Raw genomic sequence first — 919,099 nt, 5'->3', positions numbered from 1 at the left:
GCTGCAGCCCGAGGAAGCCTTCGGGGACTACGACTCGGGCCTGGTTTGCTTTGAGGCGCGCAGCCTGTTCCCGTCGGACGTGGAGCCGGGCATGCAGTTCGAGGGCCTGCCCGAAGGGGCCGTCACCGAAGGCATGGCCGAGGACGCGGTCTACACGGTCACCGAGGTCTACCCTCAGCACGTGGTGCTGGATGGCAACCACCCGCTGGCCGGCATCGGCCTGCGCATGCACCTGAAGCTCATGGACGTGCGCCCGGCAACCGAGGAAGAGATCCAGGCCGGCTCGGTGGGCGAGCCCATCTTCATGGTGCAGACCGGCGCGCCGCCGGACGAACCCATCCACTGAGGCCGAAAGGGCGCGCGGCGGCTGCGTGCCGCGCGACACCGGCTGGAGCACATCCGGCGTGGACCCGAAGGCGCCCCTAGGCGCCTTGTTGCTCTATGCCTTGCCGGTGGAGCCGAATCCGCCAGCGCCGCGCGCCGACGCATCGAAGCTGTCCACGCGCCGGAAGCTCGCCTGCACGACCGGCACGATGACCAACTGGGCGATGCGCTCAAAGGGCTGGATGGTGAACTCTGCCTGGCCACGGTTCCAGCAGCTGACCATCAGCTGGCCCTGGTAGTCGCTGTCGATCAGGCCCACCAGGTTGCCCAGCACGATGCCGTGCTTGTGGCCCAGGCCCGAGCGCGGCAGGATGATGGCCGCCAGGCCCGGGTCGGCGATGTGGATGGCCAGGCCCGTGGGGATCAGGCTCGTCTGACCGGGAGCCAGTGTGATCGCTTCGTCAAGGCAGGCTCTCAGATCGAGGCCGGCGCTGCCGGGCGTCGCGTAGGCGGGAATCTGCTCGGCCATGCGGGCGTCGAGCACTTGCAGGTCAATGGCGTGCATCAGAGTCGTTTCGAGAGTTCTTGGATCAGCTCGCGCGCAAGGCTGAGCTTGTCCGCGCGGGGCAATTCGCGCCGGCCCTGCTCGTCGATGAGCAGCAACGCGTTGTCGTCGCGGCCGAAGGTGGCCGGCCCCAGATTGGCGACGATGAGCGGAATGCCCTTGCGGCGGCGCTTGGCGTCGGCATGCTCGGCAAGCTTCTCGCTCTCGGCGGCAAAACCCACGCAGTAAGGCGGCTTGGGCAGCTTCGCGACTGCCGCCAGGATGTCGGGGTTCTCGGCCATCGCGATGGTGGGCGCCGTCGCGCCGCCCTCGGCCTTCTTCAGCTTGTGCTCATGCGTCTGCGCCGGGCGCCAGTCGGCGACGGCGGCAGTCGCGATGAAGGCATGCTGATGAGCGGCCAACGGCAGCACGGTGTCATGCATCTGCTGGGCCGACTGCACGTCGAGGCGCTGCACACCGCGAGGCGTGGGCAAATGCACCGGACCGGCCACCAACGTGACTTCGGCGCCCGCCTCGGCCGCCGCGCGGGCGATGGCAAAGCCCATCTTGCCGCTGCTGTGGTTGGTGATGCCGCGCACCGGATCGATGGGCTCAAAAGTGGGGCCCGCCGTGACCAGCAGCTTCTTGCCGCGCAGCGGCTTGGGACAGAGGAATGCTTCGACATCGTCGAAGATCTCCTGCGCCTCCAGCATGCGGCCGTCACCGATCTCGCCGCAGGCTTGGTCGCCGCTAGCTGGGCCGATGACGGTCGCGCCGTCGGCCACGATCTGCGCGACGTTGCGCCGCGTGGCCGGGTGCGCCCACATCTCGCGATTCATCGCCGGCACGACCAGCAACGGGCATTCATGGATGCGACGGGCCAGCGCGGTCAGGCTGACAAGGTCATCCGCCCTGCCCTGCGCCAGCGCAGCAATGGCGTCGGCACTGGCCGGCGCCACCAGCATCGCATCGGCCTCGCGACTGAGGTTGATGTGGGCCATGTTGTTGTCGGGCCGTGGGTCCCACTGGCTGGTGTAGACGGGACGGCCGGACAGCGCCTGCATCGTCACCCCGGTGATGAACTGCTCGGCGGCCTCGGTCATCATGACCTGCACCGTCGCTCCGCCCTTCACGAGCAGCCGCGTCAGCTCGGCAATCTTGTAGCCGGCGATGCCGCCGGTCATCGCGAGCAGGATGTGTTTGCCGTAAAGGGGTGATGTCATCAGCGCTTCCTGAACACCAGGTCCCATACGCCATGTCCGAGCTTGATGCCGCGGTTCTCGAACTTGGTCAGGGGACGGTAGGCGGGCTTGTCAGCATAGCCGGCCGCGGTGTTCAGGAGATGGGGCTCGGCCGACAGCACTTCAAGCATCTGCTCGGCATAGGGCTGCCAGTCGGTCGCGCAATGCAGATAGCCACCCGGGGCCAGATGCTGCACCAGCTTGGAAACGAACTCGGGCTGGATCAGGCGGCGCTTGTTGTGGCGCTTCTTGTGCCAGGGGTCGGGGAAGAAGATATGCACGCCGGCCAGCAGTCCGGGGCCGATCATGTCGCGCAATACCTCGACGGCGTCGTGCTGCACGATGCGGATGTTGGGAATCTGCTTCTCGGCGATGAGCTTGAGCAGCGCACCTACGCCGGGTTCGTGCACCTCGCAACCGATGAAGTCATGGTCGGGCAGCGTCTGAGCGATCTCGGCCGTCGCGCCGCCCATGCCGAAGCCGATCTCCAGCACCAGCGGCGCCTTGCGGCCAAAGACAGCGGCAGCGTCGATGCGCTCGGGCTTGTAAGGCAGCACGAACTTCGGGCCCAGCTCGGCCAACGCCTTGATCTGGCCCGTGCCCATGCGACCGGCGCGCGTCACAAAGCTCTTGATCGCGCGTCGGGGCGGATCCTGCGGCTGCTGCGGGTCTTGCTCGTCAGACATCAGCCCACCTCGGCCATCACCATGGGCGTCGCAGCCACGTCGGCGTCACCCAGCATGCAGGCAGCCAGGTACGACGCGACGGCCCGATCGGCAGCAGCTTCATCGGCCGCGTGGATCAGCGCCAGCGGCTCGCCGGCCGCGACACGCGTACCAATCGGCTTGACATCGGAGAAGCCCACTCGCATGTCAATGGCGTCGCCGGCCTTGCGGCGTCCACCGCCCAGCTCCACGATGGCCACGCCCAGGTCGCGCGTCGACATCGTCGTGATGACGCCGGCACGCGGCGCAGCCACCGGCCTCACGACGGGCGCAGCGGTGAGATAGGCCTCGGGCCGCTCCATCAGGTCGGACGGGCCGCCCAGGGCCACCACCATCCTGGCGAACTTCTCGGCGGCGGCGCCCGAGTCCAACGCAGCCTGCAGCTTCACTCGCGCGGCTGCGGCATCGGCAGCCAGGCCGCCAAGCACCAGCATCTCGGCGCACAGCGCCAACGTCACCTCATGCAGGCGCGGCTCGCGATGATCGCCCTTCAGGTAGCGGATGGTCTCGATGACTTCCAGCGAATTGCCGACATCGGTGCCCAGGATCTGGTTCATGTCGGTGATCAGCGCACGCGTCTTCAGGCCAGCACCACCCGCGACGGCGACGATGCTCTCAGCCAGCTCCTTCGCGAACTCGGGCGTGGATGCGAAGGCACCGTTACCGCACTTGATGTCCATCGCCAAGCCCTCGAGCCCGGCAGCCAGCTTCTTGGACAGGATGCTGGCGGTGATCAGCGGCACGCTCTCCACGGTGGCCGTCACGTCGCGCGTCGCGTAGAAGCGCTTGTCGGCGGGGGCCAGGTCGGCCGTCTGGCCGATGATGGCGCAGCCCAGTGTGCGCACGATCTGGTCGAACTTCGCCGGGTCCGGCGTGGTCGTGTAGTGGGGAATGGCTTCCAGCTTGTCCACCGTGCCGCCGGTATGGCCCAGGCCGCGGCCGGCAATCATCGGCACATAGCCACCGCAGGCTGCCACCATGGGCGCCAGCATCAGGCTGACCTTGTCACCGACGCCACCGCTGCTGTGCTTGTCCAGCACCGGGCCGGGCATGTCGGGCCAGCGCATCACGCGGCCGGAGTTCATCATCGCGCGGGTCAGCAACACGGCTTCGTCACGGCCCATGCCCTTGAGGAACACGGCCATGCCGAGGGCCGCGACCTGGCCCTCGCTCCAGGAGTTGTCGACGAGGCCGCGAACGAAATGGTTGATCTGCGCTTCATTGAGCGCCTGGCCGTCGCGCTTGGCGCGGATGATTTCTTGGGCAAGCATGGTTCAGTACGCGGAAGTGGCGGCCGTGCGGGGGCCACCGGAAAGCACGGCTTCGATGTCGGTCAGCAGGCCGCTGGCGCCAAAGCGCAGCCGCTGCGGGTTGAGCGCGTCGGCGCCAAGTGCGGCTTCGGTCTGCGCGATGTAGCCGGCGGCATCCACCACCGAGCGCACGCCGCCGGAGGCCTTGAAGCCGGCGGCGGACAGGCCACTCGCAGCGATTTCCTTCAGCATGGCCGCTGCCGCTTCTGGCGTGGCGCCGGTCGCGGTCTTGCCAGTGCTGGTTTTCACGAAATCGGCGCCGGCCGCCAGCGCCAGGCGCGTCGCCTGGGCAATGCGCTCGGCCGTGCCGAGTTCGCCGGATTCGATGATGACCTTGAGCGTCAGCGGCCGGCTGGCATGGCGGACCTCGGCCAGGAACTCGGCGACCTCGGTGGCCTTGCCGGACAGCAAGGCACGCCAGGGCAGCACCACGTCGACCTCATCGCCGCCGGCCTGCGCGATGGCGGCAATATCGGCCAGCGCAACGGCCAAGTCCAGCGCGCCATCAGGAAAATCGGCCACGGCCGCGACCTTGATGGCAGGCGGCAGCGCGGCACGCGCCTGCGCGACGAAGCGTGGCCAGACACAGACAGCTGCCACGGGGCCGTAGGCCGTCTGCGCACGCCGGCACAGCGCGGTGATGTCAGCCGGCGTGTCGGCATCGTTCAGGCTGGTCAGGTCCAGGCAGGCCAGCGCCGTGCGGGCCGCGGCTTGCAGGTCCAGGGTCACAGCGTCACATCCTTGAGACTGGCCACCAATGCGGACAGGAAGGCCGCGGCGCGCTCGCCAGATATCTGCGCCTGCTTAAGCGTCAGGTCGTGGGTCAGCGCCTCGGCGGACAGGCCGGCGGCCATGTTGGTCATCAGCGCCAGGCCCATGACCTTGAGGCCGGCGTGGCGGGCCAGGATGGTCTCGGGCACGGTGCTCATCCCCACGGCATCGGCGCCCCAGGCAGCGAACATGCGGATCTCGGCGGCAGTCTCGAACTGCGGCCCCAGCGCCCAGCAGTAGGTGCCCTCGCCCAGCATCAGGTTCTCCCGCTTGGCCAGGGCCAGCGCGTGCTTTCGCAGATCGGCGTCGTAGGCGTTGACCATGTCGACGAACCGGTGGCTGCCCTGCTCGCCGACGAGCGGGCTGCGCTGCGGCGCATTGATGTGGTCGGCGATCAGCATCAGGCTGCCAGGCGGCATGTGGCCGCGCAGCGAGCCCGAGGCGTTGGTCTGCAGCAGCAGCTTCACGCCCCAGCGCTTGAGCGTGCGCAGCGCGCCGGCCATGCCGGTGCAATCGCCGCTTTCATAGGTGTGGGCACGACCACGCAGGAAGATGACGCGCTGGCCACCGATGTGCCCCACGACGATCTCGTTGACGTGGCCCTCCACCTTGGGCTGCGGGAATGCGGGCAACTCCGTGTAAGGCAGATTCTTGGCCTCCTGCACATGGCTGACGGCGCCGGCCCAGCCGGAGCCCAGCACCACGGCCACCTCGGGCGCATTGCCGAACAGGGATTGCAGCTTGTCGACGCTCGCGGTGATCGCGACGTCGAGCTTTTGGTTGTCGATCATGGAAACCTCAGAAGTTCAGGTGACTGGGCCCGAAGCTGTGGGGCAGCAGTTCGGCCAGGGTCCAGCGTTGGCGGATGCCGCCCGGGTCGCCAGCGATGACGATAAGCTCCTCGGGCACGGAAAACTCCCGGAGCTTCTGGCGGCAGCCGCCGCAGGGCGTGATGATCTCGGGACCGGGCCCGGTCACCAACGCCACTTTCGCCTGCTTGCCGCCAGCCATGATCATGGCCGTCAGCGCAGAGGGTTCGGCGCACCAGCCCTGCGGATAGGAAGCGTTTTCCATGTTGGCGCCGATGTGGATGCGGCCCTGCTCGTCCAGGATGGCAACGCCGACCCGGTACTTCGAGTAAGGCACATGGGCGAAATCGCGGGCGCGCAGCGACTCGGCGAGCAGGCGGTCCAGCAGGCCTTGGGGGAGTTCCATCTCAGCGCTCCTTCACGTACGGCCGGCCGAGGGCCTGGGGGGCGACGGCGGAACCGATGAAGCCGGCGAGCAGCACGACCGTCAAGATATAGGGCAGCGCCTGGATCAACTGCACCGGCACCTCGCCGATACCCGGCAGCTGCACGCCCTGCATGCGGATGGCCACGGCATCCAGGAAGCCGAACAGCAAGCAGGCGCCCAGTGTGGGCAGGGGCTTCCACTTGCCGAAGATCATGGCGGCCAGCGCGATGTAGCCGCGCCCGGCCGTCATGTTGGGAGAGAAGGAGGCGTTCTGTGCCAGCGTCAGGTAGGCGCCCGCCAGGCCGCAGAGTACGCCGTTCATCAGCAGCGCCTGGTAGCGCAGGCCCTGCACGGACATACCAGCCGCCTCCACCATGGCCGGGTTCTCGCCGACCGCTCGCAGGCGCAGGCCCGGGCGGGTGCGCTCCAGGAAGAACCACACCGCCGCCACCATCAGGAACGCCGTGTAGACCAGCGCGTTGTGGCTCAGCAGGCCGTGGCCGAAGACCGAAGCGAACCAGCTCCCCGGCCGCGGCTCGGCAAAGCCCTGGGCAAGGGCCGTCAGGCGCACGTCGGGTTCGATGGGCGGTGTCTGGCCGCCCTGCTGGAACCAGGCGATGCCCAACACGACGGTCAGGCCCGCGGCGATCATGTTCAGGGCCACGCCTGAGACGACCTGGTCGCCGCGGTTCGTCACGCAGGCGAAGCCGTGGACCATGGATGCGGAACTGGCCACGACGATGGCGGCCAGCAAGCCCCACGCGGTGGAATGCGTGACCGAGGCTGCGGCCGCCGCAGCGAAGGCTGCCAGCAGCATCTTGCCTTCAAGGCCCAGGTCGATGACGCCGGCACGCTCGGACAGCACGCCGGCCATCGCGCACAGCAGCAGCGGCGCACTGACACGCAGCGTGGAGGCCAGCACCGACGCAATCAGGACTTCATCCACGGCGACCTCCCTTCAAAGCCGCGTAGAGCCGGGCGAACAGCGGAGCGCTGACCGTGGCCATGGCGCCGGAGAACAGCACGATCAGCCCCTGCGCCGTGACGACCATCTCGCGCGAGAAACCCTGCAGCTCGAACGACACCTCGACACCGCCCTGGTAGAGCACGCCGAACAGCAGCGAGGCCAGCACGATGCCGAAGGGATGGTTGCGCCCCATCAGTGACACGGCGATGCCGGTGAAGCCGGCGCCAGCGACAAAGTCCAGCGTCAGCTTGCCCTGCACGCCCGAGATCTCGTTGATGCCCACCATGCCGGCCAGCGCGCCGGAGATGGCCATGGCCAGCATGATCTGGGCGCGCGGCCGGATACCGGCGTAGTGGGCTGCCCGCGGCGCGCTGCCGACCGCACGCACGGCGTAGCCGGCAGCACTCTTCCACAGGAACCAGCCCACGAACACGCAGGCCACCAGCGCGATGACAAGACTGAGGTTCAGCGGCGAGGATGGCAGCTCGACGCCGAAGGCCGCTGCAATCTGGTGCAGCGCCGGCATGCGGGCGCTCTCGGCGAACTCGGCGGACTCCACCGCCATGCTGTCGGCCGGGCGCAGCCAGTTCACCAGCAGGTAGCCGTTCAGGCCCGCGGCGAGGAAGTTGAACATGATGGTCGTGATGACGACGTGGCTGCCGCGCCAGGCCTGCAAGTAGGCCGGCAACGCCGCCCAAAGCATGCCGAAGCCGGCCGCAGCAACCACCAGCAGAGGCAGCATGACGATGGCCGGCAGCTTGGCGCCCAGCCACAGCGCAACCAGCGCCACGCCCACGCCACCCAGCGTCGCCTGGCCTTCGCCACCGATGTTGAACAGTCCTGCGTGAATGGCCACCGCAACCGCCAGGCCGGTGAAGATGAACGTCGTCGCGTAGTACAGCGAATAGCCCAGGCCGCGCACGCTGCCCAGGGCACCGTTGAGCAGCACGGTCAGCGCCTGCCAGGGACTGTGACCGATGACCATGACGACCAGACCGGCCACCAGCAATGCGATGGCCAGGTTCCACAGCGGCAACAGACCGATGTCGATCCAGCGGGGGAGTTGCAGGGGTTGGCTCATGCCGCTGCTCGTTCTTCTTGCGCGGCCATCAACAGGCCGAGGCGACGCTCGTCGCAGTCTTCGATGGCGAGTTCGCCGGTGATGCGGCCACAGTTCATGACGACGACGCGATCCGCCAGCGCCAGGATCTCGTCCAGTTCGCTGCTGACCAGCAGTACCGCACAGCCGGCATCGCGTAGCGCGCGCAGCTGGTGATGGATGAACTCGATGGCGCCGATGTCCACGCCGCGCGTGGGCTGGCCTACCAGCAGCACGGTCGGCTGCTCGCCGATCTCGCGGGCCAGGATGAGCTTTTGCTGGTTGCCGCCTGAGAACTTGCTGGAGCCGAGGTTCTCGTCGCGCGGGCGCACGTCGAAGCGCTCCTGCATCAGCCGGGTGGCGTCTCGCATCGCAGCATGATTCATTGACGCGCCCTTGCGGTACTTGGGCAGGCCCTGGTAGCCCAGCACGGCGGATTCCCAGGCCGGAAAGCTCATGACCAGGCCCACCGCATGCCGGTCTTCGGGCACGTGGGCCAGCCGCAGCGGGCGGGCCTGGGAGGTGTCCAGCCACGCATCCGGCGAGAAAGACTTGCCGCCCAGTTCCATGCGACCGCCTTCCGGCGCGCGCAGGCCCGACAACACCTCGAGCAGTTCGCTCTGGCCATTGCCCGACACGCCGGCCACGCCGACGATCTCGCCGGCCTTCAGCGTCAGGCTGACGTCCTTCAGGGCCGCAACGCCATTGGCATGCTTCAGGTTCAGGCCGCTGGCCTGCAGCCGGACCTCGCCGGCATGCGCCTGCAGGCCTTCGGGCCGGCCCAGCGTGACCTTGCGCCCGACCATGGATTCGGCCAGTGCCTCCTCGCTCCAATGCGAAATGGCCCGCGTCTCGACGACCTGGCCCTGGCGCATCACCGTGACGGCGCCGCACAGGCTCATGACTTCCCTGAGCTTGTGCGTGATGAGGATGAGCGTGGTGCCAAGTTGCTGCAGCTTGCGCAGCGTGACGAAGAGCTGGTCGGTCTCCTGCGGCGTCAGCACCGCAGTGGGTTCATCGAGGATCAGGATCTTGGCGCCACGGTACAGCGCCTTCAGGATCTCCAGCCGCTGCAGCTCGCCCACGGGCAGCTCGCTCACCAGGGCATCCAGGTGCACCTGCAGGCCGGTCTCGGCCATCAGCGCCTCGAGCTTCGCCCTCACCTTGGCCTTGGACGGCGTCAGGAAGAAGCCCCCTTCGGCGCCCAGCATGATGTTCTCGAGGCAGGTCAGCGTGTCCACCAGCATGAAGTGCTGGTGGACCATGCCGATGCCCAGCTGGATGGCCTGCTGGGAGTTCGCGATGTGGACCTGTTGGCCGTTGACCTCGATGTGGCCCGAGTCGGCGTGGTAGTAGCCATACAGGATGGCCATCAGCGTGCTCTTGCCCGCGCCGTTCTCGCCGACAAGGCCATGCACGCTGCCGGCCGCGATGTCGAAACTGACCTCGCGGTTGGCCTGGACCGCGCCGAAGCGCTTGGAAATCGCCTGGAGGCGGACGGCGGGCGCCATGCCGCTCAGAACTTACAAGCGTTGTCCGCCATGTAGTCCGCCACCTTCACCTTGCCGGCAATGATGTCGGCCTTGACGGCGTCGACCTTGGTCTTCAGCGCCGGGGTCAGCAGCTTGGCGTTGTGCTCGTCGGCCGCGTAGTCCACGCCTGCCTCCTTCAGGCCCAGCACCTGCACGCCGGGCTTCCAGGCCTTGAGCACGTTGTAGACGGCCACGTCCACGCGCTTGACCATCGAGGTGAGCATGGTGCCGGGCTGCAGGTGGTTCTGGTTGCTGTCCACGCCGATGGCGAGCTTGCCCGCATCCTTGGCGGCCTGGTAGACACCCACACCCGTGCCGCCGGCGGCGGCGAAGACCACGTCCGATCCCTTGGCGAACTGGGCCTTGGCCAGCTCGCCGCCGCGGGTCGGATCGTTCCAGGCTGAGGACGTCGTCCCCGTCATGTTCGAGAACACCTCGATCTTGGCGTTGGTCGCCTTGGCGCCCTGCTCGTAGCCGCACTGGAACTTGCGGATCAGCGGGATGTCCATGCCGCCGACGAAGCCCACCTTGCCGGTCTTGCTGACCAGGGCCGCCATGGCTCCGACCAGATAGCTGCCTTCCTGCTCCTTGAAGAGGACGGATTGCACGTTGGGCAGGTCCACCTTGGCATCGATGATGGCGAACTGTGTCTTGGGGAAGTCCTTGGCCACCTGCTGCAGCGCCGACGCCTGGGCAAAACCGATGCTGATGATGGGGCTGGCGCCTCGCTCGGCCATGCGGCGCAGGGCCTGCACGCGCTGGGTGTCGTTGCTGATCTCGAATTCGAGGTAGGTCTTTCCCGACTCCTTCTTCCAGCGCTCGGCACCCTGGTAGCCGGCTTGGTTGAAGGATTTGTCGAACTTGCCGCCCATGTCGAAGATCACCGCAGGCTGCTGGGCCTGGGCCAGTGCGGAGCCGGCAAGCAGGGCCAGGGCGGCAAGGCGGGGCAGAGAAGACTTCATGGGATTGGCGTGGGCAAGGCGAAAGGGGCGCATTGTAGAAAACATCCCTCAAGTTTTACTGGCTAGGAAAATACCGATTCACCCGGCCTTTGCATGGCGCAACTTGCGGTGCGCCGCCCGGGCATGGGGCAACCACCCCAGTGTCGCCCAACGGCGCCACATCAGGAGGCCTCGGATCCATTCGTCGGCGGCATAAGCAATCCACACGCCAACCAGGCCCCAGCCCAGGTGTATGCCCAGGAACCAGCTGCCCCCGGCCAGCACCAGCGCCATGGACGCCGCGCCCGCCAAGACGGGGTAGCGGGCGTCGCCCGTGGCCCGCAACGCGTTGATGACCACCATGTTGAAGACGCGTCCGGGTTCCACCAGCACCGTCCACCACAGCAGTGTGCAGCCCAGTTCGATGATGCGCGGATCCGACGTGAACTGCCTCAGCAGCCAGGGCCCGGCGAGCGCGAAGCAGCCCGACACCACGAGCGCCACGACCAGCCCCAGCCCCAGTGACTTGCGCACCAGTTTGTGGGCGGCATGCAACTCGCCTGCACCGATCATGTGCCCGACCAGGATCTCCACGGCAAATGCAACGGCCAGGCCAAAGATCAGGATCACGTGCAGGAACTGCATCGTGTAGGCGTGCGTGGCCAGCGCCAATGCACCCAACTGGGCCACCGCGGCCAGGCTGGTCATGAAGGCCAGGCGCCAGGAGATGTTCTCCGCTGCGCCGGGAATGCCGATGTGCAGCACCGTCGCCAGCGGAGCGCGCACGATGCGCCACCAGTCACGTGGCTGCAGGTGCAGGTTCAGGCGACTCTTCCACAACACGATGTGCAGCAGCAAGCCGGTGCCGCGCCCGCACAGACAGGCCAGCGCATAGCCAACCAGGCCCAGATACGGCATGGCCAGCAGCGCAACGATCAGCGTGACGACCTGGATGACGATCACCACCATCAGCGCCTCGCGGCTGCGCAGGTGGGCGCGCATGACGCTGGCCATCGTCGCGTTGAGCGCATCGATCAGCAGCGCCGGCGCCAGGGCCTGCAGCAGCGTGCCCGCCAGCGGCGCGACCTCCGGCGGCGCATTCACCAGCCGCAGCAGGGGCCCGGCCGCCACCAGCGCCGCGACGGCACCGCCCACGCCCAGCCACGTGCTGGCGCCCACAGTCGCGCGAGCCACGGCATCGGCCTGGTCGCGTCGGCCGGCTCCCAGCGCCTGCGTAACAGCCACGCTGACGCCAGCGCCAATGACGCGGAACAACACGAACAGCGCCGCAAAGACCTGGTTGGCCAAGCCGAAAGCGGCACCGCTGTCATCCGACAGCCGCGCCGCCAGCGCAGTGCCGATGATGCCGATGCCAATACCCAGCAGCAGTTCCAGCAGCAACGGCCAGGTCAGCGGGAATAGGCGCGGGCGAGCGGACGGGGCGGTCATGCCCGAGTCCTAACGACGGGAATTACACAAGTCACGACAAGCTCGCCAGAATGGCCCGGAATCGTAAAGGAGTAACCATGCCGAAACCCCAGTCAGCAGCCCCCACCCACGCATTCGCCAACACCCAGGCCAGCTTCAAGACCGCCGCCGGCAAGTCCGGCCAGTTCTTCTCCCTGCCCAGGCTCGCCAAGACCTACCCGAACGTGGCCCGCATGCCGGTCTCCGTGCGCGTCGTGCTGGAAAGCGTGCTGCGCAACTGCGACGGCAAGAAGGTGACGGCCGAGCATGTGGAGCAACTGGCGAACTGGAAGCCCAACGCACCCCGCGTCGACGAAATCCCATTCGTCGTCGCCCGCGTGGTGCTTCAGGACTTCACCGGCGTGCCGCTTCTGGCCGACCTGGCCGCGATGCGCAACGTGGCCGCCAACCTGGGCAAGAACCCCAAGACCATCGAACCACTGGTGCCGGTGGACCTGGTGGTGGACCACAGCGTCATGATCGACCACTACGGCAGCAACAAGGCGCTGGACCTGAACATGAAGCTGGAATTCCAGCGCAACCGCGAGCGCTACGAGTTCATGAAGTGGGGCATGCAGGCCTTCGACACCTTCGGCGTCGTGCCCCCGGGCTTCGGCATCGTGCACCAGGTGAACCTGGAGTACCTGGCCCGTGGGGTGCACAAGACCAAGGCGGGGGTCTACTACCCCGACAGCCTCGTCGGGACCGACAGCCACACGACCATGATCAACGGCGTCGGCGTCGTCGGCTGGGGCGTGGGCGGCATCGAGGCCGAGGCCGGCATGCTGGGCCAGCCGGTCTACTTCCTGACGCCGGACGTCGTCGGCTTCGAGCTGACCGGTCGGCTGCGCGAGGGCGTAACGGCCACGGACCTGGTGCTAACCGTCACCGAAATCCTGCGCAAGCACAAGGTGGTCGGCAAGTTCGTCGAGTTCTTCGGCCCCGGCACCGAGAGCCTGTCAGTGCCCGACCGCGCCACCATCGCCAACATGGCGCCCGAATACGGCGCGACCATGGGCTTCTTCCCCGTCGACGCAAAGACCGTCGACTATTTCAAGGGCACGGGCCGCAGCAAGACCGAGATCGAAGCCTTCGAGTCCTACTGGAAGGCGCAGGGCATGTTCGGCGTGCCCAAGGCCGGTGACATCGACTACAGCTCCATCGTCACGCTGGACCTTGGCAGCGTGGCGCCCAGCCTTGCTGGCCCCAAGCGTCCGCAGGACCGCATCGAGATCACTCACCTCTCCAGCCAGTTCGCCGAGCTGTTCAGCAAGCCCGTCACCGAGAACGGCTTCAACCAGCCCGCCGACAAGCTTGCCCGGCCCTATGTGACGGAATCGGGCATCCCGGTGAAGAACGGTGACGTGCTGATCGCCGCCATCACCTCCTGCACCAACACCAGCAACCCCGGCGTGCTGCTGGCAGCCGGACTGCTGGCCAAGAAGGCGGTGGAGGCGGGGCTCAAGGTCTCGCCCCACATCAAGACCTCGCTGGCCCCTGGCTCGCGCATCGTCACCGAGTACCTGCAGAAGGCGGGGCTGCTGCCCTATCTGGAGAAGCTGGGCTTCAACGTCGCCGCCTACGGCTGCACTACCTGCATCGGCAACGCCGGCGACCTGACACCCGAGCTGAACAAGGTCATCCAGGACAACGACATGGTCTGCGCCGCCGTGCTGTCCGGCAACCGCAACTTCGAGGCGCGCATCCACCCCAACCTCAAGGCCAACTTCCTCGCCAGCCCGCCACTGGTGGTCGCATACGCCATCGCCGGCAATGTGACCGTGGACCTGATGACCCAGCCCGTGGGCCACGGAAAGAAGGGCAAGCCCATCTACCTGGGCGACATCTGGCCCACCAGCGATGAGGTCTACCAGCTGATGAAGTACGCGATGAACGCGAAGGCGTTCAAGGAAAACTACGACAAGGTCGCGAGGAAGCCCGGCAAGCTCTGGGACGCCATCAAGGGCGTCAAGGGCCAGGTCTACGACTGGCCCAAGAGCACCTACATCGCGCAGCCGCCCTTCTTCGAGGGCTTCACGATGGCACCCAAGCCGCTGGAGTCCGGTGTCAAGGCTGCCAAGATCATGGCGCTGTTCGGCGACTCCATCACCACCGACCACATCAGCCCCGCCGGCTCCTTCAAGGAGACCACGCCCGCGGGCAAGTTCCTCACGGAGCACGGCGTGTTGAAGGCCGACTTCAACTCCTACGGCGCCCGCCGCGGCAACCACGACGTGATGATGCGCGGCACCTTCGCCAACGTGCGCGTCAAGAACCTGATGCTGCCCGCCCGGCCGGACGGCTCGCGCGAGGAAGGCGGCTACACGCTGAAGGACGGTGTCAAGACCACCATCTACGACGCCGCCATGGCCTACATCGCCGAGGGCAGGCCCACCGTCGTCTTCGCCGGCGAGGAGTACGGCACTGGTTCCAGCCGCGACTGGGCGGCCAAGGGCACGCAGCTGCTGGGCATCAAGGCCGTCGTCGCCAAGAGTTTCGAGCGCATCCACCGCAGCAACCTCATCGGCATGGGAGTGCTGCCGCTGCAGTTCAAGGCCGGCGACTCCTGGGAGAGCCTGGCGCTGACCGGCGCCGAGATCGTCGACATCACGCTGGCCGACGAGATCCGGCCGCAGGGCGACGCCACGATGACGATCACCCGCCCCGACGGCTCGACGCAGCGGGTCACCCTGACGCTGCGCATCGACACCGCCATCGAGGTGGACTACTACCGGCACGGCGGCATCCTGCCCTTCGTGCTCAGGCAGCTTCTCGCCGCGTGATCGGACCCGCGGCCGCGGACATTTAAGGAATGCCCCCGGGCGGTCGCCTTTCCCTGGGGAGGTGGGCGGCATTGGCCGCCCGCTCCTGATTGGAAAACGACATGGCAGGCCAAGACATCACTTTCGACGAAGTAGCCGCCGCTGCCCAGGGCCTGGCGAGCGAGGGCAAGCCGGTAACGATGGACAGCTTGCGCGGCGCGCTGGGCACGGCGTCCGTGCAAGCTCTCCACCAGCATCTGACCACCTGGCGCAGCAGCCAGAGCCAGCCCGAGCCGGCGCTCGACACCGAGTTGCCGGCGGCGCTGACGGCCGCGCTGGGCAGCTGGGCAAGACAGCTGGCCGAGGACGCGGCCGGCCGTGTGCGCGAGCGCCTGGCACAGGCTGAGGGCGACCTGGCGGCAACGCTGCAATCCAACGAGCAGGCCGAGGCCCAGCGCGACGAACTCGACGCCAGGCTGGCCCAGATCACGACCGAGCGTGACCAGGCGCTGGCCAGACTGGCGGAACGCGAGGCCAGCGTGGAACGGTTGACGATAGAACTGCGCCATGCGCGTGACATCGCCTCCGACGCTCTGGTCGGCAAGGCCAAGGACCAGTTGGCCATCGAGGGCAAGGACGCCCAGCTCGCCGACCTGCGCCAGCAGCTGGAGCGCCAAGTCGCGAACTCGGCAGCCGTGTCCGACGCACGCCTGGCCGCCGAGATGGAACTCGTGGGCGCCACCACCGCCCGCAACAACCTGGCGGCCGAGGTCGCGGAACTGCGCGCCCAGCTGGACGCCCGCCGCGCGGGCTGACGGGCAATCAGCCCCCCCGACACGGGGCGCGGCGTCAAAGCCAGGCCGTCCGGGGAGCTCGCCCCCTGGTCACAATCCGCCTCCCATGCCACGCCTCCCCGGTCTCGACCTGCTGCGCAGCTTCGCCATCGTCTGGGTGATGCTCTTCCACTCCTTCCTCGTCGGCGGACTTGGGCCAGGCTTCGAGTGGCTCTCGCGTTTTGGCTGGGCCGGCGTGGATGTCTTCTTCGTGCTCAGCGGCTTCCTGATCGGCTCGCAGTTGCTGCGCGGCTTGCAGCGCGGCGAGCCGTTGAGGCTGCAGGACTTCTATTGGCGCCGCGCCTGGCGCATCCTTCCGGCCTTCGCCGTCGTGCTGGCCCTCTACCTCGCCTTCCCCGTGCTGCGCGAGGCGCCAGGGCTGGAGGCAGGATGGCAGTTCGCCAGCTTCACGTTCAACCTCTTCGTCGACTACGGTCGCAACCAGGCCTTCTCGCACGCCTGGTCGCTGTGCGTGGAGGAGCATTTCTACCTGTTCTTCCCATTGCTGGCATGGGCCTTCACGCGCCGCCCCTCGGCGGCGCGCTTCGTCGCACTGTGCGTGCTGCTGGTGCTGGGCGGCGTCGCACTGCGAGCCGGCGTCTGGCTGCACAACGACGCCCTGCAACCGCCCCGCAACTGGTTCATCGAGGACATCTACTATCCCACCTGGATGCGCCTGGACGGGCTGCTGGCCGGCGTCATGCTGGCGGCGCTACGCGTCTACCGGCCCGGACTGTGGGTAAAGCTCCAGGCGCGCTCGACACTGCTGATACTGGCCGGCCTCGCCCTCGCCGCCCTGGCCTTTTGGCTGTTCAGAGACCGTACTGGCCTGATGGCCAACGCCGTCGGCTGGCCGCTGCTGTCGATGGGCTTCGGCGGGCTGGTGCTGGCCGCCACGGCGCCGCAGGGCTGGCTGGGCCGCCGGGCCGTGCCGGGTGCCAGTTGGCTGGCTGCCGTGTCCTACAGCCTCTACCTCAGCCACAAGCTCGCCATGCATGCCGTCCACACCTGGATCGCCCCCGTCCTGCCTTGGCACGGGCTAGCGCTGTTCCCGGTCTACGCCGCCACCGTACTGGCCGTCGGCGCCGCCCTGCACTACCTGGTCGAGAAGCCAGGGCTGCGGCTGCGGGAGCGCCTGTCCCCGCGCCCGCCGGCAAGCGCGCTCGCCGCAGCACGCGGAGCATGACCATCCAGCCCGGTTCCGAGCTGCACCTGCGCGAGCTTGCGCGTTTGCGCCGCGTGCGCGACCGCATCGACCGGGAGTACGCACAGCCGCTGAACGTCGACGCCCTGGCACGCGGCGTGCACATGTCGGGCGGGCACCTGAGCCGGCAGTTCCGGCTGGCCTATGGCGAGTCGGTCTACAGCTATCTGATGACGCGCCGCATCGAGCGTGCCATGGCGCTGCTGCGCCGCGGCGACCTCAGCGTCACCGAGGTCTGCTTCACGGTGGGCTGCTCCTCGCTTGGCACGTTCAGCACGCGCTTCACCGAACTGGTGGGCCAGCCGCCCAGCGTCTACAGGCGCGAGCAGGCTCACGCGACCCAGGGCATGCCCGCCTGCGTGGCACGGCAGGTCACCAAACCGATCAGGATTCGAGAAGCGCCGGCGCCGGGCGAAAACTAGACTGCCTGCCATGGCTCAACGACTCAACGGAGACACCGCCATGGACATCAGCATCCACGCCAGCTTCCTGCCCCAGACCGACCCCGAGGCATCACTCGCCTTCTACCGAGACATCCTGGGCTTCGAGGTGCGCAACGACGTGGGCTACAACGGCCTGCGCTGGATCACCGTCGGCCCGGCCGGCCAGTCCGACACTTCCATCGTGCTGCATCCTCCTGCCATCACGCCCGGCATCACGGAGGAGGAGCGCCGCACCATCAGCGAGATGATGGCCAAGGGCACGTTCGGCATGCTCATCCTCGCCACGACCGACCTCGACGCCACCTTTGCGAGGCTTCAGGCCGCCGACGCCGAGATCGTCGAAGAACCGACGCTGCAGCCCTATGGCGTGCGCGACTGCGCTGTGCGCGACCCGGCCGGCAACCTGCTGCGCATCCAGGAGAAGCGCTGAATGGCTAACGCCGACCACCATGACCGCATCCGCGTGCAGGGCGCCCGGGAGAACAACCTCAAGGACGTCAGCGTCGAGATCCCCAAGCGGCGGCTGACGGTGTTCACAGGCGTGTCGGGCTCGGGCAAGAGTTCCCTGGTCTTCGGCACCATTGCGGCGGAGTCGCAGCGCCTCATCAATGAGACCTACAGCGCCTTCGTGCAGGGCTTCATGCCCACGCTGGCACGGCCCGAGGTGGACGTGCTGGAGGGCATCACCACGGCCATCCTCGTGGACCAGGAGCGGCTGGGCGCCAACGCGCGCTCCACGGTCGGCACGGTAACGGACGCCAACGCCCTGCTGCGCATCCTGTTCAGCCGCGTCGGTCGCCCCCACATCGGCCCGCCCGGTGCCTTCGCCTTCAACGTACCGTCCGTGCAAGCCACCGGCGTCATCACCGTCGACAAGGGCGGAGCCAGCCAGGCCGTCAAGCAGAGCTTCTCGCGCACCGGCGGCATGTGCCCGCGCTGCGAAGGCATGGGCAGCGTGTCGGACTTCGACCTGACCCAGCTGTTTGATGCCAGCAAGTCCCTCAACGACGGCGCCATCACCATCCCCGGCTACAGCATGGAAGGTTGGTATGGCCGCATCTTCCGCGGCTGCGGCTTCTTCGATCCCGACAAGCCCATTGCCAGGTTCACCAAGCGCGAGCTGCACGACCTGCTGCACAAGGAGGCGACCAAGATCAAGGTCGACGGCGTCAACCTGACCTATGCCGGCCTGATCCCCTCCATCCAGAAGTCCTTCCTGTCCAAGGACGTCGACGCGCTGCAACCCCACATCCGCGCCTTCGTCGACCGTGCCATCACCTTCCAGTCCTGCCCCGAGTGCCATGGCACTCGGCTCAGCGAGGCGGCACGCTCCTGCAAGATCGCCAAGCTCAGCATCGCCGACGCGTGTGCATTGCAGATCAGCGACCTGGCCGACTGGGCACGCGGGCTGAAGGAGCCCACCGTCGCTCCGCTGCTGCAGGCCCTGGTGCATTCGCTGGACGCCTTCACCGAGATCGGCCTTGGCTATCTGTCGCTAGACCGCCCCAGCGGCACGCTGTCAGGCGGCGAGGCGCAGCGCGTGAAGATGATCCGCCACCTGGGGTCCGCGCTGACCGACGTGACCTATGTCTTCGACGAACCCACCACCGGACTGCACCCGCACGACATCCAGCGCATGATGGGGCTGCTGCAGCGCCTGCGCGACAAGGGCAACACCGTGCTGGTCGTCGAGCACAAGCCCGAGCTCATCGCGATCGCCGACCATGTCGTCGACCTCGGACCGGGCGCCGGGTCGGCCGGCGGCGAGATCGTCTACCAGGGCGAAGTCGCGGGCCTGCGCCGCAGCGGCACGCTGACCGGCAGGCATCTGGACGACCGTGCCCAGTTGAAGGACAAGGTCCGCAAGCCCAAGGGTGCGTTGAAAGTGCGTGGGGCCAGCGCGCACAACCTGCAGCATGTCGACGTCGACATCCCACTGGGCGTGCTCTGCGTCGTCACCGGCGTGGCAGGCTCAGGCAAGAGCTCGCTGATCCACGGCTCGGTGTCCACGCGGGAAGGCGTCGTCGCCATCGACCAGGCCGCCATCCGCGGGTCGCGGCGCAGCAACCCGGCCACCTACACGGGCTTGCTGGACCCCATCCGCAGCGCCTTCGCCAAGGCCAATGGCGTCAAACCCGCGCTGTTCAGTGCCAACTCGGAGGGTGCCTGCCCGACCTGCAACGGCGCCGGCCTGGTCTTCACGGACCTGGGACCCATGGCCACCGTGTCGACGATCTGCGAGGACTGCGGCGGCAAGCGCTTCCAGGCCGCAGTGCTCGACTACAAGCTGGGAGGGAAAGACATCAGCGAGGTACTGGCCATGTCGGCCGCCGAAGCCGCGGTCTTCTTCAGCGCCGCCGCCAGGGCGCCTGCGGCCCACGTCATCCTCGAGCGCCTTCGCGATGTCGGCCTCGGCTACCTCAGCCTCGGCCAGCCATTGACCACCTTGTCGGGCGGTGAACGCCAGCGCCTCAAGCTCGCCACGCAAATGGCCGAAAAGGGCGAGGTCTACGTGCTGGACGAGCCCACCGCCGGCCTGCACCTGGCCGACGTTGAACAACTGCTGGCCCTACTGGACCGGCTGGTGGACGCCGGCAAGTCCGTCATCGTCATCGAGCACCACCAGGCCGTCATGGCCCATGCCGACTGGATCATCGACCTGGGCCCCGGAGCCGGTCATGAAGGCGGCCGCGTCGTCTTCGAGGGCACGCCCGCCGAGCTGGTCAAGGCGCGCCCGACGCTGACCGGTCAGCATCTTGCCGACTACGTCGGTGCGGAGGCGCTCAAGCCGCGACGGGCACGCTGATCTCGAACCAGAACCGGCTGCCCTGCGCCAGCCGGCTCTCCAGGCGGACCTCGCCGCCCATCATGCGCACCAGTTGCCGGCTGATGGCCAGGCCCAGGCCGGTGCCGCCAAGGCGCTGCTCGGCGCTGCCCGCCTGCTCGAAGGGCTCGAACAGACGCACGGCCTGGTCCTCGGCGATTCCGACGCCGGTGTCCTGCACCTCGAAACGCAGCAGCACATGGCCAGGCGCCGCGTCGGCCGACGCCAGGGTCTGCACACGCAGCGTCACGCCCCCCACGTGCGTGAACTTGACGGCATTGCCGAGCAGGTTCAGCAGGACCTGGTTGAGCCGCTTCTCGTCGGCCAGCACGACGGCTGGTAGCCGCGGGTCCAGCTCCAGGTCGAGCGCGATCTGCTTGTCCTCGGCCATGACGCGCACGATATCGACGACGGCATGCAGCCGGGCCGCCAGCTCCACGGGCGCGATGCGCAGCTCGGCCTTGCCGGCCTCGATGCGCGACAGGTCCAGGATGTCGACAATCAGCGTCAGCAGATGCTGACCGCTGCTGTGGATGATGTCCAGGCCATTACGCTGCTTCGCCGTCAGGCCGTTGTCCATCTTCAGGATCTGGGCATAGCCCATGATGGCGTTCAGCGGCGTACGCAGCTCGTGGCTCATGCGTGCGAGGAACTGGCTCTTGGCGCGGCTGGCGATCTCGGCGCGCTCCTTGGCATCGCTCAGCTCCAGCGTGCGCTCGCGCACCAGGTCCTCCAGATGATCGCGGTGGGCGCCCAGCTCCGCCTCGCGTTCCTGCAGCGCAGCGATCATGCGGTTGAAGCTGTGCGCCATCAGCGCGATGTCACGGGGCCCGCCGGCCGGTGCGCGAGCGTCGCTCTCCCCGTGCTCGACCCGCGCCATCGCGTCGGACAGCGCCACCAGCGGCCGCGTCAGCCGCAGCGCCATGTAGCGCACTGCAACGAGGAAGATCAGCGAGAACAGCAGTGCCACACCGAAGTTGGCGACGAACAGGGAGGCCTGGGTGCGATGCAGCGTAGCCTTGCTCTGCACGACGCGCACGTGGCCCAGCAGCTGGGCGGGGCGCAGCGTCACGTCGAAGGGCGAAGGTTCGGGGCGGGTCCAGACCGGTGCTGAAAAGGCCCAGGCGTCCTCGGTCTCCTGGTCAAGCCAGGCCTCGCTGGCGGCTGGCGACGGCGGCGCGCCCCTCGCGGGCAAGCGGTCGCGCTCCGGCCCCAGCGCCAGCAGCAAGTGGCCGCGCGTGTCGCGGATCTCTATGGCCATGACGTCCGGGAAGGCCAGCGACGCACGCACCGCTTCCTCGGCGTTGTCGGCGGCTGCGTAAAGCAGGGCCAGGGAGCTGTTGGATGCCAGATTCGTGGCAACGCGACCGCCCTGCTCCATCAGCATGGCACGCACCTCGCGACCGCCCTGCCAGGCATTGACTGCTGCCACCATCAGCGCCAGGCACAGCGCGCCCAGCGTGACACCCAGGCTCAACTGGCGACGGAACGACGCCTCGCGGGCATAGTGCGCGTACATCCGCAGCGGCCAAGGCCAATGCCGCGGTGCGGCACTCGCGCCCACATCCGGTGGAGAAGCGGACGTCCGGCGACGGGGTGGCGTGTGGGAATCGTTCACAGCGTCTTAGCCATTCGGGTAGACCAGGTCGGATCCGGCCCGCGCGGCGGCAACGTCCAGCCCCAGGTGCGCTGCGGTACGGATGTTGACGGCGGCTCGGGTCTCGCGCAGCGCCCCCACGCCGGCAGCCAGCGCCCGCGGGTTGCCCAGCAGGCGTTGCGCCGCGGCGGCCAGGCTTCGACCGAGCTCGGCGTTGTCGGGATAGAGCGAGAACAGCGCGCCGCGCTTCACATGGGCCAGATGACTGGAGAACACCGCGATGGAACGGTTCCAGCCTTCCTTCAACACCAGGGACAGCACGACGTTGTCGTCAACCGTCGTGGGGTCCTGGGGTAGCCACAGCGCGTCGCGCGCGGGATCGGCGGACGTCATCAGCTGCGAGTACAGGCGCAGCGCGCCAGCCTGGTCACCAGCCTCCTGGGCCAGCAGCTCCAGGCCCTCGGCCCGGGCGGCCTCCCGCGCCAGCCGCACCAGCCAGCCGTTCAGCTTGGGGTCGTACACCAGATGCACGCGCCGAGCGCCCGGCATCAGCCGCTTCAGCCGCGCGAGCAGCAGCGCCGGATCGGGCGCCAGCGTGTAGACCGGAAAGGTGCGTGCCTCGCTCTCCTGCACTGACACCACGCAGCCGACCAGCACGGACAACTCGCCCGCCAGCGCAGCAGCGATTCGCATGCCACCCCGGCCCAGGCCGATCAGCACCTTGACGTCGCGCCGCCGCAGGTCCTCGGCGACCTCGCTCGGCCTGACCGCGTTGTTCACCGCGAGGCTGGCGACGCTGCCGCGCAGCCTCTCCTCGATGCCTTCGACGATGGCCGTGAAGATCTGCTTGAAAGGTTCCCCGAGGTCGGGATAGACCACAGCTACCGCCCGGCCGGCATCAGCCGCCCTCGCCTCGCCGCCGGCCAGCACGACCATGCCGCCCAGAGCCTGTCGCAGCAGCGCACGGCGAGTGGCTTCGGAAGGACTACCAGGGACAATCAAGTGAGTCGGAGTGTTGCGTTATGACGCCAAGCTTGGCGTGGCGCATTATGCAGATGGCCATCGCGGCGAAGCGCGGCATGTTTCGCGTCTCGCGCGAGTTCTCGAACCCCACCCCGGGGACAGCACAATACGCGCCCATTACCCTCACCTCGGGGACGCAGCACATGAGACCCATCTTCGGCCTGGCAATTCTGGGAGGCGCCTGGCTGGCAGCGATACCGCCGGTCGCCTTCGCGCAGCCGCAGAGCGAAGAAGAAGAGCTCGCCCAGGTCTACGGCGACAAGACCACGGTCTCCATCGCTACCGGAGCCCCGCAGGCGCTGCGCCGCGCGCCGGCCGTGGCCACGGTGATCACGGCGCAGGACATCGCGGCCATGGGTGCCACCGGCATCGACGAAGTGCTGGAAAGCGTGCCTGGCATCCACGTGAGCCGCAGCAACAACACCTTCGCGCCGCTCTACCTGATCCGGGGCATCCACAGCGAGTTCAACGCGCAGACGCTGATGCTGCTCAACGGCGTGCCGCTGACCACGCTGTTCGTCGGCAACCGCGGGCTGGGCTGGGGCGACATGCCGGTGGAGAACATCGCGCGCATCGAGATCATCCGTGGGCCGGGCTCAGCCCTGTATGGCGCTGACGCGTTCTCCGGCGTCATCAACGTCATCACCAAGGCCGCGGCCGACGTGGACGGCACGGACCTCGGCGCCCGCGTGGGCTCGTTCAAGAGCCGCGATGGCTGGTGGCAGTACGGCGGCAGGCTGGGCAGCTATGACGTGGCCGGCTTTGTACGCATAGGCGAGACGGACGGACAGCGCGAGATCGTGGGTGCCGACCAGCAGAGCCTGCTCGACCAGGCCTTCGGTACCCGGGCCAGCCTCGCGCCGGGACCCATGAACGTGGGCTTCAAGGCGCTGGACGCGAATGCCGAGGTGGGCCGCGACAAGCTGCGGCTGCGCGGAAGCTACAAGCTGCGCGACGACCTGCAGACCGGAGCCGGCGTGGCTGGGGCGCTCGACCCCGTCGGGCGCTACAAGATCGAACGGATTACTTCAGACTTCTCCTGGTCCGACATCGAGCTCGCGGACGACTGGCGCGGTGCGCTCAACGCGAGCTACCTGCACTATGCGCAGACTTTCAACGTGCCGCTGCAGTTGTTCCCGCCAGGCGCCTTCGCCGGCTCCTTCCCCAAAGGCATGCTGGGCGCGCCCAGTACCTGGGAGCGGCAGTGGCGGCTGTCAGCCGTGGCCTCCTACGGCGGCTTCAAGGGGCACAACCTTCGCCTGGGCGCCGGCCATGACGACCTGGACATGTACAGGACCCTGGAACTGAAGAACTTCACCATCGTGCCCAGCGGCCCGGCGGTGGGCTTGCCCGTGCCGCTGCCCAGCGGCGAACTCCAGGAGTTCCCTGCCTCGGAGTCCTTCGCCGAACCGCATCGGCGCACGGTCAGCTATGTGTACGTGCAGGACGAATGGAGCCTGGCCAAGGACTGGACGCTGACCGCCGGTCTGCGCCACGACCGCTACTCCGACTTCGGCAACACCACCAACCCGCGCGCGGCGCTGGTGTGGGACGCCCACCTCGACCTGACGGTCAAGCTGCTCTACGGCCGAGCCTTCCGCGCGCCGGCCTTCACGGAGCAGTACAGCATCAACAACCCGGTCATCCGCGGCAATGCCGCGCTAAAGCCCGAGACCATCAGCACCTGGGAGGCCGCGTTTGCGTGGCAGGCGCGGGCCGACACGCAGGTCAACCTGAGCCTGTTCCGCTACGACATGAAGGACATCATCCGCACCACCGACAGTGGCGGCGGCACGGCGCAGTTCAACAACGTCGGCGCCCAGCACGGCACCGGCATGGAGCTGGAAGCTCAATGGGACGCAACGCGCAAGCTGCGCCTGAGTGGCAACCTCGCGCTGCAGCGCTCCATCGAAGACCTGACGGGCACCGACGCGGGCTACGCTCCGCGCCGGCACGCCAACGTGCGCGCGGACTGGAGCGTCGCAAACGGCTGGCTGCTCAGCGGCCAGCTCAACCACGTGGCCCAGCGCAAGCGCGCGGCGGGCGACGTGCGGGCGCCCATCCCGGACTACACCACCGCCGACCTCACGCTGCGCACCGGCCGTGGCCGGGACGGCTGGGATCTCGCCCTGTCGGTGCGTAACCTGTTCAACGCCGACGCCCGCGAGCCAAGCCTCGCGCCCGGTGCCGGCCTGCCAGGCGACATCCCGCTGGCGCGCCGCTCACTCTACGTGCAACTCGGCTACCACCTTTGACCAGCGCACCGGCAGGCTGCTGAAGCCGAACAGCACGACCGACGCCAGCGGCTCGGCCCTGCGACCCTCGTCCAGGCGCAGGCCGCCAAATCGGCGCAGCAGCGTGGTGAGGGCCACTCGGGCCTCCAGCCGGCCAAGGCCGGCTCCCAGGCAGTAGTGGATGCCATGGCCGAAGCTGAGGTGGCGGTTGACCGTGCGCGTGATGTCGAAGCGGTCGGCATGCGGGAAGGCCGACTCGTCGCGGTTGCCCGAAGCATTGAACGTCATCACCTGCTGACCTGCCTCGATCAACTGGCCGCCCAGTTCCACATCGCGCTTGGCGATTCGGGCGAAGAACTGGAAGGGCGTGTTGAAACGCAGCGCCTCCTCGATAGCGGCCGGAGCCAGCTCGGGATCGGCATACAAACATGCCAGCGCCTCCGGGTGAGTCAGTAGGAGCTGGCAGGTGTTGCCGATGAGGTTGGTGGTGGTCTCGAACCCGGCAATCAGCAGCAGCCGGCAGGTGCTCGCAACCTCCTGCAGCGTGAGCCGCTCACCGTCCACCTCCGCTGCCAACAGCGCGCTCACGAGATCGGCGCTGGGACAGTCGCGGCGCGCGGCAATGAGGTCGGCGAGATAGGCGTCCAGCTCGTCGACGGCCTGCACCAGCTCCGGCGCAGGCACCAGGCCCATCAACTCCATCTCGGCCGCGCGGATGGCGGGGATGGACCATTGCTTGAAGCGCTCGTGGTCGGCTGCGGGCAGGCCCAGCAGCTCGGCGATCACGGTGACAGGCAACGCAAAGGCCAGGTCCCTGACCAGGTCCATGCCGCCCGACTCCTCAACGCGGTCCAGCAAGGCGTCGGTGATGGCCTGCACGCTGGGCTCCAGGTCGGCAATGACCTTGCTCGTGAAGGCCCGCGCCACCAGGCGACGGAACTGCGTGTGGCGCGGCGGGTCCATGAAAACCATCATCTTGCCGTCAGAGAGGTCCGACGAGAAGGTCTTGGCGTCACCCAGCACCGTCTGGATGTCGTGGTAGCCGTAGACCTCCCACACTTTCAGCGTAGGGTTGAAATGCACCGGAGTCGTGGCGCGCATGTGCGCATAGTGCGCATAGGGGTCGATGTGCGTGGTCATGGTTGTGGCGTGTGTGTCGGTGTTGGCCAGCGGCGCGGCGCCGGCCCTTCGTAGGCAATGTGGGCGCAGGACAGCGGGAACACCGTCCCCGGCGTCCGCTCGGCGCCCTCGATGAAGCAAGGCGGCATGCCAGCCAGGAAGACCGGCAGCTGGAAGTGATGCATCTCCGTCTTGGAAAAACCCAGGTCTGCGCACAGGGCCGACATGAGCGCCGCGTAGTTCATGCGCAGCCTGGGGCTGCGCGCCAGCAGCAGGCGCTCCACCTCCAGCGCGATGCGCAGATGCGGCCCGCCGTCCAGCCCGAGCTCGCTGGCAATGCCCAGCACCCAGGGCAGGCGCTCGTCGATGCAGGCAATGGGCCGGCCATAGCCGTAGATGCGCCCGCCCGCCAGCTCCGCTTCGACGAAGCTGTCCAGTGCGCCGCCCTGCTCTTCATCCGCGCGGGCGCGGATGAAGAAATCAATGCTGCTGACGTAGGGGTGGCCGCCATAGATGGTGGCCTCGGACATGGCCAGGGCCGCCGCGATGCCCAGGCCCGGCGTGCTGCGCGCCGAGCCAGCCAGCGCTGCGGTGCGGTTGTTCCAGATGCGGGCGTCCGGATAGCTGGTGCAGACCCACAGCGCATGCAGCAGCCGCTGCTGCGCCCCCTCGTAGAGCCGCCCGGTGATGCCCAGCACGTACAAGGTCATCCAATCCAGGTGGCGCAGCTCGGCATGCAGGTCGTGGCCGCGGAACACGGCGCGCGTGCCGACGAATGCCTGGCCCATTCGCGTGACCAGGCGGTCCGCTCCATCCACAAGGGCTTGGGGGCCGTTCATGCGCTCACCCCCGGGTCGTCCTGCAGTTCCAGCGCGAAGAACGGGAAGCTCTTGTGGCCCAGAGCCCGCTGCTCCAGCGCGTGGGCGGCGGCACCGGGCAGGCGCAGCAGCAGATACAGCATCTCGCCCTGTTCGGGCGTGAAGCCAATGTCGACGAGTGCAGCCGCCGCCACGCCAGTCATCGCCAGCCCACGGCCTGCAACGCTTTCCAGCGCCGTGCGGCTATGCAGTAGCCAGTCAAGACAGCCGCCCTCACCGGACGCGGCCAGCCCCTGCAGTGCGGCTCGCACGATGCCGCTGCTCCGCACGGCATGGGCGTCAAAGCCCGGCGCGTGCCCGGCATGCGGCCAGATGCCCGCGCGCTCCTCGGCCGGCTCGGCTAGCGCATGCTCCCAGGCTGAGGAGCTGCGGCCACAGGACTGGAACAACCGCATCGCGGCCCAGACCTCTCGCGCCCCTCCCGATGCGCCGGCTCCCACCGACAGCGCCGCGATCAGCGCTGCAGCCGACGTCGAGCCGCCAACGCCCGCGCACATCGCCGCGTGCACGGCTGCATCGCGTGGCCCGGGATTGGCCAGCGCGACGGCCAGCATCTCCAGCAGGCGGGCCTGGCCCGCGCTCGGCGCCTCGCCCCGCAGCAGCAGGAACAGCATCTCGGCCCAGCGCGCCCGGCCCAGCAGGTCACCATAGACGTCGTAGCCGTGGCACAGCGCGCTGCGCGTGGCGAAGTCGTTGTCGGGCTCGGCCTCCTCGTGCCAGATCCTCGTTCGCACGCGCTCTCGAGATCGCGTCGCCTCGACCGTCATCGCGCCGTCCCCAGCGTCTTCATGCGCAGGTTCATGGGCGGCACTTCCTCGCCGTCGATGCGCACGTCCAGCAGCGTGGGCCCGCGGCGCGACAGCAACGCATGAAAGTCCAGCGCGTCCAGGTCTTGCGACGAGCGCACCACATGCCCGGGAATGCCCATGGCAGCCGCCATCGCGGCGAAGTCGACCTTGGGCAACTGGAAGCCAATGGGCTCGGCGCCGGCGAGGCGCTGCCCATGCTTGACCATGCCCAGCGCACCGTCGTTCAGCACCACGTAGAGCACAGGCAGCCCCAACTCGGCGGCCACGGTGATCTCCTGGCCGTTCATCAGATAGCTGCCGTCGCCCGTCAGGCAGACGACCGGGCAGCGACGGTTCGCCATCGCAATGCCCACCGCCGAGCCTATGGCCCAGCCCATGGGGGCGAAATCCATGGTCACGCGCAGCCAGCTGGGGTGGCGCCCGCGTCTCTCCCGGCCACCCGGCGCGTGGCCGGCCACGCGGTCGGCACGCCGATCCTGCGGCGCGAGGTAGTGCACGGCCCAGGCGGCGCTGTTGCCGGCGTCAGCGACGAAGCGCGTCTGCGGCGGACAGCGTTCGCCTAGCGTGGCCACCAGGCGCTGCGGCTTCACGGGCGAGCTGTCGCCGCGCAGCGCTCGCGGACTGTCGACCATGGCCTCGTAGGCTTGGCGGGCCACCTGGGGGTGCAGGAAGGGCAACAGCTGCGCGTCCCGTCCATGCTCCGACGAAGCCAGCAGCGCGATCAACTGGTCGCAGACCGACTTGATGTGGCCACGCACATGCAGCCGCGCCATCGGGGAGCGCATCAAGTTCTCGTCACTGTCGTCCACGTGGACGAGGCGGCCGTTCAGCAGGGCCGTGGACCAGCCACCGCTGTTGAACTCGCCAAAGCCCGTGCCCAGCGCAACGATGAGATCAGGCTCGTCCTGCAGCAACGCCGCCGCACTGGCATGGCCGCCGAAGCCGAACACGCCGCGATAGCGCGGGTGGCGCGGGTTGACGAGGCCCTTGCCGTCTGGTGTCGTGATGAAGCAGCCATCGGTAAGTTGCACCAGCTGCATCAACTCGTCGACGGCGTCGCCGCAGCCGTCGCCGATCAGCCAGACCGGTTCGCGGGCCGAGAACAGCAGCCGCGCCAGCTCACGTGAGGCCGGCAGGTCCACAAGCATCGGTGCGCGCCGCAGCAAGCCGGCGAAGTCGGGCAATTCCACATCGTCGGGCAGGGGCTGGCGCAGGATGTCCACCGGGATGGACAGGTGGCTGGGGCCGCTGGGCGCGCGCTGCGCCTGCATCAGCGCATTGAAGAGCTTGGTGGGCAGCTGGTCGGCGTGCGAGACCAGCGAGTTGTAGCGCGTGCAGGGACGAAACATCGCCACCGTGTTGATGCCTGTACAGCTGGACTCCTGCAGCGCGCCCTTGCCGAAGTTCTTGATGGGCGGCTGGCCGGTGATGACCAGCATGGGAACGTTGTTGTCGTAGGCGCAGGCCACGCCGGTGATCAGGTTGGTGGCGCCAGGGCCCGAGGTGGCGATGCACACGCCCAACCTGCCGGTCTCGCGTGCATAGCCGTCGGCCATGTAGGCCGCCCCCTGCTCGTTGCGAGCCACGATGGCCTGGGGGCCGCCGCGCCGGGCACCGCGCGCCAGCGCGTTGTACAGCGGCTCGATGGCGCCACCGGGTACACCGAAGACATATTCGACGCCCAGCGCAGCGAGGGCGTCGACCAGCAGGTCGGCCGCATCGCGGGCGGGTTCGGGCGTCAGGTCGGGGGCGAAGGCGAGAGCAGTCTTGGAATCCACGTTGCGAACAGACAGGCGCCGCAACGGACGAGGCATGGCGCTGCCACAGCGCCTGGCACCGGATGTCCGCACGGCAGGGAATGAAATAGGCCCGCCATTGACGGCGGGCCCTCGAGCGGCGGCGGATTCGGGTCCGCCGGCCTTGCTCCTCCTGCGTGCGCTTGGAACTTGACGGGTTCCGCGACATCTATGCCCCGCACGTGCTGGCCGTTGGCCGCCGCGCGATGGACAGAACTGTATCCATTTGAAACAAAAACACATCCCCGCAGATGCGGGCGGGAATGCGTCGCGATCTCAGGGCTTGATGCTCGCGCCCGTGAGCTGCGCGACTGCCGCCAGCGTCGTCTGCGCAGCGTTCAGGCCGAGCAAGAAGTCCTTGTCCGAATAGGTCGAGTACAGGTCGGTGGGCTGGTGCCAGTGTGGGTTCCAGCCCGCACCGATCTGCATGCCACGCTCGTTCTCGCGCACGGAGATGGCCGGCACGACGTCCATGAAGGGCGTCGAGTCCGTGTTGGTCATGCGGTTGCCGACGGCCACTGGGTAGTCGGTCGCGTACTTCTCGTTGGCCGCCCGCAGATGCCAGGCGAGCTTTGCTGCCCCTTCCGCGAACTTGGCGTTCACCTGGAACTCGACGTTCACGTCGGCCTCGGCCCGCTGCTCCTTGGGCGCGGTGTAAACCGGCTGGCCGCGTGCGTCCAGCACCGCCTTGCCAGCAGCGTCCAGCTTGGGCACGGGCATGCCGTGGTCGAAAAGCAGCATGTCGTGCTGGATCATGCCCAGCCACCTTGGCTCGGGGTAGCGGCCCGAACCCTTGGGCGACTCGATGCCCTGAAGGTCCTTGCGCTGGGCCACGTAGGCGTGGGCACCGTTCAGCCCGGTCTCCTCGTTGTTCCAGAGGATGAAGCGGATGGAGCGCTCCGTCGCGACTGCGGGCAGGCTGAAGATGCGCGCCAGCTCCATGACCAGGGCCGTGCCCGAACCATCGTCGTTGGCTGCCTCGCCGAAGCCTATGCCGTCCATGTGGGCCGAGACGATGTACATCTCATCCGGCCTCGTGGCGCCGACCTTGGTGCAGTAGACGCTCTCACGCGGCGAGGTGCCAAGCGGCGTCTGTTCCGCGTTCAGCGCGCGCAGCCTCTCATCCGGCTGGGCCATGGGGTCGGTGTTCACGCCTATGGGCGCACGCTTGCCGAACAGGGTGCCCCCGCCCTGTGCCGCGGGGCCACCCGCGCGCACGGGTTGAAGCTGCACGGGGCCGCGCTTGTTGGGCTCGGTGAAGTCATAGCGCAGCCGCTCGGTGTTCGTGCAGCCATAGCTCTTCAACTGCGCCTCTATCCAGTCCAGCGCGGCCCGGTTGCGCGCGGTGCCTTGTCGGCGGTCGCCGAACTGGGTCAGGCCCTTGATGGTGGCCTTGTATCTCTCGAGGTCCAGGTGATCGACGAGGGCCGCGACAGGATCGGCCGGCGGCTGGGCCGACACCGGCGGCGCGACCTCCAGCAAGGCGAGCAGCAGGCAGGCGGCAAAGGCAGAGGTCTTCATGGCTTGCAAGGTCGTGGGGACCAGCCAGCATAGGCCAGCCCCCTGCCCTGCGCCTCAGGCCAGGCCCGCCTTGTCGAGGCCGAACATCTTGTCCTTGGAACCGGGCGGGTTGCGGACGGCCACGTTCATGCGGTTCCAGCCGTTGATGGCCGCAACGCGCCAGGTCAACGTGGCCAGTTCCTCTTGCGAGAACTGCTCGCTCGCCTCGGCGTACAGCGCGTCGGACACACCCTCGGGCGCGATGCACGTCAGCGCCTCGGTCCATGCAAGTGCCGTGCGCTCGCGGGGCGTGAAGAGCTGGGACTCGCGCCAGATCGCCACATGGTGCAGCCGCAGCTCTCGCTCGCCGTGCATCCGCGCCTGCTTGACGTGCATGTCCAGGCAGAACGCGCAGCCGTTGAGCTGCGAGGCGCGTATGTCCACCAGCAGGGCCAGAGCCTCGTCCATCTTGATGGCCATGCTGAAGTCCAGGTACTTCTTGAAGAGCTGGGGGGATTGCTGGGCGTAATCGAGTCGGGCTTGCTGCGTGCTCATGTCGTGATCCTTGGCTGAGGTTGACGCGGGCGGCCGCGCCGCCCACCTCCTCAAGACGGACCAGTCGCGCCGCTTGTGACATGGCCGGCGATGGCGGCCAGCTTGTCGGGATTGCGCTGGATGTAGACAGCGCCGACCTGACCGGGTTCGCGGGCCGGCGCCAGCGCGATGGTCTGCACGAGGCGCCCGCCCGCTGCGTCGTCGACGATGAGCAGGCCCGGCAGGCCATTCACCCTGGCCGGCAGCAGCCGCCACCCCTGGCTCGTGGGCAGCTGCGCAAAGCCGATGAAGACACGCGCCACCTGGCCCCCACCATGCAGCGGCCGCGGCACGGCGCTGACCTTGCCACCGCCGTCAGCCATCAGCACGGCATCCTCGGCCAGCAGCCGGGCCAGAGCCGAAACGTCCTCGCTGCGCACGGCGTCCATGAAGGCGTTGACCAGGCGCTCTGCCTCCTCGCGCGCCACCTCTCTACGGGCATAGTCGGCCTTGACGTTCTTGCGCGCACGACTGACGAGCTGGCGGCAGGCAGGCTCGCCGCGATCCAGGTGGCGGGCGATTTCGTCGTAGTCAAGGTCAAACACGTCGTGCAGCAGGAAGGCCGCACGCTCCAGCGGCGACAGCCGCTCCAGTGCCAGCATGAAAGCGATGGACAGGTCCTGCGCGAACTCGGCTTGCTTCTCCGGAGCGGGCGCCCAGCCAAACAGCGCCTCATCCTCCAGCAGCGGCTCCGGCAGCCAGACACCCACATAGTGCTCTCGCTGCACGGCGGCGGAGCGCAGCCGGTCCAGGCTGAGATTGGTCACCAGCCGTGACAGGAAGGCGCCTGCATGTTCGACGCCTGCCTCGTCCACCTCGGCCCAGCGCAGCCAGGCCTCCTGCACGACGTCCTCGGCCTCGGCCCTTGAGCCAAGCATGCGATACGCCAAGGCGCGCAGGCGGCGGGCATGGTCGCGATCAAAGCGCAGGGCGCGGGCAGTCGGCGAAAAGTGGTCGGTCATGGCGAGGGCACGGGCGGTCATCCCCGTCTGACGAAACAGGCCCGGTTCTTGTGACAGGGGCCTGGCGGAATGTAGGGCCTCAGGGGCAACGCACGAAGTTGCCCTGCACCGCGCACGTGCCACGCGGCCCGACCAGGGTTGGCCCCACGCGCGTCAACGTGGACCCGTCGCTGGTGAAGCATGCCGCCGCGGTGCAATGGGTCACCGTAACGGGAGGCTCGAAGCGTGGCAGCGGCACGGTCACCTGGGGAGTGGCCGGCAGCGGCGCGCGTGCCGTCCCGGACTGCTGCGACTGCGTGGGAACGACCCAGGTGCGCTGTGACGGCGGCGGCGAAGTTGTCAGCCCGCCCAGGCAGGCATCGGCCACACGCTTGCGCAAGGGCTGCAGCCGCGCAGCGACGGCGCGCTGGCGCTGCAGATCCGACGCCACCACCGCCGATGCAGCCGCCGTGGCCGCGATGCCATCCTCGGCCTCCTCCAGTGCCTGCAGCGCCGTGTGGCAGGCGGGCGACCTCGGCAGCTCCTCGGCCAGCGCGCCAGCACCGATCAGTGCAGGCAGCAATCCGCAAAGCGGGAGCAAACGAACAAGGACGGCGTGCATGGCACAGCAATATTGCGCCGTTTCCGGCCGCCGCGCTGTAGGCCGTGGCCTTCATCTCAGACGAGGCCAGGCGATCAGTACGAAAAAACCCAGCCCGCCGGCCAGCGCATAGCCAGACACGCTGGCCGCGCTCGCATCGCCCACCAGGCCCAGCAGGTCCAGCGCCGGCACGCCGGTGCGCTGCAGGTCCAGATAGAGGGCGAACAAGAACAGCGCCAGGAAGGTTCGCGGCCCCTGGGTCAGCCGACCCAGCAACGTGGCGGCCACGCTGAGAAAGAACAGGCCAGCCACGCAGGCCAGTGCCGCCAGCGGCGCATTGGCACCGCTGCGCAGCAGGGCCGGCAGCGCCAGCAGCAAGCCCAGGCCCAGGGCCGCCAAGGCCTGGCGCCCACGGCGCTCCCGCGCGCCGCCTGGCGTGGCGCTGGCCAGGGCCAACGTGCCGCACTGCAAGTCGCGCGATCCGACATCGGCCACCGCCACGCCCCAGGCAGACAGCGTGCCCGCCAGCAGCGCCGGCAGCGCCTCGGCCGGCGCGAACACGCCCGCCAGTGCGCCGGCCGCCATGGCCAATGACAGCAGCGGCTGGCTGAGCAGCAGCAGGCCCAGGTCTGCCAACCAGCGCCCCGTGACGCCTGGCAGCCGGGCGGCTGCGCCCATCAGTTGACCCAGTGCCCAGTTGATCGGGTGCAGCGCCGGCCTCAGCAGCCCTTGCAGCACCAGCCGCCAGCGCCCCGCCCCGCTGCGCGGCTGCACCCGGTCAGGCGCGTAGCGGTGGAACAGCAGCACCGCGGGCACCAAGGGCAGCAGGGCCAGCATCATGGAACCCAGCCGCAGCGCCACCAGCTCACGGCTCCACAGACCCGCGGGCATCTGCAGCACCGGCAGCGCCGCATTGAAAGGGCTGCCTCCAACGCTGACGTGGCGCACGTCCAGCAGCGTGCTCAGTCCTACCAGCAGCGGCGACACCCCGTTGATGTCGAACACCTGCCAGCCGCTCAACTCGATGGCGCCCGCCCCCAGCGACGCCGGGACGAAGGCGAACTGCAGCATCCACACCACCCAGTACAGCAGGTCGCCACGCCGGCCCATCAGCGGCGCCCAGGCGTCTGCCAGCACGGCCAAGCTGGCACACAGCATCAGGCCCGGCGCAAGTCCCAGCAGCAGCATCTGCACATAGGGCAGCGGCTGCAGCGGCCCGTCGCCACGCACCAGCTGCAGCACCCAGATCGTCAGCATTACAGCCGTGCCCAGCGACAGCAGGAAGCCGAACGCCCCCAGCCAGCGCGCACCCAGCAACTGCGCGTTCGTCACCGGCGTGGCGGCCAGCACCGCCGCGGTGCCACAGCGCAAGTCCTCCTGGCTGCGCCCGCGCGCGAGGTAGAACCCCGCCATGCCGAAAAGCAGCGCGGCGATGAGGGTGGTGCCAAAAGCCAGCGCCTGACTGTCGTAGGCGAGGCGTTGGCCGTTCGTGACCATCATGGCCTTGCCGGTCTGCGGGTCCAGCACCATCAGCCAGCTGACCGCCACGACAACCAGCAGGATGACGAGGCTGCTGACGCGCCGGCTGCGCAGCCGCCATTCGTTCAGCACCAGGGCCTTGCAAAGGCCGGCGTTCATGCCGCCACCCGCACGTCGGCATCTCGCTGCACCATCAGCGCTTCCTCCAGGCTGGCTTGGGCCGGCTCGGCCTCTGCGCAGGGTCGCGACGGATGGGCCATGCGCACCTGCACTCGACTGCCCTGGGGCTGGGCCTGCAACACCTGCACCCGACCACGCAATGCCTCGTAGGCGGCGGGCGCCAGCAGCGCCGTCCAGACCCGGCCGGCGGCGCGGGCGAGCACAGCATCCGGCGCCTCGAAAGCCACCAGGCGGCCCTGGCGCAGGATGGCCAGCCGGGTGGCCATGTTCTCGACGTCGGAAACGATGTGGGTAGACACGATGACCAGGCGCTGCCGTCCCAGGTCGCCCAGCAGGTGCCTCAGGCGCAGCCGCTCCTCGGGATCCAGGCCAGCGGTGGGCTCGTCAACGATGAGCACGTCGGGTTCACCCAGCAACGCCTGCGCGATGCCAAGGCGCTGGCGCATGCCGCCTGAGAAACCGGCCGCCGGTCGCCGGGCCTGCTCGTGCAGGTTCACCAGCTCCAGCATCTCATGCAGTCGTCGGCGGTCACGCACACCCTTGAGGGCGGCGAAGTACTGCAAGAATTCGAACGCAGTGAGGTGCGGATAGACGCCGAAGTCCTGCGGCAGATAGCCCAGGCGGCTGCGCATCAGTTCGGGCTTTGCGACGATGTCCTGCCCATCGAGCAGGATGCGCCCGCTCGTGGGCCGCGTCAGCGTGGCCAGCATCTGCATCAGCGTGCTCTTGCCCGCACCGTTGTGGCCAATCAACCCGACCACGCCGGGTTCGAGCCGCAGCGATACGCCGTCCACTGCATTGTGTTTGCCGAAGGCCTTGACGACGTTTTCAATGTGCAGCATGGCTACCTCCTGTTCCTGCTATGGCTCGCAGGTTAGGAAGGGCGCCCATGCGCGCCAACGGCCTTCCGACAGGCCGCTGGCGGCGTGGGCCAGGCCGGCGAAAACGGGGCCTGGAGCGCGCTCCAGCGCCGGCGTGGCTAAGGCGCCAGCACCCGTACCAGGCGCACCGGCAGCCGCTCTCGCCGCGGCATATCGCCGCGCGCATCACCGTTGCGCGGATCCACCGCCCAGCCGACCTGCACCCTCAATTGGTCGGTCCGCGCTTCGGTCGCACCGCGCTGCACGTTGCGGTACGCGTAGGGATTGGCGGCCTCGCTGTCGATGCGGGCGGAACTCGTCCAGTGCCAACCCGTTGGCGCGGCAGGCGCGAGCGAGGCTGGCGCATGTGCCAGCCGGTCGCCGAAATGCTTGAGCTCGGGGACGCGAGGAACGCGCCAGGCGCGGCCCTCGGCCTCGCTGCGGGCACGCGCCATCGCCAGCGCCTGGGCATGCGTGAACAGCGCCGGCTTGCCCTGACAGCTGTGGCCATCCCAGCGCATGCCCTCGACGCAGCGCGACCAGGCGCGCCCATTGGCGGCATCGAGCAGTTCCAGCCCGTCGGCGCTGGGCATCAGGGTGGATTCGGCAGCGCTGGCATGGCCGGCCAGGCTCAGGCCCGTGAGAAGGGCGACAACAAAACGGATGTACATCACGCCCTCCCCTCAGCGTCCTGCCGCCGTCACCAACGCCAGCGCCTCGGCCGGCGTCACCGCACCCTCACCAGGCAGCTCCACGACGATGAGGTAGCCGGCCAGATCGTTGCGCCGGCCCGCGGCCGCATAGGTCTGGGCCAGAGTGAGCTGGCGACTGGCAAGCAGGCGGCCGGTGCCCGAGTCCCAGTCCTCGCTGGAAATCATGCAGCCCTGCTGCGGAGTGCCGGGAAAGTAGCTCGTGCCGACGTAGTAGGCCGGGTTGAGGGTGGTGCCGTGGACCAGCAGCTCGTCGCGGCCAGCTCGCCCGGCCAGCCAGGCTTCCTTGATGCTTGAAGCGCCGCGCCAGCTCGGCGGCAGGAAACTCTCGTAGTGGGCCTCGCTCCACTCGGCAGGCGTGTCCGCATGCTCGAACTCGGCCGGTGTCGCCTCGATGGGCAGCTTGCTGTGCAGATAGGGTGTAGGGCCGATGTTGGGATTGGTGGCCGTGCCGGCGCCCACGATGGTGAACAGGCCTTGAGGCGTGTTGCCGTTGGTGATCGTGCCGGGCAGGCCCGTGCGGGCGAGCGCGAGCTGGGGTGCTGCAAAGAGCCTGCCGTCGGCAGCGCGCACGAAGCGGCCATTGGCGTCACGCACCAGCACCAGGCCCATGTCGATACGGCCGCGGCGCTGCAAGCTGTAGAGGGCGGGATAGCCCGCGCGCAGCGGCGCGGCGAGCAGTTCCGCCAGCGGTGGCTGAGTCGGGCGCACCGGCGCCACGGCCTCCATCAACGCCAACAGCCGCGGATCGTCGCGCCACTGCGGGAACTGGCGAGGCACGAGGTCGCCGATGGCCGCGGCATGGCTCGGGCGCGCAGCGATCAGCGTGTAGGCCGCAATGGCAAAGGGCTTGCTGGCCTGCAACTCGGGCAGCAGGGCTGCTACAGCCGGCTCGGCCTCGGCCGCGTAGAGGGTGTGGGCGGCAGTCAGCAATGCGCGCTGGGTCTCGGGGTCGCGGCTGCCCAGCGTCGGCAGGGCCGCCAGCAGCAGCGGCCGGGCGGCATCGAGCTCCAGGTTGTACTGGGCGACCAGCTCGAAGAGCCTCGGCAGGGCCGCATCGCGCTCGGGGCCGGGCGGCAGCGCGATACGGGCGCGGATGTCGGCCTGTGCGGCCTCGCGCAGCGCGCGTTCGCCGTCAGCAGACGTGGCCGGCCAGCTGAAATCAGCCGGCCGCAGCGCCAGCAGCTCGGCGGCGTTGTAGCGCTTCTCGGCAGGTTTCTGGGGTGTCAGCGGCGCACAGGCAGCCAGGGCCAGCGCCAGGAGTGGGAGGAGAAAACGGGCGATCATGTCTGCATGCAAGGTGGCGGGCGCCTGTCGAATTGGCGGCGCCCGCTTCGTCGTAGTGTCAGGCAACACACCGCCCTCTTTTCAAACCCGGATCCAAGGAGACTCCATGAAACGCCTGTCCGCCATCCTCGCCCTGCTCGCCGCGGCCATCGCCCAGGCTGCCCCCGTCAACTACGAGATCGATCCGACACATACCTATCCCAGCTTCGAGGCGGATCACATGGGCCTGTCGGTCTGGCGTGGCAAGCTCAACAAGAGCGCCGGCAACATCATCTATGACAAGGCCGACGGCAGCGGCAGCGTGGACGTGCAGATGGACCTGGCCAGCATCGATTTCGGCCTGGAGGCCATGAACGCCTGGGCGCGCGGCAAGGACTTCTTCGATCTTGCCGGCAAGCCCCCCGCCGCCAGCTTCAAGGGCCGATTCGACGGCGTGACGGGCGGAGTGCCAACCCGGCTGGTGGGCGAGCTGACCCTGAATGGCCGCACTCGCCCGGTAACGCTCGCGCTCCATCAGCTCAAGTGCATGCCCCACCCCATGCTCAAGCGCGACTGGTGCGGAGCAGACGCTTCGGGCAGCTTCAACCGCGAGGACTTCGGCCTCGCCGCGGGCAAGGACTATGGCTTCAAGATGGACGTGGGCCTGCGCATCCAGGTCGAGGCCGTGGCCAAGGAATGAGCGCTCAATGGAGAAGGGCAGCGAACCGCTGCCCTTCTTCTTCCCCTTCGGCTGCCCTGTGACCGGCTTTGCCGGCGCACAGGCAGCCCCCCGGGGGGACGGCCGTCAGGCCGCAGCGGCGGGCTACTTCACGCCCATTTCTTCCAGCAGGCGCGTGGTCTTGTCGACCGTGCTCATCTGCCACAGCATGTAGCGGGCGTCCAGGCTGATGCTGCGAACAAGCCTCGGGTTGAAGTCCCAGTCCGAGATGACGGCGTCGAGTGTGCCGTCGAACAGCAGGCCCACAAGCTCCGCCTTCTTGTTCAGCACCGGCGAACCGGAGTTGCCGCCGGTCGTGTCCAGCGTGGACAGGAAGTTCACGGGCACTGAATCCAGCGACTTGACGTAGTACTTGCCGAAGTTGCGCGCCTTGATCGCGGCCAACTGCTCGGCCGGTGCGTTGAATTCGCCTCCCGCCTCGTCGGGGCCGCGATGCTTGGCAACGATACCGCGCAGCGTCGTGAACGCCGTCCAGTTGCTGCCGTCGCTGCCGGGCGTGCGGCCCTGCACCTTGCCAAAGCTGATGCGCAGCGTGCTGTTGGCGTCGGGGTAGACCGCTTCGCCACGGCTGGCGTGGTAGTCGATCATGGCCTGCTGGACGCCGGCGTAGGCCTTCTGCAGCTTGCCGGCCATTTCCTTGTCGCGGCTCTCGCGCCTGTCGTAGTCGTCGTTCAAGGTCACGGCGAGCTTGATGAAGGCGTCGTCGCTGGCCTTGAAGGCCGCGGCGTCCTTGTCCAGCCAGCCCAAGCGGGTGGCGGTGTCGGCGATCTTGCTGCCCGCGTAGATCGCATCGATGCGGGCGCGGATGCCGGCCTCGTCCTGGCCCGCTTTCAGGCCAAGCGCGTCGAGCCAGGCTGTGTTCAGCGTCGCAGCGGGCTGGGCCAGGTACTGGGCCAGGAAATGAGCCACCAGGCGCTTGTCCGTGGTCTCGTCGTAGCGGCGCTCCAGCGCCTGCTGGGCGGCGCGCAGCCGCGCGGCATCGCGCTCCTGGAAACCGGTCTTGCGCTCGGCATCGGGCTTGGCGCGTTCCAGTGCGCCCTGGTAGAGCTGGTGGGCCGAGGTCAGCAGCGCGGGCGACATGAAGCTCATCAGCAGCTCGCCGCGGACGGTGGCCTGACGCTCGGCGATGAGACTCTCGGCAGCGGACAGGTCGGCGCCGTAGCGCTCCTTGCGCTTCGCATCCGCGTTGACCCAAGCCTTGAGCTTGTCGAAGTCAGCCGTCTTGCGCGCGAGGATGTCGCTGCCGTCGTAGCTCTGCTGCTGGCCCTGCAGGTTCTTGTAGTAGTTCTGCAGGCCCTGCATGCGCGCAGCCATCTTGATCTCACCGTCGCGCCGGCCAGCCGTCTCGGCCTTGATGAGGTCGATGGCCTCGCCCATCACGCGCGTCTGCGAGGGCTGCTGCCAGCCGAAGGCGAAGTCCACCTCGGCGGGCAGGCGGTGGCGGTTGGTGCGGCCCGGATAGCCGGCCACCATGACGAAGTCGCCGTCGTTCAGCGGGCTGCTCGCCATCTTGAGGTGGTGCTGGGGCAGATAGGGCTTGTTGTCCTTGCTGAAGTCCGCCGGCTTGCCGTCCGGACCTACGTAGGCGCGGTAGAAGCTGTAGTCGCCGGTATGGCGCGGCCAGACCCAGTTGTCGGCATCACCGCCGAACAGGCCCACGCCGGTAGCCGGCGCATGCACCAGCCGGACGTCGCGAATCTCCAGCTGCTTGATGAGCTGGTACTGCAGGCCGCCGAAGAAGGAATAGACGTTGCAGCGGTGGCCAACGTCGGCCTCGCAGGCCGCCACGAGCTTCTTCTCGGTGGCCTCGATGGCGTCGGTTCGGGCTTTGCCGCTCAGCGCTCGGGTCTTGTCGTTGAGGATGTCGGCGCTGACATCCTTCATGTCGACGGTCACGAGGATTCGGCTGCCGGGAGCGGCGGGCAGCTCGTCAGCCAGCGTCGCGGCGTAGAAGCCGTTCTTCAGCAGGTCGCGATCAGGCTTGGAGTTGTACTGGATGCTGCCATAGGCGCAGTGGTGGTTGGTCACGGCCAGCCCCTGCGGCGACACGAAGCTTGCCGTGCAGCCGCCCAGCGACACGACGGCGCCCATCGGGAAGTCAGTCAGCTCCTTGAGCTTGGCGGGGTCCAGGGCCAGGCCACCGGCCTTCAGCGCCTTGGCGATCTGCGGCAGTTGCTTGGGCATCCACATGCCTTCGTCGGCATGGGCGGCGGTCACGGCCAGCGCAGCAGCGGCCAGCAGCGAAAGGGAATGACGGTTCATGGGGCGGTTCGGCGAAAAGGCGAAACCGCGAGCGTAACCCGCCGCGCACCCGCCTTCGCCGTGCGAAAAGCCAGGGGATGGCCTGGGGAAAGTCCCCGGCATCGCGGGCAGTGGCATGCTGCTCCCACATCCCGCCTGACGTCCAGGAGCTACCCCATGAAGATCAACGGAGCCTGCCACTGCGGCGCCATCGCATTCACGGCCGAGATCGATCCCTCGCGCGTGGTGGTCTGCCACTGCACGGACTGCCAGGTGCTGTCCGGCGCGCCCTTGCGGGCGGGCATCCCCACGCCCATCGAGCAGTTCACGCTGCTGCGCGGCACGCCCAAGAGCTACGTGAAGGTCGCACAAAGCGGCAACCGGCGCGCGCAGGTGTTCTGCGGAGATTGCGGGACGGCCCTGTGGGGCACCGCACCGGAGAACCCCACGGCGCTGGTCATCCGCGTGGGCTGCGTGGAGCAACGCGCGCTGCTCAGGCCCGGCCTGCAAATCTGGCGGCACTCGCAGGCGCCGTGGCTGGACGGGTTGCAAGATCTGCCGGGCTCGCCCCAGCAGTAGGCCTGCAAGGAACGCCCTTGCTCAGGCCTTGGGCAGCGTTACGCCCACCTGCCCCTGGTATTTGCCGCCGCGGTCCTTGTAGCTGGTCTCGCAGACCTCGTCGCTCTCGAAGAACAGCACCTGGGCACAGCCCTCGCCAGCGTAGATCTTGGCTGGCAGCGGGGTGGTGTTGCTGAACTCCAGCGTCACATAGCCCTCCCACTCGGGCTCGAAGGGCGTTACGTTGACGATGATGCCGCAGCGGGCGTAGGTACTCTTGCCCAGGCACACGGTCAGCACGTTGCGCGGGATGCGGAAGTACTCCACCGTGCGCGCCAGCGCAAAGCTGTTGGGCGGGATGATGCAGACATCCTTGTTGACGTCGACGAAGCTGTTCTCGTCGAAGTTCTTCGGGTCCACCACCGTACTGTGGATGTTGGTGAAGACCTTGAACTCGGGCGCGCAGCGTATGTCGTAACCGTAGCTGCTGGTGCCGTAACTGACGATCTTGCGGCCGTCGCGCTCACGGATCTGCCCGGGCTCGAAGGGCTCGATCATGCCGTGTTGCTCCGCCATGCGGCGTATCCACTTATCGCTCTTGATGCTCATCTCGTCGTCCTCTTATCTGGGCAAAACGCCGTCGAAATACATGCCGCCGTCCAGGTCCACCACGAAGCCCTTGACTGCCGCGCGCTCAGGCACGGCCAGGCGCCCGTAGGCGATGGGTGTCCAGGGCAGTTCCTGCATCGCGATGCGCTGGGCCTTCGCGTAGAGAAGCTTGCGGTCTTCCTGCTTGAGGGCCTGGCGCGCATCTGCCAGCAACCGGTCGTAGGCGGGGTTGCACCAGAAGCTGCCGCTGGCCGCACCGCAGGCGAGCTGGCCGGCGGTGTTGGCAGGCTCGGGATCGCCGTTCCAGCCGCTCAGCGCCGCGTCGTGCTCGCCGGCATCGATGCGGCGCAGGTACTCGCCCCACTCGTAGGTGACGATGCGAGCAGTCACGCCAACCTTGGCCCAGTCCGCCTGGATCATCTGCGCCATGCGCTGGCCGTTGGGGTTGTAGGTACGCACCACGGGCATGGCCCACAGCGTGATGTTCAGCGGCAGCACGCCGGCCTTCTGCAGCAAGGCGCGAGCCTTCGCGGGGTCGTGCGGCTGCGGTTTGAGCGTCGCGTCATGCGCCCAGTTGGCAGCCGGAATGGGACTGGTGGCCAGCGTGCCAGCCTCGCCGTAGACGGCACGCAGGATGGCCGCCTTGTCGATAGCCATGTCCAGCGCCTGGCGCACCTCGACCTTGGACAGCGCCGGACGCCGGGTGTTGTAGGCAAGGATGCCGACATTCATGCCCGGCGCCGTCGCAAGCTTGACGGCGGGGTCCTTCTTCAGCACGTCCAACTCGGCGGGGCCGACCGGCGCGGCGATGTCGCACTCGTCGCGCCTGAGGCGCTGGGCGCGCACGCTGGCATCGGGCGTGATCGCGTAGACGAGCTGGTCGGCGCGCGGCCGCTCGGACTGACGCCACCAGCCCGGGTGCTTCACGTAGCGGATGACGCTGTCGGCCCGGAAGCTCTTGAACTGGAACGGGCCGGTGCCCACCGGCAGCTGCGCGATGCGCTGCGGCGTGCCAGCCTTGAGTAGCTGCGCACCCAGTTCGGCCGACTGCACCATCGTGAACGCAAAGCTCAGTGCCGACAAGAAGGAAGCGTCGCGCTCGGCCAGCGTGAAGCGGACCTGATGGTCGCCGAGCTTCTCGACCTTCTGGATGAGCTTCTCCCAGCCGAAGGAGACGACGTAGGGCGACACGCTGGGAAAGGCCTTGGCAAAGGCGCCGCCCGGCCCATCCGGCCTATTGAGCAGTCGCCCAAAAGTGAAGACGACGTCGTCGGCATTGAACTCGCGCGTGGGCTTGAAACCATCGACGGTGTGCCAGCTGACGCCGCGGCGCAGCTCGAACGTATAGGCCAGCCCGTCAGGGCTGACGCTCCAGCTGGTGGCCAGGCCGGGGATCAACTGATCCGTCCCCCGCTTGACCTCGATGAGGGTGCTGAAGATGGGCAGGTGGGCGATGTGGTCGATGCCGCTGTCGGTCATCGCCGGGTCGAAGGTCTTGGGGCTGCCCGCGGCGCAAAAGCGCAGCGTGGACTGGGCGTTGGCAAGCAACGGGAGAGCCAGCAGCAGCAGAGCAGCGATTCGCATCAGTGAAGGATCTCGGCAGAGGGTACGAACGGCAGGATGCCCAGGGACTGATAAAGCGCCGACGGCGACAGTGCGCGCGTCTGGCCGTTGAGGCCCTGCAGCACCAGGGTCAGACGGCGGATGGCACGGATGTCGGCGACCGGGTCGCCCTCCACCAGCAGCAGGTCGGAGCGCTTGCCGCGCTCGATGCTGCCGATGTCGGCCAGCCGGTCGCTGTAGCGCGCACCATTCCAGGTTGCGATCTTCAGTGCCTGGGCAGCCGGGATGCCGGCCTTGACGTACAGCTCCAGCTCGCGCTGCAGCGCGAAGCCGGCGGTCGCGTCGGTCCCCGACACCAGCGGTACGCCAGCCTCGTGCATGCGGCGCAGCAGCTCGGTCATGACCTGCCAGCTCGCGCTCCACCGCCTGGCCTTCACATCGTCCATGTCCACCTCGGCCGACAGGTAGCTGCGCTGCACGACGGCCGGCAGATGCGCCGAGACCATGGCGTAGCTCGGGTTGGGCTGGCCCTGGCGCTGCGTGAACTGGGCCTCGAAGGCCGTCATCGTCGGGTCGACGACTGTGCCCTTGCTCTTCAGCAGCGCGATGAAGTCGTGCGTGCGCCGGTCATTGAGCTTGAGGTCGGCCGCCTTGTCGCCGACGAGGTTGAAGCGCAGCAGCGTACGCGTGTCGTCATCCTTGCTGACGAGGAAATTCAGCGTGAGCTGGTTGATGTGGTGCAGCTCGTCATAGCCCGCCTCCACGGCCTGGCGTGCCGTCATGAAGGCCGGCACATGACCACCTGTGCGCAGTCCCAGCGCTCGCGCATGGGCCGTCATCGGCTTGACCCAGTCGGGCCGGATGGAGTTGTAGAGCTTGAGCTGGCGGTAGCCATGGGCGGCGTACCAGTCGATGGCGGCGAGCGCCTCGTCCAGCGAGTCGGCCACGAAGTTGCCATTCAGCGAGAACGGGCTCCTGCCCTCGATGAAACCGTTGGCTGCCACGCGCGGGCCCAGCAGTTCGCCGCGCTCGATGCGACCGCTCAGCGCACTGAGGTCGGCGTGGCTGTTGCCCACATCGCGCACCGCCGTCACGCCGGCCGCCAAGTTCAGCAGCAGATCACCTTCGTCGAGATGCGCATGCATGTCGACGAACCCAGGCAGCAGCGTGCGCCCCTTGCCACTGATGCGCTGTTCAGGCCGCACCTGCCCGAGGCTGCCGGGCGCGGCGATGTAGGCGATGCGCCCGTCCGCCAAATAGACGTCGGACGGCCCGCGCAGCATGGCGGCCTGCGCATCGAACCAGCGCACGCCCTCGATGACGGTGAGCCCCGGCAGGACCTTGGGCAACTCGCGCGCAAGGCGCTGGAGGCGCAACAGTTCAGCGGCCTTCTGCGCTTCGGCCAACCGCTCCACCTCGGCTTCGCTCCCCTGCAGCACGGTGGCGCCCCAGCCCGGGTAGACACGGGCAAACAGCGCATGATTGTCCTCGCGAAGCCACAGGTAGCTGGGTGCCAGCTCCAGGCCCGTGATGGCATACAGCCCCACCTCCTGGCCGGCCACCTTCAGCGTCTGCACGCGCGCGATGGCTGCCTGCCCGACCGGCAGTCCCGGTGCGCGCAGGTCGGGCCGGGCCAGCAGGCTCTGCGCCAGCCGCCCCAGCCAGGCAGGGCTGGCCTCCACGGGCAGGTAGACGGCCTCGGGCGACGCGCCGGCCTGCTCGCCGCGGTCCACCGGCGAGCGCCACGAGGCCCGGCCATCGGCCTGGCGCTCGAAGCCTTCGTCGATACGCGCGCCATAGGTGGCCACGCCCTCGTTGCGGTAGCCCGTCCAGGTACCGTCGGGCGCGAACTCCAGCGCCTCCTTCATTTGCGGCCCGCGGCCGTTGTTGCGGTAGCCGTAGTCCACGTCCAGCCGGCCGGCCGATTCGGCCACCTTCATCTGGCCGCAGGCCGTCTTCATGCACAGCACCGTGTAGGCCAGGGTCTGGGCATGGGCAGCACCGGCGGCCAGCAGCAGCACGGCAAGCCAGGAGGTCGGCAGCACATTCATCGGGGGAGCTCTTTCCGAAGCGAAGTTCGCGCGGACTTTACTGACCTCTCCTGCCGATGGACGACACCCCCTTGTTTGCCAGCATGTCGGCTCGTTCGTTGCCCGGGTCACCGGCATGGCCTTTGACCCAGCGCCAGTCCACATGATGCAGCTTCCTCAGCGCATCCAGCCGCTGCCAGAGGTCGGCGTTCTTCACCGGCTTGCCGTCGGCCGTCTTCCAGCCGCGGCGCTGCCAGTTGTGTATCCATTCGGTAATACCCTTGCGCACATATTCGCTGTCCATGTAGATGACAACGTCGCAACTGCGCTTGAGCGAAGCCAGCGCCTCGATGGGCGCTGTCAGCTCCATGCGGTTGTTGGTCGTGCCCGGCTCGCCGCCGAAGAGTTCCTTGTCGTGGCCACCGCTGCTGAGCCATGCGCCCCAGCCGCCCGGGCCCGGATTGCCCTTGCAGGCGCCATCGGTATAGATGGTGACCTGCGGGCGCTTGATCGCGACGGCAGGCTTGGAGGTATCGGTCATTTCTTGTTGTGATGGTTGTTCAGCGCGACCGCAGGTGCCTTCTTGGCCGCCGCGCGCGAGTTCTTGGCCAGGCCGATCATGCGCATGCCCTGCACGCGCTTGACCGCCTGGATGAAGTAGACGGCGCCCAGCACCGGCCACCAGCGGGAGCCGACACCGTCGGCCCATCGCCAGCGCTGCAGCCAGGCTTCCGAGCGCAGCGGCGGGCGGTAGATGCCGAAGCGCGCCGCCTCGACATCGAAGCTCAGCAGCTTGAGCCAGTCGCGCAGCCGCCAGTAACCGATGAAGTCGCCCTCGCTGGGCAGGTAGGGTTCGCCGCGGCGCCTGAGCCGGCCCAGGTTCTGGCGCAGGCCCCACAGGCTGGCCGGATTCAGGCCGAAGACGATAAGCCGCCCCTCGGGTCGCAGCACGCGCTCCACCTCGCGCAGCAGCGCATGGGCGTCGCAGGCCAGCTCCAGCGCATGCGGCAGCAGCACCAGGTCAAGGCTGGCGCTTTCAAAAGGCAAGGCGTCGAAATCGCACTGGACGTCGCAAGCCGGGTCGCGGCCGGCCAGCCAGCGGTGAGGCATGCGGTTGGTCCGCAGACCGTCCAGCTCGGACAGGCCCAGCTGCAGGGCGTGGAACCCGAACAGGTCGGCCACGGCCGTGTCGACCTGTGCCTGCTCCCAGGCCAGCAGGTGGAGCCCAGGCGGGGTCTGCAGCCAGGCTGCCAAATCTATACTCGGCGCTTTATCTGTCATGGGTTGGCGCCACATTGACGCTCAGTTTGACGCTCACGCCTGTCCCGGCTTTCGACGACAACTACCTCTGGCTGCTCGACAACGGCCATGAGGCCCTCGTCGTCGATCCCGGTGATGCCGCGCCGGTGCTGGCGGCCCTGGATGCCCGGGGCCTGACGCTCGCCGGCATTCTATTGACCCACCACCACGGCGATCACGTGGGCGGCGTCGATGCGCTGCGCCCGCACTTGCAAGGCCCCGTCTACGGCCCCGTCCACGAGAAGCTGCCCGAGCCGGTGCAGCGCCTGGAGGGCGGCGACAACGTAACCCTGCTGGGACTGCAGTTCGCCGTGATGGCCGTGCCCGGCCACACGGCTGGCCACATCGCCTACTTCGCGGCCGAGGTGCCGGAAGGCGATCCGCTGCTGTTCTGCGGCGACACGCTGTTCAGCGGCGGCTGCGGCCGCCTGTTCGAAGGAACACCGGCGCAAATGCATGCCTCGCTGCAGTCGCTGGCGGCGCTGCCCCCCGGAACGCGCGTGTGCTGCGCCCACGAATACACGTTGTCCAACCTGCGTTTCGCGCGCGAGGTCGACCCCGGCAACGCTGCGCTGGCGGACTACACCGCCTGGTGCGAGGCCCAGCGTGCCGCGCGCCGTCCGACGCTGCCGGCACGCCTGGGCACCGAGACCCGCATCAACCCCTTTCTGCGTTGTACCGAGCCGGCCCTGCGGGAAGCCGCCCGCCGCCACGCCCCCCTCAAACTCCCGGCCGCGCCCAGCCCGGTCGATGTGTTCGCGACGCTGCGCGAATGGAAGAACGGATTCCGATGAAGCTCATCCACCGACTGACACCCCTCGCCCTGGCCACGCTGCTGGCCGCCTGCGCCACGACCACGCCCCCGGTCGCCGAAGCACCTCCCCCCCTCCCCCCGCCGCCGAGATCCCCGCAGCCGACCCGGCACCGCCGCCGCAGGCCGCCGCCCCGGCACCTACGCGCGAGGTGGCCGCCGGCCTGCTGGAAGACAACCTGCGCCCCGGCGAGAAGATCGACCTCGACGCCCCCGACGCCAGCGCCGACCTCTGGGTGCGCGTGCGCGGTGGCTTCCGACTGCCTGACCTGGATGACGACTGGGTTCGCAAGGCCGAGGCCTGGTACAGCGCGCGGCCCGACTACGTCGAGCGCATGACCACGCGCGGCAGCCGCTACCTCTTTCACATCCTCGAAGAAGTCGAGAAGCGCGGCATGCCCGCCGAGCTGGCGCTGCTGCCATTCATCGAGAGCGCCTTCGTCACGCATGCCGTGTCCAGCGCCAAGGCCACCGGCATGTGGCAGTTCATGCCCGCCACGGGCCGCGACTTCGACCTGAAGCAGAACATCTTCCGCGATGACCGCCGCGACGTTCTTGCCTCCACCAGTGCCGCGCTGGACTATCTCGGCCGTCTCTACAAGATGTTCGGCGACTGGCACCTCGCGCTGGCCGCCTACAACTGGGGTCCGGGCAACGTGCAGAAGGCCGTGGCGCGCAACCAGCGTCTGGGCCTGCCCACCGACTATGCCAGCCTGAAGATCCCCGACGAGACGCGCTACTACGTGCCCAAGCTGCAGGCGGTGAAGAACATCGTGCTGGCGCCCGACCGCTACGCGCTGGCGCTGCCGGCTGTGGCCAACCACCCCTACTTCCTGAGCGTGAAGATCGAGCGCGACATCGATGTGTCGCTGGCTGCGCAGTTCGCTGGCATCTCGCTGGAGACCTTCCAGCAGTTCAACCCGCAGATGAACAAGCCAGTCATCCTGGCCGCCGCGACACAGCAGGTGCTGCTGCCCTACGACCAGGCCAGCGCCTTCGCCGAGAACCTGGCGCGGCACACCGGCCCGATGGCGAGCTGGACGGCCTGGGTCGTGCCCAAGACCATGAGCCCGGCCGATGCGGCCAAGCGCACCGGCATGCCCGAGAGCCAGCTGCGCGAGATCAACCGAATCCCGCCCAAGATGCTGGTCAAGGCCGGCTCCACGCTGCTGGTACCGCGCGGCGAGCATGTGCATGCCGACATCTCGGAGCGCCTGGCCGACACGGCCGCGCTCAATCTCGCGCCCGACGCGCCGCCGCTTCGTCGCCTGACCCTGAAGGCCGGCAAGGCCGACACCGTGGCTGGCGTGGCCGCGCGCTACAAGGTACGCGCCGAGCAGGTGGCGCAGTGGAACAAGGTGGGCAGCAACGCCCGCTTCAAGCCGGGCCAGGCCATCGTGGTCTACACGGCCGCGTCACCGGCCCGGGCAACCGCGGCCAGCCGCAAGGCCGCCCCGACGCGCAAGGCCACGGCAGTGGCCAAGGCACCAGCGGCCAAGGTCGCCAAGGCGGCAGCCAAGCCGGCCGCAAAAACCGTCAAGACCGCCGGCAGCGGCAAGGGCCGCAACGTGGTGGCGGCGGCCGCACCCTGAACAGGTCAGCCGGCCTCAGCGCGCGAAGAACAGCCCCACGCTGGCGGCCATGCCGGCCGCCCACAGCAGCGAACGCAGCGAGGCCTGGTCGGCCACGTAGAGGGCCACATAGGCCAGCCGTGCAGCGATGAAGCCCAGCGCCAGCAGGTCCACGGTGGCCTGCGCAGCCTGGTGCTGGTAGGCCACGAACAGGCCGGCGATGAAGATTGGCAGGGCCTCCCAGCTGTTGGCCTGGGCCGCATTGGCTCGAGCCTGCCAGCCTGCCAGCTTCGCCAGCCACTCGCGTGGCTGGTGGTTGTCGAAGCCGCCATCACGGCGCCGCTTGCCGAAGCCCTTGGACTTGGCCAGGCCAGCGCAGCCAATGGGCAGCAGGCAGGCGACGAGCAGGCAAATCTGGGCAATGGTCATGGCGTTTCCTCGTTCTATCGACGGTCGCTGAGGGCGTGGGCGATCGTGCCCAGGTCCACATATTCGAGCTCGCTGCCCACCGGCACACCGCGCGCCAGGCGGGTGGACTTGATGCCGCGCACGCGCAGCGCCTCGGCGAGCACATGGGCCGTGGCCTCACCTTCGGCGGTGAAGCTGGTGGCGAGGATGACTTCCTCGACGCCCACCTCCGCCGCCCGCGCGAGCAGTTCGGCCGCACCGATCTGGCGCGTGCCGACCCCGTCCAGCGGGCTCAGCCGCCCCAGCAGCACAAAGTAGTAGCCGCGATAGGACCCTGTGCGCTCCAGTGCAGCCTGGTCCGCCGGCGTCTCGACGACGCAAAGCAGCCGCGCGTCGCGCTCGTCGTCTGCGCAGACCCCGCAGACCGGCGTCTCGCTGAAGGTGTGGCAGCGCTCGCAATGCTTGATGCGCTCGCCGGCAATCGTCAGCGCCTCGGCCAGGCGAGGCATGGCCTGCCGGTCATGCTGCAGCAGGTGGTAGGCCATGCGCTGGGCCGATTTCTGGCCCACGCCAGGCAGGCGCTTCAGCGCCTCGACAAGTGAATCCAGTGCGTTCAAGCCGCAACCACGCCGTCAGCAATTGATCGCCGCCGCAGGCGCGATCCCGTCAGGCGGCAGCCGTGAAACCGGCTTTGCCGGGCCACGGACTGCTCCCCCTCTAGGCGGAGGCGGGAAGCGCCTCGGGAGTGGTCCATCAGAACGGGAATTTCATGCCGGGCGGCAGGGGCATGCCCGCGGTCAGCTTGCCCATCTTCTCGGCACTGGTGGCCTCGGCACGGCGCACGGCGTCATTGAAGGCTGCGGCGACCAGGTCCTCCAGCATGTCCTTGTCGTCGGCCAGCAGGCTGGGATCGATGGTCACGCGGCGGACCTCGTTCTTGCAGGTCATGACCACCTTCACGAGGCCGGCGCCGCTCTGGCCCTCCACCTCGATGTTGGCGAGCTCTTCCTGAGCCTTCTTCAGGTTGTCCTGCATCGCCTGGGCTTGCTTCATCAAGCCGGCGAGTTGGCCTTTCATCATGATCGTGTCCTTGTCAGTTTGAGGGTGTCAGCACGGGCTGCACGGAGCCCGGCAGGATGCGTGCCGACGGGAATTGGGACAACAGCGTCCGCGTCATCGGGTGTCCGGCGGCCAGGTCTTCGGCCGCGCGCTGCTGCGCTTCGGCACGTGCGACGGTACGCAACGCAATGGAGTCCTCAGCCACGCCGGCCTCGATCTCCAGCCTGGCGTTCATCGCCGCCTCGAGCTTGGCGACGAGGGCCGGCGCGCGCAGCGATTCGCGCTCGATGCGCAGCTTCCAGACCTCGCGGCCATCGACGCTGTCGCAGGCCAGGGCCTGGGCCTGGCGGGCCAGCTCACCGGTCATGCCCGGCAGGCTGAGCGCCGCGATGCGCTCGGCCCAGCGGGCGCCCTCCGGCGTCTCCCGCAGCACCGCGCGCCGGGGCGCCTCGGGCTCGCCGCGTGGCTCGGGCGCTGTGGCGGCGACGGGCGCGCCATCGGCTTCCATCCAGGGAGGTGGCGCGTCGTCGGGCGGCTGGCCGTCGAAGGCCTGGTCATCCTCGGCCCCGGCCTCGCGCTCCACAGGGCGCGGGCGCAGCCGGTCGCTCAGCCTGGGCGTCGACGGCTCGACCACTGCAGGCGCGGCGACGACGGCCGCAGGCTCAGCGGCCTGAGGTGTCGGTGTCGGTGTCGGCGCCGTTGGCTGCACGGCCGCTACCACCACTGGCGCGGGGATCGGCGCGGCGACCGGCGCAGGAGGGGGCGCGAACTTGGGCAGCGGCACCGCGACGGCGGCCTTGGCCACTGCCGGCGGGCGCACCAACGCCGCTGCCTTGACCGGCCTGGGCTGCGTGCCCGCGGGGCGGAAGGCCAGCATGCGCAGCAGCACCATCAGCAGGCCGGCGTACTCGTCGGGCGCCAGATGCAACTCGGCGCGACCATGCAGGGCCATGCTGTACATCAGCTGGATCTCGTCGGCCGGCAGCGCGGCAGCCAGGCGGCGGATCTCGGCGGTCTCGTTGTCGGCATCGTCCAGCGCGGTCGGCGCGGCCTGGGCCAGGGCCATCTGCTGGAACAGCGTGGCGAGGTCCTCCAGCGTGCCCGCTGCCGACAGTCCTGCGCCGCGCAGCGCATCGGCCTGGGCCACGACGGCCTCGCCACTGGCCGCTACCAGCGCATCGACGATGGCCACGACATGGCCGCGATCCACGCTGCCCAGCATCTGGCGCACGCCGGCCTCGGTCAGCGAGCCCGCGCCGAAGGCGATGGCCTGGTCGGTCAGCGACAGCGCATCGCGCATGGAACCGCGCGCGGCGCGCGACAGCAGCCGCAGCGCGCCGCCTTCAGCCGGCACGCTCTCGGCGCCCAGCACATTGCCCAGGTGCATCTGCACGTCGGCCGCGGCCATCGGGCGCAGGTTGAACTGCAGGCAGCGCGACAGCACCGTGACCGGCACCTTCTGCGGGTCGGTCGTCGCCAGCACGAACTTCAGGTACTCGGGCGGCTCCTCCAGCGTCTTCAGCATCGCGTTGAACGCGGTGTTCGACAGCATGTGCACTTCGTCGATCATGTAGACCTTGAAGCGGCCAACGACCGGCTTGTAGACGGCCTGATCCAGCAGCTGCGAGATCTCCTCGACGCCGCGGTTGGACGCCGCGTCCAGCTCGACGTAGTCGACGAAGCGGCCGGCGTCGATGTCGCGACAGGCCGCGCATACGCCGCAGGGCTGCGCCGTGATGCCGCCGGTCCCATCCGCTCCCGTGCAGTTCAGGCTCTTGGCCAGGATGCGCGATACCGTCGTCTTGCCGACGCCGCGGGTGCCGGTGAAGAGGTAAGCATGGTGCAGTCGACCTTGCGTCAGCGCGTTGGCGAGGGCTTGGACGACGTGCTCCTGGCCGACGAGCTGCTCGAAACTCTGCGGACGGTATTTGCGGGCCAGGACCTGGTAACTCATGGGGAGAGATTCTATGGGCGGGTGCACCGCGGATAATCCCGCCCCATGACCTCGCAAGCCCCCCTCACCTACGACCAAGCCGGCGTCAACTACGACCTGATCGACCCTCTGAAGATCACGGCCCAGCGCGCCGCCGCCGCCACGGCTTCCCACCTCGCCGGGCATGGCTTCAGCGAGGTGAAGGCCTCGCGCGGCGAGTCGGCCTACGTCGTGGACGTGGGGCCGTTCTACATCGCCTCCATCGTCGAATGCCTGGGTACCAAGACCCTGGTAGCCGACGAGATGGCCAAGCTGACCGGCAAGAGCTTCTTCGCCGGCATCGCGCAGGACACCATCGCGATGGCGGTCAACGACCTCATCACCGTGGGTGCAACGCCGCTGGTTGTGCAGGCCTACTGGGCTGCCGGCGGCAGCGACTGGTTCGGCGACGCACAGCGCGCGCAAGCGCTGGTGGCTGGCTGGAAGGCGGCCTGCGACACCTGCCAGGTCGCCTGGGGCGGCGGCGAGACGCCGGCGCTGGCCGGCATCGTGGAGGACGGCCGCATCGACCTGGCGGCGTCCTGCACCGGCCTCATCAACCCCAAGGAACGGCTGTCTGTGGGCGACAAGCTGGGTGCCGGCGATGCCATCGTGCTGCTGGCCTCCAGCGGTATCCACGCCAACGGCCTGAGCCTCGCGCGCAAGCTGGCCGAGCGCCTGCCCCAGGGTTACCTGACCGAGATCGAGCCTGGCCTGAGCTATGGCGAGGCCCTGCTGGCCCCCACCGCGCTGTACTCGCCCGTCACCGAAGCGCTGTGGAAGGCCGGCATCGCGCCGCACTACTGCGCCAACATCACTGGCCACGGCTGGCGCAAGCTGCTGCGGCACCCCAGCGCCCTCACCTACCGCATCCACACCGTGCCGCCCAAGACAGCCGTGCTGGCCTTCATCCAGAAGGAAGCCGGCCAGGACGACCGCGAAGCCTATTCCACGCTGAACATGGGCGCCGGCTTCGCGATCTTCGTCAAGGCCGGGGACGCCGAGCGCACCGCGCAGGTCGCCCGCGACTGCGGCATCGACGCCTGGGTGGCCGGCTCGGTGGAGGCCGGCGAGAAGCAGTTGCTGATCGAGCCTCTGGGCATCCGCTTCAGCGAAGACGACCTCGCGCTACGCTGAGGAATGGACAACCCCGCGCCCAGCCCAGCCACGCTGACTGCGGGCAAGTCCGGTCGTCCCGCGCTGCGGGACGGCAATGCCTGCGGGGCTGAGCCGCTAGCACGTCGCCCAAGGCGGGCCGGCTCGGGCGCAGCCCTGCGCTCGGCCTGCGCAACGACACGCCTGAAATGACGTGGTTCTACACCCAGATGGTCCAGTGGCATGTGCTGCTTGCCTGGTGCAGCGTGGGCCTGTTCTTCGTGCGCGGCCTGCTGTTCCAGTTCGGCACGCCACGGCTGCAGGCCGTGGCCAAGGACGCTCGCTTGCTGGTACTGGTGTTCGGCGTCAACGCCTGCCTCGTCGTCACCGGACTGAGCCTGTGGGGCGCCATCGGCTATCACCCGGTGCGCAACTGGTGGCTGGGCGCCAAGCTCGTCGCATTGGTGGGCTACCTGATCTGCGGCCACTGGGCAATGAGCCAGGCACGTCTGCACCTGCTGGGCTACCTCACCGCGCTCGCGCTGCTGGCCCTGGCCATGGACTTGTCCGTCAACCGCCAGTTCCTGCCCGGTTAGAATCTCGCTCGACGGGCCTCCCCGCATGGAAGCGCGCCCAACCGGGTCAGGTGGGGAACCAAGCAGCCCTAAGCGTTGCAACCAGTGCCGGGGGTAAGGCTCGTCACCTCTTTTTCCTGCATCCGCAGGCGTGGTTCGGCAACCTCCGGGCCGACTCCGCTTCAAGCCGACTTCGGCCTCCCCCCGCTCCCGCACTGCGCCGCAGCCAACCGTGAATCGGTAACGGTGATGCCTGGCCCGGTCACGATCGCGAAATAGACCGTCTGGCCGACGACGATGTCCACCTCGGCAGGCTCCGCCTTGCCATGGTTGATCATCACGAGGGCCGCCTTGGACAGGGCAGCGCGCCAGTGGGCGAGGTCTTCGCGCTTCTCGCAGCGCACTTCCTTCACGCGCACCACACCGGCCAGGCCCGAACCGTGAGCATCACCCCAGCGGTAGGTACCCGGCAGGCCGAAGGCGTGGCTGTAGCCACATTCGTTGACGAGCGAGCTGCTGCCGAAGAAGCTCTTGTCGCCTGCCACCTCGAAGGCTGGCGCCTTCTGGTCGGGACAGTTCCAGCTGACGAGATCGCCAGCCTCGATGCGCAGCTCCTGAAGCTCGGGGATGAAGGCCTTGCCATCCCAACGCAGCGTCACATGGTGCTGCGTCATCTTGCCGTCGCTCTTGCGGGCCGCGACATCGATCTTGAATGGCCGCTCCAGGTTCATGGCGCCGCCACCGGCGGGCAGCACATGGTAGGCGTAGGCGCCCTCGCGCATGAAGCGCTGGCCATAGCAGTCCACGGCATGCAGGGCACGGCTGTCCAGGGTATCGAGGTGTTGCATGGTGGTTCGCTCCGTCAGGCCGAGATGTCCACGCCCAGGACGAGTTCGTCCTCGTCAGTGCTCTGGATGGCAGCGGTCACGCTGTCAAGCGTGACGAACACCGCCGGATCGTTCGGTCCCGCTGCCGGCAGCACCTGGAAGTGCTGGGGCTGGTTGTAGATGGGGATCACCAGTCCGCTGACAAAGGGCGAGACGATGGGGCCAAGGAAGCCCAGCAGGCCGGCGACGCCGATGGCCGCAAGGATGGCGTTGACCGCGATGGCGACGAAGGGGCCGATGAAAGGGATGGCCAGCAGCAACGGGGTGATGGCCAAGCCTATGAGCACCAGCATGCCTGCCGTCGCCGGGCCGAACTGCAGCTGCGACACGTTCTGCACCACTGCACGCACGCGCCATTGGCCGCCCACGAGCGCGATGTCCAGCCCGAAGTCAGCGGTGGCCTCGACGAAGTCGCCCAGCGACACGGGCACCGTGATGGTGGGCCAACTGATGCACACGCGGGGCGTGCACACGCGACCCACGCAGGGGATGTCCACGCACACCTGCGGCAGGCAGAAGCTGGGCAGGAAGCTGTTCAAGTCGATGCCGAAGCTCAGTGACACGTGCCAGTTCAGCCGCAGGTTCGCGACCCGCACAGTATTGGGCGCGATAAGGTCGATGGACCCATGCACGAAGCTGGCACTGGCGGTGTAGCTGGCCACGAAAGGACCGAAGCTGGCGCTGCCGCTCTGGGGCGGCAGGGGCACCAGCGACAACGCGGCGTTGAACAGGGTGTTGGCGCCGCCCTCGTCGAGCGCTGCAGTGATCTCGGCCATGGTATTGCTCCTTCAGACGTTGCCGCGGGCCAAGACCTGGTCGTCGTCGATCAGCGGTCCCTGCGCGACGATGAGCTTGAACGCGCCGGCGCGCAGCGCCTGCAAGGGCAGATGTACCTGCGAGAGCGCGGCATCCAGCAGCATGCGGATCAGGCACTCCAGCACCGACTCCAAGCTGTCGGGGGTGATGTCCACCAGCTCCACCGCGTCCAGCCGCAAGCGGATCTCGCCATTGCCGCTGCCATCATTCCAGCTGTCCAGATGGCCGACGGCAAACACGCCGAGCTTGGTGCAGGTCACCTCGCCCAGGCTGTTAGCCTTGGGATCCTTTGGATCGTTCGGATGGTCATTGCCACGGTCATCGCGGCGCTTCACGCAGTTGATGCACAACTCCACCGAGGTGCGCAACGCAAAGCCGCCGAGCGGCAATGTCAGCTGCGGTGGCAGCGGGTCGGTCTGCTTGAAGAGGTCCACGCGCGGCAACTCGAAGCGCACAGCCCAGTCGATGCCCCCGGGGAGCCCGGGGAAGGCAATCGCCGCCATCTGCGTCGCGGTGACGTTGGTGGCCGCAACGAAGGCGGGCGAGCCGTAGCGCAGGTAGCGTGGGCGGGCGGTGAAGAAAGCCCGCAGCATGTCGTTGAGCGCACTCTCGTGGATGGACGCGAAGACATGCTGGACTTGGGTGAGGCTCATTGCAAACTCCTTTGCCGACACCGTGGGCCGGAATCTAGGAGTCACGACAGCCACGCGCATCCGCAATGCGACGGAAGCCTCTCTCCCTAACTTCTTCCTTGAAATGAGCGCCGACAAGCTCGATGGCTACGGGCTCTCCGGCGAGCCAGGCGGATCAAGGGCCACGCGTTGGCCCTTTCACCATGCTCAACGGCCCGGCGTCTTAGGGATGTCCGTCGAGCGCACCGTCAGCGTCGTCAGTTGCCCCCCTCCTGACACGCTGCCGCTGACCTGGCCTTCGCGCACCCTGCGTTCGCAGAGTTCACGGTCCTCCGCAGGCTGGGCCTGGCAACGCAGGAGCGCATTGCGGGCCCACTGTTCGGGACGATCGCCCGGTGCGGTCAGCCGGCCCTGGCGCGCCTGGGCATAGGCCGCACCGGCTTCGCGCAGGCACACGTCACGGGGCTCGCCAGTGCGCCCGCTGACGCAGTCCGCCTTCTCGCGCTCGTACTGAAGGCGCAGCGGATCAACGTTGCCGGCCCTCGGTCCGGCAGCCTGGGCCGCGCTCGCCAGGGCCAGCAGGCCGGCGGCCAGCCAGATGGCGGCGCCGCGATCACGCGGCGGGGTGCTGTAGTGCAGGGTCATCTCGATCTCCTTTGGTGGGCAGCGACAGGAACACAGCCATCAACCGCGCGCGCGCACCGGCTGGCTGTCGTTCGAGATATAGACCTCGACGCGACGGTTCATCGCGCGGTCCGACGAGCTCGAATTGCTGGCCACCGGATAGGCCTCGCCGTAGCCGCGGGTTGCAATGCGGGTCGGGTCGACACCACGAGCACGCAACGCGTCGGCCACGGCCTGGGAGCGGCGCTGCGAGAGTGCCAGATTGGCCGCATCACTGCCGACGCTGTCGGTGAAGCCCTCTATCAGCACACGGCGATCGGGATGCTGGGCTAGGTAGTGGGCCAGCTTGTCGATGGCGTTCTGTGCCGCGGGCTTGACCTCGGCGCGGCCGAACTCGAACAGCACATCGCCCAGCGTGACCAGCATGCCACGATCGGTCTGCCTGGCCTGCAGGTCAGCCAGTTCCTGCTGCAATGCGGCCGCCTGGGCCTGGGCCTGGGCGGCATCCGCGTTGGCGGCTGCGGCCTGCTGGCGCGCGGCATTGGCGTCGGCGCTGGCGTTGGCAGCCGCGATCTGTGCATTGGCGGCCTGAGCCTGGGCTGCGCTGGCACGCCGCGCATTGGCGTCAGCCCGGACGCGCTCGCGGTCGACCTCGGCAGCCTTGATCGCTTCTTCCTCGGTCGACGCCCGGCCAATGGCCATCGCGGTACGGGCCTGGGTCGAGGCGACGTAGGCGGCGGAGTCGATGTCGGCCGGCGACTCGCGCTTGGCACTGAGCTCCTCGGCGCGGCGCAACGAGTCGGCGGCCTTCTTGACGTCCAGCGAGGCGTACTTCAGCACGGCCGGGTCAGCCTCGGCGCTGCGCACGTTGACGCGCGCCTGCTCCAGTGCGGGCGTGACGGTGGGAGCGCTGGCGCAGCCGGCGAACAGGGCGGCCGCGGCCGCCAGGGTAGTCAGGGATGCAGAGAAGCGGGCGGAGTGCATGGCAGTCCTTTCGACGAAGTCAGGAACGGTTCAGCTGCGCTTGCAGCTGCTGGATGCTCTCGCGCACCTCGGTCAGCGCGCGGCTGGAGCGGGCGGAGCGGGCAGTGGCCTGCGCCAACGCCGCATCCGCAGCGGCCTCGTCGGCCAGCTGGCGCGCGGCCACATAGTCCTTGCGGGCCATGGCCGCGTTGGCGCGGGCCAGCTTGTCCCTGGCCGTGGACAGTTCGGCAGGTGCCTCGGCGGCGTTGCCGGTCGCCTGGTCGACCGCTGCATTGGCCACGGCCAGCTGCGCCTTCGGCGCGTCGCCCGTCGTCGAGCATGCGGCCAGGGCGGAGGCGGCAAACACCGCCAACAACGCCGCCCGACCCTTCATCGGATGGGGATTCATACAACCTCCTGTGGTTTGAAGTCCCCGGCGTTCATGCATCGCCGTCGCGCCGGGTCCGGGTTCTTGCAGGATGCAAATCCAGTATTCGCGACAGGGGACGCGGCACCCGTCAGCGTGTGGCGGCACCGCCTGTGGGAGATGCCCTACAGCCCCGGCCGGGATTCACGCCCGGCATCGAGCAGGCCGCAACGCACGCGCCCGCCCCCGACTCAGCCGGTGGCCTGGCGGAAGGCCATCACGGCCTGGTTGCGCAGGGTGCGCAGCAGCGACAGCTCCTTGTCGCCCAGCTGCACGGCGCCAGCCCCGGGATGGTCGGCGTAGATCAGCCCCAACGGTGCTCCTTTGAGCATCAGGGGCAGCAGCAGGAAGCTCTGTGCCTGCAGCTCGCCACGGAACCAGCCCGGCAGTCGCGGAGCGATGTTGGGCGCCCGAGCGTCCTGGATCAGCGTGTCTGCTCCCTTGAGGCAGACTGCGGCGACGAGGTCCGGAGGCTGAGCCGTCAAGTCCACGCGCAGCAGTGGTGCGAGGCGTTCCACATCGGCGCCGACCCCCAGCCGCCCCGTCAGTGCCTGGCCGCGAGCATCACGCAGGCAGAAGATGACGCGCCGGAAGCCCAGGGCGCGGTAGATGGTCTCCAGGATCATGCGCAGCACGGCATTGAGCTGGAAATGCTCGACCATGGCGTCGGTGATGTCCTGCACACCGGCGGCCAGCAGCTGGGTGGCTTGCTCGGCGGACGATGCGGCCAAGTCCTGGGTACGCTCCATCACCAGCGTCGGAGCGAGTTCGTGCTGGGTCAGCGAGTCATGCAGCGAAGGCGTCAGCGGCGCGAGCAGGCGCTGGGCGCGCGAATCGCGCGGCAGGTGCAGGTCCAGCGCCTCGGTCATCTGCGCGAGATGCTGGCGCGCCGTGTCAGCGGCCAAGTCGAAGGCCTCGGCGCTCAAGCCGAGGGCACGCGCATGACGCTGCGCCAGCGCGCGCAGCCTGGCGTGGGCCTGCTCGGGCGGCGTGTCGAGGATGAGGTCCGCCATGTCGTTGCTGGCGCGCGCCAACCAGCGCTGGCGCTCGGTCGGGTCCACGAGCAGGCGCTGCGGGGCTTCACCGGCTGGGCGGTGCATGGCGCGCTGCAGGCTGGCGGGCAGGCCCCACTGCCGGGCCACGCCCAGGCCAAGGGCCTCGTAACTCATGCCCAGCACCTGGGCCGATGCGGCCTCCTCGCCGATGGCGGACTGGCCGTCCTCCCCGGGGCTGACCAGGCGGCGCACGGCCTCGGCCTCTTCGGGGAAGTAGAACTCGGTCAGCGAGCGGCCGAGGTGGTGGAACATGGCTGCGAGGAAGGCCTCCTCGGCCTCGCGCGGATTGGCGCACAGCTCGCGCGCCAGCGACGCTGCCATCAACGAGCGCAAGTAGTCCTCGCGCAGGCGCCTTGCATGGCCTTTGTTCTCCATGCGCTCCAACAGCACCAGGCTCAGCGCGAGGTTGCGAATGCCAGCAAAGCCGATCAACGCGACCGCGCGCGACACGGTGCCGATGCCGCCGCCACCCGTGTGCCTGTACTGGGCCGTGTTCACGAGGCGCAGCAGCTTCTGCGTCAAGGCCACGTCCTTCAGGATCTCGTTGGACAAGTTGGCCACGCTCTCATGCTCGGACTGCGTCAGGCGCTGGATGCGGCCGATGGCGTCGGACAGCGCCGGAAAATCGCTCTTGTGGCGCATGCGGCGCAACAGGAAGTCCAGCACCGGAGCGTCCTGCTGCGCATCCGGCTCGGCAACGGGACGCAACCAGGCGGCAAGCGCGTCGCGAAGCAGTGCGGCGCTGGGCCAGCGCGCCGACGGCTCGCGTGCCAGGCCGCGCTGCACGATGGCGCGCAGCGCATCGTCCACGCTGGCGTCCAGCCCCGCAGGCAACATCAGCTGCGTCGTCTGCACGCGCTGGATGGCGCGCCAGGGGTCCGGGTCATGGTTCAGGCGCTGGCCGCTCAGCATCTCGGCGAGCATGACGGCGGCGGCGAACACGTCCATCTGCGGCTGCGGCGGCGCGCCGCTCGCCGCCTCGGGCGAGATATAGCCGGGCGTGCCGACGATGCGCGACGGCGCGTTGGCAGCCGTGGACACCCGCGCCGCGATGCCGAAGTCCATCACCCGCGGCCGGCCGCGGGCATCGAGCAGGATGTTGCTAGGCTTGAGATCCCGGTGGACCAGGCCCGCGGCATGGGCGGCGGTGAGACCGTCCAGCACGCCCAGCATCAGCGTGACGGCTTCCGCCGCCGTCATCCGCGGGCCGGCCCGCAGGCGCTGGCTCAGCGTGCCGCCGGAGACATACTCGAAGACGAGGTAGGAATGCCCCGCCTGGGTATCGGCCTCGAAGACCGGGACGATGTTGGGGTGGGTCAGCCGGCTGACTGCGCGAGCTTCGTGCAGCCACTCGTCGACGCTGCCCGGCTCGGCCGCCGACTTGAGCAGCTTGACGGCGACCTCGCGGTCCAGCAGCGGGTCATGAGCCAGCCAGACCGTCGCCTGTGCCCCCTCCCCAAGGCGCTTCAGCAGCCGGAAGCGGCCGAGCTGGGGAGGCAGGTCGTCGGCCATGATGTCAGTGGCGCCCGATCGCTGCAAGGCGCTGGCTCGCCCCCTCGTGAAGCCGGGCAGGCCCATGCGGCACCCGGCGGGGCAGCGAACGAGGTGCGCGTGGAGGCTTCATGGCCGGCTCAGGCACCGCGGGCTGGCAGCGGCTCGCGCGCTGCGCCTGCGGGCGCGGCTCCATCGGACGGCTGCGCCGTCGGGGGTGCCTTGCGTGCGCTCGGGTTGAGCGCCTCCGTGACCTCGCGCAGGCCGATGCCCAGCGCCTTGGCGTAGCGCCGAGTCGCGGACTCCAGCCCCGTGCGGCGTCGGGCCTCGGGAAGGCCGAGGGCGTCGACCAATTCGTTGGCGAGACTGCAGGTCAGGCGGATGACGTCGGCATCGCTGCGGCTCGCATGCACGGCCGCACTCAATGGCTGGCGACGGATCATCTGCACCAGCTCGTCCCCCAGGCCCCAGTGGCGGGCCACCGCGACGCCAAGGGCGTCCAGGTCGCAGCCCAGCACGGCGTAGGCCGCCGCCTGCTCGCTCATGGCAGGCGGATTGGGATGCTCCTCGGTAGGCTCGGGCGGCACCATCAACTGGCGGATCTGCTGGGCGTCGTCCGGGAAGTGGTACTGCACCATCAGGCGGCCGAGGTTCTGCATGACGGTGATGAGGTGGACCACCTCGGCGTCGTAGCCGGCCGGGCGCAGCGCCTGGGCGATCTCGGCGGCCCTGCCAACCCGCGCCATCAGCTGGCGCAGCAGCTCGGTGGCCGGCGGCAGCAGTGGACCGGGCCAGGGCTTGAGCGCATTGATGGCGTACTGCAGACCATCCAGGCCCAGCATCTGGACGGCACGCTGCATGTTCAGCACCGTCTCACCCTGATGGCCGGCCTGCTTCAGCGCGTTGTTGACGCGGCGCACCAGCTCCAGGCTGAGCGCCATGTCCTTCAGCACGAACTCCGACAGCGCGCTCGCATGCTGCGCTTCCAGGCTGGTGCCGGCCGCGAAGCGGTGCAAGCCGCCGACCGTGGTCGGCAGGTGGCCAATGCGCTGCAACTTGTCCAGCAACAGCACGATGGGGCCGCCGTCGTCGTAGGCAGCGGCCTGCCGCCAACCATCCAGGGCGCGCCAGAAGCTGCGCGCCAGGTGGTAGCGCTGGCGCAGCTGGCGATCGGTGGCACGGTTGCAGATCGCGCGCAGCGGGTCGGGGATGGGATGCGGCGTCTCCCAGCCCAGGCGCACCATTTCCTTGCCGATGGGCTGCATCTGCTGCATCACGGCCTGCAGGTCGTTCAACTCCAGCACCGGCTTGCCGCTGAGGATGCGATGCAGCAGCAGGCCCGCGCACAACACGTCTTCCTCGGCCGACTCCCGCACGGCCCGACGCGTGACGGTGCCATAGTCGACCCCGGGCGGAAAGACTTCCTGCGCCACTTCGAGGCCGATCAGGCGCACCTTGTCGGCGGCGTCGATGAGCACGTTGGAGGCCTGGATGTCGCGATGGGCGTGGCCGGCCTCGTGGGCGAAGGCCAGGCCCTCGAGCAGCTGGGCCACCCAGCCCGCGGTATCGACGGGCAGCGGCGCGGCCTGGCGGGCCAGGCGCTCGTCCAGCGTTTCGCCCAGCGCACGGTCGTACGCCACATAGGGCCAGCTCTCGACCTGACCGATCTCGAAGACCGGCGCAAGGTTGGGATGCTGCACCCGCTCACCGGCCTGGGCCATGCGCAGCCAATGCTCCAGAGCCGACGGGCTGTTGGGCTTCTCGCGCGGCATGCACAGCAACAGCTCCTGGCCCTGGCGCGGGTCGAAGACACGCCAGATCAGGCTGCGCGCGCTCTTGGACTGCAGGGCGCGCAGCTCGAAACGGCCGAAGCTTCTCAGCGGTGGGGTGGCAGGGCTGGTTTCAGGCACGGCAGACGCGGTCAGGCTGTAACAGTTGTAATCCCCGCATTGGACTCCAGCCTAGACGGGCCGAGCTTGCAGGCAGGCGTCGAAAAGCGACGGATTTCATCCCCGTCAGACGGCAATGGCCGGCTTGTGTGCATCAGCTCACGATCTGCGCCCAGACTTTGTCCAGCCGCTTCACGCTGACGGGCTGGGGGGTGCGAAGCTCCTGCGCGAACAGGCTCACGCGCAACTCCTCCAGCTGCCAGCGGAAGTCGTCCAGCCGAGCATCGCGCACACCCTTGAGCTCGGCAAGCCGGCGTGTGTAACGCTGCTCCAGTGGTTTGACCTCGCTCATCAGCTTGGTGTCGCGGGCGGCATCGGCGCGCAGCTTGTCCAGCCGGGCCGTGACAGCCTTCAAGTAGCGCGGCAGGTGCTGCAGCTGGGGCCATGGGGTATCCAGCGCGAAGCGCTTGGGGACGAGGCGCTGCAGCTGGGCGGCGACATCGTCGCCGACGTCCTTCGGCGGGCGGGCGTCCTTGAGCTTGCGGCTGGCATTGGCCAGTTCCTGCAGCACTGCATGGACGGCGCGGGCGACCTCCTGGGCAATCAGGTTGAGCCGGCTGCGGCCCTCATCGACGCGCTTCCTGAACGCGAACTGATCGGTAGGCAGCGGGTCGCCGAGGAAGGCGCGGTCCAGCGCGACGCCGATGATCTGGTCGCGCAGCTCCTCGGCCGTGCCAAGGCCCATGAACAGGACGGACATGCGCTGCAGGTCCGGGATGTTCTTCTCGAGGAACTTCAGCGGCTCCTTGAGCTGCAGCGCGACCAGCCTGCGCAGGCCTGCGCGATGCCTGGCGGCGGCAACCTCGGGCTCGTCGAAAACCTCGATCTCGACATGCACGCCCTTGTCGATCAGTGCCGGGAAGCCGATCAGTGTCTGTCCGCCTTTGCGCACCTCCAGCAGCTCGGGTAGCTCGCCGAATGTCCAGTCCGTGTAGACCTGGCTGGCGTCACGCGCGGCTGGGGCCGGCGCCTTCTTGACGACCTCGGCCCGCACGCCCTTGCCTGCCACCGATGATGGCGCGGTCTTGGGCGCCTGCGCCTCTTCCTTGCCGGGCAGTTTCAGCGCCGCCAGCGCCTGGAAGGCCGAACGTGCCTGGCCGCCCAGCTCTGCCTTCAGCGCGGCGAGCTGGCGGCCCTGGCCCAACTGGCGACCATGCTCGTCGACGACGCGGAAGTTCATGAACAGGTGCGGCGCGAGCTGCTCCAGCTTGAAGTCGTTGCGCTGCACGGCGAGTTGCGTGCGCTCTCTGACGGCCTTCAGCAGCGTATCCACCAGCCCACCCTGGCCAAAAGGGTTCAGCTCGATGAATTCGGCGACAAAGTCAGGCAGCGGTGTCAGCCGGGCGCGCGGCTTCTGGTGCAGGCTCTTCAGCAGCGCCGTCACCTTGGCCGCCAGCATTCCGGACACCAGCCACTCGGCCCGTTCCTCGCTGACCTGGTTCAGCGCGAATATGGGCACGGTGACGGTGAGGCCGTCGCGCGCGTCGCCAGGCTGATGCAGGTAGGTTGCCGCGCAGTCCACGCCGCCCAACCGGATGACCTTGGGAAAGGCCTCGCTGGTGACGCCCGCGGCCTCGTGGCGCATCAGCTCGTCCTGGCTGAGCTGCAGCAGCTTGTCGTCGGCCCTGCTGGCCTCGCGCCACCACTTCAGCAGCGTCGCTCCGCTGAACACGTGCACCGGCAACTTGTCGTCGTAGAACGCGTAGATCAGCTCGTCGTCGACCAGCACGTCCTGGCGGCGTGACTTATGCTCCAGCGCCTCGACCTTGCTGATCTGGCGGCGGTTGTGTGCGATGAACGGCAACTGGCGCACCAGGTCCTCGGGCAGCTCGTCGTCGACCAGTCCCTCGCGGATGAAGATCTCGCGCGCCGCCTTCGCGTCCACGCGGCCGAAGTTCACGCGCTTGTTGCTGTAGAGCACGATGCCGTAGAGGGTCGCCCGCTCGAGTGCCACAACCTCGGCAGCCTTCTTCTCCCAGTGCGGCTCCAACAGCTGCGTCTTGATCAGATGCCCGGCGATCGGCGGCAGCCACTGCGGCTCGATGCTGGCAAGACCGCGCCCGTACAGCCGCGAGGTGTCGACCAGCTCGGCCGCGACGATCCATCGACCCGGCTTCTTGCTCAGGTGCGCGCCGGGGTGGCGATAGAACTTGATACCGCGCGCGCCGAGGTACCAGTCCTCGTCGTCGCTCTTCTGGCCGATGTTGCCCAGCAGGCCGGCCAGCATCGACAGGTGCACCTGCTCATAGGTCGCGGCGCTGGCGTTGAGCTTCCAGCCGTGCTCGGCAACGACGGTCTGCAGCTGCGAATGCACGTCGCGCCATTCGCGCACGCGGCGCGGGCTGACGAAGTTCTCGCGCAGCAGTTGCTCATGCTTGCGGTGCGACAGCTTGTGCTCGCCCTCGCCGCCACGCGACTCACCCAGCCATTTCCACAGTTTCAGGTAGCCCATGAACTCCGACTTCTCGTCGTCGAACTTCTTGTGCTTCTCGTCGGCCGCCTGGGCCTGCTCCTGGGGGCGGTCGCGCACGTCCTGGCCGGAAAGCGCCGACGCGATGACCAGCACCTCTGTCAGGGCATGGCGCTGGCGCGCCTCCAGGATCATGCGACCCACGCGCGGGTCCAGCGGCAGGCGCGACAGCTCGCGACCCAGCGGGGTCAGCTCGTTGGCGTCGTCAGTCGCGCCCAGTTCGGCAAGCAGCTGATAGCCGTCGGCGATCGCCTTGGGCCGCGGTGCCTCCAGGAACGGGAAGCGTTCGACGTCGCCCAGGTGCAGCGACTTCATGCGCAGGATGACGCCGGCCAGGCTGCTGCGCAGGATCTCGGGATCCGTGAACTTGGGCCGTTCGTTGAATTCCTTCTCGCTGTACAGGCGCACGCAGATGCCGTTGGACACGCGGCCGCAGCGGCCGGCGCGCTGGTTGGCCGCTGCCTGGCTGATGTTCTCGACCAGCAGCTGCTCGACCTTGTTGCGGTAGCTGTAGCGCTTCACGCGCGCCAGGCCGGGGTCAATGACGTAGCGGATACCCGGCACCGTCAACGAAGTCTCCGCCACGTTGGTCGCCAGCACGATGCGGCGCGCGCCGTGCGGCTCGAAGACCTTGTTCTGGTCGGCCTCGGACAGCCGCGAGAACAGTGGCAGTATGTCCACGCCAGGCGGGTGGTGCTTGCGTAGCGCCTCGGCGGCCTCGCGGATCTCGCGCTCGCCCGGCAGGAACACCAGCACGTCGCCGCCGCCCTCGCGCCACAGCTCGTCGACGGCGTCGGTGATCGCGTTGTTCAGGTCGTACTCGCGGCTCTCCTCGAACGGGCGGTAACGCTGCTCGACCGGGAACAGGCGCCCCGACACCATCAGCACCGGCGCCGGCCCCTTGCTGGATGCGAAGTGCTGCGCGAAGCGGTCCGCATCGATGGTGGCCGATGTGACGACGATCTTCAGGTCCGGCCGGCGCGGCAGCAGCTCGCGCAAATAGCCCAGCAGGAAGTCGATGTTGAGGCTGCGCTCATGGGCCTCGTCGATGATCAGCGTGTCGTAGGCCTTCAGGAGCGGGTCGCTCTGCGTCTCGGCCAGCAGGATGCCGTCCGTCATCAGCTTGACCGATGCGCCCTTGGTGAGGCGGTCCTGGAAGCGCACCTTGTAGCCGACCACGTCGCCCAGCGGCGTCTTCAGCTCCTCGGCGATGCGCTTGGCGACGCTGCTGGCGGCGATGCGGCGCGGCTGCGTGTGGCCGATGAGCCCGCCACCGTTGGCCCGCCCGCGGCCCATCGCCAGCGCAATCTTGGGCAGTTGCGTGGTCTTGCCGGAGCCGGTCTCTCCGCAGACGATGACGACCTGATGCTCGGCCATCGCCTGCATGATTTCCTCCCGTCGGGAAGAAACCGGCAGCGATTCGGGAAATGAAATGGAAAGAGCCGGTTGAGGCAACCGGCTCTCGGGTCGTTCGGAACTCATTGGGGCGGGATTGTCCCGCACCCGCTTACTCCGTGCGAGGGAAGTAGCTGATCACCTGGATCACGGCACCCTGCGGATCCTGCAACACGGCCATGCGGCCGATGGTCGGGATGTCAAAAGGCCCAGCACAGACCGTCGCACCGAGGCCCCTGGCCTTCTCGACCGTGGCGTCGCAGGATTCGACGGTGACGTAGGCTCCCCACAGGGCCGGGCCGGGCTGCTGCTGCTTCATGATGCCGCCCACCGCGACGTCGCCGACCTTGACGACCTGGTAGTCGCCCTCGCCCAGGTTCATCGTGTCGAAGCCCCAGCCGAGCAGCGCGCCGTAGAACGCGCAGGCGGCCTTGGGATCAGGTGTGGACAACTCATTCCAGCTGAAGGCGCCGGGGGTCATGTAGACGTCTTGATAGTCCTTCATCGCGGTCTCCGGAGGGTGGAGCGGCCATGCTCCGCGCCGAACATGACAGCGTCAAGTGCAGCGGACAGGCTCCACAATTCGGAAATGACAGGCCTCGTCTTCCCTCACACCTTCGTGCCCTGGTTTCGCGCCGTGGCGCCCTACATCCACGCCTACCGCGGCGAGACCTTCGTCGTCGGCATGCCGGGCGAACTGGTCGCGGCCGGCAAGCTGAACGCCTTCGTTCAGGACCTGGCCATCCTGCACGCCATGGGCATCAAGATCGTCCTGGTGCACGGCTTTCGCCCGCAGGTCAACGAGCAACTGGCCGCCAAGGGCCAGACGCCACGCTACAGCCATGGCCGACGCATCACCGACGCCGTGGCACTGGACTGCGCCCAGGAGGCCGCCGGCCAGTTGCGCTTCGAGATCGAAGCCGCTTTCAGCCAGGGTCTGCCCAATACGCCCATGGCCAATGCCACGGTGCGGGTCGTGTCCGGCAACTTCCTCACTGCCCGGCCGGTCGGCATCGTCGATGGTGTCGACTTCCAGCATTCGGGCCTGGTCCGCAAGGTCGACGGCGCGGCCATCCAGCGCGCCATCGACATCGGCGCCATCGTGCTGCTGTCGCCCTTCGGCTTCTCGCCCACGGGTGAGGCCTTCAACCTATCCATGGAAGACGTGGCCACGTCCGCGGCCATCGCGCTGCAGGCCGACAAGCTGCTGTTCGTCTGCGAAGTACCGGGCGTCCGCGAGGACCCGAGCGATCCCGACAGCCCCATAGATACCGAATTGGCGCTGGCAGACGCCGACCGCATGCTCGCCAAGGCCGGCCCGACGCCCGAACCGACCGACGTGGCTTTCTATCTGCGCCATTGCGCCGAAGCCTGCCGCGCCGGCGTGGAGCGCACGCACATCATCCCGTTCGCCATCGATGGCGCACTGCTGCAGGAGGTCTACACCCATGACGGCATCGGCACCATGGTCGTCGACGAGAAGCTGGAGAGCCTGCGCGAGGCGACCTCGGACGACGTGGCCGGCATCATCAAGCTCATCGAGCCCTTCGAGCGCGATGGCACGCTGGTCAAGCGCAGCCGGACCGAGATAGAGCGCGACGCCGAGCTCTACACCGTCATCGAACACGACGGTGTCATCTTCGGCTGCGCGGCCCTCTACCCCTATGTTGAGGCCCGCACGGCCGAGATGGCGGCGCTGACGGTGTCCAACGAAGTGCAGGGCCAGGGCGATGGCGACCGGCTGCTCAAGCGCATCGAGCAGCGCGCCAAGGCAATGGGTCTGGACAGCATTTTCGTGCTGACCACGCGCACCATGCACTGGTTCATCAAGCGCGGTTTCCAGCAGGTCGACCCGGAGTGGCTGCCCGAGGAACGCAAGCGCAAATACAACTGGGATCGCCGCTCCCTGGTGCTGGTCAAACGATTCAACTAAGCCCCGCAAGGCTTGCCCAAACGGCCCGCACGCTAAAGTGCCGGCCGTTTTCCCTTTTCGTGCCTCAGGAGTCCACCATGCCTCGCGTCGTTCAATGCGCCTATCTCAAGAAGGAAGCCGAAGGGCTGGACTTCCCGCCCTACCCCGTGCATACGGAACTCGGCAAGCGAGTTTGGGAAAACGTCAGCAAGGAGGCCTGGGCCGCCTGGATGAAGCACCAGACCATGCTCGTCAATGAAAACCGCCTCAACCTCGCGGACCTGCGTGCACGCCAATACCTGATGCGCCAGGCGGACCAATTCTTCTTCGGCAGTGGCGCCGAGCAGGTCGCCGGCTACGTGCCCCCGTCGAACTGACCCGACTATTTCTCGTCCGTGCTGCCGTGGCATTCGTCACGGCAAATAAGACTGGCTCACATGTCCCCCACGGCTCCATGGGGTATCTGACAATAGGCTGTCTGCAGCGGCTGGCGGCCCAATCTCCGACCATGGGGTTTTCCGCATCGAATTGAAACCCGTTGCGCCAGACCAAAGAAAACTCTTGCCTGAATCCCCGGTCCGCGATTTAATTCGTCGGCGGAGATAATTGCCGGGCCACGTGCCCCGCTCCTCCGAGGCCCCGATGCCGGTCATCGGGCGTCTCACCGGTCAAATCGCAAGAGGAATAGCAGCATGTCCAATCTCAAGGAACTCCTGGCCCAACGCGCGGCGCTTGATGAGCAGATCAGCCAAACCAAGGAGCGCGAACGCAGCGAAGCCGTTGCCAAGGTCAAATCCCTGATGAGCGAATATGGCCTGACGGTGGCCGACCTCAGCATGCGCACACCCAAGCCAGCCAAGGTCTCCAAGGTTGCCGCCAAATATCGCAATCAAGCCACCGGTGAAACCTGGAGCGGCCGTGGCCTGCAGCCCAAATGGCTGAAAGCCGCCGTGGCCGGCGGCGCGAAGCTGACCGATTTCGCGGTCTGAAGCATCCACGCCTGAAAGGCAAAACCGGCGCCGCCTGCCGCGGCGCCCCCTACGTTCAGGGCCATCTACGGGATGGCCCTTTTCTTTTGCAATGGGCGCGCGCCTAAACTGCGCCATGCCCTTCGTCACACGGTCTGCCGCCTCGATTCCCGGGCTCCCCCCGGGATCACGGCAACCGCTGCGTGACGCAATTCGGCCAATGGCCGCCCCCTCCCATCCCGCCACGGGCGACGCGCAAGCCCTGCCGTCGCCGGACCGGACCGGGGCCTGACCGATGCACCTGCACTCCGGCGCGCCGGATTCTTCCGCACTTGGGCCGGAGGCCGACCTGAGCGTGCAGGCCCCGCCCTCCACCACCCTGCCGCCCGGCCCCCGCCGCATCCGCAACCGCCGCAGTTGGCGCCGGATGCGCCGCGTCAGCCTCGCCGCGTTGGCCGGCCTGGGCGGCGGCCTCGTCACTGCCTGGGACCTGGCCGGCAGCGCTCTGCCGCCAGTACTTCGCCTGCCCCAGCCCGCCGGCGCGACGCCGGCCCAGGACCTGCTGATCCCCATGCTGCTGGCCGCGCTCGGTCTGCTGGCGCTGTGGCGGCTCAGCGCATGGGTGCTGCCCCTGGTGATGGCCGGCCTGATGCTGGGCGCCGGCCTGCCACTGTTCTTCAAGGCACCGCCCGACCCTGGGGTCGCGCTGGATCTGCTGATCTCCGCGCCCGTGCTCAGCGCGCTCGCCCTGCCGCTGCTGGCACTCGTGCTGAATCGAGCACTGCTGCGCAGGCTGCGCCTGACCGGCAGGCTGGCCGGCTGGCGCGAGATCGGGCTGTTCGGTCTCCTCTCCGGCCTGGCCGCCCCGGGGCTGGCCGGACTGCTCACGCTGGGCGCCCTGCTGGCCGCCGGCCTTTCGGCGGGTGCCGCCGGCGGCGGCGCGCTGGAGTTGGCTGCCGCCTGGGCGCTTGCGCTGCTGAGTGCAGGAACCGTGCTCCAGGCCAGCAGCCAGCGGCCACGCCGCGGCAGCCGCCGGCTGGGCTACGGGCTCGCGGTCGCCGCCATCGCGGCACAGACAGCGCTGGCCTGGCTCCCACAGGCCGGCCCTCTGCTATTGCTGCCGCACCTGCTGCTGTGCCTGCATGCGCTGCAGGCGGCGCCACGCGCCAATGCGGCCCTGGGCGTCATCCTGCTCGTCCTGTGGGGCCTTTGCGCGCCACCCACGCTGGCAGCCTATGCGATCGGGGCGGCCCTGGCCCTGCTGCCGCTGCTCATCGTGGGCCTGAACCAGCAGCAACTGCGCGACCGCGACGGTTGGCGTAGTGCCCTGGACGCCCAGGGCTTGGCGCTGGCCGAGTGGAGGCTGCCCGAAGGGCGGCGCCATGCCTCGGCCCGCTGGGCGGCGCTGACGACGCCGGTAGGCGGGGCTGCGGCGGGGAGCGCGCCGCTGGACTGGGTTCGCCTGGCCCACCCGCGGGACCGCGAGCCCGTGCGCCGGGCGCTGCGCGAGCTGCTGACCGATCCGCAACGCAAGCACCTCGGCCTGTCGCTGCGGCTGGCCGCCGATGGCGGCGACTGGCGCTGGCACGAGCTGCAGGCCCATGTGCCGCTACGGGATCACCGCGGCCGCCCGCGCGGCCTCATCGCGACGCTGGCCGACATCAGCTGGCGCCACACGGCCGAGGAGCGCGAACGCCTGTCGGCCACGCTGTTCCAGCAGGCCGGTGAAGGCCTGGCCATCATCGACATGCACTGGCGCATCGTCGAGGCCAACCCAGCCTACTGCGACATCCTGCATGCCTCTCGCGAGGCCCTGGTCGGCCGGCCGGCCGCGCCGCTGAGCGTGGCCAATCTGCAGCGCAGCGGCTACGAGCCCGCCGAGCTGCAGGCCGAGCTCAATGCCGGCCTGAGCTGGAGCGGCCAGCTGCAGGCCGAGCTGGAGGACGGTGGCCGCCACGTCTTCGCCGTCAGACTCAGCCCCGTGCCGGAACCGGAAGGGGTGGATCCGCGCTGGCGGCTGCTCAGCGTGAACGACCTGGGCGAGAGCCTGCGCCAGCAGGACCTGCTGCGCCGCAGCCTGCGCTACGACGTCGCCACTGGCCTGCCCAACCGTGACGAATTCATGCGCCTGCTGCCACAGGCTCTGGCTGCCGCCAACCGCGATGGCTTCAAGCTGGTCGTCGGCGTCATCGACCTGGACGATTTCGGCCGAGTCAATGCCGAGCATGGCCAGTTGGTCGCCGACGCCGTGCTGTTGCAGCTCAGCGGCCGGCTGCAGGCCACGCTGCGCGGCTCCCGCGGCGCGGCACCGGACACCGCCGACCAGCTCGCCCGCCTGCACGGCGATGAGTTCGCGGTACTGATGCGCGCGCAGACGCCGGAGGAGGCCCAGCGCGGCATCGACCGGCTGCTGGCCGTGCTGTCTACGCCCGTCGCGGTCCGCGAGAGCCGCGTCGGCAACGGGCTGGCGGTGGAGATCAGCGCCAGCCTTGGCGCTACCCTCTACCCGCAGGACGACGCCGATCCCGAGACCCTGCTGCGCCACGCCGGCCATGCGCTCTACCGGGCCAAGCATGCCGGACGCGGTGGCGTGCAGTTCCACGATCCCACACTGGACCAGCGCGACGAGGCTGGCCTGATCGCGCTGGCCCGGCTGCAGAGGGCACTGGACAGCGATGAGCTGTTGCTTCACTACCAGCCCCAGATCGACCTGCGCACCGGCCAGGTCATGGGCGTCGAGGCCTTGCTGCGCTGGCAACACCCCGAGCGCGGCCTGCTTGCGCCGGCACACTTCCTGCCGCTGATCGAAACCACCGGCCTGGCCGTGCAGATCGGCGACTGGGTCATAGAGAAGGCGCTTGCGCAGACGGCGGCCTGGGCACGCGCCGGCGTCAACGGCGGCAAGGGCCTGCCGGTCAGCGTCAACGTGGGCGCCCGCCAACTGGGCCGCCACGACTTCCCTCAGCGCCTGCAGGAACTCATCCAGCGCCAGCCGCCCCAGGTCGCCCAGCTGCTGCACCTGGACGTGCTGGAGACCGATGCGCTGGCCGAGACGGCCGCCACCCAGGCGTTGATCCAGCGCTGCCTGAGCCTGGGCGTGGGCATCGCGCTGGACGACTTCGGCGCCGGCTATTCGCGGCTGGGCTCGCTCAAGCGCCTGCCAGTCGACACCCTCAAGCTCCACCGCAGCTATGTGCAGGGCATGCTGGGCGACGCCCAGGACCTGTCCCTCGTGGAGAGCGTCATCGGGCTGGCCCGCAACATCGGCTGCACGGTGCTGGCCAAGGGCGTGGAGAGCCGTGCCCACGCACGCGAGCTGCTGCGCCTGGGCTGCCGCCTCGGCCAGGGCAACGGCATAGCCGCCGCCATGCATCCCATGGCGTTGCCGGGCTGGATGGAGGCGTTCGCCAACAGCGACTGGGCCGGACAGCTGCGCAGCGCGTCCCAGGCCCCTCTCTAAAATCCCGGGGTGATTCCCCAAGGCTTCATCCAGGATCTGCTGTCCCGCGTCGATATCGTCGACGTGGTGGGTCGCCACGTGGACCTGAAGAAGGCCGGCATCAACCACAAGGGCCTATGCCCCTTCCACGGCGAGAAGTCACCCAGCTTCATCGTCAGCCCCAGCCGCCAGACCTACCACTGCTTCGGCTGTGGCGTGCACGGCAATGCCATCGGCTTCCTGATGGAGCACACGGCCGCGAGCTTCGTCGAAGCAGTGGAAGACCTGGCCCAGCAGGTGGGCATGGTGGTGCCGCAGGACGAGCGCAGCCCCGAGCAACGCGAGCGCGCCAAGGCCGAGAGGGCCAGGCAGCAAAGCCTGACTGACGTGCTGGCGCGCGCCACCGAGTTCTACAAAGCGCAGCTGCGCAAGGCCCCCCGCGCCGTGGCCTACCTGAAGGGCCGCGGCCTGACAGGCCAGATCGCTGCCCGTTTCGGCCTGGGCTACGCCCCTGAGGGCTGGCGCTCGCTGGCCAGCGGCTTCCCCTCATATGACGACCCGCAGCTCGTGGAGTCTGGCCTGGTGATCACTCCCGACGTCGGGCCTGGCGAGGATGCCAAGCGCTACGACCGCTTCCGCGACCGCGTCATGTTCCCCATCCGCAACGTGCAGGGCGAAGTCATCGGCTTCGGCGGCCGCGTACTGGACAAGGGCGAGCCCAAGTACCTGAACTCGCCCGAGACGCCGGTCTTCCACAAGGGCCGCGAGCTGTACGGCCTGTACGAGGGCCGCCAGGCCATGCGCCAGCGCGGCTATGCCCTGGTCGTCGAGGGCTACATGGACGTCGTCGCCCTGGCCCAGTACGGCATCGCCAACGCCGTCGCCACGCTGGGCACGGCCTGCACGGCCGATCATGTGCACAAACTGTTCCGGCACACGGACATGGTCGTCTTCAGCTTCGACGGCGACGCTGCAGGCCGTCGCGCCGCCGTCCGGGCGCTGGAAGCCGCCCTGCCCCACGCGACGGAAACCCACACCGTCAAGTTCCTGTTCCTCCCCCCCGAGCACGATCCCGACTCCTACGTCCGCGAACTCGGCGCCGAGGCCTTCGAGCGCTGCGTGGAGACGGCCGTGCCGCTGTCGCGCCAGCTCAGCCAGGTCGCCTCAGACGGGTGCGACCTTGGCACCCCAGAGGGCCGTGCGCGCATGCTCAACCAGGCCCGACCGCTGTGGAGCCTGCTGCCCGAAGGCCTGCTGCGACGCCAGTTGCTCGGCGAGCTGGCCCGGCAGGGCCAGATGCCCGAGACCGAGCTGCAGGCGCTGTGGCTGGGGGAGGCGGCCGCGGCGCCGCCTGCGGCCGCCGCCGCACCGGCCGCACCGGCCGAGAAGCCGCGCTGGCAGCCCAAGGCCGAATGGAAAGGCAAAGGCGACTGGAAAGGCAAGGGGGACTGGAAGCGCAAGGGCCGCGACGAGGAGGCCCCGCCGGCCGGGCCGCGGGCTGCGCCGTCAACCCCGATGGACAACGCCGTCCGGCTGCTGCTCCAGCACAGCGAGCTGTGGGAGACGCTCGCGGACGAGGACCGCACCCTGCTCCATGACCTTGCAGGCATGCACGGCGCCCTGATCCAATGGCTGGAACGTCAGTTGACCCACCACGGCCCCACTGCCTGGGCGGCGATCCAGGCAGGGCTGGTGGCCGACGGTTTCGGCGAGGCCGTGGGCCGCCTGACCGGCCACATCCAGGCGCTGGGCATCGAGGAATCCGACCCCGCCGGCGACCTGGCACGCGCCGTCACCGAGCTGCGCTCGCGCGCCTCGACGCCCCTGCCCGGCGGCGGCGGCGCCACCGACGAAGAGCGCCGCCGCGCGCTTGAGGCGCTCGCGCGCATGCGGGAGCGCCATGGGATTGCGCCACCCAAACCGTCTGATCTTTGACCTTGCGTTGAAATTGGACGATAATCTCTCGTTTTCCGCGCGCGTCAACAAGAGTGACGGCAGAGAGATGCCGGACCCCGGCCACCCAGCGACACTGGGCAACCCAACGGGAAGACCCAAGGGGTTTTAAAGGCCAACTCATCCGCCACCTCTGCACTCCAAACGATCACGCCAGCTTGTTCGCGCCACGCCTGGGTCCCTCGGCCAACTCGGTTGATACCCGGCGACGAAAGCCACCGCACCCATGCCCCGCCGGTTTGAATCCGAGCCCGGGCAGGCTGCGGTGGCTGCTGCATTTCTGAATTGACCGCGCAAACCCGAAGGACCTGCATGACCGCCAAGAAGACCGCGCCCAAGGCCAGCCCCGCTCCCGCCGAGGAGCCCAAGAAGAAGCCGGCCGCCAAGGCCGCCGCCGAGGCTCCTGCCAAGGCCGCGAAGGCAGCAGCCAAGCCTGCCGCCAAGACGGCCAAGGCCGCCGCGGCCGACGAGGACAAGCCCAAGCGCGGTCGCAAGCCCAAGGCGGAAACCACGTCCAAGAAGGCCGGCAAGAAGGACGCCGAGGACGACGAGGACTTCTCCGACATCGAGGGCGAGATCGAGGGCGAGGAGCCGGAGGCAGAAGAAGCGGCTGTGGTCGAGGAAGAGACCGTCAAGGCCAAGCCGCTGCGCATGAAGGTCAGCCGCGCCAAGGAGCGCGCGCTGATGCGTGAATTCGGCCTGGAAGAGACCGCCCTGACCGAAGAGGAGGCCCACAAGCGTCGCTCCGAGCTGAAGACCCTCATCAAGATGGGTAAGACGCGTGGGTTCCTGACGCACCAGGAAATCAATGACCACCTGCCCGAGAAGCTGGTCAGCGAGGAAATCCTCGAAGCCATCATCTCCATGCTCAACGACATGGGCATCGCGGTGTATGAGCAGGCGCCCGACGCCGCCACGCTGCTGATCCAGGGCAACACCACGGCCACGTCGACGGAAGAAGAAGCCGAAGAAGCCGCGGAAGCCGCGCTGTCGACAGTGGACTCGGAATTCGGCCGCACGACCGACCCGGTGCGCATGTACATGCGCGAGATGGGCACGGTGGAGCTGCTGACCCGTGAAGGCGAAATCGAGATCGCCAAGCGCATCGAAGGCGGCCTGCAGGCCATGATGCTGGCGATCTCGGCCTCGCCGACGACCATCGCCCACATCCTGGAGTACGCCACCAAGATCCGTGCCGGCGAGATGCAGATCTCCGACGTCGTCGACGGCTTCGTCGCCGAAGACGAGGCCGACGACTACGTGGCCGAGGAAGACTTCGACGAGTTCGACGAGGAAGACGATGACGACGGCAACGGCGGCTCCAAGGCGCTGACCAAGAAGCTCGAGGAACTGAAGAACGCCGCGCTGATCAAGCTGGACTCGATGTCCGCCGCCTTCGACAAGATGCGCAAGGCGTTCGAGAAGGAAGGCTACAAGTCGCCGGCCTACAACAAGGCCCAGCAGGCCATCAGCGGTGAGCTGATGACCATCCGCTTCACGGTCAAGACCATCGAGAAGCTGTGCGACATCCTGCGCAGCCAGGTCGACGACGTGCGTCGCTACGAGCGCGAGCTGCGCAAGATCGTCGTCGACAAGTGCGGCATGCCGCAGGAACACTTCATCAAGACCTTCCCGCCCAACGCGCTGAACCTGAAGTGGGCCGAGAAGGAAGTCGCTGCCGGCAAGCCCTACAGCGTCATCCTGAGTCGCAACCTGCCGCCCGTGCAGGAACTGCAGCAAAAGCTCATCGACATCCAGGCCAAGGCCGTGGTGCCGCTGGACGACCTGAAGGACATCAACAAGAAGATGAACGAGGGCGAGAAGGCCTCTCGTGACGCGAAGAAGGAAATGATCGAGGCCAACCTGCGCCTCGTGATCTCCATCGCCAAGAAGTACACCAACCGCGGCCTGCAGTTCCTGGACCTGATCCAGGAGGGCAATATCGGCCTGATGAAGGCGGTGGACAAGTTCGAGTACCGCCGCGGCTACAAGTTCTCGACGTACGCGACCTGGTGGATCCGCCAGGCCATCACCCGCTCCATCGCCGACCAGGCCCGCACCATCCGCATCCCGGTTCACATGATCGAGACGATCAACAAGATGAACCGCATCTCGCGCCAGCATCTGCAGGAGTTCGGCTATGAGCCCGACGCCCCGACGCTGGCCGAGAAGATGGAGATCCCGGAAGACAAGATCCGCAAGATCATGAAGATCGCCAAGGAGCCGATCTCCATGGAAACGCCGATCGGCGACGACGACGACAGCCACCTGGGCGACTTCATCGAGGACACCAACAACACCGCGCCGATCGAGGCGGCGATGCAGGCCGGCCTGCGCGACGTGGTGAAGGACATCCTCGACTCGCTGACGCCGCGCGAAGCCAAGGTGCTGCGCATGCGCTTCGGCATCGAGATGCAGAGCGACCACACGCTGGAGGAAGTCGGCAAGCAGTTCGACGTCACGCGCGAACGCATCCGCCAGATCGAGGCCAAGGCGATCCGCAAGCTCAAGCACCCGAGCCGTTCGGATAAGTTGCGTACTTATCTCGACAACCTCTGATCGTGAAATCCACCAAGGCCGGCCCTGCCGGCCTTTTTCACGCCGATAAACTTTCGCCATGACCGCGATCCGGGAACGCACCGTCCTCTTCGCCGACCTGCGAGGCAGCACCGGGCTCTACGAGTCCCTGGGCAATGCCGAAGCGAGTGCGATGGTCACGCAGACCGTCGGACAGATCAGCGAGGCCGTGCTGGAGAGCGGCGGCCAGCTCGTCAAGACGCTCGGCGACGGCCTGATGGCCGCCTTCGAGACGCCCCGCGACGGCGTACGCGCGGCGCAGCGCATGCAGGAGCTTCTGGAGAAGACCGTACAGCGCGCGCGCCGCCAGAACGACCCCGCCCTGCTCGCGCTGCGCCTGCAGGTGGCGCTGGCGCGCGGCGAAGTCGTCGAGCTCAACGGCGACTGCTTCGGCGACGCGGTCAACGTCGCGGCCCGGCTCATCGACCATGCGGGCGATGGCGAGATCCTCATCACGGCCGAGGTGCTGGCCGGCCTGCACCATGCATCCAAGGGGCGTTTCCGCAGCCTGGACCGCATCTCCGTGCGCGGTCGCATCGAGCCTGTGCATGTCTACCGCCTGGACGCCACGCCGCTGCGCGGCGCCGACGCCGCGGCCACGCAGTTCGGCGAGCCGATGCGTTCCAACGAGCCCGAAGGCATGCGCCTGATCTGGCAGGACCTGGACCGCGTCTTCGACATCGGCGCCATGCCCATCGTGCTGGGGCGCAGCGTGCAGGCGACCTACTGCATCACCGACGCCCGCGTGTCGCGCTCGCACGCCCGAATCGACTGGCAGGGCAGCAGCTTCGAGCTGACCGACCTCTCCTACAACGGCACCTATGTCCGTTTCGGCGATTCGGGCGAGCTGCTCAGCCTCAAGCGCGGCAGTTGCACGCTGCACGGCAGCGGCACCATCGGCCTGGGCGGCCCGCCGGGCGACGAGCAATCGCCCAGCGTCCGCTTCGAAGTGCTGCACTTCTACGACACCGAGCCCCAGTCCTTCGGCCCGCGCTCGCGACGCTGACGCCACGCATGCGCTTCCTCCCCGAACCGCCGCAGCGCCACGGCGCCGCGCCCGCTGCCCCCCTGGGCACCGACGTCGCCGTCCTGCTGTGCAACCTCGGCACACCCGATGCCCCGACAGCGCCAGCGCTGCGCCGCTACCTGGCCCAGTTCCTGGCCGACCCCCGCGTCGTCGAGATCCCGAAGCTCGCCTGGGCGCTGATCCTTCACGGCATCATCCTGCGCGTGCGGCCAGCCAAGTCGGCCGCGAAGTACGCCACCGTCTGGACGCCCGAGGGTTCCCCGCTCAAGGTCTGGACCGAGAAGCAGGCCAAGCTGCTGCAAGGCCACCTGGGCGAGCGCGGCCTGCGCGTGCGCGTGGCCCATGCGATGCGCTATGGCCAACCGGCCATTGCCACCACACTGGATGCGCTCAAGCGTGACGGCGTGCGTCGCGTGCTGGTGCTGCCCGCCTACCCGCAGTACTCGGGCGCCACCACGGCCAGCGTCATCGACGACGTGGCCCGCTGGGCGCTGCAGACCCGGCATGTCCCGGAACTGCGCTTCGTCAATCGCTACCACGACGATGCCGGCTACATCGGTGCGCTGGCCCAGAGCGTGCGCGAGCACTGGCAACGCGAGGGCCGCGGCGACATGCTGGTCATGAGCTTCCACGGCATGCCCGAGCGCACACTCCACCTGGGCGACCCCTACCACTGCGAGTGCCTGAAGACAGGCCGCCTGCTGGCCGAGGCGCTGGGCCTGAAGGACAGCGAGTGGCTGGTGAGCTTCCAGAGTCGCTTCGGCAAGGCCAAGTGGCTGCAACCCTACACCGAGCCCAGCCTCGTCAGGCTCGCCAAGGAGGGCACGAAGTCCGTCGACGTCATCTGCCCCGGCTTCTCCGCGGATTGCCTGGAGACGCTGGAGGAGATCGCCCAGGAGGCGCGCGCCGCCTTCCTCGCCGCGGGCGGCCAGCGCTTTGCCTACATCCCCTGCCTGAACGACCGCCCCGCCGGCATGCGCGCGCTGGCCGACCTGGCCGAGCGTCATCTGCAGGGCTGGCCCACCGTAGCACCGCATCCCGACACCCTGGCCCTGCAGCGCGTGCGGGCGCTGGCCGCCGGAGCTCGCGAATGAGCACAGTGTCGGTGGGCATGCGCCTGGACAAGTGGCTCTGGGCGGCGCGCTTCTACAAGACCCGGGCCCTGGCCGTCGACGAGATCAACCTGGGCCGCGTGCGCATAGGTGGCCTGCCGGTCAAGCCGGCCCGCGACGTCAAGGTCGGTGACCTGCTCAGCATCCGCATCGGCACGGTGGCGCGGGAGGTCGAGGTGCTGGGCCTGTCCAGCCAGCGCGGGCCGGCGCCGCAGGCGCAACTGCTCTACGCCGAGACCGCGGCCAGCATCACTGCGCGCGAGGCCGCCGCCGAGGCGCGACGGCTGGCACCGGAGCCCGCGGCCACCATAGCCCAGGGCCGCCCGACCAAGCAGGACCGCCGCCGGCTGGCGGACTGGGACCGATGGTCGGCCTCGCTGGACGATGAAAATCCGGGTTGACCCGGATAATCCGATTCGAATCCCCCCTCTTGAAACCGGGATATCGCGCCCCATGTCGACGCGAACCCGATCCTGGATGCCATGACTACCGAGACCCCCCTGCCCGAAGACGCAGCCGGCGCCGCCGAACCTACGGCCGCCGACCTGAACCCCGAGATCAAGATCGCCGAGCTGGAAGGCCGCCTCGCTGAGATGAGCGATGCCTACCTGCGCGCCAAGGCCGAGGTGGAAAACACTCGCCGCCGCAGCGAGGAAGAGCTAGCAAAGGCCCGCAAGTTCGCCGTCGAAGGCTTTGCCGAGGCCATGTTGCCCGTGATGGACAGCCTGGACGCCGCCATCGCCACGCCTGGCGCCGCCGTCGAGACGGTGCTGGAAGGCGTTCACGCCACCCGCCGCCAACTGACCAGTGCACTGGAGCGCAACAAGGTCGTCGAGGTCAACCCGGCCGCGGGCACGAAGTTCGACCCCCACCAGCACCAGGCCATCTCCATGGTGCCTGCCGAGCAGGACGCCAACACGGTGGTCACCGTGCTGCAGAAGGGCTTCCTGATCTCCGACCGCGTGCTGCGGCCCGCGCTCGTGACGGTTGCAGCGCCCAAGTAATTCACAGCTCGCCGCCCCTTGAAGGACGGCAAGTTATCCACAAATCGAACACATCAACGAATTCCTCAGGAGCTTCACATGGGAAAGATCATCGGCATTGACCTCGGCACCACCAACTCGTGCGTGGCGGTCATGGAAGGCAACACCACCCGCGTGATCGAGAACGCCGAAGGCGCGCGCACGACGCCGTCCATCATTGCCTACCAGGAAGACGGCGAGATCCTCGTCGGCGCCTCGGCCAAGCGCCAGTCGGTGACCAACCCGAAGAACACGCTGTACGCCGTGAAGCGCCTGATCGGCCGCAAGTTCGCCGAGAAGGAAGTGCAGAAGGACATCGACCTGATGCCCTTCACCATCGCAGCCGCCGACAACGGCGACGCCTGGGTGGAAGTGCGCGGCAAGAAATACGCGCCGCCCCAGGTCAGCGCCGAGGTGCTGCGCAAGATGAAGAAAACGGCCGAGGACTACCTCGGCGAGGAAGTGACCGAGGCCGTCATCACGGTTCCGGCCTACTTCAACGACGCCCAGCGCCAAGCCACCAAGGATGCCGGCCGCATTGCCGGCCTGGACGTCAAGCGCATCATCAACGAGCCCACCGCCGCGGCCCTGGCCTTCGGCCTGGACAAGCACGGCAAGGGCGACCGCAAGATCGCCGTCTATGACCTGGGCGGCGGCACCTTCGACATCTCCATCATCGAGATCGCCGACGTGGACGGCGAGATGCAGTTCGAAGTGCTGTCGACCAACGGCGACACCTTCCTGGGCGGCGAGGACTTCGACCAGCGCGTCATCGACTACATCATTGCGGAGTTCAAGAAGGACCAAGGCGTCGACCTGACCAAGGACGTGCTGGCCCTGCAGCGCCTGAAGGAAGCCGCCGAGAAGGCCAAGATCGAGCTGTCCAACAGCTCGCAGACCGACGTCAACCTGCCCTACATCACGGCCGACGCAACCGGTCCCAAGCACCTGAACGTCAAGCTGACCCGCGCCAAGCTGGAGAGCCTCGTTGACGAGCTCATCGAGCGCACCATCGCTCCGTGCCGCACCGCGGTGAAGGATGCCGGCGTGTCGCTGTCCGACATCGACGACGTGATTCTGGTCGGCGGCATGACCCGCATGCCCAAGGTGCAGGACAAGGTCAAGGAGTTCTTCGGCAAGGAACCGCGCCGCGACGTGAACCCCGACGAGGCCGTGGCCGTCGGTGCCGCCATCCAGGGCCAGGTCCTGGGCGGCGAGCGCAAGGACGTGCTGCTGCTGGACGTCACCCCGCTGAGCCTGGGCATCGAGACCCTGGGCGGCGTGATGACGAAGATGATCAAGAAGAACACGACCATCCCGACGAAGTTCTCGCAGACCTTCTCCACGGCCGACGACAACCAGCCGGCCGTGACGATCAAGGTCTACCAGGGCGAGCGCGAACTGGCCCAGGCCAACAAGTCGCTGGGCGAGTTCAACCTCGAGGGCATCCCGCCGGCTCCGCGCGGCGTGCCGCAGATCGAGGTCTCGTTCGACATCGACGCCAACGGCATCCTGCACGTGGGCGCCAAGGACAAGGGCACCGGCAAGGAAAACAAGATCACCATCAAGGCGAACTCCGGCCTGTCCGAGGCCGAGATCGAGAAGATGGTCAAGGACGCCGAGGCCAACGCGGCCGAGGACAAGAAGAAGGTCGAGCTCGTCGGCGCCCGCAACCAGGCGGACGGCATGGTGCACAGCGTGCGCAAGTCGCTCGCCGAACACGGTGACAAGCTCGAAGCCGGCGAAAAGGACAAGATCGAGGCAGCCGCCAAGGATCTGGAAGAGGCCATCAAGGGCGACGACAAGGCCGACATCGAGGCCAAGACCGAAGCCCTGATGACCGCCAGCCAGAAGCTGGGCGAGAAGATCTATGCCGACCAGCAAGGTGCCCAGGCCGCAGCCGCCGCGGCGGCCGGTGCGGAGCAGCCGCAGGCCGCACCGCAAGGCGAAGCCAAGCGCCCGGCCGACGACAACGTCGTGGATGCCGAGTTCAAGGAAGTCAAGGACGGCAAGTAATCCTTCGGTGACTTCACGGCCCGGGAGCGCCCCAAAGCGCCCTCGGGCTTTTGCCTTGAAAGAGAAGCATGGCTTCCAAGCGTGACTATTACGAAGTCCTCGGCGTCGCGAAAAACGCGTCCGAGGACGACATCAAGAAGGCCTACCGCAAGCTGGCCATGAAGTTCCACCCCGATCGCAACCAGGGCGACGGGGCGAAGAAGGCCGAAGAACAGTTCAAGGAGGCCAAGGAGGCCTACGAGATGCTGTCCGACGCGCAAAAGCGCGCGGCCTACGACCAGTACGGCCATGCCGGCGTCGACCCCAACATGGGTGCCGGCCGTGGCGGCCCGGGCGCGGAAGGCTTCGGCGGCTTCGCCGAGGCCTTCGGCGACATCTTCGGCGACATCTTCGGTGGCCAGGGCGGCGGCCGGCGCGGCGGCGGAGGCCAGCAGGTCTACCGCGGCAGCGACCTCAGCTACGCGATGGAGATCACACTCGAGGAAGCCGCACGCGGCAAGGAAACACAGATCCGCATCCCGAGCTGGGAAGGCTGCGAGACCTGCGGCGGCACTGGCGCCAAGCCCGGCACGCAGGCCAAGACCTGCGGCTCCTGCGGCGGCTCTGGCACGGTGCACATGCGCCAGGGCTTCTTCAGCATCCAGCAGACCTGCCCGCACTGCCACGGCAGCGGCAAGATCATTCCCGACCCCTGCACGACCTGCAACGGCCAGGGCAAGGTCAAGAAGCAGAAGACGCTGGAGGTCAAGATCCCGGCCGGCATCAACGAGGGCATGCGCATCCGCTCCGCGGGCAATGGCGAGCCCGGAGTGAACGGCGGCCCCAGTGGCGACCTCTACATCGAGATCCGCATCAAGCAGCACGACATCTTCGAGCGCGACGGCGACGACCTTCACTGCACGATGCCGGTGTCCATGGTCACCGCGGCGCTGGGCGGTCACATCGAGGTGCCCACACTGGGCGGCAAGGCCGAGATCGAGCTGCCCGAGGGCACGCAGCATGGCAAGACCTTCCGCCTGCGCGGCAAGGGCATCAAGGGCGTGCGCTCCAGTTACCCCGGCGACCTCTACTGCCACATCGCCGTCGAGACGCCGGTCAAGCTGACCGAGCACCAGAAGAAGCTGCTCAAGGAACTCGACGAGTCGCTCAAGAAGGGCGGCGAACGCCACTCGCCCAACGCCAAGAGCTGGACGGATCGGGTCAAGGACCTGTTCAAGTAGGTCTGCCAGTCGCCATCGAGCACGGCCGCGGCGCCCGCCAGGGTTCCGCGGCTTTTTAATGCCCCCCCGGGAAGTCACAGGCCTGTACCGCCGGGCGCGCGAGAATGCGCGCCCCGGCTTCCCCTGACCGTTCCGATGTCCCTGCTCAAGCGCCTGCTGGCCTGGTTCCAGCCCGACACCTCGCGTCCCTTGACCCAGGCCTGGCTGGCTGCCCTCTGGATGGGCCTGGCTGCCAACTGGCCGCTGTGGAAGCAACTGCAGTCGCTGTCCCTCGGCCCCGGCTTCATGCTCGCCTTTGCCGGCATGGTCACGGCCGCCACGGGCGCAGTGCTGAGCCTGCTGGCCTGGCCGAGGCTGATCAAGGGCGTGCTGGTCTTCCTGCTGCTGGCCGGCGCCGCCCTCGCCTACTTCATCGGCACCTACGGCATCGTCTTCGATCCGACCATGGTCGTGAACATGGTGCAGACCGACGTGCGCGAGACGCGAGACCTGCTGAGCTGGCGCCTGCTGGCGAGCTTGCTGGTACTGGGCGCGCTGCCCATCTGGTGGCTGCTGCGCCGGCCCCGCGCGCCGCGCCAGGCTTTCGGCAAGCGCCTGGGTGGCAATCTCCTGGCCTTCGGCCTGGGCTTGCTCGCGATGGTGGTGCTGGCGCTGAGCGTGTTCGCGACGCTGTCCTCCACCATGCGCAATCACAAGAGCATCCGCTACATGGTGACGCCACTGAACGCCGTCTACTCGGTGAGCATCGTCGGCGTGCGCAGCCTGTCCGGCCCGAAGGGGCCGCCGGCCGTCATCGGCGCCGACGCCCATCTGCTGCCGCGCGCCGACGGCGCCAAGCCACCGCTGCTGCTGCTGGTCGTCGGCGAGACGGCGCGAGCCATGAACTTCAGTCTCAACGGCTACGCGCGGCCCACCAACCCCGAGCTGTCCAAGCTGCCCGCAACCCAGCTCTTCAGCATGCGCGACGTCACCTCCTGCGGCACGGCCACGGCCGCGTCGCTGCCCTGCATGTTCGCGCCGCAGGGGCGCACGACCTTCGACGCCGACAAGCCTCAGGAGAACCTGTTGGACGTGCTGCAGCGCGCCGGCCTGGCCGTGCTGTGGCTGGACAACCAGAGTGGCTGCAAAGGCCTGTGCGATCGCGTTCCCAACAGCTTCACGACCCAGCTGCCCACCGGTGCGGCAACCTTGCCGGCAGGGCTGTGCAACGGCGGGGAGTGCTTCGACGAAGCCCTACTGCATGAGCTGGACAAGCGCGTTGCCACTCTGGACCCCGAAAGGCTCCAGCGCGGCCTGGTGCTCGTCATGCACCAGATGGGCAGCCACGGCCCGGCCTACTTCAAGCGTTCGCCGCCTGACCTCAAGCCATTCCAGCCCGAATGCCGCAGCAACGAGCTGCAGCAATGCCCGCGCGATCAGGTCGTCAACGGCTACGACAACACCATCGCGACAACCGACCGGCTGCTGGCCCGCTCCATCGCCTGGCTACAGACACAGCAGGCACGCTTTGACGTCGGCATGCTCTACGTCTCCGACCACGGTGAGTCGCTGGGCGAGAACGGGCTCTACCTGCACGGCATGCCCTATGCGATCGCTCCGGAAGAGCAGACCCACGTTCCCATGATCGTGTGGCTGCCCGAGAGCGGCGCACTGGCGACGTCGCTCCAGCCCGGCTGCCTGGCCGGCCTGCGCGACAAAGCTGCGTCGCACGACAACCTCTTCCACACTGCCATGGGCTGGGTGGGTGCTCGTGCCGAGGTCTACAAGCCCGAATGGGACCTGCTGGCGGGCTGCCGGCGCTGAAACGCCCGCTGCCCCGTTCAGAAAAGGTCACCCTGGGGCGACGGCTTGCGTGGCGGAGCAAACAACGCCAACTGCACCGGCCTTCGCTCGGAGCGCAGCCCGAGCTTGGCCACCGCCCGGCGCAGCCGCGCACGCAGCAGGTCGGCCCAGATGCCTTCGCCGGTGAAGCGCGTGCCGAAGCGGGCATCGTTGTCCTTGCCGCCGCGCATCTCCCGGATGCGCGCCATCACACGCTCGGCGCGGTCCGGGAAGTGGCGCACCAGCCAGTCCTGGAACAGCGGGTTCACCTCCCAGGGCAGGCGCACCGGGATGCTGAAGGCACTGCTGGCTCCGGCCTGCGCCGCAGCTTCAAGGATGCGCTCCAGCTCCGGCTCGTTGATGAAGGGAATGATCGGCGAGACGCTGACGCCCACCGGCACGCCTGCCTCAGCCAGTACCTGGATCGTGCGCAGCCGCCGCGCGGGCGCTGCGGCACGCGGCTCCAGGATGCGGGCCAGTCCGTTGTCCAGCGTCGTCACCGACAGATAGACCGACACCAGCCCCTGCGCCGCCATGGGCGCGATCAAGTCCAGTTCGCGCTCTATGCCCGATGACTTGGTGACGACCGAAAACGGGTGCCGGGTCTCGGCCAGCACCTCCACGATGCGGCGCGTGATGCCGAGCCGGCGCTCGACGGGCTGATAGGCGTCCGTGGCAGTGCCCAGCACCAGTGAGCGCGGCTCGTACCTGGCGCCCGCGAGCGTCTCGCGCAGGCGCTCGGCGGCGTTCACCTTGGCGACGATGCGGGTCTCGAAGTCCAGGCCCGGCGACAGGTTCAGATAACTGTGCGTGGGCCGTGCGAAGCAGTAGATGCAGCCATGCTCGCAGCCCCGATAGGGATTGATCGAATAGTCGAACGAGATGTCGGGCGACTGGTTGCGGGTGACGATGCTGCGGGCCTGCTCCTCGATGACCTGCGTGGCGGGCGGTAGTTGCTCCTCGACGGCGTCCTGATCCAGCGATCCCCAGCCATCGTCGTACTGCTCCCGCTCGCGCTGCTCGAAGCGGTGCGGCATGGCCGTGGCACTGCCCCGCCCCTTGATGGAATCGAGCGGAACGAGCGCGGGCTGGGCTGCGGCAATGCGGGTGGGAGTCGGCGCCATACTGTAATTTTATACAGTGATTCACCCCCTGCCAATGCCGACGGCCCGGCAGGCCCGAGCGAAGGGGCAGGCTAAAGTGGCGCATTCCCACCAGCATCAGACGCTCAGGGCCTGATCCTCGCGCAGGCTCCCCATGACATGGAATATCCCGGCAATCTCTTCGTCGTCGCCGCGCCCAGTGGCGCGGGCAAATCGAGCCTCGTCAAGGCCCTGCTGGAACTGGATGCCAAGCTGGCCGTGTCCATCTCCCACACCTCGCGCCCGCCGCGCGGGCAGGAGCAGCACGGCCGCGAGTACTGGTTCATCTCGCAGGACGAGTTCCGCGCCATGGCCGGGCGCAGCGAGTTCTTCGAGTGGGCCGAAGTGCACGGCAACCTCTACGGCACTTCGCGCGCCGGCATCGAGGAGCGCCTGCAGCACGGCGACGACGTGGTGCTTGAGATCGACTACCAGGGTGCCCTGCAGATCAAGCAGCTCTTCCCCTATGCCGTGCTGATCTTCATCCTGCCCCCGAGCTGGGACGAACTGCGCCTGCGCCTGAACCGCCGCGGCGACACCGAGCCCGAGGTCATCGCCAAGCGCATGAACAACGCCCGTATCGAGGTGGCGCAGGCCAGGCATTTCGATTTCGTGGTGGTGAACGCGGTGTTCGACACGGCGGTTTTCGACCTGAAAACCATCGTCCACGCGCAGCGGCTAAAATACGCGGCTCAGCGCCGAAACCGCTCGGCCGTCTTTCAGGCGCTCGATCTGCCCTGATCGCGCATCAAATCAAGGAACACCATGGCCCGCATCACCGTCGAAGACTGCCTGACCAAGATCCCCAACCGCTTCCAGCTCGTGCTGGCCGCCACCTACCGTGCCCGCATGCTGAGCCAGGGCCACAGCCCGCGCATCGAGAGCAAGAACAAGCCCGGCGTGACCGCACTGCGCGAGATCGCCGCAGGCGAAGTCGGTGTCGAGATGCTGCGCAAGGTGCCGGTCTAACTCGGTACCGCTGGAGCACGAAACGGGCGTCTTCGGACGCCCGTTTGCTTTTGAGGGACGGCTTCAGGCCCGGCCTTTGGCGACTCGCTTGCCGTCCATGGCCGAAGGCATGGACGGCCCAGGGGAACAGTCCGAGGTACTCCTTGGACGCGGGACGGGGTTCCGGCTTCGGATAAATTCGGGCGCATGGCCCAACGCTCCCTCACTGCCTGGTTCACGCTGCCCGGTCTTCGCCCGGCGGCTCCGCCGACGCCGGCGGAGGCAGCCTCCTTCGACGCCCTCGCCCCCAAGCTCGGCTACCTCAGCAAGGCGGAGGTCAAGCGCGTTCGCGAGGCCTACAAGTTCGCTGACGAGGCCCACCTGGGCCAGAAGCGCGCCACCGGCGAGCCCTACATCACCCACCCCATCGCCGTGGCCGGGATCTGCGCCGAATGGCGGCTGGACGCCCAGGCCCTGATGGCGGCGCTGATGCACGACGTCGTCGAGGACTGCGGCGTCTCCAAGGCCGAGCTGATCGAGAAGTTCGACGCGACAACGGCAGACCTGGTGGATGGCCTGACCAAGCTGGACAAGCTGCAGTTCTCCACCAAGGAGGAATCGCAGGCCGAGTCCTTTCGCAAGATGCTGCTGGCAATGGCGCGCGACCTGCGCGTCATCCTCATCAAGCTGGCCGACCGGCTGCACAACATGCGCACCATGGGCGCCATGGCGCCGCACAAGGCCCGTCGCATCGCGCGCGAGACCTTCGACATCTACGCGCCCATCGCGCACCGCCTGGGCCTGAACCAGACCTTTCGCGAACTGCAGGACCTGTCGTTCCAGTACTTCCACCCCTGGCGTTACTCGGCACTGAGCAAGGCCGTCGCCAAGGCCCGCGGCAACCGGCGTGACCTGGTGTCACGCATCGAGGGCGAGATCCGTGCTGCCTTCGCCAAGGCGAGTCTGCGCGTCGAGGTGCAGGGGCGCGAGAAAACTGTCTACTCCATCTACAAGAAGATGCGTGAGAAGGGGGGGCTGTCCTTCGCCCAGGTCAGCGACATCTTCGGCTTTCGCATCCTGACCGAGGAGCCGCTGCAGTGCTACACGGCCCTGGGCGTGCTGCACCAGCTCTACAAGCCGCAGGCGGGCCGCTTCAAGGACTACATTGCCACGCCCAAGGACAACGGCTACCAGTCCCTGCACACGACGTTGATGGGGCCGCTGGCCACGCCGCTGGAGTTCCAGTTGCGCACCGAGGGCATGCACCAGATCGCCGAGCAGGGGGTCGCCGCGCACTGGATCTACAAGAGCCGCGGCAAGCAGGCCTCGTCGCTGATCGCCCAGCAGGCCAATGCGCGCTGGCTGCAGAGCCTCATCGACATCCAGGACGAGACGCGCGACGCCAACGAGTTCCTTGAACACGTCAAGATCGACCTGTTCCCGGACTCCATCTACGTCTTCACGCCCAAGTCCAAGATCATGGCGTTGCCCAAGGGCGCGACGCCGGTGGATTTCGCCTACGCCATCCACTCCGACGTCGGAGACCATTGCGTCGCCGCCCAGGTCAACGGTGAGGCAGTGCCGCTACGGGCCGAACTGAAGAGCGGCGACATCGTGGAGGTCATCACCGCTCCCGGTGCCAGCCCCAACCCGGCCTGGCTGAGCTTTGTGCGTACCGGCCGGGCACGCTCCAAGATCCGCCACTACCTGAAGGATCTGGAGCAGGAGGAATCTCGCGAGCTGGGCGAGAAGATGCTGGCCCAGGCCATGCGCGGCGAGGGCCTGGCCCTGCCCAGCCTGGAGCTGGACGACCCGGCGGCGCCGATCTGGCACGAACTGGCCGCCTGGGCCGGCAGCGCCAACACCGAGCAGCTCTTCATCGACATCGGTGGGGGTCGCAAGATCGCCGCCATCATCGCCAAGAAGCTGGCCCGGTTGATGGCCGAACAGGGCCAGAGGCCGGACGCGCTTGCGCTGACGCTGGGTCGCTTCGCCGCCGCGCCCGTCGAGCAGCGTGGCATCACCATCGACGGCAGCGAAGGCGCGTCAATTCAGCTGGCCAGTTGCTGCCGCCCCATCCCCGGCGACGAGGTGCGTGGCTACCTCGGCCGCGGCGAGGGCCTGGTCGTGCACACCTGCGAATGCGCGGTAGGCAAACGGCTGTACCAACGTGACCGAGAGCACTGGATCCCGGTCGAATGGGCCGAGGAGCTGGCGCGCAGCTTCGAGGCCGGCATCGCACTGCTGATGAGCAACGGCAAAGGCGTGCTCGCCCAGGTAGCCCAGGCCGTGGCCCAGGCCGAGGCGGACATCACCCACATCTCGATGAGTGACGAGGCACAGTTGCGCGAGACGGCCGAGATGACGCTGCTCATCGCCGTGCGCGACCGCCTGCATCTCGCCGAGGTGCTGCGGGTGCTGCGTCGCACCCCGCCGGTGCAGCGCGTCTGGCGCGTCAAACCCTAGCGCTTTCGTCAGCGGACAGCTGCCCGGCCGATCACGGCCGTGATTGTTTCTTCGCGCTTCCGCGGGTTAACCAGTGTTTCTGGGCCCGGTATTTCTTTTCGGGATAGCAAACCGGACAAAACGAATTTCTCCCGGTTACGGCGGCTGCTTAAGGTCGCGCCGCGGCTCGGGAAGGGTGTCAGACCACCCCCTTCCAGACCATTGGCGACCGACCCACAACAAGCCCGGAATCCCACCGGAGCGCGGAGAGACACGTGAACAAGTTCAGCAAGCCGGCGGTGGCAACCGCCGTTTCCATGGCCCTGGCCCTGTGGGCCCAGCAGGCCGCAATGGCCCAGGACAGCGGCAACGCCACGGCGCCGGCCGCCCAAGACGGCAAGCCCGAAGACGCCAAGCCGGCCGCGCGCAAGCCCGCCCCGACCCAGGAGCTCGAGGCCGTGCTCATCATCGGCACGCGCAAGTCGCAGCAGTCCGCCATCGATCGCAAGAAGCATGCGGCTACCACGCAGGACTCCATCGTGGCCGAGGACGTCGGCGCCTTCCCGGACCGCAACATCGGCGAAGCGATCTCACGAGTCGCCGGCGTGGCGCTGGATCGCGGCGACTTCGGCGAGGGCGTGAACGTCTCCATCCGTGGCAACGGGCCGGAACTGACCCGCGTGGAGATGGACGGCATGGCCGTGCGCTCCGGCGCCGGCACCGACCTGCTGGGCGGCGGCGATGGCCGCGGCACCGAGTTCCGTGAGCTGTCGTCCGACCTCATCAAGAGCGTGGACATCGTCAAGGGCTCCACCGCCGCCATGGTGGAAGGCTCGCTGGGCGGCGGCGTCATCATCACGACCCGCACCGGCCTGGACTTCGCCAAGCCTTACTACTCGTTCAAGGTCGAGGCGACCCGCAGCGACCTCAACAAGAAGACCACCCCCAACTTCAACCTGGTGCTGGCCGACAAGTTCCTGGACAAGCGCCTGGGCGTCATCGCCAACCTGAACCGCTCGTACTACAAGAACGAGCAGCACGGCATCGCACAGGGCGGCAGCAACAGCTGGGAAGGCCTGTCGCGTTCGGCGGACTTCGACAACTCGCCCGAGAAGACTTTCACCTTCAACCCGGCCACCCTGTACGGCGACACCATCAACACCCCGATCAGTTCCGTGGCGCTGACGGCCGGCGGCGTCTTCAACTCGGCCACTCCGGTGGAGCTTCTGACCAAGTCGGCTTCCGCCCAGACCAAGGCCGACTGCTTCACGCTCTTTCCCAATCTGACCGCGGCGGAAACCAACGCCATCAGCGGCACCACCAACCGCACCAACGCGTACACCGCGCGCCAGAACGAGCAGCTGACGTGCCTGAACCAGTGGAACGACTACTCGCCCTCGAAGACGGTCGGCTTCCGCTACACCGTCAAGAGCCAGGACGACAAGCGCCGCGGCGGTGACATCCGGCTGGACTTCAAGGTCAACGACAAGCTGACTGTCTTCGGCAAGTTCTCCCGCAGCGAGCGTCACGTCGACGATACCGTCGGATTCCTGGGCGTGGGCAGCACGCCGACCTTCAACGCGGCCGGCAGCTTCACCGACAACACCACGACCAACCAGCGTTCGCTGACCAGTGGCGTCAGCGGCTCGTTGCTGCCCAGCTATTCCTGGCGCGCCAGCAATGCGCCGCTGGTCTACGGTACGACGACCAACATCCTCCCCGGCTACACGGTCGACGCCAACCACCACCTGACGAGCTACACGACGGACGGCGGTGTCCTCACCACCGACACCATCTTCAGCTCCATCGACACGACCAACAAGACGCTGACCGCCGGCGGCGAGTACCGCGATGGCCGCTTCAGTGCCAATTTCATGGCTGGCAGCACCAAGTCGACGGCGCTTCGCTATGACCGCCGCGCGTCCTACAGCTACACCTACGGCCGTGCCACCTACTCGCTGCAGGACAACGGCCTGTGGTCGTTCACGCTGCCGGACGGCACGAACAACATCAACCAGTTCAACTATGCGGCCTACTCGGCGCTGAACCCTGCGGTCGCGCAGAGCGCCGTCGCCGCGTCCGCCACCCAGTTGCAGGCCACCCCGGCCTACACGGCCGCCCAGCGTGCGCAGTACACCAACAACCTGCTGCTGCAGGTCATCCGCTCCTTCGACAGCGAGAGCTCCGAACGCACGGCCAAGGTCGATCTCGCCTACAACCTCGTGGACAAGGTGCCCTTCCTGACTTCGCTGAAGGGCGGCCTGAACTTCCGAGACACCGGCGGCAAGACGTGGTACGGCGCCGGCGGCACGTTGGCGGAACCCGTCGGCACCCTCGGTGCGGCCGGCTACAAGTACGGCGTCTACATGCCGCAGGTCAACACCCGCTGGAACGTCATCGGCTGCGAGAACACCACCGGCTCGCAAGCCGCCGGCGGCCAACCCTGCGCCTATGGCTACGTGCCCAACAGCAACATGCTCAATGCCGGCATCGGCAGCACCGCGGCCGGCACGACCACGCTGACCCAGGCCCAGTACCAGCAGCTGATCCAGTCGACGCTGACACTGAACCCCGCCGCGCAGTTCTACGGCGGCTCCAAGGACCGCCCCGCCACGCTCATCAACGGCTGGAACCAGATCGACATCGACAAGCTGTTCTCGCTGGCTGGCATCCCGGTACGCCTGGACTGCTTCCGCCAGTGCACGGCCAGCGACGGCAACGTCTACGACATGCCCTACACCAGCTTCAAGGAGCGCTCGACCGCGGCCTATCTGATGCAGGACTTCGAGATCCCGCTGTGGGGCCGCATGGAACTGGCCGGCAACGTGGGCGCGCGCATCGTCAGGACGGACGTGGAAGCGACGGGCTTCATGTCGTTCCGCTCCATCCGCAAGAATGCGGACTGGCGTGAAGACAATCTGGCGGCCGTATCGAGCTACGTCGTCAGCCAGAACACGTCGATCAAGGACAGCGCCACCGACGTGATGCCTTCGCTGAACCTGGCGCTGTGGCCGATCGACGACAAGCTGGCGCTGCGCTATGCCATTGGCCGCACCATCGCGCGCCCGCCGATCTCCAGGCTGTTGCCCAGCGGTACCTGCACGATCAGCCAGGTCGTCGAGGAAGCCGAGCCTGATGACCAGGGCAACTCTCCCAACCAGACCTGCTCGGGCACCATGGGCAATCCGGCCCTGAAGCCGCAGACCAGCACCAACCAGAACCTGTCGCTGGAGTGGTATGCCAACCGCGACACCAGCATGTCGGTCAACGTCTTCCGCCAGCGCGGCCTGATCGGCGCGCCCACCATCGCCACGGTGCGCAACAACCAGAAGGTGTTCCAGAACAGCACCACGGTGGACCCGCAGACCGGCACGCCGCTGAAGGACTACGAGTTCACCTACGGCCAGTGGGACAACGCCCCTGCATCAACCCGCCGAGGCATCGAGTTCGGCGTGAAGACGGCGCTGACGTTCCTGCCGTCCGTGCTGCGCTACACCGGCATCGACGCCAACTACAGCCGCCTGCGCTCCAGCCAGGGCATGCCGACGCTGGACCTGATCAGCGGTGACGTGCTGCCGGTGATCAACGAGCCGAAGTACTCGTGGAACGCCTCGCTCTGGTACGACGACGGCGCCTTCCAGGCCCGCATCGCCATGCAGGTCGTGGCTCCCCGCTACTACCTGTTCTCGCCGAACACGACCAGCAACCTGGGCGTGAACAACTACCCCTCGGTGGGCACCACCAGCTGGCGGACGGCCTACAACCCGGGCTACCCGCAGTTCGGCAACAAGACGAGCTACGTGGACGCCAAGATGTCCTACCGCTTCAAGAACGGCCTGGAAATCTTCGCCGACGTGCGCAACCTGACGGGCGAACGCACGCAGAACTCGACGGGAGGCTACGAGGACTACGCCAATGGCATTCCGAACATCTACTCGGACGGCTACAACGGCCGCCGCTACACGATCGGCATGACCATCCGCAGTCCCCGCTGAGCCCCTACCGCCAAGGAGACCCCATGACCGGCTGCGTCCGTCCTTTCTTCACTCGAAGCCGGGCGGCGCAAGCCGGCCTGGCGCTTTCCCTGGTGCATTTACTGGCCTTGCCACCCGCACAGGCCCAGCAGGCCGCCAGTGCGCCCACCGGTGGGCCCAACACGCTGGATGCTGTCAAGGTGACGGGCCAGCGCAACAGCGGCACCGATCCCTCCGTCGTCAGCGCCGCCAAGAGCAAGGTCCTGTCGCGCAACTACGCCTCGTCCTGCGCCTTCATGAGTGGCTACTCCGCCGCCGAGGACGACGTCACGCTGGCCTACATGCGTGACTTCCACATGCTGGACAACCCCTCCAACGAGGCCGACCGCTTCAGCGACCTCAGCCCGGGCGGGAATGCCAAGACCCAGGACGCTGGCAGCGCGCTGGGAAGCAACACGGAGACGGCCTCCGGCCTCGAGGCTCAGACGCCGGGTGTCGCATGCTCCAGTGCCGACAGAAGCTTCGCTGCTGGCCGCAACTGGATCGCCCGCAAGGACAAGTCGCTCGAGCAGGCCTTCGAAGCCTATGAGGCTGGCAACTACGCCGAGGCACGCGCGCGGTTCGAGGAGGGCTGGAAGAAGCTCGGCTACGAGGAAGCGGCCATGATGCTGGGGCGCATCCACTTGCTGGGACTGGGCACGCCGGCCAGCACGCCCAAGGCCATCGGATGGCTGCGCGAGGTCATCGACGCACGCTACGACCCGGTCAGGGACCGCCTGAAGTTCGACCCCAAGAAGCCCGACAACATCAACACGCGCGTCGAGGCCGCGCTGCTGCTGGCCCGCATCCACCTCACCGGCCAGGGCACCGCGCGCGACCCTGCGCAGGCCTACCGGTGGTGGAGCAAGGCGCTGGACTACGGCTTCGAGCCCGCCGGCACGCTGCTGGGTCAGGCGCACCTAAGCGGCATCGGCACCAAGGTCGACATCAAGCCCGCACTGGCCTACCTGGAAACGGCCGCCGAAGCCGGTGACAGGACTGCGCTCTACATGCTCGGCCAGCTCTATCACCATCAGTTGCCCCGGCAGCCGGCCGGAGTGCCGCTGGATCTCAACCGGGCCGGCGCCTATTTCGGCGCCGCCGCCAAGGCCGGTCATCTGGAAGCCACTTACGAGGCGGCCCGGATGATGGACCTGGGAGAGGGGACGTCCGCTCCCGCGCCCGAACGTGCCGTGGTGCTCTACAAGGACGCCGCGCTCAAGGGCCACGCCGACGCACAGAATGCGCTGGCCACGTATTTCTACCGCGGCGAGGCGGTCGCGCAGAACTTCGCCACGGCCCGCCAGCTGTTCCAGGCCGCAGCCCAACGCCGCCAGCCAGACGCGATGTTCAACCTCGCCGTCATGCTGGCTCAGGGCCAGGGCGGTGACAAGGACATGGCCGCCGCCTACGCCTGGTGCAGCCTCAGCAAGGGCATGGGCCACGAGCAGGCCGCTGCCGCACTGCCCGTGCTGGCCGCCAAGCTCACCGCTGAAGAGAGGGCCCGCGCCGAGGCAATGCTGCGGCCGGCACCCAAAAAGCCGTCCTGAGCGACAAGCACGGCGGCCCGCAAGGGCCGCCGGTCATGCGCTCGCCGGCGCCGGGTAGCTGACCTCGACGACCTCGATCTTCTCGACACCCACCGGCGTCACGAGGCTGAGCTCGTCGCCCACGCGTGCCTTCAGCAGCGTGCGCGCGATGGGCGATATCCAGCTGACCTCGCCAGCCAGGCTGTCGGACTCGTCGATGCCCTTGATCGTGATGGTCTTTTCCTCGCCGCGGGAGTTGGCATAGGTCACCGTCGCGCCGAAGAAGATCTGCTCGGAGCCGAAATGCGCGCTGGGGTCCACCACCTCGGCGATGTCCAGGCGCTTGGTCAGGAAGCGCAGCCGGCGGTCGATCTCGCGCAGTCGCTTCTTGCCGTAGAGGTAGTCGCCGTTTTCCGAGCGGTCGCCGTTCTTGGCGGCCCAGGACACCGTCTCCACCATCTTCGGCCGCTCGACATCGATGAGCTGCATGAACTCCGCCCGCAGCCGCGCATAGCCGCCGGGCGTCATGTAGTTGCGCGTGCCGGCGGGAAGACTGGGCAGCGCTGGACCGTCGCCGTCGTCATCGTCCGGCGCGTCGGATTCCTTGGTGAAGGCCTTGTTCATGAGAGCATTGTCCGATGCAAGCCCCCTCCCCCGCCGGGCCGCTGACAGGCCTGCGCGTCATCGAAATGGCCGGCATCGGCCCCTGCCCGCTAGCCGGCATGCTGCTGGCCGACCATGGCGCCGACGTCCTGGTCATCGAGCGCCCGGGCGGCCAGGTGCTGGACACCGGCACGGCCCTGGACCGCGGCAAGCGGCGCGTCAACCTGGACCTGAAGACGGTGGCAGGACTGGCCGAAGCACGCCGGCTCATCGAGGCGGCGGATGCGCTCATCGAAGGCTTTCGCCCCGGCGTCATGGAACGCCTGGGCCTTGGCCCCGAGGCCTTCGCTGCCAGCCACCCCCGCCTCGTGTACGGGCGCGTGACGGGCTGGGGCCAGGCCGGGCCGCTGGCGCAGGCCGCGGGGCACGACATCAACTACGTCGCGTTGACCGGCGTGCTGTCGGTAGCCGGACGCGCGGGCGTGGCGCCCAGCATCCCGGCCACGCTGATCGGTGACATGGGGGGCGGCGCGATGTTCCTCGCCTTCGGGCTGATGGCCGCGCTGTGGGAGGCGCAGCGCAGCGGCCGCGGCCAGGTGGTGGACGCCGCCATGGTGGACGGGGTGGGCCTGCTGTCCAGCCTGCTGCACTCGCTGCGCGCGGCGGGCCGCTGGAGCGATGACCCGGCACAGAATTTCTTCCTGCACGGCTCGCCCTTCTACGACTGCTTCGAATGCGCCGATGGCCGCCACGTGTCGCTGGGCGCGCTGGAGCCGCAGTTCTATGCCGAGCTGCTGCAGCGCCTGGGGCTCGCCGACGTGGACCCCATCGCCCAGCACGACCGCGGCCAGTGGCCGGCGCTGCGCGCCCGCGTGGCCGCGCGCATCCGCGAGAAGACCCGCGACGAATGGACAGCTTTGCTGGAAGGCACGAACGCCTGTTTCGCGCCGGTGCTGACGCTGGCCGAGGCGCCGCTGCACCCGCACGCCCAGGCGCGTGGCAGCTTCGTCCAGACCGAGGACGGCCACTGGCAGCCCGCCGCCGCACCGAGGTTCTCGCGCGGCGGCTAAGCGGCGTCAGTTCGCCCGAGCCTTGTACAACAGCTTCGTGGTGCCCGACAGGAAGTACAGGGTCTTGCCGGTGGCCAGCACATCTGCAGCAGGGACCTCGCCATCCACCACGACGAAGGACTGGTTCAGCTGGGCATTCCAGTAGTAGGTCCTGCCGCCTGCGCCATAGAAGACGTAGCCCGCCTCGTTGCCCAGGGGCCGGAAGATGGCGCTCGTCGTCAGGGTGCTGGTGCCAGTCGTCGTCGATGCCTTGATGGCGAAGGAATTGCCGGAACTGGCCTCCATCCAGACCAGCACGCCGTCTTTCAGCGAGACGTACTCGGCGGCCGATTCGGCCGACACGACCGAGACCGGACCGCCAGCGGCGGAAGCCGACACGACGGTGCGCTTGTCGGTCCCGCTCAACGGGCTCTGCAGCCACGCAACCCGGGTGCCATCCGAGCTGACATAGAAATCCTTCTGCCCACCCGCGGACAGGTTGACGGCGGTGCCGGTCGCCGCCGACCAGCGATAGACATCCAACGATTTGGACACGTCGCCGGAGTCGCCCCAATAGAACACGTTGAGGGCACCGCCGACCATCGCCATGTCGAAGTGCACGTTGCCCATGGACACCGCGGGATCCGGCTTGATCTGCCTGTACGTGCCCGCCGCCACGTCATACAGGGTCAGGCTGTAAGCGCCATTGGCCCAAAGGACATAGCCCGAACGCGCGATCGGGTTTTGCGGGGGTTGGGATTGCGACCATGGATTGCCTATGGCGACGTCCTTGACGACGCCGTTGCTGTCCCATTGGTAGAGGCAACCGTTGGGGCACCTGCCGTCCGTCGCATTCACGTAGACGCGCCCACCGCTGATCAGCCCTTGCCCGTCCGGGGCTTTAAGCGCGCCGACCTGCAAGGCCAGTTCGGTGCCGGCAGCGGTGTCGAGCAGGTGCAAGCTCTTGTCGCCGGCAATGTAGAGCACGCGATCCCCCTCGACGGCCAGGAGCCGCGCATCCGCCCCCAGCGACCTCACCGGCGCATACGCCAGTGCGGCGCTGGACGCCTTCACGATCTGCCGCTGCTCGATCGTGGACACCCCGGCGCTGTCGGTGGCCTTGACCGTCACCGTGTACGGGCCTGGCGCCAGCCCCGATACGTCGTAGCTGCCGCTGAATGCAGGAGCGGTGCCCTGGATGATGGACAGGTCGCCGAGCTTGACGTCCACGTTGACGGCTCCGGGCCTGTCGGAAGAAACCTGGCCCGCCACGCTTATCTTGTCGTAGACGAAGCTGCCGTCCATCGGACCGCTGATGGAGAGCTGCGGGGTGTTGGCGATGTTGAGGTCGACCGCCAACTCCTTGCTCAGCCCCTGAGAATCCACTGCAACGACCTTCATGGCGTGGGCACCCGAGCCGAGGGCGCGCCCGTCGACGATGAACTGGTAGTCACGATAGGGAGGTGAGCAGCCGAAGCAGGCGTTGGGGGCAGTCAGCGTGCCGAGGAACGCACCGTCGACGCTGGCTGTCACGCTCGCGGTACCTATCGGCGATTGGGCGAAGACCGTGACGATGATCGATCCGGACGTGCCAGAGACATTGGCCGCCAGCGTCGTGAAGCTCGCATTCGCCACCGTGAGATTGCGCTTCACGTCGACGGTTCTGGTGCCGGCCAGCTGCACTCGCGCCATCACTTGGCGAACGCCATTGCCGGCCGTGCTGGTGTCCCAGGCCACGCTGGTGCCGGTGCCGACCTGCTTGAGGTCTGCATACCACGCCACCTGCAGCCCGGCCACGGGGCCGGTGAGCGTCAGCGTGGCCGCGCCGGCAAGCGGCTCGGCCTTGTCGACGCCGATTCCCAGGTCGTCGACCCCCTGGGCCGTGATCGTCACGAGCGCCGGCGGGCTGCTGAGCTTGCCGTCGCTGACGACCAGACTGAGCACGTAGACACCGGGCACATCGGGCACGAAGCTGGTCTTGTCGGCCGTTGCCGTGACGAGCGCGCTCGTACCGATCGCGCTGCCGTCGGGCTTGGACGCCACCGACCAGGCATAGGCGATGGGGTCACCGTCGGCATCCGTGCCGCTGCCGCTCACCTGCACGAGCGTGCCTGCCAGCACTGTCTGCGCGGCACCGGCCGTCGCGGCAGGCGCGCTGTTGGGCCTGGGCGGCGTACTGTCACCGCCGCCACCACAAGCAGTCAACGCAACGGTGACCACCGCGGCAAGCACCAACCTGACAACGAGCCAACTCATAACATCTCCCTTGTGCGGATCATTCTGCCGCAGTGCTCCGTCCCGATCGGCCGAGCTCGCGACGCATCCGATGTGTCGCGGGCAAGGGCGCCAAGGCGCATCGACGCGACCATTGCCAGCAGCCCACCATGGCGTGCCCCTCTTGCGGTGGCGGGTTCACTTTCTGGAATACTGGGTCCATCCCCCCCTTGGAGACCCATCCGATGCCACCTCTTCGCGCCATCGTCACGGCCACCGACTTCTCTGCGCCATCGCGGCACGCGGCGCAGCGGGCCGCCTTGCTGGCCCGGACCGCGGGGGCTGCCATGACGCTGGTGCACACGGTCGGCGGCTCGGCCATGGAGGATCTGCGCCGGTGGCTCGCCGACGACAACCAGGCCGCCAGCGCCATCGAGGCAGATGCGCGCGCCCGCCTGCAGGAGCTGGCCGCCGAACTAGGCCGGCCGCAGAGCCTCGACATCCGCACCCACCTGAGCATCGGTCACCCTGTGGAACAGGTTACGCAGTACGCGCAGGACATCGATGCCGACCTGCTCGTCACCGGGACCCGCGGTACCGGGTTCTTCCGCGGCGTGGTCGTCGGGTCAACCGCCGAGCGCATCGCCAAGCGCTCGTCGCGGCCGGTGCTGATGGTGCGCCAGCTGCCGCATGAAGCCTACCGCCGCATCCTGGTGCCGGTGGACTTCTCCGACTGGAGTCTGGCCGCGATCCGCCAGGCGCAGCGGCTCGCCCCGCAGGCGACGCTGGTGTTGATGCACGCCGTTGAGGTGCCCTTCGAAGGCAAGATGCGCCTGGCCGGCGTGAGCGGCGACGTCGTCACACACTACCAGGAGGCCGCGCGGAGCGAGGCGCAGCAGCGGCTCGCCGCGCTCGCCGCCGAGGCCGGGCTGGATGCCGACCGCGTATGCCTGAGCACGCCCGGCGGCGCCGACCCCTGGATGCTGATCCTGCAAGAGGAGCAGGAGCATGACTGCGACCTCGTCGTCATCGGCCGCCAGGGCCGGCACGCACTGGACGAGTTCCTGCTCGGCAGCACCACGCGCATGGTCATTGCCGATGGCACCGCCGACGTACTGATCTCCTGCCGCCGACCCGACTGATTCCGGCTTCCCGCGCCATGACGCCGGGGAGCGAAAGTAGACTCCGCGGCAATGTCGCTCCTCCTGCTGCTCTCACTGCCCTTCATCGGCAGCGCCGTCGCCGCGCTGTTGCCGACCAACGCCCGCAACGTCGAGTCGTTATGGGCCGCCGCCATCGCGCTGGTGGTGGCCCTTCAGCTGGCCTCGCTGTATCCGGACATCAGTGCCGGCACCGTGGTCTCCGAACGCCTCGCCTGGATACCCAGCCTGAGCATCGACGTCGTCGTGCGCCTGGACGGCTTCGCGTGGATGTTCGCGATGCTCGTCAGCGGCATGGGGCTGCTGGTCATCGTCTACGCGCGCTACTACCTGTCGGCGGACGACCCGGCCGCTCGCTTCTATTCACTGCTGCTGGGCTTCATGGGTGCCATGCTGGGCGTCGTGGTGTCCGGCAACCTGGTGCAGCTGGTCGTGTTCTGGGAGCTGACCAGCGTCTTCTCCTTCCTGCTGATCGGCTACTGGACGCACCGCAAGGACGCACGCCGCGGCGCCCGCATGGCCTTCACCGTCACGGCCACTGGCGGACTGGCGCTGCTGGCAGGCGTGCTGCTGCTCGGACACATCACCGGCAGCCTCGAGCTTGACACCGTACTGCAATCCGGCGACGTGGTGCGCGCCCACCCGCTCTATCCGCTGGCGCTGGGCCTGGTGCTGCTGGGGGCGCTGACCAAGAGCGCGCAGTTCCCCTTCCATTTCTGGCTGCCGCACGCGATGGCGGCACCCACGCCGGTGTCGGCGTACCTGCATTCGGCCACCATGGTGAAGGCCGGCGTGTTCCTGCTGGCGCGCCTGTGGCCCGTGCTGTCCGGCACCGACGCCTGGTTCTGGATCGTCGGCGGAGCGGGCCTGGTCACGCTGCTGCTGTGCAGCTACGTGGCCATGTTCCAGAACGACCTCAAGGGCTTGCTCGCCTATTCAACGATCAGCCATCTGGGCCTGATCACGCTGCTGCTGGGCCTGAACAGCCCGCTCGCCGCCGTCGCCGCGGTGTTCCACATGATGAACCACGCGACCTTCAAGGCGTCGCTGTTCATGTCGGTGGGCATCATCGACCACGAGACCGGCACTCGCGACATGCGCCGGCTCGACGGTCTGTTCCGTTTCATGCCCATCACCGGCACGCTGGCCATGGTGGCCTGCGCGGCGATGGCCGGCGTGCCGTTGCTCAACGGCTTCCTGTCCAAGGAAATGTTCTTCGCCGAGACGGTCTTCGTCAGCTCCTATCCCTTCGTCGAGTACGGCCTGCCGGCCGCAGCCACGCTGGCCGGCGTGTTCGCGGTGGTGTATTCGCTGCGTTTCGGCCATGACGTGTTCTTCGGCCCGCCGCCCACCGCCTGCCCGCGCCATCCGCACGAGCCGACGCACTGGATGCGCGTGCCGGTGGAGCTGCTGGTGCTGGCCTGCATCATCGTCGGCACTTTGCCGGCCTGGTCCATCGGCCCGGTGCTGGCGCTCGCCGCGCAACCTGTGGTGGGAGGAATGCTGCCCGAGTACAGCCTGGCGGTCTGGCACGGCTTCAACACGCCGCTGCTGATGAGCGCCGTGGCCACCCTGGGCGGGCTGCTCGTTTACCTGCGCTTCGCCGAGAGCTTCAAGCGGCGCCAGGAACGCAGCGCGCCGCTGCTGAGCGGCCTGGACGGCAAGCGCCTGTTCGAGACCGGCCTGGCCCGCATCTCTGCGGCCGCGCGCCGGCTGCTGCGCCTGCTCGGCACCCGCCGCCTGCAACCGCAGCTGTTCCTGATGGTGTTGATCGCCGGCCTGGCAGGCCTGGGCTCGGCGCTGATCGTGCCGCTGACCTGGGGCGACCGCGCCCGCGTGCCGGCCACGCCCGAGTTCGTGCTGTTGTGGGTGATCGCTGGTGCTTGCGCCATCGGCGCCGCCAAGCAGGCCAAGTTCCATCGCCTTGCGGCGCTGACCATGCTCAGCGTCGTCGGCCTGGCTCTGTGCATCACCTTCGCCTGGTTCTCGGCGCCGGACCTGGCCCTGACCCAGCTCGCCGTCGAGGTCGTGACGCTGGTGCTGTTCCTGCTGGGCCTGCGCTGGCTGCCCAGCCGTGTGGAGCAGGACGATCCGCGTACCGCGGCGCGCGGCGCCTGGCGCCGCGGCCGCGACCTCGTTCTGGCCGTCGCCATCGGCGTGGGCCTGTCGGCGTTGTCGTACGCGCTGCTGACGCGCCACGCACCGCTGTCCATCTCGCCCTTCTTCCTGGAGAAGGCGCTGCCCGAGGGCGGCGGCACCAACGTCGTCAACGTGATGCTGGTCGATTTCCGCGCTTTCGACACCATGGGCGAGATCACGGTGCTGGGCATCGTCGGCCTGACCGTCTACGCGCTGCTGCGGCGCTTCCGCCCGGCGCAGGAGGCCATCGAGCCGACGGCGCAGCAACGCGCCCCCGTCGAGGCCACCGGCGCGGACCTGGTCGACCGCGACGGCGACGGTGACGTCCACCTGCCGCCCTATCTGGAGGTGCCGGCCGTGCTGGTACGCCTGCTGCTCCCGGTGGCCGCGCTGTTTGCCTTCCACCTCTTCATGCGCGGCCACAACGAGCCTGGCGGCGGCTTCGTCGCCGGCCTGGTGGTGGCCATCGCCTTCATCGCTCAATACATGGTCAGCGGCACGCGCTGGGTGGAGGCGCGCCTGCACCTGGTGCCCACACGCTGGATCGCCACCGGCTTGCTGATCGCGCTGGCCACCGGCCTGGGCTCGCTGGCCCTGGGTTACCCCTTCCTGACCACGCACACGGCCCACGTGACCTGGCCTCTGGTCGGCGAGGTGCATCTGCCCACCGCGGCCCTGTTCGATCTGGGCGTGTTCGCAGTGGTCGTGGGCTCCACGCTGCTGCTGCTCATTGCCATTGCGCACCAGTCGCTGCGCGCCCACCGCCGGCAGGGGCTGGCGGCTACCGAAGGGAGGGACGACTGATGGAAGGGGTGATCTCGATCGCCATTGGCGTGATGGCCAGCGCCGGCGTGTGGCTGGTGCTGCGGCCTCGGACGTTCCAGGTGCTGATCGGCCTGGCCCTGCTGTCGTATGCAATCAACCTGTTCATCTTCAGCGTCGGCAGCCTGGCCGTGGATCGCGAGCCCATCGTGCAGCCGGGCCTGGCCGCCGACCTCGCGACCTACTCGGACCCGTTGCCGCAATCGCTGGTGTTGACTGCCATCGTCATCGGCTTCGCGACGACCGCGCTGTTCCTCGTCGTGCTCTTGGCCCTGCGTGGCCTGTCCGGTGGTGACCATGTCGACGGCCAGGAGGAGCGCCCATGACGGTTGCACCTGACAAGCTGCTCGTCGCGCTGGTGCTGCTGCCACTGGGCACCGCGGCGCTGATGCTGCTGCTGGGCGACGGCAGGCGCGGGCTGAAGGCGGTGGCCAACGTGCTGTCGACGACGGCCGGACTGGCCATCGCCGTGAGTCTGCTGCTGGGCGTGGCCCAGCGCGACGCGCCGGCGGCCTTCGCGATCTACCTGCCCGGAAACTGGTCCGTGCCCTTCGGCATCGTGCTGGTCGCTGACCGGCTGTCGGCGCTGATGGCGGTGCTGACCGGCTGCGTCGGCATGGCCGCACTGCTGTACGCGCTCGCGCGCTGGCAGCACGCGGGCGTGTACTTCCACGTGTTGTTCCAGCTGCAGCTGATGGGGTTGTATGGTGCCTTCCTGACCGCCGACCTGTTCAACCTCTTCGTCTTCTTCGAGGTGCTGCTCGCCGCGAGCTACGGGCTGCTGCTGCACGGTGGCGGCGGCGCGCGCGTGCGCGCCGGGCTGCACTACATCGCCATCAACCTGGTCGCCTCGCTGCTGTTCCTGATCGGCGTGGCGGTGCTGTACGGCGTCACCGGCACGCTGAACATGGCCGACATCGCCCAGAAGCTGCCCCTGGTCCCCGTCAGCGACCGCGGCCTGCTGCATGCGGGTGCGGCCATCCTGGCCATCGCCTTCCTGGCCAAGGCCGGGCTGTGGCCCCTGAACTTCTGGCTGCCACCGGCCTACGCCGCGGCCAGCGCACCGGCCGCGGCCGTGTTCGCCATCCTGACCAAGGTGGGCGTCTATGCGGTGCTGCGGCTGTGGACGCTGTGCTTTCCGGGCGATGCCGAGGCTGCCGCTTCGGCCGGCTTCGGCAGCGGCGTGCTGGTTTGGGGCGGCATCGTCACGCTGGCCTTCGGTGCGCTGGGCATGCTGGCCTCGCAGCAACTGGCACGGCTGGCCGGCTATGCCGTGATCACCTCTTCCGGCACGCTGATCGCGGCCATCGGTTTCGACGCACCAGCCCTCAGCGCCGCCGCCCTCTTCTATCTGGCCAGCTCCACGCTGGCGGGCTGCGCGCTGTTCCTGCTGGTGGAGTTGCTGGAGCGCTCGCGCCAGGTCGAGGTCGGCCCGCAACAACTCGACGACGGCAACGATGCGCTGCCGTTCTTCCTCGATGCCGAGCCTCCAGCCGGCACCAACCTCGACGACAACGAGGAGGCGCTGATCGGTCGCGCCATCCCCGCGGCACTGGCCTTCCTGGGCGTGGCATTCATGATCAGTGCGCTGGTGACGGCAGGGTTGCCACCGCTGTCCGGCTTCGTGGCCAAGCTGGCCATGCTGTCGGCCCTGCTGGACCTGGGCATGCCGGCCGCCTGGACCCTGTTCGCGCTGCTGATCCTGTCCGGCCTGTTCGGCGCCATCGCGCTGATGCGCGTGGGCGTGCGCCATTTCTGGACCTCGCAGGACCGCCCGGCGCCGCGCCTGCGCGTCATCGAGACACTGCCGATCGCAGGCCTGCTCGCGGCCTCGGTGGCCCTGGTGCTGCAGGCCGAGTCCGGACTCGCCTACATGCGTGCAGCAGCCGACTCGCTGCACGAGCCGCGGCTCTATATCGACGCGGTGATGGGTGCCCGCCCCATCGTGCGTGACGCGGAGGTTGCGCCATGAAGCGCCTGCTGCCTTCGCCCTGGCTGTCGCTGGGCCTGCTGGGCGGCTGGCTGCTGCTGACGCGCAGCTTCAGCCTCGGTCAGTTGCTGCTGGGCATGCTCGTCGCGGTGGTGATGCCGCTGCTGATGGCGCCGCTGCGGCCGCGGCCCGGCCCGCTGCGCCGCTGGGGGGTGCTGGCCCGGCTGATCCTGCGCGTCGGCAGGCATGTGGTGCTCTCGGCGCTGGTCGTAGCGGCCGGCGTGCTGCGGGCCAAGGCCCGTCCCCCGCATGGCAGCTTCGTCACCGTGCCGCTGGACCTGCGCGACGAGCACGCGCTGGCCGCGCTGGCGATGATCACGGCCGTCATTCCGGGCACCGTATGGTCGGAACTGGCCCCCGACCGCAGCGCGCTGCTGATCCATGTGTTCGACCTCGACGACGAGGCCGCCTTCATCCACCACTTCAAGGCCGACTACGAGCTGCCGCTGAAGGAGATCTTCGAATGAGCGCCGTGCTGACGCTGGCCATCACCGCCACACTCATCCTGTACACCGCCGCGATGGCCATCGCCATGGTGCGCCTGTTCCGCGGCCCCGCCGCGCAGGACCGCGTGATGGCGATGGACTTCGTCTACGTGGTCGGCATGCTGGCGATGCTGGTACTGGCCATCCGCTACGACAGCGAGATGTATTTCGAAGGCGCGCTGCTGATGGTGCTGTTCGGCTTCGTCGGCTCGGTCGCCATGGCCAAGTTCCTGCTGCGCGGCGAGGTGATCTGACATGCCCGCATTGGCTGACATCCTGGTGGCGGTCCTGCTCGTGGGCAGCGGCATCGTCGTGCTGGTGGCCGCGCTTGGGCTGTGGCGGCTGCCCGACTTCTTCCTGCGCATGCACGCGCCGGCGCTGGCCTCCACGCTCGCGGCCTGGCTGGTCACCTTCGCGTCCATCGTCCACTTCAGCACGCGCGGCGCCGGCCTGGCGCTGCATGTTTGGCTGATCATCATCGTGCTGTCGATCACCGCGCCCGTGACGACCATCGTGCTGGCCCGCGCGGCACTGTTCCGCCGCCGCCAGGCGGGCGACCCGCTGCCCGCACCGCTGCAACCGCGCCCGTGAGCGGCCCGCTCACGCGGGCCAGGCGGCCTTGCCAAAGGCGCTGACGAGGAACTCGATCATCACCCGGACCTTGGGCGAGAGAAACTTGCGGGTCGGGTAGACCGCGTAGACACCCAGCTCTACCGATCGCCAGCCGGGCATGACCTCCATCAGCGTGCCGGCCATGAGGTCCGGGCCGACGAGGAAGGTGGGCTGCAGCACGATGCCCTGATGGCACAGCGCGGCAACCCGGCAGGTGTCGCCGTTGTTGGTCCGCAGGCGCGGCGTCACCTTGACCGAGGCCGCGCCCTCCGGTCCGATGAACTCCCACTGGTCGCCCATCGAGAACAGGCTGTAGGTGAGCACGTCGTGCGACGCCAGCTCGGACGGATGGCTGGGTGCACCGCGCCGGCGCAGGTACTCGGGCGATGCGCAAAGCACCAGCCGCGTGGATGCCAGTGGCCGGCTGACCAGCGACGACGTGGGCAGGCGGCCAATGCGCACGGCCATGTCAAATCCCTCTTCCACCAGGTCGACCACCCGGTCGGCCAGCGTCACATCCAGCGTCACGCTGGGATGCCGGGCCATGAACTCGGGCCACAGCGGCGCCAGGTGAAGGAGTCCGAAGGAGAACGGTGCGTTGATGCGCAACAGCCCGCTGGCCTCGCCACTGTGCGATGAGACCTCCGCCTCGGCCTCGTCGAGGCCGCTCAGAAGTTCACGGCAACGGACGTTGAAGACCTCGCCCTCGGGCGTCAGCGACAGCTTGCGAGTCGTGCGATGCAACAGCCGCACGCCCAGCCGCGCCTCCAGTTCGGCAACGTAGCGGGACACCGCCGCCTTGGAGACCTCCAGGGTATCGGCCGCTTTGACGAAGCTGCCGGCGTCGACGACGGCGGCAAAGGCTTTCATTTCGAGGAACTTGTCCATCTCCGCCAATTGTCTCAATTATTGAGACAGTAAATCAAATGCGATGATATTTATCTCTTTTCATGGCATTCCTAAAGTTCACCCATCGCAGCACTCCTGCTGCAGGACCCCAAGGAAACAGTCATGAAGATCACAGTCATCGGTGCCGGCAACATGGGCTCGGCGTTCGTGGGCCAGCTCACCCGTGCGGGCCACCAGGTCAGCGTGACGGCGCGTGACAGCGGCAAGGCCGCCCGCGTCGCCGATGCCTATCCCGGCGCCCGCGCCGTGGCGCCCGCTGGCGCAGCCGTGGGGGCCGACGCCGTCATCCTGGCCACCGGCTATGCCGACGCCGCAGGCGCCCTGCAGGCCATCGGCGATCTGAAGGGCCAGGTGGTCATCGACATCACGAACCCGCTGACCGCGGACTACATGGGCCTGACCCTCGGCCACAGCACTTCGGCGGCCGAGGAGATCGCCAAGGCCGTCCCGGGCATCGAACTCGTCAAGGCCTTCAACACCGTGTTCGCGCAGGTACTCGCTGAAGGCGCCGATTTCGGCAACGGCCAACGCGCCAGCGTGTTCGTCGCCAGCGACAGCGAACGCGCAAAGCAGACGGCCACCGCCATCGCCGAGAGCATCGGTTTCGCGGTCGTTGACGCCGGAGGATTGCGCAATGCACGCTATCTCGAGCCGCTGGCCGGCCTGAACATCTATCTTGGCTACGGCGCCGGCCTGGGCACCAGCATCGCGCCGACGTGGATCCACAAGTCCTGACCCCAGCAGCACCCAACCCACCTGGAGATCATCATGAGCAATCGTCTACTCGACCGCATCCTCTCCACCAATGCCGGCTGGAGCCCGCTGGCCCTGCGCATCCCGGTCGGCATCATTTTCGTCGCGCACGGCGCCCAGAAGCTGTTCGGCGCATTCGGCGGCTACGGCCTGGAAGGCACGGGCCAGTTCTTCGCCTCGCTGGGCCTGACGCCGGGCTACCTGATGGCCTTGCTGGCGGGCAGTGCCGAGTTCTTCGGCGGCCTGGCATTGCTGGCGGGCCTGCTGGTGCGGCCGGCCGCAGCGGCGCTGGCGTTCGCGATGCTCGTAGCCATCTTCTCGGTCCACATCAGCCATGGCCTGTTCATGGACAAGAACGGCTACGAGTACGCCCTGGCGCTGCTGGCCGTGTCGGTCTCGCTGCTGATCAGCGGTGCAGGACGACTGTCGGCCGACGCAGTGCTCGCCGGACGCGCACGCTGAACGCTTCGCAACGCCCTCCTGGAGCACCCACGTCATGAGCCGCCTGCCCAGCGTGTTCGTCTCGCACGGCGCGCCGACCTTCGCCACCGAGCCCGGCATCGCCGGGCCGCGCCTCGGCGCGCTGGGGCGGGCGCTGCCGCGGCCTCGGGCGATCCTGGTCGTGTCCCCACACTGGATGACGCCAAGTCCGCGCGTCGGCCTGGCGCTGCGGCCGCAGACGATCCACGACTTCGGCGGCTTCCCCTCGGCCCTGTACGACATCGGCTACCCCGTCGATGGCCATCCGGAGCTGGCACGGCGCGCGCTGGATCTGCTGGGCAATGCCGGATGGGCTGCGCAGGCCGACGAGCGCCGCGGCCTGGACCACGGCGCCTGGGTGCCGCTGCTGCACATGTATCCGTCCGCCGACGTGCCGGTGTTCCAGGTCTCGCTGCCGTCGCGGCTGGACGCTGACGGTGCCTGGGCCTTGGGCTCGGCGCTGGCGCCGCTTGCCGACGAAGGCGTGCTGATCGTGGGCTCGGGCAGCCTGACGCACAACCTGTCCGAGTTCCGCTCTGGCGCCGCCGACGGCGAAGCCTATGCCACCGAGTTCGCGGCGTGGGTGCGCGAAGCCCTCGTCCGGCACGACGCCGCACGGCTGCGCCGGACGCTGCTGGATGCGCCGCACGCACGACGCGCGCATCCGAGCGCCGAGCACTTCTGGCCCTTGCTGGTGGCCGCCGGCGCAGCCGATGCAACCCAGCCCGCCACCGTCATTGACGGAGGCATCACCCACGGGGTGCTGGTGATGGACGCCTTCGTGTTCGGCACCGTTCCATCGCCCGGCGTCGACCGGGCCTGACCGAGGAGATATTCATGAGTCCCCAGGACCTGATCGTGCAGCGGCCGGCCGTGCCGAAGCAACTGGTGCTGCTGTTCCACGGTGTCGGCTCCAGCGCCCAGGACATGGTGCCGCTGGGCCGTGCGCTCGCCCCTCAACTGCCCGATGCGCTCATCGCCAGCGTGCAGGCGCCCGACGCCGCCGGGCGGGGCTGGCAGTGGTTCTCGGTGCAGGACGTCACCGAGTCCAACCGGCCGACGCGCGTGGCCCAAGCCATGCCGGGCTTCGTGCGCGCCGTGCAGCAGTGGCAGCAGCACGGCGCCGTCGGGCCTGCGCACACGACACTGATCGGCTTCTCGCAAGGCGCGATCATGGCCCTTGAATCCACCCAGCTCGACGCTCCACCCGCCGGCCGGGTGATCGCACTGTCGGGCCGCTTCGCGCAACCTCCACGCCTCGCCCACGCGGGATTGCAGATCCATCTTGTTCATGGTGACGCCGACACGATGATGCCCGTGCGAGGCGCCGTCGATGCGCTCGCCCAGCTGCGGTCCCTGGGGGCCGACGCCACACTGGATCGCCTGCCCGGGCTGGGGCACGGCATTGACGCACGCGTGGTCGACGCCATCGCGCGAGGACTGCGGCGCGAGGAGGCCCTCAAGGCCCAGGAGCGCAGCCCCTCAGAACTGGCGGCCGATTTCGCCGCCGTCACCGGAGCGCGGGCGGTCGATCGGCACACCCTGCTGCACATCGGCGAGGAGCAACTTGTCCTGCTCTGCGGGCAGGGCCGCAAGGCTCAGACCGAGCATCGCCTCGACCTTGGAGCGGCGCGCATCGCCAGGGACTTCTTCCGCCACGACCCGCCGACCGCGCACGAGATCGAGCAAGCCATTGACTTCGCCGAAGAGCAGATCATGAGGCTGGGCCCCCGGCAGGAAGGCGGCGATCTCTGGAGCCCGTCGGCAGGCCTGCGCCCCTGGAGCGCGATATCCGGCCCGATGATGACCATCGAGACCGTCGAGCAATGGTTCGGGCGCCTGGCGCTGGCTGCCCAGGGGCGGGTTGGCGCCCTGGAGGGGCTGCCACAGGGGCGCAAGGCGGCTGCAACGCTGCTCGTGCTGCGCGAGTTCATGCATCACCGGGGCCATTCGGCCATCACGGTTGTCCAGCCACAGTCAGACATCGTGATCAGCCCAGCAACGACGAAGTAGCACGCGCGCGTCCCGCACAACGGAAAACGGGTTAGCGCCTTTCGGTGCTAACCCGTTGATTCTCTTCTTATTGTTGGCGCGGCTGGCAGGATTCGAACCCACGACCCCTTGGTTCGTAGTTTCCTGCTCGTACGCAAGTTATTGATTCATATGGGGCAAGGCGCCGTTCGTTCCAACATCCTTGCCCTGTCTTGCACTGTCCATGGCACGGCACTCCCCCAAAAGTCCCCCAAGCCGGCAGAACGCGCCACGGCGGTTGTCAGCAGCGTCTTCACTAGGGAGGCAAAGGCGCGCGTCGCGCGTGACCAGCGTCGGCTTGTTGCTACGGCTCACTGTTGAGTGACCGCCGTCTCCAGGTCTACTAGTCGCTGACAGGCCATCGGAGCATCAAACACGGAGAAGACTTCAAGCTCTTCTCGCTGGGCCTGTGCCCGCAGTTCCGCGATGGTCTCATCGACCACCAGATAGTCTGCGTTGCTGTAGATCGGCATGCCACGGGGCGGCACCCACGCAGTAAGTTCAATGGCAGATGGAGCCGCAAACCCAAACGCATCACGTGCTCGCGCCAAACGCCAAAGTGCAGCAGACGCAGTTTGCACGCGCGTAGAAGCTCTCCCCTTTGGGTTGACCGCCGCGTAGCAGGTCACGTAGTGATGCCCGACAAAGTCTATTTCGCCTGAGACGGCCTTGCCCGTGAGACTCAATGTCTTGCGAAAGCCCTTGTTGAACCCTGGACGCGTGCGTGCAACCTCTGCCCTGACGGCTTCAAGAAAGCGACTTTCCTCGCTTGTGCGCGGTGCCAAGTTCGACTGTTCAGGTTTGCCGCCAGGCTCGCTCACGACTGGACCAAAGCCTGCCAGCGACATCGACACGCGAACGAAATCGTCAAAGTCGAACCCAGACACCTCCGTCCAGTCGCCAGTAGCCAGCCCTCCTAGCGGCGGCCGCCAACTCTCCAGACCTCTCCCTTTGGTACACCAATCGACAAAGTCAGCCGATACCAGAGAACCGAACGAAAAGAGCGCGTGCCCAAGGTCACCCGGCAGACACGAGAACGGTTTGGCAGCTACTGCTCGCGCCCAGAAACCATGCCCCGTGGCTTCGCCCACCACCGCAATACATACGACTTCGCCAAACTGGCCGAGCGGCAGCAGTACGGGTTGAACGCGCCCGCTGACGAATCCAGGCTCTTGACTTGTGATCATTGCGCCACGCGGGAGGCGTTACCTCCGTCATAGAGGTCAGGGAGACCGATCGAAGAGAGGATCATTGTTTGGAGTCTGTTCGCGCGTTGGCGCAGGAAAGTCTCGATTTGTCTCGCTACGTTCTCCGGCACCAAAAGCTCGTCGTAGGGAACGCGCGGCACGGCAGCGGTCAGTCGGAGGCAAGCAGCCATCAAAGGTGCGCGAAGACTGTTGCGCTGAGCAAGGCTATAACCCGCTATGCGTTGCAAGAAGAAGTTTGTGAACAACGGCGCCACCTCGGTGGAAAACAGGCGGTTGCCCGCTCCGCCTAGCGCTCGCGTGTGATCGATCAGCCAAAGATCGCTGCGTGGCCCGAGCAAGATGTTGCCCTCCGTGCGGTCATCGTTTGCAATCAATTCGTCAAAAACCGCTGCCGCAGCCAGCGACGGCCACTTGTCGATGAGCGCAGTCACGGCGGTGCCATCCGCGCGAACAAGCTGCTGAGCCTGCTCGACGGCGACCGTCGCGAAAACCACTTCCTCGCTGCTGTCCCCAAAGATCCATGGGTGACCCTTCGGTACACGTGTCCGATGCATGCGCAGGAAGCAAGCCTCGGGAGCCGGAAGTTCCACCTCCCGCGCCAGCCAAGCACAAACCGCCTCGATCGAACGCTCATTGATTGGCAGGACCTTGGCGTAGACATGGAGGAATGGGCCAGCCCAAGCCAGTTGGGCGTCGAGGACGAGCCGGGGCGCCGCCTTGTGCACGCGCACAGGTGGCGCCAGCGTTCCCGTCCTGAAGACTGCCATGCACCGATTGTGGCCCAACCTGCCTATGAGCCTTGGCGGCGGCGCCTGCGGCCACCGCGCTGCGCGTCGGTGGAGCACATGCTGACCGCGAGCGGCGTGGGCGGCACCACGAGCCACAGAAGCAGCGGCCGGGCCGGCGTTGGCCCATGAGCCGATCCAAGAGCGTCGCGTATGAATGCCTCTTTAACGCGATCGCGGTTCTGGAGCTGAGCGGGTCGACCGCCGCCACGTCCTGCGAGAGGACGGAGATCAGGATCTCTCCGGTCACGCCACCGCCTGAGGTCCGCTCACACAAACAGCAAAGTTCTCGGTGTGAACACGGGCTCCCTTACATGCGACCTGTAGAATTTTTAACCGCTAGTAAACACAAAAAAGGCCGCATCGGCCGCAGGGGAAAACGAGTGCTTGGCCAAGACCAGCGCCTCACTATGGAGTGTGACTGCGCGCCGAGGAATGCACCGATGGAGTCCGCGGATAGTCCGGGCGGCCGAGGCGCGCCCAGGTGAGCGAAGCGGACGTCGCCGGCGCCAAGCCTCTGAGCCAGTTCCTGCGGATGGCCGTGATGGCCGGCGTCGAGAGCGCCGTTCAAATCCACATCGATCGAGGCGACGACCTCAACGCCCGCGACGCCAGCGGCATGACGCCCCTCATGCTCTCCGCCGTCCGCAACAAGCCAGCCATTTGCAAATTGCTGTTGAGTGCAGGAGCCGATCGCGGCCTGCTCGACCCTTCGGGCAGAACAGCCCTGCAAATTGCCATCGTGGCCGGGGCGGAAGAGGCCGCGGCGATCCTCGACGCCGCGCGCTTGCCGCTTCCCTCCTTCCCGCCGTCCGAGATAGAAGTCGTCCTTGGGCCGGATACTGCTTCTGAGCCTGCCCTCCCCGCCCATCCCATAGCCGAAGCAGCCACATCGGCCGAACCGGCTGCGACCTCGGCGGTGACTGAACCAGATACGGCAGCCGAGTCTCCAGCGCAGAAGGCCGCCCCGCCCCTAGCGCCCGTCCTCGACGAGTTGGACGACGGGGAGTTCGACCTCTCGGGCTGGGAGGTCGAAGAGGAGCCAACGCGGCCCGAAGCCGACTCGGTGGTCGTGGAGTCGGCCAGCGCGGTCCAAATCGCCATCACGGCCCACGAGCCGATCGACTCCTCTGTCGAATGGGATGACATCGACGCCTACCTTCCGGAAGTGGCCTTGCCACTGGCTCGGGCGGACGATGCCGAAGGCCGCGCGAGGCTCAGGCTTCTTCTGTTGCGGGCGCTCCGGGAAGGCAGCGTCCCCGCGCTGGATATCCAAGCCCAGTCAACCAACGAGGACCGCTCGGCCAATCCTGAGGCCGAGGCTTACTTGGCCATGGTCATCAACGACCTCGGCGCAGAGGCCGACGAACGCTTTGAATACTCCGGCGCAGATGAAAGCTTCGAGGTGTTCGTGGACCCCGAGGAGACGCCCGACGAAGAGGCGACCCTCAATGAAGCCCTTGTGGCGATCGATCGGGCCGCGTCGCCCCGCCATGAGCCGCTTCGGATCTACCAGCGCGAGTTCCAGCGTCTGCGGCTGCTCACCGCCGAAGAGGAGGTCCGGCTCGCGAAGGACATGGAAGCTGCCCTCAACGTGGCGCTCGACGCACTGGCGAGCTGGCCTGATGGCATCGCGCGGACTCTGGCAGCCGGCGCGGACGCCATCGCTGGATCGCGCCAGCTCTCCTCGATCTGGGTTGGCGGCGAGCCTGACCCGGAGCCTGCGTCGGCCGAAGACTTGGAAGCGGGCGAACCTGCCGTGGAGAACTCCGAAGACGCCACGGAAGACGAAGGGGAGCAGAGGAACATGGGGCATGCTGACGCTGGCGCAGCCGGCTTCGCCGATGCGCTCCGTCGGCTGGCAGCGCTGACCGAAGCCGAGGATGTCCCTAGGGCCTCGCTCCAGGATATTCGCCAGGCTCTTGCTAGCCTGCGCCTCAACCGCCGCTTCTTGCTGGAACTGATCGATGCCGCGCATGGATCGGCGCCCTGCCCCGCGTTCGCGCGCGCCATGGCCGGCTTTCGGCAGCACCGCGACCGGATGACGGCGGCGAATTTGAAGCTGGCCTTCTTCCACGCGAAGAAATACCTGTACAGCAAGGAGCCGCTGGACGACTTGGCGCAGGAAGCGAATATCGGATTGCTCAAAGCCGTCGACCGCTACGACTGGCGCCGCGGCTTTCGCTTCTCGACCTACGCCACCTGGTGGATCCGACAACAGATCAGCCGGCACGTCGCTGACAAGGGCAGGACCATCCGCGTGCCGGTCCACATCTTCGAAAAGCTGCAGCGCGCGGAGCGCATTGCCCAGGCCGTCGAAACAGCCTCTGGCCGCGAGCCGACCCTCGCCGAGCTGGCGGAGCGGGTGGAAATGCCTTCCCAGAAGCTCGCGGCGCTGATGCGCATCGCGCCCGAGCCGTCCTCCATTGACGAGGCGACTGTCGACGGGATGATCGCCATCGACGCCCGCGACGCCTACGCGTCGCCGGACCCCGCAGACGTTGTTGACGAAATTCAACTGAATTGGGCGGTGGACCGCTACATCTCGTCGCTGTCGACTAAAGACCGCAAGGAAGAGCGCATCCTGAGGATGCGCTTCGGCATCGGGGTCGACGAGGCGTTGACGCTCGACGAGATCGGCATGCGCTTCGAGGTCACGCGCGAGAGGATCCGGCAGATCGAAGCCAAGGCGCTCAGAAAGCTCCGGCATCCAGGTCGATCGGAGCCCTTCGCCCGCATGGCGCTGGGCTTGCAGCCGGAAGAGAACCCCCTCGCCCAAAGCGCGCCCGAGCCCGAGGGCGACGACGCGCCCGATACCGCCGAACTCATCCAACCGCCCGCGAAGCCGACGCGGCAGGGGGCGCCACGGCCGCCACGCGAGCCCGCGCAGCCAGCCGGCTCCTCGAAACCTTCCGCCCTGGACCAGCTCCTCGCGAAGGCCCTTGAGCTTGGCGTCCCCGTCAATGACGAGCGGCAGAGCGCCGGAAGCATCTGGGTGGAGCTCCTGGAGCCCCGCGACAACACGCACCGCCGGCTGATCCGCAGGCTCCTAGATTTCGGCTTCGCGTTCTGGCCAGGGAAGGGCTATTGGAAATGACCGCGAAGACCCGCAAGGCGCCGCCGCGCGCGATGGCGATGCTCGAATCCCTACGGGGCTTGGGCTACTCGACAGCAGCGGCCTTGGCCGACATCGTCGACAACAGCATATCTGCCGGCGCGGGCGAGGTCCGCATCGATTTCCAGTGGGACGGGCGCGACAGCCGCGTGCTGATCCTGGACGATGGGCGCGGCATGAGCGACCCGGAGCTCGAAGGCGCGATGCGGCTCGGGGACAAGAACCCCTTGGCAACGCGCGAGGCCCATGATCTTGGCCGCTTTGGCATGGGCTTGAAAACCGCGTCGCTCTCGCAGTGCCGCCGCCTGACAGTCGCCAGCGCGAAGGGAGGCGGGCGGAGCTGCCTGCGGTGGGATCTCGACGAGCTGGCCGCCGATCCGCAGAGCGATTGGCTGCTCTTCGAAGGCCCGACCGAGGGATCCGAGCGTCACCTCGTCTGCCTCGACGGCAAAGCGTCCGGGACGCTGGTGCTGTGGGAGAAGCTCGACCGCATCGTCACCGCCGGCTACACGGTCGACGACTTCCTGGCGTTGACGGTGGTGGTCGAAGCGCACCTTGCGATGGTTTTCCATCGACTGCTGCAAGGCCCTCGCGCGCGGATCAAGCTGCTGCTCAATGGGCGAGCCGTCGAGCCCTGGGATCCGTTCATGTCGGGGCATCCCGCCAAGCCGTGGACCTCGCCGCCCGCGCCGATGCGGACCGACAGCGGGCTGGTAGTGGCGCAGTGCCATGTCCTGCCCCACCACGACAAGCTGACCAAGGACGAGTTCAAGAAGAACGAGGGGCCGGCAGGCTGGACCGCGCAGCAAGGCTTCTACGTCTTCCGCAACGAGCGGCTGCTAGTCGCTGGGGGCTGGCTCGGCCTCGGCAACTCGAAGGCCTGGAACCGCGAAGAAGCGCACCGCTTGGCGCGCATCCAGCTCGACATTCCCAACACCGCCGACGCCGACTGGAAAATCGACGTTCGGAAGTCGACGGCACGCCCGCCGGTGGCGCTGCGGGCATGGCTGACCCGGTTGGCCGAGGACACGCGCGAGCGCGCTCGCCGGGTGTTCGCCTACCGCGGGACGCCGATGCCCGCCCAGCGCAACACGCCGATCGAGCAAGCGTGGCGGGTCGACCGCGTGAAGGATGGAATCCGCTATCGGATCGAGCCGACCCATCCGGCGGTCGCTGCCGTGCTGGACAGCGCGGGCGATCTCGCGCCGCTGGTCAAGGCCATGCTGCGGGTGATCGAAGAATCGGTGCCCGTCCAACGCATTTGGCTGGACACCGCGGAGAACAAGGACACGCCCAAGACCGGCTTCTCGGGCGAGCCGCCAGAGGCCGTCGCGACGGTCCTTCGCACGCTCTTCGCCGACATGATCGGGCGCCGCGGCATGTCCGTCGAAGCGGCCAAGCGCTCGCTGCTGTCGACGGAGCCATTCCAGAACTATCCAGGGCAGATCGCGCGGCTTGGCGGCCCTGGCTCAGCCTAGTCCCAAGAACATACAAAAGGGGGAGGATCGAATGCCAGAGTTCAGCACCTCGACCGCGACGGCGCTCAGCATCGCTCAGAGCCTGCTCGTCGCTGATCAGGACAAGGGGCCCATCACCGCGGCATTGATCACCGAGAAGGTGAACATCGCCGCCTCGGTCGTCGCGCCGGGCAATGAAGGCGCCGTTGACAAAGACGCCGTCATCGCCGAGCTGATCCGGCGGTACAGCCAGTGGATCGGTCGGGACACCGGCATGTCGGACACGACGGACCATGAGGCTTGGCTCAACGCGGCCCGCAAGAAGGACTGGAGATGTTGGCCGCGATACCGCGACATGCTCGAACGCAAGATGTCCGTGACCGCCGTCGATGCGCTGGACAAGTCCACCGACCGCATCCTGGGCTGGATGGAGGACCCAGGCCGCGCGGGGGCGTGGGACCGCCGCGGCCTAGTCGTGGGGCACGTGCAGTCCGGAAAGACTGCCAACTATTCGGGCCTGATCTGCAAAGCGGCCGACTCCGGCTACAAGATCATCATCATCCTGGCGGGCCTGCACAACAATCTGCGCTCGCAGACGCAGATCCGCCTCGAAGAGGGTTTCCTCGGCTACGAGACCTCAGCCAACGGCGACATCGTCAAGCTGATCGGCGTCGGCGAGCATGGCCGCGATTTCGAGATCAAGCCCAACTGCGCGACCAATCGCACCAACACCGGCGACTTCAACACGAAGATCGCCAAGCACTTGGCCATCACCCCGGAGCAGCGCCCTTGGCTCTTCGTCGTCAAGAAGCACAAGGTGGTGCTGGAGCGCCTGCTGAAATGGATCCGGGGCCATGTGGCTGATGCCACCGACGAGCACGGCAAGCGCTTCGTCTCGAACCTGCCGCTGCTGCTGATCGACGACGAGGCCGACCACGCCTCGGTCGACACCGGCGAACAGCACATCGGCGCCGATGGCAAGCCCGACGAGGACCACGAGCCCAAGGCCATCAACAGCCGGATCCGCAAGATCCTCAACACCTTCGCCAAGAAGGCCTACGTCGGCTACACGGCCACGCCCTTCGCCAACATCTTCATCCACCGCCAGAACGAGACACCCGAGGAAGGCCCCGACCTCTTCCCGCAATCGTTCATCGTCAACCTCGCAGCCCCCTCCAACTACGTCGGCCCGGCGCGCGTCTTCGGCCTGCAAACGCCCGAGGGACGCAGCGGCCTGCCGCTGACCCGGGTTTTCCAAGACCACGCCAGCGATGACGGCCGCGATGGCTGGATGCCGGCGAAGCATCAAAAAGACCACGCTCCGGCCCACATGGGGCAGGACGCGCTGCCGCCCTCGCTGCGCGAGGCCGTCCGTTCGTTCGTCTTGGCCTGCGCGGCCCGGGAAGCCCGCGGCCAAGGCGCGCAGCACTCCTCCATGCTCGTTCACGTCACCCGCTTCACGCTCGTCCAAAAGGAAGTGCACCGCCAGGTTGAAGACTTCGTCCAGAAGATGAAGCTGCGGATCACCCGCGGGATCGACCATGAGGCGCTGCTCGACGAGCTGCGTGCGCTTTGGGAGTCCGACTTCGTTCCCACTACCGAGGCGATCGCCTCCAAGCTGACCGAGTCGGAAGAGAAGCCATCCGCCCTGCCTTGGGCCGAAGTGCTCGCCAAGCTGCCCGACGTCCTCTCAGACATTGAGGTGCGCATGGTGAACGGCAAGGCCAAGGACGCGCTTGATTACGCCGAAGAAGGCGCCAAGGCGCTCAAAGTCATCGCCATCGGCGGCGACAAGCTCGCGCGGGGCCTGACGCTCGAAGGCCTTTGCACCAGCTATTTTGTGCGCACGACGAAGATGTATGACACGCTGATGCAGATGGGCCGCTGGTTCGGCTACCGCCCTGGCTACATCGACCTCTGCCGCCTCTACACGACCGAAGAGCTTGTCGAATGGTTCGGCCACATCGCCGACGCCTCCGAGGAGCTGCGCGAGGAGTTCGACACGATGGCCGAGAGCGGAGCGATCCCCCGCGACTACGGCCTGCGCGTGCAATCTCATCCCGTGCTGCTGGTGACCTCGCCGTTGAAGATGCGAACGGCCAAGAACCTGCAGTTGTCGTTCAGCGGCGATCTGCTCGAAACCGTCTCCATGCACAACGACGGCAAGATCCTGGATCAGAACCTCGACACGGCCAACAAGCTCATCGCCGCCTGCGGCGCTCCCGACGAGACCAATCCCGAGCGCGTGCGCGGCACGCAAAATCAGCAGTGGGAAGGCTTCCTCTGGAACGACGTGCCGGCCGACCACATCGCCGACTTCTTCGAGTCCTTCATCACGCACCCGAAGGCGCGCAAGGTCAACAGCGCTCTGCTCCGCGACTTCGTCCGCTCCATGGCCACGACGAACGAGCTGACCTCGTGGACCGTCGCACTGCTGGGCGGTGGATCGGGCGACAAGCACACCTTCGCTGGCGGCCTGACCATCGATAGGATGACCAAGCGCACAGCCGACAAGGACATCTCGGATCGATACGCGATCGGCCGGCTGCTGTCGCCCCGGGACGAGGCGATCGACTTGGATGATGCGGCGTGGAGCGCGGCGCTGGCCCGCACCAAGAAGATGTTCAACCCTGACGCGGGCCGCCAGAAAAACGGCGTCAAGCCCAGTGAACCCGACACGCCCAACGGCCCGTCGATCCGCTTCATCCGCGGCAAGGGATCCGAGGCCGATGGCGTCGCCCCCGCGCCGCAACGCGGGCTCCTGCTGCTCTATCCGCTCGACCCCCAGCAAGCGGGCAGCGAGGCGCTTGCTGACCGGAAGAATCCGGTCATGGCCTTTGGCGTCAGCTTCCCATCGAGCGACTCCGGCGTGAAGGTCGAATACGCGGTGGACCACCTGCTTTGGACACAAGAGTATGGCCCTGCTGATTGACGACATCGAGCTCGCCTGGCGCTCGCTGCGGGATAGCGCGGATGCCTCCGGCTGGCGCAGCATCTCCATCGCCACGATCGGCCCATGCTCCTTGCTGGCCGGCCTGAGCTTCCCCGACAAGAACGAAGCTCTCCTCGCGAGCTTTGCAACCTCAGCGATCCCCGCAGCCGAGAAGCTCCCCGATGGTCAAGGCTTCGCGGTGTCGCGCGTGGAGCCCAGCGGCGACGGTCTGACATGGCTCGCGCTCACCCGCAGCGTGCACGGCAGCTTGGAGCTCTTCGCCGCCATGGTGGCGGACGTCGCCCACGCGATGGACGCCGAGTCAAGCGCCGACGAGAAGCGGCTGCTGCGAGTCTTCCTGGGACGCATCCGCGCCTGGCAAGAATTCATGCGTAAGGGCGCTCAGGCCCTCAGCCCCGAATCCGAGATCGGCTTGGTGGGCGAGCTGACGCTGCTGAGGGCGATCATCGACGCGGGCCTTCCCCTGGCCTCTGCCATTGAATCGTGGGTGGGGCCGCTCGACGGTGTTTGCGACTTTGAGATTGGCACCGGCTCTTTGGAGGTGAAGGCCACGCTGTCAGCGGTTGGCTTCCCTGCCAAGATCGGGTCGCTGGAACAACTCGACGATTCCGTTCGCCAGCCGCTCTTCCTGGCCGGAGTGCGGCTGCGCCAGACCGACACCGGGCAGAGCCTGCCGGAACTGGTGGCGGACATGCGCGACGTAGTCGCAGGCGACGCCGAGCCTGTGCGCTTGCTGAGCGAGCGGCTGATCGCCGCGGGCTACTTCGACGCCCACGCGGACCGTTATGTCCGCCGGTTCGCGCCGGCTGAAACCAGCGTCGTCGAAGTGAAAGACAGCTTCCCCCGTCTCACCCCCGGCAGTGTCCCGCTGGGCGTCACTAAGGCCGCGTACGAGATCGATCTGGACAAGGCCGCGGGGCCGAGCGTCCCGACCGCCGATGCATTGAAGAAGTTGGGAGCGATATGAGTTCAACCCTGTCGGATTTTCTGCGCGAGACGCAGACCGCCGTGAAATCCCAAATGCGCGATGGCGCGCTGTATGAGGAGCTGGTCTTTGCCGGGATCGTGATGGATCACATGTCGGAGATCGGCATGACCTTCGAGCCTGTCGAGTGCCACTATGAGGGGACCGTCGTCAATGCCAAGCTGCGGCTGAGCGGCTACTCCATCTCCGACGACAGCGACCAGCTCGACTTGTTCGTGAGCCTGTATGCCGGCGCCGAGGAACCCTCACCGATCACGGACACCGAAACCAAGCAGGCCGCCGAGCGCTGCCTTCGTTTTCTGACTGAGTGCGCCGAAGGCAGGATGGCCCAGAGGCTCGACCAATCCAGCGACGTGCGCTCGCTCGCCGAGACGCTACAGGCCATCTACAACGACCTCGAACAGGTGCGCGTCTACGTCATCACCGACCGGGTCGCCAAGTCCAAGAGCTTCAAGACGCGCGACATCGGCGGAAAGGCCGTGCGCCTGGAAGTGATGGACATCGAGCGGCTGCACCGGCACACCTCCGAAGGCAAGCCGCGCGATGAGCTGGTAGTCGACTTCAAAGAAGTGTCAGGCTCACCCCTGCCCTGCGTCTATGTGCCCGGCGAAAGCGACGACTACGACTACGCCATGACGGCGGTCCCTGGCGAAGCGCTGCGGCTGCTTTACGAGAAATTCGGTGCGCGCCTCCTTGAAGCCAACGTGCGCTCCTTCCTGAGCGTCAAGGGCAAGGGCGTCAACGCCGGCATCCAGTCAACTCTCCGCACCGCGCCCGAGCGCTTCATGGCTTACAACAACGGCATCGTCATCGTGGCCGACGAGATGGTGCTGGGCAAGACCTCCGAGGGCGAGCAAGGTATTGCCTGGCTAAAAGGCCTGCAGATCGTCAACGGCGGGCAGACCACGGCCTCCCTCTACTTCGCCAAGAAGAAGTATCCCGACACCGACCTGAGCCGAGTGCGCGTGCCGGCCAAGATCATCGTCATGAAAGCGCAAGACTCCACCAAGGAAGAGGCCCTGGTGTCGGACATCTCGCGATATGCCAACAGCCAGAACGCGGTCCGCCAATCGGACCTCTCGGCGAACAAGCCGTTCCATGTCGAAATCGAGAAACTCTCGCGCTCGGTCTACTGCCCCGACGGCGTCGGCCAATGGTTCTACGAGCGAGCCGCGGGCAGCTACAACACGCTGCTCTCCCGCGAGGGAACCACGCCGGCCCGCCTCAAAGCCCTGAAGGACGCCATCCCCACCGCGCGGCGCGTGACCAAGACCGACTTGGCGAAGTACCTCAACGCCTGGGACCGCAAGCCCGACATCGTGAGCATGGGCTCGCAGAAGAACTTCGACCGCTTCATGGCGGCGCTCTCGCCGGCCGACGGCCAAGAAGCGCCGCTACCCAATGTGGCCGACTACAAGGCCATGATCGCCAAGGCCAAGCTCTACCGCGACGCCCAAAAGCTTCTGCGGCCGATGTTCCAAGCCTTCCAGGCCAATGTCACGGCCTACACGATCTCCGTACTCGCGGAGAAGCTGGGCTCGCGCATCGACCTGAGCCGCATCTGGGAGAAGCAGGCGGTCTCGGCAGAGCTCATGGAGCAGATCGCGACCTGGGCCAAGGAAGTCAACGACACGCTGCACGCCACCTCCGGCGGGCGCATGGTGTCGGAGTGGGCCAAGCGGCCGGAATGCAAGGATGCGGTGATGGGCGCGAGCTACTCGGAGCCGGCCGACGGCATTCCGGAGGTCAAGCCCGCCTGATCAGCTTGCCGGCTCGTCTCCGCGTATCGTGACGCATCCAACATGGCCGATATCGTCAGCCCCGCCAAGCGAAGCCAAATGATGTCTGGCATCAAAGGCAAGAACTCATTGCCCGAGATGCTGGTCCGCAAGGCACTGTTTGGCATTGGCTATCGGTTCAGACTGCATCGACGCAGCCTGCCGGGCACGCCCGATATTGTGATGCCGAGCCGAAAAATCGCGATCTTTGTACACGGGTGCTTTTGGCACTCGCATCAGGGATGCAAATATGCCAAGACCCCTTCAACTAGAACAGAATTTTGGAAAGCAAAGCTGCAGGGGAACCTGCAACGTGATCAGCGTGCAACGGCGGATTTGATAGAGATGGGTTGGCGCGTACTAAATGTGTGGGAATGCGCTACACGAGACTCGAAAACGGTCGCCGAACTACCCGAAGCACTCCGCCAGTGGGTGGAAGGAAGCGAAAACCTAGGCGAAATCAGTGGCCCGTTGCATCTTTAAGCTATCAAATAAATGCGCCACCTTCGCAAATCACCGAATGCATGCACATTAGAAAGGGCATGAAATGGTACAACGCGTGACGCTGGATGCAATGATACCGCGCGCAGATTTTGCGATTGCCGATGAAGAGTTCACTGTCGACTTGGTTCAGAATTTTCCAATAAGCTTTCTTCAAGCTGACTCAGCCATCTTAAAATTACTCCGCAAACCCGATTTTCAACGAGAAACCAATCAATGGTCGCCCGAGCAGGTCGCAGTTCTGATTGCGAGCTTTCTCGACAACGAAGTAATTCCGTCGCTGATTTTGTGGAAATCTCCAACATATATTTTTGTAATTGATGGAGGACACCGACTGAGCGCACTTCGCGCCTGGATTGAAGATGACTACGGCGACGGCGCACTGAGCCTCAGTTTTTACAAAGGCGAAATTTCAGAAGAGCAGAAAAAGACTGCAAGACGCACCCGGCAACTGATAGAGCAAAAAATAGGCAGATTTTCAAACCTGCGCAATCTCAGTGGCACGAAGGTATCCGATGACGCAGTCGCCGTAAAACGGGCAAACCGTCTATTTACTCGCGCCTTGAATCTCCAATGGGTACTAGGAAATGCAGACGTCGCTGAAACGTCATTTTTTAAGATTAATTCCCAAGGAACTCCGCTCGACGACACGGAGGAAATGCTGATAAGAAATCGACGCAAACCTATTGCCATTGGTGCGCGGGCGATCTTGCGATCCGGGACAGGGCACAAATACTGGTCCAGCTTTTCTCAGAACCACAAAGATAAGCTAGAGGAGCTTGCTAACGACTTTTACGAGCTACTTTTTGAACCAGAATCAAAAATACCTCTCAAAACGCTTGACGTACCTTTTGGGGGATCCGTATCACCTGTCGAAGCTCTTTCCTTGCTGATAGACTTTTTGATGCTCTCCGGTTCTAGCACGTCGGAAGCCTTGGCGATTGAAAAGCAGCCCAATGACGAGACCGGTGAAGAAACAATCGGTGTCCTACGAAGATCGATTGAAATCTTAAACCGCATAACGGGCAATACACCAGGAAGTCTTGGCTTGCATCCAGCAGTTTATTTTTACAACGAACGAGGCAAATACAATCGTTTTTTGTTTCTTGGGATGACTGCACTCTTAACGGAACGCGTCAGGAACAACGATACTAAATTTTTCAAAAAATTCACTCGCGCCAGAAGCATCATTGAGAATTTTCTCGTCGCCAACAAGTCGCTGATTGCTCTTATTCAGCAAAACATGAGCAAAGCTCAGCGGGTTCCCCGCATGAAGCAGCTATTTGAATACCTCATCGAGGTAGGCGCCTCAGGCGAGCTACCAATAGCGGAGGAAGCAATTGCACAACTCGGCCTGCGCGGACGAATTCTGGACGTGAATTCAGCCCAGAACACGTTGAACTTTAGCGATGACGCAAAGTCGATGTTGTTTGTAACGGCAGCGCTTGCCGGAGCTCTGCGTTGCCCAATTTGCCAGGGCTACTTGCATCCAACGAAGTCAGTTTCGTATGACCACATAGTTCGTCGCCAAGACGGTGGCACTGGTGATGTCGCAAACGGCCAAATGGCTCACCCGTTTTGCAATACCGCGGTCAAAAACTAAACTAACGCTTCGTTGGTCGGCGCGGTGCTGACATGAAGTCGGAAATGATTTGACCGATCTGCTTGGCCAGAAGCGGCGGGACGGCGTTGCCGATCTGCCCGTATTGCTCCGTCCGGTTCCCCTCGAAGAAGTAGTTGTCGGGGAAAGTCTGCAAGCGAGCCGCCTCACGCGCCGTCAGGCTGCGACACTGTCCCGGATCCGGATGGATGTAGTAGTGCCCATCCTTCTTGATGTGGGCGACCACAGTTGACGACGGATGCTTGCCGATCTGGACGCGGAAGCGATCCTTGAAGGGTATCGTCTCCTCGTCCACGTTCACATGGTCTGGCAGCAGCTTGGGCGGGAAGTTGCGCAGGTCCGGAGCGTATGTCTGCGTCGCGGCAAAGCATGCCGCGAACATATAGCGGTGAAGATCTGACCGCATGTGACTTCGCGTCTCGTGGTGCAGGACGCCGCCGAGCTTGGGGTCCAGATACCACTGCCGAAGATCCTTCGGCATGTTATTTCCCGGGGTGACAGGGGTTTCAATGAATGGACCGCCAAACGTCTTGTGCTTCTCGGCCTTCTTGATGAACTTCTCCATCGCTGCCTCTATGGTCGAACGCAGCGGCGCCTTCCAGCCAGCCAAGGTACTGGGCGATTCTTTTACGGCCTTGATCCAAGCTTCTTGCGAATCCGGCTCTTTGGACAACCGGCTACGCAGATCAGGCAGGCCCGCCAAGGCGGTGCTCACGCCGATCTTCTTTTTTTGCTTGCGAAGCAGAAAACTCTGAGGCCGGTCCCGTAGCGCGGGGGTCGCCGCAGCCACGTCTGAGCGAATGCCAAAGAGGATCACTCGATGCCGGCTCTGCGGGATGCCATGATCGTCGGCCTCGATCACATAGTCGTTGGGGTCCAGCTCACCATCTGCCTTGTGGACCACAAGCGAACGGACTTCATAGCTGAGGTCTGCCTTGGGCGCTTTCAGGTCAGCAAGAATCTGCTCGAAGATGCGCTTGCCGGAGTTGGTCGAGTTCAGCATCCCCTTGACGTTCTCCATGACGAACACCGCCGGAGAGAACTGTTTGATGATGCGCAGATATTCGATGTAGAGGAAATGCTTGGCGTCGGCCTCGAACTTCTTCACGTCCTTCCCGCGCAGTCGCGAACGACCAGCCAGAGAGTAAGCTTGGCACGGCGGCCCTCCGATGAGCACCCAGTCGGTCTTCCCGCCCAGAGCCTCTCGGATCCATCCGTCGACCTCCTTAGGAGGGATGACGCCCAGCTCCGCGCAGCGGGCCTCTTTGGACGCGTGCTCAGCAGCGACCTTGATGTCAGGGTGTGCGAGAAACTCTTCGCGACCGATCTTGCCGCGGACATAGTCGTAGTAGCAGTCCGGAACCTTGCCCTTCGGGAACTTGCGGAAGATCGCCCGAAGCATCAATGTCCGATGGGCGATTGGATCCTTCTCGATGGAAATCTTGACGTCAAAGCGACGCTCGCCGTTGGTGCCCAGAACGGATGAGAAGCCTTCGCAGAGTCCCCCTGGCCCGGCAAAAAGATCGATGACGGGTATCGCTGCTTTCTTTTTCTGCATTTGTCTGTAGGCACATCGCGAGTGAGCCCCAAAAGTACTCATCGCACGTTCTGTCATTCTGCCAGGCTAAATCAGGGGGCCCTCGGCTGCGGCACAAGCCCGTTGCCGAGCCGCACAAAACAAAGGGAAAACCCTTGGAGGGGTGGCCTTCAACGCGGAAGGGCGCTTCGAGCTATAGCTTGATCCCGACAGCTATCTGGCGGCCGGCCACCACACATGCTGCTCCGATCGCAACGATGGCGGTCGGACAAGCTTCCCACCGACAGGCATGTGAACACCGTTCCGCTGACATCCGCAGCGCTCAAGCTCCGAGGCAAAGGCGAAAAGATCCTACGGGCTCGAAAGCGCCGGTGTCCCAATCCTGCTGAAGTAGGCGCCAAAGCGTTCGACCAACGACGGAACGAACTGAGGCGCAAGGGACGCCCATCTGTTCGCTGTCAGCAGCTCTTTGATCTGCGCGACCGGAATAGCCCTCAGATCGTTGAACTGAACAAACCAAGGCCCGAGCTGCTTTCCATCGTGGTCAAGCATCGGGGGAAGGAAGTGCAGCTTGTGAGACCCATCATGCTGTGCAATGCGTGGCTGCTCCTTCGGCTTTTCGTTCCAGCGCTTGGAGACATCGGCACAACGGGCGATCAGAACCGATTCCACCTTACCCTCCTGAGCGAGATCGCAGCGGGGCGTAACGACGATCCACAAACCATCCTCGTACTTGACTAGGTCACCAGTGTCCAACCGCTCCTTGATCGCGGGCATGAAGTACGTCTCTTCTGGGTGCGCATTTCCGCCGTCGGCATCCAGCAGTGCATCGTGAACATGCGCGACAACATGACGGGCGAGCATGCCGCCGATGTCAGCGCCGTCGTCCTTGGCCCAGTTCTTCCATCGAGGCCAGATAGAACGAAAGAACACCCGCGCGGTCTCTCTCTCCACGGCATCCCTCGTTGTTCGCAGCTGCAAGAGCATCTTGTATTGCCTCGCAAGCCAGCTGAAAACTGGATCGAGACCATCGCCACGGTCGAAAACCTCGACTTGAGGAACGTCGCCGACCTCGGCTTCCTGTCGCTGTCCGGAATAGATCGCGATTGCCACCGGATGGGAGCCAAGTGCATAGCGGACCAGCGCATTGCCATGATCATTCGGCTCCATCTGCCCTTCGGTCTGCAGCCTCAGATCGACAACGACGGCGTCTGGCTTCTGCGTCCGGAGGACCTGTTGAGCTTCGGCCACTGATCGTGCAGTGACGGTCTGAACCGCAAAGCCGTGTGCTTCCGCGTCTGCATTGTGAGTGGCCGCCCGGTCATTCCAGGCGCTGATGTTGTCCTGCTGATCTTCCACAAGCAGGATGTGTAGCGTTGGCATTGTTCTCCCTCCCTATCAAAATCTTTACGGTGTCTTTTGCATTTCGATCAAGAAAGAAGTCTCGTCGGGTTGGGGGTCATAGATGACCCTTCCTTTGCTGGCCTGCATTGCCTCTCTCGCAATCGCCAGCCCAAGTCCTGAACCTTCTGGTTTGAGCGTGAAGCCAGGTTTGAAAAGGTTTTTCGCAAGGACGGCATCTATCAAGGGCCCGTTATTCGAAAGAACAATTCGAACCCACTTTTTAGAGTGCGTCATGGCAACACGAAGCTCTCGCGGCTTTGTGGGACTGGTACCAAGCCAGTGGATGGCGTTGTCGATGATGTTCAACAAGGCGGCCATCAGGTCGGCCTCATATACAGTGACCTTGGGAGCGCCATCCTGAACCTTCCTGACGACGGTCACGCCATTCTGGTCAAGCAAATCCTTGAACAGGGCCAAGCAACGCTCCACAACCTCCATGGGATCCAGCGACTTGGGTCGACCGCGCTTCCGACTGGCGATTGGGTCCAGCGCCCTGAAAAGCTTCGTCAGATGACCTGCGGAGTTATGAATCGACGCAGCGTTCTTGGCAAATGTATCCCTGAAATTCTTGCCGAATGGGGTTTCATCGAGAAGCCGGGGGGCACCGTCCGACAACCCTTTGGCCCTCGTGTTGATATCCCCGAGATAGCGCCGGCCATCGTGGAGCATTTGCGAGATGACAAGACCGAGGCTCGACTGCGCCGCGAGCTTGTGTTGATACGCCTCAAGCTCCTCTAGCGAAGTTTTCAAAGCACTGCTTTCCTGCTTCAGTGCCTTCTGCACCTTATCCCGGTATCGGGGCGGCAGCTCTGCAATTGCCCTCGTAGTCGCCTGAAGGCTGACTTGTCCGCGGATTCCGCCGGTATCGCCCTCTTGCTTGCGGCTCAGGCCTGCCATTTCACGGAAGTCAACGCGCAAGTTTTCGGCCCGGGCCATGACGTCTGCCACGAGTCGCTTGAGACGCTCGAAGTGCCCGTTGTGCTCGAGACCCTCGCGACTGCTGCGTTCCACGAGCCCCGAGGCAGCCTCTTTCGCGATAGTGACGGTTCCCCAGACTTGGTTCAGACCCAGCTTCAATGAGGGGTTCTGTACACGTTTGCGCTCAAGCTCGAGCCAGTCCGATTCCGCGTCGCCGTATGGCCTGATCCTGAATCCTGCACGGTAGATACCAACGCCGATGTTTTCATCGAGCATCTTCCGGGCATCTAACCTGCCGATGGAGCTCAGGCCCATCTTTTTGAAGAGGTCAACGATCGCGTCAGGCTCGCGATCGTAGATGTTGAGGGCGATCGAAAACGGTCCGCATGGCTCTTCCCCTTCCCCAAGGGTCTGCGCTTCCATGACCAGAGGGATCGTCTGATCAGCAGCACGCTTATTGATGAACCTGCCTTCGAATGCACCGTCCTTGTCGAACTTGCCTTCCACCCGATAGTGGAAGACGTTGCCGAGAAAGAACGGACGGATCTCGGTTGGGTCAGCACTAGTTTCAGCTACGTCCGCCTCTTCAGCAAAAGCGCCGGAGACCAGAGACTGACCGTCAAAGCCATGAGCTTCCGCCGTGAAGCCCTTCAAATCCAGATAGATCCTGAATCCACGCTCGCGAGCCTCGTGCGGAGAAGCAAGCCGCCGGAGCTCGCGAATCAGTGACTCCAGTTGGTGTTTCGTCCACGGATCGCGGAGATGCGTAATCGTCAACGTGACTCCGGTGGTCTCGGAATCTCTGCCTGGACGGGTGGAAATGTTGATGTCTATCTCATCGAGATACTGACTCTCTTCGAAGAGCTTCCAGTTCACCTCGAACTCACTCACCTCGCGCAGCTTCCCCGATGCCTTGTGACAGGTGCTCAGATGAAGAAGGGATCCAAGCCTTGCAGTAGCGAAGCGCCCAACGCCCTTGGCGCCTAGGAGCCTCCCCCCCGCGTCAGAATGGTTGTCGCCCCGATAGAACCGAAGAATTGGGGGTGACGATGAGAGAAGAAGTTGGCTCGATACGGACAAGCATTCAAGGATCGGGCGGTAGCGCGCATGCTGCCGCCGGAGAGCGCGCCGCCGGAGGTGGTGTCGCGTGAGATCGGCATCGGTGTGGACACGCTGGAGCGCTGGCGCGCGCAGTCGCTGTCCAAGCCGCTGCAAAAGCGCGAGTGGACGGCCGCCGCGCGGCTGGAGGCGGTGATCACGACCGCGGCCATGGACGAGGCCACGCGCAGCGCCTGGTGCCGCGAGAACGGCGTGTACCCGCAGCAATTGCTGCAGTGGCGCACCAGTGCGACGCAGGCCCTGGCCGCGCCCGAGGAGGCGCGCGCGAGCCCGTCGCAGACCCGCGAGGATCGGCGTCGCATCAAGGAGCTCGAGCGCGAAGTGCGCCGCAAAGACAAGGCCCTGGCGGAGACAGCAGCGCTGCTGGTACTTTCAAAAAAAACGGCGGCGATCTTCCAAAGAAACACGCAGGGCGAGGACGAATGATCGGCCTCGAAGATCGCCAAGAACATGCCCGCAACATTGAAGTCGCGCGCCGAGCCGGAGCCCGGCTTCACCAGGCCTGCGAGGTGGTGGGTATCACCGCACGCACCCTGCAGCGCTGGAATGCTCACCAGGGCCTCGAAACGGGCGATGGCAGGCCCGCAGCGATGCGCCCGGTGCCCGCGCATGCGCTGACCGAAGCCGAGCGCGCCGAGGTCCTGCGCGTGGCCAACGAGCCGCGCTTCGCCGACATGCCGCCGGCGCGCATCGTGCCGATGCTGGCTGACGAGGGCGTGTACATCGCCAGCGAATCCACCTTCGCACGCGTGCTGCGCGCCCAGGGCCAGATGCGCCATCGAGGGCGGGCTAAGGCGCCGCGCAAGAGCCGGCCGCCGACCACGCACATCGCCACCGCGCCGCGACAGCTGTGGTGCTGGGATATGACGTTCCTGCCCACGCAGGTCGTCGGGCGCTGGTTCTTCCTGTACCTGATCCTGGACGTCTACAGCCGCAAGATCGTGGGCTTCGAGGTGCATGAGGAGGACGACAGCGATCACGCCGCGCGGCTCGTGCAGCGCACCGCGTTGGCGGAGGGCATCCATGCCCTGCCGCGCGACGACAGGCCCGTCCTGCACGGCGACAACGGCGCCACGCTCAAGGCCACCACGGTGCTGGCGATGCTGTGGTGGCTGGGCGTGAAGCCCTCGTACTCCCGTCCTCGCGTGAGCGATGACAACGCCTTCGTGGAGTCGTTGTTCCGCACGGCCAAATACCGGCCGGAGTTCCCGGACAAGGGCTTCGCCGACCTCGGCGCCGCGCGCGAATGGGCGCGCGAGTTCGTGCATTGGTACAACTACGACCACCGTCATAGCGGCATCCGCTACGTGAGCCCGGCGCAGCGCCACGACGGCGCGGACGTTGCGCTCCTCGCGGCCCGGCACGACGTGTATCACAAGGCCCGAAAGCGCAACCCGGCGCGCTGGTCAGGCCGCACGCGGGACTGGTCGCACATCGCGGCCGTCACGCTCAACCCAGAACGCGACTCTGTCGTCGCTGCGACCCGGCGCAGCAAGGATAGTCAGCCATTGGCTGCATAACCGAGGCGACAACTAGATTGACGCGCGCCGCCTCCGCCCGGAGGGACTGGTGCCGCGCTCCAACTTGTCCGTGGTCGCAGGTTCAAACCACTTGGCCGTGATGTCGTTAGCCGACATGCCATGTCCAGTGTCCGCAACGCGGATCTCTCCCGGCTTTCGGCCCTCCTGTAGCGAACCGGGAGGGGTGATCCTGATGCTGACGGAGGGCGAGTCGGCATCGTAGGCATTCTTGACCAGTTCAATGAGAGCGGCTTCAGGCCCGCTGATCAGCTGGTCACCGATCGTGCGGACAATCCTCGCCCGCGGACGGAGCTTGGCCATGCGGTACTCCTCCCTTAGAAGTTGCGGCTCGGCGGCTGGGAGCCGGAACCTGGTAGCTTTTGGTGGCTATCAACGTATCGTTCGCTTATAGCACGCGCGCATTTTGAGACCAGCTCTCACGGCAGGGAAACTGTTGATTCCCGCGCCATCCTGACCCACCGTTTCCGTCCAATCCTGACCCACCCTTGTTCGAGCCTCTTGGGCTCAGGTTGTGGGTAGCTTCCTCGGTTTGGACTCCTTCTTGGTGGTGGGTTGAGCTGAGCTGTTCTTGAAGCGGTAGCTGTCGTTGCCGGTTTCAAGGATATGGCAGTGGTGCGTGAGCCGGTCCAGCAGCGCCGTGGTCATCTTGGCGTCGCCGAAGACGCTGGCCCATTCGCTGAAGCTCAGGTTCGTCGTGATGACGACGCTGGTGCGCTCGTAGAGCTTGCTCAGCAGATGGAACAGCAGCGCGCCGCCGGACGAGCTGAACGGCAGGTAGCCGAGCTCGTCGAGCACGACCATGTCCATGTGGGCCAGCCGGTGCGCCATCTGGCCGGTCTTGTTGCAGAGCTTCTCCTGCTCGAGCTGGTTGACCAGCTCGACCGTGGAGAAGAAGCGAACCCGACGTCGGTGATGCTCCAGCGCCTGCACGCTGATGGCCGTGGCCAGGTGGGTCTTGCCCGTGCCAGGCGAAGCGGTCACATAGTGCCCGCGAACAGCAAGCTGAACTGCTGAAGATCTTCTATCCATACCACCCGCGTGCGGGCCAAGAGGTGGTCGTGGTGGGGCGTTGTCGTCAAGGCGATGTCGACTACCTGATCGTGCGCCAGCCGGATGACACGCAGGCGCATCTGCCGAAGTGGATGACGCTGCCGGAAGCGACGGCGCGAGCGGCCATCGTGGCGATCGCCAAGCCTTCTCTGCAAGCACTACTGGCGCTGCGACGGGAGTTGGATGCCGCCCTATCGTCACCGGCAGGTTCCACCCCTATTGGAGGCGTTGATGAAGCCCGACTCCAAGTGCCGCCAGCGCGAGCTGTTCGACGGCGACCCGCAGCTCCTGGCAGTCCTGCCGTCACAGCAGCCAGAGCTGATCGACCTGCTCGCGCAATTGCTGTGGCAGGTCTCCAGCGCACAGACGGCAATCAATCAGGAGAGCAATGATGACCAAGATCTGTCCTGAGCATCTCGCGCGCCGTGCCTATGTCTACGTTCGTCAGTCCACCGTGGATCAACTGCGCAACAACCACGAGAGCCGACGTCGCCAATACGCTCTGGCCGACCGTGCCCGGATGCTGGGATGGAGCGACGTGGTGGTCATCGACGATGATCTCGGCGTCTCAGCCAGCGGTGTTGCGCGCCCTGGATTCGAGCGATTGCTGGCGGCTATTTGCAGCGGCGAGGTCGGGGCCGTCGTATCCATCGAAGCCTCGCGCCTGGCGCGCAACGGGCGTGACTGGCACACGTTGCTGGAGTTCTGTGCTCTGGTAGGCAGCATCATCGTCGACGAGGACGGTGTCTACGATCCGCGCAGCGTCAATGATCGACTTCTGCTCGGCATGAAGGGCACCATGTCCGAGATGGAGCTGTCGTTGCTGCGGCAACGTTCAGTGGAAGCGCTCAAGCTCAAGGCCGCACGTGGCGATCTGTACACGATGGTGGCCGTCGGCTACGTTCGCAGCGATGGCGACCGCATCGAGCTCGATCCCGACTTGCGCGTGCGCACCGCCATCGCCGCCGTATTCCAGCGCTTCGCGCAGGCCGGCAGCGTGCGCCAGGCGTTGCTGTGGTTTCGCCAGGAGCGCATCGAACTGCCGGCGGTCACCTATACCGATGGCCGGCGCAGTGTGCAGTGGAGGCTGCCGGTCTACAACACGATGCTGCGCCTGCTGACCAATCCGGTCTACGCCGGCGCTTACGCGTTCGGCCGGACCGAGACCCGCTCGCGCATAGAAGCCGGTCGCAAGCGCGTGGTGCGCGGCCATCGGCGTGCCCGCGAGGACTGGCAAGTGTTGATCGTGCAACATCACGAGGGGTACATTGACTGGGAGACCTACGAGGATGACAGCGGGCGCTGGAACATCAGCCTGGCGATGTTGAAGCGCGAACAAGAGGCGACCGGCGGGGATGCGAGTCCCCCAAAAGTCCCCCAGCAAAGGAAAACGGGTTAGCGCCTTTCGGTGCTAACCCGTTGATTCTCTTCTTATTGTTGGCGCGGCTGGCAGGATTCGAACCCACGACCCCTTGGTTCGTAGCCAAGTACTCTATCCAACTGAGCTACAGCCGCTGAAGCCTCACAGTATAGCCAGATTTTTAGGCCCTAGGCAAGAGTTGGCCAGTTTTTTTGAAAAAAGTTGAGGCGGCCGCCCCGAGCGAGGCTCAAGGCAGGCGCGCCGCGGCCTCAAAGCAGCGGGCGCGGCGCTGGTCATCGCCCTCCTGTTCGGCAAGAGCCGCCAGTACCACCCAGCTGCGCCGGCGCGAAGCGTTGGGCATGGTGACATCGTCGGCTACCGCTTCGAGCATCAGGCGGGCCTTGCCCCAGAGCTGGCGCTCCGCCAGGGCATGGCCCAGCGCGAACGCCAAGGCGCGCTCGCGCGGGAAGCGGGACTGGGCCGACTCAAGGCGCTGCAGCCAGTCCGGCCCGCAGCCGGCCAGCACCGGCACGAGGGCCTGGGCCAGGGCCGCGCGATCGTCGGGCTGCAGCTCGGCGAGGTCGTCGAAGAAGGGTCGCAACCAACCCCGGCCATCGTCGGGCGCACCGAGCTGCCCAGCGCACTGCGCGGCCCGCGCGGCGACGAGGGGATCACGACGATCGGCTGGATCGAGCTGCTGCCAGACGGAGCGCAACTGGTCGACGTCACGTGCGCCGTCCAGCGCCTCGAAGGCCAGAGAGCGCAGCAGGCTCTGAGCCGCCGCCTTCGAAAAGGCCTGGTGCTTGGCAAGCAGGCGCGCGGTGCGCAGCGCATCCAGCGGCTGCCTGGCCAGGCGAGAGGCCTGCAGCCGCAGCCGCAGCGCCTGGGTGCGACGGGCGACACCAGGAGCCAGCTCCGCCAGCACGCTCAGTGCGCGCGTCGCGTCGCGGTCGTCCAGGGCCCATTCGGCGGCCAGCAAGCGGGCCCCGTCCTCCTGGGCCCGTGCACCGCCAGCGCGATGGGCCAGCTCAAGGGCACGGCTGAGCTGCTCGTCGCGGTGGCGGCGGTCCTGCAGCCGGTGCGCACTCGCCGCGGCCAGCAGGTGTGCCAGTGCCATGAAGGACTGATCGGTTGCCAGCTCGGGCGTCGCGGTCTGGATGTTGAGCGCCTTCTGCGCGGCTTTCTGGGCGCGGCTGAAGCGGGCGCCAAAGAGTTCCACCAGCGCCTCCCGCAGCGCCAGCTGGGCACTGCGTTCCCGCTGGGCCAGGCGCCACTCGCGGGCGCGCCTGGGCAGCGTGGTCAGCGCCTCGATCGCCTGGATGGCAGTCACGAGGGCAAAGCAGCCCGCGACAAGCACCAGCAAGAAGAGATTGAGCGAGACGTCGACCCGCCAGCCAGCCCAGTAGAAGCTGGCCAGGCCGTCGTTGGCACCAAGGGTCAGCGCCGCGACGACGGCGACGACGAAGAGCAGGACCAGCCAGATGACGAGACGCATGATCAGCGCCGTCCGGCCGCCCGAAGGCGTTGAAGCGCCCCTTCCGGGGGCAGTGAGCATTGCGAACGTGGGGGCATCATGTCCTCCCCCTCACCGACCGGCCGCGGCGGCGGTCAGCGCCGCCAGCGTGTCGTCGGGCCGCGGCACGCTGACCTGGCGCGCCTGCCCGGCGACCTGGCGCAGCAGCTCAGTCACGCTGGCAACCTTGCGCGAGCGTGTGTCGAAGTAGCGGTTCAGCATCTCCTGGCTGTCGCGCAGGTCGGCCTGAGCCGTGTCGAACTGGCGGCTCAAGAGGGCGAGGCGGGCGTTGAGCAGGCGCAGCTTGAGGTTCTCGCGCAGGAAGAAGCTCTGATCGGGCGAGATCAGTGCAGCCTCGGGGTGGTCGATGCGGGTCACGCGCAGCAGCGTGCGTGCCTCTCCCCAGACCAGGCCGGTCCAGGCGGAGAGCTGCTGCGTGGCCTGCCACCACCACAGCGCGAGCTTGCCGTCTGCGGCGGCCGCAGTCTGTTCACGCTGCAGCTTGAGGGCACGCTCGCGCTCCCTGGCGGCCTCGGCGTTGCGCTCGTCGCGCGGGCGCGGCGCGGCCTCGCTCCCGGACATCAGCGGCAGTTCGTCCGCCATGCGCACGACCTCGTCGAGCTTGATGGTCAGCGTGGACACGTCAACAACCGCCACCGCCTTGACGCGGTCCAGGTCGCGTGCAACGGCGCGGCGCACGCCTTCCATGCGCGGCTGCTTGTAGCGCAGCAAGCGCTCGTCGGCCTGCTTGAGAGCGGCGACGAGCGGCTCGGCACTGCCGGTGATCTGGGTCTGCTGCAGGGCCACGCGCAGCGCAGCCTCGATGTCACCGACGACGTTCTCGTCCCGCGAGCGCGACATGGACTGGATCAGGTCTTCCAACTGGCCTCGCTGCAAGGCCACCTCGGCGAGGCGGGCCTCCAGCAGCGAAACCTTGGCGGCGGTGTCGCGCACCAGTTCACCCGACTGCTTTGCAGCCAGGCGTGCCTCGGTAGCCTGCGCCTGGCTGGCTTCCTGGCGGCGCACCAGTTCCTGCTCGAGCGACTGCTGGCGCGACAGGCTCTGCCAGGCCAGCACCACGCACAGCAGCACGGCAACGCCCAGCAGCGCGAGCAGCCAGGGTAGCCAGGCCGGCAGGACGGGTGCGGAGGGGGGTGGCGGGGCGGCGGGCTCGGCCGCAGCAACGACAGGGGGATTCAGCTCGGGCTCACTCACGGTGCGTCAGATTCTGTCAGAGGCCTTTCAGGGCCTGAGTGACCGCTTCGGGGGCAGGTCGCGTCAAAACCACAGGCGCGAAGCCGGCGGCACGCGCCGCCTCGGCAATGCGGCCATGGGTGGCGATGGCGCGTTGGCCGGCCAGCGACAGGCCTTGCGCCTGCAGATGAGCGACGGCCTCGGCACTACTGAACAACCACACGAAGCGCAGGGGATCGGCCTGCACCGCTGCCAGCAAGTCCTGCTCGGCGGCGCTGAAGCGCGGAGGGGTGCGGTGATAGACGGTGATGGCCTCGATGTGAGCACCTGCCGCCATCAGGCGCTCGGCCAGCCACTCGCGGCCGCCGTCGCCCCGCAACAGCAGCACGCGTGCGCCGGCCCAGTCCCGCCGCGGCGCCAGTTGTTCCCAGAGATGCTCGGAGTCCAGCGAGGCGGCATCCACTGCGGGCTGAACGATCTGAGGCGCTGGGACGCCATGGGCGGCCAGCGCCTGGGCGCTGCCAGGGCCGACACAGGCCGCGAGCGTGTGCGCCGGCCAGACCGCGCCCTGGGCGTGGGCGAAGAACTGCTCGACGGCATTGGGGCTGACGAAGACAGCCAGGTCCACGGCTTGCAACGCGGCCCAGGCTGCAAGCACCGGACCGGCATCACGAGCCGGCAGGATCTCGATCAGGGGCAGGGCCTTCGCGTCGACGCCCAGCTCGGTCAGGCGCGCCAGCCAAGCCGCGCATTGCGGCCGCGGGCGGGTGACCAGCAGCGTGGACTCCGTCATCCCGGCAGATAGGAGCCGGCGCCGAGGTCCCGCAGGCGGGCGGCTGCCTGCTGACCCAGTGACCGAGCGGCACCGACATCGGTGACGGCTGCGGCGACGCTGACGCGCAGCAGCGGCGAGGCGTGCAGCTCGGCATGGCCCAGGGCCGCATCCAGGCACAGCATGCCGCCCTGCCAGCGTGCGTGCGCCGCGAGCGGCAGGCTGCAGCTGCCGCCGAGCGCACGCGACACGGCGCGCTCCGCCTCGCAGGCCAGCAGCGTCGGTGCGTGGACCAGCTTCGCCAGCGCACCGGCCAGCGCCGCGTCGTCGGCGCGGATCTCGATGCCCAGCGCGCCCTGCCCTGCACACGGCAGCATCTGCTCGACTTCGAACAGACTGCGCACGCGCCCCGCCAGGCCCAGTCGCTTGAGACCTGCGGCGGCCAGCACGATGGCGTGGTAGCCGCCCTCGTCGAGCTTGCGCAGCCGCGTGTCGAGGTTGCCGCGCAGCGGCTCGACACGCAGGTCCGGGCGCAGGCTCAGGAGCTGCGTCACGCGGCGCAGGCTGGAGCTGCCGACGACAGCGCCTTCGGGCAGCTCGGCCAGCGAGGCGTAGTCGTTGGCGACGAACGCGTCGCGCGGATCCTCGCGCTCCAGCACGGCAGCCAGCATGAAGCCCTCGGGCAACTCCATGGGAACGTCCTTGAGCGAGTGCACCGCGAGCTGGGCACGCCCCTCGGCCAATGCGGTTTCCAGCTCCTTCACGAACAGGCCCTTGCCGCCGATCTTGGACAGCGTACGGTCGAGGATCTGGTCGCCGCGCGTGGTCATACCCAGCAGCGCGGCCTGGATACCGAGCTCCCCGGCGAGTCGGGCCTGCACGTGCTCGGCCTGCCAGAGCGCCAGGCGGCTTTCGCGCGTGGCGATGGTGATGGAAGAGGTCATGGCCCGATTATCGAGGCCATGGACTCGTGCGCTCAGGGCCGGCGGCTTTTGAAGAATGCGTTCACGGTCAGGCGCCCCATGCCACTGTGGTAACCAGGCCTGCCGGCTGCCCAGCTGATGTCGCCGGAGTGAAAGATGCCGCCGTCGTAGAAGATGGCCCGGTTCCACTTGGCGGGCACGCGGCCGATGACCTCGAAATAGCGGTTGCTGTCGGTCATGTAGCCTGGCGCAATGCCATACCTGTCGCCGAAGGCGCTGGCGTCCAGGGTGTTGGCGTCATGCCGGAAGCGGGCCGTGTCGGCCTCCGACATCAGCGAGCGGAAGAAGACGGTGCCGCCAAGCCGCTCGTCCTCGAACAGGTAGTGCACGCAGGCCGACACCATCTCGCTCGGATCGAGGCCGGAATCGTCGCGGTGGCAGACGCGCTGGCGGGCGTCAAGCGTGGCCGGATCCTGCACGACGCGGGAAAAGCGGCCGAACATGCCCAGCGGCGCACCTAGCCTCAGCGGTTCGCGGAGCTGCTCGCGGAAGAAGCCGTCCAGCTCCACGGCCATGCTTTCCGGCAACCCGAGCTGGGGACCGGGATAGGGCTGCCCTGCCATCGTCTGGAACTGGCCGGCAGAAGCCTGCGCCAGCGCGACAAGGGCCTGCGGGTCCTGCACGAAATCGTCGACGACATAGACCCGCGCTCCATTGGCAAGCTGCACGACGTCCAGGCGCGCGGCCGGATTGATGCGCAGCGACTGTCCGGCGGCCAGGGGCTTGGGGATGGTCGGCAGGTCGAGCTTCGGGGCCGGGCAGAACTGGTCGATGAACTGCTGGTGCTTGGGCAGCTTCATCAGCGTGCGCGCCACGTCCTTGCGAATGTCGCCGAGGAAGTCGGCGAGATTGCGGTCTTCCATGTTGCGCGTGATCGGATGATGGCTCGCCGGCACGATGCCCTGCCCCATCATGACCTGTACCCAGGAGTTCTCCGCAAACAGCTCGCCCTCGCGCAGCATGATGCGAGCCGTGTCGCGGAAGTGCTGGATGCGGTGCCTGAGCAGTGGCGGCACAGCCATCGCGCGGCAGTCGCGCCAGAAGGCCGAGTCGTCACGGTCGGTGACGTGGTAGTGCAGGATGATGAAGTCACGGATGACTTCGATGGCGTCCCGTGTCTGCTGGTTGTACTCGTCGATGTCGCTCTGGTGGATGCCATCGGTCGGGAACAGCTCGACAAGGCGGCTCATGCCCTTCTGGATGAGGTGGATGCTGGTGGACTCCAGCGGCTCCAGAAAGCCACTGGACAGCCCGATGGCGACGCAGTTCTTCTTCCAGACCTGCTCGCGCTGTCCGGGCGTGAAGCGGATGACGCGTGGCTCGCGCAGCACCTCTCCCTCGACGTTTGCGAGCAGCGCCTTCTTGGCATCTTCGTCGCTGATATGCCGGCTGCTGAACACCACACCGTTGCCGACGCGGTGCTGCAGCGGGATGCGCCACTGCCAGCCCCAGGGATGGGCGATGGATCGGGTATAGGGTACCGGCTCGCCGACACAGGTGGTTTGCACAGCCAGCGCGCTGTCGCAGGGCAGCCAGTGCGACCAGCTCTCGTAGGGCACGCCCAGCGTCTCGCCCAGCAGCAGTGAACGCATGCCGGTGCAGTCGATGAAGAAGTCACCCTCAATCAGCGGCCCGCCGGCCAGCTGCAGGCCGGTGATGTAGCCGCTTTCGGCATCGGTGTGCACCTGGGCGATCTTGCCTTCGATACGCTGCACGCCCATGGCCTCAGCGAGTCGGCGCAGGTACTGGCCGTACAGCGTGGCGTCGAAATGGTAGGCGTAGTTGATGCCGTTGTCGGGCAGCAGCGCAAAGCGGTTGTCCATCGCCGCGCGCAACTCCAGGCAGTAGTCGCCGTAGCTGCTCGCCAGGCCGCGCTTGCGAGCGTCCAGCCAGAAGTGGTGGAAGCCCGCCGTCCAGTGGCCCTTGCCGGTCTTGCCGAAGGAATGGAAGTAGTGCTCACCGACGTTGCGCCAGTTCTCGAAGCTGATGCCGAGCTTGAAGGTCGCCTGCGTGGCCTGGATGAACTCTCGCTCGTCCAGATCAAGGATCTCGTGCAGCAAGTGCAGCGTCGGGATGGTGGCCTCGCCGACACCCACCGTGCCGATCTCCTCGGACTCCACGAGACGGATGTCGTAGTGCTTGCCCAGGCATTTGGAAAGGCCCGCAGCCACGATCCAGCCGGCGGTGCCGCCGCCCGCAATGACGATGCGACGGATGGGTTTGGGAGCGGTAGTCATGGTCGGGGTGGGGCTCATCGTTTGAGTCGATTCAACAGCACCGCGCGCAACTGGCGAGCGCTGTTGTCGTTCATTGGCGCAAGGATGCCGCGCGCGGCCGGCGGCACATGAGCAGCCGTCTGCTCGTCGGCGTCGAAGACGTAGTGATCGAACAGTGCGCGCCAGGCGTCGCGCTGGGCCGGCGGCAGATCACGCAGCGACAAGAGTGCCATCATCAGCGTGTTCAGCGGCGTGTCCATGAAGGCGGGCGACTGCCGCCACCAGAAATTGACGAGCGCATTGACAGGCTCCAGCGATTCCACGCCGTGCCACCACTGGCTCGGAATGAAGAGCGCGTCGCCTGGCAGCAGCTCGAAGGCCTGCATGTGCTTGAGCGCCTCGGCATAGCGCGGGAAGCGCTCGAAGTCGGGCCGAGCATGGTCGACCAGGCTGATCGGCTGACCGGCCGGAGTCAGGTCCAGCGGGCCGATGTAGAGATTTGCCACCTGGTCCGGAGGGAACAGCGTGAAACGACGCCGGCCGGCGACGACGCAGGCGACGTTGTCCGGCAGGTCGAAATGCGCAGCCACCTGCATGCGGTTGCCGAGCCACAGACTCACATGCGGATGCGCGCTGGCCAGATCCGGCAGTGCATTGTCACGACCCAGCCCGGGGAAGGCGCTGTCGATCTCGGTGGAACCGAGGTAGAGGGTGTCCTGCGTGCCGGCCGACAGTTCATCCAGCAACGCGGCCAGAGTGTGAATCTCGCGTTGAAAATTGAAGTCGGTGAAGTCGTCGTTGTAAAAGAAGCGCCCACCGATCTCGGGTCTACCGCGCCACAGCATCAGCCGGGTCTGCTCGCCGAAGCTGCGCAGGTAATTGCAGAAGTCAGCATCCGAACGCTGCGCCGCCTGCACCAGCGGCCAATGCCGCACCAGGCCGCGCAGAAGCACAGGCTGGGTGGACTGCAGCACGTCAGCGGGAATGCCCGCCGGTGATTCGGCACTCACGCGTCGCTCCGACATGGGCTCAGGCGGCTTCGCGGGCGAGGTGCCGCCTGATCAGCGTCGGGAAGTTGGACAGCGACGCGATCGCCATGTAGATGGGCTGCAGGTAGTCGGCCTGGTGCAGCATGCCGATCACCTCGGCGTCCAGCGCGGCCAGGCGCTCCTCGTGGATGATGTAGAAACCCAGCAGCTGGCCATGGCTGCCGTCGGGGCGCTCGACATCCAGCACGAAGGACTCGAGCAGGTCATGCGCCTGCAGCGTCTGGATGAAGTCCGGCGTGGCCTGCAGGCCGTCGTGAAGCGCACGCAGCACGGAGTTGGCGTTCTCGGTCAGGTCGGTCGTGCCCCCCTGCGGCAGGAAGACGGCCTCGCCCTCGGCACCATGGCTGATGCGTTTGCTGGACATGTCGACCATCATGCGCAGCTCGTCGTCGGCCACGCCGATGGAAAACGGGATGCGCTGCACAGACAGCGGCAGGTACTCCGCATCCCAGCCATCGCCGCTCAGAAAGAGGTTCTGGCCTTCCTGCAGGCCGAACAGCACGACCGGCACGAAGCTGCCCTTGCCGTCGGGCTGGAAGACGATGGGGTAATGCGCCTGGAGCTTGCGGAACTCGTCCGGCGTGACGGGCGCCGACATGAAGTCGTCGCCCCATTGGGCGCCGCGCCGCGTGATGATGCGCAGGTCTTTGTGCTGGATGTTGTTGAGCAGTTGCAGCATGGGCTTCCGTTTGAGGTCATGCGGCCGGCGGCATGCCGTACGCGCGGATATGTTGTACGAGGTCACGGTGCCGGGGTAGGCCCCCCAACAGGCGCCGCGTGAGCGTGGTGACGTCCTTCATGCACGACTGCGCGGCTACCAGCCTGTCGGCGCGCAGCGGCCGCAGCGCGGGCTCGAACCGCATGCCATAGAGCACGTATTGGTAGCTGGCCGCCGGGAAGACTTCCTCGACGCGGTAGAAGTCGTTGCGCGACGGCGCGCGGTGTGCCCACAGTTGCAGCAGCTCGCGCAGCGAATCTGGAAGGCTGGCTGCGCTGCGGTGATCGCGCCAATAGTCGGCGTCATCGCGGCGGCTCAGCACGTAGTGCAGCTTCAGGAAGTCGATGATGCGGGACCAGCGGTAGGCGAAGGCCTCGTTGAAGCGCTTGGCCACCAGCTCAATGCCGGCGCGGTCGGCCGGCATCTCGTCGCGGATGAACGCCGCCGACAGTTCGACCAGCGCCAGCGCCGACGCTTCCAGCGGCTCGATGAAGCCCGCCGACAGGCCGACAGCGACACAGTTGCGGTGCCAGAACTGCTCGCGATAGCCCGGGCTGAAGCGCAGGCGGCGCGGCGTCGCATCGCCGAGCGACAGGCCGTTGCGCTGCACATAGTCCAGCAGCGCACGCTCGGCGTCGGCGTCGTCGGTATGGCCACTGGAAAAGACCAGGCCGATGCCGCGACGCGTGGGAAGCCCAATGTCCCAGGTCCAGCCCTCTGCATGAGCGGTGGAAATGGTGGCTGAGGCCAGTGGCGCCTGCGCGTCGGCGTGCGGAACCTGCAGGGCCAGCGCGCTGTCGTTGAACAGGACGTCCTTCTGGGCCCGAAGGCCGACACCGTAGTGCTGACCTAGCAACAGGCTGGCCAGGCCCGAGCAGTCGATAAAGAGATCGCCTTCGATGTCGCCGTGCTCACGGGTCGTCAACGCGGCAATGTCGCCGTTCTCGTGCGAGCGCACGGCCGTGAAGTGGTCGAGGACATGGCGCACGCCTAACTTGGCCGTCGCGTGCCGCTGCAAAAGATGCCCCAGCTTGACGGCATCGAAGTGGTAGCCGTAATTGATGACACCGCCGAAGTCCGGTGTCGTGGTCTGCTTGGGCGCCAGATGGGCATCGCAAACCAGCGGCTGCGCACCCACGCTCTGGGCGAACGGCTGATCACGCCCGCCCTGAAGCCAGGCACCGGCGAGTTCAGCATCGCCCCACCCGTGTGGCAGCGTGAAGGGGTGGTAGTAGCGGTCGCCTTCGCCGCCGTGCAGCCAGCCATCAAAGCGCGAGCCCTGCTTGAAGGCCGCATCGCATTCGCGGATCAGCTCTGCTTCACTGAGGCCGATGCGGCGCAGCGTGGCGCGCATCGTCGGCCAGGTGCCCTCACCGACGCCAATTGAGGGGACGTCGGGCGACTCGATCAGCGTGATCTGCAACGCGTCGGGGCCCTCACCGGCAAGTTCTGCGGCCAGCGTCGCGGCCGTCAGCCAACCGGCCGAGCCGCCACCCAGCACCACGATGCGTCGAACCGCATTCACCTCGGAGTTCATCCTGAAAAGCATGGTCTGTGCATCTGCCTGGCTGCCTCAATGACCGGGGAATTCTGCAAAGAAATTTGGCCAAGGCGGGCGCTTGGCGCCGGCCTCGGCCAACGTCGGCCGCCAACAAGCCGCCCCGAGGAAGCGAGTCGTTGGCGGCGAAGCCTATCGCTCAGAAACGATAGCGGGCACCGATCAGATAGCGACGACCCGTCTGCTGTGCGGAGACCAGCATCTCCTTCGTGCGGCTGTGCTGACGGATGTAGCCATCGTTCAGGTTCAGCAGATCAGCCTGGAGGGTCAGGTTCTTGCCAATCTTGTAGCCGATGGACATGTCCACCTGCCCGTAGGCCTCGGTGTAGATCGGATCGTTGGCGTTGTCGTACGTGCGTGCCGCCAGGAACTGACCTCGCCAGTTGTAGGCACCGCGTACGGACCACGTTTCGTTCTCGAAGAAACCGACCAGGTTGGCAGAATTGCTGAGCCCAAGCAGTGGCGCCTGCGAACCGGTGCTGGCGTTGTTGAACTTCAGGCCGCTCTTCACGTACGTGTAGTTACCCGAAACACCAAAACCGCTGTTGCCGAACATGTGCTGGAAATTCAGCTCCAGGCCCTTCACATTGTCACCAGCGCCATTGGCGTAGCTATTGATCTGGAACACCATCGGCTGTGCGCCAGCCACAGCACCCGTGATGTCTCCAATGATGAAGTTCGGATTGCTGTTGTTGGTGATGGTCACCCCGGTCTGGCCGTTGCAATTATTGAAGATGTAATTGCGAATATCAATCGACGTTGTCTTGCCTGCCGCCCGGGCAGCGTCATAACACGCACCGCTGGCGGGCTGATTCAAGCCGGCAATCGTCGTGGTGATCGTCGTGGCACCGATGAAATCGGAGATCTTCTTGTAGAAGGCGCCAGCAGCAACGTAACTCGACTTCGCATAGTAGAACTCTGCCGATAGATCGAGATTCTTCGACTTCAGCGGTTTCAGCGTCGGATCACCCGTCGAACCGTTGCCACCGGTCGAGCGGTTGGCCACCTGATTCAGGGTCACGCCACCCAGCATCTGGTCCCAGCCCGGACGACCGATATTGATGCCGAAGCTGGCACGCACCTTGATCTTGTCCGTCAGATCGGCATCCCAATCAACACTGGGGAGCCAATAAGAGTACTTACCACTCTTGGCACCAAAACTGCTGGTTCCGCCGGTGAGAATCACCTCATTCTCGGCATTCCAGTTCGTTCCGGAATAGGCCGTCACCTTCGAAGAGGATTCGACCTTGGTGCTTTCATACCGCAGGCCGACCGACAGATTCATCGGAATGGCCGTATCAAACGCATGGTCCCACTGACCATATGCCGACGTTGTCTTTTCCGTCGTCCGCCAATCGTTGGCGCCAGCGGAACTGTAGTCAGGCAACGCGCGGAAGTACGCCTCGGCCTGCGCCTGCGTGAAGGGCACGTTCCCGGTACTCTGCGTGCCTGTAATCTGCGAGTTGGCAATCGACTGCTTCAGCACCGCATCAAAGTCGGGCGTGAAGAAGTAGGGGAACAGTCGGGAATCATCATGACCCGGGATGCGACTGAAATAGCCGCCCAGGCTGTCGATTGCCACCGGAACGTTCTTGAACGAACCTTGCGAGCCGACGCCACTCCAGTCGCCGTGGAAGTTGTTCACGCTGGCGGCTCGGTTATTCAACTTCGCAAAGCCAAGGCCGGCAATCAACTTGTCATCGGCACTCAGGCGGTAAGTGCCGCGCATCTGGACCTGATCGACCTTCTGGTCGCTCAAATTGCTGTTGAATTGCGAACCCGTCACCGTGGTCTTGTTGGCATCATAGACCAACCCCGGCGAACTCATGATCGGCAGGTCTTTATCGTAGTACGCCGTGATATTGCCCTGATTGAACAGAGCCAAATCCAGGATGGCATATGTGCCATATGGGCTGTCCGGGGATGTCTTGGCCCTCGAGCTATGCGCATCCAGGTCGATCTTGAGTGCATCATTGACCTGCCAGCCCACGTTGAAGCCCGTGGAATTCAGCTTGCTCTTCTGCGCAAACTGGCCGATGTTCATCCCGTAGTCATGGGTTCCAGGCCAAATCACCGTTTGGACGATCGGGGCCTGGATGGGACCCGTCGTGAACTTGGTCGGCGGACTCGACTTCAGGTCACCGGAGAACTCGTTGTTGAACCAGGCCGAATTCTCGGAGTTCTTGGCCTTGACCGTATTGACGGCCATGGTGTGGTCGACGGTGAACTTCAGGTCCTTGCTGGGAGCAAACTGCAGCGTCGCCTGACCATTCAGCCGCTCACGGTCGAGCGCCGTGATCGAGTACCGCATGTCGTTCGTCGTCGCATACAGGCCGGTCGGCTGGACCGGGATATTGCTGGCCGGCGAGACGGCGGGGACGTTGGCGTTGTTGGTGTGCCAGCCGTTCTGCGTGTAGGCGTTGTTTGACCCCGAAACACGCTTGGAGTAGCTGCCGCTGATGGCGATGCCGAACCTGCGATCGGCGAAGGTGTCGCTGTAGATGCCGGAGACTTCCGGCGTCACCTTTTCGCCCTTGAAGGACTCGGGCAGGCGATTGTTCGAATCGTCGTAGTTCGCCTTGATGCCAATGCTGGCGATGCGTTCGCGCACATCCAGAGGGCGCGCGGTCTTCACGTTGATCGTGGCACCAATGCCGCCCGTCGGCGTCTCCGCGCGAGAGGTCTTGTAGACCTCGAGCGCCGAGATCGAGTCGGAAGACAGATTGGCGAAGTCGAAGGCGCGCGAACCGCTGGCACCTTGGTTCAAAGGGTTGATGACGGCTGTCGGCATTTGTCGGCCGTTCAGCAGCACCATGTTGAAGTCGGGGCCAACGCCGCGCACCGTCACCTTCGAGCCTTCGCCGCTGGAGTTGCGGTCGATGGACACGCCGGCGATGCGTTGCATCGATTCGGCCAGGTTGGTGTCGGGGAACTTGCCGATGTCTTCGGCCACGATGCCATCCACCAGCCCGCGCGATTCACGCTTCAGGGTGACAGCGCTGTCAAGGGACTTGCGGATGCCCGTGATGACGACGGTCTCGAGCGATTGCGGCGAAGCCGCCTGCGCGGCGGTACCGCTTTGCTGAGCGTGCACCGCAGCGGCGCCCGTCAGCAGCGCGACCGACGACGCCCAGGCGACCGGCTTGAGCCGGCACGCTCGCAGAGGCTCGCGCCGTTTCTTGGAAATCTGAGGGTGTTTCATTTGTCTCCTTGCTTGCTCTGGCGGCCCATGATCGAGCCGATTGACGAAGAATTCTTATTGGCTTGCAGTCGTCACATTTGGTAGCGATACCAAGGCGCCTCAAAAAAAGAGATACCCCTGAAGCAGCGGGCCTACTGTATTTTTTCGACTCCTCTCGCTCTGCTAGGGTTTGTACGAGCCGCCGCGCGGATTTGCGCAATCCACAACACCGACTCCCGCCCCATCCTCACAAGTGCCACGCCGCCGCTTTTGACACAACAGCGCATCTCGGCGAACCAAGACTGGTAGCGATCTCAATCGCCTGAGGACGGCGATCGATTGGCTCGAAATCCAAAAATTGACAACGTTGTCTACGATAGACGATTCCAGGATTTGATTCAATGCTTTGGGGGTCTGTGGTTTTCCCGCAGCGATGACCACCAGCGCTGCAGAGACCCGGCCAAAGCACTCCCGTGAGGGGCCGCGCACCGGCTCGGAGGCCGCCGTCGCGGCGAAGCATCAGTGGCCTGCCGGGCCTGCGCCGTACTTCCGCAATAAGAGCTTCGTGTCGCTCGAAGACGCTCGGTGGCGACGCCCTTGAAGCGCAGAGCCGCACGCGATGGGCGTCGACGCGCAACGCCTTGCCAGCACCCCGCCCTGCCCATGGCACCGGAGCGCGCCACCGCCTCGCCATCGCCCTTGAAGGTCCGCAAGCTCGAGCCACCTGCCGCCTTGCCGCCGCGCGCCCGCGACGCGCGCTCAGCTGCCTGAGCGGACTCTCCCGGGGGTCCGTTTTGACGAAGAAACTGCTAGAGTCAGATCGTGGTAACTCTGTTACCTCTCCTATAGCAATTCCTTCTCGGACGACCCGCCATGCCCTCACGAGCCGCCCCAGCCCGCCAAGAGATCGACAAGAAAGCCGACAAGAACGAACCGCTGGTGGCCGACATCCGGCTGCTGGGGCGCATCCTTGGCGACGTCATCCGCGAGCAGGAAGGGCGTGAGGCCTACGAACTGGTCGAGCGCATCCGCCAGCTGTCGGTGGCCTACCGCCACAAGCACGACAAGGAAGCCGGCAAGCGCTTCGACAAGCTGCTCAAGAGCCTGTCCGGCGAACAGGCCGTCAGCGTCATCCGCGCCTTCAGCTACTTCTCGCACCTGGCCAACATCGCCGAGGACCGCCACCACATCCGCCGCCGCGACGTGCACGAGCGCGCCGGCAGCCTGCAACCGGGCTCGCTGGCCTATTGCCTGGAGCATCTGCACGAGGCCGGCGTCCGCCCCGCCGAGATCGCCGACGTGCTCAAGCGCGGCTTCATCTCGCCGGTGCTGACAGCCCACCCCACCGAGGTGCAGCGCAAGAGCATCCTGGACGCCGAGCGTGCCGTCGCCGGCCTGCTGGAAGCGCGCGACCGTGCCGGAACAGAACGCGAGCTGCGCGAGACCGAGAGCCTGCTGCGCGCCCGCATCACCCAGCTCTGGCAGACGCGCATGCTGCGCTACTCCAAGCTGACCGTCGCCGACGAGATAGAGAACGCCCTCTCCTACTACCACTCGACCTTCCTGCGGCAGATCCCCAAGCTCTACGCCGAACTGGAAGAGCATCTCCCCGGCGAGCACCTCCCCAGCTTCCTGCGCATGGGCCACTGGATAGGCGGCGACCGCGACGGCAACCCCAACGTTGGCGCCACGACACTGAAGCGTGCCATGCAGCGCCAGAGCGAGGTGGCGCTGCGCCACTACCTGACCGAGCTGCACGAGCTGGGCGCCGAGCTGTCCATCTCGCTGCGCCTGTCAGGCGTATCGCCGGACATGCAGCTGCTGGCGGAGCGCAGTCCCGACCAGAACGCCCACCGCATGGATGAGCCCTATCGCCGAGCGCTCACGGGCATGTATGCACGCCTCGCCGCCACGCTGCACGAGCTGACGGGCACCGAGGCGCTGCGCCATGCCGTCGCGCCGCAGGATCCCTACCGCACGCCCGAAGAGTTGCTGGCCGACCTGCGCACCATCGAGGCCTCGCTGAAGGCCCATCATGCCGAGGCGCTCATCGCGCCGCGCCTGGCGCCGCTGATGCGCGCGCTGCAGGTGTTCGGCTTCCACCTCGCCACGCTGGACCTGCGCCAGAGCAGCGACCAGCACGAACTGGTGCTGGCGGAGCTGCTGGCCACCGCCCGCATCGAGAGCGACTATGCCGCGCTGGACGAGGCCGCCAAGCGCGAGCTGCTGCTGCGCCTGCTCAACGACGCCCGTCCGCTACGCGTCATCGGCGCCCGCTACACCGACAAGACCCTGGGCGAACTCGCCACGTTCGAGGCCGCCCGCGAGGCGCTGGCGCGCTTCGGCCGCGAAGCGCTGCGCCACTACATCATTTCCCACACCGAGTCGGTCAGCGACCTGCTGGAAGTGGCCCTGCTGCTGAAGGAGACCGGCCTGCTGCGGGGCGTGCTGACCGAGTACGCAGTCAGCGACCTCATCATCGTGCCGCTGTTCGAGACCATTGGCGACCTGCGCGTCGCGCCGGAGATCATGGGCGAGTTCTACGCCCTGCCAGGCGTGCGGGGCCTGATCGACCGCTCGGGTGGCGAGCAGGACATCATGCTGGGCTACTCCGACAGCAACAAGGACGGCGGGATGTTCACCTCGTCCTGGGAGCTGTACCGCGCCGAGATCGCGCTGGTGGCGCTGTTCGACGAACTCAAGCGTGTCGGCCCCATCACGCTGCGCCTGTTCCACGGCCGTGGCGGCACCGTGGGCCGCGGCGGTGGCCCCAGCTACCAGGCCATCCTGGCCCAGCCCCCGGGCACCGTGAACGGCCAGATCCGCCTCACCGAGCAGGGCGAGGTCATCGCCTCCAAGTACGCGCATCCCGAGATCGGCCGGCGCAACCTGGAGACGCTGGTGGCGGCCACGCTGGAGGCCACGCTGCTGCACCCAACGCAGAGCGCGCCCAAGTCCTTCCTGCAGGCCGCGCAGGCGCTGTCGGACGCCAGCTTCGACGCCTACCGCGGCCTGGTGTACGGCACACCGGGCTTTGCCGACTATTTCTTCGCGTCGACGCCGATCCGAGAAATCGCCGAGCTCAACATCGGCTCGCGTCCTGCATCGCGCAAGGCCACCCGCGCCATCGAGGATCTGCGCGCCATCCCCTGGGGCTTCTCATGGGGTCAGGCACGTGTCGCCCTGCCGGGCTGGTGCGGCTTCGGCTCCGGCGTTGAGTCCTTCCTCGGCGAGGAACCGGCCCAGCGCGCCAAGAACCTGGCCCTGCTCAAGCGCATGCTCAAGGGCTGGCCCTTCTTCCGCGCCGTGCTGTCCAACCTCGACATGGTGCTTGCCAAGACCGACCTGGCCCTGGCCGAACGATACGTGGAGCTGGTGGAAGACAAGAAGCTCGGCAAGCGCATCTTCACGGCCATCCGCGCCGAGTTTGAGCGCACGCAGGCCGCGCTGAGCCTCATCAGCGGCGACGACAAGCGCCTGGCGGCCAACCCCTCTCTGGCCCGCTCCATCGAGCACCGGTTCCCCTATATCGACCCGCTCAATCACCTGCAGGTCGAGCTGATGCGCCGCTACCGCCGCACCCAGGCCGATGACCCAGCCATGGAACGCGTGCAGCGCGGCATCCACCTGTCCATCAACGGCATCGCGGCGGGCCTGCGCAACACTGGTTGAGCGAGGAAGTGCGCCGCCAGGGCTGACCCGCCGCCGGGGGGGCGCTCAGCGCAGCGGCTCCAGCGCCTCGCCAACAAGGCGCACGCGGTCACCGGCACGGAAGTTCGGTGCCTCGGCATAGACGACGGTGCGCAGCGCACCATCGCTCATGCGCACCACAACCTCGTACTGCGTACGCTGGTTGTTGCGCTTCTGGATCTCGCGGCCCAGCAGCGCGCCGCCCACCGCGCCGGCCACGCCCGCAGCGGTGCGGCCGTCGCCCTTGCCGAACTGGCTGCCCACCACCGCGCCCAGCACGCCACCGGCCACCGTGCCCAGCACGTGGCCCTCGCCGTCCACGGTGACGGCATTCACCGCCTGCACGGTTGCGCAGTCACGACAGGCATCGCTGCGCCGCGACGTGAAGTTCACGCCGGCATAGGCATTGGGCGCGCTGCTGCGCACGCTGCGGTCGCCGATGCGCAGCTGTGCCACCAGGGGCTGCTCGGTGTCCAGCCAGCCACCCTGCGGCAGCACGTAGGTGCCGACGTACTCGCCAGGGCGCTGCTCGTCCAGCACGACGTTGCTGGCCTGGCTGCCCTGCAAGAGTACCGAAGCCTGGCCGCCGGGCGTGCCACGCACGGTGTATCGCAGCGCCTCTGTGCGGCCCCGGCCCGGTTCGCGCGCGACGCCCACCGACTGGATCTCGGGCATCAGCGCTGCCTCGCCAGGCAACACCCAGCCGACCTGCAGTGCCTCGCCCAACTGGGCGGTCGCGACGCGGTTGTCGCGTCGCAGGTTGGCATGCACGCGCGATTCCGGCCCGATGCGGTCTGATCGACCGACGATGTAGCTGCCCTGGTAGCGCCCCGGGCTGGTCTCGTCCAGGCGCAGCGTGCGCCGGCTGCCGTCGATCTGCAGCAGCACCGTCGCCCCAGCCGTACCCCAGACGGTGAAGTTCAGCTCGGCACCCGGCTCCAGCCGGTCAACCTGTTCAACATCGAAGCCGGTCACGCGCAAAGGCGCGGCGGCAACGCGGCTGCCGGCCTGCGCTTCAGCCAGGCCGGTCCAGAACGGAGAACCGGCCGCCAGTGCGCAGGCCAGGACCATGACCAGGGGTTGCATCGAAGGCTTCATAAGGCGCTCCTGAGGATGGACAGAACCCCAGCCTAGGCCGCCCGCCCGGACCGGGGCTGTCGGTTCCCGGCCCGACGACCGGTAGGCCACAGCCTACAGGCAAGGTCTAAGCATCGCGCTGAAACGATTGAAACCCACGCCACCACGCGGCGCAGTCCGGCTGAAACGAAGCCCCTGGAGGATGCCGGCATCCACGGAGACCGCCATGACCGAGCCCCACGCCTCCCCCGTCGTCTGCCTGCATTCCAGCGCCGCGAGCGGCCGCCAGTGGCGCCGCCTCATCGCCGATGGCGGTGCTGCGCGGCCCTGGCACGCACCCGATCTCTACGGGCACGGCGGCCGGCCCGGCTGGCCCGAGCTGATGCCCAACCGGCTGTCCGTCGAGGCCCACGGCGTACTGGCCGGTCTGCCCTTCCCCGCCGAGCATGGTTTCCATCTCGTCGGCCACAGCTACGGCGGCGCTGTCGCACTGCAGGTGGCGCTGCTGCAGCCGGGCCGCGTGCTGTCACTGACGCTGTATGAGCCCGCAGCCTTCGGCGTGCTGCCGGCCCCGGGTCCGGCGGAGCCCGCATGGCGGGAGATCCGCGAGGCCGCCGCGCGCCTGGACGCGATGCTGGACCGTGGCGACGACTTCGGCGCCGCCCGCGGCTTCTGTGCCTACTGGCACGGCCGCGACGTCTGGCCGGAGATGGACGCTGCCCAGCAACTGCGCGTCGCCGAGGCCATGCCGACCGTGCGCCGCCATTTCGAAGCCCTGTTCACCGCGCGGTGGGATGACCGCCAGCTGGGTCTCCTGCACATGCCGGTGCGGCTGATCTGCGGCACCGCGACTCGCGCCAGCGCCCGCCGCGTGGCCCAGCGCCTGGCCGGGCAGCTGCCGCAGGCCACGCTGCAGATGTTGGAAGGTGCCGGGCACATGGCCCCAATCACCGAAGCCGCGCGCGTCAATGCGCTGGTACAGCAAAGCCTGGCCGGCCTGCAGCAGGCTCCGGCACACTGAGTCAGTGCGGGGCCGAGGCCGGCGTGGTCTTCAGATAGGCCTTGATGACCGCCAGCTCACCCTCTCGCGCCAGCTTCACGAGGTGGCGGCCCATGCCCCCGACGTGGGCGCAGGTAGGCTCAGCCGCCCAGCGCATGCTGACCTCCGCGATGGCACCCTGAGCACGATCCGCCTCCTCGCGCGACAGCGCCTTGGGGCTATGAGGAAGGCCGAGCCGCTCTTCCAGTGTATGGAGCATGCGGGAGGCCATCACATCGAGCGCCATGTCCGGCGCCCGGCGTACGACCTGCTCGCAGAGCTGGCGCCGGTTCGCGTCGCGCAGCGCATCAGGACGGCAGGCCCGCCCGACGCTGAGCAGCGAACCCTCAGTCATCGAGGCGCCGTCCACGCCCATGGCGCTGACCAGCGCCCAGGTCTCGCCCGGCGTCGGTTCCGTGCCGATGACGCCGGCCATCGCGGTGACGAGGGCATGGGTGTTGGCAGACAGGCGCCGCCGCTGAGCAAGCTGGTATAGGGCCTGCGAGATGGCCGCCGCGTCGCCATGCGCGTCCTCAAGGTGCAGCAACCAAGGCCAGGCATCACCTGGGTCCAGCAGCTCGAGCCGTTCAAGGTTGAGTGCGGCGCAGGCGACTGGGATGGGGCCTGGCACTGGCGGCTCTGGAACCCGGACCCCGCTGGCCACGGAAGCCGCAAGCCGGGCCTGCTGCTGGCTGGCATACGGGTACGCCGACCGATAGGTGGAGTCCCTGCGGCAGGCTCGCAGCGCGATGCGGTAGGCGGCGGCGTCATCGGTGGACGCCGCCAGCTCGGCCGCGGCCTGCACGTCTGCGCGCAACACGGCGGCGGCCACGCGCTGCTTCAGGGACCCGGCATCCAGGCGCTTCAGCACATCGGCCAGGCCCTGCTTGGCCTGTCGGTCCAGTGCCTGCGCCCAGGCCGACTTGGACGGCGCCTCGCCGTCCTCCTGCAGGCTGTCCTCCAGCTCGCCGCGACGCACCTTGCCAAGACCGCATACCTCGACGAACTCCTTGTCTGCCGGCGAGGTGTCCGAGGCCGGACGCGCCGCAGCCGCGACCTCCGCCGCCGCGCTCGCATCCCCCGCCATCACCGGTGCAGTCATGGCCGGCCCGGCCGCAAGCTCCACGGCCCCAGGCTCCAGCGGCAGCTCCTCAAGCGGACTAAGCCACCATGCCAGCAGCGCGGCGCCCAGCAGCGTTGACGCCAACGCGAACGCCAGCGCGACGCGCCTCCCCGCCCGCCCCGGCCGCTCCAGGCTCAACGCGACATCCCCCCCGCGACGGGCCGTGGCGTGGCCTCGGCCGGCAGCAGCGACAACGCCATGGACAGTTCGCCCTGGGCTGCGCGTTTGACCGAGATTTCGTTCATGCGCGCCATTGACCCGCAATCCACTCCAATGCCGGCGAACACCATCTCCTGCCAAGCGCCCTGCGCAGCCTTCAGGGTCGCCGCACCATAGGCCTGCTGCTCGGGTGGCACGCCGGCGCGCTCAGCCACCTTTTGCGCCAACTGGGCATCCAGCAGGCTGCTGGAAGCGGCCAGGGTCTGGCGTCCGACCGCCTGGCAATGCTGCAGCCGCTGCGGGCGCCGCAGTTCGTCGCCGTGGCAGGGCTTAATCGGCGCGGCCACCTCGTACCCCGTCATCGCACCGTCCATGCCTATGACCTTGATCAGGGCCTGTGCACGCGTAAGCACGTCAGGCATCAGATCCAGCAACTGGACGACATGCGCTTCCAGCAGGTACCCGCCGTCGGATAGCCGGGGCCGCACGGCGGCCTCGGCCAGCGCCGCGTCCACCGCCTGCGCATCGCCGCGGCTGCGCGCCTCGTCCATCAGGCGCAGCCAGGGCCGCGCGTCGCTTGGGTCCAGTTCGATCCAGCGTTGCGCGCTCAGGCCCGCGCAGTTGGGTGGCGAAGCCGCCCGCGCCGACCCGCAAGCCTGCAAGGCCATCTGGTAGGCCCCCGCATTGCGGCCGCGCGCGGCCAGCAGGGCAGCCCCCTCCACATCGCCCATCAGCAACCGCGCGGCCACCTGCTGGCTCTCGTTGCCGGCCGCCAGGCGTGCCGCGATGCGAGCCAACCCGGTGTCCACACGCTGCTGCAGTTCAGCCTCACGCGCCTGCAGCCAGGACTTGGCACCTACGGCGTCGGCCAGCCAGCTTTGCAGCATGCCTGCCGTCACCTGGCCGATGCCACAGACCTCCATCCCCTCCGGCGGGACCTGTGCCCCGTCAACTGCCGGGCCGGCAGGGGCTGAGGTCGCGGCCGAAGTGGTCGAGACGCCTGCCGCTGCGAGACCGGGCATGGTCACCGCCTGCGGCGCCTCGCGCGCTGGCTGCTGCACCCCGGCCACCGGCGAGCCATGCGCGGAGGGCTCCGCAAGCCCGGCGAGTTGCCGCCACACGGCCGTCCCCAGGCCCAGCGCGGCCGCCAGCAGAGCCAGTCCCAGCGCCCAGCGCAGGCCCGCCGACCCGAGCCTCACCTGGCCTGCCCGGCCAGCGCCTCCCGCACCGCCGCCACCTGGCGCCTCGATACGGCCAGCCACTCATCCACATGCACGATGCGCACAGCCCAGCTGTCGGCCGCATCGGTGGAATCGACACCATCAAGATCGCCGAAATTGGTAGCCGCGTGGCGCTCCAGTTCGCGTACCGCCCAGCGCGCCACCAGCGCATTGCGGTGCACGCGCAGGAAACGTTCGCCCAGGCGCTGCTCCAGCTCGGACAGCGCGCCATCCATCACATGGCTTTCGCTGGCGGTGCGCAGCGTCAGGTACTTCAGCTCGGCCTTGAAGTACAGCACCTCGGCCAGCGGCACGCGCAGCAGGCGGCCGCGGTCGGTCAGCGTGATGAAGTCGGCAGGCTCGGGGGCGGTCGGCGCATCGGACGGCAGCGCAGTCTGCACCGCCGCGCGCTCCGACAGACGCTGCGCGGCGCGCGCCAGCGCGGCCTGCAGGCGTTCGCGGCGCACGGGCTTGGTCAGGTAGTCCAGTGCCTCCAGCTCGAAGGCGCGCAGCGCATGCGCGGCATGGGCCGTCACGAAGATGATGAACGGCGCAGGCAGGCCCGGCTGCACGGCTTGGCGCCGGGCCAGGCCATCGGCGAACTGCAGGCCGTCGGCGCCAGGCATCTGCACGTCCAGCAGCACGACATCGCAGCCATGCTCGCGCAGCCAGGCCGCCGCCTGGGAGGCAGTGGCGGCCTCGGCGACGACCTCGCAGCGCGGCTCGGGGATGGCGTCGACGAGGCCGCGAAGCCTCAAGCGGGCCAGGGGTTCATCGTCGACGATGAGGACGCGCAACGCTGGGGTCATGAGGGCAGGAGTATCCGCAAGGAAAAGCGCTGTGCGGTGGATTCGATGTCGAAGCGTGCGGCGACGTCGTGCATCAGCCTCAGGCGCTGGCGCACGTTGCGCAGGGCCAGGCCGTGGCCGGCCGTGCGGGCCGGTGCACCCACCGTGTTGACGATGCGGATCTCGACCTCCCCGCCGCGCCGCAGCGTGCGGACCTCCAACTCGCCCCCCTCATCGTTGGGCTCCACGCCGTGGCGCACCGCGTTCTCCACCAGCGGCTGCAGCAGCAGCGGCGGCACGCGCGCCCCGCTGGCTTCGGGGTCCAGATGCCAGGCGATGCGCAGCCGCTTGCCGAAGCGGATCTGCTCGATGGCGAGGTAACGGCGCGCCAGCTCCACCTCCTCGGCCAGCGTCACCGAGGCGCTGGCATCTGCCAGCGCGACGCGGAACAGCTCGGCCAGATCCTCCAGCACGCTCTCGGCGCGGGCCGGGTCCACCTGCACGAGGGCGATGGCGCTATTCAACGTGTTGAAGAGGAAGTGCGGCCGGATGCGCGACTGCAGCTCGACGAGCTGGGCCAGCGCGTCGGCGGGCCGCTGCGTGTGCTCACGCAGCTTGAGCCAGGCCAGCAGCAGACCCGCGCCGCTGGCGCCGCACGCGGCAACGCTGGCAATCCGCCAGCTGCCCGGAGGCTCGTCGCTCGTCAGGCTCAGCAGGCCGAAGCCCATCAGCGCGCCGACGGCGCCCAGGCCCATCAGCGCCAGCCATTGCGCGGGCTCGGGCAGGCGTGGCCACAGCCGCTTGGCTGCGCAGACCGCCAGCAGCCAGGACAGCACGGCGAACATGGTGACGACGGTGCCATTGGCCGTCAGCGCCAGCCACTGAGCGGCGTCACGGGCGACGAGCGCCGTGCCCAGGCCCAGCAGCAGCTGCACGCCCAGGACCGCGCGCAGCACCAGGCCCACGTGGCAGACGTCGAAGGCCCGCGTCGGGTCCAGCAGCGGGGCTTTGCTCAGCTCGGGAAGCTCGGGAAGCTCGTTGGGCGCGAAACCCAGCCACTGGCTGAGCTGCATGGATTCATGCCAGACGCTGGATCGAGGTTCGGCGCGGCGCTTGAAGAAGAGCATCACAGTGGTCCGTTGCGCAATGACGACATCCAAGGCCCGCGGGCCGATGCAGGGCCGCGCCCAGGCCGGCCAGTGTTGTGCGTGTGCCTGCCCGTCGCGCCGGCAGACGTTGCGCCCCACCCCGGACCGGTCAAGGCCCTCCTTGTACGGGGGCTCGATAATCCCAGGCTGCGGCGCATTTTGCGCGCTGATTTCCCCGCTGCCCCATGTCAGACAACCAACTCGCCAACAAATCCCAAGCCTGGTCCGCCCTGTTCTCCGAACCCATGAGCGATCTGGTCAAGCGCTACACGGCCAGCGTGGGTTTCGACCAGCGCCTCTGGCGCGCGGACATCACGGGCAGCCTGGCGCATGCGGAGATGCTGGCCGCACAAGGCATCCTGAGCGTCGAGGACCATGCCGCCATCCAGCGCGGCCTGAACGAGATCGCGGCCGAGATCGAGGCCGGCCAGTTCGAATGGAAGCTGGACCTGGAGGACGTGCACCTCAACATCGAGGCGCGCCTGACTGAGCGCGTGGGCATCGCCGGCAAGCGCTTGCACACGGGCCGCAGCCGCAACGACCAGGTCGCCACCGACGTGCGCCTGTGGCTGCGCGGTGAGATCGACGAGATTTCCGGGCTGCTCAAGGCCCTGCAGCGCGTCATGGTCGAGAAGGCCGGCGAGCATGCCGACGTCATCCTGCCCGGCTTCACCCACCTGCAGGTGGCGCAGCCGGTCAGCTTCGGCCACCATCTGCTGGCCTACGTGGAGATGTTTGCCCGCGACGCCGAACGCATGGCCGACACCCGCAAGCGCGTCAACCGCCTGCCCCTGGGCGCCGCGGCGCTGGCCGGCACCAGCTACCCTCTGGACCGTGAGCGCGTCGCGAAGACGCTGGGCATGGAGGCCTGCGCGCAGAACAGCCTGGACGCGGTCAGCGACCGCGACTTCGCCATCGAGTTCTCGGCGGCGGCGTCCCTCGTCATGCTGCACATCTCGCGGCTGTCCGAGGAGCTGATCCTGTGGATGAGCCAGAACTTCGGCTTCATCGCGCTGCCCGACGCCTTCTGCACGGGCTCGTCGATCATGCCGCAGAAGAAGAACCCCGACGTTCCCGAGCTGGCGCGCGGCAAGACAGGCCGCGTCGTCGGCCATCTCGTCGGCCTGGTCACGCTGATGAAGGGCCAGCCTCTGGCCTACAACAAGGACAACCAGGAGGACAAGGAGCCCTTGTTCGACACGGTCGACACCTTGAAGGACACGCTGCGCATCTTTGCCGACATGCTGGCCGGCCTGACCGTCAAGCCCGAGGCCATGCGCGCCGCGGCGCTCAAGGGTCACGCGACCGCCACCGACTTGGCCGACTATCTTGTCAAGAAGGGCCTGCCCTTCCGCGACGCGCACGAGGTCGTCGCCCATGCCGTGAAGACGGCGACGGCCAAGGGCGTGGACCTGGCCGCGCTGACACTGGATGAATTGAAGGCCTTCGATGCCCGCGTCGAGGCCGACGTGTTCGACGTGCTGTCGCTGGAAGGCTCGCTGAACGCCCGCAACGTGCTGGGCGGCACGGCGCCGGCCCAGGTGCGCGCCCAGGTGGCTCGCCACCGCGCGCGTCTGGCTTGAGCTGGCTCAACACCGTCGCGAGACCCGCCACCTAGCATCTGTCAGATGAGCACCCTTGCCTGGACCGAATCCCTCGTCCTGAACCAGCCGCAGCTGGATACCACCCATCAGGAGTTCGTCGAGCACCTGAACGCCTTCGGCGCCGCGCTGGACGGCGGCACGGACGCCCTGCCCGCCTATCACGCGCTGCTGGCGCACACCGAGGCCCACTTCGCGATGGAGGAGGACTGGATGGCGCGTTGCGGGTTCGATGCGCAGAACTGCCATGCCAGCCAGCATGCGATGGTGTTGCGCGTCATGCGCGAGGCGCTGCGCTATGCCACCGAGCTGAACGACCGTGAGCCGCTGAACATCCTGCGCGGCGAGCTGGCCCAGTGGTTCCCGCAGCATGCCGAGATGATGGACGCGGCGCTGGTCTACACGATGGAGCAGCGCGGCTTCGACCCGGTGACAGGCGAATGCCGCGAAGCGAGCACTGCTGAAGCCGGCAGCTCAGGCTGCGGCTCCAGCAGTTGCGGCCACTGAAGGCCATTGAAGGCCGCTGACGCGGCCTACTTCTTCAGGTACTCGAAGAAGGCCTGCGAGTTGGACTCGCGGCCCAGGAAGTCCTTGACCAGCTCCGGCGCAGGCTTCTGCGCGCCCTGGCCCAGCACCAGGTCGCGATAGCGCTTGCCGACGGAGGCGTCCAGCTTGTCTGCCGCGAAGGCGGTGCGCAGGTCCATCGCCACGACCAGGCTCCACAGATAGCCGTAGTAGCCTGCGCCATAGCCGCCCGCGATGTGGGCGAAGCCGGCCGGGAACATCGTGCCCTGCACATGACCCAACGGTGTCGCGCCTTCCATCTTGGCCCACAGTGGCATGGGTTCGGGCTTGGCGCTTTGGTGCAGCGCGATGTCGTAGCTGGCGTAAAGATGCTGGCGCCCGAACTGGCTGCCCTTGCCGTACTGCTTGGCCGCCTTGGCCTGCTCCACCATCGCATCCGGCACGGGCTTGCAGCTCGGGCAGACTTCCTGCATCAGCTTGAGCACCTGCTTGTCGTAAACCCAGTCCTCCAGCATCTGCGACGGCGCCTCGACGAAGTCGAGCATGACCGTCGTACCAGCCGTCCCCGCGTAACGGGTGCTGGACAGGTTCACGTGCACCGCATGGCCCAGCTCGTGCAGCAGGGTCTCCACCTCATCCAGCGTCAGGCCGTTACGGTCGAAGTTGACCACCAGGGACGCCACTGGCGTGCGAGCGATGCGCGTGGCGCTGCCACGCAGCGGCCAGACGGCGGCGTGGTTGTACTTGCCATCGCGCGGATAGAGGTCCACGTACATCTGGGCGATGGGCTTGCCCGAGGCCGCATCGCTGACCACGTAGGTCTGGGCTTCGTCGTGCCAGAGCTTGTTGTCGACACGCTGGTACTTCACGCCCATCGTCTTCTCGATGATGCGCAGCGCGAACTCCAGGCTGGCCTGCGGCGGGAAGTAGGGGCGGAACGCGTTCTGGTCGACACTGAACTTCTGCAGTTTGACGCGTTCGCTGTAGAAAGTGGCATCCCAGCGCTCGACCTTGGTCTGCTCCAGCGGCGTACCGACGTGCTGGGCCTTGGCGGCGCGCAGTTCCTGCAGTTCGCTCTTCTCGCGCTCGTTGACGGCACCCGTGACGGCGTCAAGGAAACGCGTGGCGGTCGCACCGTCCTTGGCCATGCGCCGGCGCAGGTTGAAGTCGACATAGTTGTCGAAGCCGAAGAGCTTTGCGTACTCACCGCGCAGCGTGACGATTTGCGCCAGCAGGTCGAGGTTGGCCTGGCCGCCCTCGTTGGTCTTGGCCAGCCACATCCGCTGGCGCGCCTCGCCGCTCTCGGCCAGGCGCATGACGGGCACATAGCTCGGGTAGTCCACACCCAGCAGGATGCGGCCCTGGTCGTCGCGCTTGGCCTTGGCCCACACGCTCTCGGGCACGCCCTTCAACTCGGCCTCGGTGAAGGCCACGCGGGTGCCGGCGTCGCGGATATTCTTGTTGAACTGCTGGTCCAGCTCGGTCAGCTTGTCCAGGATCTGCTTGGCGCGCTCGCGCTTGGCCTTGGGCAGGGCGACGCCGCTGTCCTCGAACTGGCCCGAGGCCAGGCGCACGAACTCGGCATCGATGCCATCCTTCTTGGGCACCTTCTGCAGCGCGCGGTAGACCTTCTCGTTCTGGCCCAGGCTGGAGCCGAAGTCGGCCCAGCGCAGCGAGCAGGCCTGGGCGGCGTCGCGGATGGCCTTGTCGGCGTGGACATTCAGGATGAAATCGTTGGGTCCCTGGTGGTCTTCCAGAAAGACCACGAGGTCGTCGTAGGCGGCCAGCCAGCCAGCATCGACCTTGCGCTTCTCCAATGCGGCGACGCGTTGCTTGGCGCCCTTGAGTCCGTCGTCGCAACGGCTCTGCACATCGGCAGTGGAGCCGAAGGTCGGGAAGTTGGGGGCCGGCAGCTTGGGCTGGGCCTGGGCGGCAACGGCGCTCAACGCCAATGCGGCAAGGGTGGTCAGGACGGGCTTCATCGCGTCTCCTTGTGGGAAGGGCGCGATTCTCTCGGTCCTGCCGCGTTCAGCCGTTCGGCACGCCCCTATTTCTGCAGCAGGGTTTTCACCTGGGCGAGAGCGTTGGGATCGTCCAGCGTCGTCAAGTCCCCCGGATCACGCCCCTCGGCGACGGCCTGCAAGGCACGGCGCAGCAGCTTGCCCGAGCGGGTCTTGGGGAGCACGCCGACGAAATGCACCCGCGCCGGACGAGCAACGGCACCAAGCTGCCCGTCAACGTGCTTCATGATCTCGCCCTCCAACGCCAAGCTGGCCTGGGCGGGGTCGCGCAGCACCGCGAAAGCGATGGCTACCTGGCCCTTGAGCTGGTCCGCCACGCCCACCACCGCCACCTCGGCCACCGCGGCGTGGCTGGAGATGCTCTCCTCGATCTCACGCGTGCCCAGGCGGTGGCCGGCCACGTTGATGACGTCGTCGGTGCGGCCGAGAATGAAGGTGTAGCCATCCTCGTCGCGCAGGCCCCAGTCGAAGGTCGAATAGACCTGCCGGCCCGGCACGCTGCTCCAGTACGTGCGCACGAAGCGCTCGTCGTCGCCCCAGACCGTCTGCAGGCAGCCCGGCGGCAGCGGGTGCTCGATGGCGAGCACGCCCTTCTGGTTGGGGCCGGTCAGCGGCTCCCCGGTCTGCTCGTCCAGCAGCTTCACGTCGTAGCCGTACATGGGCAGGCCAGGTGAGCCGAAGCGCGTGGGCACCGGCGCGACGCCGGGGATGTGGTTGGCCACCGTGAGCAGCGGCCAGCCCGTCTCGGTCTGCCAGTAGTTGTCGACGATGGGCACGCCCAGAGCATCGGCGATCCAGCGGCCCGTGGGCTCGTCCAGCGGCTCGCCGGCCAGGAAGAGCGCGCGCAATGACGACAGGTCGTGGCGCTTCAGCAGCGCCGGATCATGCTTCTTGAGCACGCGCACCGCGGTCGGCGCGCTGAACATCACCGTGACCTTGTACTTCTCGACCAGGCTCCACCAGATGGCGGCGTCAGGGTTGACAGGCAGGCCTTCATACATGAGCGTGGCCATGCCGGCGATCAGCGGGCCGTAGATGATGTAGCTGTGGCCCACGACCCAGCCGATGTCGCTGGTGGAGAAGTAGGTCTCGCCGGCCTTGCCGCCGAAGATGTAGTCCATGCTGGTGGCCAGCGCCACCGCGTACCCGCCCACGTCACGCTGCACGCCCTTCGGCTTGCCGGTGGTGCCGCTCGTGTAGAGCGTGTAGCTGATGCTGTTGGACTCCAGCCAGGCCACCGGCACACGGGTGCCGGCGTGCTGGCTGCGTTGCGCCGCGTAGTCCAGGTCGCGCCCCTGGACCGGCGTGAACGCAGCCAGGCCGCGGTCCACCATCAACACCTTGGCCGGCTTCTGGACGGCCAGCGCGATGGCCTCGTCCAGCAGCGGCTTGTAGGGCACCACCTTGCCGCCGCGACTGCCGGCATCGGCGCTGACGATGAGCTTGGGCGAGGCATCGTCGATGCGGCTGCCCAGGCTCACCGACGCGAAGCCGCCGAACACCACCGAGTGGATCGCGCCGATGCGGGCACAGGCCAGCATCGCGAAGGCCGCCTCTGGAATCATGGGCATGTAGATCAGCACGCGGTCACCCTGCCCCACGCCCTGGGCGACCAGGATGGCGGCCATGGTCTCGACCTCGGCCTGCAGCTGGGCGAAGCTGTAGACGACCTCCTTGCCCACCTCGGTGGACACCCAGATCAGCGCGGCGTCATCCGGCCGTGCGGCGGCGTGGCGGTCCACGGCGTTGTGGCAGAGGTTGGTGGTGCCGCCGACGAACCACTTTGCGAACGGCGGGCGGCTGCTGTCGCAGACCTGCTGCGGCGGCACCTGCCAGTCGATGCGGCGGGCCTGCTCGGCCCAGAAGGCGTCGCGCTCGGTCAGCGAGCGCTGATGGAAGTCGGCGTAGGTCTGCGTCATGCCAGCCAGTGTGCGCAGCGGGCACTGACGTCAGTCTGACCCCGTGGCATCCGTGACAAAATCCAGGGTTACTACGGAGTTCACGCCCGACGAAGCCGGGGTTTGCCCTGAAAATAGCTGGCTTTACGTCCGCTTTGATTGACGGTGCCGGATGCCCTCTCTAACCTCCGCGCCGCTGTCCCGTTCCCGCTATCGCGACCGCCTGCGGTCCGCCCCTGATCCCGCACCCCTTCCCGCATGTCCCTGGCCCCCGTTGCCCTGCTGAAGCGCCTTGCCTCCGCCTGCCTGCTGGCCGCCGGTTGTGCCGCGCATGCGCAGGGCGTGGCGCATGCCGCGACGACTCCGCCGCCGGGAACGATGACGGGCGCCTACGGCCAGAGCCTGCAACAGCAGCAGGCCGCCGCGGACAAGGCCACCACGCAAGCCGCCCCAGCCGGCAGGCACGCACCGACCCAGGACGCCGTCAGCCGCTTCCTGAGCGAGCGCGGCCTGCTGAACGGCGGTGCGGAGCCCAGCGGCTCATCCCGGCTGCTGGCCAGCGTGCGTGACACCGCCTCCGAGCTGGTGCTGTCGGCGATGAACTTCCTCGGCGTGCGCTACAAGCTCGGTGGCAACTCGGTCGAGAACGGCTTCGACTGCAGCGGCTTCACGCGTCACATCTTCGAGATGAGCGTGGGCCTCGTGCTGCCACGCCGTGCCGACGAGCAGGCCAGGGACAGCAGCCTGCTGTCCATCCGCCGCGATGAGCTCAAGCCCGGCGACCTCGTGTTCTTCAACACGATGCGGCGCACCTTCAGCCACGTGGGCATCTACGTCGGCGAGGGCAAGTTCATCCATGCCCCGCGCACAGGCAGTGCCGTGCGCGTGGAGGACATGCGCGACTCCTACTGGGCCAAGCGCTTCACCGGCGCCCGCCGCGCCGACCTGAAGGCGGCGGCGGAAGTGCCAGCCGCCCGCTGACCCGCCGCCCCGCGGGCCTCAGCCCGCGACCCGCTTCGCCACCAGCGTCAGGATCTCGTAGCTCGCGCACAGCTCGCCGCGCTGGTTGGTCACGGCCACGTCCCAGCCGATGACGCCTTGGGCGGGCTGATCGTCGCGCGGCGGGCGGTCGATCTTGCGCTTGGCGGTGAGGCGCGCCTGGATGGTGTCGCCGATGGCGACCGGCGTGACGAAACGCAGGTTCTCCAGGCCGTAGTTGGCCAGCACCGGGCCGGGCGCCGGGCTGACGAACAGGCCAGCGGCCGCCGACAGCACGAAGTAGCCATGCGCAATGCGTTGGCCGAATGGCGAGGCCTTGGCCGCGACGTCGTCGAAGTGCATGTAGAAGTAGTCGCCCGACAGCCCGCCGAACGCGACGATGTCAGCCTCGCCCACCGTGCGGCGGTGCGTGAGCAGGCTCATCCCGACCTCGACGTCCTCGAAGTAGCGGCGGAACGGATGGATGTCGCTTTCGGTGACGGCGCCACCACGCTGGTACTCGCCCGTGACGGCCGAGATCATCGTCGGCGAGCCCTGCACCGCACAACGCTGCAGGTAGTGCTTCACGGCGCGCAGGCCGCCAAGCTCCTCGCCGCCGCCAGCGCGGCCAGGGCCGCCGTGCTTCAGCTTGGGCAGTGGCGAGCCGTGGCCGGTGTTTTCCAGCGCAGCCTCGCGGTCCAGCACCAGCATGCGGCCATGCCAGGCGGCGAAGGTCGGCACAGCCTGCGCGGCAAGCGCCGGTGTCTTCGTGCAGACGGTGCCGACCAGGCTGCCACGGCCGAGAGTCGCCAAATGCAACGCCTCCTCGAAGTCGCCGTACGGCAACAGCGTCGTCACCGGGCCGAAAGCCTCCAGGTGGTGGGCGTCGCTGGATGCCGAATCCCGCGCCAGCAGCAGTGTCGGCGCGAAGAACGAGCCGTCGGATACGCCCTCGCCCTTGGGCGCGAAGCCATCGCGCTCGCTGAGCAGCAGCTCGCAGTTCTGCGCCAGCTGCGCGACGCGCTCGGCCACGTCGGCCTGCTGCGCCTTGCTGGCCAGCGCGCCCATGCGCACGCCTTCCACGGCCGGGTCGCCGACGACCGTCTTGGACAGCCGCGCCTTCAACGCGGTCGCGACCGCGTCGGTCAGGTGGCGCGGCACCAGCGTGCGGCGAATGGCCGTGCACTTCTGGCCCGCCTTGGCCGTCATCTCCCGGGCCACTTCCTTGATGAAGAGGTCGAACTCCGGATCGTCCGGCGTCACGTCGGGCGCGAGGATCGCGCAGTTCAGGCTGTCGGCCTCCGCATTGAAAGGGATGCTCTTCTTCAGCAGGTTCGGGTGGGCCTTCAGCATCAGCGCGGTGTCCGCGCTGCCGGTGAACGTGACGACGTCAGCCTCGTCGAGACGCTCGAACAGGTCGCCCGTGCCGCCCACGATGAGCTGCAGCGCGCCAGTGGGCACCAGGCCAGACTCGACGATCAGGCGCACGCAGGCCTCGGCGACATAGCTCGTCGCCGTGGCGGGCTTGACCAGGCAGGGCATGCCGGCCAGGAAGCTGGGGGCAAATTTCTCCAGCATCCCCCACATCGGGAAGTTGAACGCGTTGATGTGCAGCGCGACGCCGCGCTTGGGCACCAGCACGTGGCTGCCGATGAAGTGGTTGTTGGCACCCAGCCGCATGGGCGGCCCCTCGTGCAGCACGTTGCTGCTGGGCAGGTCCTTGCCCCCGATGGAGGCGTACGCGAACAACGTGCCGATGCCGCCCTCGATATCTATCCACGAGTCCGAACGCGTCGAGCCGGTATGGGCACTGATCGCGTAGAGCTGCTCCTTGCGCTCCATCAGGTAGGCCGCCAGCGCCTTGAGCACGCGGGCGCGGTCCTGGAAGTGCGTGCGCAGCAGGCCGGGCAGTGCGGTGCCGCGCGCGAAGGCCATCGCCTCGGCAAAGTCCAGACCTTCCTCGTGCGTGTACGCGACGACACGGCCATTGATTGCGCTGGCGAGCGGCTTGGCCGCGCGCTCGCCGACCCAGCGGCCGGCGATATAGCTCTGGAGTGTGGAAACTGCCATCTCTCTATCCTCAAGGCCGCGCACTGCGCCGGCCGTTCGACAGACCGCTCCCGAAAGGAGCGGTCCATGGGTGCCGCGGCTTGAACCGCGGCGAAGCACTTACTTGATGAGCTTCCAGGCGCCGTTCTGGATGGTCACCATCACGCGGGCGCGCTGGTCCAGGCCCAGATGGTCCTGCGGGGACATGTTGAACACGCCGTGCGCGCCGGCCACGTCCTTGACGTTCTCCAGCGCATCGCGAAGCGCGGCGCGGAAGGCGGGTGTGCCCGGCTGGGCCTTCTTCAGCGCTTCGGGAGCAGCGGCGGCGAGCAGCAGGCCGGCGTCCCAGGCGTGACCGCCAAAGGTGGACACGGAGCCCTTGCCGTTGGCGGCCTCGTACTTGGCGATGTAGTCCATCGCGCTCTTCTTCACCGGATGGTCTGCCGGCAGCTGCGAGGCCACCAGCACCGGACCGGACGGCAGCAACGTGCCTTCGACGTCCTTGCCGCCCACGCGCAGAAAGTCGTTGTTGGCGACGCCGTGGGTCTGGTAGATCTTGCCGGCGTAGCCGCGCTCCTTGAGCGCCTTCTGCGGCAGCGCTGCGGGTGTGCCCGAGCCGGCGATCAGGATCGCGTCCGGCCTTGCGGCGACCAGCTTGAGCACCTGGCCGGTGACCGACGTGTCCGTGCGGTTGTAGCGCTCGCTGGCGACGATGTTGAGCTTCTTCGTCGCGGCGATCTTCTGGAACTCGCCCCACCAGCCCTCGCCGTAGGCGTCGGCGAAGCCGATGAAAGCCACCGTCTTGGCGCCGTTGTCGGCCATGTGGGTCATGATGGCCAAAGTCATCATGATGTCGTTCTGCGGCGTCTTGAAGACCCACTTCTTCTTCGCGTCCATGGGCTCGACGATGCGGGCAGACGCGGCCATGGAGATCATCGGCGTGCCGGACTCGGACACCGCGTCGATCATCGCCAGCGAGTTGGGCGTGACGGTGGAGCCGATGACGATGTCGACCTTGTTCTCGGTGATGAACTTGCGCGTGTTGGCGACGGCCGTGGTCGTGTCGGAAGCGTCGTCCAGCACGATGTAGTTGACCTTCTGGCCGGCGATGGTCGTCGGCATCAGCGCGATGGTGTTCTTCTCGGGAATGCCCAGCGAGGCGGCCGGGCCGGTGGCCGAGACCGTGACGCCGACATTGATGTCGGCGTGCGCGGCCAGGCTCAGCGTGGCGGCCAGGGCCAGGGCGAGTTGCTTGAATTGCTTCATGGGGGTCGTCTCCTCGGTGGGTTATTGAATGAGGGCGGGCTGGCGCAGCTGTACCGCGCCGAGACCGCCGAAGAACAGGTCGCTGACCAGGGCCGCGAGCGCCTCGTGCGACAGGTCGCCGTCGGGACGCAGCCACGTGTGGGTCCAGTTGATCATGCCAAAAAGCAGCATGGTCAAGGGCTTGTGCAGCCCGGCTTCGCGCAATTCGGGCCGCACGCGGAACAGCGCCGTGGCGAACTCGGCGACGACGCGGCGCTCCACGTCCAGCAAGCGCTCGCGCTCCGCATCTACCAGAAAGCGGATCTCGCTGGTGAGCACACGGTGCTGGTCCTGGGCATCGGCATAGGCGAGCGTGAAACGCTCGATGAGGGCGCGTAGTTGCTCGTCGGGCGGGAGCGAACGCGCCTTCACCTCCTCCACCAGCTTCAGCAGCGCATGCACATGGCCATCGCAGATCTGCGCCAGCAGCTCCTGCTTGTCCTGGAAGTAGTGGTACAGCGTCGGCTTGGCGACGCCGCAGGCCTCGGCGACCTGGTTCATGGACGTCGCGCTGAAGCCCTGTTCGGCGAACAGGTGGGCAGCGGCGGCGAGGATGTCCTCGCGTTGGGCTTCAAATCCGGGGGCGCGTTTTCTGGCCATGTCAGTGAGCGGTTGCGGGCCGGGCACCGGGTCGCACCCTGGCCGACCCGCGCCGGCGATGCGCCTGCAGCACGATGCCGCAAGCCTCGCCGTCCCCAAAGGGGACCGGCCAAGGGTGTCCTTGGACGAGGGGCGCCATTGTTTCAGCGTTCGTCGAAGCTGATCACCACGCGTTCGGTCAGCGGGTGGGCCTGGCAGCTCAGGATGAAGCCGGCCGCGACCTCGTCCTTGTCCAAGGCGAAGTTCTTGTCCATGCGCACCTCGCCCTCCACGAGCTTGCAGCGGCAGGTGGAGCAGACCCCGCTCTTGCACGAGAACGGCACGTCCATGCCCTCGCGCGCGGCAGCGTCCAGCAGGCTGGGGTCCCCGGAATGGAACTCGATCTCCCGCGACAGGCCGTCACGGATGACGGTCACGCGCGCCTGGGGCGCGTCGCCGGGCTTGACCTCGTGCGGCACAGGCCGACCGGTCAGCGTCTCCGGCGTGCCGAAGCGCTCGATATGGATGCGCTCGGCCGGGACACCGGCTCCGCGCAGCGCCGCCTCGGCCTGGTCGTTCATCTCGAAAGGCCCGCAGACGAATACCTCGTCAACGCTGGCAGCCGGCACGGGGCCAGACAGGAAAACACTGAGCTTGCCTGCGTCAAGCCGGCCGCCGTACAGCGGCGCGTCCACGGCCTCGCGGCTGAAGATCAGGTGCAGCGACAGCCGCGTCATGAAGCGGTTCTTCAGGTCTTCGAGCTCTTCCTTGAACATCGTCGACGCGGTACGGCGGTTGGCGTAGATCAGCGTCGCACGCGCGGTGGGCTCGCGTTCCAGCAGCGCCGTCAGCAGGGCGATGATGGGCGTGATGCCCGAGCCGCCGGCGATGAAGAGCACGTGCCGGCCTTCGCCGCGCGCAGCCGGCAGCACGAAGCGCCCTTGCGGCGGATAGGACTCGATGACGTCGCCGGCCTTGAGCTGCTCGTGCACCCAGGTGGAGAAGGCCCCGCCTTCGACGCGGCGGATGCCGACCTGCAGGCGGCGGTCGGAGCATATGGAATAGCTGCGACGCAGCTCCTGCCCGCCCACGCTGGCACGCAGCGTCAGGTACTGGCCCGGCTCGAAGCCGAAGCCCTCGGCGGGCGCCTCGAAGCCGACGACCATCGCGTCGTCGGTGTCGCGCTCGACCGAAGTCACGCGCAGGGAGTGGAAATGCAGAGCCATCGTCGGATCAGATCGGCTTGAAGTATTCGAAGGGCTCGCCGCATTCGATGCAGCGCCACGTCGACTTGCACGCGGTGGAGCCGAAGCGGGAGAGTTGTTCCGTCCTGGCGCCATCGCAGCGCGGACAGCGCAGCCTGGGCACGACGCGGATGGCCTGCTCGGCGCTGCACTGCGGCGGCACGATGCCGTAGTGCTGCAGCTTCTCGCGGCCCTCAGGCGTGATCCAGTCCGTCGTCCAGGCCGGCGTGCGCTGCATCGTGACGGTCACGTCGCCAAACCCGGCCAGCGCGGCGCGCACGTCATCGGCGATCAGCTCAGTGGCCGGGCAGCCGCTGTAGGTGGGCGTCAGCACCACTTCCAGGCCAGCTTCGGTTTTGCGCAGATCACGCACGATGCCCAGCTCCACCAGGCTGATCGCCGGGATCTCGGGATCAGGCACGGCGGCAAGGCGCTCGCGAGCCGCTGCCAGGTCCACGAGGTTCACCACACGCCCCCGGGATAGCTGCGCTGCAGGAACTGCATCGTGCCCAGCATGTGGCCCATGTGCTCGCTATGGATGCCGTCGATGCCGCGCGGCTGCATCGCGCTGTCACGCGGCAGCGCAAGCGTGGCCTCCTGCATCAGCGTGCCCCAGCGGGCACGCCATTCAGGCTCCAGCTCCTTCCAGGCCGGCCCGACGCCGTCCACGCCGTCGGCGGCGAACAGCTCGTTGAAGTAGGGCCACAGCACGGCCAGCGCCGCCTGCATGCGGGCATTGGACTCGGGCGTGCCGTCACCCAGGCGCACGACCCAGTCGCTGGAATGCTGGCGGTGGTAGCGCACCTCCTTCAGCGACTTGGCGGCGATCCCGGCCAGCTCCGTGTCGACGCCGCCCTGCAGGCGCTCGTACAGGAGCTCCAGCCAGATCGCCATCGCCGCGTTGCGCAGCGTGGTCAGCGCAAAGTCGCGCCCGCCGCTGCCATCGCTCGGGCTGGCGGCGGCATTGGGCAGCTCGACGAGGACGACGTTGCGGTAGTCGCGCTCCTCGCGCAGGAAGGCGAGCTGGTCTTCGTCGCGGCCGGCGCCTTCGAGCTGGCCGGCGTGGGTCAGCAGCGCACGGGCCTGACCCAGCAGGTCCAGCGCGATGTTGGACAGCGCCAGGTCCTCCTCCAGCACGGGCGCATGGCCGGACCATTCGGACAGCCGCTGGCTGTGGATGAGGCAGGTGTCCGCAAGGCGCAGGACGTAGGTGGTCTTGGCGTCCATGGCCATCACATGTGGTTCAGTTCATCCGGCAGTTCGTAGAACGTCGGATGGCGGTAGACCTTGTCGTCGGCCGGCTCGAAGAGGCTGCCCTTCTCGGCCGGGTCACTGGCGACGATCTGCTCGGAGCGAACGACCCAGATGCTGGTGCCTTCCTGGCGACGCGTGTACACGTCGCGCGCCATCTGGATGGCCATGGCCGAATCGGCCGCATGCAGGCTGCCGCAATGCTTGTGGTCCAGGCCCGCCTTGCTGCGGACGAAGACTTCCCACAGCGGCCATTCGTTTTGCGTGTTGCTCATGTCGTGATCTTTCAGGCGGCCTGCGCCTTCGTGGCTTGCTTGCGTGCATGGGCCATGGCCGCATCGCGCACCCAGGCGCCCTCGTCCCAGGCCTTGTTGCGGGCGGCCAGGCGCTCGCGGTTGCAGGGGCCTTCACCGCCCACCACGCGCCAGAACTCTGCCCAGTCGATGGCGCCGAAGTCATAGCTGTCGCGCTCGGCGTTCCATTTCAGCGCCGGGTCCGGCACCGTCACGCCGAGAATCTCGGCCTGAGGGATGGTCGCATCGACGAACTTCTGGCGCAGCTGGTCGTTGGTAACGCGCTTGATTCCCCAGCGGATGCTCTGCTCGGAGTTGGGCGAATCCTTGTCGGCCGGGCCGAACATCATCAGCGAAGGCCACCACCAGCGGTTCACGGCGTCCTGCACCATGGCCTTTTGCTCGGCCGTGCCCTTTTGCATCATCACCAAGAGGCTCTCGTAACCCTGGCGCTGGTGGAAGCTCTCCTCGCGGCAGACGCGGATCATGGCCCGCGCATACGGTGCATAGGAGCATCGGCACAGCGGCACCTGGTTCATGATGGCCGCGCCATCCACCAGCCACCCGATGACGCCGATGTCAGCCCAGGTCAGCGTGGGGTAGTTGAAGATGGAGCTGTACTTGGCCTTGCCAGACAGCAGTGCGCCGGTCATCTCGTCGCGGCTGGTGCCCAGGGTCTCCGCAGCGGCATAGAGGTACAGGCCGTGGCCGCCCTCGTCCTGCACCTTGGCCAGCAGGATGGCCTTGCGCTTGAGCGTCGGTGCGCGCGTGATCCAGTTGCCCTCGGGCAGCATGCCGACGATCTCGCTGTGTGCATGCTGGCTGATCTGGCGCACCAGCGTCTTGCGGTAATGCTCGGGCATCCAGTCCTTGGCTTCGATGAAGTCCCCGGCGTCGATGCGGGCTTCAAACGCCTCCTCGCGGGCCAGCTCCTCGGCGCTCTTGACGACCTTGGGCTTGGCTTCCCGCGCCATCAGATCCATGGCTTGGGTGTACATGGTTGCGGCTCCTTACTTCTTGCGTTGGTCCACCACGCGACGGGCCTTGCCGACCAGCGTCCGTTCGATGGAGTTGTTCGGCTCGACCTGGATGCTGGCCGTCACGCCGATCAGGTTCTTGATGCGTTCGGCCAGCCGGCGGGCGATGCCATCGTCGGCCGCTCCCAGCGCCAGCTCGCAACGGATCAGCAGCTCGTCCAGGTGGCCGTCACGCGTGACGACGAGCTGGTACTGGCCGCCCAGGCCCTTCTCCTGCAGCACCAGCTCTTCGACCTGGGTCGGGAACAGGTTGACGCCGCGGATGATGAGCATGTCGTCGCTGCGTCCGACGATCTTGCCCATGCGGCGCATGCTGCGTGATGTGGGGGGCAGCAGGCGGGTCAGGTCGCGCGTGCGGTAGCGGATGACGGGCATGGCCTCCTTGGTCAGCGACGTGAAGACCAGCTCGCCCTCGGCCCCGTCGGGCAGCACCTCGCCGGTGTCGGGATCAATGATCTCGGGATAGAAATGGTCTTCCCAGATGGCCGGGCCGTCCTTGCTCTCCACGCATTCGCTGGCCACGCCGGGGCCCATCACCTCCGACAGGCCGTAGATGTCCACGGCATCGATGCCTGCGCCGGCCTCGATCTCCTTGCGCATGGCTTCGGTCCAGGGCTCTGCGCCGAAGATGCCGACCTTCAGCGACGATTCACGCGCATCCAGCCCCTGGCGGGCGAACTCCTCGATCAGCACCTGCATGTAGCTGGGCGTGACCATGATGATGTCGGGCTTGAAGTCGGTGATCAGCTGCACCTGCTTCTCGGTCTGGCCACCACTCATGGGGATGACCGTGCAGCCCAGGCGCTCGGCACCGTAGTGCGCGCCCAGGCCGCCAGTGAACAGGCCGTAACCGTAGGCGACATGCACCAGGTCGCCGGCACGTCCACCGGCGGCACGGATGGAGCGCGCGACCAGGTTGGCCCAGTTGTCGATGTCCTTCAGCGTGTAGCCGACTACGGTGGGCTTGCCCGTGGTGCCCGAGGACGCATGGATGCGCGCCAGCTTCTCGCGCGGCATGGCGAACATGCCGAAGGGGTAGTTCGCGCGCAGGTCGTGCTTGGTCGTGAACGGGAACCTGGCGACATCCGCGAGCGTCTTCAGCTCGGACGGATGCACACCCTTCTCGTCGAACTTGGCCTTGTAGTGCGGCACGTTGTCGTAGGCGTGCTGCAGGCTCCAGCGCAGGCGTTGCAGCTGCAGCGCCTGCAGTTCGTCACGACTGGCGGTTTCGATGGGATCGAGGTCGCCGGGGCGGGGAATCTTGACAGTCATGCTTCAAATACCTTGCGTTCGCCGAGGCGGTACGAACGGCCTCGGAACATGGCGATCAGGTCGCCGTTCTGGTTGCGTACGGTGATGTCGTACAGCCCCGTGCGACCGGCCAGCGATGTCTCCTCCGCCGTCGCCGTCAACACGTCATTCAACTTGGCACTCTTCAGAATGTCGATGCCAAAGCCCGAGGCCACCGTCAGCGCATTGCGGCTGTTGCATGCGAACGCGAACGCCGAGTCCGCCAGCGTGGCGATCAGGCCGCCATGGCAGATCGCGAAGCCGTTCAGCATGTCGGGCCGCACGGCCATGGTCAGCACGGCGCGCCCGGGTGCGATCTCGGCGATCTGCAGGCCCAGCATGCGGCTGGCGGCGTCGTCCGCGAACATCACGTCGCGGACCCTGTCGGCAATGGCTTGCGGCTCCATCAGCGGTCCTTGAACTCTGGCTTGCGCTTGTCGAGGAAGGCGGCCGCGCCCTCCTGATAGTCATAAGAGAAGCCCAGCTGGCTCTGCAACCCCGCTTCGCGCCTGAGCGCGGACTCGAAATCCAGCTTCAGCGCCTCGTCCATCGCGCGGCGTGTCTCGGCCAGCGCCCGGGTGGGCATGGCAGCCAGCTTCTGCGCCAGCGCCATCGCGATGTCGGGCAGTTCGGCGTCCGGCACAGCCCGGGCGATCAGCCCCAGCCGCTCGGCGTCCGCCGCCTTGAGCTTGTCGCCCAGCAGCGCCATCTCCAGGGCCTTCGCACGGCCCACCAGGCGGGGCAGCAGCCACGTGCCGCCACAGTCCGGGATCAGGCCGATCTTGGAGAAGGCCTGGATGAAGCTGGCGCTCTCACCGGCCACCACAAGGTCGCAGCCCAGCGCCACGCTGGCGCCCGCGCCGGCCGCCACGCCGTTGACGGCTGCGACGACCGGCACGGGCATGCTGCGCAGGCGCAGCGCCAGCGGGATGTAGTAGTGCTCCAGCAGATGGCCGATGTCCTTGGGTGGAGCGCCGGGGTCACGGCTGGGTGCCACATGCGGGTCGGCCAGGTCCTGGCCGGCACTGAAGGCGCGGCCGGCGCCGGTGATCAGCACACAGCGGACATCGCCTTCTTCGGCTGCCGCCTCCAGTGCCTCGCGCAACTGGCCCAGCATGCCGGTCGTGAACGCGTTCAGCGCCTCGGGGCGGTTCAGGCGCAGCAGGCGGACGGCGCCCTGCTGCTCGATCTGGATCAGATGTTCGGACATGGATTAATTTCTCTACCGACCGGTCGGTTAATCCTAGAAGCCTGCTTGATCTGGATCAAGGGGTGGGTGGGAAAACCCTAGTTTTTGGTGACTTCGATGTCTTCGGCCAGCGCCGCAACGAGGCCGTGCCTGGGCGGCGCAAACCCGGGCGCCGTGCAGGCGGCGGCCCCGGCCGCCAGCGCCCAGCGCAGATGCTCCTCGGCGGGCGCGCCGGCATTGCGCATCAGGCTGTCCAGCAGGCCGGCAAGGGCTGAGTCGCCTGCCCCTACCGTGTCGATGACGTCAATCTGCGGCGGCAAGCCACTGCATTCCTCCACGCCGTGGTACAGCGTCGCACCGGCTGCGCCGCGCGTCAGCAGCAGCCAGGCGCCCGGATTCCAGGCGGCGATCTGGGCCAGCCCCAGGCGGTGGTCCGACACCCGGAACAGGCCGCGCAGATCCTCATCGGACACCTTGATGACGTCGGCCAGCCGGCACATCTGCGCCAACGTGTCGTCGTAACGCGAGTCCATCGCCAGCGCGCGGAAGTTGGGGTCATAGCTGATCAACCGGCCCTCGCTCTTCAGCGTCTGGGCCAGTGCCAGCAGCCGGCCCGCCAGGGGCTCGCGCACCAACCCGAGGCTGCCGAAGTGGGCCCAGCGCAGCGAGCGCATCCAGCCTGCCGGCAGGCCCTCCGGGCGGAAGTGCAGATCGGCGCTGTCCTGGCCGATGAAGAAGTAGCGCGGCGGGTCCAGCTCGTGCACGATGGCCAGCAGCGGCGGCCGCGGCAGCTGCTGGATGAAGCGCATGTCCAGGTTGGCATCCTGGCTGCACTGCCAGATCTCGGCGCCGAAAAGATCCTGGCTGATCGCACCGCCGAAAGCACTCAGCCGGCCCAGCGCAGACATCGCCACGGCCACGTTCCACGGCGAGCCGCCGCAGGCGCTGCGCCAACGGTCAGGCCCGATCCGGATCAGGTCCGTCAACGCCTCGCCGAAGGCAACGAAGTGCGGCAGGTCTGGATGAAGGATGTCAGCCATCGCCAGCCATTCAAGCGCGACCGCCGCCCCACCGCAAGTCCCGGTATTGCCGTCACTGACACAATCGACACCATGTCAGCACGCGTGATTCCCCTGCACGACGCCCGCCAGGCGCCTGCCGCGCCGCTGCCCGCCGTCGGCATGGCCGCGCTGCCCTCGCTTCCCCTGGCCGACACGCTGGGCAGGCCGCTGCGCGACCTGCGCATCTCCGTGACGGACCGCTGCAACTTCCGCTGCGGCTACTGCATGCCCAAGCAGGTGTTCGACAAGCACCACGAATTCCTGCCTCACGCCGAGCTGCTCAGCTTCGAAGAGATCACGCGCCTCGCCCGCGTCTTCGTCGGTCTGGGCGTCGAGAAGCTGCGCATCACCGGCGGCGAGCCCACGCTGCGACGCGGGCTGGAGACACTGATCGAGATGCTGGCCAGGCTGCGCACGCCCGATGGCCGCACGCCAGACCTGACGCTGACCACCAATGGCTCCACGCTCGTCAGGAAGGCTGCCGGACTGCGCGCCGCCGGGCTGAATCGCCTGACGGTCAGCCTGGACGGACTGGACGACGCGGTATTCCAGCGCATGAACGATGTCGGCTTCCCCGTGGCCGATGTGCTGGACGGCATCCGCGCCGCGCAGGCCGCAGGCCTGGGGCCCATCAAGGTCAACATGGTGGTGCAGCGCGGTGTCAACGACGACCAGATCCTGCCCATGGCCCGCCACTTCAGGCACAGTGGCGTCGTGCTCCGCTTCATCGAATACATGGACGTCGGCGCGACCAATGGCTGGCGCATGGACCAGGTGCTGCCCAGCGCCGAGGTGATGCGCCGCATCGCGGCCGAGTTCCCCCTGGCTCCACTGTCACACAGCGCGCCGGGCGAGACGGCCCAGCGCTGGGCCTATGCGGACGGCGGCGGCGAGATCGGCGTCATTTCCTCGGTCACTCAGGCCTTCTGCGGGGACTGCAACCGCGCACGGCTGTCGACGGAAGGCCGGCTCTACACCTGCTTGTTCGCGCACCGCGGGCATGACCTGCGCGCGCTGCTGCGTGGCGAACCCGTCGACGATGCGCAGCTCGCCGGCGCCGTCGCCAACGTCTGGACAGGCCGCAACGACCGCTACTCGCAGCTGCGCGGCACGCCGGCGGCCGCGGCCGAGCCGCGCGTCGAGATGCATTACATCGGTGGCTAGATTGACCCGTCCCCCACGCACTTCGCGCCCGTCCTCAAGGGATCGCCGACAGTGGCCTGCCCAAGCCGGATCCACGGCGCCCGCCGCAAGAGCACGCGGGGCCACCCGCGCGCGTCAATGACGACGGCAGCCATTCACGGCCTGGTCCTCGCCGGTGGCCGCGGCAGCCGCATGGGTGGCGTGGACAAGGGACTGCAGTTGCTGGACGGCAAGCCGCTGGCGCTGCACGTCGTCGAACGCCTGGCCCCGCAGGCAAGCCGCGTGCTCGTCAGCGCCAACCGCAATCTGGACGTCTACGCCACGCTGGGCCATGCCGTACTGACCGACCCGCCCGGCCTGGAGTTCGCTGGGCCGCTGGCCGGCATGCTTGCGGGCCTGCAGTCTCTTCCCGACGATGCCTGGCTGCTGACCGCCCCCTGCGACTGCCCACGCCTGCCGCCGGACCTGGCGCGACGCCTGCTCGTCGCAGGTGAAGGCCACGGCCTGGCCTTCGCCCGCGCGGCCCGCGAGCACCCCACCCATGCACTGCTGCACGCCCGCCTGCGCGAGCCGCTGGCCGCCCATCTGCAGGAAGGCGGCCGCGCAGTGCTGCGCTGGATGAAGTCGCTGCCGCATGGCGTGGCGCGCTTTGATGCCCCTGACGACGAGGCCGCGTTCGCCAACCTCAACCGCGCGGCAGACCTGCATGGCTGAGTTGCTGATCCGCCCCATGCTGGAGCCCGACTTGCTCGCCTACAAGGCGCTGCGCGATGCCATGCTGGCCGGCCACCCCGAGGCCTTCACGTCGGACGCCGAGACCGAGAGCCGGCGCGACCTTGCCAGCTACCGCAACCGCCTCGCCGGCGGCAGCAACGGCGCCACGCTGTTCACGCTGCTGGCACTGGAGGCCGGCCGACTCGTCGGCGCACTGACCTGTGAGCGCGAATCGCGGCCCAAGGTGCGGCATGTCGCCCACCTGGTCGGCATGATGGTGGCCGACACCCACCGCGGCCGCGGCATCGGCCGGGCCCTGCTCGTCGCGGCCATCGACAGGATCAAGGCCAGCCCCGGCGTGGCCCAGGTCACCCTCAGCGTGACGGCCAGCAACCGCATCGCCATCGGCCTGTACGAAAGCCAGGGATTCGTGCGCTACGGCTGCCTTCCCGACGCGATCCGGCTCGCCGACGGCCTCAGCCTGGACAAGGACCTGATGCGGCTAAGGCTGGACTAGCTCGAACTGCACGACCAGCGCGTCCTGTACAGCGAGCAAGCCACCCAGCACCGTGAAGGGCCGGATGCCGAAATCGCTCTGCCGCACGACGACCTCGCCGCGCGCCCGGGCGCCCTCCACCTCGACGACGAGCCACTGCCGCCGCGTGACCCCGTGCAGCGAGACCTCCGCCTCGACGGCACGCCGCCCGCCCTCGCCCAGTTGCTGCAGCGTGCGCACGAGGACCTCTGGATGCGCCGACGCGTCCAATGCCTTCAGCAGGTTGGCACGCGTGCCGGCACGGGCGTCGTCGTCCACGGCGCTGGCAAATGCCGGCCCCAGGCGCTGGCGCAGGCCCGGCGGGTCGATCTCCAACGCATCCAGGCGAAAGCCCAGCACCGGCCCCGCCGCCGCCCAGTCCACCCGCAACCCTGCCGCACGCAGCACATGGTTGTGGCCCAGCCGGGCCGCCGTGCCGCCCCGAAAGACAAGGATGCGCAGTTCGTCGCCCTCGGTCGCCACCGGGCCGGTCGAAGACGGCGGGCTGGCACAGCCGGCCAGGCCGGCCAGCACGGCCAGCAGCACGAGACGTCGTCTGGATGTCGTTTGCACGCTCAAGTCAGGGGTTTTCCGCGGGGGTTTATCGGTCGGCGCCCGGCGCTGACGCTCCATGCTGGACTAGCATAGCCACCATCCTCCTCAATGGAGCCCGACATGGCCAGCCTGTTCCGCCCCGCACTCGACCTGATGGCGCAGTACGCCGCCTACCACCGTGATCGCCGCAATATCGCGACGCATTTCGTCGGCATCCCCCTCATCGTCTTCGCCATCAGCGTGCTGCTGGCGCGTGCCGAGTTCACGCTCGCCGACCAGCCCATGAACGCGGCCATCGTGCTCTGGGCGGTCAGCTCGCTGTGGTACCTCACGCGCGGCAACCTCGCGCTGGGTGCCACCACCGCCATCGTCAACGGAGTGCTGACGGCGCTGGCCATGACGGCGGCCCAGGGCTCGACGACGAGCTGGCTGCTCATCGGCGTGGGCAGCTTCGTCGTCGGCTGGATCATCCAGTTCATCGGCCACTACTACGAGGGCCGCAAGCCGGCCTTCGTCGACGACCTCGTCGGCCTGTTGGTCGGCCCGATGTTCGTCGTGGGCGAGGCGATGTTCATGCTCGGCTGGGGCCGCCCGCTGCTGGAAGAAATCGAGCGCCGCGTCGGCCCGACGCACCTGCGCGACCTCGCACACCCCGTCTGACCCGCTGACGCGATGACCGGCGTTCTCGTCATGGGCGCCGGCTCCGTCGGCTGCTTCGTCGGCGGCCTGACCCAACTGGCCGGCGTGCCGGTGCATTTCATCGGCCGGCCGCGCGTGCTGGCCCACCTGCGCAAGCAGGGCCTGCGCCTGACCGACCAGGACGGCCTGGACCGCAGCATCCCGGCGCTGGACCTGCGCCTGCACGCGGAGCCGCCAGCCGGGCTCAAGCCCGACCTGGTGCTGCTGTGCGTGAAGTCGGGGGCCACCGTCGAGGCGGCCACGGCGCTGGGCCTGACACTGCCGCTGGGCACCCCGGTCGTCAGCCTGCAAAACGGCATAGCCAATGCCGCCACCGCGCGCCAGGCCGCGCCGCAGCTGCACTGGCATGCCGGCATGGTGCCCTTCAACGTCGCTGAAATTTCGCCCGGCCACTACCACCGCGGCACCGGCGGCGCGCTGGCCGCCGAAGGTTCGGCCGAGGACCTGGCCCTGGCCGCCTGGCAAACAGCGCTGGCCCGTGTGGGCATGGGTCTGCAGCTGCACGCCGATCTCGCGCCGGTGCAGTGGGGCAAGCTGCTGCTGAATCTGAACAATCCGGTCAACGCGCTGTCCGGCCTGCCGCTGCGCGACGAACTGCTGCAGCGCGGCTACCGGCGCGTGCTGGCGGCGCTGCAGCAGGAGGCGCTGGACCTGCTGGACGCCGCCCACCGTCCCGTCGCCCAGTTGACGCCGCTGCCGCCGCGCCGGCTGCTGACGCTGCTGCGCATGCCCACGCCCGTCTTTCGCCTCGCCGCCGCGCGCATGCTGCGCGTCGATGCCAAGGCCCGCTCCAGCATGGCCGACGACCTGGCCCAGGGCCGCTCGACGGAGGTCGACGCCCTCTGCGGCGAGATCGTCCGCCTGGCCCGTGGCCTGGGCCGCAGTGCACCGCTGAACCTGCGCATGCAAAGCCTCATCCAGGCCTGGCCCAAGCGCCGCCAGCCTTATTCGCCGGCCGAGCTGCTGCGGGCCATCGGACTGTCCTGACCACCGGCGCCTCGGCCCGACACCTCAAGCAACGCCGAAGCCTCATTCAGTTCCGGCCTGGCTGCGCGCCCGGGGGCGGTTGACGACAATCTCGGGCTCCCCACGCTTTGGCCCTGCCATGATTGAACTGTTGTCATCCCCCCAGACCTGGATCGCCCTCGCCACGCTGACCGCGCTGGAGCTGGTGCTGGGCATAGACAACATCATCTTCATCAGCATCCTGGTGGACAAGCTGCCCAAGGCACGCCAGGAACTGGCGCGGCGGCTGGGCCTGTTCGCTGCCATGTTCATGCGCATCGGCCTGCTGATGGTGCTGGCCTGGATCGTCGGCATGGTGGCGCCACTGTTCCACGTCTTCGGCTACGGCTTCTCCGGCCGAGACCTCATCCTCATCGGTGGCGGCCTGTTCCTGATCTGGAAGAGCACGGTCGAGATCCACGGCTCGCTGGAGGGCGAGGACGAGGTCAACAGCACCGGCAACAAGGCCAAGGCGGCGTTCGCCTCGGTGATCATTCAGATCATGATCATCGACCTGGTCTTCTCTCTGGACTCCATCATCACCGCCGTTGGCATGGTGGACGACGTGCGCATCATGATCACCGCCGTGATCTGCTCGGTGGGCCTGATGATGCTGTTCGCCGGCCCCATCGGCCGCTTCGTGTCCAACAACCCGACGATCAAGATGCTGGCGCTGAGCTTCCTCGTCGTCGTCGGCGTCGTGCTGATGGCCGAGGGCTTCGGCCACCATGTACCCAAGGGCTACATCTACTTCGCCATGGCCTTCTCGCTGGGCGTCGAGATGATGAACATCAAGATGCGCAAGAACGCCGACACCAAGGTCAAGCTGCGCCAGCAGATCCCGGGCGGCGACGACTGACCAGGCACACTCGGGGCGTGCACCTGACGCCCTTCGTCTTCGTCGACGCCATCTCCTTCGGCATCTCGCCCGCAGAACTGGTCGCGCGGCTGGGGCCGCCCGACCGGGTCGAGCGCAACAACGTCGCGCTGACTGTCCACGACTATGGCCACAGCGTCTACCGCTTCCAGGATGGCGGCCGACTCGAGGAAGTCACCCGGCGAGCCGCCGTGCTGCACCTGGGCACCCTGGCCATCCCCTTCGCCGCGCTGTCCGGCTTCGTGGGAGCGCAGGACGACGAAGCCTTCGAGCGCGCGGGCTTCATCGTCAGCCCGCGCTTCGGCTTCGCCTTCGTGCCAGCCGATCCCGACTGGGTCACGGCGCTGGCCAGGCACTGCATTGCGACGTGGCGGGCGCTGTGACCTCAGCACACCAGGCTGCGCCAGTCATGGCCTGCCTGGGCGACGGCCGAGGGAAGGCATTGGCATGAAAGGCAGGCTCAGGTCGCCCAGATGCGCGGATCGCTGCCGGGCAAGGCCCAGAGGCGCTCGCGCCATGAGGTGCGCACGCGCCGCAGCACGTTCGTGACCGTCTCGACCTCGTCACCCAGGACGCGCACCAGCAGCACGGCCCCAGATGGACTCGCCAGGCAGGTCGCACCGGCAGACTCGTCCGCGAGCGCGGCACGCGCGTCGGCGAGCAGCGATTCCGCGTTGCCCAGCGCCGTGGCCTGGGCGTAGGCCAGCGTGCCCATTACCCGGTGGCCAGCGAGGCCGCAAGGTCCGTCCATCAGCGCCGCATCAGCGGCGTCGAGCCAGCCGCGGTCCAGCCACTGGCCCTCGATCTCCAGATGCTGCAGCAAGCGGCCGCGCGTAAACGGCTCACCGGCCGCTGGCAGGCCCAGCCCCAGCACCTCGCTCGCGAACAAGCTGCCGCCGGGCGCGAGCCGCAGCCGCACTTCGTTGCGGCCGATACAGGCCGGATAGGCCAGCGTCTCCTGCGGCAGCCATTCCAGCCGGGCGCCCTCGCCCACCGTGCCCTGCACGACCTGGGCGGCCTCGCCAGCATTGGAGCGGTAAAAGCGCGTCGCCGCCGGCGTCGTCACGAGCAGGTGGGCACCAGCCTGCACGTCCAGGGTGATGTCGAGCCGGTCGCCGCCGACCAGGCCGCCGGGTGGGTGCACCAGCACGGCATGCGCGATGCCGGCGCCCTCCGGGTACAGCGTCTTCAGCAGCCGCAACGGGCCGTCGTGGCGCGCCTGGACGCGCGTGGCCACGCCATCACGCGCCGCGGCCAGTGCCAGCCGCGCCGGCCAGCGGACGTCATCAGCCAACGAACAGGCCCTTCGTCTCGATGAAGCTGACTACCTCGTCCAGACCCTCGCGGGTCTTGAGGTTGGTCATGACCCAGGGCTTCACCGGCCGCATGCGCGCGGTGTCGCTGCGCATCACCGCCAGGTCCGCGCCGACATGCGGCGCGAGGTCGGTCTTGTTGATGACGAAGAGGTCGCTCTTGGTGATGCCGGGGCCACCCTTGCGCGGGATCTTCTCGCCGGCGGCCACGTCGATGACGTAGATGGTCAGGTCGCTCAGCTCGGGACTGAAGGTGGCCGCGAGGTTGTCGCCACCACTTTCCACGAAGACGATGTCGGCGTCCGGGAACCTCTCCAGCATGCGATCCACGGCCTCAAGGTTGATGGAGCAATCCTCGCGGATGGCGGTGTGCGGACAGCCGCCGGTCTCCACGCCCATGATGCGCTCGGGGGCCAGGGCGCCGGCCACGGTCAGCAGGCGCTGGTCCTCCTTGGTGTAGATGTCGTTGGTGACGACCACGAGGTCCCAGCGATCGCGCATGGTCTTGCACAGCATCTCGACCAGCGTGGTCTTGCCGGATCCCACCGGCCCTCCGACGCCGACACGCAGCGGCGGAAGCTTCTTGGTGCGGTTGGGAATGGCGTGCAGGGGTGCGTGGGTCATGAGCGGAACAGTCTCGAGTATTGGGTTTCGTGGCGGGCACCGTGGACCCCCAGCAGAGGCGCGAACGCCATCGGCTCGGGAGCGGCCAAAGCAGCCTCCACGGCTGCCGGAATGGCTTGCACGAGCCGTGCCAGCAGGCGCTGGCCCGAAGTCTGGCCCAGGGGGACGCAACGCACGGCAGCCTGCATCAGGTTCTCGGCCCAGCCGAACGCGATGGCCTGCAGCGCCGGCTCCGGCGCGGCGCCACGCGCCGCCGCGGCGGCACCCATGACGACGGGCCAGCTGGGCGCAGGCCGCAGCGCCTGCAGCAAGGGCAGCACGGTCGCGTCCGGCATCAGGCCGCGCATCCACGCCAGCAGGCTGCGGCCCATCTGCTGCACCTGCTGCAGGCTCTCGCTGGTCTCGCGCGTCTGCAGCACCCAGGCGTTGAGCCGGGCCAGACTTTCGCCATCCAGCGCCAGCGCGGCCGCGTGCGCGGCGGCAGCCACTGGCAGCTCGGCACGGGCCTGAACGAGTTCCAGCTGGTTCAGCAGCCAGTCGCCGGCGCTGGCCTCGTCATGCACGACGCCAGCGTCGACGGCGGCCTCCAGACCTTCGGAGTAGCTGAAGCCTCCCACGGGGAGTGCGGGCGACGCGAGCCACAGCAGGTGCAGCAGTTCGGGAGAAGCGGGCGAGGTCATGGCGTGTCGATCACAGGTGCAAATTCCCAGGCAGCGCCTGGAGCGCTGCATGGCAGGAGAAGCCTAAACTGATTGGCGTACCTTACGAGTGCTCGACAGGGAGAACACCGACATGGCTGCCACCCGCATCTCCAGCAAGGCTCGTGCCTGCATCGTTTTCTGCGCATGGCTCACTGCCTCGCTGGCACAGGCCTGGGAGCCCGCGCCCGAGACAAGCGGCCGGGAAGTGCTACAGGCTGCCCGCCGCGACGCCTCCGAGGGCCGGCTGGCCGAGGCCGCCGAGAAGCACCTCTGGTTCCACGAGCACGTGCTGGAGCGCGAGCCGTCGATGCGCGGCGTGCGGCTGTCGTTCGCGCTGGCCGACTGGGTCGCCCTGGCGCGCCGCTACCCGGCGGCGATGGCACAGCTGATCGCCGCCCGCGACCGCGCTGTGGCCCGGGTCGAAGACGGCGGCCTGGCGGGCGGGCAGGCCTTGAACGAAGTGGTCAGCTTCAACAGTCGTCTGCGCGACCCGGAATCCACGCGCGACGCCTTCGCCCGCCTGGTACTGCGTGACCCGGTGGTTGCAGAACAGGCTGCGCCGCAGGTCCTGCCTGCGCTGGTCGAATTGAACGACATCGAGTTCGCCAGCAAGCACCTGCACGTGGACGAAGCGGTGGGGCGCATCGAGCGCACCTACACGCAGCTCCAGGCAACCAGTTCGGCACTGCCCGCCAACCAGATCGAGGCCATGAAGCGCTGGCAGCAGCGCCACGTGGATATCCAGCTGGCACAAGTCGTCTATGTGCTCTGCAAGGACCGCCGCGAGGCCGAGGCCGAGCAAGTCGTCGCGCGCGGACGCGCCCTGCTAGCTCCGGACGCCCCCGTCCATCACATGACCGAAGCGCAGCGCTGCATCGCCCCCCCAAACGAGAATGCGGGCTGAGCCCGCGCCCGCTCCGCTGCGCTCACCCACCGGGCATCAGAAGTTGAAGGCCATGCCGGCACCCAGCGTGCGCACGGTGACGCCCTGCTTGGCACTGGCGGGGGTGTCGCGCAGATCGGCGCGTGTCCAGTCGGCGCTGAGGCTGGCACTCCAGCGGCGTGCGAACTGCCAGGAGGCGCCAAGGCCCGCGTAAGGCTTGACCGAGCGCGTCGTGAGCGTGCCGGGATTCTGAGAGAACGGGCTGACGGCGGGCTGCAGCTTCAGCTCATTGGACGAGATGCCCGCACGGAGCACCGCGCTGACACTGGAAGACAGCGGCATCGAGTACGCCGCGCCGACGCCGAAGCCAGCGAACTCCGCAGAATAGTTGTATCCGAACAGTCCCCAGTCCGAGTCGATCTTGGCGTACGTCACCTCGAACGCCCAGGACTCGCTGAAGCGGTGGCCGGCACGTAGGCTGTAGCTTGTGTCGACAGGACTGCAGCGCGTGTTGGCGGAGCAGTTCAGGTCGACCTTGCCGGTACCGATCTGCACGCCGATATAGGTGGATGCGGCGAGGTTGGGCACCTGCGCGGAAGCCGCCGCGGACAGGCCAAGCGCAAGGCCGGCGGCGAGGATACGGATGGATGGCATGTCACTCCCTGTGGCAATAGATGTGTTCAGCCCGGCGCGCATTCGCGGCGCCGGCGGACGCGCGGCATGCTAACTGCGCAGGGATGGGGTATCGGTGACCTCGCTGCGGCGGGACGTGCGCATCGCCCGGTCAGTGGTCGTGATTGCAGCCAGGCCCATGGACATGGCCGGCATCGTGCGCCTTGACCGGGATGGCCAGCGGCTTGCGAGCCGGTGCGGCCGCATGCTCGTGGGCATGGCCATGATCGTGGCCGTGGTGCTCATGGCCTTCGTGATGACCATGGTCGTGCCCGTGGTGATGGCCATGGCCCGAACCCTCGCCGTAGGCCCCGCCCTCGGGCTCGAACGCCGCCCGTGCCTCGGTCACGATGAGGTGCTGGCGGCGCAGCATGTCGGCCAGCACGGGATCGGGCTCGAACTGCAGCAGATCGGGCTGCAGTTCCAGCGGCACATGGCGGTTGCCCAGGTGATAGGCGGCGCGCAGCAGGTCGAAGGGCTGGCCGTGCTCGGCGCAGAACCGCACCTGCTGCACCGCCTGGGCCGCGGCGACGACGCGCAGCAACGTCCCGTCCTCGGCCACCAGCACGTCACCCCCGCGAAGATTCGTGCCGCGTGGCAGCACGACGCCGATCTCGCGGCCCGTCGAGTCGGTGGCGGAGAAGCGGCTCTTGCTGCGGGTGTCCCAGTCGAGTTCGAGCGTGGGGGCGCGCTTGACGAGCACGGCGGCCAGGCCGGCGCCGCCGGCGATGCGTTTGGTGGCGTGGATCATGGCCTCAAGTATCGACGCTGCCCCGATGGCGACAGCGCGGCAAGGGCTTGGCGGGCATCATGCGGGCTTCGCCGCGCAACCCGAGCCGCCCATGCAACTCGAAACCCTCGCCGTTTCCATCCAGGATCACATCGCCACGGTCCGCCTCAACCGCCCGGACAAGGCCAATGCCATGAACGCGGTCATGTGGCAGGACATCCGCCGCGCCTTCGACTGGGTGGATGCCGAGTCCGAGGCGCGCGTGGCCGTGCTGGAGGGCGAAGGCCGGCATTTCACTGCCGGCATCGACCTCTCGATGATGATGGGCCTTGCCCCGCAGATCCAGGATCCCTGCGACGGCCGTACCCGGGAGAGCCTGCGCCGCGTCATCCTGGACATGCAGGACACCCTCACCAGCCTGGAGCGCTGTCGCAAGCCGGTACTGGCTGCCATCCACGGCGCCTGCGTGGGCGGCGGCATCGACCTGATCTGCTGCGCCGACATGCGCTACTGCTCGGCCGACGCCCACTTCTCCATCAAGGAGATCGACATCGGCATGGTGGCCGACGTGGGCACGCTGCAGCGCCTTCCCAAGATCGTCGGCTCGCAGGGGCTGGTGCGCGAGCTGGCCTATACGGGCCGGCGCGTGGAGGCGGCCGAGGCGCGCGAGATCGGCCTCGTCAACCGCGTGTTCGACAGCCGCGAGGCGCTGCAGGCAGGCGTGCGCGAGGTCGCCGCCGCCATCGCCGGCAAGTCCCCCCTGTCCATCCGCGGCACCAAGGAGATGCTGAACTACGCGCGCGACCATTCGGTGGCCGATGGTCTCAACTACGTCGCCACCTGGAACTCGGCGATGCTGATGAGCGAGGATCTGACCCGGGCCATGATGGCCGGCAAGGGCACGGCGCCCACGTTCCGCGACTGAGCCCGCAGCCTGCGAGGGGCCAGGCACCGCAACCCCGTCGGCCGGCGTGGAACACTCGGTTAAACTGTCGGCTCGTCATTGGGGAGTAGCCGCCCTGCGCAACGCAGGGGCCCGCGTCAACACACTTGGCCTGACGGCCATGGCGCGTGCAGCTTCAACGCCTGGCAAGACCTTTGACCTCGCAGCCGCCGGATCGGGCCGGGGATGCTGCGCGGTCATTGGTGTTTCGCCGGCCCGTTGGACTCTCGCATGGAAGCCTTCCTCGTCTCTACTGGTGTCGTCGCCCTCGGTGAAATGGGTGACAAGACCCAGCTCCTGGCCATCGTTCTCGCAGCCGCCTTTCGCAGGCCATGGCCCATCATTGCCGGCATCTTCGTCGCCACGCTCGTCAACCATGCCGCGGCGGGTGCGGTGGGCGGATGGGTGGCGCAGGCCATGGGCCCCGACGTGCTGCGCTGGGTCATCGGGCTGTCCTTCCTCGGCATGGCCGGCTGGATGCTCATTCCCGACAAGCTTGACGACGATGACACCCGGCTGTCGCAACGCTTCGGCGTCTTCGGAACCACCGTCGTGGCCTTCTTCCTCGCCGAGATGGGCGACAAGACGCAGATCGCCACGGTCGCCCTGGCTGCGCGTTACACGGACCTGGTGCAGGTCGTGCTGGGGACCACGCTGGGCATGATGCTCGCCAACGTGCCCGCGGTCTTCCTCGGCGACCGCATCGCCAAGCGGGTGTCGATGCGCCTGGTGCACGGCGTGGCGGCGGCGATCTTCGCGGTGCTGGGGGTGCTGACGCTGCTCAACGTGGGCAAGCTGCTCTGAGGTGCGGACGGCGCGTCGCCTTAGCATCCGCAAATGCTGACCGCAGCCCAGACCCTCGCCTTCCTCGCCGCCGCGCTGGTGCTGACCGCCACCCCGGGCCCGGACAACCTGATGGTGCTGAGCATGGGCATGTCGCGCGGACGACGCGCAGGCATGGCCTTCGGGCTGGGCTGTGCCCTGGGCTGCCTCAGCCACACGCTACTGGCCGTGGTTGGCGTCAGCGCGATGGTGGCGGCATCGCCGCTGGCCTTCGGGCTGCTCAAGGGGGTGGGCGGGGTCTATCTGGTCTGGATGGGCGTGCAGGCCTGGCGGCACGCGGGCCGGGTTGCGGTGGGCGGCACGGCGGGCGACGATGCCTCGCTGCGGCAGTTGTTCGTGAAGGGCCTGTTCGCCAACGCGATCAACCCCAAGGTGGTGCTGTTCTTCCTGGCCTTCCTGCCACAGTTCGTTGCTCCGGCCCAGGGCCCGGTGGCTGCACAGTTGGGGCTGCTGGGGCTGCTGTTCACGGCACAGGCGGCGCTGCTTTTCGGACTGCTGGGCTGGTTCTCCGGCAGCGTGGGCGCCTGGCTGAACCGTCGCCCCGCTGTCGGCCCCTGGCTGGACCGGCTGGCCGGCACGGTGTTCATCGGCCTGGGCCTGCGCATGCTCGTCTCGCGCTGAAGCGCGAGGCCCGCCGCGGCCTCTCTCTTGAGTCGGCCCGCGCAAACTTCCAACACGCCACGGTCGTTTCGCTATCGTTGCGCCCATTTCAACGAGGGGGAGAGACGATGCGCCGACTTGCGTTCACTGCGTTGCTGGGCCCGGCAATGAGCACCGCTGCGAGCCACGCGGCGGACTGGCCGACCTTCATGGGCGACGCCGCCCGCAGTGGCGCCAACGCGGGCACCGGCAAGGCGCCAGGCGGTTTCCAGTTGGCATGGGAGTACGACCTGCACGCGGCCGTGGCGGCCTCGCCCGTGGCCGCAGGCGGCCTGCTGTTCGTCGCGGCCGAGGACGGCAACCTGCATGCCATCGACATCGCCTCGCGCCAACTACGCTGGCTCTTCCATGCCGATGCCGGCATCGCATCGACGCCGGCCGTAGCCGATGGGCTGATCTACTTCCTGTCCCGCGACGGCCAGTTGCATGCCCTTGATGCGGCCAGCGGTGCGCCGCGCTGGAGCTTCCGCACCGGCGGCGAGGCCCGCTTCGCCGCCCACGGCATGTTCGGCCTGCCGCGCGACGGCCACAAGCGCGCCGACCCCTGGGACTTCTATCTGTCCTCGCCGCTGGTGGCCGACGGCAAGGTCGTGTTCGGCAGCAGCGACGAGCATGTCTACGCGCTGGACGCCAAGACCGGCGCCATGGTGTGGTCCTACAAGAGCGGCGGCATGGTGCACGCCGCACCGGCCCGGGCCGACTCCCGCGTCATCGTCGGCGCCTGGGACAGCGCGCTCTACGCGCTGGATCTCGCGACAGGCGCGCTGGCCTGGCGCCACCAGACCGGCGCCGACCACAAGGACAGCATCATGCTGGGCATCCAGGCCGCCGCCAGCGTGGACGGCGACATGGTCTACGCCGGCTCGCGCGACGGCTTCCTCTACGCGCTCGACGCGGCCACCGGCCAGCTGCGCTGGCGGCATGATGCGAAAGGCTCCTGGGTGCCTGGCACGGCGGCCATCAATGCCAGCCAGGTCTTCGTACCCACCTCCGACGCTGGCTTGCTGACCGTGCTCGACAAGCGCAGCGGCCGCAAGCTCTACGACTTTCCGACCCAGGTCTGGACCTTCGCCTCCCCCATCCTCGTCGGCGACAGCCTCGTCGTCGCGACCATGGACGGACAGGTCCACCAGCTCGACGCGGCCAGCGGCAAGCCGCTGTGGCGCTTCATGTCACCCGAGCGTCTCGCCAATGCCCGCGGCATCCTCGACGCAGAGGGCAAGTTCGACAACCAGCGGCTGTACGGCACACGGCCGGACGAGATGGTGTCGGCGCTGGAGCACGTCAAGCGGCTGGGCGCCTTCATCGCATCGCCAGCGTGGGTGCAAGGGCACCTGATCACGGTGGATGCGCTCGGCAGGGTCCGGGCGTTCCGGCCGATGGCCAAGTCCTGAGACCCGTCTCTTGGACGCCCGCACTTCCGCCTTCTACGATGCCTACGCCACCCAGTTGGCTGCGACCGAAGCGGGTCGGAGCGCCATGTTCTCCAGCTTGCAGGCCGCGCTGGTGCCGGGCGCCTGGGTGCTGGACGTCGGCTCCGGCTCGGGGCGCGACATGGCGGCCCTGCTTGAGCACGGCTTCGAGGCGCTGGGCGTGGAGCCCAACGCCGCCATGCGCGAGACCGCGCTGCGCCTGCGACCGGGCCTGGCCGACCGATTGGCCGACGCCAGCCTGCCGGACCTGGGGCGCCCCTTCTACGAGCGCCGCCCGCAGGGCTTCGACGCTGTCGTGTGCAGCGCCGTGCTGATGCATGTCGAGCCCGCCGGGCTCACGCCTGCGCTGGCGTCGCTGGCCGGGCAGCTGCGACAACCGGTGGACGGTGAGACGGCGCACCGGCGCCCCGCCCTGCTGATCTCGCTGCCCGAGATGCTCGCCGAGCGCTTGAAAGGCGACCGGGATGTTGACGGGCGACGCTTCCACAACCATGAGCCAACGCGGGTGCAGGCGCTGCTGGCCGGCTGGGGATTGGAGCTGGACAGCGCGAACCGCAGCGACGCGGCGCTGGCTGGCACCGGCACGCGCTGGCACACGCTGTTGTTCAGGCAGTCCGTCAAGCGGCGCTGAAACCCCCGGTCGCCGCAGCAAGTCGCCATCAGTCGTCATCAGTCGCAGTCGGTCAGGGACTGCGCCGGATCGGTGCCCATCCGGTCTGGTCGTCGAGCTGGTCGATGGCCCAGTCGAAGGACGGCTTGGCCACGCGCTCGTGTGCGACAGCGAAGTCCCGGCGCTCGATCACCAGCCCTTCGTAGCCCCGGCCGCGGTAGCGCGCCTCGTAGGCCGCCACGTCGTCCACGTTGCCGGGCGCGCTGGCGCTGCTCAGGATCAGGTGCACCGGCAGGCGGCGGCTGACTGCGAAGCGCGCCTCCTCGTCACGGAGGTTCTGCGCGGTAAGCGCCCAGAAGGCGCCGTCGAACAGCAAGTAGCTGCGAAAGAATGGCGTCGCTGGCTCCTCCTGGCTGAGCAGGATGGCTCCGAGCAGGCCGCCATAGGACGTGCCCACGAAACCGCGTGCCGTGGTCGTGCGGTAGTTTGCCTCGATCAGCGGAGCCAGCTCCTGCTTCAGGAAGCGGCCGTAGGCCGGCGCACCGTCTGCGGTGTAGTCGACAGCGCGGCGGTCCGGCTCAGGGCCGCCCTGCTCGACGTGGACGAGGATCATCGGCTTGCGGCGCTGATCCAGCATCCGCGAGAACGCCGCGAAGCTCCATTGCCCGTCGGTCGCGTAGAGCACAGGGTAGCGCCGCCCCGAACTCGCATAGTCCACCGGCAGGTAGACGTGATACGGGTAGCGGATGCCGGGTGCTGCGGGACGTGATCGCGTGGTCGCGCTCCACCGTGCCGGCGTACACATAAGGGGGCGCCTGGGCAGCTGCGGACGCCGGGGCTGCAGGCGCTTGCGCATCGACCACCCTGCCCTCGGCATTGGCGGTCGATGCCAGGCAGGCGAGACTCAGCAGCAGCGTCAGGCGGCCAGGCATGCGCGCCCTTCATTCAGCCTGCCGCCCACCCTGGACGATGCGAAGCGCCGGGCAGGCGCCAGGCGCGCAATGGTCGACACCCCGAGCCTCACTGGGCCGCCAGCAGCGCCTCCATCTCGTCCATGAGGCTGTCCATGCGCTTGATGACGGCCTGGTAGGGCGCCGGGCTGGTCATGTCCAGGCCCGCGTTCTTCAGCGCCTGGTAGGGCGGCACCGAGCCGCCGCCGGCCAACAGCTTCAGATAGTTGTCGCGTGCGCCGGGCTTGGCCGCCAGGATGTCTTCCGCGAAGTGCAACGCCGCGGTGACGGAGGTGGCGTACTGGTACACGTAGAAAGGCCGGTAGAAATGGGGGACGAAGGCCCACTCCTGGCAGTACAGCGGGTCGATCTTCATCACGCCGGCGGCGTCGCCGTGGTAGTCCTTCAGCAACTGGCAGTAGATCTCGGTCATGCGCTTGCCGTTCAGCGCCTCGCCCTTGGCCGCGGCATCGTGGGTGTTCAGCTCGAACTCGCCGAACATGGCCTGACGGAAGAAGGTGCCGCGCAGCCGCTCCAGCGCGTAGCCCAGCTGGAAGAGCTTTTCCTCCTTGCTGCGCGCCTGGCCCTGCATGTAGTGGCTCAGCAGCACCTCGTTGGCCGTGGACGCGACCTCGGCCACGAACAGCGAATAGTTGGCCGTCTCGTAAGGCTGTGCGCGGTTGGCCATGGCCGTATGCATGGCATGGCCCCACTCATGGGCGAAGGTGCTGACCGAGTCGAACTCGCCCTGGTGGTTCAGGAACACGAAGGGCGGCGCACCGTAGACGCCGTCCTGGTAGGCACCGCCGCGCTTGCCCGGACTGGGAAGCGCGTGCATGGTGTTGGCCTGCAGCGTGGTCTTCAGCAGCGCCTGGTAGTCCGCGCCAAGGGGCGCCGTGGCGGCCAGCGTCAGCGCGGCGGCATCGTCCAGGCTGTAGGTCTTGCTCTGCTTCACGAGCGCCGGGTAGATGTCGTAGTAGTGCAGGTCCGGCAGTCCCAGCATCTTCTGACGCAGCTTGAAGTAGCGGTGCAGCGTGGGCAGGCCCTTGTGCACCTCGGCCACCAGCGTGCGGTAGACGGCCTCGGGGATCTCCTCCGTCCCCAGGCTCATCGCCACGGCGCTGGGGTAGCGGCGCAGCTTGGCCATGATGGTGTCGTCCTGCACCACATTGCCCAGCGTCACGCCGTAGGTGTCCTCGTACTGGGCGATGGTGCCGAAGAAGGCGTCGAACACCTGCTTGCGCACGGCGCGGTCCGGATGCTGACGCAGCAGGCCGTACTTGGTGTCGGTCACGCGTTCGGCCTTGCCGTTGACCGTCAACTCGGGCCACTGCGTGTTGGCGTTGAACAGCAGCGTGCGCGCCTCCCCGGTGGCTTCGCGCACCGGGCCCAGGGCCGCGATGACGGCCTCGCTCTCGGCGCTGAGGGTGTGCCTGGCCTGGCGCAGGCTGTTGCGCAGGTGCTCGGCGTGCTTCTTCAGCCCCGGCTCGGCCTTCAGGTAGGCCGCCACCTTGGCCTCGCCCAGCGACTGGATCTCGGGCTCCACCCAGGCCAGCGTGGCGCCGAACTCGCCGCCGAGCTGCCCGGCCAGGTTGCTGCGCTCCTGATTGGCCGCATCGCGGTTGTCGGTGCTCTGCTTCATGCTGGCGTACACACGCAGCCGCTCGAAGCGCAGATTGGCTGCACTGATGGTGTCCAGCCCCGCAAGCAGGCTCTTGGCGCTCTTGCCCAGCGTGCCCTTCAGCGCGGCGAGCTTGGGAAGGTCGGCCAGCAGGGCCTTGCGGGCAGTCTCCCAGTCGTTGTCGCTGGCGTAGAGCGGGGCGAGGTTCCAGACCGTAGGCAGGGGCTCGGCGTGCAGAGCCTGGCCGCCCAGGGTCAAACCCAGGCAGAGCGCCAGGGCGCGAGGAAGGGGCAGACGTTTCATGACGGCAGGAGTGGATGAATGGGATCCCGGAGTGTCGCCAACGATGCCGGCCATATCCGAAGTGACACCGGGAAAGCCCGGAGGCCGCCGCGGCATGAAAGCAAGCCTGGGTTGAGGCTCAACACTTCCCCCGGATCTCGGCCGCATCAGTGCCCGACTGCACGGGCAGCCCGCCATGGAGCGACGGCTGGACTGGCGGGGCCGCAATGGCGTTCATCGCGCTGATCACGCATGCGCCGGCGATGCACGGAAGCGGCGCTATCTAAGATGCTGCAAACGCCACCGCCACGCTGACACGATGCGCCGCCTCGCCCGCCCCACCGACCTCGACCCGGTCTTCGCGATCTACTCGCACCCCCAGGTGGTGCCGTACCTGACGTACGACCCGATGGAGAGGTCGGCATTCGCGCCTATCTTCGACGAGCTGCTGCGCAGCGGCTCGTTCTGGATCTGGGAACACGAAGGCGCCCTCGCCGGCTTCTACAAGACGACCCGCTATCCCGGCCGCGTGCACCATGTCGCGCAACTGGGCACGCTGGCCGTGGACCCACGCCTGCACGGCCAAGGCGTGGGACGCGCGATGCTCAACGACGCCCTCAGGCAACTGCGCGCCGACGGCGTCAAACGCGTGGAGCTGTACGCCGAGGCTGACAACTCACAGGCTTTGGCGTTCTACCACCGGCTGGGGTTCGCGCACGAAGGAACGCTGAAGGCGTTCTACAAGCGCTCGCATGAAGCCCACTACGTGGATGAGCACGTGCTCGGACTGCTGCTGGAGTGAGCAGCTCCCGAAGACGTGTGGAGCGCCTCGACGCCATGCCCCGAGTGGCGGATTCGGTGCGTGCAGCGACTTGCCCCGGCTCGCGATTGGGGCCACACGACGGCAGCGAGTCGCCGAAGCACCCGAAGGCCTGAGCCGGCGCCCCCGCATGACGCCGGCAGTCAAGCAGTCACGGGCATTCGAGGCTGGCTGGCTGAGGATCAGCCACGCCCTTCGGCCGGGTGCTCGTCGAGATTGCCCAGGATCTTCGAGCGCCCTGCGTCGATGCCGCCGGCCAACTCCAGGTCCAGCCGTTCACGGTCCCGGCGTCGCACATCGGCAGCGATGCCTTGCGCTTCGACCTCGTCCGCGCCCAGTGCCAGCGCGGCCTCTTGCCCCATCTGCATCGCCGACTCGAAGGTCTCACGCACCGGACGCGCCACGCCGTGCTGAATGAGAGTGATCGCATGTTCACGGTCACGCGCACGCACCACCAGTCGCGCCTGCGGGAAGGTCATCGACACCAGCTCGGCAATGGTGGTGGCTGTCGCCGCATCGTCGACGCAGACCAGAATCACCCGAGCGTCGGCCGCGCCAGCGGCACGCAACACATCCAATCGACGTCCGTCGCCGTACCAGACCTTGAAGCCGAAGTTCTCGGCGTCACGGGCCACTTGGGGCATGTGGTCGATGATGGAGATCTGTGCACCCAGCGCCAGCACGTGCTGGCTGGCGATCTGGCCCACACGACCGAAGCCGATGATGAGCACCGTGCTGGCCAGTTGCTGCGGTGCCTCTACGCCTTCCGTGGAGGAAACACCTGAGCGTGAAAGCCGCTTGTGCAGCAGCACAAGCAGCGGCGTCAACGCCATCGACAGCACGACGATGGCCGTCATGTTGGCGTTGACCACTGGGTCGATGACGCGTGCCGCCAGTGCGGCTGCGAATAGCACGAAGGCGAATTCGCCACCTTGGGCCATCAGCACCGCACGGTCCAGCGCATCGGCATGCGTGGCGCGGGCCAGCCGTGCGACGACATAGACGCAGCAGGCCTTTGCGGCCATCAGCGCCAGTACACCGGCCACCACCAGCTGCCACTGCCGGGCCACAGCGGCAATGTCCAGCGACATGCCGACGCCGAGGAAGAACAGGCCCAGCAACAGGCCTCGGAAAGGTTCGATATCGGCCTCCAGCTGATGGCGGAAGGTCGACTCCGACAACAGCACGCCAGCAAGGAAGGCGCCCATGGCCATCGACAAGCCGCCGGCCTGCATCAGCAGCGCCGCACCCAGCACAACGAGCAGCGCAGCTGCCGTCATCACCTCGCGCGCTCGCGCGCCGGCCAGCACGCGGAACAGGGGATTCAGCAACCACAGCCCGGCGGCCAGCAGCGCCGCCACGGCCGCAGCTGCGAGGCCGGCGGTGGCCCAGGCCGACCCGCCGGAGGGCGTTGGCGCATCGGGCGCCAACAGTGCGACCAGGGCCAGCAAGGGCACGATCAGCAGGTCTTCCAACAGCAGGATGGCGACGACCTTCTGCCCGCGTGGCGCGGCAATGTCGCCACGCTCGGAAAGCAGCTGCATCACGATGGCCGTGGAGGTGAGCACGAAGCCGAGGGCGCTGATCAGCGACACCGCCCACGTGAAGCCGAAGCCCATGCCGACTGCCGTGAGCAAGGCTGCGCAGACCAGCACCTGAAGGCTACCCAGGCCGAAGATGTCGCGCCGCATCCGCCACAGGTGCGAGGGTCGCATCTCCAGGCCGATGATGAAGAGAAACATCACCACGCCCAATTCGGCGGTGTGCAGGATGGTCTGAGGGTCGGTGAACCAGGCCAGGCCAAATGGGCCTATGGCCAGGCCCGCGGCCAGATAGCCCAGCACTGAACCCAGACCCAGGCGCTTGAACAACGGCACTGCGACCACCGCGGCGCCAAGCAGCATCACGACCGGCAGCAACTGCCCGGTGGAGGATTCGGCCGCCATGTGTTCAGGCCCTGCCGAGCTGCCAGGCGGCCAGCCCTGCCAGCAGCGCCGGCATGACGAACACCAGTACGAGGATGGGCGCCTCCTGGCGCACCGTATAGCCGGCGTGCGTGACCCCCACCCACATGTTGATGCAGGCCACCAGAGCCCAGGCGGGCACGAAGGCCTTGGCCGCCAGCACCACGCCGGCGGCACTGGCGCCCCACAGCCAGCCAAACAGCATGAACAAGGCCAACAGCCCCACGCCGCCGACCATCACCAGGACCACATGCATGCTCGCCCTCCCCGCCGCTCGTTACGGCACGGCCTATTTTGTGGTGTAGCCACCGTTGATGAGCAAGGTCTGGCCAGTGATCCACCAGCCATCGCTGACCAGGTGGCGGATGAATGGCACCACGTCGGACGGCGTCGTCAGGCCCGACGGCGAGAAGCCCGACAGCGCTGCGGCCGTCTTGTGATACGCCACCGCCTCGGCCTGCTCGGCGGGGTAGAAGAACGGCGTGTCCATCGGGCCTGGGCCGACGGCCGTGACCGATATGCCACGCTCACCGAACTCCTTCGCGGCCGCCCGCGTGAAATGCTCTACCGCCGCCTTGGTGCCGGCATAGGCAGCATAGAAAGGCGTGAATGCCCCCAGCAACGAAGTCACGAGCGTCAACACCTTGCCGCTGTCGTTGACGTGCAGACCGGCTTCCTTGAGAAAGAAGAAGGCGGACTTGGTGTTGACCGCGCTCATCTCATCGAACTCGGCTTCGCTGATTGCAGCCATGGGCTTCTTCAGCACCTTTCCGACGGTATTGATAGCGATGTCCGGCCGGCCAACGGCCGCCACGGTGTCGGCGAAAAGCTTGCTCATGGCCGCAGCACTGCTCAGGTCGGCCTGAAAGATCACCGCCTTGGCACCGGCGGCCTCGACGGCCGCAGCCGTAGCCTCGGCATCGCCCCGGGTCGCTACGCTGTTGTAGTGGATGGCCACTGCCGCGGCGCCGTGCGCCGCCAGGTCGCGGGCGATCAGGCCGCCGAGATTCTTCGCGCCGCCTGCTATCAGGACGACCTTGCCTTGGATGGCGTGTTGGCTACTCATGCTGGTGCTCCGGGTGTTGTGAGATGAGCCCACCAATGTATTGATCATGCACGCGCGAATAAATCAATAATTCACTACATAACTATTCATTCCATCCAACCAATCGGAGCCAAATCTGGACCGCATCGATCAATACCGGCTCTTCCAGCGCATCGCGTCCTGCGGCAGCTTCTCGCTGGCCGCCGACCAGCTTGGCCTGCCACGCCCAACGGTTTCCACGGCGCTGCAGCAGTTGGAGCGGCGTCTTGGCACGCGGCTGCTGCATCGCACGACGCGCCGAGTGAGCCTCACCCCGGATGGCGATGCACTGCTGGAACGAGTACAGAGCCTGCTCGAGGAACTCGACGATCTGGAGCAGCGGTTCAAGCCCGCAGCGACCTCGCTCAGCGGGCGCTTGCGGGTTGATGTGCCCAGCCGCATCGCCCGCCGCTTGCTGGCGCCCGCGATGCCGGGGCTGCTGCAGGCGCATCCGGGCCTGTCCATCGACCTCGGTTCCAGCGACCGCATGGTGGATCTGGCACAGGAAGGCATCGACTGCGCCCTGCGCGTCGGCCAGGTCCGAGGCGCCGGCCTGGTCGCCCGCCCGCTCGGCCACTTCACGCTCATCAACTGTGCCAGCCCAGCGTACCTGACCGTACACGGCGAGCCTACGGAACCCGCTGACCTGGCAGGGCATTTCGCTGTTCACTACCTCAGCACCAGCGGTGTGCGCGCGTCCCGCTGGGAGTGGCAACAGGATGGCGAGGAGCACAGCATGCCGGTCGCCGGCCGGGTGAGCGCCAACAATGTGGAGAGCTACATCGCGCTGGCGCTAGCCGGTCTCGGGCTGATCCAGGTACCGGCCTTCGACGTTCGGGAGCACTTGGAGCAGGGCGATCTGGTCGAAGTCATGCCGCGATACCGGCCCGCGCCGATGCCAGTTCATCTGGTTGTCCAGGGCCGCCAGCATCTGTCGCGCCGGGTCCGGGCCTTTGCCCAATGGGTTGAGACTGTGCTGCAGTCCCACCTGGACGCCGCCTGAGGGCATCGCGGCCCTCGGGGCGTCTGTGCGACGGGCTGACGTCTCTTCGAGTCGATGGCGCGAGGATTCGAAGCCCAGGAAGGGAGCGGCGCCGGTACAAGTGGTCGAACACCTTCTTTCGTCGACAAAGGGCACTCGCCCTGCTGGCGCCAAAAGGCCGCAGTCCCCGGCAAAGCTGCCATCAGGGATGGCTGCTTCCGGTTCCATGCAGGTCGCTGTCTGTCGTGCGCGGCAGGCCGGATGGCAGTCGCCCACCGCCTGGGAGCAGCCTCAAGCAACCGCGCCGATGGGATACCGGGCGGTGACCATTGAGATGCTCACGCGACGTGACTCGATACCCGACCGGGCGCGGTTACACCCTGTCGCAGCGGTCGACGCCTAACATGTGGCCTGCTGTTGCCCTCTTGAATTCGCACCTGTCCATGATTTCCCGCCTCCCCTCCGCATCTCTGCTTCCCGTCGTTATTGCCAGCGCGCTCCTCGTCGCGGCGCCCACAACGGCCCACAGCGCTCAGCATGCCAAGCAACGCGCTGCGGTGCAAAAGCAAAAGAACAAGGCTGCCGCAGCGGCCGAACCTGCCATGACCACCGACGCCAACGGGCGGTTGGTGCCGGTGCTCGCCAACAAAGCCTGGGTGGTGATGGACTTCGACACCGGACAGGTGCTGGCCTCCTCGAACCCCGATGAGCCGCTGCCGCCTGCATCGCTCACCAAGATGATGACCAGCTACCTGGTGGAGCAGGGCCTCAAGAGCGGCAAGCTCAAGCCCACCGACCAAGTCACCATGAGCCTCAGTGCCTGGTGCCGCGGCGGCAAGGCGGGCGACAGTTGCATGTTCGTGCCCCTCAACGCGCAGGCATCCCTGATGGACATGCTGCGCGGCGTGGTTATCGCCAGCGGCAACGACGCCTCCAAGGCCTTGGCCGAACACATCGGGGGCTCGGAGTCCGGCTTCGTGGCGATGATGAACGCCGAAGCCCAGAAGCTGGGCATGACCAAGACCCAGTTCGCGAATGCGGCGGGGCTGCCCGACCCCAACAACAAGGCCTCGGCTCGCGACCTGGCCGTGCTGGCGGCAGCCATCATTCGCAACAGCGCCGAGTACTACTCGCTCTACGCGGAGCGCGAGTTCACCTACAACGGCATCAAGCAGGGCAACCGCAACGCGCTGCTGTACACCGACCCCACGGTCGATGGCCTCAAGACCGGCCACACCGAAGAAGCCGGCTACTGCCTGACCGCCTCGGCCAAGCGCAACGGCATGCGCCTGATCTCGGTCATCATGAACGCGGACAGCAAGCAGGCCCGGGCGGACCAGACCCGCGTGCTGTTCAACTGGGGCTACGCCAACTTCGAGCAAGCCACGCCTGCGCAGGCCGGCGCGACGCTGGCAAGCGCCAAGGTCACCTACGGCGTGGTACCCACGGTCAATGCGGGCGTGGCACAGGCTTGGAGGTTGGTGGTGCCAAAGGGTCAGGCTGCCGCCGTCCAGACCTCCGTCGCGCTGAATCCTTCCCTCGAGGCGCCAATAGCCAAGGGCGCCGTGATCGGCAAGATCGTCGCCACCGCCAACGGCAAGCCGTTGGGCGAGGCCCCGATCATTGCGCTTGCAGACGTGGAACGTGCCGGATTCTTCGAGCGCCTCCGTCAGCGAGTCGTCGGCTGGTTCTCGAAGTGACCGGACGAGGCTGGTTCAACGCTGCTGCTCGAAGCGGTCGTTGGCGGCCTTTGCCGGCAGCCAAGAGCTAGAGCGGCGGAAATCGATTCGCACCTTCCGCGGGCAACTGGTACATGCACGCGACGAACAGCGGGTTGACGAGCCAGCCGCTCAGCCATGAACGGAGCGATGGCAGCTCCAGCGTTGCAAACCATGCCGGCTCCACCGCGGCGAACTGGCGGACGAACGGCAACACGGCCAAGTCGGTGGCGCATGGCGTAGATCCGCCAAGACAGGGCGCGCCGTGCAGCCGCACCTCCAGCGGTCGCAGAAGCACGTCCAGTGCCCTGTCACGGTGTGCTTCTGGCGCGAGGTCCCCCCTCGCGTAGCGCTGGGGGTACTTCCAGCGGTCCAGGTGATGCTTGAAGTCACCGTCGTTTCGCTGCATGAGGTCGAGGTTCTCCGGAGACTGTGCTCGCGTCCACCAGTCCTGCGCATCGGGCGCTGCCAGCGCCCAGCGCATGATGTCCCAGCTCTCCTCGATCACGCTGCCATCGGGCAACTGCAGTACCGGCACCGTAGCCTTGGGAGACAAGGCCAGCAAGCTTGCCGGCTTGTCGCGCAAGCTCACCTCCACCGCTTCGAAGGCCCGCCCGGCTTGCAGCAGCGCCATGCGTGCGCGCATCGCGTAGGGACAGCGGCGAAAGGTGTAGAGCAGCGGCAAATGCGCGCCTGGCGGAGGCAGAGGTGCGTGCGAAGTCAGCGTCGGAGCGTGCATGGGCAAGGGCCGTGCGGTTGCACGATCAAGTCGAGTCGGTGTGAACTTGCTTGCGGGCTAACGAACCCCCAGCACCTCAAAAAGCTGTCGTCCTGGAGGGATCTGCAGCGACACCTCGTCACCCTCGAATTTGCCCAGCATGGCTCTACCCAGCGGGGCGTCGCCGCTGATGACGTGAACGATCTGATCGCCACTGGTCAACTTCATGCTGCCCCCATCCGGGCCGAGAAAGAACTGTTGCTGCTTGTCCTCGGGATCGACCAGGCAGACCAGCGCGCCGATCTGTATGCCTTTGCTGGCGTCATAGGAGCCAGGGCGAAACTGGCGCCACCTCGTCATCGCCTGCCGGATGGCGTCGGCGCGCCGGGCCTGGCCGGTGGCCAGGTAGGCGGCTTCGAGTCCCAACGTGTCGTACTTGTTTTCTGCGATGTTCTCTTCGTGAGTCGCCGTTTCATGGGCCGTCCGCGCTGCCTGTTCGGCCTGTCGCAAGTCGTCGGCGAGGCGTTCCAGCACCTGCTGCCGAAGCAAGAATTTATCCATGATGAAGAGTAGGCAGCTTGATCCAGCGGGAGCGTCTTGATTATGAAGGGCGCCATCATCCGCCGACTCTGCAATCACCATGGCAACAGGCACGATGAAGCCATTGACGACGATGAACGCCAGGAGCTCCTGCAGATCGGGAGCGCAAGTCGAGCGACTGCCTTCAGGCGGGCCATGGCCACGGGCGATCGGCTTCAACGGGTCGACATGTGCGGCTGAAGCCGGCCATCAACAGTCATTCGCGTCGTCCGCGAAAACTCCGCTGCGGCATGCCGGCGAAGGTTAGCTTTAGGGCGGCGAAATTGAGTGCCGCGTCGGCTCGACCCGGCCAGAAGCGGACGATCACGAACGGCCACAGCGGGATGCCGGAACGGCGCACAGGAGCCCTTGCGCGGTGCGCGACTTGTCCCGGCCTTGCCCAGCCGGCTGTTCTCTTCGGCATCTTCAAGTCGTTGACGCCAGCAGGATCCGTCCACTCAAGCGGTCACACCGTTGCCCAGCCCGGGATGTGCCTACCAGAGCCGCCGTGGCAGCGTACCGGCAAGCCTCTTGGGAAGCATGAAGCGGCGATGCGCGTAGGTCCCGTTCGAGGCTTGAACGGAAGCGGCCGCACCTCAAGCGTCGCGAACCGCTGCGTGCCGAGCCAGCAGTTCGTCGCGAAGCGCAGTCGCCGCAGGACCGCGCGCCCGGTCGCGCCGGTGCACCACGTATGCCTGCTCGCGCGACTCGGCCGCCGGTCCAAGGCTGCGCGAAGGAAGCTTCACGAGCCGCCCGTCGTCGAGTGCCTTCTTCACCGTCCACAGCGGCAGCCGGCCCCAGCCGAGGCCGGCCTCGATGAGGGCCAGCTTGGCCTCCTGCGTGCTGACGCGACAGGTCTGCGGCGATAGCACGTTGAAGTCGCGTCCTGTCGACATCGGCGTCGGGTCGCTCAGCACGATCTGCAGGTGCTCGGTGACGTCTTCCAGCTGAACGCGTGCGCGCGGGCGAATGCGGTCGGCGAGCGCATGGCTCGCAGCAACGACGGGCACGACGGCGACGGTGCCCAGCGGTTCCTTGGTCAACCGGGCATCGTTCAGGTCGTCGCCGACCGTCACCGCCAATGCGCAGCGGCCGTCCAGCAAGGCCACGATCGGCCCCCCCAGGGGCGCAACCTGCAAGTGCGGGCGCACACTGGGATAGCGGTGGTGCACTGCGAGCAAGGCCTCGCCGAAGAGCGGCAACGGAAACAACGTATCGACGGCGACGGGCAGCTCGAGCTCTAGCCCCATGCCGACGCCTTGCGCGCGTGCTCGCATCGTGTCGACCTTGAGCAAGACGGCGCGCGCGTCTTCCAGCAATGCGATTCCGGCCGGCGTGAGCATCGGGCGCCGCCCGCTGCGGTCGAACAGCGAGAGTTCGAGCTCGGCCTCCAGGCTGGCCACGGCATGGCTCACCGCCGATTGCGCACGCCGAAGCCGCGCCGCCCCTGCACGGAAGCCGCCGGCTTCAGCGATGGCAACGAAGGTGCGCAACTGGCCTAGGGTCAAGGTGTCGATCATTGATCCACTCCATCGATCGTTTGGTTCGAAATTATGCGGCTTCCGTCGATCGGATCCAGGGCTCAAAGTGCGCCCGTCAAACTTGCATGGAGGAAGCCACATGACGATCCGACCCCGTGTGCTGGTGCTGTACTACTCTTCGTACGGGCACGTGGAAGCCCTGGCGCGCGCGGTGCGCGACGGCGCCGAAGAGGCTGGGGCAGAGGCGCGGCTCAAGCGCGTGCCCGAGCTGGTGCCGCCGCCGGTGGCCGAGCGGGCGGGCTACAAGCTGGTGCAACCCGCGCCCGTTGCACGCGTCGACGAGCTTACGGAGTACGACGCCATCATCTTCGGCACGCCCACGCGCTTCGGCACGATGGCAGCGCAGATGAAGAACTTCATCGACCAGGCGGGCGGGCTGTGGGCGCGGGATGCGCTGGTCGGCAAGGTGGGCAGCGTGTTCACCTCCACGGGCTCGCAGCACGGCGGGCAGGAGGCCACGCTGCTCACGAGCCATGTGCCGCTGCTGCACCTGGGCATGCTCGTCGTCGGGCTGCCTTACAGCTTCAAGGGGCAGAACCGCATGGACGAGGTGACGGGCGGCAGTCCCTATGGAGCGTCGACCATTGCCGACGATGGGCAAGGCGGCGATAGGCAACCCAGCGCGAACGAGTTGGCGGGCGCGCGCTTCCAGGGCGCTCATGTGGCGTGCGTGGCGCGCGACTTGTTGCTCGGGCGGCAGGCCCGGGAGGCGGCATGAACGCCCCGCACGCCGCGACCCGCGCATCGCCCTGGCCCATGACCCTCCTGCTGGTCGGAGCCGGACTCGTCTCCGCCATGCAACTCGGCAAAGCGCCGGCGGCAATGCAGGCGGCGCAGGCCGCGTTCGACCTGCCGCTGGAGCGGGCAGCCTTGCTGCTCTCCGCCTTCGGCGTCGTCGGCGCATTGTTCGGCATTGCCATCGGCACGGCGACCGACAGGCTGGGCGCACGTCGCGCACTGGTGGCCGGTCTCGCATTGCAGGGCGCGGCATCGGCTGTCGGCGCCGCGGCTCAGGATGCGACAGTGCTGATCGCGAGCCGGCTGGTCGAAGGCGTCGGATTCCTCGCCGTGATCGTGGCCGCGCCCGCGTTGATCGCGCGTGTCGTTCCTGCCTCGCGCGCCGCAGGACCGATGGCGGCCTGGAGCACCTTCATGCCCGCCGGCATGGCGCTCATGCTGCTCGCCTCGCCGTGGCTGCTGGCCGCGGGCTGGAGGGCGCTGTGGTGGGTGGGCAGCGGGCTCGCATTGGGCTATGCAGCACTGGCCGCATGGCGCGCACCGCGCGAAGGGACCCAGCGCCCGCCCTCACGAGGCAGTGCCCTGCCGTTGCATCGCACATTGCTCGCGCGCGGCCCGCTCGCACTGCTGTTGTTGTTCATGCTGTACGCGGGCTCGTGGTTTGCCTTGTTCGGACTGTTGCCGGTCGTGCTGGACGGCGGCTTGGCCGCTACGCCGGCGCAGGCCAACATGCTGACCGCGCTCGCCATCGCGAGCGGTGGCGCCGGCAACCTGGCGGGCGGCGCCCTGCTCGCGCGAGGCTTGCGGCCCGCCTCACTGGTGGCGGGAGCGCTCGGCGTGTGCGCTCTGCTCGCGCTTTCGGTGGCCATGGAATCGCTCGGCGCCTGGCCGCGTTACGGGCTCGTCGTCGCGTTCGCCACGGTGTCCGGCCTCGTGCCATCGGCGCTCTTCGCCGAGGTGCCGGCGCAGGCACCGCATGCGTCAACCCTAGGCCTCACGCTCGGGATGATGATGCAAGGCAACAGCCTCGGCTTGGTTGCCGGTCCGGCGGCTGGCGCTGCGCTCGCCGCCGCGGGGGGCTGGTCCGCGCTGGCTGCCGGCGTGGCCGCGTTGGCGGGGACGGGCATCGTGGCCGCGGTGTGGTTGTTGCCCAGGCCCGTGGCCGCCATGCAAGTTCCGCGGGCCACCGAAGCCGTATCGCAGCACGCTCATCACCGCCCCGCGGCAAGCAGGCGCATAGGGCCTCCCGCAACCGGGGCCGATCGCGCGCGCCCCGGTTCGCGACAGCACAGCGTATGAACGTGCCATGGTCCTGTGACGCGCGTGCGCTTCGTTGAGCCGCAGCGGGCGTTGTCCAGTGCGGACGAGTGCACGATGGCGACGAAGTTGCGCCTATCGTCCCCTGTCCGAACGCGGTGACGCCGCTACCAGTCGTGCATCCGTCTCGGGCTCAGCCAAGGCGGCCCGCAACCACAACGCTGCGCCACCCCGGAGCGCAGTTGATCTTTCGAGATTGGAGCAACACTTGAATCGAACCGAACAACGTGCAGCTGTGCTTCGCTTTGTGGAAACGGTCGAGACAGCGATGTGGAACCGCGATGCCGATACATTCTTGAGTCTCTTCCGACCCGATGCTGTCTGGACCAATCCCTTCGGGCGCAGGCTGACCGGATTGGACGAGATCGCAACGTTCACACGTCAGGGCCTGGCCGCCACACCGCCCGACAGCTTTGCGACCTATGAGCTGGAGCATTTGCAGTTTCTGGGCGAGAACGTCGCCGTGGGCAACGTTCGGACACGTGCGGTGACTGCGAACAGAGTCCCTGTACCGGGCGAGAGTGACGGCACAAAACTGTACGTTCTGGCGCATGAAGAGTCCGGCTGGAAGTTCGCCGCGGCTCACAACATTCTTGTCAACGAGACTTCGATCGCCGCGCAACGAAGGGCCCTCGAGGGGAAGTAGGGCCACGTAGACGACCACTAATCCGAGGCCGGGAGAATGGGCGTGATTACCACAGTCGGGCAGCAGTGATCGAGCACAAGGAGCTCAGTCAGGAACTGGCGCGGCGCGCCGCTGCCTCGTCTGTGGTGGATCCCGCTGCATAAGTATCAGACCAGCTGAAGCTTCTGTCTGTGACCGCCGCTCTCGCGAGCGAATGTCCGCAGTGGGTCGTGACCGTGAGTCCGAGCGGAAGCGAAGCCATCATTGGAGCTGCATGAACCGTCTCAGGAAGGCCACGGCAGCAGGACCTCGAAAGTCCACCGTTCCGACCAGCGACTGATGCAGGGCGGAATCCGCCGAATCACAGCCCTTCAGCCAAAACAAATCATCAGAACAAGAAGTACCGCTGCGCCATCGGCAACTCCTTCGCCGGCTCGCAGGTCAACAGCACGCCGTCCGCCCTCACCTCGTAGGTCTGTGCGTCGATCTCCATGGTCGGCAGGTAGTTGTTCAGCACCATGTCCGCCTTCTTGACCGACCGGCAGCCCTTCACCGGCACCAGTGTCTTGCCCAAGCCCAGCTTCTCGACGCTGGCCTGGCCCGCCTGGCTGACGAAGGTCAGCGAGCCCTGCGACAGCGCCCCGCCAAAGCTGCCGAACATCGGTCGGTAGTGCACCGGCTGCGGCGTGGGGATAGATGCGTTTGCATCACCCATCGCGGCGGCGGCGATGAAGCCCCCCTTCAGGATCAACGACGGCTTGACGCCGAAGAAGGCAGGCTTCCACAGCACGAGATCTGCCCACTTGCCGATCTCGATGCTGCCCACCTCGTGGCTGATGCCATGTGCCAGAGCTGGGTTGATGGCGAGCTTGGCAAGGTAGCGTTTCACACGGGCGTTGTCATTGCCGGCGCCATCACCGGGCAAGGCACCGCGCTGCACCTTCATCTTGTGCGCGGTCTGCCAGCAACGCAGGCTCACCTCGCCGACGCGGCCCATGGCCTGCGAATCGGAGGAGAACATGCTGATGGCACCGAGGTCGTGCAGGATGTCCTCGGCCGCGATGGTCTCGCGGCGGATACGGCTCTCGGCGAACGCCAGGTCCTCGGCGATGCCCGCATCCAGGTGATGACAGACCATCAGCATGTCGAGATGCTCGTCAAGCGTGTTGACGGTGAACGGCCGCGTCGGGTTCGTGGAACTGGGCAGCACGTTGGCCTCGCCCACAACCTTCATGATGTCCGGCGCATGGCCGCCGCCAGCGCCTTCGGTATGGAAGCTGTGGATGGTGCGGCCCTTGAACGCCGCGATGGTGTCCTCGACGAAGCCGCTCTCGTTCAGCGTATCGGTGTGGATGGCGACCTGGGTGTCGGTCAGTTCGGCAACACCGAGGCAGTTGTCGATGGCTGCGGGCGTGGTGCCCCAGTCTTCGTGCAGCTTCAGGCCGATGGCGCCAGCGTCGATCTGCTGCATCAGGCCTTCGGGACGGCTCGCGTTGCCCTTGCCAAGGAAGCCCAGGTTCATCGGAAAGGCCTCTGCGGCCTTCAGCATGGTCGCGATGTGGCTTGGGCCAGGGGTGCAGGTGGTGGCCAGCGTGCCGGTGGCGGGGCCAGTGCCCCCGCCGATCATCGTCGTCACGCCGCTCATCAGCGCCTCTTCGATCTGCTGAGGGCAGATGAAGTGGATGTGGGTGTCGATGGCGCCGGGCGTCACGATGAAGCCCTCACCCGCAATGATCTCCGTGCCGGGGCCGATGACGATGTCCACGCCGGGCTGCACGTCGGGGTTGCCGGCCTTGCCGATGGCCGCAATGCGGCAGCCCCGCAAACCGATGTCGGCCTTGACGATGCCCCAGTGGTCGAGGATGACGGCATTCGTGATGACCGTGTCGACGGCGTCACCAGGGGAAGGACCATTGGGCCGCTGGCTTTGACCCATGCCGTCGCGCACGGTCTTGCCACCGCCGAACTTGACCTCCTCCCCGTAGCCACCCGAACGCAGCGTCAGGTCCTGTTCGACCTCGATGACGAGAGCGGTGTCGGCCAGGCGCAGCTTGTCGCCCACGGTAGGACCGAGCATTTCGGCATAGGCGCGGCGGGAGATCTTCATAGCTTGCCCTGCACAAGGCCTCGAAAGCCCCAGACGGCGCGGTCGCCCGACAGCGCAACCAGCTCCACGGTACGCGTCTGCCCCGGCTCGAAGCGCACGGCGGTGCCGCTGCAGATGTTGAGCCGCATGCCACGCGCCGCCTCGCGGTCGAAGGCCAGCGCCGCGTTGGTCTCGGCGAAGTGATAGTGGGAACCGACCTGGATGGGCCGCGTGCCGGCATTGGCGACCTTCAGCGTCAGCGTACGCCGGCCGGGGTTGAGTTCGTGTTCACCCTCGGCGGTGATCAACTCGCCCGGGATCATCAGGCAGCTCCGCTCAGGCGTGCGACCGCCAGTGCGGCGACGCTGGCGCCCAGCAGCGCGCGGGCCAGCAACGGTGCGTTGCGCAGCTTCCAGCCCATGGCCAGCCCCGCGCCGTGCAGCACCAAGGTGCTGAGCACCATGCCCCCCAGCGCAGCGACGCCCTGCAGCTCCAGCCCGTGCGCGGCGCCGTGGCTGAACGCCAGGATGGCTGCGGTGGCAGCCCCCGCCACCGCCGGCATGGCCAGGCGCAGAGCCACCAGCAGGCCCAGCACCGCCAGCGATACGGTGATAGCCGCTTCCATCGCGGGCATCTGCCAGCCGGTGAACATCGACAGCAGCGCCCCGGCCAGCAGCGACGCAGCGAAGGCGATGGGCGCACGCAGCGGGTGCTTGAGCGCCATAGCACTCCAGATACCCACGGCCAGCATGGCGGCGAGGTGGTCGGGCCCCGTCAACGGATGCATCACGCCGTCGACGAAACCGTGCAGGTGGCCCGGCTCCCCGGTGTGGGCCTGGGCGGCGGTGGCGGCGGTCGCGAAGGCGAAGGCGGCGAGCCCGCGGTGCAGTGTCTTCATGGGCGTTCAGGCAATGGGTTGATGGACGGTGACCAGCTTGGTCCCGTCCGGAAAGGTCGCTTCGACCTGGATCTCTGGAATCATCTCGGGCACGCCATCCATGACGTCGGCGCGGGTCAGCACCGTGCGGCCTTCACTCATCAGCTCGGCCACGGTCTTGCCGTCGCGGGCACCTTCAAGGATGGCGGCGCTGATCAGCGCGACGGATTCCGGGTAGTTGAGCTTGAGCCCGCGGGCTTTTCGGCGTTCAGCAAGCAACGCCGCGGTGAACAGCAGCAGCTTGTCCTTCTCTCGGGGTGTCAGTTCCATAGTTGCACTGTCACTTGCAAGGCGGGTGCCAGTCGATCAACACCTGCCCGGGATGGGGCTTGCGGGCCAGGCCGGCGGGTTTTCGCATTGGCGTGCCCAGAGCGATCCAACCCAGTAAGGTCTCACCCGGCTCGCAGAACGCAGCGGCGATGGTCGGGTTGCGTACCTTGGCGCCGCTGAGCATCTTGCCGCCGAAGCCCAGCAGATGCGCGGCCGTCAGGAAGTTGCTGATCGCGCCTCCCACGGCGGCCCACTGCTCGTGCGCAGGCACCTGCGGGTGGCCCAGGTCGATGCGGGCGACGACGGCCACGGTCATCGGCGGGCGCAGCGCACGCTCGGCATCGAGTGCTGCACCCTCCTCGCCCTTGCCCGCGTCGCGGGCGGCGTTGGAAAACAGGATGGCCATGCCCTGTTTTGCATCGCCACGCACCAACTTGAAGCGATATGGCACCAACTCGGCATGGTCGGGTGCGCGCAACGCGGCCTGCACCATCAATGCCAGTTGGGCGTCGCTGGGTCCGGGCTCGACGAGATGCTTGGGGCCGACCGAATAGCGGGCCAGCAGGGCCTCAAGCGCGGACGGGATGATCACTTCAGCAGACCGGCGTTCTCTGCGGCGGCCTTGATGCCGCTGTAGTTCTCGGGCTTGCTGGGAATGAACCTGGTGGCGCGCTGCAGGCCCAGGATCTCCTTGCCCTGCGGCGTGGCCGGGTCCAACGCCAGGAAGGCAGCCTTGATCTTGTCCTGCAGGGCCTGCGGCATCTCGGCGTGCACCGACCAGTTGTAGTCGTAGTAAGGCGGCGTCGTGTAGAAGACCTTGACCTGCGCCGGGTCCACCTTCTTCTCAGCGACGAACTTCTCCCAGACCGAGATGTTCAGCGCACCCGCATCCACCTTGCCGCTGGCCACGGCGGCGATGGTCGCATCGTGCGCGCCACTGAAGGCCACACGCTTGAGGTCCGCGTCCGGGTTGATCTTGGCGGCCAGCAAGAAGCTGCGCGGCATCAGGTGGCCGGAGGTGCTGCTCTGCGAGCCGAAGGACAGGGTCTTGCCTTTGAGGTCTTCCAGCCTGGCAATGCCGCTCCTGGCGTCGGTGATGAAGACGGAGCGGAACTTCTCGTCCTCCTCGCGCTGCACCAGCGGGACGATCTTGCCGCCCGATCGCACATTGGCCTGCACGAAGGTGAAGCCGCCGAACCAGGCCAGGTCGATCTTCTTGTTGACCACGGTCTCGACGGCCGCGGCGTAGTCCGTCACCGGCGTCCACTCGACCTTCATGCCGAGCTTGCTCTCCAGGTACTGGCCCAGCGGCGCGAACTTGCGCGCCAGCTCCGTGGGCGACTCATCGGGAATGGCGGTCACGCGCAGCACTTGCTGGGCCTGCGCCGCCACGCCGGCCAGCGCCAGCGACATCACCACACCGCGCGCCAGACCGGCGACGACACGAGAGAGGGCCATGTGAGTTCTCCTGAGGGTCGAGGTTGAGGTGTCAGAACACCAGGGTCGCCCACGCCGAATGGGCGGCGCGGGAAGCAAATTGGACCGCGCCACCGTGACGGCGGGCGACCGGGATCAGGTCGTCGTGCGTCAGGCCCTGGGCCGCGAGTGCGTCGGAGCAGGCAAGGAAGCGCGCGCCATGCGCCAGCGCGTCGTCCATCCAGTCGCCGATCGTCTTGTCGAAACGCTCCGACGCCCGCAGCGCGCCGGCCACGCCGGGCTTGAGCAGCAGCACCGCACGGGCTGTGAAGTAGACCTCCACCTGCATGTCCAGCGCCGCCGCCGCCGCCGCATGCGCGAACGGCGTGGCCAGGCGCACAGGGTCGCCGGGATCGGCGGCCCAGAGCAGGATGGCGAGTCCGGCGCGCTTCATCACGCACCGTCCAGCCGGTTGAGCAAGGCCCATTGCGCCATTGCCTCGCGAATGGCGCCCTCGTCGATGGCGAGCCGCGACTTCTCGTCATCCAGACGGGACGGATCCAGCTCGGCCAGCCAGCCCGCGTCGTAAGGTGACTCGTGGACCAGTTCGGGCCGATCCTCCAGCGCATCGTTCACGCGCGTGACGACACCCGACAGCGGCGACTTCACCGCCACGATGGATTTGGACAGCTCGACGACACCGATGGAACGCCCCTGCTCGATTTCGCTGCCCAACGGCTTGGGCCGGCACATGTAGATCTCGCCCGAGGCCTTCAGGCCCAGCGCCGTGATGCCGATGCGGACCCGGCCGCCCGCAAGGGGTTGGGCCCAGGTCTGGTCCTCGGGCCAGAGCCAGAACCCGGCCGGCAAGGCCATGACCGCAGCGTCCGTCATCGTCCGCAACCCTCATTGAGCACGACACAGAGCAGATATGCGCCCGCACGGCAGGCGAGGCCGCGCGAGTGGCGGAAAGAGGAGGGAGTCGAACCCACCCAGCGGCGCGTGGCGCCACCCACCGGGTTTGAAGCCCGGCCGACACACCGGTGTCGTTCTCTTTCCATGATCAATTCGTCGCCTCCGAGAAAAGCGTGCTGTCCGCACGCAGCCGGTGCTCGTCGCCCACGCGGCGCAGGAGCCCGACGCGGTCGAAGTGTTCCAGATGCTGGATGGCCCGCTTGCGGCCCAGTCCTGTGGCGTCACGAAAAGCCGCAGCAGTGACCTTGCCGTACGTATCGCCCAGCGCCCGCGCAACGGCGGCGAGTCTGGCCATCGTCGCGGTGTCGCAGTAGAGGTCTTTCACCACCTGGTGCAGTTCACCCTGCTGGGCGAGGCGGGCCAGCGTCGCGCGCATCAGCGGCTCGGCTTCGGCACAGTCCTTGGCGAGGTCGCGCGCCCAGGCGCCTTCGGCCCCGGCGGCGCCCAGGCGCGGCGCCACCTTCTGCGCGATGCGCTGCTCGGCGGCGGAGAGCTGAACACCATGCTCCGGCAGGTGTACGAAGGCGCCGCGCACGGCGATGCGGCCTGCCGCGCGCTGCTCGGCCAGCAACTGGCGCCACAGCGGCTCGGCGATGCGCGGCGCGACGAGGCGGCGCAGCCGTGCGGCATCAGGGCCGAGCTCGTCGGGTGACCCGGCATGGAAATCGGCCAGCGCGGCGAGCAGCTTCACCGTCAGCGCGGCGCAGGCCTCGTCACCCAGGGCCCAGCCATCCAGCGGCTCGGCCATCCCTTCAGCCTGCGCAAAGCGGGTCAGGTCCAGGCCCAGCGACGACAACGCCAGCAGCCGCTCGCGGCGCCGGGCCGGCGTGGGCAGCTCGCAGGCGGCCAGCTCCGCCAGGCGTTCGGGCGTGCGGCGGTAGCGAGTGGGAGCGAATGGGTCCAGCACGACGCCGCCGGCCAGCGTGCGAGTCGCGCCAGCATCGCGCAGCACCAGGCGGTCGCCACGCCACGCACCGACCGGCGCGTGGCAGACAAGCTGCACGCGGGCCGAGGCGCCAGGCTCGATCGCGTCGCCCGCGTCCAGCACGGCGACGCTGGCCGTCACGGATTGGGCACCCAGGTGCAGGTGTACGCGCGCACCGGAGCGCAGAGGCCTGACCTCGCCGGGCCACAGCGTAAGCCGCGCATCGAAACGGTCGGTGGCGAGCGCCGCTGCGGGCGCGGTCAGCCACTGGCCGCGCGGCGCCTGCTCCCTGGTCAGGCCGGCCAGCGCGACGGCGCAGCGCTGGCCGGCCTGGGCGCGCTCGACAGCACGGTTTTGCGCATGCAGGCTTCGCACGCGGGCACGCTGCCCCTGGATGAAGAGTTCATCACCCACCGCGATCTCGCCGGCGTGCAGCGTGCCGGTAACGACGGTGCCGACGCCCTCGAGACTGAACGCGCGGTCCACGGCGAGGCGAGCGGCCAGGTGGCGAGTCGCACGCGGGCGCGTGTCGCGAGCGGCCTCGAACAGCAGCTCGCGCAGTGCCGGCACGCCCTGCCCGGTCTGCGCGGAGACGGCAAGGACGGGCGCGCCCTTCAGGCCGGTGCCGGCCAACAGCGCCCGCACCTCGCCTTGCAGCGACTCGACGCGGCCGGGCTCGGCGCGGTCGATCTTGGTGACGGCGACCACGCAGCGTGTCAGGCCCAGCAGGCTGAGCACGGCCAGGTGTTCGCGGGTCTGCGGCATCACGCCGTCGTCAGCGGCGACCAGCAGCAGCGCGAGGTCGATTCCACTGGCGCCGGCCAGCATGGTGTGCACCAGCTTCTCGTGGCCCGGCACGTCGATGAAGCCAATGCGTTCATCAAGGCCCGGCACGTCGAGGTAGGCATAGCCCAGCTCAATGCTGATGCCGCGCGCCTTCTCCTCGGGCAGCCGGTCGGTGTCCACACCGGTCAGCGCGCGCACCAGCGTGGTCTTGCCATGGTCGATGTGACCGGCGGTGCCCACGATCATGGCAATCCCTTCACGCCAGAGACTCCTTGAGCGCGGCCAGCTGAGAAGTAAGCAGCGCAGGCTCCTCCAGGCCCCTCAGGTCCAGCAGCAGGCGGTCATCGTTGATACGGCCGATGACGGGCCGCGGCAGGCCGCGCAGCGCTGTGGCCAGGGCATCAAGACTGCGACCCCGGCCGTCAGCGGCGGCGATGGCAAGGCCCGCGGACGGCAGCCGTTCGACGGGCAGCGAGCCGGAGCCGATCTGGCTTTGCAGCGCGACCGCCTCGACGGTGAAGCGCGGCGCGACGGCGGCGGCCACGTCGGGCAGCAGGCGCTGCGCAAGCCCGGCGATCTGGTCCAGGGGGCGCGTCAACAGGCGCAGTGTCGGCAGGTCCTGCACCAGCCGCTCCGGACGCAAGTACAGGCGCAGCGTGGCCTCCAGCGCCGCGAACGGCAGCTTGGACAGGCGCAGCGCCCTCTTCATCGGGAACTTTCGGATCCTTCCGACGGCTGCCTTGCTGCCCACGATGAGGCCGGCCTGCGGCCCTCCCAGCAACTTGTCGCCGCTGAAGGTGACGACATCGCAACCGGCCGCGAGCATGGCCTGCGGCAGGGGCTCGGCCGGCAGACCCCACCGGGAAAGGTCGACCAGCGCACCGCTACCCAGGTCGGTCATCAGCGGCAGGCCGGCCCGATGCGCTATGGGGGCGAGCGTGGCTTCGTCGACCGCGGCCGTGAAGCCCTGCACCTGATAGTTGCTGGTGTGGACCTTGACGATGAGCGCCGTGCGCGGCGTGATGGCGTTCTCGTAGTCGCGCGGGTGGGTGCGGTTGGTCGTGCCCACCTCCACCAGCGTGGCGCCTGCCGTGCTCATCACGTCGGGCATGCGAAAGGCGCCGCCGATCTCCACCAGCTCGCCGCGCGACACGATGGCCTCCCGGCCACCCGCAAGCGCCGCGATGCCCAGCAGCACGGCGGCGGCGTTGTTGTTGACGACCGTGGCGGCCTCGGCGCCGGTCAGCTCGCAGAGCAGGCCTTCGATGAGGTCGTCGCGGTCGCCGCGCGCACCGGCCTGGAGGTCGAACTCAAGGTTGTTGGGCGAGCCCATCAGCGCCATCACCTGCTGCAGCGCGGCGTCGGCCAGCAGCGAGCGGCCGAGATTGGTGTGAATGACGGTGCCGGTGAGATTGAGTACCGCGCGCAAGTTGGGCTGCATGCGCGCCTGCACGCGCTCGACGAGCATCTGCGCCAGCATGTCCAACTCGGCCTGCGCCAGCGTGCCGGCGACGGCGCGCTGGCGCAGGCTGTCGAGCAGCGCCCTCGCCTCGTTGGCGACCAGCGTGTGGCCGTGCTCGGCCACCAGCGGGGCGCAGTCGCGCAGCAGTTTGTCCAGGGCCGGCAGGTCTTGGGGCCTCGCCTTGGAACCGTGGACCACGGATTCGTCGGGCGCGTTCATCAGTGTTCCCGTCCGGGTGGTGGCGCTTCGTCGGGCTCGCCGAACAGCAGCAGCAGGTTGACGCCCTGGCGCTGCAGGCCGGCCTCGCTGACAAGCAGGTCCAGCGTCAGCGTGGCGAGGTCGTCGGCCAGCGGCTCCAGGCCGTTGTCGCGCGCCGGGTGCATCAGCTTCAGGTAGTGGCCGCATTCGCTGCAGCACTCGGCCTGCACGACGGCGTCGGCCGTGGTCGAGTTGGTCTCGTCGGTGCCGACCAGGCTTTGCAGCGAGATGCCCTTGGTACTCTGGCAATGCGCGCACTTGATGCGCACATAGTGCCACTGCGTGGCACACAGGCCGCAGGCGAGGTAACGCGCGCCGTCGCTGCCCAGGCGTTCCAGCGATGCCACCGGGCGCGAACCGCAGCAGGGGCACAGCGTGGGGTCGTCAGTGCGGCCGAAGGCCGCGATCGGCCCGGGGGCATGGGCCGCTGTCTGCCGCACAAGCCTCACCCAGTGCAGCTGCAGGCCGGCAGCGATCAACGGCGCGGCCGCCAGGTCCAGGCCCAGCATGACTCCGCCCAGCAAGCGGCCAGCCTGCGTTTCCAGGTACTCGTCGCTGGCGGCAGCGAGTTGCAGTACCGCGGCCTTGGGCTGTCCGTCAGCAAGGTGGCGGGCCACGTCGTTCAGCAGCGCACGCAGCGACTCAAGCCACACGGGCTCGCGGCGCCAGGCCTCGGCCGGAAGCAGCGGCTGGCCGTTGCGCGCGGCGGCGTCGATCTGTCCGGGCGTGGGCAGCGGCACGGCAACCTGGGCGGACAGCGCACGGTGCTGGGCGTCGGCCAGTTCGGCGACGAAGCGCAGGAAGTCGCCCATCGCATGGCCGGCGGCCAGCTCGCGCAGCCGCAGCGCGCGCTCGGCGAACACACCGGCTTCGGGCAGGTGCAGGAAGCTGAGCTGCTCACCCGCGCGAACAGCGATCTCTTCCGGACTGAGGATCTTCTGGGTTCCAACGGTCATGCAGCGGAGGTTACTGCTTGCCGGTCATCTCGCGATGCCAAAGCGGGTGGTTCTGGCGCGCCCAGCCTTCGGTGACCGTGCCGCGCGTCATGGCGCGCAGCGTGCCCTTGACCCAGATCGCCGCGTAGACATGCACGATGACGGTCAGGATCAGCACCGTGGCCGACAGCGCGTGCAGCACGACGGCGATGCGCCGGGCGAGGATGGGGAAACTGTTGGCGAACCAGGGCTGCCAGAACATGAAGCCGGTGACCACCAGCACCAGCAGGCTGACGGCCATCAGCCAGAACACGCCCTTCTGGCCCGCGTTGTAGCGACCGGCGGGCGGCATGTGGCTCTTGTCCCCGCGCAGCATCTGGCCGCTGTGCTTCACCCACCCCTTGTCGACCTCGGTCATCACGTTGTGCCGCCACAGCCGCACAAACATGACGAGGAAGCACAGCGCCATGGCCAGGCCCATGAACGGATGCAGGATGCGCGCCCAGGTGCCACCGCCGAACAGCGCGGTAAGGAAGTAGAAGGCCGGGTGGAAAAAGGCGAGGCCGGACAGGCCGGCGCAAAGAAAGAGCAGCACGATCAACCAGTGGTTGGTGCGCTCGCCAGCGTTGTAGCGCTGAATGAAGCGTGTACCCATGGTGCGCTCCTGTCAGGCGGTGGGGTGGTTCGCATCGTCGCGGGCGACGTTGCGGTCGGCTTCGGGATCGTCGGGGTCCTCGATAGGCCCGACACGCGTGTAGTGGAAGAAGCCGACGATGGCCGCGCCGATCATGGCCGCGACGGCCAGCGGCTTGGCCGCGCCCTTCCACAGCGACACCAGCGGACTGATCTTGGGGTCCTTGGGCAGGCCGTGGTAGAGCTCGGGCTTGTCGGCATGCTGCAGCACGTAGACGACGTGGGTGCCGCCCACGCCCGGCGGGTCATAGACACCCGCGTTGGCATAGCCGCGCTCCTTCAGGTCCACGATGCGCTCCGCGCCGAACTGCAGCATGTCCTCCTTGGTGCCGAAGCGGATGGCACCGGTAGGGCAGGCCTTGGCGCAGGCCGGCTCCAGGCCCACGCCGACGCGGTCGGAGCACAGGCTGCACTTGTAGGCCTTGCTGTCCACCTTGCTGATGCGCGGCACGTCGAAGGGACAGCCGGTCACGCAGTTGCCGCATCCCACGCAGTGCTCGGAGATGAAGTCCACGATGCCGTTGGTGTACTTCACGATGGCGCCGGGGGCCGGGCAGCTCTTCAGGCAGCCCGGATCCTCGCAGTGCATGCAGCCGTCCTTGCGGATCAGCCACTCGAGCCGGTCCTTCTCGACCTCCACCTCCGAGTAGCGCATGACCGTCCAGCTCTGGGCCGTGAGGTCGCGCGGGTTGTCGTAGGTGCCGTGGTTGTCTCCGACGTCGTCGCGCAGGTCGTTCCACTGCATGCACGCCACCTGGCAGGCCTTGCAGCCGATGCAGGACGACACATCGATGAGCTTGGCGACCTCGGGCACGTGGGTGCGTACCTGCGTGGACGGCGTGGTGGTGGCGGAGCGCTTGGCGATGTCCAGGGATTGGAGTGATGACATGGCGTGCGTCCTCAGGCTTTCTCAAGGTTCACGGTGAAGCTCTTGAACTCCGGCGTCTGCGTGTTGGCGTCACCCACGAAGGGGGTCAGCGTGTTCACGAGATAGCCGGGCTTGGCCACTCCGACGAAGCCCCAGTGGTTGGGCAGGCCCACTGTGTGCACGCGCTTGCCGTCCACGTCCAGCGACGGGATGCGCTTGGTGACGACCGCCACGGCCTTGATGAAGCCGCGGTTGCTGCTCACCTTGACCCAGTCACCGTTGGCCACGCCCTTCTCCTTGGCCAGCTCCTCGCCGATCTCGACGAACTGCTGCGGCTGGATGACGGCCGAGGTCAGCACGTTCTTGGTCCAGTAGTGGAAGTGCTCGGTCAGCCGGTAGCTGGTCGCCACGTACGGGAAGTCCTTGGGCGTGCCGAAGGCCTCCATGTCGCCCTTGAAGACTCGCGCAGCCGGGTTGGACTTGGCCTTGGCGTTCTCCGGATGCATGGGATTGGTCGTCAGCGGCGTCTCGAAGGGCTCATAGTGCTCGGGCAGCGGGCCGTCCGCCATGCCGCTGGGCGCGAACAGCCGCGCCACGCCCTCGGCGGTCATGATGAAGGGGCGCACCGCATCGGCGTCCGTCGGGTTGGCGTCAGGCCGGATGTCCGGAACGTCGGAGCCCGCCCACTTGTCACCCGCCCAGGCAATCAGCCGGCGCTTGGGGTTCCAGGGCTTGCCGCTGGGGTCGCAGGACGCAGCGTTGTAAAGCACGCGCCGGTTGGCTGGCCAGGCCCATGCCCAGTTCAGCGTCTGGCCTATGCCCCAGGGGTCGGCGTTGTCGCGGCGGGCCATCTGGTTGCCGGCCTGGGTCCAGGCGCCGGTGTAGATCCAGCAGCCGGCGGCCGTGGAACCGTCGTCGCGCAGCAGGCCGAAGCCGCTGAGCTGCTCGCCGGCCTTGGCGAGCAGCTTGGTTGGATCCTTGGGGTCCGGCAGATCGGCCAGGGCCTTGCCGTTGTACTCCTTGGCCAATTCCTCCGGCGACGGGTCGGTGGGCTTGAGATAGGGCCAGCTCAGGTTGAGGATGGGGTCGGGGAAGGTCCCGCCGTCCTTCACGTAGGCCGCCTTCAGGCGCGTGAACAGCTCGGCGATGATCGCCTGGTCACCCTTGGCCTCGCCCGGGGGCTCGGCGCCCTTCCAGTGCCACTGCAGCCAGCGACCGGAGTTGGTCAGCGCACCATCCTCTTCCGCGAAACAGGTACTCGGGAAGCGGAACACCGTCGTCTGGATCTCGGCCGACTTGACGTCGTTGTGCTCGCCGTAGTTCTTCCAGAACTCGGCCGTCTCGGTGTTGAGCGGGTCGATGATGGCGAGGTACTTGAGCTTGGACAGCCCCGCGACGATCTTCTTCTTGTTCGGGAAGGAGCCGACCGGGTTGAAGCCCTGGCAGATGTAGCCGTTGAGCTTGCCCTGGTTCATCATCTCGAACGCCCGCAGCACGTCGTAGCCGGTGTCCCACTTGGGCAGCCAGTGGTAGCCCCAGCTGTTTTCCGCAGTGGCCGCCTTGCCGAAGGTCGACTTCATGTAGCTGACGAAGAACTTCGGATAGTTCTGCCAGTAGCTCATCTGGTTGGGACGCAGCGGCTTGGTGGCACGGGTCTTGTAGTAGGTCTCCAGGTCCTGTTCGGCGTCCTTGGGCAGGCTCAGGTAACCGGGCAGCGACGTGGACAGCAGGCCCAGGTCCGTCAGTCCCTGGATGTTGCTGTGGCCGCGCAGCGCATTCATGCCGCCGCCGGGCACGCCGATGTTGCCCAGCAGCAGCTGCATGAGGGCGCCGGTACGGATGATCTGCGAGCCCATGCTGTGCTGAGTCCAACCCAGCGCATACATGATGGTCATGGTGCGGTCGGGCGTGGAGGTGCTCGCGATGTGCTCGCAGACCTTCAGGAACTTGTCCTTGGGCGTGCCGGTGATCTTGCTGACCTGCTCGGGCGTATAGCGCGCGTAATGCTGCTTCATCACGTTGAGCACGCAGCGCGGATGCTCCATGGTCATGTCGACCTTGGCAAAGCCCTTGTCGTCGAGCTCGTAGCCCCAGGAGGCGGGGTTGTAGGCGCGCTTGGCCTCGTCGTAGCCGCTGAAGATGCCGGCTTCGAACTTGTAGGCCTCACCCACGATGAAGGTCGCGTTGGTGTAGTTCCGGACGTATTCAGTCTGGATCTTGTTGTTGCTCAACAGGTAGTTGATGACTCCGCCCAGGAAGGCGATGTCGGAGCCCGCACGGATGGGCGCGTAATAGTCGCTCATGGCGGCCGAGCGCGTGAAGCGCGGGTCCACGACGATGAGCTTGGCCTTGTTGTGGTGCTTGGCTTCGATGACCCACTTGAAACCGCAGGGGTGGGCCTCGGCGGCATTGCCGCCCATGATGAGCACGAGGTCTGCGTTCTTGATGTCCACCCAGTGGTTGGTCATCGCGCCGCGGCCGAACGTCGGGGCCAGACTGGCCACCGTCGGGCCGTGTCAAACACGTGCCTGGTTGTCGAAGACGAGCATGCCCAGGCTGCGCATCACCTTGTGCGTGATGTAGCCTGTTTCATTGGACGAGGCCGAGGCGGCCAGGATGCCGGTGCTGGTCCAGCGATTCACCGTCTGCCCCGCGGCATTGGTCGTCTGGAAGTTGGCGTCGCGGTCGGCCTTCATCAGCTTGACGAGCCGGTCCAACGCCTCGTCCCAGCTGACGCGCTTCCACTCCGTGGTGCCGGGCTCGCGGACCTCCGGGAACTTCAGCCGGTTCGGGCTGTGCACGAAATCCAGCAGGCCAGCGCCCTTGGGGCACAGCGTGCCGCGGTTGACCGGATGGTCGGGGTCGCCCTCGATGTGGATGATGGACGAGGTGACGTTCTTCGCCTTGTCGCCCAGGCTGTACATGATGATGCCGCAGCCCACCGAGCAGTAGGGGCAGGTGTTGCGGGTCTCGGTTGCCCGGGAGAGCTTGAAGTTGCGCGTCTCGGCCAGGGCCGCCGTCGGCGAGAACCCCAAGGCCACAAGGCTGGACGCCGCCAACCCCGCGCCGCTCACCCGGAAGAACTGCCTCCGGTTCATGTCCATTCGATTTGCCTCCAGGGAGTTTCCGCCAGCACTTCGCCGCGGACATCGTGATGAAACAGGCCGAACCTCGGCACCTCGCGATTTCTTCATAAAGCACCGCCCTTGTCCAGGGCGGGCATTCCAGGGGGAGCAGATCGGTCGGGTATCCCGCAACCGACTTGCGCCCCGGCGCGTCAGGTGGACTTGGAGATCGAAATGCTGGGGAACTTGGACGAGTAGTCCTTGCCCTGGGCGGCGATCTTGGCGGAGACCTTGCGCGCCAGGGCCTTGTAGAGTGCCGCCACCTCGCCGTCGGGCTCGGCCGCGACGGTGGGCGTGCCGGAATCCGCCTGGGCCCGGATGCTCATGGCCAGCGGCAGCGAGGCCAGCAGTTCACTGCCGTACTGGGCCGCCATCTTCGCGCCGCCCTCGGCGCCGAAGATGTGCTCCGCATGGCCGCAGTTGGAGCAGATGTGCACCGCCATGTTCTCGACGATGCCGAGGATGGGTACGCCCACCTTCTCGAACATCTTCAGGCCCTTCTTGGCGTCGATGAGGGCGATGTCCTGCGGCGTCGTCACGATGACGGCGCCCGTCACGGGCACGCGCTGAGACAGTGTGAGCTGGATGTCACCGGTGCCCGGCGGCATGTCGACGATGAGGTAGTCCAGTTCCTGCCAGCGGGTCTGGCGCAGCAATTGCTCCAGCGCCTGCGTGGCCATGGGGCCGCGCCAGATCATGGCCTGGTCGTCGTCGACGAGAAAGCCGATGGAATTGACCTGCAGCCCGTGCGCGACGTGGGGCTCCATGTTCTGGCCGTCCAGTGTCTCGGGCCGGCCACTGGCTCCCAGCATCAGAGGCTGGCTGGGACCGTAGACGTCGGCATCCAGCACGCCCACGCGGGCGCCTTCTGCGGCCAGTGCCAGCGCCAGATTGGCGGCCGTCGTGCTCTTGCCCACGCCGCCCTTGCCGGAAGCCACGGCGATGATGTTCTTGACGCCCGGCAGCAACTGCACGCCGCGCTGCACCGCATGCGCAACGACGCGGGTCGCGATGCCGATGCTGACGTTGCCCACACCGGGCAGGCTCTTGGCCGCGGCGACCAGGGCCGCGCGCAAGGCAGCATGTTGGCTGGCGGCCGGATAGCCCAGCTCGACGTCGACAGCCACGTCGGCACCTTCGACCTTGACCGACTTGATCGCGCGGGCCTCGCCCAGCGTGCGGCCGTTGCCGGGGTCCACAACGGCTTGCAGCAGGGGTTGCAGCTGGACTTCGGAGATCGCGGTCATGGCAGGAAACTGTTCACGGGAAAGAGGGAAGGCAGTCTAGCCCGCGGCCGCTCGAGGGCCGGCCGGCGGGTTTTCTGGCGAAACCCTCAAGCTGGTGAGCGATTGGCCGAGGCACACGTAAAGAAAGCTTGCGTTAACGATGCCGCCACAAGCTGGCGCGCCCCCGATGGCAAGCTCGCGGCCATGCAACTCAACCGTGTTTCCGCTGCCGCCTTGCTGGCGGCAGGCGGCGCCCTTTGCGCTGCCGCCCAGGCTCAGACCCGCCCCGCCGCGCCCGATGCGCCGGCCTCTGCACCGGAACGCCCGGCACCCAGGCCGGCCGACGCCAAGGCCGAGCAGCTCAAGCGCGTCGAGGTCAGCGGCAACGCCAGCGATGAATCCATCCGCCGCGCCTCCACGGCGAGCAAGATCGTCATCACGCGCGAGGAAATCGAGAAGTTCGGCGACTCCACGCTGGGCGAGATGATCAAGCGCCTGCCGGGCGTGACCACAGGTGGACGCCCGGGCCGCGGCGGCGACATCCGCATGCGCGGCATGGGTGGCGGCTACACGCAGATCCTCGTCAACGGCGAGCGCATGCCGCCGGGCTTCTCGCTGGACCAGCTGCCGCCCGAGCAGGTCGAACGCATCGAAGTGCTGCGCGCGCCCACTGCGGAGTACGGCACCCGCGCCGTGGCCGGGACCATCAACGTGGTGCTGCGTGAAGCGCTGAAGAAACGGCTCAACGAGTTCCGCGCCGGTTTCGGCACCGAGCGCGGCAAGCTCAGCCCCGGCATCAGTTGGACGCGCAACGACAACTTCGGCGACGGACATGCCTACAACCTGACCGTCAACGCGATGCGCGGCGAGCGCATCGACAACCTGATCAACGACACGCTGACCCATACGGTCGCGAGCAACAGCGACAGCCTGCTGAGCTCGCGCGGGCGCAGCGAGGACGAGCGCAGCTCGCTGAACCTAACCGGCCGCGTGCAGTTCAAGCTCAACGCAACGGACAGCCTGGCCATCCAGCCCTTCATCGTGTCCACGCGCTCCAACAGCAACTCCCAGCTGCGCCAGACCACGACGCCCGCGCCCGACCCGCAACCCACCGGCTTCTACGACGCGGCCGACACCCAGGGTGACAACCGCTTCACGATGGCGCGCCTGAACGCGCAGTGGCAAAGCCGGCTGAGTCCCGACACCCGCATCGAGGCGCGCGGTGGCCTGGGCCGCGCGCGCGGCGAGAGCCACAGCGTGCGCCAGGAGAGCCTGGCCGGCGCTGCCTCGAGGCTGCAGGACGACAGCACCACCAGCCGCGACAGCAACTGGAGCGCGCTGGCCAAGCTGTCGCACAACCTCGGCGGCGACCACTCCCTGGTGAGCGGTTTCGAGGCCGAAGGCACCAACCGCCATCAGAACCGCATCACCCTCGTCAACGGCGCGCCGCAGGCCGGGCTTGACGACTTCGGCGACGACCTCGACGCCGCCTCCACCCGGATCGCCGCCTACGCCCAGGATGAGTGGAACGTCGGCAAGCAGTGGGACTTCTATGCCGGAGCGCGCTGGGAGGGCATCACCACCAAGTCCAGCGCGGCGACCTACGACGCCCGCAACAAGTCCAGCGTCTTCACACCGCTGGCACATGCCCGCTACAAGCTCGACGAGCGCGGCCGCGACATGATCCGAGCCAGCCTGACGCGCAGCTACCGCAGCCCGCAGTTGCAGGACCTCATCGCGCGGCCCACCATCAACAGCCAGGTGCCCCACCAGGCCAACACGCCCGACCGCGCCGGCAACCCCGATCTCAAGCCCGAGCTTGCCACCGGCTTCGAGGTGGGCTACGAGCACTACCTGAGCAAGGGTGGCCTGCTCAGCGCCAACTTCTTCGCCCGGCGCATCACCAACCTGATGCGCAACGTCACGGCGCTGGAGACCGTGACCTGGGCGGCGACGCAACGCTGGGTGTCGCGGCCACAGAACATCGGCAAGGCATCCACGGCCGGCATCGAGCTGGAGGCGCGCTTCCGGCTGGACGAGTACCTGGAGAATGCGCTGCCCATCAACGTGCGCAGCAACTTCAGCTTCTTCACGTCCAAGGTGGACGGCATCCCCGGGCCGAACAACCACATCGACGGACAGCCCAAGGGCACGGCCAACCTCGGTGCCGACTACCGGCTGCGCTCCGTGCCGCTGACGCTGGGCGCTTCGCTGAACTGGACACCGTCCACGACCACCCAGCAGACGCTGATCACCGAGACCACCGCCAATCGCAAGGCCGTCGTCGACGCCTTCGCGCTGTGGGCCATCAACACGGAGCAGTCACTGCGGGTCTCGGCATCCAACCTGTCGGCCATGGACTACTTCACCGGCAGTGTGATCAACACCGGCGAACAGCTGATCACGTCGCGCAGCGGCGGTCCCAGCTACACGCAGTGGCAGGTGCGCTGGGAGATGAAGATCTGACCCATCGGCCGCGTCCGGACCCGCGGGGCGACGCCGCGCGAAGGCCGCGTCAACCCTGCAGGCTCGCCGTCACCCACGGACCCGTCAGACCGTCCAGTTCGCAGTCCCACAGTGCCTGGGCATCCATCTCGTCGACGACGCCCTCGCCGTAGACCTTCAACGCCAGGCTGCGCAGCATGATGACCATGCCGCGCACGAAGGCCGCCCGGCCCGCCTCGCCGGCCACGCCCAACAGCACCGAGGCGTCGAGCTTCACGTAGTCCAGCCCCGCTTGGTAGAGCCGCTCGACCTGGGCCAGGCCGGCGCCCGCATGCTCCAGGCCCAGCTTGACGCCCAGCGGGCGCAGTTGCTGGCCCAGCTCCAGCAGGCGCTCGAAATGCTCCGTCGCTGCAACCTCGGTCAGGTCCAGCAGCAGCGACCGCGCTGCCTGCGGCCACAGGCCCAGCAGCTCGCGCAGTTGCGGCAGGAAGACCGCATCGGCCAGCGAGGCCGGCGCCACGTTGATGCAGCGCGCCTGTCCATCGCCCGTGATGGCCTTCAATGCCAGGTCAACGGCGAACAGGTCCACCTGCGCCGTCAGCCGCGCCCGCCCTGCGAGCGGCAGCCACGTGGCCGCCGGCACGAAGCCGGTGCCCAGGTCAAGTTGCAACGGGCATTCCAGGTGCAGCACGCGGCCGGCACGGTCGCGCACTGGAAACTCGGCCAGGCGGCCGCGCTGCTGGCCCACGGCCTGCTGCAGCTGTGCCCGCCACAGGCCCTCACCCTGCTCCCGGCCGAGGCCCGGATCCGCCACGATCTCGACGACGAAGCCGCCGCGCGCCTCGCTGAGGTGCTCGGCGCGCGCCAGCGCGGCGTCAGCCTCGCCCAGCCAGACGCCGCTTGGGCGCTCGCGCGGCAGCTCGATGGCGCCCAGCGCCACCTGCACGCCAGGGCCGAAGGCCGGCAAGCTGGCGCGCAGCGCGTCCGCCAGCGCATGGGCGGTCTCGGCCGCCACGCCCTCGGCGGGCAGCCACAACGCGAAGTCGCCGCCATTGAGGCGCCCGACGCGACAGCCGGCCACGGATTCGGGGTAGGCCTGCAGCGCCGTGACGATGGTCAGCAGCACGTCATCCACAGCGACGCGGCCCAGACGGGCGTTCAGGCCCGGCAGGTCGCGCAGCCGCACCAGCACAAGGCCGGCGACGGCCGGGCCGTCGTCGCGCTGCAGCGCGGCTTCCAGCTCGGCAAGGAAATGCCGGCGCGTGGACACTCCGGTCAGCGGATCATGGTGCACCTGTTCGCGCAGCACCAGCAGCTGTCCGGCCTGGGCCTCGAACATCTCCTTGACCCGCTGCACCATCGCGTTCATCGCACGCGTCAGGCGCTGCAGCTCCGGCACGCGCGGCTCGGTGACCTGCCCATAGCTACCCACCAGCACCCCCTCGGCCTGGGCCACGGCGGCATCCAGCGGTCGGCGGATGCGGCGCAGCCCCGCCCAGGCCACGACAGCCGCGGCGATGCCGACGATGAGCAGCCAGGCGAGCAACCGGCGCGAACTCAACCACAACGCATCATGGGCATAGCCGGACTGGCTCATCAGCTCCACGGAACCGATGGCATTCCAGCCGTTGGACACCTGGGCCACGCCAGGCTCCGCGGTGATGGGCAGCAGCACCCGGAACCAGCCCGGCGCCTGGCCACGGCGCGGCGCCTCGCTGCGCTCGAACAGCGTGGCGCCGTCGATGCCGCGCCAGCGCACGAACTCGTAGGCACCGGTGTCGAACTGGGCGGACACGAGCAGCTTGATCAGCTCTCCATCCCCCTTCTGCTGCGACAGCGCCAGCGCCAGCGCCTGGGCGTTATCGGCGTTCTTCAGCTCGAGCTGCGTACGCATCAACTGCTGCGTGGACAGCGTTGACAGGCCGACCGCACCCACCAACGCAGCCAGCACCACGCCCAGCACCAGCCAGGCGATCTGCCGCATCAACGACATGGCTCACTCCCCATTACAAGAATCCCTCTGCTCTGACCTTGGCAACCAGCTCGCGCCACAGCGACAGGCGCGCCAGCGGATCACCCGCCGTCACCTGGCCCGTGCCCTGCCACAGGCCTTCGGTGTTGAAACTGAATACCGGCGTCAGATCCGCTCGCTGCGATGCCGGCAACACCTCGGGCCGCAGGTTGTCCAGGATCAGCGGCTCGGCGCCTGGCTGGGCATAGTAGGCCAGCACCATATGGGCCAGCGACTGCCCGGCCAGCCGGGCCCGCACGTAGACCAGCCGCAGCCGGGCCGTCGGCACGCCGGCGGCCGTGAGGCTGAAGTACTTGGCGATCGCGTAGTCTTCGCAATCACCGGCACGCTTTTCCAGGCTTTCCAGCGGCGAGGCCCAGTAGTCCGGCACCCCCCAGGTGACGGCATCGTCCCTGAACGCGAGCCGGCGATTGAAGAAATCGTTGATGTCCCGCAGACGCTGCAGCTCGTCCTGCGTTGTGCTGTGCTCGATCTGCTGCACCAGGGCCTGGGCCTGCTCGACCACCCTGGGGCCGCGCAGGGTCGCCGCTTCCAGCACGCGCGCCGCGTCGTAGGCCGCCGCGGCCAGTACAGGCAGGACCGCCAACGCGGCCAGCCACCACCGACGCTGGCGGATGGCGAAAGCAACGCGAGGCGATGAAGTGGGCAAGATTGACGGCGGGCAACGATTGAATTCACTGTACCCGCACGGAGCCCACCTAAGATTTTGTGATCATGCAGAACACGGCCTCAACTCACGCATCCCGCGCTCAGCAGATCCGCGACGACCTTGACCAGTCGCGCCGCCGCGGCCCGTTGCAGCAGATCCAGATCCCGCCCTGCCCAGAACTGCTGGCCCAGCTGCAGCAGGCGATGAGCACGCCGGAGCCGGACCTCAACCTCGTCGCCCGCATCGCCTCCAGCGACGTGGCAATGGCCGCCACCCTGCTGCGCATCGCCAACGGACCGTTGTTCAAGCCCGTCGGCCTGCCGTGCACGACCGTGGGCCAGGCAATGAACCGCCTCGGCCTGCGCGAGAGCGTGTCGGTCATGAGCGGCTTCCTGCTGCAGCACGCCATTCCCGTCAATGCGCCGCAGCTGGCGCGCTTCTGGCAGCGCAGCACCAAGCGCGCCATCGCGATGGCCACCATCGCCCAGCAGCTGCCAGGCCTCTCGCCGGACCTCGCGCACAGCTTCGGCCTGTTCCTGCACGTGGGCATGCCGGTGCTGCTGCAGAGCGTTCGCGGCTATGCGTCGACGATGGTGGAGGCCGGCGCGCGCATCGACCGCCCGTACATCGCGACCGAGAATGCCAACCACAAGACCGACCACGCCGTCGTCGGCGCCCTCGTCGTGCGGGTATGGAACCTGCCGCAGCAGCTGATGGCGGCGATCCGCCTGCACCACGACTTCACCGCGCTGGGCCATGGCGACATCGAGCCCGAGATCCACACGCTGATCGCCGCCGGCCTCATCGCCGAGCACCTGATGCGCCGCCACGAAGGTCTCCCGGAGGATGCCGACTGGGCCGGCCACCACGCCGCAGCCATGGACTGGCTGCACATCGGCTGGGACGAGCTGGCGCAGTGGGAAGAGGCGGTCAACCTGCAGTTCGACGCCACCTGAGCCTGATGCGGCTGCCACGCCTGCGCGTCCTCATCCTCGTCGCCATGATCGTGGCGACGCTGGGCACGGTGGGCTGGTGGGTGTTCGGTCCGCCCGGCGTCGCCGTGGAGCTCACCCGGCGCAGCTGGCGCATGGAAATCGTCGTCGAACGGCTGCGCGCCGAGAACGGCTCGGACTGGTGCGACGAGCTGCCCGAGGGCGCCTTCGACATCAGCCGACGCGTGGCCGCCGATCCCACCGGCCGTCGCACCGAACCCGGCGAGCACTGCCGCTACACGGCGCTGGCCTGGCGCCGCAGCTGGATTGCCAAGACGGAGGGCGGTCCCGACACCCCGCCGGATTGGCCCCGTCCGCCGCTGCGCGTGGCCCCTCCGGGCCAGCCGGGCAGCGAACGCCTGGGCAAGCGCGAGGCCTACTACGAAATCGAGCTCAGCGATGGTGGCGACCACCTCTGGACGTGCCGCGTGGACCCACAGCGCTGGAAAGAGCTTCGCGTGGGCATGCGCTTTCGCATCCCCGTGGATCGCTTCAGCACCGCTAACTGCCCTGCGATGTACGAGTCGCGACTCTGACGGCCGCCGCTACCATCGCGGCCTCGGCGCGGGCATGGCAGCCCTCGACCGGAATCAGAGGAGGAATTCAATGACATCGCCGCTGCACGCCACTTGGCCCGTCGCCCTTGCTTTCGCGGCCGGCGCCACCGCCGCCGCCGACCTGCCACCACCTCCCAAAGTGGAAACCAGGCAAGCAATCAGCGCACAGGGTGTGGACCTGAAGGTCACGCTGTCGGTGGACAAGATCAAGGTGTCCATCCTGCAGGGCGATGACATCGGCGGCAACGCCTTCGGCTGGTTCTGCGCCAACCGCCAGCCACTTATCGCGAACGAGAACTTCCTCAAGGCAGCCGGCAATTACGTATCCATCACTGCGACACAGGAGCTCAAGCGCCTGGGCTACCCGCTGGCCGGCAAGGGCAAGGCGACGGCGTTCGACGTGGACGTCAGTGCCGCGCCGGACTTCCGCATCGGTGGCATCCTGACCGAGTTGAAACAGGAGATCTGTACCGAGCCCGGCAAGGCCGAAGGCTGGGCGCTCTACAAGATCGACTGGGCATTGTTCTCCGAGAAGAAGCAGAAGGTGGTCTACCACGCCACTGGCGAAGGCCTGAGCTTCAGCAAGGAGAAGATCCCCGATCTGCACAGGCGCGCCATCCTTGCATCGCTGGGCAACTTCCTGTCGGCGCCGCAGGTCCTGGAGGCGCTCAAGGCCAACGACGCCGAAACGGCGGCGACCGCTGCCGCCACGCCGGCTTCAAGTGCCGCGCCCGCCGCCGGTACCGTCACGCTCAAAGGGGCCGCCGTCGCGAGTGGCGGTGCGCCGAAGAACCAGGCCCAGCTGCGCAACGCCGTCGTCACGCTGGAGACCGCGTCCGGCTCAGGCAGCGCGTTCTTCATCGACAGGGACGGCCACCTGCTGACCAACGCCCACGTCGTGCGCGGCGCCAAGTACGCACGCATCAAGCTGCAAAACGGTGACAAGGCCGTGGCGGAGGTCGTCAAGGTCAACGAACAGGCCGACGTGGCACTGCTGAAGACGGCGCTGACCGATGGCGACGCGCTGGCGCTGCGCAGCGGCCCGACACTGGAGGTCGGCTCGGACGTCTACGCGATCGGCTCGCCGCTCGGCGTGTTGAACAACTCCATGACCCGCGGCGTGCTCAGCGCCGACCGCGTGCTGCGGGGCAAGCGTGTGCTGCAAAGCGATGCGGCGGTGACCTTCGGCAGCAGCGGCGGCCCGCTGCTTGACGCTGACGGCCGCGTCATCGCCATCACCCAGGGTGGCGTCGAGGCCGGCAAGGGCTTCAACTTCTTCATCCCCATCGACGTGGCCTTGACGGCCCTGGAAATCAGCGTTTCGCCCTGAGGCGCGCCTGAGTCCTGGCGCAAAAAAGGCCTCTGCCGTCACCGGCAGGGGCCTTGGTCCTTTGGCGTGGATCGCGTCAGCGGATCAGCTGCCAGAAGGCGACGATGACGTGCCCCCACAGTGTGATGTTGAATCCGAGCAGGGTGAACACACGCAGGAAGTTCCACAGTTTGCGCGCACGCTCCAGTGCCTCGTGGGCGCCAGTGAAGACATAGATGCCCATGTAAAGGGCCGATGGAAGCAGCGTGGCGGCCATGACCAGCGCCATGAACCAGTAGAAGAACGTCATGCCGGCATTGTGACGACAGCCGGCGCACCGCAGGCCCAGCGTTAGCCCGCAGACCCGCGCGGCCGGCCCGATGTATCAGGACGGAGCGGCAGCCTTCCAGCGCCTCAGCGCCTCGGACTCCTGCTCGGGCGTGAAGGCCAGGCGCGTGCGGCCTTCCTTGTCCTTGAGCTGCCCCTGATACCAGGCCAGCGTGTCGGCCGCCGTCTGCTCGATAGGCCGGAAGCGCAGGCCGGCCTGCACGGCACGCCGGTTCTGCCAGGTGTGGAAGCCCCGGGTGTCGCCCTGGTGGGGCACCCAGATCGGGAAGCTCAGCCCCTCCTGCCGGGCGACGAACTCGCCGGGAATCCAGGTGACGCTGCCCGCGGTTGACGTGGCCTTCTGGCAGGCCGCGATGACGCGTCCCCAAGTCATGGGTCGATCGGGGCCGAGGGCGTTGAACCGGCCCGTGGTGCCGGTCTCGACCAGCAGCACCAGCCACTCGGCAAGGTCGCGTACGTCGATGAGTTGCAACGGGTCTGTCGGCGCGCCGGGCACGGCCACTTCGCCCCCCTTGTCGAAGCGCGCAGGCCAGTAGGTGAAGCGGCCGCTGGGGTCGTCGGGGCCGACGATGAAGCCGGGGCGCACAACGGCCGTGCGACCTGGCAGCGCGGCCTCGGCGGCGGCTTCGCAGGCGGCCTTGAGCCCGCCATAGTTCTCGAAGCCCTTGCCCATGTCCTCGACCTTGGGGTCGGCCAGCACGGCCAGCGGCGCCTCCTCGTCGCCGTTGACGGGGCTGGGTTCGCGGTAGGCGCTGATGCTGGAGATGTAGAGGTAGTGCCTGACCCGCGGCGCCAGGAGCCGGGCCGACGCGCCAACCATGCGCGGATAGAAGCCCGAGTCGTCGATGACGGCATCCCACTCGCCGCTCTCGAGCGACTTGAGGCCCTCGCCCTTGAGCGGGTCGCGATCTCCCAGGCGCTTCTCGATATCGGGGAAGAGCCCGGGCCGTGTGCGGCCACGATTGAAGAGGGTCAGCATGTGGCCGCGCGAGCGGGCTGCCTCCACGATGGCCGGTCCGAGGAAGCCGGTGCCGCCGAGGATGAGGATGCGCTTGGGTGGGGCGGCCGACGCGAGGGCGGCGCCAGGAAGCAAGGTGGTGCTCATCTGCAGGACCTGTCGACGGGTGGGGCGGACCTTCATGCTGGGGTTCCTTTGGCCCCATTAGCGCGCCGGCCCGTCCGGCCTGCGACAAGTCACGGCGGGAAAACCCGGCGCATGACGAAAGTCTGCCCCTCCAGGGCCTGTGCCACCCACCCGCGGCGAAGCGGGTCGGCCAGCCTCAGGAGATCTTGAACACCGCCACGACGTTGGCCAGTTGCTGAGCCTGGTCGCTCAGCGAGGACGAGGCTGCGGTCGACTCCTCGACCAGCGCGGCGTTCTGCTGCGTCATCTGGTCCAGGTTGGCCACGGCCTGGTTGACCTGGGCGATGCCATCGCGCTGCTCGACCGCGGCCGCGGCGATCTCCGCCATCAGGTCGGTGACGCGGCGCACGCTGGAGACGATCTCCTCCATCGACTGGCCCGCCTCGGCCACATCGGCAGCTCCGGCCTCGACGGTCTCGACCGAACGGCCGATCAGCGTCTTGATTTCCTTGGCCGCCTCGGCGCTGCGCTGGGCCAGCGAGCGAACCTCGCTGGCGACGACCGCGAAGCCACGGCCCTGTTCGCCGGCACGCGCCGCTTCCACGGCCGCATTCAGGGCCAGGATGTTGGTCTGGAAGGCGATGCCATCGATGGTGGCGATGATGTCGGAGATCTTGCGCGACGAATCGCTGATTTCTTCCATGCGCTGCACCACCGCGCCAACCACCTTGCCGCCGCGCGCCGCTGCTTCGGCCGCCGTGCTCGCCAGTTGGTTGGCCTGGCGGGCCGTGTCGGCCGACTGGCCCACGGCGCCGGTCAGTTCCTCCATGCTGGACGCGGTCTCTTCGAGGTTGGAGGCGGTCTGCTCGGTCCGCGCCGACAGGTCATGGTTGCCGGTGGCGATCTGCGAGGCGGCGCTGGACACCGAGTCGACGCCGTCGCGCACCTGGGCCACGACGCCCTTGAGCTGCTCGACCATGCGCAGCAGCGCGCCTTGCAACTGGGCCAGTTCGTCCGCGCCAACCACGTGCAGGCTGCGCGTCAGGTCGCCGCTCGCGACGGCCTCGGCCAGTTCCACGGAAACCGCCAAGGGCCGCGTGATCAACCGGGTGATGCTCCAGGCCAGCGCCGCGCCGATCAGCACGGCGATCACGGTCATGCCGATGATCAGGTTGCGGCTGTTGCCGTAGATCTGGTCGCCGAGCGCGTCGGCGATGTCCGAGTTCTTGCCATTGAGCTCGACCAGCGCATCGACGTCCTTGATGGTGGCGTTGAACTTGGCGAGGCCATCACCAACCAGCAGCGCCTTCATCCGGGCCTCGTCGTCCGCCAGCGCGGCAGCCTTGAAGGCGCGGCTGTTCTCGAGGTAGGCGGCCCAGCTGTCCTTGAACTGCTTGAGCATGCCAATCTCTTCGGACGTGGACGGCAGCTTCTCGTAGACAGCCAGGTGTTCCTCCACCGACTGCAGGTACTTCTGCGACGACTCGATCGCCGCCTTGCGCTCTTCCGGATCGGACAACGCCATGCGGTATTCGCTGGTGCGATAGCGCGTGGCCTGCTTCGCGACCTCCTGCAGCTCCCGCACCGACGGAAGGTAGTTGTCGCCCATGTCACTGGCCGTGTCGTTGACGCGCCCCAGCTGCACGATGGCCAGCGAGCCCAGGATGACCGTGATTAGCAGCACCGTGAAGAAGGCCAGGCCGAGCTTGGTGCCAACGGAAATGCGGGTGAGGAATTGCATGGGGAACTCTCGGACGAGGCGGGCTGAATCCGACATGCAGGGAAGGTGCGCATGTCTGCTTCCCTTATTGTTGTACGCGTACGGTACCGACGGGCACCCAGATGCGGACTACCGCGTGCGTATTTAACGTGGGAGACTGGAAGGATTAACGTACACCAACGCCATCGCCGCCGACCTGGCGGGATGAGACGGAAGGGAGGAGATATGAAAGCCAGAACGCCAGCCCCGGCCGCCGTCGCCAGGCCCCGTGTCCGCCGCAGCCCGGCCGCCATGGCGCAGCTGAAGCTGGAGCTGCTCGACCGGGCCTGGAGTATCTACAGCGCCGAGGGCGCCGGCGCCCTGTCGATGCGGCGCCTGGCGCAGGATGCCGGCCTGTCGACGATGGCGCTTTACAGCTACTTCCCCAGCAAGCAGGCCTTGCTTGAGGGATTGTGGCTGGAGGTCTTCGAGGCGCTGCTGGCCGAGTTGCTGGCGGCATCGACGGGGCGGCGGGCGCCGCTGAAGGTGATGGAGGCGCACCTGCGCGGCTTCCTGGGCTTCTGGGAGGCCCGCCCTGACCAGTTCCGCATGATCTACATGTCGACGCACCAAAGCGCCGACGGGGAAGCCGTTCCGATGAAGGACCAGCCGGTCTACCGCAAGCTGATCCAGCTGGAGCGCGAACGCGTTGCCGCCTGTGCGGGCGACCGGACCGAACCCAGCGAATCTCTGCTGGCCGAAGTCGCAGCGCTGGCGCTGATCAAGGTCGTCGGCTACCTGCTGCTGGTGCTTGGCATGCCACGCTACCCGCTGCCGGAGCGGACGCAGCTTCGCGAACGCGTCGTCGCAGATGCGCTTCAGGGCATCAGGGCGGCATGGACCGGCTGAACCCGACCTCTAGGGTTGAGGCCTGACGGTTGCCAGCATCTCGTGCCACAGCGGCGCGTAGGCCGCGTTGCCGACGCCGTCGGTGTGCGGCAGCCGGGAGACTACCGGCAGGTCCAGTGCATGCACCTGGGCCGACGGGATACCCAGCGTCCGGTAGATGCGATCCAGCGTGCCGGCCTGAGGCTCCTGCACGTTGTAGGTGGCCTGCCAGCGCGTGGGCGGCGTGGCGCTACGGCGCCGGTACCAGGCCGCCAGGTCGCCGTTGGCGCCATGGTCCCAGCCTCCTGAAAACATCACCACGCCAGCCACCGTGCGGGTCTGCGCCAGGAAGGCCGCCATGCCACCGCCCTGGGACTGCCCCGCCAGCACGATGCGGCTCCAGCGAGGCTCTTCACCATCCAGGTAGCCCTGCCATTGGCCGGTCGGGTCGCGTTCGGCCAGATGGCGCAGCAGCTGCGTGAGGCGCGTCACGATGGCGTCCTCGGGCCGATCGTCCACCGGTGCGTTGGGCTCGTCGCCCCACACGCGCTGCTGGCGGAACCGGCCCGCGCAGGCCGGCTGCTTACGCAGCCGTGCAGGCACGCAGACCTGGGCCACGGCCGGGGTATCGATATAGGACAAGGCTACCAGCCGGTAGCCCTCGTCCAGCACGGTCGCGAAGAGCGCCTTCGGCCCATGCTCCGGCTGGCCGTTGGTGCCCGGCAGCCACACCAGCAACGGCCCGGCGTTGGCCGGGTCGTAGGCGATCCAGTGCGCGGGCTGCCCGACAGCCAGCCGTGCATCCGTCGCATGCGGCTCGACGGACAGCGTCGTCCGCTGCTGGGCGGCCGCCACGGCGGCGACGCCCAGCAGTGCAGCGGCGGCCAGCAGCCGACGCACCGCTGCGCCTACTTCTTGCGCTGCGGCGGCACGTCCGTGCAGGAGCCGTGCGCCACTTCCGCGGCCATGCCGAGCGACTCGCCCAGCGTCGGGTGCGGATGGATGGTCTTGCCGATGTCCACCGCGTCCGCGCCCATCTCGATGGCCAGCGCGATCTCGCCGATCATGTCGCCGGCATGCGTGCCGACGATGCCGCCACCGATGATGCGGTGGCTTTCCTCGTCGAAGATCAGCTTGGTGAAACCCTCGTCGCGGCCGTTGGCGATGGCGCGGCCCGAGGCCGTCCAGGGGAACAGCCCCTTGGTGATCTTGATGCCCTTGGCTTTCGCCTCGTCTTCGGTCATGCCCACCCAGGCCACTTCGGGGTCGGTATAGGCGACGCTCGGGATCACTCGTGCGTCGAACTGGCTCTTCTTGAGCTTGTCGTCGCCCAGGATCTCGCCAGCGCAGACTTCCGCCGCGACGTGGCCCTCGTGCACCGCCTTGTGGGCCAGCATGGGCTGGCCGACGATGTCACCAATGGCAAAGACGCTCGGCACGTTGGTGCGCATCTGCACATCGACCGGGATGAAGCCACGGTCGCCCACGATGACGCCGGCGTTCTCGGCGCCGATCTTCTTGCCGTTGGGCGTGCGGCCCACGGCCTGAAGCACGAGGTCATAGCGCTGAGGCTCCTTCGGGGCGCCCTCGCCTTCGAAGGTCACCCAGATGCCGTCAGGCTTGGCCTCGGCGCCCACCGTCTTCGTGTTCAACATGATGTTGTCGAAGCGGCCCTGGTTGAACTTCTGCCAGACCTTGACGAGGTCGCGGTCGGCGCCCGTCATCAGAGTAGGCAGCATCTCGACGACGTCCAGCCGCGCGCCCAGCGTGGAATACACCGTGCCCATTTCCAGGCCGATGATGCCGCCGCCGACGATGAGCATCTTCTCGGGCTTGACGCCCATTTCCAGCGCGCCGGTCGAGTCGACGATGCGCGGGTCATTGGGCAGGAAGGGCAGGCGCACGGCCTGCGAGCCGGCTGCCACGATGAGGCGCTTGAAGCCGACCGTCTGCACGGCGCCGGTCTTTGCCTGGCCCACGGCACCTTCGGTCGCCTCGACCTTCAGGTGCTGCGCGTCCAGCACGGTGCCGACACCGCGCAGCACGGTCACCTTGCGCATCTTGGCCATGGCGGCAAGGCCGCCGGTCAGCTTGCCGGTAACCTTGTTCTTGTGCGCGCGCAGCTTGTCGATGTCAACGGTGGGTTCGCCGAACACCACACCCAGGTCGGCCATGTGGCTGGCTTCATCCATCACCGCCGCGACGTGCAGCAGCGCCTTGGACGGGATGCAACCCACGTTCAGGCAGACGCCGCCCAGCGTCGCGTAGCGCTCGACGATGGCGACCTTCAGGCCCAGGTCGGCAGCGCGGAACGCGGCCGAGTAGCCGCCAGGTCCGCCGCCGAGCACGACGACGTCGAAGGCCTGGTCGGCGCTGCCGCTGTAGGTCGCGGCGGTGGGAGCCTGCACCGGTGCAGCCGCCGCAGCCGGCGCAGGTGCTGGCGAAGCGGGGGCCGGCGCGGGCGCCGCGGCGCCCTCGGATTCCAGCGTCAGCACGACCGAGCCCTTGCTCACCTTGTCGCCGACCTTGACCTTGAGCTCCTTCACCACGCCGGCAGCAGACGACGGTATTTCCATCGACGCCTTGTCGCTCTCGACCGTGATCAGGCTCTGCTCGACCTTGACGGTGTCGCCGGCCTTGACCAGCACCTCGATGACGCCGACTTCGTCGAAGTCGCCGATATCGGGAACTTGAACTTCAATGGTTGCCATGAGTTCGGCTCCCGATCACAGCGCAATCCGACGGAAGTCGGACAGCAGCGACGCGAAGTAGACGTTGAAGCGGGCAGCGGCCGCGCCATCGATGACGCGGTGGTCCCAGCTCAGCGACAGCGGCAGGATCAGGCGCGGCACGAACTGCTTGCCGTCCCACACGGGTTCGGTGCTGCTCTTGCAGACGCCCATGATGGCCACTTCTGGCGCGTTGATGATGGGCGTGAAGTACTTGCCGCCGATACCTCCCAGCGACGAGATCGAGAAGCAGCCACCGGTCATGTCGGCCGGACCCAGCTTGCCGTCGCGGGCCTTCTTGGCCAGCTCGGACATCTCCTGGCTGATCTGGAAGATGCCCTTCTTGTCGGCGTCCTTGATGACGGGCACGACCAGGCCGTTGGGCGTGTCGGCCGCGAAGCCGATGTGGAAGTAGTTCTTCAGCACCAGCGTGTCGCCGTCCAGCGAGCTGTTGAACTCGGGGAACTTCTTCAGCGCAGCGACGGCCGCCTTGATCATGAACGCAAGCATCGTGACCTTGATGCCGGCCTTCTCGTTCTCCTTGTTCAGCTGGACACGGAAGGCCTCGAGCTCGGTGATGTCCGCGTCGTCGTGGTTCGTCACGTGCGGAATGACGACCCAGTTGCGGTGCAGGTTCGCGCCCGAGATCTTCTTGATGCGGGACAGTTCCTTGCGCTCGACGGCGCCGAACTTCTCGAAGTCGACCTTGGGCCAGGCCAGCAGGTTCAGGCCGGCGCCACCGGCTGCCGAGCCGCCCGCGGGCGCGGCGGCCTTCTGCGCGGCGGTCTGCACCGAACCGCTCATGACGGCCTTGACAAAGCCCTGCACGTCGGCCTCGGTGATGCGCCCCTTGGCGCCACTGCCCTTCACTTCAGCCAGCGGCACGCCCAGCTCTCGCGCCAGCTTGCGGATGCTGGGCGAGGCATGGGGCAGTTGGCCCGTGGGGGACGTCGGCTGGTGCGCAGGCAGCGCGGCAGCAGCAGCGGCAACCGGCGCAGCCGTGGCGACGGGCGCGGCCGTGGCGACGGGCGCGGCGGCTGGGGTCGGGGCCGGAGCCGCGGCGGCGGGTGCAGGCGCCGCGGCAGCGCCACCAGCAGCCTTCACTCGGGCCAGCGGGGAACCCTTGCTGACCTTGTCGCCCACCTTGACCAGCAGTTCCTCGACGACGCCAGCGGTCGACGACGGGATCTCCATCGACGCCTTGTCGCTTTCGACGGTGATCAGGCTCTGCTCGAGCTTGACGGTGTCACCCGCCTTCACGAGCAGCTCGATGACGGCCACCTCGTCGAAGTCGCCGATGTCCGGCACTGCGACGGTGACCGAGCCGCCCGCAGCGGGCGCCGGCGCGGCAGCGGCCTGAGCCGGTGCCGCAGCAGCCGGCGCAGGCGCAGCCACGGGTGCTTGGGCTGCCGGGGTGGCTGGGGCTGGCGCAGCGGCGCCCTCGCCTTCCACGACCACCAGTACGCTGCCTTCCTTGACCTTGTCGCCCACGGCGACCTTGATCTCCTTGACGACGCCGGCCTGCGACGACGGGATCTCCATCGATGCCTTGTCGCTCTCCACCGTCACCAGGCTTTGCTCGACCTTGACGGTGTCGCCGACCTTGACGAGCACCTCGATGACGCCGACCTCGTCGAAATCGCCGATGTCGGGAACCTTGACTTCAACCAATGCCATGTCTTGTCTCCCGGTGGCTTAGGCGTACAGCGGGTTGATCTTGTTGGCGTCGATGCCGTACTTGGCGATGGCCTCGGCCACGCGCTCGACGGGCACCGCACCTTCATCGGCCAGCGCCTTCAGCGCGGCGACGACGATGTAGTGGCGATTGACCTCGAAATGCTGGCGCAGCTTGGAGCGGAAGTCGCTGCGGCCAAAACCGTCGGTGCCCAGCACCTTGTACGTGCGGCCGTTGGGGATGAAGGCGCGGATCTGCTCCGCGTAGTTCTTCATGTAGTCCGTGGACGCGATGACCGGGCCCTTGGTCTGGCCCAGTTGCTGCGTGACGAAGGGCACGCACGCCAGCTCGGTCGGATGCAGCAGGTTCCAGCGCTCGGCGTTCTGGCCGTCGCGGGCCAGTTCGTTGAAGCTCGGGCAGCTCCACACGTTGGCACCCACGCCCCAGTCCTCTTCCAGCAGCATCTTGGCGACCTGGCTCTCGCGCAGGATGGTGCCGGAGCCCAGCAGGTTGACGCTGACGGACTTGCTCGCGTCGGCCTCTTCCAGCAGGTACATGCCCTTGAGGATCTGCTCCTCGGTGCCGGCCTTCAGGCCCGGCATCGGGTAGTTCTCGTTCAGCAGCGTGATGTAGTAGAAGACGTTTTCCTGGTCCTCGACCATGCGCTTGAGGCCGCGCTGCATGATCACCGCCACTTCATGGGCGAAGGTCGGGTCGTAGGAGACGCAGTTCGGAATCGTGCCGGCCAGAATGTGGCTGTGGCCATCCTCGTGCTGCAGGCCCTCGCCGTTCAGCGTCGTGCGGCCGGACGTGCCGCCCAGCAGGAAGCCTCGCGCCTGCATGTCGCCAGCGGCCCAGGCCAGGTCACCGATGCGCTGGAAGCCGAACATCGAGTAGTAGACGTAGAACGGGATCATCACGCGGTTGTTCGTCGAGTACGACGTCGCCGCGGCGATCCAGCTGGCCATGCCGCCCGCTTCGTTGATGCCTTCCTGCAGGATCTGTCCAGCCTTGTCCTCGCGGTAGTACATGACCTGGTCCTTGTCGACCGGCGTGTACAGCTGACCCTTGGGGTTGTAGATGCCGATCTGGCGGAACAGGCCTTCCATGCCGAAGGTGCGGGCCTCGTCGACCAGGATGGGCACGACGCGCGGGCCGATGGCCTTGTCGCGCAGCAGCTGCGTCAGGAAACGCACATAGGCCTGGGTCGTCGAGATCTCGCGGCCTTCGGCGGTCGGGTCCAGAATGGCCTGGAAGGTGGCCAGGTCGGGCACGGTGAACTGCTCGTCGGCCTTGGCGCGGCGGCTGGGCAGGTAGCCTCCCAGCGCCTGGCGGCGTTCGTGCAGGTAGCGCATCTCCGGCGTGTCCTCGGCCGGCTTGTAATACGGGATCTTGGGCAGCTCGCTGTCCGGCACCGGGATGTTGAAGCGGTCGCGGATGTACCTGATGTCGTCGTCCGTCAGCTTCTTGGTCTGATGGACGGTGTTCTTGCCCTCGCCGGCCTTGCCCATGCCGTAGCCCTTGACGGTCTTGACCAGCAGCACGGTGGGCTGGCCCGTCGTGTTGTTGTGGGCCTTGTGGAAGGCAGCGTAGACCTTCTCGGGCTCGTGGCCGCCACGGCGCAGCTCGAAGATCTCTTCGTCGCTCATGTGCGCGACGAGCTTGGCCGTCTCGGGGTACTTGCCGAAGAAGTGCTCACGCACGTGGGCACCGTCCTTGGCCTTCATGACCTGGTAGTCGCCGTCCAGCGTCTCCATCATCAGCTGCTTGAGCTTGCCGCTCTTGTCGCGCGCCAGCAGCTCGTCCCAGCCCTTGCCCCAGATCAGCTTGATGACGTTCCAGCCGCTGCCGCGGAACTCGCCCTCCAGCTCCTGGATGATCTTGCCGTTGCCACGCACCGGGCCGTCCAGGCGCTGCAGGTTGCAGTTGATGACGAACACGAGGTTGTCGAGGTTCTCGCGCGCGGCCAGGCCGATCGCGCCCAGGCTTTCCGGCTCGTCCATCTCGCCGTCGCCGCAGAACACCCAGACCTTGCGATTCTCGGTGTTGGCGATGCCGCGGGCATGCAGGTACTTCAGGAAGCGCGCCTGGTAGATCGCCATCAGCGGGCCCAGGCCCATGCTGACGGTCGGGAACTGCCAGAAGTTGGGCATCAGCTTGGGATGCGGGTAGCTGGACAGGCCCTGGCCGTCAACTTCCTGACGGAAGTTGTCGAGCTGTTCCTCGGTCAGCCGGCCTTCCAGGAAGGCGCGGGCGTAGATGCCGGGCGCGCTGTGGCCCTGGATGTAGAGGCAGTCGCCGCCGTGGTCCTCGCTGGCGGCGTGCCAGAAATGGTTGAAGCCGGCACCGAACATGCTCGCCACCGATGCAAACGAGCCGATGTGGCCGCCCAGGTCACCGCCGTCGGCCGGGTCCAGCCGGTTGGCGCGCACGACCATGGCCATCGCATTCCAGCGCATGTAGGCACGCAGGCGCTTCTCGATCTGGATGTTGCCGGGGCAACGGGCCTCCTGGTCGGCCTCGATGGTGTTGACGTAGCCGGTAGTGGCCGAGAACGGCAGGTCGATGCTGTGCTGACGTGCGTGCTCCAGGATCTCCTCGATCAGGAAATGCGCACGCTCGGCGCCTTCACGGTCGATGACGGCGGACAGCGCATCCAGCCACTCCTTGGTTTCCTGGGGGTCGGCGTCGTTCAATGCGGCGCCTGGAAAGTCTTGCGGCTGGGCGGACATGGCCGGTCTCCTATATCTGGCTCGCCTCTGGCGGGCGACGGACTGAGTTTCTGACAGGGGTCTACCCGGACTGCGACCCCCGGGCGGGCGGAGTGTCTCACAAGCCCGGCCAGATTCCCAAATGGTGCGAATCGATTTCTTATTATGAAATCACAGCTCCCGATGCCGGCCCGGATAATTTGCGCCATGCCCCCTGCTTCCGCCCCGCCCAACCGCAGCCAGCGCTGGATCGCGACGCTGCGCCGCCTGGTCACCAGTTGGTGGTTCCGCCAGTCGCCTTCCCGCCAGGACCGGCTGGCCACCCTGGGGCCGCTGATCTCTGTGCTGCTGTTCCTGGCGGCCATCATTTCGGCCTTCTGGTACCTGCGCAACGAGGAAATCGAGCGCGAGACCGAATCCGTCAAGCGCGACACCGAGATCGCCCAGCAGCAGATCCGCCTGCGCCTGATCGAGAACCAGGAGCAACTGGTGCGCATCGCGCGCGAGGTCGTCACGCGCCAGATCGACGCCCACGAGTTCTCCGCCCAGGCCCAGGCCTTCGCACGCGAGCGGCCCGAGCTCACGCACGTGACCTGGCTCAGCGCCAGGCGCGAGCGCCGCAGCAGCGTCGGTGCGGCGGGCTTCCAGGCCGACGGGCTGATGTCGGCGGACGGCAGCGACCCGTCCATGCCCATGCCCAACCAGTCCAACCCGCCGGCGGTCGCGTTCGAGGCCGCGAAGGAGCGCCGCCAGCCGGTCTACTCGGCGCCATTTCCCGACACCAACGGCACCATCGTCTTTCAGCTCCACATCCCGCTGATCGACCGCGGCGGCTTCGCCGGCGTGCTGATCGCCGAGTACACCGTCGAGGCACTGCTGCGCTACTACGTACCCAGCGAAGTGGCCACGCGCCACAGCATCGCCGTGCTGGACGTGCCGCGCGACCAGGTCGTCGCCAGCACCGTCACGCCCATGCCGGGCCAGATGCTGCGCCGCGCGGCGCTGCTGCACGATGTGCCGCTGGCGCCCGCGCTCAACGGCCTGGTGCTGCGCGGCCAGGGTTGGCGCACGTCCATCGGCCTCATCAACAATGCCCTGTTCTGGCTGGTGCTGGCGCTGGCGGGCATGACGGTATGGATGCTGCTGGGCACCTGGCGCCACATGCGCCGCCGCACCCAGATCCAGAACGCGCTGACGCTGGAAACCAACTTCCGCCGTGCCATGGAGAACTCCATGCTGACCGGCATGCGCGCCATGGACATGGACACGCGCATCACCTACGTGAACCCGGCCTTCTGCGCCATGACCGGCTTCCTGGAGACCGACCTCGTGGGCCGTACGCCGCCCTACCCGTTCTGGCCCAGCGACCGCCGCGAGGACAACGCCCGCGCCCTGCAGCAGGAGCTGCAGGGCCGCAGCCCCTCCGGCGGCGTCGAGGTCAAGATCCAGCGCAAGGACGGCAGCCAGTTCGACGCCCGCGTCTATGTGTCCCCGCTGGTGGACACCAAAGGCAAGCAGACCGGCTGGATGACCTCGATGACCAACATCACCGAGGCCAAGCGCGTGCGTGACCAGCTCTCGGCCTCGCACGAGCGCTTCACCACCGTGCTGGAAGGGCTGGACGCTGCCGTCTCGGTGCTGTCGGTCAATCCGCCGGAGCTGCTGTTCGCCAATCGCAGCTACCGCCTGTGGTTCGGCGCCGACCCGGCAGGACACGCGCTGCTGGCCGGCGGCCAGTTGGTGGGCACGACCAGCCGCCGCGGCCTGACGGATTCTTCCGACGAGGTTGACGACTACTCCGGCCTGCCCGCCGAGGCACTGACGGACGTGGGCTCCGACCCGCGCGAGGTCTACGTCGAGTCACTGGCCATGTGGTTCGACGTGCGCGCGCGCTATCTGCAATGGACCGACGGCCGCCTGGCGCAGATGCTGATCGCCACCGACATCACCATGCGCCGCCACGCCGAGGCCCAGGCTGCGCTGCAGGCCGAGAAGGCTCAGGTGACGAGCCGGCTGATGACGATGGGCGAGATGGCTTCCAGCGTGGCCCACGAGCTGAACCAGCCTCTGACCGCCATCACCAACTACTGCAACGGCATGGTCAGCCGCGTGCGCAACGACAGCATCGACAAGGAAGCGCTGATGGCGGCGCTGACCAAGACGGCCAAGCAGGCGGAACGCGCCGGCCAGATCATCCACCGCATCCGCAACTTCGTGAAGCGCAGCGAGCCGCAGCGCCAGCCGGCCCATGCGGCCGACATCGTGGAGGACGCGGTCGAGCTGGCCGGCATCGAGCTGCGCCGCCGCAACGTGGCCATCCACACCTACGTGGCCCAGCGCCTGCCACAGCTGATGGTGGACCCCATCCTCATCGAGCAGGTGCTGATGAACCTGCTGAAGAATGCCGCCGAAGCCATCGACAACGCTTCGCTGCCGACCTCGCGCCGCCACATCGAGTTGCGCATCGTGCCCAAGCACAGCGCCGAGCTGGGCGGCCACATCGAGTTCTCCGTGACCGACATGGGGCCGGGTTTGCCCGATGAGGTGCTGGCCCGAATGTATGAGGCCTTCTTCTCGACCAAGGCCGACGGCCTCGGCATCGGATTAGGGTTATGCCGGTCTATCGTCGAGTCCCACCAGGGCCGGATAAAAGCCGAGAACCTCTACAATGGCTCCCTTGTCGTTGGTTGCCGATTCGCCTTCACGATACCGGTCACCATCACCTCAGAACAACTGCCTCAGGAATCCGCCCCGGACGCTTCCGGCAGCGCTCAGAGAACCGAACCCACCGCACCATGAGCTTGATCCCGAAGAAGGGCAATGTCTACGTCGTCGATGATGACGAGGCTGTTCGCGACTCCCTGCAATGGCTGCTTGAAGGCAAGGACTACCGGGTCAAGTGCTTTGACTCGGCCGAATCCTTCCTGGCCCGCTACGACCCCCGCGAGGTCGCCTGTCTCATCGCCGACATCCGCATGGACGGCATGACCGGCCTGGAGCTGCAGGACCGCCTCATCGAGCGCAAGAGCCCCCTGCCCATCGTCTTCATCACCGGGCACGGTGACGTGCCCATGGCGGTGCAGACGATGAAGAAGGGCGCGATGGACTTCATCGAGAAGCCCTTCAAGGAAGAAGAGCTGCTGGCCCTGGTGGAGCGCATGCTCGACCAGGCCCGCGACGCCTTCTCCAGCCACCAGGAGGCCGCCAGCCGCGATGCCCTGCTCGCCCGCCTGACGACACGCGAAGCCCAGGTGCTGGAGCGCATCGTCGCCGGCCGCCTGAACAAGCAGATCGCCGACGACCTGGGCATCAGCATCAAGACGGTGGAGGCGCACCGTGCCAACATCATGGAGAAGCTCAACGCCAACACGGTGGCCGATCTGCTGAAGATCGCGCTCGGTGCAACGGCGAAGGCATAAACCACCCGCATCTCACAGAGGCCGCTGCTTGCGGCCTCTTTGCATTTCTGGAGTTCAAAGATGACTGCCCAACTGATCGACGGCCTCGCCCTTTCCAAGCAACTGCGCGCCGAAGCCGCGACTCGCGCCGCCGCACTCACCGCCAAGGGCCAGCAGCCCGGCCTCGCCGTCGTTCTCGTGGGCGACAACCCGGCCAGCCAGGTCTATGTGCGCAACAAGGTCAAGGCCTGCGAGGAGGCCGGCATCCATTCGCGGCTTGAGAAGTACGACGCCGCCATGACCGAGGCCGAGCTGCTGGCCCGCGTCGACGCGCTGAACAACGACCCGACCATCCACGGCATCCTCGTGCAGCTGCCGCTACCCAAGCACATCGACGACCACAAGGTCATCGAGGCCATCTCGCCCGCCAAGGACGTGGACGGCTTCCACGTCGCCAGCGCTGGTGCGCTGATGGTGGGCGAGGCCGGCTTCAAGGCCTGCACACCCTACGGCTGCATGAAGATGCTGGAGAGCATCGGCATGGTCGACCTCAGGGGCAAGCACGCCGTCGTCATCGGCCGCAGCAACATCGTTGGCAAGCCCATGGCGCTGATGCTGCTGGCCGCCAACGCCACCGTCACCGTCTGCCATAGCGGCACCGCCGACCTGGGCGCCATGACCCGCCAGGCCGACGTCATCGTCGCCGCCGTCGGCAAGCGCAACGTGCTGACGGCCGATATGGTCAAGCCCGGCGCCGTCGTCATCGACGTGGGCATGAACCGCAACGACGAGGGCAAGCTCTGCGGCGACGTGGACTTCGACGGCGTGAAGGCGGTGGCCGGCTGGATCACCCCCGTGCCGGGCGGCGTGGGTCCCATGACCATTGCCATGCTGCTGGTCAACACGCTTGAATCCGCTGAACGCAGCCTCAAGTCCGCCTGACCATGACCAATCCCCTGCTCTCCACCGCCGCCCTGCCCGACTTCGCGGCCATCCGTCCCGAGCATGTGCAGCCCGCCATCCAGCAGTTGCTGGCCGAGGCCCAGGCCGCGCTGGACGAGGCCGTGAAGCCCTCGACGCCGGCTGACTACGACACGCTGTCAGGCATCCTCGACGCCAGCACCGAACGACTGGGCGCCGCCTGGGGCGCCGTGGGCCACCTGAACGCCGTGGCCGACACGCCGGCGCTGCGCGAGGCCTACAACGCGATGCTGCCGGCTGTCACCGAGTTCAGCACGGCCATGGGCGCCAACGAGGCGCTGTTCGCCAAGTACAAGGCTGTCGTTGCCGCCCAGGGACCGGCCCTGAGCGCGCCTCGCCAGCAGGTGCTCAAGCACGCCATCCGCAACTTCGTGCTGTCCGGTGCCGAACTGCAGGGCGAGGCCCGCGAGCGCTACGCGGCCATCCAGGAGCGCAGCGCCGAGCTGCAGCAACAGTTCAGCGAGCACGTGCTGGACGCCACCGACGGCTGGAGCTACGTCGCCTCCATCGAGGAACTCGCCGGCGTGCCGCAGGACGTGCTCGATGCGACCCGGCTGGACGATGGCGGCCACAAGCTCACGCTGCACTTCCCGGTCTATCTGCCCGTCATGCAGTACGCCGAGAACCGCGAGCTGCGCGAGAAGCTGTACCGGGCCTACGTGACCCGCGCCAGTGAATCGGGCAAGCCGGAATGGGACAACACCGCCGCGATGCGCGAGATCGTCGCGCTGCGCCAGGAAGAGGCCCGGCTGCTGGGCTACGCCAGCTTCGCCGATGTGTCGCTGGCGCCCAAGATGGCGAGTTCGCCCGCCGAAGTGATCACGTTCCTGCGCGACCTGGCGTCGCGTGCGAGGCCCTTCGCCGAGAAGGATCTCGCCGAGCTGCGTGACTTCGCGAAGGGCCAGCCGCTGGAAAGCTGGGACGTCTCCTACTGGAGCGAGAAGCTCAAGGAGGCCCGCTACGCCTTCAGCGACCAGACGGTGAAGCAGTACTTCACGGCACCCAAGGTCGTTGCCGGCCTGTTCTCCATCATCGAGCGCCTGTTCGACGTGACCGTCTCGCAGGCCCAGGCCTCCGTCTGGCACGAGACCGTCAAGTTCTACGAGATGCGCCGTGGCGGCCAGCTCATCGCCCAGTTCTACCTGGACCTCTACGCCCGCACCGGCAAACGCCCCGGCGCCTGGATGGACGAGGTGCGCAGCCGCTGGCTCAAGCCCTCGGGCGAGCAGCAGACGCCCGTGGCACTGCTGACCTGCAACTTTGCGTCACCCGTCGGCGACAAGCCGGCGCTGCTGACCCACGACGACGTCATCACGCTCTTCCACGAGTTCGGCCATGGCCTGCACCACATGCTGACCCAGGTGAACGACCTGGGCGTATCCGGCATCTCCGGCGTGGAATGGGACGCCGTCGAGCTGCCCAGCCAGTTCATGGAGAACTTCTGCTGGGAATGGGACGTGCTGCAGCAGCTCAGCGGCCACGTCGACAGCGCGGAGCCCCTGCCCCGCGAGCTGTTCGACAAGATGATCGCCGCCAAGAACTTCCAGAGCGGGCTCGCGACGCTGCGCCAAATCGAGTTCGCGCTGTTCGACATGCGACTGCATGGCGAGCCGGGTGCGGAAGCCGATGTGCAGAAGCTGCTGGATGCCGTCCGCGCCGAGGTCGCCGTGCTGATCCCGCCCAGCTTCAACCGCTTCCAGCACAGCTTCTCGCACATCTTCGCGGGCGGCTACGCGGCCGGCTACTACAGCTACAAGTGGGCCGAGCTGCTCAGTGCCGATGCCTGGAGCGCCTTCGAGGAGGAAGGCGTGTTCAACGCGGCCACCGGTCGGCGCTTCTTGCACGAAGTGCTGGAACAGGGCGGCGCGCGTGACGCCATCGACAACTTCAAGGCCTTCCGCGGCCGTGAACCGAAGATCGATGCACTGCTGCGCCACCAAGGGATGAGCTGATGCGCTACGTCGCCCTCTGGCGCGGCATCAACGTCGGCAAGGCCAAGCGGCTCGCGATGGCCGACCTCAAGGCCTTGCTCGCCGAGCTGGGGGCGACGAACGTCACCACGCTGCTGAACAGCGGCAACGCCGTCTTCGACATGAAGAAGAAGCTCGGCGCCGATCGCATACGCGCCGCCGTGCTCGACAAGCTGGGCGTCGACGCCGCCGTCATCCTGAAGACGTCCGCCGAGTGGGCTGCCATCGCATCCGTACAGCCCGTCCCCGAGGCCGATGACCCGAGCCGGCTGCTCGTCGCCATCACAGCCGACGCCGGATCCCTGCAGTCCGCAGCCGACATCGTGGCCGGCAGTGGTGAGCGCTTCGTCGTCACGGCCGATGCGGCCTGGCTGTGGTGCGGCTGCGGCATCCTCGAAAGCAAGGCCGCGGTGGCGCTGCTGAAGCAGCTCGGCGAACGCGGCACCACGCGTAACTGGGCCACCGTCCAGAAGCTGAACACGCTCGCCCAGGCCTAGGCCGGGTCTTCCAGCGTGTGCACGCGCATGCCCACGCAGTGGCCGGCGGCCTCCTTCCACGGCGCCCGAGCCAGCATGCGACGGCCGTCCTTCAGCCCGGCCGACCAGCGCGCCCGCAGGCGGGCGTCGCTGAAATCGATGTCGCGCCAGGAGTCCTCGCCCGGCAGCGCGCGCATGACCAGGTGGACGACATCGATGCGTGCGTCGCAGCCCAGGGCCAGAAGTTCCTTCACGGCCGGGTCGGCCGCGGCCCTGGCGTCGAGCTTGCGACCGACGAGACGCAGCGCGCGGCGCAGGTTCTGCATGCGCTCATGGTCGTCCAGGTGCTCGCAGATGCGGCTGGCGTACTGGATGTCCTTGTAGCGCGTCAGCGCCTGCGCCATCGTGTGCGGGGCAGCCTCGCTGGCATCCCAAAGGTCCACCATGAAGCACAGCGAATCGCGGCGCTCGCTGTCGTCCAGCACCACGTCCAGCGGCGTGTTGGAGTAGATGCCACCGTCCCAGTAGGCCTCCCGGCCGATGACCACGGGCGCGAAGCCGGGTGGCAGCGCACCGCTGGCCATCACGTGTTCGGGGCCGATGCGGGTGTGGCCATCACGGTTGTCGAACAGGGCCAGTTCGCCGCTGCGCACGTTCACCGCACACAGCGTCAGCCGTGTCTCGGCCCTGGCGATGCGTTCGAAGTCCACCAGCTCGCGCAGCGTCGCGGCCAGCGGCGCGGTGTCGTAGAAGCCCAGCTCGGCAAGCGGCGCGCGGCGGTTCATGTCCCATGCCTGCGGGCCGCGCGGCTTGAAGAAGCCGGGGATGCCGCTGGTCAGCGTCTGCCAGGTCTGCCAGGCCGCCGTGAAGGGGTTGCCCGGCAGGTGCGGCGACAGGCCCGGCCGCATCACGCGGTCCCAGAAGCTGCGCAGCGCCGCCAGGCGGTCCGCCGGCGCATTGCCGGCGATCAGCGCCGCGTTGATGGCACCGATGGAAGTGCCGACCAGCCAGTCCGGCTGCAGTTCGGCCGATGCCAGCGCCTCGACGACGCCGGCCTGGTAGGCGCCCAAAGCGCCACCGCCCTGGAAGACGTAGACGGTCTGGGGTTCGGGCCTGGCCATCAGCTCAGCTGCACGGCGTCATCGCAGGGGATGGCGCGGAACACGGGCAACGCCTCCACCGCCGCCGCATGCGCGACGAGGTGCGGGAAGCCATCGGCCGGCACGACCTCGGGCAGCAGGCTCTGCGTGAACGTCCAGGCCACGCCCACCGTGATGCCGGACTGGCGCAGGCCTGTCTCGCTTGAGTCCAGCGCGGCCCGGCCCAGCTCGGCGTCCAGCTCCCGGTAGGCCGCCAGCAGTTGGCCGCTGACGCGCTCCACCCAGGGCTGGTGGCGCTTCTCGGCCGGGCGCAGGCCGCGCTCGTAGACGATCTGGGCCGTCTTCTCGCAGGCCGCCAGCGCCAGGCCGATGAGGCGCAGCTCGCGTACCAGCTCGGCCGGCACATCGGGCATCAGGCTGCGACCGGCCAGGGCTTCGGCGTAGAGCAGCATCAGCGTCGAGTCCATCAGCACGCTGGCGCCTTCTCCTTCATTGCAGATCAGCGTGGGTGCCTTGACGACCGGGTTGATCTGCTGGAACGCGTCGAAGCCGCGGAACACCGAGATGGCCGCATGTTCGAAGGGCAGGCCCAGCAGCCGCATCGAGATCGCGACGCGGCGCACGAAGGGTGAATCCAGCATGCCGATGAGCTTCATGGTGCCGCCTCCTGCGTTCCAGCCTTTTGCGGCCCAACGACGCCGCCATGCTCGCCACGCAGCAGCGCATCGAGCAGCTCCCGGCCGTGGCGGCGCTCGATCTCGGCCAGCATCACGCGGTTGTAGGCATCCGCAAAGGCCTGCGTGAGCGGCGTGGGTTTCGCGCTCTTGTGGACCCAGGCGATGCCATAGCGCTGCTTCAGTTGCCGCGCCTTGGTGGCGTCCAGCTTGTCCGGACCCAAGGCCTGGAGCTGCAGCAAGCCGGCCTCGATGTCGTCCCGCGCCTTGGCCTCGCCACGCTCGGCGGCCCCGGCCGGGTTGCCGATGCGCAGGTCCACCGCGGCGATCAGTTCCCGCTGCGGCTTGGCCTCGCCGCGAACGATGCCGAATCGATCGAAGAGCCCGAACACGGTGGCGGCGGCCAGCAGCGCGCTCAGCACGGCGACGACGCGGATGGCCTTGCGCGGCTGGCGCCAGCCCTTGCCCTGGATTTCATCGGCCAGGGCCACCAGCCGGCCGGATTTCGCTGAATTCATGGATCGCTTCAGTTGCTTGAGGCCCGATTCTCGGCGAGCGGCGCCAGAGCCGCCTGCACGCGGGCCTGCCAGGCGCGCTGCTCGGCCGCACTCCAGTCCGGGCAGCGCGCCAGGTCGGCGTCAAGTTCGGCTGCCAGTGCCTCCAATGCCCCCCGCCCGTCCGGGCGGGACACTGCGGCCGCCAGGCTGAGGCGGGCCAGCCACTCCTGGGCCAGGCGCATGCGCGGATAAGCGGCAAACAGCCAGAGCGACAGCTCCGGCCGGGAGCGCCAGTCCGTGCTGCCGAAGCGATCGAGGGCCAGGGCCGTAAGCCGCTGGCCGGCGCCCAGGCAGTCGAAGGCGACGCAGCCCTCGAAACCGCGCTCGAGCAGCCCGTCGTGGATGCCGCAGCGGTGGTCGGCGCAGAGGTGGCGGCAGGGTGTCTCGGCCGGCTTGTCGAAACCAAAGCCCTGGCTCGCATCGAAGGGAGGGATCACGCAGCACAGCGCCACGCAGGCCGAACAGTCGGCCCTCAGGCGCGCTGGCAACTGCACGTCGAACGTCACGCCGCGTCGTCCGACACGCCCACCATCCAGCCCACGCCGAAACGGTCCTCCACCATGCCGAACAGCGGCGCCCAGAAGGTCCTGGCGAGCGCCATCTTGACCTGGCCGCCATCGGCCAGCGCCGCGAAGGCCTCGCGCGCCGCATCCGCGTCGGGGCAGTCCAGCGACAGCGAGAAGCCCTTGAAGGCCACGTTGCCGTCGCACATACCGTCGGACATCATGACCAGCGCACCGCCGATGTGCAGCGAGGCGTGCATGATCTTTTGCTCCGAGCCTGGCGGCAGCACGCCGGGCGGCGGCGGCTCGGGGCTTTCGGAGTTGCGCATCATGAACTCAACCTTGGCACCCAAGGCCTGCCTGTAAAACGCGATGGCCTCCTCGCAGCGGCCGTTGAAGAACAGATAGGGATCGATCTTCATCGCGGTCTCCTTCACTTGAAATCGCCGGCCGTCGAGATGACGAAGTCGCCGGCTCGAATGTGCCTGCGCCAGGCCGCGTTGGCCTGCTCCACGGTGACGGCAGCCAGCACGTCATCGCGCTTTTGCGCGGCGGCCCAGGTCTCGCCCCGCTCGGCCAGGCTGCTCAAGCCGCCAGCCAGCGCGCCGGGGTCGCCCCGGCCCTGCTTGCGGCCCTCGAGGATGTCCTTCTTGGCGCGGGCCAGTTCGGCCGCACTCACACCGTCGGCCGCCATGCGCGCCACCTCCTCCTGCACGACGGCGATGACGCGGTCGCGCTTGTCGGGCGCGTAGCTGGCCTGGATGGCGAAGCTGCCAGCATTGCCCCAGTAGCCCGCGTTGAGCGCCGCACCGATGCCGTAGGTCAGCCCCTCTTTCTGGCGCACGCGCTCCGACAGCCGGCTCTCCAACCCACCGCCGCCGAAGATGTGCACGGCCAGCTCAAGCGCGGGGTAGTCGGGCTCCTCCGAGTTCAATGGCAGCGTCTGGTGCAAGCGCACGATGGCGTTGGCCTTGTCACGGGCGATGGCGTCGAAGCGCGCCGGCGGCACGGCGACGTGCTGCGGGATGTAACGCACGAACTTCGGCGCCGCGGGCTTCTTCCAGTCGCCAAAGAGCTTGTCCACCTCCGCGTCCAGCCCCTCGGGCAGCGCGCCGACGACGCTGACCTGGGCCTCGTTGGCGCTCCAGTAGTCGGCATAAAAACGCTTCACGTCGTCCAGCGTCGTCGCCTTCAGGTTGGCGATGCGCTCGTCCACGCCCATCACGTAGTCCGGGTTCCCCAGGCTCACGCCGCGGGCCTGGTTGTAGTGGGCGCGGGTAGCCTCCTGGCGCAACACGCCGGGCTCCTGGCGCGAAGCCTCGATGCCGGCGATGGACGCCTTGAGCTCGCGGTCGAAGGCGTCCTGCGGCAACTGCGGCCTGCGCAGCGCATCGGCCACCACGCGCAGCGCGGGAAGCAGCGTGTCGCGCTCAGCGCTGAGAAAGACCGTGGCGCCCTGGTCATAGCTCGTGACATTGAGGTTGGCGCGCAGCTTGATGAGCGCATCCTGCAGCTGCTGCCGGGTGTAGCCCGCGCTGCCCTCGTCCATCAGCCGGCCGACGAGGCCGGTGCCGTTGCGCGCGAAGGTGGCGTCGCGCTCGCCCCAGCGCAGCTGCATCAGCAGCACGACCGCGTTGCCGCGCGTCTGTTTCCTCAGCGTGTGCAACGAAATGCCACTGGGCAGGACGGCGCGGCCCATGCGCGTCTCGAGCACGGCAGGGATGGGGTCAAGCTGCTCGCCCTCCTCCACCTTGGGCGGCCCCTTGAGCTCCGCCAGGCGCTGCGCCAGCGGCGGCGCGGACGGGATCTCCACGCGCTCGACACCGCTGGCCGGCAGGTAGCGGCCCAGCGTGCGGTTGGCCGGCCGGAAATAGGCGGCGCGCACGCGCTCCACGTCGGCCAGCGTGACCTTGGGGATGTCCTCCATCAGCTGGAACAGCAGCCGCCAGTCACCGGCGGCGATGAGGCCGGAGATCTGCTGGATCAACGCCTCGGGATTCTTCATCTGCTGGCGGTAGCTGTTGACGGCGATGTCACGCACGCGCACCAGCTCGCTCTCGTCGAAGGGCTTGGCCGCGCCGCCATCACCACGACCGTCACCTCGACCTTCGGCGAGGTCAAGCAGCAGGGCTTCGACCTTGGCCACGTCACCATCCGGCGGCAGCACCGCGTAGGCGCTACTCAGGTTGGGGTCCGTACCGCCAACGCCGCCGATGCCGGCCGCCATGGCCAGCTTGGGCTCGACGAGCTGCTTGTAGAGCTGGCCGCTGGGCTGCAGGCTCATCAGCATGCCGTAGACGATGAGGGCCGGCGTGTCCGGGTGGGTGATGGCCGGCACGTGGTAGTTGGCCAGCAGGATGGGTTGCCCGCCAACCCGGCGCACGACGACCGTGCGCTCGCCGTCCTGGGCCGGCTCGACGGTATAGGGCTGGGGCACCGGCACGGCAGGACTGGCCAGCGGACCGAAGTACCGGCCGATCAACGCCAGCGTGGCGGCCTTGTCGAAGGCGCCGGCGATCAGCAGCGTCGCGTTGTCAGGCCGGTAGTAGCGCTTATAGAAGGCCTGCAGCTTCTCGATAGGCACGTTCTCGATGTCGCTCTTGGGGCCGATGGTCGCGTGGCCATAGGGGTGCCAGGCAAAGGCCGCCGCGTTGACGCGCTGGCTCAGCACGGCGAACGGCTGGTTCTCGCCCCGCTCGAACTCATTGCGGACCACCGTCATCTCGGTGTCGAGATCGGCCTTGGCGACGCGGCTGCCCAGCATGCGGTCGGCTTCCAGGTCGAGCAAGAAGGCCAGCGTGTCCGCATTGGCGTTGAAGCTCGCGAAGTAGTTGGTGCGGTCCACCGTCGTCGTGCCATTGAAGCGCACGCCACGCTGGGCCATGGCACCGGGGATGTCCTTCTGGCGCTGCGTGCCCTTGAACAGCATGTGCTCCAGCAGGTGCGCCATGCCGTACTCGCCAGGCGCCTCATGGCGGCTGCCGACGCGATAGGTGATGTTGACGGTGGTGGTGGTCTGCGTTGCGTCCGGGAAGAGCAGGATCTGCAGGCCATTGGGCAGGCGGTACTCCTCGATGCCGCCCAGCTCGCGCACCGGCGCGGGCTGTACCGCCGCCGGCGCGGCGGCGACCGGCTTCGCGACGGCGGGCTTCGCGACCGGACGGGTCGCCGGCTTGGGCGCCAGCTGCGCCTGTGCCGTACCCAGCACCAGGCAAAGCAGGGCCGCCACCACGGGGCCGGCCGGCCGCCATCCGTTCAGGGTCGTTCGCATTCAGTCTGTCTCCACCGGAGTCTGTGTTTTCTGGAGCTGGTCATTCTGCGCGGTTTCGCAGCTGCCACGGTCGACGGCCTGGGCGGACGACGGCAACGCAAAGGCCGCGTCGCAGACAGCCACACGGGAGCGCGGCGCCGCCCGGCAACGACTGGCGGCGCCCCCAAGGACAACACGGGCGAATGGCCTCCAGCTCCCGTTTCAAGCCTTCCCAGCGTCACGATTCGGTCATTTTTAACATTTAAAGCCCCTCCAACTTGTTTCATAAATATCATTTTTACTACTTATTAAATATCATTTGGTCATCGTCAACCCGTCGTACCAGCCAGGAGTGAGCCGACATGACCTCCACCGCCATCCGCCCTTCCCAGACCCAACCGGGTTGGGCAAAGGCTTCCGTCACGCAGGAATACCTCAGCTTCCGTTTGGGGGCCGAGGAGTACGGCATCAGCATCCTGTGTATCCAGGAGATTCGCTGCTATGAAGCCTCGACCCGGATCGCGGGCGCCCCACCCTTCATCTCGGGCGTGTTGAACCTGCGGGGCGAGATCGTGCCCGTGGTCGACCTCCGGGTGCAGTTCGACGTACCGCAGCGCTTCGACGCGAAGACAGTCACCGTCGTGCTCAACCTGCCGGGCGGCACCCTGGGCGTGGTTGTGGACTCCGTCTCGGACGTCCTCGAACTCAGCGCCGAAAACATCCGCCCGGCCCCCGCATTCCGGGGCGCCATCAATGGCCGCCACATCACCGGCATCGCAGGTGTCCAGCAGGGCAAGCGCCAACGCACGCTGGTCATGCTGGACATCGCCACCCTCATCGCCGACGCAGGCATCGGCCTGACCCACTAAGCAACCAAAGGACATCGCCATGACTACCAAGACCTTGACCGTGCGCGCCCAGTTGACCACCGCCTTCGGCGGCCTCGCCTTGCTACTCTTGATCGTGGCGGGCCTGTCGATGAAGTCGCTACACGACGCCAACCAGAACTTCGTCCACTATGTCGAGGGCGTCAATGCACGGGCCGCCATGGCGGCCAGCGTGCGCACCGCCGTGGACCGGCGCGCCATCGCCGCGCGCAATCTGGTCCTGGTGACCAACGCATCCGATCTCGAAGCCGAGAAGGCCGAGGTCTTGCAAGCCCACAAGGACGTCACGGAGCGCCTGTCCAAGCTGCAGCTGATGGGCAGCGCGGACGGCGTGCCCCAGAAGGCGCGCGATCTGATCAATGACATGGCACACATTGAGCAGAAGTACGCCCCCGTGGCCCTGAGCATCGTGGATCTGGCGCTGAAGAAGCAGACCGAGCAGGCGGTGCAGAAGATGAACGAGGAATGCCGGCCGCTACTGGCGGCATTGATCGCGGCGGAGCGGAGCTACCTCGAATACACCACTCAGCGCGCCGAGCAGATGATCCTGGAGTCCGGACAGCAGTACGCCGCGGAACGAAACCTCCTGCTGCTGGCCTGCGCCATCGCCTTCGCCGCCGCCACCGTTGCCGGAGTCGTCATCGTCCGGCGCCTGAGCCGCGCCCTGGGTGCGGAGCCGGCCGACCTCAGTATTGCCGCACGCAAGGTGGCCGAGGGCGACCTGAGCCCGGTCCCTCACGCGGACAAGGCACCGCAAGGCAGCGTGCTGGCCTCACTGGGCGCAATGCAGGCCAGCCTGTCTTCCATCGTCCACCAGGTGCGCCAGGTGTCGGACTCCATCGCAACGGGCTCGGCCCAGATTGCGATGGGCAACACCGACCTCAGCCAGCGTACCGAAGAGCAGGCCAGTGCCCTGCAGCAAACGACCGCGACGATGGACGAGCTGGGCACGACCGTCAGCAGCAACGCCGACAGCGCCCAGCAGGCGAATCAGCTGGCGCAGGGCGCATCCGGCGTGGCCGCCAAGGGCGGCGAGGTCGTCAACGAGGTCGTCAACACCATGAAGGGCATCAACGAAAGCTCCAAGAAGATCTCGGACATCATCGGTGTCATCGACGGCATCGCCTTCCAGACCAACATCCTGGCGCTCAACGCGGCCGTCGAGGCCGCGAGGGCCGGCGAGCAGGGGCGCGGCTTTGCCGTCGTGGCCGGAGAGGTCCGCAACCTGGCGCAGCGCAGCGCCGAGGCCGCGAAGGAGATCAAGGCACTGATCTCCGCGAGCGTCGACCAGGTCGAGCAGGGATCCGTCCTGGTCGATCGCGCGGGCCAGACCATGGAGGAAGTGGTCACCGCCATCCGTCGCGTCAGCGACATCGTCGGCGAGATCAGCACCGCCAGCCGCGAACAGAGCGCTGGTGTCAATCAGGTCGGGCAGGCCATCACGCAGATGGACCAGGTCACCCAGCAGAATGCCGCGCTGGTCGAAGAAAGCGCGGCGGCCGCGGAGAGCCTGCGCATCCAGGCAGCCCAGCTGGTGCAGGCCGTCGCCGTGTTCTCGCTGGACGCGAGCCCCCGTTCGCCGGAAGTGGCACAGGTGGTGCCCCAGCTGCCACAGGGCGAACGCCGTGGCCCGAATCGGGCCACCAACGTCGTCCGCACCCAGTTCGGGGCGGCGAAACCGGCAGCACCGCACTCACCGCAGCCGCAGGCTCCCTCGGCCGGCAGGACCGGCACGGATGACTGGCACGACTTCTGAAGAAGCGCCTGGCGGGCCCGCTGCCAGGCCCGCGGCCCGACCGGTCATGCGATCCGGCGGGCCCCATCGCCCCATCGCCCCGGCCTAGCTCCGGGGCGTCGGCGCATCCAGCCCTAACGCCGCCATGGCACGCTGCGTATCGCCTCACTCGCCTGCTCCTCCGGCAGCGCCTTCGCGAACAGCCAGCCCTGCCCGACCTGCACGCCAAGCTGCGCCAGCAGCGCAGCCTGCTTCTCGTCCTCGACCCCCTCGGCCAGCGTCTGCTTGCCCAGCGCGAGCGCCAGGCCTGCGATGGTGCGGACGATCTCCTGCGCCTCGCGGCCCTGGCCCAGGCGGATGACGAAGCTGCGGTCCACCTTCAGCGTGTCGAAGGGGAAGCGATGCAGATAGGCCAGCGAAGAGTACCCGGTGCCGAAATCGTCGATGCTGAGCTTGAATCCCATGCGTGCCAGCTCCTGCAGCACCTCGGCACTGCGCTGCGGATTGGCCATGGCCATGCTCTCGGTCACTTCGAGCTTGAGGCGGCGCGCGGGTACATCACCCAGCGCGGCCAGCGTGGCGCGCGCATCGGCCAGCAGCTGGACGTCGCGCTCGAGTTGCACGCCCGACAGGTTGACGGCCACCTCGCCCGCGAACCCCAGTGGCTGCCAGCGCCGCAGCTGGCCCGCGGCCTCCAGCAGCGCCCAGCGGCCGATGGCGCGGATCTGGCCGCTGGCCTCGGCAACGGGGATGAAGTCGCCCGGCATGATGAGTCCCTTGGTCGGGTGGCGCCAGCGGATCAGCGCCTCGAAGCCGAGCAGGCTTCGGTCCGCCAGCCGCACGAAGGGCTGGTAATGCAGCTGGAACTGGTCGCCGCTGGCGAGCGCCGCATCGATGGCCTCGCGCAGCCAGCGGCGCGACTGCTCGACGAGCTGCTCGGCGGGGTCGAACTCATGCATCTGGCCGCTTCCGCCGGACTTGGCGCGCGCCAACGCCCCTTCGGCCGCTGCCAGCAGCTCGTCGGCCGTGGCGGGGCCATGGCGGCGCTGCGCCCAGGCGATGCCCGCCGTCAGCCGCAGCGCGGGTGAGACGACATTGAATGGCTGCTGCAGCAGGGCCTGCACGCCGCGCGCCAGGGTGGGGGCACTGTCTCCGCCGGCCAGCAGCAGCGCGAACTGGTCCGGACCGATGCGGGCCACCAAATGGCGAGCCCCGAAAGTCATGCGAAGGCGCGAGGCCAGTTCGGTCAACACCGCGTCGCCCGCCACCGGGCCATGGGTTTCGTTGAGGGCTCGGAAGCCGTCCAGGCCCAGCAGCAACAGCCCTGTCTCGGGTGCCGGCAAGCCGGTGAGCAAGTGCGTCAACTGCTCGCGGAACAGCACGCGATTGGCCAGGCCGGTGAGACGGTCGTGCAGTGCGTCGAAGCTGATCTGGCGCTGCAAACGCTGGCTCTCGGAGATGTCGGTCAGTGAGCCGGCCATGCGCACGGGCCGCCCCTCCTCGCGCACAGCCAGGCCCCGCGCCAGCAGCCAGCGCTCCTGGCCGCCCTGGTTGAAATGCAGCACATGGTGGAACTGCTGGCTGCGCCCGTCGAGATGGGCCTGCAGCTCGGCCTCGAACGCGAGGCGCGCGGCGGACTCAAGCGGCAGCGTCCAGGCCTGGATGGCGTGGCCGGCCTCTTCGCCCGAAAGGCCCATCAGCGCCAGCCAGCGCGGCGAGTAGTAGACCTCGCCCGCGCCTTCATGGGCCGTCAGATCCCAGTCCCACAGCCCATCGTTGGCGCCCTGGGCCGCAAGGGCGTAGCGCTGCTCGCTGGCCGCCAGCCGCCGCGCGGCTTCGCGGCGCTGGCTCTGCTCGGCGCCGGCACGCAGCGCGCTCGCGCCCAGCGTTGCCAGGAGCAGGGCCAGCAGCGGCGGCGCCAGCGAGAAGACGAGGTAGTGGCGCTCGAACACCCATTGCGCAGCGACCAGCAGCACCAGCACGCCCGCGCCGATGAGCAGCAGCGCGGTGCCCAGCGGCCGGCTGGCCAGCAACAGCACCGCGGCCAGCGGCAGAAGCACCACGGCTGCCAGCTCGGCCGCGCCGCCCCAGGCAGGGTGCACGAGGCTGCGACCGGTCAGCAGGTTGTCGGTGACGGTGGCGATGCGCTCCATGCCGGGCAGGCGGGCGTCAAAGGGAGACGGCAGGTGGTCGCCGGCAGCCAGGGCCGACACCCCCAGCACGGCGACACGGCCATGCAACCGGGCCGGGTCCACGCGACCGGCCAGCAGATCGGCAAAGCCCACGCTGTCGAAGCTGCCGCTGCGACCGTAGTAGTTCACGCCGATGCGCGACAGTTCGTCCAGCGGCAACCGCAGCGCTTCGCCCACGCTGACCTCGGCGCCGAAGCGAGCCTGCGCCCGGCTCCAGTCGGCGCCACGCGCGAAGGCGGCCAGGCGCAGCGGCAGCGAGGGGTAGACCTTGCCGTCCAGGCGCAGCACCGGCAGGTCGCGGCGCAGGCTGCCATCGCTGGAGGGCTTGGCGCTGATGTGGCCCAGGCCCGCCGCGCTCTGCGCGAGCCCTGCCTCCGGTGCGACGAGGCGGCGCGGCCGGTAAAAGGCTTCACTGCGCGCCAGCGCGACGTCGCCCTCGAAGCGCGCCAGGGCCTGGGCCTGCACAGGTGCGAGCGCGGCCGCCGCACCGGCCTCGCCGTCGTCGGGCAGCGAAAAGGGGATGAGGGTGCAGGCGCAGGCCTTCATCGCTGCGGCCAGCGCCGCGCTGCCCTCGGCCGTGCCGCCGCCGGGCAGCAGCAAGATGTCCAGCGCCACGGCCCGCACGCCGCCTGCGTGCAGGGCCTGCACGGCGCGGGCGATCTCGGCACGGTCGGGCACGCGGCCGCCAAGGGCCTCCAGCGCGGCGTCATCCACGCGAACCAGCAGCAGCGGCAGCTCCTGTCCTGGCGCGAGCGGGCCGCGCCACGCCGTCTGCCAGTCCTGCAGCCAATGGTCGGGCCGCTCCAGGACCGGCACGTCCGCCTGCCAGAAGGCCATGGCCAGGCCCAGCAACGCGGCCGCCAGCGCAACCAGCCCGTAGCCGAGGCGGGCCTTCAACCCAGCGCTCCAACGCCGACGACCAGGGCATGCATCCAGGGCCTCCTGTCACACCAGTAGAACGGATAGGCCCTGAACCCGCTACCGCGTTTTCCTGCGCCCCCGCTCGCTCCGGGCTGCACGGCGTGCGCCATGGCCGAGCTTCAGGACTGAGCCTCCGGACCGAGCGTTACTGCCGGGCGATGGCCGCTCCCGAGCCGCCCCACGAAGGCGATGTGCCAGCGGCTCGATGGCGCCGGCATCACCGTCCCCGGAAGGGCCGCCCAAGGAAACCCTCGGACGAGGGGCTCACAGCTTGCGAGCCGGCCATTGCGCAGCCAGCAGCAGCGATCCCATCAGCCACATCGGCGCCGCCGTGGCCGTGGCGACGGCCAGCATGCCAAAGCCGGCCGGCATGGCCACGGTGGCACCGTTGAGCGTCAGCATGCGCAGGCCCAGCGCCTGGCCGTGGCGCTCGGGCGGTGTCGCGCGGTGCAGCATCGCCAGGATCATGGGCTGCACCGAGCCCAGGGCCGTGCCGAGCAGCGCCGAGCCGCAGATCAGGCCGAATGTGCCGGGCAGCCAGGCATAGGCGAAGAAGGTCAGCGTCGCCACCGTCATCGCCGCACGCAGCGCGCGGCCCTCGTCGATGTCGTCGGCGAAGCGCACGATGGCCAGGCGCACGACGGTGGCTGCCACCGCAAAGCTGCCCAGCACCAGGCCGATGCTGGCGGCCGACAGGCCGCGCGCATGGCCCACGACGGGCACGACGAAGGTGTGCGCGTCCCAGCCGGCCGACAGCGCCAGGTTCACGACCAGCAGGCGGCGGTAGACAGGCAGGCGAAACAGGTCCCAGGCGGCGCGATCGCGAAAGCTCTGAGAGTGGATCTTGGGCGGATTTCGCGGCACCTTGCGGCCCAGCGCCCAGGCCAGCACCGGCAGGCCGGTCGCGAAGGCGAAGGCCGCCGTCATGCCGATGTGGTCGATCAGCAGGCCGGCGATGACGGGCGAGACGGCGTTGGACAGCGCAGGCCCAAGCGCCATCCAGCTGAAGATCTTCTTGAGCTCGCCCGGCTCCTCGGCCATCAGCCCGGCTTCACGCTGCATGGCCACGGCCGCCACCGCGACGGCACCGCCGCACAACAGGCAGCCCAGCGCGATGGACCAGAGCTGCTGCACGGCCAGCGCCAGCAGCGCGCCAACGAAGGCCAGCGCCACGCCGACGCCCACCGGGCGGTGGAAGCCGTGCCGGTCGGCCAGTCGCCCGGCCCACAGCGACAGCACGATGGGTGCGACCGCGAAGAGGCTGAGCAGCAAGCCCACCGAGGCTTCGCCGTAGCCCTGGTCCAGCACCCAGAGGCTGGCGGTGACACGCGTGGTGGCCATGCAGGCGTGCACGCAGATCATGGTGGCGATCAGCCACTTGAACGCGTGGCGCAGGCTCTGCTGCGCCGCCTCCCCTTCACGGGCTCGACTCACTCGGCGTCCTCGCCCGGGCCAAGCTGCAGCATGCGCTGAGCCGCATCGTCCGGCAGCGCCTCCACGCCCTTGAGCTTGCGCGTCATCGCGCGTGTGCGCACCTCGGCGGCGTCCAGCGTGTTGCCGGCCTCTTCAAGCTTCTTCTTGGCCTTGGCCAGCACGTCGCCGAACTTGCCGAACTCGGTCTTGACGGCGCCCAGCACCTCCCAGACCTCGGCCGAGCGCTTCTCCAGCGCCAGCGTGCGAAAGCCCATCTGCAGGCTGGTCAGCGTGGCCAGCAAGGTGGTCGGGCCGCACAGCATGACCTTGAACTCGCGCTGCAGTCCCTCCACCAGGCCGGGGCGGCGCAAGGCCTCGGCATACAGGCCCTCGGTGGGCACGAAAAGGATGCCGAAGTCGGTGGTGTGCGGCGGGCCGATGTACTTCTCGCGGATGGTCCTGGCCTCCAGCCGCAACCGGTTCTCGATGGCCTTGGCCGAGGCTTCCGCGCCCGCCGGGTCGCCGCGCTCCTGCGCATCCAGCAGACGCTCGTAGTCCTCGCGGGGGAACTTGGCATCGATGGGCAACCACAGCGGCTTGCCGCCGATGTCGTCATCCCGGCGCTGGCCCGGCAGCGCGATCGCGAACTCCACCCGTTCCGACGAACCCGGCAACGTCGCCACGTTGGCGGCGTACTGCTCGGGCGTGAAGACCTGGTCCAGCAGGCCCGCCAGTTGCACTTCGCCGAACACGCCGCGCGTCTTGACGTTGGTGAGCACGCGGTTGAGCGAGCCCACGTCGCGCGCCAGGTTCTGCATCTCGCCCAGGCCTTTGTGCACCTGCTCCAGCCGCTCGGCCACCTGCTTGAAGCTCTCGCCCAGGCGCTGCTCCAGCGTCGCGTGCAGCTTCTCGTCCACCGTGGCCCGCATCTGCTCCAGCTTCTTCTCGTTGTCCTGCTGGATGGCGGTGAGTCGCTGCTCGACAGTCAGGCGCAGCTCGGCCAGGCGCTGGTCGTTGGTCTTGGACAGGGCCTGCAGCTGCTCGCGCATCGCGTCGTTCAGCCGCTGCATGGATTCGGCCTGCGCCTGGACGCTGCGCAGCGCCGCTGCATCCTGAGCTTCGCGCGCGGCCAGCGCCTGCTGGGCCAGGGACTGGTTGCTGCCCTGCAGGCCCTGCGTCAGCACCTGCTGGAACTGGGCCAGGCCCTGCAGCAGCTCCTGGCGCGTCCCGCTGGCGCTGCGGCCGAGCTCGTCGCGCAGCTCTCGCTCCAGCCGCTCGTTGCTCTGCAGCAGCTCCGGCGCCACGCCGGCCTGGGGCTTGTGGCGGGCCCAGATCAGGACCAGCAGGATCAGGATCAGGGCCAGCAGGCCCAGCATCAACAACTCCGGCAGGCTCACTGGTGCGCCCCTCGCGCGGCGCGCTGCCCTGCGTGGCGGGAGCGAGCCCGTTGCGGGGGCCGTGCAGGGCTCATGGCGCCACCAGGCCGGCAACGGCCTTGGGCAGCTCGGCCTCGATGAGCGCCTCCAGCGCCTTCACGCGCTGCTCGGCGGTCGTCGCGGCCCAGGGGTTGGCGGCGTCGGCGGCCACCGGCAGGCGGCCAGCCACGGCCAGGGACTGCTCACGCTTGAGCTTCAGATCGCTCAGGTCCACCAGCGCCACGCGGATGGAGACGTAGGGCGCCAGCACGGCCAGGCCCGGCTGGCCGTCGAAACCGATCTGCGCGCTGGGGCGCTGGTCCAGCACGAAGCCGGGGCCTTCCAGCGTGGCCAGAATGCGCGCCGGCAGCGCCGCAGCCAGCGCCGGCTCCTGGCGGCTGCGCGTGACCAGCAGCAGCCGCGCCGCGCCGCTCTGGCGCACCGCTTCGCCGAGCTTGCCGGGCAGGCTGAGCTTGCCGTCGACGAAGAGGTTGGCCGGGTCACCGAACAGGCTGCGCGTCGTGGACGTGTAGAGCTTGGCCTCGCGGTCCTTGCCTCCCGCCTTGACGGCCTCGTTGAGGGCCTGCAGCACGGCGTTGTCCAGGCCGCCGGCCGGGGTGGACGTCCATTCGCCGGACTGCACCGTATCGCCGCGCGCCGGGGTCAGGCTGATGAGTTGCACGCTGTCGCCCAGCAGGGACAGGGCTGCGAACTTGTTGGAATCGCGTGGCGTCTTGTCCTCGGCGGCGGGTGCGGGCGGCGGTGGCGCCTGGGTCTTCAGCGACTGGCCGAAGGCGATGGCGGGCAAGAGCGGGAGCAGGTACAGCAGGCGGCGTTTCATGCGGACAGGACTTGGGGGTTCAGCGGCGTGGGCGGCGGGCGCGAGGTCAGCGCGGCGACGAGATTGTCGGCGGCCAGCTGGGCCATCGCGATGCGGGTGGGCAGGGTGGCGCTGGCGATGTGCGGCGTCAGCACGACGTTGGGCAGGGTTAGCAGCGCCGGATTCACCCGCGGCTCGCCCTCGAAGACATCCAGGCCGGCAGCGGCGATGCGACGCTCGCGCAGCGCGGCTGCCAGCGCGTCCTCGTCGACGATGCCGCCGCGGGCCACGTTGATCAGCGTGGCCGTGGGCTTCATCAGCGCGATCTCGGCTGCCGCGATGCAGTGGTGGGACTCGGCTGAATAGGGCAGCACCAGCACCAGGTGGTCGGCCTGGCGCAGCAGCTCGTCCTTGGCGACATAGCGTGCGCCCAGCTCGGCCTCTGCGTCGGCGGCCAGGCGCGAGCGGTTGTGATAGATCACGTTCATGCCGAAGCCGAAGCGGCCGCGGCGCGCGATGGCCTGGCCGATGCGGCCCATGCCCAGGATGGCGAGCGTGCTGCCATGCACCTCGGAGCCGGCGAGGAAATCCCAGCCCCAGCTCTTCCAGCGGCCCTCGCGCAGCAGCCGCTCGCCCTCGCTCATGCGCCGGGCCGTGGCCATCAGCAGCGCGAAGCCGAAGTCGGCCGTGGATTCGGTCAGCACGTCGGGCGTGTTGGTGACAAGCACGCCGCGCGCCGTGCAGGCGGCCACATCGATGTGGTTGTAGCCCACGCTCATGGTGCAGACGGCGCGCAGGTCCGGGCAGGCGTCGAGCAGCTCGGCCGTGATGCGCTCGGTGCCGGTGATGTAGGCGCCGGCCTTGCCCGCCAGGCGCTCGCGCAGGGCCTCGGGAGACAGCGGCTCCTCACCCTGTACGGCATCGACGTCGAAATGGGCGGCGAGCTTGTCCAGCACCTCGGCCGGCGCGCGCCGCGCGACAAGAATCTTGGGCTTCATCGCATCCATATCCAGGCCATCAAGAAAAGTAGCGGCAAAAGCACCGCGCAGGACCACAGCAGATAGCCGCCAAAACTCGGCATCTTGACACCCCGCTCCTCGGCGATGGCCTTGACCATGAAATTGGGGGCATTCCCGATGTAGGTCATGGCGCCCATGAAGACTGCGCCGCCGGAAATGGCGACCAGGACCGCGGCCCCCTCGCCCATCAGACGCTGGGCGTCGCCGCCGGCGAGGTTGAAGAAGGCCAGATAGGTCGGCGCGTTGTCCAGCACCGAGGACAGCCCGCCTGTGAACCAGAAATAGGCCCAGGGCGAATCGAGGCGGCTGGCCACAGGCGCGAAGACACCGGCCGGGCCGGCCTTGAGCATGGCCATGACGGGCACCATGGTCAGGAAGATGGCGATGAAGAGCTTGGCCACCTCCTGCATGGGCGCCCAGCTGAAGCGGTTCTTCTCGCGCACGCCGGCCGGAGTGATCCACAGCGACACGGCCGTCACCAAGACCAGGCCCGCGTCGCGCACCAGCGCCTGCAGCGGCAGCGGCGTGCCCCAGAGGTCGAAGACGATGCCGGGCTTCCAGTAGCCGCTCATGAGCACGAGACCCACGGCCGCGGCCAGCGGAGCCAGGTTGATGGCCCCCTCCAGGCCCAGCGTCGCCGTGTCGGGCGTGGGGTCGGGCCGGGTGACGCCCTCGTGGCGGAACAGCCAGGCGTCGATGGCCCAGAACACCGCCAGCAGCGCGGCCAGCAGGAACAGCGTCTCAGGCAGCAGATGGCCCAGCGTCCAGAAGAAACTCACGCCCTGCAAGAAACCGAGGAACAGCGGCGGATCCCCCAGCGGTGTCAGCGAGCCGCCGACGTTGCCGACGATGAAGATGAAGAAGATGACGACGTGGGCGTTGTGGCGGCGGTTGTCGTTGGCGCGTATCAGCGGCCGTATCAGCAGCATGCACGCGCCCGTGGTGCCCATGAAGCTGGCGAGCAGGGCACCCAGCGCCATCAGCCCGACATTCAGCCGGGGGCTGCCGCGCAGGTTGCCGCGGATATAGATGCCGCCCGCCGTCGTGTACAGCGCGCACAGCAAGATGGTGAAGGGCAGGTACTCCTCCACCAGCGTGTGCATCAGCACGCCGCCCGTCGCCGCCGCGCCGAAGCTCAGGCCGAAGGGCAGCAGCAGCGCCAGCGTCCAGGCCGCCGCGATCTTGCCGAAGTGGTGGTGCCAGAGCGCCGGCGCGGCCAGCGGCAGCACGGCGATGGACAGCAGCAGACCTGCGAAAGGGGCGGCCCAGGCCAGGCCGAGTTCGGAACCGGAGAAAGCCATCAGTCCTGGAGGAAGCGTGCGAACTCGGCCACCGGCGCCCGCTCGGTGACGAGGCCGTTCTCGACGGCATCCGGATCGGCGAAGCCCATGGACATGCCACAGACCAGCATCTGCTGCTCGCCCAGCTGCAGCTCCTCGGCGACGATGCGATGGAACTGCGTGAACGCCGCCTGCGGGCAGGTGTGCAGGCCGCGCGCGCGGGCGGCGACCATGATGTTCTGCAGGAACATGCCGTAGTCCAGCCAGGAGCCCTGCTGCATGACGCGGTCGATCGTGAAGAGCAGCCCGACCGGAGCGTCGAAAAAGATGAAGTTGCGGCCATGCTGGTGCTGCATGCGCGCCTTGTCGGTCTTGGCGATGCCCAGCAGCCCGTACAGATCCCAGCCCACCTTGCGGCGACGGTCGATGTAGGGGCTGCGCCACTCGTTCGGGTAGTAGGCGTACTCCTCCCGGTGCTCGGCGTTCTGCGCGGGGTCGAGGTAGGCCGCCTGGATGCGGCCGGCGACGCGCTGGAGCGCCGCGCCGGTCAGCACATGCACCTGCCAGGGCTGGGTGTTCGTGCCCGAGGGTGCCCAGGAGGCGACCTCGAGGATGTCCTCCACCGTCTGGCGCGGCACGGGCGTGGGCAGGAAGGCGCGCAGCGAATGGCGCGTCTTGATGGCGGCGTCCACCGCGGCGGTCTGCTCGGGCGTGGGGATGTCGAAGCGGCTCATGGCGTCAGGGTCTTCAGGATTTGCAGATAGGCAGCCGGCAGTTCGGCCACGGGGCGGCGGCTGTCGCGGCCGACATAAACGTGCACGAAGTGCCCGCGCGCGGCACACAGCGGCGCGCCCTCGGCGAACAGGCCGATCTCGTAGCGCACGCTGGAGCGGCCCTGGTTGGCCACCCGCACGCCGGCCTCGATGCGCTGCGGGAAGGCCAGCGACTCGAAGAAGTTGCAATGCGTCTCGACGACCAGCCCGATGACCTCGCCGCCATGGATGTCAAGCGCGCCGGCCTCGATCAGCAGGCTGTTCACCGCCGTGTCGAACAGGCTGTAGTAGACGACGTTGTTGAGGTGGCCATAGACGTCGTTGTCCATCCAGCGGGTGGTCAGGGGCACGAAGCGGGCATAGGCCTCGCGGCCGTCGGGCTGGGGGCGGATCGTCGTCATGCGGGGGATTCTTTCATGGCGGCCCGTCTGCCCAGCCTGCCCAGGACTCGGCCGCCAGCGTGAGCGTCGCGACCTGCACGGCCACCGTCGTGGCCAGGTCGTGCCCGTAGCCTCCGGCCATGCTCAGGGCCACCGGAACACCACGCTCTCGCAGCGCGCCGAGCACGCGGCGGTCACGCTCGGCCAGGCCGGTGTAGCTCAGCTTCAGCCGCCCCAGACGGTCGCCCTCGTGCGGATCGGCACCGGCCAGGTAGAAGGCCAGCCCCGGCTCGCAGCGCCGCCAGACCTCGGCCAGCGCCTCGTCCAGCGCCGCCAGGTAGGCGATGTCGCCGCAGCCGTCCGGCAGTTCCACATCCAGGTCGCTGGCCTCCTTGCGAAAGGGGAAGTTGCGCGCCCCATGCATGGAGAAGGTGAACACCGTGTCGTCGCCACGGAAGATGGCGGCCGTGCCGTTGCCCTGGTGCACATCCAGGTCGATGACGAGGATGCTCAGCGCGCCACGATGGCTGGCGGCCCGCTCGGACTGCATCAGCCGCGCAGCCACGGCCACGTCGTTGAAGACGCAGTAGCCCGAGCCCTTGTCGGCATAGGCATGGTGGGTGCCGCCAGCCATGTTGGCCGCCACGCCCTCGGCCAGCGCCGCCCTCGCCGCGGCGATGCTGGCGCCGACCGAGCGGCGCGACCGCTCCGCCATCGACGGGCTCCACGGAAATCCGATCTCCCGCTGCTGGGCCGTGCTCAGGCTGCCATTGAGCACCGCGTCGATATAGCCCGGCGTGTGCACCAGCGCCAGCTCGTCCACGGTCGCCGCCGGTGCCGGCTGCATGCGCAGCCGCCCCGGCTCGCGCTCGAAATGCTCGCGCAGCAGCCGGTATTTGGACTGCGGGAAACGGTGGCCCGGCGGCAGCGCCAGGCTGTGAGCGTCGGAATGGAAGGCCAGCATGGGGCCGCCACGATAGCCGTGACGGCTTTGACACACTTTGGCACCCCCAATTTGCTGCACCGCACAAAAAAGTGCTTGCAATCTGGCGCCAGGCCCCTATCATTCGAGTCATGTTGCAGTGCAGCAAAAGAAGCACGGCAAACGGTTCAACCCCCTCCACAGGAGTACACCATGCTGACCGCTGAACAAGTCCTCGCCGCCCACAAGGCCAATGTCGAAACCCTCTTCGGCCTGACGAACAAGGCGTTCGAAGGCGTCGAGAAGCTCGTCGAGCTGAACCTGCAGGTCGCCAAGACCGCGCTGAGCGAAGCCGCCGACACCACTGCCGCTGCCCTGTCCGTCAAGGACGCGCAAGAGCTGCTGTCCCTGCAGGCCGCCCTGCTGCAGCCGACCGCCGAGAAGGCCGCGTCCTACAGCCGCCACGTCTACGACATCGCCTCCGCCACCGGCGCCGAAGTCGCCAAGGCTGCTGAAGCCCAGTTCGCCGACGCACAGAAGAAGTTCACCGCTGTCGTCGACAACGCCGCCAAGAACGCCCCGGCCGGCACCGAGAACGCCGTTGCCCTGGTGAAGTCGGCAGTCGCTGCTGCCAACAACGCCTTCGAGTCGGTCCAGAAGGCCGCCAAGCAGGCCGTCGAAGTGGCCGAGTCCAACTTCCAGGCCGCCACCTCGCAAGCCGTCAAGGCCACGCAGACGGCCAGCCGCAAGCGCGCTGCCTGATCGGCCTAGCCTCTCAAGAAGCCCGGTGCACACGCACCGGGCTTTAATGAGATGGTCACCCCCATCTCCGTGTTTGCCCCGAACACCCCGGTGACATAAGTTGCCGGGGTGTTCTTCTATGTGGCGGAGGTCATCATGGACTCTGTGACGCTGGTCGGCATCGACCTGGGCAAGCATTCGTTTCACCTGCACGGCCAGGACCGCAAGGGCCTGGCCGTGTTCCGCAGGAAGCTCAACCGCAAGCAGTTGGTCGAGTTCTTCGCCAAGTTCCATCCCTGCACGGCCGTGATGGAGGCCTGCGCCGGCGCGCACTACCTGGCGCGCAAGTTCATCGCGATGGGTCACGAGGTCAAGCTGATCTCGCCCCAGTACGTGCGTCCGTTCGTGAAGGGCAACAAGAACGACTTCATCGACGCCGAGGCGATCTGCGAGGCCGCCTCGCGGCCCACCATGCGCTTTGTCGTCCCCAAGACCGAGGCACAGCAGACGCTGTCCATGCTGCACCGTGTGCGTGAGTCACTGGTTCACGATCGCACCAAGACCGCCAACCAGATGCACGGCTTCCTGCTGGAGTTCGGCATTGGTCTGCCTGTCGGCTTCGCCGTTATCAAGCGGCTGCCGGCGCTGTTGGCCGAGCATGAGGATCTCCCGCCACAGTTCGTGTCAGTGTTGGAGCGTCTTCACGAGCACTTCAAGTACCTCGACGGGCGGATCGCCGAAGTCGAGAAGCAACTGAGCCAGCAAGTTCACGAGGACGACCTGGGCCAGCGGCTCATGACGCTGCCGGGCGTGGGGCCCATCACCGCCAGCGTGCTGGCCGCCAAGATGGGCGACGGGCATCAGTTCGCCAGCAGTCGCGACTTCGCGGCCTCGCTCGGGCTGGTGCCGCGCCAGTACAGCACCGGCGGCAAGGCCACGCTGCTGGGCATCAGCAAACGCGGCGACAAGAACATGCGACGGCTGCTCGTGCAGTGCGCCCGGGTCTTCATGCTGTGCATGCATAAACACCCGAGCCCGCTGGCCGACTGGGTGCACGCGCTGCTCACGCGCCGTCACTCCAACGTCGTTGCCTGCGCGCTGGCTAACAAGCTCGCGCGCATGGCCTGGGCGCTGGCGCGCGGGCACTCGGTCTATGAGCCGGGCAAGTTGCGACCAGAACCGGCAGCCGCCTGAACTCCAGCTCCCTTCTGCTCTTCAACCCCAACCGGGGCACCCAACAGGTTTTGCGACCGCTGTAGCAGTGATGACGTGAACGGCCCATTCGGCCTGGCAGGCATCCAGATCGTAAAAACGGCGACCAACGCCGAGGCTTTTTTAAGGACTGCCAGGTGCGACTCTCATCGTGGCGCAGGGATCAACGATCCCTATCCAGACGCCGGATAGATTTACGCAAACCATCTTCACCTCAACCTGCATTCAGCCCTTGCAAAAACGGGGGTGACCATAGATTTTCATTTAGAGCCCCGGGATCAGCGATCGGTGCGTGGCCGCGCCGGTCATTGCGCCGTCGCCAACGGCGATGGCCACGTTGGCGAAGGGCATCGCCGCGTCCCCGCAGGCGAACACGCCACGCACCGTGGTTTCCATCATCGTGCGACGCAGATAAGGCCCGGCCGCGCCCTGCTCGAACTCGCAGCCCAGCTGCTCGGCCAGCGGGCTAGCCATGCGCGTGCGTGTCGCCGTGAACAGCCCGGCGAACTCCAGGCGCCGGCCATCGGCCAGCACCACCGTCATCGCATCAATGATGCGCGCGACCGGCACGGCCTCGACCGGCACGCCGCGCGCGGCCAGCGCCCGCGCCTGTTCGGCATCGGGCTCGAAGGCGCCATTCAGCAGCAAGGTCGTCGGCCCCCAGTCCGGCAGCATCAGCGCATGGTGCATGGACAGCGGGCTGCTCGCCAGCACACCGACGGCCCCCCCGTCCAGCTCGTAGCCATGGCAGTAGGGGCAGTGAAAGACGGTGCGTCCCCAGCGCTGCGCCAGGCCTTCGACAGGTGGCAGCTCGTCGACCACGCCGGTGGCCAGCACCAGGCGCCGCGCCCGCAGCGTGGTACCTCCGACGTCGACCTCGAAGCCTTCGCCCTGCCGGCGCGCCGCGACCGCAAGGCCGTCGTGCCAGCTCACGCTCGGGTAGGCCGCGAGCTGTGTCCTCGCCTCGCGCTGGATGTCGCCGGGCGCTCGGCCGTCCTGGCCGAGGAAGCCATGCGAGGCCTCGGCGAAGCGGTTGCGCCGCTGGCCGGCGTCGACGACGGCAATGCGCCGCCGGGCGCGGGCCAGTTGCAGGGCAGCGGAAAGGCCGGCAAAACTGCCGCCGACGACAAGGGCGTCATGCATCATGGTTCAAGTCCTGGATTGACAGGCCGCGGGCCTGCATGCGGAGGTGGAAGTCCTCGGCCAGCACGGACAGCCTCACGCCGTGCAGCCGCGCGACGAGCAGGGCCTCGGCCTGCGCGTAGGCGGCCCCGAGGGCGCTGTTGACAGCCTGCTCGACGAGGCAGCCCGAGCGCTCGTCGCGCAGCCCGACCGCCAGGAAGGGCGGCGCACCCAGTGCCGCGTGGACATCGCCCAGCGTCATCGCCGACAGCGGACAGCCCAGCACCCAGCCGCCACCATGCCCCTTGGCCGACGCGACGAAACCCGCGCGCCGCAGGCCTGCCATCAGCCGCCGCACGACGACGGGGTTGGTGTTCATCGCCCGCGCCAGCGTTTCCGAGGTCGTGGGAGCCCCCGTCTCGGCCATGTGGAGCAGCATGTGCAGTACGCCGGAGAGTCTTCCATCTCTTTTCATGAAACTATATTAGTTCCATGAAACACAGAGACGCCAGTCCCCCTGCCAATGCCCCCGGCGGCACCCGGGGCATTGCCCACCGGCACCACCGACCGTCGATTCGTCGGCGAATGGCGGCGATTCGCCGGAGCGCGGCGACGCCACCCGCGGCGCCCGTGTCTACTCGCGACATCGCCCTCCGGACCGTGCCATGAGAATCCATCGCAACCGCCCCCGCCCGCCCCACCACGCCGCCAGTCGCGTCGTCTTCGGCCTGGGTGTCATCGGCATCGGCCTGCTGGCCCTGCTGGACAACCTGAACGTCTTCGGCATGCCGCTGCTGCGGACTTTCTGGCCGCTGATCCTGGTGCTGCTTGGCCTGGCGCGCCTGATCCGCCCCTGCCACTCCGGCAGCTGGCTGCTGGGCGTGGGCCTGATGCTGCTGGGCGGCCTGCTGACGGCGCGCAACCTGGGCTACGCAAACTTCAACATGCGCGACTGGTGGCCCGTCTTCATCATCCTCATCGGCCTGTCCATCCTGGCACGCGGCCTGTTCCCGCGCCAGCGCCGCCAGGCCGGCTTCCAGTCCTCGACGCTCGAGCATGGCGAGCGTGTCGACATCGACGCCAGCTTCAGCGCCATCAACCAGCGCTGCGACTCCCGCAGCTTCAAGGGCGGCCGCATCGCCAGCACCTTCGGCGGCGTGGAGCTGGACCTGACGCAGGCGGTCATCGACGGCACCGAAGCGCACCTGGAGGTCTCCGCCCATTTCAGCGGCATCGAGCTGCGCGTGCCGCGCGAATGGCTGGTCGTGATCGAGGCCTCGTCGACCTTCGGCGGCGTCGAGGACAAGACCGTCCCGCCGATGAACCCCGGCCCGCGCCTGGTGGTGCGCGGCGAGGTGATGTTCGGCGGCGTCGAGATCAAGAACTGACGCCGCCTTGCACCCTCTGCTGACCCATCTGCGAGGGCTGGCCGCCTGGCTGCTGGCCTGGCTGCTGGCCGGCCTGGCGCTGGCCCGCTTGCTGCAGGCGCTGGGCCTTGCGCCGCTGGGCTGGGCCTTGCCCTGGACGTTGCCGCTGTGCGGCTTGCTCGCCTTCGTGCTGCTCGCCACCTACTATCCCTGCCGCGGCTGGCCCTTCGGCGCCGTCAGCTGGACGTCCGCCCTCGGCTACCGCGCCAGCCTGGTGCTGACGCTGGCCGCCATCATGACCGCCCTGGCCGCCGGCTGGGACGCGGCCGGCAGCCTGTTCGGTCACCCGGGCGGCTGGGTCGGCCTGAACCATCGCGGCCTGGCCCTGCTCGCGGCCGGCCTGGTGGCGCTGCTGGCACTGGCCGTGTTGGCGCACGACCTGCTGATCGCTTTCCAGCGCGCCCAAGACGCGAGCGAGCGCGAGGCCCAGGCCCGGCTGCTGGCGCGCGACATGGAGCTGCAGCTGCTGCGCCTGCAGATCGACCCGCATTTCCTGTTCAACAGCCTGAACTCCATCAGCGCCCTCACCCACCTGGACCCGGCCGCGGCCCGCGCCATGGCCATCGACCTCGCACAGTTCTTCCGTCGAACGCTGGACCTCGCAGGCCGCGACCGCATCCGGCTGGAAGACGAGCTGGGCCTGGTGGCGCATTACCTCGCCATCGAGAAGCAGCGCCTGGGCGACAAGCTGGCCACCGCCATCGACGCCATGCCTGCAAGCCTGGACGCACTGCTGCCGCCCCTGACGCTGCAACCGCTGGTGGAAAACGCCCTCAAGCATGGCCTGCGCCCGCGCGACGATGGCGGCCTGCTGGGCGTGCAGGTGCTGGTCAAGGACGGCTGGCTGCACCTTGCCGTGCGCAACCCGGTGCCCGCGGCGCCTTCGACGCTCTCCACGGAGAGCGGTCTGGGCCTGGGCTTGCGCAACCTCCGAGAACGACTGACGGCGCAGTACCGCGACCAGGCCCGCATGCAGTGGGGCAGCACGCCCGAGGGCTTCGCGGTCGAGATCACCATCCCCTTCGAGACGACGCCATGACCCTGCGTGCCCTCATCGCCGAAGACGAACCCCTGGCCCGGCGCCTGCTGGCCGAGTACCTGCGCCCGCACGCCGACATCAGCCTGGTGGCCGAGGCCGACAACGGCCTGGACGCCGCGCGCGCCATCACCGAGCTCAAGCCGGACCTGGTCTTCCTCGACATCCAGATGCCCAAGCTCACGGGGCTGGAGGTGCTGGAGCTGACCGGACGGCGCGACGGCATCATCTTCACCACGGCCTACGACCAGCACGCGATGCGCGCCTTCGAGCTGCACGCGGTGGACTACCTGCTCAAGCCCTTCTCGCAGGTCCGCTTCGACGCCGCGCTGGAACGCGCGCGGCGCCTGCTGGGCCAGGCCGCACCGGGGCTGGAGCGGCTGGTGGCGCCCGCGGGACCGCGCCTGGCGCGCGTGCTGGTGCGCGACGGCGATGGCATGCAGGTGCTGCCGGTGGAGGACATCGCCTACATCGAGGCCCAGGCCGACCAGGTCGCCTTCCACGCCCACGGCCGCGATCACCTGAAGAGCCAGCGTATCTCGGAGCTGGAAACCCAGCTGGATCCCGCGCACTTCGTGCGCGTGCACCGCTCGTTCATCATCAACCTGGCCGCGCTGCAGGGCCTGGAGAGGAGCGACAGCGACGCACATGTCGCCCGCATGCGCAACGGCAAGCGCATCCCGGTGAGCCGCAGCGGCTACGAAAGGCTGCGCGCGGTGCTCTGAGCCGTCGTCCTACAGGCCGGCTGCCCGATGGCGGCCAGACTCGCGGCATGCGCTGGATCGAACCGATGCGCCCGCTCGGACGCGTGCTGCAGCTGACCTTCGATGGCTTCCTGGCCGACCGCGGCCCGCGCATGGGCGCGGCTCTGGCCTACTACACGCTGTTCTCGCTGGCGCCGCTGCTGCTCATCGTCGTCTCCGTGGCCGGCCTGGTCTGGGGCGGCGAGGCGGTACGCGGCGAGCTGTTCGACCAGCTCGCGGGCCTGTTGGGCGCCACCGCGGCCCGCACCGTCGAGACGCTGCTGCGGTCGGTCTCCTGGCCGGCCGGCGGCTGGTTCAACACCGCGCTGGGGCTGGCGCTGATGCTGGTCGGCGCGACCACCTTGTTCGCCGAACTGCAGGACGCCCTCGACACCATCTGGCGCGCGCCGGCCCGCCCGCTGCGCGGCTGGCTGAACTGGCTGCGCGCGCGGCTGCTGAGCTTCGGTCTCATCCTGGGCCTGAGCTTCCTGCTCCTGGTGTCACTGCTGCTGGACGCCGTCTTGTCGGCCGCCCAGGCCTTCTGGCAGCCCTGGTTCGGTGACTGGCTGCGCATCGCCGGTGTCGCCAACGTCGTCATCGGCCAGGGCCTGGTCGTCGCCGTCTTTGCGCTCATCTTCAAGTGGATGCCGCGCGTGCGCGTCGCCTGGCGCGACGTGCTGCTGGGCGCCCTCGTCACGGCCGGGCTGTTCGCGCTGGGCCGCTATGGCATCGGCACCTATCTGCAGCGCAGCGGCGTGGCCTCGGGCTTCGGTGCGGCCGCGTCGGTCGTGGCACTGCTGGTGTGGGTCTACTTCTCCGCGCAGATCCTGCTGATCGGGGCCGAGTTCACCTGGGCCTATGCGCGCGTGCTGGGTTCGCGGCGCGCAACGCCGGAGCAGGCACACTGGCAGTCCGATTCCCCGCCCCCGCCCACGCCCGATGACCACCACCACCGATGACGGCCTGAAGCTCCACCTCCGCCACTGGCCCGCACCGGCGACCGCGCGCGGCCAGTTGCTCATCGTGCACGGCCTGGGCGAGCACATCGAGCGATATGGCTACGTCGCCGCGGCGCTGAACGCCGCCGGCTGGGACGTGCACGGCTGGGACCACCGCGGCCATGGCCGCAGCGAGGGCAGGCGCGGCGACATTCCCGACGCCGACGCCCTGCTGCGCGACACGGCGCGGGTCATCGACGCCGTACGCCGGCCCGGCCACCGTCTGGTACTGCTCGGCCACAGCATGGGCGGCGCGGTAGCCGCGCGCTTCGCTGCCGAGGCGTTGGCAGACCGGCCCGCCGCCTGGAGCCGGTCGCTGGACGGCCTGGTGCTGTCCTCTCCCGCCCTCGATCCGGGCCTCAACGCCGGCCAGAAGCTGGCACTGGCGCTGGCCGGCGCGCTGGCGCCTGGCCTGGCCGTCAGCAATGGCCTGAAGCCCGAATGGATCAGCCGCGACCCGGCCGTCGTGCAGGCCTACGCCGCGGACCCGCTGGTGCATGACCGCATCACCGCCCGGCTGACCCGCTTCATCGTCGATGCCGGTGTCCGCGCCATCGCCGACGCGCCGCGCTGGACGCTGCCGACACTGCTGATGTGGGCCGGCGCCGACCGCTGCGTGGCGCCTCGCGGCAGCGAGGCCTTCGCCGCCGTCGCGCCCGCCAACATCGTTGCCACCCGGCCCTGGCCGGGCCTGGCTCACGAGATCTTCAACGAACCCGAGAAGGCCGCAGTGCTGGCGACGCTCACGGACTGGCTGAACGCCTGATCGCATCCAGCCGGTCGACGACCAGCTCCAGCCGCAGCAGCGGGTTGTCCATCGCCATCAGGCGCTGGCGCGCCGCCAGCGGCATGGGCAGCAGCTCGGCCCAGCGGTTGGCCAGCCAGCCGGCATCGTCCCATCGGTAGGGCGGCTGCACCGGCAGCTCGGCGGCGGCGGCGCGCTGCGCCCACCCTGCCATCAGGTCCTGCAGCTGCAGCGCGGCTGGGCGCAAATCCTCGGGCACGGCCACGACCGCGTCGTCCGCCAGCAGCTCCAGCCGGCCGACCCACAGGCCGTGGCTCAGGCAACGGCTCTGCAGCAGCCGCACGCGCTGCGCGCCCCGCGCGCGGATCTCGATGAGTCCGGGCTGGGTGCGTTCGAACTGCTCGATGCGCGCCAGCGTGCCGATGTCGTGGAAGGCTTCGGCCTGGAAGCCCTCGCCCTGACGCCGCCGCACCTCGTCGCCGGCCGTCAGCGCGACGACACCGAAAGGCTCGCCGCGGGCGTGGCAGCGCTGCACCATGTCCAGATAGCGCGGCTCGAAGATGCGCAGCGGCAGATGGCCGTCGGGGAACAGCACCGAACGCAGCGGGAACAGCGGCGTCTCGGCGTCCATGTCAGGCCCGCCCGGCCGCCCGAAGGGCCTGGCGCCCCGCCTCGGGGAGCGGTGAACACAGCGGGCGTGAGGGCGCCATGATCTTCTCAGCGCGTCTTCTCGGCGATACGCTGGCGCAGCAGCGGCAGCATGGCCAGCGCCGCCTCGCGGCCGGCCTGCACTGCGCGGCGCCGGGCCGTGAAGTCGGCGCTGCTCACGCCGTCCAGCCTGGGCCGGATGACGACGTCGGCGTCACGCAGCTCGAACATGTTGATGCTGCGGCCCATGATGGAGAAGGTCTGCATCAGCATGCGGAAGGCGTCGCCGGGTGGGTCCTTCTCGGGCGGCGACGTGATGTCCACGGCGACGACGAGCTGCGCGCCCATCTCCCTGGCGAAGCGCACCGGCACGGGCGACACCAGGCCGCCATCGACATACTCGCGCTGGCCGATGCGCACCGGCTGGAACACGGCGGGCACGGCGCTGGACGCACGCACGGCGGTGCCGGTGTCGCCGCTGCGGAACAGGATGGATGACCCGTCGGACAGGTCCGTCGCGACGATGCCCAGCGGCAGCGCCATCTGGTCGATGTTCTTGCCGCCGGTCTTGTCGCGGATGTAGCGCGCCAGGGCCTCGCCGCGGATCAGGCCGCGCAGCGGAAAGGACCAGTCGGTGATGGCGCCCTCGTCCATGGTCTCGGCCAGCTGCTGCAGCTCCTTGCCGCCCTTGCCGGAGGCGTAGAGCGACGCGACCAGGCTGCCGGCCGAGGTGCCGGCGACGAGATCCACCTTGATGCCGTTCTCCTCCAGCACCTGGATGACGCCGATGTGGGCGAAGCCGCGCGCCGCGCCGCCCCCTAGGGCCAGGCCCAGGCGCGGAGGCCTGGGGGCCGGCTTGACGACGGGTTCGGTCGGCGGCGCGACGACCGGGGGCTGCGGGGGCGGGCTCTGCAGGACGGAACAGCCGGCGAGGACCGCGACCAGGACGGCCAGCCCGGCACGGCGGATGAGAACAGGAATCATGTCTGGAACGGGTGAACGCGACGCACGATAACCGACGCGCGCGCGCGGTCCGCCGCCACGCGCAGCGCCCCCGTCAGCCGAGCTTGTAGCTTTGCAGATGGATGGAGGTCTCGGTGCCGGCGATGCCCTTGATGAGGCGGACCCGCTCCAGCACGTCGGCCAGCTCCTGCAGGCTGGAGCTGCGGATCTCTGCCAGCAGGTCCCAGCGCCCGTTGGTGTCGAAGAGGCCCGTGATGCCGGGCTCGCCAAGCAGGATGGCCACCACCTCGCGGGTGCGGTTGCCGTCCACGGTGATGCTCATCCAGGCCGTGATCTGGTCAGGCACGGCGTCGGGCCGCAGGCGCACCGTATAGCCGGTAATGACGCCGCCGTCCTCCAGCCGGGCGATGCGGTTGGTGACGGTGCCCCGCGAGACCTTGAGCTTGGCGGCCAACGTCGCGACGCTGGCGCGGGCATCGGTGCGCAGCAGGGCGAGAAGTTGCTGGTCCAGGGCGTCCATATTGATCAGATCGTCAATTCAGGCTGTCATTTTGTCAAATTGCAATGCATTTAGTGGCAAGAGTTGCGCTTCTGTTTGACGACACGCCTGGAAAGAATGCTTGCAACAGCTTTCAAGGAGACACGCATGACCCTCGTTCTGACCCCCAGCGACATCGCCCGCATCGTGCAGCGCGTGGGACTTCCCGATTTACTTCGCCGCCTCGTCGAGACGCTTGAGGCGGACTATCTGCGCTGGGCCGAGTTCGACAAGACACCGCGCGTCGCCACCCACTCGCCGGACGGTGTTATCGAGCTGATGCCCATCGCCGACGCCAGCCTCTACAGCTTCAAGTACGTCAACGGCCACCCCAAAAACCACCGCCTCGGCCTGCCGACCGTGATGGCCTTTGGCGTGCTCGCCGACGTGGCGACAGGCGCCCCGACGCTGCTCTCCGAGCTGACACTCACGACCGCGATGCGCACCGCGGCGACGTCCGTCATGGTCGCCAAGCAGCTGGCCCGCCCCGACAGCCGCGTGATGGCGCTGATCGGCAACGGCGCACAGAGCGAGTTCCAGGCCCTGGCCTTCCACCACCTGCTCGGCATCCGCGAATTGCGCCTGTTCGACATCGACCCGGCCGCCACGGCCCGGCTGGTGCGCCACCTGCAGGCCACGCCAGGCCTGACGCTGACCGTCTGCGCCAGTGCGGCCGAGGCCGCCCGCGGCGCCGACATCGTCACCACCGCGACGGCCGACAAGAGCAACGCCACCATCCTGACGCCGGACATGGTCCGGCCCGGCATGCACATCAACGGCGTCGGCGGCGACTGCCCCGGCAAGACCGAGCTGCACCGCGGCGTGCTGGAGATGGCCCGCGTCGTCGTCGAGTACGAGCCGCAGTCGCGCATCGAAGGCGACGTGCAGCAGATGCCGGCCGACTTTCCCGTCACGGAGTTCTGGCGCGTGCTGGCCGGCCAGGCGCCGGGCCGAGAGTCGCCGGGCCAGGTCACCGTGTTCGACTCGGTCGGCTTCGCGCTGGAGGACTTCTCGGCGCTGCGCCTGTTGCGCGACCTCGCCGCCCAGCTGGGCCTGGGCGCACCGCTCGAGCTGATCCCGCAGCTCGCCGACCCCAAGGACCTGTTCGGCGAGCTCAAGCTCAGCGGCCAGTTGCGAGCGGCGTAGGCAGATAGGCGCCGACGTCCGCCACGTCAACAAGCTCGGCCGGCATGAAACGCCGCGCATAGTCCATGCAGGCACCGGAGGCGAGAAAGAGCTCGAAAAGCTCCGCATCCAGGTGGCCCTCGCGGGCCATGCGCTGCATCAGCACGAGCGCCTCGGACAGGCGCTTGCCGGGCTTGTAGGGCCGGTCGTCGGCCGTCAGCGCCTCGAAGACGTCTGCGATGGCCATCATGCGGGCCTGCGGGCTCATCTGCTCACCCTTCAGCCCTCGCGGATAGCCCTGGCCGTCCACGCGCTCGTGGTGGCCGCCCGCGATCTCGGGCACAGCGCGCAGATGGCGCGGGAAGGGCAGCTCGGCGAGCATCTTCAGCGTCTGCACGATGTGCTCGTTGATCTTGTAACGCTCCTCCTGCGTCAGCGTGCCACGCGACACCGAGAGGTTGTGCAGCTCGCCACGGTCGTAGAGGTGCTCGGGCTGGGCCATGCGAAAGCCCCAGCGGTTGCCCTCGACGAGCCGCTCGCCCGCCGGCCGGGGCAGCCGCTGCTCGGGCTTGTCGGCCAGCAGCCGCTCGGGCGCGGGCAGCGGCGGGCGCGGCAGCGGCAGGCGACGCGCCTCGTCCACCGACAGGCCCAGGCTGTCGTCCAGCGTGCGCTGCCAGGGCCGTGCGCCGATCTCGCGCAGGCGCGCCTCGTGCTCGGGGCTGAGGAACTCGCCGCCCTGGTTGCAGGACGCGACGAAGGCATAGTCCGCATCCAGCGCCGCCAGGGCCGGCGCCGCCTCGGCCCTGGCCTGGCCAGCGGCCTCGGCACCCAGGCGCTGTGCCATGCGCTCGATCAGCGCGTCGCGCTTGAGCACCTCGAAGCGGGTGCGGATCTCGTGGACGCGGTTGTAGAGGGTCTCCAGCTTGGTCGCCTTGTCGACGACGTACTCCGGCGTCGTGACCTTGCCGCAGTCATGCAGCCAGGCGGCGATGTGCAAGGCCTCCCATTCGTCGGCGCTCATCTTGAAGCCGGCATAGGGCCCTTCGGTGGCGTCGCAGGCGGCCTGGGCCAGCAACCGGGCCAGCTCGGGCACGCGCTGGCAATGGCCGCCGGTGTAGGGGCTCTTGGCATCAATGGCACCGGCCACGAGCTGGATGAAGCTGTCCAGCAGCGCCTTGCGCGCATTCAGCAGCAGGTGGTTGTCGATGGCCAGGGCCGCCGTGCCGGACAGCGCGCGCACGAAGGCCACGCGCGCCCCGCCGAGCGGCTCGGCAGGCCCCTGGTCCGGCAGCGCAAAGCTCAGCGTCAGCGTGCCTATGGTCTCGTCCTGGCGGTTCTTCAGCGGCAGGGCCAGCAGGCGCAGCCGCGCCACGCTCAGGCCGGCAAACAGCTGCCCATAGGCCTTGAGATGACTCGGGTTGTCCCAGTTCAGCTCGATGTCGACCGGCGCGTCGGCCCGCACGGCCTGCACCGGCGCGGCGACGCCATCGGGCGCCTTCAGGTCCCAGGTGACACCGAATTCCGGCGCCGGCGCATCCTGCAGCCGCGTCGCGGCGGGCTGCAGCTGGCCGCCATCGCGGCTGAGCAGGTGCACGGCGCCGCCGCTGGCGCCGGCCACCGCGATGGTCTCGCGCAGGATGCGGTCCAGCAAGGTATCGAAGTCGCGCTCGGCGCTGAGCGCGCCGCTGATGTCGAGGAAGCGCCGCAGCGAATGCTTCATCGCCGCCATCGCCTGCGCCAGCCGGTCCACCTCGCGGATCAGGCTGCGCCCGGGGTCGGGGCCGTCGAACTCGAAATGCCGGATGGCCTCGGCCTGGCGCGCCAGCTGGCGCAGCGGCCGAGAGACGCGGTCCGCCAGCAGGTGCACGACGGGCAACAGCAGCAGCATCAGGCCCAGGGAGATGTAGAAGCCGTGGCGCCGGCTCTCGATCTGGAAGGCCTGCAGTTCATCGCGCGGCGCGGCCATCAGCAGCGTCAGCGCCGTGCCGGCCTCGCGATCGGAGGCCAGCGGCAGCGCGTGGGACACCCACTCGCGGCCCGAAACGTCCTGCACCGGGGCCAGCCGGCCTTCGGCATCGCGGCGCGCCCACAGCGCCTGCATCAGTGGCGACGCGGCTTGCGCGACCAGGGGCAGCGCCCGGCCTCCCGCCCCCGGCGGCAGCGCGCGGCGCGCCTGCACGAGCAGGCCGCCGTCGGTGGTGGCGATCAGCAGCTCGGCCGAGGGACTGATCTGCGGCCGCGTCAGCATCGCGCCCAGGGCCAGCAGGCTGACGTCGGCCCCGACGACGGCCTCTCCCCGCGCCTGCGCCAGCGTCACGCCCGGCTCGCCGGTGGTGAAGAAGACATAGGGCTCGGACTGCACGGGATGGCCGTCGCCGGCCTGACGGGCCAGCTCGTACCAGGGCCGCGTGCGCGGGTCGAACGTGTACTCCGGCCGCTCCATCTGCTGCAGCTCGCGCAGCCCGGCGTCGAAGAAGCGGTAGCTGCCGCGCGGCGCACCGCCGTCTCGATCCACGCTCTGCAGGCCATAGGCTGCGTCGGGCGGTGCGCCCATGCGGCTGCGGGTGCTGGCATCGTCCAGGCGACGCAGCAGGAAGAAGGAGCCGCGCGCCGTGCCCACGTAGACGGCCGACAGCGCCGCATTGCTGCGCAGCGCGGCCGCCAGCTGCGGCAGGGCCGCGAGCCGCCCGGCCTGCGTCGAGGCTTGGCCCAGCGCGCCCGAGGTCAACAGCGCCACGCTGACGCGCGCCGGCCGCAGCTCCGCCTCCACGGCGGCCGCGGCCTCGCGTCCGATGCGCTTGGCGGCAGCGCCGGCCTGCTGCAGCATGAGCCGGTCGCTGCGCGAGCGCTCGTGCAGCAGCAGCGCGCCATACACCAGCGTCACGAGACCGATCATCAAGACGCTCAGCGTGATGTACAGCGTCCTGGGCTTGAGGAGGGGCATGGCTCGGGAAAGTCAGACCACGTTGCGAGGCAGTATCCCCGCGCGGACCCGCGCCCGCATGCTTTCTCGCGCGACCCAGGCCCGCGGTGCGCCACGGCCTTCCTACACTGGCGCCATGGAGTACGCAGCACTGATCAAGGAGCTGGGCCGGGGGCCCCGCGGCGCCCGCGACCTGAACCGGGCACAGGCCGAGGCCTTGTTCGGCGCGATGCTGGACGGCCGGGTACCTGACATGGAGCTTGGCGCGTTGCTGATCGCGCTGCGCGTGAAGGGCGAGAGCGTCGAGGAGGTGGCGGGGTTCCTGGCCGCGCTGCAGTCACGCACGGCCCCGCTGGCCGCTCCGTTGCCCGCCGGCCAGGGCCCGCGCACCGTGCTGCTGCCCAGTTTCAATGGCGCACGCAAGCAGGCCAACCTGATGCCGCTGGTGGCCCGGCTGCTGGCGCGCGAGGGCGTGCCGGTGCTGGTCTTCGGCCGGCACGACTTCGACAGCCGGGTCAGCCCCTTCGAGCTGCTGGATGCGCTGGGCCTGCCGGCCAGCGACACCCTGGCCGACGCCGAGCAGCGCCTGCGCGACGAGCGCCTGGCGGTGCTGCCTTTGCAAAAGCTGAACCCTGGCTTGAATGCCCTGATGGCCCTGCGCCCGAGGTTGGGCGTGCGCAACAGCGCGCACAGCCTGGCCAAGCTGCTCGACCCCTTCCCCGCCGGACGTGGCGTGCGGGTCGTCGCGGTGACGCATCCGGAGTACCTGGACAGCATGGCAGCCGCCCTGCCCGGGCTGACCGCGCACGGCGGCCGGGCCTTGCTGATGCGGGCCAGCGAGGGCGAGGCCTATGCCCATCTGCGCCGCAAGGCCCATCTGATCGGCTTCCAGGATGGCCAGGCGGCGGCGCTGCATCCGGCCGACACGGCCGACCTGGACTGGCCGCTGTCGCCGGCCTGCGCGCCGGCCGAGAACGCGGCGCTGATACAGGCCATGCTGGACGGGCGGGAAGCGGTGCCGCCACGCATCGAGGAACAGGTGGCCGCATTGCGATTTCTGGCTACAAACTGAAGTTGCTTATTCGCGCTGGGCATAAGGCCCAAAAAACTCTGTAGTTCTGTTGCGGCGCAGCAGTCTCTAGAGTGGCGGCCTTCGCCTGACGACAGGCCAGCCCCTGCCCGCGATGTACCAGTACACCGAATTCGACCGCCGCTTCGTCCACGCCCGCGCCGCCCAGTACCGCGACCAGCTCGAACGCCATCTCGCCGGCACGCTCGGCACCGATGAGTTCCGCGCCCTGCGCCTGCAAAACGGCTGGTACATCCAGCGCCATGCGCCCATGCTGCGCGTCGCCGTGCCGTATGGCGAGCTGTCCTCGCGCCAGCTGCGCCAGCTCGCCAGGATCGCCCGCGACTACGACCGCCAGCCCGACGGCCCGTTCGCCGGCCAGGGCGGCTATGGCCATTTCACGACGCGCCAGAACCTGCAATACAACTGGATCCCGCTCGTGAAGAGCGCCGAGGTCATGGAGCTGCTGGCCGAGGTGGACATGCACGGCATCCAGACCAGCGGCAACTGCATCCGCAACATCACCAGCGACGCCTTCGTCGGCATCGCGCCGGACGAGGTCGTCGACGCGCGCCCCTATGCCGAGGTGCTGCGCCAGTGGAGCACGCTGCACCCTGAGTTCGCGCACCTGCCGCGCAAGTTCAAGATCGCCATCAGCGGCGCCGCCGAGGACCGCGCGGCGATCGGCTGGCACGACATCGGCCTGCAGCTCAAGAAGAACGAGGCCGGCGAGGTCGGCTTCCAGGTCTTCGTCGGCGGCGGCATGGGCCGCACGCCGATTCCGGGCGTCGAGATCAGCTCCTTCGTCCCATGGCACCAGATCCTCGTCTACATCGAGGCCATCGTGCGCGTCTACAATCTCGCCGGCCGCCGCGACAACCTCTACAAGGCCCGCATCAAGATCCTCGTGAAGGCGGAAGGCCAGAAGTTCTTCGACGCGGTCAACGAGGAGTTCCAGCGCATCCTGTCCGGCGACCCGGCCGGCCACGAGCAGATCATCCCGCAGGCCGAGCTGGACCGTGTGGCCGCCTGCTTCGTCGACCCGGCCGGCGTGAAGGCGCAGGACCCCGTGCAGCTGGACACCAGCGACCCGGCCTTCGCCCGCTGGCTTCAACGCAATGTGCACGGCCACCGCGTCAGCGGCTACCGAGCCGTCACGCTCAGCCTCAAGCGCGTGGGCATCGCGCCCGGCGACACCTCCGCCGACGTGATGGATACCGCCGCCGCGCTGGCCGAGCAGTTCAGCCATGGCGAGCTGCGCGTGTCGCACCGCCAGAACCTCGTGCTGCCCTGGGTGCGCGAGGCCGACCTGCCCGAGCTCTTCCAGGCGGCCCGCGCCGCCGGCTTCGCCACGCCCAACGCCGGCCTGCTCACCGACCAGATCGCCTGCCCCGGCGGCGACTTCTGCGCGCTGGCCAACGCCCGCTCGCTGCCGCTGGCCGCCGAGATCGCCGAGCGCTACCAGGACATCGACGAGCTCGAAGACCTCGGCGAGCTCGACCTGCACATCAGCGGCTGCATCAACTCCTGCGGCCACCACCACAGCGGCCACATCGGCATCCTCGGCGTCGACAAGGACGGCACCGAGTGGTACCAGCTGACGCTGGGCGGCAGCGACGGCAGCACGCTGTCAGGCAGGACGGTGGCCGGCAAGGTCATCGGCCCGAGCTTCGCGGCCGACGAGATCGCCGACGCCATCGATGCCGTCATCGACACGTTCAAGCGCGAGCGCTGGGCGGGCGAGCATTTCATCGACACGGTCAAGCGCCTGGGCCTTGACCCGTTCAAGACCGCCGCGAACGCCATTCGCGTCTCGACCGCGAAGGCCTGATCCATGAAGTTCATCAACGCCACCACCTGCGCCTGGAAGCACGCCATCGGCGAAGACGGCCCCAAGCCCGATCCCGATCCCGCACCCAACCGGCTGCTCACGCTGGAGCAATGGCACGCCGTGCGCGCGCACTGGCCGCAGGACGTGCCGGTGGCCATCGAGTTCCCCAACGACGCCGACATCAACCAGCTCGCACCCGACCTGTCGCGCATCGCGCTCGTCGTGCTGGACTTCCCGAAGTGGACCGACGGCCGCGCCTACAGCCAGGCCCACCTGCTGCGCATCCGCCACCAGTACAAGGGCGCCATCCGCGCCCGCGGCGAGGTGCTTGTCGACATGATGCAGCTGCTGGCGCGCACCGGCTTCGACGAGGTCGTCATGCGCGGCGACCAGTCGCAGGCCGCGGCACAGAAGGCGCTCGACCTGTTCGCGCCGGTCGGCTTCTACCAGGGCGACGTGGACGAGACGCGCCCGTGGTTCCTGCGCAGGAGCGCGGCGTGAGCGACGGCGTCTCCAGCCTGCCCTGGGCCGCCGCGTCATCGGCAGGAAAGGCCATCGGCCTCTACGCCAGGTGGACGCCGGCGCTGGACACCAAGATCGAGGCCGCGCTGCAGCGCCTGCGCGATGCCAGCATCGAGCATGGCGACGGCCTGGTTCAAAGCAGCAGCCTCGGCGTGGAAGACATGGTCATCACCGACCTGATCGCGCGCACCCGGCTGCCCATCGCCATATCCACGCTGGACACCGGCAGGCTGCATCCCGAAACGCTGGCGCTGATCCCGCAGATCAAGGACCGCTACGGCTTCGAGGTCGAGGTCTTCAAGCCCGTGGAGCAGGCCGTCGTGCAATTCGTCGCCCGCGAGGGCGAGGACGCGATGTACCGGAGCATCGAGTTGCGCAAGGCCTGCTGCGGCGTGCGCAAGATGGAGCCGCTCACCCGCATGCTCAAGGGCCGCTCGGCCTGGATCACCGGCCTGCGCCGCGAGCAAAGCGGCGCGCGCGGGGACGTGGCCTTCGACGAGGACGACGGCAACGCCCGCCGCAAGATCAGCCCCATCGCCGACTGGACCTGGGCCGAGGTCTGGGCCTATGTCGAGAAGAACGACGTCCCCTACAACCCGCTGCATGACCAGTTCATGCCCAGCATCGGCTGCGCGCCCTGCACGCGCGCCATCGCCGTCGGCGAGGACTTCCGCGCCGGCCGCTGGTGGTGGGAGGACTCGACCAAGGAATGCGGCCTGCACGCCAAATCATGAACGCTGCTGTGAAACCCGAACATCTGATCGCCGACGTGGACCACGCTCATCTGGATGCGCTGGAGGAGGAGGCCATCTTCATCCTGCGCGAGGTGGCCGCCAGCTTCGAGCGCCCCGCCCTGCTCTTCTCCGGCGGCAAGGACAGCTGCGTCGTGCTGCGCCTGGCCGAGAAGGCCTTCAAGATGAAGAACGCGGCCCATCCCAGCGGCTATTCGGGCCAGTTGCCCTTCCCGCTGGTGCACATCGACACGGGCCACAACTTCCCCGAGGTCATCACCTTCCGCGACCAGCGCGTGGCGGACATGGGCGAGCGGCTGGTGGTGGGCCACCTCGAAGATTCCATGGCCCGCGGCACCATCCGGCTGAGCCATCCGCTGGAAAGCCGCAACGGCCACCAGACGGTGACGCTGCTGGAGACGATCGAGGAGCACAAGTTCGACGCCCTCATCGGCGGCGCCCGCCGTGACGAGGAGAAGGCGCGCGCCAAGGAGCGCATCTTCAGCCACCGCGACAGCTTCGGCCAATGGCAGCCCAAGGAGCAGCGCCCCGAGCTGTGGACGCTGTTCAACACGCGCATCCGTCCGGGCGAGCACTTCCGCTGCTTCCCGATCAGCAACTGGACCGAACTGGACGTGTGGCTCTACATCGCCCGCGAGAGCATCCCGCTGCCGCAGATGTACTACGCGCATGAGCGCCAGGTCATCCGCCGCAAGGGCCTGCTGGTGCCGCTGACCGAGGTGACGCCGCCCGAGGCCGGCGAGACCGTCGAGACCGCCACCGTGCGTTTTCGCACCGTCGGCGACATGACCTGCACCTGCCCGGTCGAGAGCCCTGCCGCCAACGCGAGCGAGGTCGTGGCCGAGACACTGACCGTCACCGTGAGCGAACGCGGCGCCACCCGCATGGACGACCGCACCAGCGAAGCTTCCATGGAGAAGCGCAAGAAGGAAGGGTATTTCTGATGAAGGCGCTGCGATTCCTCACGGCGGGTTCCGTCGACGACGGCAAGTCCACGCTGATCGGCCGCCTGTTGTTCGACGGCCAGGCCATCCTCGCCGACCAGCTCGACACGCTGGAGCGCCGCGCCGCCGGCCGCCCCATCGACCTGAGCCTGCTGACCGACGGCCTCGAGGCCGAGCGCGAGCAAGGCATCACCATCGACGTGGCCTACCGCTACTTCGCCACCAAGACGCGCAAGTTCATCATCGCCGATGCCCCCGGCCACGAGCAGTACACGCGCAACATGGTCACGGCCGCCGCCGGCTCCGACGCTGCCGTCGTGCTGGTGGACATCACCAAGCTGGACCTGACCCAGGATGAAGTCCAGCTGCTGCCGCAGACTCGCCGCCACTCGCTGCTGGCCCAGCTGCTGCGCGTGCCCAGCATCGTCTTCGCGATCAACAAGATCGACGCGCTGGACGATGCCGGCGCCGGCTTCGCCAAGGTCAAGGCCGCGCTGGACAAGTTCTCCGCCGCCGCCGGCCTGAACGTCGCCGCCACGGTGCCCGTCAGCGCGCTGCGGGGCGACAACGTGACCCAGCCGCTGGACGCCCCCTGGTGGAACGGCGAAAGCCTGCTGCAGGTGCTGGAGCGTCTGCCGACGTTGAGCGAGCGTGCCGACGCGCCGCTGAGCCTGCCCGTGCAGTACGTCCAGAAGAACGCGCACCAGTCCGAAGGCACGGGCTTCCAGCCCCGCGTGCTGTGGGGTCGCATCGCCCACGGCGCCGTCAAGGCCGGCGACACCATCGAGGTGCTGCCGTCACGCCAGACAGCAGTGGTCGCCCAGGTGCGCCTGGCCGGCGAGACCGTGCCCAGCGCCGAGGCCGGCGACTCGGCAGGCCTGGTGCTGGACCGCCAGCTCGACGTCAGCCGCGGCGACTGGATCGTCACGCCCGGCTCGGCCACGAGCACCAGGACCTTCCCGGCGACCCTGGCCTGGCTGGACACCGAAGCCGCCAAGCCCGGCCGCAAGTACTGGGTGCGGCATGGCAACCGCTGGGTGCAGGCGCGCATCTCGGCCATCGATTCCGTGCTGGACATCAACACGCTGCAGCCGCAGGACGCGCATGAGCTGCCCGTCAACGCCATCGGCCGCGTGCAGATGGAAGTGCAGCACGAGCTGCCGGTCGAACCCTTCAAGGACAACCGCGTCGGCGGCGCGCTGATCGTCGTCGACCCCGCCAGCCACCGTACCAGTGGCGCGCTGCTGGTGGACGTGCAGGCCGCAGTGGTGGACGAGGCCTGGTGATGAACGCCGCGCCGGGCCACTCAAGGCAAGGCCGCCCCTGCATGACGGAGCGGCACCAGCTGCGATGGGTGCAGCCATGACCGGGAAAGTGATCTTCGTCAGCGCCGGCCCCGGTGCCGCCGACCTGATCACGCTGCGTGGCGCCCGCGCGCTGGCGCAGGCCGATGTCGTGCTCGCCGACGCGCTGGCCGATCCGGCCCTGCGCGACCTCGCGCCGCAGGCCCGGTGGATCTGCGTCGGCAAGCGCGGCTTCGAGCATTCGGCCAAGCAGACGGAGATCAACGCACTGCTCGTCAAGGCTGCCAGGGAGCACGCCCTGGTCGTGCGCTTGAAGGGCGGCGACGCCAGCGTCTTCGGCCGCCTGGAGGAAGAGCTGATGGCCTTGGCCGAGGCCGGCATCGCCAGCGAGGTCGTGCCCGGCGTCACCGCGGCGCTGGCCGCCGCCGCCCAGGCCCAGCGCCCGCTGACCCGCCGTGGCCGCGGCCGCAGCGTGAGCCTGACGACCGCCATGACCGAGGCCGGTGAGCTGCGTGCCGCCCGCTCGGCCGACACCGAGGTCTTCTACATGGCCGGCCGCCAGCTGGCCGCGCTGGGCCGCCAACTGCTTGCCGCAGGCTGGGCCGCCGACACCCCCACGCTGGTCGTCAGCCGAGCCGGCTGCCCGGACGCCATCACGAGCGAACACGCCCTCGCCGATCTTGCCCGCGCGGCGCTGCTGCACCGTGGCCGCCCCACCGTCGTCACGGTGGGGACTGGCGCGGGTGTTGTCGGAGATCAGGGAAAGCCCATGCCGGCCTCCAATAAAATCGCCATTTCGCCCGAAATCCCGTCGATGAAGGCGCCCCTCACTGCCAAGAGCTCCCCATGACCCACGTCGTCACCGAATCCTGCATCCGCTGCAAGTACACCGACTGCGTCGATGTCTGTCCGGTCGACTGCTTCCGCGAAGGCCCGAACTTCCTGACCATCGACCCCGATGAGTGCATCGACTGCGCCGTGTGCATCCCCGAGTGCCCGGTCAATGCCATCATGCCGGAGGAGGATGTGCCCGGTGATCAGGTCCACATGATCAAGATCAACGCGGACCTGGCCAAGAAGTGGCCCAGCATCACCAAGCGCAAGCCCGCGCTGCCGGACGCCGAGGAGTGGAAGGACCGGACGGGCAAGCTCGACGAACTCATCCGCTGATATACCCGGCGCGCCCGCGCCGCCTCGCATGCAAGAACAAGCCTCCCCGCGCCCCGATGCCATAGCGACCGACGCCGTCATCGTCGGCGCGGGGCCGGTGGGCCTCTTCCAGGTGTTCGAGCTGGGCCTGCTCGAGATCAAGGCCCACATCATCGACAGCCTGGCCTACCCCGGCGGCCAGTGCATCGAGCTGTATCCCGACAAGCCCATCTACGACATCCCGGCCGTGCCCATGTGCACCGGCAAGGAGCTGACCGACAACCTGCTCAAGCAGATCGAGCCCTTCGGCGCGACCTTCCACCTGGGCCAGGAAGTGACGACAGTGCAGAAGCAGGGCGATGGCCGCTTCTTCGTCGAGACCAGCAAGGGCACGCAGTTCCTCACCCGGACGGTGTTCATCGCCGGCGGCGTCGGCTCGTTCCAGCCGCGCACGCTGAAGGTGGAAGGCGTCGAGAAGTACGAGGGCACGCAGGTCCACTACCGCGTCAAGGGCCCGGGTCAGTTCGCCGGCAAGAACCTGCTCATCATCGGCGGCGGCGATTCGGCGCTGGACTGGGCGCTGAACTTCTGCGCCGCTCACGCCGACGGCAACCCGCACAAGGCCGAGAGCGTCATCCTCGTGCACCGCCGCGATGGCTTCCGCGCCGCGCCCGCAAGCGTGGCCAGGATGCATGAGCTGTGCGAAGCCCAGGAAATGCAGTTCATCGTCGGCCAGGCGACCGGCATCGACGAGCGCGACGGCCAGTTGACCGGCCTCAAGATCACCGGCAACGACGGCATCACCCGCATCGTGCCGTGCGACCAGGTGCTGGCCTTCTTCGGCCTGTCGCCGAAGCTCGGCCCCATTGCCGAATGGGGCCTGGCGCTGGAGCGCAAGCAGATCGTCGTCGACACCGAGAAGTTCGAGACCAGCGTGCCGGGCATCTTCGCGGTCGGCGACGTGAACACCTACCCGGGCAAGAAGAAGCTCATCCTCAGCGGCTTTCACGAATGCGCGCTGGCGGCCTTCGGCGCCGCGCCCTACGTCTTCCCCGACAAGCGCGTGCACCTGCAGTACACGACGACCAGCCCCAAGCTGCACAAGGTGCTCGGCGTGGACTCGCCGGTGTTCGACTGACAGGCCATGTGTCCTGACAACGGCCCGCCCACTGCGCGGGCCGTTTTCTTTTAGAATCCACGCGTCGCCGGTGCTTGCGCCGGCGGCTCTCCGCTAGGGGTGTTGATGGCCCACCGCCATCGACTGAGACAGTCCCTTTGAACCTGATTGAGGTAATCCTCGCGCAGGGAAGCAGCCGAACCGCAGCCCCACACCGTTCCCGTCTCCCGGGGGCTTGGCGTCTTCAGTGTTTGCCGACCTGCCATCGCTTTGAACTTCGATGGCAAAACCTTCCTTTTCCCTCATCGGCGCTGCCACGGCGCTGCTCTCCACCAGCCTGGCCTGCGCGCAGACGCTGCCCCAGGTGAGCGTGACCGGCAAAGCCACCGAGGTCGCCCCCGGCCTGGCCGGCTTTAGCGACCCGCCCGCCAAGCTGCCCATGCAGGCGCTGAGCCTGTCCGCCGAACGGCTCGATGACCTCGGCATCAGCCAGCTTTCGGGCATCACCAAGCTCGACGCCTCCGTCTCCGACAGCTACAACGCCGTCGGCTATTGGTCCAACCTCAAGGTGCGCGGCTTCGACCTCGACAACCGCTTCAACCTGCGTCGCGACGGCCTGCCCATCAGCGGCGAGACCGCGCTGTCGCTGGCCAACAAGGCCGCCGTAGAGGTGCTCAAGGGCAGCTCCGGCATTCAGGCCGGCACGAGCGCGCCGGCCGGCCTCGTCAACCTCGTCGTCAAGCGCCCGCTGGCTGACGACGCGACGACGCTGATGCTGGGCGTCATTGAGCGCGGCACCGTGGAAGCCCGCGTGGACCACTCTCAGCGCTTCGGCGCGAACCGCGAGTTCGGCCTGCGCGTCAACCTCGCCGCGGCCCGACTCGATCCGATGCTGCGCGATACCCAGGGCCACTCGCACACCGCCGCGCTGGCCACCGACTGGCGCCTCAGCCCCGACACCCTGGTGGAGGCCGAGGTCGAGTTCAACCGGCAGAGCCAGCCCAGCCAGCAGGGCTTCAGCCTGCTGGGCGACCGCCTGCCCGACCCGAAGCGCATCGACCCCAACCTCAATCTCAACAACCAGCCCTGGAGCCTTCCTGTCGTGTTCGACAACACGAACGCCTCGCTGCGGGTGCAGCAGAAGCTGGCCGGTGAATGGCGTGCCCAGGCAGCGCTGGGCATCCAGCGCTTGCGCACCGACGACCGGCTCGCCTATGCGTTTGGCTGCACCGCGGCCGACGGCAGCTACTACGCCTCCAGCTTCTGCCCCGACGGGAGCTACGACATGTACGACTTCCGCAGCGAGAACGAGCACCGCGACACGACGTCGCTGGATATCTCCGCCAGCGGCCCCGTGCAGCTCGCCGGGTTGCGCCATGACCTCACCGTCGGCGGCCTGAGCAGCCGGTTCAAGAGCCGCTTCCAGCGCCAGGCCTACAACTACACCGGCTCCGGCAACATCGATGGCAGTGCCGTCACGCCCGCCGCACCCGAGCTGACAGACGAGAACACCAACCGCGATGAACGCAGCAACGAGCTGTATCTGCGCGACCGCGTGGCCCTGACGGCCGACACCACCGCCTGGCTGGGTCTGCGCCACACCCGGCTGAATCGCGAGAGCGTGCGCACCGACGGCTCGCGCCCGACGGACTATTCGCAGAGCGTCACCACGCCGTGGATCGCACTCAGCCATGCCATCGCCAGCGACTGGCTGCTCTACGCCAGCTGGGGCGAGGGTGTCGAAAGCGACGTTGTGCCCAACCGACCGCGTTACAGGAACCGCGGCCAGGCGCTTCCCGCGATGAAGAGCCGCCAGACCGAGATCGGCCTGAAGACCGGCACCCAGCGCGTCGAGGGTGCGCTCACCGTCTTCGACATCCGCCGCCCGGTCTGGCGCGACGTCCTGCTGCCCGGCTTCCAGGCATGCAGCGCCCAGGACAGCTGCGAGCGCCGTATCGACGGGTACGCCCGCCACCGCGGCATCGAGGCCAGCGCCGACCTGAAATGGAGCGGCGGCGGCCTGTTCGCCAGCGCCACGCGTCTGCAGGCACGCCGCGACGGCAGCACCGATGCCAGCCTCAACGGCCTCGTGCCGCCCAACGTGCCGCAGACCACCATCAAGGCCCAGCTGCGCCAGGACCTGTTGCCCGGCCTGCAGGCCCAACTCGGCCTGCGTCATGAAGGCAGCCGCTTCGCGACGCCCGACAACAGCATCCCGGTGGCGGCATGGACGGTGGCCGACGCAGGCGTGCGCTACCTGCATGGCGTGGGCGGCCAGACCTGGATCTGGCGTGCGGCGGTCGACAACCTCGCCAATCGCCGGGCATGGCGCGAGTCGCCCTGGCAGTACGAGCACAGCTACCTCTACCCCCTTGCGCCGAGAACTTTCCGTGCAAGTCTTGAGGTCCGCTTGTGAGTCACCCGAAAAAGCCCCTATAATGGCGGGCTCTGTTCCTCGATAGCTCAGTCGGTAGAGCGCCGGACTGTTAATCCGTAGGTCCCTGGTTCGAGCCCAGGTCGGGGAGCCACAGAAATCACGTCGAAAGACGACAAGACGCATGCCGCAACCGCTTGGCGTGCCGACATAGAACTTTTCCTCGATAGCTCAGTCGGTAGAGCGCCGGACTGTTAATCCGTAGGTCCCTGGTTCGAGCCCAGGTCGGGGAGCCAAATCAAAGCCTCACATGCGAAAGCCTGTGGGGCTTTTTTCTTGGGCGACACGGCCACCCCGACCCCGGGGGCGACTTCACACTGACCTCACCGACGGCTCGTAGCATCCAATGAATAGCAACAACAGGATGGGCGGCCCATGAAGCGGCTTGCGGTGTCCCTGTTGGGGGGGCTGATCGGCTGGTTTGCGTTGGCGGCGGTGCTCATGGAGGTCTGCATCCCTGCGACTTGCAAGGGCTGCGAGGACGACTTGGGCGCTGGGCTGGTCGCCGTCATCATCTCGGCCGGCAGTTTCGCCCTGGCGGCGTTGGGCGTGTTGCTCTGCAACGCGGTTTACTCGTTCAGACATCGTCCAAAGCGCTCGTGAACTGGGCAACACGCCCTCCCCTGGACGGCAAATCCAGCGTCACTCCAATGGTTCGCAGCTTGCACTGCTCGGGAAGCCCAACTGAAGCCTCGCTGTGCAAGCAGTGGTTTTTCTTTGTCCTGCCGAGGAGCCATCGATGAGCACCCTGCCCGCCTGCCCGAAATGCCAGTCCGCTTACACCTACGAGGACGGCGAGCGACTCGTCTACCCCGCGTGCGGCCATGACGAGAACCTGTTCCCACAAAAGGCTTTCAAGCGCCTCCTTGTCGAGTTCGGGGAGGCTAGGACCTAACGGCACCTGATGTAGATTGATGTGTTGCTCTCATCAGCGTTCTGATTGACCTGCAGCGCGCGGACATACTGAAGGCCCGCTGGCACTTTGATTGCGCAAGCTGCCGCGCCATTCCAAGCGTTGAAGTTGTCACTGGACATGTCGCTCGTGCCGCACGGTTTTGCGGGTGCCCAGGACTGCCACAGACACACCTGCGCGCCACGACCGTTCCCGCCGGAAGAAGTCGCACCAGACTCGGCGGTGATGGTGACTTCCTGTGGATGTGGGAAGTTGAACTTAACCACCGGAGACTTGCCTACCGGGCGGTCTACGATGATCTGCCCTGGTCTGCAGTTTTCTTCGAAAGTGGTAGCCACCGGCGTGTAGGCTGGCGGTGCAGAAACGCAGTTGGCTACGCGATCCACCTGGGGCGTGGTAGAGCAAGCCGCAAGGAACGGCAAGAGCAACGACATGGCGAGCTTGATGTCCATCTGGCTTCCCTTTCCAAGAGGCTCCGATGATGGTCGTCCGCTGAAAACGCCAGGTCATCCCCAAAATTGCAGTTGCATCTCTGAGCTACCTGGCCGTTGAAGACGACAACTCTGGCAACGTGTCCAAAGCCGCATGCTGATGACCTATCTGACGATATCCGGACTCTTCGATCGGTCACAGTATTGCTTTGGCACAGGCACCACGCCGACAACGTGACCTTGAGGAGAGCCTGCCTCTTCCCTCCAAGGTGTTCCGACAGGCGCGTCCGTCAGCGTGCATCAAAGCCGACCGCCAACGCAATTTCATCTCCTTGGTCCGCCCGATCAACGTGCGGCCTACACCTCCCAAGGAGATCCATTGTGTGAGCCTGCTTGCAGCCGTGCTCGCTTGTCCCGAGCTGTCAGAAGCCTCCATTTCCTTAAAATTGCCAAATGGCTCACGCTCACGCTCTGATCAACCCGGCGATGCTTCGCTGGGCGCGTGGCCGTGTGGGGCTGGACGTGAACGAGGCGGCTCTTGCTGCCGGCGTAAAGCCCGAGCAGTTCCAGCAATGGGAAGAGGGCGATGCGCAGCCGACCTTCAGGCAGGCTCAGCATGTGGCAAGCGCGCTGCATACGCCGTTCGGCTACCTCTTCTTGCCTGAGGCTCCTGCCGACGAGCCAGCTTTGCCTGACCTGCGCACCGTGGGTGGTGCCCCTGCAGGTCGGCCTAGCGTCAACCTCATGGAAACGGTCCAGCACGCCCTGCAGCGTCAGGCCTGGTTCGTGGAGTACCTCCAGGAGCAAGGCGCAGAGCCCTTGCCATTCGTCGGGCGCTTCAACACGAATTCCAGCGTGGCGCGAGTGGCCCAGGACATTCGCGATGTACTCGGAGTGGATATCGAGCAGGGGCAGCGCAACTGGGAAGCGTACTACCGCGAGTTGATTGACGCGAGCGAGCGCGCCGGGGTGCTGGTGATGCGCAGCGGCATCGTCGGCAACAACACGCACCGCAAGCTCGACGTTGGCGAGTTCCGCGGCTTTGCCATCAGCCACTCGCTGGCGCCTGTCGTCTTCATCAACTCCTCCGATGCGCCGTCGGCTCGGCTGTTCACGCTGCTACATGAGCTTGCCCACATCTGGCTCGGCAGCAGCGGGATTTCCAACGCAGCCCCTGGCAACACGCGTCGTGAAGAGATTGTCTGCAACAGCGTCGCGGGTGAGTTCCTTGCGCCTTCGGCGGTCTTCGCCGAGTTGTGGGCGGCTGCTGCGCAAGACTTGGCCGTTCGCGTGGCCGAGCTCGCGCAGCGATTCCACGTCAGCCGGTTCGTCGTTATCCGCCGAGCTTTGGACATGGGCCTTGTCGATCAGGCGACCTACTCGGCTTTCTACAGGGCAGAGCTCGATGCCTTCCGCGCCGCAGAGAGCGGCGGCGGCAGCTTCTATCGGAATGCTGGCGCAAAGAACAGTGCCCGTTTCGCCCAAGCTGTCATTGCTGAAGCGTTCAGCGGCCGTCTGTTGCTGCGTGATGCCGGCAGGCTGCTGGGCGTGCAACCGTCGAAGATCCGTGACTTCGCGGGGCAGCTAGGCTCATGACCTATTTGCTTGACGCCAACACGCTGATCGAAGCGAAGAACCGCTACTACCGCATGACGGTCTGCCCGGCCTACTGGAGTTGGGTGCAGCGCAGTCATGGCGCTGGCCTGGTGTCAAGCATCGAACCCGTCGGCGCCGAGCTCAGGCGGGGGAACGACGAACTTGCTGAATGGGCAAAGAACCAAGCGGGGCTTGTCACCGACCGCCGTAATGGAGCCACCGATGTTCGGCATATTGGAGCCAGGAACAGGTGGGTAGAACGGGCGTCCCGAGGGGGTTACGCCGGGGTGGATTTTGAAGGCTTTTGCGATGCCGGTTTTGCGCCGGCTGCGATCTGCTTCGGAGCCCGGTACGACTGCCCGTCCAGCACCAGGCAATAGGCGTTGTGACGCAGCCTGTCTAGGCTCGCGCTGGCCAGCAGCCGGTTGGCCGGGAAGGCCTGGTCCCACTCGGTGAAGTCCAGGTTGCTGGTGACGATGGTGGCGGCCTGCTCGTAGCGTTCGGCGATCAGATCGTGCAAGTCCTCGTCGGCCGGCGCGCGCAGCGGCTTGAGGCCGAAGTCGTCGATGATGAGCAGCGGCACCCGGGCTAGGCTGGCGAGTTTGCGTTCGTAGCTGCCGGTGGCGCGGGCCGCGTTCAGGCTTTGCGTGAGGCTGGCGCAGGTGGTGAAGACCACGTCCACGCCCTGGCGCACGGCGCAGTGCCCCAAGGCCTGCGCGAGGTGGCTCTTGCCCGTGCCGCAGGGCCCGACGATTAGTACCGGAGCCTTCTCCCCCAGGTAGCGCCCGGTCGCCAGGTCATGCACCAGGGCTCGGTTGAGCTGGGGCAGCCGCTCGAAGTCGAACTGTTCCAGCGTCTTGGTGGTGCGGAACTGCGCGCGGCGCAGCCGGGTGGAGAACTTCTTCTGCTCTCGCCGGGCGATCTCGTCGCTGATGAGCAGGGCCAGGAAGTCGGTGTAGGCCATCTTGGCCTCGATGGCCTGGCGGTTGCGGGCTTCGAGAGAGTCGAAGATGCCGGACAGGCGCAACTGCTTGAGCTGCGGTGCCAGTTCGGGGGCGGGGTTCATGGCGCTTCTCCTTCAGGGTCAATGCAGCAGGTCTTGCTGCGGGTTGGTGGATAGGGACGGGATGGCATCGGCGAACAGCTCGGAGGCCGGCCGCGTGAAGCGGGTGCGGCCGTAGCTGGCGGGTGTGGCTGCGGGGACGTCGGCACGCTGGTCGGCGCCGGTGGCCAAGATGGTCTTGACGGTGCGGTAGTGAGGCGAGCCATGCGCCAGCGCGCGGGCGCAGGCGGCTTCCAGCCGGGCGGCGCCATAGGGCTTGAGCAGCGCCAGTACGCCCTGTGCCGCCCGCAACCGCTCCAGGACCTGGTCGCGCAGCAACTGCTCGATCAGCGCCGCGCAGGAGACTCCGATGCGCTCGGCCTGGGTCGCGCACCAGGCACGGTCGCGGCCGAAGAAGGCTTGCGCCTCGGGCGGCAGGTGCTCGCGCACGCTCACACGCTGCCCCGGGCGCCGGCCGCGCGGATGGGTGGCGACGTGGCGGTAGTCCTCGAACAGCGCCACGGCCGCGTCGGTGGCGCGCAGCCACAGGGTCTTGCCCACCAGCGTGAACGGCGCCGAGTACAGCACCCGCTCGAACTGCACATGGCAGTCGCGGTGCACGCTCACGCGGTGCCAACTGCCCAGGTCGGGTGCCTGGCTGGGGAGCGCCTGCAGTAGCGGCGCCTCCAGCGCGAACAAGGCCAGCGGCGTGCGCCGGGTGGTGCCGTGGCAGCGCACACCGGCCTCCTCGAGAACCCAGGCCCGGGCCTGCGCGTTGAGATCGGCCAGGTCGCGGAACGTGCGCAGCGGCAGGAAGTTGCCCTTGAGGTACTTCACGCCCGACTCGACGATGCCCTTCTTCTGCGGGTCGTGCGGCGGGCAGGGGTCGATCTTGAAGCCGTAGCCTTCTGCGCACTCGGCGTAGGCGCGCTGTACGGTCGGGTCCTGGGCGCAGGCGCGGGTGATGGCGCACTTGGCGTTGTCGATGATGACGCGCGCGGGGACGCCTGCGAACCACTCGAAGGCGCGGCGGTGGCAGCCCAGCCAGGTGGGCACGGTCTGGTCCCAGACGAACTCGACGTACTGGTGGCGGCTGTGCGCCAGCGTCATCACGAAGGCCCAGGTGCGCCGGGGTTGGCCATCGGGGTGGAGGAGCGTGGGGCCGGCGCCGAAGTCGACCTGAACTGCGTCGCCTGGCTCGAAGTCGAGCCGGCAGGTGGTCTCGGGCGGGAGTTGCTGGCGGATGTCGGCCACCAGGCGGCGCACGGCCGAGTAGCTGCCGGCCCAGCCGTGCCGGCGCTTCAACGCGGCGTGGATGGCCGTGCCCGAGACGCTTTGCTCGACCCAGGCCGCGATCTCGCTGCGATGCGCCTCCAACGTGGAGATGGTGGTGCTGGCCTTGCGCGGGCTGCCCAGCGCGGCGGCTATGGCTTCGTCGTCGGGCAGGGGCTGGGTGGTGTCCAGCCAACCGCGCTCGGTGGCGATGCGTCGCCACTGCGCTGCCTTGGGCCGACCCATGACACGGGCCGCGGCGATGTCGCGGTCGGAGTCGCCCTGGCGCATGCGCAGCAGGGCCTGTCGGTAGTGATGCATCTCGAATCTCCTGCGCGCCATCCCTGGCCCTCCGGGCAAATGACCCGAAGGGTAGAGATGGCCTCGCGGTGTTCGAGACACCCGTCAACCCGGTGCCGACTGGCTCCTATATGCCGATCCGGCCCTGGCTCCATTACGCCGATCACGCAGTGGCTCCAATACGCCGGTCAGCCGCTGGCTCCTACATGCCGATCACGGACTGGCTCCTATACGGCGGTCGGTGACAGGGCTTTTCCTGCATGTCTCCGACGAAGGCACGCAACAGGCGTTCACACAGGTCGCTACGCATGTGGCCTCCCAGGTTGCGGTGATGAAGGCCGGAGCCCTTGAAGAGTTCCTGAGTGGCGCGGACCCCTGGCTCATCGCCAAGGCGATGACCACGCAGGATGCCGTCATCGTCACCCACGAGCAGTTCAACCTGCAGATGCGGCGCAAGTACAGCATCCCCAATGTGTGCCAGCACTTCGGTGTGACGTGGATCGACACCTTCGAACTGCTCAGCCGAACGGACGCAAGATTCGTCCTCGCGGATTAAATGGGGTAATGCCGATGAGGGACCGCTCCGGTCCTTCTGGTCCTGATCTGGTCAGGGGCTTGGCCACAATCGAGCGGCTTGCCCTCTCGCTTGGGCGAGCCAAGTCATTGCCAATGCTAGGGTGAAGCCTTCTTTCAAGGATCCTCGCCCGGTTCTCACACGAACTGTGAAACCGCGTGCCCCTGGTTCGAGCCAAGGCCGGGAGCCACCATCAAGCCTCACATGCGAAAGCCTGTGGGGCTTTCTTCTTTGCGAACCTGCATTCCTTGCCTCTTCGCCTGGCAACCGCCAATTGCTGCAAGTCTCCACCGCCAACCGGTCCGCTGCGAAGACTACCGATCGCGGATCACATCGGGGATTCGATGAAGGCTCGCACGTCCGCCTCGTGCAGCCGCGACTCACCAGTTGATTGGACACGTTCGCAGTTGAGCCCCTGAATGAACAGCGCCCTAAACAGAGTTGTGGATGGCGAGACCGATGTCGAATCGCAACATACGCCAATCGCATCGACTCAATCAACGGAAGGGGAGCGGCTATGGGCGACGCAAGTCAGATTCCAGCGGACAAGAAGAAGCGCCTGGAGGACCTCGTGTTCTACGCAGTCGACAAGGCATCGCCTTTCGCACTGGCCTTCGACGCGAACACCAACACGCTGGACAAGATCGACAAGTTCAAGTTCAGCGAACTGGCGATGACGGGCCAGGGCATCGCGCTCATGTGGCTGTGGATCAACGCCCACTGCCAGCCCGACGCCAAGCCCGTGGGCGCCAATGTCGCAGGCAAGGCCAGGACCGTGGCCGATGTGCACACGGCCGTGCTTGCCAACGCGACGGCATGACAGGAGGTGACATGAAAGCCAAGACACCTCATGTAGCGCTGGCACTGCTGTCGGCGTTGTGGCTTGGCGCAACGCCCGCCACCGCTGACATCAGCCTGAAGGCGGCTGACGCGCCCGTCGACACGCCGTGGACTCAGCCGGCCAGCATCTCTCTCGTGCGCGAGAAGGGCATCAATACGGTCACCGCGGACGTGGTGCTCAAGTACCAGTCCGAAAGAAAGCGCTGGGACAGCCCGAAATATGCGGCCGACGGCTCCTACGGCATCGGCGTCTACCTGCACCGCGACAACACGGTGGATGCCCAGAAGAACGACCGCGGCATCACCGCGTCGTATTCAGGCCTAGTGGCCCCAAACATGGCTGCCGACGGTGGCGTCGCCAGCTTGGCCTATTCCCTCAAGGCCAGCACCGGCAAAGGGCTGGTTGAAGTCGAACCCGTGCCAGGTACCAAGACCATGGCGGACAAGACCAAGAACCGCATCGTCGCGACGCTTGGCGGCTTCTACCAGCCGGGCTTCGGGCGCGGTGCGACGCCAAAGCAGGGGGTCCAGCCAGGCATCTTCTTCATCGACGGCGGCATCAACATGTACCTCGACGAATCGCGCGGCAACAACGTGCCTGGCACCGGCCGCCTTACGGGCGCTTCGGCCAAGCTGGCCCTCAACTACGCGCCGTTCGGCCTGGAGCCCATGGAGCCCACTAAAGGACTGGCCATGGTGCCCACCCTCCGGCTCGCCGCACAGACCCAGCACGACCTCAGCGCCAGCGGTTCGCGGATCAAGGCCAATCGCAACCTCTACACCGCCGATTTCGCGCTGCTGTTCGCCAAGCCGGACACTGACCCCAAGCAGCTCGTGCCCACGCTGACCCTATCGCGATCAGTTGGCGCCGATGTGCTGGTCGGCCGCAAGCAGTCCGCGAAGACCGAGCTGACGTTCGGCGTGAGCTTCTGATATGGCTGCTCTTGTCAAACACACGAGCTCAAGCGGCCCGGGGCGATGCGGTGCGATGTCTGCTGCGACGGTGGATCAGGCTGGTATCCGCGGGTTGGTTGCCGCTCTACATCTACCCGTCATGGAAGGTACCTCTGTCTAGCGTCGCGGGCTGCCGAAGGTTTTCCGTTAAAGAGGTGCGGAGGGGTCTTCCAATCGTGAAGCTGCCCGCATCGCCGCAGGCCGCTCGCGTTCGTCAATTCAAAGTGGGAGAGGCCCCACGTGCGATGGCCCACACGGAGCCGGCCAGCTCCAGGGCCACGGCGACGCAGGCCATGCTTTGCTGGACGCCCCGTGACGACAGCCGCGAGAAGCGCTTGGTCAAGCGCAACTGCGCCTTCCAGGCACAGCCGCGCACTGTGGTGATGAAGGCGGGGTTGTCCTGCATCGCGAAAAGCCGGACGTAGCACTCGGAACGGCCGAGCGCTCCCCGGCACCACCTCAGGCCTATGGAAATGACTATCTTGTCAGACAAAAACGGATGTCCTGCATGGCGATGCTCGCGCGCCGCTGCCTGAAGCCATCCGTCCATCACATGCTCCAGGACGGTGTCGGGTACGCCGGCCTCGGCGTCGACTTCCTCGACTGCCGAGATCGATCCAAGACCGTCCGACGCCTGCCCAAACGCCTTCAAGAGCCCGCCCATGGGGTGCTTGCCGCACCCCATGGGGCCCGGGGGCATCAGTAGCGCACGACCGAGCGGATCGACTTGCCTTCGTGCATCAGGTCGAATGCCTCGTTGATCTCGGTCAGCGGCATCGTGTGGGTGACGAAGGGGGCGAGCTGGATGTCGCCACGCATCGCATCCTCGACCATGCCCGGCAGCTCGGAGCGGCCCTTGACGCCACCGAAGGCCGTGCCCAGCCACCTGCGGCCAGTGACGAGCTGGAACGGGCGCGTCGAGATCTCCTGGCCCGCGCCAGCCACGCCGATGATGACCGACTGCCCCCAGCCGCGGTGGGCGCATTCCAGCGCCGCCCGCATCACATTGACGTTGCCGATGCACTCGAAGGAATGATCCACGCCCCAGCCGGTCATCTCGACAATGACCTGCTGGATGGGCTTCTCGTGGTCCTTGGGGTTGACGCAATCGGTTGCGCCGAAGACCTTGGCCAGGTCGAACTTGGACGGATTGGTGTCGATGGCAATGATGCGGCCTGCCTTGGCCAGCTTGGCACCCTGGATCACCGCCAGGCCGATGCCGCCCAGGCCGAACACGGCCACCGTGTCGCCCTCCTGCACCTTGGCCGTGTTCTTCACCGCTCCCAGGCCCGTGGTCACGCCACAGCCGAGCAGGCAGACCTGCTCCGGGTTCGCATCGGGATTGATCTTCGCCAGCGACACTTCGGCCACCACCGTGTACTCGCTGAAGGTCGAGCAGCCCATGTAGTGATAGACCGGCTGGCCGTTGTAGGAGAAGCGCGTCGTGCCGTCAGGCATCACGCCCTTGCCCTGGGTCGCGCGCACGGCCACGCACAGGTTGGTCTTGCCGGACTTGCAGAACAGGCATTCACCGCACTCCGCCGTGTAGAGCGGGATCACGTGGTCGCCCGGCTTGACGCTGGTGACGCCCTCGCCGACCTCGACGACGATGCCGGCGCCTTCGTGACCCAGCACGGCCGGGAACAGTCCTTCAGGGTCGTCACCGGACAGCGTGAACGCATCGGTGTGGCACACGCCGGTGTGCGTGATGCGCACGAGCACCTCGCCCTTCCTGGGCGGCTCGACATCGAGTTCGACGATCTGCAGGGGCTTGCCCGCTTCGAAGGCAACGGCGGCACGGGATTTCATGGGGATGACCTCTTCAAGTGAAGGTAGCGCGGCTCGGCAAGCCGCGCTCATTTGAGATAAGTGCGGACCAGGGCCGTCATGTCCTGGGCCAGTTGATCGCGGTGCGTTTCGGCGTCCTGAGGCACGGCGAGCTGTTCGCGGATATGCGACTCGAGGATCTCTGACATCAGGCCGTTGACAGCGCCGCGCAGCGCGGCCACCTGCACCAGCACCGGCCCGCATTCGTCGCCGGCTTCCAGGGCACGCTCCAGCGCCTCGGCCTGGCCGAGGATGCGGCGAACGCGCAGCAACGCCTTTTTCTTGTCCTGGGGTGAGTGCGGCATGGATGCATCATATACCCCCCAGGGGTATATGGAACAACCCCCACGATGCATCCGCCGGGCTCAGCAATCGAGCAGTCGCCAACGTCAACTGCTCCGCTCCCCCGGTCCAGGGCCGCAGACGCAGGCGGCCAGCCGCCTTCCATGCGATGAGCCCCGGGGCGACCGCGATGCCCGGGCAGAGATCTCACCGACGCTCCCACGCATCCACCTACCGCCATGACACCGCCAGCGGCACAGGCCGCGGGCATTGCCGCTGGTCGCCGGTCCCAGGCCGTCGGGTACCGGCCGGGAGCGCCACGCGCCCTCGGCCCGCGCTCAGGAAAAGTCGCGCGCCTCGTCCGCCTGGGTCCAGGCGATGACCTTGTCGTCGCACAGCCGCTCGGCGTCGGTCAGGCCAACCGCTCCGGCGACGTCGCGCGGAAGGGTGTCGAGCAGCGCCGTGCCTTCGATATCCAGCTCATGCGCGCGCGCGCTCCAGCACGACAGGTACAGCAGGCTCGAAAGCGTCTGATCCTCGGAGTCCTGCGGCTCGCACTGGTAGCGGATGGCTTCGACGATCTTCTCCGGAAACAGCCATCGCGACGCGAAGGCGGCGCCGACTTCGGGATAGGCATAGCCCAGATCGGCGAGCTGGGCTTCATAGCGGCCGTCGTCGGCCGAGAAGCCCGGCTGCAGGCTGGCTCGTTCGGGCATCGCCATCTTGAGAATCAGGTCCCCCGTGCCGTGCAGCAGTCCCGCGGTGAACGCGGCACCCTTGTCCAGCCGCAACTCCTCGGCCAGCGACTGCGCGATCTTCGCGACGTCCAGGCTATGGCGCCAGAACTCGGTCATGTCCACGCCGGGCACGCCCTTGAAGGCGCCGCCCACGGCCGCTGCCTGCACCAGTTGGCGAGTGACGTTCAGTCCCAGTATGGCCGTGGCCGCTTCGACCGTGCCTATGCCAGGACCGCCCGTGCTGTAGCGCGCGGAGTTCACCAACCGCAGGATGCGCACCGTCAGCCCGACCTCGCCGGACAACAGCTGGTTGACCTGACGCAGATCAGGTTCCTCGTTCTGCAGCTCCCCGAGAATCCTGTGAACGGCCTCCGGCAACGAAGGGATCAGTGCATCGGTGGCGAGAAGGTCTTCGAGTTTCATGGGCACCTCGCGGGGAATACGTGATGCTAATGGCCTACGCCCGATCTTCGTGCCCCCTGGAGCGCTACCCCGCTCGAAGCATGAAGGAAGGCGCAGAAACGCTCCCTAGAATTCGGGGACAAGGTCCTGCCCGCGCCCACTGTCCGCCAATCCGCCAATCCGCCGATTCGCAAGCCTCGCTCGCGCCCCGGGCGGGAACAGCGGATCCAGCCTCACATGCACAAGCCTGGGGGCGTTTTCCTTGCTGGCTTCGCCAGCCCAAGTTCCACGAACCCGCCCCATGTCCACCCTGCCCGCCTGTCCCCAGTGCCAATCCGCCTATACCTATGAGGATGGCAGCCAGCTGGTCTGCCCCGAATGCGGTCACGAATGGTCGGCCCAGGACCCGGCGCCCGCAGCAGCCGACGAGGTCCGCGTGGTCCGCGATGCGGTCGGCAACTTGCTGCAGGACGGCGACACGGTGACCGTCATCAAGGACCTGAAGGTCAAGGGCTCGTCCCTGGTTGTCAAGGTCGGCACCAAGGTCAAGAACATCCGCCTGGCCGATGGCGATCACGACATCGACTGCAAGATCGACGGCGTCGGCGCGATGGGGCTGAAGTCGGAGTTCGTGAAGAAGGCCTGAGCAGGCACCCGGCCGCGCGACCGGGAGCCACTACTTTGTCGACCAGGCATCCGCCAGGTCCTCGAGCTCGCAGAACATGCGAGGGTTGTCCGTCCTGGTCCTGCCCAGTGCGATCAGGCCGGACAAGCGCGTGTGATAGATGACGACGATGCCACGGAAGAACTCTCTGGCAAGCTGCTCGTCCAGCGCACTGTGGCGCAGTTGCAGGGCGAGCGCCTCGAGGATGTTCAGGACGAACAGCGCGCTGTTCCTCAGTTCATCGTCGGCATCGATCTTTGCGGCGAGTTCCACCTGGGACAGTGTCGGCGCGAGCTTCATGAAGCTGCCGACCTTGTGGATCACCTCGGCGCACTTCGGGTCCAGCCATTTGTCGATGAACTTGGCCGTCATCTCCAGCTTCTTGAGCTGGACGGTCTCCTGGTGTGCGGCATTCAGGCGAGCGAAATTCAGGGCCGCATAGATCGCCGCCGTCGTGCCCACCCCGGTCGCAACGATCTTGAGGAGATCTTCCAGGTGCGCGGCCCAGTCCTTCACCCAGGCGTAGAGGCAGGCCGCCACCAGCGTCAGGGCAAGGCCCGCCAGCAGGCCGGCGAATGGAATGCTCACTCGTGCTGTCAAGCGGTCGCTGGGCGCCGTCATGGATCTCCCCTTGCCGGCACTGCCGGTCCCGCGATGTTGCCAGCCGCCCCTCAGACAGCGCCACCCCCGCTAACCCCAAACATGTGGAGACTCCCCGCCTGTGGCGGGCGCCTGCACGGCCTGAGCCGAGCACCCAGCACTTCAGGTCGACACTGCCCCCAGCATCGCTGCGCGGCCAGGGCGGCGCGCTCAGCGTGGCATGCGTCCGAGCGGCGAGCAGGCCGGGCCACGCGTCTGCACCAGCCGCGCCAGCGTGGCGCAGCCATCGATGCGCCCCTGCGCGGCGGTGACTAGGGCCGTCTTCAACGTGGGCGCGCCGCGCGCACCATCGAGCTCACGCACCAGCGCCAGCAGGCCCGAAGCATGGGCCGCGGCGAAAGACGACCCCGACACCAGCGACCAGCCTCCGCCCGGCGCCGTACTCGGTACGTCGCGCCCCGGCGCCAGCACGGCACCCGCCGGCAGCGGCGGCGCGCTGCCGACGACGAGCACGCCGGGATGGCTGGCCGGAAAGGGATCCCCCGGGCCCGACAGCGCCGTGACGACCAGCGTCCCACGCGCCAGGGCCTGGTCCAGCAGCAGCGCCAGCAGCCTGTCGTCGGGTCCGCCCAGGCTCAGGTTGATGACGTGGACACCCTGCTGCAGGGCCGCGTACAAGGCCTTGGCCAGGCCCAGGCCGGTGCACAGCGTCTGGTCCGGCGCCGCCTGCCAGCAGGCACGCAGGGCCAGCAACCGGGCCTGCGGCGCGATGCCGGCGATGCCGGCGCCGTTGTCGGCCCGCGCCGCGATGATGCCGGCCACCGCGGTGCCATGTCCTTCCGCGATTAGCGGCCGATCGTCCACGAAGTTCTGGCTGAAGACCACCTGACCGGCCAGGTCCGGGTGGTCGGCCTGCACGCCACTGTCGACGACGGCGACACGCACACCGCGCCCGGTTGCGAGCCGGTGCAGCTCGGCCAGGTGCCACTGCTGCGCGGCCGGCTGGGCGGCGTACAGCGGCTCCTGCTCGCTGCCCTGGGCACGGTACAGGCCCACCGGCTGGGCCCAGGCGACGCGGTGGTCTTCGCCCACGGCACGGGCCACCTCAGCGGAGGAGCGCGGATCGCCATCCGGCAGCCGCATGACAAAGCAGTCCAGGCCCGCCAGCGGCATGGGCCACTCGCTGCGCATCTCCAGCGCGTGGGTGCGGGCCAGCGCCTGGGCCAGTTGCCGGCGCGACTGCCGGCCCTCGGCGTCCGCGTCGGAACTGGCATCGCCGGCGGCCGGCCTGTCCTGCGTCCTGGGAAGCTGCAGCATGACCAGCACCTGGCGCTGCGCCTCCGCGGCTTGAGCCCAGGCCGCAGGGCCCGGGAGGCAGCAGGCCAGCAGCACCAGCAGGCGCATCAGGCCCGGCAGGCTCAGCCACAGGCACACCGGCTTCATTGGGCGGCCCCCGGCTGCAGCGGCTCGGCCAGCGCCACGATGGGCGCCCCGCGCAGCGCCGCCAGGCCCCGGGCATCGACGCGCAGCAGCCAGGCTCCGGTCTGCGTCGGCCCGGCGACGACACTGGCGCCTTCGGCTCGCAGCAGCTCGCGCACGGCCTGCTCACCGGTGCCGGGCTTGAACATGACGATGGCATCGGCCACAACCGGCACGCTGCCTGCAGCGGACAGGCCCTGATAGCTCGCCTCGTCCTGGCGCCCCGCAAGCAGCAAGCCCAGCAGCAGCACGATGGCTGCGCCCTGCAGGCCCAGCGCCCAGGGCATCCAGCGCGGCCCCGCCCTCGGCTTGGCCCGCCGCATCTGCGCATGCATCCTCGCCAGGCCGGCCTCCACGTCGCCGCCCTCGGGCAGGGCACCGGCGACGCCCAGCAGGGCCTGCATCGGCTGCTCCGCCGCCAGCTCGCTGCGGCAGGCCTGGCAGTGCAGCAGATGGCGCTCCACCTCTTCACGCTCGGCATCGCCAAGCTGGCCGCGCGCATACCAGGGCAGCAGCGCCTGCACGGCGGCATGCTCGTCATGGTCCATCGGGATCACCACACTCATCACAGCTCTCCATGCCCGGCCAGGTCGTCCAGCAACAGGCGCAGCCGGCGCCTGGCATAGAACATCCGCGTCTTCACGGTCTCGGGCGGGCAGCCCACCACCTCGGCGATCTCGCCATGGGGCATGTCATGGAAATAGCAGAGTTCGACGACGGCCCGGTGCTCCGGCGAGAGCTCGGCCATGGCCGCTTTCAGCCGTCCGCGCAGTTGCGCCAGGCCCATGCGCTGCTCCGGCCCGGGGCCGGAGTCGGCAGGCTCGTCAGCCGCGTCGGCCTCCACGGGCAGGTCTTGCCGGCTGAGTGCCTTCAGCGCCTTGCGGTAGGCGATACCGAAGATCCAGGTCGACAGCTTGCTGCGCCCGTCGAAGCTGTCGGCACGCTGCCAGACGACCAGCAGGGTGTCGTTCAACACCTCCTCGATCGCATCGGGCTGGCGCATCAGGTGCGACAGGAAGCGCCACAGCCTCGGGTGGTAAAGCCGGTAGAGCGCATCGAACTCGGCACGGCCGCCGCCCTTCAGCCCGTCAAGCAGCGCGAGCTCGAGCCGCTCGGCCGCCGGCCCTCGGGCCGGCGCCGGGGCGTCCTCGCGTTGTCTTCGGATGCCGGGCCACTTCAACATGCTCGTCCTCATTCGCGTGTGTATTCCGGGGTAACGCCTCGAGGTTCAAGCCGATGGTAGCCAGGCGCGCTATCGTTGCACCCATGAGCGACGCTGGCGCCCTGCCCCTGGAAACCCGCAGTCCGGCCTGGGCCGGGGAACCACCCGACGCCACGCCCCAGTTGCTGGCCGGCGGCGGCGAGGCAGGCGCGCGGGAATGGCGGGTCAGCGGCGACTGGACGGTGCTGGCCCTGCGCGAGCGCTACACCGAGTTCCGCGAACGCGTGGCCACCGCCATGGCGCAGACACCGGACGCCCTGTGGGACCTTCGAGCCCTAGGCCGGCTTGACACCGCCGGAGCGCTGACGCTGTGGCAAGGCTGGGGCCGCAAGCCGCCGCGGCGGCTGCTGTGGCTGCCCGAGCACGTGACGCTGTTCTCCCAGTTCGCCCAGCCCGGCGCCCTGCCCAGGCCCAAGCGCCAGCTCGGCCCCGGGATGGAGGTGGCCAGCCTGCGCCTGCTGGGCTTCGTGCGACACGGCGTGGACATCGTCGCCCTGGTCGGCCGGCTGCTGCTGGACTTCGTCCACGTGCTGCGCCACCCCTCGCTGATCGGCTGGCGCGAGATTTCGGCCAACGTCTTTCGCACCGGTGCCCAGGCCCTGCCCATCACGGCCCTGGTGGGCTTCCTCGTCGGGCTGACGCTGTCCTACCTGATCTCGCGCCAGCTCAAGACCTACGGCGCCGACATCTTCGTCATCAACATCCTCGGCCTGGCCGTGCTGCGCGAGCTGGGACCGCTGCTGGCCGCCATCATCGTGGCCGGTCGCTCGGGCTCGGCGATGACAGCGCAGATCGGCGTCATGCGCGTCACGCAGGAGCTGGATGCGCTCTCGGTGATGGGCATCTCGCACACCGTGCGGCTGGTGCTGCCCAAGGTGCTGGCGCTGGCCGTGTCGCTGCCGCTGGTGGCGCTGTGGACCAGCGCAATGATGCTGCTGGGCGGCATGGCCGCAGCCGGCGCCCAGCTCGGGTTGGACCCGGGCACCTTCCTGCGCACGCTGCCAGGCGTCGTCGAGCCGGCCAACCTGTGGCTGGGCTGGACCAAGTCCATCCTCTTCGGCGGGCTGATCGCACTGCTGGCCAGCCACTTCGGCCTGCGCGTGAAACCCAACACCGAAAGCCTCGGCCAGGCGGTCACGCAGTCGGTGGTGACGGGCATCACGCTGGTCATCGTCGTCGACGCGGTCTTCGCGGTGCTGTTCTCCGACGTGGGCATCTGAGGCATGGACACCCCGGAAGCCATCATCGAGGTCGACAACGTGACGACGGCCTATGGCAGCCACGTCATCCATCGCAACCTCAGCCTCACCGTCCACCGCGGCGAGGTCGTCGCGCTGATCGGCGGCTCGGGCTCGGGCAAGACCACGCTGCTGCGCCTGCTGCTGGGCCTGGAAGTGCCGCAGGCCGGCAGCGTGAAGATCTTCGGCCACCCGCTGGGCCGCTGCGCCGCGCGCGACCTGGAGCGGGTGCGCTATCGCTGGGGCGTGCTGTTCCAGAACGGTGCCCTGTTCTCCGCGCTGAACGTGTACGACAACATCGCACTCCCACTGCGCGAGCTCAAGAGTGTGCCGCCCGACCTCGTCAGGCCGCTGGTCATGCTCAAGCTGGCCCAGGTGGGCCTCAGGCCCGAGGACGCGCTCAAGCGCCCGGCGGAGCTCTCCGGCGGCATGGTCAAGCGCGTGTCGCTGGCGCGTGCCCTCATCCTGGACCCGCAGCTGCTCTTCCTCGACGAGCCCACGGCCGGCCTGGACCCGGACAGCAGCAAGCAGTTCGTCAAGTTGCTGCGCCGGCTGCGCCAGGAGCTGGGCCTGACCGTCGTCATGGTCACGCACGACGTGGACACCCTCTTCGCCGTCGTGGACCGCGTCGCCGTGCTGGCTGACCAGCACATCATCGCAAGCGGCCCGCTGGCCGAGGTGGCACGCCTGCCGCATCCCTTCGTGCGCAACTTCTTCCTCGGCCATCTTGAACGCTGCGCCGACGAGGACCTGAGGCGCTTCCGACTCAGCCTGGACGACACCAGCGACGAAGGCGGCGTGCCCGCCGTCCTGCGCGAGGACGCCAACGTATAGCGCCCATGGAAAACAAAGCCCACGCCATCGCCGCCGGTCTCTTCTTGCTGCTGCTCGGCCTCGCGCTGGCCGCCAGCGTCGCCTGGTTTCAGGGCGACCACACGGAGCGCGTGCGCTACACCGTGGTCTCGCGCAGCGGCGTGGCGGGCCTGAACCTGAAGGCGCCGGTCAAGCTGCGCGGCGTGGAGGTCGGCCACGTGGAGAGCATCGCCTTCGACCCCGAGGACCCGCGCCAGATCCTCGTCGGCATCGCCGTCGACGCGGCCGCACCGGTGTCGACAGGCACCTACGCCCAGCTGGGCCTGCAAGGCGTCACCGGGCTGTCCTTCGTCGGACTGGAAGAGGCAGACGCCAAGGCGCCGCTGCGGCGCGCAGCGCCCGGCGCCCGGCTGCTGCTGCGGCCCACGCTGCTGGACCGCCTGGCCGAGACTGGCCCCGGCCTCGTCGCCGGCTTTGCCGAGGCGGCAGCGCGGCTGAACGCACTGCTCAGCGACGACAACCGCGCCCAGCTCGGTCGCACGCTGAACGGGCTGCAGCAGGCCGCCGACGACACCAGCCGCCTGATGAGCGCGTTGCAGCCCGGCGCCCGCGAGCTGCCCGCGCTGCTGAAGGATGCCGATGCCGCCACCCAGCGTGCCGACGCCGCGCTGCGCCGCATCGAGGCGCTGGCGGCCGATGGCCAGCAACTGGCCCAGGCGCTGCAGTCGCGTGCCGCCGTGCTGGACCGGCTGGACGCCGCCGCCGCCCAGGTGCAGGCCACCAGCCGCAACCTCGAAGTTGCGCTGGTGGGCGAAACACCGCCGCGCACCCGCCCGGTGCTGGCCGACATTTCGGCAGCCAGCCGCAGCGTGGAGCGCGCCGCCACCGACCTCGGCGACCAGCCGCAAAGCCTGCTGTTCGGCCGTAGCGCCCGGCCGCCCGGCCCTGGCGAGGCCGGCTTTGCCGAACGACTGAAGGCGGGCAGCAAATGAAAACACGCCTCTCGCTGATGGCAGCGGCCCTGCTGCTGGGGGCCTGCTCACTCGCTCCGACAGTGCCGCCGCGCACGGTCTACGACCTCGGGCCGGCGCCTGCCACGGCGGGCAGCGGCGGCTCCCTGGCCTGGCGCATTGCCGACGTGACGGCCCCACCCTGGCTGGCCGGCGACGGCATCGCCTACCGACTCGCCTTCCAGCAGGCCCAGCGCCTGGAGCAGTACCGCGACAGCTTCTGGGCCGCACCGCCGGCCGCTTTGCTGACACAGCGACTGCGCGAACGGCTCGCCGCCTCGCCAACACCACCAGCCTGCGAGGGCCGGCCTGCGGCCCTGGTGGCAGTGGACCTGGACAGGTTCGAGCAGGTCTTCACCGGCCCGTCGAGCAGCCAGGCCGTGCTGCGGCTGCACGCGACGCTATGGCCCGCCGGCGCCAGCGGCCCGATCCTGCAGCAGCACTGGCACCTTGAACGCACGGCGGCCACGCCCGACGCGCCTGGAGCCGTGCGCGCACTGGCCCAGGCGGTGGATGAAGTGCTGCCGCAACTGGCCGACTGGCTGGTGGCGTCGGCCTGCCGCTGAACCCGCACTGCTGCCGACGCGTCGCGGCTCGCCAACAGCCGCCACGGTTGCGTAGCCTGCCGCCGATGCGCTACCTTCACGGCAGAGCGTCATCGCGCCACGAGGGGAGGCATGGACATGGCTGGAGCCGCACTGCCCGAATCCGCCAGACGGCGCCATCTGGTGGTCGCTGCGCTGGCCGGCCTGGCCGGCCAGCGGGCCCTGGCGCTCGAGACCCTCTACGTCACGGCGGTCAGCAAGACCGGCAGCAGCGGCGTCGCGGCGCGGCTACTGGCCGACATCTACCGCCGTGCGGGCCTGGGCCTGCAGATCGAAGTATTGCCGGCGCCGCGCGCCAGCCTGCTGGCCCTGTCGGACAAGGCCGACGGCGAGTTGGTCCGCATCGCCAGCTATGGCCAGACCTACCCGCAGTTGCTGCGCGTGGACCCGGCCTTCTACCGTGTCAGCGTACGCGCCTACTCGCTGGCCGCGCGCGGCGCCCACGTGCTGACGCGCGAAGACCTGCGCCACTACGCACTGGGCTCCATTCGCGGCATGGCTTACGTGCAGGAGCTGACCGAGCACCACCCAGCGCTGACCTTGACGCAGAGCCCGCTGCAGCTCTTTCGCATGCTGGTGGCCGGCCGGCTGGACCTGGCCGTATGCACGACGCTGGCCGCACGGTCGGCCATCGCCGAGCTCGATCTCAAGGATCTGGACATCTCACCCGAGCTGGCTCGCTTCGAGCTCCACCACTACCTGAACCTGCGCCGCAGGGAGCTCGCCCAGCGCATCGCCGAGGTCATCCGCAAGATGCGCGACAGCGGCGAACTCGAACAGCTGACTCAGCAGTACGAGACGGCAGCACCGCGCGAGTAGCTGCGCGGACGCCCGCGCAGGCAGTCCACGGACGCCGGGAACACCGTTGAGCGTGTCAGTCCGGCGCCGCCGCGATGCACTCGATCTCGACCCTCGCGCCCAGCGCCAGACCATTGCAGCCCAGCGCGCTGCGAGCCGGCAGCGGCGTGGCGCCGAAGAACTCTCGGTAGACCTCGTTGAAGGTCGGCCAGTCGGCCATGTCGGCCAGCATCACGGTGCAGCGCACGAGATGCTGCAGGTCCAGTCCCTGGCCGCGCAGCACGCTGCGGATGTTCTCGAGCGTCTGCCGCGCCTCGGCGCGCAGGCCACCTTCAACGAGCCTGAGCTGGCCCGGCAAGTTGCCGAGCTGGCCGGAGAGGTAGAGCATGCTGCCGACACGCACTCCCTCCGGGAAGGGCACGGTGGCCGGCACAACCTGGCCGCTATTGAAGCGTTCGAAGCGTTCGATTGGGCTCATCGCGGACTCATCCCCATGGCTTGTTCCAGCGCGGCAGGATCGTAGACCCGGCCACCCTTGATGGTGCGGTGGACGCGGCGGATGTCACTCATGTCGGCGAGCGGGTCGCCATCGACCAGGATCATGTCGGCCAGCTTGCCGGCCGTGATCGTGCCGCGGTCCTTCTCGACGCCCAGCACGCGCGCCGGCGTGAGCGTGGCGATGCGCAGCACCTCGGCCTTGGCGATGCCGGCCTGGGCGTAGAGCTCCAGCTCCCGGTGCAGGCTGTAGCCGGAGAAGCCGTCACTGCCGGGCATGATGGTGACGCCACCGTCGTGCAGCCGCTTGAGCATGCGCAGCAGGCCCGGCAGGGCCTGGGCGTAGACGGCCTCCTTGCCAGCCGGCACCGCGACGGCGCCCGAGAGCTGGCGGCGCATCACCACGGTCGGGAAGCGCTGCACCACCGGCCGAAGCGCCGGCGCGGCGCGCGCGGGCTCGCCGGAGAACAGGCCTTCCAGCACAACCATCGTCGGATCCAGCACGGTCTGATGTTGGCGCAAGAAGGTGACGAACTCGCTGAACTCGGCTTTGCGGCCGTCGTCGGAATCAAACTGCGCGAGCTTCTCCGCCAGTACCGTGTAGCGGTCGCGAGTGCGCGTGTCCTTCACCTCGTTGGCGAAGAAGTTCAGCAGGATGAAGTTCAGGTGCTGGATCTCGTCCGCACCGGCCTCGACGAAAGCTCGTGCATAGGTGAAGGCCGGCACGTGGCCGCTGACGCGCAGGCCGCGCTCGTGCGCGCGGTCGGCCACCGTGGCGACCAGGGCCGGGCTGAAGGAGGAGTAGATCTTGACCTGGGCGTAGCCGCGGTCGGCATACCAGTCCACCGCAGCGCGGGCCTTATCGGGTGTGTCGACCTTCACATCGGTCGGGCCGGCCAGCGGCCCTATGCCCTCGATGATGCCGGCAAGCAGAACACGCGGCCCGAGCTCGGTGCCAACATCAAAGCGCTTCACGCGCGCCAGCATGGGCTCGTTGTCGTTGGCCATGTCGCGCGCGCTGGTCACGCCGGCGATCAGGTCGAACACGCCGTCGACGTTGCTGAAGTGCTGGTGCACGTCCCACAGCCCCGGCATCAGGAAGCGGCCGGCGGCGTCCAGCAGCTCGGCGTCCGCCGGCGCCTCGACATCGGCGTCTGGGCCGACGCGCACGATGCGCTCGCCGCGGATCAGCACGCTGCTGCCGGGCCGCACGCTCAAACTCACCGGGTCGAACAGCCGCGCATTGCGGATCAGCAGCGCACCCTTGGGGCGGTGCGTGTGCTGCTGCGCCAGGCGTGCATGCCAGGCCTGGTCTGCGGCCTGCTGGGCGGCCTGCAGCCGGCCAAGCTCGGGCAGGTCGCTCGCCTGCAGCACCTCGAACCAGTCGTCGATGACGCCGGCCGTCTCGCCCTGGCCGTCCAGCCAGACGGACACCGGCGTGAACTCGATGCCGCTGATGCGGTGCAGCGTCAGCCTGCCCAGGGTCTCGCCCTGCTCCAGCCAGGCCTCGCCGGCTGGCAGCAGCTTGAGCCGCCGGCCCGGCGCCTTCAGCAGTGCCCGTGCCAGCACACCCATGAACTCGGGCGGCGGGTTGGCCGGCAGATAGAAGCCCGCCGCACGGGTCTGACCGCTCTCGATGCGGTTCTTCCAGTGCGCCAGGCCCTGGGCATCGCGAGCGAAGCGCTCGCTGAACTCGACCTTCCAGTAGTCGTTGCCCTGGGCCTCGTAGCTGACGGGCAGGCCTCGTGCATCGAGTCGCCAGCGCGCCTGGATGACGTCGCCGCGGCCGCGGTCGTTGAAGCGGTAGTCGGCGGCGGTGACGCCGGGCTGCGGCTGGGTCAGCGTCTGCGTGCCGGCCGCGTTGCCATGGATCTGGACCTGGTCGACCCGCGCCTGCACGGCGCCGGCAACGAGCATCAGGACGATCAGCCAGCGTTTCATGCCCATGCCTCCTGCATCAGGCGGCGGAAGTTGCCGCCGAGGATCTTGTCAATGCGCGCCTGGCCGTGGCCGCGCGCGGCCAGCAGCTCGGCGAGCCGGACGAACTGCGTCGGCCCGCACAGGTCGGGCAGGAAGAGGCTCACGTCCGGCGTCTCGCCAGGCGCGCCTATGCCCATGCTTCGCCTCAGCTCGGTCTCGGCCGCCAGCATGGCGCGGTAGGCGTCCATGTCGTCGATGGCCGTGGTGCCGCCGTCGGTGCCCAGTCCCACGTGGTCCTCGCCGCAGACCTGGAGGGCATGCTCCAGGTGGGCGATCAGGTCGGCGGCCAGCGGCTGGCCGGCCAGCCGCAGATAGGGCATGAAGTACAGACCCACGACCCCGCCCCGCTCGGCCAGCAGGCGCAGCTCGGCATCGCTCTTGTTGCGCGGATGGTCGGCCACTGCGCGGCAGCCGCTGTGGGTGATGGCCAGCGGCCGATGCGCCAGGCGCAGCGCGTCCAGGCAGGTCTGCTCGCTGCTGTGGCTCAGGTCCACGAGCACCCTCTCCTGCTGCAGCCGCTGCACGACCTCGGCGCCGAAGCCGCTCAGGCCGTCGTCGTCGGCGACCGTCGCGCCGCAGCCGACTGCGTTGCGGCCGTTGTAGGTGAGCTGGATGACGCGCACGCCCAGGTTGGCGAACAGCGCGACGCGGTCGGCGCTGCGGCCCAGCATCTCGGTGTTCTGGAAGCCGTAGACGACACCGATCTGGCCGTCCGCCCGCGCCGCGTCGATGTCGGCCACGCCGTGGACCTTGCGCAGCGCTGCGGGCCGGGCGCGGATGAACGCGTCCCAGCCGGCGATGTCGGCCACGGTGGCCTCGAAGGGCTCGGCGCTGCCCGCCACATGGCCCAGCGTGATATTGACGGCCGACAGCCCGGCCGCGCGCGCATCCGCCAGCGCTCGGGCGTCGACGTTCTGGCCGGTGCTGGTGTAGGCCATCACGCTGCGGTCTTCGGCGCCGGGCGGCGTGCGCAGGTTGGGGTTGTCCAGGACACCCAGGGCATTGATGACGAGGTTCATTTTCCGTGCCTCATTTTTCGGGCCGCAGCAACGGCAGCAGGAGAAGGCAGCTCAGCCCGACCAGCGCATCCAGGCCCAGCGTCGCCGCGTAACCCCAGTGCTGGACGGCATAACCCTGCCAGACGACGCTGTAGGTGATGGAGAGATTGGTCAGCGCCATGTAGGCCGCGAACTGCGTGGCGGCCACCGCAGGCCGGGTGATACCCATGAACACGGCCACGCGCGCGCCGTAGATGAAGCCGAACAGCAGGTGGTAGGCGACGACCGCCGCCATGAAGGCCTGCACCAGCGCCGCAGGCGCCTGCTGGCCCGGCGTCCAGCCGTGGCGCTGCAGCTCCAGCATCAGCACCAGCCCCGGCAGGCTCAGCAGCACGACGTACAGACCCAGGGCCTTGCGCAGCGGGACGCGATCCGACAGCCAGCCGCCCACGACGCAGGTCACGGCCGTGGCCGCCTGCGAGGCCGTGGCCAGCCAGGCGATTTGCCCGTCGCTCAGGCCCAGGTCCACGGCCAGGTTGGCCTGCAGCCCGCGAGACAGCGCCATCGCCGAGATGGGCAGCAGGCCGAACAGCAGGCCTGCGAAGGCCAGGCGTGAGCCCAGCAGGGCCTGCAGCGCCTCGCGGACGAAGTTGCCGATCTCGCCCATCACCGCAGGCAACGAGGCGCCGCCGCGCACGGCCACCGTGCCCGGCGCCTCGCGCATCGGCACCACCACCAGGCCCATGACGGCGGCGATGGCCAGCGCCAGCACGAGGATGCTGCCATCAAAACCGATGCGCCCCATCAGCAGCAGCGCGCCACCGCCCCCCACCAGCACGCCCAGCGACTGGCCCGCGAACATCATGCCGCTGGCGAACGCGCGCTCGTCCTCGTGCAGCGTGGTGACGGCCAGCGCATCCACCGCCACGTCCTGCACCGCGCCGAACAGGTTGTGCACGACCAGCAGCGCCGTGAACAGGCCCAGCTGGGTCGCCGGGTCCAGGCGAGCCAGCGGCAGGAGCGTCAGCACCATCATCAGCTGCGCGCCCAGGATCCAGCCGCGGCGCGGCCCCAGGCGGCGCGACGTGATCAGGTCGACGAAGGGGCCATAGGCCCACTTGAAGGCCCAGGGTAGCAGCACCAGGCCCAGGAAGCCGCCGATCTCGGCCGTGCCCAGGCCCTGACGGCGCAGCTGGGTTGCGACCGTCGTCATCGCAAAGCCCAGCGGCAACCCCTCGGTGAGGTACATCAGGAAGAACGCCGCGATGCGCCCCCTGCGGGACGCCAGCAGATTCGGCAGTCGCATCGCCCGTCATCCCTTCTCTTGAACGGCGAACAATTCTAGAATTTTGTTCTAATGAACAGCCCCCGTGGTTCCACCAGCCGCCTCGCCGAGGTGCTCGAGATTGCGTCGCCGGGCGAGCGTGGCGCCAGCCGGCGTGCGGTGCTGGCGCACGCGCTGCCCTGCTTCAACGCCCATGGCATCGAGGCCGCCACCATCGAGGAGCTGCGCCTGCGCAGCGGCCAGAGCGTGGGCACGATCTACCACCACTTCCGCAACAAGGAGGGCGTGGCCGCGGCGCTGTTCTTCGCCGGCTTTGACGACCAGAGCCGCGTCATCGCCGAGCGCACGCATGCCGCGCCCGACGCCCATGCCGCCGTGGTCGAGCTGGTGGCAGCCTATGTCGGCTGGGTGACGGCACTGCCCGAGCTGGCGGCCTTCCTCTTCATGGCGCGCGAGACCATCGCCCAGGGGCCGCACGGTGACGCGTTGCGCGAGCGGCTGGAGGCGCGCTACGCCCCCATCGACGCCCGCCTGGCCGAAGGCGTGCGCGCCGGCCTCATCGCGGAGCTGCCCGCCGAGCTGATCCCGGCCCTGGTGCTGGGGGGCGCGGAGTCCTACTGCCGGGCCTGGCTGGCCGGCCGGCGCCAGGGCCGGCCCACGGCCTACGCAGCACTGCTGGCCGAAGCAGCGTGGCGGGGCATCGCAGCCGATTGAGCGCCTCCCCAAGCGCGCAACCGCTTGAGGATTTCTCCGACCCGGCCCGAGTCCGGGGTAAACCATGTAATCTGGAATGGACCGGGTGAGATATCTTTATTGAACCGCTGTTTCATTTTTTAGATCGTGAACCTTTCTCCCGGGGCCGCCCACCGGCCCGTGTCCATTGCCGCCCTGGGCGAATGCATGCTGGAACTGCAAGGCCAGGCTTTCGGCCAGCTGCGCCAGACCTTCGGCGGCGACACACTGAACACTGCCGTCTACCTGGCCCGCTGCGGCGGCGAGCACCTGCGGGTGCATTACGCGACGGCCCTGGGCGACGACACCCTGAGCACCGGCCTGCTGGAGCGCTGGGCCGCGGAAGGCGTGCAGACCGGCCTGGTGCAGCGCCTGCCCGGGCGGCTGCCGGGCCTGTACCTGATCGAGCTGGACGAGGGCGGCGAGCGGCGCTTCCACTACTGGCGCGGCCAGGCGGCGGCGCGCTCCTACTTCGACACGGCGGCAACGGCGCTGGAAGATCAGGCCGACGCGCTGGACGCCCTCTACCTGTCCGGCATCAGCCTGGCCATCCTGCCCCCGGCCGGGCGCGAACGCGTGCTGGCGCTGATGGCGCGCATGCGCGCCCGTGGCGCCGTCGTCGCCTTCGACAACAACTACCGCCCGCGCCTGTGGGAGTCGCTGGCCGATGCCCGCTACTGGTACGAACGGGCCTTCGCGGCCGCCTCCATAGCGCTGATCACGGCCGACGACCACCAGGCCCTGCTCGCCTTGCCCGACCTGGCCAGCGCCGTCAGTGCCGCCCAGGCCCTGCCGGTGGAAGAGATCGCCATCAAGCGCGGCGCATTGCCCGCCATCGTCGGCGGCGGCAGTGCCTGGCAGGAGGTTGCCGCCGAGACCGTGTCCCGCGTCGTTGACACGACGGCCGCGGGCGACTCCTTTGCCGCCGGCTACCTGAGCCGGCGCCTCGCAGGCGCCGCGCCGGCCGCGGCCGCGGCCTTCGGCAACCGGCTGGCGGCCCGTGTCATCCAGCATCCCGGTGCGCTGATCCCGCGCGACGCGATGCCTGACCTGATGGCCACCGCATGAGGCTGGCCTGGGTCCTCGCGCTGGCCACTGGCCTGAGCCAGGCCCAGGACCATGCGCCGCTGCATCCCGCCACCTACGTGCATGCCGGCTGGGCCCAGACCACCGGCGGCCAGGGCGGCAAGATCGTCCGCGTAACGACGCTGGCCGGCGACGGCCCCGGCAGCCTGAAAGCGGCGCTGGAGACGCCTGGCCCGCGCATCGTCGTCTTCGAGGTGGGCGGCGTCATCGACATGGGTGGCAAGAGCTGGAAGCTGCGCGAGGGCCGGGTCACCATCGCCGGCCAGACGGCGCCCGATCCCGGCATCACCCTCGTCAAGGGCGAGCTGGAGGTGTTCGCCAGGGACGTGATCCTGCAGCACATCAGCATCCGCCCCGGTGCCTACGGGCGGCCCAGGCGCAGTGGCAACGACCACGACGGCCTGTCCACGGGCGACGGCGCGGCGCGCGTCATCGTCGACCATTGCAGCTTCTCCTGGGCGACGGACGAGAACCTGTCCGCCAGCGGCCGGCGCTTCGAGGGCGCCACGCCCGACGACTGGCGCGCCAACACCTCGCACGCCATCACCTACAGCCACAACCTCATCTACGAGGGTCTGGGCGAATCGGTGCACGTGAAGGGCGAGCACAGCAAGGGCAGCCTCATCCACGACAACGTCACGCAGATCCTGCTGCTGGGCAACGTCTACGCCTCCAACCGCGAACGCAACGCGCTGTTCAAGGGCGGCGTCTGGGGCGCGATGGTCAACAACCTGATCTACAACCCCGGCTGGCGCGCCGTTCACTACAACCTCGTCGCCCACGAATGGGTGGGCCGGCCCTACCAGGTCGGCAAGGTCACGCTGGCCGGCAACGTCTACCGCGCCGGGCCCGGCACCGAGCGCAACCTGCCCTTCTTCACGCTGGGCGGCGTGGGCGACGTGCAGCTCTACGAGCAGGACAACATCGCCGTCGACCGCCAGGGGCTGCCCCTGCCGATGACGGGCCGCTACACGACCAGCGCCGACATCGTGCCGGTGCGCGAGCCCTATCTGCCGCCAGGCCTGCACTGGCTGGCGCCGCGAGAGCTGGAGAAGCTGCTGCCGCTCTTCGTTGGCTCGCGCCCCTGGGCCCGCGACCCGCTGGACTTCAAGCAGCTGTCCGACATCGCCGAGGACCGCGGCCTGCACATCGACGACGAGACCCAGAACAACCCCGAAGGCCTGCCGCGGCGCAAGCCGACGCAGCGCGCCTTCGTCGAGGCGGACTGGAACCTCGCCGACATGGCGCCGAAGGCCGGCTGGCAGTCGCTGTTCACACAGACCTCGAAGTGAGACCGCCGCGCCACGGCGGCCCCGATCCAGGAGACGTTTCCATGAAGACCCGCATCACCTTGCTGGCCGTCGCGCTGCTCAGCCCAGCCGCCTGGGCGCTGGAGCTGAAGTCCGCCGACGTGCACAACAGCGACGACTACCCCACCGTCGTCGCCGTCAGGCACCTGGGCCAGGTGCTGGCCAGGAGCAGCGGCGGCGCGCTGACGGTCAAGGTCTTCAACAAGGGCGCGCTGGGCAGCGAGAAGGAGACCGTGGACCAGGTCAAGCTAGGCGCGCTGGCGATGGCACGCGTCAACCTCGGCCAACTGACAGCCATGTGCCCCAAGACGCTGGTCCCGGCCCTGCCTTTCCTGTTCCGCGACACCGCCCACATGCGCCGCGCCTACGACGGCGCGCCCGGCGCGGAAATCCTCAGGGGCTGCGAACACCAGGGCATGGTGGGCCTGGCGCTGTACGACGCCGGCGCCCGCTCGATCTACGCCCGCAAGCCCATCAGGACGCCGGCCGACGCCAAGGGCCTGAAGATCCGCGTGCAACAGACCGAGCTGTGGGTGGCCGCGATGACGGCGCTGGGCGCCAACCCCTCGCCCATGCCCATAGGCGAGGTCTACACCGGGCTCAAGACCAGCCTCATCGACGCGGCCGAGAACAACGTCCCCAGCTACGAGGGCTTCCGCCACTTCGAGGCGGCCAAGTTCTACAGCCGCACCGAACATGCCATGACGCCCGACGCGCTGTTCATCAGCAAGCGGGTGTGGGACAAGCTCAAGCCCGAGCAGCAAGCCCAGTTGCGCGAGGCCGCCAGGGCCTCCGTCACCGTGCAGCGCGAGCGCTGGGACGCCCAGGAGGCCAAGGCGCTGGCGACCGTCAAGGCCGCCGGTGCCGAGATCGTCGATGCCGACCGCGAAGCCTTCCGTCGCGCCGTGCAGCCTGTCATCGCCAGGTTCGTCAACACGCCAGAACTGCAGAAGCTGGTCCAGGCGATTCAGGACATCAAGTGATGGCCTACACGAGACTCTGCGCGGCGCTGTCGCGCTGGTCGCTGCGCACAGCCGTGCTGGGGCTGGTGCTGCTGGTGGTCTGCGTGCAATGGCAGGTGCTGGGCCGCTACCTGCTCAACGACTCGCCCACCTGGACCGAGCCCGTCGCGCTGCTGCTGGTGCTCTACATCACCGCGCTGGCCGTGGCCGTGGGCGTGCGCGATGCGGGCCACCTCGGCCTGGAATCCATCGTCGCGCTGCTGCCCCGCGCGGCGCAGCGCGTGGCCGAGGCAGGCATCCACCTGTGCGTGATGGCGTTCGCCGTGCTGATGGCCCAGGCTGGCTGGGAATGGCTGACGCTGAAGTGGGACGAGCCCAAGCCCATGCTGGGCGTGCCAGAGGGGTTGGACTACCTGCCGCTGGTCATCTCCGGCGCGCTGATCGTGCTGTTCTGCGTGGAGCACCTGATCGCGTTGTGGCGCGGCACGGCAATCGAAGAGGCGGGGGTCTGAGGTGGAGGGATTGGAGCTTTGGGTCATGTGCGGCAGCTTCGTGCTGCTGCTGCTGCTGGGCGTGCCCGTGGCCTTCGCCATCGGGCTGTCGTCCATCGCCACCGCGCTGGCGGCCGACCTGCCGATGGCCATCGTGTTCCAGAAGATGGTGGGCGGCATGGAAGTGTTCTCCTTCCTCGCCATCCCGTTCTTCATCTTCGCCGGCGAGCTGATGCTGCATGGCGGCATCGCCGCGCGCATCGTCAACTTCGCCAACCGCCTGGTGGGCCATGTACGCGGCGGCCTGGGCATGAGCAACGTGCTGGGCTGCACGCTGTTCGGCGGCGTGGCCGGCTCGCCGCTGGCCGACGTGTCGGCCATGGGCTCGGTGATGATCCCGCTGATGAAGCGCGAGGGCTACGACGCCGACTACGCCGTCAACGTGACCACGCATGCCGCGCTGGTGGGCGCGCTGATGCCCACCTCGCACAACCTCATCATCTATGTGCTGGCCACGGCCGGCATCGCGGCGGTGAGCGTCTTCAACCTCATCCTGGCGGCGCTGATCCCGGCCCTGCTGCTGACGCTGGCCAACCTCGTCGCCGCCTACACGGTGGCAGTCAAGCGCGGCTACCCCACGCATGGCGCCTTCCCCGGCTGGGGCGCCGTGTTCGCGGCCTTCGTCGCGGCGCTGCCGGGGCTGCTGGTCATCGTCATCATCCTGGGCGGCATCCTCAGCGGCGTGTTCACGGCCACCGAGTCGGCCGCCACGGCCGTGTGCTGGGCGCTGATCGTCACTGGCCTGGTCTACCGCTCGCTGTCCTGGCGCGGCTTCCTGGCGGCCTGTGCCAAGGCCTGCAAGACCACCGGTGTCGTGCTGCTGCTGATCGGCATCTCTGCCGCCTTCGGCTACTTCATGGCCTTGTACGAGGTGCCGCAAAAGACCGGCGAATGGCTGGAGCAGCTCAGCGGCAACCGCCCCTGGGTCATCTTCCTGTGGGTGAACGTGCTGCTGTTCCTGCTGGGCACGTTCCTCGACATGGCGGCCACCATCCTCATCTGCACGCCCATCTTCCTGCCGCTGTGCATGAAGGCCGGCATGGACCCGACGCAGTTCGGCGTCGTCATGCTGCTGAACTGCGCACTGGGCCTGAACACGCCTCCCGTGGGCAGCACGCAGTTCGTCGGCTGCGCGATCGGCGGCGTCAGCGTGGGCCAGGTCATGCGCTCCATCGCCCCCTTCTACGGGGCACTGCTGGTCACGCTGCTGGCGGTGACTTACATCCCGGCGCTGTCGCTGGCGCTGCCGGCATGGGTAGGCGGCTAGAAACCCGGATAGCGCGACAGCACCCGGCTCCATTCGGGCTGCTGGCGCGCCCGCTGCAGGCCCAGGTTGAGGCGCTGCAGCAGGCCCGGCCGGCGCTCCAGCGTGCGATGGCCGACGTAGACATGCACGGGGCTCACGGCCAGCTCCAGCACCACCTCCACGGCCTCGCCGGGCTGGCGCGCGGCGCGATAGAGCAGCGTCGCGGGGTCGTCGATGACGAAATCCACCCGCCGCCCGCGCAGGGCCGACAGCGTCAGGTCGTTGGCATACAGCGGCACCAGCAGCCCCGCCAGCTCGGGGTCCTCCAGCTCGCGGCGCACGGCCAGCGGGAAGACCACGCCACGGATCACGCCCACCTTGACGGCGCGCCCCTTCAGGTCGGCCAGCCGGCGCGGCAGGTTGGCCGCGCCCGCCAGGCTCAGCAGCGCGACGCGTTCGTTGCGGTAGGGCTGCGTGAATTCACCAAAGGCCAAGCGCTCCGGCGTGTGCGTGGCCGAGGACATCAGGTCCAGCTCACCCTGCGCGATGTCCGGAATCTGCCGTGCCCAGGGCCGGCGCGACCACTGCAGGCGCTCGCCGGCGGCCTGCGCCACCAGTTCCAGCAGCTCCACGTCCAGCCCCTGCGGCGTGCCGGTGGCGCTCCGGCTCTGGAACGGCGGGTAGTCGCTCCAGCCGATGCTCAGCGGCGCCCGCTCCTCGGCCATGGCCGCCCTGGCTGGCAGGGCCAGGACCAGGGGCAGCAGGCAGGCATCGCGGCGGCTCAGGGACATCGGCCGACTCTCGCACAGCAGCGGCTGCCTGAGAGCCCGTACGGACCATGAGACAGGCACGCCGCCACCTCCTCGCGTCAATCGCGTCGCTCACGGCGCTGGCCGCGTACGCCCGGCCCGGCCGCGCCGAGGCGCTGGACGACACCCTGGCCAGCCTGCAGCGCCGCTGGCGCCCTCGCCTGGCCTGGCGGCCCGACCCGAGTTGGCGCGCCCAGGCACTGGCCGCCGCGCGCCGCCTCATGCTGCTGCCCGGCGACGATGGTGGCGCCTTCGCTACCGACGTGCTGGCCGAGCAGGACCGAGGCACCCATGTCGCACAGGCATTGACGCTGCGCGGCGCATTGGGCGACCGCGTACCGGCCCTCTACTTGCGCCCCAAGGCGGCGGGGCCCCATCCCGCCGTCCTCGTCATGCACGACCACGGCGCGCGCTTTGACATCGGCAAGGAAAAGCTCGTGCGCCCGCTGGCCGCCAGCCCTGCTGCCGATGCCTGGGCGCAGCGCTACTACGGCGGACGCTTCGTCGGCGACACGCTGGCAGACGCCGGCTTCGCGGTGCTCGCCATCGACGCCCTCGGCTGGGGTGAACGCGGCCGCGCCGGCTTTGCCCGCGACGACCAGCAGGCCCTGGCCAGCCACCTGATGCAGCTCGGCCACAGCTGGGCCGGCGTCATTGCCAGCGACGACCTGCGCTCGCACCGCTGGCTGCGCGAGCGGCCCGAGGTGGATGCCGGGCGCGTCGCGGTGCTGGGGTTCTCGATGGGGGCCCTGCGGGCCTGGCAGCTGGCTGCCGTCAGCGACGACGTGTCCGCCTGCGTCGCCGCGCACTGGATGTGCACGCGTGAAGGGCTGCTGCGTGCCGGCGAGCACACGCTGCAGGGCCAGTCGGCCTTCAGCATGGCCCATCCCGGGCTGGCTGCCGAGCTGGACCATCCGGACGTCGCCTCGCTGATCGCGCCGCGGCCGCTCCTGCTGTTCGGATCGCAGGAGGACCGGCTGTTTCCATGGGACGCCACGCAGGCGGCGTGGCAGCTGCTCGCGCGGGCCTGGCCGGGCGGCACGGGCTTCGGCACCCAGGCCACGGCCGGCGGTCACCGCTTCGACCTGGCGCAGCAGCGACACGCCTGCAACTGGCTGATACACCATACCTAACACCGAGTTCGCATAGTCCTGCGGCATCATGCGCCATGGCCTTCTCCCGCCACCTCCTGATGCTGGTGCCGCTCGCCTGTGCCGCCTGTGCGCCCTTTCCCCACCTCGTCACGCTGACGCCGGACATCACCGGCACGCTGACCCGCGACGGGCAACCCGTGGCCGGGCAGGAGATCCAGCTGGCCCGGGGGCCGGACGCCGACCCCTGCAGCATCAGGCTGGAGTCGGCACGGACCGGCGCCGACGGCGGCTTCAAGCTGGAGCGCAAGACCCAGCTCGTGCTCATCTATGCGCCGCTGGTGGCACCACTCTCGGTCAGTCCGTTCAACGTCTGCGCGACCACGCCTGACAAGACCCTGCTGCTGTTCCGCGGCCTCGTGCCGCTCTACAACGCGCGGCCACTGGAGCTCGCCTGCACGTTGAAGGAACTCCAACCCGCGCTTCCCCAACCCGCGTACCAACGGCTGCCGCAGGCGGAGCCTCCCTGCAAGGTCGGCCAAGTCCGCCTGGAGTGAGCTGTCGCCCGCGTGGGCGATCATGGGCGACGCCAGCGGCGCGGCATCCGCGCAAGGTTGAGCCACCGTGCAGCTCCGCCAGTGACAATCGGCCATGGACATGCTGGCCGTCTTTACCACCGTGGCCGACCAGGCTCAGGCCGACGCCCTCGCCCTGGCGGCCGTCGAGCAGCGCCTGGCCGCTTGCGTACAGACCGAGTCCATCGGCAGCACCTATCGCTGGCGGGACGAGGTTGTCCGCGAGAACGAGGTACGGCTGGTGTTCAAAACCACCCGCACCCGCTATCCGGCACTGGAAGCACTGCTGCGCGCGAAGCACCCCTACGAGTTGCCAGCCATCTACGCCTTGCCGGTCGTCTGCGCATCGGCGGGTTACGAGGCGTGGGTTGACGCCCAGACCCAGGCCCCGTGACGCGGCCGTCACCGCCCGGCGACGGCGACCCAGGCCGGTCGCGAGCGGCCATGACATCCCATCGTCAACGCACCAGGGACAGGGACTTGCTGTAGTCCAGGAAGTGCGAGTTCATCGCCTTTCGGTCTGCCTGGTTTCCGCGCCTCATGTCTTTTACCCATGGCTCCGCGACGTCGGCGAGCGACACGGCGAGCTTCATCCGATCTGCGTTGCCCAACGCCGGATCCTGCAGGGTGCGCCTGAGCGTGTTCATCGCGGTCGTCACGGAATCCGTCGTGTCGCCCCCGTCCGGGGATGAGTCTGCAAGCGCCTCATCCGGCGTGAACAGCACGTGGAGCACGAATGCATGCATGTCTATGACGGGCGTCTGCTTGCGCACCTGCTCCTTCATCGAAGAAACCTGGGCGTTCCAGTCGCTGGCGAACCTGGCCGGGTCCGCGCTTCCCAGTCGGTGGTCCTCGCGAAACTGCCTGAGCGTGAGGTCGAGCGCCCCGAGCTGCGCGTCGTACTCGTCGAAGTAGCGGTTGTACTCGGTGGCCGCCGCAGTCAGGGCGCTCATCTGCCTGTCAAAGAGCGCCTGCTTGGCGGTGTAGCGCGCCTGCAAGGCGGTTGTCGCCAGCGCGGACGCGACCCCGAGGAGGATGCTCACGACGAGCAACAGGTGGTCCTTGTAGGTCAGCAGCGACGAACGCCTGGGCGCTTCGCTGGCGGCGTCGCCCGAAGAGCTTGCGGATGTGGCACTGGAATCGCGATGCGCGGCTTGATTGGATCTGGTCATCTTGGAAGCGTCGGACGACCGACGATTGAAGGAGCTCGCGTCTGCCATCCAGGACGGCTGGATCGACCCGCAGCTCTTGCCGCAAAGGTAGCCGGCACGCCTCAACTCGATCAGAAAAGGCGCCAGTGAATTCTGGGCGCAGTCATCGGCCTCGCCAAGAAAGGTTTGCCCCACGTTCGCGCAGCTCCGCAAGCGCCTTGGCCCGGCCGGCCGGGCTGTCTCGAGCCATGGGCGGCTCGCCTGCGCAATCGCCAGCCTGGCCTTGAACGCCCCCCGCGACCTGCTGCCGGAGCAACGCCGCGTCCCGAAGCCTTGGCGAATGCAGTGGATGCGGCGAATGTGGTGATTGTGGTGAATGTGGTGAAGGCGTCGCGGCACGCCAGCCGGGCCGGCGATGGCGTGCCGCCCCGAACCGCCAACGGGTTCGCATGCCCTTTGGTGCTATTCCGAAAGCGAGCTCCGTCTTCTAACGTGGTGCGCACCGCAGCCGTCGCGGCCAGCGACGGAGCAAGCCGTGCAAACAGAAAGGACTCCGCAGTGCCCATGAACCGAACCCGCTTGTCCTTAGGAGCCCGCCTCGTGACCTTGATCGCCGCAGCGGGGGCCGTCGGGTGCGCGGCAGTCATCACCAAGGACGGCATCGAGCAGCGCGCTGCGCAGGCCACCGGCGTCCCGGTGGGCTCGTTCAGCATCACCGATCAAACGGCGGGTGACGCCGGGCGGATCGATTTCACGGTGAAGACCAACGCCGGCGCGGCCTACAGGTGCTATCTGTACTCGGCAACCGGCTTCCAGCGGGCGATGACGTTTGGCCAGACACCGCATTCAGACGCCATATGCACCAGGATGGGCGGCGGCACGACACCGGGCCGCTCGACCTGCGACGCCCTGAGCAAGGCAGCCGGAAAGTGCTGATGGCTTGATCCGCGGCGGGCATGCAGGCGGGCCAGACTCGGGCCCGCGGCCCGGCTCGTCGTCGTGGGACATACTGGAACGCATGAACCTCCTGCTGGTCGACGACCATCCATTGTTCGGCGCGGGCTTCGCCCATGCCCTGGAGGTGGTTCGATCATCGGTGCATGTCCAGACCGCCCCCACGCTGGAGGCCGGTCTCGAGGCCGCAGCCCGCGACGCGAGCCTGGACATCGTCCTTGTGGACTACCGCCTCGCGGGCGAGGACGGGCTGGCTGCGCTCGGCGAGTTCGGACGCCGCTTCCCTCTCGTCGCTCGGGTGCTGATCACAGGCGAGGACGTGCGCCTGCTGGGACGCCAGGCCCGCGCTGCGGGTGCAGTCGGCTGCCTCGGCAAGCACCTCACGGCGGTGGAGATCCTCGCGGCCCTGGATGCAGTGCTTGATGGCGGGGAGTGCTTCGACCGGGGGCCCGCCGCCGCGTCGGCCCATCGGCCCGGCGAAAGCGTGACCACGCGCCAGATGGAGGTCCTCGGCCTGATCGCCAAGGGGCGGCTGAACAAGCAGATCGCGGATCAGCTCGGCATTGCGGAGAGGACGGTGAAGCTGCACATCACGGCGCTGCTTCAGGCCTTCGATGCCCGCAACCGCACACATCTGCTGGTGAAGGCCCGCGAGCACGGGCTGCTGTGAGCGATCACCACACGCTGCCGGCCTCGACGCCGGCGTGGGCGAGGCCCCTGGTGAGCAGTCCTGTTGAGCGCGCGCAACTGGTGGCCATGATCCGCGCCACGCCCTGGGCCTGGAGCCTGGGGGTGCTGGGCATCGTGATCATCTGCTGCGAGTACTCGCGCAGCGACCAGGAATCCGTCGTTGCGCTCTGGACGGGCATCGTTGGTCTCGTCGTGCTGAGCCGGTTGCTGGCATGGGCGGCCTGGCGCTGGCTCGGGCACGATGCCCCTCTGGGTGCGAGCTGGGCCCTGGTCATCCTCGGCACCAACTTGCTGTTTGCGGGGTGCTGGGGCCTACTCAGCATGCTGCTGTGGGCGGCTGGCCCGATGTCCTCGGAAGGCCTGCTCCACGTGACCCTGGCAGCCATCGCCATGGGCGGCACCTCCCGGCTCGCGGGATTCGAGCGGGCCATGGTGACCTACGTGGTGCTGGTCCTCGCTCCCCTTGTCGCAAGAGACGTCTGGCTCGGCAGCAGCTTTCACACCTTGATGGTCGTGCTCATGCCCATGATCGGCATGTACGCCCTGTTCAGCGGGCTGTCGACGTCGCGGGCACTGCGTGAGCTGGAACGTCAGCGGGGTCGCAAAGCCGAGATCGCCACCCAGCTGAGGGACGAGGTCGAACGGGGCGAATTGGCGCGGGCCCAGCTCGAAGAAGCCGGGCAGGCCAGGACGCACATCTTCGTTGCCGCCAATCACGATCTGAGACAGCCGCTGCACGCCATGGGGCTGCTGGTGCAGGCGCTGCTGTCGCTGCCGGCATCGGATGAGGTTCGGTTGCTGGCCGAGCGACTGCAGGACTGCACGGAGGGCATGACGGACGCCGTGGACGAGCTGATCGAGCTTGCACGAGCCTATGCCCAGCCCAGGGAGCCACGCCTGGCGCCGCTGGCCTTGCAGCCCCTCGTCGAAGAATGCTGCAGGCCCTATGCCGCGCTCGCCGTCGCCAAGGGCCTGCAGCTCGAGGCGGACGTATCGAACCTGGGCGTCGTCAGCGACGGCGGGATGCTTGCAAGGATCATCGCCAACCTGGTCTCCAATGCCGTTCGCTACACCCACAAAGGCAGAGTGCTGGTCGTGGCCGAGGCGGTGCCCAGCGGGGCAATCAACCTGCACATCCGTGACACCGGCATCGGGATGGCGGCGGCCCACCTGCCCCGCATCTTCGAGCCGTTCTACCAGGTGGGCAATCCGGGCCGCGACCGCAGCAATGGCCTCGGACTGGGGCTGGCAACCGTGCGACGCTTCGCCTCCCAGCTCGGCATCGAGATTGACGTCAGCTCCGTTCCCGATGTCGGGACCCGCTTCACGCTGCGCCTGACCCGCTGCGAGCCGCCAGCCCGCGACACCCCCGCGGCCGCCGAGGCCGATGCCGCGCCCTTCGCCGGGCGTCGGGTGATGGCCGTGGAGGACGATGCGGCCATCACCGATGCGCTGCAACGGCTGCTGCAAGCCTGGGGATGCGAGGTGGTGGTGGCCGTCGACGGTGATCAGGCCATGCGTCTGGCGCGCGCCGGCCGCGCGCCAGATGTCGTCATCGCCGACCTCTGCCTCCCTGGCTCGCTGAGCGGCGTGGATGCTGTCCAGCGGCTTCGCCAGATCTGGTCGGTACCTGTTCCCGCGCTGTTGATCAGCGGCACCACGGACGGCCCAGGGGTCGAGGCCGCTCGCGCGGCAGGCCTGCCACTGCTGATCAAGCCCGTCGCGCCGGCCCGGTTGAGGGCCTTCCTGGCGCAGGCCTTCTCCTCGATGCCCCGCCCCTGAGCCAAGGGGGGCGTCCTGCCCGAAGGGGCAGATGCGCGAGAGCTTCGTGCCCGGCATTCTGGAGTTCTTGTCCAACTCTCCCTGGAGCAATCATGACTCGCTGGCCATGCTGGGCTGCCTGCGCCTTGTTCTGCCTGAATCTCCCCGCCATTGCACAACCCTCGCAGGTCGTGACCTTCGAGGAGATCTCGCCCAACGACCTGACAGATGGCTACGGAGGGTTGGCCGGCTGGTCCGGGCTGGGCGGCTCAGGCATTGCCGACAGGGACATGGGCGGCAACGGGCTGAAATCCTTCTACGGCCACGGCGGCGTCCTGACGTTCCTCGACTCGCCCGTGCGTGTCTTCGGCACGTACTACAAGTCCTACGCCGTCGACCTCAACGAGCCCGCCTTCTCCGCAGTGGAGCTGTGGTACCAGGGTCAACCGGTGGCCAGCATCGCGGACCCGCGCACGCCGTTGGCGATGGCGTGGCTCACGACGAACTACAGCGGCCCGGTGGATGCCATCCGCTTTCGGGGGGGCATGGAGGGCTTCTCGATCGACGACCTCACCTACGAACCGATGCAGGTGAGCAACGTCCCGGAGCCGGCACCCTGGGCCCTGCTCGCAGCCGGACTTGGACTGCTGGCCCGGCAACGGCGCCATACGGTAACGAAGGTGCAGGCAGATCATGGCGAGTAGCGGCCGGATCGCCGCGCTCGCCGCCGCGGCCCTCATGCTCCAGGGCGCTGCTGAAGCGACGACTTGCGAGGAGAACTTCCAGACGGTGGGAGATGCCCGCAACGGCTTGTTGTTCGCCACGTCCGTCATCGTCGCGGATCTGAAGGTAGCTAGCGGCCTGGCGCAGCTGCGCACGATCGCCAGGGCAGCGGGCTACGAGCCCGGCGGCGACATGGTGCAGGCTGGCATCGGCGAGCTGTCATTGCTGCAGACCTCGAACCGTCCGCCGCTCGTCATCCGCGCGACCGTTGCCAGCGGCGGAGAGGTCTCCCTCGGGCTCAAGCTGGCGCAGGGCCAGCGCGCACGCCCGGAAGACGTCCGCGAGGAGTTCTGCAGCATGCTCGGCAAGCTGCGGGGCGGCAGGGCCGCAGATGCGCTGGCTGCAGCGGAAGATGCGGACCGGGCCAACGCAGTGGTCGATGCGCGCGCCGAGGCCTTGTCGGCAGAGGTGGGGAACGACGTCAAGAGCACGCTGAAGCCGGTCGCCAGCAAAGGCAACTTCAGCCGTTGGCTGATTGGCACGGGGCCTGTCGCGACGGACGCCGACTTCAATGCGGCGTTTGCGCCGATCCGGGCCAAGTACGTCGGACGCAAGTACCGTATCGATGGCCAGATCTACACCGTCTCCCGCAACGACGTCACCGGCGAGATGGACATCAACTACCTCGTGACCCCGACGCGGGGCCTGGCCAGGATCCGCCAGGAGGCCCAGTACAACAACCTCAACTTCCAGATCAAATGCGTGCTGGCCAAGGACCAGGCCAAGCTCTTTGCGACGCTCTCCAACGGGGACTTCGTCAAGCTCGCGGGCCAGGTCACGAACATCTATCCCGGCGGCATGCAGCTGGAGCAGTGCCGGCAATCGCAATGACGGCTACGGTCCGGGCGATGGTTGCCCGGACCAGTACGCGATGCAGGACGCTGAACTTCTCCGATGTGCGGAGGCGACACGCCCGGCCCGTCATACCGACGACGTCGCCAGGGCCGTTCCTTCGGAGCAAGGTATCCGCGCGCTGCTGAGGGAGGTGGACACTTCGAGACCTGGATGGCGTTGATGCCCACTTCGCGAGCCAGACGTGACACCGAAACGCCCTGGCGCAAGCACAACTCGACGAACTCGGCCTTCGCCGTCTTGTCGTACGCGCAACGTCCACCGGGCTTGTGGCGCAGGACAAGGCGACGCTTGAGGTCTTCCAGATCACGCGACATAGGTTCCCACTCCAGTGGTTAAGTGGGAACGAAGACTGTCGGCTTGCCTGCCGTTCCTCAAGGACGCGGCTTACTGATCGCATACAACAAGGCCGCCTGTAGATGTGCAGTCTGCACTCTGTGGTGTTGTATCGAGTCCGGACTCAGGTCCTGGGGAAAACAGCGAGTTCAACTATCGAAAGCCACCCGCATCAAACCGCTTGATTAACCGGAAAGTCCCTGTAGACGGGTTAGCCATCACCTGCCGCCAGGACTTCTTGCAAGCGCTGGACAAGGTCCGACCGCTTGGGCTCCCAATCCACGTTTGCAATGGCACGCTCCGCGGCGACTTTCGCCTCGAATGGCCGACCAGCAGCAAAGAGAGCCAGCGCATGTACGGATCCAACAAGCCAGTCGTCCGGAAAGGCGGTGACCGCAGGCCCCAGTACATCGAGGGCTTTTGAGGCTGCACCGAAACGTGTGAAGTGATCTGCCAGGAAATAGCGCGCGACCTTTACACGGGGACTGACTTCGGCCCGCCCCTGCGCCAACTCAAGCGACAGCGCAGTCTCGTATTCGCGCGCAGCCTCATCGTGTCGACCTAAGCTTTGCAACACCCCTGCGTACGCGCCATGCCAGCCTGCGTCCTCCGGCACTATGGCGATTGCTCTCCTGTACCGGTCCGCGGCTGCTTCAAACAGCTTGTCCCCCCAGAGGTTTAAAGCCTCGGCGGCAAGCGAATTGGCGAGTGTGTAGTCAGGCATGGATTGCAATGGCTAACGTCCGCTGCAGAAAACGGCTATGCCTTGCGCTGGCCATACTCAAGTTCCTCCTCGTGGCAATAGAACAGCACCCCGGACCCAAGGTTGTGCAGCACAACAGCGTCATCCCTAGGCTGCGGCGCCTTGAAGCCTCCCGTCGTTGACGGCAGGGACGCCCTGGAAAGCGGCGACATCCTGGCTGAACCCGAGCCGCAGATTGGCACGATCGACTGCAAGCCGGACCGTTCCGACTGGAACAGGCTCATCTTCGAGATGAATCGGGATGCCGACTCCCACACCATCCTGCTCAAGGACGAGTCCGACCTCCTCAGACTGTCGAACGCCATCGCAGTGCGACGACTCATACAAATCAATGGCGGCAAAGGGATGATCAACTTCGATCATCTGAGCGTTGGTCGCGTGCTATCGATGCCCGAGTTCGGCGAGGATCAGAACCATCTGCTCGATGCCGACGTCGCGGACTATTTTTACCTGTCGCAGCATTCACTCCGGCAGTTCGAACAGGAGTTCGAAAACGGCATGCTGGCCATCGATAGGGCCCTGCGCAGCGGCAAATTCAACGATATCGTTCCCGCATCAGAACTGAGGCGAACAGTGCCCTGAGGCAGCATGGCGCTTCGCGTCGGAATATGCAGGCCTGACGACTGATCGGCGACGTCAGGGCTTCTCGGCCTGCGCGCGCAGCGCCTGCGCAATGGCTTCGAATGCACTCCGGTCCAGCTTGTGCGTGTAGAGCGTGTTCGGCACGGGATGCGAAGAGAACTTCACCAGCACCATCTCCGCTGCGGGATTGATGTGCAGATGCTGACCGTTCAGCCCCTTCGCCTCGAAGCTGCCGTCCCCGTCGTGCGCAATCCACCAGTAGTCGTGATACGAATAGCCCGCCCTCGGCAAATGCCCGGCCGCCTTGAACTTGCCGGGGTCGCCTCCCTTGCGCAGCTCGGCGATGACACGGGGGTCCAGGATCTGGCGCCCCTGACCGCGCCCGCCGCTTCGCAGCATCTCGCCCAGGCGGGCCAGGTCGCGAGCCGTGGCGCTGACGCCCACGCTGGCCACCTGGGTGCCGCTGCCGTCGGTCCAGACATAGGCATCTTCGCCAGCGCCGAGCGGCATCCAGAGGCGTTCGGACAGGAGGTCTGACAGCCGCTGTCCCGCCACGCGCTGAAGCAGCCAGCTCATCACCTCGGTGTCGACCGACTTGTACTGAAAGCGTTCACCATGCTCGCCGGATTTCCCGACGGTTGGCAGGTAGGCGAGCAGGCTCGAAGTTCCAGCATGGCCGGCCGGTGGCGGCACGAGGCCGGCGGCGATCAGGTACTGAAAGACGCCCGAGGCGGGCTTGCCGAAGTCTTCTTCGTACTGAACGCCCGTGGTCATGTCCAGCGTCTGCTGGACCGTGGCATCCCCCCAGGCCGAACCCTTCAACTCCGGCAGGTAGCGGACGACGGGCGCACCTGGATCGATGCGACCTTCGAGGATGAACTGCCGCGCCAGCAACCCGACCAGCGATTTGCTCAACGAGTTGAGGGCGTGCGGCAGCCAGGGCTTCATGCCAGCGTCATAGCGCTCGTAGACGACCCGTCCGCGGTGCAGGATCAGCAAGGCGTCGGTGTAGGTGCTGCGCTGCCAGTCGTAGAGGTTCAGGACATTGCCTTCGCCATCGTCGAGGCGCAGCTCGTCGAGCTCGAGCGGTGCCGAGCTCAGTGTGGAGGGAGGCCCGTCGCCTCGCCGGATGGCGGTCGTCGGGCCGAGTTCGCGCATGTGCTGGTAGGCCCAGCGCGCATTCGGAAACTTCAGCACGCTGGCCAGCCGCACGGTCTTGTCCATCGCGGGCGGGAATCCCTGCATGAGGCCCAGAGCGACCGGATCGCTCCCCTCGGGAGAGGGAAGCTGATGGCGCGGCTGGGCGAGGCCAAGGGCAGGCGCCAGCAGCAGCGTCGCCAGAACAGCCATAGGCCCGGCCGAATGCCGACCCGAACGGAGGAGTTGATGCGGATTCATGAGGGTTTCCTGGTGGAGGCACCGAAGCAACGGTGAAAGAGATCGGTGCCGGCTCGCAGACGTCGGCCGATCCCGCAGGAGATCCCCGGCGCGGCGGCGCAATCCCGTGCGCACGTCGAGCGCAGGTCGGGGGCTGGGGCTGCCGTTTGATCAGGCCCCACACCGGCAGCTGGCCCTGCCCCGCGCCGAGCAAAGGCAGATGCCGCCGCCCTCGCGATCTCAGACCTGTCGATGCGCCGGTGACTGGGCGCGCGCGCCGGATGCGCGCATCGCCGCGGGGCGCCAATCGATCAGCGTGGAAAGCCAGCTCGACTGAGCGCCAACTCCCGCAAGCTTGGGCAATCCATGGCCATCACTCGGGCAGCCACAGGCAGCCCTCGCAGGTGCCGCCGCGACGACGCAGAGCATGAAGCAGGCCATGAGCGTCTTCCTGTTCCGGGTCGCTATGCGAGTGCGATGAGGACCATACCTGTGCATGACGTTTCCTGATCGGGGATCGAATCGAGAGGGAGCTTATCGAGTCGATGCCACTTCAGACACCGCCCTTTGGGGCAGGTTGTGCCGCCTGCAATCGCAAAGACAGAATGGCCTTCGTCAACCCCCGCAGTCCCAAAAACAAGGCCCACCTGGTGAGGCTCACAACATCCCGGCTTGCTGTCATGAAGCTCTACCGATACCTGCGACTCGCGCCGACCCTGGTCCTGTGCGTCGTCATTGCCGGCTGCAGCACGGCGCCCAAGACCACGATCGAAGCCGTACAGGGGCGTCAGGTCGAAATGCTCGTCTCCAGAAAATCCGGACCGACCGTCGTCTTCGAGACCGGTCTGGACGGGACCATCGAATGGTGGTCCAAAGTCTGGCCCGAGGTCTCGAGGGAGTCCAACGCACTGGCCTATAACCGTCCGGGCTACGGTCGCAGCGAAGCCACTGAACAGCCACGCGACGGCATCCACATCGTCGACGATCTTCGCGCCCTGCTTCGGGCCGAGCAGATGCCGCCGCCGTACGTGCTGGTCGGGCACTCGCTCGGCGGCCTCTACATGCAGCTCTACGCGCGCTTGCACCCTGACGAGGTCATGGCGCTTGTCCTGGTGGACTCCACACATCCGGAGCAGTTGCGCGGGAACGGAGCGCAGGAACATTGGCCTACCTGGATGAAGCTGGCCTTCGGCATGGCAACGTCCGCAACAGCCAAGCGCGAACTGGCGGCCCTTGATGCGACCGGACAACTGGTGCTGCAGCTCCCGCCACCCGAGGGCTTGAAGGTTCTCGTGCTGAGCGCCCAGCAACCGATGAAGGAACGCTCGGAACTTGCCGATGACGCCAACAGCAAGCGCGCTGCGCTGGCGAGCCTTTATCCGGGCGCAACACAGGTCTGGGTCGACAGCGGGCACGCCATTCCGCTGGAGAAGCCGCAAGCCGTTGTTTCAGCGATCCGAGAGGCTTTGAAGCCCCGAGCGCACAGCGGCGCTGCACGTGACTGAACAGCAGGACTGGGAGCGCATCGCGCGCGTACGGCCTCAGGCACTTAGGGGGCTGGGACCAAGCGAAACGGCGATGCACAGGCACTCAGCTCAGAGTCGTTGACGCCGGGCAGGCCAGCGCCGTTCGCTCACCGCGCGTGCGCGCGCCCTTCTTCCCAGGCCTGTGCCATCTGCGCCCACAGCGCCGCAGTGACACGCGCATCGCCCTTGGCCTCATCCAGGGTCTTGCCCATGGCCTCCGCTATCCGGGCAATCACGTCGGCGGGCTGTGCGACACCGCACACACGGCGGCCGAAATCCACCAGCTCATCGGTCGTCGGATAGGACTTCGTCTGATGCTTGCCCGCGAACAATTTCAGCGCAAGAGTGCGGTCTTCCAGCTCGGGCCCGCCTGGCGATTGGGTGTACTTGTAGATGGAGGTTCTCACGACATCGAACATGGGCGCCAGCCACACGTCCTCGCGCGAGCGGTAGAGCAACCCGAAGTTCTTGAGGTGCGCATCACCGTTGCGGACCATGATGGAAAAGTCCACCTGCTCGAAGAAGCGATGCAGGTTGCTGCTGTGAAGCTGGAACTGGCGCAGCAACTCGGCAACACGCTGGTAGCTGCCCTGGTACTTGCGGTCCGACAGGATGTCGCGCACCCGCAGGCCCGCAAGCGCCGCGGTGTCTTCAAAGCCCAGCTGCGCTGCCCCCTGAGATCCGCAGCAGGAAGTTCTAGAGTCCGATCCACCCGAGACGGAGATCGGACCGATGAAGAAGCGATACACCGAGGAACAAATCATTGGATTCCTGCGTGAGGCCGACGCTGGCCTGCCGGTCAAGGAGCTGTGCAGGAAGCATGGCTTCAGCGAGCCGAGCTACTACGCCTGGAAGGCCAAGTTCGGCGGCATGAACGTGTCAGACGCGCAGCGGCTGAAGACGCTGGAGACCGAGAACACGAAGCTCAAGAAGCTGCTGGCCAACTCGATGCTCGAGATCGACGCGATGCGCGAGGTGCTCAAGGGAAAGTGATGGCCGTGGCGGCGCGGCGCGAGGTCGTGCGGCAGTTGCGGGACAAAGGCTTGAGCGAACGCCGGGCCCTCAAGCTGGTGGGCATGAGCGCCAGCACCCTGCGCTACCGGCCCCGCGACGACGGCAACGGCCAGCTGCGCGAGCGACTGACAGAGCTCGCCGGCCAGCATCGCCGCCACGGCTACCGCATGCTGCACAGCCGACTGCAGCTCGAAGGCTGGACGATCAACGTCAAGCGCACCTACCGGGTCTACCGCGAGGAAGGGCTGATGGTGCGCAAGCGCCGGCGCAAGAAGCTGCCCGTGCCTGAGCGGCAGCCGTTGGTGCGCCCGATGCAACCCGATGAGGTGTGGAGCATGGACTTTGTGTTCGACGAGCTGGCCAACGGCCGCAGGGTCAAGACGCTGACTGTGGTGGACGACTGCAGCAAGGAGGCAGTGCAGATCGCCGTGGACACGTCGATACCCGCGCTGTATGTCACGCGGGTGCTCGAGCAGGTCAAGGCCGAACGAGGCTTGCCCAAAGTGATCCGCACCGACAACGGCCCGGAGTTCGCGGGCCGGACGATGCAGACATGGGCCGCCAGGAACGGCGTCGAGCTGCGCTTCATCCAGCCCGGCAAGCCGGTGCAGAACGCCTACATCGAGAGCTTCAACAGCCGCTTCCGAGACGAGTGCCTGTCGCAGCACTGGTTCGCCAGCCTGAGCCACATGCGCAGCGTCATCGACAACTGGCGCGAGGACTACAACCACCACCGGCCGCACAGCACCCTCGGGTATGTGCCGCCGGCCGTGTTCGCCGCGCGGTGTCGCCAGCATGCTGGCGACACCGCGCCAAACCCCGCATCGACAACTACGATGCAAACCCCTGGGCTCTAGATCGAAGTGCTACGAATCCTGGGGGCAGCGCACAGCCGCTTCACCTGGCCATCGGCGTGGACCACCAGGTCAAAGCGGTCCAAGACCAGCATCTGACCATCGTCGGACAACGCGAACGACGACATATCGACGCCAGTCAGTTATGGCTTACATATTTCACTTCAGTCAGTTGTCCTGCGCAGCCATCTTTTTAGCCTTCCCCGGAGCGCGCCCCGTTCTCTGGGTCGAAGTCCACCTTTGAGTCGAATTTGACGCCCATCTGGCAGCCCGTTCCCATTCTCCGGCGGACTGTCGGTCCGCGCCGGGATCAGTGCTCCAGAGTCCTCGCGCCCGCCAGCTCCGGACGGAGCTTCAGCAGTCCATCCATCACCTGTTCCGAGAACAGCGCCGCGCCCCGCGGACCGAGATGGGTGCGGTCGAAGCGCGGGGGGGCCTCGGCCAGCGTGTCGGCGCCGGCCTGGCCCATGGCGGCGACGGCGGCGTGGCTGATGGCGTTCAGGTCCAGCACGGGCACGCCCTGGTCCGCACCGACGCGGATGATGGCGTCGGCCCAGGGTCGCAGGTCGTTTGGCAGCTCACCCTGCTTGAAGGTGCGCCTCGTGAGCGGCGTGATCAGCAACACCTCGCCGCCGGCAGCCGTCACGTCCTTCACATAGCCCGCCATGTTGGGGCCGAACTCGGTGGCGAGGTCGGTGGAGCGGTTGGGTTTGCCGGGCTGGTCGTTGTGACCGAACTGGATCAGCACCAGCGTCTTCTGCTTCTGGCCGCTCTCGCCGCGCTCGTTCAGCAGCGCCAGCACCGTGTCCCACAGGCCCTCGGCGCGAAAGCTCTTGCTGGAGCGTCCGCCGCGCGCGAGGTTGAGACAGGCCACTTGCTGAAAGCGGGCGCACAGCGCGTTGCCGTAGCCGCTGCGCGGCGCCATCGTCGAGTCGCCAACGAGGATGAGGCGCGGGCCGGTGGCGACGTTGGCTGTGGTTTCGCCCTTGGCCGCGGACGGGGCAGCTGCCGGGGGCGTCTGGGCCGTGGCGGCCCCGGCCAGCAGCAGGGTTCCAAGTAGGGAAGGCAGCAGCATTTTCATGGCGGGATCAGGGTCTGGGCAACGCAGGCCAGCCGGCCTTGGGGCTCATGTCGTCAAGGTTCCAGTCGTCGGCCCTGAAGGCGCGGCGGGTAGGCGCGTGGCGCGGGTAGCCGAGCGCGTTCTCCACCTCGGAGTCGATCAGCTTGCCACGGCCTTGTGCCATGTCGGCCAGCAACCTGGCATCCAGCGGGTCGCGCGCCCAGGGCCGCGAGCCGACCAGCGGCGGCAGCTCGCGCGCCAGGTCGGCCGCCGGGCGGATGGCCAGACCTTCAGGCAGCTCGGGCCGGGCCATGACGATGAGCTTGCCGGTCGTCTGCGCGTTGTTGCCCAGCAGCGGCACGGGCCGCCCCTGCACGTCGTGGGCGAGGTTGTCCGTCATGTGCAGCTCCAGGTCGCCCTGGCCCAGCATCGTGAAGAAGGCCGTGCCGGCCACGGTGCTGGGGCCATGTCGCATCGCATTGCCCACCAGCGTCAGGCGGCCGTTCTGGTACGGCTGTCCAGCCCATTCGTTGGCCAGCAGGTTGTAGTGCACCGCGCGGTCGCCGGGGTTGAAGATGTAGTTGTTGACCATGGCCCCCTGAGCGCCACCCTTGAAGAGCGCGTTGCGCTGGCGGTTGGAGGCGTAGACGTTGCCGTAGAGCAGCACGCCGCTGGTGTTGTCGTGGATCAGCGAGCCCTTGCTGTGCTCGCCCTTCTCGTGCACGGAAAGCCCCAAGCCCTCGTAGATGAGGTTGTGACTGTAGGTGATGCGGTGCGAAGTCGCCTTGCGCCAGTCCTGCGGTGTCTTGCCGTTGAAGCGCGGGCCGCTGGCCGAGAGGTTCTCGTCGGTAGCCCAGGAGAAGCTGCAATGGTCCACGATGACATCGTGCGCGCCGCCTATCGCGGAGATGCCGTCCTGGTCGCCGCCCCCCTTCTTGGGGCGACCGAACTCGCCGGGCCTGAAGCTCAGGTGCTGGACGATGACGTCGTGCGTGGCGATGGTGGTCTCGGCCTTGATGATGCTGATGCCGGGGTCGGGCGCGGTCTGGCCGGCGAGGGTCAGGAAGGGCTGCGTGATCTTCAGCGGCTGGCCGCCCATGTCGATGACGCCGCCGACCTCGAACACGACGATGCGCGGACCGGTTGCGGCGACGGCCTCGGCCAGGCTGCCGGGGCCGGATCGCTCCAGCGTCGTGACCTTGATGATGCGGCCGCCGCGGCCGCCCTGGGTCTCGGTCCAGCCGCGGGTGACGATGCCGCCCGGGGCCGGTGGTGAGGGGTCGGCCGCTGCGGCGACTTGCAGCGTGCTGGCCAGGGCTAGCGCGGAGACGGCAAGGGTCTTGATGATCATGTGTCGTGAAACGTCAAGCAAGTGCGAAGGGAGTAGCGAAGGAGCAGCTATTGAGCGGCGGGCAAGGTCCGGCCGGCCCTTGCTCGCCATGGCCTGCAACCGGTTCAGAAGAAGCTGTACTCGGCACCGAAGCGCAAGGTGCGGCCCAGCACGTCGGCACCGCTGGTGAGGTAGCCGTTGTAGTTGGTGTTGGCCGTCAGCGCCGGGTTGACGTTGGTGACGTTGTTGATGCCCACGCTGACCTTCAGGGACTTGAAGCCGTTGTAGGCCACGCTCAAGTTGTACTGCTTGTAGGCCTTGACGTCGGTGTAGGTGGAGCCCGCACGTGGGGTCAGGTCGGTCAGGCCGCTGCTGTAGCGCTGCGAGATCTGGGTCGACCAGCCGCCCAGGCGCCAGTTCACCGAGGCGGTGTGCTTCCAGCGGTAGATGATCTGCTGCGTGGTGGCCAGGCCGATGTTGGGACCGGTGTAGCGGGCGTCGGCGGTCAGGATGCCGACGTCGTCGAGCATCTCGCCGCCCTTCTCCACCGAGAAGGCGTACTTGTCGTAGTAGGTGCCGTCCAGCTTGAAGTTGAAGGTGCCCCAGCTGCCCGTGCGCAGCTGGTAGGTGGCGGCGACGTCGAGGCCGCGCATGTTCATGTCACCACGGTTGGCCTGGCTGGTGAGGATGTGGTCGATGGTGCCGTCGGCCTTGCGCAGGATGTTGGCGGCGTACTTGCCCGGTGACTGCTGCACTTCGGCCAGCGTCAGCGCGCCCAGCACGTCGTTGAGCTTGATGCTCCAGTAGTCCGCCGTCACCAGCAGGCCGCGGAAAGGCTCGAACGCTCCGCCGATGCTCCAGCCCTTGGACTTCTCGGGCTTGAGGTGGCTGTTGTCGGGCGACTTTGTCCAGTAGTCCGTGACCACGTTGCAGACCAGGCCGACCTTGTCCGGCGCGGACCAGGCCGCCACCGGCACGCCGGTGTTGGTGGTGGTGGGCGTCGTGCTGGGGCACAGCACCGGGTCGTCCATGGCCACCTGACGCACCTCGGGCGTCGGGTTCTGGATGTCCATGATGGAGGGCGCGCGAAAGCCGGTGTTCGCCGACGCGCGCAGCATCATCTCGGCCGTGGGCTGGAAGCGCACCGACAACTTGGGGTTGACCGTCGTCTTCTTGAGGTCGCTGTAGCTGTCGGAACGCACGGCGCCGTTGACGCTCCACGCCTTGGTGAACGGCGCGTCCAGCTCGACGACCGCGGAGCGGATGTTGCGATGCAGCGTGGCCGCCACGCCGGTCGGGTTCTCGCCGACGATGTCGTCCTTGAGCACGACGCCAGCGCTGCTGATGTTGTAGCTGCCGTCGGCCAGCTTGCCGACGTAGTCCAGCGGCGCGGCGCGCACCTTGGCCTCGTCGCGCCGCAGCTCACCCGACACGGCCAGCGTCAGCGGGCCGCCACCGAGGTCCATCAGCTCGCGGGTCAGCGTCGCGTCGACGGCCTTGTTGAAGGCTTCGTTGTAGCGGTAGGTGTAGTCGCGGACCTCGATGCTCTTCAGGTACTCCAGGCCGGCCGCGTCCTGCAGGCCGAAGGGGTTGAGGATGCCCTTGGTGAAGCCCTCCTGCGCCTTGCTGTAGAGGATGTAGCCGCCACCGGTGCGGGTGTCGCGCTGCGAATGGCCGTAGTTCAGGCCCACGCGGTAGTCGGTGTTCCAGAACGTGCCTTCGGCGCTGAGCACCAGGCGGTCGTTGATCTGCTCGTCGTTGCGGTAGGCCGAGCCCAGTTCGGCCGGCCCCCACTGGAAGTACACCAGCCGGTTGTTCATGTTCAGCGGCGTCACCGTGCCCGGCGTCTTGGTGGCGTCGATGTACATGGCCGGCGAGTTGGCGCCGGTGTTGCTGCCCACGACGTTGACCAGTGGCGTGATGCCCTTGCCGGGGTAGTACTTGCTGGTGGACGGGATGGTGTACGTCGTGGCCGGCTCGTTGCTGCTGGGCAGCTGCAGGCCGCGGTACTTCTCGACCGTGAAGGCCGAGTGCAGCACCTCCAGGCTCAGGCTGTGGCCTTTGCCGAGGTTCAGGCTGGCCTTGCCGAACATGGTGTTGATCCTGCTGCCGTCCGTGATCGCGGTGTAGTAGTTCGGGTCGCGGTAGCAGCCGGCGTTGCTGTACGAGACCGGGGTCGCCACGCTGCCGGCGCCCAGCGTGGGCAGCGAATAGGGTGCCACGCAGCCCGTCGCGAAGCTGGAGTTGTAGTTGCTGTTGGCGGAAGCGCTGAAGCCGTAGTTGGCGATGGGGCTCTGGTTCTTGTTGCTGGGCGTGACGAGCAGGCCGAGCTGGTTCAGCGCCGAGCCGTCGTACAGCTCCGGACGGTCACCCTGGAACAGGGCCGACTTGGTCTGGTAGTCGAACGCCGCGTAGATGTTCCAGCCGTCGGCGGCCAGGTCGCCCACGCCGCCGATCAGGCCCAGCGCGTAGGTCGCGCCGTGGCCGCCGCGCTCGGGCGAGTTCTGGTCGACCTTGATCTTGGCGCCCTTGTACTGGCTGTAGGTGAGGAAGTTCTGCACGCCACCGATGGCGTCGGAGCCATAGATGGACGAGGCGCCATCACGCAGCGTCTCGGCGCGGTCCAGCGCCATGCGGGGAATGACGTTGACGCTGACGTACTGGTCCTGCAGCGGCTCGTTGGCCATGCGCCGGCCATTGAGCAACGTGAGCGTGCGCATGGGGCCGAGGCCGCGCAGGTTCAGCACGGGACCGGCCGCGCCGGAGTTGGTGCCGAGCGACTGAGACTGCGGCAGCTCCAGCACCAGGTCCTTCAGTTCCGTGTGGCCGCGGGCGTCCAGCTCCTCCGAACGGACCGTGGACACCGGCAGCGCGGTCTCGCCGGCCAGGCGCTTGATGGACGAGCCCGTGACCTGGATGCGCTCCAGCGTCGCGGGGGCATCGGCGGTCTGGGCGTGAGCACCGGCGCACAGGCTCAGTGCGGCACTGGCGCACAGAGTCAGTCGGGCGGGGGTGTGCAGACGTCGAAAGTTCATCATGTCTCCGTGGTTCTTCTGTGTCGAAAGCGATGGCCGGGCCGTCACGGCGCGGGGACCCAGCCGCCGGGCGCACCGGTGGCGATGGTCGAGTTGTGGAAGATCTCGGCACGCGAGGTCAGGCCGTCGGCGGAGGCCAGCGACTTGGCCAGCTGGATGTTGGTCGGCACGTTGGCGACCTTGACCGAGGCGACGCCCAGGCGGCCTCCCATGTCCAGCGGCGCACCGCTCAGGTCCATGCTGCCGAACTCGCGCCAGCCGGCCGCATCGGTCGTGCCGCCATCGACCGTTCCGGCCCAGGGCGGCGGGTTGCTGCCGCAGTTGCCGGTGCCGGTGCCGGTCTTGCTCGTACCGGTGCCCACGCACCAGCCCGCGGGAACGATGTGCGGCCCCATGCGCGTGTTCACGAAGGCGATGTGGTCGACATAGGTCGTCGACGCGGTGCCGCCGCTGCGCGCAAGGTAGGCCTGCCCGCCACTGGCGATGAGGCCCGGCTCGGCCGTCAGCGCGCTGTTCAGGAACACGAAGCCCTTGTCGCCCGCCGTCGCGCGCGACTGCAAGATGAAGCCGGCCGAGTTGCTGCCGGTGTCGACGACCGAGCGGATCTCGCTCTCCTCGAACAGGCTGGCCATCACGCTGCCCCAGATGAAGTCGACGTTGCCGGCGACCAGGGACTGGTAGATCCAGCTGTAGCCCTTGAGCTGCAGCGTGTCCTGCTGGCTCAGGAAGTTCATCTGCTTGGCGACCAGGCGCGCGGCCGCGGCCGTCGTGCTGGTGTTGAAGTAGATGGCTTCGGCCTGGTTGTCCCAGCTGCTGCTGCGCACGTGGGGGTTCTGAAGCGTGAAGTTCTGCAGCGTCAGCAGGTCCGATGTCTCGACGAGGAAGGACGCGCGGCCGCCGCCGAGCACCCGGTGGCCCAGCGTCTTGCCCGAAGTGCTCAGCGCCGTGCCGGCCGACGCCGCGCTCGCGCCGCTGCCCGAGTTCAGCGACTCGAAGTTCACGTCGCCCACGACGACGCCGTCACGGCTCTCGCCGACGATGCTGAGGTTGGAGACCTTGCGCAGGATGTTGAGCTCGGGGTAGCTGCCGTTGGCCAGATGGATGGTCTTGGGCGTGGCGACCGTGTTGCAGCCGTTGGCCACCGGACTGTTGGTCGAGCAGTTCTTCATGACCCAGTTCAGCGCCCCCTGCAGCGTGCGGAAGTCGGCCGCGGTGCCGTCGTCGTCCACCGTGACGGCGGTGAAGCTGGCGGGCGCGGCGCGCGTCGTGAACCGCCAGCCATCGGCCTTGGTGATGCCGGCGAAGGCGGCACCCTTGATGGTGCCGGCGAGCACCGACGCATCCATCGTCACGTAGTAGGTCGTGCCGAAATCCAGCTTGTTGCTGTGCAGCTTGACCAATGCCTTGCTGCCACTGACGCTGACCGGGCGATACCAGACGTAGCGCGCGAACGTGGCGCCGTCGGGCATGGCACCCAGCCCGAGCGCGTCGATCTCGAGGTTGGTGCGGGCCAGCACTGTCTGCGTATCGCTGGCCGATGGCGCGACGCTCACGTCGATGCTGTCCACCAGCGCGTCGTCGCTGGCGCGGTAGATGCCGACCTTGCCCGTCGTCCCGATGGCGGGGGGCGCGTCGAAGGACAGCGACAGGCGCGTGTCGGTGGGCACGCCTGCTTCGTTGGCAGCCGGGGCGCGGGTGCCGGCCACGTCGCTGACGTTGCCGTTGCCGCTGATCTGCGTCGTCAGCTTCCCGGCCCCGGCCAGGGCGAGGTTGTTGGACTTGACGAGGGCGACCGGTCGCGGCTTGTAGGCATATCCCGGCGTGAAGGCCGTGCCGGCCACCGCGCTGCAGCCACCCAGCGGCGCACCGTTGAGCGTGGAGCCGCTGTCCTGGAACACGCCGCTGCGGTCGCTGCTCGGGTAGGTCACGACGCTGTCGCAGCCCGCCGCGCCCTCGATGGCGAACACGTTGTTGTGCGACACGATGTTGGCTTGCTTGCCCACGCCCACGCTGTAGGAATGCGGGTAGGGACTGGCCGTCTTGCTGCCGACGAAGTAGTTGTTGAGGACGTGGACCTGGCCGAAACGGACGCGTGGCACGCGCTGCGTGGTGCCGTCGAAGACGTTGTTGGCGATGGTGATGCGCAGCTTGCCCGCATCGCTCGTCAGGCTGTCGGAGCCGCCGATGAGCATGGACTTGTCATGCCGGGTGACGACGTTGTAGGAGATGGTGATGAGGTCCGCGCCCTTGGTGACGTCGATGGCACCGTCGTGGCACTGCTTGGTCTTGCCGTTCTCGACGGGCAGCGTGTCGTCGGTGACGGGCGCGTCGGTGATGGTGTTGCGGTCGATCCAGACCTGGGTGGCCGTCACGATGCCGATGGCGTCGTACTGGGAGTTCCAGTTGCCCAGGGCCCCGTCGGTCGGGTCCCAGACGGGGCCGACGTCGCAGGGCGCGACGATGTGCAGGTTGCGCACGATGACCTGGCTGACGCTGGCGATGTCGATCCAGGCGTTGACGAAGCCTGCACCGGGCCCTTCGCCGATCAGCGTGGTGTTGCTCGTCAGCTTGATGCGGGCGCGCACCTTCTGGTCGGCCGTACTCGCGAAGGGCGTGCCCTCGGTCATGTCGATGGTGCCGGCCACCTTGATGATCTTGGGCGCGTTGCCGGCATTGGCCAGCGCGTTGAGCAGCTCTGCCCGGTTGCGGACCGTGTAGATGTGGTCGGGCGTGGCGGCACTGCCGCCGACGGTACCCGCACCCCATCCATCGCTGGGTGCGGTCTGCAGCGCGGCATCGACGGCGTGCGCCGGCAGGGCCAGGGCCAGGGGCAGCAGCGCGGCGAGGCTGCCCAGCCGGCGCAATGGCTGGAGGGCCTTCATGCGGGCCTCCTCGCACGACGCAGGACCAGCAGGCCCAGCCCCGCACCCAGCAGCGCCGCGCTGGCGGGCTCGGGCACGGCGCTGATGGCGATCTGCGTCGTGAAGCTGCCGAACTCCTCCGTGAAGCTGAGGTTGTTCAGCGTCAGGCTGATGCGCTGCGGGTCCAGCAGTTGCAGGCTGACGCTGCCGCCGTTGACGCCCGTCAGGTCCAGCGGCGTGAAACCGGTGATGGGTGCGGCCAGGCCGGCGAAGCTGAAGGTCAGCGTGTAGCTGCCGGCCAGGCCGGTGGCGCCGCTGTTGTTCCAGACCTGCACCCGGCCGTCGGCGAAGAAGTCGATGGCGACTTGCGCATCGGCGGTGATGAACTCCAGGTCGTCCGCCGCGAGCGCGGTGGTGTTGCTGCCGGGCTCGTCCGCGAACAGGTGGTCCAGTCCCAGCAGCGTCTGGCTGGCGCCGCTGACCTGGCCGGTGATGAAGGTGCCCGCGGGAAGGCTGTCGGCAGCCTGTGCGGCGGTCACGGCCAGCCATGCGGCAGCCGCGACCACGAGGGTCTTGGGGGTCATGCTTGTCTCCGTACTGAGGTCTGGCTCGCCCCTTCGGGGCGGCCGACGCTTCTTGCTCAAGTCCGGGGACCAGCAGGGTCCCGCCCATGAAAAAGGGACACCGACGACAGGCCGGCGCCCTTCTCTTGTCTAGGCCAGGCGCGGCTTAGAACTTGTAGCGGGCACCGATCAGGTACTCGCGGCCGGTCACGTGATAGACCACCGAGCTGTTGCGGGCGCGGCTGATGAACTGGTCATTGGCCTCGTTGGTCAGGTTCACGCCTTCCAGCGTCAGGTCCAGGTTGGGCGTGACCTTGTAGCTCAGCGAAAGGTCCACGTTCTTGGTGCCGTTCTTGCCTTCGACGTCGTTGTTGTTCTGGCCCGGCACGCGGGTCAGGAAGGACGAGCGCTTGGACAGGGACACGCGGGCGCTGAAGGTGCCGTCGTCGTAGTACAGCGTGCCGTTGGCCGACGTGGGCGACATGTTGATCAGGTCGTCCACGATGACGCTGTTGCTGGTGGGCGAGACCAGGTAGGTGATCTTGGACTGCACCTTGGTGTAGTTCAGCAGCACGCCGAAGTTCTTGCCCCAGCCCGGCAGGAAGTTGAAGGGCTGCTGGAAGTTGATCTCGAAGCCCTTGAGCTTGCCCCCGGGGGTGTTGATCGGCGTCGTGTACTGGAAGATCTCGTCGCCCGTGAAGTTGGACGGCAGCAGCGACAGCGGCAGGCCGGAGTCCTTGAACGCGATGTTGGTGCGCAGGCTCTGGATGTAGGTGTCGATGTTCTTCTGGAACAGGCCCAGGCCGATGAAGCCGTTGCGGTCGTGGTACCACTCGGCGCTGAAGTCGAAGGTCTTGGCGCGGAAGGGCTTCAGGTAGGGGTTGCCGGCCGTGATGCTGAGCGTGCCGGTCGTGGCGATGGAGCCGCCGGGATTCAGGTTGCCGAGCTGCGGGCGGGCCATGGCCTTGGCGGCCGCGAAGCGCAGGATGACGTCCGGCGCCACGGTGGCGGCCAGGTTCAGGGCCGGCAGCGTGTCGCTGTACTTGTTGACGGTGGTGACCTCGGTGCCGCCGCCGATGGACTGGTAGCCGGTGGCGATCTGCTCAGTCGTCACGTAGCGCACGCCGACGTTGCCGTCCACCTTGATGCCGAAGGGGCGGCGCGTGAACTCGGCCATCAGGTAGCCGCCCTGGTCGGTTTCCTGCACGGCGCGGTTGTTGCCGCGGGCGTTGCCGTTGGTGGTGGACGACAGCGTGAAGTCGCCGGGGCCGCCGACCGGACCGCTCTTCAGGCAGTTGCAGTAGATGTCATAGGCCGCCACGATGGCCTTCAGGTCCGGGATGACCCAGGAGGTGGCCACGCCGCCCGGCAGGGACAGGCCCTTGCCGAAACCGGTCAGCGTCGTCGTCAGGCCTGCCGTGGAGGCCGGCGCGAAGATGGTGTCGTTCTGGTTGATGCGGCGGAATTCGTAGGTGTCGAACTTGTAGCGCTTGTGCTGGACACCGCCCTTGAGCAGGAAGTTGTCCATGGGCTCCCAGGTCAGGTCGATCTGGGCCACGTCGTTGCGGTTGTTGGCACCCTGGGGACGGATGCGGATCTCGCTGGTGGTCGCGTTGGTGACGGTGGTGGCCTGGGTGCCGCTGGTCGCCACGGGCACGCCGACGATCTGCAGCGGGCCGCTGGCCGACGTCACGTCGAAGGGGTAGCTGATGACGGGCAGGCGGTCGTTGCCGCGGAAGTCGATCGCGTAGCCGTTGACGTTCAGCGCGTCCAGCGTCGTCGTCGTCTGCACCGGGTTGCGGAACTTGGACTCTGCGCGGCCGAGCTTGACCTGGGCACGCAGCGTGTCGGTGAACTCGTGCTCGACGGTCAGCGTGGGCTGGGTGAACGTGGTGGAGAGTTCGTCGTAGCGCGATTCGGCACGCACGTCCACGCCGTTGTACTTGCCGTAAAGCAGCGCGCCGTTGGCGTCGTACTGCGACTCGACCACGCTGGTCTGCGGCTTGCCGCCCTGGGCGGCCGTGCGGCTGAAGGAGATGGCCTCGAGGAAGTCCTCCTGGCGCGTGGCCTTGAGCTTGGAGTACAGCAGGTCCAGGCTGACGGTGGTCGTGTCGGCCGGGCGCCATTGCACGGAGCCGGTCAGGCCCACGCGGTCCTGGTCGTGCGTCAGGCGGCCGTAGCGCGGCAGGCGCGGGTGGAAGTTGTTGGCGCTGCTGGCGGTGTTGTAGGTGGCCAGGTTGTCCGCCGTCGCGGGCAGCTTGGCGGGCGGCAGCGAGCTCGGAATCGACGCCACGCCGCCCGTGCCGCAGTTGCCGGTACCAGGTGCGCACCAGCCGCCGGACGAGGCGCCGTTGTCCCAGCGCACGGTGGAGAAGCCCTCTTCGTACAGGCGGCGCTTGGACAGCGCGCCCGACACCAGCACGCCGAAGGTGTTGTTGGCGAAGGTGTTGGACACGAGGAAGGCCGCGCGCGGGTCGGTCTTGCCGATCAGGTCGTTGTAGCGCCCCTTCAGCGATGCGGTCGCGACGAACTTCTTCAGGTCAAACGGGCGCGCGGCCTGCAGGTCCACCGTGGCGCCCAGCGAGCCCTCGTCGATGTCGGCCTGGTTGCTCTTGCGCACCGTCAGGCTGTTGAAGAGCTCGGCCGCGAACACGTTGAAGTCGAAGCCGCGGCTGCGGTTGGCGCCGCCGGAGCTGTCGGTGCCGCCGGTGGTCGCCAGCGCCTCGATGCCGTTGATGCGTACACGCGTGAAGTCGGCGCCCAGGCCGCGCACGGTGATGTTGCGGCCCTCGCCGGCATCGCGGTCGATGACCACGCCCGGCACGCGCTGCAGCGACTCGGCCAGGTTGGTGTCGGGGAACTTGGCGATGTCCTCGGACTTGATGACGTCGACGATGCCCTTGTCCTGGCGCTTGGCGTTCAGCGCGCTCTCCAGCGAGGCGCGGATGCCCGTCACGGTGACGGTTTCCAGCTGGTTCTTGGCCGCGTCGGCCGGCGCGGTCTGGGCAGAGGCAGATGCGGCGGACAGCGTGGCGAGGGTGGCGGCCAGAGCCACCGGGCTCAGGGCCAGGCGGCGGGACGGACGGAACGAGGGCATGTGATGTCTCCTGGTGCAAGGCCACCTGGGCGCGACGCGCTGGCGGCTCTCGGGTTATGCGAGGGCAATTGAGCCTGGGCGCACGCAGGGCACCCTTTGATTTCTGGTCCGGCGACGCTGCAGTGCGAGCGCCGGCTGTTGTCGCCGACGACTACAGGCAGCCGTTGCGACGAGCGGAAAACTGGTCGAGCAGCGGGGCGCCGTCGCCGATTCCGGTCCAAGGCGCGTCGTCGCTGAGGATGTAACTGCTCATGGTTGTGCTTGCTTGGTCTGGCTTGTGGACGATGATAGGTGGAAGATGCAAAATTCGGAACATCGGTTCACTAATTAGAAACCATGATTCCGCAACACTTGCCGCGTGACTAAAGTCGCGACGTCGGAAAAGTGGAACTGCGTTTCAACCGATTCCCAACCCCTGCAGCCACGCCGGGGCCTGCACAACCGGTGCCCTACGCACCTTGGACAAAGACATGGTTCTTCAGAACTTCAATCTGGCCGGCAAGACGGCCATCGTGACCGGCTGCAACACGGGCCTGGGCCAGGGCATGGCCCTCGCGCTCGCCCAGGCCGGCGCCGACGTGGTCGGCGTCAACGTCACCGAGCCCGACGAGACCAAGGCGGCCGTCGAAGCGCTGGGCCGCCGCTTCCTGGACCTGCGGGCCAATCTGGGCGACGTCAGCTGCATCCCCGACCTCGTCGCCCAGGCCAAGGCCTTCAACGGCGCGGTGCACATCCTGGTCAACAACGCCGGCATCATCCGGCGTGAGGACGCCATCAAGTTCTCCGAGGCCGACTGGGACGACGTGATGGACCTGAACCTGAAGTCGGTGTTCTTCCTGTCGCAGGCCGTGGCCAAGGTCTTCATGGCCCAGGGCACGGGCGGCAAGATCGTCAACATCGCCTCGATGCTGAGCTTCCAGGGCGGCATCCGCGTGCCCTCCTACACCGCCAGCAAGAGCGGCGTCATGGGCATCACGCGGCTGATGGCCAACGAGTGGGCCTCCCACGGCATCAACGTGAACGCCATCGCCCCGGGCTACATGGCCACCAACAACACCGCGGCGCTGCGCGCCGACGAGCAGCGCAACAGCGCCATCCTCGAGCGCATCCCCGCCGCCCGCTGGGGCAAGCCCGAGGACCTGGCCGGCCCGGTGGTGTTCCTGGCGTCGCCGGCGTCGGACTATGTCAACGGCTACACCGTCGCCGTGGACGGCGGCTGGCTCGCCCGCTAAAACGCATCCGCAGTACGAGGCCCGCCCACGGCGGGCCCGTGAATAACAGCCTCGGACGGAGACACCGGGCGATGTACGAGAACAAAAAGCTGGGCTTCATGTTCGTCCTGCCATTCGTGCTGGGCGTGCTGTTGTTCAAGGCCTTTCCCTTCGTGATGAGCTTCGCGCTCAGCTTCACGCAGTACGACCTGATCGACCCGCCCGAGTGGGTGGGCCTGCGCAACTACGAGGAGATGCTGGGCGGCGACCCGCTGTTCACGAAGTCGCTGGGCGTCACGCTGACCTTCGCGCTGCTGGCGGTGCCGCTGCGGGTGGGCTTCGCGCTTGTCGTGGCCCAGGTGCTGAACTTCCGCCTCAGGGGCATCAACGCCTTTCGCGCTGCCTTCTACATCCCGTCCATCCTGGGTGGATCCATCGCGGTGGCGGTGCTGTGGCGCTTCGTGTTCGCCAAGTACGGCCTGGTCAACATCATCCTGGCCAAGCTGGGCCTGGAGCCCATCCCCTGGCTGGCCGACGAGCACTACTCGATGTGGACCATCGTGCTGCTGTTCACCTGGCAGTTCGGCTCGGCCTGCGTCATCTTCCTGGCCGCACTGCAGAACGTGCCCAAGTCGCTGTACGAGGCCGCCGAGATCGACGGTGCCAGCACGGGCCAGCAGTTCTGGAAGATCACGGTGCCGCTGATCACGCCGGTCATCTTCTTCAACCTGATCATGCAGATGGTGCATGCCTTCCAGGAGTTCAACGGCCCCTACCTGATCACGGAGGGCGGCCCGCTGCATTCCACCTATGTGCTGGCGCTCTACATCTACGACCAGAGCTTTCGCTTCTTCAACCTGGGCTATGGCGCAGCGCTGAGCTGGGTGCTGTTCGCGCTGGTCGCGGGCCTCGCCGCGATCTCGTTCTGGAGCAGCAAGTACTGGGTCTTCTACGCCGGTGAGAAGGAGAGCCGCAAGTGAGCGCCGCCGCAGAAATGAATGAACGCGCCGTGGGCGACGACGGCAGGACGCCCTGGCTGCGCTACCTGATGCTGGGCGCGACGGCCATCGTCATGCTCTACCCGCTGCTGTGGCTGGTGGGCGCCTCCTTCAAGAGCAACAGCGAGATCTTCACGTCGGCCGGCTTCTGGCCCAGCAAGTTCTCGCTGGACGCCTACGCCAAGGGGTGGAAGACCAGCACCGAGTACACCTTCGCGACCTACTTTCTGAACAGCTTCCTCATCACCATCCCGCGCATCATCGTGACGGTGATCTCCTGCGTGCTGGTGGCCTATGCCTTCGCCCGCTTCGAGTTCTGGGGCAAGAAGATCCTGTTCAGCATCATGGTCGGCACGATGATGCTGCCGCTGATCGTGCTGCGCCTGCCGCAGTACCTGGTGTTCCGCGAACTGGGCTGGCTGGACAGCTACCTGCCGCTGATCGTGCCCTCGGCCTTCGCCACCGACACCTTCTTCGTCTTCATGCTGGTGCAGTTCCTGCGCGGCATCCCGCGCGACATGGAGGAAGCCGCGCTGATCGACGGCTGCAACGCGCTGCAGCTGCTCTGGCACATCATCGTGCCGCTGCTCAAGCCGGCCATCATCTCGGTCATCGTGTTCCAGTTCATCTGGACCATGAACGACTTCATGGGGCCGCTGATCTACCTCGCCTCGGTCGAGAAGTACCCGGTCAGCCTGGCGCTCAAGATGAGCATAGGCGCCACCGAGGAGGTCGAGTGGGCCAACGTCATCGCGATCTCGGTCGTCGCGCTGATCCCGTCCGTCGCGGTGTTCTTCGCCGCCCAGAAGCATTTCATCGAAGGCGCCACCAGCAGTGGCGTGAAGGGATAAGGCCGTGGCCGCTGTTTCCTTGCGCAAGGTCGAGAAGACCTACCCGAATGGTTTCAAGGCCGTACACGGCGTCGACCTCGACGTACGCGACGGCGAGTTCATGGTCTTCGTCGGTCCCTCGGGCTGCGCCAAGTCCACGCTGCTGCGCATGGTGGCGGGGCTGGAGTCCATCAGCGGCGGCGAGCTGCACATCGGTGGCCGCGTCGTCAACGACCTGCCGCCCAAGGGCCGCGGCATCGCGATGGTGTTCCAGAACTACGCGCTCTATCCGCACATGACGGTCTACGACAACCTGGCCTTCGGGCTGAAGCTGGCGAAGACGTCCAAGGCCGAACTGGACCAACGCGTGCGCCACGCCGCCCAGCTGCTGGAGATGGAGCACCTGCTGACGCGCTACCCCAAGCAGTTGTCGGGCGGCCAGGCCCAGCGCGTGGCGGTGGGCCGCGCCATCGTCAAGAAGCCCGAAGTCTTCCTGTTCGACGAGCCGCTGTCCAACCTCGACGCCAAGCTGCGCGCCGCGATGCGCGTGCGCCTGACCGAGCTGCACCGGTCGCTGCGCGACGCCGGCCAGCCGGCCACCACCATCTACGTCACGCACGACCAGACCGAGGCCATGACCATGGGCGAGCGCATCTGCGTGCTCAAGGCCGGTGTCATCCAGCAGGTGGACACGCCCACTGCGCTGTATGACCGGCCGGCCAATGCCTTCGTCGCCAGCTTCATCGGCTCGCCCGAGATGAACATCGTCAACGCGACGCTCGCCGACGGCGCCGTCGAGCTGGGCGGCGTGCGCCTGGCGCTGCCGGCCCACCGCTTCAAGCCCACGGCCAACGGCGCGGTGCAGTTCGGCCTGCGCCCCGAACACATTGGCTTGGGCGCCAAGCCCGGCAGCGCCGCCGTGCAGGCCACGCTGAAGTTCTGCGAGCACATGGGCGCCGAGGTCTTCACGTACTTCGACGTCGGCGGCGTGGCCTTCAGTGCCCGGGTGCCGGCCGAGGATGGCGCGGCCCTGGCCGCCCTGCCCCGCGGCTCGGCCCTGAGCTTGCACTTCCAGATGAACCACGCGCATCTGTTCGCAGCCGGCGACGACGGCCCGAGCCTCCTCGCATGAGCCTGAACCGCCGCACCCTTATCGCCAGCGCCGCCGCGCTGGGCGCGCCCTTCGTCCATGCGCAGGAGCGCCCCGTGCTGCGCTTCGCCTGGTGGGGTGGCGCCAGCCGGCACCAGGCCACGCTGGCCGCACTCAAGGTCTTCGAGCAGCGCTACGGCGTGCGCGTGAAGGCCGAGTACATGGGCTTCAACGGCTACCTGGAGCGCCTCACCACCCAGATCGCCGGCCGCTCCGAGCCCGACGTGATGCAGATCAACTGGGCATGGCTTGCCATGTTCAGCAAGCGCGGCAACGGCTTCACCGACCTGAACGGCGTCGCCAAGGAACTGTCGCTGGACCAGTTCACCGAGGACGACCTCGCCTACGGCCGCGTGGCCGGCAAGCTCAACGCGCTGCCCACCTCCTTCAGCGCCCGCATCTTCCTGTGGAACCAGACCGCCTTCGGCCGCGCGGGCCTGGCACTGCCGCAGACCTGGGACGAGCTCTTCGCCACCGGCCCCGTCTTTCGCGCCAAGCTGGGCGACTCGGCCTACCCGCTGGACGGTGAGCTCTACGACATGATCCTGCTGTCGCAGAGCTACATCCAGCAAAAGCACGGCATGCCCTTCGTCGATCCGGCCAAGCCGCGCGTCGCGATGAGCCCGGCCGCCGCGCTGGAGTGGGTCAAGACCTACAAGCGCATCATCGACAGCCATGTCGCCACGCCGTTGCCGCTGCGAGCCAGCCTGGGCGGCGCCGAGAAGCCCACCGAGCAGCAGCCCGACTGGGTGTCCGGCCGCTGGGCCGGCAACTACACCTGGGACTCGGTCATCGCGCTGCGCGGCTCCACGCTGGCGCCGGGCGAGAAGCTGGCCCTGGGCGCCTTCCCGACGCTTGAAGGCAGCAAGGACAGCGGCCTGTTCGGCCGGCCGACGGTCATGTACACCATAGGCCGCAACTGCAAGCAGGCCGAGCTGGCGGCCAAGCTGATGAACTTCCTGCTGACCGACCCCGAGGCCGCCCGGCTGCTCGGCCGCACGCGCGGCCTGCCCAGCGCCAAAGGGGCGCTGGCCGTGCTGCAAAAGGCCGGCGGCCTGCCGCCGCTGGAGCTGGCCGCGCATGACCAGATCCAGGCCCAGCGCGACGCCGGCCGCCTCATCCGCCCCGCGCCGCTGTTCGAGCACGCGCGCTTCCAGAAATTCATGCGCGAGGTCTTCGAGACCATCGCCTACAACAAGACCAGCGACGCCGATGCCGCGCGCCGGCTCGTCGAAGAGGGCAACGCCCTGCTGCAGAGGATCCAATGAAAGCGGCAAGTCGCGACGAGCGCGTCGGCGCGGGGGACACGGAGCAGTCGCGCCCGGCCTCGCTCCCGCTCCATCCGCTCGGCGCACCGGCAATGCGCCGGCACACCAACCTTCAGCACGCCTGAACACCATGAAGTCCACCGAACGCAAGTTCCAGTTCCTCACCCGCGAGGACCCCGACACCGGCGCCCGCGTCACGCGGCTGACGCCGCCCGAAGTGACCTGTCACCGCAACTACTTCTATCAGAAGTGCTTCACCAACGACGGCACGAAGCTGATGTTCGGCGGCGAGTTCGGCCCCGAGCCCAGCCCCAACTGGAACCTGCATCTGCTGGACCTGCCCTCGCAGACCGCCATCCAGCTCACCGACGGCGCGCGCGAGAACACCTTCGGCGCCTTCATGAGCCCCGATGACCGTTTCGTCTACTTCGTGCGCGGCGATCGCAACCTGATCCGGCTGGAGCTGGCCACGCTGAAGGAAGAGGTCGCCTACGTCGTGCCGAACGGCTGGGTGGGCTATGGCACCTGGGTGGCCAACAGTGCCTGCACCAAGATGGTCGGCATCGAGATCGCCGCCGCCGACTGGTTCCCGCTGAACACCTGGCAGAAGTTCAACGAGATGTTCCACAAGAAGCCGCTGTGCCGGCTGTTCTCGGTGGACCTCGAAGGACCGAGGAAAGGCCAGCGCACCGTCATTCTGGAGCAGCGTGGCTGGCTGGGCCACCCCCAGTACCGGCCCTTTGACGACAACACGGTGGCGTACTGCCACGAAGGTCCGCACGACCTCATCGACGCGCGCATGTGGTTCATCAACGAAGACGGGACCCATCGCCGCTGTGGCAAGGAGCACACCGACGGCGAGAGCTGCACGCACGAGTTCTGGGTGCCGGACGGCAGCGCCATGATCTACGTGAGCTACAACGACAAGTCGCCCGAGCGCTGGATCTGCAGCCTGGATCCGGTCACGCTGGAGAACAAGGTGCTGACCGCCATGCCGCAGTGCTCGCACCTGATGAGCAACTTCGACGGCACCCTCATCGTCGGCGACGGTTGCGGCAAGGCCAGCAGCGGCGACAACGAGATGCTGGTGGGCGACCCCTATCTGCACCTGTTCGACCTGAAGAGCGGCACCACGCGCCCCGTCGCCCGCCACGACAGTGGCTGGGACGTCTACAAGGACAGCCGCCAGGTCACCCATCCCCACCCCAGCTTCACGCCCGACGAGAAGCAGGTGCTGTTCAGCTGCGACAAGGAGCGCGCGAACGGCGTCGAACCGGCCCTCTACCTGGCCGACCTGTGAAGCCGCTGCTCGCGCTGGCCCTGCTGCTGGTCACCGGCGAGAGCCAGGCCCAGCCCCGCCCACAGCTCACGCCCGAGCAGGCTGCGGCCCACACGGTGGCCGCCTACCTCGGCGACTGGAAGCCCGCGCCGCTGGCCGATCTGGCCACGTCGGCAGCGGACTTCGTCGTCAAGCCGGGCGAGTCGGTGCAGGCCGCCATCGACCAGGTGCCGGACAAGGTGCCGGACCAGGGCAAGGCCGGCAGCAGGCGCTGGGTCATCCAGCTCCTGCCGGGCACCTACCGCGGCCCCCTGTGCATCAAGGACAAGGCACCCCTTGCCCTCGTCGGCGCGGCGCTGGACGCAAGCGCCGTCGTGCTGGTGGACAACCGCTTCTCCGGCAAGCCCAAGGCCGAGAACGAGGCCGCCCACCCCTGCTGGCCCGAGCTGGGCAAGACGACGATAGGCACCAGCGGCAGCACCAGCATGCTGGTGGCCAGCGACGACGTGCAGCTGATCTCGCTGACCGTCGCCAACGATGCCATGGACGGCGTGCGCCGCGGCGAGGCCTACCCGAAGGGCGTCGGTGAGAGCGGTGGCGCCCAGGCCGTGGCACTGACGCTGATGGGCGACCGCATCCAGCTCGACGGCGTGCGCCTGCTGGGTCACCAGGACACCCTCTACGCCAAGCGCCGCGCGCCCGACGCGCCGGCCCGCCAACTGGTGCGCCACAGCCTCATTGCCGGCGACGTGGACTTCATCTTCGGCAACGCCGTGCTGGTCATCGAGCACTCCACCATCCTGACCCGTGCCAACCGCCGCACGCCCGGCCACGGCGGCATCATCCTCGCGCCCAGCACGGCACCGGACGTGACCCAGGGCTTCCTCGTCACGCACAGCCGCCTGGTCGGCGAGCCCGGCATCGCGCCGGGTGGCACATCCATCGGCCGCGCCTGGGACGCCGGCGTCAAGGCCGGCACCTGGATCGCCGGCACCAGCCCCAACGGCGTGGCCGTCGTGCGCGACAGCGAGATCGGTGCCCACATCGGCCCCTGGGCCGCCAGCACCTCGCGCCGCCCCTTCGACGCCAGCACCAACCGGCTCCACGAGTTCAACAACCGCCCATGACGCTCCATCGCCGCCACGTCCTCGCCCTTGCGGGCATCTCCGTGCTGGGCGGCTGTGCCGGCACGCCGCCCACCCCGTCCAGTGCGTCCAGTGCGTCCGCCCCGGCCGAGCTGCCGCTGGGCTGGGCCAGCGCCGGCAAGACGACGGGCGGCGCCGACGCCAGGCCGGAACATGTCCTCGACGTGCATGACCGCGCCGGCCTGGACCGTGCGCTGGCCCTGGGCGACACGCCCAAGATCATCCGCATCCACGCCTTCATCGACCTGTGCCCCGGCGGCGCCGAGGCCTTCCGCGACCCCGAGTTCAGCGTCGAGGCCTTCGACCGCGCCTACGATCCCGCCACCTGGGGCCGTGACGACCCCACAGGCCCCCAGGAAGACGCGCGCAAGCGCTCCGCCAGGCGCCAGGCCCTGGCCTGCACCGTGCGGCTGCCTTCCAACACCACGCTGCTGGGCGCCGCGCCGGGCGCCGGCTTCCAGCACGGCATGGTGCTGCTGGACAAGGTCCACAACATCGTCATCCGCGACCTGCGCTTCTCCGACGCCTACGACCATTTCCCCGACTGGCAGCCGCGCGACAACGGCCACGGCGAATGGAACTCGGAGTACGACAACCTGTCGCTGCGCACGGCCGAACGCGTCTGGGTGGACCACTGCCACTTCGACGACGGCAACCGCCCCGACCGGCTCGAGCCCATCCGCCTGGGCCAGCGCGTGCAGCACCACGACGGCCTGCTGGACATCACCAACCAGAGCGACCTCGTCACCGTCTCCTGGTGCCGCTTCCAGGCTCACGACAAGACCATGCTGATCGGCAGCAGCGACACCAAGACCAGCGACGACGGCAAGCTGCGCGTGACCCTGCACCACAACCACTTCCATGCCTGCAAGGAGCGCACGCCACGGGTGCGTTTCGGCCGCGTGCATGTCGCCAGCAACCTGTTCAGCGCCGACCGCGCCGAGGACTTCGGCTACTCGCTGGGCGTGGGCATCCAGTCCCGCATCGTCAGCGAGTCCAACGCCTGGGAGCTGCCGGCCGGCATCCGCGCCGAGCAGTTGATCCGCCGCCTCAAGGGCAGCGCCTTCCTCGACCGCGGCAGCCGCTTGAACGGCCGGCCGGTGGATCTGCTGGCCGCCTGGCGCGCCGCCCACCCCGTGGAAACCCTGTCTGCCGATGTCGGCTGGGCACCAGAGGCGTTCTACGACACCGCCGCGCTGCGCTCCGCCGAACCCAATCGTCTTGTTGAGCAAATCCGCGCCGGTGCCGGACCGCGCCGGGCCTGAGTCAGAATCCGGCTCCCACATCCTGGAACAAGCGTCCGAAAGAATCAGAACGATGGATGAAGACATTGGTGATTCGAAACAACCGGAATCGGTCGCCGCGGTACTCAAGGTGTTCGCCATCCTGAATGCACTGGGAGAACGCAGCGACATCGGTATCACGGACCTCTCCGTGCGCCTGGCCATGCCCAAGGCCACGGTCTACCGCTTCCTGCAGACGATGAAGAGCCTGGGCTATGTGCGCCAGGAGGCCGACAGCGAGCGCTACCGCCTGGCCATGCGCATGTTCGAGATCGGCGCCAAGGCCCTGCCCTCGCCCGACCTCGTCGATCTGGCCAAGCACCCCATGCAGATGCTGGCCGATGCCACCGGCGAGACCGTCCACCTGGGCAGCCTCATCGACAGCGAGATCATCTACATCCACAAGGTGGACTCGCGACACATGCTGGGCATGTACTCGCGCGTGGGCCGTCGCGCACCGCTGCACTGCACGGCCATCGGCAAGGTGCTGATGGCCTGGGAGCATCCCGAGCGCCGCGACCGCATCCTGGATGGGGCCGGGTTCAAGCGCTTTCGCGACAAGACCATCACCACCCGCCCGGCCTTCCTGGCCGAGCTGGAGCAGGTCAAGAAGCAGGGTTTCGGCGAGGACCGCGAGGAATTCGACGACCACATCCGCTGCCTGGGCGTGCCCATCTTCGACCGCCTGGGCCAGCCCATCGCCGGCATGAGCGTGTCCTTCCCGACCTTCCGCTTCGACGAGGCCAAGGCCCCCGAGGTCGTCAAGATGCTGCAGGCCGCCAGCCGCGACATCTCCGAGCGGCTGGGCTGCACGCGCTACCCGCTGGACGCCCCGCAGTCCTGACGCGCGCCACCGCGCAAGCTCACGAAGCCTTGCGCTCCCCTGCGCCCAGCTTGAAGCCCGCCACCGACGTGACCAGCGCCGCCGCCTGATCGCGCAGGCTGATCGCTGCGGCAGCCCCTTCCTCGACGAGGGCGGCGTTCTGCTGCGTGACCTTGTCCATCTGCGTGATGGCATCGCTGACCTGGCCCACGCCCGTCGCCTGCTCGCTGCTGGCCGAGCTGATCTCGCCGACGATGTCGCTCACGCGGCGGATCGCATTCACGATCTCCGTCATCGTCGCGCCGGCCTTGTCCACCTGGGCGGTGCCCAGCTCCACGCGCTCCACGCTCGTGCCTATCAGCGCCTTGATCTCCTTGGCCGCCTCGGCGCTGCGCTGGGCCAGCGTGCGCACCTCGCCCGCGACGACCGCGAAGCCCCGGCCCTGCTCGCCCGCACGCGCCGCCTCGACGGCGGCGTTCAGCGCCAGGATGTTGGTCTGGAAGGCGATGCCGTCGATGACGCCGAGGATGTCGGCGATCTTGCGCGAGCTCTCGTTGATGCCCCGCATCGTCTCGACGACCTGCCCGACGACCTCGCCCCCCTGCTTCGCCACGTTGGACGCGCCAAGCGCGAGCTGGTTGGCCTGGCGGGCGTTGTCGGCGTTGTTGCGCACAGTGGAACTCAGCTCGTCCATGGTCGCCGCGGTCTGCTGCAGCGCGCTGGCCTGCTCCTCGGTGCGCTGGCTGAGGTCGTTGTTGCCCTGCGCGATCTGGCCGCTGGCCGTCGCCACGCTCTCGGCGTTGCTGCGCACACCCGAGACGATGCCGGCCAGCCGCGTCTGCATGCCGGCCAGCGCGGTCAGCATGCGGCCGACCTCATCGCGGCCCGTCGCCCGGATGTCGTTGTCCAGGTTTCCGTCGGCGATCGATTCCACGGCGCGCTGGGCGCGCCCCACGTCGCCGGCGATGCGCCCGCTCAGCAGCCAGCCGATGCCGACGCCCATGGCCAGCATCACAAGCAACGCCACGACGAGCATCAGGCGGGCACTGCCGTAGAGCGCGTCCGCGTCGCGGCTGGCCTGGTCGGCCCTCGCGCGGTTGAAGCGGATCAGCTCTTCCAGGTAGTCGCTGGAGCGCCGGTAACTCTGCCCCGCTTCGCCGTCGAGCAGGGCCTGGGCCTGCGTCGTCTGCTGGGAGCGCGACAGCTTCAGCAGCTCGGGCTGCACGGCCAGGTACTTGCGCCACTCCGCCTCGAAGCGTTCCCAGAGGCGCCGCTCCTCGTCGCCGCCTATGAGCGCCACATAGTGCTTGCGGTTGTCGTCCAGCTGGCCCAGCACCCGCGCCATGTCCTTCTCGAAGCCGTCCATCTTGCCCGGGTCTTCCGTCACCACGTGCTCGAACTGTGCGTTGCGGAAATCCGCCGTGTTGGTGTTGATCTCGCTCGTCGCCAGCACTGCGGGCAGATAGCCGCCCGCGATCTCGGTGGAGGCCCGGTTGACGCGCCCGAGCTGCTGGATGGCAAACAGCACGACGAAGACCGCGAGCAGCAGCACGATGCCGAAGCCGCCGAGCAGCTTGGCGCGCAGGGATTGGTCAGAAAAACTCATGAGGGTCCTTCCTGGAAGGGGGGGCGGGCAGGCTTCTCGCAAAACCGCCCTGTCGCACCTGGGACGCGCAAGAATCCCGCAGGGTGCTTCAATCCCGACCAAGTTTCAACACCGCCACCATCATGAGCCAGACCAACCGCCAAATCCTGCTCGCCTCCCGTCCCAAGGGCGAGGTCAGCCCCGACAACTTCCGCCTCGTCGAGACGCCGCTCGCGCCGCTGGCCGATGGCCAGGTGCGGGTGCGCAACCACTTCCTCAGCCTGGACCCGTACATGCGCGGCCGCATGAACGACAGCAAGAGCTACGCGGCCGCCCAGGCGCTGGACGAGGTCATGATCGGCGGCACCGTCGGCGAGGTGGTCGAGTCGAGGAACGCCAACTTCGCGGTGGGCGACAAGGTGGTGGGCATGGGTGGCTGGCAGGAGTTCCAGACCGTGGACGCCACGCAGCGCGGCGTGCTGAGCAAGGTCGACACCACGCACATCCCCCTGTCGGCCTACCTCGGCCCGGTCGGCATGCCGGGCGTGACCGCCTGGTACGGCCTCGTGAAGATCATCAACCCCAAGGCCGGCGAGACCGTGGTGGTGAGCGCCGCCAGCGGTGCCGTGGGCTCGGTGGTGGGCCAGTTGGCCAAGGCGCGCGGCTGCCGCGCGGTGGGCCTGGCCGGCGGCGCCGACAAGTGCCGCTATGTGGTCGAGGAGCTGGGCTTTGACGCCTGCGTCGACTACAAGCAGCACCCCGACCTGAAGTCGCTGTCCGCCGCCCTGAAGGCCGAATGCCCGAACGGCATCGACGGCTATTTCGAGAACGTCGGCGGCATGACGCTGGACGCCGTGCTGCTGCGCGCCAACGCCTTCAGCCGCATCGCCATGTGCGGCATGATCTCGGGCTACAACGGCGAGCCCATCCCGCTGCAGTACCCCCAGCTCATCCTCACCAACCGCATGAAGGTCGAGGGCTTCATCGTCTCCGAGCACATGGACGTGTGGCCCGAGGCGCTGAAGGAGCTGGGCGGGCTGGTGGCCACGGGCAAGCTGAAGTACCGCGAGTCCGTCGCCGACGGCATCGCCGCCGCGCCCGAGGCCTTCATGGGCCTGCTCAAGGGCCGCAACTTCGGCAAGCAGCTCGTCAAGCTGGTCTGATGCGCTGGCACTGCGTGCCGTTCGACGAACTGGGCGTGCGCCAGCTCTATGAGCTGCTGGCCCTGCGCTCGGAGGTCTTCGTCGTCGAGCAGAACTGCGTGTTCCTCGACATCGACGGCGTCGATCCGCAGACCTGGCATCTGCTGGGCTGCGGCGATGACGGCCGGCTCATGGCCTACGCGCGGCTCATCCCGCCCGGCCTGAAGGCCCCCGACGCCCTCATCGGCCGCGTCGTCACGGCACCGTCCGCCCGCAGCGGCGGGGTCGGTCGCGCGCTGATGGCCGAGGCGCTCGCGCAGTGCGGGCGCCTGTGGCCGGCCCACCCCGTCACGCTGCACGCCCAGGCCCACCTGGAGCGCTTCTACGGCAGCTTCGGCTTCACGCCCGTGGGCGAGCAATACATGGAAGACGGCATCCCGCACCAGGAGATGCGCAAGGAGACCCCCCAATGACCAAGAAGCAAACCGCCGTCATCACCGGCGCCGGCTCGGGCTTCGGCCTGGAAACCGCCCGCATCGCCGCCCGGCGCGGCATGAATCTCGTCCTCGTCGACGTGCAGGCCGACGCACTGGACAAGGCCGTGGCCGAGTTCAAGGACGTCGAGGTGCTGGCCCGCGTCGTCGACGTGGCCAGGGCCGACGCGATGCAGGCGCTGGCCGACGCGGTGCAGCAGCGCTTCGGCGCGCCGCACTTCGTCTTCAACAACGCCGGCGTGGGCTCCGGCGGCCTGATCTGGGAGAACGCCCTCAGCGACTGGGACTGGGTCATGGGCGTCAACGTGATGGGCGTCGTGCATGGCGTGCGCCTGTTCACGCCCATGATGCTGGCCGCCGCCAAGGCCGATCCGGCCTACTCGGGCCACATCGTCAATACGGCATCCATGGCCGGCCTGCTGGTGCCGCCCGTATCCGGCGTCTACAACGTCAGCAAGGCCGCCGTGGTCGCGCTCACCGAGACGCTGCATCACGACCTGGCCCTGGTCACCGAGCAGGTGCACGCCTCGGTGCTCTGCCCTTTCTACGTGCCCACCGGCATCAGCCAGAGCCACCGCAACCGCCCGAGCGACATGCCCGGCAACAGGCCCACAGTCAGCCAGCTCGTCTCGCAGGCGCAGACCGACAAGGCAGTGTCCTCCGGCAAGCTGAGCGCGGCCGACGTGGCGGCCATGGTGTTCGACGCCATCGACCACAACAGGTTCTGGATCTTCAGCCACCCCAAGGCCCTGGCCGGCGTGCAGACGCGGATGGAAGACGCGATGCTGCAGCGCAATCCGACCGATCCCTATGCCGCGCGGCCTGACATTGGCGAAGCCCTGAAGGCCAAGCTCCGCGGCGAGTAAACCGGCAGGGACAATCGGGGCATGAGCTCCCCGATTTCCATCGCCGTCGTCGGCGGCGGCCCCGCCGGCCTGATGGCCGCCGAGGTGCTGGCCGCGGCCGGCCACGCCGTGACCGTCTACGACGCCAAGCCCAGCGTCGGCCGCAAGTTCCTGCTCGCCGGCAAGGGCGGCCTGAACCTGACCCATTCCGAGGCCTTCGAACCCTTCGTCGGCCGCTTCGGCGCACGCGCCGCCCAGATCGAGCCGCTGCTGCGCGGCTTCGACGCCGACGCGCTGCGCGCCTGGGCCGCCGGACTCGGCGTCGACACCTTCGTGGGCACCTCGGGCCGCGTCTTCCCCAAGGACTTGAAGGCGGCGCCGTTGCTGCGCGCCTGGCTGCACCGGCTGCGCGCGGCCGGCGTGAAGTTCGCGATGCGCCACCGCTGGACGGGCTGGACCGAGGACGGTGCGCTGCGCTTTGACACGCCCGACGGCGAACGCCGGGTGTCACCCGGCGCGACGCTGCTGGCCCTGGGCGGCGCCTCCTGGCCGCAGCTGGGCTCGGACGGTGCCTGGGCCCCCTGGCTGGCCGCCCGGGGCGTGGACGTCGCGCCGCTGCAGCCGTCCAACTGCGGCTTCGACGTCGGCGCCACCGCGGCCCATCCGGCGGCGCCGGGCTGGAGCGAGCGCTTCGCCGCCGAGTTCGCCGGCCAGCCGGTCAAGCCCGTGGCGCTGGCCACCGAGGGCTTCGCCGCCCGTCCCGGCGAGTTCGTCATCACAGCCACCGGCATCGAGGGCTCGCTCGTCTACGCCGCGAGCAGCGCACTGCGCGAACAGCTCGCGCGCCTGGGACAGGCCACGCTGGTGCTGGACCTGCTGCCTCAGCTCACGCCCGAGCGCGTGCTCGCCGAGGTGCGCCATCCGCGCGGCAGCCGCTCCCTGTCGTCTCACCTGAAGAGCCGGCTGAACCTGGGTGCGCTGAAGCTGGGCCTGCTGCACGAATTGCTGACGCGCGAGCAGATGCTGGACCCGACCCAGCTCGCCGCCGCGCTCAAGCGCCTGCCGCTGACGCTGCAGGCGCCGCGCCCGGTCGCCGAGGCGATCAGCACCGCGGGCGGTGTGCGCTTTGAGGCGCTGACCGGCGAGCTGATGCTGGCCGCGCTACCCGGCGTCTTCGTCGCCGGCGAGATGCTGGACTGGGAGGCGCCCACCGGCGGCTACCTGCTCACGGCCAGCTTCGCCAGCGGCCGCGCCGCGGCCCTTGGCCTGACACGTTGGCTGCGCGCCGCATGAAACTCCTGCGGCGGCGCGACCTGCTGCTGTCCCACGCCTTGGCTCCGCTGGCCGCCACCGCGGCGGCCCAGCCGGCGGGACGGCTTGCGCGGGTCACCATCGGCGCCGAGAACGACTGGTTCCCCTACTCCGGCGAGCGCGATGGCCGCGCCCAGGGCATGACGGTGGAACTCGTCACCGCGGCCTTCGCGGCCATGGGCGTCGAGGTGAAGTTCGAACTGCTGCCCTATGCGCGCTGCATGGCGCAGACGCGCAACGGCATGCTGGCGGGTTGCTTCAACACGACGCGCACCGCGCTGATCGAGAACGACTACCTCTGGCCGGCCAAGCCGATGTTCAACGAGCGCTTCCTGATCTACGCCCGTGCCGATGATCCGCACACCGGCCCGCCGCTGCAGGTGCGCGACCTGGAAGGCCAGCAGGTGGCCGTCACGCGGGGCTACGAGTACGGCAGCGAGTTCGACGCCAACCCCCGCGTGCTGCGCGTCGTCACCAGCCACGACGAGAACAACTTCCAGGTCGTGCTGCGCGGCCGGGCCCGCTACACCCTGGCCCCGGAGGCCAACACCCGCGCGCTGCTGGTGCGCCGCCCGGAGATGGTCGGCCAGTTCAAGGTCGTCGGCGCGCTGAGCTACTTCGGCATCTACACGACCTTCTCGCGCCAGCACCCCGACGCGCGCGCGGCCCTGGCGGCCTTCGACGAAGGCATGAGAGTCATCAACGCCAACGGCGTGGCCAGGGCCATCCAGGAGCGTTGGCGCCAGGGCGGCACGGGCCGCTGAGGCCCTGGCAAAATCGCGCGTTTTTTGCCGCGCTGAAGAGCCGTCCCGAGGGCCAGTTTTGGACAAGTTGATCGTTTCCCAGATTGCCGCCGAGTTGAAGGTGCGGCCCGCCCAGGTGCAGGCCGCCGTCGAGCTGCTCGACGGCGGGGCCACCGTGCCCTTCATCGCCCGCTACCGCAAGGAGGCCACCGACGGCCTCGACGACATCCAGCTGCGCGAGCTGGACGCGCGCCTGGCCTATCTGCGCGAACTGGCCGAACGCCGCGAGGCCGTGCTCAAGAGCATCGCCGAGCAAGGCAAGCTGACGCCCGAGCTGGAGGCCGCCGTACGCGCCGCGCCCACCAAGCAAGAGCTCGAAGACATCTACCTGCCCTACAAGCCCAAGCGCCGCACCAAGGGCATGATCGCCCGCGAAGCGGGCCTCGAGCCGCTGGCCGACCAGCTGTTCGCCGACCCGACGCTGGACCCGCAGGCCGAGGCCGCCAGGTTCATCAACGCCGAGGCCGGCTTCGCCGACGCCTTCGCCGTGCTGGACGGCGTGCGCGACCTGCTCTCCGAGCGCTGGGCCGAGGACGCCGTGCTGGTGGGCAAGCTGCGCGAGTGGCTGTGGGCCGAGGGCCTGTTCCAGTCCAAGATCATGGACGGCAAGAGCCCGGACACGCCGGACAACGCCAAGTTCCGCGACTACTTCGACTACGCCGAGCCCATCCGCACCGTCCCCTCGCACCGCGCGCTGGCCGTGTTCCGCGGCCGCACCCAGGAGCTGCTGGACGCCAAGCTGGTGCTGGACGAGGAGCCCGTGGCCGGCAAGCCCGGCCTGGCCGAGGGCCGTATCGCCTCGCACCTGGGCTGGCGCCATGCCAGCCGACCGGCCGACGAGCTGATCCGCAAGACCGTTGCCTGGACCTGGAAGGTCAAGCTCTCCCTGAGCCTGGAGCGAGACCTGTTCGCCCGCCTGCGCGAGGCCGCCGAGGCCACCGCGATCAAGGTGTTCGCGGAGAACCTGCGCGACCTGCTGCTGGCCGCGCCGGCCGGCAAGCGCGTCGTCATGGGGCTGGACCCGGGCATCCGCACCGGCGTGAAGGTGGCGGTCGTCTCGGAAACCGGCCGTGTCCTGGATACCGCGACCGTCTACCCGCACGAGCCGCGCCGCGACTGGGATGGCTCACTGCACACGCTGGCCAAGCTGTGCGCAACGCACGGCGTCAACCTCATCGCCATCGGCAATGGCACCGCCAGCCGCGAGACCGACAAGCTGGCCGGCGAGCTGATCAAGAAGCTGCAGGCGCTGGACGCCAGCGTGAAGATCGAACGCGTCGTCGTCAGCGAGGCCGGCGCCTCGGTGTACTCGGCGTCCGAGTTCGCCTCCAAGGAGCTGCCGGACCTGGACGTCAGCCTGCGCGGCGCCGTGTCCATCGCGCGCCGGCTGCAGGACCCGCTGGCCGAGCTGGTCAAGATCGACCCCAAGAGCATCGGCGTGGGCCAGTACCAGCACGACGTCAACCAAAGCGAGATGGCGCGTGCGCTGGACGCCGTGGTCGAGGACTGCGTGAACAAGGTCGGCGTGGACCTGAACACTGCGTCCAGCGCGCTGCTCGCGCGCGTCTCGGGGCTGTCGGCCTCGGTGGCCAGCAGCATCGTGCGCTGGCGCGACGCCAACGGCGCCTTCAGGAACCGCCAGCAGCTGCTGGACGTGGCGGGCCTCGGGCCCAAGACCTTTGAGCAGTCGGCCGGCTTCCTGCGCATCCGCGGCGGCGACAACCCGCTGGACTTCTCGGGCGTCCACCCCGAGACCTACGCCATCGTCGAGCGTGCGCTCAGCGCACTGAAGCGTCCCGCCGAGGAGGTCATCGGCCGCAGCGAGGTGTTGCGCACGCTCAAGCCCGAATTGCTGGCCGACGACAAGTTCGGTGCGATCACGGTCAAGGACGTGCTGGCCGAGCTGGAAAAACCCGGCCGCGACCCGCGCCCGGACTTCAAGGTGGCCCGCTTCAACGACGGTGTCGAGGACGTGAAGGACCTGCAGCCCGGCATGCTGCTCGAAGGTACGGTCAGCAACGTCGCGCAGTTCGGCGCCTTCGTCGACCTGGGCGTGCACCAAGATGGGCTGATCCACGTCAGCCAGCTGTCCAACAAGTTCGTCAACGACGCCCGCGAGGTGGTCAAGACGGGCGACATCGTCAAGGTCAAGGTGCTGGAGGTCGACCTGGCCCGACAGCGCATCTCGCTGACGATGAAACTGGACGCACAGGCACCGCGCGGCCCGAAGCAGGACAACAGCTTCCGGCCAGCCGCCCGTAACGAGCGCCCCCACGGCGGCGGTTCGCGCGATTCGGCACCCGCCGGCGGCAACGCGATGGCCGCGGCCTTCGCCAAGCTCAAGCGCTGACCCTGGAGCTCAGGCACTGACACACAGCGCCGTCATCATCGCCACCCGCCCCCCGGGCCGTCGATTGATGCCACCGAAACCGCAACTGGTCGCAACGCGGCCGCATGAGCCGGGCATCGCCACTATGGTGCGCACCGCCTCAAACCCCCGGAGTCTCTTTTTGAAAACCCCCGCCCTCGCCTCGCTGCTTCTGCTCAGCCCTGCCCTGGTCCTGGCCCAGCAGGAGGTCGATCGCGCATCCACGCCGCCGACGCAAGGCAACCAGCTCGAACGCGTGTCCGTGACACGCCAGCAGACCGACACCGACCTGCGCCGCCGCCAGCCCGTGGCCAAGCAGCTCTACGGCCGCGAGGAGCTGGACAAGTACGGTGACACCCAACTCTCCGACGTCCTGAAGCGCCTGCCTGGCATCAACGTCTCCGGCGGCCAGCTGCGCATGCGCGGCCTGGGCGGCGCCTACACGCAGATCCTGGTCAACGGCGAGCCCGCGCCCCCGGGATTCAGCCTGGACAACCTCAACCCGGCCCAGGTCGAGCGCCTGGAGGTCAGCAAGGCGCCCACGGCCGACCAGACCGCCCAGGCCATCGCCGGCACGCTCAACATCATCCTGAAGGACGCGCCGCGCGTCGTGCAGAAGGACTTGCGCCTGGGCGTGTCCTACGCGAACGAGAAGCCCACGGTCGGTGGCAGCTTCACCTATGGCGACCGCATCGTCGGCGGCATCGGCCTGGTGCTGCCGATCTCGTTCTTCCAGTGGGACAACCGCAACGAGACCCAAAGCGATCGCGTGCGGGACGCCGGAGCCACCCACCTCGCATCGGAAGGCAGCGATCACTCCTACGGCCGCGGCGTCAACATTTCGCCGCGCCTGAACTGGAAGCTCGGCGACGACGAGACGCTGACCATGCAGGGCTTCTTCCTGCGCAACCGCTTCCGCAACGAAGGCGAGGGCACGACGCAGATCCTCGCCTCCACGCCGGGCCAGAGCGTGCTGCCGACCAGCGTGCTCGACAGCAGCCGCAACCGCGGCAGCTTCGCGGCCAACCGCATCAACCTGCAATACAACAATCGCTTCGGCGAAGACCGCCGCATCGAGCTGCGTGCCGGCACGGGAAGCGGCGGCGCGGACTTCCAGTACGACTTCCTCGGACGCAACGCCGCGGGCGTGCAGACCGTCACGCGCACGACCACGGGCGACAACACCAACCGCCAGACCTCGCTGGCCGGCAAGTACAGCCAGTATGCGGGCGAAGACCACACGGTCACCGTCGGCGGCGAGATCGAGCGTCGCACGCGTGACGAGATGCGCCGCACGGTCGAGAACGGCGCGGACCTGCTGCCCGGCATCGAGGGGCAGCCTTTCAATGCCACCATCACCCGCACCGCCGCCTATGCGCAGGACGAGTGGGAGATCAACAAGCAGTGGTCCGCCTATTTCGGCGTACGCCACGAACAGATCAAGACCGTCAGCGAAGGCGTGGGCAGCCAGTTCAACAACACCAGCAAGGTCACGACGCCACTGCTGCACCTGAACTTCAAGCCCGACCCCAAGGGCCGCGACATGGTGCGCGCCAGCCTGACGCGCAGCTACAAGGCGGCCGACGTTCAGCAGCTCATCGCGCGCCCGACGATCAACACCGACTACCCCGCCATCGGTCCGGACGCACGCCCGAACACGATGACCACGCCCGACCGAATCGGCAACCCCAATCTCAAGCCCGAGCTGGCCACCGGCCTGGACCTCGCCTGGGAGAGCTACCTGCCCGCTGGCGGCATGTTCTCGGTCGGTGTGTTCCACCGCCGCATCACCGGCCTCGTGCGCAATGCGCTGATGGAAGTGCCCAAGGAGGATGCCCATTGGGCGGACGGCGTGGCGCGCTGGGTGTCCACGCCCATCAACCTGAGCAAGGCGACGACGCAAGGCCTGGAGCTGGAGATCAAGGGGCGTGCCGCCGAGCTGTTCCCGGGCCTGTTCGAGCCGACCACGGCGCTGAGCCTGCGCGCGTCGCTGAACCTGTACCGCTCCCACGTCGCCGACATCCCCGGCCCCGACAACCGGCTGGAGGGCCAGCAGCCCTGGCAGTTCAACTTCGGTGCCGACTACCGCTTCAAGAGCGTGCCGCTGAGCGTGGGCTTCAGTGGCCAGATCGCGCCCAAGTACACGGTTCAACAGACCGTGCTGCTGAGCCAGTCCTCGCTGCCGGCACGCTCGTTCGACGCGTTCGCGATGCTGCAACTCGGCCCCAAGGACAGCCTGCGCGTGGCCACCAGCGGCCAGTTCCAGCCCACGCAGGGTTCGCGCGTGACCGTCACCGGCCTGCCCGACTACAACCTCAACGAGCGCAAGCCCGTGGCCTGGTGGTCGGTGAACTGGGAACACAAGTTCTGAGCCTGAACCGGGCGCAGGCCACTGCGGCCTGCGCCCGGGCCGCCGTCGCGGCCGTGTCACGCGACGTGGCCGGCCTCGGCTATCTTGTGCGGCAATGACTTCCGCAGCTCTCCAAGTATTTGCCGGCCCCGCCGCCCGGGCGCGCCTGGCCGAGCGCGGCCTGCGTGCCGAAGACGTGGGCCTGATCCCCGCCGCCGCCGGCGGCCCCAAGGGGCTGATCCTCAACGGCCTGGACCGGCATGTCTTCGGACACTGGCTGCCCCAGAGCCGCCAGACCGTCCACCTCGTCGGAGCCAGCATCGGCGCCTGGCGCATGGCGACGGCCGCGCTGGCCCACCGCGATGTCGGCCCCGCCTTTGACGCCATGGCGCAAGCCTATGTGACGCAGGAGTACGACGTGCTGCCGGGCGAGAAGCGCCCGCGGCCCGAAGGCGTCAGCCAGCGCTTCGGCGAGATCCTGGGCGAGATCTTCCAGGGCCGCGAGACCGAGGTGCTCACGCATCCACGGTTGCGCCTGCATATCGTCACATCCCGCGGCCAGAACAAGGGGATGGGCCTGCTCGCCCGCGAAGGCCGGCTGCGCACGCCGCTGGGCTATCTCGGCGCTTTCGCGGCCAACGCGGTGTCACGGCCGCTGCTGGGGCGATTCCTGGAGCGCGTCGTGTTCTCCGACCCGCGCGAGCGCCTGCCGCTCAAGCTCAGTGACTTCACGACGCGCGAGGTGCACCTGTCGCGCGCCAACCTGCGCACCGCGCTGCTGGCCAGCTGCTCCATTCCCTTCTGGCTGAAGGCACAGCACGACCTGCCCGGCGCGCCGCGCGGCGCCTACTGGGACGGCGGCATCACCGACTACCACCTGCACCTGGACTACCGCGCGCTGCAGGCGTCCGGTGCGCCGCTGGTGCTGTACCCGCACTTCCAGCGCCAGGTCGTGCCCGGCTGGCTGGACAAGGCGCTGAAGCACCGCCATCGCTCGACGGCCTTCCTCGACAACGTCGTGCTGCTGTGCCCGTCGCCGGAGTGGATCGCCAGCCTGCCCGGCGCCAAGCTGCCCGACCGCAACGACTTCATGACGCTGGACGCGGATGAGCGCCGCCGCCGCTGGCACGTCGCCGTGGCGCAGAGCCAGCGGCTGGCCGACGATTTCGCCGCGTTGGCCCAGCGCGACTCGGTTTTGGCGCTGCCGCTTTAGAATGACGGCTCCCTCCCCTCACAAGAGCGAGAAAGGCACCCTGGTTATGACACCGCGAACTACGACCACCTTCACCGGTACCTAGTCGGCCGCGGCTCGTCACGTCTTCTCGCCCCACTCCCAATCGGGGCACGAACAAAGCGCGGCAAGTGGCCGCGCTTTTTCATTTCTGCCCCTGAATGGAGCATCCCATGATTTCGATTCAACTCCCCGACGGCTCGCGCCGTGAGTACCCCGCGCCGCTGTCGGTCGGCGACGTCGCCGCCAGCATCGGCGCCGGCCTGGCCAAGGCCGCCCTGGGCGGCAAGGTGGATGGCCGGGTCGTCGACCTGAGCCACGTCATCGACCACGACGTGCAGCTGTCCATCGTCACGGACAAGGACGCCGACGGCCTGGACATGATCCGCCACTCGACGGCCCACCTGCTGGCCTATGCCGTCAAGGAGCTCTACCCCGACGCCCAGGTCACCATCGGCCCGGTCATCGAGAACGGCTTCTATTACGACTTCTCGTACAAGCGCCCGTTCACGCCGGACGACCTGGCCGCCATCGAGTCCAAGATGACCGAGCTGGCCAAGAAGGACGAGAAGGTCGTGCGCCGCGTGCTGCCGCGCGACGAGGCCGTGGCCCACTTCAAGGCCATCGGCGAGGCCTACAAGGCCGAGATCATCGAGAGCATCCCGGCCGACCAGGACGTGTCGCTGTACGCCGAAGGCAAGTTCGAGGACCTGTGCCGCGGCCCGCACGTGCCCTCCACGGGCAAGCTCAAGCACTTCAAGCTGATGAAGGTGGCCGGCGCCTACTGGCGCGGCGACCACCGCAACGAGATGCTGCAGCGCGTCTACGGCACGGCCTGGGCGAGCAAGGACGACCTGCAGAAGTACCTGACGATGCTGGAGGAGGCCGAGAAGCGCGACCACCGCAAGCTCGGCAAGGAGCTGGACCTCTTCCACATCGACGAGCATGCGCCCGGCGTCGTGTTCTGGCACCCCAAGGGCTGGACGGTCTGGCAGGAGGTCGAGCAGTACATGCGCCGCGTCTACCGCGACAACGGCTACCAGGAGGTCAAGGGCCCGCAGCTGCTCGACAAGACGCTGTGGGAAGCCACGGGCCACTGGGACAAGTACCGCGAGAACATGTTCGTGACCGAGTCGGAGAAGCGCGACTACGCGCTCAAGCCGATGAACTGCCCCGGCCACATCCTGATCTTCAAGCAGGGCGTGAAGAGCTATCGCGACCTGCCGCTGCGCTTCGGCGAGTTCGGCCAGTGCCACCGCAACGAGCCCACGGGCGGCCTGCACGGCATCATGCGCGTGCGCGGCTTCACGCAGGACGACGGCCACATCTTCTGCACGGAAGACCAGATCCAAGGCGAGGTCACCGCCTTCACGGCGCTGCTGCAAAAGGTCTACAAGGACTTCGGCTTCACGGAGATCATCTACAAGCTGTCGACGCGCCCCGAAAAGCGCATCGGCAGCGAGGAGAGCTGGGACAAGGCCGAGCACGCGCTGGCCGAGGGCCTGCGCGCGTCGGGCTGCGACTTCACCTACCTGCCGGGCGAGGGCGCCTTCTACGGCCCCAAGATCGAGTACACGCTCAAGGACGCGCTGGGCCGCGAATGGCAGTGCGGCACCATCCAGGTCGACCCCAACATGCCGGAGCGCCTGGACGCGGCGTTCGTCGACGAGGACGGCGAGCACAAGCGCCCGCTGATGCTGCACCGCGCCATCGTCGGCAGCCTGGAGCGTTTCATCGGCATCCTGATCGAGCAGCACGCCGGCGCGCTGCCCGTCTGGCTCGCGCCGACGCAGGTCGTGGTGGCCAACATCACCGATTCCCAGGCCGATTACGTTGCGGAAATTGTGAAATCGCTGCAAAAACAAGGGCTTAGGGCCTCGGCCGATTTGCGCAACGAGAAGATCACCTATAAAATCCGCCAGCATTCCATGCAAAAGCTGCCGTACATCCTCGTCGTGGGTGACAAGGAAAAGGCGAATGGCAGCGTTGCGGTACGCGCCCGTGGCAACCAGGACCTCGGCGTGATGCCCCTGCAGGACTTCCTCGATAGGATCTCCGCAGACATCACAAACAAGGTCTAAAAGAGCCTATCGGGCGCTATTTGTTTTGTTTGGGCCCCTCGCCTTGGGGCTCGTTGAAAGGTCCACACCATCGCTACGTTTGCCGACCGTCGCGCGATTCCGGAGCGCAAGCACCGCCTGAACCGCGAAATCATGGCTCCCGAAGTCCGTCTGAACGGTCCCGAGAATGAACCCATCGGGATCGTCAGCATCCAGGAAGCCCTGCGCATGGCGGGCGAGCTGGACGTGGACCTGGTCGAGATCTCCGCCACCGCCAATCCGCCGGTCTGCCGGCTGATGGACTACGGCAAGTTCAAGTACCAGGAACAAAAGCGCGCCGCTGAAGCCAAGGCCAAGCAAAAGATCATCGAGATCAAGGAAGTCAAGTTCCGCCCGGGCACGGACGAAGGCGACTACCAGATCAAGATGCGCAATCTGCGCCGCTTCATCGCCGAAGACGGCGACAAGGGCAAGGTCACGCTGCGCTACCGGGGCCGCGAGATCACGCACCAGGACATCGGCATGCGCCTGCTGGAGCGGATCCGCGACGAACTGGCCGACGTGGCAGTGGTCGAGAACATGCCGAAGCTCGAGGGTCGGCAGATGATCATGGTCCTGGCGCCGAAGAAGCGTTGATTCTTTAGCGCAGGGATCGATACAGGTTAAACCCATCGGTTTGGTCGCCGGTGGGTTCACAAGTCTCCTGAGGCCAACAAGCGTGACGGGCTCTCCGCCACCGCCCCAGGGACACACTTAAAAGGAGCATTCACATGCCCAAGATGAAGACCAAGAGCAGCGCGAAAAAGCGTTTTCGCGTTCGTCCGGGTGGCACCGTCAAGCGCGGTCAGGCGTTCAAGCGCCACATCCTGACCAAGAAGACCACGAAGAACAAGCGTCAGCTGCGCGGCGCTGTGAACGTGCACGAAACCAACATGGGCCACATGGCTCAGATGTTGCCTTTCGCCGGCCTGTAATCCACCAAGACTAGAAGGAGAAACATATGCCTCGCGTCAAACGTGGTGTTACCGCTCGCGCCCGTCACAAGAAGGTCCTGGCCCTGGCCAAGGGCTTCCGCGGTCGTCGTAAGAACGTCTTCCGCATCGCCAAGCAGGCGGTGATGAAGGCGGGCCAATACGCCTACCGTGACCGCCGCACCAAGAAGCGCGTGTTCCGTCAGCTGTGGATCGCCCGTATCAACGCCGCCTCGCGTGGCCTGGGCCTGTCCTACAGCAAGTTCGTGGCGGGTCTGAAGAAGGCCCAGATCGAGATCGACCGCAAGGTCCTCGCCGATCTGGCCGTGAACGACCCGGCTGGTTTTGCCAGCATCTTCGCCAAGGTGAAGGCCGCGCTCGCCTGATTGCGACCCATCCCGACTCACGTCGGGATACGCAACTTTTGAGGGCCGGCCCACTGGGTCGGCCCTTTTTCATTCCAAATTCCGAATGTCTGATCTCGACGCTTTGCTGCAAGCGGCACAGGCCGACTTTGCCGCCGCCCCAACGCCCGCGGAACTCGAAAACGCCAAGGCCAAGTACATCGGCAAGTCCGGTCGCGTGACCGAACTGATGAAGGGCCTGGGCGCCCTCAGCATCGAGGAGAAGAAGACCCGCGGCGCCGAGATCAACCAGCTCAAGGTCGGCATCGAGGCCGCCCTGACCGCCCGCCGCGACGCACTGGCCGCCGCCGAGCTGGACAAGCAGCTCAAGGCCGAGGCGCTGGACGTCACGCTGCCCGGGCGCAGCCGCGGCACCGCCGGCCTGCACCCGATCACGCGCGCGATGGAGCGCATCGAGGCCATCTTCGGCTCCATGGGCTTTGACGTCGCCGACGGGCCCGAGATCGAGACCGACTGGTACAGCTTCTCGGCGTTGAACAACCCCGAGAACCACCCTGCCCGCTCCATGCAGGACACGTTCTACGTCGACATGAAGGACGAGAACGGATCGTGGCTGAACCTGCGCCCGCACACCAGCCCGATGCAGATCCGCTACGCCCAGGCGCACGCCAAGCGCTACGCCGGGCAGGACACGATGCCCGAGATCCGCGTCATCGCGCCGGGCCGCACCTACCGCGTGGACAGCGACGCGACCCACTCGCCGATGTTCCACCAGGTCGAAGGCCTGTGGGTGGGCGAGAACATCTCGTTCAAGGACCTGAAGGCGGTCTACCTGAACTTCATCACCGCCTTCTTCGAGACCGACCAGCTCCAGCTGCGCTTTCGCCCCAGCTACTTCCCGTTCACCGAGCCCAGCGCCGAGATCGACATCATGTTCGAGAGCGGCCCGCTGAAGGGTCGCTGGCTGGAAGTCTCCGGCTCGGGCCAGGTGCACCCGCAGGTCATCCGCAACATGAGCCTGGACCCCGAGCGCTACATCGGCTTCGCGTTCGGCTCCGGCATCGACCGCCTGGCCATGCTGCGCTATGGCGTGAACGACCTGCGCGCCTTCTTCGACGGCGACCTCCGCTTCCTGGCTCAGTTCCGCTGAGCCCTGTCAGCTTCAGGCAGTTCAAGTAATTCACAAGAGCTATGCAATTTCCCGAGTCCTGGCTGCGCGAGTTCTGCAATCCGCCGCTGTCCACCGAAAAACTGGCCGAGCTGCTGACCATGTCCGGCATGGAAGTGGAAGATCTGCGCCCCGTCGCGCCGCCCTTCCACGGCATCGTCGTCGCCGAAATCCTCGAAGCCGAGCAACACCCCAACGCCGACAAGCTGCGCGTGTGCAAGGTCAATGCGGGCGGCCAGTTCAACGGCGGGCAGCCGCTGCAGATCGTCTGCGGCGCCCCCAACGCCCGCGCGGGCATCAAGGTGCCGCTGGCCACCGTGGGTGCGGAACTGCCCCCGGGTGAGGACGGCAAGCCCTTCAAGATCGGTGTCGGCAAGCTGCGCGGCGTCGAGAGCTTCGGCATGCTGTGCTCGGCCCGCGAGCTCAAGCTCAGCGAAGACCACGGCGGCCTGCTGGAGCTGGGCCCGGATGCCGTCGTCGGCGAGGACATCCGCAAGCACCTGGCGCTGGACGACACGCTGTTCACGCTGAAGCTCACGCCCAACCTGGGCCACTGCCTGAGCGTCTACAGCATCGCTCGCGAAGTCGCCGCGCTGACCGGCGCGCCGCTGCTCAAGCCCGAGTTCCCGGCCGTCAAGCCCACGCTCGACGACAAGCTGCCCGTGCGCGTCGAAGCCACGGACCTGTGCGGGCGCTTCTCCGGCCGCATCGTCAAGGGCATCGACACGAAGGCGACGACGCCCGCCTGGATGGTCCAGCGCCTGGAGCGCTGCGGCCAGCGCTCGGTGACGGCCCTGGTGGACATCTCGAACTACGTGATGTTCGAGTACGGCCGCCCGTCGCACATCTTCGACCTGGACAAGATCAGCGGCGAGCTGGTCGTGCGCTGGGGCAAGGCCGGCGAGCAGCTCAAGCTGCTGAACGGCAACACGATCACCGTCGACGAGAAGGTCGGCGTCATCAGCGATGCGCGCGAGGTCGAGTCCCTGGCCGGCATCATGGGCGGCGACCACACCGCCGTGTCCGACGACACGAGGAACGTCTACGTCGAGGCCGCGTTCTGGTGGCCCGAAGCCGTGATGGGCCGCGGCCGCCGCTACAACTTCTCCACCGACGCAGGCCACCGCTTCGAGCGCGGCGTGGATCCGTCCAGGACCGTCGAGCACATCGAGCGCATCACGCAGCTCATCATCGACATCTGCGGCACGCCTGAGACGAAGGTCGGCCCGATGGACGACCAGTCGCCCAACGTGCCGGTGGCCAAGCCCGTGACGCTGCGCGTCGCACGCGCCGCCAAGGTGATCGGCATGCCGGTGACGCAGGCGCAGTGCGAAGGCGTGTTCACGCGCCTGGGCCTGCCGCTCACGGCGGCTGACGGCACCATCACCGTGACCCCGCCGAGCTGGCGCTTCGACATCCAGATCGAGGAAGACCTCATCGAGGAAGTCATCCGCGTGCTGGGCTACCCGACGCTGCCGTCCACCGCGCCGCTGGCGCCCATCGTGGGCCGCACCGGCTCGGAGTCGCGCCAGGCCAAGCATGCGCTGCGCCGCGCGGTCGCCGCACGCGACTACTTCGAGACCATCAACTTCAGCTTCGTCGAGGAGCGTTGGGAGCGCGAGCTGGCCGGCGTCGCCGACCCGATCAAGCTGCTGAACCCCATCGCCGCGCCGCTGTCGGTGATGCGTACCAGCCTGATCGGCAGCCTCGTGCAGGTGCTGCGCCACAACCAGGCCCGCCGCGCGACGCGCGTGCGCGTGTTCGAGCTTGGCCGCGTGTTCAAGCGCGACGCCACTGTCGCCAACGGCCCGCTGAGCGTCGCCGGCATCGAGCAGCCGCTGCGCCTGGGCGGCCTGGCCTGGGGCCCCGCGGACCAGCAGCAATGGAGCCAGCGCGACCGCGCCGTCGATTTCTTCGACGTCAAGGGCGACCTGGAAGCACTGTTCGCGCCGCAGACGCTGACCTTCGAAGCCGCTGAGCACCCGGCGCTGCACCCGGGCCGCAGCGCGCGCGTGAGCCTGAACGGCGCCGTCATCGGCGTTGTCGGCGAACTGCACCCGCGCTGGCGCCAGGCCTACGAGATCACGGGCGGCGCGCCCGTCGTCTTCGAGCTGGACCTGGACGCCGCGCTGACCCGCACGCTGCCGCAGGGCCAGCCGCTCCCGCGCCAGCAGGCCGTGCAGCGCGACCTGGCGCTGGTGGTGAAGGACAGCACCAGCCATGACGCGCTGATGGGCGCCATCACCACGGCCGGCGGCGCACTGCTGCGCTCGGCCAGGCTGTTCGACGTCTTCAAGCCCGCAGCCGGCGCCACGACCGAGCTGCAGGCGGACGAGCGCAGCCTGGCCGTGCGCCTGGAACTGCTGGATGACGACGCCACGCTGACCGACGAACGCATCGAGGCCGTCGTGGCGGCCATCGTGGCGGCCGCCGCCAGCCAACTCGGCGCCCGCCTGCGCGGCTGACCCTCTGGAGGAGGAACACGACATGGACGCAAACGACGTCAAGAAAGAAACCGCCGCCGTCGTCATCGGCAGCCTGGAGACGCCCACGCTGACCAAGGCCGAGCTGGCCGAGCTGCTGTTCGACAAGCTGGGCCTGAACAAGCGCGAATCCAAGGACATGGTCGAGGCCTTCTTCGACATCCTGCACGACAGCCTCGTCAAGGGGCAGGACGTGAAGCTCTCGGGCTTCGGCAACTTCAACATCCGCCGCAAGGCGCCGCGTCCGGGCCGCAACCCGCGCACGGGCGAGTCCATCCCCATCAAGGCGCGCAACGTCGTCACCTTCCACGCCAGCCACAAACTCAAGGGGCAAGTACAAGGCGATACGCCCGCCGGCGAAGACTTCGAGTAGAGTCTGCCCTCCCCCCGCGAACTTGTTGATTTGCAATGGAAAAGGCGCTTCCCGCCATCCCCGCCAAACGTTACTTCACCATCGGTGAGGTGAGCGAGCTGTGCGGCGTGAAGCCCTACGTGCTGCGCTACTGGGAGCAGGAGTTCACTCAGCTCAAGCCCATGAAACGGCGCGGCAACCGGCGCTACTACCAGCACCACGAGGTGCTGCTCATCCGCCGCATCCGCGACCTGCTCTACGACCAGGGCTTCACGATCAGCGGCGCGCGCAACCAGCTCAGCGAAGGCCTGCCGCCTGCGGCAGCCCAGAACTTCCGCGACGAGGCTGAAGCGGCCCACGCGCTAGATGCCCATGACGATGGCTCGGCGGACGACGTCGACGACGACGCCCCAGCGGCACTCGCCCACGTTCCGGCGGCGCGCCAGGCGGCTTCGCATGCCCAGCCGCTGAAGGCCGCGGAAGCCTCGATCACGCTGCCGGTGCTGGCCGTCGAATCCATCACCACGCTGGAACAGATCCGCGCCGAGCTGCTGGCCATTCGGGCCACGCTTCTCTGAGAAAGATCCAGGATTTCGGATAGAACCCGAATTCCTGGGTTATACTTTCTGGCTCAGTCGGGGCGTAGCGCAGCCTGGTAGCGCACTTGCATGGGGTGCAAGGGGTCGCGAGTTCGAATCCCGCCGTCCCGACCATTTTTTACCAATGAAATCAACGGGTTAGCAGCTCAGGCCGCTAACCCGTTTTTCTTTGTCCGCCTGAAAATCCTGCTCATGGGGATACCCATGGGGATACCAGCGACGTGCTGACTTGGTACATCCCGGGGCGCTCCGGCACGCTCCCCTGTCCTGAGCAGCGACAGCAGACCGCCGCGCCACCCTCACCTCTCTCCTGGGACGGCTTCATCGCCTGCACACGAGACCTCATGTGTACAGCAGCCGCGTCGCCCTTTCAGCCGTACCGCCTCGGCCAGGATGTCCAGCATTGGCGTCTCAAGTAGCTGCTGGTCCTCAAGGCGCTGGCGGGCAGTCGCCATCTGCTCACATAAGGTCGCCTTTGCGCGACGGAAGTACCGGGCGACGAATGCCGCGGAGCAGACATCGGCTTGCACCGCGAGACAGGCCACGAGGGCTCGCGCACGCGCGCCCTGCGAGCCGGCGACTTTCGCCAAGCATTGCCCCTCCCAAAGCCCCAGCTTCGACCCAACCCAACGTTCCAACAGCTTGAGTGCGCCGTTGATCCCATCAACGCCGCCGGCTGCTACGAAAGCGGCAGCAACGCCGTCCACTTCGCGGACGAGCGGTCCGGAAGACGCGGCAGACCCGATGGCGAGCGCAAGGCCGTGGTTCAGCTCCCATTCCCGAAGTTCTACAGCTGGAGGCCGACCACGGATTGCTGCGCGCATGGCCATCCGGGCACCAAACACGGAACTGTCAAAAGCGCTGGCCAGCGCCTTGGTCTCGAACTCCTTCATTCGCTCGATCCCGAGGGACACCCGCAAGGATGACTTTGTGTAGTAGCTGGGTCGAGCACACAGGCCTGCCGCAACTGGCCGCCAAGCCAGCATGCGCACCTCACGCCGGAGCACAGCGGCCGTGGGGATCTCATGTGCGTGATAGCGCCCCGCAAACACCGGCCCACGCGTCCGATCAATATCGCGAACCCACCTGGATACGAGGTTAGCTACGGCTCGCGCAATGGTCCCGGGGCCAGAGCCTGCCGGCAGTCGGCAGAGCACGTGGTTGAGAAGCCCGAACAACAGGCAGCGTTGGTGGACGCTGGGTGCGCACAGGGACAGGGCTATCTTTTTGCGCGACCGATGCCCGCCGCTGAACTCCTGCAGATTTTTGGCGATCGGCAACGTGGCACAGACCGCCTTTCCGACTCGGGAAGGCCCACTGATGCGCCTGTTCTGAGCCTTCTGCGAAGCGCCTAAGGGCTGGCAGGCATCACCTACAGGACCTAGACTGGGGCACGCAGCTCCGTCTAGCCTTTCACTTCAACGGAAGGCTTCGCCGCCCGCTGATCTACAACGTTGAACGGCCGCTTCCGGGCATCGAGTTCGATAAGTCGAAGGACCGCAGCCGCTGCAGGCCGGCCATTCGTCCGGCGACGACGGCTTCAGGCTGATCTGAGTCATTCGCGGGCAAATGGGTGAACGACGGCGCCCACGCAGACCGGTCAGTCCAGTCCGCTGGCTCTGACCGGCTGCTTCACCCCCTGAACCAGGTGCTCGCGTGCGGCTCAAGCATCGTGGGGGCACGAACGACTGCTCTCGCACCTAGCCCGCAACTGTGCGGTTGATCCGTTGGCCAGGTGGTTTGGCGAACGTTAAACACATCCATGATGGCGCTCTACAGGCCTGCGAGCAACGCCACGGACAGCGCGGTGCCGCCGAAATAGGTGCCGAATGCACCGACGGCGCGCAGCGGATGGGGCTTGGCCAGCGTCGATGAGGCCAGCATGCCGACGAGGAATAGATAGCGCGACGCGGTGACCGCCACGATGGTCCAGCCGACCCACGGTGCCGTGGACCGGGTCCCGACGAGGTAGATCAACAGCGCGAGGAATGCCGCGTACTCGGCCGTGTTGCCATGCGCTCGGGCCGCCTTGGTCAACGGATGCGCCGGGTCTTCCGTGCCAGCGTGCAGTGTCCAGAAGCGCGCGCGCGAGGCGCTGACGTAGAGGCCGCTCAGGAAGAGCAGCAGGCCGAGGGCGGCGATGCAGGGGAGCGTAGCGGTCGATGGTGACATGAGGTTCCTTCCGGGGCGAGGCGGTTGGGTGGGTCTATCGGGGGCCGAGGAAGCGCGACAGTGCATGCAGGACGTGCGCCCAGCCCTGGGCATAGGACGGCGGTGAAGCGGCCGGCAGACGTTCGTGCAGCAGCGTCAGCCGGGTGCCGCGCCCGTGAGCGAACAGCTCGACGGTCAGTAGGCTGTCGTCGCCGTTGTCGTGGGGCGTGCCCTCGGCGCGCCAGGTCATGACCAGACGGTGGGGGCGTTCGACCTTGACGTAGAGGCCACGCACGATCTGCGGCGTGCCCGCGGGACCGGGGCTCATCCGAATCTCGTAGCGGCCGCCTTGGCGGACATCCAGATCGGCGTGCGTCGCATGCGCATTGCCCGCGCACCACCACTGCAGCAGCGCGCTGGCGTCGGTCCACGCATCGAACACAGCTTCGACGGGCGCCTCCAACAGGTATTCGCGCGCGACGCTGGGTGCAACGGTCATTCGGAACGCTCCGGTCCCCATGTCGCGAGGAAGCGTGACAGAGAGGCGATGTTGCCGTCCCAGAACGCTCGATAGCCCGCGAGCCAGGCGTCGGCCTGTGCCAGGGGCGTGGCCTCGAGATGGCAGGTCACGGTGCGGCCGTTGCGGTCGCGGCGCACCAGGCCGGCGGTTTCCAGCAGCCGCAGGTGCTTGCCCACGGCGACGAGCGACATGTCGAACGGCTTCGCCAGTTCACTCGCCGTCGCCTCTCCCTGTGACAGCCGAGCCAGGATGGCGCGACGCGTGGGATCGGCCAGTGCAAAGAATGTGTAGTCGAGGGAGTGGGTGTATGACTTAACCATATGGTTTATTTTGTGGGGCCGGACGGGCTTGTCAACACCTTTGGACGTCGGCCCTGGGCGAGCCCGTCTAAGCGATTTCCCCAATGGCTGTCGATTTGTTAGTTGCAAACAATACTAACAATGAATGATGATGATCATCAAGGCCGGATGCTGGTGCCGTTCGGCTTCACCGAGCTGGAGTCGCGGCTGTACTGCGCCCTGCTGACCCAGTCGCCGGCGACAGGCTACAGGCTGGCGCGAGCCGTCGGCAAGGCGGCCGCGAACACCTACCAGTCGCTGGCGGCGCTGGTCCAGAAGGGCGCGGTCATCGGCGACGAGTCCGAGCCACGCAGCTTCCGGCCGGTACCGCCCGCCGAGCTGTTCTCGCGCCTGCGGCATTCGTTCGACGAACAGGCGCAAGCGGCCGAGCAGCGCCTTTCCGCGCTGTTTGCTCCGGTGCGGGAAGACCGCCTCTACCAGCTGAAGAATCTGGCGCAGGCGCTGGAGCGTGCCCGCACGCTGATTGCCGGTGCCCGCGAGACCCTGCTATTCGATCTCTTTCCCGCGCCACTGGCGCAGCTGCGCCTTGAGCTGGAGGCGGCGCAGGCGCGCGGCGTGCTGGTCGGCGGCACGACGTACGAGCCGCTGGGCGATGCGCCCTTCACGCACGTGCTGTCGCCGGGCGCGGGCTTCGTCGCGGAGCGCTGGCCCGGCCATCAGATCACGCTGATCGCCGACGGCCGGGAAGTGCTGCTGGCCCTGGTGGCGCCCGACGGGCTTTCGCTGCATCACGGCTTCTGGAGCGACTCGGCCTACTTGGCCTGTCTGCATCACTCCGGCCTGGCCGCGGAGATGCGCTTGTCGGCCACGCTGGCGGAGGGTGCGGGAGATCCCCTGCGCCGCTTCAGTCTGTTGAGCGCCGCGCCCGACGGGCTGCGCGGTCTGGTTGGCGACAAACCGGAGCCCGCGGCATGAGCGTGAGATCGACTCTTCTTTCGGGGCCTGCCGGCAAGTGGCGAGCGCTGCTGGCCGCAGCGGCGCTGCTTCTTGCGGGGCCAGCACAGGCTGAACCCGCCTCGTTGCAGCAGGCCCTTGCCACCAACGACGTGGAACGGCTGGAACAGCTGGCCAAGGCCGGAGGGCCGCAGGCGAACGTGGCCCAGGCAGTAGCGCTGTCGCTGCGCCACCGGGACGCCCAGGCGCAACCCGCGCTGGAGCGGGCGGCCGTCGCTGCGACCGCTCCGCAGGATCGCGCCGCGGCGCTGCAGGAGCTGGCCGCCTTGAGCACGCGCCAGGGCCGCTATATGGCGGCGGCGCAGGCGCTCGACGCCAGCGCCCGGGTGAAGCCCCTGGACCAGGCGGGTGAGCAGGCCCTGGGCTTCCTGCGCGCCCTGGCGGCGGTGCCCCCGATGCGGATGGAGGCGGCGCCCCGGGCGCGCCTGCCCGTCACACGTGACGCGGCCAGGCTGGTTCGCGTCGACGGCAGCGTGGCGGAGCGGCCGCAGGACTTCGTCGTCGACACCGGCGCGGCGTTCTCGACGATGACCGTCTCTGCGGCCAAGCGCCTGGGCCTGCAGATGCTTGACACCGAGGCCAGCGTCGGCAGCGTCAGCCGTGACGCGGTGGCCACCCGTTTCGCGGTGGCGCAGGATCTGCGGCTGGACGGCGCCGTGCTGCACGACGTCGTGTTCATCGTGCTGCCGGACGCCGCGCTCAGCTTTGCCGGCGGGGCCTACCGGATCGACGCGATCCTGGGCCTGCCGGTGTTCCTGCAGTTGGGCCGTCTGGCCATCGAGGTGGACGACGGCCGGGAGCAGCTGACGCTCGGCTCCGCCGCGCCAACGACGACGGGGCCTTCGAACCTGATCCTGAGTGGCGTGCAGCCGCTGCTGCTGGCGCACAGCGAGGCGGCGGGGCAGACGCTGCGCCTGTTCGTCGACACCGGCGCTGGGAGCAGCCAGCTGTTCCGTAATGCCGTCGACGAGGCGCCGCAGCTGTTGAAGGGTGCGGTCTCACGACCGCACACGCTCAGCGGAGCCGGCGGATCGAGCACCGACGAGGAGGCGCGAGTGCTGCCGCGGCTGGATCTGCGGCTGGGCGAAGGCACCGTCGAACTGCGCGAGGTCGTGTTGCTGTCGAAGGCTGCCACCGACAGGCATGGCGCGGTGGGCCAGGACCTGCTGCGCCAGGGGCGCGGCTACGTGATGGACTTCGAGCGCATGTGCCTGAGTCTGCTGCGCTGACCCTTCCCTCAATCCAACCCAACTCAACACCATGTCAGAGATCCAGTCCTCCCATGCCGGCCCCACGGCGGCGCGCATCGCCAGCCTGGTGCGCTCGATCCCGTTGGCGGTCGACCTAGGCCGCTACGAGCTGGCCGAAGCCGCCTTCGCACCGCGGGTGCGCATCGACTACAGCTCGCTGTGGGGTGGCGAGGCACAGGACCTGGCCACGCCCGATCTGCTGGCCGCCTGGCGGGGCCTGGTGCCCGGCTTCGACGCGACGCTGCATGAGCTGGGACCGGTGCAGGTCGAACTGGATGCCGGGCAGGCGCTGGCGAGCGCCGAGGTGGAAGCCCGCCATTGGCTGGATGGGGAGCTGTGGACGCTGCGCGGCAGCTACCGCTGGCCGTTGCGCCTTGGCGCGCAGGGCTGGCGGGTCACGGGCATGACCTTCCTGCTGAGCCAGGAACAGGGTGACCGGGGGCTGTGCGCGCGGGCGCAGGCCCGCCTGGCGGCGCGCGCGTAGAGACTTCTCAAAGGGGCCCCCATGTCAAGACAAGTCGTTTTCTCCAGCCAGGAAGACACACTGGCCGGCCTGCTGCTGCTGCCGGAAGGGCCTGCCGTGCCGCGCCCGGCGCTGCTGGTGACCGGTGCGTGGTTCACGATCAAGGAACAGATGCCGCTGCGCTACGCCCGCGAGATGGCGGACCGGGGCTACGCGGTCCTGGTCTTCGACTTCCGCGGCTTCGGCGAAAGCGGCGGCGCCCTGCGCCAGCGCGAGACACCGGCGCTGAAGATCGAGGACGTCCGGGCGGCCGCCGCCTTCCTGAAGCGCCAGCCGGAGGTCGACCAAGCGCGTGTGGGCGCGCTGGGCGTCTGTGCCAGTGCCGGCTATGTGGTCCAGGCCGCGGTGGAGACGGCGGACCTTCGCGCCGTGGCCGTGGTTGCGCCCTGGTTCCAGGATCGCGCCATCGTCGAGGCGGTCTATGGTGGTGCCGATGGCGTGCGGGCCTTGCGGCAGGTCGGCGCCCAGGCCAGGGCTGAACAGGCCGAGCGGGGCGCGCAGCAGTTCGTGCCGGCCGCGAGCCTGGACGATCGCCGCGCGCTGATGTTCGGCGCACCCTACTACACCGAGCCGCAGCGCGGGCAGATCCCGGCCTGGCGCAACGAGGCCGACCCGGCCTTCTGGCCGGACTGGCTGGACTTCGACAGCCTGTCCGCCGCGCCCCGGCTGCGCCAGCCGTTCGCGCTGGTGCACTCCGAAGCCGCGGCCGTGCCTCAGGGCGCGCACGCCTTCTTCGATCAGGTGCGCGCCCCCAAGCGCGAGCTGTGGCTGGAACAGGTGAGCCAGTTCGACTTCTACGACGACGAGCGGGCCGTGCGCGCCGCCTGCGACCTCGCTGCCGCGCACTTCAGCGAATGGCTGTGAGCGGCGGGGGCGTCGGCGCTGAGGATGAAGGCGCGGCCATGCATGCGCCGGCAGGGTTGCGGGCTCGCGTCCGCAGGCGCCCGGTGCTGTGCTTTTACCGCTGACGCTCGGACTGTCCTGGGGCTACTGGCTCGGCCTGCTGGCCATGGGGCTGCGGGTGGGACCGGGTTCTGCGGCGACGCACTTTCCTGGTTTGCTCGGGCCGCTGGTCGCTGCGCTGATCGTGGTGACGCTCGAATCCGGGCCACGGGGCACACGCGGCTGGATCGTCCGGGCGTTCCGCTGGCCGAGGTCGCCCGTCTGGTGGCTGGCTCTCTCGCCGCTGCTCCTCGGGGCGCTCGCCTTCGGCCTCCTGCACCTGGCCGGGCAGGCCTGGCCGGCGGCGTCGCAGTTCACCCGTTTCCCCGGCCTGCCGGAGGGATGGCCGCTGGGCGCGGTCGTGGCCGTGATCCTGGTGGTGAACGGCTTTGGCGAGGAGGGCGGATGGCGCGGCTTTGCGCTGCCTCGGCTGCTGCAGAAGCACGGCCGCTTTGGCGCGACCTGGCGTGTCTGGGCCTTGTGGGCGCTGTGGCACGCCCCGCTGTTCTGGCTCAACCACAGCATGCACGCGATGCTCGGGCCGACCCAGTTGGGATGGGCGCTGGGCCTGTTCTGCGGCGCCTTCGTGCTGGCCCAGCTGCAGCTGCGCAGCGAGGGCAGCGTGCTGCCGGTCGCCCTCTGGCACACCGGCTACAACCTGATGGTGGCGTCCGGCGCCGGAGTCGGCGCCGCCGCCGCGCTGTGCAGCGTGCCGGTGATGGTGTGGGGGATGGCCGTGGCGGGCCGCTGGTGGCGGGCCGAACGGCAAGGCCACTAGCTGTTGAGTTCCAGTAGGTCGTTCATGGCCGGGATACGGCTCAGGGGTGGCTGACTGCCGATGGCTGCAATGTGAACAACCGCGGTCACTCAAGGCCGGCAGACGAAACGCAGCAACCGCTGCAGAGTTGCCCTTTGGTCACGACCAGCGAGCCGGTCAATGAGAACAAATGTGTCGGTCAAACGTGGCCAGCGCTTGTAGTCAATGCAGTCATCCGCGAGGAAGGTGCGTCCCAGACGCTTCGCCAGCGCCCTGCTGGTCGACGCCCTCGGTGTATTTCTGTCGAGGATCTAGCTTGCCGTTGGTTTAGACCTGGGTTTAGATCCAAGGTTAAAGCGCAGGCTGGAAACGAAAAACGGGTTAGCGGCCTGAGCTGCTAACCCGTTTACAGGGACTTCCCAGTTGATCAAGCGGATTGATGTGGGCGGTATTCGATAGTCGCCTTTGCTGTTTTCCTCAAGACCAGAGTTCGGGTTCGATGCAGCGCCACAGAGAACAGACTGCACATCTACAGGCGGCCTTGTTGCACTCGGGATTCGGTGCGGGCCCAGATACCAACCGCTCAGCAGGGCTCCATTCGTTCGCCGCCGTCGCCTCAATTGGCGCGGCACCGGGTTAGGGCCTGTTAACACAAACGCAATCCGTCAGCGATCAGAGCGAAGCTGATGAAGGCGGTGAACATGATGTCGAGCTTCTCGAAGCGGGAGAAGATTCGGCGATAGCCCTTGAGGCGGCGGAACAGGCGCTCGACTTCATTGCGGCGCTTGTACATCTCGCGGTCGTACTCCCAGGGCTCGATGCGCGTGCTCAGGGGCGGCACGACAGGGATGAACCCCAGGTCGAGTGCGAGCTGCCGAGTTTCGTTGCCCTCGTAGGCGCGATCCATCAACAGATGCAAAGGCCGATTGGGCGCACCGAGCCGCTTCAGCAGAGCTCGCCCCTCGGGAGCATCGTGCGCCTGCCCTGGTGACAGCGAGAAGGTTATGGCCGTGCGCGCGTCCGCCGCGACGAGATGGATTTTGGTGTTCCACCCACCACGGGATTTGCCGATAGCTTGCGGACCGTTTTTTTTGGCGCGCCGGTGCCATCGGGGTGCACCTTGACGCTGGTGCTGTCCAGCGACACCGCTTCAATCTTGATCTGCACGATCTGCGCCTGCTGCAATTGCTCGAAGGTCCGGTCCAAAACGCCCGACTTTGCCCAGCGGCTCATGCGCGTGTAGATCGTATGCCAGTTGCCGAAGCGCTTGGGCAAGCCGCGCCATTTGCAGCCGTGCTCAGCAACGTAAAGGATGGCATTCAACACCTGCAGATTCGACAGGCTGACATTGCCGCGTTGCAGCGGCAAGCAGTGCTCGATCTGCGCGAATTGGGCTGCTGTGATCTCCATGCACTCACTGTCGCAGCCCAATTGCTTTGGTGCAATTAGTGTTAACAGGCCCTAGTCGAGCTTGCCTGCTGCCGGTCTGACCTGTGTGATGCATCTTCGAACGCACGTCTACGGGGAAGAACTTGTTCGTTGGTGAGTGGTTTTCAGGCCGGCTTCACGGCCGGTATCGGCGGCACCTCGCCGGGCTTGACCGACACGTAATTCGGATCGAACTCGCGGCCCTTGGTCAACAGCGCCCAGACGATGCGCGCGTTCTTGTTGGCCAGCGCCACCACGGCCTTCTGCCAGCCCACGCGGGCCAGCAACTGCACCAGCCACTGCGAGATCTTGTCGCTGCGTTTGTGGGCCGTCATCACCGCCGACTTCGCGCCCTGGATCAGCAGCGTGCGCAGGTAGTCGTCGCCGCGTTTGGTGATGCGCCCGAGCTGCGTCTTGCCGCCGCTGGAGTTCTGCCGGGGCACCAGGCCCAGCCACGACCCGAATTGCGCGCCGTTCTTGAACTGCGTGAAGTCGCCCACCGTGGCGACCAGCGCCGAAGCGGTCACGGGGCCGATGCCGGCCAACTGGGCGGCCGCCTTGGCCTGCGCGTCGGTGCGTACGTGCGCGGCGATGCGCTCGTCGCAACTGGCGATGTGGCACTCCAACTCGATCCAGTGCAGTCGAGCCTCCTGCAGCGCCAGCCGGGCGATGCCGGGCAGTTCGTTGCTGGCGTCCTCAAGCACGTCGGCCAGGCCCAGGCGCAACGTGTCGGGGCTTTGTGCGAAGACGATGCCGAACTCGGTGAGCAGGCCGCGGATGCGGTTGATGCAGGCGGTGCGGTCCTCCTTGTAGCCCTCGCGCAGGCGGTGGATGGCCAGCAAGGCCTGCTGGGCGGGCGTCTTCACCGGCACGAAGCGCATGTGCGGTCGGCCGGCAGCCTCGCAGATCGCCGCAGCGTCGGCCGCGTCGTTCTTGCCGCCCTTGCCGGCCATGCGGTAGGGCGTGACGAAGTGGCCGGCGATGAGGCGCGCATCCAGGCCGAAGCCGCGCAGCTTGCGCGCCCAGTGATGGGCGCCGCCGCAGGCCTCCATGGCGACCAGGCAGCCGGCCGGCAGTTGCACGCACCAGGCGGCGAACTTGTCGGCGGGCAGGGCCTTGGCGGCCACGACGCGGCCGGTGGCATCGACGGCGTGGACCTGGATCACGCGCTTGGCCAGATCGACCCCAACTCGGGTAATCTCGTTCATGGGCTTCCCCTTTCACATGGCTGCAGATTGACGATTCGCACCATCAATCTTGGCGCCTCGACGCCGTTGGCCAGAAGGTGGGAAGTCCCTTCGTATTCGATCTACTTCGTAAAAAATGGTCGGGACGGCGGGATTCGAACTCGCTACCCCTTGCACCCCATGGAATTATTGAAGCGCTCCTTGTGACCTGCGTGTTGATCATGCCGCTCCTGGAAAAATCTTAAAAGTCCATTAAAATCAATAAGTTGAGAATGGGCTGATGGGGTCGATGTTGTCCCGCGAGGTTCACTGAGATCCCACAAAAGCCCGTCTCTGGTATCCCCATGGGTATCCCCATGGAACGGAGGCGCTGTGACTAGATATCCGAAGGCGGGCAAGGGTGGTCGCTGGACCGAGTTGGCATTGAAAGCCGTCACGGCGGCTTGGCATGGAGACACGCTCGCCGATGGCGATGGCCTGAACGGCGAAGCCCGCGCTACGGCAGATGGGCGCGTGGCGGTCTCCTTCAGGTACGGCTACAAGTGGTTTGGGTCAGGCAAGAAGCACTATTGCGGGACTTGGCCAGACATCAGCCTCGCAGCCATTCGCGCTGAACGGGATCGGGCAAGGGCGCTTGTCAAAAGCGGAGTCAGTCCCACTGATGCCAAGCGCGCGGCGAAGATCGATTCGCAAGCTGCAGTAGAGGCCACCATTGCGCTGGCTGCCCGTCAAGAAGCCGAGAACCTAAGCTTTCGAGCGATGTTTGAGGCATGGGTCTTGGATGGTGTTCGACGTGCCGATGACAACGCCGAGTTGCGTCGCAGCTTCGAGAAGGACGTGCTCCCCCTCCTCGGTGCAAAGCCGGTGCGCGCTGTGGAAGAGGGTGATGTGAGGTCGGTACTGCGCGCAGTGATCAGCCGGGGCGCCTACCGGATGGCTTCGCGCGCATATGCCGACATGGTGCAGCTGTTTGCCTGGGCTGAACAACGAAAGCCTTGGCGCGCGCTCATGATCGAGGGCAACCCGATGAAACTCGTCGAGCTGGCCAGGCTACTGCCCCATGGATGCGATCCGGACGCCGAGCGCGACCGGGTGTTGTCGGGCGACGAGCTTCGAGAATTGCGGATCAAGTTGACGGACATGGAGGCCACGTATTCAGCGGCACCTGCCGGCACAAAGTACAGCGTGGACCGCCCGCTGAAGAAGGAGACCGAACTCGCACTTTGGATATGTCTAGGCACGTTGTGCCGCATCGGTGAACTTCTGATGTCTCGCTGGGAACACGTGAATCTGACGACCGGCGAATGGTTCGTCCCAGCGAGCAACACCAAGACCCGCGTTGATTGGAAGGTCTATCTTTCTCCGTTCGCGCTTCGGCAGTTCAAGGCCTTGCACACGCTGACCGGTGACACAGCCTTTTGCTTCCCGGCGCGCGCGCCGGCGGGCGCAGCGCCCGCGCAGCATGTATGTACCAAGTCTGTGTCGAAGCAGATCGGCGATCGCCAGACCCAATTCAAGAAGCGCTCCGGGCCGCTGAAGCACCGCAAGCATGACAACTCGCTCGTCTTGTCCGGGGGAAAGATGGGCGAGTGGACGCCACACGATTTGCGACGTACGGGCGCGACGATGATGCAGCAATTGGGCGTGTCACTTGATCTGATTGACCGCTGTCAGAACCATGTGCTCGCCGGAGGGCGCGTTCGTCGAGCCTATTTGCATCACGACTATGCGTCTGAGAAGCGTGAGGCGTGGAGCAAGTTGGGCGACCGGATCGAGCTCTTGTTGGAGAATTCGAACGTCGTCCAGCTAGCGAACTGGCGGGCGTGAAGCTGATCGCCGGACGGGTGCAATTGCAGGCTTGATGGGGCCTAAGTCTCCGCGGACATCTTCGTTTTCTGTCGCCTTCGCGATTTGCCTCATCTCGGCACGTCAGCAACGATTCATCACATGAACAGCTGGCCGTGGTGCCAAGGGCTGAATGACTCGTTGCACCGCGGCGCCGGCTTGCAGTAGTGCGGTTTCCTCTCCCCAGCGACCGTAGAGCTGGATACCCATTGGCAAGCCTTCTGTGTCGAGCCCAGCGGCTAATGCAAGCGCGGGCAGCCCAGCTTCGTTGGCTGGCATGGTGTATCGCCCAGCATCCAGAAAGTTCTCCAAAAAGCCTTCAAACTCGTGCGCGACAGCCGGTGAAAGAGTTGTATTGGCCAATGGAGTGGAGAACGGCACCACAGGCAATAACAACACGTCAAAACGCTCAAGGAGCTTTCCAAATGCGAGAGCGGTCTTGACGTTGTCGCCTAGGTACCGCATGAGATCCGACTGACCATAGTCGGACGAGGCCCGCCAGTATCCCTGGACGCCGGGTGAGAGGCTTGCTACCTGTTCTGGCGATAGATCTCCATGCGTCAGCCGCCACGAGGCGGCGCGCATGCCGGCCCAGAAAGTCTTGAACGAGCGCCACAGCACCGACCAGTCGGGCAGATCGGCAGGGCAGATGTCTTCGACGTGGTGACCGTCCCGGTCTAGAGCTGCGGCGACATTGCGCACGACGGCGGCACGTTGCGGCTCGCAGCCGCCAGGGCGGCCGAAAGCGTCGGTGGTGAAGCCGACGTGCAGCGGGCGTGGTAGGTCCCGCCCCAACGCGGCCAGCGCCTGCGTGGGGCCGCTGTGCTGGCCGGCGCTGTAGAGCTTGCCGAGCGGGGCGGGCTCGGACGTTGCCGCGTCGAGCGCGAGGGCCGTGTCTTCCAACGTCCGCGCGAACACACCTTCGACCATCGATGTGTTTAGCAGCTCGTTCACATGCCAGGGCAGCGGCAGCAGGCCGCGGCTGACCTTCAGGCCGACGAGGCCGTTCAGCGCGGCCGGCTGGCGGATGGAGCCGGCGCCGTCGGTCGCGTGGGTGAGAGGCACGACGCCCGCAGCGACGAGCGCGGCGCTGCCGCCTGACGAGCCGCCGGCCGTGCGGGCTGTGTTCCACGGGTTGCGGGTGACCTGCAGGCCGCGGTAGACAGTGCTGGTGTCATAGCCCATGCCAAGTTCGGCGGTCGTCGCGCGGCCGAGCACCTGCACCCCCTGCTTCAGCCACGCGGCGGGCAGCGGGTCGGTGCGGGTGACGACTTCGTCGCGGTGCAGCGCCGAGCCGTTCTCACGCTTGAGGCCTGCAATGGAGGAGCCAAGGTCTTTCAGGAAGAAGGGCACGCCAGCGAGCAGGCCCTCGCGGGCTGGCGGTAAGGCCACGTCGGGCGCGTGGTGCGGTTCGTCGAGCAATTCGACGAGAGCGCTGATCTGCGGCTCGACACGCAGTGCGGCGGCGTGGGCTTGGGCGGCGACTTCGGCGGCCGAGACCTCGCCGCGGCGCACGTGGTCGGCGATGTCGACAGCGCCGAGCGCGGACCAGCGCTCCCAGCTGTACGGATGCGTCATGTGGGGATGTTCCCCAGGCGATGCCCGCTCGCGCCCAGCCGGCCGCCGAGGCGTTGCTGCACGGCCCGTGCGAGCGCGCCGATGGGGCGCTCGCTGAAGCTCGGGCCGACGATCTGCAGGCCGAAGGGCAGGCCGTCGTCGCGCCAGCCGGCGGGCACGCTGACGGCGGCTAGGCGCAACGGGTTGGCGAAGTAGGTGTAGTGGCCCATGCGGCTGTTGGCGAGCATGGGCTCGGCGTCCACCTCGGCCACGGTGGGGATGCGTCCGACGGTGGGTGTGACGAGCAGCGTGTCGCGCAGCCGGCGGCCGACCTCTCGTTGCAATGTGCGCAGGCGGTAAAGGGCGCCGAAGGTGTCGGCGGCGCTGTAGTCGCGGCTGGCGAGCAGTGCCTGCTTGACAGCCGGGTGCACGGCGCCAGGGTGTTGCTCGACGGTGCGGCCGTAGGTCAGCCAGCGCTCGGCGATCAGCGGGCCGCCGAAGACGAGGCGGCCGGCTTCGAGGAAGGGCGCGAAGTCGATCTCTTCTCGCTCGCCGCCGAGCGCGGTGAGCACGTCGAGCGTGCGCTCCCACGCACGGCGTTGTGCGTCGTCGCCGAAGAAGTCCAGGTGCGGCGCTGCAGGCACCGCGAAGCGCCAGCGCGCGGGCAGCGCGCCGGGTTGCCAGGCGGTGGGCTCGGTGGGCAGGTGCTGGCTGGTGTACGGGTCTTCGTCGTCGGGGCCGACGATCTGCTGCAGCACCGCGTAGGCATCGTCCACCGTCAGCGCGAACACGGGCGGCACGTCGAAGCTGCGGTTGCAATACAGGAAGCCGCGCGTGCTGGCCGCGCCCGGTGTGGGCTTGAGGCCGACGACATTGTTCAGCGCGCCGGGCACGCGGCCGGAGCCACCGGTGTCCGATCCGATGGAGAAGGACACGACGCCCGCCGCCACCGCGACCGCCGAGCCCGAGCTGGAGCCGCCGGGCACGACGCGCGCGTCGATGGCGTTGGCGCAGTGGCCGGTGGTGGTGCGCACGCCGACGAGGCCGGTGGCGAACTGGTCCATGTTCTGCTTGCCGACGAGCAGCGCGCCGGCGGCCTGCAGCTTCTCGACGACGGCGGCACTGCGCGTGGGCACGTAGGCGAAGGCGGCACAGCCGGCGCTGGTGGGCCAGCCGGCGACGTCGATGTTGTCCTTCACGCCGAAGGGCAGGCCGTAGAGCGGCAGGGCCTCGCCTCTCGCGCGGCGGGCTTCGAGATCACGGGCCTGCTGGCGAAGTTCGGCCTCGGTGGCGCGGTGCAGCCAGACCTTGTCATCACCGCGCGCGGCCAGGCAGCGCAGCAGTTCGTCGACGAGTTGCCCCGGCGTGAGGTCGCGCGTGGCGTAGGCGCGCGCGAGGGTCTTGAAGTCGAAGCTGTAGCTCATGTCAGGCTTTCCAGTGGACAAGGCGCGTCGAGCCCCACTCGAACAGCTTGTCGGCACACGCCGACACCACACCGAGCAGCACGAGGCCGGCCATCGTGTGGCCGATCTGCATGTTCTGCTGGCTGATTTCCATGCGGTAGGCGATGCCGGCGAAGGCGCCTGCCAGTTCAGCCGCGACGAGCGTGTAGAAGGCGATGCTCACGGCCGTGCGCAGGCCGACGAGGATGACCGGCGCGGCCGCCGGCAGCTGCACCGTCCACAGCAACCGCTGCCGCCCTGTGCCCAGGCTCAGCGCCGCGCGCACGAGGTTTTCGTTGACGCGCTGCACGCCCATGTGAGCCGACAGCCACACTGCGAAGAACACACCCCAGCAGACGAGGAACCACTTGCCCCATTCAGTGAGGCCGAACCAGACGATGACGACCGGCACGAAAGCAATCGGGGGGATGGGCCGCAGCAGTTGCAGCGCGGGCGACAGCAGCCCCGCGATGAAGGGCCGCGTGCCGGTGTGGATGCCCACCAGCACGCCAGCCGCCGCGCCCACCACGTAGCCGACGCCGACGCGGCTCAGGCTGGCGAGCAGGTCAGCCCAGCCGTCGCCGGCGCCGAGGTAGTCCCACAGCGAGTGGGCCACCTCCCATGGCGACGGGAACAGCACCGGGTTGACGAACTGCAGCGCGCTGACGCCCTGCCACAGCGCGATCAGCAGCGGCACCGAGGCCAGGCGGGCGACTTGCGAGGCGTTCATGGTCCCGTCAGAGCTTCACGCGCGTCGACGCGACTTCCTTCAGCGGGCCGGTCTGGATGACCGCCGAGAAGTCCGGCAGCGTCGTCGCGCCACCGGCCGCGTTGCCGCTGTCGATGCGCCATTGCGCATGCTTGGTCAGCGCCTTGTTGGTGAGGTCGTCCAGCACCAGCTCGAACACATAGTCGTTCCAGACTTCAGCGAGGTCCTCGCGCTTCATGCCGGTCAGTTGTGCAGTCAGCGTGATGGCGTCCTCACGGTTGGCCTTGAGCCACCGCTCGGCATCCAGCAGCGCTCGCAGGAAACTGGCGAGCAGCTTGGGGTTCTTCCTGGCGTAGTCGTCGGTGACGACGACGTTGAAGGTCTCGGAGTAGACGTTCTCCAGCGACAGCAGCTTCGCCTTGTCGCCCAGCGCCTTGCGGCCATTGGCGACATACGGTTCCCAGATGTTGTACGCGTCGATGCTGCCCGACGCGGCCGCGGCAATCATGTCCTGCGGGCGCAGGTTGACGAGGGTCACGTCGGCCTTGGTGAGGCCGATGCGCTTGAGCAGCTCGTGCGTGTAGACCTCGCTGCCGGTGCCGGCGGCGTAGCCGATGCGCTTGCCCTTCAGGTCGGCCGGCGTCTTGTAGCCGGGCGCGACGACGAGGGTCTTCAGCTCCGAATACTCCATGCGCGCGACGAGGGCGACCTTCTGCCTGGCGAAGGTGGCCGCCGTGACGGGCGCCTCGGCCGCGGTGGCGATCTCGGCGCCGCCGCCGAGCACCGTCTCCAGCGCTTGGCGGCCGGACGTGAAGTTGGCGATGCTCACCTCCAGCCCCTGCTGCTGGAAGTAGCCCTTGTTCTGCGCGATCAGCGGCAGCGCGGAGATGGGCGACAGGTTGATGGCGAGGCGGACCTTGTCGGCCGCGGCGGCGTGCAGCGACAGGGCGACGCCGGCGATGAGTACGAGGGAACGGATCATGGTCATGGGGCTTGGCGGTGGGAAGGGAGTTCGGCGGCCATGGCCTGCAGGCTTTCCTCGCGGATGGCGGCGCGCAGCGTGCGCACGTGGGCCAGCGCCTCGGGCGAGTCCAGCAGGTCATGGTGGCGCGGGCGCGGCAGGTCGATGCGCAGCTCGGCCTTGATGCGGCCCGGCCGCGCGGTCATCGCGTAGACACGGTCGGAGAGGAACACGGCCTCTTCGATGTCGTGCGTGATGAAGAGCACCGAGGTGCGGTAGCGCGTCCAGATGTCGAGCAGGATCTCCTGCATGACGATGCGGGTCTGCGCGTCGAGTGCGCCGAAAGGCTCGTCCAGCAGCAGCACGCGTGGGTTGTTGGCCAGCGCGCGCACGATGCCCACGCGCTGGCGCATGCCGCCGGACAGTTGCTCGGGGTAGTGGCCGGCAAAGCCCATCAGCCCGCAGCGCACGAGCAGCTCGTCGACGATCTCGGCTCGCTCGGCCTTGGGCAGGCCGCGCACCTGCAGGCCGTACTCGACATTGCCGCGCACGGTGAGCCAGGGGAAGAGCGAGTACTGCTGGAACACGACGCCGCGCTCGGGGCCGGGCGCGGTGATGGCTTGGCCGTCCAGTTCGGCGCGGCCCAGGGTCGCGCACACGAAGCCGGCCGCCACGTTGAGCAGCGTGCTCTTGCCGCAGCCCGACGGCCCGACGATGGACACGAATTCGCCCTCGCCGACATGCAAGTCCACGCCCTGCACGGCCTCCACGCGCTGCCGGCCGGTGCCGAGCGTGACGCCGAGGTCTCTGAAACGGATTCCGCCGCCGTGGCGCGCGGTCTGGCGCGGCTCGGCGGGCTGCCGGCCTGCATCTGCCAAGTCCGCCGTGCCGTTGTCATTGCCGATGACGTCGCGTTCGGTGAAGCGGAACATGGTCAGTCCTGAACAGCCGCAGCCGACAGCTCGTGCAGCCAGTCCCACGGGTAGATGCCACGATCGTGGCCGTCGCTGAAGACGAGGTTGATCGCGTAGCTGCCCACCGGGACCGCGTCGACGAGATCGGCCGGCGCAGCGGCTGGCTCGCCACGCCCGGCGCGCGCGCGGCAGCCGCCGCAGCGACAGGCGGCGCGCAGGCGGGCAGCGGACAGTTCCGCGATGCCGTCAGCCCAGCGCAGGCGCAGCGCGCCGGGCGTCAGGTCGACGGCCTCAGGCACGGCGTTCATCGGTCGACTCCGGCGGGTGCGCCCAGGCGCTGCAACGACAGTCGCACGGCCTTGCGGACCTCAGGGTCCGGGTCGGCGCCCGCGGCCTGCAGCACCGGCACGGCGCTCGCGTCGCCGATGTCGCCGAGCGCGATGGCCGCCTCCTTGCGCAGGTTGCCGGCGGGGTGGATGAGCGCCTGGCTCAGCACGGGCACGGCCTGCACGTCGGCGATGCGGCCGAGGGCCCGGGCGGCGCGCAGGCGCACTTGCCAGTAGTCGTCGTCCATCGCGGCGCGCAGCGCGCCGGCCGCAGCCGTGGCGCGCAGCTTGCCGAGCGTGGAGGCGGCTTCCTCGCGGATGTTCCAGGCCGGGTCCTGCAGCGCTTCGCAGAGCGCGGCCTGAACTCCGGGTACCTGATCGGCCGTGGCGAGGCCGAGGGCGCCGGCGGCCGCGCGGCGGACTTCGGCGTCGGCATCGCCGATGACGACGCGCGTCAGCAGCGGCAGCGCCGCCGCGTGCTTGAGCCAGCCGAGCACGGCGACGGCCTCGCGGCGCACCGTGGCGTCGGCATGCTGCAGGGCCGCGAGCGCCGGCGTGGCGGCGGCGGGCACACGCAGTTCGCGCAGTGCCCGCAGCGCGGCTGCGCTGATGAAGGCATCGGCCGACGCGGCGTGTGCCAGCAGGCGCTGGCCGGAACGCGGGTCCTTCAGCTCGGTGAGCGACTGGGCAGCGGCGGTCGAGACTTCCGCCGTGTCGCTCAGCGCGGTGGCGAGGGCGTCGACGACCGCGGGTTCATCCCAGCCCGCCAGCGCGCGGGCGGCTTCGGCGCGCAGCGTGGGCTCGGGGTCGTGGCGCAGCAGTTGCGCGAGGGCCGGCAGCAGGGCTTCGTCCTCGACATCGGCAAAATCCAGCACGGCGACGCGGCGCACGCTGGCGTCGGGGTCGGCCAGGCGGTCGAGCAGGTCCTGCACTTCGGGGTCGATCAGGTTGGTCATACAGCGAAGCGCCATTGCGGCGCGCCAAGGGGTGAGAGCCGTTCCAGCGGCGGTGCGAGACCGTCCTCGCGCAGCAGCGCGAGGCAGCGGCGCTTGAGCTGCACGAAGGCGGGGTCGGTCAGCAGCGCTGCGCTGCGGGGGCGGGCGAAATCGAGCTTCAGTTCTTCGACGATGCGGCCGGGGCGAGGGCCGATGACGAGCACGCGATCGGCGAGGAAGAGGGCTTCGTCGATGTCGTGCGTGACGAACACGACGGTCGTGCGCATGCGCGTCCACAAGTCCAGCAACAGCTCCTGCATGCGGCTGCGCGTCAACGCGTCGAGCGCGCCGAAGGGCTCGTCCATCAGCAGCACGCGCGGGTTGTTGATGAGCACGCGCGCGATCTCCACGCGCTGCTGCATGCCGCCGGACAGCTCGCGCGGGTAGCGGTGCTCGAAGCCTTGCAGGCCGACGAGCTGCAGCAGTTCCACCGCGCGATGCTCACGCGCGGCACGCGGTACGCCCTTCATCTTCAACCCGTAGCCGACGTTGTCGAGCACGGTCTTCCAAGGGAACAGCGTGTGCTGCTGAAAGACGAGGCCGCGGTCGGGGTCGGGGCCGGTGATGGGCTCAAAGTCCAGCGTGACTTGGCCGTGCGAGGGCGCGAGGTGCCCGGCCAGCGCACCCAGCAGCGTGGATTTGCCGCAGCCTGAGGGCCCCAGCAGGCAGACGAACTCGCCGGGCTCGATGGTGACGGACAGGTCGTGCAGTACCTCGAAGCGTGCCGGGCCTTCGCCGAGTTCGATGGACAGGCGGTCGACCTGGATGCGGCCGTCCTTGTTCGTCGTTTCAGTCATCGCTTTGCTCCCTGCCAGGGCATGAGCCGGGCACCGGCCCAGGTGATGAGCGCGCTGCTGCCCATGCCCAAGGCGCCGATGACGAGCATGCCGACGACGATGTTGGGATAGGCCTGCACCGTGTAGCTCTCCCACGTGTAGTAGCCGATGCCGTACTGGCCGGCGATCATTTCGGCGGTGACGAGGCAGAACCAGCAAGTGCCCATTCCGATGGACAGGCCTGTAACGATGCTGGGTGCGGCGCCCGGTGCGATGACTTCGGTGAAGAGACGCCAGCCTCGGGTGCCAAGGCCGCGGGCGGAGGCGACGAGGCGCACGTCCACATGCTGCACACCGTGGATGGTGTTGAGCAGGATGGGGAAAAGCGCGCCGACGAAGGTGATGTAGATCATGCTGCCCTCGGACGATGGGAACATCAGGATCGACAGCGGAATCCACGCGACGGCGGGGATGGGGCGCAGCACTTCCAGCGGGGGCAGCAGCAGCTTGTTTGCCAGTGGGATGCGGCCGATGAGCAGACCCAGCGTCACGCCCAGCACGGCCGCGAGGCCGAAGCCGGCGCCGACGCGGGTCAGGCTGCTGTACAGATGCGGCCAGAGTTTGGGCGATTGCGCGAGTTGTAGTGCGGCATCCAACACCTCCGCGGGACGAGGCGTGTTGGAGAAGGTGACGAAGCCCAGGTTGATGCGGTAGGCGCAGGCCAGTTGCCAAAGCAGTAGGCAGCCCATGAGGGACAGCAACTGCAGCGACAACCGGGCCAGCGGCCAGCGCCGGGCCAGACGCGTTTCGCGGCGTGGTGCAGCGGTTGCGGGAAGGACGGCGCTCATCAGCGCCTCGTCAGCGAACGGCCTTGGCCGCGGCCTGCGCGCCGGCAAAGTCCAGCGCCTTGCCCTTCACCGCGGAGGCGTAGGCATTGGCGGCGTCCTTCTGCAGGAAGGCACTCAGCTGGCCCTTGCCGTCGACGACGAAGGACGCGTTGGGCGCCAGCAGCTTGATGCGATGCACGAGGTCATGCACGTAGACCGCGCGCGTCCTCTTGCCCTCGCCCTCCAGCTTGCGCAGGTCCGCAAACGCACCCTCAATGCTGGCGTAGTGCCGCACCTTGGGCTCGCCGACAACCCAGATGCCCGCCACGCGCTGGACGTCGGTGATCGGCTTGCCGGTCACGAAGTCGTTTGCCTTCAGGGCAGCCTTGTCGTAGTTCTTCAGCCGGGCCTCGTAGTCGATGCCAGACGCCTTGAACGCTGCCCGGATGTACTGGTCATCGACGAAGGTCTCTGCCTTCAACGGCGACTCGCGGCCCATCAGCTTCAGCGTCTCGATGGACGTCGCCAGCGCCTTGCGGTACTCGGGCTTCCAGGTCAGGTCGCGCGTCTGAAGACCGAGCGGCCCGTGGTACAGATAGTTCACACCGGCCTCGATGCCGGTGACCTTTTCGATCAGCTCACTGTACTTCTCGGGCTCGGAAGCGATCAGTCGGTCCGCTTCAAGTGCCGCACGCAAGAAGGCGACGACGATCTCGGGGTACTTCTTCGCATACTCACCCGACACCAGCGAGCCGTGGTAAGTCGGTGCCGAGGCCTGCGCGCCGTCGTAGATCTTGCGGGCGATTCCGCGGTGCTCGAAGAGTTCCGCGAAGGGCACGAAGTCGGCGTGCGCCTCAATCTTGTTGGCCTGCAGCGCGGGGCCGGCCACCTCGGGCGCCTGCGTGATGATGTTGACGTCCTTCTGCGGGTCCCAGCCCTGGCTGGCGACAGCGCGCAACAGCATGCCATGGGCCGTGGATGCGAAGGGCACGGAGATCGTGCGGCCCTTGAGCTCGGACAGCGACGTGATGGTCGATGCCTTGGGGACCACGATGCCGTTGCCGCTGCCCAGCGTGCTGCCCGACAGCACGGTCAGGAAGATGCTGTTCTTGCCGGCTTTCAGGAAGGCGGCACCGTTGTTGGAGCCGGGGAAGTCGGCCATGGAGCCGATGTCCAGCTTGTCTGCCACCATCTCGTTGGTCAGCGGCGCGCCGGAGGTGAAGTTCTTCCACTGGATGTCGTAGGTGACGCCCTTGTATTTGCCGTCCTTGGGCAGGTACTTTTCCAGCAGCTTGAGTTCGCGGATCAGCAGGCCGCCGGTGGCGCAGTTGATCGTCGTGTCCTGTGTGCCGATGGCGACACGGATGGTTTCGGCATTGACGATGCCGTTGAAGGCCAGGGACAGGGCGAGGAGAGTCAGCTTTTTCATGGTGGTGGAGGTCAGCGCAACAGGTAAGGGATCTCGACGTGGACGGCTCCTGTGGGGCAGTCCTTCTCGCAGGGCATGCAGTACCAGCACTCGTCGAACTTCATGTAGGCCGTGCCCTTGCTGAGGTCGATGGCCAGCACATCGAGCGGACAGACGTCCACGCAAACGGTGCAACCCTTGTGAGCGATGCACTTGTCGGCATCGACGGTGACGGGCACCTGCGAAGGCGTCAGGGCCTGCGGGCGGATGGGGGTGGTCATGACGGTGCTCATGAAGTGATCCTTCAAGCGGGGACGGCTTCCGCGGGAATGCGAAGGCGTGCGTAGGCCGAGCTGTCGGCCTGGGCGATGGGGACGATGTAGGGCTCGATGGCGCGCTTGAAGCAGGCCATGCGGCCCTGCGCGTCCTTGTGCAGCTGGGCGTGCACACGCCAGTCGGCGTCGTTGGTCTCGGGGTAGTCGACGCGCGCGTGGTACAGGCCCCAGCGGCTCTCGGTGCGGAACAGCGATGCCCGCGCGGCCATCTCGGCGCAGTCACGGATGGCGTGCACTTCCATCGCCCGCATCAACTCGTGCGGGTCGCGGGCCTGCAGCTGGTCGAGGTCTTCGCGGATGCCTTCGAAGCGTTCCAGACCAATCTCCATCTTCTTCGTGACCTTGGGCGGCTGCAGGTAGTCGTTGACCATCCGGCGCAGCTTGAACTCGACTTGGTTGGGTGGAAGGCCTTTGTCACGCAGCAGAGGCGCTTGCACGCGGGCGCGCTCGGCCTCGACCTGGGCCGCATCCACCGGCGCGAAGTCGTGCTCGGCGCAGAAGGCCGTGCTGCTCTCGCCGGCCAGCTTGCCGTAGACGAAGGCGCCGAGCATGTAGTTGTGCGGCACGCAGGCCATGTCGCCCGCGGAGTGCAGGCCGGCCACCGTCGTCTGCGCATGCTCGTTGACCCACACGCCCGAGGCCGAGTGGCCGCTGCACAGGCCGATCTCGGAGATGTGCATCTCCACCATGCGCTCGCGGTAGTCCGTGCCGCGGCCGGCGTGGAAGCGGCCGCGGCTGGGCCGCTCGTTGGTGTGCAGGATGGTCTCGATCTCCTGGATCGTTTCCTCGGCCAAGTGGTCCAGCTTCAGGAACACCGGGCCGTTGCCACCCTGCAGCTCGCGATAGAACTCCCACATCATCTGGCCCGACCAGTAGTCGCACTCGATGAAGCGCTGGCCTTGCGCGTTGGTCGTGTAGCCGCCGAAGGGGCCGGTCACGTAAGCACAGGCTGGGCCGTTGTAGTCCTTGATCAGCGGGTTGATCTGGAAGCACTCGATGCCCGACAACTCGGCGCCTGCGTGGAAGGCCATGCTGTAGCCGTCGCCCGCGTTGGTGGGGTTCTCGTAGGTGCCGAACAGGTAGCCGCTGGCCGGCAGGCCCAGGCGCCCGGCTGCGCCGCAGGCCAGCACGACGCTCTTGGCACGGATGACGTGGAAATCCGTCGTGCGGCAGTCGAAGGCCATCGCGCCGGCGATGCGCCCCTCGTGCGTCAGCAGCCGCGTGGCGACGAGGCGGTTGGTGATCTCCACCCGCGCGCGCTTCAGCTGGCGGTAAAGCACCTTCTTGATGTCGTGGCCCTCGGGCATGGGCAGGACGTAGCTGCCCATGTGGTGGACCTTCTTAACGGCGTAGTCGCCGGTCTCGTCCTTCTCGAACTTGACACCCCAGCGGTCCAGCTCCTCGACCATCGCGTGGCTGTTGGCCGCATAGGCCATGACCGTCTTCTGATTGACGATGCCGTCGTTGGCGACGGTGATCTCGCGCACGTACTGCTCGGGCGTGGCGTGGCCGGGCAGCACGGCGTTGTTGAGCCCGTCCATGCCCATGCTGATGGCGCCGCTGCGCTTGACGTTGGCCTTCTCCAGCAGCAGCACGCGCAGCTTCGGATTGGCCTGCTTGGCCTTGACGGCCGCCATCGGGCCGGCGGTGCCGCCGCCGATGACGAGTACGTCGACTTCGGTTTCTATGGTGTTCATTTGAGATTCGGGCCGCGTTGCAGGCGCAGCCGGTACTGGAAGTTGTCGGCGCGGCAGTACAGGTGCTCGTAGTCGAGCGGCCGGCCGTCGGTGCCGTGCGTGAGTCTTTCGATGTGCAGCAGCGGTGCGCCACGGTCCACGCCGAGCAGCGCGGCCTGTTCAGCGTCGGCGAGCTGGGCGTCCATGACGAGGTCGGCATGGCCGAGCGGCGCGGCGCAGTCGGCTTCGAGGATGCCGAATATGTCGCGCACGGCCAGGTCTTCGCGGGCCACACGCTGGCCGAGTGCGAGCGGCAGCCAGGTCAGGTCCAGCGACACCGGTTGGCTGCCGACATGCCGCACGCGGCGGATCTCGGTGACGAGATCTCCGGCCGTGAGCAACAGGCGCTGGGCGACGTCTTCGGTCGCCGGCACCATGCTCACGGACAGGACGCGGTTGTAGGTGTCGTGGCCCAATGCCCCCATGGCCTCGGCAAATCCTTGCAGCCGGCCGAGTTCCTGGAAGGGCTTGGTTGGCGAGACGAAGCTGCCCTTGCCCGCCACCTTGAAGATGACGCGCTCCTTCTGCAGGTCACCCAGTGCCTGCCTCACGGTGATGCGGCTGACGCCGTACAGGCCCATCAGCGCGCTCTCGGAGGGCAGCCGATCATGCGGCTGCCAAGCGCCGCTGACGATGCGTTCGCGGATGTCCTCGCGGATGCGGCTGTACAGCCGCACGGCGGCAGGGCCAGGATGTAAGGGGGCGTCAGCGACGGCGTTCATGCTCAGTGAGAGAGAGGGCCTGACCTGTCATGTCAGGTTCCGCAATCTAGGTGAGCGTCCTAGCGCTGACTACGAACAAAAACGGTGATGCTTATGCGAGCTGCCGAGGCTCTGAGCTCAATGGTGTGAGCTGTGGATGTCGCGTATAGCCACTGCGCCAAAGACTCCAGAGGTGCCCTGGATGCGCGCGGACTCGGGACCGATGAGTCAGCAGCACCGATGCCCAGATGTTGCATCGCTGTAGCTTGGTCGGCGTTTCAAGGTCCACGTGAACGGCACGCATACTCGACGAGATCCCATGCGGACGACAGCGTCGGCAATCGCATTTAGGTTGTCGAGGCCGTGTTGCTCCTAGAGGTGCGCGGCGCTACCCCGTGCGGCTGTCTTTCTTCGGAGATTGACGCCGCGCCCTCATGGCCGGCCTCATTGGGGATCTGGTTCAGCCGCATCAAGCCAGCGAGAAAGCACTGCGGAAGCTGCTGCCGGCAACTGTGCTTGCAGCGCATGGGCTTGTGCGCGTAGCCCGAGCAGGTCGATCCCTGATTGCGCGAGCTCACAGCTATGGCCTACCAGCCATCGTTCGATCCGCCGCGCATCTGCTTCCAGATGGAACTGGAGTCCGAGGACATGATGTCCAAGGGCGAATGCTTGGTTGGAGCAGACGTCCGTACCAGCCAGGCGCAATGCGCCCGCTGGAATGTCGAACTGGTCCCCGTGCCAGTGCAACACAGGTACATCGCCGAGCGCTCCCAGCGGTGAGTCCTTTCCTTCCGCCGTTAGGCTCAACGGGGCATAGCCGATTTCCTTAACACCCATTGGGCCGACATGCGCACCCAATGCACGGGCTATCAACTGCGCCCCTAGGCATATGCCCAGCAGCGCTTTCCGGCTCTCCAGTCGCTTGTGCAATACGTTCAACTCGTCAGCGATGAATGGGTAAAGCGCCTCGTCGAAGGCGCCGATCGGGCCGCCTAGCACGACCAGCAAATCCGGGGTCGCGACATCGAGCGTGCGCAGGTCATCGACCGTGGCGTCCACATAGCGGATGGCGTAGCCCCGAGCTTCGAGCAAGGGCTCCAGCGTCCCCAGGTCCTCGAAGCAGACGTGGTGGATGGCGATGGCGGTCTTCATGACGGCGATTCCTCAGTGGTTGAGCCCGCGGGCCAGTAATGGCTGTCAGGGATGCTGCGCGCACCAAAAATGGCCTGGCCGACGCGCACGACGGTGGCGCCTTCCTCGATGGCGATCTCGAAGTCACCGGACATGCCCATGGACAGTTCCTCTAGGGCCTGTTAACACTAATTGCACCAAAGCAATTGGGCTGCGACAGTGAGTGCATGGAGATCACAGCAGCCCAATTCGCGCAGATCGAGCACTGCTTGCCGCTGCAACGCGGCAATGTCAGCCTGTCGAATCTGCAGGTGTTGAATGCCATCCTTTACGTTGCTGAGCACGGCTGCAAATGGCGCGGCTTGCCCAAGCGCTTCGGCAACTGGCATACGATCTACACGCGCATGAGCCGCTGGGCAAAGTCGGGCGTTTTGGACCGGACCTTCGAGCAATTGCAGCAGGCGCAGATCGTGCAGATCAAGATTGAAGCGGTGTCGCTGGACAGCACCAGCGTCAAGGTGCACCCCGATGGCACCGGCGCGCCAAAAAAAACGGTCCGCAAGCTATCGGCAAATCCCGTGGTGGGTGGAACACCAAAATCCATCTCGTCGCGGCGGACGCGCGCACGGCCATAACCTTCTCGCTGTCACCAGGGCAGGCGCACGATGCTCCCGAGGGGCGAGCTCTGCTGAAGCGGCTCGGTGCGCCCAATCGGCCTTTGCATCTGTTGATGGATCGCGCCTACGAGGGCAACGAAACTCGGCAGCTCGCACTCGACCTGGGGTTCATCCCTGTCGTGCCGCCCCTGAGCACGCGCATCGAGCCCTGGGAGTACGACCGCGAGATGTACAAGCGCCGCAATGAAGTCGAGCGCCTGTTCCGCCGCCTCAAGGGCTATCGCCGAATCTTCTCCCGCTTCGAGAAGCTCGACATCATGTTCACCGCCTTCATCAGCTTCGCTCTGATCGCTGACGGATTGCGTTTGTGTTAACAGGCCCTAGCCCAATGCCCGTTGGTGCGCATTCGCGCAATTGATCGCGCAGGTTTCGCAGCAGAATGAAGCACTGTCGTACTCGTTCGGCTTCGCTGGAGAACAACGCCAGCGTCATCAAGCCCCGCACACGCAAGGCTGTGAATGCCGGCAGTTCTTTGACGAACGACAACACTTCTTGCGGCTGCAAGCCGTACTTGCTGGCCTCGCCGGAGGTATTGACCTGAACGAAGACGTCCAGTGAACGCCCCTCGACCTGCAGGCGGCGGTCCAACGCCTCAGCGACACGCAAACTGTCGAGTGCCTGGAACTCCGTTGCAAAGGCAGCCACCAGTTTGGCCTTGTTGGTCTGCAAATGGCCGATGACCGAACACTGAAGGTCCGCCAGGTCTGCCATGGCAGTCCACTTGCGGTGGGCTTCCTGCACCTTGTTCTCGCCGAGCTGGCGGCAACCGGCGGCGTAGGCCAGGCGGATGTGCGCCTCATCAAAGGTCTTGCTGACAGGCAGCAGACGCACATTCGCTGGGTCGCGGCCGGCGCGACGAGAGGCTGCGTCGATACGCTCGCGCACATTCACCAGATTCTGCCGAAAGTCTTCGACCGTGGCTGCCTGCGGGTATAGGCCGTGTTGATCGTGGCTGGTTTGCGTGACGGCCGAGGCTGGCATCAGTTGGCCGCTCCTTTGCTTGCGGCCGGTACGGAAATGGTGGCCGCCTCGATCTGCGGCTGGGGATGCGACCATCGGCCATTGAGCACGGCGTAGGCCACCAAGCCGATCAGCAGGCCCCAGAAGGCACCGCCAACACCCAGCATCTTGATATTGGCTGCGGCGGCCAGAAACGTGATCAGCGAGGCTTCCCGGGTCTTGGCATCGGCCATGGCGTTGGCCAGGCTGCCGCCGATCGTGCCCAGCAGCGCGAGGCCCGCCAGTGTGGTGATGAACGTCGCCGGGAATGCCATGAAGACGGCGGCCAGCGTCACGCCGAACACGCCGACGAGGATGTAGAACACGCCCGCTGCGATACCGGCGATCCAGCGCTTAGAGGGATCTTCATGTGCCTCGCGCCCCGTGCAAATGGCCGCCGTGATCGCGGCAATGTTGAAGGCGTGCGAGCCGAAGGGCGCCATTAGCAGCGAGCCCAGCCCGGTGACCGTCACGATGGGATTGGCGCTGGTCTTGAACCCATCATTGCGCAGCACCAGCATGCCGGGCATGTACTGGCCGGTCAGGGTGATGAGGAACAGCGGCAACGCCACGCTCAGCAAGGCGTTGAGCGAGAACGATGGCATGGTGAAAGCCGGGGCCGCGAACTTCAACGTCAAACCGGACAGATCGACACGGTCCTGGATCAGCAGGAACGCCAGGCCCAACACCAAAATGCCGACCACGGCATAACGTGCAGTGAACCGTTTCAGTACAACGTAGGCGACGATCAGCAGCCCCGCCAGCAGCGGGTCGACGCTCATGCCGCCGAAGGCACCGATCCCGAACTGCAACAGGATGCCAGCCAACAGCCCGGAGGCCACACCGGGAGGGATCAGCCGGATAACTCTCTCGAAGTAGCGCGACAGTCCGAGCAGGACGAAGGCCGCAGCAGAAATCAGGTACGCGCCGACCGCTTCCGCATAGGGCGTGGTCGCCAGCGCGGTGACGAGAAACGCTGCCGCTGGTGTCGACCAAGCCGTGATGATCGGCTCACGAGTGACCCAACTGAGAATGAGCCCCGTCACCCCTACCCCGATCGAAATCGACCACACCCACGAAGCCGTCAGCTCTGGGCTGAGGCCGGCGACCTTGGCCGCCTGGAACACCAGGATAAAGGTGCCGCCGTAGTTGACGATGACCGAAATCAGACCGGCCACGACGGGGTGGGTGAGGTCGCTCAGCCGTATGGATGAGGGTGGGGTTGCGGACGACATGGTTCTTTCATAGCTCCTGCGGACTAGGCTCTAGGAGCCTTCGTTGAGAGCTACTTTCTAACCAAAAAATGGACTGATGTTCCCATCCATTTCTCTTGCTTACTCCATGCCAATTCGCAGCTGTGCAGGTTCGCAGAAGGCGGCTGCGCAGGCCGAGCGGGCGTTCGCGCGACTGCTGAAGATCGCCGAGCAGGGCGACTCGGGACAGACGCGGCGCGTCGCGGCTTTCATCGCCGGCACGTTCAACGGCCGGACGTCTCCGTTCGACCTGTTCGAGCTGCGCGCCGTGGACGTCGGCATCAGCGACGACATGCTGTGCTGCCTGGATGCGCTGCGATGGGCTCGCGCGGACCTGGACACGCTGGTGCCCAATGGCGAAGTGCGCGTGCGCGAGATTGTTCGGCGCCTGCGTCACACAAGCTGATCGGCGCATTCCCGAACAGACCGAACAAAAACAAAAGCCCCGGGGCATCGCCACGGGGCTTGAACCGGCAGGGCCGGCCTGCTCAGGGAGGGAGAAGCAGGGATTCCGGGAGGAATCGCCTGCAGTGTGACAGCCGAACCTGAAGCGAGGCTGAGCCCCTGCTGGCCGCTAGGCTTCTCAGGACTCGGCCGGGGTATCAGCGGACGAGGAAGCCTTCTTGCGTGCCGGATGCTTGGCTGCGGCTTTCTTGGTGGCCGCCGCGCGTCCGGGTTTCTTGGCTGGGGGCTTGCGAGCGGGAGGCGCCTTCTTTGCAGTGGCGGCTTTCTTGCGAGCGGGCTTGGTGGCCTTGGTTGCCTTCGCCGGCTTGGCGATGGCGCCAACCAGGAACTCCTCGAGCGCACGGCCGGCCTCCAGCGCCTCACGGATCCAACCCGGACGTTTGCCCATGCCGCCCCAGGTGTTGCCGGCACCGTCGGCGTATTTGGGGGCCTTGGTGGCGGCTGCCTTGGCCTTCGTGCGGCGGCCGTTGCCGATGAACGTGCTGCGCGCTTCGGCGAACAGGTCCTCGGCCGTCAGGCCGTGTTGTGCCATCTCTTTGCGAATGCGCGCAATCACGGTCGCGCGAATGGCGTCGGCTTCCTTTTGGAGTTTCTGGATTTGGCTCTGGATGTGCGACAGGGACTTGGCCACGTAACTGCTCCGGGTGAGTAATGGGCGGAGTCTAGTCAGTAATGCAGAGGTGCTCAGTTTCAAAGTGCCAATTGCGGCGAGGCATCATTCATCAACCCGTCGAACAACAGCGACTGCAAGTCCAGGGCGGCAAAGCAGCCCACGCGCAGTCGAATGACCGGTGCCGACGGGAGCAGTCATCGGATCACCCGAAACTGGATGTCGGCAGCCAGCCTCAAGCCGCCGGCCCGTCTGAGCTTCGGCTTCGCAGCGGATGCCGTCATCGACGATCAGCCACCGAATTCACGCTCTCTGGCAAGAAGCGGACGCCGGCGCACTTGGCCGGCTCATGGGTTCAACGACCGGTGTCGCGGGCGCTGCGGTCGTTCAGCCGGGCTGCCCGCGGCGGTCGTTGTCGAATGCCTGCTGCTTGAAGCGTTGGATTGGCGCTCCCGACCCACTAGCGACATACCGCGGCAGGCAAAGCGGTCACCCATATCCAGGTGCGCCCGACTCAGAAACCAGCCATTCCTCCAACCTGTCTGCCGCCGCGACTGCGTCTGGCATGGCGGCAAACTCCTGAGCGAGGGCTCTAGCGCCGACGGCGAGTGCGCCACCCTCCAGCATTGACGCTAGCGCCGATGCCACGAGCGCCACGGTCTGATGCTCCGGGGCAATGCTGCGGCCGGCATGCGCCGATACGATGGCACGTGCGTTGCGGAAGTGGTCTGCCGCCTGTGGCAGAACCAAATGCGGAATACCGTGCGCCGCCGCCTCGAGCAAGGTTCCCGCACCGCCGTGCGATACCACCAGGTCACAGTACGGCAGCAGCGCCGCTTGTTCGACAAAGCGATGCACATGCACATGCGCGCCCAGGTCTGTCAGACATCCCGGGTCCCCGTCTGCACCGATCGTGACCACGACGAGCCCACCGACCTGGGCGGCCGCCCGAGCGGCGGCTATCAGCGCCGGACTGCGGTTGAACACGGTGCCGAAGGTGACGTAGATCCTTGGGCGCCACATCACGGCCCCCTGCAGTGCCGACCGCAGATCAGCAGGCAAAGCAGCGGGCACCTTGCCAACCGCGCGGTAGGCGTTGTAGCGGAACGTGCGCGCTCCCTCAGGTTCGCGCGACGGCTGAAGGCTCCGAGGTGCGGTGTCCAAGGCCAGGTGGCGGTACAGGTCGCCATCGACGGGGGCCTCCAGGCCGCGCGCCCGCCAATGCGGCCCGAAGAAGTTCATCGCATGCTCGAGATACTCACGCGGCGGCCGCAGCCCGTAGCCATGCGCAACGTTGCGCAGGCCAAGTTGCCGACAGACCAGGGGTGCGGCCAGCGCGGCGGGCTCATGCATGATGAAGTCGGGGCACCAGCGACGGGCAGCTTGCTCCACGTCCTCCAGCATTGCGGGCCCAAGCACGGCGCCGAAGAGCCTGGGAAACGTATACGCCGACAAAAGCTCGCCGGCCAACCGCGCCGCATCGACATACGCTGCGCGGAACTGGCGCCGGCTGGCCTCGAAGGTGGGGCCGGCAGCGAAGAGATCAAAGCCCTCGCCCTGCAGCAGCGGCAATACGTCGGGGGACGTCACCCAGGCAACCTCGTGCCCTCGATGACGAAGTGCCCTCGCCACGGGCCGCAAAGGCAGCAGGTGGCCAAGCCCGCCAGTAGTGCAGAAGAGAACACGCGTCATATTCCGGCGGTCCAGGCCTTCAGTCGGCGTTCAGCTTGAATTCGTCCACCACGGCGGACCAGACGGCAAGTTCGCGGGTGATGGTTGCGGTCAGCTCCCGTGGTGACGCTCGCTCGACGGCCAGCAAGCGGCGTTCGAACTCGGCGCGCATGTCTGGCTTGGCCATCACCGCGTCAAGGGCGGCAGCTAGGCGGGCGCGCAGCGCCGCAGGCACCTTGGCCACCGTATAAAGGCCCTGCCAAGTGGGCACCTCCACCTCGGCAAATCCGACCTCGGACATGGTCGGCACATCGGGCAGCGCAGGGCTGCGCTCGGGCGTTACCACGGCGAGGACGCGCAGCGCACCCGACTTGGTCTGCGGCTGCAGCAGCGACAGCGGCCCGAACATCAGCTGCACTCGGCCCGCAAGCAGGTCCGGCAGCGCCTGCGTACCACCCTTGTAGGGCACCCGTGTGAGCTGGATGCCGGCGGCCTTCATGAACTGAGCGGCGGCCAGCACCTCGCTCGGCGTGCTGGTGGCCACGTTGAGCGTGCCCGGCTGCTGGCCCGCCTGCTTCACCAACTCCGCCACCGTGCGTGCCTGCACACCCGAGTAAACGGCCAGCGCAAAGGGCACACGACCGATCTTGCCCAGTGGCGCGAAGTCCTGCGACCAGTCCATGCCCGAGCCCTTCACCAGCAGGGGCATTGCGATCATCGAGCCCGGTGCGTAGAGCAGGGTGTGACCGTCGGCGGGGGCGGCCAGCGCCTCGCGTGCGGCGACCAGTCCATTGGCCCCCGGCTTGTTCTCCACCGTCACCACCTGGCCCAGCGACGTGCCCAGTTGATGCGCCACCTGACGCGCGATGAAATCGCTGGGGCCGCCGGCCGGCACCGGCACGAGCATGCGCAAGGGTCGCGTCGGAAAGCCGTCAGGGTTGGCGGGCTGTGCCGTCGCGGCGACGGGGCTGGCCAGGGTCGCCAGGGCGGCGACACAGAGCAAAAAGTGGCGCATGGAGTCCTCCGCAGAGTCAGAGAAAAGCCGAAAGGCTCGTGGTCGACTGAACCCAGCGCAACCACACGATCGAGACGGCGATGGCACCGCACATCAGGGCATTGAAGGCATTGACGGCCACGGCGCGGTTCATGCGCCGCCCGTTCTGTTCGTACAGCCACAGCGCCATCGTCAGGTTGGCGCCCAGAAAGGTCAGCCAGGTGAACAGCGAGTGCTGATCGGCATGGCCGCTGCCTTGGATGGCCATCAGGGTGGGCAGGTAGGCGACGACGCGCAAGCCGTTGAACAGCGCAAATGCACCAGACAGCAAAGACAGACTGCGTGGCCGGGATGCGGGGCCGGCGACAGTGAGCATGGTGGTGTTCATGGACGCGCTCCGGTGTGTCGATGGTGTTCACTGTAGAAGTCAGGCCCCTGGGCACGAAAGCACCCCACAGGCACAATGCGCTTGAACCAAAAGTTAAGGCGCTCGACGAGTAGACCGAGATGGACAAGCTGCGCGCGCTGCACTACTTCGTGGCCGCTGCCGAAGAAGGCAGCTTCTCGGCGGCGGCCCGTCGCTTCGACGTCAGCGTGCCAGCTGTGACCAAGCTGGTCTCTGCACTTGAGCGCGAACTGGGCGTGAAACTGCTCGACCGCAGCACGCAGGGGCTGGCGCTGACGGCGCTTGGTGCGCAGTACCTGGAGAGCTGCACGCCGCTGCTGGCGCAGTTGACCGATGCCGACCGTGCGCTGGCGACGCCAGGCGCCCGACGTGCCCGCAGCCTTGTAGTCGGCGCACCGCCGCTGTTGTCGCGCGCCCTGCTGGTGCCAGCCTTGGCCGACTGGCACGAACGGCAGCCTTATGTGCACATCGACTTGCGCACGATGGATTTCCTGAACCTCAAGGACACCGTGACGCGCGGCATCGACGTTCTTGTGGCCTTGGGCTGGCCTGGGAGCGTGGACCTCGTGCAGCGCCCCCTGGCGCAGAGCCGATTGATCATCTGCGCGAGCCCCGCCTATTGGCGACGACACGGCGTGCCGGCCAGGCCTTCAGACTTGGTGCGCCACGCTTGCCCGCTTGTCCGCAGCCCAGAGGGCACCGTGCTCGACCTGTGGCGCCACACGCGCGACGGTGTGGTCGACGAAGTGGCCGTCAGCGGCTGGCTTACCTGCGCCAGCCGCGACGATGTGCTGCAGGCGGTGCTTTTGGGTCAGGGCGTCGGGCGTTTCGCCGACCTGTCAGTCTGGCCGTTCGTTCGCGATGGTTTGCTGCAGCCCGTGCTGCTTGATTGGGAAAGCAGTGACTCGCCCCCTTTCAGCGCGCTCATCCGGCCAGAATCCAAGCGGGACGCTGTCGTCCAGGACTTCGTCGGTTTTCTGTCAGACCTGCTGCGTCCGATCGAGGCGACATGCAGCGAAGCCTTCGGCGCCCGGCCGTCTGTCGTTCGCCCGCGCTGGTACGCCAGTCGGCCGGGACGTGCTTCGAAATCAGCTCAGTGAAGGTCCGATTGCCGTGCTCGCAGTCCAGTGACTGTAATTGGCCGACAGCGTGAAGTCATCCAAGCGCCGGAAAGCTGACCCTCGTGCAGCGGACTGCAGCCAGCACCGACTGTGTCGCAAAGGCGCATGCTGTTTGGCCCTCAACTCGATGGGAGACCATCATGGGACCAGCAGCCAGCATTCCCTCGCGGGAGCCTTGGAACAAGGGCAAGATCGTCGGGCAGAAAGCTCCCTTCAAGGTCAAGGACATCTGGGCACTTCGCGTCCGGCTACAAATGGAGAACCGTGTGCGGGAGCTCGCGTTGTTCAACCTCGGCATCGACAGCAAGCTTCGCGGTTGCGACCTCGTCGCGCTCAAAGTACGGGATATCTGCCACGGTGACGCCGTCGCTAGTCGGGCGGTGGTGATGCAGCACAAGACGCAGCGCCCCGTTCAATTCGAGATCACGCCGGTGACCCGCGACGCCGTGCAGCGCTGGATCAAGCAAGCCGGGCTGAGATCCGAGGACTTCCTGTTCCCCAGTCGCATGCACGGCTCGCCGCATCTGGGAACGCGGCAGTACGCCCGAATCCTGGGAGGCTGTGCGCTGCCCCCTGAGATTCGCAGCAGGTAGTTCTAGAGTCCGATCAACCCGAGATGGAGATCGGACCGATGAAGAAGCGATACACCGAGGAACAAATCATTGGATTCCTGCGTGAGGCCGACGCTGGCCTGCCGGTCAAGGAGCTGTGCAGGAAGCATGGCTTCAGCGAGCCGAGCTACTACGCCTGGAAGGCCAAGTTCGGCGGCATGAACGTGTCGGACGCGCAGCGGCTGAAGACGCTGGAGGCGGAGAACACGAAGCTCAAGAAGCTGCTGGCCAACTCGATGCTCGAGATCGACGCGATGCGCGAGGTGCTCAAGGGAAAGTGATGGCCGTGGCGGCGCAGCGCGAGGTTGTGCGGCAGTTGCAGGACAAAGGCTTGAGCGAACGCCGGGCCCTCAAGCTGGTGGGCATGAGCGCCAGCACCCTGCGCTACCGGCCCCGCGACGACGGCAACGGCCGGCTGCGTGAGCGACTGACAGAGCTCGCCGGCCAGCATCGCCGCCACGGCTACCGCATGCTGCACAGCCGACTGCAGCTCGAAGGCTGGACGATCAACGTCAAGCGCACCTACCGGGTCTACCGCGAGGAAGGGCTGATGGTGCGCAAGCGCCGGCGCAAGAAGCTGCCCGTGCCTGAGCGGCAGCCCCCCGCGTCAGAATGGTTGTCGCCCCGATAGAACCGAAGAATTGGGGGTGACGATGAGAGAAGAAGTTGGCTCGATACGGACAAGCATTCAAGGATCGGGCGGTAGCGCGCATGCTGCCGCCGGAGAGCGCGCCGCCGGAGGTGGTGTCGCGTGAGATCGGCATCGGTGTGGACACGCTGGAGCGCTGGCGCGCGCAGTCGCTGTCCAAGCCGCTGCAAAAGCGCGAGTGGACGGCCGCCGCGCGGCTGGAGGCGGTGATCACGACCGCGGCCATGGACGAGGCCACGCGCAGCGCCTGGTGCCGCGAGAACGGCGTGTACCCGCAGCAATTGCTGCAGTGGCGCACCAGTGCGACGCAGGCCCTGGCCGCGCCCGAGGAGGCGCGCGCGAGCCCGTCGCAGACCCGCGAGGATCGGCGTCGCATCAAGGAGCTCGAGCGCGAAGTGCGCCGCAAAGACAAGGCCCTGGCGGAGACAGCAGCGCTGCTGGTACTTTCAAAAAAAACGGCGGCGATCTTCCAAAGAAACACGCAGGGCGAGGACGAATGATCGGCCTCGAAGATCGCCAAGAACATGCCCGCAACATTGAAGTCGCGCGCCGAGCCGGAGCCCGGCTTCACCAGGCCTGCGAGGTGGTGGGTATCACCGCACGCACCCTGCAGCGCTGGAATGCTCACCAGGGCCTCGAAACGGGCGATGGCAGGCCCGCAGCGATGCGCCCGGTGCCCGCGCATGCGCTGACCGAAGCCGAGCGCGCCGAGGTCCTGCGCGTGGCCAACGAGCCGCGCTTCGCCGACATGCCGCCGGCGCGCATCGTGCCGATGCTGGCTGACGAGGGCGTGTACATCGCCAGCGAATCCACCTTCGCACGCGTGCTGCGCGCCCAGGGCCAGATGCGCCATCGAGGGCGGGCTAAGGCGCCGCGCAAGAGCCGGCCGCCGACCACGCACATCGCCACCGCGCCGCGACAGCTGTGGTGCTGGGATATGACGTTCCTGCCCACGCAGGTCGTCGGGCGCTGGTTCTTCCTGTACCTGATCCTGGACGTCTACAGCCGCAAGATCGTGGGCTTCGAGGTGCATGAGGAGGACGACAGCGATCACGCCGCGCGGCTCGTGCAGCGCACCGCGTTGGCGGAGGGCATCCATGCCCTGCCGCGCGACGACAGGCCCGTCCTGCACGGCGACAACGGCGCCACGCTCAAGGCCACCACGGTGCTGGCGATGCTGTGGTGGCTGGGCGTGAAGCCCTCGTACTCCCGTCCTCGCGTGAGCGATGACAACGCCTTCGTGGAGTCGTTGTTCCGCACGGCCAAATACCGGCCGGAGTTCCCGGACAAGGGCTTCGCCGACCTCGGCGCCGCGCGCGAATGGGCGCGCGAGTTCGTGCATTGGTACAACTACGACCACCGTCATAGCGGCATCCGCTACGTGAGCCCGGCGCAGCGCCACGACGGCGCGGACGTTGCGCTCCTCGCGGCCCGGCACGACGTGTATCACAAGGCCCGAAAGCGCAACCCGGCGCGCTGGTCAGGCCGCACGCGGGACTGGTCGCACATCGCGGCCGTCACGCTCAACCCAGAACGCGACTCTGTCGTCGCTGCGACCCGGCGCAGCAAGGATAGTCAGCCATTGGCTGCATAACCGAGGCGACAACTAGATTGACGCGCGCCGGCAGCCGTTGGTGCGCCCGATGCAACCCGATGAGGTGTGGAGCATGGACTTTGTGTTCGACGAGCTGGCCAACGGCCGCAGGGTCAAGACGCTGACTGTGGTGGACGACTGCAGCAAGGAGGCAGTGCAGATCGCCGTGGACACGTCGATACCCGCGCTGTATGTCACGCGGGTGCTCGAGCAGGTCAAGGCCGAACGAGGCTTGCCCAAAGTGATCCGCACCGACAACGGCCCGGAGTTCGCGGGCCGGACGATGCAGACATGGGCCGCCAGGAGCGGCGTCGAGCTGCGCTTCATCCAGCCCGGCAAGCCGGTGCAGAACGCCTACATCGAGAGCTTCAACAGCCGCTTCCGAGACGAGTGCCTGTCGCAGCACTGGTTCGCCAGCCCGAGCCACATGCGCAGCGTCATCGACAACTGGCGCGAGGACTACAACCACCACCGGCCGCACAGCACCCTCGGGTATGTGCCGCCGGCCGTGTTCGCCGCGCGGTGTCGCCAGCATGCTGGCGACACCGCGCCAAACCCCGCATCGACAACTACGATGCAAACCCCTGGGCTCTAGATCGAAGTGCTACGAATCCTGGGGGCAGCGCAGGGTCAAACCCGAGGCGATTCAGTTCAATCCCGCTTCTCGCCAATATCTATCTGTGGAGCCAACGAACTCTCAATGCGATAGATGGCCGGCGCAGGAGCTTGCATTGCGCGATCGCGGCGGACGTTGCCGACACCTTGAGCGCGGAGCTTCATCATGCTTCGTTTACCGACCAAGTCCTTCGGCAACCTGTAGTGCGCCCAGGCCCATCGGCCGGGTTGCGGTTTAGGGCCGCCGTACCACTCCTGTTCAAGACGCTGCTGCTCAGAGACCAGCTCTGGCAAAAGCGTCCGTCCTAGCTGGCTGGCACCGCCATCCAGCGTCTCCAAGACGATCAGGTTGCCTCGCTTCATCATCGGCTCGATATGACTCTCCCACAGCTTTAACGTGACCCAGTTGTCCCTTCCTGGAGTTGTGGCGATTTCGAAATCGGCATGTCCACCTTCGAAAGCGTCTGCACGCGGCATCAGCCGCAGACCTGCGCCGCCATCAGCATAGGAGAGCTTGGGATCAAATGTCGTCAGGTGAATCAGCCTTTCGAACTCGACGTAGAGAATCCGGCGCACGGGCTCCACCGTGGCATGCGCATCAGCCGCCGGCGGGTACGCGGCCGGGAACGCGAGCCCTCCGACGCGAATCTCGCGAACGCCTTGCACGGCGTTGTCAGCGGCGGTGGAGAACTCAAATCGCAACACACGGGCAAACGTGCCGCGCGGAAGCTGAATGCGTTCGAAGCCCGATGCATTGCCAGCGCTTCGCCCCTCGCTGACCGGCTCGCGAAAATCATCACGGATCTTCTTGGCCACCTTGTACTCATAGGCACGATCGCCAAGCCAATGCACATCGACCCATTCGATGGGCGCTGCCTCGTTCAGCTCGATCTCGATCCACTGGCCACGGGACATGGGCGCCGGCGGAGGCCCGGCAACCCGCCAATCGCTGCGCGCGTCGCCATCGACCACCTTGAAAGGTTCGTGCCCCCGCTGATAAGCCGAGGCCCGGACCGATGCGATCCAGCGCTCCGGGTGCCTGCCCGAGACCCGCTCAGCGTGCTCCGCGCGCACAGGCGCACCGACGCTCCCTGGAAAAATGATGGATGGTGCCGCACGCCCAACGCCAGCGGTGCCAAGAAGGACCAACGCCGATAAACACAGCTTCAACGCAATCGGAGAGAAGAGCATCCTCACTTGCCATTCCTCTCAATAACGAAGACACGTGTTTTCATCGGAGGAACCTTCAGCGGCTGAGAGAGATCCACAACCTCCCCCGTTGCCAAGTCACGGACCATGCCCAATCCTTCCTGCGCAGGAAACGCCCAAGACTTCTCCCTGTACGTGCCGGGCTCCGTCGCGTTCATCACTATCAGGTATGGACCCAATTGCTGATAGTAGAAGTCTGCACGTCCGGCTCTGAAGTCCGTCATCTCAGGAGGCTCAACCGGCCACGGCCCCAACCCCGGCGGGGGAGGCGCCTGCGGACGGCGTCGCGTCCCGAAGTCGTAGGTCAGATCCAGGCCAAGTCCGCTATCGGTCATCCCGAACAGAACTGGAAACTCGAGAAGCTGCTCACGCTCCCCTCGTATCCGGTGAACGATCCCCCGTTCACCTACAGCCCGTGCGTTAGCAGCATCAAGGTTGAAGAACGAACCGTAGACAAGCTCCTCACCATGCCTAAAGACGAACACACCGTCTTCGGGGTCGGCCCATACGAAATCCGCCTGGCCTGGCTCGGCCGGCAGACGGTAGGCAGAAGCTGGCATCTGTGAAACCTTGCGGTAGTGTTCCACCATGCGGATCGACGTTGCAGGATGCCAGTGCGGCCCCTGCTCAGGGGCCGCCGGCAGCAGGTGCAGGCGGCCGTGGCCAATCTCCAACTGGGCCAACCGTAGCGCGACTGGATCACCTTGAAGAAGTGCAGCCTCCTCGATACCTGAGTAGGCGATTCGGAACGGAAACGTCGTGCCGCGCCAGCTGATCGCGCCGATCCCGCGCAGGGCCGCATTGCCCGCAGCGTCTTGCGTCGGCACCCGGAACACGGCCCGTGCATGGAGGAATCTGCGGGCAACTTCAAGGACTGCCGGATCCCCGGTTTCCTCCGCCAACCTGGCGACATGGTCACTTAGCTCGCCATAGCCGTCCACGTAGCCTTTCTCGCGCGTGAGCCCTGCCCTTGTGATGGAGTGGTAGGGGTACCCCGCGTTGCCGGCCGCAATGGCGAAGGGCCTCGACCTGAGTGGAAAAATTCCCAGCGCCTCATGGATGTAGCGAAGGGCCTGGGCCTCCGTCAACGCTCGCGGATCCCCCAGCAGCCGAAGCGCCCTCTGCATGCGGTAAAGCGATTCGTTGACATAGATGGGTTGGTTCGTCCAGGACCGTCGGTCCTGCTGCCGCCATTCGAATGCGGCATTGAAGAAGTCGGCATAGGCCTCGCGACGAGTCGCCGCCGGGGGCATCGATCCTGACGTTGCGCTACCTGAGGGCGTCTGGGGCCAGGCTTCATCCAACCAACCAGCCGCCGAGAACACCTCATGCATCTGGGAGTACGCGTAGGCAATGTTGCCATGCTCGCCCCAGCCGCGATAGAACATCAAGCCAGGCTCTCCACCTTGCGCCATCTGGCGCTTCACGTTGGCGTCGATCCCCGCCAAAACGCGGCGAGCTATCGCCATGTCTTGAAAATGGCCCGACCAAGGGGTGTTGAAAATAAGCGGAAGCGTCTCCAGCACACGGGTGTCATATCGGTGTCCGACACCATAGATGCTGCGAGTCACGTCGTGATTCAGGGCCCGCCGGATATCCACCCGGGCGCGCTCCAGAAGCCGCTCCTCAACGCTGGCTGGATAGCCGGCGGGTTTCGGTGCTGGCGCGCCCCATTCGAAGGCAGGTCCCTGGCGCTCCGCGGAAGGGGGGTCAAACCATGGGTCCGTGTGGCTGTAGATCCCGTAAATGGCGAAGCTTGGCCGGTGGGAAAGAATTGGCGCCGGCGCGTCGGCGTTGCGAAACACGCCGATGTGCTCCGGCGCGGGCGTGCTCTCGATGCGGAGCCTGATGGCGGGCTTCCCACGCGTCAGCTCCAAGGGAAGCGGCACGGTACGGTAGAAGAACCGCCCTGGCACCGGCGCTTCCCGGGTGACGTGCCACCACAGGTCGGCCAGCTTCATCCGGCCACCTGAAGTCCGCAAGGACAGTGGCGACCAGGTGTCGTCGCTGCCCCAGAGTCGAAGGCTGACGTAGTTCTGGGCGGACGGATCAACCCGAACATCAAACTCGATGTTTGCGGGGCCGGATGAGGACTGTGGCACCAGGCGTCGTGCCTTCTCACCCAACGCTATGGTCGGTCTCGATTGGACTGGCGCATCCTTGACTGCAACGGCAGCAACACGCTCGGATGCCGAGTCGCCCAGATGGATCACGGAAAGCGGCAATGCAACGGTGACTCCACACTGGAGCGAAAGCAGAAGCGCCACAGCGGCACCGCGAGCGAGCAGGCTCGTTGACTTGGTCCTCCGAGATTGAGAACCCACAGACAAAAGGGACAAGCGTCCGGTGGTCCCCTTGTCCTGCACGGCGTACGAAACGTTGACCCATCCCGCCTTGATGGCAGCTACCGCCCTTGCTATCAGCACAGCGTCCAGTTCATCGGTCTTCTGTTCCCTGCTTGAATCGATCTTGCGACGTTCCGCCGAGGCCATATGCGCGACCGCATTCGCCCCTACTGCCGGAGTAGCTCCAGCCTGGGGTGCACTACCCTGCTTTGACGCAACCGCACTGTCATTCCAGTGGCACGCAGTCGTTGCAGGGGCAAATGCGGAGGGCATATGAGGTTGGCGAAGAAGTGCTCGTCTCTTGTCTCTCATGCCTTCTCTTCCTTGAATGACCGGACGCAAAGCCATGAACAGGCAGGCTCCTTTGCTCATGCCAGCGCTCCACTGCGGCCCGGTCGCTTGACTACCTCAAACGCTGTGTCAGTGGTCACGTCTGGGCCACCTGATTTGCTCTCAACACCGATCAATACTGTTATCGATCCCAATCGTACCCAAGAAGAACGGGGATGCAGTCAGTGGACAGGGGAGGGTCATCCCCACCCTTTCGGCCACGAGGCTGCCCGCAACCGGGGTATCGGCCAGCATCCGGCCTTTACCGAGCTGAGCGAGCCCGAGACACCTCGACACGAAGTGGCCCCCTATGGCGCCTCTCAAGGCTACTGATCCAGGACCTACAGGTCCTACGCTCCCGCCATCGAATGGTCAGCTTCGCGGAAGGCTCAGTGCCGCTTTTCCCGTACAGAAGTACGACGAGAGGAGACTAGGGAGACCCCGGTGAGGACAACAGAAGCAAGCTCTGATACGCTGCCCATTGTTATCGATCACCAAATCCCACCATGCCCGACGAGCATAGCGGAGCAGCGATTACTGCCTCCCGATCAGCCGGCAAAGACCGTTGCGCATAGGCAGGAGACCACGGCGCCAGCTAACGAAGCAGCCACCAACGACTCATCTGACGGCGTCGACACCCCAGAAACTGGACCCACTCCGCCCGGACATACGGCACCGTGGACATTTTCGCGCAATCCGTTGTGGTCGCGATGCGTGGCGTCATATTCCACCCTCGTCATGTGATGAACGCCCCGCCTGGGTGGTTGCACAACTGTGGCTTCTTCTTAGCCGCCTTCTCGGCGGCCTACATCGACATCGTCGGCACCGCTCGCCGCCATAAGCCTTACCGCGTATTGCAGTTGTGGGTAATCCGCAGCGCAACACCAGAGACTGGACAAGCGCGGTTCAAGCGGCGAATGGTCAAGCGCCTCAAGCCCCCCCCGTTTAGCTCTTCGCTCAGCGCAGCAGCGCGGCAAGGTTTTGATTCATCTTCAAACCGTATACCTGCCAGAAAATACGCGATACCTAGTGACTGCATTGCAACCCTAAACTTCTGAGGGTGCGCATTCATCTTGCTTGAACCGTTCGGCCGCGTTCGCAAGCTCACAAACACGAGACTGGGCGGATGAAAATGTTTAAAACATCAGCGCATAGGTCTAGCATGCCTACAATCCAGGCAACGCCACATCTCTGCCGATGACAGCCATCCGTCGTACGACTTTCCACATGCTTGAATACACCTCGTGAGCCGCAACACTTTTCTATATATAGCAGTGCTCTTCGGCATATTCATTACTGGGTGCACAACACTCAAACATGATGATGACGCCACCAGATCCTCCTATTTGTTCGTTCATTTTGTGAAGAACGGTGCAGATGGGCTGCATTTAGCAGTAAGCAATGATGGGTATCGATGGGAGAAGGTCAACAGCGGACGAACAGTACTGGTTCCGAAGGTAGGCAAAGAGCGTCTCATACGAGACCCAAATATCATACTTGGCAAGGACGGAACCTTCCACATGGTATGGACGACCGGTTGGAATGCATCAGGAATCGGTTACTCGTCATCAAGAGACTTGCTTAACTGGACAGATCAGCGAGAAATCCCTGTTATGGCACACGAACCAAATGTCCTGAACGCGTGGGCGCCTGAAATCATCTTTGACGAGAAAGCCGATGAATTCCTGATTCACTGGGCATCAACGGTGCCAGGAAAATTTGAAAACACCGCCGGCACATCAGAAAAAAACTACAATCATCGGATTTACTCGACGACGACCAAGGATTTTCAACATTTCGGCAAGACAAGACTATTCTATGACCCCGGATTTTCGGTGATCGACGCAACCCTCCTTAGGTTCAACGGCAGACAGTACTGGTTCGCAAAAGATGAGACTGTTAACCCGCCAAAAAAGTACCTGCAGTTTGCGGAGGTTGACAGCATCCAGGGCGCAATCGGCAGACTAGGCAAACCGATGACACCAGGTGGCTTGTGGGTGGAAGGGCCGACTGCAATACAAATCGGCGAGTACGCGGTAGTGTATTTTGATGCCTACCAACGACAGTTCTACGGCGCACTCCGCTCAAAGGATTTAATCAATTGGGAAGACGTGACCTCCCAAATCAGCTTACCCGATGAAGGCACGCCGCTTCGAGTTCGCCATGGCACGATTATCACGATTCCGCGCGAATTAGCAGGTAGGTTACGCAATTCACAGATTAACCTCGGCGTGCCGCCGTGACGCTTGGCGCATCGAAACGCCACTCGGTTTCGAACCGTAGTCATACGTATCTCCAGATCTGGAGATAACACAAACGACACACTGTGCCGACAAAAACTTTTTGCTGAGGCATTTCATGAAACGACGTCATCTTCTCCAACAGCTCGGCAGCCTCGCGTCGCTGAGCGCCGCAGGCAGCTTGCATGCCGCCACCGCCCAGCCTACCCAAGGTGCCGGCTTCAAACCCAGCTGGGACTCGCTTGCCAGCTACCAGACGCCGGACTGGTTCCGCGATGCCAAGTTCGGCATCTGGGCGCACTGGGGGCCGCAGTGCCAGCCCGAGATGGGCGATTGGTACGCGCGCGAGATGTACATCGAGGGCAGCGCCAAGTACCGTCACCACGTGGCCACCTACGGCCATCCGTCGGTCTACGGCTTCAAGGAGGTCATTCGCGACTGGAAGGCCGAGCGCTGGGAGCCTGAGGAGCTGCTGTCGCTCTACAAGCGGGCCGGCGCGCGCTACTTCATGGCGATGGCCAACCACCATGACAACTTCGACCTGTACGCCAGCCGCCGCCATGCGTGGAACTCGACGCGCATCGGCCCGAAGCAGGACATCATCAAGCGCTGGGCCGGCGCCGCGCGCGCGCAGGGCCTGCCGCTGGGTGTGAGCGTGCATGCCGCGCATGCCTGGACCTGGTACGAACCGGCCCAGCTCGCCGACAAGACCGGCGCCAAGGCCGGCGTGCCCTACGACGGCCGGCTGCGCAAGGCCGACGGCCGCGGCCAGTGGTGGGAGGGGCTGGACCCGCAGGAGCTTTACGCGCAGGACCACCCGCTCAGCACCCACGCCGACGACCCCAAGGCCATCCACAAGCAGTGGGACTGGGGCGAAGGCGCCAGCAAGCCCAGCGAGGCCTACATCCGCAACTTCCTGGCCCGCACGCTGGACCTGCTGGACCAGCACCGCCCCGAGCTGGTCTATTTCGACGACACCGCGCTGCCGTTGTGGCCGATCAGCACCGTGGGCCTGGACATCGCCGCCCACCTCTACAACCAGCACCTCGACGCGTCTGGCCGAACCCAGGCCGTGCTGTTCGGCAAGATCCTGGACGAGCAGCAGCGCCGCACCATGGTGTGGGACATCGAGCGCGGCCAGAGCGACAGGATCGAGCCCCTGCCCTGGCAGACCTGCACCTGCCTGGGTGCCTGGCACTACGACCGGCGCGTACTGGAGCGCAAGGGCTACAAGTCCGCCGAGACGGTGATCCGCATGCTGATCGACGTGGTCAGCAAGAACGGCAACCTGCTGCTGAACGTGCCGGTCAAGGGCGATGGCCGTATCGACGACGTGGAGCGCCGGGTGGTCGAGGAGATCGGCGTCTGGATGCAGCGCCACGGCGAGAGCATCTACGGCACGCGTCCCTGGCGTGTGTTCGGCGAAGGCCCGTCGCTGGACAAGCAGGCACCGCTGACGGCCCAGGGTTTCAACGAAGGCAAGGGCGCGGCCTTCGGCGCCGCGGACTTCCGCTTCACCGCGCGCGGCGATGTCGTCTACGCCAGCGGCTTCGTGGCATCGGAGGGTGGCAAGGCGCTGATCCGCAGCCTGGCGCGCGGCCAGCACCGGCCGGTGCAGCGCGTGGACCTGGTCGGCGGCGCCGAGGCGCTACGCTTCCAGCAGCGCGACGACGGCCTGGAGGTGCGGCTGCCCGCCGACGGCATCGCCACGCTGCCGGCCTACGTGCTGCGGATCGCCTGAAACGCGCGAAATCCCAGGGCCTTGAAGTGAGTTTGCCAGTTAGGCGTGCTAGGTTGGTAGATGTGCACCTAGTTGGTTGGCTCAGATTCCGCGAATTGAATGCAGCGGCGGTGACTAACTCGTCGGTCCTGCCAAACCCCGCGAACCCGCATGAACGCGGGCTTTGCAGGTCTGACCTGCCGCCAGGTCGAACGCCAGGTTCGCGTTGCGATGACACGCGGTTCCTAGGAGTGTGGAGGCCATCGCCAATGGTCACCGACGACTTCTTCTGCGTGCGACTTGAGCAGATGATCGACATGAGCTGACAGTGCTGGCCACGCGCATGCCGCGGGCACAAATCGAGGCGTCTCTGGCACCGCTGTTCGCTTACAAGGATCGCGCTGGCCGCCTGGTCGAGGACGCCGACCTGTTCGGCCCGACGCGGTCGGTGGCCGGTGCAGGCATGAGCAAGCGCGACTGCCAGCGCCTGCCGATCCGACTGATGCTGGCGCCGCTGTACTTGATGCACGCCTACGGCGAGAGGGACGAGTCCATGGTCGAGCGCTGGGCCCAGGGTGTGTCCTTCCAGTTCTTCAGCGGGCAGGTGTACTTCGAGCCGCAGCTGCCCTGCGACGCTACGAAGATTGGGCGCTTCCGTCACATGACTGGCGAAGCAGGCGTCGAGCAATTGATCAAGACGACCATCAAGGCAGCCATGGACATGATGGCGATCAGCCAGCGGAGTTCGAGCGCGTGATCGTGGACGGCGTCGTTCAGGAGAAGGCCATCGCGCCCCCGACCGACAGCCGGGTGCCGGGTGCCGGGTGCCGGGTGCCGGGTGCCGGGTGCCGGAGGTGACACGCGAGAATATTGCGCAACTAGCGCAGCGTGCGGGCCTCAATCTCTAGTTGACACATGCCCGTGAGGGCCAGGTGCTGCGCCGGCGGGCGGCCGCCTATGCCAACGCCAAGCAGATCAAGCGCCTCAAGCGCGTACTGCGCCGCCAGTGCACGATCCTGGGGGCGTTGCTGCGCGATGAGCAGCGCAAGATGGCAGCAGAGCGTTCTGCGACTTCAGCCGTACTCGGCCAACGTCTGCAGCGATCCGCTGCAGTGCACGCTGAGGCACGGAAACAGCCGGGCGTTGAACGGTCCAGGTGGCGTTGGAGAGATTTGCATACGAGATGTTGGTGCACCAGGTGGTGGGGTACATGGTCTACCCATGCGCCCGTGAGGGGCGTTCGGCGTCCGCGTCAGCCCCTGCTGCTCGCAGGCCTGCAGGAACGCTTGCGTGGATGGAAACGGGTTGCGCAGAAAGCTCACTGTCAGCGGCCCGCCGATGCCATGGTACTCATTGGCGCCGAAACACTCGCTGTTTTCGGCCTTCTTGAAGTAGGGCAGCACGCTGGCGTAGTCCCAGCCCAGATCAGCCAGAGCAGCCCAACCATCGAAGTCAGTGCGATGCCCGCGGCGATACACCATGGCGTTGATGGCACTGCTACCGCCCAGTACGTGGCCACGCGGTTGGTAGCCACGCCGGCCGTTCAATTGCAACTGCGGCACGGTGCCATAGGTCACCACGTGCCGACCGAGTGCCGCGCTGACGGCGAATCCCATCGGAGCGCGGATCAGCGCGCTGTCATCGGGGCCGCCGGTCTCAAGCAGCGCCACGCTCACGTCCGGGTCTTCGCTCAGGCGGCTGGCTACAGCGCATCCAGCCGAGCCAGCCCCGATCACCACGTAGTCGAACTCCATGCTCGCCTTCTCTAGATCTGTCCTATCGCTCGGCTGGACCGATTGGGCGGTCCGGCGGCTTTCATCGTGCCCTGAACAATGAGCCGGCGACGCCCGAGCCGTGAGGGTAGCGCCCGGCAAGAACGTACCTACCAGAGACCTCCTACCGCTGGCCCCGTTGCCTGCAGAGCCCGTCAGTCTCGCTCACTCCAAATGAGTTTGCTCTGGGCTGAATGTCGGCGACGATTACCCGGCATTGCGGATCCGTGTAGAGGCCTTCAATGCTCTTGCGCGTGCTCAACGGGTTCGGTGAGGCTGACTCAGCGACGTGGCCGCACCCTGCGCGGCAATGAACGCCACGACGGCGTTTACGGCCTCCTCGTCCGGCAGTGCTTCGACCGCGACTTGCCGCATCTGCTGACCCAGACGGTCCTCTACATGGTTGCCCCGAGTGCCGTTCCGATATGACTGCAGCTGGGCCGTGAGGTACCACGCTGGAAGCTGATTCAGTCGCGGCGCTTGCAGCGCCGTGTTGCCTTCGGCCTGACTGCCATGGCAGGCCACGCAGATCGCGAAATACGACTTGCCGAGGTTCATGGTTGCTGAAGTCGGTTGGCTCGTCGATGGCACTGCAGCAGCCCTCAAACCGGCAATGTACTTGGCCACCACAGCTGCGTCAGCGTCGGTAGACAGCGACTGCGCGATGGCCCTCATCGTTGCCCCGGCCCCTGCATCGCCACGCCGTCCGGCACGAAAGTTCTGCAGCTGGCGCCGGAGATAGTCCTCGTCTTGCCCGGCCAGGCGCGGCGCCTGCAGCGCCTGGTTGCCGGCGCCGTTGGTCCCATGGCAGGCCACGCAGCGGGCCTTGAACAGGGCAGCTCCGTCGGAAGCAAAGGCACCAGACCATGAAACGGCGAAAGCTGCTGCAATGGTCATCCTTCTGAGAGTCGATTTCACCTAAGGGGCTCCTTCCACGCACTGGTCATTGCACGGCAGCAGCTTACTGAGCCGACATTCCTTGGCTTTGACAACAAGCGCCAGTGCATTGACAGCTGATATTCCTTCGGGTTCCTCCGGATGAGTGCTGTCAAGGGCTTGGCGCGAAGTGCCAATACCCGAAGAGGGTGCGTGTCTACATTGCGTCCGTCATGAACGCAAGAAGCACCGCTCTGCATTGCCTTGCCCTCTGGGCGAGTCTGGCTTTGGCCGGGACGGCTTCGACGCGCGCTGTCGAGCTGTCGACGCAGTGCCCACCCAGCTTCGAGCGTTTGGTCGACGGCACTTGCGCGCTACGTACCCTTTACGACACCTATGCGCGCATAGACGGACACGGCGGCGCGCGTACAGCGCTGCCGCCAGTGCGCCAGGGCTTCACGCCAGGCCAGATCGATCTCGGCCGTCATCTCTTCTTTGATCGCTTGCTGTCGGCCGACGGGCGTAGTTCGTGCGCCAGTTGTCACCAACCCTCGCGCGGTCTGAGTGACGGCCGTGCCACGGCCTCGGGTTTCGGCGGTGCCGCGCTCACGAGGCGAACTCCCACGCTCTGGAATGTCGGATTCGCTGATCGGCTGTTTTGGGATGGCCGTGCCACCACCTTGGAAGCTCAGGCAGAAGGCCCGCTGTTCAGCGCCAACGAGATGGGCAACACCCACGAAGGCCTGTTGGCTCGGATGAACGCTAGCGCCGAATACCGGCGCCTCTTCGCGCAGGCCTTTGGTCGAGCCGCTGAGGCTCCCATCGCGCTCCCCGAGATCGAGACTTCACTGGCTGCTTTTCAAAGCACGTTGATCTCGCTGAACAGCCGCTACGACCGCTACGTCCACGGTGACGCGTCGGCGATGAGCCCGCAGGAGGTTCGGGGCCTGAACGTGTTCCGCGGCTTTGTTGCCCGTTGCACGCAGTGCCATACCCCGCCGCTATTCACCAATTTCCAATTGGCCGTTATTGGTTCCCCACCGAGCCCCGGACATATCGTCGATGTGGGGGCGGGCGCCTTCAGCGAGGACCCGTTGCTGCGCGGTGCCTTCAAGGTACCGACGCTGCGTAACGTCACACGTACAGGTCCGCGCTACTTCCATGCCGGCCAGTTGAAAAGCCTGGATGAGGCGGTCTCCTTCTACAACGCACGCCGGGGCCACGCGCTGCCTGCGGGTGAGCGACAGGCCATCCACTGGCACGTGCACATGCTCAAGCCCCAGCTCGATCCGGCGGACGTGAAGGCGATCGTGGCCTTCCTCGGCGCGCTCGAGGATGAATCGATGCTTCCCGCTGTGCCGACAACTGTGCCGTCCGGCATGCCCGTCATCTTTCCAGGAGATCGAAAATGAAACGTCCCGCCCTGCTTCGGTGGCTGGTCAGCGCCGCCATCGCAGCTGCCGTGCCAGCCGTCGCCGCCCCCCCGTCCATCACCGCCGGCTGCCACCAGCCGAAAACGCCGGAAGCGTTCGAGGCTGCGTTCACGGAGGCCACGGTCCAGCGCCACAGCCTGCCACAGCTGACCTGTGCTGCAGCGCTGAGCTACGCCGTGGCAAGCCGCAAGCCGGCCGACGTAGACATGCAGATGCTGGCACTGGATGCGCACATCAACCTGCTCGAGCAGATCCAAATGCAGCTCGATACTCAGACCTATCAAGGGGGCGACGCTTTCGTCGACCTGAAGGCACGCTGGGCGCTGGGCATCCAGCAGGGCAAAGTCCTGTCAGGTCGACTTGCAAAGTCGGCCCAAGCCGTGCCGTCGATTGCCGGCTTGCGCATCGCGTTCGACTTGGTGTCCGTGTCGTCCTCTTTGGTGCAGCCAGATGTGGCTTACCGGCAGGCCGCGGGTGCATTCAAACCACTGGCGGCCTTGCTTGAGAAGAACCCCAAGCTGCTGGACGGCGTGGGCGAAATGATGTTGGGGCGGCTGTACTACCAACTACCCGAGACCGCGGGCGGGGATATGGATCAGGCAGCGGTGCACCTGGGACGCGCCCTGGCAGTGAATCGCAAGAGCATCGTCTTCCAACGCTGGTACGCAGAGTCGTTGGTGGCATTGGGCCGCAAAGCTGAAGCGCTCGAAGTCCTGGCCAAGATGTTGCCGCTTCAGCCCGAAGCCATTGAGCGTCAGTCGTTTGCCGACGAGTTGCGCGCCGGCACCGGCCTGGCGCAGCGTGCAGGTGATGACGCGATGTCTGAACGATTGGCTGAAAAGCGGGCGGTGCTACTCAAGGAGTTTCCGGAGCTGAAGACACGGCAACCTCCCGCGATCTCTGGCCACGGCGGCGTCGATCCGCTGACCGGCAAGTCCAACGATTGAATCACCATCTCGAGGCACCGCCCATGCACACCACACTCACCTTGCGCGCTCTGGCAAGTCTCACCCTTCCCCTCACTCTATCGGCTCAGGCTGCGGTCCTGACCGTCCAACCTGGCACCAGCGTTCAGGCGGCCGTGATCCAGGCCAAACCCGGCGACACGATCCGTGTCATGCCCGGCGTCTACCGTGAAACCGTATTCATTGACAAGGAGAACATCACGCTTCAGGGCGTGGTGGTCAACGGGCAGTGGCCCGTGATGGATGGCGGCGGCAAGCTCAATGACGGCATCCTGGCGTCAGGCCATAGGGTCACGATCCAGAAGTTATGGGTCAAGGGCTACAAGGGCAATGGGATCATGACCCAAGGCGCCAACAACTACAAGATTCTCGACAACTACGTCGACGGTGGTTTCTACGGCATCTTCCCGCAGTTCGGCAAGAACGGCCTCATCGCTCGAAACCGCATCACCCGTGTCGAAGATGCGGGTATCTACGTGGGCATGTCCGACAATGCCGACATCATCGCCAACGAGGCTTGGGGCAACGTGATCGGCATCGAGGCCGAGAACAGCCGCGATGTATTGATCGAGGGCAATTACACCCACGACAACGCCTCCGGGATGACGATTACGCTTATCCCCGGCCTGCCGGTGAAGGACGCGGCTCGCACCTGGGTGCGCAACAACTTCATCATCAACAACAACGGCAAGAACTTCGCGCCGCCAAGTTCAGCCGCTGCCAACACGCCCTCGGGCACAGGTGTGGTTCTGGTGGCCGTGAAGGACACCGCGTTGGAAGGCAACATCATCACCGGCAACCGCTCCACCGCCGTGTTGACCACAGACCACGCCACCTTCGGCATGGCCAACGACCCCAAAGTTGATCCGTTCCCCGCCAATCTCGCCATTCTTGACAACCACTTCGCCGACAACGGCAACAAGCCGGCACCAGGATTCAACGACTTGCTCAAAGCTGCCGGCGTCAGGCGCGCCGATCTGGTGGCTACCGGCAAGGAGCGGGACAGCTGCATCACCTATCCGGAATCGATCACCTCGATCGGTACCAAGCGTTGGAAAACCTGTGAGCCTGGTCGCACAACTTCCGCCATCAAGACGGCGATGCTGCCTGAGCCGGTACAGAGCCCGGCGCTCACCTTGGAACAGAAGGGGCGCCTGACCTATCTGGCGGTTTGCACCGGCTGCCATGCCTACAACACGCAACTGCATGGGCCCTCCATGCTGGCGGTCAAGGCGCTGTACCAGGGCAACCCGGAGGGGCTGGCGAAGTTCGCCGCAAACCCGACGCGCAAGCGCAAGGACTTCGCTGAAATGCCCAATCAGGACTACCTGGGCGCTGACGTCCTCAAAGCGGTGGCGAACTACATCCTCAACGACCTGAAGAACTAGGTCTCTCCCGGGATTAGCTGCCGCCGGTACTCCAGCGGCGTCTGATTGAACCAGCGACGGAATGCTCTATGAAACGCAGTGAGGTCCGAGTAGCCGAGAAGGAAGGCAGCGTCGGTGAGGCTGAGGCGCCGATCGCCAAGATACTGCGCGGCCAGCTCACGGCGAGTGTGGTCAACCAGCTCGCCGAACTGAAGCCCTTCCTCGGCGAGGCGGCGTTGGAGAGTCCGTGTGGGCATTGCCAGCTTGCGAGCCACATCATCGATGGTGGCGTGCCCGTTGCCGAGGCCGCCGGTGATCAGGCGCCGCGCCTGAGCTGCGAACGTCTTCGGCACGTTGTGGCGCGTCAGGCACTCATCGGCATACCGGGTCAGTATCTGATGGAGCGCCGGGTCGGCACTGTGAATCGGGGTTTCCAGAAAAGCCGCCGGAAAGCGCATCCCGTCGAAGGACTCCCCAAAGTGGACCGGACAGCGGAAGAAACGGCGCAGCTCCTGCTCTGCTTCGGAGGGGGGCGCGGGATGCTCGAAATGCACGCTGCTCGGCGCCCAATATGGCTGCCCTGTCTGGGATCGCCATTGGTTGATCCCCAGCGCCAACGTAGCCTCTGCATCGTGGCGATGCCGCGTGACATGCGCATCGTTGACCACATACCGCAACAACGCGATATCGCCTTCGACCTCCAACTCGAACGTGGCTCCATCCTGATGCAGCGCCATGTAGCGGGCCGCAAGAGCAAGCTGGCTCCGCACGTCAGACGAAGCCTGCACGGCGTAACCCAACACCCCCGCGACCTGAAAAGATTGTGCAGTTCCGAGGTGCAAGCCCAGGCAGTCATCTCCCGTCAACGCCGCCGCCGCGTCCAACACCTGCACGAATTGTCGGAAGGTGATGCGGTGCTCGGGATCTTGCAGGAGCCCTTCGTCGATGCCGACGTGGCGAAGCAGCACTTCGAAGTCGGCGCCTGCGGCGAAAACCAGTGCGGCAAGTCCAAAGAGCGCTGCTACTCGGACGGTAGTGTGGGGGATAGGCGCAAGCAAAGTGGAGCCCTGCAAATGCACTTGAATAGTGCGGTTCACACGGGAATGCGCCGCAGCCAAATTGTAGGAACACGGCGAAAAACGCCGATCAGGGTGAGTCCTTATACGGGGGAGGCATTCCTTCGCGACTCATCAGTCTCGCGCCTACAGCAAGTGGGTGACTTCAAGCGTTCGTAATGACCTCCAGGAGGGGCACCATGTTCAGACCTCGATACGCCGCCGCGTTGGCGGTACTTATTTCCGTGATCTACGTCCCGGCGATTGCCGCCAGTCCTGATGACGCCAAGGGACTTTGGCTCACAGCAGAGAAGGACGGTGTACTGGAGTTCAAGGCCTGTGAGGCCAGGCCAAGCGCCTTGTGCGGCACGATCGTCTGGGATAAAGACGCTGGCGGGCCGAAGGACAACTGCGGCCTGCAAGTCGCGCAACTGGATCGGTACGAGAACGAAGCATGGCGCGATGGCTGGCTGTTCGACCCGCGCGACAACAAGAAATACAAGGGCGTACTACGCGTCAAACAGGGCGTTCTGCATCTTCGAGCCTTCGTCGGTGCCGAGATCCTTGGGCAGACCGAGCAAATGACGCGTGTGGCTGATCTACCGACATCGCCGCAGTGCAAGAAGCCATGACCTCACCAACCCAACGCAACCCAGGAGACACCATGAAATCTGTTCTCAACTTCAGCATGCTGGTGATGGTCGCGCTCACAGTGGGAGCGCCTGTCAGGGCCGCCGACACTGCCAGCTATGCGCTGGACGCCGAGGTCAAGTTGCAGACCGACATCCGCAACCGCGGCATCTCTGATTCTTTGAGGGGGCCGGGCGCTCGCCTGACGGCGCAGGTGGCGCATGAGAGCGGGATAGTCGGCTACTTGGAGTTCGCCACGGTGAGCAAGAAGCAGTTCCTCTCCGGCAACGGCTACAGCGCGGCGTTGGGGCTGGGTTATCGTTTTGGCGACCCAGACGCGTGGCACTTTGGTGTTGGTGCCGCGACGGAACTGTTCCCTGGTGCCAGCTTCGAGGCCCCGCACGCCATAGACATGGAGGCGGGCGTGCCAGCCGACGTCCGCCGCACCAAGTTCGACAGTAGGTTTGCAGTCCTGGAGGCGGGCTACGGCGCACTTGACGCCCGCGTGCTGTACGTGACTTCAAAGTCGTACCGCGGCATCGATACTGGAGGCATTTGCGGCACGCTGATTCAACTCAACCCGGATCCGACCGTCGGTCTGGCGTGTTTTGCGCGGGGTGATCGCGGTTCCCGCGGCACTGTTTTGACCGACGTGAACTACAAGCTGGCGCTCAACCCGAGCACGTCGCTGAACGTGCATGCAGGCTATCAACGGGTTCCGAATTTTCGAGAGGCCAATTTCACGGATTGGTCGGTCGGCGTCGTGCACAAACACTGGGGTATGGAGTTCACGGCCGAATGGCTGGCTACCCATACCAGGGCCCGAGAGCTCTACCTCGTCCAGGACGGAGACCGGCTGCGTGCGACAGATAACGCGATCCTGGTTGCGAGTGTCTCGAGAAAGTTCTGAGCAGTATGCCCAGGCTCCAAGCTCCAGATACACCTGCCGAAGCCATCGATGCACTGTTCGAGCAGCAGGCCGGCAGAGTGCAGGCTCTGCGAAGCTCGTCGGCATCCGAGCGTCGAGCGCGACTCTCGCGGCTGCTTGATGGACTGCTGGCGCGACGCGAAGCTCTGCTGGCGGCTTTCGCGCACGATCTGCGCAAGCCGGCAGTTGAGGCTGAACTGACTGAGTTGGTGCCTGTGGTCGACGACATACGCCATGCACAGAGGCACCTGAAGCGCTGGATGCGGCAGCAGCGCGTGGCCCCCACGCTCATGACTCTGGGGACCAGGGCACGCATCGTCTATCAGCCGCGGGGGCGGTGCCTGATCATCGGGCCATGGAACTACCCGCTTTCCACGCTGCTAGGCCCTCTGGTGTCGGCGGTTGCGGCTGGCAACACCGCGATCCTGAAGCCGTCGGAGTTCACGCCGACTGTCAACGCCGTGATCGCCGAGCTGGTGGCTGAGGTATTCAATCCGCAAGACGTGGTACTCGTGCAGGGGGGGGTAGCGACGGCTCAACACCTTTTGTCGTTGCCGTTCGATCATGTGTTCTTCACCGGGTCGCCAGCGGTAGGCCGCGCCGTGATGGCGGCGGCAGCGAAGCATTTGGCCTCAGTGACGTTGGAACTGGGTGGAAAGTCACCCGTGATTATCGACGCCAGTGCGAATTTGAAGGACGCCGCTGAGCACCTGATGTGGGGCAAGTTCGTCAACGCTGGACAGACTTGCATTGCGCCGGACCATGTCTACGTGCACAGGGACGTGAAAGACCGGTTCGTGAGCTTGTGCTGCGCGGTGCTGACTGAGCGGTTTGGCAGCGACCCATCCGCCAGTCCGGACCTTGGGCGCATGATCCACAGCCGTCACGCCAAACGTGTGGCTGACTTACTGGACGACGCCGTCGATCGAGGCTCGCAGGTGATGGCTGGAGGTGCACACGATGCCGACAGCCGTTGGATCGCCCCCACGCTTTTGTGTGATGTACCGGATGACGCGAGGCTCAGTAGTGAGGAAATCTTCGGCCCCGTGTTGCCGGTGATGGGCTTTGGTCGTTTGGACGAGGTCATCGCCCGGATCAACGCTGCCCCCAAACCCTTGGCGCTATACCTTTGGTCTCGCGATAGCAGCGTGACCGAGCGGGTTCGTGTTGAGACCAGTTCAGGAAGTCTGTGCGTCAACCTGTGCCTGCTGCAGTACGCGCATAGCAACCTGCCGTTCGGCGGGGTAAACAATTCCGGCATCGGCAATGCGCATGGCTTTTATGGGTTTAGGGCGTTCTCTCACGAACGCTCTGTACTTAATGCTGGGCCGTGGTCGGCGCTCAAGCTGATGTTCCCGCCATACACGGCTGGAAAGGGAAGACTAAGCCGGCTCCTGTTGGCGCTAGTTCGGCGAACTTAGGTCAGTGGTGCTGATCCAGCCTCATGCCCATGGTGCGCATCAGGCGTTGGATGGCCGGCCGCCGTTCCCCAACGAGACGATGCAGCGCATCCACTGCCTGCAGCTGTGCTGAATCCTGAGCTATCCGGCCATCGAAGAGGAGTGGCACGAGCGCCCGCTGTACCGACGCCTTGCCAGGCTGGAGGGCGCGGCAACCCGCCGTCTTCTAGGAATTACTGTCTCGGAATTCCCGAGCAGGTCAAGGTGGGCGCCACAAGCGGATCCAGCATGCCATCACAAGCCAGACGCAGTAGCGCGGAGTCCAGCACCTCGATCGCGCCGTAGCGCAGCCGGACCGCTCCACCGCTTTCCAGTTCCCGCAAGGACCTGTTCACGCTGGACCGGCCGTTGCCCAGCATGCGGGCCAACTGGTCCTGAGACCACAGTACTGAGCGCACCGGGTTGTCCTGGCGCCAACCCCAGCCGTGAAAGGCCAGCCACAGGCGCCGCGCGATGCGCTGCGTCAGCGGTCGGCGCATTTCTTCGTCCATCACCTTGTAGGCGGTGCGCAGCTTGCCCACCGCCAACAGCGCGATGTCTCGCCAATGCCGTGGATGGCCTTCCAGCCAAGCCAGCAAGGGCTCGCGCGGCACACTGAAGACTTGCGAGGGCACGTCTGCCACTGCGTCGTGTGAGCGTGGCAGCCCATCCGTGAACGAGAGCTCGCCGAACCAGTGAAAGGGCGTGAGCACCACCAGCACCGGCATCTGGCCTTCAGCGTCGACCGACTGCACGGTCAGCGAGCCCGACATCACGCAGAACAGCCCGCCCCCTGGTTCGCCCTGGGCGAACAGGCGCTCACTCGGCGCCAGGCTGCGGTGGCGGCCGTGGGCCAGCAGAGCGTCCTGCATGGCCCTGTCGCAGTTTCGGAACCACTTGTCCCCCTGCATCCAGGTGCGGAGGGACGCGGCGTTGGGCGTATCAACCATCGGGAGAGAAAGTAAGCGTGGCCTCAAGGCCCTCTTGAAGCCGTAATGGGGCCAGGCCAGCATGTGTCCATATGCAGAACAATGGACACACCCCTGAGTGGTCAGGCCCGATGGTCGAGCGGGTCATGCGCAATGGCAAACGGCTGTACACCTCGGCGTTCAAGGCTTGGCTGGTCGAACAGGCCAACAAGCCTGGCGTATCGGTGGCTGCACTGGCGTTGCGGCACGGCGTCAATGCCAATCAGTTGCGGCACTGGATGAAGCTGGGGCACTGGCAGTCCGGCGCACCTGTGTTGCTGCCGGTGACGATCGTGTCCGAGGCCGCAACTACCCAAGCGCCGCCCGAGTCGGTGTCGCGCGCCACCGGGACGCTCGAGATTGAGATCAGCGGAGCCATCCTTCGCGTGCAAGGCCAAGTGGACTCAGCACAGCTGCGCCTGGTGCTGGGCATGCTGCGCGCATGATTGGCCTGCCGGCAAACACGCGGGTGTGGCTCGTGGCGGGCCACACCGACATGCGCAAGGGCTTCGACGGCCTGGCCGCCGTGGTCCAGACGGCGCTGGCCGAGAACCCCTTCGACGGCCACGTGTTCGTCTTCCGCGGTCGGCGCGGCGACATCGTCAAGGTGCTGTGGTTCGACGGCCAGGGCTTGATGCTGCTGGCCAAGCGCCTGGAGCGCGGCCGCTTCGTCTGGCCCCAGGCCGTCGATGGCCGCGTGGCCCTGAGCGCCGCACAACTGTCGATGCTGCTCGAAGGCATCGATTGGCGCATGCCGATGCGCACGAGCTCACCTCAACTGGCTGCATAGCCGATGCCTTCTCGGGAGTGATCCCGATGCCAACACGCTGAGCCCGTTGCACACTGAGGTTCGTGCCGCAGGACATCGACCCGATCAGCCAACTGCCCGACGACGCGCAACTGCTCAAGCAGCAACTGCGCGCCAGCGCCAACGAGGTGCAACGACTCAAGCTGATGGTCGACAAGCTCAAGCTGCAACTGGCGCGACGCGTGCGTGCGGAGTTCGGAGTCTCCAGCGAGCGCTTCGATCTCCAGGCCAGCCTCATCGAGCCGATCGCGCTGGAGCAGCTCCCGGTGCGCAAGACCACGGTGCCAGCCGCCAACGCGGGCAGCATCGACCGCAGCCTGCCAGACCACCTGCCTCGCGAACAGCGCGAAGTTCGCCCCGCCACCAGCCCGGCGCATCACGACGTCGCGGGCCAGTCCTGTGGCTGCACCGCCTGCGGTGGCCGGCTGCGCAGCATTGGCGCCGACGTCTCGGAGTACCTGGAGTACGTGCCGGCGCGCTTCAAGGTCATCCGCACCGTGAGGCCCAAGTTGGCGTGCACGCAGTGCGAGGCCATCTTTCAGGCCTGTGCACCGAGCCGGCCGATTGCGCGAGGCCTCGCCGGCCCGGCGCTGCTGGCCCATGTGACGGTGTCCAAATACTGCGATCACGCGCCCCTGCACCGCCAGAGCCGCATCTACGCCCGCGAGGGCGTCGAGATCGACCCCAGCACGATGGCCGGCTGGGTGGAGCAGGTCCACTCCTTGTTCGATCCCCTCGTTGCCGCGCTGGGCCGGCACGTGCTGCACGCGGCCAAGGTGCACGCCGACGACACGCCGGTCAAGGTGCTGGCGCCTGGCGAAGGCAAGACACGCACCGGCAGGCTGTGGGTTTATGTGCGCGACGACCGGCCCGCGGGCGACAGCGCGCCGCCGGCCGTCTGGTTCCGCTACTCGGCCGACCGCAAGGGCGAACACCCGCAGCGCCACCTGCGCGACTTCCGCGGCATCCTGCAGGCCGATGCCTACGGCGGCTGGAATGCCCTCTATGACGGCGGCCACGTGGTCGAAGCGGCCTGCTGGGCTCACGCGCGGCGACCGTGGTGGGATCTGTATGAGCAGTGCCGTGACGACACGGGCCTTGCGGCGCAGGCGCTGCGCCACATCCAGGCACTCTACGCGGTGGAGGCTGACCTCCGAGGTCATGCCCCGGAGGTACGACGCCAGCAGCGGCAGGCGCGGGCCGGCCCCCTGCTCGAGACGTTCCATCGCTGGCTGCAGGGGATGCTGACTCAGGTGTCGACGAAGTCGGAGTTGGCCAAGGCGGCCCGCTACAGCCTGGCGCGCTGGAGGGCGTTGACGCGCGACGTGGACGACGGTCGCATCGAGATCGACAACTCGGCTGCCGAGCGCGCGCTGCGCGGCGTGGCGCTCGGGCGCGGCAACTACCTGTTCATGGGCTCGAACGCGGGCGGCGAGCGGGCGGCGTCGATGTACAGCCTGATTGAGACCGCCAAGCTCAACGGACTCGACCCCGAGGCCTATCTGCGCGAGGTGCTGCAGCGCATCGCCGACCATCCGGTGAACCGCATCGACGAGTTGCTGCCCTGGAACATCGACAGCCCGCGCACCGGCGCAGAAGTGCGCGCGGCGGCATGAGCGGGCCGAGCATCGATCCACGCCTGCTTGATGTCCTTCACCAGGCCAGCAGCCTGGAGCTGTTCCAGCTCAGCACACTGATCGAGCGACTGCTGGCCGACCCGCGACGCATCATCGCGGTCCGCAAGGACATGCACTTGGGCCAGACCGTGCGCTTCCTCGACTGGCGCGACGGCAGTCTGCGTGAAGGCAAGGTCGTGGCCCTGCGCGACACCCAGGTCACGTTGCAGGACCTGCGCGAGCGTCGCGAGTGGAAGCTGCCCTATGCGGCCATCGAGCCGCCGGCGCCCAACGCGGCAGCGCGGCAAGCCGACGCCGCACCAGCGCCCGCAGCACCTCGACCGACGCGCAACGACTTCCGCTGCGGCGAGAAGGTCGCCTTCGAGGACAAGTACCTCAACACCGTGGTGGGCACCATCGTGCGCATCAACGAGCGCACCGCCAGCATCGATCCGGGCGACGGCACCAAGTGGCGCGTGGGCTTTGGGCTGCTGCGCCACGTGCTAGACATCTGAGCTACCGCGCTTCCGTCAAGAGGGCCGTCAGGCCACGCTTACGAGAGAAACAAAGTGCGGAACATAGATTGAGCGTTCGTGATCGCGATGGTCATCTGCGCTCCGCGGCCTCGACCTCGGGGTTAGCCCGGATGGTTGTGTGGAACAAGTGTCCTGCGCCAGACAATCTGGCTCGATGCTCGCCCCTATGCTGATCGGGTCCTCGCTCCCCCGTGGCTGCAACGGCCACAAGACCGCGCCATGAACGACGCACCCGCCTTGTCCCACCGATGGCCCCGCCACTACCCGCCCGGCATGCGGTGGGATGCGCCGCTGCCCGCTACGCCGGCGGATGGACTGCTGCGCGACGCCGTGCGCCGTTGGCCGGATCGACCGGCGCTCGACTTCATGGGCGAGGTCATCGACTACCGCCATTTTGGCCATCTGGTTGATCGACTGGCAGCGGGCCTGCAGCAATTCGGCGTGGGCCCAGGCGTGCACGTCGGGCTGTACCTGCCAAATACACCGCACTACGCGATCGCGTTTTTCGCCGTACTGACCGCCGGTGGCACGGTGGTCAACTACTTGCCGCTGGACGCTGAGCGGGTGCTGGCGCACAAGGTGGAGGACAGCCGCACCGACATTCTCTTCACGCTGGACCTGACCACGCTGTACCCGCAGATGAGCCGCCTGCTGGGTGCGTCGCGGCTGAAGAAGCTGGTGGTAGGCAGCATGAGTGACCTCGGCGCGACACGCGAAGCCACGCGGGCCCAGTTGAGCAAGGCTGGGCAGCTGGCTGCCGTGCCGGCCGACGAGCGCCACGTGAGCTTCATGGGCCTGCTTGACAACGCCGCGGCGCTGGTGACGCACCCGATCGCGAACCCGGCGGATGCCTTGGCCGTGCTGCAGTACACCGGCGGTACCACCGGCCTGGCCAAGGGGGCGATGCTCACGCACGCCAACCTCTCCGCGGTGGCCGAGCAATTCTTCATCACCACGCAGGGCACGCCGCCGGTGCTGGCCGAAGGCCAGGAGCGCATGCTGGTGGTGCTGCCGCTGTTCCACATCTATGCACTCAGCGTCTGCCTGCTGCTGGGGGTGCGCATCGGAGCGCAGATGGTGTTGCACGTGCGCTTCGACGTGGACGCGGTCATGGCCGACCTGCAGGACAAACGCATCAGCGTCTTCCCCGGCGTGCCAACGATGTACTCGGCGGTGGCCCAGCACCCCAAGGCCAGTCAGATGGACTTGCACTCGTTGAAGTACTGCGGCTCCGGCGGAGCGCCGCTGCCCGTCGAGGTGGCGCAGCGCTTCCAGGCCCTGACCGGCTGCCCCCTCAACGAGGGCTGGGGCATGACCGAAACCGCGCCCGCCGGCACCTTCACGCCGGTGCATGGGCTGCGAAAGGCCGGATCGTGCGGCATGCCGGTGCCCGGCGTGACACTGTCGCTGCGCGCCCTGGACGACTCCGCGCGCGAAGTGCCCATGGGTGAGCCGGGGGAGTTGTGCATTACCGGCCCGAACGTGACGAAGGGCTACTGGAATGCGCCCGAGGCCAACCGGTCGGCCTTCACAGCCGATGGCTTCTTTCGCAGCGGCGACGTCGCGCGCATGGACGAAGACGGCTACTTCAGCATCGTCGACCGCACCAAGGACATGCTGCTGTGCGGCGGCTTCAACGTCTACCCGCGCGTTATCGAGGAAGCCCTCTATGAGCACCCTGCGGTCCTGGAAGCCTGCGTCATCGGCATCCCCGACGAATACCGTGGCCAGTCGCCCAAGGCCTTCGTGGCCCTGAAGCCGGGCGCCGCGGTGTTCACGCTGAAGGAACTGCAGGCCTTCCTGGCCGGGCGTATCGGCAAGCACGAGATGGTGCAGGCATTGGAGATCCGCGACAGCCTGCCCAAGACGCCCGTCGGCAAGCTGTCCAAGAGGGACCTGGTCGACCAGGAAGCGGCCGCGCGCAACGCGCAGTGACCGGCACCGCGGGCCACACAAGGAGACGCACATGAACCACCTGAGCGGAATGGATGCTTCCTTCCTGCACCTGGAGACACCTGAAATGCCCATGCACGTGGGCAGCCTGCTGGTGATGGACCTGCCCGAGGGCCACACCGGTGACTTCTACGAAGGAGTCAAGCGGCACGTGGCCAAGCGCCTGCATCTGGCGCGGGTGTTCCAGCGCAAGCTGGCCCTGATGCCCTTCGAGTTGAGCAACCCGGTGTGGGTGGACGACGAGGACGTGGACATCGACCACCACGTGCGCCACATCATCGTGCCGCGCCCCGGCACACGTGAGCAACTGGAACGCCTGGTGGGCCGCCTGCACTCGCCGCTGCTGGACCGCAGCCGGCCGCTGTGGGAGATGGTTGTGATCGAAGGCCTGGCCAGCGGCCAGGTGGCCGTCTACACCAAGGTGCATCACGCCGCTGTGGACAGCCAGGCTGGCGTGGCTCTGGCCACGGCTCTGCTGGACCTGACGGCCACGCCGCGGGTGGTGAAGCCGCCGCGCCCGCGCCGCCAGACCCACCGCTAACAGCTGGGCATGGCTGAACTGGCCGGTGCCGCCCTCAGCAACACGGTGCGCCAGTCCGTGAAGCTGGTGCAGGCCTTGCCGACCATGCTGCGGGCGGCGCGCAGCGTGCTGCTGCCGTTGGATGAAAGCACCGGCAAGCGCCGGCTGTCGCTGCCCAAGGGGCTATCGTTGGCGCCGCGCACGCCGCTGAACGTGAGCATCACCAACCAGCGCTCGTTTGCCACCCGCGCCTTGCCGTTGGCCGGCTTGAAGCAGATGGCCAAGGCAAGCGGCACCAGCCTGAATGACGTGGTGCTGGCCATCTGCGCCGGCGCGCTGCGGCGCTACCTGGCCGAGTACGACTGCAAGCCGGCCAAGCCCCTGGTGGCCGGTGTTCCGGTGTCGTTGCGCGAGCAAGGCAACCAGGACATGACCAACCAGGTGTCGTTCATGATGGTCAGCCTGGCCACCGACATCAAGGACCCCCTGGCCCGGCTGAAGGCCATCCACGAGTCGGCGGCAAGTGGCAAGAAGGTGTCGGGCCAGATCAAGGGCGCGATCCCGATGGACTTCCCGTCCCTTGGCGCGCCCTGGCTGATGAGCGGGCTGGCCTCGCTCTACGGCCGCTCGCGCCTGGCCGACACGCTGCCGCCCGTGGCCAACGTGACCATCTCCAACGTGCCGGGGCCACAGGCCCCGTTCTACCTGGCTGGGGCCAAGGTGGCCACCTATTCGCCAGTGTCCATTCCGGCGCATGGCGTGGCGCTGAACGTCACGGTGCAAAGCTACAACGGCGTGGTCGAGTTCGGGCTCACCGCCTGCCGGCGCGCGCTGCCTGACGTTGGCGACCTGGGTGACTACATGGTGGACGCGGCACATGAGTTGGGCCAGCTCATCGCAGCGGCGGCTGCCGCCGCCCGTGCAGCGGGGGCGTCGGCGGCCCTGGCGGAGCAGCCCAGCGCCGATGTGGCGGCCCGCGTGCCCCGGCCCCGGCGCGAGCCTCCCAAAGCCTTGGCCACGGGCCAACCAAGGCCAAGCCGGCGCGCCGCCGCTCAGTGGAGGCCAACGCATGAAGGCCGCAACGGACAAGCTGTCACCGCCCGGCCCGGTGCGCCTGGCGCTTGAATTGCGGGCACCCGTGGAGGCCGCCGCGACGTTGGCCTTGTGGCCCTGGTTGCGCCAGGCGCCGCGCGGTGACGGGCACAGCGTGCTTGTGCTGCCCGGCCTGGCTGCCACCGACGCGTCGACCCGGCTGTTGCGCCACTACCTGCGTGCCCAGGGTTGGGCGCCGCACGCCTGGGGCCAGGGGCGCAACCTGGGCCCGCGCCCTGGCGTGCTGGAAGCCTGCGTGAGCCAGTTGCGGCGCCTGCACAGCGAGTCGGGCCGCCGGGTCAGCCTGGTGGGCTGGAGCCTGGGCGGCATCTATGCGCGCGAACTGGCCAAGCGCGTGCCGCAGGCCGTGCGCCAGGTGGTGTCGCTGGGTAGCCCCGTCGGCAGCCCGGCGGGCGGGCGTGGCCATGCGTCCAACGCGCGCCGAATCTACGAATGGGTCAGCGGGCCGCGCGCCTACGCGCCGGAGCTGATGGCCCGCCTCAATGAACCGGTGCCGGTGCCCTGCACCTCGATCTACAGCCGCAGCGACGGCATCGTCGACTGGCGCGCCAGCCTGCAGCCCACGGGCCCGGCGGCGCAGAACATTCGCGTCCCTGGCAGCCACAATCGCATGGGTGCGAATCCCGTGGTGTTGCGGCTGCTGGCGGAACGCCTGTCGCAACCCGAAGAAGCATGGCAAGCCCACAAAGGATGGTCCCTGTGCAAGGTGTCGTGATCGATCGTTTTGGTGAACCTGCCGAGGTGGTGCACGCAGGTGAACGCCTCTTGCCCACGCCCGGCCCGGGTGAGGTGCGCGTGCGCATGCGGCTGTCGCCCATCCACAACCATGACCTGGCCATCGTGCGCGGCGTCTACGGCTACCGCCCAGCGCTGCCTGCGGTTCCGGGAACCGAGGCGGTGGGCACCGTTGACGCGCTGGGTGATGGCGTGCAGGACCTGAAGCAAGGCCAGCGCGTGGCCACGGCGGCGGCGCAGTCCGCCTGGGCCGATTACTTCCTCAGCCCGGCTGCCAAGTTGGTGCCCGTGCCCGACGCCCTCTCCGACGAGGCCGCCTGCCAACTGCTGGCCATGCCGTTGAGCGCGCTGATGCTGCTGGAGGACATGAAGCTGCAATCGGGCCAGTGGATCGTCCAGGACGCCGCCAATGGTGCCGTGGGCAAGGTCCTGGCCACGCTGGCGGCGGCGCGCGGCATCGGGGTGGTGAACCTCGTGCGCCGCGAAGCGGCGTTGGCCGACCTGGCCGCGGCCGGCATCGCCAACGGCGTAGCGACCGACACGCCAGGCTGGCAAGAACGCGCCAAGGCGGCAGCCGGTGGCACCCCCATCGTGCGCGCCATCGACTCCATCGGCGGCGAAGCCGCGGGGCAGGTGCTGTCGCTGCTGGCGGAAAACGGGGAGCTGATCTCCTTCGGCTCGCTGACCTTCAAGCCCCTGGTCATCAATGGCGGCGACCTGATCTTCAAGCAGGCCGTGGTGCGTGGTTTCTGGGGCAGCAAGCGGCTGGCCGCCACTGCACCCACCGAACTGGCCCGCATGATCGGCGAGCTGGCCCGTCAGGTCGCCAGCGGCGCGCTGAAGCTGCCAGTCGGTGGTGTGTTCGGCCTGGCCGACGCCGCTGCCGCTATGACCGCGGCGGAGCAGACGGGTCGCGCAGGCAAGATCCTGCTCAAGGGCGCCTGACCGCATCGACCTACCCGCAAGTACCCCAGGAATCCGATAACCTCATGCAAACCGCCGCCAACATTGCCGTCGCCCTGCTAGTGTCCTGTCCCGTTAATTCGCCCGCATAGCCGAGCAAGTTTTTCCAGGATGGAGTCCGCAGTGGCTGTCCAAGCAAAAGGCTTGCAGGACTGGCTGTAGTTCTGGACGAAGCGATCGATCTTCTCGGTGAGGTCCTTGACGCTGGTGAACGAGCCGCGGCGGATCGCGCGTCGTGATGATCGAGAAGAAGCGTTCGACCTGGTTGAGCCAGCTCGAGTAGGTCGGCACGAAGTGCATGTGCCAGCGCGGGCGCTCGGCCAGCCAAGCGCGGACCGTCGGATGCTTGTGGCTAGCGTAGTTGTCGGCGATGCAATGGACATCAAGCTCGACGGGAACGGCCTCGTCGATGGCGCGCAGGAACGCCAGGAACTCTTGATGGCGATGGCGCGGCCGACACTGAGCCAACACCTGGCCGCTCATCACGTCCAACGCCGCGAACAGCGTCGTCGTGCCGTGGCGTACGTAGTCGTGCGTGACACCTTCGACATACCCCAAGCCCAGCGGCAACATCGGCTGCGTGCGCTCCAGTGCTTGGCATTGACTCTTCTCGTCGACACACAGCACCAGGGCGTTGTCCGGTGGGTTCAGGTACAGCCCCACCACGTCGCGCAGCTTCGCCATGAAGAAAGAGTCGGTGGACAGCTTGAACGACTCGACGCGATGGGGCTTTAGGTTGAACGCCTGCAAGTAGCGCTGGACCGAACTCTTGCTGATGCCGGTCGCGTTGGCCAGGCCGCGCGTACTCCAGTGTGTGTCGCCATCGGCGGGCTTGGTGTGCAGCGTCGTCGAGATCAAGTCGGCGACGCGCTCATCGTCGACCGTGCGCGGGCGACCCGGGCGAAGCTCGTCGTACAGCCCCGACAGGCGATGCTGTGCATACCGATCGCGCCACTTGGTGACGGTACCGCGGTTGATGCCCAGAGCGCGCGCCACGCCCAGAGCTGCGGCACCGCCTTCGCAGCCTAAAACGATGCGCGCTCGCAGCGCCAACGCGGCTGGTAGTGATCGTGAACGCGCCATCGAGGCGAGCTCGGCGCGCTCTTCCTCAGTCAGTGTCAGCTTGTCCTTCACGGCGGCGTTCGGCATGGCGGCATCCCTTCGCAGAATGCCTCAAGCCATGCACGGAAAGTGCCTGTGAATTATTGGGACAGGACACTAGGCCTGCTGCACGCCTACATCCTCATCCTTGAAATGTTCCTCTGGACCAAGCCTGCGGGCCTCAAGGCCTTTGGACTGAAGCCCGAATTCGCGCAAGCTACCAAGGCGTTGGCCGCGAACCAGGGCCTTTACAACGGGTTCCTGGCGGCGGGCCTGTTCTGTAGCTTGCTGCAAGGCTCTGCGGGCCGACCGACCGCGCTGTTCTTTGCGGGCTGCGTCACCGTTGCCGGCGTCTATGGCGCGTTGACGTCCAACTGCAAGATCCTCTTCGTGCAAGGCATGCCCGGCGCGCTGACCCCGGCCCTGGTCCTGCTCGCCGGCTGAGTACGGGCCGGCAATCACTTCGAGTGTTGCACCACCCCTTCCGTCCCCGTCCGCCCGCAGGTCGGCAGCACGTTGGAAACTGTCCCGATGGTGAGTTCTGCCGCGTAGGGGTACAACGCCACCCATGCAAGCCCCCGGACTTGACCACATGCTGCAGCCCGGCGAGATCGATGCAGCGCTAGGCAATTCGCGCCTGGTTTCGTTGTTCGAGACCCGCAATCCTGACCGTGCAAAAGCCTACCTAAGCGATGTCTACGGGCCGCATGCCCTACTGCTCGCCGGCGAGCGAGCGCTCGACATGAGGCTGCGCGGGGGCGAGATCGCGCAGCTCCACCTTGGTGAACTGCGCTACGGCACGCAGGCGCGGGTGGCCTCCGGGCGTGCGCCCGGCTACTGGGTGTTCTCGTACGTGCAGCATGGAGAGGTCCGGCGCACCTACGAGCGCCTGAACTTCGCTGCTGGCGACGCCGGTGTCACGGCACCTGGTGATGTGCAGAGCCTCGAAATGTCGGCCGACATGGAACTGGTCAACCTGCGAGTCGCGCACGCCGACATGGTCGATGCCTGCCGCTCACTGCTCGGTTCCGACCTCACGCAAGCGTTGCGCTTCGAGCCGCGCAGCGCGGCCGGCGCGCCGGCCGCCGCTGCCTTGCTGCGAGTGCTAAGCCACCTCGCTGCCACGCCGCCGTATCCGCACGTCGCTGCGGCGCGGCTTGAGCGCAGTCTGCGCGATGCAGCACTGTACGAACTGCTGCTTGCCTGGCCGAACAGCTGCACGCGCTGTCTCGACGCACCGCCAGCGCTGCCGGCTTCGACACGGCGCGCGCGCGACTACATTCACGCCGAAGCCGCAAGCGTACCGAGCGTGGCCGAGATCGCGCGCGCCGCTGGGGTGGGAGTGCGCTCGTTGGCGCGTGCCTTCGACAGGCACCTGGGCATGTCGCCGCAGCGCTATGTACTACAGGTGCGGCTCGACGGCGCACGCGCGCAACTGCGCGCTGCCGCGCTCGGTTGCCGTGGCGCCGTCACCGTGACCGACGTGGCCGCTCAGTGGGGCTTCTGGCAACTGGGCGCATTCGCCGCGCGCTACCGCGAGCGGTTCGGCGAGCCACCGAGCCGGACGCTCTATGGCACGCAGCGAAGGTCCGATTTGGCACGTTCGGGTTCCGATACGCCATAGACGCCGCATACCGCGCGCCGCGAGCATGGCTCCAAAGCGTCCACAAGCAGACGCATCGGAGACAGATCATGCAGCGCACCTTCGTCGTCGCGGCCATAGCCGCCATGCTGGCTACGATATCGGCCCAGACCCACGCACAGCAGCCCGGGCAGAACCCGGGCGCCGACACGGTCCAGATCGATCGCGTGACGATCACCTCCGAGCGAAGGGCGACGATGCTCGACACAACGCCCGCTGCGGTGACGGCGCTGAGCGGTACGCGGCTGTCCGAGCAGGGAGACACCGGCCTTGCCGATCTGGCGATGCTGAGCCCCAACACCTCTTTCACGGTCAGCCAGGGCGCCTCTCAGCTCTTCGTACGCGGCATCGGCAACGTCTTCATCCTGGCCGGCGGCGACCCTGGCGTCGCGCTGTATGGCGATGGCGCCTACATCTCGGACATGACGAGTTCCAACACGGCGCTGTTCGACACCCAACGGGTCGAGATTCTGCGCGGCCCCCAGGGTGCCCTCTACGGCCGCAATGCGACTGGCGGTGCCATGAACATCCTATCGGCGCGGCCCGAAGGCGCCTTCCACGCGCGCGCGGGCGCGCTACTCGGCGACTATGGCCGCAAAGAAAGCGAAGGATTCATCACCGGCCCGCTGAGTGGGGGGTGGGGACTTCTGGGGCGGCTCTCCTACCAAGTCAAGGAGACGGACGGCTACACGAGCAATTCGCTCGCCGGCCAGGCATCCGGCCCGGTGATTGCGGGTGGCCCGAATACCGTCGGTCCGAAGCGGCTCGACGACCTGTCCACACGCGCCCTGCGCGGCCAGCTGCAGGCGAACCTGGACAACGGCGGCAGCCTGCGCTTCATCGCCTCGCACTTCCGCGAAGGCGATGCCGGTCCGAGCAGCCAGGTGCTCACCGATCCATCCAGCATCTCCGGGCTGCTTTTCGGCGCCAAGGCGAGCGGCGACCCGCGTGCCGTCAAAAGCCAGGGCTCGAGCAACCGTGCCGAGGTGAATGCCGCTCAGCAACTGCTGGAGTTGCCATTGGGTAGCGCCACCCTCAGCGCCAGCCTGTCGTGGCGCCACAGCCGAACGGCGCGCGCCTGGGACAGCGATGCGAGCGAAGCGCCTGCCGCGACGACGAGCTTTGCCACCATCAGCACTGACAAGAGCATCGACCTACACCTGGCCTCTGACGACGGCGGCGCGCTGCAGTGGCTGTTTGGGGCGACGGCACTGCGCTTCGACCAGCGCCAGGACATCGTCGTCAGCACGCAGGTGCCGCTGGGCTTCATCGTCCCCGGCCAGCCGCTGAACGTGCCGTTTCCCGGCGGCGTGGGCTTCCTGCTCGGAGGCAACGTGCGCACCGATTCGAGCGCCGTCTATGCCGACCTGCGCTACCAGTTGACCCCGCGATGGGCCCTTCTCGGCGGCCTGCGCGTCAGCCATGACCGCAAGCGGGCCGACGAATACCAGAACATCGCCGCCTTCGGCCTCGCCGGCACCGGCACGCCGAGCGACAGCTGGACCAGCACGCCGGGCAGCATCGGTGCCGAGTACAAGCCGGCGCCGAACCTGCTCTTCTACGGTCGGTTCGCGCACGGCTTCAAGTCGGGCGCGGTGAATCTCGGTTCACTGCAAGGCTCTCTGGTCAAGCCGGAGACGGTCACGAGCGTCGAGTTCGGTGCCAAGACCGACTTCCTGAACCGTCGCGGCACCATCAGTGCGGCGGTCTTCAGCAACCGCTACAAGGACATGCAGGTTTCGCAGGTCGGTACGGCCACGGTCATCCTGGCCAACGCGTCGGCGGCGCGCATCGAGGGCCTGGAGGTGGAAGCGCAGTTCCGCCCGCTGCCGGCACTGACATTGTCGGCGGGCATCGGGCTCATGGACCCAGAGTATTCCGATTTCACCAACACCGACCTGCGCAACAACCCTGCACAGCCCGTCAACGTGCGGGGCCGCCAGCTCGCGCAGGTGTCGCGCGAGCAAGCCACGCTGGGCGCGGAGTTCGCCAGCACCCTACAAGGCCTGCGCTACACGCTGCGCGCCGACTACACCTGGCGCAGCCGCTTCTATTTCACCGAGTTCAACACCAACGACGCAGCCCAGGGCGCCTACGGTCTGCTCAACCTGTCGGCCACGCTGCGGCCGGGTGACGGACCGTGGAAGCTCTGGGCTCACCTGCGCAACGCCGGCAACACGACCGCCCAGACGAGCATGACCATCGCGTCGCCAGTGGTTGGAGCGGCGCGCCAGGTGGCTTACACGCCCCCGCGCCAATTCACGATCGGGGCGAGCTTCGACTTCAAGTGACCGCAATCGATGACAAAAGGACGACGACTGTGAGGAATGCACAAGGCACTTTCCAACCGCGCTGGGAGCCGCTGGCGCGTGTTTTCGACGAACTGCTCAAACACGATAGCGACCTGGGTGCATCACTGGCGCTGACGGTCGACGGTGAGTTCGTTCTCGACCTCTGGGGCGGCTACCGGGACGAGGCGCGGGCAGAGCCGTGGCAGAGCGACACGCTGACGCACGTCTGGTCCACGACCAAAACGATGACCGCGCTCGCCGCGCTGCTGCTCGCCGAGCGCGGCGAACTCGATCTCGACGCGCCGGTGTGCCGCTACTGGCCCGAGTTCGCGGCCAACGGCAAGTCGCAGGTGCTGGTGCGCCACCTGCTCGGCCATACCTCCGGCGTCTCGGGCTGGGAGCAGCCAGTGACGATGCAGGACCTCTGCGACTGGGAACGCTGCACCTCGCTGCTCGCGGCGCAGACGCCATGGTGGGCGCCTGGCAGCGCTTCCGGCTACCACGCGCTGAACTACGGCCACCTGGTCGGCGAAGTGATCCGGCGCATCACCGGCCGCAAGACCGGTGCCTTCCTGGCCGACGAGATCGCCGGGCCGCTGGGGGCAGATTTCTTCATCGGCCTGCCGCCGGAGGCCGACGCACGCGTGGCGCGGGTCGTGCCGCCGCCGCCGCTGGCGGTCGACTTCGCCGCCATCGACCCGGCGAGCCCGATGATGCGCACGCTGGCCAACCCGGTGGCCGATGCCGCGTTCAGCCATCGCACCGACTGGTGCCGGGCCGACATCGGCGCCGCCAACGGCCACGGCAACGCGCGCTCGGTGGCGCGCATTCAGTCCATCGTCGCCTGCGACGGCACACTGGACGGGCGCCGCTGGTTGTCGCCCAGAACGGTAGCGCGCATTTTTGAGCCGCAGGCGCGCGGCGTGGATCTGGTGCTGGGCGTGCCGCTGCAGATGGGCATCGGCTACGGTCTGCCGATGCCGGAGCTGATGCCCTTCATCCCCGATCGGCGTATCTGCTTCTGGGGCGGCTGGGGCGGCTCGCTGGTGGTGGTCGATACCGAGCGCAGAATGTGCATGGCCTACATGATGAATCGCATGGCACCGGGCATCGTGGGCGGGCCGAACGCGGCGGCGCTGGTGACCGCCTTGTACGCCGTCGACTGAGAGAACCGGCGCTCGCTGGCCGTTACGCTGGTTCCAGGGCCTTTGACCCGCTGGGGCAGTTGTCCGCAACCGACGGAGGCCGGTGATGTCCAGCATTGATCAAATGCCCGCCGCAGTTCCGTGATGCAAGGCTGTCGCCGACATGCACCAGTGGTCCCAGCCCCAGGTCCAGCCCCTCCCCTCTAAAAGCCAGCAACGCCTGTATGAACCTCGTCGACGAAGCTGGGCACCGTAGGTTCCAACTGATCAAAGGGATCGACTACCTGGGGCGATACCCAAGAGGCGGATCCGCAATCAGGGGGATGCACGATTGTCTGAGTCCGCATCGACAAATGGCACAACATCCGCCGGCACCCAGGTTTGGTACAGGATTCGGATCGCAGTTGCACGTCACCCAACGACAGTACCCCATTGAGGCGCCAGACCAGCATCTCCCCTGCTTTCGTTGGCGAACATGATCATCTTGCGCCAATACCCCGTGTCGCGCTCGCACGATCACCGACCCTGCCCGGCGATCGCAAGCGAGGCCGGCGCATGAGTCACCGCGAGCCAAGTGACAGCGCCTTCAGCTTTGCTCATGAAAGGGATGCGCCGCCCGTCGAGACGCAATCGCGCGTGGGGGTGCACTGCTGGTGGCTATTGCTCACCTTCGGGCACTCTGCACCTGGTGACTCTGCGGAACCAGAGCGAAGAAGGCGGTACTGTGCGAGTGACGTCGATCCACCTCTGCACAAGGGTGGGTGTCAGCGCCTGTGGATCACCAGCCGGGCGTCCTTGGATGGATCGAGCACGATGCCGCGATAGCGGATGGGCGGGACCTGTCCGCCGCGGACGCTGACGTTGGCGCGGACCAGCGCGCCGTCGCCCCATTCAACGTCGACCTCCGCCCCGCCGCGGGCACGCAGCCCCTTGACCGAGCCATGAGCCCAGGCGGCCGGCAACGCGGGCAGCAGGTCGATGGCGCCCGCATGGGACTGCACCAGCATCTCGGCCACGCCGGCGGCATAGCCGAAGTTGCCGTCGATCTGGAAGGGCGGGTGGGCGCAGAGCAGGTTGGCGTAGAGCCCGCCGGCGCTGCCCATGGAGACGGACTGATTGTCGGTGAAGTTGATGAAGCTGCGCAGCAGCTTGTAAGCGCGGTCGCCGTCCTGGGCGCGGGCCCAGAAGCTGATCTTCCAAGCCCGGGACCAGCCCGTGCCGCCATCACCGCGCGCGTTCAACGACACGCGGGCCGCCTCGAAGAGCTCCGGCGTGCCGGACGCCGTGAACTGGCGCCCGGGGTGCAGGCCGAACAGGTGGGAGACGTGGCGATGATCGTCCTGGGGGTCGTCGCGGTCGGTCTCCCATTCCTGCAACTGGCCCCAGCGCCCGATCTTGGGCGCGAGCAGCCGGGCCTTGCGGGAGGCGATGCGGTCGCGGTAGGTCTTGTCCATGCCCAGCGCATCGGCGGCCTCGATGTAGTTGGTGAAGAGGTCGTGCACGATCTGCAGGTCGTAGGAGATCGCCTCCTCCACGGGGCCGTGTTCGGGCGACCAGGCCTTGGGCGTGACCAGGGTGCCGTCAGGGCGCTCGATCAGCAAGTCGTCCCAGAACTCCACGACTTCCTTCATCACCGGGTAGCCGACGTCACGAAGGTAGCGCTTGTCGAGCGAGAAGGCGTAGTGCTCCCAGAAGTGCTGGGCATGCCAGGCGCTGGCAGCGTTGTTCCAGTGGTAGCTGCCACCACCGAACACGCCGTGCTCGGTGCGCAGCGTCCAACCGCGTTTCGCGGCGGCGAACTCGGACGCCTCGCGAGTGCGGGTGCGGGCGACCGGGATCTGGCTGGTGACGTAGTCCAGGAAGACGCGCTGGGCCTCGGCGAGATTCGTGGTCTCGGTGAGCCAGTGGTTCATCTGGACGTTGATGTTGGTGTGATAGTCGCCGCGCCAGCCCGGGTAGTTGGTGTCGTTCCACAAGCCCTGCAGATTGGGCGGCAGCGAGCCCGGGCGCGAGCTGGCAATCATCAGGTAGCGCGCGTAGTTGACGACCAGGGCCTCCAGCTCCGGGTCGCTGGCCTTGCCGCTGCTGTAATCGCGCAGGCGCTCATCCGTCGGCTTGGCGGCCTGCTGCGGCGAGGTGGTGCCCAGGTCGATGCTGAAGCGGCTGTACAGCGAGCGGTAGTCGGCGACGTGATCGCGGTAGAGCTGAGGCAGGGATGCCGTCTGGACCGCATTGATGCGCGCGGCCACCTTGGCAACAGGGTCGCCCGCGCGCCAGCCACGAGTGCTGTCGGCCAGGTAGTCTGTGTCGGCGGCCAGCACCAGCGTGATGCTGTCGCAGTGCTCGAAGCGCAGTGCGGCCGGCACCGGACGCCGCGTGACGCGCTGCGTGACCTGCGCCCCGGCGGCCGGGCCCGGGCGTTCGGTGATGTTGGGAATGCCGGCGAACAGCTCCCTCTGCGCTTCAGCATCGAAGACCTCGGCCTGCACGCGGCCGCCCTGCTGCAAGACCTTGAGCCGGGATGCATAGCGCAGCCCGTCGGCGCCCAGACGCCCCTGCACCCGCAACTGGTCGCCGTCGGCGACGGTCACGGCCTCGTGCATGTCGGTCAGCCAGACGCGACCGTTCAGCGCGCCGGGTTTGTCGGCGGTGAAGCGGTAGACGATGACACCGGCCGGATGGCTCGCAAACGCGGTGCGGGTGTAGGTGACGCCGCCGTGGCGGTAGGAGACCGAGTGGGTGCCCGTGTTCAGGTCCAGCTGGCGCCGGTAGTCGCTGACGTCTTTGTGGCCCAGCTGGATGAAGACATCGCCGAAGGACTGGTAGCGGCCCGTGTCCTTCTCGCTGCCCAGCCACAGCGTGTCGTGGTTGAACTGCAGGCGCTCGATGTCGGTGAGCCCGAACAGCATGGCGCCCAGCGAGCCGCCGCCGATGGGCAGCGCCTCGGTCATCCATTGCCGGGCGGGCTGGTGGTAGCGCAGGCTGGCGCTGGCCGTGCCCGTGGGCGGCGTGTCAAGCGACGCGCTGGCGGCGGGCACCGGCGCGCCAATCAGCACCATCAAGGAGAAGGCAGCAAGAACGAGTTGTTTCACGGCAGGCATGAGGTGGGTTGAGGCTGCCTTGCGCTCAGGGCAGCAAGACGTTCAGTTCGGCGATCGCCGGTGCACGGCCACCGGCTGCGGGTGCCAGCTGGACGCGCAGGAAGCGCCCGGATGGCGAAGTGCCGGTCACGGTGTCAAGTCGCTGGCCCGGCGCCGGGGTTGCGGGCGTGGTGGGCAGCGGGGTCCATTGCTCGCCGTCCATTGACAGCGCCAGCTGGTAGGCCGGCACCTCGCCCGCGAAGCGCAGCATCACGGCGCGCAGCGTCACCACGCGCTCCAGGTCCACGCGCAGCCAGGGTGCGGCGTCGTCCGCTGCGGGTTGCCAGGCCGTGTTGACGTCGCCGTCGTTGGCCAGGCCGGACCCATGGCCCGGCGCAGCGCTGCTGGCACGCGTCGGGTTGGCGGTGCCGAGCTGGCGCGGGCCGCTGTCGCGCGCGGCTGCGGTGGTGAAGCGGTGGTAGGGGCGCTCAGGCACCGTAGACGTGCCCTCCTGCCAGTCCGGGCCGCCGCGCGCCTCGATGGCAAGCTCGGCATCGGGAAGGCCCGGCGACGACGCGCGCAGCCGGATGCTGCCGGCCTGGTGGCTGCGCAGCACGATGGCCGCCTGGCCTTCGCGCACTGGGATATCGGACTGCGGGTCGAACTGCAGCGTGCGGCCGGTGGGCAGCTCGCCGGGGCCGGACACGATGGTCAGCGTCAGCGGCCGGTTGCGCGACACGCGCCGGCCCTGGGCATCGGTGAGCGACAACGTCAGCAGCACGTCGTCCGTGCCATCGGCGCGCTCGATGCCGGCGCGGTCGGCCGTCAGCGTGAGCCGCTCGGGCTCGGCATCGATGGGCCAGTCGGGCGGGGCCACACCGGCCAGGTGCTGGCGGTACCAGTACCAGGCGCGCTTGGGCAGCCGGAAGTAGTCGACGATGCCCATGGCGCCGAACTTGCGGCCGGCGATGCTGGCGTGGTCGAAACCCACCCATATGGCCTCGCCGCTGCGCCATGCCGGGCGCTTGTCGCCCTGCTGCTTGGCGACATCGCCCCAGCCGGGCTCGAAGGCGCCGGGGCGGTCCACCATGGTGCTGCCGTACTCGGCCACCAGGTTGGGCACGCCGGGGTTCTGGAACAGCTCCAGCGCGGCGCCGTCGCCGTTGTAGCCCGCCAGGTCGCCGATGCGGTCCAGCCGCGTGTCGGGCTGCAGCGGCCGCTGCACGCCGCCGATGGCCGCAGGGCGGCTGGGGTCCAACTGCCGTGACAAGGCCACCAGCTCGCCCAGGAAGCGGCGCACCTCGGGCAGGGTGTGCGGCGCGCTGAAGAAGGGCTCGTTGCCCATGCTCCACACCAGCACTGACGGGTGGTTGCGGAAGATGCGGATCATCTCGGCCAGTTGCCGGCGCACGCTGGCCTCGAAGCCGGCGCGGTCTTCGGGCCGGGTCGGGTACGCGCTGGAGGCCCAGTCGCCCTCGGCCTTGAAGCCGCCGATGCCCCAGAACACGTTCTCCGACCAGAACACCAGGCCCTGCCGGTCGGTGGCATCGACGAAGGCCGGGTCGTGCGGGTAGTGCGAGCCGCGGATGAAGTCGAAGCCGGCAGCCTTCATCATGGCCACGTCGCGCCAGGCGCTGGCGTTGGTGACGGCATCTCCCCAGCCGGCCTGGTCCTGGTGCACATTGGCGCCGCGCAGGTAGCGGTGCTGGCCGTTCAGGAAGAAGCCCCGGTCGGCCGTGAACTCGAACCACCGGAAGCCCAGCGGCGACAGGAAGTCATCCACCGCGCGCCCGCCCACCTGCAGCGTGCTGCGCACCTGGTAGACATGCGGCGTCTCCGGGCTCCACAGCTGCGGGCGGCGGATGTGCGGGCTGAGCTGGTCAAACACCGCCAGCTCACCGGGCGCGAGCCGGCGCTGGCTGCTCATGCGGGTCACGACGCGGCCGCTGGGAGCTAACACCTCGGTGAGCAGCATGATCGTCTGCGGCACCAAGCCGGCATGCCGCACCTCGGTCTGCACCCGCACCCGGGCCCGCTCGGCGCTGACCTCGGGCGTGGTGACCGCCGTGCCATACCAGGGAATGTGGACAGCGTCGGTGACGACGAGGCGCACGTCGCGGTAGAGGCCGCCCGCAAACTGATGCTCACCCGCGCGCGGCGCCAGGCGCGGATTCCAGCGGTTGTTCACGCGCACGGCGATCAGGTTGTCGCCCGTCGTGAGCGCGTCGGTGATGTCAACGCTGAAGCCGGTGTAGCCGCCCTCGTGGCGACCGACAGGCCGGCCGTTGACGAAGACCTCGGCCACCTGGAAGGCGGCCTCGAACTCCAGGTGTATGCGCTTGCCCTGCCATGCGGCCGGACGTTCGAGGTGCCGCCGGTACCAGCCCTCGCCGACGAAAAACTCCGCCCCCGCGCCGAAGCTGGGCAAGCTGAAGCTGTGCGGCAGGTGCACAGCCTGCCAGTGGCGATCGTCCAGCGCCGGCGCGGCGGCGGCGGCCGGGTCTCCCAGCGTGAAACGCCAATCGCGGTTCAGCAGCGTCTGCTGCCGAGCCTTCAGGCCTGGCTCCGCAGCCTGCACCGGCATGGCCAGCAGCAACCAGGCCAACCCGAGCCACACCCAGCACCACCCTTGGGGCGGCGCAGTCCAACGCTTCGTCATTGCTGTCCCCAATGCGTGGTGCATGTGCCCGCGCCGTCCGCAAGCCTTCTGCGTGCGCAGACGAGCGACTTCGCTCAGCAACATGATTCGTGCAGCGGCCGGGGTGGCAGCCTGTCGCCCCGGCCCTTCACCGCCCTAGCCGTGGATCACCCCGGTCAGGGCGCGTCCACCACGCGAACCACGACGCCCTGCCCCGGTGCCACTCGCAGGCTGCGCTGCGTGGCCGGCAGCATCTGGCCCGTGCCCAGGTTCAGCAGGCGCTGCTTGGCCCCGATCACCGGCATCAGCACATCCACCGGCTCCGGGCTGGCTGCGTTGATCGCCAGCAGATAGGGGCCGTAGCGGGTCTCGTAGTACTCGCCACGGCCGGCGAAGGGGCTGTCGCGACCGGCAGGGGCGTAAGCGCCTGCGGGCCCCTTCGCGATGGGCAGTAGCTCGCCGGCCAAGGGCGCCGGCACATCGCCGGGGTAAGTGATGTTGGGGATCGCACCCGCAGCGAACTGCACGGAGTTGTGGCGCGTGCAGTACTGTCCGCTGGGCGTGAACTCCACCCGGCCGTAGACCGTGGCCACCCGCTCAAGCGTGGGCGTCAAGTGGTGGATGCGGGACAGGCGGTTGATGCCGCAGTTGGCCCGCCAGTACAGCGCGGCGTAGAGCCGCTCCTGGCCATGCTTGACCGCGATGGTGGCGTTTTCGGGGTCCACGAACACGAAGTCCGGGCTGCCGTCGGCCATGGGCATGGGCTTCTGGACCCGCGGTGCCCGGGTCACGTGCTGCCACTCCTCGTAGGCGTCCAGCAGGCCATGGGTGACGCGCTTGCCCTTGTTCTCCATCTGCTGCTGGACCTGCAGCGTGAACTGCCCATCGGCCACCATCTGCTGTGCGGCGGCCAGCAGCTCGGGGTCATCGGCGACCAGTGCCGGATACAGCGGTGTATTGTCCCAGCCGATGCGTTGCACATAGGTGGTCACGCCGGGGTACTTGACGTCGCGCCAGCCGATGACCGTCTCCAGCGACATGGTGCGGTAGCCGTCCAGGTCCACGTTCGGGTAGCGGAAGTACTGGCGCGCCCGGGAGACCTTGCGGAACTGCGCGAGCAACTGCGCATCGCCGGCCTCGCCCGGCCGGGGTACGGTGGCCAGGTAGGCGTTGGCGAGCAAATCCTGGATTTCACCGTAGCTGCCCACAAAGCCCAGTTCCTTGGACAGGCCGGCCGCCGTGAACTGCAGATAGCCCGAACCGACGCTGAAACCGCCCGTGTCGGCGGCGCTGCTGGCGTTGCTCAGGCGCCCCTTCTCGTCCAGGCTGCCGGACCAGGGCTTCAGGCCCACGGCCTCATGCAGCAGGGCCCGCATCTGCGGCTCCGGGCGCGCCAGCGCGCTGCCCAGCATGCGCAGGGCTTCGTTGCTGTAGTAGATGCCTTGAAGGTCGACGATCAGCGTCTGGTTGGTGTACATGCGGCGGTTGCGCAAAAGGAACTCCATGCCGTGCGACACCATCTCGGCATAGGCCTCGCGCCGCTTGATTGGCTGCCCGTCACGCCCCGGTACTGTCTGGTCGAGCGCCGCCGACAGCTCGGGCCCGGTCAGCTTCAGTGCCCAGGCAAACGGCCCGAGCGCGATCCAGGTTGCACCACCGCCGTCCCGCGTGATGAAGGACGGATCTTTCAGGTAACGCTGGTAGAAGGCATCGCCCCCGGCCACGATGCGGGCGGCCACGTCGGCGGGCCGGCCGTGGGCCGTGGTCCAGGCCATGCCGCGGGCGCGTGCGAGGAAGAACATGTCGTCCTGGCCCGGCGACTGCTGGCTGGCCAGTTGCTTGTCGATCTCGGCGTTGATGCGGGTCTTCAGCGCTTCCATCACCTCGGCGCCAGGGCTGGTGCGGGCGCGCGGCGACGGCGGCGCGCTGGCGCCCGCATCGTCAAACCAGGCATCGGGCTGAGTGTGGACGTTCAGCGCATAGACCGGGCGCGAGGGGCCGTCCATGGGCTGCTGAAACTTGGCGAACTGGTTGTTGTAGACCGCGAACTTGCCGAGCGCCCGGATCGCACAGGCCAGCTCGCTCTTGCCCAGCGTCAGCGGCAAGGGCAGCGGAAAGGTCTTGTCCGTGAAGCGGCCGGCATAGGTGGGCGCCTCGGTGCCGAGGTCCAAGATCTCGATGTCACCCAGGTGGCGGTAGCCGATCTGCTTGCCTTCGCACAGCAGGACCAGCTTGTTGTGCGTGGTGTCGCCACCCCAGAGGCGCACGGTGGCGTAGTTCTGCAGCTTGGCATCGACCTTGATGCGGAAAGCCATGTCCGCGCTGCGCCAGCGCTGCTCGGCGTCGGGCAGCAGTTGCCGGGCCGGCCGACCCAAGCCGCCCTGGATGACGACGGAGCCTTGCGCCTGCAGCGCGTGCGCCTGCTCGGAAGCCGGGTCACCGAACTCCAGGCGGTCCACCGGCGCAGATTGGGCGAACGCGGCCGCCATCGAGAAGATCAGAGGGAGTGACAACCAGTTTTTCATGAGTACCTCGCAGACTCCAGGGAGTCCAGGTCGTGGAACAGAAGCGGCGCGCGAAGATCCGGTCACCGCAGACAGTTGGCCAAGGCGACAGCGTCGCCGGCCAACAAGACGGAGGACATGGAGCAGTTCAGGGATCGGTTCCGCTCGCCGTGGCGGGCAAGGCCTGGTCAGCCGAGTGGCCCGGCCCGCTGAAGATGCTCAGCCGGAATCGGGTGCGAACGACCTCCAGCTTCGTGCGGTAGGGCGCCAAGGCCTGTCCGTTCGAGTCCCAGGCGGTATTGCCGCCGACACCCCACTGGGCCGAATCCACGAGCAGGCTGCCCGTGCCGCGCAGCACGATGTCACCGGACTTGCGGGTGCCCGGCGGTTGCCGCAGCAGGTCCTCGTACGGGAAGGCCTGGGCATTCATCATCAGCGCGGCGTCCAGGCGCTCGATGCGCAGGCCCTGGCGCGGCGTGTCATCGGCGAGGGCGCTCAGTTCCATCCAGCGCACGTCGACCTTGTTGCCGGTCTCCTGCGGCCGGATGTAGTCGTGGTATTGCAGCGCCAGCGGGCCGCGCCACAGACCGATGGCCGCCGACTCCTTGCGGTCGACATAGCTCTCGTGCGGCCCGCGGCCGTACCACTGCACGGTGGACAGCGTGGTGGGCATCGAGAACGCCAGGCCCACGCGGACCGGCGGCGGCATCTCGCGGCTGAGCGGAGTCAGCTCGGCCTGCACGTCCACCGATCCATCGGCACGCATGGTCCAGGTCGTGACGTGGTGGGCGGCACCGCCACCCAGCGCATGCGCCACGCGGACAACGGCCGAGGAGGACTGGCGCTCGACGCGCAGCTCACGCAACTGACGGGACTCCGACATGCCGGCCCACCAAGACTGCTGGGCTTTCAGTCCCGTGCCGATGTCATTGTCCGTGTCAGCGCGGCGGAAGTTGGGCGCGCCACCGGCCAGCAAGCTGTCGCCACCGCGCCGGTAGGCCTGCACAAGGCCAGTGCGCCGGTCCACCACCAGCTCCGCGCCGGCGGCCCGCAGCAGCACCCGGTCCGCCTCCTGCTGCACCTCCACGACGCCCTTGGGCGCAGGCGCCGCAGCTGCCTGCGCCTGCTGCAGCGAAAACTGCTCCCAGCCCACCACATGGCCTTCGGGCACCAGCGGAATCGCGTCGGCCCGAGCCAGCGCCCTGACCGTGACCAAGTACTCCACGCCACGCTTCAGCGCCACACCGCGCAGCGGCAGCGCGATGGCCTGGCTGCCGCGGGCCGGCGTCTTCAGGTCGGGCAGGCTTCCACCAGCCACCCGCACGCCGTCGGCATGCAGCAGCCACTCGAAGCGATAGCCCGAGAGGTCCACATGGTCGTGGCGGTTGCGCACAGTGACCTGCAACTTGCGCGCATCGAAACCGTCGAACTGGATGGGCGAGAGCACCTTGCGCGCCTCGTGCAGGTGCGGGTTGGCGGTGCGGTCGGGCTGGATCAGGCCGTCGCCGAACTCGATGTCGCCCCCCGGGTTGGGGCCGTACTCGCCACCATCGCCCCAGTAGGGCCGGCCGTCCTTGTTGAAGCGGAACATGGACTGGTCCACCCAGTCCCAGATGAAGCCGCCCTGCAGCTTCTCGGGATAGCGGTAGATGGTGTCCCAGTAGTCCTTGAGGTTGCCGCCCGAATTGCCCTGCATGTGGGCGTACTCGGTCTGGATCATGGGCTGCTTGCGGCTGGGGTCCTTGGCCCAGTCCACCATCTTGTAGATGGGATCGTACATCGGCCCGTAGACGTCGACATAGGCGTTGGGCCGGTGGTCGTTCAGCAGCGTGCCCCAGCCCAGGAAGGACAGCAGCCGGGACGGATCGCGCTGACGCACCTTGGCCGCGGCCTTCTCGAAGGTCGGGCCGATGTCGGTCTCGTTGCCGAGCGACCAGAAGATGATGGACGGGTGGTTCTTGTCGCGCTCGACCATGTTCATCACGCGGTCGATGTGGGCCTGCTCCCAGGCCGGGTCGTGGCCCATCAGCAATTGCTCGCGCAGCGCGGGCTGGCGGCTTGCCATGCCCATGTAGGCGTGGCTTTCGATGTTGGCCTCGTCCATCACGTACAGGCCGTACTCATCGGCCAGCGCGTACCAGAGCGGGTCGTTCGGATAGTGCGAGGTCCGGACGGCGTTGATGTTGCTGCGCTTCATCAGCTCGATGTCGCGCCGCATGCTGGCCTCGGAGATGACATGGAAGGTCCGCGGATCGTGCTCATGCCGGTTGACGCCACGGATCATGATGGGCTTGCCGTTGACCATGACCTGGCCATCGCGCATCTCAACGCTGCGAAAGCCCACGCGCTGCGGCGTGGCCTGCAGCAGCTTGCCGTCGGCATCGAAGACCTCGACCAGTGCGGTGTAGAGCCTGGGCGCTTCTGCCGACCACGGCGACACGCCGGGCACGTCGGCCTGCAGGCTCACCCGGCGCGTTTCGGCCGAGGGCGGCACCGTGGCCTCGCGCACCAGCACGCCACGCCCGCCATCCAGCAGGCTCAGCCGCACGCGCAAGGGCTGCGTGCCAGCGCCCAGCTTCAGGTCGGCCGCCAGACGGCCATCCCGGTAGCTGGCACCCAGGCCGGCACGGATGAACAAGTCCTCCAGGCGCACCATGGGCGCCGCATAGAGCCGGACGCTGCGCTCGATGCCGCTGACACGCCAGAAGTCCTGATCCTCCAGGTAGGAGCCATCGGACCAGCGGTAGACCTGGATGGCCACCGTGTTGCGCCCCGGGCGCACATGCGGCGTCACATCGAACTCGCTGGGCAGCTTGCTGTCCTCGGCGTAACCCACGGCCTTGCCGTTAACCCAGACCTCGTAGGCAGCACCCGCCGCGCCGATGTGCAGGATGACGCGCTGCCCCTGCCAGTCGGGGGGCAGCGTCACATCCCTGCGGTAGGACCCGACCGTGTTGCGGTCATGCGGGATCAGGGGCCGCTTGGCGGGGAATGGATAGGTGGCGTTGTTGTAGCGCGCCTGGTCATAGCCCTGCGCCTGCCACATGGACGGCACCGGGATCTCGGCCCAGGTTGACGCATCGAAATCGGGCTGCTCGAAGCCCTTGGCACGCCCGGCGACATTGGGGCTGAAGTGAAAGCGCCACAGCCCGTCGAGGGTGAGGTGACGCGATGAGTCCTGCAGACGCGCTCGCAGGGCCAGGTCGCGCGACTCATAGGGAAACATGGTTGCCGATGCAGGCAGGCGCCCCCGCTCGTTGACGGCCGGGTTCTCCCAGTCCGGGCGCCGTGGGTCGACCTGCACGGCGTCGAACGGCAGCGTGGCTACCTGAGGAGCCTGCGCCTGCGAGGCGGCCGAACCGGCGAAACAAAACCACAGCACACCGCGCGCCAACACCCCGAACCACCTCGTCGCCACCGAGGGCCTGCCAGGCGCTACCGGCCCCGTCGGCGCAAGACCCGCAACCTTGCCGTCCATCATGTCTCCTGTCGTTGGATGTGAGGCGCTCTCGGAAGGCGCCCATGGCGCGGATGACCGGCGCCGTCACTTTCTGTGGACCCAATCTTCGCACAACTGATATCGATAACCACCATTTTCCACAAAGCACCCGCGGCATTCGTTGCAGGCCAGCTAAAGGCGGGTCGATGCACCGGACGGAACAGCGGGCCTCCGCGATGCCGCGTGAACACCCGATCCAAGCCTGCAGCCTTAAGCAAAGCCCTGCCATATAGAGCGCGACGCCGATAGAAGGGCAGTGCCAATGCACACCTCACCTCAGGGCACGCGTGACAGCGCCCCCAGGGGTAACGAAGTTGGGGCTACTACCAGTACCCACTCGTGCTCTTTGTAAAGATGATATCGATCACAACAACGAATGAACACGCTGAGGCGACCTCGGTCGCAGCATGCGTCGACATCGGCGCCGCGCGGGACGCAAGGCCCAACTGGCAAACATTGGCTCAGCCAACACATTGGAGACAACACGATGACAACCTCCTCCTCACCCGTTCGAGGGCCCCTCACCCCGATCGCCCACGCGGTCGCCTGGCTGCTTCTGGGCGCCAGTTGCGCAAATGGCAACGATGCCCATGCGCAGGCCAGGCCTGCCGCAAGCGCCAGCCCCCCGGCGGCGGGTGCCAGCGCGCCGGCCGCTGCGGCGGTCAAGCCGGCCACTGCTTCCACAGGCGCAGATGCGAGCGAACCCGCCAACGAGCTGGAACGGATCATCGTCACCGGCGTCACGGCCGCAACCAAGGCCAGCAAGGCCAACGTCTCCTACTCCGTACTGGACAAGGAAGACATCGATCGATTCACGCCGATCAGCGCAACCGACATGCTGCGCGACATGCCCGGCGTCAATGTCGAATCCAACGACGGCGTCGCGCGCAACGAGGTCTACACCCGCGGCATGGCCGTTGGTTCCGGCGGGCCGACCGCCGGCTACTTCTGGAGCAGCATCCTCGAAGACGGCATGCCCGTCCTGCCCGTCAAGTTCGGCGGCTTCCAGGATGGCAACTTCTACCGCGCCGACATCTCCACCAGCAAGGTGGAGGCTGTGCGCGGCGGATCCACCGGAACGACGGTCGCCTCCTCGGTCGGCGGCGTCTTCAACTTCCTGTCCGGCCGCGTGCGGCCGGGAGCCTCCATCCAGACCCGCATCGGCCTGGAGGGTGACGACCTCCACCTGTCCTGGAAGCAAGTCGACGGCTACTACGGCTGGGTGAGCGCCGACGGCGACATGGGCGCCCGTGTCACCGGCTTCTACCGAACCAGCAATGCAGCTGCCAACCCGGGCTACAACCTGAACTATGGCGGCCAGGTCAAGGTCACCTTGTTCAAGAACTACGAGAGCCCGTGGGGGGACGGCGAGGTGTCGGTGACCTTCAAGCACCTCGACGACGAGAACGCGGCGCTGAGCCACAACTACATCCCCGCCTACGGGGTTATTGACCCCAAGATCGTGCCCAGCTTCGGCCGCAATGCGGACCTGTTCATGCACGGCGGCCAGCATTCGGTGCCCAAGAACGACACCGGGCAGTACAAGTACCACGACCCGGAAAAGGGCTACCTCTACAAGCAGGACGCCATCTGGCTGAAATGGGACCACGCGGTCAACAAGCGCTGGAAGGTCAACGGTGCGGTGCGGGTGCAGAACACGAGCTCGGATGCCGACCAGTACCAATGGAACGGGCTCGCGACCCTGTGGTCGAGCAGCACCTTCGGCAATCAGTACAACATGTACCCGACCACCAGCGCCAATGCGGCCTTCAACCTGAACCGCAAGGCTGGCTATTACGAGCTCTACGACCGCGGAACCGGCCAGGTCCGCGCCAAGGTCTACAACAACGTCGGCTCGAGCCAGGGCGCCATCAACTACCGCACCGGCGCGGCCTGCGCTGCGGGCTCGGCCACCAACCCCACGCAGTGCGTCACCTACACCGACCTGCCCATGCGCAACTTCGACCTCGGCGGCGGCCTGGTCAACGGCATTCAGATCCCCGCGGGCAACGCGAACTACAACACCGACGTCGTCTCCCTCACCAAGGCGGAGCTGACCGAGCGCGGCTCCAAGGACTACATGATCAACATCGGTGGTTCCTACACCGGTGACAACTTCAATGTGAACGCCGGCCTGTTCGCGGTCCGAGCCAGCCAGCGCTTCGACAGCTGGGGCGCAGGCTACGGCATCTCGGCCATGGCCGATGGCGGCACCAGCAACCTGGGGGCGCGCTTCGTCACCAGCAGCGGCACCTACCAGCTGACGGACGAAGGCGGATGGGGCCGGCTGGGCGCCAACTACGGCAACTTCAGCTATCGGTCCACCCACCGTGAGCTCAACCCCTTCCTCGCCGTCGGCTGGTCCCCCACCGAACGCTGGGACCTGACCGCCAGCGTCAAGCTCAACCGCACCAGCATCGACACCTACGCCGAGACCGCCACGCAGAACACCGCCGTCACGGGCGCAGGTTCGCTGACCTATGGCGGCCTGGACGGCAATCCGCTGACCTGGTACGACAACTCGCACTTCGTGCAGCCCGTGGCCGGCTCAGGCATCAGGGCTCATCGGAGCGTGAACCTCCACAACTACAGCACGTCGGCGGGCTACACACTCGCCAAGGGTCACAAGGTGTACGTTCGCCTGTCTGAAACACAGAACAACATCAACGGCACGGTCAGTCGGTACACATCGCAGGCATCCCTGACCTTTCCGCTGATCCCGCAAGCGCAGCTGAAACAGCAGGAGATGGCCTATCTCTTCAACGTCGGCAAGCTCAGCGGCCAGGCCACTTACTTCCGCACACAGGCCCAGTTCCCCTTCGTGTCCCGCGGGCTCAACACCGACGGTACCGAGTACCTGACCCCCGAACTGCTGGGCAGGCATCGCACCCAAGGTCTCGAGGTCTGGGGCAAGCTGCAGGTGACGCCGACGTTCAGCTGGATGTCGTCGTTCACCTATGCCCGAGGCAAGACGCTGGACGAGCCCAGCGTGAACTTCGGCTCGCCCGGTCCTGATGATGACGTGGTCGTGCACAACTCGGGGATCATGCGCAACCTGGCCCGCTTGACCAGCAGCAACACCGCCACTTGGAAGCTGGACAACTTCTGGTTCAACCTGCGGCACCGCTGGATGGACAAACGCAAGGTCAATGCCGACCCGTTGGATGTGCGCTATCTGCCCAAGCAAAACAACTTCGATCTCGCCGTGCAGTACATGGGCATCAAGGACACCCGCATCTCGCTGGATGTGCGCAACCTGACCAACACAACCTACATCTCGGGCTATGACACCTTCTTGACCACGGTGACCGGCGTGACCAAGAGCGACATCTACAGCCAGCTGCCCAACTCCGCTGTCTGGCTGAAGACCAACGCATCGCGCTCGCTCTGGCTGACCGTCAAGCACGACTTCTGATCGCACCGGCAGACCGGCAGCCCTTGCTGCCGGGCCCGCTACGCCGGTGTGAAAAGGCGCCGCCTCGTTGCCGAGGAGGCGCCTTTTTTGTGGAAGACCTCGTGGCTCGGGGGAGGCACGGAGCACGGAGCACGGAGCACGGAGCACGGAGCACGGAGCACGAGGCACGAGGCACGAGGCACGAGGCATGCTGCCGCCACGCGCTGCAGGCTGCAGCAGGCCTCAGGGCACCGTGGCTCGGGGACTTCGTCTTGGCCGGTTGGTGGCGCTGCCAGCCGCCGCGCCAGTGGACCCCCGCACAACGAGGCTGAATTTGCACCGATGGTGGGTGACCTCTGGAGCGCCGCCGTTGCGCCCACGTTTGACCAGTTCGTGCGCCAGAGTCACCGCAGAAGCCGCCATCTCCGCAATGGGCTGGTGGATGGTCGTCAAGGCAGGCCAGATGGATTCGGCGATGGGCGTGTCGTCGAAGCCCGCCACGCTGAGCTCGGCCGGGATCTTGAGCCCCAAGCCCAGGGCCAAGGCGACGATGCCGGCAGCCATGTCGTCATTGCTCGCGAAGATGGCCGTGGGCCGCGCGGCCGAGTCGCCGGCCAGCAGCGCGTTGCCGACCTCCATGCCCGAACGGTAGGTGAACATGCCCTGCACCAGGCGCTCGGCGGGCACCACCAGCCCAGCCTCTGCCATGGCGGCGCGGAAGCCCTCCTCGCGTCGACGGCTCGGCGAATGGGACGGGTCGCCCAGCACGAAGGCGATGTCGCGGTGCCCCAGGTCGATGAGGTGGCGCGTCATGCAGCGCGCCCCCTCGAAGTCATCGATGAACACGGCCGACGAATGCGAGCGAGGCTCGGCGGTCGCAAAGCTCAAGCCCTGCACCTGTGCTCGCCACAGCAGTTCCAGCGCCTGCATGGAGTCGCACAGCGGCGGCGGCAGGATGACCGCATCAACCCCGGCTGCGATGACAGTCCGCACGGCGTCCAGCGGGTCGGCATGCGCCGCCGTCGGCTCCACGACGAGTTGGCAACCAAGCTTGCCACCGGCCGTGAATGCACCCATCAGGAACTCACCCAGATTAGATGAACGCGGATTGCTGAACAGCACGCCGATGCGGCTGACACCCGCGCGGGCGGCCCGCGCCGCCATGTTGGGCACGTAGCCCAGTTCCTTGATTGCGGCCAGCACCCGCTCGCGCATCTGCGGCCTCACGCCCTCCAGGTCATTCACCACGCGCGAGACCGTCATGGACGACACGCCCAGGTGCCGGGCGACGTCGTGGATGGTTGCGCCGGTCCGGCGGGCAGGCGCATCGACCGGCAGAGGGTTGGACCCGGCTGGGTTCGCTTCGCTTTTACGCCGAGGCATGTCTATGGCTGTCCGTGGCAGGCGCGCGGTCAGGATGACCGGCTGGGATCGCGATGTTATCGATATTTCTCCATCAACCCACACTGTCCAGAAACTCTGTCACCACGCGGTTGAAGATATGCGGCTGCTCGAGGTTGCTGACATGGCCGCAGTCGGGGATGGTGTGCAGGCGCGCCTGCGGCAACAGCCGCTGGATGTCCAGGCCGACGGACTCCCGGTCGCCACGGATCAGCAGCACCGGCGCGGTCGGGCGGCTCGTCTCCAGCGCTCCGACCGCGGAGCGGCCCAACAGCAGCCGCGGCTCGACATGGGTGAGCTGCCACCCCGTCCACTCATCGATCATGGCCCACAGCGGCTGGCGCAGGCTCTCCTTGCTGGACCCACTGCCGCCGACCAGTTGCTCCAGCCAGCGGCGCTTGACGGCATGGACGCCCTCAGCGCGCACGTCGGCGATGGCGCGGCGCCGGGCCGCCAGGGTCAGCGGCGTCCAGGGGCTCTCCGGGCCGGGCACGTCGAACAGGTCGCCGCCGGCCATGATGGCGCTGCACACGCGGCCCGGGTGCAGCGCCAGGAAGTCGGTCACGACAAAGCCGCCGAGCGACAGGCCCATCAAGTGCGCACGCGCGATGCCGAGGTGATCCAGCAGCGCCAGCAGGTCGTCGGCATGCGTGAAATGCTGGCCCTCCACGGGTTCGCTGGAGCGGCCATAGCCGCGCAAGTCATAGCGGATCACCCGGTAGCGCGCAGACAGCGCCTTCACCTGCGGTGCCCATTGCCTGCGGTCGAAGCTGTGCCCATGCAGCAGCACGAGAGGCTCGCCCTCGCCGCTTTCTTCAACGAACAGGCCGGCGCCGGAAGCCAACCGCACCGAAGATCGCCGCGTGGTGGAAACCGCGTCGCTCATGGCTTCGCGCGCCATCGGCGCATAGATGCTGGAGCCAAGGAAGGTGCTGTAGCCATCGGCCCGCGCCTTGTCGACATTCGCCTTGGCGATCACCACACCCCAGAGATCGGCACGCGTGTCGAGCCAGGCGTAGGCGCCGGCCCAGCCCGGCGAGGAGAACAGGGTCGCCTTGCCTCGCTTGTCCAGTTCCTCGCGCCACAGTCCCAGTCCGTAGACGTCGCGATGCCGAGCCTGCCTGGCCAGTTCCACGTACTCGCCAGCTTTCACCTCGGCGCCCCGCACCTGGTCAGCCAGCAGCGCATCGACGGCAGCCTCGGACAGCACGCGCCGCCCGCCAAAGCGTCCCCGTCCGGCCATCATCATCAGGAAGCGCGCGTAGTCCTGCGTGCAGGTGAAGAAGCTGCCGCCCAGTATGGGGTTGAAGCCCGGCTCGGTGGACACCGGCGAGAAGCCGCTTAGCGTCATGCCCAGAGGCCGGGCCAGCCGGCTGAGGAACAGACTGTGAAAGTCGGCCCCGCCCGCGAGCTCCGCCATGCGCCCGGCCACTTGCATGGCCAGGCCGCCGTAATGGAAACGGGCACCGGGCTCGTCGACAGGCGGCAGTCCCACGATGTGGGCCACCGATTCTGCAAGCGTCGGGTAGTCGTCGCGGCGCCGATCGGCGGGTTGGTAGTCCGGATAGCCGGCCGTGTGCGACAGCAACTGCCGCACGCTGGCCTGGCCCATCGTGCCGCTGAACTGCGGCAGGAACTTGCCCACCGGGTCGTCCCAGCCCAGCAGCCCGTCATCCACCAGGCTAGCGATCACGGCTGCAGCCACCCACTTACCGGTGGAGGCCACATGCAGCACCTGGTGCGGGCCGGCACGGCCGATGTGGGCGCTGTGCAGCAACTGCTCGCCCCGGCCGATGACGAGTCCCATGCCGTCAAACCAGCCGCTGGCCACGCGCTGCTGCAGCCGGGCGTCCAGCTCGCTGAAATCTGCTGTCTTCACCGTCGAGACCAGCGCGAAAGGGAAAGAGAAAGGGGACGCCGCGGCGCACAGCGGCAGGAAATGGCGACGCTTCATGACGCGACGTGGGGCGGCCGGCGCTGGTCAGTACGGGCCGACGCCGGGGGCGGTCAGCTCGAAGCCCTTCACCGTCAGCGATGAACCGCCGACCTCCCCCACAGCAAACAGGCCGACCTGCGCGCCCACCCAGCCGCCCCGTGTGACCGGGAAGGGACTGCCGGCGCGCACGAAGGTCTTGCCATCGGTGCTGTACGAGAAGTTAGTGAAACCGCCTTCGTTCATGAACAGGCGCAGGCTCAGCTCCTCGGGCGCTGGCGACAGCAGCACGGTGGACTGCTCCTGGCAGCGCGGGCCGAACGGGCCGCAGAAGGTCCATACCAGCTCAGTGACGCCGGCCTTGCGACGCAGCCCCAGCCAGCTGTACTGCAGCGCATTGACGACCAGACCGGCGCGGTCGCCTTCGTTGGCCCGGTCGAGCCGGATGCGCGTCGTCACGAGGAAGCGAGACGCCGGCATCCGTTGCGCCAGAATGGCCGGCGAGGCGCGCACAAAGCCATTGGCCTCGCGCGATGCTACGGTGTTGAGCCGCAGCTCGCCCGCCGCAGGGTCCAGTGCAAACCAGCCCGGCTGCGGATTGGCGCTCCAGGTCCACTGCAGGCCGAGCGTAGGCGATTTGAAGTCGTCGCTGCTGGCCGGCGATGCGGCCGCATGGCCTTGCACCGGCTTGCGATGAGTCATGACGGGCTCGCCGACACCCGCGCGGCGCCCCGGTTGACCGATCAGCGGCCAGCCCGCCTTCCAGCGCATGGGCTGCAAGTGCACGACGCGGCCGTAGGCGCCCTTGTCCTGAAAATGCACGAACCAGTGGCTGCCGCCGGGCGCCGTGACCCAGGCGCCCTGGTGCGGGCCGTTGATCGGCGTGTCGCCCTGGTCCAGCACGTTACGCACCTCGTAGGGTCCGGTGATGGACTTGGACCGGAACACCGCCTGCCAGCCCTGCTCCACGCCGCCGGCCGGCGCGAACACGTAGTAGTAGCCGTGGGCCTTGTAGAGCTTGGGGCCCTCCACCGTGTGATAGCCGGGCGCATCGTTGCCGTTGATGATGTCCACGCCTTCGCTGTCCAGCAGGCGGGTCGCGCCAGCGTCCATGCGGCGCAAGGTGACGAGGTTGTTCTTGCCGGCCCGGCTGAAGGCCCAGGCGTGAACGAGGTAGGCGTTACCGTCGTCATCCCACAGCGGCGCGGGGTCAATCAAGCCCTTGCCGGCGAGCAGCAGCCGCGGCGCACTCCAGGGCCCACGAAAGTTCTTCGCTTCGACGACGTAGATGCCGAAATCCGGGTCGCCGTAGAAGATGAAGAACCTGCCGTTATGGTGTCGGATGGACGGCGCCCACACGCCCTTGGCGTACTGCGGCTTGTTGAAGGTCTCGCGCGGGACGAGTTCATTCAGCGCATGGCCCACCAGCGTCCAATTCACGAGGTCCGGCGACTCCAGCAACGGCAGGCCCGGCACGTTGGTGAAGCTCGACGCCGTCATGTAGAAGCGGTTCCCGACGCGCGTGACGTCAGGGTCGGAGTAGTCCGTGTGCAGCACCGGGTTGCGGTAGCGCCCGTTGCCAAGGTCGGCGACCCAAGGGGCGCCCGGTGTTGCCGAGGGCTGGGCACGAGCCAGGCCCGCCAAGGTGGCAAGAGCGAGCACGGCAATCAAAAGCGACCGGATCATCTTCAAGCGCTCCCGCAGGCTTACCAGTAGGACTTCCAGATCCGCGTCAGGCGGGCCAGGGATTCGAGATAGAAGTAGTCGCCCCACAGGCAGGACTCGTCCACGCCCATGCGCTGGGGCTTGTGATAGACCGCGTGCCTCAGCAGCCCCGCGCCGGCCGGCGCCTGGTGGGCGAAGTAGTAGTCGTGCAGCGTGGACACCGTGCCCACCGCGGCACGCTCGTAGCGGTCCCGCAGCGGGTCCGTCAGCGGCAGGCGGCTGGCCAGTACCAGCAGACCGCAGGCGGCCACCGCCGCGGCCGAGCTGTCGCGCTCCTCGGCGCCCTCCGTGAAGATCAGGTCCCAGTGGCAGATGCCGTCGGCGGGCAGCCGGTTGAGGTAGTAGTTGGCGAGAACCTGGCTCAACTCAAGCAGGCGCACGTCGTCGTTGTAGCGGGCCACCAGCGGGAAGCCCGCGATGCCCCAGGCCTGGCCGCGCGCCCAGCAGGAATCGTCCGCAAAGCCCTGGTGCGTCTTGCCCTCTTTCGGCTGGCCCGTCGCCACGTCGAAGAAGAAGGTGTGGAAGGTCGATCCATCGGGCCGCACGATGTGCCGCGCGGCCTGCTCGATGTGCCGGTCCGCGGCCTGGCGGAAGCTCAGGTCGCCGGTGGTTTCCGACGCCCAGTACAGCAGCGGCAGGTTGAGGTTGCAGTCGATGATCATGCGGCCCTGCTGCGCCGGATCGTTCAGGTCACCCCAGGCCTGGATGATCCCGGCGCGGGGATGGAAGCGCTCCAGCAGCAGCCGGGCCGCGCCCAGTGCCGCGTCGCGAGCGACCTCGCTGCCGGTGAGCTTGAAGCCGGCGACGCATGACAGGCTGTACAGGAAGCCCAGGTCGTGGTGGTTGGTGGCGATGCGCTCGCGCTGGCGCTGGTCAAAGCTCTGGATATGCCGCTCGGCAGCAACGCGGAACCTGGCCTCGCCGCTGAGCTCATAGGCCAGCCACAGCTGGCCGGTCCAGAAGCCGTTGGTCCATTCCGTGTTGTCCATGGCAGCATAGACGCCGAACTTGCTGGACGGCATCGGGAAGCGGTCGCCGAAATGGGCCAGGTTGCGGTCAACGGCAGCCACGGCCGCCTCGATGGCGCGCTCGAAGCGGCGCGTGTCGGACTGGGCGAGCCACGACGTCGGCAGTTGATCGACCCGCAGGGGTTCCGGCCGGCTCGGATGGAGAAGTTCTGGCATGACGGACTAGCGTGAAGCGTTGGCGACGTCGCCGACGGGGGCTGAGGCGTCCTTCGGTCGGGCCCTGGGGCCGACCTCGGGAGGCGTGGGCGACAGCGTGAAGAAGGACAGCACCAGGAAGCCGGCACCGATGGCAGCCAGCAGCAGGTAGGTGTTCGGGAAGCCGATGAGGTCATAGCTCTTGCCGACGATGGGCGAGAGCACCGCCAGGCCGAGCGAGTGGCCGAAGCTCCAGCCCACCATGTAGACGGTGGAGGCCAGCCGGTTGTCGAAGTGGCAAGCGATGTACCGGAACACGGACACGATCAGGATCGGCAGCTCCACCGAGTGCAGCATCTTCATCGCCGAGATGGAGATAGGACCGACCGCCACGCCCGAGCCGAAGATGCGGATGAGCATGATGGTGCCCGCCAGCAGCAGGCCGTATTTGGCGCCGATGCGGCGCACCAGCAGCGGCGCCAGGAACAGGCCGCCAGCCTCGACAAAGATCTGCACCGAGTTGAGGTAGCCGAACATGGCGGCCCCGGCGGCCTTGTCGGGGAACTGCGACGCGAAGTAGCTGGGGAACTGCTGGTCGTAGACCAGGTAGATGTTCGTCACGGTCAGCACGAACGCCATGAACTTCCAGAAGGACTTGTCGCGCAGGAGCGCGACGGCGTCGCTGATGCGCAGCGTGTCCTGCTTTTCCGACGTGACCTCGTGCGCCGGCAGGCGCCACAACGCGAGCAGCATCACCAGCACCAGGCCCGCTGCCGACGCGAGCATGAAGTTGTAGTGCGGGTCCAGGTTGAACAGGCGGCCCGAGAACATCGCTGCCGATGCGAAGCCCAGCGATCCCCACAGGCGCACGCGGCTGTACTCGAAGCCATAGGCCCGGCCGATGCGGTCAACGTAGGACTCCAGCGCATAGCTGCCCGCGATGAAGGTGATGCCCAGATAGATGCCGCCCAGCGCCGCGCCCGCGATGACATGGGTCTTGAGCAGCGGCCCGTAGACGTAGACCAGGAACAGGCCCGACGTCAGGCACAGCAGGCCCACGGCCCAGAGGATGTGCCTGCGCATGCCGAGCTTGTCAGATACATAGCCGTACACCGGCTGCGAGCACATCGCCGCGATGAAGTTCGCGGCGAAGACGATGCCGGTCTCCGTGCCCGACAGCTGCAGCGTCGAGCGCAGCCACAGAGCGAGCAGCGACATGCTCATCGCCTGCGCGAAGAAGTACACGTACACGTAGGTGCACAGGAAGCGGAAGTGCGATTGCTTGGGAGTCATGACTTCAACTTTTTACGGTGCCGGGCGCAGCCAGACGGCCTGGCCGCCGGAGGGGAGCAGGTCCAGCGTCCAGACAGACTCGGCGCTGACCTCGACGCTGTGCACCGCGACCTTGGTCTTGGTATTCACCGTCGCGTCGTCGGCGTAGACCTTGGCGATGTAGCGCTTGCCCTTGGGCAGGAAGTCGAACGACAGCTTGAGCTTGCGGGCATCGTTGTTGGTGATGGCACCGATGAACCATTGCTCACCGCTTCGACGGGCCACCGTTGCGCTCACGCCCGGCTTGCCGTCCAGCACGCGCGTCTCGTCCCACACGGTCGGGATGCGGTCCCAGAACTCCAGCTCCGGTTCGTCCTTGGACATCTCGGGCTTGTCGTACCAGTACAGCGTCTGCAGCGGGCTGTAGTAGATGGCGGCCAGCGCGAGCTGGTGTGCGTGCGTGGTCTTGATGCGCGGGTTGTAGTAGCAGACCGTGTAGTCCGCCGCGCCCGACAGAAAGCGGGTGAACGGCAGCACCGTGTTGTGCGTAGCGTCCGGCATCTCTTCGTTACCGTGGATGCCTTCGGCCGTCACGATGTTGGGCCAGGTGCGCTGCTCGCCCGTCTGGCGCCAGTCGTCATGGATGTTGACCATGATGCCGGCGGCCGCTGCCTGCTGGATGGCCTTCTGCAGCCAGGTGCTCCAGCGGTGCGAGCCCACTTGCACAAAACCGAACTTGACACCCTTGACGCCCCACTTGCGGTAGGTCTCGAACAGCGTGTCCGACTGCATCAGCAAGGCCTGCTGGTTCACATACAGCCAGACGCCGATGCCGCGGGCCCTGGCGTATTCGATGATGCCGGGCAGATCGAAGTCGGGAATCGCGACCTTGGTGGCGTCGGAGCTGAACGAGAACGCGGGGCCGTACCACTTCCAGTCGAACAGGATGTACTGCAAGTTGTGCTTGACCGCGAAGTCGATATTGGCCTTGGCATCGGCCGTCGTCTGCGTCATCACACGGATGATCTTGCCAGGCTTGACCCACGAGGGATCGGCGATCTTGTTCGGCTCGTTGAGATTCAGGATGAAGTCATTGTTCTCGAGGAGCTTGCCGGGCGTGCGGGCGACCATGATCCCGCGCCACGGTGTGGAGAACGGCGAGATCAAGTCGGCCGGGTCGTGCATGGCGGTGACCAGCGTGTCCGGCTTCGTGGTACTGAGTTTGAACTTGGTGCGCGAGTAGTCCACCATCTGCGCTTCCAGCAGCGCCACGTGCAGGCCGTTCGGCAGCTCCAGCGTCAACGGGCGCTCCGACTGGTCCGGCCAGTCGCGCAGCGGCAGCAGCTTGAAGCGGCTCTGCGCCCAGCCATGGAACCAAGCGCGAGTGCCTTCGGGCAGTGCAAACTCGGTGTCCTCGCTGACGATGCGGTAGTAGGAGCCGTTGGGGTTCTCGGCGAAGGCGAAGCGCATGGCCACACCCTCGTCATAGGCGCGCAACTCCACCGCCAGCTTGTAGGCCGGGTTGTCGTCCTTCACGAGGTCAACCACCAGCGACTGGTAACGGTCGCGCACGACGGCGCGCTCGCCGGTGACGGGCTTCCAGGTCTGGTCATGCGAGGTGCGGCGCGTGCCGGTGACCTTGAGGTTCTCGAACCAGCGGCCGCGGCGGTCGATGGGCAGAGCCATCGCGCTTTCGGACAGGTGGTTGTCGAGCTGCAGTTCCAGCAGCGACTCGCGGATCACCGTCTCGCCCTCGAAGCGCACGCTGTAGTGCAGAGAACGCTTGCCGTCGGCGGCACTCTTTTGCTGCAACGTGATGGCGAGGCGGCCGTCGGGCGAGGTCAGGCGTTCGTCGAGCGTGACGGCGGCCTGCGCAAGACCGCAGACCCAGACGCTCAAAAGGACAAGCAGATGGCGCATATAAGTTCTCTTCAAACGAGGGATGAAACCTGGACGGTCGGCGCGATGGCCTGGACCAGATCCAGCGTCGGCGGCGTGGCGCCGGGCAGCGTGCAGGCGGCCGCCCCCGCGGCGACGGCCATTCGCAACAGCTCCGCGCCGTCGGAGTCTGGCTGGCCCATCAGGCCGTGCAGCAAGGCGCTGATACTGGCGTCGCCGGCGCCTATCGTGTCCATGAGGGCGACGCGCGGCGCGGCAGCACGCCAAGCGCGGTCACCGTCGTGATACTCAGCGCCGGCCGCACCCCGGGTGAGCAGGATGCGCGCTGCGGGGTTCATACGTCGGAGTTTCACGAATGCGTCCTGCGTGACTGGCGTCCTGAACAGCCCCTCGAGGTCTTCGTCGGAAACCTTGATGACATCGGCCAGGCCTGCCATCGCCGCCAGCGTGTCGTCGTAGCGAGCGTCCATCAGATTGCGGAAGTTCGGGTCGTAGCTGATGTGCACGCCCTCGGCCTTCAGCGCAGTGGCCAGCCTGACCAGCCGGTCTGCTAGCGGTTGGCGCGCCAGACTAATGCCGCCGAAATGCACGCAGCGGACCTGCTGCGCCCAGCCACTCGGCAGCCGGGACAGCGAGAAATGCAGGTCGGCGCTGTCGTCTCCGACGAAGAAGTATTCGGGCGGCGACGTCTTGTGGACCATGGCCAGCAGCGGCGACTTGTCCACGCACTGCATGAAGCGCAGGTCCAGCCCGGCCTTGCCGGCGCCGTCAAGCAGCGCGCGGCCGAGCACATCGTTGGACACTGCCCCCGCGAACGCGCTCGGCACGCCCAGGCGCGCCATCGCGCGCGCAACGTTGAAGCCCGCGCCGCCGATGCGGCTCTGCCAGAAGTCGGCCGTCGTGCGGATCATGTCCGTCAGCGCCTCGCCGGCCGACACGAACTCGGGGAAGGCCGTCATGCCACCCGCTCCAGCACGTTGAGCACCTCGTAACAGGCGCCCATGGTGTGATAGTCCGTCTTGCCGGCCGGGCTCTTCTCGTCGCTGAGCTTGCGGTTGTCGCGGCTCAGGATGCGGAACCAGGCGCCGTGCTCATGGTCCACCAGGTGCTCCCAGCTGTAGGCCCAGATGCGGTCGTACCAGTCCCAGTAGCCTTGATCACCGGTGTGACCGGCAAGGACGGCGGCGGCGGCCAGCGACTCCGCCTGCACCCAGAAGTATTTGTCACCATCGCAGATGCGCCCCTCGGGATCGAAGCCGTATGCGATGCCACCATGGGACGCGTCCCAGGCCTGCGCCAGCGCATCGTCGAACAGCGAGATCGCGCGGCGCAGCAGCCAGTCGGCGGGCTCAGCGAGCTTCTCTGCATGCCTATCCAGAATCAACAGCAGCTTTGCCCATTCGGTGAAGTGACCGGGCTGGTAGCCCCAGGGCCGAAACAGGTTGGCCTTGTCGTCGAGGTTGTAGTTCCAGTCGATCTGCCAGTCCGGCTGGTAGTGTTCCCAAATGCGCCCGCCGGCCAGGCTGGCCTGGCGCACGGTGATGTTGCGCGCCACGGTCTCGGCACGGTGTAGATAGCGAAGCTCGCCCGTCGCCTCGTAGGCGGAGATCAGGGCTTCGCAGGAGTGCATGTTGGCGTTCTGCCCGCGGTAGGGCATCAGCGTGGCCCAGTCGGCAGAAGCCTGGTCTGCGTAGAGTCCATGCGTCGGCTCCCAGAAGCGCTGCTCCATCAGCTCGAAGGTCTCGGCCACGTAGGCACGCGCTTCGTCAATGCCGGCGGCGACGGCATGCGAATAGGCCAACAGCACGAAGGCCAGGCCGTAGCAGTGGTTGTCACCATCGAGCACGGTCTGGCGCTTGTCGTTCCACTGCAAGAGCCAGGTGTAGCCACCTGTGGCGGGGTCGCGATGAACCTCGCGCAGGAACTTGATGCCGTGGCGCGCGGCCGCCAGGTACTCCGGCCGACCAAAGCGCCGGTAGGCCATCGCGTAGTTGAAGACGAAGCGCGTGCTGCTGACGAGGTGGCGGGTCGTGGCGTCGTAGACGCTGCCCTCGTCACGGAAGAAGTGGAAGAAGCCGCCGCTGGGGTCTATGCACCTCGGGTGATAGAAACGCATCGTTTCCTCAATGTGCGAGAGCAGGAACTCGTGGCTGCGGAAGTTGGGAGACATGATGAGTGCGTATGGGGCCGAATCGTCAGCCGTCGATGGTTGGGCAGGCGCTGCGGGCCGCCATGCGGTAGTGGGTGGTCCAGGGCTGCGCTGGGGTGAGCTGAATCCCCTGCCGATCTGCCAAGGGATGGCCCGCCGGCGGTCGTGCCACGCGCGCCAGGTCGAATACGCTGTTGACCGGCTCGGCTCCCAGGGCCAGGTGTTGCCCTTGCCACGGGTACTCGCGCCGACCGCGGTTACTGACCCATAGCATGAGGTCAGGCAACTGGGCCGTGTCCCACCACAGGCCGACGCTGGCGTCCTCGTCGAGATAGTGCAGTCGCAGCGCCGCAGCATCGCCGGCCGCGCGCAGTCCACGCACCTGCAGCAGCTCTTCGCAATCCTGGGCCAGCGGCAGGCGGCTCAGGTCCATATCCCCGTCCATGCCTGGCAAGACCTCCAGGCCGGCTGCACGCTGGTCGGGTAACAGCCGCGAGACACTGCCGGCGCCGCGGTTGGGATAGGTGTACACACCGTCATGCGCACCCAGTTCTACCCACATGCGCCCGACTGCCCGCGGCAGGCGAAAGGTGGGGTGCAGCCCCACGGGCAGCACGACAGGACGACGCGCATGAACCGAGAAGGACAGCTCTAGCGCCGGCTCATCAGGCACCACCTTCAAGCGCCGTTCGACGCGCTCGATGGGCGACGACGAGGGGTAGACGAGCGACAGCGCCACCAGCCCTTCATCGGCATATTCGCAGGACCATGCATGGTTGGCGCCATAACCATGCGGCCAATCGTCCTCAGCGGCCTGCAGCTCCCAACCTGAAGGCAGATCGCCAGGCGCATCGGTGCGCCCGAAGGGCAGACAGGGCCACTCGCCGCGCAAACGACGCAGCACGCCAGGCAAGTCTGCGGCGCGATCATCGTCAGCCCAAGCGGCGAGCTGCATCACCTGCAGCGTTCGTTGAGAGTCCAGCTTGAATGTCACCGGCCCCAGCATGGCGCCAAGCGCCTGCACCTCTGCGGTACCGTATTCCCACTGCAGGCGCCACGTCGCCCCAACGGATGGCTCAGCTCCAGCGGCAACGGCGGACCCGACGGTCTCCGCGCGGTTCATCTCCATGAGATCCTCTGCACAGGCGCCGATATTCGCCCCAGCGCATAAATGTTATCGATCTCAGTATTGCAGAAAAAGCTTGTCATGGGAATAAAGGCGGACTCTGGCGACGACCTCGCCGCCGCCAGCGCAACACCGGCGCGGCAGGAGTCAGCGCAGCGGATCTAGCTAGGCTCGCACGGTAGCCGGTCCAGGTCTTCAAGCGTCCAGTGATCGCGCCACCGCACAACCGGCTTGCCCTCCTCCCATTCGATGGGCAGCCACGCGTAGCGGCCATCGATGGCATCCTTGGGGCGCCAGATGTCCAGCATCAGGATCTGCCGCTCGCATCCGTTCCGATTCAAAGTTAGCGCGAAGGTCGACTGCCCCCCGAAGGTCGTCGCCATCTGCTCGGGCGTGCCCCGCACGGGGTTACCCAGTTCCTTCCAAGGCCCGAAGATGTGGTCGGCCACATAGGACTTGGCAGGGTTGGGCGCCCAGCCCGTCAGTCCGGAGGTGATCAAGTAGTAGCGCCCCTTGCGCTTGAAGATGGCCGGCGCCTCGTCGTCGCCGTTGACCTTCATGCGGGCGTATTGACCCGCCGGCTTCTGAAAGTCCTCGCTGAGGCGCGAGATGTGCAGCGTGTGGTTTTCTTCGGATGCGTAGAGGTGATAGGCCTGCCCGTCCGTGTCCACGAACAGCGTACTGTCGCGCGCCATCTGCCCGGTTTCGAAGTCGCGCGCCAGCACGCTGCCTGGTCGCTTGTCCTCGTCACGCACGTTGACCGGCCAGGCACCGGCATTGGGCCGGAACGACCCCACGTAGCGGTAGGGGCCGGTGACCTTATCGGCCACCGCCACCGCCGCACGCGCTGCCTTGTAGCCCAGCCCCTTTAGCTCCAGGTGAAACCACATGACGAACTGACCCGTCCTGGGATTTCGGATGACCTTGGGCCGCTCGATGATCGAGTCCCGGACGATGTCGCTGAGCGGATCGTCGCTGACCGCGAGCGCGATGCCCTCATCGCGCCAATCCACTAGGTTGCGCGAGCTGTACACATGCACGCCCACCTGCGCCCGGTTGCCGGCCGAGCCCGCGACCTTGTGCTCGCCGAACCAGTAGGTCACGCCATCGTGTTTGAGCAGGCCGCCGCCATGGGCATTGATGTGCACACCCTTGTCGTCCGGCCAGAGGGCGCCGGGCATGAAGGCCTTCTGCGCCGGCTGATCATCCATGGCCACGCGCAAGCCGACACCCTGCCCGCTGAACTGCGCCTTGTAGCGGTAGGCAACACGCAGCTGTTCTGGCCGTGTGTCGAAGGCACCGCCTCGCAACACGCGCATATGGCAGTCCGCGCGCTCCACCGCGCGGCCATCGACGGGCGCACCGTTGTACCCCATTTCTTCGTAACAGTCGGCCACCCACTCCCACGCGTTGCCGACCATGTCGTGCAGGCCGAAGCGGTTGGGCGCGTAGCGGCCCACGGGCACCGGCTTGCCGAAGCCCGACGCCGCATAATTGGCGTCGGCCGGCACGATGGCCTGGCCCGAGGGATACGGCGTCTGGCTGCCGGCCCGGGCCGCGTACTCCCACTCCGACTCGGTCAGGAAACGGTAGCGCTTGCCCGTCTTGCCCGACAGCCAGGTCAGGTAGGCCTGCGCGTCCTTCCAGCTGATGCCGGTCACCGGGTAGTCGTCGCCCAGCGGCTCGCGGACCGGCCCGCAGGCCTTGTCAAGCGCGCATGCCGACCATTGGGCCTGCGTGACCTCATGCCGGGACACCCAGAAGGGATTGGCCAGCGTCACGACGCGGCGCGGTGCCTCATCGCCTTCCCGTCCGGGCTCGCCCGGCTGGGAGCCCATCTGAAAGCTGCCGGCCGGGATGCGAACCATGTCCGGCAGGTCGCCCGCAAGTGCAGAGCCCGCTGCCAGCGCGCAGGCCGTGGCGAAGAGAAAGCGCCTCACGATGAACTCTCCTTGGCAAATAGGTGCTTGGGACCGGAAGCTGGCAGGACGACAGGCCCTGCCGAGCCGCCCAGCGCCCGCGGCAATACCAGGCGAACCTTGCCGTCCGCCGCATAGAACCAGCGCCCGTCCTGGCGCCACAGGCTGGCTGCGCAGCGGCTCTCCACGCATTCGATCCTCGCGCCCTGGGCGGACAGCGAGCGACCATCCGACAGGAAGAGCTGCTCCAGCTGCCCGGCCTGCGTACCGACGAGACCCATGCGGCCCTCCAGGCGCGTCCCTTGAGCCTGCAGCGGGGCTGCAGGCTCGCCGTTTGACAGCACCAGGTGCCGGCGCTGACCGGCCAGCACGATGTCCAGCCCCACGCTCCCGGACGGCCCGCGCAGCTCGGCCAGTTCGTTCACCGCTTCGACCGCCACGGTCTCGCCTTCGCGGCTGGCCTCCATGACGACCGCAAACGGACGCTCCCAGGCCGCACCGGTCTGGCGGATGACCAGGGTCGGCGACGGCAGCTGGTCCAGCCCGCCAGGCAGCAAGCCGCGCGGCCAGGCCGTGGACGGCGGCGCCTTGACGGCAAAGAACTCCCGCTCACGCCCGCCCTGCAGCCAGAGCTGGAGCTTGAGCCTGCCCTCAGGCATGGCCAGGTAGAAACCGGCCTGCAGCGGGCCGTCCTGCATGAGGCTCTGGCGGTCGAACCAATACTCGTAGCCCGTCAGGTCGCCATCCGAGAACGAGAGTTTGTCGCTGCGTTGCGTCTGCAAGGGCTGGCCGGCGCGCATGAACTGCAGCTGCTGACCCAAGCCGTGGAGGAGGTAGTCGTGGTATTTGTCCGCACCGGCGCGCCGCCGGGAACGGAACACGTCCACCACATAGGCCTGCCGCTCGCTCACGCGCACGGTGGCCAGCAGGCGGCGCTGGTCGGCCTGGCTGGCCGGCTCGATGAAGCCGACCTCGCCCATCGTGATGTGGGGCGCGGCCGCCGCCAGCGGCGTACCGGGTTTCGGGTAGGTCGCCAGCAGCGTGAAGGGCTGCGCCACCTTCATCGGCGGGTAGGCCGAGATGCCGTCCACAACGACGGTGTTATGCGCCGGGAACTGCGAGTAGTAGTCGGCGTAGTCGCTCTGGAAGTAGCCGGAACCGCGCCCGCTCTCCGGCGCCAGGCTCATGCCTTTGGCAAACAGCTCCATGGCCAGGCCGTTGGCATGAGCATGGTTGCCATTGGCCCCGACCAGCGAAACCACCAGCGGATCGGCGCCCGCCGCATAGCCGTTGCGCTGGATGAGCCAGCTCGTGTTGGCGGAGTAGTAGGTGGGCGTCTGGAACGCCTGCGGCGGCACGTCGAGCTTGGCACGCGGCACCTCGGCCGCAGCCAGGATGGCGTGGACGGGCCGCGCCGCATCCTTGGCGCTCCTGGCGCCAGCCGCCTGCATGGCGGCCAGCAGCCGGCTGAGCCGCTGCACGTCCTCGGCGCGCCCGCGCCGCTCAAGCAGGGACAGCAAGCGCTCCACGCCGTGGGTGTGGAACAACTCGTAGCGAGAATCCCCGAAGCCCACTTTGCGGCCGCTGGGCAGCATGTACTGCGGCAGCGCCTCAGCTGCCCTCAGCAGCACCGGCATGCGTGCCAGCAGGTCGATGCCGAACACGCGGTCCAGCACGTCCAGGCACTCGGCGAAGTCATCCAGCACATTCAGCGAATAGCTGGCAGACTCGTTCCACATGGCGCTCTGAGAGTCGTAGCCGAAATCCAGCAGTCGCTGCAGGCCCCACTGGCGCGGGCCATGGCCATCGATCACGGCCTTGACGTAATGCTGGCGGCCACGGCGGTCCGCGTAGGCCGCGTTGTCGCCCAGCGTGGAAGCAATCTGCAGCACGAATCGCGCCTTGATCAGGTTCCAGTTGTTCCAGGGCACGCCGTTGAGCAGCTGCACATCAGCCCATTTCTTCAGCGCCGCATCGAAGCGGGCGCGCTTGCCCTCGCCGCGCGTGTCGATGGAGCGGCCCAGCAAGGCGTAGGCCTCCGTGAGGGGCACGATGATGCCCTCCTGGATGACCTCATAGGCCTGCAGGCCCACGATGTTCTGATCGTGACCCTTGCGCAGGTCAACGGGTAGTTCGCGGTAGTAGATGCCGTTGAGATAGGTGTCCAGCACATCGAAGGCCAGCCGGCCGGCATCCTCGTTGCCCTCGATCCAGTACAGAAAGGCAGCGTCCCGCGCAAGTTCGGCGATCCGCATGTTGATGGACTCGATGATGCGGCCCGACTTGGACTGATCCACCCACTCCCAGACCGGCTCGGCCCCCTCGCGGCGCTGCAGCCAGAGCTTGTCGTTCTCGCCCATGTAGGGCTTCACGTCCTCCAGCTTGGGCGTCAGGTAGGCCGTGGCGGTATCGCGGGCGCCGGTGAAGCGCACGGTGGGCACGGGCGCCTGCCCCTCGGCATGGTCGTACAGCGAGTTCTTGACGAAGACCTGCGTGTGTCGTCCCTGCCAGTACATCTGCAGGCGCGACACCAACCACTGCGGATCGGTGCGGTGCCTCGCCACATAAGGCTGCAGGCTCTTGCGCAGCTGGTCGAGCCGTGCCATGCGTTCGGACTCCTGGCCCAGACGCTCGCGCACGGCCGCAGCAGAGGGCAGCGGCGCCCCACCCACCGCGCCTGGCGGCGGCAAGGGTTGCGCCAGGGAAGCAGCGGTCGGCACCAACAGGGTCAGTGTCACCAGCCAGGGAGTTGCGAACTTCAAACGCATGCCCATGTCTCGTCAGTCGAACTTGTAGCGCAGGCCTACTGCGTAAGTCCTGCCATTCAGGTAGTGCTGACGCTCGATGCCGGTCTGGTAGGCGCCGGGCTCGCCTACAAAGCGATCCAGGCCCTTGTTGGTCAGGTTGGAGGCATTGAAGGTCAGCGTCAGGGCGTCCGTCACCTTGTAGTTGAGGGAGCCGTCCAGGATGCCGTAGGCCCCGATGTAGCGGCCGTCGATCGGATTGACCGACACCCCAAACAGGACGGATTCCGAACGCCAGGTGTAGACCACGCGCGCCGAGAGCCGGCTGTCCTCGTACAGACCCGTCAGACTGAAGTTGTGCTTGGACTGCATCGGCTGCGGCGTCTCCACGATGCGTGGCGCCTGCGCCGTCCCGAAGTTGATCGGGTTGGACGTCGTCACATAGGTGTACGAGCCGGCGGCACCAAAGTTCTTCAGCAGCCCATCGCCGAAGAACCACTGGCCGGACAGCTCGACCCCGCGGACATAGCCGCTCTCGGCGTTGACCGAACGCGTGATGGCGTATTGGCCGTTCGAGCAGCCGTTGGCAAAGGTGCCGCTGTACGCGGGCGCGGTGGCCACCGTCTGACACTCGGCGATGCCGTTGACGAAGCCCTTGATTTGCTTGTTGAACAGCCCCAGCGCCGCATAGTTCGTCTTGTTGAAGTACTTCTCGAATGAGACGTCGACGCTGTCGGCGGTCAGCGGCTTCAGCTCCGCATTGCCCTGAGTGCCCGTGCCGTTGACCTGGTTGACGATCTGGCTGGGGTTGAGCTGGTCGATGGGTGCGCGCGTCAGGCCCTTGCCGTAGGCCAGGCGCAGCAGGGTGTCGTCGGTCAGGTCGTAGATGACGTTCACCGAGGGCAGCACATTGGTGTAGGACGTCGTGCGCTCCACCTCGGGGTAGCTGACCGGCGAGGTCAAGTTGTTGGCAACGCGAGCCACGGCGCGGCTGTGCGTCTGCACCACCCGAACCCCGAAGTTGCCGCGCAGGCGATCGTCGTATGCGCTGAATTCACCCATGACGTAGCCCGCCAGCGTGCGCTCCTTCAGGAAGCGGCGCGAGGCCAGGATCTCAGTCTGAGCGGACAGCGGGCTGATGTTGGAGGCCGGGAAGGCAGCCCGGGCCTGGTCGCCGGTGAGCTGCTCGGCGTCGTACACCGGGAAGCCGCCGGCATAGCCTGCCGTTCCGCCCATGCCATTGGTCGGCGCGTAGACGATCAGACCCGTGCGGCTGCCGACGTTAATCGCATTGGACCCGTTGGCCGCCAAGGCCAGGCCGTCCGTCGTGAGCCGGCCGTCGGGCGTGCTGGTCACCGTGTACAGGCTCTGTTGCGACGCCAGGCGCGCACCAAACTTCAGCTTGCTGATGAAGCCTTCGTCCAGGCGGTAGGCACCGGAGAAAGCGCCGGCATAGCCCTTGTCGTCGAACAGCTCGTGCGTGCCCGCAGAGAACGTATTGAACACGTAGTTCTTCGGATCATTCACATCCGGCCCGCTGAAGGTCATGGTGTGCGGTGTCCCGTCGGCCACACGATTGACAGTCCAGTAAACCCCTGGGGCCGAGTTCGTTGTCGCGAAGGGGCCCTCGCCTCGCTTGGTCGCCTTAATGACGTTGACGTCGGCCTTTAGGTCGAGCCGCTCGGTCGCACGCCATTCCACGCCGCCTGCGGCAATGCCGGTCTCATAGGGCTGCCGCACATTGTTGGCCGTGGTGTTGAACGTTGAATTCAGGAAGGAGCCGCTCAGCAGCCGCTTGCTCACCAGGACGTCGTCGCTGCCGCCATTGCTGTTGCGGTTGGCGAGCCCCTCCGTCAGGTTGAAGGGCGTGAGCTGCAGGTTCTGCACGTTCGCGCCGTCGGTCACACCCAGCGCACGGTAGTTCTGGTTGTACTGGTAGTAGGTGTAGTCGTACTCCGCATAGAAGCGCAGCGCGTCGCTCGCACGGTAGTCGGCGGCCAGGCTAAGGCCTTTGCGGGTGCGCTTGATGGTCTCTTCGAACAGCGGGTTCGAGTAGGCGGGAGCCGCGATGATGTTGCCGATCTGCTCGGCCGTGAGGCCCGCCGTGTTCGGCGTGTTCGCCCCCACGCTGGACGAGGTGGCCAGGGTCGGCACGCTCGCCAGATAGCTGACGTCCGTGCGGCCGACGTAGGCCGCCATGGCCTTGCTGGGATCATTGGCCGAGTTCGCCGCCGCCAGCGTTGCGTACTCTGCCGTGTCCGCTCGCACGACGCGCCTGAGCGTGGCGCCGCCGTTGGCGGGCGTGCTGTCGGAACGACCCGTGCTCTTCTGGTAGACGCCAGCGGCTAGGACCCCGATGCGCTGCCCACCACCCAGATCGAAACGGTTGGCCACGAGACCGAAGAGTTCAGGGTCGGCCTTGCGGGCCATGTCGTTCCAACGCTGCGAGGTCGACAACGAGGCCGTGAAGGACTTGAACTCGCTGGGCTTGCGGGTGCGGATGTTGACCAGGCCACCTATGCCTCCCTCGACATGCTCAGCGGTCGGATTCTTGTAGACGTCGATGCCAGCAATCATGCCGGGGATCGCGGACTCAATATTGAACTCGCGGCTCCCCGCCGTGAAGTAGGCGCGACCATTGACCTGCGAGCCGGTCTGCCCGGACAAGCCGCGGATGGTCACGCCCGACCCCACCCCCACTGGGGACGCGCCTTCACCGCCATAGCGGTAGCCCTGGACACCCGGGATGCGCGTCAACGTCTCCGCGACGTTGGGATCAGGCAGCTTGCCCACGTCCTCGGCCGTGATGGCATCCACAACTTCCACCGCGTTCTTCTTCACCGCGACCGAGGACTGGGCACTCGCCCGAAGGCCGGAGACGACAATGGTCTCCAGCTTGTTGTCGGTCTGTCCGCAAGCCTGGGAGGCGGCGAGGGCCAGCAGCGTGAAGTGCAGTGGTGCAAGCGTTCTCTTCATGGTCCAACGTCCTTTGTCTCTAGGGTTTGTAGGTATCCGCAGCAAGGCATGTCTGCGCGTCTAACAGGAAGCACCCGGATTGCACGGCGAAAGGTCACCGCGCAACCCGAACGGTTTCAACTAGCCGGGCCGCCCCGGCTACATATGTGGCAAGGCAGGCGCGAAGTCGCTGTTCCGAGCATCCCCACCCGCCTCAGGTGTAAAAAGGGCCCCACCTTGCAAGTGAGGCCTAAAGGAGATCCCGCAGAATCTCCCGGAGATGATCAAAATCGCGGCGCCGCAAGCCGCTGCGCAGAGCGGGTCGCGATAGCCCTCGTGCCAACCGGCGCATGAGCCCTCACCAAGCTCATTCCTGATGCCGACGCAGCAGCCCGTGGGCACTCGGATACGCCATAGCCATCAGGCAAGCTGCCACGGCCTGACCTGTTTTGGCGCTTGAACAGGTTGTTCCAGCTTTCATCCACATCTTTGTCTCCATCGCCAAGAGCGCCCTCTTAAGCGATTCATTATGTTATCGATATCTTTTAAAAGCGCGCCTAGCCAGAAATAGCATCACTGGCTTCATGCAAGGCCTGTACTTCTTCAACGCCCGTCGCTTTTGCAGTTGGCGATATCTTACCGACATGCAGTGATCGATAACATACCTATTCAATCTGCCAATGTCAAGCCGGCGAGTCCGCCAATTGTGGTCGCCCATGTCCCATGAGCCACTGGCCCTTCCGCCCAAGCGTCAATGTCGACGCGACGTCACATGAGCGCCGGCCGCCGATGAGCACTCAACCACCTCGGCCGCATCACCGACCGGCGCCTCCGGGGCCATTCGCGTACCCGAGCAAATTTCTAGTCAGCGACTGACACGGTCGATTCGCGGACCTCCAACTGATAGGGCAGCACCGCGTGGCGCGTGGCATAGGCCTCACCAGCTCGCATGGCCTTGGCCTGCTCGACCACCAGTTCCACTGCGGCTCGGCCCAGCTCGCCGATGGGCTGATGGATGGTCGTGAGCCCAGGCCAGACGGTGGTGGCGACTGGCGTGTCATCAAACCCGGCAATGGCTATGTCCTCGGGAATCCGCAGGTGCAGTCCGTGAGCCACGGCAATGGCACCGGCCGCCATGTCGTCATTGGCCGCAAAGATCGCTGTGGGCCGTGATTTGCCGGCCAGCAGGCGTCTGGCCGAATCCAGGCCAGACCTGTAGGTGAACATCCCTTGGACGATCCGTTGATCCGGAACGACCAGGCCGGCGCCTTGCATGGCGTCCCGGAACGCCTGGAAGCGCAGTTGTGCGGGCGTATGCTCGGGATCGCCCTTGATGAATCCAATGTCCGTGTGACCCAGGGACAGAAGGTACTTGGTCATGGCGCGAGCGCCGTCGTAGTCGTCGATGCGCACGGCCGACACATTTGCCGCTGGTTTGCCCGTTGCTACGGCAACGGTTGGCATGCATATCTCCCTCAAACGCTTGAGCGCCGCGGGGGAATCACAGAGCGGGGGCGGCACCAGTACACCGTCTGCGCCATGTGCAATCAGCCGATCAATGGCCTTTCGCTGACTCTTGAGATCGTCGCAAGTTTCCAGAAGGAGCTCAGCACCGCTACGCGAGCATTGCGCCATCGCACCGACAAGGAATGCGCTGAGAAATGCGGCACTGGGGTTGCTGTAAAGCAGACCGATCCGCAACGTTCCGACACGGGCCGCACGCGCTGCCACATTGACCCGATAGCCCAACGCATGGATAGAACGCATGACCTTCTCGCGCGTCGCATCGCTGACGTTTTCTTTGCCGTTGATGACCCGCGACACCGTCATGGCCGATACATCGGCATGCCTAGCCACGTCCCACATCGTGGAGCCAGCCCGGGGCCGAAACGGCATCGTACTTTCGGAATTCTTCGTGGGAGCAGTCATCTTCACCTTGCCTTGTCGCAGAGGCATGACGGCCTCTTACTGAAGTTCCGATGTTATCGATCTCTACAACGGTTGATCAGCATTGAGGCAATCGAGGCAGACTGAGCGTTAGTCTTTCGGCGAGCCGGCCCGACAAGGGGCGCAGGAAAGTCGTGGGGCGAAGTCGCTTTTCGGTGGAACAGTGACCTTGCCGCGTTTCCCGGTCGCATTGTTCTGCACGCAGCTGCATGAGGTCTCATCGGGCAGCAGTCGCGCGAAGGACACGCGCGAGTGATCATCGATGGTCAGGTGCACGGCCTACCAGCCCTTGCCACGGCGGCGGTTGAGCTTGTGGTCGCCGGTGATGCGGTGGCCGACTCCTTCGATGCGCCCGAGCCGCTTGGTGTCGATGTGCAGCAGCTCGCCAGGCCGCTCACGCTCGTAGCGCCGGATCGGCTCCACAGGCTGCAGCGAGGCCAAGCGACTCAGACCCAGTCGGGCCACATGTCGCGCCACGGTGGCGAGGCTGCGGCCCGCGTCACGCGCGATGCGCTACAACAGTAGTCGCTCACGACGGCGCAGTTCGAACTGACGCACCTGCTCGGGCAGAACAAGCCACTGGGCTACGGTGCGGGCGGGAGCTGCGATCAAGCAGTCCGCTCGGGCCTTTGGTCCTGAAGCGGGCCAGCCATTTGCAGGCGGTACGTCGGCTCACGCCTGCGGCTTGGGCTGCCGCAGTCACCGTCCAGCCCTCCGGAAGCACCCTGTTGACCAGCAGGGTTCGATCAGCGCGAGTCAATCGCGCATGCTTATGGCTGCTCATCCGTCTTCCTGTCCTGAGTGGCGATGATGTGGTAACCACAGCCTCCCAGGTCCGGGACGGGTGAACAACCTACAGAGGCATCATACCTACGGCCGGCCGCGCCCGTAGGTGAGCGGCTCGCCCACGTCACCGGCCTTGAATGGCACCTGCAACGGGTCCATCGCGCGAATCGCGCCGGCCGACGTGAACTCCATCTTCGCCAACACCGTCTGCCGCTGGAAGCCGCCACCTTCCGGAAGTGCATGGCGGTGGTAGGCCACGTACCAGCGATCGGTACCCGGCACATTCACGACACTGTGATGGGCCGTGCCCACCGCCACCCCGTTCCTCTGCAGGACGATGAATCCATTCTCGGGCGAGGTCACAGGCCCAAGCGGCGAGTCTGCCGTTCCCCAGCCGACGCGGTAGTCCGGGCTGCGCGCATCGTCGATCGACCACATGAAGTAGTACTTGCCCGCACGCTTGAACACGACGGCGCCTTCACGATGGTCCTTCAATGCGATGGTCTGCACCGGTCCGTCGACAGTCACCATGTCGGACTTCAGCTTGACGACATTGCCCAGCTTTCCGTTGCCAAAGTAGAGATAGGCTTGGCCATCGTCGTCGATGAACGGATACGGGTCGATGGTGTTGGTCTGCACGCCCGAGCCCTTGGCGATCAGGGGCTTGCCGAGTGCGTCGACAAAAGGCCCGAGCGGCGACTTGGCGGTCGCGACGCCGATGGAGCCCTGCGCGCAGAAGTACATGAAGTAGGTGCCGTTTCGCTCAATGACGTCCGGTGCCCAGGCTTCGATGTTGGCCCACTTCAGGTCGTTGGCCACGTCAAGGATCTTGCCCTCGTTCTTCCAGTCGACCAGATTCTTGGACGACCAGACTGAGAAGTCGGTCGTCTGCCAGTTGGGCTTGTCCGAGGTCGGGTAGAGGTAGTAGGTGTCGCCGAACACGCGAATGGCTGGGTCGGCGGTATAGCCCTCCAGCACGGCCGGCGGCGCCGGCGCGGGCTGCACAGGCGCGGTGGAGGGCTCGGCAGTCTCCAGGTTCTTCGCCAGCCACGCAGGCACGGGCAATACGGTCCCGTGTCGCTGGCCTTTGGACACAGCCACGCTGTCCGACACGTCCGACCACGTGACCCAGTCCCCGGTCTCGAAAGCGCCATAGCGACCATCGGCGTAGTAGTCCACGTACAGCCTTGCCTTGCTGCCTGAAACGGTCAGGGTCGGACCTTCGACACGCTTGCTGGCCACCAGCGGATTTGGCATCAAGCGATACGGTCCAAGGGCAGCGTCCGCGACGGCCCAGCGGATTGCGCCCCACTGCTTGGACTTCTGGCGATCACCTTCCTTAAACACCGCGATGTAGCGGCTACCGTTATTCACGATGGTCGTGTCAATGTGGTCGAAACCCGGATCGATCAGCAGCTGAGGTTCGCTGAAGGTCGCGAAGTCCTTCGTTGTGACGAAGTAGGTGCGGTTGTTCATCCGCTCCGTAGACTTGGTCTCGACGAACCGACCGTCGATATCGGACGACCACGTGATCACGTACTGCTGACTCGCCGCGTCGAAGAAGGTCTCCGGCGCCCACGCGTTCTGCGTGCCCTTGACCTTCTCCAACAGCGGCAGGTACTGCTGCACAGACCAGTTCACGAGGTCGTTGGACGAGGCGTAGCCGATACCCTTGTCTTCCCAGCCAGTGGTCCAGACTAGCCGGAAGATGCCGTCCGGCCCGCGCAGCAGGTGCGGATCCCGCATCAGGCCGCTACCCACGGCAGGCTTCAGGTAGAGCTTCCCCAGGTCCTTCCAGTTGCGTCCGTCCTCGCTCGTGGACAAGTGCAGACCATCCCCGCTACCTTTGAACGACGTAAACACCCAGGTGTTGATTGGCCACTTGGTCTGCGCCGTCGCCAGACTGGTTCCAGCGATCAGCAGGACTGCGGCGAAGGATTTCAGTTGGGACGAGGCAATGGACATCCAGTCTCTTTCATCAGGCATTGATGGCGCCTCGGCGTCGAGCGACACGGCGTGCAGGCCTTGCACCGTGGCGTCGGCTCGACCCATGGGAATGAAGCGCGTCCGCAAGGCATGCAGGGCTTGCGAGCCTAAATCCCCACGACCAAGGCGAGCTATGAATAAGCGCGCCTGAGATATACGAAACATGACGGACCGGGCATGCCTTCCGTCGGTGCCCACCGCATGCTGTCGAAGCAAGTGGTCGATAGATCGTGGTGTGCGCATGTCCACTTCGATGTCTTTCTCGCCCCGCTCTAGGGAAATGCTGTTTTATCCGGGCTGACCGCGATGCGCTGTAGGCGTGGAGACGGCAGGATCACCGCATGAGTCAACGCAGCTTTGCCAGCGCCGAGTACGCGATGAAGAAGAAGCTCACGCGGCGCGAGAAGTTCCGCGCCGATATGGAGCGCATCGTGCCGTGGCCGCGCCTGATCGCCGTAATCGAGCCGCTGTATCCCAAGAGTGGTCGGGCCGGCCGCCCGCCGATCGGGGTGTCCAAGATGCTGCGCATGTATTGCCTGCAGCAGTGGTGCGGCCTGGCCGACGAGGCGCTGGAAGACGCGCTGTATGACAGCCAGGCGCTGCGCGACTTCGTTGGCATCGATCTGTCGCGCGAGTCGGTGCCGGACGCCACGACGCTGTTGAAGTTCCGCCGCCTGCTGCAGGACAACGACCTGACGCGGGCGCTGTTCGACGAGATCAACGTGCGCCTGAGTGCGCAGGGACTGCTGATACGTGAGGGCACGATCGTCGACGCGACGATCATCGCGGCGCCCAGCTCGACGAAGAACGAGGGCAAGACGCGTGACCCCGAGATGCACCAGACGAAGAAGGGGAACCAGTGGCATTTCGGCATGAAGGCCCACATCGGCGTGGACGCCGAGTCGGGCTTGGTGCACACGGTGGTGGGCACGGCAGCCAACGTCGCTGACGTCACGCAAGCCGGCGCGCTGCTGCGCGGGGACGAGACGCACGCCTTCGGCGATGCGGGCTACCGCGGCGTGGGCAAGCGCAAAGAGGCCCAGGCACCGCAGTGGCATGTGGCCATGCAGCCGGGCAAACGCCGTAAGCTGGACCTCACGCGCCGTTGGGCGCAGTTGCTCGAGCAGGCCGAGCAGCTCAAGGCCAGCGTGCGGGCGAAGGTCGAGCACCCGTTCCATGTGGTGGATGGGCAGTTGCCCCCTTTGGAGATGGTTGGCATGCCGCAGCTCGCCACGCCCAACGTACCTAGCGGAGCAACGGCTGGACCTCACACTCAGCCGGCAGAGAGCGTTGTGCATCAGCGGGCAACCCCACCGCCAGCAGTGCCTGCTGGCGAAGCGGCCACCAATGGCTCATCTGACGGCTTCGACACGCCAGATACTGGACTCACTTCGCCGGGACACAAGGCACCATGAACGATCACGCAGCAGCAAAGCGGCCGGTGCGCACCGCGGCTTGGCAGGCTGCACACGCTCCTGCAGATGCTCGGGAAAGCCGTCATCTGTCCCAGGGGCGTCAGATCAATTCCGATTTCCTCAATCGACCTTCATGACCGCAGTACTGTGGGCAGTTGGCCCGTCCAGCGCTTGAAGGCTCGGCGGAAGGAGCGCGCGTCGGCATAGCCCAGCGCCTGCGCCACCTCAGCGATGGTCATCGTCGTGTGAGCAAGCAAGTCACGGGCGCGCAGCAGCCGGGTGTCATCGCGCAGCGCCCGGAAACTCGTCTCTCGCTCGGCGAGACGGCGGCGCAGGGTGCGCTCGCTGACGTTGACCTGGCTGGCCATCTGCTGTTGCGATGGTGGTTCGTGAAGGCCGTAACGCAAGCGGTTGGCGACCGATTCGATGAGGTCGTCCTGGCCGATGGGCACATGCAGCAGCCGGTTGAGCTGCTGACGCACCAGATCGCTGGTGATGCGGTCATGCCCCGGCAGCCGTACATGCAGCCACTTGGACTCAATGGTCAGCCGATGCTCGTCCGCCTGGAAGCGCACGGGACAACGAAAGAAGCGCTCATACAAGCGGTGGTGCCCCTCGTTGGGATAGGCCAGATCGACCTGTGCCGGCCGAAAGCTCGGCCCCACCATCGCACGCACCACCGCGACGGAGCCAGCGAAAGCCTCCTCCACAAGGAAGGCTTCGATCTCCAGATCGAACACCCGGGGTGTAGCCGTAAGGTGCATGCGGGCGCCGTCGGCGATGAGGTGGTGCTCCAGCAGGGAGCCGGACTGTGTCTGGCGTTCCAGCCCGTAGTGAACCGCCTCGCCCAGCGTCTCGCATGTCAGCATCGCGAGCCCGGCCAGTCCCCAGGACACAGGCCTCTCGCGCGCCCCCACGGCCAGACCCAGCGCAGGCTCGTCCAGCATGCGCTGGGCCCGCAGGATGAGCGCCCGGGTCTGCTGGTGCGACACCAGCACGTCGGGCATCGCCAGGTCCTGAGGACTCAGGCCCAGACCACGGCACAAACGCTCCGTTGACAGGCCGCGGTCCTCGGCCAGCCCCAGCAGCATGCGCGCCACGCCGGGCACGAGGTTCGCCAGGTGGCGGGTATCGCGCGGATTGGCATCGGTTCGCAATTCAGGCATGGCAATAAAGTTGAGACCTCTTGGCCTGTTCAGCCCCATCAAGCAGCCGACACGGGGCGCATGCCTAGGGGACTCGCAGGCCGACAAGGGCTTATTGATAGCACTCGTCAGTAAATCACGCCCTGTGGCCAGCCGGCTAAGAACAGCAGAACGCAGACCAGAAATGTACCCGTCGTGGCCGGATATGTTCCGTCATAGGGGAACCCTGATCCCTAGAGTGCGAACCCATCGACACCCTCAGCGATCTGCCAACAGCCCCATGTCCGCCTTTCGTCCCTCCCTCCCCTCACCCGTTCTGGCGGCGAGCGCTGTGCTGCTCGCCACACTGACCCTGGTCGGCTGCGGCAGCGCCGACAGCGCCGCGCCGCCGGCCGCACCTCGCCCCGTGCTGGTGGCGCCGGTCGTGCAGGCACCGCTCGGCGGGCTGAGCTTTGCCGGCGAAGTGCGGGCCCGCGAGCGCGCGGAGCTGGCATTTGCCGTGGCCGGCGTGGTACGCGAGGTGCGGGTGGAGCCCGGCGCCACCGTGCGGCGCGGCCAACTGCTCGCACGCATCGACACCACGCCGCAGCAGGCCCAGCTCGCCGCCGCCGATGCCGAAGGCCAGCGGCTGCAGGCCGCACTGGCCGAGGCGCAGCGGCGCGAGACCCGGTTGAAGGCAGCGCGCGACAGCGGCGCGGCCAGCGAGTCGGAGTGGACCGCCATCCAGGCCGAGGTGCAGGCCGCCCGTGCGGCGCTCGCCGCCGCACAGGCGCAACGCACCGCTGCCGCCTGGAGCCGTGAGCAGACGGAACTGCGCGCGCCCTTCGACGGTCGCATTGCGATGCGCCAACTGGAGATCGGCCAGGCGGTCGGCGCGGGCGCGCCGGTGCTGGCGGTCGAGGGCCGCGGCCGTGAGCTGTGGCTGGCGGTGCCGGCTTCGCTCGCGCTGACGGTAGGTCAGACCGTGAAGATGCAGGGCCCGGCCGGCGAGGCCACTGGCAAGGTGCAGGAGCTGGGCGCCCGGCTGGAGGCCGGCGGCGCCCGCCGCGTGCTGCTCAGCGCCCCCGATGCCTGGCCCACGGGCGAGGCGGTGGCGGTGCAGCTGTGGCCCGCCGACGGCAACGCGGCGCTGCAGGTGCCGCTGAGGGCGGTGCAGCTGGACCCGACACGCCCCGGCCAGGGCCAGGTGCTGCGCCTGCCGGTCGGCAAGGCCGTGCCCGAGACGGTGGCCGTCCAGCTCGGCGCCCTGCAGGGTGAACTCGTGGAAGTACGCAGCGGCCTCAAGCTGGGTGAACAGGTCGTCCTGGCCGGTGGTCAGTCGCTGGCGGCCAGCCAGCCTGTCACGGCCGTGAGCCGCCTGCGCTGAGGAGCACGCCATGAGCATCGCCTCCTATGCCTTGAAGCGACCGCGCTTCGCCTTCCTCGCCGCCCTGCTGCTGGTGCTGTCCGGCCTGTGGCTGGTGCTGGACTTCCCCTCGACCGAAGAACCGCAGGTCACCATCCGCACCGCCACCGTGCTCACCCTCGTGCCCGGCGCCTCCGTCGAGCGCATGGAGCAGTTGGTGGCCCGCCCGTCGGAAGAAGCCATCCAGACCCTGCCCGAGGTCAAGCGCGTGAAGACCACCGTGCGCCCGGGCTTCGCCTTCAGCTACGTGGAGCTGGAGCCCAGCGTCGGTCCGCAGGCGCTGCCTGCCGTCTGGCAGCGTCTGCGCAACCGGCTGGCTGACGTGCAGCCGCGCCTGCCGCAAGGGGCGGTCGGCCCCATCGTAGACGACGAGTTCGGCCGCGTTGCCGTGCTGACCGTGGGCCTGACCGGCACCGGCTACACACCCGGCGAGCTGCGCGAGCAAGCCCGCCAGATGCGTGACCGCCTCTACCACCTACCTGGCGTGGAACGTGTCACGCTGCATGGCGTGCGTGACGAGCAGGTGCAGGTCAGCCTAGACATGACGGCGCTGGCCGCGCAAGGCCTGGCACCGGCGGCGGTGGCCGAGGCGCTGGCGCGCCGCAACATCGTGGCACCCGGCGGCTTCGTGCAAGTGGGTGGCGCGCAGCTGGCGCTGCAGGTCAGCGGCGACGCTGCCAGCACCGCCGAGCTGGCACAGACCCCCGTGGCACTGCCGCGCGGCGGCTGGCTGCCGCTGGGGCAGTTGGCCCGCGTCGAGCGCGTGCCAGTGGACCCGGCCAGCACCGGCGCCTTCGTCAACGGCCAATCGGCTGCCGTGCTCGCGGTCTCCATGGACCCGGGCCTGAACGTGACCAGCTTCGCCGAGCGTCTGCGTGAGGCAATCGACCGACTGGAAAGCCAGCTGCCGGTCGGGATGGCCCTGGTGCCCATCACGGACCAGGCTCAGGTCGTCGGCAAACAGCTCAAGCAGGTCGGCCAGGTGTTCCTGGAGACCACCGTCATCGTCATGGGCATCGTGGTGCTGTTCCTGGGCCTGCGCACGGGCCTCATCGTCGGCGCCATCGTGCCGACCACGGTGCTGGGAAGCCTGGTGGTGATGAAGCTGCTGTCCATCGACCTGCACATCATCTCCATCGGCGCGGTCATCATCGCGCTGGGTCTGTTCGTGGACAACGCCATCGTCGTGGCCGAGGACATGGAACGGCGCCTGAGCCTGGGCGAGCCGCGCGAGCAGGCGGCAGCGCAGGCCGGCCGCACGATGTTCGTGCCGCTGCTGGTGTCGTCGCTGGCCATCATCCTGACCTTCATGCCGCTGGTGCTGAGCCAGACCGAGACCGGCGAGTACCTGCGCAGCATGGGCATCGTCATGGCCATCGCACTGCTGCTGTCGCTGGTGCTGGCGGTCACCGTCACGCCCCTGCTGTGCCAGCGCTTCGCCCACCACCATGCCGAGCTGAGCCGCACGGCTCGCGCCGTCGAGGCTCTGACCGGCTGGTACCGCGGCAAGGTGCGCTGGGTGCTGGGCCACAAGACGGTCTACATCGGCAGCATGGTGGCCTTGCTGGTTGCTGCGGGTTGGCTATTCGGTCATGTGCCGTCCGAACTGATGCCAGCCTCCGAACGCCGCCAGCTGCAGATGGCCATCGAGCTCGCGCCCGACAGCAGCGGCAACACCACCTTGGCCACCGCCAGCCGCATCTCTGCGGCCTTGGCTGACAACAAGCGCTTCCCGGAGATCCAGAGCCAGGCGGTCTACGTCGGCGATGGCGGCCCGCGCTTCATCCTGGCGCTGAACCCGCCCACCCCGGCCTCGCACCGCGCCTACGCCGTGCTGAGCCTGGCGCCAAACACCACCCATGAACAGGCGCTGACCCGCCTGCGCGAGGAACTGCCCAAACTTTTCCCGGAGGTGCGCTTCGAACCCAAGCGCTTCTCGATGGGCTCGGCCGAGTCGGGCCTGGCGGTGTTCCGCCTGTCCAGCGCCGACGGCCAGTCGCACCATGCGGCAGCCGCCCAGCTCACCGAAGCCCTGCGTGGCCTGCCCGGCATCGTCGAGCTGAGCAGCGACGCCGAGCGCGCCATCCCGCAGTTGCAGGTGCAGGTGGACCAGCTCAAGGCGGCCGCTGCCGGCCTGTCCAGTGCCGACATCGCCCGTCAGCTCGACACATTGCTGGCCGGCCAGGCCGTCACGCAGTTCCGGGACGGCGACACGCTGCTGCCGGTCGTGCTGCGCGGCCCGGCCGAGGCACGTGACCGTGTCGAACAGCTGCGCGCCGCACCGCTGCTGCGCCCGGACGGCCGTGGCACCGTGCCCCTGGGCCAGGTGGCCCAGGTGCGCCTGGCTGCCGAGCCCTCGGTCATCCAGCGCTACAACCAAGAGCGCACCGTCACCGTCACCGCCAAGCATGCGCACTGGACCGCCCAGACGCTGGCCGACGCCGTGGCCAAGGAGACGGCAGCGCTGCAACAAGCCGGCAAGGTACGCATCGCACTGGGCGGCGAGATCGAGGAAAACGCCAGCGCCAATGGCGCCATCTCGGCCCTGTTGCCCGCCTGCGTGGTGGCGATGTTCCTGCTGTTCGTGTGGCAGTTCGAGAGCCTGCGCAAGAGCCTCATCGTGCTGGCCAGCATCCCCTTCGTCAGCATCGGCGCCGCGATTGCACTCAAGCTCACCGGCACGACGCTGACCTTCGTCGGCACGCTGGGCCTGCTGGCGCTGGCCGGCATCATCGTCAACAACGCGGTGCTGCTGCTGGACGCCATCGACGAGGCCCGCGCCAGCGGCATGCCGGCACTCGACGCCATCGAGGACGCGGCCGCCAAGCGCCTGCGCCCCATCGTCATGACCAAGATGGTCTGCATCCTGGGCCTGGTGCCGCTGTACCTGTTCGGCGGCGCGGTCTGGACCAGCCTGGCCGTCGTGATGATGGGCGGCCTGGCTCTGGGCACGCTGATCACGCTGGGCCTCATCCCTGCCCTCTACGCCGTCGCCTACCGCGTGCCGGCCCCGGTCGCTAAGGCCGCCTGATACCCCAAGACGCCATGACTGCAACTCTTTCCCGCCGCCCCATCGCACTGGCCGCCCTGGCCCTGTCGCTGGCCCTGGGCGGCTGCGCATCGGTCACCCCGGGTACGCAGCTGCCGGTGCTGCAGGCCCGCCATGACGCGCCGCTGCCGGCCGCCACCGGCCGTAGCAGCACGCCCGACGCCGCCGACCGCGCCTGGTGGCAAGACCTGCGCGAGCCCGCGCTCGACGCCCTCGTCGCGCAGGCCGAAGCACGCAACCTGGACCTGCAGGCGGCGCTGGCCAGCGTGCGCGAAGCCCGTGCCCGCGCCGGCGGCGTGCAGGCCGAGTCGCGCCCGCAAGGCGGGCTCGGCGTGCAGGCCCAGGCCACGCGTCCTGCGCTGACCGAGGTCGACCCCTACGACCAGGGGCAGCCCCGGCCGCCCGAACGGCGCCTTATCACGCTGGGTCAGGCGCTGAGCTGGGAGATCGACCTGTTCGGTCGCGCCGGCACGGCCCGCGCCGCAGCCGAGCGCGAGGTGGACGCTGCCGCAGCCGACGCGCGTGGCGCCCAGGCGCTGCTGCAGGCCGAGGTGGTGCGCCGCTATGCCGCGCTGCGCCAGGCCCAGCAAGCCGAACGTCTTGCAGCAGAGCAAGTGACCATCGGCGAGCGGCGGCTGGCGCAATTGCAGGCCCGTGCCCGCGCTGGCCTGGCCGATCCCCGCGAGGCCGACGCCGCCGCCGGTGAACTGGCCCAGTTGCGCGCGACCCAGGCGGGCTGGGCGGCGCAGGCACCCGTGGAAGCGGCGGCGCTGGCCGTGCTGGTGGGCGAATCGCCGGCCAAGCCTGGTGCGGAGTTGCAGCGCCTGCTGGCGCCCGCACCGCTGCCTGACGTGCCTGACGACGCCACGCTGACCGTCCCCGCCGACCTGCTGGCACGCCGGCCCGATGTGGCCCGCGCCGACGCGCTGCTGCGCGCCGGTCTCGGCCAGCAGGTGCTGGCCGAGCGCGCCCACCTGCCGCGCCTCTCGCTGGCGGCCACGCTGGGCCTGCAGCAGACGGCTGGCAACCTGGGCCAGTCCAACGCGGTGCGCTACGCGGCCGGCCCGGTGCTGCAATGGGACTGGCTGGACAGCGGCCGGCGCGCCGCGCAGATGGCCGCCGCGAAGGCCGGCAACGAGCGCGCCTGGGCCCAGTTCGAGCAGACCGTGCTCACCGCGCTGGCCGAAGGCGAGTCGGCATTGCGAGGCTGGCAGGCCCAGTGGCAGGGCTGGCAGCAGGCCCGCGTGGCGGCGCAGGCGGCGGACAAGACCTCGGCCTACACCAGCCGCCGCGCGGCGATGGGGCTGGAGCCGGACACCACCGCGCTGGCAGCACGCCTGCAGCGCCTGGCGGCCGAGCAGCAGCAGCTCCATCAGCAGGCTGCAGCCCTCGCAGCCTATGCCCAGGTGCAACTGGCGCTCGGCGCCTGGCAGCCCCGGGACCAGCCATGAGCACGCCGCGCATCGTCATCGTCGGCGGCGGCATTGCCGGGCTGCTGCTCGCCACCGGGCTGGGACGTCAGGCCAAGGCCCGGGTGACCCTGGTGGACAGCAGCTTCACCCATGTGTGGAAGCCCATGCTGCACACCCTGGCCGCCGGCACGCGAGACGTGCAGCTGCAACGGGTGAATTTCCTTGCCCATGCGCAGCGCCAGGGCTACGCCTTCGAGCCTGGCGAGCTGGTCGGCGTGGACCGCGTGGGGCAGCGGGTGCGGCTGGCACCGCTGCTGGCGCCGGATGGCTCGGTGGCCGTCGAAGCCCGCGAGCTGCCCTACGACTGCTTGGTGCTCGCACTGGGCAGCGGCATCAACGACTTCGGCACGCCAGGCGTGCGCACGCATGCCCATGCCATCGACAACCAGGGGCAGGCCGAACGCTTCAACGCCGCGCTGCGCTCGCAGCTGCTGCGGGCAGCCATGCATGACGACGAAGTGCGCGTGGCCATCGTCGGCGGCGGCGCCACCGGTGTGCAACTGGCCGCCGAACTCAGCGAGCTGATGGAGCAGGCCTCGGGCTTCGGTGATGCCGGCATGCGGCGCCGGCTGCGCCTGAGCCTGTTCGAAAGCGCACCGCGGCTGCTGGCGGCCTTCCCGGAGCGCATCTCGACCGCCAGCCAGCAAACGCTGCAGGGCCTGGGCTTCGAGATCCACACCAGCACGCGCGTGCACTCGGTGTCGGCCGCTGGCGTGGAGGTGGCGGGCATGGGCCTGCAGCCAGCCCAGCTGACCGTGTGGGCTGCCGGTGTCAAGGCGTCGGACGTGCTGGCCGGCATTGATGGCCTGCCTACCAACCGCCTGCAGCAACTGCTCACCACGCCAGGACTGCACAGCACCGGCGACGAGCACATCTTCGCCATCGGCGACTGCGCCAGCCTGCAGTTGCCTGACAGCGAACGCTCCCTGCCCCCGACCGCCCAGGTGGCCACGCAGCAGGCCCAGCACCTGGCGCGTCACCTGATCAACCGGCTGCATGGCAGGCCGCTGCCAGACTTCCGCCACCGCGACCTGGGCTCGCTGGTCTCCCTGAGCCGCTACAGCGCCTACGGCACGCTGGGCCGTGCCGGCGTGCTGCCGGGCCACTTCCTCAGCGGACGGGTGGCGCAGATGGGCCACGACTGGCTGCATCGCCGCCACCAGGCCGCCGTGCTGGGCTGGGCGCACACCGGGCTGCTATGGGTGACCGAGCGCCTGCACCGCCGGGCGCTACCACCCATCCGGCTGAGCTGACAGGTGAAACACGAGCCGGCACGGCGATGAAGCGAACCCGATGAACGCGGAGACCAAGGCCTTGAAACGACTGATGCCCTATGCCGCACTGCTGGCGCTGACGGTGCTGGCCGGCTGTTCCAGCTACCGGCCTTGGATCAACCCGCCACTGGCTGCCGTGTCTGCGCCTGAGCAGCCGCTGCGTCCCATGCCACCACCGGCTACCCAGCCGGTGGTGATGGCCGTCACGCTTTCGGGTGGTGGCGCGCGGGCGGCCGCGTTTGGGCTGGGCGTGCTGCGGGAGCTCAAGGCCACGCGCTTCACGCTGAACGGCCAGCCCACGACACTGCTGGATCACACCGCGTTGATCAGCGGCGTGTCCGGCGGCAGCATCCTGGCCGCGCACTACGCAGCCTTCGGCGATGCTACGCTCGACCGCTTCGAGCCCGACTTCCTGCTCGTGCCCTTCGAAGGGCGCCTGATCCGCGAAGCCCTGTGGCCAGAACGGCTCTACAAGCTCACGTCACCGTGGTACGGCCGCAGCCAGATCCTGGCGCAGCGGCTGGACGAGCTGTTCGAGGGCCGCACCTTTGCCGATGTGCGCAACCGCCCCGGCGCGCCGGACCTGATGATCACGGCCACCGACCTGACCACCGGCGCGCCCTTCGACTTCACGTCCGAGCAGTTCCAACTGATCTGCTCCGACCTGGGGACGACACCGCTATCCTTCGCAGCGGCGGCATCGTCCGCCGTTCCGTTACTGCTATCGCCGGTGACCGTGCGCAACCATGCCGGCACTTGCTCTTTCCCAGCCGCTACTGCAGCCGAGTCGCAAGGGCAAGACTACCGCGCACGCTTGCTGCAAAGCAGCGTCGAGAGCTACCGCAACGTCCAGGAGCGCCCGTTCATTCACCTCGTCGATGGCGGCGTGACGGACAACCTCGGTGTACGGTTGATGCTGGACCGACTGGTGGCCGTGGGCTCGATGAGCGCCAACTTTGCCGGCGTTAAGCCCGGCACGCTGCGCCGGCTGATACTGGTGACCGTGAACTCAGAGCGGGGGCTTGCTGAACGCGTGGACGGCAGCGACCGAGTGCCCTCGACGACGCAGGTGCTGGAGTCCCTCATCTTCGGCGCCGGCTCGCGCGAGACGCAGGCGACGCTGGCCATGCTCAACGACGACCTGCGGCGCTGGCGCGACGAGATCCTACGCACGCGCGGTCAGCCTAGCAGCCCCTTCGCATCAGATGCCGAAATACACGTCATCAGCGTCAGCCTGCACGACGTGCCGGACGACAAGATGCGGCACTCGCTGTTGCGAGTGCCGACGGCCTTCACCATCGAGGCAAGCGACGTGCTCGACCTGCAGCGCGGTGGCGCGACCGCACTCCGTGAGTCCGCGGAATTTGAGCGGTTAAAGCGCTCTCTTGAGGCGCTCGACAGCCCTTCGGCGTCGTCGCAGGAAACCAACTGCCGACATGACGGCCAATCATGTTCCGAACCTACGTCGCGGTGACCGAAGACCCGCCGATTGCCAACAGCGCTCCCTGACGCATTCCCCGCGGGGTTCCAAAGCCTATTGCTTCAACGGCCGCAGATAGGGCCCCGGCTTCACGACCGGGATGGGCTCCGCGGCGATGCGGCGCTTCAACTCGGCCACGGCCGCGTCCAGCTGTGCGTCCTGACCCATGAAGCTCGCTCGCGGAGGGTTGTCGACCTCGATGTCGGGCGTCACGCCGATTCCCTCGACGAGGAAGTGGCCATCCGCGTCAATCTGGCCCTCCTCGGCGGCACGCATGATCCCGTTGTCGACGAGGCGGTTCTGATCGGACAGCCAGACGCCCGCCCCCGAGCTGCGGCGGCCGACGACGGGGCCGAGCTTGAGGCGCTTGAAGCCTTCGGAGAAGGTTTCGCCGTCGGAATAAGTGTCCTCGTTCATCAGAACGACGGTGTGGCCGCGGAAGGCGTGCTGCATGTTCTGGTAGGGCGGCGCACCGCCAGGCGAGCGCGGCTGCCAGAAAACCCAGGCGCGACGCAGCAGCTTCTCGAGGATCCAACTGTCGACGTTGCCACCATCGTTGTAGCGCACGTCAATGATGAGGCCGTCACGGTCGCTGGCGGCGTAGAACTCGCGCACGAAGTCGGCGATGTCGCTCGGGCCCATCTCGCGCAGGTGCACGTAGCCAATGCGGCCCTGGCCGGCGGTCTCGACGGCGCGCGCGCGGCCGACGCGCCAGTCGTTGTAGCGCAGCTGGTTCTCGCGCATCTGCGCAACCGGCGTGACGATGCGCTGCACCGTCTTGCCGTCGGCGTGCTGCACGTCCAGCAGCACCTGACGACCGGCCTGGCCGCGCAGCAGCTCGAGCAGATGGGGTGCGTCGGCCGTGGGCCGGCCGTTGACGGCCGTGATGAGGTCGCCGACCCTGATATCCAGCCCCGGCACGGCCAACGGCGGCGCCTCGGACGGAAGCTCGGCCTCGTGGGCGTAGATGGCGTCAATGCGCCAGCCGCCCGGCGCGCGCGAAAAGCGCCCGCCCAGGCCGGCAAGGCCGGGCACGTCAGCGGCTGGCCGCGTGTCGCCGGGGCCGACCTGGCTGTGCAACGCGCTGATTTCGCCGATCATCTGCGCCATCAGCTCGGCGAGCTCGTAGCGGTCGGTCACGCGGTCCACCAGCGGCTCGTACTTGGCGCGCACCGCGACCCAGTCGATGCCGTGCATGGCCTTGTCGTAGTGACCTTGCCCCCGAAAAACGTAGTTCTTAGCTGATGGTGAAATCACAGCAAGGAACGAGAGATGACGAAGCAAGTTCGAGGCAAGTACACGCTGGAGTTCAAGCTTGAGGCCGTGAGGCTGGTCAAGGGCGGACAGTCGGTGGCGGTGACGGCAAAGGTGCTGGGCATCCCCAAGGCGAGCCTGAGCAATTGGGTGCGTCTGAGCGAGGCCGGCACGCTCACGGGAGCAGGCGACAAGCCGGTGACGCCGGAGCAAATGGAGTTGGCCCGGCTGCGCGCTGAGCTCGCCCGAATGACGATGGAGCGAGACATCGCAAAAAACGTCCATCGCGGCGTTGCCCCGTCCCAATGGCAAGAAACACGGGGATGCCTACACTGAGCCGTCGGAGCAGTGGCCGTCAGCTTTTTGGAGGCATCCGTCCCCGTCAAAAAACGTGGCCCGTGGGGATTTTGCGGACCCAGCTGTGGTGGCGCATCATGCGACCCCGATTAGGAAATTGATTTGAACCGCTCCCCTGTCCGGCGCTTTGCCTACAGGAGGTTGCCATGTCCAAGAACGGGAAGGCGATCGGGCTGCCGATCGTCAACGTGCGAGCCGCCGGCATCGACATCGGCTCTCGCATTCAAGTCGCCGCGGTCCCGCCGGAGCTGAGCGACGATCCAGTGCAGACATTCCAGAGCTTCACCGCCGATATCGAGCGCATGGCCGACTGGCTGGTCTCGATGGGCATCACGACAGTGGCGATGGAGTCCACCGGCGTGTACTGGATCCCGGTCTACGAGATTCTGGAAGACCGAGGCTTGACCGTCGTGCTCGCCAATGCCCGCGACTGCAAGACCGTGCCGGGGCGCAAGAGCGATGTCAACGACGCGCAGTGGTTGCAAAGGCTGCATGCCTGCGGCTTGCTGCGGGCCAGCTTCCGCCCTTCGCGTGACATCGCGGCGCTGCGCGCCTACATGCGGATCCGCGACCGGCACCTGGAGTACGCCGCCGCGCACATGCAGCACATGCAGAAGGCCCTGACCCTCATGAACCTTCAACTGCATCACGTGCTCAGCGACATCAGCGGCGTGACCGGGCTGAGGATTATTCGGGCGATCGTCGCCGGCGAGCAGGATCCCGACGTCCTCGCTGCCATGCGCGACGTGCGCTGCCGCGAAAGTCTCCAGACCATTCGCGCAGCGCTGGTCGGCAACTACCAGCCCGAGCACGTCTTCGCGCTATCGCAGGCGTTGCTGCTGTTCGATGCCTACCAGGAACGCATCGCCGACTGTGATCGGCAGCTCGAGCGTGCGCTGCAGCTGCTGAATGCGGACAAGGCAAAGCCCGAGACGCCGCTGGCCAAGCCGAGAACCAAGACCAAACAGGTGAACGCCCCGAAGTTCGATGTGCGGGCCATGCTGTATCAGCTCACCGGCATCGACCTGACCCTGATCCACGGCATCGGCTCCAGCGTGGCCCTGTCTCTGATCGCGGAATGCGGGACCGACCTGAGCCGCTGGCCCACCGAAAAGCACTTCACCTCTTGGCTCTGCCTATCGCCAGGCTGCAAGATCAGCGGCGGCAAGGTGCTGTCATCTCACACCCGCAAAAGCAACAGCAGGGTGGCCTGCCAGTTGCGGCTGGTGGCATCGACCGTCGGTCGCACCGAGACGGCGCTCGGCGCGTTCTACCGACGCTTGGCGGCGCGCATCGGCAAGGCCAAGGCGGTGACGGCCACCGCGCGCAAGATCGCCATCCTGTTCTACCGGGCGATGCGGTTCGGCATGCGATACGAGGACCCAGGTGCCGACCAGTACGAACAGCGCTACCGCGAGCGCGTGGTCAAGCAACTGCAGCGTCGTGCCGCCCACTTTGGCTACTCGTTGCAGCCGGCCGGGGACGGTGTTTCTTAGGAAAGCGGCGGCGTACTTTGCGCAGGACCTTCTGCAAAGTACGCCTGGATTCAAGAAGTGAGTTCGCATTGGCCGGTCAGCGTGAGCTGCGAAGTGCTAGGCGTGAGTGTGAGCGGATATTTCGAGCATCGGCGCCGCAAGGCGGCCGCGCAGTCCAGCAAGGCGGGCTCTGGACGCCGCTTGAGCGATGAAGCGGTGCTGACCCACATCCGGGCAGTGCACAGGGAAGTTGGGCAGGAGTACGGCTGGCCGCGCATGGCCAAGGAGCTGGTCGCCCGAGGCCACCGAGTGGGCAAGGAGCGGGTGCGCCAGTTGATGCACCGCCACGGCATCCGTGCCAAGGGCAAACGCAGGTTTGTGGTGACGACAGACAGCGAGCACGGCCTGCCGCTGGCGCCGAATCTGCTGCAGCGGGACTTCACCGCCGAGGCGCCGAACCTGAAGTGGACCAGCGACATAACGTACATCGAGACGGCAGAAGGCTGGCTGTATCTGGCGGCGATCCTCGATTTGCACAGTCGCCAGGTCGTGGGCTGGAGCATGCAGCCACACATGCAGACCAGCCTGATCACGGACGCCCTGTGCATGGCTTGGTTCAGACGGCAACCCGCGCCCGGACTGATCCTGCACAGCGACAGAGGCAGCCAGTATTGCAGTCGAGAATTCCGCGGCCTGCTGAGCAGCTACGGCATGCGCTCGTCGATGAGCCGCAAGGGCGATTGCTGGGACAACGCGCCGACCGAGAGCCTGTGGGGCAGACTGAAAGTTGGCAGGCTCTACGGGAGAAAATTCGCTACCCGACGACAGGCGATGGACGAGGTTATTGCCTGGCTGACGTTCTACAACCACCGGCGACTCCACTCGTCGTTGGGCTACGTCAGTCCCATGCAGTTCGAGCAAAGCTGGCACGCGGCACAGCTCAAAAACGCCGCGTAACAACGTTGCTAAGAACTACGGGCAACAGGGGCAAGGTCACCGGGGGCGTCCATACATGTACCAACGGACAAACTCAGCAGCCCAACTGCGCGCTGCATCGAAGTCGTCGAAGCCCCTTGTGGGGAACTCCGGTCGGTATTTGGCCGTGCGGAACAACGACTCCACGAAGGCGTTGTCATCGCTCACGCGAGGACGGGAGTACGAGGGCTTCACGCCCAGCCAGCCTGCTCGCAGGCTTTGAGAACGCTACTTCGAGTGCAGACACCTGACATCTTTTCCAATGAATTGACTACTCCATTAGTCATTTTTTCACCATAAGAGCCGCTTTTGATTGAATTGCCTAGTGTGGTAGACATTTTCCACGTTTTTAAAGAAACATCCGTGGAAATGCCCACTGCACTAGTCACCTCATAGTCCCAATTGATATTTTTCAAAAAATGGCTATTAAAATGGTCGTTTTCTTGATTTTTCCTATCCAGATGGCTACAGTGACCATTGGAGTAGTCACTTTATGAAGTACACGATTCAATCGCCAGCAGATCTGGGCCTCTTGCTTCGCGCAGCACGCAAAAGCGCGAAGGTGCGCCTGGATGATCTGTCCCGCACGGTAGAAGTCAGCAAGCAGACCACAGTCAACGCCGAGAAAGGCAAGTCTGTACAGCTCAGTACGATCCTCCGTCTGCTCAATGAGGTGGGCCTCACGTTGACGGTTGATCTGCCAGACTCGGCATTGCCTGCTCTCAACAAGGCCCTGCTTGAAGCCAAAGAACGCACAAGCTCGACCGTGAACGCCAGCGGGTCAACAACGCCCATCGCGCATCGACTCTTGGCCAAGGACGATGACCGTGCGTAGCCTGCAGGTCTACATCGACCGCACGCGGGCGGGAACTCTCAGCGACGAGAACAACCTCTGGGTTTTTGAGTACACCCCAGAGTGGGTTGCCAAGGAACGCAGCTTCGATCTGTCCCCAGCACTGCCTCGCCACACCTTGCGTCACGAAGACGGCGGCACACTGCGCCCGGTGCAGTGGTACTTCGACAACCTCCTTCCGGAAGAGCTGCTGCGCCAGGCGATTGCGAAGGAAGCGGGCATCAAAGACCATGAAGATGCCTTCGCTCTGTTGGAGTACCTCGGCGCCGAGTCGGCAGGCTCCCTGACTCTGCTTCCGGAGGGTATAGCGCTCACGGAGAAAAACGAGCTGATCGAACTCTCCGACAAGACGCTCAGCCAACGCATCCAGTCATTGCCAAAGCAGACGCTTTCGAAGAGCGCGCCGAAGCGCATGTCCCTGGCCGGAGCGCAGCACAAGCTGCTCGTCGTGCTCAAGAAGGACGCCTTGTATGAGCCTGTGGGCGCCACTCCCTCAACTTACATCCTGAAGCCCGACCATCCTGAAGCGGGGACGTACCCCGCATCGGTGTTCAACGAGTACTTCACCATGCGCCTGGCGGACGCTGCTGGACTCAAGGTTCCGAATGTTGCCATGCGGTACGTGCCTGAACCGATATACCTGATTGAGCGCTTCGACCGCAAAGTCAAATGGCCGCGGGGGAAGTCCGGCCCCCTAACCGCCCCCGATGTCGAGAGGCTTCACGTCATTGATGGGTGCCAGCTGCTGAATAGGGCAAGAACATTCAAGCATTCAGGCGCCACGCTAGAAGCGCTTGTACAAATCGTCGAGGCCACGACCGTCAAGATTCAGACCCGCACCAAGCTGTTCACTTGGTTGGTCTTCAACATCCTTGTAGGGAACGACGACTGTCATCTGAAGAATCTCTCGTTTCACGTACGCCACGATGCCATCGAACTCGCACCCCACTACGACCTCTTGTCGACGGGCGTCTATCACACCAAGGCGTTCGCAGACGACAACGGCAAGTGGAACCACGTGCCTATGGCCTTCCCCCTCCCAGGCGCGAAGACCTTCGGTGACGTGACCCAAGAGGCTGTGATGGCTGCCGCCGACTTTCTCGGCCTACCCCGCCCCATCGCGCAGCGCATCGTGATGAAGGTGACGGGCGGCGTAGAAAACGAGTTCGAAAAAATCTTGGCCGAACACGATGAACTCGCAAAGACCGCACCGGCCGACCGGGCCGCAAACATCGCCATTGAGAGTCGCCTGCTGCGTGTAGCGCAACACATCACGCTGCGCGACATGATCGACCGGCTGACCCGCCGAAGCACACGTGCGGAATAGAGGGAAATCCACAGCGCAAGCTGCGTCTCCTTCTTCAGCGGCCGATCAGTGCCGTACTTCTTGCTGGCTGGCGTCGCTACATAGGCCGCCTCCATGTCTGCGAGTCTTGCGTGCAGTTCCCGCAGCTCATCGGCGGACAACACGCGGTCACGCTTTGCGTCGGCCCCTTCGAGGCGGGAACGTCCTTACCAAAGAAGGTGCCGGCCACGCTTGGCCGTTTGCTAAACGAACCGCGCGGTAAAGTTTTTCAGCTAGGTTTTCACCATCTCCGAGTAGTCAGGCCTGCAAAACGCCTGGAACCCGCATGAACACTGGCATTGCGGGTGATCGCCGATAGTCCGAACTCCCAGTTTGCGTTGCAATGACGCGCAGTTCCTGGGAGTTTGGAGACCACCGCCGATGGCCACCGACGACTTCTTCCGCGCGCGCCTGGAGCAAATGATCGACATGCGCCACGCGCTGGCGGTGCTGGCCACGCGCATGCCGTGGGCGCAGATCGAGGCGTCGCTGGCGCCGCTGTTCGCGCACCAGGATCGCTCCGGCCGTGTGATCGAGGACACCGACCTGTTCGGCCCGACACTGGCGGTGGCCGGAGCCGGCGTGAGCCAGCGTGGCCGCCCACGGCTGCCGATCCGGCTGATGGTGGCGCTGCTGTACTTGAAGCACGCCTATGGCGAGAGCGACGAGTCGGTGGTCGAGCGCTGGGCCCAGGACGTGTACTTCCAGTTCTTCAGCGGACAGGTGTACTTCGAACCGCGGCTGCCCTGCGACGCGACGCAGATCGGGCGCTTCCGGCGGGTGCTCGGCGAGGCCGGCGTGGAGCAGTTGCTGAAGTCCACGATCGAGGCGGCCGTGGGCATGAAGGCGATCCGGCCCGCGGAGTTCGAGCGCGTGATCGTCGACAGCACGGTGCAGGAGAAGGCCATCGCTCACCCGACCGACAGCCGGCTGCTGGAGGTGGCGCGCGAGAAGATCGCGCGGCTGGCGCAGCGCGCGGGCTTGCAGCTCAAGCAGACGCATCAGCGCGAGGGCAAGACGCTGCGCCGGCGCGCGGCCGGCTATGCCCACGCCAAGCAGTTCAAGCGCTTGAAGCGCGTGCTGCGCCGCCAGCGAACGATCCTCGGGGCGCTGCTGCGCGACGTGCAGCGCAAGATGGTGACGCTGCCGCAGCAGGCCCAGGATCAGCTGAACATCTGGCTGCAGCGGGCCGAGCGCATCCGCACACAGCGTCCGCACGACAAGGGCAAGCTCTACGCCTTGCACGCGCCGGAGGCGGAGTGCATCGGCAAGGGCAAGGCCCGCCAACCCTACGAGTTCGGCTGCAAGGTGAGCCTGGCGGTGACGCACAGGCAAGGCCTCATGGTGGGCGCCAGGAGCTTCCCCGGCAACCCGTTCGACGGCCACACCCTGGCCGCACAAATCGAGCAGACCACGGTGCTGCTGCAGGACCTCGGTGTGAAGCCCACGACGGCCATCGTCGATCTGGGCTACCGCGGCGTGGATCACGAGGTCGCGCCGGTGCAGGTGATCCATCGCGGCAAGCACAAGACGCTGACCAACACGCAGCGCCGCTGGCTGAAGCGTCGTCAGGCGATCGAGCCGGTGATCGGCCACACCAAGCACGACAACGGGATGCATCGCTGCTGGCTCAAGGGCAGCGAGGGCGACGCCTTGCACGCCGTGCTGTGCGCGGCCGGCTTCAACATCCGCTGGCTGCTGCGTGCCATCGTGCGTCTGGGCCTGGCGGCCCTTCTCTTGTACTTGCGCAGCCTCGCTGCATTGGCCTGGCTGGCCCTGCATCGCTCCGCGACCGCCTCAGGCCGATCAACGGCCATCGATCACCGGCTCGCCTTCACGCTGCGCTGAGTTGGTGGAATAGAAATTTGCAGGGCCGACCCGAGTACGGTGCCCTGGTGTCTCCCATGTCGCGCATCTCGGCGAGAGTGCGATCCTGCAGCATCCGCAGGCGCCACTGGACACGCACAGCGCACGCGCACCTGCGCTCACGGCTCATCTGGGCACCACATCCAGGCGCGGCACCACTTCATCATCATCTTCGCCGTTGTCGGGCAGTAGCTCAAAAGCCTTGAAGACCGCGTATTCGACGCGTTGGGCCAAGTCTTCGTTGTTAAAGACCCCGGGGTATGTCTTGCGCAGCTTTCCACTGACTTTCATGTTGGTCACCAGCGACCGAATAATCGCCGCGTAGTCTTCGTCGCGGCCCTCAATGATTTCCTTGAGGCTCTCGCTCGCAGTGTCATAGCGCCGCAGGTACACGGCCTCGTCCTTGAGCCCGTGCAGGATTGAATGACGGATAACGTCAACCAAGTAGGCTGACTGGAGGGTGAGGTCTGCATAGCGCCAGGTGGGCAGGCCCCTGTTCCAGTCAGCTACGTGCAGGTTGGACTCGACACCATCTTCGTACAGCACCGTTGCGCCGAACTTGCACACCGAATCCATCGTGGCTATCAAAGGCCGCGAGAGATGCTCCAAGGCGGTGTCGTAGGCGGCGCGCCGCATCGCGTTCTCGCTGATCACCGCCGACACCGGCAGGATCACGGGCGCTGGCAGAAAGCCATCGCGCCGAAGGATGTCGTTGATCAAGAAGCGAGACAGCCGACCATTGCCGTCCCCCAGTGGGTGGATGTAGACGAAGCCAAAGGACAGCGCTGCTGCTCGAAGCAGCGAGCTTTGCCCACGAGTGCGTTGCTCGAACGTCCGCAGCCCGTCCATCATCTCGACCACTATTTCATGTGGCGGCGCCAGGTAGTCGATTACGGGTTCGAAGATCGAATTGGTATGTCCGACAAACACTGGGGACCGGCGGATACCTAGCTTGGCGCCCACCATCTTGTCGCCCATGATGGCCCGCTGAATCTCAAGCATCCCCTCTTCCGTGAGGGCTGACTCGATCTTGCCGCAGTGCGTGCTCATGGCCCGCGCCAGCCGGCGAATGCGGTCCTCTGCCTTACCTTCGGACTCGATGGCGAAGCTGGCCTTGCTCTCCTTGATCGTCAGCCAGTTGACAGCACGCTCGATCGTCCCAAGCCCGAACTGATCAACCATGTTGTCAATCTCAGCGCGCAGCAACGCGGGATCGACCACACACTGCCTGCGAATGTCGACCATCGGGCAAAAAGCACGGGTACCCGGTAGGTTGTTGTTGATGCGCCAGCGGCGCACCTTGTCCGGCACCGTGGCCGTGAAGTACTGCGACGAGTCGAGCAAGTCGACGTAGTTTCCGCCAGCGTCGCCCACGCCATCCAGGATGGAGCCGGTGAGCCATTCGTAGAGGAAGCCGCAGCGGCGCGCGTATGCCCCCGTGTACTCTTCCTTCGCCCACGCAGCGATCGGCTCAGGTCCGGTGACCTTGAAGAGCCGGTCGAGAAAGTCCAGGTCGACTCCCTCATACTTGAGCGCAAACGTCAGGTGTGCGCTCAGCGTCGCGTTAGGCTGGTACTGTGCTGGGTACGTCTCCACCGTGAAGCCGTTTGACGCTGCGCTGGAGCGCGCTGAGCCTATAAGGCTCCGTACCCTGAAGGGTTGCACCGGCGCCACGCCGTACGCCTCAGACAGCCACTTACATCCGGCGTGCTCACCTACATTTTGCATATCGCGCCAGCAAAACAATTATTTTTGCCATTTTCAACGACAAAACGATTGCGATCAACGGCACCGTGGAGGTTCTGCGTGATCGACCACAGCCTCCGCCCCCGAGCTGTCGGGGCGGGTCCACGTCTATGCGACCTGACGGGCTTTTCCATCACCGGCACGGATCTACTCATTACCTAGCGCGGACTTTTGCTCCGGCACCAAGATGCTGAGGGCGAGGGGGCGTGCTTGCAGCGGCAAACTGGCTCGGTGGGACAGTCATGCGCCAAAACAGCTCATTGCACGTTAGCGAAGGATGTGGCGGTAGACAGGGTGGGGGAATTTGCTCCGCCGAGCCGGTAGACACCCCGGGAGAATTTGCTTGTTCGGCAGCAAAGCGCGGTGATAGTCGAGTAGCTAGGCCATAGGGCTTCGCCCTCACAGATCCGAGCATGCGGCTTTCCCGCACTCGGCTCTTCCCGAAGGTCACGCACGCCATATGCGTTGCTCCACCCAAGAACGAGTGATCCGCACGGGGGGCAGTGGGTAGCGCGCCGTCACCGTCTCGAACCAGTCCCAGCCTGCCCTGGCGGCGGACAATTATCTTGAGCGCTCAGCGACAACTATCGTGAGCGGTTGACGCAGGCCGCCGGGGAGCGTTTTGCGGGTGGGTTCCTACAGTGGTTGGCTTCCAGAGGGAGGCAGCCACGGTGCCCGGCAAACGCATAACGGACCTGCAAGTGAGCAAGTACAAGGAACTGAGGGGCAAGCACAGCCAGGAGGCTGCTGCAGCCAAGACGGGCATCAGCGTGGCCAGCGCGCGGCGGCTGGAATCGGCGACGACATTGCCATCACAACGCCCACCGCGACACTGGCGCACCCGCGCCGACCCGCTGGCCGAGGTGTGGGCCAGTGAGGTGGTGCCCATGCTGGAAGGCGCACCGTCGTTGATGGCCGTCACCGTGCTGGAGGAGTTGCAGCGCCGCCACCCCGAGCGGTTCGCCGATGGAGTGCTGCGCACGCTGCAGCGGCGCGTGAGCCAGTGGCGCGCCGAGCACGGCGGCGAGCGCGAGTTGTTCTTCGCGCAGGAGCATCCGCCGGGCCGGCTGGGGCTGTCGGACTTCACTGTGGCCGACGATCTGGACGTCAGTCTGGGGGGGCTGGCCTTCCCACACCGGCTGTACCAGTTCGCGCTGGCCCACAGCGGCTGGCGCCATGCGAGGGTGGTCCTGGGCGGTGAGAGCTTCCAGAGCCTGGCTGCAGGGCTACAAGACGCGCTATGGATGGCCGGTGGCGTCCCGCAGGAACACCGCACCGACAGCCTGTCGGCGGCCTTCAACAACCTGGCCGAGCGCGAAGAGCTGACGCGGCGTTACCAGGCCCTGTGCAAGCACTATGGCATGCGGCCCACGCGCAATAACACCGGCGTGAGCCACGAGAACGGCTCCATTGAAGCGCGCCAAGGCAGCCTCAAGCGCGGACTGGACCAGGCTCTGCTGCTGCGTGGCAGCCGCGAGTTCGATGACCTGCCGGCCTATGAGCAGTTCGTGGCGGAGACCGTGCGCCGGCTCAACGCGCGCTGCGCGCGCGCATGGGAAGTCGAGCGCACCAGCCTTCAACCGCTGCCGACTCGGCGCACGTCCGACTTCGAGGAGATGGATGCGCGCGTTAGCAAGTTCGGCGTGTTCAGCGCCAAGGGCGTGCTCTACAGCGTGCCTTCGCGTCTGGCCGGTCAACGGTTGAAGGTGAGGCTGCACAGCACCTATCTGGACGCCTGGCTGGGCGGAGTGAAGGTCTTCGAGTGCGAGCGGCTGCATGCCAGCACGGCCGATCGCCACCCCAAGCGCATTGACTGGCGTCACATGCTGCCCAACTTGAAGCGCAAGCCCGGCGCCTTCGCGCGTTGGGTGTTGCGCGATGCGATGTTCCCGCGCAGCGAGTACGCCCTGGCCTGGGAGCACATTAGCCAGGCGTTGCCCGAGCGGGCGGCCTGCCGCTTGATGGTGGACCTGCTGGACCTGGCCGACCGAGCCAACGTGGTGGCAGAGCTGGCCATCGAACTCGCTCGCTTGCTGGATGGCGCCGAGCTCCCCGACATCGATGTGCTCAGGGACAGGTTCGCGCCACGACCGGCTGCGATGCCTCAGGTGGTCGTGGTGCTGCCGTCAGCGGCGGTCTACGACGAACTGCTGGAGGCCGCATGAGTGCCGACACCAATGCATCGGGGGCAGCGGTGCCACTGATGCTCACCGAGCTGCGCCTGCCGACCATCAAGCGCTTGTGGGCCGATGTGGCCGCGCAGTCCAACCGCGAGGGCTGGCCGGCCGAGCGGCTGCTGCACACGCTGCTGGGCCATGAGATGGCCGAGCGCGAGACGCGGCGCCTGGCCCGTGCACGGGTCGACAGCCAGCTGCCGCCGGGCAAGAGCCTGGCCGACTTCGACTTCGCTGCGGTGCCGGCCGTCTCCAAGGCCCATGTGATGGCGCTGGCCGAGGCCGACAGCTGGATTGCGCAGGGCCACAACTTGCTGGCCTTCGGCCCGCCGGGCACCGGCAAGACGCATCTCGTGGCGGCCATCGGCCACGCGCTGATCGACCGTGGGCTGAAGGTGCTGTTCGTGCGCACCAGCGAGCTGGTGCAGCGCCTGCAGGCAGCCCGGCGCGACCTGCGCCTGCCGGCGGAGTTGTCCAAGCTCGACCGGTTCGACTTGATCATCTTGGACGACCTCAGCTATGCACGGCGCGACCAGGCCGAGACCTCGGTGCTGTTCGAGCTGATCGCCGAGCGGTACGAGCGCAAGAGCCTGGCCATCACGGCCAACGCACCGTTCTCGGCGTGGGATGAGGTCTTCCCGGACAAAGCCATGACGGTGGCTGCGGTCGACCGCCTGGTGCATCACTCGACCATCCTGGAGATGAACGTGGACAGCTACCGACGCCGCGCTGCGTTGCCGGCGCGCCGGCAACGCAGCGCACCTCCAACACCGTGATCAACACCCATCCGCACCGCTCAAGATAGTTGACGCTGGCAGCTCAGGATAGTTGACGCCGGGCACTGCCCGCCGCGAGCGCTGGCTGCGCCGTTTCAGACAGGTGAACCATATTCGCCGCAGTGCCTGCCGAAAGCCGGCCAGGGCCCGCCAGTTGTGCGGCATACCGTAGTGCGCGCAATGGCCTCGCAGCACGCTGACGTACCAGCGGCACTGGTCGTCCAGGGAGTCGTGCAGCTTCGGCGGCTCGACATGTGGCAACGGCCTGGCCATCCAGTGTTGGTGCCAACGGCTCACACTGGGCCCAAACCAGGCCGCCAGGCTCTCTGCCTCGCCGACAAGGGGCCTCAACTCTGACCAGTACCGCCCAAAGACCAGGTGAAGACCATGCACCCGGCGCGCCGCCGAGCCGAGGATGCCCTGTCGGAGGGGATCGGGACGATTCTGAAACTCGGGGGCTGAAAACAATCGCAAAGCCTCGACCAAGCTCCACCACAGCGGCTCGACGGAGCCCGTACGTCAACCTCAAGGACGTGCTGGATCACTTGCCGACTCACCCCACCGGCCACATTGACGAAATGTTGCCGCACCGCTGTTCATCGTCGGCAGCTTGACCACACCGGCGGCGGCGTCCCGCCTGATACGCTGCGCCGATGACCACACGCAAGACCGGAGCACGCAGGAAGTCCAAACCCAAACACGCCTACCGATTGCTGGTGAAGCTCGAGGGTAGCGAGCCGGCCGTCTGGCGGATGATCAACATGCCCGGCCACATGACGCTAGCCGATCTGGATCGCGTCATCCAGGCGGCGATGGGCTGGACCAACAGCCATATGCACATGTTCGCCATCGACGGCAAGCTGTACGGCTGGGCCGATGAAGAGTGGATCGACGACGAGCCTGTGCTGCCCGACGACGCGTTCACCCTCGACGAGGTACTGGGCGCGGCGGTTAAGGGCTTCCTGCACGAATACGACTTCGGTGACGGCTGGCACCACGACGTGACGGTGCAGGCGGTTGAGCTCGCCAACGAAGGACGCAACAGCTGGCCAATGTGCTTGGCCGGCGCGAACGCTTGCCCGCCGGAGGACGTCGGAGGACTCGGTGGCTATGAGGAATTCCTGCAAGCCATCAATGATCCGTCCCACGAGCAGCACGACGCCATGTGGCGGTGGTGCGGTGGTCCGTTCGACCCGAAAGGTTTCGACATCAACTCGGCCAACCGAGCGATCCGCGACGCGCTGTCCGAGCTTCTCTGAGCAGGATCAACCAGGCCGGAACGCAGGCGCCAGGGCGTGATGGCAGGACCGATGCGGCGGCTTGACCGACAGCTTCGGACTGACCAGTCTCCAGCAGTCCCGCCTGCTGGCCCGTGCACCGTGCGCGCCCAACGGCCGCGAAGAAATACTGTCGATGCGACGACTGCTGTACATCATGGTCGATGTTGGCAGCCAGCCGCACGTTGACTGGACGCGGCGTGCCGACAGGCATAGCAGCGTCGCGCTGGCGCCGGCCAGCATCAGTGCGGTCAGCGACACCAACGTGCGTAAGCAATGGGATGGACGCCCCCACCCGTAGACGGCATCGAAGTGCCACAGTGGATGTGTCAGCAACCACTCGATCGGAAGGGGCGTCCACCATGGAGATTACGACGATCGGCCTCGATCTGACCAAGAACGTGTTCCAGGTTCACGGGGTCAACGAGCGCGGCAAGGCCGTGCTGCGCAAACAGCTCAAGCGCGACCAGGTTGCTCCGTTCTTCGCGAACCTGCCTCCCTGTCTGATCGGTACGAGGCCTGTGCAAGCGCGCACCACTGGGCACGCAAGCTGCAGGCGCTGGGCCACACGGTCCGGCTGATGGCGCCGCAGTTCGTCAAGCCATACGTCAAGAGCAACAAGAACGATGCCGCCGACGCTGAGGCGATCTGCGAGGCCGTCAGTCGGCCGTCGATGCGCTTCGTCCCGGTCAAGAATGTCGAGCAGCAGTCGGTACTCTCACTGCACCGCGTCCGCCAGGGCTTCGTGAAGGCCCGCACCGCGCAGGCCAACCAGATTCGGGGCCTGCTCGGGGAGTACGGCCTGGTGGTGCCGCAGGGCATCGCCTACATCGCCCAGCGCGTGCCAACGCTCATTGAAGATGCCGAGAACGAGCTGCCGGGCAGATTCCGGCTGCTCATCCAGTGCCTGCTCGACCACCTCAAGGTGCTGCAGGAGCAGGTCGACGAGATCGAAGTGCAGATCAAGGCATGGCACCGTGCCAGCGAGGCCAGCCAGCGTCTTGAGAAGGTGCCCGGCATCGGGCCACTGACCGCGAGCGCCCTGGTCGCCAGCATCGGCGACGCGAAGAACTTCGACAACGGTCGCCAGTTCGCGGCCTGGCTGGGCGTCGTCCCGCGACAGCACTCCAGCGGCGGCAAGCCGACGCTATTGGGGATGAGCAAGCGGGGTGATGCGTACCTACGCACGCTGCTGATCCACGGCGCACGCTCCGTCATCTACAGGGCCACCCAGCGCGCCGATGCCGACGGCTGGCTGGTCAAACTTACGACGCGTCGCAACAAGAACGTTGCGGCGGTCGCGATGGCGAACAAGACCGCGAGGACCGTCTGGGCGCTGTTGGCGCACGGGCGAGAGTTCAAGGCTGACTACGCCGCAGCGTAGCCAGACACCGACCGCATCTACTGGAACAGGAGAATCCCACCGCCGATTGCTCAGGCAAACCAGCAAGTTGATGGCACGACAGGTAAGACCGTGGTTGGCACAGCCCGCGTTGACCGAGGCACTTCGAGTGCGTGTAAGCGATTGGGCGCCGACCAGCAGAACCCATCAGGGACAGCGAGCTCGTCTCGCATTGAAAGTCCGAATGTACGGGCGCAATCTTTTTCTTCGTGCGGCAGCGACCTGGAAGCTTGGCAAACCGGGGGCGTCCATGTACGGGCAACAAGCCACGCCCTTGAGCCCCGAGCGTGAGAGCCTAAGTTCCCCCGTACATCAACTGGGAACGACTGGCAACTGATCTGGAAGACCTCAAGCGACGCCTCGTCGTGGGGCCCGCTGGCGCTAGCTTACTGCTCAGAAGCGTCCGAGCGGAGAAAATCGACATTGGCCGCCGTCACCAAGCAGCATGCCTCTCCCATGTAGTCGATCGGCTCGGCATTGAACACTGAGTGATGCAGTACCCCGTCAGGGTCACGCATACGCAGCACGAGATCGCGCACACGCCCGTGGGCGCTCAGCGTGCGGTAGAACAGATCGCGATCTTCCGGTAGGGCGCCATAGGCGTGGGAGGACGTTTCGGTGCCCAGCACTTCGGCCTTTTCCAGACCATATTGCCGTAGCAGAGCCGCGTTGGCTTCCACAATGCACCTCGCAGTGATGGACACGATGGCCATCGGCACCGGCGCTGCATCGAAAAGAGTCCGAAAGCGCTTGTGGCCGGCCTCGACCTCTTGCCGCGACAGTTCCGCCCGACGAAGCGTATCGATGCTCTCCAAAGCGAAGGAGAGGTCCGCGCCCAACTCATCCAGCAGCTTCAGTACTTCTTCGTCGAAGAAGCCGCGCTCGCCGGCACAGAGCATGAGCACGGCATACACGGTGCCAGCGCGGTACAAGGGAATCCAGGCGATGGACCGAATGCCTTGCGCCACGGCTTCCTCACGCCAGCGCCCAGCCTGCCCGTCCAGGACATAGTCATTGCTGACAAGACGCGTGCCACCGTTCAAAGCTCTCACCGTGTAGGACTCTTGCAAGTCAGGTGCACTCAGTGGCAACGGGTTTGGTACGTTCTCCAGCACCCGAGACGCAGGCCCTGCGCAGGCAGCCCGATGGGCAAGGTCGCCATCACGCACGTAGACGCACGCCAGTGACGCATGCCCTGTTTCCACGCAGATGCGACAGGACTCCTGCAACAACCGCTCTTCTTGCTGTTCGCGAAGCACCATCCGATTGGAACGGGAGAGTGCCAGGAGGAAATTCCCCAGCCGCTCAGCCCGAAACTTCGCCGCCTGATAGTCGCGCCGCCGCTGCCTGAGCAACCGAAGCGCGGCGGCAAGCCACACTGCCAACGCAATGACGAGGAGAAGAACAAGTACAGCGGCAGTAGTCATTGTTGCTTGATGCCATCAGATCCTACTGTTCATCCCTGGCTTTGAGGACGCCGAAAACACAGAGAGTCGTGCTGATCCGTGCGGCTCTCCACGATGCTGCGGACCGGGGGGCCTACCCTCATCAACGGCGCAGTCCCTTCCATGTCCAGGCGACGAGAAGGGCAGCCGCCGTGCTTTTTCAAGGGTGCCTCCAGGAAGACCTGAATGCCACAGGTGAATTTCGGCGAACGTCACCGCCCATTTCGGTCATCGTCACCGCCGGACCGGTGGCAGGTGCTGCGTCGAGTTTGAAGTCTAGGGTGATGAGTGCTGGATCGGCTCAAGATTCGGCTTCCTTAGCTGCTGCGTTAGTCTTGCCGGCGGCACGCCTCGTGCGACCGGATTCACCGTCAACGCTGAAGCACCGGAAGTGCTGCATGAGCCGCTCCAGGATGGCATCGGCCACCATCGGGTTGCCCAGCCAGGCGTGCCAGTGCTCGATCGGAAGCTGGTGCGCGATGATGGCGGTGCCCCGCGCCGTGCGATCGGCGTTCATCTCCCCAGCAAGTCGGCGCGCGTGGCAGCATCTGTGGGGGCCGTTCCGCGGTCGTTAAGCACAAAAACAAGGACGTCGACCTTGGCCAGTTGGTCAGGCAGCGCCTGAAGCGCCCCGCGCCGCCAGGATGCACAGCTCCTCAGCCAGCTGCGGCACACGCAGTTACCGCGCCGAGTGCTCTTGCCGGCAGCCCAAGGCGCAGGTAGTCTCAGAACGCCACTGCAGCCTGTCGCCGCTGGACTGGTTCGCGTCATGCAGAAGGTCCATGCGAACAGGAACCTGCCGATCCGGGCAGATGTCGATGCACGCCTGGCATTCGCTGGCGCTCCCCAGGACCTTCAGGAGATGCTGGGCAGCCTGCTGGACAACGCCTGCAAGGCAGCGAAAACGCAAGTGCTGGTCAGCGCCATGCAGGCCGGACGGCAATTGCGCGTGGCCGTCGACGATGGCGGCCCGGGCATCGCGCCAAATCAGATGACAAAAGCGCTGGAACGCGGCCATCGGCTGGATGAGACAACGCCAGGCAGCGAGCTGGGATTGGCCATCGTGCAGGAACTGGCCACGCTGTATGAAGGGTCGGTCGAAATAGGCGTGAGTCCTCTCGGCGGGCTTCGAGTTGTGCTGAACCTGCCAGCGGGTTGACGCCGAGAAGGCGAACAAAAACTTGGGCTGGTTATGCGACAGCGCCCAGGCGCCTTCGGTACTTCCGTCGGTGCCCGGCGGGGCTGCGAAGGCCCAGTGAACTCATGATCCGCACGTTGGGTGCCAGCAGATGTCGGCATCCACCGCGACCACGAACGCCTGGAGGCTCCTCAATGAAGATCAGCCCGTCGAGCCCACCTTCAAGCGGGTGTCCGGCACCTGGATACGTTGCACCTGCTCTGAGATCACCCACCCTGGGAGGGCGTCCCGAAGTGAGGCGACCGCGTCCGGGCTGGCAACACTCACCAGCATCGTCCGGCCGCTATTGTCCAGAACGTCTCCGTGTTGAGATGCAACGGCAGCGGCCACTTCGGCGGGGGAAGCAGCACTCTCCTCTGAACGGCGAAGGACGAGTCGCACCATGAGCAGGAACTTACCACATACGGCAGTTCCGGGTTGACCGTCTACGGGATCAAACCAACCCCTTCCATGGGCTGAATGAATCCCAGTGTCTTGGCCGAACTCGTGATCAGGCCCATGATGGCGACGGAGCGGTCACGGGTCCGGGGCATGTTCAGCACGGTCGCGTTGGCTGACAAAAGCGCAGCCGTCACGCCGGTGACCGCAGGACAGGCCATGCTCGTGCCGGACATCACACCGTACTTGCCGCCCGGCAATGTCGACACGATCCCTTCGCCCGGCCCGCAGACATCGATCGCCGGCCCCACGTTGGAGAAGGCGGAAACATAGATTTTCGGATCGCTCTTCGCGAAGGGGGCGACCTCGTCCAGGATCTCATTGGACGCAGCCGGATAGGTGCCCTTCTTCCCCAGGCTGCTCACTGCCACGGCAACGTCCCACGCCGCCGGATAGGACACCGGCTTGCGCCCGTCGTTGCCGGCGGCCACGACGCAGACCGTGCCCTGATCAAAGGCGTCCTTCATGGCCGCATGGACCGTGTCGTCGGGCACCTGCGACCCGAGGCTGAGATTCAAGAGATCACAGCCGTCCTTCACGCCTTGATCGATCGCCCGGATGATGTCGTAGTTGTCGGCACCGCCCCCGGAGTTGGGGAAGACGCGGTAGCTCATCAGCGTCACCTGCGGCGCGATGCCGCGCTTGCCCGGCGCATGATGGGCATCATTGGGATGCAGTTCGCCGCGGCTGGCAATGATGCCGGCCACATGAGTGCCATGGTCTCCGTCCTTGGCCGCCGGTCCTGATCCGCCGGCGTCGCCCTCATCGACGACGAACGCGGCGCCACCAGCGACCACCAGGTCCGGATGCGCGCCATCGACACCGGTGTCGATGACGCCCACCTTCACGCCCTGCCCTGCGTTGGCCGGCCGGTTGCCATACAACGCCGCAGCGAAGTCCGGCACGGCCAGGTCGACCGGCTCGACCGCGAAGGTCGTGCCGGACTTGAGCGTGAACTTCTTCTTCCCATAGCCCCAGTACCCGGCCGGCGAGTAGGCCACCAGCAGGTCCAACTTCACCGAACTTCCAGGGAAACCCAGTGTCGCCACACCCTTGCCGTTGGTCGTGCCGCCCGCCCCTTCCCGCTTGGCGAAGCTCGTGAATGCCACCACGGTCACGCCCTTCAGCGGCTTCTTCGTTTTCGCATCGACGAAGGTGACCTGCAGCTTGGTCGCCAGCGCGAGTGCAGCGGCAGGAGCCGCCTTGGTCAGCACCTCCAGCCTCGGCATGCGCATCAGCTCGTACTTGACCAGCGGCAGCACCTTCACGCCGGGATCCGAAACACGCAACGCGGCGATCTCTTCAGGGCCCATCTCGACCAGCTTGGGACCGTTCGCCTCGATCGAGTGGACCACCTTCATCACTGGCTTGCGGGACTTGCCCGCGGTCGACATCAGAGCGAGGCGATTGGTCGCCGCGGTGGCGAACACGGCGCTTCCTTCGTCGACGTTCCTCATGTCCTCAGACGTGAAACCTCGCAGTGGCATGAGGATGAAGCGGGCAGTGGTGGCGGTCTTCTTCGATGGCATTGCAGGTCTCATTCGTTGAAGGGCGGCACATGGTCGGGCCAGTGCCTACCTGCAGTATTGAAGTCCACCCTCATCGCGGCATCCCCAATACTTACGAGGCCCAACGGCCCGTCTGGACCGGGACGGTCGTCGGGCCCGCGCGCGCCACTGGCCAGCCGGACGGATCTCGTGCGTTCTCAGGCTGGGCGGCTTCGGCTGCTCTGCAGGTCAGCTGCTGGGATGCCGCAGCGGCACGAATCGCTATTCGGACTTCTGCAAAACAGCAAGCGCCTGCCGCCGCAACGGTTTGGGCGCTTGATGGAAAGCCAAGATCATCTGTGCCATCTCGTCAGCGTCGCAGTAAAGAAACGCCACCGGGACCTGGAGGACAGCCGCCAGACGCATAGCAATCTGAAAGTCTGGGGCGTGAACACCCTGTTCGTACCGATTGATTCTGGTCGACGCCACAAACTCGTCAAGCCCAGCCTCGATACCCAACTGCTTCTGGCTCATCCCAAGCGCAAGCCGTGCCTCTTTCAGGCGCTTGCGCCAAACATCCGATGAGCCCTCATTTGTCGTAGACATGTTGCTACGAGAGTCGTAGCTTTTGTAGAATGCGACTACTACGACTTTCGTAGTCTTTCGTGCTGCCCAGGCTTGCGCTCGACGGGCGTTCCGGCTTGGGTCTCGCGTTGACCTGCATGGAGCGGCCTATGACCTACTTCTTCTGGGATTCCCCCGACTGGTTCGGCGGCGCACTGTGCTGCCGCTACGTGGTGGTGCAGTTCGACAAGCTGCACGTTCCGACGTGGATCGACGGCGCGCCCGCCACGGCCGAGTGGCACTGGGCGCTCGGCCTCTTCACCGATGGCCAGTTCCAGGTGCTCGGGGCCTGGCGCGACGAAGGCCCGGCAACGGCCCAGCGCATCGCGGCGGACCTCCATGACCGCGGCATCGAGCGCATCCAGGCGCTGGCCGCCGACGACGCCCTGGCTGCTGCCGTGAAGGGCCTGTGCCCCAGGGTCTGCGATCGCACCGTGGCCGAACTCGCTGCCCCGGGTGCCGCCAGCGCCCGCATGCGGCAGGCCATCCGCTGGACCGACACCGCCGCGCAGCACCTGCAGGAGCGCATGTCGCGAGCCACGAAGAAGCAGGGCCCGTTCGCCGATCACGCGGCGGCGGCCGACTTCATCGCGCAGGCGTTCCAGCGCGCGGACCGCGACCTGCTGGCCGACGACTGGGACCGTGCCAAGCCGGCGCCCTACGGCCTGAGGGCCGCGCCGCCAGTCCTGGCACGAACAGCCTCGGCACGCGCGGCCCTGGCACAAGCGGCCTGATCGCCATGGCGACCCGGCTCGCAAAGGACTGGCAGGACATCCTGTCGCAGGTGCGCGGCGTGCTGCGACGTCGCGGGCAGAGCAAGCACGAAGCGGAGGACCTGGTGCAGGAGGCGTGGCTGCGCCTGGTCCGCTACGAGGAGGAGCACCAGAGCGTCGAGCGGCCCGAGGCCTTCCTGATGCGCACGGCGCTGAACCTCTCCATCGATGCCTATCGCACGGGCGTGGGACGGGGCGAGCACGTCCTGGTGGAGGAGGTGGTGCTGGTGGACACCGCCCCTTCCACCGAGTCCGTGGTGCTGGCCAGGGAGCGCATGGCTCGCCTGGCGCTGGGGGTGAGCCGCTTGAGCGAGAGGACGCGGGAGGTCTTCATGGCCTGCCGCATCGACGGTCTGTCCCAGGTCGAGATCGCGAAGCTGCACGGCATCAGCGTCACGACCGTCAACGAACACCTGGCCAAGGCGACACTACGGCTGACGGACTGGATGGAAGGCTGGTAGCCGTGCAACCGTGGGATGCCACCGGTGCGCCGGGGGCAAGTGACAAGCCGCGCGTGCCGCGCAGGATCTTGGCCGAGGCGGCCGTGTGGGTGACGCGGCTGCACGGCCCTGACCGGTCGCGGGCGATGGAGCTCGAATGCCTGGCGTGGCAGGCCCGCTCGGCGGTGCACCGCCTGGCCTTCGAGCGCTGCACGGATGCGTGGCTGGAGGTGGGCGGGCTGACCCGGGAGCAGGTCCAGGCGGCCATCGACAAGCAGCCGGGCAAGTGGTCATGGCGGGGCCGGGGCACGCGCGTGGCGCTGGCGGTCGCGGTCCCGTGCTGCGTGGCCGTCATTGCCGTGCTGGGCGTGCTGGGCATGTTTCGTGGGGCCGGCGACACCTACAGCACCGGCGTGGGCGAGCAGCGGCAGCTCGTCCTGGCCGACGGCAGCCGCCTGACGCTGAACACCGCCACCGACATCCGCGTGAAGCTGACGGACGCGCTGCGCGAGGTCACGGTCGAGCGCGGCGAGGCGCTGTTCGAAGTCGCCAAGGATGCCGGCCGGCCGTTCGTGGTCGGCGTGTCCGACGCCAAGGTCGTGGCCACGGGGACGGCCTTCCTGGTCCGCTCCACGCCGCCGGCACAGGCCGGTGGCGGGGTGTTCGGCGTGACGCTGCTCGAGGGGCAGGTGCTCGTGCAGCGCTCGGGCCGCGCCGTGCGGGACGTCCTGAGCGACACGGTGGTCATGAAGCCTGGCGAGCGGCTGCAGGTGCGCCGGCTGCCCAGGCCGGCGGGGCGCGCGGAGCTGGGGCCTGCCGGGATGGGGTCTGCCGGGGCGGGGCGTGCCGAGGAGGGGCCGGCGGAGCCGGAGCAGGCACAGCTGGACCGTCCCCCGCTGGACCGGCTGCTGGCCTGGAAGCGCGGACTGGTCGACCTGGGCGACGTCACGCTGCCGGAGGCCATCGCCGACATGAACCGCTACAGCGCCGTGCAGATCACGCTCGCCGACCCGCAGGCTCTGGGCGTGCTGCGCGTCAGCGGGACGTATCGCACCGGCGACAACCGGGCTTTTGCGGAAGCGGTGGCGAGGTTGCATGGCCTGGTCGTGCGGCCGCGCGACGGGGGCGTGGAGCTGGCCAGCAGATAGGCAGATAGCGCGGCGGTGAGGCGCATCACCCAGGCGAGCGCGATGGCGATGCAGCTGCCGAACAAACCCAGGCGACCTCAATGGCCACCAAGTTGAAACAGATGGTTAGCCCGATTGGGACGCCTTGGGACGACTTGGCCGCTCCTGGCATCGCCTGGGACGCAGGGATGCGCTTGCACCACCGCCGCTTTCCAGTTCCCGCGCCGCCCGCCGATGGGCAAGATAGGGCGCATGCCCGCGTCGACGACTCCATCCGACAGCCAGCAGCTCGAGCTGCTGCCTGACGCCACGGCATGGAACGCCACTCCTCGTCCGCCGTCTCGCCCGGGAGGGCTTGGCGATCCCACAAGTCCGGGGCCCGCTTGCCCAGCTTCAGCACGATTGAACGCTCACAAGAGTGACCGGTTGTCGGTGGACCTGCGAAGCCTGCGACCTCGCCTTGACGCAGTGGCGGCGCAGTTGGGAACGACATGCGCGGTACAGGTACGACGCGCAGTCGCACTCATGCTGAACGATGGCGGCGCTGGACACGATGCCCTTCAGCATGACGCCACCCTTGGACACAACACGCTTGCGCACGCCGGAAAGCCGACTGCCATGGAGATTGCGCTGCGCATGCCGCCCGGGCATGTGGCCATGCTCACCAGGCGGGCGCGCGACGCCGACGTCACCCGCGGAAGGTACGTCTGCGGATTGCTGGATGGAATGCCTGAGCCGCCGCTCCCCGCCGACCATTCGGTCGCGATCGCCGCATTGAGGGCATCCACCGACTGCGTGGCCGCCATGTCTACCGACCTCAATGCCCTGATGAGGCTGATTGGACGCGTCCCCGCCAGCGAACTGGAGAGCTATCGGTCCGGGCTGAACTCGCTGGTCACGGACGTGCGAGCCCACCTGGTCCAGGCCTCGGCGCTGATCGCCGACCTCACCCGTTCCCGGAGGCCCAGAGATGAATGCCCAACACGTTGACGGCGTCCTGGTTCAATGGGGCGAGCGGCTGTTCTATCCCTCCAACCGCATCGTCAAGCCGCTGCCGACGCCGAGGCTTGACACGCTGGTGCAGCCCAAGGCGGCGGTGATACGCCAACGCATTGAAGCCATCGTGGGCCGTGCGCCGCAGGTGATAGTCAAGGTGGCCGGCGGCGGCCAGGGCATGTCCGCCATCGCGGCTCACTTCCGCTACATCAGCATGAACGGCCAGCTCGACATTGAAGACGACCGCGGCGTCGTGCGCAATGGCGAGGACGCGGTGCACGATCTCGTCGACCAGTGGCGCTTCGGTGGATCGCTCATAAAGAACACCGGACATCGGCGGGAAGCACTCAATCTGATGCTGTCCATGCCGGCCGGGACGGACGCCGAGCTGCTGAAGAAGGCGGTGCGCGAGTTCGCCCAGGTCGAGCTGGCCGGCCACCGCTACGTCATGGTGCTGCACGAGCACCAGGCCAATCCCCATGTGCATCTGAGCGTGAGGGCGGAGGCGATATCGGGACAGCGCCTGAGGCCCTACATGAAGCACCTGAACAGATGGCGCGAGACGTTTGCAGAGAAGCTGCGCGGGTGGGGCATCGAGGCGGACGCGACGCGCCAGGCGATCCGGGGTGAGAACCGCGCCCATGAGCCGCTGTGGCGGGCCAGGGACAGGGAGGCCGGGGTTCTTCGCGTTCATCCCAGCGCGCCCACGGCCGGGCCGGGCACTTCGCGCAGGCGCGCGGATGCGATGCTCAGCTGGGCACACATCCTGAAGGCGCTCTCGGCCTCCGAAGCGGCCTCCGATCGCGAGCTCGCAAGGCGAGTCGGCAGCTTCATACGCGACTCGTCGACCTTCAAGGAAGCCACGCATCGCCGGATCGGTCCGGAGGTCTCGGCGCCCCAGGACCGAACAGCGGCGCGGGTCAACGACAGGCTGGAAGGCCGACCGGGTCCGGGACTTGATCGTGGATGACGCAGCCGCCGGCCGGCAGCGTCAGAACGGCAGGATGCCGGGCAGCAGGGGCCGGTCCAGCCGCTGTATCCACCACTTCAGCGCCTCGCCGACCCGCTCCGTGCGCCAGGCCAGCCAGAAGGTCTCGGGCGGACGCGGCGTCTCGACCTGCAGCTCGACGAGCACGCCCTGCCCCAGCTCCGCGCGCACGCAGGCCCGCGGCAGGAAGCCATGCCCCAGGCCCGCCGCCTGGGCCGCGATCTTGGCCTGCATGCCGGGCACGGTGATGCGCCGCTGGCCCAGGTGCAGGCCCACCGTGCGGTCGCTGGACGAGCGCGCGCCATCGCCCACGACGATGGCCGTGTGCTCCAGCAGGTCGTCGCGCGTCAGCGGGCGCTTCAGCCGCACGAGCGGGTGCGTGGGGAACACGCAGAAGACGAAGTCCAGGCTGCCCACCGCCGCCGCCTTGTAGCCACCGCCCGCCGGGCCCTCGCCCGCCGCCACCACGATGTCGGCCCGCCCCTCTCGCAGCGCCTCCCAGGTGCCGGTCAGCGTCTCGCAGCCTATGCGCAGCCGCGTGCCGCAGCGCAGCTCCTCGAAGGCGGCGATGTCGGGGTTGAAGGCGCTGGTGGGGATCAGGGAGTCGTGCACGAAGCGCAGTTCGGCCTCGTAGCCGGTGGCGATCTGCCGCATGCGCGACTCCAGCTGCCGGGCGCCCTCCAGCAGCCAGCGCCCTTCCCTGAGCATCTCCTGGCCGGCCGGCGTCAGCGCAACACGCGGGCCGTTACGCACGAACAAGGCCAGGCCCAGTTGCTCCTCCAGCTTGGCGACGGCGTAGGAGATCGTGGACGGCACCTTGTGCAGCCGTTCGGCCGCGGCCGCGAACGAGCCCAGCCGGGCGATGGCGTCGACGATTTCCAGCGCATCCAGCGACAGCTTGAGCAAGGCGATTCCCCCGGAATTCAATGATCGAAATTATCGATCATGAATCCACAAAACCTTCAACCTGCTCGTCACGCATCGCGCCGAGACTTCCGTCACCGCAGCAAGAGATCCAGCGAACGCCGCGACTCTCGCATCCAGTGAATTCCATCGAATCATGAAGGAGAAAACCATGCTAGATATCCGCAAGGCCGACGACCGGGGCCGCGCCAACCACGGCTGGCTGCAATCGCGCCACACGTTCTCGTTCGGCAACTACCGCGACCCGCGCCAGCAGGGCTTCTCGGACCTGCTGGTCATCAACGATGACCGCGTCGCCCCGGCCCAGGGCTTCGGCACCCATGGCCACCGCGACATGGAAATCTTCTCCTATGTGCTGGAAGGCGCGCTGGAGCACAAGGACTCCATGGGCACCGGCTCCGTGATCCGCCCCGGCGACGTGCAGATCATGAGCGCGGGGACCGGCGTGCGGCACAGCGAGTTCAACCACTCGGCCCAGGAGCCGGTGCACTTCCTGCAGATCTGGCTGATGACCAACGAGCCCGGCGCGCTGCCGCGCTACCAGGAGGCGCGCTTCGACGAAGCCGGCAAGCGCGGCCGGCTGCGGCTGATCATCGCCCCCGACGGGACTGGCGGCACTAACGGCACTAACGGCACTAACGGCACTGCCGGCAAGGAAGGCACGGACGGCGCACTGGCCGTGCGCCAGGACGCCCGCGTCTATGCCGGACTGTTCGACGGCGCTGAAGCCGCGACGCTGGAACTCGGCCCGGATCGCCATGCCTATGTGCACGTGGCACGCGGCAGCCTGGACGTCAACGGCGAACGCCTGGCCGAAGGCGACGGCGCCCGCATCCGCAACGCCGGCTCGCTGCGCCTGTCCGGCGGCGATGGCGCCGAAGTGCTGGTGTTCGACCTGCGCCCCAACGAACTGCCCGGCCTGTAAGGCCCCCTTTTTCCTCTTTCCTTTCCCCTTTTCACCCCCCCAACCTCCCGAGGAGAACCCGCCATGACCACCGCCACCCGCCCCGCTGCCGTTCCCGTCGCCATTGCCAAGCCCGCCGCCACGCTGCTCACGCCGCAGGACCACACGCTGGTCATGATCGACTTCCAGTCCCAGATGGCCTTCGCCACGCATTCCATCGACGCCGTCACGCTGCGCAACAACGCCGGGCTGGTGGCCAGCGCCGCGGCCGGCTTCGGCGTCCCGACCATCCTGACCACGGTGGCCGAGAAGAGCTTCAGCGGCCCGATGTTCGACGAGGTCACGGCGCCCTTCCCCGGCCAGGCGCTGCTGGACCGCACTTCCATGAACACCTGGGAGGACGAGGCCGTGATCCGCCGCGTCAACGAGATCGGCAAGCCCCGCATCGTGCTCGCCGGCCTGTGGACCAGCGTCTGCATCGTCGGCCCGGCACTGTCGGCGCTGGAGCAGGGCTTCGAGGTCCACGTGATCACGGACGCCTGCGGCGACGTGTCCGCCGAGGCCCATGAACGCGCGGTCCAGCGCATGGTGCAGGCCGGCGCGCGGCCCATGACCTCGCTGCAATACCTGCTGGAGCTGCAGCGCGACTGGGCACGCGGCCAGACCTACGAGCTGACCACGGGCATTGCCAAGACCAGGGGCGGCGCCTACGGTCTGGGCATCACCTATGCCAAGACCATGTTCGGTGCCCACGAGGGCTGATGCCGGCCCGCACGCCGCCCAGCCATTGCACGAGACCCCAGGAGCCCCCATGCCGCACACCGCCACGCCGGAGCTGATTCTTTTCAACGGCCGCTTCACGACGCTGGACCGCGCCCGGCCCACCGCGAGCGCCGTGGCCATCGCCGATGGCCGCTTCCTCCAAGTCGGCGACGACCGCGAGGTGCTCGCGCTCGCAGGCCCGCAGACGCGCCGCATCGACCTGCGCGGGCGCGGCGTGCTGCCGGGCCTGATCGACAACCACCTGCACCTGATCCGCGGCGGGCTCAACTTCAACATGGAGCTGCGCTGGGACGGCGTCAGAAGCCTCGCCGACGCGATGGCCATGCTGCGCGCCCAGGTGGCGGTGACGCCGGCACCGCAGTGGGTGCGCGTGGTGGGCGGCTTCAGCGAACACCAGTTCGCCGAGAAGCGCCTGCCCACCATCGCCGAGCTCAACGCCGCCGCGCCCGACACGCCGGTCTTCATCCTGCACCTGTACGACCGCGCACTGCTCAACGCCGCCGCGCTGCGCGCCGTGGGCTACACGCGCGACACGCCGGCGCCTCCCGGCGGCGAGATCGTGCGCGACGCCGCCGGCAACCCCACGGGCCTGCTGCTGGCCAAGCCCAACGCCGCCATCCTGTACGCGACGCTTGCGCTGGGCCCCAAGCTGCCGCACGACTACCAGCTCAATTCCACGCGCCATTTCATGCGCGAGCTCAACCGGCTGGGCGTCACCGGCGCCATCGACGCCGGCGGCGGCTTCCAGAACTACCCCGACGACTACGCCGTCATCCAGGAGCTGGCCGACGCGGGCCAGCTCACCGTCCGCCTGGCCTACAACCTGTTCACTCAAAAGCCCAGGCAGGAAAAGGAGGACTTCCTGAACTGGACCGCCACCTCGCGCTACAAGCAGGGCAGCGACTACTTCCGCCACAACGGCGCCGGCGAGATGCTGGTGTTCTCGGCGGCCGACTTCGAGGACTTCCGCCAGCCGCGTCCCGACGTGCCGCCCAACATGGAGGGCGACCTCGAGGACGTGGTGCGCATCCTGGCGCAGAACCGCTGGCCATGGCGCATGCACGCCACCTACGACGAGACCATCAGCCGCGCGCTGGACGTCTTCGAGAAGGTGAACCGCGACACGCCGCTGGCCGGCCTGAATTGGTTCTTCGACCACGCCGAGACCATCTCCGAGCGCAGCCTGGAGCGGGTCGCTGCGCTGGGCGGTGGCGTGGCGGTGCAGCACCGCATGGCCTACCAGGGCGAGTACTTCGTCGAGCGCTACGGCGCCCGTGCGGCCGAGGCCACGCCGCCCGTCAAGCGCATGCTGGAGATGGGCGTCAAGACCTCGGCGGGTACCGACGCCACGCGCGTCGCCTCCTACAACCCCTGGGTGTCGCTGTCCTGGCTCATCACCGGCAAGACCGTGGGCGGGCTGCAGATCACGCCGCAGCGCAACCTGCTGGACCGCGAGACCGCGCTGCGCATGTGGACCGAGAACGTCACCTGGTTCAGCAACGAGGAAGGCAGGAAGGGCCGCATCGAGGCGGGCCAATTGGCCGACCTGGTCGTTCCCGACCGCGACTTCTTTGCCTGCCCCGAGTCCGACATCGCCGACACCACCGCGCTGCTGACGCTGGTGGGCGGCAAGGTCGTCTGGGGCGCGGGCGAGTTCGCCGAGCACGACGGCGCCGCGCCGCCGCCGGCCATGCCCGACTGGTCGCCCGTGCGCCGTTACGGTGGCTACGGCGGCTGGGGCGCCAAGGACGGCGGCCCGCTGCAGTCGGCAGCCCGCCGGGCCGCGGCCGCCTGCGCCTGCGACACCCTGTGCAACCTGCACGGCCATGCTCACGCGAGCGCGTGGCAGGCCCAACTGCCCACGTCCGATGCCAAGGGCTTCTGGGGTGCGCTGGGCTGCGCCTGCTGGGCTGTCTGACATGCCCGATCGGATGCAAACCCTGGCGCTGGCGCTGCTGTGCGCGCCCTATCTGCAAGGTGCGGCGTTGAAGCTGCTGGACTTCCGCGGCGCGGTGGCCGAGGTGCGAGGCCTGGGCCTCGCGCCGGCCGCACCACTGGCGGCCGCCACCACCGCGCTGCAGCTGGCGGCACCGGCCCTGATCCTGAGCGGCTGGCAGCGCGGACTGGGCGCGCTCGCCCTGGCCGGCTTCACGCTGCTCGCGGCCGTGCTGGCCGACCGCTTCTGGCGGGCCACGGGCGCCGAGCGCCGGCGCCTTGGCATCGCCTTCTGTGAACACCTCGCATTGGCGGGCGGCCTGCTGCTGGTCGCCTGCCAGGACCTGGGAGTACTGCATGCCTGAGACCAAGACCCCGAGCGCCCCGACCGTCCCGAGCACCACGAGCAGCTTCGCGCCGCTGCGCCAGCCGGTGTTCGCCGTGCTGTGGGCCGCCACCGTGCTCGGCAACATCGGCAGCTTCATGCGCGACGTGGCCAGCGCCTGGCTGGTGACGGACCTGTCGGCCAGCCCGACGGCGGTAGCGCTGATCCAGACGGCGGCCACGCTGCCCGTCTTCCTGCTCGCCATCCCGGCGGGCGTGCTGTCCGACATCCTCGACCGCCGCCGCTTCCTGATCTTCGTGCAGCTGGTGCTGGCGGCCGTCAGCGGCACGCTGCTGCTGCTGTCGTCCTCGGGCGCGCTGACCGTCGAGTACCTGATCGCGCTGACTTTCGTCGGCGGCATGGGCGCGGCGCTGATGGGGCCGACCTGGCAGTCCATCGTGCCGGAGCTGGTGCCGCGCGCCGAGCTCAAGGGGGCGGTGGCGCTGAACTCGCTGGGCATCAACATCTCCCGCGCCATCGGCCCCGCGGCCGGCGGCCTGATCCTGGCCAGCTTCGGTGCCGCCGTGACCTACGGGCTGGACGTGCTGAGCTATCTGTTCGTGATCGCCGCGCTGCTGTGGTGGAAGCGGCCCGCTGCCGCCGACAGCGTGCTGACGGAGAGCTTCCTGGGCGCCTTCCGCGCCGGCCTGCGCTATACCCGCGCCAGCCGGGAGCTGCACCGCGTGCTGTTGCGCGCGGCCGCGTTCTTCCTGTTCGCCAGCGCGGTGTGGGCCTTGCTGCCGCTGGTGGCGCGCCAGATGCTGGGCGGCAGCGCCGGCTTCTACGGCGTGCTGCTGGGCGCCGTGGGCGCGGGCGCCATCGCCGGCGCGCTGCTGATGCCCAGGCTGCGCCAATGGCTGGATGCCGATGGCCTGGTGCTGCTGGCCGCCCTGATCAGCGCCGCCGTGATGGGCGCGCTGGTGTTCGCGCCGCCGCAGTGGCTGGCCGTGGTCCTGCTGCTGCTGCTGGGCCTGGGCTGGATCACGGCGCTGACCACCTTCAACGGCGTGGCCCAGGCCATCCTGCCCAACTGGGTGCGCGGACGCGGGCTGGCGGTCTACCTGACCGTGTTCAACGGCGCGATGGCGGCCGGCAGCTTCGGCTGGGGGCTGGTGGCGCGCGAGATCGGCGTGCCCAACACGCTGGTGGCTGGCGCCGCAGGCCTGGTGGTGGTGGCCCTGCTGTTCCACCGCGCCAAGCTGCCCGCGGGCGAGGCGGACCTGCAGGCCTCGCACCACTGGCCGGAGCCGCTGGTGGCGGAGCCGGTGGCCCATGACCGCGGCCCGGTCATGGTGCAGATCACCTACCGCGTCCGTCCCGAGTCACGCCCGGCCTTCCTGGCAGCCATCAAGCGACTGTCGATGGAACGCATGCGCGACGGCGCCTACTCCTGGGGCGTCATGGAACACAGCGCCGATGCGGAACAAGTGATCGAGTGGTTCCTCGTCGAGTCCTGGGCGGAGCATCTGCGCCAGCACCACCGCGTGTCCAACGCCGACGCGGACCTGCAGGGCGAGGTGCTGAGCCTGCACGTCGGGCCGCAGCGGCCGCAGGTGCAGCACTTCCTGGCGCTCTAGCCCTCACCGTCTAGGCCTCGCCATCCAGGTCTAGCCATCCGGACCAACCAGCCGCCGTGGATTGGCCGTCGAGCCACTATCGAGCCGGGTCAAGCCGGCAGCGGCTGCCGCGCCTAGGGCTGCGGCCCCGGGCGCAGCGCCATCAGCTCCTGCCGAAGCGCCGCGTTCTCGGCCTCCAGCTCGGCCACGCGCTGGCGCAGTGCCTCCAGTGCCTCCGGCGCTTGCGGCGACTCGAGTGCTTCAGGTGCTCCCGGGGCATCCAGGCTGGGTCCGGCCGCCGGCTGCACCGTGCCCTCATCGCCCGCTGGCGCGGGACTGGCTGCGGGCGGCTTGCGCCGGGCCTCGCGCACGCGCTTGGCCGCCTGCTTGAGTTCCTCGGCTCCCGCGGCAGCTGCCGCGACCTGCTCCTCGGGCGGCAGCATGGCCACGGTGGCGGCCGCATTGAGGGAGATCGCGCCGGACTTCACCGCGGCCACCAGCTCGGGCGCGCCACGCTTCTGGATCTTCTCGATCTGCACCACCTGGCTGCTGCTGAGCCTGGCGGCCCGGGCCAGCGCCTCGCGTGTCTCCAGTGCGTTCTCCGTGGAAGCGGGAGTGGCGGCCGGCGTCGCGACGCCGTCCTGAGACACCACCGGATCGGCGGGTGCCGGTGCAGGCTCGGGCGCCGCGGCGCTGCGCGCGCGCCGCTCGGCCACGATCTCGCGCTTGCGCAGCGCGAGCACGCCGCGCTGGAAGTCGGAGACGCTGCGCCGGCCCAGGTGCTGGTCGATCATCCACAGGTGCACATCCTCGATGGACTTGAAGCGGGGGTTCTGCACTGTCTGGAACGGCAGGCCGTGCTTGCGGCAGATGCCGTAGCGGTTGTGCCCGTCCACCAGCACGTCTCCCCACAGCACCAGCGCGTCGCGGCAGCCTTCGGCCAGCAGGCTGCGTTCCAGCGCTTCGTACTCGTCGGGCGTCAACGGATCGATGTAGGCCTTGAGTTCTTCGTTGACGACGATGTCCATGGCGACCGGGGCAAGCATGCGGGCAAAAAGGGCGACGAAAAGGGGGCGGATTCTAGAGAGCGTCTGGCGGCTCGCCAGCCTCCAGCGGTGCGAGCAGCAGGTTCAGCTCGGGCGCGCCGAACTTGCCCAGCGCGCTGCCGTCATCACGGCCGAGCAGGCCGTCGGCCAGCGCCTTCTTGCGCGACTGCAGCTCCAGCATGCGCTCCTCGATGCTGCCCAGGGCCACGAGCTGGTAGACGAAGACCGGCTGGTCCTGCCCGATGCGATGGGCCCGTGCGCTGGCCTGCTCCTGCACGGCCGGGTTCCACCATGGGTCCACATGGATGACGGTGTCGGCGGCGGTCAGGTTCAGGCCCACGCCGCCGGCCTTGAGGCTGGCCAGCAGCAGCGGCTCCTGGCGGGACTGGAAGCGGCGCACGATCTCGCCGCGCTGGCCGGCAGGGGTCTGACCGGTCAGGCGCAGGTGCGGCAGCTTCAGCGCGTCGAGCTCCACGGCGATCAGGTCCAGCATCTCGGTGAACTGCGAGAACACCAGCAGCCGCCGGCCCTGGGCCACCAGGTCGGGCAGGTGCTCGCGCAGCCACTGCAGCTTGGCGCGCTCGATGTGGGGCGTCATCTCCACGCCCTTGACCAGGCGCGGATCGCAGCAGACCTGGCGCAACTTGAGCATGGCATCCAGCACGCTGATGAGGCTCGTGGGCGTGAAGCCGTCGCGTGCCAGGATGCGGCGCACCATGTGGTCGGCCGCGACGCGCACGCTCTCGTAGAGCTGCTTTTGCTGGCCCGCCAGCGTGACGCGCTTGACGAGCTCGGTCAGCGGCGGCAGCTCGGTCGCGACCTCGGCCTTCATGCGACGCAGGATGAAGGGCCGCACGCGCGCGGCCAGCAGCCGCGCACGCGGGCCGTCGCGGTTGACCTCGATGGGCTTGCGCCAGTGGCGCGCGAAGCTGCGCGAGTCGCCGAGGAAGCCGGGCATCAGCAGGTCGAACAGCGACCACAGCTCGCCCAGGTGGTTCTCCAGCGGCGTGCCGGTCAGCGCGAGACGATGGCGCGGCTGCAGGCGCCGCAGCGCGCGGGCGGCGCGGGCCTGCGCGTTCTTGACCGACTGGGCTTCGTCGAGGATCAGCAGATGCCAGGGCTGGGCCGACAGCGTGCGCAGGTCGCGCCAGACGAGGTTGTAGGTGCTCAGCACGACGTCGGCCCCGCCGAGCTGCCCCGCCTCGCGGTCGGCGCCGTGCCAGGTCCGCAGCACCAGCCCCGGCGCGATGCGCTCAGCCTCCTGCTGCCAGTTGAATAGCAGCGACGTCGGCACGATGACCAGGGCCGGGCGGTCCAGGCGGCCGGCCTGCTTCTCGGTCCAGATGTGGGCCAGCGCCTGCGCCGTCTTGCCCAGGCCCATGTCGTCGGCCAGGATGCCGGCGAGGTTGTGCTCGCGCAGGTACTGCAGCCAGGCCAGCCCGTGCAGCTGGTAGGGACGCAGCGCCAGGCCCAGGCCGGGGGGCTGTGGCAGTGCGGCGGGGGTGCCTGCCGCCAGCAGGCGCCGGCCCAGCGCCTTGAGGTCGGCGTCGCCGTGGATCTGCCAGCGGCCGCGCGACTCGTCCTCGATGCAGCGGATGCGGTCGGCGTCCCACGCATCGAGCTTGAGCGGCTTGCCCTTCTCCAGCTCCATCGGCTTGAGCAGGTCCAGCAGCGCCAGCATGATGGCCTTGAGCGGCGCGGCCTGGGCGTGATAGCGCCGCCCGCCCGGCGCGCGCAGCGAGACGATGGCGTCGTCCTCGATGGCGCCGATGGCCACCGCGTCCAGCCAACGCTTGTCGCGGCGCAAGAGGTTGGCGATCAGCGGCGCGAGGTCGAGCTGCTTGCCGTCGACTTCCATGCCGAGGCTGACCAGCCAGGCGCCGGTGCGCCGCTCCAGGCCCAGTCCTTCGACGCGGCGATTCGGTGGGGGTGCTTCCTGCCGGGCTTCCTCGGTGAGCCCGAGTTGCCAGCCGCTGACGTACTGGCTGTGGTGGGCAAACCCCGGCTCGGTCGTGACCTGCCAGCCCTGGGCCTGCAGCTGCGGCACCTTCTCGGCATGGAAGTCGCCGAAGAATTCCTCCTGGACCAGCGTCCAGAGCGACTCGCCACCCAGCGGCACCGGCGCGCCACGCCATTGCAGCAGCGCGGGGTCGAGGGCGAGCAGGCCCAGCTTGAGCAGCACCTGCTCGGCATCGGCGTCCCGCCGTGCCAGCGTCGCCACCGTCACCTGCTCGCCGCGCGGGCCCAGCGGGCCGCGCGGACGCAGCCCCAGCAGGCCGTCGCCGCGCGTCAGCGTGCGCAGCGTGAGGTGGGGCGGAGAAATGGACATCGCGACAGTCTCGCAGCCCGCGAGACCGTCGCGAGGGTCACATCAGGCCAGAACCGACTTGATGTGCGAGGCGATGGCGTCGTCCTGGCAGTTCGTGAAGAACAGTTCCTGGAACTTCTCGCCCGACACGGTGGCCTTCAGCAGGTCCTGGTCGACGCTCTTGAGCACCGTCAGCATGTCCTTGCACGAAGCGGCCTTCAGGTCCTTCAGGATGCCGCGGTTCTTGGCCATGATGGCGGCGCGCTCCTTGGGGTAGCCGGCGCCGCGCTCGTTCTCCAGCAGCTTGCGGTAGCAGTCCTGCAGGTTCAGCTCGGCAGCCCAGCCGAAGCCCTTGGCGTAGGGCATGGACATGGCGTTGCCATCGTTGATCTGGCCGAACAGGAAGGCGTCGGTCGGGTCGATGACCAGGCCGCAGAACACGCCGGGCATGCTGTTGCAGGCCAGCATGGAGCCCATGCCGGTGCCGCAGCCGGTGATGACGAAGTCGGCGGCCTTGGAGTTCAGCAGGATGCCGGCCAGCAGGCCGTTCATCACATAGGTCAGCGAGGCCTTGTCCTCGGGCGTGTACATGCCGTAGTGGTGGACGCTGTGGCCCAGCGGCTCGGCCACGGTCTTGAGCGCGTTGTGCACGATCTCGGACTTGGCGGCCTGGCTGTTCTCGATGATGAGGGCGATCTTCATGGCGGGTGGCTTTCGAAAACTGAAGCGGAATGGGGCGATGCGTGGGCCACTGCGCCGCAGGCCCGAAAAGGACCTGCGCGCGGGCCGTCATGCCAGGCACCGTCCCGGGATCGGGCAAGACGGCGTGGTCCGAATCAGCGACCTGGCCAACCGCGCATCCCTGCAGTGGAATGCTGGCGCGGCCGCTATTGTGCCCGCCAATGGAACGCCGTTTCAGAAATATCGCTCAAACCCGAGAGCGTTGCGGGGATTCCGCCTTCTCAGTCGCCCTCGCCGCCCAGCGCCTTGAGCTGGCGGCCGGCCGGCAGCGCGCGCAGGTACTTGAAGGTGCCGGTGGCGTGGGCGCAGAGCTTGCCGTCCGTGCCGAAGACCGAGCCCTCGCAGAAGGCCATGGTCGTCGAGCGGTGCAGCAGCCTGCCCACCGCGCGCAGCTCGCCCTCGCCGGGGCGCATGAAGGTGGTCTTCATCTCCACCGTGACGACGCCCGGCCCGAGGTCGGTGCCGGTTTCGAGGATTCGCCGGTTCACGCTGCGCGCCGCATGGGCCATGGCCACGTCCAGCAGCGTCATGACGACGCCGCCATGGGCGACGCGCCAGGAGTTCAGGTGCTGCTCGGCAATCGTCAGCCTGAGCTCGGCCTCGCCGTCGCCGACCGAATGCAGCGTGAAACCGAGTTGCTCGACGAAGGGGATGTGGACCGGGAACTCCATCGCGACAGTGTCGCCTCAGTTGCCGTGCACGGCGCTGACGCCGCCGTCCACCGCCAGGATCTGCCCGGTGATGTGCTTGCCGGCACGGGATGCGAACAGCAGCGCCGCGCCCTTCAGGTCGTCGTCGTCGCCCAGGCGGTTCAGCGGCGCGTGGGAGGCCATCTTTTCCGCGCCCACCGCGGCCAGCAGGCCTTGCGTCATCTTGCTGGGGAAAAAGCCCGGCGCCAGCGCGTTGACGGTGATGCCGTAGGCGCCCCACTCGCCGGCCAGCGCGCGCGTGAAGTTCACGGCCGCGCCCTTGCTGGTGTTGTAGGCGATGGTCTTCATCGCCCCGGTGTTGCCGGCCAGGCCGGCGATGGAGGCCACGTTGATGATGCGGCCCGAGCGGCGCGGGATCATGCTGGCCTTGGCCACCGCCTGCGCGAAGACGAACAGGCTGCGGATGTTCAGGTCCATGACCTTGTCCCAGGCCGCCAAGGGATGCTCCTCGGCCGGAGCTCCCCAGGTGGCGCCGGCATTGTTGACGAGGATGTCGATCTGGCCGAGCCGCTCCATGGTCTCGGCGACGACGCGCTGGGCCTCGTCTTCCTTGGCGGCGTCGGCCGCGATCCAGCGCGTGTCGATGCCGCGCGCCTGCAGGTGGGCAGCGGCCTCCTCCAGGTCGGCCGCCTTGCGCGACGTCAGCATGACCTTGGCGCCGGCATCGCCCAGCGCCTCGGCGATCTGCAGGCCCAGCCCGCGCGATCCGCCGGTGACGAGGGCTACCTGGCCGCTGAGGTCGAAGAGGTCTTGGACTTTGGTGCTCATGGGTTGTCTCCAGTTCAGAAATATTCGGCCTTGATCTCGCGGCACAGCGGCTCGCGGCGCGCCACGACGTCCAGCCATGCGGCGATCTTGGGCAGCTCGTAGGCGAAGAAGTAGCGGGCCGCCACGCGCTTGCCGTTCGCGAAATCACCCTCCCCGCTGACGCTCAGCGCCACATCCAGCCACAACCAGGCCAGGACGGTGTGGCCAAAGGCCTGCAGATAGGGCGTGGCGTTGGCGAGCGCTTCCTCGGGCTGGCCGGTGCTCCAGGCCTTCTTGGTGGCGCCACCGAGCTGCGCCAGCGCGGCGGCCAGCTGGTTGGCCTGCGGCGCCCAGTCGGTCTGCATCGCGCGGGCTATCGTCGCCTGCACGCGCGCGGCGGTGGCCACCAGCGACGCGCCGCCCTGCTGCACGACCTTGCGCCCCAGCAGATCCAGCGCCTGGATGCCGTGCGTGCCCTCGTGGATCATGTTCAGGCGGTTGTCGCGCCAGTACTGCTCCACCGGGAAGTCGCGCGTGTAGCCGTAGCCGCCCAGCACCTGGATGGCCAGCGAGTTGGCCTCCAGGCACCACTCGCTGGGCCAGCTCTTGGCGATGGGGATCAGCACGTCCAGCACCGCCTGCGCCTCGGCGACGCTGTCGGCGGTGGTGCCCGTATGCAGCTCGTCGACGAGGCGGGCGCAGTACAGCTCCAGCGCGAGGCCGCCTTCGACATAGCTCTTCTGTGCCAGCAGCATGCGGCGCACGTCGGCGTGCTCGATGATGGGCCGCTGCGGGCTGGCCGAATCCTTGCCGGCCGCCGTCATCGGCCGGCCCTGCGGGCGCTGCTTGGCGTAGGCCAGGCTGGCCTCGTAGCCGGCGTAGCCCAGCATCACCGCGCCCAGGCCCACGCCGATGCGGGCCTCGTTCATCATGTGGAACATGCAGCGCAGGCCGTCGCCGACCCTGCCGACCAGGTAGCCGATGGCGCCCTTGCGGCCCCGCGGCGTCCAGCGCCCCTCGCCGAAGTTCAGCAGGCAGTTGGTCGTGCCGCGGTAGCCCAGCTTGTGGTTGAGGCCCGCCAGCGCGACGTCGTTGCGCTCGCCGGTCAGCTGCGCCTGCTCGTCGACCAGCCACTTCGGGCAGATGAACAGCGAGATGCCCTTGGTGCCCGGGACCGGCTTGCCGTCCGGCCCCGGCACCTTCGCCAGCACGAGGTGGACGATGTTCTCGGTGATCTCGTGCTCGCCGCCGGAGATCCACATCTTGTTGCCGCTCAGGCGGTACCTCGGGCCCAGCGGGTCGCTCTCGTCGTCCAGCTCGGCGCGCGTGGCCACGTCGGACAGCGACGACCCGGCCTGCGGCTCGCTCAGGCACATGGTGCCGAACCAGCGGCCGGCGAACTCCGATCGAGCAAAGACATCCTGCTGCACGGGCGTGCCGTGCGCCATCAGCAAGCTGGCGTTGCCGGACGTCAGCATCGCGTAGCCGCCCATGGCCACGCTGGCCCTGCTGAAGAAAGCGTTGCCGGCCATCTCGATGACGCATGGCAGCTGCATGCCGCCGACCTCATAGTCCTGCGCGGCGGCCAGCATGCCGGACTCCGCGTAGGCCCGGGTTGCGTCGTGCGTGGCCTGCGGCAGGTGCACGCGCTCGCCGTCGAAGTGCGGCTCCTGCGTGTCGGCCAGGCGGTTGAAGGGCTCGAACTTCTCGCGGGCGATGCGCTCGCAGGTGTCGAGCACGGCGGCGAAGGTCTCGGCCGAGTGCTCGGCGAAACGCTCGCGCGTGGTGAGGTCGCCGGCCTTGAGCCAGTCGAACAGCAGGAAGTCCAGGGTCTCGCGCATGGCTCAGGCGGCGGTGACGGCCATGGTGCCGCTGGCCTTGGCCACGAGCCTGCGCTCGCCGCCGGCCACCGCGTACACCTCGGCCTCGGTGAAGGTGACTTGTCGGCCGGGCTTCAACACCCAGGCCTCGCATTCCAGCTGCTCGCCGCTCGCGCCGCGCAGCAGGCTGGTCTTGAACTCGGCGGTCAGCACCCAGTGGCCATCGCCGGCCAGGGTCTGGGCGGCCGCGCCCATGCAATGGTCGGCCAGCGCCGCGATGACGCCGGCATGCACGACGCCCGTGTGCTGGCGGTGGCGCGGCTGCGCGGCCAGCGTGGCCCACACGCGGCCGGGCTCGACGGCGGTGGGCTCCACGCCCAGGTCGGCCATGAAGGGCGCCGAGCGGAAGAAGCCCCGCAGCGTGTCGAGATCGAGCCGCATTCAGCCCTCGGCCAGCTTGACGATGGTGCCCTGGGCCACCGCGCAGAGCTTCTCCACGCCGTCCTTGACCGCGAACACCTCGCAGCGGCAGACGGCCTGGGTGCGGCCCGCGCTCACGGACTCGGCACGCGCAATCAGCAGCTCGCCGACGGCCGGGCGCAGGTAGTTGATCTTGTACTCGCTCGTCAGCGCGTCGGAGGCCATGGCCGTGCCGCCCGCAAAGGTCAGCGCGTTGTCGGCCAGGTAGCTGAGCACGCCGCCGTGCGCAAAGCCGTGCTGCTGCAGCAGCTCGGGCTTCACCGCCAGCCGCAGCTCGACGCGGCCCGGCGCCACGGCGCCGATCTCCACGCCCAGCAGGCGGCTGAAGGGCTGAGCGGCCAGGATCTGCGCGCCGCGCCTGACGAACTCGTCGGGGCTCACAGCACCTCGAACACGCCTGCCGCACCCATGCCGCCGCCGATGCACATCGTGACGCACACGCGCTTGGCGCCGCGGCGCTTGCCTTCGATGAGGGCGTGGCCCGTCAGGCGCTGGCCCGACACGCCGTAGGGGTGGCCGACGGCAATCGCGCCGCCGTTGACGTTGAGCCTGTCCATCGGAATGCCCAGCGTGTCGGCACAGTACAGCACCTGCACCGCGAAAGCCTCGTTCAACTCCCACAGGTCGATGTCGGCGACCGTGAGGCCCAGCTTCTTCAGCACCTTGGGGACCGCGAACACCGGGCCGATGCCCATCTCGTCGGGCTCGCAGCCGGCGACCGCGAAGCCGAGGAAGCGGCCCAGGGGCTTGAGGTTGTGCGCGGACGCGTACTGCTCGCTGACCAGCGCGCAGGCGCCGGCGCCGTCGCTGAACTGGCTGGCATTGCCGGCCGTCACCAGGCCGCCGGGCACGGCCGAGCGCAGGTCCTTGATGCCTTCGTAGGTCGTGCCCTCGCGCAGGCCCTCGTCGGCGCTGACGGTCACTTCCTTGCTCATCAGGCCCATGACCTTGTCGGCCACGCCCATGGTCGTGGTGACCGAGATCATCTCGTCCGCGAACTTGCCCGCGGCCTGGGCGGCGCAGGCCTTTTGCTGGCTGCCGGCGCCGTAGTGGTCCATGCGCTCTCGCGAGATGTTGTAGCGCTTGGCCACGTTCTCCGCGGTCTGCAGCATGTTCCAGTAGATCTCGGGCTTGATCTTGAGCAGCGCCGGATCGGACAGCATGTGCTTGTTCATCTCCTGCTGCACGCAGGAGATGCTCTCCACGCCGCCGGCGATGTAGACGTCGCCCTCGCCCGCGATGATGCGCTGGGCGGCCATGGCGATGGTCTGCAGGCCGCTGGAGCAGAAGCGATTGATGGTGACGCCGCTCACCGTGACCGGCAGGCCGGCCTTCAGCGCGATCTGGCGTGCGATGTTGGCGCCGGTGGCGCCCTCGGGGTTGGCGCAGCCCATCAGCACGTCTTCGATGGCACCGGCTTCGATGCCGGCGCGCTCGACGGCGGCCTGCACGGCCCAGCCGCCCAGCGTCGCGCCGTGGGTCATGTTGAACGCGCCCTTCCAGCTCTTCGTGAGCGGGGTGCGGGCGGTGGAGACGATCAGTGCATTGCTCATGTCTAGTCCTAATCAGTTGGTGCCAGGGCTACTCGCTTCGCTCGCCAGGCCTGGCACGCAAGACACTCAGATTTGGGTGGGCCGGCGCTCAGGTGAAGGACTTGCCTTCGGCGACCAGGCGGGCCAGCAGCGGCGCCGGCGTCCAGAACGCACCGTCGTCCATCGGGTTCCTGGCAAAGCGCTTCATCGCCTGCACGACGTTGAACAGGCCCAGCGTGTCGGCGTAGCACATCGGGCCACCGCGGAAGATGGGGAAGCCGTAGCCGGTCAGGTAGACCATGTCCACGTCGGACGCGCGCTGCGCGATGCCTTCCTCCAGCAGGTGGGCGGCCTCGTTGACGAGGGCGAACACCAGGCGGTGCACGATCTCCTCGTCGCTGATGTCGCGCTTCTTGGCGCCGATGGCCTCACGGTGCTTGGCCAGCATCTCCTCGACGACGGCCGACGGGATCGCATCGCGCTTGCCGGGCTGGTAGTCGTACCAGCCGGCACCGGTCTTCTGGCCGAAGCGGCCCAGCTCGCACAGGCGGTCGGCGCTGGCGGAGTACTTCATGCTGGCGCGCTCCACGGCGCGGCGCTTGCGAATGGCCCAGCCGATGTCGTTGCCGGCCAGGTCCCCCATGCGGAAGGGGCCCATCGCGAAGCCGAACTTCTCGACCGCCTTGTCCACCTGCTGCGGGCTGCAACCCTCGTCCAGCAGGAAGCCGGCCTGGCGGCTGTACTGCTCGATCATGCGGTTGCCGATGAAGCCGTCGCAGACGCCTGACACCACGGCCGTCTTCTTGATCTTCTTGCCAATGGCCATCACCGTGGCCAGCACGTCCTTGGCCGTTTCCTTGCCTCGCACCACTTCCAGCAGCTTCATGACGTTGGCCGGGCTGAAGAAGTGCATGCCCACGACGTCCTGCGGGCGCTTCGTGAACGACGCGATCTTGTCGACGTCCAGCGTCGAGGTGTTGGAGGCCAGGATGGCACCGGGCTTGGCCACGGCATCGAGCTGCTTGAAGACGGCTTCCTTGACACCGATCTCCTCAAACACCGCCTCGATGATGAGGTCGGCGTCGGCCAGGTCGGCGTAGTTCAGCGTCGTGCTCAGCAGCGCCATGCGCTGCGCGTACTTGTCTTCCTTGAGCTTGCCCTTCTTGACCTGGGCTTCGTAATTCTTCCTGATGGTGGCGACGCCACGGTCCAGGGCTTCTTGCTTGGTCTCGAGAATGGTGACCGGGATGCCCGCGTTCAAGAAGTTCATCGAGATGCCGCCACCCATCGTGCCGGCGCCGATGACACCGACCTTGGCAATGGTGCGCAGCGGCGTGTCCTCGGGCACATCGGCGATCTTGCTGGCGACGCGCTCGGCGAAGAACAGGTGGCGCAGCGCCTTCGATTCCGGCGTCAGCATCAGTGCGGCAAAGCCCTCGCGCTCGGCGCGCATGCCGTCGTCGAACTTCAGCTTGACCGCGCCGGCCACGGCTTCCAGGCAGCGCAGCGGCGCCGGGAAGTTCTTGCTCATGCCGCCCACCATGTTGCGGGCGAACTGGAAGTAGGCGTCCGCGTTGGGGTGCCTGGCCTTGAGGTCGCGCACCTTGGGCAGGGGACGCTTCTCCGACACCTCCTCGGCGAACTTGACGGCGGCATCGACCACGTCTGCATCCACGACCCTGTCGAACAGCTTCTGGCCAGGGACCATCGCCAGCATCTGCGCCTCGACCGGCTCGCCGCTGACGATCATGTTCAGCGCGGGCTCCACGCCCAGCGCACGAGGCAGTCGCTGAGTGCCGCCTGCACCGGGCAGCAGGCCCAGCTTCACTTCCGGCAGCGCGACCTTGGTGCCGGCCTGCGCGATGCGGTAGTGGCAGCCCAGGGACAGCTCCAGGCCACCACCCATGCAGACGCTGTGGATGGCCGCCACCACAGGCTTGCTGCAGTTCTCCACCACGGCAATCAGGCTCAGCAGATTAGGTTCTGCCAACGCCTTGGGGCTGCCGAACTCCTTGATGTCGGCGCCGCCCGAGAAGGCCTTGCCAGCTCCAGTGATGACCAGCGACGTGATGGCCGGGTCGGCCTCGGCACGTTCCACGCCGGCAGCGACGGCTGCTCGGGTGGCAAAACCCAGGCCGTTGACCGGCGGGTTGTCGAGCGTGATCACGGCAACGCTGCCGCGGACTTCGTAATGGGCTGTCATGGGCACGACCTCGGTTGGCGGGCCATGCCGCGTCTCCTGCAGCCGGCCCAGAAATAGAACGACCGTTCGATTCTAGGCAGCGCGACTCGCGCCGGTTTGTCCCGGCAGTGACAACGCCCCTGCCAGCCGGCTGGCAGGCCGTCTGGCCCTCGCAAGGCGTCGGACAGCGCGCAGGCGCTGTCCTCGGCCCTTGCTCAGTCCTGGCTGCGGCGCAGCACCACGGTGTCCTTGAAGGCCTGCGGCTTGTCCGTCGCCGGCGTCGGCTTCAGCAGGGACTCCGCGTACAGCCGCGCCGCCTCTGCGGCGTCCTGAACCGGCGCAGGCGCGGGTGCCTGGCGCGGCGCAGGCCGGATCGCGAGACGCAGTTCATGGGATTCGCGCTGCAGTTGCTCGATCTGCCGGCGCGCCTGCGTGACCTGCTCCAGCACCTGCTGGCGCGACTGTTCGACATGCAGCACGCGCTGGTGCTCGAGCTTCACACGGCGCGACAGCCACGCGTACATGGCAGCTGCCGCAAGCAACGCGCCCAGCAGGAAGGCGCCCCCCATCTGCATGACCTGACTGCCCGTCATCTTGCTCTCCCCGGCGCCGATGCTGGCGCCTGCGGCAACTGTATCGACGCGTTTTGGCCGGCGCCCGCGCGGGCAGGCCCCTGCAGGCAGGGTTTGCCACGAGACGTCATCAATCCGCAGCCCCTGCCCGGGCCCAGCGCCTGCAGCGTTGGCTGCCAGCCACAATGCGGCCGCCATGCCCCGCCTGATCCGCTTTGCCACCGCTCCCGAGCAGCGCCGCCTGTGGCGCGCGCTGTTCACCCTCCTTCTCGTCGCCATCACCTGGCTGGCCCTGGTGCCTGCGCCGCCGCCGGCCATCGGCACGGGCTGGGACAAGTCCAACCACGCCCTCGCCTTCGGGTCGCTGGCCTTTGCCGGGGCCTGGGCCTGGTGGCCGCGCCCTCGGCAATGGGGATGGCTCGCTGCCGCGCTGCTCGCCTACGGCGGCGCCATCGAGATCGCCCAGAGTCACCTGCCGCCGCGCACCGGCGACTGGCTGGACCTGCTGGCCGATGGCTTTGGCATCGCGCTGGGCCTGCTGGCAGCCTGGCCCGTCGCGGCCATCGCAGCACGGCCGCGCTGAACGGCGGGCCGGCGCAGCAGGCGCCGGCTGTCCGGGCCCGTGAGGTGCCACCGCGCCGCCCTGCACCCTAGGGGTGCCGTCCTACAGCCAGCAGCCCTTCACTGACATACCGTTGGCAGCAGTTTGCGATACGGTCGCTCTCCATGCTGAACGAGCTGCTCCGCGCCACCCGCGCCTACACGCTGGGCCTGGCTGCGCCCCTGTCCGGCGAGGACGCCCAGCTGCAGTCCATGCCCGATGCCAGTCCCGCCAAATGGCACCTGGCCCATACGACGTGGTTCTTCGAGGCCCTGGTGCTGGTACCGCACCTGGACGGCTACGAGTTGTTCGACGCGCGCTGGCCCCGCCTCTTCAACTCCTACTACGAAAGCCTGGGCCCGCGCCATGCGCGCCCGCAGCGCGGCCTGCTGAGCCGGCCCTCGCTCGACGAGGTCAAGGCCTACCGCGCCCATGTGGATGCAGCCCTCGCCGACCTGCTGCCGCAGGCACCGGCCGAGGCGCGCGCGCTCGTCGAGCTGGGCTGCCACCATGAGCAGCAGCACCAGGAACTGCTGCTGACGGACATCCTGCACGCCTTCTCCTGCAACCCGCTGCTGCCGGCCTACGACGCGACGGCGCCGCGGCCGCCGGCATCGCCCGGGCAGGCCTGGCTCGCGCACGCGGGCGGGGTCGTCGACATCGGCCACGACGGCGCCGGATTTGCCTTCGACAACGAAGGGCCGCGGCATCAGGTGCTGCTGGCACCGTTCGAGATCAGCAACCGCCTCGTCACCTGCGCCGAGTACGCCGACTTCGTCGCCAGCGGCGGCTACCGCGAACCGCTGCTGTGGCTGTCTGACGGCTGGGCCGCCGTGCAGGCGCAGGGCTGGCAACGGCCCGCCTACTGGCTCGAGGATGGCAGCGTCTTCGGGCTGCACGGCGTGCAGCCGCTGGATCCGGGCGCGCCCGTCATGCAGCTGAGCTTCTACGAGGCCTGCGCCTTCGCCGAATGGGCCGGCGCGCGGCTGCCCACGGAGTTCGAGTGGGAAGCGGCATGCCGCCTGCCCGGTTTCTCGAACGCGGCCGACCAGGCCTGGCAGTGGACGCGCTCCGGCTATGCGCCCTATCCGGGCTTCCGGCCTGCGGCGGGCGCCGTCGGCGAATACAACGGCAAGTTCATGGTGGGCCAGCAGGTACTGCGCGGCGGCAGCCTCGCCACGCCGCCCGGCCATGCCCGGCCGACCTACCGCAATTTCTTCCCGCCGGCCGCACGCTGGCAGTTCAGCGGATTGAGGCTCGCAAGATGAAACCAGGCATCGAATGGCGCCAGCCCCGGGCTTCGGCCGACAGCGAGCAGTTCGCCGCCGACCTGCGTGCGGCCCTGTCGCGCTCGCCCAAGGCCATCTCGCCCAAGTATTTCTACGACGAGACGGGCTCCCGGTTGTTCGAGCAGATCTGCGAGCTGCCCGAGTACTACCCAACGCGGACGGAACTGGCGCTGCTGCAGACCCACGCCGACGACATGGCCGCGCAGTTCGGCGCCGGCGTGCAACTCGTCGAGTACGGCGCCGGCGCGCTGCGCAAGGTGCGCCTGTTGCTGGACTCCATCCCGCGCGACAGCGTGCAGTTCGTGCCGGTGGACATCTCGGGATCCCATCTGCTGGCTGCCTGCGACGGGCTGGCCGCCGACTATCCCGGTCTCGCCATCCAGCCCCTGGTGGCCGACTTCACGCGCCCGCACGGGCTGCCCCCCTGTCCCGCGGGCAGTCGCCGCGTGGGCTTCTTCCCCGGCTCCAGCATCGGCAACTTCACGCCGGCCGAGGCCGATGCCTTCTTGCGCCTGGCGGCCAGCGAGCTGGCTGGCGGCGGGCTGCTGATCGGCATCGACCTGGTGAAGGACCAGCAGGTGCTGCATGCCGCCTACAACGATGTGGCGGGCGTGACCGCGGCCTTCAACCTCAACGTGCTGGCGCGTGCCCGCCATGAGCTCGGCGCCGAATTCCCGGCCGACGGGTTCGAGCACCTGGCCTTCTACAACCCCGCCTACCGGCGCATCGAGATGCACCTGCGCGCCTCAAGGCCGCTGGAACTGCAGCTTGACGGCGAGGTCTACGCCTTCCACGAGGGCGAGACGCTGCACACGGAGCACTCGCACAAGTACACGGTCGAGGGCTTCCAGGCGATGGCGGCACGGGCCGGCTTTCGGCCGGGCAAGGTGTGGACGGACGAGAACCGCTGGTTTGCCGTGCTGTGGCTTGAAGCGCAGCGGGCGGCGTGAGGCTCGCAGGAATCGGGGCGGCCCGGGATGCGTCTGCGGCGAGGCAAGACAACGCCAGGCGAGGCTAGGCCTGCGGCTTGTGGCAGACCGCCTCGACGTTGTGTCCGTCGGGCCCGATGACGAACGCGCCGTAGTAGTTGGCGTGATAGTGGGGGCGCAGCCCGGGCGCGCCGTTGTCCTTGCCGCCGGCGGCCAGCGCCGCCTGGTAGAACGCATCCACCTGCGCACGGGTCGCCGCAGTGAAGGCCAGGTGCAAGGGGGCAGGCTTGGCGGTCGCCGGTGATATCCAGAGCGATGGCTTGCCATTCATGCCTAGTCCGGCGCCGTGGGGGCCTTGCATCGCGACCGCGACGCCCAGGGGCGCCAGCGCCTGAAGGAAGAAAGCCGTGCTCGCCTCGACGTCCGTCGCGCCGATGCCAATGTGATCGAACATGTGTTCCTCCAGAACTGAGGGTTGCTGCCGAAGCGCCGACGGGAGCCTGCGGCATGCCGTCGGTGCTCGACGCGACGGATCCGAAGGCCCGGCGCGAGGGCTTCAGCGCTCGCCCAAGCCTAGCAGGCGCCAGGCGCGCTCGACGCCCGTCAGCCGCCGACCGTCGTGGCCATCACGGCGCCGGCCGGCGCCGCCTCAGATCGCCAGCCGCTCCCTCACCCCGTCCGCCTTCATGTTGGCCCCACGCCCCCGCATGACGATCTCGCCGCGCTGCATCAGCAGGTACTGGTCGGCCAGCTCCTCGCAGAAGTCGTAGTACTGCTCCACCAGCACGACGCACAGGCCCTTGTCATGGGCCAGGTGCTTGATGACGCGGCCGATGTCCTGGATGACGTTGGGCTGGATGCCCTCCGTCGGCTCGTCCAGCAGCAGCACCTTGGGTCCCGGCGCCAGCGCGCGGGCGATGGCGAGCTGCTGCTGCTGGCCGCCGGACAGGTCGCCACCGCGGCGGCCGCGCATCTTGTCGAGCACCGGGAACAGCTCGAACAGTTCCCCGGGCAGCGGCGTGCCGGCGGGCTGGCTGGCCAGGCCCATCTGCAGGTTCTCCATGACCGTGAGCCGGCCGAAGATCTCGCGCCCCTGGGGCACATAGCCCAGGCCGGCACGCACGCGCTGGTGGGTCTTGAGCTTGTCGATGTTCTCGCCGGCCAGCGCGATGCTGCCGGATGTGACGGGAACCACGCCCATGAGGCTCTTCAGCAGCGTCGTCTTGCCGACGCCGTTGCGGCCCATGACGACGGTGATCTCGCCAGGCTTGAGCTCGAAGCCCAGGCCGCGCAGGATGTGCGAGCCGCCGTAGTGCTTGTGCAGGTCCCGGACGGTCAGCAGGTCATCGGCCAAGGTACACCTCGATCACTTTTTCATCCGACTGCACCGTCGCCATCGTGCCCTCGGCCAGCGTCTTGCCTTCATGCAGCACGGTGACCGTGCGATGCGCGCCGGCCAGCGTCGCAACGAAGCTCATGTCGTGCTCCACCACCACCAGCGAGTGCTTGCCTTCCAGGCTCAGGAACAGCTCGGCGGTGCGCTCGGTCTCCTCGTCGGTCATGCCCGCGACGGGTTCGTCCAGCAGCAGCAGCTTGGGGTCCTGCGCGAGCAGCATGCCGATCTCCAGCCACTGCTTCTGGCCGTGGCTCAGCAGGCCGGCGACACGGTCATGCTCCTCGGCAAGGTGCACCGTCTTCAGCAATTCGTCGAGCCGGTCGCGCTGCTCGCCGCTCAGCCTGGCGCGCATCGCGAAGCGCGCGCGGCGGTCGCCGGCCAGCGCCAGCTCCAGGTTCTCGGCGACGCTCAGTGCCTCGAACACGGTTGGCTTCTGGAACTTGCGACCGATGCCGGCGAGGGCGATCTGCTGCTCGTTCATGGTCCGCAGGTCCAGGTTGCTGCCGAAGAAGATGCGGCCGCTGTCGGGCTTGGTCTTGCCGGTGATGCAGTCCATCGTCGTCGTCTTGCCGGCGCCGTTGGGGCCGATGACGCAGCGCAGCTCGCCCACGCCGATTGCAAAGCTCAGGCCTCCCAGCGCCTGGAAGCCGTCGAATGCGACCTTGAGGTCCTCGACGTAGAGCGCAACGCCCTGGTTGAAGACCGGGCCGGATTCGGTGACGACGCGGGTCAGCGCCCGCGTGCGCGCCTCGGCGCCCGCCTCGAGAAGCTCCGGCGTCATTTCTTGAACCTCCTGGCAAGGCCGGCCAGGCCGGTCGGCAGGAACAGCGTCACCGCGATGAAGAGCGCACCCAGCACGTAGAGCCAGCCCTCCGGCCACCAGACGGTGAAGACCGACTTGGTGCCGTTGACGAAGAAGGCGCCCAGCACCGGGCCAAGCAGCGTGCCGCGACCGCCCACCGCGGCCCAGATGGCCATCTCGATGCTGGCCGCCGGACTCATCTCGCTGGGGTTGATGATGCCCACCTGCGGGACGTAGAGGATGCCGGCCAGCGCGCACATCAGCGCAGAGATGACGTAGGCGCTGAGCTTGAACGCCACGGGGTCGTAGCCCAGGAAGCGCACGCGCCCCTCGGCGTCGCGGATGGCCTGCAGGATGCGGCCCCAGCGGCTTTGCGTCAGCGCGCGCGCGATCAGGTAGCAGGCGATCAGCGCAAGGCCGCTGGCCACGCACAGCGCCACCTTCATGCCCGGCGACGTGATGGCCAGGCCCGCGATGCGCTTGAAGTCCGTGAAGCCGTTGTTGCCACCAAAGCCCGTCTCGTTGCGGAAGAACAGCAGCATGGCCGCCACCGTCAGCGCCTGCGTGATGATGGAGAAGTACACGCCCTGGATGCGCGAGCGGAAGGCGAAGTAGCCGAACACGGCAGCCAGCAGCCCCGGCACGGCGAGCGCCAGGATGATCTGTCCGACCAGCGAGTCGCTGAGCGCCCAGTGCCAGGGCAGTTCCTTCCAGTTCAGGAAGACCATGAAGTCCGGCAGGTCCGACTGGTACTGGCCGTCGCGGCCGATCTGGCGCATCAGGTACATGCCCATGCCGTAGCCGCCCAGCGCGAAGAACAGGCCGTGCCCCAGCGACAGGATGCCGCCAAAGCCCCAGATCAGGTCCAGCGCCAGCGCGCAGATGGCGAAGCACAGGAACTTGCCGAGCAGCCCGACGTAGAACTCGCTGAGGTGCAGCGGGTGGCCGGGCGCGAAGGCAAGGTGCAGGAAAGGCGTGAGCAGCAGCACGATGGCCGCGGCGAGGAGCAATGTCTTCTTCATTCGACCGACCTGCCCTTCAGTGCGAACAGGCCTTGCGGCTTCTTCTGGATGACGAGGACCAGGAGCATCAGCAGCGCGATCTTGGCGAGCACCGCGCCCTGCCAGCCTTCCAGCAGCTTGGACAGCACACCGAGGCCCAGGCCCGCGTAGACCGTGCCCGCGAGCTGGCCGACGCCTCCCAGCACGACGACCATGAACGCGTCGACGATGTAGCTCTGCCCCAGGTCGGGGCCGACGTTGCCGATCTGGCTCAGCGCGCAGCCGGCCAGCCCGGCGATGCCCGAGCCCAGCGCGAAGGCCAAGGTGTCGACCCTGGCGGTGTTGACGCCCACACAGGCGGCCATGCGGCGGTTCTGCGTCACGCCGCGCACCATCAGGCCCAGGCGGGTCCTGGCCAGCAGCAGCGCCATGCCGCCCAGCACCAGGGCCGCGAACGCGAGGATGGCAAGGCGGTTGTAGGGCAGCGTGAGGTTGGGCAGCAGCGCCCAGCCACCGGACAGCCAGGCCGGGTTCTCGACGGCCACGTTCTGTGCGCCGAACAAGCTGCGCACCGCCTGCATCAGCACCAGGCTCAGGCCCCAGGTGGCCAGCAGCGTCTCCAGCGGCCGGCCGTAGAGCCAGCGGATCACGGTGCGCTCCATCGCCGCGCCGACGAGTGCCGCCGCCAGGAAGCTCGCCGGCAGCGCGATCCACAGGTAGTAGTCGAAGGCCGCCGGCAGCCAGGCGCGAAAGCCCTGCTGAACGCAGTAGGTGGCGTAGGCGCCCACCATCAGCAGCTCGCCGTGCGCCATGTTGATGACGCCCATCAGGCCATAGGTGATGGCCAGCCCGAGTGCCACCAGCAGCAGCACCGAGCCCAGGCTCAGGCCGGAGAACAGCAGCTGGGCGCGCTCGCCCCAGGCGAGGCGCTCGCCGATGTCGGCCACGGCCTTTTGCATCGCCGCCCTGGCGGCGGGATCGGTCTCGGCGCCGAGCTTCTCGAGCAGCAGCGCGCGTGTCGCCGGATCGGCACTGCCGGACAGCTCGGTTGCCGCGGCGCGGCGCTGCCCCGGATCGCCGGACGACAGCTTGGCGCCGGCAACCAGCGCGTTCAGCTGCGCGCGCAGCCTGGCGTCGCTCTCCACCGCCAGCGCCCTTTCGAAGAGCGCGAGCTTGGACGCATCCGCATCGTCACGCAGCGTCGCCAGTGCGCTGGCCCGCGTGTCGCGATCCTTGGACAGGAGGTCCAGCCCCGCCAGCGCCGCGTCGATCTCGCGGCGCATGCGGTTGTTGAGCATCGGCTCCTCGGCGTCGGCCGGTGCCGGCGAGCCCTCGGCGACCACCAGCACCTGCCCACCCTTGATCCACACCCGGCCGTCCTGCAAGGCACGCAGGAAGGGCCCGAGCGACTCGTCGCCCGCCGCCAGCGCCTGCTGAAGCGCCGCGACGCGGTCATCACTCTCGCCCGCGGCAATGCGCGAGGCCAGCTCGGGCGACAAGGCCCAGGCCGACCAGCCGCTCAACGCGAACAGGCATCCCACTAAAAGTCGTTTGATCATGAAGATCCACGCGAACGGAACCAAGTGACGCGCGCAGCGCGCACGCCCTTCCTGCCGCCGCCGTGGATCTGGCTCTGCCAGTCCATTGGCGGCGCTCCCTCGAGGGGGCCGCGGCTTCGCCGCGGCAGGGAGTGAGCCTTACTTCGCGGGCTCGTCCTTCTTGCCCTTGTTCTCGGGGATGTAGGGGCTCCACGGCTGGGCCTTGACGGGGCCGGGCGTCTTCCACACGACGTTGAACTGGCCGTCCGCCTTCACCTCGCCGATGAAGACCGACTTGTGCAGGTGGTGGTTCTTCTCGTCCATCTTGGACGTGATGCCCGACGGCGCCGTGAAGGTCTGGCCGGCCATGGCGGCGATGACCTTGTCGGTGTCGGTGCTGCCGGCCTTCTTGACGGCCTGCGCCCACATGTTGATGCCGATGTAGGTGGCCTCCATCGGATCGTTGGTCAGCGGCTTGTCCTTGTGGCCGGCGATGCCCTTGGCCTTGGCGTAGGCGCTCCACTTCTTGATGAAGGCGTCGTTGGCCGGCGCCTTGATGGACATGAAGTAGTTCCACGCGGCGAGATGACCCTGCAGCGGCTTGGTGTCCACGCCGCGCAGCTCCTCCTCACCCACCGAGAAGGCCACCACCGGCACGTCCGTGGCCTTCAGGCCCTGGTTGCCCAGTTCCTTGTAGAAGGGCACGTTGGAATCGCCGTTGATGGTGGACACCACGGCCGTCTTCTTGCCTTCGGCGGCGAACTTCTTGATCTTGGCGATGATGGACTGGTAGTCCGCGTGGCCGAAGGGGGTGTAGTCCTCCATGATGTCGGCATCGGTGATGCCCTTGGAGTGCAAGAAGGCGCGCAGGATCTTGTTGGTGGTGCGCGGGTAGACGTAGTCGGTGCCCAGCAGCACGAAGCGCTTGGCGCCGCCGCCGTCCTTGCTCATCAGGTATTCCACGGCCGGAATGGCCTGCTGGTTGGGCGCCGCGCCCGTGTAGAAGACGTTCTTGCTCAGCTCTTCGCCTTCGTACTGCACGGGGTAGAACAGCAGCGAGTTGGTCTGCTCGAACACCGGCAGCACCGACTTGCGGCTCACCGACGTCCAGCAGCCGAACACCACGGCGACCTTGTCCTGCGAGATGAGCTGCTTGGCCTTCTCGGCGAACAGCGGCCAGTTGGAGGCCGGGTCCACGACCACCGGCTCCAGCTTCTTGCCGAGCAGGCCGCCCTTGGCATTGATCTCGTCGATGGCCATCAGCACGGTGTCCTTCAACACCGTCTCCGAGATGGCCATGGTGCCCGACAGCGAGTGCAGCACGCCGACCTTGATGGTGTCGGCAGCGAAGGCAGCGGGGGCGAACAGGCTGGCGCAGGCGGCCAGCGCGAGTGCGGAACGGCGAAGCATCGGGATTCCTCCGGGTTGGATGTGAGGGGGTCGAGTAGCCGAAGGGCAGGAGCGCAAGCCTCGTGCCAGCCCCGTGCACTTCGTCACACCCTGCACGCCGTCCCAGATCGCACGGTTGTGGCGAGTTACAGCCCCGCCGAGGTGCGTCCTGCACCGTTGGCGCGCTGCAGCATCCGGCCGCCGCACGGAAACGGGCCGGACATGCCCCGGTTTGATTCAACCCGCCGAGCCATGCGAGACCCGGCTATCGCCGCATCGCCGGCCGGCCTCAGCGGGCCGGCAGGATCACGCCGTCGCAGGGCCCGAACCCGATGCGCCGGAATCCGGGCTTGTGCGCGAATGCGCGCAGCCCGAGCTGGTCGCCGTCCAGCAAGAAGGTGCGTTGCTCGCCCTTGCCATCGGCGGTGGGCAGCGTGATGGGCTGCTTGCCGCCCTGCGTCAGCTCCAGCAGCGAGCCGGCCTCCTCGGGCGCCGGGCCACTGATGGTGCCGGTGCCCAGCAAGTCGCCCGGCTGCAGGTTGCAGCCGTTGCTCGCGTGGTGCGTCAGCATCTGCGCCAGCGACCAGTACGCATGGCGCAGGTTGGAACGCGACAGCCGCACCGGCTGCTCCATCGCCGGCGTCTTCAGCCAGACCTCCATCTCGATGTCGTAGCTCGCGCCGGCGCGGTGGGCGGGCGAATCCAGATAGGGCAGCGGCTGCGGATCCCCCTCGGGCCGCGTGAACGGGATGCGGAAGGGCTCCAGTGCCTCCATCGTGACGATCCACGGCGAGATCGTCGTGCCGAAGTTCTTCGCGAGGAAGGGACCCAGCGGCTGGTACTCCCAGGGCTGGACGTCGCGGGCCGACCAGTCGTTGAGCAGCGTCAGGCCGAAGGCGTGCTCGTCCGCCTCGTCGATGCCGAAGGGCTCGCCCAGCGCATTGCCGGGGCCGACGAACAGGCCCAGCTCCAGCTCGCAGTCGATGCGCGCGCTGGGCTTGAAGACGGGCGCCTCGGCGTCCGGCGGCTTGACCTGGCCCTTGGGCCGGCGCAGCGGCGTGCCGCTGACGACGATGGAGGAGCTGCGGCCGTGGTAGCCGATGGGCACCCACTGGTAGTTGGGCAGCAGCGGGTTGTCGGGGCGGAACAGCCTGCCCACGGCGCGGGCGTGGTGGATGCCGGTGTAGAAGTCCGTGTAGTCGCCGATGCGGCAGGGCAGCGTGAACTCGGCCCGGGCCTGCGGCACCAGCTCGACCTCGGACGCGCCGGCCTTGAGCGTATCGAACAGGCGATGGCGCAGCGCGCGGCGCTCGCGGCTTGGGCGCGCCATCAGCGCGTTCAGCTCCGTGATTCCCCAGGCGCTCAGGTCAAGGATCTGGTCGCCGATGCCCACGCCCACCCGCCAGGGCTCCAGGGAGCCCTGGCGGCGGAACGAGCAAAACGGCAGGTTCTGCAACGGGAAATCCGTGGCCGGGTCGTTGGCCGAGGCAACCCAGGAGAGGGCCGCGGCGTCGTGGGTGTGATCGATGCTCATGCCTTGAATTCTTCCTTCAGTCCCTGCCAGCAGTCGGCATAGGCAGCCTCCAGCGGCGCCTCACGCAGCGCCCAGCCCGTGGGCTTGAGCGGCCAGCGCGTCTCGAACATGAAGGCCAGCGTCGCGTCCAGCTTGTGCGGCTTCAGCTCGGCGCTGCTGGCCTTGTCGAAGGCCTCGGTGTCCGGGCCGTGCGGGACGTAGCTGTTGTGCAGGCTGGCGCCTCCTGGCTTGAAGCCCTCGGGCTTGGCGTCGTACTGGCCCAGCACCAGGCCCATGAACTCGCTCATCACGTTGCGGTGGTACCAGGGTGGACGGAAGGTGTCCTCCGCCACCATCCAGCGCGGCGGGAAGATGACGAAGTCGACGTTGGCCCAGCCGGGCGTGTCGCTGGGACTGGTCAGCACCGTGAAGATGCTGGGGTCGGGGTGGTCGAAGCTGACGGTGTTGATCGTCATGAAGCGCGACGTGTCCCAGCGATAGGGCGTGAGGTTGCCGTGCCAGGCAACGACGTTGAAGGGGCTGTGGGGCTGCATCGCCCGCCAGAGCTGGCCGCCATGGCGCTTGACGATCTCGTAGCCGCCCGGCTCCTCTTCATGCCAGGCCACCGGTGCCTCGAAGTCGCGCGGGTTGGCCAGGCCGTTGGAGCCTATGGGGCCCAGCTCGGGCAGCCGGAAGGCGGCGCCGAAGTTCTCGCAGACGTAGCCGCGCGCCGGCACGTCCAGCGGATCGACCTTGAAGGCCAGGCCACGCGGCAGCAGCGCGATGGAGCCGGGCGCCACTTCCAGCCTGCCCAGCTCCGTCGTCACGAGCAGGCGGCCCTGCTGCGGCACGAGCAGCATCTCGGCGTCCGCATTGACCAGGGCGCGGCGGCCCATGGCGCGCGTCGCGACGTAGGCCAGCGCGCCCATGCCCTGGATGCCTGCCTCGCCGTTGACGGCATAGCTGCGCAGGCCATCGACGAAGTCGCCCTCGCCCTGCAGTGGCGTCGGCCCCCAGCGCAGCGGGTCGGGCGGACTGCACTCGCCCGACGCTGCGCCGCTCTTCCACAGCGCATGCGCCAGCGGCTTGTAGCCACCGACGACGACCGAGGGCTTGCGGCGGTACATCCACGTGCGCTGGTTGTCCGCGCGCGGCGCGGTGAAGGCGCTGCCCGACAGCAGCTCGGCGTACAGGCCCAGCGGCGCGCGCTGCGGACTGTTGCGGCCTATGGGCAGCGCGCCGGCCACGGCCTCGCTGCTGTGCTGGTTGCCGAAGCCGGTGAGGTAGGTCAGTTCAGTCATGGTGTTCGTGATCCGGCGAAGTCTGCGATTCGCGCGCAAGCGCGAAGGCCTGCCGCAGCACTTCGCGGTCGCCGATGTGGTTGCACAGGATCAGGGTCAGCCGGGCCAGCCAGTCGGCGGCCTGCTCGTCGCTCAGGCCGGCCTGGGCAGCGATCAGCTCGGCGTAGAAGGCGTCGGCTTCGCGTCCGAAGTTCGGGGTCAGGGCAAGCTTGCTCACTGCGGTCTCCCATGGGCCCGTGCCAGCGCGGCTTGCACGGCCGCGGCATCGAAGCGCCGCCAGCGCGCGGCGACGACGGCATCCGGGCGGATCAGATAGACGCTGCCAGGCTCGGCGGCGTAGCGCTGCGCGGCAAGACCGTCCTCGGGCAGCGCCAGCACGCGGCCGTCGAAGCCCGCCTCGGCGCCAAACGCCAGCAGCGTGAAGCCGCCGTGCTGGAGCTGCTCGCCGAGCCAGCCACTGCCGAGCGGCGCATCGGGTGCGACGCTGCCCGGTGCGGGGCCACCGCTCCAGGCATCGACGTCAGGCGTGTTCAGCACGGACTGCGGGCAGTCGGTCGGCATCGACAACCGGCCGCTGTTGACCAGCGGCTTGGCGAACTCCGTGTGCGCCGCCAGGTCCAGCGCCGCCTTGCGCAGCCTCAGGCTCAGGCTGCTCTTGGGGCTGATGAAGTCGGTCGCACGCGTGGAGTGGCCGATGTTGTCGTCGGCGGCCGCGATGCGCTCCGCCCCATAGCTGTCGATCAACGCCTCGCCGCCCTCGCCCTTGAGCACGGCGGCAAGCTTCCAGCCGAGGTTGTCGACGTCCTGCACGCCGCTGTTCGCGCCGCGCGCGCCGAAGGGCGAGACCTGGTGGGCCGCGTCCCCCGCCAGCAGCACCCGCCCGCTGCGCAGGCGCTCGGCACGGCGGCAGCAGAACTGGTAGATGGACGACCAGGCCAGCTCGAACTGGTCCGTGCCCAGCATCGCCGCGACACGGGCCTTGATGCGCTCGGGATCGCGCTCGGCCTCGACGTTGGCATCGCGGCCCAGCTGGAAGTCGATGCGCCACAGCCCGTCGGCCTGCGCATGCAGCAGAACGGACTGGCCCCGATGGAAGGGCGGGTCGAACCAGAACCAGCGCTCGGGCCGGGCCGGATCCAGCCCGCGCGGCCGCGCCCCCGCCACCAGGCGTACGTCGGCGATGAGGAAGCGGTCCTCGAAGACCTGGCCCTGGAAGCCCAGGCCCAGCAGCGTGCGCGTGGGGCTGCGCGCACCGTCGCAGGCGACGACCCAGTCGGCGCGCATGTCGAACAGGCCGTCGGGCGTGCGCACGTTGAGCGTGACGCCGGCCTCGTCCTGCTCCAGCCCGATGAGTTCGTGCCTGCCGCGCAGCTCGATGCGAGGCTCCAGCTGCACGGCGCGCACCAGGCGGGCCTCCACCTGGTCCTGCTGCAGGTTGACCATGGCCGGCATCTTGTGATGGCTCTCCGGCAGCAGGTCGAAGGCGTACGCTTCGCGCTCGCCGTGGAAGACGCGGCCGCGCTGCCAGCGCACGCCCTCGCGGGCGACGGCTTCGCCGACGCCGAGGCGGTCGAACACCTCCAGGGTCTTCTTGGCCCAGCAGACGGCCCGCGAGCCGCTGCCGATGTGGTCGCTGTCGTCGATGACGACGACGGGCACGTCGCGCTTCGCGAGGTCCAGCGCCAGCGTCAGCCCCACGGGACCGGCACCGACGACGACGACGGGCCGGCGCTGCGGCTGGCCGCAGCGCTGCTCCAGGCTCTGGTGGTAGGGGTAGCGTGGCAGGTCCACGGTCAGGCGCCTTCCAGGGCCTTCCACATCTCCACGTCGCGCTGCGCCGTCCAGATGCGCGGATGGCTGGTGCCGCCTGCCTCGTCATAGGCCCGGGTCACGTCGAAGGGCATGCAGTGGTCGAAGATGACCCAGTGCCCGTACTTGGGTCGCAGTGCCGCCATGGTGCGCTGGTAGACGGCCTTGAGCTCCTCGCCAGCCAGCACGCCGGCCTGCACGGCGGCGTACAGCTCGCTGACGAAGGCGCGCGTGCCGTCCAGGCCCGCGGCGACCTGCGCGGCGCCCTTCAGCGCCGGCCCGCGGCCCGGCACGAGGGCACTGGCGCCCAGCGCCGCGACGGCATCCAGCGTGGCGGGCCAGTCGGCGAAGTGGGCGTCGCCGCAGTACGGCGTCGCGTCGAACTCGACGAGGTCGCCGCTGAACAGCACCTTCTCCTCGGGCAGCCAGGCCACCGTGTCGCCGGCCGTGTGGCCACGCCCGGGCGAGAACATCTCGACCTTCACGCCGCCCAGGTCCAGCGTGAGCCGGCCCGAGAACGTCAGCGTCGGCCAGGTCAGCCCGGCGGGCACGGACTCGACGTTGCGGAACAGGCGCGGGAAGCGGCCGATCTCGCTGGCCTTGTCCTGCTCGCCGCGCTCCTTGATGAGGGCCAGCGTCGCATCGCTGGCGATGACCTGCTCCAGGCCCTCGGCCCGGAAGGCCGATGCGCCCAGCACGCGCACCGCGTGGTAGTGGCTGAGCAGCACGTACTTGATCGGCACGGCGCTGACCTCGCGAATGCGCCGGATCACGTCGGCCGCCATGACGGGCGTGGCCTGGGTGTCGATCACCATCGCCGCGTCGCGTCCGATGACGATGCCGGTGTTGGGATCGCCCTCGGCGGTGTAGGCCCAGGCGTGTTCGGACAGGCGCTCGAAGGTGACCTTCTTTTCTTCCAGGTCGGCTTGAGAGGCAAAGGCTTTGGCGGTCATGACTGGGCTCCAGGGTCAGGCTCGAAATTTATCCTATTCCAAACGCATTCACCAATATAGAATTTTCAGCATGATCGAACCCAAGGGTCCACGCGGCATCCAGAGCATCGAAGTGGGTGGCCAGCTGTTGCTGGCGCTCGCCCATCACGGCCGCCCGATGGCGCTGAAAGACCTGGCCCGCGAGGCCGGCATGACGCCGGCCAAGGCGCATCCCTATCTGGTGAGCTTCATCAAGCTGGGCCTGGTGGAACAGGATGGCGGCAGCGGGCCCTACGGCCTCGGGCCGCTGGCCATGCAGCTGGGCCTCATCAGCCTGCAGCAGTACGACCCCGTCCGGCTGGGCACGCCGGTCATCGAGGAACTGGCGCAACAGCTCGGCCACACGGTGGCCATCGCCGTGTGGGGCACGCACGGCCCCACCATCGTGCGGGTGGCCGAAGGTCCCACGCCGGTGCACATCAGCATGCGCCACGGCACGGTGATGAGCCTGGCCGGCACGGCGTCAGGGCGACTGTTCGCGACCTGGCGTGGCGACGAAGCGTCCATACTGGGCGAGCCTCTCCCCGACGCCGCCACGACGGCCGAAGTGCGCCGGGAGGGCTTGGCCACGTCGCGGGACGGCGTCGTGCCCGGCGTCAGCGCGGCGGCGGCACCGGTCTTCGAGGCCTCGGGCCGGCTGGTGATGGCACTGACCGCCATCGGGCCCAGCGCCAGCTTCGACACCACCCCCGAGGGTGGACTGGTCGGCACGCTGCGGGAGGCCGCGGCCCAGCTCTCACGACGCCTGGGCCACTGAAGCCCGCCCGGAGCGCCGGACAGTCTGGCGACAGCATGTTTTGGCGAAACCCGAGCAAACTATTTTTGCAAGCCGGAACATTGGTTCCCAAATCGCCGCCCAGAGTAACGAATTGTGATTTTTTCAGGCCTTGAAAAAGTCATTTGTGATTTCGAGAGTTATAAATAATCACACCAACTCTTCATCGTTTCGCCATGGTGCAGAAACGTGAAGAAAGATTGCTGTCGCACGAACTGCAGCATTCCAGCCACACTCCCCCGGTTCGGTCATTCCAGCAAATCGCAGTGCCATCAAGGACTTGGATTTGATCGAACGACTCCGACCCCGCCTCTTCAGGTGACATCTAGGGTTTTCCTAAGTCAGTCCGAAATTCGCGCGCTCTGAGAATTTGCGCCAGCCATCGCCCGACCGGGCGAATCAACTTTGGCTGAGCCGTTTGGCAACTCACCCGCTTGCCATTCTTTTCTGGAGCAGTGATGCATAAGCAAACCAAAATCGCCGCCGCGGTCCTGTTGACCTTCGGCGGTATCAGCGCTTGGGCCCAACAGGCCGAGCCGCAACAGATTGAACGCGTGACCGTCACCGGTTCCGCGATCAAGCGCATCGACGCAGAGACGTCCGTGCCCGTGACCGTCATCAAGATGTCGGAACTGAAGTCCCAGGGCGTCACGTCGGTCGAACAGATCCTCGGGCTCCTGTCGTCCATCCAGGCCACGCAGAACATGGCCTCGGCGATCGGCAACGGCACCGGCGGCGTGAGCTACGCCGACATGCGCGGCATCGGCCCGGACAAGACCCTGGTCCTGCTCAACGGCCAGCGCATCGCCAACAGCGCGACCGGCGCCTCCGCGCCCGACATGAACATGATCCCGTTCTCGGCCATCGAGCGCGTGGAAGTGCTGCGCGACGGTGCCTCGTCGCTGTACGGCACGGACGCCATCGGCGGCGTGATCAACTTCATCACCAAGAACAACTACACCGGCGGCACGGCCAGCCTGGGCTATGACGCCCCGGAGAAGGCCGGCGGCACGACGAACAGCGCCAGCCTCGGTTACGGCATCGGCGACCTCGCCAAGGACGGCTGGAACGTCTTCGGCACGGTGAGCCTCAAGAAGCGGGACTTCATCAACGGCGACCAGCGCGATTTCAACAAGCGCATCGTCGGCGGCCTGTCCAACAGCACCTTCCCGGCCAACTACCAGGTGGCCAACGGCGGCGCCTACTACAGCCCGGCCGCCCCGGGTTGCAACGCCGCGAACCTGATCCCCAACGCCGCCTCCACGGGCTGCCGCATCGTCACGCCTCCCTTCGTCAGCATCAGCCCGCGCAGCGAAACCGTGTCGGGCCTGCTCAAGGGCACGTTTGACGTCGGCCAGAGCCTGAGGCTGGGTGCCGAGGCCTTCTACTCGAAGAACTCGGTCGAGACGCAGATTGCGCCGGTGCCCTATGGCGGCTACTGGATCAATCCGGGCACGACTTACTTCCCGACCGCGGCCCTGAGCAACCCCGCCTACAGCCCCAACTTCGACCCGTACGGCGCCGACGGCGAGCCCTTCAACAACCCGACCAAGCAGTTCCCGAACCCGGTCCTGACCCAGAAGGGCGGCGTGCTGGTCTGGTGGCGCGACCTCATCAACGGCCCGCGTTCGGACAAGTCCACCGGCAAGCAGTACCGCGCGCTCTTCACGGCTGACGGCAATGCCGCCGGCTGGGACTACAAGGCAGCCCTGGCCTACAACCACACGCAGAACGACCGTTTCCTGACCGGCGGCTATGCCGACGGCGACGTGATCGGCGAAGGCCTCATCCGCGGCATCATCAACCCGTTCGGCGAACAGACGGCACAAAGCCTGGAACTCATCCGCAGCGCCTCGCTGACCGGCCTGCTGAGCACCAGCATCGGCAAGGTGACCAGCCTCACGGGCAGCGCCGGCAGGGAACTGGGTGACTGGTTCGGTGCCACGCGCCCGGTGCAGATCGCCGTCGGCGCGGAATTCCGCCGTGAAGACTATCGCGACTTCAACCACCACGACTTCGCCGTCGCGGTGTCGGCCAGTACGGGTGTCGACCCCGACGCCCACTCCGAAGGCACGCGCAACGTCTCCGCCGTCTACAGCGAGCTGAACGTGCCGCTGACCAAGGACCTGGAAGTGACGGGCTCGGTGCGCTTCGACAAGTACAGCGACTTCGGCAACACCACCAACCCCAAGCTGAGCTTCCGTTACCAGCCGTCCAAGGAAGTGCTGGTGCGCGGCTCGGCATCGACGGGCTTCCGCGCTCCGTCCCTGTATGAGCTCAACGCCAGCACGGGCTTCACGAACACGGGCAGCGGCTACAACAACCCGCTGAACTGCCCGAACGGCGTGCCGGTCGACCCCGCGACGGCTGGCGCGAACTGCGACGTGCAGTTCCAGGCCTACTTCGGTGGCAACAAGGACCTGAAGCCCGAGAAGTCCAAGAGCTTCACGCTGGGCCTGGTGTTCGAGCCGATGCGCGGCCTCAGCACCAGCATCGACTTCTGGTCGATCCGGGTGAACGACCTGATCAACTCGATCCCCGAAGAGACGCTGTTCAGCGACTACCAGACCTTCCAGCAGTACTTCCACTTCGTGCAGCCGGGCAACATCCTGCCCCTGAACACGCGTGCGTGCGCTGGTGGCCCGACCTCGCCGACCTGCGGCTACATCGACGAGCGCACCCAGAACCTGGGCGGCGTGAAGACCTCGGGTATCGACCTGGGCCTGCAGTACCAGCTGAACACCTCGATGGGCCGCATGGGCGTCGAGTACCAGTCCACCTACGTCAACAAGTACGAGTACCAGAACTACAAGAATGGTCCCTGGAACCAGAACGTCGGCGTCTACTCCGGCGCTGGCCCGGTCTTCAAGTGGCAACACCACCTCGCCGGCAGCTGGTCCAAGGACGGCTGGGGCGCTGGCCTGGCCGTGCACTACAAGACCGGCTACAAGGACATGAACCCGGGCAACACGGTCAAGTCCTACGCGACCGCCGACGCCTACGTCAGCTTCTCGCCGTTCAAGGCCGTGTCGCTGCTGGCCGGCGTGCGTAACCTGACCAACCAGGATCCGCCGTTCTCCAATCAGTCGGCCCTGTTCCAGGGCGGTGGCTGGGATTCGCGCTTCTATGATCCGGTCGGCCGGACCATCTACGTGCGCGGTACCGTCGACTTCTAAAGAACGACGCTGTAGCAAGCACGAAAGCGGGGGGCGCAAGCCTCCCGCTTTTTTTTGTCCGCCCGGTTCACACGGCTTGCAACCGGTTGCGGCTTCGGCGCGGCAATGCTGAAACAGTGCCGCGGTGCACAAGGCCGCGTGCGGCCTGTGGTCATGCGCCGGGCCGACCTCCCAGGGGAGGCGGCGCCGGAAGATCGATGCCATCCGGTCAACCTGCCTCCGCCATGGACTACCACGCTCCCAAACGCGCGGTGAACCACCTGCTGCTTCACTACGCAGGCCACGGCCAACGTCCCGTCTTCTTCGACATCGACGCCGTCTGCCCCGAACTGCGCATCCTCGAGCAGGCCTTTCCGCAGATCCGCGCCGAGTGCGACGCCCTGCTCGACGGCCATGTCGCCATGCCGCGCTACCACGACATCAACCGCCCCGCCACCGAGATCTCGGCAACGACGGCCGGCGACTGGAAGGTCTACATGCTGGAGTTGCTGGGCCACAAGCCGGCCGGCAACCGTGCGCGCTGCCCCGACACCTGCGCGGCGCTGGCGCGGGTGCCCCACACGCTACAGGCCTTCTTCTCGGTGCTGGACCCGGGCAAGTCCATCCCCGAGCACGAAGGCCCCTACCTCGGCTACCTGCGCTACCACCTCGGCATCCGCGTGCCGCGCACCCACCCGCCACACATCTGCGTCGCCGGCCAGTCCTACACCTGGAAGGAAGGCGAAGGCGTGCTGTTCGACGACTCCTGGCCCCATGCCGTGGTCAATCATGCGGACGAGCCGCGCATCGTCCTCATCGTCGACCTGCCCCGTCCGCTGCCGCTGCTGCCGCGGCTCGTCAACAACCTCGTGCTCTGGGGCCTGGCGGCGCCGCTGTACGCAAGCAAGGTCATGCGCAAGGCCGACCGCTACAGCGGTGACCTGCTCTAGGACTTGCTGGCCAGCCCGATGCCCGCCAGCACCAGCAGGCTGCCCAGCACGAAGCTGGGCGTCAGGGCCTCGCCCAGCAGCCAGACACCCAGCACGACGCCGAACAAGGGGGTCAGGAAGGCGAAGGCGCCCAGGCGCGAGGCCAGATAGCGACGCAGCAGCCAGCACCAGGCCAGAAAGCTTGCGAAGGACACCACCAGGCTCTGGAAACCCAGGTGGGCCCAGACGGCAGCCGTCGGCTCGAAGCGCCACTGCCCCATGACCCAGGCGAGCGGCAACAGCAGCACGAAGGCGCCGAGCAGTTGGTAGAGCAGCGTCTCCGTCGCCGGTGCAGCGGCCAGCCGCGTGCAACGGATGGTGACCGTCGTCGCGCCCATGGCCAGGCCCGCCATCACGCCCAGCAGGTCGCCAAGCAACGCCCGGCCATCACGGGCCGCGCCATCCATGCCCTCCAGGAAGGCCAGCGCAATGCCGCCAAAGGCCAGGACGATGCCCGCCCAGCGCCGGCGATCCAGCCGCTCCGCCGGCAGCCGCCAGTGCAGGCCCAAGGCCGTGAACAGCGGCGAGGTGTAGAGGAAGACGACGACACGGGAAGCCTGCGTCAGCTGCAGCGCCTGCGCCACCAGCAGGTACTCCAGGCCGAACAGCGCACCGGCCACCGCGCCGGCCGGCCACCGGGCGCGGTCAAGCGTCTCGCCGCGCCAGCGCATCAGCCCCGCCAGCAGCACCAGCGCGACGCCGGAGCGCAGGGCCACCATCAGCATGGGCGCGGCCTGCCCGGCCACGGACTTCAGCGACACCTGCTGCAAGCCCCAGAGGAAGCACAGCAACAGCATGATGCCGCCGGCGCGGGCGTCGAGCGGCCCGGCCGTGATGACGAACGGACGCGCGACGGCGGCGGGGAACGCGACTGCGGCAGGGCTGGCAAGGGACTTCATGGCGCCAATGTGCCGCCTGGAAGAAGACCCGAAAAGCGCATAATTCGTGGCACAACCATCAGGTTTTCGAAAACATGCGCGACCTGCAGATCGACTGGCTGAAGTGCTTCGTCGCCACGGTCGACGCAGGCTCCCTGTCCAGCGCCGCCACCGAGATCCACCGCTCCCAGTCGGCCGTCAGCATGCAGCTCAAGAAGCTGGAGGCGACCGTCGGCCACCGCCTGCTCGAGCGCGACGCACGCCGGCTCGAACTCACCCACGAGGGCCGCACGCTGCTGGGCTATGCACGCCGCATGCTGGACCTGCAGGCCGAGGCCCAGGCGGCGATGCGCGAGGACGACGTCCGCGGCCTGGTCCGGCTTGGCGTGCCTGACGACTACGCCAGCAAGTACCTGACGCCGGTGCTCAAGCGCTTCGCGCCGCGGCACGGCGGCGTCGAAATACAGCTGGACTGCGAGCAGTCGACCTCGCTGATTCCGCGCGTGGCCCGCGGCGAGCTGGATCTGGCGCTGGTCTCACGCGACCACGCGCGGCGCGGCACCCTGCTCTTCCATGAGCCCATGGTGTGGGTCGGATCGCCGCAGTTCGACGTCTGGCGCCGCAACCCGCTGCCCATCGCCGTCTACGAGCCCGCCAGCCTGGGCCGGCGCAGCGCCATCAATGCGCTGGCGCTGCAGGGGCGCCCCTACCGGATCGTCTACAACAGCTCCAACCTGGCGGGGCAGATCGCCGCCGTCGAAAGCGGGCTGGCGGTGGCGGTGCTGACGCAGTGCAGCGCACCACCCCATCTGCAATTGCTGGGAGCCGAACAGGGCCTGGGGCCGCTGGAGCCCATGGAGGTGGCCGTCTACCGCAGCCAGGCCTCCAAGGGCAACAGGGCCGTCGACAGCCTGCAGCACATGCTGGTGCAGACGCTCAGGCAGGCAGGCGCCGCAGCGCTCAGGGCGAAGGCGTAACGCGCACCATCAGCACGCCATGGGGCGCCACGCGGCCACCGTATTCGCCGGCAACTCCGCGGGTCTTCTTGCCTGACCAAAGGTCGTGCACATCAGCCTTGAGCCTGGCCGGCAGGTCGAGCTGGTCCCAGCTGAGCTTCATGTCCGCCGGCTTCTCGCCGCGGTTGAACAGCACCGCCGCTCGGTCGCCGCCCGCCAGCGTGCGCACCCAGACTTCGAGGTCGCCCTGGCGCCAGACGCGCCGACCCTGGCGGCCCAGCGGATCCTGGTCCACACGGATGACCTCCGCATTGGTCAGGATGCGGCGGGTGTCGGCGTCCATCCTGGACATGTCGTTGCCGGCGATCAGCGGCGCGGCCAGCATGGCCCAGATCGAGAAGTGGCTCTCGTACTCCGTCGTCGTCATGCCGCCGTTGCCCACCTCCAGCATGTCGGGATCGTTCCAGCCGTTGGGCGCTGACTCGCTCCACAGGTCCGCGTTCATGTCGATGATGTCCAGCAGGCCGTGCGACCACTCCTTCTTGCCCTGCCAGGCGTCCCGGATGTCGCCCGTCGTGCGCCACAGGTGGCCGACGGGGTGTGCCCAGCGGCCCGGCTGGCTGCTGCCCCACTCGCAGATGGACAGCACGATGTCGCGCCCCGACTCGCGCAGGGCCTTGGCCATGATGGTGTAGGCCGCCTCGGGGTTGCGCGGGCCCGTGTAGCACCAGTCGTACTTCAGGTAGTCCACGCCCCACTTCGCGTACTGGCGCGCGTCCTGGAACTCGTGGCCGGCGCTGCCGGGACGGCCGCCGCAGGTCAGCGCGCCGGCGTCGGAATAGAGCCCGAACTTCAGGCCCTTGCCATGCACGTAGTCGGCCAGCGCCTTCATGCCCGACGGGAAGCGCTCGGGGTCAGGCTGGATGTTGCCGTCGGCGTCGCGGCTCTTTTGCCAGCAGTCGTCGATGACGATGTAGGTGTAGCCGGCCGCCTTCATGCCGGAGGCCACCATGGCATCGGCCTGCTGCCGAATCAGTTGCTCGCTGACATTGCAGGCGAACTTGTTCCACGAATTCCAGCCCATCGGCGGCGTGGGCGCCAGGTTGGGCTTGGGGGTGTCGAGCTTGAGCGTCTCGTGCGGCGCCGCCAGCGCGCCCGAGGCCATCAGGCACGTGAACGCGGCCAGCAGCGCGCGGCGCAGCCAGGGTGGTGTCATGGGAAGCTCCCGGAGATGGATCAGACGGTGCCGCGTCGGGCTTCCAGCGTCGCGCGGATCTCGTGCATGCGCTGCTCCGTCAGGAAGTAGCGCGACACGATGAAGAGGGCCACGAGCAGTCCGCAGATGGGGATGCCCGACAGGAAGATGCGGATCAGGAAGATGGCGTCCTCGCTCTGCGCCGGCAGCTTGGCGTCGAAGCCGGTGAACATCAGCACCCAGCCCGAGGCGCTGTTGCCCAGCGCCAGGCCAACCTTGGAGATCCACGAGCCGCACGCCGCGAACGAACCCTCGCGGCGCTGGCCGCTGGAGAGCTCGTCATGGTCGATGACGTCGGCCATGGCCGAGCCGTAGATGGTCCAGAAGCCGGCACCGATGAAGGCGACGCCGCCGCTGGCGAAGAGCTGTAGCCAGGGCAGCGCGGGGTTGTAGAAGAACCAGTCGCCGATGAAGGCGAAGATGCCCAGCACCAGCACCGTCATCAGCGCATTGCGCTTGCCGTAGACCTTGGCCACCCAGCCCGCGAAGCTGATCCCGACAAGGCCGCACACCAGGCCGGCCACGCCCATCATGGAGTTCCACTTCGTGGCCTCCACGACGTTGCCACCGCAGACGTAGTAGACCGTCGCGTAGTAGCCCAGCAAGCCCACCATGGCGGTGGCCATGTTGTAGGTCAGCATGGTGCCCAGCATCTGGCGAAAGGGCTTGTTCTTCAGCGTGCGATACAGCGTGTCCTTGAAGGGGACTCGCTGCTTGGTCTGCGCGACGACCTTCTCGTAGTAGCGCTCGCGCGTGAGAAGGAAGATGGCGATGGACACCGCCACCATGATGGCGCCGAGGATGCCGGTGTAGACCTGGGCGCCGAGCAGGATGTCTGGCTTGCCGCTCGCATCGTTGAAGAACGCCAGCGTCGTGAACTGCGCCGCCACGAACATCGCCAGCTCGGGGATCTTCTGGATCGCGTTCTTCACCGACATCACGCTGGTGCGCTCGTGGTAGTCGGGCGTCATCTCCGCGCCGAGGCTGTTCCAGGGCATGTTGAAGCAGCTCATCACCGGCACGTACAGGCAGGTGGAGACCAGCATGAAGACGAAGTACTCGCTGTCGCTCCAGCCGCGGCCGACGGCGAACATCAGCGGCAGCCCGATGCCCGACAGCACGCCGCCGACGAGGATGAAGGGGCGCCGGCGGCCCCAGCGCGAACGCGTGTTGTCCGACAGCCAGCCGAACAGCGCATCGGACACCGCGTCGACGAAGATCTTCAGGCCCAGGGCCGTGGAGATCAGGCCGGGCGCCACGCCCAGGAAGACGTTGAAGACGTGGAAGGCCAGGGACTGGTAGAGCCAGTGGCCCCACATGTCGAGAAACGAGCCCAGCCCGAAACCGATCTTCTGCGAGGTCGGCACGCGGTCGCTCGCCACGGGCGCTGGCGCGGCGGCGGCGCCCGGACGAGGCATGGCAGGCACGGCGGCCCCATCGGGATCGGCAAGCACGTCTGTCTCCTTGGCCGCCTTGGTTGGCGACACGTTTTAGTAAACAGACGAATTTTTGTTCGACTCCCGAACAAACAAAAGGCGGTGAAACACCTAGGCCGGCTGGCGCCTGCCTTTGCGGACCGCAGGCGCAGCCGCCACCGGAGCGGGTGCGACCATCGAGCTTTCGCGCACCACCAGCTCCACCGGCAGCGAGGCGTCGTTGGGGGCGGTGTCTCCCTCGATGAGTGCGCGGGCGGCGACGTTGCCAAGCGCCTCCTTGTCCATCTTCACGGTGGACAGCGGCGGCCGGTTGCGCGCCGCCTCCTCGATGTCGTCGTAGCCGATGAAGCGGATGTCCTCGGGCACACGCAGGCCGCGCTCCAGGCACAGCTCGATGGCGAACATCGCGGTCGAGTCGTTGTAGGCGAAGACGGCGTCGGGCGGCGATGGCAGATCCAGCAGGCGGCGCATGGCGTCGCGGCCGGCATCCCGGTACTCCAGCGCCGGGTCCAGCGTGACCTCGTAGTCCGGGTCGAACAGGCGACCCGCCTCGAACAGTGCGCGGCGAAAACCCTTGGCGCGCAACGAGGTCGAGTAGTGCGCCAGCGGCCCGAAGATGGCAGCGATGCGCTGGGAAGGCCCCTCCAGCAAGTGGCGCGTGGCCAGCCAGGCGCCGAGCTGGTTGTCGTCGTTGACACAGCGCACGCCCGGGTAGAAGTGGTCAACCAGCACGAGCGGCAGCTCGCAGCGGCGGATGGCCTCCATGGCCTCGGGGTCGAAGTAGCCGGCGCCCAGCAGCGCATCGGCCTCGTGGCGACGCACCTGCCCGGCGATGTCGTCGCCCGCCAGCACCGACATCAGGCTCAGCGGCACGCCCGCCTCGCGGCAGGCCGTCTCGGCACCGTGCAGCACGTAGGAATAGAAGGGGTTGTTGGCCAGCGAGCCGATGCTGCGGCTGTAGAGGAAGAGCATGCGGCGCGGCTTGCCGGTGCGCAGCTTGGCCGTGTCATAGCCCAGCTGCTGCGCCACACTCAGCACCTGGGCCCGCGTCTGCTCGGACAACCCGGGCTGGCCCTTCAGCGCACGCGAGACGGTCCCGATGGACACGCCGGCGGCCTCGGCCAGTTCGCGAATCGTCACCCCCTTGTCGGCCATTGCCCGCGCTCCTGCTGTTGTTTAGCACCCTGCATGGATGGCGATTGTGTCACCGGCCTCTCGCCCGCCCCGGCGTGGCGCCATATCCCGGAGGCTCGGGGCAAAACCTAGGTCGCCGATTGTTCACTAAACAATACTTGTTGCATAGAATATTTCCATGCCCCAAACCTCCGTCGTCGTGCTCGGCGAAGCCCTGGTCGATGAATTCCATGATGGCCCGGTCGCGGGCGGCGCGCCCTTCAACGTGGCACGCTCCGTCGCCGGGCTGGGCGCACCGACGCTCTTCATCAGCCGCATCGGCGCGAACGACGACAACGGCCGCATCGTGCTGGAAAGCGCACGCCGCTACGGCCTGGGCGAGGCCGGACTGCAACGCGACGCCGGGCGCGCCACCGGCCGCGTCAGCGTGCACGAGCAGGCCGGTGGCCACCGGTTCGAGATCCACGGCGACGCGGCCTGGGATCACATCGACGCCACAGCTGCACGACTGCAGCTTTCCGAGGCGAATGCTGCGCTGATCTACTTCGGCAGCCTGGCCCAGCGCCACGCGATCTCGCGCGCCACGCTGCGCGCACTCGTCAAGCCCTTCGCCGGCACCCGCTTGCTCGACCTGAACCTGCGCCCGGGCGGCGATGCCCGGCTGCTGGCCGCCGAGTCGCTGATGCTGGCCGACTGGGTCAAGCTCAACGACGAGGAACTGGCCCAGCTGACCGGCTGGTTCGATATCGACGCGCAGGACGACGCCGGCCGCGTCGCCACGCTGATGGCCCGCTTCGCGTTGCAACGCCTGGTGCTGACCCTCGGCGCCGGCGGCTGGCGCTTCTACGCACCGGGCGGCGAGCTGCTGGCGCAGGGCGCGGGTGTTGCGCAGCCACGCGTCGTCGACACCGTCGGCGCCGGCGATGCCTTCACGGCCCTGCTGCTCGCAGGACTCGCGCTCAAGCGCGACCTGCACGCCACGCTGGCGCTGGCCAACCGCTACGCGTCCTTCATCTGCGGCGTGCGCGGCCCGCTGCCTGCCGATCCCCTTGCCCTGCAACCCTGGCGCACCGCCCTGCACGCGCTGCCACCCTCCTGCTGAACTGCCCCATGGACCTGACCCCGCCTCCCGTCTCACTGGCCGACCTCGTCGCACCGCCTGCCGGCTCGCCCATGCGCCGGCGCGAGTTCATCTTCGGGGCGGGCACGTCGTCCTACCAGATCGAGGGCGCCGCGCATGAGGACGGCCGCCTCGAGTCCATCTGGGACCGCTTCAGTGCGACGCCGGGCAAGGTGCTGCGCGGTGAAGACGGCGCCGTTGCCTGCGACCACTACCATCGCTGGCAGGAAGACCTGGACATCCTCCAGCGGCTGGGCGTCGACGCCTACCGCTTCTCCATCGCCTGGCCACGCGTGATGGACCAGGGCGGGCAGCCCAACGAGCGCGGCATCGACTTCTACAAGCGCCTGCTCGACGGCCTGGCGGAGCGCGGCATCCGTGCCTTCGTGACGCTCTACCACTGGGATCTGCCCCAGCACCTGGAAGACCGCGGCGGCTGGCTGAACCGCGAGACGGCCTACCGCTTCGCCGACTACGCCGACCTGATGAGCCGCAAGCTGGCCGGGCACGGCGACGTGGCCGCCTGGACGACACACAACGAGCCCTGGTGCGCAGCCTACCTGGGCTACGGCGACGGCCACCATGCACCCGGCCTCGCGAACCCGCGCTGGGCCGCGCAGGCCATGCATCACCTGCTGCTGGGCCACGGCCTGGCCCTGCCGGCCCTGCGCGCCAACGCCCCCGGGGCCCAGCATGGCATCGTCGCCAACTGCGCACCCGGCTATGCCGACCGTGACACGGCCGCAGACCGTGACGCGGCCTCCCTGTTCGAGACCTACCAGAACCGCTGGGTGCTGGACCCGCTCCTCAAGGGTGAGTACCCCGCCGAGCTGTGGCGCTACTGGAAAGGCTGCGAACCGCTGGTGCTGCCCGGGGACATGGAGCTCATCAGGCAACCCATCGACTACCTCGGCATCAACTTCTACAGCCGCGCGGTGCTGCGCTCGCAAGGCCCGGACACCATAGCCTGGGTGCGTCACCCCGACGTCGAGCGCACGACGATGGACTGGGAGGTCTACCCGCAGGGCATGCAGGATCTCTTCGAGGCCTTCAAGCGCGACTACGCCAACCTGCCACCGCTGTACGTGACCGAGAACGGCATGTCCAGCCACGACAGCGTCGCCCACGGCGAGGTCGACGACGTGCAGCGCCAGAACTACATCAAGCAGCACTTCGCGGCCTGCTCGCGCGCGATGGACAGCGGCGTCGACGTGCGCGGCTATTTCATCTGGTCGCTGCTGGACAACTTCGAGTGGGCTTTCGGCTACGAGCGGCGCTTCGGCCTCGTTCACGTGGACTTCGAGACCCAGCAGCGCACGCTCAAGCGCAGCGCCCTCGCCTACGCAGACTTCCTGCGCGAACGCGCTGCGGGATAGCGCCCATGACGAGCTGATGGCGTCTTCCTAGACTCCACCGCCAACGAAAGAGCACGGGGACACCGCATGGAGAACTGGGGCAAGCCGCTGCGCAAGGTCGTCATCGTCGGCGGCGGCGCAGCGGGCTGGATGTCGGCCGCAGCGCTGAGCGCGGTGCTCAAGCCGCCCTACGAAATACGCCTCGTCGAGTCCGAGGAGATCGGCATCATCGGCGTCGGCGAAGCGACCATCCCGCTGATCCGCATGTTCAACGACCTGGCCAGGATCGACGAGGCCGGTTTCCTGAAGGCCACGCAGGGCACGTTCAAGCTCGGCATCGAGTTTGTCAACTGGGGCCGCCAGGGCGAGCGCTACTTCCATGGCTTCGGCCGTATCGGCAAGGAGCCCCTGTGGCCGCTGGACTTCACCCAGTACTGGCTGCGCCTGCGCGCGCTCGGACGTGCGCAGCCGATCGACGCCTACGTCATCTCCTGCATGGCCGCCAAGGCCAACCGCTTCATGCTGCCGCAGCCGCAGATGCAGAACTCGCCAATGGCGGACCTGGGCTATGCCTACCACTTCGATGCGTCGCTCTACGCCCGCCACCTGCGCGCGCTGAGCGAGCAGCGCGGCGTTCGCCGCACCGAAGGCAAGGTCGTGCGCGTGCTGCTCGACGAAGAGCCCGGGCCGACTCAAGGGCATGTACGCGCGGTTCAACTGCAAGGCGGCGAACTGGTGGAGGGCGATCTCTTCCTCGACTGCACGGGGTTTGCCGGCCTGCTGACCGACAAGGCGCTTGGCGTCGGCTTTGAGGATTGGAGCCACTGGCTCCCCTGCGACCGTGCCTGGGCCGTCCCCAGTGAGAGCATGAAACCGCTGCTGCCCTACACCCGCGCCACGGCACGCAGCGCGGGCTGGCAGTGGCGCATCCCGCTTCAGCATCGCGTAGGCAATGGCCACGTCTATTCGAGCCGCCACATGAGCGATGACGAGGCCGCTGACGTGCTGCTGCGAAACCTCGATGCACCCGCGCTCGCCGACCCGAGGCTGATCCGCTTCAGGACCGGCATGCGTAAGGAGGCCTGGACTCGCAACGTCGTGGCCATCGGCATGTCGGCCGGTTTCGTGGAGCCGCTGGAGTCGACGGCGCTTCACCTGATCCAGATGGGCGTGGCCCGGCTCATCGAGGCCTTCCCGCACGGCGGCTTCGACCCCGCGGAGATCGCCGAGTACAACCGCGTGAGCCGTGAGCGCTACGAGTCGGTGCGCGACTTCATCGTGCTGCACTACCACCTGAACCAGCGGGAAGATGGCGGCTTCTGGCAGGCATGCGCCAACATGGCCATACCCGACAGGCTGCGCTGGCGCATGGATCTCTATGCCGCGAGCGGCCGGCTTGTCTATGTCGAGACCGACCTGTTCCGTGAGCCGAGCTGGTTTGAGGTGATGGAGGGCCAGAACCTGCGCCCCCGGGGCTGGTTGGCGCTGGCCGATCTGCAGGGCGTGGAAGACACGGTGAACTACTTCAAGGGCGTGTCCGACACCATCGCCAGCTGCGTGGCGGCGATGCCCGAACATTCGGAGTTCATCCGCCGGTACTGCGCGGCAGCGCCGATGAAATAGGCTGCCGGGGCAGCAACGAAAAAGGGCACCGTGAACGGTGCCCTTTGTGTTTGAGCCGGGTCGCCCCGGCTCGCAGCTCAGAAGGTGTACTGCGCGCTGAGCTTGAAGCTGCGACCCGACGTGAAGTAGTTGTGGCCGATCATGCCGATGTGCTGCTGCATGATCTGCTTGTAGGTCTTGTTCGTCAGGTTGGTCGCGTCCAGCCCCATCGTGAAGTTGTCGGTGACCTTGTAGTGAAGGCCCACGTCCACCTGCCCGTAAGCGTCCGCCCACAACGGCAAACCCAGCGGCAGGCTGATGTCATGACGGTTGTAGGTGGCGCTCGCTGGGTTGGTGTCCAGTGCGTTGGTCTGGTTCGGACCGGTGTTGTCCGAGTTCAGTGCCACGCCGTACAGGTACCTGCCGCGCCAGTTGTAGGCGATGCGTGCGGACAGTGGCCCTCGATCGAACAGCAGCGCGATGTTGTAGGTGTTGCGCGAGAGGTTGTCCAAGGGCATGTCGCCAAAGGAGCGGCCATCGGTGTCGCAGCCATTGATGAACAGGTTCAGGTTGTCTTGCCCCGCGCCCGGCGTGCAGTAGGCCGAATAGACCGCGTTGTAGCGCTTCACCTTGCTGTCGACGTAGGTGTAGTTCGCCTGCAGGCCGAGCCCCTGCAGCCAGGACGGCACCCAGTCGAAGTACTGCTGGTAGGCGAGTTCCGCGCCCCGCGCGTAGCCCTTTGCGGCGTTGACCGGACCGTTCATCACGAAGCTGACCGGCTTGCCGTCGCTGTCCGTGATGGTGCGCTTGAAGGTCTGGTTGAGGATGATGTCCTTCAGGTTCTTGTTGAACACCGCCATCGTCAGCGAGCTGCTCTTGGCGAAGTACCACTCGGCCGTCAGGTCCTCCTGCGTGGACCGAATGGGCTTGAGCTCCGGATTCCCGCCGGCGGTGCCGGTCAGCTTGACGGCCTTGATGAGCGGCGGCGTGGTGGAGCCTTCTGCAGGCGAGTCGACGTCCAGCGTCAGTTTCATCGGCAGGTAGGCCTGCATCTGGCTCAGCTGCGGACGCGACAGCGCCCGTGACACGGCAAAGCGGAACTGCAGGTCCGGCGCAGCCTTGAGGCGCAGGTTCAGGCTGGGCAGGAAGTCCGTGAAGCTCTGGCGGATGTCCTGCTTCGCGGTGTTCGCCGCGATCGTCGAAGCCGTGAAGTTCGGCAGCACGACGCCACTCGCCAGCACGACACCAGCAGGCGCGGCCTGGACGCTCAGCGACGTGTAGCCTTGCGCCTCGTTCTTCGTATGCACGGCGCGCAGGCCCACATTGCCGTCCAGCGGCAATCCCTTCTCTTCGAACGAGAAGCGCAGCTGGCCATAGGCCGCTGCAGTGGTTTCGGCCTGCGAGTTCGTACCCTTGGGGTCGGTGCCGAACGAAGCCACCTGCCACTTGCCGCCGCCCTGGTAGCTATTGGCCTGCTGCGCGCAGCCGGCACCGTCCCAGCCCGCCGTGGCCGCGAAGGCAGCGCACTTGTTGAGGTAGAGCTGGTGCAGCTGGTTGTAGCTGTCAGGCCAGCCGAAAGCCACGGATGCGGCCGGGAAATACAGCGAAGGCAGGTTGACCTTGCCACCGCCCATGAAGTTGTCGAAGCTGTTCTTGTAGGTGGGGATGTTGGACTGGTTGATGTAGGCCAGCTCGCCGATGTTCCAGCCGAGCTGCCATGCGTGGGTGATGGTGGCCCAGTTGTAGGAGTCGCCCTGGCCGTTCATGCTGTTGATGGTCTCGGCGTCACGCTTGGCGATGCGCACACCGAAGCGGAAGTCCTCAAGGATCGGGTTGTCGCGGAACGTCCAGCGCCCATCGACCTTCCAGGCCTTCTGCGTTCCCTTGCCCTTGTCCAGGTGGTCCATCATCATGGCCCAGTAGTACTTGGACGGGTCGTTCAGGATGCCCATCGCGCTGCTATCGAACACCAGGTGCGGCATGGAGCCCGTGAAGTCCACCTGCTCGCTGGGCAGTTGCACGCCGGTGCCTACGGTGGAGTCGAAGTTCTGGGTCTTGGACCTGATGTACTGCAGGTCCGAACTCCATGTCAGCTGGTCGTTCACCCTGCCCTGGATTTTCCAGGACAGGTCATCGGTCTGCGAGCTGCGCTTGGAGTAGCGTGTCTGGTTCTCGACCTCGATGCCGGTCACGTCGCCGCTGCCGTTCACGCCGGTCAGCGTGCCCTTGGTCATCACGCCATTGCTGTCGTACGCGCCGTTGAGCACGCGGACGTTGTAGGGGTCAACCTGGTTGCTGACGTTGTTCTCGTTCCAGTCGAAGCGGTACTTGGAGCGGAAGAAGGTCAGCGAGGATTCGAGATCGCCCTTGCGCCATTGCGCTGCCGCGTAGAGGCCGTCGCGCACGCGCTCATAGAACTGCTGCCGCCACGTGATGCCGCGCGAAATCCAGTTGTTGCTGGTCGCGGACTGCTTGTAGAAGGGGTCGAGCACGAGACCGTCGGTGCGATTGGCACTGAGCGAATGCGCCACGTCGACCAGCACGCCGATCTTGCCGATATCGGTGTCCCAGGTGTTGGTCAGCAGGCCCGAGATGCTGGGCTTGTTCTTCGCAGCGAGGCTGTTGCGACTCACATCGACGGAGAGCGAGCCCTTGAAGCCGGGGAAGTCGAAGGGCAATGCGGTGCGCAGGTTCACGAGGCCGCCGATGGCACCTTCAATCTGCTCGGCCGAGGGGTTCTTGTAGACGTCCACGCCTGCCATCAGCTCGGGCGGCACGTCCTCGAAACCCAGATTGCGGCCCTGGTTGGCGCTGAAGGTCTCGCGACCATTGAGCTGGGCCGCCACGTAGGTCAGGCCGCGGATGTTGACCCCCGAACCCTCGACGGAAAAGTGCACCGGGTCGTTGGAGGCCGACACGCGCGACATCGTCGCTCCGACGATGCGCTGAAGCACCTCGGACACGGAGCGGTCCGGGAGCTTGCCGATCTCGTCGGCGACGACCGAGTCGACGATCTCGTCCGACTCCTGCTTGAGCTTCTGCGCCGACGCGAGAGCCGCGCGGCGCCCGGAGACGACGACGGTCTCGAGGGCTTGGGGGCCTTTGTCCGTGGCCGGCGTTGCCGCTGACGCAGGAGCCGCCGCGTTTTGCGCCAGCGCCGGTGAGGCTGCCCAGACCAGCGCCTGAACGGCCGCTAGTGACAGCGTTGTCCGCTTGAAATGTCTCATCCTTGTGCTCCTCTTTGGTGGGAAACATCCAGCCCATGAAGGGCTTGGTGTCGATCCTGCTGATTCAATGACGCAGGTATTTGGTAACGCTAACAACGTTTGTCCCACTAAACATTGGGACTATCAGGGATAGGGGATACGCGCATTCCTGATGCCGCACTCAACCACCTCCTTTCGGCAGGTTGAAGGTTCTTCCAGGGTGATCGACCGCTGTCGCCAGCAGCGAATCTGGTAGCGCTACTCTTGACCTGACGCGGCGCTCGACGCCCGGCACCAGATCGATGAAGTTGTCGTCCAGGACCAGGCCTTCGCGCTCAAGCCACAGTCCCTTGACGGGCAGGTCGCAGCTCAGGCGCAGGGACTGCCCCTCGACCGCGATGTCCAGATGCGCGCCGCCCAGGCGATAGAACTTGAAGGGCTCCGTCCAGGCGCAGTCGCGCGCCAGTTCGCGACCATCCCCCGGATCCAGTGCCAGCAACTCCGCGACGACGGGCTCTTCGAGCCTGGGCAGTCCAAGCGTGGTCTCCACGCAAGACGATGCGGGAGCCTCCTGGGTCAAGCCGGCCTCGGCCAGCAACCGTCCGTCCATCGCGAAGACGCGCAGTTGCAGCGTCACCTCGACCGCCGCCGCAGCGCCGTTCATGACGGCCAGCCGCGCGCCGTCCGCCTCCAGCCGCACGGCCACGGCCAGCACGCCGAGTGCACGGCGTACCGTGTGCCAGGCCGGCTTGACGGCACCCGACGAGTCGATGAGGGCCCAGCTCGTCACCGGCCAGCAGTCGTTGAGCTGCCAGACCAGCGCGCCGCCGACGGCACGGGCACCGGGCCGCTGCCAGCGACGGCGGAAGTCCTGGTAGGCCACGCGCATGGCCTCGGCCTGCACGAACTGTGTCGCGTAGACATGCTCCGCCAGCGTCGGACCGACGCGCAGGTTGTCAGCCAGGTAGACCGCCAGGCGCCTGTGCCCGTCCGGCCCGGCGGCGGACCCTGCCTTGTTGTGCCACTGCACCGTGCGGCTCTCGGGAAAGCGCTCCGCCTCCGGCAGGGCCGACTCGAGCAGCGCCAGCGACGGATGCGACTGCATGCCGAACTCGCTGACGAAGCGTGCCTGCACGTCGCCATAGCGCTGGTAGGGCAGCATCTGCTGGTGCCAGACCTCCCAGCTGTGGCGGTCGCCCACGGTGGCATCGGAGGACTTGGCGCCGTCGCCCGGCGTGAAGGGGCTGCCGGGCCAGTAGGGCCTATCGGGGTCCAGCGCCGCGCAGACCTCGGGCAGCAGGCGCTCGTAGATCGCGCGCGCCTCGAAGCGCTCGGCCGGCACACCGGGGCCGGCCAAGCCGGCCGACTCGGCCAGCATGTAGTCCTCGTTGTTGCCGCACCAGAGCGCCAGGCAGGCGTGATGGCGCAGCCGCTTCACGGCGGCTTCGGCCTCCGCGCGCACGCTGGCCACAAAGGCCTCGTTGGCGGGGTAGAGGCCGCAGGCGAACATGAAGTCCTGCCAGACCAGCAGGCCCTGCTCGTCGCAGGCCTCATAGAAGGCCTCGTGCTCGTAGATGCCGCCGCCCCAGACGCGCAGCATGTTCATGTGGGCCGCCGCCGCCTGGGCCACGCGCTCGCGATAGCGCGCCGGCGTGATGCGCTCCAGCAGGTTGTCATCCGGGATCCAGTTCGCGCCGCCCGCGAAGAAGTCCTGCCCGTTGACCTCGAAATGGAAGCTGCTGCCCGCCTCGCCGTCGACGGGCTGCTGCACCAGGCGCAGCGTTCGCAGCCCCGCGCGCAGGCGACGCTCGGCCAACACCTGCCCGCCACCCAGCACGCGAGCCACGAGCGTGTAGAGCGGCTGCTCGCCAAGGCCCCGCGGCCACCACAGCCGGGCATTCGCCACCGACAGCTCGGCGCCCGCCCCGCGTGCCGCTGGCACGGTCTGCGTTGCAACGCAGACACCTTCGGGGTCCAGCAGCTCGAACACGCAGCGCTCGCCCGCCCCTTCGAGCCCGGCCGAGATGCTGAGCGTCGCCGTGCGGCCGCGCAACTCGCTGCGGCAGTGCAGCTCGTCGATGCGCGCGCTCCAGCCATGCCGCCGCACCGCCCGCCAGGGGCCGCAGGTGATCAGCTCGGGTCCCCAGTCCCAGCCGAAGTGGTACTGCGCCTTGCGCGCATGCAGGCGCGCGCTGTCGCCATTCCAGAGCTGGCGCTTGCCATGGATGGCCTCGACCTCGCGGGCCCGCGCCAGTGCCGGCTCGAAGCACAGCAGCAGCTCGTTGCGGCCCGGCTTCAGGCGCTCGCGGACGTCCACGCGCCGCGGCACGAACATGTTTTCGGACTCGAGCAGCCGCTCGCCGTTCAGCCAGGCGCTGCAGTAGGTGTCCAGGCCCTCAAAGACCAGCTCCTCCCGCGCCGACAGCTCGCCCGCCTCAAAGGCCAGCCGCCAGACCCAGCGACGCTCCGCCACCCAGCGCACCTCGGTCTCGTTGCGGCCATAGAAGGGGTCGGGAATGCGGCCGGCCGCGAGCAGCGCGCCATGTGCCGTGCCCGGCACGGCAGCCGCCAGCCAGGCCTCGGCCGGCAAGGCCGCCAGCGCCGGGCCATCCAGTCCTTCGGGCGCCTCGGCCAGCAGCCAGCCATCATGCAGATCTGTCAGTCGTTCAGGGCTCACGTGTCGGAGTCGTCGCGTTTGCGTTGCACATCAGCCCGCGGCGGGAGACGCGCGCGCCCGGCCCTGCCGGACAGCCGCTGCGCCGCGCATCACGACGATCGCGGCCCGTCTCCTGCTTCGCCCCAGGCAAAGCTAAACATTGTTTTGTTGCGCATTCTGTTTCTCTTGAAGATCGCCAACACTCGGGGATATTCCCGATGTTTTCTAGATGAGACAGCCAACACAGCCTCGTTGCGCGAGAACATAATTCCATTAGTTTAGTAAACAACAAAGAGACAAGATGGCCCTGCCGGCCGTGCGCTTCCCCTCGCCATGAAAGCCCTGCTCGCACAGGTGGCGCTGGCCCTCGGCCTCGCGGCGGGCGCGCCGCTGGCCCAAGCCTCGCGCCTGGTCATCTGGATGGTGGGCGACGACAAGACGCCGCAGCTCATGCAGCCCGCCGTCGCGGCGTTCCGTGCAGCCCATCCGGGCGTTGCCGTCGAGGTGCGCGACGTACCCTGGGCCGACGCGATGACCAAGTACTCGGCAGCCCTGGCCAGCCGGCGCGGGCCGGACCTCGTGACCGGCAGCACGTCCTACGCGATCGCGCTGGGCGCCAAGGGCGCGCTGGTGGACCTGAGCGAGGCCGCACCCGACCTGGCCCGCCAGTTGGAGCAGCATGCCAACCCCGGTGCGCTGCGCGCCATCCGACGAGCCGATGGCCGGCTCTACGGCGCGCCCTTCGACATGCATGTGCAGCTGCAGTACTACCGCAGCGACCTGGTCGCCGTTGCGCCCGCCGACTGGGAAGGATTCCTCGGCGTCGCCCGCGCGCTGCGCAAGCAGGACCACGGCTTCGCGCAGCAATGGGGCAACACCAGCTGGCTGGGCTTCTACCCCTATCTGCGCCAGGCTGGCGGCACGGTCTACGACGAGGCCTGCCGGCGCGCCGTCATCGACAGCCCCGCGGCCGTCCGCGCGCTGACCTATTACTCGCGCCTGTACCGCGAGCTGCAGGCGCCTACCGACGCCTGGCCCGATGCCGACGGCGGCCTGGAGAGCGGTCGTTACGGGCTGATGCAGTCCGGCACCTGGCTGCTGTCGCGCATGGACATGGTGCACAAGGGCCTGGCCGGGCGCTGGGCCGCCGCACCGCTGCCCGCCGGCCCGACGGGCAGGCGCACGGCGGTGCTGGGCGGCACGGTACTGGCCATCACACGCTTCTCGCCCAATCGCGAGCTGGCGCTGGACTTCATGCGCACCGTCTACCAGCCCGACGTCACGCGCCGCATGGCCGAGGCGGCGCTGGCCTATGGCGGCATGTGGCTGCCGTCGGGCCGGCAGGACCAGATTGCCAGCCTGCCGCTGCCCCACCGCGACGCACTGCTGGCCCAGCTGGCCGATGCCGAAGGCCCGCCGCCCTGCCCCGCCTGGATGCGGCAGGACTACCTCCTCACCCGCGCCGTGCAGCGCGTCGTGCTGGCCGGCGGCGACCCGCAGACCGAGCTCGGCCGCGCCGCCACCGTCATGAACCGCGCGCTGGAGGCCCGGCAATGACGATCTGGCGCCGCCACGGTCGCCACCTCAAGGACGGGCTGCTCGTCGCCCCCTTCTTCGCGCTCTTCGGCCTGTTCGGCATCTGGCCCGTGCTGCGCTCGGCCTGGCTGAGCTTCACGGACTACCACGCCACCGACGCCCCGGTCTTCACGGGTCTGCGCAACTACGCGGAGCTCTTCGCCGACGAGCGCTTCTGGACGGCGCTCGCCAACACCGCCGCCTACATGGCCTCGGTATCCGTCGTCGCAGTGGGGCTGGGGTTGCTCCTCGCGCTGAACTTCGGCGGCAACTCGCGCCTGCACCAGTGGGTACGGGTGGCCTTCTTCCTGCCCGCCGTCGCCGGCGGCGTAGGCGCCATCTCGGCCTGGAAGTGGCTGGTCAACTCCGAGGCCTACGGCCTCTTCAACAGCCTGCGCGCCGCACTGGGCCTGGAGCCTGCCCGGTTCCTGGGCGACCCGCAGTGGACGCTGCCGGTGCTGGTGCTGGTCGGCGTCTGGTCGGTGCTGGGCTACAACCTCGTCATCTTCGTCGCCGGCCTTCGCGCCATTCCCCTGGAGCTGTACCAGGCCGCGCGCCTGGACGGTGCATCGCGCTGGCAGCAACTGATGCACGTCACGCTGCCCAACCTGCGCCCCACGCTGGTCTACGTCAGCGTGACCGGCATGGTCGCCAGCTTCCAGGTCTTCTACGAGCCCTATCTGCTCTATGGCGCCGTGGATACGCTGGGCGGTCCGCTGGACTCGGCGCTGATGCTGGTCACCTACTTGTTCGACCGGGGCTTTCGCCACCTCGACCTGGGGCTGGCCTCCGCCGCCGCCTGGGTGCTGACGACGCTGCTGTTCGGCCTGACCTGGCTGAACCTGCGGCTCATCGGCCGCGAGGACCGGCGATGAGATGGACCGTCATCCTCAAGGCACCGCTGTGGCTTTTGGTGCCGGCGATGCTGCTGCCCTACTACTGGATGGCCATCGGCGCCTTCAAGAGCGTGGCCGAGCTGCTTCGCCAGCCACCCACGCTGTGGCCGCAGCTCGCCACCTCGCGCAACTTCTTCAACCCCGACTGGGCGGGCACCACGGCCGACCCCGAGCGCCTCGCCGGCATTCTGCAGGTCAGCGTCGAGGGGCACGGCTTCCTGCGCTTCTACGCCAACAGCCTGCTGGTCACCGTCGTCGTCACGGTCGTCAGCCTGCTGGCCGCGTCGCTGGTGGCCTTCGTGCTGACCAAGCGGCCCTTCCCTGGCAGCCGCTGGCTGTTCCGGGCGCTGCTGCTGTCCATGATGCTGCCGTGGGAGGTGACCATCGTTCCCAACTTCGTGACCGTGGCGCAGCTGGGCTGGATCAACACCTATGCTGCACTGCTGGTACCGGGACTGGCCAAGGCCTTCGTCGTCTTCTATTTCCGCCAGGCCATGCTCGCCGTGCCTGACGAACTGGTCAGCGCCGCGACGCTGGACGGCGCGGGCAGCCTGCGCATCTGGTGGAGCGTCGTCCTGCCCATGCTCAGGCCAGCACTCGCGGCCATCGCCATCCCGGTGGCAGTGGGCGAATGGAACAACTTTCTGTGGCCGCTGCTCGTCGTCAACGACGCGGCCACGCTGACCCTGCCGCTGCAACTCGGCAAGATGGCCGGCGACCTGAGCTTCAATCCGCAGTCGGCCGCCGTGCTGATGGCGGGGTCGCTGCTCGCTTCGCTCCCGGCCATCGTGCTGTTCCTGCTGTTCCAGAAGCAGTTCGTGGCCGGACTGCAGGCAGGCGCAACCAAGGGCTGAAATGAATGTACTGAAAGGATTTGTGTTGGCTCTGTCTTTGATGCTGCCGGCCGCGGGCCAGGCGGCCGATCCGCGGCTGCAGGCCGTCATGCAGCGGCTGCAGGCCGGCGAGCCCGTCACCGTCGCCGTCCTCGGCGGCTCCATCACGACCGGCTATGCCGCCCAGCCCCCACGCGAGCGTGGATGGGCGGCGCTGCTCGCGCGCTCGCTGGGCCCCAAGGTCAGGCTCGTCAATGCCGGCGTCAGCGGCACGGACTCGGCGGCCGGCGTGCAACGGCTGCAGCCCCACGTACTCGACGCCCAGCCCGACCTCGTCATCGTCGAGTTCGGCGTCAACGACCAGTGGCTGGACCCCGCCGTGCGCGGCAGCAGCTTCGAGGCCATCCTGCGCCGGCTGCTCGGCGCAAAGAAGCCGCCCGCCGTCGTCGTGCTGGGCCTCACGCAGCAAGGCAACCAGGCGCGCGACGCAGTCGACGGGCAGCTGGAGCTGGCCGCGCGCTACGGCCTGACCACGCTTGACTTCGGCCGCTGGATGCAGGCCCGCGTCGACGCCGGCGAGGATCGCTGGGCGACGCTCTACGACGAGCCCGTCCACCCCAACGCCACCGGCCACCAGCGCATTGCCCTCGCGCTGGCCGAGACGCTGCGCGCCGCGGGCGGCCCGGTCGCGACGCGCCCCCAACCCCAAACGCTGCCCCAAACACTGCCCGAGCCACTGCATGGCCGCGCCCACGAGTTCACGCGCCTGCTCACCGGCGAGACGCTCAAGCCCTACCAGTTGCACGGCTTCGCCCGCGGCGGCGCGGTGCATCCCGAGTGGGCCGGCCAGCAGCCTGGCTGGGTCAGCACCGTCGACGACGGGGAGGCGCATTTCCTCGTCTACGGCAGCGAAGTGGCCGTCTTCCACGCCGAGAGCGAGCATTACCGCAACCTCGAGGCCCGCGTCGACGACGGCCCCTGGGTCACGCTGCAGGGCCACGTCCCCGAACGCCGCGGCTACCTTGGCTGGCACTACAGCGTGGTCGCCCGCGACATCGAGCCCACGGCCCACCTGCTGCATGTGCGCGTCAGGCGCGACGAGTGGGCCGGCAGCGGGCGGGCGGCCAGCTTGCTCGCCGTCATGTCGGCCGGCATCTATCCGGCCGCGCTGCGGTCCAGCGACTTCGCGCGCGAAGCTCCCAACAACCGCATGGGCCAGATCCCGGCCGACGACGCCCGGCTGCGCTGGGTCGGCCGCGTCGGCCCGGGGCCCATGCCCCACACGCGACTGATGGCCTGGAGCGGCAGCGAACTGCGCGCCCGCTTCACCGGCCGCGAGCTGACGCTGGAGTTCTCGTCCACGCACTGGGGTACCAGCCATTTCACCGTCGAGATCGACGGCCGCCGCCACGCGCTGGCCGTGCCCGGCCAGGGTTGGACGGCATGGCGGCTGCGCGAGCCGCTGGGCGACGGCCCGCACACGCTGCGCCTGGTCAAGCGCACCGAAGGCTCCATGGCAGAGGTTGCCTTGCACGGCCTGCGGCTGGCCGAAGGCGCCCGCCTGCTGGAGCCACCGCCCGCGCGCCCGCTGACGCTGGCCTTCTACGGCGACTCCATCACCGCCGGCGCCTGCAACGGCGACCTCGCCGACGACCAGTACGAGGACCTCTACTTCCACGACGGCACGCGGGCCTATGGCGCCCTGACGGCCGAGCGGCTGGGCGCGGACTACGTCGGCATCGCCGTCAGCGGCATCGGCATCACCGCGACCTGGCACGACCTGCTGATGCCCGACGTCTGGGACCGCTTCGCCCCGCGCAAGGACGCGGCCCACGCGCCTCCCGAGTCGCCCGCGCCGGACGTCGTGCTGCTCAACCTCGGCCAGAACGACCACGGCTTCCCAGCCTCCAAGGGCCGCCCCATCGCGGCGGACTTCGCCGAGCGCTACCTCGCCTTCGTGCGCCAGCTGCGGGGCCGCTACCCGCAGGCCAAGCTCGTGCTGCTGATGGGCGGCATGTCCGCCCCACGCGAGCAGCCAGCCATCCCCCACGCCGTGCAACGTGCCGTGCAGACGCTGCGCGACGAAGGCGACGCCCGGGTCTGGAGCTACCGCTTCGAGGCCTTCGCCTGGGCCCACCCGCGCATCGACGTGCATGCCCGCATGGCCGACGAGCTGACTCGCTTCCTGAACGACGAGGTGCTGAAATGATCCCTGTCCCCGACATGCGCCAGCCCGAGGCGCTGTGGGCCCACATGCGCCACACGCTGGCCTTCTACGCACCGCGCGTGAAGGACGCCACCGGTGGCTGCTTCCAGTTCTTCAAGGACGACGGCAGCATCTACGACCGCCGCACCCGCCATCTCGTCAGCAGCACGCGCTTCGTCTTCAACCATGCGCTGGCCTGGCGCTGGTTCGGCGGGCCGGCCGCGGACGTGGCGCACGCGCTGGACTTCGTCAACCGGGCCCACGCCCAGCCGGGATCCGCGCCTGGCGGCTACGCCTGGGTGCTGGACTGGCACGACGGCCGCGCCACCGTCATCGACGGCACGAACCACTGCTACGGCCTGGCCTTCGTGCTGCTGGCCCACTCGCATGCCAGCGAGGCCGGGGTCGGCGGCGCCCGTGAAGGCATCGCCGCCACGTTCGAGCTGATGGAGCGCCGCTTCTGGGAACCCGCCCACGGCCTGTATGCCGACGAGGCGACGCCGGGCTGGCAGGTCGGCACCTACCGTGGCCAGAACGCCAACATGCACGCCTGCGAAGCCATGCTGGCTGCCCATGCCGCCACCGGCGAAGCACGCTACCTGGAGCGCGCACTGGTGCTGGCCACCTCCATCGCGCAGCGCCAGGCCGCGCTGGCAGGCGGCCTCGTCTGGGAGCACTACCGGGCCGACTGGACGCCCGACTGGGACTACAACCGCAACGACAAGACCAACATCTTCCGGCCCTGGGGTTTCCAGACGGGCCACCTGACGGAGTGGGCCAAGCTGCTGCTGATGCTGGAGCGCCGGCTCGGTGCGGCGGCGCCCGAATGGCTGGCGCCGACCGCACGCCACTTCTTCGACACGGCGATGCGGCACGGCTGGGACGAGACGCACGGCGGCCTCGTCTACGGCTTCGCCCCCGAAGGCGAGGTCTGCGACGCCGACAAGTACTTCTGGGTCCAGGCCGAGAGCCTCGCTGCCGCCGCCTGGCTGGCCGTGCGCACGGGGGACGACGCCTACTGGCAGTGGTACGACCGGATCTGGGCCTATGCCTGGCAGCACTTCGTCGACCACGAGCACGGGGCCTGGTACCGCATCCTGGCACCCGACAACCGCAAGCTCACCGACGAGAAGAGCCCGGCCGGCAAGACCGACTACCACACGATGGGCGCCTGCCAGGACGTGCTTGCCGCGCTCGGCGTGCAGCCGCCCGCCAAGGAGGCCCCATGAAACGACTGCTCTGCATGGCCCTGCTGTCGGCCGCGGCCGCCCACGCCGCGCCGCTTGAATGGCGGGGCATCAGCCTGTCCAGCGCCGAATGGGGCGAGAAGCTGCCCTTTCCCGGCGTCTACGGCAAGGACTACGTCTACCCCAGCGTCGCCAGCACCGCCTACTACCAGTCCAGGGGCATGAACCTCATGCGCGTGGGTTTTCGCTGGGAGCGCCTGCAGCCCGCGCTGATGGGCGAGCTGGATGCGGCCGAGCTGGCCCGCCTGCGCGAGTTCGTCGACGGCACGACGGCCCGCGGCCTGCACGTGCTGCTGGACCCGCACAACTACGCCGCCTACAAGGAGGTCCACATCGGCAGGCCCGAGGTGCCCTACGCCGCCTTCGCGGACTTCTGGCGCCGGCTGGCCCTGCAGTTCAAGGACAACCCCCGGGTGCAGTTCGGCCTCGTCAACGAACCCCGCAACATGCCCACCGAGACCTGGGCCCAGGCTGCGCAGGCCGCCGTCGACGCGATCCGCAAGACGGGCGCCACCAACCTCATCACGCTGCCCGGCAACGGCTACACCGGCGCGTGGAGCTGGTTCGAGAGCACCTGGTACGGCACGCCCAACGCCGAAGTGATGGGCCGGGTGCGAGACCCGCTGGAGCACATGGTCTACGAGGTGCACCAGTATTTCGACAAGGATGGCTCCGGCACCCATGCCGAATGCGTCAGCCCCGAGATCGGCGCCGAGCGGCTGAAGCGATTCACGGCCTGGCTGCGCCAGAACAAGCGCCGCGCACTGCTGGCCGAGCTGGGCGGCGGCGCCAACGCCGTCTGCGAGCAGGCGGTGCGCGGTGCGCTGCAGCACCTGCAGGACAACGCCGACGTCTGGACGGGCTGGCTGTGGTGGGCGGGCGGCCCGACCTGGGGCGACTACTTCCTGTCGCTGGAACCCAACACCGACGGCCGCGACAAGCCCCAGATGCGCTGGCTGGCGCCCTTCCTACCCGTCCGGCCGTGACGCCGTGCACACAGGAATGAGCTCATGACGAAAGCTTTGTTGGCGTTTTTGTCATCCACCACCAGACTTGCGGCGTTGCAACCTGCATCGACAGCTTCCGCCCCACTCCGATGTGTGAGCTCTTCGCCCTCAACAGCCATCAGCCGGCCGCCGCCACCTTCTCGCTGAGCGGCTTCGCCGCCCGCGGTGGCCGCACCGCGGACCATGTCGACGGCTGGGGCGTGGCGTTCCACGACGGCGAGCGCTGCGAGGTCAGCGTCGAGGACCGCCCGGCCGCCGAATCGGCGCTGGCCAGCCACTTCGGTCGCCACCCCGTGCGGGCGCGCAACATCCTGGCCCACATCCGCAAGGCCACCCAGGGCGCCCGCGCCGTGGAGAACTGCCACCCCTTTCGCCGCGAATGGGCCGGCCGCACCTGGGTCTTCGCCCACAACGGCGATCTGAAGGACTTCCACCCCGCCCTGGACGGCGGCTTCACGCCCGCCGGCCAGACCGACAGCGAGCGCGCCTTCTGCTGGCTGATGCAGCGCCTGCAGCAGCGTTTCGGCGACGAGTTGCCCGGCTGGCAGGAGCTGGCCGGGACCCTGACGCCCTGGATCCACGAGATCGCGGAGCACGGCCGCTTCAACCTGCTGCTGACCGATGGCCGCGCGATGCTGGCCCACGCCTCCACCAAGCTGCACTGGCTGCAGCGCCGCCCCCCCTTCGGCCATGTCTCACTGCGCGACGGCGACCTCAGCGTGGACCTGGCCACCGTCAACAACCCGACGGACCGCATGGCGCTGGTGTCCACCGAGCCGCTGACCCACGGCGAGGCGTGGCAGGCGTTTGCCCCGGGCGAGGTGCGCGTGTTCGAGCAGGGCGACTGCGTTTTTCTCAGCGAAGGCGTGGCCGAGCTGGCCGCAGCCTGACTCAGGCCGCCGCCAGCGCCTCGTCCACCAGGCTGCGCGCCTGCAGCAGCAGCCGCTGCAGATGGGCCTCGTCGCGGAAACTCTCCGCATAGATCTTGTAGATGTCCTCGGTGCCCGAAGGCCGAGCGGCGAACCAGCCGCCGGCCGTGCACACCTTGATGCCGCCGAGGGCCGCGCCGTTGCCCGGCGCCTGGCCCAGCACCGCCGTGACGGGCTCGCCGGCCAGCTCCTCAGCCTTCAGGTCCGTCCCCGCCAGCCCGGCCAGGCGCGCCTTCTGCTCGCGCGTGGCCGTGCCTTCGACGCGGTCGGCATATGGCGTGCCAAGGTCGGCCGTCAGCGCTTCGTAGTAGCGGCCCGGATCGGCGCCGGTGCGGGCCGTGATCTCCGCGGCCAGCAGCGCGCTTGCGATGCCGTCCTTGTCGGTCGTCCACACGCGGCCGTCGCGGCGCAGCAGCGACGCACCGGCACTTTCCTCGCACCCCAGGCCCAGGCTGCCGTCCAGGAGGCCTGGCGCAAACCACTTGAAGCCGACCGGCACTTCAAACAGCGGGCAGCCCAGGCGCCGCGCGACGCGATCGATCAGTGCCGTCGTGACGACGGTCTTGCCGATGGCCGTCTCCGCCCGCCAGCCGGGCCGGTGACGCAACAGGTAGTCGGCCGCGACACTGAGGTAATGGTTGGGCGGCATCAGCCCGGTGCTGCGCGCGACGATGCCGTGGCGATCGTGGTCGGTGTCGCAGGCGAAGGCCACATCGAAGCGGTCGCGCAGCTGCGTCAGCCGGCGCATGGCCCAGGGTGAGGACGGGTCCATGCGGATCTTGCCGTCCCGGTCCAGCGTCATGAAGGCGAAGCGCGGGTCCACTTCGCGGCTGACGACGGTCAACGGCAGGCGGTAGCGCTCGGCGATGGCCGGCCAGTAGGCCACGCCCGCGCCGCCCAGCGGGTCCACGCCCAGCCGCAGGCCCGCCGAGCGGATCAGCTCGAAGTCGATGACCTGCTCCAGCCCCGCGACGTAGCTGCCGAGGAAATCGTGCTCATGGCAGTTGCTGGAGGCCAGCGCACGCTCGGCGTCCTGCCGCAGCACGCCCTTGAGGCCCTGGCGCAGGTAGCCGTTGGCCGCGGCCTGGATGGCGGTGGTGATGTCGCCGTCCGCCGGCCCGCCATGCGGCGGGTTGTACTTGAAGCCACCATCGCGCGGCGGGTTGTGCGAGGGCGTCATGACGATACCGTCGGCCCGCGCCCACCCCTCGCGGCCGCGGTTGTAGTCCAGGATGGCAAGCGACACCGCTGGCGTCGGCGTGAACTGCCCCGCCGGCGCCAGCATGACCTGCACCCCGTTGGCGGCCAGCACCTCCAGCGCCGTCAGCGTGGCGGGGCGTGACAGCGCATGGGTGTCGGCGCCGAGGAAGAGCGGGCCGGCGATGTCGAGCTGCCTGCGGCGGTCGCAGATGGCCTGGGTGATGGCGAGCACATGCCATTCGTTGAACGAGCCATCCAGCGACGAACCGCGATGGCCGGACGTGCCGAAGCTGACTTGCTGCTCGGCGCAGGCCGGGTCGGGCTGGCGGGAGAAATAGGCTTCGCGCAGGGCTTCGGCGTCGATGAGGACGTCGGGCGGCGCCGGCTGGCCGGCCAGGGGATGGGGCATCCGGGCTCCCGTCGTTGGACAACGCAGCCATGCTGACCGGCAAGGCGCGGTCTAGGAGCCGGACGGCATCGCCGACGCGTGCAGGCCACGACCTACAGCAGCGGCGCCGCCTCGGGTCAGGTCACGGGCGCCGGATTGAACAGCACGAGGCTGTTGTGCAGCTTCCAGTGCTCGGCCCAGGTCTTCTTGCGGCCGCTGGCCACGTCCAGCAGCAGGCGGAACATCTCCCAGCCCATTTCCTCGATGCTCGCCTCGCCGTCGGCGATGCGCCCGGCGTTGACATCCATCAGGTCGTGCCAGCGACGGGCCAGGTCCGAGCGCGTGGCGACCTTCACCACCGGGCACTCGGCCAGGCCGTACGGTGTGCCGCGCCCCGTGGTGAAGACGTGCAGGTTCATGCCGGCGGCGAGTTGCAGCGTGCCGCAGATGAAGTCGCTGGCGGGCGTGGCGGCGTAGACCAGGCCGCGCTGGTCGCGCCGCAGCTTGTCGCCGGGCGACAGCACGTGGCTGATCGCCGAGCTGCCGCTCTTGACGATGGAACCCATGGCCTTCTCGGCAATGTTGGACAGGCCGCCGGCCTTGTTGCCGGGCGTCGTGTTGGCGGCGCGGTCGACGCGGCCGCGGTCCAGGTAGCGGTCGTACCAGCCCAGCTCGCGGACGATGGCCTCGGCCACCTCGGAGGTGGCTGCCCGGCTGGTCAGCTGTTCGACGGCGTCGCGCACCTCGGTGTTCTCGCTGAACATGATGGTGGCACCGGCGCGCACCAGCAGGTCGGCGCAGAAGCCCACCGCCGGGTTGGCAGTCACCCCGGAGAAGGCGTCGCTGCCACCGCACTGCACGCCGACGACCAGCTCGCCGGCCGGCACGGTCTCGCGCCTGCGGGCGTTCAGGCGTTCGAGGTGGGGCCTCGCGCTGCGGACGATGTCGTCCAGCATGGACATGAAACCCACGTGCGCGTCGTCCTGCAGGCAGACGGTCTCGGGGCCGGCGCCGGCGTCGCGTTCGTCCGCGATCGGGAACGATCCGGGCGGCAGCAACCGCGCGGGCTGCAGCTTCTCGCAACCCAGGCTGACCACCATCACCTCGCCGCCAAAGTTGGGGTTCAGCGAAATGTTTTTCAGCGTGCGGATGGGGATGACGGCGTCCGGTGCATCGATGGCCACACCGCAGCCGTAGCTGTGCTCCAGGCCGATGACGTCATCGACGTGGGGATAAAGCGGCAGCAGCTCGGCCTTGATGCGCGCCACGGCCTGGGCGACGACGCCGGCCACGCACTGCACCGTCGTCGTGATGGCGAGGATGTTGCGCGTGCCCACCGAGCCGTCGGCATTGCGATAGCCCTCGAAGGTGTAGCCCTCCAGCGGCTCGGCGGTGGGCGGCTTCACGGTGGCGATGGGCAGGCCCTCCAGCGCGCGGGCCGACGGCATCTGCAGCAGCCGCTCGTGCACCCAACTGCCTGCGGGAATGGCCTTCAGCGCATAGCCGATGGGCACGCCATAACGCAGCACCACCTCGCCCTCGGCAATGTCGCGCAGCGCGACCTTGTGGCCTTGCGGCACCTTGTCCCGCAGCACCAGGCCGGCGCCGGGCACGCCCTGCGGCAGCCGGGTGCCCAGCGGCAGCCCGCCGTCGTTGGCGACGATGGCCACGTTGTCCTCGTCGCGCATGCGCAGGGTCAGCGGGGGGCGTTGGGGAGAAACGGCATTCATATCCGGCGTCGGAGTGGCTAAAGTGCAATGCATGGTGTTGTACGTCGTCTAGTTGTCGTACAACCACTCCCACTTTAGACGGCTCAATCGGTTCAAAACCCCGGGAAAACCCGCGAATGCACGCTCCACTCACCCGCCGCCGGCCACGCACGCTGGCCCTCGAACTGGTCGATTCGCTCGGAGACCGCATCCGCGCCGGCCAGCTGCAGGCCGGGGACAAGCTGCCCACCGAGGCTGAGATCATGGAGGAGTTCGAGGTGAGTCGCACCGTCGTGCGCGAGGCGATCTCCAAGCTGCAGGCGGCGGGCCTCGTGGAAACACGCCACGGCATCGGCACCTTCGTGCTCGGGCCCGGCGACGGGCCCTCTTTCAAGATCACGCCGGAGCAGTTCAGCACGCTGCAGGACGTCATCGCCGTGCTGGAGCTGCGCATCGGGCTGGAGACCGAGGCGGCCGGCCTGGCGGCGCAGCGGCGCAGCGAAGCCAACCTTGCCGCCTTGCGCAAGGCACTGGATGCGGTGATTGCCGCCGTGGAAGCCGGCCAGGACTCGGTGGCGGCCGACTTCCAGTTCCACCTCGAGATCGCCCGCGCCACGCAGAACAGCCACTTCACCGACCTGATGGCAACGCTGGGCGCCCAGATCATCCCGCGCGCCCGGCTGGAGCCTGCAGCCGACATGAGCGGCGAGCGTCTGGCCTACATGCGACGCGTGAACACGGAACACGAGAACATCCTCGACGCCATCGCTAACCAGGACGCCGAATCGGCGCGTGCGGCCATGCGCACCCACCTCAGCAACAGTCGGGAACGCCGCCGCCGCGCACAGGCCGACGCCCGCTGAGCCGCAACGGCGGCATGTAAAGCGGCCCTTCATGCGGGTTTTCACCAATCTCAACAAATTTGACCCAAGTTGTACGATGACCTACAACTTAAACCATCGACGCCCCCGCATCGTCGAATCCCAGTCATCCCATCACTTCCGGAGACCCCATCCATGTCGCCCCAAGAGCTCAAGGCCGTCCTGCAGGCCGGCCTGCTGTCCTTCCCGCTGACCGACTTCGACGCGCAGTTGAACTTCGCGCCCAGGTCCTACGCCGAGCGCCTGGAGTGGCTGCAGCCCTATGGTGCCTCGGCGCTGTTCGCGGCCGGCGGCACGGGCGAGTTCTTCTCGCTGGAGCCTGGCGAGTACAGCGAAGTCATCAAGGTGGCCCTGGACACCTGCCGCGGTCGCACGCCCATCCTGGCCGGCGCCGGTGGCGGCACCACGCTCGCCATCAAGTACGCACAGGAGGCCGAACGACTTGGCGCGCAAGGCATCCTGCTGCTGCCCCACTACCTGACCGAAGCCAGCCAGGAAGGCCTGATTGCCCACGTCGAGGCCGTCTGCAAGAGCGTCCGGTTCGGCGTCGTCGTCTACAACCGCGGAGCCTGCAAGCTGACGCCCGCCTCGCTGCAGGTCCTGGCCGACCGCTGCCCCAACCTGATCGGCTTCAAGGACGGCCTGGGCGACATCGAGAAGTTCGTCGCCATCCGCCAGACGCTGGGCGAGCGCTTCGCCTACCTGGGAGGCCTGCCCACGGCCGAAGTTTTCGCTGGCGCCTACAAGGCCATGGGCTGCCCGGTCTACTCGTCCGCCGTCTTCAACTTCATCCCCGCAACGGCGATGGCCTTCTACAAGGCCCACGCGGCCAATGACACCGCGACCTGCGACCGCCTCATCCGGGACTTCTTCCTGCCCTACATCGCGCTGCGCAACAAGGGCGAGGGCTATGCGGTATCCATCGTGAAGGCCGGTGCCACGCTGGTGGGCCACAGCGCCGGCCCGGTGCGCCCGCCGCTGTCCGACCTGGCGCCCGCCGAGGTCGACCAGCTCGGCGCGCTGATCTCCAGGCTCGGCCCACAGTAAGCCGTTCTTCCACAAGAACACAGGAGACAACCGATGAAGCGACTGCTGACCTCCGTGCTGCTGAGCCTCGTGACTGCCGGTGCCGCCATGGCCCAGGCCTGGCCCGCCAAGCCGGTGACTCTGCTCGTGCCCTTCCCGCCCGGCGGTTCCACCGACGCCATCGCCCGGCTGCTGGGCAACAAGCTGCAGGAGAAGCTCGGCGGCAGCTTCGTCGTCGACAACCGCGGCGGTGCCGGCGGCACCATCGGCACGGCGGCCGTCAGGCGCGCCGCGCCGGACGGCTACACCATCCTCGTCTCCTCCCTCGGCCCCCTGGTCATCGGCCCGCATCTGCTGAAGAACATCGGCTACGACCCGACCCGGGACCTCGACTACATCAGCGTCGCCGTGCAGGCACCCAACGTGCTGGTCGTGCCGACCGCCTCACCGCACAAGGACATGGCGCAAGTGCTGGCCTTCCTGAAGGCCCACCCGGACAAGATGAGCTTCGCGTCGTCCGGCAACGGCTCCAGCGACCACATCACCGCCGAGCTCTTCTGGCAGCAGACCGGTACCACCGGCCTGCACATCCCCTACAAGGGCGGCGGCCCCGTCATGACCGACCTGCTGGGCAACCAGGTGGACTCCAGCTTCATGAACATCAACACCGCGCTGCCGCAGATCAGGGCCGGCAAGCTGCGGGCACTGGGCATCACGAGTGCCAGGCGCTCGCCGGTGCTGCCGGACGTGCCCACCATGGACGAGCTCGGCATCAGGGGCCTGCAGGTCTACTCCTGGCAGGGCGTGGCCGCGCCCAAGGGGTTGCCCGCCGAAATCAAGGCCAAGCTGAACGCCGGCATCGTCGCCACGCTGAACGCGGCTGACGTGAAGCCCAGGCTGCTCGAGCAGGGCTTCGAGATCGTCGCCAGCACGCCCGAGCAGTTCACCAGCTTCCAGGCCACCGAATTCGAGCGCTGGAAGAAGGTCATCACCGAACGCAAGATCACCGCCGACTGATTTCCCCATGAGCAGTTCCACCCCCGTCATCAAAGAGCTGCGCGTCGTGCCCGTCGCCGGGCGCGACAGCATGCTGCTCAACCTCAGCGGCGCCCACGCGCCCTTCTTCACCCGCAACCTGCTGATCCTGACTGACAGCGCCGGCCACACCGGCGTCGGCGAAGTGCCCGGCGGCGAGAAGATCCGCCAGACGCTGGAGGACGCCCGCAGCCTGGTCGTGGGCCAGCCCCTGGGCGCTCACCAGGGCCTGCTGCAGACCGTGCAGCGGACCTTCGCCGACCGCGACGCCGGCGGCCGCGGCCTGCAGACCTTCGACCTGCGCACCACCATCCACGCCGTCACGGCCATCGAGTCGGCGCTGCTCGACCTGCTGGGCCAGCACCTGGGCGTGCCGGTTGCGGCCCTGCTTGGCGAGGGTCAGCAGCGCGACTCGGTGGAGATGCTGGGCTATCTGTTCTACATCGGGGATCGCAGCAGGACCGACCTCCCCTACGACAGCGCGCCCGGCGCCGACGACGACTGGCTGCGCCTGCGCCACGAGGCGGCGACGACGCCCGAAGCCATCGTCAGGCTCGCGCAGGCGGCTCACGCGCGCTACGGCTTCAACGACTTCAAGCTCAAGGGCGGCGCGCTGCGCGGCGACGAGGAGGTCGAGGCCATCCGTGCACTGCACGAGTGCTTCCCCCAGGCCCGCGTGACGCTGGACCCCAACGGCGGCTGGCTGCTGAAGGACGCCATCCGACTGATGCGCGACATGCACGGCGTGCTCGCCTATGCCGAAGACCCCTGCGGTGCCGAGGACGGCTTCTCCGGCCGCGAGGTCATGGCCGAGTTCCGCCGCGCCACCGGCCTGCCCACCGCCACCAACATGGTCGCCACCGACTGGCGCCAGCTCGCGCACGCGCTGTCGCTGCAGAGCGTGGACATCCCGCTGGCCGACCCGCACTTCTGGACCATGGCCGGCTCGGTCCGCGTGGCGCAGACCTGCCGCGACTGGGGCCTGACCTGGGGCTCCCACTCCAACAACCATTTCGACGTGTCGCTGGCCATGTTCACCCACGTCGGCGCCGCCGCGCCGGGCAAGGTCACGGCCATCGACACGCACTGGATCTGGCAGGACGGCCAGCGGCTCACGAAAGACCCGCTGAAGATCGTCGGCGGTCACGTCGAAGTTCCCAAGAAGCCGGGCCTGGGCGTGGAGCTGGACATGGCCGAGGTCGAGAAGGCGCATGCCCTCTACAAGCAGCATGGTCTTGGCGCCCGCGACGACGCCATCGCGATGCAATACCTGATCCCCGGCTGGACCTTCAACCCCAAGCGCCCTGCGCTGGACCGATAAGCACATGCACAAGAACCTCATCAACGGCGACTGGCTGGACGGCGCCGCCGCCTCCCGCAACATCAACCCGTCCGACACCCGCGACGTCATCGGCGAATACGCGCAGGCCGATGCCGCCCAGGCCGAGCTGGCCATCGCGGCCGCCACGGCCGCCTTCCCCGCCTGGAGCCTGTCCACGCCCCAGCAGCGCTTTGACATCCTCGACGCCGTCGGCACCGAGATCCTGGCCCGCCGCGCCGAACTCGGCGACCTCCTCGCCCGCGAGGAGGGCAAGACCCTGCCCGAGGCCATCGGCGAGGTCCAGCGCGCCGGCAACATCTTCAAGTTCTTCGCCGGCGAGGCGCTGCGACCCGGCGGCGAGAGCCTGCCTTCGGTGCGCCCCGGCGTCGGCGTGGAAGTGACCCGCGAGGCCCTCGGCGTCGTGGGCCTGATCACGCCCTGGAACTTCCCCATCGCGATCCCCGCCTGGAAGATCGCGCCCGCCCTGGCCTGGGGCAACTGCGTGGTCTTCAAGCCCGCCGACCTGGTGCCCGGCTCCGCCTGGGCCCTGGCCGAGATCCTCTCCCGCTCGGGCCTGCCCGCCGGCGTGTTCAACCTCGTCATGGGCCGCGGCTCGGTGGTCGGCGAGAAGCTGCTGAACGACCCGCGCGTGGCCGCCATCAGCTTCACCGGCTCGGTCGCCACCGGCCAGAAGGTGGCTGCCGCCTGCATCGGGCGTCCTCAAGGCGGCATGGCCAAGTTCCAGCTCGAGATGGGCGGCAAGAACCCGATGGTGGTGCTCGACGACGCCGACCTGGGCCTGGCGGTGAATGCCGCCGTCAACAGCGGCTTCTTCTCCACCGGCCAGCGCTGCACGGCGTCCAGCCGCCTCATCGTCACCGACGGCATCCACGACCGCTTCATCGCCGCCATGCTCGAGAGGATGAAGGCCCTCAAGGTCGATGACGCCCGCAAGGCCGGCACCGACATCGGCCCCGTCGTCGACGCCAGCCAGCTCGGCCAGGACGTGGACTACATCGGCATCGCCAAGGCCGACGGCGGCCGGCTGGCCCAGGGCGGCGAGCGCATCGAGAAGAACGCCGACGGCGCGCCGGGCTTCTACCTGACGCCGGCCCTCATCACCGACACGACCCCCGAGATGCGCATCAACCGCGAGGAGGTCTTCGGGCCGGTCGTCAGCGTCATCCGCGCGCGCGACTACGAGCACGCCCTGCAACTCTCCAACGACACCCCATTCGGCCTGGCCGCCGGCATCGCGACGACCTCGCTGAAGCACGCCACCCACTTCAAGCGCCACTCCCAGGCCGGCATGGTGATGGTGAACCTGCCCACGGCCGGCGTGGACTATCACGTGCCCTTCGGCGGCCGCAAGGGCAGCAGCTACGGCCCCCGCGAGCAGGGCCGCAACGCCGCCGAGTTCTACACCACCGTCAAGACGGCCTACACGCAAGCCTGATCCACCCCATCTCGGCACACCCGCCCGGCAGAAGGCGGAGCCGCTGCATTGCCCGGAGACAACCGATGAACACCACCACCGCCGGCACAGCGCCGGCCCAGGCCGCCAGCGCGAGCGGGACCCGCACCCGCAAGCGCTACCTCATCCTCGCGATGCTCTTCATCGTGACGACGATCAACTACGCCGACCGCGCCACGCTGTCCATCGCCGGCCCGGCGCTGTCCAAGGAACTGGGCATAGACGCGGTCACCATGGGCTATGTGTTCTCGGCCTTCGGCTGGTCCTACGTCATCGCCCAGTTGCCCGGCGGCTGGCTGCTGGACCGCTTCGGCTCCAAGAACGTCTACGCGGGCAGCATCCTTCTGTGGTCCGTCTTCACGCTGCTGCAAGGCGGCATCAGCTTCCTGACGGCAAGCGTCGGCACCGCCATCGTCACGCTGTTCGCGCTGCGCTTTCTCGTCGGGGCGGCGGAGGCGCCATCCTTTCCGGCCAACGGCCGCATCGTGGCTTCGTGGTTCCCGGCCAACGAGCGCGGCACGGCGTCTGCCATCTTCAACTCGGCGCAGTACTTCGCCACCGTGCTGTTCGCGCCGCTGATGGGCTGGATCACACACAGCTACGGCTGGCCGGCTGTCTTCGTCGTGATGGGGCTGCTGGGCATCGCGCTGGGCATCGTCTGGCTGAAGGCAGTCTTCACGCCGCGCACCCATCCCGGCATCAACCAGGCCGAGCTGGACTACATCGCCGCCGGCGGCGCCCTGGTCAACATGGACCAGCCCGGCACGCAAAGCCGCAGCTTCGCGCCCAACGCGCCGCGCCTGGGCTATGTGAAGCAGCTGCTGTCCAACCGCATGCTGATGGGCGTCTACGTGGGCCAGTACTGCATCACGACGCTGACGTATTTCTTCCTGACCTGGTTCCCCGTCTACCTGGTCAAGGAGCGTGGCATGTCCATCCTCAATGCAGGCTTCGTCGCCGCGCTGCCGGCCATCTGCGGCTTTGCCGGCGGCGTGCTGGGCGGGCTGGTGTCGGACTGGCTGCTGCGCCAGGGCAAGAGCCTGACCGCTGCACGCAAGACCCCCATCGTCATCGGCATGCTGCTGTCCACCAGCATGATCCTGTGCAACTATGTCGACAGCGCGACGCTCGTCGTCGCCATCATGTCGCTGGCCTTCTTCGGCAAGGGCCTGGGTGCGCTGGGCTGGGCCGTCGTGTCGGACACCTCGCCCAAGGAAATCTCGGGCCTGTCCGGCGCACTGTTCAACACCTTCGGCAACACGGCCGGCATCACGACGCCCATCGTCATCGGCTACCTGATCAAGGGCACCGGCTCCTTCAACGCGGCGCTGGTCTTCGTCGCCGCGAATGCGCTGATCGCCGTCTGCTGCTATCTGTTCGTCGTGGGCGACATCAAGCGCTTCGAGCTCAGGAAGGGTGCCTGAGCCGCTGGGCCGCCCAGGCCTCGTATGCCGCCAGCGTCTTCACCGGCCAGGTGCCCCACCAGGCATAGCCATTGCGCCGCTCCAGGCTGATGTCGTTGACGTCGTCGTGCAGGCTCTTGTCGCGATCGCCGAAGACCGGCTTGAGCGTGCCGGCGTCGTAGTAGCGCGCCCACAGCGGGCCTGCCCCGGGCTGCTCCACCAGGCGGCGGCCCAGGGCCTCATCCACCCTGACCCAGGCGCGGTCGCGCACGGCCAGGCCCTTCAGCGTCGCGATGCCCGCATGCACCGCTTCGACGACGGCTGGCGCGGGATGCGGCAGGCTCATCAGGAACAGCAGCGCCCTCGCGCTCTCGCCACTGCTCAGCGCCGGCGGCTCGTAGTTGCGCGCCGAGGCGGGCTCCAGCGTCAGCGCGTCGTGTTGCTGCGCCCACAGCGTGGGCCGGCCCTCGATACGGATCTGCGTCGCCAGCAGCAGTTGCACGGCGCGCTCCTCGGCCGCCGCAGCAGCGGCCTTGAGCGCCGCCGGCAGGAAGCCCAGCTCCGCCTCGCCACGCGCGGCCCAGCCCATCAGCTCGGCCACCTCGACGAGGGCGTTGTCGTTCAACGTGATGGCGTCGTGGTAGCCGCCCTGCAGCGGCCATACCTGCGGCCAGCCTCCGTTGGGGAACTGCGCCGCCAGCAGGTAGCGCAGGCCGCGCTCGGCTGCCTGCCGGTAGACGCCGCCCGCCTCGCCCGGATGCTGGGCCGCCACGCGGGCCAGGAAGCGGATCTCGGTGATGGTGGCATCGTTGTCTATGGTGCCCACATAGCTCCACTGCGCATCCTGGGCCGTGTCGAAGTCACCCGGCGTCGCTCTTTTGCTGTTGTTGTCGGCCACGAAAGCCTGGCCCCGCAGCCGCGGCGCGCGGTCGCGCGGCTGGTTCTTGCCCCAGCCGCCAGCCGGCGTCTGGAAGCTGAGGATGTTTCGCGCAACGGCCAGGGCGGCCTCGCCGCCGTACCAGGCAGCCGGCCTGTCCAGAGGCATGCTGGCCTCTGCATGGCCGCCCTCGGGCGGTGCCGGCCATGCGGCCAGCCCCTGGCGTTCCGCCGCCAGCGCAGCCCGGTCGGCAGCGCGCTGGGCGTCCGAGCGGGCCAGGTAGGCCTGCCACGGCGCCCGCTGCGCCGCCGGCAGGGCCGCCACGCGCTCGGCCGTCAGCGCCCGCGCCGGCGCGATGGTGCCGATCTGCGCGGCATGTGTCGTCGACGAGAGCACCAGGGCGAGCAGAGCGAGGGCGCGGATACAGGGCATGACAGAGTGGCGCAAGTGGGGTGGCCGACAATCTACCGGCTCGCGGCCGCCCGGAGGGCTCCCACCTCGCGCCGCTCACACAGTTGATTGACAGATGATCCATTGCGCGCGTTTTCCCCTGCTGGCCGCCCTGTTGACCCTGGCCGGCTGCGCCGCCCCGCCCGCACCGCCGGCGGAGCCGCCCGCCCCCGCCGGCCTGCAGCAGGCCTGGGTGCAAGCCGTGGCCGGCCCCGCCTGGGCCGTGCGCGCACTGACCGGCGACGCCACCTGCCCGACGCTGACCTGGGCGGGCGGCAGCACGGCCATGCAGGAGCGCAGCGTCCCCGGCGACGAGCCGGCACCGCCCGGCAATACGCAGCCCGAGCGCAAGCCCACACGCTTCACGCTGCGCGCCTGCGAGGCGGCCTGGCCGAGCGACGCTGTCAGCGTTCAGCTCGGCGACGTCACGCTGCAGGCCCCTGCTGCAGAGGTGCGACGCATCCTCGTCATCGGCGACACCGGCTGCCGCCTCAAGGCCTCCGAGCGAGAGTTCCAGCCCTGCGACGACGCCAGCGGCTGGCCCTTCCCGCGCGTGCTGGCGCGAGCACTGGCACTGGCGCCCGACCTGGTCATCCACGTCGGCGACTACCACTACCGCGAGAGCCCCTGCCCGGCTGGCATGGCCGGCTGCGCCGGCAGCCCTTGGGGCTACGGCGACGACGCCTGGCAGGCCGACTTCTTCCAGCCCGCCAAGGCCCTGCTGGCCGCAGCGCCCTGGGTCTTCGTGCGCGGCAACCACGAGGCCTGCAGCCGCGCCGGCCAGGGCTGGCTGCGCTACCTGGACGCCGGCAGCGGCCCGGCGCGCACCTGCCAGCCCGGGGCGCAAGGGGTCAGCGACGGCGACTTCACGCCCCCCTTCGCCGTGCCGCTGTCGCCGCGCAGCCAGCTCATCGTCTTCGACTCCGCCGAGATCGGCAGCCGCACACCGGCGCGCGGCTCGCCGGCCTGGACCCGCTGGCGCGAGCAGCTGGACCGTGTGGCCGAACTGTCCGGCGAGCGAGCGCAAAGCCTGTTCGCCGCCCACCATCCCAGCCTGGCCTTCAGCCCCAGCCTGCTGGGCCTGCCCAGCCCCGCCCGCTCCGGCCTCACGCCGCTGCTGGAGGATGCCTTCGGCCAGCGCCTCTTCCCGCCCGGCGTCCAGGCGACGCTGCACGGCCACCTGCACATCCACCAGGTGCTGGGCTTCGCGAGCAACCAGCCTGCCAGCCTCGTTGTCGGCAACGGCGGTTCTGCAGCTTCCGGCCGCATCAACGCGGCAGCGGCGCTGAACGCCGAGCCACGGCCCGGTGCGCGCCTGGAGACCTTCCAGAGCCACACCGAGTTCGGCATGACGCTGCTGACGGCCACGCCCCAAGGCTGGAAGCTCAGAGCCTTCAATGCGCTGGGGCAACCCCTGGCGAGCTGCAACCTGGCGGGCCAGAAGCTGCGCTGCTGAAGGACGAGCCTGGCATCCATGCCCTTCGTCATGCCGCAGCGTCCATGGCGCCCATAGCGCCCCGTAACGCCCGCGCATTCCGTCACTTCGGCCCCGAATTGAAGGGTTTCCGCAGGGTAAATCGGGTCGGCGCCTCGGGCCTGCCCGCTACACTCGGGCCACCTGTCAAGCTGTTTTCGGCAGGATTACGTTGATCACAGGACTCGCCTTCATGAGCTCCAAACTGAAAGTCGCCGGCTGGGTTGCCCTCGGCGCCGTCGCGGGTGCCCTCACCACGATGCAGCTCCAGGCCAATGCGCGCAGCAGCCTGTCGCCCCTGCCCCTGGACGAAATGCAGCAGCTCGCGGCGGTCTTCGGCCTCGTCAAGAGCGACTACGTCGAACCGGTCGACGAGAAGAAGCTGATCAACGACGCGATCGCCGGCATGGTCTCCGGCCTGGACCCGCACTCGCAGTTCTTCGACAAGAAGAGCTTCAAGGAATTCCGTGAAGGCACGACCGGCAAGTTCGTCGGTGTCGGCATCGAGATCGGCATGGAGGACGGCCTCGTCAAGATCGTCTCCCCGATCGAAGGCTCCCCCGCATTCCGCGCCGGCCTGAAGAGCGGCGACCTGATCAGCCGCATCGACGACACCGCCGTGCGCGGCCTGTCGCTGGACCAGGCCGTCAAGAAGATGCGCGGCGACCCGGCCACCAAGGTCAGCCTGTCCATCTACCGCAAGGCCGAGAACCGCACCTTCCCCGTCACCATCGTGCGCGAGGAGATCAAGGTGCAGAGCGTACGCGCCAAGGTCGTCGAGCCCGGTTACGCCTGGATCCGCGTCAGCCAGTTCCAGGACCGCACCGTCGACGACTTCGCCAAGAAGCTCGAGGAGATCTACAAGCAGGAGCCCCACCTGAAGGGCCTGGTGCTGGACCTGCGCAACGACCCGGGCGGCCTGCTGGACGGTGCCATCGCCATCTCGGCGGCCTTCCTGCCGAGGGACGTCGAGGTCGTGTCCACCAACGGCCAGATCGCCGAGTCCAAGGCCAGCTACAAGGCCAACCCCGATGACTACCGCCGCCGCAGCAGCGACGATCCGATCAAGCGCCTGCCCATCGCTCTGAAGACCGTGCCGCTCGTGGTGCTGGTCAACGAAGGCTCGGCCAGCGCCAGCGAGATCGTTGCCGGCGCCTTGCAAGACCACAAGCGTGCCACCGTGATGGGCGCCCAGACCTTCGGCAAGGGCTCGGTGCAGACCGTGCGCCAGCTTGGCCCCGAGACGGCGCTGAAGATCACGACGGCGCGCTACTACACCCCCAGCGGCCGCTCCATCCAGGCCAAGGGCATCGTGCCCGACGTGATGCTGGACGAGACCGCCGAGGGCAACGTCTTCGCCGCGCTGCGCATGCGCGAGGCCGACCTCGAGAAGCACCTGAACAACGGCCCTGAGGACAACGACGCGCGCCAGAAGGCCCGCGAGGAAGCCCGCCAGAAGCTGGAGGCCGAGTTCGCCAAGCGCGCCGAGCCGCCCAAGCCGCTGCCCGAGTTCGGCACCACCGAAGATTTCCCGCTGGTCCAGGCCCTGAACCAGCTCAAGGGGCAGCCTGTCATTGCGTCCAAGACGGCTCTGGAACGCAAGGCTGAAGCCAAGACCAACGATTAACCGTCGCTCCTGACCTCAAGCACCACGGGCCTCGCAAGAGGCCCGCTTTTTTTGCCCGACCGTCGTTGCGCTCAGCGCGAACGCCGCGCAATCGCCAGTGCCGCAAGCGCGGCCACGGCCCCCAGGACCGGCACCGCGCGCCAGCCCAGCGCAGCCAGCAGGGCCGACCCCAGCGCCGCGCCACTGGCCATGCCGATGAACATCGCGCTGACCAGCACCGCATTGAGCCGGCTGCGCGAGGCCGGGTCCAGGCTGTACACCACGCTCTGGTGCGAGACCAGCGCCGCCTGCACGCCGAGGTCGAACAGCACGGCCACCGCCACCAGCAGCCACAGCGAGGCCGGCGCCAGCGCCTGCACCGCGAAGGACAGGAAGACCAGCAGTGCCGCGGCGCGGATCACCGCCTGCGGACCACGCCGGTCGGCGATGCCGCCGGCCAGCGGCGCAGCCAGCGCACCGGCCGCTCCTGCCAGGCCGAAGGCGCCGGCGACCGCGCTGCCCTGGCCGAAGTCCGGCCCGGCCAGCACCAGGGCCAGCGTCGACCAGAAGGCACTGAAGGCGACCGACAGCAGGCCCTGGGCCAGCGCCGCCCGGCGCAGCGCCGCGTGCTGCCGCCACAGCCCGGCCATGGACGCCAGCAGCGCGCCGTAGCCGGCCTGCGTCGCCGGCACGAAGCGCGGCAGGCCTCGCCACAGCAGCGGGATCAGCAGCGCGACGGCGACGGCCGCGCTCGCATAGACCGCCCGCCAGCCGGCCAGCGCCGCCAGCGACCCCGCCGCCACGCGCGACAGCAAGATGCCCAGCAGCAGGCCCGTCATGACCTGGCCCACCCGCTTGCCGCGCTGGGCCTCGGGCGCCAGCGTCGCCGCGGCGGGTACCAGGTCCTGGGCCAGCGTGGCCGTCAGGCCGATGGCCACGCTGGCCACGCACAGCGCCGCGAAGCCGGGAGCCAGCGCGGCCAGCGCCAGCGCCGCCACCAGCGTCCAGGCCTTGACGACGATGATGCGGCGGCGGTCGAAACGGTCGCCCAGCGGTGACAGCAGCAGGATGGCCGCGCCATAGCCCAGCTGGGTCAGCGTGGGCAGCAGGCCGATGGTGGCGCTGCCGACGCCGAACTGCTCGGACAGCAGGCCCAGCAACGGCTGGACGTAGTAGATGGACGCGACGGCCAGGCCGGTGGCCGTGGCGAGCAGCAGGGTCAGTGCCGGGCCCAGGGTGGCCGGCACGGCGGAGGGAGCGGGGGTGGACTTCATGGCGCCGCAGTGTGGCCAGCCCGGGCAAGACCCGCTAGACGCAGAGCCCGCCTGACTGCCATACGCTACGCGTATGAGCACCACCTCCGACCGCCTGCAGCTGATGCAGACCTTCATCCGCATCGTGGAGGCCGGCAGCCTGTCCGCCGCGGCGCGCCAGCTCGGCACCACCCAGCCCACCGTCAGCCGTCGCCTGCAGGCCCTGGAGCAGCAGTTCGGTCAGCCGCTGATCCAGCGCTCCACGCATGCATTGCGCCTGACCGATACCGGCGAGCGGGCCCTGGAACGCGCCAAGGCCCTGGCCGCCGAATGGGAGGACTTCGAGCATTCGCTGCGCGCCGAACCCGCGCGGCCTGCCGGGCTGCTGCGCGTGCAGGTGCCGCATGCGTTCGGCCAGGAGCACCTGATCGCGCCGCTGGTACGCGCCCTGCAGGACGCGCCTGGCCTGCGAGTGGATTGGCTGCTGAACGACGCCGCCCCCAACTTCATCGAGCAGGGGCTGGACTGCGCCATCCGCGTCGGCGGCCGCGCCGAGGGGGCCGTCGTCGCGATTCCGCTGGCGCGCGTGCCACGGGTGCTGGTGGCTTCGCCGGAGCTGCTGGCCGGGCGCAGCTTCGAGGAGCCCGAATCGCTGGCCGAACTGCCCTGGATCGCGATCTCGACCTTCTACCGCCAGGAGCTGCAGCTCGAGCGCGATGACGGCGTGCGCCAGCGCCTGCCCATACGCCCCGTGCTCGCCACCGACAGCCTCTACGCCACCCGTGAGGCCGCGCGGCTGGGCCTGGGCGCGGCATTGCTGTCAGGCTGGGCGGTGCACCAAGACATCGCCGACGGCCGCCTCGTGCATCTGCTGCCACGCTGGCGCGGCCCCGCCCTGCCGGTGCAACTGCTCTACCCCAACCCGCCGACGCCGCCCGCGCGGCTGCGCTACTTCATCGAGGCGATGCGGCGCAGCATGGCGGAGCCGCTCTGGCCCGATATGCTGCCAACGCCATGACCGACGACGACCTGCTGCGCTACTCCCGCCACCTGCTGCTCGACGAGATCGGCATCGAAGGCCAGCAGCGCCTGCTTGACGCCCACGCCCTTGTCGTCGGTGCTGGCGGGCTCGGCTCGCCGGTGGTGCTCTACCTTGCCTCGGCGGGCGTCGGTCGCATCACGCTGGTCGACCACGACAGCGTGTCGCTGACCAACCTGCAGCGCCAGATCGCCCACGACATGGGCAGCCTGGACCGGCTCAAGGTCGAGTCCGCCGCGGCACGGATGGCGGCACTCAACCCCGGCGTGCGCACCCGCGCCCTGGCCACCCGGGCCGATGCCGCGCTGCTGGACGCCGAGGTGCCCGGTGCCGACGTCGTCATCGACTGCACCGACAACTTCGCGACCCGCCACCTCGTCAACGCCGCCTGCGTTCGCCACGCCAGGCCGCTGGTCTCCGGCGCGGCCATCGGCTTCGACGGCCAGATCAGCGTCTACGACAGCCGCAGCGGCGAGCACCCCTGCTACGCCTGCCTGTTCCCGCCCGAGTCAGGCTTCGAGGACGCAGCCTGCTCGACCATGGGCGTGTTCGCGCCGCTGGTGGGCATCGTCGGCAGCGTGCAGGCGGCCGAGGCGCTGAAGCTGCTGGCCGGTGTGGGTGAACCTCTTGCCGGACGGCTGCTGATGCTGGATGGCCGGCGCATGCAGTGGAGCGAGATCGCCATGCAGCGAGACCCCGAGTGCCCGGTCTGCGGCGGGGGGTGAATTCCCGCCGACGCCCCGAATGGGGCCGAAAATCCGCCCCCCGACCTTGCCCATGATGCTCTGCCCATGAAGCCCACCGACGTCCCGACGCGCAACTTCCCGACCGCCTGGGAGGAATGCTGCACGCTGCAGCCCCATCCCGACTACGACCGCCCGGGCAGCGCCTACGAGCTGGCGTTCAAGGACGAAGGCTTCCTGCTGCGAGAGGACATGCGGCCCGTGCGCATGCAGCTTGAGCTGATGAAGCCCGAGGTCATCCAGAACGAGCAGGGCGTCAAGTCCACCATCGTCATCTTCGGCAGCGCCCGCATCCTGCCGGCCGAGGCGGCCCAGGCCCTGCTGACCGTGGCGCTGGACAAGGGCGACGAGGCTGGCGCCGCCAAGGCTCGGCGCCAGATCGCCATGAGCCGCTACTACGAGGAGGCACGCCGCTTCGCGCAGATCGCGACCAGCACCTGCGCCGAGCGCGGCCGCCCCGTCGTCATCGCCACCGGCGGCGGCCCCGGCATCATGGAGGCAGGCAACCGCGGCGCCTACGAGGTGGGCGGCAAGAGCGTGGGGCTGAACATCGTGCTGCCGCACGAGCAGTACCCCAACCCCTACATCACGCCGGAGCTGTGCTTTCGCTTCCACTACTTCGGCCTGCGCAAGATGCACTTCCTGATGCGCTCCATCGCGCTGGTGTGCTTCCCCGGCGGCTTTGGCACGCTGGACGAGCTTTTCGAGACGCTGACGCTGATCCAGACCGGCAAGAGCCGTCCCCGCCCCGTGCTGCTGTTCGGGCGCGAGTTCTGGACCAAGCTCCTCAATGTCGAGCTGCTGCTGGAAACCGGCATGATCAGCCCGGGCGACGAGAAGCTCTTCCACTACGTCGAGACGGCCGAGGAAGCCTGGGCGGTGCTCGAAGCCCAACCCGAACTCTCGAGCGAGAGCCCAGCATGACCCAACTCAGGAACGTCTCCCTCATCGGCGCCCCCACCGACGTCGGCGCCGGCGCGCGCGGCGCCAGCATGGGCCCCGAGGCCATGCGCGTGGCCGGCCTTGCCGAGGCACTGCGCGCCCGCGGCGTGGACGTGGTTGACCGCGGCAACCTCGCCGGCCCGTCCAACCCCTGGCTGCCCCCCGTCGATGGCTACCGACACCTGGACGAGGTCGTCGCCTGGAACCGCACCGTGCACGAGGCCGTCTATGCCGAGCTCAAGACCGGCCGCCTGCCCATCATGCTGGGCGGCGACCATTGCCTGGGCCTGGGCTCCATCAGCGCCGTGGCCCGCCACTGCCGCGACACCGGCAAGAAGCTGCGCGTGCTGTGGCTGGATGCCCATGCGGACTTCAACACCAGCGCATTGACCCCCAGCGGCAACATCCACGGCATGCCGGTGGCCTGCCTGTGCGGCTTCGGCCCGCAGCAGCTCATCGAGATCGGCGGCCAGGTGCCGGCCATCAACCCCAAGTGGATTCGCCAGATCGGCATCCGCAGCGTCGACGAGGGCGAGCGCCGCCTCGTGCACGAGCAGGACCTGGAAGTGTTCGACATGCGCTTCATCGACGAGATGGGCATGCGCCACGCGATGGAGCTGGCGCTGGCCACGCTGGATGACAACACCCATCTGCACGTGAGCTTCGACGTCGACTTCCTCGACCCCGTGATGGCCCCCGGCGTGGGCACCACCGTGAACGGCGGCCCCACCTACCGCGAGGCCCACCTGTGCATGGAGATGATCCACGACACCGGCCGCATGGCGTCCATGGACCTGGTCGAGCTCAACCCCGCGCTGGACGAGCGCAACAAGACCGCGCTGGTGGCGGTGGACCTGATCGAGTCGCTGTTCGGCAAGAGCACGCTGATGCGCAAGTGACGTGAGCCGGTGCGCACCGTGACGAAGCCCGTGCTGCCGTTCGTCGCCCAGGCCGACGATGCGGCCACCGCCGCGTGGCTGGCGGCGCTGCAGCGCGCCATGCCCGACGAGACCGTGCTGCCACTGTCCGCACTGGACGCCGCCATGCGACGGGACTGCCGTGTGGCCATCGTCGCCAATCCGCGCCCGCAGGACCTGCGCACACTGCCCGCGCTGGCCTGGGTGCACAGCGTCTGGGCCGGCGTCGAGCGGCTGGTGAGCGACCTCGCCGACACAAACCTGGCGATCATGCGCCTGGTCGACCCGCGGCTGGCGCAAACCATGGCCGAGGCGGTGCTCGCGTGGACGCTGTACCTGCACCGGGACATGCCCCGCTACGCGCGCCAGCAGCGCGAGCGCCTGTGGCGCCCGATCGAGCCGGTGCGCGCCTGCGACCGTCGCGTGGGCCTGCTTGGCCTGGGCGCCCTTGGCGAGGCCGCCGCCATGCAACTGCGCAATGCCGGGTTCACGGTGCATGGCTGGAGCCGCACGCCCAAGACGCTGCCGGGAGTGCGCTGCCACAGCGGCACGGACGGGCTCGATGAGCTGCTGGCCGAGACGGACATCCTGGTCTGCCTGCTGCCGCTGACCGGCGAGACCCTCGGCCTGCTGGACGAGGCCCGGCTGGCGCGGCTGCGCCCCGAGGCGTCACTGATCAACTTCGCCCGTGGCCCCATCGTCGACGACGCAGCGCTGCGCAGCGCACTGGACGGCGGGGCGCTGCGCCATGCGGTGCTGGACGTTTTTTCCACCGAGCCGCTGCCGTCGGACAGCTGGCACTGGACCCACCCGGGCGTGACCGTGCTGCCTCACATCTCCGCCCCGACGGACCGAGAAAGTGCATCGGCCCTCGTGGCGACGCAGATCGCACGCTACCGGCGCACCGGTGAGATCCCGGCAGGGGTGGTGGACCGCCGCCGGGGCTACTGAGCCCGGGTCAGCGCGCGCCCGCCGTCGCGCGGGTGATGTTCACCGCCACCTCGCCGCAGCCGGCGAACACATGCCGCGACTGCTGGCCGGGGCGGATGTCGTGTACGCCGGTGATCATGCCGGTGGAGATCACGTCGCCCGCGCGCAGCACCGCGCCCTGGGCTGCGCGCTTGTTCAGGGTGAAGGCCAGGGCGCCCAGCGGTCCGGGCTTGAGCGCCACGGTGCCGGTGCCCACCGAGACGCCGTCGATATAGGTCTCGACGGCGATGCTCTGCAGTTCGCGCCAGTTCGCGATCTCCGCGCCGATGACGACACCCCAGTTGTTGCCGAAGTCGGAGATCACGGCGCCCGGCCCGAGGTCGTTGAGCGTCGCCAGCGGGCTGCTGGCCACCTCCACGCCGATGTGCATGGACTTCACGAACGGGGCCACCGTGTCGGCCGTCCAGTCCGCCTTGCCGGCGGGGGCGTCCTGCGCGACCACCACGACGACCTCGGCCTCCACGGCCGCGAAGCCGCCGTCGAACACCGGACACTGCGCGGGCTCGCCCGAGACGGGGCGGTGGATGTTGGCGGCGAATGCCGGGCCGATCAGGCGCTCCTCGGGGAACTGGGCGGCAAACGCCGGCGCCACGCGGGCGACCTTCCAGCCGGCCAGCGCATCCGGCCAGCGGGCGATGGCGGCGGCCTGCACGGCGTAGGCCTGCTCCAGCGTGGCCGGCGGCGTGCCGGGATAGTCCGGCAGCGCGCGGCCTGCGGCGCGGGCGGCGGTGAACTGGGCGGAAATGTCTTGGGGGTTGCTCATGCTTGCTTGTGCCGTGCTGCAGCGTCAGGGGTGAATGCGGCGGGCAATGTACCGCGACAGCCACGTCGTGGCGCTGCGCCTGCCCAAGAGGGCCTGCTGCGGCGGACGATCCGCCTGAGTGCAAACGCCATGCCGTCGGACCACTGGCTGCTGCGACGATTGCCGCATGACCCGCTCCACCTTCCTGCGACGCGCCCTCGCGTTGGCCGCCACCTTCCTCGCCACGGCTTCCCTGGCCCAGCCCCCCGGCGATACCGAGCGATTCACGCTGTTCCATGCGCCCGTCACGCTGCTGCGCAACGCCCAGCTCTTCGACGGCACGGCTCAGCCGCCGCGCGAGCACATGAGCGTGCTGATCCGTGATGGCCGCATCGCCGCCGTGGCCCCCGATGCCGAGCTCAAGGCCCCGGCCGGCGCACTGGTCAAGGACCTGGCCGGCGGTGCGCTGATGCCCGGCTTCGTGCTGCTTCACGAACACCTGTTCTATCCCACCGAACGCGGCAGCTACGGCGCCTTCTTCCAGAGCTTCCCGCTGCTCTACCTGGCCGGCGGCGTGACGACCATGCGCACGGCAGGCAGCATGAGCCCCTATGCCGACCTCAACACCTGGAAGGACATCCGCGAGGGCAAGGCCTCCGGGCCTGACCTGGACGTGACGGCACCCTTCCTGAACGGCATCCAGGCCTTCGTCGCCCAGGTACCGCGCCTCGTCAACGCCGAGGACGCCGTGCGACAGGTGGGTTACTGGGCCGACGCAGGGGCGACCTCGTACAAGGGCTACATGCATCTGACGCGCGAGCAACTGGATGCCATCATCAAGGCCGCGCACGAGCGCAAGGCCAAGGTGACGGCCCACCTGTGCGCGGTGAGCTACTCGGAAGCCGCCGGCATGGGCATCGACAACCTGGAGCACGGCTTCTTCGCGTCCAGCGACTTCGTCGACGGCAAGCAGCCGGACGCCTGCCCCGGCGGCGACGCCGTGCCTCGCTCGCTGGACGCGCTGGCCATCGACGACCCGCGCATGGCCGAACTGCAGCGCCGGATGATCAGCGCCAAGGTCGCACTGACCTCGACGCTGACCATCTTCGAGACCTTCTCCTACGGGCGTCCCATGGCGCCGGCCGGCGCGCTGGACCTGCTGATGCCGCAGCTGCGCGAGCAGTACGTCGCCCGCTACACCGCCATCCAGCGCGGCGGCCCCAATGCCTATGGGCGCGTCTTTCCGAAGAACATGGTCTGGGAAAAGCAGTTCCACGACGCTGGCGGCCTGCTCGTCGCGGGCACCGACCCGACGGGCTACGGCGGCGTCGTGCCAGGCTACTCGTCGCTGCGCCAGCTCGAACTCCTGCGCGAGGCCGGCTTCGACACGGCCACGGCGGTCAAGGTCATGACCTTCAATGGCGCGAGCTATCTGGGCCGCACGGCCGAGGTGGGCCGGGTGACGCCGGGCCTGCGCGCCGACCTGATCGCCTTCGCGGCGCCGCTGGATGCGGCCAGGCCGGCCCTGCCGGACGTCGCCTGGACGATGAAAGCCGGGCGGGCCTGGGACCGCGGCAAGATCCTGAATGCGTGGAAGGGCCAGGTTGGGCTGCGTTGACGGAGCCTGCGGCACCGCCACACGAGCGGCTCGTCCACGCGGCAGGCAAAGGTCAGGGCACGGGAGAACGGCATGGGCGCAAAGACATGGATGCTGGTCTATGCCGACGGCAACCCGAGGGAACGGCTGGCCGCAATGACCAAGCTGGACCGTGCGGCCACCCAGGCCTGGGTGGCCACGCTGTTTCCGAACGAGACTCTGGGGCCCCTTGGCGACACCGACCTGTGCGAGACCAGCCCGCCTGACGACGAAGTCGTCGCCGGCAGCTTCAACGGCGTCTCCATCGTCGCTGCCAAGGAGTTCGGGCTCGATCTGCCATCGACCCTGGCCACGAACTTCGTTCAGGCCGCCCATGGCCGCGATCTCTACCTGCATGCCATGCACAGCGTCGTGGACTGGTTCGCCTTCGCGCTATGGCGCGAGGGCAGACTGCAACGCTCGCTGAGCGTGTCGCCCGACAGCGGCATCCTCGAAGACACGGGCAGCCGACTGGCCTTCGAGCTGCCCTACTGGCGGGGCGACCATCCCGCCATCGATCCCGAAGACATGGAAGACAGCGCATCGGACTACCCTTTCCCCTTCCACCCGCTGGAGCTGGGCGAGGCGGCGCTGCGCGAGTTCTTTGGCTACCAGATCGAAGGCGACGTCGATGACGCGCTGCTCACGCCTGAGGCGATCCCGCTGATGCGCTTCAAGCGAAGGAAGAAGTCCCGCTTCAGATTCTGGTGAGCCGCCAGGAATAAACGCTGGCCGGGCTGGGTAGATCAGGACTGCATCTCCGGAGCCTTCATGCCGCGACGCTCAATCTTCCTGACAGGCCTGCTGACCTGCTCGGCCGCTTTCGGCGCACCCGACGCCACCCGCGGCCAGGCCGTCTACCAAGCCCGCTGCACCGCCTGCCATTCGCTGGACTTCAATGGCGTAGGCCCGGCCCACCGCGGCGTGTTCGGTCGCCTCGCTGGCACGGCCAAGGGCTTCACGAACTATTCGCCGGCACTCAAACGCTCCGGCCTCACTTGGACGGAAGCCAATCTCGATCGCTGGCTGGCCGATCCCGAGGCCCTGGTGCCGGGCCAGTCCATGGGCATCAGCCTGCCGGATGCTGGCGAACGCGCCGACGTGATCGCCTTTCTGCGCGGCCTCGCCAAGGCGAAGGAATAAAACTCCGCGCCGGCCGGTATCGCTGCAAGTCAACACTGCCTGCGAAGGGACAGACCATGCAGCGACGCGATTTCCTCCACCTCGCCGGCCTGGGCGGCGGCGCGATCTTCTCGGCCTCGCTGGCCGGCTGCGCCGGCACCGGCCGGCCGCAGGACGAGTTCTATTTCGTGCAACTCTCCGACACCCACTGGGGCTTCCAGGGACCAGCCAGCCCGGATGCCCGCGGCACGCTGCCCAAGGCCGTCGCAGCCGTCAATGCGCTGCCCAGGCCGCCGGACTTCATCGTCTTCACCGGCGACCTGACCCACACCACCGACGACCCCGCCGAGCGCCGTCGCCGCATGGCCGAGTTCAAGCAGGTCGTGGACGGGCTGAATGTCAAGACCGTCCGCTTCATGCCGGGCGAGCACGACGCTTCGCTGGATCGCGGCGCGGCCTTCAAGGAGATGTTCGGCGACACCTACTTCCGCTTCGATCACAAGGGCGTGCACTTCATGGCCCTGGACAACGTCTCCGACCGGGGCACGACGCTGGGGCCTGAGCAGCTGGCCTGGATGCAGGCCGAGCTGGCGAAGCTGGACCCGAGTGCCCCGCTGGTCGTGTTGACCCACCGCCCGCTGTTCCCGCTGGTGCCCAAATGGGACTGGCACACACGCGACGGCGAGCGGGCCCTGGCGCTGCTGATGCCCCACCGGAACGTGACTGTCTTCTACGGCCATATTCACCAGGAGCACCACCAACTGACAGGCCACATCGCCCACCACTCGGCACGCTCGCTGATGTTCCCGCTGCCAGCCCCAGGCGCAGCCGAGAGGCCGCTGCCCTTGGCCTGGGACCCGGCCGTGCCCTACCGCGGCCTGGGCTGGCGCGAGGTGGAGATCGGGGGGCCAGGACCGAGCGAATCGAGCATGGCCTGGGCCAAGCATGAAGCGCCGCCAGTTGCTGCTGGGCAGCGCCGCCGCGGTCGTGGCCCTCAAGGCGGCCCGCGCCCAGGCGCCTCGTGAAATCGAGGTCACGGCCCAGCGCTTTCGCTTCACGCCCAACGTGATCCCGCTGAAGGCCGGCGAGCCGGTCGTGCTGCTGATACGCTCACTTGACTTCGCGCACGGCTTCTTCGTGCCCGACCTGGACCTGCGCACCGACCTCATGCCCGGCCGCGTCATCCGCCTCGCCATCACGCCCCAGGCTCCGGGGCGGCTGGCCTTCCTGTGCGACAACTTCTGCGGTGACGGCCACGAGGGCATGGACGGGCATTTCGACGTGACATGACCGACGCTCGCCGCTTTGAGGCCACCGTGCTGCCTCTGCTGGACGCAGCGCACAACCTCGCGCGCTGGCTGCTGCGCGACGCGGCCACGGCGGAGGACGTGGTGCAGGAGGCGGCGCTACGCGCCTTCCGCTACTTTGCCTCGCTCCGCGCCACCGAGGACGCCAGGCCCTGGTTCCTCGGCATCGTTCGCAACGCCTGCTTCACGGCCCTGGCGCGCGAGCGCGGCCGCGCTGACGTGACACTGCTTGGCGAAGACGCCTGGGACCACCTCGAAGCCCAGTCGCCCAGCCCCGCGCCCGACCCGCTCGCGGCGCTGGGCCGGCGGCGCGAACAGGTTCTCATCGACGCGGCGCTGCGGCGTTTGAGCCCGCCCATGCGCGAGGTCATCGTGCTGCGCGAACTCGAAGGCCTGGACTACCGCGACATCGCGCAGATCGTCGGCATCCCAATGGGTACGGTGATGTCGCGGCTGTCGCGCGCCCGCGCCCAACTGAAACGGCAGCTCCAGCTCGCCGGCCTCCCCTGATGAACGACGACGACCTCACCCGCCTTCTGCAACAGCACGCCAGCCGCCATCCCGCGGACGAACGCCTGCGCGCGGCCGTGCGCACGCAGATGGCACTGCAGGCTGCCGCGCAGGAGGCACCACCGACGGTGCCGGCGAGGTCCGGCTGGCGCGAGCGCCTGGCGCGGCTGACACGCATCCACCCGGCGTTGGCCGGCGCCGGCGGCCTGGCGCTGGGCGTCGCACTGACCCTGTCGGCGGTGCTGGTCGCGCCACGGCTGGCCACCGATGGCATGCTGCCCGACGACCTCGTCGCCGCCCATGTGCGCGCACTGCAGATAGGCCCGCTCTACGAGGTCGCGTCCAGTGACCGCCACCAGGTGAAGCCCTGGTTCCAGGGCCGGCTGGACTACGCACCCACCGTGCTCGACGCACCCTTGCGCGAGCAGGGCTTCGCGCTGCTGGGCGGTCGCGTGCAGGCCGTGCGAGGCCGGCCTACGGCAGTGCTGGCCTACCAGCTGCGGCTGCACAAGATCGACCTCTACGCCTGGCCCGCCGAGCGCGGATCGGCACCTGAGAAGCTGCAACGCCGCGGCTTCAACCTGGTGCATTGGAGCGACGGCACCATGCAGTACTGGGCCGTGTCGGATGTGGACGGCGCGGAACTGGAGCGCCTTGCCTCGGCCTGGCGCACCGCCGCTGCGCACTAGCGCCTGCCGGCCCCAGCTCCGCGCGCGACCGCTCAACACCGGCGCGATGCTGCCAGGGGTCACGATCGAGACAAGCAGTGGGCCGATCCAGCGGCTGAAACGAATCTCCGCCCTCGGGTGGGCGCGGCCAGGTGCGGGCAGGTGCGGCCCAGCGAAAGCCTAGGCGCTGGCTATCCACCCTTCCAGCGCGTCCACGCCCGAAGGCCAGCCATGGCGTGGCTGCTCGGCCGCCCAGGCCGCCTGCAGCATCGCCAGCACCGCATCCAGGCTGTCGCCGCTGGCGTCGGCCACCAGCTCGTCGCGCTGCGCATGGCTGAGCTTGAGCCGCAGGCCCAGCCGCGTGCGGCCCTGCTCCAGCGCGTCGACGATGTCCTTGCGCGCGATCAGCCGCTCGGGCGTCTGCGCGGCCTTGGTGTCGCTCTTGTAGGAGCGCCGCCCGATGAGCTCGCGCGCCAACAGCCCCGGGTAGGCCTCCAGTGCGACACGGCTCTCGTCGCCGGCCAGGTGACCAGGCAGGTGCACGCCCGCGGCGATCAATCGCGGCACGCCGGCATGCAGCATCCAGGCGACCGGCGGATTCACCCACTTCATGCTCGGACTGGCGCCGGCCGGCCCGTCGCATACGCGGTGGGCGAACTTGGCACCGGCAGGGCGCGCGTCGCAGAAGGCGGCAAAGCGGTCACGGATCTCGGCACGGCTCAGCGCCGCGTAATGCGCCATCAGCGCCGCATAGTCCGTGGGCCAGCCCAGCTGCTCGACCAGCTCTCGCGGCAGGCCGAAGGGCAGATCCAGGCCCGCAACCCAGGGTCCTGGCTGGGCCAGCCAGCCAGAAAACGCCTCCAGGCTGTGTAGCGCTACCAGCCCGGTCAGCCGGACGACGGCACCGTGGCGCCTGCCGCCGGCCACCCGGATGGGCTTGACCGCACGGGGCGCACTCGTGAAGTCGATCCCGAAAACGACGATGTCAGACATGGCCGGAATTCTGGGGCTAGGCAAAATCGCCAGCTATCAATGCCAGATCTGCTCGTCCCCACCGCCCCGCCTGCCAACGGCGTGCTCTTCGACGCCGCGGCATTCGATGCCGCCGTCGCGGCAGCGCACCAGCAGGCCATGGCGGGGTCCTATCAGGCCTCCAACGAAGCGCTGGAGCGGTTGCTGCTCGGCTGCCCGCCGACTGAGCCGCGCCGCCGCGGCGAAGCGCTGGCCCTGCTGGCCCACCAGTACCCGCGCCTGGGTCGGCTGACGTCCAGTGCGCGCTGTGCCACCGAAGCCCTGGCCCTGGCCGAGCGCCTGGGCGACGACGACCTGCGCGCCGACGCGCTGACCAGCCAGTGCTACGTCTACGGCCAGTTGCTGATGGGCCGCGAGGCACTGGAGTCCGGCATGAAGGCCCTGGGCGCGGCCCGCCGCACGGGCGATCCGGTGCGCGAGGCCTGGGCGCTGAATCGCATCGCCGTCGCCTATTCCAGCCTGGAGAACCCGGCCCAGGCCTGCGCATCCACTGAACAGGCCATGGAGATCGCCGCGCGCAGCAACTCGCCGGAGGTGCTGTTCTCCTGCCACAACAACCTGGCCTATTTCTGGCTGCGTCGCGTCGAGGATGCGCAGGCGCCGGGGGCCGATGCCGCCGTGCTGGCCGAGGCCCTTGGCAGCGCCCGCCGCACGGCTGAGCAGGCCACCGATCTTGCGCGCCGCTCCGGCAGTCCCTTCCAGGTCACCGTCGCGGTGTCCAATCTCGTCAGCGCGTTGCTGGCCGGGGGGCTGCTCGACGAGGCCTTGCCGCTGCTGAACGAATTCGGTCACCTCGCCCACGACCATGGCTACCGCACGCTGGCCATCGAGGCCGATGTTCAGCGTGCCAACTTCCTGCGCCTGAAGGGCGAGCCCCTGCAGGCCTCACGCATCCTGGAGGCCCTGCTGCATGCCGCCACGGAGCCGCCGCCCAAGCTGCGCCGGCAGCTGGTGCGTGCCCTGTACGAGACGCACAAGGCCTGTGGCCAGTACCGCGAGGCGCTGAGCTGGCTGGAGGAGCTCGTCGGCCTGGACCGCCAATTCAGCCGCGACAACCTGGTGCTGCAGACCGAGGTCATCCTGATCCGCGACCAGGTCGAGCAGGCACAGGCGCGCGCCGACAGCGCCGCCGCCGATGCCCGCCGCGAGCGCGCTCGCGCGGCCCATCTCGAGAACGAGCAGCAGCGCCTGCGCGAGCACGCAATGGCGCTCGACCGCGCCGCCCACGAGGACGTGCTCACCGGCCTGCACAACCGGCGCCATGCCGAGTTCGCGCTGCCCCTGCTCGTGGAAGGCGCGCGCATGGCCGGCCAGGTCATCAGCGTCGCGGCGCTGGATGTGGACCACTTCAAGAGGATCAACGACACCCACGGCCACGCCGTGGGCGATGCCGTGCTGCAGCAGCTGGCCCAGTTGCTGCGCCACCGCCTGCGCAGCGCAGACCTGATGGCGCGCATCGGCGGCGAGGAGTTCCTGGCCGTGCTGGTGGGCATCGCACCCCAGCAGGCCGCCGAGATCTGCGAGCGGCTGCGCCTGGCCGTCGTCGAGCACGACTGGGCAGCCATCACGCCGAGCCTGGTCGTGCGCATCAGCGTCGGCATCGCCGGCGGCGCGTTGCAGCAGCAACAGCAGGGTGACAGCCTGCTCAATCGGGCCGACCGCGCCCTCTATGCGGCCAAGCGTGGCGGGCGCAATCGCGTCCACGTCGACTAGGCCTGTTGCCACGATGACCGCGAGCCGCGAGCCGCGAGGGCCAGCCTAGACTGGCGACATGAGCATGAATCCCGTCCTCGTCGAGGTCCTGCGCGGCGACGCCGTCGAATCCCGCCATACCGGAGCGCTGGCCATCGTCGACGCCTCCGGCGCCGTGCACACGGCGCTGGGCGACGTGGCCCGCCCTGTCTTCCCGCGCTCGGCCGTCAAGCTGCTGCAGGCCTTGCCGTTGGTCGCCAGTGGTGCCGCGCAGGCGTTTGGGTTGACCGATGCGGAGCTGGCGCTGGCCTGCGCCTCGCACAGCGGCGAGCCCGAGCACGTGGCCACGGCCGCAGGCATGCTGGCCAAGCTGGGACTCACGGCCGACGCACTGGAATGCGGCACGCAATGGCCCAGCCGCGAGCCCGTGCTGCGCGGCATGGTGGCGCGCGGCGAGCTTGCCACCCCGCTGCACAACAACTGCTCGGGCAAGCACAGCGGCTTCGTCTGCCTGGCCTGCCACATGGCAACGGGGGCACGCAACGCCGGCACGGAGCCGGCCGAGTTCACGCGCGGCTATGTCGCGGCGGAGCACCCGGTCATGCGCGAGGTGTCGGCTGCACTGTCGGCCGCCACTGGCGTCGACGTCGAACGGGCGCCGCGTGGCACCGATGGCTGCTCCATCCCCACCTTCGCGCTGCCGCTGCGCTCACTGGCCCTGGCCTTCGCCCGCTGCGGCACCGGCCAAGGCCTGTCGGAAGGCCATGCGCGCGCCGCGAGCCGGCTGCGCCGGGCCGTGGCCGCGGCGCCCTTCATGGTGGGTGGCACGGACCGCTTCGACACCCGGGTCATGCAGGCCTTTGGTGAGCGCCTGTTCTGCAAGATAGGCGCCGAGGGCGTCTACTGCGCGGCGCTGCCCGAGCTGGGCCTGGGCGTGGCGCTGAAGATAGACGACGGCGCAGCTCGCGCCGCCGAGGCGGCCATGGCGGCCGTGGCCGCGGCGCTGCTGAAGACCGAGGACACGCTGCTGAGGGGCTACAGCCATCTGCAGCTGCGCAACTGGCGCGGACTGGACGTCGGCTCACTGCGCCCCACGCCCGTACTCGCTGGCCTGGCCGGCGCCGCGGGCTGACGCGGGCAGGTCTCCGGCGTCAGGAGGCTGGCACGGCGGCCGCCCGGGGGCCTTGCCACTGCCGCACGCCCCATGACTCCGCCAGGGACTCGCGGCAGGCATGGGCCAATTGGAGGGAGGCCAGCGCCAGCTCCTGGCCTGCGCCGCCGGACTGCAGCACCCGCCCGAACTGCACCATGGCGGCCTCCACCTGCCTGTCCTCGACGAGGGCCAGCTCGCCCCAGTAGAGCGACCAGAACTTCTTGCCAGCCAGTTCCAGCTCGCTGTCCACCTTCGACGTAGCCAGCGTGGCCGCGGCCTGGGTGGCCTCGGTGTAGAGCTTCAGCTGCCGCTCCAGAAAGGGCTTGGTGGCCTCGATGCGCCGCGTCTCCATCTGCGCACGCTGGGTCATGACGAACTGATAGACACCCCACCCGAAGACGCAGACGGCGCCCAGCACGGACAGCAGACGAAGCCAGAGGTCGGCGTTGGAGGGGGCTTGCATGGGTGGGTCCCGGGGTGGATCGCGTCAACCGCCTGCTGGAAGGCCGCCTGCGGTGGCAGCAATGTCTCAGCTCGGCGCCCACCCGGCACCCTCAGGACTGTGGACAGCGCTTCCAGAGCAAGGGCGCGGCGCCCAACCCGGCGTACGCCAAAAAACGATACAAAACGAGACCAAGCAAGCGCTTGATTGGCTTTACAGTCCAGGTCCCATGCCCGCCAAGCCGCCCGTTCCTGACGCCCCGCCCCCCCGCGACCGACTGTTGCAGGAGGCCATGCGGCTGTTTGGCGAGCGCGGCTTCGACGCCGTCACGACCCGCGAGATCTGCGCGGCTGCCGGCGTGAACCCTGGCGCCATCCACTACCACTTCGGCGACAAGGACGGCCTGTACGCCGAGGTGCTGTGCCTGCCGGTGCGCGAGCTGCAGCAACTGCTCAGCGGCTTCGACGACCCGGCCCTGGGCCTGCACGAGTCGATCTGCCGCTTCCTGCGCCCGTTCCTGTTCGACGACGGCGCCTGCAGCGCCCAGCTGTTCTTTCGCGAGATGCAGGCGCCCAGCGCCATCTTCATGCGCACCGTGATGCAGGAGATCGGGCCGCTGTTCGACCGCTTCGCCGGCCTGCTGGCCCGCCATGCCGGCCTGGCCCAGCCTACCGCGGCCATCTACCAGCTCGCGATGGGCCTGCAGGCCATGGCCCATGACTACTCCATGACACGGCCCATGCTGGACAGCCTTCACCCCGAACTGCTGGCCGACGACCCCCAGCTCGAAACCACCTGCCGCCGCCTCGCCGACTGGGGCTGCGCGCTGCTCGAGTACGAACGCCAACGCCACGCCCCCTGATGAACACTCGCCTGACCTTCGCGACACCCGCGCTGGCGCTGCTGCTGAGCGCCTGCATGTCGCTGCCGCCCGCCGCCCCGCCCACACCCACCGCCGTGCCTGCCGCCTGGCGCTCGCCGCTGCCGCATGGCGGCAGCACCGCGGCGCTCAGCGCCTGGTGGCAGGCCTTCGATGACCCCATGCTGGCCCGACTCGTCGAGCGCGCCCAGGCGCAGAGCCCGACGCTGGCCCAGGCCGCCGCGCGGCGCCGCCAGGCCGAGGCCGGCGCGGCGCAAGCGCGCGCGGCGCTGTTCCCGCAGATCGGTGTCGGCGCCCAGGTCCAGCGCGGCCGCGCGCTGAACGGCGTGGCAGGCGACAGCACCCAGGCCAACGCACAGTTCAGCGCGAGCTGGGAGATCGACCTCTTCGGCGGTCAGCGTGCCGCGGCAGCCGCCGGCGCGGCCGAGGCCACGGCATCGGCCGCCGACTGGCATGCCGCCCGCGTCAGCCTCGCGGCCGATGTGGCCCAGGCCTATGTGCAGTTGCGCCTGGCCCAGGCCCGCGAGGAGTCCGCCGAGCTCGATACCCGCTTCGCCGAGCAGATCGCCACCTGGGGCCGCGAGCAGCGGCAGGCCGGCCTGCTGAGCGCCAGCGACGCGGCGCTGCTGAACACCGAACGCGCCGCCGCATCGGCCAGTCGCAGCCAATGGCGCGCCGAGGCCCAGATCGCGCTGCAGACGCTGGCCCTGCTGTGCGCCGAACGCGCCGATACGCTGGCCACTGAGCTTGCGCCACCGGCCATCGCGGCGGAGGGCTTCGACCTGCGCCGCAGCCAGCCCAGGACGCCTGCCTTCGACGTGGCCGCCCTGCCAGCCCAGTTGCTCGCCCAGCGCCCCGACCTCGCCGCCGCCCATCAGCGCTGGCTGGCCGCCGCGCAGCAACAGCGCAGCGTGGAGGCGCAGCGCTACCCGCAGCTCAGCCTCGCGGCGCTGGCCGGTGAGACGCGGCTGCGAGTGGGCGGCAAGAGCAGCAACGCCAGCGCCTGGTCCTTCGGTCCCAGCCTGACGCTGCCGCTGTTCGACGGCGGTGCCCTCGTGGCCGCCGGCCAGGGCGCGCAGGCCGCGGCCGACGAAGCAGCCGCAGCGCTGCAGGCGCGCTGGCTGCAGGCTGTCGCCGAGGTGGAGGAGTCGCTGCAGCGCGTCGCCGCAGGGGCCGAGCGCGAGCGCGAGGTGGAGGCCGTGAAACGCGAGTGGGAGGGCATCGCCCGCCGCACCGGAGCCCAGGCCCGGGCCGGCCTGCAAAGCGGCGTGCAGCGCAATACCACCTTCCGCAACGCACTGGCCGCCTACGACGCCGTGCTGGCCGTGCGCGCCGAACACGCACTGGCCTGGATCCGCCTCTACCGCAGCCTTGGTGGTGGCTGGAACGCCGACACCACCGCTCCCACGAACACCGCTTCCGCCCGCTGACCCATGAAGACTCGTCTCCCCCTCCTGACCGCCGCCCTGACCGCCGCGCTGGCCCTGGCCTTCGTCGCGGCGCTGTCCAGCCCGGCCCTGGCGCAGCAGGCCGCCGCCAGCGCGGCCCCGAAGCCGGCACTGACCGTCAAGCGCGTGGTCGCGCAGTCAGCCACCTGGCCACAGACACTATCTGGCACCGGCTCCATCGCCGCATGGCAGGAGGTCATCGTCGGCGCCGAGATCGGCGGCCAGCGCCTGGCCGCGCTGCAGGTCGACGTGGGTGACCGCGTCAGGAAGGGCCAGCTGCTGGCTCGCCTTTCTCCCGGTACGCTGGAGGCCGAGCTCGCCGCGAGCAAGGCCGCGCTGCTGGAGGCCGAGGCCTCGGCCGGCGAGGCCCGCCAGACCGCCGAGCGCGTGAAGACGCTGCAGGGCAGCGAGGCACTGTCGCCCCAGGCCATCGATCAGGCGCTGGCCGCCGACGCCGCCGCCCAGGCCCGCGCTGCCGCCGCCAAGGCGCGGGTGCAGGCGGACCAGCTGCGCCTGTCGTACACGCAGATCACCGCACCAGACGACGGCGTCATCAGTGCCCGCGTCGCAACGCCAGGCGCGCTGGTGCAGCCGGGGCAGGAGCTGTTCCGGCTGCAGCGCCAGGGTCGCCTGGAGTGGCGCGCCGAGGTGCCAGGGCCTGAGCTGGCGCAGCTGCGCGCGGGCCAGCTCGTGCGCGTGCAGCCCAGCGGTGCGCCGGCCGTGGAAGGCCGCATCCGCCGCGTCGCCCCGCAGATCGATCCGCAGACGCGCAACGGCCTGGTCTACGTGGACCTCAGCAGCAAGACTGGCGAGTCCCTGCGCGCGGGCCTGTTCGCACGCGGCGACTTCGTGCTCGGCGAGAGCGCCGCGCTGACGCTGCCGCAAAGCGCCGTGCTGCTGCGCGACGGCTTCAGCTACGTGTTCCGCATCGACGGCAGCAAGGTACGCCAGACCAAGGTGCAGGTGGGCCGCCGCGAGGCCGACCGCGTCGAGGTGCGTTCGGGGCTGGCCGCGGGATCAGCCGTCGTCGAATCCGGCGTGGGCTTCCTCGCGGATGGCGACACGGTTCGCGTCGCGCAGTAAGACGGAGACGCAACGATGTTCAACGTCTCCCGCTGGTCGATCGCCAACCCGGTGCCGGCCATCATGCTCTTCATCATGCTGACCGCGGCCGGGCTCTACGGCTTCAAGCAGATGAAGATCCAGCAGTTCCCCGACGTGGAGCTGCCCACCATCGTCGTCAGCGCATCCCTGCCCGGCACAGCGCCGGCACAGATGGAAACCGAGGTGGCGCGCAAGATCGAGAACTCGGTCGCGTCGGCCCAGGGCGTCAAGCACATCTACACCAAGGTGCAGGACGGCATGGCCACGGTCACCGTGGAGTACCGGCTGGAGAAGCCGCTGCAGGAAGCGCTGGATGACACGCGCGACGCCGTGACCCGCATCCGCGCCGACCTGCCGGCGGACCTGCGCGACCCGGTCATCTCCAAGATGAACCTGTCGGGCATGCCCATCCTGACCTACACGGTCTCGTCCAGCAGCATGGACGACGAGGCGCTGTCCTGGTTCGTCGACCACCAGATAACCAAGCGGCTGCTGTCGGTGCGCGGCGTGGGTTCGGTGGCGCGCGTGGGCGGCGTCACCCGCGAGCTGCGGGTGGAACTGGACCCGGGTCGCCTGCTGGCCCTGGGCGTGAGCGCGGCCGAGGTGTCGCGCCAGCTGAAGAACGTGCAGCAGGAAGCCCCGGGCGGCCGCGCCCAGCTGGGCGGTGCCGAACAGTCGCTGCGCACCATTGCCACTGTGCAGAGCGCGGCCGAGCTTGGCGCGATGAGCATCCCGCTGACCGATGGCCGCCGAGTGCGGCTGGACCAGGTCGCCAGCGTCAGCGACACGCTGGGCGAACTGCGCAGCGGCGCCTTCCTGAACGGCAAGCCGGTCGTCGGCTTCGAGATCGTTCGCGCCAAGGGCGCCGGCGAGGTGGACGTGGCCGAGCGCATCCGTGCTGCGCTCGAAGAGCTGAAGACCGCCCACCCGGACATCAGCGTCACCGAGGCCTTCAACTTCGTCGATCCCGTCATCGAGAACTACAACGGCAGCATGTCGCTGCTGCTGGAGGGCGCCTTCCTGGCCGTGCTGGTGGTGTGGTTCTTCCTGCGCGACTGGCGGGCCACCTTCGTCAGCGCCGTGGCTCTGCCGCTGTCTGCCATCCCGACCTTCCTGGTCATGCAGTGGATGGGCTTCACGCTCAACGTCGTGACGCTGCTGTCGCTGTCGCTGGTCATCGGCGTGCTGGTGGACGACGCCATCGTCGAGATCGAGAACATCATGCGCCACCTGACGATGGGCAAAACCCCCATCGAGGCGGCACGCGAGGCCGCCGACGAGATCGGCCTTGCGGTCATCGCGACGACCTTCACGCTGATCGCCGTCTTCCTGCCCACGGCCTTCATGAGCGGAATCGTCGGCAAGTTCTTCGTGCAGTTCGGCTGGACGGCGTCCATCGCCGTGTTCTTCTCCCTCGTCGTCGCGCGGCTGCTGACGCCCATGATGGCGGCCTACATCCTGAAGGCGCCCAAGCATGAGCACAAGGAGCCCTTCTGGATGCCCGGCTACCTGAAGGCCGCGCGCTGGGCCTTCACGCACAAGGGCAAGACCATGGCCATCACGGCCGCCTTCGGCGTGGCTGCCTGCACGCCACTGTTCATGGGTGCCATCCCCGGCGCCTTCCTGCCGCCGGACGACCTGAGCCAGACGCAGATCAGCATCGAGCTGCCGCCCGGCAGCACCTATGAGCAGACCCGCGCAGTCGCCGAGCAGGCCCGCGCCGCGGCCGCCGCACATCCGCACGTGAAGCTGATCTACACCGCCGTGGGCGGCGGCAGTGCCGGTGGCGACCCGTTCGCCATGAGCGGCGCGGCCGAGTCGCGCAAGGCGACGCTGACGCTGAACCTGACGCCGCGTCAGGAACGCCGTGGCACCAGCAAGCAGCAGATCGAGCGCGAGCTGCGCGAGAAGCTGGAGAGCATCGCCGGCGCCCGCATCAAGGTCAGCTTCGGTGGCTCCAACGACAAGTACCAGCTCGTGCTGGCGGGCGAGGACGGCGAGTTGCTTGCGGCGCATGCCGCCAAGGTCGAGAAGGAGCTTCGCGGCCTGCCGGGCATCGGCCAGGTGACCAGCAGCTCCAGCTTGCAGCGCCCTGAGCTCATCGTGCGCCCCGATGCCGCGCGCGCGGCCGACCTGGGCGTGTCCACCGCGGCCATAGCCGACACGCTGCGCATCGCCACCGCGGGCGACTACGACCAGTTGCTGCCCAAGCTCAACCTGAGCCAGCGCCAGGTGCCCATCGTCGTGCGCCTGCCGGATGCGGCGCGCGCCGACCTGGCGCTGCTGGGCGAGCTGACCGTGCCTGGCAGCCGCGGCCCCGTGCCGCTGCGCCAGGTGGCAGAGCTGCAGCTGACCAGCGGCCCCGCGCAGATCGACCGCTTCGACCGCCTGCGCAACGTCAACTTCGAGATCGAACTGAACGGCCAGCCGCTGTCCGAGGTGCAAGCCGCCGCCGCGGCACTCCCCGGCATCGCCAACCTGCCACCGGGGGTGACCAAGGCCGAGATCGGCGACGCCGAGGCCTTTGCCGAACTCGGCCAGGGCTTCGCGCTGGCTATGGGCACGGGCGTAGCTTGCATCTACATCGTTCTGGTACTGCTCTTCCACGCCTGGGTGCAGCCGGTGACCATCCTCGGTGCGCTGATCCTGTCCATCCCGGGCGCCATCCTGGCGCTGTTCGTGACGCAGACCGACCTGAGCATGCCGGCCATGATCGGCATGATCATGCTGATGGGCATCGCAACGAAGAACTCCATCCTGCTGGTGGAGTACGCCATCGTCGCGCAGCGCGAGCAAGGCCTGTCACGGCTGGATGCACTGCTGGACGCCTGCCACAAGCGGGCGCGGCCCATCGTCATGACGACACTGGCCATGGGCGCCGGCATGATGCCCATCGCGCTCGGTTTCGGCACAGACCCGAGTTTCCGGGCGCCGATGGCCATCGTCGTCATCGGCGGGCTGATCACGTCGACCTTCCTGAGCCTGCTGGTGATCCCGGTGCTCTACGAGATCGTCGACGACTTCATCCAGCGTTTCACCAGGAAGCGCGGAGTCGAGCGGGAAGATGCCGTTTCTGCTTGAAGGCGGGGCCGCAGCAACGGAGTGGCGAATGCGGATGCTGACCTGCCAGGCTGGCCGGCCCAAGACTGCTGGAGGCTGTGCAAAACCCTCCCTGGATTGAGGACACCCAACAGAGCCGCAACCCGAGCGCCCTCCGCGATCACGATCGCCTTGAGCCGTTCACGGCGCGGACGGCTCAACCGTCGCCGGTCCTCTCAGCTCAACCTGAACACCGCCACCGAGCGCGACAACTCATCGGCCTGATGCTGCAGGCTCTGGGCCGCTGCCGCGGACTCCTCGACCAGCGCTGCATTCTGTTGCGTCATCTGGTCCAGGCTGGCGATGGCCTGGCCGATCTGGCCGATGCCCGTGCTCTGCTCGCCGGTGGCATGGCTGATCTCCGAGACGATGGCGCTGACCCGCGCGATCGCGTCAATGATCTCGTGCATGGTCTGGCCAGCCTTCGCGACCAGTGCCGTGCCACTGTCCACGCTCTCGCCGCTGCTGAGGATCAGCGACTTGACCTCCTTGGCCGCCTCCGCCGATCGCTGCGCCAGCGTGCGCACCTCACCCGCCACGACGGCGAAGCCGCGCCCCTGCTCGCCGGCCCGTGCGGCCTCGACGGCAGCATTCAGCGCCAGGATGTTGGTCTGAAAGGCGATGCCGTCGATGACGGCAATGATGTCGCCGATGCGGCTGGATGAGGCGCTGATGCGGCCCATGGTCTGCACGACCTCGTCCACCACCGCACCGCCGCGGCGCGCAACCTCGGCGGCGTCGCCGGCCAGCCGATTGGCCCGTACGGCCGACTCGGCGTTGTGCATGACGCTAGCCGTCAATTCCTCCATCGCCGACGCCGTCTCCTGTAGGTTGGACGCAGCCTGCTCGGTGCGGTTGCTCAGGTCCTGGCTGCCGATGGCCACCTCGCGGGAGGCGGTGGCGATGCTGTCCGTGCTTTGGCGCACACCGCTGACAACCCGCGCGAGCGAGTCCTGCATGCCCTGCACACCACGCATCAAGGCGGCTGTCTCGTCGCGCCCGCGGGCATTGACCGGCTGGCTGAGATCCTGACCGGCGATGCGCTCGGCCGTCTGCACGGCATAGGCCAGCGGCGCGAGGATGGAGCGGATGTTGAGCGTCGTATAGGCCGCCAGCAACAGCACCGCGGCGGCGACGACCACCATCAGGTGCCGGCGGATGTCTTGCTCATGTTCGTCGAGCCGGGCGACCTGCGCGGCCGAGTGCCGGTCGACCTTGTCCGTCATCTCACTCAAGGCCTTGTCCATCGCGCGCACCGGCCCCTTGACGGGCTCCATCGCCCGGTTGGCCGCCGCCGTGTCGGCGAACTCGCCCCGGGCCACACGGTCCAGGATGGCACCAAATCCGCCGCGATAGTCCTGCAGCGCCCGCTGCAGTTCCTCCGGCATGCGCTTCACGTCCGCGGGCACGTCAAGCCGGGCGATCCTGCCAAGGCTGGTGGAAACCTTTTCGAAGGTTTCGGTCCAGTCCTGGCGATAGCGCTCCACGGCCTTGGCGTCGGCCAGGTTGATCAGCAGGTCTTTCTCATAGCGCCGCAGGTTGCCGACACCGGCGCGTATGCCGGCCAACTGGGTCAACGACTCGACGTCGTTGTCCACGTAGTGCACGAACTCGGCCTTGGACTGCGCCAGACTGCGCAGCCCCTGCATGCCGACGACCAGCATGGCCAGCACCGCAAGGGCGGCGAGCGCCAGCAGCCGCGCCTTGATCGTGAAATCGCTCAGCCTCATCGCCATCCCCTTCTGGAGTGTTGGCGCGAGACTAGCTTGTTGGCATGGGTTCGACTAGGGCCTGTTAACACAAACGCAATCCGTCAGCGATCAGAGCGAAGCTGATGAAGGCGGTGAACATGATGTCGAGCTTCTCGAAGCGGGAGAAGATTCGGCGATAGCCCTTGAGGCGGCGGAACAGGCGCTCGACTTCATTGCGGCGCTTGTACATCTCGCGGTCGTACTCCCAGGGCTCGATGCGCGTGCTCAGGGGCGGCACGACAGGGATGAACCCCAGGTCGAGTGCGAGCTGCCGAGTTTCGTTGCCCTCGTAGGCGCGATCCATCAACAGATGCAAAGGCCGATTGGGCGCACCGAGCCGCTTCAGCAGAGCTCGCCCCTCGGGAGCATCGTGCGCCTGCCCTGGTGACAGCGAGAAGGTTATGGCCGTGCGCGCGTCCGCCGCGACGAGATGGATTTTGGTGTTCCACCCACCACGGGATTTGCCGATAGCTTGCGGACCGTTTTTTTTGGCGCGCCGGTGCCATCGGGGTGCACCTTGACGCTGGTGCTGTCCAGCGACACCGCTTCAATCTTGATCTGCACGATCTGCGCCTGCTGCAATTGCTCGAAGGTCCGGTCCAAAACGCCCGACTTTGCCCAGCGGCTCATGCGCGTGTAGATCGTATGCCAGTTGCCGAAGCGCTTGGGCAAGCCGCGCCATTTGCAGCCGTGCTCAGCAACGTAAAGGATGGCATTCAACACCTGCAGATTCGACAGGCTGACGTTGCCGCGTTGCAGCGGCAAGCAGTGCTCGATCTGCGCGAATTGGGCTGCTGTGATCTCCATGCACTCACTGTCGCAGCCCAATTGCTTTGGTGCAATTAGTGTTAACAGGCCCTAGCTGCCAGATTGCCACAGTTCGCGCATGGCCGCCTCGAAGGCGTCGCCCACACGCTCCGGCGCCCGCCAGGGCCGTGCCCGCCCGGCAACCCAGACCGACTGCCAGGGTGAGCCATTCCCGCCGAAGACAACGGCGTCGAGCAAGGCCTCGTCGGGCAGGCCGCGCAAACCATCAGCCTCGCGGTTGAGCACCAGTGCATCGGCTCGCGCGCCGGGCGTCAGGCCCCAAGCCGCGAAGCCGGCGGCACGGGCGCCGCCACTCACGGCCGCATCGAACAGCCGAGCCGCGCTGGACGGCTGGACGCCCGGGGCCGCAGCCACGTTGCGCTGGCGCAGCGCGAGCCGCTGGCCGTACTCCAGCCAGCGCAGTTCCTCCACCCAGCCGCGCGTGACCTGGCTGTCCGAACCCACTGTCAGCGGCACGCCATGGGACAACCAGCGCGGCAGGTCGGTCAGGCCGTCACCGAGATTTGCCTCAGTGCCCGGACAGATGACGATACCCGCACCGCTGCGGGCCACGGCCTCGATCTCCGCCGGCTCGGCGTGCGTGGCATGCACAAGCTGCCAGCGCGCATCAAGGTACCCCTCCTCGGCCAGCCATTGGATGGGGCGCTTGCCAGTCGCCTGGACACAGTCGGCCACCTCGGCCGTCTGCTCAGCCACGTGGATGTGGATGGGCACCTCGGCGGCGCCGAGTTGCTGATGCAGGCGGAGCATGTCGGCCGCAGACGCCCCGCGCAGCGAATGCAGGGCCACACCGGCATTCACGCGCGGCAGGCCGGCAGCCATGATGCGCTGGCAGGCGCGCCACACCCAGTCGGCGTCGGCCTCGAATCGGTGCTGGTCGGGCCTGAGGCCCGTGGCGCCGAAGCCGCTGCGCGTGTAGACCACGGGCAGCAGCGTCAAGCCAATACCGGCATCTTGTGCCGCCTCGGTCAGCGCCCAGGCCATGTCGAGCTCGTCGTCGAAGGCCTGCCCCCCATGAGCGAGGTCGGCCGGATGGTGCAGGTAGTGGAATTCGCAGACCTGGGTGTATCCGCCGCGCAGCAGCTCCGCATAGAGCTGGCTGGCCACCGCGCGCAGCTGCTGCGGCGAGATGCGCAGGGCCAGCGCGTACATCCGGTCGCGCCAGCTCCAGAAGTCGTCCTGCCCGGCATCACGCCGCTCCGCCAGGCCGACGAAGGCGCGCTGGAATGCATGGCTGTGAGCGTTCACCAGGCTCGGAATGAGCGGCCCGGCCAGCACCTCCGCACCGGGTGGCGCAGGCATGTTGGCGGTGACCTCGGACCAATGGCCAGCGGCGTCAACGCTCAACAGCACGTCGCGCTGCCAGCGGCCGTCCACCCAGGCCAGCGGCGCGTGCAGACGTTTCAGGGCCTCCATGCGAGCATCTCCTGCAGCAGCCCCTCGATCAGCGGTGTGACCTGGGCGGCAAGCGCATCGTCAAAGGCGCCCGCCGGATCGGCGGCTTCGTCCATGTAGCAGCGCTGGCACATCTCCAGCTGCGCCGCATGCACACCTCGCCCCGGCTGGCCGTAGTGGCGGGTGATGTAGCCACCCTTGAAGCGTCCGTTGACAACCTGGCTGAAGCGCTCCTGCCCGGCCAGCAGTGCGCCCAGGCGCGCGGTGATGGCCGGTGCGCAGGAAGCGCCATCGGCCGTGCCGAGATTGAGCGCCGTCAGCTCGCCCTCGAACAGCCAGGGCAGCACCGAACGGATGCTATGCCCCTCGAAGAGCAGCGCGTAGCCATGCTCGGCCTGCAGGCGCCGCAATTCGACACCGAGGGCGTCGTGGTAGGGCTGCCAGTAGGCTTCACGGCGCGCTGCGATCTCGGTCGCATCGGGCTCGGCAGCGTCTTGATACAGCGGCTCGCCGCTGAAAAAACGCGTCGGCACCAGACCGGTGCCTCCGGAGGCGCCGGGGTACAGCGGCTGGTCGTCCGGCGGGCGGTTCAGGTCGATGACGTAGCGGCTGTAGCGCGGCACGAGCAGGCTGGCGCCCAGTTTGTCGGCCAGCGGGCGGTAGAGGCGCTCCAGATGCCAGTCAGTGTCCTCGCTGGCCAGCGCCCGCGGCAGCAGACGGCCGCGCAGCTCAGGCGGGATCTCGGTGCCCACGTGGGGCAGGCTGATCAGCAGCGGCGCACGGCCCTGCTGCAGGCGAAAGACGGTCATGCTTCTCCCTGGTTTCCTTTGAGTACCCGTTCTACCAGCGGGTTATGGCCGAAGCATGCTGCCAGCTCGCGCGGATGCCCGCCATCCCAGACACAGAAGTCGGCCCGCTGGCCGGCGACGAGCTGGCCACGGTCCCGCAACCCCAGGGCGCGCGCGCCGTTGACGGTCAGGCCACGCAGCGCCTCCTCAGGCGTCATCCTGAACAGCACGCAGGCCATGTTCATCATCAAGAGTGGGGACAAGGTCGGCGAGCTGCCCGGGTTGTGGTCGGTCGCGATGGCGATGGGCACGCCGGCCTCGCGCAATCCCTCAAGGGGCGGCAGCTGCGTCTCGCGCAGCGCGTAGAACGCTCCGGGCAGCAACACGGCCACTGTGCCGGCCTCGGCCATGGCCTGGATGCCCGCGGGGCCGAGGTACTCGAGATGGTCACAGCTGAGCGCACGGTACGACGCAGCCAGCCGCGCACCGCCCTGGTCGCTGAGCTGCTCGGCGTGCAGCTTGACCGGCAGGCCCAGACGCTGTGCCGTGTCGAACACGCGGGCGACCTGCGCAGGACTGAAGGCGATGTGCTCGCAGAAGGCGTCGACCGCATCGACCAGCCCTTCGCGGTGCAGTGCCGGCAGCCACTGGCAGGCCGCGGCGATGTAGTCGTCGGCGTCGGCAAACTCCGGCGGCAGCGCATGGGCGGCCAGATAGGTCGTGCGCACATCCACACCCAGGCTCGCCAGGCGCCGCGCAACGCGCAGCATGCGCGCTTCGGTGTCGGCGTCCAGACCGTAGCCGGACTTGACCTCCAGGGTCGTCACGCCCTCGGCGATCAGCGCCAGGGCTCGCTTGGTGGCGGACGCCAGCAGTTCCGCCTCGGTCGCGCCACGCGTCGCAGCCACCGTGGACTTGATGCCGCCGCCGGCCCTGGCGATCTCTGCATAGCTCTGGCCGTGCAGTCGCTGCTCGAATTCGTTGGCGCGATTGCCGCCGTAGACGAGATGGGTGTGGCAGTCGACGAGGCCAGGCGTGACGAGGGCGCCATGCAACTCAGCCACCTCGTCGGCCACCGGCGCCTCGGCGCTCTGACCTACCCACTGCAGCATGCCGTCGCCGTCGACGAGCATTGCGCCATCGGCTATCAGGCCCCAGCCTTGCTCGCCCGCCAGCGTCGCGAGACGTCCGCCACGCCAGAGTTTCATCCTTCGTCGCTCCAGGTCAGCCACCATGCATGCCCCTCGCCAGTGAAGACGCAGCTCTGCGCCACCGGCTGCTCACACCAGGCCAGTGTCAGCGGTGCCATCGGCATCGCCCGGTGGCCATGCTCCAGCAGACCGCCATCGACGGTGAACAGACCGATCCAGGGTGTCCTGGGCAGCAGCACACGGTGGGCTGACTCCACCTCCAGGTTGCCGCGCCGTTCCATCACGTTGAAGACCTCGCTCTCGCCCTTGATGAGCTCGGCTTCGGGTGCCAGCCCGCCGTCGAAGCGCAGCGGCTCGTCGCCAATGCTCTGCGGCCAGTCGAACAGGCGTAGCCCGGCGCCGCGGACGACGGCCAGCCAACGGTGCACCCCGGGGAAGGCCGAGAACGGCCCGTCGCGCTCCACGCGGGCGACGCTGATGCGCAACGCCCAGTCGTGGGCGTGCGGCCAGGCGAGCAGCTCGCGCGTGGTGCCCCCCTTGTTCTTCCAGGCCTGGGGCTCGACGTCGGCCGCGCTGACCTTACTCCAACTCATGTTCCTGTCCTTGCACTCGGTCTCGCTCTGCGAGGAGCCGCACATTCTCCGCAGCTCCAGGCGGCAATACTCACGCCGAGAAGCTCCCTTGCAATTGGTAACGTACTCCCGGATGGGTTAGCTTGACCGAGGTGACAGCGATGCCGCGGCTATACGTGATGCGCTTCACGACCAGGCAGGGATCGCGCCGGTTGATGCCCAGCAGTCGCGCCTCCACCTCACCGGGCAGCGCGGCCTCGATCATGTAGCGCGCCTCGGAGAGCGGCGCCACCTCCAGCAGGTAGTGCGTGGGCGTGATGCGCGTGAAGTCCTGCGCAAGATAGTCAGGAGCGCAGGCCGGGTTGACTGCGCGCTCCTCGCACTGGATGGCGACGCCGTTCTCCAGGTGCACGATGAGGCTGAGGAACACCGGCGCGCCGCGCTTGAGCCCCAGCTCCGCCGCCTGCTGCGGCGTCGCCTTGGCCTTCACCAGGGCATGCACCCGCGCCTCATGCGCGCCGCCGCGGTCGACGATCTCCTCGTGCACGTCGCGCACGTTAAGGGTCGACGAGATGCGGTGTAGCTGGGCGACGAAGCTGCCCACGCCTTGCACGCGCTCGATCAACCCCTCCTGCACCAACTCACGCAGCGCCCGGTTCACCGTCATGCGGCTGACCTCGAACTGCGCCACCAGCGCACCCTCGCTGGGCAGCAGGTCCCCAGCCACCCACTGGCCGCTGGCGATGCCTTCTCGCAGGTGGTTCTTGACCTTGAGGTACTGGGGCTCGGGGCTGGTTGGGGCTCTTGGCATGCTGACCATCCTAGTTGACTTGACTTGTATAGACAACTAGAGTCCGCCCCACTTCAAGGAGCCCCAGATGACCGCCCTGCCCCGCCCCGTCAAGGCCCCCACAGGCACCCAGCTGCATTGCAAGAGCTGGCTGACCGAGGCCGCCTACCGCATGCTGCAGAACAACCTCGACCCTGCCGTGGCCGAGAACCCGGACGCGCTGGTCGTCTACGGCGGCATCGGCAAGGCCGCCCGCAACTGGGATGCGTTCGACGCGATTGCCAGGTCGCTGCGCGAGCTGGGTGACGACGAGACGCTGCTGGTGCAGTCCGGCAAGCCTGTGGGCGTGTTCCGCACGCATCCGGACGCGCCGCGAGTGCTGCTGGCCAACTCCAACCTCGTGCCGGCCTGGGCCACCTGGGAGCACTTCCACGAGCTGGACCGCAAGGGCCTGATGATGTACGGCCAGATGACTGCAGGCAGCTGGATCTACATCGGCAGCCAGGGCATCGTGCAGGGCACCTACGAGACCTTCGCCGAAGCGGCCCGCCAGCACTACGACGGCGTGGCTGCGGGCCGCTGGATCCTGACCGCGGGCCTTGGAGGAATGGGCGGCGCCCAGCCTCTGGCCGCCACCTTCGCGGGCTTTTGCTCGCTGAACATCGAATGCCAGCAGTCGCGCATCGACTTCAGGCTCAAGACCCGCTATGTGGACGAGCAGGCGGCGGACCTGGACGATGCGCTCGCCCGCATCCAGGCCCACACCGCAGCCGGCCGTGCCGTGTCCGTCGCGCTGCTTGGCAACGCGGCCGAAGTGCTGCCCGAACTGGTGAAGCGAGGCGTCAGGCCAGACCTGGTCACCGACCAGACCAGCGCCCACGACCTCATCAACGGCTACTGCCCGCCGGGCTGGAGCGTCGAGCAGTGGAAGGCCGCCGCAGCCGACCCGGCCCGCCACGCCGAGCTGAAGGCTGCGGCCGCCGCGGGCTGCGCGACGCATGTGCAGGCCATGCTGGCCTTCAAGGCCCAGGGCATCCCGACCGTGGACTACGGCAACAACATCCGCCAGGTAGCACTGGACCACGGCGTGAAGAACGCCTTCGACTTCCCCGGCTTCGTGCCGGCCTACGTGCGACCGCTGTTCTGCGAGGGCAAGGGGCCGTTCCGCTGGGTGGCGCTGTCAGGCGACCCGGAGGACATTCGCAAGACCGACGCGAAGCTGAAGGAGTTGTTCCCGAGACATGCCGCGCTGCATCGCTGGCTGGACATGGCGGCCGAGCGCATTGCCTTCCAGGGCCTGCCGGCGCGCATCTGCTGGCTGGGCCTGGGTGAGCGTCACCTCGCCGGCCTGGCTTTCAACGAGATGGTCAGGAGCGGCGAGCTGAAGGCGCCCATCGTCATCGGCCGCGACCACCTGGACAGTGGCTCCGTCGCCAGCCCCAACCGCGAGACCGAAGGCATGAAGGACGGCTCTGACGCTGTCTCCGACTGGCCGCTGCTGAACGCGCTGCTGAATACCGCTGGCGGCGCCACGTGGGTGTCGCTGCACCATGGCGGCGGCGTGGGCATGGGCTACTCGCAACACTCCGGCGTCGTCATCGTCTGCGACGGCACCGAGGCCGCGGCCCGGCGGATCGGGCGCGTGCTGTGGAACGACCCCGGAACCGGTGTCATGCGCCATGCCGATGCGGGCTACGAGTCGGCCATCGCTTGCGCCAAGAAGAACGAACTGAACCTGCCTTCGCTATGAAACTGATTCCCGGACACCTGACCCTCGCCCAGCTGGCCGACGTCGCCGCTGGCCGCTCCACCCTGCAGCTCGACGACTGGAGCGCTGTCGACAAGAGTGCCGCCCTCGTGGCTGCCGCTGCAGCGGGCGACGCGCCGGTCTACGGCGTCAACACAGGCTTCGGCAAGCTGGCCAGCACGCGCATCGCCAAGGACCAGCTCGCAGCGCTGCAGCTCAACCTGATCCGCAGCCATGCGGTTGGCGTAGGTGCGCCAATGTCGCCCGAGGTGGTGAGGCTGATGCTGGCCACCAAGGCCGGCAGCCTGGCGCGCGGCTTCTCGGGGGTGCGCCGCGTGGTCGTGCAGTCGCTGCTGGATGCGCTCAATGCCGGCTTCGTCCCCTACGTCCCAGCCCAGGGATCGGTCGGAGCCAGCGGCGACCTCGCACCGCTCGCCCACCTGACGCTGGCGCTGATGGGCGAAGGCGAGGCCCTGGTCAGCGGCCAGCGCGTGTCCGCGCGCGACGAGCTCGCCCGCCTGCACCTTCAGCCACTGACGCTGGCGGCCAAGGAAGGCCTGGCCCTCATCAACGGCACCCAGGCCAGCACGGCCCTGGCACTGCATGCGCTGCTGCGCTTTGAAGGCCTGTTCGCGACGGCACTCGCCAGCGGTGCGATGACGCTGGATGCGGCCCGCGGCAGCGACGGGCCATTCGACGCCCGCATCCACGAGGTGCGCGGCCAACCTGGCCAGATCGAAGTCGCAGCCGTCTACCGCGAGCTCGCGGCTGGCAGCGCCATCCGCGCCAGCCATCGCGAGGGCGACGAGCGCGTGCAGGACCCGTACTGCCTGCGCTGCCAGCCCCAGGTCATGGGCGCCTGCCTGGACCAGGCCCGCCATGCGGCCCAGGTGCTGGTACGCGAGGCCAATGCTGTCACCGACAACCCACTGGTCTTCGACGACGTGATGATCTCCGGCGGCAATTTCCACGCCGAGCCCGTCGCATTCGCGGCGGACAACCTGGCGCTCGCCATCGCCGAGGTCGGCGCCATTGCCGAGCGTCGCATCGCGATGCTGATCGACCCCGGCATCTCGCGCCTGCCGCCCTTCCTGACTGCGGACGCCGGCCTGCACAGCGGCTTCATGATCGCCCATGTGACGGCCGCGGCGCTGGCCAGCGAGAACAAGAGCCTGGCGCACCCCGCCAGCGTGGACAGCCTGCCCACCAGTGCCAACCAGGAGGACCATGTCTCCATGGCCACCTTCGCCGCGCGCCGCCTGCACGCAATGATCGACAACACGGCGCACATCGTCGCCATCGAGCTGCTGGCTGCGGCCCAGGGCATCGACTTCCTGCGCCCGCTGCAAAGCTCGGCGCCGGTGGAAGCGCTGCACGCACGTCTGCGCGCGGACTGCGCCAGCAGCCCGGCCGACCACTACCTGGCGCCGGATATCGAACGTGCCGCAGCGCTCGTGCAGGCAGGCACGTTGAAGGCGCCACAGGCGCCGACCTTCTGAGCGGTCCCGGGCGCGCGGCTCAGTAGCGCCCGGCCGCCCCTGCCACGCGCAGGAAGACGTAGGCGAACCAGGCCACGACCGCACGATGCAGCATGGCGCGCAGGCCGGTGCCGCCATGCTCACCGACGCGGCTGGAGACGGCGATGGCCGTCTCGATCTCGGCCGCCAGCCGGTTCGCGAAGCCGGCGTCCTCCACGACGACGTTGGCCTCCAGGTTGACCAGCAGCGACAGCGGGTCGATGTTGGAGCTGCCCACCGTCGCCCACTGCCCATCGACGACGGCGACCTTGGCGTGCAGGAAGGCCGGCGTGTACTCGTAGATCTCGACGCCATGGCCCAGCAGGTCGGCATACAAGGCCTCTGCGGCCCAGCCGGCCAGCCGGTAGTCCAGCTTGCCCTGGAGCAGCAGGCGAACACGCACACCGCGACCGGCTGCCTGGCGCAGGGCCTGGCGGATGCGCTGGCCCGGATAGAAGTAGGGGCAGACGATGTCGACGCTTGCGCGCGCCCCGCGGATGGCGTCCGTGTAGGCGTGCTCGATGGTGCGGCGTCGACGCAGGTTGTCGCGCAGCACGAAGGCGGCACTGACGGGCTGCAACCGCGCCGGCGGCTCCGCCAGGCGCTGCGGGCCACGCCAGAGCTGGTTCAGCCACAGGCCGAAGCGTCGGCGCAGTGGCACGTAGTCCAGCAGCGCATCGTCGAAGTCCCGCCCCAGCCAGGCGCGCGACCAGATCGAGCGCACGCTCTGCGCCACCAGGTCCACCAGCCCCCCGCTCAGCTGCACGGCGAAGTCCAGCCGCGGCAGCTCGGTGCGGCCGTGATGCAGGTCCAGCCGGTCGTCGATGACGTTGATCCCGCCGACGAAGGCCTGCTCGCCGTCGACCACGCAGAGCTTCTGGTGCAGCCGGCGCAGCTGGCCCGGCTGGAACCAGCGCCACCAGCGGTCCATGGGCCGGAACACGGCAAAGGCCACGCCGCTGCCGGCGAAGCGCTCCTGCAGCGCCCGGATGCTGGCACCGCTGCCGAAGCCATCGACGACGAGGCGCACTCGCACGCCGCGCCGGTCCGCGGCCAGCAAAGCGTCCGCCAGAGCCAGCGAGGTCTGGTCGTGATGGAAGATGTAGGTCGCCAGCCAGATTTCCCTGTGCGCACGCGCGATGGCCGCATGCATGCACGGGAAGAGCTGGTCGCCGCCGCGCAGCAGCTCGACCTGGTTGCCACCGACGAAGCCAGGGTCGACGCCATGGTTGCGGCGGCGACGCTTCGTGCCCAGCCGCCTCACCGAGGCATCCTTTGCAGCACGCGCCCAGCCCTGCTGGATGGTCGTGCGGGTCTCATTCCAGCGCCAGCTCCACGAGCAGCGGCAGGTGATCGGACATGCGCGCCCAGCTGGGCCCGCGGGGTACCTGCACGCCGGTGCAACGCAGGCCGCTTGTGTAGACGCGGTCCAATGCGAACACCGGCAGCCGCGACGGAAAGGTGGACGAGCGTGCGCGCCCGTTCGGCGGCGCGGCGCGGCGCAGGCCATGGGCACGCATGGATGGGTCCAGCCTTTCACCCCAGTCGTTGAAGTCCCCGGCCACCAGCACGGGCGCCCCAGCCGGCACATGCTCGCGCACGAAGGCTGCCAGGCGGTCGACCTGGCGCACGCGGCTGGCGTGGATCAGCCCGAAATGGGCCACGACGACGTGCACGATCGTGCCCTGCCAATGCACCGGCACGTGCAACAGGCCGCGCTGCTCGAAGGCATGGTCCGACACGTCGTGGTGGCCGATGTCGCCCATGGGCCAGCGCGACAGCAGCGCGTTGCCATGTTCGCCGAACCTGGTCGTCGCGTTGGTGCGGTAGGCCACCTCGTAGCCCTCGGGTGCGAGGAAGTCGGCCTGCCCCTTCTCGGGCCAGCCGAACCAGGTGCGGTCGAAATAGGCGGCCTCGCGGTGGTGGAACAGGCGTACCTCCTGCAGGCAGACAAGGTCGGCGTCCAGCGCCTCGACGCCCATCTGCAGGTTATGGATCTCAAGCCGCTTGGCGGGCCCCAGGCCGCGCACGCCCTTGTGGATGTTGTAGGTGGCCACGCGCAGCACGTCCCCGGGCGGATGGGGAACGGGACGAGCGGAAGACCTGATCGCGTTCATGACGCACTGGCCATTGCGGCGGCACTGAATCGGGGCAGCTGCAGCACGGCCTCCGCATTGGACGGCGAGAAGCAGCGATCCGCGGCCTCATGCCACGGCAGCCAGATCCACGACAGATGCTCGCGAGGCGACAGCGTCGGCGTCAGCGCCTCGCGCAACCGCAGGCCGAAGACGTGCTCGGTATTGCGCGTGACGCCGGGGGCATAGCGGTGCCGCCAATGCGGGTAGATCTCGTAGATGTTGGCCAGCTGCCAGTCGCGCAGCTCGCCGCCCACGGCCTCGACGTCGAAGCCGGTTTCCTCCAGCACCTCGCGGCGGGCGGTCTCGTCGAGTGGCTCGTCCAGGGCATCCCTTGAGCCCGTCACACTCTGCCAGTAGCCGGGATGGTCCGCCCGCTCGATCAGCAGCACCTGCAGGTCGGGCGTGTGGATGACGACGAGGACAGACTCGGGAATCTTGAAAGGCTTGGCCGACTGCATGGACGAAGCATAGCCAGGAGTCCGAGGCCGGGCGGCCTCCCAGTCATCCGCCCTGCGCCTTGCGCGTGGCCACGGGTGGCGGCAGTGCCTTGGCCTGCAGCTCGCGCACCTGGGCAACGAGCTGGTTGTGTGCATCCAGGAAGGCCGCCGCAATGACCTTGCCCTCGTTGGAGTTGCTCCAACCCGCACCCGCCGCGCCACCGAGCTTGCCCACCACCGCGCCTCCAACGCCCAGATCGGCGACCTCGACGGAGCCGGTGGCGGCGGCGATCTGCTCGGTGGTCTCGTTGTCGGTCAGCAGCAGTGCGGCCTGGGCCTGCTTGAGCTTGACCTGCTCGGCCGCGCCCACGAGCTTGTTCAGGTAGGGAATGGCCTGCAGGATGCCGCCAATCTGGCGGCCGGCATCCTGCTCGCTGAAGGTGAGGCTGGGCGTGAGGCTGTACTGGGCTTCGTAGCCCCTGCCCTTGTGCACCGTGTTGCCCTCCTGGCGCAGGATGCCGGCCTCCTTGAGCTCTTGCTCGCGCACCGTGGCCTTCAGCCCGGCCGCGCGGTCCACGACGCGGAAGCACCCGCTCTGCTGCGCCAGCAGCCGCACCAGCGGGACAGGGCTGGCCGGCAGCTGGTAGCTGCTGGAGTAGCTGTAGCCGTTGGGGTTCTCGACGAGGGCCAGCGTCGCGACGGGAGCATCGCACCGGACAAGCTCCCGGCTGGCTTTGTGCGCACCCGCCGGGCCGGCCGAACCGCTGATGACGGAGCCGCCCTCGCCGAGCGAGGTGGAGTTCTTGTTGCAGGCAGCGAGCAGCGCGGCGATGGCGAGGACAGCGAGAGCGCGGGGTTTCATACGGGTCACCTCCATGGATCCGGAGCGCGAGTCTGCCCTGTGCCGGCGCGTCGTTTGACGTCAGAAGATGGGACATCGGGCGTCGCCCCCACCCTCGCACGCCCGGCCACGCGAGCGACCCGGAATACAAGAAACCCCGCCGAGGCGGGGTTCCATCGAAGTGGCGGCGCCTTACTGTGCCGCCGGCTGCGCGTTGCGCAGGCGGATGTGCAGTTCGCGCAGCTGCTTCTCGTCGACCAGCGACGGTGCACCGGTCAGCAGGCACTGGGCGCGCTGGGTCTTGGGGAAGGCGATGACGTCGCGGATGGACTCGGCCTTGGTCATCATCGTGACGATGCGGTCCAGGCCGAAGGCCAGGCCACCGTGCGGGGGCGCACCGTACTGCAGTGCGTCCAGCAGGAAGCCGAACTTGATGCGCTGGTCCTCGGCGTTGATGTTCAGGGCCTCGAAGACCTTGGCCTGCACCTCGGCGCGGTGGATACGCACCGAGCCGCCGCCCAGCTCCCAGCCGTTGAGCACCATGTCATAGGCCTTCGCGATGCAGGCGCCCGGATCGCTGACCATCAGGTCCTCGTGGCCATCCTTCGGCGCCGTGAACGGATGGTGAACGGCCGCCCAGCGGTTGTTCTCCTCGTCGTGCTCGAACATCGGGAAGTCGACCACCCACAACGGCGCCCACTTGTCCTCGAACAGGCCGCTGTTCTTGCCGAACTCGCTGTGGCCCACCTTCAGGCGCAGCGCGCCAATGGCGTCGTTGACGACCTTGGCCTTGTCGGCACCGAAGAAGATCAGGTCACCGTCCTGGGCGCCGGTGCGCTTCAGCACTTCGGCGACGGCCTCGTCATGCAGGTTCTTGACGATGGGCGACTGCAGGCCCTCGCGGCCCTTGGCGACCTCGTTGACCTTGATCCAGGCCAGGCCCTTGGCGCCGTAGATCTTGACGAACTCGGTGTAGGCATCGATCTCACCACGGCTCATCGCAGCACCGCCGGGCACGCGCAGCGCGACGACGCGGCCGCCCGGCGTGGTGGCCGGGCCGCTGAACACCTTGAAGTCCACCGTGGTCATCGCATCGGTCAGTTCGGTGAACTCGAGCTTGACGCGCAGGTCGGGCTTGTCGGAGCCGAAGCGGTGCATGGCCTCTGCGTACTTCATGACCGGGTAGTCGCCCAGCTCGACGTCCAGTGCCTTGCGGAAGACGTGGCGGATCATGCCCTCGAACATCGAGCGGATCTCCTCTTCCGTCAGGAACGAGGTCTCGATATCGATCTGCGTGAACTCGGGCTGGCGGTCGGCGCGCAGGTCCTCGTCACGGAAGCACTTGGTGATCTGGTAGTAGCGATCGAAGCCCGCCACCATCAACAGCTGCTTGAACAGCTGGGGCGACTGCGGCAGCGCGAAGAAGTGGCCATCGTGCACGCGGCTGGGCACCAGGTAGTCGCGCGCGCCCTCGGGCGTGGACTTGGTCAGCATCGGGGTCTCGATGTCGACGAAGCCGTGCTCGTCGAGGAACTTGCGGACCTCCATCGCCACCTTGTAGCGAAGCATGAGGTTGTTCTGCATGTACGGGCGGCGCAGGTCCAGCACGCGGTGCGTGAGGCGGGTCGTCTCGGACAGGTTGTCCTCGTCGATCTGGAAGGGGATGGGCACCGATGCGTTCAACACCTCGATCTCATGGCACAGCACTTCCACCTTGCCGCTGACGAGGTTGGCGTTCTCGGTACCGGCCGGGCGTGCCCGCACCTTGCCGACGATCTTGAGGCAGTACTCGCTGCGCACGTCTTCCGCCACCTTGAACATGTCGGCACGGTCCGGGTCGCAGACGACTTGCACGAGGCCCTCGCGGTCGCGCAGGTCGATGAAGATGACACCGCCGTGGTCACGGCGGCGATGGGCCCAGCCCATCAGGGTCACGGTCTGGTCGAGCAGCTTTTCGCTGACTTGGCCGGCATAGCAGGTACGCATGGGGTTCTCCGAATTCTTGCAGGGGTGTCTTGTGGGCGCTGATGAGCTCGCTCGGCTCTCAGGATTGAACGCCTGCCGGGGCGTTCAACCCGGCTGATTTCGCGTGGCCTCGTCCGGCCCGCCGCAGGGGTTGCCGGGGTGGGCCATAGGGGCCACCGTGCCCATGGAGATGATGTACTTCAGCGCTTCGTCCACCGTCATCTGCAGCGGCCGGACGTCGGCGCGCGGCATGATGAGGAAGAAGCCGGAGGTGGGGTTGGGTGTCGTCGGCACGTACAGGCTGACGTGCTCCTGCGCCAGATGGCAGGCCACCTCACCACTGGGAGCGCCGGTCACGAAGGCGATGGTCCAGGAACCCTCGCGCGGGTACTGCACCAGCACGGCCTCGCGGAACGCGTTGCCGCTGCTCGAGAACAGCGTGTCCGACACCTGCTTGACCGAGCTGTAGATGCTCTTGACGATCGGGATGTTGGACATCAGCCGATCCCACTGCGTCAGCAGCCACTGGCCGAAGATGTTCGCCACCAGCACGCCGGTGGCCAGCAGGCCGCCGGCCAGGATGACCACGCCGAGGCCGGGCACGTGGCGCAGCTCAAGCAGGCCGTCGCGCAGCGAGGCCGGCACGATCAGGGCCAGCGCCGCCAGCAGCGAGCCGAAGACGCCGTTGACGACGTCCAGTACCTGGCCCAGCACCCAGATGGTGATGGCCAGCGGCAACCAGACCAGCAGGCCGGCAACCAGATATTTGCGAAGTGAGGCGCCCACGGAGCTTGTCAATCAGTGGCAGGCGCAGGAGCCGCCGCAGGGGGTGGACGGCGCGCTGCCTGCAGCCTCGGCCTTGGGGGCGTCGCCGCCCGTGGCGGCTGCCGGAGCCGCCGCGGCACCAGCGGCACCCGCCGCGGCGCCGCCCTTGAAGTCGGTCGCGTACCAGCCGGAGCCCTTCAGCTGGAAGCCGGCGGCCGTGATCTGCTTCGAAAAGTCCTCGGCTCCGCAGGCCGGGCAAGTGGTCAGCGGCGCGTCGGACAGCTTCTGCAGCACGTCCTTGGCGTGGCCACAGGCGCTGCAGCGATAGGCGTAGATCGGCATGGCGAGATCTTCAGGGACGAAAAGCCCGCCATTTTAGCGACAGCCGCCCGGATTCAGCCGTGCGGAGGCAGATGGTGGCTGACGTGCTCGCGGCGGTCCGTCAACAGCTGAGGCATCAGCGAGCCGGCCACCATGGCGACCAGCGCGGCCAGCAGGCCGGCCAGTTGCCCCGGGAAGAACTCGCCCCAGGTCGTGACCTGGGGGAAGAACACCACCCACAGGCCCACCCCGGCGAAGATGGAGAACACCGCACCCTGCGTCGTCGCGCGGCTCCAGTACAGGCCGAACACCAGCGGCACGAAGGCGCCCACCAGCGTGACCTGGTAGGCCGCGCTGACCAGCTCGTAGATGGACGTGCCCTGCAGTGCGATGGCATAGACCAGCACGCAGAACGCGAAGACGACCAGCGTGACCCGCATCGCGACGAGTTGCTGGCGGTCCGTCATGCCGGGGCGGATCTGCTTGAGGATGTTCTCGACGAAGCTGGTCGTCGGCGCCAGCAACGTCGCAGACGAAGTGCTCTTGATGGCCGACAGCAGCGCGCCGAAGAACAGGATCTGCATGAACAGCGGCATGTGGCCCATGATGAAGCTGGGCAGCACGCGCTGGTAGTCGTTCTGCGCCAGCTCCAGCGCCTTGTCACCCATGACGACCACCGCCGCCAGCACGATGAACATGGGCACGAAGGCGAAGGCGATGTAGCTGAAGCCGCCAATCATGGCGCCGCGCTGGGCGGTCTTCGCATCCTTGGCCGACATGACGCGCTGGAACACGTCCTGCTGCGGGATTGAGCCCAGCATCATCGTGAGGCCCGCACCGATGAACATGGCCATGTCGGTGAAGGTCGGCGGGGGCAGAAAGCGGCCGAGGTCGCGCGACTTGGCCAGGTCCAGCACCTTGGCCGGACCACCGGCCAGGTCAGCCGCGAAGACGGCGATGACCGCCAGCCCGATGACCAGCACGATCATCTGGATGAAGTCCGTCCAGGCCACGGCCAGGAAGCCGCCAATGACGACGTAGACCAGGACCGCGAGCAGGCCGACGATCATGCCCATCTGCGGGCTCATGGCGCCATCGGTCAGGATGTTGAAGACCAGGCCCAGCGCCGTGACCTGGGCGGCCACCCAGCCGAGATAGCTCAGGATGATGGCCAGCGAGCAGAAGATCTCCACGCCCTTGCCATAGCGCTGACGGTAGAAGTCGCCGATGGTCAGCAGGTTCTTCCGGTAGAGCCTGGCGGCGAAGAACGCACCCACCAGCACCAGGCACAGGCCGGCGCCGAACGGGTCCTCGACGATGTCGTGCAGGCCGCCCTGCACGAAGCGCGCTGGAATGCCCATCACGGTCTCGGCGCCGAACCAGGTCGCGAAGGTGGTCGTGACGACCATGATGAGCGGCAGGCTGCGGCCGGCGACGGCGAAGTCCGCCGTGTTCTTGACCCGCGTGCCGGCCCACACGCCGATGCCCAGCGTGCCGAGAAGGTAGAGCACGACGAAGACGATGAGCGTGGTGTTCATGGGCGCGGGGGCGGTTGGGCCGGAAAATTTGGCGCGGATTATGAAGGCGTCGTGACGCCAGTGGCTCAGAGGCCGAGATCGAGAAAGCGCAGCGCCAGCCAGGCCAGCGCGACCCCAAACGCAAAGCCGGCGGCGCCCCAGAGCAGCCCGGACAGCAGCCGGTTGGTGCTGCGCAGCTCGCGCACCAGGGCACGCAGCTCGGCATCGCCGCCGCGCTGGGCCTGCTGCTTCAGCGCGTCGTGCAGCAGCCGCGGCAGCTCGGGGATGAGCTGGGCGAAGCGCGGCGCCTCCTTGATCAGCTGCTTGTTGAACGCCGGCCAGCCGACCTGCTCGTTCATCCAGCGCTCCAGGAACGGCTTTGCCGTGGCCCAAAGGTCCAGCTCCGGGTCCAGTTGCCGCCCCAGCCCCTCGACGTTGAGCAGCGTCTTCTGCAGCAGCACGAGTTGGGGCTGGATCTCGACGTTGAAGCGGCGCGAGGTCTGGAACAGGCGCATCAGCACCTGACCCAGCGAGATGTCCTTCAGCGGACGGTCGAAATGAGGCTCGCAGACGGCCCTGACCGCGCTTTCGAGTGCGTCAACGCGTGTCTCGGGCGGCACCCAGCCGGAAGCGATGTGCAATTCCGCGACGCGCTTGTAGTCGCGCTGGAAGAAGGCGATGAAGTTCTGGGCGAGGTAGTCCTTGTCCACCTCGGTCAACGTGCCGATGATGCCGAAGTCCAGCGCCACATAGCGGCCGAAGGTCTCGGGCGCCAGGCTGACCTGGATGTTGCCGGGGTGCATGTCGGCGTGGAAGAACCCGTCACGGAACACCTGCGTGAAGAAGATGGTCACGCCATCGCGGGCCAGCTTCTTGATGTCGATGCCCGCCTCTTCCAGCACGGCGCGCTGCGAGATGGGCACGCCCTTCATGCGCTCCATGACGATGACCTCGGAGCTGCACAGATCCCAGTGCATCTCGGGCACCATGACCAGGTCCAGGCCGTCCATGTTGCGGCGCAGCTGGGCGGCATTGGCCGCCTCGCGGACGAGGTCCAGCTCGTCGTGCAGGTACATGTCGAACTCGGCGACCACCTCGCGCGGCTTCAGGCGCCGGCCGTCGGCGGAGAAGCGCTCGATCCAGACGGCGAGCCGGCGCATCAGCGCCAGGTCGTCATCGATGACGTCCAGCATGCCGGGTCGCAGCACCTTGACCGCGACCTCGCGGCCATCCTTCAGCGTCGCGAAGTGGACCTGGGCGATGCTGGCGCTGGCCACGGGCTCGGCGTCGAAGCTGGCGAACAGCTCCTCCAAAGGCCGGCCGAAGGCGCGCTCGACCATCTCGCGCGACAGCGCCGCCGGGAAGGGCGGAACGCGGTCCTGCAGCTTGGCCAGTTCGAGTGCCACGTCCACGGGCAGCAGGTCGCGCCGGGTCGACAGCACCTGGCCGAACTTGACGAAGATGGGCCCCAGGCGCTCCAGCGCCATGCGCAGCCGCACGCCGCGCGGCTCCTGCCAGCGCCGGCCCAGCCGTGTCAGGCGGCGCAGCAGCTGAAAGCGCCGCCGGCGCAGGCCCGACAGGGCCAGGTCATCGAGACCGAAGCGCCAGACTGTCCAAAGGATGACCAGCAGCCGCGAGACAAACCTCATGCGGCGCCGCCGGACGTCGTCGTCGCGAAACGCGCGGCCATGCCCGACAGCGAGCGCCGCAGCGTGCGCCCGAACTGGGCCAGCTGGCGGGCTGCCAGCGGCCCCGCGATGCCAGCCAGGTCATCCTCGATGTCCCAGCGCAGGTTGTCCATCAGCCAGTGCATCTCGCCAGCAAAGGCGGCGTCACCCTGAACACTGACGGTGGGCGCCTCACCGCTCAGCGCCCCCAGCGCCAGCCTGGCCGGATTGGCGGCATCGATCTCGATGCGCAGCCCCCCCGCGCCGGCGGGCGGGGCCTCCAGGCGCTCGAACAGCCCGGCCGGTGTCACACCCAGTATCAAATCCGGCGCCGCAGGCAACAGCGCAGGCCAGCGCGCCAGATGCACGACGAGTCCCCGCCCCGCCAGGGGCTGCAGGCGCTGCGCCGCAATGGGCTCCCGCGAGACGACATGGTTGATCAGCAACACGAGGCGGTCCTGCAGGGCCGGCATCAGCAGCGGCGCGAGCGAGGGAAGGGGCGGCATGGGCCAGGGAGAAGACATGGCGAAGATTGTAGGCAGCGGACCCTGAACAAGGGACGCCGCGGGTTCGATCGTCAAATTTGTTGATAGAGAATCCCCGTTCGCTTTTCCAGCCCCGTGGCCCCCTATTGCGAGGCCCACCGAACCGACCACGATGTTTGAGGACCGCAGCTACAAGAGGACGTTCTACAGCGCACCGCAGTCGGTCGAGTCCCTGATTGCCGCCTTCCTCGAGCCCGGCATCATCGTTCTGACCTTCCTCGTCGTGAACGGCCATTTCGACGAGCCCGTGCTGCGGCCGGCCCTGACGCTGTGCCTGCTGGTCTTCGCCCTCACCTTCCCCGGCCGCAACCGCTTCAGCGACCATCCGGCCAGCGCCCTGGTCGACGTGCTGTCGTCGTGGCTGGTGCTGCTGGGCATCCTGCTGCTGTGCGGCTACGCAACCAACAGCCTGTACTACTTCGATGACAAGGTGCTGCTCTGGTGGGCCGTTATCACGCCCATCGTGCAGATCGCCGCAACCGAGGCCGGCCGCCGCGTCCAGAAATGGCGGGCCCGGGATCCCGGCGCCCGCCGCACGGCCGTCATCGTCGGTGCGGGCCCCCTGGGCCACAAGGTGGCTCGCGCGCTGCGCGACTCCCAGGGCGTCGTCTGCCTCGGCTACTTCGACGACCGTAGCCCCGCAAGACTGCATCCCGAGGCCGGCTCCTCCATCCTGGGCACGCTGTCCCAGCTCAGCGACTTCGTGCGCGACAACGGCGTGCGCGAGGTCTACATCACCCTGCCGCTCGGCTCGCAGCCGCGCATCGTCGAACTGCTAGAACAGGTGCAGGGCACGACAGCGTCGCTCTTCTTCGTTCCCGACGTGTTCGGCATCAGCATCATCCAGGGACGGCTGCAGGACATGAACGGAGTGCCCGTCGTCGGCATCTGCGAGACGCCCTTCACGGGCACCAACCAGCTCGTCAAGCGCCTCAGCGACATGGTGCTGGCCGCGCTCATCCTCGTCCTGATCTCGCCGCTGCTGCTGCTGGTGGCCATCGGCGTCAAGCTCAGCTCGCCCGGCCCGGTGATCTTCAAGCAGCGCCGCAACGGCCTGGACGGCGAGGAAATCATCGTCTACAAGTTCCGCTCGATGCGGACGCTGGACAACGGCCCGGTGGTCAAGCAGGCCACCAAGGACGACCCCCGCATCACGCCCTTCGGCGCCTTCATCCGCCGCACCTCGCTGGACGAACTGCCGCAGTTCGTCAATGTGCTGCAGGGCCGCATGAGCATCGTGGGGCCACGCCCGCACGCGGTCGCGCACAACGAGGAGTACCGCAAGCTCATCAAGGCCTACATGGTGCGGCACAAGGTCAAGCCCGGCATCACGGGCTGGGCCCAGGTCAACGGCCTGCGCGGCGAGACCGACAGCATCGACAAGATGGTGGCGCGCGTCGAATACGATCTGGAATACCTGCGCAACTGGTCGCTGGCCCTCGATCTGCAGATCATCCTGCGCACCGTGAGGCTGGTCGTGTTCGATCGACATGCCTATTAAGCCCTCCCGCCTCCCCTGCCACTGGACCGCGCTCGCCGCCCTGGCCTCCTCGGCCGCCGCCCTGGCCCCCTCGGCACAGGCTCAGACCGACGACACCACGCCGTTCTATGTCGGCGGCTCCCTTGGCGTTTCGCATGTCTCCAACGTCTTCCGGCAGACCAAGGCGAGCAACAGCGACACCGTTCTGAGCACCGGGCTGCTCGCCGGCCTGGACCAGCGCTTCGGACGCCAGCATGTCACGGTGGACGGGCTGCTGCAGAACAACCGCTACTCCTCCAACCGCGACCTGAACAACCAGTCCTACACGCTGCGCAGCGCCCTGGCCTGGCAGACGGTGGGCCGCCTGTCGGGAACGCTGAGCGCGAGCTCCAGCCGCGCGCTGGCCGATTTCAACATCGGCGGCGGCGTGGACCCGATCTTCAAGAAGAACACCGAACGCAACGACGAGTACGCCGCGCTGGTGCGACTGGGCGTGCTGACCCGCTACTCGATCGAGGCCGGCTGGACCCACAAGCAGCGCGATTTCAGCGCCGCCGAGTACGACCGCTTCGCCTTCCGTCAGGACACCGGCCAGCTGGGTGTCTATGCCACGCCGGGCGGCAACGTGAGGCTGGGCCTGGTCGGGCGCCACACCAAGGGCCAATATCCGCGCTACCCCGTCGGCCTCACCTTCAACCCGGACACGCTGAAGTTCGAGATCCGCAGCGAGGCTGACGACTACACGCGCGACGACTTCGACTTCACGACCAGCTGGGACACCGGTGGCAGCAGCAGCCTGAACACGCGCCTGAGTCGCAGCCGGCTCAGGCACAGCCTGGACAACCTGCGAGACTTCAGCGGCACCACCGGCGCGGTCGGCTGGAACTGGCGGCCCACCGGCAAGATCCAGCTGGGCGTGTACTACGCGCGTGACACCGGCCAGGAAAGCACCAGCCAGGCAACCGACGTGAACCGCCTCTACACGAGCTGGCGCTTCACCGGCAGCTACGCGCTGACGGGCAAGCTCTCCCTGAACGCGAGCGCCAGCCGAAACCGCAGCCATCGCGCCGGCGACGCCAGCGTCATGCTCGCGGAAGCGTTTGACAGCGACAAGGCCTATGCCCTGGGCCTGAGCTGGGCCTTCTCGCGCGGCCTCAGCCTCTCCTGCCAGTACAACCACGCGAGCCGCGACAGCAGCGTGCCGCAATACGTCTACAGTGCCAGCAGCTACGGCTGCACGGGCCAAGCCATCGTCTACTGATGACCACCATCCTGCTGACCGGCGCCGCCGGCTATATCGCCTCGCACACCTGGCTGGCGCTGCAGCAGGCCGGCTACCGCGTCGTGGGCGTCGACAACTTCGCCAACAGCTCTCCCGTCGTGCTGGAACGACTGGCGGAACTGGCCAGCGCGCCCATCGAGTTCGAGCGCGCCGACGTCTGCGACGCCGCCGCCCTGGACGAGATCTTCGCCAGCCACAGGCCGGCCGCGGTCGTGCACTTTGCCGCCTACAAGGCCGTCGGCGAGTCGGTCAGCCAGCCGCTGGCCTACTACCGCAACAACCTCGGTGGTCTCATCAATACCTGCGAGGTCATGAAGCGCCATGGCTGCACGCGCATGGTCTTCAGCTCCAGCGCCACGGTCTATGGCGCGCCGGACCAGTTGCCGCTGCGCGAGGATGCACCGACCTCGGCGACCAGCCCCTATGGCGCCACCAAGCTGATGGGCGAGCAGATCCTGCGCGACCTCGGCGTGAGCGAGCCGGCATGGCAGACGGCCTGCCTGCGCTACTTCAACCCGGTCGGCGCGCACGAAAGCGGCCGCATCGGCGAAGACCCGCGCGGCACGCCCAACAACCTGATGCCCTACGTCGCCCAGGTGGCCGTCGGGCGGCGTGCGCGGCTGTCCGTCTTTGGCGGCGACTATGCGACGCCGGACGGCACCGGCGTGCGCGACTACATCCACGTGACGGATCTCGCCGAAGGCCACGTCGCCGCGCTGCGCTGGCTGCTGGCCAACCCCGGCTCGCTGACCGTGAACCTCGGCACCGGCCGGGGCTACAGCGTGCTCGACCTGGTGCGCGCCTACGAGGCCGCCAGCGGCCGCAGCGTGCCCTACGACATCGTCGCGCGCCGTCCTGGCGACGTGGCCGCCTGCTGGGCCGATCCGGCACTGGCCCGCGAGACAATCGGCTGGCAGGCCCGGCTGGATCTCGCCCGCATGTGCGAGGACAGCTGGCGCTGGCAGCATCTCAACCCTCACGGCTTCAGCCCCGCCTGAACATGATCAAGGTCCAACCCGTCATCATGGCCGGCGGCTCCGGCACGCGACTGTGGCCGCTGTCGCGCGCCGGGTATCCCAAGCAGTTCCTCGTGCTCTCCGGCAACGAAAGCCTGTTCCAGCTCGCCGCGCGCCGTCTGGCCGCGCTGGCCTCGCCCGAACTGGTACTGGCCGCTCCCTGCATCGTGGGCAACGAGGAGCACCGCTTCCTCGTGCTGGACCAGCTGCGAGAAACCCGCCTGGAGCCCAGCAGCGTGCTGCTGGAGCCTTGCGGCCGCAACACCGCGCCCGCGCTGACGCTGGCCGCACTGGCCGCGCTGGAAGGCGGCGCCGACCCTGTCCTCGTCGTGACGCCGGCCGACCAGACCGTCACCCGGCCCGCCGCCTTCACCGCGGCACTGCAGGACGCAGTGCGCATCGCGGCGCAAGGCGCCGTAGCCATCCTGGGCATCACGCCAGACCGGCCCGAGACAGGCTATGGCTATATCCGCACGACGGGCGACGCCGCCGCACTGGCCGTGGCGCAGTTTGTCGAGAAGCCCGACCTGGAGACGGCCCGGCGCTATCTGGCCGAGGGCGGCTACTACTGGAACAGCGGCATGTTCGTGCTGCGCGCCAGCGTCTGGATGCAGGCGCTAGAGCGCCTGCGCCCCGACATCGCCGCGGCGACCCGTGCCGCCTGGGCACAGCGCCAGACCGACGCCAAGTTCGTGCGGCCGGGCAAGGCCGAGTTCGCCGCCGTGCCTGCCGAGTCGGTCGACTATGCAGTCATGGAGCGACTGCCCGGAAGCGACATCCCGCTGCGCATGGTGGCGCTGGACGCCGGCTGGAACGATCTCGGCGCCTGGGAGGCCGTCTGGCAGGTGGCGGACAAGGACGCGAACGGCAATGCCTTCGTCGGCGATGCATTGATTGCCGACAGCCAGAACACCCTGGTGCACGCAACCAGCCGCCTCGTCGGCGTCGTGGGCCTGAAGGATGTCGTCGTCGTCGAGACGGCCGACGCGGTGCTGGTGAGCGACCGCGCGCGCAGCCAGGAGGTCAAGCAGATCGTCAACCGGCTGGGCGCCGAGCAGCGCGGCGAGCATGCGCTGCACCGCAAAGTGCACCGCCCCTGGGGCTGGTACGACAGCATCGACTCGGGTGAGCGCTTCCAGGTCAAGCGCATCATGGTCAAGCCGGGCGCGTCGCTGAGCCTGCAAATGCACCACCACCGCGCGGAGCACTGGATCGTCGTCAGCGGCACGGCCGAGATCGTCAACGGCGACAAGACCATCCTGCTGACCGAGAACCAGTCCACCTACATTCCTCTCGGCCAGACCCACCGCCTGGCCAATCCGGGCAAGGTGCCGCTGGAGATCATCGAGGTGCAGTCCGGCTCCTACCTTGGCGAGGACGACATCGTCCGCTTCGAAGACACCTACGGCAGAACATGAGCATCCTCGTCACCGGCGGCGCCGGCTTCATCGGCAGCAACTTCGTGCTGGACTGGCTGCGCCAGTCCGACGAGCCCGTCATCAATCTCGACGCGCTGACCTACGCCGGGAACCCGGAGAACCTGGCATCGCTGGAAGGGGATGCGCGGCACGTCTTCGTCAAGGGCGACATCTGCGACCGTGCGCTGGTCGACCGGTTGCTGGCCACCCACGCGCCGCGCGCCATCGTGCATTTCGCCGCCGAAAGCCATGTGGACCGCTCCATCCACGGCCCCGGAGCCTTCGTGACGACGAATGTCGGTGGCACGTTCACGCTCCTGGAAGCCGCACGCGCCTATTGGAGCGGGCTGGCAGGCGATGCCAGGCAATCCTTCCGCTTCCATCACGTCTCGACCGACGAGGTTTACGGCTCGCTCAAGCCCAGCGACCCGCCGTTCGCCGAGACCAACCCCTACGAGCCCAACAGTCCCTACTCGGCCAGCAAGGCCGCCAGCGACCACCTCGTGCGCGCATGGCACCACACCTACGGCCTGCCCGTCGTCACGACGAACTGCTCGAACAACTACGGCCCCTATCACTTCCCCGAGAAGCTGATCCCGCTGATGATCGTCAACGCGTTGGCGGGCAAGCCCCTGCCGGTGTACGGCGACGGCCAGCAGATCCGCGACTGGCTCTATGTCACCGACCACTGCAGCGGCATCCGCGCCGTGCTGGCCGGCGGCACGCCGGGCGAGACCTACAACATCGGGGGCTGGAACGAGCAGGCCAACATCGACATCGTCAAGACGGTCTGCGCGCTGCTGGACGAACTCAAGCCCTCGGCCGACGGCCCCTATGCACGCCTCATCACCTACGTGCAGGACCGCCCCGGCCACGACCGCCGCTATGCCATCGACGCCCGCAAGATCGAGCGCGAGCTGGGCTGGCGCCCCGCCGAGACCTTCGAGACCGGCATCCGCAAGACCGTGCAGTGGTACCTGGACCATCCGGACTGGGTCTCACGCGTGCAAAGCGGCGCCTACCGGGACTGGGTCAGCCAACAATACGGTTCATGAGAATCCTACTGCTCGGCAAGGGCGGCCAGGTCGGCTGGGAACTGCAGCGCTCGCTGGCCGTGGCCGGCGAGGTCATCGCGCTGGACTTTGACGACGGCGCCGACTTCACGCAGCCTGACGCCCTGCTGGCCCGGGTCCAGGCCATCGCCCCCCAGGTCATCGTCAATGCCGCGGCCCACACGGCCGTCGACAAGGCCGAGAGCGAGCCGGAGCTCGCACGGCAGATCAACGCCAGGACACCGGCCCTGCTGGCCATCGAGGCCAGGCGCCTGGGCGCCCTGCTGGTGCACTACTCCACCGACTACGTTTTCGACGGCAGCGGCAGCCATGCCCGCGACGAGGAAGCGGCCATCGGTCCGTTGAACGTCTACGGCGCCACCAAGGCCGAGGGCGAGGACGCCATCCGCGCCAGCGGCTGCCAACACCTCATCCTGCGCACGAGCTGGGTGTTTGGCGCCCGCGGTGGCAACTTCGCCAAGACCATGCTGAGGCTGGCCGGCGAGCGCGAGCAGCTGTCGGTCATCGCAGACCAGATCGGTGCGCCAACGGGTGCCGACCTGCTGGCCGACCTGACCGTGCCCATGCTGCGCGCCGCGCGCGTGAATCCCGCCCTCTTCGGCACCTATCACGCAGTGGCGGGCGGCGCCACGAGCTGGCATGAATACGCCCGCTTCGTCATCGAGTTTGCCCGCAAGCGCGGCGCCGCCATCCGGGTCGCGCCGGACCAGATCCTCGCCATCCCGACCAGCGACTATCCAACGCCCGCCAAGCGCCCGCTGAACTCGCGCCTGGCCTGCGCCAAGCTGCAGCAGCGCTTTGGCCTGCATCTGCCACCCTGGCAGCAAGGCGTGGAGCGCATGCTGAACGAGATTCTTTGAGCGAAATCCTGCCGGAGACACGCGCATGAGCACGAACAAGGCCCGCAAGGGCATCATCCTGGCCGGCGGCTCGGGCACACGGCTGCACCCGGCCACGCTGGCCGTCAGCAAGCAACTCCTGCCGGTCTACGACAAACCCATGGTCTATTACCCGCTGAGCACGCTGATGCTCGCGGGCATACGCGACATCCTGCTGATCAGCACGCCGCAGGACACGCCACGCTTCGAGGCCTTGCTGGGCGATGGCTCGCGCTGGGGGCTCAACATCAGCTACTGCGTGCAGCCCAGCCCCGACGGCCTCGCCCAGGCCTTCATCCTCGGGCGCGACTTCGTCGGCGGCCATCCCAGCGCCCTCGTGCTGGGCGACAACATCTTCTACGGCCACGACTTCGCCGGCCTGCTGGACCATGCCACGGCGCGCGACACGGGTGCCAGCGTGTTCGCCTATCACGTGACGGACCCTGAGCGCTATGGCGTCGTCGAGTTCGACGCCACGCGGCGCGCACGGTCGATCGAAGAGAAGCCCAAGGCACCCAAGAGCAACTACGCGGTCACGGGTCTCTACTTCTACGACGAGCAGGTCTGCGACATTGCCGCTGGCATCAAGCCCAGTGCGCGCGGCGAGCTCGAGATTACCGACGTCAACGCCCACTACCTGCGCCAGGGCCAGCTCAACGTCGAGATCATGGGCCGGGGCTACGCCTGGCTGGACACCGGTACCCACGACAGCCTTATGGAAGCCGGACAGTTCATCGCCACGCTGGAAAAGCGCCAGGGCCTGAAGGTCGCCTGCCCGGAAGAAATCGCCTACCGCTCCGGCTGGATCGATGCCGGGCAGTTGGAGGCGCTGGCCCGTCCCCTGGCCAAGAACGGCTATGGGCAGTACCTGCTCAGGCTGCTGACCGAACGCGTTTTCTGAAGACATGATCCCCCCGACGCTCACTTCGTTCGCTGCCGCCCGCGAGGGCGCCAACGGCCTTTCTGACCATCAGGCAGGCTGTTGAGATGCAAGCCATTCCCACCGCCCTGCCCGAAGTCCTGCTGATCGAGCCCAAGGTCTTCGGCGACTCGCGCGGCTTCTTCATGGAGAGCTGGAACGAGGCGCGCTTCAACGCGCTGCTCGGCCGCGACGTGCACTTCGTGCAGGACAACCATTCGCGCTCATCGCGCGGCGTGCTGCGTGGCCTGCACTACCAGCTCGACCCGCAGCCCCAGGGCAAGCTGGTGCGCTGCGTCAATGGTGCGGTGTTCGACGTCGCTGTCGATCTGCGCCGCTCCAGCCCCAACTTCGGCTACTGGGTGGGCCATGAGCTGTCGGCCGACAACCAGCGCCAGATGTGGATTCCGCCTGGCTTCGCGCATGGCTTCCTGGTGTTGAGCGAGACGGCAGACTTTCTCTACAAGACCAGCGGCCGGTACGCCCCCGAATGCGAAGGCGCCGTGCGCTGGAACGACCCGGCCGTGGGCATCGCCTGGCCGCTCGATGGCATCACGCCCCAGCTGTCTGCCAAGGACGAGGCCGCCCCCCTGCTGGCAGGCGCCAAGACCTTCGACTGAGCCGTCAGCCGCGACCGATGCCGCTGTAGGCAATGCCCAGCGCCTTCATCAGCTTGGGGTCGTAGAGATTGCGTCCATCCAGGACGACCGGTGCCTTCATCGCGGCCTTCATCGCGTCGAAGTCCGGCGTGCGGAATTCCTTCCACTCGGTCAGCACCAGCAACGCATCGGCCCCTTCGATCGCGGCCTCGGCGCGCTTGACCAGGCGCACGTCGTCGCGCGGGCCGAGCACGCGGGCCGCCTCGGGCATGGATACCGGGTCATACGCCAGCACCGTCGCACCGCGTCGGGTCAGCTCGTCCAGCACCACGAGGGATGGTGCCTCACGCATGTCGTCGGTGTCGGGCTTGAAGGCCAGCCCCCAGACCGCAAAACGGCGTCCCGTCAAGTCCTCGCCGAAGCGCTCCACCACCTTGTCGACCAGCACGCGCTTCTGACGCTCGTTGGCGGCCTCCACGGCCGACAGCACCTTCAGGGGCAGTCCCAGGTTGGCGGCCGTCTTCACGAGCGCCTTGACGTCCTTAGGAAAGCAGGAACCGCCATAGCCGGCGCCGGCATAGAGGAACTGGTAGCCGATTCGCGGATCGGAGCCTATGCCGCGGCGCACCAATTCGATGTCCGCGCCCACCTTCTCCGCCAGCAGGGCCAGCTCGTTCATGAAGCTGATGCGCGTGGCCAGCATCGCGTTGGCGGCGTACTTCGTGAACTCGGCGCTGCGCACGTCCATGACCAGCATGCGGTCCTGGGCACGATTGAATGGCGAATAGATGGCACGCATCAGCAGCGTGGCCTGCTCGTCGTCCGAGCCGACGATGATGCGGTCCGGCTTCATGAAATCCTCGACCGCGGCCCCCTCCTTGAGGAACTCCGGGTTCGAGACAACCGCGAACGGCATGTCGCCGCGCCCCCGCGCGTCGAGTTCCTCCCGGATGGCCGCTCGCACCCGGTCGGCCGTCCCGACGGGCACCGTGCTCTTGTCGACGATGACCTTGTAGTCGGTCATGCGCCGGCCGATGGCCCGGGCCGCCGCGACGACGTACTGCAGGTCCGCGGAGCCGTCCTCGTCGGGTGGCGTGCCCACGCCGACGAAGAGCAGCGTGCCATGCTGCACGGCATGATCCACGTCCGTGGTGAACTGCAGACGGCCAGCCGCGACGTTGCGACGCACCACCTCCTTCAGGCCAGGCTCGTGGATGGGGATCTCGCCTTCGTTCAGGATGCGGATCTTCTCGGGATCCACGTCCAGGCAGACGACGTGGTTGCCCATCTCGGCCAGGCAGGCGCCGGTGACCAGACCCACGTAACCGGTGCCGATGGCGGTGACTTTCATGCCGTGTCTCGTTCAGTGAGGTAACGGCTTTTTAATGACCGCACATGACAGGCGCGTTGAAGCCCGGGGCGGCCGGCGGCTTCAAAAAAATGACAATCGGCATAGGGGGCCTCCTTGAGGAGGCGCCCCTGCCGCACCACCTGGCATGCGGGTCCGCACCAGGCGGTTCGAGAGCTTGAGGTCAGGAGAGTCGGGGCAGGCCAAGTCGGTCGAACGACGCAATGTCCAGGACCGCATTGAGTCCCTTTGCGCTGTTACGCCACCAGCGTCGGCTGTTGGCCGCTACACGGTGAGCAACATCAGCGCGGGCGCCCAGCGCCAGCAGTTCCCGATACATAGTCGTTCCGCGTTTCCAGTGCTTAAGCTGTAGGGCCCTCAGCCGGTGGCGTAGCCATTCGTCCAGCTCGCGCCAGACGGTTGGTGTTTGCGCCATCCCGAAGTACGCCTTCCAACCCAGTAGATAGGGCCGCAGCCCTTGCACCACCTGCGCCATGCTGCGCCCGCCTGAGCGGCCGGTGAGTTGCCGGATGCGCGCTTTGAAGTTGTTCAGGGCCTTGTGAGCCACTTTGCATTTCACCTCGCGCCCCTTAGCCACCCACAGCGTGTAGCCCAGGAATTTGCGTCCGAAGACGCTGCAGACCGCGCTCTTGGCTTCGTTGATCTGAAGCTTCAGCTTGCCGTACAGCTTCCTGAGCCACGCCATCACCCGCTCGCCGGCCTTCACGCTGCCCACATAGACGTTGGCGTCGTCGGCATAGCGCGCGAAGCTGTAGCCCCGCGCCTCCAGTGCCTTGTCCACCTCGTCGAGCAGCACATTGGCCAGCAGCGGACTCAGTGGCCCGCCTTGCGGCGTGCCCTGGTCTCGATCCACCTTGACCCCGCCCTCCATGATCCCGGCGTTCAGGTACGCGCGGATGAGCCGCAGCACGGCCATATCCGGGATGCGTTTCTTGAGCCGGTCCATCAGGATGTCGTGGTTCACCCGGTCGAAGAACTTCGCCAGGTCTACGTCCACCACCACGCGCTTGCCGGACTGGACATACGCCCGCGCGGCTTTCACCGCGTCGTGCGCTCGCCGGCCCGGGCGGAACCCGTGGCTGTGGTCGCTGAAGCTGGGGTCGATCAGCGGTTGCAGCACTTGCAGCAGTGCCTGCTGGATCAACCGGTCCGTCACCGTCGGGATGCCCAGCTCGCGCTGGCTGCCGTCCGGTTTGGGGATCATCACCCGCCGTACCGGCGATGGCCGGTATCGCCCCGCCAGCAGCTCTTGGCGGATCTGCGGCCACTTCGTTTGCAGCAGGCGCTGGGTGTGCTCAATGTCGAGCCCGTCCACGCCCGCTGCGCCCTTGTTGGCCTTGACCCGCTTCCAGGCCGCTTGCAGGTTCTCTCTCGTCAGCGCCGCTTCCAGCAGGGTGCCAGCCCCCACCGTCTGCTTTGCCGACCCTGTGCCCTGGTGTTCATGGGACGGGCCGCAGGCTTCGTCACTGGCAGGATCACGCCCGGCTTCACCGTGCGCTACGCCTACCCGCCCGGACGCTGCCGGCATCTGACGCATGGCCTTTGGCATTCCCACGTCCTTGGTCACTCACTCCCGTTCGGTCCTTCGCCTCTCGCTGGCGGCCTCGGCGGCCCCGCTACCCAGCTACTACGACCTCTGCTGAGACCTCGCTCCGGCAGCGCCGTCGGCCTTTCAGCCATAAGGCGAGGCGTCCCCAGGTAAGGCACGCGCTCCTTCACCGCACAACCGCCGCATCTACGCCGCCTCGCCTTGATCACGAGAGCTTCGCGGTTTTCAGCCCGCTCGCCCTGCTCGGCAGCGCCTTCTATGCGGTTCTTGTTCATCGGCTCGCGGTTTGCGCTCCACGCTTCCTTCCCACGCTCGGTCGCCCTCACGCAGTTGCGCTTCGCTTCGTTCGTCGTGATCAACTTACGACGGGACTTGCACCCGTAGGAGTGCGCCCATGCTGGGCGCACTGAAAAAACACCCCGGCAACCTATGTCACCGGGGTGTTCGGGGCAAACATGCGATGGGGGTGACCATCTCATTGGCCACCCGCGGCCTCGACCGGGGCGGTCTGCGGCGACAGCTCGTGCGGCTGCTGGGCCGCTCAGACCTTGTAGTACTCCCGATACCAGGCCACGAAGCGCTGGATGCCTTCGGGCACCGGCATGGCCGGGCGGAAACCCGTCCACGCGGCCAGTTCCTCCACGTCGGCATGCGTGGCCGGCACGTCGCCGTCCTGCATGGGCATGAAATTCTTCACTGCCTCGCGGCCCACGGCCTGCTCGATGGCGTCGATGAAGCTCATTAGCTGAATGGGCGCGTGGTTGCCGATGTTGAAGACCCGATAGGGCGCGCTCGACCGGGCGGGGTCGGCCTGGGCTGGGTCGTAGCCGGGGTCGGCCGTGGCGGTACGGTCCAGCACGCGCACCACGCCTTCGGCGATGTCGTCGATATAGGTGAAGTCGCGCACCATCTGCCCGTGGTTGAACACGTTGATGGGCCGTCCTTCGATGATGGCCTTGGTGAACAGGAACAGCGCCATGTCCGGCCGCCCCCACGGACCATAGACCGTGAAGAAGCGCAGGCCCGTCGTCGACAGGCCGAACAGGTGCGAATAGGTATGGGCCATCAGCTCGTTGGCCTTCTTCGTCGCGGCGTAGAGGCTGATGGGGTGGTCGACGCTGTGATGCTCAGAGAACGGCATCAGCGTGTTGCCGCCGTAGACGCTGGAGCTGGACGCATAGGCCAGGTGCTGCACGCCGTTGTGGCGGCACCCCTCCAGGATGTTGGTGAAGCCGACGATGTTGCTGTCGATATAGGCGTGCGGGTTCTCGATGGAATAGCGCACCCCGGCCTGGGCCGCCAGGTGCACGACGCGGTCGAAGCGCTGTTCGGCGAACAGCCTGGCCATGCCCTCGCGGTCGGCCACATCCATGCGCACGAAGCTGAAGGCCGGGTTGGACGTCAGGCGCGCCAAGCGGTCTTGCTTGAGTTGCGGGCTGTAATAGTCGTTCAGGTTGTCCAGGCCCACGACCTGGTCGCCTCGGGCCAGCAGGATCTGGCTGACGTGCATGCCGATGAAGCCGGCAGCGCCGGTAACGAGAATTTTCAAGCGATCCACCCAGGAGGAAATAGGAACAGGACAGGGCCGGCCAGCATTTTGGCTCAGTGGCTCGCCGGGACCAGCACCCGGCGCCACCCGAATGCGCGATGGCACACAACCATCGTGCGGCATCCGGGCCTGCCCCCCGAATGAGCCTCGCGGGGGCCGGATCCCCCTCCTAGAATTCCGCCCCAACTTGAGCCCAGGCCCCACGCCATGTCCAAACCCTGCATCCATCTGATTGCCGGTGCGCGCCCGAACTTCATGAAGATTGCGCCCATCGTGCGGGCCTTGCGCAGCAACGGCCGCCTGGACTGGAAGATCGTGCATACCGGCCAGCACTACGACCGGGACATGAACGACGTCTTCTTCGAGGAGCTGGGCATCCCCGCGCCGGACGTGCGGCTGGGCTGCGGCGGAGGCAGCCATGCCGAACAGACGGGCAAGATCATGCTGGCCTATGAACAGCTGATCGCTGGCGAGAAGCCGCAGGCCTGCCTCGTGGTCGGCGACGTCAATTCCACCCTTGCCTGCTCCATCGTTGCCAAGAAGGCCGGCGTGCCCGTCATCCATGTGGAAGCCGGCCTGCGCAGTGGCGACATGGCCATGCCCGAGGAGATCAACCGCCTCGTGACCGACGCCATCACCGACTGGTTCTTCGTCACCGAACCCAGCGGTTATGCCCACCTGCAGCGCGAAGGCAAGGACATGAGCAAGGTCTGGGACGTGGGCCACGTCATGGTGGACAACGTGCTCTATCAGGCCGACAAGCTCGCAACCCAAGACACCTCCGGCCTGGAAAGCGACGCCTTCAAGCGCCAGCACTCCCGCTACGCGGTCGTCACGCTGCACCGCCCGAGCAATGTCGACAGTGCCGAGGCCCTGGAGAAGGTGGCCACCGTGCTGCGCCGCGTCGGCCAGGAACTGCCGCTGGTCTTCCCGGTGCACCCGCGCACGCGCGCCAATATCGAGAAGTTCGGCATCGACCTTGGGCCTAACGTGACGTTGATGGGCCCGCAGGCCTACATGAGTTTCCTGCACTTGTGGAAGGACGCCGTCGTCGTGCTGACCGACAGCGGCGGACTGCAGGAGGAGACCACGGCCCTGGGCGTGCCCTGTGTCACGATCCGCGAGAACACCGAGCGCCCCGTCACCGTGGACGAGGGCAGCAACGTGCTCGCCGGCACCAACCCCGACAACGTCATCCACCACGCGCTGCAGGCCATTGCCGGCAATGGCAAGAAGGGCCGGCGTCCCGCACTGTGGGACGGCAAGTCGGCCGAGCGGATCGTGGCCGTGCTGGTCGACAAGCTCGACACCTGACCCCGGCCGGACGCCGGCGCCGTGCGAGTCCTCACCGCAAGACAGTTGGATGGCAGCGGGGGCCAGGTGTGGATTCGGTCACCCGATCACCGATGGTTACCGTCCGGCGAGCCCCATTTCCCGGGCGGTTGAACAAAAATGGCCGCACTGCCCTGCGCATGCTTTTTCTGCGCAGGTCGCTCTGGAGTTCCGAGATGCTGGCCGTTCGCCTAATTCCCCTGTCTTGCTGCGTGTTCGCCGCGGCACTGTCACTGACCGCCTGCCAGCAGCCTCGACAGCACCCCACAGCCGATATCGAGGAGCAACTGCGCCGCGAGCCCTCGTCCGCCGGCACCGCAACCTGCACCACCCTGCCGGCTGACTGGCTGTCGAACATGCCGACGCATCAACGGCTGATCGAGCCTGACGATTGCAGCGTGCTCTCCAGCACGCCGCTGTTCTCCTGGGCAGAGGCCCGCGATCGCCTCTCCAGCTCAACCTACGGCCTGAGCGTGCGCCGCGCCGGTGGCGGCATCGTGTACAGCCTTGCAGGCATCGCCGAGCCCCGGCTGCGCCTAGCTCAGCAGCTCGGTGCCGGCGACTACGAGTGGGCCGTCAACTACATCAACACCAAGGGCGCCCCCGTCACCACCAGCTGGCGCCGCTTCACGATCGCAGCAGCTGCAGCGCGCACCTCCATGGCCACCCTGTCCGCCACGGCGAGCAGCGAGACCACCGCAGCGATCACGATCGCCGACATGCCTGACGGCACCACCGTCGCGACCCAGGTGGCCTCCCGTGCGCGCCCGCGCATGCTGGCCTCCGGCTCCAGCTTCGCCTCCCTGCGCAGCACGGCCCTGCTGGCGGAGAACCTGCCCGCTCTGGCGCTGATCCGCGCCCGCGCCAACTGGGCCCTCACCCAGGCGGTCCCCGCCAACCCCGACGGTAGCGGCTCGACCGTGGGTACGGCGAACCTGGCCCAGGTTCAGGCCACGCGCAATCTCGTGCAGATCACGCGCGGCGAACGCTTCAATATCGAGAATCTCGCGCTGGTCGGCCGGCTTGACGGCAATACCACCATGCTCGCGCAGGCCAAGGCGCGCGTGCTTAACCTCGCCGGATGGAGCCCGACCGGCCAGACCAGCGAGACGAATTCGGACCAGTCCAACCGCGAGATCTACCTGGTGCTGGCCGAAGGCCTGGACCTGTTCTGGAACGACCTCACGACCACCGAACGCAGCCGGATCGTGGTTGCCCTGCGCGCGCGGGTTCTGCAGACCACGGCCTCGCTGCAGCAGCTCAACAAGGAGCCATTCGACTCGCATGGCCAGACCAATCTGCGCTATGTCACGCAGACCCTGATGCTGGTCACCGGAGCTCCGGAGTTCCCCGAGGCGTCCAGCATGCTGGCCCGTTACTGGGATCTCAGCCTCTACAACCTGGAGATCTGGGGCGCCGACGGCAGCTTCGGCAACGGCATCGCCTACGCCTGGTACAACTTCACCGGAACAGTCCCCTACGCTGCGGCAGTACGGGTCATATCCGGCGTGAACCTCTATCAGCTGCCGGCGTTCAAGCGTGCGGGCGAGCAGCTGATGGCCTTCTCTGCCCCGGCCTGGCTCCAGCCCAGCGCGTTCGGTGACGAGATGGAGACGCGAGACCTGTACAACGTCTACAGCCCCGCCTACATGCGCATGCATGCGCGCCAGTCCCGCGACCCTCGCGACAGCTGGTACCTGCAGGCACGCGCGGCCAACATGAGCAAGCCGGACGACGCCAGCGTCTGGGACCTGCTGCTGCTGGGAGCCGATGCCCGGGCCCTGCCGGCGCCCGTGGCACCGACGGCCAACGACTGGTTCTCGACCGACACCGGTCTGGCCGCCATGCACACCGACATCAAGCGCAGCGACCGCACATCGGTGTTCTTCCGCTCCAGCCGCTTTGGTGCCTACAACCACTCGCACGCCGACCAGAACTCGGTGGCCTACGTCTCGCAGGGCCTGCCGCTGCTCATCAATGCAGGCTACTACCCGTACTACAACAGCCCTCACCACAAGAGCACCCGCGCCACACGCTACGCAAACGCACTCACCTACGACGGCGGTTTCGGTCAGAGCGAGAGTTCGGCCGGCGCAGCCAAGCCCACCGATCCCTTCCACAGCATGGACTCCAGCGGCTCGCTGACCCTGGCGAAGACGCAGGGCAGCTATGCTGCGGTCACGGGCGACGCCACGCTCGCCTATCGCGGCGTGCACCCGGTCTATGGCACCTGGGTGCCGGCACTGACCAATGCCGTGCGCAGCGTCGTGGTGGACAAGGCCAACGGCGTCACCCTGGTCTACGACTGGGCCACCAGCGCCACGGCCCGCCAGTGGGAACTGAACTTCCACTCGCCCAATGCCTTCGTGGCCGATGCCGCCAACGTGCGGGCCGTCAACGGCGCGGCCTCCGTCTGCCTGGACCGCTACGGCCCCACGACCTCGTTCACCCAGACCACTGCCTGGGATGTCGCACCCGAAACCACGCAGCCGGCGCAGTCGCACGGCCGCTTCACGGCCCTGGCCCGCACCGCGGAGTTCGCCCACCTCACGGTGCTGCGGGACAGCTGCCGCAACGTGCCCGTCCAGGTGCAGCGCGCAGGCACGCAGGTGGTCGTCAGCGTGTCCGGCGGCAAGGCCATCCAGTTCGACAAACGAGCCGTCACACTGCCGCAGTAGACAGCATCCGGCCCGCCTTCGTCAGTTGGTTTCCAGCTGCACGAAGGTGAATCCGCCGTAGGCGCTACGGCCCGTCTCGCGCACCGGCAGGTGCGCCAGCATCGTGGACAGGAAGGCCGGATCGGCGTAGATCACCCAGATCTTGCGCGGGTGCAGCTGCAGCGACCGCGCCAGATGCTCGCTGAAGCCGCGCATCACGTCAGCGGCGAACGGGTTGTAGAGGAAGAACACGCAGTCGCTGGGGCCAAACTCGGCCTGTGTCACGTCGGCGCACTGCACGCTCACCTGACTGCCAGCAGGCAGCCGCTCGCGCACCAGCGCCAGGTTGCGCTCCGCCGCCTCCACAAGCTCGGGCGCGAAGTCCAGCCCGCGTACATTGCGGAATCCCTCCAGCGCGGCCGTGATCACCACCTTGCCCTTGCCGCAGCCGATGTCGTTGAACCGCAGGTCGCGCGGCGCCGGACAGCGCTTGAACGCATGACGCAGTGCGCGGGCGCGCGTCATCACGTAGGGCTTGGCATCCGCTTGCTTGTCCGGGCTCAGCACCTTCAGCCTGCTTTGCGCCACGGCTGCCGTCGTGTCGGTTCCCAGCCGCAGGTCGAACAGCGCATCCTCGGCCATGCTCAGCAGCGTCTGCGCGCTGCGGCGCGGCCCCAGCCGGGTGGCACTCACCCACATGCGACGCAGCAGCGCCGTCACGCGGCAACGAACTCGTGCACGACAGCAGGCAGCTTGCCGGCCACCGTGCGTTCGATGCGGTCGACGCAGCGGATCTGGATGTCGATGGCCGGCCCCGTGTAGCGACGGGCCACGGCCTCGACGTCACCCTCGGGAATGCCCCGGCCCTGCTGGAACTGCAGCAGCAGCTCTGCGTGGCCCGGCCGGTTCTGGCGCCATTGGCCCGCCACCAGGCCCGGCAGGTTGTCGAACACATTGGCTGGCATGAAGACGCGATGGCCATCCAGCCCGTACAGCACGTCCTGGCCACGCCCCAGCACCGCCCGCACGCGCGGGAAGGCCCGGCCGCAGGGGCAAGTTCCGCAGGTATCAGGCTCCATGAGCACCCGGTCGTTGAGGCGGTAGCGCAGCAGGGGCATGGCCCGATTGTCGAAGCCCGTGCCGATCAGGTCCTGCCCGTCCTCAACCCCCGGCCACTCCGCGTAGCCATAGTCGCTGAGCAAGTGATAGTTGCCCTCCTCGCAGGTGCCGATGGCCGTCACGCGCTCGAAGGCCCCGTACCAGTCGAACACGCGGCAGCCGAACACGCGCTCCAGCAACTGGCGCTGGGCCGGCAGCAGGGTCTCCGATGAGGTCACGATGGCCTTCAGCTTGCGCGGGCTGCCGCGGCCTTGGCCATAGCGGCGGCCCTGCGCATCCAGCACGGCCGCGATGAACACCATGGCCGACGGGTAGGCCTGGATGGCCACGGGATCGAAGCGCTCCAGCGCCTCGACGTACTCATCCACGCGCGCAGGGGTCAGGTGGTAGCTCGACAGCATCAGCAAACGGTCTGCGCGATTCAGGCGCCAGAAAGTGCCCCGCTGCTGGTCCGCCGGCACGATCTTGTCCCCACGCAGCCAGGCGCGCCGCTCGCCGGGTTGGACGCCCGCCCATTGCAGTTGACGCCAGACGAAAGCGTTTTCGCGCACGATGGAGTGCAGGTCACGCCATCCTTGCAGGTGGCTGCCCGTGGTCCCGCTGCTGGTGCTGCGAAATCGGGGGCCGATGCGCGCGTCGGAACACAAGCTCTCCCCGGCGGCCTGGACCTGGGTCTTCTCAAGGATCGGCAAGGACGCCAGTTGCTCAAGCGACGTGAAGTCGCGTGGCTCGAAGCCCGAGCGGGAGAACAGTGCACGGTAGTACGGCACTTCGCTGCCCGCTTGCACAAGGCGTTCCCGCAGGCGTGCCACCTGCAGAACCTCCAATTGGCGGGTGTCCATGCGCTCCGTGCGCGACAGATCCAGCAGTTCGTCCTGCATGCCGCGGCCCTCGCGCAGCACGCCCCTCATCCAGGCGCGCCCGCTCAATAGCCATGACTGCGCCCATGGCGGGCTCGTTCTGTAAATTCGGCTGGCGTACAAGGGTCCTCCCCCTCTCTCCAGCCGAAATTTTCAATTGTTTACATTTCAATTTACTTTCGCTTCGCTGTCGCGCGCCACTCGCGCCAGAACAGCCCCACGAAAGCCATGTCCTCGATGAAGTAGCGCCTGAACATGCGCCGCGGCTCCTGCAGGAACCGGTAGAACCACTCCAGGCCGCTGCGCTGCATCCAGACGGGTGCGCGCCTGACCTTGCCTACCGCCACGTCGAAGGTGCCACCCACGCCCATGGCGAAGGGCACCTTCATCATGGCCTGGTAGCGGCCCAGGAACTGCTCCTTCTTGGGCGAACTGATGGCGACGAAGAGGATGTCCGGCCGCGCATCCGCGATCTGCTGCGCCACCGCCTCGTCCTCGCCCGCCTTCCAGTAGCCGTCGCGCGCGCCGGCCACGGTCAAGCCCGGGTACTTGCGCTCATAGAGGTTCTTGACGCCCTGCACCACCTCGTTACGCGCCCCCAGCAGGTAGACGCGCCAGCCCGTCCGTGCCGACCGTTGCATCAAGGCCTCGAACAGGTCCACGCCGGCCACGCGCTCCTTCAGCGGCTTGCCCAGCCAGCGCGAGGCCCACACCACCGGCATGCCGTCGGCATTGATGAGCGCGCACTCGTTGATGATGCGGCGCAATTCCTCGTCGCGCTGCGCCTTGACGATCTTGTCGACGTTGACGACCACGTGCTGGTGCGGCCGGCCACTGCGGATGAAGCCGTCGACGACCTGCAGCGTCTCCTCCATGCTGAGGTTGTCGACGTTGCAGCCCATGATCTGGATGCGGTTCGAAGTCATGCGGGAACGGATTCGATGTCGATGAAAGTGCTCCAGCGGGCGGCAACGCCACGCCAGCGCAACACGGGACTGGGCTGCTTGTCGCCATAGGCTCCGGAGGCCCAGCCCAGCGGGGGATCGGTCTGCCCCTGCAGCAGCACAAGCTCGCCCGGGGCGTCGGCCCGCACACGCAGCCGAGCCTGCCAGCGGCCACGGCGGGCCAGCAAGGTATCGCCCAGCAACTCGCACTGCCAGCCCGGTGCGAGGTGCCAGTGCAAGGCCGCCTCGACCGGCTGCGGCGTCATGTCCTGTACCTCCAGGCGGCCAGCTTCGCAGTCCACTGCCAGCTCGCGCCGATGCGCCAGCGCCGCACCGTAGCCATCATGCTCGGCCGCCACGCGCAAACGCCCCGGGCCGGCGCGTTCGCGCCGCAGCAGCCGTGCCCGCGCATGCCGGGTCCACATGAAGCGCCCGCCGCTGTCACTCTGGTCGCGCCCCAGCAGCTCCAGCGTGTTGTGCGCCGAGGTGCCGCGGAAGTAGTCGCGCCACGCCTTGTCGGCCCAGTAGGCATAGGTGCCGGGATCGATGAGCAGCGGCTCACCCCCCACGCTGAGCCACAGCGCCAGCGCATCGGCGTGGCCGTGCGCGGCGATGCCCAGGTAGCCGAGCGGTCCTGTATCCATGCCGCCCTGCAGGCCCGCACCCTCGAAGAGCACATAGCCGCCCGCGTCAAAGTCCAGCGTGGCCGGCGCGCGCATCGCCACCGGCGGGCGCGCCAGCCCCAGCCAGGCGATGTCGTCGCGCGGATGCAGCCAGGGCGGCACGGCACGGCCGCCAAGCGCCGCCTCCTTCTCCAGCAGTGCTGCCAGCGGTTCACGGCCCGGCCGCGGATCCAGCCGCAGGGCTTCGGCACCGTCGGCGTCGCCCACGGCGGGCATGCCGCCGGTTGCGCCGCCCAAGGCATGTGCAAAGTCGGCCATCACGCGCAGGCGCGCCCGGTAGGCCTCGGGCATGGGTTCGGCATTCGCCGCGGCGCAGCGCTCGGCCAGCCACAGGAAGTCGAAGATGAAGCCCGCGTACTCGAAGGCCTGCTCCGCCGGCACGCCGTCGGGATGCACCTGGCGGTCGATCTGCTCGATCAGCTCCTGCCTCGCCGCATCTCCCAGGCGTGCCAACCGAGGCCAGGCCGGCCAGGTGCGGCTGGCCACATAGACCCCGCACAGCTCGCCGATCAAGTGGTTGTTGGCCGAGGAGTGCCGGGAATAGCTCCGCGCGGCCTGCAGGGCATGGCGGTATACCGCCTCCAGCCAGGCGTCGCGAAGGGCTTCGTGTCCCCGCCAGATCACGCCGTCAGCCCCACCCAGCAGCTGCCAGGCGACCGACCAGTTCAAGAGCCGGATGGCGGCTTCCAGGCTGCTCGTGTAGTTGGGACCCTGCCCGGGCGGGTTCTGCTGCAGCCAGCCGGCCAGTTGGCGCCTCAGCAGGTCCAGATGCGCGACGTCGCCGTCCAGCGCCCAGGCCTGCGCCAGCGTCACCCATTGCAGATGGCGGTTCAGCTCCCACAGGTACTTGATGTCGCCGACCTGGGCCCGGTCCGTGATAGCAATGCGCCGCGCGGGCTTCAGCGGCGCGGTCACGCCCGTGAACGGGCAGCGCAGCCAGTCAGGCTCCGCGCCAACGTCGAAGCGCTCGCGTTCGAACAGGCGCACCCGGCCCGCGTGCAGCGCCTTCGCCTCCTCCAGATAGGGAGCCGTGCCAGCCACCAGTTGCCCAGGCTGCGGCACCTGCACCCAGCACGGGGCGTTCGCCAGTGCCGGCACCGGCACCGGCGCAGCCATCAGGCGCTGGCGCCGGGCCGCCGTCGCGGCGCGCGCGGCCCGATGCAGCACCTCCGCCGGCGTCATGCAGCGCAGGCGGTTCCACAGCCAGCGCCAGCGGCCCTGGGCTTCCTGGCTGCTGCTCACTCGTCCACCCTTCGCGCTGCACCGGGTCCCGCCCAGCGTGAATGGACTGACTCAGGCCACCGTACGGGACTCATGCGTGCAGCCCCTGGTAGACGCGGTCCAGTTCGGCCAGCACCGTGTCGGTCGCATAGCAGGCACGCACGCGCGCAGTGGCCCCGGCGCCCAGCGTCGCGCGCAGTTGGGCATCCTGCCCGAGCCGCAGCAGTGCGTCGGCCAGTTGCTGCGGCTGGCCCGGCTCCACCAGCAGGCCGTCCACGCCGTCGCGCACGGCCTGCGGGATACCGCCCACCGGCGTGGCCAGTACCGCCTTGCCGCGGGCCATGGCCTCCAGCATGGCCATCGGCAGGCCCTCGTCGTAGGAAGGCAGCACGAAGATCTCTGCCTCGGCCAGCTCACGCTCCTTGTCGGCACCACGCACCCAGCCCAGCAGCGTGACCACGCCGTCCAGGCCCTCACGGGCGATGGCCTTGCGCACGGCTTCCAGGTCGCCGTCTCCGCCCACGTGCAAGTGCAACTGGGGCAAATGCGCACGCGCCTGGCCCAGCGCCGCGAGCAGGTCGAACATGCCCTTGCGCCTGTCCGCGCGGCCCATGAACAGTACGCGGCCCGGCACCGGTGGCCCTATGGGCGCCGGCGCCGGGAAGGTCACCGGGTTGGCCAGCACCGACACATGCGCCTCCGGCACGATGGACAGCAGGAAGTCGCGCCAAGCCTCGGACAGGGCCAGCACCCGCGTACTGCTGCGCAGCGAGTGGCGGATCCAGCGCTGGCGCCACGCCGGCGAGCCGGCGTAGAACTTCTGGAACTCGGCACCATGCAGGTGAAAGACGGTGGGCACGCCGAAGCCCCTCGCCAGTGCCAGCAGCAGCGACTTGCGCGCGAAGCTGCCGTAGCTGGCCACCTGGGCGTGCAACACGCTCACGCGCCGTGCGAGCAGGGCCCCCAGCAGTTGCAGGAGCGCCCATGGGAACAGCAGGGCGCGCGCCAGCGCCGAGCCGGCCCTGTGGCTCACCAGATAGTGCACGCCATGGCGCGCCATCCATCCCTGCTGCGCATAGACGCTGACGACCGCCGCGATACCGCCCTGGCCGGCCGGGTCGGTACCGACCATCCAAGGTCGCCGGCCGCTCATGCCTGCACCAGGCTCACGACCAGCTTGCGCTTGCCATTGGCGGCCGGCGGGATGTCGTCCACCTCCACGAGTTCCACGTCGAAGAAGCTGCCCCAGCGCTTGAGCTGGGCATCCAGGACAAAGGCTCGCTGCACCTCGCTCAGCGGTGCCTCGCGAGGCACAACGGCGATGCGGATGGCACCCGGTCGCTCCTGCTGCACCTGGTACAGGCGCACAAAGTCCCAGGTCACCTCGTCGATGACGATGGACAGGCCCGGCATCCTGGCCCCGTTGCGGTCCACCAGGAACTCCTGGGCACGCCCTTCCAGGCGCTCGCAGACACCTTGCTCGTCGATGCGGCCGAAATCGCGCGTGGCGTAGCGGATCAGCGGCATCACGTCGTTCCACAGCGAGGTGCCCACGATCTCCGGCAGCCCCTGCCAGTCGCGGTTCTCGTTGACGCCATACAGGGCATCGAAGCGGTACCTGAGCGGCCGCCCCGGCTCGTAGCGCGCAAAAGCAATGTTGGTCCGCTCGGTCAGGCCGTAGTTGACGATGATGGGCACGCCAAAGGCCGCATGCGTGGTGGCCAGTTGCGCCGCGGTGGCGGGCTCCGAAGCCAGCACCACGCCGCGCAGGGCGTCCAGCCCACAGTCCTCGGGTCGCATGCCCTGCAACAGCTCGGCCAGTGCGGCAGCGAGGCTGGGATAGGCATGGATGCATTGCGGCCGGAACTCGCGCAGCGCCGCGACGATGGCGCCGCGGTGCTGCTCGTTCACGTGATACGGCGACAGCATCAGCCGGTTGCCCACCACGCGGCAGGGCGGCTCATGCGCCTGCGCGCGGGCATCGGCGCCGATGCGCAGCAGCCTGGCCTTGTCGAAGCTGAAGCCCGCAGGGGCCCAGTGAAAGGTGAAGAAGGCACGTTCGATGTCGGCTAGGCGCTTGTTGCGCCACAACCCTATGCCTTCGCCACTGGAGCCTCCGCTGGTGGCGTAGTGCATCAGCGGGCTCTTGAAGCGCTCGTCCAGGAAGCGGTTCTGCGCTGCCATCACCTCGGCCTTCTCCAGCACGGGGAAGCGCTGCAGCAGCTCCATCGCCGGAGCCTGCGCCAGCTCGGCATCGGGCACTTTGATCGTGTCGCGGTAGTGCGGCACATGGCGAAGCGCACCAGTCAGCAGAGTGCGCAGCTTGGCATCCACCCAGGCAGCACGCTCCTGCGGCTGCGCGGCAAAGCGCCGCTCCAACGCCAGGATCTCGAAGTGCTGTGGGTGGTACAGCAGCCGCGAGGGGACGAACCGACGCCAGCGCAGGTAGGCTTTCTCGAACGAATCCGGCCAGGCCATCAGGCGTTCACCGCGGCCACGAAGCCGGCTCCATCCAGGCCCTCGAAACCGAGGTCATCCAGCGTGCGGCTCTCGGCCGCGAAATCGCGGTCCAACAAGCCGGAGGCAATCTCGATCAGCGCGCGCGTCATCGGCGTGGCCAACCCCAGCCGTTCGCCAAGACTCACCATCAGGCCCAGCCCCATGGGCACGTCTTCCGTGATGTAGCGGGTCTGCAGGTCCAGCGGGCCCTTGGGTCCGCCCTCCCGGGCGTACTTGCGCAGCACCTCGATGGCGGGCATGGACAGGTCCTGCTCGTTGCGAAACTTGAAGGACTCCAGGCAGGGCTCGGGCTTGGCACCGCAGGCTTGCAGGATCGCCATCTTCTCTGCATCCAGCTTGTCCAGCAGCCGCAACGTGCCCGGCGTGAAACCTTCCCGGTACATCCAGAACTCGCCACCGGAATGCTCGATGCGGCTGGCCGACAGCAGCGTACCTACCGTATGGACGATCAGGTTGGGGTTGTGCAGCGCAGACTCCACCACGTTGGTGCGTGTGGCCATGTAGCGCGGCGTGAGTTGCTGCGCCAGCTTCAGGCCTTCTTCGGAGCGCGAACGCGGCAGGAAGGCCAGCGCATTGCGCGTGTTCTCCCACAGCACCTGCACGCAGCCCGGCTCGACGATGCGAGCGTCGAACGGCAGGCTCTCACCTTCCGCGACCAGCACGCCAGGATCACTCAGGTGCTTGCGAAAATAGGCGCTGCCCATGTAGCCCGGGCTGGTGATGAGCAGCTGCCCGGCGCGCAGATGCGGCGCGATGCGCGCAGCGAGCGCCGGCTGCTGCGTCGACTGCACCGCCACGAAGACGATCTGCGGATCGAAGGCCAGCGCAGCCTCGAGGTCGCGAGTCACCAGCGCGAAGGGTTGGAAGCGCGGCGCCAGCACCTTGCCCGGTCCATCGATCCAGTTCATGCCCTGGCGGGCGAGCACGACCTCGAAATTCGCGTCGTGCAATGCATGCGACGTCTTCAGCAGCGCCACCTCGTGCCCGCGGGCCGAGAACACCGACGCATGCGCACAACCCGCATTGCCGGCCCCAACGATCAACACCTTCATTTCATCTGCTCCTGCTGCTGGCCAGCGGACGGGCACAGGCTTTCGTACACCGACGCGACCTGACGCGCCAGTACGCTGTAGTCCCTATGCTGCCGCACCCAGGCCTTGCCTGCACTCCCCATCTTCCGTGCCATGGGGGGATTGCTCAGCAGACGCATGCTCGCATGTGCGAACGCCTCGATATCCATGGGAACGCAGATGCCGCCCCCACTTTGTGTAAGCACCAGTTGCTGATCGGGAATGTCGTTACCAACGCATGGAACGCCTAGGGCCAGGTACTCCACGGCCTTCGTTGGCGAGGAGACGTCGAACAGGACGCCACGCGGCACGGGCGACCACGCCAGCTCGGCACAGGCCAGCCAGCGCAAGGCCTCGGCCTGGGGTAACCATCCCGTCAGATGCACATGTTCGGCCAGACCGCTATCGGCTATGCGCGCTCGCAGCCACAGACGCTCCTCGGCGCTGGGCGCGTCGCCCAGCAGCAGCAGCATCGCGGCCGGCTCCAGCTCGCGCAGCAGGCGCAGGCTGTCGAGCAGGAACTCCGGATCGCGCGCGCGGCCCAACGTGCCCAGGTAAGCCACCACCCGTCGTCCGCTCCATTGCGCTGGTCGTTCATCCAACGGCGCCACCGAAGACAGCAACGACACATCCACGCCCATAGGCACGGCACTCATGCGCTCGCGCGGCACACCGCGCGCCGCCATGTGTTCCAGCATGGCCTCGCTCTGCACGAAGAGATGCGTGGCATGCGGCACGACGTGTTGATAGAACAGCCATGCGGCAACTCGGGCCTTCAGGCGATGTAGCAGCAGCAAGGGCGGCGAAGCGCTGCCACGAAGTTGCTCTGCACGGACCGCAAAACCCTCAGCCATCGGGAAGGACATCCAGAAGACGAAGGGCCTGCCGCGCAACCGGCACATGAGGCTCGCTATCCAGCCCGTGCGGATCTTGTCGCGCACCTGCACCAGCGAATGGCTCTTGTCGAGCCGCCAGAACATGGCAAGGTCACGCACGGGGCGCAGCATCTCGCCTAGCAGGCCCGGACGGAGCCTGCCGTGCACCCACATCCGGCCAGCAGTCCAGGGGGCAGCGGCCTCCTTGCCACTCTGGCCCAGCAAGTCGCTTTGCACGCCGAACCGCGGCAGCTCGCGGCCAAACAATACCGCCACGTCCGGCCGGAACGGTGGCAGCGTGTCGCGCATCAGGAACAGCAGTCGCATTGGCAGCGCCCCCTAACGCGCCAGCAGCTTCTGGTGGCGCAGCAACAGCGCGACGGCAGTGACCCACCAGCGATGTCCAGCCATGGCCTCGTGGGCATGACTCAAGTGCGTCCAGGCCTGCGCGTACCGGCCGGCACGGCCTAGCCGCCTCGCCAGCGTGATCTCCATCTCGGCCGCAAGGCGCAGCGAATCGCGCACCAGCGCAGGGCGCATGCCGCCCGAACGGGCCCGCTCGCGCAGGCGCTGCCAAACAGGAAGGAGCATGAGATTGCGGTACGCCCCGGTCAGGCTGTCGGCCAGGCCGACTCGGTACACAACGATGGCCACGCTAGTGCAGACGATGCCGCCTTGCTCGGCCAGGCGCAGCCACAGGTCGAGATCCTCCCCCATGGACTCGCCTTCCGGGAACCATGTCTCCAGTGACGAGAGGTGATCAAGTCGGATCGCAATCGAACTCGAAGAGAACGGCAGGCCCGCTTTCAGGAATGCAGCCGGGAGGTTGTCGACCTGCCGGACGGGTAGCGGACTCGGCAGGGCCGTCCAGCAAAGACGCTCGATCTCGCCGTTCACATGCGAAAGCCGCAGCTCACGTCCTCCCAGCACCTTGGCATCCGGGTGCTGGCCGAGCATCTCGCGATAGGCCTTCAGTGCCTCGGGGTGCAAAAGGTCGTCAGCGTCCAGCAACACCACCCAGGCGCCACGGGCCTCACGAATGCCGCGATTGCGCGCCCTTGAGACGCCGCCATTGGGCTGCTGGATCAGCCGGATGCGAGCATCGCCCAGCGCGACGACCCTGGAGGGGCCTTCATCGGTAGAACCGTCATCGACAACAACGACCTCATAGTCGGCATCGGTCTGCGCGAGCACCGAGCTAACCGTGTCTTCGATGAAGTCCTGCTTGTTGTAAAGCGGGATGACGACGGACCAGAGCGGCTTGTCCACTTACGCCTGACTCTTCTTGTCAGGCCGCGCCGGGGAGCGAGAGGCCGCACCGGCCACCGCGATCATCAGCAGTGCAGGCATCAGAGCTTCGCTGGCGAAGCTCTGAAAATTGAATGGCACCTCGCTGATACAGCGCAGCAGCACGACAGTCGCCAGACCAGCGACAAACCCGTTCAACGCGGCGAAGTTGGCAAAGATCTGACGAAGCAGCGCCACCATGAACACTGTGAAACCCAGCAAGCCGACGATGCCCGCGGAGGCGAGGACGTTGAGCACCTGATTGTGTGCATGGAACACATTCATGCCGATCTGGAACTGGAACAGCGGATCCCAGATCGTCGGCCCGTAGCCAAACCAGGGATCGTTGAGGAAGGTCTGCCAGGCCGCAGCCCAGATTTCACCGCGGCCCGTGAAGTTCATGATGTCTCGGCCCGCCCGGGTGTCCAGGAAACGCGCCAACTTGGCATCCAGCACGCCCGAAGCCAGCACCAGGATCACCGCCAGCAAGCCCAGCGCGGCCATCACGAGCCACGCCTGTACCGCCAAGCGATATCGCGGATCCCCCAACCACTGGCTCCAGCGGCCACGCCAACGCACCAGCCAGATCACCGTAAAGCAGGCCATGGCCGCCAGCCAGGCCGTCTTCGACTGTGTCAGCAGCAGGCTCATCAGCGCCACGCCCCAGGCAAACAGGTTGACCGCCCGCAGCCTGAAGGGGAAGCAGGACAGGCAGATCATGAACAGCAGCGTCAACGGGCCCATCTGATTCGGTCCGACAGCCAGTCCCGAATAGCGCCAGGGAAATGCCGTCACCAAACCGCCGATGTAGGGTTCCAGCACCATGTTCCGCTTGACCCCCAACATCACGAGTCCCGCAAGGCAGAACACGAACATGGCATTGCGTGCCACCCGGATGGCCGTCTTAGCACCCTCCTCCGTCGTGACGAAAGCTCCCAGGCCGATAAGCAGCCAGTAGAAATACTCGTGGGAAATGGCCGGCCGCGCACCGAAGGCCGCCGGCAATCCCACGGTACATACCCAGCAGATGGCAAACGTGAGCATCAGTGAGACGGGAACCGCGTGGCGGCGCTGGTTGAACAGGAGATTCGCCACTCGTTCGACGGCCGCCGCCAGCAGAAAAAGACTGATGCCACGCTGCAGCCAGTTGACGGCCGCGGAGGAGTTCTGCTTGGCTGCGGCACCCACAAGGCCGAGCTCAAGATTGCGCATGGACAGGATGGGATCCAGCAGGATCACGAGCATCAGCGGCGCGAAGAAGTAAATCAGGAAACCTTCCGGATGCCGATGACCTGCATGCAGGACCATGCCGGTGACCATGACGGCGCCAAAAGCCAGCAGGAATGCCGCAAGAAGGTAGGCGCCGTAGACGAAGGCAATATCCATACGCAGGCCCTGAAATTCAAGAGTGAGGGGTCGCCCAGACACGGCCAAAGACCGCTCCCTTGGGCATGAAACGCTTCAGCAAGCTCAAGGCCGGACGCCCCAGCAGACCGGGCCAGACCAGCACCAGCAGCAGCCATGGCAGCAGGCACGCTGCAGCCTTGAGCACGCCGAGGAGCCATACCTGCTCGATGCACGGAGCCAGCAGCGCCTGAACCATCAGCCCTGGCAGCGCAACGGCGGCGCAGACTGCCACGGCACGCAGAACGAGCTGCCACACAGAGGACAGCGGCAAGGGCAAGGCCCGTCCAGCCGGTACGGCGGCAGCGGCATAACGCAGCAGGAACAACACCCCGGCAGAGGCGGCCATGTACTCGATGCTCTGCGAAGCAGCCCACAGCATGACGACCAGTCCCAGCAACAGCAGGGGCAACTGCAGCAGCGACTCCATGTGCTTGCGCCCTGTGTTCCAGAGCACCGGTGTACTGAGGGCCCAACCCAGATAGGCGGGCATGGCCAGGGCCAGCCACATGAACACGGGACCGCTGCTGTTCCAGGCTTTGCCGTAGAGCACCTGGATCAGCTGCTCCCCGCTGACGGCCAGCAGCACGAACAGCGGCGCCAACACGATCCAGATGAAGCTCTGCACCTCCAGATAGGCCTTGGCCATGCGGGGCAGGTCGTCCTGCAGCCGCGCCCCGGAGGCCAAGAACGCCGGTTGAAGCGCCGAGATCAGCAAGCCGTTGGGCACCGTCGCCAGGTTGTAGCCCACCGCGTAATGGCCCGCGGCCTGCGTGCCCGCCACACGGCCGAGGATCAACCGATCCATGTTGGTAAGCGCCCAGTTGCAGACGTTCGTGACCAGCACCGTCGCACCGACGTCGACGAACTCGCGCGGCCGTTCGATGCGCAACTTGGGGCGCCATGCGTGCGGCCGGACACGCCAGGACAACAGCGCGCCCAGCAGTGCCTGCACCACCCAGGCGGCCACCAGAGCCCATACCCCAGCCCCCAGGGCAGCAGCCGGCAGGCCCACGACGCCATAGGCCAGCGTGTAGCTCAGCAACTGGACCTTGGCCAAGTCCTTGAACCGCATCTCGCGCCGCAGGAGATTGCTGGCCGTGGAAGCCATGCCATTGAGTACACAGGTCAGCGCCAGCCAGCGCACCACATCGACCAGCCGAGGATCGTGCAGGAAACTGGCGATCAATGGGGCCGCCCCGACCAGGGCCAGCGTGCCGAATAGGCCCGACAGCGTCTGCCACGTGGAGACGAAGCGAACCTGCTCGTCGGTGATGTCCTGGCGCTGCATCAGGCTCCAGCCCAGGCCGAAGTCCGAGAAGAGCGTGGCCAGCATCAGCACAAGCGTGCAGAGCGCGAACAAGCCGTAGCTGTCCGGGCCGAGCAGGCGCGCGATGACGACGTTGACGGCCAACTGCAGCACGAACTTGGCTGCCGTGGAGATCACGCCCCACTTGGCAGCAGTCACGCTCTTGTTGACCAAATCCCCGCTCATCCTGAGTCTTGTCCTGTGTGAGCCTTGCCCGGATGCAGCTCGTCAGCAGCTCCGGCATGACGGGCCTACCTGCCAAATACCCGCTGGCTGGCTTGAGAGGTCAGGGATCGCGCCAGGTCGTTGATGTACTGCTGCTGCAGGTCGAACGCACGGCGGGTGTCTGAATCGATCGAGGAGACGCGCACCAGCATGCCGTCCGGAATCACGCCTCGCAGGCCGTAGCGCAGCTGCGCCAGCTTCTGCTCGGAGGACGACACGACGGCACTGTCGCCTACCACCACCCAATAGGTGATCGGTTCGAAGCGCTGCTCCAGCTTGGATTCCAGATGGCGCACCTTGAGCGGCTCGTGGCCCGGCAGATCGACGTGACCGATCTTGTTGGAAAGGATCTGGAAGCCCTGAGCCGGATAGCAGACCTCCGGCCGGTGGATACGCGTGCCGTCGGACTGGTCGCCGCCGTAGGCGACCGACAGCATGACGCGCTGGCCACGATCATTGACGTACGTGCGGCTGAGCACCTGGTTGTAGATCGCGTCCAGGCGCGCCTGCACGTCCGGCGCGGGCAGGATGACGGGCACGTTGGCGTCGATGCGCCAGTTGCCGAACTGCCTGGGGAACAGGGACTCGAGATCGGGCTTGCCGACCTTGTCGGCCAGGTGCTCGGTCGGCGTCATGTAGCGCGCCGCGCCGCTGGATGCGAGCATCAGCACCGTCATCAGACCCACGACGACCCGATTGAACCTCATGACTTCCCTTGCCGATTGCCTGGCCAGAACAGGTTGAGCAACTTGTCCACGACCACCATGATCATCAGCGCGACCAGGAACAGCACCATGCCCGCGAAGCCATGAACAAAGCCTTGGCCCGCCGCGTCGCCGAAGTGGTAGGTCACGAGCACCAGCACCATCACGCGGACGATGTTGGCGACGAAGGAGATGGGCACCAACAGCAGAGCCAGCGTGATGTTGCGGCCGGCCGAGGTGTAGTTCATCAGCTTCATGTAGAGCATGCCCAGCGCCTCGAGCGTGAACATGGAGTTCAGGCCAGCGCAGGCGTCGGCCACCAGCAACTGGTATTGGCCCACCGTGAGGATGACGCCGGCCCGGCCGACCGGGTAGCCGCCCCAGTACAGCAGGCTGGACGCCACTGCCGACACGGCCGACTTCAGCGGCGTCGTGACGGCGGTCACCAGCACCTCGGGAAGAGGCACCATGAAGATCAGGAAGAACAGCGGGAACCAGATCAGCTTCAACCCGCGCCAGCCCAGCAAGAGCAGCGTGCCGCCGGCCAGCAGGAAGATCTGCGAGGACACCTCGAACAGGTAGATCGACTGCGAGCGCCCGAAGGCGTAGAGCGCCAGCGCGAGCAGGAACACAGACGCGCCGGCCCAATAGGCCGGGCGCGGCGTCAACGCCAGCAGGGCGTTGCGCTGCTGGTACAGCAACCACAGGGCGACCGCCAGGATGATGGGTCCATGGCCCTGCTCGTCACTGGCCCAGACCGTGCGGGACAGCTCGTAGTAGGTTGGCAGGTACAGGGCCGCGAAGCCCAGCAGCAACAGGCCCAGCAGGCCCTTGTCCTCGCGCGTCAGCGTCGACATGGTCTCCCTCGCTACAACGCCGGCCCGATCCGCCAAAGACCTGTCCATCACCCTGCGCTGCCGTTCACGATCAATACTCGTTCAGCACCACACCGGCGTTCTTGATCGAGGCCTGGGCCATCCCTTCGACCAGCGCACGCATGGTGTCGAGCTTGGCTTCGTTCTTGCGCGCCACGCAAAGTGCAGCCCCACAGCGAGCGGCGATCACCAGCGAGTCGGCGCCCAACTCGGCGGCCGGCGTGTCGACGACCACATAGTCGAACTTGGAGGTGAGTTCCGCAAGCAGGAGGCCAAAGGCCGGGCGCTCGATCAGCTCCAGCGGATTCGGCGGCGTGATGCCGACAGGCAGCACGAAAAGCCCGGGAATCGCCCGGATCTGCTGGATCGGCTGACCTTCTGCGCGGCCCGCCAGGATGCCGGACAGCCCGGATGCATTTGGAACGCCGAACACCTCATGCTGGCGCGGAGCGCGCATGTCCGCATCGACCAGCAAGGTGCGCCCGCCCAACTGCGCCAGAGTGACCGCCAGGTTGGCGGCAAAGAAAGTCTTGCCATCCCCCCGGCTCGGCCCGACGACGGCGAGCGCTTGTCCCGACGCCTTGGGCTCGTTGAACACCCGCATCGTGACCTGGCTACGCACCGCCCGGAAGACCTCCGCCTGCGGCGAGAAGGGCTGGTTCAGCGCGACGAGCTCTGGGTTCTGGTGACGTGAGTCCTCAGGTGCGTACGGATAGTGGAACTGCTGGGCCAGCGCGAACAGCACGTCATCGGCATTGGCAAAGCCCAGTGCGATGGCGGCCTCGCCGAAGCGGACGTTGTTCTCGCGCTGGTAGTTCAGCACGCGCGTCACCTGATCGACCGACAGATCACGCGCTTCAGCAATGATGGCGCCGATCGAGCGGTCCCGTACTTCCTTGCCCGCCATGGACTGCCCGGCGTTTGCTTCGATCATGTTGAATCCTTCTGGCTTCTCGGAACTTGGTGCGCTCGGTTCACTTTGCGGGTTGGGGAAGCTGCCCAATGACGCGGCGCTGCGCGTCGATGGTCGCCAGACGCCCCTTCTTGACCGACCCCGGCTTGGGCAGCACGCCGATGACCGGAACACCAAGCCCCACCACCAGGTCGTCGACGGTGCGAATGCGCCGATCGGCAAGTTCCCGGATGAAGGCCACGAGAACAGCCAGCAGCGTACCGACGAAGACAGCCACGGCCAGGTTCAAGAGAAGTCGGGGCGAGGTAGGCTCCACCGGCGGTACGGCCTGCGACAGCACGGAGACGTTGCTCTGGGTCGCCAGGCTCTCCAGCGTCGTCTGGTTCAGGCGCTGCATGATCAGGTCATAGGTGCGCTGGGCGTTCTCGACGTCACGGGCAAAGACGGCACCTTCATCGCGCACGGCCTTCATCTGCAACACCTTGGTGCGCTGCGCTTCCAGTTGGGCCTTGATCTCCCCGGCGCGCTGCTGGTTGATGTTGTTGGCAATACCCAGGGAACTAGAGACCTTGGCTGTCTCGGCATCGATCTTGACCTTGAGCTCGGCGAGGTTCGCCCGCGCCTCGATCACCTGGGGGTTCTTCTCACCCAGCTTCGACCCCAGTTCCTGCAGCTTGGCCTCCAGGCGTGCCTGGTCGGCCTTGAGGCTGGCGATCAGCGGGTTGTTCAGCACTTCCTGCATGCGGTCGGCGCCATTGCCGCGCGCGGCGGCCTGGCGGCTGACAGAGTCGGAGGCCAACGACTGCAGGCCCACGTACTGCGAGGACAGCTCGTTCAAGCGCGCGTTCTCGACGTCGATGCGCTCATCCGTCGCGACGATGCCCTTCTCCCTCTGGAACTCGGACAGCTTGGTCTGAGCCTTTTCCAGCATGTCGCGAGCATCCTTGGCGCGCTGGTCGAAGAAGGACGAGTACACCCGCGCCGGATCCGTGCGCATCTCGATGTTGGTTTCGAGATAGGCCTGCACGAAGGCGTTGGCCAGTGCGGCGGCAAACCTCGGGTCCGGGGCCTTGTAGGTGATCGTGATGACGTTGGACTCGCGCGAAGGCTTCACATCCATGCTCTTCTGGAACACCGTGCTGAGCCATTGCTCGATACTGCCTTCGCCGTTGGTCGCGTTCTGCCACTGCTCACGGATCTGCGGGCTCTCCGTCAGCTTGAGGTTGCGCACGACCTTGAAAGCGACCCGGTCGCTGTTGATCACGTCGATCTGCGTCGCGATCACACCAGGATTCAGGCCGCCCGGATACAGCACGGCCGAGATGGGATCAGGCTTGTTCGAATCGACGACGACAGAGGCGGCGGCCGTGTAGCTCTTGGTCCAGAGCAGGCTGGCGACCAGGGCGGCTACGACGATACCCAGGAAGACGCCGAGCGCCAGCTTGTAGCGCGCGCGCAAGATGGCCAGGAATTGCACAAAATTCATCGCTGGATCCCCGAAATCAGAACAGGCTTTCCTTGACGTAGACCACGTCGCCTTCCTTGAGCGCGTCGTCCATGCCTGGCTGCACCACCTGTACCTTGCCATCGGTCGACTTGCGATGTACGCGGATGCCACGCTCGGTGCCGCGCTGGTTCAGGCCACCGCCGGAAGCGAGGGCCTGCATCAGTGTCATGCCACGCTCCAGCCGCATCGGGCCGGGACGCTGCACCTCGCCATAGATGTAGACCAGCGGCGCGCGGTCGACCCAGAGCACGTCGCCGTTCTGGATCAACACGTCGCTGGCTCGACCGGCGTCGGCATTGGGGCTGAAGACGCTGGGCAGGTCGATTTCCATGCGGAATGGCTTGCCGGCACGCGTGCCACTGAGCACGAGGATGTCCGCGCCGGTGGTAGCCACGCCACCGGCATTGGCCAGCAGGTCGGTCATGCGCATGTCGGTCGTCTCGATCGGATAGCGCCCCGGGCGGTTGACCTGGCCCAGCACGCTGGCCTGGTTGCCCTTGACCTGCAGCAGGATCAGAGTGACCTGAGGCGCTTTCACGAAGCCGCCGTTCTTCAGGCCGTCGGCGATGAGCTTCTCCGCGGCGCTGACTCCCAGGCCGCCGATGCGCACGCTGCCCAGCAGCGGATAGCTGATGACGCCCGTCTCGGAGACCCGGGTCTCAAGCGTCAGGTCGGCATTCTGGTAGACGACGACGCGGACGACGTCGCCCGCACCCAGGCGGTACTCGGCGGCCGCCGCGGCCGGCGCTGCCGACGCCCCGGCCTGGGCCTGTGCGCCGATGGCGCAAAGGCCCAGCGCTGCGGCCAGAAGCAGTTCTTTGGTACGCATCATTTCAGGCCCATGCCCTTGGAAATGGCATCGTGATCGAGGCCGCTGGCGGCGGGCGCGGGAGCCTCGGAGGCCGAAGGCTGCACGGGTGCGGCAGGCGCGGGCTGCGCGAACTTGCCGACGTATTCGATCTTGGAACTGTCACGCAGCGCCTTGATGTCCTTCTGCACGGCCTCGGCCTTGCGCTGGTTCAACAGGAAGGCCTCGATGGCGGGACGCGCACGCGCCTCGTCCACGGGCTGGCTGCGCGAACCGACGAGGAACAGCACCGTCAGCCCGGCGGGGCTGGGGCTGACCATGGAGTCGCCGTCCTTCATCCGGGAGATGGCGTCCACGCTGGCCAGCGGCAGCTGCTCGGCAGCGCGCACGGCCTGGTTGCCGTTGAAGCGCAGCTCGGCCGACTTGAGGTACTCCGCAAACTCATTGAGGCTCTTGGACGCGGCCAGCTTGGCACGGATGGCCTCGAATTGCTCGGGCTTGGCCTCGATCTGCAGCTCCTGCAGGCTGTAGATGCGACGCTCCTTGAACAGGGCCGGCTTGTCGTTGTAGTACTTGGTGATGTCTTCGCTGCTGGGCTTGGCGACGCCCTCGCCGATGCGCTCGGCATAGGCGCGGGCGACGATCTCGCGCTTGGCAGCCTCGATCTGCTGCACGACGCGAGGGTCGCGGTCGAGCTTGAGCTCCTGGCCTTTTTGCACCGCGAGTTCCTGGTCGACCAGACGCTCCAGCACCTGGCGGCTGGCGGCCTCGGCCTGCTCGGGCTTGAGGCCGGGCTGGCGCTGAAGCACGAAGTTGATCTGGTGGACGGTGATCTCTTCCTTGTTGACCTTGGCGGCCGTCTGGGACGCCTTGTCACCTTTGTCACCCCCGCAGGCGGCCAGCATCGCCGCGGCCGCCACGGCGACCAGCAACTGGGAGGCACGGGGATGAATCAGTCGGTTAGCCATCTGACGAGGGTCCTTGTTATGCATGGGAAGGGCCTCCTGCCCCAAGTAAGCAAACGAGTGTAGCGGCGCGATATGTCGCTTCCGTGGGCCGCGCGACCCCATTACTGGCTTCGTGAGCGGTACGCGGTTAGAGCAGTTTCAAGCCAAGAGTTCCCTAGCCCCCACATTCATGGGGGATGGGCCCAATCGGCCAGGATAGCGCCGCCCCGGCGCGATCCGCGGGGCACCCGGGAGGCTGTTAACCCTAGGCCGGCGCTAGCACTTGATGCCGGCGTGTAGCGCGACGATGCCGGCGCTGAGGTTGTGCACGTCCACATGGCCGAAGCCGGCCGTCTTCATCATGGCCTTGAGCGTGGCCTGGTCGGGGTGCATGCGGATGGACTCGGCCAGATAGCGATAGCTCTCGGCATCTCCGGCGAACAGCGAGCCCAGCTTGGGCAGGATGTTGAAGGAATACCAGTCGTAGGGCTTGCGCAGCGGCTCGGCGATGCGGGAGAACTCCAGCACCAGCAGCCGGCCGCCGGGCTTGAGCACTCGGCACATCTCGGCCAGCGCCTGGTCCTTGTGCGTCATGTTGCGCAAGCCGAAGGCAACGCTCACCAGATCGAAGCTCTCGCTCTTGAAGGGCAGCTTCTCGGCGTCGGCCAGGCTGGTGGGCAGTATCAGGCCCTCGTCCAGCAGCCGGTCGCGGCCCTGGCGCAGCATGGCTTCGTTGATGTCGGTGTGCACGACGACGCCGGTCTCGCCCACCTTGCGCGCGAAGGCGCGCGACAGGTCACCGGTGCCGCCGGCGATGTCCAGCGCGCGCTCGCCCGGCTTGAGGTTGGCCACCTGCACGGTGTAGGCCTTCCAGGCCCGGTGCAGGCCGGCCGACATCAGGTCGTTCATCAGGTCGTACTTGGACGCGACGGAGTCGAAGACGCCGCGCACCTTGCCGGCCTTCTCGTTCTCGTCGACCTGCTGGAAACCGAAATGAGTCTGCGTCATGGAATTCAATGCGAGTGGCAGGAGCCGCCAGCCTTGGCCGGCATGGCGTCGTCGCGGCCCTTGCCGGCAGCCGCGAGGCGGGCCTCGTAGTCGCGCCACAGCGCATCCTGCTGGCTGCCGAGCTTGTAGAGGTAGTCCCAGGAGAACAGGCCGCTGGCATGGCCGTCCGAGAACTCGGGCCGCACGGCGTAGTGGCCCACGGGCTCCAGGCCGGTAATGAGGACATCGCGCTTGCCGGTCTGCAGCACCTCCTGGCCCGGGCCGTGGCCCATGACCTCGGCCGAGGGGCTGTACACGCGCATCAGCTCGAAGGGGATGCGGAAACGCGCGCCATCGTCGAAGGCGATCTCCAGCACCCGGGACTGCTGGTGGACGGTGAGCTCAGTGGGCGAAGCCATGCCGCAAGTGTCCCTCAGAACGACTGATAGGCCGGCAGCCGGCCGTCCCTGGGCCGCACCTGCGTGAAGCGTGCCGCCAGCCGGGACTGCACGCTCACCGGTAGCGGCGCGAAGCCGGAGCCACGGGTCAGGTCATCGCCGTGCATGAAGCACCAGTACAGGAACTTCAGCGTCCCCTGGACCTTGTCCGCCTCGCCAGGCTCGGCGTCGACGAGAACGAAGCTGGTCATCGTGATGGGCCAGGCGTCGGCGCCGGGACGATCAAGCAGCGTGGCAAGGTCGTCGCCCCGGCGATGCATGTCACTCTCCAGCACCGCGGCGCTGAAGCCGCGCTCGGACGGCGCAACGAAATGGCCGGCAGCATTGCGCAGCTTCACAGCGGCAAGCTTGTCGCGCAGCACACGGTCGTAGGAGACGTAGGCCACCGCGCCCGGCGTGGCCCGCAGCATCTGCACCATGCCGTCGTTGCCCTCAGCCCTCAACGGCTCTCCTGGCCAGGCCGGCGCCTGGCCGGAGCCCACCTCGGCCTTGAACGCGGCGGAGGCGCCGGCCAGGTAGCGGCTGAAGCCGTCACTGGTGCCGGACTTCTCGGCACGCACCACGCGCTTGACGGGCAGCGCCGGCAGCGCGACACCGGGGTTCAGCGCGGCGACGCGCGCGTCGTTCCAGACCTTGATGCGGCCCATGAAGATGTCGGCCAGCACATCCCCATCGAGACGCAGCGGCGCGCCCAACCCGGGCAGGTTGACCACCGGCACCACGCCGCCCACCAGCATGGGGATCTGCACCAACCGGGCCTTGGCCAGCTCGGCGGCGGGCAGCGGCGCGTCGGTGCCGCCGAAATCGACCTGTCGGGCCGTGATCTGCTTGATGCCATCCCCCGAACCCGTGCCCTTGTAGACGACGGCGCCGCCACCGGCCTTGGCAAAGGCTCGGGCCCAGGTGTCGTAGACCTTGGACGGGAAGGTGGCGCCCTGGCCCGCCACCGGCTGGGCCAGGGCGGATGCACACAGCAGCATCGGAGCAAGGAAGACCAGGGTCAGGCGCTTGAAGGCGTGCATGTCCAGGGGCAACGATCTTGGTGAAAACCCGCAATCATGCCCTGTGTCTTCCGACGCCGCGCCCGGGGGAGCGGTCTAATCCCTTCTTTGCCCGCTTCCGCCCCCCATGACCCGATTCCCCCGCCATCGCCTGGCCACCGCCGCTGCGGCCACCCTGCTGGGCCTGTCCGCCACCGTCCACGCCCTCGACCTGGGCGGCCTGTCCAAGGACGTCGCACCCTGTGACGACTTCTACGCCTTCGTCAACGGCAACTGGGAGGCCGCCACCGAGCTGCCGGCCAGCCGGGCCCGCATCGGCAGCTTCGAGCAGCTGCGCCAGAACAACGACGCGCTGCTGGAGAAGGCGCTGAAGGACCTGGCCGACAAGCCCGCGCTGCAGACGACGCCTGGCCTCAAGCTTGTCGCCGCCTATTACTCCAGCGGCATGGACGAGGCCGCGATCGAGGCGCGCGGCATCAGCTCGATCACGCCGCTGCTGAACCGAATCGACGGCCTGCAGCGCCGCGAGGACCTGCCGGCACTGATAGCGCTGCTCAACCGCAGCAGCGTCGGCGCACCTCTGGGCTGGGGCGTGCAGCCTGACCGCAAGGACACGCGTCGCAACGTGCTGAGCCTGGGGGCTTCGGGCCTGGGCCTGCCGGACCGCGACGACTACTTCCGCACCGACGAGCGCACCCGCACCGTCACCGCCGCATACCGCGCGTTCGCGCAGGCCGTACTGGCTGCAGCTGGCCGCCCCGCCACCGACGCCGAGATGGATGCGCTGATGGCCTTCGAGACGCAGTTGGCCGAAGCCACGCGGGAGCGCGCCAAGATGCGCGACCCCAACGCAAGCTACAACCCGATGAGCCCGGCCGAGCTGGCGGCTGCCGCGCCCGGTTTCGACTGGAGCGCCTACCTCGCCGTGCTGACGGCCGGCGCCAAGCTGCCGCAGCGCTTCATCGTCAGCCAGCCCGAGTTCGCCACCCGGGTGGCCAAGCTGGCCGCAGACACGCCGCTGGAAGTGTGGCGTCGCTACCTGACGGTGCGCACGCTGGATGCCACCGCGTCGCGCCTGCCCAAGGCCTTCGCAACGGCCGCCTTCGAGTACCGCGGCAAGACCATCACCGGCCTGCAGGCCCCGGCGCCGCGCAGCGAGGATGTCATCCTGCAGATCGGCGGGCGCACCGGCAGCGAGCCCATGGGACTGGCGCTGGGCGAGCTGTTCGTCGCGCGCGCGTTCTCGCCCGAGGCACAAAAGCGTGCCGTGCAGCTCGTCGACGACGTGCGCGCCAGCATGAAGGCCCGCATCGAGAAGCTGGACTGGATGACCCCGGGCACCAAGGCCAAGGCGCTGGAGAAGCTGGCCAACATGCAGTCCAAGATCGGCGCGCCCGAAAAGTGGCCGCAGTACGAGGGCCTGCAGTTGGCCGGCAACGACTACGCCGGCAACTGGCTCAAGGTGGCTCTGTGGAACAGCGGCCAGCAGGTCAAGGACCTGGATGCGCCGGTGGAGCGCGGCCGCTGGCGCATGGCGCCGTACATCGTCAACGCTCAGGCCGGCGGCCTCAACGAGATCACCTTCCCGGCCGGCATCCTCCAGCCGCCGTTCTTCGACGCCAAGGCCGATGACGCCAGCAACTACGGCGGCATCGGCATGGTCATCGGCCACGAGATCACACACCACTTCGACGACAGCGGCCGCAACTTCGACGCCAGCGGCTCGCTGACCGACTGGTGGACGCCTGCTGACGCCGCCGGCTACAAGGCGCGCGCCGACAAGGTGGCCGAGCGCTACAGCGCGATCTCGCCGCTGCCGGGTTATCACATCAACGGCCGCCTGACGCTGGGCGAGAACATCTCCGACATGTCGGGCCTGCCCATCGCCTACGAGGGTCTGCAGCGCGCGCTCAAGCGCAGCGGCGGCGCCGACAAGAAGATTGACGGCTACACGCCCGCGCAGCGCTTCTTCCTCAGCAACGCGCTGGTGTGGCGCAACAAGGTGCGCACCGAGTTCCTGATCAACCAGATCCGTACCGACTCGCACTCGCCGGCCAAGTACCGCGTGCTGACACCCATGAGCAACTCGGCCTACTTCGCGCAGGCGTTCAGCTGCAAGCCGGGCAGCGCGATGGTGGCCAGCGACCCGCTCACCGTCTGGTGACATGTCCAGGGCCTGCGGTCGACGGGAGTCGGCCGCAGGCCCTGCGCGCGACGCGCAGCATTCAATCGCAGCAGCCCGCGAACCGTCGCTCGCATCCCGCATTTCATCGCTTCTGGTCGGGGCGTCCATCCGCAGGCGCCTAGCGTGAGGACAGGTCAACGCATACCGCGCCGGCCCGTCTTCAGACCCACCAGGAGCCTGTCATGTCCCTCCTCTCACACCGCGCCCGGCGCGCGTCGGAGCGCGCTCGCCCGCTCGCCAGCCTGACCAGCGCCGCCGCACTGATCCTTGGCGCCGCCCCAGTGCTGGCGCAGTCGAGCGACTTCGGCCGTGTCGAAATCAGCGGGCTGCCCGTCGAGCTACCGGCACGCCACGACGTGCTGTCAAGCTGCACGCAAGTCGAACCCTGGCTGCAGCAGGAACTGACGCACACATGGTGGCGCGAGCGGGAGTACGGCAGCGTCGACGTTCGCTTCGTCGTCACCAACGGCAAGGTCACGGCCGTCAACACGCGCAGCGGCCTGTCGTTCCGGGCGATGCGCGACGTGCGACGTGCCGTCGGCGGACTCGAGTGTCCCGGCGCTCGAGACGGCACCAGCCTCTACAGGATGCAGGTCATCTTCGCCGACCCGGACAGCAGCCTCGGCGCCACACCCGGTGCAGCCCGGCCCCGTATCGCGCTGGTCGAGATGCGCTGAGCAATGAAGGAAGTCATGCTGGCCAGCGCTTGCGCTGCGCCGGCCCATGACGAGCGGCATCCCCTCAGTCAAACGCGCGATGGCGACGCACTGCAATTCAACCGGGGTTTTCAGCGTGTCGTCGCACGACAGCGGCAACTCATCGCTTGCGGCTTGGGACAGCCCCCTGGGCCGCCTAGCCTGTGAACAGGTCGACGCGTTTCGCGTCCCCTGCTTGTCCAGATCCCACAGGAGCCCATCATGCCCATCCGCTACTCCCTCGCCCAGCGCACGCCCTTGCTCAACGGCCTGTTCGCCGGCCTCGCCTGTGCCCTCGCGCTCACCCTGACGGCTGGCCCCGCGCTGGCCGACACTGCCGGCCTGGAGCGCGTCGAGATCAGTGGCCACGTCATCGAGGCGCCTGCACGCTATGACGTTCACGCCAGCTGCAACGCCATCGAGAAGCAGCTGCAGGAGGCGCTGCAGACCACCTGGGAACGAGAGCGCCGCACGGGCCGGGTCCGGGTCCAGTTGGTCATGGACGGTGGCGACATCACCGCAGTGAAGACGGACGGCATGTCCAACAGCGTCCAGCGCTCTGTGCGCAATGCCATCAACGGCCTGGACTGTGGCCAACAGGCTTCGACAGGCCCTCAGATCTACCGCTTCAGTGTGGACTTCATCGACCCCGATGACCGCCGCCAGCGCATGGCCGGCTTCACGCGTGCCGGCTATCGGCTGGCGCTGCTCAACGACTGAGCCACCGCCTCGTCGACCTGCTCCAGCGGCAGCCGCAGGCGGGCTGCCGCGCCGCCGGGAACGTCTCGCTGCGCGGTGGCCCAGACCGGAGCTGGGAAATGGCTGTCCCAGCCGAAGCGCGCGATGACGTGCCAGTGCAGGTGTGGCACGACATTGCCGAGGCTGGCGATATTGACCTTGGCTGGCTCGAGCAGCGACCGCAACACGCGCTCGATCCCGACGACGGCATCCATGCAGGCGTGCCTGTCGGCGGGTGGGAGGTCGCTGAACTCGGCAACATGGTCGGACCAGATGAGCCGATAGAAGGCCGGAAAGCGCAGGGCCTCGTCGCCCTCGACGACGCGCACGACACGAAACCGGGAAGTGCGCGCAACGATGAGGCCGCCATCGGTCGTGCAGAGCGGGCAATTCATGTCATCGATCTCCGAGTACCCAGCCCAGCGACAGCACATAGCGGCTGCCGCCTTCGACGCGCGTCACGCTGTGTTCGCAGGCGTCGGGGCGGAAGAACTTGATGCGCCGGCTCTCCCAGATGGGCGTCGCGCAGACGAACTCGCCGCCTCGCGGCGAGGCCTTCAGCACGATGTTGAGCCGGTAGTGGCGCCCGGCCTGCACCGGGTCGGTGTGCGGCGGGATCGCGCTGCCCTCGGGATAGCGGATCAGGTAGCTATCGAACGGCAGGGGCCAGCGTGCCGTGAGCAGCAGCATCTTGTCGTAGCCGCTGCGCTGGCGCCCGCGCTGCCACCTGAAGGCGGTGCGCAGGAAGCCCGACAGCGTCACACCAACACCCGCTCGATGCCGCCGTTGTTGGCCCTGGCCACGTAGTCGGGCATCCAGTTCTCCCCGAGGATCTGGCGGGCCATCTCGACGACGATGTAGTCGGCTTCGAGCAGGCCGTTCTGCAGGTCATTGCCATAGCGGGTCAGGCCCTGCAGGCAGCTGGGGCAGGAGGTGAGGATCTTCAGGTTGTCCTGCGCCCCCACCTTGCCACTCGCACGCAGTTGGGCCTCGGTCTTGCGCAGCTCCTCTTCCTTGCGGAAGCGCACCTGCGTCGAGATGTCGGGCCTTGTCACGCCCAGCGTGCCGCTCTCGCCGCAGCAGCGCTCGCTCTTGACGACGCCATCCCCCACCAGAGCCTTCACGGTCTTCATCGGCTCCTGCTGCTTCATCGGCGAATGGCAGGGGTCGTGGTACAGATAGCTGCTCTTGGAGCCCAGCGTGATGCCCTTCTCCAGCAGGTACTCGTGGATGTCGATGATGCGGCAGCCCGGAAAGATGTCCTCGAACTTGTAGCCCTGCAACTGGTCGTAGCAGGTGCCGCAGGACACGACGACCGTCTTGATGTCGAGATAGTTCAGCGTGTTGGCAACGCGATGGAAGAGCACCCGGTTGTCGGTGATCATCTTCTCGGCCTTGTCGAACTGGCCCGAGCCGCGCTGCGGGTAGCCGCAGCACAGGTACCCCGGCGGCAGCACCGTCTGCACCCCGGCGTGCCAGAGCATGGCCTGGGTGGCCAGCCCCACTTGGCTGAACAAGCGCTCCGAGCCGCAACCGGGGAAATAGAACACCGCCTCCGTCTCGCTCGGCGTGGCCGGCGGGCGAATGATGGGCACGTAGTTCTTGTCCTCGATGTCCAAGAGCGCCCGCGCCGTCTTCTTGGGCAGGCCGCCGGGCAGCTTCTTGTTGATGAAGTGGATGACCTGTTCCTTGACCGGCGCCGCGCCGACGGTGGCCGGCGGCGCACTCGTCTGCCTGCGGCCCGCGGGCTTGAAGAGGTCAACGGCCAGGCGCTGTGCCTTGAAGCCCAGCCCCACCATGGCCGTGCGCGCCAGCTTGATGGTCTCGGGGTTGGTCGCGTTCAGCATGAACATGGCCGCGGCGTTGCCCGGCCGCCAGGTCTTCTGGCCCATCTTGCGCAACAGGTTGCGCATGTTCATCGTCACGTCGCCGAAGTCGATCTTGACCGGGCAGGGTGTCAGGCACTTGTGGCAGACCGTGCAGTGGTCGGCCACATCCTCGAACTCCTGCCAGTGCTTGATAGACACGCCGCGGCGCGTCTGCTCCTCGTACAGGAAGGCCTCGACCAGCAGCGACGTCGCGAGGATCTTGTTGCGCGGGCTGTACAGCAGGTTGGCGCGCGGCACATGCGTGGCGCATACCGGCTTGCACTTACCGCAGCGCAGGCAGTCCTTCACCGAGTTGGCGATGGCGCCGATATCGCTCTGCTGCATGATCAGCGACTCGTGCCCCATCAGCCCGAAGGACGGCGTGTAGGCGTTGCGCAGGTCCGACGGCATGTCGGCATTGCGCAGCAGCTTGCCCTTGTTGAAGCGGCCCTCGGGATCGACCCTGGCCTTGTAGGCCGTGAAGTTGGCGAGCTCGTCGTCGCTGAGGAATTCGATCTTGGTGATGCCGATGCCGTGCTCGCCAGAGATCACGCCATCCAGCGAACGCGCCAGCGTCATGATGCGCGCCACGGCCTCGTGGGCCGTCTGCAGCATCTGGTAGTTGTCGCTGTTCACGGGGATGTTGGTGTGCACGTTGCCGTCGCCGGCATGCATGTGCAGGGCCACCCAGACACGGCCGCGCAACACCTCCTTGTGGATGCGCCTGCATTCGGCCAGCAGCGGCTCGAAGGCCGCCCCGCTGAACAGGGCCTGCAGCGGCTTGAGGACCTGCGTACGCCACGAAGCGCGCAGCTCATGCGTCTGCAGCCGCTCGAAGAAGCCGCTGTCCAGGCCCTCCAGCCATTGCCGCCACAGCTCGCCCACCTCGCGCAGCAGCGCCAGCGCCTGCTGCACACGGTCCTCCAGCAGCTCCGCGCTCGGGATGTCGCCGGCGTCGTCCGTCTTGCCCAACGGCAGCGAGCCGGTGGCGAAGAAAGCCTGGAGCCGGCCGACCAGTTCCAGCTTGTTGCGCAGGCTCAGCTCGATGTTGATGCGCTCGATACCCAGCGTGTACTCGCCCATGCGGTGCAGCGGGATCACCACGTCCTCGTTCACCTTGAACGCGTTGGTGTGCTTGCTGATGGCCGCCGTGCGCTTGCGGTCCAGCCAGAACTTCTTGCGGGCATCGGCACTGACCGCAACGAAGCCCTCGCCCGAGCGTCCATTCGCCAGCCGCACGACCTCGGAGGTGGCGCGCGCCACCGCATCGGCGTCATCGCCCACGATGTCGCCCACCAGCACCATCTTGGGCAGGCCGCCGCGCTTGCTCTTGGTCGCGTAGCCCACTGCCTTCAGGTAACGGTCGTCCAGGTGCTCCAGGCCCGCCAGCAACACGCCGGTGTCGGCGATGCTGAACATGTAGTCCTTGATGTCGACGATGCTGGGCACGCAATCCTTGGGATTGCCGAAGAACTCCAGGCAGACGGTGCGTGTGTGCGCCGGCATGCGGTGCACGATCCAGCGCGCACTGGTGATGAGGCCGTCGCAGCCTTCCTTCTGGATGCCTGGCAGGCCGGCGAGGAACTTGTCCGTCACGTCCTTGCCCAGCCCCTCCTTGCGGAACACGCGGCCGGGGATGTCCAACCGCTCGGTGCGCTCCAGCGTCCTGCCCGAGGCATCGAAATAGCGCAGCTCGAAGCTCGCCATCTCCACGTCATGGATCTTGCCGAGGTTGTGGTTGAGGCGCACAACCTCCAGCCACTTGGCCTGCGGCGTCACCATCTTCCAGCTGGCCAGGTTGTCCAGCGCCGTGCCCCACAGCACCGCCTTCTTCCCGCCAGCGTTCATGGCGACGTTGCCACCAATGCAGCTGGCTTCGGCCGAGGTCGGATCCACAGCGAACACGAAGCCGTGCTGCTCAGCCAGGTCCGCCACGCGCTGCGTGACGACGCCAGCCTCGCTGAAGATGGTCGGCACCTCGCGGTCCAGGCCCGGCAGCCTCAGCATCTCGACGCCGCGCAGCGCCTCGAGCTTCTCGGTGTTGATGACGGCGCTGTTCCAAACCAGCGGCACTGCGCCGCCCGTGTAGCCCGTGCCGCCACCGCGCGGGATGACCGTCAGACCCAGCTCGAAGCAGGCGCCCACCAGCCCGGCCATCTCGGCCTCGGTGTCCGGCGTCAGCACGACAAAGGGGTACTCCACGCGCCAATCAGTCGCGTCGGTCACATGCGACACACGCGACAGACCATCGAACTTGATGTTGTCCTTGGCTGTGTGGCGGGCCAGGGTCTTGGCTGCACGCTTGCGCAGCGTGGTGACGCTGTCGAAGAAGCGGGCGAACTCGGCCACCGCGCCACGCGCGGCCTGGAGCAGCTCACCCACGGCCGCATCGCGCTGCGGGTCGCTGGCCGGGTCGCGGCGCTTCTGCACCTCGGCAAGGCGGTGGTGCAGGGCCTCGATCAGCAGCCCGCGGCGCTTGGGGTTGTCCAGCAGGTCGTCCTGCAGATAGGGGTTGCGCTGCACCACCCAGATGTCGCCCAGCACCTCGTACAGCATGCGCGCGGATCGGCCCGTGCGCCGCTCCAGCCGCAACTGGTCCAGCAGCTCCCAGGCTCGGGAGCCCAGCAGCCGGATGACGATCTCGCGGTCGGAGAACGAGGTGTAGTTGTACGGAATCTCGCGCAGGCGCGGTGCGTCTGCGTGCGTGTCGGCCGCGTCAGCGGCGACCGGCATCAGGGGATGCGGGGCGTTCATAGAGGAAAAAGGGAGCGGCCGAGGATCGTAGCGCAGGGGGGTTTCACCCCAGAATGCGCGGGATGAAGCCCTGGCTCTATCCCCTTTGGCTCGCCCACCGCGGCGCCGGCAAGCTCGCCCCGGAGAACACGCTGGCCGCGTTCAGGTTGGGCAGCGGTTTCGGCTTCCGAGCCTTCGAATGTGACGTCAAGCTCAGCCGGGACGGCGAAGCCTTTTTGCTGCATGACGACACGCTGGAGCGCACCAGCAACGGCCACGGGTCGCCCGCCGGGCAGGACTGGGCGGCATTGGCACGGCTGGATGCCGGCGGCTGGCACAGCTCGCGCTATGCCGCCGAACCCCTGCCGCGCTTCGCACAGGTCGCCGCCTTCTGCCAGGCCAATGCCTGCATGCTCAACGTCGAGATCAAGCCCTGTCCCGGCGAGGAGGCCCGTACCGGCGCGGCCGTCGCCCGCGAGGCGGCACGGCTCTGGGCCGGTGCGCTGCCGCCGCTGCTGAGCAGCTTCAAGCCGGAGGCTCTCGCCGCCGCACGCGACGCCGAGCCCGCCCTGCCCCGCGCACTGCTGCTGGAGGCGCTGTGGGACGGCTGGGCCGAGGCCGCCACGGCACTGGACGTGGTCGCCGTCATCACCGACTGGCAGCTGATGGACCGGGCGCTCATCGAACGCCTGCACGCCAGCGGCTGGCGTGCACTGGTCTACACGGTGAACGATGTCGACGTGGCCCAGCGGCTGATCTCCGACGGCATCGACGGGATCATCACCGACGAGGTGGATCGCCTGGGTCCCGGTAGCAACTGACCAGCGCCGTCACGCGATAGAAGTGGCTGCCAGGCCGCAGGCGCGCTGCGTCGCAGGCCGGCTTGAAGTCCGCCTCGCCTTCGTTGAGCAGCATGCGCACCAGGCGCTCGCCCCCTGCGTCACGCCAGACCTCCCACTGCACGTTGGCCGCCATCGGGATGACGTTCTCGGTGCGCCAGGGGCTGGTCGAGTAGCTGTAGGGCCGCTGGCGAGGCAGCGGCTCGTGCACGCCGGCGATGCCGATGGCCGACACCAGCGGCGCGACGATCTCGGCGTGCGTGAACCGCAGCATTGCCCCCTCGCCGCTGGCCAGCCGGCCCAGCATGTCGTCGAGCAGCTGCGTCGCGATGTCGTAGGTCACCGGCCCGGTCTCGACGAGGCCCGGCCCCTTGCGATAGAAATCCTCGGCATCGCCCAGCTCGGCGAACACGGCAGCCGCATCGGCGGGTACGTAGGCCGAGAAGTCGCCGTCGAGCTCCAGCCTCAGGCCCGCCGCAGCGCCGCGCAGGTCCACGACATGCTGTGCCGCCTCCTCGGGCTTGGCGATGCGGTCGATGAAGTCGGCACCGTACAGGCCGGCCAGCACGCGGCGCGCCGCTGCGGGCAAGCGCGCGTCGGCGTCGATGCGGCGCTGCTGCGCGGCCTGCTCCGGTCCGCGCTGCCAAGCCTGGTAGGCAAGGCTGCGCTTGAGGGTGGCCTCGCGCGCCGGGGTGTCGGCCACGTCGCGCGACTCGCTGAGACGGTGGAAGTACAGCAGGAAACGATCCGAGCCCCAGTTCGCCGGCACGCGGGCCCTGGGGGCCGCTCGCTGCAGCGCCGCGGCGAAGCTGCGTGAGCTGTCGACCGCGCGATCCACGCCGGAACTGAGCAGCTCGACACCCGGACCGCCCCCGAACAACACGGGAAGCCTGGCGGCCATGCGCTGCGCCATCTGCTCGTGCTCCACGGCACCGAGCCTGCTCAGGTTGCCATAGCCGATGCGCCGCTGCGCCTCGATGAAGCGCAGCAGGTCCGCGCCGAAGCGCCGGCCCAGCGGCGTCAGCAAGCCCTGGGCATCGGCCTCGCGCCACAGCTGCAACGCGGCCTCGTCGCTGCCGGGCTTGGTCAGTCCGCGGCTGCCGTGGCGTGCGACGAGCTGCACGGCCACCGGCACGTAGCCTGTGGGCGCAGCCTCGTAACGCAACGCATCCTGGTGCGGCGCATACGGCGTCTTGGTGCCGAGGTGCCCGGCGGCCGTTGCCAGCAACGGCAGGGTCAGGCCGAGGCAGGCCAGCAACGCTCGGGCGATGTCATCGCCGATTCGCAATGCCTTCCTAGGCTGCGCGGTCTTTGTTTCCATCCCATGAGCGTATTCATGTTTCGTGACAACAACTCGAATGCCCTGACCGCCCTGGCCGCAGCCATTGCCGCATTGCTGGCCGCACCCTCCCGCGCGCAGACCGCCGCGCCCGAGAAGGTCGAGACCATCGTCGTGACGGGCCAGGCGTCCAGCCTGCGCAAGTCGCTGAAGATCCAGGAAAACGCGGACAACATCGTCAGCGCCGTCGTCGCCGACGACATCGGCGCCCTGCCCGACGTGAACGCCGCCGAGGCGCTCGCCCGGCTGCCCGGCGTGTCCGTGCAGCGCGACCAGGGCGAGGGCCGCTACGTCGTCGTGCGCGGCCTCGGCCCCGACATGAACACGATCACGATCAACGGCTCGCTGGTGCCATCACCAGAGGCCAGCCGCCGCGGCGTCAGCATGGACGTGCTGCCCTCGGGGCTGATCCGCTCGCTGGAAGTCATCAAGTCGCTGACGCCCGACATGGACGCCAACTCGCTAGGCGGTACGGTGGACGTCAAGACGCTGTCGGCCTTCGACCTGCCGGCCAGCCTGCTGAGCGCCGGCCTCTCGGTGAGCCGCGACCAGCTCACCGGGCAGAACAGCCCCGGCGCCAGCCTGCTGGGAGCCACGCGGCTGATGGACGGCAAGCTGGGCATCGCCGCCGCGCTGAACGTCGACCGGCGCAAGTTCGGCTCCGAGGACGTCGAGACCGACGGTGCCTGGAGCGGAGCCAAGCTGGCCGGCGTCGAGCTGCGCCACTACCGCCCAGAGCGCGAGCGCAGCGCCTTCGCAGCCAACCTGGACTACAAGCCGGCCGCTGGCCAGAGCTGGTCGCTGCGCACCATCCTGGCCCGCTTCAGCGACGACGAAGAGCGCGACCGCCTGACCATCAGCAACGTCACCGGCGGCGCTGTCGCCGAAGGCCAGACGGCCACGGTACGCGCCGAGCGCCGGCTGCGCGCCCGCAAGTACACGCGCTCCATCGCCTCGGTGGTACTCGCCACCGAGCAGGAATGGAACGACTGGCTGCTGCAGGCCAACGTCGGCCTGGGCAAGGGCAGTGAGCGCACGCCGGAGCAGATCAACGACGCGCGCTTCCGCCAGAACAACGTGGCCGGCGTGGGCTTCACCGACACCGTCAAGCCGCTGCTGACCGGCCCTGCCGCGCTCTACGACGCCAGCAAGTACACGTTGAACGGGTTCACTCTGCAGCAGCGCCGCAGCGACGACGACGAGCACAACGGCCGCGTGGACCTGACACGCACTGTCGCGCTGGCAGATGGCGGCAAGCTGGACCTGAAATTCGGCGCCAAGCTGAGCCGCCGAGAGAAGCGCAACGATACCGAGCAATGGGCCTACAGCAGCAGCTCGGCCAGCAGCGGCAACTACTGGGGCGCGGGATCGACCTCGCTGTCGGCGTTCGTGACGGGCTCGACACTGGACTTCAGCATGGGCGACATCGGCCCGGCCATCGACTCGGCCGCCGTCCGCGCCCGCCTCGCAGCGCTGCCGCGCGACGCCGCCAGGGTAGCAGCCGCCTCGGCGCTGGCCGACTACGTCACCCACGAGGACATCGACGCGGGCTATCTACAGGCCTCGCTCGACCTCTCGCCCGCCTGGAACGTGCTGGCCGGCCTGCGGCATGAGCGCACGAGCTTCAGCGCCAGCGGCAACGCCAGCTCCGTCGCCGGCGTTCTCTCTCCGACGCAGTACGGCCGCAGCTACGGCCACTGGCTGCCGGGCCTGCATACCCGCTACAAGCTGGACCGCGACACCAGCCTGCGTGCCGCGTGGACGAACTCGGTCGTGCGCGCCAACTTCGACCAGCTGTCCCCCGCCGTCACGCTCAGCAGCACGACGGAGGCCACGCTGGGCAACCCGCAGCTCAACCCCATGCGCGCGCGCAATCTCGATCTGGGACTGGAACGCATGCTGGGCAGCGATGGTGCGGTGTCGGCCTACCTGTTCCACAAGGACATCAAGGACTTCACCTACGCCACCAACCTCGCCGGGACAGGCGACTGGGTCGCCTACACCAGCGTGACCGGCTATGCCAACGGCCCCAAGGCGTCGGTGCAGGGGCTGGAGCTGTCCTATCAGCAGCAGCTGCGCCGGCTGCCCGGCTGGATGAGCGGCTTCATCGTCGGTGCCAACGCGGCGTTCACGCATTCCAGCGCCGATGTGAGCCGCTACGACAGCGCAAGCAAGGCCCAGTTGACCCGCCGCACCCGCATGCCGGGCCAGTCCGATACCACGCTCAACCTGATGCTGGGCTATGAGTCCGGGCCGGTCAGTACTCGGCTGGCGCTCAACCGCAAGTCCAAGTACCTCCTGCAATTCGGCAGCGACGTGACCAGCGCCGCGCAGGACCAGGTCGTCGCCGGCCAGCGTCAGGTGGACTTGTCGGTCAGCGTCAGGATCACGCCGTCGGTGCAACTCATGTTCGAGGGTGTCAACCTCAACAACGAGCACTACTACACCTACGTCGGCGTGCCCTCGATGAACTACCAGTACGAGCAGTACGGCCGCACCTACAAGGTCGGCCTCAAGGCGGCCCTGTTCTGACGCTCAGGCCACCGGCGCGTTGACCCGCGAATAGACGCAGGTGTCGCGCGGGTGGCCGTCCACCCCCAGCACGTTGTTGCGCAGGATGCCTTCCAGCTCGAAGCCGCAGCGCTCGGCCACGGCGCGGCTGCGGTTGTTGCGCCGGTCGCAGCGTATCTCCACGCGGCGCGCGGCCAGCAGGTCGAAGGCCAGGGTCGACAGCAGCCGCACGGTCTCGCTGACATGCCCCTGCCCGGCGGCGTCGGGACGTATCCAGTAGCCGATCTCGAAGCGGCGCACGGCCCAGTCGATGCGGTGCAGGCCCGTGCCACCCAGCAGCCGCCCGGCGCTGCCGTCGGCGCGGCGGGCATGGATGTGGAAGCACAGGTCGCGGCGGGCGATGAAATCGGCCTGCATGCGGCGCACGACGAGTTCCGAGCTCTCGGCCGTGGGGGCATCCTGCGCCCACGGCATCCAGGGCCGCAGGTGCGAGAGGGACTGCGTGATGACCAGGGCCATCTCGGCCCCCGAGCCGGTCCGCGGCGCCAGCAGCACGGTGCGTTCGCCGTCCAGGCGCTCGGGAACATCGATCAGCGGGGGGTCGGTTGCTGCGTTCATTCGTGCACTCTTCGTGTTGCGCGCTGCCCCGCCAGGCGGGAATGAGCCCCTTCGGGCGACTGTTCGGGGCTCATGCCGTCACCACCTCCACCGGCTTGGGCAGCTCGCGCACGCCGCGGATCACCGGGTGGCGCCAGGCCAGCACGGCGAGCAGGCAGGCGCCCACGCCCGAGAAGGCCAGTGCCGAGCGCAGGCCCAGGTGCTCGCCCAGCCAGCCGCCGACAAGCGCACCGGGGCCGGCCGGCAGCAGGATGAGCCAGCGCATGGTGCTGGTCATGCGCCCCAGCATGGGCGCGGGCGTGACGGCCTGACGCAGCGACAGGAAATTGATGAAGATCAGCACCGCACCCACGCCGAAAGCGAACAACATCAGCCCGAAGCTGACGACACCCGCCGCACCGGTCGGCGTCAGCGCCAGCTGCAGCCACCCGACGCCGCAGGCCGCATAGCCCAGAACCAGGCAAGGTCCCGGCCCGATGCAACGGCTGATGCGGTGGCCGAAGATGCTGGCCAGCACCGTGCCGGCACCCAAAGCGACGTAGGACAGGCCCACCGTCTGCGGCGACAGGTGCAGCTCGCGCGTGGCGTACAGGATCTGTACGACCAGGGCCGCGTTGTGGAACAGCTGCCAGCTGCCGGTGGCCGTGGCCAGGCTCACCAGCAGCTTGCGCTCTCGCACGAAGCGCAGCCCCGCCTTCAGCTCGGGCCAGAAGGCCTGGCCGCGTCGCTCGACCAGGGCCTCCTTGACCTGGATGCCGCGCAGGATGGCGGCCGAGGCCAGCAGCAGCAGCGCATCCACGGCCAGCGCCAGCGGCGCACCGACCAGCTTGATCAGCGCGCCGGCGAGGCCCGGGCCTGCGACCTCGGCGCCCGAGGAGGCCAGCGCGTTCTTCGCATGCGCCTCGACCAGCCGCTCCCGCGGCACCACCTGGGTCAGCACGATTTGCGCCGCGCTGCCGGCCACCGTGTAGACGCAGCCCAGTACGAAACCGACGACGTAGAGCCAGCCCATGCTGAGCACGCCCAGCCACGCTGCCAGCGGCACGGTGGCCACGGCCACGGCCAGCAGGCTCTCGCCCCAGACGTAGACGGGCAGCTTGGCGCAGCGGTCCAGCAGCACGCCGGCCGGCAGCGAGAACAGCACGAAGGGCAGGATCTCCATCGCCTGCAGCAGGCCCATCTGCGTTGGGCTGGCGTCGAGCAGCACGGCGGCCGTCAGCGGCAACGCCAGCATCGTGATCTGGCCGCCCAGCGAGGAGATGAGGATGGACGACCACAGCCGCCGGTAGACCGCATCACGCAGCAGATCGCCGGGCGCGAGGGTGAAGAACTGGATCAGACGGGTGAGCATGACGTGTTGCTTTCGAGACTCGACAGGCAGGGATGGCCCCGCCGGGAAGGACGGCACGCGAGGTGCGTCAGTCGAGATCGAGCAACTTGGTCATGCACGGCATGCTAGCAGCGCGATGGGCCGGTGTCGCGTGCCGGCCGTCATGGGCGGCTCACCCGCAACTCGGCATAGCCGGTCCGCGCGTCGAACTCGCGGGCCAGCGTACCGGGCGGCAACGGCGCAACGAGCAGCTCGGCCGTCGTGTGCACCGTGCAGCCTGCGCAGACATGGCCGCCGAAAACGCGGCCCGACGCGTCCGCCACACTGGCATGCAGATGGGCGCCGTCCGGCGTGAGGCTGCCGCTCAGCGTCAGGATCTCCAGCGGCCCGGCAATGGCCGTCGGCCCCGGATCATCCGCAAAACGCAGTTGTGCGCCACACAGGCTGCCGATGCCCGCGACGACGAAGCCCGTGTGCCCTGCAGCCTCCAGCACGCCGCGCAGGTCGTCACCGGGGCTCAGGCGCAGCGCCTGCATCGTCACCAACCCACCGCCGCGCCGTCACGACGCGGATCGCTGGCGGCCACGTAGCCTTCGACGCCCGGGTCACCGAGCCGCCAGATGAACTGGCCGGCGCCGAAGTCCTGGTAGCTATCGTGGATGTCGCCGATCTGATGGCCCAGAGCCTGCAATGCCGCGACGGTGGCCGCAGGCATGTGGGGCTCCACGTTGATGGACAGTCCTTCGTTGAAGCGCCAACGCGGCGCGTCGCAGGCGGCCTGCGGGTTCTGGTCGTACTTGAGCATGCGCACCAGCGTCTGCAGGTGTCCTTGCGGTTGCATGTTGCCTCCCATGACACCGAAGCTCATGACCGGTGCGCCGTCCCGGGCCAGGAATCCCGGGATGATGGTGTGGAATGGCCGCTTGCCTGGCGCGACCTGGTTGGGATGACCGCCCTCCAGCGTGAAGCAGTGACCGCGGTTTTGCAGGCTTACGCCATAGCCCGGCAGCACCAGGCCGGAGCCAAAGCCCATGTAGTTGCTCTGGATGAAGCTGACCATCATTCCCGATTCGTCGGCCGCGGTCAGGTAGATGGTGCCGCCCTTGACAGGATTGCCTGCGCCGAAGACCTGGGCACGCATGGGGTCGATGAGCTTGGCGCGTTCGGCAAGGTAGTCGGGGGCCAGCAACTGCGACGGGCTGACGGGCATCGCAGCCGGCTCCGCCACGTAGCGATACACGTCGGCGAATGCCAGCTTCATGGCTTCGATCATCAGGTGCTGGGCCTCGGGGCCGTCCACGGCGTGATCCGCCACGTCCCAGTGCTCCAGCAGACCCAGCGCCATCTGCGCCGCGATGCCCTGGCCGTTGGGTGGTATCTCGTGCAGCGTATGGCCAGCGAAGTCCTTGGCCAGCGGCGTGACCCATTCGGGCCGGTAGGCAGCGAGATCAGCCTCGGTCAGGGCGCCGCCGGTGTCACGCGCAAAGTGCGCCATGGCGTGGGCGATCTCGCCGCGGTAGAAGGCCTCGCCCCTGCTTTCGGCGATCAGCCTCAGGCTGCGTGCCGCGTCGGGGAAGCGAAACAGCTCCCCCACCCGGGGCGCCCGGCCCCTGGGCAGGAAGGCCTGCGCGAAGCCCGGCTGCGACGTGAGCTCGCCCAGCTCCGCCGCCATGACCCACTTGCCCTGTACAACGGGTGGCACGGCGTAGCCACGCTCGGCGATCGCTATCGCCGGCTGCATCAGCTCCGCGAACGGCAGCTTGCCAAAACGCTCGCTCAAGGCCGCCCAGCCGCCCACCGCACCGGGCACGGTGACCGAGCCCCAGCCGCGCATCGGCAGGGTCGCCCCGCCAGCGAAGAAACCGGGCGTCCACGCGGCCGGCGCCGGGCCCGAGGCGTTCAAGCCGTGCAGCCGCCTGCCATCCCAAAGGATGCAAAAGGCATCCGAGCCCAGGCCGTTGCTGCAAGGCTCCACCAGCGTCATGCAGGCCGCAGTGGCGATGGCCGCGTCAACCGCGTTCCCGCCGGCCTGCAGCACCGCCAGGCCGGCCTGCGCCGCGAGCGGGTGCGAAGTCGACACGATGTTGCGCGCAAACAGCGGGCTGCGCCGGCTCGGATAGCCGGCCTTCCAGTCGAAGGGCTTCATGAGGCTCGATTCTGGGCCGCTTGTAATGTTTTGCAACGCAGGTGGCGGGGGTCAACCGACGCGCCCGAGGCCTCGTTGTCGTCCCAAGCTCTCGCGAAGCCCGAACCGAAACCCAACCACCCTGGAGCCTTGAAGATGAACACGCTGAAGACCACCCTCGCCACTGCCCTCATCACGCTCGCCTCGGGCGTGGCCCTGGCGCAGACGCCGGCCCCCGCGACCACGCCCGCCCCGGCCGCCAAGCCGGCGGCCACCACGACGGCAGCGCCTGCCACGGCCGCCGCCCCCGCCGAGGCCGCCAGTGGCGCCAAGCATGGTCACAAGCACCACGCCAAGAAGAAGCACGCCGAGGCCAAGACCGGCGAGGCCGCCAAGACCGACGCGAAGACCGAGACCAAGACGCAGTAAGCGCCTCAGCGCTCCGCGCAAGGCCGCAGCCCTCCGGGTTGCGGCCTTTTTGCTTTGGCGCGGCGGCTCGCCCGATGGCAAATCGTGAACTGCTTCGCGAAGCATCCCGACACCCCCCGCATCGAAGCGTGGCGCACCCGGGTGACGGCTTCCTAGACTGCGCAGCTACGTCAATCCACCTCACGCCCGATGCGCCGCCTTGCCCTTCTCGCAGCCGTTTTCCTCACCAGCGCCGCCCACGCCGGCCCGGTCACGCTGGGCCTGGACGCCAGCCTCAACCTGCTGGCCTTCGGCAACATGAAGGTGAGCAGCAGCGACGTGGAAGGCCGTGTGGCCGTCGGCGGCGATGCCAGCATCAGCGGCTATTCGATCAACACCAAGACCGGCTCCAGCGCGCTGTATGCCGGCACCGGCCTCACGGTGGGCGGCAATCTGAACTTCACGAACGGCTCGATCTGGGGTGGCGTGCAGGTGGGCGGCAGCTACACGCCGTCGCAGTCCGGCACGGTCAAGGGTGGCGTGCAGTCCGGCACGGACTTCGATTTCGCCGCTGAACGCGCGCGGCTGAACCTGCTTTCGCAGACCTGGGATGCGATGGCCAACACCGGCTCGGCCTACGACAAGTGGGGCACGCTGCACTTCGACGCGAGCGGCCAGTCGCTGGCCGTCTTCGACGTCCAGGCCACTGATCTGCTGAAGAACATGCAGATCGACGGCCTGGCCGCCGGTTCGCAGGTGCTCATCAACGTGCACGGCAGCACGGTGGACTTCGGCAACCATGGCTATACGGGCTTCGAGAAGGGCCAGGTCATCTTCAATCTGGTGGATGCCGTCAACGTGCTGCTGAATGGTGGCATCAACGCCTCGCTGCTGGCGCTGGACGCCACGGTCAATCAGGGCTGGGGCCAGATCAACGGCCAGGTGGTCGTGAACAACTGGTACACCAGCATGCAGGTCAACGATGCGCCCATCCCGGGCACGACCAGCGTGCGTCCGCAAACGCCCAATGCTCAGGCGCTGCCGGAGCCTGGCTCCGTCGCACTGGTCGGGCTGGGCCTTGCGGCGCTGCTTGCCGCGCGCCGCCGTCGCGCTGCGTGATGGCCTCCTGACGCAACGAACAAACAAAAAGCCCGGACCATGCCGGGCTTTCTCGCTGCGTCGGCCGTGACGCTCAGAACGCCGGCACCACCGCGCCGCCGTACTTGGTCTCGATGAACTTCTTCACCTCGGCGCTGTTCAGCGCGGCAGCGAGCTTCTTCAGCGCCGGCGTGTCCTTGTTGTCAGCGCGCGCCACCAGCCAGTTGGCGTAGGGAGAACGGGCGTCCTCGATGGCCAGGGCGTTCTTCACTGGATTGAGCTTGGCTTCCAGCGCGTAGTTGGTGTTGATCAGCGCCAGGTCCACCTGCGGCAGGATGCGCGGCAGCGTGGCGGCCTCGATCTCGCGGAACTTCAGCTTCTTGGGGTTGTCGGCGATGTCGCGCGGCGTGGCCAAGATGTTGTCCGTGCTCTTGAGCTTGATGACGCCCGCACGGTCCAGCAGCAGCAGCGCGCGGCCTGCATTGCTGGGATCATTCGGGATCGCGACTGTGCCGCCGGCGGGGATGTCGGCCAGCGCCTTGTGCTTGCTGGAATAGGCGCCGAACGGCTCCACATGCACCGCGACCACTGGCTGCAGGTTCGCGCCCTTGCCCTTGTTGAACTCGGCCAGGTAGGGCTTGTGCTGGAAGAAGTTGGCGTCCAGGCGCTTTTCAGCGACCTGCACGTTGGGCTGCACATAGTCGGTGAACACCTTCACCTCCAGCTCCACGCCCTGCTTGGCCAACGCCGGCTTCACGAACTCCAGGATCTCGGCATGCGGCACCGCGGTGGCGGCCACCGTCAGCTTGTCTGCAGCGTTGGCGGCTGCGGCCAGCGCGAGGGCGGCCAGCGCCAGGATGATCTTGCTTTTCATAGGGAAGGACTCCTCTGGGTACAACGGAAGAAAAGGGAAAGGGGAGTGGCGTTCAGCGGTGCGTACAACGCCGCACCAGCCAGTCGCCAAGCATCTGCAGCAGCTGCACCAGCAACAGCAGCAGCACGACCGTCACCACCATCACCTCGGTCTGGAAGCGCTGGTAGCCGAAGCGGATTGCCAGGTCCCCCAGGCCACCGCCGCCGATCACGCCGGACATCGCCGTGTAGCCGACCAGCGTGATCGCGGTGACCGTGACCGCGGACCACAGAGCCGGCCGAGCCTCAGGCAGCAGCGCCTGCCAGACGATCTGCCACGTCGACGCGCCCATCGCCAGGCCCGCCTCGACAATGCCGCGGTCGACACCCCGCAGGGCGCCCTCCACCAGTCGGGCCAAGAACGGCGTCGCGCCCACCACAAGCGGCGGGATCGCGCCAGCCACGCCGAGCGAGGTGCCCGCCACCAGCAGCGTGAACGGGATCAGCACGATCAGCAGGATCACGAAAGGCAGCGAGCGCAGCACGTTCACCACCAGCGACAGCAGCGCGTAAACGCGCGGCGCCGCCAGCAACTGGCCGCGGTCGAACAGGAACAACGCCACGCCCAGCGGCAAGCCCAGCAGCACGGTGAACAGCAGCGAGCCGCCGAGCATCAGCAGCGTGTCCCAGGAGGCCAGGCCGATCTCGGCCCAGTCAATGGCATTCAGCAAGGCGTCCATCAGCGCAACGCCTCCACATGCACGCCGCGGGCCTCGAGCAGCGAGCGGGCCGCATCCAGATCGCCACCGGCCACCGAGATCGTCAGCTGACCATAGGGCTGGTCCTTGATACGGTCGATGCGGCCCGACAGGATGCCGAAGTCCAGCCCGGTGCGGCGGGCCACTTCACCCAGCAGCGGGTCATAGGTGCGCTCGCCGCGGAAGGTCAGTTGAAGCAGGTGGCCGGGCACATGAGAGAAGTCGTCCAGCAGCTGGTGCTCGTCCACATGCTCGGCCTCCCTCACGAAGCGTCGCGTGACGGCATGCCGTGGATGCAGGAAGACGTCGGCCACCGGCCCGTGCTCGACGATCAGGCCGCCGTCGATGACCGCGACGCGATCACAGACGCGGCGCACCACCTCCATCTCGTGCGTGATCAGCACGATGGTCAGGCCCAGCTCGCGATTGAGCTCGCCAAGCAGGGTCAGGATGGCACGCGTGGTCTCTGGGTCCAGCGCACTGGTGGCCTCGTCGCACAACAGCACCCTCGGAGCAGTGGCCAGCGCGCGGGCGATGCCGACACGCTGCTTCTGCCCGCCCGAGAGCTGGGCCGGGTACTTGCGGGCCTGGTCCGCGAGGCCGACGCGCGCCAGCAGCGCATCGACGCGCTGCGCAATGTCACTCGCCGAGCGGCCACCGGCTATCTTCAACGGCCAGGCGACATTCTCGGCCACGGTCTTGCCGGACAGCAGGTTGAAGTGCTGGAAGATCATGCCGATGCGCTGGCGCGCGGCGCGCAGGCCCGCGTCGCCCAGCGCCAGCAGGTCCTCCCCGGCAACGCGCACCGCACCACCGTCGGGCCGCTCCAGCAGGTTGATCAGGCGCAGCAACGTGCTCTTCCCGGCACCCGACGCGCCGATGATGCCGAACACCTCGCCGGCTTCGACGCGCAGGTCGACGCCGCGCAGCGCCGTGACGCGCTGCCGGCCAACGGCATAGGATTTGTGGACTTGTTCTAGTTCTATCACCGGTCTGGCGCAGCTCCGGCCCCATGAGGTCGAAGCGGTGTCGCAGGAGAGTCAGACCGGAATGCTAGTGATAACCCTAGATTTGGCGAACAACCGTTTGGAAATATGCAAATTACGGCCTTGGGCGCCGTAAGCCGCGTCCGGGCGGATCAGCGGATGGGCGCAATGTCGCGCAGCGCCTTCACGGCACCCGCGCCAACAGCTGCGCCGAAGCGCTTGGCCAGCCGTTCGGCCACGTTGTCCTTGGGCGTGTAGTCGATGACCTCCTCGGCCTTGATGACCTCGCGAGCCACGTAGTCCAGATTGCCGAAGTGGTCGGCCAGGCCGATTGCGACGGCCTGCTCGCCGTTCCAGAACAGGCCGGAGAAGGTGTCCGGCGTTTCCTTCAGCCGCTTGCCTCGGCCCTCGCGCACGACCGCGATGAATTGCTGGTGGATCTGATCCAGCATGGCCTGGGCATAGGCACGCTGCTTCGGGAGCAGTGGACTGAACGGGTCCAGCATGCCCTTGTTCTCGCCGGCCGTCAGCAGGCGACGCTCGACGCCCAGCTTATCCATCAGCCCGGTGAAGCCGAAGCCGTCCATCAGCACGCCGATGGAGCCCACCACCGAAGCCTTGTCGACGTAGATCTCGTCGGCAGCTGCAGCGATGTAATAGGCGCCCGAAGCGCACATCTCCTCGACGACGGCGTAGACGGGCTTGCCGTACTGCTTGCGCAGCCGCTTGATCTCGTCATAGACGATGCCGGCCTGCACCGGGCTGCCACCGGGCGAGTTGATGCGCAGCACAACAGCCTGGGCCGCATCGTCCTTGAAGGCGTCCTTCAGCGCAGCGAGCAGCAACTCGGCGCTGGCCTCGGAGTCGGCAGCAATCTCGCCGCGCACCTCGACGAGGGCGGTATGAGGCGTGGCCGTCGGCGTCATGTGCCGGCCCTGCCACAGGCTGTAGACCAGCAGGGCCGCGAGTACCAGCCAGAACAGCCGGAAGGTGGTGCGCCAGCGCCGCTCGGCGCGCCTATCGCGCAGGAAGTCACGAGCGAGCTCGGCCAGCACGGCCTCGTGCTGTGGCGCCACCCGAGGCGGTGGAACGCCCACGGGATCATGCATGGGGGGCGGCAGGTCGTCGTCAGGGATGCTCATGTCAACCTTCGAAGGCGGGTTGGGTGTCGCGTGTCGGATGCCAGAAGACCTCGCCGTCACGCTCGGTCAGTTCGATCTTGGTCAGCCGCCCGCGCGTGCAGGGGCCCATCAGGCATTGGCCGGTCAGGGGGTCGTAGACGGCACCATGGATGCTGCACATGATGAAGCGTTTGTCACCGTCGAGGAACTCGCCTTCCTGCCAGTCCATCTCGGTCGGCACATGGGCGCAGCGGTTCAGGTAGGCCACGGCCTGCCCATCGAAGCGCAGCGCAAAGGCGCGCACGGGCTCTCGCCACTGGATGACGTCGAAGCTGACGGCCTTGCCGCGCTCCGGCAGCTCGGCTGACGTGCACAGGCGCTGCGGCGGCGCAACGTCGGGCTCAGGCATGCTGGATCAGCCAGTCGTGCAGCTCGCGCGTCGAATGCGCGACGAACAGCGGTTTGTGCTCGGCGAAGGTCTCGTGGTCGTGCGCGCCGAAGCTGACGGCAACGCAGGGCACCCCGGCGTTGGCAGCCAGCAGCAGGTCATGCGTGGTGTCGCCGATCATCAGCGTGCGCTCGGGCTCGGTACCGAACTCGCGCATCAGCTCCAGCAGCATCTGCGGATGCGGCTTGGAGCGGGTCTCGTCGGCCGTGCGACTGCCGTCGAACACCTTCGTCAGCTCGCTGGACGCGAGCACGCGGTCCAGGCCCACGCGGTTCTTGCCGGTGGCGACGGCCAGCCAGTGGTGGCGGGCCTTCAAGGCCTGCAGCATCTCCACACTGCCATCGAACAGCGCCACCTCGTGCTCGGCGCCAAGATAGTGGTGGCGGTAGCGCAGGCCCAGCTCGCCGTAGCGATCGTGCGACAGGCCCGGCACCACATGTTCCAGCGCATCGCGCAGGCCAAGGCCGATGACGTACCTGGCACGCTCGAACTCGGGCTCGGGCAGGCCGATGTCGACAGCGGCGCGCTGGATGCAGCGCGCGATCAGGGCGGTGGAGTCGAACAGGGTGCCATCCCAGTCGAAGGCGATCAGGTCGAAGCGTTGGGGTCTCATGGGTTCATCAGCTTCGCACACTCCGGCGGCAACGGCGCTTCCAGCGTCATCTCGGCCCCGCTGGCCGGATGGGTGAAGCGCAGGCGCCGGGCGTGCAGGAACATGCGATCGAACTTCAGCGCGCCGCGCGCCAGCTCGTGGTTGCGTTCGAAGTCACCGTACTTGGGGTCGCCCACTATGGGGTGGCCGGCCTGCTGCAGGTGGACGCGGATCTGATGGGTTCGGCCGGTCTTGATGGTCACGTCGAGCAGGCTGAACCGCGCCGTCCTCTGCATCACCTTGACCAGGCTGATGGAACGCTTGGCTTGCGGCTCATCGGCCTTGCCCGGCCTGACCCAGCGCTCGCCGTCACTGCCGACAAACTTGACCAGAGGCACATCGATGACCTTGAGCTTGTCCGGCCACTCGCCCCACACCAGCGCGGCGTAGGTCTTGCCGGTCTCGCGGTCGCGCAACTGGTCCTGCAGCGCCACCAGCGCGCTGCGCTTCTTGGCGATCATCAGCAAGCCCGAAGTCTCCTTGTCCAGCCGGTGCACCAGCTCCAGGAACTTGGCTGCGGGCCGCGCGCGGCGCAGCGCCTCGATGACGCCATAGCTGACGCCCGAGCCACCGTGCACGGCGACGCCGGCCGGCTTGTCGATCACCAGCAGATGCTCGTCCTCGAAAACGACCGGAAACTCGCGCGCCGGCGCCTCGGGCGCGGCCGGCCTCTCGGGCACACGCACCGGCGGGATGCGCACCTCGTCGCCGATCTCCAACCGGGTGTCAGCCTGCGCCCGGCCCTTGTTGACACGCACCTCGCCGGCCCGGATCACCCGGTAGACATGCGTCTTGGGCACACCCTTGAGCTCGCGCAGGAGGAAGTTGTCCAGGCGCTGGCCGGCCGATCCCTCGTCCACGACGACGCGTCGAACCGCGGGTTTGTCCGTACCCACAGTGGTCGTCAACCCCGTGGCAGGGGCCTCAGGGCCTGCCCCTATAATCCTTTTCACCACGTTGCTGCCGTAAGTGTTTGATTTTTTTGATTTTAGCGGTGGCGACGCGGCGCCTGAGGGGCTAACCCCCGGGCACAAACAGGCGATGCAACGCATCCTGAGGCCGGCAGGCGGTTTCCCCAAGTGAAACAGCGGTCGGCAACACGATGTGGCAGAGCGATGACACCCGGAACCCACCGGCTTCTCTTCAAACGCCTAGAAACGAGAAGAGCGCCGGTTGCCAAACAAGGTTTTCACGGCGTGAGAGCGCGCGATCCGGTTCAAGGACCGGACCGCAAGAGCTCGCGCCAGCGTCCAGCAGTCCTTCGCGGATGAGCACTCCCCTTCCCCACCCGCTGCGCCCTGCCGCGCGACCCCAGCCAGAAGCTGCGGTGGTCGCCTGGCCCGGCGCGTTCGCGTTCACGCGCGGCTGGGTCGAGGCTGGGCTTGTCCGCGTCATGGCCGCCCGGTCGCATGCGCCAACGCCGCCCGGCGTCTGACCTCCGTCAGAAACCCGAGCGGTCCAGGGCACTCCTTCCACGGTTCCACGCTGTCGCTCGTGCGTCTTGAACGCCACCTTCTGGTGGCATGACGTTGCGCGTCTCCGCACGGGGCGCGCGAGGAGTGATGACATGAAACGCATGCTGATCAATGCGACGCAGCCGGAAGAGCGGCGCCTCGCGATCGTCGATGGCCAGAAGCTGCTCGACTTCGAGACCGAGATCGAAGGCCGGGAACAGCGCAAGGGCAACATCTACAAGGCCGTCGTGACGCGGGTCGAGCCTTCGCTCGAAGCCTGCTTCGTCGACTACGGCGAGGACCGCCACGGCTTCCTGCCGTTCAAGGAAATCTCGCGCCAGTTCTTCCGCGAAGGCGCCGACGTCAAGAACGCGACCATCAAGGACGCGATCAAGGAAGGCCAGGAGCTGCTGGTCCAGGTCGAAAAGGAAGAGCGCGGCAACAAGGGCGCGGCGCTGACCACGTTCATCTCGCTGGCCGGCCGCTACCTGGTGCTGATGCCCAACAACCCGCGCGGCGGTGGCGTTTCGCGCCGCATCGAGGGCGAGGACCGCGAGGAGCTCAAGGAGAACCTCGACCAGCTCGAGTACCCGAAGGGCATGAGCCTGATCGCCCGCACCGCCGGCATCGGCCGCTCCGCCGCCGAGCTGCAGTGGGACCTGAACTACATGCTCAAGCTCTGGACCGCGATCGACGACGCGTCCAAGGGCGGCAAGGGCGCCTTCCTGATCTACCAGGAGAGCAGCCTCGTCATCCGCGCGATCCGCGACTACTTCACCGCCGACATCGGCGAGATCCTGATCGACACGGACGACCTGTTCGAGCAGGCCCACCAGTTCATGAACCACGTGATGCCTGACCAGGGCCATCGCGTGAAGCGCTACCGTGACGATGCGCCGCTGTTCAGCCGCTTCCAGATCGAACATCAGATCGAGACGGCCCACAGCCGCACGGTGAACCTGCCGTCCGGCGGCGCCATCGTCATCGACCACACCGAAGCCCTCGTCTCGGTCGACGTCAACTCGGCCCGAGCCACGCGTGGCGGCGACATCGAGGAAACCGCGACCCGCACCAACCTCGAAGCGGCCGACGAGATCGCCCGCCAGATGCGCCTGCGCGACCTCGGCGGCCTGATCGTCGTGGACTTCATCGACATGGAGGAGTCCAAGAACCGCCGTGACGTGGAACAGCGCCTGCGCGACGCGCTGCGCAACGACCGTGCCCGCGTGCAGTTCGCCTCCATCAGCAAGTTTGGCCTGCTCGAGATGAGCCGCCAGCGCCTGCGCCCGGCGCTCAGCGAAGGCAACCACATCACCTGCCCGCGCTGCAATGGCACCGGCCACATCCGCGACACGGAGAGTTCCGCGCTGCAGATCCTGCGCATGGTCCAAGAAGAGGCCATGAAGGACAACACCGCCGCCGTGCACGTGCAGGTGCCGGTGGAGGTGACCTCGTTCCTGCTGAACGAGAAGCGCACCGAGATCACCAAGATCGAGCTGAAGCAGCGCGTCACCGTGCTGCTGGTGCCCAACAAGCACCTCGAGACGCCCAACTACAAGCTGGAGCGCCTGCGCCACGACGACCCGCGCCTGGAAAACCTGCAGGCCAGCTACACGATGATCGAGGAGCCGGACGACGAGGTGGGCATCACCCGTCGCGGCGACGTCGAGAAGAAGAACAAGCAGGAGCCGGTCATCAAGGGCATCCTGCCCGAGCAGCCCGCGCCCATCGCTGCACCGGCACCCGCACCGGTCGTGGCTCCGGCCCCGGCGCCCGTGGTCGCCGCGCCCGCACCGGCCGCCAAGGGCTTCTTCAGCCGCCTGCTCAGCTTCTTCGGCGGTGGCGACTCGGCCCCGGCCCCCGTGCCGGCCGTGGAAGCTCCCGCACCTGCCGCGGCCGCCACCGACAAACCCAAGCGCGAAGGCGGCCGTGACGGCCGTCGCGATGGGCGCCGTGGTGAGCGTGGTGAGCGTGGTGAGCGTGGTGAGCGTGGTGAACGCGGTGGCCGCCGCGACGGCAAGCCTCAAGAGACCCGCGGTGATCGCGGTGATCGCAACACCAAGCGCGCAGACGGTGGCGACAAGCCCGAACAGCAGCAGCGCCCCGAACGTGGTGAACGCGCAGAACGTGGTGAACGTGGTGAACGTGGTGAACGTGCGGAGCGCGGTGAGCGCCGCCCGCGTGGCGAGCGCCAGGAGCGCCCGCCGGTCGAGACGGTGGCTGCACTGCCGGCCGCCGCGCCGCTGAGCGAGGAACTGGCCGCCGTCCATGACGCGCCGCCCGCTTTCGTTGACAGCCAGGCCGAGGCTGCCCTGCCCCCGACCGGCGACACGCCGGCCGGCGAGGAGCGCCAGGGCCGCGGCCGCCGCCGCCGCCGTGGTGGCCGAGACCGCGAGGAGCAGGCTGGTGCCGACGCCGAAGGCGTCATCGAGGCTGGCGCCGAAACACCGGTGGAGGCGTCCGCCGATGGCGCATCGCCGGTCGAGAGCGATGACGCCGGCGAAGGCCACGGGCGTGAAAGCCGCCGTCGCGGGGGTCGCAACCGCAATCGCAACCGCCGTGAGGACGGTGCTGTCGAAGGACAGGAATCCCCGGCCGCCGATGAGACCGCCGCCGAGGTGGCAGCACCTGCCGCTCCGGTGCAGAGCTCGTTGATCGAGGACGCCATGGCCGCCGCTCCGGCTCCGGCTCCGGCGCCGGCCCCCGCTCCGGTCGCCGCCGTGCCTGCGCCCGTCCAGGCCCCGGCACCCGTCGTCGAGGCCTTCAAGCTGCCGATGAACGAACTGCAAGCCATTGCCGAAGGCGCCGGTCTGCAGTGGGTCAACTCGGACGCCGACAAGATCGCCGCCGCGCAGGCCGCCATCGCGGCCGAACCCGCGCCGGCCCCGCTGGGCCGCGAGCCCGCGCCTGTCGTTGTCGTCGACGAGGGCCCGCTGGTGCTCGTCGAGACCCGCAAGGATCTGAGCCAGGTCAAGCTGCCCTTCGAGGCGTGACCGGTTGACCCCTGAAACGCCGCCGGTCACAAGCCGGCGGCGTTTTGCTTTCTTGAGCTTCACCGAGGCGTCCATGACCACGACTACCGCGAACCCTCACGCGAACACGGCACCGGCCAAGATGCCGCCGCAGATCCCCTACATCATCGGCAACGAGGGATGTGAGCGCTTCAGCTTCTACGGCATGCGCAACATCCTGACGGTCTTCATGATGACCAGCCTGCTGCTGGCCATCCCCGAGGACTTGCGCAAGGCCGAGGCCAAGGAGGTGTTCCACACCTTCGTCATCGGCGTCTACTTCTTCCCGCTGCTGGGCGGCTGGCTGGCCGATCGCTTCTTCGGCAAGTACCCGACCATCTTCTGGCTAAGCCTCGTGTACTGCGCTGGTCATGCCTGCCTGGCGATCTTCGAAGACAACATCCGCGGCTTCTACTTCGGCCTGTTCCTGATCTCGCTGGGCTCAGGCGGCATCAAGCCGCTGGTCAGCAGCTTCGTCGGCGACCAGTTCGACAAGAGCAACCGCTCGCTGGCCCAGAAGGTCTATGACGCCTTCTACTGGATCATCAACTTCGGCAGCTTCTTCGCGTCGCTGCTGATGCCCGTCATCCTCAAGGCCTTCGGCGCCAGCGTGGCCTTCGGCCTGCCGGGCCTGCTGATGGGGCTGGCCACTCTGATCCTGTGGAGTGGCCGCAAGAAGTACGTGCACCAACCGCCCCGCGGCGCCAACCCGCACAGCTTCCTGAAGGTGGTTTGGACGGCGCTGAAGGCCGGTGGCCTGGGGCTGGGCGTCGCGGCACTGGGCCTGATCGGCGCAGCCTACAGCCTGAGCCAGATGGGCAGCCTGGGCTTCGTCGCTGCGGTCTGCCTGGCGCTGGTTCTCGTGATGGGCTTCGGGGGCATCGGCGCAGCGCTGCAGCTGGAGCGCGCTCGCGGCGTGCATCCTGACGAGGCGGTGGACGGCGCGCGCGCCGTGCTGCGCGTGCTGGTGCTGTTCGCTCTGGTCACGCCGTTCTGGTCGCTGTTCGACCAGAAGGCCTCGACCTGGGTGCTGCAGGCCGACCAGATGAGCAAGCCCGAGTGGTTCCAGTCTTCCATGATGCAGGCGCTGAACCCGGCCCTGGTGATGATCCTCATCCCCTTCAACAACCTGGTGCTCTACCCGACGCTTGCGCGCATGGGCCTGAAGGTCACGGCGCTGCGTCGCATGGGCGCGGGCATCGCGCTGGCCGGCGTCGCCTGGATCTTTGCCGGCATGCTGCAGCTCTGGCTGGACGCAGGCGACACGGTCAGCATCGTCTGGCAGATGCTGCCCTATGTGGCGCTGACGCTGGGCGAGGTGCTGGTCTCCGCCACCGGCCTGGAGTTTGCGTACAGCCAGGCGCCCTTGTCCATGAAGGGCACCATCATGAGCTTCTGGAGCCTGTCGGTGACGGTGGGCAATCTGTGGGTACTGCTGTCCAACGTCAGCATCAAGAGCCCGACGGCGCTGGCCGCCATCCACTCCACCGGCTACAGCGAGACGGCCTGCCTGATGTTCTTCTTCGCAGGCTTCGCGCTGGTGGCGGCGCTGCTGTTCGCCTTGGTGGCACGACGCTATCCGATGCAGAACAATTACCGCGGCTGACGCCGCCATGGGCCGGCATGGGTGAAATTACCCGGGCCGCCCGCCGCGCCGCAAGCGCGCCGCGCTCTACGATGCCGCCCGACTGCCCCCGGGCGGCATTTTTCTTTCCGACGGTGCCTGAATGACCCAGCGTCCCTACATCGACCCGACGTCAGCCGCCGCGGAAGCTCCGGCTCCGCCGCCCGCCGAGGCGCCAGCGGCCTGGCAGCAGGCCTCGCACCGCCCACGCCCCAAGCCTGGCCGCGTGCCGCGTCCGGCCTCCGCACCGAAGACGGGTTATTTCACTCGCCACTGGCGCGGCGAGCTGAGCCTGGTGCGCAGCTACTGGCTGAACAACTTCCTCGTCGCTGCGCCACTGGCCCTGCTGCTGACGGGCCTGATGAGCTGGATCAGCGTCAAGGGCGACTCGCTGCAGCTCAGCGCCATCGTCGTGCTGCTGGGCTTCCCGCTGCTGGTGGTACTGGACGTCTGGTGCCTGGTCGGCACCTGGCGCGCAGCCACGGCCTATCTGCGCCACCACGGCTCGCTGCTGTGGGGCTGGCTGGCCCGCATCACGCTGGTACTGGGCACGCTGCAACTGGCCGCCTCGATACTGTTTGGCTTCCTGCCCGGCGTGGGCGAGTTCTGGCAGATGGCGCGCGGCATTGACCCGATCGGCCAGGCCCAGTTCAGCTTCTCGGCCGACGGCCGCAGCCTGCGCCTGGAGGGCGTTATCGGCATGGGCGACGGAGAGCGGCTGCGCACGCTGCTTGGCAGCGAGGCTGCGCGCGGGCTCAAGCGCGTGGAGCTGTCGTCGCCCGGCGGCCGCGTGCGCGAGGCCGAACGCATGGCCAGCGCGCTGAAGGCCCACCACCATGAGGCGCGCGCCGTCGGCACCTGCGCCAGCGCCTGCACGCTGGTCTTCCTTGCCGGCAACCCGCGCCACCTGGCACCGCAGGGGCAACTGGGCTTTCACCGCGCCTCGACCGGCACCTACAACCCGGTCTTCGAGGAACTGGCCAACCAGCAACTGGCCCAGACCTACCGCGAGCTGGGACTGCCGCAGGGCATGATCGACAAGACGCTGCGCACCTCGTCTCGCAGCATGTGGTTCGTGCCGCGCGAGGAGCTGCAGGCGCACGGGTTGATCGCGCCGTCGCCGCGCACCATGGCCATCCCGCTGCCACTTGCTGCCGCCCCCCAGGCCGATTACGAAGATGCGCTGCACATGCACCCGGTCTGGGAAGCGCTGGACCGGCGCGCGCCTGGCACCATAGATGCGGTGGCCCAGCGCATGTCGGCGGCCCGCGCGGCAGGCGCCGCAGACGACGATGTGCAGGCCACCGCGCTGGCGCCATTGGCGGCCCAGATGCCAGCCCTGGTCAATGGCACGGACAGCGCGCAGCGCCGACGCTATGTGCAGCTCGTCGCCGACCAGCTCAAGGCGCTACGCACGCCGGCCCAACCCGGAGCCCGGCCGGTGTGCCGCGACCTGCTGGACGGCCGCCTGGGTGCGCGCCAGCAGGTTCCCGTCGAGTTGCAGGCCCGAGAGACCCAGTGGCTGCTGGACGTGGCCAGCGGCCCGCCGCCGCGCAGACAGCCCAAGCCGCCGAGCGGCATCGAGATCGAGGTGCTCAGCCGCTCGGTGGGTGCGTCCGCGCAGGGCATGCTGGCGCGCCTGTGGACCGATGCATCCGACAGCGCCGGCGCTGGCACCGCCTGCGAGCCCGTCATCGCCCTGCTGGAGCGGCTGCCGGCCCAGCCACCGGCACGGCGCGAGCTGGCCGAAAGACTGCTGTTCCACCCTCGCTGACGCCCCCTTTTTTCTCGTTTCTTCATGGAGTTGCTCTCGTGACCTTTGCCTCCTCACTGCGCCTGTCGCGCCTGCCCTTGCTGGCCACCCTTCTGGGCCTCAACCTGTCGGCGCAGGCAGCGCCTGCTGCCGTCAGCTTCGACACCACACCACGCGCTGGCCAGCACCAGCGCCAGATGATCGACATGCAGGCCGTCATGCGCATGCGTCTCGAGGCCGGTCCGGATGCCACGGAGGAACAACGCGCCAAGATCGCCCAGACGGCAACGCAGATGAGCCAGACCGGGCCTGTGAAGATGGCCCTGCAGATGCAGCAGGTCATGAAGGTCGGCATGGCCGACACCGGGGGGTGGCTGCCGGTGACCGTGTCCGTCACCAACAAGGGCGGCACCATGGAAGTGGGCGGCAGGACGATGCCGCTGCCCAAGAACAACGCGGGCGATCTGAGCTTCTCTGCCCGCTTCAATCCCAAGGACTTCAGCTTCGACGTGCAGCAGTTCGATGGCGGTTCGCCGGAGCTGAAGGCCGCCATGGGCCAGCAGGCCACTGCCGTGATCGGCGAGGCCCTGCAGCTGTACAAGGCGCTGGCCCAGCGGCCGCTGAAGATCGGCGAAAGCGTGGATGTTCCGTTCAACATGGCCCTGCCCATGCCCATGCCTGGCGGCGCGGGCAACATGCAGAGCACGGTGCGCTACACGCTGGTGCGCGTGGCCAACGGGGTGGCTCATTTCGACCTGGCCATGGACCTCAAGATGGACATCAGCACCCCGCTGCCCCGCCCCGCGGCAGCGGCGTCGGCGGCATCTGCCGCTGGAGCCGACGCTGCCGATGCCCCACCCCAGATGATGCAGATGGTGATCAACGGCAGCGGCAAGGGCAGCAGCTCGCTGCGCCTGGCCGACCGGCTTCAGCAGGCCAGCCGCCTGTCGATGAACATGAAGATGACGATGAACGGCCCCGACAACGGGCGCATGCTGATGGAGATGGACATGGACATGCAGTCCAAGGGTGAGTCGCTGGCCAAGCCGGCCGCCAAGAAGAAGCCCTAGGCCTTTTCGACGACGACGAAGCTGACCGCATAGTCGGTCTCGTCGCTGAGCGTCACCTGCCCACTCAACCCACGCTCGGCAAACCAGTCCGCCAGCGCGCCGGAGAGCCTCAGCACCGGCCGGCCGCTGGCCTCATTGAGGATCTGGCAGTCGGGCAGGCGCATGGGCAGGTGCAGGCCCAGGCCGATGGCCTTGCTGAAGGCCTCCTTCGCGGAGAAGCGCGTCGCCAGGTAGCGCAAGCCCCTGGCCTCGGCGCGCGCGCGGCGCGCGCGGAAGACCTGCAGTTCCTGCGGCCCAAGGACCTTCTCGGCAAAGCGCTCGCCGCGACGGGCCAGCGTGGCCTCGATGCGGCGGATGTCGCAGATGTCGGTACCAATGCCGTAGATCATGGGAGGGCGATCACGAGGTTGCGGATGGGCTGGCCATCGAGCATGAAGTCGGTCTCGCCGACGACGCGCCCGCCTTCTCTGCGATAGAAGCGCTGGGCGCGCTCGTTGCCCACCCAGACACTGAGCCACAGCGCCTGGCCTGGCCAGTTGCCCCGCGCAGCGGCCAGCAGCCGGGCACCCACGCCATGGCCGGTGCAGGGCGGTGCGACGTACAGCCGCTCCAGTTCGAGCAGCAACGGCTCTGCCGCGGGTGCCGGCACGCCCTGTCGGATCTGGGCGAAGCCTTGCAGGGCCCCGCTCTCGCCTTCCGCCAGCCATAGAGCCTGCTGCGGATCGGCGATCAACCGTTCGAAGGCAGCCGGCGTGAAGGAGGTGGCCAGATACGGCAGGAAGCGGGACTCCACGCCGTGTGTGGCATAGCTGTCCAGCCACACCCAGCACGCCAGTGCCGCAAGGCGGGGCGCGTCATCCGCGACTGCGCGGCGCAGGATCGCCGCTGCCCCTGCGCCCGGCCGGATGGGGCTCATGCGTAGGCCGTCGCGATCACGCGTTGGTAGGCACGCACCGTCTCGGCATAGCCCAGCTCCAGCGCGTCGGCGATGAGGGCATGGCCGATGGAGGCCTCCAGCACGCCGGGCACGTGGCGCAGGAAGACGCTGAGGTTGTCGCGGTTCAGGTCGTGGCCGGCATTGATGCCCAGCCCCGCCCTCAGCGCGGCCTCGGCCGTCGCCGTGAAGCCGGCCAGGACCTCGGCCTGACCCGCGGTGCCGAAGGCGCTGGCGAAGGTCTCGGTGTAGAGCTCGATGCGGTCCGCGCCGAGCTCTGCCACGGCGGCCATGGCGGCGGGGTTGGGGTCCATGAAGAGGCTGACGCGCACGCCCAGGTCCTGCGCCTCCTGGATCAGCGGCGCCAGGCGTCCGGCATCGGCAGGCAGCGTCCAGCCATGGTCCGAGGTGAACTGGTCTTCCGCATCGGGCACGAAGGTCACCTGGTGCGGACGGTGGCGGCGCACGAAGTCCATCAGGTTCTGCGTCGGGTTGCCCTCGATGTTGAACTCGGCCTGGGGCCATTCCTTCAAGAAGGCGGCGAGGTCGTCGACGTCGCTCGCGCGGATGTGGCGCGCATCGGGACGCGGGTGCACGGTGATGCCCTGGGCACCCGCCAGCAGGCATTGCTCGGCCGCACGCAGCACGCTGGGGATGCCGAGGTGGCGGGTATTGCGCAGCAGCGCGACCTTGTTGACGTTGACCGACAGGGCGCAGCGGGCGCCAGCATGAGCGAGCGGATTCATGGAGTCAGGAGTCGAGCAGTTGTTGCACGTCCACCATCAGCGCGCGGGTGCGCAGCGCCTGGTGGCCCAAATGGTAGTGGAGCAGTCCGCGCAGCGTCGTCTTCAGGGTCGAAGGTGCGGCCGCGCAGGCCTGGCGTAGCGCCGCCGGGCTGCCGTGCAGCAACGCGGCCTGCAGCTGGACCAGCAGCGCGCCGGACAGGCTGGCATCGCCCGTCGGCGGGATCAGGCCGGACTCGGGCGAGAGCTGGTAGCGGCGGGCCGGCTCGATCGGCGCCTGCGTGGGCGTAACGACGCTGAGGTCCGGCAGCAGGCCCAGCTCGGCCAGCAGCTTGAGCTCGAAAGCGCGCAGCGCGGCATCGCCCTCGGCCAGGTGGGCCAGCGCGTCGGCATAGGCGTCAAAGAGCTGCGGATGCGGATCGTGGCGGGCCAGCAGCTTGAGCAGCAGCTCGTTCAGGTAGTAGCCGGAGAACAGCGCCGCACCGGCCGGCAGCGTGGCGCCACCGCCCCATTCGGCGCTGCGCAGCGTCTGCACCTCCCCGCCATCGGGCGAAGCCGATTTGCCGGGCCTGCTGAGGCTGACGGTGATGCGCTGCAGCGGCAGCAGCACGGCGCGCAGCTGCGAATATGGCCTCTTGGCACCCTTGGCCGCGACGGCCACTCGGCCGGACTCACGCGTGAACAGGTCGAGGATGAGGCTGGACTCGCTCCAGTCGTGCTGGTGCAGCACATACGCCGGCTGCACCAAAGGCGCGCGGCTTGCGGTCACCGTCCGGCGCCGGGCCGCCGCGAGCCGGGCGAACCCCGTTGGGGGGTCGCAAGCGTACCCGCCGGACTGGGGGCCTCATTCATAGCCGTAGCTGCGCAGATGCTCTTCCGTATCCGCCCAGCCGGAACGTACCTTGACCCACAGCTCCAGGAACACGCGGCCGTCCATCAGGTGCTCCAGTTCCTGGCGCGACTCCGAGCCAATGCGCTTCAGCCGCTCACCGCCCTGGCCGATGATCATGCCCTTGTGCGCATCGCGCTCGACAACGATGCTGGCGCTGATGCGGCGCAGCTCGCCCTCCTCTTCCCACTTGTCGATGACGACGGTGGATGTGTAGGGCAGCTCGTCGCCGGTCAGGCGGAACAGCTTCTCGCGGATGATCTCGCTGGCGAGGAACTTCTCGCTGCGGTCGGTCAGCGCGTCCTCGTCATAGAACCAGCCCTGCTCCGGCAGATAGGGCTTGAGGATCTTGAAGAGGCGGGTCACGTCCGCCTCCTTCTTGGCCGACAGCGGCACGAACTCGGCAAAGTTGCGGCGCTCCTGCATGCCCTTGAGCCAGGGCGCCAGCTCGGCGCGGCGGTGCACGGCGTCGAGCTTGTTGGCGATCAGCACGACGGGCTTGTCCTCGGGCAGCAGGCCCAGCACCTTGGCATCATCCAGGCCGAAGCGGCCGGCCTCGACGACAAACAGCACCAGGTCCACGTCGGCCAGCACGCCGTGCACGGTGCGGTTCAGCGTGCGATTCAACGCGGCGTTGTGCCTGGTCTGGAAGCCCGGCGTGTCGACGAAGACGAACTGTGCCTCGTCCACGGTGCGCACGCCGGTGATGCGATGGCGGGTCGTCTGCGCCTTGTCGGAGGTGATGCTGACCTTCTGGCCCACGAGGGCGTTCAGCAGCGTGGACTTGCCCACGTTGGGTCGACCGACGATGGCGATCAGGCCACAACGCTGAGCGGACGGCTGCGGTACTTCGGATGCGGGCACGGTGGGCTCGGTCATGGTTTGCCTCGTTCGGCAGTCAGTCTATCCAGCAGGCGGCGGGCTGCCTCCTGCTCGGCGGTGCGGCGGGAACGGCCGACACCCAGTTCGGCCACGTCGAGCGCCGGCACGGCGCATTCGACCTCGAAGGTCTGGGCATGGGCCTGGCCACGCGTTGCGACGATACGGTAGCTCGGCACGGCAATGCGGCGGGCCTGCAGCCATTCCTGCAGCGCGGTCTTGGCGTCCTTGGCGAAGTCGCCGGCACTGGTCGACGTGGCAATGGTCTCGCCGAGCAGGCGGCGCACGATGGCGAGCGCGGCGTCATAGCCAGCGTCGATGTAGGCGGCGCCAAGCAGTGCCTCGACCGCATCGGCCAGGATGGAGGGGCGCTGCGCGCCGCCGCCGCGGGCCTCACCGTCGGACATCTTCAACACGGCCGGCAGGCCCAGCGCCAGGCCCAGCTTGTGCAGGCTGTCCTCGCGCACGAGGTGGGCGCGCACGCGGGTCAGGTCGCCTTCGTCGGAGCCGGCGTATCGCTCGTAGAGCAGGCTGGACACGGCCAGGCTGAGCACGGCGTCGCCGAGGAATTCCAGCCGCTCGTTGTGGTCGGCGCCATAGCTGCGGTGCGTCAGCGCGCGGGTCAGCAACTCGGTCCGCTGGAAGCGATGGCCGAGGCGGCGTTGCAGGTCGTCGAGAGCGGCGTTCATTGACGCGAGGCAGGCGTCAATGCCGTCAACGCGACTTGCCCCGGTACTTGATCATCAGGTAGACCGGACCGAAGAGGTCGATCTCCCGATCCCAGGCGAACTCGATGACGACCTTGTCGCTGCCATCCTTGGTGACGACCAGGTCGCCCCCAGTGATGCTCTGGATGGAGTACTCGACCTGCCTGGCCTTGTCGAACTCCTGGCGCACCTGCGGCACGGTGGACGGGTTGCCCGCCGCGATACGGTCGACGACGCGCTGCACGGTGTAGTACTCGAGCACGGTCGGAAAGACCTTCATGCCGATGACGGCCACCACGGCAATGACGCCGCCCCAGAACAGCAGGCCGATCAGCGTGAGGCCACGCTGGCGGTGCAGCGAGGAGGGGAAGGTGGTGCGAGCGGGACGACGGTGGCTCATCTGCATCAATCGAATCAATCGAAGAAGGTTCCGACGCGCTTGAGGTTACCGAAATTCATCCAGACCAAGAAGGCCTTGCCGACGATGTTCTCGTCGGGCACGAAACCCCAGAAGCGCGAATCGCGCGAGTTGTCACGGTTGTCGCCCAGCATGAAGTAGTGGCCGGCCGGTACCTTGCAGGTCACGCCTTCGATGGTGTAGCGGCAGTTCTCGTTGAACGGGAAGGGGCCGTCGGCACGGTCGGCACGGAAGAAGCGCTGCGCGTCGGGCTGGACGAGGATCTGGTGCTCCTTGTCACCCAGCTTCTCCAGGAAGCGTTGGCGGTAGACGCGCGCGTCCTCGTCGTAGAAGTTGCCCTGGGGCTGCACGGGCGCGGCCTGGCCGTTGATGTAGAGCTTCTGGTTGATGTAGCTCACTTCGTCGCCCGGGATGCCGGCAACCCGCTTGATGAAGTCGGTACTCGGGTCTTCGGGGTAACGGAAGACCATCACGTCGCCGCGCTTCACGTCGTTGTTGGCGATGATCTTCTTGTTCAGCACCGGCAGGCGCACACCGTAGTGGAACTTGTTGACGAGGATGAGGTCTCCCACCAGCAGCGTGGGCACCATGGAGCCCGACGGGATCTTGAAGGGCTCGAACAGGAAGCTGCGCAGCAGGAAGACGACAAGGATCACCGGGAACAGGCCGGCGGTCCAGTCCAGCCACCAGGGCTGCTGCAGGATCTGCTGGCGTGCAGGCTCGATGTCGCCGTCCACGCGCGAGATGCCCTGGGCGGCCAGGGTCTCGCGGCGCTTGGCGTCATTGGCGGCAAGCGCATCGGCCGCCGCGCGTCGGGCCGGTGCGAAGTGGAAACGCTCGGCCAGCCAGTACAGCATGGTCACGGTCGTCAGGATGAAGAGCAGCAGCGCGAAGTTGCCATTCCAGCGGCCGACGTACCAGCCGCCCAGATAGGCCACCAGGGCCGCGTACAAAACACCGGTCAGAGCGCTCATCGGGGAGGTTTTCAAGGCTGGATGGGGGAGTTCAATCGTCGACTTGCAGGATGGCGAGGAAGGCTTCTTGCGGCACTTCCACCGAGCCGATCTGCTTCATGCGCTTCTTGCCGGCCTTTTGCTTTTCCAGCAGCTTGCGCTTGCGGGTGATGTCACCGCCGTAGCATTTTGCCAGCACGTTCTTGCGCAGCGCCTTGATGTTCTCGCGGGCGATGATGTTGGCGCCGATGGCGGCCTGGATGGCCACGTCGTACATCTGGCGCGGGATCTGCTCGCGCATCTTGGCAGCCACCGCGCGGCCGCGGTACTGGCTCTGGCTGCGGTGCACGATCATGGCCAGCGGGTCGACACGGTCACCGTTGATCATGATGTCGACCTTGACGACGTCGGCCGCGCGGTATTCCTTGAACTCGTAGTCCATGGACGCATAGCCGCGCGACGCGCTCTTGAGCTTGTCGAAGAAGTCCAGCACGATCTCGGCCAGCGGGATCTCGTAGGTCAGCATGACCTGCTTGCCGTGGTAGGCCATGTTGAGCTGGATGCCGCGCTTCTGGTTGGCCAGCGTCATGACGACGCCGACATAGTCCTGCGGCATGTACAGGTGCACCGTGACGATGGGCTCGCGGATCTCTCGCATGCGGCCGATGTCAGGCATCTTGGACGGGTTTTCGACCTGGATGACCTCGCCGTCGTTCAGCTCCACCTCGTAGATGACGCTTGGCGCCGTGGTGACAAGGTCCTGGTCGAACTCGCGCTCCAGGCGCTCCTGCACGATCTCCATGTGCAGCAGGCCCAGAAAGCCGCAGCGGAATCCAAAGCCCAGCGCCTGGCTGACCTCGGGCTCGTAGCGCAGCGAGGCGTCATTGAGGCTGAGCTTCTCCAGCGCGTCGCGCAGCTGGTCGTACTCGCTGGCCTCGGTCGGGTACAGGCCCGCGAACACCTGGGGCTGGATCTCCTTGAAGCCTGGCAGCGCCTCCGTGGCCGGCCCGGCGTTGTTGGGCAGCTTCTTTTCCAGCGTGATGGTGTCGCCGACCTTGGCCGCGGCCAGTTCCTTGATGCCGCAGATGATGAAGCCCACCTCACCGGCCTTCAGCGCATCGCGGTTTTCGCTCTTGGGCGTGAACACGCCCAGGTGCTCGATGGGATAGACGGCGTTGGTGGCCATCATGCGGATGCGCTCGCTCTTGCGCAGTTCGCCGTCCACCACGCGCACCAGCATGACGACGCCGACGTAGTTGTCGAACCAGGCGTCGATGATCATCGCGCGCGGCGCGCCCTCGGGGTTGCCCTTGGGCGGGGGCATCTTGGTGATGACGGCTTCCAGGATCTCGTCGATGCCCATGCCGGTCTTGGCCGAGCACGGGATGGCGTCATCGGCGTCGATGCCGATGACGTCCTCGATCTCTGCCTTGGCGTTGTCCGGATCGGCGGACGGAAGGTCCATCTTGTTCAGCACCGGCACCACCTCGACGCCGAGATCCAGCGCCGTGTAGCAGTTGGCCACCGTCTGCGCCTCCACGCCCTGGGACGCGTCGACGACCAGCAAAGCTCCTTCACAGGCGGACAGCGAACGGCTCACTTCATAAGAGAAGTCCACATGGCCCGGCGTGTCGATCAGGTTCAGGTTGTAAACCTGCCCGTCCTTGGCCTTGTACTGCAGCGCGGCCGTCTGCGCCTTGATCGTGATGCCACGCTCGCGCTCCAGGTCCATGGAGTCCAGCACCTGCGCTTCCATCTCCCGGTCGCTCAGCCCTCCGCAGCGCTGGATGATGCGATCGGCCAGGGTGCTCTTGCCGTGGTCGATGTGGGCAATGATGGAGAAATTGCGGATGTGATTCATCTGATCTCGGCAGCGCAGTGCTGATGGACACAACGGCTTCGGCCGTTGCGCCACACGCTAACTTCGCAAAGCGAAGTGAAGCGCGGTGAAGCCGCGCGGCGGCGGGCAAAAAAAAGGCACGTCGAAGAGGCGACGTGCCTTCCAACAAAAGGTATGGCAACTGCTTGTTGGGCCTTCATTGTAGCCAAAAGGCCCGGCCGGGAAACCGCACCAGCATTGGTTTTCCGGCCGTTGCAGGCTGCCAACAAGGAATTTCATCCACAACTTATCCACAAGTTCCTGTGGATCGCCTGTGGATCAAATCGGGGCGCTGTCGGCGGGCGTCGATTCCGTCGTCAGACACCCTTTCAGCGGAGCGTCTGACCTGGATTTTAGCGGTCCGCACGAACAATCGACGGTCCATGCAGAAAGTTAGCATGTGCCAACTTCCAGCAGCAGTGGACAACCTTGGCCGTCGCCCGTCGTCGCTTTGCCGCATCGCGGAAAGCCCGAGCAGACAGCCCAGGTTTGTGCCGCGTCAGCGCGCCGGCTTGAGCAGCACGAAGCTGACCTCGTCACCCCGGCGCACCACCAGGTTGATGACCTTGGCCTTGTCCGCCTTGGCGATCTGGGCCTGGAAGGCCTTGACCGAGGTCACCTCGACGTTGTCCACCGAGAGGATGAGGTCGCCCTCGCGCAACCCCACGCGCGCCGCGGCACCGGTGGCGCTGTCCACCTTGATGCCGGACTTGAGCTTCAACTCCTTGCGCTGGGCCTCGGTCAGCTCGGACACCTTGAGCCCCAGGGCCGCGCTCGGCGCCGCGGCTGGCGCAGGCTGGCTGGCGCCATCGCCATCCGGCTTCTTGCTGCGCTCATCCTCGCCAATGGTGACGACGATCTCCTTGGTCACGCCACGGCGGAACACCGTCAGCGTCGTCTTGGCGCCGGGCTTCACGTTGGCCACCAGGCGGCGCAGATCGGCGGCCTTGTCAACGATCTTGCCATCGACCTTGGTGACCACATCGCCCCCCTCCACGCCGGCCTTCTCGGCCGGGCTGCCGGCGACAACCGATCGGATCACCGCGCCCTGGGGCTTGCCCAGGCCGATGGCTTCGGCGATTTCCTTGGTGATGTCGTCGGGCAGCACGCCGAGGTAGCCGCGGACGACCCGGCCGCCGGCGCGGAGCTCGTCAGCCACGCGGATGGCATCGGCGATGGGGATCGCGAATGCGATGCCCATGTAGCCGCCGCTCTGGCTGTAGATCTGCGAATTGATGCCGATGACCTCGCCGCGCATGTTCACCAGCGGACCGCCGGAATTGCCGGGATTGATCGCCACGTCGGTCTGGATCAGCGGCAGCAGGTCGCCGGTGTCGCGCTGCTTGGCGCTGATGATGCCGGCCGTCACGGTGTTCTCCAGGCCGAAGGGCGAGCCAATGGCCATCACCCATTCCCCGACGCGGGCCTTGTTGCTGTCGCCAACCTTCACGACGGGTAGGCCGGTGGCCTCGACCTTCACGACGGCCACGTCGGAGCGCTGGTCGGCGCCGATGATCTTGGCCTTGAGCTCGCGCTTGTCGGTCAGCGTGACGATGACCTCGTCGGCCCCCTGGACGACATGGGCATTCGTGAGCACATAGCCGTCGGCACTGAGGATGAAGCCAGAGCCGACGCCGCGGCGCATCGGGCCGTCATCGTCCGGCGTGCCATCGCCACGCGGCGTGCCACGGCGCTGGTTGGGCACCGGGATGCCGAAGCGGCGGAAGAACTCCTGCATCGGCTCGTTCATCTCGGCCTGGCCTTCGGGCACCTTGACCTTCTCGACGGTGCGGATGTTGACCACCGCAGGCCCGACACGCTCCACCAGTTCGGCGAAGTCCGGCAACTCGCGCGGCTGCGCGGCAACCGGGGCCTGCCCCAGGGCCAGCGCCAGGGCCAGGGCCGTGCTGGAGAACAGGAAGCGCGCGCGCGCGGGATGGAGGCGGTTCTCAGCGTGCATAAGGGATTTCCGGGAATTCAACCAATGAGATCGGGGACGGACAAAACAGATGGGGCGGTGCTGCGAGGCTTCAAGGAAGCGGATGGGAAGCGGCGGGCTCCGGCAGAGCCAACGCCCAATCGATCACTTCCGGCGGTGCGTCGGCCGCCAGCGTACGGCCTGCAGCGGTCTGCGCAAAACTCAGGCCGCCAAGCCCTTGCGCTCGCGGTGTCGGGACGGGTGCCGCGGCGACGAGGGTCTGCGTCGCCGGAGCCGGCCGCAGCACGCCCACACCCAGAGCCAGGGCCACGAAGCTGGCCGCGACAGCAAGCGGCGCCAACCAGTCACGCCCACGCGGATGCGCCACTGCCGCGGCCGGCAACTGTGCATGCAGGGCAGCAAGCAGCGACTCCGGCTCCCGGTGCAGCGGCGACAGCTCGGTGGCGCGCAAGCCGTCCGCGGTCGCGTGCCAGAGCGCCCAGCGGTCGCGCAAGGCCGGGTCGCGCGCCCACGCAGCATTCACCTGCGCCCAGTCGGCCGGCGTCGCTCGCCCGTCCATGACGGCCGACAGGGCTTCGGCCAGCACTTCGTCCGTGCGACTCACCATCGCCGCCCTCCCCCGCCACCCAGCAATGGGCGCAGACGCGCAGCGACCGCCTCGCGCGCGCGAAAGATGCGCGAGCGCACGGTGCCCTGCGGGCAGTCCATCAGGTCGGCAATCTCGTCGTAGCTCAAGCCATCAACCTCTCGCAGCAACAGCGCCCGGCGCTGATCCTCGGCCAGGGCGGCGACCGCGTCGTCCAGTTCCCGGGCCAGCTGACGTCCCGCGAGCAAGGCCTCGGGGGTCGCATCGTCGCTTGGAGTAGCGTCCGTGCCGAAAGTTCCTTCGTCGCCGTCCAGGGATTCGACAGGTCGCTGGCGGGCACGATGGCGCTTGGCCGCGTTGATCGCGATGCGGTAGATCCAGGTATAGAAGGCGCTCTCGCCGCGAAAGGCCGGCAGCGCACGATAGGCAGCCAGGAAGGTCTCCTGGCACAGGTCGGCCACATCGGCGGGATCGCGCACGCTGCGCGACAGAAGGCGCTCGACGCGGCGCTGGTACTTCAGCACCAGCATGTCGAAGGCGGCACGGCTGCCCTGCTGGGCCTCGCGCACGAGTAACGTGTCGGCCTCGGTCGTCATCGCTGCGTCGCGCCGCATGGCGTGGCAAAAGGCGTCGCTCGCAGCGCCCCCCAGGCGGGCGGCCGGGCACGCGACGGCCGCAGCCGTTGCGAAGCGGAACTGATCCCCAGCAGGCGCAAGGCGTCGAGATCGATCGGCGGGGCCAGCTGCACGGGCGCCTCGTCATCGCGGCCGGGATCGGCCAGCCACCCGCCCAGGACATGATGAAGGGGAGAGGCGGCCATGCTGGCCGGGCCTCGGCGCCGCTGGTCGGCGGCCGCGAAGGCCGCGATCAACGCGACAACGGCCTGCACGGCCGGCCGAGGCAGGATTTGCACGGCGACCGGCGGCGTGCAGCGCATCGCCGGGACTCGGCGTCGTCAGACGCGCTTGAAGATCAGCGTGCCGTTGGTGCCGCCGAAGCCGAAGTTGTTCTTCGCGGCGTACTCGATCTTCATCGGCCGCGCCTCGTTGGCGCAGTAGTCCAGGTCGCACTCGGGATCCTGGTTGAAGATGTTGATCGTCGGCGGGGCGACCTGGTCGCGGATGGCCAGCGCCGTGAAGACCGATTCGATGCCGCCCGCGCCGCCCAGCAGGTGGCCGGTCATGGACTTGGTCGAGCTGACGACCATGTTCCTGGCATGGTCGCCGAAGGCCAGCTTGATCGCGTTGGTCTCGTTCACGTCACCCAGCGGCGTGGAGGTGCCGTGGGCGTTCATGTACTGGATCTGGTCGGGGTTGATACCCGCGTTGCGCAGCGCCGCGCGCATGGAACGCTTGGGGCCGTCGACGTTGGGCGCGGTCATGTGGTACGCGTCTGCACCCATGCCGAAACCGGACAGCTCGCAGTAGATCTTGGCGCCACGCTTCTTGGCGTGCTCGTACTCCTCGAGCACAAGCACACCGGCACCCTCGCCCAGCACGAAGCCGTCGCGGTCCTTGTCCCAGGGGCGGGACGCGGTAGCCGGGTCGTCGTTGCGGGTCGACAGTGCGCGGGCGGCGGCAAAGCCACCGATGCCGAGCGCCGACACCGCGCCTTCGGCACCGCCCGCGATCATCACGTCGGCGTCGCCGTACTCGATGAGGCGGCCGGCTTCACCGATCGCGTGCAGGCCCGTGGTGCAGGCCGTCACGATCGCCAGGTTGGGGCCCTGGAAGCCGAAGTTGATGGAAACATGGCCCGAGATCATGTTGATGATCGAGGCCGGGATGAAGAACGGCGAGATGCGGCGCGGGCCGCGGTTCATCAGTTCGGTGTGGGTGTCTTCGATCAGCGGCAGGCCGCCAATGCCGGAACCCACGAGCACGCCGATGCGCTCGGCCTGTTCTTCGGTCAGTTGATCGCCGGTCGGGATGCCGGAGTCGCGCACTGCCTGGAAGGCCGCCGCCAGGCCGTAATGGATGAAACCATCCATGTGCCGGGCTTCCTTGGCGGGGATGTAATCCTCGATATTGAAGCCCTTGACCTCACCCGCGAAGTGGCACGCCAGGTTGCTGGCATCGAAGCGGGTGACGGTGGCAATGCCGGAACGTCCGGCGAGGATATTGGCCCAGCCTTCGGCAACGGTGTTGCCGACGGGACTGATAAGGCCAAGACCGGTGACGACGACGCGGCGACGGGTCATGCAGTGCGGATCAGGGATCAGAGTTGCGAGAGAGAAAAGGCCTCAGGCCTTCTGGTGCTTGACGGCGTAGTCGATCGCCAGCTGCACGGTGGTGATCTTCTCGGCTTCTTCGTCGGGGATCTCGATGCCGAACTCGTCTTCGAGGGCCATCACCAGTTCCACGGTGTCCAGAGAATCGGCGCCCAGGTCGGCAACGAAAGCCTTCTCGTTCGTAACGTCGGCTTCCGCCACGCCGAGTTGCTCGGCGATGATTTTCTTGACTCGTGCTTCGATATCGCTCATGACTCCTCCAGGAGGGGTTTGCAGAAAACAGCCCAGCATTCTACGGGCTCTAGATGGGCGCCCCTAAATCAGGGGGCCCGGGCCTGATCAGGCCATGTACATGCCGCCGTTGACGTGCAGCTCGGTGCCGGTGATGTAAGCACCGCCGGATGACGCCAAGAAGGCAACCGCCGCGGCGATTTCCTCGGGCGCACCGAGGCGGCCCAGCGGGATCTGGGCCAGAAGCGCAGCCTTCTGGGCCTCGGGCAGCACCTCGGTCATGTCGGTGGCGATGAACCCCGGCGCGATGCAGTTGACCGTGATGCCTCGGCTACCCAGCTCGCGGGCCAGCGAGCGGGTCAGCCCGGCCACGCCTGCCTTGGCGGCGGCGTAGTTGGCCTGACCGGCATTGCCGGAGGCGCCAACGACCGAGGTGATGTTGATGATGCGTCCCGAGCGCTGCTTCATCATCGGCTTGGTCGCCGCGCGGGCGAGGCGGAAGACGGCCTTGAGGTTGGTGTCCAGCACGGCGTCCCAGTCCTCGTCCTTCATGCGCATGGAGAGGGTGTCGCGGGTGATGCCGGCGTTGTTGACGAGCACATGCAGGCCACCGTCCTTGGCGACGATGTCGTCCACGGCCGCCTGGCTGGCGGCGGCGTCGGTCACGTTCAGCACGATGCCGCGGCCACCGAGGGGCGCCAGGGCCTGCGTGATGCCGTCGGCACCTGACTCGGATGTCGCGGTACCGATGACGCGCCAGCCTTCGTGGGCCAGGGCCAGCGCGATGGCGCGGCCGATGCCGCGGCTGGCGCCTGTGACGAGGGCGACGCCCTTGGATGCGGATTCAGTCATGGGTTCAGCCTCCGCCCAGGAGGGCACGGGCCTCGGCGAGCGAGGCGGGATCGAAGACGCAGGCGGCCTGCAGTTCGGCGTCGATGCGCTTGGCCATGCCGGTCAGCACCTTGCCGGGGCCGGCCTCGACGAGGTGTCCCACGCCGCGGGCCTTCAGCGCCTGGACGACCTCGACCCAGCGCACCGGGCCGAAGGCCTGGCGGTAAAGCGCGTCGCGCAGCGCGTCGGCACTGTCCGTCACGGCCACGTCGATGTTGTTGACGACCGGGAAGGCGGCAGCCTGGAACTGCACGGTGGCGAGCTTCTCCTTCAGACGCTCGGCGGCCGGCTTCATCAGGCTGGAGTGGAAGGGTGCGGACACCGGCAGCGGCAGCGCGCGCTTGGCACCGGCCGCCTTCAGGATCTCGGCCGCCTTCTCCGCACCGGCCTTGCTGCCGGCAATGACCGTCTGCTTGGGGTCGTTGAAATTGACCGCCTCGATGGCTTCGCCGGTCTCGGCGGCCGCCTTGGCGCACCCTTCGCGGACCGCGTCACCGTCCAGGCCCAGGATGGCATACATGGCACCGGCGCCTACCGGCACGGCCTCCTGCATGGCCTGGGCACGGAAACGCACCAGCGGCAGCGCTTCGGCCAGGCTCAGCGCACCGGCCGCGACCAGGGCGGTGTACTCGCCCAGCGAGTGGCCTGCCGCAGCGACGGGCAGGGCGCCCGTCTCAGCCACGAAGGCGCGCCAGCAGGCAATGCCGGCCGTCAGCATGACCGGCTGGGTGTTGGTGGTCAGGTCCAGCTGGTCCTTGGGGCCGGCGTGGATCAGCGCGGCGATGTCCTCGCCGAGGGCGGCCGAGGCCTCTTCCAGAGTGCGGCGCACTTCCAGGTGGTCGCCCCAGGCGTCGAGCATGCCGACGGCCTGCGAGCCTTGGCCGGGAAAGACAACGGCAAAAGGTGCAGTCATAGGTTCAGTTCCAGTTCGATGGCAGTCCAGGTCCGCCGTCACGGCGGGCCGGGATCGCTAGTACTTCAACAGGGCGGCGCCCCAGGTGAAGCCGCCGCCAACGCCTTCCAGCATGAGGGTATCGCCGCGCTGGATGCGGCCGCTGCGCACGGCGACGTCCAGCGCCAGCGGCACGGAAGCTGCCGAGGTGTTGCCATGCTCGTCGACGGTGACGATGAGCTTGTTCAGGTCCATCTTCAGCTTCTTGGCCGTCCCCTGCATGATGCGGATGTTGGCCTGGTGCGGAATGAGCCAATCGAGGTCGGCATCCGTCATGCCGGCCTTGTCCAGCACAGAACGCGCCACCTTCTCCAGCACGCCGACGGCGAGCTTGAAGACGGCCTGTCCGTCCATCTTCAAGAAGGGACTGCCAAGCACCTGGCCACCGGCAACGGTGCCGGGCGTGCACAGGACGTCGACATGGCGCGAGTCGGCATGCAGCTCGGTCGCAAGGATCCCGGGCTCGCTGCTGGCGCCCAGCACGACCGCGCCGGCGCCATCGCCGAACAGCACGCAGGTGGTGCGGTCCTTGAAGTCGAGGATGCGCGAGAACACCTCGGCGCCGACGACCAGGGCCTTGTTGGCTGCGCCGCTCTTGATCATGGAATCGGCCACGCTGAGCGCGTAGACGAAGCCGGAGCAGACGGCCTGCACGTCGAAAGCTGCGCAGCCGTGCACACCGAGCTTCCTCTGCAGCAGGCAGGCGGTCGACGGGAAGACCATGTCGGGCGTGGACGTCGCGACAATGATGAGGTCGAGCTCCTCAGCGACGATGCCGGCGGCGTCGAGCGCAGCCTGTGCGGCCGGGAAGGCCAGGTCGCTGGAGGCCTGGTCGGGCGCCGCGAAATGGCGGGCGCGGATGCCGGTGCGCTCGACGATCCAGTCGTCGGAGGTCTCGATGCCGTCGGCCGCGAGGCGTGCGGCCAGGTCCTGGTTGGTCACCCGGTCGGCAGGCAGGAAGCTGCCGGTGCCAAGGATGCGGGAATAGCGGGGTGTAAGGATTCCAGTGGGGCTCATGCAGCCTGCGCGACGGAACTCGCCGCGTTGTCTCCAGCATCGCCCGCCTTCGCTTGCAGCGTGGCGACGATGCGGTCGTGGACCCGGTCAAGCAGCCGGTTGCGGGCGGCATCATAAGCGCGGGCCAGGGCCTGCTCGAAGGCGAAGGCATCAGCCGAGCCATGGCTTTTGAACACCAGGCCGCGCAAGCCCAGCAGCGCGGCGCCATTGAAGCGACGGTGGTCGACACGGTGCTTGAAGGCCTTCAGCACCGGCAGCGCGATCAGTGCAGCAGCCTTGGTCAGCAGGTTGCGGCTGAACTCCTCCTTGATGAAGGCGCCGATCATCGTGGCCAGGCCTTCAGAGGTCTTGAGCATGACGTTGCCGACGAAGCCGTCGCAGACGACGATGTCCGTCGTACCCTTGTAGATGTCGTTGCCCTCGACGTTGCCGAAGAAGTTCAACTGGCCGGCGCCGCCCGCCGCGCGCAGCAGTTCGCCGGCCAGCTTGATGGTCTCGCTGCCCTTGATCGCCTCTTCGCCGATGTTGAGCAGGCCGACGCTGGGCTCGGCGATGCCATCGACGGCGGAGACCAGTGCACTGCCCATGACGGCGAACTGCAACAGGTGCTCGGCCGTGCAATCGACGTTTGCACCAAGGTCCAGCACGGTCGTGAACCGGCCGCACTGGTTGGGCATAACAGTAGCAATGGCTGGCCGGTCTATGCCATCCAGTGTCTTCAGCAGATAGCGGGCGACGGCCATCAGCGCACCGGTGTTGCCGGCCGACACGCAGGCATGCGCCCGGGCCGGATTGCCCTCTCGGTCGGCCTTGAGCTGCTGGAGGGCGACGCGCATGGAGGAGTCACGCTTGCGGCGCAACGCGACCTCGACCGGGTCGTCCATCGTGACAACCTCGCTGGCCGCAACGATCTGGCAGCGCGGCCAGGCGGCAGCGGCCTTCAGCGCCTCAGGCTGGCCCACGAGGATGAGTTCGGCGGCAGGGTGCTTGTCGAGAAAGGCGCGGCAGGCCGGCAGCGTGACCGAGGGGCCGTGGTCGCCGCCCATGCAGTCGACGGCCAGACGGATCGGTTCGGGTGCTTCACGCAAATCACGCAAAGGGGCGGTCATTTCAGTGGTTTCGGTGAGCCACAAAGACCAAACCCGGCACTGCGCGATACGCAGGCCGGGTCGGCAGATTCATCGAGGGTTCGGCGCCGCGCCAGGCGGCACCCGGCACCATCAGGCCGCGTCGGCCTTGCTCTTCAGCACCTTGCGGCCACGGTAGAAGCCGTTGGGGCTGATGTGGTGGCGCAGATGCACCTCGCCCGTCGTCGGCTCGATGGCCGTACCCGGGGTCACCAGGGCATTGTGGGAACGATGCATGCCGCGCTTGGAGGGCGACTTCTTGTTTTGCTGAACGGCCATGAGATTCTCCGAATTCTGCGGAACAGTGTGCGGGGTTTGGGGTTGCGACCCCGGGGAGTGAGATCAAGGCTCGAACTCCAGGCCGCAGAAAAGCCCACGAGTGTAGCACCGGATCATCAATTCGCCAAGCTGCACCGTTCTGGCTGTGTGCAACGGCGAAATCGGCCATGGCGTCAGTTGTCCCGCCGCTTCAGCGCGGCAAGCTTGGCAAAGGGGTTGGGACGCTCCTCGACCTCGAATTCTGTCGCATCGTCGCCATGGGGCAGGGGCTCGGGGCAGACCTCATGGCGCGGCACCAGGGGCAGGGCCAGCAGCATCTCGTCCTCGATCAGCTCGCGAGCATCCAGGTGCCGCGGCAAGGCCAGCACGTCGTCGTCGCTGTCGACGTCCAGCGCCGCCGCCTCCGCCTCGGTGTCGACGAAGCGGATCCATCGGTCGATGTCGATGTCCTCGAACACCGGCTTCAGGCAGCGCTGGCAGGTCAGCGCCACACGGCCCGCGGCGGTCAGGTGCAGCCAGGTCTGTGCCTTGCCGCCCTTGGGTTGACGGATCTCTCCATGCAGGCTCCAGCGCAGGGCGGGCCAGCCGCTGGCTGGCGCCTCGGGCGCAGCCGCGTCGGCCAGCCGCTCCAGCGAGACCGCCGGCCACTCGCCGGCCAGGCTGGCTTCGTCATGGGCCAGGGCGGCGACGTCAAGCTTCTCGGGAACAAAGGCGCGCGATTTCATGTCCAGGAGTTTAGGCGGGGGAAAATGCCCCGATGCCCCCTTTGATCCTCGCCTCGACCTCCCGCTACCGGCGAGAGCTGCTGACCCGGCTGCGCCTGCCCTTCGAGGCGGTGGCCCCCGAGGTCGACGAGACCGCCCTGCCCGGCGAGACGCCGGCAGCGCTTGCCGAACGGCTGGCCCTGGCCAAGGCCAGGGCCGTCGCTGCATTGCGGCCAGGTGCCATCGTGATCGGCTCGGATCAGGTCGCGGATCTCGGCGGCGAGGCCGTGGGCAAGCCGGGCACGCACGAGGCCGCGGCGGCACAGCTCCAGCGCATGAGCGGCCGCGAGGTGGTCTTCCAGACCGCCGTGGCCGTCGTCGCCCCAGGTCTGGCCGCCATCGAGCGGGCCGAGGTGCGCGTGCGCTTTCGCGAGCTGAGCGACGCGACCATCGAGTCCTATCTGCGCATCGACCAGCCCTATGACTGCGCCGGCAGCGCCAAGGTCGAGAGCTTGGGCATCGCGCTGCTGGAAGCCGTGGAGTCCGATGACCCAACGGCCCTGGTCGGCCTGCCGCTGATCCGCACCTGCGCGCTGCTGCGCCGCGCCGGCCTGGAGCCCCTGGCATGACCACCGCGCCGATGAAGGGCCGGCTGATCCTGATGCCCAACACGCTGGACTTCGGCGTGGACGACACCCTGGACCTGCGTGAGGTACTGCCCCAGCGCGTCATCGAGCAGGCGGCGCGGCTCACCCATTGGGCGGCCGAGAACGCCAAAACGACGCGAGCGCTGCTGAAACGCGTGGACACCGTGGCGCCGCTGGCCCAGCCGCTGCAGGCCGTGCAGATCGCAGAGCTGCCCCGCCCTCCCAAAGGTGGGCCGTCAGGCGGCAAACCCGCCGCAGACGACACGGCCACCTGGCGCACCCTGCTGGCCCCGGCCCTGGCCGGACACGACCTGGGGCTGATCTCCGAGGCCGGCCTGCCGGCGGTGGCCGACCCGGGCGCCCGCCTGGTCGCGCTGGCGCACGAGGCCGGTATCGAGGTGCTGCCGCTGTCGGGGCCCAGCTCGCTGCTGCTGGCGCTGGCGGCCAGCGGCCTGAACGGCCAGAGCTTCGCCTTCGTAGGCTATCTGCCGGTGGACTCGGGCGGACGCACGACCCGCATCCGCGAGCTGGAGGCGCTGTCGACCAAGGCGAGGCAGACCCAGTTGCTGATCGAGACGCCCTACCGCAACGAAGCGCTGCGACAGGCACTGCTCGCGGCACTGAAGCCGACGACCCGGCTTTCCATCAGCGTGGGCCTGACGCTGCCGGGTGGCTGGACGCGCACCGCGACGGTGGCGGACTGGAAGCGCGGCGGCAGCCCCCTGCCCGACCGCATCCCCGCGGTGTTCGCGCTGCTGGCCTAGGTTTCGGCTGGTGCCGGCTTCTTGGCGCCAAACAGCGCGGCGACCTGCCGCTTGGGCTTGATGTAGCTGGACAGGCCCTTGCCCCCCCCTGCCGGCACAGCCGTCTTGGATTTCTCCCAGGCCGGAGCGCTGTCTCGCTCACCCGCCTCATAGGGCTTGTCGAAGAACGGGTCGGCGGGCGGCGCTGGCGGACGGTAGGCCGGGCGCGCGGCACGCGGCGGCGCATCCTCACGCTCAGCGCCGTCGTCGCGGCGCCGGCGCTCGAAGCGCGGACGGTCGCCGCCGTCCAGTTCGAAGGCGTCGAGGTCGATCTTGCGCTTGATCAGCTTCTCGATGTCGGCCACCAGGCGCGCATCCGCCTTGGTGACCAGCGTGACCGCCAGGCCCGACGCACCGGCACGACCGGTGCGGCCGATGCGGTGCACGTAGTCCTCGGCGTTGAAGGGCACGTCGTAGTTGAAGACGGCCGGCAGGTCGGCAATGTCCAGGCCGCGGGCCGCCACGTCGGTGGCCACCAGCACATCCACCTCGCCACGCTTGAAGGCGTCCAGCGACTTCAGCCGCTCGTCCTGCGACTTGTCGCCGTGCAGGGCCGCCGTACGCAGGCCGTCGCGCTCGAAGGCGCGCGCCAGCCGGGCGACGCCCAGCTTGGAATTGCCGAACACGATGGCTTGCCGGATGCTGCGCTCACGCAGGATCTGGCGGATGATGGCGCGCTTGTCGTCGTCAGTCGCGCTGTAGAAGCGCTGCTCGACGGTGGACGCGGTCTGGTTGGGCCGCGCCGTCTCGACCAGGATGGGATCCTGCAGGTAGCTCTGGGCCAGGCGCTTGATCTCAGGCGAGAAAGTGGCCGAGAACAGCAGCGTCTGGCGCGCCTTGGGCAGGAAGCTGAGGATGCGCTGCAGATCGGGCAGGAAGCCGATGTCCAGCATGCGATCGGCCTCGTCGAGCACGACGTACTCGACCTGGTTGAGCACGCAGTTCTTGGCCTCGATGTGATCCAGCAGGCGACCTGGCGTGGCGATCAGCACCTCGACGCCGGCCTTGAGCTGGGCCGTCTGCGGCTTCATGTCCACGCCCCCGAAGACGACGGCCGAGCGCAGTTGGGTGTGCTTGGCGTACTTCTTGACGTTGTCGGCCACCTGGTCAGCCAGTTCGCGGGTGGGCGCCAGCACCAGGGCACGCACGGGATGGCGGGCCGGCGAGACGCTGGCAGTCTCATGCTTGAGCATGCGCTGCAGCAGCGGGATGGAGAACGCCGCCGTCTTGCCCGTGCCTGTCTGCGCGGCGCCCATGACGTCGCGCCCCTCCAGGACGATGGGGATCGCCTTGGCCTGGATGGGCGTCATCGTCAGATAGCCGGAATCGGCGACCGCGCGAAGCAGCTTGGCATCCAGCGGCAGGGTGTCGAAACGGGCAGGAATCGGGGCGGGTGCGTCGGCCGCGGTAGCGGCCTGGGACGAAGAGACTGTGTCGCTCATAGCCCTCGATTATCTCCGGGGCCGTCGAAAACGCGCATCAGCGCCGAACCACCATCCATTTGGGCGTCTTGAAACGCACGATGCGCCTGTACAGCATCACGTAGATCAGGCCGAAGGCCACCATGCAGGCCACGATCATCACCGTCGAGTCCCAGAACAGCAGGGCCGGTGCCAGCGACGTCAGGCACAGCATCCATAGATAGGGCGCGGTCATCGAGTTGCGGCGGGTCAGGACCCGCGCATCACGCGCGCCGATGGCCCAACGCATCAGCCGGCGGTAGATCAGGGAGTGCAGGTGGATGCCGTCCGGCAACCCCGGGGGCACGGAGCGGACGATCTTGCGCCGGTACATGGAGAACACCGTCTCGAATACCGGGTAGATGCAGACCATCAGCGGAAACAGCGGCGACACCTCGGCGTTGCGGCTGATCAGCAAGATGCCGATCTCGGCCAGATAGAAGCCCAGGAAGTAGGCGCCACCATCGCCGAGAAAGATCAGTCCGGCGGGAAAGTTCCAGACGAAGAACCCGAGGGCGGCGCCGACACCGGCCAGCGCCCATAGCGCCAGCGTCACGTCGCCAACCTGATAGGCCACGTACGCGAACGCGAGCAGCATCAGGCTCACGCACATGGACGACAGGCCGTTGAAGCCATCGATGATGTTGACCGAATTCGCCACGCCAGCCACGGTGAACACGGTGGCCACCCACGCCCCCAGCGCCGTCGACACCAGCCAATCCAGCCCGGGCAGATCGGTGCGCGTGATGGTTGCGCCGATCAGCCAGATGCCCAGCGCCGCAGAGGCGGCGGTCGCAAGCAGTCGCTTGGCCGGAGAAACACGCTTGGTCATGTCTTCGACCAAACCCGCCAGAAAGGCGGGCAAGCCGCAGGCCAGCAGCAGGGCGCCGAGCCGCCAGGTGGCGTGATGCGCCCAGGTCGCCACGGCGACGCAGGCGACCAAGCCCAGGAACATGCCCACGCCACCGACGCGCGGCACGGGTCTGGCATGGAACTTCTGAGGCCCGGACAGATCATGGTCTGCCCACCGGTGGCTGTAACGTCCCGCTGCATGCACGACGGCCAGGGTCACGGCCGCGGACACGGCGAAGGGAAGAACGAAATACAGCATCTGGCGCCAGTTTACCGGCCCGTACAATGACGGGTTTGGCAATCGCGCCGCAGAAACGCTGCTTCGCTCACCCATGATCAGGTGCAGCCCGAGACGCTTTCTCGGGAGCCTTCCCAGGACCCATGGCGACCATTGCCCCCAGTTTCGCCACCCAGGTCTCACTATGCACTTTCGCGTTCGCCACACCCTCAGCGCCCGCCTGATCTTTGCTTGGACAGCCCTTTGCCTCGGGCTGATGGGCGCCACCGGATGGGCCTCGGCGGCTGACGGCAACGACCGCAGCAAGACGGACACCACCGACACCCGCGACAGCTCCAGCTCGACGTCGGACATCGATGGCAATGACGGGCTGGTGCAGCTGAAGGGCACGCCTTACATGTCCACCAGCCCGCGGCTCACCGACGAGGACCTGGATCGCCTCATCAAGGCGCGAGCACCCAAACCGTACAAGCCCGGCGAATTCGAGCTCTATGTCAACCGGCTGGTCAGTCCCGTGCATGTGGAACGCTACCTGCAGGCCGCAGCCCAGCCCGCCAACGGTGACGGCAAGCAGCCCGTGGTCGACCTCCCCATCAAGCGGCTCGGTGCCGATTTGATGCTGGACGAAACCGGTTCGATCCGTGGCACGGACACGGCCCGCGAGATTCCGCCTGACTACCGCATCGGCATCGGCGACGAACTGGTGGTGACCCTGTGGGGTGCCGTTGCCGGCGAGATCCGCGTGGCCGTGGACCGCAATGGCCGCATCACGATTCCGCGCGTCGGGCCCGTGCTCGTCGCGGGGGTGCGCTATGCAGACCTGTCCGACATCATCAGCGTGCAGGTCGCCAAGGTCTTCCGCAATTTCAAGGTCAGCGCGTCGCTCGGGCGCCTGCGCTACATCCGCATCTACGTGACGGGTTACACCGCCCAGCCCGGCGCCTATTCGGTCAGCAGCCTGTCCACGGTACTGACCGGTCTCATGCGCGCCGGCGGGCCCTCGGCTGCTGGCAGCTTCCGCAACATCGAACTGCGCCGCCAGGGCCAGACCGTGGCCCGCTTCGACCTCTATTCACTGCTGCTGCAGGGCGACCAGTCCGCAGACCGGCCGCTGCAGGCGAACGACGTGCTCTACATCGGTCCGGTGGGGCCGCAGGTGGCCGTGCTCGGCAGCATCAACAAGCCGTCCGTGCTGGAGATCAAGCCCGGCGAAACGGTGACCGATGCGCTGGCGATGGTGGGCGGCCTCAGCACCGTGGCCGACCGGACGCGGGTGGCAACCGAGCGGCTGACAGAGCGCCTGGGCCGGCGCCTGATCGAGTTCAGCCTGCCCGGGGACGGCAAGCAGCCGCTGGAAAACGGCGATGTGATGCGCGTGTTCAGCAACATCAGCGCGGTGCTGCCGCAGAACAAGCAGTTCAAGCATGTGCGCGTTGACGGCGAGGTCAACCGCCCCGGCGAGTACATCCTGCCGCCCAACGCGACGCTGCAGGACGCGCTGCAAGCCGCCGGCGGGCTGACGGCTGACGCGTATGTCTTCGGCACCGAGTTCACGCGCGAGAGCGTGCGCTTGACCCAGCAGGAGAACTACGACCGCGCGCTGCGCGACCTGGAAACGGAGTTCACCCGCACCACCTCCACGCAGCGCGCCATCAGCGCCGATGAGGCCGCGGCCCAGCAAGCCCGGGCGGCGGGCGTCACTCGCCTGATCGAGCGGATGCGGGCCGTCCGTCCGAACGGCCGCCTCGTGCTGCAGATGAGCCAGAAGAACCCCAGTCTGCCCGTGCTGCGCATCGAGGACGGTGACCGCCTGGCCATTCCCGCCCGTCCCAACACGGTGAGCGTGTTCGGCAGCGTGTTCAACGCCGGTAGCTACCTGTACCGGGATGGCAGCAGCATCGACGACGTGATGAGGCTCGCGGGTGGCGCAACGCGCGGCGCCGACACGGCCAGCACGTTCGTGCTGCGAGCCAACGGCAGCGTCGTCAGCGCACGGCAGGAGTCCGGCTGGTTCAGCGGCAATAGCTTTGCCGCCCTGCCTGCCGTCCCAGGCGACACCGTGTTCGTGCCGGAAGAACTGGACAAGACCACCTTCACGCAATCGATGAAGGAATGGACGCAGATCCTGTACCAGTTCGGCCTGGGCGCCGCCGCCCTGCAAGCGATCCGGAATTGACATGACGACCTACGACGCCCCGACGGAATCCCTGTTCCGTGCCCTCACCCCCCATTGGCGCGGCATTGCTGCGGCGACCTTCGTCGCAGGCGCGCTCGGCGCGGCCGGCAGCTTCCTGATCCCGCCGACCTACACGGCCCGCGCTTCCTTCATCAGCCCGCAGCCCCAGCAAAACAGCATGGCAGCGGCGCTGGCATCGCTGGGGGCGCTGTCGGGTTTGGCCGGTGCCGTGACCGGTGGCGTCAAGAGCCCGGCCGACCAGTACGTCAGCCTGCTGCAGAGCGTCAACCTCTCTGACCGCATCATCGACAAGTTCAAGCTGGTCGACGTCTACGACGTCAAGTTCAAGGCGGATGCCCGCAAGGAACTGGCGGAGAACGCGCGCTTCAGCGTCGGCAAGAAGGACAACATCATCGCCATCGAGGTCGATGACCACGATCCCAAGCGTGCGGCCGAGATGGCCAACACCTATCTGCAGGAACTGCGCGCCCTGTCCGACGGACTGACGCTCACCGAGGCCCAGCAGCGGCGCGTCTTCTTCGAGCAGCAACTCAAGCAGACCCAGGTCGCCCTGAACACCGCACAACAGGCGCTGCAGAAGAGCGGCTTCAATCCGGCCGCGCTGAAGTTCGAACCCAAGGCCACTGGCGAGATGTACGCCAAGCTGCAGGCGCAGTTGGTGGTATCCGAGCTCAAGCTGCAGGCGATGCGCCGCAGCATGAGCGACGACGCCATCGAAGTGCAGCGACAACTCGTCATCGTCAACGGGCTGCGTGACCAACTGTCGCGCCAGGAGCGGCCGGCAAGCAGCCCGTCCGATCAGAACTACGTCTCCACCTACCGCGACTACAAGTACCAGGAAGCGCTGTTCGACATCTTCGCCCGCCAGTACGAACTGGCCAAGGTGGATGAGGCCAAGAACGCCAACCTGTTCCAGGTCATCGACGTGGCCGCTCCGCCCGAACGCAAGAGCAAGCCCAAGCGCAGCGTCATCGCGCTGGGGGCCATGTTCGCGGGGTTCCTGCTCGCCTGCTTCTGGTACCGCCGCAAACACCTGCAGTCGCTCGCCCCGCGCGCCGCATGAGCGGCTAGCGCAGATCGGGTCGTCTCGTGCTGCGACACGCGAGCATCTATTTCCTGTTCCGTGCGGGCAACGGTGTCGTCGCACTGCTGAGCCTGATGCTGCTGACTCGTTGGCTGCCCGCCGAGCAGTACGGGCGCTATGCGCTCGGCATCTCGGGCGCCAACGTGATCGCGGCACTGGGCTTCCAATGGCTGAACGTGTCCGTGGGCCGGTTCCACGGGTCGCGCGGCATCCCGCCCGACAAGCTGTTCGACACCGCACAGCGTTGCGCCGCCGTGATCGGCGCGGCCGTCCTGCTGGGCGCGCTCGCGCTCGCCGCGCTGGGCTGGCCGGCCTCCGACTCGCCCGGCTTCATGCTGACGGTGGCAGCCCTCGGCGTGACGCTCGGCGTGCACGGCATGCACATGCAGTTCCTGAATGCACGCCAAGACGTGCTTCGCTACGGCTGGTTGACCGCATCCCGCGCCTGGCTGGCGCTGGGGCTGGCCCTGGCCGCGGTGTGGAGTGGCGGACTGGCCACCGCCGCATTGGCAGGCACGCTGGCCGGAAGCGCCGTGGCCGTCGCGTTGCTGGGCGCGCGAAAACCCGGCCCGTCCGCCGCGGCACAGCCGCAGCCCGGCATCACGCCCGAACTGCTGCGCTTCGGGTTGCCGCTGTCGCTGACGTATCTGTCCATCGTCATCCTCGACGCCAGCGACCGCTTCATGCTCAATCACTGGCATGGTCCGGCCGCCGTCGCTGCGTACGGTGCGGCCTTCGATCTCGTCCAGCAGATCCTGGGCGCAGCGCTGAACGTGCTCTATCTGGCCGCCTACCCCAAGGTCATTGCCGCCTGGGAGCGCGACGGCAACGATGCAGCAAAAGCCGCACTGGCCCCGCTGCGACAGGCCACGCTGACGCTGGCGCCACTCGGCGCGTTGCTGTTCGCCGGCCTGGCGCCAGACATCTCCCGGCTGATGCTCGGCCCACAGGTCGCCGCCCAGGCCGCCGCCGTCATGCCCGCCATCGCCGTGGCCGTTGCGTTCAGCGGCATGCGGGCATTCTGCTTCGACATCGCCCTGCACCTGCGCCGCGCCACGCGGCTGCACGTCACGACGACCGCGCTGATGGCCGGACTCAACCTGATCCTCAACCTGATCCTGATCCCGCGCTTCGGCGCCTGGGGGGCGGCCGTCGCCTCGGCCGCCGCCTTCGCGCTGGGGGCGGGCCTGAGCCTCTGGTTTGGGCGGGTGGACGGCCTGTTCGACAATGTCTGGGTCGACCTTGCCCGCGCCACCGTCGCAGTGCTCGCGGGCTGGGCCTGCATGCAGGTAACCCGGTCGCAGCTGGCGGCGTTGCCGGCACTGTCCCAAGGCGGGCCGATCGAGACCGCCCTGCCTCATTTGCTGCTGTGCGCCGCCGTTGGCGGCGCGGCCTATCTGGGAACCAGCGAACTCATCCGCGTCGCCCAGCGACGATATCTCTAGCCCCGCGTACCAGGTACTGACGTCATGGTTTACGACTTCGCGCTGCTCTGCGCCCTGATGCTGGCCGGCCTGGCCTATGCGTCGATGCGCATCACCGGGCGCGCCGACAACCCCGCCACGCTGCTGTGCGGCATCTGGGCGGTCATCTTCCCGCTGTACTGGCTTTCCGGCGATCTCTTCTATCCAGTCGACATCTCGACCCTCATCCTGCTGATGCTGGCCCCGGTGGCCTTCTTCATCGGCGCGATGGCCAATACCGGCGTCCGGGCCCAGCCCGCCGCCGTGCCCGAGATCGAAGCGACGAAGCTGGGCAGCGCCGGCCTGCGCATTGGCGTCATCCTCTGGCTGCTGATCCTCCTGGCCTGCCTGCCCGCCTACTTCGCGCACTTCGCTGGCGAAGTGTCGGACGACTCGCAGATCAACTTCATCGCAGCCATCCGGCTCGCGACGCTGCAAAACGAAGGGGAAGTCACCGACTTCAGCCCACTGAAGAACCTGCAGCCCTTCTCCTACGCACTGCCCCTCGTCTCGCTGATCGCCTTCCACGGCCAGAAGGCCAAAGGCACGTTCATCACGCTGGTGGCCATGATCCTGGCCATCTGCTACGGGCTGCTGACCGGCTCGAAATCTGTGGTTCCCAGTCTCGCGGTCTCCTTCTGCATCGTCCTGGTCGCCAAGAACAACGGGCGGCTGCGCGGCTCTGGAACGCTGCCCATCATGGCAGCCGGCATCGTCGGCTTCCTCGCCCTGATCCGCTACGTCAACTACACCTTCGCTGAGGATGCGAACGAATGGGACCTCTGGGTCGCGGCGATCCAGGGCATCACGTCGTATCTCTGCGCCCCCATCGCGGGCCTGAACCTCTATCTGAACAGCCCCGAGACCTACGACCTCAGTCCGCAGCACCTTGCGCGCCCGTTCTACTACATCGCCAACTCGGTGCTGCATCTCGTCGGCCGGGCGCCGTTGATGGAGCTGCCGTCCATGCACCTGAAGTTCTACAACCCTGGCGCTGGGTTCCGGGGCCTTGACTACAACACCTACACGTATCTTGGCTCTTACATCGAGTCGACCAACCAGTACCTCTTCCTCATCTTTCCCTTCGGGCTGAGTCTCCTGCTGGCGCGCCTGCACCGCCTGGCCACGCCCCGCAACATCTTCGCGCTGCTGCTGTACGCCTACGTTGCCAGAGCCCTTGCGCTGTCCTTCGGCGGCGAGATGCTGATCATGGACATCGCCAACATCATCAAGTTCGCAGTCGTCCTGTGGGTCATGGTCTCGCTGACGCCAAGGCTCGTCGACAAGGCACGGACCTGGTTCCGGCTGCCCCGTGCCACGACGCCCGCCTGATGCCCAGCAGCCCCCTATACATCGATCGCAGCCGCTTCGGCCTGCGCCTGCGCGACCTGTTCTTCGCCGATGGCCGGGGCCTGCCCTCCTCGGGCATCGACCTGATCCACGCCGTCCAGTCACCCACGCCGGGCGACGGCGCGACTGACTTCTACACATCGCTCATCGACCTGGGCCGTGACGAGGCCCAGCTCCTGGACGGCATCAGCAAGGGATTTCGCTACGAGATCCGTCGCGCCGCCGACAAGGATGGCCTGCTCACGCAATTCAGCGCCGCGCTCGACGCACAGGCGCTCGCTCGCTTCGCCGACCACTACGACGCCTTCGCTGCCGGCAAGGGAATCGCGCCGGCCAATCGCGCCAAGCTCTCCGCGCTCGCCGCCCGCCAGGCCCTGGTGCTGGCCACTGTCGACGACCCCGACGGGCGCTGGCTGTCGGCCCACCTCTACCTCGTCGACGGGCGGCGCGCCCGCCTCTACCACTCAGCCAGCTCGGCGGCCGATGGCACCGAGCGCCAGCGCATCGGCCGGGCCAACAAGCTGCTTCACTGGCATGCCTTGCTGCACTTCAAGGCGGCGGGGCTGGCAACCTACGACATGGGCGGCATCTCGATGGGCGAGGCGCTGAAGGCCATCGACGACTTCAAGCAGGCCTTCGGCGGCGAGTTGACCCGCGAGTACAACTGCCTGTTACCCGTCAGCTGGAAGGGCCGGCTGGCCCTGCGCCTGCTGCGCCTGGCGCAGGCGGCACGACGCTGGCGCAGCGCCTCGCGATGAGCCCGCCCCGCCCACTCGTGCACGTCGTCGCCGGTCTCGGCGCGGGCGGCGCCGAGACCTTCCTGCTGCGACTGCTTGGTGCCGACCAGCGGTTGCGCGACGCCTCGCGCATCGTCTCGATCCGGCCGCTCGACGCTCTGTCCGGCCAGTTCGAGGCCCTGGGCGTGCCGGTGCTCAAGCTGCCGCTGGCTGCCGATCTGAGCCTACCCGGCCATCTGCTGGCACTGCGCCGCGTGCTCGCCAGCAAGGACACCCGCGTAATCCAGAGCTGGCTCTACCTGTCCGACACGCTGGCCGCGCTGCTGGGCGCCGGCAAGCCCGTCATCTGGGGCATTCGCAGCAGCCACGGCGCGCGCGGCAAACGGCTGACCGGCCTGCTGGCTCGTCGCGTCAACCCCTGGCTGTCTTCACGCGTGCCAGCCGCCATCGTCTGCTGTGGCCAACAGGCGCTGGATGCCCATCGCGCGCTGGGCTACGCGCCCGGGCGACTGCGCCTGATACCCAACGGCTACGACGTCAAGCGCTTCCAGCCCGACCCGGCCGCTGGCGCCGCACTGCGTGCTGAACTGGGGCTGGCGCCCGACGCCTTCGTCGTCGGCATGGCGGCACGCACCGACATCTACAAGGACCATGACACGCTACTGCAGGCCGCGGCCCTGGCCCGCCGGCGCATTCCCAGCTTGCACGTCCTGCTGTGCGGCAAGGGCACGGACGAGGCCGGCATCGCGGCGCTGATCCACCACCACGGCCTCGCTGGCGCCTGCCACCCGCTGGGCCTGCAGAGCGACATGCGCCGGTTCTACGCTGCTCTCGACGTGCATGTGCTCTCCAGCCGTTCCGAGGGTTTCCCCAACGTCGTCGCCGAAGCAACGCTCTATGGCTGCGGCAGCCTGTCCACCGACGTCGGCGAGGCCCGCGCGCTGCTCGCCGACGGGGCATCCCTGATTCCGCCTGGCGATGCCTCGACAATGTGCGACCGCATCCTCGCCTTCCAGGCCCTGCCGCCAGAGGGCAGGGCGCAACAGATCGCCGCCAACCGCAGCGTCGTCGCAAGCCAATTCGACATGAATCGCATCGCCCAGCTCTACCGGGCCACCTATGAAGCTTTCGCCCCCGGCCTGCTGGGAGGGCGACCTTGAGCCGCTTCGTCATCCGCTTCGACGACGTCTGCCCGGGCATGGCCTGGGCACGCTTCCAGCCCTTTCTGGACTTCTTTGAACGCCACCCCCAGGTCAAGCCGCTGCTTGGCATCGTGCCGGACAACCGAGACCCCAAGCTCGATGTGGCTCCGCGGCGCGCAAACTTCTGGGACCTGGCGCGGCAATGGCATGCGCGCGGCTGGACCCTGGCCCAGCACGGCACGACGCACGAGTACAGCCTGCCCGGCGGCGGTCTGCTGGGGGTTGGCACCAAGAGCGAATTCGCGGGCCTGCCGCTGGACACGCAGAGGGAGAGGCTGGCACGCGGCCAGGCCATCCTGAAGCGCGAGGGCGTCTGGCAGCCCTGCTTCATGGCGCCGTCGCACAGCTTCGACCATGACACGTTGAGGGCGTTGCGCGGGCTGGGTTTCGAGGCGGTCACCGACGGCTACGGCCTCTACCCCTACGAGCTAGAAGGCATCACCCTGGTTCCCCAGCTGTTCAGCACGCCCATCCATCTCGGCTTCGGCATCTACACGCTGTGCCTGCACGTCAACTCGATGAGCGACGCCCGGCTCGCCGCCACGTTGCGATTCATGACGCACAACGCCAGCCGCCTCATCGACTTCGACGAGGCCCGTCGCGCCCGCGCACCACGCCTGCTCGCGCCCGCGGCCCGTGCCGTGAGCAGCTCGGCGTTGCGCGCCCTGCGCCAAGTGCGGCGGGGAGGCTGAAGCATGTGCGGCATTGCAGGCGACTGGGACTTCCAGGCCCGGCGCAGTGAAGGCGACACACTGCAGCGGCTGCGGCAGATGGCTGACGCCATTGCCCATCGCGGCCCCGACGGCGACGGCTTCTGGTGCGACCCGGCGCATGGCATCGGCTTCGCGCATCGGCGCCTCGCCATCGTCGACCTCTCGCCGGCAGGGGCACAGCCCATGGCCTCCGTCTCGGGCCGCTACACGCTCGTCTTCAACGGCGAGATCTACAACCATGCGGCGTTGCGCCGCGCCGTGGACGGCATCCAGCCGATGGCCTGGCGCGGGCATTCGGACACCGAGGTCCTGCTCGCCGCCATCGAATGCTGGGGACTTGAAGGCGCTCTGCAACGCAGCGTCGGCATGTTCGCCATTGCGCTGTGGGATGCACGTGACGAGGTGCTCTACCTGGTCCGCGACCGCGCCGGCGAGAAGCCGCTGTACTACACCCAAGGCGCCGCGGGCCTGGCCTTCGCGTCCGAGTTGCCGGCACTGCGCGCCAGCACCCGCTTGCCCGGCCAGGTGGACGTGCAGGCGCTGGCCAGCCTGCTGCGCAACGGCTACATCGCCGACGGCCTCAGCATCGAAGCCGGCGCACGCCAGGTGCCACCGGGCCAATGGCTGCGCGTCGCGCGCGACGGTAGCCTGAGCACCCACACCTACTGGTCTCCGCCTGCTTCAGCCCCGTCCAATGACGCAAGCGACGCCGAGCTGCTCGACACGCTGGAGCAACTGCTCGAAGACGCCATCGGTCTGCAGCAGATGGCCGACGTACCGGTCGGCGCCTTCTTGTCAGGCGGCATCGATTCGTCGCTGATCGCGGCCATCGGCCAGAAGCTCTCCAACGGCCGCCTGCGGACCTTCACGATCGGCTTCGACGAGGCCGCCTACGACGAAGCCCCTCACGCTGCTGCGGTAGCCCGGCACCTCGGCACCGAGCACAGCTCGGTGCAGGTCAGCGGCCGCGACGCCCTCGACCTCGTGCCACGCCTGGCCACGCTTTACGGCGAGCCCTTCGCCGATCCCTCGGCGCTCCCGACCGCGTTGCTGATGCGTGCCGCCCGCCAGCAGGTGACGGTCGCGCTCTCCGGTGACGCCGGCGACGAGCTCTTTGCCGGCTATGCCCGCTACCTCCAGTATCCGAGCAGCTTCGCGACCACACGCCGCCTGCCCGGACCGCTGCGCCGTGCCCTGCCCGGCCTGCTGGGCCACGGCCGCGGCCCGCTGCTCGACCGCCTCGGACGCGGCCTCGGGCGCCCCCAGCTGGGCGACCGCCTGCACAAGGCACTGCCGCTGCTTGGCGCGGAGAGCTTCCCCCAGTTCGCGCAGACGTTCGCGTCGCTGTGGCGCGACCCGGCCGAACTGCTGCTCCCGTCGCTCGCACCGCTGGCACCAGGCTATGCCTGCATGGCCGACCACGGAACCGCCCTCGGTCGTGCCGATGCGATGAGCCGGCATGATGTCCTCGACTACCTGCCACAGGACATCCTCGTCAAGGTGGACCGCGCAGCCATGGCCGTGAGCCTGGAGACGCGCACGCCGCTGCTCGACCATCGCATCATCGAGTTCGCGCTTCGCCTGCCCATCGAGCGCAAGCTGCGTGCAGGCCAAGGCGGGCTGCGGGGCAAATGGCCACTGCGCGCGCTGCTGTCGCGCCATGTGCCGGACGAGATCATCAATCGCCCCAAGCAAGGCTTCACCGCCCCCATCGGGCCGTGGCTGCGCGGCGAGCTGAAGTCCTGGGCCGAGGGGCTGCTGTTCGACCGCCGGACCGAAGAACTCGGCCTGTTCCGCGGCACCGTGCTGCGCGAGCACTGGCAGCAGCACCAGAGCGGACGGCGCGACTGGTCGCGCAAGCTCTGGCCGGTGCTGATGTTCCTGCAGTGGCAGGCGGGGCGGCCATGAAGATCGCCATCATCGCCAACTCGGCCTGGTACCTGCACAACTTCCGGCTCAATCTCGCCCAGGAATTGCAGCAGGCGGGCCACCAGGTGCTGTTCATCAGCCCGATGGACGCTTATGTGGAGAAGCTGCAGGCCGCGGGGTTCGAGCATCTGAACTGGGCTGTCGCCAGCGCCGGCATGAACCCGCTCGCCGAGCTGGGCTCCGTCTGGCGCCTGCGCAAGCTGCTGATGCACAGGCAGATCGATGCGCTGCTCGCCTACACGCCCAAGGCAAACATCTACAGCGGCCTGGCGCTGTGGGGCCAGAACACCGTCTTCCTGCCCAACATCTCCGGACTGGGACGCGCATTCATCCGCCCTTCGGCGATCACGCTGCTCGTCGTCCAGCTCTATCGCCTGGCATTGAGGCAGGCGCAACGCGTCATCTTCCAGAACATGGACGACCTGGGCGTGTTCACCGCTCGTGGCGTGATCACGCGCGGCCGTGCCGTTCGTGTACCAGGCTCCGGCGTGGACCTGCGGCGTTTCACGCCGTCCGGACACCTGCCCGGCCCGGGGCCCCAGACGCACTTCCTGTTCGTCGGCCGCTTGCTCAAGGACAAGGGTGTCGTCGAGTTCGCCGAGGCCGCCCGGCTGCTGAAGCGCGAGTTCCCTGACCTGCGCTTCACACTGCTGGGCTCGTCCACCTCGGACAACCCCACCGCCGTCAGCGCCGCGCAACTGCGCGAATGGAAGGCCGCCGGCCTCGTCGAGCATCAGGAGCACCTGGACGACGTGCGTCCGCTGCTCGACGCCGCCGACTGCGTAGTGCTGCCCTCCTATCGCGAAGGCGTGCCACGCAGCCTGCTCGAAGCCGCCGCGATGGCCAAGCCGCTGGTGACGACCGATGCCCCCGGCTGCCGCGACACCGTGGTCGACGGCGACAACGGCTATCTGTGCCAGCCGCGCTCGGCGGAGTCGCTCGCGCAGGCGATGCGACGCTTCATCATGCTCGACGCGGACCAACGGCGATCGATGGGCCTGCGCAGCCGCGCGCTGGCCGAGGCCGTCTTCGACGAGCGCCTCGTCATCAACCAATACCTGCGCCTGCTCAGCCACCCCACGCCGCCGGTCGCGATGCCGGGGGCCGGCATCGCTGCACCGGTGCTGCACCCGGTCGAAGGCCTGCCCACCGTGCACGTGCTGCTGGCAGCGTATTGCGGCGAGACCTGGCTGGACGACCAGCTTGACACCTTGCTCAGCCAGCAAGGTGTCAACCTCACCGTCACCGCCGGCGATGATGCGTCCAGCGACGGCACGCTGCAGGCCTTGCGTCGTCGCGCTGCAACCGACCCGCGCATCACCGTCACCGCCAGCGACAAGCGGCTGGGCTCGGCGGCCGCCCACTTCTATCACCTGCTCAAGCAGGCACGGCACAGCACCGCGGACTACATTGCGCTGGCAGACCAGGACGACGTCTGGGAACCCAACAAGCTGGCCCGGCACATTGCGCTGGCGCGCAGCCAGGGCGCGGCAGGCGTGTCCTCCGACGTCATCGCGTTCTGGCCCAACGGGCGCAGCAAGTACATCCGCAAGTCCCACCCCCAGCGGCGCTGGGACCATCTTCTCGAGCCCCCGGGGCCAGGTTGCACCTTCCTGATGACGCGCGCCCTGGCCCAGGAATGCGCGGACTGGATCGAGCAGCTGGAGCGCAGCGGCGTCGGGCCTCTGCCCAAGCACGACTGGTTCATCTACCTCGTCGCGCGCTCCAGCGGCTACCGTTGGCACGTCGAGAACGCCAGCAGCATGTTCTATCGCCAGCACCCGCACAACGAGGTGGGCGCCAACGCCGGCCCCAAGGCCGTGTTGCTGCGCCTGCACGAGCTGCTGCGTGGCGGCTACCACCAGCAGATCCGGCATGCGATCCGCGTCTCGCGCATCGTCGCCCAGCAGCGCAAGCAACCCCAGCCGCCCGCCCACCTGAGCGCACTGCAGCTGCTGCGCCACGGCCGACGCCGCCGGCACGAGGCGCTGATCCTGGCGCTGTTCTCCCCGTTTGGCATCCGCGCAGACTCATGACGACGACGCCCACTCCGGACGACCGCCCGGCGCTCTGGCGCCGCGCGTTGCGACGGCTGCGCCACGCGCTGGACTACCGGTGCCTGCACTGGCCGCGGCTCGGCGAGCATCAGCAGGCTGACTACCTGCGCCGTCTGTTCGAGCTGCTGCAGGTCGACCTCGTCATCGACGTCGGCGCCAACCGCGGACAGTACGCCGACTTCATCCGGCGGCGCGTCGGCTACCGCGGCGCGATGATCAGCTTCGAGCCCATCCCCTCGCTGGCCCGGGAGCTGGCGCGCGCCGCCGAACGCGACCCGCACTGGACCGTCCACGCCACCGCGCTGGGCGCACGGGCGCAGACTCGGCCCTTCCATGTTGCTCAGAGCTCGCCGATGAGTTCGCTGCTGACGCCAAGCACTCAGGCTACGTCGCGGCTCGCTGCCTTCAACACCGTGCAGCAGACGCTGGATGTCCGCGTCGAGACGCTGGACGCCGTTCTGGCCGCCACCCCGCACTTTCGCAACATCTACCTCAAGCTCGATGTGCAGGGCTATGAACGCGAAGTCCTGAACGGCGCGCTGGCCAGCCTGCCGCGCGTCGCGGCGATGCAGGCCGAACTCAGCGTCGTGCCGCTGTACGAGGACCAACCCCACTACCTCGATCTTCTGGCCCATGTCGAATCGCTGGGTTATCTGCCTTCGCTGATCCCGGCCCACAACCCCGAGCACTTCCCGCTGCTGATCGACTTCGATTGCCACTTCGTGCGCCGCGAGCGGCTCGCGGATCTGGGTGGGTTGAACCGTGCCTGACGTCCATCTCTTTGCGCCGCCGGACCAGCTCAACGACGCGACGCGCCACTACCTCGCCAGCGTGGCCGATGCGCTTGGCGAACTGGGCCACCGGCTGACGCACACACCCGACCTGGCCGCCATTCCGTCCAGGGCCAACGTGCTGTCCATCGAGTGCAAGAGCGCCGCCCGGCTCAGCCTGCACCGCCCGCGGGCGCGGCTCTGGCAATGGCTGCAGGGGCTGTATCCGGAGGAGGCCGGCTGGCAGTTCGACAGCCGCCTGCGCGAGTTCGCCTGGAACCGCCTGGAGCCCTGGACGCTACGGCGTAGCCAGGGTGCGCTGATGGTTTCCCGGGCCATGCAGCAGCACTTCGCCGCGAAGTACCCGCACCTGAGGCTGGCCAGCACCGTCATGCCCTGCGCCAACGCCACGCTGACCCCAGCGGCCTTTCGCGCGCCGGGCAAGTACGACCGGCCGACCTTCGTCTATGCCGGCAGCCTGCACCGATGGCAGTGCATTGACGCCACGCTCGCGGCCTTCGCCGCCATCCATCGCCAGCGGCCCGACGCCACGCTGACGCTGCTGACCGCAGAGCGCGAGCAGGCCGGCGCCCGGTTGCGCCAACTGGGCGTACCGGCCACGACGGTGGCCTACGTGCCCCTGGCCGAATTGCCTCAGGCCCTGGCCGCCTTCAAGTACGGATTCGTGCTGCGAGAGGATCACATCGTCAACCGCGTTGCCACGCCCACCAAGGTGTCCAGCTACATGGCTGCCGGCGTCATCCCGGTGATGACCCGCGCCGCACAGGACTTCGCACAGCACCTCGCGCCGGCCACGCCCATCGTCTGGCTGGACAGGCTCGACGCCGAGCACGTCAGCCAGCGCGTGCTCGCCCAGGAGGAACGCCCCCTCGACGCCGAGGCCGTGCTGGCCAGCTACAGCGCCGTGTTTGGTCGCTACTTCGACCACGCCGCCTACCGGCCCGCGCTGTGCGACTTCTTCCGGAACACGGGCCTCGCGGCCCCATGACCGCCATGTGGCGCGAGATCCTGTCCCGCTCGGCCTGGCTATCCGCCGGCAGCCTCGTCGGCCGCGTGGCGCCCTACGCCGTCCTGATCTTGCTCGGGCGCCGCCTCGACGCCGCCGCCTTCGCCTCGTTGTCCATCGCCTTCGTCTGGGCCTCGGTCGCCGCCAGCCTGGCCACCGCGGCGCTGGGCACGGTCACCACGCAAAGGCTGGCTGCCGATGCCGGGCCCGCACGGCGCGCACTGGCGTTGCGCGCGCTGCGCCACGGCACGGCATGGGCCGGCGTGCTCGCCGCGGCCGTCGCCGCCATCGGTGCGCCGACCGCCAGCCGCGCCTTCGGCCATCACCTCGACCCCGCCGCCTTCTGGCCCGCGCTGGCGCATGGCCTGGCGTGGTCGCTGACACTGCTGATCGCCGCCATGCTCAACGGGCTGCATGCGGTGCGGCACTCGGCCCTGCTCGTGGGTGTGGGGGGGCTGGGCCAGGCCATGGGCATGGGTCTCGGCTTCGTGGCCGGACCGGGTCTCGAAGCCGCGCTGTGGGGACTGGTGCTCGGCAGTACCGCATCGCTTGCGCTGGGGCTGGCCCTGCTGCGCCATGCCTTGCCACCGCCCGCGCAGCGGCCCGGTCATGCCGGCACGACGCCACGCGCCAGTCTGGACGTGCTCTGGAGCACCCTCGCCAACGCCGCGGTCACGCCTGTTGCATTCGCTGCAGCGGCACTGGTCACCCGGCATGGCGCGCCGCCCAGCGATCTCGCCCAGTTCCAGGCGCTGGAACAGATCCATCAGCTGCTCCTCTACGTCCCTGGCCTGGTCGGCCAGGCACTGCTGCCACTGCTGGCTGCACATGACCGGGGCGCACAAGCACAGCGCGCGCTAAGGCCATGGGTCTACCGCAGTGCCGCAGCGGGGCTGCTGGTTGCGGCCTTGATGGGCTGGCGCCCCGAATGGCTGCTGCAGCTCATCGGCAACCCGGCACTGACCGATGCCTGGGCCACGCGCTGGATGCTGTGCAGCGCCGGCATGGCGCTGGCCTTGAGCCTGCTCAACAACGAGTTGCTGGCGCGCAGGCTCTATGCTCCGGCCGCCCTGCTCAGCCTGCTGTGGGCGGCCATGTTCCTCGGGCTGGGCTGCTGGCTCGGCGGCGTGGCCGGCATGCAGGCGGGCCGGCTGATCGCCTCGCTGCTGCTGTTTGCCGCCGTCTGCGCCCTCACCTCGCGCCTGCCACGCCCCACATGACCCGCCTTCGCATCCTCACCGTCGTTGGCACCCGGCCCGAGGCCATCAAGCTCGCGCCCGTGATCCAGCGCCTTCGCGCCCACCCGGACGTCGATCACCTGCTGTGCGCCACCGGCCAGCACCAGCATATGCTGGCCCAGGCGCTGCAGGCTTTCGGACTGGCGCCCGACGAGAACCTGGCGCTGATGCAGGAGCAGCCCGACCTGAACCAGCTCACCGCCGGCACGCTGACCGGCATCGGCCAGCTCATCCGCACCGCGCAGCCGGACCGCATCGTCGTGCAGGGCGACACGGCCACGGCCTTCGCCGCCGGCCTGGCTGCCTTCCATGCGCTGGTGCCGCTGGCGCATGTCGAAGCCGGCCTGCGCACCGGCCAACGTCACTCGCCCTGGCCCGAAGAGGTCTACCGCCGCACCCTCTCGCTGCTGGCCGACCTGCATTTCGCGCCCACGCCGTGGGCCGCGGCCCAACTGCGTCGCGAGGGCATCGCCGACGCGACCATCCACGTCACCGGCAACACCGTCATCGACGCGCTGCAGGCCGTCTGCCGCCGGCCCGACCTGGACGCCGTTCTCGCTCAGGCCCTCGGTCCCGGCCTCTGCGCCGAACTGGCGCAGGGGCGACGCCTCATCCTCGTCACCGGCCATCGGCGCGAGAACCTCGATCAGGGACTGGCCGCGACCTGCACGGCGCTGCGCCAGCTGGCCGCGCGCGGCGATGTGGACATCGTCTTCCCCGTCCACCTCAACCCGCGCGTGCGCGAGACCGTCGCCTCGCTGCTGGCCGACACGCCCCGCGTCCACCTCATCGAACCACTGGACTACCTCGGCTTCGTCGCGCTGATGCGGCGCTGCCATCACATCATCACGGACAGCGGTGGCATCCAGGAAGAAGCCCCCGGCCTCGGCAAGCCCGTGCTCGTGACCCGCGACACCACGGAGCGCCCCGAAGCCCTCGAGGCTGGCACAGCACTGCTCATCGGCCAGCAGGCCGAGCCCCTCGCAGCCGCAAGCAACCGGCTGCTCGACGACCCGGCCGCCTACGCGGCCATGGCCGAGGCCCGCCACCCCTTCGGCGACGGCCGCGCCAGCGAGCGCATCGTCGCGGCCCTGCTGCAGGCCCACGCCCGCCGATGACGCCCAACTACACGCTCATCACCCCACGGCTGGACATGACGGGGCCCTGCAACGTCGCCGCCGAGCTCGCGCAGGCCGCGCTGGCGAAGGGATGGCAGGTGCGCTGGCTTTACCTCTCGCCCGGACCTGGCCGCCCCGACCTCGCCGGGCTGCACGAGGTGCGGCGCTTTCGCATCGGCGATCTCTGGCGCCTGCAGGGCCTGGTCCATACCCATTGCCTGCGCCCAGACTTGCTCGGCGCCATGCTGGCCGGCTCGCGCCAGCGCACCGTCATCACGACAGCCCACAACAATTTCCTCGCCGATCTGCGCCATGGCTACGCCGGCTGGAAGGTCGGGATCGCGTGGGCACTCTGGCGTCGCGCGGTCGCGCGGCTGGACCGGCGCTTTTGCGTCTCCCGTGCCAGCCAGCGACATTACGCGCGCCTGGCGCCCGAGCTGAGTTTCGACGTGGCCTACAACTTTCGCGCTCCGGTACCTCCCGGCCCACTGCCCGCCACCGTCCAGGACTGGATCACCGCGCAGCGCGCCGCCGGGCGTACGTTGCTGGCCTATGTCGGCAACCTTTCTGCGCTGAAGAACGTCGCTGCGCTGCTGCCGGCCGTGAGCTCGGCTCCCGAACTGGCGCTGGTCCTCTGTGGCGACGGTCCGCTGCGTGCCGAGCTGGAGTCCTGCGCGCGCGCCTTCGGCGATCGCATCTGCTTCGCCGGCCATGTCACCCAACCCGCCCCCATCCTCGAGCAGGTCGATGCGCTGGTGCTGCCCTCGCTGACCGAGGGCCTGCCGCTGGTCGTCGTCGAAGCGCTGCGCGCCGGCTGCCCCAGCCTGCTGTCCAGCATCGCCGTGCATCGTGAACTCGCGGTGCTGGGTGCCGGCCTGACCTTCGAGCATCGCCGCTTCTCCGACTTCCACACGCAGCTGAGTGCGCTGCTCGCCCGCGCCACACCCGAGCATCGGGCCGGATTGAGGCGGCTATGGGAAAATCGCTTTTCGCCTGCGGCCGGCTTTGCGCCCTACGCCGCACTCGCCTGCTGACGCCATGCCCTACGCCTACCAAGCCCTGGACAGCCAGGGCCGCCTGCAAAAGGGCGAACTCGATGCCGCCACCGAAGACGAAGCCGCCCAGGCGCTGGGCCGGCAAGGCCTCAGCCCCATCGAGCTGAAGCCGCTGCGTACCCGCCGCGCCGCGCCGGGCCGCAAGACCCGCCGCGAGAAGCCGCGCGTCGCCACCATGCTGCTTGTGCGCGAACTTGCCTCGCTGCTGCAGGCTGGCGTCACGCTCGAAGAGTCTCTGCGCACGCTGCTCGATGGCCGCCGCGACAGCCCCCAGGGCGAACCACTCACCGCCGTCCTGTCTGGCGTGCTGTCCGGCGAGCGCTTCTCCGCCGCGCTCCAGCAGCAATCCCAATCACCGGCTCTGCCGCTGCCGCCCTATGTGCTGGCCCTGGTCGCTGCCGGCGAGTCCACCGGCGACCTGCCTGCGGCGCTGACCCGCGCCGCCGAGCAGCTCGACTTTGACGAACAGATCCGGGCCGAGACCTCCGAGGCCCTGGTCTACCCCAGCATCCTGATCGCCGCCGGCGTGTCGGCCGTGCTCTTCGTGTTCTCGTTCGTCGTGCCGCGCTTCTCCAGCCTGCTGGCCGGCAAGAACGTCGAGTTGCCCTGGCTGTCGGCGGCCGTGCTGACCGTCGGCACCTTCTTCAACGAACACGTCGTCGCCGTGCTGCTCGGCCTCGCCGCGGCCATCGGCATCGGCGCCGCGGTGCGCCGGGCCCTCGGGCCGCAGCGCATCCGCAGCATGCTGTCGCGATGGCCGCTGCTAGGCCCCTGGCTGCACCAGCAGGAGTTGTCGCGCTGGACCGGCATGCTGGCGCTGATGCTGCAGAGCCGCGTTCCCATCCTGACCGCGCTCGACCTCACCGCCGCGGCCGTCAGCCTGCCCGACGTGCAGCATGGACTGCGCGAGAGCCTCGCCGACATCGGCCGCGGCGAGCCGCTCTCGCGCTCGCTGCAGGAGCGCCAGCTGCTGCCGGCCACCGCGCTGAGCATGGTGCGGGTCGGCGAGCGAACCGGGCAGCTCGGCCAGATGATGGGCCATGTCGCCGCCTACTCGCTCGAGGCCAACCGCAGCACCCGGCGGCGCCTCGTCGCGCTCATCGAGCCGGCGGCCATCCTGGTGCTGGGCGGTATCATCGCCCTCGTCGTCGTGGGCGTCGTGCTGGCCCTCACGTCCCTGTCCGAAGTCAAGTTCTGAACCATGTCCAACAAGGCCCGCCGCACCCGCGGCTTCACGCTGCTCGAAATGCTCGTGGTCCTCGTGATCATTGGCCTCGTCGCCGGCCTCGTCGGCCCTCGCCTCTTCGCCAAGGTCGACTCCTCCAAGGTGCAGACCGCCGGCGTGCAGATCAAGCTGCTGCGCGGCGCCGTCGAATCCCTGCGCATGGATGTCGGCAGCTACCCGACGACGGAGCAGGGGCTGGACATGCTCGTCACGCCGCCGACCGACCCCAAGCTGCGCGAGCGCTGGAAGGGTCCCTACCTGGACGAGGCCGTGCCGCTGGATCCCTGGAACAACCCCTACCAGTACCGCGTGCCGGGCGAGGATGGCCGGCCCTTCTCCATCGTTTCCCTGGGTGCCGACGGCAAGTCCGGCGGCGAGGGCATCGATGCCGACATCGGGCTTGCCAAGAAGGCAGGCGCCGACGCCCCGAACTGACCTCACCGCAATGCCTAGGAGCCAGGGCGGCTTCACGCTGATTGAAGTCGTCGTCGCGCTCACCATCATCGGCCTTGTCGCCGCCGTCGCTGTGCCGGCGCTGGCACGGCGGCTCGACTCGGCCTACCGTGCGGCGGACCTGGCCCAGGTCGTCGGCAGTGCCCGTCTGCTGCCAGTGCGCGCCGCTGCGATGGGCGCCGAGATCAAGCTGGACGCCAACGGTCTTGCCCGCCCGATGGCCGACGGGCAGCCCCCGCTGGAACTGCCACCGGGCTGGACACTGACGCCGCTGGACCCTGCCCCCCAGCTGGGCCGCGCCGGCAGCTGCACCGAGGGCAGCCTGCTGCTCACGGCACCAGCACCGGTGCAGAGCTGGCGCCTGCATTTCGATGCGCTGAGTTGCGGGCTGCAAGTCGTCCAGCTTGGAGGCGATGCATGAGCAAGGCGCACCGACGACGCGGCATCGCGCTGCTCGAAGTCATCGTCGCCCTCGTCATCGTCGCCACCTTCGGCGCCGCCCTGTTCAGCTGGGCCGGCCAGACCTACCGTACCGCCAACCGCGCCGTCGAACTGCTCGACGAAGCCGAGATCGAGCGCAACCTGATCGAGTTGAGCCAGGCCATCAACCCCGCCCGCCAGCCGCAAGGCAAGTTGCAGACGGAGCTCTACGTCTACGACTGGCAATCCCAGGCAGTGCACCCGCCCGTAGACCAGATCCGCCATCCCATGGGCCTCAGCCCCTACCAGGTCGGCCTCTACAAGGTCAGCCTGCGCGTGCTGCGCCGCGCCGACCAGGTCCTCGTGCTGCAGCGCGACCTGCAACTGGCCGGGCAACTGCAGACGCGCGCGCAGTCCACCGGGCCATTCGGTTTGAACCCGTGATGCGCCGCGCCCGCCAACTCGGCCTCTCCCTGCTCGAAGTGCTGGTCACCGTGACCATCTTCGCGATGCTGTTCGCCGTCCTCACGATGGGCTGGCATCAATCCATGAACGCCCAGGCCAAGCTCGGCAGCGCCACCGTGCACGCCCGCACCCACCAGCAGCTCGCCCTCGTGCTGCGCCAGCTCATCAGCGAGACCCTCGTCCCCGACTATCAGGCCGGCACGGAGTTCACTGCCGACGACAAGGGCTTCATCGCCGAAACCACCACTTCGCTGCTTGCGGGCATCGGCGCCGCGCCCCTGCCCGTCTCCGTCAAGCTCGAGACCACTGCCGACGGCCAGCGCCTGCAGGTCACGCACGGCGACGCCGCCAGCCAGCCCCTGCCCTGGCGTTTCAGCCAGGCTCGCTGGCGCTACCTCGACAGCGCCGGCGAATGGCACGACGACTGGCCCCCGCCGCCATCCCAGGCCGGCATGCCGCTGCCGCTGGAACGAGACAGCTACCTGCCCGCCCTCGTCGCGTTCTCCTACACCATGGCGGGCGAGAGCCGTGCCCATGAGCTGCTCGCCGCTCCTCGCGCCTCGGGTTGGCGTCTCGGCGAGCCGACGTCGCCGCTGGCCGGCATGAACACGCCATGACGTCGCGCCAAGCCAGTGGCGGCTTCGTGCTGCCCGTCACCGTCGCCATCCTCGCGCTGATCTCGGTCGGCATCATGATGATGGCCCATCGCAGCGACGAACTGCGCCGCCTCGTGCTGACCATCGAAGCCGACCGCATCGCCACCCGCCAGGTCGCCGAAGCCAGTGCCGAAGCCCTCTTCCTGGGCAGCGTGCTCTACCGCCGCGGCGACAGCATGGGCAGCATCCGGCTCGACGGCCGCCCCTATCTCAGCCGCTCCGGCGCCATCGTGAACTACATGGACGCCGGTGCGCTGCTCGGCCTGCGCCGCGCACCGAGCCAGGACATCTACAGGTTGCTTGTCGCCCTTGGCCTCACGGATCTTGGTCAGGTGGAGCGGCTGACCGACGTGCTGCTCGACTACACGGACAAGGACGATCTCGAGCGGCTCAACGGCGCCGAAGCATCCGAATACTTCGCCGCCAAGCTGCCAATTCCGCGCAACGATCGTCTGCTGACGCCGACGGAATTGCGCCGGCTCGTCGGCTGGCGCGACCTGCCACAGGAGTTTCTGGAGCGCTTCATCGCCCACGTCCACACCGGCCCCGTACGCACGGTCAACCGCTACACCGTCCAGGGGCCCGTTCTGGCCGCCATCTCCGGGCTCGAGCCCAGCGTGGCCAACGAGCTCGTCAAAGCCCGCCAACCCGGTACCTTCCTGAACATCGACGCCCTGCCTACCGTCGCGGAAGCCAGCTTCCTCGCGGCCGGTCGCTACATCACGGTGCCCTCCAACGAGCTGTTGGTCACAATCTGCCCCTCGCGAGTTGACTGGTGCCAGCATCTGTCCGTGTCCAGCACCGCCGAAAGCGCCTTCAGTCCCTGGCACGTCAACTACAGCTACCGCCTGCCGCGCCGCCAACCGCTGCCAGACACCACCCAACTCCAACCCCTGCCCGACCAATTGCCCGACACTCCGCCGCCGCCGCTGTGGTCACCATTCGGCAACACCATGCCCAGCCCCTCACCCTGATCCCGTCGTGAAGCGAATGCTCGCCCGTCCCAGCCTCGTCCCCATCGAGCGCAGCGAACTGCGCCACGTGACGCTCAAGCTCCCGCCACTCAAGGGTCGGGCGCTGCAGTCCGCCGTGCGCCTGCAGCTGCTGCCCTACGTTCCGGCCGGCGCGCGTCTGGCTTTCGCCTATCGCGAGCACAGCGACGGCCAGATCCAGACCTGGCTGTGGCAACCCGCAGCCGATGTCCAGGCCCGCGAGCTGCGACAGCACTGGCCGCGACCACTGCTTGAGCAGGGAGGGCAGGGCCTTCGCCTGCTCGCCCGCGGCACCGGTAGCGAAGCCCAGCACTGGGCCGACGGCGAGCTGCGGCTGACCCGCTGGTGGCCGGCCGGCCCCACCGAGCAGGACTGGGCCCTTTTTGTGCGGGCCGCCGGCCTGCAACCCGATGACCACCCCTGCCCGGCGCGCAGCTCGCCCGTCGAGCTCGGAGCCGCTCCGCAGCAATGGCTGCGTGGCGACAACCTTCCAACTCCCGACCCCTGGGCCGGCTGGCGCTGGCAGGCCGCCGGCCTGCTGCTCGGCGGCCTCGTCGCATTCGGCATCGGCGCCCACCTGCAGACGGTACGCCAACTGCACGACGACCAGGCCTTGCTCACGAAGCTGCGCAGTGAGCGCGAGCAAGCCCTCGGCCAGCGCAGCCGCTATCTGACGCTGCGGGCCGACTTCGACGCGCTCAGTGCCCTCGCCCCACGCAGCTCGCAGCTGGAGCTGCTGGACAAGGTCGTTTCCAGCGGCATCCTTGCCGCGGCGCCCAGCCTGCCTGCGCCTGCTGCGTCCGCTGCGGCAACGCCATCTGCCGGCAACGCCATCACGGCGCCGCCGCCCAACGCGCCCGTCACCACGCCGCTCGCGCCCAGCCTCGCCGAATGGGACTACCGCAACGGCCAGCTCAAGCTCGCGCTCGACATTCCCGAGGGCCAACTCGTCATGCTCGACATCACCCGACGCATCGAACGGCTGCAGGGCTTCAATGACGTGCGCATCGGGCTGGACTCCACCAACACCAGCCTCATCCTGAACATGCGCGTCGCCACCCCATGAGCACGCTCGCCACCCAACTCTCTGCTCAGTGGCAGCAATTGCGTGCCCAGCTGCGCCCTGGCCCCCAGAACCGCACACTGTGGCTGCTCATCGGCGTCGCCCTGCTCGCCGTGATCGGCGAACTCGGCATGCGTGCCTGGGAGCATCAGCAAAAGCTCGACCGGGAACTCACGGCGCTGCGCAAGCGCGTCCAGGCCCTGCAGATCTCGGCTGACCGCGTCGACTGGGCCCGACTCGGCGACCAGCTCGGTGCCACGCAGCAGACCTTCCAGGACCAGCTCTGGCACGCCCCCTCCGAAGCCCAGGCCCAGGCCATGCTGCGCGACTGGCTCAGCAGCCTGCTGAAGAATGCCGACATCGTGCGCCCCACGCTGCGGCTGCAACCTGTGCAGCCCGCAGCGCCAGCCCAGGCAGCGTCGGCCGGAGAGTCCTCTGACACCTCGAATCCGGCCGGCCTCGGCGCCCGTCTGGCACGCGAAGCCGTGCGAGCCCGTGCGCAGATCAGCTTCGAGCTCGTACCTGGCAGCCTCGAAGCCGTGATGCAACGCGTCGAGCGCGGCGGCCAGCTCGCCAGCATCGATGCGCTGACCGTCTCAAAGCGCAGCCGCCGCGTCGAGATGAGCATCTCCATGCCCGTCATCATCGAAGCTTCGGCAGCGGAAAAGACCACAGCAAAGACCGCCGCCCGATGAACGCCCTGCTCACCCATCCACTGGCTCGCCTCGCCGCGGCACTGCTCGCCTGGGCCGGCCTGGGCACCCTCGGCTGGTGGTGGCATCGGCCCGCGCCGCTGACACCGCCTTCGGCCGCCGCCGCCCAGCCTCCCGCACCGCCCGCGCCACGCGGCATGGTCGACCTCTCCCACGACCCGCTCGCCTCCCGCCTGCAGGCCCTGGATCCCTTCGCCCTCCAACGTACCACCCCGCCGCCGTCTACCGCCACCACGGCCGCTGGCACCGCTGGCAGCGACGACATCGTCTGGCGGTTCTCCGCTCTCACGGAGAACCGCGGCCAGCGCCATCTGCTGCTGACCGCCGCCGACCAGCCGCCACTGCTGCTCAAGGCAGGCGACAAGCTGCCCAACGGCGAACGCATCAAATCCATCGACGCCACCAGCGTCCTGCTGCAGGACGCCAAAGGCCGCAAGCGCACCATCCAGTTGATCGAGCCATGACCAAGCCCGCCCCTCTCACGCCCCGCCGCCTGCTCGCCACGGCCATGGCCGCCTCGGTGGCCGCGACCCTCAGCGGCTGCCAGCACCTCTCGCCCACCATCCTGCCCGAGCGCCCCGCCGACCCCGCTGCATCCACGCCGGCCCTGCCGCCGGAAGCCTCGGCTCTCGCCGCCTCCGGCCCCGCCACTGAGCCGCGCAACGACACCCGTCTCTTCCAGACACCAGCCATCCAGGCCGGCGCGCGCAGCGCCACTCGCGCCAATCCGGCGGGCAGCAACCCCGCAGAACCCGGTATCGCGGCCTCGGTCTCGCTGGAGCAACTGCCGCTGCCCGTCTTCATCGACACCGTCTACGCGACCATCCTCAAGCGCAACGTGTCGGTCGACCCTTCAATCGCCACCCGCAAGGAGCTCGTCTCACTGAAGTCCGGAACGACCCTCTCCGCCGCGGCACTCGCAGAGGCCACCCGGGCCTTGCTGAAGAGCTATGGCCTTGTCGTGACGGAGTTCGACAACCTCGTGCGCATCACCCCCGCAGGTGGCAATGCCGGCTACCTCCCGGAGCTGCAGCGCGGTCGCGCCTCGCCCGACGTGCCCCAGTCGCTGCGCCCGATCTTCTATATGGTCGAGCTGGAAAGCGTCAGCCCCTCCAACGTCAGCAGTTGGCTCAGGACCTTGTTCGGCCAGCGCGTCAACGTGCAGGACGACCTCACGCGCCAGGCCGTGCTGATCAGCGGCCAGACCGACGACGTCAGCGCCGCACTCGAAGCCGTCCAGGTGCTGGACCAGCCGATGATGCGCGGCCGCAATAGCGCGCGCATCGCCCCCTTGTACTGGTCTGCCGACGAACTCTCCAAGAAGCTGACCGAGGTCCTCCAGGCGCAGGGTTACAGCGTGGGCAACAACGGTGGCGCCCAGGCCCCCGTCATCCTGTTGCCCATCGGTCCGCTGAACTCGGTCATCGTCTTCGCCGCCTCCGAGCCCGTGCTCAACCACGTGCTGCGCTGGGCCACCGAGCTGGATCAGCCAGCCAGCGGGCGAGGCTCTGCCGGCTACTTCACCTACGCAGTGCGCAACATGGATGCGGCCGAGCTGGCCAAGACGCTGCAAGAAGTCATGAACCCTGCGGCTGCGGCCGCCAACAGCAACGCCGTCAAGTCCCGGGTTGTCGTCAACGCCGCCAGCAACACCCTCATCATCCAGGGCAGCCCGACGGAGTACCAGCAATGGTTCGGCCTGCTGCAGGAGCTGGACCGCCCCGCCCGCACCGCCCTCGTCTCGGTCACCGTCGCCGAAGTCGCGCTGGACAACAGCGAAACCCTCGGCTTCAAGTGGATCCTCGACCAGTTCCGCCTGGGGGGCTTCAATGTCAACCTGAGCAGCCTCACCAACACTGGCAGTAGCTCCGGCATGGTGGCGCAGATCAACAGCCGCACCAGCAGCACCAATGCACTGCTGAATGCACTCGCCTCCGCCAGCAAGGCGCGCATCCTTGCCAACCCCAGCATCCTGGCCCGCAACGGCGAAACCGCCTCAATCCAGGTCGGCCAGGACGTGCCCATCATCACCCAGCAACAGCAATCCACCACCGGCTCCGGCGTGCCCGGCGGCTCGTCGGCCAACGTGCTGCAGACCATCCAGTACCGCAATGCGGGCGTCATCCTCAACGTCAAGCCCGTCATCCACGCCGGTGGCCGCATCGACCTCGACGTGAGCCAGGAAGTTTCGGCCGTTGTCGCCACCGACCTCGGCCTGCAAACCACCCCGACCTTCTCCAGCCGCAAGCTCACCACCAAGCTCTCCGTGGCCGACGGCACCACCGTGCTGCTGGGCGGCCTGATGCGCGAGGACAACACCATCTCCGACAGCGGCATCCCGCTGCTGAAGGACATGCCCGTCGTCGGCCACCTCTTCAAGAGCAGCACCGACAAGCGCACCCGCACCGAGCTCGTCGTGCTCGTCACGCCCTACGTCATCAACGACGAATTCGAGGCTCGCGCCGTTACCGATGCTTTCCGCCGCCAGTTCGGCTGGGACAGCAGCACTCCGCTGCAGCACCTGCGCCCGCCACAGATTGATGCCGGCGCCAGGCCGCCGGAAGGCATTCGCCCCGGCAACGCAAGCATCGGCAAGCCGTATGTGCTGCCGCCAGTCGAGGCCGAAAGCCCGGCAAGGCCCAATTCCGGCGCTGCCGGCGTTGGTGCGCAACAACAATCCGGTCGGGATTTTCCCGCAAGCGCTGTCACGAGGTCGGCACCTGGCCTCGATCCGGCTAACGTCCGATCCCAAGCCGACGCCCCTGCGGCGCCGGCCTCGGGCAGCCAGCCCCGCCAGCCCGGCGACAAGCCAGGCTCGGGCGCAGGCAAACCCGTGGAAGACCCCCAGCTACTGAAGGAGCTCATGGATGCCGTGAATCGCAAGCGATGAACCCCAACCCTGCGGTGACTCGGTTGTGATGCACACACACGTAAAGACCGCAACCACCCTTCAGGGGCTGAATACCCCCTCAGACAAACCCGACACCTGCAACAAAACGAGCATTCCTCCCTGTTTCACCATTGCTGCCCCCTGGGCTGTGGGTATACTGCTCGGTAGCTGTCACATCAACCAACGGTGCAGCGGCGTGTCCGGCAGGCAAACCTAGGTAGCCGGCATGCTTGTTGAGGTGTCAACTTCAAACGTTCTCTTGATCGAGGAAATTTCAATGAAACAAAAGCTTCTTTCTGCACTGGTCGTGGCCGCTGTCGCTGGCATGGCTGCCAATGCCAACGCTGGTGTCATCCAGTCGTCTTACAAGAACTACGCCGCTGAAGTCTTCGGCGACAACACCGTTGTCCTGACTGCTCCGACGATCGGTTACGCGCTGGCTCTGCCGCTGACCGGCACTGCCGCCAACCCCAACAGCTTCACCATCCAGTGGACGCTGTCGGGTGGCGCCGTCTGGAATGCTGCTCCCGCTGCCGCCACCATCGTGCTGGCACAGCCGGACGGTTCCGTGGCCGCCCAAAGCGCGACGACCTACCAAGTCGCCACGCCGACGCTGAGCACTGACGGCACCACGCTGACCGCCGTCGTCACCGTGTACTCCAACTACACCACCGGCTCGCAAATCGTGCTGGGCGGTGGCGGCCCCGTGGCAGTCACCAAGGTCGGCACGACCCTGGGCGCTCCCGCTCTGTCGACCGACGGCTGCAGCGACGCTGTCGCCTCGGTCAACGTGACGGCCAAGCTGACCAACGCCGCTGGCACCGAGTTCGACTCCAACTTCAACCTGGCCCCGCTGCTGAACACGACCCCCATCGTGCAATCGCGTCGTGCCATCGAAGTCCTGGCCCTGAGCTCGTCCGCCTTCCCGCGCACGACCGCAGCTGCCGCCGACACCGACATCGAGCAGTCGAAGGTCGACGTGCTGACCCCGTCGCTGGGCAAGAACTTCACGAACACCCCGGTCGACATCACGAACAGCACCGTGGCGATCAACCTGGGTCAAGTCATCGTGCGTGACCGTGCGGTCCTGTTCGACCTGAACGGCGCAAACCCCTACAGCGTGGACACGGCCGGCTTCGGCACCACGGTCAACACCAACGTCGGTATCGTCGAAGCCAACGGCATCACCTTCAAGGTGGCCGGCAAGTTCGTCACCGGCGGCACGGTGACCGTTCGTTCCAACTCGATCGCTGCTGGTGGCAACACGGTGGTGGGCGCTCTGGTCCCGTCGACGGTCACGTTCAACGCCGATCGTTCCGAAGCCACGGTGACCGTCGCCGCTGCCGACCTGACCGATGCCCTGTTCACGAAGGACGTCAACGGCCCCACGCCGTCGGCTCGCCGCCTGAACATCGTCTACACGGTGGCGGGTACGGCTGTGGTTCCGGTTGCTCAGTTCAAGGTCACGAGCGGCCAGCTGAACAAGTACGCTGCCTCGAAGGAAGCCCCGAACGTTGCTTGCCCTGGCAACATCTACAACCTGGTCGCCAATGGCGTCCAAGTTGACGTTCGCAACTACGTGCCGGCCGCTGCTGCCGTGCCGTCGGGCGGCTGGAAGAGCATCGTCCGCATCATCAACACGGACGAAGGCCAATCGGCTGACGTGCTGGGTACGGTGCTGCACCGCAATGGCGACCTGGGTGCCTCGGCCCTGCTGGTGACCCTGAAGCCGCGTGAAGTGGTGTACATGCAAAGCGCCGACATCGACGCCAAGCTGAACGCCGCCGCTACCGCAACGGCCACCAGCTTCGGCGCCGACGACACGGGTTCCAACGCCCGCCTGCGTCTGACCGCAGCGACCTCGTCGATCCGCGTGCAGAACTACCTGTTCAACCCGGTCAACGGCAACTTCATCGAAGGTTCGTCGGCTCAAGGCGACGAAGGCCCGGCACTGGCCGTGCGTGATTCGGTGAACAAGTAATCTCTCGGGATTGCATACGGAACGGAGGGCTTCGGCCCTCCGTTTTTTTTCGTCTATGCTTTTTCGATTGCCTGCCTCGAGTGCTTGCCCAAATGAACAGGCCCCTGACCCTTCTACGGGTCAGGGGCCTGTTCGCAAACAAACCGTCAGCGCTTAACCGTCAGCGCTTACTGGATCAGCAAATCCGTAAAGCGTCCGCTGGTACCCAGGCGCTGCCAAACTGCATCGAAGCCGGCCTCTGATGCCGGGACGGGACCCTCGTCGAGTTCGAGGTCATGGAAGTGCGTATAGCCGGCCTGCAGTACGGCATGTTTGAGCGCCTCGTACGAACCGCTGCGCTGCATGCCATAGGGCCAGAACTCGACCACCAACGGCGGGCGCTCCCGCAGGCTGCGTGCAGCTCCCTGCAGCACATAACCCTCGAAACCCTGCGTGTCCATCCAGATCAGGCAGCCGGGCCAATCCCCTTCGATCTGGCTGTCCAGACTTTCACTGGGCACGGTGATGCGCTCACGGCAGGCCTCGTCAAACTGGCCATCCTGCGCTCCCATACTGATGCGATGGTCTCCATAGTTGTCCTTGGACAACTCGAAGACCAGTTGCTCGCCATCCCGGGCACCCAGGGCGAGGTTGCGCGGCGTGATGCGCGACGCGAGCCCGTTGAGATGGATGTTCGCGGCCAGCAGCGAGAAGTTGTAAGGCTCCGGCTCGAAGGCCATTGCACGCTCGAACAGGCCGCGCTTCACCGCTGCAATGCAGATGCAGCCAATATTGGCACCGATGTCCAGCAGCAGCCTGGGCTGGAATCCCGGCCCGAGCAAACGCATCACCTTCTGGAGCTTCTCGAAGTCGAATTGCCCGTTCACATACAGCTCGCGAGCGATGGCTCGGTCGCCCGAGGACACAAGATACGTTTCCGGCCCCCGCGTGCTGACCAGCACGCTGCCTGCAGGGGCCGCGTCGAAGACGGCCATGCGCCAGGACGCACTGCGCTCAAGGCCAGCCCAGTGCAATGCACGCGCCAGGCCGGTCGCCGCCACTCGCAAGGTCTTGCGCACCAGGCGCCGCGGCCCGATGCCGGTCGATGGGGGAGCCGAAGAGCTTGGGGCAGAGGTCATGCGATGGGCAATGCGGGAGTACGAAACAGCGGGGGATTTTAGGAAGCGTCGGCGGCGATAGAGGATCGCCGCCCCGGCCCCCTATGATTCGAGCCGCGACTTCTTCCATCTCCCGTATTCATGCGTCTTGGTGAACTGCTGATCGAACGCGGCCTGCTTGATGCAGCAGGCCTTGACCAGGCCCTGCGCCAGCAGACCACCAGCGCGGCCGGCCAAAGGCTTGGTGCCGTCCTCGTGCGCCTGGGGCTGGTATCGGAACCCAGCCTGTATGCGGCGCTGTCGCATCAGCTGGGGTTGCCGCTCTGGGATGCCAAGGAGCAGCCGGAATGGCTGGAGCAGGCATTGACGCCCACCGCCTCCACCTCGCAGCTGCCGGCAGCACTGGCGCGCCGCTGGAGCGCCTTCACGGTGCCGGCAGACGGAGCGTTGCGCCTGGTCGCTCGCGATCCGCTGCTGCCCGAGCTGCAGGAGTTTGCCCAATCCCTCGCAGGCTCGCGCCCCCTGCACCCCTGCCTGGCGCAAAGCGCCGACATGGCCCGCGCGCTGGCCCAGATCCACAACGACGCGGCACCGGCCGCCTCCACGGCGTCGAACGACCTGCGCCAGCTCGCGCAGGATGCCCCCATCGTCGAGTTCGTCGCGACCATGCTGTCCCGCGGCACGGACCAGCATGCGTCGGACATCCACATCGAGCCGGCCGAAGGGGCCTTCCATGTGCGCTACCGCGTGGACGGCCAGTTGCGCGCGACCGAGACGCATGCGCGCGAACGCTTCGACGCGGTCGTCAGCCGCATCAAGCTGGTCAGTGGCCTGGACATCGCCGAACGCCGCCTGCCGCAGGACGGCCGCTTCTCGACGCGGGCCGCGGGCATCGAGACCGAAGTGCGTGTGTCCGTGATTCCGTCCGTCCATGGGGAATCGGTGGTCATGCGCCTGCTGCCCAAGACGGCCCACCGGCGCTTCCGGCTGGACGCGCTGGGTTTCGAGCCGGATCACCTTGCGGCGCTGCAGTCTTCGCTGGCCGAGCCGGACGGCATCATCCTCGTGACCGGCCCGACCGGCTCGGGCAAGAGCACGACGCTGTATGCGGCGCTGGCAGCGACGGACACCGCCTCGACGCGCGTGCTGACGGTGGAGGATCCGGTGGAGTACCAGCTGCCGGGCATCACGCAGTTCCAGGTGCAGTCTGACATCGGCTTCACCTTCCCTGCCGCACTGCGGGCCATCCTGCGGCACGACCCCGACACGGTGATGATCGGCGAAATCCGCGACCCGGAGACAGCCGGCATCGCCATCCAGGCCTCGCTGACCGGACACAAGGTACTGTCCACGTTGCACACCAACGACGCACCGTCGGCCTTCGTGCGCCTGATCGACATCGGCGTGGAGCCCTTCCTGCTTGCAGCCAGCGTGCGCACGGTGATTGCACAACGGCTGATTCGCCGCCTGTGCCCGCATTGCGCTGCGCCACTTGCCATTGCGGCGTTGCCCGCCAGCGTGCGCAAGCAGGCCGAGGCACTGGGCCTGGCCGACGCGGATTACGCAGGCCGCGAACCCCGAGGCTGCAGCGAGTGCGACGACACGGGCTACCGTGGCCGCACCGGTGTGCACGAAGTGCTGGCCGTGACGCCCGCGTTGCGGGCCGCGCTGTCGGGCGGGCGCATCTCCGACCACGAGGTCAGGCAACACGCTCAGCCGGGCTTCCGCAATCTGTCGCAGGACGCGCTGCTACGATTCTGGCGCGGCCTGACCAGCATCGCCGAGGTGATGTCGCTGGCCAGCAGCCAGGCCGACTTCCGCGAAACAGCCTGACGACAGCCCCCTTTGCTGCCTCGCGCAGCCCATTTCCGCATCTCATGTATCGCCATCTCTTGCCTCTCGCACTGGCCGGCCTGACCGCCGCGCTCTGCAGCTCCAGTACCTTGGCCCAGGCCCCCACCGCAGCCACGGTGGCCACGGCGGCCTCCGCCCCGGCTGCCGCCGAGCAGCAGGAGTGGCAGTTGCGGCGCCAGCGCTTCCTGCAGACCATCAAGCTGCTGCAAGCAAACGACGCGCTGGCCCGCCGTGAGTTCGAGAGACAAGTGCGCGCCTTCGAGCAGCGCCCCTTCTCGTTGACGCCGCTCGAGGCGATGGACTACATCGGCGCGGTGTTCGTGCCGCAGGCCGGTGTCGAGAAGCTCCTGCCGCTGGTGGCGGCCCAGGCGGCTCTTGGTCTGTACGACGCCGCGCGCTTCGGCAGCACGCTGGGCGAGGCGCAGCTGGTTGACATCGAAAGCTTCCTGCGCCTGCCCCTGACCTGGACTGGCCCCGAGCAGACGGAGAGGTCGCGAGCCTTCCTTCGCGATCACCCTGAGCGCGCCGCCCAGCTCGTGCAGGATGGGTTGAAGCTGGCCAATGGCGAGCGCATCGGTACAGACTACGACGTGCGATGGGTACGCGCCCTGGGCCGCTGCGCACCGGAGATCGCGGCGGGCTGCCCGCAGCCGCGCGACCTCCCCGTCTCCGAATGGGACGACGCCTGGGACAAGGTCAAGCAGCGCGTGGCGGCCTACTACCGGGTCGAGCCGAAGGCGGTGCCGGCCAAGGCAGCCTCAGCCCCCGACACACCGGCATCTGCAGCGCGCTGAAGCGCGAGTTCAGCGCCGCTCTGCCGGCGCGTACTCGGGCAGCCATTGCTTCAATAGCGCCCGCAATTCGGCATCCCCAAGGGCAGGCTCGGCAGACGCCCCTTGCATCGGCAGCCATTGCACGATGGCAGCACCGGTCGCGGCGTCCCCCGCGGCCCCCAACTGGGCCAGCCGCAACGCGGCGAAGGGAGTCGCCAGTGTCCGGTCACCATCGGCCAGCAGTTCCTCGTAAAGCTTCTCGCCAGGACGCAGGCCGGTGAACTCGACGCGGATCTGGTGCAGGGAGTGGCCGGTGAGGCGGATCATGTCCCGCGCCAGGTCGACGATCTTCACCGGCTCGCCCATGTCCAGCACGAACACCTGCCCGCTCTCACCGATGGCCGCGGCCTGCACCACCAGCCGCGCCGCCTCGGGAATGGTCATGAAGTAGCGCGTGATGTCGGGGTGGGTCACGGTGACCGGGCCGCCGCGAGCGATCTGCTCCTTGAACTTCGGGATCACGCTCCCGCTGCTGCCCAGCACGTTGCCGAAGCGCACCGCCATGAACCTTGTGGAACCGCCCTGGCCGGCCATATGGCTCACGACCAGTTCCGCCGCCCGCTTGGTAGCCCCCATCACGTTGGTCGGGTTGACCGCCTTGTCGGTGCTGATGAGCACAAAGCGCTCAGCGCCGTTTTCCGCCGCCGCAACGCAGGCGTGATACGTACCCAGCGTGTTGTTGCGCAGCGCCGCCCAGGCGTTCTCTTCCTCCATCAGCGGCACATGCTTGTAGGCCGCCGCATGAAAGACGATCTGCGGCCGGTACCTGCGGAAGACGAAGCGCAATTGCTGCAAGTCCTTCACGTCACCAATCAGCCGCACCAGCGGCAGGTGGGGGAACTTCTCGCCGAGCTCCTGCTCGATGGTGTAGAGCGCCAGCTCACTGAGCTCGTACAACACGATCTTTGAGGGGCCATAGCGGGCCACCTGCCGGCACAGTTCCGACCCGATGGAACCGCCTGCACCCGTGATCAGCACGACCTTGCCGTTCAGGCATTCGCGGATGCCGCCCTCGTCGAGTTCGACCGGCTCACGGCCCAGCAGGTCCTCGGGCTCGATGTCACGCACCTGGTTCACGCTACGACCCGACAGCAGTTCGTCGCTGCTGGGCACGGTCAGCACGGGCAGGCCGGCCTGTCCGGCCAGCTCCAGCGCACGGCGGCGTGCGGCGGCCGATGCCGAGGGCATGGCCACGATGACGTGCGTGATGCCGTGGACCAGGGCCTGCTCCCGCGCCTGCGTCAGGGGCCCCAGCACCGGCACGCCGGCAACGCGCCCCCCTTGCTTGGCGGGAGCGTCGTCCAGGAACCCGACGACGGCCCAGCCCTGGCTGTGCTGGATGCCGGCCACCAGCAGCCGGCCGGCATCACCCGCACCCATGATGAGCGCCCGGCGCTGTTCCTGCGCACTGCCGCTGATGCGCCCGCGCATGTGCTCGTAGGTCATGCGGTAGCTCAGCCGCATCATGGCCAGCAGCATCAGCGTGAACAAGGGGTGCAGTGCCAGCACTGCGCGCGGCACGCCATGCAGGTGCAGCATCAGCACGCCGGTGGCGCAGACGAGCCCTGCCCCCAGGCAGGCCAGCGCCAGCCGCTTGACTTCGCCGAACCCCGAGAAGCGCCAGATACCCTTGGGCACGCGCAAGGCCAGCAGGGCCGCGGCATAGACGACCAGGACCCCCGCCAGGACGGCGCCGTCATAGCCCGGCCGCGCGCTGAACCAGCGCTCGAAGCCGAGCCGGAAGAGATAGGTGAACTGCCAGGACACTGCCACCACGGCGAGGTCCAGCACCAGGCCCAGCCGCTCCCGGTGCGGACGCACGCGGGTGAGCAGCGCATCGAAACGTTGCCAATCCATAGAACGGTGATTGTCGGGGCTCAGCCGTGCAGCACGCGTCCCAGCGTGGCCCAGATCAGGCGCAGATCGGCCGCCAGGTTGGCACTCGCCGCATAGTCAGCGGAGAGCTTGAGCTTGGCCGGCAGGATGACCTCGCGGTACTCACGCTCGGGGTCGGGCGCGGCCGCGAGCAGTTCGGCCTCATGGCTGAAGGCCAGCGAGGCCGGGTCGGTGATGCCGGGTCGAACGGCCAGCACGCGCTCGCGCATCTCGGCCGGGTAGAGCGCGACGTAGCGGGGCAGCTCGGGCCGTGGGCCGACCAGGCTCATCGCGCCGCGCAGCACGTCCCAGAGCTGCGGCAGCTCGTCGAGCTTGGTCCGACGCAACACATGGCCCGGGCGGGTGATGCGCGGGTCGACGCCCACCGTGATGGCCGCGCCGGGCTCGACCCGCATGGTGCGGAACTTGTGGATGGTGAACGGCACGCCGAAGCGGCCGACACGGGTCTGGCGGAACAGCGCAGGGCCGGGCGAGTCCAGCCGAATCCAAAGTGCCGCCAGCAGCAGCAGCGGCGCGAGCAGCAGCAGGCCCAGGGCCGAGGCCGCGATGTCGAACAGGCGTTTGCCCACGTGCACTCAAGCGCCCAGGAGCCCGCGCACGGCGTCGATGACGCGTTCCACGTCAGCATCGCTCATCGCCGTGTAGAGCGGCAGGCTGAGCGTGCGCTCGAAGACCTTCTGTGACTGCGGAAACTGCTCGGGCGTGAGGCCGTACCGGTCACGCCAGTAGGGGTGCAGGTGCAGGGGCACGTAGTGCACGCTGCAGCCGATGCCCGCAGCGAACAGGCCCTCGATGAAGGCGTCACGCGTGATGCCGGCGTCGTCGGCGAGGCGGATCGCGTAGAGGTGCCAGGCATGCGTGTCGCCCTCGGGCGCGTCAGGAGGCAGGATCAGGGGCAGGTCGGCGAAGGCCTCGTGATAGCGCATCGCGATCTGTTCGCGACGCGCCTGGAAGGCCGGCAGCCGCTTGAGCTGGTGCAGGCCCAGCGCCGCGGCGATGTCGGTCAGGTTGTACTTGAAGCCCGGCGCGACGATCTCGTAGTACCAGCTCGGCACCTTGGCCGTGAAGCGGTCGAAGGCGTCGCGGCTCATGCCATGCAGTCGCATCACGCGGGCGCGCTTGGCCAGCTCGGGGTTGCGCGTGACGAGCATGCCGCCCTCGCCGGTCGTCATGGTCTTGTTGGCGTAGAAGCTGAACACCGTGGCATCGCTGCCCAGCGTGCCGATCAACTCCTTCTCCAGAGTGGTCGGCAACGCATGGGCCGCGTCCTCGACGACTCGCAAACCATGGCGGCGCGCGATGTCGAGCACGGCCAGCATGTCCACTGCCAGGCCGGCGTAGTGCACCGGCAGGATGGCGCGGGTCCGCGGCGTGATGGCGGCTTCGATGGCCGCGATGTCGATGTTCAGGGTGGCCGGGTCCACATCCACCAGCTTCACGTCGGCGCCCAGATAGCGCACCACCTCGGCGGTGGCCGTGAAGGTGTGGGTCGTCGTGATGACCTCGTCGCCGGGGCCCAGGCCAATGGCTTCCAGCGCCAGGTGCAGGCCGGCGGTGGCCGAGTTGACGGCGATGCATTCGATCTGCGGGTCGCCGAGGAACTCGGCAAACGCCTGCTCGAAGCGCTTGGCCTTGGGGCCGGTCGTGATCCAGCCGGATTTCAGCGTGTCGACGACCTCGGCGATCTCGTCGTCACCGAGTTCCGGCAGGGCAAAGGGGAGGAAGGGCTGGGCGCTCATCGCAAGGATTTTCGGGGATCAGGGGCGGGCGGGTTTCTCGATCATCACGAGGCGGTGCGTGCGCAGCCAGGGGACGAGGTTGAGGACGGCATAGGCGGCGGGCAGCGCCCGGGCCAACGGCGGCGCCAGCGTGACGCGGCGGGCCGTGAAACCGCCCGGCGGGCATCCGGGGAACAGCTCGCGCACTCGCGCCAGCGGCACGCCGCGCACATCGGCGTTGCGCGGGTTGTCGACGGTGAAGTCGTACCAGACGACGGCGCCGCCCGGCTTGAGCCAATGCCACATGGCCTCGGCCAGGCGCTGCTGCAGGGCGTCGTCGAGGATGGACGAGAACACGGTGGACTGCAGCACCAGGTCCTGGCTGGCCGGCGCGACGTCGGCGGTGGACGCGTCACCCGCCAGCAGGTGGACCCCCTCGGGCAGCGCCGCGCGCGCGGCGGCAAGGCGCTCCGGGATCAGCTCGATGCCGGTCAGGTGTGCCGGTGCCAGACCCAGGCGCAGCAGGTCCAGCAGGTTGCCGCCAGCACCGCAGCCGACCTCGGTCGCGCGCCAGTCGGCCGGGCGGCCGGGTCGCCGGGCGAGCTGCCGCAGCAGCGCACGTTGGCGCTCCTGCCACATCTGCCAGACCTCGGGGCGCAGCAGGCTGTAGCGGTCGCCCTCGACACGATCCGCGCGGCGGGCGTAGCGCCGGGCGATCTGGTCCAGCTCGCTCACCGCAACGCCTCGATGAAGCGGGCCGCCAGCACCGGATAGGCGTGGTGAGCCATCGCAAAGGCACGGCCGCGCTGGCCCATCGCCTCGCGCTCGGCGGCCGGCAGCGCGGCGAGCTCCAGCAGCCCCTGGGCAACCGCCTCGGCGTCTTCGGGCGGCACGGTCAGGCCGGCACCGGCCTCGGCCACCGGATCGTTGCCCGCCTCCACCGAATGCAGCACCGCACGGCCGGCCATCAGGTAGTCGATGAGCTTGTTGGGTGCGATGCCGAAACGATAGATGGGCGTGCGCTGCCAGCCGATGTAGGCGATGTCGAAGCCGGCCAGCAGCGTCGGTATCTGGGCCTTGGGGATGGGGGCAAAGAAGCGGACGTTGCTCAGGCCTTCGGCCTGGGCACGCTCCACCAGACGCAGCGCCTCGTGGCCGCTGCCCACCAGCACGAAGCTGATGGGGTGATCGCGCAACCTTGCCGCGGCGTCCAGCAGCACGTCCAGCGCATTGGGCAGACCCATTGAGCCCGCATAGCCGACGACGACACGGCCGGCGGCCCGTTCGGTGTCCAGATGCGCCGCCAGTGCTGCGCCCAGCGGCGCGCGGGTTGTCGACGCCTGGCCCTGCCACTCCTCGGGTGCGAAGCCATTGGGCACGATGCGCAGCCGCCGCAGGTCCAGGCCCCGGGAAGCCATGTGCTCGTGCACGCATGGCAGCATGGAGACGACGACATCGGCGTCGCGGTAGGCATCGGCTTCGGCCTTGCCGCACAGCAGCGCGAACGGGTGGTGCGGCGACATGCCCGACAGCTCGATCAGCGACAGCGGCCAGAGGTCATGCACCTCGTAGACCAGTTTTGCCTTCGCGAGCCGGGCCAGCTTCTTCGCGACCCAGATGTCCATCGGATAGGTGCTGGAAGCGATGACGGCGTCGGGCCGCAACTCGCGCGTCAGCCGCCAGGCGTCGGCGCGCAACTGGCGCAGGAACGACAGGATGTTGCGCAGCCGTCCCACACCGTTGCCGGCGTAATGCGGCGTGGGCAGCCAGCGGTAGCGGATGCCGTCGATGATCTCCTCGCGCGGCACCCCGGCCACTTCGGGCTGCACGGCGCGCACGTGCGAATAGCTGGCCGCCACGATGGTGACCTCGTGCCCTTGCCGGACCCATTCGCGGGCCAGGTAGTAGGGCCGGAACTCCATGCCGTGGGCGGGCGAGCCGGCGTAGTGATTGACGAGCAGCAGCCTCATCGGCGCCTCCCGGGCGCCCGAAGGCATCGAGGCGCCCCGCCAGGGCGGCGTGAGCAAAGCGGGCGTGGGGACCTCATGACGCCGAAAGCTCCCTGAGCCGCGTGAGGAAGCGCTGCACATGGGGCTCGAACAGCCCATGGGCAGCCACCCAGTCGCGGTTGGCGGCGGCCAGCCGGGCCGTGTCCAGTGCCGCCATGCGGGCGGGCAGGTCGTCCAGCGCCTCCGCCGCGTCGGACACGATGAGGCCGCGCGCCGAATCACCGATCAGCTCGCGGTTGGCCGGCAGCTCGGACAGCAGCGGCACGCAGCCATGGGCCATCGCCTCCAGTACCGACACCGACACCGAGTCGCTCTCGGGCAGGCTGAGGAACCAGGTCGAACGCGCATAGTGCGAAGCCTGCGCGGCAGCGTCCAGCCGGCCGACGAAGCTGATCCGGTCGATCAGGCCACGCGCTGCCACGCCGGTCTCCAGCGCCTGGCGCAACGAGCCGTCGTTGGCGACGACCAGCCGCGCCTCGGGCTGCGCCTCGGCGATGCGTGCAAAGGCGTCGATGACCCGTTGCGGCCGGTAGATGGGCTCCAGCCCTCGGTTGGCGAAGCACAGCCAGGGTTGCTTCTTCGCGTTCTGCTTGGGCATGGCCTCAAGGCCGAAGGGGAAGACCATGACCTCGCCCGCGCCCAGCTCGCGCATGCGCTGGGCCATGTGGGCGGAGTCAGACGTCGTGATGGCACAGCTCTTCAGCGCCTTCTTCGTCAGCCACTTCCAGCTGCCGCCGCGGTTGGGCGTCACGAGGATGTCGCTGCCCCAGGCCGAGCCGGCGATCTGCGCGCGCAGCCGCCAGCCCAGCTTGGCCGCCCAGGCCAGCGTGCCATGGGAGGTGAGGTAGTGGGCATGCAACCAGTCCGCATCGGTCTGGGCCAGCCAGGCACCTACTTTGGGCAGTTGCTTGACCAGCGCGACGTTGCCGCCGCCATGCTCGGGTGCCGTGTTCAGTGCCAGGCGCTGGGCATCCGGCAGCAGGCGGTGGAACTCGGGCAGGAAGCCGCGCGACGAGATGGCGTGAAGTTGCACGCGCGGCGCGAGCGCACGGGCCCACTTCAGCAGGTGAGGACTCTCGCCGTCGCCGATGAGTACCAGCTTGAGTCCGCCACCCAGGCCCGGCCGGCCCTTCGAGGCATCCAGCGCGGAGCTCATGGTGGCCCTCCCGCCCAGGCCTCGTAGGCCTCGCGCAGCTCGGGATGGCGCGCCAGCAGCGTCGCATCGCGCTCGCGCGTGTCGCCCACCTGGCGGGCCGGCTGGCCGGCCATGATGGCGAAGTCCGGCGTCGCACCACGCAATTGGGAGTAGGCGCACAGGATGGCCCCCTTGCCGAGCGTGCTGCCAGGCTCGATGAGGCTGTGCGGGCCGACGAAGCTGTAGGCGCCCAGCCGCACCGGTGCCTTGCGGTAGCCGGGCGGCTCGCCGCCCAGGGCCGCGAAGCGGCGGCCGTTGACGCGCAAGGCGTCGTGAGTGCTGTGGGTCACGATGGAACAGAAGTTGGTGATCTGCACACCCTCCTCGATGACGAGGCCGGCACCAGCATCTATGAAGTTGAACTGGCCGATGAAGACATGGTCCGCGAGCCGCAGCCCCGCCTCGCCCTCGATGCAGGTGCTGGGTGCGATGCGCGAAAGCGGCGCGCCGGCCTCGCCGAACAGCATGCGAAAGCCGATCAGCCGCACGAAGCGACGGCGAAGACGATTGATGAGGACGCGCATCATTCCCAGGTCCACAGTGCCCAGAAGAAGTAGCCGAAGTAGAGCAGCATCGCCGCCGACACGCCCCAGCCCGCACCCGCCAGGCCACCGTGATGCAGGCCCACCGCCAGCCCGGCGACGAACATCGCCTGGCCAACCAGCGCCAGCTTCAGCGCCCAGGCCTGGGCGCCCCAGGCCAGCGTCACGACGGACAGCGGCGCGGCGATGAAATGCAGCGCGACATAGGGCGCCAGCGACCGGGCCAGCTCGCCCGCGCCACGCCACTCGGCGCCGAACAAGGTCTCGAACAGCCTGGGCCCGAAGGCCAGCAGCGCCACCATCAGCGGCAGGGCCATTGCCGCCAGCAGCAGCAGTTGGCGGCGCACCAGCGCACGGGCCTCGATGCGGCTTGCCGTGCGCGTCAGGCGCGGATAGAGGGCCTGCGACAGCGAACCTCCAATGAGGCTGGCCGGCGCCTTCAGGTAGCGCAGTGCCAGCGCCCAGGCACCGGCCTCGGGCGCGCCCAGCCAGGCGGCCAGCAGCGCGATGGCCAGGGTGTCCTGCAGCGCACCGGCAAAGGCGTGGGGGGTGTTCAGCAGCGGGAAGTCGCGATGCTTCAGGGCCATGGACCGCAGTTGCTGCGGCCCCAGCAGCCCGCGCCAGCCCCCCGCCGGCGCGGGCCGGGCCTGCACGGCCGCGGCGACGCCGGTGGCCAGCGTCGCGCCGGCCATCAGGCCCCAGGGGCCGGCCTGCAGCAAGCCCAGGCCCACCTGGGCCAGCGCCCCCCCGCCCCATTGCGCGATGCGCCCCCAGGCCAGGGTCGCGAACCGTCCGGCACGCGCCGCCCACTGGCCCAGGGCCTGGCTGGCTGCCAGCGCCAGCACGGCCAGCGGCAACGCGGCGGCAACATGCAGGCCGGTCCAGGCCATCCACAGCCCACCGACAAGCACGGCCGCAGCCACGACGGCGGCCAGCACGCGCAGGCACAGCGCCATCAGCGCGGCGGCGCCCTTCTCCCCCGTCTCCAGCGCCAGCGCGAACTCGTAGCGCGCACAGCCGACGACGGCCAGATTGCTTGCCACCGTCCATACCAGCGAGAACTCCCCGTACTCCGCTGGCGTATACAGCCGCGCGATCCACGGCCCCAGCAAGAGGGGCACGGCCTGGGCCAGCGCGCTGCCGGCGATCAAGGTGAGAGTGGCGCGCGTCAGGCTCATAGGGGCGCGAGATTCTAGAATCGACGGTTCGACTGAAGGCCCGCAATGACTCAAGCACCTCCTCCCCCGCCCATCGACGACAACCAACTGATCGCCGAGCGCCGCGAAAAACTGGCCGCGTTGCGGGCCGCCACGGCGGTGCCCTTCCCCAATGACTTCAAGCCCGCCCATCGCGCCGCTCCCCTGCAGGCGCAGTACGGCGAGGTGCCCAACGAGGAGCTGGAGCCGCAAGCCGTCAAGGTCAGCGTGGCCGGCCGCATGATGCTCAAGCGCATGATGGGCAAGGCCAGCTTCTGCACGCTGCAAGACGCTACCGGCAGGATCCAGTTGCGCGTGACCATCGACAACGTCGGCGCGGAGGTCTACGAGGCCTTCAAGAAGTGGGACCTGGGCGACATCCTCGCCGCCGAGGGCACGCTGATGCGCACCAAGACCGGGGAGCTCTCGGTAGCCGTGACGACGCTGCGGCTGCTGACCAAGAGCCTTCGCCCCCTGCCGGACAAGTTCCACGGCATGACCGACCAGGAGCAGAAGTACCGCCAGCGCTATGTGGACCTCATCACCGACGAGGACGCCCGCAAGCGCTTCGTCGCGCGCAGCCACGGTGTGTCGGCCATCCGCAGCTTCATGGTGGAGCACGGCTTCCTGGAGGTGGAGACGCCCATGCTCCACCCCATTCCCGGCGGCGCCAACGCCAAGCCCTTCATCACGCACCACAACGCGCTGGATCAGGAGATGTTCCTGCGCATCGCGCCCGAGCTGTACCTGAAGCGGCTGGTGGTGGGCGGCTTCGAGCGCGTGTTCGAGATCAACCGCAACTTCCGCAACGAAGGCATCTCGGTCCGCCACAACCCCGAGTTCACGATGATGGAGTTCTATGCGGCCTACTGGACGCATCACGACATCATGGACTTCACGGAGGCCGTGCTTCGCCATGCGGCCATCGCCGCCACTGGCAGCGCCGCATTGACCTATGCCGGCAAGCCCGTGGCGCTGGACAAGCCCTTCGCCCGCGTGTCGGTGCGCGACTCGCTGATCCAGTTCGCCGGCCTGACCGCCGAAGAGGCCGACAACCCCGAGGTGCTGCGCGCGAAGATCGTCGCCGCCGGCGAGCAGGCGCCCGCGCGCTGGAGCCTGGCCGAGCTGCAGTTCGGGCTGTTCGAGGCCGTCGTCGAGGAAAAGCTCTGGGAGCCCACCTTCATCATCGACTACCCCGTCGAGGTGTCGCCGCTGGCGCGCGCGTCGGACACCGACCCAAAGATCACCGAGCGCTTTGAGCTCTTCATCACCGGCCGCGAGTACGCCAACGGCTTCTCGGAGTTGAACGATGCCGAGGACCAGGCCGCGCGCTTCCAGGCCCAGGTGGCCAACAAGGACGACGGCGACGAGGAAGCGATGTATTACGACGCCGACTTCATCCGCGCGCTGGAATACGGCATGCCGCCGACCGGCGGCTGCGGCATCGGCATCGACCGGCTGATGATGCTGATCACGGACTCGCCGTCGATCCGGGACGTGATCCTCTTCCCTGCGCTGCGCCGGGAAGCCTGACGCATAGCCCCTGTCCGGCCCGGCCTGACGACGTGCAGGTCGGTGCCTGTGGCGCCCTTGCAGGCCGACGGCCTGCAAGGGCGCTTTGCCTTGGGCGCAGCATTGCCTTTTTCGTCTCGCACCGCGCAAATGCTGTGTTTTTACACAGTATCATCCGGGTCGATTCGTCAAGGAACTTCGCGTGCGCAGCCATCACGATCCCGTCATCGACGCCGCCCGACTGCTTTCGGCATTCGGCGTGACCTTGCCGGCCGGCGTCGAGCTGGATCCGGGGAGCCCCGACGGCACGGCGCCCTTCATCGTCCAGGCCGGGCAGCCGGTCACCGACGCACTGGGTGACGTCCGTGTCGGCACTTGGGGACGGCCGCCCGCTTTCGCGCAGCAGGCCGGCACGGCCGCGCAGGCCCACTGCCGTGTCGAAACCATGAAGTCGGACCCGGCCTTCCGGGAAAGCTGGTGGTCCGGCCGACGTTGCGTCGTGCCGGTGGAGAGGCTCACCGAGTGGTGCCATGTGTCGGGCCGGCTGGGCCTGTGGGGCATCCGGGGCGCGAACGAAGCGCCGATGGGGCTGGCCGGCCTGTGGAAGGCCTGGACACACCCGACGGGCGACACGGCACTCTCGTTTTGCGTGCTGACCCTCAGCGCCGACGGGCATGCCATCTTCGATCGCCTGAAACACCCGGCCCATGACAAGCGCATGCCCGTCATCCTGTCCTCCCAGGCGCAGCGGCAATGGCTGCACGGCTCGTGGGCACAGGCGGAACAGTTGCTCGTTCGCTGCCCTGCCGAACAACTGCATGCATTTGCGCTGGAGCCCGCGAGCGGGCCGTCACGGCTGGACGGCCCCGACGAAGCAGACATGTTTGCGGACGAATGGTGGGCCACCACGCCCCACGTGCCAAGCAAGAAGCGCATCGCCGTGCGGCGCAAACCGGTCGATGCGACCGTACCGACTACTGGAGACCTCTTCAGCTGACGAAGCTCAGCGCTTTTCCAAGGCCTTGATGCGCGCCCAAAATCACTTCGGCGCCTTCCCCGCAATGATCATCGCCAGCACCTCGTCCTCGGTCACGTCCGCCGTCCGGCAGGTGGCAACCGGCCGACCGTTCTTCATGACCATCAACCGGCTCGACAGCGCGAACACGTCCGGCATGTCGTGCGTGACGAGCAGGATGCCCACGCCCTCGGCGCTCAGGCGGCGGATCAGGTCGTGGACCATCGCCGTTTCGGCCGGTCCGAGCGCCGCACAGGGCTCGTCCATGATCAGCACGCGCGCCTTGAACTGCAGCGCGCGCGCAATCGCCACGACCTGACGCTGGCCGCCCGACAGGGACATCACCGGGTCGGCGATGTTCTTGAAGTTCGGATTCAGCCGCGCGAACAGCGGCATGGCGGCGGCACGCATCGCGGCGTCGTCCAGCAGGCCCAGGCGCGTGCGCATCTCGCGGCCCAGGAAGAGGTTGGCGACCGAGTCGAGGTTGTCGGCGAGGGCCAGCTTCTGGTGGATGGTCTCGATGCCGGCCGCGCGCGAGTCAGCCGGGCTGGCGAACTTCACTGGCTTGCCTCCCAGCAGCAGCTCGCCGCCGTCGAAGGGCAGCGCGCCGGCCAGCATCTGCATCAGCGTGGACTTGCCGGCGCCGTTGTGCCCCAGCACGGCCAGCACCTCACCCGGCGCCAGGCTCAGGGAGACGCCGTCGACTGCATGCACGCCGCCAAAGGACTTGCGCGCCTCGCGCACTTCGAGCAACGCGCTCATTTCTGCACCACGCGATCAAAGACGACCGCCGCCACCAGCACCTGGCCCAGCACCACCATGCGCCAGCCGATGCCCACGTCGGTCAGCAGCAGGCCGCTGTCGATGCTCTGGATGATGAGGGCGCCCAGCACGGTGCCGCCGACACTGCCACTGCCGCCTGAGAGCGATACGCCGCCGATGACGGCCGCGGCGATGACGGTCAGCTCCATGCCCGTGCCCATCGAGTTGGTGCCCGCGTTCAGGCGGGCCATCGCGACGACGGCCGCCAAGGCCACCAGCGCCGCCAGCAGCAGGTTGAGCTGGATCATCACGCGTCGCACCGGGATGCCGGCCAGCCGCGCCGCGTCGGGATTGCCGCCGATGGCATAGACATAGCGGCCGAAGCGCGTGTGCTTGGCGACAAAGCCCAGCAGCAGGACGACGGCCACCCAGATCACCAGCGGCAGCGGCAGGCCCTGGCCCTGCTCCTGGCCTTCGATTCGGTAGGCATTGAAGACAGCCACGGTGCCGAACACCGCGAAGGCTAGGAGGCCTGCCTTGAGCAGCGCGTGCCTGGCGTCGCCCGGCCTCGCGCCGGCCCGCACCTGCGCGCGGCGCTGCATCACCTGCCAACCCCAGAGCAGCGCGACGAGGCCCGCGCCCAGCAGCCAGCTGCCGGGCTCGCCCAGCGAACCGTCCAGCCCCCCGCCCAGTGCCAGCAACCAAGGCTCGGTGACGGGCTGGGTCTTGCCGTCCGCCACCAGGAAGGCCACGCCGCGCAGCGACACAAGTCCGCCCAGAGTCACGACGAAGGAGGGGATGCCGACGACCGCCGACAGCCAGCCCTGGAACAGTCCCACGGCCAGCGCCAGCGCGAGTCCGGCCAGCAGCGCCGCGACGACCGGCCATCCCTGCGTGTACTGCAGCCAGGCCATCAGCACGCCGACGGCGCCGAGCAGCGATCCCACCGCGAGGTCGATCTGGCGCGCGACGATGATCAGCGCCATTCCGCAGGCCACGATGCCGACGACCGCCGTCTGCTGCGCGATGTTGTAGAGGTTCTCGGCCGTCAGGAAGCTGCCGGTGAGCAGGTGAAAGCCGATGGCGATGGCCACCAGCACGGCCGCCATGACGACGAGCCGCTGGGTCTGCGCGCTCATCCCGGCTCCTACTTGCAGGCGGCCGGAGCCTTGGTGGCGTCGACGCCCTTGCAGACGACGGCCTTGGGCACCCAGCCGGCGCCGATGACCTGGTCGAGGTTGGCCTGCGTGATGGCCACGGGCGCGAGGAACTTGGCCTGCAGGCTGACCTTGCGCTCGCCGCCCGCCCAGGCCGCGGCGCCCGGCACCTTCTGGCCGGCGGCCAGCTGCACGGCTGCCGCGGCGGCTTCCTTGCCCAGCACCCGGGAGTCCTTCCAGACCGACACGGTCTGCGTGCCCAGCGCCACGCGGTTCAGCGCGGCGTGGTCAGCGTCCTGGCCGCTGACCGGCACGCCCTTGATGCCCCGGCCGGCCAGCGCGGCGATGGCGCCACCGGCCGTGCCGTCATTGCTGGCCACGACCGCATCGACGCCGCCCTTGAGGCGGGTCAGGATCTGCTCCATGTTCTTCTGCGCCACCTCGGGCTTCCAGCCGTCGGTGTATTCCTCGGCGACGATCTTCACGGCGCCTTGCCTGACGGCATCGGCGAGTGCGTCTTGCTGGCCGGCCCGCAGGAAGTCGGCGTTGGGATCGCTGGGCGAGCCCTTGATCATCACATAGCGGCCCTGCGGCTTGACCGCCAGCACCGCCTTGGCCTGCAAGCGTCCGACCTCGCGGTTGTCGAAGGTCAGGTAGAAGACCTCGGGCGCCTCGATGAGGCGGTCGTAGGCCACCACCGGCACCTTGCGCGCCTTGGCCTTGTTCAATGCAGGCAGGATGGCGTCCTTGTCCATCGCCAGAATGATGAGGACCTTGGCCCCCTTGGCCAGCAGCGACTCGACGTCGCCGATCTGCTTCTCCGGCGAGCCGCCAGCGTCAGCGCTCACGTAGCTCGCGCCCAGCCGGGCCAGCTCGGCCTTGATGGCGGACTCGTCGGTCTTCCAGCGCTCTTCCTGGAAGTTGGACCAGCTCACACCGACCACGGGGCCTGCCGCAAGCGCTTTCAAGGAAGCCGCCAGCAAGACGCCGGCCACCCACATCTTCTGCATTGCCATCTTGTCTCCAACGCCCGGTTTCTTTTTGGTGGGCGGCGGATTCTAGGAACGCAGGCAACAAAAAAGCGACCCTTGCGGGTCGCCTTTCATCGGCTTGAAACCGCTTTGTTTCAGCGGGAGGCCAGGCCGGTTGCCGGGCGCGTGATGCGGGCCGGGAAGTCCCCCAGCTCGCGGGCGGCATTCTCGCCATGGTCGGCGGCCAGCGCGGCGGCAGTCTTCTCATCGGCGCGCACTTCGGTCGGCTTGACCGTCAGCACGGCCTGGCGGGGCAGCTTGGCCGTCGCCACGGCGGCGGCCTTGGCAGAGGCCGGGGTCGTCAGTTCGACGCCTTTTTCACCCTGGATGGCAGCCAGTTCACCGCTGTTGCGGGCAGCCACCAGATCGGCGATGACTTGCTCGCGGGTCAGCGGGGTGTTGGTCTGGGCGGAAGCCGCACCCACGGCGGCGAGGGCGATGGCGGCGATGACGGTGGACAGCTTGCTCATGACGGGCTCCTTCGGTGTCTGGCAGGAACGTCCTGCTTTGGGGTCACTCCGGACATCGCGACCGCGGTGTCCATGGCCAGAACTGTAGGCAAGCGATCTCAGTAGAAACACTAGGCTAACGGGAAGTGACTATTCATGCAACGCAAATAGTCATCCCCGTCGCGTCACCGTTAAGCCACAAAACGAGCTGATCATCGATGCTCGAAGTTCGGCGCCCGCTTGGCCAGGAAGGCTTCCATGCCCTCACGCTGGTCATGGCTGCCAAACAGCGCATGGAAGTAGCGGCGCTCCACGGCCACGCCGTCCGTCAGCGGGCCCTGGTAGGCCAGGTTGACGAGCTCCTTGATGAGCATCACGGACGGGCCACTGAACCCGTTGATCGCTTCAGCGGCCGCAAGTGCCTCCTCAAGCAGCTTGGTCGAAGGCACGACGCGCGACACCAGGCCGGCGCTCTCGGCCTCCGCCGCGTCCATCATGCGGGCCGTCAGCAGCATGTCCATGGCCTTGCTCTTGCCCACGGCGCGCGGCAGGCGCTGCGTGCCGCCAGCGCCAGGGACGATACCGAGCTTGATCTCGGGCTGACCGAACTTGGCCGAGTCGGCCGCGATGATGAAGTCGCACATCATGGCCAGCTCGCAGCCTCCGCCCAGGGCAAAACCGGCCACGGCCGCGATGACGGGCTTGCGCACCCGCAGGATGGTTTCCCAGTTTTTGGAGATCAGGCCGCTCTTGAAGGCGGTCGCGAAGGTGTGGGGCAGCATGGTCGGGATGTCGGCGCCTGCCGCAAAGGCGCGCTCGGAGCCCGTCAGCACGATGCAGCCGATGCCGTCGTCGGCGTCGAACGCGAGCAGCGCCTCGCCCAACTCGTCCATCAGCTGGTCGTTCAGCGCGTTCAGCGCCTTGGGGCGGTTCAGAGTGATCAGCGCGGTCTTGCGCGGGCCGTCGCCGTGGACGGCGGTGATGATGCATTCATAGGTCATGGTGCGGGTCTCCTGGAGGGATCTATGGATTCTGGCGCGGCCTGCAGCGGCGCGCGCTTGAGCATGAGGTCGATGTAGTTGTCGGCGTCCTGGCGGATGACGAGTCGCACGGGCAGGTATTGCAGCGCCGGTGCAAGCCAGACCTCGGCCGTCAGGTCGCCGCCGCTGGCACTTCGGCCAGGCCTGAGATGCCAGCTCGCGACGGGCCCCATCGGGGTATCCAGCATCTCCTCGCCCACAACCTCGTACTGCCAGGCGTACTGCCGACGCGGCAGTACCAGCGGGAAACGCACGACATGCCCGGCCTGCAGCGGCTCGCGGCCGGTCAGGAACAGCCAGGTCAACTGAACGAACTGGCTGGCCGAGTCCTGGCTGCCCCGCTGCACCGGTTCACGCCTGCCGTTCGCGAGCTGGACCTCTGCACCCTGGAAGAGCACGCTGCTGCGCCGGGCATCGACGAGGAGGAGCTTGGTCTCCTCGTCATAGCGCTGCGGCGCGATGCCATCGGACGTGAGCCGGCCCTGGCTGCTCATGCGACGCGCCACCAGGCCGACGTCGACGTCGAGATGGACCTGGTAGTCCCTGCCCTTGCGCAGCCATTCGACCTGGGCCTGACCGGTCACCGGCCCGCGGTAGTTGCCGCTCAGTACATAGCTCAGCCGCGTGGACAGCGGCCACTCGGGCCCGGGCTCGTCGCTAGACACGGCCGATGCAGCGACCGCGACGGGCGGGACGGCTTCGGCGGGCACCGGAGCCACTTCAGCGACAGGCTCGGGAATGGGTAGGCGCTCGGGCGCTGATGCGGGGTGGGAAGCGGGGTGGGATGCAGGCTGTGACGCGGCCGGAGCTGCGCCGGGCATGGCCTGCGCAGCGGGTGCGCGCCGGGGCGGTGGCGTCGCGTGCACGGCTGGCGCCTGCATGGCCATCTCCCGCACGAACTCGACCTGCATGCGCGCCGGGCTGGGCGGGGCATCGTCGCGAACCCAGCCCTCCTGGATGCGCTGCACCTCGCGGCCCAGCAACAGATGCAAGGCCAGCACGGCCAGTACCAGCAGCACCGGTGGCCGGGCGGTCTTCATGGCGTGGCCTGTCAACACGACACCAGTGGGCCGCGCCAGTAGGCCGCAGGCTAGTCGCCAAGCCAGCGCCGGCGTGCGGCATGCGCGCCTTCGGCCAGGTCCAGCACGACACTGGCCGGCCGAGGCGGGGGCAATGCGACGTCGAGTTCGACGAGGCGCTGGTCGCGGCTGACAAGCAGGCGCAGTCGCGTGTCGCCGGCCGCCAACAGGGCCACCGCGTCGTCCATGCGGCGCAGCCGCCAGCCGTTGCAGGCAATGACTTCGTCGCGCGCGTTGAGGCCCCCCGCTGCCGCGGCGCTCCCGCTCAGCACATGGGTGACGGCGATGCCTGTCAGCGCGCTTTCGCGCACGCGCAGGCCAAGGCGCTGGGCCACGGATTGGCGTCCTTCGTCGCGCCAGTCAATGCCCGCGGCACCGAGCAACTCGCGCAGCGGCAGCTCGGCGACGCCATGGACCCAGGCACGCAGCTGACCGCTGAGCTCCTCGCCACCGAGGGCCACCACGGCGCCGAGGATGTCGGCCTCACTGACCGGCCCGCCCGCACTTGCCTTCCACAACCGGGCCATCAGCGCATCCAGGCTGGACCTGCGTGCACGCAGGCTCAGGTCCAGGCACAGCGCGACAAGCGCTCCCTGCGCGTAGTAGTTGCTCGTCGCATTGGGGCTGTTCTCGTCCGGGCGGTAGTACTTGGTCCAGGCCTCGAAGCTGGCCGAGGCCAGTGGCTGCACATGCCGGCCCGGCGAGGCCAGCACGCCGTTGACCGAGGCGGCCAGCAGCTTCAGGTAGCGCCCCGCATCGACGAGCCCGGCACGGCGCAGCATCAGCTCGTCGTAATAGCTGGTGAAGCCCTCGAAGAACCACAGCAGCTCCGTGTAGTTCTCGCGCTGGTAGTCGAAGCGCGCGAACTCGGACGGGCGCAGCCGCTTCACGTTCCAGGCATGGAAATACTCATGGCTGAAGAGCCCAAGCAGCCGCGTGTAGTGCTCGCCCGGCGCCCCCCCTTCGGCGGCCGTCGGTAGCTCGCGCCGCGCGCAGATCAGCGCCGTGCTGGCACGATGCTCCAGGCCGCCATGGCCATCGTCCACGGCCCACAGCAGGAAGCTGTATCGCTCGAAAGGTGCCCCTCCCCAGAAGGCGATCTGCGCCTCGCAGATGCGCTGCACGTCGGCCAGCAGGCGTTCGCCGTCAAAGCTGGGCCATGCACCCGCGACGACGATGCGGTGCGGCACGCCAGCCGCCTCGAACTCGCCCTGCCAGTGCGGACCGATCTCGAAGGGATGGTCCAGCAGTTCGTCGTAATCCACCGCCTCGTAGCCGCCGCCTTGCTCGCGCATCTCGGTCGCAACCCGCCACCCCCGGGGCACTCCAGCCAGTTCGATGCGGTGCGCACCGCTCTCGCGGCCGTGGGCGCGCAGGCACAGGCTGCTGGGGTTGAAGAAGGCGCGCTGGCTATCCAGCCAAGCGGTGCGCACCGACGCGTCGAAGGCGTAGACGTCGTAGCTCAGCACCAACGCGGCGCGGCCGCTGCAGCGCACACGCCAACAGGCCTTGTCGATCTGCTCGACGGCCAATGCCTGGCTGCCCTGGCGGGCCGTGAGGCCACTCAGGTGCTTGGCGAACTCGCGCACCAGGTAGCTGCCCGGGATCCACACCGGCAGGCTGAAATCCTGCTCGGCAGCAGGCGCCGGCAGCGTCAGCGTGACGCGATAGTGGTGGGCCGAGATGTCGGCCAGCTCGATACGGTAGCGCAGCACGGCCATCAGCTGCCTGCTGCGGCCAGGAAGCAGCACATAGCCGCGACGGCCGTGAGCCGGAAGCGCAGCGTCAGCCAGCCGGCAGCGCCGAGCTGCGGGTAGAGGCGCCGGTCCATCACGTAGCAGGCGATGAACACGCCACCATGCAGGGCCAGCCCGGCATAAGGCGACATCAGCACGCCCAGCCAGCCCAACGACACGGCAACGACGCCCCAGGCGAGCGGCAGCCGGCCCGGCATGCCGCGGGCAAACGACAGCCCCCAGTGGATACCGCCCAGAAAGGCGATGACCAGGCCCGCATAGGCGGACAGCGCGAGGCTGACGAAGGCGTGCTGGTCAAGATTGCGATCGGCAATCAGCCAGATCAGCGCGCAGCCCAGCACCAGCGGTGCCAGGCCGGCATAGCCCAGGCGATGCGCGAACCGGCTCGGATCAGCGCTCATGGGGTCAGGACTTGCCGGCCGGCGCGTTCAGGGCCTGCAGGCGCTTCTCCAGCTCCGCTGCGCCAACGGCGCCCGGGATGCGGGAGCCATCCTCCAGCACGATGGCCGGCGTGCCGTTCACATGGATCCTGCGCGACAGGGCCAGATTACGCTCGATGACGCCGTCGTCGCAGCCCGGCGTCGACTTCGGAGGCATCTCGCCCCTGAGCATCCAGCCGAGCCAGACGCTGGTGCTGTCCTTCGCGCACCAGATCGAACGCGACTTCTCTGGCGAATCGCCGCCGAGGATGGGAATGAGGAAGGTGTAGACGGTCACGTCCTTCATCTCCTGCAGGCCGCGCTCAAAGCGCTTGCAATAGCCGCAGTTGGGGTCAGCGAAGACGGCAATGCGGCGCTTGCCGCTGCCGCTCTTCCAGACCATGGCGTCCTTGAGCGGCAGGCTCGCGAAATCCACGCGATTGAGCTGCGTGACACGCTCCTCGGTCAGGTTCTTGCGCGTCTTCAGGTCAAGCAACTCGCCCTCGATGAGGAAGCTGCCGGTCGGGTCCGTGTAGCGGATCTCGTTGCCGATGCGCAGCTCCCACAGGCCGGGCATGGGGGCGGGACGCACCTCGTCGACTTTCAGGTTGGGCAAGCGTTCCGTGAAGGCCTTGCGGATGACGGCCTCGTTGGCAACGGCGGGCAGGCTCAGCACGGCCAGCAGGAGGGCGGACAGGGTGGGACGCTTCAGCACGATAGACAGTCTTCAGGGAAAGGGATCAGAGCCCGAGGGCACGCTGGGTCAGCCAGCGCTTGACGGGGGCGAGTTGGTTCAGCGCATCCAGCCCGCGATTGCGCAAGCCCTGCGCGGCAGGGGACGGATGGGCGAAAAGGCGCTGCAGCACGTCGGTCAGCTCGCCCATGGCGAGCGTCGGCGCGAGACGCGCGCGGGCATAGCGGCGCAACAACCGCTCGTCGCCCAGCGGCCGCCAGGGCTCGCGCGCGGCGATGACGCCGGCCAGCGCTGCCACATCGGCCAGACCCAGGTTGAGGCCCTGACCCGCCAGCGGATGCACAAGGTGGGCGGCGTCGCCCAGCAGCGCCCAACCGGGACCGCTGACGGCGCCAGCACGGGCCAGAGCCAACGGCCAGGTGGCACGCGGGCCGCCAAGCTTCAGGCTGCCGGCCGCACCCACAGTGGCCGCGTTCAGCTCGCGCTCGAAATCGGTCTCATCCATTCCCAGCAGCGCCTGGGCGCGTTCCTCAGCGCAGGACCAGACCAAGCCATAGGAGTGCCCCGGACTGGGTTTCTCGAAGGGCAGCAGGGCCAGCACTTCGCCGCCAGCACCAAACCATTGGCGGGCTACGCCCTGGTGGGGCAAGTCAGCCACCAGGCGCGTTGCCAGCGCACGATGACCGTAGGGCTTGGGCCGGAACTCGACGCCCAGAGCCTCACGCGCCGCGGATTCGCGGCCTTCGCACAACGCGGTCAGCGCGGCTGGCGTGTTTGCGTCGACATTGCGGACATGGGGCGAGAAACGCAGGGCCGCGGCGAGCTGGGCATCCAGCGCAGCGGCGTCGACGATGACCGCCAACTCGCGAACACCCTGCTGCCAGGCCGAAAAGCTGAGCCGCCCGGGAGGCTGTCCAAGGGCTGCATCGCCGCAGACCACCATGTCGTACACGGGGCAGACAGCGTCGGTGGGCAGGCCGTCCCAGACCTTCAGCTCCGTCAGCAACGCAACGGAGGCAGCGTTCAGCGCATAGGTGCGGACATCGTCCGCGCGAGCCATCTCGGGTGCCCCGGCCAGGCCAACCGACAGCCCCTGGGCCGCCAGGCTAAGTGCGAGGCTACTGCCCACCGCCCCCCGGCCCTTGACCAACACGTCCAAGCTTTGCATGTCGCGATTGTAGGCAGGGGGTATGGTCGTACGGCAGGCCAGGGCGTGCGAGGCACCGGCCGACTAAAATCATTCGCTTCGTCTCCGGCCCGCCGCCGGCGGCATCCCATCAGAAAGCCCCGCCATGAGCCTCAAATGCGGCATCGTGGGCCTGCCCAACGTCGGCAAGTCCACGCTCTTCAACGCCTTGACCAAAGCCGGCATCGCTGCCGAGAACTACCCCTTCTGCACGATCGAGCCCAATGTCGGCATCGTCGAGTTGCCTGATCCGCGCCTGGCCGCGCTGGCGGAGATCGTGAAGCCTGAGCGCGTCCTGCCCGCCGTCGTCGAGTTCGTCGACATCGCCGGCCTGGTGGCAGGTGCCAGCAAGGGCGAAGGCCTGGGCAACCAGTTCCTATCGCACATCCGCGAGACGGACGCCATCGTCAACGTGGTTCGCTGCTTCGAGGACCCTAACGTCATCCACGTGAATGGCCGTGTCGACCCCATCGCCGACATTGAGGTCATCCAGACCGAACTGTGCCTGGCCGACCTCGGCACCGTCGAGAAGAGCCTACACCGCTACAACAAGGTTGCCCGTGCCGGCGACAAGGAAGCCATTGCCCTCGTCAAGGTGCTGGAGAAGTGCCAGGCCGCGCTCGACCAGGCCAAGCCCGTGCGCACCATCGACTTCAGCAAGGAGGAACTCGCCATCCTCAAGCCTTTGTGCCTGATCACGGCCAAGCCGGCGATGTTCGTGGGCAACGTGTCGGAAGACGGCTTCGAGAACAACCCGTTCCTGGAGCGCCTGAAGGAATATGCGGCCGCCCAGAACGGCCCCGTCGTGGCCATCTGCGCGAAGACCGAGTCGGAGCTGTCCGAGATGGAGGACGAGGACCGCGCCATGTTCCTGGCCGAGATGGGCCAGGACGAACCCGGCCTGAACCGCCTGATTCGCGCGGCCTTCAAGCTGTTGGGCCTGCAGACCTACTTCACCGCCGGCGTGAAAGAAGTGCGCGCCTGGACCATCCGCATCGGCGACACCGGCCCTCAAGCCGCCGCGGTGATCCACACCGACTTCGAAAGGGGCTACATCCGCGCCCAGACCATCGCCTACGACGACTTCATCCAGTACCGTGGCGAGCAAGGCGCGAAGGATGCGGGCAAGATGCGCGCCGAAGGCAAGGAATACGTCGTCAAGGATGGCGACGTGCTGCACTTCCTGTTCAACGTCTGACCGATTTCAAGCGCAGGCTTGACCGTTCCCAAGAACCCGCCTCGGCGGGTTTTTTATCGTCGCAGCTCGACGCCCTGCGCGCCATCGTTGATCACCGCAACCATCGATTGAGAAGTTGCAGCCTGCGGGCTCGGAGCCTGCGCGCGCGCTGGTCCGTTTCGTACGCGACTCGCTGTCGGCACGGTAGTGGCCAGGGGCGGGCACGGCGAATTGCGCCTGCGAATTGCGCCTGCGAGTGCGCGGGGCCGGGTCGCAGGGGGCTGTGAGCAGGGGCTGTGAGCGGGGAGGCGGATAAGCGCAGGCTATCCGCGCCCCTAGATTTCGCCCGCAAAAAGCAAAACCCCCACCATCTTTCGATAGCGGGGGTTGGCTTGAATAAATAGCCTGACGATGACCTACTTTCACACGGGAATCCGCACTATCATCGGCGCTGACTCGTTTCACTGTCCTGTTCGGGATGGGAAGGAGTGGGACCAAGTCGCTATGGTCGTCAGGCTTGACTGGTTGGCTTATTGGCAGGGCCAATAAACCCAATTCGTAGAGTCAGCAGATTCGATCTGCACACAGCAATGACTTGCTGCGGAATCAGTATTTTGATTGCGTCTTCAGACTTCTGAAGAACAACATAACTTGAATACCCACCTTGATCTGCAATCCAGTTGATTGGCAGTCAAAGTTATAGGGTCAAGCCTCACGGGCAATTAGTACTGGTTAGCTTAACGCATTACTGCGCTTCCACACCCAGCCTATCAACGTCCTGGTCTCGAACGACCCTTCAGGGGGCTCAAGGCCCCGGCAAGACTCATCTTGAGACGAGTTTCCCGCTTAGATGCTTTCAGCGGTTATCTCTTCCGCACTTAGCTACTCGGCAATGCCACTGGCGTGACAACCGATACACCAGAGGTGCGTCCACTCCGGTCCTCTCGTACTAGGAGCAGGCTCTCTCAATCTTGCAGCGCCCACGGAAGATAGGGACCAAACTGTCTCACGACGTTTTAAACCCAGCTCACGTACCTCTTTAAATGGCGAACAGCCATACCCTTGGGACCGGCTACAGCCCCAGGATGAGATGAGCCGACATCGAGGTGCCAAACACCGCCGTCGATATGAACTCTTGGGCGGTATCAGCCTGTTATCCCCAGAGTACCTTTTATCCGTTGAGCGATGGCCCTTCCATACAGAACCACCGGATCACTTTGTCCTACTTTCGTACCTGCTCGACTTGTCAGTCTCGCAGTCAAGCACGCTTATGCCAATGCACTATCGTCACGATTTCCGACCGTAACTAGCGTACCTTCGAACTCCTCCGTTACACTTTAGGAGGAGACCGCCCCAGTCAAACTGCCCACCATACACTGTCCCCAACCCGGATCACGGGCCAAGGTTAGAACCTCAAACACACCAGGGTGGTATTTCAACGTTGGCTCCATAAGATCTAGCGACCTTACTTCAAAGCCTCCCACCTATCCTACACAGATCTGTTCAAAGTCCAATGTAAAGCTACAGTAAAGGTTCATGGGGTCTTTCCGTCTTTCCGCGGGGAGATTGCATCATCACAAACATTTCAACTTCGCTGAGTCTCTGGAGGAGACAGTGTGGCCATCATTACTCCATTCGTGCAGGTCGGAACTTACCCGACAAGGAATTTCGCTACCTTAGGACCGTTATAGTTACGGCCGCCGTTTACTGGGACTTCAGTCAAGAGCTTGCACCCCATCATTTAATCTTCCAGCACCGGGCAGGAGTCACACCCTATACGTCGACTTTCGTCTTTGCAGAGTGCTGTGTTTTTAATAAACAGTTGCAGCCACCGATTCTCTGCGGCCTCATTGGGCTCCCCAAGTAAATGGTTCACCTACTAAAGGCACACCTTCTTCCGAAGTTACGGTGTCAATTTGCCGAGTTCCTTCTCCAGAGTTCTCTCAAGCGCCTTAGAATACTCATCTCGCGCACCAGTGTCGGTTTGCGGTACGGTCGTTGCAAGCTGAAGCTTAGTGGCTTTTCCTGGAAGCAGGGTATCACTCACTTCGGAGGCAAGCCTCCTCGTTATCACGCCTCATCTAAGCTCTCCGGATTTGCCTAAAGAGCACGACTACACGCTTGAACCGGGACATCCAACACCCGGCTGAGCTAACCTTCTCCGTCCCCACATCGCACTTGCAATCGGTACAGGAATATTGACCTGTTTCCCATCAGCTACGCATCTCTGCCTCGCCTTAGGGGCCGACTCACCCTACGCCGATGAACGTTGCGTAGGAAACCTTGCGCTTTCGGCGAGGGGGCTTTTCACCCCCTTTAACGCTACTCATGTCAGCATTCGCACTTCTGATACCTCCAGCAGGCTTCACAACCCACCTTCACAGGCTTACAGAACGCTCTCCTACCACGCATATTGCTATGCATCCGCAGCTTCGGTAACTGGCTTAGCCCCGTTACATCTTCCGCGCAGGACGACTCGATCAGTGAGCTATTACGCTTTCTTTAAATGATGGCTGCTTCTAAGCCAACATCCTGACTGTTTTAGCCTTCCCACTTCGTTTCCCACTTAGCCAATTTTAGGGACCTTAGCTGGCGGTCTGGGTTGTTTCCCTCTTGAGTCCGGACGTTAGCACCCGGTGCTCTGTCTCCCAAGCTGTACTCTGCGGTATTCGGAGTTTGCATAGGTTTGGTAAGTCGCCATGACCCCCTAGCCTAAACAGTGCTCTACCCCCGCAGGTAATACTTGAGGCACTACCTAAATAGTTTTCGGAGAGAACCAGCTATTTCCAAGTTTGTTTAGCCTTTCACCCCTATCCACAGCTCATCCGCTAGTTTTGCAACACTAGTCGGTTCGGACCTCCAGCACCTGTTACGGTACCTTCATCCTGGCCATGGATAGATCACTTGGTTTCGGGTCTACACCCAGCGACTATTCGCCCTATTCGGACTCGATTTCTCTACGGCTTCCCTATTCGGTTAACCTCGCCACTGAATGTAAGTCGCTGACCCATTATACAAAAGGTACGCAGTCACCCTTGCGGGCTCCTACTTTTTGTATGCATGCGGTTTCAGGATCTATTTCACTCCCCTCCCGGGGTTCTTTTCGCCTTTCCCTCACGGTACTTGTTCACTATCGGTCGATTACGAGTATTTAGCCTTGGAGGATGGTCCCCCCATATTCAGACAGGATTTCACGTGTCCCGCCCTACTCTATTCGCGCCTAGTTCCACAATCTACATTTCTCATACGGGGCTATCACCCGCTTTGGCCGGACTTTCCATTCCGTTCTGATATGCAAACTGCTAAAACGCGAGGGCTACTCCGATTTCGCTCGCCACTACTTTCGGAATCTCGGTTGATGTCTTTTCCTCGAGCTACTGAGATGTTTCAGTTCACCCGGTTCGCCACAATGACCTATGTATTCAGTCAGAGTTACTCCTCGCGGAGTGGGTTTCCCCATTCGGAAATCTCCGGATCAAAGCTAATTTGCCAGCTCCCCGAAGCTTATCGCAGGCTATCACGTCCTTCGTCGCCTGTAATCGCCAAGGCATCCACCACATGCACTTAGTCACTTGACCCTATAACTTTGACAGCGCTGACTGCACTGTCGTCAAGGACTCAATCCAGATCCTCAGATCCAGACTGTTTTTGAGTATTCACGCGTTACGCCGTTCTTCATCTAAACAATTTCTTGCTCAGTTGAAGTCTATGTTTGACGCAATCAAAATGTCGTTAGCGGCACGGTGCGCCCTTACGACGCTTTCCGCTAACAACGCTGATTCGACTCTACAAATTGTTAAAGAACAACAGCCGATCTTTCGATCTTTCGCTGGTAAACCTCAGCAAACTGCATTCGCTGAGGTTTACCAACCATTTGAGTGAAACTGGTGGAGGATGACGGGATCGAACCGACGACCCCCTGCTTGCAAAGCAGGTGCTCTCCCAGCTGAGCTAATCCCCCGGGTTCGTTTACCGTGGTGGGTCTGGCTGGATTCGAACCAGCGACCCCCGCCTTATCAAGACGGTGCTCTAACCGACTGAGCTACAGACCCACGCGAAACGTTTGCGTTAGCTCTGTCTCATCGCCAGGCTGTCGAGGCCAGCTCCACAGGCTCACGCGATTCACTCACTGTTGTATGACAGCCGATAAGTGTGGGCGCTTAAAGCAAAGTGCTTGAGCTTTCGCTCTTTAGTGATCTTGCTCTGCCTATACCTAAGTATCGACGAGGCGCGATCTATCTAGAAAGGAGGTGATCCAGCCGCACCTTCCGATACGGCTACCTTGTTACGACTTCACCCCAGTCACGAACCCTGCCGTGGTAATCGCCCTCCTTGCGGTTAGGCTAACTACTTCTGGCAGAACCCGCTCCCATGGTGTGACGGGCGGTGTGTACAAGACCCGGGAACGTATTCACCGCGGCAAGCTGATCCGCGATTACTAGCGATTCCGACTTCACGCAGTCGAGTTGCAGACTACGATCCGGACTACGACCGGGTTTCTGGGATTAGCTCCCCCTCGCGGGTTGGCAGCCCTCTGTCCCGGCCATTGTATGACGTGTGTAGCCCTACCCATAAGGGCCATGATGACCTGACGTCATCCCCACCTTCCTCCGGTTTGTCACCGGCAGTCTCATTAGAGTGCCCTTTCGTAGCAACTAATGACAAGGGTTGCGCTCGTTGCGGGACTTAACCCAACATCTCACGACACGAGCTGACGACGGCCATGCAGCACCTGTGTTCTGGCTCTCTTTCGAGCACTCCCAAATCTCTTCAGGATTCCAGACATGTCAAGGGTAGGTAAGGTTTTTCGCGTTGCATCGAATTAAACCACATCATCCACCGCTTGTGCGGGTCCCCGTCAATTCCTTTGAGTTTCAACCTTGCGGCCGTACTCCCCAGGCGGTCAACTTCACGCGTTAGCTTCGTTACTGAGAAGAAACCCTCCCAACAACCAGTTGACATCGTTTAGGGCGTGGACTACCAGGGTATCTAATCCTGTTTGCTCCCCACGCTTTCGTGCATGAGCGTCAGTACAGGTCCAGGGGATTGCCTTCGCCATCGGTGTTCCTCCGCATATCTACGCATTTCACTGCTACACGCGGAATTCCATCCCCCTCTACCGTACTCTAGCTATGCAGTCACAAATGCAGTTCCCAGGTTGAGCCCGGGGATTTCACATCTGTCTTGCATAACCGCCTGCGCACGCTTTACGCCCAGTAATTCCGATTAACGCTTGCACCCTACGTATTACCGCGGCTGCTGGCACGTAGTTAGCCGGTGCTTATTCTTCAGGTACCGTCATGAGTCCCAGGTATTAGCCAGAACCTTTTCTTCCCTGACAAAAGCGGTTTACAACCCGAAGGCCTTCTTCCCGCACGCGGCATGGCTGGATCAGGCTTGCGCCCATTGTCCAAAATTCCCCACTGCTGCCTCCCGTAGGAGTCTGGGCCGTGTCTCAGTCCCAGTGTGGCTGGTCGTCCTCTCAGACCAGCTACAGATCGTTGGCTTGGTGAGCCTTTACCCCACCAACTACCTAATCTGATATCGGCCGCTCCAATCGCGCGAGGTCTTGCGATCCCCCGCTTTCACCCTCAGGTCGTATGCGGTATTAGCTGCTCTTTCGAGCAGTTATCCCCCACGACTGGGCACGTTCCGATATATTACTCACCCGTTCGCCACTCGTCAGCTTAACCTGTTACCGTTCGACTTGCATGTGTAAGGCATGCCGCCAGCGTTCAATCTGAGCCAGGATCAAACTCTACAGTTCGATCTTGAATTTACTCAACGGAATCGAACAAAGACTATTTGCATAGCTTCATTCTCTTTCCGTGAGCGTTTAAAGTCCGAAGGACCGTCATCAGTCACCTGACAACACCACTTCACTTCAAACGCCCACGCTTATCGGCTGTGAATTCTTAAAGAACATCGCAATCAACTTTCGTTAACTGCGTCGCTGACATCGTTTTGTTGTCAGCAGCAAAGAAGCGAGATTCTAATCTGCTTTTTGCTTCGTCGTCAAGTATTTTTGAAAATTTATTTTCTCAATACTCAGCAACTTCGCTTTCCCTCACCACCTTCAAACTATTCGCTTTCGCGTTTTGTTCGTCAGCAGCAAAGAGGCGAGATTTTGATCTGCTTTCGCAGCATCGTCAAGCACTTTTTGAAGATTTCTTTTCAGACCCCTTCAGCACCCGACAAGCTCTCCAGCTCGCCCCAGACCTTTCGGCCCAGCTTCCCCAACCACTCCACCGCTAACTGCCGTTCCCGACAAGCGCTGCGTTGTGATCAGCGAAGCCCGCTACTGTAGCACAGGAATTTACCTAGGTACAAGCCCTTGTCGAAATTCGAGGAGAAATTTGGGTCGCGCCTCCGTGGCACGACCAGGGCTGGGGTTCCATCTATATAGAAGTGGCAGCAAGGATTGAACTTGCAACCCCTTCTCCGGGAGTCAGGCCCGGGTGTCTTCAGCCTCCAGGCTGGCCCCTCCCGGGATCAGCCCTCTTCCTGGAAAGCCTCTTCTCGCTTGCTCTTGATGGACGGCAGCATCACCACCACGATCATCAGCGCAGCTGCGATCAGCAGGCCAGCTGACAACGGACGGGTCAGGAAGGTGCTCCAGTCGCCTCGCGCGAGCAGCAATGCCCTGCGCAGGTTCTCTTCCATCATCGGCCCGAGGATGAAGCCCAGCAGCAGCGGCGCCGGCTCACAGCTCAGCTTGTAGAACACATAGCCCAGCAGCGCGAAGCCAGCCGTCAGGTAGACATCGAAGCTGTTGTTGTTCAGCGAGTAGGTACCGATGCAGCAGAAGACGACGATGGCCGGGAACAGGAAACGGTAGGGCACCGTCAGCAGCTTGATCCAGATGCCGATGAGCGGCAGGTTCAGCACGATGAGCATCAGATTGCCGATCCACATCGACGCGATCAGGCCCCAGAAAAGCTCGGGATTGCTTGTCATGACCTGCGGGCCGGGCTGGATGCCCTTGATGGTCATCGCCCCGACCATCAGCGCCATCACCGCATTGGGCGGGATGCCCAGCGTCAGCATGGGAATGAACGACGTCTGAGCCCCTGCGTTGTTGGCGCTCTCGGGGCCCGCCACGCCCTGGATCGCACCTTTGCCAAAGGGGACGCGGGGATTGCGGGCGACCTTCTTCTCCAGGGTGTAGGCCGCGAAGGACGCCAGTAGCGCCCCGCCGCCCGGCAACACGCCGAGCACCGAACCCAGGGCCGTGCCGCGCATGACCGAGGGCCAGGCCTCCTTGAAGTCTTCCCGCGTCGGCCAGAGGCCCTTGACCTCTTTGGTGAAGACCTCGCGATGCTCCTCGGGCTGCCCCAGGTTGGCGATGATCTCGCCGAACCCGAACACGCCCATGGCGATCACGACGAAGCCAATGCCGTCCGTCAGCTCGGGAATATCAAAAGAGAAGCGCGCCGTGCCCGTGATGACATCGGTGTTGATCTGGCCTAGCAGCAGCCCCAGCACGATCATCGCGATTGCCTTGATCAACGAGCCCGACGCCAGTACCACAGCCCCCACCAGGCCCAGCACCATCAGCGAGAAATACTCGGCCGAACCGAATTTGAAGGCCAGTTCGGTCAGCGGCGGCGCGAAGGCCGCAATGATGATGGTGCCGACGCAGCCCGCGAAGAAGCTGCCCAGGCCGGCTGCCGCAAGCGCAGCGCCCGCACGGCCACGCCGTGCCATCTGGTAGCCATCGATGGCGGTCACCACCGAACTCGATTCGCCGGGCACGTTGATCAGGATCGCCGTCGTCGAGCCGCCGTACTGGGCCCCGTAATAGATGCCTGCCAGCATGATGAGCGCCGGTGTCGCGTCCAGCGTATAGATGGACGGCAGCAGCATCGCTATGGTCGCGACAGGCCCGAGCCCAGGCAACACGCCGATCAGCGTGCCGAGCACCGCCCCAAAGAATGCATAGAGCAGGTTCTGCAGGCTCAACGCCGTCTGGAACCCGAGACCGAGGTTGTTCAGCAAGTCCATGTCGCGCCCTCAGCCGCCGATGTAGATGGGCCAGAGCGGAATCGTCAGCTTCAGGCCCACGATGAACAGGGCCCAGCTACCGACTGTCAGCACGATGCTGGTGACAAACACGTCGCGCCAGCGGAACTGGTCCCCCGCGAGCGACGACAGCACGATGAGCAGCGGCAACGTGCAGGCCAGCCCAAGGCGCGGCAGAGCTACCCCGAACACGACGATGGCGGCGACGATGACGAGCAGCGGCCGCCACGCGATGGCACCCACGGGGTCCCCCCCTTCAGACTCCAGCGTTAGCGCCTTGAACAGCACCAGCCCGCCCAGCAGCGCCAGCAGGATGCCCAACCCGAAAGGGAAGTAGCCCGGCCCGGGTCGTGCGGAGGTGCCGAAGGAGTACTCGGTCGCGCCCCATGCGAACGCAATGCCCGCCACCAGGAACATCAGCCCGGACCAGAAGTCCCGCTGGCTTTTGATCTTCATCGTCTGTCGCCTCCGGCGCGCCGGAGGCTGCGCTGTATGTTGGCGGCGATTCTGGCAGTGGGTCCCCGGCGGACCGCCTGTGGATTACACGTAAGGCCCGCATACGCGCCGGGCCGTGCTCAGCCCTCCCAGGCCGGCGTGCTGCGAAGCACTTCCTCCACCGTCGTGACGCCCTCGGCCACCTTCATCGCACCAGCCAGGCGCAGCGGGCGCAGGCCTTCCTGCATGGCTTGGCGGCGCAACGCCGTCAGGTCGGCCATTGCGCCTTTGACACCTTCGCTCACTGTCAGCAACTCATAGAGACCCGCGCGGCCACGGAAACCGGTATTGCGGCACTCCAGGCAGCCCACCGGCTTGTAGGGCTTTACGCCGCCGCCCAGCCTCCAATGGCGCACCAGCTCGTTTAGACTCTCGCGCGTGACGACGGGATCGGGCTGCTTGCAATGCGGGCACAGCGTGCGCACCAGACGCTGGGCCAGCACGCCGATGACGGTGGCACTGATCAGATAGGTCGGCACGCCAAGGTCCTGCAGCCGCGTGATGGCCGAGACCGAGTCGTTGGTGTGCAGTGTGCTGAAGACGAGGTGCCCGGTCAGCGCGGCCTGGATGGCCATCTCGGCGGTCTCGAGGTCACGGATCTCGCCCACCATGATGATGTCGGGGTCCTGCCGCATCAGCGCGCGCAGGCCCTCGGCGAAGCCGAAGTCCAGCACGTTCTGCACCTGGGTCTGGTTGAAGGCCGGCTCGATCATCTCGATGGGGTCTTCGATGGTGCAGACGTTGACCTCGTCGGTCGCCAGCCGCTTCAGCGTGGAGTAGAGCGTGGTCGTCTTGCCGCTGCCGGTCGGGCCGGTCACGAGGATGATGCCGTGGGGCTGCTTGACCAGCGACTCCCAGCGGTCCGAGTCGTGCTGACCAAAGCCCAGCGACGACAGATCCTTGACCGCGGTATCGGGGTCGAAGATGCGCATGACCATCTTCTCGCCGAAGGCAGTGGGCAGCGTGGACAGACGCATCTCCACCTCGTCGCCAGCCGGATTGCGCGTCTTGATGCGGCCGTCCAGCGGGCGGCGTTTCTCGACCACATCCATGCGCCCCAGCAGCTTGATTCGCGACGTCATCGCGCTCATCACCGTGGGCGGCAGCTGGTAGACCGTGTGCAGAACGCCGTCGATGCGGAAGCGGATGACGCCCATCTCGCGGCGCGGCTCCAGGTGGATGTCCGAGGCGCGCTGGTCGAAAGCGTACTGCCACAGCCAGTCCACCACCTGCACCACGCCTTGGTCGTTGGCGTCCAGCTGCTTGTTGGAACGCCCCAGCTCCACGAGCTGCTCAAAGCTCGCCACCTGGCTCTGCTCGCCGGCCTTGGCCGCGGCGCGCACCGAGCGCGCCAGCGTGAAGAACTCGGTCGTGTAGCGCGCGATGTCCAGCGGATTGGCGACGACCAGCTTGATGGGCTTGCGCACATGCGACTCGATCTGCGCGACCCAACTGGTCTCGAAGGGTTCCGACGTCGCGATGGTCACGTCGTTCATGCCGAACTGCACCGGCAGGCATCGCTTGGCTTCCGCATAGCCGATCGACATCACGTCGCCGACGCGGCCCACGTCTACCTTCAACGGATCGATGCGCAGATAGGGCAGCTTGGCACGCACGGCCAGCCATTCGGACAGCGCCTCCACGTCCAGCGGCTTGCCGGTGGACAACCGCACCAGGCTTGCGTGCCCCAGGCGCACCAAAGGGTGCAGCGAGCTGTCGCCGGCGGCGAAGCGCTGCTCGGTGCGCTGCACCTGCGGTTCGTCGATGAGCCCGTCCTCCAGCAGCCAGTGAAGCAACTGGCGCCAGTCCAGGCGGCCCTCGGTCTTGGAGGCAGGGGCCGAGGGCTTGGGCTTGGTCGACATCGAGGCGGGTCTCAGAGGGCGTTGAGGATGCTCATCGGCAGCGGCCTGACAAGCCTGAGCCACTTGCGGGCCGGCAGCTTGAAGCGCGATTCAATGTTAGCCGCGCGCTGCTCCAGTACGTCGCGGTGCGGCACCTGCACGCCGCGCGCCGCGACGACAACGGTGTTGCCCTCCTTGGTAGGCGCAAGGCTCCAGACCTGGTCCGACCCGAAGGCACGGGCGATGCGCAGCGCGCTGCGCGCGAAGCTGGCACTGCGGCCGAACAGGTTGACCGTCATCAACCCGCCATCGGCCAGCACGCCACGGCAGGCAGCGTAGAAGTCCTCGTCGTCCAGCACCGGCGCTGCGGCGTCGTGGTCATAGAGGTCCACATTGAGCACGTCCACCGTCTGCAGATTGGCCTCGTCCATCACCCAGCGCGCCGCGTCCTCGTTGAGAACCTCCAGCCGGGCGTCGTTGGCCGGCAGGCGGAACCACTGCCGGCAGGCTGCGATGACCTCGGGGTTGATCTCGACTGCAGTGGTCTTCATCTTCAGCAGGCCATGGCAGAAACGCGTCAGCGCCGCTGCCCCCAGCCCCAACTGCACGGCATGGCCTTCACCCACCTCAGCAGGGTCGCGCCACAGCATCCAAGCGCACATGCGTTGGATGTACTCCAGCTCCAGCTGGTCGGGCTTGCGGATGCGCATGGCGCCCTGCACCCAGATTGAATCCAGGTGCAGGAAGCGCACGCCATCGAACTCGCTCAGCGTGGCCGGCCCCCAAGCCTGCGGCTTGGCCCTCATTGCGCGGCCACCCAGTCGCGTACCTCGGCCAGCATCGCGTCGAGCTTCCTGCGGTCCAGCAGCCGCCCCTGCGTGACGACAGCGTCGATCTGGCGCGTGGCGCCGATGTCCTCAAGTGGATTGGCCTTCAGCACGACGATGTCCGCCACCTTGCCCTCGGCCAGCGCGCCGTAGCCATCCAGCTTTCCGAGGAAGCGCGGGCCGGCCACCACGGCCGAGCGCAGCGCCTGCACCGGTGTCAGGCCCGAGCGCACGTAGACGGCCATCTCATCGTGCAAAGCCTGGCCGGGATAGTCGAAGCTGTTCAGGAAACCCGCGTCAGTGCCGGCAACGATCTCCACGCCAGCCTCGGCCAGCAGTGGCAGCAGCCGCGCCGTCTTTTCGTAGCTGGCGTGGCGATAGGCAATGGCGTCAGGCCCGTCCAACGCCGCGCGCTTGACGCGCCATTCATAGGTCTGGCGCAGCTTGGGGCCGATGTACTTCAGATAGTCGTCGTTGGCGTGATCGTCCTGGTCCAGGTAGGCGGTAATGCGGATGACCGACAGCGTCGGCACGACGGCCGTGCCACGCGCGGCCAGGCGCTTGAAGGCGGCACGGGCCGTGCCCTCGTCGAAGCTGGCCAGACTCTGCTCGGCGGCCGAGCGCGCCGTGAGGGTGCCGGCGGCCACCTGGGCCGTCAGCTCGGCCTCCTTGGGCGTGGCGGCGCGCAGCAGGTAGTTCAGGTGTTCCAGCGTGCCCAGCCCGGCCTCGGCAGCCTGGTCCAGCGTCACGGCGCCATGCAGGTGGGCCGAGCTGGGCAGGCCGCGCGCCTTGGCCTGGCGCAGCGCGTCGAGGTAAACGTCGGCGCGCATGGTGTTTTCGGTGATCTTGACGAAGTCCGCGTGGTCGTGGCGCAGCTTGTCCAGCGCCTGGCCTACCTCCTGCGGCGTGCCCACTTCCTGCGTGCCCTTCCACAGCGGCTTGTAGCCCTCTAGCTTGGCGCCGGAGGCGAATATGGTCGGGCCCAACAGCTTCCTGGCGGCGATCTCGTCGCGCCACTGCAGCACGGTATCGCTGAGGTCGCCGGCACAGTCGCGCACAGTGGTGATGCCATGCGCAAGGTAGAGCGGCAGCAGGTGGCGGTTCTCTTCGATCAGGGCTTCGCCGCCGCCGAAGTGGACGTGGCTGTCCCACAGTCCCGGAATCAGGTAGCGGCCCTTCAGGCTCAGCGTGCGCTTGGCCTTGTACTGCTGAAGCTGCTTCGCATCGACAACGGCCAGGATACGGTCGCCACGCGTAACAACGGCCTGGCCGGTCACGAGGCGGCCTGCGGCCACGTCGACGAGTGTGGCATCGCGCAGGATCAGGTCAGCAGGGACAGCGGGCGCGGCAGCGACGCAGCCCGCCCATGCCGCCATAGCGGCCATGAACAGTCTTTTCATGAATGCATCCTAGGCCAGATACGGTGCCAACCCGGTCCGCCAGGCAGCGATCTTGTCGGCCAGGCTCAAGCCAGCATGCGCCGGACTCGTGGACGGCAGGCGCAGCACCGGCAGGCCAGGCTCGCCCAACGCCAGAAGCGTCTGCTTGTGGGCCAGCGCGCCGTTGCACGCGATGGCACGCAACTTCGGCAAGCGGGCAACAAGCGCGGCCAGGTCGCTGGGTTCGGCGGCCTCTATGGCTGTGTCCAGGCTGCCCTCGCGACGGCAGGCAGCCACGGCGTCCCACAGCGCGACGTGATGTCGCCGCAGCGCGTCCAGCCGCTCGGCGTAGGGCAGCGCCGCCAGCCCGGAATGCTCCAGCAGCGCCCCCATCAGTGGCCAGAAGGCGTTGCGCGGGTGGGCGTAGTACTGCGCCGCCTGCAGAGAAGCCATGCCAGGGAAGCTGCCCAGCACCAGCAGCCGGGCCTGCCCGTCGAACAGGGGTGCCAGGCCGCGCAGCCGCGCGGGCTTGGGGTTTACGGGATTGGCACCCGTGGCGCCGGATTGAGAGGATGTGGGGGTCTTCAAAGGGAGCGACGAATGATGAACACGGAAGCCATCTGGCAGTTTCTCAGCACCCAGGGGGTTGATTTCGGCCTCAAGGTGCTAGCCGCCATCGCCGCCTGGGTCGTGGGTCGCTGGCTGATCTCGCTGGCGCTGCGCATCTTCACGGCGGCGCTGGCGCGCGGCCAGCGCATCGACTCCACGCTGGCCGCCTATCTGCGCTCCATCCTCAGCGTGTTGCTCAATGTCGTCCTCATCCTCGCGATCCTGGACATCTTCGGCGTCAAGACCACCTCCTTCGCCGCGCTGCTGGCCGGCGCCGGCCTGGCCATCGGCACGGCCTGGGGCGGATTGCTGACGCACTTCGCGGCCGGCGTCTTCATGCAGGTGCTGCGGCCGTTCAAGGTGGGTGATTTCGTTCAGGCCGGCGGCGTGACTGGCACGGTGGCCGAGATAGGCCTCTTCGGCACCACCATCACCACGCCCGACAACGTGCAGACCATCGTCGGCAACAACACCATCTTCAGCGGCGCCATCCAGAATTTCTCAACTCTGCCCCATCGTCGCGTGGACTGCCTTGCCAAGGTCGCCAACAGCGTGGACCCGCTGGACGCCATCGCGCGACTGCGACCCGCCATCGCCGCCATCCCCAACGTGATGACGCAGCCGCCGCCCGACATCGAGATCCTGCAGTTCACCCCCGAAGGCCCACTGCTGTGCGTGCGTCCCTACTGCCATACCGACCACTACTGGCAGGTCTACTTCGACGTGCACAAGGCCGTGGTCGCGACCTTCGGCGCAGCCGGCTATCCGGTGCCCGAAACGCCCATCGCGCCGCGCAACCGCTGACATGCCGGCGGTCCCGTGGCCGACCTCGTCGCACGCATCGCCGCGCTGTGGCGCTACCCGGTCAAGTCCTGCGCCGGCGAACCGGTGGAACGGCTGGAGCTGGACGCCGACGGCCGGCCCGAGGGTGACCGCGGCTGGGGCATCGTCGACGCCGCCGGGGAACTGACCTGGATGGGCGCCCAGCCGCGCCTGGCCCTCGTCTGCGCCCGGCTCGCGGATGATGGCCTGGAGCTCCAGGCCCAAGGCCGCGTGCTGGGCGTGACTGCCACCGCTGGCGAGGCGATCGAGATCCGCGCATGGAACGGCGAGCACCAGGGCTTCGACACCTTGCAGGGCTGGGATGCCGGCGATGACGCGGCCGCGCTGCTGCGTGCAACGACCGGCGAACGCCTGCGCCTGGTGCGCCTGAGCACGGAAGCCCGGCGAAGCCTGGCTCCGAATGCGCTGCATCTCGTCGGCGACGGCTCGTTGCGCGCCTGGCGCGAGGCCCTGGCGCAACCGCTGAACCGGCCCGCCGAACGCACCCGCGCCAACCTGCTTCTACACGCGGAAGACGGCGGCGAGCTGCCTCCCTTCATCGAGGACATTCTCATTGAGGCCCGCATCGTGGGCGGGCCGACGCTACGCCGCACTTCGCCCTGCGTGCGCTGCGTGGTGCCTACCGTCGACCCAGCCAGCGGCAAGCCCCAGCCGCCGGCCCTTGACGCGCTGATCCGGCTCAGCGCCGAGCGAGCGCCCGGTGCAGCGGTGCAGTTCGGTATCTATGCCAGCGGCAGCGGCGCCGGCCGGCTCGACGTGGGCGATCGCGTTGAGCTAACATTGAATTTTAGCGGATAGAAGGCGCGGCCCCTCGGTGAAGAACGCTCTCTTGCTTCCGGCCCTCATGGCGGCGCTGGCCTGCCAGGCCGCCGAACCCGACGTCGCCACGGCCGCTCCCGTCGCCAGCTCGGCTTCCGAACCTGTCGGCCCGCCCAAGGGCCGCTGTCCGCCTCCGCGCTTCGACAAGTTGAGGAAGATGCCCGTCGGCGACTTCGACTTCGTCGTCCGTTTCCTGGTCAAGGCCGATGGCACCATCGAGAACACCCGCGTGGAGGGGGGCCTGGCATCCCGGGACGCCAGGCGCGCCGCTCGCGACGTGCTGGACGGCCTGCGCTGCCGGCCGGCGGAGACCGACGAGGAATACGTGTTGAAGCTCAACACCCGGATGGGCAACTACTAGGAGCTGCTGGCCAGCCGCGGCAATGCGGCGCGTGCGTTGGCAGCCGTCATGGCGGCGGTCTTCTCCAGCGTCCAGCCGCGCAGCCCGGCCAGGCTCAGCGCGATCCGCGGCAACTCGGCCGATTCGTTGCGGGCCTGGCCCGGCGCAGCCTCCCGCTCAGCCGCCGTCTTGTAGAGCCACTGAGGCGGGATGTCCGGCGCGTCGGTCTCCATGACCAGTGCCGTCTCGGGCACGCTGGCCGCGATGCGACGGATCTGCAGCGAGCGCTCGAAGGTCAGCGTTCCGCCGAAGCCCAGCTTGAAGCCCAGCTCGATGAAGGCATTGGCCTGCTGCTCGCTGCCGTTGAAGGCATGGGCGATTCCGCCGTGGGGGAAGCCGACACGGCGCAGGCCAGCCAGCAACTGGTCAGCGCTCTTGCGTACGTGCAGCAGCACCGGCAGGCCAGCACGCTTGGCGAGCTTGAGCTGCTCGACGTAGAAATGCTGCTGGATGTCGGGGCGGATGCCCTCGACGAAATAGTCCAGCCCGATCTCGCCGACGGCCACCAACCGCGGGTCGATCCGGTGGGTTTCCAGTGCCTCGGCCAAGACGTCGAGATCACCTGCCCCGGCCCGCATCACGTACAGCGGATGGATGCCCAGCGCGTATGCGAAGCCGTGCTGGATGGCGAGCAGCCGCACCGTGTCGAAATTGGCCGCGGCAACGGCGGGGATGACGATGTGCGCAACGCCCGCCGCCCGGGCGCGCGCGACGACGGCGTCACGGTCCGCGTCGAACTCGGCCGCGTCAAGGTGGCAGTGGGTGTCGATCCACATGCCCTCGTTGTAGCTCAGCGGAAGACGACCGTGCGGTTGCCGTTCAGCAGCACCCGATGTTCGGCATGCCACTGAATGGCCCGGGCCAGCGCCACGCACTCCATGTCACGGCCTATGCCCACCAACTGCTCGGGCGGCATGCTGTGGTCGATGCGCGCGACTTCCTGCTCGATGATGGGACCTTCGTCGAGGTCACTGGTCACGTAGTGGGCCGTCGCGCCGATCAGCTTCACACCGCGCTCGTAGGCCTGATGGTAGGGCTTGGCGCCCTTGAAGCTGGGCAGGAAGCTGTGGTGGATGTTGATGGCCTTGCCAGACAGATCGCGGCACAGCTCCGGCGACAGTATCTGCATGTAGCGGGCCAGCACAACGAGATCGATCCTGTTCTCCGCCACCACTTCGCGGATCTTGGCCTCCTGGGCCGCCTTCTGCGCCGGCGTGCCACCCAGCAGCGGGAAGTGGTGGAAGGGAATGTTGTGCGAGGCCGCGAGCTGGTAGAAGTCGCGGTGGTTGGACACGATGGCCGGAATCTCGATGGGCAGGTGCCCGGTCTGCACGCGGAACAGCAGATCGTTCAGGCAGTGGCCCAGCTTGGACACAAGCAGCAGCACGCGCGTCTTGCGGGCGCGCGCCACCAGCTCCCAGTCCATGCCGAACTCCTGGGCCAGCGGCTGGAAGGCGGCCTGCAGCGCAGACTCCTCGGCCTGGGCCTCGAACTCGATGCGCATGAAAAAGCGCGCATGGTCCGCATCGCCGTGCTGGTGGGAGGTGATGATGTTGCCGCCCTGCTGCAGCAGCACGCCGGTGACGGCGTGCACGATGCCGGCGCGGTCGGGGCAGGAGAGCTTGAGGACGAAACTCGGATTCATGCGAAGGTCGTTTGGAATTGCCCGGCCACCAGGCGCAGCTGCCGGTTGCAGCGTGCCGCCAGGTCGCGGTCATGGGTGACGAGGACGAAGGCCGTACCGAGCTCGCGGGCCCGCTCCAGCATCAGCTCGAAGACGGCCGCAGCGGTGTCTCGGTCGAGGTTGCCGGTGGGTTCGTCGGCCAGCACACAGGCCGGGCGCGTGACCAGCGCTCGCGCGATGGCCACGCGCTGCCGCTCCCCGCCCGACAGCTCGGCCGGCCGATGCTGCACGCGGTCCTTCAGCCCGACGCGGGCCAGCATCTCTGCGGCAGCGGCCCGTGCCTGGGCCTGCGGCTGGCGGCGGATACGCAGCGGCATCGCGACGTTGTCCAGCGCGCTGAATTCCGGCAGCAGATGGTGGAACTGGTAGACGAAGCCCAGGTGCTGGTTGCGCCAGCGGCCGCGCTCGGCCTCGTCCATGGTGGCAAACGGTCGCCCCATCAGAGTGACGGCGCCAGAGGTCGGCGCATCCAGCCCGCCAAGAAGGTGCAGCAGCGTGCTCTTGCCAGACCCGGAGGCGCCGACGATGGCCAGTGTCTCGCCGCGCGCGACGCTCAGGTCCACGCCCTTGAGCACCGACACATCCAGGCCGCCCTCCTCGAAGCGACGGGTCAGGCCCGAGGCCTGGAGCAGGAACTCATTCATAGCGCAGCGCCTCCGCCGGCTGCACGCGGCTGGCGCGCCAGCTCGGGTAGAGCGTGGCGAGGAAGGACAGGGTCAGCGACACGAGGGCAATGGGGATGATGTCACCCTGCTGCGGATCGCTGGGCATCTGGCTAATGACGTAGATGCTGCCAGGCAGGAAGCTGACGTTGAGCAACCGCTCGATGGTGGGCACGATGACGTCGATGTTGCAGGCCACCAGCAGGCCCAGACCCACGCCCGACAGCGTGCCGATGACGCCGGCCACGGCGCCCTGCACGATGAACACGCCCATGATGGAGCGCGGGCTGGCGCCCAGCGTACGCAGGATGGCGATGTCGCTTTGCTTGTCGGTCACCGTCATCACCAGCGTGGAGACGAGGTTGAAGGCCGCGACCGCGACGATCAGCGTCAGGATGATGCTCATCAGGCGCTTCTCGATCTGCACGGCGTCGAACCAGTTGGCGTTGGAGCGGGTCCAGTCGCGCACGAGGATGTCCGGCCCCATGACCTGCCCCAGCTCTGCCGCGACACGGCGGGCCTCATGCACGTCGCGCAGCTTGAGTTGTACGCCGGTGGGCCCACCGGTACGGAACAGCTTGGCCGCATCGTCCACATGCATTAGTGCCAGGCCCGAGTCGTACTCGTAGTGGCCGGCACTGAAGGTGCCTACGACGTTGAAGCTCTTCAGCCGCGGCACGACGCCGGCCGGCGTGACCTGGCCACCAGGCGCGACGACGGTGATCTTGTCGCCCTCGCGCACGCCCAGCTGACGCGCCAGCTCCGCGCCCAGCACGATGTTCCAGGCGCCTGGCTGCAACTGGGCGAAGGCGCCGTCCTTGAGCTGGGCGCCCAGCGCCGTGACCGTGGCCTCTTCGGCCGGCGAAATGCCGCGCAGCACGGCACCTCGCATGTCTTCGCCACGGGCAATCAGCCCCTGGCTGGCGATGAAGGGCGCCGCGCCGATGACTTCGGGATTCAGTCGCGCCTTGGCGGCGGTGGCCTGCCAATCCGGCAGGGCCTGACCGGCATAGTCCAGCAGCTCGACGTGGGCGATGACGTTGAGCATGCGGTCACGCACCTCGCGCTGGAAGCCGTTCATCACCGACAGCACGATGATGAGCGCCGCCACGCCCAGCGCGATGCCCAGGATGGACGCGCCGGAAATGAAGCTGATGAAGCGGTTGCGCCGCCCGCCGCGCCCGGCGCGCGTGTAGCGCCAGCCGACCTGGAGTTCAAACGGCAGCGGCATGGGACGGTGCAAAGACGTACGGCATGGGGCCGGGATGGTAACTGGCGAGGCGCCATGACAATGGGTCAGGCCCTTGCTTGAAACTGCAATGAACGCTTTACTCGCCTCGATCCTCGCCGCCGCACTGGCCCTGCCCGCCCACGCCATGCCCGACCTCGTCATCCTCGTACGCCATGCCGAGCGCGCCGCCGAGCCGGCGGCCGATCCCGCTCTATCGCCCGAAGGTGAGCAGCGCGCCAGGGCGCTGGCCCAGGCACTGGCCGGCACCCGGGTCGACGCCATCCTGACGACACAGTTCCGCCGCACCCGCGACACCGCGGCACCGCTTGCCCAGGCGCTGGGCCTGCAGCCCCTGGCCATCGAGGCCAGGCGCGGTGGCGCGGCCAGTCATGTGCAGGCGGTGGCCGAGGCCGTGCGCGCGCAGACTGGCACTGTCCTCGTGGTGGGCCACAGCAACACGGTGCCGGCCATCCTTGCCGCACTGGGCGGGCCGCAACTGCCCGAGATCTGCGAGACCAGCTTCAACCACATCTTCTTGCTGCGCCCCGGTGCCGGCTGGATGCAGCTGAGCTATGGCGCACCCAGCGCCCCGCCATCGGCGGGCTGCCTCTGACCCGCTCCACAATCGACGCACAAACATCCCTGGGAGACTCCATGCGACGACTCCTTTGCAGCCTGGCCCTGGCCGGCGCCGCCAAGGCCGCCAGCGCCCAGGGCGGGCTCATGGCCGGCCTGTCCCGCTGCGATGCCGGCTTCTTCCAGTTGCTGGCGGAGCAGACGCAGGCCTTGCGACCCCAGGGTGAGGTCCGGCCCCGTGCCGCAGCGGCCACCTTCATCGTGCCCAGCCTGACCCAGGAGGGGCAGCGGCGACTGATGTTCGGGCAGCCGTTGCAGCTGCACGGCCTCACGGTGGTGGGCTATCTGGACGAGCTGACGCCCATCCCGGGCGGCGTCGACGTGTCCTGGGGCTTCCTGGTACGCGGCAAGCCGGCCGACATCGCTGCGGCGCTCAAGGGCATCATCTGGGACGGGCGGCGCCTGCGCCACGAGGCCGAGGGCGACTACTTCGTGCGCTCCGAGATCTGGCGCCACGAGCAGCCCGCGGCCGGCTGGGCCAAGGAAGCCACGGTGAACGGCCCGCCCAAGCGCGCCACCGTGGAGCGCGTCTTCATGATCGAAGCCTACGAGGACGAGCCTGGCCTCGCACGTGCAGCCTGCTCGCTGCAGGGCGATGTCACGCGCGAGATGCTGCTGCAGCTGCGCCCCGACTTCCCGATCGACGCGAAGTAGGAGTCGGCCTCAGGGTGCCAGTCCCCGCTTCAGTTCCCACTGCGCCAGCGTGAATTCGCGGTAGGGCACCGCCTGCGTGGCCACCGTGCGCTCGAACCAGGGCAAGGCCTCCCCGCGGCGCCCCTGGGCAGCGAGTTGCTGGCCAATGAAGAAATAGGCTTCGGCCAGGCGCAGCCTCTCGGTCTCCGGCTTCTCGCGGGCGAGCTTGAGCAGCGCGTCACGGCCCAGACTGCCGCCCAGGTAGCGCAGCAGCGCGCCGCTCCACTTGCCGATGTCCGCCGTGGCGAGGTCATCGGCAATGGCGGCCTTGCCACGCCCACCCTGGTGCTCGGCGGCGAGGTACAGCCACAGCAGCATGAACTGGCGCGCCTCGCCACTGGCATTGGCGGCGCCGTCGCGCAGTGCCGACTCGGCGCGGGCATAGTCACCCAGCATGTAGTGGACCGTACCCAGCCAACTGCCGCCGGCATTGCCAAGCCGGGCCTGCTGGCTGAACGCGGCCAGGGCATCGGCCGGGCGGGCCAGGCCCACCAGAGCCACACCCCTGGCCTCCAGCGCCGCCTGGGCCTCCTCGCCCTCGGGTTCAATGACCAGCACACGGTCGGCGTCCTCCAGCGCGCGGTCGAAGTCGCCGAGCTGGTTGTTGGCCTGCGCCCGTTCGGCCAGTGCCCGCGCCGCCAGCCGGCCCTTGGGGTCGGCCTCGGCCAGCACCTGGCTGTTGGCCAGGCGGACGAACTCATTGGTCTGCACCAGCTGCCACAACGCATCGGGCCGGGCGCCGCTGCGGAACCTGAGCAGACGGCGGTCAACGTCGGCGAAAGAGCCTTCCATCGCCTTGAGGTCCAGCAGGCTCAGGCGCAGCCGCTGCGCGCCCAGCATCTGCCGGGCACGGCCCACACGCTCCCGATAGCCGTCCATGTCGGCCGGCAGCACCTCATCGGCCTTGCGCTCCACGCGGCTGACGAACTGCACCGTCGACCCGCTGAGCTCGACGCGGCTGGAGAAAGAGAAATGCTTGTCAGCCAGTTGTTGCGGTGCCGGCGTCGGCGACGCGATGGCCCGCGGCCCCTTGACGCTGACGCGCAGCTCGGCCATGCGGGTCGGGTCCAGCATGAAGGGATAGCGGCGGCGCGCCTCGGGCGGCAACTGCAGCGCATCGATCAGCTCGGCGGCCGGAAGCTCAAGCTCCAGCGCGCCGCGCTGGTAGCGGCCCATGCCGGGATGCTCGAAGTGCAGCTTCAGCTCCCACTGGTTGGTCTCGCGGTCGTCGACCACCTCGGGCTGGCCCACGCCAACGAGACCGGGTAGCAACCGCACATAGGCGCCAGCGATGGACTCGGCCAGGCGTTCCTGGCCGACCGTGGCAAGGTTGGAGCGCCAACGCTCGGCGGCCAGGCCGGAGGCCTTGAAGGAGGTGTCCAGCCGGGGCGACCGGGCGAGCTGGCTGAAGTCCCAGTCCTGGCGGAAGGACAGCGCATCCTGCGCGAAGTCCGGAGGCACGACGGGCTGCGGCCCCGCCTCGCCCTGGCCCACGACCAGGGCCGCGCCATAGCGGTAGTAGCCGCGTGTCTCCAGCGAATAGCCCTGCCCGTTCATCGTGGGGTCGAGGAAGTAGACGGCGTCGCCGATCTGCACGCGACTGATGACGTGGTCGAACTGGTCGTGCGAGGGCAGATAGTTGGCGATGCCACGGTTGCGCGCAACGGACACCAGGGCCGGCCGGGCGTCGAAGCCCATCGCGATGAGCAGGGTGTTGAGCAGCAGCGTCTTGTCCTTGCAGTCGCCCAGGCGTTCGGCCAGAGTGCGCCCTGCGGGCTTGGGCCGGTGCGAGCTCTCGCCCAAGGAGGCTGAGAAATAGCGCACCTCGTCCTGCACGAAGCGCAGCACGGCCGCCACCTGCTGTTGGGGCGTGCCGCCCTGGGCCTTGAACTCGGCAGCTTTCTCGGTGATGCTGGCCGGCATCGCCTCGACGGTGAAGAGGCGTTGCGCCCACTGGTCCAGCTCCGCCCAACTCGCATACTCGCTGACATGCAGCGCTGGGTAGACCTTGAACCAGGGCGGCGTGGCCGCCTCCTCCGGCACGGCCGGCACGCGCTCGCGCTGCACGCGGATGACCTGGCGGCCGCCCTCGTCGAAGCGCTCGGGCACGAGGTCGGTGGCGATGGCCTTCACCGCCAGCCGGCGCTCAGGGGGTGCCTCGATGCGCAGGTGCAAGCGCTCGACCGGCGCATCAGCCGCCAGTTGCATCAGCGCCGAGTAGCGGCCCTCGAAGATGGGGTTCTCGCCCTCAAGCGTGTAGGCCAGGTCGACGACGTCGCCGACTCGCACGTCGCTGAGAACCACCAGCGCCGTGCGCACGCCGTCGATCATCTGGCGCTCCAGTTGCTGCTCGCGGCGCATCAGCTCGATACGAGCGTCCTTGAGCCGGTCAAGGCGCTGGCCAGCTCGGATGACAGCCAACTGGTGGATGACGAGTTGCTGGTAGGCGGGGTTGAAGCTGATCTGCGGCTCAGAGACATCGCGCAGCGTTGACGTATCCAGCGCCTCCCGCTGCAGATGCACATAGGCGGCCGTGGCTGACCGGGATGCCAGCTGCACCTGGATGTCCACCAGTGGCTCGCGGCGCGCCTTGGCGCCCGGCGCGATGGGGCGGGCCTCGGCGGGCGGCGCCGGCGGCAGTGCCTTGACCCAGGCCGGCGCCGGGCCGAAGCGGTAGCCGGTGCCGGCGGGAACGGCAGGGTGGGCGGGCGGCGCCGCAGATTTGGCCGCCGCAGGCTTGACCGCAGGCTTCGGGGGAAGCTTGGGCACCGACGGAGGCTGCGCCGGCGCAGCGCCAATGGACAGAGCCAGCGCCAGGGCCGGCCAGAATTTCAAGCGCATCCATGTCCTCCCGGTCTTGTGCCCCGATTGTGGGGCTGCCGGGGTGGCTGCGCTCAATGGAGCATCTGCTCCACCTCGGCCGCCGGGTCGCCAGTAGCGGCGACCCGCGCGGCCAGCAGCTCCAGGTCCAGGTGCAGGTGTTCGATCAGCTCGGACACGGCGACCTTCAGCGCATGCACCGGCTCGTCGTGGTGCTCGGCCGCATCGGCTAGCACCTCGGCCACGTGCAGCACGGCGGCAATCAAAGAGAAGGGGCGTACCTCCAGCGGCGCGTTGGCGTCCCGGAAGGCATCCACCAGCGCCCGCGGGAATTGCCAGTGCACGGCCAGCGAGGCGGTCACGTCGGCATGCGTACAGCCGAAGCGGTGCTCCTCCAGCGAGAAGCGGCTGCCGGGCTCGGCGGCATGGGCCTCGACGTCACCCACCAGGTGCGGCTCGTCGATGGCCATCAGCAGTTGGCCGGTACGCAGCATCAGCCCGGCGAGGTAGGCGGTGTCGGCGGTGGCCGCGTCGCTGCCCAACATGCGGGCGAGAATGCGCGCGTAGTTGGCCGTGGCCACGCTGTGACGCCAGAAACGGGTGCGGTCCAGGCCCTGTACTTGTGGGAAGGCGCCGCTCAGGCAGGCCGCCATGGCCAGATTGCGCAAGGTCTCCAGACCCAGCGCATGGGCGGCGTCGACGACGGTGGCAATCTGGTGCGAGGGGCTGTAGTGGGCCGAGTTCGCCAGCCGCAGCACCCGGGCGGTGAGCGTCGAGTCCTTCTCGATCAGCGCCGCGATCTGGCCCAGGCCGACGTTGTCGTCGTCGAAGCTCTTGAGCAGCCGCGAGGCCACCTCGGGCATGGTCGGCAAGGCGCTGTGCCTGACGAAGAAACGCTCGGCGGCTGCAGTCATCGCGGACTCCTTCGGACGCTGGGGCAAACCAGTCTAGGACGAAGGCCTGTGCAGCGCCACGGGCTTTGCCGGCCCTAAACGATCAGCAATGCACGGAAGTCATTGACGTTGGTGAAGCTCGGGCCAGGCACCAGCAGGTCGCCCAGCGGCTCGAAGAAGCTGGCGCTGTCGTGCGCGTCGAGCAAGGCCTGAGGATTCAGCCCCAGCGCGCGGGCGCGGCCCAGGCTGGTGGGCGTCAGTAACGCACCGGCATGCGGGCCGACACCGTCGATGCCGTCGGTATCCGCCGCCAGCGCATAGACGCCCGGCTCGCATTGCAGGGCGAGCGCGCAGCCGAGCAGGAACTCGGTGGCACGCCCCCCCTTGCCGGCAGGCCTGCCGGCATCGACGGTCACCGTCGTCTCGCCGCCCGACAGGATGACACAGGGCTTGGCAAAGGGCTGGCCGTGCCGCGCGACGGCACGGGCCAGCGCCGCGTGCACGCCGCCGACGACACGCGACTCACCCTCGATCTCGTCGCTGAGGATGTAGGCAGCGAAGCCCTCGGCACGCGCAGCATCGGCCGCAGCCGCCAGGCTCATCTGCGGCGTCGACAGCATGATCAGCCCATGCCCGGCCAGCCGTGGATCCCCGGGCTTGGGCGTCTCGAAGGCCCCCGATTCCAGGCCCGCGCGGGCAGCAGGTGGTAGATCGATCCGGTAGCGGCGGCAGATCGCCAGCGCGTCGGCGCAGGTGGTGGCGTCGGCCACCGTGGGGCCGGAAGCGATGACTGCGGGGTCGTCGCCGGGCACGTCGCTGATGGTCAGCGTCAGCACGCGCGCCGGCGCGCAGGCCGCGGCCAGGCGGCCGCCCTTGATGGCGGACAGGTGCTTGCGCACGCAGTTCATCTCGCCAATGGCGGCGCCGCTGTTCAGCAGCGCCCGGTTGACGGCCTGCTTGTCGGAAAGCAGCAGGCCCGGCGCCGGCAGGCTCATCAGGGCCGACCCGCCCCCGGAGATCAGGCAGATAACGAGGTCGTCGGCCGTGAGGCCCTTGGTCAGTGCAAGCAGCTTCTCGCTGGCGGCCAGGCCGCTGGCATCCGGCACAGGGTGGGCGGCCTCGACGACCTCCAGCCGCCGCGGCTTGAAGCCCGGCGGCACATGGCCGTAGCGTGTGATGACCAGGCCCGAAAGCGGCGCCTCGGCCGGCCAGGCGGCCTCCAGCGCCTGGGCCATCGACCCACCGGCCTTGCCGGCACCAAGCACCAGGGTGCGGCCTTTCTTCGGGTCTGGCGGTGGCGGCAGATGGGCGGCCAGCACCTGCCCCGGCAGTGCGCTCGCCACCGCCACGTCGTAGAGCCGGCGCAGGAAACCGCGGGGATCCGGGCTCATGGCTGCCGTGCCCACCGCCCAACCAGGGCGCGCTCTTCGTCCGTCATGGCCGTCGCGTTGTTCAGCGGCATCGCGCGCTGCACGACGACCTGTTGGTAGATCTGTGCCTTGTGGGCGACCAGTGCCTCGGCGCTGTCCAGGCGCACACCCTTCTGCGCTGCCTCGCCCATGTGGCACGCCAGGCAGCGCTGGCCGGCGATGGCCTGCACCTGCTCCAGCGTGGCGGGCGCGGCTGACTCGGCCTGCGGCCTGGGCGCCATCCAGACGACCAGCCCGGCCAACAGCGCCAGCGCCAGCGCGACGGCGCCCCAGCTGTTCACGCCCTTGTGGCGCTTCACGAAGAACACGCGGATGGCCACGCCCGCGGCCATCAGCACGCACAGCACGATCCAGTTCTGCGCATGCTGGTGCAGCATGCCGTAGTGATTGCTCAGCATGGCAATCAGCACCGGCAGGCCAAAGTAGGTGTTGTGCACGCTGCGCTGCTTGCCGCGCTGGCCGTAGATGGGGTCGGGCCTCTGGCCGGCGCGCATCTGCGCGATGACCTTCTTCTGGCCGGGGATGATCCAGTGCGCGACGTTGGCGGTCATCATGGTCGCCAGCGTCGCGCCGACGATGAGGAAGGCCGCGCGGCCGGGGAAGAGCTGGCAGGCCAGCCAGCTCGCGGCGACGACGAAGACCGCCACCGCAGCCAGCACGCGACCGTCATTCCCGACGCCACCGCCGGCCGTGCGCCCCAGCCCGTGGCAGGCGGCCTCGTAAACCACCGTGCCCATGACAAGGAAGCCGAGTGCCGCCGCCACCGCCTGCCACGGCGCCCCCCAGCCGAACACGCGGGGGTCGATGAGCATCTGGCTCGCGTTGAAGAGATAGAGCACGACGAAGAGGGCGAAGCCGCTCATCCACGTCCAATAACTCTCCCAGTAGAACCAGTGCAGGTCTTGCGGCAGGTTGGACGGTGCCACCATGTACTTCTGCGGGTTGTAGAAGCCCCCGCCATGCACCGCCCACAGCTCGCCGTCGACACCCTTGGCCTTGAGGTCGTCGGCCGTCGGCTTGACGAGATGGTTGTCAAGCCAGACGAAGTAGAAGGACGCGCCGATCCAGGCGATGACGGTGATGACGTGCAGCCAGCGCAGTAGCAGGTTGGCCCAGTCGAGCAGGTAGATGTCCATGAAGCGGTGGTGATCTCGATGGCCCCACCACGGCGGGTGCTGTGGGGCCTAAGGGTCGCGTCCGCGGGCTGAAGAGGCCCGACACCGCTGCGACAGGGCGCGAGTTTATTGAGGAAGTGCCAGGATCTGTGCCAGCACCGCCACCGCGATGACCGCGGGTTGCTTGCCCGCGACGCCTGGCACGCCGATGGGGCAGACCACCTGCGCCCGCTCGGCCTCGGTGAATCCGCGCGCCTGCAGCCGCTGGCGAAAACTCGCCCACTTGGTGCGACTGCCGATCATGCCGATGAAAGCCAGGTCCTTGCGCTGCCGCTGCCGCTTGAGGCAAGCGGCCACGAGGTCAAAGTCTTCGGCATGGTTGTGGCTCATGATGAGCACAGCCGAGCCGGCCGCCAGCTCGTCCACCGCATCGGCAGCCGGCTCGCAGACCTCCTGGCGCCAGCCGGGCGCGGGCGGCTCGGCGGGAAATTGGCCGTCCCGACTGTCTATCCAGTGCAGGGCCAGCGGCAGGTCGCGCGCGATGCGGGCGATGGCCACGCCGACATGGCCGGCGCCGAACACGGCCAGCGGCCGCAGCGGCGGCCGGGGCAGGCGAGTCGCCAGGCCTTCGGCGTTCTCGACACGCTCAAAGCACAGCCAGACGACGCCGCCACAGCATTGGCCGAGGCTCGCCCCCAGGGGATAGCGCACCTCCGCCGCCAGCTCGCCGCCGTCCAGCGCCGTTCGGGCGCGGGCAATGGCATCGAACTCCAGGTGGCCGCCGCCCACGGTACCGCTGATGCCCTCTGCCGTCACCGTCATCCAGGCACCCACCTCGCGCGGCACGCTGCCACTGGTGCGCCCCACGGTGACGAGGATGCAGGCGGAGTCAGCCACGCCCGGTCCTCCTGTTCGTGCGCAGCCGCTTGAGCCGCAAGAACACGCCCAGTCCCAGCGCGGTCAGCACACCCGCCAGAAGGAACTTGCCCATCGCAACGGCCACGCCGGCGCTGCCCCACGCGCCGATGCTGGCCAGTCCTTCAATGACGACCAGGCCGCCATCACCCAGGCGGTCCAGTCGTGACGACTTGTCAGCTGCCACGGTAGGTCGAATAGGCCCACGGCGACGCGAGCAGCGGCACGTGGTAGTGCGACGCCTCGTCGGCGATGCCGAAGTCCAGCGGCACCTCGTCAAGGAAGGCAGGCTCAGGCAGCTTCTCGCCACGAGCGCGGAAGTACGCCGCCACCTCGAAAACCAGCCGATAGCGTCCGGCCGTGAAAGCCACGCCTTCAAGAACCGGGCCTTCGGCACGGCCATCCCCATTCAGGTGCAGGCTGCGCAGCCACTTCGGGCCTTCCGCCTCAAGACGGTAAAGGCGGACGGCCATGCCGGCTGCGGGGCAGCCGTTGGCGGTATCGAGCACATGTGTTGTCAGTTTGCCCATCGGGATTCCGTTCTCCGTCGCTGGATGCGGCTTGATGCAAAGTGTAGGGATGAGCACAGCACGCTATCCCCGCGACCTGATCGGCTACGGCGAAAACCCACCCCACGCGCAATGGCCCGGCGGCGCCAGGGTGGCGGTCCAGTTCGTGCTGAACTACGAAGAGGGCGGCGAGAACTCGGTGCTGCACGGCGACGCCGGCAGCGAGCAGTTCCTGTCGGAAATGTTCAACCCGGCCAGCTATGCGGCGCGGCACCTGAGCATGGAAGGCATCTATGAGTACGGCTCGCGCGTGGGCGTGTGGCGGCTCTTGAAGGAGTTCGAGAAGCGCGCGTTGCCGCTGACCGTCTTTGGCGTGGGCATGGCGCTGGAGCGCTGCCCGGACGTGACCCAGGCCTTCGTCGAGCTCGACCATGAGATCGCGTCGCACGGCTGGCGCTGGATCCACTACCAGGCCATGGAAGAGGACACTGAGCGGGCCCACCTGGCCCAGGCCATGGCCAGCCTGAAGCGCCTGACACTGGGCCGCGACCCGCATGGCCTGGGCTGGTATACCGGCCGCGACAGCCCCAACACGCGCCGCCTGGTAGCCGACTTCGGCGGCTTCGAGTACGACAGCGACTACTACGGCGACGACCTGCCGTTCTGGCTCCAGGTGCGCAAGACCAACGGCGAGCTGGCGCCTCATCTCGTCGTGCCCTACACGCTGGACTGCAACGACATGCGCTTCGCGCTGCCACAGGGCTTCAGCCACGGCGAGCCGTTCTTCGAGTACCTGAGGGACACGTTCGATGTGTTGTACGCCGAAGGTGCCGAGAGCCCGAAGATGATGAGCATCGGCATGCACTGCCGCCTCCTTGGCCGCCCAGGCCGCATGCGCGCGCTGCAGAAGTTCCTCGACTACCTTGAGGGCCACGACCACGTGTGGGTCTGTCGCCGGCTGGACATCGCAAGGCACTGGAAGACCGTTCACCCCTTTGACGCCAGGACGGCCTTCGTCTGGGAATGATGACACTCGAGAAACTCAATAGCGCCGGCACTGCCGACTTCGTCGCCCTGCTGGACGGCACCTACGAACACTCGCCGTGGATCGCCGAACGCGCCGCGACGGCCCGGCCCTTCGCGACGCTGGCCGCGCTGAAGGTCGCCCTGGCCCGCGTGGTGCGCGAAGCCAGCGTCGAAGAGCAGCTGGGCCTGATCCGCGCCCACCCTGAGCTAGCCGGCAAGGCTGCCGTCGCTGGCGAGCTGACGGCTGAGTCGACGAACGAGCAGCAGAAGGCAGGGCTGACCGCCTGCACGCCCGAGGAGTTTGCGAAGCTGCAGCAGCTCAACGCCGACTACAACGCGCGTTTTGGCTTTCCGTTCATCCTGGCCGTACGCGGCCCGCGCGGCACCGGCTTCACACGCCAGCAAATCATCGCGACCTTCGAGCGCCGGCTGCGCGCCCACCCTGACCTGGAGCGCGCCGAATGCCTGCGCCAGATCCACCGCATCGCCGAGATCCGCCTCAACGACAAGTTCGGCGCGAAGCCTGCCCTGGGCGAGCAGTTGTGGGACTGGGCCCGGGATCTGGCCGTGCACAGCGACACCGACGACTTCCTGGCCTGCACCTACGCCACGCCTGCGCACACGGCCGTCGCCAAGCAGTTGATGGCCTGGATGCACGAATGCGGCTTCGACGAAGTCAGCCGCGATGCAGTGGGCAATGTCGTCGGCGTCTACAACGGCTCGACGGAGAAGCGGCTGTTGACCGGCAGCCACTTCGACACCGTACGCCGAGCCGGTCGCTTCGACGGTCGGCTCGGCATCTTCGTACCCATGCTGGTGGTGCGCGAACTGCACCGCGCCGGCAAGCGCCTGCCATTCGGGCTGGAGGTCATAGGATTCTCGGAAGAGGAGTGCCAGCGCTTCCCTGCCGACTTCCTCGCGTCCAGCGCCGTCGTCGGCGCGTTCGACGCCGACTGGCTAGGCCGCACGGACGCAGCCGGTATCACGCTGCGCGACGCAATGCGGGCCGCCGGTCTGTCCGGCACGGTGGAGTCCATCACCGCGCTGAAGCGCGACCCGTCGCGCTATCTCGGCTTCGTCGAAGTGCACATCGAGCAAGGTCCGGTGCTGGACGGCCTGGACCTGCCGTTGGGCATCGTCACAAGCATCAACGGCTCGCGCCGCTACACCGGCGAGATCACCGGCCTGGCCAGCCACGCCGGCACCACACCCATGGACCAGCGCCGTGATGCGGCCGCAGGCGCGGCCGAGCTGATTTTGTTCGTCGAGCAGCGCGCTGCCGCCGTGCCCGACGTCGTCGGCACGGTAGGCATGCTGGAAGTGCCGTCTGGCTCCACCAACGTCATCCCTGGCCGCTGCCACTTCAGCCTGGATCTGCGGGCCACGACCGACACGGCGCGCGATGCGCTGGACGCCGACGTGCGCGCCAGGCTGGCAGAGATCTGCGAGCGCCGCGGCCTCAGCTTCACGCTAAGGCCAACGCTGGCAGCCAACGCCGCGCCAAGCGACCCGACCTGGCAGTCCCGCTGGGAAGCTGCCGTCACCGCACTGGGCTTGCCGCTGCACCGACTTCCGTCGGGCGCGGGCCACGACGCCATGAAGATCCATGAGCTGCTGCCGCAGGCCATGCTGTTCGTGCGTGGCGGCAACGGCGGCATCAGCCACAACCCGCTGGAATCGGTCACGGCGGATGACGCGGAGTTGGCAGTGCAGGCGTTTGACCAACTGGTTGAACTCCTGGCCGCTCGGCCATAGGCCCCGGCAAATGAACAGCTGCGTCGTCTACCAGCACGTCAAACCCAACGCAGGACTGCCTGATTGGCGCGCTGAAAGGCCCTTCCGGTGCGTCACCATCGTTCACGAGGATGTTCGGCCGGACTGGCGGGAAGCAGTCGGCCGATGGCTGGTCGACTCTGGATGCTTGTACGCGATGGCCTGGGGGGCTGGATGCAGCCACTGGGAGAACGCAGTCGACGAAGCCAATTTGAGGAACTTCGACTACGGAGAGATTCCCCAAGACCGATTCGTGATGACAACCTGTCACGAGGATGAACCCCTGAGCAAGGCCTTCTGGTTCGCCAGGGAAGTCGCCTGGCACCCCGCCGTGGAGTTGCACGGCATCCTGCTGCTGCACATCGCGCCCGGTGCGTCTGAAGTGGAAATGCTCGCGTCGTTCGCGAACGCCAAAGATTGAAGAATATGAGCCCTCTGAATCAAACCGTTGAAGCCCGCCTGGCCGAACAGATCGAGTTCCTCCAGGCCCTCGTCCGCGTCCCCACGGACACCCCCCCCGGCAACAACGCGCCGCATGCAGAGCGCACTGCCGAGCTGCTGGCGGCGCTAGGCTTCGAGGTCGAGAAGCACGCCGTACCCGTCGCCGACGTGCAGGCCGCCGGCATGCAGTCCATTACGAACCTGATCGTTCGCCATCGCTTCGACGACGGCGGCCCGACCATTGCGTTGAACGCACATGGCGACGTGGTACCGCCAGGCGAGGGCTGGACGCATGACCCCTACGGCGCCGAGATCGTGGACGGCAAGCTCTACGGCCGTGCGGCGGCCGTCAGCAAGAGCGACTTCGCGACCTACACCTTCGCACTACTGGCGTTGAAGCACTCGGGCCTGCCACTCAGGGGCGCGGTCGAGCTGCACTTCACCTACGACGAGGAATTTGGCGGTGAGCTGGGCCCGGGCTGGTTGCTGAAGCAAGGCCTGACGAAGCCCGACTACCTGATCGCCGCCGGCTTCAGCTATCAGGTCGTCACGGCCCACAACGGCTGCCTGCAGATGGAGGTGACGCTGCACGGCCTGGCCTCCCATGCGGCCTACCCCAGCACCGGCATCGATGCGCTGCAGGCCGCCAACAAGCTGCTGACGGCCCTCTACGCCCACAACGAAGTTCTGAAGACGCGCCGCTCAGAGGTGCCAGGCATCACGCATCCCTATCTGAACGTCGGCCGTATCGAAGGCGGCAGCAATACCAACGTCGTGCCAGGCAAGGTCGTTATCAAGCTGGACCGCCGCATGATCCCGGAGGAGGACCCGGCGGTCGTCGAAGCCGAGGTGCTCGCCCTGATCGAGAACGCGGTCGCGCAAAGCTCCGGCATCAGGCTCGACGTCAAGCGCCTGCTGCTCGCGAACTCGATGAGGCCCCTGCCCGGCGCAGCTCCGCTGGTGGCCGCGCTGCAAAAGCATGGACAGGCGGTGTTTGGCGAAGAGATTCCAACCTCGGGTACGCCGCTGTACACCGATGTGCGCCTCTACACCGCCCACGGCATCCCGGCCGCCATCTACGGTGCCGGGCCGCGCACGGTGCTGGAGAGCAATGCCAAGCGGGCCGACGAGCACTTGGTACTGGACGACCTGAAGCGCGCCACCCAGGTGGTTGCGCGCGCGCTGGCCGAGTTGCTGACCTAGCCCCCCAGGAGCTGCCGCCGCAAGGCCAACTGCTCCGGCGTGAACGGGCTCCAGTCGGGCCGCTGCGCGTACAGGCCGTAGAGCACCTGAAGGTTGCCGCGCACGAGCGGGTCGCCCGGGTCCAGCGCCAGTACGGCGAGCAGTTCATCGGCCAGCGCCTTGGCGGATTTCGCATCCAGCGGCTTGCCGGCCGCAGCCATGACGGCAGCGCTCTGGCGAGCGGCTGCGCTGCCGGGCAGGCGGTCGGCGGCTCGCGCGAACTGCTGGCCGGCAGCCTCGCGCAGCTCGCCGGCCCAGGCCAGTTGGCCGCGCAGGCCGGCAGCCACCCCCCAGGCGGCGGGCGCCTGGTCTGCCGGCACGGCACGCTCGTAGCGCGCCAGCGCTGCCAGCGCTGCGTCAGCCATGGCCGGACGCTGCGCCACCGGGACGCTGCCTGCGCGAAGCCTCAACCAGCCGGCCACGCCTTCGGCAAAGTCGAGTTCGGGCAGCCAGCGCGACAGCGACCATTCCGGTGTTTCATCGCCGGTGCGCGCCCGCACCCAGCCGGCCGGCAGGCCCGGCCGCATCGGCGCCAGCCTCAGCCAATCGCCACGCGCCTCGGCGACCCAGTAGGGGAAGCTCTCGCGTGTGGAGCTGCCGATCTCCACGCCCGGCGCTGCCAGGTCGGGTGTGGAGCGTACGCGCAGCGCCGCGCGAAAGGCCGTGTCGATGCGAGCCAGGTCGGACAACAGGATGCGCCGCGGCGCGAACGACAGCGCCTGCGCGGGCAAGGCGACCTTGAGCTCCAGCCTCGCGTCACCGACCTGCAGGGGCACGGCCAGCACCTCGGGCTCCAGGCCATCGCGACCCTGACGGCCGAAGCGCAGATAGCTCTGCAAGAACAGCTCGCCGTCCTGCTCGAACAACCGCCCCCACAACACCACCACGCCCTGGCCCGGCTTGAGCCGGCCGCTGGCCACGCCGTAGCGGCTGACGCGAGCCAGCACCTGATCCACGTCGCACACCTGCTGGGGCTCGGCCACCAGGTCCACCACGCCTATGGAGCCGAACTTCAGCATGCCCATCAGCAACTGCAGATGGGCCAGCGCCGAAAGCTGGCGGCTGGCCGCCTGCAGCGTCGGCGGCCCCGACTGCGCCCGCCACGGCAGCACCAGTGCATTGACTGCTGCGCCGCCAAAGACAACCGGGTCGGAGCAGGGCCGTATGTCCATGGCCAGCAGTCGCTGCGGCAGCAGGATGAACAGCAGTGCCAGCACGGCCAGCAAGGGGTGGACGGCGCGGCGCATCATTCGGCTCCTGCGCAAGGCTGGGCCGGCTGCTGCAGCCGCAGCAGGCCGGTGCGCGCATAGGCCGGGTCGGCCAGGGCCTCGCGCAGCACGCGACCGGCACTGCTGCCGACGAACTCGCGCAGTGCCGCCAAGTCGGCCTTGCCGCGCCCGGTCAACGGCCGCTTCAGCATGGCGCCGAGCAGGCCGCTGGCGCGGCAGAGGTTGGCGTGGGCCGGCTCGTAGGCACGTTCACGCATCAGCTTCAGGCCCAGCGCAGTGGCGACGAACGCGTCCAGGTCCAGCGGGCGGGACACGAGCTGCACGGCATCCTGGGTGGGCGCGGCTCCGGCCTCCGGATAGCGCAGGCGTTGCAGCCCGTTCGGCAAGCCCTGCACAGCGTCGCGCCGGTCCGCAGCAAAGCGCAGCGGCACCAGCAGATAGTTGATCTGCGCGCTGAGCGTCGGCGGCGTGCCGTCGCGCTCCACGGCGCCCCAGATCTCCAGCAGCACGCGCTGGTCGTTCAGTTGCTCGACGACCTCGGGGCTGAACTCGCTGCCGTCCATGGCCGGCGCCCGCCTGGGGCAGGCCCTGAACACCACGGGCGTCGCACCAGGGTTGATCCAGCGCTCGTCGCGCGTCTGGTCCAGCTCGAACTGGAGCTTGTTCAAGAAACGCTCGACGGCGGCGCGGTCCGGCAGCGCGTCGCCGCTGGGCTCGCTGAGCAGCACAGTGAAGCTGTTGGCCGCGGGCGGGCAGTTGACGACGCTGGCCCGAGCCGCGGCGCAGCCCAGCAACAACGCCAGCAGGATGGTCTTCATGACGCTCACTCCAGGTTGGCAATGGCCTCGTCCACGGCCTGCTTGAGCAGCGGATAGGCCTCGGCCGGTGCCCCGATATCGCCGCCGATGCAGCGCTTCAGGGCCTCGGGTCTGCCTGCCACGGCGGCGTCGACGAGGTCACGGTAGCGCCGCAGTTGCGGCAGCGCCTTGGTGCAGCCGTTGTCGCCGATCAACCCGACCAGCGTGCGGTGGGCTCCGATGTCGTAGTGCTGGTTGCGCTTGAGCAGCAGCGGCGGCAGCAGCCGGCACAAGGTCTGGGGCTCGCGCACGGCGAGGGCCTCCAGGCCGCGCGTCGCGGCGACCGCGTGCAAGTCGGTACGGCGCAACTCCATCAGCAAGGCTGGCAGCGCCGGCTCCCCGAAGGAGGCCAGCACCACGGCGGCGTTCTTCAGCTTGCCGAGATCCTCCTCCTCGGTGAGCTTTTGCACCAGCGCCTGCATCTCCTTGGTGTAGCTCAGGTCGAGCTGGCGCTGCTTGATGGCCAGGTCCACCGAATCCTTGATCCAGAAGCCCAGCACCAGCACCACGACGCTGGCCAGCAGCTTGGGCGCCTCGGCACCCATCCAGGCAAGCAGGCGGCCGAGCGCAGGCTTGGGCGGCGCGGCAGAGTTGTCCATCGATGCAGTGTCTGCTTCGGAGTCATCGACGCACAACCTCAAAAGAGCCATCTGGTTGCGCCGCGACTCCGGGAAGGCCGGGACCCAGGGCAACGATGGCCGCCGTGCTGCACAATGCCGCCCGGCCGGCCCTCCATTGCCGGCCCGCCGCCCGACCTCCTGCCCGCCATGACGCCCCGCTCACGCCGCCACCCCCGCGCCTTCGTCGCGTGGCTGCTGGCCGTGTTCCTGCTTGGCGTCTTGTCACCTGGCATCAGCGCAGCCCTGGCACACGCGCGAGGCGACTTCTCGGCCTGGCAGGACGTCTGCCGCGCACCGACCGCCACGAACGCCGCCAAGCCCCAGCCCCTCGAAGCGGCGCTGGACCTGCTGGCCAAGGGCCATTGCCCGGCCTGCCATATCGGTTCGGCCGACCTCGCCGGCCCACCGGCCGCGCCGCTACTGGTGCTGCGTGGCGAACTGGTGCAGCAAGCCCCAGAGCGCTTCTGGACCGCGCCGGTCACGGCCCACGCCTGGCGCCCGGCCAGCGCACGCGCCCCCCCCGGGCGGATCTGAGTCCCCTGCCCCTCCGGCCCCTCGGCCGGAACCCGTCATCGCCCGTGGGCGATGGCCCGACTCCGATCCCGCTCTTCCATGAAAAAAACCTTCCTCGTGCGCGCGGCCGCTGCTGCCTGCGCCGCGCTGCCGTTGAGCCTCGCGGCCGGCGGCGCCCTGGCCTGCGACGACTGCGACGACGCACCAGCCGCCTCGCCCCTCAACAAGCTCGGCCTGGTACGCGTGCAAGGCGCCGCGCCCAGCTCCCTGCCCACCAACATCCCGACCACCCGTGAGACCGTCACACGCTCGGACATCGAGCGCAGCGTCAACGCAACCGACGCCGAGGATGCGCTCAAGTACCTGCCCAGCCTGCTGGTGCGCAAGCGCTACATCGGCGACTACAACCACGCCATCCTGTCCAGCCGCGCCTCGGGCACCGGCAACAGCGCGCGCTCGGCCGTCTATGCGGACGGCATCCTGTTGTCCAACTACCTCGGCAACGGCGTGGGCGGACTCTCCTTCCCCCCGCGCTGGGGGCTCGTCACGCCCGAGGAGATCGAGCGCGTAGACGTGATGTACGGCCCATTCTCGGCCGCCTATCCGGGCAACTCCGTGGGCGCGGTAGTGGACTATCAGACCCGCATGCCGACGAAGTTCGAGGCTCATGCCAAGCTGGTCTACAGCGTCCAGCCATCAGATCTCTACGGCGTCAGCACGAGCTACCGGGCCTGGCAAGCCAGCGCGTCCGTGGGCAGCCGCGAAGGCGGCTTCAGCTGGTGGCTCAACCTCAACCGCACCAGCAGCCAAGGCCAGCCGCTGACCTTCGCCACGCGCCTTGCCAGCACCGGCACCGCCATCCCCGCAGGCAGCACCGCGCCCCCAGTGACTGGCGCCGTGCTCGTACCCAACAGCAACAACCTGCCCTGGTATCTGCTGGGCGCCGGCACTCAGTACGACACCACCCAGGACCATCTCAAGCTCAAGCTGGCCTACGACCTCAGCCCCACGGTGCGCGCGAGCTATGCCATGGGCTTGTGGCGCAACGACTCAGACGGCAACTCCGAAAGCTGGCTGCGCGACGCAGCCGGCAAGCCTGTGTATTCAGGCCCCGTCATCATCGATGGCAAGCAGTTCGCCAGGCTGACCGCGTCCGACTTCGCGCTGACGCGCGAGAAGCTGCGGCACGTCATGCACGGCGTCTCGGTGAAGAGCCGCAGCGGTGGTGAATGGGACTGGGAAGTCGCCGCCAGCCTCTACGACTACCAGAAGGACAGCAAGCGCCAGAACGGCCTGACCGTCAACGGCGTGCTCGTCACGGACAACCCGCAGCCGGGCGCCTGGAGCGGCGGCGCCGGCTCTCTGGCCGACGGCAGCGGCACCGGGTGGAGCACGCTGGCCGCCAAAGGCATCTGGCGGCCAGCCGGCACGGCGCATGTGGTGGACTTCGGGCTGCAGCGCGACAACTACAGGCTCAGCTACCTGACCTCGGGCATCGCGGGCAACTATCTGATGGACGGGCCTGGCAGCCTGATCAGCAAGGTGAGCGGAAAGACCCGGCTGCAGGCCGCCTACGTCCAGGACGCCTGGCTGCTTGGCCCGGACTGGAAGGCGGTGCTGGGCCTGCGCGCCGAGCATTGGCAGGCATGGGATGGCCGTACCGACTTCTCGGCCACGTCCGGCCAGGGCTACGCATCGCGCAGCGAGGACGTCTTGTCCCCCAAGGCAGCACTGTCGTGGCAGGCCGCGCCGGACACGGTGCTCAAGGCGTCGCTCGGCCGTGCGGTACGCATGCCCACCGTCGGCGAGCTGTACGGCGCCACCTCCACGACCAACTCGCAGTACATCAACGACCCCAACCTCAAGCCCGAGAGGTCGTGGACCGCCGAGCTGAGTGCGCAAACGGCCTGGGGTGCGCTGCAGTCGCGCCTGACGCTGTTTGCGGAGACCACGCGCGACTCGATTTACTCGCAGACCGTGCTCGACCTGATCGCGAACCGGAACATCAGCCGCGTGCAGAACATCGACAAGATGGGCACAAAGGGGCTGGAGGCAGCGCTTGCGGCGGTGGACTGGGGGCTCAGGGGCCTGGACCTGTCGGGCAGCGTCACCTACACCGACTCCAAGATCAAGGCCAACACCGGTTTCGTCTCGACTCCGGGCGACACGATCGGCAAGTGGCAGCCCAACATTCCGCGCTGGCGCGCAACCGCACTGGCCGCCTACCGCTTCAACTCACATTGGTCCGCCAGCCTGGCCGCGCGTTACAGCGGTCGCCAGTACCGCACGCTGAACAATGCCGACGTGAACGGCTTCGCCTACCAGGGCGTGAGCAAGTACATGACGGCCGACGTGCGCGTGCTGTGGAAGATCGACAGCCAGTGGAGCGCCGCCTTCGGCATCGACAACCTGAACAACTACCGGTACTGGAACTTCCACAACTATCCGCAGCGCAGCTACTCGGCCGAGCTGAAGTTCGATCTTTGAGCCTGGACCGAGGACAAGCCCGCCGGCTTGCCCGACGCCGGACCAATACCGGACGGCCTGCAAGCCGGCCGGCATGAGGACGACCACCATGAAACACCCGCACCTGTTCGCCCTGCTGCTGAGCACCACCGCGGTCTCGGCTCATGTCACGCTGGACCAGCCCGCCGCCCAGGCCGGCAGCAGCTATCGCGCAACCTTCAAGATCGGCCACGGCTGCGACGGCGCGCCCACCAAGGTCGTCGTCGTCACGCTCCCTGAAGGACTGCGCGGGGCCAAGCCCATGCCCAAGCCCGGCTGGACGCTAACCACCACGCGCCGCCCCTTGAGGGCTCCCTATGACAACCACGGCAAATCCGTGACCGACGAGCTCGCCGAGGTGCGCTGGGCGGCCAATGGAGAAGCCAACTACCTGCCCGACGCCTGGTATGACGAGTTCGTGGTGCGCACCGGCCTGCCGGTCGAACCCGGCACGCTGTGGTTCGGGGTGCGCCAAATCTGCACCCAAGGCGAGTGGAACTGGTCTGAGAAACCCAGCGCCACGACGCCCACGCCCCGCGCGCCGGCCATAAAGCTGACTGTGACACCGGCCCCGTCGACCGAGCACGCGCACTGATGCGTCACACCGGCCTGCCCTACCGCCATGCAACCCGCACGACCCGTGTCGTGTGGGTGGGGCTGCTGGTGCTGGCCCTGCTGCTCAAGGTCGCCACTCCCTGGCTGGCCGCCAGCGCAGCACAGTCGCGCGGCGTGACGACAGCCGACATCTGCTCGGTCTACGGCGTGCGCACGCAGCCTGCAAAGCCGGCCGACTCCAGCCACCTTTCCGGTGCCCATGGCACCTGCGCCCTGGGCCCGCTGCTGGGCGCCGCGCCACTGCCTGCCCAGCCTCCCCGAGCGGTTCTGGCAAACCTACTACCGTCGGCACAGCGACCTCCCGCCAGGGTACCTGGCATCGCGCACGACGCCACCTTGCGCTGGCTCACCCAGCGCCTGCACGCGCCACCCGCTCGGGCCTGACGCGGCACTGCGGCGGCCCACCGGCCGCTCCATTCGATCTTCCCGACTTCTTACGGTCTTTGACCGGCTGCGACGCCCTCCGGGGCGCGCGGCCGGCCATGCATCCTTTCATTTTCATGAACAGCCTCTCCCGCCTTGCGTCCCTGGCGCTTGCCTGCCTCGCAGGCCCCAACGTCCACGCCCAGGCCGACCCCAGCGCAACTCTTGACCGCGTGTCCGTCAGCGGCACCGCCAGCGGCCTGGGCGCGACCGCAGGCCGCAACTCGCGCCTGGGCATCACGCTGCAGCAGACGCCGGCCAGCGTCACCCTCATAGACCGCGAGGCCATCGAGGCCCGCGGCGCCGCCAACACCCAGGACGTCCTCAAGAGCGTGCCCGGTATCGTGGCCGCCGACCCGCCGGGCTCGGCCGGCAGCGTCTTCTATCGCGGCTTCGGTGCGGGCTCGCTTGCCCAGCTCTACAACGGCATCAGCGTGCAGTACGACGCGATCGCCGCCCGGCCAGTGGACAGCTGGATCGTCGACCGAGTGGAAGCCATCGGCGGCCCGTCCAGCTTCCTGAGCGGTTCGGGAGCAGTAGGCGGCACGATCAACGTCATCACCAAGGTGGCCGACACCAGCGGCGACCTGACGCGGCTGTACACGGGCGCGGGCGACCGTGCCCAGGCTGCTGCCAGCCTGCAGCGCACCCTGGCTGGGCAGGTGCTGCGCCTGGAACTCAACCGCAGCGAAGGTGCGCTGTGGACGCAGGGACGTGATCGCAGCGCCTGGCAGGCCAGCGCGTCCTGGCGCGCTCCGCTGGCCTCGGCCTTCACGCACACGCTGGCCATCGAGCGCCAGCACGAGAAGGTGACGCAGCCCTATTGGGGCACTCCCATGCTGCGCGCTGCGGACGGCACGGTCAGCGGCGCCCTGCAGTTCGACGCCAACACCTTCGGCATCAACTACAACGTGGTGGACGGCCGCTATGAGCAAGACGTGACGTGGGGTCGCTCCATCCTCGAATGGACACCATCGCCGCAGACCCGGATTAGCCACACGCTCTACCACTACGACGCGCTGCGCGACTACGACAACGTCGAGGTCTACACCTTCAAGGCCGGCAACACGGCGGTGGAGCGCTCCAGCGCGCTGCTGCAGCGCCACGATCAGCACGTCACCGGCAGCCGCGCGGAGCTGAAGCACGCCACCCGCATCGCCGGCCAGCCCTCAGACTTCGCACTGGGCTGGGACTGGAGCTTCAACGAACAGACGCGCTTCCCTCTGTCGGTCAACGGCCCGTTCGACACCACCAATCCCTACGCGCCAGCCGACCGCTACTTCCTGCAGACGCCCGGCATCACGCGCAGCTACACGCCCGGCGCCACCAATGTGCTGCGCGCGTTCGCGCTGTTCGCAGAGAACCGCACCGAACTGGGCAGCGGTTGGGCGGTCGTCAGCGCGCTGCGAACCGACCGCATCGCGCTGGACGTTCGCAATCACCGCACGGCATCCGCAACCAACCCGGCGCTGTTCACGACGCAGTTTTCGCCCCTGACCGGCCGGATCGGCCTGGTCAGGGACCTGAGCCCCAGCTGGCAGGTCTACGCTCAGGCCAGCACAGCCGCCGACCCACCCTCGGGCGCGCTGGCCACCGCCGGCTTCTCGGCGCTGCGCGACTTCGACCTCACCCGCGGCCGGCAGGTCGAGGTGGGCAGCAAGCTGGGCTTCGACGCCGGCCGGGGCTGGGCGACCGTGGCGGCTTATGACATCACGCGCAAGAACCTCTCCATCACCGACCCCAACGATCGCACCCAGGTCATTCCGGTCGGCGCGCAGAGCAGCCAAGGCGCTGAGCTAAACACCCGCTGGCGCGCCAGCCCGCAATGGACTGTTGCCGCTCAGGCCAGCTATACCCGCGCACGCTTCGACAGCTTCGTCGAGACCGTCGGCACGACGACCGTGTCGCGGGCAGGCAAGCGCCCAGCCAACGTGCCGACGGTGGTGCTGGGCGGCAGCCTCGACTGGCGCCCGAATGAGTCGCTCGTCGTGGGCGCCGACTGGCGCCATGTCGGCAGGCGATTCGCCAACACCGCCAACACGGCCTGGGACGATGCCTACTCTCTGCTGGGCTTCACCCTGACGCTGCGCATCACCCCGCAACTCACCGCGCGCGCGCGCATCGACAACGCGACGGATAGCGGCTACGTGGCCAGCCTCAGCACCAGCCTGCCCTACCTGGGCGCCCCGCGAAGCATCAGCGGCGCGCTGGACTGGCGCTTCTGATCATGAAACGCCTGCTCTACCTGCTGCACCGCTGGGTCGGCATCGCGCTGTGCCTCTTGATGGCCCTGTGGTTCCTGTCGGGCATGGTGATGCTCTATGTAGGCTACCCCAAGTTGACACAAGACGAGCTGATGCGGGGCTTGCCCGTGCTGAGTGCCGATGGCTGCTGCGTGGGCTTGCCCGAGGCACTGCAGGCGTCCGGCCTGCCTCAGGCCAGCCAATGGCGGCTCACGAGTGTCGCCGGCCAGCCGCGCTATGTCTTCAACGACGGCCGCACGGGCTTTGCGGCGGTCGACGCCCGCAGCGGCCAGCGCATCGACTCTGTCGGCGGCGACCAGGCCCTGGCCTCGGCACGGCATTTCGCGCAAGGTGCACCGGGCCGGTTGCTGGGGGCGGTCGCCGAGGACGCCTGGACCCACTCGCGGGCGCTGGACGGACACCGGCCGTTGCTGCGCGTGGCCTTGGATGACGCCCAGCAGCGCTGGCTGTACGTGAGCAGCACCACCGGTGAGGTCGTTCGCGATGCCAGCGCCACAGAGCGTCGCTGGGGCTGGGTGGGCGCCTGGCTGCACTGGCTCTATATGCTGCGCGGCGGCCCCCTCAACGGCTGGTGGACCGACATCGTCATCGGGCTGTCCCTCGCGGGCAGCGTGCTCGCTTTGAGCGGCCTGCTCGTCGGCGTGTGGCGCTGGCGCTTCAGGGGTCGCTACCGCAATGGCTCGCGCTCGCCCTACCTAGGGAAGATGGCACGCTGGCATCATGTCACGGGCCTGATCGCCGGCACGCTTGCGCTGACCTGGGTGCTCAGCGGCCTGTTCTCGATGAACCCCTGGAAGGTCTTCGAGGTGTCCGGCCCCAGGCCCGACCGCCTGGCCTACGCGGGCGGGCCACTTCAGCCGGAGCAGGCGCCAGCGCCTGCCACCGTGCTGCGCCAGCTCGCAGCCGATGGCCAGCGTCCGCGCATCCTGGAATGGCGGCGCGTGGCCGGCGACCACGTGGTGCTGGTGCAGACCGCGACCGGTCAGTTCCTCGTCGACGCGCAAGGCCGAACGCTGCCGCCACTGCCGCCGTCCGCCCTTGTGGCTGCGGCAGGCACGCTGCTGCCTGGCGCACGAATCCTCGAGCAGCAATGGCTGCAAGGGTACGACCGCTACTACTACAGCCGAGAGCAGCACACGATGACCGGCCAGCGTGAGCGCCCGCTGCCCGCGCTGCGGCTGCGCTTCGACGACGCACAGGCGCACTGGGTGGTGCTTGACCCGGTCACCGGCTCCATCGTGCAGATCAGCAACAGCCGGCAGCGCACCGAGCGCTGGCTGTTTGCCTTCCTGCACAGCTTCGATCTGCCCCAGCTTCTTGCCGCCCGTCCTGCATGGGACGCGTGGATGCTGAGCTTCAGCGTCGCCGGCCTGACCCTGTGCCTGACTGGTGTCGTGCTGGGCTGGCGCCGCCTGTGGAAAAAGGTTCGTTTCTTCGACGCCTCGGGGGGCAAGCGATGACGTCGACTCGCCCCACTGCCAAATCCCTTCACCCTCACTGGACAAATGCCATGACCTTCAAAACGCTGCTGATCGCAACCTCGCTGATCGGCTCCCTGACCTCCGCCGCGAGCGCGCAAGTCGTCGCCAAAGACGCCTGGGCGCGGGCCACCGTCGCACAGCAAAAGGCGTCGGGGGCCTTCATGCTGCTCACTGCCGCACAGGATGCTCGCCTTGTCTCGGTCAGCTCGCCCGAAGCGTCGGTCATCGAGATCCACGAGATGACGATGCAGGACCAGGTGATGAAGATGCGCCCTGTGCCCTATCTGGCACTACCGGCAGGCCAAACCGTCGAGCTCAAGCCCGGCGGCTACCACCTGATGCTGCTGGACCTCAAGAAGCCACTGACGGCAGGCGCCAGACTGCCGCTGACGCTGGTCATCGAAGGCTCGGACGGCAAGCGAGCGCGCGTCGAAGTCGCAGCCGAGATCCGCTCACCTGGTGTCGCCGGCAAGTCCGGGCATGCGCACTGAGCCGGAATAAGCAGGGGCCATCCCGGCTGATCGTGGCTTCGTTCACGGCCGGCTGCGCCGATGATTCATCCCGTCACCAGTGCACGGCCCCCGGCAACGTTGCGGCCCCTGGCGAGGCGGAACGCGAGCCGCCCGCGACCACGAAAGCACGAGATCCGGGCCTGCCCGCGTCACCTCACGGTGTCGCTCCGCTGGCCGCCTGCGCTGTGATGCACGCCGCAGCCCCACGCCCCTCATGGGTGCGTCCCGGGCGGCGTGAAGCGCTCTTGCGCCCCGACCGGCTCACGCCGGGCGGGGCTTCATTTTTTGGCTATCGCATCGCGACGATGCCGCCCTCGCGCGCCTGCGCCAGCAGGAAGAGACCGGCCTCGCTGCGCTCCCCGCTCTTCACCTGCACGTCCACCAGACAGGCCTGGCCGACCGCGGTGGAGCGCACCAGCCGCGTCTGGCGCGGCTGCGGCGAGCGGCCCAGCCTGGCGATCAGCTCGCGATAGACGGCCTGGCGGCCGGTCTCGCCGGCCGCGCCCAGGCTGCCGTCCAGCGCGAACTGCGCCGTCAGGCCCCAGGCATCGCTGGCGTTCCAGCGCGCATCGAAGTCGTCCAGGCGGCGCTGCAGCGCTGCCTGGTCCTCGCAGGGCGATGCGGCGGCGAAGGCCTCGCCGGGCAGGGCCAGCACGCCGGCCGCGACGACGCTGAGCGCGCCGACCAGCGCGCAGAACAGGCCCAGGTGGGCGCAAGGATTCAAGTGCTTCATGACGGATCTCCTGGGGGTTCGGGTCAGCGCTGGACCGGTGCGATGGGCTCGGGCACCTTGTTGCGGACGGCCGGCAGCGACTGCAGGTAGGCGAATACGGCCTTGAGGTCGTCGTCCGTCATGTGGTTGTAGACGGGGATGGGCATGGGCGGCAGCACCGGCCGGCCGCGGCCGAGGTGGCGACCGGTACGGATCGTCTGCACGAAATCGGCCTCGCTCCAGCGCCCCAGGCCGGTCTCCATGTCGGGAGTCAGGTTGGCCGAGAAGCTCAGGCCCCAGGGGCCCGAGTAGGCCGTGCCGCTGTTGGCAATGACGGCCACCCATGGCCCCTCTGGCGGCGCCACGGGCGCGGTGATGACGAAGGGCTGCGGATGGCCGGACAGGTGGCGTGCCATGTCGGGCTCCGGGCCGTTGGCGCCCATCTTCATGGGCGTGTGGCAGTCGGCGCAGCCACTGGTGTTGACGAGGTAGCGGCCGCGCTCGATGCGGTCGCTGGCCTGGGCCGTACCGGCCAGCAGGACGAGAAGGGGGATCAAGGCTTTCATGGACGGGGGTTCTCCGGGTTGAAGTGGTGGGCCAGCAAAGCCAGGCCCTGGGCGTCGACCTCGCGGGTGCCCAGGGGCGGCATCTGCTGGTAGGGGTTGCGGGTGCCCGCACGCCTGAGCAGTGCGGCGGCTTGGTCTGCCTCCAGGGGCGCGGGCGGGCGCCCCACGTCCAGCGCGAGGCGAAGCGGCACCGGTACGCCGCCCTCGAAATGGCAGTGACCGCAGTTGGCGTGCAGATAGCCGCGGGCGGCGTGCTCGGCGGGGCCTGCTGCAGCAAAGTCAGGCCCCTGCCGAGCCCAGGACGCGGGAGCATCCTTCAGCAGGCCTTCACGCAAGAGGGCCGATACGGCCGGGCCCAGTTGCAGGGCGGCGAAACCGAGCACCGGGCTGCGCGCGCCGGCATGGCAGGCCATGCAGTCGCCCACCGACGGGACGTCGTAGCGCCGCCCGCCGGGCAGCATCAGCGACTGCCCTCGAGCCGGCGCGCGCGCCGCGTCGGCCCCGTCCCAGACATAGCTGGCCATCTCCCAGCGGCCATCGGCGGCGAGCCGAAAGTGGCGCGTCTCCACCGGGCGACCATCAACGCTGAACTCCTTCCACAGCCGCGTGCCGACGGGGAAGCGCCAGGCGTCGGGCTGGCTTGCGTCCACCTGGGTACCGGGCGGCAGCGCAATCCAGCGCCGCTTCGCCGCACCGTCGGACCACAGCGCGAAGCGCGGTTCGAAGGCACGAACGCCAGCTCCGCCCAGGCCGGTCTGGCTCAGGCGCTCGGGCAACTCGGCACGCGCTGCGAGGGCGGCGGTGCTGAGCAGGATCAGGACGAGGCGTTGCATGGCCGCTCACTGTGCCGAGCGACTCCGGAGCAGCCATCGCCACGATGGGCCAATGTGAGGATTACCAAGGAGCCATGACGGGGGTCATGCCGTGGCCCGCCAGCCATGGCCCGTCCGAGCGATGGCAGAGAGCGCGCCGGCCGGAACACTGCCCGGCATCCGGCCCATCGCGCCGGCTCAACGGAGCCTCACATGACCACCGCCCCCTCGCGCCTCGACCTCTATGCCCATATCCACAAGGGCCTGCGCCTCTTCATGAGCGACACGCTGCTGCAGTTGAGCCGCCTGGACGTGGACGACCCGCTGGACCTGGCCGCCGGCCTGGCACAGCTGGATGCGCTCCTGGATGCCGCCCGCCACCACCTCGACAAGGAGAACGAGTTCGTCCATCCCGCCATCGAGGCCCGCCGCGCCGGCGCCAGCGCCGCCATCGAGGCCGAGCATGACGAGCACCTGGACAGCATCGCGGCATTGCGGGCCGAGTCCGCGGCCCTGCGGGCCATGCCCACAGCCGCCGCCGCCCAGCGCCTATATCGGCGCTTCTCGGCCTTCGTCGCGCACAACTTCGAGCACATGGGCGTAGAGGAGCAGCGCCACAACCAGGCACTGTGGGCGGCCTACACCGATGCGGAGCTGCATGAGATCCATGGCCGCATCCTGGCCAGCATCGGCCCGCGCGAGATGAGCGAGACGCTGCGCTGGATGATCCCGGCGCTGACGCCAGCCGAACGAGCCCTCGTCGTAGGTAGCCTGCCGCAGGCCGTCCAGGCGCCGGTGCTGGCTGCCGTGCGGCCGCTGCTCAACGACTCGGCCTGGGCCAAGCTGTGCCGGGCCCTGGATCAGGCCAGCGTGCCGGGCCTCGTCGAGGCCTGATCCCGGCGGTTCCACCAAGCCGCGGCCTCGCCGCGCGAATTCAGCCCCAGCTTGTCGAGGATGTTCGCCACATGCCGCTTGACCGTATGAGGGCTGAGGTCCAGCGCGCGGGCAATGTGCTTGTTGCTGGCGCCTGCGGCGATCTGCGCGATGACTTCGGTCTCGCGCTGGGACAGGCGATCATCCGCTGCCGCCATCGGCCCAGCCATGGCCAGCACGGCCGGCCGCAACGCGTCGGCCCAGCCGCGCAGGCGGGCGACTTCGGCAGCGTCGAGCTCGCCGCGCCAATCCTCGGCCGCCACCCGCAGCAGCTCGGGTATCGCCCACATCAGCCCGCCCGGCTCGCGCCGGGCCAGTGCCGGCGCCAGTGCCTCGGCCGCTCCGGCGCGGTCGCCGCCATCCAGTAGCACCACGGCAAGCCGCAGGCGCGCCTCGGCCAGTTGGCCCAGCAGATCCCCGCTTTCGCCGTCGGAAAGCAACACGCGCCAGCCGGCGATGGCCTCGCCGCGCCGCCCTTCCAGCGCCGCGAGCCGGGCGCGCAGCCCCTGCAGCGGACGCGGACGGTGCGGCATCACCAGGTCCGGCAGGTCGGCACCCAGCCGCACCAGGCTCTCCAGGCCTTCCACCAGCACCTCACGGTTGCCGACGGCCGCCGCCACGCGGGCCATGAAGAAGCTGGCATGCCAATGCCCCCAGGTGCCATAGCCGGGTACGTGCTCGGCCAGGCGCAGCCGCATCAGCTCCAGCGCCGCATCGTGGCGGCCGTGGACAAGATCGAGCATCGCGTGCAGGGCTTGTCCGTGGTTGCGCGCAATGACGAGGCGGCCGAACCAGGCTGCGTCGGCCTCGGCGCGCGCCAGCAGTTCCTGCGCCTCGGCAATGCGGCCCTGCCAGAACAGGTTCCAGGCCTGTGCCATGTGGGCGTTGACGCCAAAAGGCAGTGGCCGCTCGCCCAGCACCTGCATGGCACCGCGATACCAGCGGTCGGTCACGGTGGCCATGCCGGTGCAGCTGACCTGGCGCGGCGGCGGCGAGCCGGTGTACCAAGCCTCCAGCGAGGCAGTCTGCAGCAACTCGGTGACGAGGGCGTCGAACAGCGGCGCGACAGCGTCGAAGTGACAGCTTTCCAGCGCATGCCAGGCACGCCCCAGCAGCGTGAGGCGGCGCAGCTCGCCGCTCAGCGCAAAAGGATCGAGATCGCGCAGCAACGCCTCGGCGTCCCCAAGCCGCCCCTGGGCGATCAGCAGGATGCTGCGGTGAGCCCGCGACGCGCGCAGCCCGGCCTCGTCACCACGCGCCTCGAAGAGCACTTCGGCGCGGCTCAGATGCCATTCAGCCTGCTGGGCCTCCCACAGCACCCACAGCGCCAGCGCCTTGGTACGGTGCAGTTCGGGACTGGCCTCGGCAAAGCCGGGGTCGAAGCGGCGCGTCAGGTCCAGCAGGCCTTGGGCGCCCAGGTGGTTCATCAGCAAGGCGCCGTCGCCCAGCAGCAGCTCGGCGGCGCGCTGTGGCCGCTCGGCTGCCAGCAGCAAGCCTTGGCGACGCACTGCATCGGTCTCCAGCATGGCGGCGCGCTCCAGCAGATCGCGGTAGGCCTCGGGCTGCTCCTGGCGCAGGCGTTGCTGCAGCATGTCCCGGAACAGCTGGTGCAGCCTCAGCGTATGCGGCGCCAGATCGACGACGGTGACGAACAGGGACAGCCGCTCCATCTCCGCCAGCCAGGCCGCCGCGTTGGCGCCTTCGCCGAGGGCCTGACACCGCGCGGCGTCCAACTCGTGCAGCACGCTGGTACGCAGCAGGAAGCCGCGCAGACCGGCTTCCAGGCGGTCCAGTACCTCGGCGGCGAGATAGTCGAAGGTCGCCCGGTCGATGGCCGCCGGCAGGCGCTGGCCCTGACTCATGCCCAGAGCCAGCCGCAGACCGGCGGGCCAGCCCTGACAGCGCTCGTAGAGCCCTGCCGCAGCGCCGTCGTCCAGGCCCGCAGCCTGGGCCAGTTGCTGCACCTCGCCGCGCGCCAGTGCCAGCTCGGCCGGCCCGAGGTCGGCCAGGTCGCCGGCCGCGCGCAGCCGCGCCAGGCGCAGCGCAGGCTCGTGGCGAGCGGCGAGCACCAGGCGCCAGCGCTCGCCCATTCGGGCCAGCCAGCGGTCCAGGAACTGCAGCGAGGCCGGGTCGACGAGGTGGTGGACGTCGTCCAGCACGATGAGGCCGCATCCGACTTCGCAGGCCTCCAGCGCATTCAGCATCGCGTCGGCTACGGTGACGATCTCTGCCCCGCCGCGCAGGGCCGCGTCGCGCAGGCCCTCGGGCGCCGTGCGCCACGGAGGGTCGTAGGGCTCGAAGGCGGCGAACAGGCAGTCGAGCAGCCGGCCGAGGTCGTCACCCTCGTCCAGGGACACCCAGGCCACGGCGGTGTCCGCCGGCACGCCGGCCAGGGCCTGGGTCAGGAGCGCCGTCTTGCCGTAGCCCGCCGGCGCGCAGATCAGCAGGGCGCGGTGGCCGTCCAGCGCCTGCTGCACGCTGGCGAGCAGGGCCGGGCGCGGCAGCAACAGGCCGGCACGCGGGCGCGGTGCACGGGTCTTGGTGTGGGCGAGTGCCATGGGCGCGGATGCTAGATCACCCACCCGCAGGCGTGCATCGGGTCCGGCGCCGAGGAGCGCGCCGCGTCAGGCTGCGAGCAGTTGCTCCAGCCGCTGCTCGCGCAGGCCGTAGAAACGCTTGATCTCGGCGATCTGGGCCAGCAGCTCGGGCCGCCGTGCGGCCAGCGCCTCCGCAGCGGCGCCTTGCGCCTTCACGGCCAGGATCATCTTGTTCTTGCTGGTGTGCTCAAGCGCGATGAACTCGAACACCTGGGTGCGGTAGCCCTGGCTCTCCAGCAGCAGGGCACGCAGGGAATCGGTCACCATCTCGGCTTCCTGGCCCAGGTGGATACCGTGCTGCAGCATGGGGCGCAGCACGGCTGGCAGCGTCATCTGCGGGCGCAGTTCCTTGTGGCAGCAGGGCGAACTCATGATGACCCTCGCCCCCGACTGCAGGCCGACGTGCAGTGCATGGTCGGTCGCGATGTCGCAGGCATGCAGGGCGATCATCACGTCCAGCGGCTGCACCGCCTGGGTACGTACATCGCCCTGGTCAAAACGGATGCCGGCGAGTTGCTCGCCCTCGATGACGGCGTTGCACAGGCGCACCATGTCGTCGCGCAGCTCGATGCCGGTCACGCGCGGCTGCAGGCCGTGGGACCGCAGCCAGTCGTGCACCGCAAAGGTCAGGTAGCCCTTGCCCGAGCCGAAGTCGGCGACCCGCACATTCCCCGTCAGGCCAGCCTCCTCGGCAGCCGAGGACAGGATCTCGACGAAGCGGTTGATCTGCTTCCACTTGCGCGCCATGGCCGGCACCAGGGCCGGCTCGCCCTTGACGAGGTGGGTCAGCCCCAGGGCCGACCAGACCGGGTGCGCGATGTCCAGCGGCCTCTGCTTGGCCTTGTCGTGGGCACCTGGCGCCGGGGCCGACTCCGCATCGACGCGCGTCACGCGCAGCGTCTCGCGCCCCTTGCGGCTGACGGCGAACTGCACCTCCTCGGCCGCGGTGTGCAGGTGCGCATTGCGAAAACGCGCACCCAGCAAGGCCTCGATCTCCGCCAGGGCGGCCTGGGGCGCGTGGTTCTTGGTGATGTCCTTGGTCCGGTGCCGCCAAAGGAAGCTCAGGTACGGCTCGCCGCGCAGCTCGACCAGGCGGACAGTCAGCCGCTCGACCTCTTCCTCGTCGCCCACCGGGCCGGATAGCAGCAGCTTGCCGAACTGGCCGCCGGCCAGCGCCAGCCGCAGCAGATGCAAGAAGCGCTCATGGGCCGGCGCAGAGGCGGCGGGCGGCGGGGTGATCAGCGACGAGAAGAGCGGAGCGGACATCGGCACGGATTGTCCCGGATCGGCTGCGCCCCTTTGCTTGAGGAAACGATGCCCATTGCTGCACGAATCGTGTGGCGGCCCCCCCGCTGCGGGGGATGCCCACCGCCGCCGCTTGCTTCTAGAGTCCCCCCTAACTTGAAGTTGAAGTCCGACTTCCAGTGTTTCAAAGGAAGCCAACACATGTCCAAGTCCCTGCGCCTCGCCGCGGCCGCGCTGCTGACCGTCCTCGCCGCGTCGGCACAAGCCGGCTTCGTCACCACCAGCCAGGGCGTGGCGTTCAGCCTTCAGGCGCTGAACGCCAATACGTTTACGCTGGACATTCAGAACGCCAACCACGCCACCGGCAACTGGAGCTCCGCGACCAGCATCGGCTACCTGGGTTTGAAGGGCCTGGGCAGTCTGGCCGGCCTGACCGGCGTCAACGTGACCGTGTCTTCCAACTCCGGTGCGCCCGTCAGCTGGACGCTGGCGTCCTTCTCGGGTGAACTGGGCGGCCAGGGCTGCAACAAGAATGCCAATTCCGGCGGCATCTGCCTGGATGGACTGGCCGACCTGACGCTGGTGAATGATCTGCTGTTCACGATCCAGCTGATGGGCAGCGGGATCGACCTCACGGGCATCTCGGCGCCACATCTGAAGGTCGGTTTCACCCAGCCCAACAGCAGCAAGCCTGTGGGCGACTTGCTGTCGGTCGACATGACCTACGTCCAGCCCACTGGCGGCGGCACTCCCAGCGGTGGCACCAGCACCGGCAACACCGTGCCCGAGCCCGCTTCACTGGCGCTGGCCGGCCTGGCGCTGCTGGGCCTCGCCGCGACGCGGCGCCGCCGCTCGGCCTGACGCCCTCCCATCCGCAAACAGCCCGCCACCGCGGGCTGTTGGTCGTTGTGATGCACCAATTGTGGGCACGACCGGTCCGCACAATGGCTTGGAAACACGGCTTACAGACCCACACAGAAAGCTGCTCCGCCGCACGCCAACTCTCTCACATCAGGCCCGATGCCGGGCGCGGCGCCAAAGATGATGCCTCTAGACTGACTCCGGGCCTTTTCGCCCATTTTTTTTGGAGTCATTCGTGCCATTGCTCATTTCTATCGCGCTCTCGACAGCTTTGATGTCCGCTGCCGACCGGGAGGCCCCGTTGCCTACGGGGAGCGGCGATCCGGGCGCTGGCACTGCGCGCGCGGCCGGCCCGGCTCCGCGACGCGTGTTGATCGGCACCAAGGCCGGCCTGACAGAAGCCGAGGTGGGCAAGATCGCGTCGGCCCACGGCGCCAAGGCACGCCGCATGGGGCCGCCCGGCCTGTTCGTGCTGGACCTGCCCGCCACGGCGTCCGAGAAGGCCGTCGCGGCGACGCTGGGTCGCCATCCCCAGCTGAAATTCGCCGAGCTTGACCAGTTGGTCGTTCCGGCTGCGGCGCCCAACGATCCATACGCCGGCAGCCAGTGGCATCTGAACAAGCTGGGCCTGCCCAGCGCCTGGGATACGGCCCAGGGGGCCGGCGTGACGATTGCCGTGCTGGACACGGGCGTCGATGCCAGCCACCCCGACCTGGCAGGCCGCCTCGTGCCGGGCTGGAATTTCTACGACAACAACAGCGACACCAGCGACGTCAATGGCCACGGCACCGCGGTCGCCGGCGCGGCCACGGCCACGCTCAACAACGGTGTCGGCGTGGCCGGCACGGCCGGGCAGGCGCTGCTGATGCCCGTACGCATCGCCGACGCCAATGGCTACGCCTACTGGAGCACGGTGGCCCAGGGCCTGACCTGGGCCACCGACAAGGGTGCCCGCGTGGCCAACATTTCCTATGGCGGCGTCTCCACGAGCGCTGCCGTGCAGTCGGCGGCGCAGTACATGCGCTCCCGCGGCGGCCTTGTCGTGGTCGCGGCGGGCAACAACGGCATCGATGAGGGCTTCGCGCCCACGTCGACCATGATCGTGGTGTCGGCCACCGACGCCAACGACGCCAAGACCTCCTGGTCCAGCTACGGCAACTTCGTCAGCGTCGCGGCACCAGGCCAGGACATCTGGACGACCACCCGCGGCGGCGGCTACCAGGCCTGGTGGGGCACTTCCCTGGCCAGCCCGGTGGTGGCAGGCGTCGTGGGCCTGATGATGTCCGCCCGCCCGGCCATGAGCAACACGCAGGTCGAGAGCCTGCTGTACTCCAGCAGCGTGGACCTGGGCGCCGCCGGGCGGGACAGTTTCTACGGCTGGGGGCGGGTGAACGCCGCCGCGGCCGTGCAGGCCACGCTGAACACCGCCGTGGCGGACACCCAGCCGCCCAGCGTCTCCATCGGCTCGCCCGGCAACGGCAAGATCGTCAGCGGGCTGCTGCCCGTGGACGTCAGCGCCAGCGACAACGTCGGCGTCACGCGCGTCGACCTGAAGCTCAACGGCAACGTCATCGCGTCTGACACATCAGCCCCCTATGGCTTCAGCGTGGACACGACCCAGTTGCCCAATGGCACTGCCTCGCTTGTCGCCGTTGCCTACGACGCGGCCGGCAACCAGGGCAGCTCGACTGCCGTGGGGGTGACGGTCAGCAACAGCGTCGCGGTCACCGCCGACACGACCCCGCCGGTCGTCAACGTCAAGTCGCCCGCCAACGGCTCCAATGTGTCTGGCAATGTGTCGATCAACGTGACGGCCAGCGACAACGCCGGCGCCGCCGGCATCAAGCTGCTGCTGCTCGTCAACGGCAGCCAGGTCGCCAGCGGCAGCGGCAGCACGCTGAACTACAAATGGAACACTGCCAAGTTGCCGGCTGGCAGCTACACGCTGGAAGCCCGCGCCACCGACGCCAACGGCAATGCCTCGACCAGCGTCGTCACCGTGCGGCACTGAGGCCGGCGCCGACATCCCGGGGCGGGCGGCACTGTCGATGCTTCTTACACTTTTCGGGCGGCAGCCCGCCCCGTTCATAGAATCTCAAGGCAATCAATAAGTTACCAACTTGGACCGAATCTTGCTCATTTATGAGCACACAAGATCCTGGAGGTCCCCATGTTGCGTCAACTGCTCAAGGCCTGCGTGGCCACGGTCTCACTGTCGCTGGCCTGCGCGTCCGCACACGCGGACTATCAACTCACGTTCAACAACGTGACGTTCCAGTTCATCCAGACCGGCGCCAGTTCCTTCACGTTCAAGATTTCCAACCTGGACAACCGGTCGGGCAACTGGGCGACCGACACCAATCTGGGATTCCTCGGATTCAAGGACCTGGGGTCGCTGGCCGGCATCACCGGCGCCACGGTGACCAACATCCAGCCCGCGTCCAGCAGCGTCTGGACCTACTCGGCCAATGAGCTGAACGGCAACGGCTGCCTGGGCGGTGTCTCCGGCGGCATCTGCCTCGATGCCAATCCGGACATCCTGCTCGCCAACAACATGGAGTTCCAGATCAACCTGTTGGGCGCGACGCTGGCCATCGACCCCGGCACCGGCCCGCACCTGAAGATTGGCTTCACCTACTTCAACGAGAAGAAGGGCGTCCAGGAGATCGGCGGCGACCTGCTGTCGCAGAACATGCTCTTCGTACAGGGTTGCACCGTCAATTGCGGCGGTGGCGGTAGCGGCGGTGGCGGTGGTGGCTCCGTGCCGGAACCCGCATCGGTGGCACTGGCTGGCCTGGCCTTGCTGGCCGCCGGCCACGTGCGCAGGCAGCGCCGCCTGGGCGCCTGATCACTCGACACTCCCGACAGAACAGCCCGGTCTCCACTGGGCTGCCTGCTTTTCGGGGACCCCGCTAAGCGTGCGTCAGCAGGCCCCGAACCTCCGGAGCATCGAGGTGAGGCAAGGTGTTGAAGCTCACCAGGTGGTGGCGCTTCGGGTTGAACGCGAACTCGGTGATGGCCGAGTTGCGGATGCGCAGATTCAGCTCAACAAAGGTCTCCGGCGGGCACGCCAGCACCTGGCTGACGGCCGTCGCGATCGGCCCGCCACTGGACACGATGAGCACCTGCCGGCCAACGCCAACGGCTCTCACGCGATCCAGCGCGTCGGCGACACCGGCCGAGAAGTCGGCGTGCAGCGGCATGCCCGCCGGCCGGGTCTCGCCGCGCATCCAGGCCAGCAGGCCCTGGCGCAGCAGGCGAAAGTGCTGCTTGACGGCCTCTGCATCCGCTGGCGCACCCAGTGGTTCGGGATGGATGGCGCGTACGACGGCTTCGCTGTCGTACTCGTCGAGCCCGGGCAGCGCGACCGCAGGCAGCTCCTCGCCATAGCCCGCCACGATGCCCGCCAGCGACTGCGCATGCCGTCGCAGCGTGCCGGTGAAGACGGCATCGAAGCGCTGGCCGCGCTCGCGCCAGTAGGCGCCGAGGTGGCGGCACTGCTCATGGCCGCGTGGGCTGAGCTGGTCGTAGTCGGCCGCGCCGAAACTGGCTTGGCCATGGCGGACGAGATAGAGACTTCCCATGCACCGGATCATCACGGCTGATGATCCGGACGGGTGTCACGCCATTGACGGCCGCCCCGGTCGACCTAGCATCGACCAACTACCACGCGTCCGGCGACAAGCCTATGCACTCGAATCACATCATCGTCGCGGCCCTGGGCTGGGCATGCGCCACCGCCGCGATGGCCCAGCCACCGGCGACCGAGGGTGAGTGGCGGGCCAGCTACACGATAGGTGGCATGCAGCGGCAGGCCGAGGTGATCTTCAAGGGCGACGCCGGCACGTGGATGGCGTACAACCAGGCGGCACGGGATCGCACCAACCCCTGCACCGGCCGACGCATGCCCATGATCGTGGAAAGCCGCGAGGGTGGCAGGGTGCAGGTGCTGGTGCAGCGGTCGGCCGAGGTCGCCGGCTGCGCGGATTTCCGGCTGGAGTTGCGCGTCGCGGAGGGCCGCCTCGAGGGCGTGGGGCGCATGGCCGAGGGCGAGATGCCCGTCGTACTGACGAAAAAGTAGACACCCCGCGCGGCCGCGAGAATGGCGGCCATGACGCTTCGCATCGCCACGCGCGCCGACACCGCCGAAATCTGGCGCGTCCGCTACGCCGTCACCGAGAACACGCTGACGCCAGGCCGCATCTCGGATGCCGAGTTGCACGCCTATCTGGAAGACTACGGCCGCGGCTGGGTTGTCGAGCTGGCCCGCGCCCCGAACCTGAAGATCGCGGGCTTCGCCATCGGCGATGGCCGGGACGGCAACATCTGGGCGATGTTCGTGGATCCTGCCTGCCACGGCCAGGGCCATGGGCGCATGCTGCACGACGCGATGGTCGACTGGCTTTTCTCGACCGGCCTGCAGCGCCTGAGCCTGGGCACCCAGCCCGGCTCGCGCGCCGATGCCTTCTACCGCCGCGCCGGCTGGCGTCCGCTGCACATCGATGACCATGGCGAGCGCCGCTTCGAGCGCTTTGCCTCTGACTGGAAGCCCTCCCATGCTTGAAACCCACGTGATCGAGACCGGCCCCTCCCCTCGCACGACGCTGATCGTGCTGCATGGCCTGGGCGCCGACGGTTTCGACTTCGTGCCCATCTGCGCCGAGCTTGATTTGAGCCGCCTGGGTGCTGTGCGCTACGTCTTCCCTCACGCTCCCGAGCGCCCCGTCACGATCAACGGCGGCCACGTGATGCGCGCCTGGTACGACATCATCGGCACCGACCTCGTGCGCCGCGAGGACGAGGTCGGGTTGCGCGAGTCGCAGGCCGCCATCGCGGCGCTGATCGACAGCGAACGCCAGCGTGGCGTGGCGGCCGGGCGCATCGTTCTCGTCGGTTTCTCGCAGGGCTGCGCGATGGCCCTGATGACGGCTCTGCGCTATCCCGAGCGCCTGGGCGGCGTGGCAGGCCTGTCGGGCTATCTGCCGCTGGCCGCAACGACCGCAGCAGAGCGCTCGACCGCCAACGCCGACCTGCCCGTCTTCATGGCCCATGGCATGCAGGACCCGGTCGTCGCCCCCGCTCGCGGCACGGCCAGCCGCGATGCACTGCAGTCCCTGGGATACGCGGTGACGTGGCATGACTACCCCATGCCGCACTCGGTCTGCATGGAGGAGATCCGTGACCTGAACGCCTGGCTGCTCCAGCAACTGGGCTGACATGGTGCCCCTGATCCCGACGCTGCCGCCCGATAGGCTGGGTGAAGATCGATGAGCATGGAGCGCCTTGCTGAACAGATCGTCGCCTGGCACAACCGCCACCCCCTCGCGCGGCGCATCGCCGTGGGCGACGTGCATACCGTGGGCGCGGTGGCGCTGCCCTTCGTGCGCGCGTCCGCCGAGGGCGGCGGGCTGGTCGAGCCCGTCCTGACCGACGCCGTCACCTTCGATGAACTCTCGGCCGCACCGCGCCCGTCGCGCCTGGGCCTGTTGTGGCGGCGTCTGCGCGCCGTCCGGCTGCCGGGGCGCAAGCCGCGCACGCAATGGCGAGCCTTCAGCGAGAAGTTCCTTCCCGGCACCCGCCTCGCTCGCATCGAACGATTCGCGCTGGATCACGGCTTTGCCGAGTCGCCGCTGGACCCCGAGGCCGGCCCCTCACGCGTCGTCGTCGTCGACGAGCGACTGACGGCCGCCCACGGCGGCTGGCCCTTCGAGCTCTATCTGATGACGGCAGGCATCGACGTCGGCAGCAGCCGCACGCGCGTGCTCGCCGGCCGAGGCATCCCCTCGGAGATCATCGGCCGCCGGCTATGGGACCCGCGTCGCCTGGGAGCGGCGTCCGCGCTGCTGGTACTGCTGATCGCAGCCGGCGCCTGGATGCTATGGCCGCGCCATGCGGCCGAGCCCATCCCGGCGCCCGCCCCGGCGGCCTCGATGCCCGTCCCGGCCACAGCCGCCTCCGCCGAAGTGGCGCAGATGCCGCTCCCGCCAGCGTCAGAGCCCGCTTCCGTACCTTCGCCCACACCCGCGCCCGAACCGGAACCCGCCGCCAGCGAACCCGAGTCGGCGGCGCCACCGCTCGACATCCGCCCTCGCCTGGTTGAGCGCGCTGACGGCACGACGCGGCCACCGCTGCGTGCGAACAAACCGGTGGAGGAGCCTGCTGCCAAGGTGCCTGAGCAACCGGCTCCGACTGCCAGCAAGCCCGTGCCGACCGATCCGCGCCTGGCTGGCATGGCCAAGGCACCGGAGCAGGTCATCGTCGCGCTGGTCGGCCCGCCGGGCAGCAAGGCCGAGGCCGAGGCGTTGCTCAAGAAGATGCAGGCCGGCCTGGCGGGCGTGCACAGCAACCCGCAGGCGCTGCAGGGCGACGTCATCCAGACCCCGGAGGGCTGGCGCGCCACCGTCTGGCCCTTCCCGAGCCGCGAACAGGCCCAGCTCATCAACGCGACACTGGTAGCCCGCGGCCTGAAGACCAAGGCGGTGAACTTCTAGAGGCTGTTCTCGAAACGCTCGGCGAGGAAGTCCAGCAGCAGGCGCAGCGCTAGCGGCTGGTATTGCCGCGACAGGTAGACGCCATGGATGGCGTGGGCCTCGGGCTCGTAGCCGGGCAGCAGCCGTTGAAGCCGGCCGGCGCGCACGTCTTCGTCGATCAGATAGCTGGGCAGGATGGCGATGCCGGCACCGGCCAGCACGGCACGGTGCATGACGCTGGCATCATTGCTCTGCAGCACCGAGCGCACCGGCACGCGCAGCCATCGGCCCTGGTGCTGCAGCGCATAGTCGTTGCGGTTGACGTAGGCATGAGTGACGCAGCGGTGCTGGCGCAAGTCCTCGTGCGTCGCCAAAGGCGCGGCGCCCGCCAGGTAGGCAGGAGCCGCGCACAGCACCGAGCCGAAGCGCCCCAATGGCCGCGCGACGAGGTTGGGATCGAGCTGGTTGCTGATGCGCACGGCAAGGTCAATGCGCTCCTCCACCAGGTTCACCGCGCGCTCCAGCACGACCAGTTCGACCTCGCAGTCTGGGTAGCAAGCCAGGAATGCCGTCAGCGCCGCTGCGAGCCGCGCCTGGGCCAGTGAGGCGCTGGCCGTCACCCGCAGCCGGCCGCGCGGCACCAGGCGCTGCTCGCCGGCCGCGGCCTCGGCCTCGCGAGCCAGTTCGAGCATCTGCCGGCAGCGCTGGAGCGCCCCGCTCCCCGCTTCGGTCAAGCTGACGCGCCGTGTCGTGCGCTGCAGCAGCCGGGCACCCAGCCACTGCTCCACGCTCTCAAGATAGCGAGACACCATGGCCCGGGACATCTCAAGCACGTCGGCCGCCTGGGTCAGGCTGCCCCGCTCGGCCACCTCGACAAAGACTCTCATCGCAGTCAGCCGGTCCATTATTTGATCGATTCAGTTGACAAACAATCGACTGTATCGCCGTTTATCTATCGAATTTGCACCAATAAAGTGGCGACATTGCCAGCCACCCATCAGGATTCGTTATGCCCTTCTTCAAGACCCTGCGCCGCTTCGCCCTGCCTCTGGCGGCCCTCACGGTGAACATCGCAGATGCCGGTGCGCAGGTCGCGCCCCCGCTGAGCCTGCAGGTCTACAACGCCGACGCCGGCAGCTTCCACGTCAATGCGGTGCTGGTGAGCGGCAAGACCGATGCCGTGCTGCTGGACACAGGCTTCACCCGCGCCGACGCACTGCGTATCGCCGGCATGGTGCTGGACAGCAAGAAGACGCTCACGACCATCTACATCAGCCAGGCGGACCCTGACTTCTATTTCGGCGCCGGGCTGCTGAAGCAGTTCTTCCCGAAGGCACGCATCGTCGCGACAGCGCCGACGCTGAAGAAGATCGAAGCCACGCTGCCGGCCAAGCTTCAATTCTGGGGTCCGCGGCTGGGCGCCAACGCGCCCCTAGAAGTGCCGCTGCCCGAAGCCCTGACGGCGCCAGTCATCGACCTCGAGGGCGAAAAGCTGGAAATCCGCGGCCTGGATGACGGTTTGCCGGGGCGCAGCTATGTATGGATTCCGTCCCTGCGCACGATTGCTGGCGGCGTGAACGTGTTCGCCGGCCTGCACGTATGGACGGCCGATACGCAGACCGCGCCCGAACGCGCCGAATGGCAGCGCAAGCTCCGTGCGATGGCCGCGCTGCAGCCTCAGCGCATCATCCCAGGCCACAGCAACGCGGGCGCGCCGCAGGATTCGACGCAACTGCGCTGGACGCAGGACTACCTGACCCGCTTCGAGACGGAACTGTCCAAGGCCAGCAACAGCGCCGCGCTGATCAGCGCCATGCAGCAGGCCTACCCGGACGCCGCGCTGGGCATCGCGCTGGACATCGGCGCCAAGGTCAACAAGGGCGAAATGAAGTGGTGAGGCCTCAGCCGGCAGCGCGGCGGATGACGAAGGCGCGCTTGTCGCTGCCATCGAAGCCGCAGCGCTCGTAGAAGGCCCAGACGGCCGGGTCCTTGCGGCTGGTGCTCAGAACCACCTTGTAGCAGCCGGCGGTCCATGCCTCACCCGTCGCATGGCGGATGAGCGCCTGGCCATGGCCGCGGCCACGGTGCTCGGCATGGGTCACGACGTTCTCGATGACGCCATAGCTTGAGCCGCCACGCGTGAGGTTGGGAATGACGGCGAGGTTGCAGCTGGCGATGAGCCGCCCATCGCCGAACAACCCGAAGTGGCGCAGGCCAGGATGGGAGAACACGGCGCGCACTGCTTGCGGCGAAGGCCGCGCGTCGCCGACATTCAGATGCTGGTAGAGATCCAGCAGGGCGTCGACATCGTCGACGCCCAGGTCGCGTAGCGCGCCCCCTGCTGTCACTTGACGTCCAGCTTCATCGTGTTGGCAATGAAGGCAAGGATGTCGCTGCGCTCCTCGATGATCTTCGAGGTGGGCTTGCCGGCACCGTGGCCGGCATTGGTCTCGATGCGGATCAGCTTGGGCGCCGGACCGGTGTCGGCCGCCTGCAGCGTGGCGGCGTACTTGAAGCTGTGCGCCGGCACGACGCGGTCGTCATGGTCGCCAGTGGTGACCAGCACGGCCGGGTACTTGGCACCACTCCTGACGTTGTGCAACGGCGAGTAGGCATACAGCGCCTTGAACATCTCGGGGCTGTCCTTGGCCGTGCCGTAGTCGGTGGCCCAGGCCCAGCCGATGGTGAAGTTCTGATAGCGCAGCATGTCCATCACGCCGACCTGCGGCACGGCTGCGGCGAACAGCTCCGGGCGCTGGTTGGCGACGGCTCCCACCAGCAGGCCGCCGTTGGAGCCGCCGTTGATGGCCAGGGTCGCGGGGCTGGCAACCTTGTTCTTCACCAGCCACTCGCCGGCTGCGATGAAGTCGTCGAAGACGTTCTGCTTGCGCAGCTTGGTTCCAGCCTCGTGCCAGGCCGAGCCGTACTCGCCGCCGCCGCGGATGGAGGCGCTGACGTAGACGCCGCCCATACGCATCCAGGTGGCGGCCGTGATGTTGTAGGCCGGCGTGATGGAGATGTCGAAGCCGCCGTAGCCATACAGCAGCGTGGGATTGGTGCCGTCGAGCTTCATGCCCTTCTTCGCGGCGATGAAGATGGGAAAGCGCGTACCGTCCTTGCTCGTGACGAACTCGCGGCGCGTCTCGAACTCGTCTGCGTTGAATGCGGTCTTGGGCTTCTTGAACGGCTCGATCCCGCCGGTCGCGACGTCGTAGCGAAGGATCTCGGCCGGCGTCGTCAGGCTCGTGTAGCTGAAGAAGGTTTCGTTGCTGTTCCAGCGGCCACCGAAGCCACCGGCCGTGCCGATGCCTGGCAGCGCCACCTCCGACAGCGGCTTGCCGTCGGCTGCATGCACCCGCACCAGCGTCGCAGCGTCGTGCAGGTAGCTCAGCAAGTAGCGGCCGCCCACGGCCGAGGCGGCCGTCATCGCGTCAGGGCCTTCGGCCACCAGCGTCTTCCAGCCGGCCGGCGCGGGGTTCTTCAGATCGATGGCGACCAGCTTGCCGCGCGGCGCATCCTTGTCGGTCTTGACGATGAGCTTGCCACCGATCACGTTGACCGGCGCGTACTGCGCGTCGAAGCCCAGCGCGATGGGCTGGGGCTTGCCGCCGGCGAAGCTCCCCTTGGGCAAGGGCAGCACCATGAGGCCGTTCTTGCTGCCGGCGCTCTTCCACACGCTGATGACGAGCAGTTCACCGTCGTCGGACACCTCCGCGCCAAAGCCCCATTCCTTGTCGTCGCGGTTCTCCGCGACGAGCTGGTCCTCGCCTTGCGGCGTGCCGAGACGGTGGTAGTAGAGCTTCTGGAAATAGTTCGCGCCGGTCAGCTTCTCGCCTTCCTTGGGCGCGTCGTAGCGGGCGTAGAAGAAGCCCTTGCCATCGGCCGTCCAGCTGGCGCCGCTGAACTTGACCCAGTCGATCTTGTCGGCCAGGTCCTGGCCGGTGGCGAGGTCGCGCACCTTCCAGACCTGCCAGTCCGAGCCTGCGCCAGCGACGCCGTAGGCCAGCAGCTTGCCGTCGCGTGAGGGCACGACGCCGGTCAGCGCGACGGTGCCATCCTTGCTCATCGCATTCGGATCCAGCGCGACCTGCGGGGTGTCCTTCAGCGACTTGGCCCAGTAGAAGACGTTCTGCTGCTGCAGGCCGTCGTTGCGGCTCCAGAAGTAGCGCCCACCTTCCTGGAAGGGGATTCCGAAGCGCTCGAAGTTGTAGAGCTCGGTGTAGATACGCCGTGCCGGCAGGCGCTGTGGCATCGCCTCGAGGAACTTGTCCGTGACCTTGTTCTGCTCGACGACCCAGGCCTTGGTCTCGGCGCTGTTGTCGTCCTCCAGCCAGCGGTAGGGGTCGGCCACCGAAGTGCCGTGGTAGGCGTCGGTCTGCTCGACCTTGCGTGCAACAGGGTAAGTCATAGTCTGAGCTTGGACGCCAGTGGCGAGCACGGCGGCCAGGGCAATGGCGGACAGGGTGAGCTTCATCAGGCAAGGTCCTGGATTCGGAGAAGCGACGATTTTCGGCGCGGCTGCTGGGGCTGGCCGATGGTCATGCGATGTAACCCCTGACAGCACAAACCCGCAGGGGCGGCGCCGGATCAGCTCCGGTAATCGGCGTTGATGCTGACGTAGTCGTGGCTGAGGTCGCACGTCCAGACGGTCGCGCTGGCGCCGCCACGGTTCAGGCCCACGCGGATCGTGATCTCGCTTTGCTTCATGACGCGCTGGCCATCCGCTTCGCTGTACTCCGGCCGGCGGCCGCCCCGGGTGACGACGTGCACGTCATCCAGGTGCAGGTCGATGAGCCCCTGGTCGAGGTCCGTGATGCCAGCGTAGCCGACCGCCGCCAGGATGCGCCCCAGGTTCGGGTCGCTGGCAAAGAAGGCCGTCTTGACCAGCGGGGAATGCGCGATGGCGTAGGCAGCGAGCTTGCACTCGGCCTCGTCGCGCCCACCCTCGACGGTGATGGCGATGAACTTGGTGGCGCCCTCGCCGTCGCGCACGATGGCCTGGGCCAGTTCCTGAGCCAGCGACACCAGCGCATCGCGCAGTGCCTTGCCCTCGGCGCTGTCCAGCGACGAGATCTCCGCATGGGCCGCCTTGCGGCTGGCGATCAGCATGAAGCAGTCGTTGGTGGACGTGTCGCCGTCGATGGTGATGCGGTTGAAGGACGCATCGGCGGCCTCCTTGACCAGCGGCTGCAGCAGGGCGGGCGCAATGTTGGCGTCGGTAGCGACGAAGCCCAGCATGGTGGCCATGTTGGGGCGGATCATCCCGGCGCCCTTGGAGATACCGGACAACGTGACGGGCACGCCGCCGATCGTGATGCGGCGCGACGCCGCCTTGGGCAGCGTGTCCGTCGTCATGATGCCAGCGGCCGCCTCGGCCCAGTTGTCGGCCTTCAGCGCAGCCAGGGCAGCGGGCAGGCCGGCGGCAATGCGATCCACCGGCAGCGTCTCCATGATGACCCCGGTGGAGAACGGCAGCACCTGCTCCGGCGCGCAACCGAGCAGGCTGGCCAGGGCCTTGCAGGTCTCGCGGGCGCGGGCCAGGCCGTCGGCTCCGGTGCCGGCGTTGGCATTGCCCGTGTTGATGAGCAGCGCACGGATGGCCGAGCCGCCGGCCAGATGTTCGCGGCAGACCTGCACGGGGGCCGCGCAGAAGCGATTGGTCGTAAACACGCCGGCGACGGCCGCACCGTCATCGAGGGCGATGACGCTGAGGTCGCGCCGGTTGGCCTTGCGCACGCCGGCCATCGTCACGCCAAGGCGCACGCCCGGCACGGGCAACAGGGTGGCGGGATCGGGGGCGGAGAGATTGACGGGCATGACGCGCTCAGTGAGATTGGGGAATGCGCGCGGATTGTAGAAACGCAAAAGGCTCCCGAAGGAGCCTTTCATGCGCAGCAAGGTGCGATCAGCGCGGCAGACGGCGGCGAGCCACCAGGCCGACGATGCCCAGGCCGGCCAACAGCATCGCGTAGCTCTCGGGCTCGGGCACGGCTGCCAGCGGCGTGGCGACCACCAGATCCTGCAGGCTGCCGTGGGTCAGCTTGGTCAGCGAGTACAGGGCCGGGCCTTCGTAGGCCAAGGCCTGGGACAGGAAGGAGTTGGCTTGCGTGGACACCGCCAGGCTGGTGGCATCGCTGCCGAGCACCTTGAAGCTGCCGCCGCTGACACTGAAGGTGTTGCCGGTCTCGAGCATCAGCTCCCACACGGCGAGCTGGAACGCAGCCTTGTCGTCATGCGTGGTCAGCCCGGCATAGGAGGTGGAGAACAGGGCCTGCAGATGCTGGGCCTGCTCGCCGGTGAAGCTCTCCACGGCGTAGGTCTGGTTGCGCAGCGCGCGGCCGTTGCCCTCGCTGGGCTGGATGCAGTACGCGGTGAAGCTTTCGCCCGTCGCGGTGTAGACGTAGTTGAGCGCCGTCGTGGCGTAGTTGCTGGTGAGCGGGACGCTGCTGGACACCGTGGTGTCCAGCGTGCTCAGCTTGATGCCCGACGTGTCCGTGCCCTGCCAGGTGATGTCGACGGTGCCGACGGCGAAGGCGGCCTGGGATGCCAGGGCGCCCGCGGCGAAGAGGCTTGCAACAACGAGTTTCTTCATTTCGATGATCCGGTTCTGTGAGAGGCTCAGGCCTTGCGGCGGCGGACGCTGGCCAGGCCGGCGCCAGCCAGTGCCAGGACGGCAAGCGCGGCGCTGGCCGGCTCGGGCAGCTCCAGGTCGACGCTGTAGCCGTGACCGGCCTTGTCGTAGTAGCTGGTACCCACCACTTCGAGCTGCCACTGGCCGGCGCCGAGCAGCGTCGGGGTCAGCGCCCAGCTCTCGAAACCGGTGTCAGCGACGTTCCAGTCGACGGCGAGGGTCTGGATCCAGTCGGTCTCGGAGCCCACCTGGCGCAGGGTGACCGAGCGGATGTCGATGGCCGGCACGCCATTGAGCAGGGATCCCGTGCCCAGCAGGCCACTCAGCCATGTGCTGCCGTCCAGGTCCAGGGTGTAGACGTCCGTGAAGTCGGTGCCGAAGCCCGTCAGATCCTGATGACCGTAATTGCTGAAGTTGAGCGGGGCTGCCGACGCACTGGTGGCCAGCGCGAGTGCTGCTACGGCTGCAAACAGGGCTTTCATGACGATCTTTCTGAGATTTCCATCGGGTAACCCCCAGGTTTGGGGGCCATCTGGGACTGCACTCTAGGGGGGCGAGCCTCCGGCGAGCACCCCCCATGCGCGTGGCCCAGGGGTCAGTTCGTGCGCAAACTCACGTCTAACCCCCTGGATGGGCGGGGGTGCTCCATGAAAAACGGGCCGGCAAGCCGGCCCGTGAGGCACTCGCGACAGCCGGATCAGGCCAGCTTGCCGTGGCAGAGCTTGAACTTCTTGCCGCTGCCGCAGGGGCAGGGGTCGTTGCGGCCGACATGGCCGTACTGCTGCAGCAGCGTCGCCGGATCGACTTCCTGGCTGACCGAGCCGTCCTCGTTGGGGTGCTGGTAGGTCACGTTGGACACGGCCTCGGCACGGCGCTCGATGGCTTCCGCGGCGCGGTCGGCCTCCTCCTGGCTCTGGATGCGCACGTTCAGCAGCGTGCGGGTGACCTCCATCTTCACGAGGTCCAGCAGCTGAGAGAACAGCTCGAAAGCTTCGCGCTTGTACTCCTGCTTGGGGTTCTTCTGGGCGTAGCCGCGCAGGTGGATGCCCTGGCGCAGGTAGTCCAGCGCCGCGAGGTGCTCGCGCCAGCGCTGGTCGATGCTTTGCAGCAGCACCATGCGCATGAAGGGATTGAACTGCTCGATGCCGACACGGTCCAGCTTGCTCTGGAACTGCTCGTCGCCCGCCTTGACGACGGCCTCGACGATTTCCTCGTCATTGATGGAGTCGCTTTTCTTGACCAGCTCGGCCAGCGAAAGCTCGATCTGCCACTCGCCCTTGAGCACCTGCTCCAGGCCTGGCAGGTCCCACTGTTCTTCCAGGCTTTCAGCCGGCACGAACGTGCGCACGACGTCGGTCAGCGTCGATTCGCGCAGCGACGCGATCTGTGCGATGAGGGTCTCGGCCTCGAGGATGTCGTTGCGCTGCTGGTAGATGACCTTGCGCTGGTCGTTGGAGACGTCGTCGTACTCCAGCAGCTGCTTGCGGATGTCGAAGTTGCGGGCCTCGACCTTGCGCTGGGCGCCTTCGATGCTGCGCGTGACGATGCCTGCCTCGATGGCCTCGCCTTCGGGCATCTTGAGCCGGTCCATGATGGCGCGCACGCGCTCGCCGGCGAAGATGCGCATCAGCTGGTCGTCCAGCGACAGGTAGAAGCGCGAGGAGCCCGGGTCGCCCTGGCGGCCGGCACGGCCGCGCAGCTGGTTGTCGATGCGGCGGCTTTCGTGGCGCTCGGTCGCAATGATGCGCAGGCCGCCCTCGGCGCGCACCTTGTCGTGCAGGCCCTGCCACTCGTCCTTGAGCTGCTGGATGCGGCGCGCCTTCTCGTCGGCGGGGATGGCCTCGTCAGCCTCGATGAACTGGATCTGCTTCTCGACGTTGCCACCCAGCACGATGTCCGTGCCGCGGCCGGCCATGTTGGTCGCGATGGTGATGACACCCGGCCGGCCGGCCTGCGCGACGATCTCGGCTTCCTTGGCGTGCTGCTTGGCGTTCAGCACGTTGTGCGGCAGCTTGGCCGCCTGCAACAGCTTCGAGATCAGCTCCGAGTTCTCGATGGACGTCGTGCCCACCAGCACCGGCTGGCCGCGCTCATGGCAGGCGCGGATGTCCTCGATGACGGCGTTGTACTTTTCCTTGTCGGTCTTGTAGACCAGGTCCAGCTCGTCCTTGCGGATGGTCGGGCGGTTCGGCGGGATGACGACCGTTTCCAGGCCGTAGATTTCCTGGAACTCGTAGGCCTCGGTGTCAGCCGTGCCCGTCATGCCGGACAGCTTGCCGTACATGCGGAAGTAGTTCTGGAAGGTGATGGAGGCCAGCGTCTGGTTCTCAGCCTGAATGGCCACGCCCTCCTTGGCCTCGACGGCCTGGTGCAGGCCATCGCTCCAGCGTCGGCCCGACATCAGGCGGCCGGTGAACTCGTCGACGATGATGACCTCGCCGTTCTGCACGACGTAGCTCTGGTCCTTGTGATAGACGTGATGGGCCCGCAGCGCTGCATTCAGGTGATGCATCAGCGTGATGTTGGCCGCGTCGTACAGGCTGGCGCCCTCGGGGATCAGGCCTGCCTGGGTCAGCAGGCGCTCGGCCACCTCGTGGCCATCCTCGGTCAGGTGGATCTGGTGCGACTTCTCGTCCACCGTAAAGTCGCCCGGCTCGATGACGCCCTCGCCGGTGCGCGGATCCAACTCACCGATCTGCTTTTTCAGCTGCGGCACGACGGCGTTGATGCGCAGGTAGACATCGGTGTGGTCGTCAGCCTGGCCAGAGATGATCAGCGGCGTGCGCGCCTCGTCGATGAGGATGGAGTCCACCTCGTCGACGATGGCGTAGGACAGGCCGCGCTGCACGCGGTCGGCCGTCTCGTAGACCATGTTGTCGCGCAGATAGTCGAAGCCGTACTCGTTGTTGGTGCCGTAGGTGACGTCGGCGGCGTAGGCGGCCTGCTTCTCCTCCCGCGGCATGTTGGGCAGGTTGATGCCCACCGACAGGCCGAGGAAGTTGTAGAGCTTGCCCATCCACTCGGCGTCACGCCGCGCCAGATAGTCGTTCACCGTGACGACATGAACGCCCTTGCCGGTCAGCGCATTCAGGTAGACGGGCAGCGTCGCCATCAACGTCTTGCCTTCACCGGTGCGCATTTCGGCCACCTTGCCGGCATTCAGCACCATGCCGCCGATCAGCTGCACGTCGAAGTGGCGCATCTTCAGCGCACGCTTGCTGCCTTCGCGGCAGACGGCGAAGGCCTCGGGCAGGATGTCGTCCACCGTCGCGCCATCGGCGATGCGCTGCTTGAACTCTGCCGTCTGGGCGCGCAGTTCGTCGTCGCTGAGCGCCTCGTACTTCGGCTCCAGCGCGTTGATCTGCTGCACGGTGCGGCGGTACTGCTTGAGCAGACGCTCGTTGCGGCTACCGAAAATCGAGGTGAGAAGCTTGGGCAACATGCTGCGAAATAGAGTGCTGGCTGGCGTGGGCGGGGCCGGCCGGGCCGGTAGAAGGCGCGAATCTGGGGGCGTGGCGAAGCAATGCAAGGCGGGCTTGCCTGGCCGCGCAAAACGGCGCAGTTTAGCAGTGGGCCATGGCCGGAGCCGGCCGCCTCACTACACTGCGGCCATGTCCTCAGCGCCCCGCTACCTGGCCCCCAAGCGCGTGCGCGCCTCCGTGCCGTCGCCCACGCCGGTGGCGCAAGCCTTGCGCGCCCATGAGGGCCTGAACCAGCTCAGTGCGCGCCTTGAGGCCTCGCGGCGACGGCTGCGCGTCATCGCGCCCGCCCTGCCGGGCAATCTACTGGCGAGCATCCAGCCCGGGCCGCTCGACGAGGATGGCTGGAGCCTGCTGGTCGCCAATGCGGCCGTGGCCGCCAAGCTGCGGCACCTGCTGCCCCGGCTTGAAGCCTTGCTGGCGCAGGCCGGATTGGCCAGCCGCATCCGCGTCAAGCTGGCCCAGAAATGAGAAACCCACTGCCGCGAGGCAGTGGGTTCTCTTTTTGGTGCCGGCTATCGGATTCGAACTGATGACCTACCGCTTACAAGGCGGTTGCTCTACCAACTGAGCTAAGCCGGCGAAAACAGGATGCGATTGTAGGCGGTCACTTCACCCGTTTCAGCGAAGGCCGCGGGCCGCCACTGGGTGCGTCCGGCGGTGGCGGAGCGTCGTCGCCCTCGTCGTCGCTGGCTTCGCTCGCCAGGCGCAGGCCGCTGCGGCGCGGCTCCTGCGGAGCAGGGCCGGCGGGCTGCGGAGCTGCGCCTGTCGCAGCGCCTTCCGCCAGCGGCTCCGGCGCCGGAAAGGCCATGCCCTGCCCGTTCTCGCGAGCGTAGATCGCCACGACATGGTCCACCGGCACGATGATCTCGCGCGCGACACCGCCGAAGCGGGCCTTGAACTGGATGAAGTCGTTGCCGAGGTCCAGCCCGCTGGTCGCGTCGAAGCCGATGTTGAGCACGATCTCGTGGTTGGACACGTACTCCATCGGCACCTGCACCGAGCGGTCGACGTGGACCGCGATGTAGGGCGTGAAGCCGTTGTCCGTACACCAGTCGTGCAGCGCTCGGATCAGGTAGGGGCGGGTGGACGTACCCCCACCTGCGCCACCGGAAGCGGGGGTCTGTTCCATCAGCGGCGCATGACCTTCTCGGACGGCGTCAGCGCCTCGATATAGGCCGGACGGCTGAAGATGCGCTCGGCGTACTTCAGCAGCGGCAGCGCGTTCTTGGACATGTCGATGCCGTAGTAGTCCAGACGCCACAGCAACGGGGCGATGGCCACGTCGAGCATCGAGAAGTCGTCGCCCAGCATGTACTTGTTCTTCAGGAAGATCGGCGCGAGCTGGGTCAGGCGGTCGCGGATCTGCGAACGAGCCTTCTCGAGCTGCTTGTCCGTTGCCTTGGTGGTCGTGCCGCGGCCTTCGAGGACGTTCACGTGCGCGAACAGCTCCTTCTCGAAGTTCAGCAGGAACAGGCGCACGCGGGCACGGGCGACCGGGTCGCCGGGCATCAGCTGCGGATGCGGGAAGCGCTCGTCGATGTACTCGTTGATGATGTGCGATTCGTACAGGATGAGGTCGCGCTCGACGAGGATGGGCACCTCGTTGTACGGGTTCATCAGTGCGATGTCTTCAGGCTTCGCGAACAGGTCAACGTCGCGGATCTCGAAGTCCATGCCTTTCTCGAACAGCACAAAACGGCAGCGGTGCGAGTAGGGGTCGGTGGTACCGGAGTAGAGGACCATCATGGCTTGGGCTCCCGAGGGGTCAGTCAATCAAAACACGCGGCGGGCCGCCGCGCAAAAAGCAAACGCAGTGGGTGGCTGAATGCCTTCCCCACTGCGTGTTTCGGCACTGCCTGGTGGGCAGCACCGGGACTTGCACGTTTACTTCACGTCTTTCCAGTAGGCAGCGTTCAGACGCCATGCAAACACGGTCAGGAAGCCGAGGAAGATCAGCACGAGAACGCCCAACTGGAAGCGCTGGCCCTGGGCCGGCTCGCCCATCCACTGAAGATAGGCGACCAGATCGGCCACAGCCTCGTCGTACTGGCGCTCGTTCAGCGAGCCGGGCGTCAGCTGTTGGTAGCCGGCGAAAACGTGGGCTTTCTTCTCGGGGTCGTGGGGGTCCGCGACCTCCTCGAACTTGGCGGCACGCTGGCCCTGCAGCTCCCACATCACATGCGGCATCGCGACGCTGGGGAAGGCCAGGTTGTTCCAACCCGTGGCCTTGGTGTCGTCGCGGTAGAAGTTCCGCATGTAGGTGTACAGGTAGTCCGCACCCGAGCCCTTGGCGCCGTCGGCGCGCGAGCGGGCGATGACGGTCAGGTCGGGCGGGTTGGCGCCGAAAAAGGCCTTGGCGTCCTTCGCATCCAGGCTGACCTTCATCGTTTCGCCGACCTTGTCGGCCGCGAACAGCAGGTTGTTCTTGATGTCGGCCTCGGACAGCCCGATGTCGCGCATGCGGTTGTAGCGCATGTAGGCGGCCGAGTGGCAGTTCAGGCAGTAGTTGACGAACAGCTTGGCGCCATGCTGCAGCGCGGCCATGTCCGACATCTTCTCCTTGGGGAACTTGTCCCATTCAATGCCGCCGCTGGATGCGTGGGCGGCACCGGCCAGGCTCAGCGAAGCCAGCAGAATGGCAATCAGCTTTTTCATTTGAGTTCTTGCTCCGCGGCTCAGTGGGCGTGGAAGGTCACACGGTCGGGCACGGCCTTGGGCGTACCCAGACGGCTCCACCACGGCATCAGCAGGAAGAAGCCGAAGTAGAACAGCGTGCCGGCCTGGGCAACCAGGGTGCCCATGTCGCTCGGCGGCTGGATACCCAGATAGCCGAGCACCAGGAAGAACACGACGAACACCGCATACACGTACTTGTGCCAGTCGGGGCGGTAGCGGATGGACTTCACCGGGCTGTGGTCCAGCCACGGCAGGAAGAACAGGATCACGACGGCGCCACCCATGACCACCACGCCCCAGAACTTCGCGTCGAAGACCTTGAGCAGGAAGATCAGCACGGCTGCCGCCACCAGCAAGGCGATCTTGGCGGAGCCGCCAAACTTGCCCTTCAGGAAGCTCACGATGGCCGCCACGGCAACGACGCCGCACAGCACATTGACCATCACGTCAGTCGTGGCGCGCAACATCGAGTAGAACGGCGTGAAGTACCAGACCGGGGCGATGTGGGCCGGCGTCTTCAGAGGATCGGCCGGGATGAAGTTGTTGTACTCCAAGAAGTAGCCGCCCAGTTCCGGCGCGAAGAAGACGATGGCGGTGAATGCCATCAGGAACAGGCAGACCCCGTAGATGTCGTGCACCGTGTAGAACGGATGGAAGGGCACGCCGTCCAGCGGGCGGCCGGCGGCATCCTTGGGGCCCTTCTTGATCTCGACGCCGTCGGGGTTGTTGGAACCCACGTCGTGCAGCGCCAGCAGGTGAGCCACCACGAGACCCAGCAGCACCAGCGGCACGGCGATGACGTGGAAACTGAAGAAGCGGTTCAGCGTGGCATCGCCGACGACGTAGTCGCCGCGGATCATCAGCGCCAGGTCCGGGCCGACGAAGGGCACGGCCGCGAACAGGTTCACGATCACCTGGGCGCCCCAGTAGGACATCTGGCCCCACGGCAGCAGGTAGCCCATGAAGGCCTCGGCCATCAGACAAAGGAAGATCGCACAGCCGAAGATCCAGACCAGCTCGCGCGGCTTGCGGTAGCTGCCGTAGATCAGGCCGCGGAACATGTGCAGATAGACGACCACGAAGAAGGCCGAGGCGCCCGTGCTGTGCATGTAGCGGATCAGCCAGCCCCAGGGCACGTCGCGCATGATGTACTCGACCGACGCGAAGGCAAGGCCTGCGTCCGGCTTGTAGTGCATCACGAGGAAGATGCCGGTGACGATCTGGATCACCAGTACCAGCAGGGCCAGCGAACCGAAGATGTACCACCAGTTGAAGTTCTTCGGCGCGTAGTACTCCGACATGTGGACCTTGTAGGCGTCGAACGCGGTCGGGAACCGGTTCTCCAGCCAGGTCATGGTCTTCACGCCCACCGAGGCGCCTGCGGGAGCTTCCTTGAATTCAGCCATGTGTCGTCCCGTTTGTTCTCGTTAGGCCTTCTTGTCCTCGCCGATCAGCAGCTTGGCGTCGGAGAGGTACATGTGGGGCGGCACCTCGAGGTTGTCGGGTGCGGGCTTGTTCTTGAAGACCCGGCCGGCCATGTCGAAGGTCGAGCCGTGGCAGGGGCACAGGAAGCCGCCATTCCAGTCGTCCGGCAGCGAGGGTTGCGCGCCGGCGACGAACTTGTCGCTGGGCGAGCAGCCCAGGTGCGAGCAGATGCCCACGGCGACGAAGTACTCGGGCTTGATCGAGCGCCACTCGTTCTTCGCGTAGTCGGGCGTGGGATAGGCCTTGCGATCAGAGTTGGGGTCGGCCAGCTGGCTGTCGTTCTTCTTCAGCGCCTCGACTTGTTCGGCCGTGCGGCGGACGATCCAGACGGGCTTGCCGCGCCATTCGACGGTCAGCTTCTCGCCCGGCTTGATGCCGGAGATGTCCACTTCGACCGGTGCGCCGGCAGCCTTGGCGCGCTCGCTGGGCGCGAAGGTGCTGACGAAGGGCACGGCGGTCGCAACGCCACCAACGGCGCCGGCACAGCTGGTCGCGATCAACCAGGTGCGCTTGCCTTGGTCCACTTGCTGGTCACTCATGAGGGTCCTCTAAAGAGACTTCTGATCAGGGGCAGCCCGGGATTCTAACGGACGCTTACCCGGCGCCCGGCCTGCGGCGGCGGCGCCAACCACAGGTTTACCCGCCTTCTGGCCCTTTGGACTTGGCTCCAACATGGCAAGATCCATCTCCCGGTTTCATCCAGCAGGAGCGCGCATGAGTTTCTTTTCCGAGTTCAAGGAGTTCGCCGTCAAAGGCAATGTCGTCGACCTCGCGGTCGGCGTGATCATCGGCGGCGCCTTTGGCAAGATCGTCGACTCCCTGGTCGGGGACGTCATCATGCCGGTGGTCAGCAAGATCTTTGGCGGACTGGATTTCAGCAACTACTTCATCCCGCTGGCGGGCCAGACGGCCGCAACGCTGGCCGACGCCAAGAAGCAAGGCGCCGTGCTGGCCTATGGCAGCTTCATCACGGTTTCCCTGAACTTCATCATTCTGGCCTTCGTCATCTTCCTGATGATCAAGCAGATCAATCGGCTGAAGCGCGAGCCTGAAGCCGCGCCGGCGCCGGCCGAGCCGCCGGCGACGCCGGAAGACATCCAGTTGCTCCGTGAAATCCGCGATTCGCTGAAGCGCTAAGCTCTCACCCCGCTCCGCGCCCGGTAAGCAATGGTTACCGGGCTTTTTTTTGCCACCAATTTGGCACCCCGCGGAAAACCCCAGCTTGTTGCAAGCGCGATACTTTCGAAGCCTCCCGTGCCATTTTCTTGATGAACGCGCCCGAGATACGCCTGAACCCGCACCTTGAAGCCTCGCTGACCCGCATCCGCCTTGCGGGCGAGCAGGCGGCCGAGCGCTGCGCGGAAGGCCTTGGGCTGTCGGCCCTGTCCGCGGGCCAGATCAAGCGCCGGGATGCACTGCTGGCGGCCCAGTTCGTGTTCCGCCAGCAACAGGCCGTGTTCTCGCAGCGTTTCGTGCAGAGCCTGCGCCGTCAGGTCGCCGCCGAGCAGGCGGAGACGCGGCCGGCGGCGGCCCCCGCGGCCAAGAAGGACTGGGGCGAGCTCTCGCTCATGGACGACGACCAGGTCAACAACCTGGTGGCCGCAGACCGCATCGGCCTGGCCATCGGCCATCATTGCGAATGGGAACTGCGCGAGGTCGAATCCTATGTTTCCAGCATCCAGATCGGCGAACGCAACCCGCTGCGCCCCGAGCTGGTTGCACAAGGCCTGCTGGACGCCGTCCAGAGCATCACCGATGACCCCCAGACGCGCCAGACGCTGACCGACGAGCTGACCCGCGCGCTGGCGCAGGAGATGCGGGCCTGCTATGCCGACATCGCCGAGTTGCTGCGCTCGCGCGGGCTGCGCCCCCAGGATCTGCGCGTACGCGCAACACCCAATGGCGGGTCGCGCCACGGCGGCCTGGGCGGAGGCTCCCAGTCCAGCGAGCTGGACTCCAGCCATGGCGACATGTCCACTCGCGGCGGCGGCTATGGAGGCTCCGGCCATGGTGGGCTGGGCCGCGGCAGCCGCAGCGGCTTTGGCAGCGGTGGTGGTGGCGGCGGCGGGAGCGGCCGCACCAGTGGCTTCGGTGGCCGCGGTTCGGGTGGCATCGGCCGCGTCGACCCGCAGATGATGGACCTGCTGCGCAGGCTCGCCCACACACCGGGTGGCGGCGATGGCTACGACAGCGGCAACTCCGGGCGCATGGGCCTGGACACGCTCAGCGGCGAGCCCAGTGCCTGGGGCCAGCTGCCGCTGCCGGCCAACCTCATTCACCAGCACCGTGACGAACTCCGCCAGCTCGCGACAGGGCGGCTGGATCACATGGTCATCGACGTCGTCGCCGGCCTGTTCGACCAGATCCTGTCCGACCCCAAGGTGCCACCGCAGATGGCGCGCCTGCTGGCCCGGCTGCAACTGCCCGTGCTGCGCGTGGCGCTGGGCGACGAGACCTTCTTCTCCTCGCGCCGCCATCCAGTGCGCCAGTTCGTCAACCGCATTGCCTCGCTGGCCTGCGCCTTCGACGACTTCAGCGACGACCCGGGCCGCTCCTTCCTGGCCCACATCCGCGATCTGGTGCAGGACGTCGCGCAGGGCGACTTCGACCACATGGACGTCTATACGGCCAAGCTGGACGACCTCGAAGCCTTCATCGCCGAGCAGACGCGCAACACGCTGAAGGCGGCGGGCGACGCCGCCGCGGTCGTCGAGCGCCGCGAGACCGACCTGCGGCTGCAGCAACGCTATGCGCTGCAGCTGCAGCAGCAGCTGGCCAAGGTGCCGATGCAGGAATTCCTGCGCAGCTTCCTGGCCCAGGTATGGAGCCAGGCCATCGTGCTGGCGTCACGTGAAGGCGCCCCTGAGCGGGCGCTGCGCCTGCGCCAGCTCGGCCGCAGCCTCGTCATGAGCGTTCAGCCCAAGGGCGGCACCGCGGCGCGCTCGGACTTCTTGCGCGAGCTGCCCAACCTGATGCGCACCCTCAACGAGGGCATGGACCTGATCCGCTGGCCGGACGTGCCGCGCAAGGACTTCTTCGGCGCCCTGCTGCCCGCCCACGCCGAATCGCTGAAGGGCCAGGCACCAAGCGCCCTGGACACCAACCTGCTCATCAAGCAGCTCGACCAGATCTTCGGCGTCGCGCCACCGGTGGAGGCGGACCTTGCCAAGCCCGTGGCCGGCGAGACCGCGCCCGGCGAGCTGGACGCCAGCCAACGCCTGACGCCGGCCGAGGCCAAGAGCCTGGGCCTGGTGGAGGAATCCGGCGTCGACTGGAACGGCGCGCTGGATCTCGACCTGTCGGGCAACGACGCAGCCGCTGCGGCCGAACCGCTGCAGGCCGTGGACATCTCCATCGATGGCCTGCCCGCCGCCGAGAGCCCTGCCGAGCCCGCCAGCGGCGCGCTGCTCATGGACAACCTGCAGCTCGGCTTCGCGTACCAGATGCACACCGGAGAGCAGTGGCAGAAGATGCGCCTGGCCCATGTCAGCGCCGGCCGCAGCTTCTTCATCTTCACGCATGGCAACCGCCATCAGGAGACGGTGACGATGACCGCGCGCATGTTGAAGAAGCTCTGCGAAGCCGGCCGCCTGCGCGCCTACGAGCATGGCCATCTGCTGGAGCGCGCCACGGCGCGCGCCCGAGCGCAGCTGGCAGCACTCGGCGGGACCCGCTGAGCCCTACCAGCGAAAAGGCGCGTTGCCGCTGCCGCGGTAGCGGAACTCCACCGGCGCATCGTCCGCCGTGCTCAGCTGGAAGGACTGCCTGAACGACGCCGCGATGGACTCGCCGTCGTACTGCGGCGGCCGGAACTCCCACAGCGCCAGCGTGGCCGCGGCCCAGCGCAGCACCGAGGGCGGCATGCCGGGCAGCGCCTTGACCTTCACCTCGCCGCAACGACCGGCCGTGTCGACCAGGCACTCGGCCTCAACGGCACCGCCCCAGCCCGCCGACTGCCCAACGTCCAGGGGATAGCCCGCGTAGTCCCGCCGGATCACCAGCGGCCGGACATCCATGCCGATGATCCTGACCTTCCCTTCCTGATCGCCCCGCATCACCTCAAGGGTGATGTAGAGCCCGGTGCGCAATGCGGCTGGCCGCCCTGATGGACTGCGGGGCGGCGGCACCTTCAGGCCAGCGACACGCTGCCTCAGCCCGGCCCAGAACGACGCCGGATGTTCCGCCTCCTCGTGCGCACGCAGCTCCGCGACGCGCCCCTCGGTGTCGAACAGCGCGTCGAACGCGACCACCACTTCGTGGCGATCGCCACCGGATACCAGTTCGGCGCGGCCGGCGGCAAAGCTGTTGCCGGCGCCGGCCATGAGGGCCAGCACGCTGGCCTGGATGAGCCTCTTCATGCGATCTCCCGCCCTGTGCCCTCTGGACGCACGGGTGCCAGCCTCCGCGCCATCGCCAGCGCCGCCGCCAGGCTGGACGGATCGGCAACACCACGGCCGGCGATGTCGAAGGCCGTGCCATGGTCGGGACTGGTGCGCACGAAGGGCAGGCCCAGCGTCACGTTGACGCCGTGCTCCACGCCAAGGTACTTTACCGGGATCAGCCCGTGGTCGTGGGTCATCGCGACGACGACATCGAACTCGCCGCGGCGGGCGCGCATGAAGACGGTGTCCGGTGCGAACGGGCCGCTCGCGTCCAGTCCCAGCGCCTGCGCATCGGCAATGGCCGGAGCGATGTGCAGAATCTCCTCGTCGCCGAACAGCCCGCCCTCGCCCGCGTGCGGGTTCAGGCCGGCGACGGCAATGCGCGGCGCGCCCAGACCCATGCGCCTGAGCGCGGTGTCCGTGATGCGCAGCGTCTCCAGCACGTTCTCCCGCGTGACGCGCGCAATCGCGTCGCGCAACGAGCAGTGGATGGTGACGAGCACCGTGCGCAGTTCCTCATTGGCCAGCATCATGCGTACCGGCACGCCGCCGGCCAGCGCCTGCAGCATCTCGGTGTGGCCCGGGTAGGGCGAGCCTGCGGCGTGCAGGGCCTCCTTGTGCAGGGGCGCCGTGACGAGGCCGCGCGCGCGACCTGCCTGGATCAGCCCGACGGCGGCCTCGATGCAGCGCACGGCCGCAGCACCGGCCCGGGCATCGACCTGTCCCAGCTGCGCCTCCATCAGATCGACCGGCAACGCCTCGGGCTGCCAGACCGGGAGGCAGCGTGCAGGCACCCGTGCCACTTCCTCCGGCCCCTGCAGCTCCGCCACCGCGAGCCCCCCACCGGCGATCGCGGCGGCCCGCCGCATGACATCCACGTCGCCGATCACGACGGCATCCCGCGGCGCATCACGCTGCCACAGCCTCGCGATGATCTCGGGACCGATGCCGCAGGCATCGCCCATGCTGACGGCGAGAGGGGGCGCGGGCCTTTCGCCTAGGGAGTTTTCCGGGGTCATGCCCCATTCTTCCATCACCCCCGCGGCGCGCTGGCAGACTGCCGCCCGGCCCTGTCCCATGGAGACTCCCCTTGCGCAAGACCCTCGTTGCCGCCCTGATCACCGGCCTGCACCTGTCGACTCCCGCCTTCGCCCAGCCTGCGGTGCCCAAACCCGCCGCGACTACGGCCGACACCGCCGCCAAGGCCCGCCAGGCCTTGCTGGCCCTGTTCGACGAAGCCTGGGAGGCCGAGGCCCGCGCCGCGCCCGAATGGGCCACGCTGCGGGGCGACCTGCGCTTCAACGACAGGCTCAGTGATCGCTCCGCCGCCGCCATCGCCGCACGCGACGCCTTCGCCCGAGACATGCTGACGCGCGCGCAGGGCCTCGACACCGCCCCCCTCAACGACACCGACCGCGTATCGCTGGCGCTCTTCGTCAGCCGCTACCAGCAAGACGTCGCGCTGCAGGGTTTCGCTGGCTGGCGCACGCTGACGCTGGGCACGCTGAGCGGGGTCCAGTCGATGCTGGCCAGCTTCGCACGCAACGTGCCGGTCAACAACGAGACCCAGGTCCGGCAGTGGCTGGCACGGCTGGCCGCCTATCCCGCACGCGTGGACCAGGAGATCGCCATCCTGCGCCAGGGCCTGGCCCTGGGCTGGGTCACATCCAAACCCGTGCTGGCGCGCGCCATCGCCCAGCTCGAGGGCCAGTTGCCGGAGGACGTCACCCGCTGCCCGGTCTACGAACCCTTCAACCGCATGGCGGTGGACGCCGGCGTCAAGGCCAGCTACCAGGCCCAGGGCCAGGCTGCGTTGCGCGAGCATTTCTACCCGGCCCAGCGCAAGCTGCTGGCCGTACTCAAGGACGAACTGGCACCCAAGGCGCCTGACAGCGGCTCGCTGTCCGGCTACCCCGGCGGCGACAAGGTCTACGAGGCCCTCATCCAGCGCCATGTGACGCTGGCGCTGGCGGCCGGCGACATCCACACCACGGGCCTGCGCGAGGCCGCGCGCCTGCGCACCGAAATGGAGAAGGTCAAGGCCGAAGCCGGCTTCGAGGGCGACCTCGCCGCATTCAAGAAATTCCTCTACAGCGACCCCAGGTTCTTCAACCAAACCGTCGACGAGCTGCTGGACGGCTACCGAGCCATCGCCAAGCGTATCGACCCCGAGCTGCCCAAGCTCTTCGCACAGCTGCCGCGTTCACCCTACGGCATCCGCGCCATGCCGGCCTACACCGGCGAGGGCGCGGCCGACAACTACAACGGCCCTTCGCTGGATGCAAGCACGGCCGGTTGGTTCAACGCCAATGCGATCGCCTTCAAGCGTCGGCCCAAGTGGGCCATGGAGACGCTGGTGGCCCACGAAACCGTCCCAGGCCACCATCTGCAGATCTCGCGCCAGGTGGAGCTGAGCGACCTGCCGAGCTTCCGGCGCCAGTCGCAGTATTCGGTCTTCAGCGAAGGTTGGGCGCTTTATGCCGAGACGCTGGGACCCCAGATCGGCCTGTTCCGCGACCCCTACACACGCTTCGGCCACCTGCAGGCGCAGATGTTCCGCGCTGCCCGCCTGGTCGTGGACACCGGCCTGCACGCGCTGGGCTGGAGCCGCGACAAGGCCATCGCCTACATGATCGAGCAGACCGGTCACGATCCCGTCTTCATGACGGCCGAGGTGGATCGCTACTACGCCCAGCCCGGGCAGGCGCTGAGCTACATGATGGGCGGGCTGAAGCTCAAGGAGCTGCGCGCACGGGCCGAAGGGCAGTTGGGGTCGAGGTTCGACCAGCGACGCTTCCACAACGCAGTCATCGACCAGGGCGCCATGCCGCTGCCACTGCTGGAGCAACGCATCAACGCCTGGATCGCCAGCGAGAAGGCCAGGCCATGAGCTATCCGATAGGCCGCCCTGGCCAGCCCTGGGGCGACGACGAGGTGCAGGCATGGCGAGCACAGCTCGTCAAGCGCCGCAGCTATGTCCGGGACGTGCTGGAGGTCATCGAGCCATTGCGGCGGGACTTCGACATCGCCGAGTACGGGGCACTGGACTATGACGGCGAGCGTTTTCCACTGCTGGCCGTCCGCAGTCGCGGCTGGCGAGAGGATCTTCCCGTCCTCGTCGTGACCGGCGGCGTGCACGGCTATGAAACCAGCGGCGTGCACGGTGCACTGCAGTTCGTCCGCGCCCATGGACAGGATCTGGCGGGGCGCGCCAACCTGCTGGTGGCGCCCTGCATCAGCCCCTGGGCCTACGAGCGCGTGCAGCGCTGGAACCGGAATGCACTCGATCCCAACCGTAACTTCCGAGAAGGCAGCCCCGCTGGCGAGTCCGCAGCCCTGGTGGGCTTGCTCGCGCCGCTGCGCGGTCGCGTGCTGATGCACGTCGACCTGCACGAGACGACCGACTCGGACGAATCAGAGTTCCGCCCCGCCCTCGCGGCGCGCGACGGCAAGGATTTCGTGCCCGGGACCATCCCCGACGGCTTCTACCTCGTCGACGACATCGACCACCCGCAGCCTGGGTTCCAGCGCGCCGTCATCGACGCAGTCGCTGCGATCACCCACATCGCCCCGCCCGATGCCAATGGGCAGATCAACGCGTCGGAGCTGCAGTCGCCTGGCGTCATCAACTTTCCGGTCAGCCGGTGGGGCCTTTGCGCCGCGATCACGGGTGCCCGCTTCGCGACGACCACCGAGGTCTACCCCGACAGCCCGCGCGCCACGCCCTCCCAGTGCAACGCCGCGCAAGTGGCGGCCGTCCGCGCGGCGGTCGACTACGCTCTGTCCGCTCCGGGCTGATTCACTCGCACACCTTCACGCCCTTGGCCCCCACGCCCTGCGAGGCCTGCAGCAGCGACAAGGCATCGACCAGGCGCCCCATGCGGCGGCGCACGTGTCCCTCAGGATCTCGCTCCAGCTTCACGCACAGGCTCGGGTCCAGCCCCATCGCGATGCGTTCTTCGAAGGTGGGCTTGGGCGAGTTGCTGCGCGGGTCGGTCGTAGCCGGGTTGGCCAAAGCGCCACGCAGGATCTCTGCGCTGGGCTTGAGGTCCAGCCCCCGCCCGCCAGACGCGGCCAGTCCGGGCGAGCCAGCCGCGACACCCACCGAGGCACCTGGGGACACCGCGTCGCCCGCAGCCACCATCTCGGCAACGCTGGGCAGCGCCGGCGGCAGGATCAACGTAAGAGCGACGGGCGCCACCGCTGGCGGCGCGGTTTCAGGACGGGCCACCCGCTCACGCGGCCGAAGCGCAGGCGGCACCACCCGCAGCTCCATGGCGTGGCGCATGTTGCCGGGGCTCGCCGGAAGCCGCCGTGCCTGCCAGGCCAGCAGCAGCAATGCCGCATGCCCCAGCAGCACGGCACCCATGGCCACCTGTCGACGTCGCAGCGACGCCAGCCTCCATGCGCCCTGCCGCCCCGCTGCCCACGCCGCCGTCACACGCCGGACCAGGGCATGGGTCCAGGGCCCCAAGAGGCGACGACGAGCGAAGAGGTCGCCTTGCAGGGGCGACAGCACGGGCAGGAGTTCATCGCCGCATGCTAGGCGGCGCCACGGGCCGTCGGGTTAGGCCAGCATTAGGCGAGGAGCTCAGGCCGGGTTGTCCACGTCGATGAACTGCCAGCTCAGGCCAAGATCCTGTGCCACATGCGCACCCACGCCCTGCACGCCATAGCGCTCTGTAGCGTGATGGCCAGCCGCGATGAAGGCGACGCCAGTTTCACGGGCGTAGTGGGCCTGCGGCTCGGAAATCTCGCCGGTGACGAAGACGTCGGCCCCGGCCGCGATGGCGGCCTCGAAATAGCCTTGCGCGCCGCCGCTGCACCAGGCCACGCGGCGCAGCGCGCGGCCGTCGCCCGGCACGGCCAGTACATTGCGGCCCAGCGCCTCCTGCAGTTGCACGGCCAGCAAGTCCAGCCCGATCGGCGCGATGGCCGCCGTGAAACCCAGGTCCTGGTCGCCGAAGCGCCCGTCAGCCGCCCAGCCCAGCCTCGCGCCCAGCTGGGCGTTGTTGCCGAGCAGGGGGTGGGCATCCAAAGGCAGGTGGTAGGCGAAGAGGCTGATGTCGTGCTGGATCAGCCGGGCAAGGCGCTGCTTCATCCAGCCAGTCACACGCCCGTCCTGGCCACGCCAGAACAGGCCATGGTGGACCAGGATGGCGTCGGCCTTGGCCGCGATGGCGGCATCGATAAGCGCCAGGCTGGCAGTGACCCCGCAGACCAAATGGCGGACGTCTTCGCGCCCCTCCACCTGCAGGCCGTTCGGCCCATAATCCTTGAAGCGCGCTGGCTCCAGCAACTGGTTCAGGCTGCGTTCCAGCGCGGCGCGATCGGTCATGGCTTGAGAAGGATGTTGGGGTGTTGAAACGGCTCTGGCTGATTTTCGCGCAGGCGGTCACGGTGACCCTAGCCATCGTGTTCGTCGTCGCGACGCTCAAGCCGCAGTGGCTGCAGCAGGCCCGCTGGCGCGAAGCACCGAATGCGGTCACGGCCCAGACCGCCCACCAGATCGCCCTGCCCCCCTCCCCGCCCGCCTCAGTGGTACGCGCCGGCTTCGCCTACGCCGCGCACATCGCGGCTCCGGCCGTCGTCAGCATCACGGCCAACAAGGCGCCGTCGCGCGTGGGCCGTGCCCACGAGCAGCTGTTCGGCTTCCCGTTCGGCCCGCGCCAGCCGCGCAACGCCCCGCAGCAAGGCCTGGGCTCGGGTGTCATCATCTCGGCCGATGGCGTGCTACTGACCAACAACCATGTCGTCGAAGGTGCATCCGACATCGAGGTGCGGCTCAGCGACGGCCGCCAGGTCGAGGCCAGGCTCGTCGGCACGGACGCCGAGACCGATCTCGCCGTGCTGAAGATCGAGTTGAGCGGCCTGCCCGCCATCCCCCTGGGCGACGCTGCCAATCTGCAGGTGGGCGACGCCGTGTTGGCCATAGGCAACCCTTTCAACGTGGGCCAGACGGTCACGTCGGGCATCGTCTCGGCGCTGGGCCGCAGCCAGCTGGGCATCAACACCTTCGAGAACTTCATCCAGACCGATGCAGCCATCAACCCCGGCAATTCCGGCGGCGCCCTGGTGGATGCCGACGGACGGCTTGTGGGTATCAACACGGCCATCTTCTCGCGCAACGGCGGCTCGCTGGGCATCGGCTTCGCCATTCCCGTGGACGTGGCGCGCCAGGTGGCCACCGCGCTGCTGAAGGACGGCGTCGTCGCGCGCGGCTACATCGGCGTGCAGACACGCGAGCTGACGCCCGAGCTGGCCGAGATGCTGAAGCTTGGCGAGGCCAAGGGCGTGCTCATCGGCAACGTCGTCGAGGCGGCGCCCGCAGCCAACGCCGGCATCAAACCGGGTGACTTGCTGACACGCATCGGCTCGCACGCCATCACCACCCCGGCCGAGCTGCTGACCAGCGTTGCGGCGCTCAAGCCCAGGAGCACGGTCGAGGTCGGCGTGCAGCGCGGCGGCAAGGCCATGGCCTTCCAGCTCGCCGTGGCGCAGCGACCACCGCTGCGGCGCGATCAGGACGACTGATCGGTGGGCTGATCGGCTTCTTCGGGCGCCTTGGTGTGGCGCACGAAGTAGCCGGCCGCGAACAGGCCCAGCTCGTAGAGCAGGCACATGGGAATGGCTAGCGCCAACTGGGAGACGATGTCCGGTGGTGTGATGACGGCCGCGACGATGAAGGCGACGACGATGAAGTAGCCGCGCCATTCACGCAGCTTGTCCACCGAAACGACGCCGATGCGCGCCAGCACGACGACGATGACCGGCACCTCGAAGGCGGCACCGAAAGCGATGAACATATTCATCACGAAGCCCAGATAGGCTTCGATGTCCGGCGCCGCCGTGATGCTCTTGGGCGCGAAGCTCTGGATGAACTTGAAGACCTGGCCGAAGACGAAGAAATAGCAGAAGGCCACGCCGGCGAAGAACAGCAGCGTGCTGGACACGACCAGCGGCAGCACCAGGCGCTTCTCATGCGAGTACAGGCCCGGCGCGACGAAGGCCCAGGCCTGGTAGAGCACGACGGGCAGCGCCAGCATGAAGCCGGCCAGCATGGTGATCTTCAGCGGCACGAAGAAGGGCGCGATGACGTTGGTCGCGATCATCGTGGTGCCGGTCGGCAGGTGAGCCACCAGCGGAGCCGCCAGCAGGTCGTAAAGCGCGCCCGGGCCAGGGTACAGGGCCAGGGCGCCGAAGCAGACGGCCACGGCGATGATGGCGCGCAGCAGCCGGTCGCGCAGCTCCATCAGGTGGGCGACGAAGGGCTGTTCGGTGCCGGCCAGTTCGTCGTGGTCGGGTTTCTGGAAGGAGCTCATGGCTCAGTGTTTCGGTGGACGAAAGCGCGCCACACGGGCCGCCCCCGACTGGGTATGGCGGCGTACGCCGGCCTTCTGCTTGAACCACATCGGCGTGGCGCCGCGCTTGAGCCGCCAGTTCTTCTTCGGGTGCCGGTACTCGGGCAGTGGCGCAGCGATCGAGGTGCCGGACTCGTAGGACGAAGCGTCTGAGCTGGCGTCTTGCCAGGTCTGGTTCAGCGCCTGTGTGGCTGAGTCCACTTCCTGGCGCACGCTCTGCTCGACGTCGCGAGCCGCGGTCTCGAACTGGGACTTCATCTTCTGAAGCTCCTCCAGCTCGATGGAGCGGTTCACCTCGGCCTTCACGTCGGCCACGTAGCGCTGCGCCTTGCCCAGCAGCGTGCCCACGGTGCGGGCGACACGGGGCAGCTTCTCGGGGCCAATGACGATCAAGGCCACCGCGCCGATCAGCGCGAGCTTGTCGAAGCCGAAATCAAGCACTCGTCAGGCTCAGGACTTGGTCTTGGCGTCCACATCGACCGTGTTGGGGTCGTTGGCCTTGCTGGCCCCGACCTGCTGCGGCGGCGTGGCTGGCGCATCGGCCGAGCCGTCCTTCATGCCGTCCTTGAAACCCTTCACCGCGGCGCCCAGGTCGGAACCGACGTTGCGCAGCTTCTTGGTGCCAAAGATGGCGATGACGACGACGAGGACGATCAGCCAGTGCCAGATGCTGAATGAACCCATGATGTTGACTCCTTGTGGACTGGCTCAAATTCTAGGTGAGGGGCGGCCGTCAGCCTTTCAACCACGGACGCGGCCCGCCCATCACATGCAGATGCAGGTGATACACCTCCTGCCCGCCGTCCGGCCCGGTGTTGATGACGTGGCGGAAACCGTTGGTCACGCCCAGCTCCTTCATCAGCCGCGGCCCCAGCGCCGTCATGCGGCCCAGCAGCGCCGCCTCTGCCTCGGTCACATCAGCCATGGAGGCGATATGGCGCTTGGGGATGATGAGGACATGGACGGGGGCCCAGGGCTGGATGTCGTGGAAGGCGAGGATGTCCTCGTCCTCATAGGCCTTCTTGCTCGGGATCTGGCCGGCGACGATCTTGCAGAAGATGCAGTTCGGGTCGTGGAACACGTTGGATTACCTTTCAGACCGGCATGGATTTGCCGTCGTTCCAGTTCAGGAAGCCGCGCACGAGGCGGTAGACCAGCCAGCACCAGTTCAACGCCAGCACGGCCAGGCCCACGCCAAAGACGGCCGTCGCCCAGCCCACGCAGGCCCAGACCAGCCCCCACCAGAAGCTGCGGATCTGCCAGCGGAAGTGGCTCTGGTAGAGGGTGCCTGCCGTATCGCCGTACTTGACGTGGTTGATGATGATGGCGATGAGCGCCGGCAGCCCGGTGAAGATGCCTACGGCGTAGAGCACGTAGACCGCCAGCGTCAGCTGGCGCAGGCTTTGCAATTGCTGGCCGTCGACCGGCTGTACCTCGAGACTTCCGTCCTGCATGGCGACTCCTCGTCTTGGATCAATCCTGCTTGCGCGAGGCGAACTCGGCCAGGCCGGACAGTCCTTCGCGACGGGCCAGCTCGGCCAGCACGTCCTCGGGCTTCAGGCCGAAGTGGGCCAGCGCGACCATGCTGTGGAACCACAGGTCCGCCACCTCGTAGACGACCTTGCGCGGGTCGCCGTCCTTGGCCGCCATGACGGTCTCGGTAGCTTCCTCGCCGACCTTCTTCAGGATCGCATCAAGGCCCTTGTCGAACAGCTTGGCGACGTAGCTGGTCGCGGGGTCGGCACCCTTGCGGGATTCGATGACCGCACCGACGCGGGAGAGGATTTCGTCACTCATAGATCTTCGCGGGGTCTTTCAGCACCGGCTCGATTGCGCTCCAGACGCCGTTCTCCAGCTTCTGGAAGAAGCAGCTGTGCCGGCCGGTGTGGCAGGCAATGCCAGGCTCGTGGCCGAGCTGGGTGATGGTCAGCAGCACGACGTCGTTGTCGCAATCCATGCGGATGGCGTGCACCTGCTGGAAATGGCCGCTCTCCTCGCCCTTGTGCCAGAGCTTGTTGCGCGAGCGGCTCCAGTAGACGGCTTGACCGCGCTCGGCCGTCAGCGACAGCGCCTCACGATTCATCCACGCAAACATCAGCACGTCGCCCGTACCCTGCTCCTGGGCGATGACAGGCACCAGGCCCTTGTCGTCCCATTTGACCTCGTCCAACCAGTTGCGCATGGTTTCAGTCTAGGTGAGTGGCGCCGACATGGCCGCGTTCCTGGGCAAACCAGTTCAGCACGGGCACCGTGCCAGGCAGCACAGGCCTGACCTGCACCGGCAGGCTGGCCCAAGCCATCTGCTGGCCTTCCAGCATCTGGAACTCGCCACTCCAGTCGAAGACCTTGCAGAAGTTCAGCCGCACCAGCGCATGGGGGTAGTCGAAGATCTCCGTCTTCCATGGCTGGGCCGCACCGATCTGGATGCCAAGCTCTTCCTGCAGCTCGCGCGCCAGCGCCTGCTCGACGGTCTCGCCCGCCTCGACCTTGCCACCAGGAAACTCCCAGTAGCCGGCGTAGACCTTGCCCTCGGGGCGCGAGGTGAGCAGGAACTGGCCATCCGCACGTACCAGCACGCCAACGGCCACCTCGGTGATCGGACGCTCGCTCATTCCACCCGCCCCGCCAGATCACGCGCGAACTGGAAGGCCACGCGACCGGAACGGGAGCCGCGCTCCAGCGCCCAGATCAGTGCCGGCTGACGCGCGGCCTCGATGGCGGCGTCGTCCAGCCCGAAATGGCGCAGCCACTGCGCCACGATGGCCAGGTACTCGTTCTGGCTGAAAGGGTAGAAGCTGATCCAAAGCCCGAAGCGCTCGGACAGCGAGATCTTCTCCTCCACCGCCTCGCCGGGGTGGATCTCGCCATGTTCACCATGGGTGCCGCCGAGGTTGTCGACCATCTTCTCGGGCAGCAGGTGGCGACGGTTGCTGGTGGCGTAGATCAGCACGTTGTCGCTGGCTGCAGCGACGGAACCGTCGAGGATGCTCTTCAGCGCCTTGTAGCTGGCCTCGCCTTCGTCGAAGCTCAAGTCGTCGCAGAAAACGACGAAGCGCTCAGGACGCGCAGCAACCTGCTCGATGAGGTCCGGCAGGTCCACGAGATCCGCCTTGTCGACCTCCACGAGGCGCAGGCCACGTCCCGAAAATTCGTTCAGTACGGCCTTGATCAGTGAGCTCTTGCCGGTGCCCTTTGCTCCCGTCAGCAACACATTGTTGGCCGGCCGGCCAGCCACGAATTGGACCGTGTTGCGCAGAAGCTTCTCCTTCTGCGGCTCGACTTCCTTCAAGTCTGACAAGGAGATACGGCTGACGGCACGTACTGGCTCCAGGCACAGCGAGCCATGGCGGCGTCGGGCACGGAAGGCGGTGGATGCGGCCCAATCGGGCGGCGCGGCAGGATGGGGCAGGACCGCTTCGAGTCGGCTCAGCACCTCCTCGGCACGGTTCAACAGGGATTCCAGTGCGGCAGACATGCCGCCAGTGTAGTTAGCCGATGCTCTTGAGCGACGCTTCCAGCTGCTCCGTCGGCAGCCTCCTGAACCCAGAGCGCGCATAGCGCTGCAGGCGTCCGATGATGAAGCTGGCCCAGACCGAGGCCTGCGCGTTGGCGTGCACGGTGGGCGTCAGAGAGCCTTGGGCCTCGGCCGCCGTGCGCAGAACCTGACGCAGCGAGGATTCGATGCGGTCGAAGAACTGATTCATGCGTGCGACCAACCGCTCGTTCTCGTAGACCAGGGCATCTCCCACCATGACGCGCGTCATGCCGGGGTTCTTCTCGCCAAACTGCAGGATGACGCTGGCGATGCGCGCCGCCTTGCCCGGCGGCGGCAGGGGGTTGGGGTTCTCGACGATCTGGTTGACCAGGCCAAAGACGCTGCTCTCGATGAAGTCGATCAGCGCTTCGAACATCTGCGCCTTGCTGGCAAAGTGGCGGTAGAGGGCGGCCTCACTGACATCAAGCTTGGCGGCAAGCGCCGCCGTCGTGATGCGGTCGGCGCCCGGCTGCTCCAGCATGCCCGCCAGCACCTGCAGGATCTGGGTGCGGCGCTCACCCGGCTTGGGGCGCTTCTTGGGGGCGGAACTGGGGCTGTCGGCGGCGGGCTGGTCGGCGTCCATGGCGGCGGATGCTAATCCCGCAGCCAGCCCAGGCGGCGCGCTTCGTAGATGGCTTCCACCTTCGAGCGGACATGCAGCTTGCGGTAGACCCGCTTGACGTAGGTCATGACCGTATGCGGCGAGACCTGCATGAACTGCGCGATCTCGTCAAAGGTGAAGCCCTTGGCCGCCAAATGCAGCACGCGCGATTCCTGCTCGGACAGCGCGACAACCTCCTCGTCGGCGAGCGTGGCGGCCATGGCCTCCGGCGAGGGGCCGGTCGCCCCCTGCGCGCCGGGCGCAAGCCGCACCAGCAGGCGGCGGGCGATGACGGGACTGATGGGGCTGCCGCCGGCACGCAGCGAACGCAGCTGGCCGGGCAGGTCCAGCGCCAGACTGTCCTTGAGCAGGTAGCCGGTGGCGCCAGCCTCGATGCTGGCGACGACATGCTGCTCGTCGCCGAACACTGAAATCACCATGACCTCGCACTGCGGCCTCGTCTGGGCCGCATGGCGGATCAGCTCAATGCCACTGCCGCCTGGCAGGTCCAGGTCCACCAGCAGCACGTCGGGCTGCAGCTGGTCGAACATGCGCCGCCCCTGGGGCAGATCAGGCGCGATGCCCAGCAACTCGATGTCGGGCACGCTGCCCAGCGCATGCGTGAAGGCCTCCCGGAAGCGGGCTTGGTCTTCGACGATCAGGACCGAGAACGGGGACATGGGCTCTGTGGGCTTTCCTAACGCGGGGTTCGCATTGTCGACCGAGGATAGCCGCTGCCCGCGCGCACCATCCTTCAGAACTGGGGGGAGCGTAGCAAAGCCGCCAGCGAACGCACGCGCCGGCTCACGTAGACAGGCCGCCGGTGCAGGCGGGCGGCACCCGCCCGGCGCAACCACCGCTGCATCCAGACGGTGGACAGGCCCAGGCCGCGGGCAGTCTTCTGGTGGATCAGCGTATCCTCGACGAGGATGCAGCGCTCGGGCCTGAGCTTGAGCCTCGCCAGCACCATGCGGAACATGCGCGCGTCCGGCTTTGGGCGGGACTGGCCGAAGCAGCTCATGTCCTCGATGCAGACCAGGCCATCGAAGACGCCCAGCAGCCCGATGGCCGCCAGCACCCGTTCGGCATAGGCCAGCGGCGCGTTCGTCATCAGGAATTTGCGCCCGGGCAGGCGGCGCAGGGCGGCCAGGTCATGGGCATGGCCGTGCAGATGCTCCTCCAGCCCCGGCAGGCGGTGCGTCTCATGCAGGAAATGCGCGGCCTTGACGCTGTGATGGCGCTGCAGGCCGGTCAGCGTCGCGCCGTAGCGCGTCCAGTAGCGGTGACGCAACGCGACGGCCTCGTCCGTGGAGAGCCCCAGGTGCGTCTCGATGTAGGCCGTCATCGACGCGTTCAGTTCGGTGAATGCGCGATGCGAGGCGTTGTGCAGGGTGTCGTCGAGGTCGAACAGCCAGACCCGGTCGTTTCTCATCGAGACGAAATCATCGTTCCGTAGGCCTGATCCGTCAGCACCTCCAGCAGCATCGCATGCGGCACACGGCCGTCGATGATGTGGACCGCGTTGACGCCGCTCTTGGCCGCATCGATGGCGCCGGCGATCTTGGGGATCATGCCGCCGCTAATGGTGCCATCTGCCACCAGCTCGTCAATGCGGCGCGGCGTCAGCTCTGTCAGCAGCTCGCCCTGCTTGTCCAGCACGCCGCGGATGTTTGTCAGCATCAAGAGCTTCTCGGCCTGCAGCACGGTGGCCAGCTTGGCTGCCACCACGTCGGCATTGATGTTGTAGCTCTCGTTGCTCTCGCCAAAGCCGATGGGGCTGACGACGGGGATGAACTGGTCATCCTGCAGCGCCTTCACGACGCTGGGGTCGATGGAGACGATGTCGCCGACCTGGCCGATGTCGTGCTCCTTGGCCGGATCGTCCTTGTCGATCATCTTGAGCTGCTTGGCGCGGATCATGCCGCCGTCGCGGCCCGTCAGGCCTACGGCCTTGCCGCCGGCGGCGTTGATCAGCCCGACGATGTCCTGCTGCACCTCGCCGGCAAGCACCCATTCAACGACGCCCATGGTCTCAGCGTCAGTCACGCGCATGCCCTGGATGAATTGGCCCTTCTTGCCCAGCTTGTTGAGCGCGTCCTCGATCTGCGGCCCACCACCGTGCACGACGACGGGGTTCAGGCCAACCAGCTTGAGCAGCACCACGTCCTCGGCAAAGTCTTGCTGCAGCTCAGGGTCGGTCATGGCATTGCCGCCGTACTTGATGACGATGGTCTTGCCGTGGAACTTGCGGATGTAGGGCAGCGCTTGCGAAAGGATCTCGGCCTTGTCGCGCGGGGCAATGTGGGAGACGTCGGTGGTGAGGGCGGTGGTCATGCTCGGGCTCCGATGGAATGCGACGCATTCTAGGAAGGGTGCGCGGGTCAAAATGCGGCGCCATGCAAGCCAGTGCCTATCTCAAGCTTTCCGTCGCGACCGCGGTCGTGACCATCGTCCTGAAGACGGCGGCCTGGTGGTGGACCGGCTCAGTCAGCCTGGCCGCAGACGCCCTCGAATCGCTGGTCAACCTGGCCGGCGCCGTGTTCGCGCTGGCGATGGTCACACTGGCGGCCCAGCCGCCGGATGCCGAGCATCCCTATGGCCACCACAAGGCCGAGTACTTCTCCAGCGGCTTCGAGGGCATCCTCATCATCGCGGCGGCGCTGGGCATCCTGTGGGGAGCCATCGACCGCTGGCGTCACCCGGAGCCACTGCACGCCGTGGGCCTGGGCGTAGCGCTGGCGGTCGTCAGCTCGGCGCTCAACGGCGCGCTGGCCTGGGCCATGCTTCGCAAGGCCCGCGAGGTGCGCTCCATCGCGCTGGAAGGCGACGCCCGCCACCTCTTCACCGATGTCTGGACATCGGTCGGCGTCGTCGTCGGCCTGCTGGGCGTCATGGCGACCGGCTGGCAATGGCTGGACCCTCTGCTGGCCGTGATGGTGGCGCTCAACATCCTGCGCGAGGGTGTGCACCTGATGCGCGAGTCCACGCGCGGCCTGATGGACGAGGCGCTGGACACCGAGTCCCAGGCTCGCGTCGAGGCCGTGCTGGACGGATTCCGCCACCCGCACACCATCCGCTTCGACCACGTCACCAGCCGCGTCGCCGGCCAGCGCCGCTTCGTCGACCTGCACATGCACATGCCTTCGAGCTGGACGCTTGGCCGCGCCGCCGCGCTGCGTGCCTCGGTCGAGCAGGCGTTGATGAGCGCCGTGCCCGGCCTGCGCGCCAGCATCCAACTGCTGCCCATGGATGTCGAGGCTCATTTCGACGATCCAAAGGACCTGCTGTGATCGCGCTGCTGCAACGAGTGGGGCAGGCACGCGTCGAGGTGGCCGACCAGGTCGTCGGCCGCATCGGCCACGGCTTGCTGATGTTGGTCTGCGCCGAGCCGACGGACAGCGAGGCCACGGCAGAAAAGCTCGTCGCCAAGGTGCTGAAGCTGCGTGTCTTCAGCGACGACGCTGGCAAGATGAACCGCAGCGTGCAGGAGGTTGGCGGCGGCCTGCTCATCGTCAGCCAGTTCACGCTCGCGGCGGACACCAGTGGCGGCAACCGGCCCAGCTTCTCGGGCGCCGCCCCGGCCGAACTCGGGCGACGGCTCTACGAGCACACGCTGGCGGTCGCGCGCAGCCTGCACCCGGTCGTAGCCAACGGCGAGTTCGGCGCCGACATGCAGGTCCACCTTGTCAACGACGGTCCGGTGACCATTCCGATGCGAATCGCCTAAACCGGACATTTACTGACCACCCGTTCCGTGGGATGGCCGGCAATGACCACGAAGGCTCCAATGCGCGCAGTCCGCGGGCGGCTGCGCGCCGCCCGACAAGCCAAGGAAGGAACCCATGAAGTCGCTCACAGCTGCCCTCGCAACCGTCTTGTTGACTGCCACGCCGCTCGCAGCTCAGGCCCAGTCAGGCAACCTGGCCGTTGATGCCCAGGCCAACATCTTCGGCTATGGCGTCGGCACGCCAGCCCCCGGTGGTGGCGGTGGTGGCGTGCTGGCGCCCGTCATTGCGCTGAACGCCGGCACCGGGCGCACCATCACCTTTGCGGCGAGCGGCATCGCGGGCTGGGGCGGCAGCTTGAACAACGGCCCCGACGGCGGCCTCTTCTCTGGCAGCACCCAGATCCCGGCGGTCGGCCCGATCTCCGGCTACAGCGGCCCGCTGTCGGGCTTCCTGGTGGGCGTGTTCATCGAGGCTGGCGACATCTCCGGCCTGGCCGCGCCGGGCGGACTGTCGTACGCCGGCACGGCGGACTACGCGCAGGCCTCCTATGCCCCCAACCTGCGCCAGGTGTTCTTCATCGGCGATGGCCTGACCGGCACTGGTGCAGGAGCCCCCCAGGTCTTCCATATCCCCGACGGCGCCGGCGCGCTGGTGCTGGGCATCGCCGACGCCTACGGCTTCAATGCCGCGGCCGGCTACTACTACGACAACGTCGGCTCGTTCGACGTCATGTACCAGGCCGTGCCCGAGCCCGCATCCTCGGCGCTGTTCGGCCTAGGCGCGGCAGCTCTGATAGCTGCCGCCGCCCGCCGTCGCCGCAAGGGCTGACTCAGCCCACTTCGATCGTCCAGCGGCAGATGCCGCCCGGCGCCGGACGCGCGAGCGCCAAAGCGCCCACGCGGTAGGCATGCGGGCGGCGCTCGGCCCGCAGTTCGGCACCCGACTCGTCGAGCACGCGCTCAACGCCATGGCCGCGCGGCCCGACACGGTAGCTCAACTCAAGGCGCAGGTCCGCGAGCTGGATGTGCACAAGCAGGCCGTCCAGCACCGTTGGCATGACGGGGTCGACGACCAGCGCCTCGCGCTCCAGCCGCAGGCCCAACAGCGACGAGATCACCAGCCCAAGGGCGATGCCCGGACCGCTGGAGTAGATGCGCCAGCCGCCATCGAGCTGCACCTCCCCGGCCAGCGCGCGGCCGTAGCGCGTCTGGGCCTCGTAGCGGTCGGCGAAGGCGGCATCGGAGCTGGAGTAGTAGCAGTTGGCCTGGCGCAGGCTGGCGCTGGGCACGCGGTCGGCGAGCGCGATCGGATGGGCCAGCGTCAGCGCCTGCAAGAAGGCCTCGGCCCGGCCGAGATGGGCCAACATCTGGGCGTAGCGCAGATGGGCATGCATGTACATGATGCCGATCTCGCGACCGAAGAAGCTGCTGGTCTCGGCGCGCTGGAAGAGCCTGGACGGGCCGCCGCGGTAAGGCAGCGGTGCGTCGAACAGCCTGGCGCCATCGGGGCCCTTGAGGTGCCGCTCGATCAGCGCAGCCTGCGTGTCGGCCTGCTCGGGCGTGAGCAGGCTGTCCAGCACCGCATGCATCATCGGCAGCAGGCTGTAGCGCAGGCCGGTGCGGGTGTCGCGCGGGTGGATCCACAGCTCGCGCTCGCCCTGCACGGGGAAAAGGGCATAACCGGCGACGACATCGTCCTGCACCAGCAGGCGCTGGAACTCGGCGCGCACGCCCATGGCCTCGGCCGTCAGCGCGACGGCCTGGTCGGCCCGCCCGATTCGGGCAAGGGCCGTGGCCAGGGTGTGCAGCATCTGGTGATGCAGCGTGACGGTCCAGGCGCTGCACAGCCGCTCGCGCAGTGCCGGGTCGGCAGGCTGCAGCGAATCGTTCCAGTCACCATGCCAGTAGGCCGCCAACCCAGTCCCGGGCACGACGCGCTGGCGGATCAGGCCCAGCGCCCGCTCGACATGAACAGCCAGCGTCGCCGTCTCGCCGCCATGGAAGGGCAGCACCTCCTCAAGCAGCCCGGCGTCACCGCTGGCGATCAGGTACTGGGCCAGGCCGAGCAGCGGCCAGAAGACGATGTCGCCGTGGGAATCGCCAGCGCGGATGCCGGCTTCGCGCTCGAAGAACATGAACCACTGCGGCCAGTCGCCATCGGGGTTCTGCGCGCTGAAGACGCGCACCAGCAGGTCCCGCACCGGCGCTGTCTGGCCCAGGGCCAGCAGCATCTCCAGCGGCCCCTGGCAGACGTCGCGCGTGCCCCAGCCCCCGCCGGAGTACTGCTCCAGCCCGCGCGGCGACAAGTAGTGCACCAGGGCGTTGTGGGCGTACCAGGGCAGGATGTCCGCGAGCTGCGCAAGCGCCGGTCGAGCCGGTTGCCACCGGGGCAACGCCAGCGGCTGCGCAGCGGGTGGAACGGTCTGCAGCAGCTCGCCATGCAGCGTCAATGCGAAGGCACGGTCCGGCGCGAAGTCCAGGCAGAGCAGCGGCTCGCCGCGGCTGGCGCCGTCCGCGAACAAGCGGCCGTCATCCCCGACGATGACGAGGCCTGGCACGTCGAGGCCGAAGCCCCCGTCGGGAAAACGCTGGGCAAGCTCGCTGCCCGCGGGCGGGCTCAGGCTCAGGCGGTCGCCGCTGCGGACCCATCGGGGCTTGAGTGGCGCAGCGCCATCATCGCCTCCCAGCGCGAGATTCAGGCTGGCGCGCAGGTGCAGCGGACCGCCCTGCAGGACGCGCAGCGCCAGCCCCATGGCCGTTGGCACGGCGCCCGCCTCGGAGACGACTTCGATGAGGCCACCTTCATGGGCATACAGCCAGCGGCAGCGTTGCGGCTGCATCTCGAAGGCGGACGGCAGGCCGAGCAGTCGCCAGTCACCGCCCTCGGCACGCACGAACAGTCGCAGGCCAGCCGTGCGGAACAGGCCCAGCAGGCTGCGCTGCGTGGACAACAGGCGATTGATGCTGACGTGGCCCTGGGTCAGCATTGAATGGAAGACGCCGTCCATCCAGCAGGTCGAGGTCACCGCGCTCTCGTCAGGCACGAGGTGGCCACCGCTGCGCAGGATGTGGCCGTGCGGACGCTGCACGAGCAGCTCCTTCGCACGCAGCACCACATGGGCCGTCTCACCCGCGAAGAAGCTCAGCAACTGGCCGTCCTGCCATTCCTCGTGGCGGTGCCCGCCGGCAAAGAGCTGGCGTCGCTGCTCGGCGTCGAGATCGAGGCTGGCCAGCAGTGGCGCGCTGGCGAAGAGGCTGGGTTCCGGCACGTGACCCGATACGTCGAGCGGTGCGCCAAGCCGTGCCTCGGGCAGCGCCAGCAGCTCAGGCAGCCATGCCAGGTCGTCGGCGCCACTGGCCTGCGCATGATGGGACTGCAGTGCGAGGAAGAAACCGGCCGCCATGCCTTCGCCGGGCGCAAGGACGACGCCCTCGTCCTGCAACGCAACGATGGCATGCTCCTGCTGTATGCGCTGGCCTGGCAGGCCGGCCAGCAGCGCGGGCGGCGTGGCGCCTTCGCGGGCCGCATGCCCCCAGACCTGGACCGCATCGGTCGCGAAGGCCTCGGCCCGCCGCAGCGAACCAGCCAGCAGCCAGGGGTGCTGACCGCGCTGAGCCTGGTTCTGTCGCGCGGCCAGCAGCACGCCCCGCTCCTCGTGCTGCAGCGGCTGCAGGTCGATGTAGTGGCTGACGTAGAACTCATTGGTGCGCACGGTGCCGTAGTCGGCCAGGCCGATGTCCTGCACCAGCACCGGTGCGATCTCGCAAGCCACAGCCGAGGTGTTGTCCACCATCAGGTGCCAGAACACCACGGCGTCGTTGGCCGCCAGGCGCAGTTGCAGACGCAGGGTCAGGCCGTCCCAGTCACCGCGCATCTCGAAGGCGCCTTCGTCGGCATGCACGCCCAGCGGCGACCGCGGGCCGAGCAGGGGTGCAACGCGCCAGGCCCCACCTGCATCGCGCCGGCGCAACCAGACGTTGGCCGGCCCTCCCTCCAGCTCGTTGCCCGGGAAGAGGTTGACCATCAGCGCCGGCCCGAACATCAGGCGGCGCAGTGCGCCGTGGGACAGCAGCTCGGCTTCGAGGCCGGCGTCGTTGCGGATCAGGTGCGGAGTCATGTCTGTTTCTGCGCCAGCAGCCAGGGCAGCAGTTCGCGGTCGTTGTAGGCAGGCGTCCACGAATCGTGGCCCACGCCAGGGTAGATGGTCAGCGACGCTGTGCCGCCCGCGGCGCGCAGGGCTTCGACGCATGCGGCGTGAGGAGCCAGCGGCACGACACTGTCTTGGTCTCCGTGATAGGCGCGCACCGGCACGTCACGCATGGCTGCGACCTTGGCCGGGTCGCCGTAGCCGCAGACGGGGGCGATGGCAGCAAGGTCGCGCGGATGAGCGCACGCCCACTGCCACACGCCGAAACCGCCGAGGGAAAGGCCCGTGCCGAGGCAACGCCGCGGGTCGATGTTCAGCCTGGCCTTCAATGCCGCGAGCAACTTGTGCAACCGCTCCGGGTCCCAGCGCAAGTTGTCCTCGAGCTGGGGGCTGACGACGATGCAAGGGTAGTCGGCACCCTGCGCGACGAGTTTGGGCGGACCATGGACCTTGACCTTCTCCATGTCGGTGCCACGCTCGCCGGAGCCGTGCAGGAACACCAGCAGCGGCCAGGCCTCTGTTCGCTGGCCATACTCGCGCGGCAGCCAGATCCAGAAACGCACTCCTTCGAGCTGCCAGGGGCGCTGCTCGCCCGCGGCCAGTCCCTGCGGCGGCGCAGGCGGCAGGGCGGCGCAGGCACTGAGCAGCACCGGTGTCGTCGTCAGCAGCTGGCGGCGGGTGATCGTCATGGCGTAGGCTCCAGTTGGATGGTCGTGGCATGGGCGGGCAGGGACAGCTCTCGGCCCTGCCATTGCAGCCCTTGAGTTCCGACGTTAGCGCGCGGTAACCGCTCCGTACCGGACCAGGCCAGGCGCAGCTCCCCCGACAGACGCTCAGGGCGACGGTCGATGTGCAGCGTCCAGCCACCATCGGCGCGTCGCAGCAGGCGGTAGTCCAGCCGGCCCCATGCCGTGGACAGGCCGGCCACGCCGATGTCGCCGGCCTGGCGCCACCCCGCAGGCAGACCGGCGCCTAGCACCAGGTCTGTGTCGGTCTCATACGCGAACAAGTCCAGCGCCGAGCGCAGGTAGTCTGACGAGACCCAGGCGTGCGGCATGTCGCCGAGGAAGCGGGGCTCGCGCGCATCAGGCAGCACCACCTCGGCCCACTGGTTCCAGCCCGCAGGGCGCTGATGGCCGAAGAACCATGCCAGCAGCCGATGGGCCTCGTCCACGCGGCCCAGGCGCACGAGCGCGCTGACGTTGCGCAGCTCGTAGGGCGTGTAGTCCCGCCAGGCCTTGCGGCCGTCCATGCGGGCCTGGGCCTCTGCGACGTAGCGGTCGAAGGTGGCGCGCAGCAGGTCCGGTGCCAGCCCGCCGGCCTGCGCCGGGTTGAGTGCCATGGTCGTGGACGTGGCGTCGAAGTCGCCGCGGTCGGCAGCACCGGCGATGTGGTCGAGCTTGTAGTGTCTGGCGGTCGCCATGATCGAGGCGCCGAGATCGGCCTCGAACTCGTCACGCGACACTGCCCAGCGGACCGCTTGCGCGGTGTCACCCATGGCCTGGGCGATGTGCACTGCATCCTTGTAGCCGCGCAGCGCCCAGAAGTCGTCCCAGTAGGAATAGGCCGGCTTGTCGGAATAGCCCTCGTGGCTGATGGACGGCGGCATCAACCCCTTGAAGCGCGGGTCCGCGCCGGGTGCACGTTCGCTCAGGCGCAGGCCCTCCATCCAGGCCATGACGCGCTGCACCCTAGGCCAGTGGCGCTCCAGCAGCGCACGGTCCTGGGTGTGGCGCCACAGCTCGGCAACGGCAAACAGATACTGGCCGTGGCTGTCGTTCTCGACCACGGGGTCGGCGCCACGCTGGTCCACGCAACAAGGCACCTTGCCGCTGTCGAAGATGTAGCCGCCGAACCAGTCGACGAACTCGGCAGCCGCCCGCGCCTCACCCATGCGCACCAGGCCGGCCACCATCATGGCGCCGTCGCGTACCCAGGACCGGGCATAGGAGCGCGTGCCGGGTCGCAGAGCGGGGCCGTCGCGGGACATCAGGATCTGGGCCAGCGCGCTGCGCATGGTGTCGGCAACGGGCTGGGCCTGAGGAGGGAGGCGCAACTCCAGCGTGCCAAGGCGCTCGCGCCACTGCGCGGCGGCGATGGCCAGCCGGGTGTCCAGCGCACCAGCCTCGCCGCCAGTCGCCCAACCCAGGCTGCGCGCCTCGCCGGGCGCAAGTTCGACATCGAAGCGCATCAGCGCCGAGGGCATTCCCTCGGCGTCATCCAGCCGGGTCAATGGCGCGGCCTGCAGCAGGGCCGCAAGACCGGGGCCGGCGTTCCAGGGCGCTGCGCGGATCTCCGTGGGCGTCTCACGCGGCTGAAGCACCAGGCCCTCCGCGGCGAGCCGGCCATCAGCCCAGGCGAGCGACGGCAGCGGGCTGACGCCACCCGGGGTCGACAGGAACTGCTGCGGCGGGTTGACCTGCCAAGGGCGCAGTACCAGCAGCAGCGCGTAGCGTTGTGTCTTCCCCGTCGGATTGCGAAGCGTGTAGCGGGCCAGCAGCCGCGGTGCCTTGGCAGGGCCGTCGGCACCGGCCTCCACGCGCAGCTCGACGTCCGCATGGCGCCATTGCACGACAGGCAGCGCATGTTCGACGAGATCGTGCTCGATACGCGCCTGGGCCCAGGTGACGAGGCGGCCATCGGCCAGGCTCACGGCCGGCTCGATGCTGGGGCCTCCACGTGTCAGCTCGATGGCACCGTCTTCGCTGACGAGGCCGGAGCGCTGGGCACCGCCGTCGACGCCGACGACAGTCCAGTAGTTCTGCTCGCCAATGAAGGCACGCGGCAGGTCCCCACGCGGCAGGGAACGGGCGATCTCGGCGACAGCGGCGTTGCGGTCCGGCCATTGGGCGGCATCGCGCAGCTCGACCTCCGGCGGCTTCCTGCCTTCATAGCGCAGCCGCATCCAGCGCCATTCCTGCTCGCCGACGAAGAGGGCGCGGCCGGGGTGTGCAGACAGCAGCTTCCAGCGCCGGTTGTCGTCCGACACCTCGACACGCAGCGCCGAACCGCGGACGAACCACAGGCCGTTGAATTCGCGCAGGTGCTGGTAGTCCAGCGTCACTTCGCCTGCACCGGGCTTGCGCCTGGGTTCAGGCCAAGCCTTGGGTGCCGGCGCGCGCGGCTCCATGGCGAGTGCGCCGACGCAGAGCTCCCCGGCCCCGCCTCCCTGCTGGCCGGCAACGACGACGAACTCGACGAAACGGCTCTGTCTGAGCACGCGATCCTCGGCCGGCCCCCAGGCGAAGGCGACGTGGCGGCGCTTGAAGCGCATCTCGGTCAGCGCGTCCGGCAAGGGCAGCGCCGGTCGGTTGATCCACCAGACGTTGTCGCCACTGGCGTCGACGAACTTGATCTGCACGTCGTTGCCCCGGCCCTTGCCTTTGAGGCGAGTCGTCAGCGCGAACTCGGCCGGCCAGTGCAACGGCAGCTCCCGGCGCATGACCGCATAGCCGGAGACGCCGGCGAAGTCGTAGTCCAGGCACAGGCTGTCGTCACGGGCGTCGCGGCGCAGGCTGGCCTTGACCTGGTCGGAAGCCGTGGCCTTCCACGGCGACGCGTCCCTCATGTCGTCGAGCATGGCGGCGCCAGCCGCCTGGATCGACAAAAGCAGGGACAACGCAATGGCCTTGATCACTTCACACTTCCCATCAGCAGGCCCTGCATGTAGTAGCGCTGCAGGGCGATGAACAAGGCCAGTACCGGCAGCACCGTGATGACGGCGCCGGCCATCATCAGTTCGCTGTCTTGCACATGCTCCCGTGAGAGCGCCGCCAGCGCGACGGGCAGTGTGTGCATTTCGCCATCGGTCAGCACGATCAGCGGCCACATGAAGTCGTTCCAGCTGCCGAGGAAGGCGAACACCGCCAGCGTGACGAGTACGGGCTTGAGCGTCGGCAGCACGATGTTCCAGAAGATGCGCCACTCGCCGGCGCCGTCCAGCCGCGCGGCCTCGAGCAGCTCGTCGGGTACGCCTCGCGCGTACTGGCGCACCAGGAAGATGCCGAAGATGCCGGCCATGCTGGGGATGAGCACGCCCATCCAGGTGTTCACCAGACCCATGCCCTTGAGCATCAGGAACAGTGGCAGCATGGCGACTTGGCCAGGGATGACGAGCGCCGCGATCAGCAGGCCGAACACGCGCTCGCGATGGCGGAAGCGCAACTTGGCGAACGAGTAGCCGGCCAGTGTGTTGAAGCTCACGGAAACCAGCGTACTGACGGTCGCCAGCCCCAGGCTGTTGACGAAGGCGCGCTTGAGGCCGCCGTCGCCCAGCAGTTGCTGGTAGTGCTCCAGGGTCGGGTGCTTGGGGATCAGCGGCGGCGGCAGGCTCTGGGCGGTGCCGGCCGGCATCAGCGACACGCAGACCATCCACACCAGCGGAAAGGCTGCCAACGCGGCGAATGCCCACAGCACGCCGTTGACGAGGAGCCCCTTGGGTTTCATGCGCCCTCCCCCGTCCAGCGCCGCTGCAGCGCGATCAGGCCCTTGCTGACCATGACGATGACAACGAAGAGCACGAAGGCTACGGCCGAGGCCAGCCCCAGGTTCCACCACTTGAAGCCTTCCTCATACATCAGGTAGAGCACACTGACGGTGCTCTGCAAAGGCCCGCCCTGGGTCATCACATAGGGCTCAGCAAAGAGCTGGAAATAGCCCGCCGTCGTCAGGATGGTGACCATCAGCAGCGTTGGCGCGATGCTCGCCAGCGTGATGTGGCGGAACTGCGCCCAGCTGCGCGCGCCGTCCAGCCGCGCGGCCTCGTAGAGGTCCCGGGGCACGGCCTGCAAAGCGGCGATGAAGATGATCATGTTGCCGCCGAAGTTCTTCCAGGCTGCGAACAGGATGATGGTGGGCATGGACCAGTGCGGGTCGCCTAGCCAGTCCACCGGGTCGATGCCCAAGGACTGCAGCGTGTAGTTCACCAGGCCGTACTTCACATGGAAGAGGTAGCGCCAGATGACGGCCACGGCCACCAGCGTCGTCACCACGGGCGCGAACAAGGCGGTGCGCAGCAGTGGCTTGTAGCGCACTAGCCTGGACTGCAGCAGCACTGCGGCGGCCAGCGACACACCGATGGACAGCGGCACACCCAGCACGACGAAGTAGAGCGTGTTGCCCAGCGCCTTCCAGAACAGCGGCAGGCCCAGCACATGCAGATAGTTGTCCAAGCCCTGCCAGCGCAGGTTGCGCGGATCGGCCAGCGCGTAGATGTCGAAGTCGGTCAGGCTCAGCGCCAGACCGGCGAAGACGGGTACGCCGAAGAACAGCGCGATGACAATCAGTGCCGGGGCGGCGAAGGCCCAGGCGGCGAGGGACTCGCGGCCGCTGTGCTTCATCCGTGCCGCTCCAGCATCCAGCGGCGCTTCTCGAGGATGCCGTCGACCAGGGAGTCCAGCCCCCGCACCGTCGCGTCCAGGTCGGTCACGCCATGCACCGCGCGCGTGGCTGCCAGCTGCATCTCCTTCTCGATGCGCTCCCACTCGGGAACGGCCGGCGCCGCGCGCACGCGCTGCAGCTGGCGGTGGAAGGCGGCGGCGTGACGGTCCTCGGCCAGCGTCGCACCGTTCAGCGGCAAGGCCCAGGCGCTGCGCCGCGCCGGCAGGTCGCCCGTGAGACGGTAGAACTCCAGCTGTACCTCGGGCCGGCTGAGATAGCTGATCAGCGCCCAGACCTCGGCCTTGTAATGCGAGCGCCTGAACATCGCGAGGCTGGCGCCGCCGGCGATGGACATGCCCGGACCGTCCGGGCCAGGCAGCTCGGCCGTGATCCACGCGGTGCCCAGTTCGGGCGGCAGTCGGCGCTTGAACTCACCGATGTCCCAAGGCCCCGACAGATAGAAGGCGAAGTGGCCGCGCCCGAACTCCTGCCAGAGGTTGCCGATCTGAACCTCGCTGACGCCGGGTGCCTCGCCGCGCCGGAAGCGCTCCAGGTAGAAGGCGAGCGCCTTGCGAAAGCCCGGTCCCGAGAAGTTGCCGTAGCGGCCTCCGTCCCGCAGCACCTCGTCAGGCTGCTGCAGGGCCAGGGCCAGCAACGGCGCGGACTCGTTGGTGGGAAGCAGGATCGGCTTGTCCATGCCCTGCTGCCGCAGCCGGGCCAGGGTTGCTCGCCAGTCGTCCCAGCTCTCGGGCATGGACGGGATGCCGGCGCGCGCAAGCAGATCCTGGCGCACGAACATCAGCCGCGTGTCGACATACCAGGGCAGGCCCACGCGTTGGCCGCCGGGCGCGTTGGTCGCCCAGATGCCATCGAAGTAGTCACCCGCTGCAAGCGCCGGCGTGCGGGCCAGCCAGGGCTCCAACGGCTCGAGCGCGCCAAGGGCCTGCATCTCAGGCAGCCACGTATTGCCGACCTGGGCCAGGTCGGGCGTGGCGTCGCCAGCGAAGGCCGTCAGCAACTTCTCATGTGCCGCCGTCCATGGCAGCTGTTCGACCTTGACGCGCAAGCCTGGGTGTTCGCGCTCGAAGGCCGGCATCAGCTGGGCCACGACCTCGCTCTCGCGTCCCATGGCCCAGAAGCGCAGCGTGGTCGCACCGCCATCGCGGGCGCAGCCGGTGAGCGCGGCAGCGCCAGCGGCGGTGAGCAGACTTCGACGGCGCATGCGCGTCAGGCCAGCCAGCCGCCCGCGAATCCGGCCCTCTTCAAGCCCTTGACCAGGTGCGCATTCCTGCGCATCACCTGCCAGATCAGTTCTCCGCGGTGGTTGCCCATCATCGCGAGCAGAGGACCTTGGTCAATGCCCAGCATGTCGGTGTCCACCCAGCCCTTGCCTGGCTCGATGCGGCCATGCTGCAGCTTCACATCAGGGTAGTTGAAGCTCGGGTTGAATGAGTCCCAGAAGCCATAACGTCCCCACGTGTGGGGGTGACGTTCCTTGATGGCCATCAAGGCTGGGACGACGATCTCCGGCGCGAAGGCGATGGAGCTGCCCGACGCGTAGGGCGCGAGCGTGCCGTCGTCATACAGGCCCATGCCGCGGCCTGCATAGCTGATGAAGCGGCGCTTCTCGGTCTTGCCGGCGGTGGTCGTGTAGCTGAGCGTGATGTCGGCCGGGCCATCGCTGGCACTGATGCCCCAGACCTCGGCGCTGTAGCCCCGCCAGCCCAATGGGTTGGCCTGGGCATAGGCCTGCTGCGCATAAGTGGCGCGGCGCGAGTTCTCGAAGTAGTCGAAGCCCTTCGCTGCCATGTAGGCGTCACGGATGCCGCGAAAGTCCACCCAGCAATGCGAGAACTGGTGGCCGAACAGCGGTGGAAAGCGCAGCAGGGTCTGGCCGTAGCTCTCGCCCCAGCTGTGCTGGTCATAGGTACTGAGCCAGGCGTCATAGGCCTCGGGCTTGAGCGGTCGCGTGGGTGAGCCCAGGGCCAGCAGGTAGACCAGCATGGCCTCGTTGTAGCCCTTCCAGTCGTTGGGGATGTGGCCGTTCTCCGGCGTCCAGCCATGACCGATGGAGGGCGGGCGCACCTGGGCCCAGGCCCAGTCGACGCGGCCGTAGAGCTCGTCCACCAACGCGCGGATGCGGGCCTCGTCGGCATGCTCGCCATCGAAGAAGCTCTGCGCGTGCAGGGCACCCATCAGCAGCAGCCCCGTGTCCACGGTGGACAGCTCGCAGCGGTCGAAGCGCAGGCCCTCCTTCATGTCGAGGAAGTGATAGAAGAAGCCCTTGTAGCCGGCCACGCCGCGCTTGCCCGGGCCTTGCGGCAGGTCGGCGAAGAAGCGCAGCGTCGTCAGCGTGCGCTGGCGGGCCTGCTCGCGCGTGATGTAGCCCCGCGCCACGCCCACAGGGTAGGCACTGAGCGCAAAGCCGACGGCCGCGATGCTGGCGAACGAAGGCGTGGGCCACCGATCCGGCGCAAGGCCTGTGCGAGCGTCGGTGGTTTCCCAAAAGAAGTCAAAGGTGCGGCGCTCGAGGTCGGCCAGGAAGGCTTCGGTCGAGGGCGTCTCGGCCCAGGCCGGCAGCGCGCCAGCCAGTGCGAGGCCGGCGCCATGCGCAAGCAGGGCTCGTCGGGTCAGCAGGTCCATGGTGGATTCGATTGTGGGAGCCGGACTCACCCGGCTCCCGAGGACAAGGGTCAGAAAACGTAGTTCACGCCGAGCTTGAACTGCCGCATCGGGCCGCGCACACCGGTGCGCTTGCCGAGGTCGGCGTTGTCGCCACCGATGGCGTTGACCGGCGTCGTCGTTGGGCCACCGCCCCAATCGTTGTAGTAGCCCCAATTGGCCGTGTTGAACAGGTTCAGCACGTCCACGCGCACCTGCAGATCACCGCCATAGACCTTGAAATTCTTGGACAGGGCCATGTCGAGCTGCTTGAACGAGTCGGAGTCCGCCTCGAGGTAACGACACTTATCCCAACCAAGGTGGCAGTCGGTCACCTGGCGCGGGTTGCCGCTGCCGTAGGTCAGCTTGCCCGACAACTGCATGCCCCAGGGCAACTTGTCGATGAGGCCGCCGACGACGAGGCGATGCTTCTCGGTGTCCTTGTTCGGGTTCCAGCCGTGGGTAGACTTTCCGTAGGTCCAGTCGAACACGTCCGCATCGCTCCAGTCGCGGTCCTTGGTCTTGGCGTCGGTGTAGGTGTAGGCCACCGTCATGCTCCAGCCGCTCGCGACCGTGTAGGGCTTATCCAGCGACAGGTAAAGGCTGCTCGACTTGGTCTCGCCGACGAAGTCGCCCAGGACCACCGTGCCAAAGCCGTTCGGGCCGCCCCAAAGAGGGTCGATGGAGCTTTGCGTGCCATAGCCGCCATTGGGATCACGGTTGCCACCGAACCAGATGAACTGGTTCTTGGCATGGATGTTGGACACGGCCACATCCGCATTCCACGAACCCAGCGCCTGACGCACGCCGAGGCTGAACTGATCGGCGAAAGGCATCTTGAACTTGTTCTTGATGAGCCAGATCTCACCGCCCGGCTGCGCATTCTTCTGAAGCTCGTCGAGCGCGTTATTGGCCATCTTGCGGTCGTAGCTGCGGCCCCAGCCGCCGTAGACCACCGTGGCCTTGTTGCCGAGCAGGTCGTAGGACGCGCCGATACGCGGCGCAATCGCACCCTTGTAGGCCTTGCGGGAGTTGCCAGTGGAGATGTACTCCTCAATGTTGATGCCGCCCTTGGCAAGCGATTGCGCGTATGTCTGGCCAGCCGGCGCGGAGACACCGCCGACGGTACGGCCATCCAAGCCGCGCAGCGCTGCGGCACGGTCGGCTGGCGTCGCATAGTCGTTGTTGAGCATGTTGTCCTCGTAGTCCCAACGGGCGCCGAGGTTGAGCTCCAACTGCTTGGTCAGCTTCCAGTCGTCCTGTACATACATGCCGTACTGGTTGTTGCGCAGGTCCACCGAGACGGACGGCACGGCCAGTGTGATGCGGCACTGGTCGCTGCTCAGACCGTTGCTCGCAACGGTGGTTCCGGTACAGACGAGACCATTGAAGTAGGGCAGTCCGGTCGTCGTGTTGACGACGGTCTCGATGGTCGGCACGCGGTAGGCAGTGCCGCCAAGCTCATACTTCATCGCGCGGAACTGCACGCCACCCTTGATGACATGGCCGGCGATGCCGGTGAAGGTCAAGTCATCCTTGAAGTAGGCGCCGCTCTGGCGCCGATCCTGCGCGTTCGGCGAGCCGCCGGTGAAGAAGATGTCCTGAACGTTGTTCAGCGTGTTGGTCGGCGAGTACTTGTAGCGCACCAGCGGATCGGTGGCGTCAGACTGCGGGTTCCACTGCGAGCGCTCCAGGCCCACACGGGCCTCGTTGACCCAGCGGTCGCCAGCATACTCATGCTTCAGGTCGACACGGTACTCGTTGTTGTTGTTGTTGATGGCCGTGGTGGCAGACGTATGGTCGCCGTCGACCGCGTAGCTGGTCTCCTTGCGCAGCGTGACCGACAGGTCCAGCCGCTGACTTTCGTCGATCTCGGCAGAGAGCTTGCCAAACAGCAGGTGCTCCTTGAACTTGTTCTTGAAGCCGATTTGCTGGCCCGCGAGGGAAGGGATGACGCCGGGGCTGCCAGGGTACTTGTCAAGGTTCTGCGCGCTCAGCTGCTTGGGCTTGTCGATGGTCTTGCCGTCGTAGGCCAGAAAGTAGTGCAGCTTGTCCGGCTTGATCGCGCCGCCAACGCTGAAGCCAGCCTCGATCTGCTTGTACGACGGGGGCTCGATTTTGTTGGCCTTGTCCTGCTCCTGAATGGGGCTCAACGACGTCCAGTTGCTGCCCGTGCGATTGACGTAAACGTTTCCATGCGTGTCATTGCCACCCGACTTGGTGACTGCGCTGATCGCCACGCTGGAGACCTGGTCGTACTCGGCCTTGTAGTTCTGAGTCAGCACGCGGTACTCGGCGATGGCCGTTTGCGGGAACGGGTTGCCCTGACTGGTGTCCTGGCCGCCGACACCGCCGCGCAGGATGTTGTTCTTGCGGCCCACGCCGTCGATGAACACGTTGACGTTGTCCATGTTCTGCGAGCCGCCGCGCAGTCGCGTGTTGCCACTGGGGTCAGTGTCGAAACGCACGCCGGGCGCGAAGTCGGCGGCCGACAAGAAGTTGCGAGAGGCCTGCGGGATGGCCTCGATCATCTTGTTGGAGACCGTCGTCCCCACCTGAGAGTCGATGACGCCCTGGCGCTGTGACGAACCTTCGATGACAACGGTGCCGAGCTGGGCGCTGGCGCTAACGAGGTCCAGTGTGGCGTTCTGGCCCACCGACAGCGTGACGAGGCTGCCACCGGTGGCTCCGGCAACGCGTACCTCGTAGCTGCCCGGCGCGAGGCTGGCCAGCACGTAGCTGCCGTCGGCCAGCGTCTTGGTGCGGTAGGTGTTGCCGTTGGCCTTGTTGACGGCGACGACATCCGTACCGGCTGGCGCCGAAACGCCGGCCGCCGTGATCGTGCCGCGCACGGTCGCGCTAGATGTCTGCGCGGAAGCAGCGCCAGCAAGCGCGAAGAAGACCGCCGTGGCCAGGGCGTGTCTGCGCCATGGCGTGCGATTCGGAACTTTGCTCATGTCCATGTCTCCTGTGTTGTCGGACGGGATTCAAGTCTGATGGCCGCCGCAGGAGCGGCGCACGACGAGCTGCACCGGCATCACCGTAGCGGTCCGGTCGTCGGCTTCTTCTTCGAGCGCGTCGGCCAGTGCGTCGAGCGCCTGGCCGCCGAGGGCGGCGATGGGCACGTGCATCGTCGTCAGTGCGGGACTGACGTAGCGGGCGACCGGGATGTCGTCAAAGCCTGCGAGGGCGATGTCCTCGGGAATGCGCACCCCGCCGGCTTGCAGCTCGCCGAGCAGGCCGATGGCCATGATGTCGTTGGCTGCAAAGACCGCGTCAGGCCGCTCGGCTGCAGGCAGGGCCAGCAGGGCCGCGCCAGCACGCTGGCCACCGCCTTCGGAAAAGTCGCCTTCCAGCAGCCAGGGTTCGGCGCCCGCGGGCAGGCCGGCGCGATAGCCACGCTCGCGCTCGCGCGCCTCGAAGTTGGCGCCCGGCCCGCCGAGGAAGGCGATGCGCCGCCGGCCGGTGCCGACGAGGTGCTCGGTCATCGCCCTCGCGCCACCGAAGTTGTCGATGGCGAACACCGGCCGCGTCGGGCGCTTCACGCCGGAGTTCAGCAGCACAGCCGGTAGCGAAGGCGGCAGGTTCTGCGACAGGAAGTCGTCATCGGCATGTGGCGACATGACGATGAGGCCGTCCACGCGGCCGTTCATCGCGCGCAGCGCGGCGGCGGCCTCATCGGCATCGTCATGGGAGCTGGAAAGCAGCAGGTGCAGGCCACGCGCGCGGGCCGCCTGGTCGATGCCGCGAATGAGCTCTGAGAAGAACTCGCCGTGCAGGTCGGGCAGCAGCGCACCGACGGTGTCGGTGCGGCGCGTGATGAGGCTGCGTGCGGCGCCCGAGGGGCTGTAGCGCAGCTCTCGGGCCACGTCGAGGATGCGCTGGCGGGTGTCGGGCAGCACGTTCTCGGCGCCGTTCAGCGCTCGCGACACGGTGGCCACCGACACGCCCGCCACGCGGGCGACGTCCTTGATCGTCGCGGGCGATGCCGTCATCGCTGCTCCAGGTTGGCGCCGTGAGTGGCGATGACTTCGGCGTAGAAGCGCGCACTGGCCTTGGGCGTGCGCCTCTGGGTCTGGAAGTCCACGTGCACGAGGCCGAACCGCTTGGCATAGCCCAGCGCCCATTCGAGGTTGTCGAACAGCGACCAGGCGCAGTAGCCCCTCACATCGGCGCCGCGGGAAATTGCGTCCTGCACGGCGGCGATATGGGTGCGCAGGTAGTGCACGCGCAGCGGGTCGTCGATGCGCCCGTCGACTGCCGTGGGCGGGTCGTAGAAGGCGGCGCCGTTCTCGGTCACGTAGAGCGGCAGGCCGCCGTAGCGTTCATGCATCCACACCAGCGTATCGGCGAGGCTCTGCGGGTGCAGTTCCCAGCCCGTCTCCGTGTAGATGGCGCCGGGCTGGCGCTGCGGCGTGGCGGGCACCGGCCAGGCCTTGGCGTCGTGGCGCACGACGGCACGGGTGTAGTAGTTCAGGCCGAGGAAGTCGACGGGGACCTTGAGCGCCTCGACCTCGGCGGCCGGCCAGTCGGGCCAGGCCTCGCCAAAGACCTCGCGCAGCTCGTCCGGGTAGCTGCCCAGCATGGCCGGATCGAGGTACTGACGGTTCATGTAGGCGTCGGCCAGGCACGCCGCATGGCGGTCGTATTCGCTGGCGTCGGCCGGCAGGTGCTTGGGTTCGATATTGACGACCAGACCGATGCGGTTCTTGCCGGTCGCACGATAGGCCTGCACGCCCTTGGCATGGGCCTGCATCAGCCGGTGGGCCGCGATGGCGGCTTCGAACGCACTCTTGTGGCCAGGCGCCAGGGCTCCATGCATGAAGCCGCCATCGGCCACGACCCAGGGTTCGTTCAGCGTGACCCACATGGGCACGCGGTCGTCCAGGGCCTTGAAGCAGACCTGCGCGTAATCAGCGAACCAGTCCGGCATGTCGGGGTTGAGCCAGCCGCCGCGGTCGTCCAGCGCCGCGGGCAGGTCCCAGTGATGCAGGGTCACCATGGGCTGGATACCGGCAGCCAGCAGTTCGTCGACGAGCCGCTCGTAAAAGCCAAGGCCGGCCGCGTTCACGGCGCCCCGCCCTCCGGGCAGCACGCGGTTCCAGGCAATGCTGAAGCGGTAGGTGTTCAGGCCCAGCTCGCGCATCAGCGCGACATCGTCCTTCATCCGACGGTAGTGGTCGCAGGCCACGTCGCCCGTATCGCCGCCAAGCACCCGGCCGGGCGTGCGCACGAAGCGGTGCCAGTTGCTGATGCCGGCACCATCGGCCAGCGGCGAACCTTCGATCTGATAGGCAGAAGTCGCGCAGCCCCAGAGGAAGCCGGGCGGAAACGGTTGTCTCATCCGTTGGACCGGCTGTGCTTGCGCGTGCCGGTGTCATGTAAACGTTTACATGCATTCTTTCCATGATCGACGTCCGAGTCAACAGCGTGTTTACCCGCGCGTGGCCCCGTAGAAAGAAACGCCGGCTGCACGCTGCCCGGGGGGCAACGCGCAGCCGGCGTGGTGCCGATCAAATCACCCCGAGGCGCTCAGTCTCTCGGGTGAAGCTGTTCAGTCCGCGTACTGGCCCGCAGCCTTGATGACCGGCCCGAGCTTGCCGATCTCGGCCTCGACGAACTTCTTGTGCTCGGCCGGCGCCAGGCGCGCGTCGCTGATGACGACGGCGCCCAAGGCCTCCTGGCGCTTCAGGAAGTCGGCGTCCTTCAACGCGACGCGCAGCGCGGCGTTGAGCTTGTCGATGACAGCCTTGGGCGTGCCCTTGGGCGCGTACAGGCCGTGCCAGACGGAGATGCTGAAACCCTTGACGCCGGACTCGTCGGCCGTCGGCAGCTTGGCCAGCGCCCCCACGGGCAGGCGCTTGGGCGACATCACCGCAAAGGCCTTGACCTTGCCGGCCTCGATCTGCCCGGTGGTGTTGGTGGTCTGGTCGCACATGATGTCGACCTGGTTGCCCAGCAGGTCGTTCATGGCCGGCGCGGTGCCCTTGTAGGGCACGGTCGTCATCTCGAACTTGATGGCGGCCTGGTACATCAGGCCACACAGGTGCGAGGCCGAGCCGACTCCGGCATGCGCGAGATTGACGTTGCCCTTGTGGGCGTCCAGCCACTTGGTCAGCTCAGCGTAGTTGGAGGCCGGCAGCGAGGGGCGGCCGATCAGCGTCATCGGCACTTCGTTGACCATGCCCAGGTACTCGAAGTCCTCAAGCGTCTTGTAGGGCAACGTGCGATACAGCGCCGTGGCGCTGGCGATGCCGATGTGGTGAAGCAGCACCGTGTAGCCGTCGGGCGCGGCCTTGGCCACCTTGTTGGCGCCGAGCGTGCCGCCGACGCCGCCCACGTTCTCGATGACGAGGGTGGCGCCCAACGGCTTGCGCAGCGCCTCCGCGAGATCTCGGGCGACCTTGTCGGTCGGGCCTCCGGCCGCGAAGGGCACGACGATGGTGACGGGCTTCTCGGGGTACTGGGCCAGCGCGGGCAGGCACAAGAGCAGGCCCGCGGCGAGCAACATGGAACGGCGCATCAAGACGTCTCCAACGGTTAGCGACGGTCTTCGATGAGCTTGCCGTCGTTGGGCAGGCTGCCGGACGGCAGGGCTTCCACCTCGACGCGGAGTTTGGTCAGGTCGCGCGCGGTCTGCATCAGGCTTTCCACGAAGGCTTCCGGTAAGGTTGGCGTCACCTCGATCTGCAGCACGACGTGGTCCCGGGCCAGCTCGCCGCTGATGACCAAGCGGGCGCGGCGCAGCTCGGGGTGGCGTTTCAGGACGTCCGCCACCTGGCCGGCATGCACGAACATGCCGCGCACCTTGGCCGACTGATCGGCCCGACCCAGCCAGCCGCGAAGGCGCCGGTTGGTACGGCCGCAAGGGCTGGGGCCTGGCAGCACGGCGGAGAGGTCGCCGGTGGCGAAGCGGATCAGCGGGTAGCCGGGCGACAGCGTGGTCACGACGACTTCGCCCACCTCGCCGTCGGGCAGAGGGTCACCCGAGCCGGGGCGGACGATCTCGACGATGACGCCCTCGTCGACAACCAGACCCTCGCGCGCGGCAGTCTCATAGGCAATGAGGCCGAGATCGGCGGTGGCGTAGCACTGGTAGGCGTCGACGCCATGCTCGGCAAACCAGGCCACCAGCGCCGGCGGGCAGGCCTCGCCGCTGACCAGCGCGCGCCGCAGGCCAGGCAGCGCATGCCCGCCCTCGACAGCTTTCTCCAGCAGGATGCGCAGCAGGCTGGGCGTGCCAGCATAGGCCTCGGGCTGCAGGTCCAACAGGGCTTGCAGCTGCTGCTCGGTGTTGCCTACGCCACCCGGAAAGCTGGCGGCGCCCAGCGCGCGCAGGCCGGCTTCCATCATGGCTCCTGCCGGCGTGAGGTGGTAGCTGAAGCCGACATGCGCCAACTGACCGGCGCGGACTCCAGCCGCGTGCAGGGCACGGGCGATGCGCCAGGGGTCGGGGCCGTCGGCGGCGGGCTCGGGCTCATAGAGTGGTCCTGGCGACTGGAAGATGCGCCGCGGCGTACCGGCGGCGTAGCCGCCCAGCCGCAGCGCACGCCTCGCGGCCTGGGCGAAGGCGAGGCTGCTCTTGCGGGTCAGGGGCAACGTCGCCAGAGCCGTGCGCGAGACGATGCCCGCGGCGTCGATTCCGGCCAGCAGCTCGGTGTAGGCCGGGCTGCTGGCCTGAGCATGGGCGACCTGCAGCGGCAGCGCCGCCATCAGCGCAGCCTCGCGCCGGCCCGGCTCGCGCGCCTCCAGCGCGTCGAAGAAGTCGCCGCTCATGGGTGCACCCTTGAGCGCTCCGGCACTGAGCTCATTCGTCGTCCTTCCAGCGCGTGAGCCGGCGCTTGATCTCGTCCTGCAGCTTGCGGGATTCGGAGGCTGACTTCAGCGTGTATGTGTCCCATTCCGGCGTGCGCGCGGGCCGCTTGGCCAACTGCACCTTGAGCACCCCTCCCTCCACGCTCATTTTCAACACGGCGTCAGCACCCAGCAGCCAGCCCTCGCTGCGCTCGGCCAGCACCCGCTGGTCGCGAGCGAAGCGCCTCATGGTCTGCAAGGCCGACTCCGCGTTGAAGGGCGGCGGGGCAATGTCCCAGCTGTCATCACTCATGCCAGCCATCTCTTTCTGCGTTTGTAGGACTTCACGTCCTTGAAGCTGCGCCGCCCTTCTCCACCCACGCCCAGGTAGAACTCCTTGACGTCCTCGTTCTCGCGCAGCTCGGCGGCGGCACCGTCCATGACGACGCGGCCGTTCTCCAAGATGTAGCCATAGTCGGCGTAGCGCAACGCCATGCTGGTGTTCTGCTCGGCGAGCAAGAAGGTGGTGCCCTCCTTGCCGTTGAGGTCGCGCACGATCTCGAACACCTCCTCGACGATCTGCGGCGCCAGGCCCATGGACGGCTCATCCAGCAGCACCATCTTCGGATTCGCCATCAGCGCGCGGCCAATGGCGCACATCTGCTGCTCGCCGCCGGACGTGTAGGCCGCCTGGCTGGCGCGGCGTGTCTTCAGGCGCGGGAAGTAGGTGTAGACCTTGTCCAGCGTGGCGGCCACTGCCGCCCGCCCGTCCTTGCGCGTGTAGGCGCCGGTCATCAGGTTCTCCTCGATGGTGAGGTGCGCAAAGCAGTGCCGCCCCTCCATGACCTGCACCACTCCGCGCTCCACCATTGCCGCCGTGGACAGATTCTCGATGCGCTCGCCACGCAACTCGATGCTGCCCTTGGTGACCTCGCCGCGCTCGCCCTCCAGCAGATTGGACACGGCGCGCAGCGTGGTCGTCTTGCCAGCGCCGTTGCCACCGAGCAGAGCCACGACGCTGCCCTCGCGCACCTGCAGGCTGACACCCTTGAGCACGAGGATCACGTGGTTGTAGATGACCTCGATGCCGTTGACGTTGAGTAAAAGGTCTGTCATGTCGATCTGCAAGCCCCTTCCGCCAGGCGGAAGGGGAAGGAGTGGATGCTCAACAAGCTTGGCGGGACAGCGCGGACGTGCGCAGCGGGTCAGCTCTGGCATTCCGCCGGCGTGCGGCGGGTGATCTTCTTCTCGCTCGCGTACTTGTCCGCGGCGGCCTTCACCATGGGCTTGAGAATCTGCTCGTCCGCCTGGTACCAGTCGGAGCTGAAGGCCCATTGCTTGCCGTCCCAGGTATGCACCCGCACCCAGGTCGAACCTTGGTGGTCGGTACAGCTGGTGCTGATGGGGCGGATCACGCCCGTCAGGCCGAGGGCCGCCAGCTTCTTGTCGTCCAGTGCCAGGTTCTCCAGGCCCCAGCGCACCTGCTCGCCGGTCATGACCTTGCCCTTGCCATAGCGCTCCTGCGCTCGCCGCACGGCCTCTACGCCGAGCGCCTGGATGACCAGGCCGCGCGTATACAGCACCGAGCCGACTTCGTCCTTCGGGCCTGTGCCCTGTCCTTTGCCATGCACGTACTTCAGGATGTCCTGAATGACCTTGGGCGCCTGGCCCGAGGTATTGAGGTTGAGCGCGTTGTAGCCCTTGGCCCCCTCCCCCACGTCCTTGACGTCGGGCTCGGCGCCCGACCACCAGACGCCGTACATCTTCTCGCGCGGGTAGCCGGTGGCCTGGGCCTCCTTCAGCGCGGTGGAGTTCATGACGCCCCAACCCCACAGCAACACGTAGTCGGGCCGCGCCTGACGCACCTGCAGCCAGGCCGACTTCTGCTCGACGCCTGGCGCGGTGACCGGGATCTTGATGAGCTCAAAGCCGTGCATCTTCTGGCGCTCGTCCAGCAGCGGGATGGGCTCCTTGCCGAAGGGGCTGTCGTGGTAGACCAGCGCGATCTTCTTGCCCTTGAGCTTGTCCAGACCGCCCTCCTTCTTGCCGAGGTGCTGGATCAGCGCATCGGCCGCCGTCCAGTAGCTGCCCATCAGAGGGAAGTTCCAGGCGAACACGCCGCCGTCGGCCGAGGCCGACAGCCCATAGCCCAGCGTGATCAGCGGAATCTTGTCCCCCGGCACCTTGTCGGTCAGCGCGAAGGTAATGCCGGTGGCCTGCGGGTCGAACAGCGTGGCACCCTTGCCCTTCAAGCGCTCATAGCACTCCACACCCTTGTCAGTGGCGTATCCGGTCTCGCATTCCTCGAAGGTCAGCTTGACGCCGTTGATGCCCCCGTCGCGGGCGTTGATGAGCTTGATGTAGTCCTGCTTGCCGTTGGCCCAGGGCGTGCCGTTGGGTGAATAGGGGCCCGTGCGGTAGACCAGCAGCGGGAAGAACTGCTCCTTGGCGGCCTGGGCCTGCGCGACGGGGCTGGCGAGTTGCAAAGCGGCCAGTGCCGCACAGGCGATGAGGGTCTTCATGGGGCTGTCTCCTGTCGTTGTGGGTATCAATGAGGGAAGGGCCAGAGTCTGAGCTTTTCCTTGGCGGTCGCCCAGAGCCGCGCGAGGCCGTGCGGTTCCTTGATGAGGAAGAACACGATGAGGGCGCCGAAGATCATCAGCGCAAGGTGCGAAGCGGTGGCCGTGTCCATGGGCAGCCCGGTCCAGTAGGGCAGCTTGTCGAGGACCAGGGGCAGCACGACGATGAAGGCCGCGCCGAAGAAGGCGCCGGAAATCGAGCCCAGGCCACCGATGATGACCATGAAGAGCAGGTCGAAGGAGCGGTTGATGCCGAAGGCCGCCGGCTCCCAGGATCCCAGGTGCACGAAGCCCCACAACGCGCCGGCCACGCCGATGATGAAGCTGGACACCGCGAACGCGCTGAGCTTGGCCTGCATGGGGCGGATGCCGATGACCGCCGCCGCCACATCCATGTCGCGCATGGCCATCCAGGATCGGCCGATGTGGCCGCGCACGAGGTTCTTGGTAGCCAGCGCAAAGACGACGACGATGGCCAGGCACAGCAGGTAGCGCGCTGCGGGTGACTCGACGCTCAAGCCCGCGACGTTCAGGTTGGCGACGCTGACCGAGCCCGAGGTGGAGTCGTTGGTGACCCATTTCAGCCGCAGGCAGGCCCAGTCGACGAAGAACTGCGCCGCCAGTGTCGCGACCGCCAGGTAAAGGCCCTTGATGCGCAGCGACGGCAGGCCGAAGGCCACGCCCAGCACCGTCGCGCCCAGGCCGCCGGCAAGCAGTGCGACGATCAGCGGCATGCCATCGAAGCGCGCCTGGCAGTTGTAGGCGACGTAGGCCCCCACCGCCATGAAGGCGCCCGAGCCCAGCGAGATCTGGCCGCAATAGCCCACCAGCACGTTCAGGCCCAGCGCAGCCAGGGACAGGATCAGGAAGGGAATGAGGATCGCGCGCAGCAGGTATTCGCTGGCCAGCAGGGGCACGACGATGAAGGCCACGCCCAGCAGCAGTGCCATCGCGACGCGATCCTGACGTATCGGCAGGATCTGGCTGTCCGCCGGGTAGTTGGTCTTGAACTGGCCGTTTTCGCGGTAGAGCATGGGCGCCTCGGGGCTCAGGGCAAGGGGTCGGAGATGCGCCGGTACACGGCCTTGTTGTGCGCGGCGAGGTGGTAGCGGTCGGTGTGGGCCCGCAGCTCCTCCCCCACGAGCGTGAATACGTCGCGGCCTTCGGCGACCTGCAAGGCCAGGGCGCCATAGCTGATCTGCACCTGCTGCACTTGCACCGGGCGCTTCAACTCGCGCTGGGCGGCGACCGTGGCGCGGCATTCGGCATCCACGTCCAGCACCCACAGCCAGTTGCGCCCGCGGGTGCCGAACACCCAGTCACCCTGCCACAGACCCACGTAGGCCGCACAGGCCGCCGGCACCTGCGGCCCGGGTGGACTGATGTAGCGCAGCCCGCCCGGCGGCGAACCATCGGCACCGGGCGGCAGGCGGGTCAGGCGTACCGGCCGGACAACGCCATCGGCGTTGGCCCACTCGCCGCGAAAATCGCCCTCGGGCGACTGGCGGACGTCCACTCTTGCGCCCAGCGGCGTGACAAAGCGCAGGCCGAGGCCGCCCTCCCCCTCTGCGACTTGGACGACCTGTGGCACCAACCGCTGCCCCGCCCACCCTATCTGGGCCTTGAGGCGGACCGGCGCGCCCGGTTCATGCTCGACGGCCACGATGCGCAGCAGCCGGCGCTTCGCATCACCTTCGACGTCAATCGCCCAGCTGGCCACCAGTGGATCGGCCGCGGCCAGCTTCATGCCAGCCAGGAGCAACAGCGGGCCGATGCGCCAACGCCAGCGCACACGCCGCGCGGGGGAGCCTCTAGACGCGGTCAATGATCTTCTCCCCGAACAGCCCCTGAGGCCTGACCAGCAGCACGACCAGAACCAGCACATAGCCGAACCAGTACTCGATGCCGCCGCCCAGGTGCGGCCCGAGATAGGCCTCCGACAGCTTCTCCCCTACGCCGATCAACAGCCCGCCGACGATGGCACCGGGCACGCTGGTCAGTCCGCCCAGGATGACCACGGGCAGCGCCTTCAAGGCGACGAGGGACAGCGAGAACTGCACGCCCAGCTTGCTGCCCCAGATCATGCCGGCCACCAGCGCGACGAAGCCCGCCACGCTCCAGACGATGACCCAGATGCGCGACAGCGGAATGCCGATGCTCTGCGCGGCCTGATGGTCGTCAGCCACGGCACGCAGCGCGCGACCCGTGGCGGTCTTCTGGAAGAACAGGCTCAGGCCCGCCACCAGCGCAGCCGCGATCAGCGCGGCGTAGAGGTCTTCCTTGCTGACGAGGATGCCCCCCTCGAAGGTTTGCTCCAGCAAGAACATCGGATCCTTGGGCAGGCCGATGTCGATCTTGTAGATGTCGTTGCCGAACAGCATCTGGCCCGCACCTTCAAGCAAGTAGGCGATGCCCAAGGTGGCCATCAGCAGCGTGACGCCTTCCTGGTTGACGAGCCTGGACAGCGCCAGTCGCTCGACCAGCCAGGCGACGACCACCATCACCGCCAGCGCGCCGGCGAAGGCCAGTGCGTTGACAAGCAGCTTGCCGTCCAGGCCCGTGAGCGCAGGCAGCCATTCAGCGAAGCGCGCCATCGCCAGTGCCGCAAACAACACCATGGCCCCCTGCGCGAAATTGAACACGCCGCTGGCCTTGAAGATCAGCACGAAGCCGAGCGCGATCAGCGAATACAGCATGCCGGACATGAGCCCGCCAATCAGGGTTTCGAGAAACGGTCCCATCAGTGCCCTGCTCCCAGGTAGGCGCGGATCACGTCTGCGTTGGCCCGGACATCGTCCGGCGCGCCGTCGCCGATCTTCTTGCCATAGTCCAGCACGACGACGCGGTCCGAGATGTCCATGACGACGCCCATGTCGTGCTCGATCAGCACGATGGTGGTGCCGAACTCATCGTTGACGTCGAGGATGAAGCGGCACATGTCCTGCTTCTCTTCGACGTTCATGCCGGCCATCGGCTCGTCCAGCAGCAGCAGGCTGGGCTCCATGGCCAGCGCCCGGCCCAGGTCCACGCGCTTTTGCAGGCCATAGGGCAGGCGGCCCACCGGCGTCTTGCGGTGCGCCTGGATCTCCAGAAAGTCGATGATGCGCTCCACGGCCGCACGCTGCTCGGTTTCCTCGCGCCGCGCAGGCCCCAGGTGCAGGGCCTGCCAGAACAGGCCGCGCTTCATGCGCAGGTTGCGTCCGGTCATGATGTTGTCCAGCACGCTCATGCCCTTGAAAAGGGCCAGGTTCTGGAAGGTCCGCGCCACGCCCATCTCGGCGACTTGGCGCGGGCTCATGCCCTTGAAGGTTCTGCCGCGCAGCGTGATGGCGCCCTGCTGGGGCTGGTAGACGCCGTTGATGCAGTTCAGCATCGAGCTCTTGCCAGCCCCGTTGGGCCCGATGATGGCTCTCACCTCGTGCTCACGCACGTCGAAGCTGATGTCCGTCAGCGCCTTCACGCCGCCAAAGGCCAGCGAGATGTTCTTCACGTCGAGGATGACGTCGCCGATGCGTTTCTTGCTCATGCGGCCTGGCCCTTCACGGCCGGGAACGTGCGCGCCTCGACGATGCGCAGGTCCGCTGACACCAGGGCCGTGCGGCCATCCTCGAACTTCACCTGGGTCTCGATGTACTGCGAGACCTTGCCGTCGTACAGCGCGGCGATCAGCACGCCGTATTTCTCCGCGATGGCGCCGCGCCGCACCTTGCGCGTGCGCGTCAGCTCGCCGTCGTCTGCATCCAGCTCCTTGTGCAGCACCAGGAATCGGCTGATCTGGCTGCCGGCCAGCAACTCGTCCTGTGCCAGGTCGGCGTTGACCTTCTCGATGCAGTCGAGGATGAGCTGGTAGACCTCCGCCCGGCCGGCCAGGTCGGTGTAGCCGGCATAGGGCAGGTTGCGGCGCTCGGCCCAATTGCCCACGGCCTCGAAGTCGATGTTGATGAAGGCGCAGACCTTCTCGCGACCATCGCCGAAGCAGACTGCTTCCTTGATGTGGGGGAAGAACTTGAGCTTGTTCTCGACGTACTTGGGCGCAAACATCGCGCCATCAAACGCCCCCCCTTGAAGCCGCCCCACGTCCTTGGCGCGGTCGATGATCTTCAGGTGCCCACCGGGCGTCAGGAAGCCGGCGTCCCCGGTGTGGTACCAGCCGTCCGCGGTCAGCGCCTCGCGCGTGGCGGCCTCGTTCTTGTAGTAGCCCTTGAGCAGGCCCGGGGAGCGAACCAGCAGCTCGCCGCCCTCGCCGAGGACGATCTCCACGCCTTCGATGGGCACGCCCACCGTGTCGGCGCGGGCCTCGTGGTCGGGCTGCAGGCAGACGAAGACGGCCGTCTCGGTCGAGCCGTAGAGCTGCTTCAGATTGATGCCAATGGCGCGATAGAAGCTGAAGAGGTCCGGTCCGATGGCCTCGCCCGCCGTGTAGGCCACACGCACGCGCGAGAAGCCCAGCGTGTTGCGCAGCGGCCCGTAAATGAGGATGTCGCCAAGGGCGTACGCAACGCGGTCCAGCAGGCCTACGGGCTGGCCGTCCATCAGCCGGGTGCCGACGCGGCGGGCCAGCTTCATGCAGCGGTCGAACAGCCAGCGCTTCGGGGCGGCAGCATCCTCCATGCGGATCATGACCGTGGTCAGCAGCCCCTCGAAGACGCGAGGTGGCGCGAAGTAGTAGGTCGGGCCGACCTCCTTCAGGTCGATACTGACCGTCGATGCGGACTCGGGGCAGTTGACGACATAGCCGACTGCCAGCCACTGGGCAAAGCTGAAGATGTTCTGGCCAATCCAGGCCGGCGGCAGATAGGCCAGCACTTCCTCATGCTCGGTCAGCCTGTCGAAGCGCTGGCCAGCCCGGGCACGGTCGATCAGCGAGGCGTGGGTGTGGATGACACCCTTGGGATTGCCCGTCGTTCCCGACGTGAAGAACAGCGCCGCCACGTCGCCCGGCTGCCCGGCCGCAACTTCTGACTCGAACAGGTCGGGGCGTCCGGCGGTGTACTCACGCCCCTGCGCAGCCAGTTCGTCCAGCGAGGCCAGGCCCGGCTCGTCGTAGTTGCGCAATCCGCGCGGATCGTCGAACCAGATGCGCCTGAGCTGGGGCACCTGCTCGCGCAGCTCCAGCAGCTTGTCGACCTGCTCCTGGTCCTCGACGACGGCGAAGGCGACCTCGGCGTTGTTAAGCGGGAAGACGAACTCCGCGGCAACGGCGTCCTGGTAGAGCGGCACCGGCACGGCTCCCAGGGACTGCGCAGCCAGCATGCTGGCATAGAGCCTGGGGCGGTTCTCGCCGACGACGACGACATGCTCGCCGCGGCGCAGCCCGGCAGCCGCCAGCCCAAGGGCCAGCTCCCGCACCATTGTCGCGAGCTGCGCCCAGGACAGGGTCTGCCAGACGCCGTAGGCCTTCTCGCGCAGCGCTGGCGCGTCGGGCCGGCGAGCGGCGTGGTCGAGCAAGAGCCGAGGGAAGGTGTCCACCAAGCTGTCTCCGTTGCGGGGGCTAGTAGCCCCTGTCTGTGAGCTCATTCTGATCAGGACTTTGACGCCAATCTGTCGGTGCGACGACAATTTAGGGGTCTTCACGGCCCAGACTTTCCCGCCCCTGCCGCTCACCATGGCCGAAGCCCCCCTGAGCCTGCGCCAGCGCGCCCGGCGTCCGACATCGGTCGAGCTGGCGGCCATCCCCTGGCTGAAGCTGCTCGACACTCCGCAGCGCGAGAGCGCAATCGCGGCGCTGGCGGTGGCCGACGCCGAGCCGGGGGAGCGGCTGTGCCGCATCGGCCGGCCCGCCAATTTCTGGTTTGGCGTCGTCGATGGCCTGCTGAAGATGAACAACGACGACTCGACCGGCCAGGCCGTCACCTTCACCGGCATCCCGCCGGGCGGCTGGTTCGGCGAGGGCACGCTGCTCAAGCGCGAGAGTTACCGCTACAACATCCAGGCGCTGCGGCCCAGCGTCGTCGCGGGCCTGCCGCTGGACAGCTTCCATGCGCTGCTGGACGGCAGCATCGCCTTCAACCGCTTCGTGCTGGACCAGCTGAACGAGCGGTTGGGCCAGTTCATCGCCGCGCGCGAGACCGACCGCATCCACGATCCAGACGTCCGCGTTGCGCGCAATCTGGCCGCCCTCTTCCACCCGCTGCTGTACCCGGGCGTGGGGAACTGGCTGCGCATCACGCAGCAGGAGCTGGGCTATCTGGTGGGGCTGTCGCGCCAGCGCGTGAACCAGGCACTGCATCGGCTGGGCAGCGCCGGGCTGATCCGCATCGAGTACGGCGGACTGAGGGTGCTGGACCTGCAGGGCCTCAGGCGCTTTCAGCCCGAGGCCGGCTCAGGGCCTGAAGCGCCGGGGTGAAAGCTGCCCGGACGTGATGCCCAGGTCGGCGAGGTCCTGAGGCAGTTCCCGGCGCAGCGCAAGGGCGGCCGCGGCACGTCCCAGCGCCGGCGAGGTCTGTATGCCATAACCGCCCTGCCCCGCGCACCAGAAGAAGCCCGGCGCCACTGCGTCGAAGCCCACCACGGGCGAGCGATCTGGGCTGAACACGCGCAGCCCCGCCCAGCTGTGGCGCACACGGCGCACCGGCCGGCCCGTCAAGGTCTCGAAGCGGTCCACAGCGATGGCCACGTCCAGTTCCTCGGGTTGCGCATCGCAGGGAGGGCTGGGCGTCTCGTCGGCGGCCGAGATCAGCAGCAGTCCCGCATCGGGCTTGAAATACTGGCTCTCGTCGATGGCCACCACCGCCGGCCACGCCGAGGCATCCACGCCATCCGGCAGGTCAATGAGAACGGCTGTGCGGCGTAGCGGCTGCAGCGGCACCGGCGCGACGCCGGCCAGCGCGGCCACACCGTCGGCCCACGCGCCCGCGGCATTGATGACGACACCGGCACGAAAGCTGCCAGCGCCCGTGTTGGCGAGCCAGTTCGAACCCTCGCGCTCCAGCGACTGCAGGCCGGCCCCCAGATGCAGCTCGGCGCCAGCGGCGCGCGCCGCGCGCAGGAAGCCCTGGTGCAGCAGGTGCACGTCGATGTCCGCTGAAGTCACGTCGAGCAGCGCGCCAGCCACCCGGTCACGCTGCAGCAAAGGCACGCGCGCGAGCACGTCGTCCACACACAGGGTGATCGTCCGCTCGCGCACATCGGCGTCTGCCGTAAAGCCCGCGACGAGATCCAACTGCCCGGCACCGACGAGGAAAAGCGTGGGCCGTTCGCGCAGCAGGGCCTCCTTGACCATGCCCTGAGATGGCGTCAGGAAGTAGCCGCGGCTGGCCCGCGTCAGCGCGCGGATGGTCGCGTTGCCATAGAGGGCGGAGTACAGCGCCGCGGATCGGCCGGTGGAGTGGTAACCCGCATGAGGCTCGGCCTCCAGCACGGCCACACTCGCGTCGCCCGCGAGCGAGGCGGCCACCGAGGCGCCGGCGATCCCGGCACCGATGACGATGCAATCCACGTTCTTCGTCATTGTCTGTTGGCCCATGGCTTGCATAATTTTCCAAAACAGAAAATAAATGTACCATCACGAAAAACGTTGGGCAATGGCGAAATCGGCGACTCCGGCGCCGTTCAAAGGAGATCGAGTGGACGCTTCCCTGCAACCCCGAGCATCTGCGCAGTGGTTCGGCCAGCCGCGCGGCCTGGTGGTGCTGTTCCTGACCGAGATGTGGGAGAAGTTCTCCTTCTACGGCATGAAGGCGCTGCTGATCTACTACATGATCCGGCACCTGCAGCTCCCACAGGCCGACGCCTCGCTGATCTACGGCGCGTACACCGGTGGCGTCTACCTGACACCCATCTTCGGCGGCTACATCGCGGACCGCTGGCTGGGGAGGCGGCGCGCCATCCTCATCGGCGGCTCGCTGATGGCGCTGGGCCACTTCACACTGGCCTTCGAGTCAGCCTTCTTTCCCGCCTTGCTGCTGATCGCTCTGGGCAACGGCCTCTTCCTGCCCAACCTGCCCAGCCAGGTGGGCGACCTCTACGACGAGAAGGACCCGCGCCGCGGCGGCTCGTACAACGTCTACTACGTCGGCGTGAACCTGGGCGCGCTGCTGGCACCGCTGGTGTGCGGCACCCTGGGCGAGGTCTACGGCTGGCATGTGGGCTTCGGCGCCGCGGGCATCGGCATGTGCGTGGGCCTGGCCATCTACGTGCTGGGCGCACGCCATCTGCCGCCGGACCGGCCGCGCCCGGTAGAGGCACCCGCCGCCCCTGCGGTGCGCCGCTCCACCGGCGCCTTCCTGCCGTTGCTGCTGGTGGGCCTGGCCGTCGTTGTCTTTCGCAGCGGCTACGAGCAAAGCGGCAACACGCTGGCCGTCTGGGCCGAGACCGGCGTGGACCGCGCGCTGTGGGGCACCACAGTGCCGGTCACGTGGATGCAGTCGCTCAATCCACTCTTCGTCTTCCTGTTCACACCCTTCGTGATCGCAGGCTGGCGCCGCGCGGCGGAGCGCGGGCGGGAGCCGTCATCGCTGACGAAGATGTCGCTGGGCGCGGCCGGTGTGGCGCTGTCCTATCTGATGCTGGCGCTGCTGGCCGCCACGCACGGCAATGCGCCGGTGAGCATGTTGTGGGTGGTGGCCTTTTTCGTGGTCTACACGCTGGCTGAGCTCTACATCCTCCCAGTGGGCCTGGGCCTGTTCGCACGGCTGGCGCCAAAGGGGATGGGAGCCACCATCATTGCGGCCTGGTTCCTTGCCTCGTTCGGCGGCAACCTGCTGTCGGGCGTCGTGGGCCGTCACCTGGAGTCGCTGGGCGCGGCAGGCTTCTTCGTCGTCCTTGGCGTCATCACCGGCGCAGCAGCAGCAGCACTGTTTGCCCTGCGCCCCCTGCTGCAGCGCGTGGAAGCGTCTAGAGCCGCGTAGGCTTTGCCTTCGGCCGGGCCCCAGCCCGCACCGCCTTGGCCGGGGCCGCCGGCTGCGGCACCACCAGGCGCTGCGAGGCCTCGACAAAGTGCTGGGTCATCACGTCACCGTGGCCGCTACGCGGTGCGCAGGTGGCCACCAGCCTGCAGGTGCCTTCAGACGCTTTCAGATAGGCGTGGCCCATCTCGCTGTCGAAGAAGATGGAGTCGCCCGGCTTCAGGATGACCGGCGCATACAGCTCCGAGTGGAAAGCCACGTCCCCCTCGATGACGAAGGCGAACTCCTCGCCGGGATGGCGGATCAGGTCGCCGAACTCGGCCTTGAACTCATCCAACGTGCGCGCCCGCACCTCGGCGATCAGCGGCGTGAAGCGCTTGTTCAG

The 919,099-nt window shown here is 67.7% G+C and carries 788 protein-coding genes, 8 tRNA genes, 3 rRNA genes, 1 other RNA gene, 19 pseudogenes and 2 riboswitches (2 of these 821 running past the window's edge); of the genes and pseudogenes, 367 read left to right on the top strand and 452 right to left on the bottom strand.

What is annotated here, in order from left to right; all coding sequences use genetic code 11:
• Nucleotides 1–346, top strand: partial view of an FKBP-type peptidyl-prolyl cis-trans isomerase gene (locus QM732_RS05130; protein ID WP_415655113.1) — the 3' portion only. The gene continues 176 nt to the left of window position 1, outside the view; 346 of the gene's 522 nt are visible here — the last part of the coding sequence; its start codon lies beyond the left edge, outside the window; its stop codon occupies nt 344–346.
• Nucleotides 347–439: 93 nt separating this feature from the next.
• Here QM732_RS05130 and dut read toward each other — a convergent pair whose 3' ends face one another.
• From dut to QM732_RS05070, 12 genes are all read right to left on the bottom strand, one after another.
• A complete protein-coding gene (dut, locus tag QM732_RS05125) occupies nt 440–889 on the bottom strand; it encodes a dUTP diphosphatase (RefSeq protein WP_415655112.1) in 450 nt (149 codons plus the stop codon).
• Nucleotides 889–2,091 (bottom strand): bifunctional phosphopantothenoylcysteine decarboxylase/phosphopantothenate--cysteine ligase CoaBC, encoded by a 1,203-nt coding sequence (gene coaBC, locus QM732_RS05120; protein WP_415655111.1) that lies wholly within the window; start codon nt 2,089–2,091, stop codon nt 889–891. Before coaBC ends, dut begins: the two co-directional genes overlap by 1 nt.
• Nucleotides 2,091–2,795 (bottom strand): tRNA (guanosine(46)-N7)-methyltransferase TrmB, encoded by a 705-nt coding sequence (gene trmB / locus QM732_RS05115; RefSeq protein ID WP_415655110.1) that lies wholly within the window; start codon nt 2,793–2,795, stop codon nt 2,091–2,093. The genes coaBC and trmB overlap by 1 nt, the downstream gene beginning before the upstream one ends.
• Nucleotides 2,795–4,105 carry a thymidine phosphorylase gene (deoA, locus tag QM732_RS05110; RefSeq protein WP_415655109.1) on the bottom strand — a complete coding sequence of 437 codons (1,311 nt, stop codon included), beginning with the start codon at nt 4,103–4,105 and terminating at the stop codon, nt 2,795–2,797. The genes trmB and deoA overlap by 1 nt, the downstream gene beginning before the upstream one ends.
• 3 nt (nt 4,106–4,108) lie before the next feature.
• Nucleotides 4,109–4,873, bottom strand: coding sequence for a deoxyribose-phosphate aldolase (deoC, locus tag QM732_RS05105; RefSeq protein WP_415655108.1), 765 nt, complete (start codon nt 4,871–4,873; stop codon nt 4,109–4,111).
• Entirely contained in the window at nt 4,870–5,706 is an 837-nt protein-coding gene (locus QM732_RS05100) for a purine-nucleoside phosphorylase (protein WP_415655107.1), read from the bottom strand. Before QM732_RS05100 ends, deoC begins: the two co-directional genes overlap by 4 nt.
• A gap of 7 nt (nt 5,707–5,713) precedes the next feature.
• Nucleotides 5,714–6,130 (bottom strand): cytidine deaminase, encoded by a 417-nt coding sequence (gene cdd / locus QM732_RS05095; RefSeq protein WP_415655106.1) that lies wholly within the window; start codon nt 6,128–6,130, stop codon nt 5,714–5,716.
• Nucleotide 6,131: 1 nt separating this feature from the next.
• The gene (locus tag QM732_RS05090; RefSeq protein ID WP_415655105.1) at nt 6,132–7,097 is read right to left on the bottom strand and encodes an ABC transporter permease; all 966 of its coding nucleotides are present in this window, start codon (nt 7,095–7,097) and stop codon (nt 6,132–6,134) included.
• Complete coding sequence (locus QM732_RS05085) at nt 7,090–8,199, bottom strand: ABC transporter permease (RefSeq protein ID WP_415655104.1); 1,110 nt, start codon at nt 8,197–8,199, stop codon at nt 7,090–7,092. Before QM732_RS05085 ends, QM732_RS05090 begins: the two co-directional genes overlap by 8 nt.
• Nucleotides 8,196–9,728, bottom strand: coding sequence for an ABC transporter ATP-binding protein (locus QM732_RS05080; protein WP_415655103.1), 1,533 nt, complete (start codon nt 9,726–9,728; stop codon nt 8,196–8,198). Before QM732_RS05080 ends, QM732_RS05085 begins: the two co-directional genes overlap by 4 nt.
• A gap of 5 nt (nt 9,729–9,733) precedes the next feature.
• Nucleotides 9,734–10,711 (bottom strand): BMP family lipoprotein, encoded by a 978-nt coding sequence (locus tag QM732_RS05075; protein ID WP_415655102.1) that lies wholly within the window; start codon nt 10,709–10,711, stop codon nt 9,734–9,736.
• Between the two features lie 78 nt (nt 10,712–10,789).
• On the bottom strand, nt 10,790–12,139 hold the full coding sequence (locus tag QM732_RS05070; protein ID WP_415655101.1) for an MATE family efflux transporter: 1,350 nt from the start codon (nt 12,137–12,139) through the stop codon (nt 10,790–10,792).
• 77 nt (nt 12,140–12,216) lie between these two features.
• Here QM732_RS05070 and acnA point away from each other — a divergent pair, with 77 nt between their 5' ends.
• The 6 genes from acnA to QM732_RS05040 all read left to right on the top strand — a co-directional run bounded on the left by acnA (nt 12,217) and on the right by QM732_RS05040 (nt 20,205).
• Nucleotides 12,217–14,940: an aconitate hydratase AcnA gene (gene acnA, locus QM732_RS05065; RefSeq protein WP_415655100.1), complete on the top strand. Its 2,724-nt coding sequence runs from the start codon at nt 12,217–12,219 to the stop codon at nt 14,938–14,940.
• 101 nt (nt 14,941–15,041) lie between these two features.
• Nucleotides 15,042–15,734: a DNA-binding protein gene (locus tag QM732_RS05060; protein WP_415655099.1), complete on the top strand. Its 693-nt coding sequence runs from the start codon at nt 15,042–15,044 to the stop codon at nt 15,732–15,734.
• An 85-nt stretch (nt 15,735–15,819) separates the two neighbouring features.
• Nucleotides 15,820–16,938 (top strand): acyltransferase family protein, encoded by a 1,119-nt coding sequence (locus QM732_RS05055; protein ID WP_415655098.1) that lies wholly within the window; start codon nt 15,820–15,822, stop codon nt 16,936–16,938.
• Nucleotides 16,935–17,378, top strand: coding sequence for a helix-turn-helix transcriptional regulator (locus QM732_RS05050; protein WP_415655097.1), 444 nt, complete (start codon nt 16,935–16,937; stop codon nt 17,376–17,378). Before QM732_RS05055 ends, QM732_RS05050 begins: the two co-directional genes overlap by 4 nt.
• 10 nt (nt 17,379–17,388) lie before the next feature.
• On the top strand, nt 17,389–17,829 hold the full coding sequence (locus QM732_RS05045) for a VOC family protein (RefSeq protein WP_415655096.1): 441 nt from the start codon (nt 17,389–17,391) through the stop codon (nt 17,827–17,829).
• The gene (locus QM732_RS05040; protein WP_415655095.1) at nt 17,830–20,205 is read left to right on the top strand and encodes an ATP-binding cassette domain-containing protein; all 2,376 of its coding nucleotides are present in this window, start codon (nt 17,830–17,832) and stop codon (nt 20,203–20,205) included.
• On the opposite strand, the gene QM732_RS05035 is transcribed toward QM732_RS05040, so the two are convergent.
• Both QM732_RS05035 and QM732_RS05030 read right to left on the bottom strand, forming a co-directional pair.
• Entirely contained in the window at nt 20,183–21,742 is a 1,560-nt protein-coding gene (locus tag QM732_RS05035) for an ATP-binding protein (protein ID WP_415655094.1), read from the bottom strand. The genes QM732_RS05040 and QM732_RS05035 overlap by 23 nt on opposite strands.
• Before the next feature lie 105 nt (nt 21,743–21,847).
• A complete protein-coding gene (locus tag QM732_RS05030; RefSeq protein WP_415655093.1) occupies nt 21,848–22,822 on the bottom strand; it encodes an ABC transporter substrate binding protein in 975 nt (324 codons plus the stop codon).
• 164 nt (nt 22,823–22,986) lie between these two features.
• Here QM732_RS05030 and QM732_RS05025 point away from each other — a divergent pair, with 164 nt between their 5' ends.
• Nucleotides 22,987–25,098, top strand: a complete 2,112-nt coding sequence (locus QM732_RS05025; RefSeq protein ID WP_415655092.1) for a TonB-dependent receptor plug domain-containing protein — start codon at nt 22,987–22,989, stop codon at nt 25,096–25,098.
• Here the strand turns inward: QM732_RS05025 and QM732_RS05020 are convergent.
• The 12 genes from QM732_RS05020 to QM732_RS04965 all read right to left on the bottom strand — a co-directional run bounded on the left by QM732_RS05020 (nt 25,066) and on the right by QM732_RS04965 (nt 37,831).
• Nucleotides 25,066–26,217: a cytochrome P450 gene (locus QM732_RS05020; protein WP_415655091.1), complete on the bottom strand. Its 1,152-nt coding sequence runs from the start codon at nt 26,215–26,217 to the stop codon at nt 25,066–25,068. The two genes, QM732_RS05025 and QM732_RS05020, sit on opposite strands and share 33 nt — an antisense overlap.
• The gene (locus tag QM732_RS05015) at nt 26,214–27,035 is read right to left on the bottom strand and encodes a hypothetical protein (protein ID WP_415655090.1); all 822 of its coding nucleotides are present in this window, start codon (nt 27,033–27,035) and stop codon (nt 26,214–26,216) included. Before QM732_RS05015 ends, QM732_RS05020 begins: the two co-directional genes overlap by 4 nt.
• On the bottom strand, nt 27,032–27,808 hold the full coding sequence (locus QM732_RS05010) for a citryl-CoA lyase (protein WP_415655089.1): 777 nt from the start codon (nt 27,806–27,808) through the stop codon (nt 27,032–27,034). The genes QM732_RS05015 and QM732_RS05010 overlap by 4 nt, the downstream gene beginning before the upstream one ends.
• A 29-nt stretch (nt 27,809–27,837) precedes the next feature.
• On the bottom strand, nt 27,838–29,661 hold the full coding sequence (locus QM732_RS05005; protein WP_415655088.1) for a thiamine pyrophosphate-binding protein: 1,824 nt from the start codon (nt 29,659–29,661) through the stop codon (nt 27,838–27,840).
• A 294-nt stretch (nt 29,662–29,955) separates the two neighbouring features.
• Complete coding sequence (locus tag QM732_RS05000) at nt 29,956–31,200, bottom strand: M28 family peptidase (protein WP_415655087.1); 1,245 nt, start codon at nt 31,198–31,200, stop codon at nt 29,956–29,958.
• A gap of 54 nt (nt 31,201–31,254) precedes the next feature.
• The gene (locus QM732_RS04995) at nt 31,255–31,734 is read right to left on the bottom strand and encodes a carboxymuconolactone decarboxylase family protein (protein ID WP_415655086.1); all 480 of its coding nucleotides are present in this window, start codon (nt 31,732–31,734) and stop codon (nt 31,255–31,257) included.
• A 50-nt stretch (nt 31,735–31,784) separates the two neighbouring features.
• Nucleotides 31,785–32,735, bottom strand: coding sequence for an RNA polymerase sigma factor SigJ (gene sigJ / locus QM732_RS04990; protein ID WP_415659337.1), 951 nt, complete (start codon nt 32,733–32,735; stop codon nt 31,785–31,787).
• 79 nt (nt 32,736–32,814) lie between these two features.
• Nucleotides 32,815–33,297, bottom strand: coding sequence for a hypothetical protein (locus tag QM732_RS04985; RefSeq protein ID WP_415655085.1), 483 nt, complete (start codon nt 33,295–33,297; stop codon nt 32,815–32,817).
• Between the two features lie 90 nt (nt 33,298–33,387).
• Complete coding sequence (locus tag QM732_RS04980) at nt 33,388–34,953, bottom strand: hypothetical protein (protein ID WP_415655084.1); 1,566 nt, start codon at nt 34,951–34,953, stop codon at nt 33,388–33,390.
• A complete protein-coding gene (locus QM732_RS04975; RefSeq protein WP_415655083.1) occupies nt 34,950–35,816 on the bottom strand; it encodes an ABC transporter ATP-binding protein in 867 nt (288 codons plus the stop codon). The genes QM732_RS04980 and QM732_RS04975 overlap by 4 nt, the downstream gene beginning before the upstream one ends.
• Before the next feature lie 137 nt (nt 35,817–35,953).
• On the bottom strand, nt 35,954–36,505 hold the full coding sequence (locus QM732_RS04970) for a DUF1566 domain-containing protein (protein WP_415655082.1): 552 nt from the start codon (nt 36,503–36,505) through the stop codon (nt 35,954–35,956).
• Nucleotides 36,506–36,517: 12 nt separating this feature from the next.
• Nucleotides 36,518–37,831, bottom strand: coding sequence for a hypothetical protein (locus QM732_RS04965; RefSeq protein WP_415655081.1), 1,314 nt, complete (start codon nt 37,829–37,831; stop codon nt 36,518–36,520).
• 106 nt (nt 37,832–37,937) lie between these two features.
• On the opposite strand from QM732_RS04965, the gene QM732_RS04960 reads away from it, so the two are divergent.
• The gene (locus QM732_RS04960; protein WP_415655080.1) at nt 37,938–38,510 is read left to right on the top strand and encodes a YceI family protein; all 573 of its coding nucleotides are present in this window, start codon (nt 37,938–37,940) and stop codon (nt 38,508–38,510) included.
• A 123-nt stretch (nt 38,511–38,633) separates the two neighbouring features.
• Here the strand turns inward: QM732_RS04960 and QM732_RS04955 are convergent, their stop codons facing one another.
• Entirely contained in the window at nt 38,634–40,811 is a 2,178-nt protein-coding gene (locus tag QM732_RS04955) for a S46 family peptidase (protein ID WP_415655079.1), read from the bottom strand.
• A 156-nt stretch (nt 40,812–40,967) separates the two neighbouring features.
• Between QM732_RS04955 and QM732_RS04950 the strand changes: the two genes are divergently transcribed.
• A complete protein-coding gene (locus tag QM732_RS04950; RefSeq protein WP_415655078.1) occupies nt 40,968–41,369 on the top strand; it encodes a GFA family protein in 402 nt (133 codons plus the stop codon).
• Between the two features lie 21 nt (nt 41,370–41,390).
• On the opposite strand, the gene dcd is transcribed toward QM732_RS04950, so the two are convergent.
• From dcd to QM732_RS04925, 5 genes are read right to left on the bottom strand one after another with little or no spacing between them, the layout of a single operon-like run.
• Complete coding sequence (gene dcd, locus QM732_RS04945; protein WP_415655077.1) at nt 41,391–41,957, bottom strand: dCTP deaminase; 567 nt, start codon at nt 41,955–41,957, stop codon at nt 41,391–41,393.
• 12 nt (nt 41,958–41,969) lie between these two features.
• Nucleotides 41,970–43,541 (bottom strand): ABC transporter substrate-binding protein, encoded by a 1,572-nt coding sequence (locus tag QM732_RS04940; protein WP_415655076.1) that lies wholly within the window; start codon nt 43,539–43,541, stop codon nt 41,970–41,972.
• On the bottom strand, nt 43,541–45,571 hold the full coding sequence (locus QM732_RS04935) for an amidohydrolase family protein (protein ID WP_415655075.1): 2,031 nt from the start codon (nt 45,569–45,571) through the stop codon (nt 43,541–43,543). The genes QM732_RS04940 and QM732_RS04935 overlap by 1 nt, the downstream gene beginning before the upstream one ends.
• A gap of 37 nt (nt 45,572–45,608) precedes the next feature.
• A complete protein-coding gene (rnhA, locus tag QM732_RS04930; RefSeq protein ID WP_415655074.1) occupies nt 45,609–46,091 on the bottom strand; it encodes a ribonuclease HI in 483 nt (160 codons plus the stop codon).
• Nucleotides 46,088–46,804, bottom strand: coding sequence for a class I SAM-dependent methyltransferase (locus tag QM732_RS04925; protein WP_415655073.1), 717 nt, complete (start codon nt 46,802–46,804; stop codon nt 46,088–46,090). Before QM732_RS04925 ends, rnhA begins: the two co-directional genes overlap by 4 nt.
• Nucleotides 46,805–46,857: 53 nt before the next feature.
• Between QM732_RS04925 and gloB the strand changes: the two genes are divergently transcribed.
• Nucleotides 46,858–47,643 (top strand): hydroxyacylglutathione hydrolase, encoded by a 786-nt coding sequence (gene gloB / locus QM732_RS04920; protein WP_415655072.1) that lies wholly within the window; start codon nt 46,858–46,860, stop codon nt 47,641–47,643.
• Between the two features lie 169 nt (nt 47,644–47,812).
• On the top strand, nt 47,813–49,252 hold the full coding sequence (locus tag QM732_RS04915; protein WP_415655071.1) for a transglycosylase SLT domain-containing protein: 1,440 nt from the start codon (nt 47,813–47,815) through the stop codon (nt 49,250–49,252).
• A gap of 15 nt (nt 49,253–49,267) precedes the next feature.
• On the opposite strand, the gene QM732_RS04910 is transcribed toward QM732_RS04915, so the two are convergent.
• The 4 genes from QM732_RS04910 to dnaX all read right to left on the bottom strand — a co-directional run bounded on the left by QM732_RS04910 (nt 49,268) and on the right by dnaX (nt 52,652).
• Entirely contained in the window at nt 49,268–49,660 is a 393-nt protein-coding gene (locus QM732_RS04910; protein ID WP_415655070.1) for an MAPEG family protein, read from the bottom strand.
• 14 nt (nt 49,661–49,674) lie between these two features.
• Complete coding sequence (recR, locus tag QM732_RS04905) at nt 49,675–50,256, bottom strand: recombination mediator RecR (protein WP_415655069.1); 582 nt, start codon at nt 50,254–50,256, stop codon at nt 49,675–49,677.
• Nucleotides 50,257–50,392: 136 nt separating this feature from the next.
• Entirely contained in the window at nt 50,393–50,719 is a 327-nt protein-coding gene (locus QM732_RS04900) for a YbaB/EbfC family nucleoid-associated protein (protein WP_088483366.1), read from the bottom strand.
• A gap of 13 nt (nt 50,720–50,732) precedes the next feature.
• Nucleotides 50,733–52,652: a DNA polymerase III subunit gamma/tau gene (dnaX, locus tag QM732_RS04895; RefSeq protein ID WP_415655068.1), complete on the bottom strand. Its 1,920-nt coding sequence runs from the start codon at nt 52,650–52,652 to the stop codon at nt 50,733–50,735.
• A 45-nt stretch (nt 52,653–52,697) separates the two neighbouring features.
• On the opposite strand from dnaX, the gene QM732_RS04890 reads away from it, so the two are divergent.
• The 3 genes from QM732_RS04890 to ffs all read left to right on the top strand — a co-directional run bounded on the left by QM732_RS04890 (nt 52,698) and on the right by ffs (nt 54,469).
• Nucleotides 52,698–53,807 carry an AIR synthase related protein gene (locus tag QM732_RS04890; protein ID WP_415655067.1) on the top strand — a complete coding sequence of 370 codons (1,110 nt, stop codon included), beginning with the start codon at nt 52,698–52,700 and terminating at the stop codon, nt 53,805–53,807.
• A gap of 167 nt (nt 53,808–53,974) precedes the next feature.
• The gene (locus QM732_RS04885; protein WP_415655066.1) at nt 53,975–54,361 is read left to right on the top strand and encodes a SirB2 family protein; all 387 of its coding nucleotides are present in this window, start codon (nt 53,975–53,977) and stop codon (nt 54,359–54,361) included.
• Between the two features lie 10 nt (nt 54,362–54,371).
• Nucleotides 54,372–54,469: signal recognition particle sRNA small type (gene ffs / locus QM732_RS04880), an RNA gene on the top strand.
• A 53-nt stretch (nt 54,470–54,522) separates the two neighbouring features.
• Here ffs and QM732_RS04875 read toward each other — a convergent pair.
• From QM732_RS04875 to QM732_RS04830, 10 genes are all read right to left on the bottom strand, one after another.
• Nucleotides 54,523–55,188, bottom strand: coding sequence for a hypothetical protein (locus QM732_RS04875; RefSeq protein WP_415655065.1), 666 nt, complete (start codon nt 55,186–55,188; stop codon nt 54,523–54,525).
• A 14-nt stretch (nt 55,189–55,202) separates the two neighbouring features.
• Nucleotides 55,203–56,003, bottom strand: coding sequence for a hypothetical protein (locus QM732_RS04870; protein WP_415655064.1), 801 nt, complete (start codon nt 56,001–56,003; stop codon nt 55,203–55,205).
• Nucleotides 56,004–56,015: 12 nt separating this feature from the next.
• Complete coding sequence (locus QM732_RS04865) at nt 56,016–56,696, bottom strand: hypothetical protein (protein ID WP_415655063.1); 681 nt, start codon at nt 56,694–56,696, stop codon at nt 56,016–56,018.
• 186 nt (nt 56,697–56,882) lie between these two features.
• Entirely contained in the window at nt 56,883–57,320 is a 438-nt protein-coding gene (locus QM732_RS04860; protein ID WP_415655062.1) for a hypothetical protein, read from the bottom strand.
• A gap of 39 nt (nt 57,321–57,359) precedes the next feature.
• Nucleotides 57,360–58,283, bottom strand: a complete 924-nt coding sequence (locus QM732_RS04855; protein WP_415655061.1) for an OmpA family protein — start codon at nt 58,281–58,283, stop codon at nt 57,360–57,362.
• A gap of 19 nt (nt 58,284–58,302) precedes the next feature.
• The gene (locus QM732_RS04850; RefSeq protein WP_415655060.1) at nt 58,303–58,671 is read right to left on the bottom strand and encodes a DUF4398 domain-containing protein; all 369 of its coding nucleotides are present in this window, start codon (nt 58,669–58,671) and stop codon (nt 58,303–58,305) included.
• A 209-nt stretch (nt 58,672–58,880) separates the two neighbouring features.
• On the bottom strand, nt 58,881–61,256 hold the full coding sequence (locus tag QM732_RS04845) for a protein kinase domain-containing protein (protein WP_415655059.1): 2,376 nt from the start codon (nt 61,254–61,256) through the stop codon (nt 58,881–58,883).
• 119 nt (nt 61,257–61,375) lie between these two features.
• Nucleotides 61,376–63,145 carry a serine/threonine protein kinase gene (locus QM732_RS04840; RefSeq protein WP_415655058.1) on the bottom strand — a complete coding sequence of 590 codons (1,770 nt, stop codon included), beginning with the start codon at nt 63,143–63,145 and terminating at the stop codon, nt 61,376–61,378.
• 133 nt (nt 63,146–63,278) lie between these two features.
• Nucleotides 63,279–67,136, bottom strand: a complete 3,858-nt coding sequence (hrpA, locus tag QM732_RS04835) for an ATP-dependent RNA helicase HrpA (protein ID WP_415655057.1) — start codon at nt 67,134–67,136, stop codon at nt 63,279–63,281.
• A 25-nt stretch (nt 67,137–67,161) separates the two neighbouring features.
• A complete protein-coding gene (locus QM732_RS04830; protein WP_415655056.1) occupies nt 67,162–67,554 on the bottom strand; it encodes a VOC family protein in 393 nt (130 codons plus the stop codon).
• An 84-nt stretch (nt 67,555–67,638) separates the two neighbouring features.
• Between QM732_RS04830 and argA the strand changes: the two genes are divergently transcribed.
• The 13 genes from argA (at nt 67,639) to QM732_RS04765 (ending at nt 86,098) form a co-directional block, all read left to right on the top strand.
• Complete coding sequence (gene argA, locus QM732_RS04825; protein WP_415655055.1) at nt 67,639–68,982, top strand: amino-acid N-acetyltransferase; 1,344 nt, start codon at nt 67,639–67,641, stop codon at nt 68,980–68,982.
• Nucleotides 68,983–69,059: 77 nt separating this feature from the next.
• The gene (locus QM732_RS04820; protein ID WP_415655054.1) at nt 69,060–69,338 is read left to right on the top strand and encodes an oxidative damage protection protein; all 279 of its coding nucleotides are present in this window, start codon (nt 69,060–69,062) and stop codon (nt 69,336–69,338) included.
• Between the two features lie 315 nt (nt 69,339–69,653).
• Nucleotides 69,654–69,950: an H-NS family nucleoid-associated regulatory protein gene (locus tag QM732_RS04815; protein WP_415655053.1), complete on the top strand. Its 297-nt coding sequence runs from the start codon at nt 69,654–69,656 to the stop codon at nt 69,948–69,950.
• A 274-nt stretch (nt 69,951–70,224) separates the two neighbouring features.
• Nucleotides 70,225–73,389: a putative bifunctional diguanylate cyclase/phosphodiesterase gene (locus tag QM732_RS04810; protein ID WP_415655052.1), complete on the top strand. Its 3,165-nt coding sequence runs from the start codon at nt 70,225–70,227 to the stop codon at nt 73,387–73,389.
• A gap of 9 nt (nt 73,390–73,398) precedes the next feature.
• Nucleotides 73,399–75,303, top strand: coding sequence for a DNA primase (dnaG, locus tag QM732_RS04805; protein ID WP_415655051.1), 1,905 nt, complete (start codon nt 73,399–73,401; stop codon nt 75,301–75,303).
• 330 nt (nt 75,304–75,633) lie between these two features.
• Nucleotides 75,634–77,880, top strand: coding sequence for an RNA polymerase sigma factor RpoD (gene rpoD / locus QM732_RS04800; RefSeq protein ID WP_415655050.1), 2,247 nt, complete (start codon nt 75,634–75,636; stop codon nt 77,878–77,880).
• 58 nt (nt 77,881–77,938) lie between these two features.
• On the top strand, nt 77,939–78,904 hold the full coding sequence (locus tag QM732_RS04795; RefSeq protein ID WP_415655049.1) for an adenylate/guanylate cyclase domain-containing protein: 966 nt from the start codon (nt 77,939–77,941) through the stop codon (nt 78,902–78,904).
• An 8-nt stretch (nt 78,905–78,912) separates the two neighbouring features.
• The gene (gene hemH, locus QM732_RS04790) at nt 78,913–80,019 is read left to right on the top strand and encodes a ferrochelatase (RefSeq protein ID WP_415655048.1); all 1,107 of its coding nucleotides are present in this window, start codon (nt 78,913–78,915) and stop codon (nt 80,017–80,019) included.
• Nucleotides 80,016–80,438, top strand: a complete 423-nt coding sequence (locus QM732_RS04785) for an RNA-binding S4 domain-containing protein (RefSeq protein ID WP_415655047.1) — start codon at nt 80,016–80,018, stop codon at nt 80,436–80,438. The genes hemH and QM732_RS04785 overlap by 4 nt, the downstream gene beginning before the upstream one ends.
• A gap of 81 nt (nt 80,439–80,519) precedes the next feature.
• Nucleotides 80,520–81,041 (top strand): nucleotide exchange factor GrpE, encoded by a 522-nt coding sequence (grpE, locus tag QM732_RS04780; RefSeq protein ID WP_415655046.1) that lies wholly within the window; start codon nt 80,520–80,522, stop codon nt 81,039–81,041.
• A 78-nt stretch (nt 81,042–81,119) separates the two neighbouring features.
• Nucleotides 81,120–83,075 (top strand): molecular chaperone DnaK, encoded by a 1,956-nt coding sequence (dnaK, locus tag QM732_RS04775; protein ID WP_415655045.1) that lies wholly within the window; start codon nt 81,120–81,122, stop codon nt 83,073–83,075.
• A 68-nt stretch (nt 83,076–83,143) separates the two neighbouring features.
• Nucleotides 83,144–84,295, top strand: a complete 1,152-nt coding sequence (dnaJ, locus tag QM732_RS04770) for a molecular chaperone DnaJ (RefSeq protein ID WP_415655044.1) — start codon at nt 83,144–83,146, stop codon at nt 84,293–84,295.
• A 135-nt stretch (nt 84,296–84,430) separates the two neighbouring features.
• Nucleotides 84,431–86,098, top strand: coding sequence for a phosphoethanolamine transferase (locus QM732_RS04765; RefSeq protein ID WP_415655043.1), 1,668 nt, complete (start codon nt 84,431–84,433; stop codon nt 86,096–86,098).
• A gap of 17 nt (nt 86,099–86,115) precedes the next feature.
• Here the strand turns inward: QM732_RS04765 and QM732_RS04760 are convergent, their stop codons facing one another.
• Nucleotides 86,116–87,240, bottom strand: coding sequence for a PA0069 family radical SAM protein (locus tag QM732_RS04760; protein ID WP_415655042.1), 1,125 nt, complete (start codon nt 87,238–87,240; stop codon nt 86,116–86,118).
• A gap of 138 nt (nt 87,241–87,378) precedes the next feature.
• On the opposite strand from QM732_RS04760, the gene gmk reads away from it, so the two are divergent.
• The 5 genes from gmk (at nt 87,379) to QM732_RS04735 (ending at nt 96,214) form a co-directional block, all read left to right on the top strand.
• Nucleotides 87,379–87,999 carry a guanylate kinase gene (gene gmk / locus QM732_RS04755; RefSeq protein ID WP_415655041.1) on the top strand — a complete coding sequence of 207 codons (621 nt, stop codon included), beginning with the start codon at nt 87,379–87,381 and terminating at the stop codon, nt 87,997–87,999.
• 24 nt (nt 88,000–88,023) lie between these two features.
• Complete coding sequence (gene rpoZ / locus QM732_RS04750) at nt 88,024–88,227, top strand: DNA-directed RNA polymerase subunit omega (protein ID WP_268166323.1); 204 nt, start codon at nt 88,024–88,026, stop codon at nt 88,225–88,227.
• A 186-nt stretch (nt 88,228–88,413) separates the two neighbouring features.
• Nucleotides 88,414–90,672: a RelA/SpoT family protein gene (locus QM732_RS04745; protein ID WP_415655040.1), complete on the top strand. Its 2,259-nt coding sequence runs from the start codon at nt 88,414–88,416 to the stop codon at nt 90,670–90,672.
• A 254-nt stretch (nt 90,673–90,926) separates the two neighbouring features.
• Entirely contained in the window at nt 90,927–94,646 is a 3,720-nt protein-coding gene (locus tag QM732_RS04740; protein WP_415655039.1) for a TonB-dependent receptor, read from the top strand.
• Nucleotides 94,647–94,669: 23 nt separating this feature from the next.
• Nucleotides 94,670–96,214, top strand: a complete 1,545-nt coding sequence (locus tag QM732_RS04735; RefSeq protein ID WP_415655038.1) for a tetratricopeptide repeat protein — start codon at nt 94,670–94,672, stop codon at nt 96,212–96,214.
• Between the two features lie 33 nt (nt 96,215–96,247).
• Here the strand turns inward: QM732_RS04735 and greB are convergent, their stop codons facing one another.
• Nucleotides 96,248–96,817 (bottom strand): transcription elongation factor GreB, encoded by a 570-nt coding sequence (gene greB, locus QM732_RS04730; protein ID WP_415655037.1) that lies wholly within the window; start codon nt 96,815–96,817, stop codon nt 96,248–96,250.
• A gap of 14 nt (nt 96,818–96,831) precedes the next feature.
• On the opposite strand from greB, the gene QM732_RS04725 reads away from it, so the two are divergent.
• The gene (locus tag QM732_RS04725; protein ID WP_415655036.1) at nt 96,832–97,866 is read left to right on the top strand and encodes a CaiB/BaiF CoA transferase family protein; all 1,035 of its coding nucleotides are present in this window, start codon (nt 96,832–96,834) and stop codon (nt 97,864–97,866) included.
• A 6-nt stretch (nt 97,867–97,872) separates the two neighbouring features.
• On the opposite strand, the gene QM732_RS04720 is transcribed toward QM732_RS04725, so the two are convergent.
• Nucleotides 97,873–100,101 (bottom strand): Ig-like domain-containing protein, encoded by a 2,229-nt coding sequence (locus QM732_RS04720; RefSeq protein ID WP_415655035.1) that lies wholly within the window; start codon nt 100,099–100,101, stop codon nt 97,873–97,875.
• Between the two features lie 203 nt (nt 100,102–100,304).
• Here QM732_RS04720 and QM732_RS04715 point away from each other — a divergent pair, with 203 nt between their 5' ends.
• Genes QM732_RS04715 through mnhG form a run of 7 tightly spaced genes read left to right on the top strand, consistent with a single transcriptional unit; the run spans nt 100,305 to nt 107,246 of the window.
• Nucleotides 100,305–101,201 carry a universal stress protein gene (locus QM732_RS04715; RefSeq protein ID WP_415655034.1) on the top strand — a complete coding sequence of 299 codons (897 nt, stop codon included), beginning with the start codon at nt 100,305–100,307 and terminating at the stop codon, nt 101,199–101,201.
• Between the two features lie 51 nt (nt 101,202–101,252).
• Nucleotides 101,253–104,162: a monovalent cation/H+ antiporter subunit A gene (locus tag QM732_RS04710; RefSeq protein WP_415655033.1), complete on the top strand. Its 2,910-nt coding sequence runs from the start codon at nt 101,253–101,255 to the stop codon at nt 104,160–104,162.
• Nucleotides 104,162–104,506 (top strand): Na+/H+ antiporter subunit C, encoded by a 345-nt coding sequence (locus QM732_RS04705; protein WP_331174683.1) that lies wholly within the window; start codon nt 104,162–104,164, stop codon nt 104,504–104,506. Before QM732_RS04710 ends, QM732_RS04705 begins: the two co-directional genes overlap by 1 nt.
• A complete protein-coding gene (locus QM732_RS04700) occupies nt 104,503–106,152 on the top strand; it encodes a monovalent cation/H+ antiporter subunit D (protein ID WP_415655032.1) in 1,650 nt (549 codons plus the stop codon). Before QM732_RS04705 ends, QM732_RS04700 begins: the two co-directional genes overlap by 4 nt.
• Entirely contained in the window at nt 106,149–106,637 is a 489-nt protein-coding gene (locus QM732_RS04695) for a Na+/H+ antiporter subunit E (RefSeq protein ID WP_415655031.1), read from the top strand. Before QM732_RS04700 ends, QM732_RS04695 begins: the two co-directional genes overlap by 4 nt.
• Nucleotides 106,634–106,909, top strand: coding sequence for a K+/H+ antiporter subunit F (locus QM732_RS04690; protein ID WP_415655030.1), 276 nt, complete (start codon nt 106,634–106,636; stop codon nt 106,907–106,909). Before QM732_RS04695 ends, QM732_RS04690 begins: the two co-directional genes overlap by 4 nt.
• Before the next feature lies 1 nt (nt 106,910).
• Nucleotides 106,911–107,246, top strand: coding sequence for a monovalent cation/H(+) antiporter subunit G (mnhG, locus tag QM732_RS04685; protein ID WP_415655029.1), 336 nt, complete (start codon nt 106,911–106,913; stop codon nt 107,244–107,246).
• A 9-nt stretch (nt 107,247–107,255) separates the two neighbouring features.
• On the opposite strand, the gene QM732_RS04680 is transcribed toward mnhG, so the two are convergent.
• Entirely contained in the window at nt 107,256–108,155 is a 900-nt protein-coding gene (locus QM732_RS04680; protein ID WP_415655028.1) for a LysR substrate-binding domain-containing protein, read from the bottom strand.
• Between the two features lie 123 nt (nt 108,156–108,278).
• Here QM732_RS04680 and QM732_RS04675 point away from each other — a divergent pair, with 123 nt between their 5' ends.
• Genes QM732_RS04675 through ypfH form a run of 4 tightly spaced genes read left to right on the top strand, consistent with a single transcriptional unit; the run spans nt 108,279 to nt 111,422 of the window.
• The gene (locus QM732_RS04675) at nt 108,279–108,911 is read left to right on the top strand and encodes an NADPH-dependent F420 reductase (protein ID WP_415655027.1); all 633 of its coding nucleotides are present in this window, start codon (nt 108,279–108,281) and stop codon (nt 108,909–108,911) included.
• A 33-nt stretch (nt 108,912–108,944) separates the two neighbouring features.
• On the top strand, nt 108,945–109,391 hold the full coding sequence (locus QM732_RS04670; RefSeq protein WP_415655026.1) for a DoxX family protein: 447 nt from the start codon (nt 108,945–108,947) through the stop codon (nt 109,389–109,391).
• A gap of 34 nt (nt 109,392–109,425) precedes the next feature.
• A complete protein-coding gene (locus QM732_RS04665; RefSeq protein ID WP_415655025.1) occupies nt 109,426–110,232 on the top strand; it encodes a dioxygenase in 807 nt (268 codons plus the stop codon).
• A 14-nt stretch (nt 110,233–110,246) separates the two neighbouring features.
• Nucleotides 110,247–111,422 (top strand): esterase, encoded by a 1,176-nt coding sequence (gene ypfH, locus QM732_RS04660; protein WP_415655024.1) that lies wholly within the window; start codon nt 110,247–110,249, stop codon nt 111,420–111,422.
• 329 nt (nt 111,423–111,751) lie between these two features.
• Here the strand turns inward: ypfH and QM732_RS04655 are convergent, their stop codons facing one another.
• Both QM732_RS04655 and QM732_RS04650 read right to left on the bottom strand, forming a co-directional pair.
• Nucleotides 111,752–112,627, bottom strand: a complete 876-nt coding sequence (locus QM732_RS04655) for a hypothetical protein (protein WP_415655023.1) — start codon at nt 112,625–112,627, stop codon at nt 111,752–111,754.
• Nucleotides 112,624–113,415 carry a HipA family kinase gene (locus QM732_RS04650; protein ID WP_415655022.1) on the bottom strand — a complete coding sequence of 264 codons (792 nt, stop codon included), beginning with the start codon at nt 113,413–113,415 and terminating at the stop codon, nt 112,624–112,626. The genes QM732_RS04655 and QM732_RS04650 overlap by 4 nt, the downstream gene beginning before the upstream one ends.
• Nucleotides 113,416–113,917: 502 nt before the next feature.
• On the opposite strand from QM732_RS04650, the gene QM732_RS04645 reads away from it, so the two are divergent.
• From QM732_RS04645 to QM732_RS04615, 7 genes are all read left to right on the top strand, one after another.
• Nucleotides 113,918–116,530, top strand: coding sequence for a sigma-70 family RNA polymerase sigma factor (locus QM732_RS04645; protein ID WP_415655021.1), 2,613 nt, complete (start codon nt 113,918–113,920; stop codon nt 116,528–116,530).
• Entirely contained in the window at nt 116,527–118,026 is a 1,500-nt protein-coding gene (locus QM732_RS04640; protein ID WP_415655020.1) for an ATP-binding protein, read from the top strand. The genes QM732_RS04645 and QM732_RS04640 overlap by 4 nt, the downstream gene beginning before the upstream one ends.
• Nucleotides 118,027–118,057: 31 nt before the next feature.
• Complete coding sequence (locus QM732_RS04635; RefSeq protein WP_415655019.1) at nt 118,058–120,937, top strand: Z1 domain-containing protein; 2,880 nt, start codon at nt 118,058–118,060, stop codon at nt 120,935–120,937.
• Nucleotides 120,921–121,925, top strand: a complete 1,005-nt coding sequence (locus QM732_RS04630) for a PD-(D/E)XK motif protein (protein ID WP_415655018.1) — start codon at nt 120,921–120,923, stop codon at nt 121,923–121,925. Before QM732_RS04635 ends, QM732_RS04630 begins: the two co-directional genes overlap by 17 nt.
• On the top strand, nt 121,922–123,703 hold the full coding sequence (locus tag QM732_RS04625) for an AIPR family protein (RefSeq protein WP_415655017.1): 1,782 nt from the start codon (nt 121,922–121,924) through the stop codon (nt 123,701–123,703). Before QM732_RS04630 ends, QM732_RS04625 begins: the two co-directional genes overlap by 4 nt.
• A gap of 42 nt (nt 123,704–123,745) precedes the next feature.
• Entirely contained in the window at nt 123,746–124,204 is a 459-nt protein-coding gene (locus tag QM732_RS04620; RefSeq protein ID WP_415655016.1) for a very short patch repair endonuclease, read from the top strand.
• 76 nt (nt 124,205–124,280) lie between these two features.
• Nucleotides 124,281–125,825, top strand: coding sequence for an HNH endonuclease family protein (locus QM732_RS04615; RefSeq protein ID WP_415655015.1), 1,545 nt, complete (start codon nt 124,281–124,283; stop codon nt 125,823–125,825).
• Between the two features lies 1 nt (nt 125,826).
• Here QM732_RS04615 and QM732_RS04610 read toward each other — a convergent pair whose 3' ends face one another.
• The 3 genes from QM732_RS04610 to QM732_RS04600 form a co-directional block, all read right to left on the bottom strand.
• Entirely contained in the window at nt 125,827–127,401 is a 1,575-nt protein-coding gene (locus QM732_RS04610; protein WP_415655014.1) for a DNA cytosine methyltransferase, read from the bottom strand.
• Between the two features lie 330 nt (nt 127,402–127,731).
• Entirely contained in the window at nt 127,732–128,763 is a 1,032-nt protein-coding gene (locus QM732_RS04605) for a hypothetical protein (RefSeq protein WP_415655013.1), read from the bottom strand.
• A 24-nt stretch (nt 128,764–128,787) separates the two neighbouring features.
• Complete coding sequence (locus QM732_RS04600) at nt 128,788–130,593, bottom strand: sensor histidine kinase (RefSeq protein WP_415655012.1); 1,806 nt, start codon at nt 130,591–130,593, stop codon at nt 128,788–128,790.
• 171 nt (nt 130,594–130,764) lie between these two features.
• Between QM732_RS04600 and QM732_RS04595 the strand changes: the two are divergent.
• Nucleotides 130,765–132,341, top strand: a pseudogene (locus QM732_RS04595) (IS3 family transposase).
• 12 nt (nt 132,342–132,353) lie between these two features.
• On the opposite strand, the gene QM732_RS04590 reads toward QM732_RS04595, so the two are convergent.
• The 3 genes and pseudogenes from QM732_RS04590 to QM732_RS04580 form a co-directional block, all read right to left on the bottom strand.
• Complete coding sequence (locus QM732_RS04590; RefSeq protein WP_415655011.1) at nt 132,354–132,662, bottom strand: ATP-binding protein; 309 nt, start codon at nt 132,660–132,662, stop codon at nt 132,354–132,356.
• 204 nt (nt 132,663–132,866) lie between these two features.
• Nucleotides 132,867–133,343, bottom strand: a pseudogene (locus QM732_RS04585) (ATP-binding protein); the annotation flags it as partial.
• Entirely contained in the window at nt 133,340–133,492 is a 153-nt protein-coding gene (locus tag QM732_RS04580; protein ID WP_415655010.1) for a hypothetical protein, read from the bottom strand. The pseudogene QM732_RS04585 and the gene QM732_RS04580, both read right to left, overlap by 4 nt.
• 151 nt (nt 133,493–133,643) lie before the next feature.
• Here QM732_RS04580 and QM732_RS04575 point away from each other — a divergent pair, with 151 nt between their 5' ends.
• The gene (locus QM732_RS04575; RefSeq protein ID WP_415655009.1) at nt 133,644–133,823 is read left to right on the top strand and encodes a hypothetical protein; all 180 of its coding nucleotides are present in this window, start codon (nt 133,644–133,646) and stop codon (nt 133,821–133,823) included.
• The gene (locus QM732_RS04570; RefSeq protein WP_415655008.1) at nt 133,801–134,811 is read left to right on the top strand and encodes a recombinase family protein; all 1,011 of its coding nucleotides are present in this window, start codon (nt 133,801–133,803) and stop codon (nt 134,809–134,811) included. The genes QM732_RS04575 and QM732_RS04570 overlap by 23 nt, the downstream gene beginning before the upstream one ends.
• A 39-nt stretch (nt 134,812–134,850) precedes the next feature.
• Here the strand turns inward: QM732_RS04570 and QM732_RS04565 are convergent.
• The 10 genes from QM732_RS04565 to QM732_RS04520 all read right to left on the bottom strand — a co-directional run bounded on the left by QM732_RS04565 (nt 134,851) and on the right by QM732_RS04520 (nt 147,977).
• Nucleotides 134,851–134,927, bottom strand: a tRNA-Arg gene (locus QM732_RS04565).
• Between the two features lie 92 nt (nt 134,928–135,019).
• The gene (locus QM732_RS04560; RefSeq protein WP_415655007.1) at nt 135,020–136,267 is read right to left on the bottom strand and encodes a heme biosynthesis HemY N-terminal domain-containing protein; all 1,248 of its coding nucleotides are present in this window, start codon (nt 136,265–136,267) and stop codon (nt 135,020–135,022) included.
• A gap of 90 nt (nt 136,268–136,357) precedes the next feature.
• Nucleotides 136,358–137,500: a uroporphyrinogen-III C-methyltransferase gene (locus tag QM732_RS04555; RefSeq protein WP_415655006.1), complete on the bottom strand. Its 1,143-nt coding sequence runs from the start codon at nt 137,498–137,500 to the stop codon at nt 136,358–136,360.
• Nucleotides 137,501–137,516: 16 nt separating this feature from the next.
• Nucleotides 137,517–138,272, bottom strand: a complete 756-nt coding sequence (locus QM732_RS04550; RefSeq protein ID WP_415655005.1) for a uroporphyrinogen-III synthase — start codon at nt 138,270–138,272, stop codon at nt 137,517–137,519.
• Complete coding sequence (hemC, locus tag QM732_RS04545; RefSeq protein WP_415655004.1) at nt 138,269–139,195, bottom strand: hydroxymethylbilane synthase; 927 nt, start codon at nt 139,193–139,195, stop codon at nt 138,269–138,271. The genes QM732_RS04550 and hemC overlap by 4 nt, the downstream gene beginning before the upstream one ends.
• Before the next feature lie 32 nt (nt 139,196–139,227).
• On the bottom strand, nt 139,228–141,471 hold the full coding sequence (locus QM732_RS04540; protein WP_415655003.1) for a DUF6445 family protein: 2,244 nt from the start codon (nt 141,469–141,471) through the stop codon (nt 139,228–139,230).
• 14 nt (nt 141,472–141,485) lie between these two features.
• Complete coding sequence (locus QM732_RS04535; RefSeq protein WP_415655002.1) at nt 141,486–142,460, bottom strand: cupin-like domain-containing protein; 975 nt, start codon at nt 142,458–142,460, stop codon at nt 141,486–141,488.
• A 19-nt stretch (nt 142,461–142,479) separates the two neighbouring features.
• Nucleotides 142,480–143,178, bottom strand: a complete 699-nt coding sequence (locus QM732_RS04530; RefSeq protein ID WP_415655001.1) for a SapC family protein — start codon at nt 143,176–143,178, stop codon at nt 142,480–142,482.
• A 16-nt stretch (nt 143,179–143,194) separates the two neighbouring features.
• Nucleotides 143,195–144,754, bottom strand: coding sequence for a tryptophan halogenase family protein (locus tag QM732_RS04525; RefSeq protein ID WP_415655000.1), 1,560 nt, complete (start codon nt 144,752–144,754; stop codon nt 143,195–143,197).
• Between the two features lie 160 nt (nt 144,755–144,914).
• On the bottom strand, nt 144,915–147,977 hold the full coding sequence (locus tag QM732_RS04520) for a TonB-dependent receptor (RefSeq protein WP_415654999.1): 3,063 nt from the start codon (nt 147,975–147,977) through the stop codon (nt 144,915–144,917).
• Nucleotides 147,978–148,829: 852 nt separating this feature from the next.
• Between QM732_RS04520 and ppc the strand changes: the two genes are divergently transcribed.
• The gene (gene ppc, locus QM732_RS04515; protein WP_415654998.1) at nt 148,830–151,628 is read left to right on the top strand and encodes a phosphoenolpyruvate carboxylase; all 2,799 of its coding nucleotides are present in this window, start codon (nt 148,830–148,832) and stop codon (nt 151,626–151,628) included.
• A gap of 45 nt (nt 151,629–151,673) precedes the next feature.
• Here ppc and QM732_RS04510 read toward each other — a convergent pair whose 3' ends face one another.
• Nucleotides 151,674–152,744, bottom strand: coding sequence for a glycine zipper 2TM domain-containing protein (locus tag QM732_RS04510; RefSeq protein WP_415654997.1), 1,071 nt, complete (start codon nt 152,742–152,744; stop codon nt 151,674–151,676).
• Between the two features lie 205 nt (nt 152,745–152,949).
• On the opposite strand from QM732_RS04510, the gene QM732_RS04505 reads away from it, so the two are divergent.
• Entirely contained in the window at nt 152,950–153,744 is a 795-nt protein-coding gene (locus QM732_RS04505) for an alpha/beta fold hydrolase (protein WP_415654996.1), read from the top strand.
• A 1-nt stretch (nt 153,745) separates the two neighbouring features.
• Here QM732_RS04505 and QM732_RS04500 read toward each other — a convergent pair whose 3' ends face one another.
• The 4 genes from QM732_RS04500 to QM732_RS04485 are packed head-to-tail and all read right to left on the bottom strand — an operon-like array spanning nt 153,746 to nt 158,179.
• A complete protein-coding gene (locus QM732_RS04500) occupies nt 153,746–155,023 on the bottom strand; it encodes a hypothetical protein (protein WP_415654995.1) in 1,278 nt (425 codons plus the stop codon).
• Nucleotides 155,020–156,306 (bottom strand): hypothetical protein, encoded by a 1,287-nt coding sequence (locus QM732_RS04495; protein ID WP_415654994.1) that lies wholly within the window; start codon nt 156,304–156,306, stop codon nt 155,020–155,022. Before QM732_RS04495 ends, QM732_RS04500 begins: the two co-directional genes overlap by 4 nt.
• On the bottom strand, nt 156,240–157,073 hold the full coding sequence (locus QM732_RS04490) for a LytR/AlgR family response regulator transcription factor (RefSeq protein ID WP_415654993.1): 834 nt from the start codon (nt 157,071–157,073) through the stop codon (nt 156,240–156,242). The genes QM732_RS04495 and QM732_RS04490 overlap by 67 nt, the downstream gene beginning before the upstream one ends.
• Nucleotides 157,070–158,179, bottom strand: a complete 1,110-nt coding sequence (locus QM732_RS04485) for a sensor histidine kinase (RefSeq protein ID WP_415654992.1) — start codon at nt 158,177–158,179, stop codon at nt 157,070–157,072. The genes QM732_RS04490 and QM732_RS04485 overlap by 4 nt, the downstream gene beginning before the upstream one ends.
• Before the next feature lie 206 nt (nt 158,180–158,385).
• Here QM732_RS04485 and argH point away from each other — a divergent pair, with 206 nt between their 5' ends.
• Both argH and QM732_RS04475 read left to right on the top strand, forming a co-directional pair.
• On the top strand, nt 158,386–159,783 hold the full coding sequence (argH, locus tag QM732_RS04480) for an argininosuccinate lyase (protein WP_415654991.1): 1,398 nt from the start codon (nt 158,386–158,388) through the stop codon (nt 159,781–159,783).
• A 45-nt stretch (nt 159,784–159,828) separates the two neighbouring features.
• Nucleotides 159,829–160,308 (top strand): hemerythrin domain-containing protein, encoded by a 480-nt coding sequence (locus QM732_RS04475; protein ID WP_415654990.1) that lies wholly within the window; start codon nt 159,829–159,831, stop codon nt 160,306–160,308.
• A 26-nt stretch (nt 160,309–160,334) separates the two neighbouring features.
• Here QM732_RS04475 and QM732_RS04470 read toward each other — a convergent pair whose 3' ends face one another.
• Entirely contained in the window at nt 160,335–162,308 is a 1,974-nt protein-coding gene (locus QM732_RS04470) for a M3 family metallopeptidase (protein WP_415654989.1), read from the bottom strand.
• A 65-nt stretch (nt 162,309–162,373) separates the two neighbouring features.
• Nucleotides 162,374–164,266, bottom strand: a complete 1,893-nt coding sequence (locus tag QM732_RS04465; protein ID WP_415654988.1) for a propionate--CoA ligase — start codon at nt 164,264–164,266, stop codon at nt 162,374–162,376.
• A 237-nt stretch (nt 164,267–164,503) separates the two neighbouring features.
• Here QM732_RS04465 and QM732_RS04460 point away from each other — a divergent pair, with 237 nt between their 5' ends.
• Nucleotides 164,504–165,226 (top strand): C40 family peptidase, encoded by a 723-nt coding sequence (locus QM732_RS04460; RefSeq protein ID WP_415654987.1) that lies wholly within the window; start codon nt 164,504–164,506, stop codon nt 165,224–165,226.
• A gap of 18 nt (nt 165,227–165,244) precedes the next feature.
• On the opposite strand, the gene paaZ is transcribed toward QM732_RS04460, so the two are convergent.
• From paaZ to QM732_RS04400, 12 genes are all read right to left on the bottom strand, one after another.
• Nucleotides 165,245–167,293, bottom strand: a complete 2,049-nt coding sequence (paaZ, locus tag QM732_RS04455) for a phenylacetic acid degradation bifunctional protein PaaZ (protein ID WP_415654986.1) — start codon at nt 167,291–167,293, stop codon at nt 165,245–165,247.
• Nucleotides 167,294–167,392: 99 nt separating this feature from the next.
• A complete protein-coding gene (locus tag QM732_RS04450) occupies nt 167,393–168,538 on the bottom strand; it encodes an ABC transporter substrate-binding protein (RefSeq protein ID WP_415654985.1) in 1,146 nt (381 codons plus the stop codon).
• 21 nt (nt 168,539–168,559) lie between these two features.
• Nucleotides 168,560–169,177, bottom strand: coding sequence for a TetR/AcrR family transcriptional regulator (locus tag QM732_RS04445; RefSeq protein ID WP_415654984.1), 618 nt, complete (start codon nt 169,175–169,177; stop codon nt 168,560–168,562).
• 143 nt (nt 169,178–169,320) lie between these two features.
• On the bottom strand, nt 169,321–170,382 hold the full coding sequence (gene paaE, locus QM732_RS04440) for a 1,2-phenylacetyl-CoA epoxidase subunit PaaE (protein ID WP_415654983.1): 1,062 nt from the start codon (nt 170,380–170,382) through the stop codon (nt 169,321–169,323).
• Between the two features lie 7 nt (nt 170,383–170,389).
• Nucleotides 170,390–170,866 (bottom strand): 1,2-phenylacetyl-CoA epoxidase subunit PaaD, encoded by a 477-nt coding sequence (gene paaD / locus QM732_RS04435; RefSeq protein ID WP_415654982.1) that lies wholly within the window; start codon nt 170,864–170,866, stop codon nt 170,390–170,392.
• The gene (gene paaC, locus QM732_RS04430; RefSeq protein ID WP_415654981.1) at nt 170,863–171,633 is read right to left on the bottom strand and encodes a 1,2-phenylacetyl-CoA epoxidase subunit PaaC; all 771 of its coding nucleotides are present in this window, start codon (nt 171,631–171,633) and stop codon (nt 170,863–170,865) included. Before paaC ends, paaD begins: the two co-directional genes overlap by 4 nt.
• A complete protein-coding gene (gene paaB / locus QM732_RS04425; RefSeq protein WP_415654980.1) occupies nt 171,633–171,926 on the bottom strand; it encodes a 1,2-phenylacetyl-CoA epoxidase subunit PaaB in 294 nt (97 codons plus the stop codon). Before paaB ends, paaC begins: the two co-directional genes overlap by 1 nt.
• 11 nt (nt 171,927–171,937) lie before the next feature.
• Nucleotides 171,938–172,942, bottom strand: coding sequence for a 1,2-phenylacetyl-CoA epoxidase subunit PaaA (gene paaA, locus QM732_RS04420; RefSeq protein WP_415654979.1), 1,005 nt, complete (start codon nt 172,940–172,942; stop codon nt 171,938–171,940).
• A gap of 12 nt (nt 172,943–172,954) precedes the next feature.
• Nucleotides 172,955–174,253 carry a phenylacetate--CoA ligase PaaK gene (paaK, locus tag QM732_RS04415; protein ID WP_415654978.1) on the bottom strand — a complete coding sequence of 433 codons (1,299 nt, stop codon included), beginning with the start codon at nt 174,251–174,253 and terminating at the stop codon, nt 172,955–172,957.
• Complete coding sequence (paaI, locus tag QM732_RS04410) at nt 174,250–174,678, bottom strand: hydroxyphenylacetyl-CoA thioesterase PaaI (RefSeq protein ID WP_415654977.1); 429 nt, start codon at nt 174,676–174,678, stop codon at nt 174,250–174,252. Before paaI ends, paaK begins: the two co-directional genes overlap by 4 nt.
• Complete coding sequence (locus tag QM732_RS04405; RefSeq protein ID WP_415654976.1) at nt 174,678–175,481, bottom strand: enoyl-CoA hydratase-related protein; 804 nt, start codon at nt 175,479–175,481, stop codon at nt 174,678–174,680. Before QM732_RS04405 ends, paaI begins: the two co-directional genes overlap by 1 nt.
• Before the next feature lie 77 nt (nt 175,482–175,558).
• Nucleotides 175,559–176,500: a carbohydrate kinase family protein gene (locus tag QM732_RS04400; protein WP_415654975.1), complete on the bottom strand. Its 942-nt coding sequence runs from the start codon at nt 176,498–176,500 to the stop codon at nt 175,559–175,561.
• 72 nt (nt 176,501–176,572) lie between these two features.
• Here QM732_RS04400 and moaA point away from each other — a divergent pair, with 72 nt between their 5' ends.
• The 3 genes from moaA (at nt 176,573) to QM732_RS04385 (ending at nt 178,895) form a co-directional block, all read left to right on the top strand.
• Nucleotides 176,573–177,685 (top strand): GTP 3',8-cyclase MoaA, encoded by a 1,113-nt coding sequence (gene moaA / locus QM732_RS04395; RefSeq protein WP_415654974.1) that lies wholly within the window; start codon nt 176,573–176,575, stop codon nt 177,683–177,685.
• Nucleotides 177,686–177,802: 117 nt separating this feature from the next.
• Complete coding sequence (mobA, locus tag QM732_RS04390; RefSeq protein WP_415654973.1) at nt 177,803–178,378, top strand: molybdenum cofactor guanylyltransferase MobA; 576 nt, start codon at nt 177,803–177,805, stop codon at nt 178,376–178,378.
• Nucleotides 178,371–178,895 (top strand): GNAT family N-acetyltransferase, encoded by a 525-nt coding sequence (locus tag QM732_RS04385; protein ID WP_415654972.1) that lies wholly within the window; start codon nt 178,371–178,373, stop codon nt 178,893–178,895. The genes mobA and QM732_RS04385 overlap by 8 nt, the downstream gene beginning before the upstream one ends.
• Here the strand turns inward: QM732_RS04385 and QM732_RS04380 are convergent.
• The gene (locus QM732_RS04380; RefSeq protein WP_415654971.1) at nt 178,881–179,486 is read right to left on the bottom strand and encodes a YceI family protein; all 606 of its coding nucleotides are present in this window, start codon (nt 179,484–179,486) and stop codon (nt 178,881–178,883) included. The two genes, QM732_RS04385 and QM732_RS04380, sit on opposite strands and share 15 nt — an antisense overlap.
• A 102-nt stretch (nt 179,487–179,588) precedes the next feature.
• Between QM732_RS04380 and QM732_RS04375 the strand changes: the two genes are divergently transcribed.
• The 4 genes from QM732_RS04375 to QM732_RS04360 all read left to right on the top strand — a co-directional run bounded on the left by QM732_RS04375 (nt 179,589) and on the right by QM732_RS04360 (nt 182,432).
• Nucleotides 179,589–180,128, top strand: a complete 540-nt coding sequence (locus tag QM732_RS04375; RefSeq protein ID WP_415654970.1) for a DUF962 domain-containing protein — start codon at nt 179,589–179,591, stop codon at nt 180,126–180,128.
• Nucleotides 180,129–180,140: 12 nt separating this feature from the next.
• A complete protein-coding gene (locus tag QM732_RS04370) occupies nt 180,141–181,154 on the top strand; it encodes a 2-dehydropantoate 2-reductase (protein WP_415654969.1) in 1,014 nt (337 codons plus the stop codon).
• Between the two features lie 118 nt (nt 181,155–181,272).
• Complete coding sequence (locus tag QM732_RS04365; RefSeq protein ID WP_415654968.1) at nt 181,273–182,031, top strand: TerC family protein; 759 nt, start codon at nt 181,273–181,275, stop codon at nt 182,029–182,031.
• 17 nt (nt 182,032–182,048) lie between these two features.
• Nucleotides 182,049–182,432: a hypothetical protein gene (locus tag QM732_RS04360; RefSeq protein ID WP_415654967.1), complete on the top strand. Its 384-nt coding sequence runs from the start codon at nt 182,049–182,051 to the stop codon at nt 182,430–182,432.
• 77 nt (nt 182,433–182,509) lie between these two features.
• Here QM732_RS04360 and QM732_RS04355 read toward each other — a convergent pair whose 3' ends face one another.
• From QM732_RS04355 to QM732_RS04345, 3 genes are read right to left on the bottom strand one after another with little or no spacing between them, the layout of a single operon-like run.
• Nucleotides 182,510–183,343: an urease accessory protein UreD gene (locus QM732_RS04355; protein WP_415654966.1), complete on the bottom strand. Its 834-nt coding sequence runs from the start codon at nt 183,341–183,343 to the stop codon at nt 182,510–182,512.
• A complete protein-coding gene (gene ureG, locus QM732_RS04350; protein WP_415654965.1) occupies nt 183,336–183,986 on the bottom strand; it encodes an urease accessory protein UreG in 651 nt (216 codons plus the stop codon). Before ureG ends, QM732_RS04355 begins: the two co-directional genes overlap by 8 nt.
• Nucleotides 183,983–184,666 carry an urease accessory protein UreF gene (locus QM732_RS04345; RefSeq protein WP_415654964.1) on the bottom strand — a complete coding sequence of 228 codons (684 nt, stop codon included), beginning with the start codon at nt 184,664–184,666 and terminating at the stop codon, nt 183,983–183,985. The genes ureG and QM732_RS04345 overlap by 4 nt, the downstream gene beginning before the upstream one ends.
• 112 nt (nt 184,667–184,778) lie before the next feature.
• Here QM732_RS04345 and QM732_RS04340 point away from each other — a divergent pair, with 112 nt between their 5' ends.
• The gene (locus tag QM732_RS04340) at nt 184,779–185,591 is read left to right on the top strand and encodes a hypothetical protein (RefSeq protein WP_415654963.1); all 813 of its coding nucleotides are present in this window, start codon (nt 184,779–184,781) and stop codon (nt 185,589–185,591) included.
• Nucleotides 185,592–185,627: 36 nt separating this feature from the next.
• Here the strand turns inward: QM732_RS04340 and QM732_RS04335 are convergent, their stop codons facing one another.
• Together QM732_RS04335 and ureE are read right to left on the bottom strand one after the other, a co-directional pair.
• On the bottom strand, nt 185,628–186,224 hold the full coding sequence (locus QM732_RS04335; RefSeq protein WP_415654962.1) for an outer membrane beta-barrel protein: 597 nt from the start codon (nt 186,222–186,224) through the stop codon (nt 185,628–185,630).
• A gap of 130 nt (nt 186,225–186,354) precedes the next feature.
• Nucleotides 186,355–186,993, bottom strand: coding sequence for an urease accessory protein UreE (ureE, locus tag QM732_RS04330; RefSeq protein ID WP_415654961.1), 639 nt, complete (start codon nt 186,991–186,993; stop codon nt 186,355–186,357).
• Nucleotides 186,994–187,084: 91 nt separating this feature from the next.
• On the opposite strand from ureE, the gene QM732_RS04325 reads away from it, so the two are divergent.
• The 5 genes from QM732_RS04325 (at nt 187,085) to QM732_RS04305 (ending at nt 191,482) form a co-directional block, all read left to right on the top strand.
• Nucleotides 187,085–187,897, top strand: a complete 813-nt coding sequence (locus tag QM732_RS04325) for a crotonase/enoyl-CoA hydratase family protein (protein ID WP_415654960.1) — start codon at nt 187,085–187,087, stop codon at nt 187,895–187,897.
• A 61-nt stretch (nt 187,898–187,958) separates the two neighbouring features.
• Nucleotides 187,959–188,139, top strand: a riboswitch (yybP-ykoY riboswitch).
• A 7-nt stretch (nt 188,140–188,146) separates the two neighbouring features.
• Entirely contained in the window at nt 188,147–188,719 is a 573-nt protein-coding gene (locus QM732_RS04320; protein ID WP_415654959.1) for a TMEM165/GDT1 family protein, read from the top strand.
• Nucleotides 188,720–188,752: 33 nt separating this feature from the next.
• Nucleotides 188,753–189,379 carry a LysE family translocator gene (locus QM732_RS04315; RefSeq protein ID WP_415654958.1) on the top strand — a complete coding sequence of 209 codons (627 nt, stop codon included), beginning with the start codon at nt 188,753–188,755 and terminating at the stop codon, nt 189,377–189,379.
• Between the two features lie 107 nt (nt 189,380–189,486).
• On the top strand, nt 189,487–190,812 hold the full coding sequence (locus tag QM732_RS04310) for a PQQ-binding-like beta-propeller repeat protein (protein WP_415654957.1): 1,326 nt from the start codon (nt 189,487–189,489) through the stop codon (nt 190,810–190,812).
• Nucleotides 190,813–190,822: 10 nt separating this feature from the next.
• Complete coding sequence (locus QM732_RS04305) at nt 190,823–191,482, top strand: class I SAM-dependent methyltransferase (RefSeq protein ID WP_415654956.1); 660 nt, start codon at nt 190,823–190,825, stop codon at nt 191,480–191,482.
• Between the two features lie 52 nt (nt 191,483–191,534).
• Here QM732_RS04305 and QM732_RS04300 read toward each other — a convergent pair whose 3' ends face one another.
• Nucleotides 191,535–192,266, bottom strand: coding sequence for an alpha/beta hydrolase (locus QM732_RS04300; RefSeq protein ID WP_415654955.1), 732 nt, complete (start codon nt 192,264–192,266; stop codon nt 191,535–191,537).
• A gap of 215 nt (nt 192,267–192,481) precedes the next feature.
• Nucleotides 192,482–194,335, bottom strand: coding sequence for a M3 family oligoendopeptidase (locus QM732_RS04295; protein WP_415654954.1), 1,854 nt, complete (start codon nt 194,333–194,335; stop codon nt 192,482–192,484).
• 175 nt (nt 194,336–194,510) lie between these two features.
• Between QM732_RS04295 and QM732_RS04290 the strand changes: the two genes are divergently transcribed.
• A complete protein-coding gene (locus QM732_RS04290; RefSeq protein WP_415654953.1) occupies nt 194,511–195,116 on the top strand; it encodes a GNAT family N-acetyltransferase in 606 nt (201 codons plus the stop codon).
• Nucleotides 195,117–195,316: 200 nt separating this feature from the next.
• Here the strand turns inward: QM732_RS04290 and QM732_RS04285 are convergent, their stop codons facing one another.
• Genes QM732_RS04285 through QM732_RS04275 form a run of 3 tightly spaced genes read right to left on the bottom strand, consistent with a single transcriptional unit; the run spans nt 195,317 to nt 198,164 of the window.
• Complete coding sequence (locus QM732_RS04285; RefSeq protein ID WP_415654952.1) at nt 195,317–197,080, bottom strand: monovalent cation:proton antiporter-2 (CPA2) family protein; 1,764 nt, start codon at nt 197,078–197,080, stop codon at nt 195,317–195,319.
• A 4-nt stretch (nt 197,081–197,084) separates the two neighbouring features.
• Complete coding sequence (locus QM732_RS04280; RefSeq protein WP_415654951.1) at nt 197,085–197,354, bottom strand: hypothetical protein; 270 nt, start codon at nt 197,352–197,354, stop codon at nt 197,085–197,087.
• Between the two features lie 33 nt (nt 197,355–197,387).
• Complete coding sequence (locus tag QM732_RS04275) at nt 197,388–198,164, bottom strand: SDR family oxidoreductase (RefSeq protein WP_415654950.1); 777 nt, start codon at nt 198,162–198,164, stop codon at nt 197,388–197,390.
• A gap of 88 nt (nt 198,165–198,252) precedes the next feature.
• Here QM732_RS04275 and QM732_RS04270 point away from each other — a divergent pair, with 88 nt between their 5' ends.
• Together QM732_RS04270 and QM732_RS04265 are read left to right on the top strand one after the other, a co-directional pair.
• Entirely contained in the window at nt 198,253–199,185 is a 933-nt protein-coding gene (locus tag QM732_RS04270) for a LysR family transcriptional regulator (protein WP_415659336.1), read from the top strand.
• Between the two features lie 422 nt (nt 199,186–199,607).
• On the top strand, nt 199,608–200,864 hold the full coding sequence (locus tag QM732_RS04265) for a D-alanyl-D-alanine carboxypeptidase family protein (RefSeq protein ID WP_415654949.1): 1,257 nt from the start codon (nt 199,608–199,610) through the stop codon (nt 200,862–200,864).
• 67 nt (nt 200,865–200,931) lie between these two features.
• Here QM732_RS04265 and QM732_RS04260 read toward each other — a convergent pair whose 3' ends face one another.
• From QM732_RS04260 to QM732_RS04250, 3 genes are all read right to left on the bottom strand, one after another.
• The gene (locus QM732_RS04260) at nt 200,932–201,621 is read right to left on the bottom strand and encodes a glutathione S-transferase (RefSeq protein ID WP_415654948.1); all 690 of its coding nucleotides are present in this window, start codon (nt 201,619–201,621) and stop codon (nt 200,932–200,934) included.
• 57 nt (nt 201,622–201,678) lie between these two features.
• Nucleotides 201,679–202,161 carry a GreA/GreB family elongation factor gene (locus tag QM732_RS04255; RefSeq protein WP_415659335.1) on the bottom strand — a complete coding sequence of 161 codons (483 nt, stop codon included), beginning with the start codon at nt 202,159–202,161 and terminating at the stop codon, nt 201,679–201,681.
• A gap of 614 nt (nt 202,162–202,775) precedes the next feature.
• The gene (locus tag QM732_RS04250) at nt 202,776–203,699 is read right to left on the bottom strand and encodes a LysR family transcriptional regulator (RefSeq protein ID WP_415654947.1); all 924 of its coding nucleotides are present in this window, start codon (nt 203,697–203,699) and stop codon (nt 202,776–202,778) included.
• Between the two features lie 100 nt (nt 203,700–203,799).
• Between QM732_RS04250 and wrbA the strand changes: the two genes are divergently transcribed.
• From wrbA to QM732_RS04235, 3 genes are all read left to right on the top strand, one after another.
• Complete coding sequence (wrbA, locus tag QM732_RS04245) at nt 203,800–204,438, top strand: NAD(P)H:quinone oxidoreductase (protein ID WP_415654946.1); 639 nt, start codon at nt 203,800–203,802, stop codon at nt 204,436–204,438.
• Between the two features lie 38 nt (nt 204,439–204,476).
• Nucleotides 204,477–205,757 carry an MFS transporter gene (locus tag QM732_RS04240; protein WP_415654945.1) on the top strand — a complete coding sequence of 427 codons (1,281 nt, stop codon included), beginning with the start codon at nt 204,477–204,479 and terminating at the stop codon, nt 205,755–205,757.
• Nucleotides 205,758–205,983: 226 nt separating this feature from the next.
• On the top strand, nt 205,984–206,421 hold the full coding sequence (locus QM732_RS04235) for a YybH family protein (RefSeq protein ID WP_415654944.1): 438 nt from the start codon (nt 205,984–205,986) through the stop codon (nt 206,419–206,421).
• Nucleotides 206,422–206,788: 367 nt separating this feature from the next.
• Here the strand turns inward: QM732_RS04235 and ureC are convergent, their stop codons facing one another.
• From ureC to apbC, 16 genes and pseudogenes are all read right to left on the bottom strand, one after another.
• Nucleotides 206,789–208,507: an urease subunit alpha gene (gene ureC / locus QM732_RS04230; protein ID WP_415654943.1), complete on the bottom strand. Its 1,719-nt coding sequence runs from the start codon at nt 208,505–208,507 to the stop codon at nt 206,789–206,791.
• On the bottom strand, nt 208,504–208,809 hold the full coding sequence (locus tag QM732_RS04225) for an urease subunit beta (protein ID WP_415654942.1): 306 nt from the start codon (nt 208,807–208,809) through the stop codon (nt 208,504–208,506). The genes ureC and QM732_RS04225 overlap by 4 nt, the downstream gene beginning before the upstream one ends.
• Entirely contained in the window at nt 208,809–209,384 is a 576-nt protein-coding gene (locus QM732_RS04220) for a HupE/UreJ family protein (RefSeq protein ID WP_415654941.1), read from the bottom strand. Before QM732_RS04220 ends, QM732_RS04225 begins: the two co-directional genes overlap by 1 nt.
• A gap of 6 nt (nt 209,385–209,390) precedes the next feature.
• Nucleotides 209,391–209,693: an urease subunit gamma gene (gene ureA / locus QM732_RS04215; RefSeq protein WP_415654940.1), complete on the bottom strand. Its 303-nt coding sequence runs from the start codon at nt 209,691–209,693 to the stop codon at nt 209,391–209,393.
• A gap of 10 nt (nt 209,694–209,703) precedes the next feature.
• Nucleotides 209,704–210,285 (bottom strand): nitroreductase, encoded by a 582-nt coding sequence (locus QM732_RS04210; protein WP_415654939.1) that lies wholly within the window; start codon nt 210,283–210,285, stop codon nt 209,704–209,706.
• The gene (locus QM732_RS04205) at nt 210,282–211,151 is read right to left on the bottom strand and encodes a putative selenate ABC transporter substrate-binding protein (protein WP_415654938.1); all 870 of its coding nucleotides are present in this window, start codon (nt 211,149–211,151) and stop codon (nt 210,282–210,284) included. The genes QM732_RS04210 and QM732_RS04205 overlap by 4 nt, the downstream gene beginning before the upstream one ends.
• A gap of 31 nt (nt 211,152–211,182) precedes the next feature.
• Nucleotides 211,183–211,563 carry a DsrE family protein gene (locus QM732_RS04200; protein WP_415654937.1) on the bottom strand — a complete coding sequence of 127 codons (381 nt, stop codon included), beginning with the start codon at nt 211,561–211,563 and terminating at the stop codon, nt 211,183–211,185.
• Nucleotides 211,563–212,003: a glycine cleavage system protein H gene (locus QM732_RS04195; protein WP_415654936.1), complete on the bottom strand. Its 441-nt coding sequence runs from the start codon at nt 212,001–212,003 to the stop codon at nt 211,563–211,565. The genes QM732_RS04200 and QM732_RS04195 overlap by 1 nt, the downstream gene beginning before the upstream one ends.
• A gap of 69 nt (nt 212,004–212,072) precedes the next feature.
• Nucleotides 212,073–212,168: transfer RNA gene (locus QM732_RS04190), tRNA-Sec, on the bottom strand.
• A 4-nt stretch (nt 212,169–212,172) separates the two neighbouring features.
• Nucleotides 212,173–214,041 carry a selenocysteine-specific translation elongation factor gene (gene selB, locus QM732_RS04185; protein ID WP_415654935.1) on the bottom strand — a complete coding sequence of 623 codons (1,869 nt, stop codon included), beginning with the start codon at nt 214,039–214,041 and terminating at the stop codon, nt 212,173–212,175.
• Between the two features lie 10 nt (nt 214,042–214,051).
• On the bottom strand, nt 214,052–215,476 hold the full coding sequence (gene selA / locus QM732_RS04180) for an L-seryl-tRNA(Sec) selenium transferase (protein WP_415654934.1): 1,425 nt from the start codon (nt 215,474–215,476) through the stop codon (nt 214,052–214,054).
• Nucleotides 215,476–216,471, bottom strand: coding sequence for a formate dehydrogenase accessory protein FdhE (fdhE, locus tag QM732_RS04175; protein ID WP_415654933.1), 996 nt, complete (start codon nt 216,469–216,471; stop codon nt 215,476–215,478). Before fdhE ends, selA begins: the two co-directional genes overlap by 1 nt.
• Before the next feature lie 10 nt (nt 216,472–216,481).
• Nucleotides 216,482–217,105, bottom strand: coding sequence for a formate dehydrogenase subunit gamma (locus QM732_RS04170; protein ID WP_415654932.1), 624 nt, complete (start codon nt 217,103–217,105; stop codon nt 216,482–216,484).
• A gap of 12 nt (nt 217,106–217,117) precedes the next feature.
• Nucleotides 217,118–218,032: a formate dehydrogenase subunit beta gene (gene fdxH, locus QM732_RS04165; protein ID WP_415654931.1), complete on the bottom strand. Its 915-nt coding sequence runs from the start codon at nt 218,030–218,032 to the stop codon at nt 217,118–217,120.
• An 11-nt stretch (nt 218,033–218,043) separates the two neighbouring features.
• Nucleotides 218,044–221,115 (bottom strand): formate dehydrogenase-N subunit alpha, encoded by a 3,072-nt coding sequence (gene fdnG / locus QM732_RS04160; protein ID WP_415654930.1) that lies wholly within the window; start codon nt 221,113–221,115, stop codon nt 218,044–218,046.
• A 254-nt stretch (nt 221,116–221,369) separates the two neighbouring features.
• Nucleotides 221,370–222,383: pseudogene (gene apbC / locus QM732_RS04155) on the bottom strand (iron-sulfur cluster carrier protein ApbC); the annotation flags it as partial.
• A gap of 183 nt (nt 222,384–222,566) precedes the next feature.
• Between apbC and QM732_RS04150 the strand changes: the two are divergent.
• Nucleotides 222,567–224,828, top strand: a complete 2,262-nt coding sequence (locus QM732_RS04150; RefSeq protein ID WP_415654929.1) for a TonB-dependent receptor plug domain-containing protein — start codon at nt 222,567–222,569, stop codon at nt 224,826–224,828.
• A 49-nt stretch (nt 224,829–224,877) separates the two neighbouring features.
• On the opposite strand, the gene QM732_RS04145 is transcribed toward QM732_RS04150, so the two are convergent.
• Together QM732_RS04145 and QM732_RS04140 are read right to left on the bottom strand one after the other, a co-directional pair.
• Nucleotides 224,878–226,800, bottom strand: a complete 1,923-nt coding sequence (locus tag QM732_RS04145) for an EAL domain-containing protein (RefSeq protein ID WP_415654928.1) — start codon at nt 226,798–226,800, stop codon at nt 224,878–224,880.
• Nucleotides 226,801–226,813: 13 nt separating this feature from the next.
• Nucleotides 226,814–227,425 carry a transglutaminase-like cysteine peptidase gene (locus QM732_RS04140; protein WP_415654927.1) on the bottom strand — a complete coding sequence of 204 codons (612 nt, stop codon included), beginning with the start codon at nt 227,423–227,425 and terminating at the stop codon, nt 226,814–226,816.
• 128 nt (nt 227,426–227,553) lie between these two features.
• On the opposite strand from QM732_RS04140, the gene QM732_RS04135 reads away from it, so the two are divergent.
• The 3 genes from QM732_RS04135 to QM732_RS04125 all read left to right on the top strand — a co-directional run bounded on the left by QM732_RS04135 (nt 227,554) and on the right by QM732_RS04125 (nt 230,367).
• A complete protein-coding gene (locus QM732_RS04135) occupies nt 227,554–228,444 on the top strand; it encodes an HDOD domain-containing protein (protein WP_415654926.1) in 891 nt (296 codons plus the stop codon).
• A 5-nt stretch (nt 228,445–228,449) separates the two neighbouring features.
• Nucleotides 228,450–229,016 carry a hypothetical protein gene (locus QM732_RS04130; RefSeq protein ID WP_415654925.1) on the top strand — a complete coding sequence of 189 codons (567 nt, stop codon included), beginning with the start codon at nt 228,450–228,452 and terminating at the stop codon, nt 229,014–229,016.
• Nucleotides 229,017–229,086: 70 nt separating this feature from the next.
• Nucleotides 229,087–230,367, top strand: a complete 1,281-nt coding sequence (locus QM732_RS04125) for a S1C family serine protease (RefSeq protein ID WP_415654924.1) — start codon at nt 229,087–229,089, stop codon at nt 230,365–230,367.
• Nucleotides 230,368–230,443: 76 nt separating this feature from the next.
• Here QM732_RS04125 and QM732_RS04120 read toward each other — a convergent pair whose 3' ends face one another.
• From QM732_RS04120 to QM732_RS04110, 3 genes are all read right to left on the bottom strand, one after another.
• On the bottom strand, nt 230,444–230,656 hold the full coding sequence (locus QM732_RS04120; protein WP_415654923.1) for a hypothetical protein: 213 nt from the start codon (nt 230,654–230,656) through the stop codon (nt 230,444–230,446).
• Nucleotides 230,657–230,731: 75 nt separating this feature from the next.
• On the bottom strand, nt 230,732–231,835 hold the full coding sequence (locus QM732_RS04115) for a hypothetical protein (protein ID WP_415654922.1): 1,104 nt from the start codon (nt 231,833–231,835) through the stop codon (nt 230,732–230,734).
• 139 nt (nt 231,836–231,974) lie between these two features.
• Nucleotides 231,975–233,519 (bottom strand): methyl-accepting chemotaxis protein, encoded by a 1,545-nt coding sequence (locus QM732_RS04110; protein ID WP_415654921.1) that lies wholly within the window; start codon nt 233,517–233,519, stop codon nt 231,975–231,977.
• Between the two features lie 204 nt (nt 233,520–233,723).
• On the opposite strand from QM732_RS04110, the gene QM732_RS04105 reads away from it, so the two are divergent.
• Nucleotides 233,724–234,386, top strand: a complete 663-nt coding sequence (locus QM732_RS04105) for a TetR/AcrR family transcriptional regulator (RefSeq protein ID WP_415654920.1) — start codon at nt 233,724–233,726, stop codon at nt 234,384–234,386.
• Nucleotides 234,387–234,395: 9 nt separating this feature from the next.
• Here QM732_RS04105 and QM732_RS04100 read toward each other — a convergent pair whose 3' ends face one another.
• From QM732_RS04100 to aceE, 4 genes are read right to left on the bottom strand one after another with little or no spacing between them, the layout of a single operon-like run.
• On the bottom strand, nt 234,396–235,265 hold the full coding sequence (locus QM732_RS04100) for an alpha/beta hydrolase family protein (RefSeq protein WP_415654919.1): 870 nt from the start codon (nt 235,263–235,265) through the stop codon (nt 234,396–234,398).
• An 8-nt stretch (nt 235,266–235,273) separates the two neighbouring features.
• Nucleotides 235,274–237,076 (bottom strand): dihydrolipoyl dehydrogenase, encoded by a 1,803-nt coding sequence (gene lpdA / locus QM732_RS04095; protein ID WP_415654918.1) that lies wholly within the window; start codon nt 237,074–237,076, stop codon nt 235,274–235,276.
• 15 nt (nt 237,077–237,091) lie between these two features.
• The gene (gene aceF / locus QM732_RS04090; RefSeq protein WP_415654917.1) at nt 237,092–238,771 is read right to left on the bottom strand and encodes a dihydrolipoyllysine-residue acetyltransferase; all 1,680 of its coding nucleotides are present in this window, start codon (nt 238,769–238,771) and stop codon (nt 237,092–237,094) included.
• 18 nt (nt 238,772–238,789) lie between these two features.
• Complete coding sequence (gene aceE, locus QM732_RS04085; RefSeq protein WP_415654916.1) at nt 238,790–241,501, bottom strand: pyruvate dehydrogenase (acetyl-transferring), homodimeric type; 2,712 nt, start codon at nt 241,499–241,501, stop codon at nt 238,790–238,792.
• Between the two features lie 186 nt (nt 241,502–241,687).
• On the opposite strand from aceE, the gene QM732_RS04080 reads away from it, so the two are divergent.
• Genes QM732_RS04080 through QM732_RS04060 form a run of 5 tightly spaced genes read left to right on the top strand, consistent with a single transcriptional unit; the run spans nt 241,688 to nt 248,326 of the window.
• A complete protein-coding gene (locus QM732_RS04080; protein WP_415654915.1) occupies nt 241,688–244,279 on the top strand; it encodes a PAS domain S-box protein in 2,592 nt (863 codons plus the stop codon).
• The gene (locus QM732_RS04075; RefSeq protein WP_088483486.1) at nt 244,276–244,899 is read left to right on the top strand and encodes a response regulator transcription factor; all 624 of its coding nucleotides are present in this window, start codon (nt 244,276–244,278) and stop codon (nt 244,897–244,899) included. The genes QM732_RS04080 and QM732_RS04075 overlap by 4 nt, the downstream gene beginning before the upstream one ends.
• Before the next feature lie 60 nt (nt 244,900–244,959).
• Nucleotides 244,960–245,820: a bifunctional methylenetetrahydrofolate dehydrogenase/methenyltetrahydrofolate cyclohydrolase FolD gene (gene folD, locus QM732_RS04070; RefSeq protein WP_415654914.1), complete on the top strand. Its 861-nt coding sequence runs from the start codon at nt 244,960–244,962 to the stop codon at nt 245,818–245,820.
• 2 nt (nt 245,821–245,822) lie between these two features.
• Nucleotides 245,823–247,811, top strand: coding sequence for a M3 family metallopeptidase (locus QM732_RS04065; RefSeq protein ID WP_415654913.1), 1,989 nt, complete (start codon nt 245,823–245,825; stop codon nt 247,809–247,811).
• On the top strand, nt 247,811–248,326 hold the full coding sequence (locus QM732_RS04060; RefSeq protein WP_415654912.1) for a DUF1697 domain-containing protein: 516 nt from the start codon (nt 247,811–247,813) through the stop codon (nt 248,324–248,326). Before QM732_RS04065 ends, QM732_RS04060 begins: the two co-directional genes overlap by 1 nt.
• On the opposite strand, the gene QM732_RS04055 is transcribed toward QM732_RS04060, so the two are convergent.
• Genes QM732_RS04055 through QM732_RS04030 form a run of 6 tightly spaced genes read right to left on the bottom strand, consistent with a single transcriptional unit; the run spans nt 248,323 to nt 254,410 of the window.
• On the bottom strand, nt 248,323–249,426 hold the full coding sequence (locus tag QM732_RS04055; RefSeq protein ID WP_415654911.1) for a patatin-like phospholipase family protein: 1,104 nt from the start codon (nt 249,424–249,426) through the stop codon (nt 248,323–248,325). The two genes, QM732_RS04060 and QM732_RS04055, sit on opposite strands and share 4 nt — an antisense overlap.
• Nucleotides 249,426–250,061 carry a glutathione S-transferase gene (locus QM732_RS04050; RefSeq protein WP_415654910.1) on the bottom strand — a complete coding sequence of 212 codons (636 nt, stop codon included), beginning with the start codon at nt 250,059–250,061 and terminating at the stop codon, nt 249,426–249,428. Before QM732_RS04050 ends, QM732_RS04055 begins: the two co-directional genes overlap by 1 nt.
• On the bottom strand, nt 250,058–250,597 hold the full coding sequence (locus QM732_RS04045; RefSeq protein WP_415654909.1) for a hypothetical protein: 540 nt from the start codon (nt 250,595–250,597) through the stop codon (nt 250,058–250,060). The genes QM732_RS04050 and QM732_RS04045 overlap by 4 nt, the downstream gene beginning before the upstream one ends.
• A gap of 8 nt (nt 250,598–250,605) precedes the next feature.
• A complete protein-coding gene (locus QM732_RS04040; RefSeq protein ID WP_415654908.1) occupies nt 250,606–251,142 on the bottom strand; it encodes a hypothetical protein in 537 nt (178 codons plus the stop codon).
• The gene (locus QM732_RS04035) at nt 251,139–251,561 is read right to left on the bottom strand and encodes a VOC family protein (RefSeq protein ID WP_415654907.1); all 423 of its coding nucleotides are present in this window, start codon (nt 251,559–251,561) and stop codon (nt 251,139–251,141) included. The genes QM732_RS04040 and QM732_RS04035 overlap by 4 nt, the downstream gene beginning before the upstream one ends.
• Before the next feature lie 11 nt (nt 251,562–251,572).
• Entirely contained in the window at nt 251,573–254,410 is a 2,838-nt protein-coding gene (locus QM732_RS04030; RefSeq protein ID WP_415654906.1) for a M16 family metallopeptidase, read from the bottom strand.
• Nucleotides 254,411–254,751: 341 nt separating this feature from the next.
• On the opposite strand from QM732_RS04030, the gene QM732_RS04025 reads away from it, so the two are divergent.
• Nucleotides 254,752–255,258, top strand: a complete 507-nt coding sequence (locus QM732_RS04025) for a chemotaxis protein CheW (RefSeq protein ID WP_415654905.1) — start codon at nt 254,752–254,754, stop codon at nt 255,256–255,258.
• Nucleotides 255,259–255,277: 19 nt separating this feature from the next.
• Nucleotides 255,278–257,032, top strand: coding sequence for a methyl-accepting chemotaxis protein (locus tag QM732_RS04020; RefSeq protein WP_415654904.1), 1,755 nt, complete (start codon nt 255,278–255,280; stop codon nt 257,030–257,032).
• A 113-nt stretch (nt 257,033–257,145) separates the two neighbouring features.
• On the opposite strand, the gene QM732_RS04015 is transcribed toward QM732_RS04020, so the two are convergent.
• The 9 genes from QM732_RS04015 to QM732_RS03975 all read right to left on the bottom strand — a co-directional run bounded on the left by QM732_RS04015 (nt 257,146) and on the right by QM732_RS03975 (nt 268,188).
• Entirely contained in the window at nt 257,146–260,100 is a 2,955-nt protein-coding gene (locus QM732_RS04015; RefSeq protein ID WP_415654903.1) for an EAL domain-containing protein, read from the bottom strand.
• Nucleotides 260,101–260,388: 288 nt separating this feature from the next.
• Nucleotides 260,389–261,558 carry an MFS transporter gene (locus QM732_RS04010; RefSeq protein WP_415654902.1) on the bottom strand — a complete coding sequence of 390 codons (1,170 nt, stop codon included), beginning with the start codon at nt 261,556–261,558 and terminating at the stop codon, nt 260,389–260,391.
• Nucleotides 261,555–262,913 carry a DNA recombination protein RmuC gene (locus tag QM732_RS04005; RefSeq protein WP_415654901.1) on the bottom strand — a complete coding sequence of 453 codons (1,359 nt, stop codon included), beginning with the start codon at nt 262,911–262,913 and terminating at the stop codon, nt 261,555–261,557. Before QM732_RS04005 ends, QM732_RS04010 begins: the two co-directional genes overlap by 4 nt.
• Before the next feature lie 91 nt (nt 262,914–263,004).
• Nucleotides 263,005–263,793, bottom strand: coding sequence for a hypothetical protein (locus QM732_RS04000; RefSeq protein ID WP_415654900.1), 789 nt, complete (start codon nt 263,791–263,793; stop codon nt 263,005–263,007).
• Nucleotides 263,790–264,770, bottom strand: coding sequence for a 2-hydroxyacid dehydrogenase (locus tag QM732_RS03995; RefSeq protein ID WP_415654899.1), 981 nt, complete (start codon nt 264,768–264,770; stop codon nt 263,790–263,792). The genes QM732_RS04000 and QM732_RS03995 overlap by 4 nt, the downstream gene beginning before the upstream one ends.
• Nucleotides 264,767–266,092: a sodium:proton antiporter gene (locus QM732_RS03990; protein ID WP_415654898.1), complete on the bottom strand. Its 1,326-nt coding sequence runs from the start codon at nt 266,090–266,092 to the stop codon at nt 264,767–264,769. Before QM732_RS03990 ends, QM732_RS03995 begins: the two co-directional genes overlap by 4 nt.
• Nucleotides 266,092–266,805 (bottom strand): nitroreductase, encoded by a 714-nt coding sequence (locus tag QM732_RS03985; protein WP_415654897.1) that lies wholly within the window; start codon nt 266,803–266,805, stop codon nt 266,092–266,094. Before QM732_RS03985 ends, QM732_RS03990 begins: the two co-directional genes overlap by 1 nt.
• Complete coding sequence (locus tag QM732_RS03980) at nt 266,802–267,245, bottom strand: acyl-CoA thioesterase (RefSeq protein WP_415654896.1); 444 nt, start codon at nt 267,243–267,245, stop codon at nt 266,802–266,804. The genes QM732_RS03985 and QM732_RS03980 overlap by 4 nt, the downstream gene beginning before the upstream one ends.
• Nucleotides 267,246–267,258: 13 nt before the next feature.
• On the bottom strand, nt 267,259–268,188 hold the full coding sequence (locus QM732_RS03975) for a histone deacetylase (protein ID WP_415654895.1): 930 nt from the start codon (nt 268,186–268,188) through the stop codon (nt 267,259–267,261).
• Between the two features lie 171 nt (nt 268,189–268,359).
• Between QM732_RS03975 and QM732_RS03970 the strand changes: the two genes are divergently transcribed.
• Together QM732_RS03970 and QM732_RS03965 are read left to right on the top strand one after the other, a co-directional pair.
• Entirely contained in the window at nt 268,360–268,908 is a 549-nt protein-coding gene (locus QM732_RS03970) for a phasin family protein (protein ID WP_415654894.1), read from the top strand.
• Between the two features lie 135 nt (nt 268,909–269,043).
• On the top strand, nt 269,044–270,081 hold the full coding sequence (locus QM732_RS03965; protein ID WP_415654893.1) for an IS110 family transposase: 1,038 nt from the start codon (nt 269,044–269,046) through the stop codon (nt 270,079–270,081).
• 282 nt (nt 270,082–270,363) lie between these two features.
• Here QM732_RS03965 and QM732_RS03960 read toward each other — a convergent pair whose 3' ends face one another.
• Both QM732_RS03960 and QM732_RS03955 read right to left on the bottom strand, forming a co-directional pair.
• Nucleotides 270,364–271,245: an NAD(P)/FAD-dependent oxidoreductase gene (locus QM732_RS03960; protein WP_415654892.1), complete on the bottom strand. Its 882-nt coding sequence runs from the start codon at nt 271,243–271,245 to the stop codon at nt 270,364–270,366.
• Nucleotides 271,235–271,696 (bottom strand): Rrf2 family transcriptional regulator, encoded by a 462-nt coding sequence (locus QM732_RS03955; RefSeq protein ID WP_415654891.1) that lies wholly within the window; start codon nt 271,694–271,696, stop codon nt 271,235–271,237. Before QM732_RS03955 ends, QM732_RS03960 begins: the two co-directional genes overlap by 11 nt.
• Nucleotides 271,697–271,886: 190 nt before the next feature.
• On the opposite strand from QM732_RS03955, the gene QM732_RS03950 reads away from it, so the two are divergent.
• From QM732_RS03950 to QM732_RS03930, 5 genes are read left to right on the top strand one after another with little or no spacing between them, the layout of a single operon-like run.
• Nucleotides 271,887–272,609, top strand: coding sequence for a LiaI-LiaF-like domain-containing protein (locus QM732_RS03950; RefSeq protein ID WP_415654890.1), 723 nt, complete (start codon nt 271,887–271,889; stop codon nt 272,607–272,609).
• A gap of 7 nt (nt 272,610–272,616) precedes the next feature.
• Nucleotides 272,617–273,687 (top strand): sensor histidine kinase, encoded by a 1,071-nt coding sequence (locus tag QM732_RS03945; protein ID WP_415654889.1) that lies wholly within the window; start codon nt 272,617–272,619, stop codon nt 273,685–273,687.
• Nucleotides 273,684–274,409, top strand: a complete 726-nt coding sequence (locus QM732_RS03940; RefSeq protein ID WP_415654888.1) for a LytR/AlgR family response regulator transcription factor — start codon at nt 273,684–273,686, stop codon at nt 274,407–274,409. Before QM732_RS03945 ends, QM732_RS03940 begins: the two co-directional genes overlap by 4 nt.
• A 47-nt stretch (nt 274,410–274,456) precedes the next feature.
• Entirely contained in the window at nt 274,457–275,386 is a 930-nt protein-coding gene (locus tag QM732_RS03935; RefSeq protein WP_415654887.1) for a YihY/virulence factor BrkB family protein, read from the top strand.
• Entirely contained in the window at nt 275,367–276,191 is an 825-nt protein-coding gene (locus QM732_RS03930) for a lysophospholipase (RefSeq protein ID WP_415654886.1), read from the top strand. The genes QM732_RS03935 and QM732_RS03930 overlap by 20 nt, the downstream gene beginning before the upstream one ends.
• Here the strand turns inward: QM732_RS03930 and QM732_RS03925 are convergent.
• The 3 genes from QM732_RS03925 to QM732_RS03915 all read right to left on the bottom strand — a co-directional run bounded on the left by QM732_RS03925 (nt 276,169) and on the right by QM732_RS03915 (nt 278,301).
• On the bottom strand, nt 276,169–276,801 hold the full coding sequence (locus QM732_RS03925) for an LON peptidase substrate-binding domain-containing protein (RefSeq protein ID WP_415654885.1): 633 nt from the start codon (nt 276,799–276,801) through the stop codon (nt 276,169–276,171). The two genes, QM732_RS03930 and QM732_RS03925, sit on opposite strands and share 23 nt — an antisense overlap.
• Before the next feature lie 86 nt (nt 276,802–276,887).
• Nucleotides 276,888–277,802 carry a patatin-like phospholipase family protein gene (locus QM732_RS03920; protein ID WP_415654884.1) on the bottom strand — a complete coding sequence of 305 codons (915 nt, stop codon included), beginning with the start codon at nt 277,800–277,802 and terminating at the stop codon, nt 276,888–276,890.
• A 73-nt stretch (nt 277,803–277,875) separates the two neighbouring features.
• Complete coding sequence (locus QM732_RS03915) at nt 277,876–278,301, bottom strand: Lrp/AsnC family transcriptional regulator (protein WP_415654883.1); 426 nt, start codon at nt 278,299–278,301, stop codon at nt 277,876–277,878.
• A 126-nt stretch (nt 278,302–278,427) separates the two neighbouring features.
• Here QM732_RS03915 and QM732_RS03910 point away from each other — a divergent pair, with 126 nt between their 5' ends.
• A complete protein-coding gene (locus QM732_RS03910; protein ID WP_415654882.1) occupies nt 278,428–279,465 on the top strand; it encodes an ornithine cyclodeaminase in 1,038 nt (345 codons plus the stop codon).
• On the opposite strand, the gene QM732_RS03905 is transcribed toward QM732_RS03910, so the two are convergent.
• Nucleotides 279,440–282,388 carry an HD domain-containing phosphohydrolase gene (locus tag QM732_RS03905; RefSeq protein WP_415654881.1) on the bottom strand — a complete coding sequence of 983 codons (2,949 nt, stop codon included), beginning with the start codon at nt 282,386–282,388 and terminating at the stop codon, nt 279,440–279,442. The two genes, QM732_RS03910 and QM732_RS03905, sit on opposite strands and share 26 nt — an antisense overlap.
• A 115-nt stretch (nt 282,389–282,503) precedes the next feature.
• Between QM732_RS03905 and ybiB the strand changes: the two genes are divergently transcribed.
• From ybiB to QM732_RS03835, 14 genes and pseudogenes are all read left to right on the top strand, one after another.
• Complete coding sequence (ybiB, locus tag QM732_RS03900; RefSeq protein WP_415654880.1) at nt 282,504–283,439, top strand: DNA-binding protein YbiB; 936 nt, start codon at nt 282,504–282,506, stop codon at nt 283,437–283,439.
• 112 nt (nt 283,440–283,551) lie between these two features.
• A complete protein-coding gene (locus QM732_RS03895) occupies nt 283,552–285,267 on the top strand; it encodes a nitrite/sulfite reductase (protein WP_415654879.1) in 1,716 nt (571 codons plus the stop codon).
• A 3-nt stretch (nt 285,268–285,270) separates the two neighbouring features.
• Nucleotides 285,271–285,768 carry a DUF934 domain-containing protein gene (locus tag QM732_RS03890; RefSeq protein WP_415654878.1) on the top strand — a complete coding sequence of 166 codons (498 nt, stop codon included), beginning with the start codon at nt 285,271–285,273 and terminating at the stop codon, nt 285,766–285,768.
• Nucleotides 285,765–286,523, top strand: a complete 759-nt coding sequence (locus tag QM732_RS03885; RefSeq protein WP_415654877.1) for a phosphoadenylyl-sulfate reductase — start codon at nt 285,765–285,767, stop codon at nt 286,521–286,523. Before QM732_RS03890 ends, QM732_RS03885 begins: the two co-directional genes overlap by 4 nt.
• On the top strand, nt 286,520–287,485 hold the full coding sequence (gene cysD / locus QM732_RS03880) for a sulfate adenylyltransferase subunit CysD (protein WP_415654876.1): 966 nt from the start codon (nt 286,520–286,522) through the stop codon (nt 287,483–287,485). The genes QM732_RS03885 and cysD overlap by 4 nt, the downstream gene beginning before the upstream one ends.
• Nucleotides 287,485–288,771 (top strand): sulfate adenylyltransferase subunit 1, encoded by a 1,287-nt coding sequence (locus tag QM732_RS03875; protein ID WP_415654875.1) that lies wholly within the window; start codon nt 287,485–287,487, stop codon nt 288,769–288,771. The genes cysD and QM732_RS03875 overlap by 1 nt, the downstream gene beginning before the upstream one ends.
• Before the next feature lie 76 nt (nt 288,772–288,847).
• Nucleotides 288,848–289,639 carry a uroporphyrinogen-III C-methyltransferase gene (cobA, locus tag QM732_RS03870; protein ID WP_415654874.1) on the top strand — a complete coding sequence of 264 codons (792 nt, stop codon included), beginning with the start codon at nt 288,848–288,850 and terminating at the stop codon, nt 289,637–289,639.
• Nucleotides 289,636–289,959: a ferredoxin FdxA gene (gene fdxA, locus QM732_RS03865; protein ID WP_331175152.1), complete on the top strand. Its 324-nt coding sequence runs from the start codon at nt 289,636–289,638 to the stop codon at nt 289,957–289,959. Before cobA ends, fdxA begins: the two co-directional genes overlap by 4 nt.
• A 28-nt stretch (nt 289,960–289,987) precedes the next feature.
• Nucleotides 289,988–291,076, top strand: coding sequence for an NAD(P)/FAD-dependent oxidoreductase (locus QM732_RS03860; protein WP_415654873.1), 1,089 nt, complete (start codon nt 289,988–289,990; stop codon nt 291,074–291,076).
• 85 nt (nt 291,077–291,161) lie between these two features.
• Nucleotides 291,162–291,263: riboswitch (TPP riboswitch) on the top strand.
• Nucleotides 291,264–291,335: 72 nt separating this feature from the next.
• Nucleotides 291,336–293,471: a TonB-dependent siderophore receptor gene (locus QM732_RS03855; RefSeq protein ID WP_415654872.1), complete on the top strand. Its 2,136-nt coding sequence runs from the start codon at nt 291,336–291,338 to the stop codon at nt 293,469–293,471.
• Between the two features lie 36 nt (nt 293,472–293,507).
• Nucleotides 293,508–293,583, top strand: a tRNA-Asn gene (locus tag QM732_RS03850).
• 66 nt (nt 293,584–293,649) lie between these two features.
• Nucleotides 293,650–293,725: transfer RNA gene (locus QM732_RS03845), tRNA-Asn, on the top strand.
• A gap of 139 nt (nt 293,726–293,864) precedes the next feature.
• Nucleotides 293,865–294,092: a hypothetical protein gene (locus tag QM732_RS03840; RefSeq protein ID WP_415654871.1), complete on the top strand. Its 228-nt coding sequence runs from the start codon at nt 293,865–293,867 to the stop codon at nt 294,090–294,092.
• Between the two features lie 136 nt (nt 294,093–294,228).
• Nucleotides 294,229–294,318 (top strand): annotated as a pseudogene (locus QM732_RS03835) (alkylphosphonate utilization protein); the annotation flags it as partial.
• 62 nt (nt 294,319–294,380) lie between these two features.
• Here the strand turns inward: QM732_RS03835 and QM732_RS03830 are convergent.
• The gene (locus QM732_RS03830) at nt 294,381–294,854 is read right to left on the bottom strand and encodes a hypothetical protein (RefSeq protein ID WP_415654870.1); all 474 of its coding nucleotides are present in this window, start codon (nt 294,852–294,854) and stop codon (nt 294,381–294,383) included.
• 501 nt (nt 294,855–295,355) lie between these two features.
• On the opposite strand from QM732_RS03830, the gene QM732_RS03825 reads away from it, so the two are divergent.
• Nucleotides 295,356–296,429 (top strand): ImmA/IrrE family metallo-endopeptidase, encoded by a 1,074-nt coding sequence (locus QM732_RS03825; RefSeq protein ID WP_415654869.1) that lies wholly within the window; start codon nt 295,356–295,358, stop codon nt 296,427–296,429.
• Nucleotides 296,426–296,809, top strand: coding sequence for a DUF4411 family protein (locus tag QM732_RS03820; protein ID WP_415654868.1), 384 nt, complete (start codon nt 296,426–296,428; stop codon nt 296,807–296,809). The genes QM732_RS03825 and QM732_RS03820 overlap by 4 nt, the downstream gene beginning before the upstream one ends.
• Here QM732_RS03820 and istB (QM732_RS03815) read toward each other — a convergent pair.
• On the bottom strand, nt 296,707–297,495 hold the full coding sequence (gene istB, locus QM732_RS03815; protein WP_415654867.1) for an IS21-like element helper ATPase IstB: 789 nt from the start codon (nt 297,493–297,495) through the stop codon (nt 296,707–296,709). The two genes, QM732_RS03820 and istB (QM732_RS03815), sit on opposite strands and share 103 nt — an antisense overlap.
• An 18-nt stretch (nt 297,496–297,513) precedes the next feature.
• The gene (gene istA / locus QM732_RS03810) at nt 297,514–299,064 is read right to left on the bottom strand and encodes an IS21 family transposase (RefSeq protein WP_415654866.1); all 1,551 of its coding nucleotides are present in this window, start codon (nt 299,062–299,064) and stop codon (nt 297,514–297,516) included.
• A gap of 220 nt (nt 299,065–299,284) precedes the next feature.
• On the opposite strand from istA (QM732_RS03810), the gene QM732_RS03805 reads away from it, so the two are divergent.
• The 3 genes from QM732_RS03805 to QM732_RS03795 all read left to right on the top strand — a co-directional run bounded on the left by QM732_RS03805 (nt 299,285) and on the right by QM732_RS03795 (nt 301,390).
• The gene (locus QM732_RS03805) at nt 299,285–299,599 is read left to right on the top strand and encodes a DUF4411 family protein (protein WP_415654865.1); all 315 of its coding nucleotides are present in this window, start codon (nt 299,285–299,287) and stop codon (nt 299,597–299,599) included.
• Between the two features lie 535 nt (nt 299,600–300,134).
• Complete coding sequence (locus QM732_RS03800) at nt 300,135–300,437, top strand: hypothetical protein (protein ID WP_415654864.1); 303 nt, start codon at nt 300,135–300,137, stop codon at nt 300,435–300,437.
• Nucleotides 300,438–300,448: 11 nt separating this feature from the next.
• The gene (locus QM732_RS03795; RefSeq protein ID WP_415654863.1) at nt 300,449–301,390 is read left to right on the top strand and encodes a hypothetical protein; all 942 of its coding nucleotides are present in this window, start codon (nt 300,449–300,451) and stop codon (nt 301,388–301,390) included.
• A gap of 235 nt (nt 301,391–301,625) precedes the next feature.
• On the opposite strand, the pseudogene QM732_RS03790 reads toward QM732_RS03795, so the two are convergent.
• From QM732_RS03790 to QM732_RS03775, 4 genes and pseudogenes are all read right to left on the bottom strand, one after another.
• A pseudogene (locus tag QM732_RS03790) lies at nt 301,626–301,787 on the bottom strand (IS110 family transposase); the annotation flags it as partial.
• Between the two features lie 323 nt (nt 301,788–302,110).
• Nucleotides 302,111–303,220: an S-(hydroxymethyl)glutathione dehydrogenase/class III alcohol dehydrogenase gene (locus QM732_RS03785; protein WP_415654862.1), complete on the bottom strand. Its 1,110-nt coding sequence runs from the start codon at nt 303,218–303,220 to the stop codon at nt 302,111–302,113.
• A gap of 47 nt (nt 303,221–303,267) precedes the next feature.
• Nucleotides 303,268–303,543 (bottom strand): metal/formaldehyde-sensitive transcriptional repressor, encoded by a 276-nt coding sequence (locus QM732_RS03780; RefSeq protein ID WP_415654861.1) that lies wholly within the window; start codon nt 303,541–303,543, stop codon nt 303,268–303,270.
• 315 nt (nt 303,544–303,858) lie between these two features.
• Nucleotides 303,859–304,680 (bottom strand): HDOD domain-containing protein, encoded by an 822-nt coding sequence (locus QM732_RS03775; RefSeq protein WP_415654860.1) that lies wholly within the window; start codon nt 304,678–304,680, stop codon nt 303,859–303,861.
• A gap of 280 nt (nt 304,681–304,960) precedes the next feature.
• Here QM732_RS03775 and QM732_RS03770 point away from each other — a divergent pair, with 280 nt between their 5' ends.
• Nucleotides 304,961–305,305, top strand: coding sequence for a zinc ribbon domain-containing protein YjdM (locus tag QM732_RS03770; protein WP_415654859.1), 345 nt, complete (start codon nt 304,961–304,963; stop codon nt 305,303–305,305).
• Between the two features lie 30 nt (nt 305,306–305,335).
• On the opposite strand, the gene QM732_RS03765 is transcribed toward QM732_RS03770, so the two are convergent.
• The 4 genes from QM732_RS03765 to QM732_RS03750 all read right to left on the bottom strand — a co-directional run bounded on the left by QM732_RS03765 (nt 305,336) and on the right by QM732_RS03750 (nt 308,585).
• Entirely contained in the window at nt 305,336–305,911 is a 576-nt protein-coding gene (locus QM732_RS03765) for a DUF4760 domain-containing protein (RefSeq protein ID WP_415654858.1), read from the bottom strand.
• A 222-nt stretch (nt 305,912–306,133) separates the two neighbouring features.
• Nucleotides 306,134–307,366, bottom strand: a complete 1,233-nt coding sequence (locus QM732_RS03760; protein ID WP_415654857.1) for a S8 family peptidase — start codon at nt 307,364–307,366, stop codon at nt 306,134–306,136.
• Nucleotides 307,363–307,968 carry a zf-HC2 domain-containing protein gene (locus tag QM732_RS03755; RefSeq protein ID WP_415654856.1) on the bottom strand — a complete coding sequence of 202 codons (606 nt, stop codon included), beginning with the start codon at nt 307,966–307,968 and terminating at the stop codon, nt 307,363–307,365. Before QM732_RS03755 ends, QM732_RS03760 begins: the two co-directional genes overlap by 4 nt.
• Nucleotides 307,968–308,585, bottom strand: coding sequence for an RNA polymerase sigma factor (locus QM732_RS03750; protein WP_415654855.1), 618 nt, complete (start codon nt 308,583–308,585; stop codon nt 307,968–307,970). The genes QM732_RS03755 and QM732_RS03750 overlap by 1 nt, the downstream gene beginning before the upstream one ends.
• 83 nt (nt 308,586–308,668) lie before the next feature.
• Between QM732_RS03750 and QM732_RS03745 the strand changes: the two genes are divergently transcribed.
• The 5 genes from QM732_RS03745 to QM732_RS03725 all read left to right on the top strand — a co-directional run bounded on the left by QM732_RS03745 (nt 308,669) and on the right by QM732_RS03725 (nt 313,109).
• On the top strand, nt 308,669–309,844 hold the full coding sequence (locus QM732_RS03745; RefSeq protein ID WP_415654854.1) for an MlaE family ABC transporter permease: 1,176 nt from the start codon (nt 308,669–308,671) through the stop codon (nt 309,842–309,844).
• Nucleotides 309,845–309,847: 3 nt separating this feature from the next.
• Complete coding sequence (locus QM732_RS03740) at nt 309,848–310,696, top strand: ABC transporter ATP-binding protein (protein WP_415654853.1); 849 nt, start codon at nt 309,848–309,850, stop codon at nt 310,694–310,696.
• A gap of 5 nt (nt 310,697–310,701) precedes the next feature.
• Entirely contained in the window at nt 310,702–311,667 is a 966-nt protein-coding gene (locus QM732_RS03735) for an MlaD family protein (protein WP_415654852.1), read from the top strand.
• The gene (locus QM732_RS03730) at nt 311,664–312,251 is read left to right on the top strand and encodes an ABC-type transport auxiliary lipoprotein family protein (RefSeq protein WP_415654851.1); all 588 of its coding nucleotides are present in this window, start codon (nt 311,664–311,666) and stop codon (nt 312,249–312,251) included. The genes QM732_RS03735 and QM732_RS03730 overlap by 4 nt, the downstream gene beginning before the upstream one ends.
• A gap of 111 nt (nt 312,252–312,362) precedes the next feature.
• Nucleotides 312,363–313,109, top strand: a complete 747-nt coding sequence (locus QM732_RS03725; protein ID WP_415654850.1) for a substrate-binding periplasmic protein — start codon at nt 312,363–312,365, stop codon at nt 313,107–313,109.
• A gap of 55 nt (nt 313,110–313,164) precedes the next feature.
• Here QM732_RS03725 and QM732_RS03720 read toward each other — a convergent pair whose 3' ends face one another.
• From QM732_RS03720 to QM732_RS03705, 4 genes are read right to left on the bottom strand one after another with little or no spacing between them, the layout of a single operon-like run.
• Entirely contained in the window at nt 313,165–313,566 is a 402-nt protein-coding gene (locus QM732_RS03720) for a RidA family protein (RefSeq protein ID WP_415654849.1), read from the bottom strand.
• Nucleotides 313,563–315,524 (bottom strand): amidohydrolase family protein, encoded by a 1,962-nt coding sequence (locus QM732_RS03715; RefSeq protein ID WP_415654848.1) that lies wholly within the window; start codon nt 315,522–315,524, stop codon nt 313,563–313,565. The genes QM732_RS03720 and QM732_RS03715 overlap by 4 nt, the downstream gene beginning before the upstream one ends.
• On the bottom strand, nt 315,521–316,582 hold the full coding sequence (locus tag QM732_RS03710) for a dipeptidase (RefSeq protein ID WP_415654847.1): 1,062 nt from the start codon (nt 316,580–316,582) through the stop codon (nt 315,521–315,523). Before QM732_RS03710 ends, QM732_RS03715 begins: the two co-directional genes overlap by 4 nt.
• Before the next feature lie 10 nt (nt 316,583–316,592).
• Entirely contained in the window at nt 316,593–317,867 is a 1,275-nt protein-coding gene (locus tag QM732_RS03705) for an MFS transporter (protein ID WP_415654846.1), read from the bottom strand.
• A 51-nt stretch (nt 317,868–317,918) separates the two neighbouring features.
• Between QM732_RS03705 and QM732_RS03700 the strand changes: the two genes are divergently transcribed.
• The 6 genes from QM732_RS03700 (at nt 317,919) to QM732_RS03675 (ending at nt 323,754) form a co-directional block, all read left to right on the top strand.
• Nucleotides 317,919–318,560, top strand: a complete 642-nt coding sequence (locus QM732_RS03700) for a TetR/AcrR family transcriptional regulator (protein WP_415654845.1) — start codon at nt 317,919–317,921, stop codon at nt 318,558–318,560.
• Nucleotides 318,561–318,686: 126 nt separating this feature from the next.
• Nucleotides 318,687–319,646 (top strand): sugar kinase, encoded by a 960-nt coding sequence (locus tag QM732_RS03695; protein ID WP_415654844.1) that lies wholly within the window; start codon nt 318,687–318,689, stop codon nt 319,644–319,646.
• A complete protein-coding gene (locus tag QM732_RS03690; protein ID WP_415654843.1) occupies nt 319,643–320,956 on the top strand; it encodes a pectate lyase family protein in 1,314 nt (437 codons plus the stop codon). The genes QM732_RS03695 and QM732_RS03690 overlap by 4 nt, the downstream gene beginning before the upstream one ends.
• A gap of 41 nt (nt 320,957–320,997) precedes the next feature.
• Entirely contained in the window at nt 320,998–321,957 is a 960-nt protein-coding gene (locus QM732_RS03685; RefSeq protein WP_415654842.1) for a TRAP transporter substrate-binding protein, read from the top strand.
• Nucleotides 321,957–322,448 carry a TRAP transporter small permease gene (locus QM732_RS03680; RefSeq protein ID WP_415654841.1) on the top strand — a complete coding sequence of 164 codons (492 nt, stop codon included), beginning with the start codon at nt 321,957–321,959 and terminating at the stop codon, nt 322,446–322,448. Before QM732_RS03685 ends, QM732_RS03680 begins: the two co-directional genes overlap by 1 nt.
• A 25-nt stretch (nt 322,449–322,473) precedes the next feature.
• Entirely contained in the window at nt 322,474–323,754 is a 1,281-nt protein-coding gene (locus tag QM732_RS03675; protein WP_415654840.1) for a TRAP transporter large permease, read from the top strand.
• Here the strand turns inward: QM732_RS03675 and QM732_RS03670 are convergent.
• Nucleotides 323,751–324,524 (bottom strand): substrate-binding periplasmic protein, encoded by a 774-nt coding sequence (locus QM732_RS03670; protein ID WP_415654839.1) that lies wholly within the window; start codon nt 324,522–324,524, stop codon nt 323,751–323,753. The genes QM732_RS03675 and QM732_RS03670 overlap by 4 nt on opposite strands.
• Before the next feature lie 47 nt (nt 324,525–324,571).
• On the opposite strand from QM732_RS03670, the gene QM732_RS03665 reads away from it, so the two are divergent.
• From QM732_RS03665 to cutA, 3 genes are all read left to right on the top strand, one after another.
• Nucleotides 324,572–325,675 carry a dienelactone hydrolase family protein gene (locus QM732_RS03665; RefSeq protein ID WP_415654838.1) on the top strand — a complete coding sequence of 368 codons (1,104 nt, stop codon included), beginning with the start codon at nt 324,572–324,574 and terminating at the stop codon, nt 325,673–325,675.
• A 35-nt stretch (nt 325,676–325,710) separates the two neighbouring features.
• On the top strand, nt 325,711–326,190 hold the full coding sequence (locus QM732_RS03660) for a hypothetical protein (RefSeq protein ID WP_415654837.1): 480 nt from the start codon (nt 325,711–325,713) through the stop codon (nt 326,188–326,190).
• 100 nt (nt 326,191–326,290) lie between these two features.
• A complete protein-coding gene (gene cutA, locus QM732_RS03655) occupies nt 326,291–326,602 on the top strand; it encodes a divalent-cation tolerance protein CutA (RefSeq protein WP_415654836.1) in 312 nt (103 codons plus the stop codon).
• A gap of 64 nt (nt 326,603–326,666) precedes the next feature.
• Here cutA and QM732_RS03650 read toward each other — a convergent pair whose 3' ends face one another.
• Nucleotides 326,667–327,554, bottom strand: a complete 888-nt coding sequence (locus tag QM732_RS03650) for a hypothetical protein (RefSeq protein WP_415654835.1) — start codon at nt 327,552–327,554, stop codon at nt 326,667–326,669.
• Nucleotides 327,555–327,959: 405 nt separating this feature from the next.
• Here QM732_RS03650 and QM732_RS03645 point away from each other — a divergent pair, with 405 nt between their 5' ends.
• The 5 genes from QM732_RS03645 to QM732_RS03625 all read left to right on the top strand — a co-directional run bounded on the left by QM732_RS03645 (nt 327,960) and on the right by QM732_RS03625 (nt 332,378).
• A complete protein-coding gene (locus tag QM732_RS03645) occupies nt 327,960–328,295 on the top strand; it encodes a hypothetical protein (RefSeq protein ID WP_415654834.1) in 336 nt (111 codons plus the stop codon).
• A gap of 82 nt (nt 328,296–328,377) precedes the next feature.
• Nucleotides 328,378–328,983 (top strand): response regulator transcription factor, encoded by a 606-nt coding sequence (locus QM732_RS03640; RefSeq protein WP_415654833.1) that lies wholly within the window; start codon nt 328,378–328,380, stop codon nt 328,981–328,983.
• A 50-nt stretch (nt 328,984–329,033) separates the two neighbouring features.
• Nucleotides 329,034–330,785 (top strand): hybrid sensor histidine kinase/response regulator, encoded by a 1,752-nt coding sequence (locus QM732_RS03635; protein ID WP_415654832.1) that lies wholly within the window; start codon nt 329,034–329,036, stop codon nt 330,783–330,785.
• Between the two features lie 92 nt (nt 330,786–330,877).
• The gene (locus QM732_RS03630) at nt 330,878–331,468 is read left to right on the top strand and encodes a PEP-CTERM sorting domain-containing protein (protein ID WP_415654831.1); all 591 of its coding nucleotides are present in this window, start codon (nt 330,878–330,880) and stop codon (nt 331,466–331,468) included.
• A complete protein-coding gene (locus QM732_RS03625) occupies nt 331,458–332,378 on the top strand; it encodes a hypothetical protein (RefSeq protein WP_415654830.1) in 921 nt (306 codons plus the stop codon). Before QM732_RS03630 ends, QM732_RS03625 begins: the two co-directional genes overlap by 11 nt.
• Before the next feature lie 568 nt (nt 332,379–332,946).
• Here QM732_RS03625 and QM732_RS03620 read toward each other — a convergent pair.
• Nucleotides 332,947–333,459 (bottom strand): hypothetical protein, encoded by a 513-nt coding sequence (locus tag QM732_RS03620; RefSeq protein WP_415654829.1) that lies wholly within the window; start codon nt 333,457–333,459, stop codon nt 332,947–332,949.
• A gap of 141 nt (nt 333,460–333,600) precedes the next feature.
• Here QM732_RS03620 and QM732_RS03615 point away from each other — a divergent pair, with 141 nt between their 5' ends.
• The gene (locus QM732_RS03615) at nt 333,601–334,080 is read left to right on the top strand and encodes a hypothetical protein (protein ID WP_415654828.1); all 480 of its coding nucleotides are present in this window, start codon (nt 333,601–333,603) and stop codon (nt 334,078–334,080) included.
• A gap of 54 nt (nt 334,081–334,134) precedes the next feature.
• On the opposite strand, the gene QM732_RS03610 is transcribed toward QM732_RS03615, so the two are convergent.
• Nucleotides 334,135–335,478, bottom strand: a complete 1,344-nt coding sequence (locus QM732_RS03610; RefSeq protein ID WP_415654827.1) for a serine hydrolase domain-containing protein — start codon at nt 335,476–335,478, stop codon at nt 334,135–334,137.
• A gap of 659 nt (nt 335,479–336,137) precedes the next feature.
• Here QM732_RS03610 and QM732_RS03605 point away from each other — a divergent pair.
• The gene (locus QM732_RS03605) at nt 336,138–336,962 is read left to right on the top strand and encodes an alpha/beta fold hydrolase (protein ID WP_415654826.1); all 825 of its coding nucleotides are present in this window, start codon (nt 336,138–336,140) and stop codon (nt 336,960–336,962) included.
• 128 nt (nt 336,963–337,090) lie between these two features.
• On the opposite strand, the gene QM732_RS03600 is transcribed toward QM732_RS03605, so the two are convergent.
• On the bottom strand, nt 337,091–337,732 hold the full coding sequence (locus QM732_RS03600; RefSeq protein WP_415654825.1) for a HipA domain-containing protein: 642 nt from the start codon (nt 337,730–337,732) through the stop codon (nt 337,091–337,093).
• Here QM732_RS03600 and QM732_RS03595 point away from each other — a divergent pair.
• Nucleotides 337,716–337,865: pseudogene (locus QM732_RS03595) on the top strand (transposase); the annotation flags it as partial. The gene QM732_RS03600 and the pseudogene QM732_RS03595 sit on opposite strands and share 17 nt — an antisense overlap.
• Entirely contained in the window at nt 337,793–338,854 is a 1,062-nt protein-coding gene (locus QM732_RS03590) for an IS3 family transposase (protein WP_415654824.1), read from the top strand. The pseudogene QM732_RS03595 and the gene QM732_RS03590, both read left to right, overlap by 73 nt.
• A gap of 307 nt (nt 338,855–339,161) precedes the next feature.
• On the opposite strand, the gene QM732_RS03585 is transcribed toward QM732_RS03590, so the two are convergent.
• The 6 genes from QM732_RS03585 to QM732_RS03560 all read right to left on the bottom strand — a co-directional run bounded on the left by QM732_RS03585 (nt 339,162) and on the right by QM732_RS03560 (nt 350,797).
• Complete coding sequence (locus QM732_RS03585) at nt 339,162–339,932, bottom strand: rhamnogalacturonan acetylesterase (protein ID WP_415654823.1); 771 nt, start codon at nt 339,930–339,932, stop codon at nt 339,162–339,164.
• A gap of 7 nt (nt 339,933–339,939) precedes the next feature.
• A complete protein-coding gene (locus QM732_RS03580; RefSeq protein WP_415654822.1) occupies nt 339,940–341,262 on the bottom strand; it encodes a pectate lyase family protein in 1,323 nt (440 codons plus the stop codon).
• A 104-nt stretch (nt 341,263–341,366) separates the two neighbouring features.
• A complete protein-coding gene (locus QM732_RS03575; RefSeq protein WP_415654821.1) occupies nt 341,367–344,276 on the bottom strand; it encodes a TonB-dependent receptor domain-containing protein in 2,910 nt (969 codons plus the stop codon).
• A gap of 44 nt (nt 344,277–344,320) precedes the next feature.
• Nucleotides 344,321–347,158 (bottom strand): hypothetical protein, encoded by a 2,838-nt coding sequence (locus QM732_RS03570; protein WP_415654820.1) that lies wholly within the window; start codon nt 347,156–347,158, stop codon nt 344,321–344,323.
• A complete protein-coding gene (locus QM732_RS03565) occupies nt 347,155–347,721 on the bottom strand; it encodes a PEP-CTERM sorting domain-containing protein (protein ID WP_415654819.1) in 567 nt (188 codons plus the stop codon). The genes QM732_RS03570 and QM732_RS03565 overlap by 4 nt, the downstream gene beginning before the upstream one ends.
• A 145-nt stretch (nt 347,722–347,866) precedes the next feature.
• Nucleotides 347,867–350,797: a TonB-dependent receptor gene (locus tag QM732_RS03560; RefSeq protein WP_415654818.1), complete on the bottom strand. Its 2,931-nt coding sequence runs from the start codon at nt 350,795–350,797 to the stop codon at nt 347,867–347,869.
• Between the two features lie 470 nt (nt 350,798–351,267).
• Between QM732_RS03560 and kduD the strand changes: the two genes are divergently transcribed.
• From kduD to kdgR, 9 genes are all read left to right on the top strand, one after another.
• Nucleotides 351,268–352,029, top strand: coding sequence for a 2-dehydro-3-deoxy-D-gluconate 5-dehydrogenase KduD (gene kduD / locus QM732_RS03555; RefSeq protein ID WP_415654817.1), 762 nt, complete (start codon nt 351,268–351,270; stop codon nt 352,027–352,029).
• 71 nt (nt 352,030–352,100) lie between these two features.
• Nucleotides 352,101–352,988 (top strand): carbohydrate ABC transporter permease, encoded by an 888-nt coding sequence (locus tag QM732_RS03550; RefSeq protein ID WP_415654816.1) that lies wholly within the window; start codon nt 352,101–352,103, stop codon nt 352,986–352,988.
• Nucleotides 352,985–353,857, top strand: coding sequence for a carbohydrate ABC transporter permease (locus QM732_RS03545; RefSeq protein ID WP_415654815.1), 873 nt, complete (start codon nt 352,985–352,987; stop codon nt 353,855–353,857). Before QM732_RS03550 ends, QM732_RS03545 begins: the two co-directional genes overlap by 4 nt.
• Before the next feature lie 4 nt (nt 353,858–353,861).
• Nucleotides 353,862–354,968 carry an ABC transporter ATP-binding protein gene (locus QM732_RS03540; RefSeq protein WP_415654814.1) on the top strand — a complete coding sequence of 369 codons (1,107 nt, stop codon included), beginning with the start codon at nt 353,862–353,864 and terminating at the stop codon, nt 354,966–354,968.
• Nucleotides 354,965–356,254, top strand: coding sequence for an ABC transporter substrate-binding protein (locus tag QM732_RS03535; protein WP_415654813.1), 1,290 nt, complete (start codon nt 354,965–354,967; stop codon nt 356,252–356,254). Before QM732_RS03540 ends, QM732_RS03535 begins: the two co-directional genes overlap by 4 nt.
• A 130-nt stretch (nt 356,255–356,384) precedes the next feature.
• A complete protein-coding gene (locus tag QM732_RS03530; protein WP_415654812.1) occupies nt 356,385–357,554 on the top strand; it encodes an oligogalacturonate lyase family protein in 1,170 nt (389 codons plus the stop codon).
• Nucleotides 357,551–358,660, top strand: coding sequence for a pectinesterase family protein (locus QM732_RS03525; RefSeq protein WP_415654811.1), 1,110 nt, complete (start codon nt 357,551–357,553; stop codon nt 358,658–358,660). Before QM732_RS03530 ends, QM732_RS03525 begins: the two co-directional genes overlap by 4 nt.
• Nucleotides 358,657–359,943 (top strand): pectate lyase family protein, encoded by a 1,287-nt coding sequence (locus QM732_RS03520; protein WP_415654810.1) that lies wholly within the window; start codon nt 358,657–358,659, stop codon nt 359,941–359,943. The genes QM732_RS03525 and QM732_RS03520 overlap by 4 nt, the downstream gene beginning before the upstream one ends.
• 52 nt (nt 359,944–359,995) lie before the next feature.
• Nucleotides 359,996–360,805 (top strand): DNA-binding transcriptional regulator KdgR, encoded by an 810-nt coding sequence (gene kdgR / locus QM732_RS03515; protein ID WP_415654809.1) that lies wholly within the window; start codon nt 359,996–359,998, stop codon nt 360,803–360,805.
• Nucleotides 360,806–360,824: 19 nt separating this feature from the next.
• On the opposite strand, the gene QM732_RS03510 is transcribed toward kdgR, so the two are convergent.
• On the bottom strand, nt 360,825–362,390 hold the full coding sequence (locus tag QM732_RS03510; protein ID WP_415654808.1) for a methyl-accepting chemotaxis protein: 1,566 nt from the start codon (nt 362,388–362,390) through the stop codon (nt 360,825–360,827).
• A 122-nt stretch (nt 362,391–362,512) separates the two neighbouring features.
• Here QM732_RS03510 and QM732_RS03505 point away from each other — a divergent pair, with 122 nt between their 5' ends.
• The 17 genes from QM732_RS03505 (at nt 362,513) to QM732_RS03425 (ending at nt 381,025) form a co-directional block, all read left to right on the top strand.
• Nucleotides 362,513–363,532, top strand: a complete 1,020-nt coding sequence (locus QM732_RS03505) for an NADP-dependent oxidoreductase (protein WP_415654807.1) — start codon at nt 362,513–362,515, stop codon at nt 363,530–363,532.
• Nucleotides 363,532–363,984 (top strand): GNAT family N-acetyltransferase, encoded by a 453-nt coding sequence (locus QM732_RS03500; RefSeq protein ID WP_415654806.1) that lies wholly within the window; start codon nt 363,532–363,534, stop codon nt 363,982–363,984. Before QM732_RS03505 ends, QM732_RS03500 begins: the two co-directional genes overlap by 1 nt.
• Nucleotides 363,981–364,871 (top strand): SDR family oxidoreductase, encoded by an 891-nt coding sequence (locus QM732_RS03495; protein WP_415654805.1) that lies wholly within the window; start codon nt 363,981–363,983, stop codon nt 364,869–364,871. Before QM732_RS03500 ends, QM732_RS03495 begins: the two co-directional genes overlap by 4 nt.
• A gap of 21 nt (nt 364,872–364,892) precedes the next feature.
• Entirely contained in the window at nt 364,893–366,143 is a 1,251-nt protein-coding gene (locus tag QM732_RS03490; RefSeq protein WP_415654804.1) for an NAD(P)/FAD-dependent oxidoreductase, read from the top strand.
• Nucleotides 366,140–366,925: a substrate-binding periplasmic protein gene (locus tag QM732_RS03485; protein WP_415654803.1), complete on the top strand. Its 786-nt coding sequence runs from the start codon at nt 366,140–366,142 to the stop codon at nt 366,923–366,925. The genes QM732_RS03490 and QM732_RS03485 overlap by 4 nt, the downstream gene beginning before the upstream one ends.
• A gap of 58 nt (nt 366,926–366,983) precedes the next feature.
• Nucleotides 366,984–369,314 (top strand): Tex family protein, encoded by a 2,331-nt coding sequence (locus tag QM732_RS03480; protein ID WP_415654802.1) that lies wholly within the window; start codon nt 366,984–366,986, stop codon nt 369,312–369,314.
• 160 nt (nt 369,315–369,474) lie between these two features.
• Entirely contained in the window at nt 369,475–371,703 is a 2,229-nt protein-coding gene (locus tag QM732_RS03475) for a TonB-dependent receptor plug domain-containing protein (RefSeq protein WP_415654801.1), read from the top strand.
• Between the two features lie 94 nt (nt 371,704–371,797).
• Complete coding sequence (locus tag QM732_RS03470) at nt 371,798–372,895, top strand: patatin-like phospholipase family protein (RefSeq protein ID WP_415654800.1); 1,098 nt, start codon at nt 371,798–371,800, stop codon at nt 372,893–372,895.
• Nucleotides 372,896–373,086: 191 nt separating this feature from the next.
• Complete coding sequence (gene thrS, locus QM732_RS03465; RefSeq protein ID WP_415654799.1) at nt 373,087–374,994, top strand: threonine--tRNA ligase; 1,908 nt, start codon at nt 373,087–373,089, stop codon at nt 374,992–374,994.
• 69 nt (nt 374,995–375,063) lie between these two features.
• Nucleotides 375,064–375,609, top strand: a complete 546-nt coding sequence (infC, locus tag QM732_RS03460; RefSeq protein ID WP_415659334.1) for a translation initiation factor IF-3 — start codon at nt 375,064–375,066, stop codon at nt 375,607–375,609.
• Nucleotides 375,610–375,743: 134 nt separating this feature from the next.
• Entirely contained in the window at nt 375,744–375,947 is a 204-nt protein-coding gene (rpmI, locus tag QM732_RS03455) for a 50S ribosomal protein L35 (protein ID WP_028601240.1), read from the top strand.
• Between the two features lie 26 nt (nt 375,948–375,973).
• Complete coding sequence (rplT, locus tag QM732_RS03450) at nt 375,974–376,330, top strand: 50S ribosomal protein L20 (protein ID WP_025564000.1); 357 nt, start codon at nt 375,974–375,976, stop codon at nt 376,328–376,330.
• Nucleotides 376,331–376,415: 85 nt separating this feature from the next.
• Entirely contained in the window at nt 376,416–377,459 is a 1,044-nt protein-coding gene (pheS, locus tag QM732_RS03445; RefSeq protein ID WP_415654798.1) for a phenylalanine--tRNA ligase subunit alpha, read from the top strand.
• Between the two features lie 41 nt (nt 377,460–377,500).
• The gene (gene pheT, locus QM732_RS03440; RefSeq protein WP_415654797.1) at nt 377,501–379,942 is read left to right on the top strand and encodes a phenylalanine--tRNA ligase subunit beta; all 2,442 of its coding nucleotides are present in this window, start codon (nt 377,501–377,503) and stop codon (nt 379,940–379,942) included.
• A 22-nt stretch (nt 379,943–379,964) separates the two neighbouring features.
• Complete coding sequence (locus QM732_RS03435; RefSeq protein WP_415654796.1) at nt 379,965–380,333, top strand: integration host factor subunit alpha; 369 nt, start codon at nt 379,965–379,967, stop codon at nt 380,331–380,333.
• A 35-nt stretch (nt 380,334–380,368) separates the two neighbouring features.
• Nucleotides 380,369–380,890: a MerR family transcriptional regulator gene (locus QM732_RS03430; protein WP_415654795.1), complete on the top strand. Its 522-nt coding sequence runs from the start codon at nt 380,369–380,371 to the stop codon at nt 380,888–380,890.
• 58 nt (nt 380,891–380,948) lie between these two features.
• Nucleotides 380,949–381,025, top strand: a tRNA-Pro gene (locus tag QM732_RS03425).
• 185 nt (nt 381,026–381,210) lie between these two features.
• On the opposite strand, the gene QM732_RS03420 is transcribed toward QM732_RS03425, so the two are convergent.
• From QM732_RS03420 to QM732_RS03405, 4 genes are all read right to left on the bottom strand, one after another.
• A complete protein-coding gene (locus QM732_RS03420; protein WP_415654794.1) occupies nt 381,211–381,804 on the bottom strand; it encodes a hypothetical protein in 594 nt (197 codons plus the stop codon).
• An 880-nt stretch (nt 381,805–382,684) separates the two neighbouring features.
• Entirely contained in the window at nt 382,685–383,083 is a 399-nt protein-coding gene (locus tag QM732_RS03415) for an MAPEG family protein (RefSeq protein ID WP_415654793.1), read from the bottom strand.
• A gap of 34 nt (nt 383,084–383,117) precedes the next feature.
• A complete protein-coding gene (locus QM732_RS03410) occupies nt 383,118–383,561 on the bottom strand; it encodes an SRPBCC family protein (protein ID WP_415654792.1) in 444 nt (147 codons plus the stop codon).
• The gene (locus QM732_RS03405) at nt 383,558–383,902 is read right to left on the bottom strand and encodes an ArsR/SmtB family transcription factor (protein ID WP_415654791.1); all 345 of its coding nucleotides are present in this window, start codon (nt 383,900–383,902) and stop codon (nt 383,558–383,560) included. The genes QM732_RS03410 and QM732_RS03405 overlap by 4 nt, the downstream gene beginning before the upstream one ends.
• A gap of 120 nt (nt 383,903–384,022) precedes the next feature.
• Between QM732_RS03405 and QM732_RS03400 the strand changes: the two genes are divergently transcribed.
• The 5 genes from QM732_RS03400 to QM732_RS03380 all read left to right on the top strand — a co-directional run bounded on the left by QM732_RS03400 (nt 384,023) and on the right by QM732_RS03380 (nt 388,388).
• Complete coding sequence (locus tag QM732_RS03400; RefSeq protein ID WP_415654790.1) at nt 384,023–384,856, top strand: TrmB family transcriptional regulator; 834 nt, start codon at nt 384,023–384,025, stop codon at nt 384,854–384,856.
• On the top strand, nt 384,853–386,124 hold the full coding sequence (locus tag QM732_RS03395; RefSeq protein ID WP_415654789.1) for an aspartyl protease family protein: 1,272 nt from the start codon (nt 384,853–384,855) through the stop codon (nt 386,122–386,124). The genes QM732_RS03400 and QM732_RS03395 overlap by 4 nt, the downstream gene beginning before the upstream one ends.
• A gap of 31 nt (nt 386,125–386,155) precedes the next feature.
• A complete protein-coding gene (locus QM732_RS03390) occupies nt 386,156–386,629 on the top strand; it encodes a nuclear transport factor 2 family protein (protein WP_415654788.1) in 474 nt (157 codons plus the stop codon).
• A gap of 21 nt (nt 386,630–386,650) precedes the next feature.
• Complete coding sequence (locus QM732_RS03385; RefSeq protein ID WP_415654787.1) at nt 386,651–387,532, top strand: alpha/beta hydrolase; 882 nt, start codon at nt 386,651–386,653, stop codon at nt 387,530–387,532.
• A gap of 88 nt (nt 387,533–387,620) precedes the next feature.
• Nucleotides 387,621–388,388: a CPBP family intramembrane glutamic endopeptidase gene (locus QM732_RS03380; protein ID WP_415654786.1), complete on the top strand. Its 768-nt coding sequence runs from the start codon at nt 387,621–387,623 to the stop codon at nt 388,386–388,388.
• Nucleotides 388,389–389,013: 625 nt separating this feature from the next.
• Here QM732_RS03380 and QM732_RS03375 read toward each other — a convergent pair.
• Nucleotides 389,014–389,777 (bottom strand): IS5 family transposase gene (locus QM732_RS03375; RefSeq protein WP_415654614.1). Its coding sequence is split into 2 segments (ribosomal slippage): nt 389,014–389,462 and nt 389,462–389,777, totalling 765 coding nucleotides; the frame shifts between segments, so codons are not numbered across the junction.
• A 143-nt stretch (nt 389,778–389,920) separates the two neighbouring features.
• Nucleotides 389,921–391,003 carry an IS110 family transposase gene (locus QM732_RS03370; protein WP_415654785.1) on the bottom strand — a complete coding sequence of 361 codons (1,083 nt, stop codon included), beginning with the start codon at nt 391,001–391,003 and terminating at the stop codon, nt 389,921–389,923.
• Nucleotides 391,004–391,354: 351 nt separating this feature from the next.
• Here QM732_RS03370 and QM732_RS03365 point away from each other — a divergent pair, with 351 nt between their 5' ends.
• Nucleotides 391,355–392,809 (top strand): tyrosine-type recombinase/integrase, encoded by a 1,455-nt coding sequence (locus QM732_RS03365; protein WP_415654784.1) that lies wholly within the window; start codon nt 391,355–391,357, stop codon nt 392,807–392,809.
• Nucleotides 392,810–392,911: 102 nt separating this feature from the next.
• Here the strand turns inward: QM732_RS03365 and QM732_RS03360 are convergent, their stop codons facing one another.
• The 15 genes and pseudogenes from QM732_RS03360 to QM732_RS03290 all read right to left on the bottom strand — a co-directional run.
• A complete protein-coding gene (locus QM732_RS03360) occupies nt 392,912–394,405 on the bottom strand; it encodes an amidase (RefSeq protein WP_415654783.1) in 1,494 nt (497 codons plus the stop codon).
• Nucleotides 394,402–395,808 (bottom strand): allophanate hydrolase, encoded by a 1,407-nt coding sequence (locus QM732_RS03355; protein WP_415654782.1) that lies wholly within the window; start codon nt 395,806–395,808, stop codon nt 394,402–394,404. Before QM732_RS03355 ends, QM732_RS03360 begins: the two co-directional genes overlap by 4 nt.
• Before the next feature lies 1 nt (nt 395,809).
• Entirely contained in the window at nt 395,810–396,556 is a 747-nt protein-coding gene (locus tag QM732_RS03350; protein WP_415654781.1) for an ABC transporter permease, read from the bottom strand.
• 7 nt (nt 396,557–396,563) lie between these two features.
• On the bottom strand, nt 396,564–397,517 hold the full coding sequence (locus tag QM732_RS03345) for an ABC transporter substrate-binding protein (protein WP_415654780.1): 954 nt from the start codon (nt 397,515–397,517) through the stop codon (nt 396,564–396,566).
• Nucleotides 397,518–397,519: 2 nt separating this feature from the next.
• Nucleotides 397,520–398,428, bottom strand: a complete 909-nt coding sequence (locus QM732_RS03340; protein WP_415654779.1) for an ABC transporter ATP-binding protein — start codon at nt 398,426–398,428, stop codon at nt 397,520–397,522.
• A 2-nt stretch (nt 398,429–398,430) separates the two neighbouring features.
• Complete coding sequence (locus QM732_RS03335; RefSeq protein ID WP_415654778.1) at nt 398,431–398,718, bottom strand: DUF971 domain-containing protein; 288 nt, start codon at nt 398,716–398,718, stop codon at nt 398,431–398,433.
• On the bottom strand, nt 398,715–399,692 hold the full coding sequence (locus QM732_RS03330) for a HEAT repeat domain-containing protein (protein WP_415654777.1): 978 nt from the start codon (nt 399,690–399,692) through the stop codon (nt 398,715–398,717). The genes QM732_RS03335 and QM732_RS03330 overlap by 4 nt, the downstream gene beginning before the upstream one ends.
• Nucleotides 399,689–400,528 carry an ABC transporter ATP-binding protein gene (locus tag QM732_RS03325; protein WP_415654776.1) on the bottom strand — a complete coding sequence of 280 codons (840 nt, stop codon included), beginning with the start codon at nt 400,526–400,528 and terminating at the stop codon, nt 399,689–399,691. The genes QM732_RS03330 and QM732_RS03325 overlap by 4 nt, the downstream gene beginning before the upstream one ends.
• On the bottom strand, nt 400,525–401,355 hold the full coding sequence (locus QM732_RS03320; RefSeq protein WP_415654775.1) for an ABC transporter permease: 831 nt from the start codon (nt 401,353–401,355) through the stop codon (nt 400,525–400,527). The genes QM732_RS03325 and QM732_RS03320 overlap by 4 nt, the downstream gene beginning before the upstream one ends.
• Before the next feature lie 10 nt (nt 401,356–401,365).
• Entirely contained in the window at nt 401,366–402,763 is a 1,398-nt protein-coding gene (locus tag QM732_RS03315; protein WP_415654774.1) for an ABC transporter substrate-binding protein, read from the bottom strand.
• A gap of 11 nt (nt 402,764–402,774) precedes the next feature.
• A complete protein-coding gene (locus QM732_RS03310; RefSeq protein ID WP_415654773.1) occupies nt 402,775–403,035 on the bottom strand; it encodes a ferredoxin family protein in 261 nt (86 codons plus the stop codon).
• A gap of 11 nt (nt 403,036–403,046) precedes the next feature.
• The gene (locus tag QM732_RS03305; protein ID WP_415654772.1) at nt 403,047–404,774 is read right to left on the bottom strand and encodes a fumarate reductase/succinate dehydrogenase flavoprotein subunit; all 1,728 of its coding nucleotides are present in this window, start codon (nt 404,772–404,774) and stop codon (nt 403,047–403,049) included.
• Entirely contained in the window at nt 404,771–405,535 is a 765-nt protein-coding gene (locus tag QM732_RS03300) for a GntR family transcriptional regulator (protein WP_415654771.1), read from the bottom strand. The genes QM732_RS03305 and QM732_RS03300 overlap by 4 nt, the downstream gene beginning before the upstream one ends.
• Nucleotides 405,536–405,958: 423 nt before the next feature.
• A complete protein-coding gene (locus QM732_RS03295; protein WP_415654770.1) occupies nt 405,959–406,666 on the bottom strand; it encodes a glutamine amidotransferase in 708 nt (235 codons plus the stop codon).
• Nucleotides 406,663–406,824, bottom strand: a pseudogene (locus QM732_RS03290) (YggS family pyridoxal phosphate-dependent enzyme); the annotation flags it as partial. The pseudogene QM732_RS03290 and the gene QM732_RS03295, both read right to left, overlap by 4 nt.
• A 48-nt stretch (nt 406,825–406,872) precedes the next feature.
• Here QM732_RS03290 and QM732_RS03285 point away from each other — a divergent pair.
• A protein-coding gene (locus tag QM732_RS03285; RefSeq protein ID WP_415654614.1) for an IS5 family transposase occupies nt 406,873–407,636 on the top strand; the annotation gives its coding sequence in 2 pieces (ribosomal slippage) (nt 406,873–407,188 and nt 407,188–407,636; 765 coding nt in all).
• On the opposite strand, the gene QM732_RS03280 is transcribed toward QM732_RS03285, so the two are convergent.
• Both QM732_RS03280 and QM732_RS03275 read right to left on the bottom strand, forming a co-directional pair.
• Nucleotides 407,596–408,303: a YggS family pyridoxal phosphate-dependent enzyme gene (locus QM732_RS03280; protein ID WP_415654769.1), complete on the bottom strand. Its 708-nt coding sequence runs from the start codon at nt 408,301–408,303 to the stop codon at nt 407,596–407,598. The two genes, QM732_RS03285 and QM732_RS03280, sit on opposite strands and share 41 nt — an antisense overlap.
• On the bottom strand, nt 408,303–409,556 hold the full coding sequence (locus QM732_RS03275; protein ID WP_415654768.1) for a benzoate/H(+) symporter BenE family transporter: 1,254 nt from the start codon (nt 409,554–409,556) through the stop codon (nt 408,303–408,305). Before QM732_RS03275 ends, QM732_RS03280 begins: the two co-directional genes overlap by 1 nt.
• Before the next feature lie 106 nt (nt 409,557–409,662).
• On the opposite strand from QM732_RS03275, the gene QM732_RS03270 reads away from it, so the two are divergent.
• Nucleotides 409,663–409,980: a hypothetical protein gene (locus QM732_RS03270; protein ID WP_415654767.1), complete on the top strand. Its 318-nt coding sequence runs from the start codon at nt 409,663–409,665 to the stop codon at nt 409,978–409,980.
• 177 nt (nt 409,981–410,157) lie between these two features.
• Here the strand turns inward: QM732_RS03270 and QM732_RS03265 are convergent, their stop codons facing one another.
• From QM732_RS03265 to QM732_RS03250, 4 genes are all read right to left on the bottom strand, one after another.
• On the bottom strand, nt 410,158–410,670 hold the full coding sequence (locus QM732_RS03265) for an H-NS family nucleoid-associated regulatory protein (RefSeq protein WP_415654766.1): 513 nt from the start codon (nt 410,668–410,670) through the stop codon (nt 410,158–410,160).
• Nucleotides 410,671–411,138: 468 nt separating this feature from the next.
• Nucleotides 411,139–412,341, bottom strand: a complete 1,203-nt coding sequence (locus QM732_RS03260; protein WP_415654765.1) for a glycosyltransferase — start codon at nt 412,339–412,341, stop codon at nt 411,139–411,141.
• Nucleotides 412,342–412,360: 19 nt separating this feature from the next.
• Nucleotides 412,361–413,335, bottom strand: a complete 975-nt coding sequence (locus QM732_RS03255) for a Bug family tripartite tricarboxylate transporter substrate binding protein (RefSeq protein ID WP_415654764.1) — start codon at nt 413,333–413,335, stop codon at nt 412,361–412,363.
• 16 nt (nt 413,336–413,351) lie between these two features.
• Nucleotides 413,352–413,702, bottom strand: a complete 351-nt coding sequence (locus QM732_RS03250) for a hypothetical protein (protein ID WP_415654763.1) — start codon at nt 413,700–413,702, stop codon at nt 413,352–413,354.
• Nucleotides 413,703–413,821: 119 nt separating this feature from the next.
• On the opposite strand from QM732_RS03250, the gene QM732_RS03245 reads away from it, so the two are divergent.
• The 6 genes and pseudogenes from QM732_RS03245 to QM732_RS03220 all read left to right on the top strand — a co-directional run bounded on the left by QM732_RS03245 (nt 413,822) and on the right by QM732_RS03220 (nt 418,290).
• Entirely contained in the window at nt 413,822–414,820 is a 999-nt protein-coding gene (locus tag QM732_RS03245; protein WP_415654762.1) for a LysR family transcriptional regulator, read from the top strand.
• Nucleotides 414,821–414,981: 161 nt separating this feature from the next.
• A pseudogene (locus QM732_RS03240) lies at nt 414,982–415,398 on the top strand (integrase); the annotation flags it as partial.
• A 74-nt stretch (nt 415,399–415,472) separates the two neighbouring features.
• A pseudogene (locus QM732_RS03235) lies at nt 415,473–415,843 on the top strand (transposase); the annotation flags it as partial.
• Nucleotides 415,817–416,083 (top strand): IS3 family transposase, encoded by a 267-nt coding sequence (locus QM732_RS03230; protein ID WP_415659333.1) that lies wholly within the window; start codon nt 415,817–415,819, stop codon nt 416,081–416,083. The pseudogene QM732_RS03235 and the gene QM732_RS03230, both read left to right, overlap by 27 nt.
• A gap of 35 nt (nt 416,084–416,118) precedes the next feature.
• Nucleotides 416,119–417,695: pseudogene (locus tag QM732_RS03225) on the top strand (IS3 family transposase).
• 49 nt (nt 417,696–417,744) lie between these two features.
• On the top strand, nt 417,745–418,290 hold the full coding sequence (locus tag QM732_RS03220) for an IS3 family transposase (protein ID WP_415654761.1): 546 nt from the start codon (nt 417,745–417,747) through the stop codon (nt 418,288–418,290).
• A gap of 56 nt (nt 418,291–418,346) precedes the next feature.
• On the opposite strand, the gene QM732_RS03215 is transcribed toward QM732_RS03220, so the two are convergent.
• Both QM732_RS03215 and QM732_RS03210 read right to left on the bottom strand, forming a co-directional pair.
• The gene (locus QM732_RS03215) at nt 418,347–419,501 is read right to left on the bottom strand and encodes a discoidin domain-containing protein (protein WP_415659332.1); all 1,155 of its coding nucleotides are present in this window, start codon (nt 419,499–419,501) and stop codon (nt 418,347–418,349) included.
• A gap of 2 nt (nt 419,502–419,503) precedes the next feature.
• Nucleotides 419,504–422,011, bottom strand: coding sequence for a hypothetical protein (locus tag QM732_RS03210; protein WP_415654760.1), 2,508 nt, complete (start codon nt 422,009–422,011; stop codon nt 419,504–419,506).
• Between the two features lie 1,427 nt (nt 422,012–423,438).
• Between QM732_RS03210 and QM732_RS03205 the strand changes: the two genes are divergently transcribed.
• From QM732_RS03205 to QM732_RS03195, 3 genes are all read left to right on the top strand, one after another.
• Complete coding sequence (locus QM732_RS03205) at nt 423,439–424,437, top strand: glycoside hydrolase family 43 protein (protein WP_415654759.1); 999 nt, start codon at nt 423,439–423,441, stop codon at nt 424,435–424,437.
• A 115-nt stretch (nt 424,438–424,552) separates the two neighbouring features.
• Nucleotides 424,553–426,175, top strand: coding sequence for an alpha-L-fucosidase (locus QM732_RS03200; RefSeq protein ID WP_415654758.1), 1,623 nt, complete (start codon nt 424,553–424,555; stop codon nt 426,173–426,175).
• 322 nt (nt 426,176–426,497) lie between these two features.
• Nucleotides 426,498–426,911: a transposase gene (locus QM732_RS03195; protein WP_415654757.1), complete on the top strand. Its 414-nt coding sequence runs from the start codon at nt 426,498–426,500 to the stop codon at nt 426,909–426,911.
• A 316-nt stretch (nt 426,912–427,227) separates the two neighbouring features.
• Here QM732_RS03195 and QM732_RS03190 read toward each other — a convergent pair whose 3' ends face one another.
• The 3 genes and pseudogenes from QM732_RS03190 to QM732_RS03180 form a co-directional block, all read right to left on the bottom strand.
• Complete coding sequence (locus QM732_RS03190; protein WP_415654756.1) at nt 427,228–427,908, bottom strand: GMC family oxidoreductase; 681 nt, start codon at nt 427,906–427,908, stop codon at nt 427,228–427,230.
• 276 nt (nt 427,909–428,184) lie between these two features.
• Nucleotides 428,185–428,484, bottom strand: coding sequence for a c-type cytochrome (locus tag QM732_RS03185; RefSeq protein WP_415659331.1), 300 nt, complete (start codon nt 428,482–428,484; stop codon nt 428,185–428,187).
• A 57-nt stretch (nt 428,485–428,541) separates the two neighbouring features.
• Nucleotides 428,542–428,823 (bottom strand): annotated as a pseudogene (locus QM732_RS03180) (c-type cytochrome); the annotation flags it as partial.
• Nucleotides 428,824–429,035: 212 nt separating this feature from the next.
• Here QM732_RS03180 and QM732_RS03175 point away from each other — a divergent pair.
• From QM732_RS03175 to QM732_RS03165, 3 genes are read left to right on the top strand one after another with little or no spacing between them, the layout of a single operon-like run.
• Nucleotides 429,036–430,214 carry a cytochrome-c peroxidase gene (locus QM732_RS03175; protein WP_415654755.1) on the top strand — a complete coding sequence of 393 codons (1,179 nt, stop codon included), beginning with the start codon at nt 429,036–429,038 and terminating at the stop codon, nt 430,212–430,214.
• Between the two features lie 50 nt (nt 430,215–430,264).
• On the top strand, nt 430,265–431,182 hold the full coding sequence (locus QM732_RS03170; protein ID WP_415654754.1) for a tetratricopeptide repeat protein: 918 nt from the start codon (nt 430,265–430,267) through the stop codon (nt 431,180–431,182).
• Between the two features lie 23 nt (nt 431,183–431,205).
• Nucleotides 431,206–432,588: a parallel beta-helix domain-containing protein gene (locus tag QM732_RS03165; protein WP_415654753.1), complete on the top strand. Its 1,383-nt coding sequence runs from the start codon at nt 431,206–431,208 to the stop codon at nt 432,586–432,588.
• Here the strand turns inward: QM732_RS03165 and QM732_RS03160 are convergent.
• Nucleotides 432,585–433,664, bottom strand: coding sequence for an AraC family transcriptional regulator (locus tag QM732_RS03160; RefSeq protein ID WP_415654752.1), 1,080 nt, complete (start codon nt 433,662–433,664; stop codon nt 432,585–432,587). The genes QM732_RS03165 and QM732_RS03160 overlap by 4 nt on opposite strands.
• A 158-nt stretch (nt 433,665–433,822) precedes the next feature.
• Here QM732_RS03160 and QM732_RS03155 point away from each other — a divergent pair, with 158 nt between their 5' ends.
• From QM732_RS03155 to QM732_RS03145, 3 genes are read left to right on the top strand one after another with little or no spacing between them, the layout of a single operon-like run.
• Nucleotides 433,823–434,254: a DUF2147 domain-containing protein gene (locus QM732_RS03155; RefSeq protein ID WP_415654751.1), complete on the top strand. Its 432-nt coding sequence runs from the start codon at nt 433,823–433,825 to the stop codon at nt 434,252–434,254.
• Nucleotides 434,255–434,286: 32 nt separating this feature from the next.
• Complete coding sequence (locus tag QM732_RS03150; RefSeq protein WP_415654750.1) at nt 434,287–435,162, top strand: TorF family putative porin; 876 nt, start codon at nt 434,287–434,289, stop codon at nt 435,160–435,162.
• A 5-nt stretch (nt 435,163–435,167) separates the two neighbouring features.
• Nucleotides 435,168–436,601 carry an aldehyde dehydrogenase family protein gene (locus QM732_RS03145; protein ID WP_415654749.1) on the top strand — a complete coding sequence of 478 codons (1,434 nt, stop codon included), beginning with the start codon at nt 435,168–435,170 and terminating at the stop codon, nt 436,599–436,601.
• Nucleotides 436,602–436,813: 212 nt separating this feature from the next.
• Here QM732_RS03145 and QM732_RS03140 read toward each other — a convergent pair whose 3' ends face one another.
• Nucleotides 436,814–437,491 (bottom strand): Crp/Fnr family transcriptional regulator, encoded by a 678-nt coding sequence (locus QM732_RS03140; RefSeq protein WP_415654748.1) that lies wholly within the window; start codon nt 437,489–437,491, stop codon nt 436,814–436,816.
• Between the two features lie 149 nt (nt 437,492–437,640).
• On the opposite strand from QM732_RS03140, the gene tnpA reads away from it, so the two are divergent.
• From tnpA to QM732_RS03095, 9 genes and pseudogenes are all read left to right on the top strand, one after another.
• Nucleotides 437,641–438,033 (top strand): IS66-like element accessory protein TnpA, encoded by a 393-nt coding sequence (gene tnpA, locus QM732_RS03135; RefSeq protein ID WP_415654747.1) that lies wholly within the window; start codon nt 437,641–437,643, stop codon nt 438,031–438,033.
• Nucleotides 438,030–438,377: an IS66 family insertion sequence element accessory protein TnpB gene (gene tnpB, locus QM732_RS03130; protein ID WP_415654746.1), complete on the top strand. Its 348-nt coding sequence runs from the start codon at nt 438,030–438,032 to the stop codon at nt 438,375–438,377. Before tnpA ends, tnpB begins: the two co-directional genes overlap by 4 nt.
• Nucleotides 438,378–438,439: 62 nt before the next feature.
• Nucleotides 438,440–440,011 carry an IS66 family transposase gene (gene tnpC, locus QM732_RS03125; RefSeq protein WP_415654745.1) on the top strand — a complete coding sequence of 524 codons (1,572 nt, stop codon included), beginning with the start codon at nt 438,440–438,442 and terminating at the stop codon, nt 440,009–440,011.
• On the top strand, nt 440,008–440,526 hold the full coding sequence (locus tag QM732_RS03120; RefSeq protein WP_415654744.1) for a hypothetical protein: 519 nt from the start codon (nt 440,008–440,010) through the stop codon (nt 440,524–440,526). Before tnpC ends, QM732_RS03120 begins: the two co-directional genes overlap by 4 nt.
• A 240-nt stretch (nt 440,527–440,766) precedes the next feature.
• The gene (locus QM732_RS03115) at nt 440,767–442,482 is read left to right on the top strand and encodes a long-chain-fatty-acid--CoA ligase (protein WP_415654743.1); all 1,716 of its coding nucleotides are present in this window, start codon (nt 440,767–440,769) and stop codon (nt 442,480–442,482) included.
• 31 nt (nt 442,483–442,513) lie between these two features.
• A pseudogene (locus QM732_RS03110) lies at nt 442,514–443,275 on the top strand (wax ester/triacylglycerol synthase domain-containing protein); the annotation flags it as partial.
• Nucleotides 443,276–443,296: 21 nt separating this feature from the next.
• The gene (locus QM732_RS03105) at nt 443,297–444,145 is read left to right on the top strand and encodes a WS/DGAT domain-containing protein (RefSeq protein ID WP_415659330.1); all 849 of its coding nucleotides are present in this window, start codon (nt 443,297–443,299) and stop codon (nt 444,143–444,145) included.
• On the top strand, nt 444,090–444,848 hold the full coding sequence (locus QM732_RS03100) for an esterase/lipase family protein (protein ID WP_415654742.1): 759 nt from the start codon (nt 444,090–444,092) through the stop codon (nt 444,846–444,848). The genes QM732_RS03105 and QM732_RS03100 overlap by 56 nt, the downstream gene beginning before the upstream one ends.
• Nucleotides 444,845–445,813: a zinc-binding dehydrogenase gene (locus QM732_RS03095; RefSeq protein WP_415654741.1), complete on the top strand. Its 969-nt coding sequence runs from the start codon at nt 444,845–444,847 to the stop codon at nt 445,811–445,813. Before QM732_RS03100 ends, QM732_RS03095 begins: the two co-directional genes overlap by 4 nt.
• A 77-nt stretch (nt 445,814–445,890) precedes the next feature.
• On the opposite strand, the pseudogene QM732_RS03090 reads toward QM732_RS03095, so the two are convergent.
• Nucleotides 445,891–446,980 (bottom strand): annotated as a pseudogene (locus QM732_RS03090) (IS630 family transposase).
• Nucleotides 446,981–447,028: 48 nt separating this feature from the next.
• On the opposite strand from QM732_RS03090, the gene QM732_RS03085 reads away from it, so the two are divergent.
• The 4 genes from QM732_RS03085 (at nt 447,029) to QM732_RS03070 (ending at nt 452,031) form a co-directional block, all read left to right on the top strand.
• Nucleotides 447,029–447,376, top strand: coding sequence for a DUF1304 domain-containing protein (locus tag QM732_RS03085; RefSeq protein ID WP_415654740.1), 348 nt, complete (start codon nt 447,029–447,031; stop codon nt 447,374–447,376).
• A gap of 124 nt (nt 447,377–447,500) precedes the next feature.
• On the top strand, nt 447,501–448,556 hold the full coding sequence (locus tag QM732_RS03080; RefSeq protein WP_415654739.1) for an AraC family transcriptional regulator: 1,056 nt from the start codon (nt 447,501–447,503) through the stop codon (nt 448,554–448,556).
• Between the two features lie 68 nt (nt 448,557–448,624).
• On the top strand, nt 448,625–450,865 hold the full coding sequence (locus tag QM732_RS03075) for a TonB-dependent receptor (RefSeq protein ID WP_415654738.1): 2,241 nt from the start codon (nt 448,625–448,627) through the stop codon (nt 450,863–450,865).
• 29 nt (nt 450,866–450,894) lie between these two features.
• Nucleotides 450,895–452,031, top strand: a complete 1,137-nt coding sequence (locus QM732_RS03070; RefSeq protein ID WP_415654737.1) for a serine hydrolase domain-containing protein — start codon at nt 450,895–450,897, stop codon at nt 452,029–452,031.
• A 743-nt stretch (nt 452,032–452,774) separates the two neighbouring features.
• Here QM732_RS03070 and QM732_RS03065 read toward each other — a convergent pair.
• From QM732_RS03065 to QM732_RS03050, 4 genes are all read right to left on the bottom strand, one after another.
• Nucleotides 452,775–455,102 carry a glycosyl hydrolase family 95 catalytic domain-containing protein gene (locus QM732_RS03065; RefSeq protein WP_415654736.1) on the bottom strand — a complete coding sequence of 776 codons (2,328 nt, stop codon included), beginning with the start codon at nt 455,100–455,102 and terminating at the stop codon, nt 452,775–452,777.
• Between the two features lie 34 nt (nt 455,103–455,136).
• Nucleotides 455,137–457,749, bottom strand: a complete 2,613-nt coding sequence (locus QM732_RS03060; RefSeq protein WP_415654735.1) for a glycoside hydrolase family 2 TIM barrel-domain containing protein — start codon at nt 457,747–457,749, stop codon at nt 455,137–455,139.
• Between the two features lie 155 nt (nt 457,750–457,904).
• Nucleotides 457,905–460,253 (bottom strand): hypothetical protein, encoded by a 2,349-nt coding sequence (locus QM732_RS03055; RefSeq protein ID WP_415654734.1) that lies wholly within the window; start codon nt 460,251–460,253, stop codon nt 457,905–457,907.
• Nucleotides 460,254–460,380: 127 nt separating this feature from the next.
• Nucleotides 460,381–463,710 carry a glycoside hydrolase family 2 TIM barrel-domain containing protein gene (locus QM732_RS03050; RefSeq protein WP_415654733.1) on the bottom strand — a complete coding sequence of 1,110 codons (3,330 nt, stop codon included), beginning with the start codon at nt 463,708–463,710 and terminating at the stop codon, nt 460,381–460,383.
• A gap of 508 nt (nt 463,711–464,218) precedes the next feature.
• On the opposite strand from QM732_RS03050, the gene QM732_RS03045 reads away from it, so the two are divergent.
• Complete coding sequence (locus tag QM732_RS03045) at nt 464,219–467,146, top strand: TonB-dependent receptor plug domain-containing protein (protein ID WP_415654732.1); 2,928 nt, start codon at nt 464,219–464,221, stop codon at nt 467,144–467,146.
• A gap of 222 nt (nt 467,147–467,368) precedes the next feature.
• On the opposite strand, the gene QM732_RS03040 is transcribed toward QM732_RS03045, so the two are convergent.
• The 15 genes and pseudogenes from QM732_RS03040 to QM732_RS02970 all read right to left on the bottom strand — a co-directional run bounded on the left by QM732_RS03040 (nt 467,369) and on the right by QM732_RS02970 (nt 492,373).
• Nucleotides 467,369–468,508 carry a LacI family DNA-binding transcriptional regulator gene (locus QM732_RS03040; RefSeq protein WP_415654731.1) on the bottom strand — a complete coding sequence of 380 codons (1,140 nt, stop codon included), beginning with the start codon at nt 468,506–468,508 and terminating at the stop codon, nt 467,369–467,371.
• Nucleotides 468,509–468,581: 73 nt separating this feature from the next.
• A complete protein-coding gene (locus QM732_RS03035; protein ID WP_415654730.1) occupies nt 468,582–470,480 on the bottom strand; it encodes an alpha/beta fold hydrolase in 1,899 nt (632 codons plus the stop codon).
• 27 nt (nt 470,481–470,507) lie between these two features.
• Complete coding sequence (locus tag QM732_RS03030) at nt 470,508–472,145, bottom strand: glycoside hydrolase 43 family protein (protein WP_415654729.1); 1,638 nt, start codon at nt 472,143–472,145, stop codon at nt 470,508–470,510.
• A gap of 20 nt (nt 472,146–472,165) precedes the next feature.
• On the bottom strand, nt 472,166–473,368 hold the full coding sequence (locus tag QM732_RS03025; protein ID WP_415654728.1) for a glycoside hydrolase family 88 protein: 1,203 nt from the start codon (nt 473,366–473,368) through the stop codon (nt 472,166–472,168).
• 6 nt (nt 473,369–473,374) lie between these two features.
• Nucleotides 473,375–474,640, bottom strand: coding sequence for an oligosaccharide MFS transporter (locus QM732_RS03020; protein WP_415654727.1), 1,266 nt, complete (start codon nt 474,638–474,640; stop codon nt 473,375–473,377).
• Nucleotides 474,641–474,652: 12 nt separating this feature from the next.
• Nucleotides 474,653–476,539, bottom strand: a complete 1,887-nt coding sequence (locus QM732_RS03015; protein WP_415654726.1) for a glycoside hydrolase family 97 N-terminal domain-containing protein — start codon at nt 476,537–476,539, stop codon at nt 474,653–474,655.
• Between the two features lie 11 nt (nt 476,540–476,550).
• Entirely contained in the window at nt 476,551–477,477 is a 927-nt protein-coding gene (locus tag QM732_RS03010; protein WP_415654725.1) for a carbohydrate kinase family protein, read from the bottom strand.
• Nucleotides 477,474–478,688, bottom strand: coding sequence for an AGE family epimerase/isomerase (locus QM732_RS03005; RefSeq protein WP_415654724.1), 1,215 nt, complete (start codon nt 478,686–478,688; stop codon nt 477,474–477,476). Before QM732_RS03005 ends, QM732_RS03010 begins: the two co-directional genes overlap by 4 nt.
• 25 nt (nt 478,689–478,713) lie before the next feature.
• The gene (locus QM732_RS03000; RefSeq protein ID WP_415654723.1) at nt 478,714–479,796 is read right to left on the bottom strand and encodes a hypothetical protein; all 1,083 of its coding nucleotides are present in this window, start codon (nt 479,794–479,796) and stop codon (nt 478,714–478,716) included.
• A gap of 158 nt (nt 479,797–479,954) precedes the next feature.
• Nucleotides 479,955–481,733 carry an SUMF1/EgtB/PvdO family nonheme iron enzyme gene (locus QM732_RS02995; protein WP_415654722.1) on the bottom strand — a complete coding sequence of 593 codons (1,779 nt, stop codon included), beginning with the start codon at nt 481,731–481,733 and terminating at the stop codon, nt 479,955–479,957.
• Nucleotides 481,730–484,480: a heparinase II/III family protein gene (locus QM732_RS02990; RefSeq protein WP_415654721.1), complete on the bottom strand. Its 2,751-nt coding sequence runs from the start codon at nt 484,478–484,480 to the stop codon at nt 481,730–481,732. Before QM732_RS02990 ends, QM732_RS02995 begins: the two co-directional genes overlap by 4 nt.
• 12 nt (nt 484,481–484,492) lie before the next feature.
• A complete protein-coding gene (locus QM732_RS02985) occupies nt 484,493–487,432 on the bottom strand; it encodes a TonB-dependent receptor (protein WP_415654720.1) in 2,940 nt (979 codons plus the stop codon).
• Nucleotides 487,433–488,272: 840 nt separating this feature from the next.
• Nucleotides 488,273–489,367 carry a LacI family DNA-binding transcriptional regulator gene (locus QM732_RS02980; protein WP_415654719.1) on the bottom strand — a complete coding sequence of 365 codons (1,095 nt, stop codon included), beginning with the start codon at nt 489,365–489,367 and terminating at the stop codon, nt 488,273–488,275.
• 186 nt (nt 489,368–489,553) lie between these two features.
• A pseudogene (locus QM732_RS02975) lies at nt 489,554–490,142 on the bottom strand (leucine zipper domain-containing protein); the annotation flags it as partial.
• Nucleotides 490,143–490,228: 86 nt separating this feature from the next.
• Nucleotides 490,229–492,373 carry a family 43 glycosylhydrolase gene (locus tag QM732_RS02970; protein WP_415659329.1) on the bottom strand — a complete coding sequence of 715 codons (2,145 nt, stop codon included), beginning with the start codon at nt 492,371–492,373 and terminating at the stop codon, nt 490,229–490,231.
• Nucleotides 492,374–492,471: 98 nt separating this feature from the next.
• On the opposite strand from QM732_RS02970, the pseudogene QM732_RS02965 reads away from it, so the two are divergent.
• A pseudogene (locus QM732_RS02965) lies at nt 492,472–493,314 on the top strand (IS5 family transposase); the annotation flags it as partial.
• Nucleotides 493,315–493,676: 362 nt separating this feature from the next.
• On the opposite strand, the gene QM732_RS02960 reads toward QM732_RS02965, so the two are convergent.
• On the bottom strand, nt 493,677–494,711 hold the full coding sequence (locus QM732_RS02960) for an AraC family transcriptional regulator (protein ID WP_415654718.1): 1,035 nt from the start codon (nt 494,709–494,711) through the stop codon (nt 493,677–493,679).
• A 259-nt stretch (nt 494,712–494,970) separates the two neighbouring features.
• Between QM732_RS02960 and QM732_RS02955 the strand changes: the two genes are divergently transcribed.
• The 5 genes from QM732_RS02955 to QM732_RS02935 are packed head-to-tail and all read left to right on the top strand — an operon-like array spanning nt 494,971 to nt 503,364.
• Nucleotides 494,971–496,056: an efflux RND transporter periplasmic adaptor subunit gene (locus QM732_RS02955; protein WP_415654717.1), complete on the top strand. Its 1,086-nt coding sequence runs from the start codon at nt 494,971–494,973 to the stop codon at nt 496,054–496,056.
• Between the two features lie 10 nt (nt 496,057–496,066).
• Nucleotides 496,067–499,126, top strand: a complete 3,060-nt coding sequence (locus tag QM732_RS02950; protein ID WP_415654716.1) for an efflux RND transporter permease subunit — start codon at nt 496,067–496,069, stop codon at nt 499,124–499,126.
• Between the two features lie 14 nt (nt 499,127–499,140).
• The gene (locus tag QM732_RS02945; protein ID WP_415654715.1) at nt 499,141–500,595 is read left to right on the top strand and encodes a TolC family protein; all 1,455 of its coding nucleotides are present in this window, start codon (nt 499,141–499,143) and stop codon (nt 500,593–500,595) included.
• Nucleotides 500,592–501,869: an NAD(P)/FAD-dependent oxidoreductase gene (locus tag QM732_RS02940; protein WP_415654714.1), complete on the top strand. Its 1,278-nt coding sequence runs from the start codon at nt 500,592–500,594 to the stop codon at nt 501,867–501,869. Before QM732_RS02945 ends, QM732_RS02940 begins: the two co-directional genes overlap by 4 nt.
• Before the next feature lie 40 nt (nt 501,870–501,909).
• The gene (locus tag QM732_RS02935) at nt 501,910–503,364 is read left to right on the top strand and encodes a patatin-like phospholipase family protein (protein ID WP_415654713.1); all 1,455 of its coding nucleotides are present in this window, start codon (nt 501,910–501,912) and stop codon (nt 503,362–503,364) included.
• 60 nt (nt 503,365–503,424) lie between these two features.
• Here the strand turns inward: QM732_RS02935 and QM732_RS02930 are convergent, their stop codons facing one another.
• Entirely contained in the window at nt 503,425–504,567 is a 1,143-nt protein-coding gene (locus QM732_RS02930) for a S41 family peptidase (RefSeq protein WP_415654712.1), read from the bottom strand.
• A 75-nt stretch (nt 504,568–504,642) separates the two neighbouring features.
• On the opposite strand from QM732_RS02930, the pseudogene QM732_RS02925 reads away from it, so the two are divergent.
• From QM732_RS02925 to QM732_RS02915, 3 genes and pseudogenes are all read left to right on the top strand, one after another.
• Nucleotides 504,643–504,900 (top strand): annotated as a pseudogene (locus tag QM732_RS02925) (transposase); the annotation flags it as partial.
• A gap of 227 nt (nt 504,901–505,127) precedes the next feature.
• Nucleotides 505,128–506,477, top strand: a complete 1,350-nt coding sequence (locus QM732_RS02920) for an IS110 family transposase (protein WP_415654711.1) — start codon at nt 505,128–505,130, stop codon at nt 506,475–506,477.
• Nucleotides 506,478–507,413: pseudogene (locus QM732_RS02915) on the top strand (IS3 family transposase); the annotation flags it as partial.
• A 51-nt stretch (nt 507,414–507,464) separates the two neighbouring features.
• Here the strand turns inward: QM732_RS02915 and QM732_RS02910 are convergent.
• Nucleotides 507,465–507,635: pseudogene (locus QM732_RS02910) on the bottom strand (integrase core domain-containing protein); the annotation flags it as partial.
• 289 nt (nt 507,636–507,924) lie between these two features.
• Between QM732_RS02910 and QM732_RS02905 the strand changes: the two are divergent.
• The 3 genes from QM732_RS02905 to QM732_RS02895 all read left to right on the top strand — a co-directional run bounded on the left by QM732_RS02905 (nt 507,925) and on the right by QM732_RS02895 (nt 511,477).
• Nucleotides 507,925–508,266 carry a hypothetical protein gene (locus QM732_RS02905; protein ID WP_415654710.1) on the top strand — a complete coding sequence of 114 codons (342 nt, stop codon included), beginning with the start codon at nt 507,925–507,927 and terminating at the stop codon, nt 508,264–508,266.
• The gene (locus QM732_RS02900; RefSeq protein WP_415654709.1) at nt 508,253–509,611 is read left to right on the top strand and encodes a HipA domain-containing protein; all 1,359 of its coding nucleotides are present in this window, start codon (nt 508,253–508,255) and stop codon (nt 509,609–509,611) included. The genes QM732_RS02905 and QM732_RS02900 overlap by 14 nt, the downstream gene beginning before the upstream one ends.
• 399 nt (nt 509,612–510,010) lie before the next feature.
• Entirely contained in the window at nt 510,011–511,477 is a 1,467-nt protein-coding gene (locus tag QM732_RS02895; protein ID WP_415654708.1) for an IS5 family transposase, read from the top strand.
• A gap of 144 nt (nt 511,478–511,621) precedes the next feature.
• On the opposite strand, the gene QM732_RS02890 is transcribed toward QM732_RS02895, so the two are convergent.
• On the bottom strand, nt 511,622–513,091 hold the full coding sequence (locus QM732_RS02890) for a Fic family protein (RefSeq protein ID WP_415654707.1): 1,470 nt from the start codon (nt 513,089–513,091) through the stop codon (nt 511,622–511,624).
• Nucleotides 513,092–513,912: 821 nt separating this feature from the next.
• Between QM732_RS02890 and istA (QM732_RS02885) the strand changes: the two genes are divergently transcribed.
• The 5 genes and pseudogenes from istA (QM732_RS02885) (at nt 513,913) to QM732_RS02865 (ending at nt 518,852) form a co-directional block, all read left to right on the top strand.
• Entirely contained in the window at nt 513,913–515,406 is a 1,494-nt protein-coding gene (gene istA / locus QM732_RS02885; RefSeq protein ID WP_415654706.1) for an IS21 family transposase, read from the top strand.
• Nucleotides 515,403–516,191, top strand: coding sequence for an IS21-like element helper ATPase IstB (gene istB, locus QM732_RS02880; RefSeq protein ID WP_415654705.1), 789 nt, complete (start codon nt 515,403–515,405; stop codon nt 516,189–516,191). The genes istA (QM732_RS02885) and istB (QM732_RS02880) overlap by 4 nt, the downstream gene beginning before the upstream one ends.
• A gap of 653 nt (nt 516,192–516,844) precedes the next feature.
• Nucleotides 516,845–517,450, top strand: a complete 606-nt coding sequence (locus QM732_RS02875; protein WP_415654704.1) for a plasmid pRiA4b ORF-3 family protein — start codon at nt 516,845–516,847, stop codon at nt 517,448–517,450.
• 154 nt (nt 517,451–517,604) lie between these two features.
• Nucleotides 517,605–517,769, top strand: a complete 165-nt coding sequence (locus QM732_RS02870) for a hypothetical protein (RefSeq protein WP_415654703.1) — start codon at nt 517,605–517,607, stop codon at nt 517,767–517,769.
• 61 nt (nt 517,770–517,830) lie between these two features.
• A pseudogene (locus QM732_RS02865) lies at nt 517,831–518,852 on the top strand (IS110 family transposase).
• A gap of 404 nt (nt 518,853–519,256) precedes the next feature.
• Here the strand turns inward: QM732_RS02865 and QM732_RS02860 are convergent.
• Both QM732_RS02860 and QM732_RS02855 read right to left on the bottom strand, forming a co-directional pair.
• Nucleotides 519,257–520,297 (bottom strand): GAF domain-containing protein, encoded by a 1,041-nt coding sequence (locus QM732_RS02860; RefSeq protein ID WP_415654702.1) that lies wholly within the window; start codon nt 520,295–520,297, stop codon nt 519,257–519,259.
• A gap of 319 nt (nt 520,298–520,616) precedes the next feature.
• Complete coding sequence (locus QM732_RS02855) at nt 520,617–520,832, bottom strand: ATP-binding protein (RefSeq protein WP_415654701.1); 216 nt, start codon at nt 520,830–520,832, stop codon at nt 520,617–520,619.
• A 252-nt stretch (nt 520,833–521,084) separates the two neighbouring features.
• On the opposite strand from QM732_RS02855, the gene QM732_RS02850 reads away from it, so the two are divergent.
• Nucleotides 521,085–521,474 carry an ATP-binding protein gene (locus QM732_RS02850; protein ID WP_415654700.1) on the top strand — a complete coding sequence of 130 codons (390 nt, stop codon included), beginning with the start codon at nt 521,085–521,087 and terminating at the stop codon, nt 521,472–521,474.
• Between the two features lie 464 nt (nt 521,475–521,938).
• Here the strand turns inward: QM732_RS02850 and QM732_RS02845 are convergent, their stop codons facing one another.
• Both QM732_RS02845 and QM732_RS02840 read right to left on the bottom strand, forming a co-directional pair.
• Nucleotides 521,939–523,408: a S8 family peptidase gene (locus QM732_RS02845; protein ID WP_415654699.1), complete on the bottom strand. Its 1,470-nt coding sequence runs from the start codon at nt 523,406–523,408 to the stop codon at nt 521,939–521,941.
• 312 nt (nt 523,409–523,720) lie between these two features.
• Nucleotides 523,721–523,972, bottom strand: a complete 252-nt coding sequence (locus QM732_RS02840; RefSeq protein ID WP_415659328.1) for a helix-turn-helix domain-containing protein — start codon at nt 523,970–523,972, stop codon at nt 523,721–523,723.
• A 200-nt stretch (nt 523,973–524,172) separates the two neighbouring features.
• Here QM732_RS02840 and QM732_RS02835 point away from each other — a divergent pair, with 200 nt between their 5' ends.
• From QM732_RS02835 to QM732_RS02815, 5 genes are all read left to right on the top strand, one after another.
• Nucleotides 524,173–524,796, top strand: a complete 624-nt coding sequence (locus tag QM732_RS02835; protein ID WP_415654698.1) for a hypothetical protein — start codon at nt 524,173–524,175, stop codon at nt 524,794–524,796.
• 5 nt (nt 524,797–524,801) lie between these two features.
• A complete protein-coding gene (locus QM732_RS02830; RefSeq protein ID WP_415654697.1) occupies nt 524,802–525,296 on the top strand; it encodes an RNA polymerase sigma factor in 495 nt (164 codons plus the stop codon).
• Between the two features lie 53 nt (nt 525,297–525,349).
• Nucleotides 525,350–526,423, top strand: coding sequence for a FecR family protein (locus QM732_RS02825; protein WP_415654696.1), 1,074 nt, complete (start codon nt 525,350–525,352; stop codon nt 526,421–526,423).
• 504 nt (nt 526,424–526,927) lie between these two features.
• Nucleotides 526,928–527,392, top strand: coding sequence for a hypothetical protein (locus QM732_RS02820; protein WP_415654695.1), 465 nt, complete (start codon nt 526,928–526,930; stop codon nt 527,390–527,392).
• The gene (locus QM732_RS02815) at nt 527,373–528,368 is read left to right on the top strand and encodes a relaxase/mobilization nuclease domain-containing protein (RefSeq protein ID WP_415654694.1); all 996 of its coding nucleotides are present in this window, start codon (nt 527,373–527,375) and stop codon (nt 528,366–528,368) included. Before QM732_RS02820 ends, QM732_RS02815 begins: the two co-directional genes overlap by 20 nt.
• A 21-nt stretch (nt 528,369–528,389) precedes the next feature.
• On the opposite strand, the gene QM732_RS02810 is transcribed toward QM732_RS02815, so the two are convergent.
• Complete coding sequence (locus QM732_RS02810) at nt 528,390–529,292, bottom strand: LysR family transcriptional regulator (protein ID WP_415659327.1); 903 nt, start codon at nt 529,290–529,292, stop codon at nt 528,390–528,392.
• Nucleotides 529,293–529,461: 169 nt separating this feature from the next.
• Between QM732_RS02810 and QM732_RS02805 the strand changes: the two genes are divergently transcribed.
• From QM732_RS02805 to QM732_RS02785, 5 genes are all read left to right on the top strand, one after another.
• On the top strand, nt 529,462–530,235 hold the full coding sequence (locus tag QM732_RS02805; protein ID WP_415654693.1) for a pirin family protein: 774 nt from the start codon (nt 529,462–529,464) through the stop codon (nt 530,233–530,235).
• A 63-nt stretch (nt 530,236–530,298) separates the two neighbouring features.
• Nucleotides 530,299–530,976: a hydrolase gene (locus tag QM732_RS02800; protein WP_415654692.1), complete on the top strand. Its 678-nt coding sequence runs from the start codon at nt 530,299–530,301 to the stop codon at nt 530,974–530,976.
• A gap of 49 nt (nt 530,977–531,025) precedes the next feature.
• A complete protein-coding gene (locus QM732_RS02795) occupies nt 531,026–532,915 on the top strand; it encodes an amidohydrolase (protein WP_415654691.1) in 1,890 nt (629 codons plus the stop codon).
• A gap of 1 nt (nt 532,916) precedes the next feature.
• The gene (locus QM732_RS02790) at nt 532,917–533,297 is read left to right on the top strand and encodes a DoxX family membrane protein (RefSeq protein WP_415654690.1); all 381 of its coding nucleotides are present in this window, start codon (nt 532,917–532,919) and stop codon (nt 533,295–533,297) included.
• The gene (locus tag QM732_RS02785; RefSeq protein ID WP_415654689.1) at nt 533,290–534,894 is read left to right on the top strand and encodes an MFS transporter; all 1,605 of its coding nucleotides are present in this window, start codon (nt 533,290–533,292) and stop codon (nt 534,892–534,894) included. Before QM732_RS02790 ends, QM732_RS02785 begins: the two co-directional genes overlap by 8 nt.
• A 113-nt stretch (nt 534,895–535,007) precedes the next feature.
• Here QM732_RS02785 and QM732_RS02780 read toward each other — a convergent pair whose 3' ends face one another.
• The 11 genes from QM732_RS02780 to QM732_RS02730 all read right to left on the bottom strand — a co-directional run bounded on the left by QM732_RS02780 (nt 535,008) and on the right by QM732_RS02730 (nt 547,032).
• Nucleotides 535,008–535,901 (bottom strand): plasmid replication/partition related protein, encoded by an 894-nt coding sequence (locus tag QM732_RS02780; protein ID WP_415659326.1) that lies wholly within the window; start codon nt 535,899–535,901, stop codon nt 535,008–535,010.
• 52 nt (nt 535,902–535,953) lie between these two features.
• Entirely contained in the window at nt 535,954–538,248 is a 2,295-nt protein-coding gene (locus QM732_RS02775) for a DEAD/DEAH box helicase (RefSeq protein ID WP_415654688.1), read from the bottom strand.
• 42 nt (nt 538,249–538,290) lie between these two features.
• Entirely contained in the window at nt 538,291–538,929 is a 639-nt protein-coding gene (locus QM732_RS02770) for an RpiB/LacA/LacB family sugar-phosphate isomerase (RefSeq protein WP_331178482.1), read from the bottom strand.
• 260 nt (nt 538,930–539,189) lie between these two features.
• Complete coding sequence (locus QM732_RS02765) at nt 539,190–539,639, bottom strand: PaaI family thioesterase (RefSeq protein WP_415654687.1); 450 nt, start codon at nt 539,637–539,639, stop codon at nt 539,190–539,192.
• A gap of 15 nt (nt 539,640–539,654) precedes the next feature.
• Nucleotides 539,655–540,446 (bottom strand): SDR family oxidoreductase, encoded by a 792-nt coding sequence (locus QM732_RS02760; RefSeq protein WP_415654686.1) that lies wholly within the window; start codon nt 540,444–540,446, stop codon nt 539,655–539,657.
• Nucleotides 540,447–540,460: 14 nt separating this feature from the next.
• Nucleotides 540,461–542,266, bottom strand: coding sequence for an acyl-CoA dehydrogenase (locus QM732_RS02755; protein ID WP_415654685.1), 1,806 nt, complete (start codon nt 542,264–542,266; stop codon nt 540,461–540,463).
• Nucleotides 542,267–542,269: 3 nt separating this feature from the next.
• On the bottom strand, nt 542,270–542,686 hold the full coding sequence (locus QM732_RS02750) for a PaaI family thioesterase (RefSeq protein WP_415654684.1): 417 nt from the start codon (nt 542,684–542,686) through the stop codon (nt 542,270–542,272).
• Nucleotides 542,687–543,106, bottom strand: a complete 420-nt coding sequence (locus QM732_RS02745; RefSeq protein ID WP_415654683.1) for a PaaI family thioesterase — start codon at nt 543,104–543,106, stop codon at nt 542,687–542,689. It abuts the gene before it with no gap.
• On the bottom strand, nt 543,103–544,278 hold the full coding sequence (locus QM732_RS02740) for an acetyl-CoA C-acyltransferase (protein ID WP_415654682.1): 1,176 nt from the start codon (nt 544,276–544,278) through the stop codon (nt 543,103–543,105). Before QM732_RS02740 ends, QM732_RS02745 begins: the two co-directional genes overlap by 4 nt.
• 88 nt (nt 544,279–544,366) lie before the next feature.
• On the bottom strand, nt 544,367–546,460 hold the full coding sequence (locus QM732_RS02735) for a 3-hydroxyacyl-CoA dehydrogenase NAD-binding domain-containing protein (protein ID WP_415654681.1): 2,094 nt from the start codon (nt 546,458–546,460) through the stop codon (nt 544,367–544,369).
• A gap of 194 nt (nt 546,461–546,654) precedes the next feature.
• Nucleotides 546,655–547,032 carry a hypothetical protein gene (locus QM732_RS02730; RefSeq protein ID WP_415654680.1) on the bottom strand — a complete coding sequence of 126 codons (378 nt, stop codon included), beginning with the start codon at nt 547,030–547,032 and terminating at the stop codon, nt 546,655–546,657.
• A 175-nt stretch (nt 547,033–547,207) separates the two neighbouring features.
• Here QM732_RS02730 and QM732_RS02725 point away from each other — a divergent pair, with 175 nt between their 5' ends.
• The 3 genes from QM732_RS02725 (at nt 547,208) to egtD (ending at nt 549,851) form a co-directional block, all read left to right on the top strand.
• Nucleotides 547,208–547,594, top strand: a complete 387-nt coding sequence (locus QM732_RS02725) for a VanZ family protein (RefSeq protein WP_415654679.1) — start codon at nt 547,208–547,210, stop codon at nt 547,592–547,594.
• A 143-nt stretch (nt 547,595–547,737) separates the two neighbouring features.
• A complete protein-coding gene (egtB, locus tag QM732_RS02720; protein ID WP_415654678.1) occupies nt 547,738–548,880 on the top strand; it encodes an ergothioneine biosynthesis protein EgtB in 1,143 nt (380 codons plus the stop codon).
• Nucleotides 548,877–549,851 carry an L-histidine N(alpha)-methyltransferase gene (egtD, locus tag QM732_RS02715; protein ID WP_415654677.1) on the top strand — a complete coding sequence of 325 codons (975 nt, stop codon included), beginning with the start codon at nt 548,877–548,879 and terminating at the stop codon, nt 549,849–549,851. The genes egtB and egtD overlap by 4 nt, the downstream gene beginning before the upstream one ends.
• Nucleotides 549,852–549,915: 64 nt before the next feature.
• Here the strand turns inward: egtD and QM732_RS02710 are convergent, their stop codons facing one another.
• From QM732_RS02710 to QM732_RS02660, 11 genes are all read right to left on the bottom strand, one after another.
• Entirely contained in the window at nt 549,916–550,284 is a 369-nt protein-coding gene (locus tag QM732_RS02710) for a VOC family protein (protein ID WP_415654676.1), read from the bottom strand.
• Between the two features lie 195 nt (nt 550,285–550,479).
• Nucleotides 550,480–551,172, bottom strand: a complete 693-nt coding sequence (gene urtE / locus QM732_RS02705) for an urea ABC transporter ATP-binding subunit UrtE (RefSeq protein WP_415659325.1) — start codon at nt 551,170–551,172, stop codon at nt 550,480–550,482.
• A 1-nt stretch (nt 551,173) separates the two neighbouring features.
• Nucleotides 551,174–552,007 carry an urea ABC transporter ATP-binding protein UrtD gene (urtD, locus tag QM732_RS02700; protein ID WP_415654675.1) on the bottom strand — a complete coding sequence of 278 codons (834 nt, stop codon included), beginning with the start codon at nt 552,005–552,007 and terminating at the stop codon, nt 551,174–551,176.
• Nucleotides 552,004–553,050: an urea ABC transporter permease subunit UrtC gene (urtC, locus tag QM732_RS02695; RefSeq protein WP_415654674.1), complete on the bottom strand. Its 1,047-nt coding sequence runs from the start codon at nt 553,048–553,050 to the stop codon at nt 552,004–552,006. Before urtC ends, urtD begins: the two co-directional genes overlap by 4 nt.
• Nucleotides 553,047–554,588, bottom strand: coding sequence for an urea ABC transporter permease subunit UrtB (gene urtB / locus QM732_RS02690; protein WP_415654673.1), 1,542 nt, complete (start codon nt 554,586–554,588; stop codon nt 553,047–553,049). Before urtB ends, urtC begins: the two co-directional genes overlap by 4 nt.
• A 138-nt stretch (nt 554,589–554,726) precedes the next feature.
• Nucleotides 554,727–555,977 (bottom strand): urea ABC transporter substrate-binding protein, encoded by a 1,251-nt coding sequence (urtA, locus tag QM732_RS02685; RefSeq protein ID WP_415654672.1) that lies wholly within the window; start codon nt 555,975–555,977, stop codon nt 554,727–554,729.
• Nucleotides 555,978–556,245: 268 nt separating this feature from the next.
• Nucleotides 556,246–557,490 carry a fumarylacetoacetase gene (gene fahA, locus QM732_RS02680; protein WP_415654671.1) on the bottom strand — a complete coding sequence of 415 codons (1,245 nt, stop codon included), beginning with the start codon at nt 557,488–557,490 and terminating at the stop codon, nt 556,246–556,248.
• Nucleotides 557,487–558,770, bottom strand: a complete 1,284-nt coding sequence (hmgA, locus tag QM732_RS02675; protein ID WP_415654670.1) for a homogentisate 1,2-dioxygenase — start codon at nt 558,768–558,770, stop codon at nt 557,487–557,489. The genes fahA and hmgA overlap by 4 nt, the downstream gene beginning before the upstream one ends.
• On the bottom strand, nt 558,763–558,987 hold the full coding sequence (locus QM732_RS02670) for a DUF2783 domain-containing protein (RefSeq protein WP_415654669.1): 225 nt from the start codon (nt 558,985–558,987) through the stop codon (nt 558,763–558,765). The genes hmgA and QM732_RS02670 overlap by 8 nt, the downstream gene beginning before the upstream one ends.
• A complete protein-coding gene (locus QM732_RS02665) occupies nt 558,984–560,561 on the bottom strand; it encodes an FAD-dependent oxidoreductase (RefSeq protein WP_415654668.1) in 1,578 nt (525 codons plus the stop codon). Before QM732_RS02665 ends, QM732_RS02670 begins: the two co-directional genes overlap by 4 nt.
• Nucleotides 560,562–560,563: 2 nt before the next feature.
• The gene (locus QM732_RS02660; protein WP_415654667.1) at nt 560,564–561,532 is read right to left on the bottom strand and encodes an MBL fold metallo-hydrolase; all 969 of its coding nucleotides are present in this window, start codon (nt 561,530–561,532) and stop codon (nt 560,564–560,566) included.
• 70 nt (nt 561,533–561,602) lie between these two features.
• On the opposite strand from QM732_RS02660, the gene QM732_RS02655 reads away from it, so the two are divergent.
• From QM732_RS02655 to QM732_RS02645, 3 genes are all read left to right on the top strand, one after another.
• Nucleotides 561,603–562,328 (top strand): IclR family transcriptional regulator, encoded by a 726-nt coding sequence (locus tag QM732_RS02655; RefSeq protein ID WP_415654666.1) that lies wholly within the window; start codon nt 561,603–561,605, stop codon nt 562,326–562,328.
• Nucleotides 562,329–562,804: 476 nt separating this feature from the next.
• Nucleotides 562,805–565,522 (top strand): TonB-dependent receptor, encoded by a 2,718-nt coding sequence (locus QM732_RS02650; protein ID WP_415654665.1) that lies wholly within the window; start codon nt 562,805–562,807, stop codon nt 565,520–565,522.
• A 224-nt stretch (nt 565,523–565,746) separates the two neighbouring features.
• Entirely contained in the window at nt 565,747–566,451 is a 705-nt protein-coding gene (locus tag QM732_RS02645; protein WP_415654664.1) for an aspartyl/asparaginyl beta-hydroxylase domain-containing protein, read from the top strand.
• On the opposite strand, the gene QM732_RS02640 is transcribed toward QM732_RS02645, so the two are convergent.
• Nucleotides 566,448–567,287 carry a DMT family transporter gene (locus QM732_RS02640; RefSeq protein ID WP_415659324.1) on the bottom strand — a complete coding sequence of 280 codons (840 nt, stop codon included), beginning with the start codon at nt 567,285–567,287 and terminating at the stop codon, nt 566,448–566,450. The two genes, QM732_RS02645 and QM732_RS02640, sit on opposite strands and share 4 nt — an antisense overlap.
• A 176-nt stretch (nt 567,288–567,463) precedes the next feature.
• On the opposite strand from QM732_RS02640, the gene QM732_RS02635 reads away from it, so the two are divergent.
• Complete coding sequence (locus tag QM732_RS02635) at nt 567,464–568,345, top strand: LysR family transcriptional regulator (protein ID WP_415654663.1); 882 nt, start codon at nt 567,464–567,466, stop codon at nt 568,343–568,345.
• Here the strand turns inward: QM732_RS02635 and QM732_RS02630 are convergent.
• The 3 genes from QM732_RS02630 to QM732_RS02620 all read right to left on the bottom strand — a co-directional run bounded on the left by QM732_RS02630 (nt 568,329) and on the right by QM732_RS02620 (nt 572,170).
• Entirely contained in the window at nt 568,329–569,540 is a 1,212-nt protein-coding gene (locus QM732_RS02630) for a glycoside hydrolase family 27 protein (RefSeq protein WP_415654662.1), read from the bottom strand. The genes QM732_RS02635 and QM732_RS02630 overlap by 17 nt on opposite strands.
• Before the next feature lie 20 nt (nt 569,541–569,560).
• On the bottom strand, nt 569,561–571,033 hold the full coding sequence (locus tag QM732_RS02625) for an MFS transporter (RefSeq protein ID WP_415654661.1): 1,473 nt from the start codon (nt 571,031–571,033) through the stop codon (nt 569,561–569,563).
• A gap of 93 nt (nt 571,034–571,126) precedes the next feature.
• Nucleotides 571,127–572,170: a LacI family DNA-binding transcriptional regulator gene (locus QM732_RS02620; RefSeq protein ID WP_415654660.1), complete on the bottom strand. Its 1,044-nt coding sequence runs from the start codon at nt 572,168–572,170 to the stop codon at nt 571,127–571,129.
• 157 nt (nt 572,171–572,327) lie between these two features.
• Between QM732_RS02620 and QM732_RS02615 the strand changes: the two genes are divergently transcribed.
• The 3 genes from QM732_RS02615 (at nt 572,328) to QM732_RS02605 (ending at nt 576,247) form a co-directional block, all read left to right on the top strand.
• Nucleotides 572,328–573,251, top strand: coding sequence for a PfkB family carbohydrate kinase (locus QM732_RS02615; RefSeq protein WP_415654659.1), 924 nt, complete (start codon nt 572,328–572,330; stop codon nt 573,249–573,251).
• Between the two features lie 8 nt (nt 573,252–573,259).
• A complete protein-coding gene (locus tag QM732_RS02610; RefSeq protein WP_415654658.1) occupies nt 573,260–574,645 on the top strand; it encodes a GH1 family beta-glucosidase in 1,386 nt (461 codons plus the stop codon).
• Nucleotides 574,646–574,711: 66 nt separating this feature from the next.
• Nucleotides 574,712–576,247 (top strand): tryptophan halogenase family protein, encoded by a 1,536-nt coding sequence (locus QM732_RS02605; protein WP_415654657.1) that lies wholly within the window; start codon nt 574,712–574,714, stop codon nt 576,245–576,247.
• A 77-nt stretch (nt 576,248–576,324) separates the two neighbouring features.
• On the opposite strand, the gene QM732_RS02600 is transcribed toward QM732_RS02605, so the two are convergent.
• Nucleotides 576,325–579,453, bottom strand: a complete 3,129-nt coding sequence (locus QM732_RS02600) for a TonB-dependent receptor (protein WP_415654656.1) — start codon at nt 579,451–579,453, stop codon at nt 576,325–576,327.
• Between the two features lie 160 nt (nt 579,454–579,613).
• Nucleotides 579,614–582,109: a glycosyl hydrolase 2 galactose-binding domain-containing protein gene (locus QM732_RS02595; protein WP_415654655.1), complete on the bottom strand. Its 2,496-nt coding sequence runs from the start codon at nt 582,107–582,109 to the stop codon at nt 579,614–579,616.
• A gap of 312 nt (nt 582,110–582,421) precedes the next feature.
• Here QM732_RS02595 and QM732_RS02590 point away from each other — a divergent pair, with 312 nt between their 5' ends.
• The 7 genes from QM732_RS02590 to QM732_RS02560 all read left to right on the top strand — a co-directional run bounded on the left by QM732_RS02590 (nt 582,422) and on the right by QM732_RS02560 (nt 590,742).
• Nucleotides 582,422–583,645, top strand: a complete 1,224-nt coding sequence (locus QM732_RS02590; RefSeq protein ID WP_415654654.1) for an extracellular solute-binding protein — start codon at nt 582,422–582,424, stop codon at nt 583,643–583,645.
• Complete coding sequence (locus QM732_RS02585) at nt 583,642–584,538, top strand: carbohydrate ABC transporter permease (RefSeq protein ID WP_415654653.1); 897 nt, start codon at nt 583,642–583,644, stop codon at nt 584,536–584,538. Before QM732_RS02590 ends, QM732_RS02585 begins: the two co-directional genes overlap by 4 nt.
• The gene (locus QM732_RS02580) at nt 584,535–585,413 is read left to right on the top strand and encodes a carbohydrate ABC transporter permease (protein ID WP_415654652.1); all 879 of its coding nucleotides are present in this window, start codon (nt 584,535–584,537) and stop codon (nt 585,411–585,413) included. Before QM732_RS02585 ends, QM732_RS02580 begins: the two co-directional genes overlap by 4 nt.
• Nucleotides 585,414–585,438: 25 nt before the next feature.
• Nucleotides 585,439–587,601 carry a GDSL-type esterase/lipase family protein gene (locus tag QM732_RS02575; RefSeq protein ID WP_415654651.1) on the top strand — a complete coding sequence of 721 codons (2,163 nt, stop codon included), beginning with the start codon at nt 585,439–585,441 and terminating at the stop codon, nt 587,599–587,601.
• Nucleotides 587,598–588,827 carry an AGE family epimerase/isomerase gene (locus QM732_RS02570; RefSeq protein ID WP_415654650.1) on the top strand — a complete coding sequence of 410 codons (1,230 nt, stop codon included), beginning with the start codon at nt 587,598–587,600 and terminating at the stop codon, nt 588,825–588,827. Before QM732_RS02575 ends, QM732_RS02570 begins: the two co-directional genes overlap by 4 nt.
• Entirely contained in the window at nt 588,824–589,831 is a 1,008-nt protein-coding gene (locus QM732_RS02565; RefSeq protein WP_415654649.1) for a glycoside hydrolase family 5 protein, read from the top strand. The genes QM732_RS02570 and QM732_RS02565 overlap by 4 nt, the downstream gene beginning before the upstream one ends.
• 110 nt (nt 589,832–589,941) lie before the next feature.
• Nucleotides 589,942–590,742, top strand: a complete 801-nt coding sequence (locus QM732_RS02560; protein WP_415654648.1) for a class II glutamine amidotransferase — start codon at nt 589,942–589,944, stop codon at nt 590,740–590,742.
• A gap of 1 nt (nt 590,743) precedes the next feature.
• Here the strand turns inward: QM732_RS02560 and pgm are convergent, their stop codons facing one another.
• Together pgm and garD are read right to left on the bottom strand one after the other, a co-directional pair.
• Entirely contained in the window at nt 590,744–592,390 is a 1,647-nt protein-coding gene (gene pgm / locus QM732_RS02555; protein WP_415654647.1) for a phosphoglucomutase (alpha-D-glucose-1,6-bisphosphate-dependent), read from the bottom strand.
• A gap of 116 nt (nt 592,391–592,506) precedes the next feature.
• A complete protein-coding gene (gene garD / locus QM732_RS02550) occupies nt 592,507–594,099 on the bottom strand; it encodes a galactarate dehydratase (protein ID WP_415654646.1) in 1,593 nt (530 codons plus the stop codon).
• Between the two features lie 116 nt (nt 594,100–594,215).
• Between garD and QM732_RS02545 the strand changes: the two genes are divergently transcribed.
• The 6 genes from QM732_RS02545 to QM732_RS02520 all read left to right on the top strand — a co-directional run bounded on the left by QM732_RS02545 (nt 594,216) and on the right by QM732_RS02520 (nt 601,239).
• Entirely contained in the window at nt 594,216–594,941 is a 726-nt protein-coding gene (locus QM732_RS02545) for a FadR/GntR family transcriptional regulator (protein WP_415654645.1), read from the top strand.
• A 153-nt stretch (nt 594,942–595,094) separates the two neighbouring features.
• Nucleotides 595,095–596,006: a 5-dehydro-4-deoxyglucarate dehydratase gene (gene kdgD, locus QM732_RS02540; protein WP_415654644.1), complete on the top strand. Its 912-nt coding sequence runs from the start codon at nt 595,095–595,097 to the stop codon at nt 596,004–596,006.
• Nucleotides 596,007–596,039: 33 nt separating this feature from the next.
• Entirely contained in the window at nt 596,040–597,002 is a 963-nt protein-coding gene (locus tag QM732_RS02535) for a Bug family tripartite tricarboxylate transporter substrate binding protein (RefSeq protein WP_415654643.1), read from the top strand.
• 7 nt (nt 597,003–597,009) lie between these two features.
• On the top strand, nt 597,010–598,341 hold the full coding sequence (gudD, locus tag QM732_RS02530; RefSeq protein ID WP_415654642.1) for a glucarate dehydratase: 1,332 nt from the start codon (nt 597,010–597,012) through the stop codon (nt 598,339–598,341).
• Between the two features lie 4 nt (nt 598,342–598,345).
• Nucleotides 598,346–599,797 carry an aldehyde dehydrogenase family protein gene (locus tag QM732_RS02525; RefSeq protein ID WP_415654641.1) on the top strand — a complete coding sequence of 484 codons (1,452 nt, stop codon included), beginning with the start codon at nt 598,346–598,348 and terminating at the stop codon, nt 599,795–599,797.
• Between the two features lie 65 nt (nt 599,798–599,862).
• Nucleotides 599,863–601,239 carry an MFS transporter gene (locus QM732_RS02520; protein WP_415654640.1) on the top strand — a complete coding sequence of 459 codons (1,377 nt, stop codon included), beginning with the start codon at nt 599,863–599,865 and terminating at the stop codon, nt 601,237–601,239.
• Here QM732_RS02520 and pelA read toward each other — a convergent pair.
• Nucleotides 601,223–602,527: a pectate lyase gene (gene pelA / locus QM732_RS02515; protein ID WP_415654639.1), complete on the bottom strand. Its 1,305-nt coding sequence runs from the start codon at nt 602,525–602,527 to the stop codon at nt 601,223–601,225. The genes QM732_RS02520 and pelA overlap by 17 nt on opposite strands.
• Before the next feature lie 94 nt (nt 602,528–602,621).
• Between pelA and QM732_RS02510 the strand changes: the two genes are divergently transcribed.
• Together QM732_RS02510 and QM732_RS02505 are read left to right on the top strand one after the other, a co-directional pair.
• Entirely contained in the window at nt 602,622–604,001 is a 1,380-nt protein-coding gene (locus QM732_RS02510; RefSeq protein ID WP_415654638.1) for a metallophosphoesterase family protein, read from the top strand.
• Nucleotides 604,002–604,212: 211 nt separating this feature from the next.
• Nucleotides 604,213–605,646 carry a S41 family peptidase gene (locus QM732_RS02505; protein WP_415654637.1) on the top strand — a complete coding sequence of 478 codons (1,434 nt, stop codon included), beginning with the start codon at nt 604,213–604,215 and terminating at the stop codon, nt 605,644–605,646.
• A gap of 71 nt (nt 605,647–605,717) precedes the next feature.
• Here QM732_RS02505 and QM732_RS02500 read toward each other — a convergent pair whose 3' ends face one another.
• On the bottom strand, nt 605,718–606,899 hold the full coding sequence (locus QM732_RS02500; protein ID WP_415654636.1) for an MFS transporter: 1,182 nt from the start codon (nt 606,897–606,899) through the stop codon (nt 605,718–605,720).
• Between the two features lie 73 nt (nt 606,900–606,972).
• Here QM732_RS02500 and QM732_RS02495 point away from each other — a divergent pair, with 73 nt between their 5' ends.
• The 5 genes from QM732_RS02495 (at nt 606,973) to QM732_RS02475 (ending at nt 611,470) form a co-directional block, all read left to right on the top strand.
• On the top strand, nt 606,973–607,896 hold the full coding sequence (locus QM732_RS02495; RefSeq protein WP_415654635.1) for a LysR family transcriptional regulator: 924 nt from the start codon (nt 606,973–606,975) through the stop codon (nt 607,894–607,896).
• Nucleotides 607,893–608,642, top strand: coding sequence for a HesA/MoeB/ThiF family protein (locus QM732_RS02490; protein ID WP_415654634.1), 750 nt, complete (start codon nt 607,893–607,895; stop codon nt 608,640–608,642). The genes QM732_RS02495 and QM732_RS02490 overlap by 4 nt, the downstream gene beginning before the upstream one ends.
• 66 nt (nt 608,643–608,708) lie before the next feature.
• Nucleotides 608,709–609,584, top strand: coding sequence for an LOG family protein (locus QM732_RS02485; protein WP_415654633.1), 876 nt, complete (start codon nt 608,709–608,711; stop codon nt 609,582–609,584).
• The gene (rocF, locus tag QM732_RS02480) at nt 609,581–610,501 is read left to right on the top strand and encodes an arginase (protein WP_415654632.1); all 921 of its coding nucleotides are present in this window, start codon (nt 609,581–609,583) and stop codon (nt 610,499–610,501) included. Before QM732_RS02485 ends, rocF begins: the two co-directional genes overlap by 4 nt.
• Before the next feature lie 18 nt (nt 610,502–610,519).
• Nucleotides 610,520–611,470, top strand: coding sequence for a 2-hydroxyacid dehydrogenase (locus QM732_RS02475; RefSeq protein ID WP_415654631.1), 951 nt, complete (start codon nt 610,520–610,522; stop codon nt 611,468–611,470).
• Between the two features lie 7 nt (nt 611,471–611,477).
• Here the strand turns inward: QM732_RS02475 and QM732_RS02470 are convergent, their stop codons facing one another.
• Nucleotides 611,478–612,272, bottom strand: a complete 795-nt coding sequence (locus QM732_RS02470) for a fumarylacetoacetate hydrolase family protein (RefSeq protein ID WP_415654630.1) — start codon at nt 612,270–612,272, stop codon at nt 611,478–611,480.
• A gap of 166 nt (nt 612,273–612,438) precedes the next feature.
• Between QM732_RS02470 and QM732_RS02465 the strand changes: the two genes are divergently transcribed.
• The 7 genes from QM732_RS02465 (at nt 612,439) to QM732_RS02435 (ending at nt 617,515) form a co-directional block, all read left to right on the top strand.
• Nucleotides 612,439–613,869, top strand: a complete 1,431-nt coding sequence (locus tag QM732_RS02465) for an amidohydrolase family protein (protein ID WP_415654629.1) — start codon at nt 612,439–612,441, stop codon at nt 613,867–613,869.
• 72 nt (nt 613,870–613,941) lie between these two features.
• Nucleotides 613,942–614,598 (top strand): DUF6928 family protein, encoded by a 657-nt coding sequence (locus tag QM732_RS02460; protein ID WP_415654628.1) that lies wholly within the window; start codon nt 613,942–613,944, stop codon nt 614,596–614,598.
• A 60-nt stretch (nt 614,599–614,658) separates the two neighbouring features.
• Entirely contained in the window at nt 614,659–615,030 is a 372-nt protein-coding gene (locus tag QM732_RS02455; protein ID WP_415654627.1) for a c-type cytochrome, read from the top strand.
• A 35-nt stretch (nt 615,031–615,065) separates the two neighbouring features.
• On the top strand, nt 615,066–616,034 hold the full coding sequence (locus QM732_RS02450; RefSeq protein ID WP_415659323.1) for a metallophosphoesterase family protein: 969 nt from the start codon (nt 615,066–615,068) through the stop codon (nt 616,032–616,034).
• Complete coding sequence (locus QM732_RS02445; protein WP_415654626.1) at nt 615,955–616,299, top strand: cupredoxin domain-containing protein; 345 nt, start codon at nt 615,955–615,957, stop codon at nt 616,297–616,299. The genes QM732_RS02450 and QM732_RS02445 overlap by 80 nt, the downstream gene beginning before the upstream one ends.
• Nucleotides 616,296–616,826 carry a sigma-70 family RNA polymerase sigma factor gene (locus QM732_RS02440; RefSeq protein WP_415654625.1) on the top strand — a complete coding sequence of 177 codons (531 nt, stop codon included), beginning with the start codon at nt 616,296–616,298 and terminating at the stop codon, nt 616,824–616,826. Before QM732_RS02445 ends, QM732_RS02440 begins: the two co-directional genes overlap by 4 nt.
• Complete coding sequence (locus tag QM732_RS02435; protein WP_415654624.1) at nt 616,826–617,515, top strand: anti-sigma factor family protein; 690 nt, start codon at nt 616,826–616,828, stop codon at nt 617,513–617,515. Before QM732_RS02440 ends, QM732_RS02435 begins: the two co-directional genes overlap by 1 nt.
• A gap of 159 nt (nt 617,516–617,674) precedes the next feature.
• Here QM732_RS02435 and QM732_RS02430 read toward each other — a convergent pair whose 3' ends face one another.
• Nucleotides 617,675–618,487, bottom strand: a complete 813-nt coding sequence (locus QM732_RS02430) for a DUF429 domain-containing protein (RefSeq protein ID WP_415654623.1) — start codon at nt 618,485–618,487, stop codon at nt 617,675–617,677.
• A gap of 39 nt (nt 618,488–618,526) precedes the next feature.
• Here QM732_RS02430 and QM732_RS02425 point away from each other — a divergent pair, with 39 nt between their 5' ends.
• Nucleotides 618,527–620,239: a diguanylate cyclase gene (locus QM732_RS02425; protein WP_415654622.1), complete on the top strand. Its 1,713-nt coding sequence runs from the start codon at nt 618,527–618,529 to the stop codon at nt 620,237–620,239.
• 58 nt (nt 620,240–620,297) lie between these two features.
• Nucleotides 620,298–621,350, top strand: coding sequence for an asparaginase (locus QM732_RS02420; RefSeq protein WP_415654621.1), 1,053 nt, complete (start codon nt 620,298–620,300; stop codon nt 621,348–621,350).
• A 19-nt stretch (nt 621,351–621,369) separates the two neighbouring features.
• Here QM732_RS02420 and QM732_RS02415 read toward each other — a convergent pair whose 3' ends face one another.
• The gene (locus QM732_RS02415; protein ID WP_415654620.1) at nt 621,370–621,834 is read right to left on the bottom strand and encodes a hypothetical protein; all 465 of its coding nucleotides are present in this window, start codon (nt 621,832–621,834) and stop codon (nt 621,370–621,372) included.
• Between the two features lie 208 nt (nt 621,835–622,042).
• Here QM732_RS02415 and QM732_RS02410 point away from each other — a divergent pair, with 208 nt between their 5' ends.
• Genes QM732_RS02410 through QM732_RS02395 form a run of 4 tightly spaced genes read left to right on the top strand, consistent with a single transcriptional unit; the run spans nt 622,043 to nt 628,326 of the window.
• Nucleotides 622,043–622,675: a TetR/AcrR family transcriptional regulator gene (locus QM732_RS02410; protein ID WP_415654619.1), complete on the top strand. Its 633-nt coding sequence runs from the start codon at nt 622,043–622,045 to the stop codon at nt 622,673–622,675.
• Nucleotides 622,675–624,123: an efflux transporter outer membrane subunit gene (locus QM732_RS02405; RefSeq protein ID WP_415654618.1), complete on the top strand. Its 1,449-nt coding sequence runs from the start codon at nt 622,675–622,677 to the stop codon at nt 624,121–624,123. Before QM732_RS02410 ends, QM732_RS02405 begins: the two co-directional genes overlap by 1 nt.
• Before the next feature lie 3 nt (nt 624,124–624,126).
• Nucleotides 624,127–625,224, top strand: a complete 1,098-nt coding sequence (locus QM732_RS02400; protein WP_415654617.1) for an efflux RND transporter periplasmic adaptor subunit — start codon at nt 624,127–624,129, stop codon at nt 625,222–625,224.
• Between the two features lie 15 nt (nt 625,225–625,239).
• A complete protein-coding gene (locus tag QM732_RS02395) occupies nt 625,240–628,326 on the top strand; it encodes an efflux RND transporter permease subunit (RefSeq protein ID WP_415654616.1) in 3,087 nt (1,028 codons plus the stop codon).
• Between the two features lie 194 nt (nt 628,327–628,520).
• Here QM732_RS02395 and QM732_RS02390 read toward each other — a convergent pair whose 3' ends face one another.
• From QM732_RS02390 to hutC, 7 genes are all read right to left on the bottom strand, one after another.
• On the bottom strand, nt 628,521–630,074 hold the full coding sequence (locus QM732_RS02390) for a methyl-accepting chemotaxis protein (RefSeq protein ID WP_415654615.1): 1,554 nt from the start codon (nt 630,072–630,074) through the stop codon (nt 628,521–628,523).
• A 64-nt stretch (nt 630,075–630,138) separates the two neighbouring features.
• Nucleotides 630,139–630,902 (bottom strand): IS5 family transposase gene (locus tag QM732_RS02385; RefSeq protein WP_415654614.1). Its coding sequence is split into 2 segments (ribosomal slippage): nt 630,139–630,587 and nt 630,587–630,902, totalling 765 coding nucleotides; the frame shifts between segments, so codons are not numbered across the junction.
• A gap of 51 nt (nt 630,903–630,953) precedes the next feature.
• Nucleotides 630,954–632,339, bottom strand: a complete 1,386-nt coding sequence (gene hutF, locus QM732_RS02380; RefSeq protein WP_415654613.1) for a formimidoylglutamate deiminase — start codon at nt 632,337–632,339, stop codon at nt 630,954–630,956.
• Nucleotides 632,327–633,127, bottom strand: coding sequence for an N-formylglutamate deformylase (gene hutG, locus QM732_RS02375; RefSeq protein WP_415654612.1), 801 nt, complete (start codon nt 633,125–633,127; stop codon nt 632,327–632,329). Before hutG ends, hutF begins: the two co-directional genes overlap by 13 nt.
• On the bottom strand, nt 633,124–634,314 hold the full coding sequence (gene hutI / locus QM732_RS02370; RefSeq protein ID WP_415654611.1) for an imidazolonepropionase: 1,191 nt from the start codon (nt 634,312–634,314) through the stop codon (nt 633,124–633,126). The genes hutG and hutI overlap by 4 nt, the downstream gene beginning before the upstream one ends.
• On the bottom strand, nt 634,311–634,850 hold the full coding sequence (locus tag QM732_RS02365) for a HutD family protein (RefSeq protein WP_415654610.1): 540 nt from the start codon (nt 634,848–634,850) through the stop codon (nt 634,311–634,313). The genes hutI and QM732_RS02365 overlap by 4 nt, the downstream gene beginning before the upstream one ends.
• A 70-nt stretch (nt 634,851–634,920) precedes the next feature.
• Nucleotides 634,921–635,640 carry a histidine utilization repressor gene (gene hutC, locus QM732_RS02360; protein ID WP_415654609.1) on the bottom strand — a complete coding sequence of 240 codons (720 nt, stop codon included), beginning with the start codon at nt 635,638–635,640 and terminating at the stop codon, nt 634,921–634,923.
• 67 nt (nt 635,641–635,707) lie between these two features.
• Here hutC and hutU point away from each other — a divergent pair, with 67 nt between their 5' ends.
• Nucleotides 635,708–637,369, top strand: a complete 1,662-nt coding sequence (gene hutU / locus QM732_RS02355; protein ID WP_415654608.1) for a urocanate hydratase — start codon at nt 635,708–635,710, stop codon at nt 637,367–637,369.
• Nucleotides 637,366–638,865, top strand: coding sequence for a histidine ammonia-lyase (gene hutH / locus QM732_RS02350; RefSeq protein WP_415654607.1), 1,500 nt, complete (start codon nt 637,366–637,368; stop codon nt 638,863–638,865). Before hutU ends, hutH begins: the two co-directional genes overlap by 4 nt.
• 19 nt (nt 638,866–638,884) lie before the next feature.
• Here the strand turns inward: hutH and clsB are convergent, their stop codons facing one another.
• From clsB to QM732_RS02300, 10 genes are all read right to left on the bottom strand, one after another.
• Entirely contained in the window at nt 638,885–640,147 is a 1,263-nt protein-coding gene (gene clsB, locus QM732_RS02345) for a cardiolipin synthase ClsB (protein ID WP_415654606.1), read from the bottom strand.
• A 52-nt stretch (nt 640,148–640,199) separates the two neighbouring features.
• Nucleotides 640,200–641,000, bottom strand: coding sequence for an endonuclease/exonuclease/phosphatase family protein (locus QM732_RS02340; protein WP_415654605.1), 801 nt, complete (start codon nt 640,998–641,000; stop codon nt 640,200–640,202).
• Nucleotides 640,997–641,479, bottom strand: coding sequence for a dihydroneopterin triphosphate diphosphatase (gene nudB, locus QM732_RS02335; protein ID WP_415654604.1), 483 nt, complete (start codon nt 641,477–641,479; stop codon nt 640,997–640,999). The genes QM732_RS02340 and nudB overlap by 4 nt, the downstream gene beginning before the upstream one ends.
• Nucleotides 641,480–641,522: 43 nt before the next feature.
• Nucleotides 641,523–642,320 (bottom strand): CsgG/HfaB family protein, encoded by a 798-nt coding sequence (locus QM732_RS02330; RefSeq protein ID WP_415654603.1) that lies wholly within the window; start codon nt 642,318–642,320, stop codon nt 641,523–641,525.
• A 171-nt stretch (nt 642,321–642,491) separates the two neighbouring features.
• Entirely contained in the window at nt 642,492–644,285 is a 1,794-nt protein-coding gene (aspS, locus tag QM732_RS02325; protein WP_415654602.1) for an aspartate--tRNA ligase, read from the bottom strand.
• Between the two features lie 84 nt (nt 644,286–644,369).
• Nucleotides 644,370–645,050, bottom strand: a complete 681-nt coding sequence (locus tag QM732_RS02320; RefSeq protein ID WP_415654601.1) for a DUF502 domain-containing protein — start codon at nt 645,048–645,050, stop codon at nt 644,370–644,372.
• 12 nt (nt 645,051–645,062) lie between these two features.
• Complete coding sequence (locus tag QM732_RS02315) at nt 645,063–645,371, bottom strand: FmdB family zinc ribbon protein (protein ID WP_415654600.1); 309 nt, start codon at nt 645,369–645,371, stop codon at nt 645,063–645,065.
• A 53-nt stretch (nt 645,372–645,424) separates the two neighbouring features.
• Complete coding sequence (locus tag QM732_RS02310) at nt 645,425–646,888, bottom strand: sodium:solute symporter family protein (RefSeq protein ID WP_415654599.1); 1,464 nt, start codon at nt 646,886–646,888, stop codon at nt 645,425–645,427.
• Between the two features lie 65 nt (nt 646,889–646,953).
• The gene (ubiB, locus tag QM732_RS02305; protein WP_415654598.1) at nt 646,954–648,516 is read right to left on the bottom strand and encodes a ubiquinone biosynthesis regulatory protein kinase UbiB; all 1,563 of its coding nucleotides are present in this window, start codon (nt 648,514–648,516) and stop codon (nt 646,954–646,956) included.
• Entirely contained in the window at nt 648,513–649,058 is a 546-nt protein-coding gene (locus QM732_RS02300; RefSeq protein WP_415654597.1) for a hypothetical protein, read from the bottom strand. The genes ubiB and QM732_RS02300 overlap by 4 nt, the downstream gene beginning before the upstream one ends.
• Nucleotides 649,059–649,191: 133 nt before the next feature.
• On the opposite strand from QM732_RS02300, the gene QM732_RS02295 reads away from it, so the two are divergent.
• From QM732_RS02295 to rfbC, 8 genes are all read left to right on the top strand, one after another.
• A complete protein-coding gene (locus QM732_RS02295) occupies nt 649,192–650,580 on the top strand; it encodes an undecaprenyl-phosphate glucose phosphotransferase (RefSeq protein WP_415654596.1) in 1,389 nt (462 codons plus the stop codon).
• A complete protein-coding gene (locus QM732_RS02290; protein ID WP_415654595.1) occupies nt 650,570–651,820 on the top strand; it encodes a hypothetical protein in 1,251 nt (416 codons plus the stop codon). The genes QM732_RS02295 and QM732_RS02290 overlap by 11 nt, the downstream gene beginning before the upstream one ends.
• Nucleotides 651,817–652,839, top strand: a complete 1,023-nt coding sequence (galE, locus tag QM732_RS02285) for a UDP-glucose 4-epimerase GalE (RefSeq protein ID WP_415659322.1) — start codon at nt 651,817–651,819, stop codon at nt 652,837–652,839. Before QM732_RS02290 ends, galE begins: the two co-directional genes overlap by 4 nt.
• Before the next feature lie 2 nt (nt 652,840–652,841).
• Complete coding sequence (locus QM732_RS02280) at nt 652,842–654,275, top strand: mannose-1-phosphate guanylyltransferase/mannose-6-phosphate isomerase (protein ID WP_415654594.1); 1,434 nt, start codon at nt 652,842–652,844, stop codon at nt 654,273–654,275.
• On the top strand, nt 654,272–655,330 hold the full coding sequence (gene rfbB / locus QM732_RS02275) for a dTDP-glucose 4,6-dehydratase (protein ID WP_415654593.1): 1,059 nt from the start codon (nt 654,272–654,274) through the stop codon (nt 655,328–655,330). Before QM732_RS02280 ends, rfbB begins: the two co-directional genes overlap by 4 nt.
• A complete protein-coding gene (gene rfbD, locus QM732_RS02270) occupies nt 655,327–656,208 on the top strand; it encodes a dTDP-4-dehydrorhamnose reductase (protein ID WP_415654592.1) in 882 nt (293 codons plus the stop codon). Before rfbB ends, rfbD begins: the two co-directional genes overlap by 4 nt.
• Before the next feature lie 25 nt (nt 656,209–656,233).
• Nucleotides 656,234–657,127, top strand: coding sequence for a glucose-1-phosphate thymidylyltransferase RfbA (gene rfbA / locus QM732_RS02265; protein ID WP_415654591.1), 894 nt, complete (start codon nt 656,234–656,236; stop codon nt 657,125–657,127).
• A gap of 86 nt (nt 657,128–657,213) precedes the next feature.
• Nucleotides 657,214–657,765: a dTDP-4-dehydrorhamnose 3,5-epimerase gene (gene rfbC, locus QM732_RS02260; protein ID WP_415654590.1), complete on the top strand. Its 552-nt coding sequence runs from the start codon at nt 657,214–657,216 to the stop codon at nt 657,763–657,765.
• A gap of 4 nt (nt 657,766–657,769) precedes the next feature.
• Here the strand turns inward: rfbC and QM732_RS02255 are convergent, their stop codons facing one another.
• From QM732_RS02255 to QM732_RS02245, 3 genes are all read right to left on the bottom strand, one after another.
• Complete coding sequence (locus tag QM732_RS02255; protein WP_415654589.1) at nt 657,770–659,095, bottom strand: UDP-glucose dehydrogenase family protein; 1,326 nt, start codon at nt 659,093–659,095, stop codon at nt 657,770–657,772.
• 181 nt (nt 659,096–659,276) lie between these two features.
• Nucleotides 659,277–660,668: a group II intron reverse transcriptase/maturase gene (gene ltrA / locus QM732_RS02250; RefSeq protein ID WP_415659321.1), complete on the bottom strand. Its 1,392-nt coding sequence runs from the start codon at nt 660,666–660,668 to the stop codon at nt 659,277–659,279.
• Between the two features lie 535 nt (nt 660,669–661,203).
• Entirely contained in the window at nt 661,204–662,211 is a 1,008-nt protein-coding gene (locus QM732_RS02245; RefSeq protein ID WP_415654588.1) for an NAD-dependent epimerase, read from the bottom strand.
• A 207-nt stretch (nt 662,212–662,418) separates the two neighbouring features.
• Between QM732_RS02245 and wecB (QM732_RS02240) the strand changes: the two genes are divergently transcribed.
• Both wecB (QM732_RS02240) and QM732_RS02235 read left to right on the top strand, forming a co-directional pair.
• The gene (gene wecB / locus QM732_RS02240) at nt 662,419–663,525 is read left to right on the top strand and encodes a non-hydrolyzing UDP-N-acetylglucosamine 2-epimerase (protein WP_415654587.1); all 1,107 of its coding nucleotides are present in this window, start codon (nt 662,419–662,421) and stop codon (nt 663,523–663,525) included.
• Nucleotides 663,526–663,719: 194 nt separating this feature from the next.
• A complete protein-coding gene (locus tag QM732_RS02235) occupies nt 663,720–666,221 on the top strand; it encodes a heparinase II/III family protein (RefSeq protein ID WP_415654586.1) in 2,502 nt (833 codons plus the stop codon).
• 21 nt (nt 666,222–666,242) lie between these two features.
• Here the strand turns inward: QM732_RS02235 and QM732_RS02230 are convergent, their stop codons facing one another.
• From QM732_RS02230 to pstS, 20 genes are all read right to left on the bottom strand, one after another.
• The gene (locus tag QM732_RS02230) at nt 666,243–666,920 is read right to left on the bottom strand and encodes a class I SAM-dependent methyltransferase (RefSeq protein WP_415654585.1); all 678 of its coding nucleotides are present in this window, start codon (nt 666,918–666,920) and stop codon (nt 666,243–666,245) included.
• Nucleotides 666,917–668,230 carry a phenylacetate--CoA ligase family protein gene (locus tag QM732_RS02225; protein WP_415654584.1) on the bottom strand — a complete coding sequence of 438 codons (1,314 nt, stop codon included), beginning with the start codon at nt 668,228–668,230 and terminating at the stop codon, nt 666,917–666,919. The genes QM732_RS02230 and QM732_RS02225 overlap by 4 nt, the downstream gene beginning before the upstream one ends.
• Before the next feature lie 122 nt (nt 668,231–668,352).
• On the bottom strand, nt 668,353–669,105 hold the full coding sequence (locus tag QM732_RS02220; protein ID WP_415654583.1) for a WecB/TagA/CpsF family glycosyltransferase: 753 nt from the start codon (nt 669,103–669,105) through the stop codon (nt 668,353–668,355).
• Nucleotides 669,102–671,048, bottom strand: coding sequence for an alginate lyase family protein (locus QM732_RS02215; RefSeq protein WP_415654582.1), 1,947 nt, complete (start codon nt 671,046–671,048; stop codon nt 669,102–669,104). Before QM732_RS02215 ends, QM732_RS02220 begins: the two co-directional genes overlap by 4 nt.
• Before the next feature lie 70 nt (nt 671,049–671,118).
• Complete coding sequence (locus QM732_RS02210) at nt 671,119–672,180, bottom strand: glycosyltransferase (protein ID WP_415654581.1); 1,062 nt, start codon at nt 672,178–672,180, stop codon at nt 671,119–671,121.
• Nucleotides 672,177–673,505 (bottom strand): hypothetical protein, encoded by a 1,329-nt coding sequence (locus QM732_RS02205; RefSeq protein ID WP_415654580.1) that lies wholly within the window; start codon nt 673,503–673,505, stop codon nt 672,177–672,179. The genes QM732_RS02210 and QM732_RS02205 overlap by 4 nt, the downstream gene beginning before the upstream one ends.
• Complete coding sequence (locus QM732_RS02200) at nt 673,505–674,599, bottom strand: NAD/NADP octopine/nopaline dehydrogenase family protein (RefSeq protein ID WP_415654579.1); 1,095 nt, start codon at nt 674,597–674,599, stop codon at nt 673,505–673,507. Before QM732_RS02200 ends, QM732_RS02205 begins: the two co-directional genes overlap by 1 nt.
• On the bottom strand, nt 674,596–675,801 hold the full coding sequence (locus QM732_RS02195) for a glycosyltransferase (RefSeq protein ID WP_415654578.1): 1,206 nt from the start codon (nt 675,799–675,801) through the stop codon (nt 674,596–674,598). The genes QM732_RS02200 and QM732_RS02195 overlap by 4 nt, the downstream gene beginning before the upstream one ends.
• Nucleotides 675,802–675,831: 30 nt before the next feature.
• The gene (locus QM732_RS02190; RefSeq protein ID WP_415654577.1) at nt 675,832–676,761 is read right to left on the bottom strand and encodes a glycosyltransferase family 2 protein; all 930 of its coding nucleotides are present in this window, start codon (nt 676,759–676,761) and stop codon (nt 675,832–675,834) included.
• A complete protein-coding gene (locus tag QM732_RS02185; RefSeq protein WP_415654576.1) occupies nt 676,762–678,165 on the bottom strand; it encodes an O-antigen ligase family protein in 1,404 nt (467 codons plus the stop codon). It lies immediately after the preceding gene.
• A gap of 16 nt (nt 678,166–678,181) precedes the next feature.
• The gene (locus tag QM732_RS02180) at nt 678,182–679,678 is read right to left on the bottom strand and encodes a lipopolysaccharide biosynthesis protein (RefSeq protein WP_415654575.1); all 1,497 of its coding nucleotides are present in this window, start codon (nt 679,676–679,678) and stop codon (nt 678,182–678,184) included.
• Between the two features lie 65 nt (nt 679,679–679,743).
• The gene (gene epsI / locus QM732_RS02175; RefSeq protein ID WP_415654574.1) at nt 679,744–680,424 is read right to left on the bottom strand and encodes an exosortase-associated protein EpsI, B-type; all 681 of its coding nucleotides are present in this window, start codon (nt 680,422–680,424) and stop codon (nt 679,744–679,746) included.
• On the bottom strand, nt 680,421–681,278 hold the full coding sequence (gene xrtB / locus QM732_RS02170) for an exosortase B (protein ID WP_415654573.1): 858 nt from the start codon (nt 681,276–681,278) through the stop codon (nt 680,421–680,423). Before xrtB ends, epsI begins: the two co-directional genes overlap by 4 nt.
• Before the next feature lie 70 nt (nt 681,279–681,348).
• A complete protein-coding gene (locus tag QM732_RS02165) occupies nt 681,349–682,230 on the bottom strand; it encodes a polysaccharide biosynthesis tyrosine autokinase (RefSeq protein ID WP_415654572.1) in 882 nt (293 codons plus the stop codon).
• 40 nt (nt 682,231–682,270) lie between these two features.
• On the bottom strand, nt 682,271–683,695 hold the full coding sequence (gene epsF / locus QM732_RS02160) for a chain length determinant protein EpsF (protein WP_415654571.1): 1,425 nt from the start codon (nt 683,693–683,695) through the stop codon (nt 682,271–682,273).
• A gap of 16 nt (nt 683,696–683,711) precedes the next feature.
• A complete protein-coding gene (epsE, locus tag QM732_RS02155) occupies nt 683,712–684,548 on the bottom strand; it encodes a polysaccharide export protein EpsE (RefSeq protein ID WP_415654570.1) in 837 nt (278 codons plus the stop codon).
• Nucleotides 684,545–685,492 (bottom strand): EpsD family peptidyl-prolyl cis-trans isomerase, encoded by a 948-nt coding sequence (locus tag QM732_RS02150; protein WP_415654569.1) that lies wholly within the window; start codon nt 685,490–685,492, stop codon nt 684,545–684,547. Before QM732_RS02150 ends, epsE begins: the two co-directional genes overlap by 4 nt.
• A gap of 255 nt (nt 685,493–685,747) precedes the next feature.
• Nucleotides 685,748–686,479: a bifunctional demethylmenaquinone methyltransferase/2-methoxy-6-polyprenyl-1,4-benzoquinol methylase UbiE gene (ubiE, locus tag QM732_RS02145; RefSeq protein ID WP_415654568.1), complete on the bottom strand. Its 732-nt coding sequence runs from the start codon at nt 686,477–686,479 to the stop codon at nt 685,748–685,750.
• 5 nt (nt 686,480–686,484) lie between these two features.
• Complete coding sequence (locus QM732_RS02140; RefSeq protein WP_415654567.1) at nt 686,485–686,877, bottom strand: gamma-butyrobetaine hydroxylase-like domain-containing protein; 393 nt, start codon at nt 686,875–686,877, stop codon at nt 686,485–686,487.
• Between the two features lie 14 nt (nt 686,878–686,891).
• Nucleotides 686,892–687,938, bottom strand: a complete 1,047-nt coding sequence (gene pstS / locus QM732_RS02135) for a phosphate ABC transporter substrate-binding protein PstS (protein ID WP_415654566.1) — start codon at nt 687,936–687,938, stop codon at nt 686,892–686,894.
• 106 nt (nt 687,939–688,044) lie between these two features.
• On the opposite strand from pstS, the gene QM732_RS02130 reads away from it, so the two are divergent.
• The 3 genes from QM732_RS02130 (at nt 688,045) to QM732_RS02120 (ending at nt 691,517) form a co-directional block, all read left to right on the top strand.
• On the top strand, nt 688,045–690,081 hold the full coding sequence (locus QM732_RS02130; protein ID WP_415654565.1) for a M13 family metallopeptidase: 2,037 nt from the start codon (nt 688,045–688,047) through the stop codon (nt 690,079–690,081).
• Between the two features lie 203 nt (nt 690,082–690,284).
• Entirely contained in the window at nt 690,285–690,779 is a 495-nt protein-coding gene (locus QM732_RS02125; protein WP_415654564.1) for a hypothetical protein, read from the top strand.
• Between the two features lie 240 nt (nt 690,780–691,019).
• Nucleotides 691,020–691,517, top strand: coding sequence for a hypothetical protein (locus QM732_RS02120; RefSeq protein ID WP_415654563.1), 498 nt, complete (start codon nt 691,020–691,022; stop codon nt 691,515–691,517).
• On the opposite strand, the gene QM732_RS02115 is transcribed toward QM732_RS02120, so the two are convergent.
• Genes QM732_RS02115 through QM732_RS02105 form a run of 3 tightly spaced genes read right to left on the bottom strand, consistent with a single transcriptional unit; the run spans nt 691,490 to nt 696,157 of the window.
• Nucleotides 691,490–691,930, bottom strand: a complete 441-nt coding sequence (locus tag QM732_RS02115) for an HIT family protein (RefSeq protein WP_415654562.1) — start codon at nt 691,928–691,930, stop codon at nt 691,490–691,492. The genes QM732_RS02120 and QM732_RS02115 overlap by 28 nt on opposite strands.
• Nucleotide 691,931: 1 nt before the next feature.
• Nucleotides 691,932–692,297: a 2OG-Fe(II) oxygenase gene (locus tag QM732_RS02110; protein WP_415654561.1), complete on the bottom strand. Its 366-nt coding sequence runs from the start codon at nt 692,295–692,297 to the stop codon at nt 691,932–691,934.
• A complete protein-coding gene (locus QM732_RS02105) occupies nt 692,294–696,157 on the bottom strand; it encodes a DUF3683 domain-containing protein (RefSeq protein ID WP_415654560.1) in 3,864 nt (1,287 codons plus the stop codon). The genes QM732_RS02110 and QM732_RS02105 overlap by 4 nt, the downstream gene beginning before the upstream one ends.
• Before the next feature lie 62 nt (nt 696,158–696,219).
• On the opposite strand from QM732_RS02105, the gene ugpQ reads away from it, so the two are divergent.
• On the top strand, nt 696,220–696,957 hold the full coding sequence (gene ugpQ, locus QM732_RS02100) for a glycerophosphodiester phosphodiesterase (RefSeq protein WP_415654559.1): 738 nt from the start codon (nt 696,220–696,222) through the stop codon (nt 696,955–696,957).
• Here ugpQ and QM732_RS02095 read toward each other — a convergent pair.
• Entirely contained in the window at nt 696,917–698,296 is a 1,380-nt protein-coding gene (locus tag QM732_RS02095) for a histidine-type phosphatase (RefSeq protein ID WP_415654558.1), read from the bottom strand. The two genes, ugpQ and QM732_RS02095, sit on opposite strands and share 41 nt — an antisense overlap.
• A 15-nt stretch (nt 698,297–698,311) precedes the next feature.
• Here QM732_RS02095 and QM732_RS02090 point away from each other — a divergent pair, with 15 nt between their 5' ends.
• Entirely contained in the window at nt 698,312–700,846 is a 2,535-nt protein-coding gene (locus QM732_RS02090) for a TonB-dependent receptor (protein WP_415654557.1), read from the top strand.
• 3 nt (nt 700,847–700,849) lie between these two features.
• On the opposite strand, the gene QM732_RS02085 is transcribed toward QM732_RS02090, so the two are convergent.
• From QM732_RS02085 to QM732_RS02070, 4 genes are all read right to left on the bottom strand, one after another.
• Complete coding sequence (locus QM732_RS02085) at nt 700,850–701,443, bottom strand: GNAT family N-acetyltransferase (protein ID WP_415654556.1); 594 nt, start codon at nt 701,441–701,443, stop codon at nt 700,850–700,852.
• Nucleotides 701,444–701,513: 70 nt separating this feature from the next.
• Nucleotides 701,514–702,794: an MFS transporter gene (locus tag QM732_RS02080; RefSeq protein ID WP_415654555.1), complete on the bottom strand. Its 1,281-nt coding sequence runs from the start codon at nt 702,792–702,794 to the stop codon at nt 701,514–701,516.
• Nucleotides 702,795–702,934: 140 nt separating this feature from the next.
• Entirely contained in the window at nt 702,935–703,309 is a 375-nt protein-coding gene (locus QM732_RS02075; RefSeq protein WP_415659320.1) for a PPC domain-containing DNA-binding protein, read from the bottom strand.
• Between the two features lie 2 nt (nt 703,310–703,311).
• Nucleotides 703,312–704,919 carry a gamma-glutamyltransferase family protein gene (locus QM732_RS02070; protein ID WP_415654554.1) on the bottom strand — a complete coding sequence of 536 codons (1,608 nt, stop codon included), beginning with the start codon at nt 704,917–704,919 and terminating at the stop codon, nt 703,312–703,314.
• A gap of 135 nt (nt 704,920–705,054) precedes the next feature.
• On the opposite strand from QM732_RS02070, the gene QM732_RS02065 reads away from it, so the two are divergent.
• Both QM732_RS02065 and QM732_RS02060 read left to right on the top strand, forming a co-directional pair.
• On the top strand, nt 705,055–705,327 hold the full coding sequence (locus QM732_RS02065; protein ID WP_415654553.1) for a hypothetical protein: 273 nt from the start codon (nt 705,055–705,057) through the stop codon (nt 705,325–705,327).
• A gap of 189 nt (nt 705,328–705,516) precedes the next feature.
• A complete protein-coding gene (locus QM732_RS02060) occupies nt 705,517–706,425 on the top strand; it encodes a choice-of-anchor A family protein (RefSeq protein WP_415654552.1) in 909 nt (302 codons plus the stop codon).
• A 73-nt stretch (nt 706,426–706,498) separates the two neighbouring features.
• Here the strand turns inward: QM732_RS02060 and QM732_RS02055 are convergent, their stop codons facing one another.
• The 7 genes from QM732_RS02055 to QM732_RS02025 all read right to left on the bottom strand — a co-directional run bounded on the left by QM732_RS02055 (nt 706,499) and on the right by QM732_RS02025 (nt 712,174).
• The gene (locus QM732_RS02055) at nt 706,499–707,278 is read right to left on the bottom strand and encodes a MetQ/NlpA family ABC transporter substrate-binding protein (protein WP_415654551.1); all 780 of its coding nucleotides are present in this window, start codon (nt 707,276–707,278) and stop codon (nt 706,499–706,501) included.
• Between the two features lie 52 nt (nt 707,279–707,330).
• Nucleotides 707,331–707,996 (bottom strand): methionine ABC transporter permease, encoded by a 666-nt coding sequence (locus QM732_RS02050; protein ID WP_415654550.1) that lies wholly within the window; start codon nt 707,994–707,996, stop codon nt 707,331–707,333.
• Nucleotides 707,996–709,003 carry a methionine ABC transporter ATP-binding protein gene (locus QM732_RS02045; RefSeq protein WP_415654549.1) on the bottom strand — a complete coding sequence of 336 codons (1,008 nt, stop codon included), beginning with the start codon at nt 709,001–709,003 and terminating at the stop codon, nt 707,996–707,998. The genes QM732_RS02050 and QM732_RS02045 overlap by 1 nt, the downstream gene beginning before the upstream one ends.
• A gap of 149 nt (nt 709,004–709,152) precedes the next feature.
• Nucleotides 709,153–710,142, bottom strand: coding sequence for a S49 family peptidase (locus QM732_RS02040; RefSeq protein WP_415654548.1), 990 nt, complete (start codon nt 710,140–710,142; stop codon nt 709,153–709,155).
• Between the two features lies 1 nt (nt 710,143).
• The gene (locus QM732_RS02035; protein ID WP_415654547.1) at nt 710,144–710,530 is read right to left on the bottom strand and encodes a Rieske (2Fe-2S) protein; all 387 of its coding nucleotides are present in this window, start codon (nt 710,528–710,530) and stop codon (nt 710,144–710,146) included.
• Nucleotides 710,523–711,182 carry an HAD family hydrolase gene (locus tag QM732_RS02030; protein ID WP_415654546.1) on the bottom strand — a complete coding sequence of 220 codons (660 nt, stop codon included), beginning with the start codon at nt 711,180–711,182 and terminating at the stop codon, nt 710,523–710,525. Before QM732_RS02030 ends, QM732_RS02035 begins: the two co-directional genes overlap by 8 nt.
• Entirely contained in the window at nt 711,179–712,174 is a 996-nt protein-coding gene (locus QM732_RS02025; RefSeq protein WP_415654545.1) for an RluA family pseudouridine synthase, read from the bottom strand. Before QM732_RS02025 ends, QM732_RS02030 begins: the two co-directional genes overlap by 4 nt.
• A 614-nt stretch (nt 712,175–712,788) precedes the next feature.
• On the opposite strand from QM732_RS02025, the gene QM732_RS02020 reads away from it, so the two are divergent.
• The 4 genes from QM732_RS02020 to QM732_RS02005 all read left to right on the top strand — a co-directional run bounded on the left by QM732_RS02020 (nt 712,789) and on the right by QM732_RS02005 (nt 720,133).
• On the top strand, nt 712,789–715,668 hold the full coding sequence (locus QM732_RS02020; RefSeq protein WP_415654544.1) for an Rne/Rng family ribonuclease: 2,880 nt from the start codon (nt 712,789–712,791) through the stop codon (nt 715,666–715,668).
• 73 nt (nt 715,669–715,741) lie between these two features.
• Nucleotides 715,742–717,292, top strand: a complete 1,551-nt coding sequence (locus QM732_RS02015) for an oligopeptide:H+ symporter (RefSeq protein WP_415654543.1) — start codon at nt 715,742–715,744, stop codon at nt 717,290–717,292.
• Nucleotides 717,293–717,413: 121 nt separating this feature from the next.
• The gene (locus QM732_RS02010) at nt 717,414–719,084 is read left to right on the top strand and encodes a hypothetical protein (RefSeq protein ID WP_415654542.1); all 1,671 of its coding nucleotides are present in this window, start codon (nt 717,414–717,416) and stop codon (nt 719,082–719,084) included.
• A 38-nt stretch (nt 719,085–719,122) separates the two neighbouring features.
• Nucleotides 719,123–720,133 carry a hypothetical protein gene (locus QM732_RS02005; RefSeq protein ID WP_415654541.1) on the top strand — a complete coding sequence of 337 codons (1,011 nt, stop codon included), beginning with the start codon at nt 719,123–719,125 and terminating at the stop codon, nt 720,131–720,133.
• Here the strand turns inward: QM732_RS02005 and acpS are convergent.
• The 21 genes from acpS to QM732_RS01900 form a co-directional block, all read right to left on the bottom strand.
• On the bottom strand, nt 720,130–720,522 hold the full coding sequence (acpS, locus tag QM732_RS02000) for a holo-ACP synthase (protein ID WP_415654540.1): 393 nt from the start codon (nt 720,520–720,522) through the stop codon (nt 720,130–720,132). The two genes, QM732_RS02005 and acpS, sit on opposite strands and share 4 nt — an antisense overlap.
• Entirely contained in the window at nt 720,519–721,049 is a 531-nt protein-coding gene (locus QM732_RS01995) for a GNAT family N-acetyltransferase (protein ID WP_415654539.1), read from the bottom strand. The genes acpS and QM732_RS01995 overlap by 4 nt, the downstream gene beginning before the upstream one ends.
• Nucleotides 721,046–721,813 (bottom strand): pyridoxine 5'-phosphate synthase, encoded by a 768-nt coding sequence (locus tag QM732_RS01990; RefSeq protein ID WP_415654538.1) that lies wholly within the window; start codon nt 721,811–721,813, stop codon nt 721,046–721,048. The genes QM732_RS01995 and QM732_RS01990 overlap by 4 nt, the downstream gene beginning before the upstream one ends.
• A 4-nt stretch (nt 721,814–721,817) precedes the next feature.
• Nucleotides 721,818–722,579 carry a DNA repair protein RecO gene (gene recO, locus QM732_RS01985; protein WP_415654537.1) on the bottom strand — a complete coding sequence of 254 codons (762 nt, stop codon included), beginning with the start codon at nt 722,577–722,579 and terminating at the stop codon, nt 721,818–721,820.
• A gap of 75 nt (nt 722,580–722,654) precedes the next feature.
• Nucleotides 722,655–723,578 carry a GTPase Era gene (gene era, locus QM732_RS01980; protein ID WP_415654536.1) on the bottom strand — a complete coding sequence of 308 codons (924 nt, stop codon included), beginning with the start codon at nt 723,576–723,578 and terminating at the stop codon, nt 722,655–722,657.
• Nucleotides 723,575–724,267, bottom strand: coding sequence for a ribonuclease III (gene rnc / locus QM732_RS01975; protein WP_415654535.1), 693 nt, complete (start codon nt 724,265–724,267; stop codon nt 723,575–723,577). Before rnc ends, era begins: the two co-directional genes overlap by 4 nt.
• 25 nt (nt 724,268–724,292) lie before the next feature.
• Complete coding sequence (locus tag QM732_RS01970) at nt 724,293–724,685, bottom strand: DUF4845 domain-containing protein (RefSeq protein ID WP_415654534.1); 393 nt, start codon at nt 724,683–724,685, stop codon at nt 724,293–724,295.
• 14 nt (nt 724,686–724,699) lie between these two features.
• The gene (gene lepB / locus QM732_RS01965; RefSeq protein ID WP_415654533.1) at nt 724,700–725,677 is read right to left on the bottom strand and encodes a signal peptidase I; all 978 of its coding nucleotides are present in this window, start codon (nt 725,675–725,677) and stop codon (nt 724,700–724,702) included.
• 31 nt (nt 725,678–725,708) lie between these two features.
• Nucleotides 725,709–727,517 (bottom strand): translation elongation factor 4, encoded by a 1,809-nt coding sequence (lepA, locus tag QM732_RS01960; RefSeq protein ID WP_415654532.1) that lies wholly within the window; start codon nt 727,515–727,517, stop codon nt 725,709–725,711.
• A 517-nt stretch (nt 727,518–728,034) separates the two neighbouring features.
• Nucleotides 728,035–729,495 (bottom strand): DegQ family serine endoprotease, encoded by a 1,461-nt coding sequence (locus QM732_RS01955; protein WP_415654531.1) that lies wholly within the window; start codon nt 729,493–729,495, stop codon nt 728,035–728,037.
• Nucleotides 729,496–729,565: 70 nt separating this feature from the next.
• Nucleotides 729,566–730,081 (bottom strand): RseA family anti-sigma factor, encoded by a 516-nt coding sequence (locus tag QM732_RS01950; protein ID WP_415654530.1) that lies wholly within the window; start codon nt 730,079–730,081, stop codon nt 729,566–729,568.
• On the bottom strand, nt 730,075–730,674 hold the full coding sequence (locus tag QM732_RS01945; RefSeq protein WP_415654529.1) for a sigma-70 family RNA polymerase sigma factor: 600 nt from the start codon (nt 730,672–730,674) through the stop codon (nt 730,075–730,077). Before QM732_RS01945 ends, QM732_RS01950 begins: the two co-directional genes overlap by 7 nt.
• On the bottom strand, nt 730,653–730,997 hold the full coding sequence (locus QM732_RS01940; protein ID WP_415654528.1) for a hypothetical protein: 345 nt from the start codon (nt 730,995–730,997) through the stop codon (nt 730,653–730,655). The genes QM732_RS01945 and QM732_RS01940 overlap by 22 nt, the downstream gene beginning before the upstream one ends.
• Nucleotides 730,998–731,015: 18 nt before the next feature.
• Nucleotides 731,016–732,260 carry a beta-ketoacyl-ACP synthase II gene (gene fabF / locus QM732_RS01935; RefSeq protein ID WP_415654527.1) on the bottom strand — a complete coding sequence of 415 codons (1,245 nt, stop codon included), beginning with the start codon at nt 732,258–732,260 and terminating at the stop codon, nt 731,016–731,018.
• A 42-nt stretch (nt 732,261–732,302) separates the two neighbouring features.
• Nucleotides 732,303–732,542, bottom strand: a complete 240-nt coding sequence (gene acpP / locus QM732_RS01930) for an acyl carrier protein (RefSeq protein ID WP_056204266.1) — start codon at nt 732,540–732,542, stop codon at nt 732,303–732,305.
• 87 nt (nt 732,543–732,629) lie between these two features.
• Nucleotides 732,630–733,373 carry a 3-oxoacyl-ACP reductase FabG gene (gene fabG / locus QM732_RS01925; RefSeq protein ID WP_415654526.1) on the bottom strand — a complete coding sequence of 248 codons (744 nt, stop codon included), beginning with the start codon at nt 733,371–733,373 and terminating at the stop codon, nt 732,630–732,632.
• Between the two features lie 4 nt (nt 733,374–733,377).
• On the bottom strand, nt 733,378–734,325 hold the full coding sequence (gene fabD, locus QM732_RS01920) for an ACP S-malonyltransferase (RefSeq protein ID WP_415654525.1): 948 nt from the start codon (nt 734,323–734,325) through the stop codon (nt 733,378–733,380).
• A gap of 57 nt (nt 734,326–734,382) precedes the next feature.
• A complete protein-coding gene (locus QM732_RS01915) occupies nt 734,383–735,381 on the bottom strand; it encodes a beta-ketoacyl-ACP synthase III (protein ID WP_415654524.1) in 999 nt (332 codons plus the stop codon).
• Complete coding sequence (gene plsX, locus QM732_RS01910; RefSeq protein WP_415654523.1) at nt 735,378–736,490, bottom strand: phosphate acyltransferase PlsX; 1,113 nt, start codon at nt 736,488–736,490, stop codon at nt 735,378–735,380. Before plsX ends, QM732_RS01915 begins: the two co-directional genes overlap by 4 nt.
• Before the next feature lie 111 nt (nt 736,491–736,601).
• On the bottom strand, nt 736,602–736,787 hold the full coding sequence (gene rpmF, locus QM732_RS01905; RefSeq protein WP_415654522.1) for a 50S ribosomal protein L32: 186 nt from the start codon (nt 736,785–736,787) through the stop codon (nt 736,602–736,604).
• Between the two features lie 173 nt (nt 736,788–736,960).
• Nucleotides 736,961–737,512: a YceD family protein gene (locus QM732_RS01900; RefSeq protein ID WP_415654521.1), complete on the bottom strand. Its 552-nt coding sequence runs from the start codon at nt 737,510–737,512 to the stop codon at nt 736,961–736,963.
• A 32-nt stretch (nt 737,513–737,544) separates the two neighbouring features.
• On the opposite strand from QM732_RS01900, the gene QM732_RS01895 reads away from it, so the two are divergent.
• Together QM732_RS01895 and QM732_RS01890 are read left to right on the top strand one after the other, a co-directional pair.
• A complete protein-coding gene (locus QM732_RS01895; RefSeq protein WP_415654520.1) occupies nt 737,545–738,120 on the top strand; it encodes a Maf family nucleotide pyrophosphatase in 576 nt (191 codons plus the stop codon).
• Complete coding sequence (locus QM732_RS01890; RefSeq protein WP_415654519.1) at nt 738,117–738,902, top strand: SAM-dependent methyltransferase; 786 nt, start codon at nt 738,117–738,119, stop codon at nt 738,900–738,902. Before QM732_RS01895 ends, QM732_RS01890 begins: the two co-directional genes overlap by 4 nt.
• On the opposite strand, the gene QM732_RS01885 is transcribed toward QM732_RS01890, so the two are convergent.
• Together QM732_RS01885 and QM732_RS01880 are read right to left on the bottom strand one after the other, a co-directional pair.
• Nucleotides 738,899–740,383 (bottom strand): DEAD/DEAH box helicase, encoded by a 1,485-nt coding sequence (locus tag QM732_RS01885; protein WP_415654518.1) that lies wholly within the window; start codon nt 740,381–740,383, stop codon nt 738,899–738,901. The two genes, QM732_RS01890 and QM732_RS01885, sit on opposite strands and share 4 nt — an antisense overlap.
• A gap of 37 nt (nt 740,384–740,420) precedes the next feature.
• A complete protein-coding gene (locus QM732_RS01880; protein WP_415654517.1) occupies nt 740,421–741,512 on the bottom strand; it encodes an MraY family glycosyltransferase in 1,092 nt (363 codons plus the stop codon).
• A gap of 235 nt (nt 741,513–741,747) precedes the next feature.
• Here QM732_RS01880 and QM732_RS01875 point away from each other — a divergent pair, with 235 nt between their 5' ends.
• The 25 genes from QM732_RS01875 (at nt 741,748) to QM732_RS01755 (ending at nt 770,289) form a co-directional block, all read left to right on the top strand.
• Entirely contained in the window at nt 741,748–743,667 is a 1,920-nt protein-coding gene (locus QM732_RS01875) for an SLBB domain-containing protein (protein ID WP_415654516.1), read from the top strand.
• A 1-nt stretch (nt 743,668) separates the two neighbouring features.
• The gene (locus QM732_RS01870; protein ID WP_415654515.1) at nt 743,669–744,751 is read left to right on the top strand and encodes a Wzz/FepE/Etk N-terminal domain-containing protein; all 1,083 of its coding nucleotides are present in this window, start codon (nt 743,669–743,671) and stop codon (nt 744,749–744,751) included.
• 26 nt (nt 744,752–744,777) lie between these two features.
• Nucleotides 744,778–746,217, top strand: a complete 1,440-nt coding sequence (locus tag QM732_RS01865; protein WP_415654514.1) for a lipopolysaccharide biosynthesis protein — start codon at nt 744,778–744,780, stop codon at nt 746,215–746,217.
• Nucleotides 746,218–746,241: 24 nt separating this feature from the next.
• The gene (locus tag QM732_RS01860; RefSeq protein ID WP_415654513.1) at nt 746,242–747,567 is read left to right on the top strand and encodes an O-antigen polymerase; all 1,326 of its coding nucleotides are present in this window, start codon (nt 746,242–746,244) and stop codon (nt 747,565–747,567) included.
• Nucleotides 747,567–748,343, top strand: a complete 777-nt coding sequence (locus QM732_RS01855; RefSeq protein ID WP_415654512.1) for a GNAT family N-acetyltransferase — start codon at nt 747,567–747,569, stop codon at nt 748,341–748,343. Before QM732_RS01860 ends, QM732_RS01855 begins: the two co-directional genes overlap by 1 nt.
• Nucleotides 748,340–749,482 (top strand): glycosyltransferase, encoded by a 1,143-nt coding sequence (locus QM732_RS01850; protein ID WP_415654511.1) that lies wholly within the window; start codon nt 748,340–748,342, stop codon nt 749,480–749,482. Before QM732_RS01855 ends, QM732_RS01850 begins: the two co-directional genes overlap by 4 nt.
• A complete protein-coding gene (locus QM732_RS01845; RefSeq protein WP_415654510.1) occupies nt 749,479–750,216 on the top strand; it encodes a DUF2334 domain-containing protein in 738 nt (245 codons plus the stop codon). Before QM732_RS01850 ends, QM732_RS01845 begins: the two co-directional genes overlap by 4 nt.
• 3 nt (nt 750,217–750,219) lie before the next feature.
• Complete coding sequence (gene asnB, locus QM732_RS01840) at nt 750,220–752,145, top strand: asparagine synthase (glutamine-hydrolyzing) (RefSeq protein WP_415654509.1); 1,926 nt, start codon at nt 750,220–750,222, stop codon at nt 752,143–752,145.
• Entirely contained in the window at nt 752,142–754,202 is a 2,061-nt protein-coding gene (locus QM732_RS01835) for a glycosyltransferase (RefSeq protein ID WP_415654508.1), read from the top strand. Before asnB ends, QM732_RS01835 begins: the two co-directional genes overlap by 4 nt.
• Complete coding sequence (locus tag QM732_RS01830) at nt 754,199–754,993, top strand: FkbM family methyltransferase (protein WP_415654507.1); 795 nt, start codon at nt 754,199–754,201, stop codon at nt 754,991–754,993. The genes QM732_RS01835 and QM732_RS01830 overlap by 4 nt, the downstream gene beginning before the upstream one ends.
• A complete protein-coding gene (locus tag QM732_RS01825; protein WP_415654506.1) occupies nt 754,986–756,002 on the top strand; it encodes a hypothetical protein in 1,017 nt (338 codons plus the stop codon). The genes QM732_RS01830 and QM732_RS01825 overlap by 8 nt, the downstream gene beginning before the upstream one ends.
• A gap of 5 nt (nt 756,003–756,007) precedes the next feature.
• A complete protein-coding gene (locus QM732_RS01820) occupies nt 756,008–757,240 on the top strand; it encodes an oligosaccharide flippase family protein (RefSeq protein WP_415654505.1) in 1,233 nt (410 codons plus the stop codon).
• Nucleotides 757,237–758,376: a non-hydrolyzing UDP-N-acetylglucosamine 2-epimerase gene (gene wecB, locus QM732_RS01815; RefSeq protein ID WP_415654504.1), complete on the top strand. Its 1,140-nt coding sequence runs from the start codon at nt 757,237–757,239 to the stop codon at nt 758,374–758,376. The genes QM732_RS01820 and wecB (QM732_RS01815) overlap by 4 nt, the downstream gene beginning before the upstream one ends.
• Nucleotides 758,373–759,410: a glycosyltransferase family 4 protein gene (locus QM732_RS01810; protein WP_415654503.1), complete on the top strand. Its 1,038-nt coding sequence runs from the start codon at nt 758,373–758,375 to the stop codon at nt 759,408–759,410. The genes wecB (QM732_RS01815) and QM732_RS01810 overlap by 4 nt, the downstream gene beginning before the upstream one ends.
• 4 nt (nt 759,411–759,414) lie before the next feature.
• Complete coding sequence (locus tag QM732_RS01805) at nt 759,415–760,629, top strand: type II secretion system F family protein (protein WP_415654502.1); 1,215 nt, start codon at nt 759,415–759,417, stop codon at nt 760,627–760,629.
• A 3-nt stretch (nt 760,630–760,632) separates the two neighbouring features.
• A complete protein-coding gene (gene gspG, locus QM732_RS01800; RefSeq protein ID WP_415654501.1) occupies nt 760,633–761,091 on the top strand; it encodes a type II secretion system major pseudopilin GspG in 459 nt (152 codons plus the stop codon).
• A 10-nt stretch (nt 761,092–761,101) separates the two neighbouring features.
• The gene (locus QM732_RS01795) at nt 761,102–761,530 is read left to right on the top strand and encodes a type II secretion system protein (RefSeq protein ID WP_415654500.1); all 429 of its coding nucleotides are present in this window, start codon (nt 761,102–761,104) and stop codon (nt 761,528–761,530) included.
• Complete coding sequence (locus QM732_RS01790) at nt 761,527–761,973, top strand: type II secretion system protein (RefSeq protein ID WP_415654499.1); 447 nt, start codon at nt 761,527–761,529, stop codon at nt 761,971–761,973. Before QM732_RS01795 ends, QM732_RS01790 begins: the two co-directional genes overlap by 4 nt.
• Entirely contained in the window at nt 761,973–762,611 is a 639-nt protein-coding gene (locus QM732_RS01785) for a type II secretion system protein (RefSeq protein WP_415654498.1), read from the top strand. Before QM732_RS01790 ends, QM732_RS01785 begins: the two co-directional genes overlap by 1 nt.
• On the top strand, nt 762,608–763,624 hold the full coding sequence (locus QM732_RS01780) for a hypothetical protein (RefSeq protein WP_415654497.1): 1,017 nt from the start codon (nt 762,608–762,610) through the stop codon (nt 763,622–763,624). Before QM732_RS01785 ends, QM732_RS01780 begins: the two co-directional genes overlap by 4 nt.
• A 7-nt stretch (nt 763,625–763,631) precedes the next feature.
• Complete coding sequence (locus tag QM732_RS01775) at nt 763,632–764,708, top strand: hypothetical protein (RefSeq protein WP_415654496.1); 1,077 nt, start codon at nt 763,632–763,634, stop codon at nt 764,706–764,708.
• Nucleotides 764,705–765,400 (top strand): hypothetical protein, encoded by a 696-nt coding sequence (locus QM732_RS01770; protein WP_415654495.1) that lies wholly within the window; start codon nt 764,705–764,707, stop codon nt 765,398–765,400. The genes QM732_RS01775 and QM732_RS01770 overlap by 4 nt, the downstream gene beginning before the upstream one ends.
• Nucleotides 765,397–765,882 (top strand): hypothetical protein, encoded by a 486-nt coding sequence (locus QM732_RS01765; protein ID WP_415654494.1) that lies wholly within the window; start codon nt 765,397–765,399, stop codon nt 765,880–765,882. Before QM732_RS01770 ends, QM732_RS01765 begins: the two co-directional genes overlap by 4 nt.
• Entirely contained in the window at nt 765,879–768,308 is a 2,430-nt protein-coding gene (locus QM732_RS01760; RefSeq protein ID WP_415654493.1) for a secretin N-terminal domain-containing protein, read from the top strand. Before QM732_RS01765 ends, QM732_RS01760 begins: the two co-directional genes overlap by 4 nt.
• A 277-nt stretch (nt 768,309–768,585) precedes the next feature.
• On the top strand, nt 768,586–770,289 hold the full coding sequence (locus tag QM732_RS01755; protein ID WP_415654492.1) for a hypothetical protein: 1,704 nt from the start codon (nt 768,586–768,588) through the stop codon (nt 770,287–770,289).
• Nucleotides 770,290–770,456: 167 nt separating this feature from the next.
• On the opposite strand, the gene QM732_RS01750 is transcribed toward QM732_RS01755, so the two are convergent.
• A complete protein-coding gene (locus tag QM732_RS01750; RefSeq protein ID WP_415654491.1) occupies nt 770,457–771,407 on the bottom strand; it encodes an FkbM family methyltransferase in 951 nt (316 codons plus the stop codon).
• A gap of 120 nt (nt 771,408–771,527) precedes the next feature.
• Here QM732_RS01750 and QM732_RS01745 point away from each other — a divergent pair, with 120 nt between their 5' ends.
• Nucleotides 771,528–773,219, top strand: a complete 1,692-nt coding sequence (locus QM732_RS01745) for a GspE/PulE family protein (RefSeq protein ID WP_415654490.1) — start codon at nt 771,528–771,530, stop codon at nt 773,217–773,219.
• 44 nt (nt 773,220–773,263) lie between these two features.
• A complete protein-coding gene (locus tag QM732_RS01740) occupies nt 773,264–774,034 on the top strand; it encodes a hypothetical protein (protein WP_415654489.1) in 771 nt (256 codons plus the stop codon).
• Nucleotides 774,035–774,043: 9 nt separating this feature from the next.
• On the opposite strand, the gene QM732_RS01735 is transcribed toward QM732_RS01740, so the two are convergent.
• From QM732_RS01735 to QM732_RS01700, 8 genes are all read right to left on the bottom strand, one after another.
• Entirely contained in the window at nt 774,044–775,930 is a 1,887-nt protein-coding gene (locus QM732_RS01735) for a polysaccharide biosynthesis protein (protein WP_415654488.1), read from the bottom strand.
• A 20-nt stretch (nt 775,931–775,950) separates the two neighbouring features.
• A complete protein-coding gene (locus tag QM732_RS01730; protein ID WP_415654487.1) occupies nt 775,951–776,538 on the bottom strand; it encodes a sugar transferase in 588 nt (195 codons plus the stop codon).
• A 6-nt stretch (nt 776,539–776,544) separates the two neighbouring features.
• The gene (locus QM732_RS01725) at nt 776,545–777,708 is read right to left on the bottom strand and encodes a DegT/DnrJ/EryC1/StrS family aminotransferase (protein ID WP_415654486.1); all 1,164 of its coding nucleotides are present in this window, start codon (nt 777,706–777,708) and stop codon (nt 776,545–776,547) included.
• A gap of 18 nt (nt 777,709–777,726) precedes the next feature.
• Complete coding sequence (locus QM732_RS01720) at nt 777,727–778,422, bottom strand: methyltransferase domain-containing protein (RefSeq protein WP_415654485.1); 696 nt, start codon at nt 778,420–778,422, stop codon at nt 777,727–777,729.
• Complete coding sequence (locus tag QM732_RS01715; RefSeq protein WP_415654484.1) at nt 778,419–779,657, bottom strand: glycosyltransferase family 4 protein; 1,239 nt, start codon at nt 779,655–779,657, stop codon at nt 778,419–778,421. The genes QM732_RS01720 and QM732_RS01715 overlap by 4 nt, the downstream gene beginning before the upstream one ends.
• A gap of 73 nt (nt 779,658–779,730) precedes the next feature.
• Complete coding sequence (locus tag QM732_RS01710) at nt 779,731–780,852, bottom strand: glycosyltransferase (protein WP_415654483.1); 1,122 nt, start codon at nt 780,850–780,852, stop codon at nt 779,731–779,733.
• Nucleotides 780,849–781,415 (bottom strand): acyltransferase, encoded by a 567-nt coding sequence (locus QM732_RS01705; RefSeq protein WP_415659319.1) that lies wholly within the window; start codon nt 781,413–781,415, stop codon nt 780,849–780,851. The genes QM732_RS01710 and QM732_RS01705 overlap by 4 nt, the downstream gene beginning before the upstream one ends.
• A complete protein-coding gene (locus tag QM732_RS01700) occupies nt 781,415–782,611 on the bottom strand; it encodes a lipopolysaccharide biosynthesis protein (RefSeq protein WP_415654482.1) in 1,197 nt (398 codons plus the stop codon). The genes QM732_RS01705 and QM732_RS01700 overlap by 1 nt, the downstream gene beginning before the upstream one ends.
• A 45-nt stretch (nt 782,612–782,656) precedes the next feature.
• On the opposite strand from QM732_RS01700, the gene lysS reads away from it, so the two are divergent.
• Together lysS and QM732_RS01690 are read left to right on the top strand one after the other, a co-directional pair.
• Nucleotides 782,657–784,162, top strand: a complete 1,506-nt coding sequence (gene lysS / locus QM732_RS01695; protein WP_415654481.1) for a lysine--tRNA ligase — start codon at nt 782,657–782,659, stop codon at nt 784,160–784,162.
• 181 nt (nt 784,163–784,343) lie between these two features.
• Nucleotides 784,344–785,138 (top strand): SOS response-associated peptidase family protein, encoded by a 795-nt coding sequence (locus QM732_RS01690; protein WP_415654480.1) that lies wholly within the window; start codon nt 784,344–784,346, stop codon nt 785,136–785,138.
• 42 nt (nt 785,139–785,180) lie between these two features.
• Here QM732_RS01690 and QM732_RS01685 read toward each other — a convergent pair whose 3' ends face one another.
• From QM732_RS01685 to QM732_RS01640, 10 genes are all read right to left on the bottom strand, one after another.
• Nucleotides 785,181–785,918 carry an ATP-binding cassette domain-containing protein gene (locus QM732_RS01685; protein WP_415654479.1) on the bottom strand — a complete coding sequence of 246 codons (738 nt, stop codon included), beginning with the start codon at nt 785,916–785,918 and terminating at the stop codon, nt 785,181–785,183.
• Nucleotides 785,915–787,057 carry a sugar ABC transporter permease gene (locus tag QM732_RS01680; protein ID WP_415654478.1) on the bottom strand — a complete coding sequence of 381 codons (1,143 nt, stop codon included), beginning with the start codon at nt 787,055–787,057 and terminating at the stop codon, nt 785,915–785,917. Before QM732_RS01680 ends, QM732_RS01685 begins: the two co-directional genes overlap by 4 nt.
• Nucleotides 787,058–787,065: 8 nt before the next feature.
• Nucleotides 787,066–788,085: a substrate-binding domain-containing protein gene (locus QM732_RS01675; RefSeq protein WP_415659318.1), complete on the bottom strand. Its 1,020-nt coding sequence runs from the start codon at nt 788,083–788,085 to the stop codon at nt 787,066–787,068.
• Between the two features lie 116 nt (nt 788,086–788,201).
• Nucleotides 788,202–788,576 (bottom strand): DUF4148 domain-containing protein, encoded by a 375-nt coding sequence (locus QM732_RS01670; protein WP_415654477.1) that lies wholly within the window; start codon nt 788,574–788,576, stop codon nt 788,202–788,204.
• A 191-nt stretch (nt 788,577–788,767) separates the two neighbouring features.
• Entirely contained in the window at nt 788,768–789,556 is a 789-nt protein-coding gene (locus QM732_RS01665) for an enoyl-CoA hydratase (protein ID WP_415654476.1), read from the bottom strand.
• Nucleotides 789,553–790,635 (bottom strand): DUF3108 domain-containing protein, encoded by a 1,083-nt coding sequence (locus QM732_RS01660; protein ID WP_415654475.1) that lies wholly within the window; start codon nt 790,633–790,635, stop codon nt 789,553–789,555. The genes QM732_RS01665 and QM732_RS01660 overlap by 4 nt, the downstream gene beginning before the upstream one ends.
• Before the next feature lie 50 nt (nt 790,636–790,685).
• Complete coding sequence (locus QM732_RS01655) at nt 790,686–792,395, bottom strand: M61 family metallopeptidase (protein WP_415654474.1); 1,710 nt, start codon at nt 792,393–792,395, stop codon at nt 790,686–790,688.
• Nucleotides 792,395–792,832, bottom strand: coding sequence for a DUF3429 domain-containing protein (locus tag QM732_RS01650; protein WP_415654473.1), 438 nt, complete (start codon nt 792,830–792,832; stop codon nt 792,395–792,397). Before QM732_RS01650 ends, QM732_RS01655 begins: the two co-directional genes overlap by 1 nt.
• Nucleotides 792,833–792,836: 4 nt before the next feature.
• Nucleotides 792,837–793,568 carry a DsbC family protein gene (locus QM732_RS01645; RefSeq protein ID WP_415659317.1) on the bottom strand — a complete coding sequence of 244 codons (732 nt, stop codon included), beginning with the start codon at nt 793,566–793,568 and terminating at the stop codon, nt 792,837–792,839.
• 22 nt (nt 793,569–793,590) lie between these two features.
• Nucleotides 793,591–794,712 (bottom strand): FAD-dependent monooxygenase, encoded by a 1,122-nt coding sequence (locus QM732_RS01640; protein ID WP_415654472.1) that lies wholly within the window; start codon nt 794,710–794,712, stop codon nt 793,591–793,593.
• Between the two features lie 124 nt (nt 794,713–794,836).
• On the opposite strand from QM732_RS01640, the gene ychF reads away from it, so the two are divergent.
• Nucleotides 794,837–795,928: a redox-regulated ATPase YchF gene (ychF, locus tag QM732_RS01635; protein WP_415654471.1), complete on the top strand. Its 1,092-nt coding sequence runs from the start codon at nt 794,837–794,839 to the stop codon at nt 795,926–795,928.
• Between the two features lie 382 nt (nt 795,929–796,310).
• Here ychF and rrf read toward each other — a convergent pair.
• From rrf to QM732_RS01580, 11 genes are all read right to left on the bottom strand, one after another.
• Nucleotides 796,311–796,423, bottom strand: a 5S ribosomal RNA gene (gene rrf, locus QM732_RS01630).
• A 185-nt stretch (nt 796,424–796,608) separates the two neighbouring features.
• Nucleotides 796,609–799,485 (bottom strand): 23S ribosomal RNA (locus tag QM732_RS01625).
• Between the two features lie 307 nt (nt 799,486–799,792).
• Nucleotides 799,793–799,868: transfer RNA gene (locus tag QM732_RS01620), tRNA-Ala, on the bottom strand.
• A 14-nt stretch (nt 799,869–799,882) separates the two neighbouring features.
• Nucleotides 799,883–799,959 (bottom strand) — tRNA-Ile (locus QM732_RS01615).
• A gap of 191 nt (nt 799,960–800,150) precedes the next feature.
• Nucleotides 800,151–801,674: ribosomal RNA gene (locus QM732_RS01610) — 16S ribosomal RNA — on the bottom strand.
• Together the 16S, 23S and 5S rRNA genes with 2 tRNA genes alongside form the textbook arrangement of a ribosomal RNA operon.
• Before the next feature lie 725 nt (nt 801,675–802,399).
• Nucleotides 802,400–803,911 (bottom strand): tripartite tricarboxylate transporter permease, encoded by a 1,512-nt coding sequence (locus QM732_RS01605; protein WP_415654470.1) that lies wholly within the window; start codon nt 803,909–803,911, stop codon nt 802,400–802,402.
• Nucleotides 803,912–803,920: 9 nt separating this feature from the next.
• Nucleotides 803,921–804,385 carry a tripartite tricarboxylate transporter TctB family protein gene (locus QM732_RS01600; RefSeq protein ID WP_415654469.1) on the bottom strand — a complete coding sequence of 155 codons (465 nt, stop codon included), beginning with the start codon at nt 804,383–804,385 and terminating at the stop codon, nt 803,921–803,923.
• Nucleotides 804,386–804,504: 119 nt separating this feature from the next.
• A complete protein-coding gene (locus tag QM732_RS01595) occupies nt 804,505–806,286 on the bottom strand; it encodes a GspE/PulE family protein (RefSeq protein WP_415654468.1) in 1,782 nt (593 codons plus the stop codon).
• A gap of 11 nt (nt 806,287–806,297) precedes the next feature.
• The gene (locus QM732_RS01590; RefSeq protein WP_415654467.1) at nt 806,298–807,071 is read right to left on the bottom strand and encodes a spermidine synthase; all 774 of its coding nucleotides are present in this window, start codon (nt 807,069–807,071) and stop codon (nt 806,298–806,300) included.
• Nucleotides 807,068–808,492, bottom strand: coding sequence for an amidohydrolase family protein (locus tag QM732_RS01585; protein WP_415654466.1), 1,425 nt, complete (start codon nt 808,490–808,492; stop codon nt 807,068–807,070). The genes QM732_RS01590 and QM732_RS01585 overlap by 4 nt, the downstream gene beginning before the upstream one ends.
• 9 nt (nt 808,493–808,501) lie before the next feature.
• Nucleotides 808,502–809,059, bottom strand: coding sequence for a DNA-deoxyinosine glycosylase (locus QM732_RS01580; protein WP_415654465.1), 558 nt, complete (start codon nt 809,057–809,059; stop codon nt 808,502–808,504).
• A gap of 15 nt (nt 809,060–809,074) precedes the next feature.
• Between QM732_RS01580 and QM732_RS01575 the strand changes: the two genes are divergently transcribed.
• The 3 genes from QM732_RS01575 to QM732_RS01565 are packed head-to-tail and all read left to right on the top strand — an operon-like array spanning nt 809,075 to nt 811,103.
• A complete protein-coding gene (locus QM732_RS01575; RefSeq protein WP_415659316.1) occupies nt 809,075–809,884 on the top strand; it encodes a mechanosensitive ion channel family protein in 810 nt (269 codons plus the stop codon).
• Between the two features lie 15 nt (nt 809,885–809,899).
• Entirely contained in the window at nt 809,900–810,721 is an 822-nt protein-coding gene (locus QM732_RS01570; protein ID WP_415654464.1) for an MOSC domain-containing protein, read from the top strand.
• Nucleotides 810,722–810,737: 16 nt separating this feature from the next.
• A complete protein-coding gene (locus QM732_RS01565) occupies nt 810,738–811,103 on the top strand; it encodes a hypothetical protein (RefSeq protein ID WP_415654463.1) in 366 nt (121 codons plus the stop codon).
• On the opposite strand, the gene QM732_RS01560 is transcribed toward QM732_RS01565, so the two are convergent.
• Genes QM732_RS01560 through QM732_RS01545 form a run of 4 tightly spaced genes read right to left on the bottom strand, consistent with a single transcriptional unit; the run spans nt 811,100 to nt 814,719 of the window.
• Nucleotides 811,100–811,918 (bottom strand): TatD family hydrolase, encoded by an 819-nt coding sequence (locus QM732_RS01560; RefSeq protein WP_415654462.1) that lies wholly within the window; start codon nt 811,916–811,918, stop codon nt 811,100–811,102. The two genes, QM732_RS01565 and QM732_RS01560, sit on opposite strands and share 4 nt — an antisense overlap.
• A gap of 14 nt (nt 811,919–811,932) precedes the next feature.
• Nucleotides 811,933–812,787, bottom strand: a complete 855-nt coding sequence (gene purU, locus QM732_RS01555; RefSeq protein ID WP_415654461.1) for a formyltetrahydrofolate deformylase — start codon at nt 812,785–812,787, stop codon at nt 811,933–811,935.
• A complete protein-coding gene (lolD, locus tag QM732_RS01550; RefSeq protein ID WP_415654460.1) occupies nt 812,784–813,470 on the bottom strand; it encodes a lipoprotein-releasing ABC transporter ATP-binding protein LolD in 687 nt (228 codons plus the stop codon). The genes purU and lolD overlap by 4 nt, the downstream gene beginning before the upstream one ends.
• Complete coding sequence (locus tag QM732_RS01545; protein WP_415654459.1) at nt 813,463–814,719, bottom strand: lipoprotein-releasing ABC transporter permease subunit; 1,257 nt, start codon at nt 814,717–814,719, stop codon at nt 813,463–813,465. The genes lolD and QM732_RS01545 overlap by 8 nt, the downstream gene beginning before the upstream one ends.
• Before the next feature lie 88 nt (nt 814,720–814,807).
• On the opposite strand from QM732_RS01545, the gene QM732_RS01540 reads away from it, so the two are divergent.
• Both QM732_RS01540 and QM732_RS01535 read left to right on the top strand, forming a co-directional pair.
• On the top strand, nt 814,808–815,332 hold the full coding sequence (locus QM732_RS01540; RefSeq protein ID WP_415654458.1) for a SixA phosphatase family protein: 525 nt from the start codon (nt 814,808–814,810) through the stop codon (nt 815,330–815,332).
• 41 nt (nt 815,333–815,373) lie between these two features.
• Nucleotides 815,374–816,009 carry a hypothetical protein gene (locus QM732_RS01535; protein WP_415654457.1) on the top strand — a complete coding sequence of 212 codons (636 nt, stop codon included), beginning with the start codon at nt 815,374–815,376 and terminating at the stop codon, nt 816,007–816,009.
• Between the two features lie 9 nt (nt 816,010–816,018).
• Here QM732_RS01535 and QM732_RS01530 read toward each other — a convergent pair whose 3' ends face one another.
• The 7 genes from QM732_RS01530 to uraH all read right to left on the bottom strand — a co-directional run bounded on the left by QM732_RS01530 (nt 816,019) and on the right by uraH (nt 823,751).
• Nucleotides 816,019–818,889, bottom strand: coding sequence for a DUF3857 domain-containing protein (locus QM732_RS01530; protein WP_415654456.1), 2,871 nt, complete (start codon nt 818,887–818,889; stop codon nt 816,019–816,021).
• Nucleotides 818,890–818,942: 53 nt separating this feature from the next.
• Nucleotides 818,943–819,782, bottom strand: coding sequence for an HDOD domain-containing protein (locus QM732_RS01525; protein WP_415654455.1), 840 nt, complete (start codon nt 819,780–819,782; stop codon nt 818,943–818,945).
• A 74-nt stretch (nt 819,783–819,856) separates the two neighbouring features.
• The gene (locus tag QM732_RS01520) at nt 819,857–821,152 is read right to left on the bottom strand and encodes a glycerate kinase type-2 family protein (protein ID WP_415654454.1); all 1,296 of its coding nucleotides are present in this window, start codon (nt 821,150–821,152) and stop codon (nt 819,857–819,859) included.
• Entirely contained in the window at nt 821,149–822,327 is a 1,179-nt protein-coding gene (locus QM732_RS01515) for a urate hydroxylase PuuD (RefSeq protein ID WP_415654453.1), read from the bottom strand. The genes QM732_RS01520 and QM732_RS01515 overlap by 4 nt, the downstream gene beginning before the upstream one ends.
• Nucleotides 822,328–822,432: 105 nt before the next feature.
• Nucleotides 822,433–823,203, bottom strand: coding sequence for a xanthine dehydrogenase accessory protein XdhC (gene xdhC / locus QM732_RS01510; protein WP_415654452.1), 771 nt, complete (start codon nt 823,201–823,203; stop codon nt 822,433–822,435).
• The gene (locus QM732_RS01505) at nt 823,196–823,408 is read right to left on the bottom strand and encodes a hypothetical protein (RefSeq protein ID WP_415654451.1); all 213 of its coding nucleotides are present in this window, start codon (nt 823,406–823,408) and stop codon (nt 823,196–823,198) included. Before QM732_RS01505 ends, xdhC begins: the two co-directional genes overlap by 8 nt.
• Complete coding sequence (uraH, locus tag QM732_RS01500) at nt 823,398–823,751, bottom strand: hydroxyisourate hydrolase (protein ID WP_415654450.1); 354 nt, start codon at nt 823,749–823,751, stop codon at nt 823,398–823,400. The genes QM732_RS01505 and uraH overlap by 11 nt, the downstream gene beginning before the upstream one ends.
• Nucleotides 823,752–823,800: 49 nt before the next feature.
• Here uraH and puuE point away from each other — a divergent pair, with 49 nt between their 5' ends.
• The 4 genes from puuE to QM732_RS01480 are packed head-to-tail and all read left to right on the top strand — an operon-like array spanning nt 823,801 to nt 828,173.
• A complete protein-coding gene (puuE, locus tag QM732_RS01495; protein ID WP_415654449.1) occupies nt 823,801–824,757 on the top strand; it encodes an allantoinase PuuE in 957 nt (318 codons plus the stop codon).
• Nucleotides 824,754–826,511 carry a 2-oxo-4-hydroxy-4-carboxy-5-ureidoimidazoline decarboxylase gene (gene uraD / locus QM732_RS01490; protein WP_415654448.1) on the top strand — a complete coding sequence of 586 codons (1,758 nt, stop codon included), beginning with the start codon at nt 824,754–824,756 and terminating at the stop codon, nt 826,509–826,511. The genes puuE and uraD overlap by 4 nt, the downstream gene beginning before the upstream one ends.
• A 10-nt stretch (nt 826,512–826,521) precedes the next feature.
• Complete coding sequence (locus QM732_RS01485; protein WP_415654447.1) at nt 826,522–826,950, top strand: hypothetical protein; 429 nt, start codon at nt 826,522–826,524, stop codon at nt 826,948–826,950.
• Between the two features lie 5 nt (nt 826,951–826,955).
• Nucleotides 826,956–828,173 (top strand): ArgE/DapE family deacylase, encoded by a 1,218-nt coding sequence (locus QM732_RS01480; protein WP_415654446.1) that lies wholly within the window; start codon nt 826,956–826,958, stop codon nt 828,171–828,173.
• Here QM732_RS01480 and QM732_RS01475 read toward each other — a convergent pair.
• Genes QM732_RS01475 through QM732_RS01465 form a run of 3 tightly spaced genes read right to left on the bottom strand, consistent with a single transcriptional unit; the run spans nt 828,170 to nt 830,897 of the window.
• Nucleotides 828,170–829,459 carry a hypothetical protein gene (locus QM732_RS01475; protein ID WP_415654445.1) on the bottom strand — a complete coding sequence of 430 codons (1,290 nt, stop codon included), beginning with the start codon at nt 829,457–829,459 and terminating at the stop codon, nt 828,170–828,172. The two genes, QM732_RS01480 and QM732_RS01475, sit on opposite strands and share 4 nt — an antisense overlap.
• Complete coding sequence (locus QM732_RS01470) at nt 829,459–830,259, bottom strand: hypothetical protein (protein ID WP_415654444.1); 801 nt, start codon at nt 830,257–830,259, stop codon at nt 829,459–829,461. The genes QM732_RS01475 and QM732_RS01470 overlap by 1 nt, the downstream gene beginning before the upstream one ends.
• Nucleotides 830,260–830,264: 5 nt before the next feature.
• Nucleotides 830,265–830,897: a hypothetical protein gene (locus QM732_RS01465; protein WP_415654443.1), complete on the bottom strand. Its 633-nt coding sequence runs from the start codon at nt 830,895–830,897 to the stop codon at nt 830,265–830,267.
• Between the two features lie 168 nt (nt 830,898–831,065).
• Here QM732_RS01465 and QM732_RS01460 point away from each other — a divergent pair, with 168 nt between their 5' ends.
• The 7 genes from QM732_RS01460 (at nt 831,066) to QM732_RS01430 (ending at nt 839,210) form a co-directional block, all read left to right on the top strand.
• Nucleotides 831,066–831,452, top strand: coding sequence for a DUF2946 family protein (locus tag QM732_RS01460; RefSeq protein ID WP_415654442.1), 387 nt, complete (start codon nt 831,066–831,068; stop codon nt 831,450–831,452).
• 78 nt (nt 831,453–831,530) lie between these two features.
• Nucleotides 831,531–833,918, top strand: coding sequence for a TonB-dependent receptor (locus QM732_RS01455; RefSeq protein ID WP_415654441.1), 2,388 nt, complete (start codon nt 831,531–831,533; stop codon nt 833,916–833,918).
• 88 nt (nt 833,919–834,006) lie between these two features.
• On the top strand, nt 834,007–834,531 hold the full coding sequence (locus tag QM732_RS01450; RefSeq protein ID WP_415654440.1) for a YcnI family protein: 525 nt from the start codon (nt 834,007–834,009) through the stop codon (nt 834,529–834,531).
• A complete protein-coding gene (locus QM732_RS01445; RefSeq protein ID WP_415654439.1) occupies nt 834,531–834,935 on the top strand; it encodes a DUF2946 family protein in 405 nt (134 codons plus the stop codon). Before QM732_RS01450 ends, QM732_RS01445 begins: the two co-directional genes overlap by 1 nt.
• 116 nt (nt 834,936–835,051) lie before the next feature.
• Nucleotides 835,052–837,199, top strand: a complete 2,148-nt coding sequence (locus QM732_RS01440) for a TonB-dependent receptor (RefSeq protein ID WP_415654438.1) — start codon at nt 835,052–835,054, stop codon at nt 837,197–837,199.
• 2 nt (nt 837,200–837,201) lie between these two features.
• Nucleotides 837,202–838,698 (top strand): PepSY domain-containing protein, encoded by a 1,497-nt coding sequence (locus tag QM732_RS01435; protein ID WP_415654437.1) that lies wholly within the window; start codon nt 837,202–837,204, stop codon nt 838,696–838,698.
• A 50-nt stretch (nt 838,699–838,748) separates the two neighbouring features.
• Nucleotides 838,749–839,210, top strand: a complete 462-nt coding sequence (locus tag QM732_RS01430) for a copper chaperone PCu(A)C (protein ID WP_415654436.1) — start codon at nt 838,749–838,751, stop codon at nt 839,208–839,210.
• Between the two features lie 310 nt (nt 839,211–839,520).
• Here QM732_RS01430 and QM732_RS01425 read toward each other — a convergent pair whose 3' ends face one another.
• From QM732_RS01425 to QM732_RS01415, 3 genes are read right to left on the bottom strand one after another with little or no spacing between them, the layout of a single operon-like run.
• Nucleotides 839,521–839,964 (bottom strand): hypothetical protein, encoded by a 444-nt coding sequence (locus QM732_RS01425; RefSeq protein ID WP_415654435.1) that lies wholly within the window; start codon nt 839,962–839,964, stop codon nt 839,521–839,523.
• Nucleotides 839,965–839,987: 23 nt separating this feature from the next.
• Nucleotides 839,988–840,509, bottom strand: a complete 522-nt coding sequence (locus QM732_RS01420; protein ID WP_415654434.1) for a c-type cytochrome — start codon at nt 840,507–840,509, stop codon at nt 839,988–839,990.
• A complete protein-coding gene (locus tag QM732_RS01415; RefSeq protein ID WP_415654433.1) occupies nt 840,506–841,342 on the bottom strand; it encodes a hypothetical protein in 837 nt (278 codons plus the stop codon). The genes QM732_RS01420 and QM732_RS01415 overlap by 4 nt, the downstream gene beginning before the upstream one ends.
• 192 nt (nt 841,343–841,534) lie before the next feature.
• Here QM732_RS01415 and QM732_RS01410 point away from each other — a divergent pair, with 192 nt between their 5' ends.
• The gene (locus QM732_RS01410) at nt 841,535–842,215 is read left to right on the top strand and encodes a hemerythrin domain-containing protein (RefSeq protein ID WP_415654432.1); all 681 of its coding nucleotides are present in this window, start codon (nt 841,535–841,537) and stop codon (nt 842,213–842,215) included.
• Here QM732_RS01410 and QM732_RS01405 read toward each other — a convergent pair.
• Nucleotides 842,182–844,812, bottom strand: a complete 2,631-nt coding sequence (locus QM732_RS01405; protein ID WP_415654431.1) for a LuxR C-terminal-related transcriptional regulator — start codon at nt 844,810–844,812, stop codon at nt 842,182–842,184. The two genes, QM732_RS01410 and QM732_RS01405, sit on opposite strands and share 34 nt — an antisense overlap.
• A 66-nt stretch (nt 844,813–844,878) precedes the next feature.
• On the bottom strand, nt 844,879–846,117 hold the full coding sequence (locus QM732_RS01400) for a class I SAM-dependent methyltransferase (protein WP_415654430.1): 1,239 nt from the start codon (nt 846,115–846,117) through the stop codon (nt 844,879–844,881).
• A gap of 180 nt (nt 846,118–846,297) precedes the next feature.
• Here QM732_RS01400 and QM732_RS01395 point away from each other — a divergent pair, with 180 nt between their 5' ends.
• From QM732_RS01395 to QM732_RS01385, 3 genes are all read left to right on the top strand, one after another.
• Nucleotides 846,298–846,957, top strand: a complete 660-nt coding sequence (locus tag QM732_RS01395) for a PEP-CTERM sorting domain-containing protein (protein ID WP_415654429.1) — start codon at nt 846,298–846,300, stop codon at nt 846,955–846,957.
• A gap of 274 nt (nt 846,958–847,231) precedes the next feature.
• Nucleotides 847,232–848,968: a S8 family serine peptidase gene (locus QM732_RS01390; protein WP_415654428.1), complete on the top strand. Its 1,737-nt coding sequence runs from the start codon at nt 847,232–847,234 to the stop codon at nt 848,966–848,968.
• Between the two features lie 159 nt (nt 848,969–849,127).
• A complete protein-coding gene (locus QM732_RS01385; protein WP_415654427.1) occupies nt 849,128–849,805 on the top strand; it encodes a PEP-CTERM sorting domain-containing protein in 678 nt (225 codons plus the stop codon).
• Nucleotides 849,806–849,869: 64 nt separating this feature from the next.
• Here the strand turns inward: QM732_RS01385 and QM732_RS01380 are convergent, their stop codons facing one another.
• Nucleotides 849,870–850,541: a histidine phosphatase family protein gene (locus QM732_RS01380; RefSeq protein ID WP_415654426.1), complete on the bottom strand. Its 672-nt coding sequence runs from the start codon at nt 850,539–850,541 to the stop codon at nt 849,870–849,872.
• Nucleotides 850,542–850,561: 20 nt separating this feature from the next.
• Here QM732_RS01380 and QM732_RS01375 point away from each other — a divergent pair, with 20 nt between their 5' ends.
• The 4 genes from QM732_RS01375 to QM732_RS01360 are packed head-to-tail and all read left to right on the top strand — an operon-like array spanning nt 850,562 to nt 853,448.
• Complete coding sequence (locus QM732_RS01375) at nt 850,562–851,038, top strand: hypothetical protein (RefSeq protein WP_415654425.1); 477 nt, start codon at nt 850,562–850,564, stop codon at nt 851,036–851,038.
• A 30-nt stretch (nt 851,039–851,068) separates the two neighbouring features.
• Nucleotides 851,069–851,521, top strand: coding sequence for a GNAT family N-acetyltransferase (locus QM732_RS01370; RefSeq protein WP_415654424.1), 453 nt, complete (start codon nt 851,069–851,071; stop codon nt 851,519–851,521).
• Entirely contained in the window at nt 851,514–852,173 is a 660-nt protein-coding gene (locus QM732_RS01365; protein WP_415654423.1) for an alpha/beta hydrolase, read from the top strand. The genes QM732_RS01370 and QM732_RS01365 overlap by 8 nt, the downstream gene beginning before the upstream one ends.
• A 57-nt stretch (nt 852,174–852,230) precedes the next feature.
• Nucleotides 852,231–853,448 carry a hypothetical protein gene (locus QM732_RS01360; protein WP_415654422.1) on the top strand — a complete coding sequence of 406 codons (1,218 nt, stop codon included), beginning with the start codon at nt 852,231–852,233 and terminating at the stop codon, nt 853,446–853,448.
• Here QM732_RS01360 and QM732_RS01355 read toward each other — a convergent pair.
• A complete protein-coding gene (locus QM732_RS01355) occupies nt 853,445–854,332 on the bottom strand; it encodes a LysR family transcriptional regulator (protein WP_415654421.1) in 888 nt (295 codons plus the stop codon). The genes QM732_RS01360 and QM732_RS01355 overlap by 4 nt on opposite strands.
• A 104-nt stretch (nt 854,333–854,436) precedes the next feature.
• On the opposite strand from QM732_RS01355, the gene QM732_RS01350 reads away from it, so the two are divergent.
• Nucleotides 854,437–855,324, top strand: a complete 888-nt coding sequence (locus tag QM732_RS01350) for an MBL fold metallo-hydrolase (protein ID WP_415654420.1) — start codon at nt 854,437–854,439, stop codon at nt 855,322–855,324.
• Nucleotides 855,325–855,328: 4 nt separating this feature from the next.
• Here the strand turns inward: QM732_RS01350 and QM732_RS01345 are convergent, their stop codons facing one another.
• From QM732_RS01345 to secA, 6 genes are all read right to left on the bottom strand, one after another.
• Nucleotides 855,329–855,775: a GNAT family N-acetyltransferase gene (locus QM732_RS01345; RefSeq protein WP_415654419.1), complete on the bottom strand. Its 447-nt coding sequence runs from the start codon at nt 855,773–855,775 to the stop codon at nt 855,329–855,331.
• Nucleotides 855,772–857,901, bottom strand: coding sequence for a prolyl oligopeptidase family serine peptidase (locus tag QM732_RS01340; RefSeq protein ID WP_415654418.1), 2,130 nt, complete (start codon nt 857,899–857,901; stop codon nt 855,772–855,774). Before QM732_RS01340 ends, QM732_RS01345 begins: the two co-directional genes overlap by 4 nt.
• Nucleotides 857,902–858,014: 113 nt before the next feature.
• A complete protein-coding gene (argJ, locus tag QM732_RS01335) occupies nt 858,015–859,244 on the bottom strand; it encodes a bifunctional glutamate N-acetyltransferase/amino-acid acetyltransferase ArgJ (protein ID WP_415654417.1) in 1,230 nt (409 codons plus the stop codon).
• An 88-nt stretch (nt 859,245–859,332) separates the two neighbouring features.
• Entirely contained in the window at nt 859,333–860,019 is a 687-nt protein-coding gene (locus QM732_RS01330) for a PEP-CTERM sorting domain-containing protein (protein ID WP_415654416.1), read from the bottom strand.
• A gap of 26 nt (nt 860,020–860,045) precedes the next feature.
• Nucleotides 860,046–860,540, bottom strand: a complete 495-nt coding sequence (locus QM732_RS01325; RefSeq protein WP_415654415.1) for a hypothetical protein — start codon at nt 860,538–860,540, stop codon at nt 860,046–860,048.
• Between the two features lie 215 nt (nt 860,541–860,755).
• Nucleotides 860,756–863,500, bottom strand: coding sequence for a preprotein translocase subunit SecA (gene secA / locus QM732_RS01320; protein ID WP_415654414.1), 2,745 nt, complete (start codon nt 863,498–863,500; stop codon nt 860,756–860,758).
• A gap of 169 nt (nt 863,501–863,669) precedes the next feature.
• Between secA and QM732_RS01315 the strand changes: the two genes are divergently transcribed.
• Nucleotides 863,670–864,008, top strand: a complete 339-nt coding sequence (locus QM732_RS01315; protein WP_415654413.1) for a hypothetical protein — start codon at nt 863,670–863,672, stop codon at nt 864,006–864,008.
• A gap of 35 nt (nt 864,009–864,043) precedes the next feature.
• Here QM732_RS01315 and QM732_RS01310 read toward each other — a convergent pair.
• From QM732_RS01310 to petA, 6 genes are all read right to left on the bottom strand, one after another.
• Nucleotides 864,044–864,119: transfer RNA gene (locus tag QM732_RS01310), tRNA-Thr, on the bottom strand.
• A 25-nt stretch (nt 864,120–864,144) separates the two neighbouring features.
• Nucleotides 864,145–864,669 carry a ClpXP protease specificity-enhancing factor gene (locus QM732_RS01305; protein ID WP_415654412.1) on the bottom strand — a complete coding sequence of 175 codons (525 nt, stop codon included), beginning with the start codon at nt 864,667–864,669 and terminating at the stop codon, nt 864,145–864,147.
• A complete protein-coding gene (locus tag QM732_RS01300; RefSeq protein ID WP_348013759.1) occupies nt 864,669–865,286 on the bottom strand; it encodes a glutathione S-transferase N-terminal domain-containing protein in 618 nt (205 codons plus the stop codon). The genes QM732_RS01305 and QM732_RS01300 overlap by 1 nt, the downstream gene beginning before the upstream one ends.
• Before the next feature lie 138 nt (nt 865,287–865,424).
• A complete protein-coding gene (locus tag QM732_RS01295; RefSeq protein WP_415654411.1) occupies nt 865,425–866,195 on the bottom strand; it encodes a cytochrome c1 in 771 nt (256 codons plus the stop codon).
• A gap of 20 nt (nt 866,196–866,215) precedes the next feature.
• The gene (locus tag QM732_RS01290; RefSeq protein WP_415654410.1) at nt 866,216–867,622 is read right to left on the bottom strand and encodes a cytochrome b; all 1,407 of its coding nucleotides are present in this window, start codon (nt 867,620–867,622) and stop codon (nt 866,216–866,218) included.
• A 21-nt stretch (nt 867,623–867,643) separates the two neighbouring features.
• Nucleotides 867,644–868,240 carry a ubiquinol-cytochrome c reductase iron-sulfur subunit gene (gene petA / locus QM732_RS01285; RefSeq protein ID WP_415654409.1) on the bottom strand — a complete coding sequence of 199 codons (597 nt, stop codon included), beginning with the start codon at nt 868,238–868,240 and terminating at the stop codon, nt 867,644–867,646.
• A gap of 175 nt (nt 868,241–868,415) precedes the next feature.
• Between petA and mscL the strand changes: the two genes are divergently transcribed.
• Entirely contained in the window at nt 868,416–868,838 is a 423-nt protein-coding gene (gene mscL, locus QM732_RS01280) for a large conductance mechanosensitive channel protein MscL (protein WP_415654408.1), read from the top strand.
• Nucleotides 868,839–868,969: 131 nt separating this feature from the next.
• The gene (locus QM732_RS01275) at nt 868,970–871,378 is read left to right on the top strand and encodes a DUF1631 family protein (protein WP_415654407.1); all 2,409 of its coding nucleotides are present in this window, start codon (nt 868,970–868,972) and stop codon (nt 871,376–871,378) included.
• Between the two features lie 3 nt (nt 871,379–871,381).
• Here QM732_RS01275 and QM732_RS01270 read toward each other — a convergent pair whose 3' ends face one another.
• Both QM732_RS01270 and pdxA read right to left on the bottom strand, forming a co-directional pair.
• The gene (locus tag QM732_RS01270; RefSeq protein ID WP_415654406.1) at nt 871,382–872,059 is read right to left on the bottom strand and encodes a hypothetical protein; all 678 of its coding nucleotides are present in this window, start codon (nt 872,057–872,059) and stop codon (nt 871,382–871,384) included.
• On the bottom strand, nt 872,056–873,102 hold the full coding sequence (gene pdxA, locus QM732_RS01265) for a 4-hydroxythreonine-4-phosphate dehydrogenase PdxA (RefSeq protein ID WP_415654405.1): 1,047 nt from the start codon (nt 873,100–873,102) through the stop codon (nt 872,056–872,058). Before pdxA ends, QM732_RS01270 begins: the two co-directional genes overlap by 4 nt.
• Before the next feature lie 71 nt (nt 873,103–873,173).
• On the opposite strand from pdxA, the gene QM732_RS01260 reads away from it, so the two are divergent.
• Nucleotides 873,174–874,973, top strand: coding sequence for a DUF885 domain-containing protein (locus tag QM732_RS01260; RefSeq protein WP_415654404.1), 1,800 nt, complete (start codon nt 873,174–873,176; stop codon nt 874,971–874,973).
• The gene (locus QM732_RS01255) at nt 874,970–875,881 is read left to right on the top strand and encodes a M14 family metallocarboxypeptidase (protein ID WP_415654403.1); all 912 of its coding nucleotides are present in this window, start codon (nt 874,970–874,972) and stop codon (nt 875,879–875,881) included. The genes QM732_RS01260 and QM732_RS01255 overlap by 4 nt, the downstream gene beginning before the upstream one ends.
• A 1-nt stretch (nt 875,882) precedes the next feature.
• Here QM732_RS01255 and QM732_RS01250 read toward each other — a convergent pair whose 3' ends face one another.
• Nucleotides 875,883–876,452 (bottom strand): hypothetical protein, encoded by a 570-nt coding sequence (locus QM732_RS01250; RefSeq protein WP_415654402.1) that lies wholly within the window; start codon nt 876,450–876,452, stop codon nt 875,883–875,885.
• Between the two features lie 222 nt (nt 876,453–876,674).
• A complete protein-coding gene (locus QM732_RS01245) occupies nt 876,675–877,421 on the bottom strand; it encodes a Nif3-like dinuclear metal center hexameric protein (protein WP_415654401.1) in 747 nt (248 codons plus the stop codon).
• A 20-nt stretch (nt 877,422–877,441) separates the two neighbouring features.
• On the opposite strand from QM732_RS01245, the gene QM732_RS01240 reads away from it, so the two are divergent.
• Nucleotides 877,442–878,617, top strand: a complete 1,176-nt coding sequence (locus tag QM732_RS01240; RefSeq protein WP_415654400.1) for a S1C family serine protease — start codon at nt 877,442–877,444, stop codon at nt 878,615–878,617.
• Here QM732_RS01240 and tatC read toward each other — a convergent pair.
• From tatC to argB, 13 genes are all read right to left on the bottom strand, one after another.
• Nucleotides 878,605–879,405: a twin-arginine translocase subunit TatC gene (tatC, locus tag QM732_RS01235; protein ID WP_415654399.1), complete on the bottom strand. Its 801-nt coding sequence runs from the start codon at nt 879,403–879,405 to the stop codon at nt 878,605–878,607. The genes QM732_RS01240 and tatC overlap by 13 nt on opposite strands.
• A gap of 3 nt (nt 879,406–879,408) precedes the next feature.
• Nucleotides 879,409–879,885, bottom strand: coding sequence for a Sec-independent protein translocase protein TatB (gene tatB, locus QM732_RS01230; protein WP_415654398.1), 477 nt, complete (start codon nt 879,883–879,885; stop codon nt 879,409–879,411).
• Nucleotides 879,886–879,894: 9 nt separating this feature from the next.
• Nucleotides 879,895–880,128 (bottom strand): Sec-independent protein translocase subunit TatA, encoded by a 234-nt coding sequence (gene tatA, locus QM732_RS01225; RefSeq protein ID WP_415654397.1) that lies wholly within the window; start codon nt 880,126–880,128, stop codon nt 879,895–879,897.
• A gap of 49 nt (nt 880,129–880,177) precedes the next feature.
• Nucleotides 880,178–880,525 (bottom strand): histidine triad nucleotide-binding protein, encoded by a 348-nt coding sequence (locus QM732_RS01220; RefSeq protein WP_415654396.1) that lies wholly within the window; start codon nt 880,523–880,525, stop codon nt 880,178–880,180.
• Between the two features lie 13 nt (nt 880,526–880,538).
• A complete protein-coding gene (locus QM732_RS01215) occupies nt 880,539–880,898 on the bottom strand; it encodes a DUF4870 family protein (RefSeq protein WP_415654395.1) in 360 nt (119 codons plus the stop codon).
• Nucleotides 880,899–880,917: 19 nt separating this feature from the next.
• Nucleotides 880,918–881,241 carry a phosphoribosyl-ATP diphosphatase gene (locus QM732_RS01210; protein WP_415654394.1) on the bottom strand — a complete coding sequence of 108 codons (324 nt, stop codon included), beginning with the start codon at nt 881,239–881,241 and terminating at the stop codon, nt 880,918–880,920.
• Nucleotides 881,234–881,626 carry a phosphoribosyl-AMP cyclohydrolase gene (gene hisI, locus QM732_RS01205; protein ID WP_415654393.1) on the bottom strand — a complete coding sequence of 131 codons (393 nt, stop codon included), beginning with the start codon at nt 881,624–881,626 and terminating at the stop codon, nt 881,234–881,236. The genes QM732_RS01210 and hisI overlap by 8 nt, the downstream gene beginning before the upstream one ends.
• Nucleotides 881,627–881,630: 4 nt before the next feature.
• Complete coding sequence (locus QM732_RS01200) at nt 881,631–882,056, bottom strand: NUDIX domain-containing protein (protein WP_415654392.1); 426 nt, start codon at nt 882,054–882,056, stop codon at nt 881,631–881,633.
• Nucleotides 882,053–882,919 (bottom strand): ATP-binding protein, encoded by an 867-nt coding sequence (locus QM732_RS01195; RefSeq protein ID WP_415654391.1) that lies wholly within the window; start codon nt 882,917–882,919, stop codon nt 882,053–882,055. The genes QM732_RS01200 and QM732_RS01195 overlap by 4 nt, the downstream gene beginning before the upstream one ends.
• A 13-nt stretch (nt 882,920–882,932) precedes the next feature.
• Nucleotides 882,933–883,562 (bottom strand): nucleoid occlusion factor SlmA, encoded by a 630-nt coding sequence (gene slmA, locus QM732_RS01190; protein WP_415654390.1) that lies wholly within the window; start codon nt 883,560–883,562, stop codon nt 882,933–882,935.
• Between the two features lie 11 nt (nt 883,563–883,573).
• The gene (locus QM732_RS01185) at nt 883,574–884,260 is read right to left on the bottom strand and encodes a response regulator (RefSeq protein ID WP_293504982.1); all 687 of its coding nucleotides are present in this window, start codon (nt 884,258–884,260) and stop codon (nt 883,574–883,576) included.
• Nucleotides 884,261–884,334: 74 nt separating this feature from the next.
• On the bottom strand, nt 884,335–885,012 hold the full coding sequence (locus tag QM732_RS01180; protein WP_415654389.1) for a pyrimidine 5'-nucleotidase: 678 nt from the start codon (nt 885,010–885,012) through the stop codon (nt 884,335–884,337).
• The gene (gene argB, locus QM732_RS01175) at nt 885,009–885,914 is read right to left on the bottom strand and encodes an acetylglutamate kinase (RefSeq protein ID WP_415654388.1); all 906 of its coding nucleotides are present in this window, start codon (nt 885,912–885,914) and stop codon (nt 885,009–885,011) included. The genes QM732_RS01180 and argB overlap by 4 nt, the downstream gene beginning before the upstream one ends.
• Before the next feature lie 62 nt (nt 885,915–885,976).
• On the opposite strand from argB, the gene QM732_RS01170 reads away from it, so the two are divergent.
• The 3 genes from QM732_RS01170 (at nt 885,977) to QM732_RS01160 (ending at nt 888,136) form a co-directional block, all read left to right on the top strand.
• The gene (locus QM732_RS01170) at nt 885,977–886,870 is read left to right on the top strand and encodes a cation diffusion facilitator family transporter (RefSeq protein ID WP_415654387.1); all 894 of its coding nucleotides are present in this window, start codon (nt 885,977–885,979) and stop codon (nt 886,868–886,870) included.
• On the top strand, nt 886,867–887,307 hold the full coding sequence (dtd, locus tag QM732_RS01165) for a D-aminoacyl-tRNA deacylase (protein WP_415654386.1): 441 nt from the start codon (nt 886,867–886,869) through the stop codon (nt 887,305–887,307). Before QM732_RS01170 ends, dtd begins: the two co-directional genes overlap by 4 nt.
• A 115-nt stretch (nt 887,308–887,422) precedes the next feature.
• A complete protein-coding gene (locus tag QM732_RS01160) occupies nt 887,423–888,136 on the top strand; it encodes a PEP-CTERM sorting domain-containing protein (protein WP_415654385.1) in 714 nt (237 codons plus the stop codon).
• Between the two features lies 1 nt (nt 888,137).
• Here QM732_RS01160 and QM732_RS01155 read toward each other — a convergent pair whose 3' ends face one another.
• The 20 genes from QM732_RS01155 to QM732_RS01060 all read right to left on the bottom strand — a co-directional run bounded on the left by QM732_RS01155 (nt 888,138) and on the right by QM732_RS01060 (nt 915,340).
• Nucleotides 888,138–891,425: a hypothetical protein gene (locus tag QM732_RS01155; RefSeq protein WP_415654384.1), complete on the bottom strand. Its 3,288-nt coding sequence runs from the start codon at nt 891,423–891,425 to the stop codon at nt 888,138–888,140.
• Nucleotides 891,422–892,144, bottom strand: coding sequence for a dienelactone hydrolase family protein (locus tag QM732_RS01150; protein WP_415654383.1), 723 nt, complete (start codon nt 892,142–892,144; stop codon nt 891,422–891,424). The genes QM732_RS01155 and QM732_RS01150 overlap by 4 nt, the downstream gene beginning before the upstream one ends.
• On the bottom strand, nt 892,141–895,092 hold the full coding sequence (locus tag QM732_RS01145; protein ID WP_415654382.1) for a hypothetical protein: 2,952 nt from the start codon (nt 895,090–895,092) through the stop codon (nt 892,141–892,143). Before QM732_RS01145 ends, QM732_RS01150 begins: the two co-directional genes overlap by 4 nt.
• Nucleotides 895,089–895,901 carry a carbohydrate ABC transporter permease gene (locus QM732_RS01140; RefSeq protein WP_415654381.1) on the bottom strand — a complete coding sequence of 271 codons (813 nt, stop codon included), beginning with the start codon at nt 895,899–895,901 and terminating at the stop codon, nt 895,089–895,091. The genes QM732_RS01145 and QM732_RS01140 overlap by 4 nt, the downstream gene beginning before the upstream one ends.
• Nucleotides 895,898–896,794 (bottom strand): carbohydrate ABC transporter permease, encoded by an 897-nt coding sequence (locus QM732_RS01135; protein WP_415654380.1) that lies wholly within the window; start codon nt 896,792–896,794, stop codon nt 895,898–895,900. The genes QM732_RS01140 and QM732_RS01135 overlap by 4 nt, the downstream gene beginning before the upstream one ends.
• Complete coding sequence (locus QM732_RS01130) at nt 896,791–898,056, bottom strand: sugar ABC transporter substrate-binding protein (RefSeq protein WP_415654379.1); 1,266 nt, start codon at nt 898,054–898,056, stop codon at nt 896,791–896,793. The genes QM732_RS01135 and QM732_RS01130 overlap by 4 nt, the downstream gene beginning before the upstream one ends.
• Before the next feature lie 5 nt (nt 898,057–898,061).
• Entirely contained in the window at nt 898,062–899,477 is a 1,416-nt protein-coding gene (locus QM732_RS01125; protein ID WP_415654378.1) for a glucoamylase family protein, read from the bottom strand.
• Nucleotides 899,478–899,527: 50 nt separating this feature from the next.
• Complete coding sequence (locus QM732_RS01120) at nt 899,528–902,452, bottom strand: TonB-dependent receptor (RefSeq protein WP_415654377.1); 2,925 nt, start codon at nt 902,450–902,452, stop codon at nt 899,528–899,530.
• A 30-nt stretch (nt 902,453–902,482) separates the two neighbouring features.
• Entirely contained in the window at nt 902,483–903,490 is a 1,008-nt protein-coding gene (locus QM732_RS01115; RefSeq protein WP_415654376.1) for a LacI family DNA-binding transcriptional regulator, read from the bottom strand.
• Nucleotides 903,487–904,839 carry a GH1 family beta-glucosidase gene (locus QM732_RS01110; protein WP_415654375.1) on the bottom strand — a complete coding sequence of 451 codons (1,353 nt, stop codon included), beginning with the start codon at nt 904,837–904,839 and terminating at the stop codon, nt 903,487–903,489. Before QM732_RS01110 ends, QM732_RS01115 begins: the two co-directional genes overlap by 4 nt.
• 210 nt (nt 904,840–905,049) lie before the next feature.
• Nucleotides 905,050–906,018 (bottom strand): tripartite tricarboxylate transporter substrate-binding protein, encoded by a 969-nt coding sequence (locus QM732_RS01105; RefSeq protein ID WP_415654374.1) that lies wholly within the window; start codon nt 906,016–906,018, stop codon nt 905,050–905,052.
• 17 nt (nt 906,019–906,035) lie between these two features.
• Nucleotides 906,036–907,271, bottom strand: coding sequence for a phenylacetate--CoA ligase family protein (locus tag QM732_RS01100; protein WP_415654373.1), 1,236 nt, complete (start codon nt 907,269–907,271; stop codon nt 906,036–906,038).
• Nucleotides 907,272–907,302: 31 nt separating this feature from the next.
• A complete protein-coding gene (locus QM732_RS01095) occupies nt 907,303–907,602 on the bottom strand; it encodes a hypothetical protein (RefSeq protein WP_415654372.1) in 300 nt (99 codons plus the stop codon).
• Complete coding sequence (locus QM732_RS01090; RefSeq protein ID WP_415654371.1) at nt 907,599–908,405, bottom strand: ABC transporter ATP-binding protein; 807 nt, start codon at nt 908,403–908,405, stop codon at nt 907,599–907,601. Before QM732_RS01090 ends, QM732_RS01095 begins: the two co-directional genes overlap by 4 nt.
• Nucleotides 908,406–908,494: 89 nt before the next feature.
• Complete coding sequence (locus QM732_RS01085; protein WP_415654370.1) at nt 908,495–909,811, bottom strand: ABC transporter substrate-binding protein; 1,317 nt, start codon at nt 909,809–909,811, stop codon at nt 908,495–908,497.
• Nucleotides 909,812–909,837: 26 nt separating this feature from the next.
• Complete coding sequence (locus QM732_RS01080; protein ID WP_415654369.1) at nt 909,838–910,902, bottom strand: branched-chain amino acid ABC transporter permease; 1,065 nt, start codon at nt 910,900–910,902, stop codon at nt 909,838–909,840.
• Nucleotides 910,903–910,916: 14 nt separating this feature from the next.
• Entirely contained in the window at nt 910,917–911,693 is a 777-nt protein-coding gene (locus QM732_RS01075) for a hypothetical protein (protein ID WP_415654368.1), read from the bottom strand.
• Complete coding sequence (locus QM732_RS01070; RefSeq protein ID WP_415654367.1) at nt 911,680–912,609, bottom strand: branched-chain amino acid ABC transporter permease; 930 nt, start codon at nt 912,607–912,609, stop codon at nt 911,680–911,682. Before QM732_RS01070 ends, QM732_RS01075 begins: the two co-directional genes overlap by 14 nt.
• Nucleotides 912,609–913,394 carry an ABC transporter ATP-binding protein gene (locus QM732_RS01065; RefSeq protein ID WP_415654366.1) on the bottom strand — a complete coding sequence of 262 codons (786 nt, stop codon included), beginning with the start codon at nt 913,392–913,394 and terminating at the stop codon, nt 912,609–912,611. Before QM732_RS01065 ends, QM732_RS01070 begins: the two co-directional genes overlap by 1 nt.
• The gene (locus tag QM732_RS01060) at nt 913,391–915,340 is read right to left on the bottom strand and encodes an AMP-dependent synthetase/ligase (protein ID WP_415654365.1); all 1,950 of its coding nucleotides are present in this window, start codon (nt 915,338–915,340) and stop codon (nt 913,391–913,393) included. Before QM732_RS01060 ends, QM732_RS01065 begins: the two co-directional genes overlap by 4 nt.
• Before the next feature lie 133 nt (nt 915,341–915,473).
• Between QM732_RS01060 and QM732_RS01055 the strand changes: the two genes are divergently transcribed.
• Nucleotides 915,474–916,214, top strand: coding sequence for a Crp/Fnr family transcriptional regulator (locus tag QM732_RS01055; protein ID WP_415654364.1), 741 nt, complete (start codon nt 915,474–915,476; stop codon nt 916,212–916,214).
• Here QM732_RS01055 and QM732_RS01050 read toward each other — a convergent pair.
• Entirely contained in the window at nt 916,191–917,333 is a 1,143-nt protein-coding gene (locus QM732_RS01050) for an NAD(P)/FAD-dependent oxidoreductase (RefSeq protein ID WP_415654363.1), read from the bottom strand. The genes QM732_RS01055 and QM732_RS01050 overlap by 24 nt on opposite strands.
• A 100-nt stretch (nt 917,334–917,433) precedes the next feature.
• Between QM732_RS01050 and QM732_RS01045 the strand changes: the two genes are divergently transcribed.
• Nucleotides 917,434–918,717 (top strand): peptide MFS transporter, encoded by a 1,284-nt coding sequence (locus tag QM732_RS01045; protein WP_415654362.1) that lies wholly within the window; start codon nt 917,434–917,436, stop codon nt 918,715–918,717.
• Here QM732_RS01045 and QM732_RS01040 read toward each other — a convergent pair.
• Nucleotides 918,704–919,099 carry the 3' portion of a helix-turn-helix domain-containing protein gene (locus tag QM732_RS01040; RefSeq protein ID WP_415654361.1) on the bottom strand. Its footprint extends 324 nt past the window's final position, so the window shows 396 of its 720 coding nt (coding positions 325–720); its start codon lies beyond the right edge, outside the window — the gene reads right to left on this strand; it ends in the stop codon at nt 918,704–918,706. The two genes, QM732_RS01045 and QM732_RS01040, sit on opposite strands and share 14 nt — an antisense overlap.

Origin of the sequence: Roseateles sp. (assembly GCF_047654805.1) — a bacterium.
Lineage (GTDB): Bacteria > Pseudomonadota > Gammaproteobacteria > Burkholderiales > Burkholderiaceae_C > Pelomonas.
This window is presented reverse-complemented; position numbering and strand designations above follow the sequence as displayed.

Bases quoted from the DNA above. Each gene is read 5' to 3' on its own strand.
- QM732_RS03550 (WP_415654816.1), top strand. From the start codon at position 352,101: ATGTACGAGAACAAAAAGCTGGGCTTCATGTTCGTCCTGCCATTCGTG.
- QM732_RS02870 (WP_415654703.1), top strand. From the start codon at position 517,605: ATGCGACGACTGCTGTACATCATGGTCGATGTTGGCAGCCAGCCGCAC.
- ychF (WP_415654471.1), top strand. From the start codon at position 794,837: ATGAGCCTCAAATGCGGCATCGTGGGCCTGCCCAACGTCGGCAAGTCC.
- QM732_RS03115 (WP_415654743.1), top strand. From the start codon at position 440,767: ATGAACGACGCACCCGCCTTGTCCCACCGATGGCCCCGCCACTACCCG.
- rpmF (WP_415654522.1), bottom strand. From the start codon at position 736,787: ATGGCCGTTCAGCAAAACAAGAAGTCGCCCTCCAAGCGCGGCATGCAT.
- QM732_RS05025 (WP_415655092.1), top strand. From the start codon at position 22,987: ATGAGACCCATCTTCGGCCTGGCAATTCTGGGAGGCGCCTGGCTGGCA.
- QM732_RS03210 (WP_415654760.1), bottom strand. From the start codon at position 422,011: ATGGCCTCGGCGGAACGTCGCAAGATCGATTCAAGCAGGGAACAGAAG.
- QM732_RS01475 (WP_415654445.1), bottom strand. From the start codon at position 829,459: ATGCGCCGCGCCGTCCACCCCTTGCTGGCCGTGCTGGCACTGCTGTTC.
- QM732_RS03745 (WP_415654854.1), top strand. From the start codon at position 308,669: ATGAGCGACGCTGGCGCCCTGCCCCTGGAAACCCGCAGTCCGGCCTGG.
- QM732_RS04620 (WP_415655016.1), top strand. From the start codon at position 123,746: ATGGCCGATATCGTCAGCCCCGCCAAGCGAAGCCAAATGATGTCTGGC.
- QM732_RS01100 (WP_415654373.1), bottom strand. From the start codon at position 907,271: ATGAGCGGCGACTTCTTCGACGCGCTGGAGGCGCGCGAGCCGGGCCGG.
- QM732_RS01795 (WP_415654500.1), top strand. From the start codon at position 761,102: ATGCCTAGGAGCCAGGGCGGCTTCACGCTGATTGAAGTCGTCGTCGCG.
- QM732_RS03610 (WP_415654827.1), bottom strand. From the start codon at position 335,478: ATGAATCCGCATCAACTCCTCCGTTCGGGTCGGCATTCGGCCGGGCCT.
- QM732_RS03080 (WP_415654739.1), top strand. From the start codon at position 447,501: ATGCAAGCCCCCGGACTTGACCACATGCTGCAGCCCGGCGAGATCGAT.
- cobA (WP_415654874.1), top strand. From the start codon at position 288,848: ATGACCGGGAAAGTGATCTTCGTCAGCGCCGGCCCCGGTGCCGCCGAC.
- QM732_RS01860 (WP_415654513.1), top strand. From the start codon at position 746,242: ATGGTTTACGACTTCGCGCTGCTCTGCGCCCTGATGCTGGCCGGCCTG.
- QM732_RS01830 (WP_415654507.1), top strand. From the start codon at position 754,199: ATGACGACGACGCCCACTCCGGACGACCGCCCGGCGCTCTGGCGCCGC.
- QM732_RS01955 (WP_415654531.1), bottom strand. From the start codon at position 729,495: ATGCACGCTGAGAACCGCCTCCATCCCGCGCGCGCGCGCTTCCTGTTC.
- QM732_RS04655 (WP_415655023.1), bottom strand. From the start codon at position 112,627: ATGATCACAAGTCAAGAGCCTGGATTCGTCAGCGGGCGCGTTCAACCC.
- QM732_RS03215 (WP_415659332.1), bottom strand. From the start codon at position 419,501: ATGCTCTTCTCTCCGATTGCGTTGAAGCTGTGTTTATCGGCGTTGGTC.
- QM732_RS01655 (WP_415654474.1), bottom strand. From the start codon at position 792,395: ATGGCCGTGCTGCGCTACCGTATCGAGCTGGCCGACATCTCGGCCCAC.
- QM732_RS01215 (WP_415654395.1), bottom strand. From the start codon at position 880,898: ATGCAGGACGGAAGTCTCGAGGTACAGCCGGTCGACGGCCAGCAATTG.
- purU (WP_415654461.1), bottom strand. From the start codon at position 812,787: ATGAATCCGAGTTTCGTCCTCAAGCTCTCCTGCCCCGACCGCGCCGGC.
- QM732_RS03785 (WP_415654862.1), bottom strand. From the start codon at position 303,220: ATGAAATCCCGTGCCGCCGTTGCCTTCGAAGCGGGCAAGCCCCTGCAG.
- QM732_RS02730 (WP_415654680.1), bottom strand. From the start codon at position 547,032: ATGACGGGCAGTCAGGTCATGCAGATGGGGGGCGCCTTCCTGCTGGGC.
- hutG (WP_415654612.1), bottom strand. From the start codon at position 633,127: ATGACCGTCTTTCGCCTGCAGCAGGGCCGTGCGCCGCTGCTGATCAGC.
- QM732_RS03430 (WP_415654795.1), top strand. From the start codon at position 380,369: ATGGAAAAGGCGCTTCCCGCCATCCCCGCCAAACGTTACTTCACCATC.
- QM732_RS04525 (WP_415655000.1), bottom strand. From the start codon at position 144,754: ATGAACTCCGAGGTGAATGCGGTTCGACGCATCGTGGTGCTGGGTGGC.
- QM732_RS01375 (WP_415654425.1), top strand. From the start codon at position 850,562: ATGATCCGGACGGGTGTCACGCCATTGACGGCCGCCCCGGTCGACCTA.
- QM732_RS04705 (WP_331174683.1), top strand. From the start codon at position 104,162: ATGGAAGGGGTGATCTCGATCGCCATTGGCGTGATGGCCAGCGCCGGC.
- QM732_RS01675 (WP_415659318.1), bottom strand. From the start codon at position 788,085: ATGCAGAAGATGTGGGTGGCCGGCGTCTTGCTGGCGGCTTCCTTGAAA.
- QM732_RS02510 (WP_415654638.1), top strand. From the start codon at position 602,622: ATGATCCATTGCGCGCGTTTTCCCCTGCTGGCCGCCCTGTTGACCCTG.
- QM732_RS01600 (WP_415654469.1), bottom strand. From the start codon at position 804,385: ATGAAGATCAAAAGCCAGCGGGACTTCTGGTCCGGGCTGATGTTCCTG.
- QM732_RS04995 (WP_415655086.1), bottom strand. From the start codon at position 31,734: ATGAGCACGCAGCAAGCCCGACTCGATTACGCCCAGCAATCCCCCCAG.
- QM732_RS01080 (WP_415654369.1), bottom strand. From the start codon at position 910,902: ATGCTCTACCGCGAAAACGGCCAGTTCAAGACCAACTACCCGGCGGAC.
- QM732_RS02455 (WP_415654627.1), top strand. From the start codon at position 614,659: ATGCCGCGACGCTCAATCTTCCTGACAGGCCTGCTGACCTGCTCGGCC.
- QM732_RS03250 (WP_415654763.1), bottom strand. From the start codon at position 413,702: ATGAACACCACCATGCTCACTGTCGCCGGCCCCGCATCCCGGCCACGC.
- QM732_RS01250 (WP_415654402.1), bottom strand. From the start codon at position 876,452: ATGGGTGCCGTGCTGCTGGGGCATGCGGCATTGCTGCTGCTGGCCTGG.
- paaA (WP_415654979.1), bottom strand. From the start codon at position 172,942: ATGTACACCCAAGCCATGGATCTGATGGCGCGGGAAGCCAAGCCCAAG.
- QM732_RS04960 (WP_415655080.1), top strand. From the start codon at position 37,938: ATGAAACGCCTGTCCGCCATCCTCGCCCTGCTCGCCGCGGCCATCGCC.
- QM732_RS02165 (WP_415654572.1), bottom strand. From the start codon at position 682,230: ATGATCGAAGCAAACGCCGGGCAGTCCATGGCGGGCAAGGAAGTACGG.
- QM732_RS04110 (WP_415654921.1), bottom strand. From the start codon at position 233,519: ATGCAATTCCTCACCCGCATTTCCGTTGGCACCAAGCTCGGCCTGGCC.
- garD (WP_415654646.1), bottom strand. From the start codon at position 594,099: ATGAATGCCGTTTCTCCCCAACGCCCCCCGCTGACCCTGCGCATGCGC.
- moaA (WP_415654974.1), top strand. From the start codon at position 176,573: ATGTCAGCACGCGTGATTCCCCTGCACGACGCCCGCCAGGCGCCTGCC.
- QM732_RS04365 (WP_415654968.1), top strand. From the start codon at position 181,273: ATGATTGAACTGTTGTCATCCCCCCAGACCTGGATCGCCCTCGCCACG.
- dut (WP_415655112.1), bottom strand. From the start codon at position 889: ATGCACGCCATTGACCTGCAAGTGCTCGACGCCCGCATGGCCGAGCAG.
- QM732_RS03000 (WP_415654723.1), bottom strand. From the start codon at position 479,796: ATGGAGATGAACCGCGCGGAGACCGTCGGGTCCGCCGTTGCCGCTGGA.
- dnaX (WP_415655068.1), bottom strand. From the start codon at position 52,652: ATGAGTTACCAGGTCCTGGCCCGCAAATACCGTCCGCAGAGTTTCGAG.
- QM732_RS01300 (WP_348013759.1), bottom strand. From the start codon at position 865,286: ATGATGGTCCTCTACTCCGGTACCACCGACCCCTACTCGCACCGCTGC.
- QM732_RS04980 (WP_415655084.1), bottom strand. From the start codon at position 34,953: ATGAACGCCGGCCTTTGCAAGGCCCTGGTGCTGAACGAATGGCGGCTG.
- QM732_RS03325 (WP_415654776.1), bottom strand. From the start codon at position 400,528: ATGACTGAAACGACGAACAAGGACGGCCGCATCCAGGTCGACCGCCTG.
- QM732_RS03105 (WP_415659330.1), top strand. From the start codon at position 443,297: ATGGCCAAGGCAAGCGGCACCAGCCTGAATGACGTGGTGCTGGCCATC.
- QM732_RS01990 (WP_415654538.1), bottom strand. From the start codon at position 721,813: ATGAATCCGCTCGCTCATGCTGGCGCCCGCTGCGCCCTGTCGGTCAAC.
- QM732_RS04630 (WP_415655018.1), top strand. From the start codon at position 120,921: ATGGCCCTGCTGATTGACGACATCGAGCTCGCCTGGCGCTCGCTGCGG.
- QM732_RS01070 (WP_415654367.1), bottom strand. From the start codon at position 912,609: ATGGGACCGTTTCTCGAAACCCTGATTGGCGGGCTCATGTCCGGCATG.
- QM732_RS04405 (WP_415654976.1), bottom strand. From the start codon at position 175,481: ATGTCCGAACATCTGATCCAGATCGAGCAGCAGGGCGCCGTCCGCCTG.
- cdd (WP_415655106.1), bottom strand. From the start codon at position 6,130: ATGGAACTCCCCCAAGGCCTGCTGGACCGCCTGCTCGCCGAGTCGCTG.
- QM732_RS01790 (WP_415654499.1), top strand. From the start codon at position 761,527: ATGAGCAAGGCGCACCGACGACGCGGCATCGCGCTGCTCGAAGTCATC.
- QM732_RS02800 (WP_415654692.1), top strand. From the start codon at position 530,299: ATGACCACCGCCACCCGCCCCGCTGCCGTTCCCGTCGCCATTGCCAAG.
- QM732_RS02560 (WP_415654648.1), top strand. From the start codon at position 589,942: ATGTGTGAGCTCTTCGCCCTCAACAGCCATCAGCCGGCCGCCGCCACC.
- puuE (WP_415654449.1), top strand. From the start codon at position 823,801: ATGAGCACAGCACGCTATCCCCGCGACCTGATCGGCTACGGCGAAAAC.
- QM732_RS03155 (WP_415654751.1), top strand. From the start codon at position 433,823: ATGTTCAGACCTCGATACGCCGCCGCGTTGGCGGTACTTATTTCCGTG.
- QM732_RS04280 (WP_415654951.1), bottom strand. From the start codon at position 197,354: ATGCATGTGGTCCTGGTGATGGTCGGCGGCGTGGGGCTGTTGGCCTTG.
- QM732_RS03470 (WP_415654800.1), top strand. From the start codon at position 371,798: ATGACTTCCGCAGCTCTCCAAGTATTTGCCGGCCCCGCCGCCCGGGCG.
- QM732_RS04080 (WP_415654915.1), top strand. From the start codon at position 241,688: ATGCCCCCTGCTTCCGCCCCGCCCAACCGCAGCCAGCGCTGGATCGCG.
- istA (WP_415654866.1), bottom strand. From the start codon at position 299,064: ATGCATCACTACCGACAGGCCCTGCTGCGCATGCGCCAGGGCGACTCC.
- pgm (WP_415654647.1), bottom strand. From the start codon at position 592,390: ATGCCCCATCCCCTGGCCGGCCAGCCGGCGCCGCCCGACGTCCTCATC.
- QM732_RS01440 (WP_415654438.1), top strand. From the start codon at position 835,052: ATGAACAGCCTCTCCCGCCTTGCGTCCCTGGCGCTTGCCTGCCTCGCA.
- acpP (WP_056204266.1), bottom strand. From the start codon at position 732,542: ATGAGCGATATCGAAGCACGAGTCAAGAAAATCATCGCCGAGCAACTC.
- QM732_RS02405 (WP_415654618.1), top strand. From the start codon at position 622,675: ATGAACACTCGCCTGACCTTCGCGACACCCGCGCTGGCGCTGCTGCTG.
- QM732_RS02500 (WP_415654636.1), bottom strand. From the start codon at position 606,899: ATGAAGTCCACCCCCGCTCCCTCCGCCGTGCCGGCCACCCTGGGCCCG.
- QM732_RS04635 (WP_415655019.1), top strand. From the start codon at position 118,058: ATGCCAGAGTTCAGCACCTCGACCGCGACGGCGCTCAGCATCGCTCAG.
- QM732_RS04845 (WP_415655059.1), bottom strand. From the start codon at position 61,256: ATGGCCGACGACCTGCCTCCCCAGCTCGGCCGCTTCCGGCTGCTGAAG.
- QM732_RS05035 (WP_415655094.1), bottom strand. From the start codon at position 21,742: ATGTACGCGCACTATGCCCGCGAGGCGTCGTTCCGTCGCCAGTTGAGC.
- QM732_RS03185 (WP_415659331.1), bottom strand. From the start codon at position 428,484: ATGAACCTCGGCAAGTCGTATTTCGCGATCTGCGTGGCCTGCCATGGC.
- QM732_RS04820 (WP_415655054.1), top strand. From the start codon at position 69,060: ATGCCTCGCGTCGTTCAATGCGCCTATCTCAAGAAGGAAGCCGAAGGG.
- QM732_RS03800 (WP_415654864.1), top strand. From the start codon at position 300,135: ATGGGCGACGCAAGTCAGATTCCAGCGGACAAGAAGAAGCGCCTGGAG.
- QM732_RS01120 (WP_415654377.1), bottom strand. From the start codon at position 902,452: ATGAGCAAAGTTCCGAATCGCACGCCATGGCGCAGACACGCCCTGGCC.
- QM732_RS02960 (WP_415654718.1), bottom strand. From the start codon at position 494,711: ATGCCTGAATTGCGAACCGATGCCAATCCGCGCGATACCCGCCACCTG.
- QM732_RS04745 (WP_415655040.1), top strand. From the start codon at position 88,414: ATGGCCCAACGCTCCCTCACTGCCTGGTTCACGCTGCCCGGTCTTCGC.
- cysD (WP_415654876.1), top strand. From the start codon at position 286,520: ATGAACGCTGCTGTGAAACCCGAACATCTGATCGCCGACGTGGACCAC.
- QM732_RS01400 (WP_415654430.1), bottom strand. From the start codon at position 846,117: ATGTCCGCTCCGCTCTTCTCGTCGCTGATCACCCCGCCGCCCGCCGCC.
- QM732_RS04520 (WP_415654999.1), bottom strand. From the start codon at position 147,977: ATGAAACACCCTCAGATTTCCAAGAAACGGCGCGAGCCTCTGCGAGCG.
- QM732_RS03830 (WP_415654870.1), bottom strand. From the start codon at position 294,854: ATGGACATCAAGCTCGCCATGTCGTTGCTCTTGCCGTTCCTTGCGGCT.
- QM732_RS01210 (WP_415654394.1), bottom strand. From the start codon at position 881,241: ATGAGTGACGAAATCCTCTCCCGCGTCGGTGCGGTCATCGAATCCCGC.
- petA (WP_415654409.1), bottom strand. From the start codon at position 868,240: ATGAGTGACCAGCAAGTGGACCAAGGCAAGCGCACCTGGTTGATCGCG.
- QM732_RS04815 (WP_415655053.1), top strand. From the start codon at position 69,654: ATGTCCAATCTCAAGGAACTCCTGGCCCAACGCGCGGCGCTTGATGAG.
- QM732_RS01900 (WP_415654521.1), bottom strand. From the start codon at position 737,512: ATGAAATCGCGCGCCTTTGTTCCCGAGAAGCTTGACGTCGCCGCCCTG.
- QM732_RS02115 (WP_415654562.1), bottom strand. From the start codon at position 691,930: ATGAATTGCCCGCTCTGCACGACCGATGGCGGCCTCATCGTTGCGCGC.
- thrS (WP_415654799.1), top strand. From the start codon at position 373,087: ATGATTTCGATTCAACTCCCCGACGGCTCGCGCCGTGAGTACCCCGCG.
- QM732_RS01745 (WP_415654490.1), top strand. From the start codon at position 771,528: ATGCGTCTTGGTGAACTGCTGATCGAACGCGGCCTGCTTGATGCAGCA.
- QM732_RS03860 (WP_415654873.1), top strand. From the start codon at position 289,988: ATGCAAGAACAAGCCTCCCCGCGCCCCGATGCCATAGCGACCGACGCC.
- QM732_RS01385 (WP_415654427.1), top strand. From the start codon at position 849,128: ATGTTGCGTCAACTGCTCAAGGCCTGCGTGGCCACGGTCTCACTGTCG.
- QM732_RS01430 (WP_415654436.1), top strand. From the start codon at position 838,749: ATGACCTTCAAAACGCTGCTGATCGCAACCTCGCTGATCGGCTCCCTG.
- QM732_RS03255 (WP_415654764.1), bottom strand. From the start codon at position 413,335: ATGCGCCACTTTTTGCTCTGTGTCGCCGCCCTGGCGACCCTGGCCAGC.
- QM732_RS02470 (WP_415654630.1), bottom strand. From the start codon at position 612,272: ATGAGCAACCCCCAAGACATTTCCGCCCAGTTCACCGCCGCCCGCGCC.
- QM732_RS04250 (WP_415654947.1), bottom strand. From the start codon at position 203,699: ATGATCGACACCTTGACCCTAGGCCAGTTGCGCACCTTCGTTGCCATC.
- QM732_RS02185 (WP_415654576.1), bottom strand. From the start codon at position 678,165: ATGGATATTGCCTTCGTCTACGGCGCCTACCTTCTTGCGGCATTCCTG.
- QM732_RS04810 (WP_415655052.1), top strand. From the start codon at position 70,225: ATGCACCTGCACTCCGGCGCGCCGGATTCTTCCGCACTTGGGCCGGAG.
- QM732_RS04020 (WP_415654904.1), top strand. From the start codon at position 255,278: ATGACTACCAAGACCTTGACCGTGCGCGCCCAGTTGACCACCGCCTTC.
- nudB (WP_415654604.1), bottom strand. From the start codon at position 641,479: ATGCAGTCGGCCAAGCCTTTCAAGATTCCCGAGTCTGTCCTCGTCGTC.
- QM732_RS01540 (WP_415654458.1), top strand. From the start codon at position 814,808: ATGAACGCTTTACTCGCCTCGATCCTCGCCGCCGCACTGGCCCTGCCC.
- QM732_RS01590 (WP_415654467.1), bottom strand. From the start codon at position 807,071: ATGAGGGCCAAGCCGCAGGCTTGGGGGCCGGCCACGCTGAGCGAGTTC.
- QM732_RS04200 (WP_415654937.1), bottom strand. From the start codon at position 211,563: ATGAAGCGCGCCGGACTCGCCATCCTGCTCTGGGCCGCCGATCCCGGC.
- QM732_RS02620 (WP_415654660.1), bottom strand. From the start codon at position 572,170: ATGGCCGACAAGGGGGTGACGATTCGCGAACTGGCCGAGGCCGCCGGC.
- QM732_RS02040 (WP_415654548.1), bottom strand. From the start codon at position 710,142: ATGAGCATCCCTGACGACGACCTGCCGCCCCCCATGCATGATCCCGTG.
- QM732_RS04340 (WP_415654963.1), top strand. From the start codon at position 184,779: ATGGCTGCCACCCGCATCTCCAGCAAGGCTCGTGCCTGCATCGTTTTC.
- QM732_RS02740 (WP_415654682.1), bottom strand. From the start codon at position 544,278: ATGAGCAATGCACTGATCGTCTCCACCGCCCGCACCCCGCTCACGAAG.
- QM732_RS03930 (WP_415654886.1), top strand. From the start codon at position 275,367: ATGACCACCACCACCGATGACGGCCTGAAGCTCCACCTCCGCCACTGG.
- QM732_RS02485 (WP_415654633.1), top strand. From the start codon at position 608,709: ATGAAGCCCACCGACGTCCCGACGCGCAACTTCCCGACCGCCTGGGAG.
- QM732_RS02735 (WP_415654681.1), bottom strand. From the start codon at position 546,460: ATGACAGCCCATTACGAAGTCCGCGGCAGCGTTGCCGTGATCACGCTC.
- QM732_RS03960 (WP_415654892.1), bottom strand. From the start codon at position 271,245: ATGATGCATGACGCCCTTGTCGTCGGCGGCAGTTTTGCCGGCCTTTCC.
- QM732_RS03620 (WP_415654829.1), bottom strand. From the start codon at position 333,459: ATGCCTGACTACACACTCGCCAATTCGCTTGCCGCCGAGGCTTTAAAC.
- QM732_RS04670 (WP_415655026.1), top strand. From the start codon at position 108,945: ATGAGCAATCGTCTACTCGACCGCATCCTCTCCACCAATGCCGGCTGG.
- QM732_RS01810 (WP_415654503.1), top strand. From the start codon at position 758,373: ATGACGCCCAACTACACGCTCATCACCCCACGGCTGGACATGACGGGG.
- QM732_RS02235 (WP_415654586.1), top strand. From the start codon at position 663,720: ATGCTGGCCGTTCGCCTAATTCCCCTGTCTTGCTGCGTGTTCGCCGCG.
- QM732_RS02295 (WP_415654596.1), top strand. From the start codon at position 649,192: ATGTTTGAGGACCGCAGCTACAAGAGGACGTTCTACAGCGCACCGCAG.
- QM732_RS02950 (WP_415654716.1), top strand. From the start codon at position 496,067: ATGAGCATCGCCTCCTATGCCTTGAAGCGACCGCGCTTCGCCTTCCTC.
- rfbC (WP_415654590.1), top strand. From the start codon at position 657,214: ATGCAAGCCATTCCCACCGCCCTGCCCGAAGTCCTGCTGATCGAGCCC.
- QM732_RS01760 (WP_415654493.1), top strand. From the start codon at position 765,879: ATGACCAAGCCCGCCCCTCTCACGCCCCGCCGCCTGCTCGCCACGGCC.
- urtB (WP_415654673.1), bottom strand. From the start codon at position 554,588: ATGATCAAACGACTTTTAGTGGGATGCCTGTTCGCGTTGAGCGGCTGG.
- gmk (WP_415655041.1), top strand. From the start codon at position 87,379: ATGGAATATCCCGGCAATCTCTTCGTCGTCGCCGCGCCCAGTGGCGCG.
- QM732_RS03575 (WP_415654821.1), bottom strand. From the start codon at position 344,276: ATGAACTTTCGACGTCTGCACACCCCCGCCCGACTGACTCTGTGCGCC.
- ureA (WP_415654940.1), bottom strand. From the start codon at position 209,693: ATGGAACTGACACCCCGAGAGAAGGACAAGCTGCTGCTGTTCACCGCG.
- pheT (WP_415654797.1), top strand. From the start codon at position 377,501: ATGCAATTTCCCGAGTCCTGGCTGCGCGAGTTCTGCAATCCGCCGCTG.
- QM732_RS02120 (WP_415654563.1), top strand. From the start codon at position 691,020: ATGCCCATCCGCTACTCCCTCGCCCAGCGCACGCCCTTGCTCAACGGC.
- QM732_RS02070 (WP_415654554.1), bottom strand. From the start codon at position 704,919: ATGAAGCCCTTCGACTGGAAGGCCGGCTATCCGAGCCGGCGCAGCCCG.
- uraD (WP_415654448.1), top strand. From the start codon at position 824,754: ATGATGACACTCGAGAAACTCAATAGCGCCGGCACTGCCGACTTCGTC.
- tatC (WP_415654399.1), bottom strand. From the start codon at position 879,405: ATGAGCTCCTTCCAGAAACCCGACCACGACGAACTGGCCGGCACCGAA.
- QM732_RS03280 (WP_415654769.1), bottom strand. From the start codon at position 408,303: ATGCCAGCCTCGGCCGTCACGCAAACCAGCCACGATCAACACGGCCTA.
- paaI (WP_415654977.1), bottom strand. From the start codon at position 174,678: ATGGAGCCGCAAGCCATTGCCGACAGGGTCCGCGACGTGATGTTCGCG.
- QM732_RS04225 (WP_415654942.1), bottom strand. From the start codon at position 208,809: ATGATCCCGGGCGAGTTGATCACCGCCGAGGGTGAACACGAACTCAAC.
- istB (WP_415654705.1), top strand. From the start codon at position 515,403: ATGAGTGCCGACACCAATGCATCGGGGGCAGCGGTGCCACTGATGCTC.
- QM732_RS04475 (WP_415654990.1), top strand. From the start codon at position 159,829: ATGAGCACCCTTGCCTGGACCGAATCCCTCGTCCTGAACCAGCCGCAG.
- QM732_RS02290 (WP_415654595.1), top strand. From the start codon at position 650,570: ATGCCTATTAAGCCCTCCCGCCTCCCCTGCCACTGGACCGCGCTCGCC.
- tnpB (WP_415654746.1), top strand. From the start codon at position 438,030: ATGATTGGCCTGCCGGCAAACACGCGGGTGTGGCTCGTGGCGGGCCAC.
- QM732_RS01275 (WP_415654407.1), top strand. From the start codon at position 868,970: ATGAACGCGCCCGAGATACGCCTGAACCCGCACCTTGAAGCCTCGCTG.
- epsF (WP_415654571.1), bottom strand. From the start codon at position 683,695: ATGAATTTTGTGCAATTCCTGGCCATCTTGCGCGCGCGCTACAAGCTG.
- QM732_RS02085 (WP_415654556.1), bottom strand. From the start codon at position 701,443: ATGAACGCAGCAACCGACCCCCCGCTGATCGATGTTCCCGAGCGCCTG.
- QM732_RS01710 (WP_415654483.1), bottom strand. From the start codon at position 780,852: ATGAGCTCCGCGCTGGATGCCTCGAAGGGCCGGCCGGGCCTGGGTGGC.
- argB (WP_415654388.1), bottom strand. From the start codon at position 885,914: ATGACCACCGCCCTCACCACCGACGTCTCCCACATTGCCCCGCGCGAC.
- QM732_RS03220 (WP_415654761.1), top strand. From the start codon at position 417,745: ATGCAACCCGATGAGGTGTGGAGCATGGACTTTGTGTTCGACGAGCTG.
- QM732_RS01340 (WP_415654418.1), bottom strand. From the start codon at position 857,901: ATGAAGCTCACCCTGTCCGCCATTGCCCTGGCCGCCGTGCTCGCCACT.
- acnA (WP_415655100.1), top strand. From the start codon at position 12,217: ATGCCGAAACCCCAGTCAGCAGCCCCCACCCACGCATTCGCCAACACC.
- wecB (WP_415654587.1), top strand. From the start codon at position 662,419: ATGTCCAAACCCTGCATCCATCTGATTGCCGGTGCGCGCCCGAACTTC.
- QM732_RS02790 (WP_415654690.1), top strand. From the start codon at position 532,917: ATGCCCGATCGGATGCAAACCCTGGCGCTGGCGCTGCTGTGCGCGCCC.
- QM732_RS04470 (WP_415654989.1), bottom strand. From the start codon at position 162,308: ATGAAGCCCGTCCTGACCACCCTTGCCGCATTGGCGTTGAGCGCCGTT.
- QM732_RS02020 (WP_415654544.1), top strand. From the start codon at position 712,789: ATGAAACGCATGCTGATCAATGCGACGCAGCCGGAAGAGCGGCGCCTC.
- QM732_RS04910 (WP_415655070.1), bottom strand. From the start codon at position 49,660: ATGACCATTGCCCAGATTTGCCTGCTCGTCGCCTGCCTGCTGCCCATT.
- QM732_RS03855 (WP_415654872.1), top strand. From the start codon at position 291,336: ATGGCAAAACCTTCCTTTTCCCTCATCGGCGCTGCCACGGCGCTGCTC.
- QM732_RS01195 (WP_415654391.1), bottom strand. From the start codon at position 882,919: ATGTCTGCCGCACTGGAATCCCTGTTGAACCGTGCCGAGGAGGTGCTG.
- QM732_RS01525 (WP_415654455.1), bottom strand. From the start codon at position 819,782: ATGACTGCAGCCGCCGAGCGTTTCTTCGTCAGGCACAGCGCCTTGCCG.
- QM732_RS03730 (WP_415654851.1), top strand. From the start codon at position 311,664: ATGAAAACACGCCTCTCGCTGATGGCAGCGGCCCTGCTGCTGGGGGCC.
- QM732_RS01885 (WP_415654518.1), bottom strand. From the start codon at position 740,383: ATGAGCGACACAGTCTCTTCGTCCCAGGCCGCTACCGCGGCCGACGCA.
- egtD (WP_415654677.1), top strand. From the start codon at position 548,877: ATGAAACCAGGCATCGAATGGCGCCAGCCCCGGGCTTCGGCCGACAGC.
- QM732_RS03755 (WP_415654856.1), bottom strand. From the start codon at position 307,968: ATGAGTGTGGTGATCCCGATGGACCATGACGAGCATGCCGCCGTGCAG.
- QM732_RS02565 (WP_415654649.1), top strand. From the start codon at position 588,824: ATGAAACGACTGCTCTGCATGGCCCTGCTGTCGGCCGCGGCCGCCCAC.
- QM732_RS01370 (WP_415654424.1), top strand. From the start codon at position 851,069: ATGACGCTTCGCATCGCCACGCGCGCCGACACCGCCGAAATCTGGCGC.
- ureC (WP_415654943.1), bottom strand. From the start codon at position 208,507: ATGAAGATCTCCCGCCGCGCCTATGCCGAAATGCTCGGTCCTACCGTG.
- QM732_RS04130 (WP_415654925.1), top strand. From the start codon at position 228,450: ATGCGGCTGCCACGCCTGCGCGTCCTCATCCTCGTCGCCATGATCGTG.
- QM732_RS02535 (WP_415654643.1), top strand. From the start codon at position 596,040: ATGAAGCGACTGCTGACCTCCGTGCTGCTGAGCCTCGTGACTGCCGGT.
- QM732_RS01715 (WP_415654484.1), bottom strand. From the start codon at position 779,657: ATGAGGCTGCTGCTCGTCAATCACTACGCCGGCTCGCCCGCCCACGGC.
- QM732_RS01520 (WP_415654454.1), bottom strand. From the start codon at position 821,152: ATGAGCCCGGATCCCCGCGGTTTCCTGCGCCGGCTCTACGACGTGGCG.
- QM732_RS03995 (WP_415654899.1), bottom strand. From the start codon at position 264,770: ATGAAGCCCAAGATTCTTGTCGCGCGGCGCGCGCCGGCCGAGGTGCTG.
- QM732_RS03385 (WP_415654787.1), top strand. From the start codon at position 386,651: ATGTCAAGACAAGTCGTTTTCTCCAGCCAGGAAGACACACTGGCCGGC.
- QM732_RS01530 (WP_415654456.1), bottom strand. From the start codon at position 818,889: ATGCGCTTGAAATTCTGGCCGGCCCTGGCGCTGGCTCTGTCCATTGGC.
- QM732_RS03895 (WP_415654879.1), top strand. From the start codon at position 283,552: ATGTACCAGTACACCGAATTCGACCGCCGCTTCGTCCACGCCCGCGCC.
- QM732_RS04260 (WP_415654948.1), bottom strand. From the start codon at position 201,621: ATGCACGCTCCGACGCTGACTTCGCACGCACCTCTGCCTCCGCCAGGC.
- QM732_RS02210 (WP_415654581.1), bottom strand. From the start codon at position 672,180: ATGAGCGGCCGGCGACCTTGGATGGTCGGTACCGACCCGGCCGGCCAG.
- QM732_RS05055 (WP_415655098.1), top strand. From the start codon at position 15,820: ATGCCACGCCTCCCCGGTCTCGACCTGCTGCGCAGCTTCGCCATCGTC.
- QM732_RS02505 (WP_415654637.1), top strand. From the start codon at position 604,213: ATGAGCTCCAAACTGAAAGTCGCCGGCTGGGTTGCCCTCGGCGCCGTC.
- hrpA (WP_415655057.1), bottom strand. From the start codon at position 67,136: ATGAGTTCCGAACGACCCGAGAGCCGGTTGCCTCAACCGGCTCTTTCC.
- QM732_RS01665 (WP_415654476.1), bottom strand. From the start codon at position 789,556: ATGACCTATGAATGCATCATCACCGCCGTCCACGGCGACGGCCCGCGC.
- QM732_RS04025 (WP_415654905.1), top strand. From the start codon at position 254,752: ATGACCTCCACCGCCATCCGCCCTTCCCAGACCCAACCGGGTTGGGCA.
- QM732_RS01855 (WP_415654512.1), top strand. From the start codon at position 747,567: ATGCCCAGCAGCCCCCTATACATCGATCGCAGCCGCTTCGGCCTGCGC.
- aceE (WP_415654916.1), bottom strand. From the start codon at position 241,501: ATGTCCGCCCAGCCGCAAGACTTTCCAGGCGCCGCATTGAACGACGCC.
- QM732_RS04145 (WP_415654928.1), bottom strand. From the start codon at position 226,800: ATGTCGTTGATGCGGCAGATCGCCTGGCTGGTGCTGGGCGTGGTGCTG.
- QM732_RS01605 (WP_415654470.1), bottom strand. From the start codon at position 803,911: ATGGACTTGCTGAACAACCTCGGTCTCGGGTTCCAGACGGCGTTGAGC.
- QM732_RS02280 (WP_415654594.1), top strand. From the start codon at position 652,842: ATGATCAAGGTCCAACCCGTCATCATGGCCGGCGGCTCCGGCACGCGA.
- QM732_RS01160 (WP_415654385.1), top strand. From the start codon at position 887,423: ATGAAGTCGCTCACAGCTGCCCTCGCAACCGTCTTGTTGACTGCCACG.
- QM732_RS02650 (WP_415654665.1), top strand. From the start codon at position 562,805: ATGCATAAGCAAACCAAAATCGCCGCCGCGGTCCTGTTGACCTTCGGC.
- QM732_RS04650 (WP_415655022.1), bottom strand. From the start codon at position 113,415: ATGGCAGTCTTCAGGACGGGAACGCTGGCGCCACCTGTGCGCGTGCAC.
- QM732_RS03350 (WP_415654781.1), bottom strand. From the start codon at position 396,556: ATGAACGCCTCGCAAGTCGCCCGCCTGGCCTCGGTGCCGCTGCTGATC.
- QM732_RS03395 (WP_415654789.1), top strand. From the start codon at position 384,853: ATGAGCGTGAGATCGACTCTTCTTTCGGGGCCTGCCGGCAAGTGGCGA.
- QM732_RS01480 (WP_415654446.1), top strand. From the start codon at position 826,956: ATGAGCCCTCTGAATCAAACCGTTGAAGCCCGCCTGGCCGAACAGATC.
- QM732_RS03330 (WP_415654777.1), bottom strand. From the start codon at position 399,692: ATGACCAACCTGATCGACCCCGAAGTGCAGGACCTGCTCGACCGCCTG.
- QM732_RS02130 (WP_415654565.1), top strand. From the start codon at position 688,045: ATGACCCGATTCCCCCGCCATCGCCTGGCCACCGCCGCTGCGGCCACC.
- QM732_RS04625 (WP_415655017.1), top strand. From the start codon at position 121,922: ATGAGTTCAACCCTGTCGGATTTTCTGCGCGAGACGCAGACCGCCGTG.
- QM732_RS04370 (WP_415654969.1), top strand. From the start codon at position 180,141: ATGACCGGCGTTCTCGTCATGGGCGCCGGCTCCGTCGGCTGCTTCGTC.
- QM732_RS04640 (WP_415655020.1), top strand. From the start codon at position 116,527: ATGACCGCGAAGACCCGCAAGGCGCCGCCGCGCGCGATGGCGATGCTC.
- QM732_RS01700 (WP_415654482.1), bottom strand. From the start codon at position 782,611: ATGAGCCTGACGCGCGCCACTCTCACCTTGATCGCCGGCAGCGCGCTG.
- QM732_RS03510 (WP_415654808.1), bottom strand. From the start codon at position 362,390: ATGAGTTTTTCTGACCAATCCCTGCGCGCCAAGCTGCTCGGCGGCTTC.
- QM732_RS03270 (WP_415654767.1), top strand. From the start codon at position 409,663: ATGCCAATTCGCAGCTGTGCAGGTTCGCAGAAGGCGGCTGCGCAGGCC.
- hutH (WP_415654607.1), top strand. From the start codon at position 637,366: ATGAAACTGATTCCCGGACACCTGACCCTCGCCCAGCTGGCCGACGTC.
- QM732_RS03985 (WP_415654897.1), bottom strand. From the start codon at position 266,805: ATGAGCCGCTTCGACATCCCCACGCCCGAGCAGACCGCCGCGGTGGAC.
- QM732_RS03640 (WP_415654833.1), top strand. From the start codon at position 328,378: ATGAACCTCCTGCTGGTCGACGACCATCCATTGTTCGGCGCGGGCTTC.
- QM732_RS03360 (WP_415654783.1), bottom strand. From the start codon at position 394,405: ATGACGCATCCGTACAGCTGGGAGCGCTGGTCCGCGCTCGGCGCTGTC.
- rplT (WP_025564000.1), top strand. From the start codon at position 375,974: ATGCCTCGCGTCAAACGTGGTGTTACCGCTCGCGCCCGTCACAAGAAG.
- QM732_RS01065 (WP_415654366.1), bottom strand. From the start codon at position 913,394: ATGAGCAAGAAACGCATCGGCGACGTCATCCTCGACGTGAAGAACATC.
- QM732_RS01090 (WP_415654371.1), bottom strand. From the start codon at position 908,405: ATGACAGACCTTTTACTCAACGTCAACGGCATCGAGGTCATCTACAAC.
- QM732_RS02830 (WP_415654697.1), top strand. From the start codon at position 524,802: ATGGCGACCCGGCTCGCAAAGGACTGGCAGGACATCCTGTCGCAGGTG.
- istB (WP_415654867.1), bottom strand. From the start codon at position 297,495: ATGAACCCCGCCCCCGAACTGGCACCGCAGCTCAAGCAGTTGCGCCTG.
- era (WP_415654536.1), bottom strand. From the start codon at position 723,578: ATGACCGAGCCCACCGTGCCCGCATCCGAAGTACCGCAGCCGTCCGCT.
- QM732_RS04870 (WP_415655064.1), bottom strand. From the start codon at position 56,003: ATGGCCGAGATCACTGCAGCGCTCGACGAGGGCGGCGCCAACACCCTG.
- tatA (WP_415654397.1), bottom strand. From the start codon at position 880,128: ATGGGTTCATTCAGCATCTGGCACTGGCTGATCGTCCTCGTCGTCGTC.
- fabF (WP_415654527.1), bottom strand. From the start codon at position 732,260: ATGACCCGTCGCCGCGTCGTCGTCACCGGTCTTGGCCTTATCAGTCCC.
- QM732_RS02775 (WP_415654688.1), bottom strand. From the start codon at position 538,248: ATGTCCATTTCTCCGCCCCACCTCACGCTGCGCACGCTGACGCGCGGC.
- QM732_RS04850 (WP_415655060.1), bottom strand. From the start codon at position 58,671: ATGAATCCCCATCCGATGAAGGGTCGGGCGGCGTTGTTGGCGGTGTTT.
- paaK (WP_415654978.1), bottom strand. From the start codon at position 174,253: ATGACTGTCAAGATTCCCCGCCCCGGCGACCTCGATCCCATCGAAACC.
- QM732_RS02985 (WP_415654720.1), bottom strand. From the start codon at position 487,432: ATGAAGAGAACGCTTGCACCACTGCACTTCACGCTGCTGGCCCTCGCC.
- QM732_RS02815 (WP_415654694.1), top strand. From the start codon at position 527,373: ATGAATGCCCAACACGTTGACGGCGTCCTGGTTCAATGGGGCGAGCGG.
- QM732_RS02525 (WP_415654641.1), top strand. From the start codon at position 598,346: ATGCACAAGAACCTCATCAACGGCGACTGGCTGGACGGCGCCGCCGCC.
- rpoD (WP_415655050.1), top strand. From the start codon at position 75,634: ATGACCGCCAAGAAGACCGCGCCCAAGGCCAGCCCCGCTCCCGCCGAG.
- QM732_RS02015 (WP_415654543.1), top strand. From the start codon at position 715,742: ATGACCACGACTACCGCGAACCCTCACGCGAACACGGCACCGGCCAAG.
- urtC (WP_415654674.1), bottom strand. From the start codon at position 553,050: ATGAAGAAGACATTGCTCCTCGCCGCGGCCATCGTGCTGCTGCTCACG.
- QM732_RS01660 (WP_415654475.1), bottom strand. From the start codon at position 790,635: ATGAAGACCGCCCGGCCACCGGTGCTGCTGGTACTGGCCGTGCTGGCC.
- QM732_RS01805 (WP_415654502.1), top strand. From the start codon at position 759,415: ATGCCCTACGCCTACCAAGCCCTGGACAGCCAGGGCCGCCTGCAAAAG.
- QM732_RS02225 (WP_415654584.1), bottom strand. From the start codon at position 668,230: ATGAGGGGCGTGCTGCGCGAGGGCCGCGGCATGCAGGACGAACTGCTG.
- QM732_RS02605 (WP_415654657.1), top strand. From the start codon at position 574,712: ATGGAGAACTGGGGCAAGCCGCTGCGCAAGGTCGTCATCGTCGGCGGC.
- QM732_RS03605 (WP_415654826.1), top strand. From the start codon at position 336,138: ATGAAGCTCTACCGATACCTGCGACTCGCGCCGACCCTGGTCCTGTGC.
- egtB (WP_415654678.1), top strand. From the start codon at position 547,738: ATGCTGAACGAGCTGCTCCGCGCCACCCGCGCCTACACGCTGGGCCTG.
- QM732_RS04890 (WP_415655067.1), top strand. From the start codon at position 52,698: ATGACCTCGCAAGCCCCCCTCACCTACGACCAAGCCGGCGTCAACTAC.
- QM732_RS03920 (WP_415654884.1), bottom strand. From the start codon at position 277,802: ATGATTCCTGTTCTCATCCGCCGTGCCGGGCTGGCCGTCCTGGTCGCG.
- QM732_RS03195 (WP_415654757.1), top strand. From the start codon at position 426,498: ATGCCGCGGGCACAAATCGAGGCGTCTCTGGCACCGCTGTTCGCTTAC.
- dcd (WP_415655077.1), bottom strand. From the start codon at position 41,957: ATGAGCATCAAGAGCGATAAGTGGATACGCCGCATGGCGGAGCAACAC.
- QM732_RS04760 (WP_415655042.1), bottom strand. From the start codon at position 87,240: ATGGCGCCGACTCCCACCCGCATTGCCGCAGCCCAGCCCGCGCTCGTT.
- QM732_RS01355 (WP_415654421.1), bottom strand. From the start codon at position 854,332: ATGGACCGGCTGACTGCGATGAGAGTCTTTGTCGAGGTGGCCGAGCGG.
- QM732_RS02820 (WP_415654695.1), top strand. From the start codon at position 526,928: ATGCTGAACGATGGCGGCGCTGGACACGATGCCCTTCAGCATGACGCC.
- QM732_RS02585 (WP_415654653.1), top strand. From the start codon at position 583,642: ATGACGATCTGGCGCCGCCACGGTCGCCACCTCAAGGACGGGCTGCTC.
- greB (WP_415655037.1), bottom strand. From the start codon at position 96,817: ATGAACAAGGCCTTCACCAAGGAATCCGACGCGCCGGACGATGACGAC.
- QM732_RS03060 (WP_415654735.1), bottom strand. From the start codon at position 457,749: ATGACGAAGCGTTGGACTGCGCCGCCCCAAGGGTGGTGCTGGGTGTGG.
- aceF (WP_415654917.1), bottom strand. From the start codon at position 238,771: ATGGCATTGGTTGAAGTCAAGGTTCCCGACATCGGCGATTTCGACGAG.
- argJ (WP_415654417.1), bottom strand. From the start codon at position 859,244: ATGCCCGTCAATCTCTCCGCCCCCGATCCCGCCACCCTGTTGCCCGTG.
- QM732_RS01870 (WP_415654515.1), top strand. From the start codon at position 743,669: ATGACGACCTACGACGCCCCGACGGAATCCCTGTTCCGTGCCCTCACC.
- QM732_RS01545 (WP_415654459.1), bottom strand. From the start codon at position 814,719: ATGCCGCTGCCGTTTGAACTCCAGGTCGGCTGGCGCTACACGCGCGCC.
- QM732_RS02310 (WP_415654599.1), bottom strand. From the start codon at position 646,888: ATGAACACCACGCTCATCGTCTTCGTCGTGCTCTACCTTCTCGGCACG.
- QM732_RS04255 (WP_415659335.1), bottom strand. From the start codon at position 202,161: ATGGATAAATTCTTGCTTCGGCAGCAGGTGCTGGAACGCCTCGCCGAC.
- QM732_RS01940 (WP_415654528.1), bottom strand. From the start codon at position 730,997: ATGCGCTGCACGCCGCCGGTCGCCGTGCAAATCCTGCCTCGGCCGGCC.
- QM732_RS01055 (WP_415654364.1), top strand. From the start codon at position 915,474: ATGGCCGAAGCCCCCCTGAGCCTGCGCCAGCGCGCCCGGCGTCCGACA.
- QM732_RS01835 (WP_415654508.1), top strand. From the start codon at position 752,142: ATGAAGATCGCCATCATCGCCAACTCGGCCTGGTACCTGCACAACTTC.
- QM732_RS02010 (WP_415654542.1), top strand. From the start codon at position 717,414: ATGACCCAGCGTCCCTACATCGACCCGACGTCAGCCGCCGCGGAAGCT.
- QM732_RS04560 (WP_415655007.1), bottom strand. From the start codon at position 136,267: ATGCGTCTCGTCATCTGGCTGGTCCTGCTCTTCGTCGTCGCCGTCGTC.
- QM732_RS02150 (WP_415654569.1), bottom strand. From the start codon at position 685,492: ATGGCTAACCGACTGATTCATCCCCGTGCCTCCCAGTTGCTGGTCGCC.
- QM732_RS01785 (WP_415654498.1), top strand. From the start codon at position 761,973: ATGCGCCGCGCCCGCCAACTCGGCCTCTCCCTGCTCGAAGTGCTGGTC.
- QM732_RS01585 (WP_415654466.1), bottom strand. From the start codon at position 808,492: ATGAAAAGACTGTTCATGGCCGCTATGGCGGCATGGGCGGGCTGCGTC.
- QM732_RS04540 (WP_415655003.1), bottom strand. From the start codon at position 141,471: ATGACTACCGCTCCCAAACCCATCCGTCGCATCGTCATTGCGGGCGGC.
- QM732_RS01425 (WP_415654435.1), bottom strand. From the start codon at position 839,964: ATGAAGCACTTGAATCCTTGCGCCCACCTGGGCCTGTTCTGCGCGCTG.
- QM732_RS03665 (WP_415654838.1), top strand. From the start codon at position 324,572: ATGAGACAGGCACGCCGCCACCTCCTCGCGTCAATCGCGTCGCTCACG.
- QM732_RS01680 (WP_415654478.1), bottom strand. From the start codon at position 787,057: ATGAGCGCGCAGACCCAGCGGCTCGTCGTCATGGCGGCCGTGCTGGTG.
- QM732_RS01245 (WP_415654401.1), bottom strand. From the start codon at position 877,421: ATGACCGATCGCGCCGCGCTGGAACGCAGCCTGAACCAGTTGCTGGAG.
- QM732_RS02760 (WP_415654686.1), bottom strand. From the start codon at position 540,446: ATGAGCACCAAAGTCCAAGACCTCTTCGACCTCAGCGGCCAGGTAGCC.
- fabD (WP_415654525.1), bottom strand. From the start codon at position 734,325: ATGACTGCACCTTTTGCCGTTGTCTTTCCCGGCCAAGGCTCGCAGGCC.
- QM732_RS03140 (WP_415654748.1), bottom strand. From the start codon at position 437,491: ATGCAGGACGCTCTGCTGGCCCACGGCCGCCACCGCAGCCTGGCGCCG.
- argH (WP_415654991.1), top strand. From the start codon at position 158,386: ATGTCAGACAACCAACTCGCCAACAAATCCCAAGCCTGGTCCGCCCTG.
- QM732_RS03175 (WP_415654755.1), top strand. From the start codon at position 429,036: ATGAACGCAAGAAGCACCGCTCTGCATTGCCTTGCCCTCTGGGCGAGT.
- QM732_RS01595 (WP_415654468.1), bottom strand. From the start codon at position 806,286: ATGTCGACCAAGCCCAAGCCCTCGGCCCCTGCCTCCAAGACCGAGGGC.
- QM732_RS05015 (WP_415655090.1), bottom strand. From the start codon at position 27,035: ATGAACGGCCCCCAAGCCCTTGTGGATGGAGCGGACCGCCTGGTCACG.
- QM732_RS01750 (WP_415654491.1), bottom strand. From the start codon at position 771,407: ATGACCTCTGCCCCAAGCTCTTCGGCTCCCCCATCGACCGGCATCGGG.
- QM732_RS02425 (WP_415654622.1), top strand. From the start codon at position 618,527: ATGCCAGATCTGCTCGTCCCCACCGCCCCGCCTGCCAACGGCGTGCTC.
- QM732_RS03275 (WP_415654768.1), bottom strand. From the start codon at position 409,556: ATGTCGTCCGCAACCCCACCCTCATCCATACGGCTGAGCGACCTCACC.
- epsE (WP_415654570.1), bottom strand. From the start codon at position 684,548: ATGATGCGTACCAAAGAACTGCTTCTGGCCGCAGCGCTGGGCCTTTGC.
- QM732_RS04720 (WP_415655035.1), bottom strand. From the start codon at position 100,101: ATGAGTTGGCTCGTTGTCAGGTTGGTGCTTGCCGCGGTGGTCACCGTT.
- QM732_RS01365 (WP_415654423.1), top strand. From the start codon at position 851,514: ATGCTTGAAACCCACGTGATCGAGACCGGCCCCTCCCCTCGCACGACG.
- QM732_RS04550 (WP_415655005.1), bottom strand. From the start codon at position 138,272: ATGACGGAGTCCACGCTGCTGGTCACCCGCCCGCGGCCGCAATGCGCG.
- QM732_RS02840 (WP_415659328.1), bottom strand. From the start codon at position 523,972: ATGAGCCAGAAGCAGTTGGGTATCGAGGCTGGGCTTGACGAGTTTGTG.
- QM732_RS03875 (WP_415654875.1), top strand. From the start codon at position 287,485: ATGAAGGCGCTGCGATTCCTCACGGCGGGTTCCGTCGACGACGGCAAG.
- QM732_RS03410 (WP_415654792.1), bottom strand. From the start codon at position 383,561: ATGACCGTTGCACCCAGCGTCGCGCGCGAATACCTGTTGGAGGCGCCC.
- QM732_RS03305 (WP_415654772.1), bottom strand. From the start codon at position 404,774: ATGAACACCATAGAAACCGAAGTCGACGTACTCGTCATCGGCGGCGGC.
- QM732_RS02490 (WP_415654634.1), top strand. From the start codon at position 607,893: ATGACCGACGACGACCTGCTGCGCTACTCCCGCCACCTGCTGCTCGAC.
- QM732_RS01110 (WP_415654375.1), bottom strand. From the start codon at position 904,839: ATGAGACAACCGTTTCCGCCCGGCTTCCTCTGGGGCTGCGCGACTTCT.
- QM732_RS02945 (WP_415654715.1), top strand. From the start codon at position 499,141: ATGACTGCAACTCTTTCCCGCCGCCCCATCGCACTGGCCGCCCTGGCC.
- QM732_RS03680 (WP_415654841.1), top strand. From the start codon at position 321,957: ATGGCCTACACGAGACTCTGCGCGGCGCTGTCGCGCTGGTCGCTGCGC.
- QM732_RS03795 (WP_415654863.1), top strand. From the start codon at position 300,449: ATGAAAGCCAAGACACCTCATGTAGCGCTGGCACTGCTGTCGGCGTTG.
- asnB (WP_415654509.1), top strand. From the start codon at position 750,220: ATGTGCGGCATTGCAGGCGACTGGGACTTCCAGGCCCGGCGCAGTGAA.
- QM732_RS01330 (WP_415654416.1), bottom strand. From the start codon at position 860,019: ATGAAGAAACTCGTTGTTGCAAGCCTCTTCGCCGCGGGCGCCCTGGCA.
- rnc (WP_415654535.1), bottom strand. From the start codon at position 724,267: ATGAACGCCGCTCTCGACGACCTGCAACGCCGCCTCGGCCATCGCTTC.
- QM732_RS03300 (WP_415654771.1), bottom strand. From the start codon at position 405,535: ATGAACGCCGTCGCTGACGCCCCCTTACATCCTGGCCCTGCCGCCGTG.
- ppc (WP_415654998.1), top strand. From the start codon at position 148,830: ATGCCCTCACGAGCCGCCCCAGCCCGCCAAGAGATCGACAAGAAAGCC.
- QM732_RS01305 (WP_415654412.1), bottom strand. From the start codon at position 864,669: ATGGAACAGACCCCCGCTTCCGGTGGCGCAGGTGGGGGTACGTCCACC.
- QM732_RS03970 (WP_415654894.1), top strand. From the start codon at position 268,360: ATGCTGACCGCTGAACAAGTCCTCGCCGCCCACAAGGCCAATGTCGAA.
- QM732_RS02935 (WP_415654713.1), top strand. From the start codon at position 501,910: ATGAACGCGGAGACCAAGGCCTTGAAACGACTGATGCCCTATGCCGCA.
- QM732_RS03520 (WP_415654810.1), top strand. From the start codon at position 358,657: ATGACGCTCCATCGCCGCCACGTCCTCGCCCTTGCGGGCATCTCCGTG.
- folD (WP_415654914.1), top strand. From the start codon at position 244,960: ATGACTGCCCAACTGATCGACGGCCTCGCCCTTTCCAAGCAACTGCGC.
- QM732_RS04665 (WP_415655025.1), top strand. From the start codon at position 109,426: ATGAGCCGCCTGCCCAGCGTGTTCGTCTCGCACGGCGCGCCGACCTTC.
- QM732_RS01725 (WP_415654486.1), bottom strand. From the start codon at position 777,708: ATGAGCGCCCAGCCCTTCCTCCCCTTTGCCCTGCCGGAACTCGGTGAC.
- QM732_RS04170 (WP_415654932.1), bottom strand. From the start codon at position 217,105: ATGGGTACACGCTTCATTCAGCGCTACAACGCTGGCGAGCGCACCAAC.
- QM732_RS03990 (WP_415654898.1), bottom strand. From the start codon at position 266,092: ATGGCTTTCTCCGGTTCCGAACTCGGCCTGGCCTGGGCCGCCCCTTTC.
- QM732_RS03010 (WP_415654725.1), bottom strand. From the start codon at position 477,477: ATGACGGCCTTCCCCGAGTTCGTGTCGGCCGGCGAGGCGCTGACGGAC.
- QM732_RS04610 (WP_415655014.1), bottom strand. From the start codon at position 127,401: ATGCAGAAAAAGAAAGCAGCGATACCCGTCATCGATCTTTTTGCCGGG.
- QM732_RS04240 (WP_415654945.1), top strand. From the start codon at position 204,477: ATGACCCTCCTGCTGGTCGGAGCCGGACTCGTCTCCGCCATGCAACTC.
- QM732_RS02600 (WP_415654656.1), bottom strand. From the start codon at position 579,453: ATGAGACATTTCAAGCGGACAACGCTGTCACTAGCGGCCGTTCAGGCG.
- QM732_RS04000 (WP_415654900.1), bottom strand. From the start codon at position 263,793: ATGAAACGCCGCCTGCTGTACCTGCTCCCGCTCTTGCCCGCCATCGCC.
- QM732_RS04065 (WP_415654913.1), top strand. From the start codon at position 245,823: ATGACCAATCCCCTGCTCTCCACCGCCGCCCTGCCCGACTTCGCGGCC.
- QM732_RS04050 (WP_415654910.1), bottom strand. From the start codon at position 250,061: ATGAAGCTCATCGGCATGCTGGATTCACCCTTCGTGCGCCGCGTCGCG.
- QM732_RS02795 (WP_415654691.1), top strand. From the start codon at position 531,026: ATGCCGCACACCGCCACGCCGGAGCTGATTCTTTTCAACGGCCGCTTC.
- uraH (WP_415654450.1), bottom strand. From the start codon at position 823,751: ATGGGCAAACTGACAACACATGTGCTCGATACCGCCAACGGCTGCCCC.
- QM732_RS01770 (WP_415654495.1), top strand. From the start codon at position 764,705: ATGAGCACGCTCGCCACCCAACTCTCTGCTCAGTGGCAGCAATTGCGT.
- QM732_RS01255 (WP_415654403.1), top strand. From the start codon at position 874,970: ATGAGCTATCCGATAGGCCGCCCTGGCCAGCCCTGGGGCGACGACGAG.
- QM732_RS03715 (WP_415654848.1), bottom strand. From the start codon at position 315,524: ATGAAACGCTGGCTGATCGTCCTGATGCTCGTTGCCGGCGCCGTGCAG.
- QM732_RS02065 (WP_415654553.1), top strand. From the start codon at position 705,055: ATGAACACGCTGAAGACCACCCTCGCCACTGCCCTCATCACGCTCGCC.
- QM732_RS04005 (WP_415654901.1), bottom strand. From the start codon at position 262,913: ATGCTGGGCCTGCTGGCCCTGATCCTGATCCTGCTGGTCCTGATCTGG.
- QM732_RS04125 (WP_415654924.1), top strand. From the start codon at position 229,087: ATGACATCGCCGCTGCACGCCACTTGGCCCGTCGCCCTTGCTTTCGCG.
- QM732_RS04490 (WP_415654993.1), bottom strand. From the start codon at position 157,073: ATGACCCCAGCGTTGCGCGTCCTCATCGTCGACGATGAACCCCTGGCC.
- QM732_RS04120 (WP_415654923.1), bottom strand. From the start codon at position 230,656: ATGACGTTCTTCTACTGGTTCATGGCGCTGGTCATGGCCGCCACGCTG.
- QM732_RS04865 (WP_415655063.1), bottom strand. From the start codon at position 56,696: ATGAGCCTCACCCAAGTCCAGCATGTCTTCGCGTCCATCCACGAGAGT.
- QM732_RS01640 (WP_415654472.1), bottom strand. From the start codon at position 794,712: ATGCAAAGCTTGGACGTGTTGGTCAAGGGCCGGGGGGCGGTGGGCAGT.
- QM732_RS04680 (WP_415655028.1), bottom strand. From the start codon at position 108,155: ATGGACAAGTTCCTCGAAATGAAAGCCTTTGCCGCCGTCGTCGACGCC.
- QM732_RS04485 (WP_415654992.1), bottom strand. From the start codon at position 158,179: ATGCTCTTCTTCAAGCGCCGCGCCGAACCTCGATCCAGCGTCTGGCAT.
- ybiB (WP_415654880.1), top strand. From the start codon at position 282,504: ATGGAGTACGCAGCACTGATCAAGGAGCTGGGCCGGGGGCCCCGCGGC.
- QM732_RS01395 (WP_415654429.1), top strand. From the start codon at position 846,298: ATGTCCAAGTCCCTGCGCCTCGCCGCGGCCGCGCTGCTGACCGTCCTC.
- mscL (WP_415654408.1), top strand. From the start codon at position 868,416: ATGAGTTTCTTTTCCGAGTTCAAGGAGTTCGCCGTCAAAGGCAATGTC.
- QM732_RS04375 (WP_415654970.1), top strand. From the start codon at position 179,589: ATGGCCAGCCTGTTCCGCCCCGCACTCGACCTGATGGCGCAGTACGCC.
- QM732_RS02630 (WP_415654662.1), bottom strand. From the start codon at position 569,540: ATGACACCACCCTGGCTGCGCCGCGCGCTGCTGGCCGCGTTCACGTGC.
- QM732_RS02900 (WP_415654709.1), top strand. From the start codon at position 508,253: ATGACCGTGCGTAGCCTGCAGGTCTACATCGACCGCACGCGGGCGGGA.
- QM732_RS04205 (WP_415654938.1), bottom strand. From the start codon at position 211,151: ATGGCCCTCTCTCGTGTCGTCGCCGGTCTGGCGCGCGGTGTGGTGATG.
- QM732_RS03260 (WP_415654765.1), bottom strand. From the start codon at position 412,341: ATGACGCGTGTTCTCTTCTGCACTACTGGCGGGCTTGGCCACCTGCTG.
- QM732_RS03980 (WP_415654896.1), bottom strand. From the start codon at position 267,245: ATGACGACGATCCGCCCCCAGCCCGACGGCCGCGAGGCCTATGCCCGC.
- QM732_RS01150 (WP_415654383.1), bottom strand. From the start codon at position 892,144: ATGACGATCACCCGCCGCCAGCTGCTGACGACGACACCGGTGCTGCTC.
- QM732_RS01445 (WP_415654439.1), top strand. From the start codon at position 834,531: ATGCGTCACACCGGCCTGCCCTACCGCCATGCAACCCGCACGACCCGT.
- QM732_RS04975 (WP_415655083.1), bottom strand. From the start codon at position 35,816: ATGCTGCACATTGAAAACGTCGTCAAGGCCTTCGGCAAACACAATGCA.
- QM732_RS02465 (WP_415654629.1), top strand. From the start codon at position 612,439: ATGACCCGCTCCACCTTCCTGCGACGCGCCCTCGCGTTGGCCGCCACC.
- QM732_RS02075 (WP_415659320.1), bottom strand. From the start codon at position 703,309: ATGCAGGCGCTGCGCCTGAGCCCCGGTGACGACCTGCGCGGCGTGCTG.
- QM732_RS05040 (WP_415655095.1), top strand. From the start codon at position 17,830: ATGGCTAACGCCGACCACCATGACCGCATCCGCGTGCAGGGCGCCCGG.
- QM732_RS02460 (WP_415654628.1), top strand. From the start codon at position 613,942: ATGGGCGCAAAGACATGGATGCTGGTCTATGCCGACGGCAACCCGAGG.
- QM732_RS02180 (WP_415654575.1), bottom strand. From the start codon at position 679,678: ATGAGCGGGGATTTGGTCAACAAGAGCGTGACTGCTGCCAAGTGGGGC.
- QM732_RS01685 (WP_415654479.1), bottom strand. From the start codon at position 785,918: ATGAGCGCGTTGCTCGAAGTGCGCGAGGCGCGCAAGTCCTTTGGCGGC.
- QM732_RS03035 (WP_415654730.1), bottom strand. From the start codon at position 470,480: ATGAAGCGTCGCCATTTCCTGCCGCTGTGCGCCGCGGCGTCCCCTTTC.
- QM732_RS02765 (WP_415654687.1), bottom strand. From the start codon at position 539,639: ATGGAGTTCCCGGTCCACATCCCCTTCGTCGAGCAACTCGGTTTCACG.
- QM732_RS03940 (WP_415654888.1), top strand. From the start codon at position 273,684: ATGACCCTGCGTGCCCTCATCGCCGAAGACGAACCCCTGGCCCGGCGC.
- QM732_RS03775 (WP_415654860.1), bottom strand. From the start codon at position 304,680: ATGAAACTCGAAGACCTTCTCGCCACCGATGCACTGATCCCTTCGTTG.
- QM732_RS03370 (WP_415654785.1), bottom strand. From the start codon at position 391,003: ATGAACGAGATTACCCGAGTTGGGGTCGATCTGGCCAAGCGCGTGATC.
- QM732_RS04310 (WP_415654957.1), top strand. From the start codon at position 189,487: ATGCGCCGACTTGCGTTCACTGCGTTGCTGGGCCCGGCAATGAGCACC.
- QM732_RS04385 (WP_415654972.1), top strand. From the start codon at position 178,371: ATGGCTGAGTTGCTGATCCGCCCCATGCTGGAGCCCGACTTGCTCGCC.
- QM732_RS04765 (WP_415655043.1), top strand. From the start codon at position 84,431: ATGTCCCTGCTCAAGCGCCTGCTGGCCTGGTTCCAGCCCGACACCTCG.
- QM732_RS02125 (WP_415654564.1), top strand. From the start codon at position 690,285: ATGTCCCTCCTCTCACACCGCGCCCGGCGCGCGTCGGAGCGCGCTCGC.
- QM732_RS01945 (WP_415654529.1), bottom strand. From the start codon at position 730,674: ATGCGGCGCGACGCAGCGATGACGACCGAGGCCGACACGTTACTCGTG.
- QM732_RS03725 (WP_415654850.1), top strand. From the start codon at position 312,363: ATGGACATGGCTGGAGCCGCACTGCCCGAATCCGCCAGACGGCGCCAT.
- QM732_RS03750 (WP_415654855.1), bottom strand. From the start codon at position 308,585: ATGTTGAAGTGGCCCGGCATCCGAAGACAACGCGAGGACGCCCCGGCG.
- QM732_RS02415 (WP_415654620.1), bottom strand. From the start codon at position 621,834: ATGCAAGCCCCCTCCAACGCCGACCTCTGGCTTCGTCTGCTGTCCGTG.
- QM732_RS01755 (WP_415654492.1), top strand. From the start codon at position 768,586: ATGAAACAAAAGCTTCTTTCTGCACTGGTCGTGGCCGCTGTCGCTGGC.
- QM732_RS02895 (WP_415654708.1), top strand. From the start codon at position 510,011: ATGGCCACCGACGACTTCTTCCGCGCGCGCCTGGAGCAAATGATCGAC.
- QM732_RS02390 (WP_415654615.1), bottom strand. From the start codon at position 630,074: ATGAGGCTGAGCGATTTCACGATCAAGGCGCGGCTGCTGGCGCTCGCC.
- xrtB (WP_415654573.1), bottom strand. From the start codon at position 681,278: ATGTCGACGCTGACGCGCGAGGACAAGGGCCTGCTGGGCCTGTTGCTG.
- QM732_RS02640 (WP_415659324.1), bottom strand. From the start codon at position 567,287: ATGCTGTTGCTGTGCTTCCTCTGGGGCTTGCAGCAGGTGTCGCTGAAG.
- QM732_RS01735 (WP_415654488.1), bottom strand. From the start codon at position 775,930: ATGGATTGGCAACGTTTCGATGCGCTGCTCACCCGCGTGCGTCCGCAC.
- QM732_RS03295 (WP_415654770.1), bottom strand. From the start codon at position 406,666: ATGAAGACCGCCATCGCCATCCACCACGTCTGCTTCGAGGACCTGGGG.
- QM732_RS03915 (WP_415654883.1), bottom strand. From the start codon at position 278,301: ATGGACGCCCTGGACCAGCAACTTCTCGCCCTGCTGCGCACCGATGCC.
- QM732_RS02750 (WP_415654684.1), bottom strand. From the start codon at position 542,686: ATGCGGCTCGATCTCGACACGCTGCGGGGCTTCTTCCGCTCGGCGCCC.
- QM732_RS02955 (WP_415654717.1), top strand. From the start codon at position 494,971: ATGTCCGCCTTTCGTCCCTCCCTCCCCTCACCCGTTCTGGCGGCGAGC.
- hutI (WP_415654611.1), bottom strand. From the start codon at position 634,314: ATGAAACTCTGGCGTGGCGGACGTCTCGCGACGCTGGCGGGCGAGCAA.
- QM732_RS04055 (WP_415654911.1), bottom strand. From the start codon at position 249,426: ATGGCCAGGCCCGAACCCCAGACCGTCTACGTCTTCCAGGGCGGTGGC.
- QM732_RS02195 (WP_415654578.1), bottom strand. From the start codon at position 675,801: ATGCGCGACACGCTGCCACCGTTCCGGCCGGACGTGGCGGTATTGTTT.
- QM732_RS02495 (WP_415654635.1), top strand. From the start codon at position 606,973: ATGAGCACCACCTCCGACCGCCTGCAGCTGATGCAGACCTTCATCCGC.
- QM732_RS01360 (WP_415654422.1), top strand. From the start codon at position 852,231: ATGGAGCGCCTTGCTGAACAGATCGTCGCCTGGCACAACCGCCACCCC.
- QM732_RS03230 (WP_415659333.1), top strand. From the start codon at position 415,817: ATGAGCGCCAGCACCCTGCGCTACCGGCCCCGCGACGACGGCAACGGC.
- secA (WP_415654414.1), bottom strand. From the start codon at position 863,500: ATGTTGCCCAAGCTTCTCACCTCGATTTTCGGTAGCCGCAACGAGCGT.
- QM732_RS02615 (WP_415654659.1), top strand. From the start codon at position 572,328: ATGCCCCAAACCTCCGTCGTCGTGCTCGGCGAAGCCCTGGTCGATGAA.
- paaC (WP_415654981.1), bottom strand. From the start codon at position 171,633: ATGGCCATGGACGCCAAGACCACCTACGTCCTGCGCCTTGCGGACACC.
- lpdA (WP_415654918.1), bottom strand. From the start codon at position 237,076: ATGGCAACCATTGAAGTTCAAGTTCCCGATATCGGCGACTTCGACGAA.
- QM732_RS03535 (WP_415654813.1), top strand. From the start codon at position 354,965: ATGAGCCTGAACCGCCGCACCCTTATCGCCAGCGCCGCCGCGCTGGGC.
- QM732_RS03705 (WP_415654846.1), bottom strand. From the start codon at position 317,867: ATGCGACTGCCGAATCTGCTGGCGTCCCGCAGGGGGCGCATCGCGGCG.
- QM732_RS02725 (WP_415654679.1), top strand. From the start codon at position 547,208: ATGCCCCGCCTGATCCGCTTTGCCACCGCTCCCGAGCAGCGCCGCCTG.
- QM732_RS01670 (WP_415654477.1), bottom strand. From the start codon at position 788,576: ATGAGCAAGCTGTCCACCGTCATCGCCGCCATCGCCCTCGCCGCCGTG.
- QM732_RS03025 (WP_415654728.1), bottom strand. From the start codon at position 473,368: ATGCCAGAACTTCTCCATCCGAGCCGGCCGGAACCCCTGCGGGTCGAT.
- QM732_RS01650 (WP_415654473.1), bottom strand. From the start codon at position 792,832: ATGAGCGCTGATCCGAGCCGGTTCGCGCATCGCCTGGGCTATGCCGGC.
- QM732_RS04195 (WP_415654936.1), bottom strand. From the start codon at position 212,003: ATGACGGACGCTGCGGTCATGGCCTTGCCGGCCGGGTTCTGGCTCTGG.
- QM732_RS04035 (WP_415654907.1), bottom strand. From the start codon at position 251,561: ATGAAGATCGATCCCTATCTGTTCTTCAACGGCCGCTGCGAGGAGGCC.
- hisI (WP_415654393.1), bottom strand. From the start codon at position 881,626: ATGCGCAACTGGTTGGACGAGGTCAAATGGGACGACAAGGGCCTGGTG.
- QM732_RS01405 (WP_415654431.1), bottom strand. From the start codon at position 844,812: ATGGCACTCGCCCACACCAAGACCCGTGCACCGCGCCCGCGTGCCGGC.
- QM732_RS04695 (WP_415655031.1), top strand. From the start codon at position 106,149: ATGAAGCGCCTGCTGCCTTCGCCCTGGCTGTCGCTGGGCCTGCTGGGC.
- paaE (WP_415654983.1), bottom strand. From the start codon at position 170,382: ATGGCTCTGCATTTCCACTCCCTGCGCGTGACTTCGGTCGAGCGCGAC.
- QM732_RS04785 (WP_415655047.1), top strand. From the start codon at position 80,016: ATGAGCACAGTGTCGGTGGGCATGCGCCTGGACAAGTGGCTCTGGGCG.
- QM732_RS03315 (WP_415654774.1), bottom strand. From the start codon at position 402,763: ATGAAAAAGCTGACTCTCCTCGCCCTGTCCCTGGCCTTCAACGGCATC.
- QM732_RS02805 (WP_415654693.1), top strand. From the start codon at position 529,462: ATGCTAGATATCCGCAAGGCCGACGACCGGGGCCGCGCCAACCACGGC.
- QM732_RS04315 (WP_415654958.1), top strand. From the start codon at position 188,753: ATGCTGACCGCAGCCCAGACCCTCGCCTTCCTCGCCGCCGCGCTGGTG.
- QM732_RS04970 (WP_415655082.1), bottom strand. From the start codon at position 36,505: ATGTACATCCGTTTTGTTGTCGCCCTTCTCACGGGCCTGAGCCTGGCC.
- QM732_RS01315 (WP_415654413.1), top strand. From the start codon at position 863,670: ATGTCCTCAGCGCCCCGCTACCTGGCCCCCAAGCGCGTGCGCGCCTCC.
- paaZ (WP_415654986.1), bottom strand. From the start codon at position 167,293: ATGGCAGTTTCCACACTCCAGAGCTATATCGCCGGCCGCTGGGTCGGC.
- argA (WP_415655055.1), top strand. From the start codon at position 67,639: ATGACAGGCCTCGTCTTCCCTCACACCTTCGTGCCCTGGTTTCGCGCC.
- aspS (WP_415654602.1), bottom strand. From the start codon at position 644,285: ATGCGTACCTGCTATGCCGGCCAAGTCAGCGAAAAGCTGCTCGACCAG.
- QM732_RS03910 (WP_415654882.1), top strand. From the start codon at position 278,428: ATGACCCTCGTTCTGACCCCCAGCGACATCGCCCGCATCGTGCAGCGC.
- QM732_RS04570 (WP_415655008.1), top strand. From the start codon at position 133,801: ATGATGACCAAGATCTGTCCTGAGCATCTCGCGCGCCGTGCCTATGTC.
- QM732_RS03925 (WP_415654885.1), bottom strand. From the start codon at position 276,801: ATGGACGCCGAGACGCCGCTGTTCCCGCTGCGTTCGGTGCTGTTCCCC.
- lepB (WP_415654533.1), bottom strand. From the start codon at position 725,677: ATGAGCGCTCTGACCGGTGTTTTGTACGCGGCCCTGGTGGCCTATCTG.
- QM732_RS02980 (WP_415654719.1), bottom strand. From the start codon at position 489,367: ATGCCTCTGCGACAAGGCAAGGTGAAGATGACTGCTCCCACGAAGAAT.
- QM732_RS02580 (WP_415654652.1), top strand. From the start codon at position 584,535: ATGAGATGGACCGTCATCCTCAAGGCACCGCTGTGGCTTTTGGTGCCG.
- hemC (WP_415655004.1), bottom strand. From the start codon at position 139,195: ATGACCTCTTCCATCACCATCGCCACGCGCGAAAGCCGCCTGGCGCTC.
- gudD (WP_415654642.1), top strand. From the start codon at position 597,010: ATGAGCAGTTCCACCCCCGTCATCAAAGAGCTGCGCGTCGTGCCCGTC.
- QM732_RS03055 (WP_415654734.1), bottom strand. From the start codon at position 460,253: ATGAAAAACTGGTTGTCACTCCCTCTGATCTTCTCGATGGCGGCCGCG.
- QM732_RS01350 (WP_415654420.1), top strand. From the start codon at position 854,437: ATGCCCTTCTTCAAGACCCTGCGCCGCTTCGCCCTGCCTCTGGCGGCC.
- QM732_RS03530 (WP_415654812.1), top strand. From the start codon at position 356,385: ATGAAGTCCACCGAACGCAAGTTCCAGTTCCTCACCCGCGAGGACCCC.
- QM732_RS04605 (WP_415655013.1), bottom strand. From the start codon at position 128,763: ATGCCAACGCTACACATCCTGCTTGTGGAAGATCAGCAGGACAACATC.
- rpmI (WP_028601240.1), top strand. From the start codon at position 375,744: ATGCCCAAGATGAAGACCAAGAGCAGCGCGAAAAAGCGTTTTCGCGTT.
- QM732_RS03935 (WP_415654887.1), top strand. From the start codon at position 274,457: ATGCGCTGGATCGAACCGATGCGCCCGCTCGGACGCGTGCTGCAGCTG.
- ypfH (WP_415655024.1), top strand. From the start codon at position 110,247: ATGAGTCCCCAGGACCTGATCGTGCAGCGGCCGGCCGTGCCGAAGCAA.
- QM732_RS04030 (WP_415654906.1), bottom strand. From the start codon at position 254,410: ATGCGAACGACCCTGAACGGATGGCGGCCGGCCGGCCCCGTGGTGGCG.
- QM732_RS02860 (WP_415654702.1), bottom strand. From the start codon at position 520,297: ATGACTACTGCCGCTGTACTTGTTCTTCTCCTCGTCATTGCGTTGGCA.
- QM732_RS03975 (WP_415654895.1), bottom strand. From the start codon at position 268,188: ATGCTGGCCTTCCATTCCGACGCTCACAGCCTGGCGCTGCCGCCGGGC.
- rocF (WP_415654632.1), top strand. From the start codon at position 609,581: ATGACCCAACTCAGGAACGTCTCCCTCATCGGCGCCCCCACCGACGTC.
- QM732_RS03735 (WP_415654852.1), top strand. From the start codon at position 310,702: ATGGAAAACAAAGCCCACGCCATCGCCGCCGGTCTCTTCTTGCTGCTG.
- QM732_RS03400 (WP_415654790.1), top strand. From the start codon at position 384,023: ATGAATGATGATGATCATCAAGGCCGGATGCTGGTGCCGTTCGGCTTC.
- QM732_RS01850 (WP_415654511.1), top strand. From the start codon at position 748,340: ATGAGCCCGCCCCGCCCACTCGTGCACGTCGTCGCCGGTCTCGGCGCG.
- QM732_RS03245 (WP_415654762.1), top strand. From the start codon at position 413,822: ATGGACAAGCTGCGCGCGCTGCACTACTTCGTGGCCGCTGCCGAAGAA.
- QM732_RS04580 (WP_415655010.1), bottom strand. From the start codon at position 133,492: ATGCGCCTGCGTGTCATCCGGCTGGCGCACGATCAGGTAGTCGACATC.
- QM732_RS03905 (WP_415654881.1), bottom strand. From the start codon at position 282,388: ATGCCCCTCCTCAAGCCCAGGACGCTGTACATCACGCTGAGCGTCTTG.
- QM732_RS02255 (WP_415654589.1), bottom strand. From the start codon at position 659,095: ATGAAAGTCACCGCCATCGGCACCGGTTACGTGGGTCTGGTCACCGGC.
- slmA (WP_415654390.1), bottom strand. From the start codon at position 883,562: ATGGACGCCGACCAGCCCGCCGCCGACAGCCCCAGTTCCGCCCCCAAG.
- QM732_RS03345 (WP_415654780.1), bottom strand. From the start codon at position 397,517: ATGATCCGTTCCCTCGTACTCATCGCCGGCGTCGCCCTGTCGCTGCAC.
- lepA (WP_415654532.1), bottom strand. From the start codon at position 727,517: ATGAATCACATCCGCAATTTCTCCATCATTGCCCACATCGACCACGGC.
- QM732_RS02435 (WP_415654624.1), top strand. From the start codon at position 616,826: ATGAACGACGACGACCTCACCCGCCTTCTGCAACAGCACGCCAGCCGC.
- QM732_RS04510 (WP_415654997.1), bottom strand. From the start codon at position 152,744: ATGAAGCCTTCGATGCAACCCCTGGTCATGGTCCTGGCCTGCGCACTG.
- QM732_RS04445 (WP_415654984.1), bottom strand. From the start codon at position 169,177: ATGGCCAGAAAACGCGCCCCCGGATTTGAAGCCCAACGCGAGGACATC.
- fahA (WP_415654671.1), bottom strand. From the start codon at position 557,490: ATGAGCATCGATCACACCCACGACGCCGCGGCCCTCTCCTGGGTTGCC.
- QM732_RS02205 (WP_415654580.1), bottom strand. From the start codon at position 673,505: ATGGCCTGGCCGGATTCGTTCGAGAAAGCCTACCTGCGCTGGCGTCGG.
- epsI (WP_415654574.1), bottom strand. From the start codon at position 680,424: ATGAGGTTCAATCGGGTCGTCGTGGGTCTGATGACGGTGCTGATGCTC.
- QM732_RS03100 (WP_415654742.1), top strand. From the start codon at position 444,090: ATGAAGGCCGCAACGGACAAGCTGTCACCGCCCGGCCCGGTGCGCCTG.
- QM732_RS02365 (WP_415654610.1), bottom strand. From the start codon at position 634,850: ATGAGTTGGAGTAAGGTCAGCGCGGCCGACGTCGAGCCCCAGGCCTGG.
- QM732_RS02970 (WP_415659329.1), bottom strand. From the start codon at position 492,373: ATGCGCACACCACGATCTATCGACCACTTGCTTCGACAGCATGCGGTG.
- QM732_RS02920 (WP_415654711.1), top strand. From the start codon at position 505,128: ATGTCCAAGAACGGGAAGGCGATCGGGCTGCCGATCGTCAACGTGCGA.
- rfbA (WP_415654591.1), top strand. From the start codon at position 656,234: ATGAGCACGAACAAGGCCCGCAAGGGCATCATCCTGGCCGGCGGCTCG.
- QM732_RS01740 (WP_415654489.1), top strand. From the start codon at position 773,264: ATGTATCGCCATCTCTTGCCTCTCGCACTGGCCGGCCTGACCGCCGCG.
- QM732_RS01410 (WP_415654432.1), top strand. From the start codon at position 841,535: ATGACCACCGCCCCCTCGCGCCTCGACCTCTATGCCCATATCCACAAG.
- sigJ (WP_415659337.1), bottom strand. From the start codon at position 32,735: ATGACCGACCACTTTTCGCCGACTGCCCGCGCCCTGCGCTTTGATCGC.
- pdxA (WP_415654405.1), bottom strand. From the start codon at position 873,102: ATGACCCCGGAAAACTCCCTAGGCGAAAGGCCCGCGCCCCCTCTCGCC.
- QM732_RS01915 (WP_415654524.1), bottom strand. From the start codon at position 735,381: ATGAGCCCCACTGGAATCCTTACACCCCGCTATTCCCGCATCCTTGGC.
- ureE (WP_415654961.1), bottom strand. From the start codon at position 186,993: ATGATCCACGCCACCAAACGCATCGCCGGCGGCGCCGGCCTGGCCGCC.
- QM732_RS02520 (WP_415654640.1), top strand. From the start codon at position 599,863: ATGAACACCACCACCGCCGGCACAGCGCCGGCCCAGGCCGCCAGCGCG.
- QM732_RS01470 (WP_415654444.1), bottom strand. From the start codon at position 830,259: ATGAAGACCATCCTGCTGGCGTTGTTGCTGGGCTGCGCCGCGGCTCGG.
- QM732_RS04505 (WP_415654996.1), top strand. From the start codon at position 152,950: ATGACCGAGCCCCACGCCTCCCCCGTCGTCTGCCTGCATTCCAGCGCC.
- QM732_RS04325 (WP_415654960.1), top strand. From the start codon at position 187,085: ATGCAACTCGAAACCCTCGCCGTTTCCATCCAGGATCACATCGCCACG.
- QM732_RS02930 (WP_415654712.1), bottom strand. From the start codon at position 504,567: ATGCACGGCATCGACTGGGTCGCGGTGCGCGCCAAGTACGAGCCGCTG.
- QM732_RS02660 (WP_415654667.1), bottom strand. From the start codon at position 561,532: ATGACCGCCAAAGCCTTTGCCTCTCAAGCCGACCTGGAAGAAAAGAAG.
- QM732_RS02445 (WP_415654626.1), top strand. From the start codon at position 615,955: ATGAAGCGCCGCCAGTTGCTGCTGGGCAGCGCCGCCGCGGTCGTGGCC.
- QM732_RS01155 (WP_415654384.1), bottom strand. From the start codon at position 891,425: ATGACTCCGCACCTGATCCGCAACGACGCCGGCCTCGAAGCCGAGCTG.
- QM732_RS01135 (WP_415654380.1), bottom strand. From the start codon at position 896,794: ATGAAGCACAGCGGCCGCGAGTCCCTCGCCGCCTGGGCCTTCGCCGCC.
- QM732_RS04950 (WP_415655078.1), top strand. From the start codon at position 40,968: ATGAAGATCAACGGAGCCTGCCACTGCGGCGCCATCGCATTCACGGCC.
- QM732_RS02710 (WP_415654676.1), bottom strand. From the start codon at position 550,284: ATGTTCGATCACATTGGCATCGGCGCGACGGACGTCGAGGCGAGCACG.
- QM732_RS03560 (WP_415654818.1), bottom strand. From the start codon at position 350,797: ATGCCCTCGTTCCGTCCGTCCCGCCGCCTGGCCCTGAGCCCGGTGGCT.
- QM732_RS02755 (WP_415654685.1), bottom strand. From the start codon at position 542,266: ATGCGCGAGACCCTGGACTTCCTGCTGTTCGACTGGCTCAAGGCCGGC.
- QM732_RS01290 (WP_415654410.1), bottom strand. From the start codon at position 867,622: ATGGCTGAATTCAAGGAAGCTCCCGCAGGCGCCTCGGTGGGCGTGAAG.
- QM732_RS05100 (WP_415655107.1), bottom strand. From the start codon at position 5,706: ATGATCGACAACCAAAAGCTCGACGTCGCGATCACCGCGAGCGTCGAC.
- fdxA (WP_331175152.1), top strand. From the start codon at position 289,636: ATGACCCACGTCGTCACCGAATCCTGCATCCGCTGCAAGTACACCGAC.
- QM732_RS03585 (WP_415654823.1), bottom strand. From the start codon at position 339,932: ATGAAAATGCTGCTGCCTTCCCTACTTGGAACCCTGCTGCTGGCCGGG.
- QM732_RS03570 (WP_415654820.1), bottom strand. From the start codon at position 347,158: ATGAAGGCCCTCCAGCCATTGCGCCGGCTGGGCAGCCTCGCCGCGCTG.
- QM732_RS02095 (WP_415654558.1), bottom strand. From the start codon at position 698,296: ATGGAAACAAAGACCGCGCAGCCTAGGAAGGCATTGCGAATCGGCGAT.
- coaBC (WP_415655111.1), bottom strand. From the start codon at position 2,091: ATGACATCACCCCTTTACGGCAAACACATCCTGCTCGCGATGACCGGC.
- QM732_RS03630 (WP_415654831.1), top strand. From the start codon at position 330,878: ATGACTCGCTGGCCATGCTGGGCTGCCTGCGCCTTGTTCTGCCTGAAT.
- QM732_RS03005 (WP_415654724.1), bottom strand. From the start codon at position 478,688: ATGTCTCCCAACTTCCGCAGCCACGAGTTCCTGCTCTCGCACATTGAG.
- QM732_RS02400 (WP_415654617.1), top strand. From the start codon at position 624,127: ATGAAGACTCGTCTCCCCCTCCTGACCGCCGCCCTGACCGCCGCGCTG.
- QM732_RS03310 (WP_415654773.1), bottom strand. From the start codon at position 403,035: ATGAGCACCGTCATGACCACCCCCATCCGCCCGCAGGCCCTGACGCCT.
- QM732_RS05075 (WP_415655102.1), bottom strand. From the start codon at position 10,711: ATGAAGTCTTCTCTGCCCCGCCTTGCCGCCCTGGCCCTGCTTGCCGGC.
- QM732_RS01140 (WP_415654381.1), bottom strand. From the start codon at position 895,901: ATGAAACCCAAGGGGCTCCTCGTCAACGGCGTGCTGTGGGCATTCGCC.
- hutC (WP_415654609.1), bottom strand. From the start codon at position 635,640: ATGCCAAGAGCCCCAACCAGCCCCGAGCCCCAGTACCTCAAGGTCAAG.
- QM732_RS04855 (WP_415655061.1), bottom strand. From the start codon at position 58,283: ATGCACTCCGCCCGCTTCTCTGCATCCCTGACTACCCTGGCGGCCGCG.
- QM732_RS03040 (WP_415654731.1), bottom strand. From the start codon at position 468,508: ATGCCTCGGCGTAAAAGCGAAGCGAACCCAGCCGGGTCCAACCCTCTG.
- QM732_RS02645 (WP_415654664.1), top strand. From the start codon at position 565,747: ATGGACTACCACGCTCCCAAACGCGCGGTGAACCACCTGCTGCTTCAC.
- rfbD (WP_415654592.1), top strand. From the start codon at position 655,327: ATGAGAATCCTACTGCTCGGCAAGGGCGGCCAGGTCGGCTGGGAACTG.
- QM732_RS03675 (WP_415654840.1), top strand. From the start codon at position 322,474: ATGTGCGGCAGCTTCGTGCTGCTGCTGCTGCTGGGCGTGCCCGTGGCC.
- ugpQ (WP_415654559.1), top strand. From the start codon at position 696,220: ATGAAGCCCTGGCTCTATCCCCTTTGGCTCGCCCACCGCGGCGCCGGC.
- QM732_RS01325 (WP_415654415.1), bottom strand. From the start codon at position 860,540: ATGAAAGCCCTGTTTGCAGCCGTAGCAGCACTCGCGCTGGCCACCAGT.
- fdhE (WP_415654933.1), bottom strand. From the start codon at position 216,471: ATGACCGTTGGAACCCAGAAGATCCTCAGTCCGGAAGAGATCGCTGTT.
- QM732_RS04935 (WP_415655075.1), bottom strand. From the start codon at position 45,571: ATGAATGTGCTGCCGACCTCCTGGCTTGCCGTGCTGCTGCTGGCCGCC.
- QM732_RS04795 (WP_415655049.1), top strand. From the start codon at position 77,939: ATGACCGCGATCCGGGAACGCACCGTCCTCTTCGCCGACCTGCGAGGC.
- QM732_RS01460 (WP_415654442.1), top strand. From the start codon at position 831,066: ATGACGCCCCGCTCACGCCGCCACCCCCGCGCCTTCGTCGCGTGGCTG.
- QM732_RS01170 (WP_415654387.1), top strand. From the start codon at position 885,977: ATGCAAGCCAGTGCCTATCTCAAGCTTTCCGTCGCGACCGCGGTCGTG.
- QM732_RS02080 (WP_415654555.1), bottom strand. From the start codon at position 702,794: ATGCTCACCCGTCTGATCCAGTTCTTCACCCTCGCGCCCGGCGATCTG.
- QM732_RS02300 (WP_415654597.1), bottom strand. From the start codon at position 649,058: ATGTCTTCTCCCTGGCCCATGCCGCCCCTTCCCTCGCTCGCGCCGCTG.
- QM732_RS03495 (WP_415654805.1), top strand. From the start codon at position 363,981: ATGACCAAGAAGCAAACCGCCGTCATCACCGGCGCCGGCTCGGGCTTC.
- dnaJ (WP_415655044.1), top strand. From the start codon at position 83,144: ATGGCTTCCAAGCGTGACTATTACGAAGTCCTCGGCGTCGCGAAAAAC.
- QM732_RS04290 (WP_415654953.1), top strand. From the start codon at position 194,511: ATGGAGCGACGGCTGGACTGGCGGGGCCGCAATGGCGTTCATCGCGCT.
- QM732_RS03890 (WP_415654878.1), top strand. From the start codon at position 285,271: ATGAAGTTCATCAACGCCACCACCTGCGCCTGGAAGCACGCCATCGGC.
- QM732_RS02785 (WP_415654689.1), top strand. From the start codon at position 533,290: ATGCCTGAGACCAAGACCCCGAGCGCCCCGACCGTCCCGAGCACCACG.
- QM732_RS01780 (WP_415654497.1), top strand. From the start codon at position 762,608: ATGACGTCGCGCCAAGCCAGTGGCGGCTTCGTGCTGCCCGTCACCGTC.
- QM732_RS02340 (WP_415654605.1), bottom strand. From the start codon at position 641,000: ATGAACGCGATCAGGTCTTCCGCTCGTCCCGTTCCCCATCCGCCCGGG.
- QM732_RS02770 (WP_331178482.1), bottom strand. From the start codon at position 538,929: ATGAAGATCGCCCTCATCATCGAGAACAGCCAGGCCGCCAAGTCCGAG.
- QM732_RS03420 (WP_415654794.1), bottom strand. From the start codon at position 381,804: ATGAAGGAGTTCGAGACCAAGGCGCTGGCCAGCGCTTTTGACAGTTCC.
- fdxH (WP_415654931.1), bottom strand. From the start codon at position 218,032: ATGTCATCACTCCAATCCCTGGACATCGCCAAGCGCTCCGCCACCACC.
- QM732_RS02440 (WP_415654625.1), top strand. From the start codon at position 616,296: ATGACCGACGCTCGCCGCTTTGAGGCCACCGTGCTGCCTCTGCTGGAC.
- QM732_RS01560 (WP_415654462.1), bottom strand. From the start codon at position 811,918: ATGTGGATCGACACCCACTGCCACCTTGACGCGGCCGAGTTCGACGCG.
- QM732_RS02105 (WP_415654560.1), bottom strand. From the start codon at position 696,157: ATGAACGCCCCGCATCCCCTGATGCCGGTCGCCGCTGACGCGGCCGAC.
- QM732_RS02940 (WP_415654714.1), top strand. From the start codon at position 500,592: ATGAGCACGCCGCGCATCGTCATCGTCGGCGGCGGCATTGCCGGGCTG.
- QM732_RS04675 (WP_415655027.1), top strand. From the start codon at position 108,279: ATGAAGATCACAGTCATCGGTGCCGGCAACATGGGCTCGGCGTTCGTG.
- QM732_RS03020 (WP_415654727.1), bottom strand. From the start codon at position 474,640: ATGACTCCCAAGCAATCGCACTTCCGCTTCCTGTGCACCTACGTGTAC.
- QM732_RS02590 (WP_415654654.1), top strand. From the start codon at position 582,422: ATGAAAGCCCTGCTCGCACAGGTGGCGCTGGCCCTCGGCCTCGCGGCG.
- urtA (WP_415654672.1), bottom strand. From the start codon at position 555,977: ATGCTTCGCCGTTCCGCACTCGCGCTGGCCGCCTGCGCCAGCCTGTTC.
- QM732_RS01995 (WP_415654539.1), bottom strand. From the start codon at position 721,049: ATGAGCCCCATCCGGCCGGGCGCAGGGGCAGCGGCGATCCTGCGCCGC.
- QM732_RS03390 (WP_415654788.1), top strand. From the start codon at position 386,156: ATGTCAGAGATCCAGTCCTCCCATGCCGGCCCCACGGCGGCGCGCATC.
- rpoZ (WP_268166323.1), top strand. From the start codon at position 88,024: ATGGCCCGCATCACCGTCGAAGACTGCCTGACCAAGATCCCCAACCGC.
- QM732_RS02315 (WP_415654600.1), bottom strand. From the start codon at position 645,371: ATGCCGATCTACGCCTATCGCTGCAGCGCCTGTGGCCACGCCAAGGAC.
- QM732_RS03505 (WP_415654807.1), top strand. From the start codon at position 362,513: ATGAGCCAGACCAACCGCCAAATCCTGCTCGCCTCCCGTCCCAAGGGC.
- QM732_RS01105 (WP_415654374.1), bottom strand. From the start codon at position 906,018: ATGCGCCGTTCCATGTTGCTCGCCGCGGGCCTGCTCTTGTGCCTGCCC.
- QM732_RS01880 (WP_415654517.1), bottom strand. From the start codon at position 741,512: ATGCTGTATTTCGTTCTTCCCTTCGCCGTGTCCGCGGCCGTGACCCTG.
- QM732_RS03625 (WP_415654830.1), top strand. From the start codon at position 331,458: ATGGCGAGTAGCGGCCGGATCGCCGCGCTCGCCGCCGCGGCCCTCATG.
- QM732_RS01705 (WP_415659319.1), bottom strand. From the start codon at position 781,415: ATGCGCGTCCTCATCAATCGTCTTCGCCGTCGCTTCGTGCGGCTGATC.
- QM732_RS04060 (WP_415654912.1), top strand. From the start codon at position 247,811: ATGCGCTACGTCGCCCTCTGGCGCGGCATCAACGTCGGCAAGGCCAAG.
- QM732_RS01200 (WP_415654392.1), bottom strand. From the start codon at position 882,056: ATGAGCGAGCGTCCGATCACCGAGGTGGCCGTTGGCGTGCTGGTACGT.
- QM732_RS03150 (WP_415654750.1), top strand. From the start codon at position 434,287: ATGAAATCTGTTCTCAACTTCAGCATGCTGGTGATGGTCGCGCTCACA.
- QM732_RS04135 (WP_415654926.1), top strand. From the start codon at position 227,554: ATGCAGAACACGGCCTCAACTCACGCATCCCGCGCTCAGCAGATCCGC.
- QM732_RS04710 (WP_415655033.1), top strand. From the start codon at position 101,253: ATGTCGCTCCTCCTGCTGCTCTCACTGCCCTTCATCGGCAGCGCCGTC.
- QM732_RS02545 (WP_415654645.1), top strand. From the start codon at position 594,216: ATGCACGCTCCACTCACCCGCCGCCGGCCACGCACGCTGGCCCTCGAA.
- QM732_RS04875 (WP_415655065.1), bottom strand. From the start codon at position 55,188: ATGCAACACCTCGATACCCTGGACAGCCGTGCCCTGCATGCCGTGGAC.
- urtD (WP_415654675.1), bottom strand. From the start codon at position 552,007: ATGACGCCGGAGCTTCTCGAGGCGGGCGCCGAGGCGCGCACGCGGGCG.
- QM732_RS02875 (WP_415654704.1), top strand. From the start codon at position 516,845: ATGACCACACGCAAGACCGGAGCACGCAGGAAGTCCAAACCCAAACAC.
- ubiB (WP_415654598.1), bottom strand. From the start codon at position 648,516: ATGAGGTTTGTCTCGCGGCTGCTGGTCATCCTTTGGACAGTCTGGCGC.
- QM732_RS03500 (WP_415654806.1), top strand. From the start codon at position 363,532: ATGCGCTGGCACTGCGTGCCGTTCGACGAACTGGGCGTGCGCCAGCTC.
- QM732_RS02990 (WP_415654721.1), bottom strand. From the start codon at position 484,480: ATGCGTTTGAAGTTCGCAACTCCCTGGCTGGTGACACTGACCCTGTTG.
- QM732_RS02330 (WP_415654603.1), bottom strand. From the start codon at position 642,320: ATGAAACCCCGCGCTCTCGCTGTCCTCGCCATCGCCGCGCTGCTCGCT.
- QM732_RS02035 (WP_415654547.1), bottom strand. From the start codon at position 710,530: ATGCCTGAGCCCGACGTTGCGCCGCCGCAGCGCCTGTGCACGTCAGCC.
- QM732_RS01515 (WP_415654453.1), bottom strand. From the start codon at position 822,327: ATGGACATCTACCTGCTCGACTGGGCCAACCTGCTACTGCGCTGGCTG.
- QM732_RS04300 (WP_415654955.1), bottom strand. From the start codon at position 192,266: ATGTGTACGCCGGCACGGTGGAGCGCGACCACGCGATCACGTCCCGCA.
- QM732_RS04150 (WP_415654929.1), top strand. From the start codon at position 222,567: ATGCAACTCAACCGTGTTTCCGCTGCCGCCTTGCTGGCGGCAGGCGGC.
- QM732_RS03685 (WP_415654842.1), top strand. From the start codon at position 320,998: ATGAAGACCCGCATCACCTTGCTGGCCGTCGCGCTGCTCAGCCCAGCC.
- wecB (WP_415654504.1), top strand. From the start codon at position 757,237: ATGACCCGCCTTCGCATCCTCACCGTCGTTGGCACCCGGCCCGAGGCC.
- QM732_RS04690 (WP_415655030.1), top strand. From the start codon at position 106,634: ATGAGCGCCGTGCTGACGCTGGCCATCACCGCCACACTCATCCTGTAC.
- QM732_RS03165 (WP_415654753.1), top strand. From the start codon at position 431,206: ATGCACACCACACTCACCTTGCGCGCTCTGGCAAGTCTCACCCTTCCC.
- QM732_RS04105 (WP_415654920.1), top strand. From the start codon at position 233,724: ATGAAAGCCAGAACGCCAGCCCCGGCCGCCGTCGCCAGGCCCCGTGTC.
- QM732_RS04715 (WP_415655034.1), top strand. From the start codon at position 100,305: ATGCCACCTCTTCGCGCCATCGTCACGGCCACCGACTTCTCTGCGCCA.
- ubiE (WP_415654568.1), bottom strand. From the start codon at position 686,479: ATGACGCAGACTCATTTCGGTTTCCAGCAGGTCGACGAGAACGAGAAG.
- QM732_RS03710 (WP_415654847.1), bottom strand. From the start codon at position 316,582: ATGAACCTCGTCATCAATGCCCTGGGTGTCCTGGACAACCCCAACCTG.
- QM732_RS03340 (WP_415654779.1), bottom strand. From the start codon at position 398,428: ATGTTCCGCTTCACCGAACGCGACGTCATCGGCAATGACAACGGCACG.
- QM732_RS04450 (WP_415654985.1), bottom strand. From the start codon at position 168,538: ATGAAGCAATTCAAGCAACTCGCCCTGGCCCTGGCCGCCACGCTGAGC.
- QM732_RS03190 (WP_415654756.1), bottom strand. From the start codon at position 427,908: ATGGAGTTCGACTACGTGGTGATCGGGGCTGGCTCGGCTGGATGCGCT.
- QM732_RS04965 (WP_415655081.1), bottom strand. From the start codon at position 37,831: ATGATCGCCCGTTTTCTCCTCCCACTCCTGGCGCTGGCCCTGGCTGCC.
- QM732_RS02835 (WP_415654698.1), top strand. From the start codon at position 524,173: ATGACCTACTTCTTCTGGGATTCCCCCGACTGGTTCGGCGGCGCACTG.
- QM732_RS04575 (WP_415655009.1), top strand. From the start codon at position 133,644: ATGAAGCCCGACTCCAAGTGCCGCCAGCGCGAGCTGTTCGACGGCGAC.
- QM732_RS03050 (WP_415654733.1), bottom strand. From the start codon at position 463,710: ATGGACGGCAAGGTTGCGGGTCTTGCGCCGACGGGGCCGGTAGCGCCT.
- QM732_RS03780 (WP_415654861.1), bottom strand. From the start codon at position 303,543: ATGCCGCACTCACCCCAGGACAAGAAAAAGGCGTTGCTGCGCGTTCGC.
- hemH (WP_415655048.1), top strand. From the start codon at position 78,913: ATGCGCTTCCTCCCCGAACCGCCGCAGCGCCACGGCGCCGCGCCCGCT.
- QM732_RS01390 (WP_415654428.1), top strand. From the start codon at position 847,232: ATGTCCGCTGCCGACCGGGAGGCCCCGTTGCCTACGGGGAGCGGCGAT.
- QM732_RS04590 (WP_415655011.1), bottom strand. From the start codon at position 132,662: ATGGCCAAGCTCCGTCCGCGGGCGAGGATTGTCCGCACGATCGGTGAC.
- mobA (WP_415654973.1), top strand. From the start codon at position 177,803: ATGACGACGGCAGCCATTCACGGCCTGGTCCTCGCCGGTGGCCGCGGC.
- kduD (WP_415654817.1), top strand. From the start codon at position 351,268: ATGGTTCTTCAGAACTTCAATCTGGCCGGCAAGACGGCCATCGTGACC.
- selB (WP_415654935.1), bottom strand. From the start codon at position 214,041: ATGATCGTGGGCACCGCCGGTCACATCGACCATGGCAAGACCACGCTG.
- QM732_RS02090 (WP_415654557.1), top strand. From the start codon at position 698,312: ATGTTTCGTGACAACAACTCGAATGCCCTGACCGCCCTGGCCGCAGCC.
- QM732_RS05045 (WP_415655096.1), top strand. From the start codon at position 17,389: ATGGCTCAACGACTCAACGGAGACACCGCCATGGACATCAGCATCCAC.
- QM732_RS05020 (WP_415655091.1), bottom strand. From the start codon at position 26,217: ATGACCACGCACATCGACCCCTATGCGCACTATGCGCACATGCGCGCC.
- QM732_RS01125 (WP_415654378.1), bottom strand. From the start codon at position 899,477: ATGGACCTGCTGACCCGACGAGCCCTGCTTGCGCATGGCGCCGGCCTC.
- QM732_RS04830 (WP_415655056.1), bottom strand. From the start codon at position 67,554: ATGAAGGACTATCAAGACGTCTACATGACCCCCGGCGCCTTCAGCTGG.
- QM732_RS02420 (WP_415654621.1), top strand. From the start codon at position 620,298: ATGAGCATGAATCCCGTCCTCGTCGAGGTCCTGCGCGGCGACGCCGTC.
- QM732_RS03415 (WP_415654793.1), bottom strand. From the start codon at position 383,083: ATGTCACCATCGACCGCTACGCTCCCCTGCATCGCCGCCCTCGGCCTG.
- QM732_RS01535 (WP_415654457.1), top strand. From the start codon at position 815,374: ATGCGACGACTCCTTTGCAGCCTGGCCCTGGCCGGCGCCGCCAAGGCC.
- QM732_RS01415 (WP_415654433.1), bottom strand. From the start codon at position 841,342: ATGCAACGCCTCGTCCTGATCCTGCTCAGCACCGCCGCCCTCGCAGCG.
- ureG (WP_415654965.1), bottom strand. From the start codon at position 183,986: ATGACCCACGCACCCCTGCACGCCATTCCCAACCGCACCAAGAAGCTT.
- QM732_RS02855 (WP_415654701.1), bottom strand. From the start codon at position 520,832: ATGAACGCCGATCGCACGGCGCGGGGCACCGCCATCATCGCGCACCAG.
- QM732_RS03320 (WP_415654775.1), bottom strand. From the start codon at position 401,355: ATGAGCGCCGTCCTTCCCGCAACCGCTGCACCACGCCGCGAAACGCGT.
- QM732_RS02635 (WP_415654663.1), top strand. From the start codon at position 567,464: ATGCGCGACCTGCAGATCGACTGGCTGAAGTGCTTCGTCGCCACGGTC.
- QM732_RS04465 (WP_415654988.1), bottom strand. From the start codon at position 164,266: ATGACGCAGACCTACGCCGACTTCCATCAGCGCTCGCTGACCGAGCGC.
- fabG (WP_415654526.1), bottom strand. From the start codon at position 733,373: ATGACTGAATCCGCATCCAAGGGCGTCGCCCTCGTCACAGGCGCCAGC.
- acpS (WP_415654540.1), bottom strand. From the start codon at position 720,522: ATGATCTACGGCATTGGTACCGACATCTGCGACATCCGCCGCATCGAG.
- kdgR (WP_415654809.1), top strand. From the start codon at position 359,996: ATGGATGAAGACATTGGTGATTCGAAACAACCGGAATCGGTCGCCGCG.
- QM732_RS03030 (WP_415654729.1), bottom strand. From the start codon at position 472,145: ATGATCCGGTCGCTTTTGATTGCCGTGCTCGCTCTTGCCACCTTGGCG.
- QM732_RS02430 (WP_415654623.1), bottom strand. From the start codon at position 618,487: ATGTCTGACATCGTCGTTTTCGGGATCGACTTCACGAGTGCGCCCCGT.
- QM732_RS04460 (WP_415654987.1), top strand. From the start codon at position 164,504: ATGTCCCTGGCCCCCGTTGCCCTGCTGAAGCGCCTTGCCTCCGCCTGC.
- QM732_RS05060 (WP_415655099.1), top strand. From the start codon at position 15,042: ATGGCAGGCCAAGACATCACTTTCGACGAAGTAGCCGCCGCTGCCCAG.
- QM732_RS01485 (WP_415654447.1), top strand. From the start codon at position 826,522: ATGAACAGCTGCGTCGTCTACCAGCACGTCAAACCCAACGCAGGACTG.
- grpE (WP_415655046.1), top strand. From the start codon at position 80,520: ATGACTACCGAGACCCCCCTGCCCGAAGACGCAGCCGGCGCCGCCGAA.
- QM732_RS02570 (WP_415654650.1), top strand. From the start codon at position 587,598: ATGATCCCTGTCCCCGACATGCGCCAGCCCGAGGCGCTGTGGGCCCAC.
- QM732_RS04345 (WP_415654964.1), bottom strand. From the start codon at position 184,666: ATGACCTCGCCCGCTTCTCCCGAACTGCTGCACCTGCTGTGGCTCGCG.
- deoA (WP_415655109.1), bottom strand. From the start codon at position 4,105: ATGCTTGCCCAAGAAATCATCCGCGCCAAGCGCGACGGCCAGGCGCTC.
- QM732_RS04285 (WP_415654952.1), bottom strand. From the start codon at position 197,080: ATGGCGGCCGAATCCTCCACCGGGCAGTTGCTGCCGGTCGTGATGCTG.
- QM732_RS01450 (WP_415654440.1), top strand. From the start codon at position 834,007: ATGAAACACCCGCACCTGTTCGCCCTGCTGCTGAGCACCACCGCGGTC.
- QM732_RS05000 (WP_415655087.1), bottom strand. From the start codon at position 31,200: ATGAAGACCTCTGCCTTTGCCGCCTGCCTGCTGCTCGCCTTGCTGGAG.
- QM732_RS02410 (WP_415654619.1), top strand. From the start codon at position 622,043: ATGCCCGCCAAGCCGCCCGTTCCTGACGCCCCGCCCCCCCGCGACCGA.
- QM732_RS03840 (WP_415654871.1), top strand. From the start codon at position 293,865: ATGAAGCGGCTTGCGGTGTCCCTGTTGGGGGGGCTGATCGGCTGGTTT.
- QM732_RS04885 (WP_415655066.1), top strand. From the start codon at position 53,975: ATGACGTGGTTCTACACCCAGATGGTCCAGTGGCATGTGCTGCTTGCC.
- QM732_RS04075 (WP_088483486.1), top strand. From the start codon at position 244,276: ATGAGCTTGATCCCGAAGAAGGGCAATGTCTACGTCGTCGATGATGAC.
- QM732_RS04860 (WP_415655062.1), bottom strand. From the start codon at position 57,320: ATGACCCTGCACTACAGCACCCCGCCGCGTGATCGCGGCGCCGCCATC.
- QM732_RS03435 (WP_415654796.1), top strand. From the start codon at position 379,965: ATGGACGCAAACGACGTCAAGAAAGAAACCGCCGCCGTCGTCATCGGC.
- QM732_RS03485 (WP_415654803.1), top strand. From the start codon at position 366,140: ATGAAACTCCTGCGGCGGCGCGACCTGCTGCTGTCCCACGCCTTGGCT.
- QM732_RS03965 (WP_415654893.1), top strand. From the start codon at position 269,044: ATGGACTCTGTGACGCTGGTCGGCATCGACCTGGGCAAGCATTCGTTT.
- QM732_RS04735 (WP_415655038.1), top strand. From the start codon at position 94,670: ATGACCGGCTGCGTCCGTCCTTTCTTCACTCGAAGCCGGGCGGCGCAA.
- QM732_RS01465 (WP_415654443.1), bottom strand. From the start codon at position 830,897: ATGGACAACTCTGCCGCGCCGCCCAAGCCTGCGCTCGGCCGCCTGCTT.
- QM732_RS03820 (WP_415654868.1), top strand. From the start codon at position 296,426: ATGACCTATTTGCTTGACGCCAACACGCTGATCGAAGCGAAGAACCGC.
- QM732_RS04400 (WP_415654975.1), bottom strand. From the start codon at position 176,500: ATGGCTGACATCCTTCATCCAGACCTGCCGCACTTCGTTGCCTTCGGC.
- pelA (WP_415654639.1), bottom strand. From the start codon at position 602,527: ATGCCCTGTATCCGCGCCCTCGCTCTGCTCGCCCTGGTGCTCTCGTCG.
- QM732_RS03335 (WP_415654778.1), bottom strand. From the start codon at position 398,718: ATGAACGCCGTGCCTGAGGCCGTCGACCTGACGCCCGGCGCGCTGCGC.
- QM732_RS02055 (WP_415654551.1), bottom strand. From the start codon at position 707,278: ATGAAAAGCAAGATCATCCTGGCGCTGGCCGCCCTCGCGCTGGCCGCA.
- QM732_RS04335 (WP_415654962.1), bottom strand. From the start codon at position 186,224: ATGCCATCCATCCGTATCCTCGCCGCCGGCCTTGCGCTTGGCCTGTCC.
- QM732_RS02050 (WP_415654550.1), bottom strand. From the start codon at position 707,996: ATGGACGCCTTGCTGAATGCCATTGACTGGGCCGAGATCGGCCTGGCC.
- QM732_RS01085 (WP_415654370.1), bottom strand. From the start codon at position 909,811: ATGAAGACCCTCATCGCCTGTGCGGCACTGGCCGCTTTGCAACTCGCC.
- rfbB (WP_415654593.1), top strand. From the start codon at position 654,272: ATGAGCATCCTCGTCACCGGCGGCGCCGGCTTCATCGGCAGCAACTTC.
- QM732_RS04295 (WP_415654954.1), bottom strand. From the start codon at position 194,335: ATGAAACGTCTGCCCCTTCCTCGCGCCCTGGCGCTCTGCCTGGGTTTG.
- QM732_RS04955 (WP_415655079.1), bottom strand. From the start codon at position 40,811: ATGAACCGTCATTCCCTTTCGCTGCTGGCCGCTGCTGCGCTGGCCGTG.
- hmgA (WP_415654670.1), bottom strand. From the start codon at position 558,770: ATGACTGAACTGACCTACCTCACCGGCTTCGGCAACCAGCACAGCAGC.
- QM732_RS01185 (WP_293504982.1), bottom strand. From the start codon at position 884,260: ATGTCCCCGTTCTCGGTCCTGATCGTCGAAGACCAAGCCCGCTTCCGG.
- QM732_RS04115 (WP_415654922.1), bottom strand. From the start codon at position 231,835: ATGAAGGTCCGCCCCACCCGTCGACAGGTCCTGCAGATGAGCACCACC.
- lolD (WP_415654460.1), bottom strand. From the start codon at position 813,470: ATGAATGAGTTCCTGCTCCAGGCCTCGGGCCTGACCCGTCGCTTCGAG.
- QM732_RS02030 (WP_415654546.1), bottom strand. From the start codon at position 711,182: ATGAGACCCCAACGCTTCGACCTGATCGCCTTCGACTGGGATGGCACC.
- QM732_RS05085 (WP_415655104.1), bottom strand. From the start codon at position 8,199: ATGAGCCAACCCCTGCAACTCCCCCGCTGGATCGACATCGGTCTGTTG.
- QM732_RS01380 (WP_415654426.1), bottom strand. From the start codon at position 850,541: ATGGGAAGTCTCTATCTCGTCCGCCATGGCCAAGCCAGTTTCGGCGCG.
- hutF (WP_415654613.1), bottom strand. From the start codon at position 632,339: ATGGAGGCCCTGAAACGTCTGCACGCGCCGCTGGCCTGGGTGGACGGC.
- QM732_RS04275 (WP_415654950.1), bottom strand. From the start codon at position 198,164: ATGAGTAGCCAACACGCCATCCAAGGCAAGGTCGTCCTGATAGCAGGC.
- QM732_RS04700 (WP_415655032.1), top strand. From the start codon at position 104,503: ATGACGGTTGCACCTGACAAGCTGCTCGTCGCGCTGGTGCTGCTGCCA.
- QM732_RS02850 (WP_415654700.1), top strand. From the start codon at position 521,085: ATGCAGAAGGTCCATGCGAACAGGAACCTGCCGATCCGGGCAGATGTC.
- QM732_RS02905 (WP_415654710.1), top strand. From the start codon at position 507,925: ATGAAGTACACGATTCAATCGCCAGCAGATCTGGGCCTCTTGCTTCGC.
- QM732_RS01950 (WP_415654530.1), bottom strand. From the start codon at position 730,081: ATGGTGAGTCGCACGGACGAAGTGCTGGCCGAAGCCCTGTCGGCCGTC.
- QM732_RS03075 (WP_415654738.1), top strand. From the start codon at position 448,625: ATGCAGCGCACCTTCGTCGTCGCGGCCATAGCCGCCATGCTGGCTACG.
- QM732_RS01050 (WP_415654363.1), bottom strand. From the start codon at position 917,333: ATGGGCCAACAGACAATGACGAAGAACGTGGATTGCATCGTCATCGGT.
- tnpA (WP_415654747.1), top strand. From the start codon at position 437,641: ATGCAGAACAATGGACACACCCCTGAGTGGTCAGGCCCGATGGTCGAG.
- QM732_RS03660 (WP_415654837.1), top strand. From the start codon at position 325,711: ATGGCCTTCTCCCGCCACCTCCTGATGCTGGTGCCGCTCGCCTGTGCC.
- QM732_RS04725 (WP_415655036.1), top strand. From the start codon at position 96,832: ATGCAAGCCCCCTCCCCCGCCGGGCCGCTGACAGGCCTGCGCGTCATC.
- QM732_RS04220 (WP_415654941.1), bottom strand. From the start codon at position 209,384: ATGAAGACACTGCACCGCGGGCTCGCCGCCTTCGCCTTCGCGACCGCC.
- QM732_RS03720 (WP_415654849.1), bottom strand. From the start codon at position 313,566: ATGAGCCCAATCGAACGCTTCGAACGCTTCAATAGCGGCCAGGTTGTG.
- gspG (WP_415654501.1), top strand. From the start codon at position 760,633: ATGTCCAACAAGGCCCGCCGCACCCGCGGCTTCACGCTGCTCGAAATG.
- QM732_RS03490 (WP_415654804.1), top strand. From the start codon at position 364,893: ATGAGCTCCCCGATTTCCATCGCCGTCGTCGGCGGCGGCCCCGCCGGC.
- QM732_RS02060 (WP_415654552.1), top strand. From the start codon at position 705,517: ATGCGCCGCCTTGCCCTTCTCGCAGCCGTTTTCCTCACCAGCGCCGCC.
- QM732_RS03950 (WP_415654890.1), top strand. From the start codon at position 271,887: ATGAGAATCCATCGCAACCGCCCCCGCCCGCCCCACCACGCCGCCAGT.
- QM732_RS04900 (WP_088483366.1), bottom strand. From the start codon at position 50,719: ATGATGAAAGGCCAACTCGCCGGCTTGATGAAGCAAGCCCAGGCGATG.
- QM732_RS04940 (WP_415655076.1), bottom strand. From the start codon at position 43,541: ATGCGAATCGCTGCTCTGCTGCTGCTGGCTCTCCCGTTGCTTGCCAAC.
- lysS (WP_415654481.1), top strand. From the start codon at position 782,657: ATGACTCAAGCACCTCCTCCCCCGCCCATCGACGACAACCAACTGATC.
- QM732_RS01130 (WP_415654379.1), bottom strand. From the start codon at position 898,056: ATGCGCCGTCGAAGTCTGCTCACCGCCGCTGGCGCTGCCGCGCTCACC.
- QM732_RS02140 (WP_415654567.1), bottom strand. From the start codon at position 686,877: ATGGCTTCGCCCACTGAGCTCACCGTCCACCAGCAGTCCCGGGTGCTG.
- pstS (WP_415654566.1), bottom strand. From the start codon at position 687,938: ATGCACGCCTTCAAGCGCCTGACCCTGGTCTTCCTTGCTCCGATGCTG.
- QM732_RS01435 (WP_415654437.1), top strand. From the start codon at position 837,202: ATGAAACGCCTGCTCTACCTGCTGCACCGCTGGGTCGGCATCGCGCTG.
- QM732_RS01970 (WP_415654534.1), bottom strand. From the start codon at position 724,685: ATGAGCCACCGTCGTCCCGCTCGCACCACCTTCCCCTCCTCGCTGCAC.
- QM732_RS03120 (WP_415654744.1), top strand. From the start codon at position 440,008: ATGAGCGGGCCGAGCATCGATCCACGCCTGCTTGATGTCCTTCACCAG.
- QM732_RS01455 (WP_415654441.1), top strand. From the start codon at position 831,531: ATGAAAAAAACCTTCCTCGTGCGCGCGGCCGCTGCTGCCTGCGCCGCG.
- hutU (WP_415654608.1), top strand. From the start codon at position 635,708: ATGACCGCCCTGCCCCGCCCCGTCAAGGCCCCCACAGGCACCCAGCTG.
- QM732_RS02220 (WP_415654583.1), bottom strand. From the start codon at position 669,105: ATGACTTCGAACCGCATCCAGATCATGGGCTGCAACGTCGACAACCTC.
- QM732_RS01765 (WP_415654494.1), top strand. From the start codon at position 765,397: ATGAACGCCCTGCTCACCCATCCACTGGCTCGCCTCGCCGCGGCACTG.
- QM732_RS03565 (WP_415654819.1), bottom strand. From the start codon at position 347,721: ATGACCCCCAAGACCCTCGTGGTCGCGGCTGCCGCATGGCTGGCCGTG.
- QM732_RS03740 (WP_415654853.1), top strand. From the start codon at position 309,848: ATGGACACCCCGGAAGCCATCATCGAGGTCGACAACGTGACGACGGCC.
- QM732_RS05080 (WP_415655103.1), bottom strand. From the start codon at position 9,728: ATGGCGCCCGCCGTCCGCCTCCAGGCGATTTCCAAGCGCTTCGGCGCG.
- kdgD (WP_415654644.1), top strand. From the start codon at position 595,095: ATGTCGCCCCAAGAGCTCAAGGCCGTCCTGCAGGCCGGCCTGCTGTCC.
- QM732_RS03200 (WP_415654758.1), top strand. From the start codon at position 424,553: ATGAAACGACGTCATCTTCTCCAACAGCTCGGCAGCCTCGCGTCGCTG.
- QM732_RS05070 (WP_415655101.1), bottom strand. From the start codon at position 12,139: ATGACCGCCCCGTCCGCTCGCCCGCGCCTATTCCCGCTGACCTGGCCG.
- paaB (WP_415654980.1), bottom strand. From the start codon at position 171,926: ATGAGCAACACGCAAAACGAATGGCCGCTGTGGGAAGTCTTCGTCCGC.
- selA (WP_415654934.1), bottom strand. From the start codon at position 215,476: ATGAACGCGCCCGACGAATCCGTGGTCCACGGTTCCAAGGCGAGGCCC.
- QM732_RS03580 (WP_415654822.1), bottom strand. From the start codon at position 341,262: ATGATCATCAAGACCCTTGCCGTCTCCGCGCTAGCCCTGGCCAGCACG.
- QM732_RS01890 (WP_415654519.1), top strand. From the start codon at position 738,117: ATGACCACCGCGCCGATGAAGGGCCGGCTGATCCTGATGCCCAACACG.
- QM732_RS01270 (WP_415654406.1), bottom strand. From the start codon at position 872,059: ATGAAGAGGCTCATCCAGGCCAGCGTGCTGGCCCTCATGGCCGGCGCC.
- mnhG (WP_415655029.1), top strand. From the start codon at position 106,911: ATGCCCGCATTGGCTGACATCCTGGTGGCGGTCCTGCTCGTGGGCAGC.
- QM732_RS03015 (WP_415654726.1), bottom strand. From the start codon at position 476,539: ATGCGCCATCTGCTTGTCCTTTTGAGCGTCTGGGTCTGCGGTCTTGCG.
- QM732_RS01820 (WP_415654505.1), top strand. From the start codon at position 756,008: ATGTGGCGCGAGATCCTGTCCCGCTCGGCCTGGCTATCCGCCGGCAGC.
- QM732_RS02845 (WP_415654699.1), bottom strand. From the start codon at position 523,408: ATGAGGAACGTCGACGAAGGAAGCGCCGTGTTCGCCACCGCGGCGACC.
- QM732_RS03045 (WP_415654732.1), top strand. From the start codon at position 464,219: ATGACAACCTCCTCCTCACCCGTTCGAGGGCCCCTCACCCCGATCGCC.
- QM732_RS01575 (WP_415659316.1), top strand. From the start codon at position 809,075: ATGAACACGGAAGCCATCTGGCAGTTTCTCAGCACCCAGGGGGTTGAT.
- QM732_RS03760 (WP_415654857.1), bottom strand. From the start codon at position 307,366: ATGAAGCCGGTGTGCCTGTGGCTGAGCCTGCCGGGCCTGATGCGCCTG.
- QM732_RS03700 (WP_415654845.1), top strand. From the start codon at position 317,919: ATGAACAGCCCCCGTGGTTCCACCAGCCGCCTCGCCGAGGTGCTCGAG.
- QM732_RS01895 (WP_415654520.1), top strand. From the start codon at position 737,545: ATGCCCCCTTTGATCCTCGCCTCGACCTCCCGCTACCGGCGAGAGCTG.
- QM732_RS02610 (WP_415654658.1), top strand. From the start codon at position 573,260: ATGGACCTGACCCCGCCTCCCGTCTCACTGGCCGACCTCGTCGCACCG.
- QM732_RS04265 (WP_415654949.1), top strand. From the start codon at position 199,608: ATGATTTCCCGCCTCCCCTCCGCATCTCTGCTTCCCGTCGTTATTGCC.
- QM732_RS03405 (WP_415654791.1), bottom strand. From the start codon at position 383,902: ATGGTTAAGTCATACACCCACTCCCTCGACTACACATTCTTTGCACTG.
- QM732_RS03770 (WP_415654859.1), top strand. From the start codon at position 304,961: ATGTCCACCCTGCCCGCCTGTCCCCAGTGCCAATCCGCCTATACCTAT.
- QM732_RS03355 (WP_415654782.1), bottom strand. From the start codon at position 395,808: ATGAGCTACAGCTTCGACTTCAAGACCCTCGCGCGCGCCTACGCCACG.
- plsX (WP_415654523.1), bottom strand. From the start codon at position 736,490: ATGACCGCCCCTTTGCGTGATTTGCGTGAAGCACCCGAACCGATCCGT.
- QM732_RS02395 (WP_415654616.1), top strand. From the start codon at position 625,240: ATGTTCAACGTCTCCCGCTGGTCGATCGCCAACCCGGTGCCGGCCATC.
- cutA (WP_415654836.1), top strand. From the start codon at position 326,291: ATGCTGGCCGTCTTTACCACCGTGGCCGACCAGGCTCAGGCCGACGCC.
- QM732_RS03145 (WP_415654749.1), top strand. From the start codon at position 435,168: ATGCCCAGGCTCCAAGCTCCAGATACACCTGCCGAAGCCATCGATGCA.
- QM732_RS01115 (WP_415654376.1), bottom strand. From the start codon at position 903,490: ATGACGGCATCGCCCGCGACGATCAAGGACGTCGCCCGCGTGGCGGGC.
- QM732_RS03955 (WP_415654891.1), bottom strand. From the start codon at position 271,696: ATGAAAAGAGATGGAAGACTCTCCGGCGTACTGCACATGCTGCTCCAC.
- dnaK (WP_415655045.1), top strand. From the start codon at position 81,120: ATGGGAAAGATCATCGGCATTGACCTCGGCACCACCAACTCGTGCGTG.
- QM732_RS01420 (WP_415654434.1), bottom strand. From the start codon at position 840,509: ATGAAAGCCTTGATCCCCCTTCTCGTCCTGCTGGCCGGTACGGCCCAG.
- QM732_RS02780 (WP_415659326.1), bottom strand. From the start codon at position 535,901: ATGGACATCGTCGTCAACGAAGAACTCAAGGCCTACATCGATCCGTTG.
- QM732_RS02200 (WP_415654579.1), bottom strand. From the start codon at position 674,599: ATGAAGGTGTTGATCGTTGGGGCCGGCAATGCGGGTTGTGCGCATGCG.
- QM732_RS05050 (WP_415655097.1), top strand. From the start codon at position 16,935: ATGACCATCCAGCCCGGTTCCGAGCTGCACCTGCGCGAGCTTGCGCGT.
- QM732_RS01875 (WP_415654516.1), top strand. From the start codon at position 741,748: ATGGGCGCCACCGGATGGGCCTCGGCGGCTGACGGCAACGACCGCAGC.
- QM732_RS03670 (WP_415654839.1), bottom strand. From the start codon at position 324,524: ATGTCCCTGAGCCGCCGCGATGCCTGCCTGCTGCCCCTGGTCCTGGCC.
- QM732_RS04045 (WP_415654909.1), bottom strand. From the start codon at position 250,597: ATGAATTCAGCGAAATCCGGCCGGCTGGTGGCCCTGGCCGATGAAATC.
- QM732_RS03690 (WP_415654843.1), top strand. From the start codon at position 319,643: ATGAGGCTGGCCTGGGTCCTCGCGCTGGCCACTGGCCTGAGCCAGGCC.
- QM732_RS01180 (WP_415654389.1), bottom strand. From the start codon at position 885,012: ATGAGAAACGACCGGGTCTGGCTGTTCGACCTCGACGACACCCTGCAC.
- QM732_RS04530 (WP_415655001.1), bottom strand. From the start codon at position 143,178: ATGCTGCAACTGCTCAACAACATCCAGCACAAAGACCTGCGCATCATC.
- rnhA (WP_415655074.1), bottom strand. From the start codon at position 46,091: ATGACCGATACCTCCAAGCCTGCCGTCGCGATCAAGCGCCCGCAGGTC.
- QM732_RS02655 (WP_415654666.1), top strand. From the start codon at position 561,603: ATGATCGAACCCAAGGGTCCACGCGGCATCCAGAGCATCGAAGTGGGT.
- QM732_RS01295 (WP_415654411.1), bottom strand. From the start codon at position 866,195: ATGAAAAAGCTGATTGCCATTCTGCTGGCTTCGCTGAGCCTGGCCGGT.
- wrbA (WP_415654946.1), top strand. From the start codon at position 203,800: ATGACGATCCGACCCCGTGTGCTGGTGCTGTACTACTCTTCGTACGGG.
- QM732_RS01095 (WP_415654372.1), bottom strand. From the start codon at position 907,602: ATGAGTGATGACAGCTGGGACATTGCCCCGCCGCCCTTCAACGCGGAG.
- trmB (WP_415655110.1), bottom strand. From the start codon at position 2,795: ATGTCTGACGAGCAAGACCCGCAGCAGCCGCAGGATCCGCCCCGACGC.
- pheS (WP_415654798.1), top strand. From the start codon at position 376,416: ATGTCTGATCTCGACGCTTTGCTGCAAGCGGCACAGGCCGACTTTGCC.
- QM732_RS04320 (WP_415654959.1), top strand. From the start codon at position 188,147: ATGGAAGCCTTCCTCGTCTCTACTGGTGTCGTCGCCCTCGGTGAAATG.